This is a genomic window from Teredinibacter turnerae T7901, from assembly GCF_000023025.1.
In the GTDB taxonomy this organism is placed as follows: Bacteria; Pseudomonadota; Gammaproteobacteria; order Pseudomonadales; family Cellvibrionaceae; genus Teredinibacter; species Teredinibacter turnerae_B.
Genome location: NC_012997.1, coordinates 4,036,257 through 4,959,002, shown reverse-complemented (window position 1 = coordinate 4,959,002; position 922,746 = coordinate 4,036,257). Strand labels below are relative to the sequence as shown.

At 50.8% G+C, this 922,746-nt stretch carries 741 protein-coding genes, 4 tRNA genes, 8 pseudogenes, 1 CRISPR repeat array and 1 riboswitch (1 of these 755 cut by a window edge); of the genes and pseudogenes, 432 read left to right on the top strand and 321 right to left on the bottom strand.

Annotation, left to right across the window (positions count from 1 at the left end; translation table 11 throughout):
* From TERTU_RS19980 to TERTU_RS19965, 4 genes are all read left to right on the top strand, one after another.
* Nucleotides 1–1,283: the 3' portion of an O-antigen ligase family protein gene (locus tag TERTU_RS19980; RefSeq protein ID WP_015817488.1), read on the top strand. The gene continues 13 nt to the left of window position 1, outside the view; 1,283 of the gene's 1,296 nt are visible here — the last part of the coding sequence; the start codon falls outside the window, past its left edge; the stop codon is at nucleotides 1,281–1,283.
* A complete protein-coding gene (locus tag TERTU_RS19975) occupies nucleotides 1,261–2,436 on the top strand; it encodes a glycosyltransferase (RefSeq protein WP_015817023.1) in 1,176 nt (391 codons plus the stop codon). Before TERTU_RS19980 ends, TERTU_RS19975 begins: the two co-directional genes overlap by 23 nt.
* 114 nt (nucleotides 2,437–2,550) lie before the next feature.
* Nucleotides 2,551–3,840 carry a hypothetical protein gene (locus tag TERTU_RS19970; protein ID WP_015817642.1) on the top strand — a complete coding sequence of 430 codons (1,290 nt, stop codon included), beginning with the start codon at nucleotides 2,551–2,553 and terminating at the stop codon, nucleotides 3,838–3,840.
* Nucleotides 3,837–4,217 (top strand): hypothetical protein, encoded by a 381-nt coding sequence (locus TERTU_RS19965; RefSeq protein ID WP_015820310.1) that lies wholly within the window; start codon nucleotides 3,837–3,839, stop codon nucleotides 4,215–4,217. The genes TERTU_RS19970 and TERTU_RS19965 overlap by 4 nt, the downstream gene beginning before the upstream one ends.
* A gap of 1 nt (nucleotide 4,218) precedes the next feature.
* Here TERTU_RS19965 and TERTU_RS19960 read toward each other — a convergent pair whose 3' ends face one another.
* On the bottom strand, nucleotides 4,219–5,529 hold the full coding sequence (locus TERTU_RS19960) for a family 8 glycosyl hydrolase (RefSeq protein WP_015820836.1): 1,311 nt from the start codon (nucleotides 5,527–5,529) through the stop codon (nucleotides 4,219–4,221).
* 240 nt (nucleotides 5,530–5,769) lie between these two features.
* Between TERTU_RS19960 and TERTU_RS19955 the strand changes: the two genes are divergently transcribed.
* On the top strand, nucleotides 5,770–6,432 hold the full coding sequence (locus TERTU_RS19955) for a hypothetical protein (RefSeq protein ID WP_015819619.1): 663 nt from the start codon (nucleotides 5,770–5,772) through the stop codon (nucleotides 6,430–6,432).
* A 226-nt stretch (nucleotides 6,433–6,658) separates the two neighbouring features.
* Nucleotides 6,659–8,251, top strand: a complete 1,593-nt coding sequence (locus tag TERTU_RS19950; protein WP_015817849.1) for a sodium:solute symporter family protein — start codon at nucleotides 6,659–6,661, stop codon at nucleotides 8,249–8,251.
* Nucleotides 8,252–8,320: 69 nt separating this feature from the next.
* On the opposite strand, the gene TERTU_RS19945 is transcribed toward TERTU_RS19950, so the two are convergent.
* The 5 genes from TERTU_RS19945 to TERTU_RS19925 all read right to left on the bottom strand — a co-directional run bounded on the left by TERTU_RS19945 (nucleotide 8,321) and on the right by TERTU_RS19925 (nucleotide 10,701).
* Nucleotides 8,321–8,680 (bottom strand): hypothetical protein, encoded by a 360-nt coding sequence (locus TERTU_RS19945; protein ID WP_015818093.1) that lies wholly within the window; start codon nucleotides 8,678–8,680, stop codon nucleotides 8,321–8,323.
* A 66-nt stretch (nucleotides 8,681–8,746) separates the two neighbouring features.
* Nucleotides 8,747–9,115: a roadblock/LC7 domain-containing protein gene (locus TERTU_RS19940; RefSeq protein ID WP_015816930.1), complete on the bottom strand. Its 369-nt coding sequence runs from the start codon at nucleotides 9,113–9,115 to the stop codon at nucleotides 8,747–8,749.
* Nucleotides 9,112–9,498 (bottom strand): roadblock/LC7 domain-containing protein, encoded by a 387-nt coding sequence (locus TERTU_RS19935; RefSeq protein ID WP_015817260.1) that lies wholly within the window; start codon nucleotides 9,496–9,498, stop codon nucleotides 9,112–9,114. Before TERTU_RS19935 ends, TERTU_RS19940 begins: the two co-directional genes overlap by 4 nt.
* Nucleotides 9,495–10,031: a GTP-binding protein gene (locus TERTU_RS19930; RefSeq protein ID WP_015817798.1), complete on the bottom strand. Its 537-nt coding sequence runs from the start codon at nucleotides 10,029–10,031 to the stop codon at nucleotides 9,495–9,497. Before TERTU_RS19930 ends, TERTU_RS19935 begins: the two co-directional genes overlap by 4 nt.
* A 16-nt stretch (nucleotides 10,032–10,047) precedes the next feature.
* Nucleotides 10,048–10,701 (bottom strand): hypothetical protein, encoded by a 654-nt coding sequence (locus TERTU_RS19925; protein ID WP_028876799.1) that lies wholly within the window; start codon nucleotides 10,699–10,701, stop codon nucleotides 10,048–10,050.
* 196 nt (nucleotides 10,702–10,897) lie between these two features.
* Between TERTU_RS19925 and TERTU_RS19920 the strand changes: the two genes are divergently transcribed.
* The 24 genes from TERTU_RS19920 (at nucleotide 10,898) to TERTU_RS19785 (ending at nucleotide 34,118) form a co-directional block, all read left to right on the top strand.
* The gene (locus tag TERTU_RS19920; protein WP_028876798.1) at nucleotides 10,898–11,080 is read left to right on the top strand and encodes a hypothetical protein; all 183 of its coding nucleotides are present in this window, start codon (nucleotides 10,898–10,900) and stop codon (nucleotides 11,078–11,080) included.
* Nucleotides 11,077–11,562, top strand: a complete 486-nt coding sequence (locus tag TERTU_RS19915) for a thioredoxin family protein (protein ID WP_015818579.1) — start codon at nucleotides 11,077–11,079, stop codon at nucleotides 11,560–11,562. Before TERTU_RS19920 ends, TERTU_RS19915 begins: the two co-directional genes overlap by 4 nt.
* Nucleotides 11,563–11,901: 339 nt before the next feature.
* Nucleotides 11,902–12,126 carry a hypothetical protein gene (locus TERTU_RS19910; RefSeq protein ID WP_015818823.1) on the top strand — a complete coding sequence of 75 codons (225 nt, stop codon included), beginning with the start codon at nucleotides 11,902–11,904 and terminating at the stop codon, nucleotides 12,124–12,126.
* Nucleotides 12,123–12,449 carry a low molecular weight protein tyrosine phosphatase family protein gene (locus TERTU_RS19905; protein WP_015817405.1) on the top strand — a complete coding sequence of 109 codons (327 nt, stop codon included), beginning with the start codon at nucleotides 12,123–12,125 and terminating at the stop codon, nucleotides 12,447–12,449. The genes TERTU_RS19910 and TERTU_RS19905 overlap by 4 nt, the downstream gene beginning before the upstream one ends.
* Nucleotides 12,450–13,857: 1,408 nt before the next feature.
* Nucleotides 13,858–14,223 carry a hypothetical protein gene (locus TERTU_RS22080; RefSeq protein ID WP_015819979.1) on the top strand — a complete coding sequence of 122 codons (366 nt, stop codon included), beginning with the start codon at nucleotides 13,858–13,860 and terminating at the stop codon, nucleotides 14,221–14,223.
* Between the two features lie 1,851 nt (nucleotides 14,224–16,074).
* On the top strand, nucleotides 16,075–16,518 hold the full coding sequence (locus tag TERTU_RS19895; RefSeq protein WP_041590362.1) for a hypothetical protein: 444 nt from the start codon (nucleotides 16,075–16,077) through the stop codon (nucleotides 16,516–16,518).
* Nucleotides 16,519–17,059: 541 nt separating this feature from the next.
* Nucleotides 17,060–17,485, top strand: coding sequence for a hypothetical protein (locus TERTU_RS19885; RefSeq protein WP_015817096.1), 426 nt, complete (start codon nucleotides 17,060–17,062; stop codon nucleotides 17,483–17,485).
* 138 nt (nucleotides 17,486–17,623) lie between these two features.
* Nucleotides 17,624–17,896 (top strand): hypothetical protein, encoded by a 273-nt coding sequence (locus TERTU_RS19880; RefSeq protein WP_041590361.1) that lies wholly within the window; start codon nucleotides 17,624–17,626, stop codon nucleotides 17,894–17,896.
* A gap of 1,380 nt (nucleotides 17,897–19,276) precedes the next feature.
* Nucleotides 19,277–19,699 carry a hypothetical protein gene (locus TERTU_RS19865; protein ID WP_015818235.1) on the top strand — a complete coding sequence of 141 codons (423 nt, stop codon included), beginning with the start codon at nucleotides 19,277–19,279 and terminating at the stop codon, nucleotides 19,697–19,699.
* A gap of 160 nt (nucleotides 19,700–19,859) precedes the next feature.
* Nucleotides 19,860–20,246 (top strand): hypothetical protein, encoded by a 387-nt coding sequence (locus TERTU_RS19860; protein ID WP_015817100.1) that lies wholly within the window; start codon nucleotides 19,860–19,862, stop codon nucleotides 20,244–20,246.
* Nucleotides 20,247–20,437: 191 nt separating this feature from the next.
* Nucleotides 20,438–21,940 carry an IS1182 family transposase gene (locus tag TERTU_RS19855; RefSeq protein ID WP_015820992.1) on the top strand — a complete coding sequence of 501 codons (1,503 nt, stop codon included), beginning with the start codon at nucleotides 20,438–20,440 and terminating at the stop codon, nucleotides 21,938–21,940.
* Nucleotides 21,941–22,084: 144 nt separating this feature from the next.
* On the top strand, nucleotides 22,085–22,621 hold the full coding sequence (locus TERTU_RS19850) for a hypothetical protein (protein WP_015816903.1): 537 nt from the start codon (nucleotides 22,085–22,087) through the stop codon (nucleotides 22,619–22,621).
* Nucleotides 22,622–22,844: 223 nt separating this feature from the next.
* Nucleotides 22,845–23,234, top strand: a complete 390-nt coding sequence (locus tag TERTU_RS19845; RefSeq protein ID WP_015820857.1) for a hypothetical protein — start codon at nucleotides 22,845–22,847, stop codon at nucleotides 23,232–23,234.
* Nucleotides 23,235–23,338: 104 nt separating this feature from the next.
* The gene (locus tag TERTU_RS19840; RefSeq protein ID WP_015820180.1) at nucleotides 23,339–24,235 is read left to right on the top strand and encodes a DUF3626 domain-containing protein; all 897 of its coding nucleotides are present in this window, start codon (nucleotides 23,339–23,341) and stop codon (nucleotides 24,233–24,235) included.
* A gap of 1,433 nt (nucleotides 24,236–25,668) precedes the next feature.
* Complete coding sequence (locus TERTU_RS19830; protein WP_187148799.1) at nucleotides 25,669–26,109, top strand: hypothetical protein; 441 nt, start codon at nucleotides 25,669–25,671, stop codon at nucleotides 26,107–26,109.
* Between the two features lie 550 nt (nucleotides 26,110–26,659).
* A complete protein-coding gene (locus tag TERTU_RS19825) occupies nucleotides 26,660–27,040 on the top strand; it encodes a hypothetical protein (RefSeq protein ID WP_015820991.1) in 381 nt (126 codons plus the stop codon).
* A gap of 181 nt (nucleotides 27,041–27,221) precedes the next feature.
* Nucleotides 27,222–27,545 carry a hypothetical protein gene (locus TERTU_RS19820; RefSeq protein ID WP_143876310.1) on the top strand — a complete coding sequence of 108 codons (324 nt, stop codon included), beginning with the start codon at nucleotides 27,222–27,224 and terminating at the stop codon, nucleotides 27,543–27,545.
* A 391-nt stretch (nucleotides 27,546–27,936) separates the two neighbouring features.
* A complete protein-coding gene (locus tag TERTU_RS19815) occupies nucleotides 27,937–28,554 on the top strand; it encodes a GNAT family N-acetyltransferase (protein ID WP_228378210.1) in 618 nt (205 codons plus the stop codon).
* 137 nt (nucleotides 28,555–28,691) lie between these two features.
* On the top strand, nucleotides 28,692–29,222 hold the full coding sequence (locus TERTU_RS19810; RefSeq protein WP_015819727.1) for a hypothetical protein: 531 nt from the start codon (nucleotides 28,692–28,694) through the stop codon (nucleotides 29,220–29,222).
* Nucleotides 29,223–29,274: 52 nt separating this feature from the next.
* Complete coding sequence (locus TERTU_RS19805; RefSeq protein ID WP_041590354.1) at nucleotides 29,275–29,685, top strand: hypothetical protein; 411 nt, start codon at nucleotides 29,275–29,277, stop codon at nucleotides 29,683–29,685.
* 747 nt (nucleotides 29,686–30,432) lie between these two features.
* Nucleotides 30,433–30,798: a hypothetical protein gene (locus TERTU_RS19800; protein WP_041590353.1), complete on the top strand. Its 366-nt coding sequence runs from the start codon at nucleotides 30,433–30,435 to the stop codon at nucleotides 30,796–30,798.
* A 461-nt stretch (nucleotides 30,799–31,259) separates the two neighbouring features.
* Nucleotides 31,260–31,793: a hypothetical protein gene (locus tag TERTU_RS19795; RefSeq protein WP_041590352.1), complete on the top strand. Its 534-nt coding sequence runs from the start codon at nucleotides 31,260–31,262 to the stop codon at nucleotides 31,791–31,793.
* A gap of 1,434 nt (nucleotides 31,794–33,227) precedes the next feature.
* Entirely contained in the window at nucleotides 33,228–33,575 is a 348-nt protein-coding gene (locus TERTU_RS19790; RefSeq protein ID WP_015818076.1) for a hypothetical protein, read from the top strand.
* Nucleotides 33,576–33,710: 135 nt separating this feature from the next.
* Nucleotides 33,711–34,118 carry a GNAT family N-acetyltransferase gene (locus TERTU_RS19785; RefSeq protein ID WP_015818689.1) on the top strand — a complete coding sequence of 136 codons (408 nt, stop codon included), beginning with the start codon at nucleotides 33,711–33,713 and terminating at the stop codon, nucleotides 34,116–34,118.
* Nucleotides 34,119–34,176: 58 nt separating this feature from the next.
* Here TERTU_RS19785 and TERTU_RS19780 read toward each other — a convergent pair whose 3' ends face one another.
* Entirely contained in the window at nucleotides 34,177–35,124 is a 948-nt protein-coding gene (locus TERTU_RS19780; protein ID WP_015820178.1) for an IS110 family RNA-guided transposase, read from the bottom strand.
* Nucleotides 35,125–35,359: 235 nt separating this feature from the next.
* On the opposite strand from TERTU_RS19780, the gene TERTU_RS19775 reads away from it, so the two are divergent.
* From TERTU_RS19775 to TERTU_RS19725, 10 genes are all read left to right on the top strand, one after another.
* Nucleotides 35,360–35,692, top strand: a complete 333-nt coding sequence (locus TERTU_RS19775; protein WP_143876308.1) for a hypothetical protein — start codon at nucleotides 35,360–35,362, stop codon at nucleotides 35,690–35,692.
* Nucleotides 35,693–36,218: 526 nt separating this feature from the next.
* The gene (locus tag TERTU_RS19770) at nucleotides 36,219–36,554 is read left to right on the top strand and encodes a transposase (protein WP_015818494.1); all 336 of its coding nucleotides are present in this window, start codon (nucleotides 36,219–36,221) and stop codon (nucleotides 36,552–36,554) included.
* On the top strand, nucleotides 36,533–37,387 hold the full coding sequence (locus TERTU_RS22075) for an IS3 family transposase (protein WP_228378313.1): 855 nt from the start codon (nucleotides 36,533–36,535) through the stop codon (nucleotides 37,385–37,387). Before TERTU_RS19770 ends, TERTU_RS22075 begins: the two co-directional genes overlap by 22 nt.
* 639 nt (nucleotides 37,388–38,026) lie before the next feature.
* Nucleotides 38,027–39,526, top strand: coding sequence for an IS1182 family transposase (locus TERTU_RS19755; RefSeq protein WP_015816813.1), 1,500 nt, complete (start codon nucleotides 38,027–38,029; stop codon nucleotides 39,524–39,526).
* A gap of 1,075 nt (nucleotides 39,527–40,601) precedes the next feature.
* On the top strand, nucleotides 40,602–40,919 hold the full coding sequence (locus TERTU_RS19745; RefSeq protein ID WP_041590349.1) for a hypothetical protein: 318 nt from the start codon (nucleotides 40,602–40,604) through the stop codon (nucleotides 40,917–40,919).
* Nucleotides 40,920–41,094: 175 nt separating this feature from the next.
* Entirely contained in the window at nucleotides 41,095–41,502 is a 408-nt protein-coding gene (locus tag TERTU_RS21900; protein ID WP_143876306.1) for a hypothetical protein, read from the top strand.
* 431 nt (nucleotides 41,503–41,933) lie between these two features.
* Complete coding sequence (locus tag TERTU_RS19740; protein WP_015819716.1) at nucleotides 41,934–42,269, top strand: hypothetical protein; 336 nt, start codon at nucleotides 41,934–41,936, stop codon at nucleotides 42,267–42,269.
* Between the two features lie 129 nt (nucleotides 42,270–42,398).
* The gene (locus TERTU_RS19735) at nucleotides 42,399–42,737 is read left to right on the top strand and encodes a hypothetical protein (RefSeq protein ID WP_041590348.1); all 339 of its coding nucleotides are present in this window, start codon (nucleotides 42,399–42,401) and stop codon (nucleotides 42,735–42,737) included.
* Nucleotides 42,738–42,849: 112 nt separating this feature from the next.
* Entirely contained in the window at nucleotides 42,850–43,185 is a 336-nt protein-coding gene (locus TERTU_RS19730; protein ID WP_015817962.1) for a hypothetical protein, read from the top strand.
* Between the two features lie 153 nt (nucleotides 43,186–43,338).
* Nucleotides 43,339–43,671: a hypothetical protein gene (locus TERTU_RS19725; protein ID WP_015818231.1), complete on the top strand. Its 333-nt coding sequence runs from the start codon at nucleotides 43,339–43,341 to the stop codon at nucleotides 43,669–43,671.
* A gap of 487 nt (nucleotides 43,672–44,158) precedes the next feature.
* Here TERTU_RS19725 and TERTU_RS22510 read toward each other — a convergent pair.
* Together TERTU_RS22510 and TERTU_RS19720 are read right to left on the bottom strand one after the other, a co-directional pair.
* Nucleotides 44,159–44,275 (bottom strand): annotated as a pseudogene (locus TERTU_RS22510) (Mu transposase domain-containing protein); the annotation flags it as partial.
* Nucleotides 44,276–44,336: 61 nt separating this feature from the next.
* Complete coding sequence (locus TERTU_RS19720; protein ID WP_015816777.1) at nucleotides 44,337–45,284, bottom strand: IS110 family RNA-guided transposase; 948 nt, start codon at nucleotides 45,282–45,284, stop codon at nucleotides 44,337–44,339.
* A gap of 330 nt (nucleotides 45,285–45,614) precedes the next feature.
* On the opposite strand from TERTU_RS19720, the gene TERTU_RS19715 reads away from it, so the two are divergent.
* From TERTU_RS19715 to TERTU_RS19705, 3 genes are all read left to right on the top strand, one after another.
* Entirely contained in the window at nucleotides 45,615–46,055 is a 441-nt protein-coding gene (locus tag TERTU_RS19715) for a helix-turn-helix domain-containing protein (RefSeq protein WP_038002640.1), read from the top strand.
* A gap of 443 nt (nucleotides 46,056–46,498) precedes the next feature.
* The gene (locus TERTU_RS19710; RefSeq protein WP_228378209.1) at nucleotides 46,499–46,921 is read left to right on the top strand and encodes a hypothetical protein; all 423 of its coding nucleotides are present in this window, start codon (nucleotides 46,499–46,501) and stop codon (nucleotides 46,919–46,921) included.
* Between the two features lie 491 nt (nucleotides 46,922–47,412).
* On the top strand, nucleotides 47,413–47,808 hold the full coding sequence (locus TERTU_RS19705) for a hypothetical protein (RefSeq protein ID WP_015819758.1): 396 nt from the start codon (nucleotides 47,413–47,415) through the stop codon (nucleotides 47,806–47,808).
* Nucleotides 47,809–48,301: 493 nt separating this feature from the next.
* On the opposite strand, the gene TERTU_RS19700 is transcribed toward TERTU_RS19705, so the two are convergent.
* The 4 genes from TERTU_RS19700 to TERTU_RS19685 form a co-directional block, all read right to left on the bottom strand.
* Entirely contained in the window at nucleotides 48,302–49,369 is a 1,068-nt protein-coding gene (locus TERTU_RS19700) for a mechanosensitive ion channel family protein (protein ID WP_228378208.1), read from the bottom strand.
* A 55-nt stretch (nucleotides 49,370–49,424) separates the two neighbouring features.
* Nucleotides 49,425–49,901: a GNAT family N-acetyltransferase gene (locus TERTU_RS19695; RefSeq protein WP_015817022.1), complete on the bottom strand. Its 477-nt coding sequence runs from the start codon at nucleotides 49,899–49,901 to the stop codon at nucleotides 49,425–49,427.
* Nucleotides 49,902–49,985: 84 nt separating this feature from the next.
* Nucleotides 49,986–51,290 (bottom strand): sensor histidine kinase, encoded by a 1,305-nt coding sequence (locus TERTU_RS19690; protein ID WP_015816848.1) that lies wholly within the window; start codon nucleotides 51,288–51,290, stop codon nucleotides 49,986–49,988.
* The gene (locus TERTU_RS19685) at nucleotides 51,290–51,985 is read right to left on the bottom strand and encodes a response regulator transcription factor (protein ID WP_015820573.1); all 696 of its coding nucleotides are present in this window, start codon (nucleotides 51,983–51,985) and stop codon (nucleotides 51,290–51,292) included. Before TERTU_RS19685 ends, TERTU_RS19690 begins: the two co-directional genes overlap by 1 nt.
* Nucleotides 51,986–52,115: 130 nt before the next feature.
* Here TERTU_RS19685 and TERTU_RS19680 point away from each other — a divergent pair, with 130 nt between their 5' ends.
* Nucleotides 52,116–52,580 (top strand): Spy/CpxP family protein refolding chaperone, encoded by a 465-nt coding sequence (locus TERTU_RS19680; protein ID WP_015820289.1) that lies wholly within the window; start codon nucleotides 52,116–52,118, stop codon nucleotides 52,578–52,580.
* A 165-nt stretch (nucleotides 52,581–52,745) separates the two neighbouring features.
* Here TERTU_RS19680 and TERTU_RS19675 read toward each other — a convergent pair whose 3' ends face one another.
* The 4 genes from TERTU_RS19675 to TERTU_RS19660 form a co-directional block, all read right to left on the bottom strand.
* Nucleotides 52,746–52,967, bottom strand: a complete 222-nt coding sequence (locus TERTU_RS19675; RefSeq protein WP_015819864.1) for a DUF6316 family protein — start codon at nucleotides 52,965–52,967, stop codon at nucleotides 52,746–52,748.
* Nucleotides 52,968–53,232: 265 nt separating this feature from the next.
* Nucleotides 53,233–54,072 (bottom strand): divergent polysaccharide deacetylase family protein, encoded by an 840-nt coding sequence (locus TERTU_RS19670; protein WP_019603047.1) that lies wholly within the window; start codon nucleotides 54,070–54,072, stop codon nucleotides 53,233–53,235.
* A complete protein-coding gene (locus tag TERTU_RS19665) occupies nucleotides 54,062–55,429 on the bottom strand; it encodes a S41 family peptidase (protein ID WP_015818732.1) in 1,368 nt (455 codons plus the stop codon). Before TERTU_RS19665 ends, TERTU_RS19670 begins: the two co-directional genes overlap by 11 nt.
* A gap of 34 nt (nucleotides 55,430–55,463) precedes the next feature.
* Nucleotides 55,464–56,630, bottom strand: coding sequence for a murein hydrolase activator EnvC family protein (locus TERTU_RS19660; protein ID WP_041590347.1), 1,167 nt, complete (start codon nucleotides 56,628–56,630; stop codon nucleotides 55,464–55,466).
* Nucleotides 56,631–56,800: 170 nt separating this feature from the next.
* On the opposite strand from TERTU_RS19660, the gene gpmA reads away from it, so the two are divergent.
* The 3 genes from gpmA to secB all read left to right on the top strand — a co-directional run bounded on the left by gpmA (nucleotide 56,801) and on the right by secB (nucleotide 58,677).
* Nucleotides 56,801–57,547: a 2,3-diphosphoglycerate-dependent phosphoglycerate mutase gene (gpmA, locus tag TERTU_RS19655; protein WP_015820577.1), complete on the top strand. Its 747-nt coding sequence runs from the start codon at nucleotides 56,801–56,803 to the stop codon at nucleotides 57,545–57,547.
* A gap of 159 nt (nucleotides 57,548–57,706) precedes the next feature.
* On the top strand, nucleotides 57,707–58,105 hold the full coding sequence (locus TERTU_RS19650) for a rhodanese-like domain-containing protein (RefSeq protein WP_015817110.1): 399 nt from the start codon (nucleotides 57,707–57,709) through the stop codon (nucleotides 58,103–58,105).
* 68 nt (nucleotides 58,106–58,173) lie between these two features.
* Nucleotides 58,174–58,677, top strand: a complete 504-nt coding sequence (gene secB, locus TERTU_RS19645; RefSeq protein WP_015817768.1) for a protein-export chaperone SecB — start codon at nucleotides 58,174–58,176, stop codon at nucleotides 58,675–58,677.
* Between the two features lie 95 nt (nucleotides 58,678–58,772).
* On the opposite strand, the gene glnG is transcribed toward secB, so the two are convergent.
* The 4 genes from glnG to glnA all read right to left on the bottom strand — a co-directional run bounded on the left by glnG (nucleotide 58,773) and on the right by glnA (nucleotide 63,741).
* On the bottom strand, nucleotides 58,773–60,188 hold the full coding sequence (gene glnG, locus TERTU_RS19640) for a nitrogen regulation protein NR(I) (RefSeq protein ID WP_015818260.1): 1,416 nt from the start codon (nucleotides 60,186–60,188) through the stop codon (nucleotides 58,773–58,775).
* A complete protein-coding gene (gene glnL / locus TERTU_RS19635) occupies nucleotides 60,181–61,245 on the bottom strand; it encodes a nitrogen regulation protein NR(II) (RefSeq protein WP_015817933.1) in 1,065 nt (354 codons plus the stop codon). The genes glnG and glnL overlap by 8 nt, the downstream gene beginning before the upstream one ends.
* 369 nt (nucleotides 61,246–61,614) lie before the next feature.
* Nucleotides 61,615–62,193: a DUF4124 domain-containing protein gene (locus TERTU_RS19630; RefSeq protein WP_015818391.1), complete on the bottom strand. Its 579-nt coding sequence runs from the start codon at nucleotides 62,191–62,193 to the stop codon at nucleotides 61,615–61,617.
* A gap of 141 nt (nucleotides 62,194–62,334) precedes the next feature.
* Nucleotides 62,335–63,741 carry a glutamate--ammonia ligase gene (gene glnA / locus TERTU_RS19625; RefSeq protein WP_015819091.1) on the bottom strand — a complete coding sequence of 469 codons (1,407 nt, stop codon included), beginning with the start codon at nucleotides 63,739–63,741 and terminating at the stop codon, nucleotides 62,335–62,337.
* 357 nt (nucleotides 63,742–64,098) lie between these two features.
* Between glnA and thiI the strand changes: the two genes are divergently transcribed.
* Complete coding sequence (gene thiI / locus TERTU_RS19620; RefSeq protein ID WP_015819735.1) at nucleotides 64,099–65,571, top strand: tRNA uracil 4-sulfurtransferase ThiI; 1,473 nt, start codon at nucleotides 64,099–64,101, stop codon at nucleotides 65,569–65,571.
* 18 nt (nucleotides 65,572–65,589) lie between these two features.
* On the top strand, nucleotides 65,590–66,033 hold the full coding sequence (locus tag TERTU_RS19615; RefSeq protein ID WP_015819581.1) for a hypothetical protein: 444 nt from the start codon (nucleotides 65,590–65,592) through the stop codon (nucleotides 66,031–66,033).
* Nucleotides 66,034–66,139: 106 nt separating this feature from the next.
* On the opposite strand, the gene TERTU_RS19610 is transcribed toward TERTU_RS19615, so the two are convergent.
* Entirely contained in the window at nucleotides 66,140–66,697 is a 558-nt protein-coding gene (locus TERTU_RS19610; protein ID WP_015819890.1) for a porin family protein, read from the bottom strand.
* Between the two features lie 104 nt (nucleotides 66,698–66,801).
* Nucleotides 66,802–67,797 (bottom strand): LacI family DNA-binding transcriptional regulator, encoded by a 996-nt coding sequence (locus TERTU_RS19605; protein ID WP_015817020.1) that lies wholly within the window; start codon nucleotides 67,795–67,797, stop codon nucleotides 66,802–66,804.
* A gap of 541 nt (nucleotides 67,798–68,338) precedes the next feature.
* Here TERTU_RS19605 and TERTU_RS19600 point away from each other — a divergent pair.
* The 6 genes from TERTU_RS19600 (at nucleotide 68,339) to gloA2 (ending at nucleotide 78,318) form a co-directional block, all read left to right on the top strand.
* Nucleotides 68,339–69,772: a glycoside hydrolase 5 family protein gene (locus TERTU_RS19600; RefSeq protein ID WP_015820624.1), complete on the top strand. Its 1,434-nt coding sequence runs from the start codon at nucleotides 68,339–68,341 to the stop codon at nucleotides 69,770–69,772.
* Nucleotides 69,773–70,271: 499 nt separating this feature from the next.
* Nucleotides 70,272–71,402: an efflux RND transporter periplasmic adaptor subunit gene (locus tag TERTU_RS19595; protein ID WP_026160586.1), complete on the top strand. Its 1,131-nt coding sequence runs from the start codon at nucleotides 70,272–70,274 to the stop codon at nucleotides 71,400–71,402.
* A gap of 18 nt (nucleotides 71,403–71,420) precedes the next feature.
* Complete coding sequence (locus TERTU_RS19590; RefSeq protein WP_015818228.1) at nucleotides 71,421–74,540, top strand: efflux RND transporter permease subunit; 3,120 nt, start codon at nucleotides 71,421–71,423, stop codon at nucleotides 74,538–74,540.
* A 269-nt stretch (nucleotides 74,541–74,809) separates the two neighbouring features.
* A complete protein-coding gene (locus TERTU_RS19585) occupies nucleotides 74,810–76,834 on the top strand; it encodes a hypothetical protein (RefSeq protein ID WP_228378206.1) in 2,025 nt (674 codons plus the stop codon).
* A gap of 44 nt (nucleotides 76,835–76,878) precedes the next feature.
* Nucleotides 76,879–77,901, top strand: coding sequence for a serine hydrolase (locus TERTU_RS19580; protein ID WP_041590345.1), 1,023 nt, complete (start codon nucleotides 76,879–76,881; stop codon nucleotides 77,899–77,901).
* 33 nt (nucleotides 77,902–77,934) lie between these two features.
* Nucleotides 77,935–78,318, top strand: a complete 384-nt coding sequence (gene gloA2, locus TERTU_RS19575; RefSeq protein ID WP_015820044.1) for an SMU1112c/YaeR family gloxylase I-like metalloprotein — start codon at nucleotides 77,935–77,937, stop codon at nucleotides 78,316–78,318.
* A 40-nt stretch (nucleotides 78,319–78,358) separates the two neighbouring features.
* On the opposite strand, the gene moeA is transcribed toward gloA2, so the two are convergent.
* Nucleotides 78,359–79,615, bottom strand: coding sequence for a molybdopterin molybdotransferase MoeA (moeA, locus tag TERTU_RS19570; protein WP_015820218.1), 1,257 nt, complete (start codon nucleotides 79,613–79,615; stop codon nucleotides 78,359–78,361).
* Between the two features lie 150 nt (nucleotides 79,616–79,765).
* Between moeA and TERTU_RS19565 the strand changes: the two genes are divergently transcribed.
* The 4 genes from TERTU_RS19565 (at nucleotide 79,766) to TERTU_RS19550 (ending at nucleotide 82,545) form a co-directional block, all read left to right on the top strand.
* Nucleotides 79,766–80,041, top strand: a complete 276-nt coding sequence (locus TERTU_RS19565) for a hypothetical protein (protein WP_015817687.1) — start codon at nucleotides 79,766–79,768, stop codon at nucleotides 80,039–80,041.
* 103 nt (nucleotides 80,042–80,144) lie between these two features.
* Nucleotides 80,145–80,666: a ubiquinone anaerobic biosynthesis accessory factor UbiT gene (ubiT, locus tag TERTU_RS19560; protein WP_015818169.1), complete on the top strand. Its 522-nt coding sequence runs from the start codon at nucleotides 80,145–80,147 to the stop codon at nucleotides 80,664–80,666.
* Nucleotides 80,663–81,664, top strand: a complete 1,002-nt coding sequence (gene ubiU / locus TERTU_RS19555; RefSeq protein WP_041590343.1) for a ubiquinone anaerobic biosynthesis protein UbiU — start codon at nucleotides 80,663–80,665, stop codon at nucleotides 81,662–81,664. Before ubiT ends, ubiU begins: the two co-directional genes overlap by 4 nt.
* A gap of 14 nt (nucleotides 81,665–81,678) precedes the next feature.
* Nucleotides 81,679–82,545, top strand: a complete 867-nt coding sequence (locus TERTU_RS19550; protein WP_015819328.1) for a U32 family peptidase — start codon at nucleotides 81,679–81,681, stop codon at nucleotides 82,543–82,545.
* A gap of 24 nt (nucleotides 82,546–82,569) precedes the next feature.
* On the opposite strand, the gene TERTU_RS19545 is transcribed toward TERTU_RS19550, so the two are convergent.
* From TERTU_RS19545 to TERTU_RS19530, 4 genes are all read right to left on the bottom strand, one after another.
* A complete protein-coding gene (locus TERTU_RS19545; RefSeq protein ID WP_015820157.1) occupies nucleotides 82,570–83,766 on the bottom strand; it encodes a hypothetical protein in 1,197 nt (398 codons plus the stop codon).
* Nucleotides 83,767–83,772: 6 nt separating this feature from the next.
* Nucleotides 83,773–84,942 carry an MbnH family di-heme enzyme gene (locus TERTU_RS19540; protein ID WP_015820603.1) on the bottom strand — a complete coding sequence of 390 codons (1,170 nt, stop codon included), beginning with the start codon at nucleotides 84,940–84,942 and terminating at the stop codon, nucleotides 83,773–83,775.
* A gap of 132 nt (nucleotides 84,943–85,074) precedes the next feature.
* Nucleotides 85,075–86,106: an MbnP family copper-binding protein gene (locus tag TERTU_RS19535; protein WP_228378205.1), complete on the bottom strand. Its 1,032-nt coding sequence runs from the start codon at nucleotides 86,104–86,106 to the stop codon at nucleotides 85,075–85,077.
* A 1,447-nt stretch (nucleotides 86,107–87,553) separates the two neighbouring features.
* On the bottom strand, nucleotides 87,554–88,081 hold the full coding sequence (locus TERTU_RS19530) for a DUF6622 family protein (RefSeq protein WP_041590341.1): 528 nt from the start codon (nucleotides 88,079–88,081) through the stop codon (nucleotides 87,554–87,556).
* 837 nt (nucleotides 88,082–88,918) lie between these two features.
* On the opposite strand from TERTU_RS19530, the gene TERTU_RS19525 reads away from it, so the two are divergent.
* The 12 genes from TERTU_RS19525 to TERTU_RS19470 all read left to right on the top strand — a co-directional run bounded on the left by TERTU_RS19525 (nucleotide 88,919) and on the right by TERTU_RS19470 (nucleotide 109,623).
* Complete coding sequence (locus TERTU_RS19525) at nucleotides 88,919–95,344, top strand: type I polyketide synthase (RefSeq protein WP_015818634.1); 6,426 nt, start codon at nucleotides 88,919–88,921, stop codon at nucleotides 95,342–95,344.
* Nucleotides 95,345–95,531: 187 nt separating this feature from the next.
* Nucleotides 95,532–95,972 carry a PaaI family thioesterase gene (locus tag TERTU_RS19520; RefSeq protein ID WP_015817914.1) on the top strand — a complete coding sequence of 147 codons (441 nt, stop codon included), beginning with the start codon at nucleotides 95,532–95,534 and terminating at the stop codon, nucleotides 95,970–95,972.
* Between the two features lie 33 nt (nucleotides 95,973–96,005).
* Nucleotides 96,006–96,791: a thioesterase II family protein gene (locus TERTU_RS19515; RefSeq protein WP_015818520.1), complete on the top strand. Its 786-nt coding sequence runs from the start codon at nucleotides 96,006–96,008 to the stop codon at nucleotides 96,789–96,791.
* A 32-nt stretch (nucleotides 96,792–96,823) separates the two neighbouring features.
* Nucleotides 96,824–98,716, top strand: coding sequence for a GH3 auxin-responsive promoter family protein (locus TERTU_RS19510; RefSeq protein ID WP_015820464.1), 1,893 nt, complete (start codon nucleotides 96,824–96,826; stop codon nucleotides 98,714–98,716).
* A gap of 15 nt (nucleotides 98,717–98,731) precedes the next feature.
* Complete coding sequence (locus TERTU_RS19505; protein WP_015818979.1) at nucleotides 98,732–99,850, top strand: alpha/beta fold hydrolase; 1,119 nt, start codon at nucleotides 98,732–98,734, stop codon at nucleotides 99,848–99,850.
* On the top strand, nucleotides 99,847–101,043 hold the full coding sequence (locus tag TERTU_RS19500; protein WP_015817719.1) for a mandelate racemase/muconate lactonizing enzyme family protein: 1,197 nt from the start codon (nucleotides 99,847–99,849) through the stop codon (nucleotides 101,041–101,043). Before TERTU_RS19505 ends, TERTU_RS19500 begins: the two co-directional genes overlap by 4 nt.
* 194 nt (nucleotides 101,044–101,237) lie before the next feature.
* The gene (locus TERTU_RS19495) at nucleotides 101,238–101,909 is read left to right on the top strand and encodes a response regulator transcription factor (protein WP_015820257.1); all 672 of its coding nucleotides are present in this window, start codon (nucleotides 101,238–101,240) and stop codon (nucleotides 101,907–101,909) included.
* Nucleotides 101,906–103,246, top strand: coding sequence for a sensor histidine kinase (locus TERTU_RS19490; protein ID WP_015818108.1), 1,341 nt, complete (start codon nucleotides 101,906–101,908; stop codon nucleotides 103,244–103,246). The genes TERTU_RS19495 and TERTU_RS19490 overlap by 4 nt, the downstream gene beginning before the upstream one ends.
* Nucleotides 103,247–103,757: 511 nt before the next feature.
* Nucleotides 103,758–104,690, top strand: a complete 933-nt coding sequence (locus TERTU_RS19485; protein WP_015816986.1) for a MipA/OmpV family protein — start codon at nucleotides 103,758–103,760, stop codon at nucleotides 104,688–104,690.
* A 142-nt stretch (nucleotides 104,691–104,832) separates the two neighbouring features.
* Nucleotides 104,833–105,999 (top strand): efflux RND transporter periplasmic adaptor subunit, encoded by a 1,167-nt coding sequence (locus TERTU_RS19480; RefSeq protein ID WP_015819516.1) that lies wholly within the window; start codon nucleotides 104,833–104,835, stop codon nucleotides 105,997–105,999.
* Nucleotides 105,992–109,171: an efflux RND transporter permease subunit gene (locus tag TERTU_RS19475; RefSeq protein WP_015817891.1), complete on the top strand. Its 3,180-nt coding sequence runs from the start codon at nucleotides 105,992–105,994 to the stop codon at nucleotides 109,169–109,171. Before TERTU_RS19480 ends, TERTU_RS19475 begins: the two co-directional genes overlap by 8 nt.
* Before the next feature lie 29 nt (nucleotides 109,172–109,200).
* Nucleotides 109,201–109,623, top strand: a complete 423-nt coding sequence (locus TERTU_RS19470; protein WP_015820423.1) for a hypothetical protein — start codon at nucleotides 109,201–109,203, stop codon at nucleotides 109,621–109,623.
* Nucleotides 109,624–109,685: 62 nt separating this feature from the next.
* On the opposite strand, the gene TERTU_RS19465 is transcribed toward TERTU_RS19470, so the two are convergent.
* The 10 genes from TERTU_RS19465 to TERTU_RS19420 form a co-directional block, all read right to left on the bottom strand.
* Nucleotides 109,686–110,213: a chemotaxis protein CheD gene (locus TERTU_RS19465; RefSeq protein WP_015820853.1), complete on the bottom strand. Its 528-nt coding sequence runs from the start codon at nucleotides 110,211–110,213 to the stop codon at nucleotides 109,686–109,688.
* An 11-nt stretch (nucleotides 110,214–110,224) separates the two neighbouring features.
* Nucleotides 110,225–111,277, bottom strand: coding sequence for a protein-glutamate methylesterase/protein-glutamine glutaminase (locus TERTU_RS19460; RefSeq protein WP_015818890.1), 1,053 nt, complete (start codon nucleotides 111,275–111,277; stop codon nucleotides 110,225–110,227).
* Between the two features lie 24 nt (nucleotides 111,278–111,301).
* Complete coding sequence (locus TERTU_RS19455) at nucleotides 111,302–112,153, bottom strand: CheR family methyltransferase (protein WP_015820652.1); 852 nt, start codon at nucleotides 112,151–112,153, stop codon at nucleotides 111,302–111,304.
* Nucleotides 112,154–112,159: 6 nt separating this feature from the next.
* On the bottom strand, nucleotides 112,160–112,714 hold the full coding sequence (locus TERTU_RS19450; protein WP_015820087.1) for a chemotaxis protein CheW: 555 nt from the start codon (nucleotides 112,712–112,714) through the stop codon (nucleotides 112,160–112,162).
* 15 nt (nucleotides 112,715–112,729) lie between these two features.
* Nucleotides 112,730–114,781 (bottom strand): HAMP domain-containing methyl-accepting chemotaxis protein, encoded by a 2,052-nt coding sequence (locus TERTU_RS19445; protein WP_015817628.1) that lies wholly within the window; start codon nucleotides 114,779–114,781, stop codon nucleotides 112,730–112,732.
* Nucleotides 114,782–114,819: 38 nt separating this feature from the next.
* On the bottom strand, nucleotides 114,820–116,925 hold the full coding sequence (locus tag TERTU_RS19440; protein ID WP_015817228.1) for a chemotaxis protein CheA: 2,106 nt from the start codon (nucleotides 116,923–116,925) through the stop codon (nucleotides 114,820–114,822).
* A gap of 11 nt (nucleotides 116,926–116,936) precedes the next feature.
* On the bottom strand, nucleotides 116,937–117,245 hold the full coding sequence (locus tag TERTU_RS19435; protein WP_015818784.1) for an STAS domain-containing protein: 309 nt from the start codon (nucleotides 117,243–117,245) through the stop codon (nucleotides 116,937–116,939).
* A gap of 67 nt (nucleotides 117,246–117,312) precedes the next feature.
* Nucleotides 117,313–117,675, bottom strand: coding sequence for a response regulator (locus TERTU_RS19430; RefSeq protein WP_015819439.1), 363 nt, complete (start codon nucleotides 117,673–117,675; stop codon nucleotides 117,313–117,315).
* A gap of 436 nt (nucleotides 117,676–118,111) precedes the next feature.
* Nucleotides 118,112–118,879 carry an anti-sigma factor family protein gene (locus TERTU_RS19425; RefSeq protein ID WP_015817418.1) on the bottom strand — a complete coding sequence of 256 codons (768 nt, stop codon included), beginning with the start codon at nucleotides 118,877–118,879 and terminating at the stop codon, nucleotides 118,112–118,114.
* Nucleotides 118,872–119,423: an RNA polymerase sigma factor gene (locus TERTU_RS19420; protein WP_015816971.1), complete on the bottom strand. Its 552-nt coding sequence runs from the start codon at nucleotides 119,421–119,423 to the stop codon at nucleotides 118,872–118,874. The genes TERTU_RS19425 and TERTU_RS19420 overlap by 8 nt, the downstream gene beginning before the upstream one ends.
* A 190-nt stretch (nucleotides 119,424–119,613) precedes the next feature.
* Between TERTU_RS19420 and TERTU_RS19415 the strand changes: the two genes are divergently transcribed.
* The gene (locus TERTU_RS19415) at nucleotides 119,614–120,783 is read left to right on the top strand and encodes a catalase family peroxidase (protein WP_015820562.1); all 1,170 of its coding nucleotides are present in this window, start codon (nucleotides 119,614–119,616) and stop codon (nucleotides 120,781–120,783) included.
* A complete protein-coding gene (locus tag TERTU_RS19410) occupies nucleotides 120,776–121,309 on the top strand; it encodes a cytochrome b (protein WP_015820041.1) in 534 nt (177 codons plus the stop codon). The genes TERTU_RS19415 and TERTU_RS19410 overlap by 8 nt, the downstream gene beginning before the upstream one ends.
* 63 nt (nucleotides 121,310–121,372) lie before the next feature.
* Here the strand turns inward: TERTU_RS19410 and TERTU_RS22070 are convergent, their stop codons facing one another.
* Nucleotides 121,373–121,528 (bottom strand): hypothetical protein, encoded by a 156-nt coding sequence (locus TERTU_RS22070; protein ID WP_015819441.1) that lies wholly within the window; start codon nucleotides 121,526–121,528, stop codon nucleotides 121,373–121,375.
* A 921-nt stretch (nucleotides 121,529–122,449) separates the two neighbouring features.
* Nucleotides 122,450–124,272: a CRISPR direct-repeat array (repeat unit 37 nt; unit sequence GCGTCGCTGGAGGTCTAGCCGCTAAGGCTGTTGAAAC).
* Between the two features lie 128 nt (nucleotides 124,273–124,400).
* Between TERTU_RS22070 and TERTU_RS19400 the strand changes: the two genes are divergently transcribed.
* The 11 genes from TERTU_RS19400 to TERTU_RS22505 all read left to right on the top strand — a co-directional run bounded on the left by TERTU_RS19400 (nucleotide 124,401) and on the right by TERTU_RS22505 (nucleotide 135,889).
* Nucleotides 124,401–126,422 (top strand): CRISPR system precrRNA processing endoribonuclease RAMP protein Cas6, encoded by a 2,022-nt coding sequence (locus tag TERTU_RS19400; RefSeq protein WP_015817555.1) that lies wholly within the window; start codon nucleotides 124,401–124,403, stop codon nucleotides 126,420–126,422.
* Between the two features lie 445 nt (nucleotides 126,423–126,867).
* A complete protein-coding gene (cmr1, locus tag TERTU_RS19395; protein WP_015819721.1) occupies nucleotides 126,868–128,289 on the top strand; it encodes a type III-B CRISPR module RAMP protein Cmr1 in 1,422 nt (473 codons plus the stop codon).
* The gene (gene cas10, locus TERTU_RS19390) at nucleotides 128,282–130,087 is read left to right on the top strand and encodes a type III-B CRISPR-associated protein Cas10/Cmr2 (RefSeq protein WP_015819132.1); all 1,806 of its coding nucleotides are present in this window, start codon (nucleotides 128,282–128,284) and stop codon (nucleotides 130,085–130,087) included. The genes cmr1 and cas10 overlap by 8 nt, the downstream gene beginning before the upstream one ends.
* Before the next feature lie 4 nt (nucleotides 130,088–130,091).
* Complete coding sequence (locus TERTU_RS19385) at nucleotides 130,092–131,279, top strand: type III-B CRISPR module-associated Cmr3 family protein (protein ID WP_015818380.1); 1,188 nt, start codon at nucleotides 130,092–130,094, stop codon at nucleotides 131,277–131,279.
* Nucleotides 131,280–131,294: 15 nt separating this feature from the next.
* Nucleotides 131,295–132,191 (top strand): type III-B CRISPR module RAMP protein Cmr4, encoded by an 897-nt coding sequence (gene cmr4, locus TERTU_RS19380; RefSeq protein WP_015817966.1) that lies wholly within the window; start codon nucleotides 131,295–131,297, stop codon nucleotides 132,189–132,191.
* On the top strand, nucleotides 132,188–132,589 hold the full coding sequence (locus tag TERTU_RS19375; RefSeq protein WP_015817724.1) for a type III-B CRISPR module-associated protein Cmr5: 402 nt from the start codon (nucleotides 132,188–132,190) through the stop codon (nucleotides 132,587–132,589). Before cmr4 ends, TERTU_RS19375 begins: the two co-directional genes overlap by 4 nt.
* Entirely contained in the window at nucleotides 132,573–133,655 is a 1,083-nt protein-coding gene (cmr6, locus tag TERTU_RS19370; protein WP_015817246.1) for a type III-B CRISPR module RAMP protein Cmr6, read from the top strand. Before TERTU_RS19375 ends, cmr6 begins: the two co-directional genes overlap by 17 nt.
* A gap of 21 nt (nucleotides 133,656–133,676) precedes the next feature.
* On the top strand, nucleotides 133,677–134,207 hold the full coding sequence (locus tag TERTU_RS19365; RefSeq protein ID WP_015816938.1) for a hypothetical protein: 531 nt from the start codon (nucleotides 133,677–133,679) through the stop codon (nucleotides 134,205–134,207).
* A gap of 185 nt (nucleotides 134,208–134,392) precedes the next feature.
* The gene (locus tag TERTU_RS19360) at nucleotides 134,393–135,010 is read left to right on the top strand and encodes a type IV toxin-antitoxin system AbiEi family antitoxin domain-containing protein (protein ID WP_228378204.1); all 618 of its coding nucleotides are present in this window, start codon (nucleotides 134,393–134,395) and stop codon (nucleotides 135,008–135,010) included.
* On the top strand, nucleotides 134,944–135,261 hold the full coding sequence (locus TERTU_RS22415; protein ID WP_338057807.1) for a nucleotidyl transferase AbiEii/AbiGii toxin family protein: 318 nt from the start codon (nucleotides 134,944–134,946) through the stop codon (nucleotides 135,259–135,261). The genes TERTU_RS19360 and TERTU_RS22415 overlap by 67 nt, the downstream gene beginning before the upstream one ends.
* Nucleotides 135,262–135,598: 337 nt before the next feature.
* A complete protein-coding gene (locus TERTU_RS22505) occupies nucleotides 135,599–135,889 on the top strand; it encodes a helix-turn-helix domain-containing protein (RefSeq protein WP_420834823.1) in 291 nt (96 codons plus the stop codon).
* Here TERTU_RS22505 and TERTU_RS19355 read toward each other — a convergent pair.
* The 7 genes and pseudogenes from TERTU_RS19355 to TERTU_RS19330 form a co-directional block, all read right to left on the bottom strand.
* Entirely contained in the window at nucleotides 135,857–138,229 is a 2,373-nt protein-coding gene (locus TERTU_RS19355) for a S8 family peptidase (RefSeq protein WP_015820256.1), read from the bottom strand. The two genes, TERTU_RS22505 and TERTU_RS19355, sit on opposite strands and share 33 nt — an antisense overlap.
* A 15-nt stretch (nucleotides 138,230–138,244) precedes the next feature.
* On the bottom strand, nucleotides 138,245–139,216 hold the full coding sequence (locus TERTU_RS19350) for an AAA family ATPase (RefSeq protein WP_015817991.1): 972 nt from the start codon (nucleotides 139,214–139,216) through the stop codon (nucleotides 138,245–138,247).
* Nucleotides 139,217–139,302: 86 nt separating this feature from the next.
* Nucleotides 139,303–139,926: pseudogene (locus TERTU_RS19345) on the bottom strand (type ISP restriction/modification enzyme); the annotation flags it as partial.
* Between the two features lie 16 nt (nucleotides 139,927–139,942).
* Entirely contained in the window at nucleotides 139,943–140,149 is a 207-nt protein-coding gene (locus TERTU_RS22500) for a type ISP restriction/modification enzyme (protein WP_420834829.1), read from the bottom strand.
* Nucleotides 140,150–140,442: 293 nt separating this feature from the next.
* Complete coding sequence (gene glmS / locus TERTU_RS19340) at nucleotides 140,443–142,275, bottom strand: glutamine--fructose-6-phosphate transaminase (isomerizing) (RefSeq protein ID WP_015817164.1); 1,833 nt, start codon at nucleotides 142,273–142,275, stop codon at nucleotides 140,443–140,445.
* Between the two features lie 133 nt (nucleotides 142,276–142,408).
* On the bottom strand, nucleotides 142,409–143,176 hold the full coding sequence (locus TERTU_RS19335; RefSeq protein WP_015817670.1) for a DeoR/GlpR family DNA-binding transcription regulator: 768 nt from the start codon (nucleotides 143,174–143,176) through the stop codon (nucleotides 142,409–142,411).
* Between the two features lie 207 nt (nucleotides 143,177–143,383).
* Nucleotides 143,384–145,117: a diguanylate cyclase domain-containing protein gene (locus tag TERTU_RS19330; RefSeq protein WP_015817774.1), complete on the bottom strand. Its 1,734-nt coding sequence runs from the start codon at nucleotides 145,115–145,117 to the stop codon at nucleotides 143,384–143,386.
* Between the two features lie 285 nt (nucleotides 145,118–145,402).
* Between TERTU_RS19330 and TERTU_RS19325 the strand changes: the two genes are divergently transcribed.
* Nucleotides 145,403–146,674, top strand: a complete 1,272-nt coding sequence (locus TERTU_RS19325) for an NAD(P)/FAD-dependent oxidoreductase (protein WP_015819934.1) — start codon at nucleotides 145,403–145,405, stop codon at nucleotides 146,672–146,674.
* Between the two features lie 31 nt (nucleotides 146,675–146,705).
* Here TERTU_RS19325 and TERTU_RS19320 read toward each other — a convergent pair whose 3' ends face one another.
* From TERTU_RS19320 to glmU, 3 genes are all read right to left on the bottom strand, one after another.
* Nucleotides 146,706–148,739, bottom strand: coding sequence for a TonB-dependent receptor plug domain-containing protein (locus tag TERTU_RS19320; RefSeq protein WP_015820583.1), 2,034 nt, complete (start codon nucleotides 148,737–148,739; stop codon nucleotides 146,706–146,708).
* A gap of 83 nt (nucleotides 148,740–148,822) precedes the next feature.
* The gene (locus TERTU_RS19315; RefSeq protein WP_015818958.1) at nucleotides 148,823–149,479 is read right to left on the bottom strand and encodes a hypothetical protein; all 657 of its coding nucleotides are present in this window, start codon (nucleotides 149,477–149,479) and stop codon (nucleotides 148,823–148,825) included.
* Between the two features lie 119 nt (nucleotides 149,480–149,598).
* Nucleotides 149,599–151,083 (bottom strand): bifunctional UDP-N-acetylglucosamine diphosphorylase/glucosamine-1-phosphate N-acetyltransferase GlmU, encoded by a 1,485-nt coding sequence (gene glmU / locus TERTU_RS19310; RefSeq protein ID WP_015820195.1) that lies wholly within the window; start codon nucleotides 151,081–151,083, stop codon nucleotides 149,599–149,601.
* 52 nt (nucleotides 151,084–151,135) lie between these two features.
* On the opposite strand from glmU, the gene TERTU_RS19305 reads away from it, so the two are divergent.
* Nucleotides 151,136–151,597: a hypothetical protein gene (locus TERTU_RS19305; protein WP_015819877.1), complete on the top strand. Its 462-nt coding sequence runs from the start codon at nucleotides 151,136–151,138 to the stop codon at nucleotides 151,595–151,597.
* Between the two features lie 162 nt (nucleotides 151,598–151,759).
* Nucleotides 151,760–151,984, top strand: coding sequence for a cysteine-rich CWC family protein (locus tag TERTU_RS21540; protein ID WP_080516730.1), 225 nt, complete (start codon nucleotides 151,760–151,762; stop codon nucleotides 151,982–151,984).
* On the opposite strand, the gene TERTU_RS19300 is transcribed toward TERTU_RS21540, so the two are convergent.
* Nucleotides 151,985–154,429, bottom strand: a complete 2,445-nt coding sequence (locus TERTU_RS19300; RefSeq protein WP_015818522.1) for a glycoside hydrolase family 9 protein — start codon at nucleotides 154,427–154,429, stop codon at nucleotides 151,985–151,987.
* 410 nt (nucleotides 154,430–154,839) lie between these two features.
* On the opposite strand from TERTU_RS19300, the gene TERTU_RS19295 reads away from it, so the two are divergent.
* Nucleotides 154,840–156,579 (top strand): cellulase family glycosylhydrolase, encoded by a 1,740-nt coding sequence (locus TERTU_RS19295; RefSeq protein WP_015817460.1) that lies wholly within the window; start codon nucleotides 154,840–154,842, stop codon nucleotides 156,577–156,579.
* A 108-nt stretch (nucleotides 156,580–156,687) separates the two neighbouring features.
* On the opposite strand, the gene TERTU_RS22275 is transcribed toward TERTU_RS19295, so the two are convergent.
* Nucleotides 156,688–156,954, bottom strand: coding sequence for a hypothetical protein (locus tag TERTU_RS22275; protein WP_015820791.1), 267 nt, complete (start codon nucleotides 156,952–156,954; stop codon nucleotides 156,688–156,690).
* A 1-nt stretch (nucleotide 156,955) separates the two neighbouring features.
* Here TERTU_RS22275 and TERTU_RS19290 point away from each other — a divergent pair, with 1 nt between their 5' ends.
* The gene (locus TERTU_RS19290; protein ID WP_015820811.1) at nucleotides 156,956–158,137 is read left to right on the top strand and encodes a class I SAM-dependent RNA methyltransferase; all 1,182 of its coding nucleotides are present in this window, start codon (nucleotides 156,956–156,958) and stop codon (nucleotides 158,135–158,137) included.
* A gap of 16 nt (nucleotides 158,138–158,153) precedes the next feature.
* On the opposite strand, the gene TERTU_RS19285 is transcribed toward TERTU_RS19290, so the two are convergent.
* The 5 genes from TERTU_RS19285 to TERTU_RS19265 form a co-directional block, all read right to left on the bottom strand.
* Nucleotides 158,154–159,035: a TraB/GumN family protein gene (locus tag TERTU_RS19285; protein ID WP_015820372.1), complete on the bottom strand. Its 882-nt coding sequence runs from the start codon at nucleotides 159,033–159,035 to the stop codon at nucleotides 158,154–158,156.
* A gap of 84 nt (nucleotides 159,036–159,119) precedes the next feature.
* Nucleotides 159,120–159,671 carry a hypothetical protein gene (locus TERTU_RS19280; protein WP_018015399.1) on the bottom strand — a complete coding sequence of 184 codons (552 nt, stop codon included), beginning with the start codon at nucleotides 159,669–159,671 and terminating at the stop codon, nucleotides 159,120–159,122.
* A gap of 199 nt (nucleotides 159,672–159,870) precedes the next feature.
* The gene (gene fghA / locus TERTU_RS19275; protein ID WP_015818625.1) at nucleotides 159,871–160,704 is read right to left on the bottom strand and encodes an S-formylglutathione hydrolase; all 834 of its coding nucleotides are present in this window, start codon (nucleotides 160,702–160,704) and stop codon (nucleotides 159,871–159,873) included.
* A 20-nt stretch (nucleotides 160,705–160,724) separates the two neighbouring features.
* Nucleotides 160,725–161,825, bottom strand: coding sequence for a ferrochelatase (gene hemH, locus TERTU_RS19270; RefSeq protein ID WP_015817680.1), 1,101 nt, complete (start codon nucleotides 161,823–161,825; stop codon nucleotides 160,725–160,727).
* Nucleotides 161,826–161,996: 171 nt separating this feature from the next.
* Entirely contained in the window at nucleotides 161,997–162,209 is a 213-nt protein-coding gene (locus tag TERTU_RS19265; protein ID WP_015817262.1) for a lipocalin/fatty-acid binding family protein, read from the bottom strand.
* 279 nt (nucleotides 162,210–162,488) lie between these two features.
* Here TERTU_RS19265 and TERTU_RS19260 point away from each other — a divergent pair, with 279 nt between their 5' ends.
* On the top strand, nucleotides 162,489–163,031 hold the full coding sequence (locus TERTU_RS19260) for an XrtA/PEP-CTERM system exopolysaccharide export protein (protein WP_018015402.1): 543 nt from the start codon (nucleotides 162,489–162,491) through the stop codon (nucleotides 163,029–163,031).
* 70 nt (nucleotides 163,032–163,101) lie between these two features.
* Nucleotides 163,102–164,358: a hypothetical protein gene (locus tag TERTU_RS19255; protein ID WP_015818611.1), complete on the top strand. Its 1,257-nt coding sequence runs from the start codon at nucleotides 163,102–163,104 to the stop codon at nucleotides 164,356–164,358.
* Nucleotides 164,359–164,598: 240 nt separating this feature from the next.
* Here TERTU_RS19255 and xdp1 read toward each other — a convergent pair whose 3' ends face one another.
* The gene (gene xdp1, locus TERTU_RS19245; RefSeq protein WP_015818139.1) at nucleotides 164,599–165,372 is read right to left on the bottom strand and encodes an exosortase-dependent surface protein XDP1; all 774 of its coding nucleotides are present in this window, start codon (nucleotides 165,370–165,372) and stop codon (nucleotides 164,599–164,601) included.
* Nucleotides 165,373–165,538: 166 nt separating this feature from the next.
* Between xdp1 and rfbA the strand changes: the two genes are divergently transcribed.
* The 17 genes from rfbA (at nucleotide 165,539) to TERTU_RS19155 (ending at nucleotide 186,587) form a co-directional block, all read left to right on the top strand.
* Complete coding sequence (gene rfbA, locus TERTU_RS19240; protein ID WP_015817797.1) at nucleotides 165,539–166,537, top strand: glucose-1-phosphate thymidylyltransferase RfbA; 999 nt, start codon at nucleotides 165,539–165,541, stop codon at nucleotides 166,535–166,537.
* Nucleotides 166,537–167,085, top strand: a complete 549-nt coding sequence (gene rfbC / locus TERTU_RS19235; protein WP_015817197.1) for a dTDP-4-dehydrorhamnose 3,5-epimerase — start codon at nucleotides 166,537–166,539, stop codon at nucleotides 167,083–167,085. Before rfbA ends, rfbC begins: the two co-directional genes overlap by 1 nt.
* An 8-nt stretch (nucleotides 167,086–167,093) precedes the next feature.
* Nucleotides 167,094–167,960, top strand: a complete 867-nt coding sequence (gene rfbD / locus TERTU_RS19230) for a dTDP-4-dehydrorhamnose reductase (RefSeq protein ID WP_015820431.1) — start codon at nucleotides 167,094–167,096, stop codon at nucleotides 167,958–167,960.
* A gap of 13 nt (nucleotides 167,961–167,973) precedes the next feature.
* The gene (rfbB, locus tag TERTU_RS19225) at nucleotides 167,974–169,044 is read left to right on the top strand and encodes a dTDP-glucose 4,6-dehydratase (RefSeq protein ID WP_015816886.1); all 1,071 of its coding nucleotides are present in this window, start codon (nucleotides 167,974–167,976) and stop codon (nucleotides 169,042–169,044) included.
* A gap of 22 nt (nucleotides 169,045–169,066) precedes the next feature.
* The gene (locus tag TERTU_RS19220; protein ID WP_018015407.1) at nucleotides 169,067–170,533 is read left to right on the top strand and encodes an undecaprenyl-phosphate glucose phosphotransferase; all 1,467 of its coding nucleotides are present in this window, start codon (nucleotides 169,067–169,069) and stop codon (nucleotides 170,531–170,533) included.
* Nucleotides 170,534–170,554: 21 nt separating this feature from the next.
* Nucleotides 170,555–172,111 (top strand): VPLPA-CTERM-specific exosortase XrtD, encoded by a 1,557-nt coding sequence (gene xrtD / locus TERTU_RS19215; RefSeq protein ID WP_015820729.1) that lies wholly within the window; start codon nucleotides 170,555–170,557, stop codon nucleotides 172,109–172,111.
* Nucleotides 172,112–172,132: 21 nt separating this feature from the next.
* Nucleotides 172,133–174,508 (top strand): tetratricopeptide repeat protein, encoded by a 2,376-nt coding sequence (locus tag TERTU_RS19210; protein ID WP_015820273.1) that lies wholly within the window; start codon nucleotides 172,133–172,135, stop codon nucleotides 174,506–174,508.
* A gap of 483 nt (nucleotides 174,509–174,991) precedes the next feature.
* A complete protein-coding gene (locus TERTU_RS19200) occupies nucleotides 174,992–176,641 on the top strand; it encodes a hypothetical protein (protein ID WP_228378203.1) in 1,650 nt (549 codons plus the stop codon).
* Between the two features lie 84 nt (nucleotides 176,642–176,725).
* On the top strand, nucleotides 176,726–177,682 hold the full coding sequence (locus TERTU_RS19195) for a glycosyltransferase family 2 protein (protein WP_015818172.1): 957 nt from the start codon (nucleotides 176,726–176,728) through the stop codon (nucleotides 177,680–177,682).
* Nucleotides 177,679–178,563 (top strand): sulfotransferase family protein, encoded by an 885-nt coding sequence (locus TERTU_RS19190; protein WP_015817690.1) that lies wholly within the window; start codon nucleotides 177,679–177,681, stop codon nucleotides 178,561–178,563. The genes TERTU_RS19195 and TERTU_RS19190 overlap by 4 nt, the downstream gene beginning before the upstream one ends.
* Nucleotides 178,564–178,580: 17 nt before the next feature.
* Complete coding sequence (cysQ, locus tag TERTU_RS19185; RefSeq protein ID WP_080516729.1) at nucleotides 178,581–179,447, top strand: 3'(2'),5'-bisphosphate nucleotidase CysQ; 867 nt, start codon at nucleotides 178,581–178,583, stop codon at nucleotides 179,445–179,447.
* A gap of 16 nt (nucleotides 179,448–179,463) precedes the next feature.
* Nucleotides 179,464–180,378, top strand: a complete 915-nt coding sequence (gene cysD, locus TERTU_RS19180) for a sulfate adenylyltransferase subunit CysD (protein WP_015820606.1) — start codon at nucleotides 179,464–179,466, stop codon at nucleotides 180,376–180,378.
* 10 nt (nucleotides 180,379–180,388) lie between these two features.
* A complete protein-coding gene (gene cysN / locus TERTU_RS19175) occupies nucleotides 180,389–182,287 on the top strand; it encodes a sulfate adenylyltransferase subunit CysN (protein ID WP_015820775.1) in 1,899 nt (632 codons plus the stop codon).
* 24 nt (nucleotides 182,288–182,311) lie between these two features.
* Nucleotides 182,312–183,310: a glycosyltransferase family 2 protein gene (locus tag TERTU_RS19170; protein WP_015818028.1), complete on the top strand. Its 999-nt coding sequence runs from the start codon at nucleotides 182,312–182,314 to the stop codon at nucleotides 183,308–183,310.
* An 18-nt stretch (nucleotides 183,311–183,328) separates the two neighbouring features.
* On the top strand, nucleotides 183,329–184,252 hold the full coding sequence (locus tag TERTU_RS19165) for a glycosyltransferase family 2 protein (RefSeq protein ID WP_015818415.1): 924 nt from the start codon (nucleotides 183,329–183,331) through the stop codon (nucleotides 184,250–184,252).
* Complete coding sequence (locus TERTU_RS19160; RefSeq protein WP_015820019.1) at nucleotides 184,252–185,481, top strand: glycosyltransferase family 4 protein; 1,230 nt, start codon at nucleotides 184,252–184,254, stop codon at nucleotides 185,479–185,481. Before TERTU_RS19165 ends, TERTU_RS19160 begins: the two co-directional genes overlap by 1 nt.
* Nucleotides 185,478–186,587, top strand: a complete 1,110-nt coding sequence (locus TERTU_RS19155; protein ID WP_015820497.1) for a WecB/TagA/CpsF family glycosyltransferase — start codon at nucleotides 185,478–185,480, stop codon at nucleotides 186,585–186,587. The genes TERTU_RS19160 and TERTU_RS19155 overlap by 4 nt, the downstream gene beginning before the upstream one ends.
* A gap of 21 nt (nucleotides 186,588–186,608) precedes the next feature.
* On the opposite strand, the gene TERTU_RS19150 is transcribed toward TERTU_RS19155, so the two are convergent.
* Complete coding sequence (locus TERTU_RS19150) at nucleotides 186,609–187,724, bottom strand: glycosyltransferase (RefSeq protein ID WP_015817263.1); 1,116 nt, start codon at nucleotides 187,722–187,724, stop codon at nucleotides 186,609–186,611.
* 440 nt (nucleotides 187,725–188,164) lie between these two features.
* Here TERTU_RS19150 and TERTU_RS19145 point away from each other — a divergent pair, with 440 nt between their 5' ends.
* The 3 genes from TERTU_RS19145 to TERTU_RS19130 all read left to right on the top strand — a co-directional run bounded on the left by TERTU_RS19145 (nucleotide 188,165) and on the right by TERTU_RS19130 (nucleotide 195,501).
* A complete protein-coding gene (locus tag TERTU_RS19145; protein ID WP_015817583.1) occupies nucleotides 188,165–189,262 on the top strand; it encodes a glycosyltransferase family 4 protein in 1,098 nt (365 codons plus the stop codon).
* 1,322 nt (nucleotides 189,263–190,584) lie between these two features.
* Entirely contained in the window at nucleotides 190,585–192,468 is a 1,884-nt protein-coding gene (locus TERTU_RS19135) for an immunoglobulin-like domain-containing protein (protein WP_266352073.1), read from the top strand.
* Nucleotides 192,469–193,452: 984 nt separating this feature from the next.
* Nucleotides 193,453–195,501 carry a DUF5011 domain-containing protein gene (locus tag TERTU_RS19130; protein ID WP_015817980.1) on the top strand — a complete coding sequence of 683 codons (2,049 nt, stop codon included), beginning with the start codon at nucleotides 193,453–193,455 and terminating at the stop codon, nucleotides 195,499–195,501.
* Between the two features lie 69 nt (nucleotides 195,502–195,570).
* Here TERTU_RS19130 and TERTU_RS19125 read toward each other — a convergent pair whose 3' ends face one another.
* The 4 genes from TERTU_RS19125 to TERTU_RS19110 form a co-directional block, all read right to left on the bottom strand.
* Nucleotides 195,571–196,599, bottom strand: coding sequence for a glycosyltransferase family 2 protein (locus TERTU_RS19125; RefSeq protein ID WP_015818575.1), 1,029 nt, complete (start codon nucleotides 196,597–196,599; stop codon nucleotides 195,571–195,573).
* Between the two features lie 122 nt (nucleotides 196,600–196,721).
* Nucleotides 196,722–198,098: an oligosaccharide flippase family protein gene (locus TERTU_RS19120; RefSeq protein ID WP_015819116.1), complete on the bottom strand. Its 1,377-nt coding sequence runs from the start codon at nucleotides 198,096–198,098 to the stop codon at nucleotides 196,722–196,724.
* Nucleotides 198,099–198,134: 36 nt separating this feature from the next.
* A complete protein-coding gene (locus TERTU_RS19115) occupies nucleotides 198,135–199,481 on the bottom strand; it encodes an O-antigen ligase family protein (RefSeq protein ID WP_015819693.1) in 1,347 nt (448 codons plus the stop codon).
* A 78-nt stretch (nucleotides 199,482–199,559) separates the two neighbouring features.
* The gene (locus TERTU_RS19110) at nucleotides 199,560–201,173 is read right to left on the bottom strand and encodes a glycosyltransferase family 39 protein (RefSeq protein WP_015819193.1); all 1,614 of its coding nucleotides are present in this window, start codon (nucleotides 201,171–201,173) and stop codon (nucleotides 199,560–199,562) included.
* A gap of 244 nt (nucleotides 201,174–201,417) precedes the next feature.
* Here TERTU_RS19110 and TERTU_RS19105 point away from each other — a divergent pair, with 244 nt between their 5' ends.
* The 10 genes from TERTU_RS19105 (at nucleotide 201,418) to TERTU_RS19060 (ending at nucleotide 216,421) form a co-directional block, all read left to right on the top strand.
* Nucleotides 201,418–202,857: a GMC oxidoreductase gene (locus tag TERTU_RS19105; protein ID WP_015820756.1), complete on the top strand. Its 1,440-nt coding sequence runs from the start codon at nucleotides 201,418–201,420 to the stop codon at nucleotides 202,855–202,857.
* Nucleotides 202,858–202,883: 26 nt separating this feature from the next.
* Entirely contained in the window at nucleotides 202,884–203,333 is a 450-nt protein-coding gene (locus TERTU_RS19100) for a hypothetical protein (protein WP_015820384.1), read from the top strand.
* Nucleotides 203,334–203,749: 416 nt separating this feature from the next.
* Nucleotides 203,750–205,846, top strand: coding sequence for a DUF5011 domain-containing protein (locus TERTU_RS19095; protein WP_015820402.1), 2,097 nt, complete (start codon nucleotides 203,750–203,752; stop codon nucleotides 205,844–205,846).
* A 239-nt stretch (nucleotides 205,847–206,085) separates the two neighbouring features.
* Nucleotides 206,086–207,384, top strand: coding sequence for an asparagine synthase-related protein (locus TERTU_RS19090; RefSeq protein ID WP_015817272.1), 1,299 nt, complete (start codon nucleotides 206,086–206,088; stop codon nucleotides 207,382–207,384).
* 142 nt (nucleotides 207,385–207,526) lie between these two features.
* Nucleotides 207,527–209,515, top strand: a complete 1,989-nt coding sequence (asnB, locus tag TERTU_RS19085) for an asparagine synthase (glutamine-hydrolyzing) (protein WP_015816844.1) — start codon at nucleotides 207,527–207,529, stop codon at nucleotides 209,513–209,515.
* A gap of 16 nt (nucleotides 209,516–209,531) precedes the next feature.
* Nucleotides 209,532–209,795 (top strand): acyl carrier protein, encoded by a 264-nt coding sequence (locus tag TERTU_RS19080; protein ID WP_015818521.1) that lies wholly within the window; start codon nucleotides 209,532–209,534, stop codon nucleotides 209,793–209,795.
* A 30-nt stretch (nucleotides 209,796–209,825) separates the two neighbouring features.
* The gene (locus tag TERTU_RS19075) at nucleotides 209,826–210,725 is read left to right on the top strand and encodes a carboxylesterase family protein (RefSeq protein ID WP_015818645.1); all 900 of its coding nucleotides are present in this window, start codon (nucleotides 209,826–209,828) and stop codon (nucleotides 210,723–210,725) included.
* Nucleotides 210,718–214,452, top strand: coding sequence for a type I polyketide synthase (locus TERTU_RS19070; RefSeq protein ID WP_015819538.1), 3,735 nt, complete (start codon nucleotides 210,718–210,720; stop codon nucleotides 214,450–214,452). The genes TERTU_RS19075 and TERTU_RS19070 overlap by 8 nt, the downstream gene beginning before the upstream one ends.
* Nucleotides 214,453–214,461: 9 nt before the next feature.
* Nucleotides 214,462–215,565 carry an acyltransferase family protein gene (locus TERTU_RS19065; protein WP_015820021.1) on the top strand — a complete coding sequence of 368 codons (1,104 nt, stop codon included), beginning with the start codon at nucleotides 214,462–214,464 and terminating at the stop codon, nucleotides 215,563–215,565.
* Entirely contained in the window at nucleotides 215,531–216,421 is an 891-nt protein-coding gene (locus TERTU_RS19060) for an acyltransferase family protein (protein WP_015817402.1), read from the top strand. Before TERTU_RS19065 ends, TERTU_RS19060 begins: the two co-directional genes overlap by 35 nt.
* 8 nt (nucleotides 216,422–216,429) lie before the next feature.
* Here the strand turns inward: TERTU_RS19060 and TERTU_RS19055 are convergent, their stop codons facing one another.
* Nucleotides 216,430–219,609 (bottom strand): non-ribosomal peptide synthetase, encoded by a 3,180-nt coding sequence (locus tag TERTU_RS19055; protein WP_015818054.1) that lies wholly within the window; start codon nucleotides 219,607–219,609, stop codon nucleotides 216,430–216,432.
* 277 nt (nucleotides 219,610–219,886) lie between these two features.
* On the opposite strand from TERTU_RS19055, the gene TERTU_RS19050 reads away from it, so the two are divergent.
* Both TERTU_RS19050 and TERTU_RS19045 read left to right on the top strand, forming a co-directional pair.
* Nucleotides 219,887–221,041 carry a class I SAM-dependent methyltransferase gene (locus tag TERTU_RS19050; protein WP_015820911.1) on the top strand — a complete coding sequence of 385 codons (1,155 nt, stop codon included), beginning with the start codon at nucleotides 219,887–219,889 and terminating at the stop codon, nucleotides 221,039–221,041.
* The gene (locus TERTU_RS19045) at nucleotides 221,025–222,542 is read left to right on the top strand and encodes a condensation domain-containing protein (protein WP_228378201.1); all 1,518 of its coding nucleotides are present in this window, start codon (nucleotides 221,025–221,027) and stop codon (nucleotides 222,540–222,542) included. Before TERTU_RS19050 ends, TERTU_RS19045 begins: the two co-directional genes overlap by 17 nt.
* Nucleotides 222,543–222,753: 211 nt before the next feature.
* On the opposite strand, the gene TERTU_RS19040 is transcribed toward TERTU_RS19045, so the two are convergent.
* Nucleotides 222,754–222,830 (bottom strand) — tRNA-Arg (locus TERTU_RS19040).
* Nucleotides 222,831–222,992: 162 nt separating this feature from the next.
* On the opposite strand from TERTU_RS19040, the gene TERTU_RS19035 reads away from it, so the two are divergent.
* The 5 genes from TERTU_RS19035 to TERTU_RS19015 all read left to right on the top strand — a co-directional run bounded on the left by TERTU_RS19035 (nucleotide 222,993) and on the right by TERTU_RS19015 (nucleotide 228,234).
* On the top strand, nucleotides 222,993–223,400 hold the full coding sequence (locus TERTU_RS19035; RefSeq protein ID WP_015819644.1) for a c-type cytochrome: 408 nt from the start codon (nucleotides 222,993–222,995) through the stop codon (nucleotides 223,398–223,400).
* A 352-nt stretch (nucleotides 223,401–223,752) separates the two neighbouring features.
* Nucleotides 223,753–224,706, top strand: coding sequence for a lysylphosphatidylglycerol synthase transmembrane domain-containing protein (locus tag TERTU_RS19030; protein WP_015818033.1), 954 nt, complete (start codon nucleotides 223,753–223,755; stop codon nucleotides 224,704–224,706).
* 8 nt (nucleotides 224,707–224,714) lie between these two features.
* Nucleotides 224,715–226,163 carry a UbiA family prenyltransferase gene (locus TERTU_RS19025; RefSeq protein WP_228378200.1) on the top strand — a complete coding sequence of 483 codons (1,449 nt, stop codon included), beginning with the start codon at nucleotides 224,715–224,717 and terminating at the stop codon, nucleotides 226,161–226,163.
* An 8-nt stretch (nucleotides 226,164–226,171) separates the two neighbouring features.
* The gene (locus tag TERTU_RS19020; protein ID WP_015817268.1) at nucleotides 226,172–227,491 is read left to right on the top strand and encodes an FAD-binding oxidoreductase; all 1,320 of its coding nucleotides are present in this window, start codon (nucleotides 226,172–226,174) and stop codon (nucleotides 227,489–227,491) included.
* Entirely contained in the window at nucleotides 227,488–228,234 is a 747-nt protein-coding gene (locus TERTU_RS19015) for an SDR family oxidoreductase (RefSeq protein WP_015820847.1), read from the top strand. The genes TERTU_RS19020 and TERTU_RS19015 overlap by 4 nt, the downstream gene beginning before the upstream one ends.
* A gap of 33 nt (nucleotides 228,235–228,267) precedes the next feature.
* Here TERTU_RS19015 and rep read toward each other — a convergent pair whose 3' ends face one another.
* Nucleotides 228,268–230,289 (bottom strand): DNA helicase Rep, encoded by a 2,022-nt coding sequence (rep, locus tag TERTU_RS19010; protein WP_015820374.1) that lies wholly within the window; start codon nucleotides 230,287–230,289, stop codon nucleotides 228,268–228,270.
* A gap of 404 nt (nucleotides 230,290–230,693) precedes the next feature.
* On the opposite strand from rep, the gene TERTU_RS19005 reads away from it, so the two are divergent.
* From TERTU_RS19005 to TERTU_RS18990, 4 genes are all read left to right on the top strand, one after another.
* Nucleotides 230,694–231,281: an outer membrane beta-barrel protein gene (locus tag TERTU_RS19005; protein WP_015816807.1), complete on the top strand. Its 588-nt coding sequence runs from the start codon at nucleotides 230,694–230,696 to the stop codon at nucleotides 231,279–231,281.
* A gap of 230 nt (nucleotides 231,282–231,511) precedes the next feature.
* Nucleotides 231,512–232,264: an endonuclease/exonuclease/phosphatase family protein gene (locus TERTU_RS19000; protein ID WP_015818486.1), complete on the top strand. Its 753-nt coding sequence runs from the start codon at nucleotides 231,512–231,514 to the stop codon at nucleotides 232,262–232,264.
* A gap of 3 nt (nucleotides 232,265–232,267) precedes the next feature.
* Nucleotides 232,268–233,587, top strand: coding sequence for a cardiolipin synthase ClsB (gene clsB / locus TERTU_RS18995; RefSeq protein ID WP_015817997.1), 1,320 nt, complete (start codon nucleotides 232,268–232,270; stop codon nucleotides 233,585–233,587).
* Nucleotides 233,587–234,570, top strand: coding sequence for a lysylphosphatidylglycerol synthase domain-containing protein (locus TERTU_RS18990; protein WP_015819126.1), 984 nt, complete (start codon nucleotides 233,587–233,589; stop codon nucleotides 234,568–234,570). The genes clsB (TERTU_RS18995) and TERTU_RS18990 overlap by 1 nt, the downstream gene beginning before the upstream one ends.
* 717 nt (nucleotides 234,571–235,287) lie before the next feature.
* Here the strand turns inward: TERTU_RS18990 and TERTU_RS18985 are convergent.
* Entirely contained in the window at nucleotides 235,288–235,734 is a 447-nt protein-coding gene (locus TERTU_RS18985; protein WP_015820337.1) for a hemerythrin domain-containing protein, read from the bottom strand.
* A gap of 370 nt (nucleotides 235,735–236,104) precedes the next feature.
* On the opposite strand from TERTU_RS18985, the gene TERTU_RS18980 reads away from it, so the two are divergent.
* Nucleotides 236,105–236,503, top strand: a complete 399-nt coding sequence (locus TERTU_RS18980; protein WP_041590335.1) for a PGPGW domain-containing protein — start codon at nucleotides 236,105–236,107, stop codon at nucleotides 236,501–236,503.
* Between the two features lie 125 nt (nucleotides 236,504–236,628).
* Here TERTU_RS18980 and TERTU_RS18975 read toward each other — a convergent pair whose 3' ends face one another.
* Nucleotides 236,629–237,066, bottom strand: coding sequence for a hypothetical protein (locus TERTU_RS18975; RefSeq protein ID WP_015819430.1), 438 nt, complete (start codon nucleotides 237,064–237,066; stop codon nucleotides 236,629–236,631).
* Nucleotides 237,067–237,296: 230 nt separating this feature from the next.
* Between TERTU_RS18975 and TERTU_RS18970 the strand changes: the two genes are divergently transcribed.
* Nucleotides 237,297–237,494, top strand: coding sequence for a CsbD family protein (locus TERTU_RS18970; protein ID WP_015817199.1), 198 nt, complete (start codon nucleotides 237,297–237,299; stop codon nucleotides 237,492–237,494).
* Nucleotides 237,495–237,762: 268 nt separating this feature from the next.
* Here TERTU_RS18970 and TERTU_RS18965 read toward each other — a convergent pair whose 3' ends face one another.
* From TERTU_RS18965 to TERTU_RS18955, 3 genes are all read right to left on the bottom strand, one after another.
* The gene (locus TERTU_RS18965; protein ID WP_015817840.1) at nucleotides 237,763–238,134 is read right to left on the bottom strand and encodes a response regulator; all 372 of its coding nucleotides are present in this window, start codon (nucleotides 238,132–238,134) and stop codon (nucleotides 237,763–237,765) included.
* Between the two features lie 2 nt (nucleotides 238,135–238,136).
* Nucleotides 238,137–240,008 carry a PAS domain-containing sensor histidine kinase gene (locus tag TERTU_RS18960; protein ID WP_015820990.1) on the bottom strand — a complete coding sequence of 624 codons (1,872 nt, stop codon included), beginning with the start codon at nucleotides 240,006–240,008 and terminating at the stop codon, nucleotides 238,137–238,139.
* 62 nt (nucleotides 240,009–240,070) lie between these two features.
* A complete protein-coding gene (locus TERTU_RS18955) occupies nucleotides 240,071–243,127 on the bottom strand; it encodes a chemotaxis protein CheB (RefSeq protein ID WP_015816992.1) in 3,057 nt (1,018 codons plus the stop codon).
* Between the two features lie 476 nt (nucleotides 243,128–243,603).
* On the opposite strand from TERTU_RS18955, the gene TERTU_RS21535 reads away from it, so the two are divergent.
* Nucleotides 243,604–246,285: a sensor domain-containing protein gene (locus TERTU_RS21535; RefSeq protein ID WP_228378199.1), complete on the top strand. Its 2,682-nt coding sequence runs from the start codon at nucleotides 243,604–243,606 to the stop codon at nucleotides 246,283–246,285.
* Between the two features lie 322 nt (nucleotides 246,286–246,607).
* Nucleotides 246,608–248,716, top strand: a complete 2,109-nt coding sequence (locus tag TERTU_RS18940) for a carbohydrate-binding domain-containing protein (RefSeq protein WP_015820732.1) — start codon at nucleotides 246,608–246,610, stop codon at nucleotides 248,714–248,716.
* A gap of 326 nt (nucleotides 248,717–249,042) precedes the next feature.
* Here the strand turns inward: TERTU_RS18940 and TERTU_RS18935 are convergent, their stop codons facing one another.
* The 11 genes from TERTU_RS18935 to urtA (TERTU_RS18885) all read right to left on the bottom strand — a co-directional run bounded on the left by TERTU_RS18935 (nucleotide 249,043) and on the right by urtA (TERTU_RS18885) (nucleotide 259,777).
* Complete coding sequence (locus tag TERTU_RS18935; RefSeq protein WP_015818190.1) at nucleotides 249,043–249,591, bottom strand: molecular chaperone DnaJ; 549 nt, start codon at nucleotides 249,589–249,591, stop codon at nucleotides 249,043–249,045.
* Nucleotides 249,592–249,715: 124 nt separating this feature from the next.
* On the bottom strand, nucleotides 249,716–250,006 hold the full coding sequence (locus TERTU_RS18930) for a hypothetical protein (protein WP_015820125.1): 291 nt from the start codon (nucleotides 250,004–250,006) through the stop codon (nucleotides 249,716–249,718).
* Nucleotides 250,007–250,021: 15 nt separating this feature from the next.
* Nucleotides 250,022–251,308: a DUF1036 domain-containing protein gene (locus TERTU_RS18925; RefSeq protein WP_015817354.1), complete on the bottom strand. Its 1,287-nt coding sequence runs from the start codon at nucleotides 251,306–251,308 to the stop codon at nucleotides 250,022–250,024.
* 337 nt (nucleotides 251,309–251,645) lie between these two features.
* On the bottom strand, nucleotides 251,646–252,686 hold the full coding sequence (locus TERTU_RS18920; protein ID WP_015820068.1) for a hypothetical protein: 1,041 nt from the start codon (nucleotides 252,684–252,686) through the stop codon (nucleotides 251,646–251,648).
* Between the two features lie 329 nt (nucleotides 252,687–253,015).
* Complete coding sequence (locus tag TERTU_RS18915; RefSeq protein WP_015817120.1) at nucleotides 253,016–253,369, bottom strand: FmdB family zinc ribbon protein; 354 nt, start codon at nucleotides 253,367–253,369, stop codon at nucleotides 253,016–253,018.
* Between the two features lie 108 nt (nucleotides 253,370–253,477).
* The gene (gene fmdA, locus TERTU_RS18910; protein ID WP_015819785.1) at nucleotides 253,478–254,710 is read right to left on the bottom strand and encodes a formamidase; all 1,233 of its coding nucleotides are present in this window, start codon (nucleotides 254,708–254,710) and stop codon (nucleotides 253,478–253,480) included.
* Between the two features lie 154 nt (nucleotides 254,711–254,864).
* Nucleotides 254,865–255,554 carry an urea ABC transporter ATP-binding subunit UrtE gene (gene urtE / locus TERTU_RS18905; RefSeq protein WP_015818152.1) on the bottom strand — a complete coding sequence of 230 codons (690 nt, stop codon included), beginning with the start codon at nucleotides 255,552–255,554 and terminating at the stop codon, nucleotides 254,865–254,867.
* 14 nt (nucleotides 255,555–255,568) lie between these two features.
* Nucleotides 255,569–256,315: an urea ABC transporter ATP-binding protein UrtD gene (gene urtD, locus TERTU_RS18900; protein WP_015820537.1), complete on the bottom strand. Its 747-nt coding sequence runs from the start codon at nucleotides 256,313–256,315 to the stop codon at nucleotides 255,569–255,571.
* Nucleotides 256,316–256,326: 11 nt separating this feature from the next.
* Nucleotides 256,327–257,469, bottom strand: coding sequence for an urea ABC transporter permease subunit UrtC (urtC, locus tag TERTU_RS18895; protein ID WP_015818898.1), 1,143 nt, complete (start codon nucleotides 257,467–257,469; stop codon nucleotides 256,327–256,329).
* A gap of 16 nt (nucleotides 257,470–257,485) precedes the next feature.
* A complete protein-coding gene (gene urtB / locus TERTU_RS18890; protein WP_015816934.1) occupies nucleotides 257,486–258,412 on the bottom strand; it encodes an urea ABC transporter permease subunit UrtB in 927 nt (308 codons plus the stop codon).
* 102 nt (nucleotides 258,413–258,514) lie between these two features.
* Complete coding sequence (urtA, locus tag TERTU_RS18885) at nucleotides 258,515–259,777, bottom strand: urea ABC transporter substrate-binding protein (protein ID WP_015817963.1); 1,263 nt, start codon at nucleotides 259,775–259,777, stop codon at nucleotides 258,515–258,517.
* Between the two features lie 339 nt (nucleotides 259,778–260,116).
* On the opposite strand from urtA (TERTU_RS18885), the gene TERTU_RS18880 reads away from it, so the two are divergent.
* The gene (locus tag TERTU_RS18880) at nucleotides 260,117–263,539 is read left to right on the top strand and encodes an ATP-binding protein (RefSeq protein WP_015819726.1); all 3,423 of its coding nucleotides are present in this window, start codon (nucleotides 260,117–260,119) and stop codon (nucleotides 263,537–263,539) included.
* A complete protein-coding gene (locus TERTU_RS18875; protein ID WP_015820908.1) occupies nucleotides 263,539–264,450 on the top strand; it encodes a response regulator in 912 nt (303 codons plus the stop codon). Before TERTU_RS18880 ends, TERTU_RS18875 begins: the two co-directional genes overlap by 1 nt.
* Here TERTU_RS18875 and TERTU_RS18870 read toward each other — a convergent pair.
* The 4 genes from TERTU_RS18870 to TERTU_RS18855 all read right to left on the bottom strand — a co-directional run bounded on the left by TERTU_RS18870 (nucleotide 264,447) and on the right by TERTU_RS18855 (nucleotide 267,459).
* Complete coding sequence (locus TERTU_RS18870; protein WP_015819164.1) at nucleotides 264,447–264,734, bottom strand: hypothetical protein; 288 nt, start codon at nucleotides 264,732–264,734, stop codon at nucleotides 264,447–264,449. The genes TERTU_RS18875 and TERTU_RS18870 overlap by 4 nt on opposite strands.
* 68 nt (nucleotides 264,735–264,802) lie before the next feature.
* Complete coding sequence (locus tag TERTU_RS18865; protein WP_015820591.1) at nucleotides 264,803–265,174, bottom strand: VOC family protein; 372 nt, start codon at nucleotides 265,172–265,174, stop codon at nucleotides 264,803–264,805.
* 24 nt (nucleotides 265,175–265,198) lie between these two features.
* Nucleotides 265,199–266,737, bottom strand: coding sequence for a YifB family Mg chelatase-like AAA ATPase (locus TERTU_RS18860; protein WP_015817753.1), 1,539 nt, complete (start codon nucleotides 266,735–266,737; stop codon nucleotides 265,199–265,201).
* A 464-nt stretch (nucleotides 266,738–267,201) separates the two neighbouring features.
* Nucleotides 267,202–267,459, bottom strand: coding sequence for an accessory factor UbiK family protein (locus TERTU_RS18855; RefSeq protein ID WP_015817286.1), 258 nt, complete (start codon nucleotides 267,457–267,459; stop codon nucleotides 267,202–267,204).
* 215 nt (nucleotides 267,460–267,674) lie between these two features.
* Between TERTU_RS18855 and TERTU_RS18850 the strand changes: the two genes are divergently transcribed.
* The 7 genes and pseudogenes from TERTU_RS18850 to TERTU_RS22495 all read left to right on the top strand — a co-directional run bounded on the left by TERTU_RS18850 (nucleotide 267,675) and on the right by TERTU_RS22495 (nucleotide 279,264).
* Nucleotides 267,675–268,967 (top strand): hypothetical protein, encoded by a 1,293-nt coding sequence (locus tag TERTU_RS18850; protein WP_015820280.1) that lies wholly within the window; start codon nucleotides 267,675–267,677, stop codon nucleotides 268,965–268,967.
* Between the two features lie 373 nt (nucleotides 268,968–269,340).
* Nucleotides 269,341–269,793: a hypothetical protein gene (locus tag TERTU_RS18845; RefSeq protein WP_015817969.1), complete on the top strand. Its 453-nt coding sequence runs from the start codon at nucleotides 269,341–269,343 to the stop codon at nucleotides 269,791–269,793.
* Nucleotides 269,794–270,573: 780 nt separating this feature from the next.
* Nucleotides 270,574–275,835 (top strand): RHS repeat-associated core domain-containing protein, encoded by a 5,262-nt coding sequence (locus TERTU_RS18840; RefSeq protein WP_015820076.1) that lies wholly within the window; start codon nucleotides 270,574–270,576, stop codon nucleotides 275,833–275,835.
* On the top strand, nucleotides 275,832–276,296 hold the full coding sequence (locus TERTU_RS18835; protein WP_015817902.1) for a DUF4304 domain-containing protein: 465 nt from the start codon (nucleotides 275,832–275,834) through the stop codon (nucleotides 276,294–276,296). The genes TERTU_RS18840 and TERTU_RS18835 overlap by 4 nt, the downstream gene beginning before the upstream one ends.
* A gap of 396 nt (nucleotides 276,297–276,692) precedes the next feature.
* Nucleotides 276,693–276,977 (top strand): annotated as a pseudogene (locus tag TERTU_RS18830) (alpha-amylase family glycosyl hydrolase); the annotation flags it as partial.
* 221 nt (nucleotides 276,978–277,198) lie between these two features.
* Nucleotides 277,199–278,182, top strand: coding sequence for a transposase (locus TERTU_RS18825; RefSeq protein ID WP_080516727.1), 984 nt, complete (start codon nucleotides 277,199–277,201; stop codon nucleotides 278,180–278,182).
* Between the two features lie 500 nt (nucleotides 278,183–278,682).
* A complete protein-coding gene (locus tag TERTU_RS22495; protein WP_015820638.1) occupies nucleotides 278,683–279,264 on the top strand; it encodes a PAN domain-containing protein in 582 nt (193 codons plus the stop codon).
* 242 nt (nucleotides 279,265–279,506) lie between these two features.
* Here the strand turns inward: TERTU_RS22495 and TERTU_RS18820 are convergent, their stop codons facing one another.
* Together TERTU_RS18820 and TERTU_RS18815 are read right to left on the bottom strand one after the other, a co-directional pair.
* A complete protein-coding gene (locus TERTU_RS18820) occupies nucleotides 279,507–280,367 on the bottom strand; it encodes a rhamnogalacturonan acetylesterase (protein WP_015817032.1) in 861 nt (286 codons plus the stop codon).
* Between the two features lie 508 nt (nucleotides 280,368–280,875).
* Entirely contained in the window at nucleotides 280,876–281,277 is a 402-nt protein-coding gene (locus TERTU_RS18815) for a hypothetical protein (RefSeq protein ID WP_228378330.1), read from the bottom strand.
* Between the two features lie 634 nt (nucleotides 281,278–281,911).
* Between TERTU_RS18815 and TERTU_RS18810 the strand changes: the two genes are divergently transcribed.
* Entirely contained in the window at nucleotides 281,912–283,564 is a 1,653-nt protein-coding gene (locus tag TERTU_RS18810) for a hypothetical protein (RefSeq protein WP_015820335.1), read from the top strand.
* 88 nt (nucleotides 283,565–283,652) lie between these two features.
* On the opposite strand, the gene TERTU_RS18805 is transcribed toward TERTU_RS18810, so the two are convergent.
* The gene (locus tag TERTU_RS18805; RefSeq protein ID WP_015820204.1) at nucleotides 283,653–284,771 is read right to left on the bottom strand and encodes a glycoside hydrolase family 62 protein; all 1,119 of its coding nucleotides are present in this window, start codon (nucleotides 284,769–284,771) and stop codon (nucleotides 283,653–283,655) included.
* 156 nt (nucleotides 284,772–284,927) lie between these two features.
* Nucleotides 284,928–286,856 (bottom strand): sigma 54-interacting transcriptional regulator, encoded by a 1,929-nt coding sequence (locus TERTU_RS18800; protein WP_015820793.1) that lies wholly within the window; start codon nucleotides 286,854–286,856, stop codon nucleotides 284,928–284,930.
* Between the two features lie 281 nt (nucleotides 286,857–287,137).
* Here TERTU_RS18800 and TERTU_RS18795 point away from each other — a divergent pair, with 281 nt between their 5' ends.
* From TERTU_RS18795 to TERTU_RS18760, 8 genes are all read left to right on the top strand, one after another.
* Nucleotides 287,138–287,620, top strand: coding sequence for an MSMEG_0572/Sll0783 family nitrogen starvation response protein (locus TERTU_RS18795; protein ID WP_015819606.1), 483 nt, complete (start codon nucleotides 287,138–287,140; stop codon nucleotides 287,618–287,620).
* A gap of 2 nt (nucleotides 287,621–287,622) precedes the next feature.
* Nucleotides 287,623–288,672, top strand: coding sequence for a Nit6803 family nitrilase (locus TERTU_RS18790; RefSeq protein WP_015817984.1), 1,050 nt, complete (start codon nucleotides 287,623–287,625; stop codon nucleotides 288,670–288,672).
* On the top strand, nucleotides 288,669–289,841 hold the full coding sequence (locus tag TERTU_RS18785; protein ID WP_015818453.1) for an MSMEG_0568 family radical SAM protein: 1,173 nt from the start codon (nucleotides 288,669–288,671) through the stop codon (nucleotides 289,839–289,841). The genes TERTU_RS18790 and TERTU_RS18785 overlap by 4 nt, the downstream gene beginning before the upstream one ends.
* Nucleotides 289,816–290,358: an MSMEG_0567/Sll0786 family nitrogen starvation N-acetyltransferase gene (locus tag TERTU_RS18780; protein WP_015816810.1), complete on the top strand. Its 543-nt coding sequence runs from the start codon at nucleotides 289,816–289,818 to the stop codon at nucleotides 290,356–290,358. Before TERTU_RS18785 ends, TERTU_RS18780 begins: the two co-directional genes overlap by 26 nt.
* Nucleotides 290,359–290,369: 11 nt before the next feature.
* Nucleotides 290,370–291,386 carry a sll0787 family AIR synthase-like protein gene (locus tag TERTU_RS18775; protein WP_015818266.1) on the top strand — a complete coding sequence of 339 codons (1,017 nt, stop codon included), beginning with the start codon at nucleotides 290,370–290,372 and terminating at the stop codon, nucleotides 291,384–291,386.
* 1 nt (nucleotide 291,387) lies between these two features.
* Entirely contained in the window at nucleotides 291,388–291,675 is a 288-nt protein-coding gene (locus TERTU_RS18770) for an MSMEG_0570 family nitrogen starvation response protein (protein WP_015819314.1), read from the top strand.
* Nucleotides 291,676–291,695: 20 nt separating this feature from the next.
* Nucleotides 291,696–292,994 carry an MSMEG_0569 family flavin-dependent oxidoreductase gene (locus TERTU_RS18765; RefSeq protein WP_015820694.1) on the top strand — a complete coding sequence of 433 codons (1,299 nt, stop codon included), beginning with the start codon at nucleotides 291,696–291,698 and terminating at the stop codon, nucleotides 292,992–292,994.
* Between the two features lie 176 nt (nucleotides 292,995–293,170).
* On the top strand, nucleotides 293,171–294,313 hold the full coding sequence (locus TERTU_RS18760; RefSeq protein ID WP_015818138.1) for a nucleoside hydrolase: 1,143 nt from the start codon (nucleotides 293,171–293,173) through the stop codon (nucleotides 294,311–294,313).
* 103 nt (nucleotides 294,314–294,416) lie between these two features.
* Here TERTU_RS18760 and TERTU_RS18755 read toward each other — a convergent pair whose 3' ends face one another.
* The 3 genes from TERTU_RS18755 to TERTU_RS18740 all read right to left on the bottom strand — a co-directional run bounded on the left by TERTU_RS18755 (nucleotide 294,417) and on the right by TERTU_RS18740 (nucleotide 299,485).
* Nucleotides 294,417–295,310 (bottom strand): ABC transporter substrate-binding protein, encoded by an 894-nt coding sequence (locus TERTU_RS18755; protein ID WP_015819221.1) that lies wholly within the window; start codon nucleotides 295,308–295,310, stop codon nucleotides 294,417–294,419.
* Nucleotides 295,311–295,762: 452 nt separating this feature from the next.
* The gene (locus tag TERTU_RS18750; RefSeq protein ID WP_015819177.1) at nucleotides 295,763–297,730 is read right to left on the bottom strand and encodes a non-reducing end alpha-L-arabinofuranosidase family hydrolase; all 1,968 of its coding nucleotides are present in this window, start codon (nucleotides 297,728–297,730) and stop codon (nucleotides 295,763–295,765) included.
* A 696-nt stretch (nucleotides 297,731–298,426) separates the two neighbouring features.
* On the bottom strand, nucleotides 298,427–299,485 hold the full coding sequence (locus TERTU_RS18740; protein WP_015820385.1) for an alpha/beta fold hydrolase: 1,059 nt from the start codon (nucleotides 299,483–299,485) through the stop codon (nucleotides 298,427–298,429).
* Nucleotides 299,486–299,712: 227 nt separating this feature from the next.
* Here TERTU_RS18740 and TERTU_RS18735 point away from each other — a divergent pair, with 227 nt between their 5' ends.
* Both TERTU_RS18735 and TERTU_RS18730 read left to right on the top strand, forming a co-directional pair.
* Nucleotides 299,713–301,341, top strand: a complete 1,629-nt coding sequence (locus tag TERTU_RS18735; RefSeq protein ID WP_015817305.1) for a glycoside hydrolase family 43 protein — start codon at nucleotides 299,713–299,715, stop codon at nucleotides 301,339–301,341.
* Nucleotides 301,331–302,620, top strand: a complete 1,290-nt coding sequence (locus TERTU_RS18730; protein ID WP_015816857.1) for an MFS transporter — start codon at nucleotides 301,331–301,333, stop codon at nucleotides 302,618–302,620. The genes TERTU_RS18735 and TERTU_RS18730 overlap by 11 nt, the downstream gene beginning before the upstream one ends.
* A 3-nt stretch (nucleotides 302,621–302,623) precedes the next feature.
* Here the strand turns inward: TERTU_RS18730 and TERTU_RS18725 are convergent, their stop codons facing one another.
* Together TERTU_RS18725 and TERTU_RS18720 are read right to left on the bottom strand one after the other, a co-directional pair.
* Nucleotides 302,624–303,343 carry a ZIP family metal transporter gene (locus tag TERTU_RS18725; RefSeq protein WP_015819171.1) on the bottom strand — a complete coding sequence of 240 codons (720 nt, stop codon included), beginning with the start codon at nucleotides 303,341–303,343 and terminating at the stop codon, nucleotides 302,624–302,626.
* 177 nt (nucleotides 303,344–303,520) lie between these two features.
* Nucleotides 303,521–303,799: a DUF6471 domain-containing protein gene (locus TERTU_RS18720; protein ID WP_015818059.1), complete on the bottom strand. Its 279-nt coding sequence runs from the start codon at nucleotides 303,797–303,799 to the stop codon at nucleotides 303,521–303,523.
* 107 nt (nucleotides 303,800–303,906) lie between these two features.
* On the opposite strand from TERTU_RS18720, the gene TERTU_RS18715 reads away from it, so the two are divergent.
* The 27 genes and pseudogenes from TERTU_RS18715 to TERTU_RS18575 all read left to right on the top strand — a co-directional run bounded on the left by TERTU_RS18715 (nucleotide 303,907) and on the right by TERTU_RS18575 (nucleotide 333,573).
* Complete coding sequence (locus TERTU_RS18715) at nucleotides 303,907–304,308, top strand: DUF2170 family protein (protein WP_015817209.1); 402 nt, start codon at nucleotides 303,907–303,909, stop codon at nucleotides 304,306–304,308.
* Nucleotides 304,308–305,000 (top strand): PspA/IM30 family protein, encoded by a 693-nt coding sequence (locus TERTU_RS18710; protein ID WP_015817672.1) that lies wholly within the window; start codon nucleotides 304,308–304,310, stop codon nucleotides 304,998–305,000. Before TERTU_RS18715 ends, TERTU_RS18710 begins: the two co-directional genes overlap by 1 nt.
* Nucleotides 305,001–305,005: 5 nt before the next feature.
* Nucleotides 305,006–306,022, top strand: coding sequence for an ion channel (locus tag TERTU_RS18705; protein WP_015820507.1), 1,017 nt, complete (start codon nucleotides 305,006–305,008; stop codon nucleotides 306,020–306,022).
* Nucleotides 306,023–306,238: 216 nt separating this feature from the next.
* Entirely contained in the window at nucleotides 306,239–306,886 is a 648-nt protein-coding gene (locus tag TERTU_RS18700; RefSeq protein WP_015819111.1) for a YjfK family protein, read from the top strand.
* Between the two features lie 88 nt (nucleotides 306,887–306,974).
* Complete coding sequence (locus TERTU_RS18695; protein WP_015819572.1) at nucleotides 306,975–307,223, top strand: hypothetical protein; 249 nt, start codon at nucleotides 306,975–306,977, stop codon at nucleotides 307,221–307,223.
* A gap of 12 nt (nucleotides 307,224–307,235) precedes the next feature.
* Nucleotides 307,236–307,652: a DUF350 domain-containing protein gene (locus TERTU_RS18690; RefSeq protein WP_015818144.1), complete on the top strand. Its 417-nt coding sequence runs from the start codon at nucleotides 307,236–307,238 to the stop codon at nucleotides 307,650–307,652.
* 13 nt (nucleotides 307,653–307,665) lie between these two features.
* Nucleotides 307,666–308,295, top strand: a complete 630-nt coding sequence (locus tag TERTU_RS18685; protein ID WP_015818613.1) for a DUF1190 domain-containing protein — start codon at nucleotides 307,666–307,668, stop codon at nucleotides 308,293–308,295.
* Between the two features lie 3 nt (nucleotides 308,296–308,298).
* The gene (locus tag TERTU_RS18680; protein WP_015819983.1) at nucleotides 308,299–309,468 is read left to right on the top strand and encodes a glutathionylspermidine synthase family protein; all 1,170 of its coding nucleotides are present in this window, start codon (nucleotides 308,299–308,301) and stop codon (nucleotides 309,466–309,468) included.
* 260 nt (nucleotides 309,469–309,728) lie between these two features.
* On the top strand, nucleotides 309,729–310,592 hold the full coding sequence (locus tag TERTU_RS18675; protein ID WP_015818882.1) for an urease accessory protein UreD: 864 nt from the start codon (nucleotides 309,729–309,731) through the stop codon (nucleotides 310,590–310,592).
* 85 nt (nucleotides 310,593–310,677) lie between these two features.
* Entirely contained in the window at nucleotides 310,678–310,980 is a 303-nt protein-coding gene (ureA, locus tag TERTU_RS18670; RefSeq protein ID WP_015820988.1) for an urease subunit gamma, read from the top strand.
* Nucleotides 310,981–311,027: 47 nt separating this feature from the next.
* The gene (locus TERTU_RS18665; RefSeq protein WP_015817468.1) at nucleotides 311,028–311,351 is read left to right on the top strand and encodes an urease subunit beta; all 324 of its coding nucleotides are present in this window, start codon (nucleotides 311,028–311,030) and stop codon (nucleotides 311,349–311,351) included.
* On the top strand, nucleotides 311,344–313,047 hold the full coding sequence (gene ureC / locus TERTU_RS18660) for an urease subunit alpha (protein WP_015818623.1): 1,704 nt from the start codon (nucleotides 311,344–311,346) through the stop codon (nucleotides 313,045–313,047). The genes TERTU_RS18665 and ureC overlap by 8 nt, the downstream gene beginning before the upstream one ends.
* Nucleotides 313,048–313,115: 68 nt before the next feature.
* On the top strand, nucleotides 313,116–313,580 hold the full coding sequence (ureE, locus tag TERTU_RS18655) for an urease accessory protein UreE (protein WP_015820460.1): 465 nt from the start codon (nucleotides 313,116–313,118) through the stop codon (nucleotides 313,578–313,580).
* Nucleotides 313,581–313,586: 6 nt separating this feature from the next.
* Nucleotides 313,587–314,252 (top strand): urease accessory protein UreF, encoded by a 666-nt coding sequence (locus tag TERTU_RS18650; RefSeq protein ID WP_015816868.1) that lies wholly within the window; start codon nucleotides 313,587–313,589, stop codon nucleotides 314,250–314,252.
* A gap of 103 nt (nucleotides 314,253–314,355) precedes the next feature.
* A complete protein-coding gene (ureG, locus tag TERTU_RS18645; RefSeq protein ID WP_015820328.1) occupies nucleotides 314,356–314,970 on the top strand; it encodes an urease accessory protein UreG in 615 nt (204 codons plus the stop codon).
* Nucleotides 314,971–315,410: 440 nt separating this feature from the next.
* Nucleotides 315,411–315,995 carry a hypothetical protein gene (locus TERTU_RS22270; protein ID WP_228378197.1) on the top strand — a complete coding sequence of 195 codons (585 nt, stop codon included), beginning with the start codon at nucleotides 315,411–315,413 and terminating at the stop codon, nucleotides 315,993–315,995.
* Between the two features lie 89 nt (nucleotides 315,996–316,084).
* Entirely contained in the window at nucleotides 316,085–316,693 is a 609-nt protein-coding gene (locus TERTU_RS18635) for a HoxN/HupN/NixA family nickel/cobalt transporter (RefSeq protein WP_228378329.1), read from the top strand.
* A 259-nt stretch (nucleotides 316,694–316,952) separates the two neighbouring features.
* The gene (urtA, locus tag TERTU_RS18630) at nucleotides 316,953–318,251 is read left to right on the top strand and encodes an urea ABC transporter substrate-binding protein (protein ID WP_015819736.1); all 1,299 of its coding nucleotides are present in this window, start codon (nucleotides 316,953–316,955) and stop codon (nucleotides 318,249–318,251) included.
* 170 nt (nucleotides 318,252–318,421) lie between these two features.
* Entirely contained in the window at nucleotides 318,422–320,113 is a 1,692-nt protein-coding gene (gene urtB, locus TERTU_RS18625) for an urea ABC transporter permease subunit UrtB (RefSeq protein WP_015817423.1), read from the top strand.
* Between the two features lie 2 nt (nucleotides 320,114–320,115).
* The gene (gene urtC / locus TERTU_RS18620) at nucleotides 320,116–321,282 is read left to right on the top strand and encodes an urea ABC transporter permease subunit UrtC (RefSeq protein WP_015817387.1); all 1,167 of its coding nucleotides are present in this window, start codon (nucleotides 320,116–320,118) and stop codon (nucleotides 321,280–321,282) included.
* The gene (gene urtD / locus TERTU_RS18615; RefSeq protein ID WP_015816794.1) at nucleotides 321,279–322,061 is read left to right on the top strand and encodes an urea ABC transporter ATP-binding protein UrtD; all 783 of its coding nucleotides are present in this window, start codon (nucleotides 321,279–321,281) and stop codon (nucleotides 322,059–322,061) included. The genes urtC (TERTU_RS18620) and urtD (TERTU_RS18615) overlap by 4 nt, the downstream gene beginning before the upstream one ends.
* A gap of 77 nt (nucleotides 322,062–322,138) precedes the next feature.
* On the top strand, nucleotides 322,139–322,834 hold the full coding sequence (gene urtE / locus TERTU_RS18610) for an urea ABC transporter ATP-binding subunit UrtE (RefSeq protein ID WP_015817175.1): 696 nt from the start codon (nucleotides 322,139–322,141) through the stop codon (nucleotides 322,832–322,834).
* 563 nt (nucleotides 322,835–323,397) lie between these two features.
* Nucleotides 323,398–324,363 (top strand): annotated as a pseudogene (locus TERTU_RS21515) (IS5 family transposase).
* Nucleotides 324,364–324,533: 170 nt separating this feature from the next.
* The gene (locus TERTU_RS18590) at nucleotides 324,534–327,818 is read left to right on the top strand and encodes a hypothetical protein (RefSeq protein WP_015820568.1); all 3,285 of its coding nucleotides are present in this window, start codon (nucleotides 324,534–324,536) and stop codon (nucleotides 327,816–327,818) included.
* Between the two features lie 27 nt (nucleotides 327,819–327,845).
* Nucleotides 327,846–331,967: a DUF637 domain-containing protein gene (locus tag TERTU_RS18585; RefSeq protein WP_015817442.1), complete on the top strand. Its 4,122-nt coding sequence runs from the start codon at nucleotides 327,846–327,848 to the stop codon at nucleotides 331,965–331,967.
* A gap of 23 nt (nucleotides 331,968–331,990) precedes the next feature.
* Nucleotides 331,991–332,431: a hypothetical protein gene (locus tag TERTU_RS18580; RefSeq protein ID WP_143876303.1), complete on the top strand. Its 441-nt coding sequence runs from the start codon at nucleotides 331,991–331,993 to the stop codon at nucleotides 332,429–332,431.
* 155 nt (nucleotides 332,432–332,586) lie between these two features.
* Entirely contained in the window at nucleotides 332,587–333,573 is a 987-nt protein-coding gene (locus TERTU_RS18575; RefSeq protein ID WP_080516726.1) for a transposase, read from the top strand.
* Between the two features lie 232 nt (nucleotides 333,574–333,805).
* Here the strand turns inward: TERTU_RS18575 and TERTU_RS18570 are convergent, their stop codons facing one another.
* On the bottom strand, nucleotides 333,806–334,288 hold the full coding sequence (locus TERTU_RS18570) for a winged helix-turn-helix transcriptional regulator (RefSeq protein WP_015819796.1): 483 nt from the start codon (nucleotides 334,286–334,288) through the stop codon (nucleotides 333,806–333,808).
* A 64-nt stretch (nucleotides 334,289–334,352) separates the two neighbouring features.
* On the opposite strand from TERTU_RS18570, the gene TERTU_RS18565 reads away from it, so the two are divergent.
* The 6 genes from TERTU_RS18565 to TERTU_RS18540 all read left to right on the top strand — a co-directional run bounded on the left by TERTU_RS18565 (nucleotide 334,353) and on the right by TERTU_RS18540 (nucleotide 339,748).
* Entirely contained in the window at nucleotides 334,353–335,594 is a 1,242-nt protein-coding gene (locus TERTU_RS18565; protein WP_015819379.1) for a beta-ketoacyl synthase N-terminal-like domain-containing protein, read from the top strand.
* Nucleotides 335,595–336,119: 525 nt separating this feature from the next.
* The gene (locus tag TERTU_RS18560) at nucleotides 336,120–336,806 is read left to right on the top strand and encodes a TorF family putative porin (protein WP_015817664.1); all 687 of its coding nucleotides are present in this window, start codon (nucleotides 336,120–336,122) and stop codon (nucleotides 336,804–336,806) included.
* Between the two features lie 94 nt (nucleotides 336,807–336,900).
* Nucleotides 336,901–337,239: a P-II family nitrogen regulator gene (gene glnK, locus TERTU_RS18555; protein WP_015817207.1), complete on the top strand. Its 339-nt coding sequence runs from the start codon at nucleotides 336,901–336,903 to the stop codon at nucleotides 337,237–337,239.
* 41 nt (nucleotides 337,240–337,280) lie between these two features.
* The gene (locus TERTU_RS18550) at nucleotides 337,281–338,564 is read left to right on the top strand and encodes an ammonium transporter (protein ID WP_015818672.1); all 1,284 of its coding nucleotides are present in this window, start codon (nucleotides 337,281–337,283) and stop codon (nucleotides 338,562–338,564) included.
* Between the two features lie 341 nt (nucleotides 338,565–338,905).
* Nucleotides 338,906–339,244, top strand: a complete 339-nt coding sequence (locus TERTU_RS18545; RefSeq protein WP_015818147.1) for a P-II family nitrogen regulator — start codon at nucleotides 338,906–338,908, stop codon at nucleotides 339,242–339,244.
* Nucleotides 339,245–339,511: 267 nt separating this feature from the next.
* Nucleotides 339,512–339,748, top strand: a complete 237-nt coding sequence (locus TERTU_RS18540; protein WP_015817954.1) for a hypothetical protein — start codon at nucleotides 339,512–339,514, stop codon at nucleotides 339,746–339,748.
* Between the two features lie 47 nt (nucleotides 339,749–339,795).
* On the opposite strand, the gene TERTU_RS18535 is transcribed toward TERTU_RS18540, so the two are convergent.
* The 6 genes from TERTU_RS18535 to TERTU_RS18515 all read right to left on the bottom strand — a co-directional run bounded on the left by TERTU_RS18535 (nucleotide 339,796) and on the right by TERTU_RS18515 (nucleotide 343,967).
* Nucleotides 339,796–340,479, bottom strand: coding sequence for a DUF484 family protein (locus tag TERTU_RS18535; protein ID WP_015819577.1), 684 nt, complete (start codon nucleotides 340,477–340,479; stop codon nucleotides 339,796–339,798).
* Nucleotides 340,476–341,306 carry a diaminopimelate epimerase gene (gene dapF, locus TERTU_RS18530; protein WP_015819049.1) on the bottom strand — a complete coding sequence of 277 codons (831 nt, stop codon included), beginning with the start codon at nucleotides 341,304–341,306 and terminating at the stop codon, nucleotides 340,476–340,478. The genes TERTU_RS18535 and dapF overlap by 4 nt, the downstream gene beginning before the upstream one ends.
* Complete coding sequence (lysA, locus tag TERTU_RS18525) at nucleotides 341,306–342,571, bottom strand: diaminopimelate decarboxylase (RefSeq protein WP_015820531.1); 1,266 nt, start codon at nucleotides 342,569–342,571, stop codon at nucleotides 341,306–341,308. Before lysA ends, dapF begins: the two co-directional genes overlap by 1 nt.
* A 9-nt stretch (nucleotides 342,572–342,580) precedes the next feature.
* Nucleotides 342,581–342,754 (bottom strand): LPS translocon maturation chaperone LptM, encoded by a 174-nt coding sequence (gene lptM / locus TERTU_RS21880; RefSeq protein ID WP_143876302.1) that lies wholly within the window; start codon nucleotides 342,752–342,754, stop codon nucleotides 342,581–342,583.
* Nucleotides 342,755–343,089: 335 nt separating this feature from the next.
* Nucleotides 343,090–343,500, bottom strand: a complete 411-nt coding sequence (locus tag TERTU_RS18520; RefSeq protein WP_041590330.1) for a hypothetical protein — start codon at nucleotides 343,498–343,500, stop codon at nucleotides 343,090–343,092.
* A 104-nt stretch (nucleotides 343,501–343,604) separates the two neighbouring features.
* Nucleotides 343,605–343,967, bottom strand: coding sequence for an MGMT family protein (locus tag TERTU_RS18515; RefSeq protein ID WP_015819824.1), 363 nt, complete (start codon nucleotides 343,965–343,967; stop codon nucleotides 343,605–343,607).
* Between the two features lie 382 nt (nucleotides 343,968–344,349).
* On the opposite strand from TERTU_RS18515, the gene TERTU_RS18510 reads away from it, so the two are divergent.
* Nucleotides 344,350–345,612, top strand: coding sequence for a polysaccharide deacetylase family protein (locus TERTU_RS18510; RefSeq protein ID WP_228378196.1), 1,263 nt, complete (start codon nucleotides 344,350–344,352; stop codon nucleotides 345,610–345,612).
* 673 nt (nucleotides 345,613–346,285) lie between these two features.
* Here the strand turns inward: TERTU_RS18510 and TERTU_RS18505 are convergent.
* Nucleotides 346,286–347,140, bottom strand: a complete 855-nt coding sequence (locus TERTU_RS18505) for a heme oxygenase-like domain-containing protein (protein ID WP_228378195.1) — start codon at nucleotides 347,138–347,140, stop codon at nucleotides 346,286–346,288.
* A 492-nt stretch (nucleotides 347,141–347,632) separates the two neighbouring features.
* Between TERTU_RS18505 and TERTU_RS18500 the strand changes: the two genes are divergently transcribed.
* On the top strand, nucleotides 347,633–348,187 hold the full coding sequence (locus TERTU_RS18500) for a TetR/AcrR family transcriptional regulator (protein ID WP_015818666.1): 555 nt from the start codon (nucleotides 347,633–347,635) through the stop codon (nucleotides 348,185–348,187).
* A gap of 396 nt (nucleotides 348,188–348,583) precedes the next feature.
* Here the strand turns inward: TERTU_RS18500 and TERTU_RS18495 are convergent, their stop codons facing one another.
* The 4 genes from TERTU_RS18495 to TERTU_RS18475 form a co-directional block, all read right to left on the bottom strand.
* Nucleotides 348,584–351,775 (bottom strand): TonB-dependent receptor, encoded by a 3,192-nt coding sequence (locus tag TERTU_RS18495; RefSeq protein WP_015819863.1) that lies wholly within the window; start codon nucleotides 351,773–351,775, stop codon nucleotides 348,584–348,586.
* A gap of 1,028 nt (nucleotides 351,776–352,803) precedes the next feature.
* Complete coding sequence (locus TERTU_RS18485; protein WP_015820984.1) at nucleotides 352,804–353,370, bottom strand: YSC84-related protein; 567 nt, start codon at nucleotides 353,368–353,370, stop codon at nucleotides 352,804–352,806.
* A gap of 158 nt (nucleotides 353,371–353,528) precedes the next feature.
* On the bottom strand, nucleotides 353,529–355,046 hold the full coding sequence (locus TERTU_RS18480) for a DUF3300 domain-containing protein (RefSeq protein ID WP_015820267.1): 1,518 nt from the start codon (nucleotides 355,044–355,046) through the stop codon (nucleotides 353,529–353,531).
* A gap of 139 nt (nucleotides 355,047–355,185) precedes the next feature.
* Nucleotides 355,186–355,746 (bottom strand): Tll0287-like domain-containing protein, encoded by a 561-nt coding sequence (locus TERTU_RS18475; protein WP_015819699.1) that lies wholly within the window; start codon nucleotides 355,744–355,746, stop codon nucleotides 355,186–355,188.
* A gap of 124 nt (nucleotides 355,747–355,870) precedes the next feature.
* On the opposite strand from TERTU_RS18475, the gene TERTU_RS18470 reads away from it, so the two are divergent.
* From TERTU_RS18470 to TERTU_RS18445, 6 genes are all read left to right on the top strand, one after another.
* On the top strand, nucleotides 355,871–356,230 hold the full coding sequence (locus TERTU_RS18470; RefSeq protein ID WP_015819120.1) for a cupin domain-containing protein: 360 nt from the start codon (nucleotides 355,871–355,873) through the stop codon (nucleotides 356,228–356,230).
* A gap of 9 nt (nucleotides 356,231–356,239) precedes the next feature.
* The gene (locus TERTU_RS18465) at nucleotides 356,240–357,697 is read left to right on the top strand and encodes a protein adenylyltransferase SelO (RefSeq protein WP_015820884.1); all 1,458 of its coding nucleotides are present in this window, start codon (nucleotides 356,240–356,242) and stop codon (nucleotides 357,695–357,697) included.
* Between the two features lie 519 nt (nucleotides 357,698–358,216).
* Nucleotides 358,217–359,029, top strand: a complete 813-nt coding sequence (locus TERTU_RS18460; protein WP_012779332.1) for a formate/nitrite transporter family protein — start codon at nucleotides 358,217–358,219, stop codon at nucleotides 359,027–359,029.
* A gap of 43 nt (nucleotides 359,030–359,072) precedes the next feature.
* Nucleotides 359,073–360,791: a bifunctional protein-serine/threonine kinase/phosphatase gene (locus TERTU_RS18455; protein WP_015818548.1), complete on the top strand. Its 1,719-nt coding sequence runs from the start codon at nucleotides 359,073–359,075 to the stop codon at nucleotides 360,789–360,791.
* A 19-nt stretch (nucleotides 360,792–360,810) separates the two neighbouring features.
* Nucleotides 360,811–361,251: a cyanase gene (gene cynS, locus TERTU_RS18450; RefSeq protein ID WP_015817968.1), complete on the top strand. Its 441-nt coding sequence runs from the start codon at nucleotides 360,811–360,813 to the stop codon at nucleotides 361,249–361,251.
* Nucleotides 361,252–361,470: 219 nt separating this feature from the next.
* Nucleotides 361,471–361,546: transfer RNA gene (locus tag TERTU_RS18445), tRNA-Phe, on the top strand.
* A 332-nt stretch (nucleotides 361,547–361,878) separates the two neighbouring features.
* Here the strand turns inward: TERTU_RS18445 and TERTU_RS18440 are convergent.
* Together TERTU_RS18440 and TERTU_RS18435 are read right to left on the bottom strand one after the other, a co-directional pair.
* The gene (locus TERTU_RS18440; RefSeq protein ID WP_143876301.1) at nucleotides 361,879–362,586 is read right to left on the bottom strand and encodes a hypothetical protein; all 708 of its coding nucleotides are present in this window, start codon (nucleotides 362,584–362,586) and stop codon (nucleotides 361,879–361,881) included.
* Nucleotides 362,587–363,030: 444 nt separating this feature from the next.
* Nucleotides 363,031–363,225: a hypothetical protein gene (locus TERTU_RS18435; RefSeq protein ID WP_012779307.1), complete on the bottom strand. Its 195-nt coding sequence runs from the start codon at nucleotides 363,223–363,225 to the stop codon at nucleotides 363,031–363,033.
* A gap of 115 nt (nucleotides 363,226–363,340) precedes the next feature.
* On the opposite strand from TERTU_RS18435, the gene TERTU_RS18430 reads away from it, so the two are divergent.
* From TERTU_RS18430 to TERTU_RS18410, 5 genes are all read left to right on the top strand, one after another.
* Entirely contained in the window at nucleotides 363,341–363,826 is a 486-nt protein-coding gene (locus TERTU_RS18430; RefSeq protein ID WP_015817316.1) for a hypothetical protein, read from the top strand.
* Nucleotides 363,827–364,252: 426 nt separating this feature from the next.
* A complete protein-coding gene (locus TERTU_RS18425; RefSeq protein ID WP_041590326.1) occupies nucleotides 364,253–364,636 on the top strand; it encodes a helix-turn-helix domain-containing protein in 384 nt (127 codons plus the stop codon).
* Nucleotides 364,637–364,921: 285 nt separating this feature from the next.
* Entirely contained in the window at nucleotides 364,922–367,546 is a 2,625-nt protein-coding gene (locus tag TERTU_RS18420) for a DDE-type integrase/transposase/recombinase (protein WP_015819189.1), read from the top strand.
* Nucleotides 367,546–368,628, top strand: a complete 1,083-nt coding sequence (locus TERTU_RS18415; protein ID WP_015819655.1) for an ATP-binding protein — start codon at nucleotides 367,546–367,548, stop codon at nucleotides 368,626–368,628. Before TERTU_RS18420 ends, TERTU_RS18415 begins: the two co-directional genes overlap by 1 nt.
* A complete protein-coding gene (locus TERTU_RS18410; protein ID WP_041590325.1) occupies nucleotides 368,621–369,988 on the top strand; it encodes a TniQ family protein in 1,368 nt (455 codons plus the stop codon). Before TERTU_RS18415 ends, TERTU_RS18410 begins: the two co-directional genes overlap by 8 nt.
* A gap of 34 nt (nucleotides 369,989–370,022) precedes the next feature.
* Here the strand turns inward: TERTU_RS18410 and TERTU_RS18405 are convergent, their stop codons facing one another.
* Nucleotides 370,023–370,382, bottom strand: a complete 360-nt coding sequence (locus TERTU_RS18405) for a hypothetical protein (RefSeq protein WP_015819648.1) — start codon at nucleotides 370,380–370,382, stop codon at nucleotides 370,023–370,025.
* Between the two features lie 84 nt (nucleotides 370,383–370,466).
* On the opposite strand from TERTU_RS18405, the gene TERTU_RS18400 reads away from it, so the two are divergent.
* From TERTU_RS18400 to drmB, 9 genes are all read left to right on the top strand, one after another.
* Entirely contained in the window at nucleotides 370,467–370,697 is a 231-nt protein-coding gene (locus TERTU_RS18400) for a helix-turn-helix domain-containing protein (protein ID WP_041590456.1), read from the top strand.
* 429 nt (nucleotides 370,698–371,126) lie between these two features.
* Complete coding sequence (locus TERTU_RS18395) at nucleotides 371,127–371,855, top strand: AHH domain-containing protein (protein ID WP_015817853.1); 729 nt, start codon at nucleotides 371,127–371,129, stop codon at nucleotides 371,853–371,855.
* Nucleotides 371,852–372,433, top strand: coding sequence for a hypothetical protein (locus tag TERTU_RS18390; RefSeq protein ID WP_012779322.1), 582 nt, complete (start codon nucleotides 371,852–371,854; stop codon nucleotides 372,431–372,433). Before TERTU_RS18395 ends, TERTU_RS18390 begins: the two co-directional genes overlap by 4 nt.
* A gap of 573 nt (nucleotides 372,434–373,006) precedes the next feature.
* Complete coding sequence (locus TERTU_RS18385) at nucleotides 373,007–373,900, top strand: DNA-processing protein DprA (protein WP_015818222.1); 894 nt, start codon at nucleotides 373,007–373,009, stop codon at nucleotides 373,898–373,900.
* Nucleotides 373,897–374,529, top strand: a complete 633-nt coding sequence (locus TERTU_RS18380) for a hypothetical protein (RefSeq protein ID WP_041590323.1) — start codon at nucleotides 373,897–373,899, stop codon at nucleotides 374,527–374,529. The genes TERTU_RS18385 and TERTU_RS18380 overlap by 4 nt, the downstream gene beginning before the upstream one ends.
* A 272-nt stretch (nucleotides 374,530–374,801) precedes the next feature.
* Complete coding sequence (locus TERTU_RS18375; protein WP_143876300.1) at nucleotides 374,802–375,509, top strand: hypothetical protein; 708 nt, start codon at nucleotides 374,802–374,804, stop codon at nucleotides 375,507–375,509.
* 28 nt (nucleotides 375,510–375,537) lie between these two features.
* Nucleotides 375,538–377,037: a hypothetical protein gene (locus TERTU_RS18370; protein ID WP_143876299.1), complete on the top strand. Its 1,500-nt coding sequence runs from the start codon at nucleotides 375,538–375,540 to the stop codon at nucleotides 377,035–377,037.
* 26 nt (nucleotides 377,038–377,063) lie between these two features.
* Nucleotides 377,064–380,513 carry a helicase-related protein gene (locus tag TERTU_RS18365; RefSeq protein ID WP_015820162.1) on the top strand — a complete coding sequence of 1,150 codons (3,450 nt, stop codon included), beginning with the start codon at nucleotides 377,064–377,066 and terminating at the stop codon, nucleotides 380,511–380,513.
* A gap of 2 nt (nucleotides 380,514–380,515) precedes the next feature.
* Nucleotides 380,516–382,405, top strand: coding sequence for a DUF1998 domain-containing protein (gene drmB, locus TERTU_RS21875; RefSeq protein ID WP_012779330.1), 1,890 nt, complete (start codon nucleotides 380,516–380,518; stop codon nucleotides 382,403–382,405).
* Here drmB and TERTU_RS18350 read toward each other — a convergent pair.
* From TERTU_RS18350 to TERTU_RS22060, 5 genes are all read right to left on the bottom strand, one after another.
* Nucleotides 382,396–383,538, bottom strand: coding sequence for a DNA cytosine methyltransferase (locus TERTU_RS18350; protein ID WP_015820477.1), 1,143 nt, complete (start codon nucleotides 383,536–383,538; stop codon nucleotides 382,396–382,398). The genes drmB and TERTU_RS18350 overlap by 10 nt on opposite strands.
* A 51-nt stretch (nucleotides 383,539–383,589) precedes the next feature.
* Nucleotides 383,590–384,402: a BrxR family helix-turn-helix transcriptional regulator gene (locus tag TERTU_RS18345; protein WP_015817335.1), complete on the bottom strand. Its 813-nt coding sequence runs from the start codon at nucleotides 384,400–384,402 to the stop codon at nucleotides 383,590–383,592.
* Nucleotides 384,403–384,529: 127 nt separating this feature from the next.
* Nucleotides 384,530–384,796: a hypothetical protein gene (locus TERTU_RS21870; RefSeq protein ID WP_143876297.1), complete on the bottom strand. Its 267-nt coding sequence runs from the start codon at nucleotides 384,794–384,796 to the stop codon at nucleotides 384,530–384,532.
* Nucleotides 384,797–385,756: 960 nt separating this feature from the next.
* A complete protein-coding gene (locus TERTU_RS18335; protein WP_015819752.1) occupies nucleotides 385,757–386,836 on the bottom strand; it encodes a radical SAM family protein in 1,080 nt (359 codons plus the stop codon).
* 961 nt (nucleotides 386,837–387,797) lie between these two features.
* A complete protein-coding gene (locus tag TERTU_RS22060; RefSeq protein WP_015819173.1) occupies nucleotides 387,798–388,124 on the bottom strand; it encodes a hypothetical protein in 327 nt (108 codons plus the stop codon).
* 567 nt (nucleotides 388,125–388,691) lie between these two features.
* Between TERTU_RS22060 and TERTU_RS18325 the strand changes: the two genes are divergently transcribed.
* The 12 genes from TERTU_RS18325 to TERTU_RS18270 all read left to right on the top strand — a co-directional run bounded on the left by TERTU_RS18325 (nucleotide 388,692) and on the right by TERTU_RS18270 (nucleotide 397,428).
* A complete protein-coding gene (locus TERTU_RS18325) occupies nucleotides 388,692–389,321 on the top strand; it encodes a GNAT family N-acetyltransferase (protein ID WP_015820586.1) in 630 nt (209 codons plus the stop codon).
* A 161-nt stretch (nucleotides 389,322–389,482) separates the two neighbouring features.
* On the top strand, nucleotides 389,483–389,791 hold the full coding sequence (locus tag TERTU_RS18320) for a hypothetical protein (protein ID WP_015820801.1): 309 nt from the start codon (nucleotides 389,483–389,485) through the stop codon (nucleotides 389,789–389,791).
* Between the two features lie 156 nt (nucleotides 389,792–389,947).
* Nucleotides 389,948–390,367, top strand: a complete 420-nt coding sequence (locus tag TERTU_RS21865) for a hypothetical protein (protein WP_143876296.1) — start codon at nucleotides 389,948–389,950, stop codon at nucleotides 390,365–390,367.
* Nucleotides 390,368–390,514: 147 nt separating this feature from the next.
* On the top strand, nucleotides 390,515–392,068 hold the full coding sequence (locus tag TERTU_RS18310; RefSeq protein WP_015817168.1) for a TIGR04141 family sporadically distributed protein: 1,554 nt from the start codon (nucleotides 390,515–390,517) through the stop codon (nucleotides 392,066–392,068).
* 135 nt (nucleotides 392,069–392,203) lie between these two features.
* Nucleotides 392,204–392,701 carry a hypothetical protein gene (locus tag TERTU_RS18305; RefSeq protein ID WP_015818418.1) on the top strand — a complete coding sequence of 166 codons (498 nt, stop codon included), beginning with the start codon at nucleotides 392,204–392,206 and terminating at the stop codon, nucleotides 392,699–392,701.
* A gap of 112 nt (nucleotides 392,702–392,813) precedes the next feature.
* Nucleotides 392,814–393,050 carry a DUF4124 domain-containing protein gene (locus TERTU_RS18300; RefSeq protein WP_041590319.1) on the top strand — a complete coding sequence of 79 codons (237 nt, stop codon included), beginning with the start codon at nucleotides 392,814–392,816 and terminating at the stop codon, nucleotides 393,048–393,050.
* Nucleotides 393,051–393,388: 338 nt separating this feature from the next.
* Nucleotides 393,389–393,841, top strand: a complete 453-nt coding sequence (locus TERTU_RS18295; RefSeq protein WP_028881093.1) for a hypothetical protein — start codon at nucleotides 393,389–393,391, stop codon at nucleotides 393,839–393,841.
* A 19-nt stretch (nucleotides 393,842–393,860) separates the two neighbouring features.
* Nucleotides 393,861–394,133, top strand: a complete 273-nt coding sequence (locus TERTU_RS18290; protein ID WP_015819702.1) for a hypothetical protein — start codon at nucleotides 393,861–393,863, stop codon at nucleotides 394,131–394,133.
* A 132-nt stretch (nucleotides 394,134–394,265) separates the two neighbouring features.
* On the top strand, nucleotides 394,266–394,733 hold the full coding sequence (locus tag TERTU_RS18285; RefSeq protein WP_080516723.1) for a GFA family protein: 468 nt from the start codon (nucleotides 394,266–394,268) through the stop codon (nucleotides 394,731–394,733).
* Nucleotides 394,734–395,006: 273 nt separating this feature from the next.
* The gene (locus TERTU_RS18280) at nucleotides 395,007–395,972 is read left to right on the top strand and encodes a peptidoglycan-binding domain-containing protein (protein ID WP_015816880.1); all 966 of its coding nucleotides are present in this window, start codon (nucleotides 395,007–395,009) and stop codon (nucleotides 395,970–395,972) included.
* Entirely contained in the window at nucleotides 395,966–396,562 is a 597-nt protein-coding gene (locus TERTU_RS18275) for a hypothetical protein (RefSeq protein WP_080516722.1), read from the top strand. Before TERTU_RS18280 ends, TERTU_RS18275 begins: the two co-directional genes overlap by 7 nt.
* Before the next feature lie 515 nt (nucleotides 396,563–397,077).
* Entirely contained in the window at nucleotides 397,078–397,428 is a 351-nt protein-coding gene (locus TERTU_RS18270) for a hypothetical protein (protein WP_041590318.1), read from the top strand.
* Between the two features lie 300 nt (nucleotides 397,429–397,728).
* Here the strand turns inward: TERTU_RS18270 and TERTU_RS18265 are convergent, their stop codons facing one another.
* The 6 genes from TERTU_RS18265 to TERTU_RS18240 form a co-directional block, all read right to left on the bottom strand.
* On the bottom strand, nucleotides 397,729–400,980 hold the full coding sequence (locus TERTU_RS18265) for a VWA domain-containing protein (protein WP_015820794.1): 3,252 nt from the start codon (nucleotides 400,978–400,980) through the stop codon (nucleotides 397,729–397,731).
* Nucleotides 400,981–401,788: 808 nt separating this feature from the next.
* Nucleotides 401,789–405,682, bottom strand: a complete 3,894-nt coding sequence (locus tag TERTU_RS18260) for a hypothetical protein (protein ID WP_015820237.1) — start codon at nucleotides 405,680–405,682, stop codon at nucleotides 401,789–401,791.
* A gap of 12 nt (nucleotides 405,683–405,694) precedes the next feature.
* The gene (locus TERTU_RS18255; protein ID WP_015819871.1) at nucleotides 405,695–406,192 is read right to left on the bottom strand and encodes an ATP-binding protein; all 498 of its coding nucleotides are present in this window, start codon (nucleotides 406,190–406,192) and stop codon (nucleotides 405,695–405,697) included.
* Nucleotides 406,193–406,779: 587 nt separating this feature from the next.
* Nucleotides 406,780–407,808 (bottom strand): DUF1835 domain-containing protein, encoded by a 1,029-nt coding sequence (locus TERTU_RS18250; protein WP_015818622.1) that lies wholly within the window; start codon nucleotides 407,806–407,808, stop codon nucleotides 406,780–406,782.
* A gap of 100 nt (nucleotides 407,809–407,908) precedes the next feature.
* Complete coding sequence (locus tag TERTU_RS18245; RefSeq protein WP_015818551.1) at nucleotides 407,909–408,289, bottom strand: rhodanese-like domain-containing protein; 381 nt, start codon at nucleotides 408,287–408,289, stop codon at nucleotides 407,909–407,911.
* A 206-nt stretch (nucleotides 408,290–408,495) separates the two neighbouring features.
* Complete coding sequence (locus TERTU_RS18240) at nucleotides 408,496–409,617, bottom strand: helix-turn-helix domain-containing protein (protein ID WP_015819849.1); 1,122 nt, start codon at nucleotides 409,615–409,617, stop codon at nucleotides 408,496–408,498.
* A 365-nt stretch (nucleotides 409,618–409,982) separates the two neighbouring features.
* Here TERTU_RS18240 and TERTU_RS18235 point away from each other — a divergent pair, with 365 nt between their 5' ends.
* Nucleotides 409,983–410,729 carry a DUF2306 domain-containing protein gene (locus TERTU_RS18235; RefSeq protein WP_228378193.1) on the top strand — a complete coding sequence of 249 codons (747 nt, stop codon included), beginning with the start codon at nucleotides 409,983–409,985 and terminating at the stop codon, nucleotides 410,727–410,729.
* A 103-nt stretch (nucleotides 410,730–410,832) separates the two neighbouring features.
* Here TERTU_RS18235 and TERTU_RS18230 read toward each other — a convergent pair whose 3' ends face one another.
* Nucleotides 410,833–411,537, bottom strand: a complete 705-nt coding sequence (locus tag TERTU_RS18230) for a hypothetical protein (protein WP_015817243.1) — start codon at nucleotides 411,535–411,537, stop codon at nucleotides 410,833–410,835.
* Between the two features lie 121 nt (nucleotides 411,538–411,658).
* Nucleotides 411,659–412,153, bottom strand: a complete 495-nt coding sequence (locus TERTU_RS18225) for a hypothetical protein (protein ID WP_015817474.1) — start codon at nucleotides 412,151–412,153, stop codon at nucleotides 411,659–411,661.
* Nucleotides 412,154–413,098: 945 nt separating this feature from the next.
* Between TERTU_RS18225 and TERTU_RS18215 the strand changes: the two genes are divergently transcribed.
* The 15 genes from TERTU_RS18215 (at nucleotide 413,099) to TERTU_RS18145 (ending at nucleotide 444,300) form a co-directional block, all read left to right on the top strand.
* Nucleotides 413,099–414,331: an ROK family transcriptional regulator gene (locus tag TERTU_RS18215; protein WP_015818933.1), complete on the top strand. Its 1,233-nt coding sequence runs from the start codon at nucleotides 413,099–413,101 to the stop codon at nucleotides 414,329–414,331.
* Between the two features lie 181 nt (nucleotides 414,332–414,512).
* Nucleotides 414,513–416,417 carry a sodium:solute symporter family protein gene (locus TERTU_RS18210; protein ID WP_015819466.1) on the top strand — a complete coding sequence of 635 codons (1,905 nt, stop codon included), beginning with the start codon at nucleotides 414,513–414,515 and terminating at the stop codon, nucleotides 416,415–416,417.
* A 31-nt stretch (nucleotides 416,418–416,448) separates the two neighbouring features.
* Complete coding sequence (locus TERTU_RS18205) at nucleotides 416,449–417,627, top strand: glycoside hydrolase family 130 protein (RefSeq protein ID WP_015818220.1); 1,179 nt, start codon at nucleotides 416,449–416,451, stop codon at nucleotides 417,625–417,627.
* Nucleotides 417,617–418,894, top strand: coding sequence for an AGE family epimerase/isomerase (locus TERTU_RS18200; protein WP_015818822.1), 1,278 nt, complete (start codon nucleotides 417,617–417,619; stop codon nucleotides 418,892–418,894). Before TERTU_RS18205 ends, TERTU_RS18200 begins: the two co-directional genes overlap by 11 nt.
* A 512-nt stretch (nucleotides 418,895–419,406) precedes the next feature.
* Complete coding sequence (locus TERTU_RS18195; protein ID WP_015818603.1) at nucleotides 419,407–422,715, top strand: glycosyl hydrolase; 3,309 nt, start codon at nucleotides 419,407–419,409, stop codon at nucleotides 422,713–422,715.
* Between the two features lie 125 nt (nucleotides 422,716–422,840).
* On the top strand, nucleotides 422,841–426,158 hold the full coding sequence (locus tag TERTU_RS18190) for a TonB-dependent receptor (RefSeq protein WP_015817392.1): 3,318 nt from the start codon (nucleotides 422,841–422,843) through the stop codon (nucleotides 426,156–426,158).
* A gap of 27 nt (nucleotides 426,159–426,185) precedes the next feature.
* Complete coding sequence (locus TERTU_RS18185) at nucleotides 426,186–427,421, top strand: glycoside hydrolase family 27 protein (protein WP_015820104.1); 1,236 nt, start codon at nucleotides 426,186–426,188, stop codon at nucleotides 427,419–427,421.
* 40 nt (nucleotides 427,422–427,461) lie between these two features.
* Nucleotides 427,462–428,928 carry a glycoside hydrolase 5 family protein gene (locus tag TERTU_RS18180; RefSeq protein WP_015820433.1) on the top strand — a complete coding sequence of 489 codons (1,467 nt, stop codon included), beginning with the start codon at nucleotides 427,462–427,464 and terminating at the stop codon, nucleotides 428,926–428,928.
* 306 nt (nucleotides 428,929–429,234) lie between these two features.
* Nucleotides 429,235–430,383, top strand: a complete 1,149-nt coding sequence (locus TERTU_RS18175) for a sensor histidine kinase (RefSeq protein ID WP_015819351.1) — start codon at nucleotides 429,235–429,237, stop codon at nucleotides 430,381–430,383.
* 10 nt (nucleotides 430,384–430,393) lie between these two features.
* Complete coding sequence (locus tag TERTU_RS18170; RefSeq protein ID WP_015818294.1) at nucleotides 430,394–431,164, top strand: LytR/AlgR family response regulator transcription factor; 771 nt, start codon at nucleotides 430,394–430,396, stop codon at nucleotides 431,162–431,164.
* Nucleotides 431,165–431,308: 144 nt separating this feature from the next.
* Nucleotides 431,309–434,014 (top strand): TonB-dependent receptor, encoded by a 2,706-nt coding sequence (locus TERTU_RS18165; RefSeq protein ID WP_015819613.1) that lies wholly within the window; start codon nucleotides 431,309–431,311, stop codon nucleotides 434,012–434,014.
* 114 nt (nucleotides 434,015–434,128) lie between these two features.
* Nucleotides 434,129–436,684 (top strand): glycoside hydrolase family 3 protein, encoded by a 2,556-nt coding sequence (locus tag TERTU_RS18160; RefSeq protein ID WP_015819207.1) that lies wholly within the window; start codon nucleotides 434,129–434,131, stop codon nucleotides 436,682–436,684.
* A 4-nt stretch (nucleotides 436,685–436,688) separates the two neighbouring features.
* Nucleotides 436,689–438,614, top strand: a complete 1,926-nt coding sequence (locus tag TERTU_RS18155) for a cellulase family glycosylhydrolase (RefSeq protein ID WP_015820516.1) — start codon at nucleotides 436,689–436,691, stop codon at nucleotides 438,612–438,614.
* Nucleotides 438,615–439,066: 452 nt separating this feature from the next.
* Nucleotides 439,067–443,206: a glycosyl hydrolase gene (locus TERTU_RS18150; protein ID WP_015819560.1), complete on the top strand. Its 4,140-nt coding sequence runs from the start codon at nucleotides 439,067–439,069 to the stop codon at nucleotides 443,204–443,206.
* 734 nt (nucleotides 443,207–443,940) lie between these two features.
* Nucleotides 443,941–444,300 (top strand): hypothetical protein, encoded by a 360-nt coding sequence (locus TERTU_RS18145; RefSeq protein WP_015819085.1) that lies wholly within the window; start codon nucleotides 443,941–443,943, stop codon nucleotides 444,298–444,300.
* Between the two features lie 59 nt (nucleotides 444,301–444,359).
* Here TERTU_RS18145 and TERTU_RS18140 read toward each other — a convergent pair whose 3' ends face one another.
* Genes TERTU_RS18140 through TERTU_RS21505 form a run of 3 tightly spaced genes read right to left on the bottom strand, consistent with a single transcriptional unit; the run spans nucleotide 444,360 to nucleotide 446,214 of the window.
* A complete protein-coding gene (locus TERTU_RS18140; protein ID WP_015820426.1) occupies nucleotides 444,360–444,701 on the bottom strand; it encodes a DUF4112 domain-containing protein in 342 nt (113 codons plus the stop codon).
* Between the two features lie 39 nt (nucleotides 444,702–444,740).
* Nucleotides 444,741–446,036: a cardiolipin synthase ClsB gene (gene clsB / locus TERTU_RS18135; RefSeq protein WP_015819982.1), complete on the bottom strand. Its 1,296-nt coding sequence runs from the start codon at nucleotides 446,034–446,036 to the stop codon at nucleotides 444,741–444,743.
* A gap of 19 nt (nucleotides 446,037–446,055) precedes the next feature.
* The gene (locus TERTU_RS21505) at nucleotides 446,056–446,214 is read right to left on the bottom strand and encodes a YqaE/Pmp3 family membrane protein (protein WP_015820305.1); all 159 of its coding nucleotides are present in this window, start codon (nucleotides 446,212–446,214) and stop codon (nucleotides 446,056–446,058) included.
* Between the two features lie 320 nt (nucleotides 446,215–446,534).
* On the opposite strand from TERTU_RS21505, the gene TERTU_RS18125 reads away from it, so the two are divergent.
* Both TERTU_RS18125 and TERTU_RS22055 read left to right on the top strand, forming a co-directional pair.
* The gene (locus tag TERTU_RS18125) at nucleotides 446,535–447,176 is read left to right on the top strand and encodes a DUF2959 domain-containing protein (RefSeq protein ID WP_015820500.1); all 642 of its coding nucleotides are present in this window, start codon (nucleotides 446,535–446,537) and stop codon (nucleotides 447,174–447,176) included.
* A gap of 422 nt (nucleotides 447,177–447,598) precedes the next feature.
* Entirely contained in the window at nucleotides 447,599–447,757 is a 159-nt protein-coding gene (locus tag TERTU_RS22055) for a hypothetical protein (protein WP_015817206.1), read from the top strand.
* A 38-nt stretch (nucleotides 447,758–447,795) separates the two neighbouring features.
* Here TERTU_RS22055 and TERTU_RS18120 read toward each other — a convergent pair whose 3' ends face one another.
* On the bottom strand, nucleotides 447,796–448,398 hold the full coding sequence (locus TERTU_RS18120) for a YqaA family protein (RefSeq protein ID WP_015820219.1): 603 nt from the start codon (nucleotides 448,396–448,398) through the stop codon (nucleotides 447,796–447,798).
* A gap of 76 nt (nucleotides 448,399–448,474) precedes the next feature.
* A complete protein-coding gene (locus TERTU_RS18115; RefSeq protein ID WP_015820738.1) occupies nucleotides 448,475–449,254 on the bottom strand; it encodes a DUF1206 domain-containing protein in 780 nt (259 codons plus the stop codon).
* Nucleotides 449,255–449,557: 303 nt separating this feature from the next.
* On the opposite strand from TERTU_RS18115, the gene TERTU_RS18110 reads away from it, so the two are divergent.
* The 4 genes from TERTU_RS18110 (at nucleotide 449,558) to TERTU_RS18095 (ending at nucleotide 451,891) form a co-directional block, all read left to right on the top strand.
* The gene (locus TERTU_RS18110) at nucleotides 449,558–449,914 is read left to right on the top strand and encodes a DUF4398 domain-containing protein (RefSeq protein ID WP_018275198.1); all 357 of its coding nucleotides are present in this window, start codon (nucleotides 449,558–449,560) and stop codon (nucleotides 449,912–449,914) included.
* Between the two features lie 19 nt (nucleotides 449,915–449,933).
* The gene (locus TERTU_RS18105) at nucleotides 449,934–450,848 is read left to right on the top strand and encodes an OmpA family protein (protein WP_015817350.1); all 915 of its coding nucleotides are present in this window, start codon (nucleotides 449,934–449,936) and stop codon (nucleotides 450,846–450,848) included.
* A 247-nt stretch (nucleotides 450,849–451,095) separates the two neighbouring features.
* Nucleotides 451,096–451,434, top strand: a complete 339-nt coding sequence (locus TERTU_RS18100; protein ID WP_015817824.1) for an ArsR/SmtB family transcription factor — start codon at nucleotides 451,096–451,098, stop codon at nucleotides 451,432–451,434.
* Complete coding sequence (locus TERTU_RS18095; protein WP_015818694.1) at nucleotides 451,427–451,891, top strand: SRPBCC family protein; 465 nt, start codon at nucleotides 451,427–451,429, stop codon at nucleotides 451,889–451,891. Before TERTU_RS18100 ends, TERTU_RS18095 begins: the two co-directional genes overlap by 8 nt.
* Before the next feature lie 89 nt (nucleotides 451,892–451,980).
* Here the strand turns inward: TERTU_RS18095 and entS are convergent, their stop codons facing one another.
* The 23 genes from entS to TERTU_RS17980 all read right to left on the bottom strand — a co-directional run bounded on the left by entS (nucleotide 451,981) and on the right by TERTU_RS17980 (nucleotide 486,089).
* The gene (entS, locus tag TERTU_RS18090) at nucleotides 451,981–453,234 is read right to left on the bottom strand and encodes an enterobactin transporter EntS (protein ID WP_015819712.1); all 1,254 of its coding nucleotides are present in this window, start codon (nucleotides 453,232–453,234) and stop codon (nucleotides 451,981–451,983) included.
* Between the two features lie 34 nt (nucleotides 453,235–453,268).
* The gene (locus TERTU_RS18085; protein WP_041590315.1) at nucleotides 453,269–460,468 is read right to left on the bottom strand and encodes a non-ribosomal peptide synthetase; all 7,200 of its coding nucleotides are present in this window, start codon (nucleotides 460,466–460,468) and stop codon (nucleotides 453,269–453,271) included.
* Nucleotides 460,468–460,725: an MbtH family protein gene (locus tag TERTU_RS18080; protein ID WP_015818593.1), complete on the bottom strand. Its 258-nt coding sequence runs from the start codon at nucleotides 460,723–460,725 to the stop codon at nucleotides 460,468–460,470. The genes TERTU_RS18085 and TERTU_RS18080 overlap by 1 nt, the downstream gene beginning before the upstream one ends.
* Nucleotides 460,709–462,046, bottom strand: coding sequence for an enterochelin esterase domain-containing protein (locus tag TERTU_RS18075; protein WP_015816819.1), 1,338 nt, complete (start codon nucleotides 462,044–462,046; stop codon nucleotides 460,709–460,711). Before TERTU_RS18075 ends, TERTU_RS18080 begins: the two co-directional genes overlap by 17 nt.
* Nucleotides 462,043–465,186 (bottom strand): multidrug efflux RND transporter permease subunit, encoded by a 3,144-nt coding sequence (locus TERTU_RS18070; protein WP_015817325.1) that lies wholly within the window; start codon nucleotides 465,184–465,186, stop codon nucleotides 462,043–462,045. The genes TERTU_RS18075 and TERTU_RS18070 overlap by 4 nt, the downstream gene beginning before the upstream one ends.
* Nucleotides 465,183–466,352 carry an efflux RND transporter periplasmic adaptor subunit gene (locus tag TERTU_RS18065; RefSeq protein WP_015817978.1) on the bottom strand — a complete coding sequence of 390 codons (1,170 nt, stop codon included), beginning with the start codon at nucleotides 466,350–466,352 and terminating at the stop codon, nucleotides 465,183–465,185. Before TERTU_RS18065 ends, TERTU_RS18070 begins: the two co-directional genes overlap by 4 nt.
* A 12-nt stretch (nucleotides 466,353–466,364) precedes the next feature.
* Nucleotides 466,365–467,132, bottom strand: coding sequence for a 2,3-dihydro-2,3-dihydroxybenzoate dehydrogenase (dhbA, locus tag TERTU_RS18060; protein ID WP_015818365.1), 768 nt, complete (start codon nucleotides 467,130–467,132; stop codon nucleotides 466,365–466,367).
* Nucleotides 467,129–468,007 (bottom strand): isochorismatase family protein, encoded by an 879-nt coding sequence (locus tag TERTU_RS18055; protein WP_015816823.1) that lies wholly within the window; start codon nucleotides 468,005–468,007, stop codon nucleotides 467,129–467,131. Before TERTU_RS18055 ends, dhbA begins: the two co-directional genes overlap by 4 nt.
* A gap of 25 nt (nucleotides 468,008–468,032) precedes the next feature.
* Complete coding sequence (locus TERTU_RS18050) at nucleotides 468,033–469,649, bottom strand: (2,3-dihydroxybenzoyl)adenylate synthase (RefSeq protein WP_015817154.1); 1,617 nt, start codon at nucleotides 469,647–469,649, stop codon at nucleotides 468,033–468,035.
* Nucleotides 469,646–470,830, bottom strand: coding sequence for an isochorismate synthase (locus TERTU_RS18045; protein WP_015819844.1), 1,185 nt, complete (start codon nucleotides 470,828–470,830; stop codon nucleotides 469,646–469,648). The genes TERTU_RS18050 and TERTU_RS18045 overlap by 4 nt, the downstream gene beginning before the upstream one ends.
* A gap of 424 nt (nucleotides 470,831–471,254) precedes the next feature.
* Entirely contained in the window at nucleotides 471,255–472,907 is a 1,653-nt protein-coding gene (locus TERTU_RS18040) for a PepSY-associated TM helix domain-containing protein (RefSeq protein WP_015819539.1), read from the bottom strand.
* A 44-nt stretch (nucleotides 472,908–472,951) separates the two neighbouring features.
* Nucleotides 472,952–473,254 (bottom strand): hypothetical protein, encoded by a 303-nt coding sequence (locus TERTU_RS18035; RefSeq protein ID WP_015819999.1) that lies wholly within the window; start codon nucleotides 473,252–473,254, stop codon nucleotides 472,952–472,954.
* A complete protein-coding gene (locus TERTU_RS18030) occupies nucleotides 473,244–473,507 on the bottom strand; it encodes a hypothetical protein (protein ID WP_015820466.1) in 264 nt (87 codons plus the stop codon). Before TERTU_RS18030 ends, TERTU_RS18035 begins: the two co-directional genes overlap by 11 nt.
* A 163-nt stretch (nucleotides 473,508–473,670) precedes the next feature.
* Complete coding sequence (locus tag TERTU_RS18025; RefSeq protein WP_015817255.1) at nucleotides 473,671–475,617, bottom strand: TonB-dependent receptor domain-containing protein; 1,947 nt, start codon at nucleotides 475,615–475,617, stop codon at nucleotides 473,671–473,673.
* Nucleotides 475,618–475,854: 237 nt separating this feature from the next.
* Nucleotides 475,855–477,468, bottom strand: coding sequence for a glycoside hydrolase family 44 protein (locus TERTU_RS18020; RefSeq protein ID WP_041590314.1), 1,614 nt, complete (start codon nucleotides 477,466–477,468; stop codon nucleotides 475,855–475,857).
* Between the two features lie 433 nt (nucleotides 477,469–477,901).
* Nucleotides 477,902–478,891, bottom strand: a complete 990-nt coding sequence (locus TERTU_RS18015) for a lipid A deacylase LpxR family protein (RefSeq protein WP_015818675.1) — start codon at nucleotides 478,889–478,891, stop codon at nucleotides 477,902–477,904.
* A gap of 131 nt (nucleotides 478,892–479,022) precedes the next feature.
* Complete coding sequence (locus tag TERTU_RS18010; RefSeq protein ID WP_015819095.1) at nucleotides 479,023–482,175, bottom strand: efflux RND transporter permease subunit; 3,153 nt, start codon at nucleotides 482,173–482,175, stop codon at nucleotides 479,023–479,025.
* Nucleotides 482,176–482,178: 3 nt separating this feature from the next.
* Nucleotides 482,179–483,375: an efflux RND transporter periplasmic adaptor subunit gene (locus TERTU_RS18005; protein ID WP_015819561.1), complete on the bottom strand. Its 1,197-nt coding sequence runs from the start codon at nucleotides 483,373–483,375 to the stop codon at nucleotides 482,179–482,181.
* A gap of 81 nt (nucleotides 483,376–483,456) precedes the next feature.
* Entirely contained in the window at nucleotides 483,457–484,053 is a 597-nt protein-coding gene (locus tag TERTU_RS18000) for a TetR/AcrR family transcriptional regulator (RefSeq protein ID WP_015819978.1), read from the bottom strand.
* A gap of 103 nt (nucleotides 484,054–484,156) precedes the next feature.
* Entirely contained in the window at nucleotides 484,157–484,468 is a 312-nt protein-coding gene (locus TERTU_RS17995) for a hypothetical protein (protein WP_015817855.1), read from the bottom strand.
* Complete coding sequence (locus TERTU_RS17990) at nucleotides 484,468–484,752, bottom strand: hypothetical protein (RefSeq protein WP_015818482.1); 285 nt, start codon at nucleotides 484,750–484,752, stop codon at nucleotides 484,468–484,470. The genes TERTU_RS17995 and TERTU_RS17990 overlap by 1 nt, the downstream gene beginning before the upstream one ends.
* Nucleotides 484,753–484,878: 126 nt before the next feature.
* Nucleotides 484,879–485,406 (bottom strand): hypothetical protein, encoded by a 528-nt coding sequence (locus TERTU_RS17985; RefSeq protein ID WP_015819206.1) that lies wholly within the window; start codon nucleotides 485,404–485,406, stop codon nucleotides 484,879–484,881.
* Between the two features lie 491 nt (nucleotides 485,407–485,897).
* Nucleotides 485,898–486,089: a hypothetical protein gene (locus TERTU_RS17980; RefSeq protein ID WP_015819665.1), complete on the bottom strand. Its 192-nt coding sequence runs from the start codon at nucleotides 486,087–486,089 to the stop codon at nucleotides 485,898–485,900.
* Between the two features lie 105 nt (nucleotides 486,090–486,194).
* Between TERTU_RS17980 and TERTU_RS17975 the strand changes: the two genes are divergently transcribed.
* Nucleotides 486,195–486,389, top strand: a complete 195-nt coding sequence (locus tag TERTU_RS17975) for a hypothetical protein (protein ID WP_041590312.1) — start codon at nucleotides 486,195–486,197, stop codon at nucleotides 486,387–486,389.
* Between the two features lie 71 nt (nucleotides 486,390–486,460).
* Here the strand turns inward: TERTU_RS17975 and TERTU_RS17970 are convergent, their stop codons facing one another.
* The 4 genes from TERTU_RS17970 to TERTU_RS17955 form a co-directional block, all read right to left on the bottom strand.
* Complete coding sequence (locus TERTU_RS17970; RefSeq protein WP_015819668.1) at nucleotides 486,461–487,126, bottom strand: hypothetical protein; 666 nt, start codon at nucleotides 487,124–487,126, stop codon at nucleotides 486,461–486,463.
* A gap of 12 nt (nucleotides 487,127–487,138) precedes the next feature.
* Entirely contained in the window at nucleotides 487,139–487,339 is a 201-nt protein-coding gene (locus TERTU_RS17965) for a sigma factor-like helix-turn-helix DNA-binding protein (RefSeq protein WP_015817318.1), read from the bottom strand.
* 303 nt (nucleotides 487,340–487,642) lie between these two features.
* Nucleotides 487,643–491,746, bottom strand: coding sequence for a cache domain-containing protein (locus TERTU_RS17960; protein ID WP_015820806.1), 4,104 nt, complete (start codon nucleotides 491,744–491,746; stop codon nucleotides 487,643–487,645).
* A gap of 894 nt (nucleotides 491,747–492,640) precedes the next feature.
* Nucleotides 492,641–492,841: a hypothetical protein gene (locus TERTU_RS17955; protein WP_015818519.1), complete on the bottom strand. Its 201-nt coding sequence runs from the start codon at nucleotides 492,839–492,841 to the stop codon at nucleotides 492,641–492,643.
* Between the two features lie 248 nt (nucleotides 492,842–493,089).
* On the opposite strand from TERTU_RS17955, the gene TERTU_RS17950 reads away from it, so the two are divergent.
* The 10 genes from TERTU_RS17950 to TERTU_RS17905 all read left to right on the top strand — a co-directional run bounded on the left by TERTU_RS17950 (nucleotide 493,090) and on the right by TERTU_RS17905 (nucleotide 505,746).
* A complete protein-coding gene (locus TERTU_RS17950; protein ID WP_015816851.1) occupies nucleotides 493,090–494,094 on the top strand; it encodes a ketoacyl-ACP synthase III in 1,005 nt (334 codons plus the stop codon).
* A 5-nt stretch (nucleotides 494,095–494,099) separates the two neighbouring features.
* The gene (locus TERTU_RS17945) at nucleotides 494,100–494,993 is read left to right on the top strand and encodes a helix-turn-helix domain-containing protein (RefSeq protein WP_015816853.1); all 894 of its coding nucleotides are present in this window, start codon (nucleotides 494,100–494,102) and stop codon (nucleotides 494,991–494,993) included.
* Nucleotides 494,994–495,231: 238 nt separating this feature from the next.
* The gene (locus TERTU_RS17940; protein WP_015817710.1) at nucleotides 495,232–497,505 is read left to right on the top strand and encodes a CHASE domain-containing protein; all 2,274 of its coding nucleotides are present in this window, start codon (nucleotides 495,232–495,234) and stop codon (nucleotides 497,503–497,505) included.
* A gap of 267 nt (nucleotides 497,506–497,772) precedes the next feature.
* Nucleotides 497,773–499,320 carry a cytochrome ubiquinol oxidase subunit I gene (locus TERTU_RS17935; protein WP_015817938.1) on the top strand — a complete coding sequence of 516 codons (1,548 nt, stop codon included), beginning with the start codon at nucleotides 497,773–497,775 and terminating at the stop codon, nucleotides 499,318–499,320.
* Nucleotides 499,317–500,456 (top strand): cytochrome d ubiquinol oxidase subunit II, encoded by a 1,140-nt coding sequence (cydB, locus tag TERTU_RS17930; protein ID WP_015818570.1) that lies wholly within the window; start codon nucleotides 499,317–499,319, stop codon nucleotides 500,454–500,456. Before TERTU_RS17935 ends, cydB begins: the two co-directional genes overlap by 4 nt.
* Nucleotides 500,457–500,467: 11 nt before the next feature.
* The gene (cydX, locus tag TERTU_RS21500; RefSeq protein ID WP_015818041.1) at nucleotides 500,468–500,587 is read left to right on the top strand and encodes a cytochrome bd-I oxidase subunit CydX; all 120 of its coding nucleotides are present in this window, start codon (nucleotides 500,468–500,470) and stop codon (nucleotides 500,585–500,587) included.
* A gap of 2 nt (nucleotides 500,588–500,589) precedes the next feature.
* Nucleotides 500,590–502,251: an ABC transporter ATP-binding protein/permease gene (locus tag TERTU_RS17920; protein WP_228378191.1), complete on the top strand. Its 1,662-nt coding sequence runs from the start codon at nucleotides 500,590–500,592 to the stop codon at nucleotides 502,249–502,251.
* Complete coding sequence (locus tag TERTU_RS17915) at nucleotides 502,242–503,813, top strand: ATP-binding cassette domain-containing protein (protein ID WP_015819014.1); 1,572 nt, start codon at nucleotides 502,242–502,244, stop codon at nucleotides 503,811–503,813. The genes TERTU_RS17920 and TERTU_RS17915 overlap by 10 nt, the downstream gene beginning before the upstream one ends.
* A 5-nt stretch (nucleotides 503,814–503,818) precedes the next feature.
* On the top strand, nucleotides 503,819–504,169 hold the full coding sequence (locus TERTU_RS17910) for a carboxymuconolactone decarboxylase family protein (RefSeq protein ID WP_015819591.1): 351 nt from the start codon (nucleotides 503,819–503,821) through the stop codon (nucleotides 504,167–504,169).
* A gap of 380 nt (nucleotides 504,170–504,549) precedes the next feature.
* Nucleotides 504,550–505,746: a transporter substrate-binding domain-containing protein gene (locus TERTU_RS17905; protein ID WP_228378190.1), complete on the top strand. Its 1,197-nt coding sequence runs from the start codon at nucleotides 504,550–504,552 to the stop codon at nucleotides 505,744–505,746.
* On the opposite strand, the gene TERTU_RS17900 is transcribed toward TERTU_RS17905, so the two are convergent.
* Nucleotides 505,743–506,912: a PepSY-associated TM helix domain-containing protein gene (locus TERTU_RS17900; RefSeq protein ID WP_015817381.1), complete on the bottom strand. Its 1,170-nt coding sequence runs from the start codon at nucleotides 506,910–506,912 to the stop codon at nucleotides 505,743–505,745. The genes TERTU_RS17905 and TERTU_RS17900 overlap by 4 nt on opposite strands.
* A gap of 114 nt (nucleotides 506,913–507,026) precedes the next feature.
* On the opposite strand from TERTU_RS17900, the gene TERTU_RS17895 reads away from it, so the two are divergent.
* Nucleotides 507,027–509,114 carry a TonB-dependent siderophore receptor gene (locus TERTU_RS17895; RefSeq protein WP_015819289.1) on the top strand — a complete coding sequence of 696 codons (2,088 nt, stop codon included), beginning with the start codon at nucleotides 507,027–507,029 and terminating at the stop codon, nucleotides 509,112–509,114.
* A 128-nt stretch (nucleotides 509,115–509,242) separates the two neighbouring features.
* On the opposite strand, the gene TERTU_RS17890 is transcribed toward TERTU_RS17895, so the two are convergent.
* The 4 genes from TERTU_RS17890 to TERTU_RS17875 form a co-directional block, all read right to left on the bottom strand.
* A complete protein-coding gene (locus TERTU_RS17890; protein ID WP_015818983.1) occupies nucleotides 509,243–509,443 on the bottom strand; it encodes a CPXCG motif-containing cysteine-rich protein in 201 nt (66 codons plus the stop codon).
* Nucleotides 509,444–509,558: 115 nt separating this feature from the next.
* Nucleotides 509,559–510,320, bottom strand: coding sequence for an ABC transporter permease (locus TERTU_RS17885; protein ID WP_015818130.1), 762 nt, complete (start codon nucleotides 510,318–510,320; stop codon nucleotides 509,559–509,561).
* Nucleotides 510,317–511,243, bottom strand: a complete 927-nt coding sequence (locus tag TERTU_RS17880; RefSeq protein ID WP_015819769.1) for an ABC transporter ATP-binding protein — start codon at nucleotides 511,241–511,243, stop codon at nucleotides 510,317–510,319. The genes TERTU_RS17885 and TERTU_RS17880 overlap by 4 nt, the downstream gene beginning before the upstream one ends.
* Nucleotides 511,244–511,463: 220 nt before the next feature.
* Complete coding sequence (locus TERTU_RS17875; RefSeq protein WP_015818501.1) at nucleotides 511,464–512,225, bottom strand: SDR family NAD(P)-dependent oxidoreductase; 762 nt, start codon at nucleotides 512,223–512,225, stop codon at nucleotides 511,464–511,466.
* Nucleotides 512,226–512,337: 112 nt separating this feature from the next.
* Here TERTU_RS17875 and TERTU_RS17870 point away from each other — a divergent pair, with 112 nt between their 5' ends.
* Nucleotides 512,338–513,255 (top strand): LysR family transcriptional regulator, encoded by a 918-nt coding sequence (locus TERTU_RS17870; protein ID WP_228378189.1) that lies wholly within the window; start codon nucleotides 512,338–512,340, stop codon nucleotides 513,253–513,255.
* 108 nt (nucleotides 513,256–513,363) lie between these two features.
* On the opposite strand, the gene TERTU_RS17865 is transcribed toward TERTU_RS17870, so the two are convergent.
* The gene (locus TERTU_RS17865; protein WP_228378188.1) at nucleotides 513,364–515,148 is read right to left on the bottom strand and encodes an alkaline phosphatase D family protein; all 1,785 of its coding nucleotides are present in this window, start codon (nucleotides 515,146–515,148) and stop codon (nucleotides 513,364–513,366) included.
* 544 nt (nucleotides 515,149–515,692) lie between these two features.
* Between TERTU_RS17865 and TERTU_RS17855 the strand changes: the two genes are divergently transcribed.
* The 4 genes from TERTU_RS17855 to nhaD all read left to right on the top strand — a co-directional run bounded on the left by TERTU_RS17855 (nucleotide 515,693) and on the right by nhaD (nucleotide 523,719).
* Nucleotides 515,693–518,275 (top strand): glycoside hydrolase family 9 protein, encoded by a 2,583-nt coding sequence (locus TERTU_RS17855; protein WP_015820395.1) that lies wholly within the window; start codon nucleotides 515,693–515,695, stop codon nucleotides 518,273–518,275.
* Nucleotides 518,276–518,572: 297 nt separating this feature from the next.
* Complete coding sequence (locus TERTU_RS17850; RefSeq protein WP_015818255.1) at nucleotides 518,573–519,820, top strand: hypothetical protein; 1,248 nt, start codon at nucleotides 518,573–518,575, stop codon at nucleotides 519,818–519,820.
* Nucleotides 519,817–521,553, top strand: coding sequence for a hypothetical protein (locus TERTU_RS17845; protein ID WP_015817778.1), 1,737 nt, complete (start codon nucleotides 519,817–519,819; stop codon nucleotides 521,551–521,553). Before TERTU_RS17850 ends, TERTU_RS17845 begins: the two co-directional genes overlap by 4 nt.
* Nucleotides 521,554–522,477: 924 nt before the next feature.
* Nucleotides 522,478–523,719 (top strand): sodium:proton antiporter NhaD, encoded by a 1,242-nt coding sequence (nhaD, locus tag TERTU_RS17840; protein WP_015820030.1) that lies wholly within the window; start codon nucleotides 522,478–522,480, stop codon nucleotides 523,717–523,719.
* Between the two features lie 129 nt (nucleotides 523,720–523,848).
* On the opposite strand, the gene cysK is transcribed toward nhaD, so the two are convergent.
* Nucleotides 523,849–524,895 (bottom strand): cysteine synthase A, encoded by a 1,047-nt coding sequence (cysK, locus tag TERTU_RS17835; protein ID WP_015819991.1) that lies wholly within the window; start codon nucleotides 524,893–524,895, stop codon nucleotides 523,849–523,851.
* Between the two features lie 382 nt (nucleotides 524,896–525,277).
* Here cysK and typA point away from each other — a divergent pair, with 382 nt between their 5' ends.
* Nucleotides 525,278–527,101, top strand: coding sequence for a translational GTPase TypA (gene typA / locus TERTU_RS17825; RefSeq protein ID WP_015819067.1), 1,824 nt, complete (start codon nucleotides 525,278–525,280; stop codon nucleotides 527,099–527,101).
* Between the two features lie 339 nt (nucleotides 527,102–527,440).
* Complete coding sequence (locus tag TERTU_RS17820; RefSeq protein WP_015818668.1) at nucleotides 527,441–527,848, top strand: hypothetical protein; 408 nt, start codon at nucleotides 527,441–527,443, stop codon at nucleotides 527,846–527,848.
* A gap of 165 nt (nucleotides 527,849–528,013) precedes the next feature.
* Here the strand turns inward: TERTU_RS17820 and TERTU_RS17815 are convergent, their stop codons facing one another.
* Complete coding sequence (locus TERTU_RS17815; RefSeq protein WP_041590310.1) at nucleotides 528,014–528,364, bottom strand: GFA family protein; 351 nt, start codon at nucleotides 528,362–528,364, stop codon at nucleotides 528,014–528,016.
* A 198-nt stretch (nucleotides 528,365–528,562) separates the two neighbouring features.
* Here TERTU_RS17815 and TERTU_RS17810 point away from each other — a divergent pair, with 198 nt between their 5' ends.
* The 7 genes from TERTU_RS17810 (at nucleotide 528,563) to TERTU_RS17780 (ending at nucleotide 536,445) form a co-directional block, all read left to right on the top strand.
* A complete protein-coding gene (locus TERTU_RS17810; RefSeq protein ID WP_015817495.1) occupies nucleotides 528,563–529,150 on the top strand; it encodes a YceI family protein in 588 nt (195 codons plus the stop codon).
* 578 nt (nucleotides 529,151–529,728) lie between these two features.
* On the top strand, nucleotides 529,729–530,889 hold the full coding sequence (gene doeB2, locus TERTU_RS17805; protein WP_041590309.1) for a N(2)-acetyl-L-2,4-diaminobutanoate deacetylase DoeB2: 1,161 nt from the start codon (nucleotides 529,729–529,731) through the stop codon (nucleotides 530,887–530,889).
* A 54-nt stretch (nucleotides 530,890–530,943) separates the two neighbouring features.
* A complete protein-coding gene (locus tag TERTU_RS17800) occupies nucleotides 530,944–532,191 on the top strand; it encodes an aspartate aminotransferase family protein (protein WP_015818340.1) in 1,248 nt (415 codons plus the stop codon).
* A complete protein-coding gene (doeA, locus tag TERTU_RS17795; RefSeq protein WP_015817874.1) occupies nucleotides 532,188–533,438 on the top strand; it encodes an ectoine hydrolase in 1,251 nt (416 codons plus the stop codon). Before TERTU_RS17800 ends, doeA begins: the two co-directional genes overlap by 4 nt.
* The gene (locus tag TERTU_RS17790) at nucleotides 533,422–534,786 is read left to right on the top strand and encodes an aldehyde dehydrogenase family protein (protein ID WP_015817113.1); all 1,365 of its coding nucleotides are present in this window, start codon (nucleotides 533,422–533,424) and stop codon (nucleotides 534,784–534,786) included. Before doeA ends, TERTU_RS17790 begins: the two co-directional genes overlap by 17 nt.
* A gap of 264 nt (nucleotides 534,787–535,050) precedes the next feature.
* Nucleotides 535,051–535,740 (top strand): hypothetical protein, encoded by a 690-nt coding sequence (locus tag TERTU_RS17785; protein ID WP_015820590.1) that lies wholly within the window; start codon nucleotides 535,051–535,053, stop codon nucleotides 535,738–535,740.
* Nucleotides 535,741–535,818: 78 nt separating this feature from the next.
* Nucleotides 535,819–536,445, top strand: a complete 627-nt coding sequence (locus tag TERTU_RS17780) for a DUF6933 domain-containing protein (protein WP_015820348.1) — start codon at nucleotides 535,819–535,821, stop codon at nucleotides 536,443–536,445.
* 106 nt (nucleotides 536,446–536,551) lie between these two features.
* Here the strand turns inward: TERTU_RS17780 and TERTU_RS17775 are convergent, their stop codons facing one another.
* The 5 genes from TERTU_RS17775 to TERTU_RS17755 all read right to left on the bottom strand — a co-directional run bounded on the left by TERTU_RS17775 (nucleotide 536,552) and on the right by TERTU_RS17755 (nucleotide 539,455).
* Nucleotides 536,552–537,091, bottom strand: a complete 540-nt coding sequence (locus TERTU_RS17775; protein ID WP_015819671.1) for a hypothetical protein — start codon at nucleotides 537,089–537,091, stop codon at nucleotides 536,552–536,554.
* Between the two features lie 2 nt (nucleotides 537,092–537,093).
* Nucleotides 537,094–537,582, bottom strand: a complete 489-nt coding sequence (locus tag TERTU_RS17770) for a nucleoside deaminase (RefSeq protein WP_228378187.1) — start codon at nucleotides 537,580–537,582, stop codon at nucleotides 537,094–537,096.
* Nucleotides 537,583–537,681: 99 nt separating this feature from the next.
* Complete coding sequence (locus TERTU_RS17765) at nucleotides 537,682–538,149, bottom strand: GNAT family N-acetyltransferase (protein WP_015819370.1); 468 nt, start codon at nucleotides 538,147–538,149, stop codon at nucleotides 537,682–537,684.
* A 215-nt stretch (nucleotides 538,150–538,364) separates the two neighbouring features.
* On the bottom strand, nucleotides 538,365–538,649 hold the full coding sequence (locus TERTU_RS17760) for a hypothetical protein (RefSeq protein WP_015820693.1): 285 nt from the start codon (nucleotides 538,647–538,649) through the stop codon (nucleotides 538,365–538,367).
* A gap of 35 nt (nucleotides 538,650–538,684) precedes the next feature.
* On the bottom strand, nucleotides 538,685–539,455 hold the full coding sequence (locus TERTU_RS17755; protein WP_228378186.1) for a hypothetical protein: 771 nt from the start codon (nucleotides 539,453–539,455) through the stop codon (nucleotides 538,685–538,687).
* 192 nt (nucleotides 539,456–539,647) lie between these two features.
* On the opposite strand from TERTU_RS17755, the gene TERTU_RS17745 reads away from it, so the two are divergent.
* A complete protein-coding gene (locus TERTU_RS17745) occupies nucleotides 539,648–541,369 on the top strand; it encodes a glycoside hydrolase family 6 protein (RefSeq protein ID WP_015820115.1) in 1,722 nt (573 codons plus the stop codon).
* A 39-nt stretch (nucleotides 541,370–541,408) separates the two neighbouring features.
* Here TERTU_RS17745 and TERTU_RS17740 read toward each other — a convergent pair whose 3' ends face one another.
* The 6 genes from TERTU_RS17740 to TERTU_RS17715 form a co-directional block, all read right to left on the bottom strand.
* Nucleotides 541,409–542,656: a serine hydrolase domain-containing protein gene (locus TERTU_RS17740; RefSeq protein WP_015819225.1), complete on the bottom strand. Its 1,248-nt coding sequence runs from the start codon at nucleotides 542,654–542,656 to the stop codon at nucleotides 541,409–541,411.
* Between the two features lie 189 nt (nucleotides 542,657–542,845).
* Nucleotides 542,846–543,337, bottom strand: coding sequence for a GNAT family N-acetyltransferase (locus TERTU_RS17735; RefSeq protein ID WP_015818414.1), 492 nt, complete (start codon nucleotides 543,335–543,337; stop codon nucleotides 542,846–542,848).
* Nucleotides 543,338–543,394: 57 nt separating this feature from the next.
* Nucleotides 543,395–544,465, bottom strand: coding sequence for an acyltransferase family protein (locus tag TERTU_RS17730; RefSeq protein ID WP_015817692.1), 1,071 nt, complete (start codon nucleotides 544,463–544,465; stop codon nucleotides 543,395–543,397).
* A gap of 421 nt (nucleotides 544,466–544,886) precedes the next feature.
* Nucleotides 544,887–545,075, bottom strand: a complete 189-nt coding sequence (locus TERTU_RS17725; RefSeq protein ID WP_015817522.1) for a hypothetical protein — start codon at nucleotides 545,073–545,075, stop codon at nucleotides 544,887–544,889.
* A 234-nt stretch (nucleotides 545,076–545,309) separates the two neighbouring features.
* Nucleotides 545,310–545,816 carry a hypothetical protein gene (locus TERTU_RS17720; RefSeq protein WP_015816790.1) on the bottom strand — a complete coding sequence of 169 codons (507 nt, stop codon included), beginning with the start codon at nucleotides 545,814–545,816 and terminating at the stop codon, nucleotides 545,310–545,312.
* A 2-nt stretch (nucleotides 545,817–545,818) separates the two neighbouring features.
* Nucleotides 545,819–546,352 (bottom strand): glycoside hydrolase family 108 protein, encoded by a 534-nt coding sequence (locus tag TERTU_RS17715; protein WP_015820777.1) that lies wholly within the window; start codon nucleotides 546,350–546,352, stop codon nucleotides 545,819–545,821.
* Between the two features lie 503 nt (nucleotides 546,353–546,855).
* On the opposite strand from TERTU_RS17715, the gene TERTU_RS17710 reads away from it, so the two are divergent.
* Together TERTU_RS17710 and TERTU_RS17705 are read left to right on the top strand one after the other, a co-directional pair.
* Nucleotides 546,856–548,226 (top strand): alanine/glycine:cation symporter family protein, encoded by a 1,371-nt coding sequence (locus TERTU_RS17710; protein ID WP_015820474.1) that lies wholly within the window; start codon nucleotides 546,856–546,858, stop codon nucleotides 548,224–548,226.
* A 240-nt stretch (nucleotides 548,227–548,466) separates the two neighbouring features.
* Nucleotides 548,467–550,149 (top strand): RICIN domain-containing protein, encoded by a 1,683-nt coding sequence (locus TERTU_RS17705; protein ID WP_015817315.1) that lies wholly within the window; start codon nucleotides 548,467–548,469, stop codon nucleotides 550,147–550,149.
* A 154-nt stretch (nucleotides 550,150–550,303) separates the two neighbouring features.
* Here the strand turns inward: TERTU_RS17705 and TERTU_RS17700 are convergent, their stop codons facing one another.
* Nucleotides 550,304–551,326, bottom strand: a complete 1,023-nt coding sequence (locus tag TERTU_RS17700) for a threonine aldolase family protein (RefSeq protein WP_015816864.1) — start codon at nucleotides 551,324–551,326, stop codon at nucleotides 550,304–550,306.
* Between the two features lie 320 nt (nucleotides 551,327–551,646).
* Between TERTU_RS17700 and TERTU_RS17695 the strand changes: the two genes are divergently transcribed.
* The 3 genes from TERTU_RS17695 to pflA all read left to right on the top strand — a co-directional run bounded on the left by TERTU_RS17695 (nucleotide 551,647) and on the right by pflA (nucleotide 557,382).
* Complete coding sequence (locus TERTU_RS17695) at nucleotides 551,647–552,063, top strand: BLUF domain-containing protein (RefSeq protein ID WP_028875555.1); 417 nt, start codon at nucleotides 551,647–551,649, stop codon at nucleotides 552,061–552,063.
* Entirely contained in the window at nucleotides 552,063–556,313 is a 4,251-nt protein-coding gene (locus tag TERTU_RS17690; RefSeq protein ID WP_015818032.1) for an EAL domain-containing protein, read from the top strand. Before TERTU_RS17695 ends, TERTU_RS17690 begins: the two co-directional genes overlap by 1 nt.
* A gap of 271 nt (nucleotides 556,314–556,584) precedes the next feature.
* A complete protein-coding gene (gene pflA, locus TERTU_RS17685; protein ID WP_015820221.1) occupies nucleotides 556,585–557,382 on the top strand; it encodes a pyruvate formate-lyase-activating protein in 798 nt (265 codons plus the stop codon).
* A gap of 21 nt (nucleotides 557,383–557,403) precedes the next feature.
* Here the strand turns inward: pflA and TERTU_RS17680 are convergent, their stop codons facing one another.
* The 12 genes from TERTU_RS17680 to TERTU_RS17625 form a co-directional block, all read right to left on the bottom strand.
* On the bottom strand, nucleotides 557,404–557,583 hold the full coding sequence (locus TERTU_RS17680; protein ID WP_015820544.1) for a glycine zipper domain-containing protein: 180 nt from the start codon (nucleotides 557,581–557,583) through the stop codon (nucleotides 557,404–557,406).
* 100 nt (nucleotides 557,584–557,683) lie between these two features.
* Nucleotides 557,684–558,148, bottom strand: a complete 465-nt coding sequence (locus tag TERTU_RS17675) for a hypothetical protein (RefSeq protein ID WP_015819058.1) — start codon at nucleotides 558,146–558,148, stop codon at nucleotides 557,684–557,686.
* Between the two features lie 216 nt (nucleotides 558,149–558,364).
* On the bottom strand, nucleotides 558,365–559,675 hold the full coding sequence (locus tag TERTU_RS17670) for a hypothetical protein (RefSeq protein ID WP_015819396.1): 1,311 nt from the start codon (nucleotides 559,673–559,675) through the stop codon (nucleotides 558,365–558,367).
* A 118-nt stretch (nucleotides 559,676–559,793) separates the two neighbouring features.
* Nucleotides 559,794–560,519 carry a 16S rRNA (uracil(1498)-N(3))-methyltransferase gene (locus TERTU_RS17665; RefSeq protein WP_015817385.1) on the bottom strand — a complete coding sequence of 242 codons (726 nt, stop codon included), beginning with the start codon at nucleotides 560,517–560,519 and terminating at the stop codon, nucleotides 559,794–559,796.
* Between the two features lie 2 nt (nucleotides 560,520–560,521).
* A complete protein-coding gene (gene metF / locus TERTU_RS17660; protein WP_015817695.1) occupies nucleotides 560,522–561,370 on the bottom strand; it encodes a methylenetetrahydrofolate reductase [NAD(P)H] in 849 nt (282 codons plus the stop codon).
* Between the two features lie 199 nt (nucleotides 561,371–561,569).
* Nucleotides 561,570–562,958: an adenosylhomocysteinase gene (gene ahcY, locus TERTU_RS17655; protein WP_015819711.1), complete on the bottom strand. Its 1,389-nt coding sequence runs from the start codon at nucleotides 562,956–562,958 to the stop codon at nucleotides 561,570–561,572.
* A gap of 138 nt (nucleotides 562,959–563,096) precedes the next feature.
* Entirely contained in the window at nucleotides 563,097–564,251 is a 1,155-nt protein-coding gene (gene metK, locus TERTU_RS17650) for a methionine adenosyltransferase (protein ID WP_015819215.1), read from the bottom strand.
* Nucleotides 564,252–564,277: 26 nt separating this feature from the next.
* Complete coding sequence (locus tag TERTU_RS17645) at nucleotides 564,278–565,252, bottom strand: ArsR/SmtB family transcription factor (protein WP_015818012.1); 975 nt, start codon at nucleotides 565,250–565,252, stop codon at nucleotides 564,278–564,280.
* Between the two features lie 150 nt (nucleotides 565,253–565,402).
* Nucleotides 565,403–566,404 (bottom strand): L-histidine N(alpha)-methyltransferase, encoded by a 1,002-nt coding sequence (gene egtD, locus TERTU_RS17640; protein WP_228378185.1) that lies wholly within the window; start codon nucleotides 566,402–566,404, stop codon nucleotides 565,403–565,405.
* A gap of 1 nt (nucleotide 566,405) precedes the next feature.
* Nucleotides 566,406–567,737 carry an ergothioneine biosynthesis protein EgtB gene (gene egtB / locus TERTU_RS17635; RefSeq protein WP_015817339.1) on the bottom strand — a complete coding sequence of 444 codons (1,332 nt, stop codon included), beginning with the start codon at nucleotides 567,735–567,737 and terminating at the stop codon, nucleotides 566,406–566,408.
* A complete protein-coding gene (locus TERTU_RS17630; protein WP_015816897.1) occupies nucleotides 567,721–568,491 on the bottom strand; it encodes a hypothetical protein in 771 nt (256 codons plus the stop codon). Before TERTU_RS17630 ends, egtB begins: the two co-directional genes overlap by 17 nt.
* A 1-nt stretch (nucleotide 568,492) precedes the next feature.
* The gene (locus tag TERTU_RS17625; protein ID WP_026160485.1) at nucleotides 568,493–569,089 is read right to left on the bottom strand and encodes a TetR/AcrR family transcriptional regulator; all 597 of its coding nucleotides are present in this window, start codon (nucleotides 569,087–569,089) and stop codon (nucleotides 568,493–568,495) included.
* Nucleotides 569,090–569,435: 346 nt separating this feature from the next.
* Here TERTU_RS17625 and tkt point away from each other — a divergent pair, with 346 nt between their 5' ends.
* From tkt to TERTU_RS17605, 4 genes are all read left to right on the top strand, one after another.
* The gene (gene tkt / locus TERTU_RS17620; RefSeq protein WP_015819894.1) at nucleotides 569,436–571,439 is read left to right on the top strand and encodes a transketolase; all 2,004 of its coding nucleotides are present in this window, start codon (nucleotides 569,436–569,438) and stop codon (nucleotides 571,437–571,439) included.
* 154 nt (nucleotides 571,440–571,593) lie between these two features.
* Nucleotides 571,594–572,769, top strand: coding sequence for a phosphoglycerate kinase (locus TERTU_RS17615; protein ID WP_015818211.1), 1,176 nt, complete (start codon nucleotides 571,594–571,596; stop codon nucleotides 572,767–572,769).
* Between the two features lie 52 nt (nucleotides 572,770–572,821).
* Entirely contained in the window at nucleotides 572,822–574,012 is a 1,191-nt protein-coding gene (locus TERTU_RS17610; protein WP_015818705.1) for an alpha/beta hydrolase, read from the top strand.
* 131 nt (nucleotides 574,013–574,143) lie between these two features.
* Nucleotides 574,144–575,214: a hypothetical protein gene (locus tag TERTU_RS17605; RefSeq protein WP_015820417.1), complete on the top strand. Its 1,071-nt coding sequence runs from the start codon at nucleotides 574,144–574,146 to the stop codon at nucleotides 575,212–575,214.
* Nucleotides 575,215–575,334: 120 nt separating this feature from the next.
* On the opposite strand, the gene TERTU_RS17600 is transcribed toward TERTU_RS17605, so the two are convergent.
* The 9 genes from TERTU_RS17600 to TERTU_RS17560 all read right to left on the bottom strand — a co-directional run bounded on the left by TERTU_RS17600 (nucleotide 575,335) and on the right by TERTU_RS17560 (nucleotide 590,413).
* Entirely contained in the window at nucleotides 575,335–578,508 is a 3,174-nt protein-coding gene (locus TERTU_RS17600) for an efflux RND transporter permease subunit (protein WP_015817737.1), read from the bottom strand.
* Nucleotides 578,509–578,510: 2 nt separating this feature from the next.
* Nucleotides 578,511–579,710 (bottom strand): efflux RND transporter periplasmic adaptor subunit, encoded by a 1,200-nt coding sequence (locus TERTU_RS17595; RefSeq protein ID WP_015819525.1) that lies wholly within the window; start codon nucleotides 579,708–579,710, stop codon nucleotides 578,511–578,513.
* Between the two features lie 82 nt (nucleotides 579,711–579,792).
* Nucleotides 579,793–581,064 (bottom strand): lipid IV(A) 3-deoxy-D-manno-octulosonic acid transferase, encoded by a 1,272-nt coding sequence (gene waaA, locus TERTU_RS17590; protein ID WP_015819086.1) that lies wholly within the window; start codon nucleotides 581,062–581,064, stop codon nucleotides 579,793–579,795.
* Nucleotides 581,061–582,830 carry a lipid A export permease/ATP-binding protein MsbA gene (gene msbA, locus TERTU_RS17585; RefSeq protein ID WP_015818679.1) on the bottom strand — a complete coding sequence of 590 codons (1,770 nt, stop codon included), beginning with the start codon at nucleotides 582,828–582,830 and terminating at the stop codon, nucleotides 581,061–581,063. The genes waaA and msbA overlap by 4 nt, the downstream gene beginning before the upstream one ends.
* A gap of 68 nt (nucleotides 582,831–582,898) precedes the next feature.
* Entirely contained in the window at nucleotides 582,899–583,828 is a 930-nt protein-coding gene (locus TERTU_RS17580; protein ID WP_015818205.1) for a branched-chain amino acid transaminase, read from the bottom strand.
* A 48-nt stretch (nucleotides 583,829–583,876) separates the two neighbouring features.
* Nucleotides 583,877–586,843: a bifunctional [glutamate--ammonia ligase]-adenylyl-L-tyrosine phosphorylase/[glutamate--ammonia-ligase] adenylyltransferase gene (gene glnE, locus TERTU_RS17575; protein ID WP_015819993.1), complete on the bottom strand. Its 2,967-nt coding sequence runs from the start codon at nucleotides 586,841–586,843 to the stop codon at nucleotides 583,877–583,879.
* A 140-nt stretch (nucleotides 586,844–586,983) separates the two neighbouring features.
* Nucleotides 586,984–588,480: a methyl-accepting chemotaxis protein gene (locus tag TERTU_RS17570; protein ID WP_015817140.1), complete on the bottom strand. Its 1,497-nt coding sequence runs from the start codon at nucleotides 588,478–588,480 to the stop codon at nucleotides 586,984–586,986.
* A 340-nt stretch (nucleotides 588,481–588,820) separates the two neighbouring features.
* A complete protein-coding gene (locus TERTU_RS17565) occupies nucleotides 588,821–589,780 on the bottom strand; it encodes a GGDEF domain-containing protein (RefSeq protein WP_015818922.1) in 960 nt (319 codons plus the stop codon).
* Nucleotides 589,781–589,801: 21 nt separating this feature from the next.
* Nucleotides 589,802–590,413: a histidine kinase gene (locus TERTU_RS17560; RefSeq protein WP_015818442.1), complete on the bottom strand. Its 612-nt coding sequence runs from the start codon at nucleotides 590,411–590,413 to the stop codon at nucleotides 589,802–589,804.
* Between the two features lie 102 nt (nucleotides 590,414–590,515).
* Between TERTU_RS17560 and TERTU_RS17555 the strand changes: the two genes are divergently transcribed.
* Nucleotides 590,516–591,163 (top strand): MBL fold metallo-hydrolase, encoded by a 648-nt coding sequence (locus TERTU_RS17555; RefSeq protein ID WP_015818256.1) that lies wholly within the window; start codon nucleotides 590,516–590,518, stop codon nucleotides 591,161–591,163.
* A 135-nt stretch (nucleotides 591,164–591,298) separates the two neighbouring features.
* Nucleotides 591,299–591,685 (top strand): DUF2750 domain-containing protein, encoded by a 387-nt coding sequence (locus TERTU_RS17550; RefSeq protein ID WP_015817804.1) that lies wholly within the window; start codon nucleotides 591,299–591,301, stop codon nucleotides 591,683–591,685.
* 11 nt (nucleotides 591,686–591,696) lie between these two features.
* Here the strand turns inward: TERTU_RS17550 and TERTU_RS17545 are convergent, their stop codons facing one another.
* On the bottom strand, nucleotides 591,697–592,227 hold the full coding sequence (locus TERTU_RS17545; RefSeq protein ID WP_015817060.1) for a TlpA family protein disulfide reductase: 531 nt from the start codon (nucleotides 592,225–592,227) through the stop codon (nucleotides 591,697–591,699).
* A 43-nt stretch (nucleotides 592,228–592,270) separates the two neighbouring features.
* Complete coding sequence (locus TERTU_RS17540; RefSeq protein ID WP_015820023.1) at nucleotides 592,271–592,990, bottom strand: GNAT family N-acetyltransferase; 720 nt, start codon at nucleotides 592,988–592,990, stop codon at nucleotides 592,271–592,273.
* An 83-nt stretch (nucleotides 592,991–593,073) separates the two neighbouring features.
* Here TERTU_RS17540 and parC point away from each other — a divergent pair, with 83 nt between their 5' ends.
* Nucleotides 593,074–595,320, top strand: coding sequence for a DNA topoisomerase IV subunit A (gene parC, locus TERTU_RS17535; RefSeq protein WP_015817192.1), 2,247 nt, complete (start codon nucleotides 593,074–593,076; stop codon nucleotides 595,318–595,320).
* 141 nt (nucleotides 595,321–595,461) lie between these two features.
* Nucleotides 595,462–595,782, top strand: coding sequence for a PilZ domain-containing protein (locus TERTU_RS17530; protein WP_228378183.1), 321 nt, complete (start codon nucleotides 595,462–595,464; stop codon nucleotides 595,780–595,782).
* A gap of 180 nt (nucleotides 595,783–595,962) precedes the next feature.
* On the opposite strand, the gene TERTU_RS17525 is transcribed toward TERTU_RS17530, so the two are convergent.
* From TERTU_RS17525 to TERTU_RS17500, 6 genes are all read right to left on the bottom strand, one after another.
* Nucleotides 595,963–596,745 carry a glucosaminidase domain-containing protein gene (locus tag TERTU_RS17525; protein ID WP_015820475.1) on the bottom strand — a complete coding sequence of 261 codons (783 nt, stop codon included), beginning with the start codon at nucleotides 596,743–596,745 and terminating at the stop codon, nucleotides 595,963–595,965.
* A 137-nt stretch (nucleotides 596,746–596,882) separates the two neighbouring features.
* Nucleotides 596,883–597,491: a replication protein P gene (locus tag TERTU_RS17520; RefSeq protein WP_015818182.1), complete on the bottom strand. Its 609-nt coding sequence runs from the start codon at nucleotides 597,489–597,491 to the stop codon at nucleotides 596,883–596,885.
* A complete protein-coding gene (locus TERTU_RS17515; RefSeq protein ID WP_015817395.1) occupies nucleotides 597,454–598,788 on the bottom strand; it encodes a DnaT-like ssDNA-binding domain-containing protein in 1,335 nt (444 codons plus the stop codon). Before TERTU_RS17515 ends, TERTU_RS17520 begins: the two co-directional genes overlap by 38 nt.
* A 272-nt stretch (nucleotides 598,789–599,060) precedes the next feature.
* The gene (locus TERTU_RS17510; RefSeq protein ID WP_015820359.1) at nucleotides 599,061–601,130 is read right to left on the bottom strand and encodes a vWA domain-containing protein; all 2,070 of its coding nucleotides are present in this window, start codon (nucleotides 601,128–601,130) and stop codon (nucleotides 599,061–599,063) included.
* The gene (locus TERTU_RS17505) at nucleotides 601,127–601,672 is read right to left on the bottom strand and encodes an RNA polymerase sigma factor (RefSeq protein ID WP_015820840.1); all 546 of its coding nucleotides are present in this window, start codon (nucleotides 601,670–601,672) and stop codon (nucleotides 601,127–601,129) included. Before TERTU_RS17505 ends, TERTU_RS17510 begins: the two co-directional genes overlap by 4 nt.
* Nucleotides 601,673–601,685: 13 nt before the next feature.
* The gene (locus tag TERTU_RS17500; RefSeq protein ID WP_018013930.1) at nucleotides 601,686–602,174 is read right to left on the bottom strand and encodes a YchJ family protein; all 489 of its coding nucleotides are present in this window, start codon (nucleotides 602,172–602,174) and stop codon (nucleotides 601,686–601,688) included.
* Between the two features lie 134 nt (nucleotides 602,175–602,308).
* Here TERTU_RS17500 and TERTU_RS17495 point away from each other — a divergent pair, with 134 nt between their 5' ends.
* Complete coding sequence (locus TERTU_RS17495) at nucleotides 602,309–602,812, top strand: NADAR family protein (protein ID WP_015817112.1); 504 nt, start codon at nucleotides 602,309–602,311, stop codon at nucleotides 602,810–602,812.
* Nucleotides 602,813–602,870: 58 nt separating this feature from the next.
* Here TERTU_RS17495 and TERTU_RS17490 read toward each other — a convergent pair whose 3' ends face one another.
* The 8 genes from TERTU_RS17490 to TERTU_RS17455 form a co-directional block, all read right to left on the bottom strand.
* Entirely contained in the window at nucleotides 602,871–604,730 is a 1,860-nt protein-coding gene (locus tag TERTU_RS17490; protein WP_015818785.1) for an OPT family oligopeptide transporter, read from the bottom strand.
* Nucleotides 604,731–604,862: 132 nt separating this feature from the next.
* Nucleotides 604,863–606,047: a hypothetical protein gene (locus TERTU_RS17485; protein ID WP_041590307.1), complete on the bottom strand. Its 1,185-nt coding sequence runs from the start codon at nucleotides 606,045–606,047 to the stop codon at nucleotides 604,863–604,865.
* Between the two features lie 120 nt (nucleotides 606,048–606,167).
* Entirely contained in the window at nucleotides 606,168–607,334 is a 1,167-nt protein-coding gene (locus tag TERTU_RS17480; RefSeq protein ID WP_015817328.1) for a DUF3570 domain-containing protein, read from the bottom strand.
* A 97-nt stretch (nucleotides 607,335–607,431) separates the two neighbouring features.
* Nucleotides 607,432–607,668 (bottom strand): DUF4266 domain-containing protein, encoded by a 237-nt coding sequence (locus tag TERTU_RS17475; protein ID WP_015820016.1) that lies wholly within the window; start codon nucleotides 607,666–607,668, stop codon nucleotides 607,432–607,434.
* The gene (locus TERTU_RS17470; RefSeq protein WP_015818262.1) at nucleotides 607,656–608,183 is read right to left on the bottom strand and encodes a TlpA disulfide reductase family protein; all 528 of its coding nucleotides are present in this window, start codon (nucleotides 608,181–608,183) and stop codon (nucleotides 607,656–607,658) included. Before TERTU_RS17470 ends, TERTU_RS17475 begins: the two co-directional genes overlap by 13 nt.
* A 34-nt stretch (nucleotides 608,184–608,217) precedes the next feature.
* Nucleotides 608,218–608,874, bottom strand: coding sequence for an outer membrane beta-barrel domain-containing protein (locus tag TERTU_RS17465; protein WP_015819898.1), 657 nt, complete (start codon nucleotides 608,872–608,874; stop codon nucleotides 608,218–608,220).
* Entirely contained in the window at nucleotides 608,844–609,599 is a 756-nt protein-coding gene (locus TERTU_RS17460; protein ID WP_041590306.1) for an SH3 domain-containing protein, read from the bottom strand. Before TERTU_RS17460 ends, TERTU_RS17465 begins: the two co-directional genes overlap by 31 nt.
* An 86-nt stretch (nucleotides 609,600–609,685) precedes the next feature.
* Nucleotides 609,686–612,679: an HzsA-related protein gene (locus TERTU_RS17455; RefSeq protein WP_015819549.1), complete on the bottom strand. Its 2,994-nt coding sequence runs from the start codon at nucleotides 612,677–612,679 to the stop codon at nucleotides 609,686–609,688.
* A gap of 606 nt (nucleotides 612,680–613,285) precedes the next feature.
* Between TERTU_RS17455 and TERTU_RS17450 the strand changes: the two genes are divergently transcribed.
* The 5 genes from TERTU_RS17450 to TERTU_RS17430 all read left to right on the top strand — a co-directional run bounded on the left by TERTU_RS17450 (nucleotide 613,286) and on the right by TERTU_RS17430 (nucleotide 622,137).
* Nucleotides 613,286–614,533, top strand: coding sequence for a hypothetical protein (locus tag TERTU_RS17450; protein WP_015819223.1), 1,248 nt, complete (start codon nucleotides 613,286–613,288; stop codon nucleotides 614,531–614,533).
* Between the two features lie 14 nt (nucleotides 614,534–614,547).
* On the top strand, nucleotides 614,548–617,016 hold the full coding sequence (locus TERTU_RS17445) for a LamG-like jellyroll fold domain-containing protein (protein ID WP_041590452.1): 2,469 nt from the start codon (nucleotides 614,548–614,550) through the stop codon (nucleotides 617,014–617,016).
* 22 nt (nucleotides 617,017–617,038) lie between these two features.
* Nucleotides 617,039–618,667 (top strand): hypothetical protein, encoded by a 1,629-nt coding sequence (locus TERTU_RS17440; RefSeq protein ID WP_015818216.1) that lies wholly within the window; start codon nucleotides 617,039–617,041, stop codon nucleotides 618,665–618,667.
* A 313-nt stretch (nucleotides 618,668–618,980) separates the two neighbouring features.
* Nucleotides 618,981–619,421 carry a homoprotocatechuate degradation operon regulator HpaR gene (gene hpaR, locus TERTU_RS17435; protein WP_015818536.1) on the top strand — a complete coding sequence of 147 codons (441 nt, stop codon included), beginning with the start codon at nucleotides 618,981–618,983 and terminating at the stop codon, nucleotides 619,419–619,421.
* A 394-nt stretch (nucleotides 619,422–619,815) separates the two neighbouring features.
* The gene (locus tag TERTU_RS17430; RefSeq protein ID WP_015818909.1) at nucleotides 619,816–622,137 is read left to right on the top strand and encodes a Tex family protein; all 2,322 of its coding nucleotides are present in this window, start codon (nucleotides 619,816–619,818) and stop codon (nucleotides 622,135–622,137) included.
* Nucleotides 622,138–622,262: 125 nt separating this feature from the next.
* Here TERTU_RS17430 and TERTU_RS17425 read toward each other — a convergent pair whose 3' ends face one another.
* Entirely contained in the window at nucleotides 622,263–623,639 is a 1,377-nt protein-coding gene (locus TERTU_RS17425) for a TolC family outer membrane protein (protein WP_015817016.1), read from the bottom strand.
* Between the two features lie 267 nt (nucleotides 623,640–623,906).
* A riboswitch (TPP riboswitch) is annotated at nucleotides 623,907–623,997 on the top strand.
* Between the two features lie 34 nt (nucleotides 623,998–624,031).
* On the opposite strand from TERTU_RS17425, the gene thiD reads away from it, so the two are divergent.
* The 15 genes from thiD (at nucleotide 624,032) to TERTU_RS17345 (ending at nucleotide 645,216) form a co-directional block, all read left to right on the top strand.
* Nucleotides 624,032–624,856: a bifunctional hydroxymethylpyrimidine kinase/phosphomethylpyrimidine kinase gene (gene thiD, locus TERTU_RS17420; RefSeq protein ID WP_015820065.1), complete on the top strand. Its 825-nt coding sequence runs from the start codon at nucleotides 624,032–624,034 to the stop codon at nucleotides 624,854–624,856.
* Between the two features lie 92 nt (nucleotides 624,857–624,948).
* Nucleotides 624,949–626,868 carry a phosphomethylpyrimidine synthase ThiC gene (gene thiC, locus TERTU_RS17415; protein ID WP_015820713.1) on the top strand — a complete coding sequence of 640 codons (1,920 nt, stop codon included), beginning with the start codon at nucleotides 624,949–624,951 and terminating at the stop codon, nucleotides 626,866–626,868.
* A gap of 83 nt (nucleotides 626,869–626,951) precedes the next feature.
* Nucleotides 626,952–627,581, top strand: coding sequence for an NUDIX domain-containing protein (locus tag TERTU_RS17410; protein WP_015820057.1), 630 nt, complete (start codon nucleotides 626,952–626,954; stop codon nucleotides 627,579–627,581).
* Nucleotides 627,574–628,041, top strand: coding sequence for a DUF1249 domain-containing protein (locus tag TERTU_RS17405; protein WP_018013916.1), 468 nt, complete (start codon nucleotides 627,574–627,576; stop codon nucleotides 628,039–628,041). The genes TERTU_RS17410 and TERTU_RS17405 overlap by 8 nt, the downstream gene beginning before the upstream one ends.
* A gap of 235 nt (nucleotides 628,042–628,276) precedes the next feature.
* Nucleotides 628,277–629,062 (top strand): 3',5'-cyclic-AMP phosphodiesterase, encoded by a 786-nt coding sequence (gene cpdA, locus TERTU_RS17400; RefSeq protein ID WP_015818880.1) that lies wholly within the window; start codon nucleotides 628,277–628,279, stop codon nucleotides 629,060–629,062.
* A 176-nt stretch (nucleotides 629,063–629,238) separates the two neighbouring features.
* Nucleotides 629,239–629,820, top strand: coding sequence for a YqiA/YcfP family alpha/beta fold hydrolase (locus TERTU_RS17395; protein WP_015819435.1), 582 nt, complete (start codon nucleotides 629,239–629,241; stop codon nucleotides 629,818–629,820).
* Nucleotides 629,821–629,894: 74 nt separating this feature from the next.
* Nucleotides 629,895–631,781 (top strand): DNA topoisomerase IV subunit B, encoded by a 1,887-nt coding sequence (gene parE / locus TERTU_RS17390; RefSeq protein WP_015817609.1) that lies wholly within the window; start codon nucleotides 629,895–629,897, stop codon nucleotides 631,779–631,781.
* Between the two features lie 1,297 nt (nucleotides 631,782–633,078).
* Nucleotides 633,079–634,224: a helix-turn-helix domain-containing protein gene (locus TERTU_RS17380; protein WP_015817133.1), complete on the top strand. Its 1,146-nt coding sequence runs from the start codon at nucleotides 633,079–633,081 to the stop codon at nucleotides 634,222–634,224.
* Entirely contained in the window at nucleotides 634,224–634,775 is a 552-nt protein-coding gene (locus TERTU_RS17375) for a hypothetical protein (RefSeq protein ID WP_015817979.1), read from the top strand. The genes TERTU_RS17380 and TERTU_RS17375 overlap by 1 nt, the downstream gene beginning before the upstream one ends.
* Nucleotides 634,776–634,872: 97 nt before the next feature.
* The gene (locus TERTU_RS17370; protein ID WP_015818596.1) at nucleotides 634,873–635,097 is read left to right on the top strand and encodes a helix-turn-helix domain-containing protein; all 225 of its coding nucleotides are present in this window, start codon (nucleotides 634,873–634,875) and stop codon (nucleotides 635,095–635,097) included.
* Nucleotides 635,098–635,109: 12 nt separating this feature from the next.
* Entirely contained in the window at nucleotides 635,110–637,260 is a 2,151-nt protein-coding gene (locus TERTU_RS17365; RefSeq protein WP_015817297.1) for a class I SAM-dependent DNA methyltransferase, read from the top strand.
* The gene (locus TERTU_RS17360) at nucleotides 637,257–638,462 is read left to right on the top strand and encodes a restriction endonuclease subunit S (protein WP_015818055.1); all 1,206 of its coding nucleotides are present in this window, start codon (nucleotides 637,257–637,259) and stop codon (nucleotides 638,460–638,462) included. Before TERTU_RS17365 ends, TERTU_RS17360 begins: the two co-directional genes overlap by 4 nt.
* Nucleotides 638,463–638,476: 14 nt before the next feature.
* Nucleotides 638,477–640,576 carry a RecQ family ATP-dependent DNA helicase gene (locus TERTU_RS17355; protein ID WP_015818765.1) on the top strand — a complete coding sequence of 700 codons (2,100 nt, stop codon included), beginning with the start codon at nucleotides 638,477–638,479 and terminating at the stop codon, nucleotides 640,574–640,576.
* Nucleotides 640,573–641,961, top strand: a complete 1,389-nt coding sequence (locus tag TERTU_RS17350) for a DNA-processing protein DprA (RefSeq protein ID WP_015818971.1) — start codon at nucleotides 640,573–640,575, stop codon at nucleotides 641,959–641,961. The genes TERTU_RS17355 and TERTU_RS17350 overlap by 4 nt, the downstream gene beginning before the upstream one ends.
* Nucleotides 641,962–641,973: 12 nt before the next feature.
* The gene (locus TERTU_RS17345; RefSeq protein WP_015819374.1) at nucleotides 641,974–645,216 is read left to right on the top strand and encodes a type I restriction endonuclease subunit R; all 3,243 of its coding nucleotides are present in this window, start codon (nucleotides 641,974–641,976) and stop codon (nucleotides 645,214–645,216) included.
* A gap of 674 nt (nucleotides 645,217–645,890) precedes the next feature.
* On the opposite strand, the gene TERTU_RS17340 is transcribed toward TERTU_RS17345, so the two are convergent.
* The 6 genes from TERTU_RS17340 to TERTU_RS17320 form a co-directional block, all read right to left on the bottom strand.
* Nucleotides 645,891–646,619, bottom strand: coding sequence for an alanyl-tRNA editing protein (locus TERTU_RS17340; protein ID WP_015818739.1), 729 nt, complete (start codon nucleotides 646,617–646,619; stop codon nucleotides 645,891–645,893).
* Nucleotides 646,606–647,622: a serine O-acetyltransferase gene (locus tag TERTU_RS17335; RefSeq protein WP_015818766.1), complete on the bottom strand. Its 1,017-nt coding sequence runs from the start codon at nucleotides 647,620–647,622 to the stop codon at nucleotides 646,606–646,608. The genes TERTU_RS17340 and TERTU_RS17335 overlap by 14 nt, the downstream gene beginning before the upstream one ends.
* 20 nt (nucleotides 647,623–647,642) lie before the next feature.
* Nucleotides 647,643–648,563 (bottom strand): PLP-dependent cysteine synthase family protein, encoded by a 921-nt coding sequence (locus TERTU_RS17330; protein ID WP_015819661.1) that lies wholly within the window; start codon nucleotides 648,561–648,563, stop codon nucleotides 647,643–647,645.
* Nucleotides 648,564–648,577: 14 nt separating this feature from the next.
* Complete coding sequence (gene moeB / locus TERTU_RS17325) at nucleotides 648,578–650,008, bottom strand: molybdopterin-synthase adenylyltransferase MoeB (RefSeq protein ID WP_015819075.1); 1,431 nt, start codon at nucleotides 650,006–650,008, stop codon at nucleotides 648,578–648,580.
* A 10-nt stretch (nucleotides 650,009–650,018) separates the two neighbouring features.
* On the bottom strand, nucleotides 650,019–650,477 hold the full coding sequence (locus TERTU_RS22265) for a M67 family metallopeptidase (RefSeq protein ID WP_015820552.1): 459 nt from the start codon (nucleotides 650,475–650,477) through the stop codon (nucleotides 650,019–650,021).
* Between the two features lie 391 nt (nucleotides 650,478–650,868).
* A complete protein-coding gene (locus TERTU_RS17320) occupies nucleotides 650,869–651,843 on the bottom strand; it encodes a DMT family transporter (protein ID WP_015820787.1) in 975 nt (324 codons plus the stop codon).
* Nucleotides 651,844–651,913: 70 nt separating this feature from the next.
* On the opposite strand from TERTU_RS17320, the gene TERTU_RS17315 reads away from it, so the two are divergent.
* Nucleotides 651,914–653,326, top strand: a complete 1,413-nt coding sequence (locus TERTU_RS17315) for an aminotransferase-like domain-containing protein (protein WP_015816916.1) — start codon at nucleotides 651,914–651,916, stop codon at nucleotides 653,324–653,326.
* A 441-nt stretch (nucleotides 653,327–653,767) separates the two neighbouring features.
* Entirely contained in the window at nucleotides 653,768–655,570 is a 1,803-nt protein-coding gene (locus TERTU_RS17310) for a right-handed parallel beta-helix repeat-containing protein (protein ID WP_041590304.1), read from the top strand.
* A 431-nt stretch (nucleotides 655,571–656,001) separates the two neighbouring features.
* Here the strand turns inward: TERTU_RS17310 and TERTU_RS17305 are convergent, their stop codons facing one another.
* The 3 genes from TERTU_RS17305 to TERTU_RS17295 form a co-directional block, all read right to left on the bottom strand.
* Nucleotides 656,002–656,703: a tRNA/rRNA methyltransferase gene (locus TERTU_RS17305; protein WP_015817976.1), complete on the bottom strand. Its 702-nt coding sequence runs from the start codon at nucleotides 656,701–656,703 to the stop codon at nucleotides 656,002–656,004.
* Nucleotides 656,704–656,814: 111 nt separating this feature from the next.
* Nucleotides 656,815–657,555 (bottom strand): SapC family protein, encoded by a 741-nt coding sequence (locus TERTU_RS17300; RefSeq protein ID WP_026160480.1) that lies wholly within the window; start codon nucleotides 657,553–657,555, stop codon nucleotides 656,815–656,817.
* Between the two features lie 97 nt (nucleotides 657,556–657,652).
* The gene (locus TERTU_RS17295; RefSeq protein ID WP_015819854.1) at nucleotides 657,653–658,429 is read right to left on the bottom strand and encodes a ferredoxin--NADP reductase; all 777 of its coding nucleotides are present in this window, start codon (nucleotides 658,427–658,429) and stop codon (nucleotides 657,653–657,655) included.
* A gap of 165 nt (nucleotides 658,430–658,594) precedes the next feature.
* On the opposite strand from TERTU_RS17295, the gene TERTU_RS17290 reads away from it, so the two are divergent.
* The gene (locus tag TERTU_RS17290; RefSeq protein ID WP_015819169.1) at nucleotides 658,595–659,479 is read left to right on the top strand and encodes a LysR family transcriptional regulator; all 885 of its coding nucleotides are present in this window, start codon (nucleotides 658,595–658,597) and stop codon (nucleotides 659,477–659,479) included.
* 38 nt (nucleotides 659,480–659,517) lie between these two features.
* On the opposite strand, the gene TERTU_RS17285 is transcribed toward TERTU_RS17290, so the two are convergent.
* Nucleotides 659,518–661,347, bottom strand: a complete 1,830-nt coding sequence (locus TERTU_RS17285) for an ABC transporter ATP-binding protein (RefSeq protein ID WP_015820543.1) — start codon at nucleotides 661,345–661,347, stop codon at nucleotides 659,518–659,520.
* Between the two features lie 73 nt (nucleotides 661,348–661,420).
* Here TERTU_RS17285 and TERTU_RS17280 point away from each other — a divergent pair, with 73 nt between their 5' ends.
* The 3 genes from TERTU_RS17280 (at nucleotide 661,421) to TERTU_RS17270 (ending at nucleotide 665,123) form a co-directional block, all read left to right on the top strand.
* Nucleotides 661,421–661,825 (top strand): secondary thiamine-phosphate synthase enzyme YjbQ, encoded by a 405-nt coding sequence (locus TERTU_RS17280; RefSeq protein ID WP_015819013.1) that lies wholly within the window; start codon nucleotides 661,421–661,423, stop codon nucleotides 661,823–661,825.
* A gap of 75 nt (nucleotides 661,826–661,900) precedes the next feature.
* Nucleotides 661,901–662,584 carry a M48 family metallopeptidase gene (locus TERTU_RS17275; RefSeq protein ID WP_041590303.1) on the top strand — a complete coding sequence of 228 codons (684 nt, stop codon included), beginning with the start codon at nucleotides 661,901–661,903 and terminating at the stop codon, nucleotides 662,582–662,584.
* 100 nt (nucleotides 662,585–662,684) lie between these two features.
* Entirely contained in the window at nucleotides 662,685–665,123 is a 2,439-nt protein-coding gene (locus tag TERTU_RS17270; protein WP_228378182.1) for a M48 family metalloprotease, read from the top strand.
* Nucleotides 665,124–665,142: 19 nt separating this feature from the next.
* Here the strand turns inward: TERTU_RS17270 and TERTU_RS17265 are convergent, their stop codons facing one another.
* Nucleotides 665,143–665,583 (bottom strand): hypothetical protein, encoded by a 441-nt coding sequence (locus TERTU_RS17265; protein WP_015820403.1) that lies wholly within the window; start codon nucleotides 665,581–665,583, stop codon nucleotides 665,143–665,145.
* An 88-nt stretch (nucleotides 665,584–665,671) separates the two neighbouring features.
* Here TERTU_RS17265 and TERTU_RS17260 point away from each other — a divergent pair, with 88 nt between their 5' ends.
* The gene (locus TERTU_RS17260; RefSeq protein WP_015817718.1) at nucleotides 665,672–667,450 is read left to right on the top strand and encodes an ABCB family ABC transporter ATP-binding protein/permease; all 1,779 of its coding nucleotides are present in this window, start codon (nucleotides 665,672–665,674) and stop codon (nucleotides 667,448–667,450) included.
* Nucleotides 667,451–667,454: 4 nt separating this feature from the next.
* Nucleotides 667,455–667,679: pseudogene (locus TERTU_RS22260) on the top strand (SixA phosphatase family protein); the annotation flags it as partial.
* Nucleotides 667,680–667,857: 178 nt separating this feature from the next.
* On the opposite strand, the gene TERTU_RS17255 reads toward TERTU_RS22260, so the two are convergent.
* The 4 genes from TERTU_RS17255 to leuS form a co-directional block, all read right to left on the bottom strand.
* Nucleotides 667,858–668,895, bottom strand: a complete 1,038-nt coding sequence (locus TERTU_RS17255) for a substrate-binding periplasmic protein (protein WP_015818382.1) — start codon at nucleotides 668,893–668,895, stop codon at nucleotides 667,858–667,860.
* 163 nt (nucleotides 668,896–669,058) lie between these two features.
* Nucleotides 669,059–670,108: a DNA polymerase III subunit delta gene (gene holA / locus TERTU_RS17250; RefSeq protein WP_015819104.1), complete on the bottom strand. Its 1,050-nt coding sequence runs from the start codon at nucleotides 670,106–670,108 to the stop codon at nucleotides 669,059–669,061.
* Nucleotides 670,108–670,644 (bottom strand): LPS-assembly lipoprotein LptE, encoded by a 537-nt coding sequence (locus tag TERTU_RS17245; protein ID WP_015820459.1) that lies wholly within the window; start codon nucleotides 670,642–670,644, stop codon nucleotides 670,108–670,110. The genes holA and TERTU_RS17245 overlap by 1 nt, the downstream gene beginning before the upstream one ends.
* Complete coding sequence (gene leuS / locus TERTU_RS17240) at nucleotides 670,644–673,103, bottom strand: leucine--tRNA ligase (protein WP_143876320.1); 2,460 nt, start codon at nucleotides 673,101–673,103, stop codon at nucleotides 670,644–670,646. Before leuS ends, TERTU_RS17245 begins: the two co-directional genes overlap by 1 nt.
* Before the next feature lie 183 nt (nucleotides 673,104–673,286).
* Here leuS and TERTU_RS17235 point away from each other — a divergent pair, with 183 nt between their 5' ends.
* Complete coding sequence (locus TERTU_RS17235; RefSeq protein WP_015819545.1) at nucleotides 673,287–674,021, top strand: BamJ family beta-barrel-assembly machinery protein; 735 nt, start codon at nucleotides 673,287–673,289, stop codon at nucleotides 674,019–674,021.
* Between the two features lie 48 nt (nucleotides 674,022–674,069).
* Here TERTU_RS17235 and TERTU_RS17230 read toward each other — a convergent pair whose 3' ends face one another.
* Both TERTU_RS17230 and TERTU_RS17225 read right to left on the bottom strand, forming a co-directional pair.
* Entirely contained in the window at nucleotides 674,070–675,932 is a 1,863-nt protein-coding gene (locus TERTU_RS17230) for a M56 family metallopeptidase (RefSeq protein WP_015820261.1), read from the bottom strand.
* Between the two features lies 1 nt (nucleotide 675,933).
* Entirely contained in the window at nucleotides 675,934–676,302 is a 369-nt protein-coding gene (locus TERTU_RS17225) for a BlaI/MecI/CopY family transcriptional regulator (RefSeq protein WP_015818683.1), read from the bottom strand.
* 343 nt (nucleotides 676,303–676,645) lie between these two features.
* Here TERTU_RS17225 and TERTU_RS17220 point away from each other — a divergent pair, with 343 nt between their 5' ends.
* Nucleotides 676,646–677,638, top strand: coding sequence for a hypothetical protein (locus tag TERTU_RS17220; RefSeq protein ID WP_015819365.1), 993 nt, complete (start codon nucleotides 676,646–676,648; stop codon nucleotides 677,636–677,638).
* Nucleotides 677,639–677,713: 75 nt separating this feature from the next.
* Here the strand turns inward: TERTU_RS17220 and TERTU_RS17215 are convergent, their stop codons facing one another.
* From TERTU_RS17215 to miaB, 7 genes are all read right to left on the bottom strand, one after another.
* Complete coding sequence (locus TERTU_RS17215) at nucleotides 677,714–678,580, bottom strand: DUF6279 family lipoprotein (protein WP_015817868.1); 867 nt, start codon at nucleotides 678,578–678,580, stop codon at nucleotides 677,714–677,716.
* Nucleotides 678,581–678,711: 131 nt separating this feature from the next.
* Nucleotides 678,712–680,631, bottom strand: a complete 1,920-nt coding sequence (locus tag TERTU_RS17210; protein ID WP_015818336.1) for a di-heme-cytochrome C peroxidase — start codon at nucleotides 680,629–680,631, stop codon at nucleotides 678,712–678,714.
* Between the two features lie 197 nt (nucleotides 680,632–680,828).
* Nucleotides 680,829–682,388 carry an apolipoprotein N-acyltransferase gene (lnt, locus tag TERTU_RS17205; protein ID WP_015819427.1) on the bottom strand — a complete coding sequence of 520 codons (1,560 nt, stop codon included), beginning with the start codon at nucleotides 682,386–682,388 and terminating at the stop codon, nucleotides 680,829–680,831.
* Nucleotides 682,389–682,399: 11 nt separating this feature from the next.
* Nucleotides 682,400–683,257, bottom strand: a complete 858-nt coding sequence (locus TERTU_RS17200) for an HlyC/CorC family transporter (protein ID WP_015818740.1) — start codon at nucleotides 683,255–683,257, stop codon at nucleotides 682,400–682,402.
* A 58-nt stretch (nucleotides 683,258–683,315) separates the two neighbouring features.
* Nucleotides 683,316–683,783, bottom strand: coding sequence for an rRNA maturation RNase YbeY (ybeY, locus tag TERTU_RS17195; RefSeq protein WP_015819033.1), 468 nt, complete (start codon nucleotides 683,781–683,783; stop codon nucleotides 683,316–683,318).
* Complete coding sequence (locus TERTU_RS17190; RefSeq protein ID WP_015818183.1) at nucleotides 683,783–684,766, bottom strand: PhoH family protein; 984 nt, start codon at nucleotides 684,764–684,766, stop codon at nucleotides 683,783–683,785. The genes ybeY and TERTU_RS17190 overlap by 1 nt, the downstream gene beginning before the upstream one ends.
* A gap of 54 nt (nucleotides 684,767–684,820) precedes the next feature.
* Nucleotides 684,821–686,176, bottom strand: coding sequence for a tRNA (N6-isopentenyl adenosine(37)-C2)-methylthiotransferase MiaB (miaB, locus tag TERTU_RS17185; protein ID WP_015819932.1), 1,356 nt, complete (start codon nucleotides 686,174–686,176; stop codon nucleotides 684,821–684,823).
* A gap of 153 nt (nucleotides 686,177–686,329) precedes the next feature.
* On the opposite strand from miaB, the gene TERTU_RS17180 reads away from it, so the two are divergent.
* From TERTU_RS17180 to TERTU_RS17165, 4 genes are all read left to right on the top strand, one after another.
* A complete protein-coding gene (locus TERTU_RS17180) occupies nucleotides 686,330–686,641 on the top strand; it encodes a DUF1820 family protein (RefSeq protein ID WP_015819632.1) in 312 nt (103 codons plus the stop codon).
* Nucleotides 686,641–687,396 (top strand): alpha/beta fold hydrolase, encoded by a 756-nt coding sequence (locus tag TERTU_RS17175; protein ID WP_015820492.1) that lies wholly within the window; start codon nucleotides 686,641–686,643, stop codon nucleotides 687,394–687,396. The genes TERTU_RS17180 and TERTU_RS17175 overlap by 1 nt, the downstream gene beginning before the upstream one ends.
* A gap of 95 nt (nucleotides 687,397–687,491) precedes the next feature.
* The gene (locus TERTU_RS17170) at nucleotides 687,492–690,413 is read left to right on the top strand and encodes an EAL domain-containing protein (protein ID WP_041590301.1); all 2,922 of its coding nucleotides are present in this window, start codon (nucleotides 687,492–687,494) and stop codon (nucleotides 690,411–690,413) included.
* On the top strand, nucleotides 690,406–690,714 hold the full coding sequence (locus tag TERTU_RS17165) for a DUF3144 domain-containing protein (protein WP_015817761.1): 309 nt from the start codon (nucleotides 690,406–690,408) through the stop codon (nucleotides 690,712–690,714). Before TERTU_RS17170 ends, TERTU_RS17165 begins: the two co-directional genes overlap by 8 nt.
* A gap of 226 nt (nucleotides 690,715–690,940) precedes the next feature.
* Here TERTU_RS17165 and TERTU_RS17160 read toward each other — a convergent pair whose 3' ends face one another.
* Complete coding sequence (locus TERTU_RS17160) at nucleotides 690,941–692,218, bottom strand: aspartate aminotransferase type Ic (RefSeq protein WP_015817195.1); 1,278 nt, start codon at nucleotides 692,216–692,218, stop codon at nucleotides 690,941–690,943.
* Nucleotides 692,219–692,760: 542 nt separating this feature from the next.
* Here TERTU_RS17160 and TERTU_RS17155 point away from each other — a divergent pair.
* From TERTU_RS17155 to TERTU_RS17130, 6 genes are all read left to right on the top strand, one after another.
* Nucleotides 692,761–693,597, top strand: coding sequence for a hypothetical protein (locus TERTU_RS17155; RefSeq protein ID WP_015818507.1), 837 nt, complete (start codon nucleotides 692,761–692,763; stop codon nucleotides 693,595–693,597).
* A gap of 211 nt (nucleotides 693,598–693,808) precedes the next feature.
* Nucleotides 693,809–694,489 (top strand): YoaK family protein, encoded by a 681-nt coding sequence (locus TERTU_RS17150; protein ID WP_015818009.1) that lies wholly within the window; start codon nucleotides 693,809–693,811, stop codon nucleotides 694,487–694,489.
* Complete coding sequence (locus TERTU_RS17145) at nucleotides 694,486–694,986, top strand: cupin domain-containing protein (RefSeq protein ID WP_015820546.1); 501 nt, start codon at nucleotides 694,486–694,488, stop codon at nucleotides 694,984–694,986. The genes TERTU_RS17150 and TERTU_RS17145 overlap by 4 nt, the downstream gene beginning before the upstream one ends.
* A 105-nt stretch (nucleotides 694,987–695,091) precedes the next feature.
* Nucleotides 695,092–697,209 (top strand): TonB-dependent receptor, encoded by a 2,118-nt coding sequence (locus TERTU_RS17140; RefSeq protein ID WP_015820093.1) that lies wholly within the window; start codon nucleotides 695,092–695,094, stop codon nucleotides 697,207–697,209.
* A gap of 33 nt (nucleotides 697,210–697,242) precedes the next feature.
* Nucleotides 697,243–698,355, top strand: a complete 1,113-nt coding sequence (locus TERTU_RS17135) for a PepSY-associated TM helix domain-containing protein (RefSeq protein ID WP_015819389.1) — start codon at nucleotides 697,243–697,245, stop codon at nucleotides 698,353–698,355.
* A gap of 289 nt (nucleotides 698,356–698,644) precedes the next feature.
* On the top strand, nucleotides 698,645–699,031 hold the full coding sequence (locus TERTU_RS17130; RefSeq protein WP_015818957.1) for a cupin domain-containing protein: 387 nt from the start codon (nucleotides 698,645–698,647) through the stop codon (nucleotides 699,029–699,031).
* A gap of 18 nt (nucleotides 699,032–699,049) precedes the next feature.
* Here the strand turns inward: TERTU_RS17130 and TERTU_RS17125 are convergent, their stop codons facing one another.
* The 14 genes from TERTU_RS17125 to TERTU_RS17055 form a co-directional block, all read right to left on the bottom strand.
* Nucleotides 699,050–699,445 carry a GNAT family N-acetyltransferase gene (locus TERTU_RS17125; protein ID WP_015818792.1) on the bottom strand — a complete coding sequence of 132 codons (396 nt, stop codon included), beginning with the start codon at nucleotides 699,443–699,445 and terminating at the stop codon, nucleotides 699,050–699,052.
* Nucleotides 699,446–699,643: 198 nt separating this feature from the next.
* On the bottom strand, nucleotides 699,644–700,048 hold the full coding sequence (locus tag TERTU_RS17120; RefSeq protein ID WP_228378181.1) for a GNAT family N-acetyltransferase: 405 nt from the start codon (nucleotides 700,046–700,048) through the stop codon (nucleotides 699,644–699,646).
* Between the two features lie 535 nt (nucleotides 700,049–700,583).
* On the bottom strand, nucleotides 700,584–702,821 hold the full coding sequence (locus TERTU_RS17115) for a methyl-accepting chemotaxis protein (RefSeq protein WP_015817012.1): 2,238 nt from the start codon (nucleotides 702,819–702,821) through the stop codon (nucleotides 700,584–700,586).
* A gap of 612 nt (nucleotides 702,822–703,433) precedes the next feature.
* On the bottom strand, nucleotides 703,434–704,306 hold the full coding sequence (locus TERTU_RS17110) for a hypothetical protein (RefSeq protein WP_015817696.1): 873 nt from the start codon (nucleotides 704,304–704,306) through the stop codon (nucleotides 703,434–703,436).
* Between the two features lie 134 nt (nucleotides 704,307–704,440).
* The gene (locus TERTU_RS17105; protein WP_015817059.1) at nucleotides 704,441–705,313 is read right to left on the bottom strand and encodes a hypothetical protein; all 873 of its coding nucleotides are present in this window, start codon (nucleotides 705,311–705,313) and stop codon (nucleotides 704,441–704,443) included.
* An 11-nt stretch (nucleotides 705,314–705,324) separates the two neighbouring features.
* The gene (locus TERTU_RS17100; protein ID WP_015819479.1) at nucleotides 705,325–706,473 is read right to left on the bottom strand and encodes a hypothetical protein; all 1,149 of its coding nucleotides are present in this window, start codon (nucleotides 706,471–706,473) and stop codon (nucleotides 705,325–705,327) included.
* A gap of 631 nt (nucleotides 706,474–707,104) precedes the next feature.
* Nucleotides 707,105–707,181, bottom strand: a tRNA-Met gene (locus TERTU_RS17095).
* A gap of 147 nt (nucleotides 707,182–707,328) precedes the next feature.
* Complete coding sequence (gene ychF, locus TERTU_RS17090; RefSeq protein WP_015818863.1) at nucleotides 707,329–708,420, bottom strand: redox-regulated ATPase YchF; 1,092 nt, start codon at nucleotides 708,418–708,420, stop codon at nucleotides 707,329–707,331.
* 92 nt (nucleotides 708,421–708,512) lie between these two features.
* Nucleotides 708,513–709,094 carry an aminoacyl-tRNA hydrolase gene (pth, locus tag TERTU_RS17085; RefSeq protein ID WP_015820643.1) on the bottom strand — a complete coding sequence of 194 codons (582 nt, stop codon included), beginning with the start codon at nucleotides 709,092–709,094 and terminating at the stop codon, nucleotides 708,513–708,515.
* A gap of 63 nt (nucleotides 709,095–709,157) precedes the next feature.
* The gene (locus tag TERTU_RS17080) at nucleotides 709,158–709,787 is read right to left on the bottom strand and encodes a 50S ribosomal protein L25/general stress protein Ctc (RefSeq protein WP_015820095.1); all 630 of its coding nucleotides are present in this window, start codon (nucleotides 709,785–709,787) and stop codon (nucleotides 709,158–709,160) included.
* An 82-nt stretch (nucleotides 709,788–709,869) separates the two neighbouring features.
* Nucleotides 709,870–710,817, bottom strand: coding sequence for a ribose-phosphate pyrophosphokinase (locus TERTU_RS17075; protein WP_015817076.1), 948 nt, complete (start codon nucleotides 710,815–710,817; stop codon nucleotides 709,870–709,872).
* Nucleotides 710,818–710,886: 69 nt separating this feature from the next.
* Nucleotides 710,887–710,961: transfer RNA gene (locus TERTU_RS17070), tRNA-Gln, on the bottom strand.
* 338 nt (nucleotides 710,962–711,299) lie between these two features.
* A complete protein-coding gene (gene lolB / locus TERTU_RS17060) occupies nucleotides 711,300–711,875 on the bottom strand; it encodes a lipoprotein insertase outer membrane protein LolB (protein ID WP_015818049.1) in 576 nt (191 codons plus the stop codon).
* Nucleotides 711,876–713,612, bottom strand: a complete 1,737-nt coding sequence (locus TERTU_RS17055) for a tetratricopeptide repeat protein (protein WP_015817586.1) — start codon at nucleotides 713,610–713,612, stop codon at nucleotides 711,876–711,878.
* Between the two features lie 292 nt (nucleotides 713,613–713,904).
* Here TERTU_RS17055 and hemA point away from each other — a divergent pair, with 292 nt between their 5' ends.
* The 4 genes from hemA to TERTU_RS17030 are packed head-to-tail and all read left to right on the top strand — an operon-like array spanning nucleotide 713,905 to nucleotide 717,855.
* Entirely contained in the window at nucleotides 713,905–715,152 is a 1,248-nt protein-coding gene (gene hemA, locus TERTU_RS17045; protein WP_015820534.1) for a glutamyl-tRNA reductase, read from the top strand.
* Nucleotides 715,153–715,190: 38 nt separating this feature from the next.
* On the top strand, nucleotides 715,191–716,273 hold the full coding sequence (gene prfA / locus TERTU_RS17040) for a peptide chain release factor 1 (protein WP_015817817.1): 1,083 nt from the start codon (nucleotides 715,191–715,193) through the stop codon (nucleotides 716,271–716,273).
* A 6-nt stretch (nucleotides 716,274–716,279) separates the two neighbouring features.
* Complete coding sequence (gene prmC / locus TERTU_RS17035; protein WP_015818428.1) at nucleotides 716,280–717,113, top strand: peptide chain release factor N(5)-glutamine methyltransferase; 834 nt, start codon at nucleotides 716,280–716,282, stop codon at nucleotides 717,111–717,113.
* Complete coding sequence (locus TERTU_RS17030) at nucleotides 717,106–717,855, top strand: HesA/MoeB/ThiF family protein (protein ID WP_015819254.1); 750 nt, start codon at nucleotides 717,106–717,108, stop codon at nucleotides 717,853–717,855. The genes prmC and TERTU_RS17030 overlap by 8 nt, the downstream gene beginning before the upstream one ends.
* An 89-nt stretch (nucleotides 717,856–717,944) precedes the next feature.
* Here the strand turns inward: TERTU_RS17030 and TERTU_RS17025 are convergent, their stop codons facing one another.
* A complete protein-coding gene (locus TERTU_RS17025; RefSeq protein WP_015819881.1) occupies nucleotides 717,945–720,401 on the bottom strand; it encodes a TonB-dependent receptor in 2,457 nt (818 codons plus the stop codon).
* Between the two features lie 360 nt (nucleotides 720,402–720,761).
* Here TERTU_RS17025 and rhlB point away from each other — a divergent pair, with 360 nt between their 5' ends.
* Nucleotides 720,762–721,973, top strand: a complete 1,212-nt coding sequence (gene rhlB, locus TERTU_RS17020; RefSeq protein ID WP_080516752.1) for an ATP-dependent RNA helicase RhlB — start codon at nucleotides 720,762–720,764, stop codon at nucleotides 721,971–721,973.
* A 91-nt stretch (nucleotides 721,974–722,064) separates the two neighbouring features.
* Here the strand turns inward: rhlB and cysZ are convergent, their stop codons facing one another.
* The 5 genes from cysZ to gatC form a co-directional block, all read right to left on the bottom strand.
* Complete coding sequence (cysZ, locus tag TERTU_RS17015) at nucleotides 722,065–722,838, bottom strand: sulfate transporter CysZ (RefSeq protein WP_015819060.1); 774 nt, start codon at nucleotides 722,836–722,838, stop codon at nucleotides 722,065–722,067.
* Nucleotides 722,838–723,137: a PA4642 family protein gene (locus TERTU_RS17010; protein ID WP_015817457.1), complete on the bottom strand. Its 300-nt coding sequence runs from the start codon at nucleotides 723,135–723,137 to the stop codon at nucleotides 722,838–722,840. The genes cysZ and TERTU_RS17010 overlap by 1 nt, the downstream gene beginning before the upstream one ends.
* Nucleotides 723,138–723,173: 36 nt before the next feature.
* On the bottom strand, nucleotides 723,174–724,619 hold the full coding sequence (gene gatB, locus TERTU_RS17005) for an Asp-tRNA(Asn)/Glu-tRNA(Gln) amidotransferase subunit GatB (RefSeq protein WP_015820012.1): 1,446 nt from the start codon (nucleotides 724,617–724,619) through the stop codon (nucleotides 723,174–723,176).
* 12 nt (nucleotides 724,620–724,631) lie between these two features.
* A complete protein-coding gene (gene gatA / locus TERTU_RS17000; protein ID WP_015819261.1) occupies nucleotides 724,632–726,086 on the bottom strand; it encodes an Asp-tRNA(Asn)/Glu-tRNA(Gln) amidotransferase subunit GatA in 1,455 nt (484 codons plus the stop codon).
* Between the two features lie 64 nt (nucleotides 726,087–726,150).
* Entirely contained in the window at nucleotides 726,151–726,432 is a 282-nt protein-coding gene (gene gatC, locus TERTU_RS16995) for an Asp-tRNA(Asn)/Glu-tRNA(Gln) amidotransferase subunit GatC (RefSeq protein WP_015820522.1), read from the bottom strand.
* Nucleotides 726,433–726,621: 189 nt separating this feature from the next.
* On the opposite strand from gatC, the gene TERTU_RS16990 reads away from it, so the two are divergent.
* The 7 genes from TERTU_RS16990 (at nucleotide 726,622) to TERTU_RS16960 (ending at nucleotide 736,951) form a co-directional block, all read left to right on the top strand.
* The gene (locus TERTU_RS16990; protein ID WP_015817372.1) at nucleotides 726,622–727,653 is read left to right on the top strand and encodes a rod shape-determining protein; all 1,032 of its coding nucleotides are present in this window, start codon (nucleotides 726,622–726,624) and stop codon (nucleotides 727,651–727,653) included.
* Nucleotides 727,654–727,699: 46 nt separating this feature from the next.
* Nucleotides 727,700–728,542 carry a rod shape-determining protein MreC gene (gene mreC / locus TERTU_RS16985; protein WP_080516719.1) on the top strand — a complete coding sequence of 281 codons (843 nt, stop codon included), beginning with the start codon at nucleotides 727,700–727,702 and terminating at the stop codon, nucleotides 728,540–728,542.
* A 3-nt stretch (nucleotides 728,543–728,545) separates the two neighbouring features.
* A complete protein-coding gene (mreD, locus tag TERTU_RS16980) occupies nucleotides 728,546–729,037 on the top strand; it encodes a rod shape-determining protein MreD (protein ID WP_015818490.1) in 492 nt (163 codons plus the stop codon).
* Nucleotides 729,038–729,107: 70 nt separating this feature from the next.
* Nucleotides 729,108–729,701, top strand: a complete 594-nt coding sequence (locus TERTU_RS16975) for a Maf family protein (protein WP_015818695.1) — start codon at nucleotides 729,108–729,110, stop codon at nucleotides 729,699–729,701.
* Between the two features lie 8 nt (nucleotides 729,702–729,709).
* A complete protein-coding gene (gene rng / locus TERTU_RS16970; protein ID WP_015819719.1) occupies nucleotides 729,710–731,191 on the top strand; it encodes a ribonuclease G in 1,482 nt (493 codons plus the stop codon).
* 56 nt (nucleotides 731,192–731,247) lie between these two features.
* Nucleotides 731,248–736,050, top strand: a complete 4,803-nt coding sequence (locus TERTU_RS16965) for a YhdP family phospholipid transporter (protein WP_015819144.1) — start codon at nucleotides 731,248–731,250, stop codon at nucleotides 736,048–736,050.
* Nucleotides 736,043–736,951 carry a carbon-nitrogen hydrolase family protein gene (locus tag TERTU_RS16960; RefSeq protein ID WP_015820646.1) on the top strand — a complete coding sequence of 303 codons (909 nt, stop codon included), beginning with the start codon at nucleotides 736,043–736,045 and terminating at the stop codon, nucleotides 736,949–736,951. The genes TERTU_RS16965 and TERTU_RS16960 overlap by 8 nt, the downstream gene beginning before the upstream one ends.
* Nucleotides 736,952–737,129: 178 nt before the next feature.
* Here the strand turns inward: TERTU_RS16960 and yjgA are convergent, their stop codons facing one another.
* From yjgA to TERTU_RS16900, 12 genes are all read right to left on the bottom strand, one after another.
* Entirely contained in the window at nucleotides 737,130–737,666 is a 537-nt protein-coding gene (gene yjgA / locus TERTU_RS16955) for a ribosome biogenesis factor YjgA (RefSeq protein ID WP_015819940.1), read from the bottom strand.
* Nucleotides 737,667–737,713: 47 nt separating this feature from the next.
* The gene (gene mgtE, locus TERTU_RS16950) at nucleotides 737,714–739,078 is read right to left on the bottom strand and encodes a magnesium transporter (protein ID WP_015818830.1); all 1,365 of its coding nucleotides are present in this window, start codon (nucleotides 739,076–739,078) and stop codon (nucleotides 737,714–737,716) included.
* Nucleotides 739,079–739,206: 128 nt separating this feature from the next.
* The gene (locus TERTU_RS16945) at nucleotides 739,207–739,476 is read right to left on the bottom strand and encodes an HPr family phosphocarrier protein (protein ID WP_015818888.1); all 270 of its coding nucleotides are present in this window, start codon (nucleotides 739,474–739,476) and stop codon (nucleotides 739,207–739,209) included.
* Between the two features lie 12 nt (nucleotides 739,477–739,488).
* A complete protein-coding gene (rapZ, locus tag TERTU_RS16940; protein ID WP_015817069.1) occupies nucleotides 739,489–740,367 on the bottom strand; it encodes an RNase adapter RapZ in 879 nt (292 codons plus the stop codon).
* Nucleotides 740,368–740,446: 79 nt separating this feature from the next.
* Nucleotides 740,447–740,899 carry a PTS sugar transporter subunit IIA gene (locus TERTU_RS16935; RefSeq protein ID WP_015817660.1) on the bottom strand — a complete coding sequence of 151 codons (453 nt, stop codon included), beginning with the start codon at nucleotides 740,897–740,899 and terminating at the stop codon, nucleotides 740,447–740,449.
* 149 nt (nucleotides 740,900–741,048) lie between these two features.
* Nucleotides 741,049–742,584, bottom strand: a complete 1,536-nt coding sequence (locus TERTU_RS16930) for an RNA polymerase factor sigma-54 (protein ID WP_015820069.1) — start codon at nucleotides 742,582–742,584, stop codon at nucleotides 741,049–741,051.
* 203 nt (nucleotides 742,585–742,787) lie between these two features.
* Nucleotides 742,788–743,513 (bottom strand): LPS export ABC transporter ATP-binding protein, encoded by a 726-nt coding sequence (lptB, locus tag TERTU_RS16925; protein ID WP_015818865.1) that lies wholly within the window; start codon nucleotides 743,511–743,513, stop codon nucleotides 742,788–742,790.
* Between the two features lie 5 nt (nucleotides 743,514–743,518).
* Nucleotides 743,519–744,103, bottom strand: a complete 585-nt coding sequence (gene lptA / locus TERTU_RS16920; protein ID WP_015819436.1) for a lipopolysaccharide transport periplasmic protein LptA — start codon at nucleotides 744,101–744,103, stop codon at nucleotides 743,519–743,521.
* Nucleotides 744,100–744,732, bottom strand: a complete 633-nt coding sequence (gene lptC, locus TERTU_RS16915) for an LPS export ABC transporter periplasmic protein LptC (protein ID WP_015818236.1) — start codon at nucleotides 744,730–744,732, stop codon at nucleotides 744,100–744,102. Before lptC ends, lptA begins: the two co-directional genes overlap by 4 nt.
* Nucleotides 744,725–745,279, bottom strand: coding sequence for a KdsC family phosphatase (locus tag TERTU_RS16910; RefSeq protein WP_015818825.1), 555 nt, complete (start codon nucleotides 745,277–745,279; stop codon nucleotides 744,725–744,727). Before TERTU_RS16910 ends, lptC begins: the two co-directional genes overlap by 8 nt.
* A 37-nt stretch (nucleotides 745,280–745,316) precedes the next feature.
* Entirely contained in the window at nucleotides 745,317–746,285 is a 969-nt protein-coding gene (locus tag TERTU_RS16905) for a KpsF/GutQ family sugar-phosphate isomerase (RefSeq protein WP_015818462.1), read from the bottom strand.
* A 6-nt stretch (nucleotides 746,286–746,291) separates the two neighbouring features.
* Nucleotides 746,292–747,287 carry a calcium/sodium antiporter gene (locus TERTU_RS16900; protein WP_015817850.1) on the bottom strand — a complete coding sequence of 332 codons (996 nt, stop codon included), beginning with the start codon at nucleotides 747,285–747,287 and terminating at the stop codon, nucleotides 746,292–746,294.
* A gap of 221 nt (nucleotides 747,288–747,508) precedes the next feature.
* Between TERTU_RS16900 and TERTU_RS16895 the strand changes: the two genes are divergently transcribed.
* The 5 genes from TERTU_RS16895 to hisD all read left to right on the top strand — a co-directional run bounded on the left by TERTU_RS16895 (nucleotide 747,509) and on the right by hisD (nucleotide 751,787).
* Complete coding sequence (locus tag TERTU_RS16895; RefSeq protein WP_015820902.1) at nucleotides 747,509–748,177, top strand: MlaC/ttg2D family ABC transporter substrate-binding protein; 669 nt, start codon at nucleotides 747,509–747,511, stop codon at nucleotides 748,175–748,177.
* Nucleotides 748,178–748,290: 113 nt separating this feature from the next.
* Entirely contained in the window at nucleotides 748,291–748,533 is a 243-nt protein-coding gene (locus TERTU_RS16890) for a BolA family protein (protein ID WP_015819745.1), read from the top strand.
* Nucleotides 748,534–748,541: 8 nt separating this feature from the next.
* Nucleotides 748,542–749,804, top strand: a complete 1,263-nt coding sequence (gene murA, locus TERTU_RS16885; protein ID WP_015819150.1) for a UDP-N-acetylglucosamine 1-carboxyvinyltransferase — start codon at nucleotides 748,542–748,544, stop codon at nucleotides 749,802–749,804.
* Between the two features lie 22 nt (nucleotides 749,805–749,826).
* Nucleotides 749,827–750,468 carry an ATP phosphoribosyltransferase gene (hisG, locus tag TERTU_RS16880; protein ID WP_015817948.1) on the top strand — a complete coding sequence of 214 codons (642 nt, stop codon included), beginning with the start codon at nucleotides 749,827–749,829 and terminating at the stop codon, nucleotides 750,466–750,468.
* A 20-nt stretch (nucleotides 750,469–750,488) separates the two neighbouring features.
* On the top strand, nucleotides 750,489–751,787 hold the full coding sequence (hisD, locus tag TERTU_RS16875) for a histidinol dehydrogenase (RefSeq protein ID WP_015817617.1): 1,299 nt from the start codon (nucleotides 750,489–750,491) through the stop codon (nucleotides 751,785–751,787).
* Nucleotides 751,788–751,819: 32 nt separating this feature from the next.
* On the opposite strand, the gene TERTU_RS16870 is transcribed toward hisD, so the two are convergent.
* From TERTU_RS16870 to TERTU_RS16860, 3 genes are all read right to left on the bottom strand, one after another.
* Complete coding sequence (locus TERTU_RS16870) at nucleotides 751,820–753,040, bottom strand: DUF418 domain-containing protein (RefSeq protein ID WP_015816806.1); 1,221 nt, start codon at nucleotides 753,038–753,040, stop codon at nucleotides 751,820–751,822.
* Between the two features lie 282 nt (nucleotides 753,041–753,322).
* Nucleotides 753,323–753,844: a disulfide bond formation protein B gene (locus TERTU_RS16865; protein WP_015818614.1), complete on the bottom strand. Its 522-nt coding sequence runs from the start codon at nucleotides 753,842–753,844 to the stop codon at nucleotides 753,323–753,325.
* Nucleotides 753,845–753,847: 3 nt separating this feature from the next.
* Nucleotides 753,848–754,705 (bottom strand): DUF2059 domain-containing protein, encoded by an 858-nt coding sequence (locus TERTU_RS16860; RefSeq protein WP_015818265.1) that lies wholly within the window; start codon nucleotides 754,703–754,705, stop codon nucleotides 753,848–753,850.
* A gap of 1,054 nt (nucleotides 754,706–755,759) precedes the next feature.
* Between TERTU_RS16860 and TERTU_RS16855 the strand changes: the two genes are divergently transcribed.
* The 15 genes from TERTU_RS16855 (at nucleotide 755,760) to TERTU_RS16780 (ending at nucleotide 774,538) form a co-directional block, all read left to right on the top strand.
* Complete coding sequence (locus tag TERTU_RS16855) at nucleotides 755,760–761,309, top strand: PQQ-dependent sugar dehydrogenase (protein ID WP_015820821.1); 5,550 nt, start codon at nucleotides 755,760–755,762, stop codon at nucleotides 761,307–761,309.
* 164 nt (nucleotides 761,310–761,473) lie between these two features.
* A complete protein-coding gene (locus tag TERTU_RS16850) occupies nucleotides 761,474–762,631 on the top strand; it encodes a DUF1552 domain-containing protein (RefSeq protein ID WP_018013848.1) in 1,158 nt (385 codons plus the stop codon).
* 109 nt (nucleotides 762,632–762,740) lie between these two features.
* On the top strand, nucleotides 762,741–763,583 hold the full coding sequence (locus tag TERTU_RS16845; protein WP_015819905.1) for an Lcl C-terminal domain-containing protein: 843 nt from the start codon (nucleotides 762,741–762,743) through the stop codon (nucleotides 763,581–763,583).
* A 32-nt stretch (nucleotides 763,584–763,615) separates the two neighbouring features.
* Nucleotides 763,616–764,152 carry an Lcl C-terminal domain-containing protein gene (locus tag TERTU_RS16840; protein WP_015818858.1) on the top strand — a complete coding sequence of 179 codons (537 nt, stop codon included), beginning with the start codon at nucleotides 763,616–763,618 and terminating at the stop codon, nucleotides 764,150–764,152.
* A gap of 362 nt (nucleotides 764,153–764,514) precedes the next feature.
* Nucleotides 764,515–765,732 (top strand): 3-dehydroquinate synthase, encoded by a 1,218-nt coding sequence (locus TERTU_RS16830; RefSeq protein ID WP_015817956.1) that lies wholly within the window; start codon nucleotides 764,515–764,517, stop codon nucleotides 765,730–765,732.
* Nucleotides 765,732–766,940: a metabolite traffic protein EboE gene (gene eboE, locus TERTU_RS16825; RefSeq protein ID WP_015817648.1), complete on the top strand. Its 1,209-nt coding sequence runs from the start codon at nucleotides 765,732–765,734 to the stop codon at nucleotides 766,938–766,940. Before TERTU_RS16830 ends, eboE begins: the two co-directional genes overlap by 1 nt.
* Nucleotides 766,937–767,866 (top strand): UbiA family prenyltransferase, encoded by a 930-nt coding sequence (locus TERTU_RS16820; protein ID WP_015820113.1) that lies wholly within the window; start codon nucleotides 766,937–766,939, stop codon nucleotides 767,864–767,866. Before eboE ends, TERTU_RS16820 begins: the two co-directional genes overlap by 4 nt.
* A gap of 177 nt (nucleotides 767,867–768,043) precedes the next feature.
* Complete coding sequence (locus TERTU_RS16815) at nucleotides 768,044–768,898, top strand: EboA domain-containing protein (RefSeq protein WP_015820547.1); 855 nt, start codon at nucleotides 768,044–768,046, stop codon at nucleotides 768,896–768,898.
* Between the two features lie 12 nt (nucleotides 768,899–768,910).
* Entirely contained in the window at nucleotides 768,911–769,795 is an 885-nt protein-coding gene (locus tag TERTU_RS16810) for a TatD family hydrolase (RefSeq protein ID WP_015817101.1), read from the top strand.
* A gap of 57 nt (nucleotides 769,796–769,852) precedes the next feature.
* Nucleotides 769,853–771,238 (top strand): alkaline phosphatase family protein, encoded by a 1,386-nt coding sequence (locus TERTU_RS16805; protein WP_015817562.1) that lies wholly within the window; start codon nucleotides 769,853–769,855, stop codon nucleotides 771,236–771,238.
* A gap of 237 nt (nucleotides 771,239–771,475) precedes the next feature.
* Nucleotides 771,476–771,685 carry a cold-shock protein gene (locus tag TERTU_RS16800; protein WP_015818005.1) on the top strand — a complete coding sequence of 70 codons (210 nt, stop codon included), beginning with the start codon at nucleotides 771,476–771,478 and terminating at the stop codon, nucleotides 771,683–771,685.
* A gap of 297 nt (nucleotides 771,686–771,982) precedes the next feature.
* On the top strand, nucleotides 771,983–772,609 hold the full coding sequence (locus TERTU_RS16795; RefSeq protein ID WP_041590300.1) for a methyltransferase family protein: 627 nt from the start codon (nucleotides 771,983–771,985) through the stop codon (nucleotides 772,607–772,609).
* A 175-nt stretch (nucleotides 772,610–772,784) separates the two neighbouring features.
* Nucleotides 772,785–773,291: an ArsI/CadI family heavy metal resistance metalloenzyme gene (locus TERTU_RS16790; RefSeq protein WP_015819866.1), complete on the top strand. Its 507-nt coding sequence runs from the start codon at nucleotides 772,785–772,787 to the stop codon at nucleotides 773,289–773,291.
* Complete coding sequence (locus tag TERTU_RS16785; protein WP_015820303.1) at nucleotides 773,278–773,901, top strand: sigma-70 family RNA polymerase sigma factor; 624 nt, start codon at nucleotides 773,278–773,280, stop codon at nucleotides 773,899–773,901. The genes TERTU_RS16790 and TERTU_RS16785 overlap by 14 nt, the downstream gene beginning before the upstream one ends.
* A 157-nt stretch (nucleotides 773,902–774,058) precedes the next feature.
* Nucleotides 774,059–774,538, top strand: a complete 480-nt coding sequence (locus TERTU_RS16780) for a DinB family protein (protein ID WP_015819971.1) — start codon at nucleotides 774,059–774,061, stop codon at nucleotides 774,536–774,538.
* 30 nt (nucleotides 774,539–774,568) lie between these two features.
* Here TERTU_RS16780 and TERTU_RS16775 read toward each other — a convergent pair whose 3' ends face one another.
* Nucleotides 774,569–775,198, bottom strand: coding sequence for a TetR/AcrR family transcriptional regulator (locus tag TERTU_RS16775; protein WP_015817198.1), 630 nt, complete (start codon nucleotides 775,196–775,198; stop codon nucleotides 774,569–774,571).
* Between the two features lie 81 nt (nucleotides 775,199–775,279).
* On the opposite strand from TERTU_RS16775, the gene TERTU_RS16770 reads away from it, so the two are divergent.
* The 4 genes and pseudogenes from TERTU_RS16770 (at nucleotide 775,280) to TERTU_RS16760 (ending at nucleotide 777,468) form a co-directional block, all read left to right on the top strand.
* Nucleotides 775,280–775,816 (top strand): peroxiredoxin-like family protein, encoded by a 537-nt coding sequence (locus TERTU_RS16770; RefSeq protein ID WP_015819016.1) that lies wholly within the window; start codon nucleotides 775,280–775,282, stop codon nucleotides 775,814–775,816.
* Between the two features lie 67 nt (nucleotides 775,817–775,883).
* The gene (locus tag TERTU_RS16765) at nucleotides 775,884–776,348 is read left to right on the top strand and encodes a DUF1801 domain-containing protein (RefSeq protein ID WP_015819595.1); all 465 of its coding nucleotides are present in this window, start codon (nucleotides 775,884–775,886) and stop codon (nucleotides 776,346–776,348) included.
* Between the two features lie 111 nt (nucleotides 776,349–776,459).
* Nucleotides 776,460–776,679, top strand: a pseudogene (locus TERTU_RS22490) (endo-1,4-beta-xylanase); the annotation flags it as partial.
* Nucleotides 776,680–777,099: 420 nt separating this feature from the next.
* A complete protein-coding gene (locus tag TERTU_RS16760; RefSeq protein ID WP_015817142.1) occupies nucleotides 777,100–777,468 on the top strand; it encodes a Rieske (2Fe-2S) protein in 369 nt (122 codons plus the stop codon).
* A 448-nt stretch (nucleotides 777,469–777,916) separates the two neighbouring features.
* Here TERTU_RS16760 and TERTU_RS16755 read toward each other — a convergent pair whose 3' ends face one another.
* Nucleotides 777,917–778,264 (bottom strand): 2Fe-2S iron-sulfur cluster-binding protein, encoded by a 348-nt coding sequence (locus TERTU_RS16755; RefSeq protein ID WP_015817716.1) that lies wholly within the window; start codon nucleotides 778,262–778,264, stop codon nucleotides 777,917–777,919.
* A gap of 32 nt (nucleotides 778,265–778,296) precedes the next feature.
* Nucleotides 778,297–778,581 carry a 2Fe-2S iron-sulfur cluster-binding protein gene (locus tag TERTU_RS16750; protein WP_015819926.1) on the bottom strand — a complete coding sequence of 95 codons (285 nt, stop codon included), beginning with the start codon at nucleotides 778,579–778,581 and terminating at the stop codon, nucleotides 778,297–778,299.
* A gap of 639 nt (nucleotides 778,582–779,220) precedes the next feature.
* On the opposite strand from TERTU_RS16750, the gene TERTU_RS16745 reads away from it, so the two are divergent.
* Nucleotides 779,221–779,736, top strand: coding sequence for a shikimate kinase (locus TERTU_RS16745; RefSeq protein WP_015820524.1), 516 nt, complete (start codon nucleotides 779,221–779,223; stop codon nucleotides 779,734–779,736).
* A 90-nt stretch (nucleotides 779,737–779,826) separates the two neighbouring features.
* On the opposite strand, the gene TERTU_RS16740 is transcribed toward TERTU_RS16745, so the two are convergent.
* From TERTU_RS16740 to TERTU_RS16730, 3 genes are all read right to left on the bottom strand, one after another.
* The gene (locus TERTU_RS16740) at nucleotides 779,827–781,815 is read right to left on the bottom strand and encodes a tetratricopeptide repeat-containing sulfotransferase family protein (protein ID WP_015819017.1); all 1,989 of its coding nucleotides are present in this window, start codon (nucleotides 781,813–781,815) and stop codon (nucleotides 779,827–779,829) included.
* Between the two features lie 15 nt (nucleotides 781,816–781,830).
* Nucleotides 781,831–784,287, bottom strand: a complete 2,457-nt coding sequence (locus TERTU_RS16735; RefSeq protein ID WP_015817429.1) for a TonB-dependent receptor — start codon at nucleotides 784,285–784,287, stop codon at nucleotides 781,831–781,833.
* Nucleotides 784,288–784,812: 525 nt separating this feature from the next.
* Entirely contained in the window at nucleotides 784,813–785,202 is a 390-nt protein-coding gene (locus TERTU_RS16730) for a transmembrane 220 family protein (RefSeq protein WP_015817921.1), read from the bottom strand.
* A 1,010-nt stretch (nucleotides 785,203–786,212) separates the two neighbouring features.
* Between TERTU_RS16730 and TERTU_RS16720 the strand changes: the two genes are divergently transcribed.
* Both TERTU_RS16720 and TERTU_RS16715 read left to right on the top strand, forming a co-directional pair.
* Complete coding sequence (locus TERTU_RS16720; protein ID WP_015816873.1) at nucleotides 786,213–787,010, top strand: class I SAM-dependent methyltransferase; 798 nt, start codon at nucleotides 786,213–786,215, stop codon at nucleotides 787,008–787,010.
* Nucleotides 787,011–787,247: 237 nt separating this feature from the next.
* Nucleotides 787,248–787,703 carry a DUF1294 domain-containing protein gene (locus TERTU_RS16715; RefSeq protein WP_015817298.1) on the top strand — a complete coding sequence of 152 codons (456 nt, stop codon included), beginning with the start codon at nucleotides 787,248–787,250 and terminating at the stop codon, nucleotides 787,701–787,703.
* 281 nt (nucleotides 787,704–787,984) lie between these two features.
* Here TERTU_RS16715 and TERTU_RS16710 read toward each other — a convergent pair whose 3' ends face one another.
* Nucleotides 787,985–789,949, bottom strand: coding sequence for an alpha/beta hydrolase family protein (locus tag TERTU_RS16710; RefSeq protein ID WP_015818540.1), 1,965 nt, complete (start codon nucleotides 789,947–789,949; stop codon nucleotides 787,985–787,987).
* 1,926 nt (nucleotides 789,950–791,875) lie between these two features.
* Here TERTU_RS16710 and TERTU_RS21855 point away from each other — a divergent pair.
* From TERTU_RS21855 to TERTU_RS16665, 10 genes are all read left to right on the top strand, one after another.
* Nucleotides 791,876–792,187, top strand: coding sequence for a hypothetical protein (locus TERTU_RS21855; protein WP_143876295.1), 312 nt, complete (start codon nucleotides 791,876–791,878; stop codon nucleotides 792,185–792,187).
* Nucleotides 792,188–792,394: 207 nt separating this feature from the next.
* Complete coding sequence (locus TERTU_RS16705; protein ID WP_041590298.1) at nucleotides 792,395–793,294, top strand: MBL fold metallo-hydrolase; 900 nt, start codon at nucleotides 792,395–792,397, stop codon at nucleotides 793,292–793,294.
* Nucleotides 793,295–793,321: 27 nt separating this feature from the next.
* Nucleotides 793,322–793,945, top strand: coding sequence for a LysE family translocator (locus TERTU_RS16700; protein ID WP_015820837.1), 624 nt, complete (start codon nucleotides 793,322–793,324; stop codon nucleotides 793,943–793,945).
* Between the two features lie 96 nt (nucleotides 793,946–794,041).
* Nucleotides 794,042–794,497: a GNAT family N-acetyltransferase gene (locus TERTU_RS16695; RefSeq protein ID WP_041590297.1), complete on the top strand. Its 456-nt coding sequence runs from the start codon at nucleotides 794,042–794,044 to the stop codon at nucleotides 794,495–794,497.
* A gap of 132 nt (nucleotides 794,498–794,629) precedes the next feature.
* Nucleotides 794,630–795,250, top strand: a complete 621-nt coding sequence (locus tag TERTU_RS16690; protein WP_015818742.1) for a LysE family translocator — start codon at nucleotides 794,630–794,632, stop codon at nucleotides 795,248–795,250.
* A gap of 534 nt (nucleotides 795,251–795,784) precedes the next feature.
* Complete coding sequence (locus tag TERTU_RS16685; protein ID WP_015818996.1) at nucleotides 795,785–796,516, top strand: subclass B1 metallo-beta-lactamase TTU-1; 732 nt, start codon at nucleotides 795,785–795,787, stop codon at nucleotides 796,514–796,516.
* Between the two features lie 300 nt (nucleotides 796,517–796,816).
* Nucleotides 796,817–797,428: a LysE family translocator gene (locus tag TERTU_RS16680; RefSeq protein ID WP_015818703.1), complete on the top strand. Its 612-nt coding sequence runs from the start codon at nucleotides 796,817–796,819 to the stop codon at nucleotides 797,426–797,428.
* Between the two features lie 1,534 nt (nucleotides 797,429–798,962).
* The gene (locus tag TERTU_RS16675) at nucleotides 798,963–799,490 is read left to right on the top strand and encodes a hypothetical protein (RefSeq protein ID WP_015819090.1); all 528 of its coding nucleotides are present in this window, start codon (nucleotides 798,963–798,965) and stop codon (nucleotides 799,488–799,490) included.
* A 391-nt stretch (nucleotides 799,491–799,881) separates the two neighbouring features.
* Entirely contained in the window at nucleotides 799,882–800,268 is a 387-nt protein-coding gene (locus TERTU_RS16670; RefSeq protein ID WP_015817758.1) for a hypothetical protein, read from the top strand.
* 173 nt (nucleotides 800,269–800,441) lie between these two features.
* Nucleotides 800,442–800,963 (top strand): GNAT family N-acetyltransferase, encoded by a 522-nt coding sequence (locus tag TERTU_RS16665; RefSeq protein WP_015820554.1) that lies wholly within the window; start codon nucleotides 800,442–800,444, stop codon nucleotides 800,961–800,963.
* 292 nt (nucleotides 800,964–801,255) lie between these two features.
* Here the strand turns inward: TERTU_RS16665 and TERTU_RS16660 are convergent, their stop codons facing one another.
* Complete coding sequence (locus TERTU_RS16660; RefSeq protein ID WP_015820745.1) at nucleotides 801,256–802,632, bottom strand: DUF1501 domain-containing protein; 1,377 nt, start codon at nucleotides 802,630–802,632, stop codon at nucleotides 801,256–801,258.
* Between the two features lie 4 nt (nucleotides 802,633–802,636).
* Nucleotides 802,637–804,262, bottom strand: a complete 1,626-nt coding sequence (locus tag TERTU_RS16655) for a DUF1800 domain-containing protein (RefSeq protein WP_041590295.1) — start codon at nucleotides 804,260–804,262, stop codon at nucleotides 802,637–802,639.
* A gap of 64 nt (nucleotides 804,263–804,326) precedes the next feature.
* Here TERTU_RS16655 and TERTU_RS16650 point away from each other — a divergent pair, with 64 nt between their 5' ends.
* The 13 genes from TERTU_RS16650 (at nucleotide 804,327) to TERTU_RS16590 (ending at nucleotide 820,510) form a co-directional block, all read left to right on the top strand.
* Nucleotides 804,327–804,791: a hypothetical protein gene (locus tag TERTU_RS16650; protein WP_041590294.1), complete on the top strand. Its 465-nt coding sequence runs from the start codon at nucleotides 804,327–804,329 to the stop codon at nucleotides 804,789–804,791.
* A 143-nt stretch (nucleotides 804,792–804,934) separates the two neighbouring features.
* On the top strand, nucleotides 804,935–806,065 hold the full coding sequence (locus TERTU_RS16645; RefSeq protein ID WP_015817391.1) for a glycoside hydrolase family 5 protein: 1,131 nt from the start codon (nucleotides 804,935–804,937) through the stop codon (nucleotides 806,063–806,065).
* A gap of 2 nt (nucleotides 806,066–806,067) precedes the next feature.
* A complete protein-coding gene (locus TERTU_RS16640) occupies nucleotides 806,068–809,310 on the top strand; it encodes a glycoside hydrolase family 3 N-terminal domain-containing protein (protein WP_420834822.1) in 3,243 nt (1,080 codons plus the stop codon).
* 518 nt (nucleotides 809,311–809,828) lie between these two features.
* Nucleotides 809,829–810,455, top strand: coding sequence for a hypothetical protein (locus TERTU_RS16635; RefSeq protein ID WP_041590293.1), 627 nt, complete (start codon nucleotides 809,829–809,831; stop codon nucleotides 810,453–810,455).
* Nucleotides 810,443–812,365, top strand: a complete 1,923-nt coding sequence (locus tag TERTU_RS16630) for a tetratricopeptide repeat protein (protein ID WP_015819755.1) — start codon at nucleotides 810,443–810,445, stop codon at nucleotides 812,363–812,365. Before TERTU_RS16635 ends, TERTU_RS16630 begins: the two co-directional genes overlap by 13 nt.
* Nucleotides 812,362–815,256: a tetratricopeptide repeat protein gene (locus TERTU_RS16625; RefSeq protein ID WP_015817983.1), complete on the top strand. Its 2,895-nt coding sequence runs from the start codon at nucleotides 812,362–812,364 to the stop codon at nucleotides 815,254–815,256. The genes TERTU_RS16630 and TERTU_RS16625 overlap by 4 nt, the downstream gene beginning before the upstream one ends.
* Nucleotides 815,243–815,920 carry a tetratricopeptide repeat protein gene (locus tag TERTU_RS16620; protein WP_015817663.1) on the top strand — a complete coding sequence of 226 codons (678 nt, stop codon included), beginning with the start codon at nucleotides 815,243–815,245 and terminating at the stop codon, nucleotides 815,918–815,920. The genes TERTU_RS16625 and TERTU_RS16620 overlap by 14 nt, the downstream gene beginning before the upstream one ends.
* On the top strand, nucleotides 815,917–816,183 hold the full coding sequence (locus tag TERTU_RS16615; RefSeq protein WP_015816847.1) for a hypothetical protein: 267 nt from the start codon (nucleotides 815,917–815,919) through the stop codon (nucleotides 816,181–816,183). Before TERTU_RS16620 ends, TERTU_RS16615 begins: the two co-directional genes overlap by 4 nt.
* A 34-nt stretch (nucleotides 816,184–816,217) precedes the next feature.
* Nucleotides 816,218–816,883, top strand: coding sequence for a MotA/TolQ/ExbB proton channel family protein (locus tag TERTU_RS16610; protein ID WP_018013786.1), 666 nt, complete (start codon nucleotides 816,218–816,220; stop codon nucleotides 816,881–816,883).
* Between the two features lie 40 nt (nucleotides 816,884–816,923).
* Nucleotides 816,924–817,475 carry an ExbD/TolR family protein gene (locus tag TERTU_RS16605; protein WP_015820717.1) on the top strand — a complete coding sequence of 184 codons (552 nt, stop codon included), beginning with the start codon at nucleotides 816,924–816,926 and terminating at the stop codon, nucleotides 817,473–817,475.
* The gene (locus TERTU_RS16600; protein ID WP_015818594.1) at nucleotides 817,472–818,002 is read left to right on the top strand and encodes an ExbD/TolR family protein; all 531 of its coding nucleotides are present in this window, start codon (nucleotides 817,472–817,474) and stop codon (nucleotides 818,000–818,002) included. The genes TERTU_RS16605 and TERTU_RS16600 overlap by 4 nt, the downstream gene beginning before the upstream one ends.
* A 1-nt stretch (nucleotide 818,003) precedes the next feature.
* Nucleotides 818,004–818,981, top strand: coding sequence for an AgmX/PglI C-terminal domain-containing protein (locus TERTU_RS16595; protein ID WP_015817950.1), 978 nt, complete (start codon nucleotides 818,004–818,006; stop codon nucleotides 818,979–818,981).
* Between the two features lie 755 nt (nucleotides 818,982–819,736).
* Entirely contained in the window at nucleotides 819,737–820,510 is a 774-nt protein-coding gene (locus tag TERTU_RS16590) for a LuxR C-terminal-related transcriptional regulator (protein ID WP_015816788.1), read from the top strand.
* Between the two features lie 35 nt (nucleotides 820,511–820,545).
* Here TERTU_RS16590 and TERTU_RS16585 read toward each other — a convergent pair whose 3' ends face one another.
* The 18 genes from TERTU_RS16585 to TERTU_RS16500 all read right to left on the bottom strand — a co-directional run bounded on the left by TERTU_RS16585 (nucleotide 820,546) and on the right by TERTU_RS16500 (nucleotide 849,494).
* Complete coding sequence (locus TERTU_RS16585; protein WP_015818787.1) at nucleotides 820,546–822,363, bottom strand: hypothetical protein; 1,818 nt, start codon at nucleotides 822,361–822,363, stop codon at nucleotides 820,546–820,548.
* 20 nt (nucleotides 822,364–822,383) lie between these two features.
* Complete coding sequence (locus TERTU_RS16580; protein WP_015820146.1) at nucleotides 822,384–824,240, bottom strand: helix-hairpin-helix domain-containing protein; 1,857 nt, start codon at nucleotides 824,238–824,240, stop codon at nucleotides 822,384–822,386.
* 12 nt (nucleotides 824,241–824,252) lie between these two features.
* The gene (locus TERTU_RS16575) at nucleotides 824,253–825,845 is read right to left on the bottom strand and encodes a hypothetical protein (protein ID WP_015820478.1); all 1,593 of its coding nucleotides are present in this window, start codon (nucleotides 825,843–825,845) and stop codon (nucleotides 824,253–824,255) included.
* Entirely contained in the window at nucleotides 825,842–828,316 is a 2,475-nt protein-coding gene (locus TERTU_RS16570; protein ID WP_015817973.1) for a ligand-binding sensor domain-containing protein, read from the bottom strand. The genes TERTU_RS16575 and TERTU_RS16570 overlap by 4 nt, the downstream gene beginning before the upstream one ends.
* 2 nt (nucleotides 828,317–828,318) lie before the next feature.
* Nucleotides 828,319–830,061, bottom strand: a complete 1,743-nt coding sequence (locus TERTU_RS16565) for a baseplate J/gp47 family protein (protein ID WP_015817376.1) — start codon at nucleotides 830,059–830,061, stop codon at nucleotides 828,319–828,321.
* Nucleotides 830,062–830,072: 11 nt separating this feature from the next.
* Nucleotides 830,073–830,525, bottom strand: a complete 453-nt coding sequence (locus TERTU_RS16560; protein ID WP_015817435.1) for a hypothetical protein — start codon at nucleotides 830,523–830,525, stop codon at nucleotides 830,073–830,075.
* Between the two features lie 12 nt (nucleotides 830,526–830,537).
* Nucleotides 830,538–830,930: a PAAR domain-containing protein gene (locus TERTU_RS16555; protein WP_015816784.1), complete on the bottom strand. Its 393-nt coding sequence runs from the start codon at nucleotides 830,928–830,930 to the stop codon at nucleotides 830,538–830,540.
* 59 nt (nucleotides 830,931–830,989) lie between these two features.
* Nucleotides 830,990–831,625 carry a phage baseplate assembly protein V gene (locus tag TERTU_RS16550; RefSeq protein WP_015818571.1) on the bottom strand — a complete coding sequence of 212 codons (636 nt, stop codon included), beginning with the start codon at nucleotides 831,623–831,625 and terminating at the stop codon, nucleotides 830,990–830,992.
* Complete coding sequence (locus tag TERTU_RS16545) at nucleotides 831,622–832,737, bottom strand: contractile injection system protein, VgrG/Pvc8 family (protein WP_015817957.1); 1,116 nt, start codon at nucleotides 832,735–832,737, stop codon at nucleotides 831,622–831,624. The genes TERTU_RS16550 and TERTU_RS16545 overlap by 4 nt, the downstream gene beginning before the upstream one ends.
* Before the next feature lie 48 nt (nucleotides 832,738–832,785).
* The gene (locus TERTU_RS16540) at nucleotides 832,786–840,480 is read right to left on the bottom strand and encodes a S8 family serine peptidase (protein ID WP_015819700.1); all 7,695 of its coding nucleotides are present in this window, start codon (nucleotides 840,478–840,480) and stop codon (nucleotides 832,786–832,788) included.
* The gene (locus TERTU_RS16535; RefSeq protein ID WP_015819146.1) at nucleotides 840,477–843,878 is read right to left on the bottom strand and encodes a dynamitin family protein; all 3,402 of its coding nucleotides are present in this window, start codon (nucleotides 843,876–843,878) and stop codon (nucleotides 840,477–840,479) included. Before TERTU_RS16535 ends, TERTU_RS16540 begins: the two co-directional genes overlap by 4 nt.
* Nucleotides 843,879–843,880: 2 nt before the next feature.
* Nucleotides 843,881–844,477, bottom strand: coding sequence for a hypothetical protein (locus tag TERTU_RS16530; protein ID WP_015820428.1), 597 nt, complete (start codon nucleotides 844,475–844,477; stop codon nucleotides 843,881–843,883).
* On the bottom strand, nucleotides 844,474–845,793 hold the full coding sequence (locus TERTU_RS16525) for a hypothetical protein (RefSeq protein WP_015816913.1): 1,320 nt from the start codon (nucleotides 845,791–845,793) through the stop codon (nucleotides 844,474–844,476). Before TERTU_RS16525 ends, TERTU_RS16530 begins: the two co-directional genes overlap by 4 nt.
* Nucleotides 845,777–846,325, bottom strand: coding sequence for a hypothetical protein (locus tag TERTU_RS16520; RefSeq protein WP_015820687.1), 549 nt, complete (start codon nucleotides 846,323–846,325; stop codon nucleotides 845,777–845,779). The genes TERTU_RS16525 and TERTU_RS16520 overlap by 17 nt, the downstream gene beginning before the upstream one ends.
* 11 nt (nucleotides 846,326–846,336) lie before the next feature.
* A complete protein-coding gene (locus TERTU_RS16515; RefSeq protein WP_015820394.1) occupies nucleotides 846,337–846,834 on the bottom strand; it encodes a hypothetical protein in 498 nt (165 codons plus the stop codon).
* Nucleotides 846,835–846,846: 12 nt separating this feature from the next.
* Nucleotides 846,847–847,929: a phage tail sheath subtilisin-like domain-containing protein gene (locus tag TERTU_RS16510; RefSeq protein WP_015820844.1), complete on the bottom strand. Its 1,083-nt coding sequence runs from the start codon at nucleotides 847,927–847,929 to the stop codon at nucleotides 846,847–846,849.
* Nucleotides 847,930–848,011: 82 nt separating this feature from the next.
* The gene (locus TERTU_RS16505) at nucleotides 848,012–849,088 is read right to left on the bottom strand and encodes a hypothetical protein (RefSeq protein WP_015820446.1); all 1,077 of its coding nucleotides are present in this window, start codon (nucleotides 849,086–849,088) and stop codon (nucleotides 848,012–848,014) included.
* Between the two features lie 49 nt (nucleotides 849,089–849,137).
* Complete coding sequence (locus TERTU_RS16500) at nucleotides 849,138–849,494, bottom strand: hypothetical protein (protein ID WP_041590292.1); 357 nt, start codon at nucleotides 849,492–849,494, stop codon at nucleotides 849,138–849,140.
* A 349-nt stretch (nucleotides 849,495–849,843) separates the two neighbouring features.
* Between TERTU_RS16500 and radA the strand changes: the two genes are divergently transcribed.
* A complete protein-coding gene (radA, locus tag TERTU_RS16495) occupies nucleotides 849,844–851,211 on the top strand; it encodes a DNA repair protein RadA (RefSeq protein ID WP_015818489.1) in 1,368 nt (455 codons plus the stop codon).
* A gap of 88 nt (nucleotides 851,212–851,299) precedes the next feature.
* Here the strand turns inward: radA and TERTU_RS16490 are convergent, their stop codons facing one another.
* The 3 genes from TERTU_RS16490 to TERTU_RS16480 are packed head-to-tail and all read right to left on the bottom strand — an operon-like array spanning nucleotide 851,300 to nucleotide 854,337.
* Nucleotides 851,300–852,832 carry a DHA2 family efflux MFS transporter permease subunit gene (locus tag TERTU_RS16490; protein ID WP_015817995.1) on the bottom strand — a complete coding sequence of 511 codons (1,533 nt, stop codon included), beginning with the start codon at nucleotides 852,830–852,832 and terminating at the stop codon, nucleotides 851,300–851,302.
* Complete coding sequence (locus TERTU_RS16485) at nucleotides 852,829–853,890, bottom strand: HlyD family secretion protein (protein WP_015819640.1); 1,062 nt, start codon at nucleotides 853,888–853,890, stop codon at nucleotides 852,829–852,831. The genes TERTU_RS16490 and TERTU_RS16485 overlap by 4 nt, the downstream gene beginning before the upstream one ends.
* Before the next feature lie 21 nt (nucleotides 853,891–853,911).
* Nucleotides 853,912–854,337, bottom strand: a complete 426-nt coding sequence (locus tag TERTU_RS16480) for a MarR family winged helix-turn-helix transcriptional regulator (RefSeq protein WP_015817610.1) — start codon at nucleotides 854,335–854,337, stop codon at nucleotides 853,912–853,914.
* Nucleotides 854,338–854,510: 173 nt separating this feature from the next.
* On the opposite strand from TERTU_RS16480, the gene TERTU_RS16475 reads away from it, so the two are divergent.
* Genes TERTU_RS16475 through TERTU_RS16465 form a run of 3 tightly spaced genes read left to right on the top strand, consistent with a single transcriptional unit; the run spans nucleotide 854,511 to nucleotide 857,945 of the window.
* Nucleotides 854,511–855,632, top strand: coding sequence for a PQQ-dependent sugar dehydrogenase (locus TERTU_RS16475; RefSeq protein WP_015820542.1), 1,122 nt, complete (start codon nucleotides 854,511–854,513; stop codon nucleotides 855,630–855,632).
* 40 nt (nucleotides 855,633–855,672) lie between these two features.
* Nucleotides 855,673–857,202: a CHAD domain-containing protein gene (locus TERTU_RS16470; RefSeq protein ID WP_015818868.1), complete on the top strand. Its 1,530-nt coding sequence runs from the start codon at nucleotides 855,673–855,675 to the stop codon at nucleotides 857,200–857,202.
* Nucleotides 857,190–857,945, top strand: coding sequence for a ParA family protein (locus TERTU_RS16465; RefSeq protein ID WP_015819461.1), 756 nt, complete (start codon nucleotides 857,190–857,192; stop codon nucleotides 857,943–857,945). Before TERTU_RS16470 ends, TERTU_RS16465 begins: the two co-directional genes overlap by 13 nt.
* Before the next feature lie 5 nt (nucleotides 857,946–857,950).
* On the opposite strand, the gene TERTU_RS16460 is transcribed toward TERTU_RS16465, so the two are convergent.
* Both TERTU_RS16460 and TERTU_RS16455 read right to left on the bottom strand, forming a co-directional pair.
* On the bottom strand, nucleotides 857,951–858,280 hold the full coding sequence (locus TERTU_RS16460) for a PilZ domain-containing protein (protein ID WP_015819915.1): 330 nt from the start codon (nucleotides 858,278–858,280) through the stop codon (nucleotides 857,951–857,953).
* A gap of 26 nt (nucleotides 858,281–858,306) precedes the next feature.
* Nucleotides 858,307–858,675: a PilZ domain-containing protein gene (locus TERTU_RS16455; RefSeq protein WP_015820584.1), complete on the bottom strand. Its 369-nt coding sequence runs from the start codon at nucleotides 858,673–858,675 to the stop codon at nucleotides 858,307–858,309.
* A gap of 207 nt (nucleotides 858,676–858,882) precedes the next feature.
* Between TERTU_RS16455 and TERTU_RS16450 the strand changes: the two genes are divergently transcribed.
* Entirely contained in the window at nucleotides 858,883–859,569 is a 687-nt protein-coding gene (locus TERTU_RS16450; RefSeq protein WP_015817447.1) for a DUF3313 family protein, read from the top strand.
* Between the two features lie 71 nt (nucleotides 859,570–859,640).
* Here TERTU_RS16450 and ettA read toward each other — a convergent pair whose 3' ends face one another.
* Complete coding sequence (gene ettA, locus TERTU_RS16445) at nucleotides 859,641–861,305, bottom strand: energy-dependent translational throttle protein EttA (protein WP_015817656.1); 1,665 nt, start codon at nucleotides 861,303–861,305, stop codon at nucleotides 859,641–859,643.
* Nucleotides 861,306–861,396: 91 nt separating this feature from the next.
* On the bottom strand, nucleotides 861,397–862,320 hold the full coding sequence (locus TERTU_RS16440) for a DegV family protein (RefSeq protein WP_015818086.1): 924 nt from the start codon (nucleotides 862,318–862,320) through the stop codon (nucleotides 861,397–861,399).
* Between the two features lie 301 nt (nucleotides 862,321–862,621).
* On the opposite strand from TERTU_RS16440, the gene glyA reads away from it, so the two are divergent.
* From glyA to TERTU_RS16375, 13 genes are all read left to right on the top strand, one after another.
* Entirely contained in the window at nucleotides 862,622–863,890 is a 1,269-nt protein-coding gene (glyA, locus tag TERTU_RS16435) for a serine hydroxymethyltransferase (RefSeq protein WP_015818814.1), read from the top strand.
* A gap of 149 nt (nucleotides 863,891–864,039) precedes the next feature.
* Nucleotides 864,040–865,020, top strand: a complete 981-nt coding sequence (gene dmeF, locus TERTU_RS16430; protein ID WP_041590448.1) for a CDF family Co(II)/Ni(II) efflux transporter DmeF — start codon at nucleotides 864,040–864,042, stop codon at nucleotides 865,018–865,020.
* Between the two features lie 80 nt (nucleotides 865,021–865,100).
* A complete protein-coding gene (gene nrdR / locus TERTU_RS16425) occupies nucleotides 865,101–865,568 on the top strand; it encodes a transcriptional regulator NrdR (protein ID WP_015820825.1) in 468 nt (155 codons plus the stop codon).
* On the top strand, nucleotides 865,568–866,659 hold the full coding sequence (gene ribD, locus TERTU_RS16420; protein WP_015816939.1) for a bifunctional diaminohydroxyphosphoribosylaminopyrimidine deaminase/5-amino-6-(5-phosphoribosylamino)uracil reductase RibD: 1,092 nt from the start codon (nucleotides 865,568–865,570) through the stop codon (nucleotides 866,657–866,659). Before nrdR ends, ribD begins: the two co-directional genes overlap by 1 nt.
* Nucleotides 866,660–866,710: 51 nt before the next feature.
* Nucleotides 866,711–867,370, top strand: a complete 660-nt coding sequence (locus TERTU_RS16415; protein ID WP_015817543.1) for a riboflavin synthase — start codon at nucleotides 866,711–866,713, stop codon at nucleotides 867,368–867,370.
* Between the two features lie 6 nt (nucleotides 867,371–867,376).
* A complete protein-coding gene (gene ribBA, locus TERTU_RS16410; protein WP_015820108.1) occupies nucleotides 867,377–868,486 on the top strand; it encodes a bifunctional 3,4-dihydroxy-2-butanone-4-phosphate synthase/GTP cyclohydrolase II in 1,110 nt (369 codons plus the stop codon).
* 19 nt (nucleotides 868,487–868,505) lie between these two features.
* The gene (ribH, locus tag TERTU_RS16405; RefSeq protein WP_015820435.1) at nucleotides 868,506–868,973 is read left to right on the top strand and encodes a 6,7-dimethyl-8-ribityllumazine synthase; all 468 of its coding nucleotides are present in this window, start codon (nucleotides 868,506–868,508) and stop codon (nucleotides 868,971–868,973) included.
* Nucleotides 868,974–869,144: 171 nt separating this feature from the next.
* Nucleotides 869,145–869,588 (top strand): transcription antitermination factor NusB, encoded by a 444-nt coding sequence (nusB, locus tag TERTU_RS16400; protein WP_015817053.1) that lies wholly within the window; start codon nucleotides 869,145–869,147, stop codon nucleotides 869,586–869,588.
* Nucleotides 869,589–869,609: 21 nt separating this feature from the next.
* Nucleotides 869,610–870,557, top strand: coding sequence for a thiamine-phosphate kinase (thiL, locus tag TERTU_RS16395; RefSeq protein WP_015817439.1), 948 nt, complete (start codon nucleotides 869,610–869,612; stop codon nucleotides 870,555–870,557).
* Nucleotides 870,550–871,032, top strand: coding sequence for a phosphatidylglycerophosphatase A family protein (locus TERTU_RS16390; RefSeq protein ID WP_015818848.1), 483 nt, complete (start codon nucleotides 870,550–870,552; stop codon nucleotides 871,030–871,032). The genes thiL and TERTU_RS16390 overlap by 8 nt, the downstream gene beginning before the upstream one ends.
* A 20-nt stretch (nucleotides 871,033–871,052) precedes the next feature.
* A complete protein-coding gene (locus TERTU_RS16385) occupies nucleotides 871,053–871,697 on the top strand; it encodes a retropepsin-like aspartic protease family protein (RefSeq protein ID WP_228378180.1) in 645 nt (214 codons plus the stop codon).
* Between the two features lie 22 nt (nucleotides 871,698–871,719).
* Nucleotides 871,720–872,319, top strand: a complete 600-nt coding sequence (gene ribA, locus TERTU_RS16380) for a GTP cyclohydrolase II (RefSeq protein ID WP_015817847.1) — start codon at nucleotides 871,720–871,722, stop codon at nucleotides 872,317–872,319.
* A gap of 261 nt (nucleotides 872,320–872,580) precedes the next feature.
* Entirely contained in the window at nucleotides 872,581–874,023 is a 1,443-nt protein-coding gene (locus TERTU_RS16375; protein ID WP_228378179.1) for an HD-GYP domain-containing protein, read from the top strand.
* Here TERTU_RS16375 and TERTU_RS16370 read toward each other — a convergent pair.
* From TERTU_RS16370 to TERTU_RS16355, 4 genes are all read right to left on the bottom strand, one after another.
* Entirely contained in the window at nucleotides 874,010–875,215 is a 1,206-nt protein-coding gene (locus TERTU_RS16370) for an EAL domain-containing response regulator (RefSeq protein ID WP_015819589.1), read from the bottom strand. The two genes, TERTU_RS16375 and TERTU_RS16370, sit on opposite strands and share 14 nt — an antisense overlap.
* 460 nt (nucleotides 875,216–875,675) lie before the next feature.
* The gene (locus TERTU_RS16365; RefSeq protein ID WP_041590290.1) at nucleotides 875,676–876,566 is read right to left on the bottom strand and encodes a DMT family transporter; all 891 of its coding nucleotides are present in this window, start codon (nucleotides 876,564–876,566) and stop codon (nucleotides 875,676–875,678) included.
* Between the two features lie 97 nt (nucleotides 876,567–876,663).
* On the bottom strand, nucleotides 876,664–879,384 hold the full coding sequence (locus TERTU_RS16360; RefSeq protein WP_015819897.1) for a cellulase family glycosylhydrolase: 2,721 nt from the start codon (nucleotides 879,382–879,384) through the stop codon (nucleotides 876,664–876,666).
* A gap of 57 nt (nucleotides 879,385–879,441) precedes the next feature.
* Entirely contained in the window at nucleotides 879,442–882,549 is a 3,108-nt protein-coding gene (locus TERTU_RS16355; protein ID WP_015819546.1) for a TonB-dependent receptor, read from the bottom strand.
* Between the two features lie 717 nt (nucleotides 882,550–883,266).
* On the opposite strand from TERTU_RS16355, the gene TERTU_RS16350 reads away from it, so the two are divergent.
* The 3 genes from TERTU_RS16350 to TERTU_RS16340 are packed head-to-tail and all read left to right on the top strand — an operon-like array spanning nucleotide 883,267 to nucleotide 886,850.
* Entirely contained in the window at nucleotides 883,267–884,022 is a 756-nt protein-coding gene (locus tag TERTU_RS16350; RefSeq protein WP_015817241.1) for a fumarate reductase cytochrome b subunit, read from the top strand.
* 44 nt (nucleotides 884,023–884,066) lie between these two features.
* Entirely contained in the window at nucleotides 884,067–886,073 is a 2,007-nt protein-coding gene (locus tag TERTU_RS16345) for a fumarate reductase flavoprotein subunit (protein ID WP_015820691.1), read from the top strand.
* Nucleotides 886,074–886,085: 12 nt separating this feature from the next.
* On the top strand, nucleotides 886,086–886,850 hold the full coding sequence (locus tag TERTU_RS16340) for a fumarate reductase iron-sulfur subunit (protein ID WP_015817821.1): 765 nt from the start codon (nucleotides 886,086–886,088) through the stop codon (nucleotides 886,848–886,850).
* 115 nt (nucleotides 886,851–886,965) lie between these two features.
* On the opposite strand, the gene TERTU_RS16335 is transcribed toward TERTU_RS16340, so the two are convergent.
* The gene (locus TERTU_RS16335) at nucleotides 886,966–888,123 is read right to left on the bottom strand and encodes a S1C family serine protease (RefSeq protein ID WP_015817767.1); all 1,158 of its coding nucleotides are present in this window, start codon (nucleotides 888,121–888,123) and stop codon (nucleotides 886,966–886,968) included.
* Between the two features lie 65 nt (nucleotides 888,124–888,188).
* A complete protein-coding gene (locus TERTU_RS16330) occupies nucleotides 888,189–888,692 on the bottom strand; it encodes a Z-ring associated ZapG family protein (RefSeq protein WP_015819406.1) in 504 nt (167 codons plus the stop codon).
* Between the two features lie 221 nt (nucleotides 888,693–888,913).
* Between TERTU_RS16330 and zapE the strand changes: the two genes are divergently transcribed.
* From zapE to TERTU_RS16285, 9 genes are all read left to right on the top strand, one after another.
* The gene (gene zapE, locus TERTU_RS16325; protein ID WP_015818934.1) at nucleotides 888,914–890,047 is read left to right on the top strand and encodes a cell division protein ZapE; all 1,134 of its coding nucleotides are present in this window, start codon (nucleotides 888,914–888,916) and stop codon (nucleotides 890,045–890,047) included.
* Between the two features lie 200 nt (nucleotides 890,048–890,247).
* A complete protein-coding gene (rplM, locus tag TERTU_RS16320; protein ID WP_015820565.1) occupies nucleotides 890,248–890,676 on the top strand; it encodes a 50S ribosomal protein L13 in 429 nt (142 codons plus the stop codon).
* A 14-nt stretch (nucleotides 890,677–890,690) separates the two neighbouring features.
* Complete coding sequence (gene rpsI, locus TERTU_RS16315) at nucleotides 890,691–891,083, top strand: 30S ribosomal protein S9 (RefSeq protein WP_015820116.1); 393 nt, start codon at nucleotides 890,691–890,693, stop codon at nucleotides 891,081–891,083.
* A gap of 398 nt (nucleotides 891,084–891,481) precedes the next feature.
* Entirely contained in the window at nucleotides 891,482–892,081 is a 600-nt protein-coding gene (petA, locus tag TERTU_RS16310; protein ID WP_015819478.1) for a ubiquinol-cytochrome c reductase iron-sulfur subunit, read from the top strand.
* Nucleotides 892,082–892,085: 4 nt separating this feature from the next.
* The gene (locus TERTU_RS16305) at nucleotides 892,086–894,137 is read left to right on the top strand and encodes a ubiquinol-cytochrome c reductase (RefSeq protein WP_015820188.1); all 2,052 of its coding nucleotides are present in this window, start codon (nucleotides 892,086–892,088) and stop codon (nucleotides 894,135–894,137) included.
* 52 nt (nucleotides 894,138–894,189) lie between these two features.
* Nucleotides 894,190–894,831 carry a glutathione S-transferase N-terminal domain-containing protein gene (locus tag TERTU_RS16300; RefSeq protein WP_015818722.1) on the top strand — a complete coding sequence of 214 codons (642 nt, stop codon included), beginning with the start codon at nucleotides 894,190–894,192 and terminating at the stop codon, nucleotides 894,829–894,831.
* 49 nt (nucleotides 894,832–894,880) lie between these two features.
* Nucleotides 894,881–895,276 (top strand): ClpXP protease specificity-enhancing factor, encoded by a 396-nt coding sequence (locus TERTU_RS16295; protein WP_015817134.1) that lies wholly within the window; start codon nucleotides 894,881–894,883, stop codon nucleotides 895,274–895,276.
* Between the two features lie 200 nt (nucleotides 895,277–895,476).
* A complete protein-coding gene (locus TERTU_RS16290; protein WP_015818212.1) occupies nucleotides 895,477–896,094 on the top strand; it encodes a Yip1 family protein in 618 nt (205 codons plus the stop codon).
* Nucleotides 896,095–896,186: 92 nt separating this feature from the next.
* Nucleotides 896,187–896,735: a hypothetical protein gene (locus TERTU_RS16285; protein ID WP_015818401.1), complete on the top strand. Its 549-nt coding sequence runs from the start codon at nucleotides 896,187–896,189 to the stop codon at nucleotides 896,733–896,735.
* Nucleotides 896,736–896,763: 28 nt separating this feature from the next.
* On the opposite strand, the gene TERTU_RS16280 is transcribed toward TERTU_RS16285, so the two are convergent.
* Together TERTU_RS16280 and TERTU_RS16275 are read right to left on the bottom strand one after the other, a co-directional pair.
* Nucleotides 896,764–898,674 carry a M48 family metallopeptidase gene (locus tag TERTU_RS16280; protein ID WP_015818859.1) on the bottom strand — a complete coding sequence of 637 codons (1,911 nt, stop codon included), beginning with the start codon at nucleotides 898,672–898,674 and terminating at the stop codon, nucleotides 896,764–896,766.
* Nucleotides 898,675–898,687: 13 nt separating this feature from the next.
* Nucleotides 898,688–899,284, bottom strand: coding sequence for a LemA family protein (locus TERTU_RS16275; RefSeq protein ID WP_228378178.1), 597 nt, complete (start codon nucleotides 899,282–899,284; stop codon nucleotides 898,688–898,690).
* Between the two features lie 595 nt (nucleotides 899,285–899,879).
* On the opposite strand from TERTU_RS16275, the gene TERTU_RS16270 reads away from it, so the two are divergent.
* Nucleotides 899,880–901,058 (top strand): thiolase family protein, encoded by a 1,179-nt coding sequence (locus tag TERTU_RS16270; RefSeq protein WP_015820588.1) that lies wholly within the window; start codon nucleotides 899,880–899,882, stop codon nucleotides 901,056–901,058.
* A 133-nt stretch (nucleotides 901,059–901,191) separates the two neighbouring features.
* Here TERTU_RS16270 and TERTU_RS16265 read toward each other — a convergent pair whose 3' ends face one another.
* From TERTU_RS16265 to TERTU_RS16250, 4 genes are read right to left on the bottom strand one after another with little or no spacing between them, the layout of a single operon-like run.
* On the bottom strand, nucleotides 901,192–901,767 hold the full coding sequence (locus tag TERTU_RS16265) for a BON domain-containing protein (RefSeq protein WP_015818629.1): 576 nt from the start codon (nucleotides 901,765–901,767) through the stop codon (nucleotides 901,192–901,194).
* A gap of 1 nt (nucleotide 901,768) precedes the next feature.
* Nucleotides 901,769–902,353 carry a D-sedoheptulose-7-phosphate isomerase gene (locus TERTU_RS16260; protein WP_015820169.1) on the bottom strand — a complete coding sequence of 195 codons (585 nt, stop codon included), beginning with the start codon at nucleotides 902,351–902,353 and terminating at the stop codon, nucleotides 901,769–901,771.
* Between the two features lie 29 nt (nucleotides 902,354–902,382).
* A complete protein-coding gene (locus tag TERTU_RS16255; RefSeq protein ID WP_015816883.1) occupies nucleotides 902,383–902,772 on the bottom strand; it encodes a YraN family protein in 390 nt (129 codons plus the stop codon).
* Complete coding sequence (locus TERTU_RS16250) at nucleotides 902,750–904,624, bottom strand: penicillin-binding protein activator (protein WP_015817481.1); 1,875 nt, start codon at nucleotides 904,622–904,624, stop codon at nucleotides 902,750–902,752. Before TERTU_RS16250 ends, TERTU_RS16255 begins: the two co-directional genes overlap by 23 nt.
* A 38-nt stretch (nucleotides 904,625–904,662) precedes the next feature.
* Between TERTU_RS16250 and rsmI the strand changes: the two genes are divergently transcribed.
* The 5 genes from rsmI (at nucleotide 904,663) to TERTU_RS16215 (ending at nucleotide 909,107) form a co-directional block, all read left to right on the top strand.
* Nucleotides 904,663–905,511 carry a 16S rRNA (cytidine(1402)-2'-O)-methyltransferase gene (rsmI, locus tag TERTU_RS16245; protein ID WP_037991701.1) on the top strand — a complete coding sequence of 283 codons (849 nt, stop codon included), beginning with the start codon at nucleotides 904,663–904,665 and terminating at the stop codon, nucleotides 905,509–905,511.
* Nucleotides 905,512–906,088: 577 nt separating this feature from the next.
* Nucleotides 906,089–906,730, top strand: coding sequence for a hypothetical protein (locus TERTU_RS16235; protein ID WP_015820582.1), 642 nt, complete (start codon nucleotides 906,089–906,091; stop codon nucleotides 906,728–906,730).
* Between the two features lie 80 nt (nucleotides 906,731–906,810).
* On the top strand, nucleotides 906,811–907,173 hold the full coding sequence (locus tag TERTU_RS16230) for a hypothetical protein (protein WP_041590289.1): 363 nt from the start codon (nucleotides 906,811–906,813) through the stop codon (nucleotides 907,171–907,173).
* Nucleotides 907,174–908,003: 830 nt separating this feature from the next.
* On the top strand, nucleotides 908,004–908,309 hold the full coding sequence (locus tag TERTU_RS16220) for a hypothetical protein (RefSeq protein WP_015820835.1): 306 nt from the start codon (nucleotides 908,004–908,006) through the stop codon (nucleotides 908,307–908,309).
* 255 nt (nucleotides 908,310–908,564) lie between these two features.
* Nucleotides 908,565–909,107, top strand: coding sequence for a hypothetical protein (locus TERTU_RS16215; protein ID WP_015818648.1), 543 nt, complete (start codon nucleotides 908,565–908,567; stop codon nucleotides 909,105–909,107).
* Here the strand turns inward: TERTU_RS16215 and TERTU_RS21850 are convergent.
* Both TERTU_RS21850 and TERTU_RS16200 read right to left on the bottom strand, forming a co-directional pair.
* Nucleotides 909,084–909,839: pseudogene (locus tag TERTU_RS21850) on the bottom strand (IS5 family transposase). The gene TERTU_RS16215 and the pseudogene TERTU_RS21850 overlap by 24 nt on opposite strands.
* A gap of 290 nt (nucleotides 909,840–910,129) precedes the next feature.
* Complete coding sequence (locus TERTU_RS16200; RefSeq protein WP_015817563.1) at nucleotides 910,130–911,119, bottom strand: hypothetical protein; 990 nt, start codon at nucleotides 911,117–911,119, stop codon at nucleotides 910,130–910,132.
* A 386-nt stretch (nucleotides 911,120–911,505) separates the two neighbouring features.
* On the opposite strand from TERTU_RS16200, the gene TERTU_RS21845 reads away from it, so the two are divergent.
* Nucleotides 911,506–911,727, top strand: coding sequence for a hypothetical protein (locus TERTU_RS21845; RefSeq protein WP_143876294.1), 222 nt, complete (start codon nucleotides 911,506–911,508; stop codon nucleotides 911,725–911,727).
* Nucleotides 911,728–911,783: 56 nt separating this feature from the next.
* On the opposite strand, the pseudogene TERTU_RS16190 reads toward TERTU_RS21845, so the two are convergent.
* A pseudogene (locus tag TERTU_RS16190) lies at nucleotides 911,784–911,885 on the bottom strand (transposase domain-containing protein); the annotation flags it as partial.
* Between the two features lie 144 nt (nucleotides 911,886–912,029).
* On the opposite strand from TERTU_RS16190, the gene TERTU_RS16185 reads away from it, so the two are divergent.
* The 7 genes from TERTU_RS16185 to TERTU_RS16145 all read left to right on the top strand — a co-directional run bounded on the left by TERTU_RS16185 (nucleotide 912,030) and on the right by TERTU_RS16145 (nucleotide 922,321).
* The gene (locus TERTU_RS16185; protein WP_049772823.1) at nucleotides 912,030–913,028 is read left to right on the top strand and encodes a hypothetical protein; all 999 of its coding nucleotides are present in this window, start codon (nucleotides 912,030–912,032) and stop codon (nucleotides 913,026–913,028) included.
* A gap of 561 nt (nucleotides 913,029–913,589) precedes the next feature.
* Complete coding sequence (locus tag TERTU_RS16180; protein WP_228378177.1) at nucleotides 913,590–914,000, top strand: hypothetical protein; 411 nt, start codon at nucleotides 913,590–913,592, stop codon at nucleotides 913,998–914,000.
* A gap of 1,057 nt (nucleotides 914,001–915,057) precedes the next feature.
* Nucleotides 915,058–915,372, top strand: coding sequence for a hypothetical protein (locus TERTU_RS16175; RefSeq protein ID WP_015818465.1), 315 nt, complete (start codon nucleotides 915,058–915,060; stop codon nucleotides 915,370–915,372).
* Between the two features lie 115 nt (nucleotides 915,373–915,487).
* Nucleotides 915,488–918,163 (top strand): hypothetical protein, encoded by a 2,676-nt coding sequence (locus TERTU_RS16170; protein WP_015819803.1) that lies wholly within the window; start codon nucleotides 915,488–915,490, stop codon nucleotides 918,161–918,163.
* 828 nt (nucleotides 918,164–918,991) lie between these two features.
* On the top strand, nucleotides 918,992–920,545 hold the full coding sequence (locus TERTU_RS16160) for an alpha/beta hydrolase family protein (RefSeq protein WP_015820731.1): 1,554 nt from the start codon (nucleotides 918,992–918,994) through the stop codon (nucleotides 920,543–920,545).
* Between the two features lie 445 nt (nucleotides 920,546–920,990).
* On the top strand, nucleotides 920,991–921,347 hold the full coding sequence (locus TERTU_RS21840; RefSeq protein ID WP_143876293.1) for a hypothetical protein: 357 nt from the start codon (nucleotides 920,991–920,993) through the stop codon (nucleotides 921,345–921,347).
* Nucleotides 921,348–922,036: 689 nt separating this feature from the next.
* The gene (locus TERTU_RS16145) at nucleotides 922,037–922,321 is read left to right on the top strand and encodes a hypothetical protein (RefSeq protein WP_041590283.1); all 285 of its coding nucleotides are present in this window, start codon (nucleotides 922,037–922,039) and stop codon (nucleotides 922,319–922,321) included.
* Nucleotides 922,322–922,746 lie beyond the last annotated feature (425 nt).

Below are 922,746 nucleotides of genomic sequence, written 5' to 3'. Positions count from 1 at the left end.
TGTTCTCGGCGATGGTGTTCTACTGGAGTCTGATACGCGGCTATCGGTTAGACGCTATCGGGCTGGTGCTAGTGCTGAACATGATTCTCTGGCTGGGCAGTGGCCTGGTGGTGGGTTCGATGGGACTTAGCAGTTTTGCTTCACCCGGGTTCTATAATGGCGACGGGCGTATTCTGCTGTCTTGTTTACCTTTGCTGGCTCTCGCTGTTGCGCCGGTAACCACCTGGGAGCTGCAGCAATTTATTCGGCAGCTGCAATGGGTTGTGGTGGTGTCGATTGCGGTCTATCTGTTTTGGCTGATCACCGGAAATCGGTCGCTGGCCGGTGCCGGTCACGCCGATGAATTCCACGCATTTTTTACCTCCCACACAGGTTCTGGTACTTTTTTTGGCTGCATTGCTGTATTTGCGATTGTGTTTAATGCTGAGCGTATAAAGCGTGGCCAACTATTGTTTGCGCTCTTGTTATTGGGGCCTGTGTTTTCATCCGGTTCCCGTGAAGGGCTCGTTGGAGTAATGGCTGCGCTCGGGTGGTTTTTATTCGCCAAGCGCAAAAACCCGCTCATTCTGTTGCCAATTTTGTTGATAGCGCTCGCCCTGGTTCCGGCGGTAGAAATGATGAGCAACAAAGCCTACAACCGTACGCTGGGTATGTTTAGCCAGGAGTCGCTTGCCGGGATGACCGGCCAGGTAGAGGCGGGTATCAAAAGTGACTGGGCTGTCGGCGACTGGAATCCGGAGGAGAGCAACGACAAGCTTGAAACCGGCGATGTGACCACCCTGGTGCGGATGATGTTGTGGGTGTATGCGGGCAAACGGTTTGTGGATAGCCCGATTGTTGGTATGGGATGGGGGCGTTTCAATGATCGACAGCTTACGCTTATAGACACACCGTTGCTCGGCATTGCCTTCGACGGTCGGCGCGTGTTTAACACCGCGAGCGCTCACAATTCCTATTTCCACATATTGGCTGAATCCGGGTTACTGGGAATGGGCCTTTATCTCGCGCTGTGGATTGCGCTGTTTTTCCGCGCCCGCAAGGCGGAAACCCTGTTCAAGCCGCTGCAGTCTGTACGCGCCTATTTTGTCGCTTGCCAGGCGCTGGTGGTGTATCTCCTCGCCTGTGCACTCACCGGTCATGCGTTGGCCGCGCCTTCGGTAATGGTGCCCGTGGTGACCATATTAGGTGTAGGCGCGGCCTATTATCGCACGGCTGTCGCCATCGGCCCACCCTCCGCTGACAATCCCCAGGAGCATACGCATGACCCAAAACCCATTGGCTGAACCGGGCGCAGTGGAGAGCAACGGCGACAACGGGGAACGGCTCCACGCCAGCCCTTTGCGAGTTGCTATAGTGCACTACTGGCTGGTGGGCATGCGCGGCGGCGAAAAGGTGCTCGAAGCCTTGTGCGATATCTATCCGGACGCCGACATATATACCCACGTGGTGGATAGAGAACGTATATCCGACAAGCTTAAGCGCCACACAATACACACCACCTTTATCAACCGGTTACCGCGCGCGCGGCGTTGGTACCAGCGCTATTTGCCATTGATGCCACTGGCACTGGAACAGTTGGACTTACGCGCGTATGACCTGGTTATTTCCAGTGAGTCCGGCCCTGCCAAAGGGGTTATCACCCGGCCGGATGCGCTGCACATTTGCTACTGCCACTCTCCTATGCGCTACCTGTGGGATATGTACCCGGAATATCTTGCCAGTACCGGGCGTTTTACCCGCTTGATGATGCGCCCGTTAATGCACTACCTGAGACTCTGGGATTACGCCAGTGCGGCACGCGTAGATACGTTTGTCGCCAATTCCAGCTATATCGCACGGCGGATTCGCAAATGTTATCGCCGCCGCAGTGCAGTGGTGTTTCCTCCGGTTGCGATCGACGACTTCAAACCCGGTGGCGAAAAGCAGGACTATTACCTGCTCTTAGGCCAGTTGGTGCCCTACAAAAAAGCAGATCTGGCTGTGGACGCCTTTAACCGGCTCGGCAAACGGCTGGTGGTGATTGGCGATGGTGCGCAATATGAGCAATTGAAGGCGAGCGCGGCTGCGAACATCGATATTCTGGGCTGGCAGCCCTTCAGTGAAATTCAGCGGCACTACCAACAGGCGCGTGCGCTGATTTTTCCTGGCATCGAAGATTTTGGCATTGTGCCGCTGGAAGCCATGGCCTCTGGTACACCGGTGATCGCGTATGCCGAAGGTGGAGCGCTGGATACGGTTATCGACGGCAAAACCGGTAAATTGTTTTACGCCCAGACTGTGGATGCCCTGTGCGATGCGGTGACTGAATTCGAGTCTGCGCCGCCGCTGGCAACGCAGACGCTGGTGGCTTGGGCGCAAAAGTTCAGCCAGGTACATTTCACGGAAAATTTTTTGCAAGTGGTAGACGATGCTTTCGTCGAAATAGAGCAGGGCTAATTGAACTCGTTTTCACTGACGGAAATGTTGACACGAACAAGTGTTGATTGACCCTCGTTGCTCTGGCCATCTGCAAAACCACAGGCGTAACACCACAAGGGACGAAATTCTTCTATGGCGCGACTCATTGGTTATTTATGGCTGAGCACCATCACCTGCTGGAGTTTGACGGTGAATGCGCAGGATTGGACCGCCTACTTTGGTTCGCACTATCGCGCCGAAGCGTGGGGTGACTCCATTCGCGATCCCCAAGGCGCGGGGTTTTTCAGCGCCGAATATGGCGCCGAACAGCTGGCGTTATTGGCCAAGCTGGGATCACACAAACAACTTGTCTACAGCCCGGGCGGGCTGGGTTCTGGTCGCAGCGAGGCAGCGGTCGATCATTATCTAACTCACATGTTGCTCACGCTCGGAGATGACTGGAAAACACAGCTGCAAGCGAATATTGCAAAAATCCCCACCAGCGCGGCGCCGGCATATTGGCAATTTGGCAACGAGATTAATTCACGGCGCTTTAGCGAGACCATTGCCGCGTGGGATGGCGCTCCCGCAGGCGGCAGACCTCGGCCCGGCCGCGCGCACGATGCTGCGACTGTTCCTTATTACGTGGAATATTATCTGGCCCCTGGGGTGGCGGCTATACGCAGCAGTACGCATTCTGAACGCGTAAAGGTTGTTCTCGGATCGCTGGCCGCGGCGGCTAATCCGCGTGCCCAGGCGTTCCTGGATGCACTGCTGAATTATCAGGTACGAGGGCTAATGGCTACGAGCCTGAAGGGCAAGCGCGTGTATGAACTGGTGGATGTTATCGCGCTGCACTACATCGTCAGTGCGAATACACCTCAGTGGCGCAACACCCTGGATCAACTCCACAAAAAGTGGCTTGCCACCGGTAAAGTCGCGGCGATCTGGTCGACTGAAGAAGTAGGCTTACAGCGGGCAACCCGCAACGAAGGCGCGGCTGCCGGTTTGATGGTTGTTGCGCGTACCATGGACTGGTGGTTGAGCAAAGGTATGCCCCCCGAGCAGGGGCGAGCTTTTTTGTGGGGGGCGGATAAAGGACACAGAGGCACCACTGCAGCCGAAGCCATGCAGGCACTGTACGACACCATTGGAAAATCCCATTGGCAGGTGCTATCACAACCGGCGCCGCTGAGTGGTGACAATCTTGAAGTCTACGGTTTTGCGTTGCAGCCCAGCGGTCGCCAGTTATGGTTTGCCATGCCTGCAGATCAAAGGCGCGGAGCACGTGTGGCGGTTAGCTCTTCACTATCAAACAGCCTGAACACGGTAGTGGCGGCCTATCGCTACAGCCCACAAGGCGAGCAACGTGGTTTGCCGAACACCGGGTTTGAGCTGGCGCCAGGCAGCGCATTATGGCTTCTGCTGGAGGCAAAAAAATGAGGAAACACTTCGTACTAAACGGCATTTGTGTTGTGCTTCTAGCGCTGGCTGGTGGTTGTAACAGTGCATCGAATGGTGCGGGTGCCTCTGTACCAGGAGAAAAAGTTGCGCCACCAGCTTCAGATTTTATTCAGCAGCAATTGGCGAAGCGCGCCGAGCTGATGAAGTCGCTTACCGACGAGCAACGCCAATACTATTTGGCGCCATTCGATCCGAACACTAGCCAGGCGGTTGCGAAAGAACGTGTTGAACGGGTGAGAGAGCGCGAGAAAAAAACGCAAAATGCAGAGAGGCCGCCGCGTGAACGGGAACCCCGTGAGCGCCCGGCGGATGAGAGGAAGCAGCGGCCGGTACGTGACGACCGCTACATGCGTTAGCTTATTCCCCGTCGGGGATCCACGCTTTGTACTCCCCAGCGCAATGTAGCAGCGCCATCAGGTATAGAACACCGTCGTAGTACCGGTATTGCCCTGTGGGGGGTTGTTGTTGCCAGAGCTTTTCCACAAAATTGTGCCAGCGGGGATCAGTAGCTGCCATAGCTGCCGTTGCATTCATGGAAATTAGGCCGAGGGTCGGTCCACCACCCAGCGGTTTGCCATCCAGGCTATAGAGGTGGTTCATTTTGCCTTCCTGGGTTTCGAAGAACGCGAGTAATTTATCACTGCGCGCGGGTGCGCCTGAATCTTTGCCCCACCAGGCATAGTCCATGGACCAGTTCATGACGGAACGCCAGGCATCGTATCGAAAATCTACCGACTCCGGCCGCCAGGATGCCGCCCACGGGGTGCCATCAAAATTACCGTAGTCCGGTGTTAACGCAGTGACAGGGTGGGCGGCTTTGGCAAAATAGTCGCGGCTCACATCGGCCGCTTTGGCCCAAAACGCGCGATCTTCTTGCGGCGCGACACGTGCCCAAATTTCATAGAACGAGGGCAGATGGTAAGACGCGTCTGTATGATCAGCATTATTGATGTCGGGCGTGAAGCGCACTTGCGCCTCTTCCGGGTGGAACAGATTGGTCGCAGTCATTACTCCGCGATTGGTTGGGCCGGTGATCACCTGGCGGTGGCGCATGCGGCTCAAAATGGTGTCCGCTTCCTGTTGGTAGTTGAAAATACCTTCGCCATTACCCCAGCGGGCGGCGGCGAAATAGAGAGCGGTCACGAAATATTCCTCGCCATCTGGCGCTGGCATATCGTCATTGGCGACACCATCGCGGCGCATGGACCAGGCAAAGTAACCAAACGCTGGATGCGTGGGGGAGTCTTGATACATATAGGTTTTCGCCCAGTTCCAGATTGCATCGAACTCGGCTTTTTTGTCCATTTGAACAGTAATCATCATGCCGTAGCTCATGCCTTCTGAGCGCACGTCATTGCTGTTCACATCGTAAACATATGCGAGTGGACCATTCTCGTTTCCACCCGCTTGATAGTAGACAGCTGCATCTTTCGCGTCGCCATAAAACAAGTGCTGAAACGCCTCGTCAATTTTGCGCTGGATGTCTATTTCGCTTTTTCCGATTTCGGCAAACAGATTGCGGTACTCGCCGGTAGCAACGGCACCAGCAGTACTGGTGTCTGCATCCGGCTTGCTGTTACCTGCACAACCGGTCAGTGACACAAGGCCGAGCGTGAGCAAGGTTAAGGTAACTTGCCTGAAGCGGCTTGGTGAAAGACGTGGAAACATGAGAGCGACATCCTCTTGTTGTAATTGGGTTGGAATTTTATGTGAGCTAAGTGTAGCAGAGGTGTGAGCGCTGAGGATGCCGGAAAATCGAAGCCCGCCGTGCGTAATTAAGCGTCCGCACTGGGAATGGTACTGTCGATCTGGTAAGTTGAAGCAGGGCTATTAACACTGGATGATAGTTCAGTATCGGAAGCCTGAAAACCGTTAACTAAAAAGTAAGCCAAATGTCAGGGAGAGAAAATGCGCGTTTTACTGTTGATATGGATTGTTTTTCTATGGGGGTGTGCCTCGCCAATTGATGTAGGTGAAAAACAACAAAAATTAGCAAACACGGAGTTCTCCGGTAACCCCTACCGTGAGTTTAAACACAAAATCAACCAGACCGAGAGAATACGTAAAGTTGAGATTGTTGAGCATCCTGCCGCAGCAGTTATTCCAAATCGGAGACTGAGTCGCCCTTTGGCTTACGTGCTGGACGATGTTATTCCTGCGAAAAATCCCAAAGTGAAAATAACGAAAGCGCAAGTGATTATCGCGTTATCTCGAGAGTCGTATTCCGCTCTGCTAAACGCAGACTTAGGCTACGCTGCAGTATCGGGAGGGCTGGTGGGAATGGCAGCGGCTAGTGTAAGAAACGCCTTTTTACTGGACGATGATGAGAGCCTCTATCGCTATAAAACAAACGTGATTGCGTGCCTTATCGACATTGAGGATGGTGAAAACCGGATTTCGATTGATGAGGCTATCCCGTTTAAGTACGACGCGAATTTTTTATACCCCGATCCGCGTTTACCGAATTTTAACGATCCTTCGGTCGTAGAGCAGATCCAGACGCTGATAAGTAAATGTAAAGACCGGACCTTGGCGGAATTAGAACACGGCACCGCCCAGAAGACGCAATAGTATTTTTTAACTTGGCAATGTAAGCCCTTGAAGTATTAGAAAATTCACACATCTACGTCAGTACTTCAAGGGCGCGCGATTAAATAGATGGGATCATCCATTTAATCGCCAGGTTAATAGTTAAACTAATTTAATTGCAAATGAGTGTAAGCCAGCTCTGGGCGCGTGTTACATCTTGCCAGGTGTTACAAAGGTTTAAAGACGAAAAGTAGGGAAAAAACACACTATGGCCATTGCAACAATTTCACCGCTGGACTGGTTGGTTATTGGTTTCTATCTCTTCGGTTTAATAAGTTTTAGCCTCTATCTCTCGCGAAAACAACATTCACGTGCCGACTATTATGTCGGCGGGCGAAGCATCGGTGCCTGGCCTATCGCCATATCCACAATGGCAACCCAATGTTCGACCAACAGTATATTGGGGGCTCCCGCGTTCGTGGCGTTTTCCGCTGGCGGCGGTTTGATATGGCTGCAATACGAACTAGCTGTGCCCCTGGCTATGCTTGCAATCATGATATTTTTATTGCCGGTATTTCGGGCGATGAATCTTGTTTCCGTGTACGAATATTTAGAAAGGCGTTTCGATCTAAAAACCCGTTTGGTACTGAGTGGGCTGTTTCAGTTTTTACGCGCGTTTGCCACTTCCGTGACGATCTACAGTATTGCATTGGTGGTCGAGCTGATTACTGGAACAACGTTTTTGATTTCTGTGCTTATTCTTGGTGCTATAACACTCGTTTATGATGTATTTGGTGGTGTAAAAGGAGTGGTGTATAGCGATGTTCTACAAATGGGTATTTTGGTCGTCGTGCTATTAATGTTGTTTGTTATATTGGTTGGTGAATTAGGCGGCCTGACGGGTATTTTTAATGGGATACCTCAAGAACGCTTGCAAACGCTGGATTTCAGTCATCACGGCCTCGGCGACGGTGAAACCTTTGCGTTCTGGCCAATGCTCATTGGTGGCTTCTTTTTGTACGTCAGTTACTACGGGTGTGACCAAAGCCAGGTGCAGCGAGAGTTGTGTGCGGCGAATATTCACGAATCTAAAAAATCGCTCTTCTTAAATGGATTGTTACGTTTTCCGCTGGTGCTATTGTATTGCCTGATTGGCGTCGGATTGGGAAGTTACGCGGCTAGCCATCCTGAGTTTATACAACAGCTGCCAGCGGAGGGCGGTACGCCAAATTACAATGTAGCCGTGCCGCTTTATATGTTGCAGGTACTTCCAATGGGTTTGGTAGGCTTGGCGCTTGTTGCTTTATTTGCAGCAGCTATGTCGTCGCTGGATTCAGTAATTAACTCATTGAGCGCGTCCACGATGGAAGATTTCGTGCGACGACTTTCATCGAACGCGTGGAGCGATGAAACAGAGCTATGGATATCTCGCGTGGTGACGCTTTGTTGGGGGAGCCTGGCCGTCGTATTTTCATTTTACGTAGGCGATATCGCCGATTCCGTGTTAGTCGCAATCAATAAAATTGGTTCACTGATAAACGGCCCTGTACTTGGCGTTTTCGTGCTGGGTGTATTTACGCGTCGATGCAATGGCCTGGGAGCCGTGTGTGGTTTGTGCTTAGGGTTTGTTACCAACGTGCTGTGTTGGCTGTATTTGCCCAATGTATCCTGGCTGTGGTGGAACGTGATTGGATTGATAGTTTGTATGCTGGGGGGGTACTTAATAAGTATTTTTGCCGGGTGTCGACAGCAGCGTGGAGAGCCATTCACTGTTCAATTAGACTGGCTAAACTGGCGCGGAAGATATGGCATTCTGGTGCTGTACACACTCGGAATAGTGGGGGTGCTGGCGCTACTATAACAAAATACTGAGTGTTATTTTACAGCCCCCTTTTAGGGGGGCGAAGTACATAAGGCAGATAAATCGCGACTAAAAATTAACGTCCTTTTCTATGTCCTGAAGTTTGCGTCTGGCGAGTGCAAGATTCGCTTTAGATTTGTCCAGGACATAATAAATAAAAACCCCTTCTTTACGTGACATAGGTCTAATAAGGTGGTATTGCTTTCCTAGGGTAATCAAAATATCTTCGATAACGTCGTTGAGGCCAAGCGAGCGCATGGTCTTCATTTTTGCACGTACAACTTCAGTGTTGCCGGCTGCTGCGATTTCTAAATCGACACCCGAACCCAAACTGCCAAGGCTCATGCCGCTGTTAGAGTCGACAATAGCGCCGCACATGGCACCGTCGAGAGTGAGCATATCTTCTAAAGCTTGATTAATTGTTAACATAGTATCCTCTTGTATACTGTTGCAATTGCAAGTTTGCGCATGTTCTATAGCATAATGCTGAATCTGCTAGTTAGCAGATACCGATAAATTTTTTGCTAAATTGGCGACTTTTTCCGGCCAGTTTTGCCATTGTACATGGCCCAGTTTAGCCAGCGTTACGAGCAGCGTTTGGTCGTCACATGGCTGTACGTTGAGTAGTCCTTTCTGGTGCTGAACTGAAATATTACGCACATCACCAAGCCGGTCAAAAGCTTGAGTGTTTTTTGTGTGTAAGATCCAATAATCGCGCGCAGATTCGGCGATAATTTCGAACTCTGACTGAACGAGAGTAGACGCAAACACAAATCCGGTATCGGTTGCCACAAGTGCACAACCTATAACGCCGTGTTCGAGGCTTAACTCAAGTAGTGCGCGTTTTAGGTGGAGCTGACTCATAAAAATTTAAGCCGCTTGGATAAGTCGTTACAACGATAAATTACCTGTGCTTGAATGACTGAGCTATCCGCTATTACACACAGAATGTAGTTCAAGCCGTTAATTTCAATATATGTGGAATAGAGTAGGCCTTTATCCGATGTAATGGTCATTCCGTTAGTGCTACCAAGATGCGTTTCGTCAGCCGCAGCTGCACATATGGACATCATTGAGCTCGACATGGCGGCGATTTTCGCGGGGTCCGTGCCCCTTATGCTCGCAGAAGCAATGTCAAAACCATCAGCAGTGGCGAGAACAACAGTAAAAACACCCGATGTCTCTTGCAGCAGCTGTTTGCAGTGCTCTTCTACGATGGGTATCAAGTCGGAAGCAATTTTTTTCATGAGGTATGTACGTCGGATTCGATCTGTGCGAGTAAAATATGTAGCAAGGTGGTTACGTCGTCTTTTTGCCTGACGTCGACAGGTATGATCGGTAGGCTTAGGTTAAATGACGCCAGGTGATCGGCAAAGTCATCAATGGAGGGGCGAGTATGATGCTCTGTACGACCTACACCAACTACACAAGGCACAGTGTCTAATGCCGATCTAAACGCATGAACGTAAAGCGAGAGATCTTCCAGTGGAGCGGCGCGTGAATTGTCAATTAATATTACAAGGCCAAGTGCATCACGTACTACAATCCGCCACATAAACTCGAACCGCTCCTGCCCCGGTGTGCCGAACAGGCGCAGACGTTCGTTATTGGACAGGGTTATTTCGCCATAATCCAAACCTACGGTAGTGTAAGCTTTGTCGAGAGTGTCGTCAGTGTTAAGCACGTCCGTTTTGACCGGGGGGATTTCGCTAATTGCTGCGATTGCCGTTGTTTTTCCCGCACCAGTGGTACCACTGAACACAATTTTAAAATCGTTCATATACAGACTTTATTGTTCAATTTTTAAAGCCCAGCCGATGCTTTAACTGCGCGATAAAGCCGAAGCGCCGATTAGAAGACGCAGCGACCGCTGGAGAGTTGGGTACGATAGCCGCTGTCGCTTTGGTGATATAACCCTGGTCCTGGAGAAGTTCGATAAAACCAGCACAAAAATCATTAGGTTTACCACTAAGCGCGATGAGTTGTTGAAGTGTTTTCGGCGTACGGTTTAAATACGCAGCAAGCAATGCGTAGTCTGGATTCAATCCCAGAAGTTTTGACGTTGGCCAGCGCTGTAGCTTATAACTGTCAATATTTTGGAGTTCGGCTTTAATAGGTTCTGGTTGTGGCGCTTTAGAATGATTCGGCGTGAGGGAGAACGACTGTTGAATAGAAAGCAGTGTAGTGATAAAAACTTCGGCATTAAAAGGCCGCTGGAAATACAGCTTGTCGGAGGAATGCCCCTTGCGTGCGATATGTAATATCACGGTAGACTGCTTTGCTATAAGGGGCGAAAAGTCGGTGCGCTCCGGCTCGGCGATTAGAACATCACACTCGCCCTGGTCAGTAAGTTGCCACGTACCGTTTAGTCGATCACTCGTACGAAAAAGAGTTTGAACCAGGTCTCGTTCAGGTTTAAGGAGGCCGATACAGCCTAATCTAAGGATCACAACGACTCAATGTGCTCGTGTAGGTTTACCTAAGGGTACCAGCGTATTAGCGTTTAGTGAAGTAAAAGCTAATCCACGGACTTAAAATCTATAACGCTCAATATACGCAAACCATTTGGATCAGGATTACTAGTTTTAGCTTGTTGTTATGTCAAATTTAACCTTTGTTAATGTGAGGTAATAATTTGGCGGACAGATGCGTTGCTATTGGGCAAAAAGCGATACGGAGAGCCAATTTGGTGCCAATCCAAACATGGGTGCTGATGTTTTGCTTACCTACTGCATTTTACGTCTGGCTGCGTTCTTGCTGGAGCGTGTAGCAACGCCAGAATTAAAGAATTTTGAAAAATGGGTGTTTTATCAAAAGGTAAAAATATGAAAAATCTAGTTTTAATTTTATGTTTACTATTAACAAACTTCGCAAACGCTGAAACAGGTTACGACCCAAAAGCTAATCCAGATAAAGATTTGAAAGCCGCATTAGTAAGTGCGAAGGAAAAAGATAAATTGGTGTTGGTAATATTCGGGGCTGATTGGTGTCCAGATTGCAGAAGCCTGAATAAAAAAATAACCGAGCCACCACTTGCGAAAACTATAGATAATAATTTTAGCGTTATTCACGTTGATGTTGGCCGTTGGGACAATAATATCGAATTTGCCAGCCGCTTCGGTAAACCGATCGAAAAAGGAATTCCATCGATTGCAATATTGGATAAAGACCAAGGCATTTACTATGTGGCACAGGGTGGTGAGTTTGCGACCGCACGAAATGCCAAAGTGAATTCGCTAAACGATTGGTTTGAGGCATTGTTGAAGGCCATAGATAACCAAGAGCTGGAAAAGCGACCGATGTCGAAGTGATGCGTTTTGTACAAGGTCCATATCGATAACGGCTATGTGAAAATACCATACAGAATATGTAACAAAATCACAGAGATATACGGTTAAATTTGGTTCACAAGCCGATATTTACCCTAGGGGCATTCGAGGATGTTGGTATAAGCTTTTGATTCTAAGCAGGTTATGTGGCTACGCGGGGAAATTTAGCAGAGAAAACCTGTCCCGTGGATGTATTTTTGTATGGATAGCTGGCATATTGCCTTTTGGACGTAGAATAAAATGTTAAGAGCCAATCGGCTCGAAGATCATCCTCCGTATTATCGCGGCTGCTGAACCCGATAATCTAATGAGGAATAAACGATGGATATTGTAAGAAATAAAGCCTGGAGAAAGTTTAAGGCAAAGGTAAAGTCTAGAAAAAATGGAGAAACTCGTGAAAAGCAATGGATAGCTGAGAAAAACTGGAAGTTGATGTATACGAGAGGTGAAAAACTCCGTAGAGCCACGCAGCTTGGTATCGACTACCCAAAGAAGACTGTTCGGCAAACATTGGATAATGAGCAGCCTTTGGATGAAGACAAATGAAGAACTTACTATTTATATGTAGCCGGAATCAATGGCGTAGTCCTACGGCTGAAACCATATGGCGAAAGCATGCCGATTTTAATGTTAAATCAGCAGGTACCAGCCCAAAAGCGAGAAGAACTGTCAGCCCAGCGGATATCCGCTGGGCTGACGTTATATTCACAATGGAGTCGAAGCATAAGAACCGACTTAAAGCAGAATACACCCGCTTACTTGATCACAAGCCAATTTACGTATTAGATATCCCTGATAACTATCAATATATGGACCCTGAGTTGGTTCAGGAGCTTGAAAGTCTTGTGCCTCAATATCTCAAGGATTAGGCTCTTAACAAAGCAAATCAGCCGGACAGTTTTTCCGTTGCTTTTTTTGTGGCGGAAAAGCATGCCACAAAAACACAACTCCAAAACTGCCGCTGTTTGCGGCGTTATAAAGCTCCGAAAACGTTAACTTTTAAGCGCTATTTTTTGGTTAAGCGTTGTCGGGTAGCTAGGGGTTAGGTGGCTCAAATTAGAGTTTTACTTGCTGCAATTTGTGGGGTTCCTAATGTAGTTCTGGCCTCGGAGAGCGAGTCATCTGCTAATTGGTACCGGTTGTTCTTTTCGCATTCGTTTGGGCTTTAAAAATAATTGGCAATTTCGCACGGCGTTCTTGTCGCACATTTAAACTGGGTGGTTGTTTTTTAATATGTCGCAGTGTCTTTTGGCCGCAATATTTTGGGTTTGTCGCGTAAGCTGTTATAACAATTACAGCCACCAGACCCACACTGCTACGCTTGATTTTGTGCATTCGCTACGCTCATTGTTGCACAAAACCAAGCTTCACATTGTGGGCAGGTGCTGTAGGCGTTATGAGTATCGGCAAAGGAGCACTTCGCTTTCATTGAGGACATTGTAGGGTTATTCGTTGGCCTTATTATGAGGTTTATAGAAATCCTTATATTTTTAATTGCGCCAACACTTGAAATCGTACTTCCAATAGCATTCTACTTGGTAGAGGCTGTTGTTTGGTTGTAAATTCTGTTGTTTTACTTACTTATAGCTTTGTTTAGTTGGTCTAAGCCCAAGATCCCAGCTAAGTATTCATTAACTAAAGCTAGGGGTAAAGAGAAGTCCGCAGCGGATAGTTGGCGTAGTTACATGGGCAAGCGTGGCAATAAAGACAAAAACTCATAACAAATTGCTCCAGCAGACACATACTGCTGCGCTCGTTTTTGTGTATTTCGCTGGCGCTCAATTTTACACAAAAACGCTCTCCGCAGTATGTGCAGCTGAGCAAGGCGTTATAAAGCATCGGAAACGTTAACGTTAAAGCGCTATGTTTTGGTTAATCGTTGTCGGGTAGTTGGGGATTTGGTGGCTTAAATTAGAGCTTTACTTGCTGCAAGTTGTAAGGTTCTTAATGTGGTTCTGGCTCTCGGAGAGCGAGTCAGCTCATAATTGGTACCGGTCGTTCTTTTCGCATTCGTTTGGACTTTGAACATAATTGGGAATTTTTCGCGGTGTTCTCATCGTACATTTAGAGTGAGTAGTAGTTTTTAATATGTCGCAGAGCCGTTTGGTCCCAATAATTGGAGGTTGTCGCGTAAGCCGTTATAACAATAACAGCCACCAGGCCCACACTGCTACGCTTGATTTTGTGCATTCGCTACGCTCATTATTGCACAAAACCAAGCTCCACTGTGTGGGCGGGTGCTGTAGGCGTTATGCATCCAAGTAATGGAAGTTGGATATGTTTTTAACTCGAAAAAGAGTTACTAAACACAAATATGTTTACATCGCGGTAGCTATTGTTTCATTTTTAATGGGTTTCGTTCATGGCACTCACCATATTTATTGGGGTTTTTCTATTGTGGCGCTTTCAGTTGTCTTTTACCCGACCATATTCAATTGGGCAGTTGTATTGTCAGTTTCGGTAGTATTTTCAGGGATATATTTATGGTCAACTACTCAAGAGGTATTGAAAATAATAGGAGGTGAAAAAAGTTATGTGCTATCGGGAGACCCCGTCGCTTACACTCTGTATGTGTTGGTCGTAACTATTCTGTGTTGGGCGATATTCGTAACAAAGCCCACCCTGGGTCAAGAAAATGCATAACAACGTCAGTCAGCAGGACCTGCGTTTCGGAGCTTGTTTTTAGTGGCCAAACGCTACGCTGCCACAAAAAACAAGCTCCTCCACTGCGGCCGCTGCTGCACGGCGTTATGCGTCGCTGAGCCTTTAAATGAAACTCTGGCTAGTTGGCTTTGAGAAGGTTGCGGAACTGGTGGTACGCAATATTTGTTGTTGAGTAACGTAACCTTCGGTCGCGTTGTTAGTGGGGTAGCTTCGTTAGAGTTTGTACCAATCAATCGGTCAAATAAAGTTGTATTAGATCGTAGTCAAATATCTAGGTGGTTAGGGCAACTTTATTTCACCTGGTTTTGTGCAAGGTATGCAGTGCGTGCCTTTGTTTGAGGTGCTTAATAGTCGGGAATGTCGGCGTCGTTTTAGTCTGTAGGTTTTAAATGGGCGCTGTCATTTTGCAGGCTCTTAAGTAGTTTCGTTGGGGTTGGTTGTGTTCGGCAGGGCAATGCATAACAATCAGCATCAGGTTTAGCCGCTACGCGGCTTGGACCTCCATTTCGGCGCTTCGCGCCTACATTACGGCCCCTGTGCTGGGCGTTATGCGTCGCTGAGCCTTTAAATGAAACTCTGGCTAGTTGGTATTTGAGAAGGCTGCAAAACCGGTGGTACGCAATATTTAGTTTTGGGTAACGCCACCTTCGGTCGCATTGGTAGTGGGGTGGCTCTGTAAATGTATGCACCAATTAAGCGGTCACATAAAGTTGCATCCGTTTTTAGCTTGATCGTTGGTTAATCCTGGCAACTTTATTTAACCTGGTTGTGTGCAAGGTAAGCGGTGTGTGCCTTTGTTTGAGGTGCTTAATAGTCGGGAATGTCGGCGTCGGTTTAGTCTGTAAGTTTTAAATGGCCGCTGTCATTTTGCAGGCTCTTAAGCAGTTTCGTTGGGGTTGGTTGTGTTCGGCAGGGCAATGCATAACAATCAGCATCAGGATCAGCCGCTGCGCGGCTTGGACCTCCATTTCGGCGCTTCGCGCCTACATTACGGCCCCTGTGCTGGGCGTTATGCGTCGCTGAGCCTTTAAATGAAACTCTGGCTAGTTGGTATTTGATAAGGCTGCAAAACCGGTGGTACGCAATATTTAGTTTTGGGTAACGCCACCTTCGGTCGCATTGGTAGTGGGGTGGCTCTGTAAATGTATGCACCAATTAAGCGGTCAAATAAAGTTGCATCCGTTTTTAGCTTGATCGTTGGTTAATCCTGGCAACTTTATTTAACCTGGTTGTGTGCAAGGTAAGCGGTGTGTGCCTTTGTTTGAGGTGCGTAATCGTCGGGAATGTCGGCGTCGGTTTAGTCTGTAAGTTTTAAATGGGCGCTGTCATTTTGCAGGCTCTTAAGCAGTTTCGTTGGGGTTGGTTGTGTTCGGCAGGGCAATGCATAACAATCAGCATCAGGCTCAGCCGCTGCGCGGCTTGGACCTCCATTTCGACGCTTCGCGCCTACATTACGGCCCCTGTGCTGGGCGTTATAAAGCGTCGAAAGCTTCAATTCTGAAGCGCTCTGTTTTGGTTAAGCGCTGTCGGGTAGTTAGGGATTTGGTGGATCAAATTAGAGCTTTAGTCGGTGCAAGTTGTAGGGTTTTTAATGTGGTTCTGGCTCCAGGAGAGCGAGTCAGCTTCTAATTGGTACCGGTCGTTCTCTTCGCGGTCGTTTGGGCTTTGAATAAAATTGGCAATTTTGCGCGGTGTTCTCATCGCACATTTAAAGTGAGTAGTTGTTTTTAATATGTCGCAGGTTCGTTTGGTCCCAATAATTTGGGCTTGTCGCGTAAGCTTTTATAACCAAGTCAGCCAGCAGGACCTGCGTTTCGGAGCTTGTTTTTCGTGGCTAAACGCTACGCCGCCACAAAAAACAAGCTCCTCCACTGCGGCCGCTGCTGCACGGCGTTAAGTGCTGTCAGGCTTATGAGTATAAAAATTAAAAAATTACTTTTGGTAATACTTATTGCCCCAGCGGGCCTTCTTTGGGTTGGCATGTGCTTATTCGGTCTATCAATATTCAGTCACGCAATGTTCCGAGAGTTTGGATCGTTTGCATTAACCATACTTTCTTTTATCGGCCTTGGGTGCGTGATAACCGCTATAGTTGCTTCATTTCGGTATCCTAAAATTAGTGCAGTATCGGTTTATGCAGCGTCATTTGGTATTGCTGCAATGGTTATAGGTATGTACATCGGTGTTCCTTACAGTCATGTACTGGCTGTTTCAGCCGTAAGTTTATTGGTTGGCGGCGTGTTTTTATTAATAGAATATGTCAGGGGCACTTAACAAGTTGCTCCTGCCGACATTTTTTCCGTTGCGCCTTTTGTGCTTAAATAGCACAAAATTCTCCACTCCAAAAATGCGGCAGAGCAAGGCGTTATGAGTATCGGCAAAGGAGCACTTCGCTTTCATTGAGGATATTGTAGGGTTATTCGTTGGCCTTATTATGGGGTTTATAGAAATCCTTATATTTTTAATTGCGCCAACACTTGAAATCGTACTTCCAATAGCATTCTACTTGGTAGAGTCTGTTGTTTGGTTGTTAATTCTGTTGTTTTACTTACTTATAGCTTTGTTTGGCTGGTCTAAGCCCAAGATTCCAGCTAAGTATTCATTAACTAAAGCTAGGGGTAAAGTGAAGTCCGCAGCGCTTAGTTGGCGTATTTACATGGGCAAGCGTGGCAATAAAGACAAAAACTCATAACAAATTGCTCCAGCAGACACATACTGCTGCGCTCGTTTTTGTGTATTTCGCTGGCGCTCAATATTACACAAAAACGCTCTCCGCGGTATGTGCAGCTGAGCAAGGCGTTAGAATTCATCGAAAATGTACACCAGATTAATAGGAATAATTTTAGAAAATAATCGTCCAGAACTATTGGGGGCCGCACTCGTTGTTATATACGGCGGAACATATATTGTTGGGTATTATTTGCTCCAGCTTATCGCAACTTTAATTGGCTGGGTTGTTAGCATCAACTTTTATATGCTAAATATATTTATCGGTTGCATCGGCGTTGGGGAATTATGTCGAGGCTTGGCGAAAACTGCTATTCGATGTAAAAGTTGGAAATATGATTTAATATGTACGGCAATCGCAGGGGCATTTTGTGTCGGTACCTTTTGGGTGTTAATGGTTTTCAAATGGAGCCACAATACCTTCAATCAAGTTCCCCTCGCGGCACTAGCCGGTGCCACATTTTATCTGGTTTTGGCCGGTACGTTGGCTTTAGAGGGACGCAAAAAATTCTAACAAGTTTGTCAACAGGACATTTTTTGCTACGCTCCGTTTTGCGGTGGCTTCGCCACTTTACCGCAAAACTCCACTACACAAAAATGCCCGTTACAAAGGCGTTATGCGGCAAATTAGCTATAGGGTTAAGAATAGGGTATGAAGGAAAAGCAATTTATAAAATGGGAAAATACACGTATAAAGGGCAAAAGGAATTTTATACTGGTTAACGGTATAGTTTCATGGGGTATACCTATGTTCGTTGTAATGACATTTTTTGTGAATAAACCAGAAGAAGGTCATATGTCAGTAGTATTAATCTGTATAAACGCACTCATATGGACTCTCGGAGGGCTTGCTTTCGGTTTTTTCACTTGGAGTGCTAGCGAAAGAATGTACAAAAAAGAGCTTGCTCGGCGTGAAAGCGCATAACAAGTTGCTGCACGCTGACACATACTGCTACGCTCGTTTTTGTGCGTGTCGCTGGCGCTCCATTTTCACACAAAAACGCTCTCCGCAGCATGTGCAGGTGAGCAAGGCGTTAAGTGTCTTATGGAAATCGAACCAGAGAACGTAATTTACCTTTTTGCATTCGCAGCGCTTCTTTTTGGCGGGTACGGCTTGATATTAGGCAAAGTGACCTTTTTCTCTGGGGAAAATCCAACTACCACACATATCTTGATTGGAGTTAAAGCAAGGCAAGTAAGCATAGTGTTCTTACTATCATCGGCTCTTCTATTTTCAGGCAGCTGGTATGGGTACATTGTTTTAGCAATCGCATTGCTACTACCGTGGCTTTTGCTAGCAAGGTAATTAGTCATCTTCTTATGCAAACAATCACACTTAACAAGGCCATTAAATACGTTCCGGCCGTAAAAAAAGCGCGGCCTACACCGGACTGCCTACGCGTTGCTTCGGCATCCGTTTATGGCGGCGTTATAAAGCGACGAATAAGTTAACTTTGAGGCGCTATATTTTGGTTAATCGCTGTCGGGTAGTTAGGGATTTGGCGGCTTAAATTAGAGCTTCAATTGCTGCAAGTTGTAGGGCTCTTAATGTGGTTCTGGCCTCGGAGAGCGAGTAATCTACTAATTGGCACCGGTTGTCCTTATTACGGTTGTTTTGGCTTTAACAAAGAATTGGCAATTTTGCGCGGTGTTCTCGCCGCGCATTTAAAGTGTCTGGTTGTTTTTTAATATGTCGCAGTGTCTTTTGGTCGCAATAGTTTGGGTTTGTCGCGTAAGCTGTTATAACAATTACAGCCACCAGACCCACACTGCTACGCTTGTTTTTGTGCATTCGCTGCGCTTATTATTGCACAAAACCAAGCTCCGCTGTGCGGGCAGGTGCTGTAGGCGTTATGAGTATCAGCAAAGGAGCACTTCGCTTTCATTGAGGATATTGTAGGGTTATTCGTTGGCCTTATTATGGGGTTTATAGAAATCCTTATATTTTTAGTTGCGCCAACACTTGAAATCGTACTTCCAATAGCATTCTACTTGGTAGAGGCTGTTGTTTGGTTGTTAATTCTGTTGTTTTACTTACTTACAGCTTTGTTTAGTTGGTCTAAGCCCAAGATTCCAGCTAAGTATTCATTAACTAAAGCTAGGGGTACAGTGAAGTCCGCAGCGTTTAGTTGGCGTAGTTACACGGGCAAGCGCGGTAATGAAGACAAAAACTCATAACAAATTGCTCCAGCAGACACATACTGCTGCGCTCGTTTTTGTGTATTTCGCTGGCGCTCAATTTTACACAAAAGCGCTCTCCGCAGTATGTGCAGCTGAGCAAGGCGTTACGTGTAATTGAGAAACTATGTATCAAAAATACTTTGAAGATTGGCAGGTAAAACCAGACTACTCTAAAGAATATGTATCTCTTTGGGATGGATGGCTAGGAAAAGAGAACTATCATAAGCTAGATGAAGTGACGGAAGAGGAATGGGGCCGCTTTAATATTCTATTAAAAAATCTAGCGGGCAATTTTTGTATTGAGTCTGCGGACTGTGAAAAAGAAACCCTTACAGGAATTACTAATATAGAAACTGTACTTTCTACATACAAAGATAGTATGAATAAGGAATCTTCAGAGTTTCTGAAACTAGTATTTCCAGGCCTGGATTGTGTAATAAGCGAAGAATGGGATTACACATATATTATCTGGCATAAAAATAATGGTGCTGTAGAAAAACTGATTCCTTATATCAAGGCAGTGGGTTTAGAACACTTTCATGATTAAACACGTAACAAAGCGTTCAAACTCGTTTCGGGCCTTCGGCCCTGCACTGGACAGCCAAAGCTGCGCTGCTTTTGTGCATTTGCTTCGCAAATTTTCGCACAAAAGCATCACAACTTTGTCTGCCGTTTAACGCGGCGTTATGCAAGCAAATGGAGTACTAATGAAAAAATTATTATTGGCAATACTTGGGGTAATAGGAATGGGTAGTGCAAATGCAGACTCACCACATGATTTTTCAAGCGTGGATTCTCGAGAGAAAGCCGTTCAGTTAGCTCAGGAAGGAAAACTCTTCAAAGTACTTCTTTTTCCGGCCGAGTTCGGCGGAGAGGATGTCCCCCAGAATATCGTTTATGTTCCAGCCGGAATTCCAGAAATAAAGGATAAAATTACTGGCACTTTTATACGGTTTGTTCAAGAGGGGCTAATAGACAACTTACAAGTTAACCCTGAATATAAGGGGAATAGCTTTGTGCCATCAAAAATAAATATGAAAACATCGCATTCAGGTAAGGCTGGTGAATTCAACCCAACAATTGAAATATGGTAGGCGCATAACAATCAGCATCAGGCTCAGCCGCTGTGCGGCTTGGACCTCCATTTCGGCGCTTCGCGCCTACATTGCGGCCCCTGTGCTGGGCGTTGAAGCTGTCGAAAAACTCAAAAAACCATCAAAAACCTGCAGAACGGAAGCTTCTAAAGAGTTAAAATAGACTCTACCGCCGCTTAACGGAGTCTGGTATGGCGCATTACAAACAAGGTAATGATAAACAGGGGGAATTTGTCGCTGTTATTCCCGAGGAACAAATAACAGAGGGCAGCTTTGAGGCGACAGTCTGCTTGATTGTCGATCATGTGTTAGATCTCTCCTCGTTTGAAAGCGATTTTAACAACGATGCGGGTGGCGCATCGGCATACAGCCCGGGCACTCTCCTCAAGATCATACTTTCTGCGTATCATCGCGGCATTACCAGCAGCCGTAAAATCGAACATTTGTGCCGATACAACACGGTGTTCATGGCACTCTCTGGTTTTCTAACCCCGGATCATTCCACTATTGCAGCGTTTGTTTCAAAGAATCCACAGCGCCTTGAAGGCATATTTATAGAAATCGTGTTGCAGTGTGATTACCTGGGGCTGATTGGTGGCGACACTCTGGCATTGGATGGCTGCAAAATTCCCTCAAACGCCTCGAAGGAATGGTCGGGAACTAAGACCGACTTCACGAAGAAACATCAAAAAATTCAACGTGCAGTAAGGCGAGTGATGGCACGGCATCGTCAAGAAGACGCTCAGGGCGTGGTGAACACACCGGTGCGTGAAAAAGAAGAAAAACAGATAGCAAAACTCAAGCGCATCAATAAAAAGCTAAAATCGGCCCTCAATGACATGGTGGATAAACGGGGGCACAACGGAAAAGTTCGTAAGACCAACCTCACCGATCCTGATAGCGCCAATATGATGTCCGGTAACGGTGGTGCGTTACAAGGGTACGTCGGTTTGGCCGCAACCGATAAACTGAACCAGGTCATTGTCAATGCTGATGTAACTGGTGATAGCGAACAATCCACACTCAAGCCCATGATTGATAAACTCCTAGCATCCGACAGGCTAGATGGCTGTCAACTGCTGGCAGATGCTGGGTTTCATAGCGGGGCGAATTTAGACTATTGCGCAGAGAAAGGCGTCAATGCCTATATTGCGGATACCCTCTATCGTAAACGCGATGCGAGGTTTGTGGATCACCAAGATAAAAAGCCGAAGGTAAGAAAACAGAAATACTTTCAATCGAGTGACTTCGACTATGACTCGCAAGCACAACGCTGTTGGTGTCCAGAGGGAAAAGAACTCTGGCTTTGCTCCTCTGGATATCAAAACAAAGGCGTCGAATACATTCGCTTTGAAGGTTACCTCAACGACTGTAAAAACTGCTCGATACAAGCACACTGTTTACGTAATGGGGTCAAAGACCGCGGCAGACAGGTGAGCATCCGCAAAGACACCCCTAAAAACAACAGCCGCGCCATTGATCGAATGAAACGCAAAATGGACAGTCCCGAAGGCAGGGCCATCTACTCGGATCGCATTGGTATTGTCGAACCCGTATTTGCGCATATGAAACACATAATGGGGTTGCGTTGGTTTAGCTTGAGGAGCCTTAAAAAGGTGTCTGGACAATGGTATTTATTCTGTGCGGTACATAACTTGGTAAAAATACAGAAATATGGGAGCTATGCCCGATGAAGGGTAACTATTTTTTAAAAATAGATGTAAATAACGTCGTGGCTGATATTTTTAAACAGCCTTATAAAAACGGGTGCCTGAAATTATCCGCTGGGTATAGGTATCTCGGCGTTATTCGACAGTCTCGTTATACGTAAAATAGAAATGAAAAATATTCTAGTTATTGTATTGCTGGCATTTTCTCTACCGGTGAAAGCTGAAACTTTTCAGATCGGTGAGATTAAATGGAAATTTGACGTACCAAAGGAGTATCTGGAATTCCCTGAAAGGAGGGCGGGTGACAATTCAACAAAGTACTATAAGTCCGAAGAATTACTAAGCTTTTTTAGGTCAAATATTGACTACCTGCGAGTAAAGATATCTAAATATCCAATCTCAATGGAAAGCAGTTTTAAATCCGGCTGGCTATCTGGTGAGAGCTTGGTTGAAGGGCAATTTAAACGTTCGTCTTCTGTTCTAGATATTAAGTCGAGCGCTAAAACAAAGAGTAAGAACGGGTATAAGGCCCGAGAGCACTTTATCGAGCTAAAACTCGAGGGTAATACAAGTATATACTACGGGTCTTTTCAGGTTCTGCTGGAAGGGTGGTTACTGTGGTTACTAGAGTATCAAGTAGTTTCCCCAAACAAAGAATTATTTGGTTCAGCGCTAAATGCGTGGAATCTTTCAATAGTGGAGTAGACGTATAACCAAGCTATCAAGCAGACCTCCATTCCGGTGCTTGATTTTGCGCTGGTCGCTACGCTAGCGCAAAACAATCACCTCCATTACGGCTGCTTATAGCGGCGTTATGTGTCCAACTAGAGCTAAGTACAATATGAATAAACTCGTTTTTTGTGTATGCCTGTTGCTTTTGTGCGTGGGAGCCCGTAGTGAGACGTATGATAGAAAACGAGAGTTCTTCATGCCTCAAGAAATGGTACTGTCTATTCAGCCATCATTTGACGGTACCACAGAATATTATATTCGCTCGTATACTACGCCAAAGGAGTTGGTGAAGGCGGAGTACGTACTTTCGGGCAATGCTAATGAAAAGCTTAAAAATAGCTACGTTGTCAAATTATCAACTGAAACATACGAAGAACTTCGGAATAAATTAAAATTGGGACTATCTTTCAAGTATGGGGAAAGGGTTGGAATGGAAGATGGAGAAACTTGGTGTGTTGAGTCGTGGTATTTTCAAGCTATAAAAATATGCGTTCAATCACCAGAGTATAAAACAGAAGAACGTGGTTACAAGGGGTTGTTGGAGTACAGGTCTTATCTGGATGCTTTGTTCGAGTCAAACACATAACCAAGCTAGCAACCTGACACTGCAAGCTACGCTTCTTTTTGGTGTGGCTTCGCCATAATCCACCAAAAACCCGCTACGCAAGCAGTGCAGGTTCTAGCGGCGTTATGCCTGCTTCACACTCCTTGAACCAGATGCTGCAACTTGAACTTATGGAAACGTTTCTAAGCGCCACACAGTGTAAAGTACTGGAAAATTTCAGGGCATTAGGTAGCAAACTTGAGGATTACGCCAAGCTAGAAGTTACAATTAACTTTCATCCAGACCAAATCACAAGCGGCGGGTTTCTTGTTCTTGAAGCTATCGCCAATGACGGCCTACTGCGATCACAGTTCGAAACGGGTACTAGCAACGGTGGATTGACAGCATTTCCTGGCGGTGACCGGTGGAAGTGGGAAAGTAAAGCTTTTAAGGGGCTATATGACAGCTGCCATGTCTCTGAACGCCCCAAATACGGCGCGCTGAACCACCGACTTAGCCAGTCAGGGGGGGCGCCTAGATTTGGCTCGTCCCACTTTAAGCTGAGAAGACATTTATTGGAGAGAACGACATTCTGCTATCCGGAAAGCTGGGTTGGTCCGTTGGATTACGGAATGGCCGATCGCGTAAAGAACTTAATCGAAATGGCTGATTCGGATACATTAGATTTGCTGGACAACTACGTTGAAGCACACATTCATGGTCCGATTTCAGTTGAAAATGATGTTGAAGCTCTTGTGGTAGATCCTATTTACAAGGGCACTGAAATTGAAAAATTTGCCGAAAAAATCAAATGCGATATCCGCTGGCACAAAGGGTTTAACCTTTCAATAGAGGAATTTGAATTCCATGCGGATTATAGGGGCGCAGAATACGTTGATCTAGCGAAACTGATAGTGGTAAAAGGTCATGTTAATCCCAAGCTCATTGGTATGGCCGTAAGCCAAGGGACATATGATCGGCAAGATCTCAAGAAAGTTTGGCATTATTTAGCTAGATTTGGTGACTTGAATCGTGTTGTATAACAAGGCTATCTTGCGGAAAACATTTGCTACGCCTTGTTGCGGGGTGGCTCCGCCACTTTACCCCGCAACAAGGCTCCACAAACGCTTCCGCAAATAGCGGCGTTATGCGTCGCTGAGCCTTTAAATGAAACTCTGGCTAGTTGGTATTTGAGAAAGCTTCACAACCGGTGGTACGCAAATGTTTAGTGTTAAGCAACGCTACCTTCGGTCGCGTTGTTAGTGGAGCAGCTTCGTTAGAGTTTGTACTAATCAATCGGTCAAATAAAGTTGTATTAGTTCGTAGTAAAATTTCTAGGTGGTTAGGGCAACTTTATTTCACCTGGTTGTGTGCTAGGTATGCAGTATGTGCCTTTGTTTGAGGTGCTTAATCGTCGGGAATGTCGGCGTATTTTTGGTAAGTAGGTTTAAAATGGGCACTGTCATTTTGCAGGCTCTTAAGTAGTTTCGTTGGGGTTGGTTGTGTTCAGCAGGGCAATGCATAACAATCAGCATCAGGCTCAGCCGCTGCGCGGCTTGGACCTCCATTTCGGCGCTTCGCGCCTACATTACGGCCCCTGTGCTGGGCGTTATAAAGCGTCGGAAACGTTAACTTTGAAGTGCTATGTTTTGGTTAATCGCTGTTGGGTAGTTATGGATTTGGTGGATCAAATTAGAGCTTTACTTGCTGCAAGTTGTAGGGTTCTTAATGTGGTTCTTGCTCTCGGAGAGCGAGTCAGCTCATATTTGGTACCGGTCGTTCTTTTCGTATTCGGTTGGACTTTGAAAATAATTGGGAATTTTTCGCGGTGTTCTCATCGCACATTTAAAGTGAGTAGTAGTTTTAATATGTCGCAGGGTCGTTTGGTCCCAATAATTTGGGCTTGTCGCGTAAGCTTTTATAACAATTACAGCCACCAGACCCACACTGCTACGCTTGGTTTTGTGCATTCGCTGCGCTCATTATTGCACGAAACCAAGCTCCACAGCGCGGGAAGGTGCTGTAGGCGTTAGAATTAATTTAGCTTTATCGAATGTTTAGATGCCCTACGTGTAAAAGAAAAGTTATATCTTTAGTCAATAAGCTGGCAGCTTCTTGTGATAGGGATTGCAAGCAGTGTAAAAGGTGTGGTGCACTATATTCTGTTGGTGGAGCTTATACTTTAGTAATTACCATTTTGTCAGGCTTTGTGGGCTTTTTCTCCTTCGTGCCAGTATTTGGTAATTTTGGTTTTATTGCTGCATGCGTATCGCTAGTAGTATTGCCTGTTGTTGCAATGGTTTTTCTTGGTAGCCTTGTGCCACTAAAGGTAGTGGAGCATAGAAATGGGTAAAAATTCTAACAAGTGGGTCAACCTGATGCCGCATGCTACGCTTCGTTTTGGGGCGGCTTCGCCACTTTACCCCAAAACTACACTCCGCATGCAGCACAGGTTACCCAGGCGTTAGCTTCAATTATGGCTTTATACCAAACAGTAATATTTTTTGTCCCATCTGGATTTGGAAATAGAGAAGAGCAGGTCGGGGAGCTATTTTCAGAGGAAGGATATTTTGACTCTGAAAAAATATGGGCCGATCACCATAAAGGTGTTAGCCCTCTAAAGTTGGCCAATTCAACATTCGGCACGGAAAACGAGACATTCTGGGAATATTACGGTGCGAATGATCTATCTATCGAAGTCAATGAAAGAGGTGTTGTTCAGTGCGTTCGGGCTAGGATTGATGGTCGCGGGTATAGACAAGGCGACTTAAAGAGAATATTGAGCTTTGCGCATGTGCTTGAGTGTAACTTATTTCTTCCAGAATTTAAGAAATACGTAGAGCCTAGTAAATCTGCTATGGAGTCACTATCATTTTTATTAAAAAGGTCTAGGGCTGCAGAGTATGCCCAAAGCTAACAAGGCGCTGCACGCTGACACATACTGCTACGCTCGTTTTTGTGTCTGTCGCTGCGCTCCATTTTTACACAAAAACGCTCTTCGCAGTATGTGCAGGTGAGCGCGGCGTTATAAAGCGTCGAATACGTTAACTTTGAGGCCCTATGTTGTGGTTAAGCGTTGTCGGGTAGTTAGGGATTTGGTAGCTCAAATTAGAGTTTTACTTGCTGCAAGTAGTAGGGTTCTTAATATGGTTCGGGCTCTCGGGGAGCGAGTCAGCTTCTAATTGGTACCGGTTGTTGTTTTCGCGGTCGTTTGGGCTTTGAAAATAATTGGCTATTTTGCGCGGTGTTCTCATCGCACATTTACAGTGAGTAGTAGTTTTTAATATGTCGCAGGGTCATTTGGTCGCTATAGTTTGGGTTTGTCGCGTAAGCTGTTATAACAATTGCAGCCACCAGACCCACACTGCTACGCTTGGTTTTGTGCATTCGTTTCACTCATTATTGCACAAAATCAAGCTCTACAGTGCGGGCAGGTGCTACAGGCGTTATGTTTTTTAGGAGATCGCATGAAATATTTAGTACTATTTTTCCTGCTGCCATTATCTGTGTATGCATCTGACTCCATTTTTCCACATAGTAAAAAAGGAGCAGTTGAAAAGCATGAAAAAGTCTGCAAGCTACAAAATCTGTTCAATCACAAAGCAATGTTTTACAAGTCAGAGTTGTGTACTTACGGAACTAAAGGTTGTGATATAGGTGAAGTCAAAGAACCTTTTGAAGTTTTATGTGATCTTGAGTATGTCACCATGTGTTACGGTAAAAAATCATGGCTAAATAGAAATCAGTATTTCCAATTAAGCAATGATGTCGTTGTCGCCAATATTAGTCATAGTATTACGGTTAAAAATGGAGTTAAAACCAGCACAGTGTGTGCGCATTACAAATAGATGCATAACAAATTGCTGCACGCTGACACATACTGCTACGCTCGTTTTTGTGTTCGCTGCGCTCAATATACACAAAAACGCTCTCCGCAGTATGTGCAGGTGAGCAAGGCGTTATGCGTATTGAAGTATGTTCCTGACCATAGTTAACTCTACAAAAAAGAAGAACTTGCAGTTTTGCGCAATGGGTAATTGGCAGATCGAGTTCTTTGATCTTGAGGACGAAAGGTATTTTGTTCTCTATGGTAGTTACGGGAACAGTTATCGTCAGCGTGTGTTCAAACTCTGTGACTACGAATTTTCATCTATTCTTGATGGTGGTCATGTTCTGACAAAGGGGCGAACGACCACCACTATTCGGTTTTATGAGCACAAAGATAAGCTACGAATGGAGCTTGCAATCAAATGGCGAGGGTGGTTGCTGGTGAGCAGATTTCGGGGCAATGTTAGTAATATGGGGCGGCAAGTTGTTAAAGAAAACCTTGAACGGTATTTTTGCACTGAGTAGCCCTGGATTTCGAGCGGCGCATAACAAGTTGGTGAAGCTGACCCGCGTTTCGGAGCTTGTTTTTTTGGTTAAAAGCTACAGCAAACTCCTACACTCCGGATGCTGCTGCGGGGCGTTAAGTGTACGGGACAAATGACCGAAAATTGTAATATGAGTAAGATTCCTGAAAGGCTTATGAATGAGTGTTCGTTTTGCCACACTAAAGGGTTGAAGCCCGGGGTTCTTATCGTTGAATTTAGAGAAGATGTTCGGTCGCAACATTACTTTTCTTCAATTGCAGACGAACTGAAGTTGAATGTAAACGGTATGTGCAATGAATGCGCAGCATTAACTGGGTGTAAGTAAACACATAACAAATTGCTCCAGCAGACACATACTGCTGCGCTCGTTTTTGTATATTTCGCTGGCGCTCAATTTTACACAAAAACGCTCTCCGCAGTATATGCAGCTGAGCAAGGCGTTATGTGAAACCGAGATCATGGCTCACGAACTAAAAACTGAGAGGCTAATTCTTTCGCAGCTAACGCGAAAGGATTGCGCTGATTTTCAGCGTCTCATTACAAATGATGATGTGACAAGGTATTGTTTTGATCCTTTGTCAGCAGCGGAAGTCGAGAATTCCTTCGAGTCACGCATAAAGGATTGGGATACTAAGCAGTCCCACTGGTTAGCGTTGGCTGTTTACCTAAAAGAAACGAATGAATTTTTAGGTGTAACTGGTTTCAGAAATACATCTAACCAAAAACAAGTCGAGGTTGGGTTTATGTTCCTGCCAAAATTCCATGGTCGAGGCTTTGCTACTGAGTCGCTTAAAGCAGTGTTAGACTATGCATTATTTCTGGGCTACGAAACAGTGGTGGCAAACGTCACTGAACCCAACGTGGAATCAACAAAAGTTTTAGAAAAATGTGCTTTTAGGCAATCTGGAAGTGATGCTGAAGGGGTGCTCATCGGTACTGTCGCGTATACAAATGTATCGTATCTATTTAGAAAGTGCACAATCACATAACAAGCCGCTCAAGGCTCAGCAGCTGTCGCTGCTTGGACCTCCGCTGCGCTGCTCGTTTTGTGCTTTTCCGCTACGCTCGCACAAAACCATCAACACAGCTCCGGCCCCTTAGCGGAGCGTTATGCATAGGGCGTAAATTGAAAAAAGCAGACTTTACCTATCATTTGCATCTTATAAAGACAGAAGCGCTTACCCAAGGCGTGTTTTTGGACTACGACGATGGCGTGTTGGAATTGAAAACCTTTTACCTATTAAGAAGGGAGATGATATTTGAGCTGGCTGTCCTTCTAATCCCCCCAGTTATTCTTTGGTATGAGACTGGATTTTCGACTCTGTTCCAAATTCTATCATTAATGTGGTTGGTCGGGCGTTTTAATGGATTAAAGTACGCTTTTTACGTTAGAAGTGGCCTATTGATCGATACCGCAGATAACAATATTAAAGTGCTAGGAAGGAAGCCAAATTTGGTTAAGTATCTTTATAACTTTTCAGACATTCAACATTTTAGAGTGAAAAGGCGGTCATATGCAGAGTCAGCTTGGAGAGATGTGGTATTTTTACAAGTTAAAGATGGTAGCATCGTAGAGATAGTTGAAATACCTAATACTGAGGTGGCGCGTAATTTGAGTAGATTTTTAAACAAATTAGTCCATATAAAAAATCCATAACAAAGTTATCAACCTGACGATGCTGCACGGCGTTAACCTATTTAGAGATTGTATGACTCCGATTATTTATATATTTGAAGCGAGCTCTATTCCTGAAGAGTTTAATGACGATGAAAGCGTCATCCTTTTAGATAGAGGATTTGAAGGGCGAGACGATGACTCTCCGATATCAATTGATGAGGTTAGCTTTCTCACAACAATAGCAGTGCTTTCAAGAACACCAGAAGTGGTATTGGATAGTTTTGAAAAGTATTGGAAAGAAAAGTGTGATGGAGATATCCATTTTCATGTATTAACTTCTGATATGAACCAAATTCAGGAGTCAAGAGCAAACGAGTTAAATGGTCTTACGGAAGACGGGTGGTCAATAAAAGCAAACTTTATCGCCATCTGTACTGAATCTGACGAGGCGCGCAATGATGCAATCAATATCATTCGTGAGTCAGAATTGAAAGTGCATTAAAGGGTTAACAATGCAAGCCAGTCTGACGGCTTTTCCGTTCCTTGTTTTGCGGTTTAACGCTACGCTACCGCAAAACAATCCACTACAAAGCCGCAACTGCTTGCGGCGTTAGATTTGAATATGAATAAAAATATAGCTTTAACTATACGATCAGGAATATTTTTATTAATATTTTCACTAGTGCAATCAGTCAAAGCACACGATGGAATTGATATAAAGATATTTGATACCGTTTTAGTCTTTCCTAATTATCTTCAATTAGATACCGAAGAAAGCAAACTAACGAAATTGTATTTAATAGCCTCTATTTAAATAAATATGAAGCTTCAATCTTAACCGTCGGGAAAATAAGTCCTGAACTTCAAAAAGGTTACGATTCAATCGTTGGTAGAGTCAATTGTGGAACATTTGAGTTGGCGGTACAAGCAACAAGAGCTGCAGGTCAGCCTCTGTTTATGGCTGTCTATTACAATCAAAAAAAGTTCTTACGTTTTTTTACTGGTGATCTAACTTTAATTCAAAAGTCACTTTTGAAACATAATAAGAAAAATGAAGTAAGCAACTCTTGTAATTTTGATGAAAAGAAAATCTAACAAAGCGTTCAAACTCGCTACGGGCCTTCGGCCCTTCGCTGGACAGCCAAAGCTGCGCTGCTTTTGTGCATTTGCTTCGCAAATTATCGCACAAAAGCACCACAACTTTGTCTGCCGTTTAACGCGGCGTTATGTTTAATCGAGTCTGTCAACTATGAGGTATTGGTTGTATGTAACGACATACACTTATTGGCTTTTAATGCTGCTTTTCGGTTTGATTGCAGCTAACTGCTTTCTAATACTTTTTATCGGAGACGTAGGTGCTCATGGAGAACAGCCAAAACCATTAACTTTAGCAGCCATTTTTAATACTTTGGGCGCTGGAGTTTTAATGCTGGTATTGGCTTTCATAAGCTTTTTTGCCGGGAAACAAAAGCTTCTGTCAATCGTGGTTGTTAATGTTTCTATGTTGGTGTTCTTGGGTTTAATCGGTGCATCGGTTTGGCTTTATTCTATATTTATCATAACAATACCTCCGGTATCCGTATTACTTTATAGGGTGTATTTTGCAAAAACATAACAAACCGCTGCACACCGACACATATTGCTACGCTCGTTTTTGTGTGTCGCTGTGCTCCACTTTACACAAAAACGCTCTCCGCAATATGTGCGGGTGAGCGGGGCGTTAAGTGTACGGGACAAATGACCGAAAATTGTAATATGAGTAAGATTCCTGAAAGGCTTATGAATGAGTGTTCGTTTTGCCACACTAAAGGGTTGAAGCCCGGGGTTCTTATCGTTGAATTTAGAGAAGATGTTCGGTCGCAATATTACTTTTCTTCAATTGCAGACGAACTGAAGTTGAATGTAAACGGTATGTGCAATGAATGCGCAGCATTAACTGGGTGTAAGTAAACACATAACAAATTGTTTCAGCAGACACATACTGCTGCGCTCGTTTTTGTGTATTTCGCTTGCGCTCAATTTTACACAAAAACGCTCTCCGCAGTATGTGCAGCTGAACAAGGCGTTAGGTTTAGCATGAATAAATTCGTACTAATATTTCTCGTTCTTTCTATCTGTTCATATGCAGATCAACCGCCAGATTGGAACGAGTTTATTGTTCAGTCGGAGAATAAAAAATGGAGTGCGGAAATTATCCGGCAGGGAAAGTCAGAGAAGCCGTGGAAAGATGAATGGGTTCTTAACGTATACGAAGGCTTTTATGTCTCTAGTCCGGCACCGAATATAGTTCCTGCATGGTCTACCTCGTATAATCCGAGCGGGTACTCTGTAGGGTATCTGTCAAACGATGGTTCAGCTTTTTCGTATGTGGAGTTTTGGTACTATCCAAACAATCCAGTGGTACAGATTTATAGGCAAGAATGTAACATTCAAAAGAACGGTTCGTACTTTAAAGTTGGGAGTAAGTTACAGCAAACTGCATCTCATCAGCTCTGGTTAAAAGAAGGTGGTAACGTAAAGTACTATACCACCGACGGGAAACTAGTTTTACAGCTAGAAACAGTTAAAGGTTTGCGTAAGCTAAGTGCGGTTTGCAATGAAAAAACCTAACAAATTTGTCAACAGGACAATTTTTGCTACGCTCCGTTTTGCGGTGGCTTCGCCACTTTACCGCAAAACTCCACTACACAAAAAATGCCTGTTACAAAGGCGTTATACGTCGCTGAGCCTTTAAATGAAACTCTGGCTAGTTGGCTTTGAGAAAGCTGCGAAACCATTGGTACGCAATATTTAGTGTTGGGTAACGCCACCTTCGGTCGCGTTATTCGTGGGGTGGCTTTGTTAGTGTTTGCACCAATTATGCGGTCAAATAAAGTTGCATTAGATCGTAGTGAAACTTCTAGGTGGTTAGGACGACTTTATGTCACCTAGTGAGGTGCAAGGTATGTAGTGAGTGCCTTTGTTTGAGGTGCTTAATCGTCGGGAATGTCGGCGTCGTTTTGGTATTTGGTTTTAAATGGGAGCTGTCATTTCGCAGGCTCTTAAGTAGTTTCGTCGGGGTTGGTCGTGATCGGCAGAGCAATGCATAACAATCAGCACCAGGCACAGCCGCTGCGCGGCTTGGACCTCCATTTCGGCGCTTCGCGCCTGTATTGCGGCCCCTGTGCTGGGCGTTATAAAGCGTCGAAAGCTTCAATTCTGAAGCGCTATGTTTTGGTTAAGCGTTGTCGGGTAGTTAGGGATTTGGTGGCTTAAATTAGAGCTTTACTTGCTGCAAGTTGTAGGGCTCTTAATGTGGTTCTGGCTCTCGGAGAGCGAGTCAGATTCTAATTGGTACCGATCGTTCTCTTCGCGGTCGTTTGGGCTTTGAAGGTCGTGGTAATTTTGCGCGGTGTTCTCATCGCACATTTAAAGTGAGTAGTTGTTTTTAATATGTCGCAGGTTCGTTTGGTCCCAATAATTTGGGCTTGTCGCGTAAGCTTTTATAACCAAGTCAGCCAGCAGGACCTGCGTTTCGGAGCTTGTTTTTCGTGGCCAAACGCTACGCTGCCACAAAAAACAAGCTCCTCCACTGCGGCCGCTGCTGCAGGGCGTTATAAAGCGTCGGAAACGTTAACTTTGAAGCGCTATGTTTTGGTTAATCGCTATCGGGTAGCTAGGGATTTGGAGGCTTAAATTGGGGCTTCACTCGCTTGAAGTTGTAGGGTTCTTAATGTGGTTCGGGCTCTCGGAGAGCGAGTTAGATCCTAATTGGTACCGGTCGTTCTATTCGCATTCGTTTGGGTTTTGTACATAATTGGTAGTTTTGCGCGGTGTTCTCATCGCACATTTAAAGTGAGTAGTTGTATTTAATATGGAGCAGGGTCGTTTGGTCCCAATAATTTGGGCTTGTCGCGTAAGCTTTTATAACCAAGTCAGCCAGCAGGACCTGCGTTTCGGAGCTTGTTTTTCGTGGCTAAACGCTACGCTGCCACAAAAAACAAGCTCCTCCACTGCGGCCGCTGCTGCACGGCGTTATGTGTAAATCAGGAGTTGCAGTAAAACATGGAATTTGAAAATGCTGTAATTATAGCCTTGGTAGTTTTCTGTTTAAGTGTGCTATTTAAAGGCTTTTTATCTGCGGCAGGTAAAGATCTATGGGTGTTTCTAAAAGAATCATTGCTGCAGCGTATGGAAAAGGAAATGGAAGTGGGCCCGGATTTTAAGGCCAAGGTATATCCAGAGCAGAACTGCACATGGATACCAGAGGAAAATATTCAGAATAAAGAAAGGCATAAATGGGCGTATTACCCACACCCCAAAAACGGTAAAAAATGTTTTAGGCTCGTTGGGGAGGGTAAGTTTACAAGGAAGGAGTATTTTATGGTTACTCCAAACGCAAAGCGAACGTAAACACATAACCAAGCTAGCAACCTGACACTGCATGCTACGCTCCTTTTTGGTGTGGCTGCGCCACAATACACCAAAAATCCGCTACGCACGCAGTGCAGGTTCTAGCGGCGTTATGCATAAAAAAGAATTCAGGAAATGGAAATAGAAATTACAGTTAATGGAAAGCTAGAAGAGGAAGAGGTTGTATCTCTATATCAGTCAAATGGCTGGTCTTCTGCAGAAAAACCTAAAGAATTAATGGCTGCATTGGAGGGTTCTCATACCGTCATTGCTGGTCGCGTTGATTCAAAGTTAGTTGGTTTGTGCAACGCGCTGTCTGATGGACACCTTGTGGTGTACTACCCGCATATGCTCGTACATCCAAATTTTCATCGTAAAGGCGTTGGAAGAAAAATGATGGAGGCAATGCATTCCATTTATAAAGAATTTCACCAACAAATACTTATTGCAGATGGTAGGGCAATAGATTTTTATAATTCGGTAGGTTTTTCACGTGCTGGCAAGTCCGAGCCGATGTGGATATATCAAGGAAATGAGCACTAGTGCATAACAAGCGACTGTGATCCGAAGTCAAGCATACTCAACCAAATATTTTAATAGTTTATGCCTCTTGCCAGCGTCTTCCGTCGCGTACCATTGCGTTCAAGATGGTCACGAGTTTTCGCATGCAGGCCGTTAGTGCAACTTTTTTGTGTTTACCTGCGGCAACCAATTTAGCGTAGAATTTTTTCATGACTGGGTTGTGCTGAATCGCGCACATCATAGCCATATATAACATGGTACGTATTGGGGCTCTGCCACCTTTTATGCGTCGTTTGCCTTTAAATGAACCGCTGTCTTTGTTAAAGGGTGCGAGGCCACACAAGGCCGCGACCTGCCGCGGCGATAATGAACCTAGCTCGGGCAGCTCCCCCAGCAGTGTGTGAGCGACGCCGTCCCCAACACCTGGTACGCTGGTAACGATCTCATAGGTTTCCTGCCATTCGGTAACCTCGCCGACAGTGCGCTCAAGCTTAGCGGTAACCCAGGCAACCTCCTTATCAAGTATTTTGATTAAGCGCTTGTGCGTTGATTGAATCGCTTTATCGGCTTTATCCAAACGGTTAAGCTCTTGAGTTCTCGCCTCCATGAGTTGGCGGCGTCTTGCCAGTAAGTCTCTGAAATATCGAATCTTTTTAGTCTGGATCTGACGAATTGGGGGTTTCATTATCGCTCCAAATTCAGCGATAACCCTGGCATCGAGCTTGTCCGTCTTCGCCAATATTCCCTGAGCTTTGGCGAATTGCCGCACGTGCATGGGTTGCACGACTACGACCGGTAGGCCTTTCTCAGCCAAGGCATAGACAAGCTTACGCTCATAGCCGCCCGTGGCTTCAACGACAATTCTAGCGAGTTTGTAACGCGCTAGCCGGGCTGCCAATGCTCGCACACCGGCTTCGGTATTATCAGTTTGCCAGTGGTTGTCCTGCTCTAAGACAAAGATATCCAGAGTAGATTTACCGATATCAATGCCAACATTTCTTTCTGTAGTTTTGGTAGTTGTTTTCATGACTCACCCTTGCTACATTCGAGCTCGAGGCTCTTTCGACTGTTCGAGTTAAAAGTAGAATCAGCATGGCGCCCACGCTTGTTAACGGGCTCGACTCTATCGGCGCCACTCAGCCACCGGGCTGCCATGCTGAAAGCCTTTTGCAGCAGGCTTGAGCCTCCGTTCCGGCGCTTCGCGCCTCCACTACGGTCGTTGCTAGCGGCGTTAACTAAACATCATTTTAGAGGGTTATAAGTTGGAAATGAGAAAAATTAGCGCAGTATTAATTGCCTTGTTAGCAACTAATTGGGTTGAAGCCGGCGAAGCAACCACACAAGGAAAAATAATAACCTCTTATACCTCCGGTGCGTGGACGATGGTACGAATTGATAATCAATCAACGAAAACATTCGGTTGTGAGAAGCCAAATTGGTACGCTATCAATAGCGGAGATTCTAATTATCAAACAATAGTGTCAAGTATTCTTGCAGCACAAATGGCCCAAAAAGAAGTGTCCTTTTGGGTAAGTGGTTGTGGAGGGCAAGCCGGTAGTTATCCCAAAATAGAATCTATCGTAGTCAATAGCTAACAAAGCACAGGTACAACCGCTACACAGCTTGGACCTCCATTTTGGCGCTTTGCGCCTATATTACGGACCTAGTGCTTGGAGTTAGCTTAAATTTGGAATAAATATAGAATATGAACAAATATCTAGTATTGTTTTCTACTGTAATACTATTGACGACTGTTCAGAAAGATCCCGGATGGGGGGGCAGCAATTAAAGAAATATCTTATTTTCGTAGCAATGGCAATTGCAGTCCTGAAGGCGGGCCGTGCCTTCGGTTAAGATTTAGTGATGGCTATTCGAAGTGTGAGTGGGTGTCTATAAATGAAGAAGATCCGCACTACAAAAATATTCAAAGTTTGTATTTGGTATCTCTAACCGCTGAAAAGACTCTTAGCTTTTATGGTAGCGACGAATATTGCCAGGATTCTGATCGAATTAGCATAAATAATGTAACCTTAAAATAAGAGCTAACAATTGAAGTCACTAGACCCAGGAACCTAACCCGATAATGCACACACCTCCATATAACTTTGTTGGAGGTGACAAATGGCCAGAAGAAAACATTACAACTCATATGATGACGATTTCAAGGCGACAGCGGTAGCGCTAACGGAAATTCCTGGTGTGCAAGCAAACCATGTTGCTGAAGCGCTCGATATTCATGAAGTGATGCTATATCGTTGGCGAATGGAAATGCGACGAGGGCAGATTAGGGTGAAAAAGAAAAATATACAGATAGATCCAGATATTAAATCGGAGTTGAAAAGGCTGCGTAAGCTGGAGCGGGAGCACAATCTCTTGCAAGAAGAGCACGCCCTTTTAAAAAAAGCCATCCAGCACTCTTTGCAAAAAAAAGAGAAATCTTTGAATTCATCGACCTAAATAAGTCGCAGCACAGCATTGCGCTAATGTGCAGGTTGTATGGTGTAAGCAGACACGGTTACAACAGTTGGCGACGAAGGGGCGAGAGTAGGCGTAAGCGGGAAGATAGCGAGATCTACTCACTGATTAACCGTATTTTTCAAAAGCACCAAGGATGCTACGGAAGCCCGAAGATAACGCAGGAGCTACGCAAACAGGGGGTCAATGTAGGTCAGAAAAGGGTGGCCAGGCTCATGCAGGAGCACGGACTAAAGGCTGTAAAGGCCAGAATGTACAGGACAAAGGCTTATCAGCATGTATTTCAGAAAGCGAGCCCTAACCGAATAAAGGATTTTACCCCAACGGGAATTAATCAGCTTTGGGTAGCAGACGTGACCTATATCCGCATGCCAGATGAAAGCTGGCAATACCTATCGGTCATCATGGATCGCTACAGTCGTCGAATAATAAGTTGGTCTCTTGGAGAAAATCGTACAGCGGAATTGACGAGCAACACCCTTGCGAGGGCAATGCGGAATCGCAAAGGCGCGAAAAACGTTATTCTGCATTCAGACAAAGGGATAGAATATATCGCAACATCATTTAGAAGAAAGCTACACCACTACGGCATACAGCAAAGCATGAATGGTGTTAAGCAAATGAATGACAATGCGCATATCGAGTCTTTCTTTCAGGATTTTAAAACAGAAAGAATTAAGAGGAAGGCTTTTAATACGGTAGATGAGTTGAGGGGAATAATCAGCGAATACATGCGCTACTACAACCATGAGCGTTCGCATTCGGTGATTGGGTATATATCACCCGCTAAATTTGAGAGTAGAATAGCGGTTTAACAAACAGGTGTGTGCAAAAGCGGGTTAGGTTCCCCCACACTGCTACGCTTGTTTGAGTGTATTCGCTACGCTCATTGTCGCACAAAAAAAGCTTCACAGTATGGGCACGCTGCAGACGTTATGAGCTCAAACCAATAAGCAGAGTAAAATTAAGATGAAATATTTTTGTACTATATTGATCATGATTTCCGCTTTTAGCGTTAATGCAGGGCAAGTTTCGAATGGTAAAATACTGAGAATGATGGTGAATACTCAAAATTCACCGGAAATGATTTTTATCCGAGTGTCAGGTGATTTCACGAATACACCTTCATGTAATATAAATGGAATGTGGCAATTCGTATTGCCGCTATCTACAGAGATTCAAAAAGATACAATAACCTCCTTTTTGCTCAGCGCATATATAAGCGGGAAGTCTATTCGGCTGGATGGCAATGGAGCTTGCGATACTTTTTCTAGCATAGAAACTCTGACTAGATTCGAGTTTATTGAATAGATCGCTCATAACCAAGCAAGTACAATTCGCCGGTAATACCGGCGTTGAAACTGTCGAAAAACTCGAAAGAACCTCAAAAATCTGCAGTACGGAAGCTTCTAACGGGTTAAAATAGACTCTACCGCCGCTTAACGGAGTCTGGTATGGCGCATTACAAGCAAGGTAATGATAAACAGGGGGAATTTGTCGCTGTTATTCCTGAGGAACAAATAACAGAGGGCAGCTTTGAGGCGACAGTCTGCTTGATTGTCGATCATGTGCTAGATCTCTCCTCGTTTGAAAGCGATTTTAACAACGATGCGGGTGGCGCTTCTGCATACAGCCTGGGAACTCTCCTCAAGATCATACTTTCTGCGTATCATCGCGGAATAACCAGCAGCCGTAAAATCGAACATTTGTGCCGATACAATACAGTGTTCATGGCACTCTCTGGTTTTCTCACCCCGGATCATTCCACTATCGCCGCGTTTGTTTCAAAGAACCCTCAACGACTTGAAGGCATATTTATAGAAATCGTGTTGCAGTGTGACTACCTGGGCCTGATTGGTGGTGACACACTGGCATTGGATGGCTGTAAAATTCCCTCAAACGCCTCGAAGGAATGGTCGGGAACTAAGGCCGACTTCACGAAGAAACATCAAAAAATTCAACGTGCGGTAAGGCGGGTGATGGCACGGCATCGTCAAGAAGATGCTGAGGGCGTGGTGAACACCCCGGTGCGTGAAAAAGAAGAAAAGCAGATAGAAAAACTCAAACGCATCAATAAAAAGCTAAAAACCGCCCTCAGTGATATGGTGGATAAACGGGGGCATAACGGAAAAGTTCGTAAGACCAACCTCACCGACCCTGATAGCGCCAATATGATGTCCGGTAACGGTGGTGCCTTACAAGGGTACGTCGGTTTGGCCGCAACCGATAAACTGAACCAGGTCATTGTCAATGCTGATGTAACTGGTGATAGCGAACAATCCACGCTCCAACCCATGATTGATAAACTCCATGCATCCGACAGGCTAGATGGTTGCCAACTGCTGGCAGATGCTGGGTTTCATAGCGGGGTGAATTTAGACTATTGCGCAGAGAAAGGCGTCGATGCCTATATTGCGGATACCCTCTATCGTAAACGCGATGCGAGGTTTGTGGATCACCAAGATAAAAAGCCGAAGGCAAGGAAACAGAAATACTTTCAATCGAGTGACTTCGAGTATGACCCGCAGGCACAACGCTGTTGGTGCCCAGCGGGAAAAGAACTCTGGCTTTGCTCCTCTGGATATCAAAACAAAGGCGTCGAGTACATTCGCTTTGAAGGTTACCTCAACGACTGTAAAAACTGCGCGATGCAAGCCCAGTGTTTACGTAATGGGGTCAAAGACCGCGGCAGACAGGTGAGTATCCGCAAAGACACCCCTAAAAACAACAGTCGCGCCATTGATCGAATGAAACGCAAAATGGACGGTCCCGAAGGTAGAGCCATCCAAGCAGATCGCATTGGTATTGTCGAACCCGTTTTTGCGCACATGAAACACATAATTGGGTTGCGCTGGTTTAGCTTGAGAGGCATTAAAAAGGTGTCCGGACAATGGTATTTATTCTGCGCGGTACATAACCTGGTAAAAATACAAAAATATGGGAGTTATGCCTGAGGAAGGGGTAACTATTCTTTAGAAAAAGAACGTAAATAACGTCGCGACTGATATTCTTTAGCAGCAGTATGAAAAAATCGGTTGACTGAAATTATCCGCGGGGTATACGTATGCCAGCGTTATTCGACAGTCTAGTTATGTGTAGTTCATAAGCAATGTTTAATGTGTACAAAACAATTAACTCTAAGAAGAAGCGAAATATAAGGTTCGTAGCAGCCGGCTCATATCAAATAGAGTTTTTGGAGAGCGAACGGAGAGAATTCTTTGCAATTTATCGATTTAATTATGGTGGAGCAGGTCAGGTTCAATATCATTTAATCGATATTGCTGATTCTGCCATAGAATAGATTTCAGATAGAAAATTCCTTACGGTGCAGGGATCAAGCCCCTACAAGCTGAAAATCGAATAGGCTAACTCCTAGGCCCACATTACCCGCTATTTGTGGGGCTGGTTCCCACTTAGTCGTTTTGGGGGCAAGGCTAGCTTTTTAGTGGTTTAGTTGCGCTTATATCAATTTTTAATACGTATTCGTGGGGCGTTAGAGAGTCAGCACAGAACCAAGTGTTACATTTCTAAAATTCCCATTCGGAGTAAAAATGAAGAAGGTACTGTTGTTTACTATTTTGTGTAGTATGTCAAATAGCTTTGCTTGCACCACAGATCTAACTACGATCGAATAAATTATGCTTGACAATGACAACGGTGTTAAAGTGTATTTTAAAGTTAAGCAGAGTTTACCTCCAGAGGACGGTTGTAGGGAAAACCCTAATTGGCCGTATGTATTTGATATTTCAACAGACTTCGGAAAAAGCATGTGCTCAGCTCTGTTGGCAGCGTATGCAAGTAAGTCAACAGTTAAGGTTTTCGGTTATGGTACTTGCGCAGTGTATAACGCTGTAGAAACAGTAAAAAGAACTGAACTCAAATCATTATAAGAACCTGACCTACTGAAAGCCAAATCTACACTTCGTTAGTCTCATGCGCTTGGTGCATTTTATGTACTCTACTGGCTTCCGGTTTAGCTCTTGTAAGCGGGCATTATTCAAAAATGAAAAGGAGATAAAATAAAAGGTGATGAAAATATTAATATTCGGCTTTTTTCTTTTTGGACTATCCTTTAACTCTAATGCAGAGTGGACAGGACTAAAAGAGATGTCAGAATTAAAAGCCCAAACAAATGGCTTATATTTGGTGTTAAAGAGCTTTTCTAACACGAGTTCTGAGGTAGACTGCAATAGGGATAGCTTCTTTATGCCGATGGAGGAGAACTCAAATTATGAGACAAGAGCATCTATGTGGCTAGCTGCATTTATGGCAAACAAAAAAATTGAGGTGAGCTATTACGAATGTCATGGTGATCTAATAAAAGCTGCATCAATAAGCTTCAAATAGAAAAGTCTGAATTAAAACGTTAGTCGCACCAAAATTAGAAAAATTAATAAAAAAGTCAGCCAACAGGATCTACTATTCGGAGTTTGTTTTTTGTGGCTAAACGCTACGCTGCCACATAAAACGAGCTCCTCCACTGCGGGCGCTGCTGCACGGTGTTATGTGTACTAGGGAGAGTATGGCTAAGGAAATTCGAGTATTCTTTCCAGCACCAACTATTTTGATATTGTTCCCTTTTGGGCTGCTTGTATATCAAGCGGTATGGTTAAAGCTAAATCCATTGGAGGCCGTACTATTTTCAGTGTTAACCGCTTGCGGTGTGCTTACGTTTTCATATACGTTAATGCTAGTGGTAGGGCTTCCTGTTAATTATCTACTGCAAAAATTTACAAGCCAGCGGTGGTGGGTGTATCTTAGCTCGGGTGTGGTAGTTGGTGTATTAGTTTGCTTGGCTGCCTTTGTCGTATTTTCAAAGTTAATGAGTTTTAGTTTTCTACTAATAATTATTGGGAGTGTTTCAGGGACAGCAATTTCGGGGTGCTACTGGTTTATCTCAGTTAAAAACATAACCAAGTTATTAACCTGATACCTCATACTCCGCGTTTTTTTGTGTGGCTGCGCTACTTTACCCCAAAAGGCCGCTCAGTATGTGGCACAGGTTATAGCGGCGGAATAAAGCGTTGAAAACTCTAATTATGAAACGCTTTGTTTTTGGTGAACACGGGCGAGAAGATGGCGGTTTGACGGCTCAAGTTTGAGCTGAATTAGCGGCACGTTTGGGGGCATAATGTGGTCCTGGCTTTGTAGAGCGAGTAAGCTGCTAATTGCTACCGGTTGTTCTTCTCACGGTTGTTTTGGCTTTCACAAAAAGCTTGAGCTTTTTCGGGATTTTGGCATCGCACAATTAACGTGAGTGGTTGTGTCTTAATGTGTCGCGAAGCCGCTTGGTCGTAAATATTTTAGATTGCCGTGTAAGCTGTAATAACAAGTCGCTATCAAGTATACAGGATTAGTTGAATGAAGATTAAAATAAAGTTTTTTATTGCATCTATGATGTTATTTATTTCGATGCTTGGGTATGCTGACGTTATTGCTGTCACTACGTCAGAATCTCGAATTTCCGCAGTTCGAATAGAATCGAAGTATGCGCTTGTGTCTTTTTCAAACCGATCTGAAAGTGAATGTGGTCAAGGTAAAGCTTATTTAGACTTGGATAATGAATATCATAAAGTCGCGTATTCTACAGTATTGTCTGCTTATCTGGCTGGCAAACAAGTTTCTATTCGTATCTATGATGATAGCGCTTTAGTTTTTGGGGCATGTAAAATATATGATGTCTACGTTTCTGGATAATTCCTGCAAGAAGTCCAATTAGATTTTTGCAGATTTTATTCGTGTATCTAAATCGATCCGCAAAAAAACACACCGCGCCCGCCCAGAAGGTTGATCTGGTATTATAAATAGAAATATTCTTGGGGATTTATGAATAAAATATTTGTGGTGGCTCTTCTTATGCTAAGTGCTGGAGCCTTAGGTAATACAACGTGCACAGGCGCGTTGCAGTATGTCTCGTTAAATCCTGACAATGACGTAGTTCAATTTAATTACGGTTTTGGCACGCAGTATCATTGTAAGTTGAGCCAGGAATACAATGGCGTAAGTCCTGAATCTTGTCAGGCGGTATACAGTATGTTATTGGCTGCACAGCTTTCGAGCAAGAAAATTGAAGTCCGATATAACGGAGATTTTTCTTGCGCATCAGATGAGCTTGGAAATTACGAGACCACAAAAAAATTGATGTATTGGATAAAAATTATATAGTGTTTCCATCGATGCAGGCTTAATTGAGAAATATGTGGTATGGACCTAAAAAAGGCTACGGAATATTTCCGGTTTTTGCGTTGAACGTTTGAATTCGAAGGGAAAATTTAGGATGAAAATTAAATGTTTAATGGTTTCGATTATAGTATTGATTGCTTCAGAAGCGAACGCGGGGGTGTGGAGCGGTGATACTGAAATACGCCAAATATATCCACATTCCAAGAATAATACGGATGGTTCGATATATTATCGATTCAATGAGCTTGTTGATTCAAGTAATTGTGCCAATAAATCACTTATAGCACTTAAGAAAAGTAATAACCTGTCTTCTGAGATTTACGCGTTAATGTTAATGGCGTTTGCCTCCAACAAAAAAGTGAGGTATTACGTTGAAGGTTGTGATGCTCATGGATATCCAGAATTGCATCATGCGTATGTCAACGGTTAGTCATTTTAGTTCGATTGATTATTTTGGCAAGTCTACTAAGTCTCGCTCCAGCGAGCGGGGGCTGGACTTTCGTTGAGGCGCTTTGCGCCTTTACTGCAGCCGTAAATTGCAGCGTTGGGCGTCTGCTAATCTTCATTTCCATAGGAATTATATATGACAAAAAATTTAATTTCTGCAGTTTTAATGCTTATGTCATCAACAGTATTGGCCGGCGGTAGTATAACCTGGGGAGAAATTACTGCTATTGCGTTTCAAAATAAAGATTTAATGCTCTACTCCGATGATTGGCAGAACCCGAATGGTTGTGAAATAGCAAATGCCGTAATACTTAAGCATACGGACTCGAATTTTGACAAAGCGTACAGCCTTATTCTTGCTGCATATATGTCCGGTAAAAAGGTGGTTGCATGGTCGGATGAATGTCTTTCCTTTGACGGAAAAACATATAACCATATCCGTGGATTTAAGTATCTCCAGGTGAAATAACAAATTGCCAAAAATTAGGGAACCTCTGAAAAATACCGAATATTGGCGATAATACAGGTCATCGTATGTTGTTGGTTGAGTCCATTGTTGTGCCGACAATGCATCGGCGATGTCGCCGAGCTCGAATAGCCGTAATTCTTTTAAACATTATTCCTGTTGGATTGGGTGTCCCCTGAATGGTTAGCGGTAATACTGTGGGCCACAGTTGTTGCCGTGATCGTCATTGGTGAACTTTGCGCTGGTGGTTAGCCGATCGCCAGCGCCTGCTAGCAGGCCTTATCCCAACGCTGCGTACATAGGTGCGCGATAGATTCAACAGCCCAAGGCTGGTACGGTAAGCCTGCACGTGATGTGTCTTGCGCGCGAGCATTTATTTGGTTATGAGCAGAACATTGGGATCAAAGTCATTTGCACCGTTAGGTAACCGCCCTGGCCACCATTGGTCTTGTTTTCGATGAGCTTGCGGCATATGCCCAGACTCCGTGGTTCAGTCTCTCTGACATCGACTGCGAGCATGGCGTGCGACGAATATACCCATAAAGAATACGGAGAGGGTATCACGTGCTGCCTGAACATCAACTTGGTGCTTGACTAGGTGGTGAGGTACCGAATAACAAGCGACTGTGACCCGAAGTCAAGCATACTCAACCAAATGTTTTAATAGTTTATGCCTCTTGCCAGCGTCTTCCGTCGCGTACCATTGCGTTTAAAATGGTCACGAGTTTTCGCATGCAGGCCGTTAGTGCAACTTTTTTGTGTTTACCTGCAGCAACCAATTTAGCGTAGAATTTTTTCATGACTGGGTTGTGCTGAATCGCGCACATCATAGCCATATATAACATGGTACGTATTGGGGCTCTGCCACCCTTTATGCGTCGTTTGCCTTTAAATGAACCGCTGTCTTTGTTAAAGGGTGCGAGGCCACACAAGGCCGCGACCTSCCGCGGCGAYAATGAACCTAGCTCGGGCAGCTCCCCCAGCAGTGTGTGAGCGACGCCGTCCCCAACACCTGGTACGCTGGTAACGATCTCATAGGTTTCCTGCCATTCAGTAACCTCGCCGACAGTGCGCTCAAGCTTAGCGGTAACCCAGGCAACCTCCTTATCAAGTATTTTGATTAAGCGCTTGTGAGTTGATTGAATCGCTTTGTCGGCTTTATCCAAACGGTTAAGCTCTTGAGTTCTCGCCTCCATGAGTTGGCGGCGTCTTGCCAGTAAGTCTCTGAAATATCGAATCTTTTTAGTCTGGATCTGACGAATTGGGGGTTTCATTATCGCTCCAAATTCAGCGATAACCCTGGCATCGAGCTTGTCCGTCTTCGCCAATATTCCCTGAGCTTTGGCGAATTGCCGCACGTGTATGGGTTGCACGACTACGACCGGTAGGCCTTTCTCAGCCAAGGCATAGACAAGCTTACGCTCATAGCCCCCAGTTGCTTCAACGACAATTCTAGCGAGTTTGTAACGCGCTAGCCGGGCTGCCAATGCTCGCACACCGGCTTCGGTATTATCAGTTTGCCAGTGGTTGTCCTGCTCTAAGACAAAGATATCCAGAGTAGTTTTACCGATATCAATGCCAACATTTCTTTCTGTAGTTTCGGTAGTTGTTTTCATGACTCACCCTTGCTACATTCGAGCTCGAGGCTCTTTCGACTGTTCGAGTTAAAAGTAGAATCAGCATGGCGCCCACGCTGTCTGGCAGGAAGGGACGTCGCGTTAATTTCATAACACAAGTTGCACCAGCCCACATTTTTTCCAGTTCTGCTTTTTGTCTTAATAGCACAAACGGGCCTTTCAAAAATTCAGCTATGTAATGCGTTTTGTAAAATGACAATTAAATCAGGTGCTTAGCTTAGCTGTCAGGTTGGTGTCGGGTTGATTTCGTGGCCGACACAGGGGGCAATGGTTAAATATCAGTTCTCCAATGGAAAAAGAGATTAGGACATGATGCTTAAAAGACTGCGTCACAAAAGAAACTGGACTCAGGAGCAGTTGGCTGAGATCTCAGGATTAAGCGTCAGAACTATTCAGCGTATAGAATCGGGCGGCAAGGCTAGCTTGGAATCCCTTAACGCTCTCGCTTCTGTCTTAGAAGTTCAAGCGCCAATTTTGGCACAGGGGGTCACAGTGATTGATAAAACTACAGAAGATTGGGAAAAGGTACCTGCATGGTTAAGGGCCTGCTTTTTTGGATCTGGTCTCTTCAAAATTCCCGAGCGAATATTAAATATACGGGTCGAACAGGGAACCGTAGTCGCTGACATTATTCTGCTATTGCTCTCGCCTGTTTTAGACAACGCATTTGAGGCTAGTTTTATTTTGTTTACAAGCGCGTATCTAGTTTCACTTATCACTAGAGCCGGTGATAAGTATTCCATTTGGTAGCGTGGCTAACCCCTGTTTGGGATATTTATTCATTTTTTTAAACAGCTACCCGAAGCGCTGAGGATATTGAAGCCCTATTACTAAGGAAATCCTCCTTGTATAAGCAGGGGCTTGCTTAGCGCTTACCTATTTCCACTATAAAAAAATTCGGAGCCCAATAGTGTGATTCCGTTGCATAATTTTCACATATGAGCTGACATACAAGCAACGAATATCATGAAACATGAATATAGTGTTTTAATAACCCATTCCTAAAAAATCGCTAATACCTAAAATCCATCGGCATACAAGATCTTTTTTCTAGGAATAAATTTGTTGCAGAAGTGTAAAATTCATAGGGTCGGTGTTGAGCTCCCGGGTAAATCTCACTACCTTTGACGGTGCATTGAAGGTTGGCTTTCATGCTTTTTGCAGGCCATCTAACTATGGAGGATCTGTTTCAGATGAAAAATTGGATATTACCGTTTTTGATTATTTTATCTGCTTGCGGTGGTAATGAGTTGAGAGACGAGGCGAGAGGCGAGGTGAGAGACGAAGCCGGATTTAGCACTTTTTTGATGCAGAATAATTCAAATTATAATATACGAGTCGAGTGTGATTTATACGGTTACTTCGAGTGTAACAATAGTGTGACAGAATCTGGCGACCTTCTTGAAATTGGCAGTTGCGGCCGCATTGGGGCTTTGCCAGGGCCTGGCCCGGCGGTAGTATTTGAATCATTGACAGTATTGTTTGATCCTGGTGATGGCAGCTTTGTAGAAGCGTATGAAGTTGAAAGCTCTGACTGGAGTGTGGAGAATCAATCAACTCATCATATTACGTATGCCATTTCTATTGATGATGAAATACTTTTGGGCGCTAATTGATAATAAACTGGACACTGTATTTATTGTTTTGGCGCTTGGTTGATGTTATTCAAAAAATATTACACGCCTAAATGTGAGTGTTGAGGTTTTTCTGAAGTGTTCATTGTACGAATCACATGTTGTGACTGAAAGGTGAATAATCACCTAGTTCGTAGCGTTAATCATTTTCTAGCCCCTCTGATGCTCTATGCCGGTAATGAGCGCATTGGAGGGTGGCTGATAATCCAATGTTAAAATTTAGATTTGCCAACAGGTATTAAAGCGAAATTTTCGGTTTGCTAAACCGCTTTAAGTAGGGGCTGGGCTGTGTTGTTTATTTGGGCTTTTGGCTTCGAGTGTAATTTGTGCAAGTTGAGTCTTCTCCTTTTATGACTAATAGATGTCAATAGGCTAGCTGTTTCGACAACAATAAATTGTTCCCACATGTTTGTAATGTCGAGTCGTTATTATCGAACACTAAAATATCGCTCCAGAATAAAAGATTAACGCGCATGGGTTACATTATTCCATTTGTTTGTTTTGTCGTTACTACGTTCGCCTATGCGTTCTGTTGGCACTTGGTCGTGTTTAAAAAAGTTTACGATGATATCGGTATATATAACCGGGAACAGCCGATTATTCCCATAGGTGTACTCACCGTTTTTATACAGGGAGCCATTTTTTTATTTTTATACTCTAGAGTATCTTTTGGGGTGTCTGCGTTATGGCAGGGCGTTGTTTTAGGGTTGCTTCTTGGCTTGTTCGAGTATTGTTCCGGGTCGTTGGTATTTTCCGCGAAAAGAAAAATTGAAAAGCATGCAAAATGGTTAATCATTCAGTTGTTTTTATCGGCATCATTGTTTCCTATCTCTGGCGCTGTTGCGGGATATCTGTGCGGTATTGCCTAAAAGGCAAGAAGTGCATTTTTATTGGATGTTTTTTCTGCTTTTTTAAGGTTTATATGTAAGAATTACCATTTCTCCGCTGGATAGTCTAAATGATCATGTCATAAGTGCATGCGTTTTAACGATTTTTGTTTTTAGACTGATTTTATTAAATGCGCCTATGAGCAAGGATTTGCTTAATTGGATGTCATTACTTACGCGGCAGTTCGTGTTGTTGATCGTTAATTGGTTGGCGCCTATTTGGGGTTGTTTTTGGCGAATTATAGCGGCAGGTTATTTTGGTTTAAACGGCGCTCCTCTGCAGTCACGCTTGTTAGTATTTCGCGGGGTTTTATGCAAACCGATGCTGTCGTAATCCTAGGTGCGCTGCATCAAAAGCATTAGTTGGCAGCTAAGATTCCGAGCCGGTAGAAAAAAATTTACAACTCAATAGTCACTAAAACAACAAGCGCTAAAATACTGGATGTCTGTTTATCTACACTCTAATTGCTGTATTTTACATTTTGCTCGCTTCCTGATCCGTATTGATTGCCCGTATGGGGTAAGGTATTACGATTCCTTCTTGTGCGTAGCGCTTGTGAAGCGCCTTTATAAATTCCGATTTGATAAAAAAGCGGGTGAAATACTCTTGAGCGCGCAGCATAACAGTAAAGTTAATGCTGCTGCTATCGAAGGTATGGTAGACCACAAAAGTATCGTACTCGGGCACGCCCCATTTGTGTGTTTTAAGAACTTCCCTCGCCACTTCGAGAGTTACGCGTTCGACGTGCTCCAGGTCTGAGTTGTAATGCACGCCGACTTCTACCGGAACGGAGAGTTCTTTCTGAGGATAATAGTAATTAATAATTTTTGATTGCGACAACACACTGTTGGGCATTATCACGACGTTGTTTGGCAGCATTTTTATCCAGGTCGAACGCCAGCCAATTTTTTGCACGAAGCCCTGTTCGCCAGATTCCAGTTCGATAAAGTCACCGACCCGGATAGGTTTGTCGATTACCAGCTGAACACCTGAAAAAAAGTTTTCCAGCGTCGGTTGTAGAGCAAGAGCAACGGCCAGTGAGGTGATCCCCAGCGACGCAATAATGGGTGTGATTGAAATCCCGAGGGTACCCAGCAGTACAAGGGCACCTATCCCAATCACGAGGCCCTTGGCGATGCCTTTAAGAATACTGCTGCTGTTGCGCAAGGATTCTGATTTATGGGTGTAAACGCTTAGCGCCCCTTCGCTGAAGCGATCAGCGAATATAACAAGTGCAAGTACAATAAGAATTTGCGCTGCGATTGAGGTGTAGCGACTGAGGTCTGCGTTAGTGATCTGGTAGAAATCGAGCAGCCGTTCAAACAGTAACAGATTAAGCAGCACGATAAGGATTGTCAGGGGAACGGGCAGTGCGTTTAACAGCAGTGTATCTATGTCCAGGTTGGTACGTGCAATCAGCTTTTGTAAACGTTTAAGCAGGAAACGTTTTACCAGATACATGAGGCCTGTGGACAAAAGAACCAGGCAAACGACAACAACAAGGGGTGGGACTTGTAAGGTTTGTAGCTGTTCTAGAAGCATGAATCATCACCGAATGCAGGTTGCGGTGCGATTTTCAGAGCAAGTTATGTTCCGGTTAGGCTATTGGTTTTTCATAGCATTGTTCAGTGCGTTCTGCGCCCCAAATGACGTGGGTTTTTTCCGCGACTAATGAAAATCCGTTGCGCAGATACATGGCTTTTGCGCTATCCAAACCTTTAGCAGTCCACAGTTGGATGCGGAGGTAGTTGTGCAGGCTGCAAAATTCAATCGCGCTGATTAACAGCCGTTTGCCGAGCCCAGTGCCTTGCAAGCTTGAGTGGACGATATACCAGCGCAATTGAGCGACATTGTTACCCGCATCGCATATACAAATAACGCCAACAATTTGATTGTTGCTCTCGGCAATCCAGATGCGCTCTCTTGGGTTCGTTCGCAGCGCAAATTGCGCCAGAGGTTCGGCGACATACGCCTCGAAAGTGTGATCGTAGCCTTCGGTCGCCGAGTAGTACTCGCTGTGAAGCAGAATAATTCTGCCGATATCGGTGGGTTGGAGTGTATTGCGGATTAACATGTCAGCAGGCAGCTCTAGAGTCGATAAGGTAGTGGAGAAACTGGTTAATGATTAATGGTCATGGCCCATTGCACATATTGAACGCTAGCGAGGAAGCGTCACAGTGACACACAAGCCGCCCTCCGCGCGGTTGCCAAAATCCAATTTGCCGCCGTTTTTTTCGATGGCGCGACGCGCGATGCTTAAGCCAAGGCCAAACCCTTTTTGCGAGTTCTCTGCTGCAGTTTGAAAAAACGGTTCTGTAACGCGCGCCAGGTGTTCTGGTGCGATACCGCAGCCGCTATCGCAAATTTCTACGGTTGTTGTATGTTCCTGCTCGCTCAATTGTATGTGCACGAGACTGTTTGGTGGCGAGTATTTGCAGGCGTTGTCGAGAAAATTGGTTAAGGCTTTTTGCAGGGAATCCAGAAATCCGGTGTAGTAGATCTGGCGAGTGGTGGCAGTGTCTATTTGAATTTGATGCTCAGGGTAGCGAAAGCGAATATCGCTACATACGTCGTCTACTAAGTCAGTTAGTGATGCTGTTTCGCGATCTTCCGGCAGTTCATGGAAGCGAGCATAGTCGAGAATCTGTTGAATGAGGACATTCATGCGGTCGCATTCGTGATGAATTTTGGCGATGTATTGCGGAGATTCGGGTTTTTTTTCCACGAGCGCGGCGGCGGCTTGCAAACGGGCCAGCGGAGCGCGTAGCTCGTGTGAAACATCGTGCAGAAGTTGACGTTGCCCGTTAATACTGGTAGCGACCTGGTGAATCATATGGTCCAAATCCCGCGCTAATTCGCCAATTTCATCGCCGCGCTGAAGCAGTTTTTTATCCGGGCGGGCGTCAAGATTCCCTCCTGCCACTTCGCGCGAGCGCGCGCCCAGGTTTTTCAGTGGGCGCGCAATCGACCAGCTTAGCAGCGCGCTGGCCAAGGTCGAGGCGATCAGAATTAACACAAATTGGGTGGACCGCAGGCGTTGCAGCATGTCCTTCATAAACAGCGGTTTGCGCGGGAGTTGCGTTTCTACGTTATAGAGCGTGCCGGCGGCGCTGGTGACCTGAAATTGCAGCGTGCGTTCTTCGGTTTGAAACCTGAAGCGGTGTTGGAATACCGGTGTGTTAGTGTCTGCGCGCGTGATGTTCAGTCGCGGCGACGGTTCCTCACCGCGCTTGGGGCCGGGCCCGCCGAAACGGCGGAAGCGCGGCATAGGCTCGCCACTTTCGACGCGATCGATGATTTGTTCGGCAAAACGACGCGCCATCTGCTCATGCAAATTGGTGATTCGCGTCGCTTCCATGTTGCTTACGATGGTGAAACTGGCGGCAAAGATGACCGCCAGATTCACCAGCCAGAAGGTGAGAAATATTTTCCAGAATATTTTGCTAAAACCGAAATTGGGCATCAGTCTGCGGACAATAGTTGGTAACCGACCCCTCGAACGGAGCGAATAATATCGTGAATGCCCGCGTTGGCCAGTTTTTGGCGTATCCGGCTGACGTGCACATCAATGCTGCGGTCGTAGGCGGTGAGGGGGCGATGCAGTACCTGCTCGGTAAGAAATGCCTTGGTCTGGGTTTGTCCCGGGTGCTGCATCAACACTTTAAGGGTGTTGAACTCGGCTCCGGTGAGCTGCAGTGGTGTGCCGAGTGCTTTGGCTTGCATATCCGCTGGACTGAGCTGAATGCCGGCTACGTCCAGCAGGTGTTGATCCCCGCTGGTTGGGTTTTGAGTGCGGCGCAGGATAGCGCGTACCCGAGCAACCAGCTCACGCGGGTTACAGGGTTTAGCCAGGTAGTCGTCGGCGCCCATTTCGAGGCCCAATATGCGATCAATGTCATCACCACGACCGGTCAACATAATTACCGGGGTGCTGTTGCTTGGTCGCAGCCGCTGCAGTACATCCAGCCCGGACAGCCCCGGCATCATAATATCCAGCACGATCAGCTGGCATTCCGGCGGCGAGGCGAGGCGCGTGAGCGCACTTTGGCCACTGTGGGCTTTGTCTACGGCGAAGCCTTCAGCGGTGAGATATTCGCCGATGAGGTCGCAAAGTTCTTGATCGTCGTCGACCAGTAAAATGAGAGGTAAATTTTCCATATCCACAATGTAACGGCTTTAATGCCCACCTGCGAGTCCTTTACGTAACTTTACCGCGGCGTAACCCTACTTAGCATTGCCGGCGAGCATACTGGGACCCATCAAACAACGCCACGTGAAGGAGGCAATGATGAAAGCAAAATGTAAAGCACTGATTGGCGCCGGGCTTATTTCTATGGCGGCTAGCGCTATGGCTATGGGCCCAGGACAGGGTGGTTGTGGCAAGGGCGGTGGTGGCGGTTTCCAAGGCCGCGGGCTGGAGATGATGGAGTACGCCCTGGATCTGACGACCGAACAAAAGGCGCAAATCCAAGCCTTGCGCGACGAGCACGCTGCGGCGCGCGGTGAGCGCGGTCTCGGCAACCCTGCGGCGCTGTCACAGCTCGACCCATCCGCTGCGGATTATCAAACCCAGTTGGATGCGCTCGCGGCACAGGCAGCGGACTCAGCCAAGCAACGGGTGTATTTCCATGCGGAAATGCAGGCCAAAATGCGCGAAATTCTCACCCCGGAACAACTGGAAAAATGGCAGGATATGAAAAGCCGAATGGGTAAACGCGGTCGCGGTGGCTGGCGCTCGGAGGCAGATGAGTAGAATTGTAATCGCGTTTATAAGGCGGGAAAACCCGTCGTTGTGCGACAAATAACGCGTGTTGCACCGTGACGGGTGGTTCGGAACGATGGACTACCTAACGGGTTTCTTCGTGCTAAACAAGCGGGAGAAAAATTCTCCCGCTCAGAATTATTATGATTGCGCGCTTCAGGCGGCGCGACTTGAATAACGGCCCAGGGTTTCGCGAATGGTGGGCTCGGCGTGGATGATAAAGTCGATAAAATCACTGGCACCCACTTCAGCTTCGTGCAGCGTATCGAAAGGGCCAATATCGACGCCCTCGCGGGTGCTGTAGTACCAGTAATCTCCCTTCTCAAAAAAGCGTTTGGAACGCGAAGGCACGGTACCTTCTTCACCAGTTCTGTTCATAAGCTGTCTCCTTGTTTGACATCGATCCCTGATCGATAACTCTCAATCCCCACGGGCAACATGCTTTGGCGCGTCCGATCTACATGCCAACACGGGATAAAACTCCAGCGCGCACGCGCCAAAATGACACATTCATGTCTGCCTTAGGCGAAATTATAGGCAGGGCGCATATGGATGCAGCTCAATTTCGGTGAAAATGTGATCATCGTCTCAAAACAAGTGTGAAGTCGCGCGCCAACTGAATTGGCTGAGGATAAGCGGTCGATTAACGGGGGTGGGCGGTTGAGTCTGCCAGCTGTCGCGCCGCTGATTTTTGCGCGAGCAGGCGCGATACGGGTACCAGTGTGATACCCCGGTTTGCCATGGCACCCAGCCCCAGTTGCAGCGCCTGGAGCGTTTCCGGATAAGGGTGGCCAATGCCTATGGCGTAGCCGTGTTGTCGGGCGATGGTTTCCAGCTTACCGAGTTGGGCGAGTATGGCCTCGGGGTCGCGCGTATTGTCGAGAAACACGTTGCGCGATGCGGTAGCGAGGCCCATGGTTTGTGCGATGTCTTCGGCAATACTGTCGGCACTGGTCCGGCTGTCGATAAAATAAAAGCGCTTCGCATCCAGTTCAGCCATCAACCAGTGCATATGGTCGCTGCTTGCGGTGAGTCGACTGCCGCCGTGGTTGTTCAACCCCACTGCATAAGGCACTGCATCAAGCATGGCGCCGCAGCGCTCGCGAAATTCGGTTTCGTCCTGAGAGATTGCCAGCCCCTGTTCCCATGGGCGCGGCGCCACCGGTTCCATTGGGGCGTGAACCATCACCTCTTTACCTGCAACATGAGCCGATTCAGCCAGGGTTGTGGCGTAGGGCGTGAACGGAATAATTGCAGCGGTGAGCGGCCAGGGCAAAGCGAGTATTTCTGTACCCAGTTTACGTTTGTACCCCAGGTCGTCGATGATGATGGCAACTTCGGGTGCGTTAGCGAGTAACTGGGCCTGGCTGGGCGATTGTGCGTGAGCGGCTTCGGTTAACCAGGCGAGCCCAATCAACAGGGTGCGCAGCAGTAAGCCCGCACCCGGCTGCAAGCATGGTGGCAGGTGCAAACTAACCTGCACTCGCCTGGCTTGAGGATAACTGCGCTGGCACGGGTTGAGATGCACCGTGTTTTTGTTGAGACTCTTTAAACAACGTAAGGCTTTTTAATATGTTGAGTGCTTCGTACAGCTGACTGTCTTGATTGTGCAGTTCGGTTTCGCTGACATCGTCCTTCGCGGTGACTTCGTCACCACCTTTGGTGTTTTTCAGGTGGCGACTTAAGTCAGCTTCTTTCACTGAGAGTCGCGGCCTCACTGCGGTAACGCGCACCCGCTCCACGAGAATGTCGGGTTCGATACCCTGCGCCTGAATGGAGCGGCCATTGGGCGTGTAATACAGGGCAGTCGTTAGCTTTACGGCGCGATCGTTGGTAATGGGGATGACCGACTGTACAGATCCTTTGCCGAAGCTGCGTGTGCCGATGACCAGGGCGCGGCGTTGATCCTGCAGTGCACCGGCGACAATTTCGGAGGCGGAAGCAGAGCCGTCGTTGATGAGCACCACAATAGGCATGCCATTGCTCATGTCGCCTGGGTTGGCTTCGTAGCGAACATTGGAATCCGGCAGGCGACCTTCGGTATAAACCACCAGGCCGCCGCTTAAGAACAGATCTGTGGTTTCCACCGCGGCCTGGAGCACGCCGCCCGGGTTGTTGCGCAGGTCGAGCACCAAGCCCCGGATATCGTTTTTGCCGTCAGCCAGCTTCGCATAAGCGGCCCTCACATCGTCGGCGGTGTTTACCTGGAATTGCGCAATACGCACGTAGGCGTAGTGCTCGTCTTCCAGTTCAGCGCGCACACTGCGCACTTTAATCGTGTCGCGCACCAGAGTAATTTCCAGTGGCTTTTCCTCCCCTTCGCGCACAATAGTGAGGGTGATGGCGGTGCCTTTTTTACCGCGCATTTTTTCAACCGCCTCGTCGAGGGTGAGGCCCTTCACTGGTGTCTCGTCGAGCTTGATGATCAGGTCGCCCGCTTCCACGCCACCGCGTGCAGCGGGGGTGTCATCGATTGGGGATACCACCTTGATGAAGCCGTCTTCGGTGCCCACTTCAATACCCAGGCCGCCAAATTCTCCGGTGGTATTCACTTGCAGGTCGTCATAGGTGGAGGCGTCGAGGAACGAGGAGTGTGGATCGAGCTGCTCCATCATGCCGCGGATAGCGTATTCCAGCAGTGTGCGATCGTCGATTTCGTCGATATAGGAGTTGCGGATGTGATCGAATGCTTTGGTGAATACCCGCAAATCTTCCAACGGTAAAACACTGACGGTGTCGTTGTCGGGGACGTTCGGTTCCGGCTGGGGTTCGGCCCAGACAGCCACTGCGGATACCAGGAAAAAGCAGGCAGCAAAGCCTTGTTGCAAAAGGGAGGGCACGGTGATCTCCTGCGGGATGTAATTATCGTGTTAATCAGGCTGGTCGCAGCCAGCGTTTGGGATTGGTAGGCTCGCCCCGGTAGCGCAGCTCAAAGTATAGAGCAGATTGCTGCTGGCCACCGGTGTTACCGACCGAAGCTATGACCTCGCCTGCGTCCACCCATTCCCCCAGCTCTTTATAAAGTGCCTGGTTGTGGGCGTAAAGGCTCATGTAGTTGCCGCCATGGTCAACGATGATCAGCAATCCGTGGCCGCGCAGGTAGTCGGAGAATACGACGCGGCCGTGGTGTACAGCAACCACTGGGCTGCCAGTGGTGGAGGCGATCAGCATGCCCTGCCACGCCATTTTTCCCGAGACGCGGGATGAACCGTAGTTGCGCAGCACACGACCCTTGGTAGGCCAGGGCAGTTTGCCACGGAGGTCAGCGAAGGCGTTGTCGCTCTGCGGAACATCGATATCTTCCAGCCAGGCGGTTACCTGGCTCAACACCTGCTCCAGCCGTTGGCGGTCGCCATTGAGCGCGTCCAACTCTGCGCCCTTACCTTGTAAATCTGTATTGAGTTTGGCCAGCGTTTGTTTGCGTTTGGCCTGCACCGCGCTGAGTTGCTTTTGCTTCTCCGTCAAGGCATCGCGCTCTCGAATGAGCTGTTCCGTCTGGTAGGCGATGTCTTTTTCAAGGCGATTGATAGTGTCGATTGTGGTGCGGTATTCGCCGATTTTATCGGCGCGTGCGCGTATCAGGTAGTCGTAGTATTTTAGGTTGCGGGACACGGTGGTGGGATCTTGCTGATTCAGGAGCAGGCGCATGCCACCTTGCTGTCCCAGACGGTAGGCGGCACTAATGTGCTGGCCCACCTGCTGCTCCTGTTGCTGCTTTTTTGCACTGAGGTCACTCCGTTGGCCGCGCATTTGCTCGAGTTTCTGTTGTCGTTGCTGGAGTTGGGTTTTCAGTTGCTCGGCCTTTTCGCTCAGCTGACCCGCAGCCTTTTCGGACTCCTCCAGACTATTAAGCAAGTCATCGCGGCTGCTTTTGGTTTGCTTTAGTTCCGCCTGTAAGCGGGTGATGGCCTGTTTGATTTTCTCGAGCCGGGCACGATCAGATTGTTCATCGCTCATGGCAGCTGGGCTGGCTAGACCAATAAGTGCTGCACACAGCAGCGGTATAAATGTAAAAGCGCGTTTTCTCATAAAACAGTTCATAAAACAGTTCATAAAACAGAGTGTACCTTACTTTAGACGACGGTCGGGTATTTGATCTCAGTGAAGCGTGCGCGCATGAGTTACCCCGTTAACTGGATTTTTACGCCTTAATCTAGGATCATTGCGGCCGAAATTCTATCCCTAACCATGTACCCCAGAGGACAAGCGATATGTACAAATTGGTCTTAATTCGCCACGGTGAGAGCCAGTGGAACCTGGAAAACCGTTTTACTGGCTGGCACGACGTGGACCTGACAGACACCGGTCGCGAACAAGCGCGCAACGGTGGCCGTATGCTCAAGGAAGCCGGTTTCGAATTCGACCTGGCCTACTCCTCCGTGCTGACTCGCGCGATTCGTACTCTGAACCTGGTGCTGGAAGAAATGGGTCAGATGTGGCTGCCTGTTGAGCGTCACTGGCGCTTGAACGAGCGTCACTACGGTGCACTTACCGGCTTGGACAAAGCGGAAACTGCAGCCAAACACGGCGACGAGCAAGTTAAAATCTGGCGCCGTAGCTTTGACGTTCCACCACCCGATGTTGACGAGAGCAGCGAACACTTCCCCGCGCACGACCCACGCTACCGCGGTATCGACAAAAACGTACTGCCGAAAGCGGAAAGCCTGAAGCTGACCATCGACCGCGTGCTGCCTTACTGGCACGATGTGATTCGCCCATCCATTCTCGGTGGCAAGCGCGTTATTATCGCGGCTCACGGCAATAGTCTGCGTGCGCTGGTTAAATATCTGGATGATATGTCTGACGCAGAGATCCTTGATTTGAACATCCCAACGGGTGTGCCGCTGGTTTATGACCTGGACGCAGACCTGCGCCCAATCAAGCGTGAATACCTGGGCGATCCAGAAGCGATTAAAGCGATGATGGACGCTGTGGCCAAGCAGGGGCAGGCGAAGTAATTTCCGTGTGAAATCCGGCTTGCGTGTTCTGCGCAGGCCGCTGCCGTGCTGGTGTGTCTGCGCCAGACACGGACTTCCTGTATACTCCCGCATCATTTTTCAGCAACACCTGTTGTTGCCCTCAACTCATTCGAAGCAAAGGTCTTTTCTGTGGAAATAATGGCGTTTATTACTGAGCAGTGGTTATTGGTCAGTATTCTCGGTGTGCTGGCAGCAGCGTTGATATTTGTGGAAAGCCGCAAGGGCGGCGCGGCCCTGTCGCACCATGAAGTAACCCGCCTGGTGAACAGCGATCAAGCGGTGGTGGTCGATGTACGTGAGGCCAAAGAGTTCAGTACTGGCCATATTGTGGATGCGATTAATATTCCGTTCGCCAAGCTGGCCGATCGTCATACCGAATTAAACAAACATCGCGAAAAGACGTTGATTGTGGCCGACAAAATGGGCCAGCACGCGGGTGCTGCCGGTAAGATTTTAAAGGACAAGGGGTTTACGGTGAGCCGCCTGCAGGGTGGCATGTCGGAATGGCAGGGGCAGAATCTGCCCGTCGTTAAATAACGCTTGTAAAATTCGCGCAGTGGCCCCACATAGGGGGCAGATAAAAAGACATTTTTAAGGCATCTATCATGGCAGACGAAAATCAGACTCCAGAGCAAAACGATCAACAGGCAGACGCCAACCAGAACCGCTTCGGTATTAAGCGTATCTACATGAAAGACATGTCGTTCGAAACTCCGATGGGGGTGCAGGCGTTCCAGGTACAGTGGCAGCCCAAGGTCAACCAAGACCTGAATACTCAGGTGAATAAGCTGGATGAGAACCACTATGAAGTGGTTCTGAAGCTGACCATCACCGTTAAAATGAATGATGATAAAACCGCGTTCCTGGCGGAAGTGCACCAGGCGGGACTGTTTGAAGTGGCCGGTTTGGAAGCGCCACAATTACAGCGTTTGTTGTCCTCTGCCTGCCCGGAAATTCTGTTCCCATACGCCCGTGAGGCGCTCGACAGCCTGGCGACCCGAGGTGGTTTCCCGCCGCTGCAACTGCCGCCCATTAATTTCGATGCACTGTTTAGTCAGGCGATGAATCAGGCACAGCAGCAGGCTGAGCAAGGCCAGCAGCCGAATTAAGCAGTGCTTGCACGATGATGAAAAAGGGAGCTTCTAGAGCTCCCTTTTTTGTGCCCGGATTTTGTTGCCGGGCGGCAAATACCCAAAGCGCAGGCTTAGTCGTCGTCGGCGCCGGCCATCCCCAGCTCTTTCAATTTGCGGGTTAGCGTATTGCGGCCCCAGCCCAGCAAATTGGCTGCGTCGCGCTTGCGACCAGCGGTGTGCTTGAGCGCAGTTTCAATGAGCGCGCGTTCGAAGGTTGGCACTGCCTCGGAGAGAATCTCTTTTTGCCCGCAGGCCAGCGCTTGATCCGCCCAATGGCGCAGCGCTTTATCCCAGTCGCCAGATGGGGTTTCTGCCCGTTTCACCTCCATCAGCTCCGGCGGTAAATCCTGCACGTGCACTTCGCGTCCGGACGCCATAACTGTGATCCAGCGGCAGGTGTTCTCCAGCTGTCTGACGTTACCGGGCCAACTCAGATTGCTGAGGTAGGCTTCGGTTTCTGTGGTGAGAATCTTCGGCTCCACATCCAGCTCATTGGCGGCTTTGCGCAAAAAGTGATGTGCGAGCTTGGGGATATCTTCGCGGCGGTTGGAAAGCTTCGGCAAGTGGATGCGAATAACATTTAAGCGGTGGAACAAATCTTCCCGAAAGCGATTATCTTCCACCAGATGTTCCAGGTTCTGGTGGGTTGCTGCAATAATTCGCACGTCAACTTTAATTGCTGTGTGGCCGCCCACGCGATAGAACTCGCCGTCGGCAAGCACGCGCAACAAGCGCGTTTGGGTTTCGGCGGGCATATCGCCGATTTCATCCAAAAACAGGGTGCCGCCATCCGCTTGTTGGAAGCGGCCTTGACGTTGCGCACCTGCGCCGGTGAATGCACCTTTCTCGTGGCCAAACAATTCAGACTCGATCAGGTCGCGGGGTATCGCGGCCATGTTCAGTGCGATGAATGGCCCTTCTTTGCGTGGGCTGTGGCGATGCAGCGCGCGGGCGACCAGTTCTTTACCGGTGCCGGACTCGCCGTTGATTAACACGGTAATGTTAGATTGCGAGAGACGGCCGATAGCGCGAAACACTTCTTGCATGGCCGGCGCTTCGCCAATAATTTCGGTTTCCAGCTCGGGTTCCGGCGGGGCAATGTCCTGCTGTTGCTCTGAGGCATGGGCGAGCGCACGCTGAGTAACAGCGACTGCTTCGTCCACATCGAATGGTTTGGGCAGGTATTCAAATGCGCCACCCTGGTAAGCCGATACCGCGCTGTCCAAATCGGAATGCGCCGTCATAATAATTATCGGCAGGCTGGGGTGCTCGGTGTGCAGGTTGGAAAGCAGGGTCAGGCCATCGGTACCTGGCATGCGCACATCGGAGATAATGGCGTCCGGTTGGGTTTTATCAATGTGCAGCAGCGCTTTGTCGCCGCTCTCGAAGCTTTGGGTGGTAATCCCGGATTGTTGCAGGGCTTTTTCCAGCACCCAGCGAATCGACCTGTCGTCGTCAATAATCCATACCAGATTAGGTTTATGCATTTTCGGTATCCAGCGGTAGGTAGATGGTGAACTCGGTTTTGCCTTTACGGCTCGCGCACTCAATAATCCCCTTGTGCAAATTGACCAGGTTCTGCGCAATGGCCAAGCCCAGGCCGCTGCCATTAGCGCGGCCGGTAATCATGGGGAAAAAAATGTCTTCAATGAGCTCGGGTGGAATTCCTGGGCCATTGTCGGTAATGCTGATTTTCACCACCAAGGGGTGGTGCGTTCGGCCGATGGTGTAACGTCGCTGAACCCGGGTGCGAAACGCAATCTGTGGGTTGGCGGTACCGTTTTCCAGCAGCGACTGCATGGCATTGCGGCCAATGTTGAGCACAGCCTGAATCAGTTGAGCGCGGTCTGCGGTGAGTGGCGGAATACTGGGGTCATAATCGCGTTTGATGGTGATCTGGCTGCCAACCTCGGCTTTTATCACTGAGTGCACGTGTTCGAGCACTTCGTGAATATTGGTTGGTTTGCGTTCACTCGATTTGTGAGGGCCGAGCATACGGTCTACGAGATTGCGCAGGCGATCGGTCTCGTCAATGATGATCCGGGTGTATTCTTCAAGTTCTTCATGGTGCAGCTCGCGCGCCAGTAATTGCGCAGCGCCACGTATGCCACCCAGCGGGTTCTTGATTTCGTGGGCCATGCCGCGGATCAAGTTACGGGTGGTTTCCTGAGAGGCGAGCATGGCCTCTTCGCGGCTGATTTTGAGCAGGCGGTCGAGTGGCTGAAACTCGATAACCATATGATTCATTTCGTGACTCGGGATCACCGAGTAGTCGACCATAATGGTTTGGTTGTTGTGCAGCTTCCAACTGGCCTTACGCTTGGTAAAGTTGCGGTTGTTTCTCAGGGCTTCTTCGAGTGACATGGGGGTGCCATCGCTGGCGGAAAAGCAGGCATGAATGGAGCGACCAGACATCTTCTCGCCGCTGACTCCCAGGTTCATTTCTGCTGACGCATTCATATGCACGACTGTCAGATTGTGGTCCACCAGGATAATTGCAGTTAGCAGGCTATCCAGAATGTTTTGGTAACTATTTGAATTCACTCTAAGTCCTGTGGGCGGCCTCTAGGGTGAGCCACCTTTTAGTAGTAGCCTGGAATGCAATAAGCAAACCAGAATGCCAGCCGTGGCAGGGGCTGGCGGTGCATAGGGAGTGGGATGTTAACCAGGTAACAATCCATTAGAAGCATTTTTGAACAATACTTGGGAAAACCCCGAAAAGGTCCGTTGTTGGGCCCAATCGAAGGGGCTAAAACAGGAATGCACCCGAATGGCTCGCGTATGCATTGCGGGTTTCTTTGGTGCGTTCATGCGCCCCTAACGAAAGCGTATCTCAGAATTAGGGGCAATTATAGAGCGAAAATCTCGATATGCGCTGTAATGGTGCTATTTTTTGCGTTAATTTGGTGTGTATCAGCTGTGACCAGCGGGCCGAATAACAAAGATGGTTCTCTCCTCGGTCCGTTCAATGACATTCCCTGCACCATCGACGACAGCGGCCGAGACGCTCCGACGGCCTTGCAAGGCTTTGCTGAGGGCGATGCTGACGTTGTTTGAATCGGTGGTTTCCTGCACTTTTCCGTCGATATACACCTCAAATCGCAAACCTGGTTCGAGCTTGCGCTGGGTCAGCATCACGACGGTGAGTGCTTTTTCCGCGGGGCCGAAGCGCTGTTCAGATTTCGGAGTCACCAGGCGCAGACCGTAGCCACTGGCCTGCTTCGGAGGGCTGGTTGTTGCGTCTGGTTCAGGGCTTGGCGATGGCGCTGGCGACACCAGCGGTGGGCTGGGCGCGGGTGCGGGAGTTATCGCCGGGGTCGTATTGAGCGGCTTAAGCTCCAGTTTCTCGGCTGTTGCGTTGGTCGGGGGTTCGTCGGAGTAAGTGACGTTACCGTACTGATCGACAGATTTGTAGATTGTTTGGGCGCTGGCTGCGACGGTGATCAAGCAGGCGGTAACAAAACTCGCCAGGGTGAAAATGGTCATCGGCATGGGTGGGCGCGCTCCCTCTTGTGTGGCGTATTGGCACTCTAGGCTTTGGCACTCTACGACGTAAACTGCGCGAACGGAAGTGAACCCGTAACAAAAAAGCCCGGCGAAGGCCGGGCTTGAGTACAGCTGTTAAGCAAAGGCTTATACAGAGTAGTAGAGGTCGAACTCAACTGGGTGAGTAGTGTGCTCAACGCGGTATACGTCTTCCATTTTCAGGTCGATGTATGCGTCGATCATGTCGTCGGTGAAAACGCCACCAGCGGTGAGGAACTCGCGGTCTGCATTCAGGCTGGACAGTGCTTCACGCAGGCTGCCACATACCTGTGGAATAGCATCCGCTTCTTCTTTAGGCAGATCGTAAAGGTCTTTATCTGCAGCATCGCCAGGGTGAAGTTTGTTTTTCACGCCGTCCAGGCCAGCCATCAACATGGCAGCGAATGCCAGGTATGGGTTGGCGATGGGGTCAGGGAAACGCGCTTCGATACGCTTGCCTTTTGGTGAGGCGACGTAAGGAATACGAATCGATGCAGAACGGTTGCGTGCAGAGTAAGCCAGCATTACTGGCGCTTCAAAACCAGGGATCAGACGCTTGTAGGAGTTGGTGCCTGGGTTAGTAAACGCGTTCAGTGCTTTAGCGTGCTTGATGATACCGCCGATGTAGTACAGGGCAGTTTCGCTCAGGCCAGCGTAGCCATCGCCTGCGAACTGGTTTTCGCCATCTTTCCAGAAAGACTGGTGGCAGTGCATGCCGGAACCGTTATCGCCAACGATAGGCTTAGGCATAAAGGTTGCCGTTTTGCCGTAAGCGTGCGCCACGTTGTGTACACAGTATTTCAGGATCTGTACTTCGTCCGCTTTCTTAACCAGAGTGTTGAACTTAACACCGATTTCGTTCTGGCCTGCAGTTGCCACTTCGTGGTGGTGAACTTCAACGTCCAGACCCATTTGGATCATGGCGTTACACATGGCAGAACGGATATCGTGCAGTGAGTCCACTGGAGGAACGGGGAAGTAACCGCCTTTAACGCGCGGACGGTGGCCCATGTTGCCTTCAGAGAAGTCGTGACCGGTAGCCCAGGCTGCTTCTTCGGAAGAAATCTTCACGAAGCTGCCGCTCATGTCCTGACCCCATTTGACGTCGTCGAAGATAAAGAATTCTGGTTCTGGGCCGAAGAAAGCAGTATCGCCGAGACCAGTGGACTTCAGGTATTCTTCTGCGCGTTTGGCGACAGAGCGTGGATCGCGCTCGTAACCTTCGCCAGTAGAAGGTTCAACGATATCGCAACGCAAGATAACGGTAGGCTCATCGGTGAACGGATCCAGCACAGAGGTAGTGTCGTCTGGCATCAAGATCATGTCGGACTCGTTGATGCCTTTCCAACCAGAAATGGAGGAGCCATCAAACATCTGACCGGTGGTGAAAAAATCTTCGTCCACATAGGACGAGGGGATGGTTACGTGCTGCTCTTTACCTTTAGTATCGGTAAAACGCAGGTCTACCCAGCGAACTTCGTTTTCTTTAATCAGATTCAGAGTCTGCTCTGACATGAGATTCCTCCAGAGTCATGGTCTATGTCAATATTGTTATTGGAACGAGAAGGCAAAAATGTAACTCGACTCCACGCGGTGATCTTACGGTAAAGTCACTATGACGCAAGAATGAGTGGATCGTAGATCGCAATTTATGTGCCATAATGTAGCATGGCGCAAAGCACATAAAAAACAAGGACTTGCGGTGCGAGTGAGCTAAATTGTTGCAATCGAGCGCGCCATAGTGGTGCGCAAGTGTGGTACTGCACCAGTGTGGCGCCAAAATCCCGGGCTTGTGGTGGAGTAGCGCAACATTATACTGCTAGGCCTTTTAACTTTGACAGACTCTTTTTAACTTCAGTTGTAGCGAATCAAATGATCTTCACTGTCCGCCTCTTTCCGGAAATCACTATCAAAAGCCATCCGGTGCGCAAACGATGGACCCGCCAGCTCACGGAAAATCTGCGGTTGCTCGGGCGCCGCATACACGAGGGCACCAAAGTTATCCAGGACTGGGACCGTATTGAAGTGCGGGTGCCGGATGACGATGATGCCGTGCAAGCGCAGTTTATCGATATGCTTAAACGCACCCCGGGGATTTCTACTTTTTCTCTGGTCTCGGCCTACCCGTTCACCACGCTGCACGATATCTACGAGCATGCATTACCCCTGTATGGCGATCTTATTGCGAACAAAACGTTTTGTGTTCGTGTAAAGCGCACCGGTAAACACGACTTTACCTCTACGGACGCGGAAAAATATGTGGGCGGTGGTTTGAATCAGCATACCCAGGCGTTGGGTGTGCGCTTGAAAGACCCTGATGTGACCGTGCACATCGATATTAAAGATGATTACTGCTATCTGGTGAATGGTCGCTTTGCGGGGTTGGGCGGTTTTCCCATGGGTACCCAGGACCCGGTGTTGTCGCTGGTGTCGGGTGGATTCGACTCGACGGTTGCCAGTTATTTGATGATGAAACGCGGTTTGCGCACCCACTTTTGCTTCTTTAATCTCGGCGGTCGCGATCACGAGCTAGGGGTGAAAGAGATAGCATTTTATTTATGGAACCGATACTCGGCGAGTCATCGGGTGCGGTTTGTTACGGTGCCCTTCGAGGGTGTGGTTGAGGAGATTCTGGAGAAGATCGACCCAGCAAATATGGGGGTGGTATTAAAGCGAATGATGCTGCGCGCAGCGGAAAAAATTGCCGCACGCGGCGATATTCAGGCGCTGGTTACCGGTGAGGCGGTAGCGCAGGTTTCGAGCCAGACAATCCCCAATCTGTCGGCGATTGAGCGGGTGTGCAATACATTGGTACTGCGGCCGTTGATTGCGATGGATAAACCCGAGATTATTCGTTTATCTCGCGAAATTGGCGCGGAAGAATTTTCTGCGAATATTCCCGAATATTGCGGTGTGATATCGGTAAAGCCTTCTGCAAAAGTACGTTTGGACCGCCTGGAGGCACAGGAAGCGCAGTTCGATTTCTCGCGGCTGGAAAACGCGATTGAGCAGTCGCGGGTGCAGCCCATCGATGCCGTGATGGAAGATTTGCGCAACCCGCAGGCAGAAGTCGAGGCTGTTGCACAATTGCAACCCGGTGACCGTATTATCGATATTCGTCATCCCACGGAAATTGACATGCGCCCGCTCGCTTTGCCAGCAGATACAGACGCAGCGTTGGAAATTCCGTTTTATAGTTTAAGTACGCGCTTTGCCGAGTTAGCGCGCGAGGGTCGCTATTTGCTTTACTGTGATAAGGGCGTGATGAGTCAGTTGCATGCGCGTCACCTGCGTGATGACGGAGCGACTAATGTGGCGGTTTACCGCCCTGAAAAGCCGGTTTAGGGCAGAGGTACACGGTTCGTGATTCGCTTTAAAAAACGCGATTTGATGGTTGTCGGCTTCGCGGTCGCGGTGGTGGCTATTTCCGTTATATCCACTCTGTTAGTGGCGGGCGGCCCGGAGATTAACGCCTGGCTGCGGGGCAATAGCAATAAATACATGAACGTAACATTTACCGATGCCGTACTCACCTGTCAGGCGGAGGTCGCTGAGCAATTTGGCCGACGAATGACAACCATGGAGGTGGACAATCACTCCAGTCGCTACGATAGCCGTCGCTCGATCTATAAGATTTTTCTCGAAGTTACGACACCTGCAAAAGCTGATGCGACCGGGGTGCATTATGTGAATTGCTTTGTGAAGTCCTCTAACGGGCGTATCAGCAACTATGAAAGTTGGGAGGAAAAAGAAGGTAAAAATGGGCCGGTGGGTCACGACTCAAACCCATTTGGGTTCCCGCGTTAAGGGAGACGCCTTGAATCGCGCGATGGCGTGTGTGTGGAAGTGTAGAAGTGTAGAAGTGTAGAAGTGTAGAAAGGGGAGCCGTAATCACAGCTCCCGGCACAAGCGGTTAGAAGCGGAAATCGAAGCCAACGTTAATTACGGTAAACTCCACGGTGTCTGTATTTATCAATTGGCGGTATTCAAAATTCAGATTAGTGTTTTCGTTCATCACAAAGCCGACGCCCAAACCGTAGGAAAAGCCGGTTTCGGTATAGGAATCTTCCAGCGTAGAGCCATCCATATAATCAACATCGCGGCCCCACTGCAAAAAAGTTGCCCCCACCAGGCCGTAAAGTTTGGCCACCTGGTTCGCTTTTTCAACCCGGTAGTAAATAGATTGGTAGTAGTCGATACCCAGCTCAATGTTTTGCTGTGCGTCGCCGGTACCGATACTGTAGCTTTCGCCAGAGAGGCCCAGTCCTGTGCGTGTTTCACCGCCGACCCAACCGTTAAGCTTGTAACCGCCGAAGGCTTCGATTGAACGAAACTCAACATCATTGCCTGCGCCGAGTGTGGCATTTCCATCGATAAAGTTTGCGTTGCCGCCAGCATAAAAGCCGCTCAGGTTGTCTGCATAGGTGGGCAGGGCAAAAAGCATTACTGCGGGGATAATGAATATCCTCATGGTCGAATCTCCGTTAATTCTTTCTTATGGCACCAAGATGCCCTCATTTTAGCTAAAGCTGACAACGGGCGTTAGTGTTTGGCTTACAAAAAGCGTGAATGGGCTCACTGTGCGGCGGGTGCAGTGCTCTGGCGCACAATAAATTCGTAGGGCAAAACCTTTTCCTGGCAAGGAAGCGATTCCCCGTTGAGCTGCTGCAAGAGCATATCTACCGCCAGAGTGCCCATCAGGTCGGCAGGCTGAGCGATGGTTGTGAGCGGAGGATCGCAGTAGCGGGCGTAACTGATATCGTCAAAACCAGTAACAGATACATCTTCTGGTACGCGTAATCCTTGTGCTTTTAGCGCCTGGATTGCACCAATTGCCATTTCGTCGTTCATACACGCGATAGCGGTGGGTTGTATTCCCGATTGGCAAAGTGCATTGGCCGCATTAACCCCGGACCAAATGGAATAGTCTCCGCTGGCAACGAGGTTCGTGTCGAACGGCAGGCCCCCATCGGCCAGTGCTTTCTGAAAGCCTTTCATCCTATCCACGGTGTGCGGATTTTCTTCGCGGCCGGTGATTAACCCGATTCGTTGATGGCCGAGCGAGATCAAGTAGGCAGTCATTTGCTCGAATGCCTTTGCATTGTCCACGCGCACGCAGGGGCCGTCAGTACTTTCTGTGGAACATACGTGCAAGTAGGGAAAGCTGAATTTGCTGCCTGCGTGAAACTGGTCTGAGATTGGGCGCAACTGAAGAATACCATCGGCGAGGCGCGTTTCTACCAGACGAATATAATCCTGTTCGCGTTCGGACGAGTCCTGGGTATCACCGAGTAGAACGGAATACCCTTTTTTTTGCGCCTGTCGTTCGATACTGCGGATGACCAACGCGAAAAAGGGGTTGGCGATATCAGGAACGAGCACCACTAGAGAATAGGAGCGAGCGGAGCGAAAATTGCGCGCGAGCATGTTGGGCTGATAATTAACCTGATCAACGGCTTTCATCACGCGCTTTTGGGTGGCTTCCGACACCATCTCCGGGTGGCTCAGGGTGCGTGACACAGTCGCCACAGAGACGCCTGCCAGGCGTGCGACTTCGCGGATATTAGACATAAGCCTCCTTAAACAGGTGCGCGCTAAATGGTGGGCTCGCGCTATCGAAAGGCCACGGGAACAGCCTTGGCGCAACGCATGCTAGCAAAGATTCTTTTGGCGCGATATTCGTTATTTTCTGCATTCCCGGTATTTTAGGCGGCTTGGCAAAAATAAAAAACCGGTCTGACCGTCAGCTATTGATGTATTCATGTGTGTAACCAAATGAGATAACAGAAGCCATTGACCCAGTAAAATGTAATTGGTTACATTTTCCTCGCCGGGGTAAACCCCGTAACAATAGCCTGCTTATCTGTTTGCTTGAATTGTGCCGTAGCAACTCAGCGTTATCAGTGATCGTGCAGGGTATCGCCGATGCCGGGTAGCGACTTAGTACAGGCCCACAAACGTGGCCTTTAGGTCATGTTTCGACGGCGATTCCTGGCTGCCCGCAGCGATAAAGGCTACAAGAAACATCGTGAACACGGGGGCTGCGGGGGCGTGAATTTTGGTTTGCCGCCCGGGTTTACATCGAATAATAATCAAAATTAGGAGTGTCATCATGGGGACAGCCAAAGCGTGCTGCTGGGGTGTAATTAGCGTGTTATCTATATTATTGCTCGCCTGCGCACCGCCACCAGAAATGCTGGAAGAACAGAATTCTAAGCCTGCTGCCAATACCACATGGCGCGAGTTCAAAACCGATCTGCCAGCAAGCCCGTTTGTGAGTGTCGAGGGCAATAAATTCTATCTTCAGGGCAAACCCTATCGATACGTAGGTGCCAACATGTGGTACGCCGCCTACCTGGGCTCGTCAGATTCTGCTGTGGCGGATCGCGCGCGCCTGCAGCGAGAACTGGATACTTTGCAGCAATACGGTATTACTAACTTACGCATTCTTGGTGCCGCCGAACGATCGCCACTGGATAATTCACTGCAGCCGGCAATCAGCTATCGCGGTAAAGTGGAGCGGGACGATCTGCTGGAAGGACTGGATTTTACGCTTGCGGAAATGGCCAAGCGGGATATGAAAGCCGTTATCTACCTGAACAATTTTTGGGAGTGGTCCGGCGGGATGATGACCTACCTGAGTTGGGTGAACGGTGGCGACTTTATCAATCTTGGCGACGACGCACATCCCTGGCCCGCGTTCGCACTCGCGACTGCCAAATTTTACAGTAACAGTGCAGCGGTGGATTTGTCCTATCAATATATGGAAACCTTGCTGACGCGCACTAACAGCATTACCGGTGTTGCCTATAAAGATGACCCCACCATTATGGCGTGGCAGCTGGCCAATGAACCGCGGCCGGGCGACGGCGATATCAGTCGCGACAATTTACCCGCGTATTTTTCCTGGATCCGCAATACGGCCGCGCTGATCAAACAGCTCGATCCGAATCATCTGGTAAGCCTCGGAAGTGAAGGTACCCAGGGTTGCCTGGGCATGATGGCGTGTTTTCTCGGCGCTCATGCAGAAAACGGTATCGATTACGCAACTGTGCACCTGTGGCCCAAAAACTGGGGGTGGTTTGATGTGGCGCGAACGCAGCAAACCTTTGGCGATGCCATGCGCAAAACCGACGCCTATATCGCGCAACACATCACCTACGCTGAGCAACTGAATATGCCATTGGTGCTTGAGGAGTTCGGCTTCGAGCGCGACGGCGGTGAATATAGCCGAGAGGCCGATGTAAGCCTGCGCAACAATTTATATCAGTTGGTATACGCGCGTGTCGCGGGCAGTAGTTTGTCTGGCGGATCGCTGGTCGGGTCGAATTTCTGGGCCTGGGGAGGCGCTGGCAAAGCACAACATGCTGATCATAGCTGGCAGGCGGGTGATACCAGTTATCTCGGCGATCCACCGCAAGAGCCACAAGGTTTTTACTCGGTGTTTGATACCGACATGAGCACACTTGAAATCATTCGCGAGCACAGCCGCGTGTTGGCCAATCCGTCGGGACTGCAACCGCGAGCCAACGCCAAAGACGGATAGCCGCGTGCGACTTCCAGGTGAGGCTTGGAGCATTTTCACGCCGTCAGGTGCGACAATATACCGCAGTGTATTTGCGCTCCGATTCTCTTATGCTAATCGCGCTTGTACGGAAATGCCCGGGTGAATCTGGCCCGGCAGTTCAGTGTTGAGCGCGCCAGCGCAGTGGCGTCAATCCTGGTTGTCGGCAGTTCTCGCCGACAACCTATTTTCCCCTCCTGCAGTGTGCAGATCGATGAAGGTGTCAGCGCTTACTTGTAGTTCGACTTATCTGTTGCTATGTTGGCACGATATAGGATGCAAGATTCGACAGGGTGTTGCTGCAGCCCATCTGTAAGCCCTGTTTTCGGGCACGCAAATTCCTCGGGTGTGCAGCAGGCGCCAAGGAGTTATGGCGTTTCCAAATTCTCTCCTTGATTTCACCAGAATCCATCAATCGGTTATTTATACTTCGCATCACCTGGCGTTGGGGCCGGTTTTATATTGTTCACGGGAAGGTTTCATGAAAAAGTTTGTAATAGCCATTAGCGTTGGTGTGTTGCTTGTTGCTCTGGCAATTGTTGCCGTAAAAGGTTCACAAATTATGGCGCTGATAAAAATGGGGGAGTCTAACCAAATGCCTCCGACCATTATCTCCGCCACCGAGGTGGTGTCTCAGGAATGGGAACAGAGTCTCAAAACTGTGGGGACCCTTGAGGCGGTGCAGGGTGTGGTTGTTACTGCTGACCTTCCCGGGCGAGTGACCGAGATTTTATTTAAAGCCGGCGCGGAAGTGCGCGCGGGTGATGTGCTGGTTCGGCAGGACATCACCTCAGAAAAAGCGCAGCTGCGAGCGGCGGAGGCGAGTGTTGCATTAGCAAAGTCTAACCTTGATCGCGTGGATGCGCTCTACAACAAAAAAGTCTCTTCGAAATCCGAGTTCGACGCAGCCGACGCCCGCTACAAAGAAGCGGTTGCCCAGGCTGATAACATTCGCAGCATGATCGATAAAAAAACCGTGAAGGCACCTTTTGCCGGTCGCTTGGGCATTCGCTTAATTAATGTTGGTCGCGACCTGGGTACGGGTGACGCTATCGTCTCACTGCAGGCGGTGGACCCCATCTATGTGAACTTTTCTCTGCCGCAGCGCGATCTCCCCAAAATATCCTTGGGTTTGAAAGTCCGCCTTACAACGGACGCTGTCGCCAACAAAGTTTTTCACGGTGAGCTTACTACCATTAACCCGGAAATCGACCCGGTCACCCGCAGTGTGCGCGTGCAGGCAAGTCTCGATAATAAAGATCTCAGCTTGTTACCCGGGATGTACGCCAAGTTGGATGTGGTATTGCCCGAGGCCAATAAAGTCCTTGCAGTACCAGCAACTGCTATCAGCTACGCAACCTATGGCGACTCAGTGTTTGTCGTTGCGCAAGAAAAAGATGAAGAGAGTGGCGAAACCAAACAGGTGGCGCGCCAGCAATTTGTGCGCCTGGGCCAGCGTCTCGGCGATTTTGTTGCGATTGAAGCCGGTGTGAGCGAAGGAGATACGGTTGTGAGCACTGGCGTGTTTAAAGTACGCAATGGTGCGCCTGTGGTTATCAATAATGAAGCACAGCCTGAATTTAAAGAGAACCCACAGCCGGCAGATTCCTAACAGGGCGGAAACCGAAACATGAAAACAGTATTTACCGATATATTTGTTCGTCGGCCGGTTCTTGCGCTGGTAGTTAACCTGGTAATCATTATCGCCGGGATACAGGCTATCTCGTCGTTGACGGTTCGTCAGTACCCACGCAACGACAACGCGGTTATCACCGTGAATACCGCATACATTGGGGCTAACGCTCAACTGGTTCGCGGCTTTATTACGACGCCTCTGGAGCGGGCCATATCCGGTGCCGATGGCATCGACTATATCAATTCTTCCTCCACTCAGGGCATGTCGACCATTAATGTGCAGTTGGAGTTGAATTACGACCCGATTAAGGCGTTATCGGAAATCACCTCGAAAGTTAATCAGGTGCGCGGCGATCTGCCACCAGAAGCTGAGGTGCCGATTATCAATGTGCAGTCTGCGGACAGTCAATTCGCGTCAGCCTATTTGAGTTTCAGCTCGGAAATTCTAGAGCCGAACCAGATTACGGATTACCTGACCCGTGTGGTACAGCCGCGGCTGGCGGCGCTGGAAGGTGTGCAGCGCGCAGATGTATTGGGTGGCCGCACCTTTGCGATGCGAATCTGGTTAAAGCCGGATCGAATGGCGGCATACGGCATCACGCCGGTGCAAATTCGGCAGGCGCTAACTTCCAATAACTATCTCGCGGCGTTGGGGAATACCAAGGGTAGTTTTATCCAGGTTAACCTTTCTGCGAATACCGACTTAAATACCGTCGAGGAGTTTCGCGATCTCGTACTGCGCTCAGAAAATGGCGCTCTGGTGCGTTTAAGTGATGTTGCCGATGTCGAACTGGGTTCAGAAAGTTACAACGAAGAAGTGCGTTATTCCGGCATGACCACGACTTTTATGGGTATCTGGCCCATGCCGAACGCGAACACGCTCGATGTTATGAAGCTGGTGCGCAAAGAGTTGGACAGCCTGCGTGACGGTATGCCCAAAGGTATGGATGCGGTTATCGGTTACGATGCGACCGAATACATCGAATCGTCGATCCACGAAGTGATTAAAACACTGAGTGAAACGCTGCTAATTGTTATCGCCATTATCTTTTTATTCCTTGGGTCTGTGCGCTCAGTTGTGATTCCGGTGATGGCGATTCCGGTATCGCTCATTGGTGCGATCTTTTTAATGCAATTGTTTGGTTTCAGCTTGAATTTGCTGACCCTGTTGGCGATTGTACTTTCAGTTGGTCTGGTTGTGGACGATGCCATCGTTATCGTTGAGAACGTCGAGCGGCATATCAGCGAAGGCCAGAGCCCGATGAAAGCGGCAATGTTGGGCGCGCGCGAACTCGTCGGTCCGGTAATCGCGATGACCATTACGTTAATTGCAGTTTATTTGCCGATTGGTTTGCAGGGTGGCTTAACCGGGTCGCTGTTCCGCGAGTTCGCATTTACGCTCGCGGGCGCGGTCACCATTTCCGGTATTGTCGCATTGACCCTTTCACCCATGATGTCGTCAAAGCTGTTGAAAGAGGGAATAGAAGACGAGGGTTTTGCCAAGCGCTCAGCAAGTGCTTTTAATGCGATACGAGCGCGTTACCTGCGAATTCTGGATGTGAGCCTGCGCGCGCGCGGAGCAATTTACGTGCTTTGGTTCTTATTGAGCGCGGGTGCTTTGGCGATGTTCATGAGTTCGCCGAAAGAGCTGGCACCAACGGAAGATCAGGGCATTGTGTTTATCATGTCCGAGGGCGCGTCCTCGTCAACCATCGATCAGTCCAAGATCTATGCGAACGCACTCAATGAAAAGCTGTTGTCTGTGCCTGAGGGCGAATTCACGTTCCAGATCACCTTTCCCGATGGTGGTATGGGCGGCTTGCTGCTCAAGCCCTGGGCAGAGCGCGATCGATCCGTATTCCAGCTACTCCCGGAAATTACTGCCGATATTTCACAGATTGGTGGTATTAACAACTTCGCGATTGCGCCGCCCGCGTTGCCTGGTGGTGGTTCGTTCCCGGTGGAGTTTGTGATCGCGGCTACGGGTGAAACAGAGGACATTCTCAAGTACGCTGAGCAGTTGCAGCAGGCCGCCGCAACCAGCGGCATGTTTATGTTCCCGCCGCAAATCGATACTAAAGTCGATGTGCCCGAAGCGGAACTGGTGATCGACCGCGATAAAGTGGCCGATCTCGGTTTGAGCTTGCAGCAGGTGGGTGCCGATGTTGGTGTGATGCTCGGTGGTGGTTATGTTAACCGGTTTAATATCGGCGGGCGCAGCTACCGTGTGATTCCCCAGGTGAAGCGTTCGGAACGACTAAACCCGGCGCAGCTACAGGATATATTTATTACCGGTCCTGAAGGAAAGTTGATTCCGCTAAGTACGGTTGCACGTATTGAAGAAAAAACAGTGCCCCGCTCCCTAAATCGGTTCCAGCAGTTAAATGCGGTGAAACTGAGCGGCGTATCGACCCAGTCACTGGATGCCGCGCTGAATTTTCTGGAAACCGAAGCTGCGAAAATCCTGCCTAGCGACTATATGGTCGATTACACCGGTGAATCACGGCAGTTGCGTCGCGAAGGCAATAAGTTTGTACCCGCGTTCACTATGGCTTTACTGCTGATCTTTTTAGTGTTGGCGGCGCAGTTCAACAGCTTCCGCGATCCGTTTGTGATTCTGGCGGGGTCGGTACCATTGGCGATGTTCGGTGCGTCCATTTTTACCTTCCTCAAGTTTCCTGTGCCGGGAATGGGGTTCTGGACCGACGGCTTCACCACAACACTGAATATCTACTCGCAAGTAGGTTTGGTAACTTTGATTGGGCTAGTGGCTAAGAACGGGATTCTACTGGTGGAATTTGCCAACAAAATGCAGGAGCTGGGTCTGACTAAAATGGCCGCTGTTCGAGAAGCCGCGTCCACACGTTTGCGCCCAATTCTGATGACAACTGTTGCAACTGTGGCTGGTCACTTTCCGTTAACGCTCGTCACCGGTGCAGGCGCCGAAGCGCGAAATTCCATTGGCCTGGTATTGGTAGGTGGTATGGCAATCGGTACGATCTTTACCTTGTTTGTTATCCCTTCTATTTATGTGCTGCTGGCGAAAAACCTCCATGGCGAGTTGGAAGAAGTCCCGGAAGAGCCTGAGGAGCCAATGGACCCGATTACCGTATAACGGCTAATTTGCCAGTTTAACCAGTCAGAAACGCGCCGCCTGTCGGCGCGTTTTTTTTGTGCTGCTGTATGTTTTCCGCCAGCGACCGCTCTCGATCCCCCTCTTCCCCAAAAAGCAGCCAAAGGTAAAGGGCGTGTCAACGGGAGCCCTTGCATGACAACCGTTAAACGAATAACAATACCTGCGCGACATTGGGGTCAATCTGCTGCGTAACGCTTTGGTTGAAATATAGGGCAGAGCTATGTAGGTTTAGGGCAAACGTAAAACGTGTGAGTATTAAAACAATGGAAGTGAACTTTCCAGTAGAAAACGATTATCTTCAGATTATTGCGGAATTTCCCCTTTATGCGAATCGGGGTTGGCGCAAGGCGAAACTTACTGGAGTGGATCATCACTACTTCGCCGATGGCAGTAGTGGTGAAAACGGTATCCGCACCAATGCGAATTTTGTCTTTACTGCAGCGTTTTTGGCCAGTGAACTCGGCAATAACGATATGTTCGAGAAAGCCGCACAGGGCATTGCGTATTTAATTCAGGGCCACCTCACCGGTACCGGACATTGCGTCGACGGCAAGCAGTGGGGAGCACATTGGCAATCCGCCTGGTGGGCTAACAAACTTGTGCAGGGGGCAAAGTTAATCTGGACTCGGCTTACCGACGAGGCGCGAGAGGGGGTTAATAAGGTTCTGGTGTTTGAAGCCGACAGGCACTTGGAGCGTCTGGTGCCGAGCGGTACCTTCTTAGATACCAAAGCCGAAGAAAATGCATGGGATGCAGAAATTCTCGCAGCCGCATGCAGTCATTTGCCTGAGCACCCCAATGCTGCGCAATGGCGAGCTAAAGCGATCGAGTTTAATTTCAATACATTATCTGTTGCTCACGATACTCGCGATGAATCGCTGGTGGACGGTTTGGTCGTTAAAGACAATGTGTACACCTGTAACCTGCACTCCGATTTCACCGTAGAAAATCACGGCGCCAGCCACTTTTGCTATATCGCAAGCCCGCTGTTATCCGTCACTTGGTCCTTTTACAGCTACACCAGCGCGGGACAAAAGCCGCCAGCGGCATTGTTTCATCATGTGAATGATTTTTGGCAGCTCAGTAAATCGACTTTTTTGGATAGCCGATTTGCCTATGTGGGTGGTAAGGACTGGGCGCGCTATACCTACGGGTTGTATTTTATTGTTCCTGCTCTGGTGATGTTGCAGTCTCAGTTTGCAGACGCCGATGCGCGCTACATCGAGCAGCACCGAGTTCGTACGCTGGCCGACGAGCATGCCGATAATGCCGATGGCAGTTTTTTTGGCAAGCGTGTTACGCACGATATTTTTCGCGGTCAGCCACCAAAATACGAGAGCGATTGCTACGCGACCTTTGCTTTAGCTTACCTGTTACATAAATCACTGGCGACGACCAAACAGGCTCCCACTACAGACGAGTTTAGGCGCTCTACCGCTCGCCTTCATTCCAGTCCGGAATCCAGTACGAATTTTATTGCTAACGCAAATTTTTTCAGCTCGTTTTCCTGGAGAACTCTTGCAGGCTACGACCCTATCGCACTGTTTGTCCCCAGGGGGTGCGACGATATGGCGGAGTGGTCGGCGAATAATCTCGTTGGGTATGTACGGCCTGTGCCGGAAAATTTCAGCATTGGTATTCGCTCATCCAAGGTCGTAGATGCGGACGGCTCGGTGTACATTAATGGTGTTACCGCAACGCGCAACGAAAAACAAAATTTCTACGACCACCACCTGGATGTGGCGTTGCAGACGGCGAGCGTTCGCATACATTCCCGACTGAAAATCAAAAGCGATTTCATGGCGAGCGAGTCGGGTGCGATTGCACTGACGCTGGTGAATGACTGGTTTAACGGCTTCACGCGAACGATTTACCACGAAAGTGGTAAGCAAATACTGGCGTTTGATCTGAAGCGAGACTTCCCCTTCGCGGGCCTTTTTAAAGGCAAACTCTACAAGGCGTATCGAAAGCTTTGCCGGTATTTTAGAATTGGGAATAATCAATACAAAATCGATTCTACCTGGTTAAATATAGACAACAAGTTTGGGATTATTCGTCTCTCGACAAATCAAAATGGGTTTTATATACACGATCCAATTGGACGAAATACCCGAGGAAAATGTCTGCATTACTCAACTATTTATGGCGGTAAGCCATCGCTACGGCGCCACAAGTTGCGAAGAGGGCAGGTTTTGTTCGACGAGACTGTATTGCTGATGGCAGCCACCGCAGAAGAAACCCGTCAAAAAGCGAAGGAACTTATTCATTCCTAACAAAGCGAGGGAGAAAATAATTGCGATTGGTTACTATTTTACGAGTGCTGGCGGCGGTTGCGGTGGTAACCAGTATCAGCCTGTTTGCGCCATTGGATTCTGCTCGTGCCTGGCTCACCCCGTTACCTAAAAGTGTTGAGGCGCAGGTTGACGCGGCAACCCATTACGGCTTGGATGGCGTGATTGTTTATTGGGATGACCCACGTGGCGTAGGGCATACCTATGCCGCTGGCTGGTTTGATCGAGATAAAAAAATACCTGCGAAGCCGGATGCGTTGTTTAAGATTGCAAGTATCAGCAAGCTATATATTGCGGCGGCGACAGTACAGCTGGTGGCCGATGGGCAATTGGCGTTGGATGCGAGTTTGAAATCATTATTGCCAGCTTATAGCGATAAAATTCCGCAATCCGAAAGAATAACCCTGGCGATGTTGATCCAACATCGCAGTGGTATATACAATTTTACTGACCTGGAAAATTACCCCTGGGACAACCCGCCAAAAAGCAATGCCGATACCCTGGCGATGATTTTGGGTATGCCCTTGGTATTCCCGCCGGGCACTGAAACCCGGTATTCAAATACCAACTATATTTTGCTCGGCGAAATTATGGATCGTACGTTGGGGTATAGCCATCATCAGTATATCCAGCAGCGTTTTCTCAACCCGTTGGGGCTTAAAGATACCTATCATGTTTTGGCGGATGCCGAGATCAACCGAGTGATGAGCGGTTATCATGTGGGTTACGATAAAGACATCAAGCGCAATGATTTCGTTAATCCGGGTGGATCTATGGTTGCCACAGCAAAAGACGTCGCTGTTTTTGTGCGGGCGCTGAATGATGGCTCGCTGCTGTCCAATCGCGCGCAAGCTCTCTACGGTGATCTCTATCAGTTCGGACACACCGGCCTGGTGCCTGGGTTTCAGAGTATCGCGCGTTATCATCCGGCACTGGATGCGGTCGTGGTCGAATTTGTAAATACCAGCGGCGGAAATTCCACGCTCACACTCGGCGTGGTGTACCGCCGAATTGTGAAAATTCTAGAGCGGCAAGCGCAACGCGGCTAGGGCCTGGCTAAGGTCTGGTAAAGGAAAGTAAGTATGATTAGCGGTTTCCATCACGTAGCGGTTATTTGCTCCGACTACGCGCGGTCAAAGAAATTTTATACGGAAGTCTTGGGTCTGCAGGTGTTAGCGGAAAACTACCGTGCAGCCAGAGACTCCTATAAATTGGATCTACAGATTCCAGGCGGTGGACAGGTGGAACTTTTTTCCTTTCCGCAAAGCCCTGAGCGCCCCAGTTACCCAGAGGCTCGCGGGCTACGTCATCTCGCGTTTGCCGTGCAATCTATTGATGATGCGGTTGCCTATTTGAATGCACAGGGTGTCGAGGTGGAAAAGGTGCGTGTAGACGAATACACCGGCAAACGTTATACCTTTTTTAGTGATCCCGATCAGCTGCCCATCGAGCTATATGAAAATTAATCGTCAGGTTCTAGGCAATTGGTTTTCCACCGATATTTTTTTAGAGCAGTGGTAGCGATGTATCGAAAGGTAGTACATCAACGTATTCCCCCTCCTCAACATTTCCGCGCTCCTGTTCCAGCCGAACGTAGGCATTTGCGACGACCATAGTAGAAAGAGCGCCTGAACTCTGCGAATTTATCGACTCTACACCGATAATGCCATTTTGATTGGCGAGTATGCGCCCGCGCTGAAAATCTGTTCGTCCAGGTCGTTTTTTGAATGAGCTACAGGCGCGCAATTTTAATACGAGTTTTGCCTGCGGGTTCGCGCCGGTCAATTTTTCCAGTGCTGGTAGTGCCAGCTGCTCGAAGGTGACCGCTGCCGATACCGGATTACCCGGCAGTCCGAAAAAATAACAGGGTGTGCTGTCGCCTGCAGTGTGGAGCGTGCCGAATGCGAATGGTTTACCGGGTTTGATGGCCAATTTGTAAAAATCCACCTGACCGAGTGTTACTAGCAGTTCACGCGTGTAGTCTGCATCGCCAACAGATACGCCACCAGAGGAAATAACCGCATGGCATTGGCTGGCTGCTTCGAGAAATACCTGTTCCAGTTTCTGCCGGTCATCTGGTATAGAACCAAAATCGATGACTTCGATGGGGTATTCCGCGAGGGCACTTAGCAACAGGTAGCGGTTGCTGTCATAAATTCGGCCTGGCTCCAAGGGCTGACCTAATGGCGTTAGTTCATCGCCGGTGGAGAATACGCCCACGCGAGGCTTGGTATAGACCGGAACCTGCAGTTCGCCAAGTGAGGCGAGCATGCCGATATCCACGGGGCCTAGTCTGCGTCCACGCAAGAGTATGCGGCTGCCCTGTGGCAGATCGTGACCCGCAAGGCGCACATTCTCGCCTTTAGCAGGTACTTTGAGCAGCGTGAGCGCATCGCCATCGCGCAAGGTGTTTTCCTGCATCGCGACACAATCGCAGCCGCTGGGCATTTTGGCTCCGGTCATAATGCGGATGCATTCATTTTCTGATAGCGCGCCCAGGTAGGGCTGCCCGGCGAGTGCGATGCCGGCAACCCTGAATGTGTCGGTGCGACCAACGCTATTGCTTGCGAATGCGTAGCCATCCATTGCAGAGTTGTCGAAGTCGGGTATCGGGCGTGATGCGATAATATCTTCGGCCAGAACACGGCCGCGCGCGTTCAGCAGTGGCACATACTCACAATTCTGCGCACAATTAACCACAGCATTTATACGTTGTAATGCGGCTTCGAGAGGTAACAAGCCTGGTTGATCGCACGAATTCATTGGCAAAACCTTGAGTAGTTGATTAACAGCAAACCATTGTATTTTAAAGTTGCGAGCTGAATCCAATGACTTGTCCACATGGGTTCAACCGCATATTTTTAGGGCTTAGAATTGTTTTCCAATCGCCCTACTGCTTGAGAGCACCTAAACATGAGTCATCGCAAGCCGTCAACGCCCATTGCAATGCGGGAGCTGTTGGATCGTATTGCCAAGACCTTTCCTTTGCACGCGCCTTCGTCGAGCGTCTGCAGCAAGCGATGCGTGGGCTGCCCGAAAAAAATGCTCGAGTTTCTCGATGCTGAAGCAAGTAGCTGGCAAGCTCAACTGGCGGCGGGGCGAGAACCAACGCTGGGCGAACTACACAAACTCGGCAAAACTGCCGCCAGGCTTCACCGCGTGTTCAAACTCAATAGTCTTATTGCCTAGGTTAATCTAAGGTTAGCTAGATCTTGTCGGGTGGGTTGAGACAGGTCAATCCGAACCCCGCGCTTGCTGGCTACACTGCCGGTTTCCCGCAAAGAAGTTTGTCATGCCTTTCTCCTCTCAAGCCCGGCGCCTGTTGTTGGCCAATCGTCCATTGGCGGTTCGAGGCGCGTCTGTATTGCTGGCTTTAACTCCCTTCTCTCTTCAAGAGCGTGCACTGCTACCCTTGTTCCGCCAGGCGCTCGCGGTGCCGCTAAACGATGGCGACTTAAATTTTTTGGATGCACGCGTGCTGCGTATTCAAGTGGATGACCTTCGCTGGCGGTTGTGTCTCAGCTTGGTAAACGGCCGCTTGGTGATGGCTCCCCCTGATAACGAATACGCCGTGTGTATTCGTGCGGACAGCGCCGATTTCCTGGCGCTGATAAATCGGGTCGACGATCCTGATACCTTGTTTTTCCAGCGGCGATTGGCCATAGAAGGCGATACCGAACTGGGCCTTGCGGTAAAAAACCTGCTGGATGCGTTGGATTACGATGATTTCCCGCGCTGGCTCGCGCAAGGTTTGGCGCTCCTGCGGCACGCACATTTATGGGTTAGGGGCGTACGCAAGGGAGTCAACGCATGATGGAATTAGTTGCGCCCGCGGGAAGCTTTCCCGCGTTTAAAGCGGCGTTAGAGGCTGGGGCAAATACGGTCTATGTCGGGTTTAAGGATGCAACTAATGCGCGGCATTTTGCAGGGTTGAATTTCAGCGATGATCAATTAGCACGTGCGCGTGCCCTGGCAACAGGCAAATCGGTGAAGCTATACGTCGCGATAAATACCTACCCGCAAGCCTGTAATTGGCAGCAGTGGACGTCAGCTGTGGATAAAGCTGTAGCGCTCGGGGCGGACGCGCTGATTCTTGCAGACACAGGCCTGCTGGCTTATGCGGCGGACAACTACCCGGCAATGCATTTACATCTTTCCGTGCAAGCTTCCGCAACCAACAGCCTCGCGCTTAAATTCTACGCGGATAACTTCGCCATTAAACGGGCAGTGTTGCCAAGAGTGCTGAGCCTTGAACAGGTGGCGACGCTGTGTGAACACAGCCCGGTCGATCTGGAAGTTTTTGGCTTTGGTAGTTTATGCATTATGGCCGAAGGGCGCTGCGTACTGTCCAGCTATCTTACATCGGAATCACCCAATAACAGTGGCGCTTGCTCGCCTGCGAAATATGTGCGCTGGGAGGAAAGCGCCGATGGCAGTCGCCTCTCCAGACTAAACAATGTGCTTATAGATAAATATGCTCCTGGCGAGCCGGCGAGTTACCCCACGTTGTGTAAGGGGCGCTTCCGGGTGGGCGACAAGGTTTACCACACGTTGGAAGAGCCGACCAGTTTGAGCACCCTGCAACTCATCCCTCAGCTCGCGAAAATGGGGGTGAAGGCAATCAAAATTGAAGGGCGTCAGCGCAGCCCGGTGTATGTGCGCCAAGTGGTTCGCGTCTGGCGGGCGGCGCTGGACGCATACGCCGAGCAGGGGGAGGCTTTTGTGCCAGATCCTTCCTGGATTGCGTCGCTCGATACTGTGGCAGAAGGTTCGCAAACGAGCCTCGGCGCTTATTCGCGACCATGGCAATAACAACGGTCCTTTAGATGAAAATAACGCTTGCCGCCATACCTTATTATTGGCCCAGATCGGAAGTGGTCGATTTTTACGCGCGCCTGTGTCGGGCGAATATCGATGTGGTTTATCTGGGGGAATCCGTGTGCAGCAAACGTTCTGAGATGACGCTCGATGACTGGTTGGCCATTGCTGCGGAGCTACAACGCGCGGGCAAAGAGGTTGTACTGACCAGTTTGGCGCTTATCACGGGGCGCAATGAATTACAGATGATGAAACGCATTTGCGCACAAGGCTTACAGGTAGAGGCTAACGATACGGCCACCGTTCAGCAGCTACATGAGCTGGGCCAACCGTTTATTTGTGGCTCCAGTATTAATATCTACAATGCACCCACCTTACAGTACTTCGCACGTTTAGGCATGCGCCGTTGGGTAGTACCCGTAGAGTTGGCGGGACCGGATTTAGCGGCACTGCTCGCGCAAACAACACATGCCAACCCGATAGAGACAGAAATTCTCGGCTGGGGAAAATTGCCTCTGGCCTACTCCGCGCGCTGCTATACCGCGCGGGCACACAACCGACCGAAAGACGCGTGTAAAAAAATATGCATCGATTACCCGCGGGGCATGGCGGTAAGTTCGCAGGAGAATACAGGCCTGTTTACGCTCAATGGCATTCAGACCCTGTCCGCAAGCGCGCAGGATTTACGCGCGTTGCTGCCGCAAGTTCGCAGCGCCGGCGTCACCCATTTTAGAGTGGTACCGGAGCTGGATTTACAGTCGTCCTTCTTTGACGCGCTAGAGGCCAATATCTCTGGCGATGCGCAACCGGTGACTATAGCCAGTGACGCGTGCAATGGGTATTGGTTTGGGGCTGCGGGGATGACATACAAATAGTAGTCGGCTTCTAAAACGACCTAACTATCGATGCCGTAAACGCGCACCGTCGATTGCTGTACTCCATACGATACCAAGAGACCCGTATTCAACCGTATTTTCCGAGAGTTTTTCTGATTGCCATTGCGCACGTAAACTCAGGTCGCGATGAAAATCCCATTGCCATGCGAACATAAGTTTTTGCGGATTCGTACCGTTATTCATCAAGCCGGTTTGTTGAAGGAACTGCTGATTTATTGCCGTTAGAAAATGATTTTTTAATATCAGATTATCAAATTGCACTGTCCATTGGTGGTGTTGCGAGGCAACACCCAGCAAGGCGCGGCTACCGCTATATTCCGCGTCTATTTGGCTGCTTTGATTATTGTCATCTGCCAGCGTGCCATTGAGTTTCGACACTATCCATTCAAACTCTGCGAACACTCGCGTTTGAATCATATTGTGCTCGATACTGGCAAAAGTGCCAAATAACTGTGTTTCACCGGTAAACCCGATATTTGCGGCTGAGGAGACTATTGCCGTGGAGCCATGGGTGTGCGCATTAGTATATCGGTCATCGCGTCGGTCTACGCTAGTAGCATTCATGGCCCAGGTTTTCAGTGTTAATTGTGAGTTGTAAAAAACAGGCTGCCAACTGGCAAAGGCGCTTGCTGCACCTTCATTATTGGCGGATGGCCAGGCGCCGCCCCGCCAACCTTCAATACCGGCGTTTATACTGTGCAAGGACGACTTTACTCGAACGCCCACATCATTGAAGTGGCGACCAAAAAAGACATCGCTTAACAACGAAGCCTCGTTAAATGCGGATTCGCTGGCATGATAGTAAGCGGTCGGAGTTATGTCAGTTGTAATGCGGCCGATCTCTATCAGGCTTTTATTTAAGCCCCATGTCAGCCAGATGTTTTCGAGAGTTAAGTTGCTGTCACCGTTATGTTCGTGCCCGCTGATTTTAGCGGAAATTGCGTAGCTATCATCGGCGAGGTAGTGGCCAACCAACTGGATATCGTCCAGTTGTAGGCTTTTTTCCGGCGCGGTGGCCTCGCCGCCGAGTAGCGCCCCTGGAATCATCCTTGCCGAGGTGTTGTCTGCGATATCTCTATACGTCATTGCGCCGCGTAAATACATTTGTGTTGCAGGAAGTTGGCTCAGGCTTTCGTGCGCGTTAGCGGTGGCCATGCTTAGTGCCAGGCAGAGCGCTGGCCCCAAAAAAAGTTTGGTCATAAGGGATTACTCGAACGGGTTTGCAAATGCGGGGTCAGAAATAAATGCGTCGTCGGTGAGGGATTCCAAGAACGCTTCGACTGCATCCAACTCATCGTCGGTTGCAGCGAAGCCACGTACGAGCCCGGATTTAAGAGGGCTTAAACGACCATCGCCCTGGTAAATACCCGTTTCTACTTTACGTCCGCCGCGTGCATAGTGCTCGAGTACTTCGCGTAATGTGTCGATGCTGCCATCGTGCATATAGGGGGCCGTGACTGCCACGTTGCGCAAGCACTGCGGCCGGAACAGGCCGCGATGCTGCAGTTTTTGGGTGAGATCATAAAGCCCTTGGTCTTCCTGCGGATAGCTACCGGTGCCATCCACGTTGTACAGGCCATTATTGAAAAACGGGAACGTCTGGGTTGCCGGGTCGCTGTTGTTATCTCGGTAGGAAACTGAAAAATTCAAACCCGAGTGGCAATGGAAGCATTCAAATTTTTCGCCATTGAATAATTGCAGCCCCCATTTCTGTTGATCGGTGAGTGCACTGTCGTCACCGAGTAAATAATTATCGTAAGGGCTGCTGCCCGAGATGAGGGTGCGGCAAAAGCTGGCAAGTGCATAGATTATTTTTGTGACCGTCGCGCCGCTCTCTGCTTCTGGATACGCGGCAGCGAATTTTTTTCGATACACAGGGTCTGCATCGAAACGCGCGAGAACCTCGTCGACTTTCGCCTCGGTTACCCCGAGCTCTACCGGGTTATCGGATCGGATAGGCACTGCCAGTTGATCCTCTAAATTAAGAAAGCCGTCGTTCGACCAGGTGAATGTCGCGTGATAAGCGGCATTACCCAGACCTTGACTATTGCGCGTGAGTCGGTCGCCTGTAGAACCGAATGGGCGCGCCTGGCCATCGGTAAAAGCCAATTCTTGCACATGACAACTGGCGCAGCTCTGGGTTTGGTTGGCGGACAGTTGTTTGTCATAGAAGAGAAAATGCCCGAGATCAATTTTCTCTATAGTCGGCGGATTGAATTCTGGAATGTGAGGTAATGAGAAGTGATCTGGAACACCCAGAAGTTGGCGATAACTGCGCTCTTGTTCGGTTATCTCCACTTCGGTATAAGATTCGCCACCACAGGCAGCCAGAATCAGCGCACCAAAGATCAACGCACAATAGGTTTTAATCGACATCTGATAAATCGTTTATGTAGGATTTTGACAGCAGGTGGCGAGGTCATCAACGCATCTGTTACAGGGGGTGCCCGGCGTACCACTTGGCTATCAGCTCGCCAAGGCGCCAGTGCCGGGCAGTAATTTCTGACGTTATTGTTTCCCGAAAACAATGTTAGATTCGGAGTCTGCCGTACCGGTCGTGAGGTTCAAACCAAAGTTCGGAAACAAGGATACGCAGGCCGCCTGAGTAGCGCCTGAATGACATTGAATACCGAAGCTTTGTGCGGTTACACAGCTATTACCGTTCCTTCGACTATCCAAACATAAGCTTTCATCATCACCGTAATCTTCCCAACTATCGGACAGAAAATCTGACTCTCTGACATTGCTTAGCAGTGCGGCGAGATCTACTGTTACCAGGTTGTTTTCCAAGTCGAAACCAGGCAAATAGACCTCAGGGTTATTTATGAGACCGCAGGTCTCGCGATCGCTTAGCGCTTTGCCCCCTTGAGTGCCACAGTCGCGACTGCCAATATGAAAACCACTGTTCTCCACCATGTCAGTATGTGCGCTGTCCATGGCAGCAAAATTCAATACAAAATGGCGGTAGCCACTGGCCCAGGACCAGTAAAGTTCCCCAAGGGGGGAAGGTGCATCGTTAACGTCATCAGTCGATGCAATAGTTGCTTTCATTAACGCCTGCGGTACACCCACGCGAAAACCAACGTTAGCCACATCTCCTGTGTAGGTGCCGGTAATCTTAGTGTTGGTACGCGCTGTGCCCTCTTGCGCATCGCTACAGAGTCCTGTGGATCTGTCGGTGAAATCAATGAGTGCAACGGAACCGGTCGATTCATTCAGCTGAAAACTGTTGTCATCCAGATATACAGGCAAGCGGTTACCAGCCGTGTCATAGAAAGCTAGGTCACTGATGTAGAAGCGCCAATCCATGATGTTAACGCTGTAGCTCTCGTTTGGACCCAACCCCGTAACAATGTTGCTGCAGTTTACCGGTGCTCCGTTTGCCGTAGGTGCGAAGTTCAAGGTAAAGGATTGAACTGAAGGGGCAGGCGTTGGTGAGGGGGCAGACGTGTGTGTTTCACTGCTATCGCTACCGCCGCATCCATTAAGAGTGAGAGACAACAGTAGAATTAAGTATGAGCGTCGGATGGGTGTGGGCATGGGGGCTTCCAAATAGTGAGATATATCATGTATTAATGCGTTCGGGTCGGGAATTCTATATTTACAGCGCTGTTCGTGTCGCTGCGACAAATAGTCGCACCTTCTACTCTGTAGTGAGGTTTAGAAACCTGCCCCGTCAATGCGACACTAGTCGTGTGAAATTTGGAAAGCGAAACTCTATTGGCGTTGTTCACCAGGTATTCGACTGCCGGATGTATAGCCGATAGACTCCGTAGATCGGCAAACCTATATTCGGTACATATAAAAGCTAGATGATCTGCCCACTACTCAGTGTGGATCACGCGTATTCAACTATTCAGGCGTTGTATCAGGCGTTGTGAACAGCCAGCCCTAATGGATTCGAGGTTCTCCTTTAAAGCAGGTTAAATATATTGTCTCAAGCGAGTCGACCGATTGTTAAGCAGTCGTCACTGAGGATGAAAGAATTCTTATCGTCCGAGTAGCAAAAATAATCGAAACCAAAATGGTGCCTCGGGCATCACGTCGCAAGTGATAATTAATTAGTGTTTTTGCCAAACTCAAACACACTTTTTATGGTGCGTGACTTTTAGAGCATGGGCACGCAATTGAGTCGTACAGATATCAGGCCGATCTTTATCCGCGTTATGGGTCAAAAACAAGATGCGGGCGTTCTTAAGATTAAAATACAAACAGGCGTTTTTAAATAATTTCACTCTTATAGAACTAGGTGACCCACGTGCTCCAGGAATTAAAAAGTTAATACAGGTGTATGAATTGAAATTAAATAATATAAGCGCCAAAAATGAGTTTTAAATAATTTTACGAATTATTTGGTGTGTTAGTTGCTCTGTCATACCCGCCAGGTAGTAAATCCGCCCAAATAAATGCGTGCCTATTGGGTATTGTCTTTAGAATCTTCTGTTTGGCAGTTTATATTATTTTGCGGTGTTAATTGTGTGCTCATCAAGTGAACATGTGCACCAATAGAATACGGATTTTATCGGCTTATCTAACATTTCACCTAAGTGTCACAGTGATGTGATTGTCACTTCCGTAACCGCGGCGTGACACCTGTGAATTTGCTTTTGGTGAGACTTATTGAGGTCTTGTGTAGAGCAAGCTCGACATTGATCACTGCGACCGCCATCGTACCCTGTTAGGTGGTTTTTGAGTGAAGGCCGGTGCGCAGGAGAAATGCCGAACTCAGTTAGCGAATAACGTGTGTTTCAGGTTTTGCTATTTAGGTGCAGCTTGATAGTTCGCAATATTAGTTAGGTGATAGCCGGTGATTGCAATGAAAACCGATGTTCTCGGTTTTCACGTGCTGTGTAGATTTTATGAAAGGCTTAGACGGCAGTAAGGTTTGACACTGAAAGTCAATTCAAGCTGCCACCGATGTGTTTTTGCCGAGGTATGGCCAGATGTCGTTTCTAACGGAGTGGTAACGAAAATGGTGATGTTTTTTTTAAAGGCTTTGCGTGAGATTTTCCTTTGTATGCTCAATGCTGCGTGCGCGGTATACATCCCAGAAAAGCGCTATTCGAGCGGTAAAAAACCCGAAGAAAATACCATTAAAAAATGCAAAGATAGATATAAAGGTAATGGTCTGCGTAAGTTCTGGTTTGAGTGCCGAAATTGCGCCGTGAATATATTTAACAGTAAATATGCACAGTATTATTATCAGTGGTGCGAAACTCCCTTTAATCTCAAACCGCTTCTCCTCTGGAAGGTAACTGATTCCGTCAGCAATTCTAGACCTTCTCACATAACCCCATGCGCAAGCGGCTGACACTATCGCGATTCCTAAGCCTCGTCCGCCAGCGCTGAAGTGTATTACTGTGTCCACTGCTGAGTACAAGCTCATTAACACAGGTAGTAAAAACGGAACTGCGAGTGGAGGTCTGCGTGTTTTGGTTTGTGAAAATCCGAGCACAAGCAAGGTGACAAACAGAAAGTAAACCCATACTGGTGTCTTAGTTAGTAGTTCCATCATTCTATCTACTCTCCAAAAAGTCATTTTAAGGCGAATCTAACCGTCACTATTCTCTGGCGTCTGGAATTTGTGTGCTAGTGGTGAAATAGGTTTTTTTGGTTGAAAACGCCCTCTTGTTACAGATTAGAATTTTTTTGGATATGCCTGTCAATGAAAAATATTTTTTTAATTAATATTTATGTGACGTCGTTTTAACTCGGGTATTTTCCTAATTAATAAAGGGTTCAGGTTTTCCCTGATTTTTAGATCTTTTGGGTTTGTGTAGCTTCTTTTTCTTAGTAGGTTCTCGTTTGCCATTATTTTATTCTTGGATTAGAGGTTGGTAATATCGGTGATATTTTTGTGTTCACTTTCAATGCGGGCAATTTAAATTGGTGATTTTTTGGTGCGTTTTTAATGTCTTGTCTAGTTGGTGTGAAAAGTTATTCGACAATAAAAACGCTATTTTTTAAGGGTTAAATTTAGCGTTCATTAATATTTGCTCGTGTTTTTGTGATCTTTTATTAATGTTTAACATGTGATTTTTCACGGTGAATGAAAAAATAGTTTTTTATCACGCTTCTGTCACCAATGCGTTAATAGGCTTGTTTTCACAGTATCGGTAAGTCCCTAGTTTTTAAGATGCTTAAATTCGTGGCAACACTTTTCGTTGTCCATTTCCAAGTTGCAAATCCAAATCGTTAGTGGTGAAAAGCAGTTGTGATGCTATGTGGCACAGCGTTTGAGTAGAAAATTGGTGACCACAGGATTCGTAAGCAATAGATTGTTTTTTTGCAGGTAACCTTTGGAGTTGTTTGTCTTAAACCAGACTTTTAAGCAGTGGCAAAGGAATTTTGTATGGACCAGAAAATGCCTGGCATCGCCTCAGAAGATGCTAACGTGAAGAATACGACCTTAAGTAACGGCGCGACAGAAATCGCGATTATCGGCATGGGATGTCGATTTCCCAAAGACATCACCAACCCAGATAACTTTTGGGACAGTCTGTTAAATGGCGTTGACGGTATTTCCGATGTACCGCAAAAGCGTTGGGATGTTAGAAAATTTTATGACGAAGACAAATCCAAGCCGGGTAAAATGTATACCAAGCAGGCAGGTTTTCTCAGTCAGGACCTTGAAGAATACGACCCGCTGTTTTTTGGCATATCGCCACGGGAGGCTGATGTCATCGACCCGATGCAGCGCTTGCTGATGGAGGTCGCCTGGGAAGCTGTGGAACATGCTGGGCTAACTGCAGAAAAACTAAAAGCCGTTAAGACCGGCGTTTTTGTCGGCGGCTTTGCACTGGACAACAAAGTTATTCAATTGGATTACGATAACCGCAGTATCATCAATCCTACCTCAGCCGTGGGCATAACACTGGCGCTGCTATCCAACCGATTGTCCTACGTGTTTGATTTGACCGGGCCGAGCCTGTCGATAGATACCGCATGTTCCAGTTCTATGGTGGCAACCCACTATGCTATTCAGAGTATGCGCAACGGCGATTGTGAAATGGCAATGGTTGGCGGCGCCAATACTATGCTCACGCCAGGGTACCCCGTGGCAATGTGCAAAGGCCAGTTCTTATCGCACCACGCTCGATGCAAGGCGTTCTCAAACGATGCGGCCGGTTACGTGCGTGCCGAAGGTGCAGGGATTCTCATTTTAAAACCCCTTGAAAAAGCAAAAGCAGACGGTGACGTAATTCACGCAGTAATAATTGAATCTGGCGTTAATCAGGATGGTGGCCAAACTAACGGTATTTCGCTGCCTAACCCCGTCGCTCAGGAAGCGCTTATTAAAGAGGTCTACGCACGCGCCGGTGTGTCTCCCAAAGCGCTGAGCTACATGGAGGCGCATGGCACAGGCACGAAAGCGGGCGATCCTATCGAATTAAAAGCAATTACGCGCGCGATGGGTGATCGCGCTATCGAAGATACCTGCTACGTGGGTTCGGTAAAGTCCAACATCGGGCATATGGAGGCCTGTTCAGCCGTTGCAGGCATTATGAAAGCTGCGCTTACGGCGAAGAATAAGCGCATTCCTCCCAACCTGCATTTCAATACGCCCAACGAAGCGATCCCCTTTGATGAAATTCCATTAAAAGTACCCACCGCATGTATCGAACTCGATAAAGACCGTGAACATTTTGTTGGCGTCAACTCTTTTGGTTATGGCGGTACCAATGGGCACGTACTTTTGCGTTCTCCCAAAGCAGATGAAGTGATTCCTTTTAAAGCAAAGACCGACAAGGAAGGCAATTATCTGGTGCCAATTTCAGCGAAGAGCACCGCGGCGCTGGCAGATTTAGCGAAGCGATACGCGTTATTCCTGCAGCAGGATATGGCCGGTGCGAACCAATATGTGATGGAAGATATTATTTATTCACTGGCAGAGCGACGCACCCAACACCCTTATCGCCTGGTATTCCGCGTCGCCAGTAAAAATGCGTTATTGCAGGCACTCCTTGACTACGCAGATGGCAAAATCAGCGAAGACATGGTGGAGGGCAAATCGCTCAGTGGCAGCGACAAAAAAACCTGCTTTGTATTTTCTGGGATGGGCCCGCAGTGGTGGAAAATGGGGCAAGAACTCTACAAAACCGAGCCGGTATATCGCGATGAAGTAGATAAGATTGACAGTGTGTTCAAGGACATCATCGGATGGTCGATTCTCGAAGAAATGATGAAAGACGAAGAATCGTCAGAGATGGAGATGACTACCATAGCGCAGCCTGCCAACTTTGTTATACAGGCAGGCTTAACTAAGCTATGGCAAACCTGGGGTGTCGAACCTGATTGCGTGATCGGACACAGCGTGGGCGAAGTGAGTTCTGCCTATGTCTCCGGGGCCATAAGCCTTGAAGAAGCGGTAGTCGTAAGTGCCAAGCGCAGCGCTCAACAAAAACGTTGTGCCGGAATGGGCGGTGCAATGCTTGCGGTCGGACTTTCCGAAGCAGATGCGCTAAAACGTATCGCGGATTGTAAAGCCGTGAGCATCGCGGCGATTAATTCCTATTCTGCGGTGACGCTCTCGGGTGATGTGAAAGAGCTGGAAACTGTCGCAGCTGTGTTGTCTGATGAAGGCGTGTTTAACCGATTCCTGAAAGTGGATATTGCCTATCACTCTGCGCAAATGGATCCGGTACTGGACGATCTGAAGGCCGACCTTGCCGACCTTCAGCCGAAAGAAACCCTATTGCCTCTATATTCAACTGTAACCGGCAAGCTGATCGATGGCAAAGCAATCGACGCACAGTATTGGGCGGATAACGTACGCGATCCGGTACGATTTGTACAAGGCATCGAAGCGGTTTTAGAAAGCGGCGAATATCATTTTATTGAAGTTGGCCCACATCCGGTGCTGCGCAACTCCGTTAAAGAATGTCTTGATGCACGCGGTGTGAGTAACTCGGCGATCGTGAGTACGCTCAATCGCAAAATGCCGGAGCAAGCGCATTTTTATCAAGCGGTTGCGTCTTTCCATACCTCAGGCGGAAAGATTGCCTGGCATAATTTTTTCGCCAACGGAGGCCAGTTTATTCCTTTGCCGCTATACCCTTGGCAGCGTGAGCACTACTGGCATGAAACTGAGATTTCCATCGAGAAGAGAATTGGGCGTTCTGGCTACGTCTATTTGAACGAGTTGGTACGCTCACCCATTCCGGCATGGAAGATGGAAGTTAACAAATACATGATTCCTTACTTGGAAGATCACCAGGTGGAAAAAATGGTGGTGTTCCCGGGGGCTGGCTACATCGATATTGCACTCGCCCTGCACGAGGAACAGTTTAAAGAACTGTCCTGTTCCCTCGAGAACGTTAAAATTCTCAAGATGCTAGCGGTTCAGCCAGGGCAAGTACCTGTAATCCAGTCATCTATCGACCCGGAAAGCCGCGAATTCCGTATTTACAGCCGTGATCAAAGTTCGGAAGTTGCTAACTGGATGCTGCATGCATCTGGCAGTGTTAACCCGGGAACTATCCGATCAGAAGCCGCGAGTCTCGATATAAAGACACTGCGCGAAGAAATGCATAAAGAGCTCGATGTTGCCACATTTTATAGTGAACTCGATGAGCGCGGACTTTCTTACGGCCACTATTTCCAGCCTATCCGAAAAATTTCTCGCAGCAGCCATTCCGTACTGGCCGAGATTGAGCCGGTTATGGAAGTACTGGCGGGAGCCAAAGACTACCTGTTACACCCAACTATTCTCGATGCGAGTTTCCAGTCGCTTATCGCGCTGCTTGACTCGGACCAACCCTACGTTCCCGTCAGTTTCGAACGTATGGACTTTTTCCGTTCACCGCGCCGAAGCTGCCTGAGCTACGGCAAAATTACGCATCGCGACGAACGCGCTATCACCTGTGATATTCAATTGCTTGATGAAATGGGCAACGTACTGGTGGATATTCGCAACCTGGTGTGCAATGCCATTGGCGCAGGCTCCGATGCCGATACTGCCATGGAGAAGTGGTTGTATGAATTCGAGTGGAATGAGGCGGAGAGTGCGGCGAGTGAAACGAATTTGAGTTCGGATTTACAGGTGTTGCTGCTGGCCAAAGATGATGCGCTGTCATCTGCCATCGTGACTAAACTGGATGAACTCGGAATCAACTATGCGTTGTTTACCGAGGCAGGCGCCTACAAAAAAACCGGTATCAATAAAGTTACGGTGAATCCAGGAGACGAGAGTCAACTGAAAAAAGCCTTGGGTGTTATTAACTATATGTCGATAAACCGGGTAATCGATTTGTGGAGTAGCGACGTGCTGAGTGAGTCGGACTGCACCACAGGAAATACGACCGTTCATGCAATGAAAATGCGCAATATGTTGAGCGCTATGGACGGCCAAACCCAGCAGATGGATTGGATTAAGGTTACCCGCGCAGCCCAATCGATGCCAAGTAAACTGGGTGCACAAAATATTGCTATATCGCCGGTGCTAGGTCTTGGCCCAATCGTCGTGAACGAGTTTAACCATATTCTCTGCCGCATGGTGGATCTCGATTATCCGGGAGACGTCGCGGTGGAAGCGCAAATGCTTATCACAGAGTTGGGTGATGAAAATCGGGAAAGCGAAGTGGTGTACCGGAGCGGAAACAGATTCCTGCGCCGCGTTAAACGCTACGAAGCTGATACCGAATCTACCGATAAAGTTAGCCTGGAAAGCACTGCTCCATTGCTGGCCAAACCCGCAACCGCTGCCAGCGAAGAAGCGTTCGAATTTTTCGAAACCGATCGCTTAGCCGTAACGGATGATGCAGTTGAAGTCGCAGTGAGTCAGGTGTCGCTTGATGAAGGTAACATTCTTTACAGCGAAATCCCCGGCGAAGCCAAGTTAACTTACAGTTGCTGCGGCAAGGTGGTTAACGCCGGGCCCGCCAGTAGTTATCGAATCGGCGATGAGGTGTTTGCATTGAACACCGACGGTCTGTTGAGCAATTATTTGACCCTTGGCGAAGGTGCATTGGTTGCAAAGCCCAACGGCAGCTATGTCAATCTAATGGCTTTTACCTGTGCGTTTTACAGTTTGCGCAAGTTGGCGAATATTAGCGTGGGTGAGAGTGTGTTAATCCATGACGCAGATACCGATTTCGGATATGCGGCCGCTGCGATTGCTTCGGCAATGGGGGCGCAAGTTTATGTTACCACTGGGCAGGATTACAAAAATCTAAGTACTATTTTCAGCGCTCTGAATGTCGTCGCTGCAATGGATAAAAATTCATTGGACTTCGTCGATGAATTGCACGGCTACACAGCCGGCAAGGGCGTTGATCTGGTATTAAACTGCGCCTCAGGGGACGTGCGCGAAAAAGGCTTCTCCGTATTGGCCGCCTGCGGTCGAATGATCGATATCGCCACCAAGGCAAATCTTAATCAACGCAAAGTTCCTGCACATGTCTCGGCGCTAAATTACCAATACAGCTCGGTGCACTTTGGAACTTGGATTACGCTGCAGCCGGCAATGGTTCGCCTGTGTGCGAAGGAAGTGGTGTCATGGCTACAAGATGCCGATATTCCTGCTAAGCCGTTGGTCAACTTCTCCGCTGGTGAATTGAGCTCTGCGCTGGAAAAAATGGAGGAAATGCATTCGCGCGATCACGAAGCGCAGGTTACGCTAACCTTCACTGACCAGAAGCTGGACGCGCGAATTACCAAAATGCGCAGCTGGCTTGCGCCGCAGGCAAGCTACGTTATCTCTGGTGGTACCAAAGGCTTTGGTCTGACAGTCGCCGAACAGCTGGCAGCCTATGGCGCGAAACAAGTGGTATTGCTGAGTCGTAGCGGTGCGAATTCAGAAGAAGCAACCAGCGCGATAAAGCGTATCGAAGCCTTCGGATGTAAAGTAGCTGTTGAAGCCGTCGACATCGCCGATACTGCAGCGGTTACCGCCACCGTTAAAAAATTCGATACACCTGAACTTCCGATTAAAGGTGTTTTCCATTGCGCCGGTGTACTCGATGACGGCCCGCTACTGGCGATGGATGAAGAACGGTTTACCCGTGTTATAGAACCGAAAATGGCGGGAGCATGGAATCTACACCACGCAACGTTGAACCTGGCACATTCGGAAATTGAACTGTTTGTGCTCTTCTCGTCCGTATCTTCAATGATGGGTAACCCACAACAGGCCAACTACGTTGTGGCTAATTCCTTCTTTGATAATTTCGCCTACTATCGCCGCGCTCAAGATTTACCTTCAACCGTTATCAACTGGGGTGCACTGGCGGAAACTGGCATGGTCGCTCGCAGCAAAGGGGTGAAGGACATTCTGCAAAGCCAGGGCATTTACGGCTTGAGCAATGCCTATGCACTGCAGCAAATGGACAACGCGTTGGAGAAACGAGTGACTCAGGTCGGCATTCTGGATATTGAATGGGAAAGCTGGTTTGGTACCAATGTCAATTCGGAAAACTCCAGCCGATATGAGCACCTGATCGAAACATTGGATCGCAATGGCGATGATGAAGCGGCCAACGCATTTATTCAATCACTCACAGGATTGACCTCTCCAGAACGGGTGACCGCGGTAGAGAATGCCATTAAGCAAGAGATATCCTCACTCTTACGCATTCCATTTGACCAGATTGATGCCGGTAACAGCCTGTCCAATATTGGTGTCGATTCGATCGTCACCAGTGAGCTGAGCAATCGATTGAAAAAGGAATATTGTATGAATGTAAATACCATGATGTTGCTCAACAGTTCCTCAATAGCGCAGTTGGCGAATCAGATTACCAACACTGATTTTGCACCGCAGGTAGCTGAAGCCGCCTAGCGCGTCGCACGGCCCGTGGGGGCGGGCTGTGCATTTTCCCACTATGACTAATCCACTTCGGTTTAATCGCCGGAGGAAATGCTTGCACGCTGCTGCGAATTAAAACGCGCAGTTTGCGGGCACAACTTAAACCAGAACTTTATCCATTGTTTTTTTTAAGGCTCGTGAGAGTACGAAGGAGTGTGACATGACGATTGCAGAAATGAATGGTTTCCAATTAATGCAAGCAATGGCCAAGCGAGAAATTCCGCTGCCAAATATCGCGAAACTAATGCCTATGCTGGACGGTACCGTTGGCCGTGGCGAAATGACAATACGAGTGCAGGCGAATTCTGACCACCTGAACAGTCAGGGTGCAGTACATGGCGGTTTTGCATCAACGGTTATGGATACAGCGATGGCGTGTGCAATACATACCATGCTCGATTCAAAATCGGGTGTGTGCACCGTGGATCTCAGCATTAAATATGTACGCCCAATACCTGTGGATGTGGACCTGTTTGCCGAAGGCAAGGTCGACGATATGACCACCACTATCGGGTTCGCCAGTGGCCGTTTGTATGACGAAGAAGGCAATGTGTATGTAACTGCATCGGCCTCGTGCATGCTGATTAAACAGAGCCACTAACCACGTCATTTTTACACGAGCGAGGGAAAGACTATGCGCGAACTACTTAGGGAATCAGAGCTTACTGGTGCTGAACTGGAAGCAGCGCAGTCACCGTGGTTGAAATTACTGCGCAAGCAGCCTCAACCAGCGTGCCGCCTTATTTGCTTCGCGCATATTGGCGGTTCAGCCAGCGTGTTTCGCCGCTGGCCGGAATTCGTCAACAACAACGCTGATATCTATGCACTTCAACTGCCTGGCCGGGAGGAGCGGCGCGATGAGCCTGTGTACAGCTCGATGCAGGCTGTTGTCGGCGAGCTGATACCCCTGGTGTTGCAGGATTCAACGCCGGTGGTTTTATTCGGACATAGCTTTGGCAGCGTGTTGGCCTTTTCCCTGGCCAGTCGACTTACTGAACGTGGAGCCGCCGTTGCTGGGCTGGTGGTGTCCGCAAAAACAGCTCCACATCTTAACCAACGCAAAAAGCGCTCGGAACTCTCCGATAAACAATTACTCGCGGATATTCGCAACATGGGTGGGACGCCGGAATCGATTCTGGGAGATCCGCTTATGGTGAAACAGATCATGCGGGTGATGCGAGGTGATTTTTCGATTCTGGAGAGCTACGAAGAGAGCCTGCACCTGACCAGTCTAAAGTGCCCAATAGTCGCAATTGAGGCGGAATACGATCATTTGATTTCTGGTAAGGGTATCGATGCATGGTGTGAGTATACCCAGGCCGGGTTTAGTAAAAAAATTATTGCCGGTGGCCATTTTTATATCAATGACCATCCGCAGGAATTGTTTGATGTCGTGAATTCGCTTCTTGAGCAGGTGTGATACTCGTTCATCCTTTTTTGGAGACTCGTACAATGGAAAAAGAATCTGTATTAGCCGCTGGTGGTCGCATGCCGGAACCTGCGGAAACTCAACTCCCGAAAGGCTTTTCCGCTAGCTATATTATCGGTCGATTGTTTAATCGGGTTGGGATTGTTGTTAAATCGACAATTATTGCGCTCGTTATCTTTTTTATGGAAGTCGCACGATTGCCTGCTGCTTTTAAGAAGGGTAATGCTTCGGGGTTTTTCAAGCGCTATATGCAAGCCACCGGATTCGTGCTTGGTGGCGAATCCTTGATGGCGCGGATGATGTATAACTCGAAACATCCACGTGAAGTGCAGCTACAACTCCTGCGCCGGGTGATAAGTGACAATGCGGAAACGAAGTACGGAAAAACCCATGGTTTTGACAAAATTACCTCGGTAGAGAAATACCGCAACAGCGTACCGGTGAACGGTTATAACGATCTCGAACCTTATATTGATGAGCACCTCAAGGGCGGAGCTGACGTTCTGGTACGAGGTAAACCCTGCTATTACGCTACCACTAGCGGTTCAACCGGGCGGCCGAAGTTTATTCCTGTTACCCGCACCATGGAGAAAGAAGCACACGAAGGCAGTGCACGCTTGTGGTCTTACACGCTCTATAAAAACGAACCGCGCGCGTATTCAGGTAATATCATCGTAATTGTATCGCCTGCGGTTGAAGGCTATACCGAAGCGAAGGTGCCGTACGGCTCTATCTCGGGGCAGTACATCAAAAATCTGAACGAGAATATTCGTTCCAAATATACCATTCCTTATGAGTTGTACGAGGTAAAGGATTACGAAGCCCGTTACTACTGCATGTTACTTTTGGGTATCGCTGATGAAGATACCAGTATGCTTTCCTCCACTAACCCCTCGACGCTCAGTCTGCTCGCCGAGAAAGGCGAACAGTTTAAAGACGCGATATTGGCGGATATCCGAGCGGGATCGCTAGCGGCATCCTGCAATGTGAACGATGAAATTCGAGCGCTGGTGAATGCCAAACTAAAACCCAACCCTGAACGTGCTGATTATCTGAAATCCTGCTACGAGAACGATCCTGAAGGCATGTTACGACCGATTCACTACTGGAAAAAACTTGTAGTAATCGCCTGCTGGACCGGTGGTAACTCCAAGGTTTTTCTGAACCGGATGAAAAAATGGTACGGGGACGTACAAATTAAAGATCTAGGGTATCTGGCTTCGGAAATTCGTGGTTCGGTACCACTGAATATCAATAGCAGCGAAGGCATGTTAACTATCGATGAAAACTTCTTTGAGTTTGTGAAAGAAGGTACCAACCCGCATCACAACGACAATTATTTAATGGTCGACCAACTGGAGGTGGGTGAACGATATCGTTTGTATTTCACCAATCGGGGCGGTCTCTATCGCTACGACATTAACGATATTGTAGAAGTGAAAGGCTTCGTTAATGGCGTTCCCACCATTGATTTTGTGCAAAAGGGCAAAGGCGTTACTAACATCACTGGTGAAAAAATCTACGAGCAGCAAATGTTGGGCGTAGTAGAAAAAGCGTCCCGCAATCAGAATTTGCATGTGCTGTATTTCCAGGCCCAAGCCCGCATAGAAGAAAGTCGGTACGACTTATTCTGTGAATTCGAAGGCGATAACGTGACTGAAGACCAGCTACAGAGCTTTCTTGGCGATGTAGAAATCTTTATGAAAGAAACCAATCTCGAGTACCGAACAAAGCGGGATTCACTGCGGCTGGCACCTTTCCAGCTACATGTTCTCGGAGAAAATTCTTTCGAGAAATTCCGCAAGTGGCGTGTCGCGAATGGGGTGCGAGAAGCACAAATTAAGAACGTACCCCTTTCCGACGATATCAGCCTCACAGAACCATTGGAAATCAAAAAGACCTACGCGCTTGCGTAAAACAGGGAGTAAGGAATGATCGTGTTAAAAAAATTGCTGTTGGTTAGCCTGTTTTTCGTTGCGGCGGTTCAATCCGCCGTAGCAAATACTTTTGATAAATATAATGTAACGGGGGAAGCGTATAGCTTTACACAGCAAGACCAATCGGTCTTTTGGCAAGGCGGTGTGGTAACTCTGTTGGATCGCGGTTTGTCATTAAACCGGTTTCCGCCAAAGGCTAAGTTCGCCGAGTACGAAGTCAGTTATATGAAATGGACGCCGAGCTATAGCAACGGGCAAAGCATCATATATATGCACGGTTTTCAGAGCCATGCAGGCTGGTTTTATGAATCTGCAGAAAAGCTGGCGATTTTAGGCTATACCGTTTATGCGTTTGATCGTATCGGTTCTGGTCGTTCGTCGCGCGGAGTTTCAGTTCTGCCCGCGACAGAGACTATGCCACCTGAAATGCTTCGCGGTAAAGGGCATATCAATAGCTGGCAAGGGTTCACGCAAACAATCCAGCTGCTCACTAAAATCGCGCAAGCGGAAAATCCGACAAACGCGATAAATCTATGGGCAAACAGTTTTGCAGCGAATTTGCTTACCGCTTATTTGATGGAATACTCGCCAACGAATATTGCATCTGTGGTGTATACTTCGCCGGGGTTCTTTTCAAAACTACCCTTGCCCTTCCCTGTGGAGGAACTCATTGGTGCTGCTCCAGGAACCTATTTTCCTTCGACTATTCCCGAATTGGATGGCGATAAGGGGGCATACCTATTTACCTCTGACCCTCATTACAGTCGCGATATAGCCCGTGACCAACTGGCGTTGCGTACAGTGACAAAAGAGTTTTATTTCAATGTCGTAGGGGTGCAAAATTTTCACTTTGAAGCAACCGCGGTTGCACCTCAAGGGCTTACCCAATATAAGCGTTTCTATTTGGTCGTGGATGGAGACCCGATGATGGACACAGCGCAAACAGTGAGTTATGTCACCCAGTATTCGGAGAACTCGGTGCTTAAACTCTATAGTGGCGGTGTTGATCACAGGCATTTTCTGGCTTTTACCGACGATGCCGATATCGTAATCGACGATATTGATTTATTTCTTTCTGGCGAACCCGTTCCCGGTAGTGAGGTACTCCCGTGATCATAACTGCGCTGGCTCTGCACGAAACTACTATTCCATTCCGCTTGGCATTTAATCATACGACTAAAAGCCGTTCTGAAGTGGAAGGTATCATTCTTGAGGTTCACACAAATTCGGGGGCCGTTGGGTTTGGTGAGGCATTGCCGCGCAAATATGTTACTGGTGAAACTCATACTTCTGTCATCAAACATGCGACAAAAACAGTGTTACCGCGCCTGTTAGGTATGGAGTTTTCGAGTATCGAGGAAATAGCAATCTGGTTTGAAAATTTCCACAATATATTCGAATCAATCGATCCGAAGGAGCAGTGCATTAAGACCTTGGTTGAAATCGCTGTACTTGACGCTTTTGGCCGCGATACAGAAAAACCGCTAATAGATTTGATGGGGGGAGCTTTCCCCGATTCAATGACCTATAGCGGTGTTATTAGTGCGGGCAAACCCGAGCATGTAAAAAAGTTTGTAGATGCATTTCAGGCGATGGGTGTAACCGAGTATAAAGTTAAAGTCGGTGCGGACGATTGGGCGGTTGACGAGGCGATAATTTCAACGCTGCGAAACGCTTGTGGTCCAGAAATTGACATCCGAGCAGATGCAAACGAAGCCTGGGATCTGGACCTGGCCACTCAGCGGTTGGGGCAACTGGCTGATTTGGGCGTAACGTCCTGCGAGCAACCCATGCCAGCCAGCTTAAAGCAGTCATATCCAGCACTAGTGAGTCGTGTAGAAGGCAGGATAGGCGTATGCATTGATGAGTCACTTTGCACGCTAGATGACGCGAAATGGTTTATTGCTAATTCTGGCGCCACGATTTTTAATCTTCGTGTATCAAAAAATGGCGGCATTATGAATACGCTCAAATTGGGCCGAATGGCGCATGAGCATGGGATTAAGTGTCAGATTGGTTCCCAAGTGGGCGAAACCTCAATCCTGAGTCGCGCTGCGCAAATTGTCTCCGCCTGCCTCGGGGATGTCATTCACCACGAGGGAGCTTTTGGCACAATGCTACTGGAATTTGACCTTTGTGACAGGCCGATAAACTTTGGGCAATATGGAAAATACAGGCCAAACACAATCGACGGGCCGGGTCTTGGTATCGACGTATCAACTGAAAATTTGCAAAAAATGCTCTCGAGTATCTCTTGGGAGTCCCGGTTGAGTGAGCAAAGCCAGGCGCATGCACTTAGCCTGTGACCTAGGCACTCGTCAAAACGGCGCGTAAATTCTCTTCCTCCCCATCGCTATAGGCGATAATTTCGGCAGATTTTCATCTGCCGATTTTTTTTGGGGGGCTCCGTTCAACGCATGCTTTGTCACCGGTATGTTACCCTCACGTTTCTAGAATCGGTCCTTAGCCTTTCGTCACATTAGAGTTTAGGGAGAACACCATGAGAATTCTTGTCGTTGAAGACGCGAGGGCCATTGCGCAAAGTATTACTGAGTATCTTAATCTTTTCGGTTACACCTGCGACTACGCCTACGACGGGCTAGCGGGCCTGCAACTTGCGACTCAAAACGAATACGACATTTTTGTGCTTGATGTGGCCATGCCGAGACTGAACGGTCTGGACCTGTGCGCAAGATTAAAAGATAGCGCTGATAATAATCCTGGCATTATATTTCTTACCGCTCGCGATACATTGGAAGATAAATTAGCGGGCTTTGCTCGTGGTTGTGACGATTATCTGGTCAAACCATTTAAACTTGAAGAATTAAAAGCGCGTATAGAAGCTGTACATCAGCGGCGAGCGCACTCTGTCGCCAAAGCGTTAAAGCTTGGCCCTCTCGAAGTCAATTTAAATACCTGCGAAGTTTTTCGTGAATCCAAACTTATTCCGCTGACCAAAAATTGCTACAAACTTTTAGTCGTGTTATTGAAAAACGCACCTGCAGTCGTCAGTCGTGAAACCCTGACTCATGAATTGTGGGCAGACGACTTTCCCGATAGCGACTCTCTAAAAAGTCACATATATCGCCTTCGCCAGGAAATCGACAAGCCGTTCGGTACACCGTTAATACACACGGTGCAGGGTAAGGGATTCAGGATGGCGGAGATATGAATATTGGTAAAAGCCTGCGCTTTAGGATTATTGCCGGGTATGTGATTTTTACATTAGCTACAACTATTTGTTATTCGCTCGGCGCGCTGACGGTTTTAAAGATAAGCGACGACGAACTCTTTAACTGGTATATCGCCGGTGTCGCGGAAGACGAGTATTATCGCTACCGCGACGCTTCCGATATTCGAAAAGAAGAGATACTCGCACAGAGTAGACAGATTATCGTTGGTACAGACGACGATGTCATTCATCGAATATTCCAGATTAGCGCTGATGAACCCCTTCCGGAAAAATTTGAAAGTTACATAAGTCATACATCCCGCGGTAGTGGCGGTCGTCAACAAATTTTTGAGCTTGACGACGGCAGTTCGAAATACCACATGGTACGCATTCCGTTTTCCAGTAATCTTGGTGAAACTCGCGCTTATTTTTACTATGTCGTAGACGTTAGCGCATACAATAAATTTGATGTCTACGCTGTGCAGGGCACATATTTCGGCCTGCTATTAATGCTACTTATATTTTTGATTGTGTCTTCGATACTGGGCGCGATTATTTCCCGCCGAGTCATAAAGCCACTCACTCAGCTTACACGTGATGTGATGAAAGCGGATGTCGGGCAAAATATCGGAAGCTACTATCGTGATGAAGTCGGAACGCTAGCAGAAACTATTAACGATATGATGACGCGGATCATGAGCTTTGTTGAGCGTGAAAAGGCGTTTTCACGAGATGTGAGTCACGAACTCAGAACCCCGATTACCAGTAGCCAAGTATCATTGGATTTGGCGCTGAGTATGGATGAATCTCGCGATCCGAAGTTACGCCGTGTGCTGGAGCGAATATGTGACGCTAACCGCGACATGATGCATTTAATAGAGACTTTCATGTTGATTGGACGAGAGAGTATTCCAAGTGATGCGGTCAGCGCGACCAATCTTAGTTCGGTCGTACGCGACTCTATTACACGTAATACTTACCTTATTAGCGAAAAATCCCTCGAGGTGCTTAATCTCGTTGATGAATCTGTCACCGTAAAACAACCGCGAAAATTACTTGATGTCGTTGTCGATAATATTTTACGCAACGCATTTCAGTATACGGACCAGGGTAATGTCACTGTGCGCGCGAACGAAGAGTTTATTTCTGTCGCAGACACAGGCAGAGGGTTTGAGCAAACCGCATTGGAACGCCTTTTGGTTCCTTATGAAACGTTTCACGGTGAAGGTATTGGTCTGGGAATGAATATTATAAAGCGTATATGTAAAATAACAGGATGGAGGTTGGATGTAAGAAGCGAATGCGGTGTGGGAACGCTGCTAATTCTCCATTTTTAATTCTTACTCTACTATCCCATTTTCGTGTAGTGTCTCTACGTTCTATGCGGCCCCGATAAAAATCGTGAATAATCTCTAAAATTTTATTTGGATGATTTTTGCAGTTTCTCTATTGATGTTGAATTTTTGTATCTTCACCTCACAATCCATTTCTTGTAAATTTCGCTGACCCTGGGCGGGCGTTGCATGTGGGTGGATCTGCTTTGACTGTTTAGTTTCTTCGATACGTATTGTTCAACTTTCCTGTTTGCAATGTCTAGTTCGATATTAGCTTTTTTATAAATAAATCTTATTGATTTATTCTGGCGTATTGCTTGAGGCTAGGGTGTATTGGTTTTGCTACACGGCCCGGGGAAAGCATTTGCAAAAAGTATTAAGTCAGAAGTAAAAAGGTTGCTAAGTGAAATATGTTACACCGCTGGGTGATAAAAAATCTGGCAATTGCTTAAGGTGTTACTCTTTTGTCACACCGTGAATCAGATAATGAATAAAAAGCAGAGAGGACCAGGTTGTGAAAAAATACGTAGATGCAATAGGCTTATTGTTCGCGGTCAGTGCAGCGTCCGCGTTTGGCATGACAGAAGAAGAAGCTAAGCAAGTTGTTGCTCGTGTTCAAAGCGGTGCAACCTACACAGAAATGCGGGCAGTAAAGCACAAAGGTTCACCTGCGTACGAACTGGAATATATCTATGATGGCGATGAATACGAAGTTATAGTCGCGCCAGATGGAACGGTGCTGGACCAATATAAAGACAGCGGAATGCCAGTGATTGTTAGTTTGGCTTTGGATGTTTCCACTCAGCTGTATCGCGAACAGGACGCAGGCGTAGAATTGATTCCTGTCATCGTCGGTAGCTATAAGAAATTCTGGTTTAGAGGATTGCAGCACGGATTCTACGCATATAAAAATCCCTACCTTTCTATATCTCCAATGATCAAGTTGAATCCGGATATCGGATACAGCGTCGACAATGCTGAAAGCGGTTCAACCTTGTACGAAGGCTTGGACGATACCAGCTTTTCAGCCGAGGGTGGGTTGCAGCTCATGTTCCAACTTCCAGGGGTCAGCCTCGAAGTGAATATGTTGACTGATCTGCTAGGGGATCACGAAGGTCAACTGGTCGAGGTTGCGCTATCCCACGCTATGCATTTCGGCCCTGCTTTGCTTGTGCCGGAAATAAAATATTCTTACAACACTGAAGAAATAGGCCAGTTCTATTTTGGGGTAGACCCAGAGGACGCGACATTTGAGCGTCCAGCTTTTGAAGTGGGAAGTACCAGTGATATCGAATTGAGCACCGTATTTTTGTGGCGCTTCGCTTCGCGTTGGTACATGGTGAGCGAAGCCTCCTACAAAATGTACGACGATAAAATTGAAGATAGCCCGCTGGTAGACGACACAACACAGGCCAGTATTTTTGTCGGCGTAGGGATAAGCTTTTGATTGAGCTGGTTACCGGTTAGCAAAGTTGTTGCGGGCTAGCTATAGAAAAATCGATAACTACTGAGAAGTAGTGCACACTCAATATCTCAGAAGTTGCACCCGCGAAAGCGAGTGATGAGTGCGTGAATAGAGGTGGCAGACTATGGAAAGAGCAAACAGCTTCCAGTTAGTAGCGCAGTTGCAATGTCATAGAGCGGTACAGTTTGCGTGTTTTTTATTCGTATCGTCAATCCTGTCTATGGCAATAACCGTATCTGCGTATGCCCAGGGTAAAGCTGCAGATGGCGGAGGCCTCTATCAAGTGCAAACGGTCTCGATAGAGCGAACGCACTGTCAGAACAGTTTTATTGCCTACGGCCAGGTGTATCCTCATCAAACCAGCTTGTTAAACCCCCGTGTTAGCGGTCTTGTCGAGACGCTGGGTGAGGCGTTCGAAGCCGGGCGCCGTGTGACGCGGGGGCAGATACTGGTGTCATTGGAAAAAACCGATTTTGAATTTCGGCTGGCCGAAGCGCTCAGGCAACTGGCAGATGCCCAGCTTATGCTGGCGGAGCAGCAGGCGCTTAGCGAACGTGCGATTGCGGAGTGGAAGGTTGGTAATCAAGGCAGTCCACCCTCGTTGGCCGCGCGTAAACCGCAAATTACGTTAGCCAAGGCTCAGGTTGATGCGGCGGAATACGCCGTTGCGGTTGCCCGTCGAGATCTGGCTGCCACCGATGTAAAAGCTCCGTTCGACGGTTGGGTTGTCTCTCGCTCAGCGAGCGTTGGCAATATGGTCTCTCCGCAATCATCGCTGGCCGAATTAATTCCTGCAAAGAAAGTCATTGTGCGGATGATGCTTTCACCGGAGCAGGTGGAGAAAATAAAACAGTTTGGTGGGCCGGAGCATGCGGAAATTGAACTGTTTAACGACATAACTAACACATCGCCCTATTTTAGATTTAGCGGTCTTGATCTAAATGCAATGGCTGATGCTGAAACTCGCCAATTAGCGGCGTCAGCGGTGTTAGACCTTGCGCCAGAGTATGAGGGTGAGGTCTATCCCGGTGCGTTTTTTAAAGCGCGGATCTACACCCAACAACAAGGAGATTATTTTTCGGTACCTCGGGAAGCATTTAACGAGGCGGGAAACATCTTTATTGTTGAAGAGAAAAAAGTGCGGGAAATGCAGGTGGCAACGGTATTTAATTCACTTGGAAATCGCGTAGTCGATATTCCTGGCGAAAAATCGGTACATTTGGTGGTCTCTAAACTTGATCGGATATGGCACGGCATGCCGGTGACTGAAAAGGTGGCTTCTCATGAATGAGAATAAAGGGTTCCTCGCACAATTTATCGCTCATCCTATCGCCAGTAAGACGTTGCTGGCGATTTTTATTTTGTTGGGTGTGCTCGGTGCATTTTCGTTGCGACAAGAGGTGTTCCCGCCTTTTGCACCGAATCGTGTAGATATATTTGTAGCTGTGCGCGGTGCCACGGCCAGCGAAGTTGAGGAATTGGTAGTGCGCAGCGTCGAACAGAAGCTGGTGGAGCTGACCGAAATAGATCGGATTATCGCGACGGCATATCAGGATTATGCGCAATTTCAGCTGGAACTCGTGCCCGATGTCGATCCCTACAAAGCATTAACGCTTATTAAATCGCAGGTGGAAAGCATCCGATCTTTTCCTAGCTATGCGGAGCCGCCGGTATACTCGGTTCCCAAAACAACGGGGCCTTTACTGTTGGTGAATTTGTACGGCGATCTGCCGGTGCGTGTGCTGTATGGCGAGGCGATTGCTCTTCGCGACAGCCTGGCATTGCTGCCTGGTATTACGCAGGTTGAAATCGAAGATGCGCCCGAAATAGAGGTTGCGATCACCGCATCGCCAGAGCAACTGCGCAAATACGATTTGCGCTTTTCTGATATTGCCGACGTGATTTCTGCCAACGCACTGAATTTATCTGCAGGGGAGTTAAGCGCAGATAACGGACGCATCCTGTTGCGCGGTGATACTCAAGCTGTCAGTGAGGAAGATTTCGGAGAGCTTGTTGTAGCAGCTTTCGCTGGTGGTAACAAAATATACTTGCAGGATGTCGCCGATGTTCGTATAGGGCCAGTGGAGTCTTACGTTAACTCGCGCTTTAACAGTCAGCCGAGCTTTACCTTGAGTGTGCGCCGAGATAAATACCTTAGCTTGTCAACGGCAAGCGAGCGGGTTAGGGAGTTTGTGACTAGCTACCAGACGAGGCTGGGCAGCGAAGTAGGACTTACCGTATGGGCTGATGATTCGCGTGAGTTTTCGTCACGGGTATCGCTTCTGTTAAAAAATGGAATCACCGGGTTTCTGATTATCTGTATTGTAATGACACTTTTTGTGCATATTAAAGTGGCTTTCTGGACTGCAGTCGGTATACCGGTTTCCATGCTCGGTGCGCTCGGCTTGTTGTACATCTCAGGCACTGAAGTGAGCTTGAATGCAATCACGCTCTTTGGATTCTTAATCGCTGCCGGCTTAATTGTAGATGACGCAATTGTAATTGGTGAGAGCATCCATGAGGAAACTCTCGCCAAAGGCGAGGGTATGCAAAGTGCTATCAGCGGTGCCCACAAGGTGGCTATGCCAACAGTGTTTGGTGCCTTAACATCGATTGCTGCCTTTTTTCCATTAACCCTGACCGAAGGAAAAATGGGAAGTCAGATGGCAGGAATTGGTACTGTGGTCATTTGTTGTTTATTCGCGTCGATTATCGAATCCAAATTGGTCTTGCCGAATCATCTAGCGGGTAAGTGGCGCAGCGGTTTCAGAGGATTAGATCTTTCGAAAATACAGGCGCGTTCAAACGGTTTGCTAAATCGATTTACCGAAAATACCTATAGCAAGGGGCTGGTGTTTTCGCTGCGACGTCCATGGCTGGTTATCGCATTTGCGCTTTTCCTACTTTTTGCCAGCGTGGGAATTCTTGTTGGTGGTGTTGTTCGCACAGTCACCCTGCCAAATATTGCGGATTACGAAGTGGAAGGCAGTTTTACTATTGATGCAAATTTAAGTCCGGTACAGCGGTCGCAAATTGCCGACGCCCTTGAGCAATCGCTTTACGCCACCAGCGAAGCGCTCAAGAAAGAACACAACCTGGAATTCGATCCAGTAATGATGAACGCGATTACCGTAGATACCACGCGCATTGTTATCGCAGTGGAAATCAGCCACCGTGACGATGCACCGTTTGATGCTCATCAGGTCGCAAATTTGTGGCGCAACAAGCTGCCGCTAATGCCAGGCATTGAATCCGCGAATATTGCTTCGGGCCCTAACGGCGATGAACAGGTGGCAATCCAACTCAGTGGTAACGATTTAGAAACTATCTATGCAGCTAAAGAGGAAGTAAAAAGCTACCTGGGTGAGATTGACGGCGTTGTCGATATTCGAGATAGCGCTTTAACCAAGTCTACTGAACTGCTACTTCAGGTAAATCCGTTCGGTGAGTCCCTGGGGTTAACACAGGCATATCTGTTGGCACAAATTCGCACCGGGTTTTACGGTTTGGAAGCGCAGCGGGTTCAGGTCGGTGAACAGGAGTGGCGTGTAATGGTCCGTCTGGCAAAGAACCACCGGCAAACCGAGTCCGATCTAGCGAATATGGAAATTCAGTTGCCCAATGGCCGCTTTTTGCCGCTAGAGCGCGTCGCTACTATTAAGTCCACGCGTACGGAAACCATGGTGCAGCGAATCGATGGTCAGCGAGCCGTAACGGTATACGCGAATACCTTGGGTAATGTGGACGCGGAAGGCGTTGCCGAAGGCATTGTTGAGGACTTTCTGCCCGGCTTGCAGAGCCGGTACACCGGGTTGTCCTACAGTATTGAAGGCGAGGCAAAGGATGCGGCCAAGTCAATACGCAGCTTGATAAATGGCAGCATTATTGCGGTATTTATCATGTTTGTTTTGATGGCAATTCCGCTTAAATCCTATTTGTACCCTGCTGTCATTATGCTGCTTTTACCCCTGGGTTTTATTGGGACTATTGTCGGCCACCTGCTGGTACCGATTGATTACAGTTTGATCTCCATGTTCGGGCTTATTGCATTAATGGGCGTGATGATAAATAACGGATTACTGTTAATTGATCAATATCTGGTAAATATCGAGCAAGGCATGGAGCGCGAGAAAGCGATAGTTGAAAGCTGTACGCGGCGTTTTCGCCCCATTTTACTAACCGCGTTAACGACTTTCGCGGGTTTAATGCCCCTCATCTGGGAATCTGATCCCGAAGCTTTATGGCTGGTACCCATTGCTGTTTCGCTGGGGATTGGTATTCTTGTGAGTACCGGGCTAACCCTTATCGTTTTACCGGTGGTTTTAGTGCTATTGCCAATGAAGCAGCAACGTTCAATCAACACGACATCAGAAGCTGTTTTTACACCGGTTAAAACGTCTGAAGTGGTCCAGCCCTCCATATCCAGCGTTAAATACCGCTATTCCGATCATGCGCCCAGTTGAGTGCGCAGACAAAACACGCGAGGTTCGCAATGTCCTGTTCAATAAGTACCGTGAGTGAAACACCTTATTTGTGTGAGAAGGCGCTTGGTGAAGACACGCTTTGGGTGGGGTTTCCCATTAATATCTCGATTAAAAAGCCCACCTTCGAAGCCGCTTTAAGTTGTGCTCGAGCGTTGATGGACGAATATACCCAAATGTTAGACAAGGTTGCAGGCGATGGCTGTGAGTTGATCACCGGTGCGGATGTAGAAAATTTTGGCGAATTTGGTGAAACCGTAGAATTTTTGCCGTCATCGACAGGGTGCCTGGTGAAAATTACAAAAGTGGTGATTGCCGAGTTCGACGAGAAGCTCCCGTTTTGGGAGCGTATGACCATCGTAAGCCAATTGCTCGATAAGCTGGCTGAGTCCGGCTCGATGCCGGTGGCCACGGCTGACGAGGCCGCAGCCTAAGCATTCCGCAGAATAGGAATCGAACAGGGGGCTTGGGGATTGCAGAGGCGTACTGCAATCTGCTAGCGCCGCCCGCTGAGTGAGCGCAGGTCTGCTGCCGTCTTCTCCAGCGTGCGAAATTTTACCCACACGTCTCCGGTGCCGATATCGAAAATAATTCGCCGGTACCCGGACTCGCCCACGTGTGCACTCACGATATTGGCGCCCTCCGCCAAGAGCAATTCAAACGCAGCAACACTGTTTTTCTCTCCAATGGGGCTGCGTTCGCTATTTTCCATCTCTCTGGGGTATTTTGTTGTAACGTCACTGCCGCCAAAAACCTTGACTTCATACTCGCGAATTTTCGTATTGCGGGACTCACATGAACTTAAAAATAATTTCATGCAATCGTCTGCATAGCGGGGGTTAGGCTTGCTTGTCGGGCTCGGGTTTTTGGGTAATGCGAAGTGGCATATTCCGCCGATTTTCCGCTTAGGGTGCCACAAGGTGATGGAAATACAAGAACCCAGCAGTGTGTGCACATGGGTTCCTTCGCGGTCGAAACAATACTCGCCCGCGTGGATAACAACTTTTTTGACTGCCTTGTGCATACAACGAGTGTCTACTTGGCGGCATGAAGCAGCGCGGTTGCAATTTTATTGAGCGGAAACTGCCGTTCGGTAGCGCCTTTGAGAACCGCTTCTTTAGGCATGCCGTAAACGACACAGGTTTCTTCATCTTGTGCGCAAGTCCATGCTCCTGCATCGAAGATTTCTTTTAGGCCGGAAGCGCCATCGTCGCCCATACCGGTAAGAATGGCTGCTACTGCATTTTTCCCTGCGTAGCGGGCGACACTGCGAAATAACACGTCCACTGACGGACGATGCCTGGACACCAGTGGCCCTTCTTTTAACTCAACAAAGTAGCGAGCACCGCTGCGCTTTAACATCATATGCTTGTTGCCAGGTGCGATGAGTGCCTGGCCTCTTAAAATGGTATCGCCGTTAGTTGCCTCTTTTACTTTAATGGTGCATAGCTTATCTAGCCGTTCGGCAAAGGAGCGGGTGAACCCTTCTGGCATGTGTTGAACAATAATAATGCCGGGGCAACCTAAAGGCATTCCGGTTAAAACCTCACGAATGGCTTCGGTACCGCCGGTAGACGCACCTATCGCAATAACCTTTTCTGTCGTTTCCGCCATCGCCTTACTGGCTTTTGCGAGCATTACATCCGCGTTATTTTTTTTCGCTGGCGTACGCGAAGCCGATAGTTTTTTGAGCCGTGCATGTGCAGCACCTTTAACCGTCTCACAAATCATCACCCGGGAATCTTCGATAAACTGCCGGGTACCTAGCGTAGGCTTTTGAATAATATCCACAGCGCCCGCTTCAAGTGCTTTCATCAAAGTATCTGTGCCTTCTCCCACCAGTGAGGAGCAGATAACTACCGGAATAGGGTGTTGTTGCATGAGTTTGGTTAGAAAGGTAACGCCGTCCATGCGCGGCATTTCCACATCCAGGGTGATCACATCAGGCGCTATTTTTCTAAGGCGCTCTGCAGCGATATAAGGATCTTGTGCTGTGGCGATTACTTCAATTTCCGGGTCCGAGGAAAGCGCATCCTGCAGAGCCTGACGGACTACGGCGGAATCGTCCACAATCATTACTTTAATCACGGGTGGTTACCTTTTGTGGTGAAACTAGTTACGTTGATAAACTGTGGGCTGTACACGCGAAAATGCTAATTTATTGCCGACTAGGTTTTCTGAATGACCAATAAATAAAATACCACCAGGTTTTAAGCTGGCAGCGAAACGCTTTATAATTGACTCGCGATCACTGTTGCTAAAGTAGATCATCACATTGCGACAAAAAATATAATCGAAAGCCCCATTCTTACGAAAATCATCGTGGAGTAGATTTAGCGTTTGGAACTGCACGAGTTTGCGAACCGGAGCATCCATCTGAACTAGATCTCGACCGTTTTTGTTGCTGCGCAGTAAATATTTTTTTCGCACGGCCAGGGGAACGGGTTCGATGGTTTCGTGAGGGTATACAGCGCGTTTGGCGGTTTGCAGGCAGGATACCGAAATATCTGTTGCAACAATTTCTGCACGAAAATGCGAAAATCGTTGCTGCATCTCCAGTATTTCCATTGCGAGCGTGTAAGGCTCCTGGCCAGTGGAACAGCCTGCGCTCCAGAAGCGCACAGCCGCGCGGGAGTGGCTGGCAGCAAGGCGGGCTTCCAGCGAGCGCCTTAAAAAATGAAAATGCTCAATTTCACGATAAAAATCGGTCTTATTGGTGGTAAGCGTATCGAGTAAATGAATCCGCTCCTGTTCGCCTTCCTTCGCCTCCAACGCGAAGTCGATGTAGTGCTTTAGCGTGCTAAACCCGAGCGCTTTTTGGCGCTTGCGCAAGCGACTTTCCACCAGGGAGTGTTTAGACGCAGGGCATTGAACGCCTATATTGCTCTCAACAAAACGCGCTATGCGCTGCCGATCTTTTTCGGTAAGCGGGTCGAAACGGAGTGCTGTTCCTGTCGCTGCCATGAGGATTTATTCACTATCGTCGGAATCAGTTTCGATTGATTTCGCTGCTTTACTGGAGACCGAGTCCATAACCTCGCTGATTTCATCCGATGAAAATATCTTGGAGAGGTTGAGAATAATAATCAGGCTGTCTTCGTGTTCACACATGCCGCTAATGAACTTGGTATCAATGCGGCTACCAATGCGAGGCGCGGGTGTAATTGATCGCGCTTCAAGTTCCACCACCTCCTTTACCCCATCGGCAAGCAAGCCCATGGACGTGCTTTCGTCATCTACCATAATTTCGACAATGACGATGCAGGTATCGACAGTGGGCTCCGACACTTCCATCTCGAACTGTCTACGCAGATCCACCACAGGTACCACATGCCCGCGCAGGTTGATAACGCCCAGCATAAAGTCGGGTGTACGGGGGACTGGTGTAACCTTAATATATTCAAGAACTTCCTGTATTTGGCTAATGTCTGTGCCGTAGATTTCATGGTCCAGCAAAAAGGTGAGCACCTGTAAGCTTGGCTGGTCCGCACTGCTTTCTTTTATGGCCGTGTTTGCTTCTTTCATTGCACACTCCCAGCCCTAGTAGCGAACAAACTCATCGCGGTCATCGTCGAGTTTAAGGTCAAACCCGCTATTGTCGGATTCTGCTTCTTTAGATTTCTCTGGTGCAGCGCGTTTATTACCGCCGCCCATCGGCGGTTTGCGGGTGCTTGCGGGCTTGCGGCTGGATGTTGTTCGGCTTCTGTTGTCGATTTTAAAGAAGCTGACAGAGGACTGAAGTTGTTCGGCTTGGGCGGAGAGTTCTTCGGCGGTTGCGGCCATTTCTTCCGCGGCCGCAGCCGACTGTTGCACAACCTGATCCAGCTGTTGCAGTGCCGAGTTGATTTCACCTGCTCCAGCATCCTGTTCGCGTGTAGACGCGCTGATTTCCTGCACTAAGTCGGATGTGCGCTTAATGTCTGGCAGCAACTGCCTAAGCATATCGCCTGCTTGTTGTGAAACATCGAGACTGCCTTTTGCGCGGGTAACGATTTCACCAGCGGCTTTTTGGCTGCGCTCTGCCAGCTTGCGAACCTCAGCCGCCACCACAGTAAAGCCCTTGCCGTGCTCGCCAGCGCGGGCGGCTTCGATCGCGGCGTTAAGTGCGAGTAAGTTTGTCTGCCGGGAAATCTCCTCAATAATGCCAATTTTTTCGGCAATATCGTTCATTGCAATAACCGCTTCATCCACTGCCTTGCCGGTACGTTCTGCGTCCTCGGCGGCCTTGCGAGCGATCTGCTCCGTCTGTTGCGCATTGTCCGCACTGTGCGCAATGTTGGAGGCCATTTGTTCCATTGCGGAAGAAACTTCCTCCAGCGATGCCGCCTGTTCAGTCGCACCTTGTGCAATTTGCTGACCGGTTGCGCTGGTTTGGGTGCTGCCCGATGCGACATTCTCCGCAGCCGAGATAATCTCGCCGACAATATTTTTTACATTATTGTTCATCGCAGCCAGTACGCCGTAAATATCATTTTTATTGGCATTGGGGTCGAATTCTGCGGTCAGATCACCCTGTCCAATGCGAGCGGTAACGCGGCTGACCAAATCGATTCGATGAATTACAATTAAACCAATAGCGACGCTGAGGCCAAGTGAAACCGCGAAAATAGCGATAAGAATATTACGCGCGGTGGTGTAAGAGGCATTGCTGGCGTCCTGATCCGAAATCATATCCGAATCTGCTTCGTTGATAACTTCTGTGAGTGCTGCCTCGGCGTCTTTCATCAGTTTCGCGCCCTGAGATTCTGATAGCGCTAACGCCTTTGCATTGCCGTTTTCGAAACTGATTTGGCGAACCTGGTTGTGAAAACGCAGGTAATTGCTGAAACTTTCCCCGAATGCTTTTACCAATGTCATTTCTTGAGGGCTGGCAATTTTTTCGAGCTGCCCCGATAGCTCTTCAAGGGATTCAATATAAGGCTCGATGTTTTCGGCAATTTGCTCCATTTCTTCTGTGGTTGCCGCGATAATAATTTCCTTTTCGCCGGCGAGTACAGCAGCTAAATCGCGATTGATTGTAGTGGAGAGTTTGACTTTGGCTGCTGCACTTCGTGCGTTGGCCACCGAGTTGGTTGTACGCATTTCCTGATCTAAATAATCCACCAGCTTGGTCATGGCGGACTGTGCATTGTCGAATGAGGTTCGAGCCTGGTTGCCACTGAGTTCTTTCGCGCGCACATTGGAATTAAGCATCGCCAGGCGCACAACTTCATCCTGAGTTTCGTAGAACAGTTTTAATGTGCGGTTAAACTCCTCCAATATGCTCATACGCTCGGCGTCAGTAATTTTATGCAGGCGATCATATTTTTCTTTCATCTGCGCGCGAATATCGAGCATGTCATCGTGGATCTGCTGCATCTTCGCCGATTCGGTTTCAATTATAATCCTCTGCTCGGAGCGCTGAAGCATCAATAATTCCTGGCGCATTCTGGCGGCGATTTTAATTTTTTCCGCTGAGGATTCCACCAAGTGGTGGACTCTGGAACTCATATCGGCAAGCGATGTGATCCCCATAAAACTGGTAAACGCGTTCATGATAAGGAACGCAACAAAAGCACTTATAACCAAAGCTTTCAAGCTGATACGGTTCATCATTGTCACCTGTGAATGGCTTCCTAATCGGGTGTTTACTACCCGGCTTTATCCAAAATTTCGACTTCGTGTTGAATGGCATCCCGCAACGACAGGGGGTCCAGAATAATGGCTACGCTGCCGTCGCCAAGAATGGTGGCGCCACTGTAGCCAACGGTGTTCTCGTACATTTTCCCCAAACGTTTTATTACCGTTTGATATTGACCAATAACTTCATCGACACAGAACCCAAAGCGCTCTTCTCCAAGCCGAACAATAACGATTTGCTCGATATCGGGTATGATTCCAGATAGGCGAAACCACTCACGCAAGCGCATATAGGGAATACGCTGGTCGCGTACTTTTGCGAGCCGTCGACGATCGTTCGTCTTGGTGGCGCTCGATTTAATTTCTACGCACTCTTCCACAACACTTAGTGGCAGAACGTAACGTTCGTTGCTCACCTGCACCATAAGCCCTTCGATGATGGCGGTGGTAAGAGGCAGGGATATGCGAAAGTGAGTGCCTTCGCCAAGTTCGCTTTGCACCGCCAACTTGCCACCTAAATCCTGGATTGAGCGTTTAACAACATCCATGCCGACGCCCCGGCCGGAAATCTCAGAAACTGTTTTTGCCGTAGAAAAACCCGGTTCAAATATCAATTTGAAAATGCTTTCATTGTCGAGATGTGCATCGGCCGCAACCAGCCCTTTCTCAACGGCTTTGGCGAATATAATGCCTGTGTCCAGTCCGCGGCCGTCGTCGTGTACTTCGATCTTCACTTGTGAATCGCTGTGTTGAGCGCGGAGCAGAATGGTGCCGGTAGTGTTTTTGCCAGCGGCTTCGCGGTCGGCCGGCGGTTCGATTCCGTGATCGATACTGTTGCGAATAAGGTGTACCAACGGATCGGCGAGCTTGTCGATCATCATTTTATCCAGTTCGGTTTCAGCACCTTCGGTATGTAAGACGATTTTTTTATTGAGATCGCGGGACACGTCGCGCACAAGGCGACGGTAGCGACCGAAGGTCGAACCGATTGGTAACATGCGCAAGCTAAATGTGTTGTCCCTCAGTTCTGTTGTGAGGCGATCCAGGTCTTCAGAAATAGCCAGTACACCTTCGTCTTCGCGTTTTGTCGCCACCTGATTTAAGCGGGCTTGTACAATCACCAACTCGCCTACCAGATTCATCAGTTTGTCCAGGCGATCTGCGGGTACCCGCACTGTGGTTTCGGCTGAGCTATCGTTTCCGGTTTGCTTTTTGGTTTCGCGTGTAACCTGCTGTTCTGCGAGTGCGGCTTTTATGTCGTCGTCCTTCACGAGCCCTTGATCTTGCAGAATTTTTCCCACCTCGCGGTTTTCTGCCAGGGCATCACTGAGCTGGTTCTGGCTGATGATGCCTCTGGCGATCAGCAGCTCACCAAGCTTATCGCTGATCGCGTCTTTATCGGTGAGATCAATTTCTTCAATTTCGAGTGTCCAGTCATCAATCACAAAAATGAACACGTCATCGACGCTGCTCTGGGGCTGCTCCGTAAGCAGCGTAAGATCCCAGCGCATAGCGCTGTGCTGAGGTTGCAGTGCGTTAAAGTCTGGGAGATCGTGCGTGATGGTGGTGACCTGACAATGGCCAAGCCCGCCCAGTTCACGCAACAGCGGGCGCACGTCGAAGCCGTTTTTAAATGAATCTGCGTCTGGCGTAAATCGAATACGAAAAACCTTGGTCGCGGGCTTTTCTTCCTGTTCGACGGTGGCGCTTTCGAATGGTGTGCTAACGCTGTTCTGATCTGCTTCGTCCGGCAATACTTTATACAGTTTTTCCAGCAGTTGCTGGCCTTCAATAATCAGGTGCGATTCAGGTTCGGGGTTTGGCAGCATTGCCTGAATGTGATCTTTCGCATCCAGGAAAAACGAAATTAATTCGGACGAAATGTCGTATTCTCCGCTGCGGATTTTATCCATCACGTTTTCAACGTGATGTGCAAAGTTGCACAGCTCGCGGTAACCTACAATGCCGCCAGCACCCTTAATGGTGTGGATAGATCGAAACGCTTGATCAATACAACCGGCGTTGTGGGGGTTGTCTTCCAGTTCCAGCAGCGATTCTTCGAATAGTTGCAAGTGCTCTCGCGCTTCGTTCTGAAAAGTGGCGATAACCGCGAACATGTGAGCTCCTTTTACGCGTGCGCCGCTGCGAATAAATCGGTGATGTTAAATAGCTCCAGGCAGGATTGTGCATCCTCGGAAGCTTCCGACAGATAAGTTTTTTTACCGTTCGATGTTATCGATTTATTCAATGCGATTAGCAATTGCACGCCGGTGGTATCAAATTCTTTTATCTGGCTTAAGTCTAGGTAAACATCTTTTTCAAAATCGATGCCGAGCAGCATTGCCTGGTGAATATCGTCTACCTGAAAAATAGTCAGTTCCTGCCCGAATGCGACTGTTTGCTGATTGTTTTTTGTGGTGCACGTTACTGCTTCCATAAGTTGCCTGCTAATGAGCTAACGCGTAAATTTTTTTGGTTTCGCCTGTTAAATTGCCGGGTAAAACTCAGGTAAGTTTGGATACTGCAGAGAGCAGTAGCGGCGGCTGAAACGGCTTCACCAGCCATGCTTTTATGCCAGCTTCTTTCCCTTGCTTTTTTTTCTCTTGATCGGATTCGGTGGTCAGCATCAGGATTGGGGTAAATTTGTAGTCGTCCATTTCTTTTGCGTGCTTGGCGAAAGTAATGCCGTCCATCACTGGCATATTCAAATCGCTCACAATCAGGTGCAGTTTTCTTCCATCCAGCAGCTTTAGGGCTTCCTCGCCATTACAGGCTTCGACCACATCGAAGCCGGCATTCTTGAGTACGAGTCCCACGACTTGTCGAACGGAACTTGAGTCGTCCACTACAAGAACATTTTTACTCATGTTTATTTCTCGTTAAGCCATAAATGGAATAAGGCGTGTTCCAACTCGCCGCCCAAGTGGGCGTGACTGTATAAAATGCCGTTCAGGTTGAGTTGGGTTGATTAAGCGGTGGTAAAACCTGCCATTGCAAAGGCATTTAGACGTGATAATTCCATACCGCTTTTAAAAACTAGCAGATGCCTTTGGCATTTCAACTGAGCAAAAGTAAACCGCTATTCACGCGGATAGTCGTTAGTTCAAATAAAAATTACAGATGAATTTTATGGAAGGAAACGCGATTAATTAAAACTGATTGGCCGTTATTTGATGGGTTTTATGGCGTTTAGTGTTGTGGATATTACTGCCAGTGAAGGTGCTGGCAGTAATTGTGGTAAGCAGGAAATGCGCTAAGTGACAGGCGATTAGATTAGATAAGTTGAGCGGGCTAAAACCGGCCCTAAAGCCTTTGCGGTAAATTGCGCACCAGCGGTAATTGCGAAAAATCACTTTCACACACCAGGGCATAATTGAGCTGCTCGTCCGACCAGTAACGTGCCAGCACGCCCTGTTCCTCGCGCTCGCCACTGGTGAGGAACTTGCGCAACCCACGGCCGGGCGGGCGTGCGAAAAACATCAGCTTTTGCCCGGCTTCGGTGCGGTAAACAACGAAGGCCGCCGGGCCGTCGACTGTGGGAATTAGCTGCACATGTTGAGCAGACAAGCCATACCGTGCAAGTTCCGGCGGCACCGCCACCTGGCTGTAATTCTGAGAAAACCAGTGGTCGATGTCGGTTTGGGTTAATGCCGGAGCTGCGCTGTTTTCCGGGCTGGCCATACCGCCTTGTACCAGCAAGCGGTAGGTTTCCATAGCATCGGCCATGGGTGGCTCGCTGGCGAGCAGGTGCTGTTGGTGACCGTACCACCCACTGCCACCACCGACCATAAAACACAGCAAAAAACCGGCGCACATGGCCAGCGTCTGCCAGCGCTTTTGCTGCTGGTTGCGGCGAATATGGCCGAGTGACAGCGCGGGGTTGGGGGGCAGTTGCGCAAGCGGTTGCATGGCCAGGCGCAGAGCCCGGTCCTGTGCGCGAAGCGCGTCCAACTGTGCACGCAGCTCGGCGGACTGCTGCAGGCAATCTTCAACTTTTTGCTGCTGAAGATCATCGAGTTCGCCGTCCAGATAGGCGTTCAGTTCCTGGAGCGAGGGAAAATTCTCAGTCATTTTTCAACACCCGTAACGAGGGTTTGCGTGCATGGCCCGGTGCGGGCTGGTTTTGAGTCAGTTGCTTAAAAGCGGCGCGGGCGCGGGAAATACGGGACATCACTGTACCCAGCGGAATGCCAAGCTGACGGCTGATGGCATCGTAACTCAGGCCTTCAACAGCCACCAAGAGCAGCAACGCCCGTTGCTCGTGCGGCAGGTGGCTGAATGCTGCCAGCTGTTGCTGGCTTTCAAACACAGTATCTGCGCCGGGGCTTACCTCTTCGTACTCATCGCCGTTTGCAGGCGAGGCGCCGAACAAGGCAAGAAGCGCGTTGCGGCGACTCTGTCGGCGCTGAAAGTCCAGGAACTGGCGGTACAAAATAGTGAACAGCCATGCGCGTAAATCTTTCTCTGCATGCCGCTGTTGCCACGCGCTCAGTGCTTTTTCAAGGCTGGCCTGGACCAGATCGTCGGCGCTGTCTAAATCCCGCGTAAGGGAGTAGGCGAAGCGGCGCAGGCGGGGTATGAGTTCGTTCAGTGCCTCGTCAGTCAGGGGTGTCATGCATTCTCGGGCTCGTGGGGTCTGTGTGCGTGAGACGTTGCCAGTCGGGCGTTTATTCCGTCGGCAAAAAAATTTTTTTCACTATGGAATAACTGTAGGCCAGGCGCGTCTTACGGGCGTTGATTACTCGCCGAGCCCTTGCTCTTTTTATAGTGACATTTAACTAGATCTAACGAGAAACGGAGATTTTATGTCATCAGACAACGCTCAACCGCCCAAGCCGTCGCGGTCTTGGTTGTTCTTCGTGTGTGTGCCGCTGCCCGCCCTGGGCCTGTTAGCGATATTTGCACTCATAGGTGGTGCCTTTACTCCAGACCGCCCCACACCACAAAAGTTTGTAAATCAATTGGAGACTAATGGCGGGGTGCACACCGGCTACCGGCGCAATCATGCTAAAGGCGCCTGTGTGATGGGATATTTTGAAGGGTCTGGCGAGGCCGCATTTTTGGCGGCAACGCCACTGCTCGAGCACCAGCATTTCAGCCAGGTGATTGGCCGCGTATCACTGCCCGGCGGCAACCCGCATCTGGCAGACGACAAAGCGCCCCTGCTAAGCATGGCGTTGCAATTGCGCGACGAAGAGGGGGAAGAATGGCGCACGGCAATGTTGTCTGCTCCCGTATTTCCGGTGGCGACGCCTGCGGCGTTTCTTGCTCAATTGCAGGCAGCAGCGCCAGACCCAGCCACGGGTAAACCAGATCCGCAAAAATTACAGGCTTTTTTTGCCGCGCACCCGGAAACAAAAAACTTCCTCACCTGGAAAGCGCAAGCGCCCAAACCGGAAAGCTTTGCGCTCACCCGTTTTAATAGCCTGAACAGTTTTAACCTAAGCAACAGGCAGGGGGAAATAAAAACCGTTCGTTGGTCTTTTATTCATAGAGCTAATAGAGCGAATACAGCCGAGCGCGAACCCCAAAAAGCAAGCCTGGAAGGTGAAAACCATTTGTATCAGGATTTAGCCAGCCGCCTGGCAGAGGGGAACGTACAGTGGAATTTACAGTTTCAAATTGCAGCGCCGGAAGACCCGGTAAATGATGCTACCCAGCCCTGGCCCCCTGAACGTAAAACGGTGAACGCCGGGCAATTGGTTATAACAAGTATGCAGGCCGAAGACGAAGGCGCCTGTCGGGATATTAATTACGACCCCACCGTGTTGCCCACCGGATTCGCGCCCTCGGCAGACCCGCTGCTAAGCGCCCGTTCTGCGGTTTATGCCAACGCTTCACGTCGCCGCTGGCAGGAACAAAGCCATCGCCCGCAAGCGGCGGGCACGATAGAAAATCACAGCAGTGCATTTTCACCCAACCAAAACTCCGGCGTGACGGTTACAGCCATCAGCGAGGGCAGCTACCATGAATAAATCCAACAGCTTTCACTGGTCGCAAAAATTATTGCATTGGCTGATGGCGATTCTGGTTATCGCGATGCTACTTATGGGCATCGGTTTAACCCACTCCGTGTCCGAACGGCATACGCTTTTAGTGGCCTACCATAAACCGCTGGGCATGCTGATTTTTGCCCTGGTCATTGTTCGCCTGCTGGTGCGCTGGCGTTTAGGCGCCCCAGCGCTACCCGCAACACTTGCGAAGCCACAACAACTCGCGGCGCGCTTGTCGCACTGGTTACTCTACGCCCTGTTAATTGCGCAGCCCCTGTGCGGAATATTTATGGTGTGGTGCGGCAGCTATCCTCTTCCCGGCGCAAACCACGCGGCCCTGCCATACCCACAAACCTACGCACTGTTGCGCACACTGCACAGCGTATTGGCGTACAGCCTGCTCGGGTTAATCGCGCTGCATTTGACGGCAGCGTTAGTTCACGGGTTAATTTATCGGGATGGGGTAATGCGGTCGATGGGGTTTGGTGGCAAGAGGCGCTCTATGTGACGGGAGAATATCGGTTTGCGCGGGATATTTTATTTGGCTTTTTACCGCCTAAATACGGGCGTACTACAGGTGTTTTGGTAGTGCAGCGGCAACCAGCACAAACAACAACTTCGCCCTAACCCCCGCCACAAGCACCATGCTGCCAATCACTACAATGGCGACCGTGGAATAAAAAGTATTTGCGTGAATATTGGCTGATTCCAGAATTAATTCTTGCAAGTAAATGGCCCCGTAATGGTAAATATATTTTCCGTGGTGTTAGGGCCTGTTAACACTAATTCGATTCATTCTGTTGCGGCTAAAATTTCGCTATCGAGTGATGCGGCACCCCGACGTTTGGAGTGCAGGTTATTCGGCATATCCCTATGCCTCACCCCTACGGGGTTACACGCTAAAACGCTCCCGGCGTTTTAGTGGTTGTTCCAAATGAACGATAAACAACGCTGAGAGCGGGATTTTAGCCGCAACCCGCAGGGCTGGGCCTGTATTTCCAGGCTGATGCGTTATTTTTCGCTCGTTTAGCCCGCTAAACAACGCCAAAAATGCCTTTCATCCTGAAAATACAGGCTCCAGCAGAGCGAATTGAATTAGTGTTAACAGGCCCTAGTAAAATTCGTAGCTGCGCCCATAGCCGAGAATTGTAGCGCGAATAAAAAACAGGCCGAAGCGAACTGCGGCACAGGGGGGTTAATACTAAAAAGTACAATACAAGTTAACCGGTAAATTGCGTAAGCCGCTATTATTATAAACCGGTGCAAAAGGTTTTAATGTTTGGGGTTTTCACCTCGCAATGGTTGCAGCGCCTTCAGGCAGGTTGTAAAAATAGCAGGCAATAAAAAAAGGCGAACAAATAGCAGCAAACAAAGAACGGGTAGCAAAAACAGGCGGTTTTTCGCTAACCTCTGGTGCTGTTTGGGGCCTTGTAGTGCATAGCGTAAAAAAAGCCCGGTTAAAACAACGGGTTAGCACCGGTTTGCGGGCTATTTTTAAGAAGTTGGTTAGCGAGCCGTTAAAAATCAAAGAGTTAGTGTGGATATGGCACAAATTATCGGTATACTCGATACGCGACTATCAGGAAAAAGCGGGGTTAGCGAATATTGCACTTGCAAGCCGCTACCCGCAAGGGCGCCAGCACCCGGCGCGTCGCTGGAGGTCTAGCCGCTAAGGCTGTTGAAACACGTTGTTTGTTGAGGGCTTGATATGGCTAGAAAGCGTCGCTGGAGGTCTAGCCGCTAAGGCTGTTGAAACGGTTTCGGCTGTATACACATCCACACGGGAGCCCGCGTCGCTGGAGGTCTAGCCGCTAAGGCTGTTGAAACGCCGTAGCGAAATCGCTATCGGTTTTAAGGTCTGGCGTCGCTGGAGGTCTAGCCGCTAAGGCTGTTGAAACCACACCCAACCCCGCGATGGCTTCATCGGCATCGGCGTCGCTGGAGGTCTAGCCGCTAAGGCTGTTGAAACGTCCTCGTTTTTGGGGGCGGTGGGTATTACAGCTGCGTCGCTGGAGGTCTAGCCGCTAAGGCTGTTGAAACTGGGCGCTCGTGATGCCCACACACATCAAGTTCATGGCGTCGCTGGAGGTCTAGCCGCTAAGGCTGTTGAAACTGGATATACAAAGAGTAAATATTAATCAAATGGCTGCGTCGCTGGAGGTCTAGCCGCTAAGGCTGTTGAAACCTCGTTAGCCTTAACCACTTCCGCCGCTGCTTGCTGCGTCGCTGGAGGTCTAGCCGCTAAGGCTGTTGAAACGCTGCGCTCTGAAGATGGGCGGATGTCTACAGTGGCGTCGCTGGAGGTCTAGCCGCTAAGGCTGTTGAAACTCTTTAACTTCGGCTGCGAGTTCCGGGCTTATGGGGCGTCGCTGGAGGTCTAGCCGCTAAGGCTGTTGAAACCTTACAAAATCTTCTGGTTCTCTCGCCTCATCAGTGCGTCGCTGGAGGTCTAGCCGCTAAGGCTGTTGAAACACTAACTTATCGTGGCTCTCCTGATACTCGCTAGCGTCGCTGGAGGTCTAGCCGCTAAGGCTGTTGAAACATGTGAAACCGGTTAAGCGTTATAAGCCAGTGATGGCGTCGCTGGAGGTCTAGCCGCTAAGGCTGTTGAAACTCGCTCGGGCGGGACAACAAGAAATGCCGGAGATGCGTCGCTGAAGGCTTAGCCGCTAAGGCTGTTGAAACAAAATAAACGCATTCATTTCTGACAGCACGCTTTCGCGTCGCTGAAGGCTTAGCCGCTAAGGCTGTTGAAACGCGAAATCGTCGTCTGAATATTCGTCTCTAAGCTCGCGTCGCTGAAGGCTTAGCCGCTAAGGCTGTTGAAACGCTCCTTCTCTCTAGTCTTAATCAGGCTGAGAGCGCGTCGCTGAAGGTCTAGCCGCTAAGGCTGTTGAAACGTTCGGCTTGCGGTGTAGCACGCGATCCAGCGAGGGGCGTCGCTGAAGGCTTAGCCGTTAAGGCTGTTGAAACAATAGTTACTGTTGCGGGCGGGGTGCGGCTTAAAGCGTCGCTGAAGGCTTAGCCGCTAAGGCTGTTGAAACCTGCTCGCTTAACTGCTGATCCTGAATATTCTTGCGTCGCTGGAGGTCTAGCCGCTAAGGCTGTTGAAACTACAAAAAGTAGAAAAAAATCGGTTTTACCTCTCGCGCCACTGAAGGTCTAGCCGCTAAGGCTGTTGAAACCCGGCTGTGTGTAGTCCAGTTTCCCGCAGTGGGGGCGCGTCGCTGGAGGTCTAGCCGCTAAGGCTGTTGAAACCTGCAGCAATGCCACTGCTTTGTTTATGATTACTGCGTCGCTGAAGGCTTAGCCGCTAAGGCTGTTGAAACTGCAGTTTTGCACGCATCGGTTGAAATACTCGTAGCGTCGCTGAAGGTCTAGCCGCTAAGGCTGTTGAAACCGTTAATCGAGTGCAGCTGGCTGGTAGTTCATCCGCGTCACTGAAGACTTAGCCGCTAAGGCTGTTAAAACCCGATTCCGACAGCGAATGCCATGATTGATTGACCTTGCGGTTGTGGGGCTGGTAATTTTAGGCCGGTGGCCCGGTGCGGTTGTGGCCCTAAACCCCAAGGATATTTTTCGACATGGAGAGCAGATGCATGCGCGATTCGCTGCTGCCGTTACAGCACTTACTGCCGTTGCGCAGTGTGGTGGTTTGCTTGCAGTGTGTAACCGCGTGCGAGTTAAGTTTTTTCCATCAGCCCGCCATGAGCGCATTCCTGCGCAATCTACTGGACCACCCGGATCAGTTCGATCAGTTCCTGCTTGCCGATACGCCCGAAAGCGGCCGTCTCTTTTATAACGAAGGTGATTTTTACCGATTTACCGTGGTTGCACTGGCCGGTGGTGAGGTGCTGTTAGCGCGCCTGCTGGCCCGTTTGCGCAATTTACCTGCGGCGGCAGTTGCAGCCAGGTGCAGCGGCGCGTTTGCCGATAATTGGCGTTGGGCAGGCTTTAGTGATGGCTTTAACCGGCAACCCATTGCCGAGGTTGCCGAGCTGAGTGAATACACCCACGAGGTGTTGTTGCAGGAAACCGCGCCCTGGTTAGCGCAACCGGTGTTTGCCTGGCACTGGTCGTCGCCGGTGCGGCTGTTGAAAGCAAAATCGCAGCGCGGCAATGCCCGCGGTGAGCACCGCTATTGCCGCACCCCGGCGGACCTAAGTGTACCGCTGCTGCTGAGCCGCCTGTTCGATGCGCTCGCCCAGTTGTTGCGCAACCGCGCGATTGCCATTCAACACCGCCCCGCGCCGCCCGCGGCTGCCTTTACCGACTGCGATCTGTTCTGGGTGGATGCGCAATACCGCCATGCCGATGGCGAAGCCAATGTCATGGGTGGCATGCTGGGTGTTGCGGGCTGGCCTAACAGCGCGGCCCTGGCGCCCTGGTGGCCACTGCTGGTGTTGGGGCAATATGTGGGCATCGGCCAGCGCCGCAGTTTTGGCTGGGGCCGGTACGAACTATTAACGGCCGATGCGGGGGTGTCTTATCGCCGCAGCTTGGCCGCCGCGCCCTTATTGGCCCGCGCTATGGCCATCGACAATCTCTGGCATGCCTACTGCCAGGTGGCGAACAAAACACCGGGTTCCGGCGCAAATGCTATTGCCGCGCCGCGCACGAGCAAGCTCCAGCTCCCACCCGCGCCGTCGGTGCCCGGTGAACCCGACGATTACCCACCGGAGCTGTGGCCGCGCGCTCGCGTGCAAGACCATCTGCACACCCTCGCCAGTGTGGTGCTCAACCAGCAATACAGAGTGCCGCCGTTGCGGGGCTGGCGCACATGGCATGCAGATGGCCGCGAGAGCGTTGCGATGGTGCCCCCATTTTGGGACCGCGTTCTCCAGCAGGCGGTAAAACAGCTATTGGAATCACTAGTGGCGTCGTTGCAGGTGCCTGCCCATAAAACTGTGCCGCACCAGAGCCCGCAACAAACCGCGAAAAACGGGATAAAAAGCGCCGACAGAAAAGCCCGCCAGCAGGCGCTGCAACAAGGCTACCGCTGGGCATTCAGGGCCACGCCAGACGATTTACTGTTAAGCGCAAATCGCCAACGGGCTTACGACCGTTTGCGGGCACTGTGTTACGACGACCCGCTGCTGGACCTGATTGCCGACTGGCTCGCCGCCCCCGTCGCGCTGGAGGGTAGCGAGCGTCAACGCGCTGGCCTGCCACTGGGGTCGCCCTTAAGCCCGCTGCTTGCGGATTTATTACTGGATGATTTCGGCCGCGATATGGCCGCCGCCGGTTTTTACCTGCTGCGCACATCGCACGAGGTGACCGTGCTAAGCCGCTCGCAAAAGCACGCCCAACACACCGCAGCGCTCGCCTATGATACGGTGCAAAGGCGAGAACCCGCGCGGGTACAAAACATCGAGCACAGGGTTAATTTCTCCGGTTATGTTTTTGTGAATAACACACCCGCAAACGCAGAAGCGCAAATACCCCGGAAAACAGATGCACATTACCCAGCAAATGCCACAGCCGAATTTTTAACTAATGCGGCACACAACCCGCCACCAAACACATTTACACCCGCAGTGGACAGCACCGCCTGGCTGGCTCGCGTATCCGCCCGGCCACTGCGGGAATTAAAACCGGAAGACGAGCCCAGCGCCTATTAACTTGGCAATGAAAATTGCGAAGTTAATAGGCGGGGCAGGGAAGCACCGCCATTGCCCGATGGGCAATGTAAACCCTTGAAATATCAGAAAATTCACACATTTTCGTCAGTATTTCAAGGGTGCGCGATTGAATAGATAGGATCATCTATTTAATCGCTGGGTTAATAGGTTGCGGAGTTTTGCTTGCTTGGTTTTCTTGTTTCGATTTTTAATTTTTCTATCGAAACTTGCGCAATACCGTACTTGAATAAGTGCGCTCTAACAATCACCCGGATAACGCAGCACCTTGGGCAGGCAGGTCTGTTTTATTGGGCTGACTTCTGGATCATTTGATATTGATGCACAAACGGATGAAACGGTATTTAATGGCGCAAAAATCTACACGTGTTGTCGTGCCATTCCTTTATGATGGCACACTTCAGGGAAAGGCTTCATGGAGGATTGAATGCCCCGGCTCATTTCCAAACCTGCGCCACAGCCAACTGGCCATTCGCACGACGATAAAAACACACCACCGCACCCACAATGGCGTTACAACATTCAGGTTGTAACGCCCATGTTTGGCGGCGGTGTTGAAGCTCGCGTGCTCGACCCTTCGCAATTAATACGCGGTACGTCTATTCGCGGGCATTTACGCTTCTGGTGGCGCGCAACCCGAGGTGCAAAATTCGATAATCTGGCAAGCCTGCGCGAACGGGAAGCGGCGATCTGGGGCGATACCGATACCCCCAGCCGGGTGCAGTTGCAGGTTCGACTGTTAAATAGTGACGAGCCAAAGCCGGTGTTGAAATATATTAAAAACCAGAAGGGAAGGCGCACGCCGGACTGGGCCGAGCCTTTTAAGGCGAATACCGATGCCGCGCGCTATATCGCTTTTCCTTTTATCGGTAAATCGGATCAAGAAGATTCGCTCCCCGACGAGTTTTTACCTTTTGCGGAATTTCAATTAGCCCTGAGTTTTTCCCCACCGGTGCAACCCGGCAGTGAGGAAAACTCGTTGCGCAACGAGGTGGAAGCGGCACTCTGGGCCTGGGTGAATTTTGGTGGGCTGGGCGCGCGCACCCGGCGCGGTTTTGGCTCGTTGAGTTGCGCTGTGTTCAGCCCGCAGTCACCGGAAATACCCCAGTGGCTAGAAGAAAAATTGAATAGTTACGGAATTTTATTGGGGCAAGAGCGGCCCTGGCCGACATTGAAGGACTTTTTTTATAGTGCACGGGGTGCTGACAATTGCACTGCGTGGCTTAATGCGGTTCATCCGCTAAAGCTTTTTCGCCAGGGTGAATTCGTAAAAAGTGGCAAGGGGAATAAGCACCGGCGCAAGTCGTCCGCTGACATGGTCGGGCGGGACGGCAGCAACCATTCCCTGTGGCCCGAGGCAAACGCCATCCGCACCATTCTTAAGAAAGCCAGATATTATCGCGAGAGCAGCCCAAATAATGCTTTTCCCCGCGCGGCTTTCGGCCTGCCCATTATTACCCAGTTCAAACAAAATAATGATGATATTTCCGGAACCGAGCTTTACCCAATAGTGAATGACGAGCCCAGGGGAAGAATGGCCAGCCCGTTAATTACTAAATCGTTAAATATGTGCCCGCCGAGCGGTGGCGGAAGTGAGCAGGGTTACCCTTTTATTGTGCGCCTGAGTACTGCGTTGCCCTCGGGCCTGGGTTTACGGAAAACGGAAGAAAAGAACCCTGAGGTCATTGATGCGCCGTTGGATAAACGCGCTATTGTGAACCCTGATTTTACACAATACCCTGATTCGCCGATGGATAGCGCGTCGGGAGGCAGCGCTATCGAGGCATTTTTATCTTTCATCACAGGCAAAAAAATTTTAAAAAAATTACAAAGTAGCGACCATGGATAACGGTTTTTTACTCGCTTTAACAGTGGGACCTGTACAGGAATTTATTGCCGCAGCGCGGCGCACACGGGATTTATGGCTGGGCTCTAAACTGTTGAGCGATATTTGCCAGGCAACTGCCTTAAGCGTACACCAGCAGCAGGGGGAATTAATTTTTCCGCACCCCTCGATTATTGCTCCGCCAGCAACCTCCACGCCAACGAATAGAGCCGGGGCGGTAGCCAATGTGATACTGGCCAGGCTCGCGGGCGATGCCGATCCGGCAGAGGTCGCCAGGGTAGCGAAGAATGCGGCGTACCAATGCTGGCGGCGCTATGCCGAGGAACTGATGGACGATAAGCATTTAGCCGCATCTGTCGATCCGCTTCTGTGGCAGCAACAAAAAGACGATGTTATTGAATGTTATTCGGCGTGGGTGCCACTGGATCGCAGTTATGCTGATGCGCGAGCGCGGGTGATGCAGTTGCTGCTGCATGGCCGTAAATCCTGTCGCAATTTTATGGCGGCCAACGGTGTTGCGGGCATTCCAAAGTCCTCGCTGGATGGGCGGCGGGAGTCTGTATTGGTACGTCATCCATCGTCGTTGCTTAAGCACAATGTTGCGCCTTCGCCGCAGTTTCCGCTGGCAGATGGGGAGGAACTGGATGTGGTCGGCGTGGTAAAACGCGCGGCAAAAGGTTACCAGGCCTACCCCTCGGTGGCGCGCGTTGCTGCTGATCCCTGGTTGCGAAAGTTAGAAGCGCTTGACCCTTCGCGATTTGCCGCATTAAACCATGAGTGTGCCAGGTTGCATGAAGTAGAAGCGCTGAACAGTGTTAACAATCACCCTCATTACGCGTATTTTCCATTCGATGGTACCGCCGTGTTCCCCACCCGCTACGAGAGTATGGCGAAGGAAGCGGGTGTATCAAAAGACGACTTTGCAGCGCTTGCGGCATTATTAAATAAGATTACCGCGAACAACCGTGGCCTCGGCCAGCCAGACCCCTATTTAGCGTTGATTGCCGCCGATGGGGACCGTCTAGGGCAGGCGATTGCCAATATCGACAGTGTTGCGACCCACCGGGAGTTTTCCCAAGCGCTGGCCGGGTTTGCCCTGTCAGTTGAATCGCTTGTTCACCAACATCAGGGCGTGTGTGTGTATGCCGGTGGTGACGATGTCTTGGCGATGGTGCCGGTTGATAAAGCGCTGGCATGCGCGCGAGCGCTGCGCGACGCCTTTATCGCGGCAACCGAGCCGGTTGGGCTGGCAACACCGCTTACCTTGTCTGTGGGGGTGGCCATTGGGCATTGCATGGAGCCGCTGGAGGATTTACTGAATTATGCCCGCGCGGCAGAAAAGTTTGCCAAGGTCGGCTATACCGATCGCGACACCACGCCTGGCGACCGCGCCGATAAAACACGCAACGGTCTCGCTGTTTCCGTTCATCCGCGCAGTGGGCCAGGACTTAAAGTGCGAGAGCCATGGCAGGACACCGCCAACGCGCTGGATAAACGCCTTAACGAATGGGCGGGCTATTTTCGCAATAACCTCCTGCCGACAAAACTTCCTTACGACTTAAAACAGTTGGCGCTGGCGCACGGGGCTTTAAGCTGCGCCGAGGCGCTGCAAGCGGATATTTTATTGCTGCTGAAACGCAAGCAGGTGGAGAAAACTTTGCGGGTGGACCTTGTGACCAAAACCGCCTGTATCCGCACTACCAATGATGTGTTGCGGCTGGCGAGTGAAATGCTGGTCGCGCAGAAAATTGCCGATGCCAAGGTATTGCAGCCCGAACCCAGTGCACACACGGAGGTGTAACCCCATGGCTCACCATTTTGTCAGGTTAACGCCACGCGACCCATTAATCGCGCGGGATGGCCGCCCGTTCGGCGCCAGCTCGGGCAACAGAATGCGTTCGCTGCCGTGGTTTTATCCCTCGCTATTTAGCGGTTCGTTGCGCAGCCTGCTGGGAAAAGCCACTGGCGGTTTCAGCACGGAAACCGTTGCTGCACTTAAAGCGCTGGAAATTGCAGGCCCGCTGGCGCTGCTGAATAACACCTTGTTTTTCCCGCGGCCCCTGGATGCCCGGGTATTTGAAAGTGGCGCCGAGCGGCATTGTTACGGGTTGCGCCCCGGTGCGCTTGGCGCTGGTGAGGGGGTTGATTTACCAGGCCCAAATCTGCTGCCTACACTCTTGCCCGACGGCGCGAATATGGACGGCAAACCGGCTGAGATCGCACAGTTTTGGTCGTCTGCCCGGATGGCCGATTGGTTAACGCGTTCATCAGCCTCCGGATTTACCGCGCCGCCAGACAACACGCCTACTTCTGCCGATACCGGCTACCTCGCCGCACCGCCAGTAGATTTTCGCACGCATACCGCACTCAGCGATGAGAAGGGGGTTGCCGATGATGGCAAGTTATTTATTACCGCTGGGTTGGATTTAAACCTGCCGAATACGGCGGATATAGTGCAACTGGTGAGTCGGGTGGGTAACAGCGGGTGGTGCCAGCAGGTGCTCGAGGGGCTTGCACAGGTACACCCTATGGGCGGCGACCGGCGACTCGCCAACTGGCAGCACACTGATGATCAGCATCTTTGGGAGTGCCCGCAGGGCGTTGCCAGCGCACTTGCTAAGGCCACAAAAATACGCCTGTATCTGGCAACGCCGGGGTTGTTTGATGGTGGTTGGTTGCCGGGCTGGCTGGATAAAACCACGTTCACCGGTTGTCCTCCGGGTATTGAAGGCGGGCTAAAACTCACATTGAGGGCAGTGTGCAGCGAGCGCTGGCAACCGCTGTCTGGCTGGAGCCTGGAGCGGGATTCCTGGGGCCCCAAGGCTGCGCGCCGAATGGTGCCCGCGGGCAGCGTTTACTTTTTTACCTGCGATCAGGGTGACGCGGCACAACTGGTGCCGCGGTGGTTATCGTCTGTGTGCGATAAAGCGCAGGACCGAAATGACGGGTTTGGCCTGGCGTTGTGGGGAACATGGGATGAGCATAAAAACTAAAGGGGAACGAAAGCTGTGGATACACCGTTAAAACATTCCCGACTCTACTGGCTGCACGCGCTTACGCCGGTGCACGTTGGTGTCGGACGCGGGCTCGACTATATTGATTTGCCAATTATGCGGGAGAAAATTACGCACTGGCCCATTGTGCCTTCTTCGGCCGTTAAAGGTGTGCTGAGAGCGCATTACGAAGAAACGGAAAATTCACTGGTGGATGTGGCATTTGGCAGCGGTGGCGATTCCGATGCGAATGCGGGCTCGCTGAATTTTACCGATGCGCATATTGTGTGTTTACCCGTGCGCAGTTTATACGGCACTTTTGCGTGGTGTACGTCGCCAATGGCCCTGCGTCGTTTTCTGCGGGATATAACAACGTATGGCGGTGATGGGGCAGGTTTGGAAATTCCCGCTGTGGCGAATGCTAACGCGTCGATAACATCATCCGACACTGCGCTTGCTGAGCGCAACACGGTGTTTCTCGAAGATCTGGATTTTAGTAATACGGCATCGGAGCAGGCGAAAAACTGGGCTCTGTATATCGCCAGAAATGTTTTTGGCGAAAGTAGCTGGCAAGAGGCCTTTGTGTCTCGCTTTATTATCCTTTCCGACGATACATTTAATTTTCTCTGCGATACCGGCACCGAAGTTAATGCGCGTATTCGTATTGAGCAAGAGACCAAAACGGTTGTGCCCGGAGCGCTTTGGTATGAGGAATCACTGCCTGCGGAAACCTTGCTGGCGGGGGGCGTATGGTGCGAACGGTTGTACAAAGGTAGAGCGGGGAGTACAACTGCGGATGAGTTATTTTCTCAATACTGCTGCAAACCCTTACATCTGCAAATTGGTGGCAATGCCACTACCGGGCAAGGACAGGTACGTTGCATTTTCGACAGCGAGGCTGCGAAGCCATGACCGAGTCGACGAATTTTCAAACCCGCCAGCAGCAGTTTTCCCAGCGCGCATACCAGCAAGTTGCCGACCGGTTGCAACAGGAAAAGGATATTCAGGAGTATAAAAGTTTTGCGAAGCGATTCCCCACGTTAATTCACACTTGCGGCCTCGCACAGTCGCTGTCGTTTGCGCAGGCGAAAGGTAAGGACGCCTACCTCGTAGACCTGGCAGCGGTGGCAAATATGACGAGTGAAGGAAGCAACGCGATTGATAGCCAGGCGCGAACTGCGGGGCTGCCAGAATATATGCGGTTAACCCGGCTGCTATTAAGTGCGGCAAACTGGCTAAAACGCTTTAGCGAAGCATTGATACCTGACCAAGCTGAAGATGAGGGAGCGAGCGATGCAAGCGTGCCGTAACGCAGTTAGTAATGAGCTTTCTCACTTAACAGAGCAATTGCAAAAAGAAGTCACGTTTAGCCACGCGGGCCTGCTGCTGGATCGCTATCTGGAACAGGTCAGTGGCCAGGAGCGGGGCGGGTCGGCCAAATATCGCAAGAATTTATTGCAAACCGCGAAACTCGCGGTAAAACACCTCAGCCGTCCCTACACCCTGGCATTCGAACGCAGAGAGTCGTTATGGCCGGAAAACTCCTGCGTAGACGATGTTGAGACGATAAGCCGAATGATTATTGGGTTGGGTTCGGACAGTGTTTTGGAAACCGGACTGAGCCTGCACCATACCTATGGCGTGCCGATTATTCCAGGCACTGCGTTAAAGGGCCTGGCAGCGCACTTTGCTGCATCTGTATGGAAGAACGACGAGCCCGAATGGGACATTGGCGGGGAGTACCACACAATCGTATTTGGTAGTTCCGCCAGTGCGGGTAACCTGGTGTTTCACGATGGCTGGATTCAGCCCCAATGCGTGGAGCAGGAACATAAGGGCTTGCTTGACGATATTCTTACCCCCCACCACAGCGATTACTACACCAGCGGAAATGCCGCGCCGACAGATTTCGATGACCCTAACCCCGCCAATAGTTTTTTGTCCGTGGCTGGGACTTTCCGCATTGCGATTTCCTGTGAGGACACCAGCGAAAACGGCCGCGCCTGGTGCAAATTGACAATGCAGCTCTTGCGTAGCGCGCTCGAACAATGGGGCGTTGGTGGTAAAACCAGTAGCGGCTATGGGCGGCTGATCACCAAGGCGTCGGCAGTGGAAGAACCTCTGGGTGCACCTGAAGTGCCAGAGGAAGAGGTGTGGCTTTACGAGACTATCCAACGGATTAAGCAAGAGCACCACATCCCAAGTGATGAACAAGCGATTTTGAGTACGCCTTTAGCGAAACTGTGGGCTGAAGAGCCAGATGCAGAGTTAAAAGCGAAAAAACTGGTGGCGATAAAACGGCGCTGGGGCGAGGATAAGTGGAACGGCAATTACGGGAAAAAAGCCAAGAAAATATATTTGGCAAATTCAGGCTAGAATTAAAGGAGATTGCTCTAAATGCTGGATTGGTTAGTTGATTTTTTTCAACATGATACTTTTGTGGTGCTGGGAGGGATCTCCTGCATTATTTTGATTTTTAGTGTTCTGCTGGCTATTTGTAACCAGTGGGTTTATTCGCGAAACATACTGCTGGTGTTGTTTCGGTTAGGCAGGGCATTGGCGCGGCGTAAAGTCGTGATTGTTGCAAATGCAGAGTGCTCGCCAGATATTAAAAATGTGCTGCTCGATTCAGATTTTTTTGCCGAAAAAAATATTACCAAAATCAGTCGGTGGGATATTGAAAACCTCAAGGGTGCCACACTGATTATTGCGCACTACAAAACCGTAGCAGACGACCTCCCAGAAATTATAGGCGCTCTCAAATCCAATACGGATAAACGCTATGCCCTGATTGTATACGCCCCCACCGATCAGGGCCGGGTGTCTGATGAGCATATGACGTTGATAAATCAAAAACGCAATACGACACTGGTGAATATGCGCGGTCGGCTGTTGAGCGACGCTTTTGTTTATATGATGACGACCTAGGGCTACCGGCTCCAATATAGTTACAACGCGAGCTGAGCCAGCACTTGCGTTGTCAGTTTTTTCACTTTCAGCCAATGATCATCGTTCTTTGTTCAATGCTCCGGCTTGGCTCTACGCTAAACACCACTTATGAGCATCTTAAGCATGTTCCATAATGTCGGCATGTGTTGACTGTTGCCGACATTATGAAACATACTTACCGTATGAAAAGTGCCGGCCAACAAATCCTAGAATTAGCCCGTACCCAAGGACTTATCCGTTCCCGCGATATTTCCGCACAGGGGCTGCCCCGCATCGCCCTCACTAGGCAAGTTCGGGATGGGCAACTGGTTCGAGTCGATCGCGGTTTGTATGCACTCCCTAACAGGCAGTCCTCAGAACATAGCTCACTTGCAGAAGTTGCCAGCAAATATCCTGAAGGAATCATTTGCCTACTCTCCGCGTTGCGTGTACACGAACTTACCACGCAATCGCCATTTGAAGTTTGGCTTGCCATACCTCATAAAGGGCGAGCGCCGAAAATAGATTACCCGCCATTGCGAATTATTCGATTCTCAGGGAAAGCACTAACCGAGGGGATTGAAGAGCACTCAGTCGACGGAGTAACTGTCAAAGTATCTAATGTCGCGCGTACGGTAGCCGACTGTTTTAAATTTCGAAATAAGATCGGGCTAGATGTTGCACTGGAAGCCCTACGAGAAGCTTGGGACAGCAAACGCACTAGCATGGATGAGCTGTGGCGGTACGCAACGATATTGCGAGTTGCAAATATTATGCGGCCATACATGGAGAGTCTTTCGTGATCAACCGAAATGTGGCCTCTTCAGTACGAGCACGTCTACTCAATCATGCACGTGAAACGAAGCAAGACTTTAATCTTGTGCTAACTCGATTCTGCCTTGAGCGCTTGTTATATCGGATCAGCATTTCCAAATATGTGAATCACTTTTATCTGAAAGGTGCACTGCTATTTGATCTTTGGTTCGATGTCCCACGCAGGCCGACGCGAGATGTAGACTTTTTGGGATTTGGGCCATCTGGCTGGGGAATATGAGCGAAACCCAGAACTCTATGCATTGAAGGATATAAAGAGATTCTTTCTAGAATAAGGTGGCAACAACCACTAAAGGTAAGGTCACCTTACTTTGTCGTCATTCTCGGTGCTGGCGATTGCGTAAGTTGATAATAAGGCGATGGTAAGGTCAAGTTTTTTCATTATTGAATCCTTGGAATAGTTTTAATAGGTCAAAGGTCTGAGTTTGGGTGCAGAAACAGATCCAGTGGATCGCGCCCATGAAACTTGAACTCACCATGGGAATTATTAAGTTCGAGCAGGGGACTTAATTCTTTGGTGCATGAATAAATGTGTATCTTAATTACTTATAGACAAGGTGCGTACCGATAATTGGTACGATGAAAAAGTCCATTGGGTCCCCCAATACCAAAAACTGATTCACTGGCTACAGCAAAGCCGGGAGGAGCAAGGCCTCAGCATGCGCGCCCTGGCAGAACGGCTCGCAGTGCCGCATTCCTTTGTTCAGAAAGTCGAAACGATGGAGAGGAAGCTGGCGGATGTTCTCGAATATGTGGTGTATTGCGAAGCGTTAGGATTGGAGCCCGCAGAGCGGCTCCAATTGCTGAGTTACAGGCTATTCAGCACGCGCACGGGCTCGAATTTGTAGATCAATCAGCTGTGAGATTTGCGTGTACAATAGAGCATGCTCGTTTTCTCGGTCGGTTACGGTAACCACCAGTGCGTAGTCTTCTTGTTCCAGGCTCAAAGCTTCGCCCCAATCCCTGTCCTGCCGGGTTACAACAACAAACCACTTCTCGTTTGGGTTGCGTTGCTTCATTCGCCAAGTGGATGACTGCACTGTGCCCTTGCTTCTCAATTCTGCGGTGATATCCCGATTGCCAGTGGCATCGTCGTTACGAGTGTCGGTTTCGCCTTGGGTTTCGTGATTGAAGTGGCGCTGAACGGCCTCTAGTGATTCGCCTTTGACGAGGCGAAAATGTATCTTTGTAGCAACGTAATCTAGGCGCGTGGTCCGCACTGCTGGGCAGTAGGCGAGCGTCACTCGGATCTCCCTCGCAGCGCGCTGGGTTCGTAAAAACTCGGGCGGTAAAGGAAGTTCAAAAAAGTGGTGGGCATTGTTGTCAATTTTGTCTTCCGCCATTAACACAACCACGTTCTCGGAGGAGCGAAATAGCTCGTTCTCATCCACCGCGCCGTAGCCGGCAATATCTCTACCGGCATCGCGACCACAAGCCGCTTTATAGGTTGCTTTCATCTCTTCAGAAAAGCTTGTTTCGACCTCATTGGGGAGATTTGCATGGTTGACTAAAAGAGCTCTGAGCAAATTGGCGGATGCGCGGGGATAATTATTCAATAGTCGTCCCGCCAAATGAGTCTCAAACGGTGCCGCGAAACTGACCCCACTCATTTCAGTGAATATTGTATTGCCCACGAATCGACTGTTGCAGGTTAAAACCCCCATTCCTTTCATTACAGCGTCGTATTCTCGCCCAGTGCGCATGGTTGAAGCAAAGTTACCGCCTGTAGCTATCAAATCGGGTTTTATTGCCCCTTTTACTGACGGGCCGTGTCGAGTGAATGGCGATGGCTGGTTTTCGTTTGCAGGTGCTAATTGTGCAATTTCTGGGTATCGTTGAGCGTCAAAAGTTGCGTTGTGCTTTGCCAGGCTGCCAACCGTAATTACATTCAATGCTGGAGCTGGGTCTATCAGTACACTCTGCTCTGCTAGCAGATATTCGGGGTATTCGTCCCTCCAACTGTATTTCGGCACCTCGGGATTATTTGAACCGTTGAAATTGCCTGTGGAAACGACAAATAGAACATTAAAGTCGCGAGCAAGTTTATCAAGCACATAAGCAATACCGCGAACATGCCTGCCATCATATGGCGCATTGGCATTTCCCAAAGACAAATTGAATATCCGGCACTGATGCTCTTCTACAAAGTAGGTAACAGCTTCGACTAAGGTTTTTTCGATGGTTTTTACATCGAATTCTGCGTGCTCATTTAGAACTCGGCCATTGAACAGCAGTAATTCCGGTCGCCAATAGTCGCTCGCCTTACAGGATTCTAAATCACCGTAAAGAGCGATCCCAGCAACAGCAGTGCCATGCCCGTTCAAATCACTGCCATCACCTCCGATGAAATCTGCGCTTTCAGCCATGGCAGGCGCAATTAGCGGGTGATTACCAGTGATGCCGCTGTCAAGAATACATATCCGTGCAGCATTCGCTGGCGGATGCGGGATGTTTTCGGGCAGGTTTTCAATATCGCAATGGAGCTGGCTATATTGAATGCCGCTTTTAGGTGGTAAATCCGCCAGCCGCACATCCCCGTGGTTTAAAAGCATACCGGCCTGATTAACATTCACCCGAAGCCTATACATCAACAGGCTATCGAGGTTTATTTTATCGACCCTCTGAATTTGAGTCTCTGCCAACCACCGCTCGAAAGCTTCGCAAATGGTCAACCTGTCCGGGTGACGCGCAACGTTTACTGGCCATAGCTCGATGTCTAGAATGAACGATTCTTCCTGCGGCAAACCAAACTGGGTTATTGCCCAACTGGTGCGGTCTTCTGCGGTCCAGTTATCGATGCCCTCAATGGCTTCCAATATTTGCTTATAGGTCAGTTCAGCATCATCAATTCCTAGCTTTTGTAAATGGTCAGCAAACTTCGCGAGCCCGGATTCGTTCGCAAAAACCACGCAGAGCTGATTGTCTTCATGGCTCACAAACTCTACACCGTGCTTGTGCAGGTGGTTGATGTCTAATAAGCCCGTATAGAGAATCTTTAGAACAAAGTTGCCGGGGCGAGAGGTAAGTTGCTGTTGTGCATTTTGAAATGAGTTATTTAACGCATCTGCCAAACGCTGACCGTGCCCACGAAGGTCTCCTCGAGGGTGCCGGGGAATTTTGTATTCTCTAGTTCTACGGTCGTTTTCAAAGGGTGCTCTTTCAATCCTTAGGTGTTCAAAATCAGCCATGATCCAGCCTTATCATTATTTTTCGCGTGAAGCCGCCTGCTTTAGGTCTTTAACTGTTAAAAATTCCTGGCTACGCAATATCATTCGTTTGACGGCCCGGCGCACAATTCGCTCAATGTCGGCACCGCTGCGATTCTTAAAGAGCGTTAGCAGTGAGCTTTCATCCAGTTCAAACTGACGGCGAACACCGCGCAGCTTGAGTGAAAGAATTTGCTGGAGTTGTGCCGAGTCAGGCAGGGGGAACCCAACTGTTTCATCAAAGCGGCGCCAGATCGCATTATCCAAGATGGATTCATGGTTGGTGGCTGCCAAAATCAGGCTCTTCCCTTGGTAAGCATCCATCATCTGCAAAACCGCATTCACCACGCGACGCAGTTCGCCATGTTCGCCAGCGTCCGAACGCTCTTTGCCGATTGCGTCAAACTCGTCAAACAATGCCACCGTCGGGTGCTCTGCAATAAAATCAAAAACTTTGCGCAAGTTGGCCGCAGTTTCTCCCAGGAACGAAGAGACCAAACCATCCAGCCGCACTATAGCCAAGGGTAAGTCCAGCTCGAAGGCAATCACTTCCGCAGCTAACGTCTTTCCGCACCCTGGTGGGCCGTGGAAAAGCGCTTTACCAGAAGGCTTCATACCGAAGCTTCGCAATACATCTGCTCGGCGATGCTCCTCTAGTAGTTCCTCAATAGCTGCAAGGCTGGATTCAGGTAAAACCATTTCTTCTAATGGTCTTTGGGCCTGCCTGATATCCAGCAATGGCAAGCCCCGCTCTTTATCGACGGGGGCGGCAGGGAGCTGCGTACGTCCAGAGGATTTGGCAGGCTTTAAGTGCTCGCCGTACAAAATTTGCTCAAGGTCATTCGCGAGCAAGTGGTGCTGCTTCTGTCGCTCATCCTTGATAACGGCTTCCGAGGCACGACGAAAAGCCTCAGCATCGCCGCTGCTGCCTGCTCTAATCAATTGTCTTAAGATTTTCCCATTCGCCATATACCTTCCCCTAAATCACCCATTCACCGTATTCGAGCGCAAATGTCACGCTATTGTTATTTGTCGTCATTTTGCCAGTTTAATCGTTACTTCGCCTCGTTTAACGGTGGCAAGTTGTTGACCATCCGCACGCTCTCTACACTTACCCGAACTATGCGCTTCAGCAGATCGACGATGTAGCGTGGGTCTTCCGACCAATCATTGAGGGCGTTCCAGATCTGGCTGGCCTTATCCACAGATACCCTGTAGCGGTCCAGAATCCACACAACGGCTGATTTGCCATATACCACGTAGTCGTATGCCTCCAGGGGGATTCTCCTAAGCGTGACATTCTCGTTATAGCCAATCACTAACTTGTCGGGTTTTCCGCCTTGCTTGCCCAATACCATTTTGGATACACGCCAGTCTTTAGCTTCCATCACCGAGCGCGTAACATCCTCGGTTAGAGCGTAAGGTTCGACTGTCTCATAGTTTAGATGCCATTCACCTAGAGCACGACCCGCATCACTGAAGGCTTGAAAATCTTCAGGCAAAGGAATTCTGGGTCGCATCTTCTTCAGATCAGCTGAGAAACGCTCTTTATATTCTATTGAATGCAGAAAGCCGTAGACGTACCAGAAGATGGCTTCTTTTGTAATCGCGGTTTTGTTGAAATGCTTCTGGAAAGTTTCCAGAGCCCACTCTGTAACGGCTTCTCTGCGGATGTATCCGTCGCTATCCCCAGCTTCAGTTGATTCGAATAAGCCATTTTTCGGCTTTTTTTAGTGTCTCGTAAAAGTACATGGGAAACCCTTGACCCTTCTCTAATACCTCGTAGTCTGGCACATGAGCTGATATGAATGATGAAAATGGCTTTCTGCAACCTGCACCTGGTACACACAATGTAAAGTTTTTCCTTCGTCCTTCTGGAAAGAGTGTGGGTGTATGATAAATTATTTAATTCAACTGACGGCTGAAATAGAGCCACTGCCTTGTGTGCGGACGATAATGCTATGCACTAATGATTCTGATTGAAAGCTATAAATATGTCCTTTGGTGACAGCTTTTTAAAGTTACTTGACGATCCGGTGGATGCTCCGTAATTCCCAGATCTATCGAGCAATTTGCGCTTCAAGAATCATAAAATAAACCTTGCTCAATCTTCTCCAATTGCAGAATAGAGAGCTCCTTGTAAAGTACGATACTTTATTGTCATTCAACACTTCACAGAATTTATTTCCCAACCCCTACTCCACTGTCACGCTTTTCGCCAAATTCCTCGGCTGGTCTACATCGGTCCCCTTAATAATCGCCACGTAGTAGGAGAGCAGTTGCAGTGGCACGGTGTAGAGAATGGGGGCGAGCCAGTGGTCGATATGGGGGACGTTGATGACGCGGAGGGTGTCGTCGCTTTGGAATTGGGCGTTGGTGTCGGCGAACACGTAGAGGATGCCGCCGCGCGCGCGTACTTCTTCCACGTTGGATTTGAGTTTTTCCAGCAGGTCGTTGTTTGGTGCAACCACAATAATCGGCATTTCGGCATCGATCAGGGCCAGCGGGCCGTGTTTGAGTTCCCCGGCGGCGTAGGCTTCGGCGTGAATGTAGGAAATTTCTTTCAGTTTGAGCGCACCTTCCATCGCAATCGGGTATTGGTCGCCGCGCCCCAAAAACAGCGCGTGTTGTTTATCGGCAAATTCTTCGGCCAGGGCTTCGATCTGTTCGGCGAGGCCCAGGCTTTCTTCCAATAAGCCCGGCAATTGTTGCAGTGCTGCGCCCATCTGTTGGAGCCGGGTACCGCTCAGGCCGTTGTATTTACCCAGTGCCATGGTGAGCATCGCCAGGCCCACCAATTGGGTGGTGAAGGCTTTGGTTGAGGCAACGCCGATTTCAGCACCGGCGCGGGTCATAAATGCCAGGTCCGATTCGCGGACCAGCGACGAGCCTGCGACATTGCAGATGGTCAGGCTGCCCAGATACCCCTGCTGTTTGGCCATACGTAACGCGGCGAGGGTGTCGGCGGTTTCGCCTGATTGCGAGATGGTAATTAACAAGCTGTTTGGATGGACAAACGATTTGCGGTAGCGAAATTCTGAGGCGATTTCCACGTTGCAGCTAATATTGGCGAAGTCTTCCAGCCAATAGCGGGCGACCATGCCCGCGTGATAGCTGGTGCCGCAGGCGACGATCTGGATGTGCTGTACCTGCTTGAACAGGTCTGCCGCGCCATTGCCGAAAGTTTCGTCCAACACACGGTCGCCGCTGACGCGCCCCTCAAGCGTTCCGTACACACAGCTGGGCTGCTCGTGGATTTCCTTGAGCATAAAGTGGCGGTACTGGCCTTTGTCACCAGCGTCGTAACTGACGTTGGACTCGTGAATTTCGCGTTCGACGCTCTCGCCGGTTTTATCGAAAATACGCACGCTTTTGCGGGTAATTTCGGCAACATCGCCTTCTTCCAAAAACATGAAACGACGGGTAACAGGCAGCAGCGCGAGCTGGTCGGAGGCAACAAAGTTTTCGCCAATGCCGAGACCAATCACCAGCGGACTGCCGGAGCGCGCGACTACCATGCGGCTGCTGTCGGTGCGGTCGATTATTACGGTGCCGTAAGCGCCTTCCAGTTCAGGTACCGCACTCTGCACTGCGGCGAGCAATGAATCGCTGGTTTTAAGGTGTTCTTCTACCAGATGGGCAAGGACTTCGGTGTCGGTTTCCGATTCGAAACGATAGCCTTTGGCGATAAGTGACTGGCGCAGGGGTGCGTGGTTTTCGATGATGCCGTTGTGCACCACCGCGATTTTCTCGTGGCTGATGTGCGGGTGCGCGTTGCGTTCGCTGGGTTCGCCGTGAGTGGCCCAGCGGGTGTGGGCGATTCCTGTGCCGCCACTTGGGAATGCTTCTTCCAGCGCATCGCTCAGGGCTTTGACTTTACCCAGGCGGCGCACCCGGGCGAGGCTGCCGTCGCCATCGATAATGGCCACGCCCGCGGAATCGTATCCGCGGTATTCCAGGCGGCGCAGGCCTTCAACCAGAATTTCAGCTACATCGCGTTGCGCAACTGCGCCAACAATGCCACACATAATCTTTCTCCAATACTTATCTTGTTCATCGCTGCGGCGGGGCTTTACTGCCGCGCGTTATGCATTAACGGTTGTTTGTCCGGTTTGTGGGTTGCCACAGCTATTTATCGCCTGTTTCGCAGGCTGCTGGCGGTTACACACAAATCACCTCGACCCCCTGGTCGATAATCTGTTGCTTTGCGTCTTCCGGTAACTGCTGGTCGGTCACCAGAATATCGACCTGTGCCCACTCCAGTTCGAGGTTGTGAATTTTGCGGCCCACTTTGGCGGATTCGGCCATCACCACCACCTCGCGGGACACTTCCGCCATGATGCGGCTCAGGCTGTACAGCTCGTTGTACGTGGTGGTGCCGCGAGCCGGGTCGAGCCCGTCCGCGCCAATAAATAGCTGGTCGAAATCGTAGGCGCGCAGCATTTGTTCGGCGAGCTGGCCCTGAAATGCTTCGGAGCGGGAATCCCAGGTGCCGCCGGTCATGAGCAGGGTGGGTTCGTTCTCCAGTTCGCGCAGGGCGTTGGCGACATCCAGGGAATTGGTCATCACCACCAGGCCTTGTTTGTGGGCGAGTTCCGGCAGCAGTGCTGCGGTAGTGTGGCCGCTGTCGATAATGATGCGGTTGTGGTCGCGAATAAGCCGTGCGGCGGCCTGGGCAATATAAAGCTTTCGTTTCGAAACTTTTTCGGCAGAGCCGTCTTCGCTGTGGACAAGTTCTTTCGGCAGCGGCACCGCGCCACCGTAACGGCGCAGGAGCAGGCCGTTGGCCTCCAACGCGGCAAGGTCCTTGCGAATGGTGACTTCAGAGGTGCTGAATGCGTTGGCGAGCGCTTCGACGCTGACTTCGCCCTGGCGGTTGAGGGCATCGACAATAGCGCGGCGGCGTTGTTGGGTGTTTCGTTTTGTCACTGAATAGTTTTTTTAAGTTTCGAATCGAAATTAATTATAGGTGAGGTGCGACAAAATGAAAGTAAAAATCTGTGAATGAACACGTGGGAATAAGCGTGGGCGGGTTTCGCTAACACTCAATCCGCGGGCGTAGATTGAGTGGCCAGGCACGTTCAGGCGTAAAAATGTAGCCGTAAAGATGGAGTCAGGGCGGTTTTATACGGTTGGCTAGGTTTGCTCCGGGTTAAAGATCTGGTAGCTGTTGCGGGCGTATTTTTTGGCCGCGTACATGGCGGCGTCTGCGGTGCGGGTGACGTCGTTGAGTGACTGGGCGTGGTCCGGGAACAGACTGATGCCAATACTCAAGCCGACTTCCACTTCGCCGCTGGCAAGCCTGACCGGTAAATCCATGGTGTGGATAACTTTTTCAGCGACGCCAATGGCGTCTTCAAAGCTGCTGATATTTTCCAACACGATGGTGAATTCGTCACCACCCATGCGGGCGACGGCATCTTCGCCACGCACGCATCGGCGCAGGCGGTCGGCGGTGATCTGCAGGAGTTGGTCGCCGGCGAGATGGCCGTGGGTGTCGTTGACGATTTTGAAGTTGTCGAGATCGATATAGAGCAGCGCCACCTTGGAGCTGTTGCGCTCTGCGTGGTGAATCGCGCGCTCCAGATTGCCGTTAAACGCGATCCGGTTGGCGAGCCCGGTCAGGGCGTCGTGGTGCGCCAGGTAACTCAGTTTCATTTCTGCGGCTTTCTTCTCGCTGATGTCGGAGAGTATCAACACATAGTGGTTTATATTGCCGTTGTCATCACTGACCGCCGAGATGTTCTGCCAACTGGGGAAGACTTCACCGTCTTTGCGCCGGCTCCAGACTTCACCGCGCCAGTGGCCGTCGGCGTCTACCCGCTGCCACAGGGTTTGATAAAACTCCTCGTCGTGTTTGCCGGAGCGGTAAAGGTACTCACACAATATGTGGCCTTTCGCTTCGCGTTCACTGTAGCCCGTGAGCGTGGTGAAGGCGCCGTTGACCGCGAGTACGTTGCGCTCGGCGTCTGTGACCACAATGGCTTCGCGAGTGTTGTCAAAAACCGCGGCAGCGAGGCGCAATTCACGCTCGTTGTTTTTGCGGCGGGTGATATCCCGCACAAAACCCAGCCAGTGGCCATCTTTAAGAATTTTGCCGCTCACCTCCACCGTGATAACGCGGCCATCGCTGCGCTGAATCGACCACTCGGAGGTAAGTTGCGCGCCGTCGGCCATTTGCTTCTTGGCCTGCAACAGGGTTCGCCGTTGAATATCGGGAATGATGTCTGAGAACTGTTTGTGAAGAATTTCTTCGCGGCTGTAACCCAGCAGTTCGCAAGCGGCTGCGTTGGCGTGGAGGTAGCGGCCTTCCAGGTCGGCAACGACAACGGCATCGGGCGCGGCTTCCAGAAAACGCGCCAGTTTTTCCTGCAGCTGTTCCCCTACCGCCGGTTTATGCGCATTGCGCAAAATCACACACACGCAGTCGGCATCGAGTTGGTGAAGGCTGATTTTCAGGTAGGTGCGCTCATGCAGCACGCTGGTATTCTGCTGCGGAGCCTGCGGGGTCAGCCATTGGGCGCAATTGAGAATGGGCCCGAACAGGGCGTGGGGCAGCAGGCTGACGGTTTGGCCAACCGCATCGTCGGCATCGCGTTTGAGCAGGTTGAGGGCCGAGGTATTGGCTTCCAGCAGGACCAGGTCCACCAGTTCGTCGTTATCCCGCTGGCTCTGCAGCAGCATAAACGCGTCGTCGCTGCAGTTAAGCATCTGCAGATACAGAGAATCGCGCCCCAATCCAGATTGACTGGTGGGGTCTGGCGACAGAGCCTGGTTGAAACGGGGCGCTTTTGCAGTGGATTTTTTCTTGTGTCCGTTTGTCCTTGTGGCTCCGCGCGCGCGCGGACCTGTGGCGTTTTTCATCGCCATTCCATACTCCTGCCTGGATCAAAATACATTCAGTATAGGAAACATACCCTATAACCTGATTAAATAAAGGTATTAATCACATACGCGCCATTAATTCGATGGCGATTGCAATTTAACCGATCTGTATAAATCTACGCCTCCATTCATTTCCACTATCCTCAAAACCATAAGTGCACCGTGCTCGAGCGGATATCCGCGTATTAATCCGGTTGAATAATGCGCAGACCCGAGGCTGCACTATAATAATTTAGAGATTTCTAATTTAATAATAACGGGAGGAATCCGATGGCGAATATTGTGGTGATGGGCGGCGGCCTGGGCGGCTTGCCAATGGCCTATGAAATGAAGGATTTGGCGCGCGAGGGCGACACGGTAACGGTAGTGAGCGATCGCGATTACTACCATTTTGTGCCTTCCAACCCGTGGGTCGCGGTCGACTGGCGCAAGCGGGACGATATTACCGTGCCGCTGAGCAAGCCACTGAACAAGCGGGGCATCCAGCTTAAGGTGGGCAAGGTGGTGAAAGTGGATGCGGCGGCCAATCAACTCTTACTCGAGCATGGCGATGTGGTCGATTACGACCAACTGGTGATCGCCACCGGGCCACGGCTCGCGTTTGAGGAAATTCCAGGCCTGGGCCCGGAGGGTTTTACCCAGTCGGTTTGCCATATCGACCACGCGGAGGTGGCGCGGGATAAATGGCTCGAATTTACCGCTAACCCCGCGCCGATCGTGGTGGGTGCGGTGCAGGGCGCCTCCTGCTTTGGGCCCGCTTATGAGTTCGCATTCATCATGGATAAAGACCTGCGTAAGCGCAAAATCCGCGACCGGGTGCCGATGACGTTTGTGACTTCCGAGCCCTATATCGGCCACCTGGGGTTAGACGGTGTCGGCGATAGTAAAACCATGTTGGAGTCCGAATTGCGCCAGCGCCACATTGACTGGATCTGTAACGCCAAGGTCGAAAAAGTGGAAAACGGTGTTATGCACGTGCTGGAGTGTGACGAGCATGGGCAGGAGAAGCAGCGCCACCAGCTACCGTTCGGCTACTCGATGATGTTGCCTGCGTTCACGGGGATAGATGCGGTGCGGGAGGTGGATGGGCTGGTGAATCCGCGCGGGTTTATCCTGATCGACAATCACCAGCGCAACCCGGCCTACCCCAATATCTGGTCGGTGGGTGTCGCGGTTGCCATCGCGCCGAAAAAGCCTACGCCGGTGCCCACCGGGGTGCCGAAAACCGGGTTTATGATTGAAAGCATGGTCACCGCCACCGCGCATAATATCCGCGCGGTCCTGGACGGCGAGGCGCCAGCTAAAGAGGCCACCTGGGCCGCGGTGTGTTTGGCGGATATGGGCGATACCGGGATTGCGTTTGTGGCGATCCCGCAGATACCGCCACGCAACGTGAACTGGATGAAAAGCGGGAAGTGGGTGCACCTGGCAAAAATCGGTTTCGAGAAATACTTTCTTCATAAAATCGAAACCGGCGTAAGTGAGCCGGTGTACGAGAAGATCATGATGAAAACCCTGGGCATCAACAAGCTGAAAGATTGAGGCTGCTCAGCCCTACAGCTTGCCCCGGCGACTACAGCTGGTAGCTCAAGCGCAGGTAGGCGTGCCTGGCGTAGCCGTACAGGCGCTCGCCGGTGGCAATATCGGCGCCGCTGACCCGGTTGTAGCCAGCCAGGTGGTCCTGATACGACTTGTCGAACAGATTGTTCACACCGAGGGTGAGCTTGAGTGTGCCGACCGGTTGCCAGTAAGCGCTGATATTGGCGATAGCGTAACCGGCGGTGGGCTTTTCGCCCTGGCTGACAGAGACCTCCCGCTGACCGGCGAACAACCGCGTCTGTGCACTGGCACCCCAGCCGCTGGTCGCGAAATTGAGCGCTAGGGTGGCGTTGTCCGGGACGATGCGATAGAGGTTGTCGTCAATATCGGTGCGCTTGCCACGCACGCTGTTGAGCAGGGTTTGCACCTCCCAATCGGCGTTAATGGTGTAGCGCGCGTCCATATCAAAGCCGTAGAACTCGGCGTCCACGTTGTTAAATTGCAGCGGTTTGTAGGGGTTCATGCCCATCATTTCCACCACCATTACCGCCGCCATACTGGTGCTCTCAGTGCCCTGTATGTAATCGCTCACTTTGCGGTAGTAGACGCGTGGTGATGCGCTGAAGCTTCCGCTCTGCCAGTCGTAGCCCAATTCAAGTTCGTGGCTTTTTTCCGGTTTTAGTTCGGTGTTGCCGATGTACACGCGGCCATCAGCGAGGCCCGCGGTGGACTCCATGGGCAACCAGAGGTAGCGCTCCTGATACGACGGTGAGCGGGTCTTCTGGCCGATTGCGCCGTACCAGCCGTTGCTGTGGTGCAGGCGGATCACCGCATCCAGATTGGTATCGCTCTGAGAGCGCTCCGCGTTGTTAAAGTTGTCGCGCAGGGTGGCGGCTGCGGGCATCATCATCGCCGGGGTGCCGCCCACGTCGGCCGCGTCCATCGCGACCCGGTTAACACGCACACCAACCTCGGACGACAGTGCGCCCAGGGGCGCCGAGTACTCGGCAAATACACCGCTAACGGTGCGGCTGGCATCGTTAAAGTTGATCACAAAAAATGCGGGTGCATTGGGGTTGTCGATATCCGAGTTGTGGAGCTCGTCGTGGTAGTCGGCGCCCAGCGTCCATTTGCCCTGCTGTGCCTGTAACTTGAAGCCACGATTTTCACCGGTCGCAGTGTTGCGGCGGTACATGGTGGGCATCATCGGCGGCTGCCGGGAGGCGTAGTTGGTCATACCGTGGTCGATGTTGCTGCCATAGGCCTGCGCCTCGATTTGCCAGTCGCCTTGGTAGCGGTAGCTGAGGTTGAACAGGTCGCTGTCGATATAGCCGATATCCATCGGCAGTGCGGGGGTGCCGGTGGTACCGGTGTTACTGCGGGCAAGGTCCAGTGACCATTGGTGCTTGCCGTGTTTCAGGCTGTAGCCCAGATCAGCGCGGTCGCGCTGATATTCCGTGGGGTGCAGGTCGCCATCGGGAAAGGGCGCATCGTCAGCGCTTTCACTGAGCAGCTGCAGCTTCAGCTTTTGCGCACGCGACGCCAGCGCCAGATTCGCGCTGGCCAGAGTAGCGTCGTTGCCGCTTTGGGCCCCGAGGTTGATATTGCCGTTAATGTCCAGCGTGCCGGTGCTCGCGAATTGGCCCTGCCAGGTTTCCGCGTCTATCGCACCGCCGATGGTTTCCTGCCCGACACTGACCGGCGCAATCCCGCGATACACTGTAAGGGTTTCCAGTTGCGCTGCCGGCGCGTAGGACAGTGGCGGGTCCATCCAGTTGGGGCCGCCAGCACTGATACTTTGCCCGTTAACCGTGACGCCAACGCGTGCGCCGTACATGCCGCGCACCTGGGGAATGCCGGTGAGTGGGCCGTTGCCATTGGCAGTGGCACCCGGAGCCTTACTGAGTAACTGGGCGGAATCCGGCGCGAAGTCGCTGCGCTCGGAGATGACGATCTCGTGTTTGTTGGTTTGCCCTTTTACCAGGGTTTCTTCGAGGGCGGGCTCTGCGGCCCAGACTGCCGCGCTACCCAGCAAGGGAGCGAACAGTGCGAAAGGGAGTTTGTTCATCGTTATGGCCTCGTGGAATGTGGCGGCCATTTTAGCGACGACAGTGGATTGAGCCGATGCGACATATTGCCGCAGTCAGGGCGCTAGTCTTCGCCTTCTTTCACCCAGCGGATGTTATCCAACTGAAAGTGCGCGCCGTGCATGCTGTTCCACAGGGGAGATATCGCAAGGCCAATATCCACGTGGGTGAGATCGAGGCCGAGGCCGACCAGGTGATCCACCGCAATGCGCTGCTTTTGCCAGCGTTTCCCTGGTTGCAGAGTGAGGGGAACAACACCCGTGGTGCAGGGCTGCTGACAACTGAAGTTGACTACCATGCCGGGCCTGGGCCGGCCCCAGTCGAGTATGCGGATGTCGAATTGCACGCTGCCGCCCGCATAGGCAGACATATCGGCGCTGTCGCCCAGGCGCGCGGTGTGAAACCGGAGGCGGCCATTGGCGGGTACGTCGCTGTAGCGCACGTCGATAACGGCACCGCGGCTGGGGTCGCGGGTTTCGATCACTTCCCAGCGCACCAGATCCTGGTTATTGCCACTGGTATTGATGTGCTGTGAGGAGTTGTCGTAGCGGGTTTCCCAAGAGGAGATTGCGCGCCACTGGGGATTAACGCAGTCGACGAAAATGACACCGCCATTGTGCGGGCAGGGCGCGGTTTCACCCGCGTCACGCATAATCCATACAACCGTGACGGAGGCGCCCACCAAAAGTGCGAGAAGCAGGTTCGCTGCAATGACTTTCACTCGTGCACTCAGCCCCCCTGGCAATCACACTATAGTGGGAGATAGTAGGGCTAAATTGCGCGAAATAAAACCTTCTTTGTCGCTTGCTTACTGTTCTTGTGGATTCGCACCGGTGCGCGTTAGGATTTTTTCTCCGGTCTGTGCCAGCCGTCAATATTGCGTTGGCGGGCGCGCGCCACTACGAGTTGATCATCTGTAGACCCCCGGGTAACGGTGGACCCGGCGGCGATTGTGGTGCCGCTGGCGAGATTCACCGGCGCGACCAGTGCGGAGTTTGAGCCGACGAATACCCGGTCGCCGATTTCGGTGCGGTGCTTGTTGACGCCGTCGTAATTGCAGGTGATGGTACCCGCGCCGATATTCACCTCTGCGCCAACGTCGGCATCGCCGACATAGCTTAGGTGATTGACCTTGCTGCCCTTGCCGATTGCGGCGTTTTTGGTTTCAACAAAGTTGCCAATACGTGCGCCTTCGGCCAGGCGAGTGCCGGGGCGCAAACGGGCGAAGGGGCCGATACTGCTGTTGCCAGTGACAACCGCGTTTTCCAGCACCGAGTTGGCGTGCACTACGGTGTTGTCCCCCAGGGAGACGTTGATCAAGGTGCAATTGGGGCCGATGGCGACATTGTTGCCCAGGTGATTCTCACCTTCGAACACACAGTTCACGTCAATGACACAATCTTCCCCGGCACTGAGGGTGCCGCGACAATCGAACCGGGCCGGGTCCATCAGGGTAACCCCGGAGGTCATGAGTTGCTCGGCGATTTCCTGTTGATAGATGCGTTCCAACTGCGCCTGCTGGGCGCGGTTGTTCACGCCCAGCACTTCGCTTTCGCTTGCGGGCTGCGCGGTTTCGATGGCAATGCACTCTTTAGCGGCCATCGCGATAATATCCGTTAAGTAGTATTCGCCCTGCGCATTGTTGTTTTCCAAAGCCGGTAGCCAGCGCTTTAGCAGACGGGCTTTGACGGCCATCACACCGGTATTCACTTCGCGAATCTGCTGTTGCTCACGGGAAGCATCTTTTTGCTCGACGATGGCTTTTACCTCGCCCAGCGCATTGCGCACTATGCGGCCATAGCCCTGCGGGTTGGCCAGGGTGACGGTAAGCAACCCCATCGCTTCGTCGGACACCAGTCCGGCCAGGTTGGCGAGGGTCTCGCTGCGAATCAGGGGCACGTCGCCATACAGAATGAGCACTGTGGCATCGTCTTGCAGAGAGGGGAGGGTTTGTAATACCGCATGGCCCGTACCCAATTGTTCCTTTTGTTCGATGAACACGATGCCGTGGTCGGCGACGGCCTGTTCCACGGCATCTGCCCCGTGACCGACCACCACAGCGATTGACTCCGCCTGGAGGTCTCGCGCGCGATCAATCACGTGGGCGAGAAACGGCTTGCCCGCCAGTGTGTGTAAAACCTTGGGTTTGGCGGAGCGCATGCGGGTGCCCTTGCCCGCGGCGAGAATCACGATTTCGAGCATGATGTGTCCTTCGATAAAAAAATAGGGCGCTATTCTGCCACCGGATGTGTTTATTTTCGATGACCATTGCGCAATCGTTCTGCGCCGGCTGGCAGTTGTACACAGCAGCTTGTGACCTGGCATTTATCCGCTGTCACGTATAGTTCGGCTTCATGTTTAATTTCCGGGAAGCTCTATGCCCGTTCAGCGCCGCGTCTGGCTGTTGCCCTCTGCCCTAAATGGCGCGGTGGTTGTATTGCATTTGGCCATCATCCTCGGTGGCGCAACCTGGTACCGTTTTTTTGGCCTGGCTGACGAATTGGTGCTGCGCTTGGTGCAGGGGTCCTGGCTGCCACACCTTCTTCTTTTGGGCCTGGCCTCCACGTTTGCCGTGTGGATGTGTTTCGCGCTGTCGGCGGCCGGAGTATTGCGCCCGTTCTGGATGTTGCGTCCGGTGCTCACCATGGTGACGCTACTTTATCTGGTGCGGGGGCTGGCGGGTTTGGCTGCGCCGCTTTTTTACCTGCACCCGGCAATGGCGGTGGAAGGCATCAGTTATTGGATATGGAGTTCACTGATTTGTGTCGCAGCGGGTTTGGTGCATTTGAACGCGCTGGTAGACACCTGGGATGTACTGGCGGCTCCGGTGAAGCGATAGTGCCAAGACTGCAATATCGCCCGGACTTACCATAACCGTTGGTCTGCCTTATAAACATGCTAACGACTGAGGCAGATTAAATTGCAGCGCGTCACTTGCTGCTATTCTGTGACGAAACCCCGCACTCTTTGGCTTCCACATAGTTCTAGTTCGTTGCTTGCTATGCCCCGACATCAAACCGAAACCTGTCCCCGCTGTCAGCAACCATTTGAATGCAAAATGGGCTCGATCACACTTTGTCACTGCAGTTCGGTTGCGCTTAACAAAGCCCAGCGCGACTACATTGCCAAGCGCTGGGATGCGTGTTTGTGCCATGCCTGTTTGCTGGCTATCGCGGCGGACACGTCGTTGCTCACGCAGGGAGTGCCTGCGGAGCGCCAGCCGTGATCAAGGTGCCGCCACTTGCTGTTGCAGGTAGTGATTGGCTGCCAGCACCAGGAACATATAATTAGTTGCACCACCTCCCATCACATATTCCGTCTGCTGCCAGAAGAATGGCCAGGTTTTCAGTTCCGGTAGATCGGGGCGGATAAGCGCCGTACCGGAGATCACGCCGCCCGGAATAAACGACCAGTCTGCGCGGTTTACGCCGTAAGCGACGGTCGCAGAATTCGCACCCACGCCGGAAGCAAAGCTCTGGGTATTTTTGCCAGGGTGCACGCCCAACACAAAATTGAGTGCGTTCAAATAGTCGTCGTCGCGGGTGAATTGCGGCCACGCCTGGCGATAAAAATACTGTTTCACCGCAAAGCTCTGAATTCCCCATCCGGCACCCCAAATGTAGGGCTTATAGGGTACGCCGTAGGGCGTATCGCCCGCCTCGCGCTGCACACCCGCCTGATATTCGCTCGCGGCTCTGTCCAGTGCGGCGACAAAATCGGGGTTATCCATGCGCTCGCGAACGCGGCCCAGGGTCCAGCCGGTTTTGTCGATGGTGGTGAGCAGCGAGTTTTGCTGGGCAATCAGGGCATCGCGATATTCAGTGTCGCCGGTGCTCAACAGCAATTCGGTCAGTGCAAGCGCGGTATTCTCTGGGCCACCCTGGCCTGCGGCGGCGCGATAAATTGCTTTCGCGGCCGCGAGCGCGCGCTTGGCCAGTGTGCCGTCGTAGTCGCTCATCACCCGCGCGGCCGCAGCAAGCCCGGCGGCAACGTAAAGTTCGCGATCCGGATTCTGTTCGGTGAATACCCAGCGGTCGTCGCTGGTGCCCGTTTTATTGTCGGTTTGGGTAGCGGCGTCTCCCAGATGAACGTACTGACGAACGGTAGGCACGATAATGCCGCGATACAGGCGACCAAGCTGCTGGTAACCACCAAGCACGGTGAGCAAGCCATGTTCGATCTGCTGGAGGGCATCGTTTTTACCGTCTGGTTGATGAATCTCTACCAGCTTTTGCTGTTGATCCACGGTGGTAGCATCGTAGTTCAGGTTGAATTGTTCGACCATCATGGCGAGCAACCAGACAGTGCCGATCTGCGATTCCACGCGCAGGTCGTAATCCCCGGCGTCATGCCAGCCGCCGCGGTTCAAACCGCCGACGACTTGCCCGGGCTTGAATTTGGTTAACGTGGATTCGCCGGCGATATAGCCATCGAAATGGTTGTGATTCACCGGTGACATCTTCGCATCGTCCTGGTGGCACAGGCCATGCCACACACGGTATTTTTCAGCCACTTTCATATGGCACATTTGTACCGGCAGATAGTACTCGAGGGTTGGCTGCCAGGCGTGGCGAGCGAAGACATCGTCGCCGATTTTGAAAGTGTGCGAACGCTCGTCGCGATACCGAATCTGGTACAGGCCGGGTTCCTGGAGACTGCTGAAGTCGTAAGTGAAATAGTTGTAGCGCAGAAACTTACCCCACCGGGAGACCTTGCCACTGCGTACTTTAACGGAGCCCGCGGCGGTGAGCTTGAAGATCGACAGAGTGCTGGCTTTGTGGTCGCGCGCGTCCTGCTCGATGATAACCCGCTTGCTCTGCCGGCTGCCGTAACCGAGTTGCGATACCTGAATCACCGGTGAGTAGCGCCAGTTGGCGACGGTGTTGGGGGTGATTGTCCACTCCACGGCGTTGGTGGTGGCCCCGGCAGGGATTAGGCTGCGCACAATGTACCAACCGTTGTTGTGATTGCTGCGGCCGTCCAGCAGTTGCAATTCACCTTTGGCGCTGGTGATGGTGATGCGTTGCAAAGGTTCGCCGGGGGCAACCACAAGGGTCTTGCCGGTTGCCAGCGGGGCGTTCAGCCACTCGCCGTGGTCGTCAATCATGGGGCCGTTGGGCTGTTGCGGGAACTGACCGGCACTGTTGTCCAGCATCCAGCTTTTGCCAAACAAGTGCCCGGGAAACAGCTCGAAATTAAACCCGGCTTTGCCGATCCATTCGGCGGGTAAGGGTTGGTCGAGATCGACACTCACTTTAAAACTGTTGTCGTGCACAGCGGTGACTTTGACTGTATAGGTGAAGTTCAGCTCCGGGTACGCAATGGGGTTGAATCCCTTCCGATCCTTGCTTTCGTCCGGGTAGGCCAGCGTTTGAGTGATGGTCTGGTGTTTTTCGTCGATCTGGTGGTTCAGACCTTTGGGCACGGGCGACCACTGACCAGGTGACATTTCCAGACGCAGATCGCCGTTGGCGGCGACGCGCTGACCGTGCTGAATGATAGACACCCCGGTTTGGTGGCCGTCCGGGTAAATGTCGGCAAATACCGTAACGTTGAGTCCGGGCTTGGCGAAATAGCCCTGATCATTGATGCGCAAATCGTCTGCACTGGCCATGGCGGGCACGGCAAACAACAATAAAAGGGGGAGCAGGTGGCCTAGGTGTGTGTTCATAAAGTTGTTTTCGTTGTTATGTTTTTTATGGTGTTAGCGACTGTTCGGCCTCAGCGGGCGTGATGACCAGCTTAAAACACCCCTGTGCGCGGAGCAAACATCCGGGTGAGAGAGGCGGTTTGTCAATTCATGCTTTCGTCTAGTTGTTATGTAAACGGTTACATTGTACTTTGGCCGCTGCCCAAAGACTGACCGATCACGCAGTCGCGTGAGCCTGCCAGGGTGGCAAGGTTGATATAACAATAATAAAAAAACCTGATTCAAAGGACGTTCTTAATGGACTACGTCAATGGTCTCTCATTTCCACTTCCTTTCAACGGAGCGGATGTTTACTGCGGGCGAACCGACTCGTGTTGAATGATCTCGCGAGCCAAGCTAACCCCTCTCATCTCTTTCTGGAGTCGATAATAATGGTTAATACGATTCTTTCTCACGCCGGCCGTTGGCTGGTGCGCGGCGGTATAAGCCTCGCCCTGGCGGCTGTGGCAGCCCAATCCTGGGCGGGATTCTCGGTGTCTGGCACGCGTCTGCTCGATGGCAACGGCAATAATTTCATAATGCGCGGCGCCAACCATGCGCACACCTGGTTCACCAGTGAAACCAGCTCTATCGCGAATATCGCCAATCTGGGTGCGAACACGATTCGCGTGGTACTCAGTGATGGCTACCGCTGGAACCGTAACAGCGCGGCAGACGTCGCTAATATTATTTCCCTGTGTAAAGCGAACCAGGTGATCTGTGTGTTGGAAGTGCACGATGCCACCGGCGGTGGTGAAGAAAGTGCGGCAGGAACCATCGCGCATGCGGCGGACTATTGGGTCGATATTGCCAGTGCCCTGATCGGTCAGGAAGATTACGTAATAATTAACATTGCCAACGAGCCCATTGGCAATGGTCAAACTGCAGCCAAGTGGATCAACGAACACCGCGCGGCGATTCAAACCATCCGCGCCGCTGGGTTAACGCACACGCTGCTGGTGGATGCGTCCAACTGGGGACAGGACTGGGAAGAAGTGATGCTGGCGCATGCCTCTGAGGTTGCGACTGCGGATTCTCTCGCCAATACCATGTTCTCTGTCCACATGTATCAGGTGTACCAGACCCGCGCAAAAATCGAAAATTACGTGTCGACCTTTTTGAGTGACCACAATCTGCCACTCATTATTGGCGAATTCGGGGCTGACCATCAGGGTGAGTTTGTTGACGCCGATTCGATTCTGGCTGTGGCCGAGCAATACGGCATTGGTTACCTCGGCTGGTCCTGGTCGGGTAATGGCAGCTGTTGTACCACGTTGGATATGTCGAACAACTTTAATCCGAACAGTTTAACCACCTGGGGCGATCGCCTGTTTAACGGCGTGAACGGTGTAGCCGCAACCGCGGTTAAGGCGACTGTGTATGGTGGTAGTTCGTCTACCTCGAGCACCTCATCCAGCAGCAGTTCGTCGTCGAGCAACAGCTCATCTTCCAGCAGCAGTTCCAGTTCGTCCAGCAGTTCGAGCTCCGGTGGAAGCTGCGTCGATATGTGTCAGTGGTATCAGGATGCGCCGCGCCCACTGTGCGTAAATCAGGATTCCGGTTGGGGTTGGGAGAACAGCATGAGCTGTATCGGGCGCAACACTTGCGAGAGCCAATCTGGTTCCGGCGGGGTGATCAACGTGTGTACCGGTGGATCGAGCAGTTCGTCCTCGTCGAGTTCTTCCAGCTCGAGTTCGTCTAGTTCGAATAGCTCGTCAAGCTCCAGCAGTTCTTCCAGTTCGAATAGTTCGTCCAGCTCATCGAGCAGTTCGAGTTCTTCTAGCAGCTCCAGTTCGTCCAGCAGCTCTTCCGGCGGCGCCGGTTTGCAGTGCAACTGGTATGGTACTTTGTACCCGGTGTGCGCGAATCAGAACAGCGGCTGGGGCTATGAAAACAACGCCAGCTGCATCGGTGCAACCACTTGTGAGTCGCAGTCGGGCAACGGCGGCATTGTCGGTGGTTCCAGCACTTCGTCCAGCAGTTCCAGCTCGTCCAGTTCATCAACGGGCGGCAGCGCAGGTGTGTGTAACTGGTACGGCACTAATTTCCCGCTGTGCACGCAAACAACGGTGGGTTGGGGTTACGAGAACAATCAGTCCTGTATTGCGCCCAGTACCTGTAATTCGCAATAGTCGGTAAAACTCTCAGCGTAACAACGACAATTTAGTAGGCTATCCCTCCTCCTCGTGGATAACAGGCTGGTATCAGTCGGTTATCCACGCTTTTTTATCGCTTGCCGCTTAATCGGCCGCTTCCGGGCAGGGCCCTGACGCATAGGCCGTTATCGCTTCCTTCTGACAGGCGCTACAATTGTTGCCTTCGGTCGAGTGGCTGCCATCCTCGTGTATGGCGCAGACCGGGTCGTAAATCATCATGCACATCTGTGGCCGTGCCGATGGGCAGGGCGTTGCAGCAACCTTAGGTGTGGTATCCGCAGGCGACTGTGCAGGGTGTTGCGCGCAGCCGCACAGCAACATGACAGTAACAACAAAAGCGAGTTTAACCATAGTGACATCCTTTAAGCGGCGCACACCCAAGCGCGCCCAATTTCGCAGTGAAGTATTCTCTGCCGAGGTGCGAGACCTGGCAAGTGACGGTCGCGGCGTACTTCAGCACCCGTCTGGCAAAACATTTTTCGCGCCCGGTGTGTGGCCGGGTGAAGCGGGTGAATTCCGCAGTACCGGTGGCAAAGGGCGGGTGGGTTTTGCTGAGCTGGTGGCGCTGAGCCCAGGCCGCGAGCACCCGCAAAGACAAAATGCGCCTTGTGCGCATCATGGTTTTGGCGCGGCACAGTGCGGCGGATGCCCCTGGCAGTTTATGGCCTACGACGCGCAGCTCGCCGCCAAGCAAACGCGGGTAACCGCCGAGCTGGCGCGCCTTGGGGAAGCCGATAAGGTATTGCCCATTTGGCCGTCGCCACAGATCTTTGGCTATCGCAATCGCGCACAGTTCAAAACAGACGGGCGCGAAATTGGCTATGTGTCGGCAGCCAGCAATACCTTGGCGCCGGTGCAGCATTGCCCGGTGCTGTCGGAACCCAATCAGCACACCTTGCAAACACTGCGGGCGCAATTGCCGAACCGCGCCTGGCAGCCGGCGCGGCGCTCAGCCTGGCGCACGCTGGATATCGATGAATCGATTGCCGCCGAGCAGGTGTGCGTCGATCAACGCCTGCCGTTCAAACAGGGCAACAGCGCGCAAAATACCCGCATGCGCGCGTGGTTGGCTGAGCGCATTGCGCCGGGTACGCAGCAAGCCGTGGAATTGTTCTGCGGTTCTGGCAACCTCACTGAAGTTTTGTGTGATGCCGGTGTAGCAAAAATTAGTGCTGTGGAAGTGGTCGATGAGGCGATAGCCGCGTTGCGCGCTAAAGTGCTGGCAGGCGTGGAGCCTATCGTCTGCGATCTATTTGCGGACGACGGTCTGGCAAGTGTAGCGCGCGCGCTGAAAACAGCGGAATTGCTGGTGTTGGACCCGCCCCGCGAGGGCTGGAAGTCGCGTGCGGCAGCCTGGCCTAAGAACTGTCAGGTACGCCAGGTGCTATCGGTGTCTTGCGATCTGGCAACCTTTACGCGCGATCTGAGTTTTTTCCTGGACCAGGGGTTTCGGTTGGTGGAAGTCCAGCCGCTCGATCAATTTCCGCACACACCTCACATCGAGTTGCTCGCGCATCTTGAAAAAGATAGGTGAGTGCTGTGCGGCAAAATTACTGCTGCTTTAGCTGGTAACCGCGCGCCTGCAATTGTGCCAGCAAGCCATCAGGCCCCGGCAGATGCATAGCGCCAACCATAACAAGCTCGGTGCCATCGCTTTTCACCATGGACTCAATATGCGGCAGCCAGGCGTTGTTTCTGCTCACCAGTAAATCCTGATAGCTGCGTGGAAAGCGCGTGCGCATATCCTGGAGGTATTGGCTGTCCATGCTCGTGATGTCGCCGGTGAGCCAGTAGCGTTTCATGGTGGCCAACTCAGTTTCAATGCTCAGCAAATCTTCGATCGTGTAGAGCAGCATATCGTCTTCTTCACCCTGGCCCATGCGGCTGATGAATTGCAATTGTTCATCCGGAGTCTCCAGGTAGTCGCGGCGCTTGTTGTCCACCGATGCTTTCAGGTTGAAGGTGTACTCAACGCCCTGTTGTGCACTCATACCCAGCCGTTGCAGCTCTATGGACGACAACATCAGGCTGACTCCCACCGGTGTCAGGCGGGCGAAGGTTTCTATCGGCAGGCTTCTTTGCGTCAGGAACTGCTCCAATGCAGCATAGGTGGCGGGCTTGATTGCGCTGTCCAGGGTACGGCCATCCTGGAACATCACCAAAGCGGCTGCTTTGCGTTGATATTCGGGGCTTTGTGCGATGCTCACATCGGTTTCGAAAATCAAGGTATCCGCAGCGAGATAGGCCTGCTCGAAGGCGTCTGGTAACGGGTGGTCGGCACTGTTGAGCAAGTGAAACGTGCCTGCAAGGTACAAGGTGTGTTTCCCTTTACTGACCTGCCATACCGAAGTCGCAGCGGAAGCTGCCGTGGACAGCAGCAAAAACAGTGCGGCGAGCCCGTAACAACAACGGCGAAGGTTCTGGTGTTGCATTGGCTGTCTCCAGATTACAACGGTCTGAGTGCGGTTTGTGCGTAGAACGCAGTGAGCGTTATACGGTTTAACCAGGTAGAGATATCAATAATAGCCGAGTGCACGGGAGAGTGACTCCCGAGCGAGGCTGATATGTTGTCGACTGGGGGCCTCGCCGGGGCGGATAAATCGGCTGGATGACTGCGCAAATAAATAAGTTTCGATCTGGTGTTTGCGCGCCGCATCGACACCGTAGAGGATCGTGACCCAGTCATTTACACAGAGCAAATAATAGGCCGGCGAGAGGTCATTGTAGGGAGAAAAGGCGCGATGAATGCCCTGGATGTTGCGCTCCCCGGGTGAATGCAGGCCCTGCGGCACTGGCAGGGTGCTGAGATAGCGGTAGGGATAGAGCACCAGTGCGAACAAAACACGGGCAAGCCAAATAAGTAGTAGCAGGGGGAACAAAATAGCGATCAGAGGTACTTTTACGAGTGTCCAGGTATTCGACTTAGCTGTGCTGGATGCGCCTTGCAGCGATAAGGGGTGGGGCAGGAAGGATGTGAGTGTATCTTTCAATTGCTGAGCTAACTCTTTGCGTTGCCAGTACTGCACGGCGCTAAAACACCGCATCTCCACATCACTCATCTTTTCCATAAGGCAGGCTTGGGGGCTCTTTGCATTCAATCGCTGAGTTCGAGAGTGTATCCCGCTTGGTAAGTCGCGTACAGTAGGGTCTGTCTTTCAGTCGCGCAGCCAAGGCGCCGGCGTCGCGGTGAGTTCAACACGAATAGACGGGCGCCAATGCTGCAACTTTTGTGGTTGGCGAATTGGGGCTAATTAAAACTTATCCGGGCTAAGTGAGTATACCGGCATGATAAGCGATATGGCTTTCGATAAAACTCGCGACAAAAAAGTAACTGTGGTCGTAGCCTGGGTGCAGCTGATAGTTGAGCGGATGGCCTGCCTCTGCGCAGGCGGCTTGCAGGCGCTCCGGTTTCAACTCGTCCTCCAGAAAGTGATCGTCACTCCCCTGATCCACCAGCAGCGGCGTGCGGCAAGCGCCGTTCGCAACTAGCCAGCAGCTATCGTGGTGCTGCCAACGGGCTTTGTCCGCCCCCAGGTAATGCCGGAACGCGGTTTCGCCCCAGGGTGTTTTGGCGGGATTGCAGATCGGGGCAAACGCCGAAATAGAGCGGAACAGCTGTGGATAACTTAGCCCCAGCACAATTGCGCCATGGCCTCCCATGCCGTGACCGGCAATGCCAAAACACGAGTTATCCACAGGCAGGTCTGCGATTAAACCAGGCAGCTCGTCGCAAATGTACGACGCCATCTGATAGTTGGCGGCCCAGGGCTCTACGGTGGCATTCAGGTAGAAACTAGCGCCTTCACCAAGGTGCCAGGTGGGTTCATCACCCTTGTGGATCTGCTCGCCGCGGGGACTGGTGTCGGGTATTACCAACGCTATTCCGTGTTTAGCCGCAAACTGTTGAGCGCCGGCTTTGTGGACGAAATTCTCGTCGCTACAGGTGAAACCCGATAGCCAAAGCAGCGCAGGCACCTCGCCTGCCTGGGCTTGTGGCGGCAGGTATACGGAAAACCGCATGCTGCAATCGAGCACGCGACTGCGGTGTTGGAAACGCAATTGTTCACCGCCGAAGCAAGTGTGGCCACTGAGTTCGAGCACTGGTTGGCTTTCCTTTGGGTTTAAAGTTTTTTGGTCTGGTTGAATGGGCAGCTGTCGGCACGCTGCTGGCGCTGTTCCAGTTCGCGTTTGGCGGTGGGTGCCAGCGACCAACCTTGCAGGTTGTCGAGCACTAATTGCTCCAGTACGTCAATATGGTCCTCTCCCGCATTGAGGGCAGGAATATATTGGTAGTTTTCTCCACCATTTTGTAAAAAGTACTCGCGATTCTCTTCGCCGATCTCTTCAATCGTCTCCAGACAATCGGATGAAAAACCGGGACACATAATCTGCACGGATTTTACGCCCGCACCGGGAAGCTGTTTTAGCAGCACATCGGTGTAGGGCTGCAGCCATTCTTCGCGGCCGAAGCGACTCTGAAAGCTGGTAATGACTTCACTCTCGGTGAGCTGCAACGCTTCGGCCAGAAGGCGCGATGTGGCGAGGCACTGACAGTGGTAAGGGTCGCCGGCGTGAAGGTAACGCAGGGGCACTCCGTGATAAGAGAGAATGAGTTTGTCGGCGCGGCCGTTGTTCTGCCAATGCTGGCGCACTCGCTCGGCGAGTGCTGCTATATATCCGGGGTTATCGTGGTACTGATTGACAAAGCGCAACGCGGGTAGCCAGCGCCGCCGTTGGAAGTCTGCGCTTAAGGCATCAAACGTGGAACCGGTTGTGGCGGCAGAATATTGCGGATAGAGAGGAATCACCAATAATTGCTGTACGCCCTGATCGAACAGGGATTGCTGCACGTCTGCCATTGACGGCGAGCCGTAACGCATCGCCCAGGCAACCACGACCTGATCGTCGAACCGGCGCTGCAGCCGCACGTTAAGTGCGCTGGCCTGATCGGCAGTGTGTATCGCCAGGGGCGAGCCGCGCTCGGTCCATACTTTGGCATAGGCAGCGGCGGATTTTCGCGGTCGCACATTGAGAATAATGCCGTTCAGAATCAGCCACCAGAGCAGGCGCGGAAATTCCACTACACGCGGGTCCGATAAAAATTGTTTGAGATAGGGTTTAAGTGCTTTCGCCGTCGGTGCAGCGGGGGTGCCCAGGTTTACCAGGAGAACGCCTGTTTTGGGGTTTTGCGAATGACTAAAATTTTGGCTTTTGTATTGCACAGCAGCTTCCGAACAAAGTTAACTGGGCTGCAGTATAAGAGTGCCGTCTGTTGTGGTCGAGTCTCGAAACCAGAGCCAGGGCGACTGGAGTAATGAATGTGTTTTGCGGCTGTTGTGAAGCGCTGTGGCGGATGGCTCGCAGGCCATCCGCACAGGGGTGGAGAGGCGCGATTAAGACTCGCTGCTTGCCTCGCCTTCTGCGGATTCTTCAGCGGCTTCTGGCTCGGCTGGTTTTGGCTCTGGCTTGGTCATCAGGCCTTCTTTGATAAGGATCTCAACTTTAGCGTCGCCGTTAATTGCTTTGCGCTTGTTGTTACGCACGGCGTAGCGGTCGTCTTTACGTTGAAAAATGGTGTACTCGGCAGTTGTTTTAACCGTTTTCATCGGCCTTTCCTCTTAGGATGGTTGTTTAGGGCCGAGCATTGTAATGAGTTGTGGCCGCGCGCGCTACTGGCGGAAAAAATAGCAAACGGCTTAGACTTTGCATCCTGTGCCAGACTGGCCGAGAATAGCCTCAGTCACAGATTCAAAACCAAACACTTGGGGCAGAGATTTGTCCATTCAGAAGAACGAGGAATAGTTATGTGTCGAATAAAAATAGCGATAGTGGGCCTTTGGATGGCCGTGTTTGGCGTGGGGTGCTCGTCGCCGTCGCGGCAGGAGATGCCGCAGGAAACCGCGGTGAACTTCGAATCTGTTGATACTTACAAAATCGGTATTGCCGATCAGCTCAGTGTGGCGGTGTGGCGCAATGCTGAGTTGTCCGTCAATGTACCGGTCCGACCTGACGGAAAAATTTCCATTCCTTTGATTGGCGATGTGATTGCCGCGGGCAAGGAGACGACCGAACTCAGTAGCGAAATAGAAAAAGCGCTGGCGAATTACGTGCGTACGCCCAACGTTACAGTGATCGTAACCTCGGCCAACAACGCCGAGTATATTAACCGTGTGCGGGTGACCGGCGCTGTATTGCAGCCAGTATCCTTGCCTTATCGCGAGAACATGACGGTGCTGGATCTCGTTTTGGCCGCCGGTGGGCTGAGTGAGTTCGCCAGTGGCAACTCCGCTAAACTCTACCGTAAAACGGAAGACGGCGTAAAAACCTATAAGATCCGTTTGAAAGATATTATGAACAAAGGTGATATCCGCACCAACTACACGTTGCTGCCGTCCGATATTGTTACGGTTCCCGAATCCACCTTCTAAACCGTATCAACCAAAAAGAGGGCACTTCACGCTGGCCATTTCCGCCGCGTAGCGCCCTTTCGGGGAAATCATGAAAGCAAAACTTCTTTGTATCGCCATCTGCAGTGCGGTGGCCCAGGCATATGCGGAGAGCGACGCTGAGGTGGTCCTGTCCACGGATTACGAGCATCGAACCAATATTAATCGCTCGGCAACCGATCCCGTCGATGACGACGTCTGGGTGTACGGAGGGTCGGCGAGTTATCAAACTCAAAAGCAACACGGTGATGTGCAATTAAACTACACCGTGGCCCACGAAAAATATCTCGACGAAACGAACTCCGACCGCGACCGTATTAATGGTGAAGCGGCGCTAAACCTCTATACCTCGAGCCGTCGCCTCGGCGTCTACGCCGAGACCCGCACCGCGGAAACGTCATTAGATACCTTGCGCGCGGAACTGCCGCAAAACAGTAACCGGGTATCCAGCTACCAGGCAGGGGTGCAGGGCCGGTTGCGGCCTTCGCGTCGCGATGCCGTGGATATTCGCGCAGGTAAAATCTGGGTCGAAAGCGAAAATGACCTGTTGAACAGTGAGTCCGAAACCGCAGTCGTGGTTTGGGGGCACAGCTTGAGCGCCCGTACCAGTGGCGGTATTCAGCTGGTGTACCTGAGCACCAGCCCAGATGCAGAGGAAATCGCCGATTACGGCACCCAAAAGGCAGGTATTTTCTGGCAGCGCCAACTTAAAACCGGGTCCGCGTTGTTGCAGGTGGGGGCGGCGAAAACCGACGCCGTGAAACCGTCTGGCGACCAGGTGGGTTATGTGGGGGAGGCGCGTCTGGAGCTTGAATCGGTAACGCCAAGACGCAGCTTACAGGTGACGGGCGGGCGTGAACTGGCGGGTTCCGGCATGGGGCAAGGCGGGAATCCCAATGGCGGGCTGCGTCAGACCGGCAATGAATTCCGCCTGGATATTCGCGACTATTTTACTGCGGATTACCGCTACCAGATTGCGCCGCAGCGCCTGAGCTGGGGCTTATACGGTGACTATTCTCACGAGAAAAACCAGCTGGCGGATGATTTAAACGAGGCCACGCGTGTGGGTACCGATTTCACCTGGCAATTTAAGTTTGGAGGGGAATTAACGCTCGCGGCTGATCAGATATCCCGTAAGCGAGGGTTGGAAGCTTCCGCTGAGCAGCAAGACGAACTGAATTACAGTCTTCAGTATCGGCAGGAAGTGGCGCGACGGGTGTCCGTCAACTGTCGTTACGAAGTTCGACAGTTCGAAAGTGGTATCGAAAGTACAATACTCGGGTGTGGCCTGGATGTGGCCGCGTTTTAGCGGCTGGTTGATAGCTGCAGTTGATAACGGGTTGTTGAGAGCTGGTAGTTAAGAAACTGGTTTTTAGGAAGCTGGTAGTTAGGAAACAGGCAGTTGAGAAACCGGTCGCTGGGAAACTGAATGGTCAGCTGCGCAGCAATGGCTTTTCGGCAGGTTGTAAGGCGTAACTTAAAAACTGCAGTTAGCGGCATAAAAAAACGGGCCTTGTGGCCCGTTTCAAAAACATCTTGGTTGTAGCGTTTATTTGGCTTGCTTGCGGCGCATGGAGCCGAAGATAACCAGCGCTGTACCGAACAGCAGAAGAGAGCCGGGAAGTGGCACAGGGTTAACTGTTACGCTGATGCTATCCAGCTTCCAGAAGTCGTTAGCAGCCGAAAAGTGGGTGCCAGCTTCGTTGTCGAGGTTCAGCGTTGGGTTGTACGCACCAACCAGCCAGTAGCGAGACATCATACCGCCCGCGTTAACAGCTTCAGGGCTGTTCAGGTTGTCAATGCGGTAGTTGCCAATGCCTGCCCACTCGTCATTGAGCAGGTCGCTCCACTCGGAGCCAACAAAGTTATCGGGGGTGCCGGCACCGCCGTATGCCAGAACAGAGGCTTCGCTGTTGCGGCTCGAAGGCTGGAACAGGTTAAGCATGGTGCCACGCCAGCCGGCAGTAATGGAATCGAGGCTTACCGCCTGGTCGAAGCTTAGAAGCAGCATATCGTAATCGAAGCGGAAGGTGCTGAGGTTAAAGCCGTTATCGATGGCGTGTTCCGGGCTCCAGCCATCTTCCACACCCAGGCCTGCGCCATAGTTGCCGACGGTGTCGCTTTCGATCTCGCCGCGGCGGTCATAGGAGAAGCCGCTAACGCTGAGATTTACATCGCCTGCAGTGTAGTTATACACAGAGTTGCCGTAGGACGACGTTGGGTTGGACAGGTCCAGATCAATGCTTACAGCAGAGGCGTTAACCGCCATAAATGCGCTGCAAAACAATGAAAAAATGAATGATTTATGATTCCTTGAAGCCATGGCTTACCTCCACTTTCAACACGCTTTTTTCTGTTTTTTATAACGAGATTCGCCTGCTGAATGATTGTTCAAAAATTAGCATAAGTGCTTGCTTTGCGATCATATGCATGTACCTTGCCAATTTTGTAAGTTATTGATATTAATACAAAATATACGGATTTTGCGGTTGTCGCCTAAATCCGCTGTAAATATTTCTGACATCAAAAAAAACAGCCGCCACGGCATGCGCGGTGGCTATTTCAGTTATCATGGCTGGCGATTCTGTTCAGCTATTAACACGGAGAATGTTATGCGAAAAGGCATTATTCTGGCGGGCGGCAGTGGCACCCGGCTCTATCCATTAACTCAGGTGGTTAGCAAGCAGCTAATGCCAGTTTACGATAAGCCGATGATCTACTATCCGCTTGCAACCCTAATGCAAAGTGGTATTCGCGAAATCCTCATTATCAGTACCCCACAGGAATTGCCGCGCTTTCAGGCGCTTTTAGGCGATGGTTCGCAGTGGGGGATTTCCCTGGTTTACACCGAACAACCCTCGCCAGACGGGCTTGCCCAGGCGTTTTTACTTGCCGAAGACTTTCTCGCTGGCAACCCTGCTGCATTGATTCTGGGTGACAACCTTTTTTACGGTCACCAACTCGTCGAGAAGCTAAAGCGTGCAAACGAGCGCGAGCAGGCCACGGTTTTTGGCTATCACGTTGCAAATCCGCGCGCCTATGGGGTTATTGATTTTGACGACAACGGCAAAGCGCTGTCGATTGAAGAGAAACCCCAGCAGCCCAAGTCTAACTACGCCGTTCCCGGAATTTACTTTTTCGACAGTGACGTTGTAAATGTTGCAAAAAGCGTCAAGCCTTCGCCCCGAGGGGAGCTCGAAATTACGGACGTTATCGAGCATTATTTGAAACTTGGCACACTTAATGTAGAGATTATGGGGCGCGGTGCTGCCTGGCTGGATACAGGGACGCACGACTCGTTATTGGATGCGGCCATGTTTATTTCGACCTTGGAAAAACGTCAGGGCTTGAAAGTGAACTGTCCCGAAGAAGTCGCGTACCGCAACGGTTATATCAGCGCGCAGCAGTTGCGTGAGCTGGCCGAACCATTACGTAAAAGCGGTTACGGCGAATACTTACTGGGCTTATTGGAAACCAAGGTTTTTTAATGGAATTTATTCACACAGCCATACCCGATGTCGTGATCATCGAGCCGCGGGTGTTTGGAGATGAGCGCGGGTTCTTTATGGAAACCTTCCGCGCGGATGCGTTTGCAGAACACTGCACCGAGCGGCCTTTCGTGCAGGACAACCACAGTGCCTCGCGCCAGGGGATTCTGCGCGGGCTGCACTATCAGATGGAGCAGACCCAAGGCAAGTTGGTGCGGGTTGTGAGTGGCAAGGTGTTCGACGTGGCGGTGGATTTACGCCAATCGTCGGCGACTTTCGGCCAGTGGGTCGGTGTCGAGTTATCAGCAGACAACAAGCGCCAGCTCTGGGTGCCCGAAGGCTTCGCTCACGGTTTTTACGTGATGAGTGAATTTGCCGAATTTGTTTACAAATGCACGGACTATTATCACCCGCAAAGTGAGCGGTCACTGCGTTGGGATGACCCGACAGTGGGTGTTGAGTGGCCGCTGGTCAACGGTGAAGCGCCGGCGCTATCGGCAAAAGATGCCGACGGTGCTCTGTGGGCAAACACGGATTATTTTGGATAGGAAATTTTGTGAAAGTTTTAGTATGTGGACGCGGCCAGTTGGGCGCTGAGCTGGCGCGAACCTGTCCGGATTCAGTCGAATTGGTACACCTCGGCCGCGATGCGCTCGATATAGCCGATGCCGGTCAGGTGGATCGGGTAGTCGCCGAGCTCAAACCTGCGGCGATTATCAATGCTGCAGCCTACACGGCGGTGGATAAAGCCGAAACTGACGCCGACGCGGCTCGAGCAGGCAACGAGGTCGGGCCCGCAAATCTTGCGCGCGCTGCGGCGAACAACGGCAGCTACCTGCTGCATATTTCCACAGACTTTGTGTTTGACGGCACCGCCAACACGCCTTATCTGCCGGATGCGCCCGTAGCGCCGCTGGGTGTATATGGTCAGACCAAGCTTGCTGGCGAAGTGGCGATTGCTGAATCTGGATTGTCGCACTGGGCGATTTTGCGCACGGCCTGGGTATTTTCAGCCTTGGGTAATAATTTCGTTAAAACGATTTTACGCCTGGCGGCCGACCGGCCAAAACTCACTATCATTGCGGATCAAATAGGCTCACCTACGTGCGCTAAGCATTTGGCGAAAACCTGTTGGCTGGCGGTAAATCATCAGCTACAGGGCATTCACCACTGCACCTGCGATGGGGTCGCGAGCTGGTACGATTTTGCTATGGCAATTCAGGAGCTTGGCGCAGCACGCGGCTTGTTGAGCGGCACCTGTGATATCGCCCCGATTCGAACGGAAGATTACCCGACGCCAGCACGGCGTCCTCACTACAGCGTGTTGAGCAACGCGTCCTTGCGAGAGCAATTACCCGAAGCACCAAGTGTGTACTGGCGCAAGGCGCTCGCGGAAATGCTCGACGAATTAGCTAACCGATAGAGAAACAATATTCATGAGTAAAACCCTTCTGGTAACCGGCGGAGCCGGTTTCATTGGCGCGAACTTTGTTCACTACTGGCTGGAAACCTATCCGGCAGATCGTGTCATCGTGCTAGACGCTCTGACTTATGCTGGCAACCCTGCCAATTTGACCGCAGTGGAATCGGTCGAGAATTTTCGTTTCGTCAAAGGCGATATTCTGGATCAACCTCTGGTAGAGCAATTGCTGCGCGATAACAGTGTCGATACTTTGGTGCACTTCGCGGCCGAATCCCACGTTGATCGGTCGATTACCGGCCCGGATGCATTTATAGAGACTAATATCGTCGGTACGCATACCCTGCTAAAAGCTGCAAAAAAAGTATGGCTGGATGAGGGTTTGTGCAAAGAGGGGCACCGCTTTCATCATATTTCGACCGACGAAGTTTACGGCACTCTTGGGCCGAACGATCCAGCATTTTCGGAAACTACGCCTTACGCTCCCAATTCTCCGTACTCAGCCAGTAAAGCGGCTTCCGATCACCTTGTGCGCTCCTACTTGCATACCTACGGCCTGCAGGTGACCACGTCTAATTGTTCAAACAATTACGGGCCGTTCCATTTTCCCGAGAAACTCATTCCGCTGATTATCACTAACATCTTACGCGACCGAAAGCTGCCGGTTTACGGTGACGGCAAGCAGATTCGCGATTGGCTGTATGTCACTGACCACGCGCGGGGCATTGACCTGGTTCTGCGCAAAGGCGTGGTGGGTGAGTCCTACAACATTGGCGGGATCAACGAATGGGCTAATATCGATATTGTGCAATTGGTGTGCAAGTTGATGAACGAGCGGTTCGCTGCCAGTTCTGTGCTCGCAGAACGGTTTCCGAACGCGCGCTCCGCTATCGCAGGCACTGCTGCCGACCTCATTGAATTTGTGACAGACCGGCCCGGACACGATCGCCGCTACGCGATTGACCCCACCAAAGCGAACGCAGAGCTGGGGTATAAACCTCAGGAGTCATTCGATACCGGTATTGCCAAAACGATCGACTGGTATCTCGATAACCAAGAGTGGTGGAGCCCTCTGATCAAAAACTAAGGAAATGAGAGCGAATTCATTGATGACGAATAATGCCGCGTTACCCAGCCAACCGGAGGCACCGACATTGTTGAGAAATTACAGCACGGTGCAGGTAAGTCGCAAACGCTTGCTGCGCAACCACGACACCTTTATTCAGTGGGTGCAGCACGTGCTTAATATCAGCTGTGTGTGTGCCTGTCTGGTATTGCTGACCTACTCGGAGGTCGGCGAATTTACCGTGCCGTACCGCTCACTGATCGCATTTACCGTGCTGTTGATGGTGTTGGTGTACCGTTCGCTCGGCATTTACCGGCGTTTTGAAAATCTCGAAGGTGGGGTGCGGCAGTTGTGCCGTGCCTGGGGACTGGTGGTCATTCTGCTCGGGGTGCTGTCGGCGATTACCGGGGTGACCGACATCTTCTCGAAAAGCGTCATTATCGAATGGGGCGTTATGTCTATCGCCGCGCAAATCCTGATTTTTTACATCACTTACAAAATACACGCCTGGTACTCACAACGCGTACAGGTTCGTATTCCGACCCTGATTATCGGTGCGGGAAATATGGCGCAGCACCTCGCCGAGCGCATTACCAGTAATATCTGGTTGCCCGAAGAGGTGGTTGGGGTAATGACGCGCGATGCGGTACCCATCGATTGGGCGAAAGAGCAGTACCCCTTCCTCGGCGATGTGGACCAGATTGCCGATGTGGTAAAAGAAAAGGGCGTAAAGCGTATTTATGTTGCACTTGCGTTTCACAACATCGACAAACTGCTGGATATTCAGGAACGGCTGAAAGACGTAAATGTGGATTTGATCTGGGCGCCGGATATTTTTTCATTGAACCTGCTCAACCACAGCGTGCGCGAAATGGCCGGTGTGCCACTGATCAACCTGAACGAAACACCACTTCTCGCTGGGGGCCCCGCGTTTGTTAAATATACGCTCGACAAGCTCTTCTCGTTGATCGCGATTGTGATGTTGTCGCCGATATTGATTTCGGTTGCGCTCATTATCAAGGCGACCTCGAAAGGGCCAATTATTTTCAAACAAATTCGTGACGGTTGGGATGGCAAGCAGTTTCACGTCTATAAATTTCGCAGTATGTACGTGCACACACCGGAAAAAATCGTCAAACAGGCCACTAAAGGTGACCCTCGGATTACGCCGATTGGCCGTTTTATTCGCCGCACCAGTATCGATGAATTACCGCAGCTGTTTAACGTGCTCGAAGGCAGCATGTCGCTAGTTGGCCCGCGCCCGCATGCGGTATCACACAATCAGTTTTATTCCGGGCAGGTGAAGCAATATCTTGCACGGCATCGAATTAAACCCGGCATGACGGGGCTGGCCCAGGTGAATGGCCATCGCGGTGAAACCGAAACTGTGGAGGCGATGGAAAAGCGTGTTCGCTACGACCTGGAATACATTAAAAACTGGTCACTGTCATTGGATCTGAAAATCCTGTTTAAAACACCCTTTGTGTTATTCTCCAAGAATGCCTATTGATGAGATTAAGGCGGTAGCGAAATGAACGCTATTGCCTCGCCCATGGATTTAGTTCGACCCCAGAGTGCCGCTCATTCGCTGCTGGTGCTCTTTGTTCTCGCCACACTTGCCTTCGCCCCCAGTCTGTATGGCCTGGTTGGCGATTGGCTTGCGTCTCCGGAGTATGGTCACGGCATCCTTGTATCGGGGATCGCCGTGTATCTGCTCTGGTGTCGCCGCGACATGGTGGCGTGCGCCGCAGACAAAGCGTTTGTTGGGTGCGTGGTTTTGGTGGCTTTGGCGCTGGCCTGCTACGGTTTTGCGATGTTGGGCGATATAACCGTGCTCAAACACTACGCTTACGTGGCGACCCTGGCTTCGATTGCGCTTACCCTTGGCGGCTGGCCTGTTTTGCGGGTGGTTGGTTTTCCACTCGTGCTGATATTCTTCTCCATTCCTCTGCATCCCTTCTTTACCAACCACCTCACTAGCGATTTACAGTTGGTGTCGTCAACTATTGGGGTATGGTTTATACACTTGATGGGCATTCCCGCGCTGCAGGAAGGCAACGTAATCAATATGGGTGACTTCTCCCTGTTGGTGGAGGAAGCTTGCTCTGGATTGCGTTATTTACTTCCGCTGGCCAGCATATCGCTACTGATTGGCTACTACTATCGCGGCAGGCTGATAACCCGAATATTGCTGTTTTTGTCGGCGATCCCCATCACCGTATTCATGAACAGCTTGCGTATAGCGGTCACCGGATTCCTGATTAAATACGTCGGCAAGGAGTCTGCAGACGGCTTTCTGCATGATTTTGAAGGCTGGTTTGTATTTGTGGTTTCCTGTGTATTGCTTGGTCTTGCTCTGGTGGTGCTGGCTAAGGTAAATCGACGGGCGCTAACCCTGCAGGACAATTTTAAATTCCCCGTTGTTGCCGTCGAAGATCTCCGCGCAGGTTCGCCGGTGGGTGCGCGTATTCACGGGGTGATTGCCGCGTTACTCATTCTGGGCGGCAGTGCTATCAGTTACCTGTGGCTGAACAAAGAAACAGTGATTCCCGCGCGCGAAACCTTCGACAAATTCCCGTTAACCCTCGCCGGGCGAGACCTCTATCCAGACGTGCTCGACAGCCATGTGCTGAATATTCTGAAACTGGACGACTATTTTATTGGCGATTATCTCGCTACAGATAAGCTGCCGGTCAACTTATACATGGCCTATTACGAGGCTCAGCAGGACGGCTCGTTGATTCACTCACCCTCAGACTGTATCCCGGCTGGCGGATGGGAAATAACTGATTCCAGTATTATCGACCTGACGGACCTTGGGTTTCGCGGTCGCGGCAATCGCGCAATTATAGAAAAAGGCGACAACCGATTGCTTGTTTACTATTGGGTGAATGAACAAGCTCGCAATTACGCGACAGAATTTGAAGTCTACAACTCCTTAGTATTGCGATCGATTACTCACGGTCGCACCGACGCTACGCTAGTGCGGGTGTATGTACCGCTGCGCGAGGGCGTTGATAGCGAAGGCCAGTTGAAGGAGTTTGTCGCCGCACTCGCCGATCGAAGCGCACCTTTTTTACCGCAATAAAATGCAGAGTTATACACGACTATGAAAAAAATAATTCCACTATTGGTGCTTGTCGCGGTATTGACGGCCTGCAAAAGCGAAGAAGAAAAATCGCAGGAATATTATGAGAGCGGTGCGGCCTACCTGGAGAAAGGTGAGTACTCTTCGGCCGAGTTAGAGTTTAAAAATGCGCTCAAGATCAATCCGCACAATACGGACGCGCAATTTGGTACAGCCGTTATTTACGAAAGTAAAAAACGCTGGGTTGAGTTGGAGAAAACACTGGTTGGTATTCTCGATTTTGACCCTGAATATATCGAGGCGCGAATTAAGCTCACCAACCTGTACCTTGGCCAGAACAAAATTGATAAGGCGATGGTGCACACCGAAAAGTTGATGACTCAGCAGCCGCAAAACCCGATGGTGAAAACGCTGCGGGCCGCGGTGCTGTATAAAATCGACGACCGCGACGGTGCGCGAAACCTCATTGATCAAGTATTAGCCGCTCACCCACATTACGTTGATGCGGTTATTCTCAAAGCTCATGACCTCCTGTTCCAAGATAAAAACAGCGAAGCGATCGCGGTGTTGGATGGCGCGCTGAAAGAGCAGCCCAAGAGCGTGGTGCTTAATATTGTGTTGTTGCAGGCGCTCAATAAAGCCGGGGAAGCTTCAAGGGCGGAATCTGTATATCGCACCTTGATTGAGATCTACCCGGACAACAGCAATATCCCGTTGTCACTGGCTCGACACCTTGCCTCCAACAATCAAGTGGAAGCAGCTGTAGCGCTTCTGGAAAAGCAGGCTGAGCAAAAGCAGGATACTGAGTTTTTGTTTAAGGCGATCGAACTGGTCAATGACCGTGATGGTATTGACGCTGCCGAGGCATTGACCAAAAAGTATCTCAAACAATTTCCGGCGTTGGAACGTTTGCGTTTCGCACTGGTGGATATCTATGTAAAAACCGGCCGCTTAGCCGAGGCAGTGGCAGAGCTGGATAAAATCTGGCTGGCAGGGGGCGAAACCCGGCTGACAGTTGATGCGGGTTTGCGTAAAGGCCGGCTAGAACTAATGAATAACAGTTTGTCCGATGCGGAAAAAACGATCGCCCGGCTCGAAGAGCTGGATGCGAACAATCCCAAAGTCGCCGTGTTGCAAGGGGATTTGTTACTCGCTAAACACGATGGCGCCGGTGCGATCCGTGTGTTGCGTACTGCACTGAGGCAGGTGGCCGTCGATGCCGACGTGTTTGCCGCGCTGGCCAAAGCGCATCGAGCGCAAGCGGAGTTTGAGTTGGCTAACGAGTACTTTGCGAAGGCGGTGCGTGCACCTGACGGAATAAAATACGCAGTGGATTACGCGCAGTTCTTACTCGAGCAGAAAAAACTGAGTCTCTCTGAGCAAATCCTCCAGCAGCTTATTTTGCGTAATCGTGGCAGTGAACGCGTGCTCAATTTACTGGCGCAGGTCAAGCTTGCCAAAGAGCAATGGCAAGAAGCGGAAATGATAGCTGATCAAATGCAACAGATCGAAGGCGAAGATACGGTTGTGGCCTACATTCGTGGCATGGCAGCTTCCGGCAAGGGAGACAACGAAGGCGCTATTGCCGCCATGGAAAATCTGCAAAAACTCAGCCCTGATTCCATGCGCTCTATGGTGTTGTTAGTCGACGCCTATATTAAGGCGGGTCAACGAGATGAAGCGGAAACCTTCTTGAACCGGGTAATCGCAACCGATCCAAACTCCTACACTGGGTACTTTTTGCGCGGCAATTTGCACCTCTATTTCGGTGAGGCGGAACCTGCGGTACGGGATTACCAGCAGGCGATTAAAAACGATCCCAAAAAAGAAGGTGCTTATAACGCGCTTGCGAAGTTGAACCTGCGGCTAGGCAAAGTGGCCGATGCAGAACGGGTACTCAGCCAGGGCGTACGGCGATTGCCGGATAGCGAGACGCTTACCGCCTTTCGTGCCGAGCTCCACCGCCGTGCCGGCGAGCTGGATCAAGCCGTTGCCATGTATCGCGCGCTCCTTGCTAGAAACGACAGCCTGGATGTGGTGGCTAATAATTTAGCGTCCACATTGATCACACTGGGTGGTGCCGACAATTTACAATCCGCTCTGCAAGTGGCGGCGCGGTTCCGCACCTCAAAGGTGCCACAATTTCTCGACACGCTCGGCTGGGCCTATGTGCTCAACAACCAGTTGGATGACGGTCTATCTTTGTTGCGACGTGCTTCGCTCAAACTACCTGACGAGCCAGAAATCGCCTATCACCTGGCTGAAGGTTATTTCCGCAATCAGGATTACACCAACGCGAAAATTCAGGTAGACGAAGCGCTTGCAAAAGGAACCGACAGTTTGAGCTGGTATACAACTGCTGAAACCTTGCAGAAAAAGATTGCTGCAGCTTTGTAACCTTTGCGTGCTGTCGGCGCGATTTACATTAGTATGAGTCGGTAATTAATTGATGGTGCAAAAAATCGCCATCAATGCCTCCAAAGAGCGCGAAAATTTAACGTTTGGCGCACTTAGTATCCAACTGTCGGACTAAAGTGGAGGGTTTTAGTAGGTGGCACAGTGATTGCTCTAGTAAGAATGTCGGGGCAACTTTTCTTAACCTAACTTTGAGCCCCACTTTAAATTGTCTGACATCTGTACACGGAGGGTGAAGTACTGTGAAGTCGATCAAACAACTGGTATTGCTGTTTATATTCGTTGTGTTTTCTGTCAGCGCTTACGCCTACATGTTTGTTGATACAAATAAGGTAGGAGCGCCTTTGGGAGACAATTTCTCGCTGCCGGTGGTAGCGGTTTGCTTCGGGCTTTTGTTGATAGTTTTCGGAAATCTGCAGAGGCGAACGTAGCAGTCCAATAATAAGATTTTCACGGAAAGGGGGCGTGAGCCCCCTTTTTTACGCCGATTGGAATATCATAGCGAAGGTATACACAGGAGAAGGTAATAGCGTGTACGACGATCAAGGCTCAGGTTCGCAGACATCAATACTCGATGCGAATTATATTCCCGCGTTACTGCGTTATAAGTGGTACATCCTGATAACAACCATACCGCTCATCGTTATTGCCGGTATTATTGTTGCCTCACTACCCCCGATTTATCTCTCTGCTGGCACCGTGATGGTAGAGACTCAGAAAATTCCCCAAAGCCTGGTACAAACTACGGTTACCACGGCTGTGAAAGAGCGAATCGATATTATCAAGCAGCGAGTGATGACTCGCGATCGCCTGCTCTCGGTGATTCGCCAGCACGGTTATTTTCAGCTCGACGAAAGTTCCCCTATCCAGGTCAATCAGGTGATTACTAACGTGCGCCGCTCAGTGCTGCTCGAGGTTGAGGAGACGCGTGTCGGCCGTGAAAAATCCGTAATCGCTTTCCGGGTGGGCTTCGAGTCGCGTGAACCGCGCATTGCCTATGAGATGGCGAATGACCTGGTGACGCTCTTTATGAGCGAGAACATCAAAGTTCGAACTGAACGTGCCAGCGAGACAACCGAGTTCTTCCGACAGGAGGCCGCAAAAGTTAAGTCTGAATTGGACAAAACGGAAGCCGCCGTCGCTGAATACAAGCAGAAAAACAAGGATGCGCTGCCCGAGCATTTGCGACTCTATGGCGATATGCGGGCGCAAGCGACAGAGAAACTGAACAATATCAATCGCGATATCCGTTCTGCTCGCCAGCAAATAGAGCTGATTAAAACCCAAATGGCGCTCGCTCAGCCTGGCGAAGGCGTTGATGGTGTCTATCTGGACCCGCGTCTATCGCAACTTCAGCAGCGCTACAAAGAATTGTCGATGCTGTATAAGCCGGATTATCCCGATCTTGTTGCCCTCAGAGAGCAAATCGAACTGCTGAAATCCAACCCGCTGTCGCAGGAAGATATCGAGCAGGCGCCAGTGGGCGATCTCAGTGTCGCTAGCAAACTCGACGAGCTTGAACAAGAAATTGCTTCGCTCCAGATGGATCGCAAAGAGACCGAAGAGTCGATTGCCGATCTGGAAAATCGTATTTTAAAAGTGCCTTTGGTTGAGCGCGGGTTGATCGAGTTGAACCGCGATTACGATGCGAAACTGTCTGAATATAATCAGCTCGCAGCGAAAATCGGCGAGGCATCGCGTGCAGAAAGTCTCGAGCAGGAAATGCTCGCTGAAAAATTCTCTCTGCTGGAGCCACCCCGCTTGCCGCGCGTGCCGTCTGCACCGAATAGGATCAAGCTCATGGCGATGGGTGTTATTGTTGCATTCGGTGCGCCTATTGGGATTGCTCTGCTTATTGGTCATTTCGACTCTTCCATCCGCAGCCGCAAAGTACTTGAACGAGCGGTTTCCGGGCGTCGCGGCCTACCGGTGCTGGAGGTGAACTACATTCGCACCGAGGCGGAGTCGTCAGGTCAGCGCCGCCGTATTCGCAAGTCGTTTATCATTGCTATGGCGGGATTATTGCTGGCAGCGTTGATATTCCACTTTTTCGTAATGGATGTGGGCGATTTGATGGAAAAAGTGTTGGAGCGTTTTGGGATATTTATTTATTAACCAATGCGCTTAAGCTGCGCCCTGCCGCCCAGTCATTAAGGGCGGCAAAGCTACGGATTTTATAGCGCTGTTCAAGGGGGAATAATGAGCGCGAAGCTCGAGCTTCTCATCGTCGTTATCAATTACAAAACGGCAGCCATGGTGATCGATTGTTTGCAAACCGTGCTGCCCCAGCTCAAAGAAAGGCAAAAGGTTGCCCTCGTCGATAATTGCTCTGGCGATGGTTCGGCAGAGACACTGCAAACGTGGGTTGCCGCTCACGGAGACGGGAAGGTTGACCTTATTCTGTCGCCGGAAAATGGCGGGTTTTCCGCCGGCAATAACATCGGTATCAAACACGCAGAAGCGGACCATTATCTGTTGTTGAACAGCGATACATTGCTGCGAGACGGAGCGTTGGCGACAATGCTCGATACCATGACCAACAAACGTTGTGGTTTTGTGGCGCCGCGTCTTGAGTGGCCGGATGCCACGCCCCAGGAAAGCTGTTTTCGCTTTCATCGTCCTATCAGTGAACTCATTTATGGCGCAGCGACTGGTGCAGTTACCCGGCTCCTCGGCCGTTGGGTCGTCGCGCTACCCGTGAGTGAGAAACCCATCAGCCCTGAGTGGGCAAGTTTCGCCTGTATTCTGTTGCGCGGCGAAATGGTTAAAGATGTTGGCCTTATGGACGAAGGCTACTTCCTTTACTACGAAGATGTGGATTATTGCAAAGAAGCTGCTAATCGGGGCTGGTCGATTGTGTACCAGCCCGCCGCCCGGGTCGTGCATTTGCGCGGTGGCAGTTCGCCAATGAAATCGAATTATGCACATAAGAAACGCCTGCCGTATTACTACTACGCATCGCGCACCCGTTATTTCGCCAAGCACTATGGCCGCTTAGGTGCGTTTCTTGCGAATTCAGCGTGGCTCACAGGCCGATCTATTTCCAAGTTGCGCGAGCTGTTGGGCAAAAAGGATATTGCCGCTTGCGAAAAGCAGTTCTCGGATATCTGGATCCAATTTTCTTCGCCTTTAAAACCTTACAGACCAAAATCATGACCCAAGTAGAAACTCGCCTCCCGAATTTTATGATTATTGGCGGCATGAAGTGTGCGACAAGTACATTGCACGATCAGCTGGCCGAACAGCCTGGCTTTTTTATGAGCACGCCAAAAGAGCCAAATTATTTTAGCAACGACGAAGTGTTTGCGAACGGTGAGTCCTGGTATAACCAGCTTTTTTCAGATGCCAAGGACGCTGAATTGGTAGGCGAGTCGAGTACTCATTACACCAAGTTTCCCACCTATCCCCAGACGCTGGACCGATTGGAATCCCACGGATTAGGGCGCTGTAAATTTATTTATGTTATTCGCCATCCTTTGGATCGTTTGGTATCTCACTATATTCACGAATGGTCGCAGGGTGTAATTTCATCCGACATTGAAAAAGCCCTGGAAACTAATCCGGAACTGATTGATTACTCCCGTTACTACTTTCAGCTTAATCATTATTTACAGCGCTTTGATGCTTCCCAACTAATGGTCGTTTACTTCGAACGTTTGAGCAGTCAATCGCAAAAGGAGCTTGAGCGTATTTGTCAGTTTCTCGGCTACAGCGGTGAGCCAGTGTGGGACGACAATATGGAACGCAAAAACGTGTCTGCGCAACGTATTCGTAAATTTCCTTTTTACGATCTTGTGGTGGAATCAAAACTGATGACGAGTCTGCGCCGTAACCTGGTGCCGCGTCAGCTGCGGGATGCGGTAAAAGCCAAGTTGACAATGAACAAGCGACCAGAGCTTTCAGCCCAGACTCGAGCGAAGCTCGAGACCATTTTTAACGAAGATCTAGCAGAGCTGGGCAAGTTGGTCGGCACAGAATTGAATTGCACTAATTTTAAAGACCTCGCCAAAAATGGGCCGGCGCCTGACTTGGTCTAGGGCCTGATTTTTTGAGCATGCTTTTTGCTAAAAACGACATACCTAACTTCGAAGGATATCGCGTGGAGAATGAAATTACCGCTCTTGGAGAGCTCGTCGCCAAAGTCAATGAAATCGTGGTTGCTGCGGGTGACGCAATTATGGATATCTACCAACAACCGGATTTCAATGTAGAAATTAAGGATGACAATTCTCCGCTAACCCGGGCAGACAAAGCAGCCCATAATATATTGGCCGCAGCACTGGAAGCGCTTGATTGTGGCCCTGTTCTTTCTGAAGAAGACGCCAACATTCCCTGGGGGGAACGCCAGCAGTGGCAACAGTACTGGCTGGTAGACCCTCTGGACGGTACCAAGGAATTTATCAAGCGCAACGGCGAATTTACGGTGAATGTCGCGCTTATTAAAGACGGCGTACCCATTCTTGGCAGTGTATATGCGCCTGACAAAGGCTGGCTTTACTATGGAGCTAAAGGCGTCGGCGCGTTCAAAGTGGACGATGCAAAAGCGGCTACAGCTGCAGAAAGCATCTCCCCAGCAGTTGTGCCTGGTAGCGATGATGTATGGCGTATAGTGGGCAGCCGCTCTCACCAGAGCGATGATTTCAAAGAGTTTGTAAAATCGTTCAACGGTACTGACATAGTGGCGATGGGCAGTTCATTAAAAATATGTTTAGTGGCCGAAGGTGCTGCAGATCTCTACCCGCGTTTGGGGTTAACCAGTGAATGGGATACGGCAGCCGCACAAGCCGTTGTTGAGGCTGCCGGCGGTGTGCTGCTCAATTGGGAAACTAAACAGCCGTTGCGTTACAACACCAAAGAGTCCTTGCTTAATCCATTCTTTATTGTGTGCGCGCAAACTTCACCCGTTTGGCTAAACGTTTAACCGCTTAGGAGCTAGTATGTCCCCCTCTGATCGACGCCGTTCACATCTTAAGCAGCTAGAAGCCGAATCGATTTTTATCATTCGCGAAGTCGCCGCGAAATTTCAGAATCCGGTGATGCTTTATTCTGTGGGCAAGGATTCGGCTGTAATGCTGCATCTTGCCATGAAAGCCTTTGCTCCCGGCACGCCGCCGTTTCCCTTGTTGCATGTAGATACCACTTGGAAATTCCGTGAGATGATTGAGTTTCGCGATAATATGGCGAAACAAGCGGGCATGGAATTGCTGGTGTACACCAACGAAGAAGGCCGGGCAGCGAATATTAATCCGTTCGATCACGGCAGCGCAAAATACACCGATATCATGAAGACCATGGCGCTCAAGCAGGCGCTGGATAAATACGGGTTCGACGCGGCTTTTGGTGGTGCCCGCCGCGATGAGGAAAAATCCCGAGCGAAAGAGCGGGTGTATAGTTTTCGCGATAAGTACCACCGCTGGGACCCAAAAAATCAGCGGCCCGAGCTGTGGAACCTGTATAACTCTCGTGTTAACAAAGGCGAATCCATCCGTGTATTCCCGCTCTCTAACTGGACTGAGCTGGATATCTGGCAATATATTTATTTAGAACAAATTCCTATTGTACCGCTGTACCTGGCCAAACCGCGGCCAGTGGTTGAGCGCGATGGAAACCTCATTATGGTGGATGATGATCGTCTGCCACTGGCGGAGGGCGAAGTTCCGCAAGAAAAATGGGTGCGTTTTCGCACGCTGGGCTGCTACCCGCTTACCGGAGCGGTGGAGTCGACCGCTCAAACACTGCCCGATGTTATTCAGGAAATGCTGCTGACACGCACCTCAGAGCGCTCCGGTCGAGCCATTGATCACGATGAAGCGGGATCTATGGAGAAAAAGAAACGTGAAGGGTATTTCTAAGGACGCCGTGATGACCGAGACCAACAGCCTGCTGGCGACAGATATACACGCCTACCTGAAACAACACGAAGAAAAAGACCTGCTGCGATTTATTACCTGTGGCAGTGTCGACGATGGTAAATCGACGCTTATTGGTCGTCTGCTGCACGACACCAAAATGATCTACGAAGATCAACTGGCCGCGATATCAAAAGACAGTAAAACTCATGGCACCACGGGGCAGGAGGTCGACCTGGCGCTGCTTGTCGATGGTCTTCAGTCTGAGCGCGAGCAAGGGATCACCATTGATGTTGCCTACCGCTACTTTTCCACCGATAAGCGCAAATTTATTATTGCGGACACCCCAGGGCACGAGCAGTACACGCGAAATATGGCCACAGGTGCCTCCACGGTTCGTCTCGCTATTTTATTAATTGATGCCCGCTACGGGGTACAAACCCAAACCCGCCGGCACAGTTTTATTTGCTCTCTGCTGGGTATTAAGCATTTTATAATTGCTGTGAATAAAATGGATTTGGTTGACTATTCCGAGTCACGTTTTAATGACATTTGTGCCGAGTACAAAGAGTTCGCTAAAAACCTGAACGTCGAGGATATTCAGTTCGTTCCGCTGTCGGCACTGGTAGGCGACAACGTAGCCCAGCTCTCCGATGCGACACCTTGGTATAAAGGCGCTCCGCTGTTGACTCTGCTGGAGGATCTTCCGCTCGATACGGATGATGACTTCGATAATTTGCGTTTCCCTGTGCAGTATGTGAACCGGCCGAACCTAAATTTCCGGGGTTACTGTGGCACGCTCGCCTCGGGTGTATTGCGCCCCGGAATTGGCGTTAAAGCTCTGCCCTCTGGCAAAACCAGCCGCGTTGAGAAAATTATTCTGGCGGACAAGGAACTGGCAGAAGCGTATCCCGGCGATTCAATCACGGTTACCCTCGAAGATGAAATCGATATTTCCCGCGGCGATATGATAATTGCCGATACCGATTCACTGCAGCCCTCAAATGCGATGGTGATCGACTTGGTGTGGATGCACGATACTCCGCTGGAACTCAACAAAAACTATTACATAAAGCTGGGCGCGGCAGAAGTTACGGGCTCGATCAGTGAGATTGAATATCAGATTGATGTGAACACCCTGGAGCGCCAGCCTGTGAGCTCCGTTCCGCTGAATGGTATTGCGCGCTGTACGTTGAATTTAACTGAACCCGTTTGTGTTGATGCGTACCAGAGCCACCCGCATACGGGGAATTTAATTTTTATTGATCGGTTGACCAACGTTACCGTAGGCGCGGGCATGATTGCCGAACCGCTGGGGAATGAAAACGTGGTTTGGCATTCAATGGATGTCTCGAAGAAAACCCGTGCCGAACGCTTCAAGCAAAAGCCTGCGATTATCTGGTTTACCGGTTTGTCGGGCTCCGGTAAGTCAACTACGGCAAACGCGTTAGAAAAACAATTGTTTGCTATGGGGTACAGCACCTATTTGTTAGATGGCGATAACGTTCGCCATGGTTTGTGTTCCGATCTGGGTTTCAGTGATAGGGATCGGATTGAGAATATTCGCCGCGTAGGTGAAGTCGCTAAATTAATGGTGGATGCCGGTCAGATTGTGCTGGTTTCGTTTATCTCACCGTTCCGCCGCGAGCGTCAGATGGTTCGCCAGATGGTGGAACCGGGCGAGTTCTTTGAAGTGTTTGTAAATACCCCGATCGACGTGTGCGAAACCCGTGACCCGAAAGGGCTCTACAAAAAAGCGCGAGCGGGTGAAATACGCAATTTCACTGGTATTGATTCGCCTTACGAAGCGCCAATCTCGCCAGAAATTGAAGTGAACACCGCGCAAGCGGATCTGGATATGCTGGTGCGCGAGTTGCTCAAGCGATTAAAAGAATACAGCGTAATATCCTAGGCCGCAGGTATAACAACGTCTCTTATGGAACTCAATTATCAACTGGGTATTGTGGTGATCGGGCGCAATGAAGGCGAGCGTCTGATTCGCTGCCTGGAATCAGCACGGCCTGATATTAACACTGTGGTATACGTCGATTCCGGTTCTACGGATAACAGCTGTGCGCAAGCGCGTAAGCTTGGGGTCGCCGTGGTGGAGCTCGATCTTTCCAAGCCATTCACTGCTGCGCGGGCACGCAATGCGGGATGGCAAGCGCTGGTTGAGCAAAATCCGGCAATCGAATTTGTTCATTTTATTGATGGCGACTGCGAATTTATTGAAGGCTGGCTGGCCACCGCTTGCGGTTTTTTAACCTCTAATACCGACTACGCAGTCGTATGCGGACGTCGTCGGGAGCGATATCCAGAGCGTTCGGTTTACAACCGTTTGTGCGATATTGAATGGAACACGCCGGTAGGCGATGCCACGGCCTGTGGCGGCGATGCACTGTTTCGTGTTCCTTGTCTCCAGCAGGCCCAGGGCTACACCGACTCACTTATCGCTGGTGAAGAGCCGGACCTGTGTTTGCGGCTGCGTAAACTGGGCTGGAAAATCTATCGCTTTGATGCGGATATGACCTGGCACGACGCAGCCATGTTCACTGCCGGCCAGTGGTGGAAACGCATGAAGCGTTCTGGCTATGCCTATGCAGAAGGCTATGCTCGCCACGGTGGGCGTCGCGCGGAGCTTGAAAACTATCGCTGGCCGGATATTCGTCGCATTGTTTTTTGGGCGTGTGTCTTTCCGGTTAGTGTGTTTGCGCTAGCGCTTATCTACCCTTTATTTGCCGTGCTGTTGCTGGTTTATCCTCTGCAGGTTGCTCGCTTGACAGCAACATACCGCAATCACTTATCACAGAGCAAAGTCGCTTTTTTTTACGCCTTATCGAATGTTGCCTGTAAGTTTCCGCAATTCGATGGCGTGCTCGAATACCTGTTTAATCGCATGAGAGGCCGTGCAGGCACTTTGATCGAGTACAAATAATCTAAGGAAGAGTTCCCTATGTCCTACCTGCTGGTATCCCCTTGTAGAAACGAAGCCGAATTTATGCGGAAAACGCTGGATAGCGTTTGCAACCAAACAGTGCCGCCAGATCTTTGGGTGGTGGTTGATGATGGCTCTACCGATGAAACCCCGGCAATCCTGGCTGATTACTCGGAACGTTATCCGTTTATTCAGGTGATCACTCGGGAAAATCGCGGTCACCGCAGTGTGGGCCCGGGCGTTATTGAAGCGTTTTATTACGGTTACGACAAAATTGACGTATCCCAGTTTGATTATGTCTGTAAGTTTGATCTGGATTTGGATTTGCCTCCTCGCTATTTTGAAATCCTGATCGATCGAATGGAAAAAAATCCCCGCTTGGGTACTTGTAGCGGCAAAGCGTACTTTGTCGATAAAAATACCGGAAAAATGGTAAGCGAGAAGTGTGGGGACGAAATGTCCGTTGGTATGACCAAGTTTTATCGCCGCACCTGTTTCGAAGAAATCGGCGGGTTTGTACGTGAGGTCATGTGGGACGGAATAGACTGTCATCGCTGCCGACAGTTAGGGTGGTTAGCGGAAAGCTGGGATGAAGAAGAGCTGCGATTTATTCACCTGCGGCCTATGGGTTCCAGTCAAAAAGGCATTATTACCGGGCGTAAGCGCCATGGTTTTGGTCAGTATTTTATGGGCACTGGCCTAGCCTACATGACAGCCTCATCGGTGTTTAGAATGTTGCATCCACCGGTATTTATTGGTGGCTTTTCGATGTGGCTGGGATATGTGGAAAGCATGCTGGCTGGAAAAGATCGTTTCGATGACAAGGCATTGGTCAAGTTTATTAACGATTACCAATGGAAGTGTTTGTTCAAGGGGAAAAAAGCGGCAACGGCTGAATTGAACGCGAAACAGGAACCCGTCTGGCTGGCGAAACACGCGTGATGAAAATTGCTTACCTGGCGCCGGAACTTCCGGCACTTTCCGCGACGTTTGTGTATAACGAGATACTTGAGCTGGAGGAGCAGGGTGTCGACGTACAGTATTTTTCAGTACATAGACCCGCTTCCATTGCAACGGACCACAAGCTGGAGGCAATGCGTGAAAATACCCGGTATTTGTACGCGCAAAGCAAACTAACGGCACTGCTCGCAAATATTTCTGTGCTGTTACAAAAGCCTGTCGCGTATTTGTCGGTCCTTGGGATGTTACTGGCAGATATTGTGCGCCTGGGTGTTGTTACCCGCACTGCCATTGGCCAGGTCATGCGTTTTTTTTACGGCGCCTACCTCGCCAAATTACTTTGTAAGCAAAAAGTTCAGCATTTACATATCCATTTTGCACATGTGCCGACGGATATCGGTATGTACGCCTGCAAATTAGCGGGTATTCCCTATTCGGTAACTTCACACGCTAATGATCTTTTCGAGCGCGGCTGGCTGATTAAACAGAAGGTTGAGCGTTCTGCATTCTTCGGCTCCATCTCCGCGTACAACATTAAACACATTGAAAGTCTCGGCGCGCCGAGTGATAGGCTGGTGATTACTCGCTGTGGTGTAGACGATAGGATTTTTCCGCCTATTGACAAAACACACCATATTGCGGCTAACACCATCGGCGGTATCGGACGTTTAGTTGAAAAGAAAGGTTTTGATACGCTGATTAAAGCAGTTGCCGTGTTAAAGCAACGGGACTACCCCGTTACTTTAAAGTTGGCCGGTGGTGGACCGCTGGAGCAAGAACTTAAACAGCTGGCTATCGCGCGCGATGTAGAGGAAGAAGTCAAATTTTTGGGCCCTCTGGCGCATTCTGAAGTACCTGCTTATCTGTCCGAACTGGATGCATTCGTGTTGCCCTGTAAAACTGACAGTAACGGTGATATGGACGGCATCCCTGTCGTGTTGATGGAAGCGATGCTGTCCGGTTTGCCGGTAATCACAACTCGCCTGTCTGGTATCCCCGAGTTGGTCGTCGATGGCTATTCCGGCTTACTCATCGAGCCGGAAGATGAAATGGCGTTAGCGAACGCAATTCAGCAGTTGTTAGGCGATGCCGAGCTACAGGCGCGATTGGTAAAAGACGGCGCAGCGCATGTCGCAGACGAGTTTTCCCTGCGCACCAATGTACAACGGCTTATGGCGTTGTTCGAAAAAGCGATAGGAGATTCTCAGTGAAAATCGGTGAGGATCTTCTTCCGCGGCAGTTATGCTGTGTCATGGGGTTGCCGTTTGACGTGGTCACAACGGCCGCTGCTGTAACCCAGGTCGAACAAGCTATTGAATCTGGTGAGCATTGTTTTCTTTCCACACCGAACCTTAATTTTGTTGTCTCGTCGATGCGTGACGACGATTTTTATCAGTCCGTGGTAGAAAGTGATTTGATCATCGCCGACGGGATGCCCATTGTGTGGGTGTCTAAGCTGCTAGGTATTAATTTGCCCGAACGGGTCGCCGGGTCCACCTTGTTCGACGAGCTTTCGCAGCGTCCGGCAGAAAAAAAGATGCGTGTGTTTTTCTTTGGTGGACTCCCTGGCGTCGCAGAGAAAGCAGCAACTGTTCTCGCTGATAAATTTTCTGGTGCCGAAGGTTGTGGCTATTTCGATCCGGGGTTTGGTGGTGTGGAAGATATGTCGACGGATGCCATTATCGACACGATTAACGCTGCGAATCCCGATTTTATTGTCGTTGCGTTAGGGGCGAAAAAGGGTCAGAACTGGATTTTACATAACCGGGACAGATTGCAGGCCCCCGTTGTCAGCCACTTGGGTGCGGTGGTGAACTTTGTCGCTGGCGAGGTTAGCCGCGCACCAACAATGGTGCAAAAATTAGGGCTTGAATGGCTGTGGCGAATTAAAGAAGAGCCTGGCATATGGCGGCGATATTGGAATGACGGTTTAGCCTTGTTGCAATTGCTCGTTAATAATGTGTTACCACTTTACTTGGCTCGTAACAAAAGTGGGCACAAACAGGTTTGTCAATCGACATTTGATGAGACAGATATTTGCGTAAAGCTCACACTGACGGGGGCTATGGGTAGCGATTTTTCGCGGAACCTAATGGCCGAGGTTGTTGACCACGCCCGGCCTCACAAGCCTTTGCAGCTCGATTTATCCGGTTTGGAATACATGGACAACAGCTTTATCGCGTTTTTGCTCCTAATGGATTGTCGCTTACAGAAGTACCATTCGCGCCTGGAAATTATTGCTGTTAGTGATGCTCTCGCCAAGACATTTCAACAGCAGGGGGTCGCTAAACGATTTGTTTATGCGGCTGAGGCGTAGCCGCGCGACTTTTCGAATGGCCTAACTTTTTTCAAAAAGGTAGGCGAACTGGTCTACAAATGCGTTGTTGGCGAGATATTCGCGAATGGTTTGATAGGCTTGCTCGGCGATTTTGCGTCGCTCTTCCTCTGCGCCAATAAGGTGGATCACTTTTTCCTCAAGATCGCTGTAATCCCAGTTTAATGCAATGTAGGTGCTGTCGGCCTCGTGAATATGCGGTGCCATTTCCAAATGTTCCATCGAAGGCTTTAGCAGCACAGCGCCTGCGAGGACCGCTTCGATATCTCGCCAACAAATTTCCCCGTATCCAAACGGGCTAAAGCAAATTTTTGAATTTTCCAACTCCTTCATAAACCGAGGCCGCGGAATTCCCGTACCCGTAGCGGTAGAAATGTCGGAAATTTCGCCGAGCTTGTCGATGGAAAGCTGTCGCATTTTTCCGTACCAGGACGATCCGTTGGCAGCCAGTCGGGCATGGACGTCAATCGTTTTGTCGCCCTTGGGCGCGTGCGACTTTTCGAGGAATTCCTCCAGAATACATGGGCCGGTAAAAAATGTCGGTCCGAGTTTCAGCTTCGGTAAAAACTCCTCTGGAACATGCCAGTTTACTGTGTCTTCTTCCAGGTCAAATAAACCTGAGTAGTACTCCATCAAATTGGTATCGCCCACTTGCGGTTTTAAATAGCGGGATTTGTCCTTTAACAATGATTTTTTAATATATGAGGTTAGATAAGGGTTTAAGGTCTTTGCCAAGCGAAGATCTGTCGGTGCAAAAGAATCGAGGAAATGTAAATCGGCTGATGGATTTAATTTGTGTATTTTTTCAACGAGGGCAACAAGTTCACATTTGTCGATAGTAAACCATGTTTGAAAAAGTACGATATCGGCGTCGTGTTGTTTGCAATAATTGTCGGCGGAGTATTCGGGTAAAGTGACGATGCGAATCTCCGCATCAAACTTTTCCCGAAACAGATCTCGGTAATATAGAAAGGGATAGACCTGGTTATAACTTATTCGATTCGGCTCGGTAATGAGCAGTACTTTTGGGCCAGCGGCTTTAAACGACTGGTCGGTTAGTGCACTGACTAATGGCCAGCTGTTTAATTTTTCATAGTTTTTGTATAGATAACTCAGCATACGTCCTGCCTAAACGTGTGTATCCATCAGCGCACTGGGGCGTCAGTTAATCGAGCCATGTCGTCTGCTAAAATAGCGACACCCATTGTATCGTGTATTCTAACTTTCGGGGCGGACATACTTAAAGAAGCCAAAGCAGCCACCGGGGTCGAGGGTTTGTGTCTGGGATTTTGGCTAACGGGATGTTTTGCCACTCCTAGAGAGTTGTAAATATCTTCGGGCATTAATTATGCAAGAACTTTACCTAAAGGCTGAAACCCTATTCTGTGAATAAACGTAGCTGGCTACGCTGTATTGAATACCTGCCGATTGTCCCCGTCTTTGATCATGTCGCGCCCGTGTGACTGCGCTAGGTGTTGATTATTGATGGGTATGTTGCCACAGTTTCGGCTTAAACGATTAAATTAGGAAACTGGCTGTCTGGTCAATTTGGAGTGAGAATGTCGAGAAAATTAACTATAAATTGGATTTTCGATTACGTGGGTCTGTCAGGCGGAGTGAAGTCCAATCGACTAATCGCAGAAGCTATGGTGCGACGGGGCCACGAGGTGAATCTGGTTTATTGTGAGCGCCCAGATCAGACGCCACCTATTTGGCGGGTACGCAGCTATTTAAAGCACAAGAAAAAAGAGCGGGAATCACAGGGCAAGCAGGGGCATCACCTTGAGTCCAGTACTGCTAATCTAATGCCTGTAGCTCATCGCCCGCTATTGGCCAGCGACGTCCCCGATGCAGACTTTACCGTTGCGACTTGGTGGCGCACTGCGGTATGGATGAAGGATTGGCCTGCGAGCAAAGGTGCAAAGGGGCACTTCGTTCGCCATCATGAAGTGTATGGTGGCGATCCAGAAGAGGTGGAAGCTGTTTACCGGATGCCAATCAAGAAATTTGTTATTGCCCGCTGGCTGAAAACGCTCATGGCAGACAGCTATGGCGATTCTTCTGCAGCGCTGGTGCCCAATGGTGTCGACTGGAATCAGTTCAACTATGTGGCGCGAGAGAAAAACCCCGTTCCAGCGGTAGGATTCCTATATGGCGTGGCAAACTGGAAGGGCGCTGAGCTAGCGTTTAATGCTGTGCGTAAAATGCAAGAAAAAATACCTGAACTTAAGGTTTACGCATTTGGGTCCCATCTCATTGATAAAAAATTCAACGATATGTTGCCCGCAAACTTCGAATATTTTTATAAGCCTTCGCAAAAAGAGATACCGGAAATATATAGAAAAACCGATTGTTGGTTGATGCCATCGACCCTTGAAGGGTTTGGTATGCCAGGATTGGAAGCTGCCGCGTGCGGGTGCCCAGTAGTGTCGACCTTGTGCGGTGGCCCGGAAGACTATGTGGTTCCAGGAGAAAACGGTTATCTGGTTGCGGTCAATGACGCGGATGCGATGGCTGAATATGCACTTAAGATTTTGACTGCAGATCCTCAGGCCTGGTTGGAGATGAGTAGGAACAGTGCCCGTATCGCCGAAGAATTTGACTGGGATAAATCCGCAGAGAAACTTGAACGCGCTATGCTGGAAGCCATTGCATAATTTGTCGAACTGCGGTGTTTAAACGGCTGCCGCAGATGATTTGGTCTCGCATAGTGGCGACTTCCGGCCTGCGCTATGCGCTGCTTCGTGTGCATCACTGTGGTGATCAAGCCGTCGCTTATCGTTATACACGATGCCGTACTACTTTTCCCGTCTAAGTGCCTATTTAAGTGCTTGTGGCAGTTTAAGTGCCGTATTTACTGTTAACCTGGCAATTAGATATTAATCCTGCCGATCCTGTCCCGAACCATTGAAATATTGGCGAAATGTGTAAGTTTTCTGATATTTCAATGGCTTTGCTTCTCTCCTTCGCCCATGAACTTCGCCATTTATATTGCCAAGTTGATAGGGCGAATACTTTAACCTGTGTAGTTTCTGGCTGAACGTTGTCTCAAATTGTTGAAGATGGCGTCTGTAATTATTTTGCAGCCTCTTTGCGTACTTTTGCGCCTTCAAATTTGCTCCCTATCTCTTTATAGTCTCACTTACAGCGCTTAGCTGAGTTCTGGGCCTATTTGTAGATTTAAACGCCTATGACCTCTCCACTTCTACCGTCTGGTGTACGGATTTGTGGCCTGGTATTGGCCTGGGCGCTAGCTAGTCCGCTGGGGTGGCGGGCTGAGGTGGCAAGGATGATTCCCCGTTTTTACAGCGCTCGTAACGCGCTGGCATTCTTTTTTGTTTTATTGACGGCGTGTGGCGGACGTGAGGAGTTCGATGCAAGTCCGGATGGCGTGACTACAGAGGAGTCAACGGCGGGAACGTCGACACTGGCGACGACGCCAACTCCTGTAGTCTCGGCGGTGCCTACGCTGTTTCCACTACCGGCGCCAAGTAACCCGCCGGCCACGCCTTCAACAGGTCCTTCACTTGAACCTACGCTGGCGCCTCAGCCAAGTATGGAGCCGATGCCAAGCCTGGCTCCGTCAGCAAGTCCGACGCCGTCACCGAGTCCGACACCGTCTCCAAGTCCGACGCCGTCACCGAGCCCGACGCCGTCTCTGAGTCCGACACCGTCTCTGAGTCCGACGCCGTCTCCGACACCGCCTCCGAGTCCGACACCGTCTCCGAGTCCGACACCGTCTATGAGTCCGACGCCGTCTCCGAGTCCGACACCGTCTCCAAGTCCGACACCGTCTCCGAGTCCGACGCCGTCTCCGACACCGTCTCCGAGTCCGACACCGTCACCAAGTCCGACACCGTCCCCAAGTCCGACACCGTCTCCAAGTCCGACACCGTCTCCAAGTCCGACGCCGCCACCAATCCCCGGCGACGATGCGGGCATACCTGTATTGGTTTTGGCGGGTGAGCGGGAGGTCGTATTGCAAAAAGGGGATCCCTTTGTCGACCCAGGCTTGCTCTCTGCCCGCGATGGAGAGGACGGCGACCTGTTATCGGAGGTCCTAATCGACAACAACGTAAACCCGGATGTACCTGGAATTTACCGCGTGATTTACTCCGTGGTCGATAGTGACGCGAATTACGCGACAGTCGGTCGAAATGTGACGGTTATCTCTGCGGTCGGTGAAGAGCACGGTGTCGTTGCGAGCCTCAAAGTCCTCACGCGGGTGCGCGGGGTTTCTCCAGAAACGGTGTACTTTTCAGCTATGGAATCTTCGGCGCCAAGCGAGACCGATCTTTCTGGTGGAAATAACGCGCTGGCCATCGCTTGGTCGAAACTTACCTATCATTTTTCGTTCGACGACCCGGATTCCGGCTACTTTTCGCCGACCGGACGCAGTAGAAACCATCAGCTAAGTGGCTCACCGAGAGCGATCCATACTTTCCACTGTAACGGAACCATTGACCCCAACTGGGACGCCAAAAAGGGCGTTTGTGTGTTTGATGTTGCTGTGCGGGTGAAAGACAGCCTTGGTAACTTTGATGATGCTGAAACTCGCATCGAAATTCAAACTCAAGATGACTACTACTCAACTAGCGACACTATCTGCGTATCGGCAACGGAAAATTGGGAAGGGTGCCCTTCGGGTGCGGTTCATATGCAGGATACACCGGATTACGGCAGCTGGTCGGGCAAGCGGGTGTTGTTTCAGCGGAATTCCAGCGGTGCCTACTCAAATATTCATATCGGTCACGGAGCCAAAAATGTCACCGTCGATACCTACGGCAATGGCAGTCGGCCCTTAATCTATGCTGTTGAGGTCGGTAGCAACCTGGTGAAAAACAATGCGGTCGCCGAGTTGTATGAACCCTTCACGCGTGACGCTGATGGCTATGTTACCGCTGGATGGGCGTATAACATTACCGTGACCGGGCTGAGGGTAGGCAAGCTGAGCGGTGGGCATGCTTTGACTTTGGTGACTCTTACTGACTTGGATGCAGACTGGTCGGATGAACCAAACGACAGCAAATACGGCAAAATCTACTTTTCGTCGCAAGCAAATAATTGTACTAACGAGAAAGATTTTCCAGATTTAGATTGTGATCGTATTCATTATCCCTACGGCGTTTTCATTACGGACTCTGTGATTAAAGCGAATTTATCGAGCTTACCCACGATTAACATTGGCTGTTTTAATGGTTGCGCGATTGTGAACAGTGGAATGGCCGGGGTTGAAGTAAAAAACGCCAGAGAGCACAACTCCAGGGTTATGGGGAGCTGGGGCTTGGTGGTTACTGACTCCTGGTTTCGGGGGAATCATATCGGTGGTTCGGGAGCGAAAGGCAAACTCACTGTTCGGGTGCCCGGTTCCGAGGGTACAGCGCATCTATTGAGCCTGGAGGCTGATCCAGAGAATTATCAAGCGAACGGACATGTCCGCGGCGCGACTTTCGAAGATATATACCTGCCGCGTTACGCGTCTATCATCAACAATTGGTTTAATGATGACGATCAGGATCCCAATAGCGTGGCGGGCGCGTTTGTCGGGATAGACAGGTACTACAAATACTCGCTGGTGTATGGGAATGACATCTTCACCGATCCGGTCAATTTGGAGAAACCATCGTTTAATGTTATCGGCCTGCAAGGCGAACACAATTTTAGTATGCACAATAAAGTACCGCCAGAGTTTGGCCCGTGCGCTACGGCGTCAGATTTTGTTGAAAACTACCACGATGCTTCCCTGAACTACGCGATCGCAGAAAGCTGGGATGGTTATGATGAAGCGACAGGCACCCAGTGCCGTCGCTTGGTACTGCCTGTTGTCGTGCCCGGGCCGCCAGGGCACAGTGCTAGCGAGTAACTGCTTACTTCAGCGTGATTTCGCGGCTACTCAGCCCCGAAAATTATCTTCTCATGGCGTTCGTTTGGTAGCGATCCTGGTGTTTGCTGATCTTGAAAGACGGTTTCTAAATCCGTAATTTAATTGCGACTACTGCGCAAAAACAGCTTGGTTTTTGTAATTTTTTTAAAAAAAGCGTTAGCTTTTTGTAAAAGCTACATGACGCGGTATCGTCGGTATCTATCAGAAGCTTTACACTAATGTTTCCTTTAGACGGAATTTTGAACTTTGGTTGTTTGCGGGACTCACAAGGCCCGATTAGGCAGTTCAGGAGTATTGAATTTGTGAAATTAAATCTGTGCTGGGGTTTTGGCGAGAGTCGGAGTGCGGGCTTTTTATGTAAGAGAAGGGTGTGATTTGTTGATCCAGATGAGTGTTGTCTTAAATTGGCGGCCAAAAACAGGAATCACGACACAAAATTACAAATCCGCAAATCAATCTGCGTCCTAATACTCTACCCTAGTTTTAAAACCACCATTGCGTAACAGCGAATGCTTATATTGTGTTAGCAGGTTTAACGCATGTTCCAAAGTTCGAACTTTCAACTTTTGGCTGTGGCACCGAGGATTGCCACTAAAGACGTTTGTTGAAGGTTACGTATTGAAATCCTAAATCACGTTATACCCCGGCCAGAGTCTGGTTCGGGAAGCAGCGTTTCTCGGGAGTTTAACGAACCATATGATTTCTACCAGTATCCGATTTGTTGTAGTTGGGGGCCTGTTAGCACTGCTCTCCGCTTGCGGTGGAAGCAGCAAATTTGACGAAACTACGCCCAGACAGTTTGGTGTTCAGCCGAGCCCAGTACCTTCATTAGTACCGGCATCGCCTACGCCGACCACTGTCCCCACGGTTGTCCCAACTCTCGTGCCTACGGTTTATCCAACAACTGTGCCAACTGTGGTGCCTACCAATCCACCTTCCGCTGAACCGACGCAGACGCCTACGATGGTCCCGACTACTGTGCCTACACTGGTTCCCAGTGCGCTGCCTACGGTTATTCCAACTACGTTGCCGACGGTTACACCTTCTGTCATACCGACAATAATTCCGACGGTAATTCCAACGCCTGAAATCCCCACCAACTATCCGCCAGTGATCGAGCTGAACGGCGAGGATGAGGTAACGCTGGAAGTAGGCGAGAATTTCGTTGACCCATACGTTGCTGCGGTTACGGACGAGGAAGACGGCAATTTGCTGGCGGACTTAAATGTAGAAAGCGACTTGAATACGCAAAAACCGGGTATTTACAGAATCCTGTATGAGGTGGAAGACAGCGGTGGGTTGCGCGCAAAAGTTGGCCGCAATATCACTGTGGCGACGCCCGGCAACAGGGATAACAGCGTGAAGGCAGAGCTGAAAGTTTTGACTCGAGTGAACGGCGTTTCGCCGGAAACTGTTTACTTCTCAGCGATGGACTCCACCTCTGATAAAGAAACCGACTATGCCGGAGGCAGGGACCCTCTGGCGATTGCCTGGTCGAAGCTTACCTATCATTTTGACTTCGATGATACTGATGCGGGTTTCTATGATACAACCGGGCGTAGCCGCAACCACCAAATGAGCGGATCTCCACGGGCGATACACACGTTTTACTGTAAAGGGGAGCAGGACCCAAATTGGGTGAGTGGCAGCCAGGCTTGTATATTCGACGTGCGTGTCCGGGTAAAAGACAGCTTGGGCAGTTACGACGATGCAAGCGTAAAAGTTCAGATTCAAACTCAGGAAGATTACTACAGCCCATCCGACACTGTCTGTATCTCCGCTAGCAGTAATTGGCAGGGTTGCCCGACTGGCGCAATTCACACCAACAGCTCTCTAGAGTTGGGTGAATGGAGTGGAAAGAGGGTGTTGTACCAACGTGGCTCCACGCAGCCTTACGACAACATAAAAATTAGCCTGGCTGCTAAAAATGTAACCGTCGATACCTATGGCGTGGGTGAGCGCCCGCTGGTGTATCACGTTCAGATCGGGCCTGAACTAGTGAGTACAGATTCCGCTGCGCGCGCCTTTGATAAATTTACACGCGACAACAAAGGCTATGTAACTGCTGGGTGGGCATACAACATTACTGTAACGGGGCTTCGGTTGGGTACACTTGATGCTGGTCATTCGTCTACCCTGGTCACCGCCACAGACCTAGATCTGGATTGGTCTGCGACACCAAACATTGAAGAGTTCGGTCGCGCATATTTCGCCAGCAGAGGGAATTGGTGCTCGGACGCTTATGATACGCCCAACATCGATTGCAAAAATGTTCCCTATCCCTATGGCGTGTTTTTTACTGATATGGTGGTAAAGGGCTACAGGGGCAGTTTGCCGCTGATTAATATTGGCTGTTTCAACGGCTGCTCTATGGTTAACAGTGGTATGGCGGGAATTGAAGCGGAAATATCAGATGAGCATAACTCCAGAATCATGGGAAGCTGGGGGCTTGTGGTTAAGGAATCCTGGTTCCGAGGTAATCACTTGGGTGGGCCGGGCGCGAAAGCTAAGCTTACTATACGTACGCTGGGCTTTGGGGATACTGCCAATCAATTGGATCCGAATATAGATCCCGAAGACTATGCCGCCGGTGGTTATAAGCGAGGTAATAATCTCTCCGAAGTTTATGTTCCACATTACGCTTCAGTTATTAACAACTGGTTCAACGATCCCGAACAAGATGATGCAAGTGTATCCGGCACATTTGTTGGCATGGACAAGTACCATGCATATTCATTGATGTATGGGAATAAAATATTCTCAGATACTAAAACTGTGGAAGAGGGTTCTTTCGCAGCAATGGGTTTAAATGGTATTCATGTGTATGCATTACACAATGAAATCCCCAAAGAATATCCCCCGTGCGGTACATCCATGACTGAGATAGAGAATTTTCATGATCTCTCCAAGGTATTTGTAGGTATGGACGATTGGAGCGACTTTGGAGACCCTAAAGGCAGCCAGTGCCCGCGTCTTACTGTTCTCAAAAGTGTACCTGCCACGCCAGAATAATTTGACGCTGAGCAACGTGTTAGATATGTAATTCCTTAATGCCGGGTTTTAACCCGGCATTTTTTTTGTCTACCAAAATCCCGCACTATTACCGCGTGACATTTTGATATTGGCAAAAATATACACAGTGATATCAAATGCCAAGCCAAACAGTATGCTTGCGATGCCCTTCAGGCTTTTATGCTTTTTATTTTCGAAAGAGCTTTTGGTACGCTTTAAAATAAATTTTGGGTGAATGTATCCGTAAGGAAACTCAGGTAAGCTGCTGTTAATTAGATCTTTGAGCCAGCTTTCATCTTCGCTACTTTTGCGCAATTCCGCGATGCGGCTGTCTCTGTCTTGCAGTGAATCGAGGCGTTGAAAAATAAGACGATTGATCGTGGTGCCAATAACGATACGTATCTGATGACGTATCAATGATCGTATTCCTCTCAGGGATTCGTAAACGTGCCAGATACTTTTCTCCGAATCGATTCTCCTGAGGTCCCGTTCCTGAGTAAAAAGGTTTGTCATGATCATTGCGCGTAAAAATCCATCTTCGACGGGCAAACCGATAGGCATATAAATATCTTTAACCGTTGAAGCGCGAGCAATATAGAGCTGCCCGCAAATAGAGTGGCGGACAGTTTCAAAGTCGGCAGCGCCCATTTTGATGAGCTTATCCAGGCCCTTTGGCTTCTCGCCCGAATGCTCTATGTCTTTTATGGGTAAGCTGCTGGAGGCTAAAAGCAGTTCCGAATTTTCAACCATTCCCACCAATTTGCTGAAAACCGCTGGGTCTGGAATTGCGATATCTCCATCTGCGAAGATAACCGCATCCGATTCTCTGCTTAGCACGTTGTGAACAAAATGGTTCCAGGTTCTGGATTTTCCCGCGAACCCAAGTTCCAGCAGTTCGAATTGCAGCTGCTTTTCTAGGCTGAGTTTAGCTTCCCACTCACGTATAAGCGGGATGGAGTTGTCGCGACAGCCGTTAGCGAGCACATAAATTCTGCACCTGTGCTCAGACCTAAATAGATCCTGTTCGAAAATATTGTTCAGGGTTTGAATTATTGTGTCTTGCTCGTTGTAACAAAAGACTCCAATACTGATGTCCATCGCAAAGCATCCTGAGGGCGAAATTCTAATTTGGTATGCCTTGCCTGTTTCATGCAAAGGCACAGTTTATAACTCTGTGGGAGTGGTTGTTGAAGCTCTTTACGCTTTTTGGTTGTATCGCGCTACAAACCGGGCATTTGTGGGTCGAGTGCCGGAAATACGTGAAGCAATGCCATTCGTGCAATAAACCAAAACGCGATACTGGTCAAAATTATTGCTACCGTGCGCAGCTCATATTGTATTTTTATTTCGCAATGTTCTCTGTAGCGAATAAATATCAACCAGCCTCCAATTAGGCGTCTCGCAGACAGTGCGAGCAATATTCCTGTTACCCCAAAAAAGTAGTAACCAGCAGGGACGAATATTATGAGTGCAACCAGTCGCCTTATGGCGAGGTCGAACTGTAGCCGCGTCTCACCTAGTGAAATGAGCAGTTGGTTTTTGTAGAAAAAGCATTCGATAAGCTGAGCAATCGTCAACAATTGAAGATAAAAACCGGCGTCCAAATAGCGATCGTCGTAGAGGAGCGAAATTAGAATGTCACCATTAATCAGTACGAGCCCTGAGGGAATACAGACCGCTAAATCCCGGTAAAGCCGTATTTTGTAGTAGACCTTGGAAAGGTCGCTCTTACCTTCTCTAATAACGCGGCTAATAGCGGGGAAGAGGGCGGCATTTATGCGCTTGAACACTGTGTCCATGGCGTTAAAAATCAACGCAGCTATCGAGTACACGCCCATTTGGGTGCTGGTAAGTAAAAATCCAAACAAGAGTTTGTCGAGATTGTTCGAAATACCAACAATGGCTGTGGAACCCAGAATCCACTTGCCAAATGAAATAATTTCTTTAACAGCGCTTTTATCCCAGGCGAAGCCAAATGTTTTACGTGGGAATAGCAGGTAACTGCCCGCTACCGTTACAAATGCTGAAACAACTTGAGCAAACGCAAGGGCATAGATTGATGGGTTTTCGCGGGAGAGTAAAACAATAAACAGTAGTGAACAGCTCTGAGCAGAAATTTCGATGGCGGTTTGGCGACCAACATTTTGGTTTCTGGCAGCCAGTTCGATCTGGATAGATCGGAAGCCCTGCATAAAAACGGCAATAGCAACAATCGAGAGTGCGATGCTGAGTTCACTTGTGGCATACACCGAACCTTCTGCTAAGAGATTATGCGAATTCAGCCAATAAAAAATCAATGCCAAGGTTACAATTACAGTCGCGAGTGCGCTGGTTTGCAATACTTTGAAGCTGAATACCGTGCGCAAAAAAGTGAGGTCGTCACCACGCTTGCTTCTGATGACGCTCAGATTGAGGCCGACATCCGAAAAAAGCGCTACCAGTGTTGCGATTGAAGTGACCACTGCCATAATCCCGAATAGTTCGGGTGCGAGTAGTCGTGTAGTTATTAGGCTGCCACCAAATCTTATTATCTGCGACACCATGTAGCCGGAAACGAGTATCGCGGTCGAATGGAAAGTTTTTCTTTTTATGTTCAATGTAAATTTCCTGAGCTAGGCGATGGCGCGAACAGACTATGTCCGATTTTTGATAGGGGTGAGTGCGCCAAACAGTGAGCCAGCCATTAAATAGGTGAGTGGGCTCAGCGAGGAGTTGGGTACTAAATCGACCAGGTTCATCGACAGGATAACGGCAAGCCCCGCCGTATACGGTGGTATGGCCTCCTCAGCAACATTTTTATACCTTAAATAAACTACCACAATAGAGCCGCATAGCGCGCCAAATATCGACAGATAGCCTAACCAGCCAACTTGGCCAAAAATAATGATCCAGGTACCATCCGCAATGGTTAAGTCCTCACCGGTGTATTCGGAGTAGACGCGCTGTCTGCCCCAGCCACCCCAGCCAAACAATGCTCGTTCTCTTGCTTTATCTAACAATATGTCTTCGTTTTTTAAGCGGACGCCCAGACTGCCGCCTCTGTCTTCATCTAACTCGGTGAAGTAAGCGTTGATTTGATTAACGGGAATTAATCCGGCGGCACGTAAAGTGGGGTACAAAAACACAATTACGGAGAGTGCAGCGGCGAGATATAACCATTTTCGTTTGCCGAAGAAGAAAATAATGAAAAATGATAGTATCGAATAGATTGCTGCACTCCAGGTTTTGCACAGGATAAGAATGGCAAAAAGGTAAAACACCTTTAACATTCCCTGCTTTTGCATAAACTTGTGTTTGCCTTTAAAAAGTAACATGGCACAAATGGTTGCCATAGACATGTACATGGCTACGTACAACCCATGTCCCATAAAAATGACTGGCCGAAACCCGCCGTTTCGAATTTGCTGGCGCCAGGATGTGGTGGTAAAACCGTATATCTCTCTATGTAGTTGTGGGCTCATTTTTATTTCCCAGAGACATAGAAGAGAATACACGAGGCCCCAAACCGCCAGTAGGAATACAAAATCTTTCTTGGCATCTTCGGAGCCTAGAAAGTGCGCGCCTATCACCAATGGGATGTAAATAAGTGCGAAATTATTGAACCCGCCACTGATAATGTCCTGAAACGACATGCCTGGGCGAACATTCAAACCGTAGTCCAGTACATCAGTATTCGTTAACGCTGTGAGAACGGGAGACAGAAATACACCAATCAAGACAGTGTTTAAAAACCGCGAGTTTGGAAACAAGTTAAAGTTTTTATCCCTGGCTTTCAGCATAAAAAACGCGGTAAGTGCCGGTAGGGTCCATTTGTCAATTGGAGGCAATAGCGGCAAATCGAATCGCATTCCATAGGGCAGCCACATGTAAGGAATTAAAAACAGCAATACAACCGCTTGGTTGAGTCGCTGCTTTTTCATTATCCAAAACGCAACTAAAGGCCACCCGTAAAGAGCGATGTTTGCGAGTAAATTCGGCACTTAGTACTTCCGTTGAAAGATCTTATGAAACAAAACACAGTTACCTAAAAAGAGATGCTCGTTTAATACCTAACTCGACTACTTGCTGGGCGCTCCCTTGCGCTTGAAGACGGTCAGGTTTTTCTTCGCATCGCTAACTTCCAGGGTGAAGTAATCCAGTAGTGGAGGTAGTTCAGCCCATCCAGCCAGGCCACTCCAGTCGGCAAGATACTGAATATCACTTTGTACGATGTAGTACATCAGGCAGTTTTGCTCAGATTCGGTGCTCGCTTTGGTTTCAGGGCAATAGGCTTCGCCGTGTTTAGCCTTGAGTGCTTCTGCGTTTACCTTGCCATCCAGATTGTAGGTCTTGTCGTGGAAATAACCTAAAGTCCCAGTTTGTACTGCTGCGACCCAGGTATCTTCCGGTACATGACTTTCAACCCAGTTTACGACTTGAATGTGAGCGTGAGGTACGCCGGTTTGAAAAATGCGGTAATTGAGGCCGGCTTCCACTGCAAAAATTACAACCGCTAGTGCAGCTACGCCCGTTTTGAGTAGTCCTCTGCTACTCTCGCCGATGATTTGCAGCAGGAAGATAACCATACCTAGTGAAAACAGAGCGAGGAACGGGGCTGTCGCGGCGAAGTACCGCCCAACAAAGTGTTTAGCGCCGAAGAAGATACCGTAGTAGATGGTAAAACAAACGACGGTGGTCAACCCCATGAGGATGAGACTTTTTTGCGGTTTTTCAACCTTGAAGAACGCCTTCACTGCGATAGCCGCTGCACCGAGCATCGCTATCGTGGAAAATAATATGACAGGTATTTTTTCCTGCAATGAAGATGGGATAGGTATGAATACCAGCAAATACTCGAGCAAGGTGGAAGGAACAACCGGTGCATTCTGCGCCAGCATACGCGCGTTTTGCGCTTGCCCGCTTATCGGCATGATCGAGCCGAAATAGATATAGTTATAGATTAGCCAAGGCGATGCGATTAGCACACTGGTTGCGCCGAAGATAAGTACCCGAATAAAGCGCTGTTTTATGTGAGATATGCCTAAGTCACTACCGCGATAAAGATAGGTAATGCATGCGGCGAAAATAATGAAAACCGAGTCTATTCTCACCCAGAACATCAGCCCCAAGAGTACACCGACCAGCAGCGATTTCTGTATGCTCCACGGTGTGGCTGCCTCCTCTTCGGTTTCGTAAAAAACGTACATCACGCAGGCAATAATGAAAACGTAAAACCCCGTCTCCAAAAAATTCATGGAGTGAGGCAGCAGTTGTGGGCTGGTAAACAGTACCGCAGATAAACCCAGTGCGTAAATCGGCGAGTGCTTATGGAATATTTTTTTTGCGAGTTTATACATGACCCAGGCAAAGGCTATGCTGACTAATACCTGAATGAGGTGCGCAAAGATTACACCTCCCAGCTTACTGCCGCCGGTGAGTAAAAATCCCAGAGACCATATAAAAGTAACAAAGGGCTGTGTGCCGTTAGTTATTAAGGTTCCATCAGCTGTGCTCATGCCAAATCCAAGTGCGAGGTATCTCGCAATCGTTAGCATCAGGTAGCCATCTTCTGTGGGGAATTGCTCGAAGATTCGCGATTCACCCAAAAATAAAGGAAGTACGCGGGAGATGAAGCCGATGAGAAAAAGTCCTAAAAAGAAAAATCGTAGCGTTTTCTGTTGTGATGTTTCCACAGCGATGTCCTTAATTACAGAAGCGAAAAATAGTGGCTTTTTTAATGATTAAATCATTGTACCTGAGATAACTGCTCGATGTGCTTTTGTATTTTTTTGATGGGAAAACACGGAATGCTTTCTATCGGGATTAATTTGCACGTTTCGCAGCATCGAACAATTTAGCATTTTAAATAGTCAATTCGGTGAAAAGTATGCGAGAATTTGTGGCAAATGAATTGGATGGATTTTCGAGTAATTCGCAATGGCAGTGAAGCATTTTGATACCTTGGTAGTAGGGTCCGGTTTTGCATCGACCTTCTTTCTGCATGAGTACCTCAAGTGGGCGCCCGAAACTGAGCGCGTCGTTGTGCTTGAGCGAGGCTTGATTAATAACGCTACCCCAGGCAAAAACTATGCCGAAGCAAAGGGGATGCCTTTTCACAAAACGATGATCAATTTGAATCCGAGCAAAGTCTGGGTTCAAAGACTTGGCTTTGGTGGTGGTACCTGCTGGACGGGCAACTCTCCGCGGATGCACCCCAATGACTTCAGAACCGCGTCGCTGTACGGTCGCGGGGAAGATTGGCCGTTTCAATACAGTGAATTGGAGCCCTATTATTGCGATGCCGAAGATCTAATGGGAATCAGCGGTGGCGAAACCTCTGTGTTTCCCCGCTCCCGTCCTTATCCGCTTCCCCCTCACCGATTGAATGGTCTGGATCGGGAATTTGCAAAAAAATACCCGGGTTTACATTTCGCAATGCCCTGCGCACGCCCGAGTGCGCCGGGTAGTGGGCGTGCTGTCTGTTGCTCGAATGGTATCTGCGAGTCCTGTCCGGTCGCTGCAAAGTTCCAGGTCGATTTTCATATGCGGGCGGTTTATGCAGACCCCAGGGTTACGCTGATTACCGAAGCAAATGTGGTTCAGCTCGATATTCAAAACGGTCAAGTTGTCGGAGCACTTTACGAGTCCGCTGGTGAGCAGCATCGCGTGACATGTGATCTCGCTGCGGTAGGTGCACATGGCATTATGTCGCCATTTATCCTCCTCAAATCTGGGTTAACTGACCCAGCGCTGGGTCGCTACCTTAATGAGCAGATTGCAATTTCCGTGGACGTCCTCTTGGACGGCGTTAAAAATTACGACGGTAGCACCATCACCACAGGCTATGGTGCAATGAAACTGGATGGTGAGTTTCGCCGTGATCACCCAGGGTTTCTGGTGGAAAACTGGAACTTGCCCTGGTTGCGCGCCGAGCGCGGACGCTGGCAGGAACGAGGCTATTTTAAGCTGGTATTTGAGGAGCTTCCCCAAGAACGAAATTATGTGGCTATTTCGGACGTAGATCCGAGCAAACCCGCAGTGAACTACGTGGATAACTCCGATTACGGAAAAACAGCATTCGCGATGGCAGACAGTTTTGTCGCTGAATTGCTGTCCGGTATGCCTGTGGAAAGTTATAAGGTCGAGGTGCCGGAAACACTCGACGGGGAAGCGCATATTCAGGGTACAACCCGCATGGGAACTGACCCAGCGACAAGCGTTGTGGATGCGAATCAAGTCCATCACAAAGTGCGAAATTTACTGTGCCTGGGAAGTGGCGTTTTTACCACCTGTCCAGCGGCAAATCCGACGCTTACGCTTTCTGCGCTTTCCTTGCGCGCCGCGCGAAAATTAAAAGGCCAAGCTTCGCCGGTGTAGCCGCGCGATAATGACAGGAGTTGATTATGGCAATTAGCCGTCGAAATATTTTGCTGGCAGCGGGCGCTGCGGTAGTGGGTGTAATGACCTATACGGGGATTACCGCCAAACCAGAAGCTATCGTTGTCTCCATATTGCAGCGCCGTCTCGGCTATCTGAAAGTGGCTGATGGTACCTTTCAGAAATTTGCCGTTGAATACATTCACTACAAGGAGAAGGAAGCGAAGCGTTTACAAATGCTGGCACTGGTCGCCTGGCCATTGCGCGTAGTAACGCCCTATTCATTGTTGCCGCAAGGGCATGCGTTGCGACGTCTTGAAAATGATGTGGTGGGCCGTTTTCTACTCGCCACGGATTTTTTTCAAAATGGGGCCGATGAGCAGCGCAGACTGCAATACATTGGTTTCTTCGATCCTCTCGAGCGCCCGTGTTCGAACCCGGTCATGCGTTTTGCGAATATGGAAAGTGCTTCTTAATTCGCAATAATTTTATTTCCGTTGCTTTTCCCCTCTTGAACCGTATGTTGCCGAAATTTCGTGACTTAAATTTCGGCTAATTCCTGTTTGATTCGCTACCTGACAACGGTTTTTACGCCGTTAGACTCGCTCCGCGCTGGACTGTTTTTCGAACGTGGCATGCCATGTCTCCACGCGTTCCTGGGCTGCGATGTTTCCTGCGCCCAATTTGTTGAACCCCTTCCGGTTAAAATGTGATCATTCAATAGTATTATAATAAATCTCGTGACACCATTCTCAAGTAGTAAGTTTGTCGTGGCGTTCTGCATACATAGTTAATTCTATAGTATTAAATATGTTCAACCTGATTCATTCAGACAACACATTTAACTTTGCAACTCACTTTAAAAAACACTACTTACAGAGGTAATAGGGGCATGAAAACTTTCGTTGCTGCACCAACTTTCTTACTACTCACCGCTTGCGGAGCAAGTCAGGTTACTGCAGGGACAGCTGGTAATAGCAACATTCAGTCAGACGTAATTCGTTCTGGCTATGAGGCGCCGGAATCAAAAGAATCCACTACAAGCGAAGCGCCTTTGCTGACCATTCTTGGCGAGCAATCTGTGTCTGTCGAACTGGGTTCTGATTACGAAGATATGGGTGTACTGGAAGCAATCGGCTCAGATGGCGAAGACCTTTACAGTAGCGTAACTGTCGATACCAGCGAACTGAACACCGAGGAGCCGGGTTCCTACCGAGTGCTGTATAGCGTGACTGACTCCCAAGGCGAGACCACCACTGTTGGTCGCGACGTCACTGTAGTTACGCAGCCTGAATCAGCACCTTTGGTTGGCAGCGCTGTAACTGCCCGCCTGAACGTGTTGACCCGCAAGGTTGGGGTTGCGCCGGAAACCATGTACTTCTCGGCAATGAAGTCCACGTCATTTAACGAGACGGATTACCTGGGCGGAACCGATGCGGAAGCCATTGCTGTATCGAAACTGACTTATCATTTTAACTTCGACGACACAGATTCTGGTTACTTCAATACAACTGGCAAAAGCCGTAACAGCCAGGTGAGCGGAGCGCCGCGAGCAATCCACACATTTGACTGTAAAGGGGCTACCGACCCGAACTGGGTGTGGAACTACTTTGGTGACGAAGCAGGCGACGGTGCTTGTGTGTTTAATGTTCAGGTGCGCGTGCAGGATACCTTTGGCGAGTACGATACCGCAGCTGTCGAAGTTGCGATAAAAACGCAGGAAGATGCCTATGCACCTGAAAAGACCTACTGTATTTCCGCAACCTCGAATTGGGAAGGTTGTCCAGCAGGCGCGATCCATGCCAACGATAGCTTGCTACCGGGCGAATACAGTGGGAACCGTGTCCTCTATCAGCGTGGTTCAGAAGTGACTTACTCCAACATTGGTATCAGCCACGGTGAGAAGAACGTGACCATTGACACCTACGGTGTGGGTTCGCGCCCGGTGGTAGGCAATATCTACGTGGGTAGTGAACTCGTGAACGATACGACCGCAGCGACTTTCGATACCTTTGTTGCTGAAGACGCGCCAAATGGCGATCGCACCGTGCGCTCAGGTTGGGCCTACGATATCACCGTAACCGGATTGCGTGTGGGTATTTTAACTGGCGGTCAGGCGGTAACCTTGATGACTGCGCACGACCTGGATATGGACTGGTCTGAAACGCCTAACGAAGACGGATTTGGACGCATTTATTTCGCATCCAATGCAAACTGGTGCGGCAAAACCGACAAGCTTGACTGCGCGAATGTGCACTACCCTTATGGTTCTTTCATCACAGATTCTGTGATCAAGGGTTACACAGGTAGTTTGCCACTGATTAATATCGGCTGTTTCAACTCGTGCATGATTGTTAACAGCGGTATGGCCGGCAATGAGGTAAATATTTCGGACGAGCACAACTCCCGTGTTATGGGTAGCTGGGGCCTGGTTGTGTCTAACAACTGGTTCCGTGGTAATCACCTGGGCGGGTCTGGTGCAAAAGCGAAATTAACTTTGCGTGTACCGGGTTCTGACCGCACAGCTTATCAGTTAAGCACTACAGCTAACCCAGAAAACTTTGCGGCTAATGGTCACATTCGTACAGAAGAGCGCTCTGAACAGTTTATTTCTTCTTACGCGATGGTTGTGGATAACAAGATCAACGATCCTGAGCAAGATCCAAATAGTGTTTCTGGTTCGTTCGTAGGCCTCGACAAGTATCACCGCTACTCTGGTGTTTACAACAACGAGTTCCTGGCTGATGCGGTGACTGCGGAGTCTGGTAAGTTCACAGTATTGGGTATGAATGGTATGCACCTCTACGCTGTAAACAACAGCATCCCATCGGTGTACGCTCCATGCTCACGTTCATCAACCGAGGTTGATGGCTACCACGACACCGCGACAATTCAGGCGATTTCTACTGACTGGTCTGAATTCAACGCACCGAAAGGATCACAGTGCTCGCGCTTGGAAGCCCCCATGGTGGTTCCAGCCGCACCCTAAGTCGCAATCCTAACCGATACAAACAAAAGGGGCCGAAAGGCCCCTTTTTCGTCGTTTATAATTTCCATTCGTCTGCCTTCGTAATCTGCTGGCTGCTCGTTCACGTAACCCCTTTCTTTTAATTAATGCCGAATTTTTTTACATTTAACTAGGCTCTGCGGCCGTTCGGTAATATTCATCTTCGTCAAAGGGATTTTTGCTTTATAGTGTGACGAAGGAATTTAGGTTGGGTTTTGGATATGGTTTCCTTTTTTAAAAATGCACTGACTGCGGAACCCCCGCGGTCGCACTATTGGCTGCAGTTGATTTCGCAGCCGCCGTCAGCAGAAATACTAGGCCTTACGGCTGGCGAGGCTATTTACGGTCAGTTTGGTGGCTGTGTACTCGATGGCAGCCGCTATGTGGCCGCGCGCGACCATCTGGGTGTGGTCAAAAAATTCTATACCCGCCCGGTTAAGGGAGAGTTGGTGTTTGCTGATTCCTTTATAGAGTTACTGCCATACGAGCAACCCATCTATGCGTTGCCCCGGGGGAAAGTTGTAGAAATTTCAGCGGACGGCTTACGCGAATTGGCGAATGTCTCGCCCGCACCTTTTGCGTCTTCACTCCAGTTGCAAGCACAGACGCTGCTGCTGGAACAAAATTACGCTGGTTTTGCGCAGTTGGTAGAGTTTCGTCTCGCGGCGGTATTTGACTGCATTAAAGCCGCAGAAAATGCAGGCTATACGGTATTCGTCGCCCTCTCCGGTGGCCTGGACAGCTCGACAATGGCCCATTATGCCAAGCGGTTTTGCGCTAACCCCATTGCGGTGACTTTGGATTTGGGTGGCAGCGAAGATGCGGAAAAAGCGCAAAAAATCGCTGCACAGCTGGCTATTCGTCATTGTGTGTTCGGGGTGAGTGAGGACGAGATTCTAGCCGCAGTAGAAAAAGCGCCGTTGCTTTGCCAGGATTTTCGGGATTTTAATGTTCACTGCGCAGCGCTCAATTGCCTATTGGCTGAAAAAATTAATCAGTGGGCTGGAGCAAATGGTGTTTCAGCAAAGCGCATGATCATTACCGGTGATTTGATGAACGAATTTGTGTGCGACTACGAAGAGGAAATCGTGGAGCAAACAAGGTATTACCGGCTTCCTCGCATTGGCAAGAAAGCGTTGCAAAAACATTTAATTGGCGGGCTGGATACTTCAGATAGGGAATGGGGTTTGTTCGCGCAGTACGGCCTGGATTGCGTGCAGCCTTATGCTGCGGTTTACGACCTTTACGAAGCTGTGCCAGAGTCGCTGCTGAGTCAGCCAGAGGTAAAGCCGCTGCTCAACAGCCATCTGGTGCCCGGGGATATTCTGCAGCATATCCCCAAATCCAAGCTGCGTGCGCAAGTGGGGGATAAAAAGTCCATGGGCGTGCTCGGGTTGTGTCACAAGCACGGGATCACTGAAGCCGTGTTCAAAGCGTGTTTAACCTCAGGTCTGGCCGGTGCTGAAACTCGAATTCCTATTATGATGGGGCGTTACTCGACAGAAACATTGCTGGCATAAGGAGGGTAAGCCTCTCCGAATTGAATATGCGGCATAATTTATGCTTGATGACAGTAAGAGGCCCTGTGTGACATCTGTATTATCTTTTGTCTAGCAATTATATTTTTTAAACCATGCCTCAAGTCTCATTTTAGGAAGAAATATGTGCGGTGTTTTTGCAATTTTTGCAACCGGTCTCGGAATTGAAGAGAAGCGACAGCTGACAACGCAAGCCCTGGTACAGATGCAACACCGCGGGCCGGATGCCTGGGGGCTATACAACAGCCCAAAAGCGACGCTCGGGCATGTGCGCCTGTCGATCGTTGATGTCGCTGCCGGCCATCAACCTATGGTAAGCGGCGATCAAATTCTGTCGTTCAACGGCGAAATTTTTAACCATGTAGAGTTGCGCGCCGAGCTGGAGTCGCAAGGCGTTGTGTTTGAGACCCGCTCTGACACAGAAGTGATCCTCAAACTCTATCAACGTGACGGAATCGAGTGTTTCCGGCAGTTCAACGGCCAGTTTGCCATCATCATTTGGGATAAGCGCGAGCAGCGACTGATCGTCGCACGCGATCGCTATGGCATTCGGCCGCTTTATATTCTGCCGTACCGGGGCGGTTGGGTGTTTTCTTCAGAGATGAAAGCTTTCGACTGTCTTCCAGGCTTTCGACGTTCCTTTTCTCCGGCCGGATTGTTAGAGCACGGCCTGCTTTGGAATACACTCGGTGAGACTACGGTTTACAACGATGTCCGCAGTGTGGAGTCTGGAACCGTCAAGATTTTTGCCACTTCTGGTGAGGAGCAAACGCGGCGCTACTATCAACTTGGTGAAGAACTGTCGGCGCGCCGAGACCAGTTCTCTTCGTTCGAACAGGCGCAGGAAGGCTTAACGCAAGCCTTGTCGGATGCAGTCACTCTGCGGCTGCGTAGTGATGTTCCGGTCGGTGCTTATTTGAGTGGTGGTATCGACTCAACGGTAATTTCCCGTCTGGTGAAAGACGCCACCAATCACGATTTCCGCACCTTCTCGGTCGCATTCGAGGACGAGTCGCTGGACGAATCGCTATACCAGAAAATGGCGAGCGAAGACGTTAATTCGCAGCACAACGAAGTGCGTGTTTCTCGCCAAAACATAGCGGACTCGATTGCCGACACAGTACGCCATACGGAGCGTCCTATTTTTCGCACTGCGCCAACCCCCTTGTATTTGCTCTCCGAGAAAGTACAGCAGGAGCGAATTAAAGTGGTGCTCACGGGTGAGGGCGCTGACGAAATTCTCTGTGGTTACGATGCCTTTAAAGAATTAAAAATTCTCGACTCCTGGAAAAAGAGCGGTTACTCACCCGAAGTGGAAAACGCTCTGCGGGATTTGTACCCGCATTTGGCTCACTACTCAGATCCAAAGCATTTTGGACTTATTCGTCTGTATTACGAGGGTTTTCTCGACGATTACGATAATGAAATGGCGGGGCTGAATATTCGGTTTAATAACAATAAAATCCTCGAGCGCTATCTCAATCCTGATTTTGGATTGCAGGTCGATAAAAGCCTTATGCGGGAGCGGATCGCAGCACAACTTCCCGCTGATTTTAAGCACTGGACGTTAATGCAGCGCAATAGTTTTCTCGAGATGAAAACCCTGTTGCAGGGGTATTTACTCTCGTCACAAGGGGATCGGATGGCGCTGAGCCACGGTGTGGAAGGTCGCTTCCCGTTTCTCGACCACCAAGTTGTAGAGCAGGCGTTTGCTATGCCTGACGAATACAAGTTGCGCGGGTTCGAACAAAAAGCGGTATTGCGGGAGGCATTCACCGGTAAGATTCCTCAGCAGATTATCGACCGACCCAAGCGCCCGTACATGGCGCCCGACCTGATTTCATTTATCGATGATTCCGGTAACTTACAGGGTATGGCTGCTGAAATGATGAACGACCAGGCGATCAAGGATGCAGGTCTGTTCAATCACGAAATGGTCGTGAAATTTCTTAAAAAATTCAAACGCGGTGTACCTAAGGATATAGGCTATCGCGATAATATGATTTTTACATTTATCTACAGTACCCAACTTTGCCACTATTGGTTGAATAAACCGGTACACGATGCACCGGATTATGGTCTCTGTACAGTTGATATTGTCGATACACTCTAATAATTGCGGACTTAGCATGATTAAAGACGACGCTAGACAGGCGCTTGTTGCGTTTATTTCTGAAAATTACATGGTCGATGAGGACGAAATTCCGTTAGACCAATCCCTTATCGATGAGGGAATTATCGATTCCTTTGGCCTCATTGAAATCGCCTCCTACTTGCAAGCAACACACGGCATAGAGATTGCGGAGGACGAGCTCATCCGCGATAACTTTGGTTCGGTTAATAAAATGATCGATTTTGCGGCGCGCAAAGTGGGGACTTCCTGCGCTAGTTAGAGCGCAGCCGCAGGGAATTGATGGTTCAGGATGAAATTGCTTTCCGGACATTTTGCAGTGCTCGCCGCACTAGTAGGATTGACGCTGGTGTTGGGCCTGATGTTGGCTGTTTACCGGTGGTACAGGCCAGCACCTGTGCCTAACGAGCGTCAACTCGCGCTAATGGATCTTATGCAAGCGGAGGCATTTATCTACCGCGGTGATCGCGGCAAGTTGACGCTACCATACCGGTTATTTATGCCGGAACGCGCCGACGCTGATCAAAAGCTGCCTTTAATACTTGTGCTGCATGCCTCGACTGGGCGCGGGAGCAACAACTTTTCTCAGCTCTCGCCAGCAGTTGAGCAGCTTACCAGTGCCAAACTCCAATCCTTGTCGGCCGCTGCTGTTATTGTGCCGCAGTGCCCGAAAGGTGTGGAGTGGACCGATGTTAAATCGTCTGGGGCGCCCTACGGTAACTACACGATGGCAGGCACCAGCGTAAGTGAGCGGTTTAAAGCTGTACTGGCGTTAATCGACGATATTATTGCGAATTACCCCATAGACCCGCGACGGATCTATATCACCGGTTCGTCCATGGGGGCGAGTGCTACCTGGCAATTTCTCTATCACTTTCCTCACGTTTTTGCGGCCGCAATACCGATGAATGGCCGCACCGACCCGAGCCAAGCGGAAATTATTGGGCAGACACCGCTGTGGATGTTTCACGGTATTCGTGACAAGGTCGCACCTATCGAAAATTCGCGTGCGATGCAGGCTGCGCTGGAAGCGCGGGGTATCGCAGCACGATTAACAGAACTCGATGCAGGGCACGGCATTGAGTACGAGAGCTTCACGCCAGAAACCTATCTCTGGTTGTTGCAGCAGGAATTAACCACGGCGCCGCGCAGTGAACGCGAAAATATAGCCTCTGGTAAAAAATATGAATGAAGTAAACGTTTCCGATACTGATATCGCCATTGTTGGCATGGCTGGCCGCTTCCCAGGTTCCGATTCCGTCGAGGAGTTCTGGCAGAACCTTATGCAGGGCAAAAGCGGTATCAGTGATGTTTCGGAAAAAGAATTGCGTGATATCGGTATTCCGCAATCGGTTTATGGTCAGCCCAACTATGTTAAGCGCACAGCCTCCATCAGTGATGCCAAGTGTTTCGATGCGGAATTTTTCGGTTTTAGTCACGCCGAGGCTCGCTTGCTCGATCCGCAACAGCGCCTGTTTTTGGAGTATGCCTGGAAAGCACTGGAATCGGCTGGCTATATTCCAGACGAAATGGATTCGCCGGTTGGTGTTTATGCCGGCTGCGGTCTCAACCGGTACTTGTTGACAAATATGGATATCGACACGGTCAACTTCGATATCGATGAGTTCCAGAAGATGATCGCCAGCGATAAAGATTTTCTGGCAACCCGGGTGGCGTACAAACTAAATTTGCGCGGGCCCGCGATTAACGTGCAGTCGGCCTGTTCCACCTCACTGCTGGCGACGCAAATGGGGATTGCCGGTTTGCTGAGTTACCAGTGCGATGTGGCACTGTGTGGCGGTGCGACCGTTGCGGTACCGCACGGTGCCGGGTACCTGCATTCGGATGGGTTAATCTTTTCCAAAGACGGTTACTGCCGACCTTTTTCCCCCGGTGCAAACGGCACCTTATTTGGTGAAGGTGTTGGCGTAGTGGTGCTGAAACGCCTCGAAGACGCACTCAACGACGGTGACGATGTGGTGGCTATTATCAGTGCCGCTGCCGTCAATAATGATGGCCGCGATAAGGTTGGGTTTACCGCACCCAGTGCCAACGGCCAAACGGAAGTTATTTCGCTCGCGCATGGGTTGGCTGAAGTGGCGCCGGAGCAAATCCGGTTTGTGGAAACCCACGGTACCGCCACGGCCTTGGGCGACCCGATTGAACTTGCCGGTCTCGCGCGTGCGTTTGGTGATTTACGGGTAGCAGAGCCATTTTGCGCGCTGGGTACACTGAAGGCCAACATAGGCCATCTGGATGCGGCGGCCGGCGTTGCGGCCTTAATTAAAACGGCGCTGGTACTGCAGCACCGAACAGTGCCACCAGTTTGCGTCAATGGCGCGGCCCCACAAATTGGCCAGGAGCAATCACCATTTTATTTTAATCGTGCACCGGTGGATTTAAGTGGTAGCACTGAAGCAGTTTATGCAGGGGTGAGTAGTTTCGGGGTAGGCGGCACTAATGTGCATTTAATTATGCGTGACGCGACCGAGTATCAGCCGTCGATTGAATTGCCCACCGGTGAAAAATATGCGTTGCCTATAAGCGCGCATCACCGGGATTCACTGAAGGCGCTGCGTAAAGAAATTGCGCGTTATACCCGCCAGTATCCAGCCTCGCTTGCCGATGTGTCCTATGTGTTGCGAGAGTCCCGCAAGCGTCTGCAGCACGGCCAGGCGGTAGTGGCCTACCCAAAAGCCGACGGCGAGCCCATGCTGGTAAATGGTGAGCAGCTGAATCTCAATTGCAACCAGCGTGCGGCATTTATGTTTACCGGTCAGGGCGCGCATTTTCTGGGGATGACTTCTGAACTTTATGCGGCGCAGCCCTGTTACGCCAAAGAGTTGGATGCAGTACTTGCGGTGTTACAGGAGCTCGGCTTGGGCGAGGTCGTCAGTTATTTGCAGGCACCGGAAAAACTGTCCACGGCGGACGAAAATCGCACCGACCTGGTTCAACCTGCGCTGGTTGCCGTGCAATACGCACTCGCCCGCTGCTTGATGCGTTGGGGAATTCAGCCAGCGATGTTGATGGGGCATAGCATCGGTGAATACACTGCTGCTTGTCTCGATGGCATTTTTGACATTCGCACCGCGTTGCGCATTGTCGCGGAACGTGGACGGCTAATGGCGGCGACTGAAGAGGGCGCCATGGTTGTTGCTTTTGCAACGCGCTCAGCGGTAGAAGCGTTACTTGACGACACGCTGGAAATTTCGATTGAAAACAGCCGTGAAAATATTGTGGTTTCCGGCAGTCATGAAAATATTAACGCGTTTATTAAACGCCTTGACGGCGAGTCAATTAAGCACGCAACATTGCCTAATCGCCACCCGTTTCATTCACGCTACATGGAACCGGCGCTCGCGCCTTTTGCTACGGCAATGGGCGAAGCGAAATTCGCACCCGCTGCTGGTTTGTTTCAGCCCGCCTCCAAGGAGGCAAAGGCGAGTCAGGCGGCAACTGTGGAGTATTGGACCGCGCACTTGCGTCACGAAGTCAATTTCAAGTTTGCGATTGAGCAGGCGGCGAAAGCCGGAATCGAAAACTTTATCGAAATTGGTCCCGGCGGAGCGCTTACCCGTTTTGTTAAAGACACGCTCGACGCAAATGTGAATGTATTTCGCACCTTAGGTAACGCAAAAACCGGCAACCCGGAAAACGTCAATTTCGACTTGGCGGTCGCGGGAATGGCGCTGCAATTTCCGCGCTTGGATATAGCCGCCTGGGGTTTTGGTGTCGACGGACGCCGCCGTGCGATACCCACCTATCCGTTTCGTAAAGAAGAACACTGGCTCTCACCAAAGCGTGTTGCGCAGAGTTCGCAAGCGCAACAAACACCGGTGGCGCGTGCGCAGTTAAACCCCAGTAACGACGACGAAGGCGGTGCGCGGCAGGATTTAGACCGCAGTTTGCTTGCGGTCTGGGCGCAGGTTTTAGAGCAACCACAGTTGACCATTGATACCAATTTTTTTGATTTGGGCGGCGATTCGCTTTCGGCCATTAAGTTGGTGAAAGATATGCATAAAGCGACGGGTATTGAGTTCACTCACTCCAGTGTGTTTGAACACCCGACCATTCGTGATTTGGTCGACCAGATGGGGGATGATGCAGAAAAGGCTGCGAGTGTGGTATTGCTCAATGGCGTCGCAGAAGGCGTGCCGGTATTTTGCTTGTGTGGAGTGCAAATTTATAAAGAATTTGCCAACCATTTTTTGCACAACCCGGTGTACGGTATGTACGCCAAAGAAGAAATTGCCATTATTCAGGACGAAGCCGAAGGCGAGGGCAGTGCTGAGGTGTCCATTGACTCTTTGGTCGATACCTACGTACAGGCGGTGATACGCCATCTGTCCGGCAAGGAGCTGATGCTTGTCGGCTTGTCATTTGGTGGTTTACTCGCGCTAGAGGTGAACCAAAAACTCACTGAGCTGGGGTATCGGGTGAAGCGGGTGGTACTGTTTGATTCGTACCTGCAATCCAGCCATTACCGGACACTTCCCAAGCTCATGGTCGACAGTTTTGCGCGCTATCAACAATACGGATTGCGGCGTTTTTCATCGATTATTGCGGGGCGGGTATCGCAAAAAGTGGCGGGCAAGCTGGGGCTTAAATCCGGTGCAAAGCGGATTGTTTGGGATCACGAGAGTGCAGAGCGCAACCGTGGCGACGCGTTTCACCGGATTGCACGCGCATTTAACGCGACGGGCAAAACCTATGATTTTGACGCGCTCCTGATAAAAGCCAGCCGTACCAATGCCGGCTTTGGGATGGCAAGTAAGCCGGATTACGGCATGTCGAAGGTGATTACCGGCAACCTGGACGTCGCCGAAGTACATGCGGACCATGTGGATATGGTCACTGGGGATGTAGTAGATGAAGTTTACGATCTTGTGCACAACTATATTAAAGCCGCTGATTGAGGTTATTGAGTGAAGCTCGAGGCGTTAACTTCACTGCGGTTTTTCGCCGCGCTAATGGTGCTGTGCAGTCACCTGCGCTTTCTTGCTGAAAGTGATAACCCGCTGGTTAAATTAATTTACGATAAAGTTTTTTGGGAAGGTTATATCGGCGTTACCTTCTTCTTCATCCTTTCTGGATTTATTCTGAGCTTCGCTTATCAGCAACGATTACAGAACCGGCAAATAGGGTTTTGGGAGTACATGAGTGCGCGCGTTGCCCGCATATACCCTCTGCATATTGTTACCTGGTTATTGGCGCTACCTTTGGTATTTTTTCTGGTGCCTTCATCGACCGAGTCTTTGACGACCTATTTCACCAATGGTGCCTTAATCCAATCCTATTTCCCTGATAGAGCCATCCATTTTTCGGCCAATATTCCGTCGTGGAGCCTGTCAGATGAAATGTTTTTTTACCTGCTGTTTCCTTTTCTTTTACGTTGCGGTAACCGGCTTCTACTCGGCTTGGTTGCGGTTTTGTTGGCATGGCACTTTGCCATTTTTTTAAGCGAATTGTCTGAACAGCGAAAACATTTTTACAACTATGTTTTCCCTCTGGCTCGCTTGCTGGATTTTGTGGTCGGCCTTTTATTGTTCCGCTGGTATAGCCAGGCATGGAAGCCGTTGCCAGAAGGCACGGCAACCCTTGTTCAGCTGGGCGCGCTGGGTTTGCTTGCTGTGTTTTTTGCGATAAAAGGTGTGATTCCCCAGTCGCTTCGTTTTGATGTTTTTTATATTTTGCCCATGGCGTTGGTGATTGTGGCGTTCGCCACTGATCGTGGCTTGTTAGCCAAAGCACTTCAAAACCCTGTGCTTGTACTGTTGGGTGAAGCGAGTTTTGCATTGTATCTCACTCATCAATTGGTTATTCGCTACGCGGAAGTGGCGGCCGGGAATTGGGCTTGGCCTATGGATGCTTTTGCGGCAGTGGTGTTGCTTGCCGTTGCGATAGCGGTGAGTGTGCTGTGTTACCTGGGCTTTGAGAAGCGACTCCACCGCTGGGCGCTGAGCAAACTTATTCCACTGGGGAAATCACTGGATCATGGACGCAACACTGCAAAAACACCGTCGAACTGATGTAGAGCTGTTGCGGATAATTGCCGCGTTTCTTATTGTATATTTTCACGGCGAAGGATTTATTCCAGCGCATTGGGCGTACGCGGGCCTCACCGTATTTTTGATCTTTATGGGGTATTACGCCTGTGTCGGCCGGCCTAAACCTATTTTTGCAACCGCGCAACGTTTGCTAATTCCCTATGCTGTGTGGTTTGTCTTTTATTTTGTGCTGCGCTCGTTTCTGGGTAAACCCATCTTTCGCGAGCACGACAACCTGTTAACTTTTGCGTTATCGTCGCCGTCAATTCACCTGTGGTTTTTACCATTTGCGTTTATCTGTATTTCCTTGTTGCACTACTTACGCCGGGCGGTGCCCGCATTGTTACTGGGAAGTGTGGCTGTGGGAATCGCGACCGTACTTATTCTCGCAGTGCCGCTATGGAAGGGGCTCGGGATATCAACGCCATTTATCCAATGGCTGCACGCGCTCGCGCCAGTGTTGATTGGTGTGGGTATCGCGCAACTTCAAACGCAACGCACTGTTTATCGCGGGTTGGCGTTGGTTTCGATCATTGTGGCTTTGGTTATAGCCACCTTGTATGGTGAGGGCCGAACGACGATCGGTTACGCGTTGGGTATTGCGTTGTGCAGTGTGCTCTTCGCAAGAGAAAGCCTTATTCGGCCTAACCGATTGGTTGATACAGTAGCGCCAACCACTATGGGCATCTACTTGGTCCACCCGGCCGTATTGGTGATTTTATATTGGCTGGGTTTGCGCGCGGATACCAACGTGGTAGTGGGGTTCGCGGTTTCTGCAGCGGGGGTGTGGCTGGTGCAAAAAGTTTTGCCACCAGCTGTAACCCGGTATCTGTTTTAAATGAGTTGTTAAATATTGGCGCGTTTGGGTTTGCGCATCGCTTGGCGCATTTTTTGAGCCCGACTACTTGCAGACGCTTTAGCGATAGGCGTGGCGCTCGGTGTGGAGCCGATGTTTGCGCGATTATCCAGGTGCTCCGCTAGAGCACGTATGCTTGGATGAGTAAACATATCTGGTCTGGACAAGCCAAAGTTATGGCGACTATTCAGTATCGAGTGAACAGTCATCATGCCTAAAGAGTCACCGCCGGCTTCGAAAAAACCCACATCAAGCCCGCATTGCGTCTTGCCCAATACCTCACACCAGGCATCGTGGATGAGTTTCTCATGGTCGCTGAGGTCGCCGGTAGGAGCAGCTTCTTCTGTCAATTTAGGCAGGCTGTATACCGGAATGTGTTTGCGGTCTACTTTACCGCTGGAGGTCAGGCTGAATGCTGCCAGCTGTTGAAAGTAGCGCGGAACTTCGTAGGCAGGGAGTTTGCCGCTCAGGTAAGCGATTAAGTCGGCTTCCTGCACTGTCGCTCCGGTGGCACAGGTAAAGTGAGCAACCAGTGCTGTTGAGTTGCCCGTGTCGAGCGTGGTTACAACGGCTAATTCAATGCCACTGAAGCTCATCATGACGTTTTCAATTTCGGCCAGCTCGATGCGCAAACCGTTGATTTTAACCTGGAAGTCTTTACGACCGAGGAATTCGATTTCGCCAGCGCTGTTCCAGCGGGCAAAATCGCCAGTGCGATAAACTCGACCTTCGCCAAACGGGTTCGCAATAAATCGCTCTGCGGTGAGGTTTTCCGCACCCACGTAACCTTGTGCAACCTGAACCCCCGCAATGAGTAGCTCGCCCATCACTCCGATGGGTACAGGTCGCATTTCTTCGTCCACAATATGCAGCTGCGTATTGGCAATGGGCTTGCCGATTGGCAGTACATGTCCCGCAAATGTGGGGGTGCAAGTCCAGCAACTTACGTCAATTGCCGCTTCGGTAGGACCGTAAAGATTGTACAGAGTGGCTCCGTCAAATTGTGCGTAAAATTGCTGTTGATGTTCCTGTTTTAATTCTTCGCCGCTGCAGATAACGGTTTTTACTGAGGGCAGGCCATCAACTTTTGCAGCGAGTAATGCCGAAAGCATCGCTGGTACAAAATGCACCAGATTCGCCTGAAATTGCTTGATCTGCGCGGCAATACTATAAGGGTCCAAATGGCTATCAGCTGCAGCGATCGCCAGAGTCGCGCCGGTTTGCAGTGGCCAGAAAACTTCCCATACGCTCACATCAAAATTATAGGGTGTTTTGAACAACGCAATTTGTTCTGCGCCGAGATTAAATGCCTCTTGCATCCAAAGCAGACGGTTGGCGATACCGCGGTGGCTGTTGGCTACACCTTTCGGATGACCAGTGGAGCCGGAGGTAAATATGATGTAGGCGGTGGCGTCAGGGTCGCGGGTGACAGAAACTTTGTCCGCTGGCTGTGTGCGAGCGAGTGAGTGGTATTCCGACTCTGCGAGTATCTGGCCAGAAAAATCGAGGCCTGCGGGCAATGCGGTGCTATTGAGCAGCAGTTTGCAGCTAGCCTGGCGAAGCATATAAGACACACGATCGGCAGGCAGTTGGATGTCGATCGGTAAATAGGCTGCTCCGGCCTTTTGAATCGCATAGATGGCCGCGAGCATGTCGCGGCTGCGGCTATAGAACAGTGCAACCACGTCGCCTGGTTTTACCCCTGTCTCAATTAGAACCCGTGCGCGGCGATTGGCTTCTGCATCCAATTCCGCGTAGCTGAGGTCGCCGGATGAATCGCGCAGCGCAGTGTTGTGTGGGGCTTTTGCCACTTGCGCTTCAAACAAGTCCATCAGGTGGTGCGGAGCGGCGTATGCTTTCTCCGTGGCGTTTACCCCGGCGATAAGGGTGCAGTCTTGTGGTGACTGATAGTTAATATCGCTAAGGGCGGCGTCGGGGCTAGACACCATTTGCCCTAAAACGCTGATATAAGACGCGCTAAATCGTTCTGCAAATTCGTGATTAAATACGCTGGTATCGTATTCCAGGTCGCCGTGCAGCGCGTTGCCATCCTGCCAGCAACGCATAAAGAGCGCGAGCTGCGGTTCGTTCGGGCGAACAGGCAGTGGCGCGACTTCTGCATCGTTGAGCGATAGTGTGAACGGGTGTTCGAAGGTGAATCCGTTACAGAAAAGTTTACCGTTATCCTGCCCACTACCGGAAACAAACGACGGATAGAACGGGTGCCGGTGCGCGCCGAGCATGGCGAAGCGAATCTCTTTCAGGGCTGCGAGAAAGCTTGTGCCTTCTTCGAGCTTGGCGATAATCGGGGCAACGCTGATCAGGCAACCGATGGTGGTGTCGTTACTGCTGTTGCGGCGCAACGACAAGGGCACACCCACAGCAAAATTGGTCTCGTTCGCGTATTTACTCAGCAGCCAGTAATACGCTGTCAGCATCACTAAAAAGGGTGAGCTGCTGTGGGCTTTCGCGAAGTCCACGACTGCCGTTTGCAGCTCGGCAGGCAATGCCAAGTTTGCGGTTTTCATCAGGCGGTCGCTGGATTCTGCGCTGCTGTGAATCTGGGTGTGTTTCTGAATGCCGGTGGTGCGTTCCTGCCAATAGGCTTTAGCGCGTTCTCCCACTGGCGACTCAAGCCATGAGGCTGCGTCAGCTGTGACCAGGTCGTAATTATCCTGCGCCTGCTTGAACGCGCAAATATTGCCGTTGTAGGCATGTTCTATGTATTCTTTGATAATGTCCTTGCTGGCCAAATCCATCACTATATGATGAAAGACGATGGCGACACGTTTGGTATCGGGTTGCGCCGTTGGCTCAATAATCAGGCGACACAACGGGCCATGTTCAAGTGAAAAGTCCGCTTGGCACTGGTCTTCAAACCAACCTTGAGCGCGCGGAGCGTCGGCAATTTTTACGTCTAGAGCGTTACCACTGTAATCACGGTGCAAATCGCCGTTGGCAAAACTGTAGGTAGCGTTAAAAATTCGGAACTTGGCGAGTGTGGTTGATACCGCATTGACCAGGCGATCCTGATCCAGCCCGCGTATCTGAAGTGCGCAGATGACGTTGTAGGCATTTCGGCGTCCCTTCTGGTCTGCCAGCCAGAACTGGGTTTCCGGCTCTGAGGCAACCAATGCGGGGGGTAGGCTGTATGAGGTATTTTCCACCATTAACTCCAGGAGTATAACTATGTCCTTGATGAATACATTTGCATTAAGGGCTGTGGATAAAAGCGTCTGCTGGCACAAATCATGTTTAACAACAGACTCTAATATCGACGTCACCTAATGGCTCAGGGTTATATATCGAATAGATGCTAATAACATGCCATTGGCGATTATTTAACCCGTTAGTAGCGTACAGTAGCATTGGATTAAGCGGTCTAACCGGCGGGCACTAAAGGCTTTTTATACGTGAAGCTTTCTTTGCAAGGAGCATGGAATCATCATGAATACGGCATACGAGGCAAGTCATTTCGCCAATAATCTCGACGATGAAATTCGGCGGTTGAACGCGCAAGTCGCGCTTTTCTGGCCGCACGAGGGGGATCTACTGACGCAGGCCGGCTTGCGCAATGGTATGTCGGTTCTGGATATCGGCTGCGGCCCGGGCCACCTTATCGGCCTGATTAAAGAGCGCTTCCCAAACTGTCGAATTTCAGGGTTAGAGCGTGATCCGTTGCTCGTGACTGCAGCTGAACAATATTTGGCCAGTCAGCAGCTTGCGGGTTGTCAAATTTTCCAGGGCGCTGCAGAATCGCCACCCCTGCCCGAGGGCAGCTTCGACTTTATAACCATGCGCTTGGTGCTTGAGCATGTCTCCAAGCCGGAGGTTGCGCTAGCGGCGGTAAAAGCGTTGCTAAAGCCCGATGGTTTGCTCGCGGTTATCTCTAATGACTTTGATTTCCACCTGCGCACCTGGCCTCAGGTAAACGCTCTGCAGCCGCTCTATCAGGCGTACTGCACCGCACGAAGAGATGATGGTGGCGATCCTACCATTGGACGCCGCGTCCCCCAGCTACTCCAGGCCACCGGCTACAGCCTAGTTTTTAATCGCCTGGAAATGGCCCATAACGCGGAGCTTGGCGATGAGCCATTTCTGCGGGCGGAAGGCGTGGGGATACCTGCACAGCTAGTAAAAAGCGGTTATCTTGCGCAGGCAGCCTTCGATGAGCTGGCGCGAGATTGGAAATCCATGCTGGACACGCCGGGGCACGTCATTTCCCGACAGTTGTGGTTGGCGGTCGGCCGTAATTGCGCTGCGGCAAGCGCCCAAGTGGAAGCACCCAGCGCCCGTCAGGTAAAGGCTGCAGTGGATTTACCCCTGCCGGATCGCGCCGCGTTGCTCACCTTGATTCGGCAAGTTCTGGACGATGATTTACTCGACGCAGACGACACCCTGAGTGACGCTGGAATCGATTCCGTGAGCGCGATTATTTTGCAGGATGCCATCAAAAACCTGACCTCAGTCGAAATCCCCATCCTCACGCTACTCGATAATCTTGGCGTAGACCGCCTTTGGCAGTTGGTCAGCGCGGGAAGTAGAGTCACGGGGCCTGCCGTGCAAGGTACTAACGGGGTTGCTGATGAGGGCGAACTCTAGGATGGATGGAGAGGCGCTACTCGAAGCTCTCGCTAAAGAACGCGTTTTTTTAAAGCTGCATGGCGACAAACTGAAATATCGGGTACCCGGTGGTCAGCTCAGTCCGGAATTGGCCAGCCAGATTAAACAAGCCAAGCCCATGCTCGCGGACTGTCTCGCAGGAGAGACTGATTTTTGTCTGATAAGCCCTTTGTCTGCGAACCAGCAATCACTGTTTTTCAACTATCAAGTTGTACCAGAGTCCACCGCGTACGATCTGGCGATCGGTGTTTCTCTGGATGGCCGGGTTGAAGAGAAACGCTTGCGCGCAGCTCTCGCGGGCCTGCTTGTGCGCTACCCCTGTCTGGGGTCCAGTTATCGCCTGTTAACTATCGGAGGGAGAACGCTTCCGTGCCAGATCGTAGGCATCGGTGATGTTGACCGTTTTGAGTTGCATGTTGAAACGGTGGAAGACTTTGATGCTGCGCTCGAAGTTGCACAAAATTTCTATGACACACCTCTCACCCTCGAATCATCGCCTAACTTTTTATGTCAACTGATAAATTTTTCGACATCTGAGTCTGCGTTATTACTGAAGTTTTCGCACCTTAGTGCTGATGGCTGGACAATGGGGATGATTGTTTCGGCTTTGAACAAACTGTATACAGATTCGACACCAGCAGAAATGGCTCTTCCTCTGTACACCGACTACGTGATAGACCAGCGCACTCAGGAGTCGGCCCGTTGGGCTTCGGCGCAGGCCTACTGGCAAAACCAACTGGCGCAGATTCCTGCGCACACCTCGCTGAATGATTGTGAATCACCGCGGGTGGAGCAGGTCAGTCAGCGCATTCCCCAAGGGGAAACTCAGTTTTTTGAGCTTTCTTCTCAAGGGCGGGACCGCGTAGAAGCTTTTGCTCAGCAACACCACACTACGGCATCCGTGGTTTTGCTGGCGGTTATGCAGCGTCAATTACTGGCAGTAAACCCAGAAGGCGTGATCGTCGGTGTGCCAACACTGGGGGCAAGGGCGCCAGGGTACTTCTCGTGCGCAGGCTACTTTGTGAACCCTGTGCCAGTGTTTGCTGGGCCAGACCGGCTCGCTCAGCCGTTTGATGAGCACTTACAGGAAACCGCAGCTAACCTGGCAGGCGCATTAGAGCATCGCGACTATCCATTTGGTTGGCTGGTTAAGGGCCTTGGGCTGGCGCCGGATATAAGAACTACGCCGGTGTTTCAGGTGCTGTTCAATTTTTTACAGCGAGAGGTGTTAGGGGATCTGGTGGACTGGTTGTACCCCTGGTCTGAGCCGCAGAGCCGTCCATTTTTGGGTTTGCCCACTAACCCCTTTCCCGTCTTCCAGCAGGAAGGCCAGTTTGATCTAACTCTCGAGATTATCGATAACGGAGAGTCTTATCTTGGTCTGCTGAAATACGATCCGGCAAGGCTCAGCGAGGATGTCGCCAGTGACTGGATTGACGCTTATCTAGCCTCGTTAGACGCAGCGCTCTCTGAGAACTGAATCGGCGCCGCGTTGCCATTTGTCCATTTGTTGAGCGAACCCTGAACTGTGCCGCTATGCACGCCGTATTACTCCGCAGGCAGATCATAATCCGGCCAGTCTGGTTACAGGGACTAACTTAGGTTTGGGCAAGGGGCGAAACCGCGTCGTTTCGGCTGTGCGTCTGGTCTGAATGGGAGAGGTTATTACGGAGAATAAGGCATTGGAAAAGTGGCGCACCCGGAGAGATTCGAACTCCCGACCAAGTGGTTCGAAGCCACCTACTCTATCCAGCTGAGCTACGGGTGCGTAGAGGTTTCGGGGAGCCCCCGAAAAGAAGGTGTGCATAATACCCACGAGTTGCGACTTCGTCCAGCGCCTTGATCGATTTAACGCTGCCTATTTGTGTGGTTTCTCGCTATAATCCAGCCACAAAATTCGACTCGTTCTGTATCACAGGAAAACTGGGGAATGAATATGAAACTTTCCACTCTTGCACTGGCGGGTGTTCTCGCTGCTTTTTCCCTCGCCGTATCGGCGGAATCATTGGAAGAGCGTATCCAGCCTGTTGGCAAAACATGTATGGCTGGCGACGAATGTGCTGCGGCGGTACAGGTTGCAGATGCTGGCGCTTCTGCTAGCCGATCCGGTGAGGAAATCTACCAAAAATGTTCAGCCTGTCACGGCACTGGTGCTGCAGGTGCGCCGAAATTTGGCGACAAAGACGCGTGGGCACCCCGCATCGCCAAAGGTAAAGAAACCTTGTACACCCATGCGCTTAACGGCTTTAACGGTATGCCAGCAAAAGGCCTATGCTTTGATTGCTCTGAAGAAGAAATCAAAGGCGCTGTAGATTATATGACCAGTAAGTCACAATAATTTTACAGTTGCAAAAAAGCCGCGCGAAAGCGCGGTTTTTTTTTGCTCCAGGTTTGTTGTTTTTATGCGAAATCCATTTTCGCAATAGTGTGTGTTTACGCGGCCTTGCTGCGCGAGACTGGATTACCAATCTTTTTTAGCCTTGCTCCAGCCCGTTGCAGCCCTAAAAAAATTCGAAGGCACTATTATTGCTAACAAAACGTTGCGGCCTGATGCATGTGTGTGTTGAGCTGTGCAAGTGAATGACTCACTGTAAAGTGATGATAGTCTACTCGTTTCTATTTATTGCGGTGCCGATCAAACATGATCGTGCTGTACCGCGTGAAGGACCACCTCTAACGCCCAAAAGTTCATGCCATATCTCAACAAAATAATCACTGTTACTCTCATCAGTATTTTGGCCTATGCCGCCTGGGTTGTATTCTCGGGTTACGACGAGGTGTCCGCAGGACTACAACGCGTCAGTGCACAGGGTTTTCTAGTGTTGGTTTTATTGTCACTCTTTAATTACGGCGTACGATTTTTGCGCTGGCATTGGATGATCTCCCGGGTCACAGGAATATCTGTTCCATTGAAAGCCCATATGGAATGCTATGTTTCCGGGTTTGCACTGACGGCAACACCAGGCAAAGTGGGTGAAGCCCTGCGTTCCGTTTACCTCAAAGAATATGGTGTAAAAGCTAGTGACTCTCTCGCTGCGCTTTTTGCAGAACGCTTAATCGATTTAATTTCTGTGTTAATTATTGGCTCGTTTGCATTGTTTTATTTCGAGCAGTTTCAGTGGGCTGCCTATCTGGTTATTGCCGTTGTGGTTGTAAGCGGATTGTGTTTGCGCTCCCGCCTGTTTTTGCAGATGCTGGAGTCACTCGCTACAAACGCAAAGCACCCGACAGTAAAAAAAGTACTGTCAGGTTTATCCCGTACGCTACAGGCGGCAGCAAAATTTATGGGCTGGCGTATCTGGTTGGTCGGCCTGGTGATGGGCGTTGTATCCTGGGGAGCAGAAGCCTGGGGCTTTGTACTATTGGTTAAATGGCTCACCGGAAATGAATGGATTTTGCTGGCCGCCGGCATTTATTCACTCAGCATGATTGTGGGTGCGCTGAGTTTTATGCCCGGCGGGCTGGGGGGGGCAGAGGCCGTGATGGCCAGCATGCTGGTTATGCTCGGAGTATCGTTTTCAGATGCAACCGTTGCCACCATTATTTGTCGAGTGGTAACACTCTGGCTCGCTATTTTTATCGGGCTGGCGGTAATGGCAAAATTACAGATGAGATATAAAGCCACATTTCGTGTTGAGGAGTGATACGAAGAATGATTGATAGCAGAGATCAAACCCCGCTACTGGTTGACCTCGACGGATCGTTGATCTGTACAGATAGTCTGCACGAGACAGCAATGTTGCTGTTAAAAAATAAGCCCTGGCTGATTATCCATATGGTGTTTTGGCTAATGGCTGGTAAACAGGTGTTGAAGGGAAAGCTATACCGCTACACCCAGCTGAACGTCGAAGCCCTGCCTTATCGCGAAGAGGTGGTCGCGTATTTGAAAGAGGAGCACCAAAAAGGCAGAGAGCTTATTTTGTGCACCGGTACCTGGTTTAAGCTTGCAGAAAAGATTGCCGAGAATCTTGGTGTGTTCTCTGGCGTTGTCGCGACGGACGAGCAGGTGAACCTGACGGGTAAGTACAAAGCTAAATATGCTTTAGATACCTATGGTGACAAAGGCTTTGACTACCTCGGAAATTCCTCACCCGACTTACATGTATGGCAGTATGCAAAGTCTGCGGTGGTGGTTGGTGGCGAGAGTCTTGCGGCTAAAGCGCGCAAAGTGTGTGAAGTTGAAAAAGTGATCACACCGTCGAAACTGACCCTCAAGGTGGTATTGAAAGCGATTCGAATACACCAGTGGGCGAAAAACGGATTGTTATTTGTGCCTTTGTTAATGGCCCACAAAATAGATTCTCTGCAATCCATTACCGACGTGATCTGTGCATTTATCGCATTTGGCTTGTGTGCATCGTCAACCTATTTGTTTAACGACCTGTTAGACCTTGAAGCGGATCGCAAGCATCATACAAAATGTAAAAGGCCGCTCGCCAGCGGGGTCTTGCCTATACCTGAAGGCATTATGCTATGTGCCGGTTTAATGCTCGCAGGAATTGTTATTGCGCTAACCGTCAACCTGCATTTCATCTACGTGTTGGCGGCATATTTATTTATTACCGTTTTTTACAGTTTTAAATTGAAGAAGCTGCAAACTGTCGATGTGATTGTGTTGGCGAGCCTGTTTACAATTCGCGTAATCGCCGGCGGTGTGGCAGCGGGTGTTGAGCTTACATTCTGGTTGTTGAGTTTTTCGATGTTTCTGTTTTTATCGCTGGCAATTGTTAAGCGTGTGAGTGAACTTATCAACACCGCGAAGAATCAAACAGCGGAAACCACTGATAAACAAATTCTTGGTCGGGGATATTACCAGTCCGATATGGAAATACTCCAAAGCCTGGGCGGCAGCGCAGGATTTCTCGCGGTACTGGTAATGGCGTTCTATATCAATAGTGACGATGTAATTCAGTTGTATAGTCATCCTCAGGTACTTTGGCTGATCTGCCCGGTTATCGGCTACTGGATTATGCGAATATGGATGCTCACTGCACGGGGTCAAATGAACGAAGACCCAATCAGTTTCGCCATTAAAGATCAAAACAGTTGGTACGCCGGTGCAGTCTTGATAGTAATTCTGATCACTGCAGGTATGCTCTAGGAGCGGCTATGAAAAAGGAATCCTGGTCCTGGGGGGGAATCCCCAAGGCATCTCACCAGGTGGTTAATCTCAGGTGGCGCACAGACACCATAAACTTCGCAGGCTTTACCGCCAGCTGTCTGCCTTACGGTTTGGGGCGCAGTTACGGCGATGTGCCGATAAATGACGAAGGCATACTGGTGCGTACTACGGCACTGGATAGAGTGATCGCTTTCGATGCGGAAACGGGTGTATTGCATTGCGAGGCAGGCATCAGCCTGGGCGATATTTTACGCGTTGTTGTGCCGCGCGGCTGGTTTTTACCGGTAACACCAGGTACGCAGTTCGTTACACTCGGCGGCGCGATTGCCAACGACGTGCACGGTAAAAATCATCATTGCGCCGGTACCTTCGGCTGCCATGTGCTGGGTTTTGAATTACTGCGTTCCAGTGGCGAAAAACTTTGGTGTACGCCAACAGAGCACGCGGACTATTTTGCCGCGACAATCGCGGGTTTGGGGCTCACCGGGCTTATTCTTACCGCCAAAATTCAGCTCACCAAAATTGCTGCCAATAAAATCGACGTGAACAATCAGGCGTTTAACGGCCTCGACGAAGGTCTCGATTTATTCGAGCAGCATGAGGACACAACCTACACCGTTGCCTGGGTGGATTGTCTGACGCGAGGAGCGCAATTGGGGCGAGGTATTTTTTCCGGGGGTGAATTCAGTCAAACCGAAAGCCGAAAAAATCTGGCGACTAAACGGCTCGCCGTGCCACTGGATTTCCCATCGTTTTCGTTGAACAAATACTCGGTGCAGGCGTTCAACAACCTTTACTTCGCCAATGGCAAGCGAAAGTCCGGTCGGGGAGTAACAGACTACGAGCCTTTCTTTTATCCGCTGGATAAAGTGCATGCGTGGAATCGCATTTATGGCCGCAAAGGCTTCTACCAGTACCAGTGCTGTGTTCCTTTCGGTGAGGCGAACGAAGGCCGGGAAGCGATCAGGGAGATGTTGAACCAGATCAGTTTATCCGGCAATGCATCTTTCCTCGCTGTGCTCAAGGTCTTTGGCGATAAGCAATCACCGGGTATGTTGTCGTTTCCAGAAAAAGGTATAACGCTGGCGTTGGATTTCCCCAATTGGGGTGACAAAACCCAACGTTTATTTGACCGCCTCGATGCGATAGTGCGAGAGCAAAACGGCAAAAATTACCCAGCTAAAGATGCCTGTATGAAGGCAGCAGACTTTCAGCAGCAATATCCCCAGTGGGAGGCGTTTGCCAAGTTTATTGATCCCAAATTCAGCTCGAGCTTCTGGCGACGGGTAACACAGGAGAATGCATGAACGTATTAATTTTGGGTGCGACATCGGCTATCGCGCAGGCGGTGGCCCGCCAGTTTTTGTTGTCGGCCACAACACCAGTAAAATTCGTTTTGGTGGGTCGGAATGACGATAAGCTTGCGTTGATTGCTGAGGATTTAATTGGGCGTTCAGCGACAGCAGCGCATGTGCAGGTGCAGGACCTCACCCAACTCGATGCGATGGACGCCTGTATCAGCCGAGCCTGGGAAACGCTGGGTAGTATCGATGTTGCGCTTATCGCACACGGAACCCTGCCAGAGCAACGCGAGATCGAAAAGAGCTGGGAGCTTACCGAGCAGGCGTTGCGGGAAAACGCGCTTTCCCATATGGCGTTGATGGAGGCGCTGGCCTTGCGTATGGAAGCGATTAAGCGCGGTACCATTGCCGTTATCGGTTCTGTGGCGGGCGATCGCGGGCGTCAGAGTAACTATATCTACGGTGCGGCTAAAGGTGCGACAGCGATTTACGCTCAGGGTTTACGCAACCGATTAACAAAATCCGGGGTTCACCTGCTGACAATTAAGCCGGGCTTTGTTGATACACCTATGACGGAATCTATTGCGAAGAAAGGGTTGCTGTGGGCATCGCCGGAACAGGTCGCACAGGATATTGTTAAAGCCGTCCAGAAAAAACGTAACGTTATTTATACACCAGGCTTCTGGTGGTTAATTATGACTATTGTTAAATCTGTTCCCGAATTTATTTTCAAAAAGCTTTCTATGTAATCATCTGCAGGCACAGAGCCGTCTGTGCCTGCTTCACAAATCAAACATGCCTTTAATAGAGGCCATGGCCTCCGCGCCTTTCTTCTCGTTTTCTTCTTTGGTGGCTGGCGAAAACCCTTCCCGTTCTACATCTTCTTCTGGCAATTCTTCTAAAAACCGGCTTGGGTCAGTGGCTTGCTTTTCGCCAAACTGCTTTCGGGTTGCGGCCAATGTCATCGTCAGGGTTTTTTTTGCGCGGGTAATTCCCACATAGGTGAGACGGCGCTCTTCCTCGATATTATTTTCTTCAATGCTGTTGCGATGGGGGAGCAGCTCTTCTTCCATACCAATTAAATAAACGTGCGGAAATTCCAGCCCTTTGGACGCGTGCAGGGTTAATAATTGCACCCGGTCGGTCAGGTCCTCCTCTTCCTGGCGATCGAGCAAATCCTGAAGCAGCAGGCGGGACACGGCGGTGTTGATGCGTTCTTCGCCTGTCATCTCGTCTTCGCTGATTTTCTCCAAGGTACCGCGGATGGAATCCACCAGGGTCCAGATATTTTCCATCCGCTTTTCGGCCACTTTGGGCGAACTCGCGTTCTGGTGCAGCCACCCCTCATAATTAATATCGTTGATCATCTCGCGGATGGCCGCGATTGGCTCGTTGTTATGGCAGTTGTTGCGCACGCGGCCGAGCCAGTTACAGAATTCACGCAGATTTTCCAAGCCTTTTTTGGGAATAACCGCGTGCAAGCCCATTTCGTCACACGCGGTTAACAGGCTGACTTCGCGTTCTGTGGCGTAGCGCCCCAGTGCTTCTAGCGTACCGGTACCGATTTGACGGCGCGGGGTGTTAATCACCCGCAAAAACGCATTGTCGTCATCTGGGTTAACCAGTAGGCGCAAGTACGCCATGATGTCTTTTATTTCCGCGCGGGAGAAAAAACTGGTGCCGCCACTCATGTTGTAGGGAATCTGGTGGTGCTGCAGTTTTAGTTCGATTAAGCGGGCTTGATGGTTGCCCCGGTAAAGCACGGCAAAGTCGCGGAATTTGCATTGGCGGCGCAGGCGCTGGGTCAGTATCTCTGTTGCTACGCGCTCTGCCTCAGCTTCCTCGTTACTGCACCGGATTAGGCGCAGCGGCTCGCCCATCCCCAGATCACTCCACAGTGTTTTATCGAACTCATGCGGGTTATTGGCGATTAACGTATTAGCAACTTTGAGGATGCGTGCTGTGGAGCGGTAGTTTTGCTCGAGTTTGATGACCTGCAGTGAGGGGAAGTCCTGCTTTAACAGGCTCAGGTTTTCTGGTCTGGCACCCCGCCAGGCGTAGATGGACTGATCGTCGTCGCCTACCACTGTCAGCGCGCCCCGGTGGCCAATCAACTGCTTTACCATTTGGTACTGGCTGGAATTGGTGTCCTGATACTCATCGACAAGCAGATAGCGAATTTTCTGCCGCCACCGTTGCAGCACATCATCATTGCTGGCAAAGAGCACCGATGGCAGGCGGATCAAATCATCGAAATCCACTGCATTGTAGGCATGTAACGCCTTGTTGTACCGCTCGTAAACACGGGCCCAGGCCTGCTCGCCTGCACTTTGGGCCAGCTCGGCCGCCTGTGCGGGCTCTATTAGCCCGCTTTTCCAGTTGGAAATCTGGTGTTGTACGGTATCGACAAGATCGGTATCGATATCGCCGTTTTTCAGCATGATTTCCTTGAGCAGCGCTTTGGCATCCTCAGCATCGAAAATGGAAAAGCCAGACTTGTAGCCAAGGTGCTTGAGTTCGCGCCGAATGATATTCAACCCCAGGTTGTGGAAGGTCGAGACGGTTAAACCGTGGGCGGCTTTACCTTTCACCAGCTTGCCAACCCGTTCTTTCATTTCGCGCGCGGCCTTGTTGGTGAAGGTAACCGCGGCGATATGCCGAGCTGGCATATCGCACTGCTGGATCAGATAGGCAATCTTCTGAGTGATAACGCTGGTTTTACCGCTGCCAGCACCGGCCAGCACGAGGCAGGGCCCGTCGATGTACATCACAGCTTCTTTCTGGCGCGGGTTGAGTCGGTTCACGGGGCTCAGTTCTCGGTCACTTGCGGGGGAATGGGGGTAATGCCGCTGGATTTTACCAGATGACAATCGGCGATCCGAGTTCTTCCATAGAAAGAGGGCTGCTGGTTTGGGCGCAGTTCTGCTTTCGCTTGTAGCATTTGCAAGCGGGTGCAAAACCTACTCAACCACGGCGCGTTGTTGACTTCGTAAAAAAGAGGGGGCATCGCTGCAGGCCAGTCATCACGCGGCCTGCCGGCATGCACTAAAAATTGGCACAGTTATCGCTCCTACCCTTTCGTGGAATTGCTAAAGCAGTACAAGATTCGCCACGCGTTGCCCGGCAACACCGGCTAAACCAAAAAAAAGCCCATGCATGCGAGTCTGTGATTAGCGATTAAAAGTAAAAAATATGAGGAGATGAATTTATGTTTAACCGTAAAGCTATCTGCAAAAAAATGGCCTGTGTAGCTGGAGCATCCGTTATATCGGCAGCGGCGTTGACTGCGCCTTCCGTTTATGCCGACGATACCGGATTCTTTATTCAAGGTGCCTACGGTGGCTATAAAACTCATGGGGATGACTTTGATGATCAAAATACCTTGTATGAACTGAGCGCGGGATACCGCTTTTTACCTTTCCTGGGGGTAGAGCTTGGGTATACCGACTTGGGCAAGTTCGGTGGTGATTTTGTCTCCGCCGAAGTGGATGGATATTCCGCGAGTGTCGTAGGTTATCTGCCGTTTACCGAATCGTTCAATGCTTTTGTTGAGTTGGGTCAGTTCTACGGCGATGTCGATGTACAGGCACTGGATTTTCAGGATAAGACGGAGAGCGAGACACCCTTTTACGGCATTGGTGTGAGCTTCCGCGTGACTGAGCCGCTGTGGATTACCGCGGAATATGATCGTTACGATGTGGAATATGAAGATGGCGGTTGGCCTGACGACATCGTTGGTGGTGGCGACAGTACCGATGTAGATACCCTCAAAGTGGGCGCACGCTATTATTTCTAGCGTCTGACCGGCGATTACGAGTAGTAAAAAAAGAGAGTCGGTAGTTGTACTGGCTCTCTTTTTTTTGGCCATAAAACAGCAATAAATTATCACCTGATTAGGCACAGTTAATGCTCTGCACACTATAACCTGCGTTTTCCACGCCATTTAGGCGGAATTACTGAAAATGTTACTTCACCGATGAAATGGTTACAGAGGTTAGTTTGCAGGACGCTAAACAGGAGTCCGATTTGTCAGCAAGAAAAGTGAAAATCCTTACAGTAAATATGCACAAAGGATTTAATGCATTTAACAGGCGGTTTACGCTTCACGAATTGCGGGAGGCGCTGCGTGAGATTGACCCAGATGTGGTCTTTCTACAAGAGGTCTTGGGTGAACATCGTCAGTTTGCTACGCGCTACACGGACTTATGGCCGGAGCAATCCCAGTACGAATTTTTGGCGGACCAGGTGTGGTCGGCGCATGCATATGGTCGCAATGCTGTCTATCCCCATGGGCACCACGGCAACGCGTTGCTTAGCCGGTTTCCAATTGACCGTTGGCACAATCACGATATCTCGTTAAGTGGTATTGAAAAACGAGGCCTGCTCTATTGCCATTTGAATCTCGGTGAACAAAAACTCCACGCCATTTGTGTGCATTTGAGTTTGCGGGAATCGCATCGACAGATTCAGTTAAAACGGCTAAGCAAACTGGTCAATTCATTGCCAGCAGATGAACCCGTCGTCGTTGCTGGGGATTTTAACGATTGGCGTTTGAAGGCAGAAAATCTGCTATTTAACGAAAGTCGCCTGGTCGATGCCTATACCGGCCATCAAGGCAAGCCGGCCAGATCGTTTCCGGTGGCTATGCCGCTGCTGCGACTGGACAGAATTTACTTGCGATGCAACAGTCGCTACGAGATCGAGCGGTTACATCGCTCACCCTGGTCTCGCATTTCAGACCATAAACCACTGATGGTGGAATTAGATATTCAGGAGTGAGTTATGTTTGCGTATAAAGGGGACGAAAAATCAAGAGGCGGCAATACGCTAACGCTGCTAAAAGATGGCGAAGAGTTTTATGCTCAATTGCTGCGTCGCATTAGGCGTGCGCGGCGGGAAATCTTTTTGGAAACCTTTATATTGGCAGACGATAGAATAGGCAACCTGTTGCGTCGTGCGTTGCTTGCCGCTGTAAGGCGCGGTGTCTGGGTGAGTGTCACCGCCGACAGCTATGGCACTTTCTTTTTAAAAGATGAATACATCTACGAGTTAAGTCGAGCGGGTGTGATTTTTCAAATTTACGATCCACAACCAAAATTGTTTAACAGCCGCCCGAAAGTTATTCGCCGACTGCACCGCAAACTCGCGGTAATTGATAATACCTATGCATTCGTTGGCGGTATTAATCTTTGCGACGATCACCTGACACACCATAACGCTAATGGCAAACGGGATTTTGCGGTGGAGATCGTTGGGCCGGTAGTTAAAGACGTAAGGCGTTTATGCGCAAGCTATGTTAGGGAGGTTGCACCGGATCGTAAAGCCGTGTTTGACGATACTCAGGTGACGCCACCGCCCGCCCACTACAGGGTGCACCAGAATGCCGAAGTGGCATTTATCAGTCGCGATAATCGCCGCAACCGTTCAGAAATCGAAAAGGCCTATCTGGCCGCAATTCACCGTGCTAAAAAAAGTGTAACTATCGCCAACGCCTATTTTTTCCCCGGCTACCGAATGATACGTGCGATGCGCAAAGCGACGGCACGTGGGGTACGCGTACGTTTGATTCTACAGGGTAATCCCGATATCCCGATGGCGCTACGCGCGGCACAATGCTTGTACGACACACTGATTCGGCACAACATTGAGGTGTACGAGTATACCGAGCGACCACTGCACGCAAAAATTGCGACAATCGACGATAATTGGTCGTCCATTGGCTCCAGCAACCTCGATCCTTGGAGTTTGTCGCTAAATCTTGAGGCCAATATTTTCGTGGACCAGCCCGGATTTAATACGCAATTAAGAGAAGAAATGGAAATGCTGATAGAGCAATCTCGCCGCGTGGAATACGAAACGCTACAAAAACTTGATTGGGTCGCGCAAATGAGAAATACGCTGCTCTACCATTTTTTACGGCGACTGCCTGGACTCGTGACACGTATTCCGAATCCTCATCCAAGGGTGGAACAGTTGCGTCGCATCTTTACCACCAAGACAGGCGAGTCACGCAATAAACATTTAGCTCGCGCATACCCCGAATCAAAAAATGCACGTCAGGTTGTTGTTGAACGTCGATCGCAGACGCTGGGAGAAGTGTAATGATCGTTCTGGCAAAGGCGTCTTCTGTGTCTCATATGAGAAATAAAATTCCCTGGGGAACCCTAAAAAAAGTCGCAAGTGGATTGTTCTTCCTGCTGGTAGCCTATTTGCTAGTCACCAAGGCGCGGGAGCTGGAGTGGCATAAAATCTGGTCTACCTTCCGCGAAACAGATCCTGCGACCCTGTGGTTGGCAACCGGTATTGGTATGGCCTGTTACCTGGCATATGCCAGCTACGATTTGATTGGCAGGAAATTGTTCGACGTACAGATTCCTGCTTACAAAACAATGTTGGCTGCGTGGATTAGCTACGCCTGTAACCTTAATCTGGGTGCAATTATTGGCAGTGTCGCGCTGCGCTATCGGCTCTATTCAAGATTGGGCGTTAAGGCATCGACGGTCACAAAAATTATGGGTGTGAGTGTATTCAGTAACTGGACGGGTTATTTGATGCTCGCTGGTGGGCTTTTCGTTACCGGCGCGTTCACGCCGCCGGAGTCGTGGGCGGTCGGAGATATCGGCTTTCGCGTTTTAGGTGCGGTATTCCTGGCGCTTGTTGCAGGGTATGTAGGGGTTTGCGCTTTCGCAAATCAGCGCACCTATAGACTGCGGGATCGCGAATTTACGTTGCCGCAATTAAAAATTGTTGCCTGGCAACTGGCCACGGCAGCTGTTCACTGGACGCTTATGGCTACAGTGATCTATCAGTTTTTTCACGGCGAGCTGGATTTTGCAACGGTGTATATTGCGCTATTAGTGAGCTGTGTGGCTGGAGCTGTGTCACATGTGCCCGGCGGTCTTGGCGTTCTAGAAGCTGTATTCGTAGCTCTGCTAGCTGGCGAGTTACCTCGGCACGAGATACTTGCCGGTGTATTCGCGTACCGATGTGTTTTCTATCTTGTGCCACTGGCGCTTACTTTACCCCTTTACGGAATTTTTGAAACGGTATTGGCTAAAAAATCAGATCCCTCGACGACCCCCTAGCACTGGTCAAAAATTTCAACGTATTGCATGGATAACTTCGCTATTTTAGGAGCCTTTGATTTATCTTGTTGTTCATCTGGCTTACTGAAATTTAACGCAAGCAGGCCGGGGTGCTAGGCGTACTGGTTGCACGGCGAAGGAGCGTAACACTGTCAGGTTAAATTCCGGTAAGCCCCGTAGGGTACGGCTTGCGGCGATCATTTGTGGCATTGCCTTTCTTATTAAGGACTAAGGCCATTAATTGCTAAAGGCGTCTAACATCTGATCGACGCAGGTCACGCAGAGAAATTGCTAGGTTGATCAGAGGTTCCTTTATTTAATGTTATAAAGGCGGTACTCCTTAGCTGCTAACTCGGCGAAACCATAATAGCGAAGGCTAAACACGCAAAAGCCCGAACCCTGCCAGCGCTAAAATAAATGAGTGTGTAGAGGCGCATGGACGAAGCCACGTTCAAATGTGTGCTGAAATATATCATGGTGCAGATGGTAAGGCGTATTTTTCCAGCATGTTGCAATTAAAGCAGGACGGTAAGTGCCGTACTCTCAGCAGCGGTAATGAATATGGTGGTACGGCGTAAGGTGAACTCGCCTGAGGGGAGGGTGTTTTACGATGTGCAATACACGATGACTATTGTAAGTGCTCGCGGTCTTGATTATGAGGTTCAATGGGTCTTTCGATCCATTGAACCTGTAAACACATGATTTTGACGAAATCATTTACTGGACTTCGTGCAGGGCTTCTTCCTTCTCTTCCTGGAATTCACCTCCTAGCGAGGTTTTTTCTTGTGGGTTTAACACATCGCTAGCTTGTGGAAAAAAATCCTTTTCTTCGTCGTCAAGATGGTGATGGATTAGTTCCCGTAATTCCTTGGCAGTAGCCAACCAGGCAGGAGATGATGGATCGGTGGACTCCAGCTTTTCCATCAGTTCATCCATTTCGTGATGTTCAGCGACGCCGTGGCGAGCCATTTCCTGGGTTTCGTCCGCCTCGATCAGCGGTACGTAAAAATGCCGTTCCTCAGCAATGGCATGGGATTTAAGTTCTGCAGCGAGTTGGCCGAATAGTTCGTGGCGCTCCTTGGAATCGCCAGAGGTGCGCACCAATGCATTGGCCAGTTGGCGTTGTTTTTTATGGTCTTCGCGTAAGGCTTGAAAAATGTTCATGGAGAATCTCCTTTTATACACTAGAGCTGATTTGAACAGTGGATGATGGGTAGTGTATTAACCGGGATTTTTTGCTTTAAAATGCCATGATAAAAATATTCATGACGTTTTAGGCTGATAAAATCACATCTTGGTCAATACAAAACCAATTCGCCTTGTCAAACCTGCTATTGGTTTTATGGTCCTTTAAAAAGACACTCGCGTTAATACGCGTTACACAAATAAGGAGCAATTAGTTTGCCAAATAGGGTAAGAAAAAATATTTTTGAATTTTTTTAATCATTCCGTTAAATAATTATTCCTGCTTCGGCGAGTAGGCACGATAGGCATTACAAAATTTAAGCTGCACGGATATTTCGGGTTTTGGGTTATGAATACAGTCCAAATAGGTTTTCTGGTTTCCATTTCGATGGTGGTTCTGTCTTTGGGGGCAATGGTTACCTTCGTATACACTGCATCGGCAAATTTCTTTTGCGAGCATGTGTTTAAGGAAACCGGTAACCCTGGAGTGAACCCGCTGCGGATTGTTAAAAATCTGTTGGGCTGGTGTCTGGTCGTCGCGGGTATTGCGATGCTGGTACTACCCGGGCAGGGGCTGTTGACATTGCTTGTGGGAGTGGGTTTGTGCGATTTTCCGGGTAAGTCGGCGTGTAATCACTGGCTTCTGAAAAAGGGCTATTACCATCGAGCTGTACATTGGTTGAATCGGATTAGAATAAAGCTCGATAAGCCCGATTTTGTATTGCCCGATGTCCCCGGGGATCAATAAAAACCGATTTGAACAAAGATAGCCTTCAGAGCACTCGGCCACCGGGTATTAATAAACGTGCGTAGGTGACCATGTCTCTGAAGGCAGGGTGGGGCTGGCGTTGTGTTTTGTTTTGTAGAGACCCTCTAAGCAACATCCTGTTGGATATGCGCGCGCTGGCTTGTATTTGCGTGGACCGGTGCATTCGCGCCTTGCTGGCTACCGAGCATGCGAGTAAAACGCGCTTCTTCCTCGGCGAGATGTTGGTAAACCGCTTCGCGCAGTTCATTTGCAAAGGGGCGCCAGTGGTCAGCGGCAAAGTCTGCGCCGTGCAGCTGCCCGATTAGCTGCTGGATGCGCTCGTATTCTGTGGTTTCGTGAAGGTCAGATAAGAAGCCATAGTAGGGCGTCATGCTTTGCGGCTCTAGCTCATACTCAGGTTTGCCTGGGTAAAAATCGATCTCGCTCAAGAGTGCCTGGAAAACACGCTCCCGATCCTCCGGATCACCGTGGGTTTCCACCAGTTCGTCCGCCAAGTGTCGCTTCTTATCTTGATATTCCTGAATCGTTTGCAAAAAATGCATGTTTCATCCCGCCTTTACAAAAGTTTTGAACGTTTTTCACGTAAATTGGTAAGCATTGACCTGTTTTAATAACAAATTCTTGCGTCTGAGGCTGAAATAGCAATTTGTTTGCCATAAAAAATCCGCAAATTGAATGTGGCATAACACATGCAATATTACTTGTGTTGATGAAGCGGAGTTTAAGCTCCGCTTTCAGTAAAACGAAAATTCAATTATGAGGAGTATGTATTATGAATAGCGATCAATTTTCAGGTCAGTGGCACCAGATTAAAGGCGGTATTCGAGCCAAGTGGGGCAAGCTTACCGACGACGATATGGAAATGGTTCAGGGTAATCGCGAAAAACTGGTGGGCAAGATCCAGTCGCGCTACGGTAAGACCAAGGAAGAAGCTAAATCGGAAGTGAATAGCTATATTGATTCTTTGTAGTTATAAACTTGGCGATGAAACTTTCGAAGTTGAAAGGCGGTAAAGGGAAGTATCGCTTTTGACCTAAGAGTAACGTAATCCCTTGGAATACAAAAAATACATAAATTTTTTGTGTTTCAAGGGCGCGGGATTAAATAGATAGTATCGCCGTTTTAATTGTCGGAGTAGGAGAATCGTTCGCAGATTTTTAGTTTAATTTTTTTACTTTATCTCTGTTTGCGATGCACACCATCTTCGATACCTTAAAATAGCGAAAGTATCAAAAGTATCAAAGGGCTTTTATTAGTTCATTGAGATAGGCACCATCAAGCGGTTTCAGTAGATAATCCCTGACAAAAGTATATTGCATACAGCGGGACTTATCCGTCGGTTGATCTGATGATGTAAGCATTACCACCACCGCACAGAGATTTTTCCTTTTGGCATATTCAGCAAGAAATTCATGACCGCTCATGCCGGGCATGCTTATATCTAGAAATATAAGGTCCGGTGGGGGAGACATCGTGTCCAGAAGATCTAGCGCCTCTTGCCCATCATAGGCGCTATACAGCTGGATATCAGCGTCAACTTCGTCTACAGCAAATTGTGCAATCGCATGATCAGCTTCGTTATCATCAACGATCATCATATATTTGATCATAGTTACTCTTTTCTATTTTCCTTGTGAAGGGGGACCATTAATTCGAAAATAGTTTCGTCGTAGGACGATACTAGCGTTATCTTACCATTCATTTTGGCGATACTCTTTTTTACCATATACAAACCGAGTCCAGCACCGAACGATATTTGAGGGTGGAATCGTTTAAACATACCAAACAGTTTACTTTTGGCGCTTTCTGGAAACCCGATGCCATTATCTCGTACGCGGATAGCGAGATTGTTAGATTCTATTTTTGCGTCTATTGCCAGGTAAGGTGAATGGGCATTTGGGTCGGAGTACTTTATTGCATTGGAAATCAAGTTCTCGAGTACAAGGTTAAGATTGCTTTTATCCAGGTAGACCGGGGAATTGATGGCAAGATCCAGCAAGATTTCCATTTTGTTGTAACCGTCCAGGTGTGACATCTGTTTGAGCATGCTGCTAACTAATTGCGGAAGGTCGGTTAATGTGATTTCACTAGTCGTATGTCGTAAACGCGTCAATCTGAGGATGTCGGTTACGAGAGCTTCAAGTTTAACCAGCGATTCGCGAACCAGAGAAAGATATTTTTCCGCTTTTTCGATCTCACCCTTGTCGATAGTTTTTTTGGTTATTTCCAGCAGTTTTATAGATGAAACAAGCGGGGAGCGTAAATCGTGGGAGGTGCGGTAAGCGAATTCTTCGAGTTCTTCGTTCGCCTGTTTTAATTCAGTTTCGGTCTGCTTGATTTCTGTTATGTCGCTGGATACACCTAGGAGATAATTTTTATTATCGTCAGTGGTGAACCGCTTTTTTCGCGTGAGCATAATGCGATCACGGGCAGATTCTACCGTTTCTGAGTAGCCGGTTTCGAATGCGATTTTATCCTGAAATAAGAATCCGTCAACCTGGTTATCGGGAAACGATTCAAGTGTGGTATGCCCTATAATTTTATCGCGCATGGATTCTGGAAAGAAATTAACGAACGCGTCGTTTCCCATTACGATTTTAAAATTTTCGTCTTTGACAAAAATAAGATCGGAATTCGCTGCTAGTAGTAACTTTTGAAAGCGCAGTGCTTCTTCGAGCTTTTCCTGATTTTCCCGCAGCTGTGTCACGTCGGTGTGTGTGCCCACCATTCGAATAGGGTTGCCTGCGGAATCCCACTCGACAACCCGACCTCGACAAATGATGTGGACAGTGGAGCCGTATTTGTGTCGGTAACGTACTTCCTGGTCAAAAGGGTGCTCACCTCTCGTTTCAATGTGTTGGTGGAAATTATTCAGGGCGATGTTGAGGTCATCAGGAAATATAAGATCCTGCCACGCACTGGGTTTATGAGGTTTTTCGTGAGCATCAAACCCCAGAATTTCCCAGAATCTGGGAGACATATATTCGTAGTCTTCTTGAATATACCAGTCCCAGAATCCGTCACTGCTGGTGTCAAGATAGGTTTGGAAATCATAACTTTGGGTAGCATCAAAAGGGAAGGTCAGGCGTTGACTGGCCATTTGAACAAGCCCAACCAGCGCAATAACTTCTCCATGATCGTTCTGTTGGCATTTTGCTTTTAGTCGTAGATGCAACGGCTTTGCATGTGCGCCTCGAATGCGTACATCGATAACAAAATCATTTTTATGAATAAGGCTACTTTCGAGGGTATTTGCGAAGCGCGAAGCATCCTCCGGAGGGTATAGATCTAGCATGGAGGCGTAGGATAATGTGAAATCCTCCCTCGTTTGATCATGCAATCGGTATACACTGGAGGACCAGGTGACCTGTGAATTTGCGACTTGAAACGACCAAAAACCGAGCTCGGCAGATTCGTCGAGTAGCGCTAGATACAGGAATGGGTCCAGTGACTGCTCTTTTAGTGATTTTATCAGTGCGTCCAATGCCTTCTCGCTTTTTAGCTTTTTAGTTTTTTAGTTTTTTAGCTTTTTTGGGTGTGAAACACCTACACGGAAACCGAGTCTATGGTTTTGTTGATCTCTCTGTCGATTTCCCTGCGGCGAATGGAAAAACGAATACTGCGAGATAAAACTTGTGGCGCAAGGTCGTGCTTGTTAATGAGATCCAATACTCCATAAGATAGCAGCATAGCATTCAGTTCTGGATCGTCGTCGCCGGTTATGACCAATGACGGAATATCAAGGCTGTTTGCTTTCATGCTATCGATAAAGTCGATTGCTGTTTCACCGTCCAGATGATAGTCCACCAGGCAGATATCAGGAGCGGTATCGCGCGCGATTTTGAGCGATTCTAAAACCGTATGGGCGCTATAAACTTCGCAATTAAATTCTGAGATTGCTGCCAGTGTTTCCTCTATAAGCGCCAGGCTTACAGGTTGATCGTCTACCACCAGTACTTTTAGCGGGTTGGCCAGAGGCGTGTTATCCAGCGACTCGAGTGCGTTATTGATACTGGATTTTAGCTGCTTATAAACCACACTTAGCCCGCGCTGCGCATAGCGTGCTCGGGATACGTCGGAAAATGTGATCGCGACCCCGCGTGAATCACCTGGGTCGGTATAGCGGTAGGCATGAATGGAAATTTGAATCACGCGCTTGTCTTCAAGAATTATGTCCAGCTGTTTGGATTTGCTGGTCGCGAACACATCTGAAATGTCCTTCAGCATGCTATCGTAGTGAAGATTGTTGGAGAAGTGGTGAATTGGACGGTTGAGATCGGATTCCATGAGGTTAATATACCTGGCTGCTGCTTGGGTGTATCGGCGGATCAAAAAATTATCGTCGAGAAATATAATGCCGATATTTGAAAGCCCGAGCACTTCGTCCAGATCGTTATTGGTTTGGGATATTTCGGAAATTTTTTCTTGATATTCTGAGTTAACTGTATACAGCTCTTCGTTTACAGATTGCAATTCCTCGTTGGTACTCTGCAACTCTTCGTTTGCCGACATTAATTCTTCATTGGCGGACTGTAACTCTTCGTTAGTGGTTTCGAGTTCTTCTACGGTAACCTGAAGATGTTCTTTGCTGCGTTTCAGTTCGAGTTCGAGATCCTCGATTCTCTGCCTGGACTGTTCTGCTGCATCAAAAGAAACATGATTTGCCGCGGCACGTGGTTCGCCTGCCTGTTCATTTTCGAATATCAGCCAGTAATAGCCTGGTGATGATTCGATCTCGTGCTCCCTGATATAAAAAACTCGCAGGTTTATCGAAGTGTTGTTCTCGCCGTCTCGCGTTATAACATCCGTATAGTATACCTCGTCGCTAGATTGCTTTGCCCGGTGCAGTGCGGTCGATACGGCAATTGAAATATCCTCGTTAACAAGATCTTTAATTTCCACGCTGATGCGGCCGGGGGGCAGGCGGCGCACGTAGCCGGTAACATCACCATAAACATGTATAGCCTCTAAATCGTCGTTGACCAGAATGCACGGTGGGGCATATTGAGTAATAAGTAACTCATTGGCGAAGCTTATGGCTGCACCAATGGCGTTTGCCCCTCGATAGCTGCGAAGTAATCGCGAGACAGAGGGCATGTTCTGGGTTTGTGTTTGGGTCGACGTATTGACCGGCGGCGCCGATCCAATAGGAATCCGTACGCTGGTACGCTTGCGATAGATGCGACAGCGGTCGTTTATCGTTTCAAAATGTGGCGCCAAATCAGAGAGATTTTCGGAAGAACCTAAAAAAAGATAGCCGTCCTTCTTCAACGAAAAATGCAGCGATGTTAATACACGTTTTTGCACACTGTGTTGAAAATAGATCAAGATATTACGACACGAGACCAGGTCCATATTCGAAAACGGCGGGTCTGTAATCATATTGTGGGTAGCGAAAATAACAGTTTGCCTGATGGTTTTGTTGATTTGGTACCGGTTGCCCGCATTTTTCGTAAAGTAATTGGATAAGTATGCACCACCAACATCGTGTTGTATTTCTTCGCAAAACATGCCATTACTGGCTTCGTTAATAGCGTCGCCGTTAACATCGGTAGCAAACACTTTAACATCGCGTTTAACGCCTTGTTTGGCAATTTCGTCGGCGAACAAAATGGCCATAGAGTAGGCTTCTTCCCCCGTAGAGCAACCTGCTACCCAGGCGCGGATGGGCGTATGTTCATTGGAACGGGCGACTATATCCGCGATCGTTTTTTCCCGCAGTAAGTTGAATGCGTCGTCGTCGCGAAAAAAGCGCGTAACACCTATGAGTAGTTCCTTGCTCAAAACCTGAACTTCGTATGGGTCTTTGAACATTAAGGTCAGGTATTCCTGGAGAGAATTTACCTGTTTGATGGTCATGCGCCGTTCAATTCGACGGGCCACGGTGGAGGGTTTGTATTTGGCGAAATCGATCTCGCTTTTTAGTTTCAACACATTAAAAACTTCGGCCATGAGGTCTTCGTTTTCGCTGGTGCCAGCTTTTAACGGGCTGTTCTCGCCACTTACCAAAGGGTGGCGAATATAGGACATCAGTTTTTCGCCCATTTGCTCGGGCCTTAAGATGAGGTCGACAATACCGGTATTGATTGCGCTGTTTGGCATGCCATCGAACTTTGCACTATCGGGCTCTTGTGCAATCACTAACGCGCCAGCTTCCTTCAGTGATTTCAGCCCGCGGCTGCCATCCGATCCGGTGCCGGATAAAATAATACCGATGGCATGGTGCTGTTGGTCCTCAGCTAAAGAACGAAAAAAAATATCTATCGGCAGGCTTAATCCGGCGTCGGGCACCTTTTCTGACAGTAGCAGTTTCCCCTGGGCTACCATCATATTTTTCTTGGGCGGAATCAAGTAGATACAATTGGCGCATACCTGCATGCCGTCTTCTACGTTCAGTATGCGCATTGTCGTGTGCTTGCTCAGAAGTTCAAGCATCATGCTTTTGAAATCAGGAGAAAGGTGCTGAACGATAATAAAACATGCGCCAGTGTCGGTCGGCAAATTTTGCAGGAGAATTTGTAGAGCTTCCAGGCCGCCGGCGGATGCGCCCACTCCTATATAGTGGCTCGGTTGGTCTTCGCATTCGTTGACGGCGATATTCATAATCATCCCTTATTATTGATTGGCGCAATTATTTGCATTTCCCAGGTGCCACACGGATTTTTTGTAAGCTTGTAGCTATGCTATAGCTAAACACATATTAATGCACCTGACTCGTATCGCTTTAGATTTTCTCAAACACAATTATGTGTGATTTATGGGCAGGGGTTTTCATATGGCATTTATTATTTTTAGTGTTTTGAATAGTGGCTCTCCCAGTTGGCTAAACTGAGTAGGCCGGTCCGTATGAGATAGTGTTGCGATAATTTGAACGCAGCACAGCGTGCTGGAGCTAAATCGTAGCTTCCTGATTGGCGATAGTCACCGTTCGTGCGACTTGCGAATCTCGTTAGTAGATATCATACGGCAACAGTAAAAATCGCCAGTAGGAGAAGGTGCTCCATCACCTCTTGAATGCTGATGCTAGACTCAAGAGATAGATAGAGTGGATGTCGTAGTTAGCCTGGATGTATGTGCCTGTGAATACCAAACTCTCCGAGACATATGAACCTTTTGTTATAAACAAGCGTCGTGATCTCGCGATCCGTCATGCAATTGACGATATACAAAATCTACTTTTTGATCCGGAAGCTCCGAATAAAGTTTACCCGCTCCTGCTGGACAGGGTTGCGCAGCTCACTGAGAGTGATGGTGCGGCTATTGTGACAGTCAATCGCTTTCAGGATACTTTTCAGCGGTTCAAAATGCGTGTGCATCAATGTTTCACCCTGGAAGGCGAATCCGTGGTAAATCTGGAGCGCTTCCAGGCGTGGTTGGATAAGGATTTGGTGCCACCTAAACCGATGTTTTTTTCTCTTCCCATCCCTCACTGCCACTCAGGTATTTTGCCTACATCCTGTGCTGCTCGCGCATTACTACTTATGCCGATTTTTACCAATAACCGTTTACGCGCGGTTTGTGTGTTGGTGAAAACACGGGGTTTTTATGTAGGGGCACAGGTGGCGCGCCTGACTCCACTGATAGGATCGGTAATTTGTGCTTTACAAAGCGCGGAATCGGTGAAAGGCCGTGTTGCCAGTTTGAGCGATAAAATTGCTCACAGTCACTTTTTGAATAGTTTTCTTTCCACATCACCACTCGGGGTGTTGGTGATCGATGCCGCAAATACCATCAGCTACTGCAACCCAGCTGCGGTGAAGTTGTTTGGTAGCCTGGATGATGGGACGAGTTCTGCAGATACAGCAAAGATGCAGATAGAAGGCGCTGGAATCATAAAATTCCTGCCAAATTTTACTAGCCTTTTTCAGTGGTCGAATCAACACGGTGGTGCTAAAGCCAACGCGCAGGGGCTATCGCCACAGGACTGGGAGGCGCAAGCCGCCCGCCGCGCTGATGGCACCGAATTTATGGTAGATCTCACCATCTTTCGGCATACACATGGCACAGAGCGTTACACTGTACTGCAGATTCAGGATGTTACCTCCCGGTTGCAGCGGGCGGAAGCACATCTGGAGACATCGCAGCAGTTGTCTGCGCTCACGCATCTGGTGCCGGTTGCGATATTGCGGGTGGACACTCATTGGAATTGTGCGTTTGCCAATGACCGCTGGTACGAGTTTTCTGGTCTTACCTTCGATGAAATTAACCAGACAGGCTGGATTAATGCGCTGCATCGGGACGATGTGAAGACCACCCTGGAGGAGCTGCGAAGCGCGCTAAAGGTAGGACATAATTTAAAGCGAGAGGTCCGCCTCGTATCGCCTGTGGGTCAGGTACGCTGGACGGAAATGAACACCCAGGTGTTGTTCGACGAGCGTGGTGCGATTTTAGGGTTCCTGGCGACGTTTGCCGACATAACCGAACGTTATATTCATCAGGAACGGCTCCGTCATGTAGCCGAGTACGACAGTCTGACAGGGCTCGCTAATCGCTATCTGTTTCAGGATCGACTAAAACAGGCATTTTTTAATTCCGAGCGAGAGGGTTCGGAAGTGGTAGTTATGTTTCTGGATTTGGATGGATTCAAAATCGTCAACGACTCGTTAGGGCACGCGGTCGGCGATAAGTTACTTAAAAAAGTTGGCGAACGCTTGCTGAATATTTTACGCCGGGTCGATACTGTGGCGCGGTTTGGTGGCGACGAGTTTGTTATTTTGCTCAATCCGCACGAAAAGCAATTAGACGTTGCGGAGGTCGCCAGCAAAATTATTCAGTCGTTGGCTCAAACGTATCAAATAGACGGTAATGAAATTTGCGTAACATCCAGTATTGGTATTTCCGGTGGTACGGCTAAAAACAGCTCGCCAGAAAAGCTGATGAAACAGGCGGATGCGGCTCTCTATCTCGCCAAGTCAGAGGGCAAAAATAATTTTCAGTTATTTAATGAAGCCCTGGATAAAGAAGCGAAAAAACGCGTATTTATGGCCCGGCAAACACGCTCGGCGTTAAGACACAAGCGGTTCTTTCTGGAGTATCAACCCCTGGCAAATATATCGCGTAAGGAGATTGTCGGGTTTGAGGCTTTGATACGCTTTAAGGATGAAATGGGGCGCTGCGTATATCCCGGTGATTTTATTGCGATTCTGGAAGAGAGCGGCGCTATCGTTGAAGCTGGCAACTGGGTGATAGACGAAGCCTGCAGGCAACTTTCCCAATGGCATGCCCAGCAGCTCTTTCCACTCGATGGTTTTATGTCGATAAATGTTTCCCCTAAACAGTTTTTAGACGATTCCCTGCTCGATTCGATTCTTGGTTCCTGTGAACGGCATTGTATTCGGCCGCAGTGTCTTACGATTGAGGTGACCGAGAGTGTACTGATTGATAAACCCGCGAAAATACAACGCACCATGAGTCAGTTGAAAGAACAGGGTATCCGGTTTGCTCTCGACGACTTCGGTACCGGCTATTCATCGCTTACCTACTTACAGCAATATCCCTTCGACCATTTGAAAATAGATAAGTCTTTTGTGGCTAATTTGGGTTCCGACGAAAATAGCGCAAAAATTACTAAATCAATTATTGCCCTGGGTAAATCCATGGGATTGACGGTAACCGCCGAGGGCGTTGCGGATGAGCCCACGTTAAACATCCTATCTGCCTATGGCGCCGATTATTATCAGGGCTATTTTCTAGGTCGCTCAACTGTCGCCGACACGGCTATAGCGCAATTTAATCGCTCTCTGGTTCCGGCAGCAAATTAACGCCTGGCCCGGGGTAGCTATCCAATAATGTAGTGGGTTGGCGTTATTTGTTGTCGCCGACATGCGGCATTTATCTTTTTACGCGAGTGGCGTCTTATTTCCTCTTTTGTTGCTTCCTACGTCATCTCTTCTTGGGGAATCACTTGCCCCGTAAAATTTAGTGACGCCCAATTCCGGTATACAAGTATATTTTTACGGTAAGCTTGGCTGGCCCCACTGCAGCGGGGGCGCGAAAGTGCAGTATCGCGTACCTGTCTGCCAATTTTTAGGGTAAGCCGGTGGCATTTGCCTCTAATAATCTTTCCGTGAAAGGAGAATAAGAATGAATAACGCGCCAATAGGGCGGCTTTTACGTTGTACCGTCGCAATCGTGTTTCTGGTTTGGGGGGCAATACCCCGAGCCTATAGTCAAACCAACTGTGTCTGCAATTGGTATGGTCAGGGCGACTGGCCTTTGTGCAGCACGCAATCGAGTGGTTGGGGTTACGAAAATGGACAGAGCTGTATAGGTGAAACGACCTGTAATAGCCAGGGGCAATACAGCCCTGGCGGGGTCGAGTGTACTAATGGCTCGTCGAGTTCATCTAGTTCAAGCTCGTCCAGTTCGAGCTCCTCGAGTTCCTCTAGCTCCTCAAGTTCGAACAGCTCATCCAGCTCTTCAACGTCTGCCAGTAGTAGCAGTTCCTCCAGCGGTGGCACAGCACTGCAACTGGAGTTGGAGGACTTTGCTGGCCAGTCCGGTTTTGCGCCTTTAACAGCGGTAGCCGACAGCTCTGCGTCCGGCGGTGCTTATGTGGTATGGGCAAATAGTGGCACACAGCAAATTAATACGACCAGTGCCGATGGCGTGGCGGGTCGAGTCGAAATTAATTTCAGCACCACACAGGCCACGGAAGTGGCGCTGTCTGTACGGGCGAATTTTACTAGCGCTGATGACGATTCGTTTTTTTATAAAATGGATAGCGGCACCTGGGGTACCCAGAATAATACCCAAACGTCGGGGTGGCAGGACATCAGCGTCGCGAGCTTTACTCTGGCCGCGGGCAGTCATCGGTTGCAGATTCTGCGGCGGGAAGACGGCGCGCGAATGGACGCTGTATTGCTCTCTGTCGCGGCGGGAACTATTGCGGCTGGCGGCAGCAGTTCAAGCTCCAGCTCCTCCAGTTCCAGTTCGTCCAGCTCGAGTTCCAGCGGCGGGCAACTGCCAGCAGACATACAGGTGATGCCGCAAACCCGTTACCAGACAGTCGACGGCTTTGGTGCTGCGCTGCCAATGTGGACAACTAACATGTTAACTTCTGACGAGGTGCGCACACTGGTGGGAATGGACGATGATGAGCTTGGCCTCAGTATTATCCGCACCATTATCAGCCCGAATACCAGTGAGTGGTCGCTGGCTGTCGATAACCTGCGCGATGCAAAAGCGTTTGGCGATAATGTAAAAATTCTTGCCAGTCCCTGGTCGCCGCCGGCGTTTATGAAAACGAACAACAGCACTACCAACGGGGGTAAGCTGCTAACCAGTTATTACGATGATTACGCTGAGCACTTGAACGGCTTTGTCGATACCATGGCCGCACAAAATATCGGGATTGACGTGGTTTCGGTGCAAAATGAACCGGACTGGCACCCAGACTACGACTCCTGCGATTGGAGCGGTGCGGAGTTGCGCAACTTTGTGCGTGATTACGGCAACATCATCGAGACCAATGTTCTGGTTGGCGAATCCCTGCGTTTTGATCGGGCCTACACCGACCCCAGCCTGAACGATGCCGGAGCCCTGCAAAACTTTGAGTATGTGGGTGGCCACTTGTACAGTGCGCAAAGCAGCGGCACCTTTACCCGTTACCCGCTGGCAGAAACCCGCAATAAACACCGCTGGATGACCGAATGGTTAACCCATGAAGCGGATGGCAGCGGCGCAGCCATATGGGGCGGTAACAACCTGAATGCGTGGAATGAAACGCTCGATTCCGTGTTGGGGAGTGTGCACCAGAGTATGGACGTGCAATGGAATGCGTACATCTGGTGGTGGGCGCGCCGTTTTTATTCATTGATTGGCGATGGTGAGTCTCAGTACGGCACTGAACGGGGTGCTGTGCTAAAACGTGGCTGGGCGTTTTCGCACTACGCGAAATATGTACGACCCGGATACACCCGCGTGGGTGTGAACTACAGTCGCAGCTTCAGCAATCTGTATACAACGGCGTACGAAGGCCCGGGTAAAACCGTGCTGGTGCTGCTCAACCGCTCTAATAATGCCTATAACAATGTGGTGTTCAATGGTGCTGTCAGCCTGACCGGTGCCGATGCGTATGTGACCAGTCAAAACCTGAACCGCGCGCCACTTAATACCAGTGTCGCAGGGGACAGTGTGCTACTCAGTATTCCCGCGCGCAGTGTGGTAACCCTGGTTATGTCGCACCCTTAAGCGCGGCTTAACAGCGCGTTCTATTAACCCGGCGATTAAATAGATGCTCCTATCTATTTAATCGCGCATCCTTGAAATACTGACGAGAATGTGTGAATTTTCTGATACTTCAAGGATTTACATTGCCAAGTTAATAAAACTCGCGACGGCGTTGTGTAATTGCTTACCCAACGCCATTTTTTTGTGCTGTGAGAGCGCCTGTCTTCCGCTCAAACGCGTTTTACGCAACGTTCATAGCGCAGCCATTGTGTTAGCCAGACAACAATTTGTTCCGCTTGTGGGGTTGGCAACAGCTCCCGACCGCTGCTGGCTGTGTGATCTCGGTGTTAGGCGATGCTGGCCAGCAACAGATCGCGGGCCTCGGTGAGCGCAATAAATGTCTCCTGGTCGCCGCCTTGATCGGGGTGAGCTTTTTGCGCCAGTTTGCGGTAGGCGCCTTTAATAATATGGGTCGTCAGGCTCCCTGACTCCGGTAGTGCCAACAGGCGACGATAGTGACTTTCCGGCTGTGCTCGCGTATCTCTGCGGGTTTGTTGATGATGGAACTGACGCTGTTCAAAAAGGCGTTCGAACTCTGCCTGCATGCGCGCTTGCGCTGCGGCGCGGGCTCGCAGACCGTCGCGACGCAGTTGCTGTTGGTTGCGTTGCCAGAACTCGCGGGACATCACGGTGCAGGCGGCAAAGTCAATTTGGCCACAGCGTTCCAGTTCGTGCAGGCTGAAAGGGCCCACCATATCATAGGGTTCGTCCAGCCAGGCAAGGCGGCTGGCGCCACTACCTTCGATCAGGCCGATGGCGACTGTGTCCAAAATACCGAGGGTGCCGTTCCAGATTACCCAGAGCATATCGTCCCAGGAAGCACTTGCGTTTGTCATAGGGAGTCCGCGTTTATCTACCGTTGGTATGAATCGTGGGAAGCTGTTCTACAACGCGGATTTTCAATTTCCATACCAAAAGTCGGGGTTACCGCATCCCTGCGGTTGGCGGCTACGTTGGCGGCTACAGAGTTGGCGCCGGTGGGTAGTTGGTGGGGGTGTGTGGATTAACGGGTGAGGTGATGTTGTACTTGCGCACCGCGTTGTGGAGATCGTCGGCGGCGCGAGTAAACGACGGGCTGTCCCACCCTTTGGGTTTAAGATTATTGAAGTCCACCCGCTCCACATCCGATTTCGACAGGCCGTTGGCGGCCCGGTTAAAGGTATCGGTCAAATTGGTGCGCGGTGTTGCCTGCGCGTGACTGGCACCAACGATCAAGCCGGTACACAGGGTGATACTGAGTAGTTTTTTCATCGTACTGTTCCTCGGTTAACGTGCAATAAAGCCAATCACGCCGCCTGCGACGGCGCCAATCGACATGGTTTTAACAAGTTCCGGCGCGCGTACTTGACGTATTCCGCCCGCCCAGCCAACTTCGCTGATCGCCCCTTGTACCGCCTCATCGGCCATCGCAAACATCGCGCGGCGCACCGCACTGCGGGCTACGGCTTTACCGCCCAGCTTAAAAATGAGGCGCGGGCTGGTAAGGCTGCCGACAAAATCGTAAATCGCCATACTGTCGTGCAGTTCTGCGGCGCGGGCGCGCTCCGCCAAGCGCTTGGCGACGCAATTTTTTTCGCGCTGGTGCTTGGGAATTTCGTTGTATTCGTTATAAATAAACGAACCTATGCAACGTAGATAAGGCGAGGTGTTAAACACTGCGCCGTCCACTAGCGCCAGCGCGGCGGCGTCGCCTTCAGAAATAGAGATGTTGTCGTCCAGCGCGCGGTAATAAAGCACGGGCAACTCGGCTTCGTAATAGGTCGGCGTGGGGGCGTAGCGGGTAAATCCGATGGTGATATGGCGTTTGCGCGGGTCGGCGCGATAGCCAAATTCCTGCAGTAAAAACACCATATCGTAGAGATTGGTAACCCGGTGATTGTCGAGCATCATGATGCGGTCACCTGGTTGCAGCAGATGTTCCGCAGGCAGCCCGGAATAGACCTTGGTGATAAACGGGCCGTGGGCGTCGCCCTCGGCTTCCACCCCAATCCGAAACGGCGTTCCTTTGGGATCGTCGGACAGGGATTTACCGTAGCGGATCTGTCCCTGCAGACGGCGATAGGCAATGCCCGCCTGCTCCAGTGTGGCGATGGTAAGCCCGCAATTGCTGCAGGTCAGTTCCTGGGTTCCTCCCATGTCGCGGCGCGCAAATGTCACCGTGCGTGGCATGTCGGTACAGTCGTCGGTAAATTTTGTGAATGCTTTATGGGTAACGCAGAAGCTCAATGCGTTTTCTTCTTTCCCGCCGCCCCAGTAACTACTGGTTTTGTTTAGATTCTTGGCAACAATGTCGTTAGTGTCCGCTTCGGCGAAGTAGTAGTAAAAGTCGGCATTGCTGGCGCGCGTGGTGGTGCAGTCTCCGGGCAGAGTGCGGTACCAGCCTTGTTTCTCCCATTTGGCCGAATCCTGGCTGAAATGAACATAGGCAACAAAAATCGGGAAAGGCGTGCGATTGCAGATTTTGGCGGAGTCGGCGTGTGCCGGTTGCGCGGTGATGCAAAGCGACACGGCAAGGCCAACGAGAATAGTGCATGTGCGAAGTAATGGTTTCATTGTTGTGTCCTCAGTGTTGGCGTGAATGACTCACAGGTATTAATGCAACCTCTTGCGGATTGCTTGTCTCTGTCCATGAGTGGGGTGTCAGTGAGGACCCTCGGGTGCTGCTCCTGTTTCTGTGAGTAAGGACGATGCTAGCAATTGTCGCGTGTGTCCCCTATGGACAAAATTGCGATAGTTTGGCGGCGGGAAAAAACAATTTTGGTTTTAGGCTAAGACTTTCGTTGGGGTGAGAACAAATGGAAATATATGGTAGATTATGGCGCCATATAGAGCGGCACCTTGGCGCGGCACCGAAAGGTACGCGCGGCGTGTTGGCTCGCTGAAGGGCAGGCTATTTAAGCAATAATAACCGGCTGATGGCGAGTTTATCGGTGTCCGTCCAGGAGTCGGGCTGTGCCATATCAATCAATGCCGGTGCGCTGCGCATAAAGCCGTCTTCATCCGGTTGCAAACTGAAATACTCGTCACCGGCGATGCCGGTGGTTGCCGTGAGTGCGTAGCCGGGCTCGCGAATCAGTACCACATCAGACGGGGTCGGGGTGGATTTATTGTCCTGGTTTTGGGTGAGTAGCGTCCCGGTGGCGACCGTATCGGCGGCTTTGTCGAAATCCCGGGTGTACATCAGGATCAGGTCTTCAATTTTGCGGTTGCGATCGCCAAAGCGCCCCTGAAAAATCCAGGTCCACCACTGGTCTTTGGAACTGAATCCCAGCAGGCCGTCGTATTTGTAGAGCTGCACACCTTGCTCCCGGTAAGACGGCAGATTGAGTTTTACCCGAATGCTGCTGCGACTGTTAGCATCGTAAGCATAGGCTTTGTGCGGGACCGGGTAGCGGATGGTGAGGGTGGATTTAACCAGCAGGCCGCTGGGAAACCGCGATTTATCCACTGCAGGGTTAACATCGTAACGGTAGAGCGAATAACAACCGGCGTAGCGCTGGGCAAAATTTTTCGCTTTGTAGTGCTCGCTGGAAAGTGAGCGAATCAGCGGGAAATTGGCCGCGTGCATGGTATCGAGTAAATGCCGGCTCTCTGCGCGGCATAATCCCAGCATTTCGCCAAAACGAAAAACCGGCATTGCATGGGAATTGCTGAGCGGTTCGCTAGTTGGCCATTCGCCGGGGAAAAGTTTGGGGATAATTGCGTTGAGGTGTTGCAGTGTTGCCGGTTTAAAACTGCGTCCGCGGGCGTATTCTTCAAACGCGCGCACGCCAATAATTACTTCTTCAAAGCCACCGGGGGAGCGCAGTACCCAGGCGCTATCGGTCCCTTTGGAGACGGCAATGGTGCCAGCGGCTAGGGTTTTGTCTTTCAGGGAACTTACGCGGTGAAACAACAACATCAACTTGCGCTGGGTTTTGGAATCAGTCACGTTATTATCTGCAGGCAGCGGGTGAGTGTTCTACGGTAATGGGTTTTCCTTGACGGTGCAATGGGTTATTTAACTCTCGTTCTATACCCCTGGTTCTGTCCCTTTTCTTGTGTACTCCTGGTTCTGCAATTATGGTTCTGTAACTCAGGTTCTGAAATTCTGCTTGCGTAACTCTTGTTATGCAACTCTTGTTATGTAACTCTTGTTATGTAACTCTTTTTATGTAAAAAAAAGGGCGCTACAAAAATGGGGAGTATGCGCCCTGGTGCTTTACCAAAACTTATTGCTCGGTTTGAGCACAGAATGTGTTGCTCAAGTGGAAAATCGAATTAATGGCTGATCATCCAGGGGCGTGCAGAGGGAAACATTTTTTCTCCGCGCGCCGTGTACATGAGCTTGGATTTTCCGGGCTTATGCGAGCTACACCCGCACCCGTTCTTGTGGTGGTGGTCCTCCTCCCGCCGTTCTTTGGTTGAAAACTCCGGTTCATGCCGCGCTTTTTCATTTGTCATTTCCGCTTGCCGCTTGTGCGGGTCCATATTCAAAAACTCCGGCGGCAGCATAATTACGCGACCGCAAAGCTTGCCACAAGTGGGGCAAGCTGCCGGTTTGGATGCGTCTTCCATGGTGGCCAGTTCGTTGAATATACCGTGGTCCTGACATTTGTAATCGTAAACGGGCATGGTGTTTCTCTCTGTAATAAAGTGGGAATGGTGTAACCGGGCGTTTTCAAGAGCGTCCTGACATGCGTTTTTCAAGCGCTGGCCAGGAGGCTCCGCAATTGTTACAAATTAGGGTTTGTCTGGCGCCAGTGGTACGTCAATGGAGCCATCCAGTTCTTTGGTTGGGCCATCCTCGCCAGGTTGAATACTGAAATCGAAAATCTCCGTCGGCAGCCACAAGGTCGCACAGGCGTTGGGTATATCCACTACGCCGCTGATATGCCCCTGCACCGGCGCGGTCCCCAAAATTGCGTAGGCTTGCGCGCGCGAATAGCCGAATTTGGTGAGATACTCAATGGCATTGAGACAGGCCTGGCGATAGGCGATGTGTACATCCAGGTAATGCTGTTTGCCGTCTTCGTCTACCGAGATACCTTCAAAGATAAGGTAATCGTTGTAGGTTGGGGTAATCGGGCTGGGTTTGAAGATCGGGTTTTTAATGCCGTACTTTTTCATGCCGTCTTTAATCAGATTCACGCGCATGTGAATCCAGCCTGCCATCTCGATAGCACCGCAGAACGTAATTTCACCGTCGCCCTGGCTAAAGTGCAGATCGCCCACGCTCAGGCCGCCGTCTTTAACATAAACAGGGAAGTACACTTTCGAGCCGCGCGAGAGGTCTTTAATATCACAGTTACCACCGTGTTCGCGGGGCGGTACAGTACGCGCGGCTTCGGCCGCTGCGGTTTTAGCCGCGTCGGCATCCATTGCACCCATGTGGGCGGTGTCGGCATAAGGTAGCGTTGCCAGGGCGGGAATGCGGTCGGGTTCGGTGTCGTAAAGGGCTTTTTCGCGGGTGTTCCACTCTTCCAGCATTTCTTTCGAAGGCAGACAGCCGATTAAGCCTGGGTGCACAAGGCCGGCAAATTCAACGCCGGGTACGTGGCGGGATTTGGTGAACATACCGCTGATGTCCCAAATGGATTTCTGCGCTTCCGGAAAGTGATCCGTTAAAAAACCGCCGCCGTTGTTTTTGGAGAAAAAGCCGTTAAAACCCCATTCGCTATCGGAGAAAGTGCCGATATCGAGAATATCCACGACCAGCAGGTCGCCGGGTTCCGCGCCTTCAACTCCGACTGGGCCGGAAAGAAAATGCACCTGGCTAAGATCCACATCGCGCACGTCGGATGCATCGTCGTTATCTTTAATCTGGCCACCGGTCCAGTCATGGCATTCAATAATAAAGTCATCACCGGGCTTAACCATGGCGGCCATGGGAATGTCCGGATGCCAGCGGTTGTGTATTTTTTCGTTATCGTAAGGCGAAGAGTTTAAATCAACTTTAATGATGGTTTCTGTCATGGTGCGCTCCGAAGATTAGCGTGTTTACGGTTAAGCATCCCTGCGCATTCAGGAAAAACCCCGGCCTGAAATCTCCGCAACTTCCTGTCGCGGTGGGCAGAACTCTGCGCGCTTGCAAAGTGACAAACGCGCACTGTTTTTTCAATGGTAAAATTTAAACGGATAAATAAGCGGCCACTTGCTTTTCATCGACGGATTCGCGCAATTCCTCGCGCACAATCTGGCCTTTTTCAATAACAAGAATGCGGTCGGCAATATCCAATGCGAAACTCAGGACCTGTTCGGATACGATGATGGAAAGACCGATTTCATCGCGGATGCGTTTTAATGTGCGTGCCATATCGCGAATAATGGAAGGCTGAATACCCTCAGTCGGTTCATCCAGCAGCAATAAATCCGGCTTGCTGGCCAGCGCGCGGGCAATGGCGAGTTGCTGTTGCTGGCCGCCGGAGAGGTTGCCACCGCGGCGGTTTTTCATTTCTTTTAAAACCGGAAAAAGGTCGTACAAATTTTCCGGAATGGTTTTTTCTTTTACGGTGGTTAAACCGGTTTCGATATTCTCTTTCACCGTCATGGTAGAAAAAATCATTCGGCCCTGGGGTACAAATGCGACCCCGGCTTTTACCCGCTCGTAGCTTTTCATTCCGGCGATATTGGTATCACCCAGAGTAACTTCGCCGCTACGGCTGGGAATCATGCCGATCAGCGAGCGCATCAAGGTGGTTTTTCCCATCCCGTTGCGCCCGAGAATGGCGACGATTTCGTTTTTATTGACGTTGAAGTTCATGTCGTTGATGACTTCACTTTGGCCATAGGCCACGCTGTAATTGGAAACGGCAAACATGGTTTCTTCTCCGCTTAATGACCTAGGTATACTTCAACCACTTTCGGGTCATTTTTAACCCGCTCCATGGAGCCTTCCGACAGTACTTTGCCCTGGTGCAGCACCGTTACCCGGTGCGCGATGTCTTCCACAAATTGCATGTCGTGTTCAATAACAATCACTGAGCGCCCTTGCGTAATACGGTTGAGTAATTCGGCAGTTTTTTTACGCTCGGCGACAGACATCCCGGCGACGGGTTCGTCGAGCATCAGCAAATCCGGCTTTTGAATCAGCAGCATGCCGATTTCCAGCCACTGCTTTTGGCCGTGACTCAGCAGTCCTGCGGTTTTATTTAAATCCTCAGAAAGGAAAATAGTCTCGGCGACTTCTTCTACCGCGGCGATCACTTCTGCATCGCGCTTAAATGCCAGGGCACCGAATACACCGTGACCACGCGGAAACGAAATTTCCAGGTTTTCAAAAACTGTCAGATCTTCGTAAATAGAGGGGTTCTGAAATTTGCGGCCAATTCCTGCGTGTACGATGGCGTGCTCCGACATCTTGGTCAGTTCTTTACCGCGGAATTTAATCGAGCCATCGGTTGCCTGAGTTTTGCCGCAAATTAAATCCAGCACGGTGGTTTTGCCTGCGCCGTTAGGCCCGATAATTACCCGAATTTCATCTTCTTCCACATAAAACGAAAGATCGTTTACCGCTTTGAATCCGTCGAATGAGACCGTGAGCCCTTCTACGGCCAGCACGAAATCTTTTTTATCAACCATGGTCAGGCTCCTCAGTCTGCGGTTACGGGTGAATTGCTATTGGTGCTCTCGCGCTGACTAAGCAACTTGAAAAGCGCTTTATCGACCCAGGGCTTGGCGTGAGTTTGGTACAGGCCCGCTAGGCCGGAGGGGAAGGCCATTACTACACCGATAAACAGCGCGCCCATGGCAAACAGCCACAGTTCCGGGAAGGATTCGGAAAAGGTCGTTTTGGCCCAGTTGATTAACAATGTGCCGTAGACCGCGCCGATAATGGACATGCGACCGCCCACGGCACAGAAAATAACAAGCTCAATTGAAGGTACGATGCCGACAAAAGACGGCGACATAAAACCCACTTGCAGGGTAAACATAGCGCCGCCAATTGCGGAGAATGCCGCCCCCATACAAAACACAAACGTTTTGAAGTTGGATACGTCGTAGCCGGAAAAGCGAACCCGATCTTCGCGCTCGCGCATTGCTAATAAAATGCGGCCGAGCTTGCTTTTGCGAACAAATTGCGCGAACAGCAGGCAAGCGAATAACAAAATACCATTCACAAAATACAATACGTATTTGGCCGAATCGGTGCGAATATCCCAGCCGAGCAGTGTACGTAAATCGGTAATGCCATTGACGCCGCCGGTGTAACCTTGCTGGCCAATTATCAGAATGGTCAGAATGGATGCAATGGCCTGGGTAATAATCGCGAAGTAAACACCGCCCACGCGACGCTTAAACATGGCCACGCCGATTATGTAGGCAAATATCGTGGGCACCACTAAAACCGCGATAATAGTAAACGGCAGGCTGTGGAAGGGTTCCCAAAACCACGGCAGTTCGGTGAGCTGATTCCAGTCCATAAAATCGGGAATGCCTGGTGTGGACTGAATTTTTGTTGCTTCAGGGGTTGATGCTTCCAATTTAAGAAACATCGCCATGCAGTAACCACCAAGCCCAAAAAATACACCTTGGCCAAGGCTGAGAATACCGCCGTAACCCCAGCAGAGTACCAGGCCAACTGCAACGAAGGCGTAGGTGAGGTATTTGCCTATTAAATTGAGACGGAAAATATCGGTGCACAGAGGCATCACGATAAAAATAACCACCGCCAGTACCACAAAGCTGATTAGATCCTGACGGGGCATAAATGCGCGAAGCGTAGTTTTCGACATAAAGCGTGGCCTCCGATTAATGACGAATTTTGAGTGCGAACAAACCTTGCGGGCGCAGCATCAAAATACCGACTACAACAAGCAGGGTAAGAACTTTGGCCATGGAGCCGGAGAGGAAAAATTCCATCGTCGATTGCGCTTGGGAAATAGTGAACGCCGACGCAATGGTGCCGAGCAGGCTTTGCGCACCGCCAAATACCACCACCAGGAAGGTATCCACAATATAAAGCTGGCCTGCGGTCGGGCCGGTTGAACCAATCATGGTAAATGCGCTTCCGGCAACACCGGCAATGGCGCATCCAAGGGCAAACGTCATGCGGTCGCTTTTTTCGGTGTTAATGCCCACCGCGCCTGCCATGGGACGGTTTTGCACAACTGCGCGAACCTGGCCGCCCCAGCGGGATTTAAACATCAATAGATAAACGGATACGGAAATAACAATAGTGAGCCCCATAACAAAAAGACCGTTAATGGGAATATCGATGGTGTCGGTCATTGGAATGGAACCCATCAGCCAGTCTGGCAGCGAAACGCCAACCTCACGGGCGCCGAACACGGTGCGATACAGCTGTTGCATAATCAGGCTCAAGCCCCAGGTTGCGAGCAGGGTGTCCAGCGGTCGCTTGTAGAGGTGGCGAATCATTGCCCATTCCACAAATGCACCGAGTGCACCGGCGGTAAAAAATGCAGCGATCATCGCGATAAAAAAGTAGATCCCGAACAGGGCAGGCATATATTCAGAAAATAAATTGGATATAAGGTAGGTGACATATGCACCCAAAATCATAAATTCGCCATGGGCCATATTAATAACGCCCATCTGGCCAAAAATAATGGCGAGGCCCAATGCCATTAAGACGAACACCGAAAACAAAATGAGTCCGGCGAACCCCTGCATGGCAAAGATGGAGACTAATTCTGCTGTTGAGTAGTCAGAGAACATATTGTTTCCTCTTGCGCGATTCCGGTTTCCTGAGTTCGCCGAGAAAGCCGGTAAAAAATATCTGGAAGGCAATTGGGGCTGTTGCCAGCCCCGAAAAGAAAGTTACTGGTAACCTTTGGGGAAGGGATCTGGTTCCATCAGTTCTTTGGTCTCGTAAACAACATCGTACTGACCATCTTTTTTGGCGTGGCCGACACGGGTTTTTGACCACAGGTGATGGTTCTCGTGAATACGCACATAACCTTCAGGTGCAGTTGTCAGCTCGATACCGGGCGATGCTTCGCGTACCTTATCGATATCGAATGAGCCCGCTTTTTCAACCGCCGCTTTCCACAACCAGGGGCCCAGATAAGCCGCTTGCGTTACGTCGCCGATAACAATGTCTTCGCCGTATTTTGCTTTAAACGCTTTCACAAAGGCTTTGTTGTTGGGGTTGTCCAGGCTTTGGAAATATTTCATCGCCGCGTAGGCGCCCTCGATATTCTCGCCGCCAATACCGCGGATTTCGTCTTCGGTTACAGAAATAGTGAGCAGCAGGGGTTTTTCTTTGGTGAGATCGATACCTGCGGCTTTAAGTTGCTTGTAGAAAGCCACGTTAGAACCACCAACAACAATTCCGTAGATAACGTCTGGCTTTTTCAATTTGATTTTGTTGATAACCGAGTTGAACTGTGTGTGGCCCAATGGGTAGTACTCTTCGCCCACCACTTTTAAGCCTTTTTTCTCGATATGCTTACGCGCAATTTTGTTGGAAGTACGGGGCCAGATGTAATCGGAGCCAAGCAGGAAGAAGCTCTTCGCACCTTTCTCTTTTACTACCCAGTCGATACCCGCAAGAATTTGCTGGGTTGCTTCCTGGCCGGTGTAAATAACGTTGGGTGACTGTTCCAATCCTTCATAGAAGGTCGGGTAGTACAGCATGCCGTTGTATTGCTCGAATACGGGCAGTACCGCTTTGCGAGACGCGGAGGTCCAGCAGCCGAATACCGCCGCTACGTTGTCGTTCACCAGGAGCTTTTTCGATTTCTCGGCGAAGGTCGGCCAATCACTGGCACCGTCTTCCTGAATGTATTTTATTTTGCGGCCGAGGACACCGCCCATTGCGTTGATCTGCTCAATGGCAAGTTTTTCAGCCTGCACGGAGCCAGTCTCGCTGATCGCCATGGTGCCAGTAACCGAGTGCAGAATACCGACGGTGACTTCGTCGTCAGTTACCGCCAGGCCGGTGGTGTTAACGGCAGCCGTTTTAGGTGCGGCGTATGCCGCAGTGGCTAACATGACCGAGGCGCTGAGAGCAGCCGTGGCGCACAACAGTGCCCGCCGCGAGTAGCGGCCAAGAGCTTTGCTAAGGGGGACTTTTTTCATGGGGTTTCCTCGTTGTTGTATAGGTATGCGCTCGGGGGTGAACGCATGTGTGTAGCAACGGGAACCAGTATTGAAATTTTTACACTGTATGCCTATTCGCGTATATGCGCATGCGCCTACGTCATTTGACGCATAGGCGCAGCAGGCGGTGGAGTGCTATGGTCGCGCGACCGCGAGTGTTGCAGACAATTGCTTAACCCGCTGGTTTGGGTTCAGCTAGCCGTAGCTGGCGGTAGCTGGAACAGGTCGAGAGCGGGGTGAAGCCATGCAAGTGCGTACGCCGATGGCACGCAATCTAAAGAATGCAAAGAGCGCCAAATGGTGTACGATGATTAACCCATGACAGCCAAACAAGACATCTTCCGCATTCGACGCAACTACAACCAGTGGGTGAACAACCAGACTCTGGAAGACTATGCGTTGCGCTTTACCGCCAAGAGTGCGCGGCGCTGGCCACTGTTGCGGGTCGCCAACACCGCGTTGGGTGCGATCTCGTTTTTAGCCCTGGAAGCCATCGGCGGCACCATCACCCTCAATTACGGTTTCAGCAACGCTGCTACGGCCATCCTGCTGGTAGGGTTGATTATTCTGCTGGCGGGAATTCCCATTTGTTACTACGCCGCACGGGACGGCGTGGATATTGACCTGCTGACCCGGGGCGCGGGTTTTGGCTATATCGGTTCTACCGCGACTTCGCTGATTTATGCCTCGTTCACCTTTATTTTTTTCGCACTCGAAGCCGCGATTCTGGCGGTGGTATTGCAACTCTGGTTTGGACTCCCGCTGGCGATGGGGTACATCGTCTGCTCGCTGGTGGTGATTCCGATTGTGACCCACGGCATTACCTGGATCAGTCGTTTTCAGCTTTGGACACAACCACTCTGGGTGGTACTCCAACTGTTGCCCTTTGTTTTTTTGTTGGGCCATGAATTCGAACTGGTGCGCGCGTGGGTGCGTTTCGATGGGTTGCACAATGCGACGCCCGATATCGATGTGAGCCTGATTTATTTTGGCGCGGCGGCGGCGGTGCTGTTCTCGTTGATCGCGCAAATTGGCGAACAGGTGGATTACCTGCGATTCCTGCCGGAAAAAACTGCAGATAATCGCGTTCGCTGGTGGGCGGCAGTACTCACCGCAGGGCCCGGCTGGATCGTGCTGGGGGTGATAAAGGTGTTTGCCGGTTCGCTGTTGGCTTATCTGGCGTTCAGCCAGGGGGTGAGTGCCGACAAAGCCGCTGACCCGGCGCGCATGTATATGCTAGCGTTTTCCTACGTTGTGCAACAACCCGAGGCTGCGTTGGCTCTGGCGGGGATCTTTGTGATTGTGTCGCAGCTGAAAATTAATGTGACCAATGCCTACGCGGGGTCTATCGCCTGGTCCAATTTTTTTTCCCGCTTGACTCACAGTCACCCCGGCCGCGTGGTATGGCTGGTATTTAACGTAGCGATTGCGTTGCTGCTGATGGAACTGGGGGTATATCACGCGTTCGAGAAAACTCTGGGCGTTTACGCGATTGTGGCAGTGGCCTGGGTGGGCGCACTGGTGTCCGATCTGGTGGTGAACAAGCCGCTGGGGCTCAGCCCACCCAAAATAGAATTTCGCCGCGCCTATCTGCACGATATTAATCCGGTGGGTGTCGGCTCCATGGTAACGGCGTCCGTGGTCGGTATTTTCCTGTACCTGGGGATGCTCGGGGATATTGCCCGGGCACTCGCTCACTTTATTACACTGGCCACGGCATTCGCGCTTGCGCCGGCCATTGCCTGGCTCACTCGAGGTCGCTTTTATATTGCGCGTGAACCACATATTTTTGCGGTGGATGAGGCGGAAAGCGGTACCTGCTGTATTTGCCAGAACCACTACGAAGTGGAGGATATGGCGCACTGTCCGGCTTATGCCGGGCCGATCTGTTCGCTGTGCTGTTCGCTGGATTCCCGCTGCCAGGATTCCTGCAAGCCGGTGAAAAAAATTCCCGAAATGGCGATTGATTTGCTCGCGCATATATTGCCGAAGTCGGTAGCAGAACATCTCAATTCGCGGCTGGTACATTTTGCAGCATTGCTTATGGTGGTGGCGGCAATCACCGGGGTATTGCTCTCGCTCATTTATACAAACAGTCTTACGCCGCTGCCTGCCACTAATGCCTTGCTCTCGGCGATGTTGTGGAAAGTCTTTTTTATTCTGTTGATTATTGCAGGAGTCGTCGCCTGGCTGTTTGTGCTCGCCCACGAAAGCCGATTGGTTGCGCAGGAGGAGTCGCAGCGGCAGAACCGCTTGTTACAGGAAGAAATCACCGCGCACGAAGAAACCGACCGCAAGCTGCAGCAGGCCAAAGAAAAAGCTGAAGCGGCCAACAGCGCAAAAAGCCGTTATCTCACCGGTATTAGCCATGAACTGCGCTCGCCCTTAAACTCCATTCTTGGCTACGCCCAGTTGCTGGAGCACGACGAAGAGATCAGCGAAAACAAGCGTTACCAGCTCTCGGTTATTCGCAACAGCGGCGAGCATCTTTCCGACCTTATTGAAGGCCTGTTGGATATCTCAAAAATTGAATCCGGACGCCTGGATATTCACCGGGACCAGGTGCGTATTTCAGCGTTACTGGATCAGTTGGTATATATGTTTCGGTTGCAAGCGGAAGAAAAAGGACTGCGATTTGAATACCAGTGCCATTCGGTGTTAGCGGAATATGTCACCACTGATGAAAAACGCTTGCGTCAGATTTTAATTAATCTGTTATCCAATGCGGTGAAATTTACCGAGCGTGGCGGCGTGAGTTTTTCTGTGCGCTATCGCAGTCAGGTAGCGGAATTTTCAATTAAAGACACGGGCGTTGGTATTCCCGAGGATGAACTGGAACGTATTTTCCGTCCCTTTGAACGGGTACGTACGCCGGGGTCACCTCAGGTCAGTGGCACCGGGCTTGGACTAACGATAACCCGCCTGTTGGTGGATATTATGGGTGGTGACCTGGAAGTGGTGAACAACCCGGAAGGTGGTTGTACGTTTACGGTGTGGATGATGCTGTCGCAAGTGGTAACTCCGGTCTCAGTGCAGCCTTCCAGTCAACGGGTTTACGGTTATGAAGGTGAAAGGCGCACCGTTATGGTAGTGGATGACGATCCTTCGCACCGGGGTTTAATCAGCGACATGCTCGGGCCGCTGGGTTTTTACGTATTGGAAGCGCAAAGTGCGGCGGCCTGTTTGCACGCCTGCGATGAGCTGGTACCGGATTTATTCTTACTCGATATCTCGATGCCTGAAAGGGATGGGATTCAATTAGCCAGCGATCTGCGCGAGCGCGGTTACGATACACCGATAATGATGCTCTCCGCCGTGATTCGCGAAGACAACCAGCAACACACTATGGCGAATCTGTTGGAACATCCGTACGACGATTTTCTGGTGAAGCCGGTAAAGCTGCAGCGGCTGCTGGAAAAACTGCGCTTTCATCTGGATCTGGAATGGCAGTACCAGCCGTTGGCGAACACCCAACGCAGTAGCGAGCTGTTTACCCAGCGCCAGTTTACTGCGGCTGATATGCCGCCACAGACCATGATCGAAGAATTGTGTCAATTGGCGGAAATAGGCCATTTGAGCGGGTTAAAACAAAAAATAAGCGAAATAGAAGAGGGGCAGTTAGCAGGCGAAGCCTTCGTACAACAGATTAAGCAATTGATATTTCGTGTGCAGTTTAGCGTGATTATCGAGCTGCTGCGCGATGCAGGAAAACACAACGCGGTACGAGAGGCAAACGGATAATGGTGAGTGAACGCGCAGATGGTGAGCGCAGAGATTTAATTCTGGTGGTCGACGATTCACCGGAAACCGTCGGTATGCTGAACGATACGCTCGAGGCCGCCGGCATGACCACCCTGGTGGCCCTGGAGGGCAACCAGGCATTGAACATCGCCCGTCGCATGTTGCCCGATATTATTTTGTTGGATGCAGTAATGCCGGCAATGGACGGTTTTGAAGTGTGTCGCCAATTAAAAGCAGACCCGGAATTACGTGCTATTCCTGTTATTTTTATGACCGGACTGAAAGATACGGAAAACGTGGTGCGCGGGTTTGAAGTGGGCGGCGTGGATTATGTTACCAAGCCCATCGTTAACGGCGAATTAATTGCACGAATGCGGGTGCACCTTGCCAACGCGCGGCTCACACTCAGCGCGCAGACGGCGTTGGATACAGCAGGGCAGTGTATGTTCGCGGCAAACAATGCGGGTGAACTTATTTGGACAACGCCGCAAGTGAATCAATTACTGGAAGCCGCCAACCAAGGTGACTGGCTGCAAAAGCAGTTGCAAGTGGAAATTCGTACCTGGCTTGCCCATGGGCCAAATATCGGCATGGGTGTAAATCTGACAACACCAAACCGGTCCCTTCGTCTGGTGTACTTGGGCAACAGTGCGCCCAATGAAATTTTGATTCGCTTGATCGACAACGACAAGCCGGATGAAGCCTCGCGCTTGCGCGAACACTTGCCGCTGACCACCCGCGAGTCGGAAGTGCTATTGTGGCTCGCACGAGGTAAAACCAACCGCGAAATAGGCCAGATACTGGGAACCAGCCCGCGCACCATCAACAAACATCTGGAACAGATTTACAAAAAGCTGGAAGTGGAAAATCGCACGACTGCGGCGGCGAAGGCGTTGCAGTATCTCGCTTAATTCGAGTGCTTGTCGAGCTGTGCAGGCTTGAGAAATTTTACGTACACACACAGGCTGAACAGCGGCATATAGGTCGGCGAAGCGGTAAGCCCAAACGCCAGATGTCGAAAAGTATAGTTGCCACCCAACCCCAAAAATAACCCAATAAAAAAGAGCGGAACCGCAAGCCCGATGATGGCAACGGCGAATAACAGGCGCCGTCGTTTTTGCGGGTTATGGCTGCGGATAAAAATAAGCAGGTGCAGGCAAAGAACTGAAATAAAAAGGCTGAAATCGAGACTCACCTTAAAACCTGAAGACTGTGCAATCGCCGGTTTTAAACACTGCTCGTCGGTGTGCGCTGGCGATAAGGTTACACATGCTGATCGATAAGAATGCAGTTGCCGTCCGGGTCGGTCAAGCTGATGCTGGCACGCCCCACTGTGCCTTCCGGCACCTCTTTGTCGAGTGGAATCCCCGCTGTTTTGAGCGCATCCTGGATTTCGCGAATATCCATAAACGATTCCAGTGGATTTCCGTGTTGATCCCAGCCGGGGTTAAACGTGAGAATATTGCCGGAAAACATATTCTGAAACAGACCGATTAGATGGTCGCCATTTTTCATCACCAGCCAGTTCTGCGACTGCTCACCCGCGCAAACGGTGAACCCGAGGTTCTCGTAAAATGCTTTTGAGATTGCGATGTCTTTCACCGAAAGGCTAACCGAAAAAGTGCCGAGTTCCATCGTGTTCTCCTGCTTGTTATTGCCCTAGTACTCAGAGACCCCCAAGGGGCGTGGTTTCATTGGCTCCACATTTGCCCGGTCGAGATTGCGATAGCCGAGTGCTTCGGATACATGAACCGTACTGATCTTGTCGCATTCGTTCATATCGGCAATGGTACGCGCAACCCGCAGCACACGGTCGTATGCGCGTGCTGACAAATGTAAACGTTGCAGCGCGGTTGCCAGTAACTGCGCTTCCTGCTTGCCGAGATCGCAATAGCGGGCGAGTTCCTTGCCTTGCAATTCTGCGTTGGGTTTGCCCTGGCGCATAAGCTGGCGGGCGCGGGTACGCATTACCCGTTTGCGTATGGTGCAGCTGCTTTCACCTTCGGCTTTTTTCTGCAGTTCTTCCAGTGGAATACTGGCCACATGAATTTGCAAATCGATTCGATCCAGCAGTGGCCCGGAAATTTTATCCCGATAACGGGAAATTTGCTGCGGTGTACAGCGACAACGGCCGGTGCCGTCGTTCAGAAATCCGCAAGGACAGGGGTTCATCGCCGCGATTAACTGAAATCTTGCCGGAAACTCTACCTGGGCACTGGCGCGGGAGACACAAATCTTGCCGCTTTCCAATGGCTCTCTGAGAACTTCCAGCACCTGCCGGGGAAACTCAGGCAGCTCATCCAAAAACAACACACCCTTGTGGGAGAGCGAGATTTCGCCGGGGCGGGGGTGAGTGCCGCCGCCGACAAGGGCAACGCCAGACGACGTGTGGTGGGGAGAGCGAAATGGGCGCGCGAGCCAGTCACCGCCGCTGGTGTGGCTGGAGACCGATTTGATAGCGGCGACTTCCAGCGCTTCGTCGTCGTTGAGCGGGGGCATAATGGTGGGCAGGCGGGATGCCAGCATGGATTTACCGGTGCCGGGTGGCCCGTAAAACAGCAGATTGTGACCACCGCTGGCAGCGATTTCCAGTGCGCGTCTGGCTTGCGCCTGGCCTTTCACATCGGCCATATCGATGGGGTAAAACGCCTCGTGGGTGAGTGGCTTTTCGGGGGGGGTTAAGGGTTCACGTTGGTGAAGGTGTGCGCACACGCTCAATAAATTGGGCGCAATCAGTACATCGGTCTTCTTACTAAGTGCGGCTTCCGTTGCGTTTTCACTGGGCAGTACCAGGGTGCGATTCTCGTTGCCACAGGCGATGGCCACGGGGATGGCGCCACGGATGCGCCGTAAATCGCCACTGAGGGCAAGTTCGCCGATAAATTCGTAGTTCTCGAGTGTTTGATCGGGGATCTGGCCAGAGGCGGCGAGAATTCCGAGTGCGATGGCCAGATCGTAGCGGCCACCTTCTTTGGGCAGGTCTGCCGGCGCCAGATTGACCGTAATCCGCTGTTGGGGGAATTCAAAGTGACTGTTAAGGAGAGCGCTGCGCACGCGATCTTTGCTTTCCTTAACCGCCGCCTCCGGGAGGCCGACAATTGTAAAACCCGGCAAGCCGCCCGAAAGATGCGTTTCCACGGTGACCAATGGTGATTCAATACCCAGCTGTGCCCGGGTATATACGATAGCAAGTGACATAGGTCCGCACGTCCAAAGAATCTCACCATTGGCGAAAGAAACGCCAGTGGTTCGCGTGTTAATGGAAAACTAAACGGGTGTTTTAGTTGTGTTGGATCACGCAATATTAGGTAGGATTGCGCCGCCACGCTGTGAGATATTCACCTTGAGAAGGGAACCTAGTTACTATTTAATCGCGCGCCCTTGAAACACTGGCGCGAATGGGTGGATTGTCTGATAGTTCAAAGGCTTACATTACCCGGGCAATTACGTGCTTCCCTGCACCGCTTATCCACTTCGCAGTGTTTCATTGCCAGGTAAATAAGCATGCGCGCGCGGTCGGCGGTACGGTTAAGGGTGTGGCGGGCATTACAAGGGCATTTCAAGCCTTTGCTAGGTGGCCAGCGGTAGGACATACGAGCGCGTATACGGCCACCAGCGAGTGTTAAGGTGCTTGGTGCTTAAATTGCTGATAAAACAACCTGCTATTCTGGCTGCTGCGGCGCCTGTTGCGCGGTTTCCAGCTCCGCGATCTTCTTCTCCAGTAATTCCAGCTTCTCGCGTGTACGCAACAGCACCGCCTGTTGGGCATCGAATTCCTCTCGAGTGACCAGGTTCAGTTTGCGCAAGCCGCTTTCCAGGGCGGCGCGCACCTGTGAACTGGCGTTACTGTCGCTGGATGAAATTGCAGACACTTTATCGCTGATATCGTTGAAGAGCTGTTTTGCGATTTGATCGAACATCGTGGCCTCCTCGGCTGGTTTCGAGGTGAATTTTAGGGCGTTCGCCAGGGATTTCAATCGACAGTGTGGTTTTCTAGCGCTGCCAGGTTGTATTAGTCGATGCGGGCTTTGCCTCAGTGAGGCGATATAAAGGGGGCGGTAGAGGATTGGCGATCGCACATATAGCCGTTATAGTCGGCAGGCGAATCACAACATCTCCGCTCAGGGATTGATTAATGGATACCAACAATAATAAAACCGCAGACACCAAAAAATTGGACCCGAACAAAAAATACAGCGATATGCGGTGCTGGTTGGTTGGCCTGGTGATCGTCGGCGCGCTCTGTGCTTTCTCCATGATCTATATGGATAACATGGCAACCACCGATCCTTCCGCTCGGGAGCTGTATCAACTGCTCAAGGTTGTATTGCTGTCCACCCTGTTGTTTGCGGGCGTTTTCGCCGTGAGTTTTACCTCGCCGCCGACCACCTTCGCTATGCGAATTTTGTTCATAACTGCCTACGCATTTAGCCTTACGTCCATTTTCTTTCCGCTCGCTTTGATTATGTGGGTGGGCAAAGGCGAGGTGCAGCAGAAAATGATCTATAGCCCGGTGGGTATTGTTCACGCATGTGCGCTCGACATCAGCGGCAGCGGCAAATCCATTCCCGAAGAAATCCGCTGCCCGCAACAAAGTGCACCACAAGATACGACGGGGAATCAATGGGTTGTGCAATTAGGTGGAACGGTACAGCCGGTTGGCGACAGCCAGATACAGTTACTGCCCGCGATGATTACCGCTGCCGACGGGCGCGCTATTGTATTGAACCCGGCAAACATAGAACCAGAAAATCGAAAAATATGCACGCAACCTGCAACTGACGACGCCGATATGCGCGACTGTTATATTTACGACCCGCATATTGTGAAACGCAGGGGCGGTGAGTATCGCATAGCTACGCGCAACCTGATTCAGGACGAGCAAGGCAGCTACTGGCTGCGGGTGAGCCACGAGGACTACGGCGATGCAAAATTTATTGTGTACGGTGGAATCGTGGTACCACTCTATGTGCTGATCATCGCACAACTCGGCGGCATTATTGGGTTGATTCGCAGAGTGCCCGAGTTACAGCGGGAATACTGGGAAGGCCGACAGCAGATGATCAAAACCATTAACGACCCTACGGTAATCGACGAATGCCAAATCGGTTTCTCGATAGCCTACCGTATCCGCGGCTGTATTATCTTTCAGATTATGCAGGTGATCTCCGCACCGTTAATAGCGCTGGTCGCTTTCCATTTGTTTTCGCCATCCAGCACGCTTTCCTCCGTCGCCCTTGCATTTGTGTGTGGCTTCGCTTCCGAGGCCATACTCGTAAAAATTCGCGATATGAACGACTCCTTAATGAAATCGGTTTCTGGAAAACCGCAAGCGCCCGACACGGAATCTGGCGAGCCCAAGCCGAAAGAGCAAACGCCAGTGGAAACCACACCGGTGGAAGCTAAACCAATAGATACCAAAAAATAAACCTTTAAAGAATACTAAAAACGCCTCTCGATTGGGTGGCTGCGGCCGCCTAATCTGCGCGAATAAATCGTATTAACACCTGCCTCTTTTTTAACCGCCCTTTTATTACGTCCAAACCGAACCGTCTCCTCTGCAAAATTGTGTAAATTTGTAAATTTCGGCCTTGAAAACCACCGGCCTACTAATTTGCTATGGTTTAATTCGGCGCCAACCTCTCGCTAGCATTGTGAGGTTTAAAGAACTTGGTTTTCATCCGATTACCAGGCTATTGCGTGTTACATGAGCATTCATCCAGATATAAACGGAAGTGAACAAAACACAGTCTCGAGATTGATGCCAATTATTTAATATTTGAGTTACATAAGGAAGAAAAATGGAAACAGTAATCGTTACCACAGAGGCAAACGAGGCGCGGAAGCAGGCCGGTAGCTTTGTTGCATTCGGGGCATTGATTGTCGCGACTATAAGTGGCTTGGTTTGGCTCTGGGAGCTGCTTTCAAACTGGCAACAATTAGACACCCCCTATAGCTTTTTTGCCGCCTTTTATTATTTTGTGATCGTGGTACCGCTTAAAACATTTTGGATTGTCTGGACAACGCTCGATCAGCTTGAGTTAACGGAATTTAACAACATGAACCTGACTATATCCGTGTTGGGTGTAGTTGCTTACGCGGTTATCTTCTTTTTAGCCCTTCGCTTCGTCTCCAAAAAAATAAAACACCTCGGCGTTGGCTACCTTCGCCAAATCGGAATCCTGTTGCTGCCTTTGTTGCTGGCCGGGGCATGGTGGCTGTTTATCACCATTGGTAACTGGTTGTTTAGTTAGTTTTTTGTTGTAAACAGTGCTTGGGGGTGGCTCGGGCACTGTTTCTGAGTGGTGAATATTACAGAAAGTCGCCGTGAATCGAAAAATTTAGCTGGTTAGCAGGAGTGGTGAGTTTGGTCGTCTAGCTCTATAAAAGCAGAAATCTCTCAAGCCGATTAAAAAAACAAGGTTTTTATAATTTTATGTCGCTAGACGGACTGCTCGCATGATTTGTAATTTTACCTCCTTTTTTCACTTCAGAAAAAATAAGTATTTGCATGACAATTTTGTATGCTTAGTAACCCTGTGCTTGTACCGCCCATCTGAGATGAATTGATCTGAGCACGCATTTAGTCGCCTATTAAATTGCATAACTTTAGTCCCGCTTAAAAAACAATAGAACACAGTTCTCCATTTCTTTGAACGCTCCGCCCACCTTGTTTTGAAGTTTAGTGCACTGAACTATTGTCATCGTTCGCCAATTACAAAAGCCTGCCGGACCTTTACCAACAAAACCGAATTTGAACTGTAGTGGTGCGAGATGAGTTCTGACGCCACCTTAAGGAGCGGTTCAATATTCTCAACTGCAATATATGTATGCGTAATTTAAACTTTGTGTATGCACTGCGGTATTTCAAACTATTTCATTAGTTTTTGCTAGACGTTAACGTGGATTTGTGCGTCAATTCCTCGGAAGCATGTTTGCTATGTACTTTATTGATTGAGTGATTCGTTGTCGTTGCAGGATTGCAGGGCTATTGGAATATAGGTCGAGTATTAGCGTGACCATTTGGAGTTGTTATGTCAGTGAATAATTTTTTGAGTGTCGTTTTTTGTCTATGTAGCGTTGTTTTTGCAGTGACGGTGAACGCTGCCGTGGATTCTGGGGATGGCGTTACATTCGGTATAGGCGAAGTGGAGCAGATGGTTAAAGATTCCAGAGTCGCCAGAGTAAAAAACGCCTGGGTCGAGGGAGAAAACTATGATTACGCAACTGGAAAAATATCTTTAAGAACCACTGACATATCCATCCCTGGTAATTTTGATATCCCGGTCGAGTTGACGCGAGTACTGCCGACGGATGAAACCTCTGAAACAGGGGGTCCCGGCGGATGGGTTTGGGATATCCCATATATACGCGGTGCAGTGCCATATACGAAACAGCCAGCGCATTATTATGAGTGGGACAATGAGTCATCCTGGTACCACGGTAAAAACTGTACTGGATCTTCAGTACAGTTTAGTTACAACAACAAATACTATTACGGAATAAATCACTTTTGGCAGGGGAAGTATTTACATATTCCTAATACTACTGATGATCTCTTGCTAATAAATTCGGCTGGGCAGCAAGTTACAAAATCAAATTATAAAGTTGTCGAATGTTTGCAAAATCCCAACGGGCAAGAGGGGTTTGTCGTCTTATCGCCCAACGGATTTAAGTACACGTTTAACCAGGTTCGTACTTACTATAATAGGGCAAACGACATTGGTAAATTCGTGGGGCCAGCAAAAACTCGTCTCATTATGGCGACGCGTATAGAGGATCGATTTGGTAACTATGTGACCTACAACTACGACAGCTATGGCGAGATGAAATCGATTATTGCCTCGGATGGGCGGCGCATCGATATTGAGTATGATCAAATCGGTAGTGAGGATTTTGTGGGGCTATCCGGCCGCAGAGCCGTCAAAGCTACCGCGAACGGGCGCGAATGGATATATGAGCACGGAGATGGTGGCTATTGGTTAACAAAAGCGATATTGCCGGACCAAACAAGTTGGAAGTATCACAAAGATTTGTATCATCTTATTCCTGATAGTGACTCGATTAAAGCGAGTAATCGCTACGAGGGTAGATTTATTTGTGAAGACTGGGGAAATAACTCTGAAATTAAAAGTACCTACTTTTTAACGCCTGAGGGATATAAAGTTAAATACGGATTCAAGGCCGTATATCACGGAAGAACCAACGTTTATATCGGGTTGAATGAGTTGATAGATCCGTTTTATATGACGCCGCCGATACCATGGGTTGCAACGGACATCAATTGCACGATTACGGGGTCATTGGTTGAGCGTGAAGTAAGTGGTCCTGGGGTGGAAACAGCAGTATGGGAATATGAATATTCAGAAAATCCCGGCGAATACTGGGATTTTTCTAGTTGGGATATAGATGATTATGACGATGGAGAAGTCAACCAAATGAATATCCCCAAACCAGAACCAATTAGAGCTTCATATGGGGAGTTGCCGCCTATAATCACAAATCCGTTGAACTATCGGTCTGTGAAAATCACGGGTCCGAAAAAAATTGAAATTTCATATGTTGATCGACGGTTTGAATCAATAACTGAAAACCAGGTAATCGCGGTAGATGTTTTCGATAAAGATAGCGAGGTGTTGCTAAAACGATCAGAGTTTACCTACAAAAAAATTGGTGAAGAGGTCGGGAAACTAGCTAACGATAATTATCACAAGAATCGAAACAAGCTCTACTATCGAATAAGACCGGAATTGGCAAAAGAATCCTACTATTATGATGATGGTGAAGATGTCTTTAACCAAAAGTATTCGTATTTTGATGAATTTGGTTTCTTGAAAATATCAGAAGTATCCAATAATTTCAGCGACTGGAAGGAATATCAGAAATATACGTATACTAACGACGAAAATTTGTGGGTTCTTGGTTTGCCCCATGAAAAATTTGTCTCGGACGATGGGGTCTCGTATTCGGAAGTTGACAAGATAGAGTACTATTCTGCGACCTCATCTTACCCTTTGCTTCCATATCAAGTTTATTTGAACGGCAGTGCTCAAAAGAAGTATGTAAAATATCACGCTAATGGGCTGGCTTACCGAGTAGAGCAGAATGGTACCTGGACGGACTATTCAGACTATAAAAGAGGTGTTGCGCAAACGATAACGAAGCCAATGAGTGAGGGCAGTGGTTTCAAGTACCAGTACACAACTGTTGATGATAACGGTTGGCAAAAAAAAATTTCAGACTTTGAAGGTAACTGTGCCGACCTTGACTATAACGGTGTGGGTAAAATTAGAAAAATAGACTATTGCGATTCTAAGTGGCACGACATAAATATCAGTTACCAGCATACCGTTTCATCAGAGGGTTTTGTTGATGTTGAAGCGGGTATGGAAAAGATTACCACGCAAAGAGGAGATCTGTTCGAAGTTGCTTACTACAATGCAGTTGGTAAAGAGGTGTTTAATTATTCGCTTGACTCCACCTTTCCTTCCGATAAACGTTATAAAAGAAAAGCCTATGATTATCTGGGTCGTACAACATTTGCAGGGCGCGAGGCCAACAGCTCTAACTCCTTAGGTGGTGTCACTTATGAATATGACGCCCTAGGTAGGTTACTAAATACAAAAGATACGGACTTTAACTATGTAACAAAAAACACTTACGCAAGTGGAAATAAAATAACGCATAAAAATGGTCGAGGTCAGCCAACGACCACTAGTTATCTAAGATTGGTGTCAGGAGAGCCAGGCTTACCCTCGGAAATTGAAAATCCTGACTTTGTAACAACTTCGATTATTTACAACAGGTTCGGCTTAGCAGAAGAAATAACGCAAGCTGGGGTGACAGAATATAGATCGTACGACGATCATCAGCGCCTCTGTAAAACCAGTAGGATTGATGTAGGTGCAAAGCTCTATGAATATCAAGTAAACAATTTGCTCAGTTGGGAAGCGAGCGTTGGCTACCATGATACAGCCCCGAAAGGTTGCGACTATTCTGTTTCAAGCGAAAACAAAATTCGATACTACTATGACAATCTTGGAAATATATCGAAAAAAAGCTTCGGGAATGGGAGTTCAGTAATAAGCTATGGATACGATAAGAATAGCAGGGTAAAAGTTAGTTCACTTACCCCTGGGCCAACGCGTAAATACAAATACACTTCGTTGGGAGCTGTCGAGCAGGAGATATTAAATATCGAAGGTAGTGAGATATCGTTAGACTATAATATCGATGCCTACGGATATATAGAGGCTATCACATACCCTGACGGAACCAAATACAACTATGCTCCTGACGCTCGCGGCGGTGTAAGGGCAATTACAAGTGTATTTGACGGTCGATTAAATACAGCGGATAAAATTATTTCCGAGGTTAGCTATAGCGCAAATGGAGATTTGAGATCACTAATATTTGGGAATGGTATTGCTAGAACGATAGTGCGGGATGAGCTGTTTCGCCCGAAGAGTATCACAGATAAAAACGGCGGTACAACAAATGTTAACCTAAATTACACCTATGATGCGAATAGTAACGTACGTAGCATTATCGACCCTGTTATGCCGGCCTACAGTATTTACAGTATGACTTACGATCCTATGGATCGATTTTTAACTGCGTTATCGAGCTCTTCGGCATACGGATCAATGTCCGTACTATATGACGATTTAGGTAATATAAAAAGTTATAGCAACAGCCGGCGCTCGCTTAGTTATGAGTATGGCCAAAATACTAACCGGCTGGAGCGTGTTAGCTCAAACGTACCATTTAATGATAGTAGTTTGGATAAATCATTTTTATACGATGAAAAAGGAAATACAACATCGAGTGGTGATCTGACTTTAGAGTATAATTTACAGAATCGAGTAATACGCGCAGGTGAGGAGTATTACGAGTATGACGCTAACGGAATGCGATTTAAAAAAATAAGTGGAGGCATAACCACCTATTACTTATACGGTATCAACGGGAAACTTTTGTACGAAACTAGCGGTGAATGGCAGTCAAATTATATATATCTGGGCAATGCCTTAGTTTCAAAGGTAACCAGAAAGCTCTCTCCGCTTTACCGCATCCAAAATTATTGGGCTCGCGATTGGTTTCTCAACATGGAAAATCAGGGTGTAGAGGCTGGCCCGATATTGCCAGGCTGGAATTCTGCACTGTGGAGTGTGCATGGCTATAGCGTAGGCAGTTCATTTGGCTATTATTTTAAAAATTATCATCGGAGTCAGTCGACACTTTGCTCGATAGGTAGCGATGTCAATGCGTGTTTCGGCACAATGCCTGAAAGTATTTGGGATAATGTGGAGCCCGTTGAAGGGCTTCAAGACACAGTTTATGGTGGCCATGTTTTCCGGCTAAAAAAATCAAGCGATCCGTATGCAGCGCTCAATGTGGAAAATGGTTTGCGCTATTCATATGCCCCATCCGGGTGGTGGAGTGCGTTTTGGATTTTTCAGGAAGTGGATAAATCTACAACTTACATTCATGGCGATCTTTTGGGGTCTGTTGTCGCGAGAAGTAATGAGTCGGGCGACATTATTAGTCGGCATCACTACATGCCTTTTGGTGAGGCCTTGGATCTTCCTTTGGAGTCTGAGCTAGGTTACACTGGACATTTATATGATGCTGATACGGGGCTAAATTATGCTGGCGCTCGGTATTATGATCCAGTTATTGGTCGGTTTTTGTCGAATGATCCTGTAGACTTTTTGGGCCATCTGCAAAGAGGGAATAGTCCAGCGCATGGCTTTAACCGCTATGCCTATGTAAATAATAACCCTTATAAATATAATGATCCTGATGGGGAATTTATTCAGGTTCTAGTGGGTGCCGCGATTGGTGCTGCAATGGATGCGGCAATTCAGTACGCCGTAACCGGCGAGGTGGATCTGGGAGAGGTTGCCGTTGCAGCTGCTGCCGGCGCGGCTGGCGTAGGTATAGCTAAAAATATAGGAAAAGCTGCTCGGCTTTTTAGTAAGGGACGGAAAGGGAAGGAGGTTACAGAGAGTGGACTGCGAGGCGCACAGAATCCGAAAGTAGCAGAGGCAGCTGCAAAAGGCCGTCAAATGCACAAGGATTACGATTATGGTCCCGGCTTTGAAAAGGAAGTTACTTTGCCAAGTGGAAAACGAGCTGATGCCGTTAACTGGGAAACGCGCGAAGTCGTCGAGTTAAAACCAAATAATCCAAATGCTATTCGTCGTGGTGAAAAACAAGTCGAAGGTTATCGCCAAGAACTGCAATGCACCACGGGCGAATGTTGGACTAGTAGAGTGGAGACTTATGAATGATGGTGGACTCAAAGTTGATAAAAGAGGCGCTTGGTGCGCCTCTCAAAGATGCAGGTTTCAAGAAGAAGTCGGACAGTTGGTATTGGGCTAACGACGAGGTTGTTTTACTGGTTGATCTCCAGAAATCTCAATACGGTGACCAATACTATGTGAATGGTGGTGTTGCTTTGAAATCGTTGGGGGCGGCCGAGTTTCCTAAAGAGCATCATTGCCACATTCGCTTTCGATTGACCGCTGTTGTTTCTGAAGAAGAGAGTAAACAAATTGAATCGGTATTCGACTTGGAAAACAAGTCATTGTCCGATCAGCGGCGTAAAGAGAAAGTATCAAGGCTGGTCAGGGATGTTGCGCTACCTATCCTTCAAGGTTGTTCGTCCGAGAGCGGTATAGCTGAAACCGTCAAAAGTGGAAGGCTTGCAAAAGCGATGGTTCACAAACAGGTTAAAGACTTGGCTTGTTGATTACTTTCATAAGCTGAAAATACCTCACACAAGCCCCGCATGCGGGGCTTGTCGTATCTGCGCAAGACGATGTAAGCAGGTCTATCTGGAAGCGGTTTTTCCCATGACCTTTGTCATGTTAGCTTTCTTCACTAAACTGTCCATCATTACGATCAGCGCCTCCTGGTCTTCGTCCGGAAGGTCGTCACACTACTGGCATAATTGCCGCAGTTCGTAGTTTCTGAGCTTCAGTTCTGGTGATGGCTCTTTGCCAGTAAATAGGACATCCAAACTATTGACAGATCTTTTAGATCGTCCTAACACCAGCAACCATCACCACAAGTAAACAAACCCAAGTCTGTTTCGATGAAACCCCCATTCTAACACTGCTATGTGCGGTGTGTGCGGCGGGCGTATTTGTGTGGGGAGGATTTTTCTACGGGTGAGAGCTATGATCACCGCAAGCAATGGATTGTTTCCCGCCTTAAATTCCTGTCATATATTTACGCTATTGATATCTGTGCCTACGCGGTCATGAGCAATCATTACCACCTGGTGTTGCATGTGGATAAAAGCCGTGCAGAAAGCTGGTCGCGTACCGAGGTTGTTGAGCGGTGGATGCAGCTCTATAAAGGCGATATGTTAGTGAGTCGCTGGTTAAAAGCGCCTGCAGCCTTGGACGAGGCGCAGCGTGATGCCGTCTAGATAAAAAGGACGCTGTCTGATAAAAAGTGAGGGATAAAGTGAGGATAAAGGGGATAAAAGTGGGGATAAAAGTGGGGATAAAAGGACATCCAATCTATTGACATACCTTCTAAATTTTCCTAATATCAGCAACCATGACCACAAGTAGAGAAAACCAAGTCTGCCTCGATGAAACTCCGTTTTACCACTGCTATGTACGGTGTGTGCGGCGGGCGTATTTGTGTGGGGAGGATTTTTCTACCGGTGAGAGCTATGATCATCGTAAACAATGGATTGTTTCCCGCCTTAAATTCCTGTCATATATTTACGCTATTGATATCTGTGCCTACGCGGTAATGAGCAACCATTACCACGTGGTGTTGCATGTGGATAAAAGCCGCGCGCAGAGCTGGTCGCGTACCGAGGTTGTTGAGCGGTGGATGCAGCTTTATAAAGGCGATATGTTGGTGAGCCGCTGGTTAAAAGCGCCTGCAACATTAGACGAAGCGCAGCGCGATGCCGTCTATTTAAAAATCGAAACCTGGCGCGAGCGGCTGTTTGATATTGGCTGGTTTATGCGTGGCGTAAACGAAACTATTGCGCGTATGGCCAATGCAGAAGAAAACTGTAAAGGCCGTTTTTGGGAAGGCCGATATAAAAGTCAGGCGCTGTTGGACGAGGCAGCATTACTCAGTTGTATGGCCTATGTAGATTTAAATCCGGTCCGCGCAGGAATGGAAGAAAGCCTGGATGCCAGTGATTTTACGTCCATTCAGCAGCGTTTAGCTGAGTTTACCAGCAAAAAACGGCAACTTAAAAAACATCCGGAACTGGCCGAGCGCACCGAAAAACAAGCGCGCTTAAAAGCGGATTTAAAATTGGATAAACAGCCTGAAGCGCCGCTGATGGTTTTCGATGGTTCTAGCTATACGGATATTCATGTGGCTCTGCCTTTTACCGAGCATGATTATTTACGCCTAGTAGATGAAACCGGCCGGGTTTTACGCGCAGACAAGCGCGGTGCCATCCCCGATACCATAAAACCCATTATCGAGCGTTTTGGCATAGACCCGAAAAACTGGCTGGAACATGTGCAGAATTTCTCCCGCCGCTACGGCCGCTGTGCCGGACATGTTGTGCGCATGCGCGCGTATGTGGAGCGCTATGGCTTACGTGCTGCGAAAGGGGTGGGCAGTTCCAGAGTGGCTTATCGCGTAGCGTAATTAATGTTTGCCGGCGGGGAACCTGATTTTTATTTATTTTAAGCCTCGCGCAAATATAACCTGTCAAAAAGGCCCTATCGTCAATTTTTCTGCCACATCGTTAAGTTCCCGCTAAAAAACTCACCTGTTACAGGAAACGCTCTACTTCGATTTAGTTCGCCTGTTCGTGATTATTTCGATCACTACCAAATACCCGCCGCGATATTTCATTTTATTCTGAAGCGCTGTCAAGAATAGTGACTTATTTCATTGTTCGTATACAGGAAAATTGTTTTTAGTTTTGGGTGCGAATTATTTTTCGAGTGTTTTGCGTCTTTGGAATTATTGTAATGCCATTCGCTTGGAGGATTCGTTGCTGTTTGATGTGTTCGATAATTTTAAAACTATGTGCTGATAGCATGATACTGCAGCTTAGCGTAGGCGTAATTCACGTCGCGCGAAGCGTGCCGGAGCCGCTTTTGGTTCTGAACTTGTGATCCATCAAATCATGGGAGTGTCGAATGAAACGTTTACGTAAAACAGTGGTGCACCATGTTATTGGAAGTCTCGTCCTTGGATTGTTCGCGTGCTGTTCTGGCGCTTACGCGCAATATTATGAATTTCCGGTTTTAAATACTATGGGCAATACCGATCTGCCGGGGAACGATATACAGCACTACGTCCTACCCTCGTCGTATGTAGGTAATATAGATTTAAGGGAGGGTATGTGTCAGGGCCATTGTGCGCGCAATTCTAATTGTGCGTCTTATACCTATGTAAAACCCAATGTGATAGACGCTTATCCTCATTGCTATTTAAAAAATACCATTCCGGCAGCCTACTCAAATAGCTGCTGTAACTCTGGAAGTTTTTTTGAGGCGGACACCGATCGGGCTGGCGCAGATTATCGGAGCTTTAATTCCAATCAGCCTAGGGTTTGTATGGATGCCTGCATGGATGAAAGTCAGTGCCGTGCCTGGACCTGGGTAAAGCCGGGAATCCAGGCTGCATCTGGTGTGTGTTGGCTTAAAACTCAATGGGGCTCCGCAAGCCCAAATACCTGCTGTACATCTGGGCGGGTTGAGAAAGGAATCCTTCACTAATCGCTCTGCAAATGGTTCGCTCCGGTCGTATTTGGATGTTGGCCAGGGCGAATTTACGTTTAGCCGTTAAAAAAAACGGGGGCGTCCCTTTTAGGTTAAATGCCGCGTAAGGCAATATGTAGCTTGTTTAACATTATTAACGTTGTAATGTAAGCCTTAGATGTATTAAAAATTCACACATTTACGCCATTTCCGGGAGGGCGCGCGATTAAATAGATAGGATCATCTAGATAATCGCCAGATTAATCGTAAGACAGTCTCAGATGTTTCGGGTCTGGTTCACGTAGTCGTTTTGCAATTGGATGATTTATACGTTTTAGCTCGGCCAGTACCAGTTGAGCAACTTCACGGGCGCCGAGTTGATTGAAGTGGGTGTTGTCCCGCACGCCGTTGGGGTAGTTGGGGTGAACGGCGGGCCGTATATGCATAAAGCGTAAGGCAGAGCCGGCGTCGCCGAGTGCTTGGAAATATTCGCGGGTAATGGTATCCATATCGATAAAAATAAGTGAATCATCGGCAGCGGCAATTTTTCTCGCCAGCGGTGAGTACTTGTGGGTCTCTTTAATATTTCCATTTTTGTCGAAATAGCGCCGTGTCACCGGCGTCATCAATAGAGGCTCAGCAGCCTTGTTGCGCACATCGTTTATAAAACGGCGCAGGTTATCCTGATATTGCGCGGGCGTAGTGTAGCGATCCGGTTTATTGTTGCTTTCGTCGTTGTGGCCAAACTGAAAAATGACAAAATCACCAGGTTGCAGTGCACTCATTAACTTAGCCCAACGCCCTTCTTCAATAAATGTGCGCGTGCTGCGGCCATTTTTCGCGTAGTTGATTACCGTGGTAGCGTCGTTAAAAAAAGTTGCAAACGGCACTCCCCAGCCAGTTTCTGGGTAATCTTTGGGATCTTTGATCGCCATAGTCGAGTCGCCAGCCATATGGATGGTCACTTTGTGGGGGGCAATCGCGGGTTGCAGTTTATCGGCTGCTTGGTTTGCATAGACCGGGCTGTAGGCTAAAACTGTGACTAACGCAGTTAGCAGACCCTGCTGAAACGTACTGATAAGGCGTTTTGTTGTTGATAAAAGTTTGATAGTAAGTGGCATAGCTACATCGTCGCTCTGTTAATTATGTTTATTGACTATCACAACGGCTATTCCAACGATAACCAAGGCCTGCGAAGCGTGCAAGGGTGTATGTCCAAAAAAAGCCCGCCCAAAAAACATTGCCTCAGTAGGCCGGGTGGCTTTTTTGTCATGCGGGATTCAGGTGTTTGTGATTAGCGTGTGGGGCGGAGGTGTTTTACGTGGTTTTAATGTCACTTTTTTCAGCGTAGCTCGCTGAATAAGCTGGGGAATACTGCATTATTTCGATGCTGGTTGTTATCGCTGGTACAAACCGGGAAATTGTTTAAATCTAAACTGAAGAGAAGTGTTCGTGATAAGATAGATTCAATTATTTTTCGTAGCGAGACTAAATGGCTTTGTTTATACACGACGTTTCTAGCCTAAGATAAGAGATCAATATAAAACGCCGCAGAAATTTAGTTCTCATCACTGTCGGGATAGATACGGAGAACCCCCCGCTCTGTTGCACAGGGCAGGGGGAGAAGTACTAGCGTATGATTTTTCTGTGGCCGAGGGCCAAACCAAGCAGGATCAAAACCCACATACTAGTGCTACCGCCACCACCTGACGTTCCACTCGCGTCGGTGGGTGCAGGCGGTGATGTTGGTGCGGTTGTTGGTTCCTCGCTAGGTGTGGTTGAAGGCACCACAGTTGGCTCGGCCGTAGGCGCGGTCGAGGGTTCTACAGAAGGCAACGGCGTTGGCGCTGAAGTAGGTTCGGGTGAAGGTTCTTCTGTCGGCTCAACGGGCGTCTCGATAGTAAGAACCGAGTCTTCGGAATCCGACAGTGCGGGTTCGCCAGAGTCGGTCACGGTTACTTTAAAGGCATAGTCGCCGTCTTGCAGATTATTGGGATCAAAGCTGAAACTTGCCTGGTCGGCCGCGATCACCAGCCCCAAATCAGATAGCTCCCAATTAATTGTATGCGTGTCGTCCCCGTTCGGGTCTGTGACGATTGCCGAGACAGTGACATCACCGAGTGTCGAATTGACGATATCGATGGGTACGTCCTGTTGCGTGATTTCGATAGTTTCCTATAGCGTATGCGTTAACCTGAAGTTTTTGTTGAACGTGTGGTTGGAAAAACGGAGAGTATATTAGAGCGCCGTTTTAGACTGTTGATTTAGGAAAATGGCTTTTCTATTGCCGACTTAATATTTATGCAGGTATTTGCTGGGCGAAATAGATATGGTGTTAGGTTCGCTAGCGTGGTCGTACGGTTTATGACGCGTCTGGTTTTTGCTCCGCGGCTTTTTTAAGTGCGTTTTTAGAATGGAGTACGTCTTTAGATAATAGAGTGGCTTTGGATAAAAGAATGACTTTAGATTAGAGTGTGCATTTTAGCATCCGCCAAATGCTCGATGTGTCAGTGATATATTCACACTTTGGTTGTGATTTTAATCGCCAGCCTTTTACCCAAAAACTAAACCCTTGTTACAGGTTTGGTGAGGTTTTAGAATTCATTGCGCCCACTGTGGGCGAGTTGCTTGGATTACTGATAATTCTTACACGGAAAATAACAAGATGAAGAATAAATACCTAAGACAGTTATTGGGAAGGGGAGCGGGTATTGCCAGTGCATTATTGGCGATAAGTACTTACACCTACGCGCAAGCCGGCGGCGAAGCCGATATTCAGTTCACTTTCGATACGCCGGATTCTATTGAGAGTTGGGAGCTGGTATATGCGAGCGAAACCGCTGCAGGGGCGGATAAAGTTTTTGATAACGGCAGCTTGTCGTTTATTCCCGACTGGCAGCAGGCCTTCGAATATATGGGGTACGCCACGGATCTCGGTGGTACCTATGATTTTTCAACCGCATTAATTACCGCAGATGTGAAATATTCTGATGTGTATTATGCGGAAAATGAAGAGGGTTTTACCGAGTTTTTGGCTGGCGGCACCGTTATTATGCTGGATGATAACGGTCGCATGGCAATGGGCCAATTTTGGGGAGCCTGGGGCGGTGAGCCGAATACGTTTACCACCCACACCTATCTAGACGGCGCGTCCACGACGACCTATGTTCAGGAGGGGTTTGACCTCACTCACGTTGCTAAACTGGGCTTTAATCTGCTGTCTGAGGGGGAGCTGCCTGAGGTTCCAGGTGCAATTACCTACGACAATATTCGTGTGCGACTTGCGGGCTCTCCGCCTCCGCAGCCGGCACCGCCGCTCGTTGATTTTCGGCTGAATCAATCCAATTGGATCGAAAATATTGGTGGCGCAACAAGCACCTATTGGGATGAATCCACTGGCTTGGCGTATCGCAATATTTACTACGATGACACCGACTCCTGGTCTACCGATGAGTCCATCAAGCATGACTTTATATGGCATCCCGATTTAATCGGTGGGCGGATGACGTTTGGGCTAACGCTGCCTGTAGAATTTGCGGATTATGCCGAAGGTTTACGTGTTGAGTTGCTCGACGCCGCTGGCAGAGTGGCTGTATTGACTGAGTTGGATGCAGCAGGAATAACGTTTGGCAGCCGCATGGACTTCGATTACCCGAAGTTCAATCGCAGTGCTTTCTTGCGGACGGATGAGAATTTCAATCTCGCGAATGTACAAGGGTTTTTAATAACCATCGGACTTCCAGCTGAGCCGCTGTTGCTCAATGGTACCTTGGAACTTGCGGACGTTAATGTTCAAGTGGATGCGAGAAAGCCACGTAATTTGGAGAATCCGCGGACGGTTGGCAAATTATCACCTAAAGATTTGCAGTTAAGTCTGTATTTTAGCGAATGGTTCGACGGTTACGAGTGGATATTCCATCGGGAAATGTCGAAACGCGCGCTGCTGATCACGCAAGAATGGCAAGCCGCAGAGGAGCGTTTATCGGTTGGGTTCTTTTGGCATTACGCGACCAGGAATATTAAAAATACTGTATTAACTCAGCGGGTTTATTTACCCGCGGAAGCGATAAACAGTGGGGTGACATTGAGCTTTGAATTTAGTGATGCGACTAATTGGCAGTCTTTTTCGGTGCCTGCAGGCAATATCACGCCGAGCTCAGAGCCCGGCTGGCAGGACATAGAGTTTGATACAGCGGAACTCGAGGGTTTGGTGGATTTAACAATTATCGATAGTTTTGCCCTTAATATTTATCGTGGAGATGCCATTGGAAATGTCGGCACATTTAGAATTGAACCGCCTCTTTTTACACAAAAATAGAATACCAACGGGTAGCGATCAGTTTTATTAACGGCATCCAGGTCGTTGTTGCTAGCGTGGCTAACTCCACGCTAGCAAACCTTTCTCTCTATTTCTGTTTCAACACCCCAATATGGTAAGGCCGCTCGCCGTAGTTGCCGTTAAAACCATTCAAGTCCACGCCCTGATACAGCATTTGCATATTGCATGGGTCGAGTACCATTTTTTCGTCGTAGCCGTCGCGAATCATTTCGCCGTGGCTTATTTGGTGGGACCAGGCGGGGCCGTTAAAGGTGGTATTTTCTGGGCCTGCGAAGGGCGCACTTTCGTCTGTGTGATGGGCGATCCAGGGGCCGTCCAGGCTGGTGGATAGCCATGAGCGGTAAAGGCGGCGACTCTCTGTTTCGCCCCAGCCTTCCACTTGCAATAGGTAGTAGTCGGAATTTTTTATTTTATAAATATTGCCCGCTTCAAAAACAATATTGGTGGGCCCGGAATCTTCAATGTCGGCCACTTTAAATGTGCCCGGGTCGAAATTTGGGAAGTTATCCACAGGCGTACTCATGTAATACATTTTGCCGTCGTCTTTAAAGTAATACATGTAACAATCGGCGTCGTTACAGATCACCCAAAAATCCAGTGAATTGCCTTTGTAGGCGCCTTTGGAGCCTTCCGGCAGGGTTACGCGCGGAATCCAACCGTTTACATCTTCGATATTCTGGTTGGTGGTATAAGAGGCGGGCCACTGGGTGAACATGTACCAGGTTTTTTGCGGAGTGAAGTAAAACACCTGCGGTGCGACCGCTGAGCTGCCGGTGTTGCCGGGCGAAAAAGGCTGGTAGTTGGTGGTTGCCTGGGCATCCAGGTTATCCAGCGTTATTTGCATGGATTTCCAATTGCCATCATTGATGGTGGCAAAAATATGGTACTGGTTGTTGTAGTACACCACGGTGGGGTCTTTAACTGCGAAGTCGCCCTCTTTCGGGCTGATCAGTGGTCCGGCAGACGTCCAGCTCAAGGGGGCTGCCGTGTTATTGCCGCAGGCGAGTGGGTCTGTTTGCGCAGCGTTTGCCTGTGCACTGTGTGCAGTATGGGTTGAGCTTGTTTGGCTGCCGCAGGCTGTCAGCGTCAGCGCGCCAGCGACAAATGTGAGGGGTAAAATAGCGCGCAGGGCATTGTGTTTTGTGGGCGTGCGCTGGGAGCGTTTATTGTTGGTTCGAGCTAGCATTACATCACCTTATGGTTTGCGCTTTCGTCCGTGTTTGCACGTTTGTTATTCATTTTTATGGGGTGATGACTGTAGCAAGCCCCTGCCGTACACGCCAGTAGGGATCGGCAAGAGCGCGTTTTTATATCGGCCTTTAAGGCGGCTGATTTGTACAAGCTAACGCGATGGCTTTAATCCCATTCGTTTAATGCGTGAGGCGAGGGTGGTGGGTTTCATACCCAGGAGTGCCGCGGCACCGTCGCTGCCGAACAATTTCCAGCCGCTTTTTTCCAATGCGGCCAGCATGTTGTGTTTTACCAGTGCCTGCATATCGTCATCGCTTAGAATTTCCGTTTCCGTAATACTCTCGGTATTCAGCGCGGGTAGTGTGGGTTGTGCGTTGTCTTGATGATTGTGCTGGGGCAGGTCCAGATTGAGCCTTCCTGCGCGCGAGGTAATTACTGCGCGTTCCAGCACATTTTGCAATTCACGCACATTGCCGGGCCAGGCATAGTCGCGCAGTTGTTTGAGATCGCGCTGGGTGAGTTTGCATTGTTGGCGCGGGAATTTATGGCACAGCTGTTCCAGGTAATGGGCTGCGAGCAGGCCGATGTCTTCGCGCCGGTCGCGCAAGGGCACCGCTTGAATGGGGAATACGTTTAAGCGAAAGTAGAGGTCCTCGCGGAAGCGGCCCTGATCGGCTTCGGCTTTCAGGTCGCGATTGGTGGCAGCAATTATGCGCACGTCCACTTCGCGGGTTTTTTCTTCGCCCACCCGTTCCAGTTGCCCTTCCTGTAATACGCGCAAAAGTTTGCTTTGCAGTTCCAGCGGGATTTCCCCCACCTCATCTAAAAACAAGGTGCCGCCGTTGGCCAGCTCAAAGCGGCCGATGCGGTCGCGCAGGGCGCCGGTGAACGCGCCTTTGATGTGGCCGAAGAATTCGCTCTCAAACAGCTCGTGGGCGATGGCTGCGCAGTTCACCCGGATCATGGGTTTGTCGGCGCGGCGGCTGGCCTGGTGAATGGCCTGCGCAATTAATTCTTTGCCGGTGCCGGACTCGCCGTAAACCAGCACGTTGGCTTCGGTTTGTGCCACCAGTTCTATTTGTTGTTTGATGCGTTTAATACCGGCGCCTTCGCCAATAATGCCGTGGTAGTTTCGCTCGATCAGATATTCCTGTTGCAGATACGCGTTTTCATCCTCCAGGCGGGCTTTCAGTTCGCTGAGTTCGCGCAGTGCGTTTTCCAGTTGGCGCTGAGTTTCGATGCGCTCGCTGATATCGCGAAACACCACCACCGCGCCAATGATAGTGCTGTTGGCGATGATCGGCGTAGAGGTGAACTCCACTGGGAAGGGGGTGCCGTCGTGCTTCCAGAACACCTCCTGGCGACCTTCGTGGACAATGCCATCGCGAATGGCAGCATAGATCGGGCATTCCTCTACCGGGTAGTGGCTGCCGTCTTCGTGGGTGTGGTGGTGTACATAGTGGATATTCTGGCCGAGCACGTCGCTGTCGGTGCGCCCCAGCAGGCGTTTGGCCGCCGGGTTGATAAAGGTGCACAGGCCGTGGGTGTCGACACAGTAAATACCGTCGCCCACGGAGGTGAGCATCAGCAGGTTTTCGCGCTCGCCCTGGCGAAACACCGATTCCAGGTGTTTCCATTCGAGCAGGCCGTTGCGCACCAGGCGGTCGGCTTCGGCTTTGTTGCGGCTCAGTTCGTCGTTCGAAATGCTGCGCAGAGTCACCACCAGGTATTCCCGTTTTTTCAACACCGCGCGCGCGGCGTGCAGCTCGGCAGCCATGTAGCTGCCGTCTTTCAGTTTGCAGCCAATCCGGTTGCTCCACGAGCGCCCCTGGGTCATAGCCTGCTCGGTAAACACAATGAGCTGGCCCAGCTCTTTGCCGTGGATGGCGGAGATGGGCAGGCGCAGGATTTCTGCGCGACCATAGCCCAGCAGCTGGCAGGCGGCGATATTGCAGTCGATATAGCGGTTTTCCAGCGGGTCGAGCAGCATGATGGCTTCCGCGCACTGCTCGAACGCGGTGTTGCGCATCCAGTAGGCAAGTTTCTGCCATTCATCGTTGTAGTCGGGGCTGTCGACCATCGGGGTTGTCTCTTGTGGCGGCTAAGTATTCACCCAGAATACTACGCAAAAGCGTAAGTAAAAACTACGTAAATGCGTAGAAGTATGCAAATGCGTTGCTTGTTATTGCCCGGCTAAATGTAGGGATATTTTGTTGTTCAATTCGTAACGTGTTGATAAATATAAAAAATAAATAAATTTTACGCGCCAGATACGCATTTGGTACGGCCGTCGCTATAGGCATGTGGACGTTGCGCACAATCGTGCGAACCCCTAAAACAACACATTATGAGGACCTCCCTATGCCCACAGTCGAACGCGCACTTCATCAGGACGGCGATTTTTTAGTGGATTACGAAGAAAAAGTGTTTGAAGACGTTCAGGCCGAGCCCGGCGCCAAAGCACTGATTACTTTCCACACGGTTGCCTTCGAGGGTTCCATCGGCCTGGTGAACCTGTTGCAGGCAAAGCGCCTGTTGCGCAAGGGCTTTGAAACCAAGATTCTGCTCTACGGGCCCGGCGTACAACTGGGTGTGCAGCGAGGTTTCCCCACCCTGGGTGCAGAGGCCTTCCCTGGTCACTTGGCGTGTAACAATCAATTAAAAGCCTTTATGGCGGAAGGTGGTGAAGTCTACGCCTGCCGGTTTGCGTTGCAGGCGCTCTACGGCCAGACAGAAAAAGCCCTGATTGAAGGTATTCGCCCCATTAACCCGCTGGACGTAATGGACCTGCAATTGTTAATGGCGAAGGAAAATGCCTTTGTCGTTCACACCTGGACGATGTAAGCATGCCGTCTGTTATTGCCGCCGCAGTGCAGTGCAGCCCGGTGCTTTATTCGCGCCAGGGCACTGTGGATAAAATCTGTGACTGGATCGACCGGCTGGGTCGCGATGGTGTGGAGCTGGTTGTGTTTGGCGAAACGCTGGTGCCTTACTACCCCTACTTTTCGTTTGTGCAGGCGCCCTGCGCCATGGGCAAACAGCACATGCTGCTGATGGAGGAAGCGGTGGTGGTGCCATCGGCGGCAACCCGGCAACTGGCGGCGGCCGCCAAGCGTGCGGGTATGGTGGTCTCGGTCGGCGTCAACGAGCGGGATGGCGGTTCGGTATACAACGCGCAACTGCTGTTCGATGCTAACGGGGAGTTGGTGCAACACCGCCGCAAGATCACGCCCACCTTTCATGAGCGCATGGTGTGGGGGCAGGGCGACGGCTCTGGTCTGGCGGCGGCCAACACGGCCGTTGGTCGGGTCGGTTCGCTGGCCTGCTGGGAACACTACAACCCGCTGGCGCGCTACGCACTGATGGCGGATGGGGAGCAGATTCACGTAAGTATGTTCCCCGGCTCGCTGGTTGGCGAAATATTCGCGGAGCAGATCGCCGTCACCATTCGCCACCACGCGCTGGAGTCCGGGTGTTTCGTGGTGAATGCCACCGGCTGGCTCAGCCCGCAGCAGCAACAGCAGATAGTCGCCGACACCGGCGGCGCGCTGGCGGCGATCAGTGGCGGTTGCTATACCGCCATCGTGTCGCCGGAGGGGCGCTTGCTGGGCGAGCCGCTCACTACCGAATCCGGCGAGGGCGCCTGCATCGCCGAACTGGACTTTTCTCTCATCGACAAACGCAAGCGGATGATGGACAGCGTAGGCCACTACGCGCGCCCGGAACTGTTGAGTTTGCTGGTTAACAAAGCCCCCGCACATCCCACCCGGCCAATGGCTGACTTGCCTTCTGGCGGCGCCGGTGCAGGTTTCAGCCTGCCGGACACGGCACCGTCGGCGGCCGAGTCGGCGGGCCAGGCTGTGCGGGTGCCCGTACCCGAGGAGACTGCATCGTGATATCACCCCAACTACTCACTCGCATTCAGGCCCAGGGCGTGCGCTGGGGCGGCGCCGGGCTCGGTCTCAACCGCACCGGCGGCGCTGGCCCGACGGATCACAAAGCGCTGGATTTTGGCAGCCAGACCAGCATGGTGCCGGTATTTGAGCAGCCACAGGTGGAACTCCAAACCGAGGCTAAGCCGGTAGCCCGTTCGCCGTTTCGGGCGGAACCGCAAAGCGACGCCCAGGTGTTAATTTTTGAGGACGATAAACCCGTTGCACGGGTGCAGGCGCCTGCGCGACCGCGGTTTTACGATCTCACCACGGCGGATGGCGTGCCCTACTGGAAAATCGCCACCCTGCACAGCAAAGACGTGCTGGCGACCACCGTGCTGCAAACCTGCGTGCGCTACCGCAACCGCGAAACATCCTGTCAGTTCTGCGCAATTGAAGAATCGCTCGCGGCCGGTAAAACCATCGCCCACAAAACCCCGCAGCAGTTGGCGGAGGTTGCGCGCGCGGCGGTAACGCTGGATGGAGTGCAGCAGATGATTCTCACCACCGGAACGCCGAAAGGCGGAGATCGCGGTGCGGCGGTGCTGGAAGCGTCGGCGCGGGCGATCAAGGCGGCAGTGGACATTCCCCTTCAGGCCCAGTGTGAACCGCCGGATGACGATAGCTGGTTTCAACGCCTGAAAGACGCGGGTGTGGATGCGTTGGGCATGCACCTGGAGGCGGTGAGCGACCGGGTGCGCAAGCAGATTATGCCGGGCAAGGCGAGCGTGCCGCTGAGCCGTTATCTGGCCGCCTACGATGCCGCCGTCGCGGTCTTTGGTGCTGGAAACGTAAGCACTTACATACTTGCTGGACTGGGTGATACCGAAGAAGAGATTCTGACGTTCAGTCTCGACCTTGTTGCGCGCGGCGTCTATCCGTTTGTAGTGCCGTTTGTGCCGGTGGCCGGTACGCCGCTCGAAAATGCGCCCATGGCAGACCCGGCAATGCTCGACCGGATTTTTCAAACCCTTGGCCCGGCACTTCGCGCGCGGGGAATTGCGTCGGATTCGCTCTCTGCCGGTTGTGCCAAGTGCGGTGCCTGTTCGGCACTGAAAAGCTATGAGTCCCAAAACCAGGAATCGGAAAACCAGGAGGAGCAGGCAGATGCCAAAGCTGCAGTATGCGTTTGATGAACAAAGCTTTCACAGTTTTCGCTCGCACCATATCCAGGTGAAGGTCGCGGAAGGGTCCTGGGAGAAGCAGGCGTATTTCGCTCTGCGCCGCGCGGTATTTGCGCGCGAGCAGCGGTTGTTGCCCGACAATGAGCAGGACGGACAGGATTTCCGTGCGATTCCCATCGTCGCGCTGGCCGCGAGCTGGGGCATGACTGACGACCTGGTTGGCGCGGTGCGTATTTATCAGGAGGACGACGGCTCCGGGGACAGTCTCTGGTTTGGCGGCCGTCTCTGCGTGGCGCGGGCTTATCGCGGCCATGCGGCGATTGGCAAGGCGCTGATCAACGAAGCGGTGTCGCGTGCAATCGATCTCGGTTGTACCCGGTTTCTGGCCAATGTGCAGCCGCAAAATGAAAGTTATTTTCACTCGGTGCACTGGCGCACCTGCGGCGAATTAACCCTCGCTGGCAAGCACCACGTGCGGATGGAGGCGAACCTTGCGGCCTATCCTTTTATGGCGCGCACCTGCTAGAGGCAATCCCGATGAATACCTCCTCTTGTGTTGCCGCTGGGCACGATGCTCAGTCGGCGCTCCTCAATCTTTGTGACACCCTGCGCGGCCTGCCGGAGATCACCGCCAAGCGCGCGATCCAGCTGGCGGCGACGCAAGCGCAGGAAATCGCACCAGTGCCGCTGACGCTCACCCAGCGCTATGCCCTGCCCGGCGATGATTGCGCGGCATTTGCGGTGGCAGACGGTTACCAACTGCTGGCGATGGAAGGCATGTTGCCGGACTTTGTCCTTACCGACCCGCGCGCCGCGGGCTGGTCGTCGGTGATGGTGAACATCAGCGATATCGCCGCGATGGGTGGCCGCCCGACGGCGGTCGTGAACGCCTATTGGCATGCGGACAGTGCACAGGCTGGCGAATTGCTGAGCCACATGAAACGGGCGTGCGATGTATTTGGCGTAACCTTCGCGGGCGGCCACAGCAGCCTGCGAGAGGACTACAGGCCCCACCTGGCGGTGGCGATTATGGGCGAGGCGCGGCGCCTGCTGTCGAGCTATCACGTGGCGGCCGGGCAGCGCTTGTTTATGCTCACTGACCTCACTGGCAGCTGGCACGGCAACCTGCCCTACTGGGGATGCGTGGGCGGTAAAACGCCCGAGCAGATTCGGGCCCAGTGGGCGGTGCCCGCGGAACTGGCAGAGGCGGGGCTGGCGGTGGCCGCCAAAGATATTAGCAACGGCGGCGTGCTCGGTACCCTGATTATGATGCTCGAACTCACCGGGTGTGGCGCGACCCTGGATTTGAGCGCCATTCCGCGCCCGCCGGGCGATCTCCTGCGCTGGCTGCGGGCATTCCAAAGCTATGGCTTTTTGCTGGCGGTGGAACCCGACAAGGTGTCCGGCCTGCTCAACTATTTTCGTGCCAGCCATCTCACCTGTAGCCCGGTTGGGGAAATCACCGACAGCGGCACCATCGTGCTGGACGATGCGGGCGCGACCTGCGAATTCTGGAATCTTCAACAACAACCTTTAACCGGACTGGGGGTGTGATATGCCGGCCGTTTATTTTGATGTTGCCTGGCCCGATGGCGACTGTCAGACCTACTACTCGCCGTCCACGGTGATCCACCAGGCCTTTGAGGCTGGCGATGAATATCCGCTGGAGGACTTCGCGGCCCGGGTGAACAGTGCGCTGGAGCTGGCGTCTGCCCGGGTGCAGGCCAAATACGGTTTCGCTTGCAGTGCGGCGGCCGACGAACAACTGAAAATTAACCATAAAATTGTCGCCTTGCGCGAGCAGGGGGCCGCGGGCGCGGTGACTCTGCTGGCGTTTCGCTGAGCGCGGGGCTGGAGAAGCGAATGAATACAACATCGGTCCATAGCAAAACACACCCGCGCGACGCGGCCTATCCGGTCATTATTATCGGCGCAGGGCAGGCCGGGCTGGCGATGAGCTACTGGTTGCAGCAGCGGGATATCGACCATTTGATACTGGAAAAAGCGGCGACCTTCGCCGACGGCTGGCAAAGCCAGCGCTGGGATGCCTTTTGCCTGGTTACGCCGAACTGGCAGTGCCAGTTACCCGGTTACCCCTACCCTGGGGACGACCCCAATGGGTTTATGGTGAAAGACGAAATTGTCGCCTACCTGCAGGGCTATTTTGATTTCCTCAAGCCGCCGGTGGCGTTTTCCTCACCGGTCACGAATGTAGTGAAAACCGGTACAGGGTTTCAGGTAGACACACCCTCGCAGACCTACACGGCGGATCAGGTGGTGGTGGCCTGTGGCGCTTATCACACGCCGTTTACCTTGCCCTGCGCGGCGAAAATGCCCGCTACGATCACCCATGTGCACACGCGGGATTACAAAAACCCGGACCAGTTGCCGCCGGGCGATGTGTTGGTGGTGGGTACCGGGCAGTCCGGATGCCAGATCGCGGAGGATTTACACCTGGCAGGTCGCAAGGTGCACCTGTGTGTCGGCCAGGCGCCGCGGGTCAACCGCCGTTACCGCGGCCAGGATGTGGTGAAGTGGCTGGATGATATGGGCTACTACCACACCACGATCGATCAGCACCCTGAAGGAAAAAACGCGCCGAAAGCGACCAACCACTATGTCACCGGGCGCGACGGCGGGCGCGATCTGAATCTGCGCATCTTCGCCGAGCAGGGCATGCAGTTGTATGGTCGCTTGCAGGATGCTGACCAGAACGGGCTCAGTTTTCACGATGACCTGCACCAGAATCTCGATTATGCCGATGAGGTGGCGCGGCGGATTACCGACTCCATCGAAAAATATATCCAGGAAAACGGTATTGTCGCTCCGGCAGACGACAACCTGCACAGTGAATATGCGCCGCCGGTAAAAACGCGGCTGGATTTTAAGGCGGCGAATATCACCTCGGTGGTGTGGGCCACGGGTTTTAAAACCGACTACCACTGGTTGCGCCTGCCAGCGTTTGACGGCAGCGGCACACCCATGCAAAAGCGCGGTGTTTCGCCAGTGCAGGGGCTCTATTTTCTCGGTTTGAACTGGATGCACACCTGGGGTTCCGGGCGGTTTTACCACGTGGGGCAGGATGCGGAATTCTTGAGCAAGCAGATTCGGCAGCAACGGGAAATGGCGCAGGGTGAGGCAACAATGAGTGAAGCGGTTTAACGCCGTTGCGTTTTCGAAACACGCGTTTTGGCTGAGCCTTTCTATACAGTTGTCGAACGCTAGTCGCCGCTCGTTTTTTTAATCGTCCGCCAACCCAATGATGTGCGCGCGCGTTGTTTTGCTGGCGTAGCTCATGCATGGGTGAGCGGTTTTGCGATTAATGTGGTGAGTTAAATATGATCTCAGTTCTTCTGCCGCGCAGCCTGCGCCGTGGTTTCAGTGTGTTGTTGCGCGGAGTGTTACTTTGGCAATGTGTGATTCTATCGGTGCAGGCTGCACCGGCAAAACGCAAAGTTATTCTTGATGACGATGGTTTTGGCGTGGCCCAGTGGATGGTGGTGCAGGATGCGAACAGCGAGGTGCTGGGGGTAACCCAGGTCAGCGGCAATCGCTGGTTAGCGTGGAATACGCAGTGGGCTTTGCGCGCCCTGGAGCTGGCTAATCGCAGTGATATTCCGGTGTATTCCGGCGCAGTTTTCCCACTGCTGAACACCGAAAAATCCACCCATTTGTGGGAGCAACGCTATGGCAAGTTAATCTGGAAAGGCGCCTGGCAACGTGAGTGGGTGGAGGAGACCGAACAGAGCACCCCGACCTACCACGCCTGGGACCAAGTGCCGGATCTGCCGGAAGGAAACCCCAGCACCAAGGCGCAGGCCGAACATGCGGCGAATTTTATGATTCGCATGGTGCACCAATATCCTGGAGAGGTTTCGATTATCGCGACCGGGCCGCTCACCAATATCGCATTGGCACAGTCGCTCGACCCGGCATTCGCCAGTCTCGCCAAAGAGCTGGTTTATATGGGCGGCAGTCTGCAGCCGCAGCAAACGCTGAACAACACCGCCGCGGCGCAGTTTGCGCGGGAGTTTATTAATTCTCCTCGGCGTGAATTCAACTGGCGATGGGACCCGGAAGCGGTGCGCATTGCCCTGCGCGCGCCCTGGCGCAAAATCGTGATGGTGCCAGTCGATCCATCCACCGATACCCAGCTGACCCCTGCGCTGTTAAAGAAAATGTCGCGCCGCGATAACGCGCTCAGCAAAGTGGTTGCCGGCCGCGAACCGAATTTCCCCCTGTGGGACGAAATCGCCACGGGTGTGTGGCTGGATGAGGGGTTGATTGCTAATGCAGCCGAACTTTATATCGACTGCGTCAGCGAATTTGGCCCGAGTTATGGGGATACGCTGTCCTGGTCGGAAGATTACCGTCCGCACCAGGGCGAGCAATTGCAGACGGTGGTTAAAACCGTCGATGTTAAAGGGCTGGAAAAACTGATGATCAGATTGTTAAACCAACCCTTATTCACTGAGCAATAAAAATTGCGAAACTAACAGGCGGTACAGGGAATTACCGCCCTTGCCCGAAGCGCGCGCGATTAAAAGCATTTAATCGGCGGGTAAATCGCGCCGCTAATTTAAGCTAGAGGTCGTTAATATCGAGCCACAGCTCGGGCCGATCGATGGGTGTTTTCGAGCTTAAATTCGGGTTGTCGATGTTCAGCACACGCCGTGATTTCAATTGCGCTCGTTCCAACGCATTGCGAACATCCGGGTCGGCGAAAAAGTAACGGTCGAAACTGCCATCGGCGATCGCTTTTTCCAGCCCGCTCTCCACGTCCTTGGCTAACGCTTCCTCACTGGGTGAGAAGTACAGGTAGTATGGCATGGTATATACCAGCACCAGCCCCTTTTCGACGGTGAGGTTGAGATCCGCATAGTTACGCATTTCCTGCCAGGGCTCATGGACCCCGCGCGGAAAAGCATCAAAACGCCCGCCTTCCAACATGTAGAAAAGGCCAGGCGTTTTCAGTGCGGTGACCACATTGAGGCCCGCGCTTTTCAGAATCGCGGTATCAGCCCAGGTGTGGCCCTGGCCGAGTTTTACGTAGCGTAGGTCGTCCAGTGTTTCAATGCGATCAAAGCGTGCCTGGTCGCCCTGGCGGATAAGGAACACGCGGTGCCCCATCAACCCCTTGTACGCGGGAATCCGCACCGGTAAAAGCTTGGCTTCCATCTGGCGCGAGCCGCCTGTCCACATAACTGTGCGCTCCCCGGTGGCCACCATTTCTGTGAGTCGGGTGCGGCTCAAGACTTCACTGTCTTCTTGAAAACTGTAATCCCTGTCGCTGTAGGAAAGCCCGAGTTTCAGCAAGCCGAGCATGTAGCTGTCCTGGGAACGATCGATTTTTTGATGGTAGATACGCCCCTGCGCAAACGCCTGCGTGCATGGCAACAGCAGGAGCGTTAGCAACAAGCGCGCGAAAACCTGCGTGCGGTTCAATGTGTGGTAGGCGAACCTGATTTTTCTTCTCATTGTGCAAACGGCTCCGAAACGGCTGAAGGGCGCCGGAAATCTATGTGTTATTGGGTATGATCGGTCTACTGGGCGCGTTTATTTGTGTTTGCGACCCGGTCGCACTGAATGGGCTGGCATTATTAGGTATTAGTTTCTGCCGCCTTGCCCTGAGCCTGGCGCCGATCAAGAACAAAGCGCATATTGCGGCGTACATATGTTGTGGCGTACAACAATTATCGGCGCCTAACTCATCAACTTTAGTCGAAACTAGCTGAGTCGGCCGGTTTTATTTCGGGCAATCTAGGGGGGAACGTAAGGTTAGTTGTTGTGTGAAGGTTTGTATCTTGTGCGTACCTCAAAAAAACGGGGCTTGCGCCCCGTTTTACATCTGTCAATATGTCTTGCTATTTAATTAATCGCGGTTCATCCCTGCACCGCCTATTAGCTTCGCAATTTTCTTCGCCAAGTTACTAATTGAGATTCAGCACACCTAAACGGTAGGGTAGCGAGTTGTAATTGCCTCCCGCGTTGGGATTACGGCCCTGATAAAGATACTGCATATTACAGGCATCAATTTCCATTTTCTGATCGTAGCCCGCACGCACCATTTCTCCGTGGCTGATATCGTTGGTCCACTGACCGCTCGGGAAGGAAACATTTTGCAACCCCATAAACGGATTGGATTCGGATGTTTTATATGCCGTCCATGGGCCGTCCAGGCTGTTGGATGTCCAGGCGCGGAAAAATCGTGGCCCGGACTGCCAGCCTTCGACAATCAACAGATATTGGTCTGTCCCTTTCACCTTGTACACGTTTGCCGCTTCGAACAGCACGTTCTGGGCTCCCGACATTACCGTGGTATAGCCGCTGAAGTTGGGGAAGTTGCCAATACTGGTTTTTGACATGTATAGGGTACCGTCGTCGCGTGAGAAGAACAGATAGCAATTTGTATCGTCACAGATAACCCAGAAATCGAGCGAATCGCTGGGTTCTCCCGCCAGCAAAGGCTGCTTGCGCGACCAGCTGTTCACATTACTGATATCCGTGGTAGTCGAATATGCGCCACCCCACTGAGTAATCAGGTACCAGCGGTTCTGCGGTGTAAAGTAGAACACCTGCGGTGCCACAGTATTGCCAACAGTGGTGTTGCGCATATAGTTTTGCGTTGCGCTTCCTGCTTGAGTGAAATCGCTGAAGTTCATGTAGATCGAGCCGTAGCTGCTTAGCCCGTTGTCGTACACGGTGGCGAATACATGGTAACGGTCGTTGTACCTCACGATGGATGGGTCTTTGACCGAGGCCCAACTCGATTGCGCAGGGGCGATTACGGGTGAAGTCGATGTCCAGGAAAGCTGACCAGGCAGCTCACAACCGGCTTCATCTGGCGGGTCAATCGTGCCGCTAAAGGGGCCAATGTGAATCCAGTCCAGGTCCACATAGTCGTCCCCGCTCACCGTTACTCGTATCTTTTGGTACCCCGGCAGCAAGTGGACGGTACCGGCAGACCAGGTTTTAAATTGGCCCCAGTCGCTCACCTGCGGGGCGGTGAAGCTTTCAATGAGTGGTGTGTCGCATTGCGACAAGCTGAAGGTGCGGCCAGCCATAGCAGAGCCGGAGCGTATGGTCACATCGTAATCGCCTTCCTGCTCAACATACACCGTGTACTCCAGCCATTCGCCAGAGGTCATCCAGCCCACTGCGTAGCCACCACTGACCTGCTTGATATCGACGTCGGTATCGGTACGGTAGTCGCCACCCTCGTTGCCTGCGGAAGAGTCTTCATAGCCGGCCGGGTCAAAATCCTCGGCTTCGATAGTTGCAGGAACACTGGGCGCATACATCTGGAATGCGTTGTCGGAGCTGCTTGGGCAAACAGGGTTGGTGCCGCCGGATGAGGACGAACTGGAGCTGCTTGACGAACTCGAGCTACTGGATGAGCTGCTGCTCGATGACGAATTGCTCGATGATGTTGATGAAGAGGTGCTCGATGAAGAGCTAGAGGAAGAAGACGAGCTGCTGGAGGACGACGAACTGGAACTGCTCGTGGAAGAGCCGCTGTTGCTGCCACAGGTAAGAATTGTCCCGGTGGAATCATTGCCCTCGCCGACGAACCCGAAACTCTGGCTCGCACCTGGAGCGATGGTTGCGTTCCAGCCAACTGGCGTTGCGCTGTATGGGTTGCTCCCCGTCAAATTGGCATTCCACAAATTGGTGATGGACGAGCCGCCGTTTTGCTGCCAGCCCACGGACCAGGTGCTGATTGTGGTATTGGTGTCGTTAGTGATGGTGATCTGCGCGGTAAAGCCAGATCCCCAATCGTTGGTGGTTGTGTAATCACATTCCAGTGCCACGGCTGATCCACAGGCCAGTGTGCTTACAAGCGCCAAATACAGGCTTCGCGCCTTGCGTGGTTTTTGAGTTTTATACGGGCTTTTCATCGTCAGAATTCCTCGCTTTCCTAATTGCAGGTACAGCGTGAATGGCGAACGTGTTTATTGTTTTTATCGTTCTGTTGGGCTTAATTGAAGTTATGGTGAATAAGACAACATCGGGTTTAAAGCGAACAGGAGAATAGCAAGCTCATAACGAAGGCGATTGAACTTTTGGCGAAATTTCTTTGACTATTTGTGTTTGCGCTCAGCAAAACCTTGAAATTTTGATGAGATCCAGGCGGAGAAAAAAATTAAATTCAATAAATCGCAAATAAAGTTACATTTATGGTGCCTTAACGGTAGTGAACGAATAGTTTCTGCCAATTTTTATAAATCTGCCAAGTTTTATAAAAAAGTGTCGAAGAACCCGTGGCGCAATCGCTAGTAGTCAATATGATTGATGATTTTCGCGTCTTTCGGAGCGTTTTTTAACGTCTTCGAAAATGGTATGTGTGTTTTAAACTTTTAATGGAAAACTGTTGGATGGTTTATATTTGTTGGGCCAAAGCGGAGGCTTGCTAGCTGTTAACATAGCAATGAAAATTGTGAGTCTAATAGGCGGGGCATAAAGTATCACCGCTGCCCGAAAGGCAGTGTAAGCCGTTGAATTATCAAAAGACTCATATATTGTCTTCAGTATTTTAAGAGCGCGAGGCTAGGGGGTAGGGTATCTATTGAAACATCGGGTTAATAGTCGCCGCGTTAATAGGTAGGTCCACTCCGACTTACATTATTGCTGACGCTAAAAAAAGCATCCAACAGGCTGGCAAAGGACTTGTGATCGATACTTTTTCCATGTGAAGTTTGGTCCAAAACCCTTAAATCGGTGTGCGATGACTTTTTCGCGCTATCTCGCAGCTGCGCCATCAGTGCTGGGGGCGTGATTGCGTCATCTGCGCCAGCAATCAACAAAATCGGACAGGTGATCGAGCTTATTGCGTCAGCATTATTTGCAACCAGCAGGTTTGCATCTATATCAAGCTTTACAAATGGTTTTGCATAAAACGGCAGCGAGGCGTTTACCCAGCTTTGGATGTCGGGCGCGGTTGAGTCTAGGATCAAACCATCTACTCCGAATGTGGATGCAATATGAGTGGCCACAAAACCCCCCATCGAAAATCCATACACGATCAGCGTGGTGTTGCTCACAGCCGTTTTATTGGCAATGTGCTTGAACGCTCGCTCGGCTGCCTCAGTTAGGCTTGCTACGGTGAGCGGACCTTCACTTTCGCCCATGCCTGGATAGTCCAGAGAGAAAACATTCCGCTGGGGTTCCAGAAACCGCTCGAGCGCGTGCATTTGCGGTATTAGGGTAAAACCGTTGCCGCCGAAGAATAAGAGCGTTTCCGAGGGATTTTTAGCAATGAACCCCGCAATGGCCAGGTTCGGTTCCGACAGGGACTCCTGAACAAAGTCATGGAGCTTGTGTTTGCTGTTTAATTGGGTTGCACTGAATTGCTCAATACTTGAGATATAGTCGGCTTGTTTCGTCCGGTAGGTTTGCGTGAGTGCCCAGCTTCCATCCTCCAGTATCAGGGAGCCGTTTTCGGCGAGTTGTGCCACTGTGCGCTCGATGGTTGGAATCGGGTAAGCGGTGTTTTCGGCGAGTTCTGCCGAGGTGCTTGCGCCTTCACGAATTAGGTAGTGAAGAACGGCCTGGCTGCGACTTCGCAAGAAGCTTTGCTCCTCAATACGAATATGGGTACACGCGGAAGATCCGATACAGCAAAAAAGAAAAACAATCAGAGAGTGCTTTGTCATGCTCGACGTCCGTGTCGGGTGATGCCTTTTTTGCGCCGCATTTATACAAAGGTGTGTCATTCATCTATGCACTAGGGTGCTGTTCCAATTTTCTTTAGTCTCGCAATCGGTATGTGATCTGCCGGTGAACAAAAATAGGGGCATTTGACATTGACCCGGTAGTTACTATTGGATACCGACGTGCCCAAACTCTATAATTGGCGCCAATAGACACCTGTGGAACAATAATGAAAATAACAACTAAGACTTTAATTTTTTGCGGCCTGGTTTATGGCGTGTTGCTGACTGGTTGCCAACTTGCCGATTCCCCGCGCGTGCAATTTTTACCTGCTACCAACCCGTTGATTTATGCCGATGTGCCCGACCCTTCAATTATTCGCCAGGGCGATACTTATTATATGAGCAGCACTACCATGCATATGAATCCGGGTGTGCCGATTATGTCGTCAACGGATTTAAAGCACTGGGAGCTTATTAGCTATGCGCATCAGGCACTGGATAAAAGCAATCCGGCGCTCAACCTGGAGAAGGGCGAGGCCGCCTACAGTCGGGGGAGTTGGGCGAGCAGCCTGCAGGTTAAAAATGGTATTTACTATGTCACCACCTTTTCCTATACCACCGGCAAAACCTATATTTTTATGACGCGCGATATTCACGGCGAAGATTGGCAGCGGCATGAAATAGAAGGTGTGTATCACGATGCGTCACTGCTGCTCGACGATGACGGGCGCAACTATCTCGCTTATGGCCACGATGCAATACATTTAGTGGAATTAAATTCTGCGGCGACTGGTTTGTTGCCGGGGGGGAAAGACCAAGTGATCATCCCCAGCGCTTCGGCAGTGGCGGGCGATGATTTTATTCTCACGGCCGAAGGTACGCAGATCCAAAAAATCAACGGCTGGTATTACGTCCACAATATTTGTTGGCCGCGCGGTGGAGTGCGGACCCAGGTTATACACCGTGCGCGCGCGTTAACCGGCCCGTATGAAGGGCGCGTGGTGCTGCAGGATGAGGGTATTGCGCAGGGCGAGTTTATCGATACGCCTGACGGTAAATGGTATGCACTGCTGTTTGGTGATCGAGGTGCGGTGGGGCGGATTCCCTATTTAATGCCAATCACCTGGGAAGATCATTGGCCGGTTCTGGGGGTTGCGGGAAAAGTGCCGACGGAACTGGATTTTGCAGTTGAGCGGCAGGGGCTGGAGGGTATTGTTGCCAGTGACGAGTTTAACAATGCATTTAACGATACAGCGCTAAAACTTGCCTGGCAATGGAACCACAATCCGGTTGCGCAGGGGTGGTCGTTGAGTGCGCGACCCGGTTTTTTGCGACTGACTGCGCTGCGTGTCGATGAGGATCTGCACCATACCCGCAACACGCTGACTCAGCGCATGTTTGGCCCGGTGAGTGAAGCGGAAATAGCGCTTGAAGTGGGTGGCATGCGCGATGGTGATACCGCCGGCCTTGCCGCGTTTGCCGATCGCTATGGTTTTGTGGGGGTGCGCCAGGAAGCGGGTAAGCGCTACCTGGTAACGGTCGATAATTCCGCGAAAAACCATCGAGAAACCGCCCGCGTGCCATTTACTGGCGAACGCGTGTACCTGCGGGTAACTGGCGACTTTACCTTTATCGATGGCGATATTCACCATAGAACCGATCGGGCTTATTTTGCGTACAGTCTGGATGGCCGCGAATGGCATCGCCTGGGGCAACCGTTAGCGATGGTTTACGAGTTAACACATTTTATGGGGTATCGATTTGCGCTCTTCCATTATGCGAACGCGCAGCCGGGCGGGTACGCCGACTTCGATTATTTCCACGTGACAGAGAACGCAAACGGGGATGAAACATAATCTCGAGAGTTTATACGAATACCTCGCCAACGAGGAAGATGCGCGCGCGTGTACGGATATTCCCGATACCGCCTGTGCGGAAGTGCCGGGCAATTTTTTTAAACTGCTACTCTCCCAGTGGTTGAGTAAAACCGGTGATGCGTTGGCGAGTACTAAACTGGTTTTACCCTGGCTGTTGGCTAGCTTGGGCGCGCCGGCTTTCTTTGCCGGGTTATTGGTGCCCATTCGTGAATCCGGCTCGCTGCTACCGCAATTGTTTATTGGTGGCTGGGTGCGCAGTTACCGCATCCGCAAAACATTTTTTGTATTGGGCTCTCTGGCACAGGGAGTTATTGTGTTGGCGATGGCTCTGGTCGCGCTGACGCTGCACGGTGCGACTGCGGGCTGGAGTATCGTGGGTTTACTCGTGTTGTTTAGCCTTGCCCGCGGCCTGTGTTCGGTCGCATCCAAAGATGTACTCGGGAAAACCATTCCCAAAACCCGCCGTGGGTTGCTCAACGGCTACAGTGCCAGCGGCGCGGGTGTTATCACACTGGTGCTCGGTGCTGTGCTCGTGCTGCCCTGGCAGAAAGGCGACTTTGATGTTGCGTACTACTTGCTTGCAGCGGCAGCAGCCTGGGGTGTCGCGGCCGTTTTGTATGCCGCTGTGATTGAAACGCCGGGCGCCACAGACGGTGGTGGCAATGCAATCAAACAGGCGTTGCATAATCTCACGCTGTTGCGCAGCGATTTACCGTTTCGCCGGTTTGTGATTGCCCGGGCGCTGCTGGTTGGCTCAGGTTTGAGTGCGCCTTATTTTGTGCTGATGGCCAGCGGCAACGGTGAAGGCGACCTGGTTAATTTGGGCTATTTGTTGCTGGTGAGTGGCGGCGCGGAGTTTGTCTCCGGGCCTTTCTGGGGTAAGTTTGCCGATCGCAGCAGCCGTCGCTTGATGATGGTGTGCGCTGCCGCAATCAGCGTGCTCTGTTTCGCAGGCGCTGCCGTGAACATGAGTGACCCGGGTATAGTCGCCGTACTTTTACTTTATTTTATTTCGAGTGTTGTGCATCAGGGCGTACGCCTGGGGCGGAAAACCTATGTGGTTGACCTTGCCGGTGGCAACCGGCGCACAGACTATGTATCGGTCAGCAATTCACTGATTGGTATTGTGCTGATTATGGCCGGCGGGTTGAGTGCTGCTCTGGCGCACACGAGTGTGACTGCCGCGCTGGTACTTTTCGCCGCGATGGGCGCTTGCGCTGCTGCGTTAATTTGGCAGCTACCCGAAGTCGACGCGTAGCCCTCATCCGGCGCTCGTGAGATAGTGGCCGACAACTCCCAATGTAAAACCCAGCACGGCACCCAAAGGCGGCGACCAGTGATTTTCCAGTCGCGCCTGGGGCGCGATGTCTTCAAACACTGAATACAGAATCCCGCCGGCGGCAAACATCATAATCGCAGCGAGAATATGCTGTTGTTGTGCGAGCCAGAAATAACCTGCGCTGCCTGCCAGCGGCCCGAGCAGCGCCAGCGCGGCGAAGCCGAGGATAAGCTTGATGCTGCTGACGTGGCTGTTGGATTTAATTTCGCGGTACGCGTTAAAACCTTCCGGCAAATTCTGCAACGCAATCAGAGCCGCAAGCAATAAACCGCCGCCGTTGCCGGTTGCGAAAGCCGCGCCCAGCGCCATGGCCTCGGGGATGAAGTCGCTGAGCATGGCCAGCAGTTGACCGGCAGGCGTTTGCTTTTTCGCGAGAAAATAGTCCATAAATGCGAAGGCGACGCCACCCAGTATCAACATACTGGCTGCCATGGACATGCCGACGTGATCGAGACTCTCCGGTACCAGTACCAGCGCGACGGCCGACAATAGCGCGCCGCCGCCAAATGCAATAATGCCGTGGCGAAATTCCTGCTCGAGCCAGTTGGGTTGAATGCGTTCGACCGAGGCGATGATGCCGCCCAGGGGCATCGATAAGCCTGCGAGCAGCGATGAAATAATAACGAAGTGGAGAGATTCCATAAGCGCTTAAACCAGGTTCCGATAGCTTATGGATAACAGACAGCAAAACCGGGGCCGATGTTCACGCCAAGTGTGAAACCGCCCATTTAAGGGAGCTAATTGAGCGCGCGCTGGTCTGATTGAGCAACTTTTTACGCGGGATATGCAAAATCGGTTGTAACGAATACAAAATTGTCGCTATTGCTTGTCCACAATATTGAGCATGGCCGTTGCGGCAACGTCATCCACGTCCAGTAACCGGAGAATGAGCAGCAGTAAATCTGCCGACAGAGTACCGCGCGAGAATTTATTGCGCAGGTTATCCTCAGTGATTTCTACACCATGTTCCAGCAGAGCACGGCTTAAGTCCTGATAGGTGTAGCCTTTCAGTTTTAGGGCAGAGCGCAGGTAACGGGTGATTGCGTTGCGGTAGGGGGCGAGCTGCTGACGATTCTGAACAGAGGTATCTTGCTTCACAGGCAGGGCATCTTTTTTTGTAAAGGGGCTTGATAAGTATACATAGGGGCCCTATTATTATCAAACGTAACTTATTAGTTACATATGAAACACTTTGGAGGAAGACAATGGTTTGGAACACTAATAGCCTTCAGGCGCTGCTGGAGCAGCATGGCATCTGGGAAGTCAGTCTTGAAAGCGGCTGTATTACCGTGACCAACGATGAAGGCATAGATGCATTCATCTACGCGGGTGATCGCCAGTTGCTGGTGGAGGTGCCACTTTTTCCCGAGGCGGATGTGATTGATGTGGCGGCTCTGAATGACAAAATTCTCGAGACCCACTACCTCGCGCCGCTGAGCTGCATTTACAAAAAAAGCATTGGCGGGCAGAGCTATTACATCGCTTTCGGCGCACTCTCGCTGGAAAGCAAAGACCACGTTGTAATCGAAGAAGTGAGCACACTGTTCGAAAACGTGGATGAATTTCTGGATTTATACGCAGATAACCTTAAGAAGGAGGTGGCGTAATGAGTTTTAAAAAGATTTGGACAGCCCTGAAAGGCGGCGCTAACGAAGCTGCGGAAGCGGTTGCAGATTCACAGGCGATCCGTATCCTGGACCAGGAGCTGCGCGAAGCGCGCGACGAGCTGAAAAAGTGTGATCACAACCTCACGTCTATTATGGCGAAGCGCAAGCTGGCAGAACGCAAGGTAGAATCCATGTCTGCGGACGTGGCCAAGTATACTGAGCACGCGCTTTCCGCTAATGAGCAGGGTAATGAGGCGCTGGCGATTGAATGTGCAGAGCGGGTTGCTGAATTGGAATCGCAGTTGGATACTGAACAGGCGCTACTCAACGGGTTTAAACAGTCCGAGACAACGTTAAAAAGTAATATCGCCAAAGCCAAGACCAATGTTCGCCGCATGGAGCAACAAATTGATCAGGTGAAGGCGACAGAAGCCGTACAAAAGGCTCAGGTTGCCGTGTCTACCCGTCATGTGGGGGCTAACTCCAAAGTGAAAACGGCACTGGATAGCCTGGACCGTATTAAACAAAAGCAAACCCAGCGCGCTGCCGAGTTGGAAGCCGCAGAAGAGTTGGCGAGTGAAGAAAGTGGTAGCTCGCTGGATGCAAAACTTCGTGCTGCCGGAATTCAGCCTGGCGGTGATGTTTCCGGCAAAGATAAACTCGCGCAGCTGCTGGCCAAAAAATCAGGCTAGGTTTTATGCTGCTTTACAAGTTAAGGCGACGCTTGTTCGCCTTATTTCTGGATGCCAATCCGCTGGGGCTGCTGGTAGTGGCCCTGGCGTATGTGTTTTTGTCATACCTGCTACTGGTACTCGCCGGTGAACAGGATCTCACTTCCCCCGATGTTTTTATTTACTGGCTGGTGGTTACTGCGTCGACCGTCGGCTATGGCGATTACTCTCCCTCCACTTTTAGCGGGCGTTTGATAACGTCGTTTTTCGTGATTCCCGTCGGCTTAAGTTTGTTTGCCGTCTGTGTGGGCAAAGTGGGGTTTTATATTTCTGAAATTCTGACCAAAGGTAAAAAGGGGCTGCGTATGTCCAGGGCGTCGAACCACTGCATAATTATTGGCTGGAACGGCCCTCGCACCATGCGGCTGATTAACCTGCTGCGCTGCGAGCAAAACAGCCGTGACGAACGCATTTTGCTGGTGAATGATCAAGCCATGGACAACCCGTTACCCGCAGCGGTGGATTATGTTCAGGTGGATGGCTTTACCGACCCGAATACCATGGTGCGCGCGAATCTTGGCGAGGCCTCGCGGATTATTATCGACACACCGCTGGACGACGTTACTTTATCGACTGCGCTGTTTTGTCATCGCCAAAACGAAAACGCGCATATAACGGTATATTTTAAGGACGAGGCGCACGAAGGCCTGTTGAAGTCTTATTGCCCATCGGTTGAAGTTGTACCCTCAGTGTCTATCGAAATGTTGGCGCGGGCGTCTCTCGATCCTGGCTCTGCCAGTTTGCACCAATGCCTGTTGGACCCGGCGGTGGACGCAAGTCAGTTTTCCATGGTGTATTCAGCACCAGATCCCACGGCATTTGGCGAACTGATTACCCGTATGCGAACCAGGCATCAGGCCATTGCTATCGCGGTTAAAAAAGCCGATGCGGACAAATTGGATATTAATCCCCCGGATTCCACTCAAATCATTCCGGGCGATATTGTTTACTACATTGCAGACAATCGCATAGCCGGGCTGTAATTTGGCGTGTCTTAGCTATTAACTTGGCAATGAAAATTGCGAAGTTAATAGGCGGGGCAGGGATGCACCGCCATTGCCCGATGGGCAATGTAAATCATTGAAATATCAGAAAATTCACACATTTTCGTCAGTATTTCAAGGGGGCGCGATTAATATAGATAGGATCATCTATTTAATCGCCGAGTTAATAGCGAGTTAAGAGAAAGGATTTACCCTATGTTTAATCTGTTCAAAAAGAAAGAGAGTAAACCACAAGGACCGGTTAGCCCCGAAGTTATGGGGTTGCGACTGGGTTGCTCGTTCGAGTTGGATGCTCTGCACCTGAAGTTGCTCGACCCGCACCTGGTAACCGAGCGTATCAATCCCACGCAGGTGATTGAAGCGGTAGGCCGTGTAGACCTTGATGACACTACGATTTTGCGGTTTTACACCGACGATGAAGCTTTCCTGCAGGTGGTTGTACAAGGAACGCTTGAGGAGGACAATGTCATCGATGTTAAACTTTTCCATTTTTACGATACGATGGACGTTTCCTCGCAATCCGAATGGGATCAGCTTTTAAAGCAGAAAATTGGTGTTCCCAACTACGAGTTACAGGGCCATGCTTACGCGCGGGTGTGGCAGTCGGCCAGTGAATATCACGCGCCGGTGGCAATGACAGAAAAGACGTTTGCCGAAAACGGCACTGTTTCGCGAACCGACCAGTTTATGATGTTGTTCGAGCGTCATGTGGACGCAGACAATACCGAGTCGTTGTTGCTCTCTGCTGAAGAAGTGATCGACGAGCACAATAATGTGAGCCGTTGTCTGGTGATCAGCACCGGTATAGTCGTAGCGCCATCGCAAATTACGATTCACGGTTAGTGTTAACAGCGCCCTACCTGAAAGCGCTTTGATCGCATACGGCTTATTGTGGCGGGATAAAACGATAATAATGAGGAGTTAAGAATTCATGTCTCGGCGTAAACGATCAGGCAGCAGCGTATTAGCGGATAAAAAAGACTCGCCGGATTTGTCCAATCTACTCACCATTGGAGTGATTATCTATTTCGCTTCGGGCATTGTGGGCGTGCCGCTGATGAATTTCTACAGCCGGGTTAACCCCTGGTTTATTGTCGATTCACCTGCGCTGGTGAGCTTTCTGCTGTTTAGTGCCATAACCATCTGGATACGGCGCCGTTTTTTTAATCTTAAATTTTAATTGGGGAAGGCTATGGAACACACCATGTTGCTTTTAAATGGGTTGTTAAATTTCGTTATCTATTTTGGCGTGGCGGTTGTTTTTTTGATGGTTTTCAAAGCGGTGTACGTACGTGTTACACCGCACGACGAATGGAAATTGATCAAAGAAGACAAAAATACCGCTGCCGCTATCGCCTTTAGTGGAGCCATCATCGGCTTTGCCCTGGCGGTCGCGGGGGTGGTAAAAAATTCGGTTAGCTTGTTCGATTTTACTGTGTGGGCGACAGTTGCATTGGTTGCGCAGCTGGTTGCGTTCGCTATCGTGCGGTTTGCTTTTATGCCAAAAATCGTTGAGCGGATTGAACAGAACGAGATAAGCGCTGGAATCATGGTGGCGAGTGTGAGCGTGGCTATAGGCTGTTTGAATGCCGCCTGCATGACCTATTAAGGAGGCTACCAAAATGAAACGAAGTCAGCATGTATTGCTACCCCGTTTACGCAAAGGGGTATTTCCTGCGAAGCGCTTGGCCGTGGCCATTGCCGCCGTCGTGGCTGCCGGCTGTTCTATGAAACAGGAAGCAAAAATATTTACCTCTGTCGACGAGTGTGAAAGCGACGCTAATTACACCCAGGAAGAGTGCGCCGCAGCCTACGAAAAAGCGTTGGAAGACGCGCGCAAAACTGCGCCTCGCTACTCCTCCCGCAGCGATTGTGAATACGAATTCGGGCCTGGCAGTTGCCAGAGCTATTCTTCCGGGCCCGGTATCGGCAGTTATTTTATTCCGGCGATGGCGGGCTTTATGATTGGCCAGGCGCTGCAACACCGCAGTAACGGTTATTATGGGCCTGCTTACAACCCCGTGTTTTATCACTACGACGGTGGCTACAATCGCAATCGCGCGCCCGTGTGGACAACTGCCGATGGCACCTCCTTAGGCAACGGCAATAAACGCTCAGTCAATGTCGGCAAGTCAACGTTTAATCCCAAGCCTGCCGTCACGCGTACCGTGTCGCGCGGTGGTTTTGGGTCGACCGCTTCCGCTAAGTCTTCCTGGGGTGGCTCATCGCGCAGCGGTGGCTGGGGAGGCTAAGGGTTGATTCGCATACCGATTCGAGAACGGCCAAACTGGGAACAAAAAGCAGCGGAGTACGGGTTTAAGTTTCACACCATGTACGGCGAAAAGTACTGGGACGAAACCGCGTATTACCAGTTCACCCTGGCCCAAATTGAAAACGATCTCGAACAGCCCACCGAAGAAATCCACCAGATGTGTTTACATGTGGTGGATCGCGTGGTGAACAGCGAACCCCTTCTGCAACGATTTAAAATTCCCCAGGCGCACTGGGATTTGGTGCGCGATTCCTGGCAGAGTCGCGAGCCTTCACTCTATTCCCGTCTCGATTTTGTCTACGACGGGAAAAATCCGGCGAAATTACTCGAAAACAACGCGGACACCCCAACCAGTTTGTACGAGACGGGGTTTTGGCAATGGCTGTGGCTGGAAAATAATGTCGATGCCCGTCAGCTGCCGCGCCATGCGGATCAATTTAATATTCTGCAGGAAAAACTGGTTAACCGGTTTATCGAGCTCCAAGCCCACAATCCCGATACGGTCCTCCACCTCGCCTGTTGTCGCGATTCAGAAGAGGATCGCGGCACCGTGCAGTATTTGCAGGATTGTGCTGAGGAAGCGGGGATAACCTGTTGTTTTATTTATATGGACGACATTGGTGTCGATGCGCAGGGGCGCTTTACCGACCTGGACGACCAGCTCATTCAATGGCTGTTTAAGCTCTATCCCTGGGAATTCATGCTGCAGGAGGACTTCGCTCAATACCTGAGTACAAGCCAAACCCGTTGGCTGGAACCCGCCTGGAAAACCATCCTGTCAAACAAAGCGCTACTGCCCCTGCTCTGGCAGATGTTTCCAGAGCACCCGAATTTATTACCCGCCTATTTTAGCGAGGCAGAGGCCAAAGCCACATTGCTGCATGGCTACGTTAAAAAGCCGCTGTTCTCCCGTGAGGGCGCTAATATTACGTTAGTGCAAGGGAAAGACGCGGTATTACAGAGTGACGGCCCATACGGCGAAGAGGGTTTTATTTATCAAGCCTTGAATCCGCTGCCCGCGTTTGGCGATAACTACACGCTGATTGGCAGTTGGCTGATCGATAACCAGGCGGCAGGTATTTCCATTCGTGAAGACCGCAGCCTGATAACGCGCGATTTAAGCCGTTTTATGCCGCACGTTATTGTTGATTAATGCCAGAGACCGAGAAGCGCCAATACTTCCCTTAACATGGCAATATTGGTCGATTCTGGTGCTACGGCCCGCGCTTCAGACCTTAAAGTGTGCTTACTTGCTTGTCGCTCCTAGACGCGGCAAGGAGTTTGCTAAGACTTACGCCACATTAGACAGCACTTCCCGCGAGATCACGTGTTGACGTGAAATACTTGCGATAATAAGTATTATTATGGTGCGTAAAAATCGATTTGCGTTAATATGGTGCAATTTATCAGCTTATGAACTGTGTGGCGACTCAACAATCATCTTTGCGCCACTGGCTGGCGAGTATCCAGCTGCGCCTACAGCAGCGAGCCGGTAGCACTCGTGTGGTATCCAGTCGCCATCAAGGCCCATTGCGCGTGCAGCGGCCGTTTTATCCAGAAAGGTCTGATTGCTGCCATGTGTATCTGCTCCACCCGCCTGGCGGCATGGTTATTGGTGATGAGCTAACCATCTCGGCCGAGCTGGATTCAAATGCCAGCGGCTTAATCACAACACCGTCCGCAGGCAAAGTCTACGGCGCGAAAGGTGCTGCGTTTTCACAGCGACAAACCATCGAATTTCACCTTGCCGAAAATAGCACCCTGGAGTGGCTGCCGCAGGAAACCATTGTGTTCAACACCGCCAATGCCGAGCTGAAAACCCGGGTTAATCTTGCCGCAGGAGCGCGGTATTTCGGTTGGGATATTGTGCGACTTGGGCGAATTGCCAGTGGCGAAACATTTCAGCAAGGTTATTGCGAGCAGCGGTTGGAAGTTTATTTTGATAACAAACCCTTATTGATAGAGCGCAATCGAGTGGCAGCTGGCGAACCGCTGCAATCGGGTGTTTACGGTTTACAGGGGCGCAACACCTTCGCGACTCTGGTGGCGACCTGCCAGCCAGGGCGCGATGCGATCGATAAATTATGTGAAACCCTGGATGGCATGTCTCCTGGCGCCGACTGCTGGGGTTTAACCCAAAAGGGCAGCCTGTTTATTGCCCGTTACCTGGGGGATGATGTGGCGCTGTGTCGCAGAGGGTTTGAATATATCTGGCGTTATTTGCGGCCATTGTTTAATGGTAATGAAGCCGTGCCTCCGCGAATTTGGCGTACATAGAATTGTGAGTGCGTTGCGAGCGCATTACTTTTAACAAGATAACGATTCGCCGCCGACTGAACTATTTTTATTTGAGGAAAGCTACATGGAACTCAGTCCGAGAGAAAAAGACAAGCTCTTGATTTTTACCGCTGCGCTGCTCGCAGAACGTCGCAAAGAAAAAGGTCTGAAACTGAATTATCCGGAATCTATCGCACTGATTTCTGCGGCTATTATGGAAGGAGCACGGGAGGGTAAAACTGTGGCAGAACTGATGGACTTTGGCCGCACGATATTGTCCCGTGACGATGTAATGGAGGGGATTGCAGAAATGATTCACGATGTGCAAGTGGAGGCAACGTTTCCCGACGGCACCAAGCTGGTTACTGTTCACGAACCCATTGTTTAACTGGCGACAACATTTTTGCCTTTACACGCTCTGCGAGGAACACAGCCATGATTCCAGGGGAATACGATATAAAAGACGGTGAGATTACACTTAATGAAAATCGCAAAACGCTCACCCTCACCGTCGCTAACACAGGCGATCGACCTATTCAGGTCGGATCGCACTACCACTTTTTTGAAACCAATCCCGCGCTCTCGTTTTCTCGCGATGCTACGCGTGGCTTTCGCCTGAATATTGCGGCAGGCACCGCGGTTCGTTTCGAGCCGGGTCAGGATCGGGAAGTGGAGCTGGTTGAAATCGCTGGCGATAAAACCGTGTACGGGTTTCGCGGTGAGATCATGGGTGAATTGGAAGGGGGAAGCCATGAGTAAAATTGATCGCAAAGCCTACGCCGATATGTTCGGTCCGACGGTGGGCGACAGAGTCCGCCTCGCCGATACCGAGCTGTGGATCGAAGTAGAAAAAGATTTCACGATCTACGGTGAAGAAGTGAAATTTGGTGGCGGTAAAGTGATTCGTGACGGCATGGGCCAAAGTCAGGCGTCCTGTGCGGATACCCCGGACACAGTGATCACAAATGCGCTGATACTCGACCACTGGGGTATCGTAAAAGCCGACGTTGCTATTAAAAACGGCCGCATCGCAACCATCGGAAAAGCGGGTAACCCGGATATTCAGCCTGGGGTCACCATTGAAGTCGGGCCGGGCACAGAAGTAATCGCTGGCGAAGGACAAATTCTAACGGCCGGGGGTATTGATGCACATATTCATTTTATTTGCCCGCAGCAAATAGAAGAGGCGCTCACGAGCGGTGTTACTACCATGATTGGTGGGGGCACTGGGCCTGCGACCGGTACCAATGCAACAACCTGCACACCTGGCCCATGGCATATTCAAAAAATGCTGCAGGCCGGTGAAGCTTTCCCTATGAATCTGGGCTTTCTTGCCAAGGGTAATGCGAGTTTGCCAACCGCGCTTAACGAGCAAGTGGAAGCCGGGGCGCTGGGTTTGAAACTGCATGAGGACTGGGGCACAACACCGGCCGCTATTGATTGCTGTTTAACCGTGGCGGAAAACTACGATGTGCAGGTGGCCATCCATACAGATACGCTCAACGAGTCTGGTTTTGTCGAAGACACCCTGGCGGCCTTTAAAGATCGCACCATACACACCTACCACACCGAGGGCGCAGGCGGTGGGCACGCGCCGGATATTATTAAAGCCTGCGGTTCGGACAATGTACTGCCATCGTCAACCAACCCTACGCGGCCATACACCGTTAACACGGTGGATGAACACCTGGACATGTTAATGGTTTGCCACCACCTGGACCCAAACATTCCAGAAGATGTGGCTTTCGCTGATTCGCGTATTCGCAAAGAGACCATTGCCGCGGAAGATATTCTTCATGATTTAGGTGCATTCTCGATGATCTCATCCGATTCTCAAGCGATGGGCCGTGTCGGGGAAGTGGTTTGTCGCACCTGGCAGACAGCACATAAAATGAAAGTGCAGCGCGGGCCACTGGCGGAAGACAGCAGCTACAGTGATAACTTTCGCGCGCGTCGCTATATTGCCAAATACACGATTAACCCGGCTCTCGCCCACGGTATTGCCCACGAAGTGGGGTCAGTGGAAGTGGGTAAGCTGGCGGATTTAGTGCTCTGGAAGCCCGCTTTTTTTGGGGTGAAACCGTCGCTGATTATTAAAGGCGGCGCTATTGCTGCCGCGCCTATGGGTGATCCTAATGCGTCGATTCCCACTCCTCAGCCAGTGCACTACCGCCACATGTTTGGTGCGTTTGGCCGCGCCTGTACCGGTACGTCTGTCAGCTTTGTTAGCCAGGCGGCATTAGATGCGGGAATTGCCGCTAGCTATCAATTGGAGCGCCGTTTGGTCGCGGTGAAAAACTGTCGCTCGGTCAAAAAGAAAGATATGGTGCTCAACCATTACCAGCCGGTAATGGAAGTTGACCCGGAAACCTACGAAGTGCGTGCCGACGGCCAGCTGCTTACCTGCGAACCCGCCGAAGTTCTGCCCATGGCTCAGCGCTACTTTTTATTTTAATGTGTTAAACAGTTGGCTGCGCGTCGCATCCAGAATTTCGATGTGGCGTTGCTGCCAAGAGAAAAATTATGTTGGAAGCTTACGAAAAAGCTGAACCCGGCCCCGAGTTGGAAGTGACTGATCGCGTGGTCGTGAGTTTTGACGACCGCAAAAAAAGTCGCCATCGTGTGACCACAGAGCGTGGCGTTGAATTGGGATGGTTCCTGGAGCGAGGTCTGGTGCTCGTCGATGGCGAAATTCTCAAATGCACCGACGGCACCTTTGTTCGTGTTTGTGCGGCAGATGAATCCGTCAGCGATGTGCACAGTGATAACACGCTGTTGCTCACGCGCGCGGCATATCACTTGGGTAATAGGCATGTACCACTGGAAGTGGGGGCTGGCTATTTGCGCTATCAGCACGACCATGTTCTGGACGATATGGTGCGCGGTTTGGGGTTACACGTCGCTGCAGCGCGCGCACCGTTTAATCCGGAAAACGGTGCCTACCACGGCACTGGCGGTCATCATCACCATCATCATGACCACGAATAAACGTGTATGAATAACCAACTGCTGCACTTGATGCACCTGGTCAGCCCAGCTTTACCGGTGGGTGCTTACGCCTATTCGCAGGGCTTGGAATATGCGGTTGATAGCGGCTGGCTTGCCGAACCCGGTAAATTACAACAATGGATCACCGGTGTGCTTGAGCACAGCGTCGGCCATCTTGATCTTCCTGTTCTGCTGCGTCTCTATCGAGCCTGGGATGCAGCAGCACTTGATGAAGTTGACCGGTGGAATGATTTCGTGCGCGCAAATCGAGAGACTGCAGAGTTGCTGTTGGAGGACGAACAGCTGGGCTTAGCCTTACAGCGATTATCGGTTTCGTTGCAAACCAAGGGTGCAGACACGCCGTTGTCATCTCCTCCCTGTTTTGTCACACAATTTGCGCTGGCAGGTGTGCGCAGACATATTGCTGAAGAAGATTTACTATACGGGTTTGCCTGGAGCTGGCTGGAAAACCAAGTTGCCGCGGCTACTAAAATTGTGCCGCTTGGGCAAACGCAGGCGCAGCAAACGCTGGTTGCCATGATGGAGAAAATTCCCGCCGTGTGCGCGCATGCACTGCGTTTGCAGGATGAGGAACTCGGCGTTGGCCTCCCTGCTTTAGCTATGGCGTCGAGCCGGCACGAGCGCCAATACTCGCGTTTGTTTCGGTCATGAGCCAGTGTACTAGGCTTGTGCTGTTACTGTGCTCCACGTTCAGAAATGTTTTACCTGCCTGAGTAACGTAGCGGGCCATGAATTCACAACAAGATAAAATTTTATGAATGTAAAAAAACCTACACTTCGCCTTGGTATCGGCGGCCCTGTTGGCTCTGGTAAAACCGCGCTGGTAAAAACTCTCTGTGCCGAATTGAAAGACAAATACAATATTGCGGTAATCACCAACGACATTTATACCCGCGAAGACGCGGAGTTTTTGTTGCGCCATGAAGTGCTGGCTGCGGATCGCATTATGGGTGTGGAAACTGGCGGTTGTCCGCATACGGCAATTCGCGAAGATGCCTCGATGAATTTATCGGCGGTGGCCGAGTTGCAAGGGCGTTTTGCAGGGCTGGATGTTATTCTGATTGAAAGCGGTGGCGATAATCTTGCTGCGACGTTTAGCCCAGAGCTATCCGATCTTACCTTGTACGTCATCGATGTTTCTGCGGGCGATAAAATTCCGCGCAAAGGCGGGCCGGGTATTACTAAATCCGATTTATTAATTATAAATAAAATAGATCTTGCACCTTTGGTTGGGGCGGACCTGGGTGTTATGGATCGAGACGCAAAAAAAATGCGTGGCGACAAACCGTTTGTGTTTTCGAATTTGAAAGATGGGACCGGTGTGAAAACCATTGTGGAGTTTATCGAACGGGCGGGTATGCTCGAGTAGTAGCAGTGTTCAACTTACTTTTACAGGTGGGCGTCGTATAGCATCACAGCTTTATTGGGGGGTATTTGTGCGTTGCGTATGCGATACAGCCCCAAAAAGAGGGATAGATGGCTATGCTGGTAATCCATATTGGGCTCCATAAGTCTGGCACCACCTTCTTGCAAAAAGAGGTTTTTTGCAACCTAAGCTTAGGGTTTAGTTGTCCCAAGGGCAAAGATGCACTTGCGGCGACACACGAATTTGTTAACCGCGAGCCTACAACGTTTGACCCTTTATTAGTACGTAAACGTTTTGCGCCACTTTTAGAACACGCTGACCGCGAGGGGCTGGTGCCTGTAATAAGCGATGAGCGCTTGTCATCAATACCGGAGCGCGGCCGGTACCATCTGCCATATATGCTGGATTGTCTTAACCAGACTTTCGGTGAGTACAAGTTGTTAATGACCATTCGCGAACAAGCCGCAATGGCAGAGGCATTGTATCGGCAGATTATTCGGTCAGGGGACAATATCGATATCGAACAATTTATGGGTACAGGGCTGGAGCAGGAGGGCTGGACATCCCGCTGGCAGCCGAGTTTTTTTGACTACTGGCATTTATACAATTTTATTAGTCGAAAACTGGATTCCGCCAATGTTTGTGTATTGCCGATGGAGTTGATGCGCTCGGCTCCAGAAGAATATTGGCAAAGGCTTTTTAGATTTTGTAATGTCGTTGGCGGAGAAGTGTCTCACAAGCGCCACAATGATGGCCTAACCCCCTTAGCGACTAAATTATTGCGGCACACCAATGGCCTGATGCCGCGGAATAAGTTAGGCTCGAAACAGCCGAGGTTAGTAAGAAAACAGGTCGAGTTATGTAAAATTCTCGGTGAACGCTTGCCTGCAACTATTAGTGAGAAAATCTCAAAACATTGGCGTGAGGTTATCGATGCTCGCATCGGTACTCAATTTAATGAGAGTAACCGCTTATTAGGAGAAATGCTTGAGATTGATCTCGCCAGCCTTGGTTATCGAGTGGGTTAAAGACCTAAGTGTTGTGGAGTGCGCACGGTAATTTACCCATTCGCTGAAAAATACAATTTAACGTTGTCAGGAGTTTTTCTGTGGATTCGATGGCATTAACGACCTTTTTGTTTATGGGCTTTTCGCTGGGTATGGTACACGCGCTCGATCCAGACCACATTGCTGCGGTGAGCGGGTTGAGTGCCAGCGAAAAAGAACAGCACACCTGGCGCAGTATGCGGTTCGGTTTACAGTGGTCCTTGGGCCACGGCTCAGCGCTTTTGATCATCGCCCTGGTTGTCTTTCTTGCAGGGCAATCGATACCGGTTCACTTAAGTGAAGTTGCAGAGCGTAGTGTCGCATTCGTGTTAATTGCGATTGGCGCACTGGCGCTTTGGCGATTGTGGCAAGGTGGAGATGCGCCCGGCTTGAGTGCACGGTTCGGTGCTCCTGCGGTGGGCCTTCTGCACGGTACTGCTGGTTCGGCACCGCTACTTGCGCTGATACCCATCTCGCAAATCGGCCAGCCGATCGTGGGGATGTTCTACGTGCTATTTTTTAGTGCGGGAGTCTTGCTAGCGATGACGGCATTGGGGGGGGCATTTGCGCAGTCATTGCGCACACTGAAGCGCATCGATGGGCGTATTAGTGCACTGTTGCAGGGACTAATGGCGTTGTTTTCCCTTGTCTTGGGGTTTTATTTAGCATTTCAGGGGTGACGCCCTGTTTTGACGCACCAATTTAACGAGTTCATTTTAATGAAGGCACCTTAATGGTGCCTTTCTTCTTTATTTCTCCTGCCTCTCTTTCTGTGCGCGCTGCTTGACATCAAAAATATTATTGTAATTCAAAGGGTTATGCGCCAATTCTTTGTTCATTTAAGTTGGCACTCATTGTGCGTTGTCCGATGCGCTTTACCAGTCCGGGATAACTCAAAAAAAATTAACCCAACACGTTCTCTTCGGAGGAGGAAACATTATGAATAAGTTAATTAAAAAAGCGGGGATCACCCTCAGTGCGGCAGCGCTGACCTTTGGTGCTTATACGGCACAAGCCGCAGACACTATTAAAGTAGGTGTACTGCATTCTCTCTCAGGTACTATGGCTATCAGTGAAACCACATTAAAAGACACAGTTTTGATGATGGTTGAAGAGCAGAACAAGAAAGGTGGTTTGCTGGGTAAAAAACTGGAGGCTGTCGTTGTCGATCCAGCATCGAACTGGCCATTGTTTGCCGAAAAAACCAAAGAGCTGTTGGAAAAAGATAAAGTCGACGTTATTTTCGGATGCTGGACTTCCGTTTCGCGCAAGTCGGTATTACCTGTCATCGAAGAATTAAACGGTCTGTTGTTTTACCCTGTGCAATATGAAGGCGAAGAGTCCTCCAAAAACGTATTTTATACCGGCGCGGCGCCAAATCAGCAGGCTATTCCCGCTGTCGATTACCTGATGAGCGAGGACGGTGGATCTGTTAAACGCTGGGTATTGGAAGGTACTGACTACGTTTACCCACGCACGACAAACAAAATTCTTGAACAGTATCTGTTAAGTAAAGGTGTTAAACCTGCGGATATCTCCATTAACTACACGCCGTTCGGTCACTCAGACTGGCAAACCCGCGTTGCCGAAATTAAAAAGTTTGGCTCCGCAGGCAAAAAGACGGCAGTAGTATCTACTATCAATGGCGACGCAAACGTGCCTTTCTATAAAGAGCTTGGTAATGCTGGGATTTCTGCTGAAGACATTCCCGTTGTAGCGTTTTCTGTTGGTGAAGAAGAGCTCTCTGGTTTCGATACCAAACCACTGGTCGGTCACTTGGCTGCGTGGAACTATTTCATGAGTGTTGATGATGAGGCCAACGACAAATTTATTGCGAAATGGCATAAATTTATCGGCAGCGACAAGCGTGTAACCAACGATCCGATGGAAGCCACTTACATCGGCTTCAATGCCTGGGTGAAAGCCGTAGAGAAGGCAAAAACCACGGATGTTGATAAGGTACGTACAGCGATGTACGGCATCAAGGTGCCTAACCTGACTGGCGGTACTGCAGAAGTTCTGCCTAATCACCACTTTACCAAGCCTGTACTCATTGGCGAAATTCAGGAAGATGGCCAATTTGAAATTGTGTGGCAAACTGAGAGCGAAGTTCCCGGTGATGCCTGGACCGATTTCCTTCCAGAAAGTGCAAAAATCATCTCTGATTGGCAGAATCCTAAAATCAATTGCGGTAACTACAATACCGAGACCAAAAAGTGCTCCGGCCAGAATTACTAATATAGTGATTGCATAGCACAAATGCCCCGGAGCGTCGCTCCGGGGCTCTTAACTGTCTGTAGTTAACTATCTGTAGTTAACTACAGACAGAAATCTGATAGAACACACGGCTTCATGTTTAAAGGTGCATTGAACATGATTTCTCACGCCTCAAGCAAAGCGGAAATACAATGAAATATACCAAATCGACCGCGATACTTTTGCTTGTTTCGATCCTGGTAATGGCGACACATTCCTTTGCGCAAGCCCCGGTGGCCGAAGCCCAAGAGGAAAGCGTTACCGCCGAAGAGACTGTCGGGAGCGAAGCAACCGCGTTGCAGTTTGAAACATTGGTTTCACAACTTACGCAGCGATCATTCTCCAAGAAAGCCAAAGTAATTGAACAGCTGACGCAGATAAAAGATCCACGTATTTTGCCCACCTTGAAAGTCATGTTGGACGGCGATCTTTACTATCAAAAAGCGGATGACCAGATTGTAACCGTGCAAAACGCGGCTGACGGAGTTCAACCGACCAGTGTAATAACCGGGCAGTTACTGGCGCTAGTTGGAAAGCGCGATGTTAAAAAGGTCACGATTAACAATACATTGCGCCGTGAGCTGCGCAAGGCGATTGCGGTACTGGAGTTGTCGGACGTAGATAGCGATGTTCGCCGTGAATCTGCGCGCAATCTGATTAAGTCGCCTGATGCGGATTTACGAGATACGATAGCGCAGAGCGCGGCCTCTGAAACTGATAACACAGTAAAACACCTTTTGGAAGTGGCGTTAGCGCTGATTGATATCGACAGTGCCGACCCCTCTCTTCGCCTAGGCGCGACCCGTAAACTGGGTGGCGCGGTAGAGCCGGAAGCCGTCGCCGTTTTGAAACGCCTGGCGCAGCGCAACGAGCAAGGCCAGTTTGTTGAGCCGGACAATGCGGTTGCTAAACTTGCGGAAGAGCGCTTGAAGTCAGTCGAAACCAAGCTCAGCTTTTTTAAATTCAGCGAAAACTTACTGTTTGGCTTGAGTCTCGGTTCGGTATTATTGCTGGCCGCAATTGGTTTGGCGATTACCTTCGGGGTGATGGGTGTTATTAACATGGCACATGGCGAAATGATTATGCTCGGTGCCTACACCACCTTCGCCATTCAGCAACTGTTCCCGTCACTTATTGATATTTCGTTGTTTCTGGCCATTCCAGCCGCATTTTTAGTGTCCGGTTCTGCTGGCGTTTTGATCGAGCGTTTGGTTATTCGCCATCTCTACGGTCGCCCACTGGATACTCTATTGGCGACATTCGGTATCAGTCTTATTTTGCAGCAGGCGGTGCGCACCTATCGCGCAAACAATGTACCCGTTGTTACCCCGGATTGGATGAGTGGCTCCTGGCTAATTAACGGCGCTATGTCCGTGACCTTGAACCGGGTGTACATTCTGCTGTTCGCACTGTTTGTGTTGTTTATGCTCGCGCTTTTGTTGCGCAAAACGTTAGTTGGTTTGCAAATGCGGGCGGTAACGCAAAACCGGGCGATGGCGACGTCTATGGGTATCCGATCCAATTGGGTGGATGCATTGACGTTCGGTTTGGGCTCTGGCATTGCCGGTATTGCCGGTGTGGCGCTCAGCCAGATCACTAACGTTGGCCCCAACCTCGGCCAGAGCTACATTATCGATTCGTTTATGGTTGTGGTGTTTGGTGGTGTGGGCAATTTATTGGGCACGTTTGTTGGGGCCATGAGCCTCGGTGTGGTGAATAAATTTCTTGAGCCGGTAACCGGTGCAGTAATCGGAAAAATTATTGTGCTCATCTTTATTATTTTATTTATTCAATGGCGACCACGGGGGCTGTTTGCGCTCAAAGGTCGGTTTGTGGAGGATTGATCATGCTGAAACATTCTGTCCTTTACACGTTAATTATGAACGATAAGGTCGGCCGCTATGTGTTGGCCGTTTTATTGGCAGCGGCATTTCTCGTGCCTTTCCTAAACCTGGTTATGCCAGAAGGCTCTCTGCTGCATATTCCTACCTATACGGTAACTTTGCTTGGCAAGTATTTGTGTTATGCACTGTTAGCGCTTGCCTTGGACCTGGTGTGGGGATACTGCGGTATATTAAGCCTGGGGCACGGCGCTTTTTTCGCGCTGGGTGGATATGCCATGGGTATGTATCTGATGCGGCAGATCGGTGATCGCGGGGTTTACGGTAACCCGGAGCTGCCTGATTTTATGGTGTTCCTCAACTGGGATAAATTACCCTGGTACTGGCACAGCTTTGATATGTTCTGGTTTGCCATGGTGATGGTGGTGCTGGTGCCAGGGTTGCTCGCGTTTGTGTTTGGCTGGCTGGCGTTTCGCTCGCGCGTCACCGGTGTGTACTTGTCGATCATCACCCAGGCGCTGACATTTGCATTAATGCAGGCATTCTTCCTTAATGATTTTGGTTTTGGTGGCAACAACGGCCTGACGGACTTTAAGGAGATTGTCGGGTTCGATGTATCGTCCGACGGCACCCGACTTACGCTGTTCTTTATTACTGCCATCATATTGGTGTTAGCGTATATCGCTTGCCGGTTTATTACGCAAAGTAAGTTCGGCCGGGTGATGTTGTCTATTCGCGATGCAGAGAGTCGCACACGTTTTCTCGGTTATCGCGTGGAGCATTACAAGCTGTTCGTCTTTGTTTTTTCGGCTGCCTTGGCGGGTATTGCTGGCGCTTTGTTTGTGCCACAGGTTGGCATTATTAATCCCGGTGAATTTTCGCCCATTAATTCGATTGAAATTGTCATCTGGGTGGCGCTTGGCGGTCGCGGTACTTTATACGGTGCGGTTATTGGTGCCGTTGTCGTGAACTATGCGAAAACCTATTTTACCGGAGCTTTTCCGGAAATCTGGTTGTTTATGCTGGGTGGACTGTTTGTAATTGCAACAACCACTTTGCCACGCGGATTAGTGGGCCTGGCGGAAGACTTGATGGAGAAACGCAAATCCAAAACGCCGCCCTCAGGGCCAGGTGATGACTCGACTAAATCCGCTGAGGAGGTGAACGCATGACCGTGACCGAGGGCATTCATCAAGCGGCCGGTAGCAAGCCGGTGCAAAGTATTTTGTATTTAAATGGTGTGACCAAATCCTTTGATGGCTTTAAAGCGATCAACAACTTGAGCTTGGATATTGCGCCGGGCGAGCTGCGCGCAATCATCGGTCCTAACGGCGCAGGGAAAAGCACAATGATGGATATTATCACCGGTAAAACCAAGCCCGACACGGGCGAGGTTAGGTTTAAAGATAATATCGATCTTACCCGACACGACGAAGCCGATATTGCCAATATGGGAATTGGGCGCAAGTTTCAAAAACCTACAGTTATCGAGAGTCTCTCCGTGTGGGACAACCTGGAGTTGGCACTCGCGGGGAATCGCGGAATCTGGCAAACGCTTTTTAATGTAATTAAACCGGGCCAGGCGGAGAGAGTCGACGAGGTTATGACACTCATCGGCCTGAATGAAAAGCGCAATGACCTCGCTGCGAACCTATCTCACGGGCAAAAGCAGTGGTTGGAAATCGGCATGCTGTTTATTCAGGAACCGGAAGTCCTGCTGGTCGACGAGCCTGCAGGAGGTATGACCGATATGGAAACCATGCAAACCGCCAAGCTGCTTAAAGATATCGCAAAAAGCCACTCGGTGATCGTCGTTGAGCACGATATGGATTTTGTTCGCGCGCTGGAAAGTAAAGTTACCGTGCTGCACGAGGGCAGTGTGTTGGCGGAAGGCTCGCTGGATAAGGTCTCTGCAGATCAGCGGGTGATCGAGGTTTATTTGGGACGCTAACATGCTTTCCGGCATAAAAAGGCACAGCTTCTTCGTTGGCGACTGAGCTGTGTTTTTTCTTTGGAGAATAAATAACAATGCTTTCAGCAAAAAATATCGATTTGTATTATGGCGCGAGCCAGGCACTTACCAATGTGAGCCTGGACGCAGCAAAAGGTGAAATCACCTGTATTCTCGGTCGCAACGGCGTAGGTAAATCCAGTTTGATGCAAGCCATTACCGGCCGGCATCCCGCCAAAGGGGGCACCGTTATCTGGGAGGACAAAGACATCACACGTTTGCCTGCCGCGGAGCGTGCACGCGCGGGCATAGCCTATGTCCCGCAGGGCCGGCAAATTTTTTCGCAACTGACCGTCATGGAAAATTTAAAAACCGGGTTTGCCGCTTTGCCGCGCAGCGAACGAAAAATTAAAGACGAAATTTTCGATCTATTTCCTGTGCTACGCAAAATGACCCGCCGTCGTGGCGGCGACCTTTCCGGTGGCCAGCAGCAACAGTTGTCCATTGCCCGCGCGCTGGTCATGCAGCCACGCCTGTTAATCCTCGACGAGCCAACCGAAGGCATCCAGCCATCCATCATTAAAGATATCCATAATGTCATTTCAATTTTGCGTCAACAAGGAGAAATGGCGATTATTCTGGTGGAACAGTATTTCGAGTTCGCGCGGGATCTGGGCGATAAATACGCGGTGATGGATCGCGGCGTGGTGACGCTGGCAGGCGATATTGGGAGTATGAACGAAACCGAGGTGCGTAAATTTTTGACGGTGTAATGTAGGAACGTTGGATTTCTTTATCTGCTGATTTGCATGCGTGGCATATCGTCTGCTTTTTCCACATTGAATTTCTTGCCCGAAGCTGGTTGTAGATAGCCTAACACCTGGCTAGAGGTTTAATTTAAGGGGAGTGAATAGTCCGAAGAAAATTGTTATTCTTGATGCCATACTATGAATCCCTCATGGCTTGCCGAGCAGTTTTTCATGCGGAAGCGTCTTTTTTGTACAAATTTCATCTAGTTGATTTGTGTGACTTGAGGGCGGCGTTTTTTAGTAAATGTTACTTTTCTAAGTGGTTTTACATGAGAGTATCAGGTTATAATTTTTCATTTGACTAAATGCTAGCTCTTCTGTCGCCTACGGCTTGTCTGAAGTTCTGTGTATTTCTAGCGATTTTTATATATAACTAGCGGATCGAATTCGATAGAGTTTATCTTTAATAAGGTCTTTGTTTCTTCTGTAAGATATTTATGTTAATAATAATTGGCTTAGGGCAATTCTGATTAATTCTCGATTTCTGCGATAATACGGCATTACCCAAATCATGGTAACTGATCGTACTGAAACAAGCATCGCTCACTGACGGCTTTGAGAAGTTTCGCAAGAAAACCCATAAGAAACAATTTCTGGACGATATGGAAACCATCATCCCCTGGAAAGAGCTGTGCGAAGCCATCGAGCCGTTTTACCCCAACCCGCAGGGTGCAGGCCGAAGACCGATTGGTATTGAGCGAATGTCGCGTATCTATTTTTCGCAGCACTGGTTCAACCTGTCGGACCCAGCTGCCGACGAGGCCCTGTACGACTCCCGCGCCATGCGGCAGTTATTGGGGATTGACCGAAGCACCCGCGCCCGACGAAACCACGATCTGTAATTTTCGCCATATGCTGGAAGCGCATAACCTTGGGGATCGTTTGTTTCATCTGGTCAATCAGTACCTCAAGGAAAACTGTCTGAAAGTAAACAGAGGAACCATCGTTGATGCGAGCATTCTCAATGCGCCCAGTTCGACCAAAAGCAAGAAGACGCAGCGCGATCCAGAGATGTATCAATTAGGTAAAGGTAATCAGTAGTACTTAGGCATGAAGGCCCATATCGTGGGTCGACAGCAAAACCAAGGTGATTCATTCCGTTGTTGCTACGCCTGCAAATGTTCACGATTCGGTCATTCTGGGTGATCTGCTGCATGGAAACGAGACGCGTGTTTGGGGTGATTCAGCCTAAGCCGAAAAGCTTGATGTGATTGCTGATTATGAGCCACTGGCCAAGGATTTTATGAACAAAAATGGGAGTCGTTACGTCACGTTCAGTGAATCGGAGCGAGCCAAAAACCGCAATAAGTCAAAAATTCGCGCTAGGGTTGAGCACGCCTTTGGTGTGATGAAAGCTCGGTTTGGCTTCGCCAAATTTCGTTACAAAGGCTTGGCAAAAAATTCCCATCATTTATTTGTATCCTGCGCTGGTGAATTTGGTCATGGCGACAAAGTCGCTTATGCAAAAACGTAAGTTGTTATTGCAGGCGTAGTGCGCCTGCTAAACCCGTATTGGGTTCACATTACCAGCTCAATCCGGATAAAAGGCCTAAAAATGCCTCGAAAAAAAACACGGAAGGATCCTGAAAAAGTTGCGGCGCAAGCCGTGGCAGGCATCAATTATTCCGATCATCCTTAATACATTAAACTCAGGAAAATACAGATGCATATTGGTATTAAGCTTATTCGCTTGTTTGGAGTTTTCGGCATAGTGGCGTTGCTGAGTACGGTAGCGACTGCCTCAACGTTAGTTCCGGCAGATGCAAGCAGTACCAAAATCATGGTTAATTCAAATGCTGAGGCCGATTACGTGACGCTCGCAAAAGCAAATGCGTCGGGAATATCTGTCAATGTGTTCAATAATTTTTCTGTATCGGGAAAAAACCTTCGGTTTATTCATGGTGGTATGCAAGACAGTGACTACCAGCCTGCAAAGCTCATAATTATCAAATCTCCCAGTATCAATATTGCGGGAAGTCTCGAACTGGTGGGTACCACAGCTGATGTGCTGTTTATTGATAGTGATACTAGTGTAACAAGTACCATTTCCTGCTCCAACTGCAGCTTTTATAACTTCGGGAGAATAGCGTTAGCTGCGGCCACAAGCGAAAATACTGTTGCCAATGGAATGGCTGATGTTGGCAAATTATCAACCTTTAGCGGCGGTACTGTGTCCATTAATGGCCTCAAAACAAGCGGTGCCTATTCGCTCGAGGTTATCGCAGAGCGACTGTCTGCTCAAGGTGAAATAGACACCCATATTCGAGGTAACACCGATAGCAATGGAGGCTACACCGTTAGTGCACAAGGCAGCAAGCTAATCGCAGTGGCAGGAATTAACCTTTATCTGGGCTCCTCTGCGGTTTATTACGAAGAACTAAATCTGGCAGAGAATAGCAGTAGCACAACCTATAACGCAGAGCAGATTATTGGCGGTACTTGGAAGGCTGCGATGATCAACCTTATATCCAATCGCCCCGTGAAGCTCGCGAGCTCGGCGGAATTCTCTACAAAGTCGGACATGCTCGCTACGAATATGCACGAAGGCGAGTTTAATACTTTGCTGGAAGGTGTATACCTGCAAACCACCAACGAAAGTTTTGGAGATATCGTGCTGGATGGCAACATTAGTACCGATAATCTGGTTCAGGTGTTGGCACAAGGTGATCTGAGAATTAACTCGGAATTAAATGCCCATAGAGCAGACTTGTTTGCTAGTACAGGGGTGCATATCTCTACATCCGCCAAAGTGGATGCGCAAACAGCAACTATTGGAGCGGAGTGGTTCACTAACAAAGGTATGGTGACTGCTACAGGACTGAGTATCGAAACTCGTAGTACGCTTTACAATCATTTTGGTGGCAGGTTAGCAGGCGATGTCGTCACTCTGGTCTCGACGAACGGTACCGTGATCAATGGCTCGAGAACCAACAAGCTTTATGAACCTTCTGATCTTCTGGCTGTTCATCTTGATCCAGAATTTAAAGGAAACGATAAGTACGGTGTATATCAGTCGGTAAATAACGAATCAGGCGCTACCCAATCCAATGTGTCTGGCCTGATTACCGCGAATGAAATTAACATCAAGGCGAAGCGTTTTGAAAACATCAATCCATACGAAATTGCGAAGCCTGAAAGCGAAACCTGGAGTAGTGGTGTTCCGTTGGACGTGGAAAAATCGCGTCGTGTGGCTGTATTGGCGGAATCTGCGTTAAAGCTGGATGCTAGTGAATACGTATTGAATTCCTCGGCGATTATAGGGTTGAATCAGGCGGGTTCATTTGATGTAAATACACCGCTTTTAATGAATCAGAGGTATAGAGTTGAAGCGTTACTCGCGGTTTATTCGAAGGAATCCTTTGATCTGGGTGGAGCAACCGCGACGGCCTCGAGATCTAATGTAAATGAAATTGAAACCTATCTTACTGCCTATTCGCCGCCGGGTGTATTTTATTCCTACGGCAGCTTGAGTTTTAGCGACGGCATTGAGGGAAATGCGGAAAGTTCTCATTTTATAAATCAATTCTCATTTGTTGAAATATTGTCGGATGCTCATTTTCATGAATCTAAACTGCATTCATTGGGTTTGACTATGGCTGCACGACAGTTGCTGGGCTATGAGCCTGTGCGCTGCGCCGTTTATGGGTGTGCTGCTGCAACCTATCTGTCACTCATAGAATCGGAAACGCTTACCTCATTTGGTGGCAACGTTTATGGCATCTCTTCGGAGCTTACTGTTCAAACGGTTAATCAGCTAGAGGATGCTACCAAACGGGCTATCGTGGAAGCCTTTGTCGAGCAGCGGAGAATTGAAGTTGAATTTGAGCAGACCTATCACAACCCCACAGGTGTGGGTGGTGATGTATATCAGCGCCATTACCTTAGCAAGTGGGAAGTCGTATCCAGTGGTATTAGTGAATATATTGTCATTACTGTGAATCGCTGTACGAGGATTGAATATTACACAGGAAATATTAGCTCTACATGTTTGCCATATACAGAACAATATGACCTTCAGGCGATGCTCAACGAGCAGGCAGGTGATAATTTGATAAATGGCTTACCATGGACAGATAATGAAGTCGCAGCCAAGGCCAAAACATACATCGAAGGCATGGGTTATTCTGGTAGCTTGGAGCTCGCAGGATACAGTTCGATATACGGTACCTACATTCGTGAATATGTGATTTATAAAATCTCGGATGATCGTGAATACATTCAAATCGACTACGTTGAAAAGTTTCAGCCTAATAACGCTGCGTCACTAGAAGAAGCCCAGTCGCGCGCCGCAGCTTATTATAGGAAAGCAGGCTCGGTAATACTTAGGTTGGAGGAGCTTATGGGTTCAGTAGTTCCTGATGTACCAACTGACCTAAATCTAACGTATTCGCTGACTGACGGGCAAGTTACCTACAACCTGTCGTGGACTCCCATAGACCAAAGCAATATTACATACCATCTATTGACTGGTGGCAGCACCACTGGTACTACACACACCATTTCCAGATCCGTATCGCCCGGTAATACCAGCTTTAGCATAAAGGTCAAGGCCTGCAATTCTGTCACCTGCGGCGAATGGAGCAATAGTGCTACAGTGGAATTCCAGGTGCGCCCCAGCGAAGCAGATTTGGCAAATTGCCGATCTACCTTCTATAGCCGATTTAACGGCCAGTTCAAAATACCATTTGTGGGTGGCTATGGTAATTATTGTGGTATTACAACTAGAGACGGTACGGACTACTATGTTATCGCCGAGCAGCGCTTAGCCGAAGACCCTGGAAATAATATATATGCCCGATGTGAACGGGTTAAATATTTTAATCGTGATGCAATAGAGACAGCCATTCTGGACGAAACCACCTTGCCGTCTGTAAGTTTTACAGAGGGTTCGTCAGGTTACTATGTGGATTGTAAGGACTACGTTTCCTTTAGTTTGTATGCCTTGTAACCTTAAACCTGGTAGGGAAGCTAAATTATGATTACGAAAAATATCAGAACGTTTATAGAAACCGGGGCACGAGGCGTGATAAATATAAAAATGTTTTTATGCGTGTTGCTTTCTTTTGGCTCGACCGTGTCACTGGCAAGCGAATATTTGGACACAAGCATACAAAGTGAGTTGCAAAATACCTACAGCTTTACGAGGGTGTTTGAATCGGATTATCTCTATCGTAAGGATGCAATTGTAGATGAGGTTGGCCCGCAATCCAGCAGCACCATTACCACTTTTCATCAGCGTTTGCTGGGGGGTAACATTGCCAAGTTGCCTTCACAGCAGGTAACCGATTGGATACCTATCGCCGGAAGCATCACATTCTTTATACCAAAAGAACGTACCGACTACCCGTTACAAAAAAGAGTGGGTGATAACTTTGTTCAGAGCCGTTTGGTGCGGAGTCAAATTCATTCGCAAACCGGGCGACACCTCTTAACGACAAATTTTTCCACCGAAGCGCAGCAAATAGACACTTTGTATAACAATGCCTATGCTCTTTCACAAAAATCCGGTTTTTCAAAGAAATTCGGAGAGCGCCTTAACGACGAGGATATAGCGCCCCATGGATTGGATGTTATCTGGCCTGAATTACGCACCATCAGTGGTGAAGAAGTGTTGGTGCCTGTTGTCCATCTTGCAGGCGACTACTCGGTAGTAGGGCACGAAGTATCGTTTAGTGGCGAGCAGGCTACGTTTAAAAGCGTCAATATTGTTTCCGGCTCGATCACCATGCGTCGCAATGCTATGTTAGCAACCGCTGCCAATCTGGTCGTTAATGAGGGCGCAAAGCTCCTTGCCGATGGCAATTTAAATATGAATATTGGCGGCACACTGTTGAATACAGGTACTCTTTCCGCTAGTGACGCAATTAATATTACTGCAGGTAACTACTACCAAAAAACATTGGTACACCGTTTTCAAACGCACTATGGCTTTAATGAGCGGCTCGGCTTGGTTGCCAGCATAAACGCTACCAACGGTATTACCATAAACTCGATGAGTGACATCACCTTCCAGGGAGCAGAGGCTCAGGCTGGATCATCTATTGCCTTGACGGCTGCTGGTGATATTCGCATAGGTACAGTTACGCTTTCCAGAGAGGGGAGCTACGCCTACGCCAATTCCAGCTACTACACATCCGCATTGCAACACGTTCAGTCTTCACTCTCGGCTGGAGATAACATCGATCTTATGGCCGGTGGGCTTATAGAAGTTAATGCTTCTACGCTACATGCCGATGAGGGCCACATCAATTTGTTGGCCGGTTTGGGTATTACCATCATTGATGAGCAAAACCAGGAGCAAATGGTTGCTCACAGAGAATACTATAACCTGACCGAAGATGAATCGGCCTATGCGACCATAGCCATGCGTTCGGTGTTGGACTCTGGTAAGGGAGTTCGCATACACAGCGCCATGGGCGACATTACCTTGCGCGCCGCCGATATTACCAGCGAAGAAGGCACTTCTGTGTTGGCATCCGATGGCAGCATTAATATGCTAATGACTGTCGAGAACGATCACTACAGTTACAGCTCCATTGAAGAAAAACTTTTTACCATAACCAACAAAAGTCGTGGTCACAATCACGAAACCGCCATTCCCAATACTATTATTGGCGGTTTCGCTGCCGAGGCGCTTTATGGTGTAAAAGTACAATACGAAGGCAAAGATGGCCTCACCTTCGACGAGCAAATGAACGCTTTCGGAGATATGGAAGGCTTGGAGTGGATCGCCGAACTTCGTAACAATCCAGATATAGATATCGACTGGGAAAAAATCGAAACAGCTTATGAAGATTGGGATGAGTCGAATACGAGCTTAAGTGCGGCAGCGATGATAATCATTATGATTATTGTATCTGTATGCACCGCGGGTGCAGGCGCAGCTTTGGCTGCCACCATGACGAGTTCGGCGATTGCAGCAGGGGGAACAACTGCCGCAGTCTTGAACGCGGGATTCACCGCAATGATGAGTACCGCAGCGGCGGCTTCTGCAAATGCCACGGTTAATGGTGGTACTCCTGTAGAGATATTCGAATCGGGTTATGAGGCTGTGCTGAGTGAAGATGGCGCTCGTAGTATGGCTACGGCTATGGTTACTGCGGGCGCTATGTCAGCAATCAATTCGGAATTTTTTACAACATCTGAAGCTACTAACTTTAATCAACCTGTTTATAGCGATGCTGGAGTATTTACTGGATATACTCCTACGCTGTATGGACAGGCGGTGCAAGCCGTTACATCTGCAGCTGTGCAAAGTGGGGTAAGGGTGCTCTCTAATGGCGGAAATTTCGATGATTTTGAAGATGAATTCATTCCGCTGTTAGTTACTAACGGCGTAAATATTATTGGTGCAAATGTAACAGAACAAATTCTTTCAGCGGATTTAAGCGGTGCCGCAGAGTTGATAGCGTTGACCGCAACTCAGTGCCTAGTTGGCGCTGCTAGCGGTGATGCAGATGAGGGGAACGTTGACGGCGGGTGTGCCGCGGGCGCTACAGCGAGTTTAATCAGTCAACTTGTTGACTACGTATCGAGCTCAGATAGAGAAGAGCTTACGTTGAAGCAAGCAGAGGTTGCAGGTTGGTTAGAAGCCAATATTTCAAGTGATTCACTTTTGAATTCAGATTTTAAAGGGCTTTTAGATTCGGGAATGATTCCTCCTGAGTCGCTTTACTATGTTAACGAATTTCAAGATACCACTGCAGAATTAGCTCGGCTAACTGAGCTTCAAGTCGATACTTCTCGACTGATAGCTGCGTTGGGTGTACTTGTCGCCGGTGGGAGTGACGTAGAAGTAGAGATTGCTTCCGGTGCCGCTGTTGTTGTCGGGCAAGGTCAAGAAAATCTAAGTCAAAACAATGTAAGAAACGCTTCATTTATTTACTCTCTATTAGCGGAGCAAGAACGTTTGAGAGTATTGGCGACATCCCGATGGTCGATCGAGTCTATAGAAAATCAAGATATTTTAGATGGAATCGAATTTCCTGCCGACGCCACCATATCTGGAGCAGCTCTTTCATTTCTTTACAATATTAAACTACTTGAAGATGGGGAACTGTACATTTCGCTGCCAGAGCGCTTGGATGGTGAAGGTATTGATCTGGGTGAAGAGGGGTACATTGATTTTGCAAATTTAAGGCAGGTATCTTTCTCCGAGGGTGTAGGTGAGGCTTTAGACCAGTTTGAATACGATCTGAATAACTTAATAAACGATCCCAACATTACCAATGCTGATGAATTGCGCTGGTGGATGGAATATTTGAGAGTTAAATATGAAGAAGTTCAAGTTATTACAGACTCGTTGGAGATATATGCTGGCGGAGGTTTGGTTACTAGGTTTGGAGTTCGTGCAACAGATAATGTAGCGGGTGGAGTTTCCGGCCGAGTTTCTGATGCCGCTGAATATATGGCGCGTTCTAGGTCTGCATCCGAACTGGTGCAGCAGCTAGACGGGCTTGAGAACGCAGTAAAAGCCGTACTACAAAGTGAGCTTGTAAAAAACCGCAATTTTTTTAAAGGAATAAAGTCGAATCCGGATCTAATTGATCACTGGAAAAATCTGTATGATAACGGAATAGCGGAAAGTATCCGAACAAATTTAGATGCATTGAATGCTGTAAAGCAGGCTGAATTGAATGGGCTTGACGCATTGGATTCGCTTGAAGATGCGTTTCAGGTTGTAAATAAGGAAAGGCCTAGTTGGAATGAGATAAAAGCACTGTTTAAGCGGGGTAATGATTTTAATAAAAAGGCTAGAGACGAGGAATGGTACGAATTTTATGAGGTGCATTTGGAAAATGGAAAACGGCTAGATTCTTATGACCCAGATCTCGGTGAGATCATTTCAAGAAAAGCCACTGATTTTAATGTAATTCAATTGCCAACCTTTGAAAAATATCTTAGAGAGTTCGATTTAAAGTACGCCTCAGGGACGGTGATTCGATCCGACAAATATAGATTTGAGCTAGATGGTACTGAGCTATGGGGTAGCAAAATTCTTGAGGTTCCAGATGTGAATCAATATTCATACAGATTGCAAGAGTTTTTAGAAATGGCCAATCAATATAATGTGGTGATAAGGTTTAGGCCTGAATAGCGGGTGATAAAATGGGAATGAGCATGTTTGAGCAGATCAATTTTTGTGAGAGATTTTCTGAATTGTCTAACGCTTTTCAATCAGGAAATAGACTAGAAGCATTCGACCAAAAACTTGTAGAGCGAATCATGAGGGAGGTATCTCCCTACATATACTACAATAAAAAAGAGAGATGTTTTTGTGAAGATGTCGAGTTTACAAATGGGGTCGTCCATTTAAGACTTTCTTTAAAATATGCAATTACAGAGTGTATGATGGGCGCTTCTATTCAATCAACAGGAGAACGTTTCGGTGGTCCGCTAACGCGGGTGGCAAGAAAAATATATGAAAGTAAGGGTGCTGACTACGTTAAACTTAAGCATCCTAGATTTAGTAGTTATGATGAGTTGCGTATAATTGTTTCGCGCCTATACAATATTTTTGAAGATTTCTCGAAGGCTGTGATTGAGGCGTATGAGGGGTAATAAATAAGAAATCCAAACTATTGACTAATGTTTAGTATTCGTCTAAACAATAACGTCTAACATCAGAAACCATGACCACAAGCGGAGAAACTCAAGTCTGCCTCGATGAAACTCCGTTCTATCACTGCTACGTGCGGTGTGTGCGGCGGGCGTATTTGTGTGGGGAAGATTTTTCTACGGGTGAGAGCTATGATCACCGCAAACAATGGATTGTTTCCCGCCTTAAATTCCTGTCATATATTTACGCTATTGATATCTGTGCCTACGCGGTAATGAGCAATCATTACCATGTGGTGTTGCATGTGGATAAAAGCCGTGCGCAGAGCTGGTCGCGTACCGAGGTTGTTGAGCGGTGGATGCAGCTCTATAAAGGCGATATGTTAGTGAGTCGCTGGTTGAAAGCACCTGCAACATTAGACGAGGCGCAGCGCGATGCCGTCTATTTAAAAATCGAAACCTGGCGTGAGCGGCTGTTTGATATTGGCTGGTTTATGCGCGGCGTTAACGAAACTATCGCGCGTATGGCCAATGCGGAAGAAAACTGCAAAGGCCGTTTTTGGGAAGGGCGATATAAAAGCCAGGCGCTTTTGGACGAGGCCGCTTTACTCAGTTGTATGGCCTATGTGGATTTAAACCCGGTCCGCGCAGGAATGGAAGAAAGTCTGGATACCAGCGATTTTACTTCTATTCAGCAGCGCTTAGCTGAGCTTGCCAGAAAAAAACGACAACTTAAAAAGCATCCGGAACTGGCTGAGCGCACCGAAAAACAAGTTCGCTTAAAAGCGGATTTAAAATTGGATAACCAGCCAGAAGCACCGCTGATGGTATTTGACGGTTCCAGCCATACGGATGTTCATGTGGCCTTGCCCTTTACCGAGCAGGATTATTTGCGCTTAGTGGATGAAACCGGCCGAGTTTTACGTGCAGATAAGCGCGGTGCCATCCCCGATGCTATAAAACCTATCATCGAGCGCTTTGGCATAGACCCGAAAAACTGGCTCGAACACGTGCAGAATTTCTCCCGTCGCTACGGCCGCTGTGCCGGGCATGTTGTGCGCATGCGCGCGTATGTGGAGCGCTACGGTTTGCGTGCTGCCAAAGGGGTGGGTGTTTCTAGTTTCTTGTATAAAGGGTTTAACTAGCAGTTTTGGTTGCGCGCGAGATATATGAATACATGACGATATGAATCTATCGATGTTATCGTCTGTCATGCTCAACAAATATGACCCATGATTTTACTTGTTTTGATTTAGCTGACGAAACGAATTCGAAGCATCCTATGGGTATTGAAAATGCGAATACGCCATTTTTTATCGCAATGATGGTTCGGTAAGTACCCCAAGACGCCGCTTAATTGCTGGTTGTTTTTTGCCTTCACCGCTCAGGTACCTTAAGCCCATATTCCCGCCATTGTTGTGCTAACTCCGCGTTCGGGTGTGCGGTGCAATCGGTACTGCTCATGGGTTCACCGCAAACATCACACACCAGCGTTCCGCGTGCTTCATGACCGCATGAATTGTGGACGAAGGTCACCGGGCCCTGATTGTCGTAGATCCACTTATCCCCCCATTGAATCATCAGCCGCATAATTGGTGTGAGCTCGAGGCCTTTTGTAGTGAGTTCGTAGCCGCTGCGCGGCTTACCCGGTTCTTTAATTTGAATGATTTCGGCGTCTAACAGGGTCGTGAGCCGGTCTGTCAGTACCTTTTTGGAGATTTTCAGGTGAGTTTGGATCGCGCCAAAGGTGCTAACTCCGAGCTGGATGTCCCGAATTATCAGCCACGTCCACCACTCTCCCACGATATTCAGGGTTTGTGCGAGTGAGCATAGCTCGCTGCTAAAGTCTGTTCTCTTCACGTTGACATCTCAAAATTTTGACTCTATATTCAGTCTCCTAAAGAGACCATCAGGGTAAATACTAATGTTTCAAAGGCGCGTTGTCATCACCGGTTGGGGTATTGTATCGCCAATCGGGAATTCCCCCGAGGCGGTTGCAAACAGTTTGAAACACAGTCACAGCGGAATTGTCAGCATGCCGGAATACGCGGCGCTGGGAATGCGGTCGCAAGTAGCTGGCCTGGCACACACCGAGCGCTGTGAGGATATTCCACCAAAGTTGCGCCGGTTTATGGGGCTGGAAGCGCAGCTTGGCTGGGTGGCTGTTCAGGACGCGTTGGCCTCGGCCGGCATTGATGAGTCGTTATTGCACAGCGAGCGTACGGGGCTGATTATGGGTTCCGGTGGCGCCTCCACCAAAGATATTGTCGAAGCCGCCGATCTTTTGCGCGAAAAAGGTATTCGCAAAGTTGGACCGTACCGGGTAACCGCGACCATGACGAATACTGTCTCTGCGTGCTTGAGTACAGCTATGGGTATTCGCGGACTGAATTTTAGTATCGCATCGGCTTGCGCGACGTCCGCACATTCAATTGGGCTTGCCGCACAAATGGTGGCCTGGGGAGAGCAGGATGTGGTTATTGCCGGTGGCGCAGAAGCTGAACACTGGGCACAGTCCAGTTTGTTCGATGCAATGAAAGCCATGTCGTCCACGTACAACGACATGCCGGAGAAAGCGAGTCGCGCCTATGATAAGTCGCGAGACGGCTTTGTGATTGCAAATGGCGCCGGGGCGCTGATTGTGGAATCGCTGGAACATGCGCTGGCGCGTGGGGCGAATATTATCGCCGAGATTACCGGCTACGGCACCGCGTCTGATGGTGCCAGCATGGTCGCGCCGTCAGGAGAAGGTTCTGAGCGCGCGATGCGCACTGCGGCAGCGATGCATCGTTCTATACGTGCAACACCGATTGCCTACATTAACACTCATGCCACCAGTACGCCGGTAGGCGATGCCATTGAGGTTGCCGCAATGCAAAGAGTGTTTGGTGAGGACTTGCCGGCGTTTAGCAGTACTAAATCCTTAACGGGCCACAGCCTGGGAGCGGCCGGTGTGCACGAAGCGATTTATTCGCTCATTATGCTGCAGCAGGGCTTTATGGTCGCTGCGGCAAATATAGACGAGCTCGACCCAGAATTCGAAGGTCTGCCTTTAGTACGCGAATACACCGAAGAGCCGATGGAAAGCGTTATGAGTAACAGTTTTGGCTTTGGTGGCACCAACGTTAGCCTGATTTTTTCCAATTATTCCAATGCTACCCAATAGATTATGGTGCATCTGCGCACTTTAATCGCTCTCTTTGCTGCGGAGTGATTAAATTTTCGTAAACGATATTTTATTGCGCGCCCCAGTCAGACAAACTTGTCTGGCTGATGTGCACAATTATTCTCGACGTATTTTTAAATACCGAAGCCCCTCCCTGTAATGCTAACTAGCAATATCTCACCACATCGAAATCTGCTTAACGTGCATGGTGCGGCACTTTGGGAAACCTAAAAACCTCCTCCTGGAATATTGATTTTTAGCTTGCTCCGAGGAATATAACTCCATATTTGAAGCTATGTTCCTAATTGGTGCAAATGATGAGTGCACCAAATTGGAATATGCACTCATATTGTGCTTTCGGCATCTAAAATCACTTGTTTTGTCTTTAAAAAATGAGCTAACTCCTTGTTATAAATAGAGAAACCAAAGTTGGCGCAGTTAGTGCTAAAACCATGCAGGCTCGTCGGACTGGTGATCGACCAAGCTCAAAAAAAAGACTTAAAAAGTAAAATTTGGAGGAAACACATGAAATTTTCTAAAAAGATCCTGGCAGGTGCTGTTGCAGCTTCTTTGGCAGTGAGCGCGTTCGCTCCTATGGCGAACGCTGAAATTTCTGCGTCTGCTGGGGTTGCCAGTACTTACTTGTGGCGTGGTCTTGACCTGGGTTCAGGTACGCCTGCGGTATCTGGCGATCTGTCATACAGTGCTGGCGGTTTCTACACCACTCTGTGGGGTTCATCAGGTGACACTGGCGCTGGTACGGAGTGGGATCTGGGTGCTGGCTATGGCGGTTCTGCTGGTATGTTCTCTTACGACGTTAGCGTATGGAACTACATGTACCCGAACGGCGGTACCATGGAAGATCAGTACGGCGACCTGACTGAAGTTATAGTCGCTTTGGGCTTGGGCCCTGTGTCTTTCTCCTGGTACGAAAATATTGCAACAGAAGGTGGTGACGAATCATACCGTTATTTCACTCTGGGTTACGCAACCGGGCCTTTCTCATTCATGATTGGTTCACACACTGGTGACGATAGCACTGAGTTTACCCACCTGGATATTTCCTACGCGTACAACGATAACTTGAGCTTCACCTTTAGCCAGGTTGTGGATCAAGACGAGGTTCTTCTTGCTGATGGTGATGGTGTGAAAGGTAAATCCATCGATGACGACCTGAAGTTCGTTGTTTCCTACAGCTTGCCTATCGAGTAAGTTTTGTTGGCCCGGTTGTTAGCGTGTTAACGGCCGGGCAAGCATATCTATCAAGCAGCGCCGACGCTGCATAAACCATTAGAGGAGCAGTCCAATGAAATTAATTACTGCCGTCATCAAGCCTTTTAAGCTGGACGCTGTTCGTGAGGCTTTATCAGAAATCGGTGTGCAAGGTATCACCGTGACCGAAGTGAAAGGTTTTGGTCGCCAGAAAGGCCACACTGAACTGTATCGCGGCGCAGAATACGTTGTTGATTTTCTGCCTAAAACCAAACTGGAAGTAGCAGTAGCCGACGACCAACTGGACTCTGTTGTTGAAGCTATCAGTAAAGCAGCTCACAGCGGAAAAATTGGCGATGGTAAAATCTTTGTATCCAGCCTCGACCAAGTTGTGCGCATCCGTACCGGTGAATCCGGTGAAGAAGCACTGTAACTCATAATTAGAAAAGAGATTAAAATTTCCGGAGATCTGGTATGGAAAATGTTCTTTATGAAATGCAGTACGCCATGGACACCTTTTATTTTTTGGTGTGTGGCGCGCTGGTAATGTGGATGGCTGCGGGTTTTGCGATGTTGGAATCCGGGCTTGTTCGCGCTAAAAATACAACAGAAATTCTTACAAAAAACGTCGCGCTTTTCGCTATCGCTTGCACCATGTACCTGATCTGCGGGTACGACTTTATGTACGGTGGTGGCTGGTTCTTAAGCGGTGTTACTACCGTTGCTGGTATGGACGACGCAGCTGTTGCTGGTGTTGTTAAAGGTGTTGCGGACTTTAATGCTGGCGTTGAAGATGCTGGCTTGCAATACTCTGGTGCTTCCGACTTCTTTTTCCAGGTAGTGTTTGTTGCTACTGCAATGTCTATTGTTTCCGGTGCCGTTGCTGAGCGTATGAAGCTCTGGGCATTCCTGGTATTCGCTGTTTTCATGACTGGCGTTATCTACCCGCTGGAAGGTGGCTGGACTTGGGGTGGCAATTCGGTATTTGGCCTGTACGAACTGAGCTATTCTGACTATGCAGGTTCCGGTATTGTTCACTTGGCCGGTGCCGCTGCTGCGCTTGCTGGTGTATTGGTACTTGGCCCACGCAAAGGCAAATACGGCCCTAACGGTGAAGTAAACGCGATTCCTGGTGCTAACCTGCCTCTGGCTGCGCTGGGTATGTTCATCCTCTGGATGGGATGGTTCGGCTTCAACGGTGGTTCCACGCTGCAATTGTCTGGCGTTGGCGTCGCTAACGAAGTGGCTAACGTGTTTGTTAATACCAATGCTGCTGCTTGTGGTGGTTTGATTGCTGCGCTCATCGTAGCTCGCATCATCTTCGGCAAAGCTGATCTGACTATGGCAATCAACGGCGCGTTGGCTGGCCTGGTTGCTATCACTGCAGAGCCTGCTGATCCCACTGCGCTGATGTCTACAATTATCGGTGCCGTAGGTGGTGTGCTGGTTGTCTTCGCTATCCTGTTCCTCGACAAACTGAAAATCGATGACCCCGTAGGTGCGATTTCTGTTCACGGTGTTGTTGGTATCTGGGGTATTTTCGCGGTGCTGATTTCTGACTCTGACGCCACCTTCGTTGGTCAGTTGGTGGGCATGTTAACCATCTTTGTATGGGTATTTGTTGCCAGCCTGGTTGTTTGGATCGCTATCAAAGCAATCATGGGCGTTCGTGTCAGCGAAGAGGAAGAATTCGACGGTGTCGACCTGTCCGAATGTGGTATGGAAGCTTACCCAGAGTTTTCGGGTACTTCAAAGTAAGTTCTTAATTCATCAGGTTGCCACAGCCTGAAATCCTGACCGGAGGCCTCAAAACCTCCGGTTTTTTTATGCCTGGAAAATACCTCCGCATCAATTATTTGAATTTCTTGTTACTGGGGCGCTTCTCGGTTAGCTTCTTATCCCAGCAGTGCTGGCGCAGGTTTCCCGTTGGCGCAATTATCCCCGCCATCGGCCCCTTCAGCTCATTGCGCCGATATCATCAACGGCGTACACGTTTTACAAGCCTTCGCATAAGGTGTAAATTTGCGAATTGGTCTGCCGGAACCCGGCTTAAACCCTATAATTAAAAATACGAATAAGGTGCTCGTAAGGAATTTCCCATGAAACTAATCACTGCAGTAATCAAACCTTTCAAGCTTGACGACGTCCGCAATGCGCTGTCGGAAATTGGTGTTCAGGGCATGACCGTAACGGAGGTGAAAGGGTTTGGTCGGCAAAAGGGGCACACGGAGTTATACCGTGGCGCTGAATATGTAATCGACTTTTTGCCCAAAGTAAAATTGGAGTTGGTGTTGGGTGACGATGTGGTCGATCAGGCTGTTGAAGCGATCACCAAGGCCGCACAAACTGGCAAAATTGGCGATGGCAAGATCTTCATCACCAACTGCGAAGACGTTATTCGCATTCGTACTGGCGAAACAGGCCCAGACGCGGTTTAATTTTTGTCGCAGCGCTGAGCCCGTTGGCGCTGCGAAATTTCCAGAACAGTAACGAAAATCACATAGTTTCTTCGAACCTCCTTTCTTTCTTGCACGATCAAAATAGCTCAATCGGCTATCAATCTTTCTCTTTTAGAACAAAAAAAACTAAAAAAATCTGTTTTAAAGAAATGACATTGAAATCACTCTGGACTATAAATTAGCGGAATTTCAATTGGCCTGTCCCATGGCGTTCTTGAGTGTTGCTTAATTCTTGAGGGTTTATTTATGACGGATGAAGAGTTGATTGAATCGGATGAGTCCGAGGATGATGGCGGCGTAGATTTGGGTGATGAGTATCTCGCCTCTGATGGGGTAAGTAGCAAGGAGGCGGAGCGCAGGCGGCTACAGGCGGAAGTCGAGGCGTTTCTAGCGAGCGGGGGGAAGATCAATCAGATACCTGCGAACGTTGTCGCCGACCCACCCAAGAAGCCGGAATCCAATTACGGCGGCCAACCGATCTAAATAGTCTACTTGAAGCAGCCGCGTTTAGCGGCTGTTTTTCTTTGCCCCTACAAATACTTGGGAAGTAAGCGATTGAGTACTTCTGCTATATAGCCCAAAAACAGCGTTCCCATGCTTGAGCGATAATAGTTTGGATCCTGGTTGCCAATGGCAAGCACCCCTAGCGGGGAGCCGTGCTGCAATATCGCAACGGCTGCACTACCAACCTGCGGTGCATCGTCGTCGAACAGGAACTGGCACTCTTTCACATCGAGGCCTCCACTGACTGTGTTCATCGACTTCAGGCGTTTGCCAATGTAGTCGCGGGCGTCGTACACGGACGCGATACGAGCGGCGCTGGCGGGCGTGCTGCTGTTGCCGAAGATGATCAGGCGGGTATAGTGGATCTGAAATTCTTTGTCGAAGCTGTAGTAGAGGGCGTCGACCAGATCGCCAAGATCATTGCATTCGAGCAAGGCCAGCACCAGCCGCTTGGTCTTGTCGAACAAGCGGTCGTTCTCACGGGCGTTATCCAGTAACTGGCTGAGACGGTGGCGCATATCCATATTGCGCTCGCGGAGCACCGCGACCTGGCGTTCCACCAGCGAAACGGCCTTGCCGCTTTCATGTGGAAGTTGAAGCTCGCTGAGCAAATCGAGATGCCGATTAAAAAAATCGAGATTGGTTTTTAAGTAGTGGGCGACCTGCTTTTCGGTGAGGCGCTCTTTTTTATCCGTAATGGACTCGCTCATAGTTTAACCTGTCCATGAAATACAGCTTTGGCTGGCCCCGTCATCATAACAGGCTTTTCTGCGCCCTCCCATGTGATGCTGAGGCTGCCGCCGGGGAGATGAACTGCAACTGTAGTGTCGAGCAACCCGCGGACAATGCCGCTGACGACTGCAGCGCAGGCTCCAGTGCCGCACGCAAGCGTTTCTCCAACGCCGCGTTCAAACACCCGGAGTTTAACTTCTTGGCGGGAAATTAATTCCATAAAGCCGGCGTTGACTCGGTTTGGAAATTGCGCATGAGTTTCAATTTGTGCCCCCAGTGTTTTTACCGGGAAGCTGGCCAGGTTATCCACGAGCGTGACCGCGTGCGGATTACCCATGGAAACGGCGCTGATAGTAATTTCCATGTTGTCCAGCTGGAGCGGATATTCGGGCTGCTCGTGCGGTGTCACAAACGGAATTTGCGCGGGCGCCAGCACAGGTACACCCATATTGACCGTGACCTGGTTGTCGTCAAGCACATGCAGCCGCAACAGCCCCGCTGCCGTCTCCACAACAATGTCTGACTTCGCTGTCAGTTGTCGCTGCCGCACAAATACCGCAAAACAGCGAGCGCCGTTGCCACAGTTTTCTACTTCGCTGCCGTCGTTATTGAATATACGGTAACGGAAGTCTGCGTCTGGATTGTCTGGAGACTCAACAACCAGTACCTGGTCGCAACCGACACCAAAATGGCGGTCAGCCAACTTGCGGGCGCGCTCGGGTGTTATGGTGACTTTCTGGCTGATAGCATCGATCATGACAAAATCGTTGCCCAGACCATGCATTTTGGTGAACCGCAAACGCATCAGCTAGGGTCCTCGCTACCTAATAGCTGCTCACCGCGAACCAAATCGGCAAAGGTTTCGCGGGCGCGAATAAGGTGATGTTTGTCGCCGTCGACCATGATTTCGGCAGCTCGGGTACGGCTGTTGTAATTGGAGCTCATGGTAAACCCGTACGCGCCACTGGACATTAGAGCAAGTACGCTGCCTTCGTGGAGCGCTAATGCGCGATCCTTGGCCAGCCAGTCTCCGGTTTCGCACACAGGCCCAACCAGATCCCATTGCTGGGTGGGTTCGCTTTCTTCGGGCGCAATCACCGGAAGTACGCGCTGCCAAGCCTGGTAAAGCGAGGGGCGGATGTTATCGTTCATCGCAGCATCAATTATTGCGAAATTTTTGTGCTCAGTTGGCTTTAAGTAAAGCACTCGGGTGAGTAGTACGCCGGCGTTCGCGACGATTGAGCGCCCGGGCTCGAACATCAGTGCGACCGCGCGATCACCGAGTTTGGCAATAACCTGCCCGACATAGTCTGCGGGCGAAGGGGGTTGCTCGTTGTTATAGGTTACGCCCAGGCCGCCACCGAGATCCAGATGGCGGATAGTGATGCCTTCTTCCGCGAGCTGATCCATCAGCGCCAGGACACGGTCCAGTGCATCCATAAACGGGGCTAGCTGAGTTAACTGGGAACCGATATGACAATCGATCCCAACCACGTCGATCCCATCCAGGCTGGCCGCCCGACGGTAGACGTCAAGTGCTGTCTGAATATCAACGCCAAATTTGTTTTCTTTCAGGCCGGTGGAAATATAAGGGTGGGTGTTGGCATCCACGTCCGGGTTAACCCGCAGGGATACACGTGCCGTAGTACCCATCGCTTGCGCAACCTGCGCAAGTGTTTCCAGTTCCGCTGCCGATTCCACGTTAAAGCAGGCAATCTGCTGTTGCAGCGCGAAGCGCATCTCCTCAGCTTTTTTACCTACACCGGAGAAAATCACACGATCGGCGCTACCGCCGGCGGCGAGTACCCGCTGAAGCTCACCCTGAGAAACGATATCAAAGCCCGCGCCTTGTTGCGCAAGCACCTGAAGCACCGCGAGGCTCGAGTTAGCCTTGACTGCGTAACAGATCATACCAGGGTGCGCGCCGAGCGCACTGGCGTAGGCCTGGTAGGATTGTTCAATGGATGCGCGGCTGTACACGTAGCAGGGCGTGTCGTAAGTATCGGCGATAGCGGAGAGTGTACAACCCTCCACCGTGAGCTGATTATCGTTGTAACTGAAGTGCGCCATGGTATCTATTTATTCCTGAGCCGATGCGTTGCTTGTATTGGTGACTTCACTGGTGGAGCTTGCTGGGGCCTCGTCAGGTTTATCTGGAAGTCGTAACGGGCCGCTCTGACCGCAAGCCAGAAGCGTGCTAGTGGTTGCTGCCAACAGGACGAAACGAGTCCAGGCGGCGAAACGGTCAAGCATGGTTGGGCTCCCTGTGCCAGATTGCTAAAACAGGCGAGTATATAACGGATCGCGGTATCCGCCTAACTCAATCACCGCGAGAAAGCAGGTGCCAAGGGTAATCCGGAATTCCACTGGAAAACGCATAAACGCTTAGCGGAAAGTCTATTTGAAAACGCGACGGCTCAAAGCCCTGCGAGCTTATCGGTAACTTGCAAGCGGTTCTTCGCCGAAATGTTTGATTAAGAGGAGGGGCGTGGTATCACTTCGTTTAAGACTGTTACATTTTTTTGGGTTGGGAGTGGCCGCTAAAGCGGGCGGCCAACCATCCTTACTCAGACATGAGGTTTGTTCGCTTACAGGTAGTTGCCAAGGTCCTCTTCCATGATTTTACGGGGCGCGCCGGCATTTTCGACTTGCTGGGTTTTGGTTTTACAGTCGCGCGCGCGTGCGGCATCTGCATAGGCATTGTGAGCGAGAACATACCCGACAGTAGCGACTGTCTCCACGACTAGTTGACGTCCTATCGCAAACAGCACAGCTTTACATTCGTCGCCCCCGCATTCGCCAACTGTTGCTGGCAGGTTTCCCCCACTGCGGTCTTGCAGTATCACCAGCCCTTGGCCGGGTGTTGGATCGGGTGCAAGTGTCGCATAGGCCGTCGCTGTGCCGCACTCTTGGTCAACTATGACTCGGGTTTTCGGTGATACAAAAACGCATGCGTTGAGCGTTGGTAACGCAGCTAAAGCCAGGAAGAGTTTTTTCATTGTAAAGCCCTCTGTAGCGCTTACCGCTAGTGTACACACAGGAGCGAGTCGAGAGGGGCGGCCGCAACAGTCTGTTACAGAGAGGCCTGTTAGTGCGCAGTCGGTTATCCAGTGTTGAGGGACTGCAATTCAGCCTCGATCAAAAACAGCTCATCGAGCGATGGCTGCCAGCCAAAATTTTTAAGGACGACGCGATTTTTTTTCACTGCGACGCCCTCTTGTTCAAGGTGGGCCGATTGGCGACGTGCGGTTTCACTCGCCTCCGGAAACGCCAATTGTCCATTGGAGCGCAACACACGGAACCAGGGTAGAGGCGTTGGCGACATGCCAAGCACGCGCCCCACCAGTCTAGCGCGGCCGGGGAGCCCGGCAAGTTGGGCGATCTGTCCGTAACTGGCAACCTTGCCTTTTGGAATTAATCGTACACAGAAAAAAATAGCCGAGTGAGACGCGTTTTCGTTAGACAAGGTAACTCCCGTTATTGTGCCGCCATAAAAATGGCTTATGTCGCAAAAAATAGTTTAAACGCATACAAGTTTGTTTGGTGATTTTTTATGGCGTAAATTTGTGTATATAAAGTTGACAGTGCAGTCGGCGCCTGGATGTACCGTTGCGTCTAAAATAACCCTATTTCCACCAATTGGGGTAATAAATTTCCTATTGGATAATGTAAAATAATTCGCCATCTAAATTAATAATAAAAAAACGTCAATCATATTTTAATTTCAAGATATTACACTCCTGTTTTTCACATTTCTTAAGTTCAAAAATATTCCTTAATTTCGTAATTTGATCACGGGAATAGTAGCGCTATTTGTTAGTCTGCTTTCGCCAAAGGGCAGTCGCCCTTTGGCTTACCAATTGATGGAATATCTAAACAAGGAAATAGTTATGAAAATTAAACAATTCGCAGTTGGCTGTTTGGTCGCTTTATTGGGGGCTGGCGCGGCCTCCGACGTGTTTGCTGCTTCGGAGGTGATTTCAGCTGAAATTTTTAACGATGTAGAAACCGAATGGAGAGAAGCGGTCACTGGCAGCGCAGATGCAAATTTTTCAGTAATAAATAAGCATTTGCGGGTGGAAGTGCAGACTCCAGGCGATCTATGTGAAGATGTCATCTACTACCTGCCGAATCAACCAACCCAGGGTGGTCTGCTCGAGTTTTATTTTTCGGCGTGGTCGGACACTGAGGGCGCTGAGGTAAAAGTTGTTTTTTTTGATGAGGAGGAGGCTGATATAGTTTACGGTCATAGCTATGTGTTAACTTCAGAGTCATCATACTATCGATTCTTTGGTGAGCCTGCTGACTATGTCTGGGGCGATAGCGTTAAGATACAGTTTTGCTTCGGTGGCGGCGTTCCTTCGGTTATACACATCGACGATATTGTTTATGCTTTTGAACTGGACCCCTGGAATTGGAATATTGATACGATTGTCTCTCTTCGAGGACTTGAGCCTACCTATGAGAGTATGGCCAAGACGAGCGAGGTTGTCGCTGCTGCCAAGCGCAATCGCGCCAAACTTGCAATTGGTATTCAGGGCCGTGACTTGATTGACGATGGGAGCCCGGAAAAAAACGCCTTTTTAACCTATTTAGCTGAACTAGTGGCCGATAGTGATATTGAATTGTGGAACAATGGTTGGAATGGCTTTCGCTCTGGCGCGCAGACAGAGTACGACGGCACCCCAAAAAAACATCAGCGTGAGTCCATTTTGGATACCAATACGCTGGCTAAAGCCAAGTTAGGATTGGAGTTTAAAACGTTCGGTGCTCCGTACGCACGCAACGATCAAACTACATGCGATGTTATTGAGCAATTTAGCACAATGCCGATCATGCTAATGCCAAAGGAGTGTGACGATCATGGGGATTACGAGATTCGGTTGACTAACAAGATTGGGATTGGGGAACTTCAAAACGAAGTGGATTTCGGCTATTTTTTAACGCAGTACTTTGATACGGTTTATCACACGCCAGATCATATTGTAATTGATGGTGATATAAGTGGTTGGACATCGCGAGACGTGATGGAATTCGAAAAAATTCTCGATTTTATTGTTCCAGTCTACGGCTCCGATACGCCCTACGGTCATTATCTGAAATTCCACTAGATTTATTGTTTAATTTTTAAACAATCAAAAACAGCCCGCAGTTCAGGGGCTGTTTTTGCGTTTAACTTGATTTATTAAATACAAATTCGGCCAAAAGTTAATGAGAATATCACAGCTATACGGTGTGAAGTCTTACTCCCGTCAGTATCTGTAGGGTTTTGCAAGTAAGGTTTATAAGCGCTTGTTTTACAAGACGTATTGCGACATAAATATTTAGAAAGAAGAAATTTTACGAGAAAAAGTTTTTCGAGAGAAAACGTTCGAATGCCACCCTCTCGTTTATGCTCGATCAACGAGCTTGCGATTATTGGAGCCTTTGAGTCAGATACAGGATTTACGAGGAAGCGGGCGATATTTACTCCCAATCTGGTGCCCATCAGTAGTTGTCGCTTAGGGTCGCGAGCGACGCGCGATAAATGCTGTTAGTGTGGCCAGACGATTGTTGGCCAAAGCAGGTTAAGCAGAGGTTCCTATATTAGCAAGTTCTCACGAGCGTTGGTCCAGCGCGCGTTATAAGCCAGAAGCCGTATTCGGCCAGCTGTCGGGCTGGCCGGGACGGTCTGACTGGTGGCGGCTTGACCTAAAGAGGCTCTCCAAAACCGCGGTCGCGGGGATTACTCTTATTGGTGATATCGGTGACTAATCGTGCGGCTCCAGACCAAATTAAACCCGCTTACGCGGTCTGTGCATGCACTGTTTCAACATGCAACGTATGGCAATCCCAAAATGTGTGCCACAAATCCAGGTAGGTATCCGCCTTTTGCTGAAGATTTTCCCAATCTTCAGGAAGTACAGCCTGCTGTAATGCGAGCCAGAGATCGTCCTGATGATCATCATCTGCGGCGTTAGTCTCCTTGGAATCACTGGTTCCATGAACATGATAATAGCCCTTGCTCACGTCAAATCCGTGAACTTTAAGCGCCTCGCGTAAGGCGGCGCTGAAGGTAATAACCTGCTGCTCGGCAACGGCCAAAAGAATAACCACTTCTTGATAATGGCCAAAACTGGCGGTTAAATAATTATTTAGGGTTTGTGCCGATTCTGAGGGGTGATACAGTTCCCTCGCCGAGGCTGTGATGTCCAGTGAGTCCAACACCTTTTCGAAGAGCGGGTAGTGAGCATAAATGGGAGAACCTGTATAGTATCCCGTGGCGCCTACGTCAGGTGTGAATCCAAATTCATCAAGAATATTCAATGTGAGTAAAAAGCGGGGGGCTTGCTTGCTGCCGGGTGGCAGGCGAGGTTCCAGCTGGCGCGTCTGGAATTGCGCCATCAACAGTGCATCAGTGAACAGTTGAACAATCGCATGCCGGTATTCTAGATGGATGGTCTTGAGCTGCTCAATATCGATCATGCCGGATTCCAGCTGAGCGAGTATTGGATGTTTAAGTAAGGGGTGTTTGGCGACCTTGCGGCGAATGGTCTCGATTATGTTGCCGTTTTCCATCCAGATGTTCGCGTCGACACTTGCTTCCATGTTGGCGCGTGCTTGTGCTCTTGGGGCTAGGGAGGGGGTAGGTGTGATCATACTCGGCTTTCCTTTTTGCTTTTTTTGGGTGTGAGGTATCAACAGCCAGTTGATACCGGTTTAATAATTCCATTTACGACAACCTGCGCGATCTACTGTGCAGTTCCGGTTGCTTTAATTATTTTTTTGTTAAGCAGCTATTGTGTAACGCAGCGGCTAATTCAAGTGGCTTTTAAACCAGGCAGCCACTAAGTCAAGTAATTGTGCCATTCACGCAATCTTGCGAAATTACTTGGGAAAAATTGTTACACTATTTTCTGTCCAGGTAACATTTGGACATAATGCAAAATAGCGTTGCACTGTTTTGGCTCTCGCGAGCACTTGGTTCTGGTGTTAAGGTATTGTTCGTTTGCAGTTCGGAGTTTTTTATTCTGCTGGAATCGCGAATTAATTATTATGTACCGCGATCCCTGCTCTCGTTATGGGTTTACCCCGCACCGGTGGATTCCGGCTAATGCAGTACTCCATTTCACAACTACGAGGGATGTTTTTGTGCGTAATCGAGAAGAAGAGATTTTGACAAAAGCCTCTGAGCTTTTTTCCCAACATGGTTTTCATGCGGTTGGTATAGACCGAATAATTGAAGAGTCCAATGTCGCAAAGATGACTTTTTATAAGTATTTTCCATCAAAAGATTCCCTGATACACAAAGTGTTGGAGCATCGAGAAGAATGCCTGCGCCTGAAAATTTTAGAACAGGTTTCGCATGCGCGCACGCCGAATGGAAAATTAAAGTCAGTTTTTGATTGGTATGATGATTGGTTTAGCTCGGCGACCTTTTATGGCTGTATGTTTATTAAAGCGTCAGAAGAGTTCCCGGATTCGCAAAACACCCTGAAAAAAGTTGCGACGACATACCGCATATGGCTCGCAGGCTTGCTTGAAGGGATTTTACGAGAGTTGGGTGCGAGAAATGCGAAAAAGCTTTCTGTGCTAACAGTAACGCTGTTGGATGGACTTACCGTCAGCTCAAATATGTATGTGGGTGATCAACGGCCAAGTACAAAAGAAGCGTTCAAGTACGTTAAGTCTTTAATAGCGGCTTAATTAACAATTTCTATTAACGGTGGGCAGTAATTAGGCCCACCAATTTATAATATTGCGCATTTGTTTTTGTATACATAATCTTTTCAGAAACTCTCCACTGCATTTGTTGCGATTGGTGCTTAAAACTCCTCTCATTTTCGAACCCTTCTAAATACTGTTACTGCTCGAATCCACCGCCGATAATTCATGTATGTCGGTGGTTGGCGGCTGAATCTATTTAATGTGGTTGTTCCGTGGTTTCCCCATGAACCTGCTTACTGGAGTTACAAAATCGAGATTTCGACATTTTTGTACACCTCCAAAAATAAAAACCCCGGCGGGGCCGGGGTTGGTTCAATTGAGATAGAGGGGCTGAATTACTCCCCTCTTCAGCGACTAGTCACTTGGGGCAAAAACCTAGAAGCTGTAACGAACTCCCAATTGATAGCGAGGAGACAGTTCTTCCAGGAAGTAAGTCATGTGCTCTGAGCGCTGGTACCAACGAACGTTTTCACCAGTCAGGTTGAGACCTTCGAAGAACACACTCAAACCTTCCATAATGTCGTAAGACGCGTTCATATCCCACTGTGCGTACTCGTCAACATACACCGGGTTGTTGGAGCCACCCTGGTTGGTTTGGCGCAAGAAGCTATCACGCCAGTTATAGGCAATCCGCATCTGGAAGCCATATTTCTCGTAGATACCTACGATGTTCATGGTGTCGCTCAGGCCCAACAGGGCGAACTGTTGCTCGCTTGGCAGTGCTAAATCATCGAAGCTGACATCGCCGTTAACCGTGGTGTAGTTCGCTTGAATACCGAAACCAGACTCACCGAAGAAGTGTTGCACCGCCCATTCAGAACCATAGATGCGGGCCTCTTTGTTGTTAATGGGGTAAGACGTTTGCCATTGGGCTTCTGGGTCTGCGGAGTATCGTGGGTGTTCGCTGTCAGTCATCAGACCGTTGACATCGTATTTACTTTCTACCCAGGTTAACCAGTTCGCAACAACAGGATTGCCGTTGTCATCGAGCACGTCATTGCCGTTAGCATCGACTGGGGTAAACTCCTCGAGGTTATTTGGTACGAAGTTATCTGGGTTGGAACACTCCGCCTGCAGTTGTGTAATTTCTGCGCTGCTGTAGCCTGCCATATAGTCCGTGTCATAGGTGGCACAGACGGCCGCGGCAAACAGCTGGTTTGCATCCGGGTCGTCATAGCCGAGGCCGGCGAGATTGGCATAGACCGCATTCATGCGTGAGTTTTCTCCGCCGACTGCGCTGGCGTCTACCATGCCATAGTGTGTTTCAACGGCTTGCCCGGTACCGATAAAATTATTTACCCGTTTTTCAAACAGACCGACAGATGCGTAGCTGCCTTCGTTGTAATACCACTCAAAAGACAGATCGAGGTTTTTCGAATCCAGCGGCATCAGTTCCGGGTTGTTTCGGTTTGCCGAAGGTTGAGCGCCGCGATAGCCTGTAGGGTCGGTTTGTTGGAAGTTGCTGGCACCGGCATAAAGGTTGCCATAGTTGGCGCGGGCGATAGTATTACTGAAGGAAAAACGCCCGACCAGGTTATCCAACAGTTCGATGTCGAAGTCGAAACTTGGCATCATATTGTTGTACTGGTGATCAATTGCGATAGGGACTTTATCTCCGGGTGCATATTCAGTAATTTGGAAATCGTTGTTACCTTGCCACACGCGATAAAGTGGGCGGCGTAGAAGCGCGGTAGACGTGAGATCGGTTTCTTCGTAACGCAAACCTGCCAGAATATGGAATGGCATATCTGCCAGTTCACCTTCCAACGTGAGTTGCAGGAATAAACCTGTGACCGTTTCCTCTACACGGTTATCTTGAGTAAAGTTAGGGTCGATTGCGCAAACCCAGTCTTGCTTCTCCTGGGTACCGTTAACACCATAGAGCGCTTCTGTTTGGCGGCAGAGGTCGACCATGTCGTTAGCGCGAATACCTGAGGTAAACGAACCGTCCATGTCGTAATCGTCGTACTGATCGGCGAAGTTGAACGTGGAGAAGGTACCGTCCGCAAATTCACCGGGGTAACTCACGTTCCAGTTGCCGAGGCTAACCTGGCGAGTGGATGCCTGTTGCACCATTTCGGTTTTGGTGTGATCGATGCCGAAATCGATAGCACCGTTACCAAAGTCGAACGAGCCGTCGAATTGGACTTGAGTAATATCCATGGTTTGCGCGGCGTAAAACACACGACCTTGCGCACTACCTGCGTCTTTTTCATCCAGCACGCCAGGTGTGCCCGGGGTGTTTGAATCTTCCAGCACAAAACTGGCGACGGGCAGGTCGCCGCTGAAGTCGTAGGTGTAGGCGGCGGATACAGGCGTACCGATCGATATTGCGATTTCACCTGCGTCCCCAGGGCCGGTGGGCATGTTCTCCATACTGGAGTCGTGCACGTCGAGCGCGAGTTTGAGGCTGTCGTTGGCTTGCCACTCGATATTAAACCCGACCGAATCCAGCTTGTTGGTTTGTTCGCGCAGCTGCTGTTCGTACCCCACGTCTTTATTTGAGGGTGAGTGCGTTTCCTGAATGAGTATCGGCGTTGCGACGGCGCTATCATCGAAATCTACGCGGGTGATTGAATTGCCGTTGGCGAGCCATTGTGACCATTCGCCGCGATGCTCCCACAAATGGTTTTCCGCGTAGACATAATCCAGGGTTGTTTCAATGCTGTCGGTTGGCGCCCATTGCAGAGTCAGCTGCGCATTGGTACGTTCGCGTTCTTTATCAGAGTATGCCCAGCGGAAGTCGTTCGGGCGTGCGAAAAGTTGTCCATCTTCGGGTTCGTTGTTAATAACTGCGTTTGGTGCAAAACCATAGAGTGGGGGACTTTCGTGATCCCATTGTGCGATATTCCAGTTGTTAGCAGCAGCACCTGCAGAACCGTAATCCCGTTCCTGGTAGCTCGCGGCGGCGGACACACCAAAGGTACCGTCGCTCCAACTCATTAAGCCGGATAGCTCTGGCGTAAAGTCATCACCAATGCGCACACTGGTATCGTGTACGGCTTTACCTGCGATGGTGTAGGACAACCCTTCTTTGTCCAGAGGGCGGGTTGTATTGATATTAACCGTTGCACCGATACCACCGGATGCCACAGTCGCACGGCCTGTTTTATACACCTGCACACCCGCGACACTTTCGGAGGCGAGGTTGGCGAAGTCGAACGCACGGGTTGCTCCACCAAAGGTACCGCCTGCACCACTGCCGCCACCATACGTGAAACCGGCTGGCATGGTACGACCGTTCAAGGTCACCATATTGAATTCTGCACCGAAGCCGCGAACGGTAATTTGTGAACCCTCACCGTTAACCCGGTCGATGGAAACACCGGTGATACGCTGCAACGATTCTGCGAGGTTTGTATCCGGGAATTTACCGATATCCTCTGCGGAAATTGCGTCGACAACACCCGCGGAGGATCGCTTGATATCCATCGCCTGTTCTAAACTGGCACGAATACCAGTGACGAGAACTTCCTCGATGTTTTCATTTTGCGCAAACGTCGGCATGGTAGCTGAGGCTGCCAAAACACCGACTATTGCAGTCGATAGTTTGCTTCTCATAAACATAGTGACTCTTACTCCTCGGTTGAGATAAAAAACGCTTTTTATTGTTGTTCCTGTTTTCGTTAGCCGCGTATGGCTGTCGGCCGCTTTTTTGGAGCGAAAGAAGCCCCAGCAGTGTTGTGTAGAAAACTGCTGAAATAAATAAACGGTATCTATCGGTGTTTATTTGTATTTAAGGGTAAATAGTGCGCGGTGAATGTTTACGGTTATATTTTTATTGATCGCTTTACAAACACACTTTGTAGCGCTGTTGCGTTTCCCTGCATTCGTTCTTATGTCGCAGCATCTTAATAAATAAGAACTTAGCGCAGCAATAAACGAAGAACGAATTCGGTGGCATACAGAAATGGGCATGCATCAGCTGGATTTATGGCTTTAGATGAGATGAACCTGTTAGCTTCAGGTGTGTGAAGAAAATAAAATAAGGTGTTACTTTGGTACTCAGATTAAGCGGCTAAACCAACGCATATTCCCACTGAGCGTTGATCGACATAAAACAGAAAAATGCATTGCTCCCGGCGAGGCGTTCGTTATTTATGTGCCGAAGCATAGCGGATGGCAGCCGTAAAAAATATGTGGGAGCGCATTTTATTCGCCGGGTAGCGAGTGGTGAAAACCGAGGATACCGCGGTGGAAATGTGGTTAAAGGTTGGCAGGTTGAATTGTCGGCGATAATTTCGCCGACTATCGGTAACACTCTTAGCCAAGTTTACAAAAAGTGTTACCGGGGTCGGGGTGCATTAATTATCTAGGGCCTGTTAACACTAATTCGATTCATTCTGTTGCGGCTAAAATTTCGCTATCAAGGCGTTTGGAGCATAGTTTGGTTGTTCCAAATGAGCGATAAACAACGCTGAGAGCGGGATTTTAGCCGCAACCCGCAGGGCTGGGCCTGTATTTCCAGGCTGATGCGTTATTTTTCGCTCGTTTAGCCCGCTAAACAACGCCAAAAATGCCTTTCACCCTGAAAATACAGGCTCCAGCAGAGCGAATTGAATTAGTGTTAACAGGCCCTAGAAACAGAGTGTTTTTTAGTAAGCGTCGAAAGTGAACTTTTGGCCACCTACGGATGCTTCGTACATTAATCCGCCTTTCGCGTAGGTGAATATCGCCATTCCGTTCACGTATTCCGAGACCTGTTTACCCGCATCGGCCTTGCCTGTTGCGCCGGCTGCATTACCGGTGGTGCCGGTTTGTGCATTGGCGGATGCAGTAATTGCAACGGCGGTGGCTTGGGCGCCGAACTCAAATTTGCCGCTTGTAAAGCGGTTATAGGCGTGCTTGTCCTGGAAAAAAATGATTTGGCTAAACGCCTGGCCGCCCATCTGCAGGCCGATAGTGAGCTGGGTCATACTGGTATCGCCCGTCGCCTGACCGTTGCGAAACACCTTGCCTTTACCGTGGGCGCCGCCAACACCAAAGCCGCCTTTGCCGATAGTGGGGAAGAGTGCATAGCCGTATGCGTTAGTTAAAAATTTTTGCACGGCAGGAGACTCTTTAAACGTTCTAAGTGATTCGCTGTAACTATCTGCAAGGCTTGCTTGTGCGGCGCCAAGCAACAGTGAAAATGCGAGTAGACGGGTGAATAAAGCTTTCATAAATTCCCTCAATGGTAATTCGACCGCTGCGCGATCGCCGTTATGATTTTGCACTTCGCCAGTTTTTGTACGAGATAACTGTCGTGTAAATACTGACCCGCGTTGTATTTCGTCTGCTCGAAAATCCGCGGTGGTGAAGGTGAAACGACGTAACAGGCTTAACGACTACTATGCTGTTGCCGCGCGTTGCTCGAGCGATGAACTGATTCCGCTCGCTGTGAATTGTGACCACTGTTGCGCGTTGTTGCATCTCGCCGGTAAGAGCTGTGTGATGTGGTTTGCGTTACACGTCCACCTCTGTGCTCCTGTTGGTTGGACAACTGCGATGGCTGATTGTTGCGACTCACCCCTGAGTCGTTGCGGGTACGGTCTTTTACCTGTGACTGTTGTTGGTTGCGCGCCAAGCTGGTGGAGGGTCGATTGTCCTGGTAACGGGAGACACTGTTGTGGTCTTTTTTATTGCGCTCAGGGCTGTTGCGCTCAGGGCTGCTAATTCGCTCGCGGAGCTCGTCAGCGTCGGGGCGGTTTGCGAGTTCTCGGTTTACTCTTTCGCGGCTGGAATCGCGGTCATTGCGGTTTTTTTGCTCATGGCTGTTCGTTCGCTCATGGCTGTTTGCTCGCTCAGGGCTGTTCGTCCGCTCAGGGCTGCTTGTTCGCTCATGGCTGTTTGCTCGCGCAGGGCTGCTGCGCTCTTGGCGGTTCTGGTAGGTGGCCTGGCTGCGGCGCATATTGTTTACCACCGTTTCATGGCGTTGCTGCGCTACTCGTTGGTCGTGAACGCGGTTTGTTTGTTCGCGTTGATAATGCGCGATTCTGTGCGATGGAATGCTGTGATTTCCCGCATAGCGTTTGGCGACAGAGCGAGAGTGGTAGCTCACTCCCCGGCGGTGCTGCGGGTTGTGATGCCAGCGGTGGCTGTCGCGGTGCACAACCAGACGGCGATGGCCCTCGTAGTAGCTGCGATGGCTGTGGCGAACCACCACTACCTGGCGGTGGTGCCAGTGGAAGCCGCCAAAATAAAAACTGTGGCCCAGGAAAAATCCCGGCGCCCAAAAAAACAGGCCGACCTGGTGAGCGTGATGGCGGTGGGGGTTTAGCCAAAAATGTGGGGGATAAACCGGCCACCACCACGGGCCGTAAACAACCCGGGTGTCGTAATAAGGAACGTAAACAACCTCACGTTGTACGGGTTCGATAATAATGTCGCCCTGGTCGCGGGATACCGACTGGTAGTCGTTGGTGGTGAGATTACCTTCATCGTAGGCGCGCTGGCGAAGCCGCTGAATACTTTCAAGCACCTGCGATTCATCCTGCAAAAACGCGTCGCCTAATCGCTCCGTCCAGGATAAATCCTCACTCATGCGCGCGAGAATTTCGGGAATGGGGGTGAGTGCCTGGACGCTTGGGTCCCAGTTTTTGGTCGCGGCTTGATTAAGAATCTCGGCGCGGTCTGAGTTTTTCTGATTCCTTGCCCAACGTTCTGCGTCGACCACTTCCAGCGGATAAGTTGCCGCAATGAGTAGGTGGGAAAGTACTGTGTCCGGGTACAAGGCGATAGGGGCGAGCAGGGCATCCAGTTCGCCGTCGCTAAAGGTATAGTCGTCGTCTTCACTGAGCGCCCGCATAGCGCTGAAGCTCACTAACAGCGCCAGCATTAAGGTGATGAGTGGTTTCATAGGTTGGCTCCCGTTGCGCGGGCCCAGAGCCCGCTTTTCGGTAGTCAGTGAAACATAGTCAACCTTAACTAAAGCTGAATACTGATGCGGTCCGTATTCCTGTGGGTCAACATTTCACAAGATCAGCATCTCACTACCCTTAGAATTCAACGACGAAGGCGCCGCGCAGTTCGCCCAGCTCGTACCCAGTGGCACGATCGTCAGGGTAAAAAGCTTTTAACCTGGCTGCGACATCCGGTGCGAGATCACTGCCGTGACAGGTCAGGCATAAGGGCTGTATGCGTATTGCCGAGTAATAACGTGACCGACCACCCGCCGACTCTACCGTTCGGGATGGTTTAGCGGTGGCATCCTGTTTAATTGCCGTAGCAAAGTCTGCGAGAACCTGCTTATCCAGCGCGTCCGGTGTTGCCTCCGGGTTGCGCGTGCGTTCGCTGATTCGGCGCACGGTTACGCCCTTATCCTTGCTTATTTGTGCTGCAATTTCCGGTGCGCGCGCATGGCACACGTCGACTGCACTCGCCGGGCCCTTTGCCTGGATCGCGCCTTTAAGTTCGCGACCAAGCGATTGTTGAAAGGTCGCTACGACATCCGCAGGCTTAAATGCCTCGGCTGTTGCCGGGCCAGACAACATACAGCTGGCTGCGAGTGCAATCGCTGTGTTAACACGTGATTTCGGGGTAAAAGACATCTTGAACATAGGTTCTCCTTGATGGCGGTGAGGCGGAATTTTTATATAAGCATACGCTAATTTACGTCTGGTGCCGATCTTTACCCGTGTTTACGTAAAATTCCTAACAACTATCCCTGGAGCGTGTGTCACTGTGGAATTATTGACAAACCTAGCTGTAAAAAATGTCTTGGCGGATGTGCCAACCAGTCTGCCCGATGAAGTTTTTCAAGACCTGATTCGCAGCGAAAACCTGCGTATAGAGCGCATATTATCGCGCGGACACCGTTCTCCGGCGGAAGGCTGGTACGATCAGGACGAAAATGAATGGGTGCTGGTATTGCAAGGTTCTGCGCGGCTTGCTTTTTGCACTGGCTCTGACGAAACCATCGAGCGCAGTATCAGTTTGCAAGTTGGCGACAGCCTGTTGATACCCGCTCACCAGAAGCACCGCGTTAGTTGGACGGACCCAAACGAAACAACAATATGGCTGGCCATTTTTTACCGCGCTTAAAGGCACTGTATGCAAATTTCCAATAGTTACCTGCAGTTGGGCGATGATTTCTATTTGCCCTCTACGCCCCGTCAACCGAGTAACCCCCAATTATTTCTCTGGAACCAGGGCCTGGCAGAATCACTGGGTGTGGCCGATTTTCTGGCCCAGGAGCAGGAAGACCCGGCGGGGTTTTTCAGTGGCGGGCGTTTGTTGCCAAACTCCAAACCGGTCGCGCTGGCTTACGCAGGGCATCAGTTCGGCCACTTTAATCCGCGCCTGGGCGATGGCCGCGCGCACCTGCTCGGAGAGCTGCGCGGCGATACCGATATGGTATTCGACGTACAACTGAAAGGCTCTGGTGCAACCCCCTTTTCACGCGGCGGAGACGGTTTGTGCGGGCTGGGCCCGGCGGTTCGCGAGTTTATTATGAGTGAAGCCATGGCCGCGCTTGGCGTACCTACATCTCGCACCTTGGCCGTCGTGACGACCGGCGATGAGGTCTACCGGGGCGATGCCGTCCCTGGCGCCGTGGTGTGCCGGGTGGCTGCGAGCCATTTACGGGTGGGGACATTCGAGTACTTTTATGCCCAAGGTAACAAAGATGCCATCGAGCGCTTGTGCGACTATGCGATCTCGCGTCATTTCCCCGAGTTGGCCAGCAGCGAAGGGCCGGAAAAATACAGCGGCTTTTTGCGCGCGGTGTTCAGCCGGCAAGTAGAGCTGGTGTGCGAATGGCTGCGAGTTGGCTTCGTGCATGGCGTCATGAACACGGACAACACCACCATTTCTGGTGAGACCATCGACTACGGCCCCTGCGCGATGATCAGCACGTATAATCCGAATACCGTGTTCAGTTCAATCGATGCCATGGGCCGGTATAGATTTGGCCACCAACCATCAATCGCTCACTGGAATATGGCGCGCTTAACCGAATGCTTCTTGCCATTGCTGGACCAGGATTCAAAGCAGGCTACCGCCATAGGAGAGAGCCTTCTCGGGGAGTTTCCGCAGAATTTCGAGCAGCGCTATCACCACATGCTGGCCAGCAAAACCGGCGTCCGGCTACAGGGCGACAGCGACAAAGCACTGTGCGAGGATTTTCTCCAGCTATTGCGCAAACAGGGGCTGGACTACACCAACAGCTTCGACTCACTCACCCGCTCGCTAATTGACCCTCAACATGAGGATCGTTGTGCAAGTCAGTGGCCGGAATGGTACCAAGCCTGGTCAGCCCGCATTGAACAGCAGGGGCGTCCACGAGAAGTGGTGGCGGAAGGCATGCGCCGCCACAACCCGGTAGTTATTCCTCGCAATCACCATATGGAAGCGGTTATCGACGAGTGCATTAAAAATGGCTCACCGGATGCTGCGAAAAGTTGGCTGAAAGTATTGCGCCGCCCCTATCAGGATTTACCGACTACCCCCAATTACCAAGACCCGCCCGCCGATGGCGACCGCAGTTATCAAACCTTCTGCGGAACCTAGGCCTTAAGCACAGCGCCCGCAAATCCCGCTCATAAATGACAGGTACCATAGAGCCCCTGTGGTGCCTTATTTCGTCTATTTGCCATTGCAACTGTCGGCTCGGATAGGCTTATCCACAGGTGCTGCCCAGGGCATAACTGTTTGAGCACCATTGGCGTGCAACTGCCAAAGTTGCAGTGTTGCCATCGATTTTGACGAGCGAGAATTCTAACCCTCAATGCGGGGTTTGACAGGAAAAATGCCAATATGCACGTAGATGGTGCGATTTTGTGCTTGCGACTTGAGGATTAACGTTGTTTTGGTTAGTCGTTTCGCGTCTATTGAGTGCATTTATGCATTGATATGGTGCTGAAAATGGTCGTGTGTCGTCTGATTCGGTTGGCGAATACGGCGAAAATTTCTTTCAATATCAATGGTTTGTACAAAAATAAAGCAATTTGGTCTGCTAATTGCTCTAGCGCCTCAGGCATCGGGCGGTCTGATGTATCAACAATAGCTAGAACTTTGAAGAGGCTCACAATGGCTTACATTGAACCAAGTGAATTCGTGACCAAGATGGTCGATTCCGGAGAACAGAAAGTTTTCATGTCCACTAAGGACACCTTTATTCGAGCGTTTATGGCAGGTGCGATCCTCGGTCTGGCCGCTATATTCGCAATTACTGTCGCGGTTAAAACCGGTCAGCCACTGGTTGGCGCAATCCTGTTCCCCGTCGGTTTCATCATGTTGTACCTGATGAAATTTGACCTTCTCACTGGCGTGTTCACCCTCGTGCCACTCGCACTGATCGACAAACGCCCCGGCGTTACTCTGGGCGGTGTGCTACGCAACTGGGGTATTGTATTTTGCGGTAACTTTGCTGGCGCACTGACCACCGCGTTTATGATGTCGTTCATTCTTACCTATGGCTACAGCGTCGACGGTGGCGCAATTGCGGATAAAGTCAGCCACATTGGCGAAGGCCGAACCCTGGGTTACAAAGAGCACGGCCTTTCCGGCTGGTTCACCATTTTTATTCGCGGCATGCTGTGCAACTGGATGGTATCCATGGGCGTGGTTGGCGCAATGATCTCCACCTCAGCCGGTAGCAAAATGGCTGCGATGTGGATGCCCGTAATGCTGTTCTTCTTCATGGGCTTTGAGCACTCTATTGTTAACATGTTCTTGTTCCCGTTCTCCATGATCATGGGTGGCGACTTCACCATCGCGGATTACTTTATCTGGAACGAAATTCCCACCGCATTGGGTAACCTGGTGGGCGGCTTTTTATTGGTTGGCTTGCCGCTGTACCTCACGCATGTGCGTACCAGCCCCAATCGCACCGTTGCTTAATACCACTCTCCCTCTCCACCCTGCGGGGTGGAGGCTTTTTTGAATGAAAAAAACCTTACGTGTAAGCCTGGGGCAGTATTCCAGTAAAGGCGCAAAAGCGGTTAATCAGGACGCACTAGGCGCATGCATCCCCAAGGAACCACTGCTGAGCACCAAGGGCATCACCCTGGCAATTGCAGATGGCGTAAGCAGCAGTAACGTGAGCCAGGTGGCCAGCGAAGCTGCGGTTTCGAGTTTCCTGCAGGATTACTATTGCACCAGCGAAGCCTGGTCGGTCCGCAAAGCCGCGGAAAGCGTAATCAGCGCCACCAACTCCTGGCTCTACTCCCAAACCCGCAATGGCCCCTACCGCTACAACCGCGAAAAAGGGTATTTGTGCACCTTTAGCGCGGCTATTTTTAAAGCGCATAAAATCCATATTTTTCACGCTGGCGATACCCGTGTATATCGGGTGCACACCAACCAGCTAGAACAACTCACCGAAGACCACCGTCACTATCAAGACAGCGCCAACAGCTACCTCACCAGCGCGTTGGGTATGCAGCAAAACCTGGTGCTGGCCTATCGCGCCCTGGCGGTAGAGGAAGGCGATACCTTTATGATTGCCAGCGACGGGGTCTACGAGCACACCACGCCGGAATTGGTGAGCGCCGCACTGGCGGCGAACGACGACGATTTCAGCGCAGCGGCGCGGCTGCTGGTGGCGCAGGCTCTCGCGGCAGGCAGCGACGACAACCTCAGTGTGCAACTAGTGCGGGTAGAGCAACTGCCCGATCAGCAGGTGGGCGAGGTCAGCGAACAGATCACCACCTTGCCACTGCCTCCCCGCTTACAGGCGCGTATGACGTTCGACGGTTACCTGATTGAGCGAGAGCTTTACATCAGCAGCCGCAGCCACGTGTACCTCGCCAGCGACGAACACACTGGTCGCAAGGTTGCGTTAAAAACACCCTCGGTGGAAATGCGTAACGATCCGCTCTACCTCGAGCGATTCCTAATGGAAGACTGGATAGCGAGGCGCATCCATAACCCCCACGTGCTGCCCGCGTTCGATGCTGGCCGCAAGCGCAATTACCTGTACCAGGTAACCGACTACATCGAAGGCCAAACCCTGGCCCAATGGATGCGCGACAACCCGCAGCCCAGCCTTGAATGTGTGCGGGCGATTATTGAGCAGATTGCCAAAGGGCTGCAGGCGTTTCATCGCCAGGAAATGATCCATCAAGACTTGCGACCTGCCAACGTACTGCTCGATGCCAACGGCACCGTAAAAATCATCGATTTCGGCTCCACCCGGGTTGCTGGCGTGGCGGAAATCCGCCAAACCCACGATATTCAAGGCACAGCGCAGTACACCGCACCAGAGTATTTTGTTGGCGAAGAAGGCAGCACCCGCAGCGACCTGTTCTCCCTGGGGGTGATTTGCTATCACATGCTCAGCGGTCAGCTGCCCTACGGCAGTCAGGTCTCCAGCAGTCATTCCCGCGCGGCTCAGCGCAAGCTGCGCTACCGCCCGTTAATCCAGATCAGGAGTGATGTGCCAGACTGGATCGACCACAGCCTTAAAAAAGCGGTCCACATCCAGCCCCACAAGCGCTACCCGGTGTTGTCAGAATTTATCTACGACCTGCGACACCCTAACCGCAATTTCCAGAACCAGGCACGCCCTCCCTTTATAGAGCGCAACCCCGTCGCCTTCTGGCAGGGGGTTTCCGCCATCCTGTTTGTAATATGTCTCGGCCTGCTGGCCCAACAACTGTAACCACCAATCGGAGTAAACCATGAAAAAAATCGACGTGACAGAAGCTATCATCCTCGCTAAAAAAGAACGCAACCTCACCTGGGAAGGCATAGCCGCCGAGCTGGGTATGGGCACCGTGTGGGTTACCTCTGCCTGCCTGGGCATGAACAGCATGCCTGAAGCCGTAGCCGAAAAGCTGTGTGCCTACCTGGAACTGCCAGAAGGCGCCAAAGCCGCGTTAATGGAATACCCCACCAAAGCCTGGGACAAAGAAGTGCCGCAAGACCCATTAATCTACCGCCTGTACGAAGTGGTTGGCGTATACGGCGATACTCTGAAAGAAGTGATCCAGGAAAAGTTTGGCGATGGCATTATGAGCGCCATCGACTTCACCATGGACGTGGCGAAAGAAGAAAACCCCAAAGGCGACCGCGTTGTACTTACCCTGAACGGGAAGTTCCTGCCCTACAAAGCCTGGTAACCCAATCCGGCGCAGCGCCGCTGCGCCACCCAATTAGCCCAACCTGTCTACTTTTGAGCCAGTGCTGACTACAAAATCAACACCCATCAACCGTAGGCAACAGCGCTAAACTCTTACCGGTAATATCTAAGAAAAAAAGCGTATAAACCCCCTTGACTAGATCGCCCCCAACGGGTTTAATACGCACCCTTCGTGGCCGCAGCCGCCACAAGCCAAAACGCCCAGATAGCTCAGTCGGTAGAGCAGGGGATTGAAAATCCCCGTGTCGGTGGTTCGATTCCGCCTCTGGGCACCACATAAAAAAACCCCGCTTATTTGAGTGTGGATTCACCCATAACCTGTACAAAATGACAGATTATGGGTGAACTACGGGGTAGACAAGTTATGCTTCAACGCATGGCCCGATACGCTGAAAGCCCCGAACCATCACGGTTCGGGGCTTTTTGTTTGCCAAAAAGGAAACGTCGTTTCTGGCAATATTCATCAGTTTGGCGGTGCTTTCTAGCGGTTTTTCAAACGTTTATCTGGCCTGAATGACCTAGTGTTCCAATCACGTTGTTGATCCGCGTTGAAGGTTCTTGTAAAAGATGGAGCTGTCTTGCATCCTGACCCGATAGACCAACAAAGTCAGCGCATCCAGTACGGGTTTCTTTCAATGGTGCGCAGGTCCTCAACTGTGAAAAACGGTTTTCGGCCACACAGATAATCATGCACCAACTTTGCTAAATCTGCCTCAGTAAAGTCCTGAGCTAATCTTCTGAGCCTTCTTCGCAATACAGCAATTTGATTGGGCTCTATTTGGCCAGACACTATTGCGCTGCTAACAGCTTCTTCTAAGTTTTTCCGCCCCTTGTTTCCCCTGTACTTGTTTAATTCATCGCGAATGACAAAAAACAGATCATACTCAGGCCAATGGAATGAGAATTCAGGCTGGAGTGACTTAAGGGCGTTTTCGAGATCTCGTTGATCGATAAGTGCTTGATAAAATCGGGTAAGTCTCTGCTGAAGCGAGCCGATAGTAATTTCCTCGCTTGGCGCGGCAAGAAAATTAAATGGTGCAGGTACGTCGAGGCGATCGAGTCGGATAAGTTTAAAACTAAAACATGCGCAAGAGATTACTGCTAAGCGGTTTTTACATCGAAGATTTATTTCTCCGAGACTATGTGACAAGCTCGGCCAAGAAACGAACTCGCCTGAAGCGAGTAGGCACCCGTTTTCTCGGTGTCCGTGAAAATCCAATTGAAGGAGTGGGTTAGTATTTGACGTCAGACGGCTTGCTATATTCGATAATATAAAAGTTAAATCAGAAGCACATGAAGGGTTGTAAATATACATATTGGATTCCTGCGTACGCTTCAGCGCTGACTCCAGGTCGTCCCTCACTCTCCTGATAAACCCCATCTCTCCCTGCGGAACGCTTTGGATTAAGTGAATATCTGTAGGTTGAAAGTAATAACACCAATCATTCATAGGGTAAGTGAGCTGTCGATGGGAAGGCGCTAAGCGATTGCTGCGCTTGGGCCATGCCTATCTTTATTGGTAATTTTGTTGTGAGTGATAATATGTCCTCTCTGGTTATGTGTAGATGCTTTAGATTTAAACGTACCGATAGCATTCCACAGGGTAAAGAAAAAGCAAATGATAAGAGCAACATGGCCCACTCACAGTAATGGGAGATAATAGTAAAAAAAATCTTGAATGGAGTATTTCGGGGATACATGATGTTAAGGAGTATTTAGTCGTTTCCTGGAGACAAACGAGCCATAATGGGCTCGACACTTAAAACTTGGGTGCAAAAGCAGGCTTTCCAACGGTTATTCTTTTGTGCTTTTCAAAAACTTGCTGTCGAACGTAGTCTTGGAAGGCTTTAGTATAGACATTTTTGTGAGAAAACAGTGCTTCGCTTTGCGCTTCTTTTTCAAGAAGCCTGCGTTGAAACAGATCTTCGCTATCTCTGTCCAGATCTGTGCGCATCGCTTTTTCCTCTAGCTTTGAATGTAGGTGGCGAAACGCTGATTTTCGATCAGGAATTATTGCATGTCAACATGCGCCGCCGCGTGATCGGTGGTTTTTATAAGGATGCACTCGAATGAATAATCCGAATACGTATCAAGCCGAATTGCAACATGTTATTCGCAATCATATCAAGGAACACCGTGAATTTAGCAGGGAGCGTTTTAAGTGGAAAAATGTGCCATTACGGTTCTACACTTCGTTGTTCAAGCGAAACCACCTAACGTCTATTCAGCGACAGATTGCTGACACTGGACTGGAATGGATGGAAAAAAGGCTTGTACAGGACCCTGAAATGCGAAAGGAAGTAAGAGCGGAAATACTAGCCCGAAAACAAACCAATGCACATCTCTCTGAATCACTAACATTTATCTCGACTTTGTTGTGGTTTGTTTCCTTTTTGGGTCTGGGATCAATTCTAAAAATCAGTTCCGATCTGGGTTCCTTGATAGTTTTTATCTGTACACTATTTGGTGCCGTTTTCGCCGTGTTTGCGATTATCGCTATCCGAACAGAGATTCTGGAAAATGATTACATTATCAGTCTTCTGGAAGAGTACTGACCTGTTGATTTTGAAATTTTCGAAGGAATCGATCTATACCGAATTCGATAAAGTGAATAGCTGTAACTGAAAAACCTCATATTCATCGCAAGTTATTAGTTCATAAGCGTGTTCTCTAATCCCATAAGTACAGCCTCAAAACCCATAAGTACAACCTCAAAACCCATAAGCACAACCTCAAATGCAGATCAACTAAATAAATCCATACGTTCGGTATATAAAATCTAAATATGCGCTTAAATATGATTACCACTGAAATAATAAGTACAGCCTCAAAACTGGTTTTCTGTTGAATTTTTATTTAACAGATTAGTTTAGTTATTAAATAGTGCGATAAAAACGAAAAATCTATCTAATGATTTGACTGGCAGTTTGGTATCTCTTACTCTGCGGTGTAATCTATTTTTCCAAAATGGGGAAATACAAATGACTCCATTTAGTGTGGTGCTTGGAGAATTGCGCAGGAGCAGGGGATTACGCCAGACCCAACTCGGGCAATCGATCGGTGTCGAGCCTTGTTACATTTCGTCGATGGAGAACGGGCACAAAGGGCCAGCTTCCACTCCGGTTCTGAATAAAATTGTGTATGCACTTAGCTTGAGCGATGTAGAAGCAGCAAGCCTTTTGGCTTCCGCAGAAATATCCAAACCACTGAGAAGAATACCGCGCCAGGCCAATGTACGGGAATATGAACTCGTACATGCGCTTTGGCAGCGACTGGGGACGTTGAGCGATGAGCAAGTCCAGCTTATGTTGCTAGCGTTGAAAATGACTGAAAAACCGACAGAAAAGGAGGGGATATCGAAATAATCGACGGCTTCAGAAAGTAAAACGGGACAAACCAAAGGCCTGACCCGTTTTTGAATGAGATCGCTCTCAAAAGTAAGCACTTTGAGTTTCTCACTTCAAAAACCTCTCGTCAAGCCTGACGGTTGCTGTCGTCCCACATTTTATCAATTTCATTACCTAAATCGGTAATGAGTATTCCTACACCCTGAATATGGCGCTGTTTACAACATGCGGGGCTTAGGGGGCCCTTGCGCCTGTGTTTTTCACCGCTGGAATACTCATGCATGTGCAGTGAGGAGACTCAATATGATTGTTAAAAAGCAAGATCTACTTCGCCACCTAAGACGCCTTGGCTTGCCGGGTGAGGGGATCGCTTATGTGATGCGCTGTTATTCGGCAATGGCGCCCGCACGACGGGGTAAAGGCAACTATGGCTGCGTTCACGATACCATCGCATCTCGCAAGAACGGATTTACTACTAACTCAGAATCAAGGCATGCTGAGGGACCGTTTTTATTCTGGTGTGAGTTCAATCCTGCGGTGGTGCTGTACTTGGATCAGCCTGAAGCCATTAAGATCACTTATTTCATTAACGGGAAGAAAGTTGGTTATCAAGCCATTTTTGATTTTTTAGTTATTGAAAATCAGTGCGTATATGTTGTGGAATGTAAGAGGTTCAAAGACCTTGTTAGTCTTGCTGCATCAAATGACACTATGTACGTAAAGCAGAATGAGAATTTTATTTCTCCACCGGCCCAAGAAGCGTGCTCCAAGTATGGGTTTGGGCATCGAGTCGTTAAAGACACCGATTTTAGCGTTAACTTTACTCGGAATTGCTTTTTTCTTCTTGGCTTTGTGGATGATCGTGATGCACTGGATGAACAAACGTATGCCGAAATTAAAGATTCGCTTCGTCGATTGGGTAGCCGGTTAAGACTTTCGTCACTCTACGACCTCTTTCCGCAGAAAAAGCTTATATCTGGAGTTCTTCAATCGAAGCTATTCTTCGATATCGACGCAGAGTTGCTGGTTGAGCCCGACAACGTTTGGATATATGACTGTGATATCACTTTAAGGGCTCTAAAAAAACTTAAAAAGCAGCACGAGCTAATCCCTGTCACGGAGGTCATGCAACTTGAGAGGGAGTCGAAGCTCTGGTGGAATAACAAAGAATGGAACGTTTTACGTTTTTCTGCTGATCCAGAAATGTCGATTGAGTTACTTAATGGGGCAGCAAGAATCTGTCTCAAGCGAGACGATTTATACCGTTTGATAAATGATAAAGAAATATATTGCTCTTTGTTATCTTCCTACGAAACCGAAGCGCAGAAACTTATTGTATCAACGTCGAATCGCCGACTCGAGGAAGCGGAAAAACGGCAAGCTATACTCAATGGCGACCCTCGGACACAAACGGTGAGTAAGCGTACGATTAGTCGCTTAAAAGCTCGTTTTGAGCAAGCGATTAGGCAGCATGGGGACGGTTTTATCGGATTGATTGATCAGACTCACAAACGTGGAAATAGAGAAGCGAGATTATCAAAGCCCGTTATCAAACTCATGGAATCGTATTTCGAAAAAGCATTGACTAAATCGCCACCAAAATTAAAACGATACTTTGATGATTTTGTACGGGAAGCAGAGACACGATACTTGCAGGTACCCTCCTCGAAGACGTTCTACAAGCGTTTTGCCCAATACAGTGATTTTGTGGAAAGAGTTCGAATACAACAAGGTCAGCGGGCCGCCTATGCTCTAGGCCCGGAACCGAGAGATATAGACCTATCGCAGAGCCTTCCCTATCACGGAGATCACGCGTTCCAAATCGCGCATATCGATCACTCACCCATTGAAATGTGCTTTATTTCCAAGCTAAATGGGTCCGTGTTGCCGGGTACCTTGCATCTGAGTGTGATGTATGACGGCTACTCACGTGTCATTCTCGCCATCTATGTCTCTTTTGAAAAACCTTCATACCGCGCGACAATGATGTTGTTGAGGGAATGTTTCAAGCGGCACGGTGTTTTACCAATCTGGATAGCGCTAGATCGAGGGCCTGATTTTGAAAGCACCTACATGGACAAAACATTAGCCACTCTGGGTATGCACAAGCGGAGAAGACCCGTTGGTTATTCTCGGCACGGGTCAAATATCGAACGTATCTTTGGAATCGCAGAAACGGAGTTCGTTCATTGTTTATTAGGAAATAAGCAGCTACAAAAGTTGGGTCGAAGCTTGTCGTCAACACACAACCCAAAAAAATTAGCGGTATGGCAGCCTGACGATTTCTTCATTGCGTTAAAAGAGTACGCCTATTTTGCCTACCCTAATGTCCACCGATCAGGTATTTGTGATACACCGGAAAACCGATTTAAGCAATCGATTGCGCAATTTGATGAGAAGCCTGGTACAAAAGTGAAATCAGAAAAACATTTTTATTTTGCGACTTTGCCTGATATTAAAGGAGGAAAAGACGGAAAAATTGTGATTCTTAAAAATCAGGTTAAATACAAGAATATCAACTATCTTTTGTCGAAGAGCATACCGGGGTACCACGGCGAAAAGCGTAGAGTTCGTGCGAAATACGATCCCTATGATATTCGTTTTATTTGGGCGCTGATTGACAAAATATGGGTTCAGCTCAATACGACTGATTTGCTGCTCCGAGAGTGCTTTGACAAAGGCGTCAGATATCCACATCTCGAAGTCTATGCTCGTAACTTGAAACAGAAACGCCTTTATTTGAAAGGAAAATCATCGCCGGGTATATCCATGGCTAGTCTCGAACAGAAGGAGATGTTGCTGTTTTCCCAGAATAACGCGGAACAGTTGGATGCTAAGGGTATAAAAGACGGCGATCAATTGGCTGATAATTTTGATATCGGATGTATCCAAGCCGCCGATGTTGAAATTCACGAGGTGGATAAGTAATGGATGAAAATATTTTGGAAGTATTGGCCAAGCAAATATACGTCAAGCATATGATTGGTGAAAAGGTATTTGATTCTCTCTCAACCTATGCGCAATACGGCCGTTCAGATACATTCCTTTGTGTGATCGGACCAACGGGTACCGGAAAGACCAGGACCACGCTACGGCTCGAGTCATTCCTTTGTGAGCGGCTTAACGCGGGCTGGGAGCCAAATCGTGCAAAGCCGGTGGTTATCGAAGCACCTTGTCAAGTAAATAATAAGTTTCCCTGGCGATCTTTCCTTGAGGAGCTTCTGCTGCTACTTGGTGATAACTGTTTTAAGTACAAATTTGATTTTGACACCGTCACCGAGCTGCGTCGAAAAGGGCAGAACCCTGGTAACAACTCAAGACTAACTATCGGGCAATTGGAGCGTCTGGTACGCACACGCATCAATGTGCTAAAGCCCATTGTTCTCGTTATTGATGAAGCACAGAATTTTGTGGACCAAGTGTCTGAAAATGATAAAAAGGAAAACGTTAATAGACTAAAGTATTGGGCGAATACGATGGATACTAAATTTATTTTATTTGGTACACATGAGGCTGAGGGTATCTTAGATCTAAATGAACAGTTATCTCGACGTGTAACATCAATCTACTTTCCTCGATACAGAAAGACTAAAGAGGATCTTGAATATTACGCGAGCTTTTACAAGGGTTTAGTCGAGTCACTCAACATCAAAATGGATGAAAAGATAAATAACGATTTTTTATTTATTTACAATCATACACTAGGTTGCCCAGGGATGTTGGTTAGCTGGATTCATGACTGCATAAGCTATTGTTTGGATAAAGGAGTCGATCAAGTAACCCTAGGAATATGGAGAAAGCATCGTGCTTCCCGAGATCGCTTGACAACAATGGAAAAGGCGATAAAAAACTTTGAGGCATTTTATGATGCCGCGCAGGAAGCTTTCAATCCAGATGAAGTGATTGCAGACCCCTATCAATATGATATGGATTTTAGTCGACCCACAAAGTCGCGCAATACTCGGCCGGGAAAATCTTCACCGAGAAGGTACCCTGTACACGATGATTGATTTAACGAAAATCGATGCGGCGCCGACGTGCCGCATATCCTTAAAGCGAGAGCGATATCCTTATTTTTTACCGTTACCTGTATCTGGTGAAGGAACCGGCGACATCGAATCAATTTCTAGTTATCTCAGTCGACAGGCGGAGCAGATATCTGAAGGGGCATTCGGGTATCTGACACGCCTCCAGGCCTCGATGTTGCCCGATGGATCGGTAAAACCTCTGCATCCGAGGTATTCGCATACATTGAATGGCTACAATCTTCTCGCTGTCAGGGCGGCGCAGTCTGTTTCTATGGCCTCCGAAGGAAAAATAGATGGTCGTTTTTTAACTCTAACGCCTATTGAGTTCCTATGTGATTATCATGCGCACGGCGTATTAAGAGAGAGCATGGTTTGGTGCCCATTGTGCTGGCATGAAGACAATGAAAAAGGTCGGTCGCCTTACCAAAGGCTGTACTGGACGCTTCAACAAACGCGAGTTTGTGCGATACACAGAATTAAGCTTCAGGACAGCTGCACAGTGTGCGGAGCGGAAAAGAATATATTTGGATGGTTTCCAAGGCTACATGTTTGCGACAAGTGCGGACGAGTATTGTTTCACGATAAACCAAGCAGCCAGGATGAAAATTTTACAAGTCATGAGCTATGGTTGTCGCATGCGGTCTATGCGCTTATCCATAAAGTTACTAAAAATAGAATAATAATTACCAGCGATGTAGTATCCAACGCCCTGACACGTATTCTAGAAACGCAGAAAATAACAGTTCTTGAGTTTAGTAAGCTGGTGCAGTGCGATACCCGGATGTTACGTCGTTTAATTAATAAAGAGAAACGACCGTATCTTCCAAGTATTTTGGATATCTGTTACCGGCTCGATATTCCTCCCGATAAGTTGTTCTTTGACCGAGATATTCTCACCTGCAGTGAAAATTGGAAGACACATCCTCGTGAAAAATATATAGACATGTCGAAGCTAACGAAGCGAAAGCGAACTGATTTGTTAAAGGCATTACAGTCAGCGTTGACTACGAGCGCTACAATTCCTATTAGGGTGAGCCACATCGCATCAAGGTTCAATATACGAACATCGACAATACGCTATAACTTTCCAGAGGAGTATTCGATACTTACAGCGCGGCGGTCAGCGTGGGAAAAGACGGTTTGGCGGAATCAGCATCAAGCACGATTGGAAAAGCTGGTGGAAGGGATATTCAGCTTGGCGAGGGTGGGAGTATATCCAAGTGAGAGGAAACTACGCGATCTGAACTATATGCTGCCTTCTGACTTGCGACGGGAAGATGTGAAGCACTTGCTGGGTGCGTTTCAGGATGTTTATAAGTCACTCTGGCCAGGGGGCGACTAAAGATTAATCTGTCGACTGCACCAAGCCTTGAGCGTTATTGTGTCGCTCGCCACCAGGTGATGTGGGCTTTTGCCGCTTTGCGCATGTTGATGAGATTGCCAATGCCGGTCCCTAAAACCGGTATACCGGGTACCACAGCGAGAACGGCCGCAAGAGCTACCCAAGGCGACTGTATAAGCGCGGTGGCAACGAAAAATATGAGGATCGCAGCGCAAATGATACCGCACCACTTAGCTTTGAATAGCGCGGTGTCATAAATCTGCTGCTTTGAGTAGCCAAGGGATGTTCCCCAGCGTGCTCCACATTGGGCGCACACTGCGGCAGATAAAGGTACTGGTGATTTGCAATGGCCACAGACGCCATCATGTGGCTGATCTTCGAATTTTTTCGCCACGACTAGATCCTTATGAGGTTGACGAAGTTTTAGGAGCCTGTACCTTTTTTGGGTACATTGCATATTGTACCAATAATAGGTACGATGCAAAAAGCCATTTCCTCCCATGACTATCGAAGACTCGTTGAATGGCTTAAACACGCTCGGCTAGCCCACGGCTGGAGCATGCGAGAATTGGCATCGAAAATTGACGAACCACACTCGTTTGTGCAAAAAGTCGAATGGATGGAGCGGCGCTTAGATGTGTATGAATTCGTTCAGTACTGCCGTGCGCTCGAAATCGATCCCCATGAAGCCCTAGATTTTTTTGATTAAAGCAACCTATTGTAGCGAATAATATATAGTTTATTACTACCATACCGTTATTCATAATAGATATTAGCTAATATTGGCGATATGCATAACCAGGTATGGCAATGCCTTTGCTCTAATCATCGGAGCTATTTTCCGGCACAGGCCCTCTTAAATCTAAAGAATTCCGTCAGATTTACCGCACGTTTGAGCATACAGCTCTCGGGGCGAGCGAAGCTGATGAAGTAATTCTGAGAGGATCTGCTCAGACAATGTTTTTCTTTGGAGAAGTAGGTTCGTCATGCTGTCGGTTGTTGGAAAGACATTCTCTGATGTAGCTTGGGAGCACAGTAACACCAGTGAGATTGCTGTCACAACTTCGGCATAATCTCTTCAATGGAGTATCATTCTGCCTTTAAAAACATCCATAGATCATTCAAGGAGTGCTTCAACATGAAGCTGGAATACAGAAATGGGGTAAGAATCACACAATTTGATCATGAGCTCTCACCGCTAGAAGCGGCGATGAGGCGCTTCCAGGAAAACATTGACGAACAACAACAGCTCGCCAACGAGCATTACGATAATTCAGTAGATCCAAAAAAAGAGGAAGCGCGCAAGAGCGCCCTAGCTTACCTGGCAATGGAGCGACAACAGCTGGCAACATTAGCCGGCTTGTACGAGCAATTAGAGGAATACCGCAAGCTCGAGAGTAAAGTTGTGAGCAAAGATAAAAAGACGGCGATACACGCGAGAGATGTAATGTTGACGGAAGAACACCATCCTACGGACGATTTAGAGATGTACATGCGTGCCGAGGGTGTGCCAAAACCCAGTTCGCAGCACACAGCTCACCATATCTGCCCTGGTAGCGGACGCTGGGAAAAAAATCTCATTCGCAATACCCGTATTCACATGCATTCCCATGGCGTAAGGATTAATGACCCTGCTAATGGAGTGTACCTGCTTCACAAAGACGACTATACCCCTCACTATTCGATGCCGAACTCGCGTGGTCATCTGACCTACCATACGCGAGAGTATGAAAAGCTTGTTGCCGGTCGGATAAGCACTCTACCGAGCCGGGATGTGATTAAAACGCAACTTCAGGTTATCGGGCGACTCCTACAACAAAATGAGCCAAAGGGTGCTTTCGCGAAAATGAGGGCGCTTCGATCATGAACAATATTTACGCAATCAGACGTGCTACAGATCCGTTTTACCGAGAACTGGAATTCGATGTCATGGACATTGCGCGCTACTCTCCGGACGATGTCCCCCTAGATGCGGTGACTCGCTTTTTCGAGCTTAATACAGCGATGAGTGATTGGTGGCAACCGATAAGGGCTCAGTTCTATGACGAAGCGGATGATCAGGATAAAGATATTCCAGACCTCTGTCCTTGGGTTGGGGCTACTTTGATTCTTTCTCCTAAGGCATTTCGTTTACTTGAAGACGCGCTTCGAAATGATGGGGAGTTCTTGCCGCTTCTCGTCGGGGATGAAGAGTATCAGCTGTTCAATTGTCTGAGTGTTGGAGTCGACGACCGAGAGGCGTCTGAGGTAGAAGTCGATGGTGATATCGAACTTTGGGTGAACAAACTGGCGACAGCTCCAGAAAATACCTCCCAAGTTGTTTTTAAATCAAAGCTTGAAAAGGGGAAAACGCTTTTCGCTGGCGATTTGTTCAAAACAGCGATCGAGGAGTTTGGTTTAAAAGGTTTAGCCTTTGATAAAAATTTAATTGAAAGTTTTGGATGATTTTGTGTTATGGAAGAGTGAACGCTGTTTATAAAACCAACAAGACCTTTAACGGGCGACGTAAAACTCGATCCGGTGGTTGTGGTTCGATAAAGTCATCGTTTTTCATTTGAGGGATCCTTTCTATTAGCTAGCGTGGGCTTAGCGATAATGGCTAAATAATGCTGAAAATGTCAGATTTGTGTGAGGTTAATGGGGGGCAATTGGATGATCGGCCGGAAATTGGCGCGCAGGGTGATCTTTGGTTGTCTGTATATATCGGTGGAGGGCTCATGCCTCATGTGATCTGACGAACGTATTGAAAGGACCCTATTCCCAGTGTGCCTGGCTAAATTATGTGCAGCTGCGACCGTGTTAGTATGTTTAACTAAGTCTTTAGTTTTAAGTCGTGTATTTATATGCTTAGCTATCTAAGTTATCGATGTATATTCGCTGATGGTGCATCTGGCAATCGAGCAGATATAATGATAATCAGTTGCATATAGCGGAAGTGGGTAAAGCGGACTACTTTTTAGTATCGTTATCGTAGATTACAAGCCTGATAGGGTACAAAACGGCGAAATTTAAATAAATATGAGTAGATCTCTTAACTTTGATAGCTCCGAATTCACTAGGAAGCCCGTTTCTCCTTTAAAAGAGATGGCGGCCTACGAATCACTTTGGATGGAAAAAGGTGCGACGTTCAAAACAATAGCCGACAAATTCAGAAGTTCTCCGGGAGTTCTTCCTTCTGAGCTGGTATCACAAAAGGAACTGTCTGAGATAGAAGAAGAGCTGCTTGAAAGAGTGGTTTCCTCTCAGTTTGGAAGATTTGGGGTTCGGCTAAACGGTGCGAATGAATATCCAGAAAAATTACGGGATGCGTTGAACCCCGTCGAGCTTTTTTATTATCAAGGCTGGTGGGATCTCATTAACACCCGATGTATAGCTGTAGTCGGTGCGAGAAAGGTCTCCGAAGATGGAGTTAAGAGAACACGAAAGCTGGTTAAGCACTTGGTTGCAGATGGCTTCACAGTGGTATCTGGTTTAGCAGAGGGAGTGGATACCGTTGCACACGAAACTGCTATTGAAAATGGAGGTAGAACGATTGCAGTAATTGGGACCCCCCTCTCAGAAGTCTATCCGAAGTTTAACAAGTCACTGCAAGAGGAAATCCGTAAAAATCATCTAATAATTAGTCAGGTGCCGTTTAAAAGATATTCAGCGCAAGATTATCGTTCAAATCGCTATTTTTTCCCGGAGCGAAACGTGACGATGTCTGCTTTATCTGAAGCAACAATCATTGTCGAAGCTTCTGACACATCTGGGACGTTATACCAAGCAAGGGCTGCTCTCAACCAGAATAGAAAACTATTTATCCTCGAAAGCTGCTTTAAAAATCCATCACTAAAGTGGCCAGAGAAGTATTTGAATAAGGGGGCGATCAGAGTCGCAGAATATAAGGACATTATCGAGCAGCTTAAATGATGAATAGCCGCCTAACGATGGTTGATGGACTAGACCGGCAAGATCATTTTTTTCTCAATGAAGAAGATGTATGTTACTACTATGGCGAATACACTGCGAGAAAGGGGTTTGGTTATAGCGAAACCAATCAAACCATATCTAATCTTAAAAAGTCCGTCGCAAAGAAAAGCGAATACGAATATAAATATAAAGAGCAGGCAATTATTAAAATTGCGAAATTGCTGGCCTCATCCATAAAGAACGGAAACGAATTTACTTTTGTTCCTGTACCTCCGTCGAAAGCAAGGGACCACGATCTATATGATGATCGTCTTTGTCAGATCTTGAAGCACTACGATTATTTAACGGGCAGTATTGATTGGCGAGAAATTGTATGCCAACAGACATCACTTGTTGCATCGCATGAAAGGCAAGATCGACCTACTCCTGAGCAGTTAGCCAATAATTACGTTGTGGATCAGGAAAAGTTGGCTGGGGTTAAAAACAATATTCTTATATTTGACGACATGCTGACTACTGGAAGTCATTATAAGGCAATGCAAAGTACGCTATCCAAATTCGCGCCTCACACAAAAATAATGGGGCTTTTCATCGCGCGGAGAGTACCGAATGCGGATGACTTATTCTGAATGGACGCGCTAGACAGATGTTGGAAAATTGTGGATTATTTGAAGTAGTAACGTTTAAAGGCGATCTCAATAATAAACCCGACTGGATGGATTTCTATTTTAGGTTGGGAATGGAGATACACAATTATCACGCGAAAGGATTAAAGACAAGATCAATAATAATTTGTCCGTCTGTTCACTACGTGGACCTTTTGGTTTCTTTCGGGTATTTGTTTGGGAAGTCTAGATATGCTGGTAGAGCCTCGGCTCTAAAGTTTGAAGATTTCGAAAATATGGAAGTTGGCACGCCACTGTTGTACCGTTCTGGTTCAAATGTGATTTCTACTCGTTTCGTTGACCTTGATATTTGTCACGACATGCTTTGTGTAAAAATCCAAATCCAAGACCCCAAAAAAGGAAATGGAATTCAATATGTGTTGGAACAAAGTTTGTCGGATTTGTCGCTTCAGTCCAACCCGGAAAGCTTAAGAATAGGAAAATCTTTAAAGGCCTTGAGTGAAGAGGTGTGTCGTGTTTTTGGGTCCGGATGTACAAACTTTATATCTGAACTTTATGATACTGTCGGTCTGGTCGGAAGTAAAAATGGCATTTTGGAAGAGTTGGACTCTTTGGAGTTTAAATCAGCTAAATTCAATGAAAGCCTAGAGTTTGCGAGTGTTTCGAGCTTGATACGACCTCAAAATATACCATTGTATGAGGATAGCCCTTTTTCATTTATCTACTCAGACGGTAAAGTTGGCTCTAGATCGCAACTAAACACTGAAGAAATCTTATGCTTTCGGGGCGCGAGTAAGTCACTAAAATTTTGGGATATGTTTCCCTGTGCATCAAAGGTATTTGTATCTGAAGCGGCAGAGATTCATTGTTCGACGCTAATAAAAAAATTTAATGAAGCATATACGGGGCGGAGTCAAACGGAGTTTGAGATTCCATTTTTTGCGCCAGATTCAATAATGTTTTCAGCATTCATAAGCCGATAGTGAAAAAGGATGGTATGTAGCTGTGTACTTGAATAAGCTTGATGCTCTCTACAGATATAACACCCATAAAAACGTGGAGTGGGTGTCGATAGAATTTGAAGAGCTGGCTCAGTTCATTAAGCTCGTAAGAGAACTTAAAATTCATTTGAATACCCATGGATTTCCGAACCCACATACAAAAAGATTACTGCATTTACTATTTGTTCTGAATAAGAGGTTTTCTTCATTCCCCCTACCTTTTTCAAATCGCGCTTATAATTTTGATGGAATTATTGAGCAAATCAAGAAGTACATGAATTTTTCAAGAAGGTCTTTGCCTAGCTTTGATGATAGCTTTCACCAAATCGATAAATTAATTGGCGCCATTCAAGTTAGCACTGTGCATCCGCTGATTAGATATATTCAAAACAATTATAGTCCTGATTGTCATCAAATTGTCATTTCATCGCCAAACATAAAGTCCGACGTACTGTCTTACTTCAAGAACTACATTGGAAATTATTCAATCCTAGGGGAGCGGGAAGTTGACGTTGCGACAGATAGTTCTATAGGTATTTATTTCGGACCGCCAAGGTATTTTACTTGTCATCCCGGTTTGATTCAGAAATACGAGAGAGTTGTATGCCTGGTAATGAATGCTCCCAGAGCCGCAATACCCGGGTTGCCTCGTTTAAGTGGATGTTCTAATCCCTGTCAATCAGAAGTCAAACAGGAACCGGTTGAGCTGAGCGAAGATGAAGTGACCATGGGCTTTGACGGAATTGGTGTCGACGCATTTTTAAGGCTAGGTACGAGATCGGATGACCCAATACACCAGCTTGAACAAGTTGAATGCTACGTTGTTATCTTAGGCGAAGATAAGTTTATTTTTACGCCATGTTCGCCCGAAAGCAAGCGATACTGTATTGTAGATCTTCACCTGCAGCCTAAAATGAAACGTATTCATCCTTTAGAATTTGACGAAGATACCGCAATATTACTGCGACGAAAGAAATCAGATGCGCAGATAAGCGAAATTGCCGACAAATTGATGGGCGACTCGTCCATTATGGCTAGAGAACTACAAGCAAAGTATAAGCTGGAATTGGTAAATAAAATTAAGTGCGTGGGCTTCCAGGCTATATGTGATTATTTGGGACAGAGGGGTTACGAGATAAACAATCAGAATCTCATCTACTTGTTATCAGAAAGCACAATCCGGCCCCAAGACGAAATGTACTTTAGATCCGTATTGAATTATTTGGGACTTCATTCAATATCGGATGACATTATCCATAATATGAACCTACTTAAGAGGGCGCACATTAAAGCTGGCCACCTTGTAAGCAGAGAATTGCGGCTGGCGGTTAACTCTGATCAGAATTGCAATGAAATAAAAATAACAATGCACAAACAATACGGACCACTAGCGCACGGGGTCGGGGTTTTAGATGCATTTAAATTTCGTAAGTTAATTGATACACCAATTTTTATAAATCGAAGTGAGGTCGGAAAAGTACATGATCTCCACCAAGTTTCTGATCTGTAAAAAAATATTAGCAAGGAATCATTCTTATGATTGAGGTTGCAAATGATCTTTACTCAAATGATTATTCGAGAACAAGAGATCAACTTGAAAATCATATTCGACAAGACCTTTTTGGTCCCCTTCCTGACGATACACCTCACAGAATAACCGAAGAGCTGAGCGAGGCTCCACTTCAGACCTATAAAGTTGGAATACTTTTTCCTCAGTCTCAGGTGGGTGGGTTGGAGCTTGATGCTGAATCGGAAAGTAATGCAAATGATGATGACTTGAGCTCAATTGTTAGTAGAAAGTGCTCAAAATCTATAGATGCTCGGATAAAGGATCTAGGCTCAGCTAATTCTACTGTCGAAGAATTCGATATTGAAGAGCTAGTTGATGCAAATATGGAGGATGTGAGCTTGTCCGGGTTGCATCGTCCTTCGAGCATATCCATTTCGTTCTATATAGATGAACTATCCGACGATAGTATTCTAAAGTTTGTGATTTCTGGCGGGCGCTATCAAAACGAAAAAGTTGAAAATATTCAGGTATGGAGGCGAACTCCAATCGAATTAAAGGCGCAGCTAAATGTCTCGGATCTTAAGAATAAAAAAAATGTATTCGATCTCCCATTAAATGGAGAGCTTGGAAATCTAAACATAAAACTTAAGGTGTATGCACGAAATACTTTGGCGGGAGGTAAACTTCTTACTGCAACTGTTGTAAATGACGTTGTATTTCATGATGGAAACACTTATGTGGAATACAATCGATCCTCGCTCTTTCAGACAAAACTAGAATTAAATGCGACTGATAGAGACTCATTACCATCAAGTATTATTGCTCCATATCCCAGCGTTGATATCTTTGAAAAGGATATTGAAGAAAAGTCTCTTGATCTACTGTATCGCCAGCACCAGACTTTTGGAATTGGGCACGGTTGCGCTGCTGATTGGAGTGGAAAAAATGAAGCAGTTTCGAAAATCAATAAGCTTTGGTCGACAGCTCTTCCTACTTTTGAAACTTGGGCCACAACTGCAGCGATCAAAAGAGATGATGGTTCCGAACTTAGTATAAATATGGCGGATCTAGCTAACGCGGCTACTTTTGGAGCTGGAATCGAAGATATATCGGAGATGATCGGTCTTTATAAGGCCTGGATTGATGACAGAAAAGTTGAAGCGCGTTCTCTAGATGTGAAATACGCCGAAGCCGCTGAATACAACTTAAACCACTGCAATGAATGCCTGAAAAGAATTATCGAAGGCTTTGATTTCATTTGTAATGATGAATTAGCAAGAGAAGCGTTTATTCTAGCGAACAAAGCAATTCTGCTTCAGCAGATACGAGGCTCAGACGAACCCCGAAAGCTTGAAATATCAGAAGATACCCAGCGTCGAGAGTTTGTTGGCGAGTTGTATGAGTCCGCTGAAGATTCTCTTCGTCGAAATTACAAAGGTAAGGGAAGGTGGCGCCCTTTTCAGATCGCCTTCATTTTAATGTCGATAATGTCAGCAGCGAAAAAAAGTCACCCGGAGCGGGAGTGTGTTGACCTTATTTGGTTCCCCACCGGTGGAGGAAAGACGGAAGCATATCTTGGTTTGCTGGCTTTTTATGTCTTTTACAGGCGACTATCCGATCCTCTTGATAGCGGTGTATCGGTATTTATGCGATACACCTTGAGGCTATTGACAGCGGACCAGTTTGATAGAGCCTCATCGTTGATATGTGCTATGGAATTTATTCGAAAGAATGAAGGTGTTGAACTCGGTGAAGAGGAGATCTCAATTGGTGTTTGGTTAGGTGAGTCTGTTACGCCAAACCATAATCCAGCCGCAAAAACGTTACTAAAAAAGCTGGTGAAGGGAGAGAAAAATGCAAAAAATCCGTTCGCCATTACTAAGTGTCCATGGTGTAACGCTCAGATCGGACAAATAAAACATAAGAATGAGTCTTACGTTGTTGGTTACTCTGAATTCGGCAATGGAATAAAAATACATTGTTCTGATGAGTTATGTGACTTCTCTAGCGGTTTGCCCGTTTACGTAGTTGACGAGGAGATCTACAAAAGGCGGCCGACGCTCGTTATTGGAACAGTGGACAAGTTTGCAAATGTAGCTTGGAATGCCAATGTCAGACATCTCTTTGGGTTGAATGAAAATGGGGATAGAGATTGTTCGCCTCCTGGTTTGATTATTCAGGATGAATTGCACTTGATCTCGGGTCCCTTGGGTTCCATGGTTGGTATTTATGAAACTCTGTTTGAGGAATTGTGTACGGATTACAGGGCATCCACTCCGTCAAAGCCTAAAATTGTATGTTCTACCGCTACTATCAGACGTTTTAAGGAGCAAATAAGGGCTCTTTATGGCAGAAAGAATTGCAGTCTTTTCCCACCCCAGGGATTGGAAGCCGGTGATTCTTTCTATGGTCGCTGGCTCGATCATTCAGAGCAGCGTGGTAGAAAGTATATGGGTATATATGGTGCCGGTGAATCCATCCAAACTATGCAAGTTCGAACGATGTCGATTGCTTTGCAAGGCATACACTTTACCTCAAATGATGATACTAAAGACCCTTACTGGACCTTGTTGGCGTTCTTCAACAGCTTAAGAGAGTTGGGAACAACTATTACGCTTTTCCAATCCGATATCCCTACCCGAATAAATCAATTAAGACGGAAACAGCAGCTTAGATTTGAGGATATGAGGCCGCTCAGCAGTGAAGTACTGGAGCTCACTAGCAGGCTTCAGAGTGAGAAAATATCGGAAGTCAGGCAGAAATTGAAAAATGTTTATAAGCCTGGAGAAAAAAATTGGGATGTTCTAGACGTATGCTTGGCTTCAAACATTATCGAAGTGGGCATTGATATCAGTCGTCTTTCCCTCATGACAATCGTTGGTCAACCAAAAACAACTGCTCAATACATACAGGTTTCTGGGCGAGTAGGGAGAACTCCAGAAAAGCCTGGGTTAGTACTAACGATTTATAGTGGCGCCAAACCTAGAGATAGATCGCATTTTGAAAGATTTAGACCATACCACGAACGTTTGTATCAACAAGTTGAACCGACTAGTGTTACGCCATTCAGTGTGCCGACTATAGAGAGAGCATTGCACGCTATATTAATTGGGTATATACGGCAGTATTCCAGTCAAAATCTTTCTTCTTACCCTGTACCTAGAAGTATGGTTGGAGAATTTAAACAGATTTTAAAGTCAAGAATTTACTCAATTTATGAAGATATGTCTGATGCAGAATTAAATTATTCAGCGTCTTGCAAATATCTCGACGAATTTGTTGGTGATTGGGAAAGGAATAAAACCAAAGCTTGGGAGGCAAAAAACGAGGAAGTTGGGCTCATGTATAGAGCTTCAGAAATGGTTCCTTATATTGTCAGAAGAGTTGGAAGAAAAACGCCAACATCCATGCGGAATGTAGACCTCGAGTGTCGAGGAGCCATGGCCTATTTTAATCCGATGAATGAGATAGAGTGAAAATGAGCTTCCAGAAAACTACTTTAAGACAAGGGCAGCTAATTCAACCATTCGGTCCGGGAGCAATTCATGTTTCTAGTAATGGAAATTCATTAATTACTGCTGGATTAGATTACTGGTTTCATGCAGCATACTGTGATGAAGGAAATATTTGCCAGAGCGATTTTGAAATTGAAGAGCGGCGACTTAAAAAGATCCTTCAGGTCGATGCATTTTATTCGCCTCCAGATTACAGAAAGAAGAGTAAATGGGGTGGTGGAACAACAAATATCAATATTACAATTCCTGTTTTTCGGTTTCCAGCAACACATCGATGTAAGCGTTGCAGCAAGCTTATCAGTATAAATTCGGACAGTGGAGAGTTTGTTAAGTGCGCGAGGTGTGATAGGTATTCTGCAGTGCCTGTACCTTTAATTGCCATTTGTGATGCAGGTCATGCTCAAGAGTTTCCTTGGTACGAATGGGTACATGGTTCAACAGGTTCGAATTGTACCCGTGACAATCTTTATTTATTAGAGAAAGGTATGACTGGCCTTGGTGGTATGGTTGTCGAGTGTCGGGATTGTAATAGAAGCCGTCCGCTGTCGAAGGTAACTTCTGCGACAGATCGAGAACATACTCATCTCAGTGATAATTTAAACGTAAACGGACCACCTTACGTATGTAATGGAAGTAAGCCTTGGCTGGACATTGAAATTTCTGAGGGGGGATGTGGAAGGCCTCTTCGAGCCTCGCTTAGAAGTGCCGGCAATTTATATTTTCCGGTGATCAAATCTGCCTTGCATTTACCTTCTCCAAAATATGCAAAATCATTGCAAAAGTTGTTTCTTGATCCGCACTTTACGTCAAATTTGGATTTATTAAATGGGATAGAGCTAAACGACTGTGCAGAGAGGTTGAGGAAAATATACCCTGAGCTTCGTGAGGTGGATGATCTAGAGATAACGCTTTCGTTAAAAGAATACTATGATGATTGCTCAAGCTCATCTCCCAATTCTGCCGATCCAGTTAGTCAAGATATTGAGTTGGTGGTTCGTGAAGAAGAATATAAAACCTTTCTCTCTTCCTGGGATACAGAAGAGCTGAAGCTCAAGAATAAAGATATTAGTGAGTATGACGAAATCATTTCAGATTACTTTGATGCTGTCACCTTACTTGAGAAAATTCGAGAAACGCGCGTTTTGTCAGGGTTTACAAGAGTATACCCTGAGCATGGCCAGACGGTTGCTGAGTTGCAAGATTTGTTGTGGGGCGAGCTTCCAAAAGAAGGCAAACGTTGGTTGCCCGCTCAAATAATATATGGCGAAGGTATATTTCTGGCCTTAAATAAACAGAGATTGCTCGAATGGGAATCGAGGAAGGAAGTGATAGAGCGAGCGACTTTATTGTCTAATAATTACATACGAGCACAAGCTGAAAGGGGCTTTAACGTTTCCGCTATTTCACCCAGGTTTATCTTGCTTCATACTTTGGCACACATTCTTATCAATCAGCTAACGTACGAAGCTGGATATAGTTCAGCATCCTTGCGCGAACGGCTTTATGTCTCTAGTGAATTAGATATGCAAGGCTTGGCCATTTACACTGCTGCGGGTGATGCCGACGGAACATTAGGTGGATTGGTGAAGCTAGGAAACCCAAAATTTTTGGGTGGTATTTTAAAAAACGCGTTGAACAAAGCGATGTGGTGTTCGGCTGATCCTGTTTGTATGGAAGTTGGCTCTAAAGTGGGCCAAGGTCCTGATAACTGTAATTTAGCATCGTGCCATAGCTGCGGCTTGTTACCAGAAACTGCTTGTGAACATTTCAACCGGTTTCTGGATCGGGGGTTGTTGATTGGCTCCGAGGCGGAGCCTGGAATTGGGTATTTTAATTTGGAAGGCTATTCCTGAATGAAGCGTAAATAATTTTTAATACTTTTCGCGACCGAATTTGCCATTAGGAAAGGGACTCCGTTGCCAATTGTTTTAAACATGTTTGTTAAAGACATGGCTTCTGGCAATGCGAAGGACCTAGGCATTGATTGAATAGCAAGCGATTCTGCAGCAGATATTCTTCTTGCCCTATAAGGATGTAGGTGCACCTCATTGTTGCCATATGCTGCTGTGGGCGAATATCGCCATCTGTGTAGTCTTTTATAAGACTTACCAGAAACACAACCTTCTTTGATTTCAAAAAACCTATTATTCCCGACTGTTGGTTTAAAATGGTGTTTTGAATTTGGATGACTCTCCACTTGATTATTTTGAAACCAGTGTTCAACAGTTAGTTTTTCAATAATTCCTTCGGGAGATGATAAACCTGCGTAACCAGTAAAATCTCTTGTGCTCGGCCAGCTAGTTTTCCTAATCTCATTTAGAGAAAATTTGGCATATGCTCTGGTGTTTAGGGATTTAATTTCATGATAGCTTTTATACAAAGTTTCTGTGTCAGGGTTTTCGATTGCATCCTTTCTTGCCAGTGTTCGTTTAATACCAAAAAATAATACTCTCTCCCTATCCTGCGGAACGCCAAACTCTAGCGCGTTAACGACGTCATAATTGATTATGTAGCCTTTACTTTTAGTTTTTTCCATTAGCTTGTCGAAGAATTCGCGATGCTTTTTCGTTTTAAACAATCCTTCGACATTTTCGAATAAAAACCAATCTGGCTCGCACTCGGTTATCAGGTCAAAATATACGTTTGTTAGTCGACCATTCTCTCCCTTGAAACCCTTGTGCTTCCCGGCATTGGAAAAATCGGGGCAGGGAGGTCCACCGATAAAGCCGGTATGAAATCCATTTCTCTTACATTTTCTAAGGTTTGATTTTAGCGTTTCAATAACATCCTCTGACTCCAAGATAGATTCGATACATGTATCGGAGTATCCGAACTCTGGGATTTTGTTATTCCGTGTGTACTTATAGGCATCAAGAAACGGTTTGAAAATTTCATTCACGAATACGATCTCAAACCCGGCCTTTTCAAAACCAAAGTCGAGAAATCCGCTACCAGAAAAAAAAGAGAATACTTTCGACTCTTTCAATTTTCGTACCTTGTTTTTTTACACATGCAAATTCAGCTCTGATTGATGTGACTACAAATGAATGTCATCTTTAATATCTATATAGTTTACTAGTTCTCCCAGGTATTCCGGGGGTTTGTTTATTTTTGGATCAATGGCTATGCGATGAAAATTGATAAAATATTTGGATAATGGAGCTCTGAGGGTAAATACCCGTTCACGCTCTCCCATTAACGAATTCCTTTCGTAGATTGATTTCATTTTATCATCCAAATCTCGATGAGCCCTTATAATCAAGTTAACATGATTGTCCCAGATAAGGTCTTTCGGGATTTCGAAAGTTTGGTTCTGGAGCTGTTCGCATTTATAAACTTTATTGAGTTCCAAGCACTGAAACTGTTTGTGCGATTGGCTCCATATCCTCACTACCCAGCCTGCATCTGTGTTGGCGATTGATCTTGCGTAAATTATATCTTCATTAAATGTATTTATAGTCGATGCGTAGACCGCTTTTAATGGGGTGCTGTCTATGCACGCTTTTCGTATACAAGAAAAAAGGTTAGGAGGCGGTTCGAGAAATTGTGTCCTCGCATCTTCTATCCATCCTTCATTTTCCTCGTAATTTCTGATGATGGCCAAATACTCCTCAATAGGAGGAATGGCCCCCAGTTGAGCTGTGTTCGACAATACCCACTTTTTGTCCTGAGTATCGATGTTCAAAAGGCTTGGGTTTAGCTTGCGAAACTCACTGATCGATCTGCTCGCCTGAACGCTGGCAACATTCAAGAGGCTCTGAACCCTCTGATTTTTGAGCTCACCTTCCCAATACAAGATTGAGCTAAGCCTTTGTAACCGTTGATCTCGTTGGTTGTTCGTGTTGGCCATCGATAGCACGCGCTTATCAAATAAGATAAAAACAGCATAAAATATAAATATATCATAGATGATAATATATACAAATAGCGTCGGGTTGCTGGTTTCAACTTTTGTTTTCTAAGTATCTTTGGGGTAGTCAGAGTAAGCTCAGGGGGAGTTCGGAAGAATTGTTTCGCTTTTTCGTTGAAGGGAAGTTGTGCTTTATTTGTTGAGGCATGGATGGAAATGCGCCGGCCAGTTCTGTTGAGCGACGCATTTCCATCATTGTGTTTGAACAGTGGATGGTCATGTTGGCTGTGGCGGCAGGACTTACCTGGAACCCAGTGAACCCTTTATCAATTGCGGCTCCCCATTTGTCCAGGGCGCGCGCTTTTGAGTCTAAATAGCTTTCTTTATTCAACATAAGGAAAATTTAACTTAAAACAAAAATATAACAATCATATGATTATATATAATGTCAAATATGACGCATTAATTAGGTATAGACCATCCTGTGTCTATGGTCGTGGCGCATTCAGAACGAAAATCCAGCGTTAGCCTGGAAGGGGCAGCCTGCAAGAAAGCTGTGTAATTGACTCTGTAGGGTGAGAATTCTCTAAATGCAAGAGCGTGTACTATTCAAATCGATGCGGATTTGGTGTACCCGGCCTCTATCTGCTTTAGAGCATGCCATTTTCCAGCCTTTAAGCGCGTACTTACGCAGTGTTTGAAGTCCTGCGGAAAATGAGGGCCTTTTTGAAGTGCCTGTGTCGATTGCAAAAATGGCGTGCAGCAACAACAATTGTCTCAATCGCTGCTCTGGCAGTTTTACCGTAGGAGTGATCAGATCAAACCGGAATGGGTGGTCAGGTAAATCCGAAACTTTGCGCAAAACGGACCAGCACCTGAGGTACGTATCGCTGTGATTCCAGATTCGGTATATTTGATGCGAATGAGTTTTTTCAACGAGTTACTAAAAGGGACTCGCTGCTCTCGAGTCTTGAAGTTATTTGCTCTTATCGCTGGCCACCCCGGGCGCTCCGCAGACTCCATTACATGTTTAACGACAGGGGGGGCTCATACCCGGTCATTGACCAGTATATCCACAGTATAAATTCTGGTCAATCGCGTTCTTCTGCCGAGCATAGCCAAAATAGCTCTCGAAACCTAAGAGGGGAATTGCGAGCCACTTCATTGAGAGTTGCGAGATATTAAAAAAGTGCCGAGTACTACTTTGTTTTGTGCTGCTGGCATTGACTTCGTGACCGGGGAAGGCGAGAAACTCCGCAGAGGCACGTCGGTACATTGGAATGATAACGTCAAAAAAGCGCGGCATCAGAACTTGTTCGATTACAGCCCCTGACCGGTACCGGTGGTACGTTTTTCAAATTGTGACAACGTCGATCAGGGGTCGCTGGAATTGCTGGATATAGCGGTTTTTGCTGAGTCCGGAGTCTTCCTTAGCCCCTTGGAAAAGAATGTGCTTGAAGGGCGCCATCGCCTTTGCGTCGTGCTCGACGATATCTTTTTCGTACAGCAGATAGAGCAACTTATCCGCCCATCCATGACTGCGGCTGTGGCGCGCTAGGCGCTGATAGAGCTCCCGCGCATAGCCCGACCACGCTGCGCGATCGCCATCTTCATAGATAGCAGAAAGCAGGGCATGGCCACTGCTGTTTTTGGCGTAGCCAGCCCGCACTTTCTTCCAGTTGGCGCGATCGTTGTAAGGCTCCGCCCACACGGTCTCCACTGAACCTGGATTGATACCATCGATCAGGGCTTCCAACCGATCACCCTCCAACAGATCCGGGAAAATCGGGCAGAGCATGCCGTAGGTCGGAATACCAGCCTCCTGGAGCTTGTGCAGCGCTTTCAGGCGCGCACTAGGTAACGATGTGCCACGCTCAATGCGTCGAGCCCAGGCGTCATCCAGTGAGCCGATGGAAAGTCCCACCGTAAACCGCCCTGGCCAGCGCTGGAAAAACGTAATCCAGCTTTTTGAGCCAACGGTGGAGTTTTTGGTGAGCACGCGGATACGGAAGCGGGTTCTCTCGAGCAGCATCTCCAGGGCCTTTTGGGTGATGCCGTTTTTTACGAGATAAGGAGAAAAGCTATCCGTGAGCATGGAGAACATCAGTGTGCTGTCGGTGCCCCAATCTTTGGATTTTCCTGAGAGTTGTTCAGACAATCGTTCAAGAACGTCCGGCCAAACAAACATCAGGCCAGGATCTTGCGCCGGCAGCAAGTCCTGCCCCAACTGGTCGTGCGTGTTTTCGAGAAATCGTTGCCGATTGATGCGCAGATAGCTGCCGGCATTGCTCGAGCAATACGAACAGCCAAAACTGCATAACCCCATTAAATCCAGTTTGTAGTCACTCAGTCCCTTTTTGCCAAATCCCGGACTGCGCACGATGGGGGTCTTGATGCTATCAATTTCGACAACGTGCTTATCAGATCGCGACATGATTGCTCTCTATGCTGTTTATATACACGGCAGATGGTTAAATACGCAGTAAACACAAGCTTGTTTTTTGCAGCTATTTATTGGCTGCCCCCAACGCTTCTAGTTTCATCAGGCATGCCTCTAGCGTCGATTACGCCGCCGGTCTGCCATTATCTGCCAATTGTAGGTCAAGCCAACACTCGAGTGATTTGGGGTAGTAGTGTTGAGAATATATTATTTTCTATATGAATCAGAGAGTTAACCATGACTAATTATGGGTGAAAGACCTTGCGGTACAGTCATGTTATGGGTTAACAGCGCTAATTTGTGCCCTGCTATGTCCAATACTCGAACAATTGTGGGGTTGCTTCTGACAAGATACGGGTGATTTCGACCGGCAAATTATGGGTGAATCCACATGAGCGGGGTTTTTTTATGTCTGTGTACAGCGGTGGTTTAGAATCACCGCGGTTCGACAAATTGCGACCGCAGGAGCAATTTGCCACGAGCGCAAAGCGCGAGCCCGCAGGGTCGCAACGCCCCCTAGGGTGATGCGATGCTTCCGCCATGCGAAAGGCTGGCAGGTTGCGATGAATTTGCTAGTGTTCGAATTGCGAAAACCCCGCTCATTTGAGCGGGGTTTTTTTATGTCCGTGCACATCGGCGGGTTACTAAACGCCGGGAGCGTTTTGGTCCACCTTTAGGTGCCCGAAGGGGCAGGTGCAGGGATGCACCTGAGACAACACCACCGCGGTTCGACAAATTGCGACCGTAGGAGCAATTTGCCACGAGCGCAAAGCGCGAGCCCGCAGGGTCGCAACGCCCCCCAGGGCGGTGCGATGCTTCCGCCATGCGAAAAGCTGGCAGGTTGCGATGAATTTGCTAGTGCTCTAGTTAGGCAAACCCTGCTAAGTTGAACAATGCTTCCGCCATGCGAAAAGCAAGCAGGTTGAGATAAAATCGCTAGCGCTCGAATTACAAACTACCCGCTTAAACGAGCTGGCTTTTTTGCTGCGCCCTGCTGGCGCGGACCGATTTTTTCAGTCCTGATATCGAGGCGCGGCCCCTCCTTTACCAAGTGCTCCCAGTCTCCAACTGCTGATGATCCACCTTTGACCGAGTTGTCCCAGTCTCCAACCACCGATGACCCGCCATTGACCGAGTTGTCCCAGTCTCCAACCACCGATGACCCGCCATTGACTGAGTTTCCCCGGGCTACAGTCGCGGGTGACCAGGCATTGACTGAGTTGTCCCAGTCTCCAACCACCGATGACCCGCCTTTGACCGAGTTCTCCCGGTCTTCAACCACCGATGACCCGCCTTTGACAGAGTTCTCCCAGTCTACAACCGCAGGTGGCCAGTCATTGACTGAGTTTTACCGGTCTACAATCGCAGATGGCCCACCGTTGACACAGTTTGCTCATCTCCAACCGTCCATGACCCTATATTCACGCCGATACGCAATATTTGGTGTCACCGGATGGCCTTGGCAGAGTGTGTAGACTTGGTGGGGCTAGTTGCCTTTCGGCTTTTAAGCCCACCAAAGCCGATTTTTACTTACGCCGCTGAATTGAAGCGCCTGTTAAATATCTCGGCACACGAATAAAGATAATCCCGGAGCAAAACTGCTATATCAGCTTAAACAAACCGTTCTAGCGAAAAAAACGGTCAATCACGTTGCCCAAACAACCGAAATATTGCGGCGAGCGCGATTATCTTCGACGAATATTTGCTCGGTGGAAATATTGGCGTATTGTAACTATTTCCTGTTAGTGACTGGAAAGCGGGCTTTTAGTCTAAAACCCCTGTAAATTGCTGACGGCCATCGAAGGTACGGTCGCAGGCAGTAGGGTATCCAGAAGCGTTGACTTGGTTTATGTTGCCGTGGATATTGGCTTTGCGTGGTGGTGGTAGGATACAGAAAGGGAAATGGTTGCTGAATTTATCGAATAAACTGTTATGTGAAACCGAGATCATGGCTCACGAACTAAAAACTGAGAGGCTAATTCTTTCGCAGCTAACGCGAAAGGATTGCGCTGATTTTCAGGGTCTCATTACAAATGATGATGTGACAAGGTATTGTTTTGATCCTTTGACAGCAGCGGAAGTCGAGAATTCCTTCGAGTCACGCATAAAGGATTGGGATACTAAGCAGTCCCACTGGTTAGCGTTGGCTGTTTACCTAAAAGAAACGAATGAATTTTTAGGTGTAACTGGTTTCAGAAATACATCTAACCAAAAACAAGTCGAGGTTGGGTTTATGTTCCTGCCAAAATTCCATGGTCGAGGCTTTGCTACTGAGTCGCTTAAAGCAGTATTAGACTATGCATTATTTCTGGGCTACGAAACAGTGGTGGCAAACGTCACTGAACCCAACGTGGAATCAACAAAAGTTTTAGAAAAATGTTCTTTTAGGCAATCTGGAAGTGATGCTGGAGGGGTGATCATCGGTACTGTCGCGTATACAAATGTATCGTATCTATTTAGAAAGTGCTCAATCACATAACAAGCCGCTCAAGGCTCAGCAGCTATCGCTGCTTGGACCTCCGCTGCGTTGCTCGTTTTGTGCTTTTCCGCTACGCTCGCACAAAACCATCAACACAGCTCCGGCCCCTTAGCGGAGCGTTATGTGAACCAGAAAATATTCTAAAGATAAGGAGAAAATTAATGAAAAAGCTATCTATCGCAATACTGCTGGTATTTTCATCCAATGTATTTTCGGATGATTGCGTAACAATAGATGGTCAGATGGACGACGACAAAAATAAAGTTGTGGATAAAGTAAGTGCCATGAACGTAAGAATTTCGGATGATTCAGTAAAGACTATGACTTCGTACGCAATAATGACTAAGTTGATAAAGAAGGCGAATGATTTGAATCTATGCTTTAAAGCTGGTGAGAGTGAGCTAAGTTTCCGGGCTATTTCTGAAGAGCCCAAGTATGAAGGACCATGGAAAACGGTACCGATTATATAGACATAAAGTTAAACACACATAACAAAGTGCTGCAGCCGAAACCCATTGCTACGCTTTTGCTTGTGGGTTCGCGTTGCTCACTATACTACAAGCAAAAACTCCGCAATGGGTTCGTCTGAGCACGGCGTTATGCAATTAATTTAAAAAGGACTTACAATGGCAACAAAATATCTTTACTTCATCGTTTCACCTGACATATTTGATCGTCATGTATTAACGCGAAGAGGTCAGTCAATCTGTTTTTTCAAGTTTGGAATTACAACCGATCCTAATTTGAATGTCGTACGTAGAGGATACTCTACTCATAATCCATCCTATGGATATAATAAAATTCCTTATGATACAAATATTAGTCTTGCGGTTCGCACGGAAGATCTAGGGAAAGCAATGGAAAATGAGTTTCGCGAATTTAAAACTAATGCACAACAAATAGGCAGCACAGAATGGTACTGCGGCCAGCCACAAAAAATGGAAACACTACTTAAAGTATTCAGCGAATATGAAGATGAAGCTGTTGATCGTTATTCTGTTGAATTGTTTATTGAAAGAATCCGAAATGCATTACGGCGAAGTTAGGCGTAAATGCATAACAAACCGTTCAACAGCGACGCGGAACCTCCGCTTCGTTTCGCGCATGGCTATCGCCATTTTATGCGCTACACTACGCTCACGGTTGGGCGCGCGTTAACGGGGCGTTAGGCAGACGACACGGAGTCACCTCCAATGAAATTAAATGTGGTTTGTTACTTGATAAAAGAAGGCGTGACTGAAGAGGATGCCTTAGATAAAGACAAGATAGGTAAGAGAATTCCTATAGATATTGATGGGGTTCCTTGCGGTCTTTACCTTAAAAAGTCTCGTTCTGAGCCTCAATGGTCAAAACTATTTAGCAATGTGAATGGTATTGATTCAAATATTTTCAAATCAGAGAGCGTAAGAGGGCTTTTAGTTGTAAACATTGAAAATCAGCTATTTGCGTTTACCTTTGGGCACGGTAGGTCAATGTTGAAATCATTTATGGTCGAGCGTGGATTTGGATTAAGGGTAACTTTGAACATTGGGGATTCTGAGCAAATAAAGTCCATCGACAAATCAACCTTGGAAAAGGTTTCACTAAATACGCGGTCACAAACCTCCAAAAACACGAATGTAAATGACTTTGATTTTGAGTTTGACCAAGAGATACTAAAATCAATCTGCGCTGTAGTTGAAAACAATGACAGCGAAAATTCAGAAGTTGTATCAGGTTGTGACTCTGTTTCAATTAACACCGAAATAGAATTGGATACATTTCCAGATTTAGCAAAAAGACTACTATCGGCCTATAGAGATGATAAGTACCAAGAAAAATATCCTTGGGTAGATTTTATACAGTTTGTATCCGACCCATCACTTCTTCAACAACTGAATGAAGAAATGGTTAAATTGTTAAACGAAGAAAAATATGATTATGTGTGGATTTCACCGCCAGAAGTTGTTGACTACAACGATTTTTCAGGGTTCGTCTACAAAATAAAAAAGGACCAGTCGCCTTGTTTGCATAGCGAGCTTGATCTGACAGCGTATATTGCTGAATCTAAACCTAGGAAGCCTATAACAATAGATACTTTAAAAAGAAGAGAGATATTAAAATTTAATGTGGAAGAAAAAAATATAGGAAGCTGGCCCGTCTTTTATTGTATGAACTGCGAACTGGAGATTAATGGAGAAACATATATTTTAAATGATGGAAAATGGTACAGAGTTGATAGTGAGTTCGCTGATTCCGTAAACAATTTTTTCAATTCTTTGACTCAGTGTCAAATTAAATTTCCCCCATACAACGGCATGAAAGAGGGGGAGTATTTGCGCCATATTGCCGATGGTGAGAATTTTGCACTCCTGGATCAACAGTGGATTCATCCAAAAGGTACGGGAAACAGGCTAGAATTTTGTGATTTACTTTCTCAATGTGATGCGTTTATTCACGTCAAAAAGTATGGATCTTCTTCTGTTTTAAGTCACTTATTTGCACAGGCATCTGTAGCGACCGAATTCCTAATGAATGATCCCAGTGTACAGGTTCAGGTAAATAAGCACTTAGAGGAAACGTATTTAAGCATAAATTTTAACAGCGAGGATAGCCCGCGAAAATACAGAGTTGTTCTGGCGGTTATGCAAAAAAATGTAGGCGATCTTCATTTGCCATTCTTTTCAAAGGTAAATCTTCGTCACCACGCAAGAAGACTTATTAATATGGGCTTTAAAGTTGAGCTTGCCAAGATTAATATCAATTAAAAGCCTAACAAACGGCTCCACGCAGACGCCCAAACCTACGCTGCTTTTGTGGGTTTCGCTGCGCTACACTTTACCACAAAATCCTCTCCGGTTTGGGCGCTGGTGAGCCGGGCGTTAAGGCCAACTAGGCTCGGTATGAAAAAAATATTAATAATTGTTATGTTAGGCGTACTCCAGGGGTGTGTGGGGTTGGCTGTTGGTACGTATGGTACATTTGAAAGTGAAAGATCGTTGGTAAACATATCGAACGAGAAAAACACATTTAATTATCCCGGTTCCACAGAGTTATTAACTAAAGATCAGCTTCTTTCTGCTTGGGGAGCTCCCGAATCAATCGTTAAGGAGGGGCGATGCGAGATAATTACATACCATAATGGCTATAGTTGGTCAGGAGTTGGGGCTTTTGTTTTTGTAGTTCCAATTCCGATTTTGTTGCCAACAGGAAAAGAAAAAAATAAATTTTACTTTATAGATGGCGAGTTTGTGCGGCTGGTGTCGGAATACGGGGAGGTTGCAGCTGCATTTGGTTTTATGTGTGGCAGTAACGAATGTGGTGCGCAAGCAGGCCCTGTTAACAACGAAAGGACACGTAATGTAGATGTTACTTGGTGTGACTTGCCCTCACAAATGTAGCCACCTGACACAAATTTCTAAACGCTGTTTTGTGTTTTCGCTGCGCTCAATTTTACACAAAAATGCACTACACAATTTGTGCAAGTGCTATAGGCATTACAGGAGGTTTCGATTGTTGTTAAAAAAATTACTTTTAATTCTTTTACCAATAGTTTCACCAGTATTTGCAAAAGATGTGTATATGTGGAAAGACGATGGGGTCTATAAGTATGGCGATGAAAAGCCAGATACACAATACACAATAGTTTCGGAAGAGAATGCGCAGAAAATCATAAATTCTCTTAAAAATGCAAATTCAGGCAGCTCCCCCACACGCAAGACAGGCGCAATAGTTGGACACCCACTCTAAATTGGCCTAAATAAACCGCTCTAGCGGAAAAATAGCCAATCACAGTGCCCAAACAACCGAAATATTGCGGCGAGCGCGATTATCTTCGACGAATATTTGCCAGGAGGAAATATTGGCGTATTGTAACTATTTCCTGCCAGTGACTGGAAAGCGGGCTTTTAGTCTAAAACCCCAGTAAATTGCTGACGGCCATCGAAGGTACGGTCGCAGGCCGTAGGGTATTCAGAAGCGTTGAGCTGGTTTATGTTGCCGTGGATATCGGCTTTGCGTGGTAGTGTTAGGATATAGAAAGGGAAATGCTTCCTGAGTTAATTTAATAGAATGTTAGGCTTTAGATCATGCTGAGTACGTTAATAACTATTTTGGCTGTTATAGTTGCTTTTTTGGCCGCAATCCATGCAAGGAAATCTGCTGAGGCAGCAAAAGAGGCAAATAGAATTGCGGTGCATCAAAATCGGCTAGAAATTTATAAAAGTCTAGTATTACTAATATCAGCTCTTTCCAGTCGTGGGCCTGATACTAAGTCCGAAGATATCTGGCAGTTTTATGAACCTGCGGAGCTATCGAAATTCTATTTTTGCGATCAAAGTGCGAATAGAATCTCCTTGCTTTTTGACAATCTTTTGAGATTCCTTTCTAAAAAGCATGATTGGCAAGTTGCGAGAGAAGAAGGCTCTGATAACCTCAAGCAATGCGCTAGAGAAATGCATGCCTATCTGGAACAATGCAGGGATGAGGCTGTAAAGGTCAAGGATGAAATTGAGCCACAGCTAATAGTAAACAAAGCCTGATACGTAATTGGATTGAAGAGTGAACTGTACACAGAAAGAAATTTTGGAAAATTTGTTTGATGCTCTTGATCGCCTATTCGATAGAGAGTCGAAAGTAATTGATATATACGCGATCATGTTTGCATCAGAAAAAGCTGTGTCTGGAGAGGCAGAAGTTGTTAATTTAAGTGAGTATTCGTACGCTCTTAAAATGCTCATCCCTAGTGGGAAAGCGGAAGAGGCTCAACGTGAAGAAGCGCTACTAATAACCAATGAACTGAGGAATATTCTCAATGAATTGCTACCTATCTGAAAAAGCGCATAACAAAACGGTGTTCGCATTAAATGACCAAAAAATGGCGCCACGCAGGCGCCCAAACCTACTTTCTTTTTGTGGTTTAGCTGCACTCAATTTACCAAAAAAAGCTTTCCGGTTTGGGCGCTGATGAGCGGTGTTTTCAGAGCTGTGGGAAACAAGGTAGGAGATTCGATAGAGATGATAAAGGGTGAGTGTGTCTGCGGGGCGGTGAGGTTCACAATCTCTGGACCTACATCTCAAGTGATTTTGTGTCATTGCTCAATCTGTCGGAAATCGGTCGGCGCTGGAGGCATCCCAATTATCATTGCATCCAACCAATTTTATAATTGGGAGAGGGGTTTGGATTCGATAAGGTCATGGAGAAAACCAGTCGGTGACTGGACCACAAAATTCTGTAACGTATGTGGTTCGCCGCTCCCAAGGGAGAATGATTCGAATAGCATGGCAATTCCGGCGGGGCTCATCACGCAAGGCGGAGATGATCTAAAGGTCCAGCACCATATCTATTCAAGTTACAAACCAGCCTGGGATGAAATTGGTGATGATGGCGTCATACATCCCGAGGCATTCGGAAGCTCAACCGGTGAGCTTTAACAAGCTACTTTAATCCGACGAATTAACAAACGAATTCAGTCTGCCAAGAGTAACGGTTTTGGTCATGCTTTGGCTAACTACGGCCTGGGCGATAAGCTCATTTCGGATGTGAAAATTAAGTCAAACCCGCAGTTTTCACAGCATAACATCACATAAATACCGCGAACTATGGACAACCATTGCCCTACTTTTTTGACTATATGCTAATCTGACACACGGGGTGAAAACCTAAAAGGGAGCAGCCGCATATCATAATTAAAAAGGATATTTTATATGCCAAAGGGAATTATGCGTTCAGTTGGAAAAGGCGCTGTCAATCAACATCGGGATGTTAAGTTAATCCAAATATACTTGAACTTATTTATAACTCTTGATACCAAAAGAGTAAAGCTAACGGTTGACGGAAAAATTGGTAGAAACACGATTTCAGCGATTGAGCACTTCCAAAAAAATTCAGCGGGTATGAATTTCCCTGACGGTCGAGTCGATCCAAACGGTAAGACCTTCCGTTACTTGACACTTTATCTCGACGAGGCTGAGCAAAATAAAATAGAGGCAAGCCTCAACGAACCTTCCTCACCTCCAAAAGCGATAGCATCGAAAGACGGCCGTATTCTGGCGGGACTATCAAACCTCGTTGTAACGTATAACGGCGTGGTAGCATCCCGTCAAATTGTTTCAGATTACAGTCTCAATGTTATAAGGCTCGCACTAAAGGAATCAGGGATGAATAAGGCGGTCATAACATCTACGCTTCGTACACCTGAGGACCAGGCAACTATTATGCTTCGCAACGCCAAGATTAATTTGGGCAGGAAATACAGTTTATATGGTGCGAGAGGAGATGCGGTTTTAAAAATCTATGAAAATAATAAAAGTAAAAAAGACAGCGAAATTGTCGAGCTAATGGTGAAGAAAATTGAGGAATATGCCAAGGAGGGTAAGCGAGTATCTAAACACTGTGTTTCAATCGAAGATTACAAGTCTTTAAACGTGATTGATATAGGGTATAACTCAACAAAGAGTGTATGCAAAAATTTTAGTGAGTCAAAATTTTCAAATGCGTTAAAATCCCTTGAATCAGAAGGCTATATTGAAAAGTATATAGATGAGACTAAAAAATCTAATTCATGTTGGCACATAGAAATTAAGCCAAATAAGAAAAGTGTTTTCTGGTACAACAAAAAGTCAATTTTATTTCCAGTCAGATTCATTAACAGTGAACATATTCTATGCTAGTAAATAGAGTTTTAATAGCGGCATTACTCGCAGCAAACATTGCGTGCTCAGCAGAAACAAGCACTCCATCAAGAGCACTTGCGGCTGACAACAATGTTTCGACGGTGCAAGCTAATAATTGTAGCTTTTCACGAGAAAAAATTACGCTTATTGGCAATCTTCCTTCAGCTAAACAAGTCGACAGTCAAAAAGGTATAGACGCAGACAGCAACGAACTGGTACAGACGCAATCCTTTTCTTACAACAACGGAGATAAAGTGGTTGTAGAGCAAAAGTTTTGCGATATGTACAACCTTACAGTAAGTTATAGTCTTAACGTTCTAAGCAAATCAAATTTTCAAGATGCACTTGATCGCATTGATTATATTGTAAAAAGTGTCCATCAAGACTATGAATTAAAAGCTCCGCTAAAACTTGTTGTAGACATGCTTATGAATCAGAATAGGTTTAGCATAAATATGCCTTTCGATATAGCCATTCCCGGTCATGCGGCGAGATCCAAAGACTTTGTCGAACAAAATATTGCTTTCAATAATGTCGGAGAGACTGGAGGGCAGATCAACTTTTATGTTGGTCTAGGCGGAGAATGATTGGTGAGACAAAAAGAGTACTTCAATTCCATCAGTGCTGTTTGCAGGTGAGCGCTCCACACATCACACGAAAAAGGTGTGGGGCGCTTCATTGTATATTGGTTGTGATTTTATTAATCCTATTAACATGAAAATATTAATGGGATTTTTATCGTAGTTTTTATAAAAAATATTTAGATCTTAATATAATGTTAAATTATAGAGCTCTCATGCACTAAAATTAGTGTGCGTTTATATTGTTGTTAATTAATAGGCAGAAGCGTAAACCCCTACAATTATATCGTGGCGAAATATCTTCTAGTTCACCTGTTGGTATAGCACATTCTATAGAAAAAATATATATCCCAATAAATACCCCTGGCTTTAGCGGTATTTTTATTCATATGGGAAAGCCTTCATATGAAAGCAGGTCTGATGGACGCTTGGTTGTTGAATAGTCAAAAATCATAGAGATATTTAACGCAACAAATCCAAAAGATGGAAAAACGTTGACATGAAAGTCTCCGGCTGGAAAGATGAAAAAATTCATACTGCTGATATTTTTATTTTATGCCGGTAGAGCTTCCACAGCATCAAGGGCTAATAAGGAGCGTGCAAGGTATTCGCAAGAGACTATTTTGCTCAACAGCTACTTAGGTAATGGGCATCCTGCCTACACGCATAATGGTAGTAGCGATGAGCTAGCTCAGTTCAAACTGCTGGAGAGATTTTATATTCAGCTTGTTGAACCGATTAATGGCGTTTATACCCGCAATAATCTTGCGCTTATATTTTTCTTTTCACTTTACGCGGTTCACAAGCACAATGCCGAATTTAACGAGTACGTTTCGAGTGGCTTAGAAATAATAGCTCTAATCAGAGCCTGAATTATTTGCGGCAACACTTTCTGAATTGGACTTCAGTATAAGTGCTGTGTGCAGCCGTTTAGGTGATGAAAGTGAAAGCAGTGATGTTGCCGAACCAAGCCGAGAAATTTTAGAAAATATCATTGTGAAGATATTTAAAAAGACTTTAACCGTGCAATAGTTTAATACAAGTAATACAGCGTCTTACACTAAATAAGTGCCTCCACTGGCAATCCCCCAGAAATCACCAGTGGAGAAAAGCAGAACTCTACCTCAATCTATTTGCAAAAAAGTACGGACTAGGCAGGTAACTAGAAAGCATTAGTGGCATGCCGATTCATTTTCTGCGAGAACGAAACTTCCGGGGCTCCATTCGGAAACAGGTACTTGAGAGCCGGTATAAGTGTCGTAGTCGGTGATTCTAACTTGTAGGGGGATGTATGCATGCCATGGCCAAAGGTAGCTTGCAATAAGCGAAACATCCAATGAAATCTCACCACTGTTCTCCCAGTTAACTTCTGTACCGAAATAAATAGTTTCCTGCCCGTAGTCCACTCGACGAAATTGCAGATTCTGGCTGGTGCGGGGCGCTGGGAAGTTGCTGCCAATAATGGTGAGCGTTTGACTATAGGTGTCACCGTTACGGAGCACACAGTTGGGCCGGGCGGGGAGAACTCCATCGATAGTTGGCCCGCCGATACAGGTTTCTTCTGTGCTAGCCAACACAACATAGTCTTCACTCCAATCACTTATTGGACGCTGCCCCCCGGTACTTGGCTCATAGTCTGTGAGCCGCACTTGCAAGGGGGCATGAGGGCTGTCGGGCCACAAGTAAGGTGCTATACGTGCGACATCTAAGGAAATTGCGTTAGCGCTCTGCCAATCTACCTCCATACCAAAATAAATGGATTCCTCCAGTGTGTCGGCGCGACGGAACTGCAAATTTTCACTGCTGCGCGGATAAGGCAATAAATTGCCTTCCAGTGTGAGCGTGCGTTGAGCGGTCGACGGGCTGTATCGCAGTACACAGTCCGGCGGTGTTGGGCTGAGTTGGGTGACTTCCGGGCTCGACGGTTGGGTCACCGTGATCGCGCTGGTTGCTTGCGATGAATAGCCGGTATTATTAATGACGGTGAGGGTAAGTGAATCTGTGAATGCGGCGGTGGGTTGATACACAATTTGTGGTTGGTCCGTTTCAATGTCAACGCTGCCGTCACTACCAATGTCCCAACGGTACAGTGCAATCCAGCCGCCGGGGTCACGCGAGCCACTGGCGTCCAGCGTGATGCTTTGACCTAACTCCGCGGTGTAGGGCCCACCGCTGTTAGCGATAGGTAAATCGCGGGCTGGGGCGTTGATGGTGCTCGTCGCTACAACAACCGGCTCGAATGCTTGTGATACATCCGCGCCAAAGAGCGTTATTTTCCATAACCCAGGTTCCGGTGTTTGGATTGTATAGATTTCTGATGTGGCCGTGTTTACATGATAGATATCAGCGGCAGCGGTATTGCGACCTATTATGCGGCCGCTTGGGGTGGTGAGGGTCATCACTACATCACTTCCGGGCCAAGTACTGGTGAAGGTGATTTGAGCAAGGTTGGCGAGTACCTCGAAGAGATCCAGCACCAGCGTTTCGCCTTGTTGGATGGAAACGGACTCGCATTCGCTGGCTTGTTCGCCAGCCGCGTGGGAACGAATTTGTTGATACGCACAATTAAGGTCGAGCAGCGAACTATCGGCGGCTATGTAGTAGCCGCCACTCGCTTCCGCGAGAGGAGCCAGTTTTTCTCCGTTCGCGCCGCCGAATCCAATCGTATATAGCATCCAACCGTTTTCGATGAAACATTGGTTCGCTTGCGAATAGCTGCTTGGTGTATCGCCATCTGTAAGTAATATTGCTATTTTTTTTGAATTAATTGCATGCGCGATGCCGGGTATTGCGGCGCGTCTGGCATTGGAGTGACTGATAGTGTTGTTGGGGAATTCTTCTACCAACGCCTTGATATCGTTTACCATGTGTTGTTGCTCAATTATATCGTCCTGCCAGCTTGCCATAAGAGTGCTACAAGCTAATCCAAGGCTTCCGGCTATCTCGGTACCGCCAACCGCGTCTATCCCATTTATGGCGTTTTCAAGCTGGATTCTCTCTGTGCTACCTTGCTGGCCGAGTAGGGTGAACGGCTTTACAACGCGGGCACTGCCGTCGAAATCAATAATGCCTATTTTGTCTTCTGCTGCAGAGATATTCACATAGGTGTTGGCGGCTTCAAGGCGCCTGCTTTGCGGGTCTGTGGTACGCATACTGCCTGAGCTGTCGATTATCAGTAGGCTATCGAGCTCGCTATAAGTACGGGGCGCTTCATCGACGAATTGCTGCTGGGCTTTTACTTTATCGAGTGATGCAGTCCAGCTCTCACCATACACTTCCCGCGCGACCCGGTCGGAAGAAACGAAAATGTTGTCTCCATTATTATCTATTGTGGCCCCGCTGCCGGAGGTACCCGTTAATGCTGCGAGTACCTCATTATCAACACTGTTTGTTGGATTTTGCTGATAAGGCATCATCCCGAGAAAGATGGGCTTCCAACCTGCTGAGCCATTAATGGTTTCTATGGTTGCGCCGATGCGGGCCCAATCGTATTGATTGCGCGGTTGTAATTTAATACCGTCGATGGGGCCGATTACTGGCCCTTCGTCGGTAACATATTGGTAAGCTGTGTCGGTGAGCTGCACCTGCTTAAAGCGTGTGAGCTCCATCGCCTTTTCTAAATTGTAAGCGGGATCATGTACCCAGGTATCCATGTTGAGCCTGATCTGAACCGCACCATGTAGTGAGGTATCGCAGATACGGAAGGGATCGAAAACTGGTCGTTCGCAACCTCCAGGATTACCAACCCAGACCAGTTCCCGGTCGGGGAGTTCGAGCTGGCCGCCCACTACGCAAGCGGTGTAAGTATTGGTATTGCCCTCCAATACCGTAAGCATCGAATCCAGGGTTGGTGTTATTTGCCATATTCCCAACCCAAGGGTGTCTTCTCCATTGCAGTTGTCTGGGTTGTCCTCGCAGTAAGCGAGATCGTTCCCGTAAAAAATGGGTACGGGGGTGCCGTACACCGACTCTAGATTTAAGGGAGCACCTGAGGCGGCAGAAAATTTACTCTCTTCAGCGCGATCGTAGTCGAGTAGCGCCAGCGTATAAAAGTGGCGCGGCGTGAGATCCCAATGGCCGTATGCCATCGATTCATTAAATGCAAGCGATTTTACCAGTCGTTGCATACCGTTGCGTTCGTCCAACGTTAGATTGTATTTAGTCGCAGCATAGATAGCCGCGGCTTCAAAGATGATGAGTGTTTCGTTGCGACTAAGTGCTGGGGAATGTCCTGGTAGTAAATTACCGCTGCTATCTAATTGACCATCACACCAGGTATTCTGACAGCGGTTTGAAATACGCAATGCTTCTTCTTTAATCCATGCGTCAAAATTTACATCAGACTGCGCCAATAACGGGCTGGTAAAAAAGTAAGTAAATACGTATAACGCGCTGATAAAGCGAAATTTATTTAACGTTGTCACAATGATAATCTCTCAAATAGTTAGTTTAAAATCGGCACCTAAATTAAATTATCTTCGATGAAGCGATTGATGCGACTAAAAATGTAATAGCGTTGCTTCAGTCTTTGACGAATAGAGTAAAAATGCCAGTAACTAATGTTCAATAGAAACGACTTGTTAGATATTTTGAGACTAGAGTGGCGAAAATATGGGTGACAACCAATGAATCAATTATTGAAACTGTATTCAGTCATGGCTTTAGCTAGTGCGACACGTCCAATATGGCGGTATAAAGTGGAGAGCATTAGGTGTGCCGCATTATTAAATGTTTTACCCAATCAATTCTAATGGTATTAAATATTATTTAAGTGGAGCAGTTGGCAAAGTGGTTGAGGCTTGGTTAAATTTAATTGGTTTGCACGAACAGAATGCTCGAGTGTTGGCACAATCGGTAACGTCGCTCAAAGAGTATTTAGCTTGTTCGTGTGTGTTTGATAGACTTGCTTGCCCAGGTCTAGTGTCGCCCTAGGCTTCGTCGAACGCACCAGGCTTGGCTAATTGCAGCCCGGTGATTTATATCGAAATTGCATGTTGGGTAGACGAAATATTTGTTGTAGGCCTGCTAGCAGTGAGGATCAGACGGTGTTACATCAACCAGGATTATTGCTGCGCACTCCACTATAAATATTATTTATGTAGGTGTGCGGAGCAATACCAATATCAACCTGTGGTCATAGGTTTGAGATTGAAAAAAGTGAGAGGGAATAAAAATAAGGCGGCCACAATGGTTGCGTTACTCAAACAGAAAGAACTGCCGCTTTGCTAAAAATTACTGTATTTTTTCCTGTATATTTTTATTGCCCTTCTGGCTTTTATTCTCTCGCTCACTTTCGTTTTCTTGCTTAATATAAGCCATTTGGAATCTCGAGCCTGCGGCAATTCCAGATAAAAATGACCATGAGGATATGCACATGGGATCTTCAAAATCGTCAAACAGGTAATACCTATGTCGCATTTCCCTTCTGTACGCGTTAGATGATACGTTTAGTATTTCCATTAAGTCGTTCGCGTGTCGTTCCACTAGTTTCTCAATAAAATTGCTTTCGAAATACGCCTTTGGTAGGCTGCCTGGTCGTTCCGATAGAATTTTCCTTACTTCTTTCCTAACTTCTTCATCGCAAATCTCGTCGTCCTGATAAATGTTTTTTACAGTTTCGTAGATATTGAAATAGATAATAGACTTGGGAGGAAACGTTTCAGGTTCGTCACTTCTGGATGCCAATTTGCAGAGGTTTAGTGCCATGTTAAAACAATCAAAGATTTCTGCGATAAGTTTGGGTTCGACAGTTTTTGGAGTTTTATTAGCGCATTCCTGGCTAAGTTGTCGGGCATTAAGCCAGTAATAAATTGCTTTTACTCTTGGTAAGGTGGCAAAGGGTTCGGATATGCGGCCGATTTTAAAAATATCGTGATTTGCAGTGGCTTTAGCATAAATAGTCGATCGACAATACTCTTCCCAAATTGAAAATATAAGCAGATAACTTGATACATTTTCCCGGTACCATATGGCCATGCTTCGCAAGTGTCCTTTTTCACCGCTTGAGATGTTATTCGGATCTGTTTTTAGTAAATTCATGATATCTGCAATGTCATAGCAAGAAGTATGAAAAGATAACGCATCGATATCGGTAGTATCTCCGAACAGAGTGTGTCTCTCTCTGCAAAACGCGCCAGAACTCGATTTACTTATCTCCGACTCTGCGCGTTCTATAACGTCCTTTATCCAGCTGGGCTGGTCGAGGAGTGTAGACAATTTTTGTTTTAATGTTTCGTTTGTATCCTGACTTATCAAATTCCATGGAGCTAGCTCAAGGAGAGATATCCATAGTAACTTAATGGACAAGTACATTTCTGCGGAGAGCGCATAGCGACCCCTCAGAGACATTCCTTGGGCTGAGTCAGCAATTGTTTTGAACGCGATTGAGAAGTATTTTTCAGTATCGAGAATACTTTTTTTTGTCGTCTGTTTTATATTTCCTTTCATTATTGATGGTAGTTTTTTTAGTGAAGCTTTAGTATCTTTAGGTTCGGCAAAAACATTTTTTTCTGATAAACCTATTATTAGTTCAAGCCAGCCTAATATAGACTCAGATGTTAGTTTCCTTTGTTCTGTTTGCTGAAGTAACTGTTTTATGTTTTTCATAAGTAAGGCGAACAACGAGTGGCCAGCGACAAAGCTGCAAACGAAGGGGTTGGCCTTACTAAAATATGGCATTTTTTTTAAAGCGAACAGCGAGTGGCCAGCGACAAAGCTGAAAACGAAGGGGTTGGCTTTACTAAAATATGGAATTTTTTTTAAAGATTTATCGGAAGGTTCTGGAGGGGTTGATGTATTTGATGTATTTGATGTTTTTATGTAACTAAACAAATCTAGAATTAGCTCTTTTGTACTACTTGCGATGTCTTCGTGCTTTCCCGCATAGTAGTGCAGCAGTAGCACCTTTGCGTAGAACTTGTAATTTGTGCTCGTTGTAGAAAACGGTTCAAGCTGCCCTAAGAAAAATGATTTTTTTAATCCCTGGTGCTTGATAGCCAGGTGCTCTTGGGCAAGCGATGCGTTAACAAACATGTTTTGATAGGACGCCGCATCTCTGAGGTCGTCAATTTTATCGGAGTAAGTGTTAACAAGTGTGTCGCTTGAAAGGAGCTCAATCTTGTTTTCTGCGTGGACCGTTCTTTTATGCCGATGTAGTGGAGTCTTGGGTAATATTTTAGATAATATGCCTTTGGTGGATCTATTTGATGGCGGGAGTCGTTCGAATGATACTTGTGATAGGGTCTTTGCTTCCGTATAAAGCCGAATGGCCTGGTGATGATTTTCTCTGATTTCCTCGAGTAATCCTTTTTTTAAAATTGTTTCAAGTAGTAAAAAATGAGTAGCCAGAGATACGCCCCCGTCGCTGCGCCACTCTCCTTTTTCTCCGCGCAACACAGCTTTATAGAGATTTATTGCGTCGGTGTAGTAGATGAAACACAAATCGTACGATCGTTCCGAAAGATATATATCACCTAATACCATTTTTATTTTAGCCATTGATATTCTGCTGTTGCTAGGATCGTCCAATGACTGCCTTTGCATCAGTTTTAGGTAATAATTTCTTATAGGGTTTGCTGCATCCAGTGAATGGTCGAACATGGATGCTCGCGCGCCTAATATTTTATTAATAACGCTGAATTCGATTTCTGAGGATAGATAAAATCTATATTGAAATATGTTAGTAGAGGTACGCCGTATAATTGAGTAAAAAGTGGAATTAATGAAGTCATCCGTCATGTTAACTAGGTTGGTGTCAACGTGAATATCGATTCCTGCAACAGTCCGTTCTAGCATCGCGCGATTGAAACCTTGAGAATGAAATTTCACGACATCTAAAAGTGTTATCAAGCTGGATACCACCAGTTTATCATCGGTCTGGCTTAGCAGCTTTGCTAGACCTGTGTCAAAATAGCTGTATAGTTTTGCGCTCATGTAAAGGCGTTGAATGTCTTCGTGTTTGAACAAAAGATAGGATTTTGAGCTAATTAGCCCTCCACCGAAACAGGTGATACTGGAAGGGTTGCTGGTTGAAGGGTTGTCTATGTCGTCATCTGTCTGGTATAAAAAGGAATTTATCAGCATTATTAATCGTTTCATATTTCCTCTAGAGTGAAGCGTAAGGAAACGTATAAACATTCGTCTTAAAAGCTTTAGATTCACGTCGTGATTTTTGATGTAAGTGTCTTTAATTTTTTCAATTTCTTCGTCTAATTTTTCTTTATTTTGGTTGTTGCACATCAAAATTAGTTTTGTTTCGTTGTAGAATTCACTCAAACACTCCGATATCGTTGAAAAATTATTCTTTTTCTTGAGTTGACTAAAGAATTCTTTATCACTAACGATGTTATCTTTGCTAAATTCGGACTTTAGTTGGTTAGCGATTAAGGTCAAGTTTTTCGCGTACAGATCAGAGTATGACTTGACAGGGTGGGTACGCTTTTGATGGGGTGGTCTTTGGTCGTGCTCAAGCGTAGGGTGGTAGCTCGACAGTATGTTGTCCACATATAGAGAAATCATGCTGTTAAGTTTTTGATTGTTTCCGTCTGAGTGATCCGATAACAGTGAGGGGGTATAAAATATTTCATCAAATACGCCTTCATATAGCACACTTGTGTATCCGGACTCTGAATGGTATGCGTCAACAATTTCTCTGCCCGCGATAAATATACCTTTTGACTGGGTTAGCAGAGGTTTGAGGCCTCCCAGCAAATTATCTACTAATTCCTTGCGTGCTTTGTTGTCATCCTGTTTTTGGATGTCTGATATTTTGTCTAACTCGTCGAATAGAATAATGCTTTTATAGTATTTTCTTGTTATAGGTAATTGAAGGGTTGGGTAAAGGCGGATATTTTTTGATGATTTTAAATTTTTTAGGATACTTTGATACGAGTAGAAATATGTTTCATTTATTGATTTTAGATTATATTTTAGATATTGAAGTATTTCTCTAGATGAGAGCCTTCGTTCCGCTTTCGAGGATTTGTGTTCAAGTCCCGTTTGCTTGTCTGTCCCTATTTTTTTAGTTGTTTCGAATGATCTCGTATATCGAATTTTTTGTGATAGATCATGAGTTTTTATAAAAATAAAGAGCTTTTTGAAAAACCCGGTAATCTTGCAGGAAGCCAATGTAATGATTAGTCAACATAAAAGATATGTTGTTGTTTCTATTGTCGGTATGTTGTATATGGCGAGATATTCTGAGTCTATTTTTTCTACCATCATAAACAAAAATATGGCTAAGGTAATAATCGCCATTTTGTAAATATCTTTCTTTAGAACCCTCTTAATGTGATCATTGGTTTGCTCGGCAATTTCACAAAGTATTGCATTAGCCGATATGCTATCGTTTATTCCAAGGTCGATATCTGTTCTGAGTAGTTCAATTTTGTTTTTATTGACTTTCGTAAATTCTTCAATTGTTTTATTTGCCAGTGCTGTTTTTCCAACTCCTCTGTAGCCGCCAATTAAAAAGCTTCCCCCTGAGCCCATTTTCGATGCGCACGATAATGCATCGTAGAGTCTTTTTTTAACTCGTTTTCGTCCCACAAACAGGCTGTCTTCTGAGTTTCTTAAGATATCCCCGCCCAGTTTTTTTAGTGGAATTACTAGCGATGAATTGGGAAATTTGATTGGCATATGCAAGTCCTTTGCGTTGCTGGGGGCTGATATGATATCGAGTTAGATTAACCCTGCGCGACCCTTGTGTTCTCTGTATTAGGTTGGGAAATTACTTAAAATAAATTAGCAAATGCTTTTTGAGGATCTCGTTTCTAAACTGGTGGTACTTAATATTTAAGAGGAAAATTATTGCTGAAGGCGAAAATACTGTATGTTAAACGGGATGGAGAGTAAAGGCTTAAGTTTGAATGGAGCAATTCTGGTGGTTTTTATGGGTATTGTCGTCCGCGGTGGCACGCTTGAATGTATTCGAGATGTCTTCTGAGGTCTAGTACCCCGGTTTAAAAGGTGTGTAATCAAGCCGCTATTGGATGGGGCTGAGTGTTGATCTAACTGCTGTAGTCGAACTTGCGAGTTTTTCCTCCTGGATATACTACAATAGCCATTTTATGTGTCAATGTACTAACAGCTGTCGCGTGCTATGCTGGTGTGTGTGCTCACTCACTTATTTAGGCTTGGCAGAGTTCGTGCGTGACATATCGAGCACCTGAGATCGTTTTCTATGGGGATGATGCTGCGCTTAACGACAGGTGGGTCTAACCAAGTTATATCCTCCCCTCTCCAAAAATCAGCCGCTCACCGTCTCTATACCACGTCTTCTCCCCTGGCCCTGCAATCAACTGCACTCCGCCTACGGCATCATTTATTCCGTTACACGTTACGACATTGTGCTTGCCGTTCAGTACTGATTTTCCGAATTCAGTGATCTCAACTCGTGTTTCACGAAGGGATCTGCCCATCGGGGCTGCAGTTAAAAGTGGATTGTTCAAAGAATTGTGGGCCATTTTTTTTAGGCGAGAAAAGAGATATAAATCTCCAACGGTATCTAGCTCATGAATATTTTCGGTGTTTTGCGGATTCATGTCGTGCGCTAGGGTATAGCCAATTATGCGCGCGGTGTTGGGCGCGTGACTCTGGGTATGCCGTAGTATCACTGAGTCAATATAGCTGAGACCATTGTCGATACTTGGGTAGCGGTAAAGGTAGTTTCGGAGCGCGCGCTTGAGATTAGGCAGGCAGGTGCTTTCTTTTGCTAATAACGCCATAAGTTGCTCAGGTATAGGTTGTGTAATCGCGTTCCAGGCTTCAATGCAAAAATCAATTTCTTTTGCGCCAAGGGAGAATGGCTGCGGTTTCAATCGGATAATTTCTTCTGGGTTTAACAATCCTAACCCTAAGACTGTTATTTTCTCAGCTTGGTGGTATTGATACACACTTAGTTTGCTGGTATCCCAATTATAAAATTTGAAGAGATATACGATAAACGTGAGCAGGAGTTGATCGCTTAGCGCGCGTCCTACCCAAATATTGATTGTCTCGGCGTGTTCGAGCTCATACATACACTGATAAAGATCACGCAACGCAGGGTCTTGCCATTCCGGTGGCTGAAAGCCGTGTTGTTTGCACATTTCATCCCAATGACCCAACCGCTGAGATCGCCAAGGCTCCAAATCTACAAACGTATCTAAAAAACCGCAGGAAAGAATATCCCTACAAATTAGAACTTCACCGCGTTGCAAATGAAAAGCTTGGCGGAAGCTGTTTGCGGCGCTGTCGCCGTTGAGAATATGCATGTTACGCATCGCACTATTAAGGTGTCTGAAAAATTACCGTATGCCGGAATTCTGAATTTGAAGGTAACGGTTGCAATACCAAGCTCACTCGCTCACTCGCTCACTCAAACCCGGGCAGCTCTGGCGCCACAGTCTCATTCCCCGCTGCAAGCCACGCGTCGTACCCGCCCGCGATCGATTTAACCTGCTGGTAGCCCATCGACTTCATGCTGCTGGCGGCCAGTGCGGCGCGGCCGCTGGTTTTGCAGTAGATTATGAATTTTGCTTCGCGGGTTTCCAGGGGGGCGTCGGCACTTAGTTTAAACTCGAGCAGGCCGCGAGGAATATTGATAGCGCCAGGCAGGTGGCCCGCTCTAAACTCATCGGGCTCGCGAACATCTATTACAAAATCAGCGTCTTTTAGCGCCAATACACTTTCCTCTAGAGAAAGCTCGTTAATTTCTGCTTTTGCTTCGGCAACCAGGTCGTGGGCAGTTTTCATCGTATGTGGTCTCGCGAATTAATGTGTAGACAGTTTACGCTTAAAATCTTGGATTTGCGCTCTTCAAAAGCGCATTGGCGATGCCTGTACTAAGCAAGCAACAGTTTTACCGATATTTTAGTGTGACTTAGAAGTCGTAGTCTTTATTGTTCGGGTCGCTATGAGGCACTGGTTAGTTAAGCGATCACGCTCCGTTTAAATCGCATTTAGCAGCCAGCAAATTTTTCAAGCTGTTGTCGGTATTCCCCTGGCGTGCAATCGAAAGCGAGTTTGAATGCGCGATTAAAGGTGGAAGGTGAGCTGAAGCCGCTTTCCAGTGCAATGGTAAGCAACGGTAGTGCTTGCGCGCTGGGAGAATCCAATAGGGCTTTTGCGTGTTCGATGCGTATTGCGTTTACCCATTGGTTGAAGTTGGGTGCCAGTCCTGTGTTGCGAATTGCGCGACTTATTCGGTATTCCGAGGTGTTTAATCGCTGTGCCACATCCACGAGCTTGAGGTTCGAGGTAAGGTGCAATTGTTCAGCGCGCACGGTTGTCTCCAGCGCTTTGGCGAGCGCTTTTTCTTCCTCCAATGGCGCGCGGGCGCGGTTTGTGTGCTGGCCGTTTTCATCCGTCTCGCTTGTGCAATCAATAGTGTCTATAGCGCCCGCCTGGCAGTGAGCCGCATTTTCGCCAAGATTGACCCGCCAGAATATTAACACCTGCGTAATAAGCAGAATTGCTGTTGCCGCAATAGCGGACATGGTGCGGTCCAGATTAGGGCCACCTGCGGCCTGGATGGCGTTCACCACTGTTGTCGTGATTATCAGAGCCAGTGCGAAACAGGAAACAAACAGCGTACGCTGCATTTGCCCCTGGGTTGTTTGTTGCTGATAGTTCCGGCAGCCCTCCCACAGCGCCAGTAAGAGAAAGCAGGGAGAAAGCAGGTTCAGCCACGAGCCCATGGCGGCCATAGAGGGGGCAAGCCAGAATACATTTTCGCCCGCGTTCGCTTGGAAGAATTTCAAAAATTCCAGCCCCATCATAGTCAATGCCGCCGATACCGCGAGCAGAATATGCGTAATGCGTACCCCTCCTTGCCCACGAAACAATGCCCTGACAACCAGCCAGTAGCCATTGCAGGTCATGCAGGCGGCCATATTCAGCAGGTGTGCGTACCTACCCATCTGCTCACCATACCCCCAGGTTATTGCCATACACAGTACCGATCCGGCAAAGAGCGCAAACAGCCAGTGCACGGCCTGTTTGTTTTTGGCTGTGAGGTTAAACAGCAGTGTTAGAGTACTGGTCACCAACAGCAGGGTGATTAAATTGGGATGAATGTTCATGGCACTTACCGTGGCCTGCGAAGGTGATGTGAGGGATTTTTGAACGACCGCTGGAACGACCGCGCTCAACCCGTACTTTTGGCAAATTGATTCGATTCATGCAATTGCTATTTGCTATTAACAGTGTTGGTTGGCAAAAAAGTTAGTTTGGGCTTATCGCTCGAAACATTTTCGCTTATTTTTCTGAATAGCCAGGTCAAATTCGGAAAATGCGGCGACCAGATGGGAGAATTTTAGCAAGCTGACTGCTCCTTGATTCTAATGGAGTAATTGATATGGCAGAGGTGTCGCTCGTTCGCCCCGCCAAGGTGAGGTGGTTCAGTGCCTTTTCTATACACAATGGTTTGAGCGTTTGGTGCGGGGCTATGTTCGGTGCTCAAGTACTGTTCGCATTCTATTTGTTATGTATTTATTTGCTGCCTACATTAGTGGGCGCGACGGAAATTCTGCAGCAATCCGGCTCGATTAAAGGTTACCAGGACGGCGACGCAGTAGGAAATTTCATATTTCTTTCGCACGTCATTCCGGCCGCGCTACTTAGTGTTTCTGGTACTTTGCAGCTTATTCCGAGCATCCGAAATAATCATCTCCAGTATCATCGTTGGAACGGGCGCTTTTTCCTGACTATGGGAGTTTTGGGCGCTGTAACGGGGTTGTATCTCACCTGGGTTCGCGGCGCCCGCCTATCGGATATTGGCGCCATCGGCATAACCTTGAATGGTCTATTGATTCCGGTGTTTGTCGCTTTGGCGTGGCGTTTTGCATTGCTCAAACAGTGGAACAGCCATCAGCGCTTTGCGGTGCATGCATACATTCTTATTAATGGCGTGCTGAGTTTTCGCTTGTTTTTGATGAGCTGGTACTTCCTGAATCAAGGCGCCAACGGCAACAACTCTACCTTGGACGGGCCCGCCGATATCGCCCTGAGCTTTGCCTGCTACTGCGTGCCAATGGCCGTTTACGAGTTGTGTCGATGGGCGCAAAGCGCAGGTAGATCGGTTAGGAGCGTGGCGGCAGTCACCGTCTGGGTAATGGCGTGTGGGACATTTATTGGCATGCTAACAGCGGCTGCGTTTATGTGGTCCCCGAAACTAGTGGCGATTTACAGCTGATATGGGTGCGGCGAGCTTTTGATAACGGCGGAGTGCGAAAACGGGCTGAATTAATCCCGCGCGATAAAACGATGCAGGCGTATCAAACCCTCCAGTCGCGTGTTTACATCCCGTAGCGCAACTCCATCTCTGTCAAAGCGTCCTGGTAGGGTGCTCGCCTGGGGCCTTCCGGTATGGCAGACAGTTTAGTGCGTATCAGGTGAGCCATGCTGGGGTCGCTCGATCGTGCGAGTAGGGGGAGCGCGATTTTTTCGAAATCAAGCCCTTGCATATCCAGGGCTTCTATGACCCGATTCATGCCGCTGTAACCCCCATTTTCGATAAGCTGCTGGATGGCAAAACTCTGAATTTCCGGACTAGCGTTTGCGTCTATAGCCTGGTTAAAAACCCGCATGCCTTCACCTACAGGAGGCGTAATTTGCAAAGCGTGAATTTTTTCCACGTCGTTTAACGACGAAAAGTATTCCCTGGCGTACTCGGCGAATTCTACTGCGCGCATACTGGCGGCCTGGTAATAGGTATAAGCGTCGCTACCTTGCTCCGCGAGTGGGGGCGTTTCACGGCCAAGGGTCTCTGGGGTGCCGTTCGCTTCGTTGCCTGGATTTTTTGTTATCCGCTGGGAGCGAGTTAATCTCGGCTGGGTGGTTTCCGGTGCGCATACAGCGTCTGTGCGAATCGCTTTAGCGGGTTCGTTGTCTGGCGTTAAATACGCATATTGTGTTGCAGAATCCGCCGTGGATAAACGAATCAATAACGCCAGATTACAGAGTAAAGATATGGTAAATAGAATAATAAAGATCGATTTCATTCAGTGTCTCTATCGTTTATGTAATAAAGGCTGGCGGTGTTTGCGTAGTCTTAACGTTTTATATAAAGAGTGGCCGTCAGCCCAAAATCAAGAAGCGCCAGGCTAACGGCGGTTCAGGCGATTATTGACGGCTTAGCCATACGAAGGTGCTGCTGGAAGGCTGACCTGTAAAATTGTAAGTCATTAAAAATCCCAGCCAGTTATCGCCACCAGACCAGATGGTCGCTACGCCACGGTGTACACCATAACCGTGATCGAAGGAGAAAACCAAGCCGCTGCCATCACTGTCGATAGCCGCGGCAACTTTGCCCCAGTTACAATTACCGCTCCAGCAGGATTTCCACATTTCCACATAGTGCTGTATATAAGTGTGAGTGGTCTGTGTGGTAGTGCCATCGCCATTATCGACACGAACCACTTTGGTTTTACATTCTTCGGTAATAATCACTTGAGTGACATCGTTGGGTTGCACGTTGGTATTAATCCAATTTCCCACTTCTTTTACTTGACCAAAAATACAGACTGATGCGGTACTTACCTGCGACGTGGTGATCGCGAATATTGCGAGCAGGGCTCTTAGATAATTATTCGAAAACAGCTTTGTTAGCGATTTCATAAAATGCTCCATCTTAGGTTATTTTTTGAGCTAATCCGTAAAACTGTGGTTTTGTTTGTTGCTGCAGTGCTTTGCGCCGCAAGATTATTAGATCACATATTAATTATCTGTTTTGTTAAGTCGCTGCTGTTTTGTTTGTGTTTAGGAATAAAGTGGCGTGTTTTATTTTTATAATTCCGTGTTGCTGTGTTCTATATTTTTCGGTGATTTTTTAAAATGAAATTTGCATTTTCTATAAATGTTGGTTATTCAAATTGTGGCGCCAGAGGGCTGTTGGGCGGGGCGTAAGGCAAAACGCTGCTTCCATTGGTCGGCGCTTTATCCTGTTGAGATTATTTTCAGTAGCAGAGCTGAGGTGGGTCTGTGGGAGCTTGTATTGGCGGCACTATTGCAGCTCTCCCTGGCGGGTGTTTTCGTTAGTCGTATTTAAGTTTGACAGTCTTTATGTTGACAGGCTTTATATTGATAGTCTTTATGCTAGTGGTGCTGAAAAAACTGGGCGGTCAACGGATGCGAACAAATTCCTATTAACTCGGCAATCAAAATAGCAACGCCAATAGATCAAAATAGCAACGCGAATAGAGGGTGCAGAGAAGTGCCGACGGGAGACTAGGCGTTGCTATATCTGGAGTGTTCTGTCTGCTTAATGGTTCAATTTAGGGGCGTTCCCACAGTCGATACCGCCGCGCTCGGCAGCTATATCATCACGACAGTTTGGTGTTTGCTTGGGCATAGGCTCAGAAGTGGCGATATTTGGTTCGCAAAATCGCTTGCGAACCTCGGCTTTCGTGTTGGCGGCAGGGTTGCTATTATTCTCCCTAAATAAACAAACTAAAATTAGTGCGTCCTTTCCGATAATGTCGGTATCTGGCCATTGCGCCGAGACATGAGTCGCTCTGCAGATGCCCCTACGCACTGGTTGCCACATTCCGAGTTGCCGTGAACATGAAGTTTTACCGAAGTACAGACGCACAAAGCGCGCTTTTGCAGTGTCGCCACAACGAAAAGTACATTCTGAATCTGCTGCGCAAAAAGCGGAAAGAGAGCAAGGCGAATCTGGCTCGCGACAGCGGTCTTACCGCTGCGGCAGTAGGCGACATGATCAAACAGCTTTCCGCCAAAGGTCTGGTGGAGGAGGTTGGTAAAGTTCAGGGTGATATGGGGCAGCCAGCGACGCTCTATGCGCCGGCGAAAAACGGGGCGTATGGGCTGGGAGTGAGTATTTCCCGCTCTTTCATTCAAACCCTGATTGTTGACTTCGGTGGCAATATAGTTGCGGAAAAAAAGCATCACCTGATTTTGCCTGCACCGGAGGAGGTGTTCGACCTGCTGCTTAAAGATATTGCCGCCTTGTGTGAGCCATTGCCGAGTACTATTCAGGAGCGCATTGTGGGCCTCGGTGTGGCACAGCCCTTTAATATCAGTGTGTGGGAAAAAGAAAACTCGAACTGGCGCGATTGGGACAGCTTCGATCTGGCCCGTCTGTTGGGCTCCGCTCTGAATATGCCGTCGTTCAAACAAAACGACGTGAATGCGGCCGCGTTGGCAGAGATGATGTTTCGCGAAGATTACGATGTTAACGAGTTTATGTACCTGTTTTTTGGCAGTTCACAGGTACAAAGCCTGGGCGGCGGTTTGATCCTGGATGGCGATTGTCGTACCGGCTCGTCTGGCAATGCTGGAGATTTCGGCTTGTTGCCGGTGCCGCGCCACCCTCAAGTCAATTGGGCCAGTGATGCCGGTGGCGAAACCACCTATCTGACCAACCGTTGCTCATTTTATTCTCTGGTTCGCTTTTTAAAGGCTGAGGGCGTCGATCTTGTTAGTGGCGAGCCGCTTCACGAGGTTTTATCTGCCCAGCCTGTGTTGGTGAATGTCTGGCTGGAGCAATGCGTAGCCGCGTTAGCCAGTGGTGTGCTCGCCTTGCAGGCGCTGGTGGATGTGCCGGAACTGGTGATTGATTGCGAAGATGACGATGCTTACCTGGTCGACCGGATTATCTCCTTATTGACGGTAAAGCTGGCCGATGTCATTCGCGAAGGGGTTACCCTGCCGAAAATCGCTAAAGGGGTTTTTGGCAGCAATGCGTCGGCCATTGGCGCAGCAACCTTGCCGTTCGATGCCTTTTTCTCTCCAAAAGTGAACGGCAATACGCCCTTGCGCCGCAAAGGTTCGTAAGGCAAGGGTTCCGAGCCCGGCACAGGGCAGGAAGAAATCTATCGCTTACTTGTTGCACAATTGAAAGTAGAGGCATAAACTACATAAATAAACTATACTTAGTAAGACCCCGTGATCTTTTTCGTTTGGGGGAAGGTCGTGCGGATCTGCCAACAATAATAATAAACAGCGAGAAACACATATGACGCTGGCTTTTATCGATATCGCCATTGTGGTGGCGTACATTCTGGGAACGCTCGGTATCGGTTTTTGGATATCAAAGCGCGCATCGAGAACCATGCAGCACTATTTTCTGGGGGGTAACCGCCTACCGTGGTGGGCGCTCGGTCTCAGTAATGCCTCTGGGCAGTTCGATATTAGCGGCACCATGCTAATGGTGTTCTGGCTGTTTGTTTACGGTCTTAAAAGCATTTATTTACCTTGGTTGTGGCCCGCGTTCAACCAGGTGTTTTTAATGATTTTCCTCAGTTTGTGGTTGCGTCGTTCCGGCGTTATGACCGGTGCGGAATGGATTCGCTTTCGGTTTGGCGAGGGCCGCGGAGCGACTCTTTCCAATTGCATTGTTATTGCGTTTGCGCTTTGTCTGGTGCTGGGTTATCTCGCATATGGCTTTATAGGTATCGGCAAATTTGCGGCCGTATTTTTGCCGTGGCAACTGCACTCCGATCCCTACTGGAACGAAATTTATTACGGCGTCATCATTACCGCAATTACTACTTTTTACGTGGTGAAAGGTGGTATGTATTCGGTGGTTTTTACCGAGGTACTGCAGTTTATTATGATGACGATTGCCAGCATAGCGGTGGGTATAATCGCTATTCAAATGGTCGACCCTGCGGTGTTGCGTGCGAGTGTGCCAGAGGGTTGGTTTAGCGTTGGCTTTGGCTGGGAGTTGGGCTTGGATTGGGACAGTCTGTTGCCCGCGGCACAAACGAAAGTTGTAGACGAGGGCATGAACCTGTTCGGCATTTTCGTTGGTATGGTATTGCTGCGCGGCATATTAGTAAGTTTGGCCGGGCCCGCGCCCAACTACGACATGCAACGCATACTCTCCGCAAAAGGTCCGCGGGAAGCGGCCTACATGAGTGCATTTGTCAGTGTCGTGTTACAGGTTCCACGTTATATGCTGGTTACCGGGCTCACCGCGCTGGCACTGGTATTTTTTATGCCGGAGCTGGTCGGCATGGGGAATAACCTCGATTTTGAGCAGATTCTGCCGTTTGTTATTCGCAATTATATTCCAGTCGGGCTGGCTGGTTTGCTGGTTGCAGGTCTGATTGCTGCGTACATGTCCACCTTCGCCGCCACTACAAATGCGGCGCCCGCATATATAGTCAACGATATTTATAAGCGTTACTTTCGACCCGATGCCGATGAAAAAACCTACGTCCGGCTAAGCTATTTTGTCTCGATTTTATTTGTCATTCTAGGCTCTCTGGTTGGGCTGTTCGTGCCTTCACTCAACGCTATTGTGCTCTGGATCGTTGGCGCGCTGTACGGCGGCTATACAGCGGCAAATGTGCTGAAATGGTATTGGTGGCGATTTAACGGCTACGGATATTTTTTCGGTATGTTGGCGGGAATTCTCGCGGCGATTCCGTTGATGTTTGTGGAGATCAGCGAGTTAAATGCATTCCCCATTATTCTCGTTGTGTGTTTGGTGGCTAGTATTGCAGGTTCGCTGCTAACACCACCCGACGACATGGCCGTGTTGCAACAATTCTATTTGCGAGTGCGACCCTGGGGGTTTTGGCGGCCGGTATATCAAAGCCTGCTGAATGAATATCCTCAGCTTCAGCCCAATCGCAATGTAAAGCGCGATTTGATTAATGTTGGCGTTGGCTTACTGTGGCACAGCGCGCTAACGTCCATCGGTATTTTGTTGGTTTTACAGCAGTGGAGTGCACTGGTGTTTGCTGTTGGCGTAGTCGCCATTGCGAGTGGATTTCTGAAGCTGAATTGGTTTGATCACCTTGCTGATTATCCCGATGAATACGCAAGTGCCGGTGATCCCGTTGATAAATCTCCCAAGAACGCAACATCGCCGGCGTCTAACGCACAGCTGGCGGAAGTGTTGCATCCTTAAACCGCTTCTCTGTCAACGTAGTAGGAAGCTTATGAGCGAATTTCACAAAAAGCTGGAGGCCCTCGCGGCCCAGCATGAAGAGCTAGTTAACCGGCGCAATCAACCGCTAGCAACAAACAACGGTATTTTTCAACGCTGGCAATTTCCGGTGGTGACTGCGGCCCATACGCCCTTGTTCTGGCGCTACGATTTTAATGAGTTAAGTAATCCGATGCTGCTCGAACGCCAGGGAATAAACGCTGCGTTTAATCCCGGCGCGATGATGTTTAACGATAAACATATTCTCGTGGTGCGGGTGGAGGGCAACGATCGAAAATCGTTTTTTGCTATCGCCGAAAGTAGTAGCGGCGTCGATAACTTTCGTTTTTGGGACTACCCGATTGAGATGCCGGAAACCGACGACCCGGACATCAATGTTTACGACATGCGTTTGACGCAGCATGAAGACGGTTGGATTTACGGTTTGTTTTGCACTGAACGCAAAGATCAATCGCAACCGCAGGATACCTCTGCCGCCACTGCGCAATGTGGTATCGCCCGCACCCGTGATCTGGTTGCCTGGGAACGCTTGCCGGATTTAATTACCCACAGCGGGCAACAGCGCAACGTGGTGTTACACCCGGAATTTGTCGAGGGCAAGTACGCGTTTTATACCCGTCCGCAGGATGGCTTTATCAGTGTAGGTGGCGGTGGTGGAATTGGCTGGGGCTTGTGCGACGATATGACGCGTGCGGAAATCACCAACGAGCGCATCGTCGACGAAAAAGCCTATCACACCATTAAAGAAGTCAAAAACGGCCAGGGGCCAACACCCATTAAAACGGCCGATGGCTGGCTGCATCTGGCGCACGGTGTTCGCAATACGGCGGCAGGTTTGCGCTATGTGCTCTATTTGTTTCTTACCGACAAAGACGCGCCCTGGCAGGTTACTCATGCACCTGCGGGTTATTTAATTGCCCCTGAAGGTGAGGAGCGAGTTGGCGATGTTTCCAATGTGTGCTTCTGTAATGGCTGGACTCAGCGCGGCGAGGATATTTTTATTTATTACGCGTCGTCGGATACACGAATTCATGTGGCGACAACGAGTGTACGTCAATTGCTGGATTACGTTAAAAATACGCCGCCGGACGGGTTGCGCTCTGCTGCGTCTGTGGCAACTCGCACTGCATTAATTCGTCAAAACCTGGAGCTGTTGCGCGGTGGAAACTGAAACGGATACCCGCGAGCAGTTAATTCTCCTACAAAATAATTGTGCTAACGAGTTAGCGCATCTGGTTAGCTGGTGGGCGAGCAATGTGGTGGGCGATGGCAATTTTTCTGGTGAGATCAACAGCCAGGGGCTTCCCCAGCACCAAGCTGGTAAAGGCGGTATTTACGGTTCGCGCTTACTTTGGTTTTTTAGTGAAGTGGCAATACTGGGTAGAGATTCTTTAGCGCCTGCATCGGGGCCGACGTCCGGGCTTGCATCTGCAAAGGTATCTGCGCAGGCCCTCTACCAGTATTTTAGCCACCATTTTATTGATCCGGAATACGGTGGTGTTGTTTGGGAATTGCATGCAAACGGTGAGCTTCGCGACGGGCGCAAGCAAATATATGCGCAGGCATTTGCTATTTACTGTCTCAGTGCCTATTACCGATTAACCTCGGATGAGCATGCGCTAGCACAGGCGTTGACGATTTATGAGCTGGTGGAAGAGTTTGCACTGGATAGCGCCCATGGTGGCTATTTCGAAGCGTTTAGTCGCGAGTGGCGTGAGCTCGACGATATCCGTTTAAGCGAAAAGGATTTAGCCAGCCCCAAAACCATGAACACGCATTTGCATTTACTGGAGGCGTATACGGGTTTACTGCGCGCGCTCAGGCAGGCCGAGTCGCCAGCGGTACAGCAGGTTGCCGCGAGTGTTCAGCAATTGCTCGAACTCTATGTTTCCCGTGTGTATAACTCGAGTTCCAGGCACGTTCATATGTTTATGAATACTCATTGGGAGGATGAAAGCCTGGCGTTCAGTTACGGCCACGATATAGAAAGCAGTTGGTTGCTGTGGGAAGCCGCGGATGTACTGGGGGACGATGCGCTAAAGCAATCTTACCGACACGATGTGATTGCGCTGGCGGAAACCTGCTTAGCCCAAGCGCGCGCAACCGATGGCTCGCTTTACGACGTGTTCGATAAACAGCGCCAGTTGAACATTCCAGAGCGAGTATGGTGGGTTCAGGCAGAGGCCATGGTGGGCTTTTTTAATGCGTGGCAATTAACAGGGCAACAAAAATACCTGGATGCCGTGTTTTCCCTGTGGCGCTATTTGGAAGCGGAATTTATTACCCCGGGCAGTGAATGGCCCTGGCTCGCACGCAGTGATCAGGGGGCAGGTTATCGCGCCTATCTGGCCGGCTTTTGGAAGGGGCCGTATCACAACGGTCGTGCGCTGATGGAATTAATATCTCGGATTAATTCGGTGTTGAATGTCGACTGTTAGCTCGGTAGTGAACATTGCAACGTTAACCGGTGGTACACGAAGGCACCGCCATTACCCAAAGAGCGTGCAATTGAAGAGATGGAGTCATCTAAACAGATAGGGCTTTCAATTTGATCGTCGGGTTAACAGGTGTGCGGTGTGGTGATTAATAGGTTAACCGCGTGGTTAAAAGGTTAAAAGGTTAAAAGGTTAAAAGCGTATAAAAATTGCACGTGACGCTGGACAATTAAGCAATTCTGTACCAATATCGTATTTAATATAATAAATATAGATAACTTAATAAGTTAACTATGGATGTTAGGATGCGCCGCTGCGCGACCTTGGGCTTAGGTTCTTTGGGTCCAGGTTTTAGGAGCTGTACAGCCTATGGTCGTTGGCATTCAGCAACTAACTAAATAATATAAATAAAGTAACTATTTCAGCGCTATTAAAATTTTTAAGTTCTACGGGTAGGTAGCTACCCGCTACCTCAAGTATCGACAACATAACAATAAGCAACGAGGGGTCGGATTATGTTCACGGGTTTTTATTGGCGAATGCTGGCGATCGGCTGCCTGTCAGTCATAACCGCGGTTGGTTTAAGCGGCTGTGGGGGCAGTGTCGAGCAGAGCGCTATCGACAACAGCGATCAATCCTATCAAGTGGAAGAACGCCCTTTGGGCATTATTGCGGGTGAGTCGTTAGAAATTCCCCTCGGCGAAAGTGCAACACTGAGTGGTCGGATTGTGGGTTATCCGCGCGATGGGCTGAGTGTGCGCTGGGTGCAAACGTCGGGGCCGGAAGTCGAATTGACTGGCGACACTAGCTGGAACAGCAACACAATCACTTTTACTACGCCGGCAACCACGGACAACGGTGTGTTGACCTACCGTTTTGAAATTCAAGGAGTCGACGCTGACGGTGTGGTCGCTACCGATGCCGATGGCAATGACCTGCGCGCAAATGCGAGTGTCGTTGCGTTTGATCCGGCACGGGCATTAACCTTTGAAGCGGAAGACCAAGAAGTCGCCACGCTTACGGGTGGGGCAAGTCTGGTGCATCCAGGTGATGACCAATTTATCAGTGGTGCTTCTGGCGATGCCATGACCGCTGACTTGACGCCGGGCCAAGGCGTTGATTTTCGTTTTGTGGTCGCGTCGGAAAATGCGGGTTTTTACGCATTGACCTTGCGCTACGGTATAGGCCTTGGCTACGGCGGTAAAAATGCAATTGTCACGGTAAACGATGTTCCCACCGAAGTGGTGCTCTCGGTAGAAGGTCAAATAGCCGAAATAAAAGTCGGTACTTTTAAATTCGCCGCAGGCGAGCATCATATTCGCGTTGCCGATGGTTGGAATTATTACCGCCTCGACAGCCTGCTGTTATTTCCCGCCGCAGCGCCACCCATTCCGCTGGCCGTGCCACCAGCACCTATCAACGCGCAGGCGTCACAAGCCGCTATCGATCTTAAAACCTATTTAACTGAAACGTATACCAAGGGCATTTTATCGGGTCAGCAAAGTGCGATTTACGACGGTAGTAATGCCCTGGAAGAGCACGCTTACATTGAAGCAGAGGGGGGTAAAACTCCTGCAATCTATGCATTTGACTACATGGATTACAGTGCGAGCCGCGCTGCGCGTGGAACCTTGAATACCGGCCTCACTGAAGCCGCGTTGCAAGTGCGTGAGAGTGGGGCAATCCTTTCTGCCAGCTGGCATTGGAATGCGCCGCTCGATTTGTTGGATACCGACGAGCAGCCTTGGTACAAAGGGTTTTACAGTGCAGCCACCAATTTCGATTTAACCAAAGCGCTCACCGAAGACAGCAGTGCAGAACATGCCGCGTTAATGGCCGATTTACGCATTATTGCCGATGAATTAACAACGCTGCGCGACGCCGACGTGCCGCTGCTGTGGCGACCATTGCACGAAGCAGAGGGAGAATGGTTTTGGTGGGGCGCGCATGGCCCGGAAAATTTTAAGGCGCTCTGGCATTTAATGTACGTCTATTTCACTCAGGAACGTGAGCTGAACAATTTGCTCTGGGTGTATTCGGCAACAGGGGAGCTTTCCAGTGATTGGTATCCCGGTGATGCCTATGTGGATATTGTCGGATTTGATGGCTACGACAGCAGTGCTAACGGCGAAGATGCAATTTTCAAATCTCAGTGGGACACCCTGCTTACCAGGTTCAACGGTAAAAAACTGATTGCGCTGACTGAAACCGGCTATGTTCCCGACGTGGAAGCTATGGCCGCTGCCGATGTGTGGTGGTCTTATTTCTCAACCTGGAGTAGTGGTGATGGCTGGGGACCGCAATTCAGCAATCATACTGCTGCGCGCTATAACGCGGCGGTAACAGTAAATGCTGGAGATCTGCCAGCAAAAGTTTCCGGGGGCGTTGGGCCGACAACACCAGGGGTGTTTGCGAGTTTTGATGATGCGGCTTTATTTAATGCACAGGTGAACTGGTCCGCTGCCGTAACGGCAGGTGTTGCTGTTCAATCCCAGTGGGTGGGCGGTGGCTTTCGTGCGCTGCGCGCAAACCTGGATCTTCCCGCCGCCGGGCAAGCTTTGGGCGAAACGCCAACCAGCGTGATCATGCAAACCTGGGAGCCACAAAGTGGCGAGGGCATGCATGCTCTGGAATTAATCGCTAATGCACAAAATGCGGGAGATTCGGTCACGGCGAAACTATGGGCAAAAGATGCCAGCGGCAACTGGAAAGACACGGGCGCTCAGGCCATCGCAAACGGTGGTGTTTCCCTCGTATTGGATCTTACCGGCAGCGAATTCGATTTCTCCAGTATCACCAGCTTTGGTGTGCAATTCGAAAATTTTGATGCGGCCAGTACGGCGGCGGAATTTTTTATTGACGAAATTCTGCTGCGCGATGCGGAGGGCGATGAAACGGCGATCACCCGGTTTGAGCAGAGCGCTGGATTTGTTGGTCAACTGGATTGGCGCGAACACGCGGGTTACGGCATCAGCAATCGCTGGGCTGCCGAGGGGGCGCAAAGTTTAGGTTTTATCTTTAGCCCAGCGCAAAAAACCGATTGGGGTGACTATCCCAGTGCGGTACTGCAGCGCTATCCGGAAGGGGGCGTCGATGTCAGTAGCGTGCAAACACTGTCGATTGCAGTACACACAGGAACTGGCGGCGACGGGGTGACTGGCAAGTTGTGGGTTAAAGACGCCGCAGGCAATTGGCTGGATAGCGGAGCCGTAAATGTGGGCGATGCGCACGTGTTGAGTATTGATATCAGTAGTATCGATACGCTTTCAGGCTTCGGCGTGCAATTTGAGAACTTCTCACTCTCAGCACCAACGGTCGAAGTCTTTATCGACAAGGTCTCTTTGGACGATAGCAATTACGAAAGTTTTGAAGAACTCGGCGAGTGGGAAGCTCAAGCGGATTGGCAGCCCATTGCCGCCGCCGAAATTCAACAAAATACTGGCGAACAAAACACGCGAGCATTGGTGCTGCGTATGGACGCGTCGCAAAAAACTGATTGGGCGGAAAACCCCAGCGTGGTACTGCAAACCTACCCGCAAATTAATGTGCGGGATATCGCTGAGTTACAGGTGTGGGTAAACAGCCGCGGCGCCGGTACGGGCGTTACCGCTAAATTATTTGTTAAGCATGGCGAAAATTGGACATGGGTGAATGCCGAACCTGTGGTGATTCCGGCGGGTGGGGCGACCCTGACGCTGGATGTGCGCGACTACAGCGTAATTGCTGGTTGGGGGGTGCAGTTCGAGGCGTTCGATACCAGCGCAACCCAGGCTGAATTTGTTGTTGATAGCGTGGTGTTTACCGCAACAGAGGAATCCGAATAAAACGATTTCAACCGCTTTGTCAGTAGTACGGTTGGGTGAGCGGGTTCGCCCGCTTTTTTTCTTCGACTGCCTGCTCGGGCCTGAGCCCCGAGATACGACTATAAAATAATAACAGGATCAACACGATGAACATCACAAGCCAATTATTTCGTCGCAATGCGTTATATGTTTTTATCTCCGCAGCTGCTAGCGCGGCGCCTTCCCATGCACAAGACACCAATCGCCCAGAAACCAGCGATCCTGCGCGGGAGAGCAGCACAAAACAGGTTGTTGAAGAAGTCATCGTAACCGGCGTGCGCGCGGCAATAGAGCAGAGTCAGGATATTAAGCGCACCAGCTCGAATATTGTCGATGCAATTACCGCTACCGACATCGGAAAGTTACCGGATGCCACTATTACCGATTCGCTGCAGCGAATTCCCGGAATTCAAGTTGTTCGTTCTGGTGGTGAAGGTGCCCGCGTGAATGTTCGTGGCAATGGTAATGTGATGACCACGTTAAATGGCGAGCAGATGATTTCAGCCGGCGCCATCACCAATGTGCAACCGGATTTTGCTGATATTCCAGCAACCATGGTGAGCGGCATCACCGTATTAAAGTCGCCAACGGCGAGCACGGCTGTGGGGGGGATTACGGGTACTATTGATATTCAAACCCATCGCCCGCTGACCATGGACCCGGGTACCACGCTTTCTGGTAAAGCAGAATTATCGCAGGGTTCTTACACCCAGGAAAATGACCCATCGGTTGCGTTTTTTGCCGCGCATAATTTCGATAATCGTATTGCTGCCAGTCTAAATTTAAGTTATTCGGACAGCAATCTTGCTGACTATACCGTGGGTTCTACCGGGGAAGACTGGGGATTTGTCGCCAATGAAAATGCAAACTTCGCGTTGGGTGACGCCGGTGTAGACGCCAATCGTGATGATCTTCATGCGGTGCAGGATAGTACCAGCGGACTCTATGCGGTCGGCGGATCGCCAGCAGATGCGTATTACGCATTTCAGGGACATGAGGCGACCAATAAAATTATTAACCGGGAGCGAACGGGTGTTAACGGAAGCGTCGAGTGGGCGCTTACCGATGCGGTTAAGCTGACGGGCGATGTGTTTTATACGGACATGGATGAGCATCAGTACGAAGCCAGTTTTGTTGCCAGCCAATCCTGGCAGGGTGTTACTGGATGGTTCGACCTGCAGCCCGGGGGCGCTACGGAACACGAAATGATTCGGGTGGACGGTGATGAGTACACTGTGGTAGATGGGGCGAATTTCGCCAGTGTGCAGGATGCTATCTGGCAGTCACGACGCAACATGAGCCATACCGAAACCAACTGGATTCAAAAGCAGGCATTAAATACCAACCTGCAATTAGCGTTCGACAACGGCGGCCCGCTGACTGCGAGTGTGCGTTACATTCATGGCGAAGGCAAAGAGGACAGCGAGCTCGGCGTGACGGACGGTTATATGAATAATGGCAGCCAGGGCGGAGCATCAGTTAAAGGTCCCGGTGGCGTGGAGTTGGGCCCGGCGAATCCCTGGGGTTACGCCGGTGTGCCCGGCTACGGATATCAGTTATCGGTCGACGACGTAACCGGTGCGGAAAGCTGGGAAAAGCAGACCGCAGATTACATGGTGATTCCCGTAGGTATAAATTATCGCGCTGGCCAACAAAATTGGAACCTGCCACTTTTCACAAGTGAAGGCGCGACTCTGTACAACGAAAATGGCGAGCACGCGCTCAGCACCGACGCGCAATCTACATTGTATGTGGATGACGGCACAGGCAACCGTATTGCCTATGATGGTGCGCCGGAAGTTATGGGTACTAATGTGGACCGCTACAGCCTCACATCGACAAATTACAGTGGCTATTACCGCTTTGCCGAGCTGGATGCGGCGCGCTTAGATGCGAGCTATACATTCGAATTTAATCATTTGCGCAGCGTGGATTTCGGTGTTCGTGCAGCAACGCGCGATGTAAAACAGGACACCTGGGTAGGGGTAGGCATGCATACGAACGGCTACGCGGATCCATTCGTTGCACGATGGAAAGACCCGAACACGCAAGCCCCGCTCACCGGCGAAAGTTACATTGATACCATTGCATTTAGTGACCCACGCCTTGCGGGCATGGTAACCGAAATTACTGATTTACAAGGCGTGACGGGTGTCGACAGCTTTTGGACAATAGATCCGAAAGCCATGGATAACCCTACCCGGTTTCATGAGCAGGTCTATGGTAATCAAGCGAAACTCGCCGATCCTTCGTTGACCTACAACTACAAAGAAACAACAACCAACTATTATTTCCAGGCAAATTTTGCCGGTGACATTGCTGCCAGCAGTATGACCTATGCGGCCAATATTGGTGTCCGCGTGGTCGACACTGAAATGGACATACAGCAAACTGAAATTGCAACGGCGGAATATTTTACGCTTGGCGGCCAACAGTTTTTACCCGGCCCGGGTGCGCCGGCGATTGCCGGTGGCCAACTCGAAACCAATCGTCAATACACTGACGTACTGCCCGTGGCAAACGCCAGTATCGATCTAACCCCGCGCCATAAGCTGCGTTTCGCCTACGCTAAAAATATGAGTAATCACAATGCAAACAGCCTGGCTGGGGGTGTTTCAGTGACCCGCCTTATTGGTTGTGACATCACAACCTCGAGTGGCGAAGCGGTTTTTTGTGCGGTAAATGCCAACGCCAACGGCAACCCGAATCTAGATCCGTGGCGTTCAACAAATATGGACGTGAGTTGGGAATGGTATTTAACCGACCTAGCAATGGTAAACGTGGGGCTTTTCCAATATGAAATAGAAAGTTTTCCCGTACGCTCCACCTGGGAAGATCCAAACATTGCCGATTCCGATGGCGTCGTACGCGGTTGGGATTTAGAAACGGATGCACTTACCGGGGCCGTTACAACCACGGGGATGGTGAACGGCGATGAAGGTGGCACAATCGAAGGGCTTGAACTGGGTTATCAGCAGGAACTCAATGATCTTGTCGCCGACACGCCATTGGCCGGGCTTGGTTGGCAATTAAATTATACCTATTCACCCTCTGAGAGTGGGTTGCGTGATTACTACGGTAAAGATCTGGCTATGCTCGACAACTCCGAACATCAGTACAATGCCGTGTTGTACTACGAAAATTATAATTGGGAGGCACGCCTGGCCTACAACTGGCGCTCCGAACGGTTTATCAGTCAACGTACGGAATCTCCGGTGGTACTGGCGCGAATGGCAAAAGCGGTGGGCTATCTGGATGCATCTATACGTTACTCGCCGTGGGAAAGTATCACCTTTTCGCTGCAGGCAACAAACTTGACCGAAGAGCATGCGGAAGAGTATTTGCAATGGCAGGATCTTGTCGATAAACGCTATTACAACGAACGGCGGATAACGCTGGGTGTGCAAATTCGAGAAGTGTTTTAACCCTGCGATATACGAGCTATTTTGACTATGAAAACTATCGTAATTTTGGCGTTGTTGCCGTTTGTTTCGCTGGCGGCTCTGGCAGATAAATTTGAAGGGCTCGCTCTGTCGCCGCCAATGGGTTGGAACAGCTGGAACACCTTCGGCTGCGACATTGATGAGGGCCTGATAAAGACCATTGCCGATAAAATGGTGGCCTCGGGTATGCGCGATGCGGGTTATCAGTACATAAATATCGATGATTGCTGGCATGGCGAGCGCGATGAAAATGGCTTTATTCAGGCAGATAAAACCCGTTTTCCGTCCGGTATAAAAGCGCTCGCGGATTATGTTCACAGTAAAGGTTTGAAACTGGGTATTTATTCCGATGCTGGCAATAAAACCTGTGGCGGGCGACCTGGGTCGAACGGCCATGAATATCAGGACGCGATCCAGTATGCCCGCTGGGGTATTGATTATCTGAAATACGATTGGTGCAACACTGAGAACCTTAGCGCCCCCGGCGCCTATCGCACAATGCGCGATGCACTTGCAGCCGCCGGCCGACCAGTGGTGCTCAGTATCTGTGAGTGGGGTGACAATAAACCCTGGTTGTGGGGCAAAGAGATGGGCCATCTTTGGCGCACCACAGGCGATATTATTAATTGCTGGGATTGTGAAGTGGACCATGGGAGCTGGTCGTCCTGGGGTATTTTGCGCATTTTGGATATGCAGGACGGGTTACGACAGTACGCGGGGCCAGACCACTGGAATGACCCGGACATGATGGAAGTGGGCAACGGGATGAGCGAACATGAAGATCGCGCGCATTTTTCTATATGGGCGATGCTGGCCGCGCCATTGATTGCCGGCAACGACTTAAGAAGCATGTCAAAATCCACCCAAAAAATACTGACGCATTCAGAAGTTATCGCGGTAAACCAGGATGCGCTTGGCGTGCAGGCTTTTAAATATAAAACGCAGAACGATGTGGAGATTTGGTTTAAGCCCTTGCAGGATAAACAATGGGCAATGATGATTCTTAATCGGGGCGATAAAAAGGCAGGCGTATCGTTTGACTGGCGCAACGAAAATGTTGTTGACCCGGACTTTCCGGGCAACGGACAATTTTATACCGCGGGTTTTGCAAATTCCCGGTACAAAATTTTCGATCTGTGGGCGAACAAATCTGCCGGCACGACAAAATCTTCGCTGCGTGTCTCAGTGGAACCTCACGCAGTAAAACTGTATCGGTTGGAAAAAATCACCAGTGAAATTCATTAATAGATTGACGTTCCATCGCCGGACGTGTGCGGCTGTTGCATTGCTGTGTTTGTTTGCGGGTCAGGCGTTTGGTAGTTTCGATAACTACATTACCCGCGAGGGTTCGCGCCTGTATGATGGCGAAGAGGTGTTTCGTTTTGCGGGTATTCACATGCCGGAGCTGCATCGCATTGAGGATGACGCAAAGGGGGTGTGCAAGGCCGATCCTCGGGGGTGGGGCCAATATTTTAAATGGCCGACACCGCAAGAGCAGGAGAACTGGATTAAGTCGCTGGTGCGCACCGGACATAAAGCAATGCGGGTGTACGTATTGTCTGTTGCAACGCCTTTTGACAATGCCTGTGGTAGGGAAACCCACATACTCCCGCCGACAGAGCCGGGTGGTATGCCTGTGCTTAATGAAACCGCGATGCGGCATTACGACCGCATGATTGCTCTGGCAGATGAATATCAATTGCGGTTGATTTTACCGTTTATTGATCACTGGCAGTGGTGGGGGGGCCGCGAGCAACTGGCCGCGTTTTACGGCGAATCCGGCGATGATTTTTATCGTCTGGAAAGCCAGACATATAAGGCTTATACGCACGTTATCACTCAGGTGCTTACCCGTAAAAATACCCTGACCGGGCGACCTTACAACCGCGAAAAAGCCATTATGGCGTGGGAAACCGGTAATGAGCTCAAAGGATCGACGGCAGATTTTGTGCGGGAAACAGCGGCGCTCATCAAGCGAATCGCTCCAGACCAACTGGTAGTCGATGGTACCTATCTGAAAATCATTCCCGAATCTTTGACCGACCCAAACGTGGATATTATTTCCAACCATTTCTATACCACTAACAACAATAACCGGCCTGAACAGGTCAGTCTGGATCTTGCTACCGTGGGAGGGGAAAAAGCCTACATGGTGGGGGAATTCGGTTTGCGCGATGCGGCTGGTTTACACGAAATAATGCAGGCCGTGGTATTTGCGGACTACCAGGGTCACAAAGCCTCAGGTGCTTTTATCTGGGGAGGGCGCGGGCATCGCCACAACGGTGGGTTTTATTGGCACCGAGAGTACAACGGGCATTTTAGCTATCATCTACCCGGGTTCCCCGAGGGAGAGAGTAATCAGGAGCAAGCAGTTATTGATTTGGTGCGCCTCGCGCAGGCCCAACAAGATGGGCAGTCCGGACCACCGCCGCTGCCGGTACCGGAACCTCCGGTTCTGCGTGAAATCACCGAAGCGGGCGCATTGCGCTGGCTGGGAGCACCGGTCGGCAGGTACTACCGTATCGAACGATCTGTACGCAAGCGTTGTTTGGGGTTCATTCCCTGCTGGAGCGAATGGATAACCCGCGCTTCCGACCTAAGCGACGGGATGCAGCAATACGACCCGGCGCAAGCCCCGCTCTATCTCGATGAGCAACTCACGCCAGGTCTTTACCGTTACCGGGTTTTCGCCGGCAACGAAAGCGGCGAATCCGCACCCTCTAATATCCAGACTTTTCGCGTCGAACACTGACAGTCGCTAAGCGATGAGTAAATCCTAAAAACTGCTAACAGTTCACAGCTCTGCCTTGCCAGAGTTGTCGAACTGATGGCAATATCCCTTTATACGTATACATTGATAACGTAAACAGGCTCTACCCCATTTGACTCAAAAGGTCTAAGTGGTCGTTAGAGCACAATTCTAAAAACAATAAAAATTCCAATCGCGATGGCTAGAGTCCCTTTTGTCGTGCAAAAAGTCCGCTTTGCGGCGTCCCGCATCCAACAGTCCGCGGTAATTCGTAAACTATTCGCCGATGAACATAGTGCGGATATAAGAATGAGGGCAGCACAGCACACCCACTCCGGCGCTCATGAATGGCTGGACAAAATCGACCGCGATTACGGCATGCAGTTTTGGATACTGCAGCTCTTTGGCTGGACAGGCGTAGCCGTTTTTACCTTTCTATCGTTAACGCTTTACTACAACACCATTTACTGGCAACACATCGTACACACCATTTTGCAATCGATAATTGGTTTGGCGGTGACTTTACCTCTGCGTTGGATATTCAAAGCGCTTTGGCAGAAAAACGTAGCGTTGCGCATATTCGTGACCGCTATGGCAGTCGTTGCAGGAGCAACCGTATGGACGTTACTGCGCATGATTGCCTTTATGTGGCTCGATCATAAAGAGAATCTGCTTTCCACCGAGTTTGGTGGTTGGTTCTACCCCAGCTTTTTTATTTTTTCGTGCTGGGCTGCACTCTATTACAGTATCAAGCTTTACCAGGAGCGTCAGGCTCAGTTGGTGTTCTCACTTCGTCTGGACGCGGACCGGCGCGAGGAGCACCTCAAGCGCCTGGAGGCAGAAACCACGGCCAAAGAGGCGCAACTTAAAATGTTGCGTTATCAGCTGAACCCGCATTTTCTCTTTAATACACTCAATGCTATTTCCGCGCTGGTTCATCTTAAAGAAAATAGTAAAGCGCGTGAAATGCTAGTTCGCCTATCGGAATTTTTGCGCTTCTCACTGGCTAACGATCCGAAGTTACAAACGTCTTTGGAGCAGGAGCTACATGCGCTGACCTTGTATTTGCAGATAGAGCAGGCCAGATTTGCTGACCGATTGAGCGTGCGCGTGGAAGTTACGCCCGAGGCGCGACGCAGTGCTGTGCCAAGTTTATTGTTGCAACCATTGATTGAGAACGCAGTTAAATACGGTATCGCCAATAAAGAGGATGGCGGGGAGATAAAAATTCAGGGCTTTGTCGCCAAGGGCGTACTAACTATTGTGGTGGCCGACGACGGCCCCGGATTTTCCAGTGTGGAACAAACCACCTCGGGCCGCGGTGTCGGGCTGCGCAACACGCGGGAACGGCTCCATCTGCTCTATGGCGAAGAAAGCAAGCTGGACATGCGTAACCGGGAAGCTGGTGGCGCTCAGGTCAAGTTACGCATTCCGCACGTACTGTTTAGCGAGTGCTAGGAGGCTGACAATGCAACAAGCGATCTCTGCCGTTATTGTCGAAGATGAGCCTCTGGCTTTGGACCTTACGGTCTCCATGCTGACCGAAATGGACAATGTAAAAATAGTGGGCACTGCCCGCAATGGCCAGCGCGGTTTGGAACTTATTCAGCAGTTGGAGCCAGACGTGGTGTTTCTGGATATTGAAATGCCAATACTGAACGGTATAGAGCTGGTCAAAAAGCTGCAGGCGGATGTTGTGCCGCTCATAGTATTTACAACTGCGTTTAACCAGTACGCGGTCGAAGCGTTTAACCTGCACGCGGTGGATTACCTGTTAAAACCTTTTAGTGAAGATCGCATTCGCCATGCGGTAGCGCGGGTTTTTCAGCGATTGACGATTGTCGATGATAGCTACAAGGGCAATTTGTTAAAAGCACTGGGGGTGCTCAAGGAGGCAGAACCTGAAAATACCTGGGAGACCGCGCGCCTCGCGATCCGTGAAAACGATGGCGTATTGCTGGTGCCGCAACATGAAATTGACTGGATCGATGCCGCCGGAGATTACATTTGTGTGCACAGTAAAGGCGAAACCCACATTATGCGCTGCACCATGAAGCAGCTGGAAAAAATTTTGAACGGCAATCACTTTCGCCGAATACACCGCTCTACTATCGTCAACATTGATCAGATAAAACAAATTATTCCGTTAACCAAAGGCGAGAGTCGTCTGCTGTTACATTGCGGTGAGGAATTAAAAGTTAGCAGGAATTACCGAAAGGAAATATCCCATCTCGCTTGATGGCGTGCACAATCCCGTCCTGCCGCATGCTAAGTCCGCTTTGTCGTTTATCGATATTATTTACAAATGCTTTATGCGACTGTAATAAAACCCTTTAGGAATTTTCCGAAGACAAAAATAATAACCTACGTGGGGAATCGTATAATGCAATCTCGAAAACTCCTGGCTATCTCTATTGCGCTAATTAACAGTGGGCTTGCACTGCCAGCTCTCGCGCAGGATGAAGCAACAGAAAACAATAAAGTAAGCAGTAATAAAACGGTCGTCGAAGAAGTTATTGTCACGGCCTTTAAACGTGAAACCAGTCTTATGGAAACTCCCGTTGCAGTGTCTGCGCTAGATGCGGCAGCGCTGGATCGACAAGGGGTTACCAATATCAAAGACCTGGGTGACCTGGTACCCAACCTCAGTATTCAAATGGATAACGGCCAGTCTACGCCGGTAGTTTCTATGCGCGGAGTGCGTTCTACTAACACGACCGAGCTGGGCGACCCAGCGGTAGGTTTGCATGTGGATGGTGTGTACGCACCGCGGATGCAAAGCTGGAACGCCACGTTTTTGGATGTTGATCGCGTCGAAGTTTTGCGTGGTCCCCAGGGCACATTGTTCGGGCGAAACTCTACCGTCGGTAGCATTAACGTGATTACCAATCGCGCCAGCACTGAAGAGTTCGAGGCAAGTGTGTCGACGGAGCTTGCGCGCTGGAATAACCGTGAGTTAACCGGTGTTGTTAATATTCCAGTGTCCGATACCTTTGCGTTGCGGTTCGCCGCAAAAGGTCAAAAGCGCGACTCCTATCTGAAAGGATATTACGACCCCAATCAGTTTGATACGCGTTACCTGCCAGACGAGGTTCGCAACTCACCTGAGCTGGGTGATGGGGAGCGTGAGTTCTATGCTCAGACCAGCACGAACTGGTGGATTGACTGGGCATCCTCAGATTGGTCTGGTACACCTCGCCGTGAGGTGGTGAAAGCGGACCCCAGTGATTTTTATGGCTCGGTTAACGAGTACGCTTATAGGGCGTCTCTGGCATGGGACCCCGTCGATAGTCTGTCGGTTGATGTGTCCTACCAGAAGTTTGTCAACGACAGCGCTGGCGGTATTAATCTTTTGAACTGCGACAAAATGCGCGGTCGCCAGGCCCGTGATGACGATGGTAATCAGACCGGAGAGTTAACCGACTGCAGTGCCCGATTCCCAACGAATGACAACTATCAGGTTTCAGTTAACGTACCTGGAAAATTGAAGTTGGATATCGACAACGTGCGCGGTACGGTGGACTGGTCTGCGACCAGTTTTATGGATATCAGCTACGTGTTTGGTTTCGAAAAAATTGCACGTGAATCCGCAATTGATAGCGATGGTGGTATCAACCTCTACGACCAGAGTATGTTCTTTTTGGACGGCACCGGTTCGGAATCCAATTACCACGAACTACAGTTTAAATCCACAGATGCAGATAATTACACCTGGATTGTGGGTTTAAACTATTTCCACGAGCAAACCACAACCGCCGGCTACTTTAACAACTCGATGGATGGTAAAACCTTCTGGGATCAGCCAAACCGTACCACTGACGCTTACGCCATTTTCTCCCAGGGCACTTACGACATTACCGATAAGCTGCACCTGATTTTGGGCGGACGTTTTAGCTCAGAAACCAAAGAGGACAATGGCGGGCGCAACCTGGATTGCAATAACGACGACGGCTGTACCACGGTTGCATATGGCGCGCGGGATATTTACAACCAGCTGCCAGCTGATTTTTACGAAGATAAAACCATGTATACCTCTGGTGTATACACTAACGATAACAAAGGGGATTGGACTAGCACAGACTACCGCATCGGGTTCGACTACAACCTGACCGACGACACCATGATCTACACCTCTTACGCCACTGGCTTTAAAGCTGGTGGTATTGGCGATGTGGTTAACGTGGTGGATCAATACACTGGCGAAAGAATTATTCACGTTACCAGTTACGATCCGGAAACGGTGGGTACCTTCGAACTGGGTGGTAAATCGGTGTTATTAGATGGCAGTCTGAATTTCAGCGCGACCTATTTTTATTCCGATTACGAAAATATGCAGTACGCGTCTCCGGGTTCTTTAGGGCAGATTCACCGATTGGTGAACGAGGAAGATGAAAACGGCCAACCAGTGCTGGACCCGGATACCAACGAACCGGTTCTGGTTTGGGATGTGGTGCCACTCATCGCATTTTATACCCAGAATGTTCCCGGCTCCGAAATTCAAGGTCTTGAACTGGAATTCGACTGGGCGCCATATGAGCATGGCCGTATTACCGGTTTCGCGACTTGGACCAAAGCTGAAGTGGTTGAAGACTGGAATACCAAGTGGGACTACGATGCAGAGTCTATGTTTGGTATTGAGTACGCCAGTTCTGTAGACCCTGAAAACGACCTGCTCGCGGTTAACCTGAAGGGAAACTCGCTGCCAGTAACACCGGAATACGTATTTAATATTAATTTCGAACACACTTTCGATTTCGGTGCTGCAGGTACGCTCAAGCCTTGGATGGGTGTCCATTGGCAGAGTTCAAGCTACCTCACCATATGGAACGTCGACAAACATACGGACGACCTGGATTTCGCCATTCATGATGACGACATCAAATATATGGACGACAAACAGGAAGCCTACTACACCGTGAACCTGTCACTGCGATATGAATCTGCAGATGAAGACTGGTATGCGGAAGCCTTTGTCAATAACGCAACGGACGAAGTCGTTCAATATTGGGGCGGCAGCAGCACTGGCGCGCCAGTAGGCAGTTTAAGTATGCCCAGATACTACGGCGTTCGACTGGGTTACAACTTCTGATCACTCCTCCATGAGTGGCACGCCAGCCAGCTAGTCGGCTGCCACTCGTTTTTTCTCGTTTGTTAATTTATGGCTCGCTGTAGTTGCAGCGAATGTATTCGTATGGAGTTTACTATGTCGATGTCGCATCTGTGGGCTGCAGTTCTTTGCCTGAGTGTATTGGTAGGTTGCAGTACCGACGACGCTAAATCCACGTCTGAGAGCCAGCGCCAACATGCAGATTCTCATTCAAAAAATATCCAATTGTGGCCCAAGGTAAAAAGCCCGATTAAGTCAGACCCGGCGCTCGAGGCGACGATCAATGATCGCTACCTGGCAAAAATGTCGATTGAAGAAAAAGTTGCGCAAATTATTCAACCAGAAATTCGCAGTATTTCGCCCGCGCAATTTGCCGAATACCGTTTTGGTTCAATCCTTAATGGCGGTGGCGCATTCCCCCAAAACAATAAACACGCGAGCGTCGCCGATTGGGTGGCACTTGCGGATGCCTATTACGAGGCATCCAAAGCAGCGCCAAATGCCGAGACCGCTATTCCTGCTATCTGGGGAACCGATGCCGTCCACGGTCACAACAACGTAATCGGTGCAACGCTGTTCCCGCACAATATTGCTCTTGGCGCGACCCATAATGCTGAATTGATTAAGCAAATCGCAGCGGCGACTGCGCAGGAAGTTGCCGCAACCGGTATCGATTGGGTATTCGCACCAACCGTCGCGGTTGTGCGCGATGACCGCTGGGGCCGCACCTACGAAGGTTTCAGCGAAGATCCACAACTGGTTACTGCCTATGCCAAAGCCTACGTAAATGGTATGCAAGGCGAGGTAGACGCGGAGGATTTTCTGCGTGATGGTCATGTGATTGGTACGGCCAAACACTTCCTTGGCGATGGCGGTACCGATAAAGGCGACGATCAGGGAAATAATCTTGCCAGCGAAGACGCACTTATCCGTTTACACGCGCAGGGTTATGTCGCGGCAATTGAAGCCGGTGTGCAAACGATTATGGCTTCCTTTAATAGCTGGCACGGTTTGAAAATGCACGGCAATCACTACCTGTTAACCGAAGTGTTGAAAAATCGTATGGGCTTCGATGGCTTTGTGGTTGGCGATTGGAATGGACACGGCCAGGTTGACGGTTGTACCAATATCAGTTGCGCGGCGTCTATCAATGCGGGTGTGGATATGATTATGGTACCGGACGACTGGCAGGGCATGTACGAAAATACTGTCGCGCAAGTGAAGTCTGGTGAAATTTCCATGGCGCGTCTGGACGATGCCGTACGTAGAATTTTACGTGTAAAATTTCGTGCAGGCCTGTTTGACGATGTCGGCGCGCCGTCGACTCGTGCCTACGCAGGCAAAGCCGATGTGCTGGCCAGTGACGCACATCGCGAAATCGCCCGCCAAGCTGTGCGCGAATCACTGGTGCTATTAAAAAATAAAGGCGCGTTATTGCCAATTTCGCCAACGGCCAATATTTTGGTTGCGGGCGATGGTGCTGACAACATAGGTAAACAAAGTGGTGGCTGGACCATAACCTGGCAAGGTACCGGCAATACCAATGCTGATTTCCCCAACGGCAGTTCTATTTACGCCGGGCTCGCTGCTCAGGTGGAGCAGGCGGGCGGTAAAATTACCCTGAGTGCGGATGGAAGTTTCGGCCAAAAGCCCGATGTGGCCATCGTGGTGTTCGGCGAAAATCCCTATGCGGAGGGGCAAGGCGATCTTGGCTCGTTGGAATACCAGGTTAATTCCCACAGCGATTTAGCACTGCTTAAAAAATTGAAAGCCGCTGGAATTCCGGTGGTATCGGTATTTCTGACCGGTCGCCCCTTGTGGATAAATCCAGAGCTGAATGCATCTGATGCATTCGTAGTTGCCTGGTTACCCGGGAGTGAAGGCGGTGCAGTGGCAGATGTGTTGTTGCGTAATTCCGCTGGCAAAGTACAAACTGACTTTTCCGGTAAACTCAGTTATTCCTGGCCTGCCCACGAGTATCAGTTGGCTAATCGCGGGGACAAACAAACGCCATTGTTCGCTTATGGTTATGGCTTAAATTACCGTACTACGGATAAAACCGTTTACCCGCTGCCCGAAGAACGGCAAACCAATTTAGGGGATGCCGCGCGTGGTGTTGATTTATTCCGGGGTCGCGCGTTGCCGCCTTGGCAAATGACGCTGCTATCCGGCACGCAGAGTAAGCCGATGGATTCCAGCGTGGTGACGTTAGACGGTCTCACCGTACGTACCTCCGATAGAGATGTTCAGGAGGATGCGCGGGAACTTAGCTGGCAGGGGGGCTCGACAGCAAGTCTCGCACTGACCGCTGAAAAAATGCAGGATCTTGCGGTGAATCTCAGTAACAACAGCTCACTATTTTTCGATCTTAAATTGCAAACTGAAGGGCCGAAAAATTTGTTGCTGGGAATGACTTGTGGCGGCACCTGCGGCGGAAACCTGCTGTTGGATTCCGTGTTGGCGCCATTGAGTACTGGCGAGTGGCACACGGTCGAAATCGATTTGCAGTGCTTGAATCTGGCGGGCGTGGAGTTTTATCACATTGACTCCCCTTTCCGATTAAGCTCGCAAGGCGACGCGAAATCTCTACAATTAAGTAATATCCGTATCAGTGCCAAATCTGGCACACCTTTAACGTGTCCGGGAGAATAATCCTGTGAAATGCCTGCTGCCGTTGTTGTGTTTATTATTTTCACTGGCGGCGCAGGCTGCGTTGTCGCCGCTGCACATCCGCAATGGTCAGTGGGTCGATGCGAGTAATTCTCCGGTAGCACTAACAGGTACCAATCTGGGGAACTGGCTTAGCCTCGAATTCTGGATGCTGGCAATGGCGGACGACATTGCCTATCAGTGCGCACTGGAAAAAATACTGGACCGACGCTTTGGCCACAAAGAAACAGAAAAGCTTTTAGCAACCTACCGTCAAAGTTGGCTGACCGAAGCGGATTGGGACATTCTGGCCTCATTCGGATTTAACCTTGTGCGCCTGCCTTTTCATTGGAGCATTATCGAATCCGAGGATAAACCTCAAACCTTGCGTGCGGATGCCTGGAAGTATCTCGATTGGGCGGTAGCGCAGGCAAAACAGCGTGGCATCTATGTTCTGCTGGATTTACACGGGGCGCCTGGCGGTCAGGGCTGGGAGCATCACACCGGTTGCGGCGGACAAAACGCGCTTTGGGCGAGCGCGGACAATCGCGCGCGCACGCGCTGGATCTGGCAGCAGATCGCAGGGCATTTCAGGCATGAACCTGCGGTGGCAGGTTATGGGCTGTTAAATGAACCCTGGGGGGCTTCGCCCGAGGTGATGGCCTCGTTTGCCGAAGAACTTTATCGTGAAGTTCGCAAATTAGATAAAGAACATGTGATTGTTTTGCCGGGGCATTTACAGGGTATTGCCGCCTACGGAAATCCAGCAGATAAAGGCTTAACCAATGTCGCCTTGGAAATGCATTTTTACCCCGGTCATTTTGGTTGGCAATCGCCTGGGTATGCTGTGCATCGCGACTGGTTAACCTGTGGTGCCAATGGTAAAGATGGTGTGTGCGATTGGCAGAACCAGTTGCGTGGGATTAACGCTGGATTTTTAGTGGGAGAATTTCAACCGTGGGAAGATCTTCCCATAGACCTTGCTGCGCCCATCACCAGAGCCACTTACGACCGTTATAGCGAGCTGCATTGGGCAGCTACCAGTTGGGCGTACAAAGTGGTTGCGCGTACGGACGATATTCACAGTTGGGGCTTGGTTACAACCACTCCTAGTCTGGCGAAGGTAGATTTTTCCGCTGCAAGTCTCGATCAGATACATGGGTATTTCGCACAATTCGCCGATGCTCCGCGCCAAGTTAATACTGCATTGCACGATGCACTTACGGCCACTGAACCCGCTAAAATTTTTACACTTCCGCCAGCGCCGACCGGAGTAACAATACACACGGAAAAAAACGGAATTGAACTGCGCTGGAAAAAGTCCGGCGTGACGCAGTACCGCATTTATCGGAGTGTATATCCGGATGTGGGCTATGAAGTGCTGGCTGACTCCGAACGTGCGACCTACGTCGATCCATCTCCCAGTGATCGCGATAATTTTTATCGTGTCACATCGGTAAAGGGTCTGGATGAAAGCTTTCCTGGCGAGTCTGTATCACTCGTGCGCAAGCCACAGTATATCCCCGGTAAAATTGAAGCCGAAGCATACTTATCCATTACAGGTATGGGTGCGCAACGCAGCGAAGATATTCCGAGCACAGGTGACGCACATGCGTTTAATCTGGGCTGGATCGATCAGGGCGATACGGCAACCTATGCGATTAGCGTTCGGGAATCCGGTTGTTACAAGGTAACCGCGCGACTTGCCAGTGAATCTGGCAGTGAGCCCGGTATCGAGATAAAAATCGGCGACGCTGCAACCATGTTTAGCATCCCCGATACCGGGGGCTGGCAATCCTGGAGTAGCGCATCAAGCTTTTTGCCCCTGCTAACCGGCGATCAACAGCTAACGATATCGGCAGCAAGTGGTGGCTGGAATATCAACTGGCTTGATTTTGAATTTCAGCCTGATCCGATTTTCTGTAAAAAATAGCACTTGCGCGTAAAATGAAACTGCGTGTTTTTTTGAACCTCGCTTTTTCATTTGTCACTAGAGTTTTAGTGATTTTTAAATGTGTTCTGCTTCACAGCCGTGTTGTGATTTCTCGCGATCGACGGCATTTTTTTCGTTATAAGCTGGCGTAAAAAACGATGTGATCAATAACGCAAATTAATTGGAATAAAAAAACTTCTTTCTTATTAATGATGGCGTTCAGAAAAACAGAACGAAAACATTGCTCTCCCTTCTGCCGCACTTAGAATCCCTCCCAACGCTTTTTTATTGTTTAGTCCGTCGCGGGCTGCCATCCTGAGCTCAAGGAATACCTGTGTTAGATATGGGCCGGGAAGGCTCTGCGATGTAATCGTCAGTATTCTGTTTTCAGAATGTTGTACTGAACAAAAAAAAGAATAATCAATATCACATCATTCTTACGGAGACCTTCCATGAGAAAACCCCTGATCGCGGCAATAGCGAGTCTTTCGCTTGCCGCGCCAATAACTTACGCTCAGCAGTTAGTCTGGTCGGACGAATTCGACAATAATACTCTGGATACCAGTACCTGGACTTTCACTACCGGCGGTAGTGGTAACGGTAATGGTGAGTTGCAATTTTATACGGCCTCCCAAAAAAATATTTTTCAACAAGACGGCAACCTGGTCATTCAGGCATTACGTGAAGAGAAGGACGGTAAGCAGTTTACCTCTTCACGCATTCATACCAACGGTCGTTTCAGTTTTACTTACGGAACGCTGGTTGCGCGTATTCAGCTACCGGATTTAGCCGAAGGTCTGTGGCCCGCGTTTTGGACACTTGGCGACAATATTGGCGTTGACGGTTGGCCCAAATCCGGTGAGTTCGATATTCTCGAAGCCGGTTTTGCAACGGCGCGCGCTGAAGGTCGTACCAATCGCAGTGTATCTTCAGCCGCGCACTGGTGGCACGAATCTGGTGACTGGAGTGACTGGCTCCAGGCGGATGCCAGTAACGAAGTACAGATCCCCACGCCTTTGCAGGATTTTCATCTCTACAAGATGGATTGGACTCCGAGTACGTTAACCTTTAGTGTTGATGACACCGTCGTGTTCAATATGGATATCGACGATCCCAATATGTCTGAATTTCACTTGCCGCAACATATTCTGTTGAACCTTGCGGTCGGTGGTTTCAATTTCGTGGATATTACCGACCCCGCACAAATAACCGCCCCGTTTCCTGCGCAAATGCGCGTTGACTACGTGCGCCTTTACGATAATGGCTACACGGTCATCGACCAAAAGGAAGCGTGCAACGGCGTATTCGGTGTAATGACCGAACTGACCACCACTGATTGTGACTACGACTGGGGTGATCGCGCCAATATTTATTTGTGGAACAATATGGCGGCGGTGGCTACCCAGCCTTCGGAGGGTAGTTCCGCGCTCGCCTACGAAATACAACCAGGTGATTGGTGGGGCATGGGCCTGCTGCATCGGGATTACAACCTCGCGCATTTTAGTCACGGCTATTTACATTTCGATATGAAAACGGCTTCCAATACAGATATTTCCATCAATATGGAATCATCTGCAGCGGCGGGCGGCTCGGTAGTTTTAACCGCAGGCGGCGACGAATACGGTTTGGTTCGCGACGGCGAGTGGCACCACGTGGCCATTCCGCTGAGTAAATTTGGCGGGGTGGATTGGAGTACGGTAAAAACCCTGTTCAGTATGTCTGGTCCAGCACCGCAATCACTGATGACGCTTGCGGTAGATAATATTTATTTAACGCCTGATGTGACCTTGGACATGCCGGAGTACGGTAACTACGGTTTGTACACGGAAACACCGGATCACCAGAGTGCGGGCAATTTTGGCTTTGGCGTTACTGGCGATTTGTTTATCTGGGAAGAAACCCTCGAAATACAGCCTGGCAATGTCGCTGAAGGCAATGGCTCGCTGCATGTTTCTTCGACAGGCAAGGGCTGGTTTGGTCTCGGCCTGACCGCTCGTGAAGCCGTAAATTTAACGGCTTTCGACAATGGCAATGCGGCACTGCATTTTAAAATAAAAACCACAGACACTACGCCTTTTTCTATTGGTATTAAGAGCGGAAATGTGGATGTGATCGGGCAAACCTGGATCGACTTTAAACCCGGTGCTGATCCTTATGGTTTTGCTCGCGATGGTCAGTGGCACGAACTGGTTATACCAATGGGCGATCTTGTTGCGGATTTAGACCTGTACGACGTACGCCAGGTATTTCAGTTGTTGGGTATTGGAGAAATCAGCAGCCTGGCCATTGACGATATTTACTTGTCCGGCGGCCAAGCAGGCAGTGCTATTCCCGGGGTGCCGGAAGTTAATCGCGAACCCCTGGCGGCCATCAAACCTTCGGTGCTCGGCGGTGAAAAAGGCGTGACTATTGATTTCGACGGCAGTAAGTCGCTGGATTTAAATGGTGACCCGTTAACCTACGCCTGGAATTTCGGCGATGGTGAAACGGCCAGCGGTGCACAGGTCAGCCACACCTTCGACGAAGAAGGCAGCTACAAAGTCAGCCTGACCGTGAGCGATGGTTCGCTATCTGCCACCACGGCAGCCTATATTCTGGTAGACAATGATTTTGGCCAGCAGCGCAGTGAAAAGCGCGGTCTGGGCTATGGCAACCACTCGCAAGAAGATATGGCAGCGATTTCGCAAGGGGTTACCTGGTGGTACAACTGGTCGACCCAACCGGATGTGATGGTAGCCGATGTTTATCAGGATTACGGCATGGAATTCGTGCCGATGACCTGGAACGGCAATTTCGACGATCAGGCGTTGCGTAATTACATTGATGCGCACCCCGAAGTGAAGTACCTGCTTGCGTTCAACGAGCCTAACTTTATTGATCAGGCCAATATGACGCCCTCGGAAGCTGCCGCACAGTGGCCGCGACTGGAAGCCATTGCCGATGCTTACGACTTAAAAATTGTCAGTGTGGCGATGAATTACTGTGGTAACTGTAACGAAGAAAATGGCGTAACCTTCTATGACCCAATCGATTATCTCGACCGCTTTTTCGAGGTGTGTCCAGATTGTCGGGTCGATGCTATTTCGATTCACGCTTACATGCCGGACGCCGGCGCAGTCGAGTGGTATATCGATAGGTTCAACAAATATGGTCGGCCCATTTGGCTTACTGAGTTTTCTGCCTGGGAAGACACTACGACTCTGGCTGACCAAAAACATTTTCTGACGCAAATCGTCGATTCGATGGAAACCATGGATAACCTGGAGCGCTACGCCTGGTTTGTTGGGCGCCGTCAGGGTCATCCGTACAACGGTTTATTCGACTGGCGCCAGTCTGGCGTACTGAGCGAACTGGGTAATGTGTATGTGCAAATGCCTGTACACAACGATTCAGTCGTGCATACGCTTCCCGGATTAATTGAAGCGGAAACCTATAACAGCGCTGCTGGTGTACGCGTGGAATTAACGGAAGACGCTACGGGATTCCTGAATATTTCTGCTGTGGAATCTGGGGATAACCTGCAATACCGCATTAATGGCGACGCGGGCAGCTACCGTATAGAAGCGCGGGTAGCCAGCGTCACAGGTGGTCGATTGCTGTTGCAAGTGGGCGGTACGACGGTTGGCGAGCTGGATATACCTGCTACCGGCGGTTTACAAAACTGGCAAACGGTAGACACCACGGTATCGCTGCCCGGCGGCAGTCAAATGTTAAATCTGGTTGCGACTGCTGTTATTAATATTAACTGGTTAAATACCGTGGCAGACGACCTGGTTGAACCTACGCCGACCCCCACACCCACACCTACTCCTCCACCAGGTGATGCGTTGCCTTGCAGTGCCTACGCCTCCTCTGTAGAGGCGGGCTACAGCGCCGATGCTGTGTGCGATGGCAACGGACAAACCCGCTGGGGCAGCGCTTTTGGTGATGCAGAATGGATTGTTGTCGACCTGGGAGCCGAAACCGCGATCAATAAAATCGATTTAGTCTGGGAAGCGGCATTTGGTAAAGCCTACGAGCTACAGGTTTCCAACGATGGAAACAACTGGCAGACCGTCGCCTCGGAAATCCAAGGTAATGGTGGTACCGATAGCTTTACGGTTTCCGCAAGCGGTCGTTATGTTCGTATGCTCGGCTCCGAGCGTGGAACCCCATGGGGCTACTCGCTATGGTCGTTTGATGTGTACGGCGAAACCGGTGTCGCGCAAGGAGATTTGGCTGAAGGCAAATCGGTAGCGGCATCCAGCGAGCAGGATGGTTATTGGCTGGCGACATACGCGGTGGATGGGGATGCCGGAACACGCTGGTCCAGCGCATGGACTGACAGCGAGTGGATTACCGTTGATTTAGGTAGTAGCTACACGATTTCACGAGTGGCGTTGGAATGGGAGGCGGCTTTCGCCAGCGGTTACGACATTCGTGTTTCCACAGATGGTACCCAGTGGAATACGCTAAGTGAAATTCGCAATGCCGATGGCGGCCGCGACGAAATTGAATTTTCCGCGACACAAGCGCGTTACGTACAAATGCGAGGCGTTACTCGCGCAACACCCTACGGCTATTCGTTGTTTAGCTTCGAGGTTTACTACTAATTTGCTAGTCACTGTACGACTAACCTGGCTATGACTATTGCGATATGAGTCGCTGGTGCAGGGAGGCACCGCTATTATCCGAAATGTAAGATAAGCCCCTGAAAGACCGGAAAATTTATTCATTTCGCCGGGACGGTAAGGGCGCATTATTAACTGGACGGAACCATCTTAATAGCCTTGAGAGATTGCCAACTCTCGACCTTTGTCAGGCGCCTTCGGGCGCCTTTTTTTATTTAGGCGGTACAGGCACGAACCGCCATTGCCCGAAGGGCAATGTAAGCCCTTGAAGTACTAGAAAATTCACACATTTACGCCTGTACTTCAAGGGCGCGCGATCAAATAGATAGGACCATCTGTTTGATCGCCGGGGTAATAGGAACCGCTGGTTAGGTTAACCAAGAGGTTCCTTTATGACTTTTGTAACTTGCTTTTCATATTCAGGCGCTTATAATTCGCCCAACTTTAACTGGAGGTAACTACCTTGCCTGGCATAAAACACAACAATACTGTTTGCGCTGTTCCCTGGAGTCTTGATCGACTTCAGCCTGGGGCTGTGCGTTTATCTGGTGTCTGCTAGTGCAAAAATCTGGTAGGCACGTCGCCTTTCAGATTTTTAGTTAATCATTTAATTAAAAAACCCGAGGGGCGAAACTCCCTCGGGTTTTTTTTCGTCACCAAAAAGGTGAAATTGCCCGATAAAAATACGCCGATTACGGCAGAACTGGCAGAGCGTTATGAGCGAAACTATTTGGGTAAAAATTGAAACCACCAAAGGCAACGACGATGTGTGGTCGTTCAAAGGCCTTATGTGGCAACGTGACTTCGAAAAAATCACATCCAATGAACAACGTGACGGGTATTTCCAATTAAATAAGGTGTATTGGATTTCCACGGTTTACGATGATTCTGGAAACAGCGAAGAGGAAAAGCTGTATCAATATGGTAAGGGTAAACTTGAAGCGTTTCGTGGTGACCTTTATTTAAAGGTTGAACATCTGGTGTCTATTGCGCCGATTGATGGCGCGAGCGAACTGGAACGCTATCAAAAACGACAAAACTCGCCGTTGCGCGCGGTCACGCCAATTCGGTCGTGAACCTGTGCGGTGGCTCTCGCACATACATAGTTCGGGTAGGCGCTATATCGTTACCCGGGCTATACGCCGAGTTCGTGTTTGTCGAGATGTTTTTGCAGCAGGTCCAAATTGCGCATATTGGCTTTAAATGCAAAGTCAAACAGGTCGCCAATTAACGGAATGGAACCGAGGGTAAAATCGAGAAAAGTGTTGAATATCATGCGAGCAAGCACAGTCTTCGGTACGCCCAGTTGCTTTGCTTGAGCGATGATCCACAGCGATATGGCGCCGGTAGCAAAATCGCCGACGCCAGGAATCAAGCCGATAACGCCATCGAGGCCGATTCTAAAACCACCGGGTAGCGGAATGCTTTTATCCAGCAACCACGCGAGGTTTTGTGCCGATTTACTGTCTTTGATCATGGTGTGTCCCTGCGGGCAAGCCGGCGCATAGCGTTTACTTTACGTGCACTTCGCCCGTTCGCTATTACGAGTGTCTATCCGTTCGTGCTCCACCGTTTGTTTGTTGCCGTCCAACCGCTTTGCGGTGTTGTCTATGGCATCCCCATCGCGGTACAAGCGACGCACTAGCGGATTGCCCACTTTAATAAGCACGGCGAATTTAAGCAAGAGCCGGAAAAACCACCAGGATACCCGATAGCCGATACTCTTCAGTGAGACCCAGCGGCCGTAGTCCGCCTTGTTAATTGCTTCGCTTTCGTCGATTAGGGTTTCCAGCTCCCCACACAGCTCACGGGTTAATGTACTGTCCTTGACCAGTATATTGGCCTCCAGATTAAGCGTAAGACTCCATGGGTCGAGGTTGCTGGAGCCTATGGTGCACCAGTTATCGTCGATGGCAGCAACCTTGGCGTGGAGAGGGCGGGTTTTGTACTCGTAAATCTCGATTCCATGATGGAGAAAATGGCCGTAGTGTGACCTGGCTGCAGTGAGTACCAGCGGGAGATCCGGCTTTTTCTGGAAAATTAAGCGGACTTTCACACCCCGATCTGCCGCTTTGCGCAATGCGTGGCGAAGACGCAGCCCCGGGAAGAAGTAGGCACAAGCGAGCGTGATACTCTGTTTGGCTTCGTTTATCGCGTCAAGGTAGCAGGTTTCAATAGCACGCCGTCTTCCCACATGATTGTCTCGACAGGTGAGTGCGAGCTTGGCATCTCCTCGAGCCGTCGCAGGCTTTAACGTCGCTTCATCCTTGTAGGATTCGTCATCGGGAATATTCTCAAGGCAATGCGTGCGTACTTGATCGGTCGCAGGCCCCTCAATACGGAGCATGAAATCGCGCATTCCGGCTTCGCCAAACTGCAAAGTGTATTTCTCTGTGAGATTAACACCGCCTACATAGGCAATTTTATTGTCAATGACCGCAAGTTTGCGATGCAGACGTCCGTATGCTTGAGCATTAAATGGTAAACGGTGCTTGGGTTCATAGAGATAAATTTTTATTCCAGCTTTGACGAATTCAAATATAAAATTCTCGCTACAAAAATCACTGCTTCCATAGGCATCAATGGTGAGTTTTACTTCTGCGCCATTTGCTACCGCCTTTTTACAGGCCTCGAAAACGCTTTTTCCTACATCGTCTTCGGCAAACTCGTAGGTTTCGATGAGGACTTCCTTTGACGCCCGCGTAATTTCCTCGACCAGATCCGGTACAAACTCGTCGCCATTGTTGAGCAGTACAACTTTATTGCCCGACTCAAATTCGATGGTCGACTCCCTGTGTTTTTTAGGTTTCATGCTGAAATGCTTGGCCTGATTAACGTCGGGCGATGATCCAGATTGCGTGAACTATGCCGGGGATATAACCCAAAATTGTCAGCAAAATGTTAATCCAGAACTGCAGACCGAAACCCACCTGCAAAAACACACCGACTGGGGGAAGTAAAATAGAGAGCAAAACGCGAATAAGGTCCATGATTGTTATCCTCTGTTGAAATTTACCATCTTCACGAGGGCTAAAGCGGGAACCGTGCCAAATCGCGGAAGCCCTCGTACTGCGGCGCTTGAGATGCTATTGGCTAAGCAGGCTGCAATGAAATAGGCTGCGGGTTTACCCCCTTTTTTACACGTTCGATGGAAAACTTACAGTTGAATGCTGCCCTCTTGCGGGGATAGGCAGCCTATAACCCAGAAAAAACGGGCAGTTCACCAAAAAATTCATCCTAGCACGGTAGTTGCTACGTATAGCAAAAGCGCTCTGTATCGCGCGGTGAGGACCTTCGGGATGGATAACCAATGAAAAACAAAACTCTGCAAGCTTTCTGCTTTGTCGGCGCTTTGAGCGCCTGTTCCAGCGCTTACTATGGCACCATGGAAAAGTTCGGTGTTTACAAACGAGATATTATGGTAGACAGGGTGCAAGATGCGCGCAGAGCGCAGGACGACGGTGAAGATCAGTTTACCAGCGCACTGGAAGCATTCAAATCGGTACACGAATTTGATGGCGGCAAGCTGGAAAAAGTGTACAACACACTAAATGACGAATACGAAGATTCCCGTGAAGTTGCTGAGGACATCAGTGAGCGCATAGACGCGATAGAGAGCGTGGCTAACGCCATGTTTCGTGAGTGGCGGAAAGAACTGGGTGAATACAGTAGTGATTCATTGCGCAAGAAAAGTGAATTGCGTTTAAAACAAACGCAGGTGCGTTATGAAGAACTGATAGCGGCAATGCATCAAACAGAATCGCGAATGGAGCCGGTGCTCGCCTTGATGCTGGATCAGGTATTATTTTTAAAACACAACCTCAACGCCCAGGCAATTCAATCATTAAAAACCGAAGTGCCAAAAATTGATGCAGATGTGGATCGTCTGTTAAACGCCATGCAAGAGGCTATCGCACAGGCAGACGCGTTTGTTGCCGAGATGAAACGCTAGTTGGGAAAATCGCGGCGATTGGTGATTACTGTTCGTTTATCGTCGCTTTATTGCTATTTGCTAACTCTATATTTAACTTGAACCACGACCAAAAACTTTCCATTTGCCACAGCCAATCCTTCTCATAAATACTGTTTTGCATTTGACGCGCAGAATATTTTCAGGTTAAAGCCGAGCCATTACTTCAGTGCTCGTAAAAACTCACAACGGGAACAATTGGAATAGCAGAGTAGCGGCTGCGCTAAGCCAGAGGATGGCTGACTGTATTAGCAGCTAACGATTGCACCGCCAACGCACACAGGTCACACAGGTCACATAGGTAAAGTTATCGTCGAACAGTGTGGATATCTATAACTGAGGTGGCAACGATAATGAGCGTTATAGAATTGTGCATTTTGCAACGCCATTAATCCGGAGATTAAATGGATGATGCTCTCCACTTAACCGTGTGCCCGTTAAATACTATCGAAATGCGCGCGTGTTTTAATACTTCGTGGGCCTACACTGCCCCTCTGGCAACGGCGCTGAATCTTCGCGCCGACTTTTATACCACAATTTTCGTTGCCAGTTTAGTAGCATAGGTTGTATTACCCAATCCGCGCCATGTCTTTAAACTAACTCACATAATGCTTTGGCTAACCCACTTGAGTCCAAAATACATTGCTGCCAGTAGTGCGCCAGCACCGAGGCTGACGGCAATTGCATGTTTTTGCCACAGAGACTGCGCTTTTTCTCCGAAGCGTTTTACCAGGAATGCAAGCCCGTAATAGCGCAAGCCGCGTGCGATTACTGCAGCCAGAACGAAGAGTGTAATTGAGTAGCCGGCAGCACCTGCGGTAATCATTGCTACCTGAAAAGGTATAGGTAATATGCCCACGGCCAATACCGCCCAAAAGCCATGGCTGTCGAAAAATGCTTTATAGGATTCGTAGGCCGATTGGTAGCCCATGGCGTCGATAAACCACTTACCGACAGATTCGTACACTGCCATACCGACGGCGTAACCCACGATGGAGGCAACCAGGCACCCAGCCGTTGTCACAGTTGCCAGTCGCCATATTCGGTCGCGATTTGCCGCCATCAAGGGAATCAGAATAAGCTCGATTGGAATCGGGATAATAATGGTTTCGAGAAACGACAATGCGAACAACAGCCAAAGAGCGTGTTTTGACTGAGCGATCTTGTCGAACCATTTTTTTGCGCTTTGGGATTTAAATTCCAAGGTGTGAGTTCCTTTCTTTGCAGGTTGTAATTAATTATCCGCGCTTGGATGGTTAAAGCGCAGATTGATGTGCGGTCTACGCATTAATGCGGCGGTACCCTGCCTCGAGAAAGCCATAAATACCGAATGCGACCAGTCCGAAGGCGATAACTGAGAACAGTCCTGTGCCGTAGTCGCTTTCCTGAATAGTGTGCAGCGCGTCCGCCATGCCGGAAATCTCGCCTTGGTGAGCGATAAGTGCTGAATGAAGCAGGAGCGAGCCAAGAATGCACCACACCACACCGCGTGCGATTAATCCGAACTGACAGAGAGTTTTTGCTAATGCACGGGTATCGGGTATATCCATATAGCGCTCAAATTTTGCGGTCCAGCCTTTGATAAGGTGTGCTATCCCGGCACCAAAAACACATGCGCCAACAATTGCCAGCCCAATTTGGCCGATGGTCGAGTCCAGCCAACCGCTTTGTTCTACGCCGCCAGAGTTTTTCTGCGAGCCAAAAACGGCGGAGATCGCCCAGTAGGCGAGAAACAAATGCACCAGGCAACTCACCAGCAGGCCGCCACGTATGGCGAGACCTTTCGCGTTGGTGCCGTGATCGTCTGTATCTTTCACTGCTTGAAGAAATCGCCATACGGAATAACCGCATAAACCAATACTCAGCAAAATAATAAGAAAATAGCCAAACGGCTGCTCCATGATTTTTTGTAGAGCGCCTTTACTATCGGTAACTTCACCACCGCTACCCACGGCAGCAAATACCGCAAGCGTTCCGACAATAACGTAAATAAGGCCGCGCGATGCGTAGCCTGTTCGCGCCCAAACTTTAAAGTTTTCCTTTGTCTCGGTGTAATGCATTGTCTATTCCTATACGCAATATTTGCAATGTCGCTTTGAAAAATTGTTCTCTCGTTGAATCCTGAGAGCTGTAGTTATTCAGCTGTAAAGGCTAATGGTAATTAAAGATTTGCAAATACCGAGCCTTTTATATTATTTCGATGTGAGTATGTATTTTTTTCGAAATACGGTGGAAACCAGATTTCGAAAAAAATGGGTAATCAAGTTGTCTGGTTCTTTAAAAAAGTGCGCTGGCATAGTCTGTGCGTAATCAGGTTAGCACTCGCAATTGAGTGAACTCATTTACAACGATTGGAGGATGTTATGAATATGAGGACGTTAGTTTTATTTTTTCTCGCCGGCTGTCTTATAGCCGTTGCGGGCTGTACCTCGCAGGGCACAGCCCCCAACAGCTTGATGAGTGAAGCCCAGGCGGATATCCGAACGGCTGAAGAAATGGGCGCAGATCAACTGGCACCGGTAGCGCTAGCAGACGCAAAACAACACCTGAAAGACGCAAGGATTGCAATGGCGGACGAAAAATTTACAAAAGCCCGCTACGACCTGGAGAAGTCAATGGCCGATTCTCAATTCGCCATTGCCAAAACCAATGCGACGCGTTCAAACAAAGCTGAGGAGCAGTTGCAGGAAAGTTTAAACACGCTCGAGCAGGAACTATAACGGAGACAGGAGACGAATTATGAAATACGCAATGAAGAAAATGACATTGGCAACAGCAAGTGCATCGATGATCCTTTTGGCCGGTTGCGCAACCACCCATGAACCTAGTAATGAATTAACCGAACTGCAAACCCGTTATAACTCTGTGGTATCCAGCCAAAATCTGGAAGAGTACGCGCCAGTGGCGTTTGACGAAGCGGGTAAATCCATTGCGCGTTTGGAAACGCTCGAGAATGATGGCGCAGACGATTACGAGCTGGAGCATCAGCAGTACCTCGCAGAGCGCAAGCTGGATACAGCTATTGAACTGGCAAAACACAACCGCAGTCAGGAATATATTGACGATGCGGATGTTCGCCGCAAAGATCTGATGCTACAGGCGCGCGAACGTGACTTAACGCAGGCAGAGCGTGAAGCCGCCTTTATGAAGTCTCGTGCAGAAGCGGCAGAACAACGCGCGGAGATGGCCGTGGCGCGAGCAAACTCGATGGAAGAAAAAGCGTCGCAAATGGCAAGCAAGTTGGAGTCGGTGACGACTAAACTCGACAAGCGTGGTCTGGTTATCACCATGGGTGATATTTTATTTGCGACCGATGAATCCGAAGTGAAGCCGGGTGCAGTGCGCACGCTCGAAAAAGTGAGTGATTTACTGGCGGAGTATCCGGACCGCGAAATTCTTGTTGAAGGTTTTACCGATAGTACCGGTGCTGCAGATTACAACAAGAATTTGAGCGAGCGCCGGGCCGAGGCGGTTGTCAAACAGTTGGTTGACAACGGGCTTGCCGAAGACCGCTTAAGTGCGAAAGGTTATGGTGAGGAGTATCCGGTCGCCTCTAACGATACGGCAGCCGGTCGCCAGCAAAACCGCCGGGTTGAACTGGTGGTCGCCAATAAAGATGATAAAGCAGTAGACGACCGTGTGGCTCAACGTTAGTTGTTTCGCTTTAATCGCTAAATCAGTCTGTGGTACTCGAGTTTCGGGCTTCGCGCCCGAACCCGCACATGTTTCCGGGGGCAGTTTCAATTGTCTGCCAAAGCTTGCCCCGTAATTTTATTCAATCGCTTTTCTTTTCCCGCTCTAAAACATTTTCCTGTGTTAAAACAGTTGTTGACTTATTAGGGTTGTATTTCTATAGTTAGCCAAAAGGCTAACTAATTGGGGCGCTTAGCGCATTTGCTCGATGAACACATTAGATGCGGTATTTCACGCACTGGGTGACAACACAAGGCGTGCGGTTATTGCTCGATTGGGTGGCGGGCCTGCCTCTGTTAAGGAATTGGCGGAACCTTTTCCGATGGCATTGCCATCGTTTATGAAACATATCGCGATTCTTGAGAACAGCGGGCTGATTACATCTGAAAAGCAAGGCCGTGTGCGTACTTGTCGCCTGCGCGAGGAGAATTTCGCGTTAGCCGAGCAATGGTTCGATGCGCAGCGCGACCTGTGGGAATCCCGCACAGATCGTCTCGCCGATTTCGTTGAAAACCAACTGATGAAAGGAAAAAATCGCGATGGATAAAGAATTAGATATCGAAATTAGCCGGGTAATTAAAGCGCCTCGTGACATTGTCTGGCAAGCGTGGCGTGACCCCGCGAACCTGGTGCAATGGTGGGCTCCGAAACCTGTGGTTACCGAATCGATTAAACACGAATTTTACACGGGTGGCGGTTTCGGAACCTTGATGCGTATGGAAGACGGTTCCGAGTTTGCAAGCGAAGGTTGTTTTTTGCAGGTAGTGGAAAACGAGAAAATTATTTTTTCGGATGCGCTAAGTAGTGGTTGGCGACCCAATGCCTCGCCATTTATGACCGCAATTATAACCCTGGAAGATCACCCTGAGGGCACCGCCTATAGCGCACAGGTGTTACACAATAGTGTGGAAGCCCGTCAGCGGCACCTGGACATGGGTTTTTTCGATGGCTGGGGAACCGTGTTCGAACAACTGGATAGCTTTGTTCAACAACTTAAAAATTAATCGGCCCACCAGGCCAATTGAAAAGCGCTCTACTCAACTTTATTAATTAGAGGTTCCTCTATTAATAAAATATTCGAGCGCTTTTTTCGTTAGGCGGTGCGGGCGGAGTCGGTCAATCCCGTGTCCGTTAAACCGGCACTGCGCAATTGTTTGCACAACCCCAGAGTAACCAGGCCCAGGGTAAGCGCACCTGCGCCCAGCAACACAATGCTTCCTGCGGTAGAAAACACTTTGCCAATTAAACCAATGCCAACGGTTCCTATCGAATCGCCGCAGGCGTCCTGCGCTGTCCATATTCCATTAATGCGGCCAAGGTACTCATCGGGTGTGTGCCCCTGCACCAGGGTGTATTGCAATAGCGAGGCGATGCAAGTGAGGTAGCCAAACACCACAAGCGTTGCCAGCGACAGCCATAAATTTTCTACCAAACCAAACGCCACCACCGAGCCAAACACACCGCAACATATTAATCCCATCCACTTTCCCGGTTGTTCCAGGCGTTCGGCCCAGGCGCTGAGCAACGCGCCCAGAGTCGCGCCGAGGGGGACGGCGGAATAAAGTAAGCCCAGTGCCATGGGGTTATCCTGAAACAGGGATTCGGCCATTTCCGGAAACAGCACGCGAATGGCGGTGGTCAAAGTGACTAAGGTGCCTATAACCACCACGGCCCCCACGATACGGTTTTGAAACAGAAACCTGACACCATCGAACAGTTCCCGCAGCGGGTGCTGCGGCTCAAATTCCGGTGGCTGCATACGCGGCAAACGCAGTAGCGGCAGCAGGGTAATCGCAGTTCCCACAGCCGCGAGCACATAGTTCCAGGCGACATCGCTAACGGCGATGATCCAGCCGCCGAGTGCCGGGGATGCGACTCCGGCGAGCCGCATCGAAACCATGCTAACGGCGCGCGCCTGCATCAGGTTTTCCCGACCGACAATGTGCGGCATGGCGGCGAGCAATGCGGTGACGCCCAGGGCGCCAAAAAAGCCGTCCCAGAGCGCAAACACATAAATCACCCAGAGTGCCGGTTGCGGCAGGAATGCATTCACCGCAAGCCAGAAAAAGCCGAGTCCGCATATGCTGCGGGCAAGCAAAATCAGGCCTTTGCGATCGTGTCGGTCGGCGAGCACGCCGCCATACAACAGGCCGACGAACATGCCAACGCCGTCGAGTGCCATCACGATGCCCACTTGTAGGCTATCTCCGGTGAGGTCGTACACCTGTTTCGGCAGCGCCACTGCGAGCATTCCCAGGCCGATTAACGAAATGGTGCGGGCGATAAACACGGCGCGAAAGTTGGCGTTGTGTTGCAAGATATCAAAATTGACGAATAGCTTTTTCATAGTCCAGCTCTTGTTAAAAATTGGCGGCGCGGGCTCACACGTTGGCGAGCTGCACGCGGGTGTCGGGTTCCGGGTGGCGCTCAGTCTGTCGCTGTTTTAAGGCCTGGTTAATCTGGGGGCCAAGAATCTGCAGCGATGCTGGCGACATGATGTCCTGGTGTTCGCAGTGCGCCAGCGGGTGTAGCGTGAGGTCGCTGACGTAAGGCTGCCAGCAGGTGGCGGGCTCGATATAGTCCGGTCGGTCTTTGTCTGCCACGAAAACATTTACCGGGCCGTCGTAACTCGGTGTTTTGGTCGCCGCGAGCAGGGTGACCGCATCCTTATAGTTGGCAAAAATCTGCGCCAGCATTGCCTGCCTTTCCTGTTGCAACTCACCGTCGGCGTTGTCCATCGCCTCGTTTAATACCTGTTGTTGCTCCCGCTCCGCGCCCAAGGTTGCTTCGGCATCGTCCGGGTCGGTCCAGTCGTGCACCTCTGCCGGATAGGTATCCAACAGGCCGAGAAAATCCACGCGTTCACCCGCAGCGCGCAAGCGTGCGGCCATGCCATAGGCGATGGTGCCGCCCAGGGAATAACCGAGCAGGAAGTAGGGCCCGTGAGGTTGTTGGTCGCGCAGAATCTGCAGTTGTCGCTCGATCAGCTCGTCCATGTTGCGGCTGCTGGCAATAAGCCCGTGGGGGCGCGGCGACTGCAGCCCGACAATGGGCATGTTGTTATCCAGGTAACGGGACAGCACGCTGTACTGCCAGGCGAAACCGGAGCCAGGGTAAACGCAGAACAGGGGGGTATCGCTGCCAGCGCGCAGCTGGATAACCGGGTCGAAACCGTCGCTGCCAAAGTCGTTCAGCATGACATCGCTGTTTAACTGGGCGGCGAGCAACGCTACGGTGGGCGAGGTCATAATCTGGCCCACAGGTACACTGCGCTCCAGCTCTTTGCGAATTTCCACCGCGAGTGTCATGGCCAATAAGGAATGGCCGCCTATTGCGAAGAAGTCGTCGTCGGCATTCACTGAATCCACGCCGAGAACACGGGCAAAAATTGCGGCGAGACGGGATTCCAGCCCGCGCGCGGGCGCGCGACCGGATGGTGTGTGAACTGGTGTTGTGTTAGGTTTGGGTAATGCCTTGCGGTCCAGTTTGCCGTTGGCGTTGAGGGGGAGTGCGTCCATTGCGACCAGGGCGGCTGGCATCATGGCGCTGCTCAGTTGTTGGGCCAGGCGTGTTTGCAACATGTCACTGGTAAGCGATGGGCTGTTATGGGTCGCGCTGTCTTTCAGCACATAGTAGGCGACCAACTGGCGCTGGTCGCCCTGCGCCTGACGGTCACCGCCGAGTACCTGGGCGTGTACTGCGGCATCGGCAATTTCCGGTTGCGCGCGTAAAACCGCTTCGATTTCACCGAGTTCGATACGCTGGCCGCGAATTTTGAGTTGGTCGTCTACCCTCCCCAGGTATTCCACTTTGCCGCTGGCCAGGTGGCGCACGATGTCGCCGGTGCGGTACATCCGGGTACCGTTGCCCTGCGGGTCGGCAACAAATCGCGACGCGCTCAACTCGGCGCGTTGCAGATAACCCGCGGCGAGCTGGTCGCCACACAAGTACAGTTCGCCACTGGCACCCAGTGGCACCGGACGCAGATAGGCATCCAGTACCCGCAACTGGGTATTCCATACGGGCAGCCCGATGGGCACACCGCTGCCGCCTTCGTCGAGGTCACCGCAGGCGGGTTCGTAGGTCACATCTACCGCAGCTTCGGTGGGGCCGTAAAGATTGTGGAGCTGCGCATCGAACATTTCGCTGAAGGTTCTCGCGAGCACTTTGCTCAGTGCCTCACCACTGCAAAACACCCGGCGCAGGCTGCGACAATCGCGGTATTCGCTCGCCGTCAGGCTGTTGCAAAACACCGCCAGCATCGACGGCACAAAGTGCATGGTGGTGACCTGGTAGTGGTCGATTGCTCGGGCCAGTGCGTCCGGGTCGCGATGGGCATCGGGTGCAGCCATTACCAGGCGCGCGCCAACCATAAAGCTCCAGAAAAACTCCCACACGGATACATCAAAGCTACTCGGGGTTTTTTGTAGTACCACGTCGTCGCTGTGCAGAGGGTATTGGTGCTGCATCCACAATATGCGGTTAACAATCGCGTTGTGTGGTACTAACACGCCTTTGGGGCGGCCTGTGGTGCCAGAGGTATACAGCAGGTACGCCGGAGCATTGGCCGTCAATGCGACTTCGCGGAACTGCTGCTGGGCGTTGTCTGGGGTCAGGGCCTCGAAGTGCACACAGGAAACATCGCTAAAGCGCGCGGCATTGGCTGCTTCGGTGATCAATAACCGCGGCCTGGCATCACTGAGCATAAATGCCAGGCGTTCGTCGGGGTAACTCGTGTCCAGTGGCAGATAGGCGGCACCGGCTTCGATGACCGCCAGCAGCGCGATACTTAGTCGCACCGAGCGGGGCAGGGCTACGGCGACAATATCCCCGGGACACACACCCTGCGCTTGCAGGTCGCCGGCCAAGCATTTCACCTGATGGCGCACCTGCGCGTAGGTCAGGCTGTGCTCCGCATCCTGCAGCGCCAGTCCAGCGGGGCTGCGTGCGGCCTGTTCGCGGAGGTGGTCGCGCAGGGTGCTGACCGGCAGGGCTTGGTAGGTGGCATTGATGGCGGCAAGCTGTGCCTGCTCTTCCAGGGTTTGCAGTTCGTAACGGCACACTGGTGTTTGTGGCGCCTTCAGTAGCGTATCGATAAATCCGGCAATGCGTTTGGCCAGTTGCGCCGGTTGGGCAATGGCGCCCCGGTTTTCCACCAACAAGGTGGTGCGTTCGCCCGGCACCACCAGCAGCGCCAGTGGATAGTGGCTGTAACCACGGTTGTGAATATCGGTAATTCGAGTACCTGCCAGGTCGTAACCGAGATAGTCACTATCCGGGTAGTTCTCCACCACCAGCAGGCTGTCAAACAGTGGCTGGCCGCCAGCCTGGCGCTGGATTTCCGCAAGCCCCGGCCCATCGTGCTCCAGCAATGTCATATGGGTCGCGGCCACGGTGCCAAGTTGCTGCCACAGGTCCTGATGCGGACTTAATTGGAAAGCGACCGGAATGGTGTTCAAAAACAGTCCGAGTTGTTGGTCGAGACCATCGATATTCGCACTGCGGCCCGACACCGGCATGCCGAAGGTGACGGCTTCGCGTCCGCTTATCGCCGCCAGTGCCAGCGCCCAGATGCCTTGCATGACCAGGTTGAGGGTGAGCCCGTGTGCCTGCGTCGCTTGTTTAAGAGCGAGGCTGGAGGCTTCATCCAGGGTGAACACCGCTTCCTCAACGGTTGGCGTGGCCTGCTCGAACAGCACGCAAGGGCGAGCGTCGGCGAGGTAGTCCCGCCACAGATCGAGGCTGGCAGTGTGATCGCGATTCACTAACTGCTGCAGTACTCGGGGGTAAGGCGACTCGCTGCGCGCGCGCGGTTGCTCGTTGTCGCGGTAAGCCGCCAGCAATCTGCGCAACAGCAGCGGCGTCGACCAGCCGTCGATCAGCAGGTGGTGAATCACCAGATATAGGCTGAACTGTTCAGCACCGGTTTTCACCAGGCACGCCCGCAACATACCGCCAAACCGGTCGCAGGGCAGGGGAGCGTCGATTACCTCGGTTGTGATGTTTGCCAGCGCCTGGGCCCGATCGCTTAGGGGTAGATAGCTGATGTCCTCAAAGCGCCAGGGCCAGCGCAGTACACCGGCGGCGGGCAGCAGAAATACCGGCTGCGCTGCGGTTTCCATATCGAACAGGCCCGCCAGCTGCGGATTTTCACTCAGGACCACGCTCAGCGCGCGGTGCAGGCGCTCGGTATTGAGCGAGCCTGCCAGATCCAGCAGGGTCCAGGCGCTGTAGTTCGCGCCGTCCGCTGCGGTCTGTGCCAGGTAGAGCATGCCCTGCTGCAGCGGCAGCACGGGTGCCAGGGCACGATAAACGCCGTGCCGCTGCTTTAGTTTGTCAGTGTCGGCAGCGGTCAGCGCAAAGTCAGCGCCGGGGTTCTGCTCCAGCCCGGTGACCGCCAACGCAGTCATGGCGAGTGCCATGGCGCGTGGCGTGCGGGCGACGAATACTGCGCTGGGTTTCAATTGGTAACCTTTGCCGCGCAACGCGGTGGTGAGGCCAATGGCGAGAATACTGTCGCCCCCCAGTTCGAAAAAATCGTCCTCGGCGCCCGGGTTGTCTACCGCCAGAATATCCGCCATCAGCGCGCATAACAGTTGCTCGCGCTCCCCCACGGGCACAACGTGATTGCGGCTGAGCAGTCGCGGTCGCGGCAGGGCTTTTTTGTCGATTTTGCCGTTGACTGTAAAGGGCATTTGGGTGAGCAGGGTGAGTGCGGCGGGCACCATGTATTCGGGCAGTTTCGCGTGCAGAATATCGAGAAATTCGCGTGTGAGAGCTTCGCTGTTGTGGCTCTCCAGATCCGGCACCGCGCAGTAACCCAGCAGGCGGTGGCTGTTGTTGACGGCTTCGGCTACCACCGTCGCCGTCTCCACGCCGGGCAACAGAGAGAGCGCGTTTTCCACATCGGCCAGCTCGATGCGGTAACCACGTACTTTCACCTGGTCGTCCGCACGGCCCAGATACTCAATGAGCCCGTCGTTGCTCCAGCGCACGAGATCACCGCTGCGGTACATGCGCTCGCCGTCGCGAAACGGGTTGGCGACAAACCGGCTGGCGGTGAGGTCGGAGCGATTCACATAACCGTTGGCGAGGCTGGCGCCAGCGATATACAACTCGCCCACCGCACCGAGGGGTACTGGTTGCAGACAGGTATCCAGCACATAGACGTGAACATTGCCGATCGGTCGGCCGACAGTGGGCTCAGGCGCCACAGCGAGGGATGCGCCCAGGGTATCGACGGTATTCTCTGTGGGCCCGTACAGGTTGTAGCTGACCACCTCCGGGTGTTCGCGCAGTTCGTGCCAGAGCGCCGCTGGTGCCGCCTCGCCGCCAATGCCAATCAAGCCGGGGCGGTGCAGATCTGTGGTGAGCAAGCCATTGTTCAGCAGCGCGCTGCACAGCGAGGGCGGCATGTCGAGCGCGTCCAGCTGGTTTTCCTGGACATAGCGAACAATCTCGAACGCGTCGCGCCGCAGCTCTTCGTCGAACAGATGCAACTCCTGGCCAAGAGCCAGCCAGAGGGTTTGATCCCAGGCGGAGTCAAAGGCGATGGAGTGGCTGTGCATGGTGCGCACACGGCGGCCGTGGCTTGCCTGTATCTGTGCAATAAACGGCCCGAACAATTGCTGGCCGTGGCTGTTCAGCAGGTTGGCCAGCGCGCCGTGGGATACCTGCACACCCTTGGGGGTGCCGGTGCTGCCCGAGGTGAAGATGATATACGCCGGGTCTTCGGGTGAAGGTTGCGCAAGGGCATCCGCCCGCCGCGCCATGACGTCTGGTGAAACAGGTGCAGCCTCGCTCATGTCCGACGGCGCATCCAGGTCCATGCGTGCACAGGCAGGCAGTTCGATGGAACTCAAGCTGATGACCAACACCGGGTTGGCAACGGAAAAAATGGCGTCGATGCGCTCACGCGGATATTCCGGTTCGATCGGGACCCAGCAGGCGCCGGTTTGCATAATGGCGAACATCGCGGCGATAGCGTCGGTCTGGCGAGGCAGTGCCACGGCGACGTTCTGGCCGGGCTGCACGCCGCAAAGCAGGAGCCATTCGCTGAGCTGGTCCACCCGCGCCCCCAGTTGGGCAAAGGTCAGTTTACGCGTGCCGCACACCAGTGCCAGATCGCCGGGTTGTTCGGCGACGCGCTGGCGAAAAGCGGTGCACAGCGTGGGTAGCTGATGGGTAACCGCCGGCCCTTGCGACCAGTCGTTGAGCTGCGCACGTTCACTGTCGGCGAGTAAAGGAAGGGTTTGCAGCGATTGTTCGGGCTGGCCCAGCAACGCGGTGATAAAGCCCTGCAAGCGCTCTCCGTGGAGGGCGACGTCGGCGGCAGTGTAATAACGGGCGTTGGCCCGCAGATCCAAACGGATACGCTGCTCGTGAATTTGCACGCCAAATTCAAAGTCGTCCAGTGGCCCTGCCGCCAGGTGCTCGGTGGTACCGGTGAGGGTGTCGAATTGCAGGTGATAGTCGAACATTTTGTAGTTGAGCAGCGGGCCGTAAAGGCGGCGACTGCTGCCGACGAGATGGGCGTCCCGCTGAATGGCTTCGGCGTCGTAGCGACTGTGTTTGCGTACCTGTTTAATTTCCTGTTTCAGCTGGCGGGCGGCGTCGAGCCAGCTATCGCCCAAGTTCAGGCGAAGTGCCACCGGCAGTACGGTAACGACCGGAGCCGATGCGGTAATGGCCACCGAACCCATGCGGCGCATAAACGGCATTCCCAGGGTTTGCTGGTTCGCCCCGGTGATGCGGGCGATGTAGCTGGCGAGCGCACTGAGTAGTAGATCGGGCGCGCTCAGGCCGTGGTGTTGCGCAAGCTGTTGCAGCTGGCCGAGGGTTGCCTCCGGCAGCGTCAGGTAGTGGGTGTGCTGCGCGGCCGTGGGCAGTACATCGGTAATGGGTACCCGGCTCAGGCTTGCCACCGGGGGCAGCTCGGCGCAATAGGTTTGCCAGAAAGTTTTGTCGCGGGCGTGCTGGGGCGAAGCCCGATACTGGTCGCACTCCGCGATTACATCGGCAACCGGGCAAGGGCGGGCATCAGGTGGTGTGGTTTGCCGAACCAGGGCGGTGTAGTGCTGTGCGATACGCTTGGTCAACGCGGTGAAGCTGTAGCCATCCAGCATGATGTGGTGATAGCGCTGGTACCACAGCCAGCGTGGTTGCGCTTTGCCCGCTGGTGTAGTTTCGGGCGCGAGTTTGAACAGTATATTTACCAGCGCCGGGTGCTCGCCGTCGCAGACATGGTCGGCCGCGATGTCGGCTTGCATCCACTGCCTGGCACGCGCCTCGGCGTCACCGTCGGCAGCATAGTCGATGTGCTGCAACGCGGGCAGCGATTCCAGGCTCACAGCGGCAGGAATTCTCTGGCGGCCGACACCGTCAACTTCGGTGTAGCCTGCGATAACGGTATCCGCCTCCTGCAACCCCAGGGCAACAGCACGTTCAAACAGGGCGGGCTGCAATGCACCGGTAATCGCCACTGCATGGGCAATCACAAAGGTGTTTTTTTCTTCGCTGACCTGTTCTGCCAGCCAGATGCCTTCCTGGGTCGGCAACAGAGGGAGTGTGTGCGATGTCATCAGATGCCCTCCCGCGATTCTGGATTGTGGGCGCGCGCAGACTCGGTATTTGGAAATAAGGGCCCGGCAGTCCAGTGGGTTTCTACGTATGCGCTGCATTCATCCCGCGAGGCGGGGCCGAATTGCGGTTCCCAGCCTTTAGGCGTGGGCACAAAGGTCGGCCACAAGCTGTATTCCTGCTGCTGGTTGGTGAGCACCAGAAAGGTATGAGCGGGGTTGTCAAAAGGATTGATGGTTTCTTCATTGAACGTCGACATGGAAAACTCCTTCGCACTGGTGGCGGGTGGCAGCGGGGTAAGGTTGCGGCAGGGCGGTCAGTAGCGCTTCGCGCCAGCAGAGCCAATCGTGGCCGCCTTCAAATTCCTGGTAATGCGTGGTGTAACCTGATGCGCTCAGGGCGGCGGACATGCGCTGGCTTTCGCACCGCATATCACTTTCAAAACGGCCTGCTTGCAGCAGAAACTGGACTTCGCCAGTGCGCGCGGGGCCTGTTGCGGCAAATTGATCGAGGCGTGCACCTTGCGGGCTCTGCCACCAAAATGAGCCGGACTGGCTGATAACGCGGGAGACTGCGTCGGGAAATAGCAGCCCGGCGTAGCAAGCGGCGAGGCCGCCAAAACTCTGGCCGATCACGGTGATCCCACGGGGACAGGACGCGGTGGTGATTGCGGGCAGCGATTCGTCCGGGAAGGGGGTGTTCGCCTGCGCGACTGATCGAAGAGCTTCGGCATTGCGATGATTAAGCAGAGTGAGTGGTGTGATCTTGCCTTGCCAGTTCAGCTGCGGCAGTAGCTCGAGTAGCACCGCAAGCCAGAACGTCGGATTACAGGTGAGTTCGTCGGCGCGGGTACGGCTGTCCAGAGCTTCGATAAACACATAGCGAGCGGCGGGCAGCAGACCCGCGTCGGTTTGTTCGCGCAACCAGTTGGCCACTGGCAGCTGTTCCGCCCAGATAGCGCCATCGAGAAATATCAGCAGGGGCAGGTCTGCCTGTGCGCCGTCAGCGTCGCCACAGCGTAATTGCCAGACGCGGCGCTGGTTGTCGAGACAGTGGCTGTGCCAGTGTGCGAGATGCAAGCGGTCATCAGCCAGAGCGGCGGACCGTGTTTCGCTCGCCAGGCTGCACACCGACGGTTTTATCAGCAGACGCGAGAGCGCGTGGCTGCCACTCGTGTACGACGGCAGCGGATTAAACGGGTCTGCTTCGCCAAAAAGCGCAATAGCATTGATCCACCAGGCGCGGCGCTGTTCGTGGTGTACCGGGAAGCCGTCGCCGTCCACTACGGGAATAAAAAAATAGGAACCCTGCCAGGTCTCCGGCAGACACACCTCCCAGTACCAGACATCGCTGGCGGGAATACGCAGCATGGCGGTGGGAGCCTCTACCGGGTGAGGCGTGAGCGACCAGCAGTCGATATAAACTGTTTGAATCGCGCAGTCCTGCGGTTGGCGCCAATAAAATGTGATGCGACAATAGCCGTTGTGCAGCCGTTTAATCAGTGGCGTGCCGCGGCTCGCAATCTGTTGCCACCAGGCCTCACTGCCAATAGCTATGCGAAAATTAGGTGCGTGTTTCATAGCGGAACACCTTCGCTCGCGACTGGATTTATCGGTTGCGTGGAAGACGATAACCAGCCGCGTATCCGGCAAATTGCGAGGTAGGCAAGGGGCACATAAAAAATGGTGAGCAGGGTTGCGGTGATTACGCCGCCGAGCACGGCGAGGCCGATGGCATGTTGAGCATTGGCCGCGGGGCCCGTGGCCACAATGAGTGGCACCACGCCCGCGCCGAAACTGAGTGAGGTCATTAAAATCGGGCGCAAGCGCAGGCTGGCGGCTTTGCGGGTGGCGTGGAAAGCGGAGCCGCCCCGCTGAATCGCGTGTTCAGCAAACTCCACGATTAAAATGCCGTTGCGCGCTGACAACCCGATAGAAGTAAGCACTCCGATCTGAAAGAAAATATCGTTGCTTTGGCCGCTCAGCATTACCAGCACTACCGCCCCTAACACGCCGAGAGGGATCACCAATAAAATAGCGAGCGGAATACTCCAGCTTTCGTAAAGTGCGGCGAGACATAAAAAGACGAACAGTATCGAAACCGTGTAAAGCAAGGTGGCAGAGCCACTGGAAATTTTGTCCTGGTAGGACAGGCCGCTCCACTCGTAGTTGGTGCCCGGCAGTGTGGCCGCCAGGGTTTCGATGCGTTCCATAATGCGCCCGGAGCTGGCACCCGGCGCTGCAGCGCCGGTAATCCGCACGGCGGGCAAGCCATTGAATCGGGAAATCTGGCCTGGTCCGGATTCCCATTGCTGCGCGGTAAATGCGGAAAATGGCACCATCTCGCCCAGGTTGTTGCGAACCTGCCAATCGTTGATATTTTCCGGTGCTGAACGGAAGGGCGCATCCGCCTGAATAAAGACTTTGCGCAACTGGCCGTCGTAAACAAAATCGTTGACGTAGCGGCCACCCCAGGCGGTGCTCAAGGTTTGGTTGATGGTGTGAAGGTTTAGCCCCATGGCTGAGGCTTTTTGCTGGTCGATATGGATGTTGAGGTTGGGACTGGATTCGCCGCCGTCGGCATCGGCGAACATAATGTCTGGCTCGTTAGTTAACGAATTTACTAATTGCCAGGCGTCGGCCACCAATGCCTCGCGGCCCCGTCCCGCCACATCCTGCAGCCAGAATTCAAAGCCGTTGGTATCGCCGAGGCCATCGATGGGTGGCAACACCATGGCAAACACTTTGCCCTCGACCAGATCCGCCAGCGCTCTATTGGCGCGTGCGGCAATCGCCTGCGCTGAATTTTCCTGGCCTTGGCGCTGTGACCAGTCTTTTAGTGGTACAAAACCGATACCGGCGTTTTGCCCGGAGCCGGAAAAGCTGAATCCCGATACCGTATAAATACCGGCGATATTTTTCGCCTCGTGTTGCATAAAATAGTTTTCGACTGTGCGCACCAGCTCACGTGTGCGGGTATAGCTGGCGCCTTCGGGCAGCGCATAGCGAACCATGACCGTACCCTGATCGTCTTCTGGAATAAATGCGGTCGGCAGCGACTGATACGCCCACCAGGTACTGCCCAGCAACACCAGATAAATTGCGCTAAAGCGCAAGGGGCGTTTGAGTAGCGCGGTCACTCTGTGGTGGTAACGCAATTTCATCACTGAAAATAAACGATTGAACGCGCGCGTAACCGGATTGCGTTTGTGCCCATCTGCCGGTTTGAGCAAGGCGGCGCAGAGTGCAGGGGTGAGGGTGAGGGCAACGACGGCTGATAACGCCATCGCGGTTACCAGGGTGACGGAGAACTGGCGATAAATAACACCTACGGAACCGGGGAAAGCGGCCATGGGCAAAAACACCGCCGCGAGTACCAGCGCAATACCTATTAACACGCGCGTCATGTGCTGCATGGATTTTAAGGTTGCGCTACGGGCGTCGAGTTTTTCCTGCATCATGGTGCGTTCGACATGTTCGACGACCACAATGGCATCGTCGACTAATAAGCCGATGGCCAATACCATGGCAAACAGGTTTAACGTATTCAGGCTATAGCCCAGCAGTGCAATAACACAACAGGTGCCGAGTAATACGATAGGGATGGTGAGCGTTGGAATTAAAGTGACGCGCCAGTTTTGCAAAAATAAATACATCACCAGCACCACCAACACCAGGGCTTCTGCCAGGGTGCGCAGCACATCGCGAATAGAGCGTTTTACAAAGCGCGACGCATCTTCCGGATAAAATACATCGACGCCCGCGGGAAATGTGTGGCGCAACTGGGCAATCCGATTTTTTACCGCAGACGCGGTTGCCATGGCATTTGCGCCGGGCGCCATCATCATCGCGAGACCTGATGCAGGTTTGCCATTGAGGCGTGATGTGCTGGCGTAGCTCTCGCGACCAATTTCAATACGGGCGACATCGCCCAAGCGCACGACGTCGCCCTGGGCTCGGGTTTTAAGTACGATGCTGGCGAAATCGTCTACCGATTGTAATCGCGACATCGCCGTGACGGTGACGTTTAGCTGTTGGCCTTCGCGATGCGGACGCGCGCCCAGTTCACCGACCGGGACTTCGGTATTTTGTGCGTATATCGCCTCTTCCACGTCACTGGGCATCAGTTGGTGAGCGGCGAGCTGGTGTGGGTCCAACCAGATACGCATTGCATAGGGCGCACCGAAATTGCGGATAGCACCGACGCCAGGTAACCGGCTCAGCGGGTCTTCCATACTACTGCTAATCCAGTTGGCGATATCGCTGTCGCTCAAACGGCCACTGGCATCGTGAAAAACGGCGACCATTAAAAAGCTGTTTTGCAGGCTGTTAACAGTAATTCCACGTTGTTGTACTTGCGCAGGCAGGCGATAACTTATCTGGTTAACTTTATTTTGAACGCGCACCTGCGCGACTTCCACGTCGGTGTTTAAATCAAACACCAGGGTGAGCTCCACGACGCCGTCCGACGTGCTGACCGAATCGAAATACAATAAACCATCGAGACCTTTGAGAGATTGCTCGAGAATTTGCGTTACGCTGTTTTCGACTACCTTTGCCGATGCGCCCGGATACACAGCTTCCACGAGTACCATGGGCGGCGAAATATTGGGGTATTGACTGACCGGTAAGAAGCGCAGTGCGATGCCGCCGAGCAACATGAGCGCAATCGCAAAAACACCAGCCAGTACCGGACGCTGAACAAAAATTCTGGCAATCATCGTGAGCTGATCTCCATTGCATTCGTCGCCTGCCATGGCGTTACCGTGAGTTGCTGGCCTTCCTGCACCCGCTGGAGCCCTTCCACAATGACCCGTTCGCCTGACGCAAGCACGCCAGCGATTGCCCAGTGATGGCCCTCGCGTGCCACGATAGTCACTGGCCGCCGGGTAGCTTTATTGTCGGAGTCGGCAAGCCACACAGATGCGTCGCCTGCGGCGTTGTAGATCACTGCCTGTTGTGGTACCAGCGCAACGTTCGGCTCTATACCTTGGTTGACCTGAGCGCGTACATACATACCGGGGAGCAATAAATTGTCGGGGTTGGGAAATTTTGCGCGCAAGGTGACCGCGCCGGAACTTGGCTCAACCTGCATTTCGGTGAATTGAATATCGCCGCCGTGTGCATAGGGCAAACCGTCGGCCAGCAAGAGTTGAACCTGACCGTCGCCGGCATGGAGAGTGCCGGCTTGCAAGCGGCGTTTCAGCTGAATGAATTGCTGACTCGATTGCACCATGTCTACATAAATTGGATCGAATTGCTGGATAACGGCGAGTGCGTCTATTTGTGCGGGCGATACCAGGGCACCTTCAGTGACGGCAGAGCGACCGATAACCCCGCCAATGGGTGCGCGAATCTGGGTGCGCTCTAAATCGATTTCCGCTTTTTCAAGGGCAGCGTCGGCGGCGGCGAGTTGGGCGCTTGCCTGCTGGAAACTGGCTTCGGCGAGGTCGACTTCATGGGGGGCAATCCCCTGGCTTTCAGCGAGTTTGCGAAGCCGTGCCAAATGGGTTTTGGCGTTGAACAAGGTCGCAGCGGCTACGTTTCGTTCACCACCTGCTATAGCGACTTCTGCCCGATAGCTGTCCGCATTGATTTCGTAAAGTAACTCGCCTTTGTTAACGCGAGAACCCTCACGAAATAAGCGCTTTTCTATCAGCCCGCCAACTTGCGGTCGAATCTCTGCGCTGCGAAACGCGCGGGTACGACCGGCGACTTCGCTGCGTACCGGCAAATTTTGTAAGCGAATATCAAGCGCAGAAACGCGCAGGGTGGACTCAGCCTTGCTGTGAATTAATTCGTTATGGACTGACTCGTCATGAATGGTATCGCTTTGACAACCGCAGAGCGCACCTAATAACAAAAATGTCGAGAAAATTTTTTTCATGGTGTTAAGTCTTCAGGCTGAGAGTGTAGCGCCGCCATCAACCACTAAGTTGTGCAGTGTGATGTGGCTGGCGAGATCGGATGCGAGAAACAGCACGCTGTTGGCTATATCATTGGGGTGCGCGATTTTGCGCAGGGGAATACCATTCTTAAATGTGGCGAGCGAGCCTTGAATGGTGCGTTCGAATCCAGCGTCGTTGCTTAGCATGTTTTGCAACATGGGGGTGTTGGTGGAGCCCGGCGATACCAGATTGCAGCGCACGCCATAGGCTGCAAGCTCCAATGCGATACAGTGACTAAAGCTTTCCAGTGCGGCCTTTGACGCGCAGTAGGCGGCCATACCCATGCGGGGAACGCGTGCTGCATTCGATGCAATATTGACAATAACGCCAGATTTTTGCTGTTTAAACCGGGGAATACACTGTTGTATTAGGTGAAAAACAGCGCTGACATTAACGTCCAAGCTGGCTTGCCAGTCGTCCTCAGTCAGTTCTGTTATTTCCGCAAATCGCAAAATCCCGGCAGCGTTTACCAGTACGTCGATTTGGCCATTCTCAACGAATAAACGCTGGCAACACGCGCGAATTTCCTCCGGTTTGCACAGGTCACATTTCACCGTGGCAAAGGGGTATTCGTGCTGTGGAAATGCGCAATCCAGCCCGGTGACCTGTGCGCCGGCACGGTAAAAACTCTCGGCTATGGCATAGCCAATACCGCGCCCGGCACCGGTAATCCACACCTGTTTACCGGAAAAATTTAATGCTTCGACGAGGCTGTTCATGCGGCACGTTTACTTTCTATCAGTTGCCACCAGCTGTTAAAGGTTGGCTGGCGAGCCAGTTCTTCAAAATGAAAGTCGAGCCCGTGCTTTTTCCATTCTCCGATTAATTGCATGACCTGAACCGAGTCCAAGCCGTAGTCCACCAGATTTTCGTCCGGGTCAAAATCCAATTCGGTTTCGTCAATTAACGTGAGTAATTGCTGTTGCAGAGATTCGCGGGTGAGCGAGGGGTTATCGCTTGTGCCTGTAGATATGACCTGGCCACAAGACATAACCTGGCCACATCGACCTGCGACATAGTCCAGCGACATGCGATGATCATCCTCAGTGAAATCAGCGACTGCATCTGCAATAAAAAACGGTTTGATATCGCGCATAAAGGCATCGAGCGCTGTAGTCAGGCAGCCAATGTGGGCGTAAATGCCGACGATAATGAGCTGGTCGCGCTTACCTTCCTGCAATAGATCCTGCAAATGGGTGCGTTGAAATGCACTGTAGCGCCACTTTACTAATGTAGTGTCGCCGGGTTGTGGGGCCAGAGCAGGAATAATATTTTGCAACTCGGGGGTGGCGTCGGTAAGACCAGGCCCCCACATGTCGTTGAGCAGGGCACGCTGAGCCGGTGGTTGCTCCGATGGTTGCGCGGTATAAATAATTGGCAGACCCTGCGCGCGTGCCCAGTTCAGAATCAGCGCAATATTTTCGATCACCTTCTCGAGTAGTGGATTGTTATCGCCGTAGTAGCGCGCGAAATAGTTTTGCATATCGTGCACCAGTACGGCCGCGCGAGAGGTATCCAGTGGCCAGTTAACCCGGTTTGTAGGCAGTTGGCTTGCTGCAGGAAGCGGATAAGAATTAATCTGTGGAATACTCATAATGGGTCTCCTTCGGTAAAGTTTTTCACAAGTTCTGCATGTGTGCGCGCAAGGCTTTTTTATTGATTTTGCCAACCGCGGTTAATGGAAATTCCGGTAGCACCGCAATGTGATCTGGCAGTTTGAATTCAGCGACGCCTTGCGCACGTAAAAATTTACGTACCACAAGGGGTTTGATTTTTTCGTCCTGAGTGACCAGGCAGGCGCAGCTCTTTTCGCCGAGTCGCTCGTCGGGCAATGCGACTAATGCGGCGTTAATAATTTGTGGGTGTTTCACCAAGAGATTTTCGATTTCTTCAGCGGCAATTTTTTCGCCACCGCGATTAATCTGGTCTTTAACACGCCCTACCACACGAATATTTCCGTCGGGCGTTTGCTGTACCAGGTCGCCCGAGTAGTAAAACCCTTGATTATCAAAGGCACGGCTATTGTGTTGCGGTGTCTTGTAGTAGCCGCGAATGGTGTAAGGGCCTCGGGTAATCAGCTGGCCCGTGTGGCCAGGTGCCACGTCCTCGCCCTCGCTGTTAATAATGCGAATTTCGTCGTTCGGACTCATCGGGCGGCCCTGACTGGTAAAGATCACTTCATCGCTGTCATCCAAGCGTGTGTAATTCACTAATCCTTCAGCCATGCCAAATACCTGCTGCAATTTGCAGCCAAGTTCAACGGGCACGCGCCGTGCAGTGGACTCTGAAAAATTAGCACCACCAACTTGCAGCAACGTCAGCGTGCGCAGTTTTTCACGCGCAGTCGCCGCGTGGGCGAGCCATAAGAGAACAGCCGATGGCACCAGCGCGGTGGTATTAACTGAGTGCTGGTCGATAAGCTCGAAACAACGTGTAGGTTCCGGATTGCTCGCCATAACCAGGGTTCCACCCGCGAACAATACGCCGAGTGCCCCGGGTGAACTGAGTGGGAAATTATGCGCAGCAGGCAAGGCGACTAAAAATCGGGTGCTGGGCGAGAACCCACAGATTTCCACACTGCGTCTTACGCTGTAAAAATAATCGTTGTGGGTACGTGGAATAAGTTTAGGTGTACCGGTACTTCCGCCTGACAGTTGAAAGAAAGCAACCTGTTCCGGATTTGTTGGCAGAAAACTATTGGTTGTTTTGCTCTCCATGTTCTTGTCAAAGACGCGTGTTAGATTTTCGCGGTGAAACAGCGTCAGGCGAATGTTAGTTAATGCCTTTAACTCTTCTAGATAGCCGTCGTCGGCAAACAATGCGTGGTCGCGAGATGCAATTAACAGGCTTGGCTCTAATTGACGGGCATACTCAGTTAACTCCAACCGCTGATGATTAAACAGGGCGTTAACTGGCGCGATACCCGCTTTGAGCAATGCAAAAAAAGTAATATACAACTCGGCGACATTGGGCAATTGCACCAGTGCCGTATCACCCGGGCCAAGGCCATGTTCACAGAAATGAAGCGCCAGCAGAGAACTCGCAGAGTCCAGTTCACGGTAGGTATAGGTGCGCTCACCGCAGACTATCGCGATACTGTCTGAATTGCGGTGCTCGCTTAGAATTTCCGTGAGTGGCAAATCCAACCAGTAGCCTTTGTCTCGATATTGATGCGCTATATCGTTAGGCCAGGGCGTGAATTCAACAGTATTGGACGGCAGGTGTTGTTGACTCACTGTGCTGCCTCCGCGTTTGCCTGTATAGGTAGGGCTTTAAGCATGGTTTGCAGTTTGGCCTGAGTTTCCGCCCATTCGGATTCCGGACAGGAGTCTTCCACGATACCGGCTCCTGCAAAGAGGGAGACCTGGTTTCCGCGCACGATACCGCAGCGAATCGTCACTGCCCATTCACCATTGCCGTCGCTATCCTGCCAGCCCACCATGCCTGCGAATAATCCGCGGTCGAAAGATTCCACCAGGTTAATAAGTTTGTGTGCCAACGGTGTTGGGTAGCCACAAACGGCAGGTGTGGGGTGCAAAGCGCTGGCGATGTCCAAAGCGCTGATATTGGCATTGCTTAAACGACCGCGAATTAAGGTCGATAAATGCCACATGGTTTCGGTGTTCAGTAGTGACGGTGCAGCGGGGATATCCAGTTCAGAGCAAAAAGGTTGCAATACACGATTTATTTCTTCAATTACGAGCCGGTGTTCGTAGAGATCTTTGTGTGATGACTGGAGCGCTAGCGCCGCAGCCGTATCGTCGTCGGCATTGCGCAAACGCCGTGTTGAACCGGCCAGTGGATTAGAGGTAATCCACTCGGCTTCTTTGCGGATCAGTAACTCTGGACTGACGCCAACCAGTTGACCGCCATCTTCCAGGGGGACACTAAAATGATAGCCGGTGGGGTTTTGGTGTTGCAGGCTGTGAAAAAGGGTATTTGCTGGAAGTTGAGTGTTTAAATCCAGTTCTAACACACGGGAGAGTACCGCTTTGCGAATGTCGCTTAATTGAAAATTTGCGATGGCTTGTTTTACTGATTGTTTATACCGCGCTTCCTCTGGAAAACTGCGCCGGTTCACGATTTCTATCGGGTCGCGTTTGCTGAACTGGTTAACAATAGGCGTGGTTCCAAAGTGGCTTTCGACCGGAATAAACAGGCTGCATGGCTGGGTAAGGTCAAATGGAATAGCGCCAACCACAATCGGGTTTGAGATACCATTTGCATGCGCACGCTGGAACGCGGAGCGCAGAGATTTAGTAAACCGCTGTGTGGTGTTGTGTTCGAAAATCGGGAGGTGAAGATTTTCTGCAATACCGGTAGTGTGCAGCTTGCGGTGGCTGGAGCAAAACGTGAAGTTGGAAGCTGTGGGAATAGCGTGAGCCGATAAACGTGATTCTGCAAATGTGACGGACATGAGACACCTCCGATGACTTATCAATAATGAGAATGATTCGCATTATTGTGTCGGAAGTGCCTTCTGTCAACGCTCTTTTGGTTATTTTGAGAAAAATACTAGTTAACAAAACAACTAAAATAATTCGCGCCAAATAATTGTGATTTTTCTATAAAAAATTATTTTTTTATCACGCAAAAGAAGGTTTTACAGTAAATTGATAGATGAGCCTTATAAAGATTTATTGATTTATATTGTGTGTAAGTTGTTAGATTTAACTATTTTTTCGAAAATTAATATTTTTTAAATCTCCGAGTTAAAAAGTTGGTGCGGCACCTAAGCAAATACATTTCCATCAGTTTGATTTAATTTCAGTTAACGCTAATTTAAGAGGCCGGTGATTGCACTCCGGCCTGGCGGGCCATCTTGCCATTGCCCGCGGAGATCAATCGATTAAAGGCGCCGTTTCCAGTGATGTATTTGGCGCGGCTTCGCCCAGCGACCACACGCTATCTGCCGGTCCATTTTTAGCGCGCTGCCAGGCAATGTTAGCGAAGGTGAAAAAGCAGATGGCACCTATGAGGGCGGTCAGGTCTACCGCTACGACGCCAATGCTGGTGTGCGCCCAAGGTCCCAGGACAGGCAAGAGCGCGCCAGTCAGACTGGTGGCGGGAATAAGTAGTGCTGTTATTGCACATAAGAGGCACAGTTCGACCCCTGCGCGGGCTGCACCACGAAACAACGCCCAGGCTACAGCACCGAGAAATACTGCATAGTAGATACTGGTTGCCGCGACGTTGGTATTTTCCAGGTGGATGTGAAACCATTTTACGCTGACCATTGCCGCGAATACGCCGGCGATAGATCCGAGACACACGCCCACAGTCAGTCGCGCCATCACATGGCAGGCACGCCTTTGGCTTGGCAGGTCATCATTGCGTTTTAATTTTTTACGCCGTTTTTCCAGCCAGAGGAGATTCCCAGTATAAAAAAGCACAGCGCCGCCTATACCAAGAATAAAGTAGACCCAACGGATAGGATTGCCGCCAAAACTTCCGAAATGCAACGAGAAAAATTTGTTAACAATACTGCCCCAGGTACCTTCCTGCCCAGGCAGCATGCCGCTGCGTAGTACGTCGCCGGTATACGGGTGAATGCCAAGGTAGCCTTCGCGTGCGCCGGTTACCATAAAGTCTGTGTCTATTACGGCGGCGCGCACCATCGCGCGCGGTGTGTCCAGATTCATATAAAGTAATTCTGAGACTTGTACGTTGGGGGCACGTTCTTTTATATCGGCAAGAATCTCGCTTACTGGGCGTATATCGTATACGGAAAAATCGCGTTTTGGCGGCTGTTCACCGAGATTAAACATAGTCTCCGGCGCAGGGTATACCACCTGTCGCAGGCCGTCGTAAAATTGATCGTGGAAGGCAAATACAATCGCGCTGAGGCTGATAATAATGTGAAAGGGCAGGCTGGTAATGCCGATGATATTGTGCGCATCCAGCCAGAAGCGTTTTTTGTTTTTTCCTGGGCGCAATGCAAAAAAGTCTTTTACCAGGGTAGGAAGCAGCAGGATAACGCCAGACGCCAGCGCGAGAAAATAGAGTACGGATGCGATACCGAGAATATAAATTCCAATATATTCGTGCCCCGCGAGAAACGGAATTCCCGCAGTTCTGTGCAACATATCGATAAGCTCGGCCAATACCGATGGGGTTGTTTCGCGCACCACCAACGCTTTGTCGGGCCCGAGAGTGGCGTAAGTGTTGGGCGACGATAACTCAATTTCGTGCCCGCGGCCTGCGGTGCTCCACATAATAGGCGCAACAACGTTTTCAGTGGTTTCCAGTTTTAACGTGAAACCTTTGTGGCTCTCGGGATGCTCGGTTAGCACCTGATTTACCAATAAATCGTAATCTTCGATTGCCAGCGGCGCCATGCGTTGTGAGGGTGGGTTCAACCAGCGATCGATCGGTTGCTTGAACATAGTGAGTGCGCCAGCGTAGAACGCGATAAAGAGCAGGAGCCCGGCAACGATGCCTGTCCAGGTATGGAGTGATTGGTAAACCTTGAGAATATCGCTGCGTAATTTCATGCGCTTCACTTGCTATTTAAAAATTTGGAATTGATAAGCGGTTGTTAAAAATTATGCTTAATAAAAAATAATGCGCTGTATGCCAGCAGGTTGGCGGTGCCGTAACTGAGCAACGCGCGATTGCCAGTCTGGAACAAATAAACAGTGGCGAACAGCAGCATCCATATCGGGGCGATGGACCACATCACAAACTGTGTTTTGTTTTCAGCACTGAGTCCACCTGGGCCCAGCCACGCAAATAATCCGCTCAAACAGAGTGCCAGGGAAAATCCCAGGACCGCACCTGCAATGGTTTTTCGCCACCAGTCCGGTTGAATTTTAGGTTTTCGCGCAGCGCTATTGGGCATGGTGTTGCCCTCCAAAAAAGAGTTGAAAAAAGGGCAAAGTCCCACATACCGCCATGGATATAGTGAGTGCGCTGAAAATTGCGGTGCTGGTGGCGACCGTTACGGTTGCGACGTAAACGCCGGCAATCCACCAGAGTAACGCAACCCAACGCCAGCGGGTATGCAATGATTTTGGTTTGATTTTCTGATTGGGATGAGTGAGGTAAAACAGTGTACAAGCGCCGGTAACGCTGATGAAAAAAATGAAAAACACGTTAATCTCTCCCTTTAACTGTATGAAAATTTGTGGCGTTCAGTTGAGATAAAGTCGCCGTGCAGCAGATTGGTGGTATTTGCTGTGCGGCGACCAGTGAGTATGTGTTTCTGTCTCGCTATTTAAATCCGGGTGCCCAGCTCCGGTACATGCTTACGCCGGGCTAGAAGCTATAAGTCGCACTCAAATACACGTTGCGTCCAAGTTCAAAGGTATTGAAATTGGCGTCTTCCTCCTGGGTTTGTACGTCAGTCAGGTTTTTTATGCCTGCGCGCAGGGTGAATGACGAGGATAGTGGGCTGCTCAATCCCAGGTCGTAACGGGTATAGGCTGGCAGTGTCTGGTAGTCCGGCCATACGTAAATTTCCTGCTCGCCAATATGGTTGGCCGAAAGACTGCTGGAAAGCTTATCCAGAATTTTCCAGTTCAGGCTCACGTTGGCCTGAATTTCAGGGCGGTTTTCCAGTTTATCGCCGGTGCCGACATTTTCGGTGTCCAATTTGGTCAGGTTACCGCTTAGCGAAAGCGCATCGGTGATAGCGAAGGTGCCCTCAACTTCGAAACCTTTGGTTTTTACTTTGTCGACGTTGGACCAGTAGCGGCTGTTCGTGTCTGCGTCGTACAAGGCGGAAATCATATCGTCCACATCGTTCTGGAAGTACACCAGGCTGAGGTCCCAGTTGCTCTTAGCGATGGAAATTCCGGCCTCGATGTTGGCGCTGGTTTCCGGTTCGAGATCTTCGTCGCCGCTCAGGAAGCAACTGCCGCCGCAACTGACGATGCTGTATTCGCTACTCAGTTGGTAAGCGCCGGGTGCCTTAAATGCCTCTGCGTAGCCACCTTTTACCGCGATGCTGTCGGTCAGTTCGACTACCACATACGCGCGAGGGGTAAAGTGACTGCCGAAAAATTCGTTGTCGTCCATACGCCCACCCAGGGTTAAGGTGACGCGTTCGCCGAGGCTGATTTCGTCTTGCAGGAAGAGTGCTTTGTCAGTGATCGACACTTCACCGGTTTGCGCGTAGCTGACATCGTCGCCAACGGTTTGCTGGCGATAGTCAAAACCAACGGTTAACGCGTTATATTTTCCTGCAGCAAAGTTGGTGTAGCCTTTGAGAGACAGATTTTCTTCTGTCAGTTCGCGGTTCTGGGGTTCGTCGTAGCGGGAATTAAAGTCGTCGATGGCCGCGTCTTCGCGCTGTAATTGCAGGCTGGTGTTACCCCAGCCCCATTCACCGAGGTAACTTACGCCCAGGGTGTTACGGCTGATTTCCTGCTCGCGGTAATCTTTGCTGTCGCCTGCGGCATAGAAGGTATCGTAAGGGCGGTTGTCCTGGTTTACGCCTAGGTCAAAATCGAGTTTCTGATTGTCTGCCAGGTTCCAGGTCAGTGTTGCTGCCACGTTGGTGGCTTCTTTTTCTTCGAGTTTGGGCGAATTTACGCCTTCTTCCTCGCCGTCGATATACCAGGCATCGCGACTTAAGGTGTCCAGCGCAACCGACAGTGCCAGTTGCTCATTCAGGCGACCTTGCGCTGCCGCACCTAGGCGCGCTTGCGTACCGCCCTCGCCAGTTAACACTGAGCGATACTCGCCGTTCACCTGCCCGCTCCACTCGTCCTCTGGTGCTTTAGTGATAATGTTAATGACACCACCCATGGCATCGGCGCCGTAGAGGGAGGACATGGGGCCGCGTACAATTTCAACCTGTTGAATGCTGGATAAAGGCACTGAGCTCAGGTCGAAATCCCCTCCGCGCCAGAGCGCGCTGGAAGAAGATACCCGCTTGCCGTTAACCAGAATGAGTGTGTACTGGCCATCGAGGCCGCGCAAACGCAGGCTGTCGCGGCCGCTGGCGTCGGAGTAATCGTTAACACCGGCGGTTTGCCCCAGTATTTCGGGGAGCGCAGTGATGGGGGTCGCGAGTATATCGTCGCCGGTAATAACGCTGGTAAACGCAGGCGCGGTCTGTGTGGTCTTGGCCGTGAGCGACGCGGTTACGATCATGGTTTCCAGTCGTGACGACGCTTCGTCGTTGTCCTGTGCGAATGTCGGCAGACTTGCAGCGGCACTCGCGATGGCCGTGGCCAATAATAATTTCCTGTTAAACATCTAAACCCCCGGTAAATCAATTTGCGATAAGCGATAAAGTTATACTATTAAATCTATATGATAATTATTCGCATTATCATTAATAGAAAATAAAATGCAAGACCGATGTTTTATCGGACACACAATTTTTTGATCTGAGCCGGGTTGTACAGCGGTAATAGGCAGGCGATGAGCCGCATGGGCTCACCGTTTATGGCTTGGCGTGGAAGAGGAACAACCCCGTTGACGTGCCCCCCGTTAGGGCCGGGCCTTGAGCAATATTGCAGTAACGGACAGAGGGGGCAACTCCAGTGTTACCGTATTGTCGCTGGCGCGCACTGTACCTTTTTCCAGGGCGTTGTCTCGGTGAGATACGAAGGTTTCCTCCCCCGGCAGGTTGTGTAAGCGCAGGGTGCGGTAGGGGCCATCCAGTGGGAAATCGTCGATAGCGACAGTGGCGGTGTGGGTCTCGCTAGTGGAACGATTCACCAGAAGTACCGTCATGGCGTCTTCTGCTTCGTTAATGGAGCTGTAGGCGCTGACAAACTCTTCAAGACTGGAGCTGGAGGCGACCCGATAAGGTTTGTTGTAGCGGCTGAAGAGGTGGAGTGTTTCCCACATTCCGGTGTTCCAGCACCATGGGGTGAATATTTCGACGCCGTTATCCGCGAAGGTGCCGAGCATGGAGGCATACCAGATGGCGGTAGTCATCGGATTCACATTGCGCACGCACATTTCGGTTAAGCCCAGGGTTACACCATGGTCTGGCCCCATATATTCCTCGAGCCAATCGTTCACTCGCCCGAAAATATATTCCTTGTTGATGCTGTCATCCCAGCCACCTTCTACCATTTTCACCCCGTTGGCATCCAGTGAAACAAAGTCGCGGTCGAAGAACGTGCGATGTAATTGCACGATATCTTCCGCATTGTAAGCGCCGGGGTAGTAGTGCAGATCGAGTACATCGAGGAGGCGAACACCACTTGCGCGTTGCTCTTCAGACACCCGCTTGATGAAATACTCCATCCAGCTCATAAACCCTTGTTCCTGGGGTACCGAGAAACCGCCCCAGGCATACCACTGCCACTCATTAGCGGGCACCGGACCGGTGATTTTAATACCGGGAAATTTGGCGCGGGCTTTTTTGGCGGTTTCGAAATAGGTGTGCAGGAAATCTTCTACCGGCGTTTGTTCTTTCACTACATCGTCGTGGGTGCCAACCCAGATGCCGGGCTCGTTATCCATACTCCAGTATTTGGCTTTGCCACGCCGCACGCCCAGCCCGTTTACGCCAAACCAGTGGTCGAGAATACCCACAGTGTCGGCTGGCGACCAATCCATGAGGTAGAGATTGGGGTCTCCTTCAACCAGCGCTTCGCCGCCGCCGTCCAGATTGGGTTCACCGCCGCCAGCGAGATTCTGAGCGACGCCGGTCCACCATTGCGACTGGTTGAATTCCCAATCGTTAAAGTTGTAGGCAGAAGTCGCCGCGACCTTACCGATGAGCTGGAATGCCCACATGGTGTCGGCGCCGGGCAGGTTTTCCTGAATCAGGGCTACCCGGTTGTCCCAGTTGTTGTTGCCGGCGTAGACATTGTTGTACCAATCCGGATGACTGCTCAGGTGCAGTTGCCAGTTATATTTGGTGCTGTTGTTGCCGCCATTTTCCCGCAGCATGCGCACACCTGCATCGCGAAAACGCTGCCAGTCAGTATCGGTAAGGCTTTCTGCGTTGGAGTTATTCATGCCGTAAAGGGCTCGGCTGATGAGTTTTTTACCGCCGTCGGCGTCGATTTGTACGGTTACATTATCTGCAAAGGTGACTGGGCTCAGCGCTGCGCAGAGCGCGAGCGTCGCTAAACGTATTCTCATGGTGGAGAGCTCCTGTTGTGAAATTCGATATTCCAATTGTGGATAGATTGAATACACAGCCGCAGAGCGCCCGCGAGGAGCTGTTAAAAGCAAATGTATGACTGGATAGTTGCGAGCGGTATACGTGCGACGTGTAACGATTGTTATTGTTATAGGCGCGCTAATCGCGGTTGAAATCTTCGCGTCGGCGCTCGCACAGTGTGGTTGGCGGCGCTGCTGAATACAACGGCAGCGCCTTGGAGTTTTTGCAAAAAAACTTAGAATTTCGTCGCGTTAAAGGTTTAAAAAAACGAAAAGTTTATCTTCTGGTTTGTCGACTTCGCCAAATAAATTATTTTGACGTGTATGTTTGAAATTGATAAAGCCGCTGGGCCTGCTACGTATGGCTTTTTGCATTGGCCTTATCGGCTGGCATGGGTTCTAGCGTCGAGGTTTAGCGCAGGCGATAAGTGAAGCTGATGGAACCGAATTTTCCGGTACCGGGTTGAGTCGCGTATTCCTTGCTGGTAAATGCGCCTTCGTAGGTAAATGCCCAGTTACCCAGATTAATCGACGCCCCGAACCCCAGGCGTGCCTGTTCGTGGGTGAGTTCAACGCCGTGACTGTCCTGGTAGCTGTTACCTTCAATCAGAATATCGTTAAACACGTAGCGTCCCTCCAGGTTAATAAAAAAATGCCAGTGGGTGTTGTGCATTCCTGCGGTTGGATTGATTTCGCGCCCAGGTAGATCCATAGCGATAGGGAAACTCTCGTTCAAACGCGCGCCGAAACGCAGGCGCATACCAAAGCCAAGATCACTGGAAAGGTTGCCGATACCACCCTCTGCAATGGCTGAAACGTCGCCGCCCAGAGTACGGCCAAACTGAGTGGTCCATAGACGTCGGGTACGAGATGACTCCAGGCGAAACACGGGTTCAGTTTTGAGCTGGTTGTCCCAGCCCTGCGGTTGTTCGGAACCGGTCAGATGGTGCACCAGTTTTTGCGATTGTTCCGCGCCACTGGCGGGGCCCACGACACCGGCAATAAAACCCAACCGACGACTGCTCTGCTCGGTGAGTCCGTAAAAATTGATGCGCCCCATCAACAGGCCGGCGTAAGGCTGTTGGTCCGCAATCAGCTCCGGTGTGGTGATGTCTTCCGGGGTACTCATGATCTGGCCAAACTGATAGCTGATGCCGCGCATACGGTCGCTGGCGCGGTTGAAACCTGCGCGCTCCACGAGCGGTAGTAAAAACGCAGGGGCATTTTTTTCGCTGAAAGGCGCATCGAATCCGCGGGCGTAATTCAGCGCAAATCCGTTGGTGTAGCCACCGTCTTCCTGAAAAAAAATATCATTTTCGTAAATGACGTTAAAAAAACGGATATTGGTTTCGGCGTAGGCTGGCAGGGCAAAAAACAACAGGCTGGCGAGTGCTTTGTTCATGGAAGTCCATCGTGTGTTTATTTGAAGCGACAATTAAACCGGGCGGCTGCCCAGTTTAATTGCCGAGAACCCTGTGAGTTTTGGGTTCGAGTGTGGATATGGATCTAGGTATGAATCGTATTGATGCTGCGTTAGGTCGATTGAGTTTCCGCTGGTTTGTCGCTGCTTTCCGCGGTTTTGTTGCCAAAGCGATGGCTCAATTGAAACACCACCACAAAGAATACAGGGACGAAAAAAATCGCCAGTGCGGTAGCACTCAAGACACCGCCGAACACCCCGGTTCCGATCGCGTTCTGGCTGCCGGAACCGGCACCCGAGGCGATCACCAGCGGTAACACACCAAGACCAAACGCCAGGGAGGTCATGATGATCGGCCGTAAACGCATGCGTACCGCTTCCATTGTGGCCTCAATCAGTGATTTTTTCTCTTCCTCGTAAATTGCTCGAGCGAATTCGACGATAAGAATCGCGTTTTTCGCCGACAACCCTATAGTGGTGAGCAGCCCCACTTGGAAGTAGACGTCGTTAGACATACCGCGCAGCATGGCGAACAGCAGTGCGCCGATTACCCCGAGAGGTACCACCATCATCACCGCGATTGGCACTGACCAGCTTTCATAGAGCGCGGCCAAACACAAAAACACGACCAGAATCGATAGCGCATACAGCATCGGTGCCTGATCGCCGGATTGGCGCTCCTGCAGTGACATACCCGTCCATTCATAGCCAAAGCCAGGAGGTAATTTCGCCGCCAACTCTTCCATAATTGCCATAGCCTCCCCGGAGCTGACGCCCGGTGCGCCCTGACCCTGAATATTCACACTGGATATACCGTTGTAGCGCTCAAGGCGCGGCGAGCCATAGATCCAGCGGCCACTGGCAAACGCGGAGAATGACACCATTTCGCCTTTGTCGTTGCGTACGTACCAGTCGCCGACATCGTCGGGATTCATGCGGTAGGGGGTGTCGCCCTGCACGTACACCCGTTTTACGCGGCCGTTGTCGATGAAGTCGTTAACATAGCTGGCCGCCCAGGCGGTGGAGAAAACAGCGTTGATCTGGTCGACCGACACGCCCAGGGCCGCTGCGCGGGCGGTATCCACATCCAGCTTGAACTGCGGCATATCTTCCTGGCCGTTGGGGCGCACGCGAGCGAGGCGACTGTCCTGTGCTGCCATCCCCAATAGCTGATTGCGCGCGGCCATCAGTGCATCGTGGCCCTGCGCGCTCAGGTCTTTTAACTGCAGGTTAAAGCCGGACGATGTGCCGAGCTGGGTAATTGCTGGCGGGACAAACGGGAATACCATGGCTTCACGCATTTGCATGAAGTACCCCATGGCGCGCCCGGCTATGGACTGTACGTCCTGGCCTGCACCGGTTCGTTCGCTCCAGTCGCGCATCTTCACGAAGGCAATCCCGTTATTCTGACCACGTCCGCTGAAACTGAAACCGATTACCGAGAATACCGATTCCACGTTGGCTTTCTCCTGCTCGAGGAAATAGCTTTCCACTTTATCCATGACCGCCATCGAGCGCTCTTTGGTGGAGCCCACGGGCAACGACATCTGAGTGAACATAATGCCCTGATCCTCGTCGGGCAGGAAGGAGCCTGGCAGGCGGCCAAACAGCAGTGCCAGGGCGCCGACGATTACCAGATAAACCACCATAAAACGGCCTTTACGCGCCAACATATAACCAACGCCGCGTTGATAGCCGTCGCTGCTGCTGTCGAATTTACGGTTAAACCAGCCGAAGAAACCGCGCCGTGCGTAGTGGTCGACATCGCTCTTACGCAACATACTGGCACACAGTGCCGGGGTCAGGGTTAGGGCGACCACTACCGAGAGCAGCATGGCAGACACAATGGTGATCGAAAACTGGCGGTAGATAATCCCGGTGGAACCGCCAAAGAACGCCATCGGAATAAAGACGGCCGACAGTACCAGGGCGATACCAATAAGGGCACCGGTAATCTGCGACATGGATTTGCGTGTTGCTTCGCGCGGCCCGAGATTATCTTCGTGCATGACACGCTCGACGTTCTCCACCACTACAATCGCATCGTCCACCAACAGGCCGATAGCCAGCACCATGGCGAACATGGTCAGGGTGTTTACCGAAAAGCCAAATGCCAGCAGTGTGGCAAAAGTGCCCATCAGCACCACCGGTACCGCAATGGTTGGGATGAGCGTGGCACGGAAGTTTTGTAGAAACAGGTACATCACCAGAAATACCAGCACGATGGCTTCGATCAGGGTGTGTACGACGCCTTCAATCGATAGCTTGACGAAGGGCGTGGTATCAAACGCCTTCACCACTGTGAGTCCGTGGGGGAAGAAGGGTTTGAGGTCTTCAATACGCGCCATGACCGCATCCGCTGTTTCCAGTGCATTGGCACCAGAGGCGAGAGTGACCGCAAGCCCGGTGGCGGCTTGGTTGTTGTATTCGGTTTCAAATTGGTAGTTTTCTGCGCCCATTTCCACGCGTGCGACGTCGCCGAGTGTAATTTGCGAACCGTCTGGATTGACCCGCAGTAAAATGTTGCTGAACTGCTGGGCGTTGTTCAGCCGGGTTTGCACCACAATACTGGCGTTGATGTCCTGCCCGGGTAAGGCAGGTGCGCCACCCAATTCGCCGGCGGCGATTTGAGCATTTTGTGCGCGGATGGCGTTGACCACATCGACAGTGGTGAAGTCGTAGGCGGCCATCTTGTGGGCGTCCAGCCAGATGCGCATGGCGTATTGCGAGCCGAACAGCTGGATTGTGCCCACACCATTAACCCGGCTCAGCGGTTCGCGCACGTTGGCTGCAATAAAGTCGGAAATATCGTACTTGTCCAGGCTGCCGTCTTCCGACACAAAACCCAGTACCATTAAAAACCCGGCGGTGGATTTGGTAACCCGAATACCTTGCTGTTGCACTTCGTTCGGCAGCAATGGCATCGCGGCCTGCAATTTGTTTTGCACCTGTACCTGGGCGATATCCGGGTCGGTTCCGGCGACGAAGGTGAGGGTTACCTCGGCAGTACCGCTGGAATCGCTGGTGGAAGACATATATTGCATGTTGTCCACGCCGGTGAGGTTTTGCTCGATGATCTGCACCACAGAGTCTTCTACCACCTTGGCGGAGGCGCCCGGGTAACTCGCGCGAATAGACACCGACGGTGGTGCAACTTCCGGGTACTGGGCGACAGGCAACTGGACAATGGCCAGCACCCCAGCCAACATAATGACGATTGCGATCACCCATGCGAAAACAGGGCGATCAATAAAAAAACGCGCCATGGATTAACTCTCCTGCGCTGGCTTTGCTGCCGGCGTAGTTGAGGCTGTCTCCGCGTTTAACTCCACCGCTTGCACAGGCGCACCTGGCGCGGTTTTTTGCAGACCTTCGACGATCACGCGGTCGCCGGCTTGCAGGCCGGATTCCACCAGCCAATGGTTATTAATGGTCTGGCCCAATTGCAATGTTCGAGATTCAACAGTGTTGTTTGCTGCCACCAGCAGTGCAGTGGCTTCGCCCTGACGATTGCGGGTGACGCCCCGTTGAGGTACGAGCAACGCGTTGTTGCGCGCGCCTTCTTCCAGCACAGCGCGCACAAACAGGCCTGGTAACAACAGATGATCCGGGTTGGGTACCAGTGCCCGTACAGTTACACTGCCCGTGCTCTCATTCACGCTCATTTCTGAGAACTGCATCGTGCCTGCGTGTTCGTACAGAGAACCGTCTTCCATCAATATCTGCACTTTGCCCAAATCATCGCGCTGCAGGGTGCCGGCCATCGCCTGGCGGCGCAATTTGAGCAGCGCTTTGGCAGGCTGAGCTACATCCACATAAATTGGGTCCAGCTGGTGAATGGTGGCCAATGCCGCCGCCTGACCGGCAGTTACCAGCGCGCCTTCTGTCACATTTGATTTACCGATTCTGCCGCTAATAGGCGCCAGTACCTTAGTGTACGCCAGGTCGATCTGGGCGGTTTTGACTGCAGCTTCTGCCACCGCCAACTCGGCTTTACCCTGCAAGTAGGACGCCTCTGCGTTGTCGAAATCCCGCTGACTCACAGCTTTGTCTTTCAGCAATTCCTGGTAGCGTTTGTACTGGGTGTCACTACTGTTCAAATTGGCTTTGGCTCGGGCCAGGTTCGCGCGGGCGGTACTCAGCGCCGCGTCGTAACGTGCGGGGTCGATTTGGTAAAGCTGTTGACCGGCTTCAACGTGAGAGCCTTCTTCAAACAATCGCCGCTGGATGAGCCCGGTTATTTGCGGACGCACTTCAGCCTGGCGGGTCGCTACCGTGCGCCCTGGAAGCTCTGATGTCAGTTTTACCGTTTGTGGCTTGAGGGTGACGACGGCGACCTGTGTGGGTGGGCGTTCACCGCCTGCTGCCGCACCGGCGCCGGCGTCCTTCTGACATGCACTGAGCGCCATTGCGGCCAACAGGCCGAGACTCAATGTGCGAAAAATGGGGGAGTGTTTAACTAACATCACCTGACTCCTGAAAAATGGGTGCCACAAATCGGGCGTAAAGCTGAAAAATAAAAAGCTGACATGGTGTTTGTACCGGCCTTAACCGGGGTTCTGAATACTGCGCCAGGATGCCTCGATCACCTGTTTGAGCATGACCTCGTCTACGTGAACGATATCGAGCATGTGCCGTCGAGCAAGCTGCCATAAGGTGTCTATCGAGAGAGAAAACAATGCGTGGTCTGGCAGGTTGATTAACTCACCACTACGCCGGCCTTCGGTGAACAAATCGGCCAGTGGCAGGAACAGGCTCTGGGCCTCTTCGTACTGGGTGCGCAACACGGCTGGTGGCAACTGGTCGAACTGGCCTTTGCACAGCAAGGTGTCGGGGTGATCCATACAGTATTGCCACATTTGCTCGCACACACTGAAATAACGCCTGGCGCTGCTCGCGTTTGGGTCCCAGTGGGTGAAGGCCGCTGCCGCGATATCCTCGATCACCGCCATGTGGAGCTGTTCGATCAAGTCCTGTCTATCGCGAAAATACAAATACACGGTGCCTGTGGCGACTCCGGCCTGCGCTGCCACCTGTTTGATCGAAAAGCCGTGAAACCCGCGCTCGGCGAGGAGCTTGCGAGTCGCTTTCAGAATTTGTACGCGCTTGTGTTGCTGACGATCTTCGAGTGACGTTATGGCCATGGGGGTAGGGTATAAATGAATGAACGTTCATTCACTATATAGGCTGAAGCGTCAGCTCGGCGTGAAAACACGATTAGCTGATGAGGGCGATGTGGCGGCGGGTTTACTGCGTGAGGTTCAACACGGCCGCGATCAGCTGGAGGAAGAAACCGAGGGCAATAAAGCTGAGTCCTTGGAGCGCCGACAGCCCGTTCTCTTCACCGAACGCCAGTGCGGCTTTAGCAGAGCGTTTAGCAAGTGCGCCTCTAACCAGTGCAACCAGCAGGATCTTCATGAACAGCGTACCGCGACGGAATGGGCTCTCTGCGGAATCGTAAAAATAGGCATTGGCCATCAGGATCACGCCAATCATCTCCAGGCTCGCGCTGATGATCGGTTGAAATTCGAGAAAGGTTGCGAGCGTACAAACCGGCATTATGAGCGGTCAGGGCTGGCTGGCGTTGTGTCGATATCGATAAGAATCAGTATTGGCCCGCTGGGGTCGGGCTTTTCGCGGCAGGTTAAGCCAAGCTGGCCATTCGCCAATAACAGATACATGTCGCCACGGGGGTAGGTGGTGCCCAGGGTGGGTACAGTTCCACTTTTTATACGGCTAACAAAGGCAGCTAGCTGTGCATGTTGAGCGGTGCTTAAACGATAAGATGTGTCCACAAACTCTGCGGTAAGCGTAACTTTTTGGTATGGGCCAACCTGTAGCATTCGACATTCCTGTTAACCTGTCCCTGTTCGACTACGCCGCGGTGCGGCGAGTGAGCCAGGCAAACGGGGGTTATTGGATGATACGCAATACCCCTCTTGATTTTTCTTGGGCGTGCAGTGGTCGGGCTAGGACTGCAGCTCGTGCACTCTGGGGACCGAGGGCTTGCGGGTGCTGGCGAGAAACTCCGAATCGACCAGAGATCCGGCGTCTTTGTCGATTTTACTGACAGCGGTTTGCAGCCGATCGAGAACACCCTCGCGGCAATAATAGGACTGCGCTGCCCACAACAGTTTGAATTGCGACACCGGTAACGCGTAGGCCATTGGAAAACTCCGTTGGTCATCGAGACTCAAGGGCACAGCTTTGCCATCCTCTCGCACCAGGGTGATAAGGTCCTGATCATTGTCGGAAAATTGGACACGCTTAATCGGTTGCGGCACAGATTTAAGGCGCAGGTTCACTTGCAGCGGATTAACGTGTGATTCTCGAGTAAGTGTGTCGTAGAGTGTGGTTGAAATAACCGCCGCAACCGGGTTTTTCCCGGCGCTGTCTAAGAGGTAAAACGCGTTACATTTCTCTTTTGAGCTGAGTTGCTTCACTGCGTCGTAGAAAAGTGTATTGCGCGGTGTCACTGCGTATGAAACTTTTGTCATCGCTCGTCCCTGCGTTACTTGATGCAACCTATAGGATTGGTTCAATCTAAACCTATAAGCGGTTTAACCGTGATGGATACGGTGTACGAATGGGTGCCACGTACCAATTGGTTCTGTAAGTCAATTGGTTCTATAAATAAAGAGTATTTTGCGGACTAAATACTGGAAGCGCTATAACTTACCATTATTTAAATCGTCGCTTCAACTTAATAATAATGTTGTCCAAGACCCGGGCTTTTCTATACTTCTACTCGAATCACTAAATCAACAGCGCAAGCCGATCTGCGCTTGGCCTACATTGAAATGTGTCTGCTTTGCTAAGCAGTTAATATGCCTTTTATGTCGCGGGGCTGAAATAAATGGTTTGCGTATGGTTGATACATTGCGACTTGGTTACACCTCGGCGTTGGTAGCATTATGAGCTTGGCAATCTAAGCCCCTGAAATACTGGAAAATTCATACATTTTCGCTAGTACTTCACGGGCGCGTGATTAACCAGTAATGATCATCCGTTTAATGGCCGGGTTAAACTGCTGGGTTAATAGTACGGCGCGCGCCATCCCGGTGGAGTTAGCAAAAACAGACCCGGCTTTGTCGATGATGCCGGCTTTGACAATGATGAAACTTGATCGGCTTTCGCGGCGTTGCTCTGGGTCATGCGGGGGCTTTGGCACCGTTACCATTTTGTCGCCCAAGTCTGGCTTGGCGCTGGGACAACCCATCTAACTAATGGATCGGTCGACAAACAGCTGAATTTTATTTGTGTTAATGAGATTGCGATGCAGTGCATGACCGTACAAAAATTTGAACAACTTTATCTTGCAGCAAAGCAGAGTTATGCCTTGCCGCCGGCCAAAGCCGAAGAAATTGACGCGGCCTATCGCAAATATGTCCGTGCGATGGAGCTACTTAAAGGCGACCCACAGATGGTTGTTCAGTTTTCTCCACGCGAGGACGGCACCCTCGGTGTTGCACTCAGTTAACACTGCGCTAACTCCCATCGGTTTCTTGCAGGTGTTTGCGAAGTTTCTGCAACAACGCTCCCAGCAACCTGCTACACCGCTGTGTTGAACCGGCGTATGCGGTTAAGTTCGTAGATGGCCGCAAGTGCCTGGCTGCCGTTTCCTTGCATCAACCAGCGTATTCCCGGTTTATCAATATTTTCTGGTGCCAAAGCCCGGTAGAGCCAAAGTGTGGCGGGTAGTAAAAGCAGCGAGAGGGCGGCGTGCAGTAGCAGCCAGCCTTGCGAGGCATTCTGCAGCAGGTCGAACCCCAGAAGCGCTTGTGCCATCACCAATAGAAAAGCGGGATAAAAAGGTACAATCAATAATGCCGTCCGCGTATGTACCAACGCTGATAAACGAATATGCTGCAATTGTTGCTGAAGTTTTAGCACCGGCGCACTGTAATCCAACATTAAAATGCGCCTAATCTGCATTACCGCGCCTGCACATATAAAAACTCCCCAGATACTGAGTACAAGGCCGGCGCTGAGCAGATGGGTCTGCTCTGTGTGGTTAAATGCAAAGAAAAGTGCGAAGCTGCTAAACAGGCAGCCAACCAGCAATGAAAATATATTCAGGCTCAGATAATTGTTGAGGTGACTTTGGGCTTTCATAATTTTCAGCCCGCGCAATGTCTCAAGGTTCAGATGAAACTGTTGCTGTATGGCAGAATTTTGATCTTGCCATAGTCGTTCCAGTTTTGCGTAAGAATCCATAGGTCGATTTCCTTAGCGGTGTTCTGCAATCAGGCGCTGTCTGATGCGATTGATTTTGGTGCCGACGTTGGATTCGGAGATCGCCAAAATGCTGGCGATTTCATCGTACTTGAAGCCTTTCAAATGAAGGATCATCAACGCCCGCTCATATTTGTCCAGACTGTTCAATATTCGATAAAGTTCCAGCTGAGGCTCGCTGGCACTTGATGTCATAGGTCCTGCCTGATGTTCAGGTTCTATATTCACCACCGTACTATTAACCCGGCAATCAAATAGGTGATCCTAGCTATTTGATCGCGCACCCTTCAAATACTGACGAAAATGTGTGAATTTTTTTGATCTTCTTGAACCCTGTGCGAACAGCTTTGTTGTTGAGATTTGCCCTATTGTTCGCACAGAGTTCAAGAAGATCACAAAAAAAGAGAATTATTTATAAAAAGGAGGGTGTGTGAGCGCTTGCACGCACCGAACCGCATGCAGTTCGGCCGCGTGAGGATTGTGATAGCGAGAAGTGACCTAACCCAGTAGACGGCCACGCAAAAAGCTCACTCCACTGACGATATTGCTTACCAAGGCCATAAACCCAAGTGCAGAAGAGATAATCACGTACAACGAGTTGCCGGACCAGAGCGTGAGAGCGAAAAGCACTGCGGCGACGACCAAATAAACCGCCATTCGATAATCGTTCCAATTGCCCATATCGCCCTGCCGGATTAATAAGTGCAAGGTGTCTGTGCTTTCTGCGTGCAGTATGTAGGATGCAAAGGACTGATTCACAATCCTGACCTGCCCACGATACACCTGAACCAGGCCGCGCGTTGCGAGGTTCTCCAGGACTTTTTCGTTATTAGGGTTAATCCGCTTGTGTTTAGCCAGGTAAAAAAGCGCCAGCTTCTCAGATGGGGCACAGCTATTCCACAGGGTTCGATAGAAAGCGCCGACCTTAAGTTGAATGTACCTGATGGAATACCACTCTGTAGATGTTTTAAAGCGGTCAGGCAGGTTTGTCCAGCGGTAATCATTGTATTGCAATTGCGCCCCGCTTTTGACTTCGCTGAGGTTTGTGTCTGCGAAAGAAATAAAGTTTTTTAGGGCGGGCATAGCGTCCGTTTCTTTCGCGATAAAGTCGCGATCGAGATAGCTGCGTTCGATTTCAGTGGTTACGGTAAAATCGCGCAAGCAGTAGGCCCAGTCATTGTATTCTTCTGTTGATATCAGATTTGTCGAAATGTCACTGCCTTTGCGCAGGTTATTGATAGATAGCAGCATCACAATACTTTCATAACTGCAAAACAAAGTGAGTTTATTTATTTTTTCAACACGTTTTAACTCCTTCATACGTTGAAAAAACCATAGTAGTTTATCTCGCTGAGCACGCATATTCAGATTGGCGGTAATGTTGAAAATTGCGATTTCGACCCCCTGCCGAGTTGTTGTTAGGCGCAATTCAATATTTGGGCAGGGTGAAGGATCGTTAAACAGCGATGAGAGTGCGGCGTTGTCGCAAAACAGTGTTTTTAGTAGTCGCCGTTGTGGGGTTTCACTAGTCAACAGGTAGGTTAGTGGGACGCCGGATTCTGTCGTCCGCGGTAAGCAAATCTGCAGGTTTGAATCGGGAGATAATCCATGATTGTGAATGTTGTGTCGGTAGAGTCGGTTAATAAACCGCAACATGTTCTCGGTACCAAACAAGCGGCCGTAGAGGATGCGTTTGTTAAAGCTAATCCATAGCCACGCTAACATGAATGCGCCAAAGGGAACAACGAATAAAAAGAAATAGAAAGTGCTGTGGCTACCGGATTCGGTATCGCTGTTAACTGATTGAAGGCCGCGTTCACTCGTGTCGTCCGCTGTTTGCGCAGAGGCTAGGCTATCTGTTGAATTTCTATTTCTGCTATGCGAACGAAAGATATAGCGATCCAGCCACTCCTGGGTGTTAGTTAGTTGCGTAAACTCACTAAAAGAGCCGACGTCGTCCAAACCAATACTATTGTTTTGCAGCCGATCCAGCGCGCTATCGATCGCGGAGGAGCGATTGGCTTCCATTAGCTTGAATGGGTCCTGCCCATGTCCTCTAATTGAACTTGGATAGAGCTGTCTGGCCTTGGCGACGAGATTTTGTACTTCCGCATTGATGCGTGGAGTCGTTGTATTTTTGTAGTACCAGTTGAGTGCTCTAGCAGGTTGCTTAGCCGAGTAATGCAGATTCCAGTTCAAGAATACCGCACCGACCACGAACCCTACTAAAAGCCATGCGCATCCCCAGTCGAAATGTTGTGCTACCAGCCGGGGTAGGTCTTGCATACGATGTTTTATGTCGCGTGGTTTATTCATTTGCTGCTCTGCCATAATGGCATAGCTGCTAATACCCCAGGTTATGACGATTAGATTGGCAATAATAACCAGCGCGATAGACACCATTTCAGGCGCGGAAAAGTGCTGGGTAAGCCCGAACCCGATCCAAGTCGAACCGATCTGTGCAAAAATTAATACTGATAGAAACAGCATTAATTTTCGTGATTCGATGAATTTCGGAATGCCAAAAACACGCCTGACAGGGCTGCGGCGATTAACTGCAGACATGCTCCAGGCGATGGACTGCCCAAGAAGTAGGAATGCGAGAAAGTAGACGATATTGATAAAAAAGATATTGGAGAAGTAATTGTTGAGGGACTCTCTCGGAAAAAACGTAACCACAGCCCATTGGTCGAGAGGGGCTTCATGTACGACAAACCAACCGGGTAAACCCTGATAGTTACCGGAAATCGCTAACACCCGTCCTTCACGGCTATCGCGACGTGCTTGAATAGCGTGCCTAACGGCGTCGGTTTCACGCCCATTGGAAAAAAGATTTTCATTTAAGATACGCGAGCGATCGGTATGGAAAAGAATTTCCCCCGATGCTCGATCAAGTACAAATAGGGATATATCCTGAAGGTCTCTCAATCGCTCTGTAGAAAACTGGCTCACGCTGCGCAATTCTATGTCTGCGGCGAGCACCTTGTAGTTGGCACCCGGCACAAGCAAAGGTACTGATAATGTTGTTGCAAGGCTGCCGTTGGTAAGACTGCGCAGTCGCTGAATATAGAACTGCTGGAAAGTCAGCCCTTTGGTTAATTCTGCGTGGTACCAGCCTTCTTGATTTAAAATTGTTTTAAAGTATTCCCGGTGTGAAAGGTCGAGATTTTGTGGTCGCCGCTGAAATTCTTTATTGTAGAACTGGTTGCCCGCCTGCATTCCATCGTCTTTTAGCGTGAACGCATGGAGTATGTGCCAGTCCATCGATCCCATAGCCTCTCGCCATTGGCAGTTGACTAAGGGACTCCGGGTTTCATCACCTGTAACATGGCCTTTGCTACATTCTGCCTTTTGTCGGATTTCCTTGCTGAAATAAACACAAACGGGGTCTGGCTTTACTGGATCTGAGCCTATTTTTGTTTTATCGCTATCGCAAATCAGTGAGTTGGTATCCCAGTTTGACAGAGCAAATGCGGCGGGATTGGTCTCTGGGTCGCGCTTACACACGCCGGTGTCACAACTGAATGTATCTCGCATATAAAATTGCGCAATGCGATCAAGCTCGGGTAATGTTTGCTTTAATTCCTCGAACATTTGGCGACTGGTGCTCTGGGCAATCGCAAACGCTTTACGCGCCTTATCGGCTTTTTCCAGGCTGGTTTCGAAAAAGGCAAAATAGGCGGCAGTAATTGCGGCAAAGAAAATAAAACTGCTATACAGTGTGGTGTGATAAAACAGATTGTCTACCGGTTGATGCTGCGAGAGCAAAAACAGTCGAGTAATTACCAAAAAGAATACGACCGCAAGCAGCGAAAGTACGTAATTGCTTAGCGTCCAGCGCTTGCTGTCGGTGGAACTCAGGGCAGATTTTGGCACTATTCCCAGTAGGTAGAGTTGGTGCGCATTTTCCCTTGGCGTAACCGGGAAATCCAAGTCAACACTAAACGGGAACAGGTAAATACGATATTCGCCGGGATTTAGTTTTAAGTCCAGATAGTAGCTAAATCCTGGCAGCTTGTTCTCTGCTTGCTGTTCAACACTACTGCTTTTTTCGAAATTCGCCGCCAGCTTCACCCAGTCACGATTGAGTTCCAATGCGATCTGACGGGCGATCTGGCGAGTATCTATAACGGATAAGGCTCGCAGATCACCTTTGGTGGCAAGCACCTTGTTGTTAGGTGTTACCAATAAATACTGCGAAAACTCCCCGCTTGGTGCAGGCAGAAAGTTTGTTATCGGTTGCTGCCAGCATTCTTGCGTTGCTAAATCTCGGTAAACAAACTTTCCGCTTTCGAAATAAAAAATTTTACCTGTTGCTTTATCGGCTTGCGGGTTGTCGTGGACAACACAAACCGGCGCATTATTATCGAGTTCAGCCGCGCTTGCTTGGGTATACCAGCGGGTAGCATAGTATTGGTTCAAACGCGTATTGAAGGTTTTGGTGGCGTCGCCCAGTTCGCGAAGGTAATGTCGGTTTAACGTCTGATACTGGCTGTTGTTGGTTGCGTAGTAGAAATAACTTAGCAAGCCAATAATTGCGATAATCGCTGGTATCACTACCCGCAGGCTCAAACCGTATTTGGGGGTCTTGGTTTCTTCCATGGTTGCACCTTCGACGTGCTCGGCATAGGGGTTGCGCGGGCGGCGCGCATTAATGGAAGCACGGGTTCTGATGGTTAGATTCGGTCGTATGGCGTGTTGAGTGTCAAGTGAGGCAACGCAATGAATTACACGCTAAATGATATTAAAAACGCACGCTAGTTACTGCAGTGAGATATGTACGTTATTTGAAGCGAATATTACTTCGGGTTGAGTTAAATACCTATAGTGTCAGTGGATATTCTCGTATTCGGCGATGGACAAAGTCGGTATATGTATGCACTCACGTGAGCATGTTTCTGCGAGGACAAATGAGGTAACAGTTCCGTGTTAACCAGAAATCACAAAGCGATGCCGGTAAAAGGTGGTTACGAATTCATTAATGGGATGCGTTCGTGTGGGGTTAGGCGGATATTCGTCGCAAGAAGGTTTTGAAAGGGCCAGGTATGCACTGTGCCTAGAGCGCTTCAGTTGGATGTGGCGTCTATATATATAGAAGTATAAAGCGACACAAGTTGTGCGAGATCGTATTTCGCTCTCACTATTAAAGAAAGGGTAAATGCCTTATAAAGGAAGGACGTCGCTGACGTTAAAATCATTTTCAGCATATTGGTAGGGTTTGGTGACGGCAAGGCTTTCTATTTATTACAAGTGCTGTTTGCTCCTGCTGAAAATTATTCATCAGGGGAAGTTAAGTGAGCAAGTTAGCTTCTGGAGAAAGTGAGTCACTTTAGCAGGGTAATTGCTGTAACAAGTTATTTTGCCCCGGGGGGAAAGTAACTAATGGCTGTCAATGTGCGTCGAAAAAATTAACAACTTCAACCAGAATTGGACCGGGATGAAGGGTGGCGCACAAATCACCATCCCGGCCAGAGCAAGCCATCACGCCAAGCGAAATTAGGATCCAACAGCGTGTTGGTACTCTTCCGGATACTCCAAATCGAGTAAAGACTCATCCGTCGCTTCAATGTCAAATACCAGGTAGTCATAATCGAGTTCTGCCAGTGCTTCTTGCACTTTGTTCTCCAGGGTATGGAGATCGTGTTTGATTGGTTGATCGGCTTTTCCGCAGTCGACTTTAAAAATAAGTGTTGGCATAGTATGCTCCTTACTGACGTTTAAATTTAACTCGTTAGATTATTTTCGTTGTTTGTTCCCAGGCGCATTTCTACATGCACCAGAGGCGGGCGAAAGCCACAAATCGCCCCTTTCCCTAAAGCTAAATCCGCTGATTTATCGTGTCAATTGCCTATTTTTAAAACAGCATAATCATTTTTGATAGTGCCGTTCCATTTTTGAGATACCCTCTCCAACTCCTACAAACAACCTATTTTGAGGGCTATATCATGGAAATCATCGGAAAATCTAAGATCGCGGGCATTGGTGCTTATCTTCCAGAACAACGTGTGTTGTCAGACGACTTGATGCACGAAATCGGTAGCACCCGGTTTGGCACTCCCGTGGATTACATCTCCAAAAGGATCGGAATTATCGAGCGGCGCATATCAGAGGCAAATATGTTCCCCTCGGACATGGCAATAAAGGCAGCAGAAGTTGCCCTGAAGGATGCTGGTATTACACCAATGGAAGTCGATCTGATTATCTATTGCGGCATCGATCGGGATTGGCAAGAGCCGGCCACCTCGCACCGTGTGCAGGTGGAGATTGGCGCGAAAAAGTCTAGTTGTTTTGATGTGACAAATGCCTGCCATGGATTTATGGATGGCCTGTCTATTGCTAATGCGTTTCTCACCAACGGCACAGCTAATAATGTATTGGTTTGTACTGGAGAAAAGCCCAGCCGGGTTTTATTCGAAGCCATTAAAATTTTGCGCGACGAAAAGAGTAAAGAGGCGTTCAAGCGAATGCTGGGTGCGCTGACCGTGGGTGACGCTGGCGGTGCGATGGTAATCCAAAGAAGCAATGTGGAGACCGGTGAGGGGCTGCGTTGGATGCAGAGCTACTCAGAAGGTGAACACGCTAATTTATGTTACTACCGCCATACCCATGAAGGCTACGACGGCCAGATGTTGATGAGGGAGATTAGCCTGCAGATTGCCAAGCTCCACAAGAAGTTGATCGAAAAAACTTACGCTACACTTGCTTGGAAACCTGAAGAGATTGACCGCATTTACTGCCATCAGGTTGGTGAAAAACCGCACAAGGCTTTAGTGTCTATTGCAAATAAATCAATAGATTGCGCGCCAATCACCTATCCGTCGTTTGGTAACTTGACCAGTGCTACGTTTCCTGTGAACATGCATCTCAACAGGCCCGAGCGCGGAAGCAAGCTGTTGCTCATGGGAACCGGTAGTGGTCTTTCTGTTTGTCAAGCAGGCATGGTCTTTTAATAATTATGGAGCTATATCTTTTACCTAGTATCGTTGCCATCTCGGCCAAAATTGCGTTGTTTATTTTGGGCTGGAAGGCGTTGCGAAAAGTCGACAAAAGTCTACTGGGTTTTTTTGTAGGCCTTTGCGGCGTAAATATCTTTGAATTGGCATTGATGATATCACTTAAAAATCCTGCGGGTACATTATTTTTTATGACGATGTACTACAACTGCGCGATTTTAACTGTTGCATTCTTTTTTCATTACGCAGCAAAACTCAGTGTCTTATCTAATAGATATCTCGATCACGGTATTGCTTTGATCGCAGTGTTCGCAATTGCATCCTGTTCTATTCCAGGGTTGGCAATAGATGGTGTGGAATCCATAGGATATTCCATCACCCGTCATGCAGGTCCGCTCTATCCGGTTCTTCAGCTCACTATTGTACTGGGTAGTTTGGGAGCGCTAATTCTTCTGTTGTTGGCGCGACGTGGTAAAGATGTAATGACTCGTCGAAAATCGACAATTTTGCTGGTGGCCGTTGCTCCAATAATCGTATCGGTCATTTTCGTAATTGTTGCGATGCAGTTCGGTTGGCATTTGAACGCAACCATTATCGTCTCAATCGAAACCAGCTTTATGATGGCAGTGTTGTTTTACACGGAGTCGCAGCAACGCTTGTTCAAATTGTTGGCGATGATTCCGAGCACCGAGGAGCACCGTCAATGGGAAGCGATTTCATCGATGCTCTATAACCCCAGCCTCTCACTTAAAGAAGCCCAGGTACAATTCGCAGAACTCTACGTGCAGGATGCTATGAGACGTGCAGAAGGTAGCCAGGTAAAGGCAGCTAAATTACTGGGCACATCCCGGTCGACGGTTTACCGTTATCTGCCTTCTTCGGAAAAAGAAGAATAATGTGTTCGTCTCAGCCCTCAAGTGAACAGCTTGGGGGCTAATTCCTTTTCTTGTCGTGCTTAAAAACCCTCTCTTTCTAATCTTCCCCTCCATCCGATTTTAATTTCCTTACCTAGGCTATTAGTTCCTAAGCTTTAAGTTTCAGCAAATCTTCTTGGCGCTTATATCATTAAGTTATTTGGTCTGCCCCACGCCATGCGGTCTATGCTTTGTAGAACGTAACCCACAGGTGGTATGAGTGAATCTCTCCAGGAAAATTCAAGGCTTTGTGATTGGCAGTGTTGGCTATTATGCGCTTGGTTGGGGAGCGATGTTCTTTGCTATTCCCCCTGGCCTGGTAACACCGATTTGGCCTGCGGCTGGCTTTGCAATTTTCTGCGCACTGTTTTTTTCCGTCGATGCAATCTTGGGTATTCTTATTGGCGCCGCTCTTCTCAGCGCTGTTCGCTTTATCGCCCTTGAAAAGGATGTTCTTACTGTACTGTTTGTCGCAATCGGCATGGGGGCAGTGGTCGTCTCGCAAGTGCTGGTTGCTCGTGCGCTGGTACGGCGACTGTTACCTTCTGCACTTGAGTCTGATCGAGTGGAAGATACAATTTTACTGGGTTTGGTTGCCGGGCCATTAGCTAGTTTGGTGGCACCTACGTTGGGAGTCTGCGTGTTGATGGCCGGTGGACTGCTCGATTTGGGATCGGTGGGCATATCCTGGTTTCATTGGTGGATAGCAGATGCTGTAGGTGTTTTGATTTTTTTGCCGATTATGCTCGCCAAAGCTTCTTTTAAAAAAGGCCACTCACGACGTAAATTTGTCAGTTTTATTCTCACATACGCAATTTTGTTGGTCACTGAATCACTACTGTTTGTCGCAGCTCGTAATGCCCAGGAGGACAAAGTTGACCGCTTGCTCCAGGAAAAATCCGCTAGTCTGCAAGCGTTGCTGCAAAAACAATTTCAGAGTGTTATGCAGGCTTCGCGTACCCTGGCAGCTTTGTTCCGCAATATTGAAATGATCGATAACGCAAAATTTCAGCGTTTTGCAGCAGATGCAATGCGCGGTATGCAGCACTCTGCGGCCATGGCCTGGGTACCTGTTGTGGAAACTGCGGGCCGAAACGATTTTGAGGCGGCGATAACTAAGATGTTAGGTGAAGATTTTCTGATTCGCGACCAACTTTCGCCGGATGATCAGATGCCTTCAAAAGAAAGGGATTTTTATTTTCCGGTAACCTACATCTTTCCACTCGAATATCATGCAAGTGCGCTCGGCTACGATTTGTACCGTGATAAAAAAAGCAAAGATACAATTGATTTCGCCTGGCGTGCAGGCGATTTTTCTATGAGTAGCCCGCTTGCGCAAGGTTTAGATGACCGTAAAGGTTATACCTTCTTCATAGCTGTACCAGTGCAGGACAAAAATAATAAATTTACCGGGATTATCGCAACTTTTTACTATGCTGACGCGTTGGTCGGGGCCGCACTGCACGACGTCGTGACCGAGCAAATTGTGTTTGCCCTTAGTGACGTGAGCGGGCGCGATAAAATCACGTTTTACCAGCGCAGCGAACCGAGTGCGCGCTTCACCAATCGTGAAACTTTTCGTCTCGGAGAGCGAGCCTGGCAGTTGGATTTTTCTCCTACTAACCAGTTTATTTATAGCTACGAAACACTGGTATTGTGGCTTGAGCTTATTAGCGGTTCAGTAGTCGTTATATTGATAGGTCTGTTTATGGTGTTCATCATGAACAGGAATTTGATCGTCGAAAAAGAGGTGAGAAAAAAGACGCAAGAGTTAACGCAGGCGCTGGACGACGCGCGGCATGCCAACTCTGCAAAGTCTTTGTTTTTAGCGAGTATGTCACATGAGCTAAGAACGCCACTCAATTCTATTATCGGCTTTAGTGTTCGATTGCTTAAAAATCTTAATCAAAGCAAAGATCCGAAATCGTATCGTTCACTTGAGGTGATTGAACGCAATGGTCGGCATCTGTTAAATCTGATAAACGATATTCTCGATCTGTCCAAGGTAGAAGCGGGCAAGATGTCAATAGATCGTGAATGGGTCAGCCTGAAAACTCTGCTCGATGAGACGGTGACCTCACTGACACCTTTGGCTGAAAGTAAAGGTCTTACGCTTGAATTGAAAATGGTTGAGGTTGCCAATGTTTTCGCTGATCAAAAGCGGTTGGCGCAGGTCCTTTTGAACCTGGTATCCAATGGAATTAAATACACGTCTACCGGCGGTATCTCCATAAGCTCCAGGCGCGAATCCCGCGAGGGGCACGAAGGCGTTGCGATTGACGTTGTTGATACTGGTGTGGGTATTAAGCCAGAGGATATTGATCGGGTCTTCCGTCGCTACGAACAGCTGGACGAGCCCTCACATTCCAGCGAAGTGGGAACGGGTTTGGGCCTGGCTCTGGCGGAGGAACTGGTCAATCTGCATGGCGGCCGACTATCCGTTTTCAGTGAATATGGTGAAGGCTCCTGCTTCACCTGCTGGCTACCGCTCTAACCGCTTTTTTTGGTGCAGTACGAGGGATAGATAGTACTAGGGATTGGTACTAGGGTTTGTCACAAGGGTTTGGCGCGCATAAGTCGCGATCGAGATTATCCCTTCTGTCCTTGTCTCATCTTTTTGATCTATGTCACCCAAGCCGCTAATTTGACGGTTGCACCCCCTATATCCCATTGGCGCGCTAGTTGCCACATGAATATAAGTATATTCTAATAAAGAGTCTCGCATCCGCGAAGCCTGATTCTCTTTCCTGGAGCCTAGTGCATGAACGAAACGCTGGTTGAACTATCGCGTTGGCAATTTGCCATTACCGCGATGTATCACTTTATTTTTGTCCCGCTCACGCTGGGCATGACCTTTATATTAGCGATTATGGAATCGGTCTATGTGATGACCGGCAAGCCTATTTATCGTGAAATGACAAAATTCTGGGGCAAGCTCTTCGGTATAAACTTCGCGATAGGTGTTGCCACCGGCATCACTATGGAATTCCAGTTTGGCATGAACTGGTCGTATTACTCCCATTACGTCGGCGATATATTCGGTGCCCCCTTGGCTATTGAAGGGCTTATGGCATTTTTTTTAGAGTCGACGTTTATCGGCTTGTTTTTCTTCGGCTGGGATCGCTTAAGTAAGGTGAAGCATCTGGCGGTAACCTGGTGCGTTGCGTTGGGTAGTAATTTTTCCGCACTGTGGATTCTCATTGCCAACGGGTGGATGCAAAATCCAGAAGGTTCCGTGTTTAACCCCGAAACCATGCGCATGGAGATGGCGAGTTTTGCGGACCTGATTTTCAACCCTGTGGCTCAGGTTAAATTTGTTCATACGGTGTCCGCGGGTTATGTCACTGGTGCAATGTTCGTTTTGGCAATTTCTTCGTATTATCTCTTGCGAAAGCAGCATGTGGCTTTCGCACGACGTTCATTTGCGATTGCGGCAAGTTTCGGATTCGCCTCTGCGGTTTCGGTTATTGTGTTGGGCGATGAAAGCGGATACGAACTGGGCGACGTACAGAAAACCAAGCTTGCGGCAGTGGAGGCTGAATGGAACACACACGAACCTCCTGCTGCATTTACCTTGTTTGGTATTCCCAATGAAGAAACCCAGCACACCGATTACGCGATTAAAATTCCCTACGTGATGGGGCTGATTGCCACTCGTTCCTTGGATGAACCTGTACAGGGCTTAAAGGATTTAAAAGAAGAACACCGCGAACGCATACTCAGTGGTGCCGACGCCAATCGGTTGTTACAAAAAATGAAAACCCAGGGCCTGACTGCGCAAGAGGAAATCGTGTTTGCGCAGAAAAGTAGTGACCTTGGTTACGGCCTGTTGCTGGAACCTTTTGCGGACGATATTACCCAGCCCAGTTCCGAGGCCGTAGACAAAGCCGTGGAGTACAGTGTGCCGCCGGTAGCGCCCATGTTTTTTGCGTTTCGTATTATGGTGGCAGCCGGTTTTATTATGCTCCTGGTGTTTGGGTTGGCTTTTTGGTTTAGCGCGCGTCATGCAATCGACAAACCGCGCTGGTTACTCAAACTCGCGTTCTTCAGTTTGCCTCTGCCGTGGGTTGCCAGTGAAGCTGGCTGGTTTGTGGCGGAATATGGCCGCCAACCCTGGGCTATCGCCGAAATCCTGCCCGTGCACACGGCGGTATCGAATCTTGCAGTCAGCGATGTAGTGATATCTCTCGCGATGATTACGGTGTTTTACACTGCAATGTTTATTGCTGGTTTTTATCTCATGCTTAAATTCGCGCGCAAAGGCCCGCAACTGCATTCCCAAGACGCTATTCCAGGAGTAGACGCATGATCGATTATGAAACATTACGAGTGATCTGGTGGCTGCTGGTAGGCGTGCTGCTAATTGGCTTTGCGGTAACGGACGGTTTTGATCTGGGCGTAGGTGCACTGCTTACGCTGGTGGGCAAAACGGATAACGAGCGCCGGGTGATGATTAATACAATCGGCCCACATTGGGACGGGAACCAGGTGTGGTTTATTACCGCTGGCGGCGCTATTTTCGCGGCCTGGCCGATGATCTACGCCACCGCATTTTCCGGGTTTTATTTAGCGTTGATGCTCACGCTCGCCGCGCTGTGGATGCGCCCATTGGGTTTTGACTATCGCAGTAAACTTGAGAACGCTACCTGGCGTGCAACCTGGGATTGGTTGCTATTTGCGGGCGGCCTGGTGCCATCGCTGATTTTTGGTGTCGCATTCGGCAATCTTTTGCTCGGTGTGCCCTTTGTGCTCGATACTAACCTGAAAGCAACTTTTGTTGGTTCTTTTTTCGGATTGTTATCACCCTTTGCATTGCTGTCAGGGTTGATCAGCGTTGCTATGTTACTGATGCATGGCGCAACCTGGTTACAAATGAAAACAACCGATCAACTGCGCGTCCGCGCTGAACAGGTTGCCAGTATCCTGGCTTTGGCTACGACGCTTTTATTTGCCCTTGCGGGATTATGGGTGGCATTTGGGTTGGACGGTTACGTCATTACATCCGCGGTGAATGGTGCGGCAGCATCCAACCCGCTGCACAAAACCGTGGCAACGGTTGCTGGCGGATGGCTTGCGAATTACCGACTTTATCCGTGGATGGAGTGCGCTCCTGTGTTGGGTTTGGTAATGCCGATACTGGTTGTGTTTTTCTCACGTCGCCATCAGGCAGGCTGGGCATTTGTGTTTAGTGCACTCTCTATCGCGGGCGTTATTTTGACCGCCGGATTTTCAATGTTTCCGTTTTTAATGCCGAGCAGTGAAATGGCGAATGCATCACTGACTGTGTGGGATGCGACATCCAGTCATCTGACCTTATCAATTATGTTCTGGGTTGCGATGTTTTTTGTCCCTGTCGTGTTGGCTTATACCGCATGGGGTTTCTATTGTATGCGCGGTCGTCTCAGCGAGCAGCATATTGAACAAAACAGCCATTCGCTTTACTAGGAGAAAATTGCATGTGGTATTTCACTTGGATTCTTGGCGTTTTGCTGGCGTGCTCGTTCGGCATCATTAACGCAATGTGGCTCGAAGCCACTGAAGATCTTGATCGTTCCATCGACGAGTCTGAGGGCTAGTGGTGCTCGCGCCGGAAACCTCTACCGCCGATGCGGTTGGCTGGCTAAAGGCTCAGGCGCGACAACAACGTCCTGCGTTAATGCGAATTATCGCGCTTTCAATTGGACGTTTTGCGGTAATAGCATTTGGGCTGTGGTTGATTGCGCGGCTAATCGCCAATGCTGTTATCGAGCGGTCGTCTCCTGAGCCGGCCTGGCTTGCCAGTCTGGCCGGTTGTTTTGTATTGCAATGGATGCTCACAGGTTTAATTGACCGGGCGAAACAGCGCTGCACTGATCAACTGCTAGAGTACTATCAACAACAGTTGACGCGTGCACTCGAAAGCCGCAGCTTAGCCATAGTACGGGACAGGTCTATCGGCGAATGGCAGTCGTTTTTTACGCAAAGAATTCCGGCGTTACCGCCGTATTTTGCCGATTATGTGACCCAGCAGCAGGTCGCGGGAATGGTGCCTCTGCTGGTACTTCTGTTGGTTGCACCCGTCAGTTGGCTTGCAGCGTTGTTGCTTGCCGTTGCCGCTCCGTTAATTCCGCTGTTTATGTGGCTGGTGGGCAAGGGCGCGGCCGCCGCGCAGCAGCGTAATTTTATCGGGCTGGAGCGCTTGGCGGGTTTATTTCTCGACCGCCTCAACGCGCGTCAACTTTTACATGTACACAACGCAATTTCGCACGAGCAAACCACATTTAATCGCGCCGGTAAGCAATTAAAAACACGCACGATGGAAGTGTTGCGGCTCGCGTTCCTGTCGTCAGCCGTATTGGATTTTTTTGCTACGCTGGGGATGGCGCTGGTGGCAGTCTTCGTAGGTTTCAGTTTGCTGGGTGAGATTACGTTTGGCAGCTGGGGGAGCGGCCTAACTCTGGCAGAAGGCTTATTTTTACTTTTGCTGGCACCAGTTTTTTTCAGTGAATTGAAAGAACTCGGGCGCAATTACCACTTGCGTGCCCAAGCGATTGGCGCTGCCGCTGAATTGCATGCGCTACTGGATTTCCGCGGTAGCCTTCCTACTCAAGCATTGCCTGTTCAACAACGCAATATACAGATTTATGGTGCTCAGGGAGAGAACCTGCTTTGTGCCTCTGACCTGTGTTTAGCGCCTGGTGACCGAGTGCTGCTGGAAGGGCCGTCTGGCAGTGGGAAAACATCCTTATTGGAATGCATGCTTGGCCTGCGCCCGCAACAGACTAACCTGGACTGGGCGCTGCCACTGTCGCAAGTTGCCTGGTTTAGTCAACAGCCAACCACGTTACGTGGTAGCGTGCGCGTTAATATTACGCTGGGTACTCGCGGCGAGGATGAACATCTAACAGCCTTGTTGGCCAGGGTGGAACTGGCAGATTGGCTGGCGCAATTACCCCACGGCTTAGATACGTTGCTCGGCGATTATCCGCCGCTTTCCGGAGGCCAGTTGCAGCGCCTCGCGCTGGCGAGACTGTTGTTCTTCGACCGTCCCATCGTCGTCTTAGACGAGCCAACCGCCCATTTGGGTGAGCACCAGGCGACTCGGTTAAGTCTCTTACTACAGCGCTGTTTTAAGCATAAAACCGTGCTTTGGGTTGGGCACCACACCGAAATGTCCCCGTTTTTTAACCGCCACTGGCGCGTTGATGTTGACGCGAAGAGGCTTATTTGTCGGGAATGCGAGGAAGCCTTATGCGCTTAATGCCGCGCCAGCCCGAAGCCTTTATCCTGGCATTTGTTGCTGCTGCCACCAGCCTTGCGCTCTTACTGTTGTCTGGTTGGTTTATTGCGGCTTCAGCGCTCGCGGGCTTAGTAGGCGTCGCCGCGACGTTTAACTATGTCATACCGGCGGCGTCAATTCGCCTGCTGGCGTTTACCCGCATTGGTGCGGGCTATGGGTTTAACTATTTTGCGCACGAGAGGTTACTTGACCGATTACAGTTCTTGCGAGAACAACTGTTTCAACGCGTGCTGAAAGCCAGTACGGAAATACCGAAAGAAGATGAGGCGCAAAAGCTGGATCAACATATTAACGCGCTGGCAAATCGCACCTTGTCAGTGTGGGTACCGCTGGCGAGCGGTGTCGGTTTAGCCATCGCGCTCTTGTTTGTGGTGGATGTTTATCTACCGGAATGGTTGCCGATCGCGGTTGGTTTCGGTTTGCTGTTGGGCGGGTTCACTGTGTGGCAAAAACGCACGCTCGCGCCCTTGGTCGCAGCGCAGCTTGCTACACAGGCGAGCTACCGGGCAGCACTGGACGAACAATTACGCAATGCGTCTCTGTGGTCTCTGCGCGATGGCTGCGCCGGGTTGGCGCGTGAGCAAAGTGAGTGGCAAAGTGCTCAAAGCGCATTACGCAAGCAGCAAGACATTGGGCTGAGGGGGCTGAGAGGGCTTTCGCTGTTGTCGGTGTTCGCGTGTTTTCTGTGGCTGCCCGAAAGCGCATTAGGCAACCCGTTATTATTGTTACTGCCATTAGCGTTACTGGCTGTTCCCGAATGGCTCAGCCCTTTAATGCGTGCGCTGGTACCTGCGGAGCAGGCAAAACTTGCCGCAGCGGCGATTGCGGCGGACCTCAGTTCGCCATCGCCATCGCAGTCGCCGGTGTCTATCACTTCGGGTTCGCAAACCACCATCTCCAAATCTGAGATTCAACTGGACAACTTCACCTGGCGGCGAGGTTGTCGCACGGGGCAGCCGATCACGTGCACACTTCGAGCCGGAGCGCCTGTTGTTCTCACTGCTTCCTCGGGTGCGGGTAAATCATCGCTCATGCTAGCGCTGTCAGGCTTGCTGACGGCAAATGAGCAAGGGCGTATGGCGTCTGCAGGAAGCATTCACTATTGCGCCCAGCAGCCATATGTGTTGTCTGCCACTTTGCGGGAAAATTTGCGCATTGCCGACCTGGGGGCGGGTGAATCACGTCTGGTTGCTGCGTTGGATTTCGCTGGGCTGGGTTATCTTGCCGCGGAACTGGATATCTGGATAGGCGAAAAAGGGCGGGTGCTGTCGGGTGGCGAACGCAAACGCTTGGGGCTTGCGCGAGCCTGGCTTACGGGCGCAGAGATCTGGTTGCTGGATGAACCCTTCGATGGCCTGGATGAAAAAACCGCAAATATCCTCGCTGCTCGTCTGCGTCAGCAGGCGACTCAAACGCTTGTTGTTATTGCGTCTCATCGCGTCATGGATGCGTTAGGCGGACACACCGTTATAAACCTCGACAGCCCACCGGGCTGCCCTCTGTCATTGGCACTGCAGGAGTAATTGCCATGTCTGATCGTTATGAAACTACCCGCACGCGTATTCGCACTTATGCACGCGAACTACAAAAAGCTCAACCCGAAACCATGAATGCTTTTTATGCCATGTCTAAAGCGGCGCTGAAGGAGGGTGCACTTAGTGAGAAAGTAAAAGAGTTTGTTGCGCTCGGCATAGGCATTGCGCGGCAGTGTGAAGGTTGCATCGCGTTCCATGTGAAGAACCTGAAAGAGCTGGGTGCTTCCCGCGAAGAATTAACTGAGGTGTTGGCGATGAGCGTCTATATGGGCGGAGGCCCCGGTCTAATGCACGCGGCGGAAGCGATGGAAGCGTTTGATGCGCTTGAGGCCGAGGACCGTTAGTACGCAAAATTGTGACTCGTCGTGCTGATGTATTTTCATCAGCACTGGGTGCTGTTGCAGGTTAAAAAAACAATTTTTTACATCAATGTATCCGCACAATTGCCCTGTTTTTCACAAGGGTTTTGAATACAACAAAAGGCGAACCAGTTATCAGTTATAGCGTGATTTCGTAGCGATTTACATTATACTCAGTGCGCGCTTTTTGCTCGAAAACCACTCAAAGTTCAAACTGTATTGTGAAAATTTGTTGTCGCACTCTTCAACGTCTAGTTCATTATCGCAGCCTGCGTTCTGCAGCCCACACTCTTCCTCTGGCGTTGTTATGCCTTTTTAACCCTGCGACAGCAACGGAAAAGACAACACTCGAAGTCGCAACTTTTTTGGCGCCCCCCTACCAGGAGATGGTGGACGGGGAGCCTCGCGGCCGCTCTGTCGATACGTTGGAATGTGCTCTTAAGCGTATGCAATGGCATTACAAAATTACCGCCTATCCGCAAAAACGCGCGTTGCGCAATTTGGAAACCAGTCGGGTCGATGCGATTTTAACGATTACGCCGGAGTTTTACGGTCAGATAAACCAAGCGGTCACCAGCGATCCGGTGGCGCTGGAGAAGTGGTTTATTTACAGCTCGGTCAATACCCCGGCCGTTGATCAGGCTCTGAGCGCAGACCATTTTGGTCGGCTGGGCGTAGTGCTGGGGTCGTCACAGGAAGCTTGGCTGGAACAGCGTGGGTATCCTATTCGCGGTCGCGGTGTGGATCTTGGTATCCTGCTGAATATGTTTTTGTCACAGCGATTCGACAGCATTTTAGTGGACGACTTTCAGTTGTCTTCCCCTGAGTATTCACAAAAATTTGAACAGCTGCAGGCGTACCACCGGTACTTTGTAAAATATGTACCGAAAGTAATCGCTTTTTCTCACCGTTTTCTCGATAGAAATCCTAATTTTGTTCAAAAATTTAATGGGGTATTGAGCGAATGTCAGCCGGGCTCAACCGTTGTGGATTCACATGAACGCGCGCTTATGGTTGATAAGCTAAAATCGCTTCACGATCGCTTGCAGGGCACATCTTTAATTGCTCAAACACTGGCAACGCGAAACAACGATGTACGATTTTCTACAGCGACTGTGGATTATTGGGATTCAACGTACCGCGAGTTCCTTACTGGGCGTAAAAGGTCGGCCGATATAACTGCAGTGTATGAAGGTGAGTTAGCACACATACTGAAGGCAGCCGAAGTCCGGACGAAAGGGTTGCTACGGGAAATTATCCTAGTTGATAAACAGGGGTTTAACCTGGCCGCGACTGATGCGACTTCCGATTTTTATCAGGGTGATGAAGATAAGTTCAGCAGGCTCACCGCGCAACCCGAAGTGGCCTATGTGGTGAGTCCTATTCGTTTCGACGCCTCTACTGCTCAGTTTCTGGTGCACATTTCGATACCCCTTCGAAATAGTGAGCAACAACTCATCGGCGCTATTATTTATGGGGTCAATCCCGAAGTTGCGCTCGCCAATCAAAATCTGTGGGGCATCACCGAAGCTGCTTTGTTGAGCGCGCACGGCATGTTTTAGGCCGTTTTGCTGCGAATTGCGCGGGCCTTGCGTTTACGTGCCCAAATCACAATACCGGTAATGGAAAGCATAGCGATAAGCGCGCCCAGAAACGACATAATCACTCGCCCTGTAACGCCAAGAATCCGACCGCTGTGCAGTGGAAACTGCGCCTGCATAAAAATATCACCCGCACTGCCTTCGCCGGGTATGGTTGCGCCCACATAAGCACCTGTGTTGCCGTCGAAGTAAAGCCACGGGTTGCCAAGGCCACCGTCACCGTGACTGTTACCCGGAGTAAAAAAGCCGATGCCGTACAAGTTGTAATCCCGCGCGTAAAAGAGGCCGCCTATGGGGTCGGTAATATCGTGTTTTGGCGCTTCGATGCGGGCAAGTTCCACCGCTTCAGCGCGACTGAGTGCGGGCGTTGAATAAGCATTAAATGTTTGGGTTTCAAACGGGCTGGGCGTGAGTGGAGAGATTGCGTTCACAACTGGTCGAACCACCTGAAAACCGAGGTTCATGGAAACCGACGTAACCGCGATAATAAGCAGCAACGCCCACACCCAGACACCGCCGGAACGGTGTAAATCGAAATTTAATTTGTAGCCGCCACTTTTCCAGCGGAACAAAAAGGATTTTTGCCAGCTGCGGCGCGCAGGGAAGGAAATGGCAATGGCAACGAAGCTATCCAGAATCCATACGATACTGACAATCCCCATAAACAGAATACCCGCTTCTATCCCACCAACGTCGGGCAGGTGCATGGAGTAATGTAATTTATAGAGAAAAGGCAGCAGGTTTTCGCGCGAAAGCGAGACATCGCCCCACATCCGCTTTGCCTGCACTTCGCCGGACTCCGGGTGGATAGCGACTTGATTGTAGGTGAGGTTTTGGTCCGCCTGTTCGCTGCGGCCTTTTACAAAGATGTTAAGGGCATCGCCGGCAGCCAGTTCGAGCGGGAGAAAGGTCACAATCAAGTTTGGATTTTCAGCCTCGAACTTGTCCGCCAACACCAGCGGAGATTGCGCTTCACCTTGCCATTTGGCGTGATACATCTGTGGATTCAGCGCACCGTCCAATTCGTGGTCCCACGAAATAATTGCGCCGGTTGCGCCAGCTACAAAAAGAAACACGGCAGTAAATAGGCCGAACCAGCGGTGTAAAAGGGTCAACAGGTGGCGCATCATCATCTCCGAATTTCCAGTTATTAAACTAAATGCTAATCGTTATCATTGACATTTAATTGTTGGGCGTTATATTGGCGTCAGATTTCACAAACGTCAAGTTGAGGTAGCAGTATGAATAACGATTGGGGGCGATTTCATCGCTGTGCACTGGCGGTGGCTGTGGGGCTAGCCAGTGCTACTCAGGTGTACGCCGAGAGTGGTGAGCCGGCGTTAGAGGAAATGTACATTACCGGGATGCGAGCAGAGCGTTCCAGTAAGGGCGCGACGGGCCTGGATATGTCGTTATTCGAAACACCACAATCGGTATCGTCTGTCGACGCGGCGTTTATCGATAGCTTTTCGCTGGACGATGCCAACCAGGTATTGCGCGCGATCACCGGTGTGAATGTCGATGAAGTTGAAACTGATCGCACCTACTACAATGCGCGTGGGTTCGAAATAAAAAGCATGCAGGTGGACGGAACCGGCTTGCCCTTTACTTGGAATGTGGTCGGCGATATCGACACCGCCGTGTACGAAAAAATAGAGGCTATTCGCGGCGCGAATGGGCTGCTAACCGGTACCGGTAACCCGTCCGGTACGATCAATTATGTGCGCAAACGACCCACCAACGATTTTCAGGGCAATGTAAGTGTTGCCGCTGGCAGCTCGAGTTATAAGCGTGCTACGGCTGATGTCTCTGTTCCCCTGACCGATTCGGGTTCCTGGGCGGCAAGGGGTGTGGTCGCGCACCTGGATACGGGTTCCTATCTCGACAATTACGAGCGTCAGCGCACAGTGGTTTATGGCGTGGTAGACGGGCAGGTTGGCAGCACAACGGCTATTACCGCGGGCTACACCTGGCAGAAAGCGCGCAGTGAAGGCGTGTTGTGGGGCGCGCTGCCGATGCTGGATTCCAATAATCAGCAAACCGACTACCCGACTTCCACCTCGACCACCATGGACTGGACCAACTGGGAAACCGATAACAGCAACCTGTTCGTAGAACTCGCCCAGGAACTGGGCGACTGGCACTGGAAAACCAGCGTTAACTACAACAATTACGAAGAGCCTTCTGAACTGTTTTATACCTACGGCACGCCTGATGCGGAAACCGGCTTGGGACTCGTGGGCTATCCGGGAAAATATTTCAGCTCTAACGAGCAGTGGATGGTGGACTCCACACTTGCAGGTGATTTCGATGCATTTGGCAGCAATCACGACTTGTTATTCGGCGTAAACGTGAGCACCGCCGCCAACGGTTACCTGAGTTATGCGGCCCCCGCAGACAGCCCTGCATGGGGCGCGTTGCCCCCGCTGCCTTGGCGCGGCAACGAGATTGCGCGCCCTGCCTGGGAAGAAGGTGTAGAAGAGTCCGATTTCACGACTGATGTGCAGCGGTTGTACGCCGTAGCCAATTGGCATTTGGGTGACTTCGATGTCATTACCGGTATCAATCACGTAAAAGCGGAGTCGGAAGGGGTCAGCTTCGGTGACCCGATGGATTGGTCGGAACAAGACACCAGCCCGTATTTAGGAGTGACTTGGAAGATGGCGGCTGGGGTGAATCTCTATGCCAGTTACAGCGATATTTTCGAGCCGCAGGAAGAACTGGATGCGCAAAGCAACAATGTTGGTCCAGCGGAAGGCAACAGTGTTGAGCTGGGTGCGAAATTTGAGCTCGCCTCCGGCCGCTTGATCGCTTCGGTGGCTGTTTTTAAAGAGCAGCAGGACAATTATGCCGAGGAGCAGGCGTTCGATGCGGACTTGGGGCGCTCACCCTACAAGGGAATTGATGTGAGCTCCGAAGGGTTTGAACTTGAAGCGCAAGGACAACTGACAGACAGTATTCACGTGCTGGCGGGTTACACCCAGATGTCTCTGGAAGACGAGAACGACGCTAAGGTGCGAACCTATATTCCGCGTCGCACGCTCAACCTTGGTGTTACCTATCAACCGGGCTGGCTCTCAGGTCTGCAGGTGGGCTCTTTGTTAACCTGGCAGAGTGATATTTATATTGGCAGCGAGCCGGCAAAAATAAGCCAGGACAGCTATGCAATTTGGTCCGCTTATGCGAGCTATGGCTTCGCTGAAAATTGGGAGCTGAGCGTTAACCTCGATAATATTACTGACGAGAAATACCTGACCAGCCTGTACTGGGACCAAAGCTACTACGGCGAAGATCGCAGCGCTCAGGCGAAAATCAGCTACCGTTTTTAATCGCGAACAGTCAGCGCTTTCGCCACGGCCGGGCAATGTCCGGCTGTGGCTTTTACATAGCGCAGCGCGGTTTCAAGTAATAACTGTTTAGTACTGAAAATTAACCATCGAGAATTAACAGACCCTCATCACCAGGTATCGTTTTCACTGATTGCCCGAACCTGAGGCTCGCCGACTTCGTCCACCGAAACACTAAATTGGATCGGTCGGCAGCACACCTGGCAATCCTCAATAAACTCCTGCTCCGCTTCCGACAGATCCAGCAAAATTTCAATGGGCTCCCCGCAATAGGGGCAAAGCATATTGTGTAGTTGTGTACCGAAAACCATAGGGCTCCTTTTCAAGGACAGCATTGGGTATTGTCTATGACTCCATGTTCTGCATGAAGTTTACGGAGACCGTTCGACTCGTGCTCCCTCTCATTTGACGGAGCACATAGCGAATTTAGTTTTTTAGTTTGTACCCCGTGCGGAATATAACGAGTACCAGCGCTAAGCAGACCGCGAGAAACAATAAGATCATTCCCAGGCTGATACTGAGCGACACATCGGATGACTCATAAAACGCCCAGCGAAATCCGCTTACCAGGTAAACCACGGGATTAAACAGCGTCAGCGTTTGCCAAAATGGCGGCAGCATACTGATGGAATAAAAGGTACCTCCTAAAAAGGTGAGCGGGGTGACGACCATCAGCGGAATAATTTGCAGCTTTTCAAAACCATCTGCCCAAATGCCAATGATGAATCCGAATAAACTAAATGTGATTGCGGTAAGTACCAGAAACAGCACCATAATCAGTGGATGTGCGACTGAAAAATCCACGAATAGGCGGGCGGTTGCGAGAATAATTAAACCGATTACCACCGACTTGGTCGCTGCAGCGCCCACAAATGCGATCACTGTTTCCAGTGCAGAAATCGGTGCAGCCAGGATTTCGTAAATGGCACCCGTGAAGCGCGGCATATGAATACCGAAGGACGCGTTGGAGATACTCTCGTTGAGCAGGGTGAGCATCACCAAACCAGGTACAATATAGGCGCCGTAGGGTACCTGATCGATTTCGACCATGCGTGAGCCGATCGCGGAGCCAAAAACAATAAAATAGAGTGACGTTGAAAGCACTGGCGAAGCAATGCTTTGCATTAATGTTCGCCAGGTGCGCGCCATCTCAAACAGATAAATCGCTTTTACTGCATGCCAGTTCATTCTTTTCCTCCCACCAGACTGACGAAAATATCTTCGAGCGAACGCTGGCGCGTGTGTAAGTCCTTGAATTCAATGCCTTGCGCCGTGAGGTCTTTTAATAGCGCAGGAATGGGATTGGCGTCGTCGCGTGAATCGAATTCGAAGCGCAAGGTCGAGCCTGTTTCGTCCAATGTCAGATCGTAGTTGGCAAGACTTTCTGGCACGCCGCTAAGTGGCGCGGGTAATTCGAGTGTGAGTTCTTTGCGTCCGAGCTTTTTCATCAGCGCGGCTTTATCGTCAACCATCACGATTTCGCCTTTGTTTATAAAGCCAATGCGATCGGCCATTTCCTCGGCCTCTTCGATGTAGTGGGTGGTGAGAATGATGGTTACACCGGTATCGCGCAGTTCCCGGATCATCGACCACATGTCTTGGCGCAGCTCTACATCCACCCCGGCGGTGGGCTCATCAAGGAACAGCACCGTTGGTGTGTGCGATAGAGCCTTGGCAATCAATACGCGTCTTTTCATGCCTCCGGATAACGACATAATTCGCTCGTGTCGTTTTTCCCAAAGGCTCAGTTTGCGCAGCAAGGATTCCAAGTAGGTATCGTTCGCCGGTTGGCCGTACAAGCCGCGGCTGAATTTCACCGTTGCCCACACTGACTCAAACATGCTCAGAGAAAGTTCTTGTGGCACCAGACCGATCTGACTGCGCGCGTCGCGGTAGTCTTTTTGAATATCGGCATCGCCCACGGTCACTCGGCCACTAGAGGAATTAACGATGCCACAAATGATACTGATTAATGTTGTTTTACCCGCCCCGTTGGGGCCGAGCAAGGCGAAAATTTCGCCCTTTTGGATATTGAGATTGATGTTGTTGAGCGCAACAAACCCGGATTTGTAGGCTTTGTGCAATTGCTCCACACGAATAACTGGTTCCATGAGGTCCCCATTTAAGAGCGACAAAGCGGAAGCGATAACGAATGCTCCCGGAAAGGGCGAGGCAAATGGCAGCACATGTTTTTGTGCCTGCCAGCGATGCGGGAATTAAAACATAAGCCAGGGTTATGGCGGGTAAAGATAGTTTGATCGAAATGTATGACGGGCAGCGACACTGCCCGTTTTTACAATGGAATCACTCCTATACAAGGTGGTCTAGAGGTTACAAAAACATACCGCCAGACGCTTCCACACGCTGACCGGTGACCCAGCTATTGGCATCGGAGAAAAGCGCAGCAATCGCTTTGCCAATATCGTCTGCCTCGCCAACCCGGCCTAGTGCGGTTTGGGACGCCAAATAAGTGTTGAGATCAGCGTTGTCACGAACCGCGCCGCCGCCGAAATCGGTTGCTATCGCACCGGGCGCAAAGCTGTTAACCCGGATGCCACGCGCGCCAAGTTCTTTCGCCAGGTAGCGCGTGAGCGTTTCTCCGGCTGCTTTAAACGTCGCATAGGTAGCGTAACCGGGTACGCAAAATCGCGTCAGGCCAGAAGAAATATTCACGATGCTGCCGCCGTCAGAAAGGAGGGGTAGCATGGCTTGAGTCAGGAAAAACACGCCTTTTAGATGTTCCTGCATCATTTTATCGAAATCGGCTTCAGTCACCTCGGTAAAAGGTTTATGCAGCCCGCTGCCGCCATTATTGAGTAAATAGTCGAAGGAATCTTGCTGCCACTGGGTTTGCAGTAACGTACGGATTTCGTCGGCGAAATGCGGTAAATCCTGGGTGTCGCGAATATTAAGTTGTAGGCAAGCGGCTTTCACTCCAGTAGCCGTGATTTCCGCGACAACCTCGTTGGCGGCCTTTTCATTATTAAAATAAGTGATGATCACATCCACTCCCTGACGAGCCAATGCGAGCGCGGCATTTTTGCCTAATCCACGACTGCCGCCGGTAACTAGTGCGATTTTTCTACTATTCATAATCTTCTCCTGGAGAGGGTTGTTGCGGTCTGTGGGAGTAGCTTACGGTGGGTTATTGTTTCGATAAATAGAAGAAAAGTATATAGACTGTTCGCTCAGTGCGAACAATGAGGTGCGTGACTTGGACAAACTGGAAGCGATGCGAATTTTTAAGCGCACTGCGGAACTGCTCAGTTTTACCGCTGCGGCGGAGGATCTGGGGATGGCAAAAGCCAAAGTGTCAGCAGCGGTACAGCAGCTGGAGGATGACCTCGGCAGTCGGCTGTTCCACCGTACCACACGGCGTGTTCAGTTAAGCCCTGATGGGGCGGAATTTTTACGTGGCTGCAGCGCGATAATGGACGATCTGGATGCGCTTGAAGGCCAGCTTCGCGGCGACACAGACGTAAGCGGCAATATCCGCGTCGATATGAACGTGAGTGTCGCAAAGAACCTGATCATTCCCCGGTTGCCTGAATTTCTCGCCTGTTACCCCAAGGTGACCGTAGAGTTAAGCAGTGTCGACTACTTTGTCGACCCGGTAAAAGAGGGCTTTGATTTGGTCCTGCGGGTGGGCGAGCTGCAGGATTCCACGTTGGTGGCGCGCTATCTGGGCGATATGCAGTTTATGAATTGTGCCAGTCGGGATTACCTTGAAAAGTACGGCGAACCGCAAAGCCCGGAGGACATGCACCACCACCGCGTGGTGGACTATTGTGCTAATTCTGTGGCCGGCACCCGGTCAGCTGCGTGGGAATATTGGGACGGCCGCCAGTTCCAGGAGATGCGGGTGCCCTACAGTATTCGAGTGAATAACGTGGAAGCCTATCGCGCGGCGTGTTTGGCGGGGTTGGGTATTGCGCAGATGCCACGTGTCTCCTTACATAGGGATGCCGCCAATGAGCAGCTTGTTGAAATCCTTCATGCCTATAGCGCGGGTGCTTTGCCTGTGCACTTGTTGTACCCCAACCGGCGCAATATGCCCCGTAAAGTGCGGGTATTTATGGATTGGTTGAGCGAGCAGATTCAGGCCCATCTGGCGCTCAAATAAAATGCCTGCTCGAACAGGGGGGGATGGGCTTAATTTAGTTGCTTGGCAAATATCCCCCGCTGGCGCGGGGGTGTGGTGTTTTTGTTGGGCCGATGAAGCGAAAAGCCGCTACACGCTCTGGATGTGTTTGGTGCCAGCAGTGACCTTAAGTGATTTCGCGCGCTCGGTTTGCATGGTGTAGCTTGCTGCTTTTACCGAGGATACGAACGACCAGTTGGCAACGACACGCTCGTGGTTGATGTCCAGCACCAGATAGCCGCGATCGCCCGCGTTGAGATATTGCAACCCATCGACGATACTGACGATCCCGGCTTCGGCAGCGGCGTAGCCGGCAGGAGCAATGCCCATATAGGCTTCGAGGCCAGGAGAGCTGACCGACGAGGTGGCGAACTCCACACCAATTTCATCACCTGCAGCGTTGCTTAAATTGTTTGCCCAGGCATTGTGGGTATCGCCTGCCAATACCACCAGGTTAGCATCGGCAGCTTTCGCCATGTCATATACGCGTTCGCGCGCCGCACCGAAGCCGTCCCACGCATCCATGTTGTATGGAATGGCGGGTGCTTGCAACATGGCCACTACCTGCGGCGTAAGTTTTGCCTGATTGGCTTGCAGGTAGGCGAGTTCGGCTGCGGTCAGGGTGGGGTCGGAGGCTTGGGCACGGGCTGCAAGTTGAGCAAGCTGCCCCAGCTCAGCATACTGTTCAAACGACATTTGCTGCGTTGCGATACCGAATGGCAGGTACATTTTGCCCATCAACACTTGTTGCCCCAGGACTTGCCAGGTGGCTGTGGAGCTGCTCATAGCAGACTGCAACCAGCTTTCCTGCGCTTCGCCTAACAGGTGTCGGCTGGGGTCATTCAGCGCAGTGAACAAGCCGGTGAAGTCAAAGCTGCCATCGGTCGTATTGAAAAAACTTGCCACGTTAACAGCTTCCACTCGGGCCTCGTGGCGAGTATCCAGCATGAGCAGGTTGGCGAGATCGCCCCATTCAAACTGGCGATAAATGTGGCTTGGGTTGGCCAGGTCACTGTTGTCCATTGCATCGAATGGGCGAATTGGCAGCCATTCAAAATAAGCGCGCAGTGCAGCCAGTTTACGATCGGCGTAGCTGCCTTCATCGGCCGAATGGTTTTCGGCACCGTTTTCCCAACTGTCGTTGGCCACTTCGTGATCATCCCATACAACTAAAAATGGCGTGCTCGCATGGGCTTTTTGCAAATCCGGATCGCTGCGGTATTGCGCGTAACGTGTGCGATAGTCGTCGAGAGTCAGCAGTTCTCCCGCCGGTTGCACAACGCGTCCCATGGCGACGGCTTCCTCTGAGGCATAACCATCGGCACCGTATTCATAGATGTAGTCACCCAAGTGAAGAATCAGATCCAGATTTTGTTCGGCCAGTGCGGCGTAAACGTGAAAATAGCCGGCAGGATAATTAGAGCAGGAAATAACACCCATCTTCAGCTGATCTGCCGAGGTATCTGGCAGGGTGCGGGTGTGTCCGATCGCGGTTGTTTGGTTTGCGGACGAGAACCGATAGTAGTAATGGGTATCTGGTGAAAGATCGCGGATATCGACTTTAACCGTATAGTCAGTACTTAACAGCGCATCGCCCTGGTCACGCGCGATAATATTGGAGAAGCCTTCGTCCTCAGCGACTTCCCACTGAACGCGTATTTTTTCTGGTGTACCAGCGGCGGGTGTTACCCGAGTCCAGAGAATGACGCTGGTCGCAAGCGGATCACCCGAGGCAATACCGTGTGCGAAACTTCCGTCGCCCAGTTTTTTATCGTCGTCATCGCCATCACAACCGCTCAGCAGTGTGGTGACATACAAACTTCCCAGCCCCATGAGCCCGGTGTTAACAAAACGTCTTCTCGAAATAACAGGCATACCAACCCCCAACATATAATTAGGCCGTCGAGTATTCAGCCAATTAATGACAGGGGTGTGACATCCTTGTGAAATCCGTAGGTAAATATGTGTAAGTTTGTGCGATGGGTAAAATTAACCTGGTGATGAAAAATTTGAAGTGTGATTCGTTCTGTTAGGTGAAGCAGGTTGGAAATATTCAATTGGGTGATGTGTGCCTTCGCTAACTTTATTCAAGTTTATTCGCAGAAAAATAACGGTTGAGTGTGTGGGAGTGGGTTGGTGTGCAGGTGTAAGGCACGCTGGTTGATATATCGCGTTTTATGTTAATCGAAATCAAATAAAAGTTCGCGTTGGTTCGGGAAATAAAATTTTTGCTTTTTACTTTGTTGAGGAAAAGCTTTAATTTGCGATTCGCAAAAGCCGCCTATGAGTAGTGTTCGCTTTTGCGAAGATAATAAAAATAGCAAGTTCATTGCAGGCACATAGTTCAAAATTATCATATCTGATATGCCGCCCATCTGCGTCTGGCTGAACGCAGGTGGCGCCCATTCTGGAGAATCTTATGTCACGAAAACTGGCGTTTAGTGTTTCTATGATCGTCGCGCTCAATTCACTGTCGGTCTGTGCAGCAGACGATAATAAAAATTTTGCAGAAGCCTTACAGAAATCCCTGTATTTTTACGAGGCGCAACGATCCGGCCCGTTGCCGGATGCGGACAACAATTTCCTGGCTTCCAACCTGCACAATGGATTTTTACCGAATCGCGTCGTATGGCGTGGGGACTCGTATCTCGACGATGGTCAGTACAATCAATTTGGTGAACGGATAAACCTTGACCTCACAGGAGGCTGGCACGATGCTGGTGACCACGTTAAATTTGGTTTGCCTATGGCATTCTCGGCCAGTGTTGTTGGCTGGGGAGTACTGGAATTTTGGGATGCCTACGAGCAGAGCGGCCAGTTACCTTATGCGCTGGATAATATTCGCTGGGTGAGCGATTATTTTTTGAAAGCGCATGTTGCCGAGAATGAGTTCTACGCACAGGTTGGTGATGGCATTATCGATCACTCGTTGTGGGCTCCACCAGAAACCCAAGGACCGGAATTGAAGCGTGTTCACGGTGCGACCATTTATCGGCCAGCGTTAAAGCTTACGTTGGAAAATCCCGGTGCAGACCTGGTTGCGCAAACCGCCGCTGCACTCACAATTGCTTCGCTTATTTTTGAAAAAAATGCTGTGAACGAGCCTCAGGATGGTATTTACGCAGCGGAATTACTGCAGAATGCCAAGCAATTGTTTAGTTTCGCCTACCAAACCAAGGATTTTACCCACGGCGGGAATGATCCCGCGCCCGGAAGCTACACCAATTCCTTAGTTGATGATCAAGGCAATAATTATGCGATGAATTATTACAACGCTTCATCCGGGGCAAAAGATGAAATTCCCTGGGCTGCAGGCTGGCTGTATTTAGCAACCGGTGATGCGGATTACCTGCATAAAGCCGAAGCGGGCTACAACGATATTGCTGGCAATACGGGTCATTTCGCTTGGTACCCATCCTGGGATGACACGCGCAATGCGGTTTACTACCTTATGGAAAAAGTGGCAGCAACTTCCGGGTATGCAGCAGACACACTGATATCGGATAGTCAGCGAATCGACGGTTATTATGACTATGAAGCACACTGCACTAATTATTTAAATGAGTTACTTCACAATAAAAACTACACACCGGGAGGGATGATCTATTTGGATGGCTTTGCGTCTGCGCGGGCTACTGCGATGGCTTCGATGGTGGCGCTTGTGCATCGCAATTATTTGGTGCAACAATCGAAGCAAGCAGATTTCCAATCCGAGCTTGCCGACTTTGCCACTAATCAGATGAATTATATTCTGGGGGATAACCCTAATAATTTAAGCTATATGGTTGGCTTTGGGGATAGCTGGCAGTTAGCAGCGCACCACCGCTCATCCCACGGCAGCAGTCGTAATGATATTAACGACCCGGAAATACCGCGGAATATTTTGTTTGGTGCGATTGCCGGCGGTCCTGCAGATGACGACAGTTATTCGAGTGATCGAGCAGACTTTCCAATGACCGAAGTCGCCACAGACATGAATGCCGGTTTAACGGGCGCACTCGCCGGCTTAGTCGACATACATGGCGGAATGCCTCTGGCAGATTTTCCGCCCGCGGTTGATACCTCTATACCCGAGGCCTTTGTGAAAGCCAAGGTGGGTTACCCTTCGGGAGACGACCGGCAATCTGGTGCGTTATTGAATATTCAAATGATTAACGAATCCAATTTTCCACCAAAGGAAATTGCCGACGTTAGTTTCCGTTATTTTCTCGACCTTTCTGACGAAATTATCGCTGGCTATGATCCTGCAAATCTGGTGTTGAGTGCATACTATGACTCGTCCAATAAAAATCAGATTGCAATTAATAAATGGGGAACGTCACCGGGAATATACGCAATTGAAGGAACCTCTGGAACGATATCGCCCGTCGGTGATACACAAAAATCGGCGGTGATGGAAATATATGTTGGAGATTATGTAAGAGGCGGGTGGGATTTTAGTAATGATCCTTCCTTTGCTGGTTTGAACAGTGATACATTCGAGCTTGCATATAATGTCGCGCTCTATGATGCGAGCGGGGAGTTGGTTTGGGGGCAGGAGCCGCAGGGAGGAACCTCCAGCTCAAGCAGCTCGAGTTCAAGCAGCTCCAGCTCATCGTCCAGTTCAAGCTCCAGCTCTAGTTCATCATCGAGTTCTACATCAAGCTCTACATCAAGTAATAGTTCCAGCACCAGTTCGTCATCCAGTTCAAGTAGTTCATCCAGTTCCAGCAGCTCCTCATCAAGCAGTTCTAGCTCCGGTGGCGCAGGAGGAATTAATGCCGTTGTTGTTATCAATAACGATTGGGGCGCGGGATACTGTGCGAATCTGTTAATTGCGAATCAATCGAGCATGGCAATTACCTGGCAAGTGACTGTTCCGGTTGAGGGTACAGTAAGCAACTTATGGAATGGTGAATGGTCGCAGTCCGCTGGCAGTATTACCGTTTCTGGTGTTGCGTGGAACGCTATTTTGCAGCCGGGAGCTGAAAATAATAGCGTCGGTTTTTGCGCGAATCGCTAGCTCCTGTTAGTGGCACCGTTTATTTAAGTCGGGAGGTACAACATTCATAAGACTCCACACTAGTGGAGTCTTATGTTGTTACCGAAATTAACTCTTTTAAAATGTATGAGTGACAACGCCCCTAAATTGAAATATAAGGAAAACTCGTTATTCTGTTTGCTGATTAATTGGTTTTGCTGATTGGTCAACTGAGTGACGATTGGATTAACTGTCCGCCAATCTTTCTTTCACCACTTGTTCCTGCTATTGCTGAAGCTCATCATTCGGGCACCCTCAATACAATAAGAAGGAACGCTTATGTGGAAATCCCTCAGCGTGGCAACGCTTTGTGGGGTGTCTCTTTTAGCATGCTCGCCGCAGCATCCAGAGCCATCGCCTCATGCCAAATCGACAGAGCTCACCGACCAACCCATCTCTAACGAAAACGAACTTGTATTGCCGCTGTGTGATATACCTTTGGCTCCACCTGCCCCCCAGGCGGATACTGCGGCATTTGCCAGCTATGCATGGAAGCAGTTTATTGCGTTGAACTGGCCGGTAAAGGCGCATGAGCGAGGGGTGCCGGATTGCAAAAAGCCGCTCGGTTCGCCGGGCTACACTGTGTGGCAAAGCTATAAAACCACCGATGAATTGTTTTTGCCGGATGCGGCAGATCCTGGGCCTTGGAACAGTCCAATGGGAGCAAAGTTACTGCATTACGCGGCTAAGGCGAATGCCAGTTTGCCGGTGCAAGAGAGTATTGCACAAGCCGTTGGCGGGTGGCTTATCGATCAAAACAGCAATCCGACTTACTATGCTATTTCTGTTAATGAAACCTCGTACGGTTATGTTCGCACTAATCAATACTACAATAAGGACGTGGTCAGTAACGCGAGCAGTGTTCGCTTTCCAACGGGTTCTTTAGAAGTTAAAGCCGCCTGGAAAATTCTGACAGACAGTGATGATGCCAGTCGCTATATAAGCATGACTGCGGAAGTGGAAAACTTCGATAACCAGGGTAGCCCTACCGGCAGTACACGCGAGGCCACCGTAGGTCTGGTTGGCTTTCATATAGTTGCGCAAGCGGCGGGTTACCCCCAGTGGCTGTGGGCTACTTTTGAGCAGCTGGATAATCTGGACAAAAACGGTGGTGCCGGGTCGTATCACAATCCCAATTGCAGCGGTAGCTATTGCGAACCCAATATATCACCGAAAACTTCCGGCCAACCGTTCACCACCCCAAACCAAATCACTCGGGTGACACCGCTGGACAAAAGCGTGGTCATGGCAAACACGACGTGGCAAGCCTTAGTTAAAAATACGCCTTTGCAGTACTATCAATTAATTTCTCCTCAGTGGCCCACAGACCCGAACGACCCAGGTAATCCGCAAGGAAGCCCTACGCCGGGCGTCGTTGCCAATACAACGATGGAGAGTTATATCCAACCGATCAGCAGTTGTATGGATTGCCACTCTACCGCGCGCGTACCTGGCGATAGTGTTAAATCCAATTACAGTTTTATATTTCTCTTTGCTCAATCAGCCAGCCAAGGGGGTGCGCAGTGAGTTATATCAATGGACCACGCATAAATTTCTGGGGTGGCGGTAGTACCAATGTCGACACTGCAAATAATACGCAATATACACCGCAAATTTTCGATCTTGCTGATGCAGCTGTAACGGCTACTGAAACAGATGAACAGATCATTGAATATTTGCGCGCACCTACTGGAGATTATTTTGCCAATGGTGGCTGGAATTATTATGGTGATCACCAATTTCGTTTAATGAGTAATAAGGTCTCTTCTTCCGGACACCCGGGTGCTGTGAGCACCAGCGGGTCGCTGGTGGGATTAGACGTGTTTTTATTGGGAAGTGTTGACCCACTAAGTGGGGATGGTCCATACGGTAGTCCGGTGATGGTAGACCTGGATCCAACATCCAGTGTCACCACCCAAATATTCGCCGGTGGTTTGCAAATTGGCAACGGTGATTCGCCAGCACTATTGGTGCGGGGCAATGCAGTAAGTTATTCGCGTTTCTTGGGGCTGAGGTACGACTCCAACAAAGTCAAACCGCCGTACGCGACTCCTGGCTCGGCTTATGCCAGCGGAACCTTCCAGCTAGCGTTTAAAAAATCAGATATCGTAAGCTACGATGCCAGTGATGCGCTGCTGAACGATCTAATTAATGCCCCGGGGGCTCAAGGTATAGTCGTTCGATTCGAAATGTTTCAGTTTTACCCCGGAATCGATAGCGCGACCATGCAGCAAAATTATGCAGAAAATCGTAACGACGCCAATCCATCTCTCGGACGTATTATAGGCTCCATTGGCCCATGGTTGGAGGGGGAACCTGCAACGACGCCACCGGGACGGTTACTCAACAATAATGGTTTGGGCGGGGCACAAGGGCTGGCAATGGTTGATGCAACAAAGTCGCTGTTGTCGTTGGATCTGGTTTCCGCCCTGGAAGGCGCTGCAATACGTCAGGATGGACAAGCCAATACCAGCCCGATAGAGCCCAATGTTGACTACGGCAAGATTACGGTAGGTATCAGCGGTGAAACATTTGCGGAATGTCCTTCCCTGCCAAATGATTATTATCTCTATGGCGGCTTGTATGATATCCCCCTCACTCCAGCGCAGGTAACTAAGCTCGCAGATAACGCTCTGGTGATTGGAAGCACTAAAAACGGCTTGGACATTCAAGAGCAGCCGATTCGTATCTACAGCGATTTTCGCAATAACTACGTTAATGAAACCTCACCGCCGTTAAGCGAAATTTCACTGTTGATTCTTGAGTATGGTGGACCCTTGCGCACTGGCGTTACTGTATCGTTGAGCAGCAGCTCCAGTGGAGAGTTGCCGGACGGGAAATTTGTCAGCTTTCCGAGCGAAATACACGTGCCTGCCGGAGCAACGTCATACACGGTTAACTTTGGCCAGATTATGGGTGTCGATGGATTTATGATGCTTACCCATACCGTTAACGGTTACCAAGCTTACTTTAATTCGTTGCGTAAATATTCGGAGGGTGCTGTCGAGGATTTATTGCAGGCGGATACGGTGGCCTGGGATGAAGTTTACCAACAATGTCTCCGCTTCTTTTATGTGCTCTTTCCTGCGATGTCCAAGCGGATTCCTCTCAATGACGAGGCAACTATAAATGCTGTTGGTGGCGAAATTTTAAAACGCATTTCGCCAGAGTATCGCAATACCACGCTTTATATGCCGCTCACCCGTAGCCTGTCGCCAGATAAAATTGCGCTTTTGAAAAAATATCTTGAGCAGACCTAGTCTTTTAGTTTTAAAAGGCTGTACACCTTTTTGCTTGTGCTGAGGTGAGTGGGGAAATAACGAGTTATATATTTAGATTTCCTTATTTATGTATTTCGGATATTAATTTTTCTGCTGTATACGAAGTAATGAGTTTAACGCTGGTTCGAATACTGCGGAAGCACGAATCATTGATAGCACTTTGGTGTGGCAATAAGAGAATAAAAAATATTTATGTGACAAGGCTTCCGAATATTGCGGTATTGGTTGGTAGAAAAGTGAGGCCTACGTATAATCCATGACGTGTGAAGTATTTTCTGATTGCCGTAGAGCGGATGTTCAGAATTTATTCACGCTTTAGCGTTATTTATTCATCTAGCCATAATTGGGGAGCGTTTTGCTCCCTTCTTTTTTCTAAGGCTTCAGCGTTGGCCTTCAAATATTTCACTCCCTCTCAGCAAGGCAACTCACCAAGTTGTTGGTAGATCGGTTTAATCCCTGCGGTTTGAGTTCTTAGCGACCCGGCGGTTTCTGGTTAACATCCTCCAATCTGGCATTTCTATCGTGGTTTAAGGCTGTTTGTATCTAGCGTGTTGCTCGCGACCGATACCCGTTGCGAAAGTGAGCCATCAGGTTTTACGGGCTTAGCTCGACTGCCGTTCGCGCGCAGCGCCAGTGACCAAGCCTGGAGCTATGCCTTTTCGATGTGACCCTGAACTCTTGGGCACTGTCAGCGTCTGATTATGCCGGGATAAGGTCGGCAGCGCCCTGGCCTTCACCCGAGCACGCTATGCTTGGCCACTGGCTGCTGTCGTGCCGCCTTCTTCCCGCTAGTTACTGCATTTAGCGCGTTGCGCAGCCAATCTGCGTCAATAAATACGTTGGCTATATGCGATTCGAGCGCTAAAATTCGCGCCCTTTCTCGTCAAAACATGTGGTATTGATATGACAACGATTATCCTGGTGCTGGCTATAGCCGCATTTTTTCTAGTAGTACTCGAAGATGTTATTCATATCAATAAAGCGAAATCCACCTTATTTATCGGTACCCTTTGCTGGCTGATCGCCTATCTGATGCCTGCGTCAGAGGGGGGCGTTGAGCATGTCACTGAGCACTTGGACGAGAATCTGTTGGAAATTGCCAGCTTGTGGTTATTTCTCATGTCAGCGATGACCTTCGTCGCCTATTTGAATAGTCGGGGGTTTGTCAGTTCACTGGTGCAGCGCCTTCTACCCAGTTCTCTCTCGGAACGGTCGCTAATGATTTTGCTGGGGATGTTCGCGTTCCTGTTTTCGTCGTTTGCCGATAACGTCACTGCCACCCTGGTGTCTCTCGCCGTTATTACGAGTCTCAAAGTAGCGCCGCGCAAGCGCTTAAAATATGCGACTTTGATTGTATTTGCGGTAAATAGCGGTGGAGTCTCGCTAATTACCGGCGACGTCACCACGCTGATGATTTTCCTTTCCGGCAAAGTTTCTATTGCGAATTTACTGCTGTTGGTCGCGCCTTCTCTAACCGCAGTGATGGTGCTGGCTGTTATGCTGTCGTTGCGAATGAATGGCGAGGTGGTGTTTGAAAGCACGCCTGCGGTGATAGAGCGCACCGACGTGGTGATTGCGCTGATTTTTCTTACCACTATTCTAGGCACGCTGGGGCTTAACGCGGCCTTCCAGATTCCGCCAGTATTGACGTTTCTATTCGGGCTTTCCTGTATGTTTCTGATTGCGCAGTATTTGTTCCGCAAGAAGGCCAACCGCAATATTCTCAACTATATCCGCGAAATTGAGTTCGACACACTGCTGTTTTTCCTCGGCGTGCTGCTGATCGTGGGTATGTTGAAAGAGGTGGGCGTGTTGAATTACCTCACCAGCGTCTACGACCATCTCCCTACGTCGGCGGCTAACTATGTGTTGGGCCTGGTTTCTGCGGTCCTCGACAATGTGCCGCTTACCGCGGCGTTGCTGAAGGCTGATGTGTCTATGGATACGGCAAGCTGGCTGTCGGTTACCTACGCAACGGGTGTTGGCGGGTCTGTGTTGATTATCGGATCTGCAGCGGGAATTATCGCGATGAGCAAGGTAAAAGAGGTGAATTTTATTTCTTACCTGAGTATGGGCGGGTACCTGCTGGCGGCATATTCACTGGGTTACTGGCTGAGTTACCACTTGGCGCAGGCTGTGCTCTAGGGTTCCCGAGCTGATTTGTCCTGTTTTGGCTGGCGTCGCAGTTGCAACGCCAGCACCATTCTTCCGACATTCGTAAGGCCGTGTCCTCAGTACAATCTCACCCGATCGCGCATCCGGTGAGATGCCCACCTAGCCCAGCTGACAGCTCGGTGTCGATTTGGAGATATCCAATTCCTCATCATTCATATCTGCGGGAATATCACCAAACAATGGTGTCGACAGATACCGTTCGCCGGTATCAGGCAGCATGCAAAGAATGTTGCTGCCATCTGGCGCAGTTTTCGCGATCTCCAGTGCAGCCGCAAAGGTCGCACCGCTGGAGATACCGACGAATATCCCCTCCTTTTGCGCCAGCTCTTTTGAGCAGGTCATGGCTTGTTCACCGGTAACAGGCACGTTCAGGTCGAACAGCTTTTCGTTCATCGCATCTTCCACCAGTTTGGGGATAAAGTCGGGCGTCCAGCCTTGGATGGGGTGCGGGTTAAAGCTGGGGTGGCGTGCGGACGGTGAGCCGTCGCTGTGGCGCTCCTGGTTGATACCGCTGGCGACTTCGGCGGCATTGGCGGGCTCGGTCATGACAATTTTGGTGTTGGGGCTTTTTTCCCGTAATACGCGGCTCACGCCTTTAAGCGTGCCGCCGGTGCCGGTGCCCGATACCCAGTAGTCCAGCGATACGTCACTGAAATCGTTAAGTATTTCCTGTGCAGTGGTACGTGAATGCATATCCGGATTGGCTTCGTTCTCAAACTGACGCGCCAGGAACCAGCCGTTCTTCTCCGCCAGCTCCTTCGCCTTGTTCACCATGCCAGTACCGCTTTGCGCCGCGGGGGTTAATACGACTTTTGCGCCGAGGAAACGCATGAGCTTGCGTCGCTCAACACTGAAGGTTTCGACCATGGTCACCACTAGCGGGTAACCTTTTTGTGCGCAAACCATCGCCAGGCCAATGCCGGTGTTGCCGCTGGTGGCTTCCACCACTGTCTGCCCAGGTTTGAGTGCGCCGGATTTTTCCGCGGCTTCAATAATGCCCAGCGCCAGCCGGTCTTTTACCGAGCTGAGCGGGTTAAACGCTTCCATTTTAACGTACAGATTGACGTTTTCCGGTGCCAGCTTGTTGATTCTAATTACCGGCGTATTGCCAATGGTGCTGAGGATGTTCTCGTGTCGTTGACTCATGGTCGGGGGCCTCTTTTTGTTTGCTTGGAGCAGAATGCGGCTGTTTGGCGCAAATATTATTGTTGGACGTCGCCGGGCAGTCTCTGTTCAATTCGGGTGTTTGCGAACCATATTGTGGGTCGCAATGGGTCGCCGCAGGCGTAAAATCGACACAAAACTGTGCTCTGATAAGCCGGTTGCTCGCGACTGGATTTGGCCGTGAGTTGGGTTATGTGCCCGGCAGTGCCTGTCATGGCGAGGTAAGACGTCGAATTATATGGGAGCGTTGGCGGAAAAAGTCAACGTGCGGGCCAATTCCCGCGCGTAAATCCCTATCTTCGCCCTATAGCGGGCGCTATAATGCGCGCCTTTTGAGCAGACCCCGTTTAATGAGGCCCTCCCTGTGATTGAGAAGTTGCGTAATATCGCCATTATTGCCCATGTTGACCATGGTAAAACCACCCTGGTCGATAAGTTGTTAAAGCAGTCGGGTACCCTGGATCGCAAGGACGAAAGCTCCGAGCGGATCATGGACTCCAACGACCAGGAACGCGAGCGTGGTATTACCATTCTTGCCAAGAACACCGCCATCAACTGGAATGGCTACCGAATTAACATTGTGGATACCCCTGGGCACGCCGATTTCGGCGGTGAAGTAGAGCGGGTATTGTCGATGGTGGACAGCGTGTTGCTGCTGGTGGATGCGGTTGACGGGCCTATGCCACAAACCCGCTTTGTGACCAGTAAAGCGTTCGAGCGTGGTCTTAACCCTATCGTGGTTATCAACAAAATCGACCGCCCCGGCGCACGCCCTGACTGGGTAATGGATCAGGTGTTCGACCTGTTCGACCGCCTGGGTGCCACCGAAGACCAGCTGGACTTCCCAATCGTCTACGCCTCAGCCCTGAACGGTATTGCGGGCATGGAAGAAGACAACCTGGCGGAAGACATGACGCCGCTGTTCCAGATGATTGTGGATAAGGTTCCTCACCCTCCCGTAGAAGAAGCCAAGCCTTTCCAGATGCAGATCTCTGCGCTGGATTACAATAGCTATGTCGGCGTTATTGGTGTTGGCCGTATTACGCGCGGCAGTCTGTCCCCCAACCAGCAGGTTGTGGTTGTCGATAAAGACGGCAAACAACGCAAAGCGAAAGTTTTGCAAGTGATGGGTTACCACGGCCTGCAGCGTGTGGACACGGATCAGGCTTCCGCTGGCGATATCGTTTGTATCACCGGTATCGACAAGCTCGGTATTTCCGACACCCTGTGTGACCCCAATGCGATTGAGGCGCTGCCCGCACTGACCGTCGATGAGCCAACTGTAAGTATGACTTTCCAGGTAAACGATTCGCCGTTTGCTGGCCTGGAAGGTAAGTTCGTGACCTCGCGTAATATTAAAGATCGCCTCGAACAGGAATTAATCCACAACGTGGCATTGCGCGTGCGTCAGGGTGATACCGCTGACAAGTTCGTGGTCTCCGGTCGCGGTGAGCTGCACTTGTCTGTACTTATCGAAACCATGCGTCGCGAAGGTTTCGAGCTGGGTGTTTCCCGTCCGGAAGTGATTCAGCGCGAGGTAGACGGTGAAATTCAGGAGCCGTTCGAGAACGTGGTTATCGACGTGGAAGATCAGCATCAAGGTTCTGTAATGGAAGAACTGGGCTTGCGCAAGGCGGAAATGACCAACATGGAGCCGGATGGCAAAGGCCGAGTACGCCTGGAGTTTATTGTGCCATCACGCGGCTTGATCGGCTTCCGTGGACTGTTTTTAACGCTGACCTCTGGCTCAGGGATTATGACCAGTATTTTCGACCACTATGGCCCGGTAAAAGCCGGTGATGTGACCAGCCGCCAGAACGGTGTTTTGATCAGCATGGTTAAAGGTAAAACACTGGCTTATGCACTGTTCAATCTGCAGGACCGCGGCCGCTTGTTCCTGGGGCACGGTGAGGAAATTTACGAAGGTCAGATTGTGGGTTTGCACTCCCGTGATAACGACCTGGTCGTCAACCCAACCAAAGCCAAACAGTTGACGAATATTCGTGCAGCAGGCACCGACGAAGCGCTGACGCTCACCCCGCCCGTACGCCATACCCTGGAGCAGGCGTTGGAGTTTATTGAAGACGATGAACTGGTGGAAGTGACCCCGGAGAGCATTCGTTTACGCAAGAAACTGCTCACCGAGAACGACCGCAAGCGCGCGAAAAACGCCGCAGGCGGTAAATAAGCCAGGCCTGCTCACCGGGGCAGGCTGATATTCCCGGCGGTAGATGAGTACGATTTCACGCTATTTGTCTACCGCCCATTCAACTGAATTCATTCAGTACCCTCAGAATATTCCAACCTTTTCGCGGCGATTCAAAATATGCTCCGCGTGTTGATCGCTCCACTCCACGAGCTGTATTCACGTCATTAAATGTGCACGGTGTTATTCAGGTAGCATTCTCGGCGGCAAGGGTTTGACAGCGCTTAATTATGGCTCAAACTACGTAGCGCTCGACCTATGGGGCGATTTAGGCGCAGCAGCCACGCTTAGCTTCAGTTAAATACGTTCAGGAAAATCACAATGAAAAAAATATACGCGTTAGTATTCTGTTTACTCGCTGGTTGTGCCACGGGGGGACCAAACTCTTCCGGTGGTGGAATGGGTAACACAGTAAATACCATGAGTCTGTTAACGCAGTTTTTGAATGCGTACCCGCAGATTTCTACCGCGCTTGCCTTAAACAGGAAGTGCAACATTCTTCCTGAGGAGAAGGCCAACCGATTTGAAGGCTATGTCAGCTCAATAAATGTGTTTATGACGCAGACGGGTTTTATCCCGCAGTCCACCCTCAACAGCTATCAGAAAAGCTGGATGCAAACCGCGGCTGAACAAGCCGAGCTGTCCTGCAGCGCCGATGCAACTGAGCGCGTGATTGGTGCTATGGGCCTCGCTTCGACCATATACCAGCAACTGGGGTTGGGCGCTTAAGTCTCGCTGGCCAGAACGGTGTTCTGGCCGTTGTTTTACTGTAGGAACCTCCGATTAACCTGGTGATTCCTGTAAGTCCTGTAGGGCGCGACAGGTCACGCTAAGAAACTACTGGTTAAGCTGAGGTTCCTGCAACAATACAACATCGTTATTGCAAGATGGTTATTACAACATTGTTTTTCCATCGAACTCACGTAGTGGAACTGCGTTGATCTGTTCCTGCTCTGCCATACGAAAATTAACCGCGATACGTGGAGCGCCTTCCCCGCCAATGGTGCGGTAGTGAGTCACGCAACCACAATTTTGGCAATGGATAAACGCCAGCTCTTTATCTCCCCAAGCGTAGGCGGCCTCCACATCGTGCGCAGTCGATACGGTCACGTCTTGTGGACTGAAATAGCCCCAGAGCGCCTGGTATCGGTGACATATCGAACAGTTACAGCGCGTAATTTGTGTGGGTGTGGGGGCCGTGATGCGGATTGCGCCGCAATGACATTGGATTTTCAGGGTGCTCATGTAACGCTCTCGCAATGAATTGGGCGTACAGATTGTACACTCGGTTCAGGTACTTAGCGTCGTCGTGTTATTTCATTGGTCGATTGCAGCTTTCCGTCACAGGCTCGGGGTAAACTAGTCCGCACTCCTGTGGTCGAACTGATGTTGCTCCTGGTCGGTTACCCATATCAAAATTCCATGTAGTTTAAGAGGTTATGTATGAACGCACTTTATCGAACATTTATACTTTGCGCGTTGACTTTCAGCGCGTCTGCTTTTGCGGATTGGTCGCTCGACGATAAACAGTCATCCGTTAACTTTGTATCTGTTAAAAAAGATTCCGTCGGTGAAGTGCATCAATTCAAACAGCTTTCAGGAAATATCGCTGTAGACGGCACCGCGACTCTTTTGATTGACCTCGCTTCCGTTGATTCTGGTATTGCGATTCGCGATGAGCGGATGCAAAAATTTCTGTTTGAAACAACTAAATTTGCAACTGCCGAGATTAAAGTAAAATTTCCTGCCAAGGTATTGGCTTCAATGAAAACTGGCGATATTCGTGTGTTAGATGTGGATGCGACTATGAGTTTACATGGTAAGTCTGTGGAGAAAACCTGGCCACTAACGGTCTTCAAAACGAAAGCTGGCGGCGTGCGCGTGCTCACCCACAAGCCAGTATTAATAAACGCCGCTGATTTCGATTTGACCGGTGGTATCGCTAAATTAAAAGAACTTGCTGCACTGCCTTCCATTGCGACCTCCGTACCGGTTACGGTTGATCTAAGTTTTTCAGAAAAAACTAAATAGCACGGTAGCATAGGTTCTAATACGCTATAACGCGCAAATTCACGCATATATTTTTTTATCTGGCGCTCTATTTGGGGCGTCAGATTCTCTCGCACTAACACTCTTCTAAATAATCGTAATTCTCGAGCTTTTGCGCTAACCGATCGGTGGGTTCGCCATATTTTCAAAAACCTCTATTACCGAAATGTTGCACCAACATGATGCGATGGGATCGCGCAGTTACGTTTTTTAGCTGGAAAAACGGTCAGTCGTATGTTTGAGCCTAAGTGTTTTGGTGAACTCAAATTTATGATTTTAAAGAAAATTATCGGTCTCCGCTGAAAATTCTCCTAAACCTCCATTTTATTTGGTGCGTTATTTGCCCATTACTTTTGTCATCATCTGGATTTTATCAGTTGGCCTCTCGCCTGGAATGCAACGATCGATGTTTATTTTCACCGGATACGGGTTTAAGAAATAACATTACATCAGGCGCAGTGCCTGCCACGGATTTTGAACACCCTGTTAGGCGTGTTGTCTAGAACAGTATGCCGGCGGAAAGGCGTTCTTCAGACGATTTTTTAAGGGTAGATATTTTTATGTCACGCGAATGGCAAGACAACATAGCCTATGCTCAAGCGTTTCGACGCATGTTGCATTCGCAGCCAGAGCTTGCGTGGCATGAACACAGCACGGCAGCTGCAATCCGTACACAACTGGACGAGTTGCGTATCCCGTGGCGCAAATGTGCTAACACAGGAACGGTCGCATGGATAAATCCCCAATTACCCGGTCCCGCCATTGCATTGCGCGGCGACATAGACGCGTTACCTATCGCAGAAGAGACGGGCAGAGAGTGGCAGTCTCAAGTCTCCGGCTGCATGCACGCCTGTGGTCATGACGGCCACACAGCCACGTTAATTGCGGCAGCGCGCTGGTTAAAACGCTATGAAAATCATGTTCCCCGCAAAATAGTTTTACTGTTTCAGCCCGCAGAAGAAGGCGGCCACGGCGCTCGCGAAATGATTGCCGATGGCGCATTAGACGATGTAGAAGAAATTTACGGTTGGCACAATTGGCCAGCGCTGCCTTACGGTGTTTTGGCGTGTCCGGATGGCGTCGTCATGTGCGGCAACGGTACTTTCCAAATAAAGCTGCACGGTCGCGGAGGCCATGCGAGCCAGCCGGAGCTATGCGCTGATCCCGTGCTGGCGGCCAGCGCCATAACGCTCGCATTACAACAAATTTGCAGCCGTCGGCTGTCACCGCAAAAAGCCGCTGTTATCAGCGTTACTAATCTTCAGGCGCACGGTGCACCAACAGTTATACCCGAGTATGCCGAGCTTTCCGGTAGTATTCGCGTGCCAGACGAACATACGCGAACCCAAATTACCCGGTGGATAACCGAGGTGGCCGACAGTACCGCGCAGGCCTATGGTGTGAAATCCACTATTGAACAGGTGAAGCGGTACGGTGCCACCATAAACCATGCGCAACAAGCGGGTCGCGCGCGTGAGCTTTGGCAATCTCTCTATGGGCCTGCCGCGCTCAACGTTGCCCACAGTCTACCGATTATGGCATCGGAAGATTTCAGTTACTATTTGCGTGAAAAGCCCGGTGCTTTTGCGCTTATAGGTAGTCATGAGGGCCGTGGTGCTGTTCATGCCTGCCATAGCCCCCATTACGATTTTAACGATAAATTAATAAATGATGTTTGCCGCTGGTTTTGTCGTCTGACGGGTATGCGCAACCCACCTTGATTCCTCGATAAATTTTTTGCGTTTTCTTCTCATCGTAAATCGAGGAATTTAATCATGTCTATTTTCGAACAGCGCGAGTCTGCGATTCGCGCTTACAGTCGCGTTTACCCTGTCACTTTTGCATCTGCTGCCAACGCCCGTCAAACGGATACCGATGGTCGCGAGTATATTGATTTTTTTGCTGGCGCTGGTGTACTGAATTTCGGTCACAATAACCCGTTGATGAAAAATGCCGTGATCGATTATTTACAGCGTGATGGCGTGGTGCACAGTCTGGATATGCAAACTCAGGCGAAAGCCGAGTTTATTGAAACGTTTAGCAAAACTATTTTAGCACCGAGGGATATGCCACACAGACTGCAGTTTACTGGGCCAACGGGCACCAATGCAGTGGAAGCGGCGATGAAACTGGCGCGACGGGTAACCGGGCGCAATACCATTGTGGCGTTCCAACAAGCATTTCACGGGATGACATTAGGCGCGCTCGCGGCAACCGCAAACCCCTATTTTCGCAACGCGGCGGGCGTTCCTTTGGCGCACGTATGCCACGAACCATTTTGTGTTGATGCTGCTGAGGCCGAACAGAATATTTCTGCACTGCGTGACCGCTATAGCCGTTCGGCGGAGCGCGCACCTGCGGCATTTATGGTGGAAACCATTCAAGCCGAGGGCGGGGTGAATATTGCGGCAAAATCCTGGCTTGAACAGTTGGCCAAGCTCGCTGCCGAACTGGGAGCCTTATTTATTGTGGATGATATTCAAGTGGGCTGTGGTCGCACCGGCAGCTATTTCAGTTTTGACGATATTGATATTGCGCCGGACATTATTTGTCTGGCCAAAGGCGTTGGCGGAATGGGGACGCCGCTGGCATTTAATCTGGTGCGCCCCGAGTGCGATGAACGCTGGTCGCCTGGCGAGCACACGGGCACATTCCGCGGGCAGAACTTATCATTTATTGCGGGGAAGGTCGGCCTCGAATATTTTGCTGATAATGAACTCATGCAGGCCGTTGCGGATAAAACCAGGCTAATGCAGGAAATGCTGGAGCCGCTGTTGGCGGAAGATTCCAGTCTTAGCTTGCGTGGGAAGGGCATGATCATGGGGCTCGATTTTGGTGACGGTACTCGCGCGGGTTCGGTGGTTAAACAGTGTTTTGAAAAGGGCCTTATTGTTGCGAGCTGTGGTATTGGCGGTAGTGTTATAAAACTGATTCCTCCGTTAACAATTCCGAATGAGGATTTAATTGCCGGGCTGAACATATTGTGTGAGGCCGCGCGCACCGTGATGGAGGAAGCCGCATGAAAAAGCGCGATGATATGACTTTTCCACCCGAAGAATACGAACGTCGGCTTAGTGAGTTACGCCAGAGAATTGAGCAGCGCCACCTGGATGCAGTCGTTATTTCTGATCCAGAAAATATTATGTACCTCACCGATTACCAAACCACCGGTTATTCCTTTTTTCAGGCGCTGGTCGTGCCGCTCCACAGCGAGCCGTTTATGATTACCCGCGCACTGGAAGAGTCCAACGTGATTGCGCGAACCTGGGTGGAGGTCACCCGGCCTTACCCGGATACGGGCGACGCGATTCAAATGTTGGTGGATGCACTGCGCGAATTCGGCTTGTCGGACAAACGCATCGGCTACGAACGTAACAGTTATTTTTTTCCCGCATACCACCAGGATGTTATTCACACGACGCTAAAAGACGGCAAGCTGCTGGATTGTTTTGGCATTGTTGAGGAAGGGCGGATTTGTAAATCCCCTGTTGAGATTGCGTTGATGCGCAAAGCCGCAAAGGCCACCGAAGCCGGTATGCTTGCAGGCATGGACGCCTGCTGTGCGGGCGCTACTGAAAATGAAATTGGGGCGGCGATTAGTGCGGGCATGTTTCGCGCGGGAGGCGAGCCGCCAGCGGTATTGCCCTATGTGACATCAGGGCCACGCTCAATGATTGGACACGCAACCTGGGAGGGACGCCAGGTGCAGGAAAATGAGCATATTTTTCTCGAGGTGGGCGGTTGCTTCCGCCGTTACCACACGGCCATGATGCGCACAGTTGTGCTAGGTAAATTAAGTTCGAGCATGCAGATTGCGCAAGACACCATGAAGCGTGCGTTGGATGCGGTACACGAGATTGTGCAACCCGGCATGACGGTATCGGATGTGGACAATCTGGTGCGTAATATTATTAGTGATAACACTGTGGGGGCGCGATTGATTACCCGTTCTGGCTACTCGATTGGTATCGCATTTCCTCCCAGTTGGGACGAAGGTTATATTGTCAGCTTGAAGCAGGGTGATGCGACTGTACTTAAGCCGGGTATGACTTTTCACATTATTCCCTGGATGTGGGCGGTCGATGGCGATAAAACCTGCGGAATTTCCGACACTATTCATATTACGGAAGAAGGGTGTGAATCCTTTTTCTCGCTGGAGCGTGATTTCGTGGTCAAGCCGGCTTCTGCGCAAGCTTCTCCGTGTATCGACTTATCACGCGCGCGCAAGAAATCAGGAGAAAAGGAGGTAGAAGATGCTGGCACCTGTTAATCCAACCACGGGGGAACGCCTTCCGCCTGTTGTCGGTTTTTCGGCAGAGGAGAGCGATGCGGTTATTGAACGAGCAGTGGCGGCATTCCCCGCATGGCGTGATACCGAATTATCGGTGCGCGCTGCTGCGTTGCAGAACGCAGCCAGCGCTTTGCGTGAGCAGGCGGAACCGCTGGCCTTGACGATGGCCAGCGAGATGGGCAAACCCTATCGTGAAGGCATTGCTGAAGTCGAAAAATCGGCGTGGTGTGCGGAATACTATGCGCAAAACGCCGCTGACTTTCTCAAGCCTGAGACGCTTGCCTCTGATGCATCGAACAGCTACGTGTGTTATCAGCCGCTGGGTACGGTGCTCGGAATTTTGCCGTGGAATGCGCCGGTGTGGCTAGCCCTGCGATTTTTAGCCCCGGCGTTAATGGCTGGAAACACCTGTGTGATGAAAGCTGATCCACATGTGCCTGCTACTGCCGCCATACTTGCCAAGGCATTCGCCGATGCAGGGTTGGGCAACGGTATAGTGGAGAACTTGCCAATTCACAATGGTTTGGTGGCCGATGCCATTGCGCACCCGGGTATAAAAGCGGTGTCCTTTACCGGGTCCAGTCAGGCGGGTAAAAAAGTGGCGGCGCTGGCGGCAAGCGGTTTAAAACCTGCCGTGTTAGAACTGGGCGGATCTGACCCTTGTGTGGTACTGGCAGATGCTGATCTCAATGCAGCCTGCGATGTCATCACCCTGTCCCGGATGATCAACGCCGGTCAGTCCTGTATTGCGGTTAAGCGGGTTATTGTGGAAGCCGCCGTGTACGAGTCTGTGTGTGAACGGCTTTACCAGCGGTTTTCTGCGTTGACCACGGGCGACCCTTCAATTAAAGACTCGCAGGCTTTAGGTCCCATCGCGCGCGATGACTTACAGCAGCAGTTGCACCGTCAGGTTAGCGAGACCCTGCTTCAGGGCGCCCGGTGTTTATGTGGCGGAGATCTGCCGAGTGGGCCCGGTTTTTTCTACCCACCGACGCTGCTGGTTGATGTCGAGCCGGGTATGACGGCGTTCACTGAAGAGACTTTTGGTCCGGTGCTCGCGGTGAGTAAAGCCGACGATTTCGAGCAAGCCATGCAGTTGGCGAATACCACGGACTATGGATTGGGTGCGAGCATTTGGACGCAGAGCGCCGATAAAGCCCAAGCGGCAGCACACCGCCTGGCGGCGGGCCAGGTCGCGGTGAATGGCATTGTTAAAACGGACCCACGGCTGCCGAGTGGTGGCATTGGCTTGAGTGGTTACGGTCGGGAACTTGGGCCGCAAGGGATACGTGAATTTGTGAATGTAAAGCAAATATGGATTGCTTAACACGGTAGTAGTAAGTGCTTTAGCTGCGTTCCGGGGGTGACTGAGTGGCGGTAGTATTGTCGGCTTTGTGACAATTTAAGATCGACAATAACAAACAGCGTTTATATAACATGCTGATTTTATAGGGAAATATGTTAGCCGACCGGATTTATCGCTGGTCGGAATTTTGCTGTCGATTTATTTTGTTGGCCACAGTGGGGAAGCCGTTTCTTGCGCTGTGCGACGATACTTCTTGTATGACAACAACACGATTTCGATATTGCCATGGAAAATTTCAACCCAAATGCCAGCTATGCGGAGCGACTTAAGTGTGCGAGCGAAAGTCGTCGCGAGCATTTGCAGGCGTGTTTTAGCGGGCCATTTTACGCGCTCACATCAATGATGGGGCCAATGAACGACGGGCCCGATTGGCCGTCAAATGCGGCCTGGCTGGCCTTTGGCCATGGCGACACCGCGGGCATAATCTCCGATGGCCTTTCGGACCCATGGACCAATACCAAATTAAGTTCAAATGGACTGGGCCTGGAAGTTTTCGTGAATTCTCCGGATGTGGCTTTCCTTGAAGACAACCCAATGGCAATTGCCGATACATGGTTGTTTCCCATGATTGCGGAAATTAGCCATACATTGGCGATGTACCCTCGGCTGTGCGATAAGCTGCGTGCGGGCAACCTCCTCTCATTGCGTTTCAACATTGAACATATTAAAGACGGTCGCGGCTTGGTAGGCGTGCTGTTGCATATACCACCGAAAATGCGGTCGTTACCTATGGCTCAGGGAGAAGTTTCGTTAGTGGCAGCAACGCTTCTAACGACAGAAGAACTGCGCTGGTTAGTAGGTAAGGGTGACAGCGGGCGGGCACAGTTACATCACTTGTTAAATAAAGTGGGTGTGGGCCAGTTGTCGCTGGCGCGGCGTGACAGCGTGTTACCCTCTGTTGTTGAGGCGTCCTGACATGGTTGCTCTGCCGCTGTGTATGTATCGCGTATTCGCTTTCAGTAATCGAGGCATAGAACCACGGGGGGGGGAAGCGTGATTCGGATTGATATTTCAAAAACCCTCGCCAAGCCGCTCGGTGCACACATCCGGCCCGCGACGAGCACAACGGCAGAATTCAGTTGGCGAGCTGAGTTGGCAGTTATAGGGACTGAACGTTGCGTTGTCGCGCAAGAAATTTTTACTGGCTACGTGTTGGTGTTGTGCAACCTTAGCGCCGACGATTTTACAAGCTTTCCCGCGCTCTTTAGCGACCGCCTGTTCCGCGAAGCATTGGCCCTATGCAAGCAAGCCAAGCTTTACGAGAAGCAGGAACTCACTCGCAAGCTCGCCAAAATTGTTGCGCCTCAACAGGTGCAGTTAGACCCTGAGCCGATAGAAGACGGTAAAATATTAAAAGTGATCGAAAGCCTCGAGCGTCGTTATTTACTTGAAGGGCAAGATCTTCCTAGCAGTGGGCGGCAGGCATTCGAGTTTGGTCTCAAATTTAATAATCGCAAATCAAGCTCCGATAAGCCCATGAAGCTTAACCCGGCCCAACGCATGGCGAACCTGTGTTTAAACCTAATCGCTGAACTCCCTGATGATTCCCCGGTTATGCCGGAAATTCTTGGCGAAGAAGCCAATATTGTACGCGTCGACTTTGGGCGCAATCGCAAGTAAATTTTAACAACCTAATGGGTTTAGTTGAAAGTTGCCAGAGAAGCGTTGCATAAACTTCGCTGCCTGGTAAAACTGTTGTTTGGGCTTAGAAAGCTATTTAATGGGCTTAGAAAGCTTTTGCATGGAGAGTGCCGAGCAAATCAATTAAAACATATCCGCCAAGACAGATAACTGCCCCCAGTACTAATGCGCGAGCAAGAATAAAACGTTGTGTTCTTGATCGCATTGTCGTGTAGTAGGATCTGCAGGCTTCGTCTAGAGTTCGTCCTCTTAGGTCTTCCGCACTGGACCAGTGGACATTGATTACGGTTAAGGCAATCACTGATGATATTGATACGGCTACAAATATAAGTTGCAGTACAAAATCGTATTTTGGGGCTTTGCTTTCGTAAAACGCTATCATTAGCGAGATAGCGGTTAGGGTGAGCCCGCAAAAAGCAAGTAATGCAGAACATTTGGAATCCAGCGTATCCAAATATTTATACAGGTGATCGATCAAGTGCGTTTTTGCCGAGATCGCGATAGGTTCGTTATCTCCGACAGAGCCTGCAGCCTCTTGTCCAACCCGACGCGCATAAAATTGGATGTAAGCTTCGACATATGCTCGACTCTCTGGATGAAAATTCCGTCGTTCGCCTGAAAACATGTTCACTCGCCAACGTCTCCAAGCCACAATGTACGTGTTTCTGGAGAACGCTGGAATTGCCGGTTTAGCTCTATCGACGGTTCATGGTTGAGAATTTTAACCTCGACGTTTCGTTCTCGTAACATGTCGAGATTTGTTTCATAGTCGTGAATATTGATATTGTCGAGAATGACTACTCGTGGTATGGAGTAAAGTATTATTGCTCCGGTACACATCAGGCAAGGTGTCAGGGAGCTGAACAGCGTCACCTGGCTAAAATCGACGGTGTGACCACATTTTTCGATGCAGTCAGTTTCTCCGTGACGAATATTACTACCGCATTGTATTCGGTGATTGTGTCCCACTGCGACAACTTGGCCCGCCTGCATAATGCACGCGCCTATGGGGACGCCGCCTTCATGAAAACTTTTTAGTGCTTGTTGATAGGTTGCGTCTATGCCTACTTGCAGTTCGTGAATTGCCATAACAAACTGGTCTCCTGGATAACTCATCCTGGCTGTAATCTTATTCCTAAACAGGCCCTGGTTCTAATTCGCTCTAGCCAAAATTATAATCAGTAAGATAGACCGTCTTGACGATGGTGGCTGTTTCTACGGTTGTTGATGTTCTCGAACGAAGAACACACTGTACGGATCTTCGTTATAGTCGCCAAATGGCGCGCATTCGACAAATCCCGCAGTTTTGTACAGGCTAATCGCGGGTAAAAAAGCGGCATGTGTTCCTGTTTCCAGGTAAAGTCGTGTGTAACCGCGTTGCCCTGACTCCAGAATGATCTCATTGAGTATGGATTTGGCGACACCTTTTCGCAAATGGGTGTCGCTTGTTTTCATGGCTTTTATCTCGCCCGAAGTGTCCGACAGTGCGTATAAGGCGCCGCAACCCAGTAATTCGCCGGCTTCGCGTGCGCTCCAGAATGTCAGCGCTGGGTTGTAAAATTTATTTGTGTCCAATGCATGAATACTCTCCGGGGGTGAATATTCATGCATTTTTTTATGATGCTCCTGCAATAGTGCAATCACCTGTCCGTCAGCAAGGTCATCCACACTAACTGTACTCATTGATTGTAATAAATCTTTCCGCATAAATAGATTGGTTCTTGTTTGTCAGAGAATGATACCAGGCACGGTTGCAACTCGATTCTATATTAGAGAAAGCGTTTTAGATCCAATGTTTTGTAATTAAGTGTGTCGAACATGCGGGGCGTTGTTTTGCCTGCGGCCCCGTCAGTTACGTCAAGTAAGCCATGGGCCGCCGTTCCTTGGCGCAGCTCGTGTTAAACAAACTTCTGTAACAGGGTGAGTGTCACTCCAGCAAAGCTTTCAGCGTTTTCGACAATACGGTTAATTTTGGTGTTGCGGTCTTCGGCTGACTTTACAATAACCATCAGATCCTTCAGTTTTTTAACATCCGCTGGGTCCGGGAATAGTTCTTGCACTTCGTCATCGGTCATTCGGGTTATAGACGAAATCTTAGATGCGAGCTGAGCATCTGTGGCGTCTGCGCATTGGTCGATAATGCCGTCGAGTTCTGCATCAAATTCATCCCAGTTTATAGGCATGGTGGTATCTCCATATGAATGTTATAAAAAGTGGTTTACAGCGAATCTCGAATTTTTCGTACCTTTTGAATGAATGATTCAGCGCGTTCAACCTTGTCTTGCGCGTTTCCAGCTTTACCCAATAACTCTGCAACGGCGTCATCCGTTTTATCGATAACGTCCCCAAACTCATTTTCTTCGATTCCGGCTTTTTCCAGATAGCGATTGCGGTTCTCAGCTACCTTCGATGCGGATAACAAAAAACTGGTAATACTGTTGTTGAGTGCGCGCGCCTGCTGGTATTCCTCGCGAATTTTAGTTTCTATCCTCCGCTCTAACTCATCTAACGGTTGGATCAATTCCAATCGTTTGGCATTGATTTTAGTTTGTAGTTTAGGGCCGGTTTTGATAATAAATTTAAGGCGTTCGGCTTTATTATTTTCCTGCACAATAGTGTCCCAGGCTTGCGATACTGTGCTATTAGAAAAAAACTGATTCGCAAATCCCGGAACCCATTCCTCTTCTACAAACCGATCCACCTCCTGACGTTTCTGGTCGAAGAAGCGATGTAGCAGCGTTATGTTTGCATCTTCGATAGCGGAAATGCGATTTCCTAATTCGACTGACAGTTCGGGCGCTTCTGGTGGTATAGACACACAGGCACCTAGCCACATCAGGCTGGCGATGAAGATTGTTTTGCGTACGGGGTGCATAGTCGGTATCCCTTTGGGCGATTCCTGGTTTGATTCTGTCGCTGAGTTTGGTTGTCTGGACAAGTATCTGAGCTTACCAAATTTGTGCGTGAATCCGAATACTTTATGCGACATTGGTCGCTAAACCGCGATGCCTCCAACCTCGCTGTTTCGGCCGGACGCGGAAGTTGTGACCCAAGTTCAAATACCTTGTGGCGCTTATCTCATCTATCGTGCACATGAACTGATAGGGTAGTGTTTTTGTCTGGCGAGGTAGCGCGCCTGGCGTATATTTGGTTTTAACGACCCTAAGGAGTAGTTTGGTCCATGATTGTTGTTGATGTTAAGTATCTGCTCGCGTTCGCGCTGGTGGCGAGTTTGTCGGCTTGTGGGGGAAGTAGTGGTGGCTTTGATCAAAGTCCGGAATCTGTGACTGGCGGAGCAAGCTCCACCAGCAGCTCATCGAGTTCCAGCTCGAGTTCTAGTTCGAGCTCCAGTACAAGTTCGGGAGGTGAGAATAACAGCTCGAGTTCCAGCTCCAGCAGTGGCGCCGGCACGAGTACTTCCAGTTCGTCGAGCTCAAGTTCCAGTGGAACGCTACCAGGTTCCTCCGGAGGAGGCACGGCGTCGGGTAGTTCGAGTAGCTCAAGTAGTTCGAGCAGTTCGAGCAGTTCGAGTAGTTCGAGTAATTCCAGCAGTTCGAGTAGTTCGAGTAGTTCGAGTAGTTCGAGTAGCTCAAGTAGTTCCAGTAGTTCCAGTAGTTCCAGTAGTTCAACAGGTTCTTCCGGAGGGAATCAGAACGCCGTAGGCTTGGACAACCCGTTTGTTGGTGCAAAATGGTATGTTGATCCAGTGTGGTCTGCCAAAGCAGCCGCTGAACCGAATGGCACTCTCATTTCTGGTGAGAGCACCTTTGTCTGGATGGACCGGATAGGCGCTATTGAAGGGCCTGCAGACGGCTTTGGCTTGCGCGATCATTTGGATGAAGCCTTAGCGCAGGGGGCTGATCTGTTTCAGTTTGTTGTTTACGATCTGCCGAATCGGGATTGCGCGGCTTTGGCATCGAACGGAGAACTTCGAATTTCGGAGAATGGGTTCGCGCGCTATCAAAATGAATATATCAAGGGTATTACCGATGTGATCAGCGACCCAGCGTACGCGAGTATTCGTATCGTGGCGGTGGTTGAAGTGGATTCATTACCTAATCTGGTAACGAATATGGACGTTGCTGATTGTCAGGAGGCGAATGGTAGCGGTGGTTATCGCGATGGAATCCGCTACGCACTGGATGCTCTCGCCGAAATTCCAAACACCTATGCCTATTTGGATATCGCACACTCGGGCTGGTTGGGTTGGTCAGATAATTTTGCCGAGGGCGTTGAGCTGATCGGTGATGTGGTTGAAAGCACCGCGGCCGGGTGGGACAGCATCGCTGGGTTTGCCAGCAATTCTGCGAATTATACCCCGGTACAAGAGCCTTACCTGTCTAACCCTAATTTACAGGTCGGTGGCAACCCGGTTCGCTCAGCAGACTTCTATGAATGGAATTCGTATTTTGACGAATTGACGTTCGTTCAGGACTGGCGGGCAGCAATGATCGCCCGAGGCGCACCGACTACAATTGGCATGCTGATTGATACTGGTCGCAATGGTTGGGGGGGCGCAAACCGGCCCACCGGTCAATCCAGCAGCAGTGATCTAAATACGTTTGTAGATGAAAGCCGAGTAGACAGACGTTCCCATCGGGGAAACTGGTGTAATCAGCACGGCGGTGTTGGGTATCGCCCTCAGGCGAACCCCGCGCCAGGGGTAGATGCATTTGTTTGGGTGAAGCCGCAGGGCGAATCTGACGGCATCAGTGAAGCGGACTTTGTACCTGACCCGAATGACCCGGCCAAACAACACGACCCAATGTGTGATCCGGACGCAAATAACACCTCAAACTCGGCGGTAGGCACAAATGCAATGGATAACGCACCCCATGCTGGGCGTTGGTTTCCGGAAGCGTTTGAGCTGCTGTTAAATAACGCTTACCCGCCTTTGCAATGAGTGCGACTGGAGGCTAGCGTATTGAGAAAGACCCGCGCATTAGCGCGGGCTTTTTCGTCGGACGAAAACAATAACCAGGATTGCGATCAACACGAAGAGCCCAACCGCGAATGGCAGCACTGCGCTATCTAGTGCTTTATCCAGGAATAAAAAGTCAGGGTAACCTGTTTGCCAGAGCGTCCATTCATAACCGAGCTGAGATGCGAGCAGCTTATTGCCCGAGGCAAGCACGATCAGTGCATCGCCGTTATCTGGGTTGATACGAACGGCGGAATTGATGGCTGGTTCGTTGGAACCATCATGACCATAAACAAAACTGCCGCTCGCAGTTGGCGCGTACAACATAGTCCCCAACCCCCAGATATCGGCTCCCATTTTATGGCCGTGTGGCGCGCGCATAGCTTCCACATTGTCGAATTCTAAAGGCGCTGAGGACGCTGTAGGTAAATTTGCCTGAACAAACCTGATTAAGTCCGCTGCACTGGATGAGAGCCCGGTTGCGCCTGCGGAGGCGTATTGGTAATAGGGTGCTGGAGCGCCCTGTTCGTCGTACATGGTAGCTGCATTTTGCTGATTGGCTAAATATTCGTAGCCCGAGCTTGTCATACCAATAGGGGAGAAAATGTGTTGCTGCATGTATTCCGCAAATGGTTGGCCTGAAACATCTTCAACAAGGAGTTGCAGCAGGAGATATCCGCCTCCGGAGTATTTCCACTCGCTACCAGGTTCGATGCCGACCGAGATTTTTACGTCCTCACCGGAGCTGGCTTTCGGATTGTTCAACGACGCCAGCAGGGGCGGCAGAGTTTCCTCGGCAGGGAGATCGGCAAATCCAAGGCCGTCGGTAAGTCCGGCGGTATGCGAAAGCAACCGCGCGACTGTAACCTTTGAATTATCAAACCCCGATTCAGGGAGCTGCCATCGTTCTATAAGTTCTGCAACTGGTGTGTCGGGCGAAATATTGCGTTCTTGGAGCAGTGTCATCACTCCGTAGGCGGTTATCCACTTGCTCAGTGAGGCGACAGGGAAGCTTGTTGTTTCATCAGGCTGGTTTTCTGCGCCCCGGTATACGCTGTTATATACCTTTCCATTATCAATCATGACAAAGGCGAGGTCGCCATTATTCCCTTTGTCGATGGTCTCAGAAGCGTAGTGAAAAAAGGCCTCGTTATCGTCTTTAGGGGCATTGGCACTAAGCCACCACCCAACTAGTCCGCCGTAAAAGGCCACCACAAACCAGAGTGAGGCCAGTAGGATTGCGACTAACGTATAGCGCAAGTACCGCATAAAAATTTCCCATGTATTAGAAGCGGCAAGCTGGCGAAACGCTCGTTCGATAATTTAGCAATCCTGCTAATGCACGCTGACACAGGCAAGTTTTGTCTGTGTCAGCGCCAGCACCTTTAGGTGTATTGCTATCACGGGAGAGTTACAACAGCCCGTCGCATTGAATTAAACGAGTGTTTGCGGGGTTAACTATACTGCAAATTCGTAGAAGTCCATAACCAGATTATCTTCCAGCTTCGCTGTCGGTGTGCACTGCAGGCCGATTGCTCGCTCGATTGAGCGTTGCCAAAACCGGTGCGCGACGAGGTTTTCCGGGAGCACGCGAATCTGCCAGTCGCCAGGATACTTCTCAAGTAGTTGAGCAAGAGCCGAGGCACCAAGCCCTTTCCGTTTGTGTGCCGCAAGAATGAAAAATTGCTCTATATCGTACCTTTGGTCCAGTCCTGGATATTGCCGCACAAGCACAAAGCCAGCGATGCCACTTTCGGCGGAGATGAAGTAGGGATAGTGGTCCGGGGCAGACCAATATTTGTCCAGTACGCTAAAGTCGTAGCTGAAATAGCCATCGTCGGACTGGCGCAGTTCGACTATTGCGGAGAGTTCGTACAGGTAGAATTGGAACAGGACTTCCAGTACCCCCCGCTGGTTAGCGGGAATGGGTTGAAGGTTGAATGTCGCCATAACAGTCTGGGTCTCAAAACAGCGAGTGTGTTTAATCGACGTTACATTAACTGCTTGTTATTTTCCTGCAACCCAAACTGATAGATTCTTGGGCACAAAGCTTAGAAGTCGTTTAATTATTATAGCGGCAACAAAACATAGTACTGGAATAATTAGTATTACGGCGGTATAGATCGTTGGGGTATACACAATAGGAAGGTTGGTAAATATACCTTTAAATACGTTTCCGAAGGCAAAGTGGCTGAGGAACAGTAAAAAAACGGCGGGCTCAAGCCATACCAAGATCGCAGCCAGATGTTTGGTTTTAGCTACTTCAAGCGCAACGACAAACATGGTATATGCACAGATGGGTCGTAGAACTAAGTCGTCAAAGTGGGGGAGCGCTTTGATGTCTATGGTTGTGAGTTCCAGCTTGAATAAAACCAACAAAACACTTACCGCAATAAACCCCACAGGCACTAGATATTTTAGTGTCGGCATGGGCGGAAATGGCTTTATCGCGATCGCGATACCCAGCACAAAAAAACCGAGGATCTGGCTGCGTAAAATAATGGGCGAAAAATCCATGTAAATGCAGGCAATAAAAATGACTAAAAAAGAAAAATAAAACCGTCTTACGAGCCAGAACAAAAGTGGTGAGAGCAGGCAAACAACAAAAAGGTCGCGCAAAAAAGTCAGGTGCGGATAGCCCCCATGACCGGTCAGCGGAAAAAAGTTGTTGAGTGTTGGTGTGCGCCAGCCATCCATTGCGATAATGAGTAAAAGCCCAGTAATTTTCCAAAACAATAAGGGGTAAATGAGAACCTGCATTCTCCCGTAATAGAAACTGCCCAAAGATTTTCGACCAAAATAACCGACCACTAGGAAGCCTGAAATAACCGAGAGGAGGGGGACGCTTGAGCGGCCAATAATATCGCGTAGGAATGTGGTGATTGTCAGATAAATTGGTGAAGATTGAAGCGCCGGATCTTTAAAAAGGTGGATATGAACATAGGTCATAAAAAAAATGCACAACACGCGGCAGAGCTTAATTGTTGTGCTGTAGTGGGCAACTCGTGCCTGATAAGACTCAAGGGGTGTTGCTTGAGTTGAAGCGTAGGCTAACGACTTTCCTTGCGCAATGAGCATTGTATCTTCCTAAACAATGATGGAACGGAAAAGCCGATTCATTTACCTGCTGGTAATTGGAGTTCGGACATCCGTATAAAATGTGGGTGGCGATAGGGGCGTAGTGGCTGTATATAAATGCGAATTTTATACCAACGCAATGGGGTGTAAATTCGGCGCACACCTATCACAAACGTAGGAAGTGTAAAGATGGAAATGAAATACTAGGTGACACAATTTTCTTTAATTTTAGTTTTTCAGGGAAAATTGCGTTCTTATCATTGGATCGTGCTCGTTCTGCCATGCCGAAAAAATTTGCACCTTAAAAATCCGTGTCCAGTATGGTGCATAGTTTCGATCATTATAATTTTATCTAACCTGATGCTCACAAACGTTAGTGGGCGCATGCTTCACATTCGCAGAACATTGGATGAGCAAAAACCTAGAGAAACCGGCATCCTTTGCTGGGATCGTTGGTCTCAATATAGCGTACCTTTCCTTTGCTCTTGCCTTTTATACTGCTGAATGCATATTTGCGTCCTTCTCTGATGGACTCCTGGCTCGAATTTTTTTTATCGCAGATAGCTGCCTTTGTTTTGCTGATGGCTTTGCTTGGTGTTTCGGTTGTCATGACAACTCCTGGTTAACTACCGATGAATCTAAGGGGCAAGCGTACTATAGGTCGTGGATATGTTAATACTACACCCTGGATTGGTATGACTCGGTAACCAGACTAGGTGTGATTCTGGCTGCCGAGCGTCGTTTGATAATTTCGTAGCTACAGCCTTTTCCGGTTGTTATCACTTCGATGTAAATATCTAAACAACTGTTCAGGTGTAGCATAGGGCAAATTGCTTCGGTTGGTTTATTTTCTCGCTGTGCCCGCAGCGATATTGTCCAGAGACTTTTGCTTGTCCTTACTGCCCTGGCTGGAGCCGAAGAAGTAGGCGGCCACCTGGGTGGACACCGTAGTAAGCGCGCCAAGAATGTAGATGATGATATCTTTCATCCCATCGGCCTCCAAGCGCGCTGCTCCTCCCTGGATGATCCAAAAATACATCAGAAACGTCAGCCCGATAATGCTCACTGCTAATAGCGGATGAACGTTTTTGGCCAGCCAGCTGGCATGCTCGCTCTCTTGCACTCGCGATTGATGTTCCCGTGCGCTGGAAGTATCTGCCAGGTAGGCTTTTTTCTCGTTAAGGCTTAGCGACGCGATCTCCAATTCATACTGCATAGCCGCTTTGCGCAGCTCCAGTTCGATAGATTTGCGTTCCTCGTCGCTGGTAAAGTTTTTATCTAAGGCATCGCCGACAGCTTCTACCAGATTACTGGCTCCGGCGCTAAACAAGTTTGCTAAAAAATTTGCCATGGTTACATGCCCTCCAGGGTACGTCTCACCCAACCGTAAAAATATTTTCGGCTCTCGCGTCGGGATTCACAGATGGAGATATAGCGACCGATCTTGGCGATTGCGAAGGTTGCCAGAAACGTGCGCTTATCCTCTGCGTTGAGTTTTTCCAGCGTTTTTTCTCCAATAACCCCATCGGCCGTCGCACCGACAGCCAGCTGAGCAAGTTTGCTGCTGGTGGCAGGGCCAGCGTTGACGGCAAAATCAAAAATGGAGTCAGCGATGTCCTGATCGACAATGTCATCGCCACGTATTTTGTCCCAGTAATTAAGCTCATAGAGCTCGTGTACCAGTGCCTGTAATTGAGGGTCGTCTTCCAGGTTTGCTGGAAACCCGCGTTGCTTTTTCAATAGGTCGACGGCGATCCAGCCCTGCCATTTGGAGTTGCGGTTACGGGCGATGCCTTTGTAAGTTTCGCCGCCGGGGTCGTCAGGGTCGTGTACATAACCGCCCTCTGCCTTTAGCGTGGATGTGATAGCGACGGAAAAATCTGCCATGGTGATACCTCCATTGTGTGTTCGCTCTGGTTTTAGGCCGCTACAGTTGTCGACGAGCGAGGAACAGCCTGCGTCTGCATTCGTTTCTGGCCCTTAGCGCCCGTTTTGCTACTCGGTTTTAGTCGCTGATCAGAAATGAACAAGTTACCTACCGTTTTTGCCCTGAACATTGAGCGAGGTGTGGTCAATCGTGCTTTCGCTTAAACCATTAGGCCAAAAGATGCGCCGAAATTGTACAGCCGCTGACCATTTAAAAGGTGCTTTTGTCACACTGGGCTGAGGCTTGGGGAATCTCGTTTACGGAATGAGACTGCAGTTTCCGCAAATATCCGACTTTTTACTGGGAGGTAATAGCGACGATATAATCCGATTGTTTTGAATGCGGATCGTCTATTGCTTGGATCTAGGCGAGGTTGGCGGCAGTTTCCACGATCTATGTGCTGGATATCTTGAGAGCCTGACGCGTCTCGCACACTCTAATCTTTATCGGATAATAAATTTTCATGCTCAACAGTGAATCGCTTAATCAATTTCTTTCCACCGTCGTCGGCATTGTCTGGGGCTTACCTCTGGTGTTTCTGCTCGTCGGCGGAGGTATCTTTTTCTGCCTCCATTCGCGCTTTTTACCCTACCGTTATCTCACCCGCAGTGTAGCGTTGTTAGGAAGGGGCGCTGATGATCACGACAGAGGCCAACTTTCGCACTTTCAGGCGCTGAGCACTGCACTATCCGGAACGCTCGGTATGGGCAATGTAGCGGGTGTGGCGCTGGCGATCTCCATGGGGGGGCCTGGCGCAATTTTTTGGATGTGGGTAAGCGCTTGCCTGGGTATCGCCACCAAATTTTATACCTGTACACTCGCGGTTATGTACCGCGGCAAAGATTCTGAAGGTAAGTGGCAGGGTGGACCTATGTATGTGGTGCGCGAAGGCTTGGGTCAGCGCTGGCTGCCGCTCGCCTATTTTTTTGCCTTCGCGGGGCTTCTGGGCACCATGCCCAGTTTCCAGATTAACCAGCTCGTGGCTATTCTGCGGCAAACTGTGGGAGAGTCGACGGGAATGGCTTCCGCAGAAAGTCACTTTGGTTTTGACCTCTCCGTGGGGTTTTTGCTTGCTGGCGTCGTTCTCGCGGTGGCCTGGGGGCGATTGCGTCGCTTGGGGAGCGTAACGGGCGTTTTGGTTCCTGCGATGGTGATTGGTTACCTGCTGCTTACCGCCGGAGTGTTGATGACGAACCTAGAGAAAATTCCAGCGGCATTTGCACTGATTTTCAGTGATGCGTTTTCAGGGCATGCTGTAGCGGGCGGTGCGCTGGGCAGTGTGATAATTATGGGAGTGCGGCGCGCCGCGTTTTCTAACGAAGCCGGGATCGGCACCGAAGCAATGGCACATGGTGCCGCAAAAACCGCTGAACCCGTGCGCGAAGGATTGGTTGCGATGTTAGGCCCGGTTATCGATACGCTTTTGGTATGCACTTGTACGGCGCTAGTCATACTTGTTAGTGGCGTGTGGTCGGCGAGTGAAGCCGACGGGATCGCGTTGACGACGCAGGCCTTTGATTTGCTCTTCCCTGGTGGCGGTAAGTGGATACTGGTCGTGGTGGTAACCCTACTTAGCATGAGTACTGTTTTTACCTTTTGGTACTATGGCAGTAAATGCCTCGGCTTTCTCATTGGAGCGCAATACCAAGAGCACTACATCTGGTTTTATTTGATGTTGGTGGTGCTCAGTTCTGTGGTATCGCTTAATCTGGTGGTTAACATCATCGATATTATGTACGCGCTGATGGCAATTCCGACGATGACGTCTGCGTTGCTGCTTGCGCCTAAAGTACGTGCGGCGGCAAAAATCTATTTTGCGCAAAATCCTCACTAAACCGGTAGCGGCTTAAATTAAGTCGCTTAATTGTTTGGGCTGAACGGAGACCCTTTTGCGTTTGGCCTCGCGTCTTCCGTAGCTGTTAATTGCGCGTTTGTCACCGTATTTGCCTAAAAACCTCGTTGTCCTACTACGGGTTCGCTACTCCCATCACGGTTGTAAATAATTAACCGCATAATAATGTGTAGAAAGCGCTCAACGAGCGCTGGCAAATAATAATGAATAACGGAGGCAATTATGTTGCGTGTGATACGTTGGTACGTCGCTGTGTTTTTAGTGCTCTTGGGGCGCTGGGTTTCCGCGGCGGACGCGGATTTTAGCGTTGTTAACTATTGGCAGGGCGGATTTCAAGGAGAGATTGTTGTCCACAACGATGGGGCAGATGCGATTTCTCAATGGCGGGTATCGTTTTCCGCTAATTTTGAGATTGTTAACTTATGGAACGCTGAGGAAGTCGCTCACAGTGGAAATCTCTGGGAATTCGGTTCTGCCGGTTGGAACGACCAGATTCCTGCGGGTGGTGAAGCCAGCTTCGGCTTCATTGCCAACGGTGATGTAACGCAAGTTTCCGATTTGCTTGTAACCCTGAATGGGGCGGCCACGCCAACACCTACTGCGACACCGACACCTTCAGCTACACCGACACCAACGCCTTCACCATCATCGACGCCGAGCCCGTCGCCAACTCCTACTGTCGAGCCAACGGTCATACCCAGCACAAGTCCCTCGCCCGAACCGACGCCACCACCAGAAGCACATCTCGCCAGCGGCCGGTACGTGATTATTTCCCGCAGTAGCGAACTAGCCATGGATGTGTCCGATAACAGCACGGAAAACGGAGCTGTCATTCACCAATGGGACTACGGCTTTCGTACAAACCAGCAGTTTGATCTCACCGACTTGGGCAATGGCTTTTATTCTATCCGTGCGGGAAACAGCGGTAAGTCATTGGATGTGTGGAACCGCTCTCTCGATGACGGAGGCGAAATTCGACAATACAGCTACTATGGCTCAGACAATCAACAGTGGACTCTTCGAGCTGTAGAAAACGGCTATTTTGAAATTGTTTCGCGATTGAGTGGCAAGGTATTACAGGTGGCGGACAGCAGCCGTGGCACAGATGTTTTGCAGTTCGCGCCCACCGGCGCTCACAACCAACAGTGGCGATTTGTTGCTCCCAGCGATATGTACCCGACGGCACCCAAACAATTGGTATGGGCAGAAGATTTTGACTATACCGGTTTGCCTTCGTCCAGTACCTGGGGTTACGAGGAGGGGATGGTACGAAATAACGAAGCACAATATTACACGCGCGCGAGGGCGGAAAACGCCTGGGTAGCCGATGGTATGTTAACCATAACGGCCAGACGGGAGAATTATCAGGGAGCGCAATATACTTCCGCCAGTATTACCACCTCCGGGAAAGCTGATTGGACCTATGGGCGTTTCGATATGCGCGCGCGCATCGATACCCGCGGTGGCTTGTGGCCAGCGTTCTGGATGTTGGGTTATGGAAAGTGGCCGGAGAATGGCGAAATTGACATTATGGAATATTATCGCGGAAATTTATTAGCGAACCTGGCCTGGAAAGCAAACAATTCCGATGCCTGGTCGGCGGCTTGGGACTCATCCACTCGATCGGTAGCGAGCCTGGAAACCATTTACCCTGGGTGGGCAAACGATTTTCATCTCTGGCGAATGGACTGGGATAACGATTCTATTAGGTTGTATGTGGATGGAATACTGTTGAATGAAGCGAATTTAAATAATATACGTAACCCCGACGGCTCGAATCCATTTCGCGCTCGAGCAATGTACATGATTTTAAATTTGGCCATCGGTGGTAATAATGGTGGTGACCCGAGCGGTACCGCCTTCCCTGCTTCATACGAAGTGGATTATGTGCGTGTCTATCAATAACGGGGCAACAGTAGGCAAAACACGCAATAGCTGGTCAGATAGCTTTGGTAAACAGATCGTTCCAGGCTAAAGTTGAACCGACTGTTCAATACTGTTCAGTATACATGCCAGCCGGGTGATTCACCGGCTGGCATGGTTTATCGTCAACTCTGGTTTATAGCAGACCTTTCAAGTCGCGGATAAAGTTCGTGATCGACTCTGGTTGAGTGTTCCAGGAACACATCAAACGCACGCCGCCAGCACCAATAAAGGTATAAAACCGCCAGCCTTTCGCTGCCAGTCCGTTCCGCACGTGTTCGGGCAGGTTAACAAACACGGAATTTGCCTGCCGAGGAAATAGTAACTCCAACTCGTCAATTTTTTTCAGCTCGGATTCGAGTTGTATCGCACAATTATTCGCGTGCTCTCCGTATTTTAACCAGGCATCGTTCTCGAGAATTCCGAGCCATTGGGCGGAGATAAACCGCATCTTTGAAGCCAACTGACCGGACTGCTTACAGCGGTAATCGAACTCGGCCGCATCGTCGCGATTAAAAAAGATAACGGCATCGCCAACCGCCAGCCCATTTTTAGTACCGCCCAGGCAAAGTACGTCGACCCCCACCTCGTGTGTAATTTCCGCGGGGGTCGCTTTAAGTTCCGCGAGGGCATTGGCAAACCTGGCTCCGTCCATGTGAATTTTTAAATCAAAATCCTGTGCCGCGCGTTGTACGTTACGCAACTGGTTTACGTCGTACACGGTGCCAAGTTCAGTCGCTTGAGTAACACTCACAACTTTGGGTTTGGGGTAGTGCACATCGGACCGTTTATGTACTACCGATGCAATACCCTCGTAACCCAGTCTGCCTTGCTCACCGGCAGCGGTTAGAATCTTCGAGCCGTGAGAAAAAAATTCCGGCGCACCGCACTCATCCGTTTCTATATGAGCGAACTCACTACAAATAACACTGTGGTAGGGTTTGCAATAGGTTGATAGCGCGAGGGAATTTGCCGCGGTGCCATTGAATACAAAAAACACCTCGCAATCGTGCTTGAATATCTCGCGGAATCGTTCGCAAACCTCTTCAGTATAAGGGTCTTCCCCATAGGCAGGAACATGGCCACCATTAGCTTTCTCGAGGTATGCCAATGCTTCTGGGCACATACCGGCGTAATTATCACTTGCGAACTGTTGCATGGCGTTACTCCTACCTGAACTGCAATTTAAAAACCTGACATTATGCAGCTAAACATGCGACTCTGGAAAGGTAAGAAAGCTTCATCCTGTAATTCTTTGCGGGTTGGATCGCAGGGCCCGCTTGAACCTAGGAGGGTTGCTAAAGTGGAAAATGCAACCGGGCAAAGACCATTTTGGCATGGGTTTCTGCTTTTTTATCGGATTATGCTTGCTACGAAGTGTAGCCCGTAGTTTGTGAGCTAAACGCTATTGCTTTTACCTTATTTCATTTCTAGGCTGATTAATAACCGCCTCTATCACAGGTATGTGACGCCAGAATAATGCTGCACCATCTACTCTATATCTCCACTGCCGTTAAACTCATGCAAATTGGTGATTTAACATCGCTGTTAGCCCAATCACGCGCCAGGAATGAGATTTTAAGCATTTCAGGCATGTTGTTATATAAGGATCAATCCTTTATCCAGCTAATGGAGGGGGATGAGGCCGCCGTGCACACGGTTTTCCAGTCAATCCGGGCGGATAGCAGGCACTACCGTGTACGTGTGCTATTCGACGAAAGTTGTGAGCAGCGTACATTCAATGGTTGGAGCATGGGCTTTGCGAATTTGGATGACGATGCGAGGGGAACGGAGGGGTTTAATCGTTTCTTTCAGGATGCTACCACTATTGACGCGCTTGTGAGTCGTGCGGATAAGGTTGTCGATCTTATGCGCTACTTCAGAGCGAACAGCTAATGACAGACAACTCCCTCAGTAACTCGATGTCTGACCTGGATGAACGAGCGGTACCATCTCGAACAGACACGCAGGCGTTTTATGTCGTCGGGATCGGCGCGTCTGCCGGTGGTCTGGATGCCTGTAGAAAGCTATTTCGTAGTGCGACTACGTATCGATGTTGCTTTATTTTGTGCCAGCATCTTGCGCCCCAACACGATAGCAAACTCGCTGAGATCATTACCGGAGATACTGACCTGGACGTGCGCCAGATTCAGGATGGGGATCTGCTGCACGCCGGGTGTATTTTTGTCGTGCCGCCGAATACGGATGTTGTCGTTACTCATGGCCGGTTTCTACTAAGAGCGCCCGAATCGGGGGCGCAACCTAAGCCCAATATCAATCGCTTCTTTATTTCTTTGGCGGAAAATTTTGGGTCGAGGTCCATTGCCGTCGTACTCTCTGGAACGGGAAATGACGGATCGTCGGGAATCAGCTCGATTCGCGGGGCCGGCGGTGTCGTGCTGGCCCAGGATCCTGGCTTGTCGGACTACGACGGGATGCCGTCGGCTTCTATTTCCACTCACATGGTTGACGTGATTGGAAGTCCTGAAGTGTTGGGCAAGCAAATTAGTCGAATTGTTGAGAGTGATCTCCCAAAGGAATTGAGCGCGGCCAGGGAATCATCTGAAGCCGATACCTACAATCAAATCCTCCGATTGATTTCTGATGCCACTACAATCGATTTTACTCAATATAAACGCAGTACGATACGACGTCGCTTGGAACGACGTATGGCAATCAGGGGGCTGGCATCACTCGACGACTACTTATCTTTTTTACGGATAAATGTTGGAGAAATTTGGGCATTTACACAGGATGCTTTTATAAATGTAAGTCAGTTTTATCGGGACCCCGCACAATTTGATTTTTTTAAACACGAATTAGTTGCACGTTTGCGAAATCTCGAACCCAGATCAGAATTTCGTATTTGGGTGGCCGGATGCGCGTTTGGCGAGGAGGCGTACAGTGTCGCAATGCTGCTCGAGGATTTGAAGCTCGAGCACAACCTGGTATTTGATTACAAAATACTGGCGACCGATATTTCCGAGAAGGCAATCAGTCGCGCGCGGTTGGGAATTTTTCAGCCGGATGTTCTTCGAGACGCGCCAGCGACATGGATGACCAATTACTTTGAAAAGTGCGCTGATGAATATGAAGTGCGCAAAGCAGTCAGAGACCGTATTATATTTTCAGTACACAACGTATTCGCCGATCCGCCATTTTCCAAACTGGATGTGATTTGCTGTAGAAATTTACTTATTTATTTTGACTCTTATCTCCAAGAGCAGCTACTGCGTTTGTTTCACTACGTTTTGAATCCTGATGTGGGGCTGTTATTCCTGGGTAATGCCGAATCGGTATCCAGCAATGAAAATTTTTTACCGGTCGGTGGCGCCAGTATCAAGGTGTATCGCCGGACTGGCGGCGTTCAAATGTCTCCGCCAAATGTGCGTCGCAAGAACCGGTTTTCCGGCGCGATTGAACTGGAGGAAAAACAAAAACCCCGTGATATAGAGAATCAAATTCTACAAAAAGTGTGTACCGCATTCGTACCGCCGACGGTTGTGTTGGATAAGCGAAATTCCATTTTGTTTACCTATGGAAAATACTCAGTTTTACTGAGCGAAAAAACTGGTTTGTTTGATGCCAATTTCTTTGATCTGATTTTGCCGGATTTAAAGACCGAATGCCGTGCGCTGGTGTTTCGCGCACGACAGAAACAGGAAGCGTGTTACGGTGTGCACAAAAATATTTCGCTGACAGATGGCGCTAAATATGGTCATTTGGTGGTGCGGCTTTTGGCAGGTGATGAGGGGTTGATTTGTGTATCGCTTGTAATGGAAGATACTTATCTTTCGCCGGGAGAGGGCAAGTCGGATAGTGTTGATGATCGCCATTTCGCACAAATAGAGATGGAATTGAGTTCAACTCGAGAAAATCTTCAAACGGTAATTGAAGAACTGGAAGTCGCCAATGAGCAACTCCAGATCTACAATGAAGAGCTTCAGTCTTCCAATGAGGAGTTTCAATGTACGAATGAAGAACTGCAAACCGTTAATGAAGAGCTTCAATCGACAAACGAAGAGTTAATAACGGTCAATGAGGAGTATGCATTAAAAACCGCGGAACAAACACGCCTTTCGAGTGACCTGGAGAATATACAGAATGCGTTGGAGATTCCTTTTTTACTGATTAGTAAAGAGTACCGAATATTGCGATTTACGGAAAACTGTTCGCATATTTTTGATACCCAACATATCCAGATTGGCGATTTGTTCTTTGCCGTCGATTGGCGGGGGAATGCAGGTCAAATTAAGGCTTTGATTCTGGCTGCCGAGTGTGAGGCAAAATCGCAAATTGCGGAGTTGGAGATTGACGACCGGTCATATCAGTGCCAGGTATCGCCTTATATTAATGCATCCCATGTTTTCGATGGGTATATCGTTATTTTTTACGATATGACAAATCTAACCCGCTCGAAGGAGGCGTTGGCGTTCGAAAAGTTTCAAGCGCAAAAAACGCTCGAGCTGGTAGCCGAAGGTGTGATTCGATTAAACACACGCGGCACGGTGGAATACATTAATCCTGCGGCGCTAAAAATTCTATGTAAAAGTCACGACGAAATCGCATTTCAGCGGTTGGCGAGTGAAATTTCTCTTTATGATGAAGTCGGTGGAAGTTTCTCTTTGGAGCAGTTTGTACAGCGCTGTTTGCAAAGTAATGAGTCGTTTGTAGTTGAAAACAATCCTCTGCTTATACACACGGGCTCTGAAACCGCCAATTATATCGAGTTGTCGATAGTACCTCTGCAATTATCTGACGATGTGCGCGGCTGTATTATAACGCTGCGAGATACCAGTGAGCGGCATCGTCAATTAGAGCGACTAAAGTGGCAGAGTACGCATGACTCCTTAACCGGTTTGGTCAATCGTGAGGAGATGGAAAAGCGACTTGAGCGCGCGATAGCCACGTCGCGGCGTGAGGGTATTGAGTCCTCGCTGCTATATATGGATCTCGACCAGTTTAAGGTGATCAACGATACTTGCGGTCATCTGGCAGGTGATCAGTTGCTGAAACAGTTGGCGCAGCTGATTCGCGATATGCTGAGAACACGGGATACTTTCGCGCGTCTAGGTGGTGATGAGTTTGCGATATTGCTGGATCACTGCCCCATTTTGGAAGCTGAAGCGATTGCCCAAAAAATAAAGCAAAAGGTATGCGATTATCGCTTTGCTTGGGAAGATAAAGCTTTTCGAGTGGGGGTCAGCATTGGCATCGTGGGCATTCATCCGAGTGTCTCACAGCTTTCTCAGGTGCTTAGCGATGCAGACGCAGCTTGCTATGCGGCGAAAGAAGCTGGCCGCAACTGTATTCAGATTCATACCCAGGACAATAAAGTGCTGGAAGCTCAGCGCCTTCAGATGCGCAGTATTTCAGATATTAATCAGGCGATTGAAAGCGATCACTTTCGTTTGTATTTTCAACAGATTCATGCCGTAGGCAGTGGCGCTATTCAGTCTTGGGAAATTTTGATACGCATGTTTAATGCTACAGGCGAGTTTTTGCTTCCGTCCCATTTTTTGCCTGCGGCAGAACGTTTTGGTTTGATTAACCGTATCGATACCTGGGTTATGGAGTCCGCCTTGCGAAATGTTGCTCAATATTTTGGGCAGGGCAAAGAGCGTGATTTTCCCTTATTGAGCTTCAACGTTTCTGGTGCGACTATCAGTGATCCGGCTTATCTGGACCTGGTGAGCGAACTTTTTACCCGGTACCAGTACCCCGCCAATAAAATTTCTTTCGAAATTACCGAAACCTCGGTAGTAAGAAACCTGGTTAAAGCGAGTGAATTTATGCGTAGAGCTCGTGAGCTCGGGTGTAAGCTCGCGCTGGACGATTTTGGAACGGGGTTGAGTTCACTATCTTATCTTGGTGAGCTGCCAGTCGACCGCGTAAAGATTGATATGTCGTTTGTTAAAAATATTGTAGATAACCCCGTAAACCGCGCTATTGTGAATAGCGTGAAAGAGGTCGCGCACTTGTTAAAGCTCGAGGTTGTTGCTGAAGGTGTTGAAACGCCGGCCCAGCTAGCATGTCTGCGGGAGCTGGGAGTCGATGCCTATCAGGGATTTTTAGCGGGCAAGCCGCTTCCCTTTGAGGAATTCGTGTGTCGAAGTCTTGATACGATTAACCTGGAGATTAAATAGTTGGTCCCATCTACTTAATCGCGCGCCCTTAAAGTACTGACGTAGATGTGTGAATTTTCTAATACTTCAAGGGCTTACATTGCCCTTCATGCACCGTCTATGAACTTCGCAATTTTTATTGCCAAGTTAATATGTAGACCTGAGTATCTGCTCAAGTTAGACCGGCTAACGGTCAGTAATGCCGTTATTTGATAAAAATCTGCCTGTATCAAGTCATTGTGAGCTCGCTCTGGTTAGAATAGGGTTTTGCTAAACCTAAGCTGAGTTTGCTATGCCCACCGCGTTTTCCGAGATTAATTTTATCGATATTGACCAGGAGCACATGCTCGGTCGGGTCCACTCTTTCGAGAAGTGCAGCGCGCTGGATGGCCCTGGCTTACGCGTTGTGGTTTTTTTGCAAGGCTGTCAGTTTCGGTGCCTGTACTGTCACAATCGCGATAGTTGGGACTTGCATGCAGGGAGTCTCTATTCCGTGCAGGAGGTTATCGAGCAGGTGTTGCCGTTTGCCGGTTTTTTGCAATCCTCAAATGGTGGCGTGACGGTAAGCGGGGGGGAGGCGTTGCTGCAGTGGGAATTTCTCACGCTGCTGTTCAAACAGCTGAAAAAGCTGGGTTTTAATACCTGCCTGGACACCAACGGCTACGTGAAGGACCAGCTTTGGGGGGCGAATCTGGATGAGCTGCTGGGCTACACCGATCTGGTGTTACTCGACTTGAAGCAAATGAACCGGCAGCGCCACGAAGCACTGGTCGGGGTAAGTAACGACCGCACCCGTAATTTTGCCCGCTACCTTGCGGATATTGGCCATCCAGTGTGGATCAGGCACGTGCTGGTACCCGGGTATACCGATGACCTAGAGGATCTCCGCTCACTGGCGCAGTTTCTTCAACCCATGACAAACGTTGAAAAAATCGAGTTGTTGCCGTACCACCGCTTAGGCAAACCCAAGTGGGAAGAGATGGGCTTGGAATACCCGTTGGGAGACCTGGAACCACCCAGCCGAGCAGCGATTGACGAGATTATTGTAATGTTTAAGAGCGACTACGGTCTGGAGTTGGTTTCTGCTTAGCGCGACCTGGTTCCAAAGTGGTTATTGGTTCGCGAGTGACATGCGATTGAGTTGATACCCGAGCGCTACGCCGATTCCAACGCCGAGAGCGACAGACAACGCGAGCTTGCCTGTTGCCACGCCTAGAGCCGTTCCTAAAGCTACGCCGACGGCGATACCCAGGCCCATTTTATTGCGTTTTCCATTTGCCAGTTTTTTCATTATTTTCCTCTAATGCTACGGTATTTACAGCAGGTCAGGTTGCTGAGCGGTCATTTACCTTCGAATAATTTGCGATTACATTGGCTGGACCAGCACCACGCTAGTCGGGAACAGCAAGCTGATAGGTGGTGAAACAGCTTCCCATTAATTCCGTCTGATATACGGTTTTGGCCATTTTTTTTAGAAACTGGTACTCAGGCCGGGTGTGCAGGAAGTGGATATATATCTCGTCGTGATTTAGTTCGCGCGCCCATCGCATCATGTCGTTAAATACCGTGCGCCCGAGCCCCCAAAAACCGCTGTCGAGGACGATAGCGAGTTCATACTTTCCATCGTCAAACTGAATGCCGCACCAGCCCGCCAGCGTCTTGTTTTTATAAATTGCCCGTATTCGACAACCCGTATAGCCGTTCATTTCGAGCTTGTTGGCCATCCAGGCTGCAGCTTTGGACGCGTCAAATTTTTCGTGTGCTATTAAATGTTCACGGTTTTTGTCGCTGTTTAGCAGTGGTAAAAACTCTGCCGGTGCAATGGCTGAAAAATCGCAATACTCCACTTTGCTCATAGAATTACTGTGATCCTGTGTTGGTAAAGGTCCGGGCGTGTAGTCGGGATTCTACCCGTGTTTTTGTCTAATTTTGGTTAGGTCGCAAGGTGCAGTATAGAAAACTGTGGAGAGAGGTGCTGCGACCTCGCGGGCGAAAAATCGGAAGCGAAGTAATCGGGCCGGCGTTAGGGTATGGGCTACCGCCGGCCCAGGAGTGGATGGGATTAAAACCGATTAATGGGGCAAGTAAAAATCCGATGGTGGAACGATTTCAGGTGCATGTATTTTTTGCTGCCCACTACCGTTTGGTGGTGCACACCAATCCTGTCCTTGGGTTAGATATTGTGGCCCCGGTAAATCCTGGTAGAACATATCCATCTCCAGTTGCGGGAGCAGCGCGGAGGTGACGAATTGCGCACGCTCTTTGACGTCGGTATCGCCAATCCAGCCCACCGCGCCCCAGCCGATAAAGTACTCGTTGCAGTAGGTTTCTGTGCCCGTCGGGGTTAGAAAGGCCTGCTCGTAGTTTAAATTAAAAAACTTTTTCATCATGGCGATTTCGAAAAGCATCGCCAGATCTTCGTACTGGCTGCTGTAGGCATAGTCGTCAGCAGCGGAATCGCTCTCAAATTCCAGACCCACATCTTCTGCGGTCAGCGCTTTTTGCGCGCCCGTTGCCGTTTCGCCCTGGAACATTACCTTGCCGAGTCCGTCCCAAATTGTGGAGTGAAGCGGACGCCAGCTTACCAGTTGGTCTGAAATAGTCCCTTCCTCCATATTGGAGACCGCCTGCAGCACAGTGTTATTGCGGTTAATACTGTCGTAGCTGTCATAGGGGATAAAGTCGTTCACGTGGGCCAGTTCGTGAAGTAACAGCCGAGAAAGGTAGAATCGCGCATCCGCGTAAGTGCGGTTTGAATCATCCGTCAGGCTACCCCAGTTAGCGGCGCGTGCCCCGCTGGCGGTAACGTATCGGTAGGTGGATACAAACTGGAGTTCGTCGTCAAAACCGGAACGGTAGTCCTGTTTAACATTGATGGTTTTCTTTTCTTCATTGGTGACCCATAGATAGGCAGGGTCGATGTAAATCGCGCCTGTGCCGCTACTGTAATAAGCGGGTCTGACGTCATCATCCAATACCACGGCGGTGAGGCCTTTAAACAAAGTGCGAAACTCGCTCGGTGCATCGCTGATAATTTGCTTAAAACGCGTTGCCATCCAGGGGTCTGATGTGAGAACCCGCTGCATGATGTCGTCGACTGTGGGGGCGGGTTTGTCCATGCCAAGCAAGGGCAGGCGATTGAGGTCGCAGAGTTCGGCGATGGTCTCGGCCAAAGCGCAACGCTTTAGTACGGCGGCATATGGGGTGTCGTTAGCGGCGGGGTAAACATCATTGTAGCTGTCGTCATTGTCGGGATCGGTCGCAGAGCTACTTCCGCTGGAGGGGGGACGACTGACTTTTTTATCGCCGTCATCGCCACCACAGTTGGCGAGTAGGAGCGCTAGTGACATAGCCAGCAGCGCGTGGAAAATGGTTTTTTTCATGTTACGTCCTTGGCGTTTATTTCATTTTAAGCTTAACAGAATCAAGTTCAGTATGTGCGAACCTGCTCAGCTATCAAGGTAGTTTGTCTCTTGCCAAAGACCATTTGTTCCGAACGGGTTAAAAATCACCCCAGGTAGCTTGTACAACACTCAACGCAACCAGTGGCGCGGTTTCGGTGCGCAACACCCGCGGCCCTAGCGCCAGCGGACTGAATCCGGCGTTTTCAGCCAGTTGAATTTCGGCATCGCTCAAGCCTCCTTCCGGGCCGACTAAGAGCGCAACCGACGCGGGTGCCGCCAATTGACTGAGGTGGTGGGTGGAGCGATGGTGTAATACGAAGCGCAGATCACACAAACTGTCAGTGACGTAATTTTCGACCGACTGCGGTGCGGTGAGTTCGGGCAGTGTGTTTCTCTGGCATTGTTCGCAGGCGCCTATCACCACTTTCTGCCATTGGCTAAGGCGCTTCTCCAGTCGCTCGCCACTTAATTTCACTTCGCTGCGTTCACTGAACAGCGGCACAATGCGGCTGATACCCAACTCGGTTGCTTTCTGTAAAACCCAGTCGAAACGGTCACCGCGGGAGATGCCAACGGCCAGCTCTGTGACCAGGGGCGATTCCCGTTCGACGGGATCGTGCTCAGAAATAGTTACCGTGGCCGCTTTTTTCGTAGCCGATGTGATGGTCGCGCGATACTCTCCGCCCAGGCCGTTAAATAGAATCAGTTCACGGCCCGTTTCCATGCGCAACACTTTTAATAAGTGATGCGACGCCGCTTCTTCCAAAACGACGTCCACTTCGGGCTGGAGTAGTTGCTGGGTATAAATTCGCGGTATGCGCACGCCTAATCCACCAGGCCCAGGTTCGTAAGGATGGTACGTGTGGGTTCCACCTGATTCATGGTGTAAAAATGTAATCCGGGCGCGCCGTTTTCCAGTAAGGTGGCGCAGAGCTCGGTAACCAGATCGGTGGTGAACGCTTGCAGGCTCTCCTGGTTATCGCCGAAGTCGTTGAGTCGCTTGCGAATCCAGCGGGGAATTTCTGCACCGCAGGCATCGCTGAAGCGGGCGATATTCTGGTAATTGGTGATTGGCATAATGCCGGGAATAATCGGCCCTTCTATGCCTTCTTTGGCACACTCTTCTACGAAATAAAAATAGCTGTCCGGGTTGTAGAAATACTGTGTAAGTGCACAGTTTGCGCCTGCATCAAACTTGCCTTTCAGGTAGCGTATATCCTGCAGGTAGCTTTTGGCCTCTGGATGAATTTCCGGGTAGGCGGCAACACAGAGTTCGAAGTGGCTGCCAAAATGTTTGCGAATAAACGCGACTAATTCGTTGGCATACACCAGTTGCATTGCGGCCCCCATACCTGAGGGCATGTCGCCGCGCAGCGCAACGATACGGTCAACCCCCGCCGCTTTATACTCCTCAATCATCGCAATCATGGTGTCTTCGTCGTCGCCACCGAAAGACAGGTGGGGGGCAACCGAGAGCCCTTCTGCCCGCATGGCTTTTATTACGCCCTTGGTGTTTTCACGGGTTGAACCGCCTGCGCCATAGGTGACAGAGAAAAAGTCGGGTTTGAGTTGATTGAGTTCGGTGCGTACCGCTTGCAGCTTTTCGCGGCCGGCATCGGACTTGGGAGGGAAAAACTCAAAACTGAGCGAAATATCGTTGTTGGTGTCGGTCATTTATCTATCCATTTAGATGGAAAGTGTCCAACCAGATGCGCTCTTGGCTGTTAGCGAGGCAATCAGCCCGGGGACAGTTTCCAACATGCAGTGGGGCGTTATTTTCTAGTTATTGCGAGGAACTGGCGATTATTGTCGATTTGAGGGTTCGCATACTTAGGGCTGGTTTAGCTCCAGCCCTAAGGCGCAGTGCCCCAGCTTAGTACTTGTAGAACTCTGGCTTATAAGGGCCGTCGACTTTCACGTTAATGTACTTCGCCTGGGTTTCGGTCAGGCGGGTAAGCACACCACCGAAACCTTCAACCATTGCTTTGGCAACTTCTTCGTCCAGTTTTTTCGGCAACACCTTAACGTAGAGTTGTTGCGTTTTTTCGTGGGATGGGAAGTCTGCAAACTTCTGCTCGTAAAGGTAAATTTGTGCCAAAACCTGATTGGCAAACGAGCCGTCCATAATGCGCGAAGGGTGGCCAGTGGCGTTGCCTAAATTCACCAGGCGGCCTTCCGACAACAGGATAAGGTGGTTGTTGGTGCTCTTGTCTCGGTAAATCTTGTGCACCTGGGGTTTAACTTCTTCCCATTCCCAGTTTGCGCGCATATAGGCGGTATCGATTTCGTTGTCGAAGTGGCCGATGTTACACACCACTGCACCATTTTTTAGGGTTTGCAGCATGGCCGCATCACACACGTTGGTGTTGCCGGTGGTGGTGACAATCAGGTCGGTTTTGCTGAGCACTTCAAGATTAATGTCTTCGGCTTTACCGGTGTTAATACCGTCGTTATAAGGGGATACCACTTCAAAACCGTCCATACAGGCCTGCATGGCACAGATTGGATCGATTTCAGTGACCTTTACGATCATGCCTTCCTGGCGCAGCGATGCGGCAGAACCTTTACCCACATCGCCGTAACCCACAACCAACGCTTTCTTGCCGGAGAGCAGGTGGTCGGTGCCGCGTTTAATGGCGTCATTCAGACTGTGGCGACAACCGTATTTGTTGTCGTTTTTGGATTTGGTGACCGCGTCGTTCACGTTAATAGCAGGAACTTTCAGCGAGCCCTCTTCTAGCATTTCCATCAGGCGGTGAACACCTGTGGTGGTCTCTTCGGAAATACCGTGGATGTTATCGAGCATGGCGTGGTATTTGTCGTGCACGACTTGAGTCAGGTCGCCGCCGTCGTCAAGGATCATGTTAGCATCCCAGGGTTTGCCGTCTTTAACGATCGTCTGCTCAATACACCACCAGAACTCTTCTTCGGTTTCACCTTTCCAGGCGAATACCGGAATGCCCGCAGCGGCGATTGCTGCAGCAGCGTGGTCTTGGGTGGAAAAAATATTACAGGAGCTCCAGCGGACTTCCGCGCCCAGCTCGACGAGGGTTTCAATCAACACCGCGGTCTGGATTGTCATGTGGATGCAGCCCATGATTTTGGCTCCAGCGAGCGGCTGTTCTGCGCGATATTTTTCGCGCAGGGCCATCAGCGCAGGCATTTCACCTTCGGCGATATCAATTTCTTTGCGGCCCCACTCGGCCAGTTTAATGTCAGCGACTTTGTAGTCGGAAAATTCGGTTTGCGGTTGGATACTCATAAGTCTCTCCGAGAAAATTCAAGCGCCTGTTGCAGACGTGTTAGTCGAGCGAGTGACGCACTGTCAATTTAGTTGTTACAGCTCAGCCTGCGTCACTGACGCACGCTGAGCTGCTGGTGCCGGCTGTTGTGGCGCTTATTAAAGTGCTGCTTTAAGGACGTCGGCTTTGTCGGTGATCTCCCAGGTGAACTCTGGAAGCTCGCGGCCGAAGTGGCCGTAAGCGGCTGTTTTGCGATAAATCGGACGCATTAAGTCGAGCATTTCAATCAGGCCGCGCGGGCGCAGGTCGAAGTGTTCTTTCACCAGTTCCACAATTTTGCCATCGTCGATTTTGCCGGTACCGAAGGTGTTTACGGAGATGGACGTGGGTTCGGCCACCCCAATTGCATAACTCACTTGAATTTCGCAGCGGTCGGCAAGGCCAGCCGCAACAATATTTTTAGCCACATAACGTCCGGCGTAGGCGGCGGAACGGTCCACTTTGGATGGGTCCTTACCGGAAAACGCGCCGCCGCCGTGGCGAGCCATGCCGCCGTAGGTATCGACAATAATTTTTCGGCCCGTCAGACCACAGTCGCCCACGGGGCCGCCGATAATAAATTGGCCGGTGGGGTTAATGTGGTACTTGGTATTTGAGTGTAGCCATTCCGCAGGCAGTACTGGTTTGATAATTTCTTCCATTACCGCTTCGTGAATTTGAGCCTGGCTGACGCCTGGTGCGTGCTGGGTAGAGAGCACCACCGCATCCACGGCCACGGGCTTGCCGTTTTCGTAGCGCAAGGTCACCTGACTTTTTGCGTCCGGGCGGGACCAAGCATGCGCGCCACTTTTACGCAGCTCCGCCTGTTTCTCCACCAGGCGGTGCGAGTAATAGATCGGTGCGGGCATGAGCACATCGGTTTCGTTGGTGGCATAACCGAACATCAGGCCCTGGTCGCCGGCCCCCATGTCTTTGTTTTCCGCTTCGTCAACACCCATGGCGATATCCGCACTTTGTTTGCCAATCGCGTTGATCACCGCACAAGATGCGCCATCGAAGCCGACGTCGCTGGAGTTGTAGCCAATATCCAGTATCACCTGACGAATCAAGTCCTCCAAGTCCACATAAGTCGAGGTTCGGACTTCGCCGGCTACAATCGCCATCCCGGTTTTCACCAGGGTCTCTACTGCTACGCGGGCATGTTTGTCGTCTTTAAGAATGGCGTCCAGTACAGCATCGGAAATTTGGTCAGCCATTTTGTCTGGGTGGCCTTCCGAGACCGACTCGGAAGTAAAAATGGAATATTCAGACATGGGTGTTCGCTCTCCTTGAAAGAGGGTTAAATTTTCACAAATTCGTGTATTTGAATTTGAAAACCGTTGCGAAGCGCAAAGTAGGTGCTTTGCCCTTCACGCATAGTGGCCGCGCGCGCCCATTCCTGAAGTTCGCGCGGTTCGAAGCCAAGCCACACATCACCACAGGCCTTTTGGGTCCAGTCCTGATTGTGCTGGCAAAGATCACAAATTATCAGCACCCCACCGGGTTTTAATGCGCCACTTATATCGGCGAAGATCTGCCGTGGCGATGGGGTGTGGTGGAGCACCATGTTGATAACTACACAGTCGAAACTGTGTGGATGCTGCTGGCAATAATGAGTGTCGTCCAATTCGAAATGGACGTTGTCGACGCCTTTTGCCTGGCAGTGTGCCCTGGCACTGGCCAGCATGGTTTCGGCGTTGTCCAGCGCGACTACGTCGTGAAAGCGCGCAGAGAGGTAGGGCAGTAGTTCACCGCTGCCAGGCCCAACTTCCAACACCCGCTCCCAATTGGGTAGGGTGCAATCATTGAGGAAATTATCCAGTTGCGGGCCGTACACATCGAACTCCGCAATCAGGTCCTGCTTTTCCCGCAAGCTGGTGCCGTGTTCCTTAAAAAAGAGTTGGGAAACCTGGGCGCGTTTCTGGTGAATTTCCTCGATGCGCGCTTGCACATCCGGGTTGAGGTCGAGCTCATCAATCTGTTGAAACAATGCTGCACGCAGCGTGGACTGCTCTCCCGCCAGCGAATGGATACGACGGTAGAAAATCGAGTTTCCCTCGCGGCGGTTGCTCACCAGGTTCGCGGTGGCCAATACCTTCAGGTGATGGCTGATGCTGTTCTGGCGCACATCGAAGATGTGGCTGAGTTCAAGCACGCCGTAGGAGTCTTGCGCAAGCGCACGCAAAATTTCCAGGCGAAGCTCGTCGCCAGCCGATTTTAGAAGGTTGGCGAGGTCCGCAAGTGCTGAATTATTGATCAGGTCGAGGGTGTCCATGAGCCGCAGTGTAGCACCGGCCCAAACCTATATCAAAAAGTTTTGATATAGGTTTGGAATAGAAATCTCACTCAACTGAGATTTTTAACGACCCATGCCCCATGGTTGTTTGGCGTAGACGGGAGTAATCCGTTATATGAGTAGCGCGGGTTAAATCTTCTGCAAAAGCGCATCGACGAAGTAGCCACGGGAGTCGCTGAACAGTTCTTGCACCCGAAAGCCGCTTTGGGCGGCCAAACGATGAATATCCTGCAAGGAGTATTTGTGGCTGTCTTCGAGGTGGATGGCCTCAAGACAGTCGAAATGCGCGACCATATCCAAGGCTTCAACCGCTACCGATTGCGCTTCGGTCGATACCAGATAGCTTTGCATGGCGCCCAGTTGCGCGTTGTAGTAGCCGTGATGACGGAACTTGTCCCGGTCAAAATCCGCGCCCAGCTCCCGGTTCATCCGCTCCAGAAGGTTAAAGTTAAATTCTGCGGTAACTCCCCGGTTATCGTTATAGGCCGCATGCAGCAGGTCGATGTCCTTTTTGAGGTCGAGCCCCAGTAGCAGGTAGTCGCCGGTGTTGCAGTACTGGTGAATCTGGCGCACGAAACGCGATGCTTCGGTATGAGTAAAATTACCGATATTACTGCCCAGAAACAGGACCAGACGGGCGCCAGAGGTGGGTTTGGCGTTGCGTTGCAGGAAGTGATCGTAGTCGCCAGTAAAGCTGTCCAGACGGATGTTGGGCAGTGCGTCAGTCATTCGCTCTTCGATGGTTTGAATCGCATCTTCACTGATATCCACCGGGACAAATTTGAGTTGGGACTGCACACCGTGAATGGCTTGCAGCAGTCGTTCCGTTTTAAAGCCGTCGCCACAACCCAGCTCCACCACTTCCGCAATTTCACTACCAATTGCGTTGACGATCCGATGGGCCTGGTCGCGGAAAATTTCGTCCTCGCAACGGGACAGGTAGTACTCATCAAGTTGGGTGATCTCAACAAACAAAGCGCTGCCGCGCGAGTCGTAGAGGTAGCGACTGCTGATGGCCTTCTGGTCTGCCTTGAGCCCCCGCTCTACTGCCAGACCAAACTCGCTGTTTGCCGCGGCCGCCATCGGGGCTGGACGCTGCGGAATGATTCTCGATGTTGCCTCTACTGACATGTTACACGTCCCTCGCTAATCGCAGGCCGGTAAAGGCCCAACGTTGGTGTGGAAAGAAAAAGTTGCGGTAAGTCGCGCGAAAATGGTCGCCGCTAGTGGCGATACAGCCGCCGCGCAGCACCATTTGGTTCGCCATAAATTTTTGGTTGTATTCGCCAAACGCGCCGGCCGGGCGCTGGTACTTCGGATAGGACACATAAGGGCTCGCGGTCCACTCCCACAGGTTGCCCGCGAGCGAATAAAAGCCACTATTCGGCGCGGGCCGATGGTGGGTATCCAGCCTTGGCGTGAGGGTGTCGTGGCGGAAAAAATCGTTGTTGCCTGCATCTTGGTTGGCATGCTGCCGATCGATAGCCAATTCCAGCTCGAATTCATCGGGCAAGCGGGCTTTTGCCCAACAGGCGTAGGCGTCTGCTTCGTACCAGCTCAGATGGCACACCGGTGCGTGCAGGTCGAGCGGCATATCGCCATGCAGCGTATATTCCCGCCATTCGCCGCTTCCTTTATGCCCGCTCTCGTTATGCCAACTCTCTTTATGCCAACTCTCTTTATGCCAACTCTCTTTATGCCAACTCTCTTTATGCCAGTAAAGGGGCCACCGCACACCGCTGGCTTGCAGCCAGTTCCAGCCGTCGCTTTTCCAGAGGAAAGGTTCGCTGTAACCACCGTCTTCGATAAATGCGAGGTACTCACCGTTGGTAACCGGGCGGTTGGCGAGACTGAAATCGTTGAGCAGTCGCTGATGGTTGGGCGTTTCATTACAGAAGCTGAAGCCGTCTTCCGGGTTGACGCCGAAACGGTGAATGCCACCCTCGATTGGCAGATACGCAAGTGGGATCTGATCGCTGGGGGCAACCGGCGTGTTGAGGTAAGCGGGCATCTCAGGGTTAATCGCTAGTATGGCTTTAATATCCATCAACAACAGTTCCTGGTGTTGTTGCTCATGGTGGATGCCGGTTTCCAGTATCTTGAGCATTTCCGGGTCGAATCTGTCCGCATTGTCGTTTATCGCGGCGTCGACGTGGTGCCGATAGCGATAGATCTCCTTCACCGTGGGGCGGGAAAGCTGGCCGCGCTCGCCCTGGATCCAGTGTTCACCCTGGGTCTTGTAATAGGAGTTAAAAAGGCGGGGGAAGTTGCTGTTGTATGCGGTATAAGAGGGGATGTGTGACAGGAGGAACGTTTCGAAAAACCAGGTGGTGTGTGCCAGGTGCCACTTCGGCGGGCTCACCTCGGCGCGGGGTTGCACCACATAGTCCTCGGTTTCAAGTGGCTCACAAAGCCTCTCGGTCAACGCCCGCGTAGCGCGATAGCGTTCATGCAGGTTGGTCATAGGTGTTTTCCCCCGGTATTGAATGCTGGGGAATTGCTGCAACCGCCCCCCAATAAATTATTGTGTCCGCCTTTTTATGACAGTTCATACGCGCACCGTTCCGACTGAGTTGCAAAACGGTGTATTCCAGGTTTTCGGCTGGCAGTATGGCGTGCAGATAGCGGAATACCGAGCCAGTGGCCATATCTTCTATTTTCTCGCCAAACCCGGTGAAATATCGGAAATAGAGTCGCTGCCGTCTGGCATCAAGGTGATAAAGTAGGGCCGTTGTTTGATGCGCGACCAGGTGTTGTCGCAGCGGTGCCGGTACCTGAAACTGATTGAGTACCGCGAGTGGCATGGGGGCAGCGTACACTTTTTCGCTGGCAAACCAGTGGCTGAGTGACAAGCCATGGAGTGTCTCATTTGTCGGCGATGCATCGGCGGGGCGCAACCTGACCGCTGCACTGTATTGATGAACTCCCAACCAGAATATATAGCCGAGACTGCTGGTAAAGGGATGAAACTGATCCGTCTCGCTTTCGAGTCGTAACTGGTTGGCCATCACCAGTGCACCTGCCCCACAAAACTCAAAATCGGTGTTGTTGTAGAAAAAGCGCGCGGACTGCCGCTGCAAATCGAGGCTGCCGCAATCCTCCTGGAGATCGAGCGGTTGGGTCTGTGTTGCAGGGTACAGGTGAAAACGTGTACCGACGACCGAACTTTCCTGCGGGCTGTGAAATACCTGAAAACTTTGCACGCTTGATTCCAGCATCTTACCTGGCCCCGTTTTGCGCCAGTATAGACTGTATAAAAAAGCGGTAGGCGACGTGTGCCGCCTCTGTCGACCCGTTGGCGCAACTTATTACCAATACACCCCTAAGCATGGCATGAATCGTTGCGGCCATCGCCTTACAGTCCGTGTTTTCGGGTATTTGTGTGTCAGTAAGCGCTTGCTTGCAGCGAGTGTAAATTGCGGACTCCATGCGTGTTGCCTGCGCTTGGATCAGCGTGAATACCGGGGAGTTCGGATCGATGTTGTCCAGTGCCGTGCGGGTTGCCAGGCACCCTGTGGGGAATTCAGGGTCGTTAAAGGTGTCTATCGCTAGCGCAAAGAGTTGTTCAAGTGCAGTTCGAAAGTCAGGTTCAACCAGTGCGCGCAACACCCTGCTCACATAGTGTTGTTCAAAGTGATCGAGGCAAAGCTGAAACAATTGGTCTTTATTCTTGAAGCAATTGTATAAGCTGGACTTGTTGAGCCCGGTAGCAGATTCCAGATTGCTGATGGATGTATTGGCAAACCCGTATTGCCAAAATTGGCGTGTGGCGGCGTCTAGCGCAGTGGTTTCGTCGAATTGTTTGCGTCCGCTCATACTGTTGCCGTGCCCAATCTGGCGTGAATTGTCCACATAGAAACCAGCGGTAATGTTTGCTGCCTGGCCCGTTGGGTAATGTGCCGAGCATTTTAAACCGTACGGTTCAAGATTGCGTGAAATCTGCTCGTGCTAACACGGCATCGGCGCCGCAGCCCATGTCGTCTCAGCTATTTTGAGGTACTTCAAACCCGCTTCTAAAAGTCATACAGACTATAAGATAGTGGTTTACCTGTGCCCCGTTGTGAGGGAGAATACGCCCTCCAAAAAATCTGACCCCTCCCAAGAGCCAGAAAACTGGCCCAGCGGAATCCATTCATACAGTCACATCAGGAGTCATTAACACATGCCTTCCCGCAGAGACCTTGCTAACGCGATTCGTGCCCTGAGCATGGATGCTGTACAGAAAGCCAATAGTGGACACCCCGGCGCACCAATGGGTATGGCCGACATCGCCGAAGTTTTGTGGAATGACTTCCTCAAACACAACCCGGCTAACCCAGGCTGGAGCGACCGCGACCGTTTCGTGCTGTCCAACGGCCACGGCTCTATGCTGATTTATTCTTTGCTGCACCTTACTGGCTACGATCTGCCAATTAACGAGCTGCAAAACTTCCGTCAGCTGCACTCCAAAACCCCAGGTCACCCGGAATTGGGTTACACTCCAGGTGTTGAAACTACCACTGGACCACTGGGCCAGGGTATTTGTAACGCCGTCGGTATGGCGATTGCCGAGAAGACCCTCGCGGGTCAGTTCAACCGTGACGGCCACGAGTTGGTTGATCACTACACCTATTGTTTCCTCGGCGACGGCTGCATGATGGAAGGCGTCTCCCACGAGGCCTGCTCGCTGGCGGGTACTCTGGGCCTGGGCAAGCTGGTTGCGTTCTGGGACGACAACGGTATTTCCATTGACGGTGAAGTGGAAGGCTGGTTCACCGATGACACCGCCAAGCGCTTCGAAGCCTACGGCTGGCATGTAATTACAGGTGTTGATGGTCATGATTCTGATGCGATTAAAGCGGCTATCGAAGCGGCTCGCGCTGAATCAGCCAAGCCAACACTGATCTGCTGTAAAACCACGATTGGTTTTGGTTCTCCCAACAAGCAAGGCACCCACAATTGCCACGGTGCCCCTCTGGGTGACGACGAAATCAAAGCGGCTCGCGAATTCCTCAACTGGCCATACGCGCCCTTCGAAATTCCCGCAGATGTTTACGAAGGTTGGGATGCGAAAGGCAAAGGCGGCGAAGCTGAGAAGAGCTGGGCGAGCAAATTTGACGCGTACAAAGCGGCGTATCCTGAGCTGGCCGCTGAATATGAGCGCCGGGTGATTAAAGGTGATCTGCCGGCAGACTTCGAAGAAAAGGCGAATGCCTTTATCGCAGAAGTACAGGCGAAAGGCGCGAAAATCGCGAGCCGTAAAGCCTCGCAAGACACCATTGAAGCGTTTGGTCCTTTGTTACCAGAAATGCTGGGCGGATCTGCCGACCTCGCTGGTTCCAACCTCACTCTTTGGTCCGGCTCTAAGGGCCTGACTGCTAACGACTGCAGCGGTAATTACATTTTCTACGGTGTGCGTGAGTTTGGTATGAGCGCCATCATGAACGGTATTTCTGCCCACGGTGGTTTTGTCAACTACGGTGCGACCTTCCTGATGTTCCAACAGTACGCGGCGAATGCTGTGCGTATGTCGGCGCTGATGAAGCTGCGCAATGTATTCGTCTATACCCACGATTCTATCGGTCAGGGCGAAGACGGCCCAACCCACCAGCCTATCGAAGTGCTTGGTACTCTGCGCCTGACCCCAAACATGGACACTTGGCGCCCTGCGGATGCAACTGAATCTGCGGTAGCCTGGAAGAAAGCGGTTTCACGTAAAGAGGGCCCATCCGCGCTGGTATTCAGTCGTCAAGGTCTGCCTTCTACGGCGCGTACCGAGCAGCAGGTGGCCGATATTGAGAAGGGTGCCTACGTACTGGTTGATTGTGACGGCACGCCGGACGTTATCTTTATCGCCACAGGTTCAGAAGTCGAGTTGGCCGTGGGCGCAGCCGCACAGCTCGCCGGCGAAGGTAAGAAGGCACGCGTTGTATCTATGCCTTCCACTTCAACATTTGATCTGCAAGACGCTGCTTATAAAGAATCTGTATTACCATTGGCGGTGACGGCGCGAGTAGCGATTGAAGCTGCTGCAGCGGATTACTGGTACAAGTATGTGGGTCTGGACGGCCGCATCGTTGGCATGACCACTTTCGGTGAGTCTGCACCTGGCGGTGACCTGTTCAAACACTTCGGCTTTACCGTTGAAAACGTGGTAAATACCGCGAAAGATCTTCTCGAAGATTAATTCGCCTGTTCCTCTCTGCCGGACAGCATCCCTCTCGGGAACGCTGTCCGAGCCCGTCGCACCGGTGGCGGGCTCCTTTCCTCAGGACGCTGTCCGGTCACAAGCATCACGCTACTATCAAACGAATTTGTAACCTCACTTACTGGAGAAAACCATGTCAGTAAAACTCATGAAGGACCTGGACCTGAAAGGCAAACGCGTGCTGATTCGTCAGGACCTTAACGTGCCTATTAAGGACGGCAACATTACTTCCGATGTGCGTATTCAGGCATCGCTGCCGACCATTAAGCTGGCCGTCGAAGCTGGAGCCAAAGTATTGCTGATGTCACACCTGGGGCGCCCTACCGAAGGTGAATACGAAGAGCAGTTTTCCCTCAAGCCAGTAGCCGCGCGGCTTACCGAACTGTTAGGTAAAGATGTCGCTGTAGTCAAAGACTGGGAAGCCGGTGTTGAACTGGCGGACGGCGACGTAGCGTTGTTGGAAAATGTGCGCTTCAATAAAGGTGAGAAAAAAGACGACGAAGCCCTGTCCAAGGCCTATGCTGCGCTGTGCGACGTATTTGTAATGGACGCCTTCGGTACCGCTCACCGCGCGCAGGCATCTACTCACGGCGTTGCCAAGTTTGCTCCAGTGGCATGTGCTGGCCCGCTGCTGGCGGGTGAGTTGGACGCGTTAGAGAAAGCGCTTGCGAACCCTGCGCGGCCAATGGTTGCCCTGGTGGGTGGCGCAAAAGTGTCTACCAAACTGACCGTTCTGGACGCACTGTCTAAAGTGTGCGACATCCTGGTTGTTGGCGGTGGTATTTCAAATACCTTTGTCGCATCTCAGGGTTACGAAGTGGGCCAATCGCTGTATGAAAAAGACCTTATCCCGGAAGCCAAGCGCCTGCGTGAGGAAACCGAAGTGGTGTTTGCTACCGATTGCCGCGTAACTACCGTGCCTTTCGATCAGTGGTCTGACGACTCCCCGACTGAAATCCGCAAAGCGGACGAAGTGAAGGCGGATGAAGAAATTATCGATTACGGCCCCGAGTCGGCAGAGCGCGTAGCGCAAATTCTGAAAGAAGCGAAAACCATTTTGTGGAATGGCCCATGTGGCGTGTTCGAGTACGACGCCTTCGCTGAAGGTACCAAGGTAACAGCGCAAGCGATTGCAGATAGTGAGGCGTTCTCTCTTGCTGGTGGCGGTGATACCTTGGCTGCGATCGACAAATATAACCTTGCCGACAAGATTTCCTACATCTCCACTGGTGGCGGTGCTTTCCTGGAATACGTCGAAGGTAAAAAACTGCCCGCAGTCGCAATGCTTGAAACTCGAGCTGCGGAGTAACTGCTTGTAATTTATCTCCGGTGGCGGTGAGTGAACACTTATCTTCGCCGGAATGGTTACAGAAAATGAAAAGGCCCATCATCTCGTTGGTGGGCCTTTTTTGTTTGCGGCCGGAGGGAAATCGGCTATCCAGCGTAAAAAACGCCCATATATAACCGATTGGTTTATCGGGCTGCTATTCTTGTTTTATATTTACTACTTATTTCCCATGCTTTTAGCCGATATGGATCAGAGTGACCGCCATTACCTACGGCAACAACTGACACCCCTACAGTTTGCTAGACCACAGTCTTTTACCCAGAACGGATCTGAACTGACCGAGTACTTTCAGCGCTACGGTTTCGACGAACTGGCGCAACGACTGGATGCCCGCTACTTCGTGGGGCCGGTAGAATTGGGGGCGCATATTTGTGTTGCCCATTGCTGGCTGGTTGGCCGTGAGCCACCAGCGACACCGCGCCCGACAGTGCTCCTGGCACACGGGTTGTTTGACCACGCCGGTCTGTTTCTCAAACTGGTGGAAGCGCTCGTTAAGCACGGGTTTAACGTGTTTTTACCTGAGTTGCCAGGGCATGGCCTGAGCGACGGCGACCCAGTGCATATTACCGATTTTGGTGAATACGGCAGCGTTATTTCCAGCAGTCTCTTGCTGCTCAATCAGAACCCGCTGTTTGGGCCAGTGTCCCTCGTGGGGCAGAGCACGGGCGGCGCCGCTATACTGCGTTTCCTACTCGATCAGGCGTACCCGGTGACAGTACACAAAGTGGTATTACTGGCGCCGCTGGTACGTGCCAGCCACTGGAATATGATTCGTGTCGGAATGGCAACGATCGGCATGCTTCTTCCCCGTGTGCCACGCCGGTTCAACGAGCTTAACTCGCACGATACCGCGTTCTGTGATTTTCTCGCCAATGACGACCCCCTGCAGAATCGTTCTTTGCCAATCACCTGGGTAAGAGCGATGATTAACTGGGTGGACTGGTTCAAGCGGCAGGCGTTACTGCTTAAGCAGGGGCGGCAGAGGTTGCAGAAGGCTCCCTTGTTGATTATCCAGGGTACCGACGACAAAACGGTAGACTGGAAGTACAACATTCCACAAATCACCCAGTTTTTTTCGGATACCAGCTTTACGCGGGTTATCGATGCCCGGCATCATTTGGTAAATGAAGATAAGCTCTGGCGCGAGCAGGTGTTCACTGGTCTGATCAACTTTCTTAAGCAACCTGCTAACCGCTCATCGTAAGGCGCTCATTGCGACACGACATATTGAGTGCCTGCGGCACTGGGGCCTTTTATCCACAAAGAGGGTGAACGCAGCGAGGGTTGGAATACAACCGCGGCGCGCCGCTGGAGTAACGCAGGGAGATAGACAGAGTGAGCGCGCGTAAACTGGTGATATTAATACTAATGGCCGGTGTGTGTGGTGCCGCCTACTACTGGTTCGCACAAGGCACCGGTGAAGCGCTGCCTGCTGATCCCGATCTTAGCCCGCCGTTGATCTATCCATCCAGTTCACCAACACGCTCACCCGAACCAAGCACTGACCAAAACACCAACGTCACCTCGCAGCAGAGGACGCAAAATACGGCTGCCGTCACTGAGAAGCTTCCGGCTGCTGACCTGCATATCGGGGCAAAGGCGGGCTGGTGGGACGCGCTGGACCCTGCCACCGATGCCATTCTACTAGCGTTGCACGCCAGAGATCTTAATCAACGGGAAATCTACCTGCAGCAAGGGCTCCAACAGGATCCATTCAACCCCGTACTCAATATGGCCTTGCTGGAGCATTGTATTGCGCAGATCGGCTCGACCTTGTGTGACACGCAGGCGCTGGAAACACTGTTGACTTTGGATTCAGAGAACGGGCTCACCGCAGATTTTGCTGCGATCCAGGCTTACCAGAATGGGGATTACCAGTCTTCCCTTGCGGCACTTGAAAAGGCGGCAAAGAGCAGTGTTACCGATACTTACGAGTGGCGGTTAATGGATATGGTTGCTGAAGTGCTCACACGCGAGGAGCGGCCTTTGGATAACCAATTTATGATTGATGTCATGCGCGAGGCCGAGTCGCGCAGCAGCGTGCGTATGGGGGCGCTTTTTCAGATGTGCCAGGACCAGCGCACCGATAGTGTATGGCAGTCGGCATGTGCTCGTCGCGGCTATGCCTTGAGTGAGAATGCCAACGCACTTGGGCAACAGGATTTTGGCCTTGGCCTGGCGATGAGTATCGCCGATGATCCCGAGTCACTCTATCGTTCGCTGCTGCAGGAGCGCAACGCCCGACTTGCCCATACCAGCGAAATTGTGCAGCGGTTTGATGCCGAGGTGCTCGAGAATTCCGACTGGCGGATGTCCGCCGCTCAATGGCGAAGTTTTCTGGATATATTTGCCCGCGAAGGTCAGGTCGCCGCTTACCAGTTTATGCTGCATAACACGGCGAACTAACCCAGGCCCTAGTCCGTTCATGTGTTTCGTAGCGCGTTTTTGCGGCAAAGAAAAAAGGCATAGCCAACGGTAAAGTCGGGTATGCCTTAATTGCGTGTGCAGGCAGTGAAGAGCCGGTTACTACTCGGTAACTGGCTTCACCTGATACTGCTTGGAGGGGCCCTTGCCGAGCATTTTGCGTATCAGCAGGCTAAGGTCGTCGGAGATCATGTATAACATGGGAACCAGGATCAGGGTCACTGCGGTCGCGAAGAGCACACCAAACGCCAGAGACACCGCCATCGGAATCACGATTTGGGCCTGCAGACTGGTCTCGGACATAATGGGTACCAACCCGATAAAGGTGGTCAGCGATGTGAGCAAAATCGCTCTGAAGCGTTTTTGCCCTGCATGCAGTACCGCATCAAGTAAAGTTTCCCCACGCTCACGTGCACGATTGACATAGTCCACCATCACCAGCGAGTCGTTAACAACCACGCCCACTACCGCGAACATACCGAAGAGGGACATTTGGCTTAAATCTAAGCCAACAATGATGTGCCCCCAGATGGCACCAATAATCCCAAATGGAATCACTGACATAATCATTAATGGCTGGAGGTAGGACCTGAGTGGTAATGCAAGCAAAACATAGATTGGCAGCAGGATTACCAAAATACTTACCAACCGCGAAACCATACCGTCGCGATCATCTTTTAGCTTGCCAGACTCTTCAATAAACACCGATGAATATTTACGCTTAATCTCGGGAAAAACTTCCTGTTTCATCTCGTCGGCAATTTTCAGGCTCGCCGCCTGTTTAAAATCCACACTTGCCCAGACTGTTATCGCTCTATTTCCATCCTCTCGGTAGATTTGATTTACCCCATCCGCATACTCGATATCCGCGACCTCTGACAATGGAACGTCGGTGCCTCCCGCCGTGCGAATCATCACATCGTTGATCGAAGAGAGTGAGTCCCTATCTGCTTTTGGATAGCGCACCATTACCCGAATTTCCTGACGGTCTCGCATGATGCGTTGCGCTTCTATACCGTAGAGGCCGTAGCTTGCTTGCGCGGCTACTTCGTTGGTTGTTAACCCCAAGCTGTAGGCTACGGGTTTCAATTTGAAACGAATTTCTCGCGCTGCCGATTGTTCGCTATCGTTAATATCCGAAACACCTTTCACCGTTTTCAGATGCGCTTTTACTGCGTTAGCTGCAGCTCTAAGCTCGTCGATATTTCTGCTTTTCAAGCGAAAGCTCAGGTCGCCATCGTTCGAGCCACCACCGAAAACGTTATCTTGGATCGTTATATTTTTTGCATCCGGAATTTCCGGCATTTTTTCCCGCCATCGTCTTGATAGCTCAAAAGTATCGAAAGGGCGGTCATCCGGGTCTACCAGTTTCGCTTGAACTGATGCATTCGAGCGCCCTTCATTTGACGAGTGAATTGCGTCAACCATTCTCTTCCCGAACTCCGCCTCAATTTCGTCATCGACTGACTTAATCATGGCCTCGAACTGAGTTATTGCTTTTAGCAGCGCGCTATCCGGCGCGTTCGGGTCCATTTCGAGTTGAATTGTCGAAAAATCGTGAGGTATTTTTGGAAATGGGATTACGCGTACTAGTCCCGAAGCAAACATGGCGACGGTAAGTATGATTGCGCTGATAAAAACCATCAGCACTGTATATCGATGGTAAATGGCGTTCTGCAGGAATGGGAGATAACCGCCGTTGATAAACCTACTCAAACCGTCGTCTACACTGGTGCGAAAACGGGTTAGTGGGTTTTGAGAGCCGGTTTTTTCAGGTTTCATTCCCGCAAGATGCGCGGGGAGGATAAGTTTGGATTCTATAAGCGAGAATAACAAACATAAAACTACAACGTATCCGATGGAATGTGGAAATGCGGATTGTGGCCCTGATTCGAGAACCATCGGCGCAAAAGCTGCCATTGTGGTCAGGACGCCAAATGTCGCGGGAACGGCGACACGCTGTGCACCTCGAATAACATTGTCAAGCGTTTGTCCTTTCTCTTGGGTTTCTGTTGAGATGCTTTCTCCAATAATAATGGCGTCATCAACAACCACACCCAGTACCATAATGAAGGCAAATAAGCTGGCTACGTTAACTGTGACGTTGATCCAACTGAATGGCAGAAACGCCAGCGCACCTAAAAAGCTGACCGGTAAGCCCAACATTACCCAAAAGGCGAGTTTCATTCGCAAAAATAAAGCGAGAATCGCAAATACCAGAAGTCCGCCCCAGAACATATTTTCCAGCATCATGTTCAAGCGTCCATTCAGGTAGTACGTTAGATCAACCCAAGTTTTGAGTTGAATGCCTGAAGGCAATGTTTTTTGGCGTTCAGCCAAATACGTTCTAACGCTGCTGGCGACGTCAGTGATACTTTGGTCTGATGAGGCACCGATAAAAATGGTAAGTGCGTTCATGCCATTCATTTTTGAATAATTGATCCCTTCTTCGAATCCGTCGCTGACGGTGGCGACGTCGCCTACGCGTAGGTAGGTTCCATCAGGAAGAATCCGCAAAGGGACATTCTCGAATTCGGCACCAATATATGCCTGCTCTTCGACGCGAACAGAAATATTTCCTGAGTCAGCACGTATTTCTCCCGCGGACCGGTTTGTCGAAAAATTACGGACAGCGGTGGCAATATCAGTGAAGCTCAGGTTGTATTCACGCAATTTGTCCTGATCAACTTCAATGGCAATTTCGTAACTGGCGCCGCTGTAAAATTCGGTCATATTGACATCTGGAAGCGCTCGAATTTCATCCTGGATGGTTTCTCCGATCCGCTTTAATTGATCAAACCCAACGTCTCCAGCAATACTTACCCACATGACCTCTTGTCGATATTTGTCATATACAACGCGTGGGGGCTCCATGCCCGAAGGGAAGCTGGAAATCGCGTCGACCGCACTTTTCACGTCGTCGAGAACATTCTGTGGGTCGTAGCCATCGAGTACTTTTAGCGTTGCACTCGCAGAGCCTCGATTGGAGCGGGTGATAATTCGCTCCAACCCTTCGATACTCTGGAAACTGTCCTCAAGCTTGGTTGTGATTGTTTCCTCTACTTCTTGTGGGGATGCTCCTCTGTAAACTGCGGTTACTCGTATAGTCGTGCTCTCCGCTTGGGGAAACATCTGTTTACGAATATTAAGAGCCGCATGAAGTCCGCCTATGATGATCGCGACCATCAACAAGTTAGCGGCAACCGGGTTGCGTGCAAACCACGCGATAATGCCTTTGTTCGCGTTTAAATGCGCTTCAGTTGGGGCTGCAGACATACTCAGCTCTCCTTGTCGTCAGTTACCGGAGAAGGCTCTGCGGTGGTAAGTGGCTGATACTCTGCAGCTGCGTCTTTTTCCAGGGCGAGGCTCATGCCTTCGATTGGGTACTGGAGGGAAGAGGTGATCATCATGTCGCCATTATTAAGGCCGGCGGTCACGATGCTGCTTTTCCCCTGGTGGCGCACAACTTCAACGGTGGTGTACGTCAGCTTGTCATTGCTAAATAGCGCAATTTTGTCGTCTCGCAACAGCGAACGTGGTACTTCCGCCGCCGAGGCTAATTGGCGGCCGGTAATTTCGGCGGTGACGTAGGTCCCGAACGGAAGGCGTTTTTGCTTGGAGTTTGAATGTAGGTTGTAGGGGTCGCTAATCTCGGCGACCAGGTAAAACATGCGGCTGTTATCGTCTACAACGCCCTCGTCCCGAGCGATGGTGGCGTTCCAGCGATATGCCTGATTGCCGAGCGTTGCGGACAGTTCAACAGGTGCCTGTAAGCCGTCACCCTCCAGAAATTCCAATTCATTACTGGGCACCGGGAGGCGAACTTCAGCTTTGCTCACATCCATGACGCGGCCGATAGACGTGCCGATATTCACAAAGGTTCCGGGGCTGACGCTGCGCCCTGCAATAAGTGCGTCGAACGGAGCAATGATTTTAGTGCGCTCTAAGTCTTTACTGGCCTGCTTCACGCCAGCTTCGGCGGCTTTCACTGCAGCCAGCGCCTGCTCTTGCTGAGGTTTGCGCAAACCCAGGTCAGAGGGTTCCGCCGACGTAATTTTTTCCCACTCGGCTTCAGCGACTTTACCCTGGGCTCGCTCAAGTATAAAACTCGCGCGTGCACTGGCCAGGTTGGCCCGCGCCTGCTGTAACTTTACCTCGTAATTAAACGGGTCGATCTGGGCCAGTAAGTCGCCTTTTTTAACCAGTCCGCCACGGACAAAACCCGGTGCAACTTTGACGATTTCACCGCTCACCTGAGCCAGCAGGTCGGTTTCATACTTGGCTTTAACCAGCCCCTGGGAAGTTACGGTCAGTGTCATCGGGTGTAATTCGATGCGCTCGACTGAGACGAAAGGAGCTTCTTGTTTGTCTTCTTTCTTTTCCGGTGCTTTTTTAAACGCCATAAACACTGCGAACAGCGCGATAGCGGCGATGAGGACGACAAACGGCAGAACCGCACGGGGGACGCGGAGTGGCATCACATTACTCCCTTAGTGAAGTGTGGACTTGAAAAATGAGGCTAGTTTACCTGCGAATGGGCAAGGTAAAGTGACTGAAAAACTATAAAAATTGTTCGATTTTGTGAAGCAAGCACGCCAGCGCACCCTGATTTTCCTGCGCGACGGCCTGAGCCGACCGGCCCCGTTCTGCACCGTCTGCAGTGGTTAGTAAACCAAACAAAGCCGCACTGAGCTCGCTTGCGTTGGTCGCCGTTTGTAAAGCGCCGGCATCGGCCAGAAGCTTACTCACTGCGGCGAAGTTAAACTGGCTCGGGCCACTGACGATAGGTAGCCCCCACGCAGCGGGCTCGATGGTATTGTGGCCACCGTTGGCGACAAAGCTGCCGCCGACGAAAGCTGCATTCGCACAGCCGAACAACAGCATAAGTTCGCCCATGGTGTCGCCGAGGAAAATATCGAAGTCACCTACCTCCGCCTGGTCGCTACAGGCGCTGCGGCGCAAAGTGCGGTAGCCGCGTGAGCAGCACAGTTCATACACGTCTTGAAATCGCTCCGGGTGGCGCGGCACAAGAATGAGCCGATGATCTGGAAGCTTTTCGCGCAACATCTGAAAGGCGTCCAGTATTTGCTCATCTTCGCCCTTGTGGGTCGACGCTGCAATCCAGATTTTGCAGGCGCCACTGGCGCTGAGTTGCCGCTTTAACGTTGCAGCGCGCTCGCGCAGTGCATGGTCAACAGTGATATCAAACTTGATGCTACCGCTGACCACGGCTTTTTCCGGGGCCAACCCCAGAGCTTTAAAACGTTCAGCATCCGTTGCGTTTTGGATAACCGCGAGCGTGAGTTGGTTGAGCATCGTGCGCGCGAGCGCTCCGGTTTTACGGTAACCACGGGCGGACTTTTCGGAGAGGCGGGCGTTGGCGAGCACGCTGGGTACGCCCGCTTTAAAGCAGCTGTTTAGCAGGTTCGGCCACAATTCTGTTTCCAGAAATATCGCCAGTGCAGGCGAGGTTTTGGCCAGGAAGCGATCGGTCAGGGCTGGAATATCGTAGGGCGCGTAGACGTGGAAAACCCGATCGCCGTAGCTGGCTTGTACCCGTTCTGACCCAGTGGGGGTCATGGTGGTAACGACCAATTCGTGGGTGTTGCGTGCAAGCAGTTGATCAATCATCGGTTTGGCGGCAATAAATTCGCCCACCGAGACGGTGTGAACCCAGATAACCGGCCGGTCGAATTTTATTGCAGGGAATTGAGCAAAGCGCTCACCCCAACGTTCACGGTAGGCGGGGAGTGTGCGACCGCGCCACCAGAGGCGAGCAAGTATCGCCGGTACAGCCGCGCAAAATACGGCGCTGTAGACTTGCCGTATCATGCCTGGTGTTGGCTCTGATGGAGCTTGGCATAATGCCCCTGTTGCGCGAGCAATGTTTTGTGGTCACCTATTTCGACCACTTCACCTTTGTCGAGCACAACGATTTTATCCGCATTTTCAATAGTGCTTAAGCGGTGGGCAATTACCAGTGTGGTACGGCCTTCCTTCAAATTTTCCAATGCCAGCTGAATTTGTTTTTCTGATTCATTATCCAGCGCAGATGTGGCTTCATCCAAAATCAGTATCGGCGCATTCTTATAGAGCGCTCGGGCGATCGCGATGCGCTGTCGCTGGCCGCCGGACAGGCGGTCACCTGCCTCACCCACGTCGGTGTAGATACCTTTGTCCAGGTCGCGAATAAAATGTTCGGCGTAGGCATTGCGCGCAGCGGTTTCTGCGGCGGCAAGGTCGATCTCGGATTTGTCACACCCATAGGCGATATTGGCCAGTACACTGTCGTTAAACAAAATGGTTTGCTGGTTGACGAGGGCGATATTGTCGCGCAGATTTTTCAAACTCACAGAGTTGATATCTTGTCCGTCGATGGTGATCGAGCCTTGCTGCGGGTCATAGAAGCGCAGCAACAAGCTGGCAATGGTGGTTTTACCACTGCCGGATGCGCCCACTAGAGCCACGGTCTGCCCGGGTTCAATTTTCAGTGAAAGACTGCGCAACGCCGGTTGTTCCGGCTGGTAGCTGAAGTTCACCTGGTTAAATGCGATCTCGCCTTTAACCGCGCCCAGTTGTTTGCTGCCGGTGTCGGTCGCGGATGGCAGGTCTAGGGTTGAAAAAATCGTTTCTGCGGCAGCCAGCCCGCGCTGAATAATAGAATTGATTGAACTCAGGTTGCGGAACGGCTTGGCGATCATGCCGGCTACCGAGGCAAATACAACCGCGCGGGAGGCGGTATCGTCCCAAAAAATTAACACGAGAAGGAACAGGGTCGCCAGGGCAAAGGCAATAACAATATGCAGCACTGGCGTCTGCGCGGCGTTAACGCGCTCGAACTTGGTTCCGAAGTGGAGATTTTCATCCGAGGCTTGGTGAAAACGGCGATTTTCATAGTTTTCGCCGTTGTAGCTTTTCACCAGCTTTATACCCTGGAATGTTTCTGTAGCGATATGGGTTACGCGGCCGACGGCGTGCTGGATCTTTCGGCTTACCCGTCTGAAGTAGCGGCTGGCCAAATAGATCAGCCCCGCCAGCAGGGGGATAACCGCAATAAATACCAGTGTGAGTTTCCAGTTGAAATACAACAGCACTGCGAGATAAGCGATTACCTGCATGCCGTCTTGGAACAAACTTTTTACCGCGCGCGTCACCGAGCCTGTTACCTGCTCGATGTTATAGATAATCAGTGAAACCAGCTCACCGGAATTTTTGTCGTCGTAAAATTTCTGCGGCAAATTCAGCATGTGAGAGAACACTTGCTTGCGCAGGTCGTTAACCACGCCGAGCCCCACCCGGCTCATATAAAAGTTACCCAGATAGGCGCCTATGCCGCGTATTACCGCGAGAAAGATAATGGCGCAGGGTACAAAGTAAAGCGAGTTCGTGATCTCCCGGGGAATAAATTTAAACGACTCGGTTTCGCGCTTTTCCAGCCGGTCGAGAAAGAATTCTGCAGTCATCGCCATGGAGGCTTCCATTCCTGCGAACACTGCAAAGCCGATTAGACTGATAATAAAATAATTGCGATAGCGGTACGCGAATCGAAGTAGACGTCGGTACAACTGGGTGTTGTGGGCGTCGGGGAGAGTGCTCATTAAAGGTGTGCTTCTCGTGAGGGAGGAGCTGTCCGCTGCTGGTGGCGGACAGTCTCAGGGGAAAGAAATCAGTTGCTAACCGGTGCCAGCCACTCGCGGTGTTGTGGCAGCTCGCCGCGCACAGCGGCAAAATACAGGCTTTGCAGCTTCTCGGTAATGGGACCTCGGTGACCGGGTCCAATTTGGCGGCCGTCCAGCTCGCGAATTGGCAGTACTTCGGCAGCGGTTCCGGTAAAGAACGCCTCATCGGCCACATAGACCTCATCGCGGCTGATACGTTTCTCAACAATTTTGTAGCCGCACTCATCCGCCAGTTGGAAAATGGTGTTGCGGGTAATGCCGTCCAGACAAGAAGTCAGCTCGGGTGTGTAGATCACGCCGTTGCGAACGATAAATACGTTCTCGCCGCTGCCCTCTGCAACGTAACCTTCTGCGTCCAGTAACAGTGCTTCTTCACAACCACAGTCCAGCGCTTCTTTAAGCGCCAGCATCGAATTGATGTAGTGACCGTTGGCTTTGGCTTTACACATGGAAATATTCACGTGGTGCCGGGTGTAGCTGGAAACACGTACCTTAATACCAATTTCCTTAGCTTCGGGGGACATATACGAGGGCCAGTCCCAGGCGGCGACAATCAGATGAACTTTGAGGTTATCTGCGCGCAAACCCATGCCCTCGGAACCCAAAAATGCCATTGGGCGCAAATAGGCTTCGTTTAAATTGTTTTCCCGGACCACCAGACGCTGAGCTTCATTGACCTCGTCTTTCGACCAGGGCATTTTCATATTCATAATATGTGCGGAGCGGAATAACCGGTCCGTATGCTCCTGCAGACGGAAAATGCTGGTGCCGTTCTCGCCGGCGTGATAAGCGCGGACACCTTCGAATACACCCATGCCGTAGTGTAAGGTGTGCGTGAGTACATGTACCTTGGCATCGCGCCAGGGAACCAATTCGCCATCAAACCAGATGACGCCATCGCGGTCAGCGAACGACATTGCTATGCTCCAAATATTTCGCGAATACCCGGCTTGCGGTGCCGGTTTCTAGTCATTGTTTCGGTGTCCAGCAGGCGGCGTGGACATCAATTTTTGCCAGAGCTTGGCCACTTTGTCTCTGGCGATGCGTATGTCCTCATCGAGCTCGCTTACCGCTATTACGCTGGATTTTTGCTGTAGGGTAAGCTTGTGCCCCATTGAGCGGAAGGCTTTGTAAGCGCCGGTCAGGTCGTCCACCTCTTGAGTGGACAGAATCCCCGTTTGCGCCAGACATTCCAGGATGCGGATGTTATCCGTATAAGTGGTTAATCCCGGGTTCTGGTGCCCCCAGCCAAGAACCGCGTATTGAACCATAAATTCAATATCAACGATACCGCCGCGATCCTGCTTCAGATGGAAGTCGCGGGTGTAATCGCCGTCCTTGTCACTGCCGAGATGGCTGCGCATTTTGTCGCGCATATTAACGACATCGGCCAGCAGTTTTTCTCGGTCCCGTGCGCTGCACAAAAGTTCCTCGCGTACCCGCATAAACGCGGCAGCCAGTTCTGTGTCACCGGCCACCGGGCGGGCGCGAACCAGTGCCTGGTGTTCCCAGGTCCAGGCGTCGTTTTGCTGGTATTTGGTAAACGCGGTGAGCGTTGTCACCAGCATGCCGGAATTACCGGAAGGCCGTAGCCGCATATCGACTTCATAAAGAGCGCCGGAGGCCATGCGGGTGGTGAGTAAATGGATGATTTTTTGCCCCAGCCGCATGTAAAACGTCTGGTTATCTAGGGTTTTTGCACCGCGCTTGTCACCATCGGTTTCGCCGGTGGTGCTGGCGTTGTGGATAAACACCAGATCCAGGTCGGAGCCGTGGCCCAGTTCGATGCCTCCGAGCTTGCCGTAACCCACCACAATAAAATTGGGGGTTGCGCGCTCGTCGCCGTCGGGGTAGCCATAGCGTTCGGTCATCTCGCGCCAGCTCGCCGCCACCACAAAATCCAGCAGGGTTTCTGCGATCCAGGTGAGGTAATCGCTGACTTTCATCAGCGGCAGCGCGCCGGTAACTTCGCAGGCGGCAACGCGCAGTGCATGCGCCGAGCGAAAGTAGCGGATCGCATCCATTTGCGCTTCCAGGTCATCGGTGGGAATGCGCAAGGTGGTGCGCCGCAATTCGTCGATCAACTCGGATTTTTGCGGCAAGTGGTACAGGTTGCGTGGATCGAGGAGTTCATCGAGCAGGGCCGGGCGACGTGCCAGTTCTTCGGCGATCCAGGGGCTGGCCTGGGTAAGCGTTATCAACTGACGCAGTGCGTCCGGGTTTTCGATTAACAGCAGCAGGTAGGCGCTGCGGCGTACAACTGCGCGCACCAGTTGTAGCACGCGCTCTAGCGTAGCGCTGGGCGCTGGGCTCTCACCCAGGGTTTCCAGCAACCGCGGCATGAAATTGTCCAGCCTTTCGCGCCCCACCGGTTGCAGGGCGGCAACAGGATGACATTCGCGCAACTCGGCGATTGCGCTCAAGGTGCGTTTTGGATCTTCGTAGCCCACGTCGGTGAGCGCCTTTAGCAGGGAGTCTTCGCTTAGGGCGTTGTGCCAGACGTCCGCCCAAAGGCCATCCACGGGCGCGTTCGATTGCTTGTTTTCCGGGGTGGCGATAACCGCCGCAAACTCCGCTTTTACCGTGTTTCTGTGGGCGTTCAGGGCGTCGTAAAATGCGGGCCAATCCTGGTAGCCCATCAGTTGTGCAATCCCTCGTTGCTGATCCGGGTCGGAGGGTAGCTTCTGGGTTTGTTTATCCTGAAACCCCTGGATTGCGTGTTCAGTGTCGCGCAAAAAACAATACGCATTTGTCAACTGCGTCGCCATGCCCTCCGGCAGGCAGCGGAGATCTTCCAGCAGTGGCAGTACCGTGAGCAGGCGGTTGTCCTGCAGCTGAATGTCACGCCCGCCGCGTATCAACTGGAACGCCTGGGCAATAAACTCAATTTCGCGAATGCCGCCCGCACCGAGCTTTACGTCATCGCCCAATTTGCGGCGTGCCACTTCCTGCGAAATCATCTGCTTGAGTTTGCGCAGTGCTTCGACCACTGAAAAATCTACATATTTGCGGTAAGTGAAGCTGGACAAGAGTTGGTACAGCTCGGTAATCGCGAGTTGGGTGCGCGCTTCGCCCGGCAGGCTGGAGGCAATCACCCGCGCTTTGATCATGGCGTACCTTTCCCACTCGCGCCCCTGGGTTTGGTAATAGTTTTCCAGGGCGTCGAAATGACTTACCAGTGCGCCGCTTTCGCCAAACGGGCGCAAGCGCATATCGACCCGAAACACAAAGCCGTCTGCGGTTACGGTATCGAGGCTTTGAATCAGGGCTTTGCCGAGAAATATAAAAAATTCCTGGTTGGATACCGGTTTCCGGCCATGGGTATCACCGGTTTCCGGGTAGGCGAAAATCAGATCGATATCGGAGGACAAGTTCAGTTCGCCGGCACCCAGCTTACCCATCCCTAGCACCAACAGCGGCTGTTCCTCGTGATCCCGATTGCAGGGCGCGCCGTGCTTTTCGCGTAACAGCGGGTAGTGGAAATTCACCGCAGCCTGCACGCATATCTCCGCCAGCCAGGTGAGCTCCTGAGTGGTGGTGAGGGTATCTGCATGGCGATTGAAATCTCGCCAGATAATGCCGCACATCGATTGGTTGCGGAATTGGCGCAACGCTTTGTTGAAGTCCTGCAGGCAGGAAAAAGAGTGCCCTCTTTGCGCCCAGGCTTGCTCATATGTCTGGCGGGACAGCGGGGTATCCACGAGCTCGTTGTACCAGTGTGGAAATTTTTCCAACTGACCTTGCAAAAACTCGCTGTTTAGCGTGGCGCTTACGAAAGACTGTGCGGTTGCGGCATCGGTGGTGAGGGTGGTGCGAAGCTCGTCGCTTAATTGCGGCAGAAATCGTTCACAGAACAGCCGATATCTGGCTTGCTTTTGTGAGGAAAACCCGGCGTTTGCCACCAATGTACAGAGGTGTTCGGTTGTCTCCATTGCAGGATGCATCTTATTGTTGGTTTGGCGTTAGTTTACCACCGGGTTGGGCAGGTGACGGGCATCACCTTGAGAGAAACACTGCGTCACCCTATAAAAAAGCCGGGCGTGGCCCGGCTTAGATGCGTTTGGTTTTTGGCTTAAACCACAAACTTATCAATTTGCTGTTTCAGTTCGTCACTTTCGATCGCCAGTTGTTCAGCGTTTTCACTTACGACTTTTGCGTTGCCGGACACTTTTTCAGACAGCGAGAAGATCGCCGAGATAATTTTGCTCACCTCGTTGGCCACTGAGCTCTGCTCGTTCGCTGCGGTTGCGATCTGATGGTTCATGTCGTTGATCGTGGTAACGTTACCTTTAATCAGCTCGAGCGCCTCTTCAACTTTAATGCCCGTTTCGATGGTTTCCTGAACTGACGCGATGCTGGTGTTCATCGACTGGTGAGCCTCGTCAGCCGCTTTTTGCAGCTGTAAAATTATGGACTCGATTTCTTCGGTAGAGGTCTGGGTTTTCTGTGCGAGGGAGCGCACTTCGTCGGCCACAACCGCGAAGCCGCGGCCCTGTTCACCTGCGCGCGCCGCTTCAATTGCCGCGTTTAACGCCAGCAGATTGGTTTGTTCCGCAATAGAACGGATAACTTCCATCACCGAACCGATATTTTCGCTGTTGTTTTTCAGCACCTGAATTTTCTCTGCGGTAGCTTCGATCTGACCAGTGAGGCGCTGGATGGTATCTTGTGACGATTTCACCACCTGGGTACCTTCTACCGCGGCTTTGCTGGTTTCTTTGGTTCGATCGGCGGTTTGACCTGCGGAGCGGGCCACCTCTTCAGCAGAGGCAGAGAGTTCGTTAAGTGCGGCGGCGACCTGTTCAATTTCACGCAATTGCTGACCAGTGGAGTCAACTGTGCTGGCTGTGGCGTGACTCATTTGCTCCACATTGATACCGAATTTATCGGTAACCATCATTACCGCACGGATAATCGTGGCGATCTGTTCAATTACCTGGTTGAAGTTGTCGGCGAGCTCAGCGATTTCGTCGCCACTGCGCACTGGCAGGCGCGTTGTCAGGTCACCGCCGCCCTCAGCGATTTTTGACAGCCGCTCCGTAACCACCGACATCGGTTTAACAATAATATGTTTTGTGAGCAGGTAAACAGTGAACAAAATGCAGACGGTGAGCGTTGCCACCATGATAATGCCGGAGTGGATCTGGTGGTAGAGCACCGCTTCCATGTCTTTCTTTGAGAAGACTATGTTGTACTTGCCGATCACTTCGTTGCCGCGCACGATTTCAACGCCGCGCTTTTCCACTTTTTCTGCTTTATCGGATTCATCCCTAGGCTTGGCAGCGGCCAGTTCTTTGCCTCGGTGGTCGGTAATGCTGATCTCGTGGATTAAGGACGTGTTGACCAGCGATTTGGCAATAGCCTCGATTTGTTGAAAATCATAGGCAAACACGGGTTCTGCCAGCGACGAGTTGATGAGCCCCAGTTCACTTTTAACGTCTTCCTCAAAGCTGTGCTGCTCCCCGGTCGCCATCAGCCGGTAGCTGATGGCGAGAATCAAAGCTGCCACCACGACAATGGCGAGCGTGACGGTTGCCATCAGCTTATTGGATAGTGATTTTTTAATCATAGGTTGTCACCTGTTCATACAGCAGTATGCAAAATTCTGTCGAGTCGTTGTTGAGGGTCTGCTGATTGCGGGAGGGTGTGACCGCATTTTGACCCCAGGGCTTTTTCCCCAGCTAAGAGCGTCTCACTCAAGGTGGCGGGCCCCGTTGCAGTATTAATCGACTGCCTGGGACGTGTTTCAGCTTGAGTAATACTTTCCAAGTCTAGTTCAAAATTTTTGTGACGGAGGTATTAAGGCCGGCGTTATTATCATTTTTAATTCCATAGTGCGCGCCACCATGCCTCATGGTCACAAAAAGGTTATCGTCAGGAGAAAGGAATTCTTAATGCCAAATTTCAGACTAATTGCTGAAAATAACGCTGTTGTTTCTACCAGCGTGCTTGGCTTTGTAGAGTGCGCGGTCGGCGGCCTCGATCCAGGCGCCTGGGTCCGTGATGGAGGGATTGAGCTCAGCAATTCCCAGGCTGATCGTGAACTGGAGGGAGTTGCCTTCGTGGGTAATGGTGAGTTGTTCAATAGTCGTGCGCAGCCTCTCTGCCACAACCTTGGCACCGCTGGCGTCCGTGTCTGTGAGAATGACAGCGAACTCTTCGCCACCGTAACGCCCGGCGACATCGATATCGCGTAAGGCGTCTTTTACCACCTTTGCGGTGCGGCGGATCACCTCGTCTCCGGTGGGGTGGCCGTAGGTATCGTTAACCCTTTTAAAGTGGTCGATATCAAACATCAGCAGTGAACTGCCATGCTGATGCCGCTGGAAACGACGGAATTCCACGTGGAGTTCGGTTTCCCAGGATTTGCGGTTAAGCAGCCCGGTGAGCCCGTCGGTGCGGCTTAGGGTGTGCAGCTTCGCATTCGCGGCTTGCAATTGCAGCCGGTTAACCGCGACTTCCGTCACGTCATATATTATCAGGCAAATGTGGTTGACCTGCCCGCGGGTGTCGGTAAGGGGAATCACTGTACTGTTCTGGTACATGTACTCGGCGATACTGGTGATCGGCCGGTAGCTCTTGAAGCGGAACAAATAAGGCCGTTGTTCCCAGGTGGTGAATGCTGAATTGTGCAGCACAAATACCGCTTCGGCTTTGCGCTTAAACCAGCTGGCAGGCAGTTCGGGGAACAGCTCGAAAATACTGTGGCCGAGTACCTCGTCGGGCATGCGAGCGCTGTGGTTTTGCATAAAACTGTTCCACAGCTCGACTTCAAATTCGCGATTCAATATCACCAGGCCCACGTCTATGTCCTGCAGGACATCCATGAGCCAGTGAAAGTCTTCGATAAAATTCGTGTCTGAAGCCATTGTCGCGTGTGGGTATGCCTTTTATGCCAGAAGGTAATCGAGTTTCTTCAGTAATATGTCCATGGAATCATCGGTTAGAACAATCAGCATGTCGCAATTAACATCGTAACCTTCGAGCTGATAGTTGATTTCCGTGACGAGCGCATAATCCCACCGATTGCTGTTCAAATTAAGCAGTTCCGATACTCGAACATGCTGACCCAGTACCATCGGGGAGCCGTAACTGAACTCCAGGTCGATCTGCTCGCCAATACCTTTGAGACAGGCGCCAAACAACACATTTGTGGTGTCCATCAGCAGTTCGCGCTCGGCCTGGTGGTCCATCTCGTCGTCGTACTTCATCAGTTTTGCCAGATCGCTAAAACTGGTGTCGTTAAACAGTAGCATGGCTTCACCGGAAATCCCGCCGCCAATAAAGCCCTGACATACACCTGATACGGATTCACGAGAGTCGATGGATTGCAAAGCCATGGCAATATCGCTGGGCCGCATTACAGCGATGTGCGGAATCGATAAGATAACGAAGGTATCCAGCAGCCGGGCGAGACGATCTCCAGCTCGGCCCATGGCTACGTTGGCGATCTCCTGCAGGCAGTCGCGATGTTCTTCGCTGAGGTTTGCAATCAGACTCATTGGTTGGTGTCGACCTTATAATTTGCGCAAGGTATTAACTATTCTAGTCGGGTGCCGCTAAAATGCCGGGAAATTTCCATGCCTGAGAAAGGAAGCACTATTATGTTGCAGTATCGCATCCAGCCAGTTACCCCTTATCAGCAGAATTGCTCCGTTATTTGGTGCGATCAAACCGGTTCTGCTGCGGTGATTGACCCGGGTGGTGACATTGCCTCGATAACGGGCTTGCTGGACAGGCTGGACATACATGTTGAAAAAATCATTCTTACGCACGGGCATTTGGACCATGTTGGCGGTACTGCTGAGCTAAAAGCTGCACTGGAAGTGCCTGTTATCGGGCCGCATCAAGGTGACGGCTTTTGGCTCTCCGCGCTGGCTGACCAAGCCAGGATGATGAACTTTGCGCCGGTACCGCCATTCAATCCGGATCGCTGGCTCAATGACGGCGACCAGATTGCGCTCGGCAAACTGACCCTCGAGGTACTGCACTGCCCGGGGCACACCCCCGGCCATGTCGTGCTGTTCGAAAAACACAGCAAAATGGCGTTTGTCGGCGATGTACTCTTTGCCGGGTCTATTGGTCGCACGGATTTCCCGAGAGGTGACCACGCCAGCCTGATTGCGTCGATTCGTGAAAAATTATTCCCGCTCGGCGACGATATAACATTTGTGCCCGGGCATGGACCGACGTCCACCTTTGGTGAAGAGCGGCGGACCAACCCATTTGTCAGCGACAGCCGATTTGGCTGATCCGCGTCAATTTGCGCGCAATAACCCAATGGAAACCCGCTGTTGGAAGTGTCACACTTGCGCTACATTTCGAGTGTGAGTTGGCGCGGCGACGCGGCTCTCACTTAGTTTCTCCACCTGTATCAAGGGGCTATCATGTCCGACCAAGACGAATTACTCAGCACTGATTTTGATGAAAATTACGACCTTTTCATCGAAGAGGCGCTTGCCACCGGTTGTGTATGGGGGCTGGAGAACGACGAAGGCTGGGCGCTCTGTCCTGCACTATCCAACGAAGATCTCGATGTACTGCCGTTATGGTCGCAGCCGGATTACGCAGAGCTACACTGCCGTGAGGAGTGGCGCGATTACAAGGTCGTCCCCATTTCACTTGAAGAGCTGCTGGACGATTGGCTGCCCGGTATGCACGAAGATCTGTTACTCGTTGGCCCCAATTGGGACTCTTCCCTCGAAGGGCTCGAAGTGGAGCCTCTCGATTTGTTAGAGGATGTCGACAGCGCCGCTGAAGACTTGTCCGACTAACGTTGCTCTCCCTAACCTCCTGAATTCGACGCGTGTTTTGCGCGGTCTTTGATAACCAGTAACTGCAGGTGGCGCATGGTATCGCTTAAATTCTCGCGGCTACTGCGGATATAGCGAATGCGTTTGTCGGTACCGATAAAAACAAGGCCTGGCGTCGAGTCAATTTTGTAACGATCAGCAATGTCGTCGGCGCGAAGCATCAGTGGAATATCGATATTCCGGGTGTCGAAGTAGGCGACTGGGTCGCCACTTTCCCAAATATTCAACGCAAAGATACGGGTGTCGTCATCGAGGCTCTGTTTGAACAGGTTCATTTCCGGCAACATCACCTTACAGAATTTGCACCAGGTAGACCAAAACACCATTACGACCTGTCTGCCGCTGTCCAGCTCCTGGTAGAGCGAATAATTGTGGCCCTCAATATCGGTCATCATCCAGTCTGGCGCAACGTCGCCTTCCTGCAGGCGATGCACGTCGGCAGAACTGGGGCGCGCCACAATACAACACGCGATAACACATACAAATAAACTGAGTCTGAACATAGCACCTGATAACGTTGCTGAGTGAAGCTATAGAACGGTGATCTCAGATTTGGTTCCCTGTCATCAGCGTACGCAAGGATTGCTTTTGTTTGCCGTCTGGGTGGAAATTCGCAGCATCCAGCCAACGCCTGTAGGCGTCTTGTGCCAGGCACCAATCGGTTTGAGTCATTCCGAACCAGGCGGTATCCCGGTTGCGACCTTTGACGACCATTGCCTGGCGGAAAACCCCCTCGAATTGAAAGCCAAACCGCACGGCGGCGCGACGAGATGCCTCGTTCAGTGCGTTGCATTTCCAGAAGCAGCGGCGAAAACCCAGCGCAAAAATCTGTTGCAGGACCAGATAAACAGCTTCAGTGGCGATTGTGGACTGCTTGAGGGCGGGGCCGAACAATACGTGGGCCAGCTCAACAACGCCGTGCTGGCGGTCGATACTACTCAGTGCGAATTGCCCAAGTGGCTGCCCCTGTAAGTTGTGAATAACGTAAAACAGCGCGTTAGTACTGTCTTCCAGCGCGGTCATCCAGCCGTTAAAACTGGCCAGATCCGGGAACGGGCCGTACGGCAGATACGTCCAGAGGGCGTCGTGTTGCGGTGCGCTTATCTGGTTCCAGAGCGGTGCTGTGTGGTCGTCGGGTCGCAGCCGTTCCAGTGAAGCGTAGCTGCCGCGCAGGGTGTTTGCCGGGGGCCACTGTGGCGGTTGCCAGTCTACTAATTGGCCAACTGGCTGGTTGAATACGTTACGATCTACGTCCTGCTCGAGCATGTCGCTTTCTTTCCCTTCTGTAGAATCTGCTAGAATCTTCGCCTTTGTAACAGACCGCTGCCCAACATAAAAAGACGATTTTCATGACAGAGTCCACGCTGGTTCCCTACGCCGACGAACAATTACCCCTTAAAGTCTTCACCGAGAAAGCCTACCTGGATTACTCCATGTATGTGATTCTCGACCGCGCGCTTCCGCATGTGGGCGACGGGCTAAAACCGGTGCAGCGGCGCATTGTATATGCGATGAGTGAACTGGGGCTCAAAGCCAGCGCCAAGTATAAAAAGTCTGCGCGCACCGTGGGCGACGTGATCGGTAAGTTCCACCCGCACGGTGATAGTGCCGCCTACGAGGCCATGGTGCTTATGGCCCAGCCATTTTCGTACCGCTATCCTTTGGTCGACGGGCAGGGCAACTGGGGTTCACAGGACGATCCCAAATCCTTCGCCGCGATGCGTTACACCGAGGCGCGGCTGTCGGCCTTTACCGAGGTGCTGCTGAGTGAATTGGCGCAAGGCACGGTGGAATGGCTGCCCAATTTCGACGGCACCCTGGATGAGCCCAAAGTGTTGCCCGCGCGCGTGCCGACAGTACTGCTCAACGGTACCACGGGTATTGCGGTGGGGATGGCGACCGACATTCCGCCCCACAATCTGCGAGAGGTGGTGGACGCGACTATCCACTTGCTGGAAAACCCGGACGCCGATAATGCGCAGTTGTGCGAATTTATTCCCGGCCCGGATATGCCGACGGATGCCGAAATCATTACCCCGAAAGCCGATTTGCAAAAGGTGTACGAGACCGGTCGCGGCAGCATGAAGATGCGCGCGGTGTGGCGTAAAGAAGAGGGCGATATCGTGATCACCGCGCTACCGCACCAGGTGAGTGGCGCCAAGATATTGGAGCAGATCGCCGCGCAAATGCAGGCTAAAAAACTGCCTATGGTTGCTGATTTGCGCGATGAGTCGGACCACGAGAACCCGATCCGGCTGGTGATCGTGCCGCGCTCCAATCGCATAGATCAGGAAGCGGTGATGAACCATCTGTTCGCCACCACCGACCTGGAGCGCAGTTACCGGATCAACCTCAACATGATTGGCATCGACGGCCGTCCGGGGGTGAAGTCGCTGCGCGAAATACTGCAGGACTGGCTCAGCTTCCGAATGGTCACTGTGCGCCGCCGTTTGCAGCATCGGCTCGATTGGGTAGAGCGCCGCCTGCATCTGCTCGACGGCCTGTTGATCGCCTTCTTAAATCTCGACGAAGTTATCCATATTATTCGCACCGAAGATCACCCCAAGCAGAAGCTGATGGAGCGCTTCGAGCTGAGTGAAGACCAGGCGAATTACATTCTCGATACCCGGCTGCGGCAATTGGCGCGCCTCGAGGAAATGAAAATCCGTGACGAGCAGCAAAAGCTGGAAAAAGAACGCGATGAGCTGCAAAAAATTCTCGATTCAGCCCGGCGTTTGAAAACCCTTATCAAAAAAGAACTGTTGGCGGTGGTCGACGAGTTCGGGGATGCTCGTCGGTCGCCAATGGTTGAGCGCAGTGAGGCACAGGCGTTCAGTGAAACCGAACTTATCTCCAGTGAGCCGGTAACGGTTGTATTGTCGGAGAAGGGCTGGATCCGCAGCGCTAAAGGGCACGATATCGATCCAAGTGCGCTCAGCTATAAAGCCGGGGACAGCTTCAGAGTGGCTGCACGCGGGAAAAGTAGTCAGGCGACATTGTTGCTCGACTCCACCGGGCGCAGCTACGCGCTGCCAACCCACACCCTGCCCTCTGCTCGGGGGCAGGGTGAGCCAGTGACTGGGCGGCTAAACCCGCCCAGTGGCGCGGTGTTTGAAGGGCTGTTAATGGGCGACGACACCCAAAAAGTGCTGTTGGCTTCCGATGCGGGCTACGGATTTATTGCCTCTCTGAGCGACCTTTACACCAAAAATCGCTCGGGTAAAGCGATGCTCAGCGTGCCCGCTGGCGGCCGGGTGCTCGCGCCACAACTGTTGGAAACGACAGACGCCAGTTGGCTGGCTGCCTTCTCCAATGAGGGGAGACTGCTGGCGTTCCCAGTGAGTGAATTGCCGGAGCTGGCTCGCGGTAAAGGTAATAAGATCATCAATATTCCTGCTGCACGGGTGCAAAGTCGCGAAGAGTTTGTGGTAGCACTCGTGGTGTTTAACGAGAAGAGCACCATCAAAGTGTTTTCCGGCAAACGTCACCTGGGTCTTAAATACAAAGACCTGGAGCATTACCTTGGTGAACGCGGTCGCCGTGGTAACAAGTTGCCGAGAGGGTTCCAAAAAGTGGATTCGGTAACGGTGGAGTAACCATCTGCCTGGTCCTTATTCCTGGGCTTAGGAGCAGGACTGTTTGAGGCGCCGTCTTTTTGTGAGACGCGCCTTTTAAATTTTTTGCAGGGAACCTGTTCTCAATTTGTATTAGATTGTTCTTGATCACTATCAATCCGAGTGACAGACTTATCATATCGCGCGAAAACCTTCGGCATTAATTCAACAAATCAGATCATTATGTCTCAGTTCCGCAAACACGGAAGAACCCCAGTGAAGTGCGCGGTGCGCTTGAAACACCGCGAAATTGGTGATGTGATTACCGAAACGCGCGACATCTCCGAGAGCGGAGTTTTTGTGAGTTGCAGGGAGTTAGTGCATTTTGTTGCTATTGGCGACGAGTTCGAAGCCAAACTCTATACTGAATGTGACCGGGTTTCCGAGACCCATTTGAAGGTGGTGCGCCTTACCGACGACGGCGTCGGTCTTGCCTTCGCCTGATTCCTTTGCCGCAACTTTCTGTGCGGCGAGCGTCCTTCCTATTCTACGTCTGTGAACTGTTTTTCTTGGGCTCGAGCGCTTTCGGGCGACCGGAAGTTACGTGTGAGCCGTGCGACTGCGGCGTTTTCCCCCAGCCACACGGTTCTTTTGCATGAGAGACCCGTTGCGAGGCTTTTTCCGTTACGGTTCCAGCTTATTTACCCGCATCATGGTACGCAGTTCCCCAACATACTCCGCGCCACGTTCCGAGTAACTTTGCAGCCCGGCGGCTAGCGCACTGCCCGTGATAGTTTCGTTCTGGGCGCGCATTTGCGCGCGCAGATCACGCAAATCGCTGTAGGCAGGATGTGAGTTTATGTTGTTGAAGTAAGCAGCGACAGATTCCTGTGCGGACTCGAACTTACGCACCTCGTGGATATCCCCCTCGGGCCGTTTTGCGGGGACAATGCCACAGCCTGCTGTAAAGCACCACTGGCCGAAGTAGTTGTTGCCTTCGCGCGCAAACCGTGACCGTCCCCAGGAGGACTCATTGGCGGCTTGTGCCAGCACTAAAGCCGGTGGAATGGTGTCGACACGGAGGAGCAGTTCAGATTCCACTGTGCTGGCATCTTCCGCGAGCGGCTCGTCTGGCTCCAGGACGTGGTATTTGCGCGCGAGGGCAGCCAGTTTTACACGCTGCTTACGGTTCAGCGAGTCATTCTCGGTGAGCGCCAGCAGTGCGGCGCGGTCACTTTCCAGCTTTTTGTTCTGAATGTTTATCATCGGGCGCAAATAGCTGAAGAAGGCTTTTTTGCGGGTGGGAATATCCTTGATTGCGGAAAAATCCGGTTTCTTGAGCAAAACCTGGGTTTCAGAGGGCGCTGTTTTGGTCTCTGTCGGGCTGGGGCGTTTAATGGCGTAAAGGGCGACGAGAATGGCGGCAAGATAAGCTACGATCAACCAGGCAATCAGTTTTTTCAGCATGGGGCGTCCTGTTTTTTGTTGTTGTCCAAATCACGCAGTTAGCGTGATTTTCATCACTTTCACTGATAAGTACGATGGGGGCGCGTCGCCAGATTTCCAGGCGCATTAATCCCCGGTGATGGGTTCTGCGCAGAGCGCTAAAGCTCAAGCGACTTGCGCAGATCCTGCATTTTGGTGCGGGCTGTGGCTTTGTCTACCGGCGTCGCAGATTTTTCCGGGAGTGCGGGTGCTTGCGGCAGCGCCAGATCCTGCCCTAGCCGCACCTGCTCACAAACGGCAGCGTAGTGTTGGCGAAAAACGGGAAACGCTACAGATTCTGCGTTGGTCTGTAAAAAGTACCAATCGCTGGCTTTGCCCGCGTGGTAGATGGCCGGGTGGCTCCAGTGATGTGCCGCCTTGGGGGAGGGCGCATTGCAGGCTTCGAGGTATGCGCTGTGAGCGTCTGGCAGGCCTTGCTGACTGGCGAGCTCGCAGGCTTTCACCATGGTTGCCAGGGTGGGCAGAAATTCGTTGTTTTCGATAACCGTGCGCGCCGCGCGCAGCAGTGTCTGGGTATCGAAGCGGCGCAGGGATTCCATCCACAATCGTTTCGCTGCGTTTACATCGGTTTCGTTGCTGAAGGCTTTGAAAAACTGGTTGTGATAATTGCGCCGAAACAGCGCAAATATCTGGTTGATGGCATCAATGCGCTGTTCCGTCGTGGCTTGCTCAGTAGGCCCAGCTGCGGTCGGAGAGTTCTTCTTCAAGGCTGATATCTCGCGTTGATCGTTGTTGAGGTGTGCCGTTGGTCGCGCTGGCCTGGCCGTGTTGGCGCGCCCATTCCCGCTTTGCGTGCTGCAGAAAGCGGGTGTTCCAGCTGGTGTGCAGCTGATTGCTGTCGCGCCAGTAGATTACAAATTCCGGTATCAACCCATGGGCAAAACGCAAGTCGATGTTCGCCAGGCGCAGCACATCGTACACGTCTTCGGAGGGTTGCCAGTCCACGGGAATCGGTTTGGGGTCCGTACTGTGCTCCAGCGCTGACTGAAACTTCTTCCACTGCAGCCTTACGTGCTGGACAAACTTCGCATTCCAGTTTTTATGGGCGTCGCCCACATCTTTCCAGTAGAACACAAATTCGGGTATCGCATCCTCGCAGAATTCACTGCGCACGCCAGAATGTACCGTGAGCATTTCCATAGCGTCCGGGCTGGGGCGCCAGTTGTCGTGCATCAGTGAGCCCTGATCCTGTTGGTTTTGGCGTTCACAGAAGCGGCGCCACTCGCGGGTGGCGTGGGCGATAAACTTGCTGTCCCAGTTTTCTGCGGCCTCTCCGCGCTCGCGCCAGAAAACCACAAACTCGGCGATTATGCCTTCAAGAAACTCGCGTTTGATACCTAAGTTGGTTTCCAGCGTTTCGATTGTTTCATCACTGGGGCGCCAGCTGGCGAGCATTTCATTGGCCTTCTGCTGGCGGTGAAGCTGGGCCTCGTACTGGCGCCACTGGCGAATCACATGCTGGAGAAATTTCGCCCCCCAGGAACGCTGGGCTTCGCCCCGTTCGCGCCAATAGGTAATAAACTCCGGCACCTGCTGGCGGGCGAAATTTTCCGGAATGTTGTGCTGCGCGAGCTGCGCCAGGGTGTGGTGATCCGGCTGCCACTGGGGGCCAATATGTTGCAGGCCCGGCTGTGGTCGCGGTTGTACCTGGGGCTGGCTGCGCGTTGGGGAGTGACCTGTGTGATGTTGGCTGGCCAGTCGTTCGTTAAACGCAAAGCGGAATTCGCCGTGTTCGCCAAAGCGCGCAGAACCGACCAGTAGCACGCCTTTGCCGTGCAGGCTATTGCACACGCGCACCAGATCCTGATCCTGCCAGAAGGGCACTGCAGCGCGTAGGCGGTCTGCGTTGATAGTCGCCCATTCAAAACCGTTGCTTTGCGCGGTCTGGGCCTGGCTTGCCAGGTCGGTGAGTACTGACAGTAACACTGACTCTTCGAGGCCGAGCGTGGCCGCGAGGCCGGGATAAACGAGAATGGGTTTTTCGGGGATTAGCGATGATTTCATGGTAACTCTCAATGGGAGGCTACTCTATCATTTGCCGCCAACATGTTCAGCGGTTCTTCGTTAATTTGTCCGCTTTTGATGGCGCTGGTTCCAGTGTAGTTGAGCGTGGCTTTGTCGTTTTGAGCGGCTAGTTGTGATCAGGGCTTAGGGGCTGGGCGTTAGGGGTTGGCCGTTAGGAACCGAGCGCGGTTTAATTGCGAGTGTCTTTCGCAACGGTGGTATGTAAAACAATCAACCACCGTTGCGATGCGAACGGCAATGCGGCCTGCCGCTTACATGGGTTTTGCGATCTTGGCCTTGCGGACTAACTGGACAAACTCGGTGCGATAACCGTAGGGGTCGTCACCTTTGTTTGCTTGCGCCAGTTTAAGTGCGTCATCCAGCGACCAATTGCCCAGGTAGCGCGGGTCTTTCAGCCATTGCGCAAATCCGGCAACCGCCGCGCCAAATTGCGCCTCGCGCAGCTGCGTTTGCGTTGTATCCATGGCAACCGGAATGGGTGCGCTGATCAATTGCGATTCGCTGCCGCCCGGTTGCTTGTAACGGATTTTCAGGAAGCCGTATTCGCTGGCCTTGTCAGTGTCGGTGGCTATTTTGGCTGCGGCGTACCTTTGGCTGTCAATGAGAGCTGCCTTGGAACCTGCCGGGGTGATCTCGTAGATGGCAGTAACCGTGTGCCCAGCACCGATTTCGCCTGCATCCACGGCATCGTTGTTAAAGTCCTCCCGCTTGAGTGCACGGGTTTCGTAGCCGAGCAGGCGATACTCTGCGACCGTAGCGGGGTTGAACTCCACCTGGATTTTTACGTCCTTCGCGACCGTAAACAGGGTGCCTGAGGCCTGCTCTACCAGCACCTTCTGGGCCTCGCTCAAGGTATCGATATAGGCGGCGACGCCATTGCCGTTTTGCGCCAGTTGCTGCATGAGTGCATCGTTATAATTGCCGCTACCAAAGCCCAGAATAGACAATTCTATGCCGTTGGCGCGTTTGCGTTCCACATAGCCTTTGAGTTGTTCTGGGTCGGCGATGCCGACGTTAAAGTCGCCGTCGGTGGCGAGAATAATGCGGTTAACCGCGTCCCTCTGGTAATTCGCTTCCGCCAGTTGATATGCGAGCTCAATACCTTGCGCGCCTGCGGTCGAGCCGCCAGCATTGAGGCGGTCGAGCGCTGCGAGAATTTTTTGTTGTTCGGCAACTGGCGTCGGCTCCAATACCGTGCCCGCGGCACCGGCATACACCACAATGCTCACAGTGTCGGTAGGTTGTAGTCCGCTCAACAGTAATTCCATGGATTGTTTGACCAGCGGAAGTTTGTCCGGGCTGCCCATCGAGCCGGATACATCCAGCAGAAATACCAGGTTCGCCTTTGGTGGATGCGCCAGCGGCAGCGCTTTAATGCCGATGTGGACCAGCCGCTTTGCTTGGTTCCAGGGGGCGGGTATTACCGTGATTGTGGGTTTAAAGGGGGCAGTTGCCGCGCTCGGCAACGGGTAGTCATACGGAAAGTAATTGACCATCTCTTCCAGTCGGACGGCCGCTTTCTGCGGCAGCTGACCGCGGTTAAGCTGACGTCGCACGAAGCTGTACGAGGCGGTATCCACGTCGATAGAAAAGGTCGACACGGGCTCTTCGCGGGTGACTTTTATTGGGTTGGTTGCCACTGTGTCAAAATGATCGCGGTCCGCGGTCTCCAACTGGTGCGGCGGCTCAAGGTCCGGCTTACGTGGCATAAAACTGCTGGCTTCACGTTTCATCAGAACTTCCCGCTTCGCCTCGCTGCTGGCTGCGGGGCTGGCAAACCGTTGCAAATTGCGGGCGGCCTCGTGGCTGGGGAGGGCGCCTATATCCTTTGCGCTAATGGCATCGTACTCCTGAAGCGCGTGGCGTTGCGTTTCTGGTTCTGGCTGCAGACTTTCACGCATCCCTGTGACTTTTACTTCCTCAACCACCTCTTTGCCGCTGACATGATTGCTGCCAGCTGCCGCCGGTGTTCGCGCTGGCGGCTTGTCCACCGGCGGCGGGGCTGTAAGGTCCGGGTTGTGCAGCGAAAGCATCACAGCGAATACTGCGACGCAGCCAGTTGCAACACTGCCCAGCAGCCATTTTTGTTGTGCGAATTTCATGTCTCTGCTCCTGTCATCGTGGTGAGAACGGGAGGTGAGACGCAGCCAGTGGAAAATTCCTTGGCTTTTTTTCTGATTTTTTTCCCTGCTGGCCGGGTCTGCTGCGTGTACGCGCTTAAATTCGTTCAGCGCAGCGGCAATGGTGGCGCGTTTGGCCGTGGGGTCGATGGGGGTGTTGGCTTGCGCGGCGAGGCGCTGTTTTAATTCGTCTTCGTTCATGACTTTGCCTCCTCCTGATGGGCCAGAAGGCTGAGTTTTTGGCGGATTTGATGAATCCGCCAGGAAATGGTGCTCTCTTTAACGTGCAGCACGTCGGCCGCCTCGCTGTGGGTCATACCTTCGCTGAAGACCAACAGCAAGGTGGCTTTGAAGCCTTCGCCCCAACCTTCAATACGCTGCAAAAGCTGCTGTAGAAATATGCCGGATTCCGGTGATTCTCGGTGCACGGGTTCCGGCAGGTCGCTGGTGTCCTGGTGTTGGTGCCGCTGTTCGCGCCTTTGCCAGTCGATTGCGCAGCTCACCACGATTCGGTACAGCCAGGTGGTAAATGCGCAATCGAAGCGAAATTGGTCAAGGCTGTGCGCCAGCTTTATGCAGGCCTGCTGGGTTATGTCTTCGGCATCTGTCGGGTTGCCACTCCAGGTACAGGCGAAGCGGTAGAGTCTGCCGTAGTGTGTTTGCAACAGATACTCAAAAGCCGCAGCATCGCCCGCCTGGGCGGCCCGAATACGCGCGTCTTCCTGAGAGTTTTCCCGTTTCATCAATGCTTAGACGTTACACAATCGCCATTCCTTGGTGACATTTTTTATATTTTTTACCGCTGCCACACCAGCAGGGGTCGTTGCGCCCGAGTTTAATGTCGGGCAAAAACTCGCCGTGGGTGTAATACCAGCGGTCACCCTCGCGCACGAATTCCGATTTCTCGTGCAATTGCTCGACGTGAGGGCGGCTGTGCGCCTGCACATAGGCGACAAATTCAACGCTGCCGATATCGCCAGCAGGCGCGGGGGCATCGAGGATGGAGAGCGCCAGCCAGCGGTGGTCTTCTTTCGCATTCTCAATTTTTTGTCTCGCCTCCGGTTCGCGAAATGCGGGATGGCGGGTGTCGATCAGGTAGTCGACTAAGTTCATGCAGAACGCCACGTAGCGGGAACGCATCAGTTGCTCGGGGGTTTCGGGAAAGAGAGTTTGGTCGTGGAAACGGCCGCAGCAGTCGCGGTAGGAAAGCTGGCTGCCACAGAGGCAGGGCGGGTTGTCGTGCATGGAATTCGCTCGTGGGAAAAACAATTGGTGTAGTTGGTGTAATTGGTGTAATTGGTATAGCAATAACACAGTGGTTTGGCGCCGGTTCACCAACCGGTTTACACTGGCCACTGTTTTTGGTTTGAGTAGCCTTCATGTTCGCACACGATTTAACGAAAGAAAACGCTGTTCGCTTTTCGCGTTTTGACCCGGAGAGCCTGTTCTCCACCGTATCCGCTCACCCGCTTGAACTGGAAGCCGAAGTCTGGCCCAGCGCGGAACATTATTTTCAGGCGCAGCTCGCCGGAAGTGATAGCTGGCGGGAGAAAATTAAAGCGGCGCCAACCCCGGCGCAAGCGTACAAATTGGGCTGCGTTTGGTACAAGCGCAAGGTTCGCGGCTGGAAGAATCTACGCAGGGTTATGATGACTCGCGCGCTCTACACCAAAGTACAAATGTATCCGGCAGTGAGAGACGCTCTTCTCTCTACCGGCGACGAGACGATTCTGGAGACCTCCCTCTACGACCACTACTGGGGTATTGGTCGCGACCAACGGGGCGATAACATGCTGGGCAAGGTATGGATGGATATTCGTCGCAAATTACGTGAAACAGAAGGTGAGCCGGAAAGACAGGCGGGCGTACAGGACGCCAGATAAGCAATGAAAGTTGAAAAAGAACCGGGCCTAACGCCCGGTTCTCGATCGCTGGGATGTACTAGCCGTTAATTGATTTGTCGGCTGTTTTCCACAGGTACAAACACACACCTGCGAAGGCGGCGAGGCTGAGCATTTCGACGATCAGTTTGCTGATGCCTTCGATGCCGATGCCGATATTGAGGTACAGGAAGATCGCCACGATCACACCCATGATCGCTTCACCGGCGATGAGTCCCGAGCTGACCAGTACACCAGCGTCTTCAGACTCTGCGCGTCCGGCGTGTTTTTTATCCAGCGCGTAACGCATTAATCCGCCGATAAACATCGGCACCGCCAGGGTCACCGGCAAGTAGATACCCACCGCCAGGGGCATAAGGTGCAGGCGAAAGCGGGTGCCTTTTTTCTTCAGGTAACCATCGGCGAACAGAATTATCACGCCTAACACCGCGCCCATAGCCACCATATGGTAGGGTAGCTCGCCCTGACCGAAGAGCGCTTTGGTGATGGATGCGAACAGGGTTGCCTGCGGTGCTTTGAGGCCATCGCCGATGCCGTAAGCGGTGTGCAGCAGGGTCAATACCGGTGCTATGACCAACGCCGGAATAGCGACGCCGATGATTTGCGCAATCTGCTGGCTGCGCGGTGTAGCACCTATCAAATGGCCGGTTTTTAAATCCTGAGAGCAATCGCCAGCGGTACAGGCCGCGCAACACACGACGGCGGCCACACCCAGAGTTGCAAGAATTGCGTTATTGCCTTCCATGCCGATCACCAGAAAAAACACCGCGGTAGTAAGCAGCGCGGAGATCGTCATACCGGAAACCGGGTTGTTGGAGGTGCCGACCAAACCCACCACATAGCTGGATACAGCGACGAACAGGAAGGATGCGATAAACATGATAATAGCGGTTGCGATACCGAGGCCGGTAGAACCGACAAATTGCCGGTAAATCGCGCCCATTGTGAGCAGGGCGAGTAGCAGTATCACGCCCATGCTCCACAGCGGAATATCGCGCTCCTTACGTGATATTTCATCGTTGCCGTCGGTTGTTGTTACCAGAGCGCCTAGCCCTTTCACTCCCGCGACAATGCCTCGTCTAACGCTGATAATTGACCATACACCGCCAACAATCATTGCCCCAACACCGACGAAACGAATTTGTGTCGACCAGAGTGTCCAGGCAATATCCAGTGCGCTCGCATCTTCCATGCCCGCGGGGGTGCTTAACAGCGGAATACCAATAAACCAACCAATAGTGCCACCGATAAATACCAGTGCCGCCACTTCGAGACGCACGATATAGCCGATAGCCAGCAGCGCGGGCGATGCATCCAGGCCCATAAAAATGGTGCTGCTGCCAACTTTGAAGGCGGCTTCCACACTGCCGGTTAACACCTTCAGACCAGCACTGCAAAATTTGAACAGCGCACCCAGCCCTAAGCCTTTAAGAATTATCGACAAGCCTTTGGTGCCTTCGCCGCCAGCACTGTTAAGTACGGTGGCACAGGCTACGCCTTCTGGATACGTCAGTTCTTTGTGTTCGACAATAAGTGCGCGGCGCAGGGGAATCATAAACACCACGCCGAGCAGTCCACCGGCGACAGCGATAGTCGTGGTTGCCCAGAAATCGAAGCCTTGCCATGCGCCGATGAGTACCAGTGCGGGAAGAGTAAAAATAACACCAGCGGCGAGTGATTCACCGGCACTGGCCATGGTTTGCACGATGTTGGCTTCGAAGATATTGCGGGTGCGAAGTACACCGACCAGCACGCCCATGGCAATTACGGCTGCGGGGATAGAGGCAGACACAGTCATACCGGCATATAGCCCGAGGTATACGTTAGCAGCAGTCATCACCACGCCGATGATCACGCCCAAGCCGATCGATAGCGGTGTTAATTCTTTTATGGTTTTCATGTATTGGCCCTGAATTATTTCAAGGCACCAACTTTAGCGGGATGGAGAGGAAAAACAAGAGGCGCGGTTGTGCCCCTGCGGTACAGGGGCGGATTTATCAGACTATTCTGCGGTGAGCAGACAACCGAGCACCTATGGCTGAGTCATTAGGAACAGGTTAGTGTGTTGACCGTTGTCGTCCTCACCGGGTGGCAGACCTGCACAGGCCATAAAATATATGCCGCTGCCATTGTAGTCATTGTTGAAGGTGCAGAAGGTTGCACCTGCAGTGTTACTGTCGGGAAGCGTCAGATCGCCTGCAATCATGCCGTTGCCTGGATCGTTCAATTTAGATTCCAGCAACGCGAGCGTGTAGGTATTGTCATTGTCGAGGCTGCCGTTTTCCACGTCCGTCATCTGGTTAAATTCGCAGGTGCCATCGGTACATTCTGCTTTTACCGGAAAATAAGCGCCATCGTTACTGTTGGTGAAGTAGCCGATATAAGTGCCGTTGGTATCGCTTAGCGCGGCCAGTTTTTTTCGTTCCAAGCCAATGGCGAATTGCGAGTTGGTGGTAGTGCCAGCCGTTATGGCATCCGCACTTTCGCCGATTTCGAGCAATGCTGTTTTCGCATTGGTTAAAAAATAACGGTGATTGGTGTTTACCGCCCGCCCCTCTTCGCAAGTGCTCTCGGATAAAGAGAGAGCGTCACCGGCCTGTTCACCGTCGATATCATAGCTGGTGATATCGGTATTGCTGGATGTATTTTTCCAGCCAAAGGTTCCGTAATAGGCCAGCTTGCCTTCATTATCGGCGTCTACGTCAAAATTATCGGCCTGCTGGAACAGCACCCAGTTATTGTTGATATCCGATGTGCTGCAGTGGTCGGCATTAATCAGGGGAACAATCTGGTTGTTGGAGTTTTTTAAAGGGGCAACGATCGTCAGTGAATTTTTGAGTTTTATAAACGTGATTTCATCATTCACGCTTACATCCGAGCCGGTACTCACACTGGTTACGGTAAGCTGGCCAAAACCTGACGACAGTATTTCGAAATCGCCGCTGGCAGAGAGGGTGGTGGTATCGCCGGCTTTGACGCTGCTCACCAGATTAAATGTACCGCTGTCTTCGTTGTTTTCCTGTTCGGTAAATTCAAGGCGGCGGTAAGGGCCTAAACCAAAAAAGTTTGTCGCCAGTTCGGTTGGGTCTGTTGGGGTTTCTGTTTCGTCTTCCGTTTCGGTTTCGTCCCAGCCAGCTTTGCATCCAGCAAGCCCCAACATTAACGTTGCAGCAGTAATTATAAGCGCGGGTTTTGTGCTAAACACTTTCACAATCATTCCTTATTTCGCGTGCGCTTTCAGCGAATAAAACGCAAAACGCACGCGGATTTTTAGCTAAAATTAAACGGACGACTGCTACTAAAGTGGGTTTTTATCGGAAAAAAGCCGCGTTCTACCTCAGTACCACGCCGATAAAAAGAAGCGTACCACATTCGCGTTAAAACTGTATAAGGGCTCATTGCCGGTGCCGAAGGTCTCGGTGTTATCTGGTTTATTATCGCGATAATTTTCGTAGTCGAATGCGATGCTGTCCCAATATAAATTCACTGTTGTTTTATCAAAAAACGACAACCATCCGGCTTTGAATTCGTAACTGGCCCCCAGGCCAAAGGCGGTATTACTAAAGATGGCAAGCTCTTTATCGCGGCCGCGAAAATCAAGTCGGTCGGGGTCGCCGTATGGAAAAAGGTCGGAGTAAAAATCGGCACCTTTCGATTGATCGTACATGCGGTACTTGGCTTCAAAAATCCAATTATCTTTGTAGGGGTGAACGTAGCGCAGTTCATAGTTGGTGGATTTTACCCCCCAGCTGTCCTGGAATATTCGCGCTTCGGCACGCACCGAGGCGCGGTAGGGCAAATACACCATACTGCGGATCGCGAAGGAGTCGCTGTTGCGCGTGGTGGGATATCTTTCTGGTTGGAATAATTGTTGCGCCCCGTCGGGGCCGAGATAGCGGGCGCCACGGTAGGGGTTATCCAGGCGGCCTTCATCGATAACGGTTTCCGAGTTCAGCGCGACTATCCAGTTTTTGGTCAGGACTTGTGTCCAGCCGATACTGAAACGCTGGTGTTGCGCTGGCTCTTGCACATCAGGGCTGCCATTTTGGCGAACCGTATCATTGCCCTGGGAATAGCCCAGCGAAATCGTCGACAGATCACCGAAAAAATCCTGACTCAGGCCAAAACCAAAGGTTTCCGCCTCGTAGTCGCTTTCGCTGCTGTTGGTGTAGCTCAAGCTCATAATGGTGCGGTCGCGCAGGTAGTCGAAGCCGGTACTGGTTTCGGTGCGCTCCTCGGTGTAGGCGCTGCCCTGGGTTATCACATCCAGCGATGCACTGGAGACAAAATCCACATAATAATTTGCCCACACAGACACTTTTTCGGCCACTCCTTTGCGCACCAGTACCGAAGGGCCGTCGATAGTGACCCCACCTCCCTCAAAGCGGTGGTAGAGAACATCGGTACGGTCTTCGGGTAACACCGCCGCGAACAGGGATGCACTCCAACAGGCGAGTATAAACACGAGGGCGGAAGGTAATGGGTGGGCAGTCAATTTATTCATGGCAATATTGTCGGCCAGTTACCTGCAGGCGTTTTAGTACGGCAGGTTTGGCAAGGCGAGTTAGCGAGTCTGGTACATTTTTTTTAGCGTGTTGGGGCTAGTTACAGCCGCAACCGCCACCGGCACTTCCTTCGGCACCACGGGCAGATTCGCGGGCTTCGTATACGTGATTCATATATTTTGTTGATGCCGGGTGCCCCTCAAACGCCATAATCGGATCGGCCAGATTTTCACGTTCGTAAGGTTTTACCCAGGGTTGAATCGCAGAGCAGGCGCTGAGCCCGCTCAATGCGATCACCAGGGCGAGTCTGAGTGCCGTGTTTACATACTGCATGAACGGATCAACTCTTTAACACGTTTTTTGTATTCTTTTTCGTCGCCAGGTTTGTAGCCCTTGTGGATGTAACTAACCTTGCCGTCGCAGTCAATCAGCACGGAGCTGGGCATGGCGTCCACTTTATAAGCTTCGCTGACTTTGCTGGTGGTGTCGTATAAAACAGGAAAACTAACCGGCAATTCCTTCAGCAGAGCATCCGCTTCTTTGGGGTCCGCTTCCACGTTAACGCCGAGCAGAGTGAAACCCGCCGGCGAATATTTTTTGTAGAGAGCGTCTAACAGTGGCATTTCCTGGCGGCAGGGGCCGCACCATGAGGCCCAGAAGTTCAGCATGACCACCTGACCGCGCAGGTCACTAAGGCGAACATTTTTGCCGTTATTGGCTTTTAGCGTGAAATCTTTGGCGGCGCCGCCTGCGGATTTGGCCAGCGCATTGCCACTTAAGCCAATACAACAGGTTGCGGCAGCGAATGTTAGGGCGATGGTGGCCAGCCAGTTGCGGTTGCGTATCATATGTTGTTCTCCTCACACCCGGAGTATTTGGTCGTTAAAAAAACAGCGACAAACCTAAGTGGGTTTCCAGGTTTTGAATAGATTTATCATCACCCAGAATATTGTGGGTGAATAAGTGATTGCGAAAATCGAGACGGAATGCCACCCAATCGGTCAGCGCCATACGAAAACCGCCGCCGAAGTTATAGGTAAAATATTCGTTGTCTGCGAACATCGTGTTACCGGCACCACCAATGATGTAATAACTGGTATTGAACGCGTATTTGCCAAGATACACTTCTCCGGGCAATAAATTCCAACCGAGCGATACGTTGTAGTAGGTCAATGTACGTTGTGCATCGGTGAGTAACGGGCTGCCACCACTCAAAGTTTCATAACTGGTTTCGGTGGTGGAAGTTTGCCCGCTCGCGAGTTCGAGAAACAGGTCTTCTGTCACATGATAGGCCAGTCGTACACCAAAAACATTGTTGCTGCCAAAGTCTTCGACACTCATTACCCCGGCAAAAATACCCGCTTCGAAGTTTTCGCTATCAATCAAATCCTCATCGATATTTCGCGGCTCGATGTCGGGGTTGATCACTGCATCCAATACAGTTTGGCCATCGCTTTCCTGCGCATCTTGGGCCAGCGCACCCTGGGCGAGAAATACTGTTAATGCTATTAGAAAAATACGCTGAAACCGGCCTTCCATTCGTCAACCTCTTCATTGCTTTCGCGCTCAGTTAAAAGTGTGTGATCGTTATATTCGACGCGGAATAAAAAACTGCGCGAAACATAAAATAAAAATCCGCCCCCTACAGTGAGCACGCTATTGTCGCGTTCTTCTGTTTGGACGATATCAGAACTGGGGTTAATACGAATGACGCCAGAGCCCAGGGTAAAAAACGGCGAAACTTTCCAGTCTGGAAAAGGCTCGTGAAGAATATTCAACGCTAACAATTTGCTGTTGGAAAACGAGCCAAAGGCCTGGGTATAGCGCAATTCTGTCGATAAATTGCGGGTCATGTGCAGGCCCAGGTAAGTACTGAGCGAGCGCGAGCCGGAAAAGCTGCCACCGCCTACACCGAGTTCCCAGGTGCGATCGCGGTAAGCTTCCCGGTCGGCTTCATTGAAGACTATTTCTTCCCCCTGCAAGCCGAGTGTATCGCGCAGTTCATCCCGGTGAACCCAACCAACCTTACCTTTGAGGGTGCGGGCTTTGTACCAGTCGGTGTAGCGCTTGCTGATGTGCAGTGTTTCGCCTTTTTCAACTACATGAAAAATTGGATGTGAGTGGCCTGGACCCGTATGCATCTCGGCGTAGGCGTCGGTGACTACAACGTCTACGCCTTTATCTTTGGCGAAGCCGGGGGCGCTCAGGAAGCTGATGCAGAGCATTATCCACAAGCGGGTAACAAGGTGTTTTTTTGGGGCCATGTAATAAATTCTATGTGTCCGTCGGTCGCTGCGGCGGGCGCAAAGTCTGACCAAAGTGGTTAATAGCTGTGGTACGGATGCTGGCATCAGGGTGCATCAAACGGGTTGTTATAGTATTGCCCGCCGATATCCAGCCATTCTGCAATAAGTTTTAGTTCGGCGCCATCCAGATAACCTTCGTGAGAGCCGCCAGGCAGAAATGGAGCGAAAAACTGGTTTGAAGCCAGGGCCCCGTTTGGCGACATAATCGCGCCGTTGCGATTGCCGGTTTCCACCAAAATAGGAATGGGGTTGCCTTCGCTATCGACTTCCAGCACCAAGGCGGGAACCTGATTACCATTGTTGTCCAGAACCGGAGTCAGGTTCGGATCGGTCGAGTTGATGGGGCCTGCCACCGGTTGGCCATTGGCATCGACGTAAACATATTGTGGCACGTCATCGATAGTGAGCTGCACCGTTTGAAACTGGGGTTCGCCGTCGATCACCAGTTGTTCGGTCTGGTTGCGCAAATTGCCGTTCTCATCGATCTCCTGAATCAAACTTCCGAACAGCAGCTGCGCGTAGGAATTAACATAGTCGTCCCGTTCTGCAGACTGGCTGGAGTTAAGATTCAGCTGGCGGTTGCCCGCGGGAATCGTGGCGGCACCATTGGCATCGACGGTGTTGTGGCAGCTGGTACAGGTAAAATCCGCTACCAGCAGGTCCTCTTCGTCAGGGTCGAAAAAACGGCGATCTTTGTCCCATACGGGCTGAATGTGTTCAAGGTAATTGATTACCGTTCGGCACAGGCTGCTCCAATCGGTGATGCAGTCGGTGGGGGCGGCGGTCTCCAGATCGCTGTAATTAAGGTCGAGCGTGGCAGTGCGGGGGCGGGTGCCGTCTTCGGTCCAATCGCTGTAGTCCACAATATTCATGTTCGGCTGACGCGGCCCGTTTAAGCGCGCATAGTATTCGGCCATGGTTTCGCCAACTTCTGGCGGTTCATGGGGAGTGCCAAACTCATCCCGCAATTGCGTGTTGGGGAAGGGGGCGCTGGCTAGGGCGCCTGGGTTAATCGAAGGAGGTTCCGCGCCGAAGCGCCCGTGGGGTGTTGGCGATTCCCCGTTAGCGTGACAGCCGTTGCACTGGCGTACTTCGCCCGCGCGCAGTGCCATCCAGTATTCATGGCGTGGGCCCAGTGCGCTGGTGCCGTCTGCCGTTACCCGGCGGCCGCGTGCATCGAGAATAGAAAAGGTGAAAGCCACATCGGCGGGTACCTTGAACATCGCAGAACCGTCTGGCTCGATGGGCACATACCCTAATATGTCTTTCATTTGTCCGCCGGAGCGGCCGAAGGCGCTGTTGTCAAAATCCACTACATCATCATCCGCCATGGAAACTGCTTTGAGTATGCGCAGGAATCGTGCCGGACGCTCACTTTCTGGTGTCTGTAAGGGGTCGGCGGTAGCGAGAATGCCGTTGGGGGAGATATCGACCCCGTCCACATCGTACACGCTGCGGATATGCACAATCCCTACGTTTTCGTCCGCCAGTTTTTGATCAAAGTCGATGCCGGGAATCGGGTCTGGGATGTAATTGGGTAGCGCCCGCGGCTGCATCACCAGGGCTTCAGTATTCATGGTGCCCAGTTCTGAAAGCACCACTGGCGCTTGCGTCTGGGTCGTCGGGTCAAATATCCACAGGCCGTAGACGGGTGGCGCCAATACGATGTTGTCCAGTTCGAGCACCGCGGCTGTGCAAGGGAAGTTACCGACTTCATCGGCGTCAATGGTGACCGGTGTAACGTTCTGGCCGAGGTCTTCACCATCTTCGTCGACAAACTGGCCGTTTTCGCCAATCAACTGCAGATTTTCATCAATATAAATGCCCAGCTTGTAGCCGTTGAGCTGGCAGGGGCTCCAGCTCACCAGCATACGGCCGGTGCCGTCATCAATTGGGTAGGCGGAATTGTAATAACCCGCTGGCGAGGGTGAACCGTCGGTCACAATTTCAGCGCCCACCAGAGAGGTTTGTGCGGGGCCACTGACGCCGGCGCCACTGACTGCTACGTTGTATTCGGTGAATTCGGCCGTATCAATTGCCACCATGCCACCACCGAGTCGCCCGGATTCGCGCGGACGCAGCGTAACCTGTACGCGGCCATCATCCAGTTCGCGGGGTTTTACAAACACGCCTTCAGAGTCGTTGGTGCCCGTCATCTGGCTGTGGAAACCGTACTCCAGCGTAACGTTACTGCCGTTGGGGTTGGCGGTGTATAGGCTGAGGTGATCTTTACTGTCGCGGTAGTTATCCCAACGCAGGAACATAACGCGCCCGTCGCTCAACTGGGTTGGGTAGAGATCGTGACTCTGGTTGAAGGTAATTTGCTTGATTTCAGTACCATCGTCCTCCATGACGTGAAGTACAAATGCTTCGGACTCCCCATCTTCAGTGAGCGCAGCAAACTGTGGTTTGTTTTCATCGAGCAAAACCGCGCGGGAACGACGCTGACGGTTCGACGAAAAAATAATGCGGCCATCGGCCAAAAACGCCGGATTAATATCCTGACCTTCTTCGGCGACGATATCGGACGTGATAATTCGACGAAGCATTTCTGTCTCGAGGTCGTACTCCCAGATATTCCAGGTGGGTTGATCCTCTTCGTCGGCGTTTTCAATCTCCGGTGCGCGCATGGCAAATAAAAGCTTGGTGCCATCCGGGCTCACGGATAAATCTTTCACATCGTATTGGGGGCGGAAATCCTCAGGGAGTGGGATTTCCTCCCCAGTCTCCGGGTCTGTTTCCGCTGCGGGCATAAATGCGATATCGGTTAGCACAATTTTTTCTGCTGGGACCGAGGCGCGTGCTTTAAACATTAACCGGGCACCGGGATTAAATGCGGTGACATCCATAATGTTGCTGGCGATCAGTTCACCGTCTTCATCGCGGGGAAGGGGGCGCTCGATATAGGCGATCGGAAAATCTACGACTACCGGGTCGGGCGCCTGAGTGTCGCTGCCGCCACCGTTGTTGCTTACATCGCAACCCGACAGACCTGCCAGAAGGGAGAGCCCTGCTAAATATCGCCTAATGTGCTTCATAACTTAATCCAAAATATTTAACGCTGTCCGCCGCAATTGTGCCGATTATACGCACGCAAAACTGGGTGCCGCCGAACAGTTATCCGGGGAATGTAAACAAGCTTTGTGCCCACCTTGGATTTTTTGTGCGAGCTGCTCGGCAGAATTACGTTTTTTTACACTAATGCGGGAGTTTTCAGAGAATATGGCTCTTTAGAATAAAAATAATGCCGCGACTGCCCTTATCTGGGCAGGCTATTGAATAGCATGTGCGTAAGTTTTTCTAAAAAAAATGTAAATCCTACTTTCTCCAATGAATTTTTAAGAAGTGGGTCTCATTTCGTTCATGTTAATGGATTTTTGCGCCGCGCGGCGACTTCGCAGGGAACAATTCCTGCGTTGTGCAAAAATACAACACGGTAGGTAATAGCGACTTTAGGGGTTTTGACGGGTGTTCATCGCAGAGACTGCGACATCACTCACACTTTGCCAAATCGCCTCGCGGATTCAATAAATTGCTGTGTGACAAATTTTGACGGAAGCCAACAAATTTTGCTCCGCTTCGGCAAACAGTGCCGGGCTGGCAGGCTTTGGTTTCAGCCGCTAAACAAACCGAAAGGCTCAACGATGATAAATGCTCACCCCCAACCCAGGGACGCGGCCGCCGCGCACAAGCGTGCGACCTTGGGTGCCGCACTTGCGGGTCTTGCTTTAGCTGTCGCGTTCCCCGCATTGGCGGATACACTCGACCAAGCCAAGCGAATTCACGATCGTATTGCCGGTGTGCCGCCCTCAGAGCAAGTGCTGCTCAACATGAAAGCTGAACTGGATAATAACGACGGTGTTGCCGCGGCCATGCTGGCGATGGAAGACGACGGCTTTTACAACGTCACACTCAAAAATTGGGCTGCGCCATGGACCAATCGCGAGATGGATGTGTTTGTACCGCTCAATGATTATGTGGCAACGGTGGTAGGCGCTGTGCGGGACGATCGCGATTTTCGCGAGATTCTGTACGCCGATATTCTTTATCTGGCCGACCCTGCTCTAGGTCTGCCAGCCTACTCCAACAGCAATAACAATCACTATGCGCAGCTGGAAAGCGCGGGCCTCAGCTTGAAAGATGCCCTCGTCGTGCGCAGTCAGGCATCGGTGACGGGCTTGCCCGCCGATGCCACAGCTGGCGTGGTGACCTCACGCGCCGCTGCCCGCTCATTTTTTAAAGCGGGCACTAATCGCGCAAATTTCCGCTTCACCCTACTTAATCACTTATGCATGGATTTGGAGCAGGTACACGACGTAACGCGCGTACCGGACCGCATTCGTCAGGATGTGTCGCGCAGCCCCGGCGGCGACGCGCGCGTGTTTCTCAATAACTGCCTCGGCTGCCATTCTGGCATGGACCCACTCGCTCAGGCCTTCGCCTATTACGACTACGAATACGATGCCGACAATGATCTCACCGGTGAGAATGGCTCGATTTCGTACAACGCCGAAGGCGCAATCGATGCTGCAACCGGCACCCGCGTAAAAGCGAAATACCACATCAATAGTGCGACCTTTCCCTATGGTTACGTTACACCCAACGATCACTGGACGAATTACTGGCGGGAAGGCCAGAACCAGGTGCTGGGCTGGGACAGCGCATTACCGGGTGAAGGCGACGGTGCGCGATCGATGCTGATGGAGCTTTCACATTCGGAAGCATTTGCGTCCTGTCAGGTGAAAAAAGTGTTCAAAAGTGTGTGTTTGCGCGAGCCAGGTGATGCGGCAGATCGCGCTCAGCTCGCCACTATGACCACCGATTTCAAAAATGCGAATTACAACATCAAGCAGGTGTTTGCCGAATCTGCTGATTACTGCAAGGGTGAATAATCATGAGCCTGACGATGACTAAATTCACCCGCGCTTTATATCCCGTTGTTCTGGTGGGTATCGCTGGCTGCTTAGCCGCCTGTAGTGGTGGCAGTGGCGAAAAAGTGGAACAGAGCCCGGACTTTTCGCACGGCGACGGGGACAACACGATTCAGTACACCGGGCCCTCGCCCAGCACTGCAGATGTGCAAAACTTTAAATCCAGTATGTGGGATAACCTCACCAGCGAAGAGCGTTGCGGCTCCTGTCACGTAGAGGGTGGCACCTCGCCAGCGTTTGTGCGTCGCGATGACATCAACCAGGCCTACGCAGAAGCCAATTCCGTGGTGGACTTGGAAATTCCGGCGAACTCGCGCGTGGTACAGAAGGTGGGTGGTGGCCACAACTGCTGGGCGAGCGATCCGCAGGTGTGTGCTGAGATCCTGACCAACTATATCTCCTCCTGGGCGAACGCGTCTGGCACAGCCAGCAATGTCATCGTACTGACGCCGCCGCCGGTCATTTCGGTTGCAGACAGTAAAAGCTTTCCGGCGGATAGCGCCTTGTTTGGCAGCACCGTACACCCGGTGTTGAAAAATTACTGCGCGTCCTGCCACTCGGAAGATTCTGCACTCCAGCAGCAGCCTTATTTAGGCAGTGCTGATGTGGATGTTGCATACGATGCTGCTCGCAGCAAAATGAATCTGGATACACCGGGATCGTCGCGCCTGGTACTGCGGTTGGCGAATGAGTTTCACAATTGCTGGGAGAACTGCACCAGCGACGCTAACTATATGACCCAGAAGATCGCCGAGTTTGCCGCGGGAATTCCCGTCACAGAGGTCGATCCGAATCTGGTAGTCAGTGATGCGCTCGGTTTGCCGAATGGCATAGTGGTGAGCAGCGGTGGACGTGTGGAATCCAATGTTATCGCGCTTTATGAATTCAAAAGTTCGTCGTTACAGATTGCTTACGACACCTCCGGGGTAGATCCCGCGCTGGATTTAAATCTTAGCGGCAACGTACAGCGCGTTGGTGGTTGGGGTATCCGCATCAACGATGGCAAGGCGCAGGGTTCAACCAGCTCGAGCGCCAAACTCGCCAAGCTTATTCGCGCTACCGGCGAGTATTCTATCGAAGCCTGGGTTGTGCCGGATAACGTCAGTCAGGATGGCCCCGCCCGCATTGTGAGCTACTCGGGCGGCTCGGAAATACGCAATTTTATGCTTGGGCAAACGCTTTACAACTATAACTTTGCCAACCGAAGCTCCGGCAGTGACGGCAATGGCATGCCGATGGTCTCCACCGATGACGCCGCAGAAGTACTTCAGGCGACCCTGCAACATGTGGTGGCCAACTACAATCCCATCGAGGGTATGACACTGTTTGTCAACGGTGTTCAGGTGGCAAGTAACCCGGAGATGGCCGGCACCAACCTCAACGATTGGGACGATACCTTTGCGCTGGCATTGGGTAACGAAGTCGATAACCAGTATCTGTGGCAGGGAGTCATTCGGTTCCTGGCTATCCACAACCGTACCCTCACCCCAGAGGAGGTTGTGACTAACTTTGATGTGGGCGTCGGCGAGAAATTCTATCTGATGTTCGGTGTATCCGAGCATGTGGACCTGCCAGAGAGCTACATTGTGTTCCAGGTAGAGCAATACGACAGCTACAGCTATCTGTTCAACACACCGTTTTTCATCAGTTTGAGTGACCAGAGCCCTGCGCAAGCCATCGCTATAGAAGGTATGCGCATCGGGGTGAATGGCCGCGAAGCACCCGTCGGACAGGTGTACGCCAATTTGAATATGACGATAGATAGCGCTAACTACAATGCCGAAACCGGCACGACCCTGTCGCCGTTGGGCACTATCGTGGAGCTGGACAAGGGCCCGGACAACGACCAGTTCTTCCTGTCGTTCGATCGTATCGGTTCACACAGCTATAGCCGCACACCGCCAGCAGCGCCCCAGCCACCGGCGCCTGCGGACCTGGATTACGAACAATCCGACATCGGCTTGCGTCATTTTGCCGAGATCAACGCCACTATTGCACGCATGACACGCACTCCCGCGGCCAGCACACCGGCAAGTGTGAGTGAGGTTTATAACACCGTGCGTCAGCAATTACCGGTCACCGAAGCAATCGACACCTTCCTGGCAGCACATCAGGCGGGGGTCATGCAGCTTTCCGTGGCCTATTGCACAGGGTTGATGAAAGACAGCACGCGGCGTGCGACGGTATTCCCTGGGTTTAATTTCGCAGCGGATGTAACGCGCGCGAACGCAGATTCATTAATAGACCCACTGCTCGACGGACTCTTGGCCAACCCGGTTAGCGTCGAGGGTTCGCCCACAGTGATGGCGACCCAGGCTGACCCGGCAGCGCTAAAAACCGACCTTTACACCCTGGTGGACGATATGGCCGCTGCGGATACTGAAACCACGGCAATCGCAATTTGCGCCGCGACAGCGGGCAGCGCGGTCATGCTTATCCAATAACTGCAATAAGGTAATCACACTCATGGCCAGACGTTTTAAATCATTTCGCCCGGACGAGCCCTTACTGCACCCGGATCACCATCGCCCGCGCACTCGCCGCGAGCTGATTGCCCAGGGTTTTCGCGCAGGCATGGGCACCATCGCGGGCACCTCCATGTTTAGCCTGTTCGCCAATCCGCGCCAAGCCATGGCGCTGTCGGCGGACATCGACGCCCGCCGTGCTCCCTGCGGGATCACCGCAGGCGCAGGCAAAATTCCCTTCATTTGCTTCGATCTGGCAGGTGGCGCCAATATCGCCGGGTCTAACGTGTTGGTTGGTGGCGCGGGTGGCCAGATGGATTTTCTGGCGACCGCCGGTTACAGCAAGCAGGGTTTGCCTGGCGACATGGTGCCGGGGTTGGAAGAGGCCAATCCTGCAGCAGGCAGCAACGGCGACCACACCAATACGCAGTTGGGGCTGGCGTTTCATTCAGACAGCGGCTATTTGCGGGGTATTCTCGAGCGCACAGCCGCGGGTACCCAGCAAGCTATCAACGGAGCCGTGATCGCAGCACGCTCAGAGAACGATACCGGCAATAACCCGCACAACCCGATGTACGCCATTAACATGGCGGGTGCCAATGGCGAACTGCTGGCCCTGTGCGGGTCGCGAACCAGCGACTCCGGTGGTAATTCCATGGCACCGGCAGATCTGATTAACAACGAAGTCCGCCCGACCAAAGTCGACCGCCCTTCTGATGTTACCGGTTTGGTTGACGTGGGGGATTTCGGTTCGCTTAGCCCGTCCGAAGTGGTGGCGGTGATGGAATCGGTATCACGCATGAGTGACCGCAAGCTGGGTCGTGTTTCAACCGGCATGAGCAACGATGACGCGGTTAAAAATCTGGTCAGTTGCGCATATGTGAAGAGCGCATATCTGGCAGAGAGCTTTCCTGACCCGGCGTTTCTCGACCCTGCGGCAGATCCGGACATCGTCGGCCCTGCGGGGATCTTTAGCATCGACGAATTCAACAGTGATGGTGAATTCCGCAAAGCGGCGTCCATCATGAAGCTGGTCGTCAACGGTTACGCGGGCGCGGGCACCATTACTATGGGTGGCTACGATTATCACACGGGTGATCGTGCGACCGGCGAGATGCGTGATCTACGCGCTGGCCGTTGTATGGGAGCGTGTCTGGAATACGCGGCCCGCCGCGGCGTTCCGCTGATGATTTACGTGTTCAGTGATGGTTCGGTGTTCAGTAACGGCATGACCGATGATTCCGAGCAGGGGCGCGGTAAAGGTGTATGGACTGGCGATAATCAGCAGACCGCATCGGCGTTCTTCCTGGTATACAATCCAAACGGTCGTCCCGTTTTAATGGGAGCAACCCCAGAAGAGCAGGCGGTTCACCAGCAAATCGGCTATATGCGCGCGAGTGGTGATGTGGAGACCAGCACCAGTTCGGATCGCCCGAACCCCGCGGCCAATAACGTTAACTTGTTGGTTCAGACTGTGCTGCTGAATTATATGGCGCTGCACGGCGGCAATGCACAGGCGCAGTTTGAAACCGCGTTCAGCAGTCGCGGGTTGAGTCACGGCCTGGGGTCGGCAGGCATTATGGACAGGCTCACGGCATTCGAGCCAATAGTGAACGGAACAATTGTTTAGCTGTTTACAAAATAGCTATTTAGATCGTTAATATTTAACGAATAGAATATACGTACATTTCTGTGAACCCCCGGCAGGCTGCCGGGGTCTTTAAGGATAGCTTCTTTCGGCCATGGAGCAAGGTCGTCTGAAAAACACAGCGCCTGCTGTTTAATCTGTCGCCTATTTTCACATTCTTATCGCCTTGAATGCGATATTTAAGTCTTTTTATTGAGTATTGTTTTTAGAAATACTTAATTAATGAATTTATTTTGTCATACCTTGACTATTCTTTTAGGGAAAGCTGATTTAACGAAAATTAAGGAATCTGTTGATGACGGTAACACACGATAATCTTCCGCTGCTTCTTTTAAAGGCTCGTGAAAGTTCTGTGGCCTGTATTCGCGCAGTTCTTAGCGACGCTAGTTTAACGGAGCAGCAGTGGCGCGTTATTCGTACGCTGGCATTGGCTGGAGAGCTCAACGCACAGGATCTTGCGAACCAAAGCTGCATTCTAAGCCCAAGTCTTTCGCGTATTCTCGCCCGCCTTGAAGCGGATAAAATTATTATCCGCAAAGTTGATGCAACTGATCAGCGTGCGCTTAACCTCAAGCTGAGTGCGAAGGGCAAGCGTCTGCATGATCGGCTCGCCCCGCGGGTCGATAAGCAATATCAGATGCTGGTGAAAGAAGCGGGCAAGGACACCATTGTCAAGCTAGCGAGTTTGTTAGAGAAATTTAACACCTCCACCACACCAGCGGCTGAGAACGGCTGACAAATCACCCCTCGATATTTGCGTGACGCAGGTATCCTGGGATTGTGTTTGGTCTGAATCCGCTGTCTGGGCTCCCAGCCACGCAAATCGCTGCGAGCGCGGCTTGCGTCGTATGTCGCTGCTGCATACGCTAGATATGTTGCGTTAACTCGCCTGTGTTACAGAGGGTATACGCGCGAGAACCGGTGCGTAACAGCAGTGATTGGTCTTTCCCGCCTTTTATATCACCCCTTGCGTATGAAGTGGTCTGCCCCTCATATTTGATGTCGCGTTCAGGGGCAGATGCGCCTGGTTGTGTGCACCCATACTTTTATTGTGAATTCAAGTCTGTGCCCCAGGGGGATTTTTGCGCATAATCGCTCGCCGTATATTGTTCGGAGAGTTAGTGCCCCCCATGATAAGTATTACCAGTCGCATAGCCCAGGAATTGAACACCCACGAACGTCAGGTCGCCGCTGCAGTGGCGCTGCTGGACGAGGGTGCCACCGTACCGTTTATTGCTCGTTACCGAAAAGAAGTGACCGGCGGCCTCGACGACAGCCAGTTGCGTTTACTCGACGAGCGTCTGGGCTATTTACGTGAGCTGGAAGACCGGCGCGAGACCATCCTCAACTCTATTGCTGAGCAGGAAAAACTAACCCCAGAGCTGGAAGCGCAGATTAAATCTGCCGAAACCAAAACCCAGCTCGAAGACCTCTACCTGCCTTATAAACCCAAACGCCGCACCAAAGCGCAGATCGCCCGCGAAGCCGGTTTGGAGCCGTTGGCAGACCTGTTGTTGGCAGACCCCACCCGCAACCCTGAAGACGAAGCGGCCGCTTTTCTCAATGCGGAACACAAAATTGACGATGCCAAGGCGGCATTGGATGGCGCCAAACAGATTTTGATGGAGCGCTTCAGCGAAGATGCGCAACTCCTTGAAAAGCTGCGTAATTTCCTGACCCACGAGAGCTTTTTACAAGCCAAGCTGGTCGACGGTAAAGAGCAGGAAGGCGCTAAGTTTCGCGATTATTTTGAACACAGTGAGCCGTTTGGCAAAGTGCCCAGCCACCGCGCGCTGGCGATGTTCCGCGGCCGCAACGAGGGAATTTTGACCTTGGCGCTTACCCTGGACCCCACTGCGGAGTCGCCGGTTGGCACTGTGCATCCCTGCGAGATCTCGATTGCAGAGCATTTTGACATTAAAGACCAGAGCCGCGCTGCAGACAAATGGCTAGCAGAGGTGGTGCGCTGGACCTGGCGGGTGAAGCTTTACACCCACTTGGAAACCGATCTCCTGGGCGGCCTGCGCGAACGCGCGGAGGCGGATGCTATCGAGGTCTTTGCCAGCAATCTCAAAGACCTGCTGCTGGCGGCACCGGCTGGTCCCAAAGCGACAATCGGTCTGGACCCGGGTCTGCGCACCGGGGTGAAAGTCGCCGTGGTGGATGCGACAGGCCAGGTGCTTGATCACGGGGCGATTTTTCCGACTCCGCCGCAAAACCGTGTGATGGAAGCAGAAGCCACGCTGGTGGCGCTCTGCAAAAAGCATAATGTCAGTTTGATAGCGATTGGAAACGGTACAGCATCGCGCGAAACGGATAAGTTTGTCGGCGATATGCTCAAAGCCCACAAAGACCTGAAAATCCAAAAAGTCATGGTTAACGAAGCTGGGGCTTCGGTGTACTCGGCGTCAGAGTTTGCTGCCAAAGAGTTCCCGGACCTGGACGTAACTATCCGCGGCGCTGTGTCTATTGCGCGCCGCCTGCAGGACCCGCTCGCTGAACTGGTGAAAATCGATCCGAAATCCATTGGTGTCGGTCAGTATCAGCACGATGTTTCGCAAACGCGATTGGCGAAATCACTGGATGCGGTAGTCGAGGATTGTGTAAATGGCGTGGGTGTCGAGATCAATACCGCATCGGCACCCCTACTGGCGCGGGTGGCGGGCCTTAATTCCTCGGTGGCGAACAATATTATCGACTTCCGCAACAAAAACGGCGCATTCAGCAACCGCAAACAGTTGCTGGAAGTCTCTCGCCTGGGCGCCAAGGCGTTCGAGCAGTGCGCGGGCTTTTTGCGCATCGCCAATGGCGATAACCCGCTGGATGCCTCCGGTGTGCACCCGGAAGCCTATGAAGTGGTCGAGCAGATCGCTGCGCGCAACAAGCGTGAGGTGAGAGGTTTGATCGGAGATACCGGGTTTTTACGCGGGCTGAAAGCGGGCGATTACACTAACGAGAAGTTTGGTGTGCCCACGGTGACCGATATTCTGCAGGAACTGGACAAGCCCGGCCGCGACCCGCGCCCGGAGTTTAAAACCGCGCAATTCCAGGAAGGTGTTGAGAAGGTCTCTGACCTGGAACCCGGCATGATTCTGGAGGGTACGGTAACCAACGTGACAAATTTCGGTGCTTTTGTCGATGTGGGCGTACACCAGGACGGTTTGGTGCACATTTCTGCGCTCTCCAATACCTTCGTTAAAGATCCGCGCGAAGTGGTGAAAGCTGGCGATATTGTTAAAGCAAAAGTGATGGAAGTGGATGTGGACCGCAAGCGGATCGCGCTGTCCCTGCGGCTGGACGATACGCCCGGAGAAAAAACCAGCACTGCGGGTCAGCCTCGTCGCGCGCCGAAGCAGCGTCAGGCGCACGGTGCGCAGCCGAAAACTGGGGCTCCCAAAAACGGGACTATGGCAGCGCTGTTTGAAGCGGCGGCGAAAAAGCAAAAGCGTTGATCGGCGAGTTTCTCACCAGCTAAACCGGTGGGGAATACATGACAACGCAGTTGAAAGGCGTTAAAAAAGGCGGCCCCTGTAGAGGAGCCGCCTTTTTTGTTTGCCTGTGCGAGCTTGAGTGTTGCTTACATGCTCACAGTAACGTTGCGGCTGGTGTCCAGCCATTGGTTCAATTCCGCCACATCTTCGGACGAGAGGGTGCCTGCTGCTTGTTTCAACTCCAAGGTGCTTAAAACATATGAGTAGAGGGCGTCGTAGTAGTCGCGTTGTGCACGGTACAGGTTGCGCTGCGCGTTCAATACGTCCACCAGGTCGCGTGTACCAACGTCGTAGCCCGCCTGGGTCGCTTCCAGCGCGCTCTGGTTGGAAACAATCGCTTGAGAGCGTGCTTTAACTGTGGCCACATTGGTCAAGACTGTCAGGTGGCGCGACCGGGTTTGCTGGATCACGTCTCGCTGGGTTTGGCTCATCACCTCCCGCGCAGCAATATATTGCTTGGCCGCTTGACGTCGACTGGCTGAAGTACCGCCGCCGTTGAAAATAGGCACTGACAGGACTACGCCAATTGATTGCTCCTGGGTGTCGAACTCGCCATCTTGTCCAAAGTTCTGGCTGTAACCTTCATTAGTGTAATCGGAGTACCCGGCTTCGAAGGTGACAGTTGGCAGGTGGTTTGCTGTCGCAGCCTTTTTGTTAAATTTGGCGGCATCGGCATTCAACTTTTCCACTTGCAGTGTGTTGTTGTTTTTCAGAGCCATTTCTACCCAAGCCGTGCGTTCTGCGGGTACTGGGCTGGCAACCGGCAAATCTTTCTTGAGCGGAGCCAGGCTGGACTGCGGACGGCCTGTCAAAACTTCAAGCGCCTCGAAACTAATGCCCAACTGCCCTTCCGCTAACAGGCGCTCTGCTGTGGCAGAATCGAACACCGCTTGCGCTTCGTGTACTTCAGTAATGGCTGTCAGCCCCACTTCGAAACGCTGGCGGGTTTGCTCGAGCTGGTGCGAGAGTGCGTTTTCTTCGGCTTTCGCGGTGGAGAGGTTATCCACGGCTTGCAAGGCGTCGAAGTAGGCGGTGGCGGTGCGCAGAATCAGGCTTTCCTCTGCGATATCAAACCGCTCTTCGGCGATATCTGAGGTTGCTCGTCCATTCTGGTAGCGGTACCAGGAATTCATATTGAACAGTGGCTGTTTCAAGGTAACCTGATAGCCGCTGGTAGTGCCGTCGACTGAGCTTTCGTCCAGATCGGTGCCATCGTCCAGCTTGCCCGAGCTATCGGTCGTTTTGTCGGTATAGCTCGCAGTTGCGTTCACGGATGGAAGCAATCCCGCGAGGCCAATTTTGCTGCTTTCTTTGCCAGCATCCAGGTTTGCTTGTGCAGCTTTGTAGGTGTGATCGCTTTCCAGCGCCTGTTGATAAATTTCTTCGAGCGTGGCCGCCTGGATACTGGTTGTTAATCCGCCAATCGCCACCGGCAATAAAATGGCAATGCATTTTTTGATCATGGGAACTTCCTGACTCTAAATAATGGTGAACCGCAGCCAGCCGGCCGCATGAGATAGTGTGTCGTAAATTCTGGTTTGTGCCATTGCAGGCCGACCCCGCCAACACCAAAGTTTTCAACTTCAACGGGCTGCAAAAATCCGCATGCAGTCTACGTCTAACGCCAAGCGCAGATTAGAACACGAAGCCTGTTAAGAAAATGTCAATCTAATAAAAAACGTGAAACGCCTTTACACCATTGGCGCAACTTCATACACTCGTCGGCCAATTAACACTTGTCGGGGTGCCGTTTTACGGCTGAGAAATACCCGCTGACCTGATCTGGATAGTACCAGCGTAGGGAACAAGTTGCCCGCCTTGCTTGCGCCTGCTTCTTCCCCCGTCACAACACCCAATGAATACGCAAATACCTGTGGTGCTTGCTATTGCCGGTAGTGACCCTCTCGGTGGCGCCGGTTTACAAGCCGATATTAAAACTGCTGCCGCACTCGGTGGCTACTGCTGTACCGTGACCACGGCCCTGACCGCGCAGAACAGCCGCGGTGTCAGTGCTGTGTGGCCAGTCGCGCCGGAACAACTGCGTGCGCAATTTAGCGCCGTAACCGAGGATATAACGCCGGGGGCAATCAAAGTCGGCATGCTGGGCAACGCCGCTTTAATTGCTGAACTCGCAAATTTACTGCGTACTCAGCCCAATGTTCCGGTTGTACTCGATCCAGTTCTCGCGGCCACTGCAGGCGGTGATCTGCTCTCCAACGCGAGCGGCGAATTAGTGGCACAGCTACTGCCGCGTGTCACTTTACTTACCCCGAATCTACACGAAGCGAGCCGTTTACTGAACTGCCCACCAGCGCTTGATGAAAGTGACATGCTTGTGCAAGCAAAAGCTCTGCGGGAAATGGGGCCACGAGCTGTGTTAATCAAGGGCGGCCACCTGGCATCGAGCCGCGCGATCGATATTTTGCTGAGTGAAACGAATACAGTCCAACGTTTCGCAAGTCCTCGCTTAGCAGCGCGAAATACTCATGGCACTGGGTGCACCCTGGCGACTGCTATAGCTACCGGTCTGGCGGCAGGGCATGCGCTACCAGTCGCAGTTGCGTGCGCCAAACGGTTTATCCAGCAGGCTATTGCACACGCAGACAGTTTGAACCTGGTCGACGAAAACGGGCCGCTGCAGCATTTCTTTGCAGTTTCTGATTCCTCACGATTGCCGTGATATTTAATTTTTTACGCACAGATTCATCTTTCAGAAATTTAATGGAAGACTCGAACACCAAAAACTAAACCTCCAACACGAGAGAGAACCCAATGGCCGCGAATGAAAAAACCTACTTGAGTGAAACCGCCAAGGTGGACCAATCGTCTGTACAACCCTTCCCAAATTCCAGCAAAATTTATGTCGAGGGTTCGCGCAGCGATATTCGCGTTCCAATGCGGGAAATCTCACTCGCGGACACGCCCACCGATTTTGGCGGAGAGCAAAATCGACCGGTGCGAGTGTACGATACCTCCGGCCCCTACACCGATCCAGAGGTGCAGATCGACCTGCGCACTGGCTTGCCCGATGTGCGTTCGCGCTGGATTAATGAGCGGGGCGATACCGAAGCGCTGGCGGAGAAGAGTTCGCTGTTCGCCACACAGCGACTGAACGACCCCGCACTCGCCAGCCTGCGTTTTCAGCATTTACGCACACCCCGCCGCGCGAAATCCGGGGCTAATGTTTCGCAAATGCACTACGCCCGGCAAGGCATTATTACTCCGGAAATGGAATATATCGCCATTCGCGAAAATATGAGTTTGCAGCAGGCACGTGAACAAGGCGTGTTGCAGGAGCAGCATGCGGGGCAGGCGTTCGGCGCAGCGATTCCAGACGAAATTACGCCGGAGTTTGTGCGCTCAGAAGTTGCGCGTGGCCGCGCGATTATCCCCGCGAACATCAATCACCCGGAGCTGGAGCCGATGATTATCGGTCGCAACTTTCTGGTGAAAATTAACGGCAACATTGGCAACAGCGCACTGGGCTCGTCGATCGAAGAGGAAGTGGCCAAGCTCACCTGGGGAACCCGCTGGGGCGCCGATACCATTATGGATTTATCCACCGGTAAAAATATTCACGAAACGCGCGAGTGGATTATTCGCAACGCCTCGGTGCCGATTGGTACCGTTCCCATCTACCAGGCGCTAGAAAAAGTGGATGGTATTGCCGAAGATCTCACCTGGGATATTTTTCGCGATACCTTAATCGAGCAGGCGGAGCAGGGTGTTGACTACTTTACGATTCACGCTGGTGTACTGCTGCGGTACGTACCGCTAACGGCCAAGCGGGTGACGGGTATTGTGTCGCGCGGCGGTTCAATTATGGCGAAGTGGTGTCTTGCCCATCACCAGGAAAACTTCCTGTATACCCACTTTGAAGACATCTGCGAGATTATGAAAGCTTACGATGTGAGCTTTTCTCTCGGCGATGGCTTGCGCCCAGGCTCTATAGCCGATGCCAACGACGAAGCGCAGTTTGGTGAACTTGAAACCCTGGGTGAGCTGACCAAAATTGCCTGGCAGCACGACGTGCAGACCATGATCGAGGGCCCGGGACATGTGCCCATGCAAATGATAAAAGAAAACATGGACAAGCAGCTACGCGAGTGTGGCGAAGCGCCGTTTTATACCCTCGGCCCCTTAACCACCGATATTGCACCGGGTTACGACCATATTACCTCCGGCATTGGAGCCGCGATGATCGGCTGGTACGGCTGCGCTATGCTTTGCTACGTTACGCCAAAAGAGCATTTGGGGCTGCCCAATAAGGATGATGTAAAAGAGGGAATTATCACCTACAAAATTGCCGCGCACGCGGCAGATCTGGCGAAGGGTCACCCGGGCGCACAGATCAGGGATAACGCGCTGTCCAAGGCGCGGTTCGAGTTTCGCTGGGAAGATCAATTCAATCTTGGGCTCGACCCGGACACCGCACGCGCCTACCATGACGAGACCTTGCCCAAAGAATCGGCTAAGGTTGCGCACTTTTGCTCGATGTGTGGTCCCAAGTTCTGTTCCATGAAAATCACTCAGGAAGTGCGAGACTACGCGGCTGAGCATGGAACGGAGATTACTCCGCGCGCACCCGGCGAAGCGGAGGAGGTAGTGCGTATGGTGGATGTGGAGGCCGAAATGCAAAAGAAATCTGACGAGTTTCGCGCGCAAGGCAGCGAAATTTATTCGAAGGTGTAGCTTCAGTGGGAGTTGCCGAAGGTTTCAGTAACTCCCACTGACTGAAATGTTATACCGCTAATAACTCACAAAGGTTAGCAACTATGGCGAAGTTCGATACCGGTATGGGCAAGGAAGCCGTTAAGGTGTTAAGTGAAAAAACCGTATATGACGGTTTCTTTAAAATGTACGAAATTAAACTGCAACATAAAACGTTTGCGGGAGAGTGGATGGAGCCTATTCGCCGCGAGCTTTTCCACCGGGGCGAAGCCGCAGCGGCGATCTGCTACGATCCGGAAAACGATCTGGTTGGCCTTATTGAACAGTTCCGCGTGGGCGCAATCGACTCGGAGATGGGCCCCTGGTGCCTCGAGGTCGTGGCAGGTATGCTGGAAGAGGGCGAAACACCAGACGAGCTCATGGCTCGCGAGCTGGCCGAAGAAGCGGGTATTACCAATGCCACGCTGATTCCTATTTCCCGGTACTATTCAACCCCGGGCGGCTGCAACGAAAAAATTCATCTCTACGCGGCTATCTGTAACCTTGCAAACGCTGGGGGTATTTATGGCTTGGACGAAGAACACGAAGATATTCGCTTCGAAACCTACCCTGCTGAAGATGTGTTTAAATCCATGTATGCTGGTCGCACCAATAACTCTGCAACCTTGCTAGGCTTGCAGTGGATACAGATTAATCGCGAGAAATTACGTCAGGGGGTAACTGAGTTTGAGTAGTTCGCAGGCACCACAAAAGTTGCCCAGCGTAGATATTGGCGCGCATCACGCATTGTGCGAGATGAACTTCCATCGCTTGCTCACTCTAATGCCGAACTGGCAGGAGGGGTGTCAGCAGTGGGACTTCACCTTGGGTGATCGCCACGTGCACGAAGTAAAGCTCAAGGTGGTGGACGCCGCCCCCTACACGACAACGGTCGAAGTCGTGCAGCATTTGGTGGGTATTAAGCCGCCAAAGCTTGTGGTCAGACTTTATCATGACGCCAATATGGCAGAAATTATCTCCTGGGACCGGCACCGAAACTGGAAGCCACAATATACCTACCCCAACCCCCAAATGTATGCCCCAGACGAAAAACTGGAGCTCAACCGCTTTCTCGGCGACTGGCTGGAATTTTGTCACAGCCAAGGCTACGCCCCTGCGTATAATTGTGAAAAGGTTCTCGTAAAGCGGAAATAGTATTTCGCTTTCTCCGAAATCGATACCACACTGTAGTCAAGATAGTTCTCGCGTCTAAATGTGGTGTTTTATTCCTAAGAAGGGTATTTTATTAGCACCTGCGCGTATATATACGGTGAGTTCCAAAGGTATGGAACTAAGTTGGAGCTTCTGGTACCAAAGTCTATATACCAGCAAACTCCGTAACAGGATCTCCGTTCAATAGCGGATGTTGAATACGAACAGATAAACGACTATGCGTCCTTTTCGACTTTTACAGATAACGGATTGTCACCTGGGCAGTGTGCCGGGGGAAAAGCTCCTCGGCATGGATACTGATCAGAGCCTGCACGATGTGCTGCAACTGATTCAGGCGAACGAAGCCCCAGACTTGATTTTGGCCACTGGCGACATCTCCAATGATGGCGGTGTGGCGTCGTACGAGCGTTTTATCCAGTTGATCGAGCGCTACTTCCCTAATACACCACTGGCATGGTTACCTGGTAATCACGACGATCCCACCAATATGGACCAGGTGGCGCGTTTGCCTATCGAAGCCCATTGCGTGCGCGGTGGCTGGAATATGATCTTCCTCGATTCCCGTATTCCCATGGAAGTGGGTGGTGATCTGGAAGACTACGAACTCGACCGTCTCGAGCGACTGCTGAGTGCATACCCGCGATTACCTGCGGCTATTTTCCTGCATCACCAGCCGATTCCTGTTGGCAGCGAGTGGCTCGATACCTACGTTGTGCGCAGTAACAAGCCTTTTTTCAAAATCCTCGATAAGTACCCGAACGTTAAAACCGTCTGCTGGGGTCACGTGCATCAGCAGTTCGACGCGGAGCGCAAAGGCGTTAAGTTACTGGCAACGCCGTCCACCTGCGTACAGTTCTTGCCGCGTTCGTCCGACTTTGGCGTAGACCGCGTAATGCCGGGCTATCGACGTTTCGAGCTGCACGCCAATGGTGAACTCACTACCCAGGTGTGCCGCATTAAAGACAAGGTCTACCAAATTGACTTTGCGTCAACGGGTTACTAGACCTCGCGCCGTCTAGTCAATCAAGTTCCAAGGCTCCACCCACCTGCGACCAATAAGTTCATATTTCACCTCCGCCTCTGGCGGAGGTGTGACAATCCCCGTTCAGATCTCTGCGCTAATTAACCGTCATTTACGTTAGAATTGTTCGTTGAACAACTCGAGGTAGCGCGCTCCCTATGCAGTATTTGCTCTATATCCACGGTTTTCTCAGTTCCCCCCAATCGCTGAAAGCACGAGTAACCGCCAGCTGGATGGCGGAACATCACCCCGGTATCACATTTCTCTGCCCGGAACTCTCTTCCTACCCACAGCAGGCTTCAGCAGCGCTCAATGAACTAACCGCAGAATTACCTGCGGAGCAAATTGGCGTGATCGGCAGTTCGCTGGGCGGCTTCTGGGCGACATGGCTGCTTGAACGTCAACGGGTAAAACGTGCGGTATTGATTAATCCGGCGGTAACGCCGCAAAATCTGGTTGGCGAATTGCTCGATAAGCCGCTCAAAAACTACTATTCCTCAGCGGAATACCGTTTGGATAGCTCCCATGTAGCAGCGCTAAAGGCCTGCGATTATGCTAACCTGCGTCGTCCAGAGGCCTATTGGCTAATGGTCCAGAAAGGTGACGAAACCCTGCCGTATGAGCAGTCCGTGGCCAAGTATCACGCGTCGCGTCAAACCATTGAAGAAGGTGGCAGTCACACATTTGACGGATACGAAAACTGGCTGCCCGAGATACTAAACTTTTTGCAAACGCCTTAAACCCAGGCGAGCGCACCTACTGGCAGCCACTCCTCGGGCGAATAATTAAAACCACGAAATCTAGTAAGCGAACCATGGCAAATTACACCGCAGAAGATATTGAAGTTCTCACGGGCTTAGACCCGGTCAAAAAACGACCGGGCATGTATACCGATACCAACCGCCCGAATCACTTGGCACAGGAAGTTATCGACAACAGTGTCGACGAAGCGCTGGCTGGCTTTGCCCGAAAAATTCAAGTCACCCTGCACAAGGATAACTCCATTAGTGTCGCCGACGACGGTCGCGGCATGCCCGTGGATTTACACCCCGAACAAAACAAACCGGGGGTAGAAGTTATTCTTTCCACGCTGCATGCGGGCGGTAAATTTTCCAACAAAAATTACCAGTTTTCCGGTGGACTGCACGGTGTTGGGGTGTCAGTTGTTAATGCCCTGTCAAAAATTCTGGAAGTGACGATCAAGCGCGACGGCCAGGTGTATCGCATAGGGTTTCAAAGTGGCGATAAATCCGTCGATTTGCATGTGGTGGATACCTGCGGCAAACGCAACACAGGCACCAGCGTGCGCTTTTTGCCAGACCCAAAATATTTCGATTCTCCCAAGTTCTCTGTTTCGCGTTTGCGCCATGTATTGCGTGCAAAAGCGGTGCTCTGCCCTGGTCTGGAAGTGGTCTTTACGGATGAGCAATCCGGCGAAACCGATACCTGGTATTACGAAGACGGCCTGCGTGACTACCTGACTGCCGCAACGCAAGGGTGGGAAACCCTGCCGGCCGAACCTTTTGTTGGCAGCTTCAGTGCCGCAACCGAAGCCGCAGACTGGGCCGTGCAATGGCTACCCGAAGGCGGTGAGATTACGCAGGAAAGCTACGTTAACCTTATTCCCACCGCGCAGGGCGGCACCCACGTAAACGGGTTGCGTACCGGGCTTATGGAGGCCATGCGCGAATACTGCGAGATCCGCAATTTAATTCCGCGTGGCGTAAAGCTGGCGCCGGATGATATCTGGGCAAATTGCTGTTTTGTGTTGTCCTCCAAACTAGCAGACCCTCAGTTCTCAGGGCAAACCAAAGAGCGCTTGTCATCGCGCGAAGCGGCGGCGTTTGTTTCGGGTGTGGCGAAAGATGCATTTAGCCTATGGCTGAACCAAAACACCGACGACGGCGATAAACTGGCGGACTACTGCATCAGCAACGCACAAAAACGGGTTCGCTCCAGCAAAAAAATCGCGCGCAAAAAAGTAACCGCAGGCCCCGCGCTGCCAGGCAAGCTCGCCGACTGCTCTTCGGACGATCCAGCCGCAGGTGAGTTGTTTTTAGTGGAAGGTGACTCCGCTGGCGGTTCCGCCAAGCAAGCGCGAGACCGCGTAAATCAAGCCATTATGCCGTTGCGCGGAAAAATTCTTAACACCTGGGAAGTCGATAGCGCCGAGGTACTGGCGTCCCAGGAAGTGCACGATATTTCCGTTGCACTGGGTATCGATCCGGGTTCCGACAACCTGGAAAATCTGCGTTACCACAAAGTTTGTATTCTTGCGGATGCCGACTCAGACGGCTTGCACATTGCCACCTTGCTGTGTGCCTTGTTCGTTCGCCACTTTCCTGCGCTGGTTAAAGCTGGCCACGTATTCGTCGCGATGCCACCATTGTTCCGTATCGATATAGGCCAGGATGTTTACTACGCACTCGACGAAAGCGAAAAACAAGGCATTCTCGACCGCATCGCCGCCGAAAAGAAAAAAGGCAAAGTTAACGTACAGCGCTTTAAAGGTCTGGGCGAAATGAACCCCATGCAACTGCGCGAAACCACCATGGCCGTCGATACCCGCCGCCTGGTTCAACTGGTAATAGAACCCGGCGACGACACCCACCAAATAATGGATATGCTCCTCGCAAAAAAACGCTCCGGCGATCGTAAAGAATGGTTGGAGACCAAGGGGGATATGGCGGAAGTGGGGTAGTGCTGTAAATTGCAGGGAAAATCTATAAATGGATAGGACTAACTTACAAATAATTTTAGGGAAACTTTATGCAGTGGCGTATAGTTTGAGCAAGGGTGCTTTGGATACGCCTTTACATGAACGCCCCAGCCCGCAAGCTCAAAAGATCTGCTGTCAAAAACATCGTTCGGTTTCCTCCGGTTAAGGCGAATGGCGGAAAATCCATCCTCGTAGAATCCATTCTGAAATCAAAATATTCCTCTATCTCGAATTTGACCCGAGATAGAAGAATATTTTCCACATCCTAGAACACTTACGGTTTTCGTTGGAGCTGAACTACGTACCTACACGCCGGATTTTGAAGTGCGATACCTTTCTGGTGGCCGAAAATATGTCGAGGTGAAACCATCTGAGCGATCCAAGAGTGAGCATTACCAAGAACTTTTCACAGGTTTCGAAGATTCGCTAGAAAATACTGGTACAAGTTTTTTGCTGGTTGATGAAACAGCGATCTACCAACCACTAATATCAAACTGCGAAAAGCTTTATCAATACAAAGAGCGTCCCACCTTGGGTGTACGGAATCTTCACCGGTGCGCTGAACTCATAAGTTTGGCGATGCCGCTATCCCGCTTAATTGCGAAGCTCGGAGCTAAGGTAAGCCTGAGAGAAATTTATCTTAGCTAGCATTAGAGTTCTCAACGTTTGATATACGCTCGGAAGAACGGACAATGTCGACGGAGGTGAGATTCAATGTCCGCTGATTTGTGGGAAGAAGGTGTCATTATCGAGTTCTGTTGCGCTAAACCTTGTCACCAGGGAGATCATCAGATCTGCTTGAAAAAACGAAGTAATTCTTGCGGATGTATTAATTGGGGCAAGTATTAGTGAACTCAAACAGCTCCTGGGGCGCAGGAGCTATCCTAACAGTACAGAAACAGATAGCCTGAATCGCGATTGGGTTGTCGATAAACTAGGCTGCCTGGAGATGATCAGTGTGCTGCGGAGCAATGCTCGCAAGTCAGAGCCTCCTTCGAGTACTGTATCTATGGCGGGTGTTCAGCGCCAAGGATTTTCAATAGTCCAGATTATATTGGCTATGAAGACTGGCGAGCTTGACTATCGAATTGATGACAGTATAGATGGCAGGTCAAGATTTAAACAATTTATTTCATTTAAAATCAGTGAGATAGCCTAACCAATGGGCTGAAGTATGTGGTTAACCGACCCTTCTTGATAGGTATTCTGAGAAGTTAAAAGAAGGCCATTATGCGAGGTTTAAACTTGACAAAACTTGACTTCTACATATACTTCGCGCATGCAAAAGAGACTTAATACAGCCAAGGCACAGCAAGCGATCGATAAGGCAGGGTTAACCCAAACAGCCGTCGCTGATGCTTTGGGCGTAACCAAAGAAGCCGTTTCCCAGTGGCTTTTGCACAAGTCTTTTCCTCGACCCAACAAACTACTTCAGTTAGGCAAGTTGCTCAATCTTGCTTTTGATGATTTGGTCGTCAAGGAAGATCCGCATGCCCCCAAAGTGGCATTCCGCAAAATGCGCGGCACCAAAACCAAGGACCACCATATCGAAAAAGCGCAAGAGATTGGTCGCTTTTTACGTCACCTCGTGCCCTATCTGCCGTTTGACACCTTTGAAATGCCGCCGGTACTCAAGTCGCCGAGCTGTGATTATGACTATCTTCGAACGGTAACAGCGAAAGTAAGAGAAGATATTAACCTTGGCCCGGTGGAGTGTGTGGATTTCACGCATTTGATTCGCCGCTTCAGCGAACTACAGGCCGTTGTGGTCCCAGTTATGTGGGGGGCAAAGCAGCGTCATGAAAATGCAGTGCACATACACCTTCCTGACTCGGGCAGCACATGGGTTTACCTGAATCTGGATACCAATATCCATGACTTCAAATTCTGGATGGCACATGAGTTGGGGCACTGTCTTTCGCCAAGCCTTGAGGGTGATGATGCGGAAGACTTCGCCGATGCTTTTGCCGCGAGCTTGCTTTATCCGCACGAGTTGGCGAAGCAGGCATACGCCTCAATCATGTCGCAAGTCTTTCCTGCGGCCAAAATTACACATGTCATCGGCTTGGCTGATCAGTTAACAATCTCGCCTTGGACAGTGATTGGGCAAGTGAATAAATATGCCGTGTCCACAGGGCAGCCTCAAATACAACCCAGTAAATCGGCTTTCCCCGGTGCGGTGACCAACTTCAATAAGAAGTACAAGAACCTCAGCGAAGCCCTGTTTGGCAATTCCGAGCTGGACGAACACGGTCACCCAAGCGCCCGAGACTACATTGAAAAAGTAGAAGGCGCTTTCGAAACTCCTTTCTTCGACCTGCTCCGAAAATATCTGAAAGAGCACGATAAAGGGTCTGGATACGTTCAAACTGTGATGGATATGCCACTCCTCGATGCACGGAGTATCCACGCAGAGCTGACCTGATGCCGCAATCGAAAATCCTCGTTGATACCAACGCCTACCTAAGGTTGGCCAAAACTATAAGCCCCTTACTGTTTGTGCCCTTTGGTGACAACGAATATTGCCTGTACATCCTGCCTGAACTGAATGACGAGCTCGGTACCAGAAAACTTCAAAGTAAGTTCCCCTGGGTGGATGACGAGGAATTCTCCGAGAATCGCAAACACTTCCCCCAAATCGGCAGGAAGCAAAAGAAATCGATTCAGCAAACCTTCGAATACGTCTGGGATCATGTGCAAACCGAATTGCCCGGCCCATCTCGTGTAGACACCTGGTACATCGCCTATGCATTGGAATTGGGTGTTCCGGTCGTGACGGACGATCAGGATATGACCAAGCTGGCTATAGCCTTCGAAGCTAGAGTCATGCCTACCTTAGAATTGCTCAAAATCATGCTGGACTGCGGCCATACAGACATGCTTACCATCAATGGTCTGATCGAATACTGGAAATACTTTTCAGACATGCCTGCCAACTTCAAGGCCGACTACCAGCGCTTGTTTGGCGATCAATAAGCCCGAAAACCGTTCTTGCTTGATCTCCCTTCCAGATTCTTTATATTGACATCCTTGTACTTTTTCGACACCTCCGATATAGCTGAGCAATCTCCTCATGAGTGACCCCATACTGACCATCAAAGACGTGGCCGATTACCTCAAGGTGAATGAGCGGACCATATATCGCCTGGCCGCAAGCGGTGACCTACCGGGCTTTAAAGTGGGTAACTCCTGGCGATTTAAACAGAGCGAGTTGGAGCAATATATTGCAGCCCGGCACAACCGCGGCAGTTTCAGCGAAGCAATGACATCAGCAATCAGTAATTCAGAAGATAACTAGGAATTCGGCCTCATGGCACAACTGGAAAACATCGAAGCAATTGAAAAACGCCTGTGGAAATCGGCGGATACCCTACGCGCTAACTCCGAGCTAGCCAGTAACGAATACTTTTTGCCAGTAATGGGGCTGATCTTTCTGCGCCACGCTTATAGCCGATTTCTCTCGGTAAAAGACGATATTGTCGCCACCCTGCCCAGTCGTAGTGGCAAGACCCGCGAGCTCACTAAAGAAGACTTCTCTAAAAAGAGCGCTATCTATCTAAAGCCCGAAGCACAGTTTGATTACTTGATTGCCCTTACCGATGCGGACAATCGGGCCGAAGCCATCATTCATGCGATGGACTCCATCGAGGCCGATTACACCAACCTTCGCAACCAGCTGCCGAAGCAGGAATACAACAATATTCCCAACGATGTCCTGGGCATGTTGCTGCGAACTTTGAACCCGGATGAGTTAAAAAAGGCGACTGGCGATATCTTTGGTCGTATCTACGAATACTTTCTCACCCAATTTGCCGATCAGGGCGCCCACGATGGCGGTGAATTTTTCACCCCAGTCTCGTTGGTGCAGTTGATTGTGAATGTGCTGGAGCCAGACCACGGCAAAATTTTTGACCCGGCTTGCGGTTCCGGCGGCATGTTCGTACAGAGCGCCCACTTTATGGAGCGCCATGCGCAAGATCCGCACGAGCTCACCTTTTATGGGCATGAGAAGAACCGCGTTACCACCCGTCTGGCCAAAATGAACCTGGCAGTTCATGGTCTGGAAGGCAATGTAGAAGGCGGTGAGGCAGCCATAACGTATTACACATTTGCGCAAGAGCCACATGAAGGTCTATTCGGTACTGCTGATTACGTGATGGCGAACCCACCCTTTAATGTGGATGAGGTTGATGCAGAAAAAATCAAAGCCGACAAGCGCCGCCTGCCTTTCGGTTTGCCGGGCGTGAACAAAAACAAGAAAGTCAGTAATGCCAACTACCTGTGGATTCAGTATTTCTATAGCTATCTCAACGACACCGGCCGGGCTGGTTTTGTTATGTCATCCCAGGCTTCCAGTGCCGGGCGTGACGAAGCCAAGGTGCGCGAGCAATTAGTCAAAACCGGTCATGTGGACATCATGGTCGATATTCGGGGCAATTTTTTCTACACACGCACCGTGCCGTGCCAGCTGTGGTTTTTAAATAAAAACAAGCCAGCATATCTGAAGGACAAGGTGCTAATGCTGGATGCCCGCAACGTCTACCGCAAAGTTACCCGCAAGATTTACGACTTCAGCCCCGAGCAGCAGCAGAACCTGACCGCCGTGGTTTGGCTCTACCGTGGTGAAGGCGCGCGTTTTATCGCACTTCTCCAAGAATATGTTACCCGCGCATTACGGGAAGCAGAGCACTGCCACCAATGGCCGGAAGACGATTATGAGCCTGTAGCAGAAGTGATTGCTCAATTGACAAAAATCAAAATCGCCACCCAGCCATTTATGCAGCAACTGAAAAAAGAAGGCGTTGAGGCCGACACTTTTGCTGATTTTGCGGCTGCTTTGACACTGGTCGAGGGAAGCTGGAAAGAATTTGATGACGTTGCTTACGATTTAGGTACAGAATGGGAAAAGAAACCGCTTCGCTCAGTCAAAGGAATCAAAACCTTTATCGAAAGAACAGATGGCCTGCATCAGGTCGCTGAACAAAGCCGCAACCTGATTAAAGAAATCGACCTGGCCTATAAGCTGGCAACCCGTGTGATTGAACTGGCCGAAGCGAACAATGCGAAGGATAGCGAACTCTGGGATAACACGCTGCTCAATGGTCGAGGTCGTAGCAATTTGAGGAAAACTGCCGATGAGGCCCGAAAGCTGGCCGTGGAACAACTCAAACAAGTACGCTACTTCTACAAGCAAGCCCATTGGCTGTTAAGCCGCTTCCCTGAAGGCAAGCTCTGCGATGTCGAAGGTCTAGTCAAGTTGGTGGATATTAAAGACATTGAAGCCGCCGACTGGAGCCTAACGCCGGGCCGCTATGTGGGTGTAGCGCCAGAAGAAGTGGATGAAGACTTCGATTTTGAGGAAGCCCTGCGCGATATTCATATTGAACTGCAAGGTTTGAATTCTGAGGCCATAGAGCTAGCCGCAAAAATTGCCCGTAACTTTGAGGAGTTGGGGGTATGAGTTGGATAACAGCGTCTCTAAAGGATTTTGCTTGCACAGTCTTTGATGGCCCACATGCAACACCAAAAGATTCAGAATCTGGACACAGCTTTCTTGGTATCAAGAATGTTTCTGAGAATGGTTCTCTGGATTTGTCCGACCCTAAGTTTATTTCGGATGAGGAGTTTCCAAAGTGGACTAGAAGGGTTAAACCAAAAAAGAACGATGTAGTTTTTTCTTATGAGGCTACATTACATCGTTACGCGATTATTCCGGAAGGATTTGACGGGTGTCTTGGGCGCCGGATGGGACTCGTCAGAGTTGATGAAGGTAAGTTAGTTCCAAGATATCTTTTATATTATTTTCTTTCTCCATTATGGCGAGCTTATGCTGATACCAAGGTGATTATTGGTGCGACTGTAAATAGGCTTCCGATAAAGGATTTTCCTGATTTTCAAATATCAGCTCCAGACTTGCATCATCAACAGAGAATAGTCGAAATTTTAGCGTCCTACGACGACCTCATCGAAAACAACCGCCGCCGTATTCAGTTGCTGGAAGAATCCGCTCGCCTGCTGTATCAGGAATGGTTTGTTCACCTGCGCTTCCCCGGTCATGAGCAAGTTAAGACTATCGATGGTGTGCCGGAGGGGTGGGATAAAACTACCGCAGATAAAGTTATGGATGTTCTAAGTGGTGGCACTCCAAAAACGAAGGTTACTGAGTTCTGGGATGGTGAAATTCCTTTCTTCACACCCAAAGATGCCAAAGGTCTTTTTACATACAACACCGAAAAGACAATTACTGATTTGGGCCTGTCGAAGTGTAACGGTCGCCTTTATCCAAAATACACAGTATTTATTACCGCTAGAGGCACAGTAGGCAAGCTCTCTTTTGCTCAGCGACCAATGGCTATGAATCAGTCTTGTTATGCACTAGTTACTAAAGGCGAAATATCTCAGGAGTTTTTATACAGTTCTCTTAAAGCATCAATAGAGCAGTTTAAAGCGAGAGCTAGTGGCGCTGTTTTCGATGCGATTGTCGTTGATACGTTTAAAAATATTCCTTTCTTAGTTCCTTCATCAAGTTTGCGCGATGAGTTTACAGAACAAGTTAAAGATGTGTTCAGCCAGATTGATAATTTGAGCATCCAGAATATGAAACTCGCCCAAGCACGCGACCTGCTGCTACCCAAACTTATGAGCGGCGAGCTGACCGTGTAAATCAAGGAGTGATCATGAACCGTGCCCAAGCCCAACGATTACTGCAAACAGCGCTAGCTAACCCCGCTGCCGAATTCCGTGATGGGCAATGGGAAGCGATTGATGCCTTGGTGAATCATCGGCAAAAGCTATTAGTGGTACAGCGTACCGGTTGGGGTAAAAGTTCGGTTTACTTTATCAGCACCAAGATTTTTCGTGATCGTAGTATGGGGCCAACCATTATTGTTTCCCCCTTGCTGGCCTTGATGCGCAACCAAATTGAATCAGCGCAGCGTTTGGGCATTGTTGCGGAGACCATGAACTCTACCAATCAAAACGACTGGCAGGCGGTGACGCAGCGCATTCTGAATAATCAAATCGACTGTTTGCTGATTTCCCCTGAGCGATTGGCTAACGACACCTTTATCGAAACCGTGATGCAGCCCATTGCCGACCGCATCGCCCTGATGGTGATTGATGAAGCACACTGTATTTCTGACTGGGGCCATGATTTTCGCCCGGATTACCGCCGCATCGTGAATATTCTTCGCCAGTTGCCCGCCAACACGCCGGTGTTGGGTACTACAGCAACGGCGAATAACCGTGTCGTTGCGGATATTCAAACTCAGCTTGGAAATATTCAAATTCACCGTGGCCCTTTAACCCGGGAAAGCCTCGGATTACAAACCATGGTGCTGCCGGATCAGGCGTCCCGCTTGGCCTGGTTAGCCCAGGTGATCCCTACCTTGCCAGGCACGGGCATTGTTTACACTTCAACTGTGGATAGTGCAGAACAAGTGGCACAGTGGTTAAGCGGCAATGGTATTGACGCTAAGGCTTACCACGGCAGCGTTGAAGCCGATGGCTTTGAAAACAGTAACTCCTACCGCCAGCACCTAGAGGAGTTGCTGCTCATCAACCAGTTAAAAGTATTGGTAGCCACCACGGCATTGGGCATGGGTTACGACAAGCCGGATTTAAGCTTTGTAATCCACTATCAAGCGCCGGGTTCTATCGTTGCCTATTACCAGCAGGTGGGCCGTGCCGGGCGTGGCATTGCTCATGCGGTTGGTGTGTTGATGTCGGGTGTGGAAGATCAGGATATTCACGAATTTTTCCGCGATTCGGCCTTTCCGTCAGAAGCTCAGGTGAATGAGATTTTGCAGGTGCTGGAACAAAGCGACGGTTTGTCGATTCGCAGCATTGAAGAGCAAACCAACCTGCGCCACGGTCAGATTGAGAAAGTGCTGAAGCTGCTGAGCGTGGAAAACCCGGCTCCTGTGATCAAAGACGGTAGCCGCTGGGTCAGAACCCCTGTTCGCTATCAAATGGATCATGCCCGAATTTCTCACTTAACCGGGCAGCGTGTGCAGGAATGGCAAGAGGTTCAGGCGTATCTGGATGATGCTGGCTGCAAAATGACATTTTTACGCCGGGCGCTGGACGATCTCGATCCTACGCCTTGCGGCAAATGTTCGTCTTGCTTGGGGCAGCCTCTTCTCAATGCAGCGATTGATCCCGCTTTGGCCCATCGCGCAGTCACCTTCCTAAAGCACGCGGAAATGGTGATCACTCCAAAAGCACAGGTGGCGGCCAATGCCTTTCTGGAATACGGCTTTCGCGGCAATTTGCCCCAGCAACTTCGCGCCCAGGAAGGCCGTGTTTTATCCCGCTGGGGTGATGCCGGCTGGGGGCGGACGGTAGCGGATAATAAGCATGCCGGGCGTTTCGGTGATGAATTGGTTGAAGCCATGGCAGAAATGATTCGAGAGCGCTGGCAGCCCGACCCAGATCCTCAGTGGGTGTGTTGCGTACCTTCGTTGAATCATCCTGAATTGGTACCGGAGTTTGCGCGTCGTCTGGCTGCACGATTGGGCTTGCCGTTTATGGGTGCAGTTAGCAAAGTGAAAGACAACCAGCCTCAAAAAGGTCAGCAGAATCGCTTCCACCAATGCCGCAATCTGGATGGCGCGTTTGCTGTAACTCAGCTTTATCAGGGGCAACCAGTTCTGTTAGTAGATGACATAGTGGATTCCGGCTGGACGCTAACGGTCATCGCGGCACTCTTACAGCAAGCAGGCAGCGGTGTGGTTTTCCCCGTTGCTCTGGCTTCATCTTCGGTGAAAGACTCATGAATGTACCTCATTTTTCTTCAGCTGATGGGGCTTTATCGGCTGAAAGCTCTTTATCCCCCACAGCGCAAGCGACCTTGCTGCTAACCAGCTATTTTTCAAAAGCCAGTAGCGAAAGCGCAAAACCGCTGACTAACGCGGAATGGGGGCGGTTTGCCTTGTGGTTAAAGGAAAAATCCACCACACCAGCAGACCTGTTGGTAACCGACCCGAAAGCCTTGCTGCAAGGTTGGCATGATGCGCGTATCGGTGCGGAGCGAATTATTGCTTTGCTGAACCGTGGCCACAGCCTCGCACTGGCCATGGAAAAATGGCAGCGGGCTGGCCTCTGGGTGGTGACCCGCTCTGATCCAGAATATCCCAAACGCTTAAAGCAGAGGCTAAAAACTGATTCCCCCCCAGTGCTGTTTGGTTGTGGTAACAAAGCCTTGTTGAATGCCGGAGGCTTGGCGGTTATTGGCTCGCGCAATGCCAGTGAGGCTGATTTGGCTTTTACCGAGCAAGTGGGTGCGAAAGCAGCAAAAGAGGGTATTGCCATTGTCTCTGGTGGTGCTCGGGGTGTCGATGAAACGGCAATGCTGGGTGCTATGAAACAAGGTGGTGTGGTGATCGGCGTGATGGCCGATAGCCTGCTAAAATCAGCGACCAGCATTAAGTGGCGTAAAGGCTTGATGGATGATCATGCCGTGTTGGTATCGCCTTTTTATCCCGAGGCAGGATTCAGTGCTGGAAATGCCATGGCCCGCAACAAATACATCTATTGCCTGGCTGACAGCTCATTGGTGATTCACTCGGGCAAAAAGGGCGGTACGCTCAGCGGAGCAGAAGAAAATCTGAAAAAGGCATGGGTGCCGCTGTGGGTTAAGCAGACAACGGACAAAGATGCGGCCAATGCCGATTTGGTCACCAAAGGTGGTCGTTGGTTGGAGGCTGATACTCAAGCTTTCAGGATTGCGCAATTAATGTGTAATGACGGTGGGCGTGCGAATCAGGTGCAGGAACAAATGGGCGATCTCTTTTCCACGCCTGCACAGCCCAAGTTTTTTGCTGAGACTGAGTCTGACCCTGAGATTGAACCTGACCATAAAAAGGAAGTTGTTGAGTCAGAAATCGAGAGTGCCGTTAACGAAAATCAGGCATACAATGTTGTAAATTCAGAGCAGACTGCCGAAAGTGAAGCTGCCTCATCAGGCTCTGTCGATTTCTATCAGCTGTTTGTCTCCGAACTACAATATTTGGCTAAAAAGCCAGTAACCGCTGAAGCGCTGATTGAAAGCACACAGCTTCACAAGTCTCAATTAACTGAATGGCTAAAGCGTGCCGAAGAAGAGGGTTTACTCGGCAAGCTCAATCGTCCCGTACGCTATCAAGTTAAGAACAAGAAATAGAGGGATTTACTTATGGCCATGACAGAAGAAACCCTGGTTCAGGAAGTCACCGCTGACTACTTGCTGAATCAGTTGCAATGGGATGAATCTGTCCTGGGCATGTATGAAAAACTGGGCCAGGAAGGTGATTTAGGTCGGCTGTCAGAGCAGGAGGTTGTGTTAACGCGTTATTTGGGCGCGAAACTGATTGAGCTAAACCCAGACCTGCCCGACATCGCCTACCAAGAGGCTTTGCGCGTGGTCTGTGAAACGCCATTGTCCACCAATATTGTTGCTGTCAATAAGGAGAAGTATTCCCTCCATAAGAATGGGGTGGAGGTGAGCTTCCACAACGACAAAGGTGAGCGTGTAAAGAGGCGTCTTCGCCTGTTTGATTTCGACAACTACGAAAACAATCATTTTTTGCTAGTGCGAGAGTTTTGGATCAAAGGCGAAATTTATCGTCGAAGAGCAGACCTTGTCGGCTTTGTAAACGGTATTCCGCTGCTGTTTATGGAGGTGAAAAACGTTCACAAGGATATTCGTGCGGCCTATGAGCAAAATCTTGCGGACTACAAAGACACCGTCCCGCACCTGTTTTATCACAACGCCTTTATTATCTTGGGCAATGGCATTGACGCCAAGATTGGCTCCGTTTCCAGTAAATTTGAGCATTTCAATGACTGGAAGCGATTGAAAGAGAATGAACCAGGCGTGGTGGATATGGAGACCTTGCTGAAGGGAACCTGTTCCAAGACTAACCTTATGGACATCTTCGAAAACTTCACCTTGTTTGACCAGAGTTCTGGTCGTTTGATGAAAATCGTTGCCCGTAATCATCAATACCTCGGCGTTAGTCGTGCAATTGATGCCGTTGCCAATCGGGGTAAACGCTTGGGTAAACTGGGAGTTTTCTGGCACACTCAGGGTTCTGGAAAGTCCTATTCGATAGTATTTTTCGCCCAGATGGTCCATCGAAAGTTAGGAGGCAACTATACCTTTGTGGTGCTAACCGACCGCGAGGATTTAGACACGCAAATTTATAAAACCTTTGCAGGTTGTGGCTTGGTCGATAACGATAAAGACCCCTGCCGAGCGGATAGCGAGAAAGACCTCAAGGCGCTGATCGGCCAGCAAAAAGCCGTTGTGTTCACTCTCATTCAAAAATTTAACGATAAGGTCGACCCCAAAAAGCCTTATTCCGAGCGTGACGACATTATCGTCATCACCGACGAAGCTCACCGCACGCAATATGGCACCTTGTCGCTAAACATGCGCAACGCCTTGCCCAATGCCAGTTTTATCGGCTTCACCGGAACGCCACTATTCAAAGATGATGAGATAACTAAGAAGGTTTTTGGTGATTACATCTCCACCTATGATTTCCAGAGGGCCGTTGAGGATAAGGCGACAGTGCCCTTGTACTACGATGCCCGTGGTGAAGAATTGATGTTTACCGATGAAGATGGTAACGAGCATACGGTTGCGGACCCCAAAGGCATCAATGAGCGCATAGCGGAAAAGCTGGATCAGTTGGAAATTGAAGATGTAGACGTTCAGCAAAGGTTGGAGAGAGAGCTGAAGCGTGATTATCACATTATCACTGCAACCAGTCGACTGGATCAGATAGCGCGTGACTTTGTGGCTCACTATGCCAACGCTTGGGAAACCGGCAAGGCAATGCTTGTGTGCCTCGACAAGATCACTTGTGTACGGATGCATAAGTTGATTGATTTTTACTGGCAGCAGGAGATTAAAACCAAAGAAAAAGCACTTGCGTCGGCTACGGATGAGCAGGACATGGCCTGGCAAGGGCGCCAATTGGTGTGGATGAAAGAAACGCTGATGGCAGTTGTGGTTAGTGAAGAGCAAGGCGAAGTTGCCAAGTTCGAAAAATGGGGGCTGGATATCAAGCCTCACCGCCAGTTGCTCAAAGCCGGATTTGAACTGGTTGATGGCTCTCGACTAGACATGGAAGAAGCCTTTAAATCCAGCGAGCACCCATTCAGAGTGGCATTCGTGTGTGCCATGTGGTTAACCGGCTTTGATGTGCCAACACTTTCCACCCTCTATTTAGACAAGCCGTTGAAGGCGCATACCTTGATGCAAGCCATTGCCAGGGCAAATCGGGTAGCGGAAGGCAAAAACAATGGTTTAATCGTGGATTATTGCGGCATACTGAAAAACCTGCGTAAAGCGCTGGCGACCTTCGCCGGTGCTGGCGACGAAGGTCACGACAGCGGTGAGGGCGAAAATGAACCCGCCAAGCCCAATGAGGAGTTACTGGAGAGCCTTAATGAATCGATCAGTTTGGTTGCTGAGTTTTTACGAAAGCATGGTTTTGAGATAAGCCGGATTAATACAGAAACAGGCTTTGCCAAAAATGCAGCGATAGCGCAGGCCAAGGAAATCATCAATCAAAATGACGAAACACGGAAGCGTTTCGAAGTGATGGCCAGAGAGGTATTCAACAAGTTTAAAGCCTGCATTAACGTGCCGGGCGTTAATGGCTATCGTGATATGCGCGATGCAATAAACATACTCTACAAGAGTTTGCAGGCAGATAAAGAGATAGCCGACATCTCCGACATCATGAAAGAGCTGTACGAGATTGTTGACGGTAGCATCGATACTTCACGTAAAATCAAAGAACCAAAACCGGATGGTGATCGAGTTTACGATATCAGCAAGATCGATTTTGAGAAGCTTCGTCAGGAATTTTCCCGGTCAGAGCGAAAGAATACAACAGTGCAATCGCTGAAAGCTGCGGTTGAGAAGAAGCTGGCCCGGCTTATGATGCAGAACCCGCTACGTACGGATTATCAAGAGCACTACGAAAAATTGGTTAAGGAATATAACCAGGAAAAGGATCGCGTTGTTATCGAAAAAACTTTTGAGGCGCTGTTAAAGCTCAATGAAGAGCTTTCTCATGAGGAGAAGCGCGCTATCAGAGAAGGCCTAGATGAAGAGTCCTTGGTATTGTTTGATCTCCTTAGTAAGCAGAATTTGCAGCCAAATGAGATTGCCAAGATAAAACAGGTTGCCACTACTTTGCTGGAAACGCTAAAGGCAGAGCGGCTGAAAGTTGCGAACTGGCAGCAGAAAGAATCGACTCGCGATGCGGTGAAGCAGCAGATATTTGATTTTCTCTACGACGATAGAACAGGGTTGCCCGTTGCGCAATATGAAGATGATGAGATTTCAGATATCACTGAAAGGGTGTTTCTTCACATATATCGGGCGTACCCCGAACTGCCATCGCCCATTTATGGGTGAAGAATTACGCGGAGTTAAGCATGGTTAACGTAATTGATTGAAAAGTAGCCTGAGTTAACCTGGGCTCAAACAGGTCGAGCGCTGGGCCTCTCATCAAATGCATTAACCCCGGCGAGGGGGAATTTAACCTTGCTGAATAGTTTGGCTGGGATATGATTAGGTAGAAATTAGTCAATCTAGGGATTTTTATAAACTTTCCCTATGAAATAGCTTATAGGTTTTTGATAAAAATGACTGGAGTTAGGTGGGTGTAGGCAGGTATTTTTATAATGTTTTCCTATAATCCACAAATACTCACATTACATTCGTAGTGCCCGAATTTTTCAGGCACATCTTAGGGCAAATTTTAAAAAGCCTCGCCAAATAAGCTTGCCGCGGCTTTTTTATACCTAGCTCGATTCCATTAAGAGTGCTGGTTTAATTGGCTGGATCGCCGTTGTAGCCTCGCCTGAATGTGAAGAGCGTGTACCCTAAATTGTCGAATCGGCAGGGATGTACCTTCGGATATCTCGCTCCCTCTAATATCCTTCAAACTATAGTTTTTCGATTAACTAAATGCCTATCGGCCAATTAATTCATCCATGCGAAGTGACAAAAATACCTGGGAATGTGATTAGTCGATTTTGATCCTACTGCGTATCCGCATCGTATTTTTGATAAAAACTGGCAGGCTCTCACCTCCAACTGATTTCAATCCGTCGATTGCTTTTACTCACTTTTTTAATTTTCGTACATACCACGGTATTTATTTCACTGGTGGTTTTTACATGGGTTCCGCCGCAGGGTTGGGTGTCGATTCCCTCGATTTTTACGAGTCGAATGCGGCCATTGTAGGCGGGTGGGGCGACGTCGGCGGACTTTATCAGGTCTGTGTTACTGGCAAGTTCTTCTGGGGTAATGCTTGCGGGTGTGACGGCCGCGGCTTTTTGAATCAGGGCGTTGAGTTCTTCGGTAATCCCTTCTTTAGTAACACTAGGCTCAGGCAGGTCGAAGTCCAGGCGCGCTTTGTCTTCACTGATATTGCAGCCAGTTACAGGAGCATCAACCAGCGCACATAACAGATGCAGGCACGTGTGAAATTGCATGTGGCGGTAACGACGATCCCAGTTCAGCGTTTGTAAAGCAGAGAGACCAATGTGTTCCTCGCTCAGCGGTGTGTCCAGCTCCAGCCAGATTTGTTGGGTCTGCTCTCTATCCCGGTAGGTATTGGTGACGTTTCGGCTGGTGCCGTCGGGAAACTCAAGGGTGCCCGTATCGCCAGGCTGACCGCCACCAAGCGGATAAAAAATGGTTTTATCAAAAAGTGCGAAATTCTCTTTAATTGCAAGCAAACTGGCTTCCAGCGTTTTACTGTAAGGTTCGTCATCGTAGATGGGGTGGGTGACTAATTCATGCAGACTCATTTAATCGTCCTTTCGCATTTATGGTCATGTTACGCAGCATATGGGTCAACTGTGGCGGGCTGATTAACGTTATTTCGTGTCCATCGTCCTTTAGTTGCAGGTGTAGCGGTTCCGCATAACTGGAGTGATCAATATCTTCTACGAGTTCCATTTTTAACACAACCACATGCTCGTGAGAGGACTGGGGAATAACGTTAATTGCGGATATTTCTGTGTGGTTGTTGTCAACTATGCTAGCCGACAATCGAGTAAAACCGTTGCATAGCAGTACAACTTCATTTTGATGCACCAGCGAGCCATACACTTTCGTAAACGGTGGCTGTGCGGGCAGGTGGGATTTATTAATCTGGATTTGGTTGACAATAGAAACCCGTGTTCCAGCGGGAATACTTTTTGTGACGACGCAATTGGGGCTGATAAAAACATCGTCACCAATATCGATAGGGCCGAGAAGGCGCGCGTTAGAGCCGATCTGCACGCGATCCCCAAGCGTTGGGTGGCGCTTGTTTGATGCATTGCCCGAGATGCCGTAAGCGCCGAGAATAACGCCGCCGAGGATATAGCAATCTTTGCCAATACAGCAGGTTTCGCCAATGACGGTACCGAAGGCGTGATCCAATACGAACCGTTTACCAATACGGGCCGCGTGATGGATATCGATTCCCAAAGTCCGTTTACTGACTTCAGAGATCCTTACCGCCAAATGTTCCATGCCAGGCTCATGCGCGCCGGCTAGCCAGAAAAAGTGGGCGATACGGTAATATACAATCGCCAAAAATGATGAAGAGTTCTCCAAAAGTAGGTCCAATCGGCCGCCGGCAGCCGGATCTTTTTCTGCAAACGCTTGCAGATCATCCATGAGATCCCGAACCAGTGTGCTCGACGTGCCAAATGGAAAAAGGCCCATATCTTTAATGCACTTTATTTCGAACCCTGTGAGGTGTTGGTAAATAATACTGGTTAGTTTGCTTTCCATACTCATGGCAGTTGTGGAAAAAGTCATAACCCCACCTTGGCGCGTGCCTACTCAGAAAAATAATTCAGATACGAATCTACCTGGTCATAGGCCAGGGCGATAACATTGCTGTTTTGTGGAATCTCTCGTTTTGCGAGTTGTGAAATAGCAACCAGATTGGCTGCTGACGATAAACCAAGACTGATCCCTTCGTTGCGAAGAATCCGTTTGACCATGGATTTACAATCGGCGGTGCGAATTTGTACTGTATCGTCCAGCAGGCCAACATTAAGTACATCCGGTACTATGCCAACCGACAATCCCTGAAGATCATGGGGCGCATGAATATTATTTCTAAGGTCGCAACCTTCCGGCTCAACGCCAATGACTTTGAGTTCGGGCCAGCGCTTTTTCAGTATTTCTCCCACGCCGGTGATATGGCCTCCGGTGCCGATGCCACCGACAAAATAGGACAATCCCAGTCGAGAAAAATCTTCGACAATTTCCTGTGAGGTGGTTTCTCTGTGAGTTTGTGGGTTAGCCGGATTTTTCTGCTGATTTAGCATCACGTAATCGGGGTTCGATAACTGAATTTCCCAGGCTAATTCGCCGTGCGAGTTATTTCCCCGTGTACTGTCCGACAAAATAACATCAGCTCCATAAAGATGGAGTAAGCGTTGTTTTTCTACACTGTAATTATCGGGAATGACCAGCACAAGTTTATAGCCTAAAATATTTGCAGCCATCGCAAGGCCTATTCCGGTATTACCACCGCTGGGCTCCAGAATAACCTGACCGCTATTGGGTTTGAGGATGCCGCGCTTTTCCGCGTCTTTAATCATCCCCAACGCAATTCTAACTTTATGGCTACCGCCGGGGTTAAAGCTTTCCATTTTTAAAAAAACATTGACACCCAGTTCGCGGGAAAGCTTTTGCAACGTGATAACCGGGGTGTTGCCGACCGTTTCTAAAATATTCTGATAAATCATCCAGCAGCATTCTCCTAATAGATTGGCATGCTGGTGTCTATATCACGGGTCCAGCCAACCATACCCTCGCGCAGCACATATACTTTGGAGAAGCCGTGCTTGAGCATCAGGTCAGCAGCGCGCTCGGCGCGACGTCCAGCCAGGCAGATGATGTAGTGGGTTTGTGATTTGTCGAGTCTAAACAGCTGGTCTTCCAACTCGCCCAGTGGAATATTGATAACCTCGGGCAATACGCAAATTTCGAGTTCCTGCATGTCGCGTACATCCAGGAGTACGGAGTCTTGCATCATCGCGGGGTCTTGCATCATGTGAGCAAGGTCGGTGGTTTGAATATAGTTGTGTTCAGTCAACATAGTGAGCTCCGAGCTGCTGTCGCTGCATGTTTGGGGGGTGTAAGTGAATTGTTTAATTGCTTCTTTATTTGCACAGGCTTTGCAGTGCGGGTCTTTTTTAACTTTCACACTGCGAAAGTTCATACCGAGCGCATCAAAACGCAATAATTTACCGGCGAGTGATTCGCCCATATCCAACAAAATTTTTACCGCCTCGGTCGCCTGTATTGTGCCGACGACACCGGGTAGCACGCCAATAACACCACCGGCACTGCAATTTGGTGCAAGCTCAGCTGGCGGGCTTTCGGGAAAAACACAGCGGTAGCAAGGTCCGCCGTCGTGGTTAAATACGCTTATCTGGCCATCGAATTGGTGAATCGAACCAGAAACCAAGGGCTTTTCAAGGAGTACGCAGGCGTCGTTTACCAGGTAGCGGGTGGCAAAGTTGTCAGAGCCATCAATAACCAGGTCGTAATCCGCAATTATGTCGAAAGCGTTATCGGGTGAGAGGGCGCAGGTGTGGGTTTGAATATTGAGGTGTTTGTTAATATCAAGTAAGCGGGTTTTAGCCGATTCAACCTTAAGTTCGCCGATGGTGGTATGGCCGTGCACAATTTGTCGTTGGAGGTTGCTCTCCTCGACGACATCGAAATCGATGAGCCCCAATGTTCCTACGCCAGCTGCGGCTAAGTACAGGGCGATAGGCGAACCTAAACCGCCGGTACCGATAATTAAAACGCGCGCGGCTTTCAGTCTGCCCTGGCCTTTGCGACCGACGTTAGGCAACAACAAATGGCGGGAATAGCGTTCGACTTCCTCTTTGCTAAGTTCCGCCGGAGTCAGATCTATGCCGCCGGATGTGGCGAGCAAAATTTCCACCGTGGAATCGCTTGCCACTGACTGGGAGAGGCTGCCGTGTTCGTCGTTTATAACCAGCATAAAGTGATTTTTAAACTCCCCGTTGGGGTGAAAAAAGTGGGCTTTTAATGCATCCACTTGTTCACAAACAGCGACTAATGCATCCTCGACGGTATTTGCCGCAGGTACGTCAAATTCATTAGTGTCGAGTTTTACAATTTTCGCGACGCGATCTGGAACAATGATCTTAGCCATACACAATCTCCTACTCTGTTTCCGTTTGTAAAAATCCATGCGCATCGTATTGGGCGATACAGGTGTAATCGCCGTTGCGATAGGCGAAAAGTTTCGCTCCGCGCGCGCAGCCGTTGTTAATATCCGCAACGAGATAATTCACGTCGTAGATCGGCTCCCCCATGTAGAGGGCCTTGTCTTTATCTTCGCTGCTAAAATATGCCCCTACGTCGGGGTGTGAGTGGTAGATGATGGTCGCGGGGTTGGCAGAGGAAAAGCTTCCCTCAAGAGCGCGTACATCTTTGATAGAAAAACTGTAACCATTTTTTGCTGTGCGTGGGTAAAGAGCAGGGTCACGTTTGTTAAGGTCGTTCTGAATATTAGTGCCTTCGTAGACCGTTCCGTCTGCCGCAATAAATCCGCAAGATTCTTCTGGATAGGTTTTTTCGCCGTGAGCGTAAATATTCGCTAGCAAGGTGTTGTCTAACATCGATTGTCGCCTGTAATTAAATGTGTCTTTCGTTGCTAAAAAGTGTTACGGTGTTAACACTTTTGCTAATCACTATTAATTCGCCGATTCAATAATCCCGCTTATATTGTCGTGTGCCTCTGAAGTGTTGGTGAAACGTATAGATTTTCCAATTCCTCAAGGGCTTGCATTGCCCTTGCTGCAATGGTGCTGCTGTCCTTTGCCGTCTGTTAAATTCGCAAATTTCATTGCTCAGTGAATAGCAGCAGTTTTCCCATTTTTTGAGCGCGCGCTCACCCCTTCGCAATTAAAATTGCAAATCTAAGATCCTGGGATTTGAACCCGTAACAGTTTTTACACTTTTTAAAAGATTTTTTTCTTGGTGATCCGTCCGTTTTAGATTTTTATGGCCTTACCTTCTATATGCGGGTTTTGCTGACCGCTCTGTGCCGTATATGTTTTCCAGTCGCCTTTTTAAGGTATCGATGGGGAGCTTTGTTAAGCCAAATCCGATAAGCATAAGTGAAGAGAAAATGAAGAATTCCGGCGTCACAGTTTTGTTTTCGTATAGCGCGCCAATGCCGACCGCCACCACGGGAAAAATAATGAAGATGAACGACAGAATAATCGGGCTCATGCGTTTGAGTAGATAAAAATACACGATAAAGCCCCCCGCAGATGCGACAACCCCCAGGTACAACAAGGCTATCCAACTGGCCTGGCTCGCAGTGCTTAGATCTGGTTTTTCAACCACAAGGCCTGCGCCACACAAAAGGAATCCGGCAAGCCCGACTGGCAGGGTATTAAAAGTAAATACGTTGATGTCGGAAGCATTTTTTTTGGAAAAGACATACAAGAAGCCGTGCATCATGGCTGCGCTGAGAATAGCCAGCACCCCTGTGAGGCCCGTGTGCGTAAAAATCAGTCCTTCCGATTTAAGGATTACTACCAGGCAACCAAACCCGATTGTAATGCCGACGACCTGATTGACTTTTATTTTTTCGTTGAGCAGCAGCGCTGAAAATATGATGGAAAAAATAGGCATGGTGCTGAAAAGGAGCGAAGTGAGCCCCGATGACACATATTGTTCGCCATAGCTGATGAAGTAATAAGGAACGGAGAAATAAAACACGGTGAGCAACACAAAAAAGACGCGTCGATTTTTCGGAAAAAATACGGGCGCTCGCGCCAGTAAACAAATGATGAGCAAGAACGGAAACGCAATTACAAATCTGGCGCCTGAGGCGGTAAGTGGCGGAATGCTGTCTACCGCGACTTTTATGCCTAGCCACGTCGTTCCCCAGGTTAGGCATACAACAGAATAGAGAATGGCGGTAACCAGGGAACTCTGCCAAAAAATTCGGAGTTGTCGTTGGGTTATAGCCATTTTTTTAGTCCTTGAAAAAAGTTTTTTAATTTTAAAAAAACGTCGCGGAGCATCTTAGTATGGAGATTCTATGAGGGTCAACGAGAATAATGACACCGTGTCAATTGCCGAGTTTTTGAAGGATTCATTAAATAACGAAACTGGGCACATTTATTTGCGCATGGCACTGGGGTTTAAGCAGGCAATTAATCAAGGCGTTGTAAAAGCCGGATTTAGGCTGCCCGCGCATAGAATTTTGGCGGATGCACTGGATGTAACCCCCGGCACTGTGTCTCGTGCATATCGCGAGCTGGCAAAAATGGGGTTGGTGGTTTCGCGGGTAGGCGATGGTACTTACATTAACGATGAAAACAATCGACAGCGATTGGACGATGAATTCACCAATGTGCCTGCAACGTATGCGCACTTCATTGATCTTAGCCGTAATTTAGCCATCGATTTTGGTACTGCCAATTTAATTTCTCAGGCGATGGACGCCTTGCAGAAAGATCAATCGCAATTGGCGGCACTGATCGGCTATACACCGGATACCGGTATTGACGCTTATCGACACAGTGGCGCGCTTTGGATGAATCAGTGCGGTATATCTGTTGAGCTAGACGAGGTCGTCTGTACCAATGGCGCGCAGCACGCGTTAATGTGCGCATTGATGACATTGTTAAAAGAAGGGGAGACACTTGCGGCGGAATTTTTGAGTTACCCGGGGATGATTTCGCTCGCTAAACGATTGCGCTTGCGGCTTGCAGGTATCGCCATGGACGAACAGGGTATTTTACCTGCGGCGTTGGACGCAGCCTGTAGTAAACAAAAAATATCCACCCTTTATTGCACTCCGTCGTTTCAAAACCCGACTTCCGTTATTTTGTCGAGGGAACGGCGTGAAGCCCTGGTGGATGTCTGCAACCGACACAACATAATGATAATTGAAGATGGCGCAGGTAGTGCGCTCGCACCTGCACAAATTCCAGCGTTGAAAAATCTTGCTCCAGAACGTACGGTATTTATTTCCAGTTTAAGTAAAGTGATTGCGGCCGGAATACGTGTCGGCTACATGGCGCCGCCTAGATCGTTACTTGAACATGTTGCCAAAACGCTGCGTGCGACCAGTTGGATGCCTAACCCGCTGGCGCACGGCATAGCCTCTCACTGGATCAATAGCGGCATTCTTGCAGCCGTTGCCGAGCAGCAGAAAATTGAGATTCAACGCCGTCATATGCTGGTTGTGCCTCACCTTAAAAGCCTGGAATACAACGCGCATCGTCACTGCGGGCAGCTTTGGGTGAAAGTCCCGGCGCAATGGCGCACAGGGGAATTGGTTCTTGCGCTAAAAAAGCAGGGCGTGTTGGTGTTACCCTCGAATGCTTTCTGTGTCGATAAGCGCGCGGCGCCCAGATATATTCGTGTGTGTCTGACGGGTGCGCTTGATGATGCAAGCCTGGTGCGTGCGGCTCAATGCATAGCAGCGACAATTCAAGGTACATAGGTGAATTGAGTGCCGGTGATGCTTATCTGTGTCGCTGTGGTGGTTCACCGCTGTCGCTGGCTGCAGGCTCAGTAGAGCTGCTGTGTATGGCGAGCGGTTGAGTGAAAATTAGTCGTGTGTAGATATAATTATGCCCAATCTCTCTGGAACCTCTAAAAACAGTCGCTCCTTACCCGCTGTTGGCGTCAGATGCGCTACTATAGATGCGTGCATAGGTTTACAGCGCACGCCTTGAGCGACAGTTGTAAACGCGCCGTGGAGCCACTGCTGCACAGCAGTTATCGTGATGTACTGGAGTTTTTACTCTGCCGTCGGCTCCCTCATGTTCATTCGTCAAATAAATAGAAACGAACAGTCCTATACACCAACAACCATAAGTAGGTAGCCCTGATGCCTCTCAAATATTTCTCCGCCAAGCGGATTCTTTGTCTTTTACTTCTGATGCCGGCGTTAGCGGCAATGTCTGTTTTTGCGCAGCCTTCGGGCGGCCCCTATGGGCCTGTGGAAAAATCCTACAGCGTGCCGAAATCTGGCAATGTGATTTATGTTGCGCCCAACGGCACGCCTGATGCGGATGGTTCGTCCATCGACAAGCCGACGACGCTGGAGGCCGCTATCTCCCGTGTCGTTACTGGCGATGCGGTGATTCTGCGTGGTGGTGTCTATCGCACCGGTAATCTGGAGCTTAATCAGGGTATTACCCTGCAACCCTACGCGGATGAAAAGCCAGTGTTGAAGGGGACGGAAGTCGCCACTGTCTGGAAATCTGCGGGGGAAGGGGTTTGGCAAACATCCTGGGAGAAACTGTTCCCCTCCAAGCCAATGTTCTGGTGGCGTCGCGAGCGGGAAGAAGCGCGCACCCCTATGCACCGGTTCAATAACGATCTGGTGTTTATCGATGGCCGTTTTCTGCAATCTGCGGGTAGTGTAAAAGAACTCACCGCAGACAATTACTACATCGATTACGATAAGAAGCGCGTGTATATCGGTACGGACCCCAAAGGTCACACCGTGGAAATTACCGCGCACGATACGGCGGTTACTCGCACCACTGCCAAGGTTCACGGCAAAGAGGCGGACAAAAAAGGTCCGCAAATTCTGGGTATTACGTTCACCCAATACGCCTGGACAGCACTCGCCATTGAAGGCAAGCGCCACTTTACCCATTTAGACGAACCCGTCGACGAGCCGATTGGCCCAGCTGACCCGGCGACCTATGGTAAAGAAGTGGTGGGCACCCTGTTGGAAAACGTGACTATCTCGTTCTGTGGTCGCGTGGCCGGGTATTTCCGTGGCGACGGACTGGTTATTCGCAACTCACTGTTTAGCGATACCAGCACTGAGGCTATCTATGTGATTGGATCGTCCGACGTCTTGCTGGAACGCAATATTGTTACCCGCAACAATATCGAAAACATCACCGGTTACTTTGCTTCGGCGGTGAAAATTATTAATCAGACTCACCGAGTTGTGGTGCGCGATAACCTGTTGCTTGACCACCCAAACTCTAACGGTGTCTGGTACGACGTGGGTAACCGCGACGGGGTATTTATCAACAACTATGTTGAAGGTGCGAACGTTGCGTTTATGTTTGAAATTTCACAGGGTGTAACGGTTACTGGAAACGTATTCAATAGCAACCAGTTGGGCATGTGGATTTTGAACTCAGCAGACTCCTACGTGTATAACAATACCTTTGTGAACAGCCCCGCACGGATTTCCCGTACTGAGCGCAGTGCCCAGGGCGACCACTTCGACTGGCACCCGGCAACCGGACCCGGTGTGGAAGAACGCTTTGGTCATGTATTTGAGAAAAACCTGATGGTTGCGGACGGCTTTGACACCGGCGCGCTATTGCGTATTGAGCAATGGCCAAAAGTGTGTACCAAGTTGCCGGATTCACCAATGGCAGCCGTAGACGGCAATGTGTATGTGCGCCCGCATAATGAATACAGTGCAGCGGCGGCGCCGTTAGTTAACTGGATTGATAGAAAAGCCGAAAACTGCGAAGTGGGCTACAGTGATCTAGCCGCCTTTCAACAGGGCGCGGGCTACGATAAACACGGCCTGCAACTGGATGGCTCGGCGCGAAGCCTGTTTAAAGCATCTGATTTACGTAACTTTGATTTGCGCGAAGCTTTGCCAATAGACAAGTCTGTCTCTATACCGGCGGACGTCACCAAACTGCTGGGTTGGAGCAAGAAATCAGCGCAGCGCACGGTGGGCGCTTACCCAGCGAAATAATCCCCAGCAACATTGTCGAGCGGTGCAGAATCAGTGTCCGTAGAAATGTTGTAAACAACGTGCCTAGCGGTTTGTAGAGTGTATTAACTTGGCAATGAAAATTGCGAAGTTAATAAGCGGGGCAGGGAAGCACCGCTATTGCCCGGTGGGTAATGTAAACCCTTGAAATATAAGAAAATTCACATGTTTTCGTCAGTTTTTCAAGGGTGCGCGAATAAATAGAGAGGATCATCTATTTGATCGCCGGGTTAATAGCTCGATAAAAAGCTCTGTGAATCTCACAGAGCTTTTTTTATGGTCATATTTATTGTGAAAAATAGGGGTTAGACGTTTGTTGGCCGAAGGGCCGTGTAAGCGTTTGGAATAGCGTAAAACTCGCTCATTTAACCCAGAATTCCATTGCCGGGAACAAGCAGGGTAGATCTAAAAAATTACGGCTTGTGGTCCGTGTTGCGACCGTATTCGTTGCCGTTGCTTGCTAGAAGATTGATGAGCTGATGCGCCATACGTAAATCCCGGTCGGAAAGCCGGGCGAGGCTCTCCATCAGCCATTCGGATAGTTTCTCTGTTTTTGAATCCGTGTGCGGCGCAAGAAATTCGGCTGCGCGGTTTTTCAGGTGTTGTATTTGCCTGGCGTCTGGCGCTTCGTCTTCCAGGCCGATGCGCGACTTAAGCTGACTTAGAGCATAGCTATACACCATGACTGCCTGGCCAAGATTAAGGGAAGGATAGGGCGTCGCAAGTGGGATGTAACTGTAGAGGTCGCAGAGCGCGAGTTGATCGTTACTGAGGCCAGAGGCCTCGCAACCGAAAACCAGCCCGCTGCGGCCGCTTTGCTGACTCAGTTGGCTGTTCAGCTCCGGCGGCGACAAATAGCGTCTTGCGCTACCTCTTTCCCGCGCCGTTGTGCCAATTAACAGATCAAAATCCGGCTTGAGGCTGGCGAGGTCTGGGTAGCAGGTTGCGCTTGTGAGAATGTCCTGGGCGCCGTGGGCGACCCAATGGGCTTCCTCATCTAGATGAATGTCGCTGCCCACAAGTATCAGCTGCTTAAACCCCATGGTTTTCATCGCCCGGGCGGCGGCGCCCACGTTAGCGGGACGTGCAGGGTTCACCAGAATAAAACTTAACATCGTCTTCAGCCGTTTTTTTTACCAGGGTTAGATTGGCGGAGTGCTTTTGGCAGGATTAAAACAAAAAAGCCCGGCGTTGGCCGGGCTTCGCAGTATAAATCGAAACGGGTATCAGGCTTCGCTGGTTTCTTCGTTGCTCTCTGCGCCTGCGGCTTCCAGAGATTTACGTTGACGCAGTACCAACTCGTGCATGGAGCCCAGAGAGTGAAGATGCGCGTAAGACCAGGCAATCCAGCCTTTTTTAAACCACTCGTGAGTCTCGTCTTTTTCGAGGCTCTCGTGGAGTTTTTTCTCGTTTACCGCGTAGAGATCGTTGAGCTTTACGGTGTTGTTATCGTATTTCACAGTTGCGTTATACGGTTCGAACAGCTCTTTCTCGGCCAGTGCTGCGGCAAATTCTTCGGTCTGGCGGAAGCTTTTGTCAACCAGCTCGAGGAAGTTCACGATTTGCTTCAGGGTGTCAGAGGGTTCGTTTTCTGCAACAAACAACTGATCGCCTGTATCGGTGTTCAGATGTGGGGCTTTGTTGTCGATCATGACCACTTTGTCGGCGGTGAGAACGAATGGGTAGCGACGAATAAATGCGGGAACGTAAACGCCTTCCCAGTTATCTCCCATGTCGTGACTGGCTTCGCGCAGAGATAGGATCGCCATTGGCAGGTACTTACCTTCGGCATTCTTGATAAACAGAATGGGGAAGTCCCGGCTCGCCTGGAAAAACTCCATGCCGCTTAGGGGCACAGAATTAACGGTTTTGGCGAAAGCGTAGTTTTGCGTGCGGTCTAGCTTAAGGTCAACGTGCTTTTTTTTCTCAAGAGGCACTGGCTCTTCATAAAACATGAGAGTGGACATAGTTATTACTTATCAGTTGGGGAGCCCCGGCAAAAGCGCGAGGCCCGGTTGTGGAACGGCCCTTCGTCCGCAAATAGGCGGTCGATGTTAGCAGGGTTCACTGTTCGACAAAAGCCCGTTCGATAACGTAATGGCCCAGGTTGCCGTTCCTCGCTTCAGCGAAACCCTGGGCGTCAAGAATTTCACAGGTTTCCTTCAGCATGCTTGGGCTGCCGCAGATCATAAATCGATCATTCTCAGGGCTGATAGCGGGCAGGCCGAGCTTCTCTGGCAGTTCGCCGTTGCGCAACTGGTCGGTAATGCGACCTTGATTGCGAAATGCTTCGCGGGTCACTGTGGGGTAGTAGAGCAGCTTGGCGCTGATCTCTTCGCCAAAATACTCGTTTTGTGGCAATTCACGGGTAATAAAGTCCTGATAGGCCAGTTCGCCCACAGTGCGCACACCATGGGTGAGAATGACCTTGTCGTACAGCTCGTAGACTTCCGGGTCCTTGATAATGCTCATAAACGGCGCCAGGCCAGTGCCGGTGCTGATCAACCACAGATTTTTGCCAGGCAGCAGGGCATCGGTGATCAGGGTGCCGGTGGATTTGCTATTGATCAGAATTTCGTCGCCGGGCTGAATATGCTGGAGCTGTGAGGTCAGCGGCCCGTCCGGGACTTTAATGCTGAAGAATTCCAGGTGCTCTTCGTAATTCGCACTGGTAATACTGTAGGCGCGCAACAGCGGGCGGCCATCGTTTTGAGCGAGGCCCATCATGGTGAAGTGGCCGTTGCGAAAACGAAATCCGGGATCGCGGGTGGTGCGAAAGCTGAACAGGTTATCGGTCCAGTGGTGAACCTCGAGGACGGTTTCGCGCAACAAATTGCTCATAGTCATGTCTCCTGAATTATTGTGAAAACCATACGCCAGGATTAGACTTCGGTAAAACGGGAAAATTAGCATTTCTATATCGGTTATATCGATATATTTTTTAGTGAGCCGACGTCCTGCGCTGGTCGCCGGACATCCCTGAATCAATTGATTGGAGAGGAACTTATGCGCTTCACTCTGCGCCAATTGGAAGTGTTTCTGGCGGTTGCACACCACCAGAGTATTTCCCGCGCGGCGGATGAGCTGGTGATGTCTCAGTCTGCAGTGAGTGGTTCGCTGAAGGAGCTGGAGCAAAAGCACAGTGCGCAATTGTTTGATCGCGTTGGTAAGCGCCTACAACTCAACGAGCTGGGCGCGCGTCTGCGCCCGTCGTGTGAAGCCCTGCTGGTGCAGGCCGCCGAACTGGAGCAGGAATTTACCCAGCAGCGCCGGGCCAGCGAAATACGCGTGGGCGCGACGCTCACGGTCGGCAATTACCTTTGCGTTGAATTGATTGATCGCTACCGCCAACGCACGGGAGAGGGGCGGGTTCATCTGGAGGTTGCCAATACCCGGCATATCGTCCGTGAGCTGCTCGATTTCAATATCGACCTTGGGATGATCGAGGGCGAAGTGCAGCACCCGGATTTAGACGTAATTCCCTGGCAATCCGACGAGTTGGTGTGTATCTGCGCACCCGCGCATCACCTGGCGGCGACTGGCGAGCTGGGCATTGACGAGATTGGCGAGGTTGCCTGGATCTTGCGCGAGCCGGGTTCCGGCACCCGGCAAACCTTTGAACGCGCGCTCCGGGGCTATTTGTCGCAGTTGAATATCTCACTGGAATTGCAGCACACCGAGGCGATTAAGCGCGCGGTGCAGGCAAATATGGGGGTGTCTTGCCTATCGCGCATTGCCGTGGCAGACGCACTCAAGCGTGGAGATCTGGTAGAGCTGGCGGCACCTGCGCTGGATCTGCACCGCCAGCTCTACGTTATTTTGCACCGCCAGAAATACCTGAGTGCCGGGCTGCGCACCTGGCTGGCGGTGTGTGGTGTAGCCCCACGCTAGCCTCTCGTTAGCTGTGCTAGAACTCGCCGATGCTATTGCTAGAACTCGCCGAGAAAGCCGCCAGACTGTCGTGCCCACAGCTGCGCGTACAAGCCGTTTTGCTCCAGCAGTTGCTGATGGCTGCCCTGCTCGATAATCCGCCCCTGATCCAGTACGATCAAGCGATCCATTGCGGCGATTGTCGACAGGCGATGGGCAATGGCGATGACGGTCTTGCCTTCCATTAACTTGTACAAGTTTTCCTGAATCGCCGCTTCCACTTCCGAATCCAGCGCGGAGGTGGCTTCGTCAAGAATCAGGATGGGCGCATCTTTAAGCAGCACCCGCGCGATAGCAACGCGCTGGCGCTGGCCGCCGGAGAGCTTAACCCCACGCTCGCCCACATGTGCGTCGTAACCAACGCGCCCGGCCGGGTCGCTCAGCTCGGCGATAAACATATCCGCCTTTGCCTGGTGTGCCGCTTCAAACATTTCTTCATCGCTGGCATCCGGGCGACCATAAATCAGGTTTTCGCGCACCGAGCGGTGCAGCAGCGAGGTGTCCTGAGTCACTACCCCAATTTGTTCGCGCAAGCTTTCTTGAGTGACTTCGCTGACATTCTGCCCGTCCACAATAATTTGGCCGCTTTCGGTATCGTAGAACCGCAATAGCAGATTCACCAGGGTGGATTTTCCGGCCCCGGAGCGCCCGACAAAGCCCACTTTTTCACCGGCGTTTATCAGTAGTGAGAAGTTTTCGATAACGCCTTCGCCTTTGCCGTAGTGAAACGACACCGCGCGAAAATCGATTTCGCCGCGGCTCACCTGCAATGGCTGCGCGCCTGGTTTGTCGGTTACTTCATGGGGTTGGGCAACGGTATTCATACCGTCGCGCGCAGTGCCGATATTTTCGAACAAACCGGAAATCTCCCACATGATCCACTGGCTGATGCCGTGCAAGCGCAACACCAGGCTGGTTGCCGCGGCTATGGCGCCCACGGTAATCAGGCTGTTCGACCACAGCCAGAGCGACAAACTCACCACGGAAAAGATCGCCAGCGCGTTTAAGATCCACAGGGAAATATTGAGCCCGGTGGCCAGGCGCATCTGCGGGTACACCGTTTTCAGAAAGCGGTTCATGCTCTCTTGCGCGTAATCGGCTTCGCGCTGGGAGTGGGAGAACAACTTAACAGTGGAGATATTGGTGTAGGTGTCCACAATACGGCCGGTCATTTCGGAGCGCGCATCGGCCTGCGCGGTGGAAATCGTTTCCAGTCGCGGCAGGAAAAAACGCAGCAACAGTACGTAAGCGCCCAGCCAGCACACAAACGGAATCGCCATGCGCAAGTCCAGCGCAGCGACTACCACAATCACGCTGCCGAAGTAGACGCAAACGTACACCATAATATCTAACAGCTTCATCACGGTTTCACGCACTGCGAGCGCCGTTTGCATGACTTTGGTGGCCACGCGCCCGGCGAATTCGTTCTGGTAAAAGCTATAACTTTGGCCCAGCAGATACCGGTGTGCGAGCCAGCGAATGGCCATCGGGTAGTTGCCCAGCAGGGTTTGATGCACCAGGGTGGAATGCAGTGCAACGGTCAATGGCAGAGCCACCAGCAGCACCAGTGACATCATTACCAGTGAGTGGTGTTTCTCAGCCATTAATTGTTCGGGCGTATAAGTGGACATCCAGTCCACCACATCGCCAACAAAACCCACCAGATTAACTTCGAGAATGGCTAAAGCGGCGGAAGACAGTGCGAGTAATATCAGATAAAACTCGCAGCCACGTGTGTAATGCCGCATAAACGCCACCAGTTTTGCCGGCGGCTGTTGTGGTGGTTCCGGTGGAAAGGGTGTAATCAGTTTTTCAAAAAAAGCGAACATGCGTGGAGCCGGTAGTGGAGACTGAAAAAAGGCGCCCTATAATAAGCCCTCATCTTCGCGAGCCAAGTAAAAAATGATCGATACATTGAATTTAACGGTACCCGGCCAGGGGTTGCACAGTTTCACACCCAAAGTCCACGATGTGGTACGTCGCTCTGGCGTTAGTGAAGGCTTGTGCACCTTGTTCGTAAAGCACACATCCGCCAGCCTGTTAATACAGGAAAACTACGATCCGTCCGCGCAGCGGGATCTTGAGCAGTGGCTTAACCGCCTGGTGCCGGAACGCGATCCGCTTTACACCCATACTCTGGAAGGGGACGACGACATGCCCGCCCACATAAAAGCCGCGCTTACCGCGACCACCTTGAGTATTCCGGTATTGGATGGGGAGTTGACACTGGGTACCTGGCAGGGCATATATCTCTGGGAACATCGCCGCGCGCGCGCTACCCGTTCGGTTGTGGTTCATGTAGCTTGATGGCTCGCTCTGTGGAAATACTTCCCCGGGCAAGACAGGAGAACCGGTTTTTTGACTAAGCGGCAAACTAAAACGGTGTTGCAGGTAGCCGGGCTCGAAGTAGCCGTTACCCGCAAGACCATGAAAAACATCCGTTTGCGTATTGTGCCTCCGCACGGCGATATTCTGGTTTCTGCGCCGCACCGGGTCAGCAATCGGGAGATAGCCTCCATGGTTGCCGAGCGGGTGGGGTGGATCAATCGCGAGCGCGCCGAGTTGATGCGGCTGTCTAAAAGTCACATCCCCCATTACGAAACCGGCGAGACCCATCGCCTCTGGGGCGAGGAATACTGCTTGCAGGTGGTCACCACACAGGGCCGGCGTCACACCACACTGGATACCGAACGCAATATTAAACTCTATGTCCAAGCCGATGACGACATGCACCAGCGAGCGCATCAACTGGACGAGTTTTATCGCCATCAGCTGAAACTGGCGCTGGAGCCGCTGGCGGTGGCCTGGCAAAAAAAGACAGAGAAGAAAGTGAGTTTCTTTGGCTTCAAGCGGATGAAAACCCGTTGGGGCAGCTGCAATATTACCCGCGCACGTATTTGGCTGAACGTGGAGTTGGCCCGTCATCCACTGCCTTGTTTAGAGTATGTTCTGGTGCATGAGCTGGTCCATCTTTACGAACCGGGTCATGGCGCGCGGTTTCAGGCGCTGATGGATCACTATTTGCCGAGCTGGCGAGAATGGCACAGTTATCTCAACCGTAAATAAATTCTGAAACCGGTTGCAAATTACTTGCAGTTGTTCGGGTTTTGGCGCGTAAATTAATGTTATAAACTCGCGATTAACTTTATTCAGGGGATATTTGTCAGTGGATCAGAGGACCTCTGAGGGGGCTGCCAACTCAAACACCGCAGGTTACAGCCTGATGCTGACGGGAGAAATCCGGGAGGGTTTCGAACCCGATCAGGTCAGGCAGTGGCTGGCACAGGCGTTGAAAATCCCGCTTGCCAACGCGTCGGCACTGCTCGCCGGGCGCAGTCGCTGTATTCGGCGGAATTTGACCGAACAAGACGCCACACGTTATCTGAAATTATTCCAGTCCAAAGGGGTGGGCGTTCGGTTGAGCCTGAGCCCGGTCTCTGCGATGACCGCGCGCGGGCAAACTGTGCCCTTAAGCAGCGACACCCAGGTGGTGGATACCCGCTTCTTTCAGGGCGATATCACTGCGAAACCTGCCTGGCATTTTCAAATACTGGCAGCCGTGTTAAGTGGCACCGTGACCACCGTTATCTGCGGTGTTTATCTGCTGCTGATGCTCGCCTGTTTTGCCGGTGGCTTGCACTTTATTGTCAATGCGGCACTTTCTCTGGATGACGCGCCCACGGCTTATGTTTTCGTACTCCACTTAATCTCAGGGCTGTTTTTGTTGAGCTTGTTCGGCCTGTTGTTGCGGCCGGTGTTTGCCCAGCAAAATCCGCAACGTATTTCGTTGGAAGTCGACCCGGCCAAGCAGGCGCGCCTGGTGCAGTTTGTTAATGACACCTTTGCCCAGGTGGGGGCGCCAGCACCCGATAAAATACTTGTGAATTACGATACAGAGGTAACGGCGGAGTTTTCCTGCCCGCCGTTTCGGCCCAAGCAGGGGAGTGTATCCGTTACGCTGGGTATGCCACTTATCGCAAATATTCGTACGCCGCAATTGGCCGCTTTCATAGCGCATGAAGCGTCGATGATGCGGCCGCCGATGCTCGCCTGGTTGTTTGGCGTTGTTAAGCGGGTGCGTCACCGCTTCGACGATTGCGCCGAGAACCAGGATCTTTGGTCGCGTCGCCTGGATGCGTGGGATTTGGATCAGGCCAGCGCAGTAAAAGGTTTTTTTGTCAGTGCGCTGGCAACGCTCAATCATTACAGTGCGCTGGTGTTCAAGCCGTTCTCCATTGCTCTCAATAGTGCCGGCGCAATGGCCAACCGCTATCTGGTGAATGCCGCCGATTTTTACGCGGCGCATTTGGTGGGCAGCAAAGCGATTGTTGAAAGTTTTCGCGAACTCTCGATTACGCACCATGCGCTACATCAGGCGGAAGAGCGGATGTTTGGGCAGGTTGGGGAGCGGCAACTCGTCAATAATTTGCCCGCGCTGGTTCACCATTTTGCAGCAGGATTGTCGCCGCGGGATTTGCGTGAAATAGAAGACGCGATGAACCGTGCCGACACCAAGCGGGATTACGACTACCCGTCTGATCGCAGCAGAATTATCTTCGCTGAAGACCTGGATGCGTCAGGGCAGTGCTGTGTGGACTACCCGGCAGCGGAATTGTTTACCAATATTGGTGTACTCAACGAACAGGTGACATTGCTTTATTACGGCAATTTGCAAATTCCATTTGCGCCTTTGGATCTTGTGGATGTGCATCGCCTTGCATCGCTCGCCGATAAGGATATGAAGCGCGAACAATTGAGCACCCAATATTTTAACAATTGGTTTGACCCGGATATTTTTTGGAAAATTCCGGCCCCCACTGCAGTGCAAAACCTTAATGCCAAACAACGCCGCCACTGGCTCAACGAACTGGTTGCAGAAATTCGCCACACCACACCAGACTATTTGCAGTTAGTCGCTAGCGAACAAAAACTTTTAACGACATTGGTGAATTATGCGTTTGTCTCGCAGGTGCGCAAAGCGGGTTATAAACTGACTGCCGCTGATACCGGGCTCAGTGAGGCGCAACTGAAAACGTTGGACGAGACCTACGCGCAACATCGCGCTGAATACAACCATTTCCAGTCGCGGCTCGGCCGTTTTCGCGAAGTAATGGGGACCCGTTTATTTTTGGCTGTGTCGCTGCATCCAGATGCCGCCAAGCGAAAAGTGGGGGTGATGTTGCTGCAGATGTTAGCCACACTAAATCAACACTCAGAGCGATTGACGTCACTTCAGGTTCGCGTGGCCTACCTGCCAAAACTGGCGGTGCGTGAGCGGGATAAAAAAGAGGATGCTCACGGCAAACGCATCCAGCGAATTATGGCCGATGTCGCACGTTACGGCGCCGGTGCGCTCAACTCGTTAACGCAGTTCAAGTGCACGTTTAATAATGCCCATGAAAATCTCGCACAATTTGTGGCGGCACATATGAAACAATCGGCGACCCTGGATGCACCCAAACCCCTCGAAACGGTTGCTTACTTCACAGAGATAAATCACGGCCTGGCAGAGAGCAATCGGATGATCAACCATCAAATTGCGATGATTGCGATGGAGTCTGAGCTACTGAATAAGATCACTCCGGTGCGTTTGGCTACGGCTTAGAACGTGCGGTGCGCCGGGTTCACTCTGCGATGGCCGCCTGGCGCATAAAATCGGCGTAGTCGCGACACCAGGCCATGGCGGCTTGATGGTTGTGGAATATTTCCACTTCCCAGGAGAGATCGTCGGCGAGAAATTTATACCAGGCGACCAACGCATTACCGGTGGAGTCTGGATTGACGATTGACGCGCTTTTTGCATTTGGGCAAATCACGCTGATGGGGCGCAGGCAGGCGACCAGCGCTTTGATATCCTCAGGGCTTATCTGGATATTCGTAGCGCCGCTCCAATCGCCAATAATAAATTTCACCTGATCAAACCGAATATCGCCGCTTTTTTGCAAACTCGCGTCAATAAGGTCCTGCCCCGTCACATCGCCTGTGTAGCGGGTTAAAATCAAGCTGTTGTTGTTAATCCAGTAATCTGTGATCACAGTATCCAGCGTATGTTGGTGCGCAAACACTTATTAATCTAGATGGCGGAGTTTGGCGGCGCAAGTGCCGCCGGGCACTTCCTGTTTAAAAATATCCACATCTCCACTAAGGAACCACATGCGAGGCCAAAAAACCGACATCGCCTTTAAAGATGTTAACTGGAAATCTCTCCTGACGCTTATTCCCTATTTGCTCGAGTTTCGGGCACGGATTTTTGTTGCACTACTCTGTCTGGTCGGTGCAAAGCTGGCGTCGGTTGGCATGCCTTTCATTCTCAAACATATTGTCGACCATATGGATGACAAGGGTGCGACAGAAATCTTAACAGTTCCGCTCGGTCTGCTGGTGGCATACGGCGTCGTCCGTTTTTCTAATGTTATTTTTGGCGAGTTGCGCGATTCTCTCTTCGGTCGGGTTACCGAACGCGCCATGCGACGTGTCGGACTAAAAGTGTTTAAGCATTTGCACGCGATGGATCTCGATTTTCATCTCAACCGGCGGACGGGGGGATTATCGAGGGATATCGAGCGTGGCGTGAGTGGTATCAGTTTTCTAATGCGATTTATGGTCTTCAATATCGGGCCGACATTACTCGAAATCGCTATGGTGGTTGGCCTGTTGTTGATGAACTATCGTCCGGCATTTGCGCTTATTGTCGTGGCCGCAGTGGTGGCGTATGTGGGCTGGTCTGTGGTGGCGACCGAGTGGCGAACCCGGTTTATTCGCATGGCAAATCAGGCCGAATCCGCCACTAGCACGCGCGCGGTGGACAGTTTAATGAACTACGAAACCGTAAAGTATTTTACCAACGAAGAGTACGAATCGCGTATGTACGACGCGGACCTGGAAAACTGGGAAACCGCGCGGCGCAAAAACCGGTTGACGTTATTTGCGCTCAATTCCGGGCAGTCGCTGGTGATCGCAGGTTCCATGACCGCGGCGATGGTCCTGGCGGCCATGGACGTGAGTTCCGGGCGTATGACGCTGGGCGATTTTGTTTTGATCAACGCATTTATGATGCAAATTTTCATGCCGCTGAATTTGTTGGGCTTTGTGTATCGCGAAATGAAAGGCTCGATGGCGAATATTGAAAAAATGTTTGACCTGTTGGCGATGAAGCCCGATGTAGCAGAGGTGGATGGCGCGCCGCCGATCAAGGTTACGGGGGGCAGCATCGAATTTCGCAATGTCAGTTTTCACTATCATCCGGATCGACCCATCCTCAAAAACATCAATTTCCGGATTGGCGCTCATGAAAAAGTGGCTGTGGTTGGCAGCAGTGGCGCGGGTAAATCGACCCTGTTGAAATTACTGTTTCGCTTCTACGATGCCAGTGCCGGAGAAATTCTGCTGGACGGGGTGAACATTCGTGACGTCAGCTTGCGCTCACTGCGCGCGCAAATAGGCGTGGTGCCGCAGGACACCGTATTGTTCAATACCAGTATTCTCGAAAACGTGCGCTACGGTCGCATTGATGCCAGTGATGCGGATGTGATGAGTGCGATCAAACGCGCGCACCTGGACGCCTTTATTGCCGGGCTTCCAGAAGGGGTTAACACGCTTGTCGGTGAGCGCGGATTAAAATTATCCGGCGGTGAAAAGCAGCGGGTTGCCATTGCGCGCACCTTGCTGAAACAGCCACCGATTCTGGTTTTCGATGAGGCCACCTCATCGCTCGACAGTAAATCCGAGCAGAGCATTTTGCTGGCGTTGCGCGAAGTGGCGGCTGCACATACCAGTCTGGCTATTGCGCATCGCCTTTCGACCATTGTGGACGCGGATAAAATTCTGGTGTTGGATAACGGTGAAATCGTTGAGCAAGGCAACCATCATGAGCTGCTCGCCTTCGGCGGCAAATACGCACAGCTGTGGCAGCTTCAGCTGAAGTCTGCGTGACCCTATGAAAACCCTGTACTTATTGCGTCACGCTAAATCGTCCTGGAAGAACCCGGAGTTGGCCGATATGGATCGGCCACTGAATGCGCGGGGCAAGCGGGATGCACCGCAGATGGCCGCGCTCTTTCGTGAGTGGCTCAGCGACAACTCTGGCGTTGTGCCGCAGTCTATTTTATGCAGCCCGGCAAAGCGCGCACGGCGCACGGCGCGGGCGTTTCGGCAAGTGCTGGGGTTACCCAAACATTGCAGAGTCGTCGATGCCCGGCTCTATTTTCAGGGGGTTGATGCGATGCTTACAACACTGTTATCGCTGGACGATACCCTGGAGTCAGTACTGCTGGTGGCGCACAACCCCGATCTCAAAGGCTTGCAAAATCGATTGTCCGATGCGCCGATCGAATGGCTGCCTACTGCGGCTCTGGTGGGGCTGCGTTCTCCGGCGGTGCACTGGCAGGACCTGCTGAAACAGCCTCTGGAAGAGATTCACTATATGTATCCGAAGCAACAGCTTTTGCAGCACCAGCTTTTAAAGTAACAGCGTTTGAAGTAACAGCGTTTGAAGTAACAACGTTTGCCGGGGTGAACCACAGCTCAGTGCGGGAAAGGGGAGTGAGCGGCGGCAGATTAGGATTTTTCAGCTCGATAATTCGCTTCGTTTCCAAGTGAGCTTCGCGAATATCGGCACCAAAAAAGTGGTGGAACAACCGGTCGAACTCGCCGTTTTTGATAATGGTTTCAAACCCAGCCTCCAGCCGTTGTGCAAGCACCTGATTGTCTTTGGCGACATAAAAATACACGGCTGCCGGGTAGTGCAAGGCGAGGGAATGTTCAATCACAATACCTTGATGCCGCAGGGTTTGTGCTTCGTAAATAATTTCGTTCAAACCACGCGGAAAGTAGTCGATACGCTCTTGCTGCAATAAATGAATAATGCCTTCCCAGCTGTCGCTGGTGCGCACCTGAAGGCCGGCACTTTTTAAAATGGGCGTATCGGGCCAATCGTGCCCCTGACCGGCCCAAAATGTCTGCAGTTGTTCCAGGTTGGCTACGTTCCTCAGTTTGTTGGCTGTACCTTCGCGGGCAAGTAGCAGCCGCCAGCCAATCAGCCCCTTGTAGATAGGGATTCGGACAGGCCGCAGCAGTTTCTCGCGGGCGGGGTTTGTGTTGATCCAGGCAACATCGATGCGGCCCTTCTGCAGGTGAACCGCGTTACGTGTGGACGTGGCCAAGGGGAAGGCGACTTTCTCGATGACACACTCTTCGCAAGAAGCATTGAGCACATGTTCCAGTAGCACTAGAAAGTAGCTGTAGCGCTTATTGTAGGCGCCCTGGTTTTCAATCTCGTGCACGCGCACGGGAATTGAGTCTGCTGCCGTGGCGAGCGGAAGCGCGCTAGCAAACAGGGCAAGTGTGAGCGCTATCCTGGTGAGTCGCTGTACCGGCATGAGAGTCGTCCATTGCCCCAATCTGCACGATGGAGCTTGGCTGAGTGAGTTCTCGCCGTACAAGCTTACAGGCTTGGGCCTGGCAAGAATTGATTCAAGCGTTCCCAAGTATATTCAAGTATGGCAGTGCGGGTCGATAGCTGGAGAAATAGGGGATAAGCGGCTAGCGCAAGATTTCCTGGCGGGCAGTTTTGGCACTGTGGACATTAACGCCAGCGAGCCCGAGTGTGATATCCAGCAGCAGATTCCAGATATCGCCTTTGGCGCTACCCTTGGCGATGCGATCAGCCAGTGCTGTTTTGCGCAACAGGCCGTAGAGTTGGGGCAGTTTGTGGCGTTGGATCGCCTGTTTGAACAGCGGTTTGCGTTTATCCCATACGCCGTTGCGCTTAGCGGCCAGGTCGAAGTTCTCTCCGGCTTGCAGGCCTTCTTTGATATTGGTGAGCGTGCGGATATCGCGGGTCAGCGCCCACAGCAGTGCCAGGGCTTCGGTACCTTCAGCGCGCAGCCCCTGCAGGCTTTCTGCCGCCGCGCGACTGTCACCAAAAATTGCTTTATCGACCATGCCGAAGGTGTCGTAACGCGCGGAGTCCATAACCGCGTTGGCCATCATCTGGGCATCGATAAAATTTCCCTCAGCGACCAGTTTGAGTTTTTCCACCTCTTGTACCGCGGCGAGTAAATTGCCCTCCGTTTTGGCACAGAGAATATCGATAGCTTCGCTGTCAGCGTTGAGACCGGCTTGCTTTAAGCGGGTATCCACCCAGCGCGGCAATTGTGCCGGGCCGACTGGCCAGATGGTGATGACTTCCCCGGCCTGGTCTATCGCTTTGTACCACTTGCTATTCTGGCTGCGGGAGTCGATTTTGGGGCTTACCAGGAGCAATAAGGTGTCGTCGTTGATGTTCGCACAAAACTCCAGAATCGCCTTACTACCCGCATCACCGGGTTTGCCATTGTGTATACGGATTTCGATAATTTTTTTGTCTGCGAACAGAGACATGGCATTGGTGGCGTTGTACAGCTCGTCCCAACTGAAGCCCGCGTCTGTGTGATACAGCTCGCGCTCAATAAAGCCCTGTTTTTTCGCCGTCTGGCGAATCGCATCGCAGGACTCCTGACTCAGCAGAGGTTCGTCTCCGGTAACCAGGTACACCGGTGCCAGGCGCTTTTTCAGCGCGCCTGGAAGTTGGTCGGCGCGAAGCTTGGCCATTAATCTGCCGTCACTTCCGCACGGGATAATTCAGGTACCGCATCGAGCATACGCCAGGCTAATTCTTCTCGCATTTCCTCGCGTAACGCCTGCTCTTCCTGGTTTTTGGCGACGATAATCTTCGGGTCGAAATCGTAGGTGCGCCAACTGGAAACTTCCTGTACTGCACTGCGTAGCGGTTGGGCTGAAGCGGCTCCCTGGCTGTAGTGATAGCGCACGGTCAGCACAAGCTGATACTGCGCCGTCACTCCGGTTTCGCTTACTGACAGCGGGCGTTTTTCGAGTCGTACGTCATCCAGTTCGAGCGTGAGAGCCGCCGTGCTGGTGGGGTGTATATTTTTACTGGTGAGGATGCGGCGCAGTGTCCGTGCCATGGCGCTGTTGGGTTCGCGGGCCAGCACGTGGAGCTCGCTTGGCAGCGCGGTGCTGGTGGAATGCGGATTAACCCCGCGCAACTGCCAGCCACAGGCGCTTAGGACCAGACACAGCGCGCAGGCAAGCAGCGCGCTGGTTTTCGGGAAAGGTGAGCGATTCACTAGGCCACCACGATATTGACCAGTTTTCCTGGTACTACGATGATCTTGCGGATCATTTTATCGGCGATGAACTTCTGTACGTTCGGGTCTGCCAGGGCGAGCTTCTCCAGTGCATCCTTGTCGGCGTCCGCGGGTGCTTCCAGCTTCGCTCGTACTTTGCCGTTGACCTGGGCAACCAGTGTAATTGAGCTCTTCACCATCGCCTCTTCGTCTGCCGCAGGCCAGGTGACGTCCAGCACCGGCTCACTGTGGCCCAGTGCTAACCAAAGCTCGTGGCAGATGTGCGGCACGATAGGGGCGAGAACCTGAACGGCAGCTTCCAGCGCTTCCCGCTCAACCGAAAGACCTTGCTCGTTGGCGCGATCGGCATTGCGGCCCACCTCGTTCAGCAACTCCATAACCGCGGCAATAGCGGTGTTGAAGGTTTGGCGTCGGCCGTAGTCGTCGGTGACTTTGGCGATGGTTTCGTGGGTTTTGCGGCGCAGGTCTTTTTGCGTGTCGTTCAACTCCGCGGGGTTCAACTCGCCGGGTTCGCCAGCCGCCAGGTGAGTTTGCACGGTTTTCCATAATTTCTTAAGGAACCGGAAGGCGCCTTCAACACCGCTGTCGGTCCACTCCAGGCTCTGCTCCGGCGGCGCAGCAAACATGGTGAACAGGCGGACGGTATCGGCACCGTATTGACCGATCAGTTCGGCTGGGTCGACGGTATTGCCTTTGGATTTGGACATTTTGGTGCCGTCTTTCAGCACCATGCCCTGACACAGCAGACGCTCAAAAGGCTCGTCGCAGGCGACCAAACCTTCGTCGCGCATCAGTTTGTGGAAAAAGCGCGCATAGAGCAGGTGCAAAATAGCGTGTTCGATACCGCCCACATATTGATCGACCGGCAGCCAATAGTTGGCTTTGTCGCTGTCGATCATGGATTCGCTGCTGGGCCCCGCGTAGCGCGCGTAGTACCAGGAGCTCTCCATGAAGGTGTCGAAGGTATCGGTTTCGCGCTCGACTGCCTGACCGTCCAACTCGTCTTTTTTCCACGAAACATCCGCTTTAATAGGCGACTGTACCCCATCCATCACCACGTCTTCCGGAAGCAGAATTGGCAGCTTGTGTGCGGGCACGGGGATTTCGCCACCATCGGGCAGGTTAAAAATAGGGATGGGAGCACCCCAGTAGCGCTGGCGCGAAACGCCCCAGTCGCGTAGACGGTAGTTGGTGGTTACACGACCCTTGCCTGCTGCAACCAGGGTTTGCGACAAGGCTTCGAAGGCGGCGTTGAAATCCAAGCCGTCGTATTCGCCGGAATTCACTAAAATGCCTTTTTCGACAAACGCGGCTGTGTTCAGGTCGATCTCTTCACCGTCTTTGCTGGCGACCACCTGCTTGATGGGCAGATCGTATTTACGTGCGAACTCCCAGTCGCGCTGATCGTGACCTGGAACCGCCATAACCGCGCCGGAGCCGTAGTCCATCAATACATAGTTGCCAACCCAAACGGGCACTTCCTCACGGGTAATAGGGTGCAGGGCTTTGAGCCCGGTATCCATGCCCTTTTTCTCCATACTCGCCATATCGGCTTCGGCAACCGACTGCACTTTGCATTCCTGGATAAACTCTGCGAGAGCCGGGTTGTGTTCCGCCACGGCCAGGGCAATGGGGTGCTCCGCCGCAAGAGTGACGTAGGTAATACCCATGGTGGTGTCGGGGCGAGTGGTGTAAACCTCAAAGTGATCGTGACCGGCGATAGGCGCGCTCAGGTCGAAACTCATCTGCACGCCCTTACTCTTGCCGATCCAGTTTTTCTGCATGGTGCGCACTTGCTCAGGCCAGTGCGGCAGCTTGTCGAGATCCTTAAGCAACTCTTCGGCGTAATCGGTAATGCGAATAAACCACTGCGGAATTTCTTTGCGTTCTACCGGGGTATCGCAACGCCAGCAGCAACCTTCCACCACCTGTTCGTTGGCCAGTACGGTCTGGTCATTCGGGCACCAGTTCACCGCTGAGACTTTCTTATAAGCCAGACCTTTTTCGTAAAGGCGGGTGAAGAACCACTGTTCCCAGCGATAGTAATCCGGTTTGCAGGTGGTCACTTCGCGGGTCCAGTCGAAGCCAAAGCCTAGTTCTTTTAGCTGGCTGCGCATGTAATCGGTATTGGCGTAGGTCCACTTGGCCGGCGCGGTGTTGTTTTTGATAGCCGCGTTTTCTGCGGGCAAACCAAAAGCGTCCCAGCCCATAGGGTGCAGCACGTTTTTGCCCTGCATGCGCTGAAAGCGTGCAATTACATCGGTGATGGTGTAGTTGCGCACGTGGCCCATGTGGAGCCGACCGCTGGGGTAGGGGAACATGGCGAGGCAGTAGAACTTTTCTTTGCTGGTGTCTTCGCTGACTTCGAAGCTCTTGTGGGATTCCCAGTATTGTTGCGCTTGTTGCTCAATTTCTGACGGGTTGTAGAGGTCTTTCATGCGAATGTCGGGCTGCGGAATAGGATTGAAGGAAAAGTCGGGCATTATGACAAAAAACCCGCCTAGCGGGTAGGCGAGCAGTGGTTCAAAGCTGTGTTAGACGCTACTTGAAACTGTTAATTGTTAGGGTACTATTCTCGCTCCTGCCGACAGGAACCAATAATAATCAAAGGGTGAAATATTATGCGAAAGTCTATCTTGGCTATGGCAGTGCTCGGTATCGCACTGGCTGGCTGCAAAAATGAGGCGCAGCAAGCGCCGGCCCAACTTTCCTCGGACGAGCAGCGCGAAGCCTACGCTGTGGGCATGTACATTGGTGAGAAGGTTAAAGATGTCGTCGATGAAAATCGTGGCGTAGACCCGAACTTCGATGTCGACCTGTATTTGCGCGGAATTACGGATACAGTCAAAGGCGATATGCAAATGTCGCAAGAAGACGCAAAAACGGTGTTTTTGGCGCTACAAAAAGAAGTTCGTGAGTACAAGCGCGCGGAACAACAGCGCCAGCGAGAAGAAAACCTCGCCAAAGCACACGCGTTTATGGAGGAAAACAAATCCAAAGAGGGGATTCAGGTTACTGAGAGCGGCTTGCAGTATCGGGTACTGAAAGAAGGTGACGGAGAATCTCCAGACAAACTGGATCGCGTATCAGTGTTTTACAAAGGAACCCTGACCGATGGCGCGGTTTTCGATCAGACTGAGCCGGATAAACCTCGTCAGTTTCAGGTGAATCGCCTGGTTAAAGGCTGGACAGAAGCGTTGCAACTGATGAAAAAAGGCGAGAAGATCGAGCTGTTTGTGCCGCCTGAACTGGGCTACGGCAATCAGGACCGCAGCCGCATCCCGCCTAATTCTGTACTGGTTTTCGAATTAGAACTGGTCGATATCGCTAAGCGCGAAGCGCCGAAAAAGTCCTAGCCGTTTGCTTTCCAGCCGCTGGCTAGCGCCCGCGCGCATCGCGTGGCTCTACTTGCGTTGTTGTTCTACCAGTGCTGTTACCTGCTCCGTGTAGGTCGCAGCACTGCCCGCCCAGCTTTCCATCAGCTTTTTGAAATAATGCAGATTGGTCGCCCGGTTCGCGACCGAAGGCCCGCTGCTGGCATCTTCTGTATTGCGGTGATCCTCCAGTGTCATAAAGGTTGCGCCATCAGGTGCCTTTAGCGCCATGCGGATACCGGCTTGCCCCGCTTGCGCGATGATAGTCTGCTTTATTCCCGGGGTTTCTGGGGCAAAAATATAGAGATCGATTAACGCAGCCTGTAAGTGGATGGCGCCAGAATCTTTGCTATCCACCACCGTCCAACCCTCCGCGCGAAATGCCTTTTGCAGGGATTTTGTCAGCTCGGCCGCATAGGTTCGCGAAATTTGTTCCTGATAGCTGGTCGAGGTTTTTGCCTGGAAGCGTTTTAACCAGATATCGGCGAAATGCACGGCGACGGGCTCGATAGCGATCTTCCGTGCAAGTGGCAGGTTAAACGTTTCTGCCAGCATCAGTTCATTAAATTCCGGTACTTTCACCGGGCTGAGTGTGGGCGCGCGCGCTTTGATTGCCACTTCAGGTTTAGGCATTGGCGCCTGTGCCAGTTGCAAGTGCTGATAATGCCGCGCAGCGGTTTCTGCAACGGGTGCTGCTGGTGGTACAGCCCTCGGCTCCGCTATAGCACTTGTGGCCTGTGGGGCAGCGACGGGTGCGGCTTGGGTGGTCGCGATCCGCTGCACTGCGGCAGGTTCGTTTGCGGTAGGGAGTGGTTTGGCCAGGAGTGGTTTGGGCAATTCAGCCGTCGCAGTCGCAACGGTTAATGCGGTGCTAGCGTTTGGTGTTGCTACAGCCTCGCGGGGCGCGATGTCGGCGGCATTCACATTTATGGCGATGGCAAGGCCCGCCGCACAGCACACGGCTGAGAGCCGCTCTGCGATGCGCGATTCCCCCGCTGCCGGCGTGAACAGGCGTTGTATCCGCGCCAGCAGCAGATTTTTGCGGCCTCGCGCAGCGAGCACGGCCCGTTGGTGCAGATTGATTTCGGCGATATTGGCGAGGCCAGCAGCAAAGTGCTTGGGGTTGCCACAGTAGGTGATGGCGATATCGTCGCAGGCGTTTTCGCGCTCCTGATCGATCTGGCGGCAAATCCACAACACGGCTGGATTAAAAAACAGCAGATGGCGGAAAACGCTCTGCAGCAAATTCACCAGATAATCGTGGCGGCGAATATGCGCTAACTCATGTAACAGCAGTGCTTCCAGTTGCTCCCGTGGCAGTTGGGTTAGCAAGCCCAGCGGCAACAGTATGACCGGGCGCCAGTGACCCATGGTGCAGAGACTGGATACTGCCGGGGACTCCAGTAAGCGAACCGTTTGTTTTATTGCCAGCGTATTGCGCAGCCCATCGGTGATGACCTGCCACTCGTTAGCGGTAGGTACCGCCTGAACACGAAGCCGCCAACTGTAGGCGATATTTGCGAGATCAGCCAGCGCGTGAATGACAAATCCAACCAGCCAGCAGATCACAAGGGTGTGTAGATGCGGATTAAGCGCACTGTACGTTTGGTGCCAGATACCGTTGGTTTCCAGCAAGTTTACGCCAACAACATCGATTTGCGCGCTGACTGCACCATTAAACAACTGCCAAAAGCTGGTGGCCAATACTGAAACACAAGCGCAGAGCGCGAAACAACTCACCAGGTAGCGAACCCGTGCTGATCGTGCTTGATTAAAATGCAGCCAGGCTGCGAGCAGCAGTGCCACCATAGCGGATTGCCACAGGGAGTGGATCAGCGCCCATGCGGCCGCATAGATAAGGTTTGGGTCGAGCATTGATTGGAGAGTGGCCATGTCAGTTTTCCTCCAGGTTTTGCAAAAAATTCCGGATCTCCGCGAGTTCTTCGGGTGAAACGGCTTGGGAACCCAGTAGTTGCATTACCATGCGGCTGCGAGATCCGTCGAATGTCGACTCCACAAAGCGTGACAGCAGGGTGTTTTTGGTTGCATCTTCCGCAATTGCTGGCGCGTAAACGTGGCTGCGCCCTTCGCGGCGGCGTTGTAAAAGACCTTTCTGTTCCATCACCTGCATGGCTTTCAACGTGGTGGTGTAGCCGATGTCCTTCTGTTGGGACAAAAGCGCATGCACATCCGGCACACGGGCTTCGCCCGATTTCCAAAGGATATTAAGAATTTCCAATTCCGCTTGGGTTGGTGTTATCACTGGGTGATTCCTCGCTTACTACGATAAAGCTCGTAGTTAAGTTTGTACGATGGTTGTCGTAGTTGCAACAGATGTTTTCCATAATTACAAAATAATGGCGCATAAATTGGTGCACTCTGTGGTCTAGTAGAGTGGGAGAGATAAAATTTGGTGCAATTATTACGGTAAAGAACTAATTGTGTTCGTTAAAGCCATTGGAAATGTGAGGCAACTCTGCGGTCTTTAGCTTAATCTTGTCTCTATTAGGTGCGTTTTTGCTGAGAAGACAAAAAAGATAATTTTGGCCCTAGTAGTGGTATGAGGGTTGCTAAGCTCCTTGCAATGTTAACAATGTAGAATTTCGATGAAAGAGAAGTCTTCACTGACTGTGGAACCGGAGATTGATTTGTCGGCCCTGGACGACCTGACGATTGAACAGCTAGCAAATGAAGAGGCCCTCGGCAGCTTTTGCCTGGCGTTTCGTCAGCGCGAAGACGTGCTCAACTTAATCCACCAGATCAACTTGTTGATCAAGGCCGTGCAACGCCGTCGTGGTTTGAGCTTGGGTTTACTGGCTGGCGAGCAAGCTTTCCGCAATCGGTTTGAACAATTACAAAGTCAGCTGGCTAACGGTCTTGCGACCCTCGAGTGGTTTGCTAAAAATACTGGGGATCTGCTCTCTCCTCGCGAGAAAGAAAATCTGCATCTGGCATGGTCTACCATCAGTCATAACTGGGAAGAAGACCAGCTCAGCGATAACTTCGAGCTGCACTCGCATTTTATTGAGCAGTTACAAAGCATGCTGGTGTCACTGGCGCGTCAATTGGAGCCGCCTCTGGTGCCTCAATTGATCGAACAGGGCGACGACGACAGCAGTTATCCACAACAGTTTAAGAAAATTGAGGTGCTCAATTTTGTCGCCCGGCAGCTGCCGGAGATGATCGAGCAGATTGCCAAGGTGCGCGGGCTTTCCGTGTATGCGGCTTCGCTGGGTAGCGTCGATTTCTACAATGACCGCAAGTTGCGCTTTTTGTTGAAATACGCGCGTGAGCAAAGCGATAAGTTACGCCATCAGGCGGAGCGCATTAATGAATTGCTGAACAACAGTTTCCGCTCGGTAGGCGACCTCAAGAACCTGGAATTGAAACTGCTCTACTTGTTGAATACGGTAGAGCAGGATGTGCTTTCAGGGCGTGAGATCAAAACCAGCAGTCAGCAGTTTTTTACCCTGGCAACTGAAATTATCGACGTGTACTGGACTGTGGTAAACGATGGTTTGATGCTGTTGCGCCGTTGGCACTTGAACGATCTGGAAGCATGGCAGTCGCTCTCTCACAAGGAAGCCTCTGATCTATAATCGTTAGGGCCTTTTTGTTAAACTCTTTTTGTTAAGCCCCTTTTCGTTAGGGCCTTTAACCGTTGATGTCAGGTGCTAGTTCGCGCCTGACATCTCGTGAAAATCTTCGCTGAACCGTTCCACACGTGCAATGAATCGGGCGCGTTGTTTCCCTTCAAGCCCATTGAGTAGATCGGCGAGAAACTGATAAGACTTCTCCTGATTTTCATCCACGATTCTCTCCAGCTCCGGGTTCCAGTGGTCGGTGTGAACGAAAATAAGTTTGCGCAGACCGGTTTCCAGTATTTCCCGGTTGTCTCTTTGTGCTAGTACCTCTGCCAGCTCCTCACCCCAAATTTCCTGCTGCGCCAGGGTTAACTTCTCATAGGGCACCAGGCCTTTGCTCCAGTCGAGCATGGCGGCTTCCTGCTCCTTGCTGAACCAGCGAATCACCAGGTTGAGGTTACTTTCGAGCTCCTTCACTCGGGCAGCATGTAGCTCCTCAGTGCTGACATCGATATATTTTTTTCGGTAGTCCGCCCTGTCTTCGGCGATGCTGGCCAATAACTCTTCCACTTGCTCGTCACTGAGGCTCGCGGCTAAATCTACCAGCGAGGGCATCAAGTGCTCAATGCAGGTATCCAGATACACCTGTAACTGATCCACTTCGGCGTGCATCTGATTTCCTGTAAGCGGAGCCTGTTCGTAGCGGTTTTTAAAGCCGGCCATGTAGGAAGAATAGAGTGGCAACTGGGTGGTTCTGTGCCACCGGTGGAACTCTGCCATTTCCTCTTTCAGCTTGTTTTTTTGCGGTTTATCCAGCTGGACATACTTTTCGAGTGTCCAGACCAGCGCAAAATCCAGATAGTGGTAAGCGATTTTGGTGGCGCAGCCATTCAGTAGGAACAGAACGGCGACGGCGAGCAGCAGCCGTTTGGCAATACGTGGGCAGTAATGACGCATGATCATCCGTGGGGTTTTGAGGGTTCCCCCGGATTATAACGGGAAAGTCTTACGAGTCTGTAACCGAACAGTAAACAGGTAGCGGAGAGCGGAGGTGATATAGAAATCTTACTCCGCAATCCGCTTGGGCGCTAAAGCGTTTTCAGGTACTCCACCAAAGCCCAGCGGTCTGCTTTGGAAATAGGCGGCAGCCACTCCAACTGGGGTTTGCCATTTTCGTCCAGAATCGGACGATTGGCAGCATCCAGGCGTAACACTGGTGTTTTGCCCGCCGCATATTCGTGGCCTGCGTTGCTGTTACTTGGCAGACGCGTGTTGAACACGAATAAGCCTGGATATTCAGCCGCTGAGCGTTGGACGTAGCCGACCTTGTCCGGATCAAATTCGCGGCTGCCCACGGTGAACTCGACAGACCGGCAGGTTTCCCCCGGCGTTACCTCGCCAGCTAACAGTGCTTCACTGTCGCATTGCGGTAGAAACAGCTCGTAAAGGTTGGGTACCGAGCCATTGTGGAGATAGGGCGCGGTCGCCCAAATACCATTGAGAGGTCGCCCCTTGTATGCGCGCAGATAGGTTGGAAATGCGTCGCTGGCGAGAAAATCCAACTGGCGTAAGTCGTCGGGGGCCGGATTTTCGCGCACCGCCGTTATCACATCATACAGACGCTCGAACAGGCGGCGTATATAACTTTTGTCCGGGTCTGGCTGCTTCACAATCCCCTCTCCGGCGGTGACCAGCATGGGCAGAACGGATGTTTTTTCCGGGTAGCGCGAGCCTATGGCGTCGACAAACTTCTTGGGTGTAGCGCGCTCGTAGAAGTATCCGGTTTTCCCCTGGTAGGCGATAGCATTGTCGACGGCTGTGGAGTCTGTGCCAATCAAGTCCAAGCTGGCCATTTGGGCAAATACCTGTCGTTTGGGATCGTCCCGGATAATCGCCTGGTGGCATTGGTGGCACCTGTACTCGACAAAGACTTCTTTGCCGCGAGCGGCGAGGGTCTCGTCGACCGGGGGCAAAATATCGGCGGGCCAGACCGGGGAATAGAGTTTTGCCAAATGGTGTTCGAGACGCACAATGTTGCGCACATCCACGGAGGATACATAGCCTTTGCTGCGGGTTTCACGGCTTAGATCCATGGAGCCGAAAACTCCCATGACTTCCCCCACGTTGCGCCCGAGTGCGCCGGTTTTGGCATTGGCGCCAACACCGTTCCACTGCACATAGTCGTGTTGCGGGGTGTCCCACAGGAAGGGGTAGCTCACTGGTGCATTGGCAGGGTTGAAGTTGAAATCGTCCGGTGTGAGCTGGTGCAACACCCGATTGTAGATGCGCCCGAAGGCATCCAGCCGGCCGTAGCCGTAGGCCACCAGTTGCGGGCCGTGCAGCGGCGCGTTGATGTAGTTATAGGCCTTGCGCCGTTGATGGGTTTCGTCGAGTAGCGCACGCAGCTCGTCGCTGCCTTCGGGGTAGTGCTTGCCGAGTACATTTTTGGCAAGCCGGGTGAATTTTTCGTCGTCTTCCAGCGATGCCAGTAACGCGGCTTCCAGCCCGTGCATAAACCCATCCATATCGGCCAGGGGAGGTGCCCCGTCAATACGAATGCCCAGGCCTTGATAGTTCAGCTGGCTGGTGTGGCAGGCGGCGCAGGTAAACCCCATGTATTCGCGGCCGAGGTAGGTGTCCTTCACCATGCCAACGGGCAGACCGTCCGGGTTATCCTTGGTGGGGTTTTGCACCAGGTAGCGATAGTGGCGCATATTTTCGTCTGAGCGAAACAGGCTGCGACTGTCGGCTTGCTCGAGATAGAGAAAAATGTCGTATGGCAGCAGGTCGGAACCCTGGGTAGTGTTGTAAAACCACAAACTGTCGGCTGGCCCCCAGTTTTGCTCCAGGTAGACGATACGGTTGGCGTGATCGCCAAACAGATCTTCGCCTGCGGCTTGCGCACCGCGTGTTTCCGGCGCCCATACGCCTTGTGTTAAGTAGGTACAGCCATTGAGCAGCGTACAGGTGGCTGCGATTGTTAGCACACGGAGAAAGCCTTTTTTCATCCTTGAGGTGTCCTTGGCGATAGGGGTGAGTGTTTACCGACAATTAGCCTGGCATAGGCGTGCGACAACTCAAGTGTCACGGCAAAATCCTATGCTGCGGTCGAGAAGCTTCTGGATGTTTTTACCTGAACTCAGGCGACAGATTTTTCGCAACCGGGCCAATTAACCCTAGTTAGCAAAAGGGAGGTGTGCAAATGTTAACGTGCGAAAAGAATGCGTTTGCCAAAGCTCGCCAGGCCCAGCAGGAATAAGCTCAACAGCACGATGGGCCAGGACCCGGTTTGAGTAAATGGCGTGGAGCCATGCATGCGATACACATGGCCGCGCAGGCTTTGTGAGATGAATTGCTGGCCACTTGCAATTGTGCGACCGCGCGGATCGATTATGCCGCTAAGTCCGGTATTGGTGCCGCGGATAACGTAGCGGCCGGTTTCCAGCGCGCGCATTTGCGCCATCTGGTAGTGCTGTAGCGGGCCGATGGAATGGCCAAACCAGGCATCGTTGCTGATGGTGACTATCACTTCTGCACCGTTCAGGTTGCTGGCAACCAGATCCGGGTACACAACTTCATAGCAGATGTAAGGTGCAACGCTGTAGTCACCAACCTGCAAGCCAGTCTGGTTGGCCGGGCCGCGATTGATCACCGAATTGGGGAGATCGAAAAATGCGATCAGCCCGCGCAGCCATTTTTCCAGAGGCATGTACTCGCCAAACGGTACCAGGCGCTGTTTAAAGTACATGTTGTGTGCAGTGCCGAGCCCGAGAATCGCGTTGAAGTATTTATCGTGCTCTATGTCGTCGAACAGCAGGCCGCTTATGAGTGCGGTGTTTGTGTCCTGCGCGCGGGTTTCCAGTTCATCCAGCAGGCCTTTGGCGTCGTGATAGAGATAGGGAATCGCCGCTTCAGGCCACAACACGATGTCTGACTGCCACTCCGGTTCGGTAAGATCCAGCAAGGTGCGTACGATCTGTGGCCGGTACAGTGGGTTCCACTTCAGTTCGAGGGGAATATTTGGCTGTACCAAGCTGACTGTCAGCTGGTCGGTGTCGTTGTGATGGGTCCAGCGCACCTGCTGTAATACAAAACCAGCTCCCCACAGCAGAGTGCAGATTCCCGTGAGGACCGCACCGAAACGCCAGTCAAATTTTTGCGCCTGCCAAAATGGACGCGCACGGTGGCCGATAAACCCAATCGCCGTCGCGGTAAACACCGCGGCAAAACTGACAGCATATACCCCGCCGACCGGCGCCCAGCCTGCCAGGGGGCTGCCAATATGGCCATAGCCGAGATAGAGCCAGGGAAAGCCCGTGAGAAACCAGCTTCTCGACCATTCCCCGAGCACCCAAATAGCTGGAAACACCAATAATAGGGCCACAGGCGTGATTGTTTGCCAGCGCCGATAGGCGAGAAACGGCAATGAAAACACCAGTGCGAGGAATGCGACAAATACCGCGGTCATGAGTGCCGCGAGAAAGGCGCCGGTGAATCCGAAATCGTGAATACTGACATACACCCAGCTTACGCCGCCGCCAAACATGCCGAGCCCAAATACAAAACTTCGCCACCACGCGCGCTTGTTGGGCAGCCCTGGCAGCAGGTGAGCAAAAACTGCCACACCCAGAAGCCCGACCATCCACAGGTCGAACGGGGCGAAATTAAGCGTTAGTAGAGCGCCAGCGACAAACGCGAGAATATCAGCCGGCCAGCGGCGGGGAGGCGCGGGTCTGGCGGCCGCAATAGGGTGGGCTGAGAGCATCGCGCGGCGGGTTAATCGGTGTGGCGGGTGGCACGCACCAAATGTATCTGGCGCCCGTCGGAGAAGAGTACGCGAAAGGTAAACTCGCCGAGAGTCACCGTCTCGTTGCGGCTGGGCATGTGACCAAATGCCTGGGTAATAAGGCCGCCAATGGTATCGAACTCTTCGTCGCTGAAGCCGGTTTTAAAGTAGAGATTAAAATCCTCGATGGGGGTGAGTGCCTTGAGGATGTAATCGCAATCGGAAACCTGACGGATAAACTCTTCGTTGTCTTCATCGGTTTCATCTTCGATATCGCCCACGATCTCCTCGAGAATATCCTCGATGGTCACCAGGCCGGAGATGCCGCCATATTCGTCGATCACCAGCGCCATGTGATAGCGCTTCTCGCGAAAATCTTTAAGCAGCACATTCAGTCGTTTGCTCTCGGGGATAATATTCGCTGGGCGCAGTACGGATTTAAAGTCGAAACCCTCCTGGCCCTGCAGAATCAGCGGGAGCATATCTTTAGCGAGTAAAATGCCCTGTACGTCGTCGCTGGACTCACCAATGACAGGGAAGCGGGAGTGGCCACTTTCAATGACTTTCGGGAGAAATTCTTCGGGGGTTTCGTTGGACTTGATTACCACCATTTGCGAACGGGGAATCATGATTTCGCGGACTTGCAGATTCGCGACGTCCAGCGCGCCCTCGATAATGTTCAGTGCTTCCTGATCGACCACCTTGTTTTCGGCGGCACCTTTGATGATGTCCAGGAGTTCGTCGCGGGATTTGGGTTCACTGGTAAAGCTGGGGAACATGCGTTCGAGCCAGGATCGGGATCGTTGTTCGCTACCTGAGGAGCTACTCGACGAGGGGTCTTCCGACATGTTAACTAAATTCTCCGAGAGGGATTAGAACGGTGAGCACGCGCCCGACCTGTAAAAATTATTGTTCATAGGGCGGGGGAAAGTCCAGTGCCTGCAAAATTTTGGTTTCCAGAGCTTCCATGGCATCCGCCTCATCGTCCTCAATATGGTCGTAACCGAGTAAATGCAAGCAGCCGTGCACAACCATATGTGCCCAGTGCGCGGCGGGTGCCTTCGCTTGTTCTTCAGCTTCGCGCGCAACAACCTGCGCGCAGATCACCAGGTCGCCTAAAAGTTCGATGTCGACGCCTGGAGGCAAGTCGGCGGGAAACGACAGCACATTGGTGGGTGAGTGTTTACCCCGATAGGTGCTGTTGAGTTCCTCGCTTTCGCCCTCGTCCACGATGCGCACACAAATATTGGGTTCGGTAAAGGTTGCCGGCTGGCTGGCGAAAACCGCGTTAAGCCACGACAGTAGGTCACGCTCATCGGGCATTGCGCTCGTTTCCACTGTGGAGGCGTTCTGGAAATCCAGTTGAATGTGCATTAGTCGCGGTTGTCGTTGCCTTCAGCTCGGTCGTACGCCTCGACGATACGCTGCACAATCGGGTGGCGCACAACATCTTTAGCAGTAAAAAAAGTAAAGCTGATGCCTTCTACGCCGTCCAGAATGCCAATCGCATGTTTCAGGCCGGATGCCTGGCCCCGGGGCAGGTCAATCTGCGACGGGTCGCCGGTGATAACGGCGGTCGAGCCAAAACCAATACGGGTCAGGAACATTTTCATCTGTTCGCGTGTGGTATTTTGGCTTTCGTCGAGAATAACGAACGAATTGTTCAAGGTGCGGCCGCGCATGTACGCCAAAGGAGCGACCTCAATCACATTGCGTTCAATAAACTTGGCGACCGTTTCGAAGCCCAGCATCTCGTAAAGAGCGTCGTATAGGGGGCGCAGGTAAGGGTCGACTTTCTGCGACAGGTCCCCCGGCAGGAAGCCGAGTTTTTCACCGGCTTCCACTGCAGGCCGGACCAGCAGAATGCGCTCGATTTCGTCTTTGAGCAGGGCTTCCACAGCGCAGGCCACGGCCAGATAAGTCTTGCCGGTGCCCGCCGGGCCAATACCGAAATTAATATCGTTGGTGCGCACTGCAGCAACATAGCCCTGTTGGTTGCCACCACGGGGTTTGACGGTGCATTTTTTGGTGCGGATGATGCTGATCGCGTCGAACGCTTCTTTAACATCCGTTGCGGTGGGAGAGTCCATGTTGGATTCCTGTATCGCCAGGTGTACTTCGTCGGGTGTGAGTTCGCGCCCTTCGGCGGTAAGCGCGTAAAGCTGTTCGATCACCGCGGCAGCGGACGCATAACCTTCGCCGTGAATGCGGTAGACGTTGCCACGGCTGAGTATTTGTACGCCCAGGCGCTTTTCGATTTGTTTGAGGTGGCCATCAAACTGGCCGTTCAGGTTAGCCAGGCGACGAGAGTCGCTGGGCTCCAGCGTGAGGCTGGTAAAGTCGCTTGTGTCAGTCAAGTTGAGTAATACGCCAAATTACGGGAGTAGGGCATAGCCTACTCCAAAAAGAGGTCAATCATCCAGCTCAGACCCCAACAAAATTCCACGCAGGGAATTTGGCAGCGCCTCCTCGATAAGCACATCGGCAAACTTGCCAATGAGTTCCGCCTGGTCGCAACGGAAATTGACCACCCGGTTGTTTTCCGTGCGGCCGGAAAGCTGCCCCGGGTCCTTCTTGCTATAACCGGTCACCAGCACCCGCTCGGTGTTGCCCACCATTTTGCGGCTGATGTCCTGCGACTGCTGATTAATCCGTTGCTGCAACAGTGCCAGGCGCTGCTTTTTCACTTCCTGCGGAGTGTCGTCTTTCATATCCGCGGCGGGCGTACCCGGGCGAGAGCTGTAGATGAAGCTGAAGGACATATCGAAGCCGATATCGGCAATCAGTTTCATTGTGGCTTCAAAGTCCGCATCGGTCTCGCCGGGGAAACCCACGATAAAATCGGAGGAGAAACAGATATCCGGGCGCGCCTGACGGATGCGACGCATTTTGGATTTGTACTCAAGTGCCGTGTGGCCGCGCTTCATCGCCATGAGGATACGGTCCGAACCGCTCTGCACCGGTAGGTGCAGGTGGCTGACGAGCTCGGGGACTTCAGCATAAACGTCGATCAGTGAGTCCGTGAACTCTACCGGGTGTGACGTGGTAAAGCGGATGCGGTCAATTCCATCGATTTTGGCGACCAGGGTGATCAATTCGGCGAGATCGACAACGCCATCCGGGCCGTCACCGCGGTAGGCGTTTACATTCTGGCCCAACAGATTGATTTCGCGCACGCCCTGGCCTGCCAAATGCGCGCACTCTTTGAGTACGTCGCGGGCGGGGCGGCTGACCTCCTCACCGCGGGTGTAGGGCACCACACAGAAGGTGCAGTACTTGGAGCAGCCCTCCATCACTGAAACAAACGCTGTGGCGCCGTCCGCTTCCGGCTCTGGCAGGCGGTCGAACTTTTCAATTTCGGGGAAGCTGATGTCCACCACCACAGCGCCGTTTTCGCGCGGGGTTTCGATCATTTCCGGCAGCCGGTGCAGGGTTTGCGGGCCAAAGATGAGGTCGACAAACGGCGCGCGCTTGGCGATGTTTTCCCCTTCCTGGCTGGCCACGCAGCCACCTACGCCAATAATCAGCTCCGGATTCTTCTCCTTCAGGTGTTTCCAGCGCCCTAACTGGTGGAACAGTTTGTCCTGGGCCTTTTCCCTGATCGAGCAGGTATTTACCAGCAGAACATCCGCTTCGTCGGGGTTGTCGGTAGGCACCATCTGGTGAGAGGCGCCGAGTAGATCCTGCATTCGCGCGGAGTCGTACTCGTTCATCTGGCAACCGTGGGTTTGGATAAACAGCTTTTTAGTAGTAATTTCTTCAGACATTCAGCTTGCAGCTCAAAAAGTGAGCGCGCATTATAGCGATAGGTTTTTGCCATCTCTACTGATTTCGGGGCTTGAAAAAATCTCCGGTGATGCCATATTCCCGCAACGTTTCCGATCAATCGAGGCGCTAGCGCCCAGGACAGTACCATTCACGTGTATAAAGTCGTTTTTTACAACCGCAACCAACTGTACGAAGTATACGCCCGCGCAATTTTTCAAAGCGAGATGTACGGTTTTATCGAAGTTGAAGAATTCGTGTTTGGCGAACGCGCCAAGCTGGTCGTCGATCCCGGCGAAGAAAAACTCAAAAATGAGTTTGCCGGAGTTAAACGGTCGTACATCCCCATGCACAATATCGTGCGTATCGATGAAGTTGAGAAAGAAGGCCCCGGCAAGGTGGTTGATGTTAAGGGTTCCGATAACGTCCGGCCATTTCCGTTTCCTTCCCCCACCCCGAACGATTAATGTCGCTTTACTTCAAGCAGGCGGGTGAAGGCCCGCCTCTGGTTTTGTTGCACGGGTTGTTCGGGTCTCTGGAAAATCTGGGCATGATCGCCCGCCTGCTTGCACCTAATTACACGGTGTATTCTGTTGACCTCCCCAACCACGGGCGCAGCGGGCATACCGATCAAACCAATCTGGCGCAGATGGCGCAAGCTGTGGCCGAGTGGCTGGAGCAGCAGGCATTGTCGCAGGTTCGCCTGTTCGGTCACTCGCTCGGCGGCAAGGTGGCTATGGAACTAGCTCTGTCACAACCGCAAACTGTTTCTCATTTGGCTGTAGCCGATATCGCGCCAGTGCAGTATGGGTCGCACCATACCGACGTGTTTGCCGGGCTCAACGCGCTGAATATCGACGCGCTCACGAATCGTGGTGAAGCCGATAAGGTGCTCGCACAGTATGTGCCCGAGGCTCCAGTGCGCAGTTTTCTGTTGAAGAATCTGGTGAAAGAGGGTGCCGGTTATCGCTGGCGTATGAATCTACCTGTGTTGCAGGAATGTTACCCGGCAATGTTGGTGGCCAATCGCGAGGGGGTGTACCAGGGGCCGACGCTGTTTTTGAAAGGCGCCAACTCAGACTACATACAACTGGCAGCCAAAACGCCAATCTTAAGCCGTTTTCCCGGCGCGCAAGTTCGAATTATCGCCAACACCGGCCACTGGCTACATGCGGATAAACCGGAGTTGGTCGTCCGGACGCTGGAGAAATTTTACGCCTGACGCTGTCGCCTTATTCAACAAATAGGGCAAAATGTTAAACTGTGAGCAAGTTCGCGTTCGCGCTTACACCCAGTTTTTCATTTCAGCGATTATTCATGCAAATAGCCGATCCGCTTTTTTACATTTCCGGAGGTTTTATCGCCTTCGCCGGCTTGATGGCGTTTTTACTCGCGAGAGTCGGGTTCTCTCCGCGCCTGTTCAGCTACTTCGCCCTTCTTTGTGGTGCTATCGCCAGTTTTCAGTTTGCCACCGCGGCGTATCTGGCGGCGAACAGCTTTTCTTCTGCGGTTGCAGCCCTGCACTGGCAAACGGCGAGCCTCGCCTTCGTGATTCCGTTAGGTGTGGGTTTTGTATCCTTGTATACGGGGTTTGGCCATCATCGCAAAGCGCTTTCGCTTGGTGCTGTCGTGGGGGTGGCTTTTCTGGTGCTCGACCATTTGTCATCCGCGTCGATACGTTTTGTCGGGTCCGTTCATTTCGAGACGTTTGTGACGCCGTGGGGCGAGAGCTTGCACCGCATCCAGGGCAGTATGGGGTGGCAGGGATTCAGCCTCTACATGGTAGGCGTGGTGTTCTTTTTATTTTGTGTTCAGCGTGGCTGGGCGCTTTGGCACAACCACGACTCGCGCGCACTCTTTTTTAACAGCTACGTGGTGATCCAGTTTGGCTCAGTTGCTTACGGGGTAGTGGTCGATTTCGGCCTCGCTGATTCGTTCAAAATCATCGGGTTCGGATTTTTAGTTTTGGTGCTGCTGGTCACCACCAGCATGATGGTTGAAATTCGCAGTTTGCTGGCTGAATTGGGGACGTCGAAGAAACAGCTCAACCTGGAGCGCAGCGCGAGCGAAGTATTAAAGGTGAACCAACAGCGATTGTCTCAAGTGGTCGCACTTTCACCGCACAGCATCCAGCTGGTTGATACCAATGGCAAGCTGTTGCAACAGAACCGCACCGCAGGTCAGCTTTGGGGGCACACGCTGCAATTGGGCGACAACCTGTTCACCCTTGCTCCCTGGCGGGAGCTGCGGTTGGTGGAACTGGTTGCGAGTGTCATCAACCGTGGAGAAATGCTGGAGCGGGTACTGGAGGTGGGTGCGGAAAGCTTCCGCGAGTGCGACCACAATCGCTGGGTCCGTTTTAAAATTTTTCCGGTAGTGGGCCGCCTGGGGCGACGCGACAGTGTGACCTTAATTGCGGAAGATATCACGCGCGAACAGTCGGTGGAAAACACGCTTAAAACGCTGGCCGCAGGCGCGGCCGGAAACGGGGATTTCTTTGAGTTGATTTGTGCTCAGGTACAGCAGATGTTTCACGCAAAGTGCGTGTTTCTCGCTCAGTACAATCCGGATGACGATGGCGGAAGCTTCGAAACACTTGCGGCAAACCTCGGTGGCAAACCCATGGAGGATTTTAGCCTGGCAGCGCACACCGGCTTGCTGGAGGAGGTGTTTCAGGGATACACCGCCAAGATCAACGGTGGTTTGAGTGCGCGCTACCCGGCGGATGCGTTTATCCAGACGTATGAGTTGGAATCCTTTATGGGGATTCCTCTCTACGATGACCTGGCTCAGGTGATCGGCTGTATGGCGATTTTAAATGATCGCTCCATGGAGAGCCGCACCGATATTCAACCGATTCTGGCGTTGATCGCCGACCGCATCGCCGCAGAGATGCAGCGTTTGGACGCGGAATCCCGCGTGCGTCGTATGGCGTACGAAGACTATGTCACTCGCCTGCCCAATCGCGCGTCTCTGCATGAGCACCTCGCCAAAGTTGTGCGCGACTGTGCGGCTAACGACTGGGGTGCAACGGCCTTTTTTCTGGATCTCGATCACTTTAAAACTATTAATGAAGCGCTTGGTCACGATGTTGGTGACGAGGTATTGCGACTGGTCGGGTTGCGGTTGCGCGACCATTTTGCCGATTCCTGTTTTGTGGCGCGCGCCGGTGGCGACGAGTTTGTACTGGTGCAAACCTCGCAAAGCAGCGACATCAGCGCGCTTTCCATTGATGTGCAGGCGAACAAAGTCATTAACTTGTTATCCAAGCCGATCATGCTGGGTGAGCGTACGATTTCCATCGGCACCAGCGTGGGGGTCATTATGATTCCGAAACACGGCAATACGATTCTGGATATTATGCGACGCGGCGATTCCGCCTTGTTCAAAGCGAAACAAGCCGGGCGCAACTGCTATGCGGTGTACGATCCCCGTATGCAAAAAAGTATTGAAGAGCGCATGCAAGTGGAAAAGGGTTTGCGTATTGCGCTTGAACAAAACCAGTTTGGAATTTTCTACCAACCAAAGGTCGATGCCAGCGGCAGAGTGGTGGGGGCAGAAGGGTTGGTGCGTTGGAGCCACCCAGAGCATGGTTTTATCTCGCCGTCGGTATTTATCCCGGTAGCGGAAGAGACCGGGCTGATCCACCTTATAGGCGAGTGGATTATGGAAGCCATCGCCGGAGATCTGGTGCGATGGCAGGACATGAAAATTGAACCATTCGGTGATATCGCGATTAACATCTCTGCATGGCAATTCGGCCGCGCGGATTTTATTGAAAAAACGCTGGCCGGTATTCGGCTTAATAATATCCGCGTGGAACAGCTTTCCATCGAAGTTACCGAAACGGCAATTTTGGGTGATATGGGCACCACGCGGGTTAAGCTCAATCAACTGCGCAACGCGGGTATTTCTGTGATGCTGGACGATTTTGGCACCGGCTATTCGTCGCTGGCGTATCTGAAAGATCTTCCCCTGGACGGGTTTAAAATTGACCGAACCTTCGTAGAAGGTTTGGGCGACGCGCAAGCGGAACCCCTGGTGCGATCAATGTTGTCGATTGGTAAGCATATGCGACTGAAAGTTGTCGCAGAAGGCGTGGAGAGTAAGGAACAGTTTGATAAACTCAAAGCTATGGGATGTAAACTGTTCCAAGGCTATTTGTTCGCCAAACCCATGCCCGTCGATGAATTTTTGATGTGGGTAAAAAATAATTTAGAGGAGCATCGCTATGAGTGAGCTAAGCCCTGAAGAGACCCAATTCTGGGATGCCGTTGATGCCTTTATCGATACGGCCAACCGCGAGGCGGATAACACAGACCCGGGAATTATCAGCTCGGCCATTCTTTATGCCGCTGCGCGCTTCAGCGCATTTTATGTGGCGAGCTTTGCAGAGTCGCGCAAGGATTTTATCGAGGACAGCGAAGAAACCATTCGCCACTACTCCGAAGAATTTCTTAAACTCATGCAGGAAAATATCGCCGATTACGGTGAAAACTTTAAAGTGTATATGCGTGAGGATGAAGAGCCGCAGGCGTAACAGTGCTATTTAAGAGGGCGCAGTTAGCTGTTGAGGGCAACAACGAGACTGAATAAATCGCCCAGCGAATAAACAACTACAGCGGGACTATTCGTGAAAGCACTGACCCAATAAAAATACTGACCCAGTAAAAGCACTAACCCAGTAAATGCACTGATCCGTAAAAAACTGACCTACGGATAGAACGAAAAGCCGGGCTTCCTAAGAGGATGCCCGGCTTTTTAATTTATGCCGCCAGTGCCTGGCGAACGGAGGCGAGTTTTACACAGGTGACGAACACTTTCATGGCCTCGTCTACCTGAGCAACGGTAGGAACAGTCGGGGCAATGCGAATATTGGCGTCTTGCGGGTCGTTGCCGTAGGGGAATGTCGCACCGGCTGGCGTCAGTTTTACGCCTGCTTCGCCAGCCAGTTTTACCACTTCTTTTGCGAGCCCGGGGCGGGTATCGAAAGAGATAAAGTAACCGCCATCAGCAGATTCCCATTGACCGAGGTCGTTGTTGCCAAAGGCTTCTTCCAGGTGTGATAAAACACTCGCAAAACGCGGTTTAATAATTGCCGCGTGCTTTTCCATATGCGCCTTCAGTGAACCGGGTGCAGCGAAAAACTTAGCGTGGCGCAACTGATTGATTTTGTCCGGACCAATAGTCATAAAGCCCAGGGATTTTTTAAAGCCCGCGAGATTGGCCGAACTGGCAGCCATAAACGCAACACCAGCGCCGGCGAACGTAATCTTTGAGGTAGACGCAAACTGGAGCACGCTGTCTTCGGTGCCCGCGGCTTTACATGCGTCAAATATGCTGGCAAGCGCTACGGGTTCTGCGGAAAGGTCGTGGACACCATAAGCGTTGTCCCAGAACACGCGGAAGTTTGCCGCTGCGACCTTGCCGAGAGCGGCGATGCGCTGCACTGTCTCATCGCTGTATACCACGCCGGTGGGGTTGGAGTACTTGGGTACGCACCACATTCCCTTGATGGCGTGATCTTCTGCCACCAGCTTTTCCACCACGTCCATATCCGGACCGTTAGCCGTCATTGGCACGGTTACCATTTCAATGCCGAGGTGCTCGCACACCGCAAAATGTCGGTCATAACCTGGAACCGGGCAAAGGAACTTAACGGTGCTTTCTTTACTCCAAGCGGAATCTGCGCCATTGAGGCCAAAAAAGTAGGCGACGGACATGGCTTGGTGCATGAGGGTGAGGCTGCTGTTGCCGCCGGCGAGCACGTTTTCGACCGGAGCAGTAAGAATTTCGGCGCCAATCGCCTGAATCTCAGCAATACCGTCCAGGCCGCCGTAATTGCGCGTGTCGGTGCCGTCAGCCGTTTTGTAGTCACCGTTCAAAATACCGTCCATTGCATCCGAGAGGCTGAGCTGTTCGGAAGAGGGTTTGCCTCGGGTAAGATCCAGATTCAACTGCTTGGCCTTAATGGCTTGATATTCGGCAGCCAGATCTTGTTCCCATTGGGCGAGCTGTTCTTTGGATGCGCTGTTGAGTTCCAAGTGATTCCCCTTTACTGGTTGATAAGTTGGCGGTGAGCAGCGAAAGCCGCTGCTAAATCCGGGGCGGGATTATACCGACAGCCCGTTCAGAAAGCAGCTTACACAGCTTGACTTGAAGCGGGAAATTGCAAGTTTTCGCATGTTTTATAGCCACCTTTGCGGCGTCGGGCGGTAGTTAGAAGCGTCGCCGCAGGCCTGTTTGCTGGGGTTACTTTTTCTCGGGGCTTCCTGTTACGGTGCATAGCTCGAACTAAAACGGTGCCGGGCTATATGGTAAAGGCTACACGGCTGGAGCATTCACGGCCCAGTGTTAGCTCTGTCACACTCCTTGCTAATTGCCAAGGAGGGGTTTTGCCGCCGTTTATCCGGTGGGCGGAGGCCAAGCCGGTATGCATCTATAGTGAATGAATCGGTGGAGTATATTTATGAGTGTGATGGCGCATATAATTATCTATTGGCTTTAAAGTTGCCTATTTGTGTCTGTCGTGTGTAGTTAGGGAGATTTAGTATGTCGATAGGGTGCCGTCTTGGTTGACCAGTCAATGCAAATCTGGCTTTCCATTTTTATTCCCTTGTTAGTCTTACTTCTGTTGGTAAGTGGATACGCCCATCACCGCAAATTGCGCTTTGCCCGACAAACTGAGGGCTTGGCGGTGGTGTTTCGCCTGCGTCAGTTAATGGCGTTGTTTCAGGATCACCGGGGTCTGAGCTACAGGGTCGGCAAGGGCGAAGCGGGTCTTGAGCGCGCGTTGCAGGAGCAAGAGGTCAAGATCGCCCATTACGTCGAACAATTGCAGCCACTGCTCAAGTCTGATCATCGCCAAGGTGCGCATTTTCGTGAATTGACAAACCATTGGCAGCGCCTGCAGGCAGCGAACCTGGAATTGGAGTTGCGTAGTAATTTCGATCAACACAGCCGGCTTGTGGCTTCAACTCTTACGCTGATGGAAGATATTTTTCATATCTGTCGGCTCACCACCCAGACGGATGCGGCTCGCGAACGCTCCTGGTATAAGGTTATGCGGGTAGCCGAATGGATCGGCCAGGTGCGAGCGCTCGGTGCCGGTGCCATCGTGGGGGGCACCCTGTGGGGCTCCGACAAAGGCCGCCTTCTTACCTTGCATAAGCAGTTGCACAGGAGTGTCGAGGAGATGGTTGCGCTTGGGGTAGAAACCCGCGTGATGATTGAACTACTGGACAGACTGGAACAGGTGGTGATCCCCGAGCGTTTTGACGGTGAGAGCGCGGAAGCTTTTTTTGCATTGGCTACCCACGCTATGGCGCCGATGCGCTATGTGTTCGACCGCTATATGGAGGAGTTGGCGTCGAGCCTGGGTAAGCTGGACTTTCAACAAGTGGCGCCACGCGGGCGCGCCTGAACAGGTATCGCCTCAACGTCTACCCTTCGGTCTCTTGATGCTTGAGTAATCCTCTATATACACTCCGCCAACGCGCTACTCTTGATGAATCATTCGCGCTAATCTTCGCTACCAAACTGAGTACGCTTCCGTTAAACCGATTCGTGCTGAACCGGTACATTCATGTTCCAGTGCTTGCCGACCTAGGCGGCTTTTCCAAGGAGAACCCATTGTGATTTCAACCCTGCCCCGTTGGATTGAGTTTGGTGCGTTTGTGCTCGCGCTGGTGGCAGGTTGTGTGAATGCAATCGGGTTGTTGAGCTTTGAGCACCAGGCAGTTTCCCATGTATCCGGCACCGCGACACTGCTAGGGGTTCAGCTCAGCCTATGGCATTTGGCAACGAGTATTCATCTGGTCGGTGTCCTGCTGGCATTTATGGTGGGTGCGGCAATTTCTGGCGTATTGTTGCACGGCGCTAAGCTTCAGCTCGGCCGTCATTACGACACCGCATTGACTATCGAAGCCATATTATTACTTGCGGCATTACTGCTGTTATCGGCAGACGTTTATGCGGGTGTTTTTTTAGCGTCTATTGCCTGTGGCTTGCAAAATGCGCTGGCCACAACATTCAGCGGTGCGGTGGTGCGAACCACGCATTTAACCGGTATTTTCACCGATTTGGGAATTATGCTTGGCGGTGTTTTACGCGGTGAGCGGTTGGACAGGCGCAAAGCGAAACTCTTCAGCCTTATTATTGTAGGCTTTATTGCAGGTGGTATGGTGGGCGCGTATTTGCATCGCAAGCTGCATTTTCTTGCGCTATTTTTCCCCGCCCTTGTTTGCTTACTACTGGCGTTGCTTTATCGTTTGCTGCTACGAAATCCCAGTGCTGACAAGCGAAAAGTCCAATGAATGAATCACCAGAATCCGTACCAAACATTGTTCGCAATGCGGCTTCCCTTGCGAGAAAAGCCCCCCTCGTTTCCCATCCGCTCAACGGCGCGGCACAGCGCAAAACCGTATCGCTTGGCGACCTAACCCGCCTGAGTAAAGTCGGTATTCATTTGAATGTAGTGGCTCCAGGCGTAACCACCACGGAGCCTCACCGCCATGAATTTGCCGATGAATTTATGTTTATTTTGCAAGGTACCGCCGAAGTTCAGTTGGGTGATGAGATACACACTTTAACGAGTGGTGATTTTATTGGCCTTCCCGCGCGCGGGCCTGCGCACGCTTTTACCAATACCGGGGGTACGGAACTGATCTACCTCGTGGGCGGCAACCGCCCGGACTTCGATGTGTGTACCTACCCGAATCGCGAGCAGCGTCTCTATGTTTATCAATCCGTAGAGGGGAGAGTGAAAGATTGGGTGCGTAAAGGTACGCTCGAAAATGATAACGCTGAGTAGGGTCTCCCTATAAATCGTTAATAACAAGCTAGACGCAGTTGAGAATCATTATCACCAATGCTAAGGTGGCGGCTCTTTCATTCAACCTTAGTAAGAGGTGTATAGATGTCTTCTACTGGATTACGTGCCGATTGTACGCTCGTTGGTTTAGTCGCAATCGCCACCAGTGCTGGTGTGTTCGCTGCCGACGGACCGACAAAGCTGGAAGAAGTTGTGGTAACGGCAAGCCGGATAGAAAAGCCGCTGAGCGCGATTCCTAATACGGTCACGATCATCAACAATGTCGACCTGCAGCAGCAACTCTCCATTCAGAATGATATCTCTACAGTGCTGGGGAATTTGATTCCCAGCTTCTCGCCGTCGCGCCAGAAAATGACCAATGCCGGCGAGTCACTTCGCGGGCGCAAGCCGCTTTATTTAATCGACGGTGTGCCCCAATCCAACCCTTTGCGCAACGGCGGGCGCGATGGCCACACCATCGATCCCTCCGTATTGGAACGGGTGGAAGTATTGCACGGCGCTAATGCGATCCATGGCATGGGGGCCGCCGGTGGAGTTATTAATTTAATTACCAAGCGGCCTACGGAGGATTTATCGCAGCACATTAAAGTGGATACCGGGTTGCAGGCGGAAGACCCAGCCGAAAGCGCCGATTACGGCCTGAGTTACAGCGTTTCGAACCGCATTGATCAGTGGGACATTCTTGGCAGTGTGAGCTACCGGGCGACGGGTATGGGGTACGATGCGAATGGCGAATTAATTGGCGTAGACAATACTCAGGGCGATACTATGGATTCCCAGTCGCTCAATTTATTCGTTAAAACCGGCTACAACTGGCAGGATCAGCGCCTCGAATTAATGGTTAACCGTTACGATATTGAAAGCAATCACGAGTGGACTTCGGTTGCAGGCGATGTCGATGCCGATATCCCAACCACGGCAGAAAAAGGCGAAATTCCTGCAGAAGGTGCCCGCAACCGGGTAACTACAACTAGCTTCAGTTACGAACACAATGCGTTTTTGCATCACCGGCTGCGCTTGCAGTTGTTTAATCAGGATTTTGAAGCAACCTACGGGGCCCAGATCGAACCGATTGCGACATTCCAGGACCCTGCATACGGCTCGGATTTAATCGACCAGTCGCAAAATAATTCAGAAAAAAAGGGACTGAAATTTACCCTGGTAAAAGACAGCGTTGCGGGGCTACCCGTATCTGTGGTGTACGGGTTCGATTTGCTTGAAGACAAAACCTGGCAAGCACTTATTCAAACCAATCGTACCTGGGTACCGGCGACCACTTACAATAATTCTGCCCCCTTTATACAGGCGGAGTTTACCGGTATTGAACATGTAACTTTATCTGCGGGCGTGCGCCATGAATCCTCCACGCTGGAAGTTGACGACTTTACCACCCTGTACCGTTACGGCAGTCAGTTTGTGCGTGGTGGCAAGCCGAGCTTTTCCAAAACCCTAACCAATGTGGGTGGCACTTACCAATTCGCCGAAGCCTGGCGAGTATTTGCCAATTATTCAGAAGCCTTTTCCATGCCCGATGTCGGACGGGTGTTGCGCGGCATTGATACTGCCGGTGAAGACGTCGAATCGTTTTTAAACCTGCAGCCAATTCTTACCGAAAACACTGAGCTTGGGCTTGAGTTTGATAACGGAACGATTAACTCTCAGCTGAGCTACTACAGCTCCAACTCCGATTTCGGTCAGCGGTTACAGCGTGGGGACGATGGGATCTACACAGTGAAACGCGAAAAAACAGATGTGGACGGGCTTGAATTTCAATTCGGTTGGGCAGTAAGCAATAACGATCAACTCGGTGTTCGCTATGCGCAGGCAGAAGGGCGCTATGACTCTGATCAGGACGGCAAAGTCGATTCCGATCTCGATGGAACAAATATTTCTCCCGACCGCGTCAACCTCAGTTGGGACCGCCAGTGGAATGCCGGTATCCACTCGCGTTTGCAAGTCAGCCGGTTATTGGATCGCGAAGTTAAAAACAAGGAAGGTGAAATCACCAATGAATTTGAGGGCTACACAACCGTCGATTTTAATGTGGATTTGGCGGTATTGGCCGGCACCCTAACCGTTGCAGTACAAAACCTTACCAACGCAGACTACTACACCTACTACTCCCAGAGCACACCAAACGATTTGCGTAATTTTAAGGGCCTTGGGCGCAGCGTGAGTTTGTCTTACCAGCGTAAATTCTAAAAAGTTTCCAGGGTAGCAATACACGTTTATTTAATGCAGCAAGCAAAACGCAAAAAAAAGCGGCCATCCGGTTTATGGCAGTGGCACCTCTGGTTTGGCCTGGTCGCCACGGTACCGCTATTGCTCGCTGCGGTGAGCGGTGTGTTACTGTTATACCAAAAGGAACTTGTGTGGTTAGTGGTTACGCTCGGCGCACACATAGAATCTGACAGGGATTCCCACGCAGACGCACAAACATTGCAAACTCTGGTGCAGGAATATGCATCAGGGGCAATGATCAATATTAAAGCGCCGAGTAGGGTCGAACCGTATTGGACAATTCGAGAAGACCATTCGCTCACACTGTTAAATACCGAGTCGCTCGAGCCCTACACTCGGCATAACTGGTTGTTGGATGCGTTTGCCGTTGTGCGCGAACTGCACGTGCACTTGCTTACGTCGGTCGTGGGTGAATGGCTGTTATTGATCAGTGGTTTAGCAGCGCTATTTTTATGCGTGAGCGGAATTATTTTGTGGTGGCCCGGGCGCAAAGCCTTTCGCTGGCAGTGGATCACCCCGAACCCTGTTCGTCGCTCGCACTATTTGCACTACCACCGCCACCTGGGAGCTTTGATCAGCCCCGTACTGTTGGTGGTTTTGCTCACTGGTGCGGTCATGCTGTGGCAGAAACGGGTGCAGCCGCTGCTGCCGCCACAACCGGTTAGTACCTTCTCAACAGCACCAAAGGACGTATTGCCTTTGACCATCGCCGAGGCGATGAGTCTGGTTCAACAAATTTACCCCAACGCGCGGCCGACCTATATTCGAGCGTGGGCCGATGGCGACGGTCGCCAGTTGAGGGTGCGTTTTCGGTTAGCAGACGAGTGGCACTTAAACGGCCGTACAACAGTGTGGGTGAATCTCGATTCCGGTATTGTATCTGGCACCGCTCGGTCAGATAAGGTGGGCGAGGCCCGCAAGCTGGTAAACCAGTTGTACCCTCTGCATTCCGGGTACGGAATGGATTTTATCTACCGCACACTTGTGCTTCTTTCCGGGGTAGGATTTTGCTGGGTACTCTGGACAGGCTTCATGCACTATATTAAACGGCAACTTTCACGAAAGCGGCGACATTCCAATACGCCCTCCAAACCGCACCCCTTTTAAATTGGCAATGAAAGTTGCGAAGTTAATAGGCTGGGCAGGAAGCACCGCCATTGCGCGATGGGAAATGTAAACCATTGAAATATTAGAAAGTTCCCACATTTTTGTCAGTATTTCAAGGGTGCCCATTAAACAGTAAATAGCTAATAGCAAATAGATAGCATCATCCATTTAATCGGCGGGTTAATAGTACGGGCAAAAAGTATTTTTTACTTTCTCGTAATACCGCGTTAACTTACGCTTTCGTTTCTGCCGCCCGCATCCACCACCCACTATCTGCACGGAGCTGAATATGGCGTTGTCACAAAATCTATTTGAAGCGTTTGTTGTTCTCAACTCAACTCAATCCGCGAGTGTCGAAGCTGTAGATGCATCTCTCTACGAACGACTGGATAACTCATACAACAATATGAGCGGCTGCCAGCTGGTATCCTGCTACACCTTCGCATCGGATTGGCAAAACAGCGAAATGCACCCCAACGGCGACGAACTGGTAATTCTACTTTCAGGCGAAGTCACCTTTGTGCTCGAGCAGCCCGCGGGTGACGAATACGTAACCTTGGCAAAGCAGGGTGATTTTGTGCTGGTCCCCAAAGGTGTGTGGCACACGGCTAAAACAGAAGTTGAGTCGACCTTATTGTTTGTAACGCCGGGGGAAGGTACGGAGCATAGAGCGTGAGAAGAACAGGGGAGGTGCTTAGGTATGCCGAACTATAGTTCCGCTCTTCCCGGTGGAAACTAACGTCCAGCCAAGTTGCGTGTAAAGTTCCGGAATATCAGTGAGTGCGAATAATTCAGGCGCTTCCCCGTGTGACTTTTCGATCAAGCTACTGGCAATGTCCAACCTTCGAAACTTCGGCGACACGAATACAGCATTAATCCAAATTGCAGTCTCGTGATTCATTGGGTTTTCAAAGCCTGTAAATGACAATCCGCCAATCACTGTCCCTTCGATTAAGCAAACGATTGGGTCGGGAATTCGTAGGCCGAACTTTTCTTGTTTAAAATCTTCAAACTCCGGCCATTCATTCTTTAATAGTAAGAATAAATCTGCAGCTAATTGTGATTCTGGTTTAGCCGTTACTATTTGCATTTGGAGATGCCTTCTGAGGTTTATATCCAGTGAACATTCCACTCCTCCAGCGTGTTAAAAGGACATCGGCGTCTTTTTGCGCGTATGCTCGTTTAAGAGCATACAAACCTTGCCAAATAAAGTGTGGCGCTGTAAAGAAAATCAATGGTGGCAAACATAAAATGAGCGCAGCGAAAAGTGACGCTAGGCTCGGGCTCATTATTTGTAATGCAGGTCCATAATCGTTTCCTCAAATTCATCCTGGTCTACAACGTTGAAGCCAAATCGTTCGAAAAACGTTTTCATAATGTCATGCCCTTCAACGTAGCAAATCGAGACTGATTTAACGCCTTTTATCTTTTTTATCTCTTCAAGAACAAGGGCTGTCGCCTTCGATCCGTAACCTTGGCCTTGAAGTGATACGTCAATAATCAATTGATCGATGTATATTTCATTAGGTTTGCCTTCATTGAAATTTGGGTAATATTGTATATACCCGATGGGCTTGTCACCGAGATAGACCCCTCGGTTGACATAATGCTCATGAAACTTAGATGCTGCGATTGCTTCCGACGGCAGGGCAACGTATTTTTCTTGTTCTTTTGTAATCTCCAGATCGATCATGTCAACCCAGTTATCTTTAGTTATATCGCGTAAGCTTATTTGCAATGGATTTGCCTCTATATGTCACAGCTTTTTACTGTACCACTTCAGCCGTGCGAGTGTGATACGGTTGGTAGTGCTGATTCTAGCGTTCAGAATTATTGTTAAATTTATATGGTCGAAGGTTATTTATGACATTGCTGAATTACCCGCTTTGGATTTCTAGCTGCGTGGCTGTTTGGCCGTAAAGGGCGTTATCGGTATGGTCATAGGTTCGATACCAGCAATTCTATTCAAGTAAATCACGCACCGTTACAAAGTAATCTACTTTTGGTTTGGCTAATGTTGGGTCGACCCTTCAGCTAATCAAGTGTGGGATTGGCTGGGTCAAAAAATCGAGGAATGGTAGACTTTGGTGTTTTGGCATTGGAATATTTGGTCGGCTTGTAACAGGCTTTGAATGAAAAGTTAGGAAGAATTAATTTTTAGGGACCTCTGATTAACCTAGTGATTCCTATAGTATTATTCTGGGTTGGAGAGATAGCCCCGTAGCTTTTTATCGACTGGTTTTAAAATGCCCGACAAGTGACTGTAGATTCGTTGCTAGCTTGGCCAATTCTTCACTGGCAGCGGTAATTTGGAACGCTGCTTCACTGGAATCACTACTCATACTATTAATACCCGTGATCTGAACATTGATATCTTCCACTACCCGGGATTGTTGCTCTGCGGCGCTGGCTATACGGGCCATCATGTCATCGATACGACCTACCGAACTCACCGCTTCGTCCAGATTACTGGAGGTCGCCAAGGCGCGTTCAGCGACGGTTTCCATCCTATCCACGCTGCTACGCATCACATCGCATGCATCGCTGGTGCCTTGCTGCAAAGCGTGAATCATTTGCGAAATATCCCCGGTGGATTTTTGGGTGTTCTGCGCAAGGCTGCGTACTTCATCCGCCACCACCGCAAATCCCCGTCCTTGCTCTCCAGCACGGGCCGCCTCAATGGCCGCGTTAAGGGCCAATAGATTTGTCTGATCGGCGATACCTCTAATGGACTCAAGTATGCTGGCAATATTGTCACTTTGCGCTTTCAGCTCCTCTACTTTTTGCCAAGCTTGGGCCAGAATTGAGGAAACTTGTTGTACTTCACCGGCTACGTCGACAACACGCTCGGAGCCATCTTTTAATTTAACGCTAGCCTCGTTAGATGCATTTGCTGCCGATGCTGTTGTACGGGCAACGTCAGCAACCGAGGCTGACATTTCATTGATGGCGGCGGCCGCTTGTTCTACGTGTTTTTGCTGAACATTCAGCTTTTCACCAGATTGTGTTGTAATCAACGACAACTCCTCTGCTGCACTGGCCTGTTGATGAGCGGCACTGGCAATACTATTAACGATCTGCTTGAGCCTTGTTGCCATCACAGCAATGGATCTAAACGCGCCACTCTGGTGGTCGACAGCGAGATCCATGGTTAAATCACCCTCTGCAATCTGGCTCGTAATGGATGCCATTTGCTCGGGCTCGGCTCCTAGCGGTCGGATGACGGAGCGCGCCATCAACCAGGCGATGACTGTTATGGGGACCATGGCCAAGGCGAGCACAATTGCGATCACTAAGCGCAAACGTTCGATGTCCGCCATTATTTCGGCCTCATCGATTTCCGCAAGAATAGACCAGTCCAGACCCGCAAAACTCAGGGGGGCATAGGCTGATAACACCGGATTATTGTTGTAATCAATTATCACCTTAACGCCGGATTCCCCTCGGGCGGCAGCTGTAACTGCCTCCGTATCGACACGGCCAACCTGCGGATTTCGGAAGGAGGCTTCAACACTGTGGTTGTCTGGGTCGAGATAGGAGTCTGAGCGCATTAGCTTGTCCTTACCCACCAGATAAGTCTCTCCACTCTCTCCTAACCCCTGTCGCTCGGCCATGATTTCGTTCAGGGAATCAATCGGAAACTGCAATGCAGCCACGCCTACTAAACGGCCTTTATCTAAAATCGGAGCGGCAACAAACCCGGCAGGGGCGTTATAGGATGGTTGATAGGGTTGGAAATCCACCAGCACGGCCTGACCAGTTGTGGTCAGTTTGGCCGCGCGCTTGAACGCTTCTGCAAGGCCACTGGAATCAAATGGGCCATCTAGCAGAGACGTTGCGTAGTCAACCTCTTTAAATACCGTATAGATCACATCTCCCTGAGGGTTAATCAAAAACAAGTCGTAAAACCCAAAGCGCTGGCGGAACTCAGAGAAATAAGGATGATAGAGAGCATGGGCCTCATCATAACGAGTACCGTCCGGGGCCTGCGCCAGGCGATCCTTCTCACCAGTGGGGTGTGGATTTCTGGCGATATATGCCGTTTGAAGCGCTCGTGCGGTACCACTCATTCGATCTATCAAGGATTCTGCTTCGTACAACACAATAGGGTCTTGCGCGTTTAGCGCCGGTAAGAACTCAGTCCGATAGAAGTTAACGAGGCTTGAGGACGATTTGGTAGTTGCGGGATTTTCAGTTTGTTGTCCATAGCTCTTGTAGGCAGCCGCCAGCTCTTCAACTGCCCTAGCTACCTCGGGATTTCGTGCCAGGGACAGGGTCTCATCCTGAACCTGTTGCAGATAGTGGTTGACCGCAAACCGTTTTACCTCTCGCAGAGAGATCAGCTGGTCGAACTTGTTCTGTTTAATAATGCCGGTTGCCACCGTTAATGCGATCAACGAGATGGTGATAGCGGGTACAAGCCCGATAATCCCAACAAACAAGGGAATTTTATGGTGCAACTTCATTACGGTTCCTCGCGCTAAAGACCCGCGCGTTCGCTATCTATCATCGATTCGGTAAACTGAATGCCACGTGTATGCAGCTATCACGACCTAATTGGAAGATTAAAAGCCTGCCCTGTAAATATAGGAGATAAATTCTGTCGTAAAACAATTTATAAGCAGGTGTTACTGTGTTTTGCTCTAACCGCGCTTTGCGTGGGAAAGGACGTACGGTACGTACATTAGATAGTGCATCATTGATTATCAATGTGTCGTATATAGGTACAAAACAAACTAGAAAGCATCATTTTGATTCTATGAACCCCGAATTTTTTTAAAGGGAAAATTGACAGGGGGTTATTCGTTCGTAGCAGGCATGGCTTCATGCATTGGGCGCAGAATTTGTGGCGTAGGACGTGATAGTTAGGACGTGATAGCAGCGGAGTGATTTGGTAAGCGCGGTTCTGTCCAGTAGGTTTCTCCCAGCGCCCAAGGCCTCACAGTCCCACTTACTCATGCCAGCTGAGGTGCGTATTCGGCAGAAAACGCTATATATAATTCGTTCTTCGCATCGTATCCTCGATGCTTCGGTTTCCCGAATGCTGGCGACTGTTCTCTTGGAGCAAAACCTACTTATTAGTTACCTGCCAATATCCTCTGCTTTTCTTCCTTACTAACATTGTCCCACTTCAGTGGCGGGTAGTCTTTTATTAGAGACGTATCTTCCAGCCCGCTTAATGCGGCTTCCTGTTGTGCTTTGGCTCGGGGAGATAAGTTGAGCTGGAGGCTAGCGATAATGTTCTCCATTAAATCCAGTATTGGCTGTTCGTTTACTCTTTTGTCGAGTTCTGACCTCGGAAGATTTTTGAAACGGCCGGGCCAAAAAATAAGCCGCGCCATCATGTCGCTGGCAATAGGGAAAAATACTAGGCGCATAATTGTCCGGTGGGGAGAAAAATTTTCTGATACCACCTCCATTCTGGCAGCGTTTACCGGTAAGTGAGGGATCAACTGCCAGTTAATGGGAGCGTGAAACTCCTGAATGTCGCCTCTTGTTGAATCCAGATGGTGCGAGTACATGTACGTAAGATAATCGCCAATCACATGCTCCAAAGCACGTGGATGAAATAGTGACATATCTTGGGGGTAGTTTATGACTTTGATAAGCCTAAATGACAAATCCAGTTCACCAAGCGGCCCAGTGAACCACGGGCCATTAAACGCCCAGGAATGATAGAAGAAGTCTGCCTCACGCCAATGGTCTACTATGCCACGCGCAGCTTTTTCTTCATCATGATAGTTTCGAAACGATAAGGGGGATTCTTTGGTATAGCGGCGCTGTGGTGCGTACCCTTCATCGTTTGAGCGTTTCGGTCTATGTTTCGGTGCTCTAAAAATTATTTCAGTACCATCATATTCACTTTTTATCATACGCGCCCGGCCAAAGCTCGGCCCCTTGGGAATTATCAGCCCCTTTGGTTCACGTAATTTTAGCGAGACATTAAACATAAGGCTTCCGTGCATTCGTGTTGGCTGGGTTCTCGTTTAGGAAATCGTTCGTCTCTCAGATCATTCTTTTAATACAGGACTGCAGAGCGTCATTTTGCTGCGGATTTACCGCAATTAAACCGCCCGCTACTTTGTTAATCCGCCGCTAGTATCTTCTGTTTTTCTTCCTCACTGACATTGTCCCACTTCAGTGGCGGGTATTCTTTTATTAGAGAAGTATCTTCCAGCCCGGTTAATGCGGCTTCTTGCTGTGCTTTGGCTCGGGGAGATAAGTTAAGTTTAAGGCTGGCGATAATGTCCTCCATTAAATCCAGTATTGGCTTTTCGTTTACTCGTTTGTCCAGCTCCGATCTAGGGAGGTTTTTTAAACGACTGGGCCAAAATATTAAAACGGACATGAGGTCGTCTGAAATCGGGAAAAATACCATCCGTTTAATGGTGCGGTGAGGCGAGAAATTTTCCGACACTACTTCCATTCGCGCTGCATTAACTGGTAAGTGGGTCAATATCTGCCAGTTTATCGGAGCGTGGAACACCTGTATTCCACCTCTGGTCTCGCTCTTATGATATGAATACATATCCGTCAGGTAGTCACCAATCACTTGCTCCAACGCTCTTGGGTGAAAGAGGGACATGTCCTTCGGGTAATTAACCACCCGAACAAGCCGGAACATTAGATTGAGTTCACCCACAGGCCCTGTAAACCAGGGCCCATTGAACGCCCAGGAGTGATAGAAAAAATCGGCTTCACGCCAATGATCAGGCAACCCGCGCGATGCCTGCTCTTCATCATAGTAGTTACGAAATGTGAGAGGATTGGATTCATTGTAACGGCGTTCCGGTACATAGCCTTTGTGGTTAGATCGTTTCGGGCTGTGTTTAGGTGCCTTAAATGCGATTTCTGTTCCTTCAAATTCGCTTCTAATAGTGCGGGCCCACTTAAAGCTAGGCCCTTCTGGGACGACTAGCCCCTTCGGTTCACGTAATTTTAATGAGACATTAAACATTCGAGACCCCTTTATTTATATTTTTTACCAGAAAATTTGGGAATACCTTTTAGCACTGTGGATACAACAAAAACCATTGCGCCGCACAGCCCAACACCAGCACCAACTGCCGCCCCCATCGGGCCTGCTAGTGCACCTGCACCAGCGACCGCAAACCCGGCTCCAGCAGCAGAAAGGCCAAACCCGGCCGCCCCCATGGTTCCAGCTTTACTCACGGATCGGTTACCCCTGATTTCACTCGGCCTGAACCCGACACTTTTGCCCCCATTTCCCGCTAGTTTTAAATTCAAATTTTTAGCCAGCTTCAAAGCATCACCACTGCTCGATGTTGGGCGATTCAAAAAAATTGCATGGTTCTTAAAATCTTTGAGCCCTTCTTTTTCTAAAATTTGCATGGCGCGTGTTAAAACAGCCGAGCCGCCCCAATCGGAAAACCATAACACGCCTTCTACTTGGCGTGCTTTATACATTGTATTTGCTAGTAGGGTTGCGGATTCGGTAATTTCCTTGCTTCTTGTCGAGGCAATGGCTTTATGTGCGGGCTTTAAGCCGACAATACTGCCGTCCCCAGGCGTATGGTGCAAATCAAAACCGGAACCTGCGACCATTCGAGCAATTGTCCCATCGACTTTAACAAGGTCATCATGGGCTGCTAGGGCAATATCTTTTGGGTCGTCAGATGCCTGGTCAGACACTACCACTGAGCGGTAGTCTTTCCGGAGGATATCACCATCACGTTGAAATATTGGATCGCTCTTTAGGTCTTTGCCAATTCGCCATAGCCCGGGCTTTTTCTTATCTTCCTGCATCTTTAAATAATTAGTATCGGCATTCAAGCTTTTCACCACATAGGTTCCATCGGCGCAATCTTCTAAAGTCGCGGTTACACCCGGTAGAACCAGATAAAATATGCCCCTTCCATAGGCCAGTTGAGTCTCCTTTTGGATATAAATGTTGTCCATATTCATGCGCCCGGATGTTAATCCTTTTATACCGCGCACGACTAAGCCCGCCCAGTAGTTGCCAGAAAGCGCGAGCGCTACCAGTTCGTTATATACGGGCAACGCCTGGTTGGAACATTTAACTTTCTTTCCTCCTTTGTCGCCAGCAATAGTGCTAAGTGCGCCTTCTTGGGCTTTTAGTCGGCTGGATTGAAGCATTTCATTTCTCCTTGTAATGCTACGATGAAATTAATTCATTAAATTAATGTTTATAGCTAGATGGATCGGGATTAAATTAAACACAACGAATGATGGACGTTAATAATTTTTAGCCGGTTCGGTGAACAGTTTGGTTATTTGTGTGTGCGCCGAAAGCAGAGGTGCGAGTGTAGTAATTGGGGTAGGGGCTTGAACCAAGCCTCTGTGGGCGCGGTACACGAAATAGCTTCGAACAATACTCGAATTGTCCGGCCGGCAGACGGGGGCTTGGCTTTATAGCAAGCGATATAAGATACAACATCACAGACATTCCCTGTTCGATAGCTCTTGTTGAGCGTCCTGGTCAAATATTGATACTACCGAAAGGGTTATTTATACCATAGACGCCCCATTCCTTGACTGGATTCTGTCGCAAAAATGGTGTTTTTTGAGGAAATTAACAGATGTTGACTAAGGCGCTTTGTGCTTGTTTCTTAAGTTAACCGGCTCGTGAGTTAACCAGCGAGTGCGCCTGGCGCCGAGCAATGGTCTTACAGTCGGGCAGCGGCTTTACAATCGAGCAACGGCTTTGCAATCAAGAGCAGCAGGGTGCGGTATAGAGTTAGAGTGCGGAAGTCGAGAATGAGGAAAATGGTAGCTAGGGGGAGACTTGAACTCCCGACCTCAGCATTATGAGTGCTGCGCTCTAACCAGCTGAGCTACCTAGCCATTTTCTGGTATTGATAACCGCATGTTAGTCCGAATGGGTTATGCAATGGTCACAAACGCGACCTTGCGTTTGCTGGATTCTGATGTTGGCACCAGAATCGAGAGGGCGGCCATTTTCACCAGTTGCCCTCTCGTTGTCAAGAGGCTTTATACGTTAAATCGGAAATGAATGACGTCGCCGTCTTTCACGATGTATTCCTTGCCTTCCAGTCGCCATTTACCGGCTTCTTTTGCGCCAGCTTCGCCGTTGTACTGCACAAAATCGTCGTAGGCGACAATTTCTGCGCGGATGAAGCCTTTTTCGAAATCCGTGTGGATTTTACCGGCCGCCTGCGGTGCGGTTGCGCCAACAGGAATGGTCCAGGCGCGCACTTCTTTTACGCCCGCTGTGAAGTAGGTTTGCAGGCCCAGCAGGTCGTAACCGGCTCGGATAACGCGGTTGAGGCCCGGCTCTTCCATGCCCATTTCTTCGAGGAATTCAACTTTTTCTTCCTCGTCCAGCTCGGCGATTTCAGCCTCCATTTTGTTACAGATTGGCACCACAATGGCTTCTTCTTCCTCAGCAATGGCCATCACCGCGTCCAGCAGAGGATTGTGTTTGAAGCCGTCCTCTTCTACGTTCGCAATGTACATGGTGGGCTTAAGCGTGAGCAGGTTGAGCTCTTTCAGTTTCTTTTTGCGGTCTTCGTCCAGGCCGAACGAGCGCAGGGGCAGGGCTTCGTTCAGGTGCGGCAGAATCTCTTCCAGTAGCGCCTTCATGGCGATTGCGTTTTTGTCCTGGCCTTTGGCGGCTTTGCTATAACGTTGCAGGGCCTTTTCGACGGTATCCAGGTCGGCCAGGGCCAGTTCGGTGTTAATCACTTCAATATCGGAAGCGGGGTTAATGCGGCCGTCCACGTGAATAACGTTAGGGTCGTCGAAGCAGCGCACCACGTGCGCGATGGCGTCGGTTTCGCGAATATTGGCGAGGAACTGATTGCCGAGGCCTTCACCCTTGGAGGCGCCAGCCACCAGGCCCGCAATATCCACAAACTCCATGGTGGTGGGCACGATGCGCTCAGGCTTCACGATTTCTGCCAGTTTGTCCTGGCGAGGGTCCGGTACGGCCACCACGCCGGCGTTGGGTTCGATGGTGCAAAAGGGAAAGTTTTGCGCGTCGATACCCGCTTGGGTGAGTGCATTAAAGAGCGTTGATTTTCCGACGTTGGGCAGGCCAACGATGCCGCAATTAAAACCCATAAGTTTTCCAGTCCAGCGGTTGGCCTTGCCAACCCTTTGTTGTCATTTTGCTTGTGGCAGCGGGAACTGCCAGTTGTTCGTGTTAAGTGCCATTATGCGGTATGCAGTTCGCGCATGGCCTTCTCCCAGTCGCCAGCGACCAGGTCGGTGAGGGTGCGCTCTGCCGCCGTTTGGGCGTCTTCTATCAATCTGTATTCGTCAGCGGGTGCTTTCTTTAGCACGTAACTGGCGACTTGTTTGGCGTTGCCCGGGTGACCAATGCCAATGCGCAGACGCCCGAACTCTTTGTTGTTGCCCAGCGCGGCAATGATATCCCGCAGGCCATTGTGGCCACCGTGGCCGCCGCCAATCTTCAGTTTGGCGGTACCTGGGGGTAAGTCCAGTTCGTCGTGAACCACCAGAATATTGTCTGGTGCTATTTTAAAGAAGTTAGCGAGGGATGCTACTGCCTGCCCGCTGCGATTCATAAATGTGGTGGGCACCAGCAGACGCACGTCTTTGCCTGCGAGGGAAATTCGTGTAGTGAAGCCGAAATGTTTGGGCGTGTTTACCAGGGGCTGGCCGAGTGCTCGAGCAAGGTTTTCGACGAAATCCTGGCCGGCGTTATGGCGCGTGTTGGCGTACTCAGTGCCAGGGTTGCCCAGGCCGACAATCATGGAAACAGGGTTGCGCATGGGGATAACTGCCATATAGAAAAAGGGCAGCGTTTAGCTGCCCTCGGTTCGATCGTTTGCGGCTTACTCTTCGCCGCCTTCTTCGCCTTCGGCTTCTTCGCCGGAACCGCCGCGACCTTTGTTAATGGTCACTACAGCCTGGTCGTGATCTTCGCCGTGGCTCAGAGCCACAGATTCAACGCCCGCTGGCAGATTGAGGTCGGAAATGTGAACGATGTGGCCAACTTCTGCGTCTTTCAGGTCCACTTCAATGAACTCTGGCAGATCCTGTGGCAAGCAGCTGATTTCCAGTTCGGTCAAGCTGTGTGCAACAACGCCGCCCTGCAATTTAACACCTTTACAGCTCTCTTCATTGATGAAGTGCAGCGGTACACGGGTGGTCAACTTCTGAGTGCGTGATACGCGCAGGAAGTCAGCGTGCAACAGCTGAGCTTTAGCTGGGTGACGTTGCAGGTCTTTCAGGATTACGTCTTGCTTCTCACCATCGACTACCAGAGTAACGATGTGCGAGTAAAACGCTTCGTTCTCCAGGTGCTTAACGAACTCGTTTTGTGCAATAGCGATGTTTTGTGGGTCTTTTTCGCCGCCGTATACGATGGCGGGAACCAGGTTGTCGTGACGCAGGCGGCGGCTCGCACCTTTCCCTTGATCGTCACGGGCTTTAGCATTGAGAGTAAAGTCTTCAGTAGACATACTATTCTCCAGTGTTATAGATAAAAAAACACGCTATCCCGCGACCAGGAATAGCGTGGTGGTTTCCCTTGTTGGGGAATTTCTACGAGAACATAGCGCTCAGCGACTCTTCGTTGCTGATCCGACGCATGGCCTCTGCCAGCATATTGGATAAGGTTAGCTGGCGAATGACTTTGCAGTTTTTGCCTTCTTTAGAGAGCGGGATGGAATCGGTTACCACCAGCTCGTCCAATACAGAGTTGTTCAAGCGTTCAATCGCTGGGCCGGAAAGCACCGGGTGGGTTGCATAGGCAATCACTTTTTTAGCGCCGCGATCTTTCAACGCCTGCGCTGCGTTGCACAGAGTGCCAGCGGTATCGACCATGTCGTCCACCAGCAAACAGGTGCGGTTTTCAATTTCACCGATCAGGTGCATCACCTCCGCCACATTGGCTTTGGGGCGACGCTTATCGATGATGGCCAGCTCTATATCCAGTTGCTTGGCCACGGCGCGGGCGCGAACCACTCCGCCGATATCTGGTGATACCACCACCAGATCTTCAAAACTTTGCTTTTCAATATCCGCCAGTAACACTGGTGAGCCATAAACGTTGTCCACCGGCACGTCGAAAAAGCCCTGAATCTGTTCTGCGTGAAGATCCACCGTCAGCACGCGGTCGACGCCGACAGTAACCAGCATATCCGCCACCACTTTGGCGGTAATGGGCACGCGGGCAGAGCGAACGCGGCGATCCTGGCGGGCGTAGCCGAAGTAGGGCACCACAGCAGTAATTCGGCCAGCAGAGGAGCGGCGCAACGCGTCCACAATCACCATTAATTCCATGATGTTGTCGTTGGTTGGTGCACATGTGGGCTGGATAACGAACACATCGCTACCGCGCACATTCTGCTTCAGTTCAACCAGTATCTCTCCGTCGGAAAATTTGTCGACGGTCACATCCCCCAGCGGTATTCCCAGTTTGGCGCACACCTTCTCAGCGAGTTCAGGGTTGGCGTTACCACTAAATACCATCAAATCAGGCACGTTCATGCTCTCCTTCTCGTCGGCGGGTTGCAGGATGTGAAAAATATCATGGCAGGAGTGCGATTGCACTGAAAATGGCTGGGGTGGGAGGATTCGAACCTCCGCATGACGGGATCAAAACCCGTTGCCTTACCGCTTGGCGACACCCCAGTTGCACCTGAACCAGAGAACTGATTGCAGGGGGGAGGCAATGATGCAGTAACGTTAATTTTGCTGTGGCCCCAAAGCCTTACAAATGCTTTGGTCTCCTGGCAAAAAACTTTGCGCTGCCGAGAAAAAAGACTAGCATGCTTTTTTCGTTTTATCAGCTGCGCCAGGCCGTACTGATCAGCCAATCAACCGCATCTCTTACCAGCAGAAAAACCGGTTTTGAAGTGTTTCAAAGGTGGTTTTATCTGCCCTTCCCGAGGAAGGCGGCTACTGTAATGGCGAGCGTTTAAGTTGTCAAACTTTTCTGGTAAAAAAATTCTTTCCGCTGATAGTTTGACTTATTGGCTCTGCAGCTCCCACTTTTTTAGCAGCAGTGTGAGTTGCAGATCGTCACGCGTGGCGGCGATTTTGTATGGCAAGCTCAGCCCATTCACGGTTTGATAGCGCAGATACTGGATTTCCCAGCCCGCTTGTGAGAGCGACAGCAGTTCGCCTGTTGGGCCGTGTTGGCTGTTGTCGATAGGGGAATCGGGTGCGGGCAGACCGCGCGCCCACCAGCGCATGTTATCGATAGGAAAAGACCAACCCAAATGTCGCTGCATCAGCTTTTCCGGTGTTGCTGCGAAATAGGTGTTGCCGTCGTACCGCAATTCGACCCCGCCGTCGAGGTGCTCCTCAAGGGTGGAACGGCCCTGGCCAAGTGGCCCGTGAACCGAGATGGTGAAATGATCCGGGTGGTTCTGCCAATTAAAAAAGGCGCTTTGTGCTTTGCCCTGCGCGCGAATACCCAGTTTGCCATCCAGTTCCCAGTGCATGACCTCAACAGGCGATGAATATTGCTCGGGCGGCAAACTGGCACAGCCAAACAGCAACAGCGCCGCGCTGAGGGTGGTCACTCGCATAATAAAGCGCATTTACATTTCGGCCTTTAATCGCTGCATGGTTTCGCGAATGATCGCGCTGCGCGGGTTGAGTTCGAGCCCGCTGCGCCAGATCTCGCGGGCTTCGTCGCGAACGCCGCTCACCCACAGCACTTCGCCAAGGTGGGCCGCAATTTCGTGGTCGGGCATCGCTTTCAGTGCGGCGCGAAGTTGCTCGATGGCCTCTTTTAAATTACCCAGACGGTATTGTACCCAGCCCATGCTATCCATCACCGCGGCGTCATCGGGCGTCAGTTCGTAGGCGCGTTTGATATAGAGGTAGGCTTCTTCCAGGCGGTCGGTTTTATCTGCGAGGGTGTAGCCCAAAGCGTTGAGTGCGGCGGCGTTGTCCGGGGTGAGCGCAAGAATCTGCTTCAGGTCCTGCTCCGCAGCGCTCATGTTATCGATACGTGAGTACAGCATCGCGCGTGCGTACAGCAGGCGGGTACTGTCCGGGAATTCGCTGAGTCCAGTGGTGAGTACGGTTTCGGCATCCAGCATTTGCCCGGTGCCGCTCAGCACATCGGACTCAATCATGTATAAGCCTTCCCGATACGCCGGGTCCACCTGAGGCCGCTGGGTTTGAAGCACGGCAATGGCGTCCTGGGAGCGGTTCAAACGGGCGAGTATTTCTGTGGCCTTGGCCATTGCGGCAAGGTAGTTGGGGCCTTGCTCCACTTGCAGCAGGTGCTCCAATGCCGGCGCCATATCCTGCCGCTTATCGTAAATCATGCCGAGATGGTAGTGCGCGGCAGACTGGTAGTAGCCCCTTTGCAGCAGCTGCAGGAAGTGTTCTTCGGCTTCCGCCAAATGGCCGCTTTCCATCTCCACCAGCGCCAGCGAGAACAGGATATCGCGGTCGCCAGGCGACTGCTTGTTGAGAATGGTGAATTGTTCGCGGCTGGCTTGAATATCGGTGCCAGCCAGAATCCGCGCGTAGCGGGCGCGCAAACCTATGTTTTCCGGGTTTTCTTCAACGAGAACCGCGAGCTTATCCAGAGCCAGGTCCTGCTGCCCCATTTGTTGCAGTATGCGCGATTCCTGAAAACCCGCGCGCACGTTGTCCGGTTCCAGTTTTTGTGCCCGTTTGATCGCTACCAACGCCTCATCGTTGCGCTCAGCGCGCTGTAACAGCACGCTCAGGCCTAATTGCAGTTGATAATTTTGTGGGTGGCGAGCGGCGAGACTTTCGTATCGCGTCAGCAGTGATGTAACGCTGGCAAGGTCGTTGTCTGCTGCTTTTACCGCAATCGCGTCGAAAGCGGTGGCCTCATCCTGCGCAAGCAGTTGCTCCGATATGGCCAGTGCGTCATCGAGCCTATTGGCCTCGATGAGCTCGGCGCTGGCAATCAGTTGTGCGTCACTGTTATTGGGTTCCAGCTCCATCCACAGCTGCGCCATCTCCAGCGCTGGCTGGTGCGCCTTTAATATGCGCGCGATACGGGTAGCCTGAGCGGTTACATTGGGGTCGCGGGTGGCCGCGGCCTGTTGCACATAGTTATTGAGCGCGATGTCGTAACGCTTGCGGTCGATGGCCATTTCTGCCACCAGCAGGGCGTAGAGCGATTCTGTGGTGAAACTGCGGTCGGCAACCTGCTGTGGCGCCGGTTGTGGTCTCAGCTCACTGGCGTCTTCTTGCTGGGGGGCGCTGGCACAGCCATAGAGAAATGTGCAGGCGCTGGCGCTGATTACAAAGGTGCGGATCGGGTTTGGAACAAAAAGTCGAGTCATCGAGCTGTCTTATTGGGTTGGTCACTGTTCATGCTTGGAGTTTTTATCTCGGCGCGGGTTCCAGTGTAGCCTTTGTGGGTTGTGCAGGTAAGGAAGAGTATAACAACTGGCCGTACCTTGCTAAGGCGAGTTTCCTGTTGGCGCCGCGCTTCTCACTGCGAACGACATATAATAATTACATCAAACACTTAGTCGCAGAGGGCAATCAGCTTGCCTTAGTGGCTCGCAACAAAGAAAATGGGCGCCTTTTATTTGCTCATGCTCAATCAGACCGGGTTTAAACCTGCTAGCTATGACGTTACTTGCCCTCGGCATTAATCACAATACCGCAACGCTGGATGTTCGCGAAAAGGTGGCTTTTTCACCTGCCGAGCTGGAAGTGGCGTTGTGCGCGCTGCGGGAGTCGGGTTTGGCAGAGGAGGTCGCCATACTGTCCACCTGCAATCGCACCGAAATCTACTGCGAAACCGGCGCGGAGGCGCAGCATTTGCTGGTTTGGCTGGCAGAGCATAAGGCCGCGAGTGCGCAAGAATTGCAACACGCACACTACGCCCGTTGGGGCGACGATGCAGCGCGCCATATGATGGCGGTGGCCAGTGGACTGGATTCGCTGGTGCTGGGGGAGCCGCAGATTCTTGGGCAAATGAAATCCTGCTATGCGGTTGCCCGCGAAGCCGGAGTGCTGGGGCGCGGCCTGCACGATGCCTTTCAGCGGGTATTCGCGGTGGCCAAGCGGGTGCGCTCTGAAACCGCCATTGGCGAAAACCCGGTGTCGGTCGCCTATGCGGCGGTGTCACTTGCTCAGCAAATTTTTTCTGACTTAAAACAGGACACCGCACTCTTGATTGGTGCGGGTGAAACCATTGAACTGGTTGCCCGACACTTGAAAAATCAGGGCATAAAAAAGCTGATTGTCGCCAACCGAACCCTGGAAAATGCGCACGCGCTTGCAAAAGAGTTTGCCGCAGAGGCGATTTTGTTGGCGGACATTCCCGAATATCTGCCAACCGCTGACATCGTGATATCATCCACCGCCAGCCAGCTCCCGCTGCTCGGTAAAGGTGCAGTGGAAGTCGCTTTAAAAAAACGTAAGCACAAGCCGATGTTTATGGTGGATATTGCCGTGCCGAGGGATATTGAACCCCAGGTGGGCGATTTGGCTGACGTGTACCTGTTTACCGTCGACGACTTGAAAGAGGTGATCGACGAAAACAAAAAATCCCGTGAAGAAGCCGCAAAAACTGCGCGCACTATTATTGATGAAGGCGTAGAGCGTTACCAATTGGACCAGCGCGCATTGTCGGCGGTCGAGCTGGTAAAGGATTTTCGCCAGCAGACGGAAGCGGTGCGGGATCAGGAAGTACAAAAAGCACTGAACGCGTTGCGCAGCGGGGCGGACCCGGAAGAATTGCTCCTAACCCTGAGTCGCAATCTCACCAATAAATTTATGCATCAGCCCACCACCGCGCTTAAACGCGCCAGCTCAGAGGGGCGGGAACAACTGCTGCAAGATTTTAAATCGTTGTTCGGGCTCGATTAAAGCTAAGTCGCGCCCGCGCCGCAGGTAAAAACACATTAATGAAAGATTCTATAAAACAAAAACTTGAGAACCTGGTTGAGCGCTACGACGAAGTCGGCGCGCTGCTCGGCGACCCGGATATTATTGCCGACCAGAAAAAATTCCGCGATCTTGGCAAAGAATACTCCGAGCTCGAGCCCGTGGTCATTTGTTACCAGGAATATCGAACGGTTATCGAAAACATCGCCGAAGCAAAAATGTTGATGAACGATGGCGATGCCGATATGCGCGAGATGGCGCAGGAAGAATTGAAAACGGCGGAAGCCCAGTTGGAACCCCTGGAAACCCAATTGCAAAAGCTGTTGTTGCCGAAAGACCCTAATGACGAAAAAAATGTGTTTCTCGAAATTCGTGCGGGAACCGGTGGTGATGAGGCGGCGATTTTCTCCGGTGATTTGTTCCGCATGTATTCGCGCTATGCGGAGCGTGCCGGCTGGCGCATCGAAATTATCAGCGAGAACGCCGGCGAGCACGGCGGCTATAAGGAGCTGATCACCCGGGTGGTTGGCCAGGGCGTTTATTCGCAATTAAAGTTTGAGTCGGGCGCACACCGGGTGCAACGCGTACCGGAGACCGAATCCCAGGGCCGCATTCACACGTCGGCCTGTACGGTGGCAATTATGCCGGAAGCGGATGAGTCGGAAGAGGTTGAACTGAACAAGGGTGACTTGCGGATTGATACATTTCGCGCGTCTGGCGCCGGTGGTCAGCACGTTAACAAAACCGATTCTGCGATTCGTATAACCCATATACCAACCGGCATTGTGGTTGAATGTCAGGATGAGCGTTCGCAACATAAAAACCGCGCGAAAGCTATGTCGCTGTTGGCGGCACGCATCAACAGTGCGCAGGCCGAGCAATTTGCGGCCGAGCAGGCCAGCGAGCGCAAGAGCCTGGTGGGTAGTGGTGATCGCTCTGAGCGAATTCGCACCTACAATTATCCACAGGGGCGGGTGACCGATCACCGTATCAACCTTACGCTGTACAAACTGGATGAAATTATGGAGGGCAGTCTCGATGAAGTCATTCAACCTTTGGTTAACGAGCATCAAGCCGATCAGCTGGCTGCGCTCGCCAATTAATTAGCGATGGCCAGCGTTGCAGACTGCCTGACCGTATCCGCTGAATTATCGGATGTCAGCGATACCGCACGGTTAGACACCGAGCTGTTGCTAGCCGCGGTACTGGGGAAAAGTCGTACCTGGCTGTTCACCTGGCCTGAATACAATCTCAGCGAGGAAGAGCAGGCGCGGTTCGCGGAGTTTTTCGCGCGGCGTCGGGCGGGTGAACCCGTAGCCTATATTCTTGGCGAGCGGGAATTCTGGTCGCTGCCTTTCTTTGTTGATGCATCTACCCTGATTCCCCGACCGGACACCGAATTACTGGTGTCCTGTATTGTTGATTTACCTATTCCCAAACAGCGTGTGTTGGACCTGGGCACAGGTACCGGCGCAATTGCGCTGGCACTCGCAAGCGAGCTGTCAGATGCCGTGATTGTTGCGGTCGATAAATCGCCTGAGGCGGTGAAATTGGCGCTGCGCAATCAGGCTCGCCTGGGGTTTACCAATGTCGAAATTCTGCAAAGCGACTGGTACAGCGCTCTGGGCGATCAACACTTCGATGTGATTGTTGCCAACCCGCCGTACATTGATGAAAAAGATACGCACCTGGGGCGCGGGGATGTGCGTTTTGAGCCGCGCAGCGCACTGGTTGCCGCCGATAAAGGGCTTGCTGATATTCGTCACATCATCGTTCATGCGGTGGAACACCTTAACGATGGCGGCACCTTGCTGATTGAGCACGGCTGGCAGCAGGACGAGCGCGTGGCTGAAATACTGGCGGGCAAAGGCTTTCTGGAAATTCGCACCTTTCAGGATTTAGGCGGTAATAACCGGGCGACCCTGGGCCGCTGGTATGAATGACGATCAGCTGCTGCGCTATAGTCGCCACATATTATTGCCTCAGGTTGATGTTTCAGGTCAGGAGCGTTTTTTAGCCGCGCGCGTGTTGATAATCGGTCTCGGCGGCCTGGGTTCTCCGGTATCTTTGTACTTGTGCGCGGCCGGTATTGGCGAATTGGTGCTGGTGGACGACGACCTGGTCGATGCCAGCAATTTGCAGCGTCAGGTTGTGCACAGGGAATCGACTATCGGGCTGGCGAAGGTGGACTCAGCGGCAGGTCAGCTGCGCGATATTAATTCCGAATGCAAACTTACCCTTATTCGACATCGTCTCGATGAACAACAGCTGACCGCAGAAGTTGCCGCAGCAGATATTGTGCTCGACTGCTGCGATAACTTTGGTACCCGTCAATTGGTTAATCGCGTGTGTCGGCAGACTCAAACGCCGCTGGTTAGCGGCGCTGCGGTGCGGATGGAGGGGCAACTGGTGGTGTTCGATTTTCGAGATCCGGCGGTGGCCTGCTACGAATGTCTCTATCAGTTAACGGGCGACGAAGATCTCAGTTGTGCACAAAATGGCGTTCTTTCGCCAGTGGTCGGGATTATTGGGTGCCACCAGGCGCTTGAAGCGCTACGCCTACTGGCGGGTATCGGGCCAGTCATCTCGGGTCGCCTGGGTTTGTTCGATGGCGGTCGTAACGAGTGGCGCTACCTTAACCTGCGCAAAGACCCTGAATGTCCTTGTTGCGGCAGTCGCAAATAAATAGCAGGCAACCTGATAAAATAAAACCCGGCGAAATGCCGGGTTTTTTTGTGGGCTCCATTAGCAGTGCCGTTTTTCTTAGCAATGGGCTAAAAGTGAAGCGTGGCCTCCAGTGTAATCGTGCGCGGTTTGCGAATAAAACTGTAATGGGTATTGGTGTTGAACTGCGAATCCGACAGGGGCGCATTGCCACTGTAGCTGACGATATGTTCGTCCAGCAGATTTTTACCGAGGACTGCCAGGCCCCAGTGTTCACCCTCGATACCCACCCGCAGTGCCAGCAGATTGTAGGCATCGATTTCGCCCGCCGGGTCCAGGTTTACGTGCACCTGGTGGCCGTCGACATACTGCCAGTCCAGCGCACTGACAAAGGTTAGCTTATCGGTCAGCGGGCGGTAGTAGTCCAGGGTGAGATTGCCAGTGAACTCGGGCGTGTAGACGCCGCGTTTGCCGGTGTAATCGCAGGTTTCGTTGAAACCGTCGCCATCGGTATCCGTGTCCGGCGTTTGTCCCGCATAGCAGTTACCGTTTTTGAAGTCTTTGTATTCGGTGTCGAGCCAGGCAAATCCGTAGTAGGCAGTAAGGTGCTCGGCAATCAGCCAACGACCATCAATTTCAATACCTTGGACCAAGGTTTTTTTGGCGTTGCCCACGTTAAATCCAACGCCGCCATCGAATTGGCTGATCTGAAGATCGTCGTAATCAGTGTGATAAAGCGCAACGTTCAGTTCCGCGCGGCCGTCGCCCAGGGTATTTTTCATACCGATTTCCACCGCGGTTGCCTGTTCCTTCTCAAACTCGAAATTTTGCAGTGGGTCGCCCTCATCTTCCGGGGGCGGCGCTGCATTCGGATTGACTGCGCGGTTATCGAAACGGCCCACGCGGTTAGAGCGCGGGTCGAAACCACCGGCTTTAAAACCGGTGGTGTAGGAGCTGTAGAGCATCATATCGTCAGACAGGTCCCACTCCAGGTTCAGCAACGGGGTGAATGCGGACTCGTCCCGCTCCCCGGAGACGTTGTGCCCGCTGTGACGCAATGGTTCCCATTCCGAGGGCGGAAGGTCGGGGTTTGGAAGCAAGGTGGCTTGCTCGTTCTCTGCCAGGAACGCCCCCATATAGGTGATGCCGATAACCGGGTCGTTCACAATGCTGCCATCGTCGAGGGAAACGACGTTCATGGACTTGCTCGCGTCTTTGGATTCTTCGGTGTAGCGCGCGCCGAGGGTCAGGTGCAAGGCGTCGTTCAAATTCCAGGTGACCCGGCCGAAGATGGCCCAGGCATCGGAAGACTGGGCGAAGTCCCGCTTCATCGCGGTGCCTTTAAGTACCGGGTAAGTCGAAGTAAGAAAATTGGTTTCGGCCAGGTCGATGGAGTCTTCGAAGGTCTGGTCGTAATTTTGGTAGTAAGCGCCCGCTATCCACTCATACCGCTTACCTACTGGTGACGCGATGCGTATTTCCTGGCTGAACTGTTCGTAGTCCTCCTCCAGGCGCACTGGCACAATTTCGGCGGCGACAAAATCACAGTCACACAGTTCTTCGTAGTTGAAGTCGAGCCAGCCGGAAACAGCGGTGATGGTGTGCTCTGCCCAATCGTAATCCACCTTAAACGTGAAATTATTGACCTCGTTGTCGCTGTATTCCTCTTGATCCGCCTGCCGCTCGTAATTCTGAGCGGCGTCTAATCCCGGCAGACTCAGTACATGCAGATATTCGTTGTAGGTGAGCCCCCCATCGGAGAGGGGAACGTCATAGGTAATCTCAATCGGTCTGCCGGTGGTTTCAAATGTGTGTTGCTCGGCTTTCGCATAGAGTTCGAGATTTTCGCTGGCGGTCCAGATGCCGCTTAAGCGCACGCTGTTTTCTTCTTTCTCCGGCTGTTCGGTATCGAGATAGGTGTTGGTCATGTAGCCGTCTTCGGTAAGACGGCGTACCGCCAGACGCACGGCTGCGGCTTGGCCAACCGGGGTGTTGGCCATGGCATTTATCTCAGTACCATTAAATTCGACTTCCTGGCCAATGGACAGTTTCGCAGCAAGGTCGTTTTGAGGTCTTGCGGTGGTCAGATTCAGCGCTCCAGCAATACTGTTCTTACCGAGCAATGTACTCTGCGGGCCACGCAACAGTTCCGCGCGCTCCATATCCATCATCGGAATCCGGAACAATTGCGCCCGGCCGTAATATATTCCGTCGATATACATGCCGACAGATTGCTCCATACCCTGGCTGTTGTCCGAGCCAATACCGCGCACACGGACCTGGGTGCTGAGACCGGTTTCGGTGAAATGGATGTTGGGCATGTGGGCGGTAAGATCGCCGAGGTTTTCGACACCGGCGCTTTCCAGCTTATCGCCGCTAATCGTCGCGACGGAGAGGGGAACTTCCTGCAGGTTCTCGACCCTTTTTTGGGCGGTTACCACAATTTCTTCCAAACCACGGGTATCGTCGTCCTGCGCGGCTGCCGGCAGTGCAAGCGCCAGGGCGATGGCCGCAGCAAGTGGGTTGAGCGCGAGTGCGCTGCGCGTGTTGGGGGTTGTGCTGCTCATTTCTCCTCCTGAATTTATTATTCTCTGGATAGGCAAAAAGAGGGTATTCACGAAGTATAGGTGAGAAAAACCCTGGATTTATGTGCCAATCGTTTCTGGTGGTGCCAACCTGGGTGCTCCCTGCTGATTGGGTGGCCCACCAGTGAATATGGTCGCCTGAAGGCGAAGCGCCTATTAATCCAATGGGGCAGGAGCAAGTCAACCGCTTTGTCGAACAGTAAAAAGAATTGCGCGAAAATGCATAAAAAAACGCGCCATTCGACGTGAAATTCGAATGTTCGGGCAGAATACTTGTGTTTGTTGTTGCGAATGTGTACAAAGCCTCCCTTAATTCTTAATTTTTCCGGTACAACTAACGCAATGTCAGATGACACTCATTCTGCTGTCCCTAGTGACAAACCCGCCCCCAAGATTGCATTTTCTACCCTCGATCTTTCCTCGCAAGTAGCACGTGCCCTGGCTGATATGGGCTTTGAGCACTGCTCTCCCATCCAGGCTAAATCGCTGCCGTACAGCTTGAGTGGACATGACGTGCTGGGTAAGGCGCAAACGGGGACGGGCAAAACAGCAGCGTTTTTGATTGCGGTGTTTGAAGATTTGTTGCGCCAACCGGCGCCGGAAGAACGCTTCGCGGGAGAGCCGCGAGCGCTGGTGATTGCACCGACGCGCGAACTGGTGATGCAGATTGCCAAAGACGCGGCCGCAATTGGTAAGTACGCCGGCTTGTCTGTGCAAACGCTGGTCGGAGGCATGGACTTCAATAAACAAATGCAGGCGCTGCATGGCCAGTTCGTGGATATTCTGGTCGCCACGCCAGGGCGGCTGCTGGATTTCTGCGAGCGCCGCGAGGTGTATTTGGATCAGTTGGAAATTCTGGTAATCGACGAAGCGGACCGCATGCTGGATATGGGATTCATTCCGCAAGTAAAACGTATTGTGCGCCTGGCACCGCGTAAAACCCACCGCCAGACGCTACTGTTTTCAGCGACCTTCTCTGACGATGTACTGCGCCTTGCGGAAAGTTGGATGTTTGAGCCGGTGAGCGTAGAGATAGAACCGGAAACGGTCGCGACCGATTCCGTCGAGCAGTTTATTTACATGGTTTCGGGTGACGAAAAGCTGCCGCTGCTGTGCAACCTCATCTCCATGCCAGACGTCAAAAACGTCATGATATTTGCGAACCGCCGCGACCAGTGCCGTACCCTGTATGAGCGCTTGCGCAAACAGGGCTACAAAGTCGGTCTGCTGTCGGGCGAGATCCCGCAGGGCAAGCGGGTTAAAACGCTAGAAGCGTTTAAAGAGGGAAGTTTGCAGGCCCTGGTGGCAACCGATGTGGCCGGGCGCGGCATTCACATTGATGGTGTCAGCCATGTGGTGAACTACACCTTGCCCGAGGAGCCGGAAGATTATGTGCACCGCATCGGCCGTACCGGGCGCGCCGGCAATACGGGTCAGTCTATTAGTTTTGCCTGCGAGGACGACGCTTTCCGCCTGCCGGCAATTGAAGAACTACTGGGGCGCAAACTCAAATGTGAACTGCCGCCCGAGCATCTCCTAAATTACGATAATTAAGTGTTTGTGGGGGTGAACTCCCCCGCGAAACTGATCTTCTATCTGTCTTGCTTTTATCGGCCTTGGTAATAGGCCGCATTCCTCGTTAGCCCTAGTACTTGCAAGGGCAATCCCTCAGCTCATTTAACCAGTAGATGGTGCCACCGGTCACGGCTGCGGGCATAGCGATGATATTCAATACGGGAATCACACTGCACGCGGTTATCATGCCGCCAAAGCCAAAACTGCTCATGCTGCGTTGTGCCAGCTTGCGTCGAATTGCGGTAAACGAGCAGCGATGGTTGTCTGCCGGGTAATCGGCGTATTGCAACGTCATGCACCAGGCACTCCACGCAAGGCCGATTAAGGGGGCGAGAAAGGTGCCAACCACCGGTACCGTTAAGCCCACCAAGAGCATGATCAACGATATCAATATCCCGCGAATAATGAAGTAAAGCAGCTTTTTAAGCTCTCGCTTGAAAACTCGGGGGATCATGCGAACGAGTGGTTCCGACTCGATTTTCGTGCCTGTGAGCAGCTCCTCCGCTTTTTCCGCCAGCATGCCGTAAAAGGGCGCGGCGATAATATTCGTGATGATATTGAAGCTGTAGGCGTAAATGATGAGCACCAGCACAATCAGCACGAGGCTGAGCAAATGCAGCAGAAAATCGGCAACCACCTGTAGCCAGTCGGGGACATCAATGTGGAGCCCGTCTTGAAATACGCCAATGTAGTAGATCAATGCGCCGGTTAATACCACAAATAGTGCGATGTTAACCAACAGCGGGATAAGAATATAGGCGCGCAGCTTGGGGTGGAGTAGCAGGCGCACGCCTTCGACAAAGTAGCGCGCGCCGCTTAGGGGACTATTGATCGGGTATTGCATTAACAGCGAGCGCCACCAGCATTAAGAGCTTTAATATAGTCGTTGCTGAGGCGGTGATCGCTAATCACTTGCAGCAACGTGCGACCTTGCGGATTTTTCGCGTTGATATTGCGGCCTTCGTCGACAAAAAACTTCACAAAACTTTCGAAGTTTTCCGCCTTCATTCCCCGGTAGGCGCGCTCTAATGCCAGGTAGTCCGCATCAATCTCGCCGTTGCCTTCCACATCCAGAAATTCTTTTACCCGAGCGTCGTCAAAAACTTCGCCAAGTACTTTTTGTTTGTCTTTTTTTAAACTCATGGTGAGCTCCTCTAAATCAGAAAAGGAAGCTGGAGCCTAGTTCTCCAGCTTTTTCTTTAAAATATCGTTAAGTTGTTGCGGGTTGGCTTGTCCCTTGGACGCTTTCATCACCTGGCCCACAAAGAAACCCAGCATTTTTGGCTGTTTCGCTGGGTCTGCTTTGCGGTAGTTTTCCACCTGCGCAGGGTTGGCGTTCATGACGTCGTCTACCATTTTTTCCAGCGCCCCGGAGTCGCTCACCTGTTTCAGGCCTTTGGCTTCGATAATCGTATCGGCATCGCCTTCGCCGTTCCACATGGCATCGAAAACCTGTTTGGCGATTTTGTTGGAAATGGTCTGATCCTTAATTCTCGCGATCAACCCTGCCAATTGCTCTGCGCTGACCTTGGCTGCAGTGATGCGGATTTCCTCTGCATTAAGGCGAGCGGAAATTTCGCCCATCACCCAGTTAGCCGCGAGTTTTGCATCGCTACATTTAGCGGCCACAGCTTCAAAAAAATCGGCGGTGGCGGCATCGGCGCTAATGATGCCTGCGTCGTAAGGAGACAGCCCATAGCTTTCTTCAAAGCGGAGCTGGCGGGCATCTGGCAATTCGGGCATGGCGGCGCGGGCTGCATCGATAAAGTCGTCATCCAGCATAACCGGGAGCAGGTCCGGGCAGGGGAAGTAGCGGTAATCGTTGGCTTCTTCCTTGGATCGCATGCTGCGTGCCTTGTGGGTTTCACCATCATAAAGGCGGGTTTCCTGAATGATTTTGCCGCCGTCTTCAATAACTTCTATCTGGCGCTCAACTTCTTGCTCGATGCAGCGCTCCATAAAGCGGAATGAGTTGAGGTTTTTGGTCTCGGTGCGCGTACCCAGTTTTTCGTCACCTTTCAGGCGGACCGAAATGTTGACGTCGAAGCGCATGGAGCCCTGACTCATTTCGCCATCGCAAATGCCTAGCGACGTTACAATTGAATGCAGTTTGCGCGCAAATGCGACAGCTTCTTCTGCGCTGCGCATATCTGGCTCAGTCACCACCTCAATCAACGGCGTACCGGCACGGTTGAGGTCAATTCCGCTCATGCCGTGAAAGTCTTCATGCAGGGATTTTCCCGCGTCTTCTTCCAGATGCGCATGGTGAATTCGAACGCGTTTTTCACTGCCGTCAGCGAGTTGGATATCTACGTAACCTGGGCCAACGATGGGCTCTGCGAGCTGAGTGGTCTGGTAGCCCTTGGGTAGATCCGGGTAAAAATAGTTTTTGCGCTCAAACACCGAGCGCTTGCCAATTTCAGCGTTCACGGCCAGGCCAAACATAGTGGCGAAGCGGAAGGCTTCGGCGTTTGGCGTGGGCAATGTGCCCGGCATGGCCAGGTCGATGGCACAGGCCTGAGTATTGGGTTCAGCGCCGAACGCGGTGCTGGAGCCGGAGAATATTTTGGTGTTGGTGGCCAGTTGTACGTGTACTTCCAGCCCGATAATTGTTTCCCATTCCATAATCTGTACTCCTTAGGCGAGGGAACTGGGGGCAAGGGTGTGAAAGTCCGTTGCCAGCTGGAATTGATGGGCGAGATTCAGCAGTTTGCTCTCTGCAAAGAAATTGCCGATCAGTTGCAGGCCGACAGGCTTGTTGTCGACCAGGCCGCAGGGCACGCTCATACCGGGCAGCCCCGCCAGGTTGGTGGCGATGGTGTAAATATCTTCCAGGTACATGGCCACGGGATCGTCGCCTTTGGAGCCGAACGCAAATGCGGGTGACGGAGCGGTTGGCCCCATAATCACGTCGACCTCTTTAAATGCATCGACAAAGTCCTGTTTGATCAGACGGCGCACCTGCTGCGATTTACCGTAGTAGGCATCGTAGTAACCGGCGGACAGGCAGTAGGTGCCGACCAGAATACGACGCTTCACTTCTTCACCAAATCCTTCCCCGCGCGAGCGCTTGTAAAGATCCATTAAATCTTTCGGGTCGTCGCAGCGGTGACCATAACGCACACCATCAAAACGCGACAGGTTGGCAGAACATTCGGCGGGTGCAATCACATAATAAGCGGGAACTGCGAGGTGTGAGTGCGGCAGCGAAATCGATTTAATCTTGGCGCCGGCTGTTTCGTACTGCTTGATTGCATCCTGAACGCGGGCTTCGGTACCCGGGTTGAGGCCCACCTCAAAATATTCTTTGGGCACACCAATGGTCACGCCTGCCAGCGAATCGCCGAGATTGGCAATGTAATCGGGTACCGGTTCGTCGATACAGGTGGAGTCTTTATTGTCGTAGCCGGCCATGACGTTCAGCATAATTGCCGCGTCCTCAGCGCTGCGGGCCATTACCCCGGCCTGGTCCAGACTGGAGGCAAACGCGATCATGCCCCAGCGGGAAACGCGCCCGTAGGTGGGCTTGATGCCGGTGATGCCGCACAGTGCTGCAGGCTGGCGAATGGAGCCACCGGTATCCGTTGCTGTCGCGCCAGGCGCCATGCGCGCTGCCACCGCAGCGGCTGATCCGCCGGAGGAGCCGCCGGGTACACAGTTGGTGTCCCACGGGTTTTTAACCGGGCCGAAATAACTGGTTTCGTTCGATGACCCCATGGCAAATTCGTCCATGTTGGTCTTGCCGAGCATCACGGCGCCTTCATTAATGTAGTTTTCTACAACGGTTGCGTTGTAAGGCGGCACAAAATTATCGAGCATTTTCGAGCCGCACGTGGTCTTAACGCCATTGGTGCAGAAAATGTCTTTGTGTGCGAAGGGCACGCCGCACATAGTGGGCGCATTGCCAGCCGCCAGGCGTGCGTCGGCAGCTTTCGCCTGCGCCATGGCAAGTTCTTCAGTAACAGTGACGTAGCAGTTGTACGTTGGGTCCTGCTGTTTGATGCGATCGAGAAAATAGCGGGTGATTTCCTCGCTGGAAAATTCCTTCGCCTGGAGCTTGCGGGAAATTTCAGCAATGGTCAGGTTGTGCATTGCGGGTTCCTGGTGAATTTGGTGCTTATCGTGAAAAAGAGCGATTGCCGGTGCGACAGATCAGTTAGTCAATAACCTTGGGTACCAGGTAAAGGCCATCTTCTGTTGCCGGTGCAATTTGTTGAAAGGCGTCGCGCTGGTTGGTTTCATTTACATCGTCGGCACGTAAACGCTGGACGGCATCCAATGGGTGAGCCATGGGTACCACGCCGTCGGTATTTACTGAGCTCAGTTGATCGACCAGTGCGAGCACTTCGGTAATGCTCTTAGCAGTTTGCTCGATGGTTTCCGCACTGATTTCCAGGCGGGCCAGATGAGCCAGTTTTTCAATATCGGATGGATTCACTCGAGGCTCCAAATCGCGGTTTTTATAAACGCGCTACGTTACCATATTTGTGCCTTGCCCAAAATCCCCGGCATTGATAGAGTGCGTGCATTTATTGCTGCTATAACTAGACTTTCTAAAATACACGGGCTTGTGCTTTACAGCCTATGCTCAGGTAAGGCAGCTTTCGAGAATAAGGTCTCCAAAAATATGTTCAAGCGTTTACGCGGTCTCTTTTCTAACGATCTCTCCATTGATTTAGGTACGGCGAATACGCTGATTTATGTTCGCGAACGGGGCATCGTATTAAACGAGCCTTCGGTTGTTGCGATTCGCAATCAAAACGGACAAAAATCAGTAGAGGCAGTCGGCATGGCGGCAAAACGCATGCTGGGCCGTACCCCTGGAAACATTACCGCTATTCGGCCACTCAAAGACGGCGTCATTGCCGATTTCCAGGTGACCGAGAAAATGCTGCAACACTTCATCAAAAAAGTGCACGAAAACAGCTGGTTTCAACCGAGCCCGCGAGTGTTGGTGTGTGTGCCCTGCCTTTCTACCGAAGTTGAAAAACGCGCAATTCGCGAATCGGCACTGGGTGCAGGTGCACGTGAAGTGCGCCTGATTGAGGAGCCAATGGCTGCGGCAATTGGCGCGGGTTTAAGTGTTGATGAAGCGACTGGTTCCATGGTGGTCGATATTGGCGGCGGTACCACGGAAATTGCAATTATCTCGTTAAATGGTGTGGTGCTGTCCGACTCGGTCCGCATCGGCGGCGATCGATTTGACGAAGCGATTGTCAATTATGTGCGCCGCAAATACGGCAGCGTTATCGGCGACGCGACTGCTGAACGTATCAAGAAAGAGATTGGCTGCGCCTACGCGGGCAGTGAAGTACTGGAAATAGATGTGCGCGGGCGCAATCTCGCGGAAGGTGTTCCGAAAAGTTTTTCTCTTAACAGTGATGAAGTCCTTGAAGCACTGCAGGAGCCGCTGTCTGGAATCGTGCAATCCGTAAAAAGTGCGCTTGAGCAGTCGCCGCCCGAGCTCGCCTCTGATATTGCTGAGTCCGGGATGGTGTTAACCGGTGGCGGCGCGCTGTTACGCGATCTGGACCGCCTGCTAAGTGAGGAAACCGGGTTGCCAGTGGTGGTTGCCGAAGACCCGCTTACCTGCGTGGCGCGCGGTGGTGGTAAGGCGATGGAATTGATGGATCAGCACACGCTGGGTTCACTTTATTAATTTACTCTAGCCGCTGTGCGCTGGCGGAGGTTCCAACATCAAGCCCCTGTTTCGCCAAGGTCCTTCCCTTAATGTGAGAGTGGTTTTACTCACCGCTCTCTCGCTCGCGATTGCCTTCACCTACCTCTATACCGACTGGTTCGACTCCCTGAAAAAGCACGGTGCTGATATTTCGGCACCTTTCTACTGGGTTTCCGATTTGCCGGCGAAAGCCAGCGATTGGGCGGATACCCGGCTGATGTCGCGCTCGCGTCTCGAGCACGAAAACGAAGCCTTGCGCACTGAGCTGCTTGTGTTGCGGCGCAAGGTTCAGTTGCTCGCTTCTCTTTCCGCAGAAAATGTTCGTCTGCGACAATTGCTTAACTCCACCGATATGTTGCAAGACCGCGTGATTATCGCAGAGTTGATCGGTGTTGCACCGGACCCTACTGTGCACAAGGTTATTGTTAATCGCGGCGCAGAAGAGGGTGTCTATGTGGGCCAGGCAATGGTTGATGCCAACGGTCTCATGGGGCAGGTTGTCACCGTGGGTGAGCACAGTAGTGAGGTGCTCTTAATTACCGACACTACCCACGCGCTGCCGGTGCAAATTAATCGTAACGGTGTGCGACTTATCGCTGAGGGTGTCGGCAATCTCTATGAACTGGTGATACGCCATGTATCCAGCACGGTGGATATCCAGGAAGGCGATCTGCTGGTGAGTTCGGGCTTGGGCCAGCGCTTTCCTGTGGGGTATCCGGTGGCTAAAGTTGAGCAGGTGGTTATCGACCCAGGCAAGCCCTTTGCTCGCGTAATTGCTCGTCCTATGGCCGAAATGAATCGCAGTCGTCATGTGTTGCTGGTGTTCGATCAGCCCCCCGCCGACAACACCGAGCAGGCGGCAAACTAGGCTATGGCGACGCCGAAGCAACGTAATTACGCACTTTTTCTGGGCTTGAGCATCGCGTTCGGGTTAGTGTTTGCGGTGTTGCCACTCACCCAGGATTTCTCGTATTTACGCCCCGAACTGCTCTGTTTGTTGGTGATCTTCTGGGTAATGAACAGCCCTGAACAGCTGGGGATGACCTTTGGTTTCCTGGTGGGTTTGCTGCAAGATGTTGTCGAACTGGGTGTCTGGGGCGGCCATGCGATGGCGCTCACTATCATCGCTTACATATGTCTCATGTCCTATCAGCGCATCCGCAGCTATTCCGTTTGGCATCAGTCGCTCTGGGTTTTTATTCTAGTGGGGGTGCATCAAGTGGTGGTCAACTGGGTACAGGGAATTGCCGGTTATCGGACGCCGGCCCACTATCTGGTGCTCCCGACCTTAATGACAGCCCTGTGTTGGCCCCTGGTCGTGTTCTTTTTTCTCCGTATTCGTCATTTGTACCGCACGCAGTGAGCGGCCCCTTGCTGGCTGGTAAATGCTACACTGCGATCCTTTAACTGGTTTCTTTGTTTCAGGAGCGCAGGTGACACCCTCCGAAATTTTATATTTGGCTTCGAAATCGCCGCGCCGCCGTGAACTGTTAACGCAGATTGGCGTCGCGTTTTCGATTATCGACGTCGATGTTCCGGAAGAACGCGCGCCTGATGAAACTCCTCTGGATTATGTAACCCGCCTCGCCGCCGACAAGGCCAGAGCCGGATCCCTGCTCAAACCGGATGCGCCGGTGCTGGGTGCCGACACGATTGTCGTGCTGGATTCGACGGTTTTGGAAAAGCCCGCGAATAAAACGCAAGCGATTAACATGCTCACTAGTTTGTCGGGCCAGACCCACCAGGTCATGACAGCGGTCAGTATTTGTCGCGGTACCGAACAGAAAACCTTGTGCAGTGAGACGGATGTGCGATTCCGCACTGTTTCATCCGCAGAGGCAGAGCGCTATTGGAACTCCGGCGAGCCGCAGGACAAGGCTGGTGGTTACGGAATTCAGGGATTTGGCGGCGTTTTTGTGGAGGAAATTCGTGGCAGTTACTCCGCTGTGGTGGGGCTTCCCTTATTTGAAACCAGTCAACTTCTGCAGTTATTTCGCCTTCCCGTGTGGAATGCGTCGGAGAAATAATCGCCCCAATGAGTGAAGAAATACTGGTTAATTTTGGCCCCACCGAAACCCGGGCGGCGTTGGTGGAGAATGGCGTTTTACAAGAAGTTTATATCGAGCGCGCCCGCACCAAAGGTTTTGTGGGGAACATCTACAAAGGTCGGGTGGTGCGGGTACTGCCGGGTATGCAAGCAGCGTTTGTGGATATAGGGCAGGCGCGTGCCGGCTTTATCCATGTCTCGGATATCGCGGTCGATCCAGCGAAGAACGGTGATGAACGCGGTCACGCAGAAGCCGATATTCGCGATTTTTTACGCGAAGGCCAGGATATTCTGGTGCAAGTGATCAAAGACCCTATCAGCACTAAGGGTGCTCGATTGAGTACCCATCTCTCTGTATCAGCGCGTTACCTCGTTTATATGCCAAACAGCCACCACATCGGTGTCTCGAATAGAATAGAAGACGATACCGAGCGCGATCGGTTGCGGGCTATTGTCGAAAAGCTCGCTGCCGAATACGAGGAAGAATACAAAGGCGGTGGTTTTATCATCCGCACTGTAGCCGAGGGCGCGAGCGAGGAGGATTTGCGAGCGGACATCCCGTTTGTGTTCCGCCTGTGGCACGATCTCGCCGATACCATCGCAAAATCCCGTGCACCAGCCATAATTTACGAAGATCTTCCGCTTTATATGCGCACTATTCGCGACCTGATGCGGTCCAATATTGAAAAGGTGCGGATCGACTCGCGCGAGAGCTTCGCCAAAATGGAAAAGTTTGCCAAGCACTATGCGCCCGAAATTGGTGGACGTATTGAGCATTACCCCGGTGAGCGACCGCTGTTTGACTTGTACGGTGTTGAAGATGAAATTCAGCGCGCACTGGACAAAAAAGTGGTGCTGAAATCCGGCGGTTATTTGATTATTGAGCAAACCGAGGCGATGACCACCATCGATGTGAATACCGGGGCTTTCGTCGGCCACCGCAACCTTGAGGAAACGATTTTTAAAACCAATCTGGAAGCCTCGACGGCGATAGCGCGGCAGCTGCGGTTGCGCAACCTGGGCGGTATTATCATCATTGATTTTATCGATATGCGGGATGTGGAGCACAAGCGCCAGGTACACCGCACGCTGGAGAAAAGCCTGGAGAAAGACCGCGCAAAAACCAGTATTACGCGGGTGTCGGAGCTGGGGCTGGTGGAAATGACCCGCAAGCGTACCCGCGAGTCGCTCGGCCAAATGTTGTGTGAGCCATGCCCGGTATGCGCTGGGCGCGGCACGTTAAAGTCGGCAGAAACCATTTGTTACGAAATTTTTCGCGAAATACTGCGCGAAGCGAGGGCGTACGACAATGAGCGTTTCCTGGTGCTGGTTTCGCAGCCGGTAATTGACAGGTTACTCGACCAGGAATCGGACAGCGTCGCGGATCTCGAAGCGTTTATCAACCGGCCTATTCAGTTTCAAGTGGAATCCCTGTACAACCAGGAACAGTACGACATCGTTTTGGTTTAAGGTTGCCCGGTCAACACTAGAGAAAGTCACACGTGGTATTTGTTAGCAGAAGAACAATGCGTCGCCTGGTTAAGCGGTTCTGGGGCACGCTCTTTACCCTGGTAATCGCCACAGCTGTTCTGGTGCAATTGGGGCGAGAAGCCTTTCCTCTGTTAAATGACTATCGCGATGACATCAGCCGTCTGATTGGCGATCAATTAGGCGTAAAAATTCATATTGGCGAACTTGCTGCGACCTGGGCAGGGCTGCGCCCTAAAGTCGATTTGATCGATGTCTCTGTCGATAGCCTCGACGATCAACCCATCTTCCGAATTCGCGAAGCCTCCATGGAACTCAGTCTGGTGGAGAGCCTCGCCAAGCGCCAGGTGGCCTGGCGGCAACTGGCGTTCAAGGACCTGCAAACCACGCTGGTGCAGCAGGACACTGGCCCATGGCAAATCAAAAACCTGAAAACCACCGTTAAGTCGGACCGCAAATTTCGCATTGACGATCCCCTCGACATTTTTTTGGTCGGGCGCAGGGTGGAAATCGATAACGCCCAATTTGCGCTCGAGTTTCGCACAGGACATCAGTCCAGCCTGCAGATTCCCAACATCATGTTGGAAAACGACAAAGACTTTCACCGTATTCGCGCGTCTGCCGCTGTCGAGGGGCGACAGCACTTTACGCTCATCTCAGAAGGTATCGGGGACCCACGCGATCCGGATAATTTCGATGCAAAGGGTTACGTCTCGCTGAATCAATTTCCCATGGAGCAGGTTCTGGCCGCGTTCGCCGGCGACTGGTGGCGTGAACAGGGTTCGCACCAATGGGCCGAAGGGCACCGACTGGATTTACAGCTCTGGTACCAGGGGTCGTCGACCCGTGGCTACAAACTTTCGGGCAACCTGCGCGCAGATGGTTTGCCGCTGGCGGTACCTGAGACTGTCAGCCTGCCCACAGGTACGCAGGCGGACATCACCGGTAGCTGGACGCCCAAGGACGGCTGGCGATTAATGCTTCAGCACCTGCTCATCGATTGGCCTGAAGGGCAGTCGCCACCGCTGGATGTGGCCCTGGAGGCGGGGTTTAACCGGCCCATCGGCGTGCGTATCCCGGAGGTGGATCTCGGCCGCTGGTACGAATTACTGGCCGCGACCGGCAGCCTCACCGGACGTGTCGGGGATATTCTCGGCCAGTTGAAACCGCAGGGCATGCTGCGCAACCTGGACGTGCGTTTTACCGATAAGGCCTCTGGCTATATGTTGGCAAAAGCCAATATGGCAGATGTCGGCGTCGGCCATTTTCGAGGCGCACCCGAGCTGCGTCACCTGGACGGCTACCTGGAAGCAACCGCACTCAGCGGCCGCGTTACGCTGCGCAGTGAGCGCGGAATCGCGATGAATTTTGTCGATCTCTACGACGCGCCCTTCGAATTTGATTCCGCAAGGGGTCAAGTGGCATGGCAACTGGACCTTGATGAAAAAACCGCGTATGTCTCCTCTGGGCGCATAGAACTCACTCAGGGGGAGCTTGCCAGTAGCGGCTATTTACATCTGGCATTGCCCTTGGTTGCGGACCCGCGTGAACCGCAAATGACACTGGCCATAGGCATGCGCGAGGGACCCTTAAGTGTGCACAAGAGCTATGTGCCAAAGGTTGTACCCAGCCATCTTTACGAGTGGCTCGAGTCGAGTATCGGGGCGGGTACTGCTACAGATGCGGCATTTATTTACCACGGTTCGGTCGACATGCACCCCAAATACAGTGCAAACCTGCAGTTGTCAGCGGATGTACATAACGCTGATCTTGCATTTGACCCGCACTGGCCCGCCCTTGAGTCGCTCAATGGCCATATTAATCTCGACCACTATAAACTCAACGTGTCGGTATCGAGCGCAGAATTGTTGGGTAACCAGGTAAATCGCGCGCAGGTTAAACTGCTAGCCGGCGCAGATGGCCAGCCAATGGCGCTGGCGATTAAAGGCGCGGTAACCAGCAATGCGGCTGCCGCCATGGCGTTACTTCAGCAAAGCCCGGTACGCAGTGTATTTGGCTCGACATTCGATAGTTGGACTTTCGGCGGCAATGTTGCCGCAGAGATCGAGCTACAAGTTCCCCTGGAAGAAGACACACGAGGTAGCCGCCAACTTGTTAACGTCGAGTTTGATGGCGCTAAAGTGGACATGGCGGATATCGGTCTGGCGGTGGATTCAGTCAAAGGAAAACTGCAGTACAGCTCTGAGACCGGTCTGAGCTCAGCAGGTTTAGACGCCGCCATGTGGGGGCGCCCGGTGCGCGCCAGTATCGAAAGCCCACTGGTCGGCGATACGGCGCGCGATACAGTTATCCACTTTCGTGGCCCGGTGGACGTGGACGATATTCGCCAATGGACGCAGCGACCCGAGCTGGGGTTTGTATCCGGTGTGACCGAACTGGACGGCTCTCTCACTATTCCGGCAGAGGGAACACAGCCCTATTATCTGGCAATAGACGTCGCCTCTAAGCTGGACGGCGTGTCGCTTGAACTTCCGGCTCCGATGAGTAAGTCCGCAGCGGATAAAGCGCCGTTTAATGTCAGTTTGAAGATGTTCGACGACTATCAGCTCTACCGCTTCGACTATAACAAACAGATTAGTTTGCGGCTGCGCAGTGGTTTGAACGACAGTCTGCAATTGAATTTTGGTGATACCGAACTGCCGCTCCAGCCTGGTTATTTTGATGTGCTCGGTCAGGTGCCTACGGCGGATTTGTTTGAGTGGGATCTGGTGCGCGAGCGTTACTTCGCGTACATGGATCAACTGAGCAGCGGTACGGACGACGAAGCGACCCTGCCTATTCGCGTGAATATGGATATCGGCTATGCGACGGCGGGCGATGTTGGTGTTGAAAACGTGCATGTAAATGGCCTGGGGACCGAGACCGAGTGGTCATTGCGGGTCGATAGCGAACCTGTCGCGGGCGATGTGGTCATCAAGGCCGATGACAGCAGCCCTGTGATCATGGCGCTGGATTATTTGCACCTGCCAGGGGTAGACCAGATCAATCAGGATACTGCGCCGGACGATTCTAAACCCGCTCCGGTTGCGCAAGAGGTGGCTGCCGATGTACCGGTGGACAAAACCCGCTCATCGACCACCGAAACGCCGGTGCTGGTTGTGCAGCCTGAGGCGGCTGTCGAGCGAGACGCTCCAGCACCAGAGGCTGAAGCTTTAATTTCAGTGGCTGAAGCTCCAATTCCAGGGGCTGAAGCTCCAATGTCCGGGGCTGAAGCGCTGCCGAAGAGCATGATGGCGGATATCGACCTCTCCACCTTTTTCCCCGTGGACTTTCGGGTGGATGCGCTCACCGTCGGTGGCGAGCCTTATGGGCACTGGGAGTTTGAACTGCGGCCGATTGATCAAGGTGTGGTTATCCGCAATGTTCATGCAACCATCCGTGGTATGGATGTAGGGGAGGCGATTGTCACTGCAGATGATCCGCCTGACGAAGTAGAGCGTGCTGTTCCGGAAACCACTGACACTGAGAACACCCGCCGGGCGCTCAATGGCAAAGTGAGCGCGCCGCTGCGGAATAATTCGCCGACTGTGAGTGAAGGGGATCAGCGTCAGCGTTTACTGGATACCCGCGCGACCGAATTCACCTGGCGCCAAACCCCCGAAGGTAATGTCAGCAGTTTTCGTGGCACGTTAATGGCTAAAGATGTTGGCAAGGTGTTGCAGGCCTGGGGACAGGAAAAAATTATCGAGAGCCGAACCGCAGTGATACAGGCGGAAATCAGCTGGCCAGGGGCGCCCGATGAAGTTGCTCTACCTATCGTGAGCGGGAAGGTCGATTTTAACCTGCTGGATGGTAGCTTTGTGCGTGGTGCAACCGATGGTGACAACGGTTTGCTGCGATTGATCGCGCTGTTCAACTTCGACACCATTGCCCGGCGTTTGCGCCTGGATTTCAGTGATTTGGCCAAAGAAGGCCTCGGGTTTGAGTCGGTGCACGGCGACTTTGAATTTGAGAACGGGCGTATATTCATCCATGAGCCGCTGGTGGTGAACTCCACCTCGTCAAAAATTCAGGTGGCGGGAGTGCTCGATATGCTCGACGAGACCATTGACGCAGAGCTCGTAGCAACTCTGCCTGTTGCTGGTGACCTGACGGTGGCTGCGGCTCTGGTTGCGGGCCTGCCGGCGGCAGTTGGTGTGTTTCTGGTGAGCCAGATGTTTGAAAAACAGGTTGATCGTGCGTCCAGCCTGAACTATCGCATCAATGGCGGCTGGGACGACCCGAAAATTAAATTCCGAAAAATCTTTGACGATACCGCTGCGGAGAAAAAAGGCCGCGAGGTACAAGATATGGATCGCAATGAAAGTCGCGAACTTTCTACTAGCCAATCCTCTACTAGCCAACCGCCAACTGGCCAGCCTAGCAGCCAGCTGTCGAGCGAGGCCCCAACGGAAGTCCAAACTCAAACTGCAGCGATGGCTACCGCGCCCATACCTGCGGGGGCTTCTGAGCAGGTTTTGTCAGCGACCCTGCAACAGGATTCTCAGCAAGCGTTGACGGAAAGTTCGCAAGACCAACGGCAGGACAGGGCTCAAACGGAGCCTGCTCAGCCGGTATCAACTATCACAGAGCCGACATTGGCAGAGTCAATAACGGCAGGGCCATCATTGTCAGAATCAACACCTGTGCCAGCGTCTGTGGCAACGCACGAAACTCAGCAGGCGCTGTCCACGTTAAATCCGGTCGTGACGCCTGAGCCGAAAACCGCGGCTACAGCCACAGCACAGGACGCTGATCGGGCTGAACCTGCGCCGGAGGATAAGCTGGAAATCAAATCGACCGACGATCCAACGCCCGCAGCGGAGCCCACCAATGGCTAGGCGGTTTCGCGTCGGTTTGTGCCAGATGGTCAGCCAGCTGGAGGGCGTGGAAACGAATTTCTCCACACTGGAAGGCTTGCTTGGCCGCGCCAGTAAAGCGAACTGTCAGCTTGCCGTTTTACCGGAAAACCTCCTCACGTTTGGGCTTAAAACGCGTTTTACGCGGGATGAGCAAGTGCAATGGCTGGTGCGATTTAGCGCCTTGGCGCGCGCCCACAAACTGTGGCTGGTGGCCGGCAGTATGCCATTGCACGGCTTTAGCTGGGCGGATGGGGATGGAGATGGAGACTGGGAAGTGTCCGCCGATACAATTCGCTGGCACGATGCATCTGAAGACGTAAAGCCCTTCGCGACATGCGTAGTGTTTGATGATCAGGGGCGCATAGCTTCAGCGTATCGCAAAATGCATCTGTTTGATGCTGACGTGAAAGATAACACGGGCGCATACCGTGAATCGGATAGTTTTGCCCGTGGCGACATGCCTGTCGTCTGTGAAACTCCATGGGGCCGGATGGGCGTGGGTATTTGTTACGATTTGAGATTCCCGGAATATTTCCGCGCGTTGCGTCAACAGGGTGCGGATTTTGTGGTACTCCCTTCGGCGTTCACCTGGGCCACCGGGAAGGTGCATTGGGAATTACTGTTGCGCGCTCGCGCAGTGGAAAACCAGATTGTGATGATTGGCGTGAATCAAGGGGGTGAGCACACGCCCCAGCGCAAAACCTGGGGTGATTCCATGGTGGTGAATGGTTGGGGCGAGATTATCGCCCGAGCCGGAGATGACAAGCTATTGGAAGATTCTCAGCTGGGCGAGCACCTGGTGGTTACCCAGGTGGATCTGGATGAGCTGGAGTTGCTGCGCAAAGATATGCCTGTCTGGAATCACCGCCGCTTGCAGTGAGTCTTTAGTGTACTGAAGTGAGTGTACTGAAGTGGGTCTGGTTGCGCAGATTGCGCGCACCCCGTTCACGCCTGGCCCCAGTAAACGGGTCTCTGAGAAGCTACCTTCATCAGCAAGACCCGCACAAGTAAATCCCTGCGTAAGCTCAACCAGGTGTAAGTGCTAAACCGTGCAAGAGCTAAACGGTGCCGTCATCGGCTGCAGCTTCAAAGCAGTCACGTACAAACTTGAATATCTTGCGAGCCGCCGCTGGGGGTTTGTTGTCCATTTTTTCTTTTTCTGCCGCGCGCAATAAGTTACGCAACTGCTGCACCTGACATCCAGGGAACTGGTCGATGAAGGCTTGCAGTGCCTGCTGATCGCCGCTGAGTAGCTGATCCCGCCAGTTTTCGATCTGGTGGTGTTGGCGTGCGGCCAGATGCTGCTTTTCCTGCATCCTTGCAAAGGCTTCTTCAATGGCTTCGCCATCTGCGTCGCGCATCAGTTTGCCAATGTACTGAAAATGCCGCTTGCGTGCACTGCGCTGAGTGATTTTGGGGGCATCATCGATTGCACTGCGGAGCTTGTCGGAGAGTGGCAGCTTGTCCAACTGGGTGGGCGAAAGCTCAATCAACTGGACGCCGAGGTCCTGCAGTGCGGTCATTTCCTTTTTGACCTGTGTTTTACTCTTGGGGAGGTCGTCGTCCTCCCAATCTTCGTCGGAATAATCGTGCATAAAATAACTATCTATGAGTGCTAAAACCCAGATATAACGCTGGGGTACTAGCCGTAAAAGTAGGTTGCCAGGCCGAGAAACGCAAAGAAACCGACCACATCAGTAACGGTTGTAAGGGTAACACCGCCAGCCAGTGCAGGGTCCACCTTGAGGGCTTTGAGGCCGACCGGCAGTAACGCTCCCGCGAGCGCCGCTGTAATTTGGTTGATTACCATGGCGGCGCCGATGATATAGGCAATTTTGATATCTTGAAACCAGAGAGCAGCTATTGCACCCATCACCAGCGCCCAGAGGATGCCGTTGACTATGCCGACACGCACTTCCCTGGACAGCAGCCAGCCCAGGTTACTGGCGCCAATTTGCCCTAGTGCCATACCGCGAATCACCACCGTGAGCGTCTGCGAGCCGGCAACGCCACCCATACTGGCGACAATAGGCATAAGTACCGCCAGTGCCACGACCTTATCAATGGTTTCATCAAACAGGCTAATCACCGAGGAAGCGAGGATTGCGGTGATCAGGTTAATGCCGAGCCAGATTGCCCGGCGTGGAATCGTGCGCGCAGCCGTGGCAAAGGTATCTTCATCCTCATCAAGACCGGCCATGCTCATTAACGAGTGATCGGCCTCTTCCCGGATGACGTCGACCACGTCATCAATGGTAATACGACCCAGCAACTTCCCCTGCTCGTTGACGACGGGGGCGGAAATCCAGTCGTGCTGCTCAAACAGTTTGGCCACGTCTTTATCAGCCATGGCAGCCGGGATAGCGTTAGTGTCGGTGACCATCACCTCGCGGACGGTTACGCTCGGATCGGTGGTAAGCAGCGTGCTCAAGGGCAGCAGGCCGAGGTAGTCGTCCTTGCGATTAACTACAATCAGGGAGTCGGTCGACGGCGGCAGCTCCGGGTGACGGCGCAGGTAGCGCAATACAACATCCAGCGTGAAACGCGGGCGAACGGTGATGGTGTCGGTATTGGTGAGACCGCCGGCGGTGGCCTCGTCATAGGCAATCACTTCCTCTACCCTGGCGCGATCCTGGTCGGTCATGGCTTCCATGACTTCCTGAATCACTTGCTCAGGCAGCTGCTGCAAAATATCGACGACGTCGTCCGTTTCCAGGCCTTCGGTCAGTTCAACCAGTTCCTCAGTGCCCATATTGCGCACGAAATGGCTCTGGATATCGTACGGCAGTTCTTCGAGTACTTCACCGGACACATCCTTGTCGATAAGGTCCCACAGCACGGTTCGCGAAGGGGGCGGGGAGGATGCAATCAAGCGCGCGATTTCCACCGGCCGCAAGCTGCTCAGCATTTGCCGTACCTGGCGGAAGGTACCGCTTTCGAGTAATACCTGCACGCGACCGACCTGTTGGTGGGTGCTGTGTTCGATATTCTCAGCGGCTTGCGGCATACAGTGGCTTCCGTTTTACGGTGGGGTGGAGGGTTGCTACAGAAATTGTAGCTTTTTCAAAGGCTTGAGGAAATAACTTCGGGAAGTTGGCGCGTGTTTAACCTGCTTACAGGCGCTTGCAGCGCAGCCTATTCCTCCTCGTCGAAGCGGTTGTTTATGAGTTCTTTCAGGGCCGTAATGGCTTCAACTTCGTCCGGCCCCTCGGTGATCAATTCAATTTCCGTGCCGATTGAGGCTGCCAGCAGCATGAGCGACATAATGCTTTTCGCATCTGTCGTTTTGCCGTGGGCACTGACCTGAATTCGTGACTCAAACCGATTGGCCAGGGTCGCCAGCTTGCTGGCCGCTCTCGCGTGGAGGCCAAGTTTATTGATGATCTCGAGGGTTCTCTGCTGCATGAAGCTCCCGCATTAGCTGTGTTTCGGGGCGCTGGAATCGGGTATTTGTCGATGCCGCGTCTGAACATTCTTATAGTCGGCTTTGAGCGCTTTTGCGAGTCGTTCACTCATGTAGACCGAACGATGAAAACCACCCGTACAGCCGATAGCGATGGTGAGATAGCTGCGGTTGTTGTTCTCGAACCGAGGAATCCACTTACGCATAAATGTAAGAATGTCGTTATACATCTCCTCCACCTGTTCCTCGCCGTTCAGAAACGCAATTACTTCCGGCGACAGCCCGGACAGTTTGCGCAGTCCGGCATCCCAATAGGGGTTTGGCAAGCACCGCACATCAAAAACGAAATCGGCGTCAACCGGCAGCCCATACTTGAAACCGAACGACTTGAACAGCACCGCCATACCTTCTCGGTCGGAACCGACCACAAGGTATTTAATTGCACTGCGCAGTTCATGCAGGTTGAGCTGCGAGGTGTCTATGGTGACATCGGCGGCATTGGATATGGGCTCGAGAATAATGCGCTCGCGCTCAATGGCTTCATTCAGGTCGGTGAGACCGTCAGAGAGTGGGTGTTTGCGGCGGGTCTCGCTGTACCGTTTGAGGAGCACTTCGCGCGAGCTGTCGAGATAGATAACCTGGTAACTTTCTCGCGGCAATGGCCCCACTTCAATCATCGCCATTAAACGGCTCAGATCGTTGTTGATGTTGCGCGCATCGATACCGATAGCAACCCGTGGCGATGGACGATCAGAGGTGCTTAGCTGCTCGATTAGCGCGGGCAGAAGGTCGACAGGAAGGTTGTCGATGCAGGTGTAGCCTTCATCCTCCAGCAGGTGCAGTGCTGTGGTTTTTCCCGAGCCTGATCTTCCGCTAATAATCAGCAAGCGCATGTTACCTGCCTGTGTACGAGTCGCATGTGATGGAGGAGCGCAGAGCGCGCGAGGGACTAGTTACTTCCCGGTAGAGCCGTCAGTTTACACCAGACGCCACGTTAAACAATTCTTCATCGGTTTTACAGTTGCGAAGGCGCTTCACAAAATCATCCCTTTGCAGGGTTTCTGCGAGTGCGGCAAGGGTTTGCAGGTGCTCGTCTTCGGCGTTTTCCGGTACCAGCATGGCAAATATGAGATCGACTGGCTTGCTGTCTACAGCGTCGAAGTCAATGGCTTCTTCCAGAGTTACGCACGCGCACAAGGTCGCGCCTTCGGTATTGAAGCGGCAGTGGGGTATGGCTATACCGCCGCCAATGCCTGTGGAGCCAAGCCGCTCACGGGCGAAAATATGTTGGAACAATTCAGTTTGGTCGAGGCCAGTGTCGGATTCGCTAAAAATGCCAGCGAGTGTTTCGATCAAGCGTTTTTTACTGCCGCCAGCAATCTTCGCTCGGGTTCGCTTGGCGTTTAGAATGGTAGAAATTTGCATAGCGTTGCGCCCGGTAAAACAGCAGATGTTGGATGTTGCAGGGAGTCAAACGGCGCGCATTCTACCAGTATTAGTTTCAGATCCAAGCCCACTTTAGCCGCAAATTTTATTTGCGGCATCAGACTTTAGACCGGCATTCCCAGATTTTGCTATACCAAACGCTTGCGTTCGTTCGAGGGAGGTATGTTCAGAGACTCGCGATACTTAGCGATGGTGCGGCGTGCGACCTTGATTCCCTGTTCTGCCAATAGCCCTGTAATTTTTGAGTCGCTGAGCGGTTTGCGTGCATTTTCCGCAGCAACTAATTTTTTAATGATAGCGCGAATTGCGGTAGATGAGCACTCGCCGCCGGAATCTGTGGCCACATGGCTGGAGAAAAAGTATTTGAGCTCGAAAATCCCCTGTGGGGTGTGCATGTACTTTTGCGTGGTTACTCGCGAGATCGTCGATTCGTGCATTTCGACAATTTCTGCCACGTCGTGCAATACCATCGGTTTCATGGCTTCCGGGCCGAAATCGAGAAACCCCTGTTGTTTTTCCACGATACAGCTGGCGACTTTCAACAGGGTTTCGTTGCGGCTTTGCAGGCTTTTCAAAAACCAGCGCGCTTCCTGTAAGTTGTCGCGTAGAAAAGTGTTGTCAGCGCTGGAGTCGGCGCGCTTAACCAGTGACGCATAGTCGCTGTTAATGCGTAAACGCGGTGCGATATCCGGGTTGAGTTGCACCATCCAGCGGTTATTTACCTTGTTCACAAACACATCCGGCACCACATACTCTGTGTCGTCGCTGCCAATCTGTTCACCGGGTCGCGGGTTCAATCCCTGGATAACCTGTACCGCCGCCTGTAGTTCGCTTTCTTTCAGTTTTAGCTTGCGCATCAGCTGTTTGAAGTCGCGGCCGCCGAGCAGATCGAGAAACTCGCTGACGAGCGTTTTTGCGTTGCGCACATCTTCGTTGCTGATATCAAGCTGGCTCAGCTGAATGAGCAGGCATTCACGTACGTCCTGGCTGAGAACGCCGGGTGGGTCAAACTGTTGCACCCGGTGGAGTACAGCCACCACTTCGTCCATTTCGAGTTCTTCATGGTGAGGTTCCAGGCCATGAAAAATTTCATCCAGAGTCTGGCCGAGCAGACCGTTGGGTTTTACCGCGTCAATGATGGCTTCGGCGATATCCTTGTCGCGGACTGACATGGGGGTAAGGTTCAGCTGCCACTGCAAGTGATCCTGCAGCGTTTCTGATGTGCCACGTCGGGATTCAAAATCGTAATCGTCGGAGTCGGGTTTTGCGAGTCCGGTGCCGCTCGGGGTGGGGTCGTAGATATCGTCCCAGCTGGTGTCGACCGCAAGGTCAGTGGGAATGTTGTCTTCGTTCCAATCACCGTCGGAGGATGCGTCGGAATTGGACTCCTGGTCGGCGCCATTCGCATCTGCAGCATCGCTTTTGCCGTCGGCGCTGTCCTTGCCATTAAGCTCGTTGCTGGCTGGAGCCTGTTCATTGATACCGCTGTGAGAGTCGTCGCCGCTGAGGTCTTCCTCAACTTCGAGCATAGGGTTTGAATCCAGAGCTTCTTGTATTTCTGCCTGAAGATCGAGCGTGGAGAGCTGAAGAAGCCTGATGGCCTGTTGCAGCTGCGGGGTCATGGTGAGCTGCTGGCCCAGTTTTAACTGGAGGGATTGCTTCATAGTTCGATTTACTGCGTCTGGTTAAAGTGCACTATCAGTTAGTGGCAACTCCTGTGGGGCGCCGGCTTGTATGAGGCTAGTGTATTCCGGCCGCAGTCCAGGTGCAATAAAATCGCATAAAATCAGAAGCAAGTATTATGCCGTGACAAATACAAAAGTCAGTCGTTTGTCAAGAGATTTTGCTGATTATCTGCAGAAAGCGATTAGAGGTGGAAGTGCTGACCGAGATATACTTCGCGCACTTTTTTGTTGTTGAGTACATCATTGGCGCTTCCTTCTGCGATGATGTGGCCTTCCGAGACGATATAGGCTTTCTCACAGATATCCAATGTTTCGCGAACATTGTGATCGGTAATCAACACGCCAATACCGCGATTTTTAAGGTGTTGTACGATCTGCTTAATATCGCTCACTGAAATCGGGTCGACTCCGGCGAAGGGTTCGTCCAAGAGCACAAAATCGGGCTCTGTGGCCAGTGCTCGGGCGATTTCAACACGCCGCCGCTCGCCGCCTGACAGCGCCATTCCAAGGCTGTTGCGAATGTGGCCAATGTGAAACTCTTCCAGCAGTTTTTCCATCGCCTCACGGCGTTGGTTGCGGCTCAACTCTTTGCGGGTCTCAAGAATCGCAAGAATATTATCCTGAACTGTTAACTTGCGAAATACCGACGCTTCCTGGGGCAGATACCCAAGGCCTGCGCGCGCGCGCTCGTGCATTGGCAGGTGAGTAACGCGCTTGTCGCCAATCTGGATATCGCCATGATCGGCTTTAATGATGCCCGCGATCATATAAAAACAGGTTGTTTTACCCGCGCCGTTGGGGCCGAGCAGGCCCACGATCTGGCCACTGTCCACAGACAGGGATACATCGATGACGACCTTGCGGCCTTTGTAACTTTTGGCGAGGTGTTGGGCACTCAGTTGCTGCATAAATACTAGGGCCTGTTGGAGCTTTTGTTATTGTCGGCGGGCTGTTCGTCTTCTTTGCTCAATGCTTTTGGCGGGATCACCATGCGAACCCGGCGATCGTCGCCTTCCGCATCAGCTTTACCACCAGCGCGTACCACTGCTTTTTTTACATCGTACTCAATGCGATTGCCGCTTAGGCTGGTGCCCTCCTGACGGAAAGCCGCATTGTCGAGGAGGATCAGGGTTTCGCTGGTGATCTGATATTCCATGCGGTTAGCACGCGCGGTCACAGGCTCCTGGCCGGGCTTGGGCACCTGGCTTAAACGCGCTGGCGTGCCGGTAGCGACCACGCGGGAATAGGTATCTTTGCGGCCATAAATCACGACTTTTTCCGCACGAATTTTCATGCTGCCTTGCTCGACAATAACGCTGCCTGCATAGGTGGTGGTGCCGTTCAGGTCATCGAGCTCTGCGGAGTCGGCAGAGATGCTGAGATCTTGCAGTCTATCGTCCGGCAGGGCATCGGCTGGCATTGCCGTACAAGCCAGCATGGCGGCGCAGAGCAGGGAGCGCCCAGGTAGCACGGCGCAAAAAGTTGACAGGGGTTTCATTCGTTCAGGCTGCGGTCTTCAGGAATTCGGTGGATAGCATGCACCTTGTGGTGCAATTCGATTTTTCGGTTTTTAAAATTGGCTGTCATGCCTACGGCGTTAATCACCCCATAGGGTGTTAGTATTTTAACAGGCTCGTCGGTGTATGCGACCTTTTCTACAGGGTTGATATCGAGCTTTTCCGTGGTGAGTTCGGAAGCTTCACGGTAAGCGGGCGCTTCCTCACCGGGTAGTCGCTCGGGTGGCTCCTGCCAGATGCGAACCGTATCCCAAAGGGCGATCTGCTCACTGCTGCGCACGAGTTTGCCGTCGACAGATTCTACGTGCCAGGGGGTGTCTTCCTGGTAAATTGTAAAATGTGGGTGGTCTACCATGGTGTATTCGTCGACGGGCTGACGATTGTCGCCGAGCACACGAAAGTGCTCCAGGAGATTCGCCGTGAACGCATATTCGAGCACACCATTGTCGTTGAAGTAACGGGTCGCGGCATTCTCGGCAAATGCGTAGGGAATTTGCGGTGCGGGTTCGGCTTTGGGGGGTGTAATCACGTTTTCGGACGAATCCCACAGCATTACAATGCTGGCGATCCCCATCGCGATAAACAGCAGGTAAAAACGGTTTTTACGCATGCGGTTGCGTTCTCAAGTACGCCTGTAAAGCCGCGTCGTAGGTACCTTGCGCCTGCATAATCAAATCGCAGGCTTCGCGTACCGCGCCTTCGCCACCTCGCGCGGCACTTTGCCAATGTGCGCGTTCGACTACCGCGGGGTGGCCGTTTTGCACGGTAAGTGCGAGGCCCACGCGACACATCACGGTCAGGTCCGGGTAGTCGTCGCCCATAAACGCGATTTGGTCCAGCTCACAGGGGAAGGTTGCGCGCATCTCTTCGAGCGCGGTGAATTTGTCTTCGCGCCCCTGAATGAGCAGTGAGATCCCGAGATCGGCCGCGCGCTTGGCCACCAGCTGGCTGGTCCGGCCAGTAATAATGCCCACTTCCACCCCGGAGCGGCGCAACATTTTAATGCCGTGACCGTCGAGCGTATTGAAGGTCTTCATCTCTTGGCCGTCGTTACTGAAGTACAGGCGGCCATCGGTCATCACGCCGTCAACATCGAGCAGGAGTAGTTTGATCTGCGCAGCCTTGCGATGAATGTCTTCCAAAGATAAATGTTTCATCGTTTTCCTTGTTTACACCAAAGTTCATACACCAGAGTTAAACCAGCCCGGCCTGGAGCATGTCATGCATATGCAAAATGCCCACGGGTTTGTTGTTATCAGTGACAACCAGGGCGGTAATTTTATGGGTTTCCATCAGGTTGAAGGCTTCCGCGGCTAGTGCCTGCGGCGTAATTGTTCGACCACCTCGACTCATCACCTGTTCAATACTGGCGTTTTTTACCTCGATATCACGATCCAGGCAGCGGCGTAGATCGCCGTCGGTGAACACCCCGACCAGCTCACCTGTCGCATCTACTACGGTGGTAATGCCGAACCCTTTGCGGCTCATTTCGCCGAGAGCCTCCAGCACCGGGGTCGTGGTTGTAACTATTGGAACGGTTTCACCATCGTGCATCACGTCAGCGACATGCAATAGTAAGCGCCGTCCGAGAGTGCCGCCTGGGTGAGAATAGGCAAAGTCTTCGGCAGTGAACCCCCGCGCCTCCAGAAGTGCGAGCGCCAGCGCATCACCGAGCACCAGCGTCACTGTGGTTGAGGATGTGGGCGCCAGATCCAGCGGGCAGGCTTCGGTGGCGACCGCGATATCGAGTATCACATCCGCCGCTTCAGCGAGAGGGCTGTTGGATTTACCTGTCATCGCCACCACGGGAATGCCCATGCGTTTTATCCAAGGCAAAATGGCAACCATCTCAGGCGAGTTACCGGAGTTGGAGATACACAGGAAAACATCGTCTCTGGTGATCATCCCCAGATCGCCGTGGCTCGCTTCCCCGGGATGCACAAAAAATGCGGGTGTACCCGTACTGGCCAGAGTTGCGGCGATTTTTTTGCCGATGTGGCCGGATTTCCCCATACCCGAAACCACGACGCGTCCGGAGCAGCTCAGAATTTTTTCACAGGCAGCGACAAATTCACCGTTGATGCGCTCTTCTAGCGCTTGAACGGCGGCAATCTCCAGCGCGATTGTGCGTTGCGCGGATTGAATTAGATCGGTTTCGGACATGGGGTGTTAAATCGCAGTTTGATATAGAAGAACATAGTAGCCAAAGTAGCTCAACAGGAGCAGACAACCGGCTGTTTTGCCAATTTTACCGCCACCCGCGCCACGGTTACGCCAAATCGACAGGCCAATTGCAACCGCAAGCAATATGGTTAATGCCACCATCACCACAAAATCGCGACTGAATACGGATTGGTCGAGCGGGAAGGAGCCGGACAAACCCGGGATCGACATCACGGCCAACAGGTTAAACATATTCGAGCCCAACACATTGCCGAGGGCAATATCGTGATGGCCCTTAAGCGCGCTGATAAGCGACGCAGCGAGTTCTGGCAGGCTGGTGCCGAGGGCGATTATGGTGAGCCCGATCACCAGCGGGCTGACCCCGGCCATCTCGGCGGCAGATTTTGCTCCCCAAACAAGGACTTCCGAACTCAACATCAGTGCGCCCAGGCCGATGACAAACCACACGAAGGCCATGGTGCGACTCATATGCGGGATGCTGTCTTCGTCCGTCGTCTCCTGTTCGCTGAGGTCGCCTTTTTTGAGGTACACCAGGAGAAATATGGCCGGTATGAGCGCGCCGATAAGTACGATGGCTTCCCACTGGGCCAATATACCGTCTGAGAGGAAGTAGCCGCTTATCGCCATAACCACTAACAGCAGCGGCAACTCATCTTTTAGCAGGTGCTTTTGCACTGGAATAGCGACGACCAGTGCCGTCGCGCCGAGCACCAGGCCGGTGTTTGCGATATTGGAACCAATACCATTGCCGACTGCCATATCTCCTGCACCCTTTAAAGATGCACTTATCGACACCATTATCTCCGGGGCCGAGGTGCCGAAGGCGACTATTGTTAAACCGATCACGACTGGTGCCACGCCAAAGCTGCTCGCAATTGCTGCGCTGCCTGCGACAAATCGGTCGGCGCTCCAGATTAATCCGGCGAACCCGGCGACGATGGCAACAGCGATGACGAGAAGGGGCGGTAGACTTTCCAGCATAAAAAACGCAGCTCGGTGAAATGTGTTTGGTGTACAGACTGTAACGATATTCCCACCAGGGAGCGCCTACAATGCGTGCCGGTGTATGCGCGGGCGGCGCCATCTTAGTGATGTGCCAGATTCAACGCAACCGCAGTCAGCCTGCGTTCAGATAGTCCGCTTTAATATGGGGCTGGAGTAAAAAATTTCCAGCTCAAATCAATTCCATAGGAGAAAACCACGTGAAAAAGAACCGTCCGATGATTTGGTCCGCTCGCCACTCTCTCGTCAGCGCAATGGCGGCCATGCTGCTCGTTGTCAGTCAGTGGGCTGCTGCGGAACAGAAGCCTGCGAGTGCGGCGCTGGACAAGGAAGGCCCGGAGTACGTGGTACAAACAGTTACCGACCAGCTGCTGTCGCTGGCTAAAGACGATACCGCTGAGCTGAAGAAAGATCCGGAGGCTTTTTATGGCAAAGTGGAATCGCTGCTGGAACCGTCAGTCAGTTTTGATTTCATCGCCAAGAATGTGATGGGGCCGACCTACTGGGAGCAGGCCAACGAGAAACAGCAAGAGCAATTTGTAGCGACCTTTAAGCGCAGCCTGGTGGAAACACTGGTGAAAGGCATGGCGAGCAACGTCGATCTGGATATCCAACTGGTGTCTGAACAGAGCCAGGTGCTCAAGAATAAAGCGAGCATTGTACAGAAGGTTTCCGGTCCGGAAGGCTCTAACCTGGTGGTGTACTCGCTCGGCAAAGGCAAGTCCGGTTCCTGGAAGGTACTGAATGTGGTGCTCGACGGTGTGAATCTCGGCAAGACCTTTCGCAGTCAGTTTGCTCAGGGTGTAAAGGACAACAAAGGCGATCTTCAGGCGGCAATCGAAGGCTGGTCTGCGCAAACCAAAGGCTAAGTTAGCCTCATGTGATCTCAAGCGGGTGCCAAGCACCCGCTTTTTGATTAAAATGGCCGCCTTTTTTCAGGGCGCAAACGCATCCAGCGGCGTCCGCAAGCCAGGTATTCCCCATGCAACCAGACGAAATCAAGGCATTAATCGAAGCCGCGCTGCCAGAGTGCACCGCTCAAGTGAACAGCGATGACGGCAAGCACGTGGCCGCACTTATCGTATCTCCCGCTTTTGAAGGTCTGATGCCCGTTAAACGCCAGCAATTGGTGTACGGCGCACTCAATGAGCATATCTCCAGCGGCACTATTCATGCGCTGCAAATGAAAACCCTTACCCCCGCTGAACACGCTGCCCGCAGCTAGGTTATTTAATGGATAAGCTGATTATCCAGGGCGGTACCCGCATCAGCGGTGAAATTCGCATTTCTGGTTCAAAAAATTCCGGCCTGCCGATCCTTGCTGCCTGCCTCCTGGCGGACAGCCCGATGGATATCTGCAATCTGCCTCATCTTAACGACATCACTACGATGTTGGCGCTGCTGCGCTGTATGGGAGTGGGGGTCACCATCAACGAGAAAATGTGCGTTGAAGTGGACCCGACAACCCTGACCGACACCGAGGCGCCTTACGAGTTGGTGAAGACCATGCGGGCGTCGATTCTGGTGTTGGGCCCAACCCTTGCCAAATATGGCAAAGCGGATGTGTCCTTCCCCGGAGGTTGTGCAATTGGCAGCCGGCCGGTGGATATTCATCTCAGTGGTCTCGAGGCGATGGGGGCGGAAATCGCGGTCGAGGGTGGCTATATTCGTGCGCGCGCGCCAAATGGACTCAAAGGTGCGCACTTTGTGATGGATAAAGTCACTGTAGGCGGCACCGAGAACCTGCTGATGGCTGCGGTGCTGGCCAAGGGCAAAACCGTATTGGAAAACGCCGCGCGCGAGCCGGAGATTGTTGATCTCGCCGACTGCCTTGTTGCCATGGGCGCGAAGATCGGCGGGATTGGTACTGACCGTCTTGAGATCGAAGGTGTTGAGCGTCTCCACGGCTGCACCTACACCGTCATGCCGGACCGCATTGAAACCGGAACCTACCTGGTTGCGGCCGCAGCGACTGGTGGCTCGGTAAAACTGCGGGACACCCGCGCCGATATCCTCACTGCGGTGTTGCAAAAGCTTGAAGAAGCGGGCGCCGAGCTGGAGATTGGCGAATCGACCATCAGCCTGGATATGCACGGCAAGCGGCCCAAAGCGGTGAATTTGCGTACCGCGCCTTATCCGGCATTCCCAACCGATATGCAGTCGCAGTTCACAGCGATGAATGCGGTGGCGGAAGGTACCGGAGCGGTGACGGAAACCATTTTTGAGAACCGTCTGGTGCAGGTGAACGAATTAAACCGGATGGGCGCTAACATCAAACTGGAAGGCAATACCGCATTGATTCAGGGGGTGCCGCGTTTAAAAGGCGCGCCGGTGATGGCGTCTGACCTGCGCGCTTCTGCCAGTCTGGTTATTGCCGGTATGGTTGCCGACGGTGAAACCGTGGTGGACCGGATATACCACATTGATCGCGGCTACGAATGTATCGAAGAAAAGCTGCAGCAACTGGGCGTCAATATTCGTCGCGTGCCCGGTTAACAACCCACACTTAGGAGCGAGCATGTCGCAACTTACCATTGCTCTGACCAAAGGTCGGATTCTAGAGGAAACGCTGCCCCTGTTATCGGCCGCGGGCATCGAGCCGTTGGAAGATATTCAGAAAAGTCGCAAGCTGTTGTTCGAAACCAGCTCGCAGAATGTGCGTTTGCTGATTTTGCGCGGCGTGGATGTGCCGACCTACGTCGAGTTTGGTGCGGCGGATGTGGGCGTTTCCGGAAAGGACACGCTGATCGAACACAATAGCAAAAGTTACTACGAGCCATTGGATTTACATATCGCCAAGTGTCGTATGATGACCGCTGGCATCAAGGGCGTTCCCCAAAAAAGCGGGCGTATTCGTGTTGCGACCAAATATGTCGGCCTCGCTCGCCAGTATTACGCGGAGCAGGGGCGCCAGGTGGACATCATCAAGCTCTATGGGGCGATGGAGCTGGCACCGATCATGAACTTGTGCGATGAAATTGTGGATATTGTCGACACCGGCAATACCCTGCGCGCGAACGGTTTGGAGCCTAGAGAAACTATTTGTGAAATCAGTTCACGCCTGATCGTAAACAAAGCATCGATGAAAATGAAACACCGTGAAATTGAAGCCTTGATCGACGCGGTCAGTGCGGCGGTGAACGAGCGTATTGCTGCTTAATTGTTGTGTGGAAAGAAAAAATGTTGATCAACCGTTTAACAACCGCCGATCCCGAGTTCGACCAGCGCCTGGATGCGCTCTTGGCCTGGGATGCGTCGGTCAATGACGATATTACACAAACGGTAAAAGCCATTCTTGCGGATGTGCGCGAGCGCGGTGATGCGGCCTTGGTGGAGTACACCAACCGCTTCGATCACCGCCAGGTCGCATCTGCGGCAGAACTTGTCGTGGAAGGCGATGCGCTGGAACAGGCACTCGCGCGCATTCCTGAGTCGCAGGTCGCGGCGCTGCGTGAAGCCGCGGCGCGGATCGAGGCTTATCATCAGCATCAAAAGCAAGACAGTTGGACTTACACCGAAGCGAACGGCACAGTGCTGGGCCAGAAGGTGACGCCACTTGACCGGGTTGGTCTGTATGCGCCTGGCGGCAAGGCGGTATACCCGTCGTCGATTTTGATGGCGGCAGTGCCTGCAAAAGTCGCTGGTGTCCCGGAAGTTGTGCTGGTTACGCCAACCCCGAAAGGTGAGCTGAACGATATTGTGCTGGCGGCAGCTGCGGTGGCCGGGGTTTCCCGGGTTATCACCGTTGGTGGCGCGCAAGCAGTCGCGGCGCTGGCGTATGGCACGGAGACGGTGCCGAAGGTCGATAAAATTGTTGGTCCTGGCAATATTTTTGTGGCCACCGCCAAGCGGGAAGTGTTTGGTACCGTAGATATTGACATGATTGCCGGTCCATCGGAAATTCTCGTGGTGTGCGATGGCAAAACTGATCCTGATTGGGTGGCGATGGACTTGTTCTCCCAAGCGGAACACGATGAAGACGCGCAGGCAATCCTGTTGTGCCCGGACGGGTCGTTTATCGATAAGGTTTACCAGAGCATTGAAAAGCTTCTGCCAGGCATGGAGCGCAAAGGCATTATCGAAGTTTCGCTGGCCAACCGTGGTGCCTTGATTCACGTCCGCGATATGGCTGAAGCGATTGCATTAAGCAACCGCATTGCGCCGGAGCACCTGGAGTTGTCGGTAGAAAACCCGGACGATTACTTGGCCGCTATTCGCCATGCCGGCGCTATCTTTATGGGGCGACACACCTCGGAATCGTTGGGCGACTATTGCGCAGGGCCAAACCACGTCCTGCCTACCTCCGGCACTGCGCGTTTTTCCTCACCGCTGGGTGTTTACGACTACGTGAAGCGCTCGTCTATCATTCACTGCTCGCCAGAAGGCGCATCGCTGTTGGGTGAGGTGGCTTCTGTTTTGGCGCGGGGTGAATATTTGGAAGCACACGCGCGCTCCGCTGAATACCGCATCATCAAATAAATCGAGTCAGTACTAGGGCTTGTGAGCGGGCCCTAGTTTTTGGCGCCTAAAAAAGTCAGCCTGCGCCAGACCCATTCCATCGGACCGTAGCGAAAATGCTTTAGCCAAACCGCTGCCAGAATAATTTGTAACAGGCAGCAGACTATGGCTAACACCAGGCTCCACGCCTGCCCCAGAAATGCGAATCCGCCGAGCCCGAAGCCGTAAAACACTGGCACGAAAACTACGCTTTGCAGCAAGTAAAAACTCAATGTCAGGCGTCCGGCTGGTGCCAGCTTCTCGATAGTTGGTCGCAGCAATGTGCTCTGATAGGCAGCGAGAAAAAGGCTCACGCCGCCCACTATCACGCAGAGGTTTGCGCAGTAACTTAGCAGTTGTTCTGCTGCCCATCGGGCCATGCCCTCGGTGAATAACCCGCTAATAAAAGCGGTGCACCAGCTAATAAAAAAATAAGCCGCCCCGGCGACAATCACTCCCTTAAACAATGTTGCGACGCGGGGTAGCGGCGTTTCAAATAAGCCGATTCGGCCTGTGTAAGCACCGAGAAACATTAACCCGATCAGTTGCCAGAGGCGTCCTGTTTCGAAGAAAAACAACCATTTCCCCACTTGGCCAGCGAGCAGGTTATAGCGCAACAAATCGCTGATATTGCCGGTAGCAAAAACATCGAAATTGCGCACCATATGCGGAATAAAAAGCGGAGCCTGATAATCGACGCCGACAACCGTGTACCAGGCAATAACCAATATCTGCGGCCCTTGGATGAGAAAAAATAAGGCGATAGATAACAGAGCGTTGTTGCCGAGGCGCTGGCAGATAACCAGTAAAAACCCGCATATGGCGAGCAGTTGCAAAATGTCCCCTGCGTAGAGCAGGCTGTGAACATACCCCAAAAACCATAACAGCATAAGCCGCCAGCAAAATCGCAAACGGAAGTCGCGACCGCGCCGGGCGTGGTTATCGAGAATAATATAAAAGCTCAGGCCGAACAGCAGGGCGAAAACACCGTACGCTTTGCCGCCGAATAAAAAGAACACCGTGTTGTGTATCCAGCCGGGTTCCGGTTGGTACCAGTAGAGTTCGAAATACTCCACCATGTGAACAATAAACAACCCCATAAGTGCAAACCCGCGCAACGCATCCGCCACAACAATGCGCTCGCGCGCAGGCGCAAATGCCGCACTGGGTCTCTCTCTGACTCTATCGTTGCGTATTGGTTGGGTAACTGCGGAAAAATGTCCTGAATGGCTCACGGGGCCGCCTCCTTTATTTTGGCAGCGAGCAAGTAGCGCCCAATTTATTGAGCGCCTGTTGGCGAGAACGTCTCGCGACTATGAAGTTGTCAATGAAAATTAACTTGTCAATGAAAATTAACCTGGCAATGAAAATTGCGAAGTTAATAGGCGCGGCAGGGAAGCACCGCCATTGTCCGATGGGCAAATTAAGCCCTTGAAATATCAGAAAATTCACACATTTTCGTCAGTATTTCAAGGGTGCGCGATTAAATAGATAGGATCATCTATTTGATCGCCGGTTTAATCAGTAGCCTCATCGCGGCTTTTGAATTCTCCGAGGATGGCGAGCAACAGACATGCAACAAAGCCGACACACACTCCGGCCAAGCCATCGGCCATGCTCAAACCAAACATGACTTCGGGGGTCGCTGAACAAGCGTCCTGGATCATAAACAGCATTGGCCACCACTGGTCCAGTGGCGCCCAGGAAGGAAAATTGGCGACCAGGCTGCACGCGCCGTCGTTGCCGAAACCGTAGTCGATTCCCAACAGTTTCCAGGTGGTGCGGCACAATGCCAGGGTCAGACCGAATAGTGCCAGCAAAGCAAGGCGTCGCGGCCAGGTAAAGCCGCGCACGAAAATACCGATGAGCGCTACCAGAGCCATTCCAGTCAGCCATACGCGCGTGTAAATGCATAGTTCACAAGGGTAAAGGCCAACGATTTCCTGAAAATACAAGGCGCCAGCCTCCAAACCAACACAAACGGCAATCACCGTCAGCCATGGCCATAAACGGGGGGCGGCATTGAGTAAGATGTTCATAAATTATCCGGCATTTAGTGCTGCGAGTTTCAGTCCGGCCTTTTTGCCCGCGCTTTTAAGGGCCGCCTGGAGGGCTTCGGACAGCGCGTGTCTATAGCTGCGGGCAGTATCCGACTGCGAAAAAGCAATATATTCGTTCAGCTCGCTGTCGCTGAGCGATTGCAGATTATACAGATTTGTCGCCTCGATAGACTGTTTCATCCGTGTTTCCAGTTGCGGGCGCATGTTTTGGTCGTCCGCCAGAAATTCCGCTTCGCTGATACGCCTTTCTTCTGGCAGGGATTGGTTAATCGCAAGCTGAAGCGATTTTCGTATCGCCATTTGCAGGTCCACGGCGTCGTCAGTTGCCTTTTGGTAACTTTCAAGTTCCTGAACCTGCTTCACGCGTGCTTTGTTTGCCGATAGCTGCGGGTAGGGTCCCATCACCTTACTGCGGGCTGAAGGGCTGCCGGGCAGGCTGGTTTCCGCGCTGACTTTTTTACCCAACGGTGAATCCAGCCACACCAGTATTTTATTTAGTTCCGCTTCATCGAGGTGGTCGAGCAGGTAACTGCGTGCCTGATATCGAAGGTCGGCCGGGTTGTATGTTTCGCTGAATATCGCGCGAACTTTATCCACCTCAACCACACCGCGACGTAACTGGTCGTCGGTGGCGGCCAGTACCATTGCCGGTAATTGGGATATTTGTTGATTGAGCCCGGATTTATCCAGGAGCTCATCCACTTGTGTTGTGCCTGCCTTGATGACGCGTCCTGGGGTTTGACTACTTTGGGTATTCTCAGGCTTGCTGCACGCGCTGAGCGTGGCAATTAATGTGGCAGCGATAAAGGTTGTGCTGAGGGTAAGTAGGTGCCGGATCATATTCGTAATCTCTTATCGTTATTGTTATTACCGTATGTTGTGCTTGCGCATATTTAACGTGTGTAACGTTAAGTGGATTTTGCTTCCGATATGCGGTGCGCAAAAACGTTTTTTTGCACCGCGGTGACTAGGCTGGGAGGCAAAAAATTCGAACTAATCGGTGATTTTTAAGGCTTCTTAATAATGAGCTCTTGCTTCGTAGGGCTCTGTTTACTTTTTTTGCAGCTGTTATTAACCGTTAAGGCTGCTCTAGGGAACAGTAATTGGCCTTTAAGCTAACCAGTTGGCTTAAAAATATGGCAGCGCTGCATTTAGCTACAAAATCTGATTAGAGGTTGAGTATCTCAACAATTGCATAAGAACGTATTTCTGCTTAAAAGTTTACCCTGTTTATTTCGAATTTTAAAAAGTGTGATCGACTGTAAATTGAAATCCAGTGGAGCACGCTCAACAGGATTGCAGAGGTATGGCTTCCATCACAATCCAACAATGTATTTTGGTTGCTTTTTATCACGGTAAAAAACTGATTTAGCTAGCCTCACAAACACAATTTTAATCTCAGTTCAGGGCTCACTTTACTTGAAAACTCAAGGGTTTCGGTGCGACAAATTGCCACTCGCGAAAAAGTCTTAATGGTAATAACTACTATTAGTGATAAGAGCCTAGGTTATAAGAGGAGGAATTAAGACTTTTCCGGTGATAATGAATGCCTTGTCGTGTTCAGCAATCTTGCATAGGGTTTTAATAGCCAAAAACAACAAATTTTATGGCTATAAGAATTGGTTATATATATTTCAAATGTTAATAAAAATAAGAACTTATTCATAAATATCTTGAATGAAGATATATCTCTGCTTCTTTTTTATGAATATTTAACTGCCGTGGTTCGTTGATCCTCATCAAGGCATTTTTTACCTAATAGACTTTCAAAAAACCTGTGATTATGCTGCGCGAGTAAATCGACTAGCGTTTGTACAGTGGTTTGGTACTAAGGCGTTAGTTTTCCACCGGGGCTACGCCGTTGTCCCGTTCCAAAAATTCGTGGGGGCTAATAATGAATAATATCCCATTCAAATTGAGCCGACGGTTGCTCGCAGCGACGCTCACGCTGTCGATCTTCTCGGTCTCCCAAGCGCAGGCGCAATCCTGTGAGTGTGAATGGTATGGCTACTCCTGGCCAATGTGTGAAAACACAGATAATGGTTGGGGGTGGGAAAACAATTCCAGCTGTATAGGTATTAATACCTGTAACAGCCAGACTGGCGGTGGTGGTCCGCGTGGCGACTGTGGTGGCTCTAACAGCAGCACTTCGTCCAGTTCATCCAGCAGTTCCAGTTCTTCCAGCAGCTCGTCAAGCAGCTCATCCTCCTCTTCGAACGGAGGTTCCAGTTCTTCGAGTTCTTCCAGCAGTTCGTCAAGTTCCGGTGGCAGCCTGATTAACTTTACCGATGGTTTTGAATCCACCGGCGTAAATCAGCAGCCCAGCGGTTGGGGCAACTTTGTTGGCTGGCAGTCCAATAATCCGAACAACAATATCGGCCAGAGTGTCTATGCGCTGGTTGATAACACGCGGGCATTTACCGGTAACAACTCTGTGCACTTCAAGGGCGGTGCAGCCCCTGCGCAGATTGTTCGCACTCTGCCTGCCGGGCTCGATAAGGTTTATCTGAAAGCAATGGTTTACATGAGCAAGAAGCTCGGTAACGAAGCTGGCGATAACCACGAGCATATTTTCGGTGTGCGCGGCAATGTCGCTCAGGCCGACAACGAAGTGCGCTTTGGCCAGATCAAAGGTCACGTAGGCACCAACGAAATGCCTAGCGATGACATTTCTCCGCCCCAGAGTCAGTGGTACAGCGGTCCTGAGATAGCGGCTGACACCTGGCATTGTGTTGTGGTGGAAATGCTCGGCGGCAATCGCCCATACCATCAGCTGCACGCCTACCTGGATAATCAGTTGATCCACTCCATTGACTCCATCAGCGATTGGAACAATGGCGGTGTGAATGGCAACACTCAGTGGTTGGATGGCAAACTGAACTATGCCTTCTTCGGTTGGCACAGCTTCAGTAACAACAATGCTGATGTGTGGATGGATGATATCGAAATTTCTGACCAGCCCATCAGTTGTGATTCCCGTGAGACGGGCGGTGGCAACGGTTCTACTTCGTCATCCAGCTCCAGCTCGTCCTCCAGCAGTTCGTCCAACAGCTCCAGCTCCTCTTCGAGCAGCTCAAGTTCGTCCAGCTCGAGCTCGTCCAGTTCGTCCTCCAGCAGTTCCAGCTCTTCCAGCTCGGGCATGGTGGGTGGCAATTGTGGCGCGGCGCCTTCTGGTACCATGACTGCTAGCGCGATTCCTGGAGCCAACGGAAATCGCAGCGGACTGTACGAAGGGCCTGTGTGGGTTGACGGGGCGTTGTACTTCTCCGACTTCCTGTTCGATGCCAATTACAGCTCTCGCATCCAGAAGCTTTCAGCGAACGGCCAAATGAGCACGCAAATCAACGATGCGGGCAGCAATGGTATGGCCTATGCCGGTAACGGTGAAGTGATTGCGGCGACCCACAAATATAGTGGCCTCTCGCGCTATAACCTCGCCAACGGCACGCGCAGCACTGTGGCGTCAAGTTACAATGGCAATGTGTTCAATTCGCCGAACGACCTGGTGATCGCGAGCAATGGCACCATCTACTTTACCGATCCGAATTACCAGCAGGGTAACACCGGTGGACAGCCTTATACGGGTGTTTACAGTGTTGCACCTAATGGCAATGTCACCCTGATTGATAGCTCACTCAACAATCCAAACGGTATCGCGCTTTCGCCTGATGAAGACACCCTGTACGTCGGTTCTTCTTCCGGTCAGCTGTTGCTGTACCCGATTGCGGGCAACGGTCAGGTAGGCGCACCGGAAGTACTGGTCAGCAGCCTGAACAACCCGGACGGTATGACGGTTGACTGTCACGGTAACCTCTACGTGGCTGAACACAATGGCCAGCGCGTATCGGTGTTCACACCTTCAGGTAACCAGATTGCGACAATCAACGTTTCTGCCAATGTGACCAATGCAACTTTTGGTGGTGTTGATGGTAAAACCCTGTACATCACAGGTGCCCAGCGCGTGTGGAGTGTTGACCTGGACGTTACTGGTGCGAATGGTGGCGGCAACAACAACCCAGGTGGCGATCCTGAACCTGTGGAAATTGAGCGTGCGTTCCCGAACATGACGTTCGATTCGCCGCTTGGTATGTTGCAGGCGCCTGGCGATAACTCCCGCTGGTATGTTCTGGAGAAAGATGGCCGAATCTACTGGATAGATGCGAACAACGAGAACACCACGACTAAAAACCTCTATCTCGATTTGTCCAACGTCGTTGACTCCGAGAACGAGGGCGGTGTGCTTGGTATGGCGTTCCATCCGGATTATCCCGCCAATAACAGTGTATTCATATCCATGACTACACCGGCGTCTAATCCGATGACCTCTGTAATTGCTCGCTACACCGAGTCGTCTGACGGTCGCAGTCTGGTCAGTGGTTCACGGCAGGATATCTTCTCATTCGAGCAGACCTACTCAAACCACAATGGTGGTGACATCCACTTTGGTCCGGACGGTTATCTGTACGCGGCATTCGGTGACGGTGGTTCCGCCAACGACCCACAGAACGCTGCGCAGAACACCACCAACTACTTCGGTACCATGATTCGTATCGACGTGGATAGTGGCTCTACCTACAGCGTACCTAGCGATAACCCCTTTGTTGGTAACAACAACGTGCTCGACGAGATTTACGTCTACGGGTTGCGCAACCCCTGGCGCTGGAGTTTTGACCGTCAAACGGGCGAACTCTGGTTGTCGGATGTGGGTCAGGCGACCTGGGAAGAAGTGAATATCATCGAAGCGGGTGGCAACTACGGTTGGCGCTGCTACGAAGGTTTCCACGTCACCAGCAATAGCTGTAATACCAGTGGACCTTATGTCGATCCAATCATGGAGTTGGATCACGGTATCTCCCAGTCGATTACCGGTGGTTACGTGTATCGCGGTAGCGCGATCGGTGGACGTAATGGCCAGTACATCATGGGTGACTATCAGTCTGGTCGCATCTGGGCGGTAACCCGTGAGAGCGATGGTTCTTACACCCGTGAAGAGCTCTTTGATACCAACTTCTACATTTCGTCGTTTGGTGAAGCTAACAACGGCGAGCTGTTTGTAGTGAACTACCTTGGAGAACTTTACAAACTGGTTCCTGAGAACGGTGGTACATCCAGCTCATCCTCGTCGTCCAGTAGCTCCAGTTCATCCAGCAGCTCCAGCTCGTCTTCGTCCTCCAGCAGCTCCGGTTCCGGCAGCAGCTCCAGCGGCGGGGTGACCTGTGATGCAGCCATCGTCAACAACTGGGGTACTGGCTATCAGTTGGAGATTACCGTTACTAACAACGGAAATACGCCAACAAACGGCTGGGAAATTACCCTCGAGTTCGCTCAGAACCCACAATTGACAGGTTCGTGGAGCGCGACCCTGGTTGAAAGTGGCAACACCGTCACCGCCTCCAACGTAGGCTGGAACGGCAACCTGAGCGCGAATGGCGGCAACACCAGCTTTGGCATGCAAGGTAACCACAACAACAACATTACGGCGCCTGTGTGTTATGGCCCGGGTGGTGGAAACTCCAGCAGCTCCTCCTCGAGCAGTAGCTCCAGCAGTTCGTCCTCCAGCAGCTCCAGCTCCTCAAGCTCGGGCAGCGCGTTAACGGGCGAACAGGAGTACTCTGCGCAGTGCGCGAGCTGTCACGGTGCCGACGCAGGCGGTGGTTCGATTGGCATATCGCTGAATACAGCGCGCGATAAGACCACAATGGCAGCCTATATTGCAGCAGAAATGCCGCGCAATATGCCTTCTGCGTGTGATCAGGAGTGTGCCGATAAGATTGTCGACTTCCTTGAAGCGACTTTCTGGAACGACAGCCAGCAGTTGGTGTGTAACGATCCGGTGACCTATGGTGCCCGTCAGCTAAAACTGTTAACTCGTGAAGAGTATCAGCACTCAGTCGAAGACCTACTGGGTGTGGATTTCAACGCTTCCACTGGCCTGGCGGCTGACAATATCATTGGCTACTTCGTCAACAACACCCACTCATCAGTGGTAAATAACAGTTACGACAGTTATTTATCGGTTGCTGAAGATATTGCCCAGTGGTCTGCCGACACCAACTTTAATGCGATCCTGACCTGTAACGGCAACTTCAACCAGACCTGTGCCAACCAGTTCGTCAACAACCTGCTGCCGCGCATTTTCCGTCGCCCACTTGAGGGCGGAGAAAGCACGACATACAGCAGCATGGCGAACGGCTCGCAAACCGGGGGTGATGTGAAAGCCGGTATTCAGCTCGCGCTGGAAGCCGCGTTGTCTTCACCGCAGTTCCTGTATCGCAGTGAGATCGGTGTGCCCAGTACCAGCAATGGTCTGGACAGCGATTCGTACGAGCTGACCTCCTACGAAATGGCCACCTGGTTGAGCTACACCTACACAGGTTCCGCGCCAGACAACACTACCTGGCAGAAAGCCGTGAACAACCAGTTGCGCACCGAGTCCGACATTTTGGCGGAGGCAGATCGTCTGCTGAACACCAGTGCCGTTCGCGACCGCATGGGTGACTTCGTTGCTCACTGGCTGGATACCGAGCACCTGGAGAGCGCGCCGAAAGATCCCGCTACCTGGCCGAACTTCGATGCCGTGATTCCACACCTCAAGCAGGAAATTCGCGAAGTGTTTGCCCACGTAATGTTGGATGAGAACGAACAGTTCAGCTCGCTTTACGATGCGAACTACACCTTCGTCAACGGTCCACTGGCGCAGCACTACGGCATTAACGGCGTAAGCGGCAGCAACTTCCAGATGGTGAATACCACCAACCGCGGCGGTATTCTGGCGAACGGTGCCTTCATGGCGCGCTGGGCGGAAGAGGTGGAAACCTCGCCAATTCGCCGTTCGGTACGGGTGCGTCGTCGCATGCTCTGTGAAGATCAGCCTGAGCCACCTGCCGGTGTATTCGCCGACCGGGCAGCCAAGTTGGAAGAGCTTGCGGATTACCTGGCCGAGCCGACAACCACCAACCGCATGAAGTACGCCGCGGTTACTGGCGACGACAACTGTCAGGTTTGTCACCGTGAATGGATCAACCCACTGGGCTTCGGTATGGAAGACTTCGACCCCGTTGGTAATGTGCGCACCACCGATTTGCGTGGCAACGTTATCGACTCGGTTGGTCAGCTATACGCACCAGAGAACCTCAACGATAAGGACGTATCTATCGACTTCCAGGGCACCAAAGGTCTAGGCCATGTCCTCGTCGATCTGCCCAATGTGCAGCAGTGTGTGCCGCAGAACCTGTTCCGGTTTATCACCGGTGTGGGTATTGATGGTATCGACAACGACGACCTGGAAGGTCCGACCTTGACTGCCACCGAGCAAAACGGCTACGCCTGTGAGGTTCGCGACCTGACAAACACAATGATGGAGCAGAGCCCAAGAGCGATGCTGGAGAGCATGAGCGTTATGGACGCAGTGCGCTACCGCAAAGCCTGGTCTCGCAGCAACTAATCGCCTGAGCGCGGCGGCCGAGGCCGCCGCATTGGCAGGCTCCCAATTGTGACCCCATATTTTGAAAGGTTAAGATCATGAAAAAGCCATATAAGAATAAGTTCGACAAGAAGCGCCGTGATTTCCTGAAAGTCTTATCTTCGGCAGGAATCTCGCGCGGGCTCATGAATGCGTCGCCGCTGGTAGGGGGGATGATGCTCTCCCGCCTGGCTGAAGCGCAGAATGGGCCGAGTAAATCGCTGGTCATCTATTGTCCGGACGGTTGTATCCCATCCCGCTGGTTGCCAAACAGCAACCTCACGTCATTCCCGATTATGTCGCAGCCCTACAGTACCGTGGCGAGCGACTGTAACTTCCTCCGCAGTATGGGTCACCATCGCGGTGGACACGGTGTTGTACCCACCATCATCAACAACAGCTGGGGTGGTGACAGTTTTGATGTGAATATGGGGCGGATTCTGAGTGACGGCATGCCGTTTACCTACATCAACCTCGGTGTGCACAGTAATGGCCACGGCTACCTGACTAAGGATAACGGTGCGGAAGTTCCGTTTGAAGATAACCCCTTCAACGCGTTTGATCGCCTGTTTGGCAATCTTGGCGGTGGCGGCGGTAATACCGGTGGTAAGGGCAGTGTGATCGATGCGCACAAAGACGCATTAAGTGCTCTGAACAGCAAGCTGGGCAACTACGAGCGTCAGCGCTTGGATTCTCACCTCACCGCCATCGAAGAAACCGAAGCGCGGCTGGCGGATCTTGGCGGCGGCTTGTCGTGTAGTGCCGGCAGCGCACCAGCCCCCTTCGCACTGGAGTACGATACCTTCGAGCAGCAGGCGAATCTGCAGGCAGACATCATCGCGCTCGCGTTCTCCTGTAACCTCACCGCGTCAGCGTCGCTGGCGTTTGGTAACCACCAGGGCGAGTTCGCATTCCCTTATCTGAACTTTAGCGGTATTTACCATGCGTCAATTCACGGCGGTAACAATGGTGATCCGAGTTACCCACACTTCAGCGAGACGCGCAACCATATGAGTAGCCTCTCGGCATACACCATTAAGGCGCTTCGCGATCGTGGTGTTCTGGATGACACCGTTGTGTGTGAAGTGACTGATATGGGTAACGGCGATGCGCACGGTAACGGCGATGTGCCGTTGATTATGGCCGGCGGCGGTGGCGCTATTCAGCGCGGCGTGTCTAACGCCGGTGGCGCGGGCTACACGCCGCTCAACATGATCCACACTGCCGCAGTTGCGCTGAATGCACACCAGTCTTCCGTGTATCAGCGTTACGAAACGGATGTAATTCCTGGGGTGCTGACCTGATTCGTGTTTTGCAAGACAGACCCGGCCTTGAGCCGGGTTTTTTGTTTAACCCTGCGGTACTTTGCCGTAAGATATTTACGACGTTAAGCGAATAAGAAAAACAATAATTATGAAAACTCTACCAACACTCGGCCTGCTGTTTTCCGCCGGTGTACTCTTGGCGGCATGCCAGCCGGAGCCCGGGCCAGATCTCACCGCAAGCCAGCGCAAACTGAATGATACGGGTATTACCTGGGGTGGAAATTACCCGAAGGACATAAACCAGGATTGCAGTGCCGTAATCAATGCTGAAAAACTACCTGAGGGTGATCTTGCGCAGGGCGATATTCTTGCGCAGCAGGATTGCATGCGTGGCCGCGATACGCTTTATGGCAGCGACAATGGTTTTTCCTATAGCAAAATCAGCAGTACCGGTAAAACACTCTCAGAGTCGGCCAAAGAATGGCACTGTGTTCGCGATAATGTCAGCGGATTAATGTGGGAAGCCAAAGTTAGTGCCGACGATCAAAACGGCAACGGTGGTCTACACGATGCCGACGATCGCTTCACCTGGTACAGCGGGCAAGTGGCCGCCAATGGCGGCGCGGTCGGCGAATGGAACCAAAAATATGATCAGTGCGCAGGCTATAACAAAAGCAGCCCGGCGACCTATTGCAACACCGGTGAATTCGTCGAACGGGTAAATGCAGCTGGTTTGTGCGGGTATACCGACTGGCGTTTGCCCAGTCTGCAGGAATTGCAGAGCCTGGTGAATTTTGGTGTGTCGCGGCCAGCCGTGGACGGCGAATTCTTTTCCCATACGCAAAACGATTTTTATTGGAGTAGCTCCCCTGTCGTGGGCAAGCCTACCAGTGCATGGGCGGTCAGCTTTCAGTTCGGCTACAGCGCGCCACTTCAGCGCAACAATAGTCGCTTTGTGCGGCTGGTACGCGACGCGCCTTCGTCCCCATAGCGTTTGTGGTTAACGTTTCCGAGGTTGATTCGATGATTATAAGAACCTTATTGGTGTGTGCATTCTTCGGTTTGATTGGCCGCGCCATTGCACAAGACTCGCCCGAGCAGCGATGCCAAGCAGAAAATATTCCCGCGACCATGTCGACAGAATTTTTTGCAGAAAACGGTGACGGTACAGTGACCGACAGCCGCACCCGCTTAATGTGGATGACGTGTTTAGCGGGGGCAACGGGGCCAAACTGCAGCGACGGAGAACCCCGAGCAATGACCTGGGCAGAAGCGCTTCAGGTTGCGCCAGGACTCAATGCGGACGGCGGCTTTGCTGGCCATACGGACTGGCGCCTCGCAAATATCCGCGAATTATCCACGCTCGTGGAAATGCAGTGCGAACAACCGGCGATAAACTTGGCGCTGTTTCCGGGAACCCCAGCCGCGCAAGTGTGGTCTTCTTCTCCATACCATTTTTACACCCACTATTCATGGTATGTGGATTACGCCAATGGCGCGCCCACCTATGATGAGCGAATCCGCGCTAAGATGGTTCGCCTGGTGCGCGATGCTGAATGAATGGCGCGCGCTGCGGATAGCTATCGCCGGTTCTATGGTTTAACCTAGAGCCTGTTAACACTCATTCAATGCAGCGCAAAACTAACAATAATCGTAAAAACAAGCGACGAATTATAAAAAGCAACTGCACAGCGCCATCCGCAATTACCACATCGCAAACATGGGTTTCGTAAACGCAGGTTTCGCAAGCGTAGGTTTCGCGAACAAAGGTTTCGCGAACATGGTCAATAGGAATGAACGACGGGTTCACGCCAACGCACTCTGGTGTTTACCCTTGCCGCAGGGAGGTTTTGTTAGAGTGAATCTTTTTGCCTGGTAGCATGTCTGTGCGCCGCAGTGCAGAACAGTGATAGGTTATTAACATGAATTCAAACGTCCCCCCGTCCAGTGAAATGGATGACTCACCGCTGTACCCGAGCTTTTCTCTTAAGTTCAGTTACCCTTTGTGTTTTACCCGTAATGCTTTTGCAGCCGAAAATTTAACATTCGTCAGCGAGGTTAAAGGGGATCACAAGGGCGCTGTGCCTAAGCTGCAATTTTTTATTGACCAGGGCGTATTGGATGTAAACCCGGAACTGGCAAACGCGATCACCAAATACTGCAGTGTGCACGAATTAAACCTGGTTGATGCTGTGCACCCTGTGCCCGGCGGTGAGGCGGCAAAAAATCAAATCCAAATCGACGCGATATACGATTTAATGCTGGCCGCAGGTATGGACCGTCAATCTTTTATTGTCGCAATTGGCGGTGGTGGTGTGCTGGATGCGGTTGGTTATGCAGCCTCAACTTTTCATCGCGGCATGCGCCTGATTCGCATGCCCACCACTGTGCTCGCGCAAAATGATGCGGGTGTGGGAGTAAAAAACGGTATTAACAGTCAGGGTATCAAAAATTTGCTTGGCTGCTTTGCTGTACCGCACGCTATCATTAATGACGCAGCTTTTCTCGATAGCTTGAGTGCGCGCGATTTTCGGTCCGGCTTTGCTGAAGCCGTTAAAGTTGCTTTAATTCGCGATGCGGAATTCTTTTTCTGGATTGCGCAAAATCAGCAGGCATTAAATGCGCGTGAGCCACGAGCAACACACCATTTAATAAAACGCTGTGCCCAGCTGCACCTCAATCAGATTTGTCTTGGCGGTGACCCGTTCGAGCAGGGCAGTGCCCGCCCACTGGATTATGGTCACTGGAGTGCGCACAAGCTCGAGTCGCTCACCAAACACGCGTTGTCCCACGGTGAAGCTGTAGCCATTGGAATGGCGTTGGATGCGCTCTACGCAGTGGAAATCGGGTTATTGAACCAGGCTGCATGTGACCAGGTGTTAGCGGTAATTCAAGGGTTAGGCTTTAGCCTGTGGGATGACGCATTAATCAGTGCAGACGGGCAGGGTAATAGCGAGTTGTTGGTCGGTCTCGAAGAATTTCGCCAGCACCTGGGTGGCCGCCTGTGCATTACCTTGCTAACTGATATTGGCAAAACCCTGGAAGCCAGCGAAATAGACACCGAGGCATTGCTGCGCGCGCGCGATAAATTAGCCGTGCAGGCCAAGCGTGAGAATCGCCTTGCGCGGGTAGCGGGCTAATGCAATTACACCATCATTGCCATCTCACCTATTGCACGAATATTCACCCTGGCGAAGAGTGGTCACCTTTTTTCGAGGCATTGCAACACTCTTTGCCACAGGTGAAAAGCCGATTTTGCCCTGACCAGCCCATGGGGGTTGGCCTGCGGCTTTCTGCTGTTGCCGCGCATGCGCTTGCGCGAGACGCCGCGGCTTTATCTATTTTTCAGCAGTGGTTAAATGAAACCCAGCTTTACGTTTTCACCATCAACGGGTTTCCTTACGGTAAGTTTCACGGCGCGCCAGTGAAGCAAGCGGTTTACCAGCCAGACTGGACGACGCCAGAAAGAGTGGTATACACCGAAACACTCGCGACGTTGCTGGCGGCGCTTTTACCTGCGGGTATGCACGGCAGTATTTCTACGGTGCCTGTTGGTTTTAAGCCGGACTTGCTAGCGCAAGGCAAACTGGAAACAGCTGTCCATAATTTATTGAAAGTTGCTGCTGCGCTCTACCATTTACACCAAAAAACGGGTCACTGTATCCATCTCGCTCTTGAGCCGGAACCCGGCTGCTTTCTTGAAACCACATCGGAAACGGTCGACTTTTTTACTACACATCTTTTTAGTGAAGGCGCTCTGGAGCGCTGGCGTGAACTGGTGTTTGACGCGCGCGGTGGCGACGAAAAGGATAGACAGTCATTGTCGCTCGCCTCGCTCAAGCAATATCTCGGTGTCTGTCTGGACACGTGCCACGCAGCGGTAATGTATGAATCTTCCCGCGCGGCAGCAGAGATGCTGGTGGAGGCTGGTGTGCCTATCCACAAAGTTCAGTTGAGCTCGGCGTTACAGGTGCACAAGGTTGATGATGTTACACGCACCAAACTCGCTTCCTTTGCTGAGGGGGTGTATTTACACCAGTCCAATATTCGTGAAAATAATAGCACTGAATTTTTTCTGGATTTACCAGAAGCGCTGGCGGCAGTTCAATCACACCAGGAATTACGCAGTCATTTTCATGTGCCGGTGTTTTTTCAGTCCGTAGATGGGCTGGGTACAACGCAGGCGGATTTAATCGAATTTTTGGCGGCACAAAACGACAATATTTATTCCACCCATCTGGAAGTCGAAACCTACACCTTCGGCGTGCTGCCTGAGCCATTAAAAACCGCGACCATTGAAGACAGCATTGCGCGAGAACTGGACTGGGTGCTGGAGCGACTGAGATGAAAATAAATACGATAATGCAGCTTGGGCGTATACCTAATTTGCCAACGGTTTGGACTAACACACTGGCCGGTATGGCCCTGGTTGGTGGCTTGGGTGCTGGTGCACTTAGCAATAGTGCGCTGAGCAACGATGTACTAAAGGTTAGTGTACAGAACGATGGCGTACAGATCGCACTGACGCTGGCGGCGCTAAGTCTGTTTTATTTGGCCGGTATGTTTTTGAATGACGCTTTCGATGCTGAATGGGATAGGGCGCACAAACAAGACCGGCCAATTGTACGGGGCGATGTGTCGGTTACCGAAGTGGCATTTTACGCGTGTGGTTTTGTTGCGCTTGCCCTGGTATTGCTTTGGTTTGCCGCAAATGACGGCCAACAATGGCTGCCCATTGTGTCTGCCAGTGGGCTGCTGGCGGCAATTCTGCTGTACAACGCGCGACACAAGCAATGGCCGCATGCGGCCTGGATGATGGGCAGCTGTCGGCTGCTGGTCTATATCACAGCGGCGAGCGTCATCGCAACGCCGAATACGGCGGTACTCGTTGCAGGCGCGGCCTTACTGGTTTATATCGCAGGTATTACCTATTTAGCTCGGTCGGAACATGTAAATTCGCTCGAGAGCCGCTGGCCAATTGTGTTATTGCTTTGCCCCAGCGGTTTTATACTGTTTTTGTTGTGTGTGGGATATTTTGATTTTCTCGCCGCTGCCGCTGCACTTTTAACCTTGCTGTGGATCGCGCATGGCATTCGCTATTTAATGCCAGGCGCGCGCCGAAATATTCCACAGGCGGTGGGTATCTTGCTTTCGGGAATGTGCCTTATCGATACCAGCTTGCTACTGGTTCTGGGGCAAACGCAGATCGCACTATTTACCGCCTGCTGTTTTGCTGCTGGCATATTTCTACAAAAGTGGTATGCCGCCAGCTAAACGCGGGGTGACGCGAGTCGTGAGCTTAAAGTAAATAGATTGCTCAGATATGCGCTTGTTGTAGCTATTTGTCACAATAATTTGTCGCAGCAACTTGTCGTAAGTACATGTCGTAACTACTTGTTGTAAGTGCGTGTTGCAACCGAAAGCCTAAGCCGAACACTAAAGCCAATTGTTATGAAAAATATTCAGAATCAACCTTTGTACGACGGTCTGCGAAAAGCACTGAGTACTGGCCCGGGCTGGCAGAATTTGACGGCGAATATTGAGGTGTCTCGCAACAATTATACGCGCGCCGGATTCTTTTTAAATTTTGCCATGGCGCCGCGCTGGTTTAAATCGGCAACAACACACCTGGAGTTAGACGCGGATCTGGACCCGTTTGGCGCCTTGCAAAATTGGTCAATGGGTCAGGCAGCGCGTTTACTGATTTTGCTGGAACTGGCCGCGCTCGTCGATGCGAATGAGTACACGGCGGCAATGTCCGAATTGTTTAAAACCGCTGATGTCAATGAGCTGATAGTGTTGGTAAAGAGCCTGCAATTCATTCCTGACGGCGAAACGTTTGTGGAGCGCGCGCGCGAAGCTGCACGCAGTAATATCGAAAGCGTATTTTGTGCGGTTGCCCATCACACCGATTACCCACAGCGGTATTTCGATGCTGCTGGATGGAACCAGCTGGTACTAAAAGCGGCTTTCCTTGCGGTACCCATTTGGTCCATTGTCGGCGTACGCGAGCGTAATAATTCGGCGTTGGTGGCGATGTTGCAGGATTACGCTCGTGAGCGTCAGGCAGCATCGCGCCCGGTCCCCTGGGATCTTTATTGCTGCCCTGCCTGGAACGCATCCAGCGATGCGGATTTTCAATTTTTAGAACACCAATCGGCGATCAGTTCGCCAAAAATTCGAGCGGCGATTGTGCTCGGCTTACGGGAAAATAACCTGCCAAAGGCACAAACCCTGGCCGCGCAACTTCCCGATCAACCTGCTAATACATTGCGCTGGGAAGACCTCGCAGCGTGGGACAACTGAGAGGTATTGACTATGTATATTGATCCACACGTACACATGAGTGCGCGCACCACCGATGACTACCAGGCAATGGCGGAAGCGGGCGTGGTGGCTGTTATCGAACCGGCATTCTGGCTCGGGCAGCCACGCACATCGGTAGACACCTACAAAGATTATCTCGCGTCATTGGTGGGGTGGGAACGCTTCCGCGCGTCGCAATTTGGAATAAAACACTATTGCACTATCGGTTTGAACTCGAAAGAAGCCAATAACGAACCGCTTGCGGAAGCGGTTATGGAAATCCTGCCGTTGTTTTTGGCAAAAGAGGGTGTGGTGGCAGTCGGTGAAATTGGTTTCGATGAACAAACGGCGTTGGAAGAAAAATATTTTCGCGCGCAGCTGGAATTAGCCAAGCAATTTGATCTTCCCGTAATGGTACATACACCGCACCGAGACAAACTCAAAGGCACCATTCTGACGATGGATATCTGCGAGGAACACGGCTTATTGCCGTCGCAGGTGGTGATTGATCACAACAACGAAAATACCGTTAAGGCGGTATTAGATCGCGGCTATTGGACCGCATTCACGCTCTATCCGCAAACTAAAATGGGCAGCGAGCGAATGGTGAATATTGCGCGGCAATATGGCTCAGAGCGCATTTTTATCGACTCCAGCGCAGACTGGGGTGTGTCCGACCCGATGGCGGTGCCGAAAACAGCCAACCTGATGTTACAGTCCGGCATTCCTCAAACGGAGGTTCACCAAATGTGTTACGCGAATGCATTGGCGGCCTACCAGCAGAGCGGTCAGATTGCGGCAGAAGATTGGCAGACTGCGGACTTTGACCAGGCGGAATTGTTCGAGGGCAATTCAGTTTTGCGAGGCCAGAAGCCGATTAAATCTTCTGAGGCGTAAGCCGTCCCCCCTACCTGATAACCAACGTAATTCTCGAAATACAAGGCGTACCGATCAATGGCAAAATTGCTGGTTTTGAATGTAGTGGGTTTAAGCCCCAAGCATATTGGCGAACATACCCCTCACCTGAAACAGCTGGCTGAACGGGGGGCGCAATCACATATTCACTCCATGCTGCCGGCGGTTACCTGTTCCGTGCAAACCACGTATTTTACCGGGACGGCGCCTGCGCAGCATGGCATTGTTGGCAACGGCTGGTATTTTCGCGATCAGGCAGAGATACGCTTTTGGCATCAGAGCAATCACCTGGTTCAGGCCCCACAAATCTGGACTCAACTAAAACAGCAGCAACCCCAGGCCAGCACCGCCAATATTTTTTGTTGGTACAACATGTACTGCCCGGCGGATACCGCGATTACGGTGCGCCCGATGTATCCGGCTGACGGTCGCAAACTTCCCGATATCTACACTGCACCGGGTGAATTGCGCGCTATGCTCAATCAGGAGCTGGGCACCTTTCCGTTGTTCAATTTCTGGGGGCCCAAAAGCAGTATTGTGTCCAGCCAATGGATCGCTGATGCCGCCGTGCGCACCCTGGAAATGCGCGCGCCGGACTTTGCGGCGGTGTACCTGCCGCATCTGGATTACGCGATGCAAAAAGTTGGGCCTGAACATCCGAGTATTCCTGACGAATTGCGCTCAATCGATGCGGTGTGCGGGCAGCTGATTGATTACGCAGACGCTAACGATTATCGGGTGGTAGTGTTATCGGAATATGGCATTCAACCGGTCAACAAGGCTTGCCATTTGAACCGGCTGTTCCGTGAACAAGGATGGCTAAAGGTGCGTGAGGAGCTTGGTCTGGAGCTGCTGGATGCTGGCGCGAGCCGTGTGTTTGCGGTGGCGGACCATCAAGTGGCGCACATTTACGTTCAGGACAAAGGCCTATTACAAGCCGTGCGCGCGCTGGTGGAACAACAGCCCGAGGTGGAATTCCTGCTGGATGAGCGGGGCAAACAGGTACACGGTTTGAGCCATGAGCGCAGCGGGGAGCTGATTGCCATCGCCAAGCCCGACTGTTGGTTTAGCTATTACTACTGGCTTGACGACAGCCGCGCACCGGATTTCGCTCGTTGCGTGGATATCCACCGCAAGCCAGGCTATGACCCGGTAGAGCTGTTCGTCGATCCGAAAATAACCTTTCCAATGCTAAAAGCGGCGAAAATTCTCCTTAAGAAGAAACTTGGGTTTCGCTATCTAATGGACCTGATTCCGCTCGATACGTCCCTGGTTAAAGGCTCCCACGGTGCGCTCACGGAAAATCCCCAGGATGGTGCAATTCTCATAGCCTCGGATTCGTCGCTGCTTGGCAACGGTAATGCGCAATCGGGCATTGCCGCAACGGCAATCTTTGACTTGCTATTGCGCGCCGTGGGGCGTTGATCAGCGACAGGCCTGATTTCTGAGTAATCCGTGTCGATGAAGATTATTAAAAATAGTGCTTGACTGTTTTGTATCAGGCCTGTAACTTGCGCCCTAGCTAGGAAGCAAGCTTTTTTTATACTCTCCCGTTCGTAGTATCTCTGTAGTTCTTCGTCCTGTAGTTTCTAAATATCAGTCTTTATTTCAGCTACCTCGCCTTTTTATAGGCACCCGTTTATTTTTTTGCAGGATCTTATTATGTCTAACAAAGTCACTGGCACCGTAAAATGGTTCAACGAATCTAAAGGTTTTGGTTTTATTTCTCAGCCTTCCGGTCCTGACGTTTTCGCCCATTTCAGCGCTATTGAAAGCTCTGGCTTCAAAACCCTTACTGAAGGCCAGCAAGTGGAATTCACCGTTACCGACGGTCAGAAAGGCCCACAAGCGCAAAACATCGTTGCCCTATAAGCTAAGCGGCAAAACGAATCTTAAAAAGCTGGCCTATGTTGCCAGCTTTTTTGTTTTTATAATCTTTTTCTTTATTCACGTTTGTTTGGCTGTTGTGCAATTTAGACTGAGTAGTCTAGTTTGGCAGACACCATCACCACCAGACGCTATCACCATCGGCAATCGTCGTCTCCATTATTTTTATCCGCCCCGTCGGCTTTACCCATTTCTCTAAAACTGATCTAATGGCTGTGAAGTTTCGCTGCGCACTCCATTTATTTCGGGCATGTACAATGCGCGCCCACCCTTGGTTCATCTATGCAATTATCAGAGTATTTACCCCAGCTGGTTGACTTTAACCGGGTCTACCTTGCGTGTTTCTTCACCTTTGTCGCCGCCTTCTATACCTTGCGTATCCTTATTCAAAAGAAGCGCACCGGCCGGGAATATGTCTTCGCGGGCACACGTTTCTGTGCAAACTGGTGGAATCACATGGTATTCCGCTTTTTTCGCGTGGTTATCTGGCTGGCGTGTGTGTTTCGCTTAATTTTCCCTGGTCTGGACAGTTACCTTGGGTTGTTTCCATCGCTGAACCAATCGGCGGCACTCCTTTTGGGCGATATTATGCTCACAGTCGGATTCGCCTGGGTGCTTGTTGTCCATTTTCGTATGGGTCACCATTGGGCATCCGGTGTTAAACCCGGAGGCCCTGAAGCGCTTATAACAGATGGCTTTTATGCCTTTTCTCGCAACCCGATGTATTTAGGTGTTGCGCTTGCGCAGGTGGGGTTTTTTCTGGCGCTGCCGTCGGTGTTCTCGTTGCTATGCCTGGCAGTGGGTTTGACCGCGCTATACAGCCAGGTGCGTGTAGAGGAAAGCCACTTAGCCGCGCTCTTCTCAAGCAGGTACGACACTTACCGCGCTCAAGTTCGTCGTTGGGTGTAAGCTAACCTACTCGCGGAGTCGCCGGCTTAGATTTATGTGGGGTGGCCTAGCGGCCGCTTTCCTCGTGTGGTCAATTCGTATCGATTCACGGCTTAGGCATAATTTTTTTTGCGACCAGCAGCCACTTTTACCGTCTATTAAGATGTCTTTCATCAAGGCCTTAATAGGAGGCAAAATGCCATACTTCCACGTCCATCTTTCTGTCGATAACCTGGCGACTAACATCGAGTTTTACTCGCGTCTCTTCGGTGCGCAAGCGCATAAAATAAAATCCGATTACGCAAAATGGTTGATCGAAGACTTGCGCCTGATATTTGCTATTTCTTCGCGCGGCGATCGCCCCGGACTCAATCACTTTGGCGTGCAGGCATTGTCAGATGAGGATCTCGCTGTATTGCGGACCCGGGCGATAAATGCCAACGAAGGCACCTTCGTCGATGAAGCGGATGCGCGCTGCTGTTATGCGAAAAGCGACAAGCACTGGGTTTCCGATCCACAGGGTATCCCATGGGAACATTTTTATACCCGCGCTGATATTGACGAGTTTGGCGATTCGGTTGAAGCTGTTGCTGACGACGAACCTCCTTGCTGTGTGCCTTCGCCTGTGCAAACCGGAGCGGCAAAAGGCGCGGAATGTTGCACAAACTCACCAGAGGAATTGTTAGACCGTGAATGCTGTTAGCTGCCAAACCGGTAACAATCAGAGCGAGCGCCCGCCTGACGCGGGCGATCTCGACAAGGCGAGACTGGATTCCACGAAGTTGCGGGAAAGTCTGTTCAATTACCTCTCGCAGCGGTTGCCCGCCAATGCCCCGGTCGATGATCTGCTGCAGGACTTATTCGTTAAGGCGTTGGAACGCGACGCTAAAGCACCACAAATCCGCAACCTCACCGGGTGGCTGTACGCGGCTGCGCGGACCACAATTGCCGACTTCTATCGCGCGCAGGCTGCCTGCCGCGAAGAGGTGTTGCAAGAGGATGTGGCTCATCTAGTGGATGACGATCTCAGTTTCCACTCCGCATTATCGGAATGCCTGATTGGTTTTATTGGCGAGTTGCCCGGGATTTACCGGGAAGCACTGTTAGCTGCGGATATCCGCGGCGAAAGCATGCGCGACCTGGCTGAGCAGGAAGGTGTTTCTCCCTCTGCCATAAAGAGTCGGGCGGCACGTGGCAGGCGGCTGCTGCGAGACAAAGTTCTCAACTGCTGTGCCGTGGAGATAGCCGATGGGTTGGTGGATGATTATTACGTTAAGCGCTGTGGTACAGACTCACAGGCGCTGACAAAGTGAGTTCGTAGCGAGGGCTCAAAAGGAGCTTAATTTTCTTCAATCCTTAGTGGTTACTGAATAAACTTTTCCTTTTATCTCGAGCCCATTAACTTCGCAATTTTCATTGCCAAGTTAATAAATTCACCTATCATATTTCCGTCGCTATTATGGGTTAAGGATGATGATAAAGAAATTAAGTTATAAAGCCTGGGCTGATGCGGAGTTGTTGACGGCACTCAACGCAATCGATTCACACAAGTTCCCAGGCGAACAACACATGGCCTTGCGTTTATTTAACCACATCAACGTGGTGGACCAGATTTTTATTGGTCATATTACTGGCAATGGTCACGGCTATACAAAAACAAATACTGATAGCACCCCAACACTAGCAGAGCTGAGTGAGCGTGTTTCGAATGCTGATCATTGGCTCATCGAGTTTGTGAAAACTGTGGACGAGGTTGGTTTGCAGCGGGAAATCAACTTCACTTTTACCGACGGTGACGAGGGGCGTATGACTGTGGCAGAAGTGCTCGACCACTTGGTTATTCATGGCACCTACCACCGGGGTAACATCGGAATGCTGCTTTCAGATTGCGGTCTGGCACGCCCCGCTGATATCTATACACGTTTCCTTCATCTGCGCGGCGGCAGCTAATGCGAAGGCGCTTCGGTAGCGAGGGCGAATTCAGGTTATCCCGCGAATTACAATCTCCAGTGCTGCAATAAATTCCTCCTTAGCACTGCTCTCTTCGGCTGGGCTGGTGATCGCAATTAAAGCCGGGTATCTATCGGGGTCCAATTGTTGGATGTGCGCGATGGTATCCGATTTCGCCTGGCCCGCTGTGCTCGGGATTGGGCCTGCCAGATCGTTCTGTGCCATGCCGATAATCACTGCGCTAATAGCTCTAAAAGCGTGCAGCCGTTGCCGGTTGTCAGCGCAGGGCACGCGCAAACTATGCAGCAACGCCTCACTCAACCGCAGCACTGTGGCGGACTGACTGCGGCGCGTAAGCAACAGCGAGACGATGTTTGGGTGACGATGAATGTGTTCCCACATATCGAGCGCGAGAATGCGAATCTGGCTCTCCCAGGTAGCGCTGTCTGCTGGCGGCGTGGCAATGCCCCTTAGTGCGCACTCTACCAGGAGTATATCCAGCTCTTCCCTGGTTGCTACGTAGTTGTACAGGGTCATTGGCGCGCAGCCCAATTTAGTTGCAAGGGTGCGAATAGACAGGCCGCTGGCACCATTCTCGTCCAGGAGGCTTAGGCCAGCGTTTTCTATATCCGCGAGTGTTAATTTTGCGCGTCGCCCCATGGGTACAACTACTTCGAGTTCACATTTATATATGTACACTGTACGAATATATTTCACAGTGTCAATACGAGAGGAGTGCTCATGGCCCGACTAAGCCTTGGACAGACGGCGCCAACAGCGCCGTTGTTGTCCATTCACAATGAACCTGTGTCACTTGTCTGCGCGCAAGACACGTTTGTTCATGTCCAGTTTCGGCGTTTTGCTGGTTGCCCGGTGTGTAATTATCACTTGCACCAGTTTGCCCAGGCACAGGATCAGCTGCAGGAATTGGGGGTAAGGGAAGTGGTGTTTTTCCACTCTTCCCAAGAAGAGATGCTCAAGTATCAGGGCCAGTTGCCGTTTGATTGTGTGGCTGATCCGACGTTGGCACACTACAAGCGCTGGGGAGTGGAGCGTGATTGGCGGGCCATCTTTCACCCGAAGGTCGCCTATGCCGGTTTTATGGGGTTTTTAAAAACGGGGCGCTTATACAAACGAGCCGAAAATGGTATTTTCGGCTTGCCGGCTGATTTTTTGTTAGATAATCGCGGCTCAATAGTGAGTATGAACTACGGTTCTCACGCCGATGACCAATGGAGCCTGGAGCAACTGTCAGACATCGTCTTGAAGATGCGGTAGTCTGCGTTGTATTTGCGGAATCATCTTAAATGACGGCTGTGTTTTACTACTGTGAGAGGCTTTATATATGGAAATTCCCGAGGCGGTTCAAGAAAAATATCTGACCTATCCAGTTGCGGCCCAACGCTATTTTCTGGAACTCCGGCAGATGATTTTGGATACTGCTGCAAACTACAAATTGGGCCGAGTGGAGGAAACGCTAAAGTGGGGCGAACCAAGCTATTGTGTCATCAAAGGCAGCCCCCTGTGTATTGATTGGAAAAGTAAGTATCCGGATTGCATTTCAGTTTATTTCAATTGCAACACGCTTCTGGTTGAGACTTTTCGCGAACTTTACTGCTCAGAGTTGGAATTGCATGGCAATCGTGAAATTCGCTTGAGCTTGGATGTTCCGCTCCCTACCGCAGTGCTGCAGCAGTGTTGTTTTATGGCGTTACGCTACCACACGCTAAAAAAGCAACCATTGCTTGGTGCGGGTGCGGGTGCGGGTGCGGGTGCGGGTGCGGGTGCGGGTGCGGGTGCGGGTGAATAAGTCTGGGGTTTATTTACACTTTGTATAGGTTAGAGTTCTGGATTTTACACCGAAATGCCGTTAGGGAGTTTTTGTCGTTGTCTAGCGGGCTAAACGAGCGAAAAATAACACCTCGGCCTGTCGGAATACGATGTTGCCAGTGCCAATGATCAGTCGCAGTTTCCAATAGTCCAACAGCAGTCCCCGTTTTTTTAATCACGAATAAGTGAAAGGAATTACCTTGTGGGGCTATGTGGTGGGCTCGACCTGGGTCAATGGAACTGGATTAATCCAAAGTAACGGTACGCCGCGCCCGGCGATGAACTGGTTAATGGACTATATCGGCCGTTAGCGATACACAATCATTCTGATTGGTGGAATAACGGTTAGCTTGGATTTACGCCGGGCTTTTTAGGCTTCGCTAACGTGTTAGGCTACATCGTGCTGTGCTATATGCTGGTGCAATGCCACGCTTTAATTAGACGATAGCAACTGGCACTCGCTTGCTGATCCTTATCAGAGTAAGTCAAAATTACTATATTGCACGCCAAATCGCGTATTTGGGAATAAAAATTCGCTAATGTATTAAAACATTTTCCATCTACCCCCTTGTTTACCTCTGGTATCACCGTAAAATGGCCATTCGGCCTAATGGGGGGGCTTGTCATATTTCGCGTTATTTTCACTTGGCTATTCTCGAAAATACCGCTGCGCGCTTAATTACGTTTTTCAACGAGTACTTCAAATCATTGCACAGCTGAGGTGAATGCATATGGAGCTTCTGGAAACGCAAGAATTCTACGTATGTGATGGGGACGAGCTTTTGGATGGCGATTGTATAAAATTGCCATTGAAGTTTCGGGGTAAAAAAGATTCAGCGTTAATTATTCGTGATCGAGGTAAGGTGCGGGCCTTCCACAATTTGTGTGTGCACATGCCGCGTACGCTGGATTGCGAAAGTCATTCTGTGTTTGATTTTGAAAAGCAACAACTACGATGCTCTATGCACGGAATCGTGTATTCTTCCGAAACCGGAGAGTCTCTGAGCGAAATCTGCCGCGGTAAAAAACTTACTTCTATCCGTATCATCGAGCAGGATAATAAAATCCTTATTCGCGACAAACGCGTAGCCCGTCTATAACGTTTCTGTTAAACCCAGTTTCAAGAGTGTTGTGCTGGTTTTGACTTTTTATACGTCTACTAACTTTTTATTTAACATTTCTAGTCTAGACTTGTTGGTACGGCAACCGGTTCCAAGTGGACAGCTTTTAAGCTGGCCTATCAAGCCTGCGACACTGCTACACTCATAATCCCACTAAACCCTGCAGGGTTTTTGTGGCGCATTGAGTGAGCAGTGTTCACAGCTTTAACTTAGTTCGTCAGCATATTAATTATTTGCTGACGACGCAGGCCAGTCAGGTTGCTTAATCTGCACTAAAAAACACGTAACTGTACTAACTAGCACTTAATTGTACTAAATAAAACTAACAGTACTTTAGCTCACGGCCGAGCTGACTGCTAATTTCTTTAAGCGTTTTCCGCGTCGCCGTGTCTTGCGGTTTTTTAGCGTTAGTGCAGACCTTCTAAGCTTAATACTCCACCATCAGGTCTTCGTCGCGAACAATAATCTGGCAAGCGAGTCGCCATTCGCAGGGAAAATCGTCGACCAGCATTGTATCGATCTGCTCTTGGGTGAGTTTTCCTAACTCAACTAACACTGATCGTTCTTTGTCGGTCAAAGGTCCAGCCATGCGCTCTTTATCCGCCAGTGAGGTCACTTTAACCAGGCACTTACCGCATTTACCATCCTGACACTTAAAGTTAATCGGGATTTTGTTTTCGCGGGCGATTTGTAGAACGGTTTCTGTGTGACTGCCTGCAGTGGCATAGACGGTCTTGTTTTTGTAGCTCGGGTGTGAAAAAAGTATGTCGGGCATGATGATTCTCCAAACTAATTATATTTTGCGGATCAAGCTGGGCTAACAGTTACATCGCCGAGTACCTGCGCCTGACACGCAAGGCGGTGATGTTTGCCAGCCGAGTTCTCACGCAAAATTTTGTCTTCCACGACGGAAATGGTAGATAGGTTCGACCAGCCTTCGTCGACTTTCATAAGGCAGGTTCCACAGTCGCCTTCCCGGCAGCCATAAATAATGCCGGAACCGAGCTTGTCGGAAATTTCGATCACTCGAACTCCAACGGGGACGGTGAGTGTTAAATCAATATCTTTAAATGTTAACTGGGCTTTCGCCATGGGGCTCTCCTTAAATTGCCAGAGTTGCAGAAAAGTTTCTGCTCTCGAAACGCGACTTTGTCACTGTCTCAATTCGCTGATTGCAAGGGGCAAGCCATTTTGAAAAATGTTAGTTTTGGCCTATAGAAGAGAGCTTGCGCGCGAAAATGACGCAAAATATTGGCGCGTTAAGATTAAATTTGTAGTCTTCCCTACAGGAAAATATTTTTAAATTTGTTCCCGAACAGAATTGTGCTTTTTGTTTGAATTACTACACTAAATTTCACTGCATTTCTGCACCAATATCACTCCGAGCTGAACCAAAAGCGAAAGATTGCTCGCGGTCGGCGAATTTTTATTAATTCTATTCACGCCTTCTGCATATTTTTGAAATTTATTATAGGTATGGTTATCCCTAATGGCGTGCTGGTATGACGCTCGAACATTTGTGCTGACAGTGTCGCCATTAGTGTAATTAGGTAATCCGTGGCACTTGAGTTTGGATTTTGATCCGCCTACAGTATGCGCCGCCAAGGTCCGCGGTGAGCCCTGTTTATAGCGCGCGCGGAGCCTGTAGGGTCATTGCTGTAGCGTTTGCGCCTGTGCACGTTTGTGAGAGGTAGTGTGAGAGAGAGTGAGAAATAGTGTGAGAGAGTTCGTATGAGTGAATCGTCTGTAATTTTGATTGGGATGCCAGGGGCCGGGAAGAGCACCACAGGTGTGCTGCTGGCTAAACGTCTCGCCAAAGCCTTTATCGATACGGACATACTGATTCAGCAACAAGTTGACATGACCTTACAGGACTACCTGAACCAGCATGGCTATATGGCGTTGCGTGAACTGGAGGCCGACGTGTTAACGTCCGCGTCGCTGGAGAATGCCGTGGTCGCCACAGGAGGCAGCGCTGTGTACAGTGACTCAGCCATGCGGCGCCTGGCAACACTAGGGCCTCGGGTATTTCTCGATCTTAAGCTGAGCAGCATGCAGGCGCGTATCCACAATCAGGCAACGCGGGGTTTGGCGAGTCAGCCGGGGACGACCCTCGAGACGATTTTCGCGGAACGTTTGCCGCTTTACCGCCAATATGCAGATATTACTGTGGCGGCCGATGGCGGAACGGCAGAGGAGGTTGTACAAGCCATTGTCGACCGGCTGTCCGCTGGCGGCAGCGTCTAAGTCAAGGTTGCGCTAATCGTCGCATTAGAAAAGCCGTGTGGGCACGAGCGGCTAAAACCGCCGCGCTCACAGGTCTAACGGCTTTTGGTGTTACGCAGGGTAAGCTTCGATCAGTGGCGCCAGCTGGCGCAGCATTGGGCCCAGGTGGGCTTCGAAGTTCTTCCATTGGGCCAAGCCGGATGTGTAGATAGGTTGGCGAACCTGCTCAGAACTTGCGGTACGAACCGCGCGCTCGGTTTTATGAAAAGCGAGGCAGCTATCCTCAAACGGCAGCCCGCAGAAGTCCAGAATACGTCGAATTTGCGGTTCGGTATGTTCGACCAGTTGTTCATGGTAAACCCGCAGGATTTTTCCAGGTGCGACCTCATCCCAATGATCCATCAGTGCCACATAATCGCGATAATACTGCGCGACATCCTCCTGGCTGTAGGTAAATTCCTGACCCTCGGCAAACAATTGTTTGTACCCGCTAAAGCAGCAGGCCATGGGGTGTCGACGCGCATCAATTATTTTTGCATTGGGCAGGATTTTTAATATCAGCCCGATGTGGCGAAAATTGTTCGGCATTTTATCGGTAAAAAAGGGCGCGCCTTTGCGATAAATCTGCGTGTCGTCAATGAACTGTTTGCCCAGCTTTTCCAGTTCCTCGCCACCCATGGTTTGCAATACTGCGGGGTACCGGGGCGCTTCGTCGGTGCGGCGGCGGCCATTCAGGCGGTGGGCAAACGCCAAAATATTGGGTAGCTCCAAGGTGCCGTCGACCATTGAGTGGCTAGCCAGAATCTGTTCCAGCAGAGTTGAGCCTGCACGGGGTAAACCGACGATAAATATCGGATCTGGGGCCTCGTAGCCCTGCGAGTCGTCGTGTAACAATTCCGCGTCGACTACCGCTTTCTGCCGTTCGAATTCTTCGTGGGTGGCGCTGGCGCTGTAGTCACTTTGCCGCTTCTTAAGTAAATTACCGCGCTCGTAATATTTGAATGACTTTTCGAACTCCCCTCGATCTTCGTAGCAGCGCCCCAGGGCGAAACACAAATGATAGTGATCGGCGTTATCGAGCCCGGATTGGGCCTCGGCTTTCTCCATTGCAGCGATTTCCTGTGCGCTGAAACGGTAGGTTTTTAAGTTCGCCAGGCTCCACCAGGCATCGCCAAATTGCGGTTTAAGCGTATGGGCTTTTTGATAGCTGGCTACCGCTTCCTCATGCTTGCCAATGGTTTTTAACGCGTGCCCCTTCATTAGCCAGGTAACGGAATTTTTCGGTTCCTGCTCAAGGAGTGCGTCATAGGTTGTTAACGCGGTGTCGAAATCACCCACAGCCATTGCGGCGTTCGCGTAGGTGGACTTAATTTGTCGATCAACCGGATTTTCTTCGTAGAGCTGGGTGGCTTGTGTCAGTGCTTTTCCGTATTTTTGCCGTTTTTGCAGCACATTCACTAAGTCCAGTCGCGCCTGTGCGAACTCCGGGTACAGTTGAACGCAGCTTTCCAACAGAAATTCTGCGTCGTCCAGAATGTGAAGTTGAGTTCCAATCTTGGCCAGCAGGCGCATGGCCTCAGGATGATGTTTATGTTCCTGCAAAAACTGGCGGCACAGGTTTTCCGCTTTGTAGAGTTTACCTTCACTGAGCATACTGGTAATGCTAACCAACAACGGCGGTAAGCGGTTGAAATATGCCAGCTGAGCACTGGCTTGAGTGTGTTCTTTACGCAAATCCATTTGTTTGGCCAGCTGCTCCAGCCGCTGCCAGGATGCGATAAGTCCCGGGTTTAATTGCGTAGCTTTTTTATAGGCTTTAAAGGCTTGCTTTAAGTCCCCCATCATGAGCTGGCAATGCCCCAGTTCCTGAAAACCGCGTCCGTATCCGGGTGCAGCGCTCTGCAGCGCGGTAAGCGTTTGCAGAGCGCCTTTGGTGTTGCCGAGGTAGCGCTGGCAAACGGCCTTTAAATAAAGACCGTCCCGGTGCTGCGGATTTTCCTGGAGAACCGCATCAGCGGCGGAGAGGGCAGTAGCATGATCGCCGGCTTTCAGCGCGCATTCACTTTGTTCGAGTGCGCGATTTATTACGTCGTTATGCATAACTGACCTTATTTTTTACTGATAGCGATAGGAGACGCGCAAACCTGCCGTACGAGGCCGGTTAGTGCCGATGCGGCGAATGTCGTCCTGGTTATTAATAAACATTTCTGCGCGTTTGTCGGTAAGGTTGTCGACAAACAACTCTAGGTTCCAGCCATCGCGTTTGGTACCAATGCTGGCATCCACCAGTGTGTAACCGTGCTGTTCTTCCCGTTCTTCCGCTACGATTGAGCTGTAGCTTTTATCGGAGTAGCGGCTGCCCAGCTGCACATAGTAATCCTGTAGGCCCATGCTCCATGCATAGCGTGCACGCAGGTTAAATTGCAGTTTGGGGGTCAGCGGTAACTGGCTGCCCACCGGTGCCATTTCAATAACCTGCGCCTCTGTCGATTTTAGCTCGGAGTCGTTATACGACATAGCCGCGAACAAGGTGAGATTATTGGTGGCCGCCCAGGTGAGGTCTGCTTCCAAGCCGGTTATTTCAGCATCGGCAGCGTTTTCGATAAACGTTAATATAGAAACATTTTCAGGATCGAAACGGGACACCTGCATGTCGTTCCACTGAATGTTATAAATATTGCCGTTGAACTGCAGGCTCTGATCAAACCACTGGGTCTTCCAGCCAATCTCGCGGTTTACCACGTTGTCGGTTTCGTAGGTTACCGATACCGTTGGGTAATCCGGGTTGGCAGAAGGAATGCCACCGCCGCGGTTAAAGCCACCAGGGCGGAAGCCTTCGGAGTAGGTGAAATACACCATGCTGTAGGTCGATGGGCGGTAGCTCAGGTTGAACTTAGTAATGACGTCATCCGCTTTCAATGGCTCTTTGGTGTGGCCACCTGAACTGTCGTAATCGCGACCACGGTCCGTTTGCGCACCATTTTGGAAAATACCGTCGGCAAAATTGGACGAACCAGTGAAATCAGATTCCATCTCGTAGTAGCGCAAGCCTACAGTCGCAGTAAGATTGGAAAGCAGGTCATAGGCGACCTCACCAAAAGCTGCCATCTGAGTTTCGGTACGCGTAATATCGTTAAAAAACGCTACACCAGCAGGTCGCGTGGCATCGTTAATATTGTTTGCCCCGGCAATAGGTGCGTTGGGTACAAAGCCGATATCAGGCGTGGCCAGGTACAGAAAATCGTCCTGTGTTTTAATCTGGAAGTCTTCATAAAATACACCGACAACCGCGCGAATATTTTTTTCTGTGGGCGTAACAATACGGAATTCGTGGGTTTCACGCGTTTGGTTCTGGGTGCCTTTAAAACCTTTAACCGGGTTTTTACATTCGCGCACATCGGTAATGTACTCGGCAGCGTTCGGGTAATTTACCATGTAGTCCGGGTTATCGTAGGTACAGGTGTAGTACTCGATAAAACCGCCGCTGTTGTTATAGCCGGTGTAGTCGATGCTCTGTTGCACATCGCGGTTTAAGTAAGCGCCGGTGTACAGCATTTCCAGCGCGCCCAGGCGACCTTCCAAGGTCCAGGCGGTTTGATCAAAGCTATCGCGCAATTCGTCAGGGAAAAATCGTTCGACTTCCAAATCACCAACTTCTGGATCGTAATCAAATACACCATCGGCGCCGAGCTCCTGACGGCTGTGCTGAACTAAAATATCCCAGTCGTCATTAATCAGGTATTTAGCGCCGATGCGCATACCTTTATAAAAACTATCGTTAAAGTCGTCCTCGGCAAGCGCGACGTTGGAAGCGTCTTCGTAGGTGGCGTTTGCTGGCAAAGATACATTGGCATCCGGGTTTTTACTCGGGTCGATGCTGAAGGTGCCTACTACATTATCGATGTAACCACCTTGCTGGTTGTTATAAACCACAAAGCGTGTTGCCAGCTTGTCGTTTATCGGCAGGTTCACAAAGGCTTCGGCGCTGGTGCTCATGTCGCCGCCTTTTGTTTCGGACCAGGATGTTTTAAAGCCGGTGTCGAAACCATCAAAATTTGGTTTGTTGGTAATCAGTCGGATGGTACCCGCCTGAGAGCTGGAGCCAAACAGAGTACCTTGCGGGCCGGCGAGCACTTCAATGCGCTCCATATCGGCGGCGTACACATCCAGATTGCGGCCGGGCGCGGTTACTGGCTGTTCGTCCAGATAAAGGGCAACGTTAGGCGTAGTGCCCTGCGCGCCGGAAAGCATAACGGTGATGGGTTGAATGGACATACCGCGAATGTACACGGTGGATTGCCCTGGACCGCGTCCGCCGGCAGAAACATTTGGCAGATTGGCTACGTAGTCGTCGAAGCTCTGAATGTTCAGCTCTTCCATCGCGCTGGCACCCAGTGCCTGGATTGCGATAGGCGTGTCTTGCGCACGCGCTGGCTGTTTGGTCGCAGTGACCACCATTTCTTCGACTTTTTGTGCGAGAGCGCCCTGGCTCAAGCTGCCAGCGATAACCAACGCTATGGCAATTTGCAGCGGCTTTTTACCGAACGCTGCACGGTGTGGTTTCGTTTTCACAACAAACTTCCCCGGTTTTGAGTCATTCCCGGTTGATAGCGAATTCCCGGAATGCATGATTGATGGCTAGCAGAGGCTTGGCGTAATGCGGCGCCTTGCTAAAGAATGAAGTTATCGATCTGTTACTCGCAGCCGTTTTATGCCACAGGCGTTACGTTTGGCAGACGGACGAGGACTCGAAAATTCGAATAGCCTTAGGAGATCGATAAACGCAACTTTTGCCGACATTTCTCTCCAGAGTTAAGACGACAAAAGCAACACAACGTGCAACAGTGTAGCACAGGCGAGGGGGTATCTCAGCTCGCATATCGCTATTTTGCGGAAAATCGCCACATATCGCCGAAAATTCGTAGATTTTTGCGCGTTCTATAATAATGCTATATCAGCGAGCTTAAGAGAACTTGCATTAAATGTCGTCGGCAGAGCGCGATCAGGAGGTTAACGTCGCTTAAATGCGGCTAACCTCCGATGGTAAAGGTGCGGCGGTGATTGGCGAATTACATAAATTGCGAGATGAAAATAAAGTTAGGCGAGAGGTTTGCGCACCACCCAATAACTCAGGCTCACGATAAACGCAAACGCCGTCCCAATAAATTCCCTGCCTTCTTCAATATAGGGTTTTTCCGGGCTCATATCTTCCACCAGCGATTCGCTGCCCAAATGGTAGTGGAGGTATTCCACCAATCCTGGCAGAGAGATGGCGAGCCCGGCAAGACAAAATCCCGCTGCCAGCCCGTGTAGTGCGTTCGCTGTTTTGGTATTTGTGCCGATAACGGCAGCCAATGGAACGAGAGCCGCCAGGCCGTAGAGTAACACCCAAAATAACGGATCTGGATCGTTAAATTGCAAGTAAGCCGTGTAAGCTAACAGGCAGGTTAATAACACATGAAGTATTTTTTTAAGGTGCTGAGTCATGGCTGAACATACCGCGTTATTGTTATGTGAGCGGTATTCTAACGGGTAAATCCACGAAAGAGTATGGTCTATAGCTGGGCCTTGGCCTGCGCGAAACAGCGGCTCCTGTTAAACGCCCAGCAACGCATTTCGTGCAAAACAGTTGAATTGGGTTCTGGCAGCCTAATTGCTGCTGAAACGCCATCCTTTTGAATCATTGGGGTACTCAGTGAATCAACATGCGAATTTAAGTTGAACGGATATTTGCCGTAGGGCCAGGTTGAAGTACTGCTGATCGTTGTTGGTGGAGGGTAGGAAACGTTCCTGGCGAAAGAAAGCCGCGTGATATCTGGTCGACAACGAGGCGGGTTAGGGGTAAGAGCGCAGTTGCAGGCGCTTCATGGATAAGGGTGAAAAGTTGATTTGCGGTGCGAGGGCGAAATTTAGGTCTAGGGTCGATGTTTGAGAGAACAACAATAAAGTTACTCTGCGTGTTCATACTGATAAATGCGCTGGTTTGGCTTCCTTATCTTCTACTGCGAGACAACCTGCCTGTTTACATGAGTGCACCCTATGCTGTTTTGGGTTTTATCCAAACGATGCCCGTATATTTGTTAAATAGCATCGGATTTCCCGGACTGCTGCTGAACAACGGCCAGTGTGGTTGGGGTTGGTGCTCGCCAAGTACTTTTGGTTATTGTGCCTTGTTAGTTTTTTGGTTAATCGTTTTATGGCTAATTGCCCGCCTTGTTTCGCTGCTGGCAAGCGCACCCAAAAAACATGGTGCTCGAAGGGAGCGCGACTAAGTAGATGGGGTTATTTGTTTTTCCGCCAGGTTAACGAATTGGGTAGCAGGTAAACGAAAGTGACCGCAACCCGTCAGTTGGGTTAAGTTGAGCCTGTCAGCTATCAGGCTATGTACGCTTTTTGGTCTAGCGTCGGTACACTTTTACAGGTGTAGAATTTGTTAAACATTACTACCGCGCACTGGCGTGTGCGTCGGTTAACGCAGGGTGAGGGAGTTAGATGATATGAAGAAGACGTTGACGGAGGCCGACTACTTCGAGATGAATCGCGTAGGTTGGGACCGAAGGGCAGAAGCCCATTTTGGTTCGAGGTTCTATGACCTAAAAGGTTTTTTATCTGGCGAAACCTCGCTTCGCGAGATTGAACTCGCCGAGCTTGGGGACGTTAACAGCAAATCACTTCTGCAGCTTCAGTGTCACTTCGGCATGGACACACTCTCGTGGGCAAGAAAAGGGGCAGTCTGCACTGGTGTGGACATATCACCGGTTGCCATTAAAAAGGCCCGAGAGCTGGCGCAAGAGCTTCAGTTAGGCGCAGAATTTGTTTGCGCCGATGTCTATTCATTCCAGCGTTCAGGCGCGGCTCCCTATGACATTGTGTTTACCTCCTACGGTACCATCTGCTGGTTGCCGGATCTAAGCCGATGGGCCCAGGTTATTGCGTCAAACCTTGCCATCGGTGGTCGCTTCTATATAGTAGATTTTCACCCTGTTTATGACCTGCTGGCTGGGTATTCGTATTTTACTAAGCACGAGCCCGATATCGATGAAGAAGGCACGTACACAGAAAACTCCTCTGACGCGATAGGCAAGTTCGCAGCCTGGGCTCATCCTATCTCCAGCGTAATCACCGCTCTGCTGGCTGTTGGTATCCAGATTGAGCGTGTCAGTGAATTCCCATATAGCCCGTACAACTGTTTCGAAGGCATGGTCGAACGCGAGCCAGGGCGTTTCTATTTAAGCCATAAGGGAAACGATATTCCGATGGTTTACAGCATCACAGGGCGAAAAATTGCCGAATAAAAAAGTGTAGTAATGGAATTTAATGCCGTTTTTGCGTTGACAAATCTGCAGGCAGATTCAACAATTTTTAAGCTTAAAATGCTTTATTAGAGAATTAGATGATGTTTGCCTGTAGCTGTTACCGCAAAGCAGTCAGGGTAGAAATTGTAGTGCCTTTACGAAAGTCAGCTTTAGATCCAATTGAAAACCTTGAAAACAGTTTCTAAAAGAATAAAAAATGTTAGGGAAAAATGACCTATGAAAAACTACCAACCCTATGTCGTCATCATATTTTTCTTGGTAATTTCAGCGTCCTACATTTTAGGTTTTACGCCGTTAATTATTGGGGTTGCATTTTTATTGATTAGTTGTATCGCATATGCGTATTACGCGAAAGACAAAAAAGCAGCCAAAAATGGCGAATGGCGGGTACCGGAAAGTACGTTGCATATGCTCGGCCTGTTATGTGGCTGGCCAGGCGCTCTTCTCGCACAACATCAATTTCGGCATAAAACTAGAAAAGCAAGCTTTAGATTAGTGTTTTGGATAGTTGTTCTAATTAATGTTGCTGCATTTTCCTGGCTTCACACGCCCGATGGACGTAAGCAGCTAAAAGTTATCGCTCTGCAAGCGCAAAATATCGCAATGCAGCATTCAAACTCAGAAGCCGTAATTTCATCAGTGTTGCTATTAACAGAGTTTCGTGATCGCTGACCAAATGTGCATTGATGGGGGCTTATTAACACGCGCGGCCAAAACGGCTAAATAAAAACTGCTAATTCGTGCTCTTCGCTAAACCGCGAACGTAGGCTGGGGCGGAGTGTTTGGTTATTATTGTGAGCTTTACGCTAAGTGGTGGTCAAATGAAGGTTCGCCCTGCGATGTGGAACAGTTTGAACCTCTTGTGGTGCGTTCCGCCTGCCGTAGATTGAGTAACAATGTTATCGCACCAAAAGTTATCTCCCGAGGTATTTAACCCCGAGAGATCCTGACCGTCATCTAACCGGCAGGTTTTTGTTTAGGAAGTCTGCCATTGCGCGGAAGGCTTCAATACGGCTGTGTTCACCAGAAATGTAGTGATCTTCGTTTTCCTGCTCAATATAGATAACATCTTTTTTCGCGTCACGTAATGCGTAGTACATTTGCCGTCCGTGCGTAACATCCACCTGCCGATCTTTTTCACCATGGATTAAAAGAACGGGAACTTTAATATTATCTACGAGCTTGACCGGTGAGTTTGCTGCCAGGTCTGCGCGATCATCGCCGATGTATTCGTCCACTAAATCGTAAGAAGTCGCAATGTTGGTTTCTCTGTCAACAAGTTTCAGTAGATCCGTCACCCCGTTCACGCTAATAGCGCAACGATAGAGATCCGGCGTTTTGCTAACACCAACAAGTGCTGCATAGCCGCCGTAGCTTGCGCCCACAATGCATATTTTTTTCGGGTCGGCAATACCTCGCTTTACAATCTCGGCGACAGTGTCTTCGACATCCTCCTGCATTGCTTTACCCCATTCGCGTAAACCTGCTAAGGTAAAATTCAACCCATATCCGGCTGATCCTCGAAAATTTGGCTGAATTACGGTGTAACCCATGCTTGAAAAAAACTGCGCCCAGATGTCAAACTCCCATTCGGTTCTGGCGAATGGACCACCGTGGGGAAACACTAGGGTAGGCAATTTTTTCGTGGCTCCCTTCGGGAGCGTTAAGTGGGCTTCAATTTGAGTTCCATCCCGTGCGGTGAAGCTCGTCCTGAGCACATCCGACAGTTTGTCTGTGGTAAGCTTTTTGTAACTATAACCTGCCGGCTCTAGTTTCAAGGGTGAGCGAGAGCCTATATAGTAAGTTCCCGATTCTGTCGGGCTATTGCTGAATACCAGAAATTTATTTTCATCGTCAGTAATGGAGAAAATGTTATTGTTTCTTTTAGGAAGAGCCTCGTCTATTTTTGCTTGGATTTCTCTCCATTCATCATCAATAAATCGAGTAGGGTGGCTTCGCCCTTGATCAATGCCGATCAGTTTTTGCCTTTTTTTGCTAAAAATAAGTTTGCCTGAAGCATCAGCGTTTTCGCGACTAAATACAATTTCGGTCTTGTTGGATGGGTCTCTAAGGTCGGCCTTTGATATTACCGAGTACCCATTTTTGTATTGCTCCAGATAAACAATGTTGGGGTCGTAGTCAAAACCAGAGAACTCTGTTGACTGGGCGGAAAACGGTATGTACGTCCAACGATTATCCCACTGGTTTTTTTTAACGTCCTTGAAGCTTAGATCAAACGTTTTTCCATCATTATAACTCCAGCCGAAACGTACTCGTCCCTGCTTGTCTGTCTCCCAGCCACTTGTGGAGGGATCTCTTTTTTGAATGAAGCGGGCAGAGCGTTTCTTGATGTTAACGTCAACGACAGCGTGCCCCACTGGCCAACCATCTGATAAGCCCGGTACACGCATGAGAATATGATCCGGCTTGTCCGGAAGCGTATTTATAACTGTTCCCAGACCTGATGGCAGATATTTGTATTTTTTTAGGAAGCCTACCTTAAAAGGGGGGTTAACTTCCCCTGTTTCTGTGTTAACTATGAGAAGTCGAGTCTCTCGCGTGTCGCCGTGCACCCGAGCCATACCTGTCCACGTGTCACGCTTGCTTGGATACCAAGTAAACACGAGCAGTGTTTTTTCATCCTTCCATTTAAGGTGACTGAGAAAGTATTTGGTATTATCAGTAAATAAAACGATGTTGCTCTTGCCTGTGTCCAAGTTCGTTACCTGAACAGCAGTACCCTTCATTTGGGGTACGTCGACACGTATCATAGAAGCAAGTTTTTTTCCATTCGGCGCGAGTGCGAGCTTTTGCACATCGGGTAGCTGAGCATAATCATCAGCCGTAAGTTGGGAAGACTGTGCATTAAACGAGAGGATGTTGACAAAGAGTACTAGCAGGTACGCAGTGCGGCGCATAATAAATCCCATTTATTGATTATTAATTTTGCACTATTTTAACAGGATAATGTGATCGATGGCGCGTAAATATTCATATGAAGCCCTCTAATCTCAATAGGTTGAGGTGATGCAACTTGGCGTTTTATTGGCCTAGGGTCGCTCTTCGCACTATATAAAGCCTGAATCACTAAGCTAAAAATTCGTCAGCTTCGGAAATACATCCACGTAGGCATTGCCGGGGAAGTGGGAAAAACGCTGAGGGTTGTTGTGTTTTGGGTGATATCGGTAGTGGGACTAATTCGGCCTTCAGCCGTTTCTATGCTACTGCCGATGGCGAGCTCACATATGGAGCTGTATACGTGGCCGGTAGCGGCCGGATGGTCGAGCCTAAAAAGAGGTAGTCGCTCCGCTTGTGCTTAGTGCCGTCGTATCTGCTAAGTCTGCGGCTAAAATCGGATACGGTGAAGGTGGTTACTTTATCCGAGGTTTTCCAGCATCCGAGTTCCCAGCGCTTCCAGAGCGTTGCAAAAAGCCACGAGCCGATGGGAATCTACCTTACTTATACTGGTCTCCAACCGTAGTTAGGCTCGCTTTAGCCGAATCCCGCCATCGGTTGCGCGCCTTTGATAAGGCCTGATTCATCTCTAGCCGCCAACGGATCAATGTTCGTGCCAATATGGACTGTTTGGTGCAATTGAGCCGCTTTGTGGATAGCGTTTTCAAGCGGCTTTTGCGTTGGTTGGCAGGGGCTAAACGCGTCTAACAGGGCGTAAGCACTGAACAGAAGGCAAGCCTCGTCGGTGGCAGGCTTTTAGCAATATCAATCCCTTACAAAGTCGACTCACAGCTCGAATATAGGGTGCACTGGATTTGAGGCAAGCCGGCGCCAGTTAAAGCTAGACATCTGTTAAATAAACCATCGGGGAAATTGGCATCTTGATGCTTGAAAATAGCCAGTACTGGATAGATGGAGTGGAATGTCGCAAATAGCTTCAATATCGGCACTCAAATCAACGCATCAAGCCTACATAATAGTTTAGATTTGGCGAATGTTTGCTCTCTGGTGAAACAGTGTTGGCGACGATATATGTCCATTTTGAGAGCACCATGTTGGCGCTATGGATATAGGCACTTGAGTGCTGCACACCACTGACTAGCACGCTCAAAAATGGGTTAATGGGCATTGCATTCAGGTGTAGCTTTACCTTTACCTTTACCTATGCGTACCTCATGGTAATGTTTGGGCTACTGCAAGCCTCCGGGGTAGGTAAAAACGCGGTTCCTTTGGAGCAATATCCTCCAGGCAAGATAGAAAGCAAGAGATAGGTTGGGCGTAGGTTCCTGGGGTCATCGGGATTGTACGGAAACGTTCGGTGTTTGGTCCGAATTCGGCGAAATTTTCGGGCTAAGAATATTGTTAAAAAAGGTTATATGAAGTTGGTCGTTGCGGTATGCCTAGGTTTTTTATCGTCTGCGGTATAACTACCGGTTACTGGTACTATCGTTTGTTTTTGCCGTGGGTGCAAAGTGAAGCCCGCGCGAAGCAATCTGAAGCTAAATTGCTTAGTCAGTATGTCAACAAGCTAGAGGTGGGGATATAGATGCCGTTATTTATTCTATGAAAATGGATGTGGAGCTGGAAAATAGTCAAGCAGAGGAATTGTTAAAAAATATGTAGAACTTTTTATTTGGGTACAGTATTTATAATTAAATGTTCATTTCGTGGCTAGGCCTTAGCTGGACGGCCTTGGTTAGAAATAATGCAGTTTTTTATGATGGTGCTAAAAAGTATATTGGCTTTGAATTATTGCTTGCAGTATATTTTTAACAGGTTCATCAAGCTGAACCTCAAAGCTTCGCGCCGTTTTTTCTGGCTTCGCCATTAATCGAAAAAATAGCACTGCACTTTGGATCAGCTTGCAAAGGATTTATAAGACATAAATTATGTACGTATTTATTGCACTAATTCTGCCTATCGCTCTTGTGGTGATTGAAATCTGCTTTGTAGTAGTAGTGCGGCATATAAATTTTACAACGTCTCCAGGGTCACTGCTTGCTTTAAAAAGTATAAAGTACGGTATTGTTGGTGTGGCACTATCTTTAGCGCTAACCATTGCCTGGATGCTTGGGTATGAGTGCTTGACGGGTTACAACACAGGTAACGCTCCATTGGGCTGGATTTTATTTTATGGGCCAATTTCTTTTGCTTTAGGTCAAATTGTAGCTCTAGGTAGGTGGTGGAAAAATATTTTGTAAAATGATGAACTTTCTCTTTTTTAATAGTGAATTTTGAATGTAATAATATTCTATTTTTTGGTTTGGCGATTTAACTGCTTAGCTAAAATAGCCACCAGACCCACACGGCTACGCTTGGCTTTGTACATTCACTTCGCTCAGTTTTATACAAAAACAAGCTCCACAATGCGGAGGGGAGCTAAGGGCGCTAGCAACTCGGAAGTCCACATGAATAGAATTTTATATTTCGTCGCCTTGCTCATTCCATTAAGAGCGATGGCGGGTACAGGCGTTCCGGAAATGAAGGGTGAGAACGGATATGTTGAGCCATTCAGAATGTTTGATAACGTGTACTATGTAGGAGATAAGTGGGTATCTTCGTATGCAGTCGAAACGTCATCCGGTCTAGTTATCATAGATACTCTTGATTTTCCATATAGTATGTGGATTCCAGACAACCTTAAAAAACTAGATTTAGATGATAAAAAAGTAACTCACATTTTTGTAACCCATGGGCATTCCGACCATGTCGGTGGCGCGGAATTTCTTCAGTCTTTGTATGGCTCCAAAGTTGTAATGTCGGAAAAAGCGCTTGAGCTAGCAAAAGAACAAGCTTTGAAAAGCCAAGGTAAAAGCAAATTTTTTCCACCAGTTGTAGAATCGTTTGCCGAAGACAGCTCAAATATTGTTGTCGGTGATACAGAGTTTAAATTTTACATAACCCCAGGGCATACAGAGGGTGACCTATCCATTGACTTCTTCGTGAAAGATAACGTTCAGCTATATCGTGCGTTTGTAGTTGGTGGGCATGGAACAAATTTTCAAAAGCCTGCACTTGCCAAGCAGTTTATGGCTAGCATGGCCCGAATCAAGAGAGTAGCTATGGAAGACCCTGTGGTAACCGTTAATCTATCCAATCATCCGCATAAAAATAATTTGTTTTCTAATCAGGAACTTAGCGCCAATGACATAACCACTAACCCGTTCATTAGTAAGGAAAATTTCTTTCGGTTTATAGAGCAACAAGAGGTACTGGCCACTGAAGAGATAAAAAACGAACATGAACCGAGCGGTTCGACTAATGCTAACAAATCAAATCAGCCGACCGCTAACGGATCGGCTGATTGAGACGTTAGCTACACAATAGGAAAATACATGCAAGTAGAAAGTTGGCTGTTATTTTGTGGGATTGCATTAATAGCTACTTTAACTCCAGGTCCGGCGGTGTTAATGGTGGCGGTAACTAGCTTATCTATGGGGTTTAAAAAAGCATTAGCGTTAATTATAGGAAACGTCACCGGGCTTTTTGTCATGTCTTCGTTTTCTGTGCTTGGTTTGAGCGCTGTTATATTGAGTTCCTCAATTATATTTACAATCATTAAATATGTGGGCGCGATCTACCTTATCTATATTGGGGTTCGTTTATGGAAGAGTGGCGTTGGAAGTTTAGAATTTGAAGGTCAGAAAAAAGTAGATGAAGGCGCTATTAGTCTTTATGCAAAGGGTATATTGTTTGCAATAACAAATCCAAAAGCAATTATTTTCACAACAGCGTTATTTCCACAGTTTATAGTTGTAAGCGAGTCGTTATTGCCTCAATTTGTTTTATTGGTGGTAGGTTTTATGTCTTTATCATTTTTATGTCTGTCAGGGTATGCTTTGTTTTTCTGTCGAGCTAAGAAAGGTCTAAATAATTTTCTATCACCGAAAATTCTAGGTAAGGTATTTGGTTCAGCTTTTGTTGGTGCTGGTTGTTTGCTTGCAAATTCAACAAGGTAAAGCTGCAAGTCTGTCAATATCGACTTCGGATGGACCTCGCTGACGCTAGGCCCATTACAAAAGCGTAAGGCGTTTCTTGAAAAATCGAAAGTGCATATGATAATTCGTGAGTATTTAAACAAAGATTGGTCTCGTATTTGCGAGATACATGATTTGGCTCGTTTAGATGAGCTACGAAGCGCATCTCTAGATAGTGCATTCTTGCCGCTAAAAATAGCGGCAAAAAACGAAGATCTTTTTAAATACAAAATACTGGTTGCTGAGCGCAACAGTGAAGTTGTAGGGTTTATTGCATATAGCGAAGAAGAAATAGCTTGGTTATACGTTGGTCCGGCTAACTATCGTAACGGTATTGGTAAAGCTTTAGTTAAAGCTGTTGTTGGGTCACAGGATCGCATGTTTTCAATAGAAGTACTAAAAGGAAATAATACAGCATTAGACTTCTATAGGTCTGTTGGTTTTAGTGTAACGGGTATGGCTAGCGGTCAAATGCCAGGAAATGAAGAGTATGAAGTAACCGTGCATGAGTTAAACAACACTAAAAACTCCTGACGAGCTGTCATGGGGACATGTTTTTTGCTTCGCTCCGCTTTGTGGTGGTTTCGACTCTTTACCTCAAAACTCCACTGCACAGAAAATGCCGGTACAAAGCGGTATTAGCTATTACAACTAAGGAGAGTAAAATTGAATATTGAAGTTTGGATTGCATTTGCTTCAGCTGTTTTGGTTTTTTGTATTATTCCTGGGCCAACCGTTATATTGGTTATGAGTCAAGCGTTATCTCATGGTAAAAAATCAGTTTTTCCGTTAGTTGCTGGGGTCCTCGCAGGAGACTTAACGGCGATGACATTTTCCCTGGCGGGTTTAGGCGGGATCTTGGCAGCTTCTTCAGAATTATTTCTGATATTAAAGTGGATTGGCGTTGCTTATTTAATTTATATTGGTTGTAAAACGTTTTTTGCTAAAGTCGACGACGCTCAAGAATCCCCAAAGACATCAAGTGATAAATGGTCTATGTTTCGGTCGGCTTATTTAGTGACCGCATTAAACCCAAAGGGCATTGTATTTTTTGTTGCCTTCTTACCGCAATTTATCAGTCCAGCTAAAGATTTTATTCCTCAAATAGTAATTTTAGTAGCGACATTCATTGTGCTTGTTGCTTTAAATATAACCTTCTATACATTGTTTGCTGGCCAAGTAAGGGAGCGAGTTCAGTCGCGTAACGCCAAGAAATGGTTTAATCGCTTCGGAGGTTCGGCCTTGTTTGGAGCTGGTGCCATTACCGCATCCCTAAAACACAGTTAACAAAGTGTTTTGGGGAAAGCCTAGGCTAGGCTTCGATTTGCCCTAAAGCGCGCCATTATATTAAATCGACAGTGCGAGGAATATTATTTATCTCATCGAAGTAGATGTGTACTATCACGCTTGTTTTGCAGATGAAAAATATATAATGCTAGTGATCTCTACGTATATTTACAATGGATTACACCCGGAACAAGGACCTATATTCTTCGACATTAATTCTGAAACGGAAGTTGGTTTTAGTGAAGGAAAGATTCATTCCGTATATGACCTTAATGCTCTTATAAGTTGACTCTTTAATACTGTTGACTCGAAGGGTGTGGTGTCTGTTTTCTACTAATATGCATGCGGCTAGTTGCAAGCGGCTAGGTGTGAGCTAATATACATCTGCTAAAAATTTGGATGACTATTTGTGCAGCAGATAAATGTAGCAATGTGGTCCTGTTGAAATATTTTCGTTACGCCTTTTGTGTTTGTTAACACAACATTATTCAGTCCGAAAGTTTTGCAAAGCTAGGCATTAGAGGCCCCATTTAAATGAGAGTTTTTTTAGTAATATTCATACTATTTATTGCCGGGGATTTATGTGCCGGTGAGGAAATGCCAGGTTTTAGCGTTGAGGAAATTGAAAAGAATGTATTTCTACATGGGTCCTATAGTCAGGTAAACGGTTTTGGGTTGGTAAGCTCAAATGGGTTGGTGGTTATTGAGAATAAGAAAGCGTTTATTGTCGATACTCCTTGGTCGGAAAAAGATACCATTAATCTTGTTCAGTGGATTGAGGGTAGAAACTTAGTATTAATAGGGAGTATTTCCACTCATTCACATGAAGATAGAACCGCCGGAATTAAATGGCTTAATGCTCATTCGATTCCTACGTATGCCTCCGCCTTAACCAACGAGTTATTGAAAAAAGACGACAAAGAGGTTGCGACGAAGTCGTTCGAGGGGGCAGAGCTAATGTTAGCCGACGGCCTAATAGAAGCGTATTATCCCGGAGGTGGGCATACAATAGATAATATAGTGGTTTGGTTGCCAAAATCTCAAATATTATTTGGTGGTTGCCTTGTGCGGAGTGTAGATTCAACTGGACTTGGGTATGTAGGCGAAGCAGATATTAAAAACTGGTCTAGTTCCGTCGAGAACGTGCTGTCGAAGTATCCTGAGATTAAAGCGGTTGTTCCTGGTCATGGGAAGATAGGCGGGCTTTCACTATTGACTCATACTAAGAAGCTTGCTATCTCAGCTCTACCTAAGTTGTCAAATTGACAGTTTTCCGTCGCTCCCATTAGTGCCTGATGGTACGAACGGGCGTCTCCAGAACTACAATGTACAACCACGTGAATTTACACCAAGGATAAGACTGATGGTATTTGAAGCAAAAGTAAAAACGATCGATTAAGCTCAATATTCAGGTCTTGAAAGCTACGATTAGGAGCGTTTAGTTAGCGCTCCTATTAGCCTTAGTAGGTGGGGATAGGCTAACGCCAAAAATGGCCTGGATAGTGAAATATTGCTTTCTATGGGCAATAATCATGCAGGCACTTACGTTACACCTGAGAGCGGATCATGGATAATTATCTAGTTTATTTAGGGGTTGCCATGGCTACTGTGATGTTGCCTGGGCCAGCTGTTATATTAACTCTCAATAATTCAATTCAACGAGGGCTGTCTAGAACATTCTCTGGGATTGTGGGAATTGCGCTGGCAATTCTTCTTGTTTCGGTTATTTCTGCAACAAGTTTAGGTGTTGTGCTAGCCAAGTCAGCATTTGCATTTACTATCATTAAAATTATAGGTGCCATTTATTTGGTCTATCTTGGTATTAAAACATTCAACTCGAAAAGTACACCTAATGCGCAAACTAAATTGAAAGAAAGTACTTTCGAAAAGTGTTTTGCGGAAGGTTTTTTTATATCAATATCGAACCCAAAGACTATTGTATTTTTTATGTCAATATTCCCTCAGTTTATAGACCTTTCTAAGGCTTATGTTCCTCAGTTTATAATTCTGGCGTCAACATTTAGCGTTTTGATTATGGTTATTCACACTGCGTATGCTATCTTCGCTTCCCTGGCCAAAGAAAAGCTTTCATCTGATCGCGGAAATGGCATTCTGAATAAAATTACTGGTAGCGTTTTTATTGGGTTTGGTGTTGGGTTGGTGGCATCAAGCAAATAGGTGTAACAAAAAGCGCTTGCGGAGAACTGCATCCACGCTTCGTTTTCGCAAAGTTTGACGTTATTTCGTTTTATTTCGCTAAAGCTTTTTACAATGAAATATTTGAGAATTGGATGAACCCATTTAATTTTTGTTTGCTGTGATAAAGCGAACCCGAGATGTGCACTATTGTGCAAATGCAGGGTAAATAAGCCTATAGTTCTGCAATAGGGCATCATCCTAAACTCAACGGCAAAGATTCCAATTTGATTTGCAGTATCGTGGCGTGTAATCTGACGTTGTACCATAGCAGAAAAAAATATAAAAAGATCGTACCTGGCGCGCTCGCTGGCTATTTAGTATCACTAGAGTACGTACTAGTTGTCGGTGGCACTTGCTGACGACCCGCCTTTGACCGAATTCTCCCGGTCTACAACCGCCGATGACCCACCTTTGACCGAATTCTCCCGATCTACAACCGCCGATGACCCGCCTTTGACCGAGTTTTACCGGTCTACAACCACAGATGACCCACCTTTGACCGAATTCTCCCGGTCTACAACCGCCGATGACGCGACATTGACCGAGTTTTACCGGTCTACAACCGCCGATGACCCGCCTTTGGCCGAGTTCTGCCGGTCTACAACCACAGATGACCCGCCATTGACCGAGTTTTACCGGTCTCCAACCGCCAATGCCCCTATATTCACGCCGATGTGGGATATTTGGTGCCAACGGGCAGCCTTGGCGTGGTGTACTGACTTGGCGGGCCCAGTTGCCTTTCTGTTCCTAAGCCCACGAAAGCCGACCTGTACTTGCTGCACCGCTTAATTGAAGCGTCTGTTAAATATCTCGGCACACGAATAAAGATAATCCCAGCGCAAAAACGCCATATCAAACTAAACAAACCGTTCTAGCGGAAAAAGCCGCCAATCTCGGCGGCTAAATCAGCAAAATAGTCCTGCGAGCGCGATTATCTTGGACGAATATTTGCCTGGATGAAATATTGGCGTACTGTGATCATTTCCTGTTGGTGAGTGGAAAGCGGGCTTTTAGTTTGAAACCCCGGGAAATTACTGGTGGCCTGCGAAGGTAAGGTCAAAGGAAGTGAGGTATTCGGGCGTGTTGAGTTCGTTTATGTTGCTGTGAATATCGGCAGTCGTTTAAGAGCGGGAAGGCCGTTTACTTGGCAAAGGTGTTGGTGGTTGTATTTAATTCATAGTGGATAAATCCACCGGACATGTAGGGCTGGATTCTGTATGACAACTAAAGTACGAGGTTTGCATTCAATTTGCGCTGGATTTGAGTTGTTTAACTGTTAGGTGAAAAGGCGAAAATGATTAAATTTACTGACTGCGTAAATGGCGTTTATTGCGCGGTAAATAATACAGCTGAGGAGCCGGTGATGCGGTAGCGTCGCAGGTCCAGATTTTTTTGGGGGCGTCCTGGTAACGGGGTGTTCTGCCACCATGTTGTGAATAATATCCCCATGCGTATTAGCTAACGTGACATGCGTCAAATCTTTAAGATAATGAAATATAAGGAAGTATAAAAAATGCCAGTAACTGACAACACAAAAAAATTTATCGGTTGGCTTAATAATTATTTAGTAGGCCATCAGGCTAGAATTGTACAAGCGATGCGCACAGAAGCCCAATGGGAGGTGTGGCTTCAGGTTGAAATGGCAGTTGCATTAAACAGCATAGGCATTGCTGTGAGAGAGCAAAAATATGACGATAGCAGAAAATCATTAGACATACTTTTCGTAGAAAGATCGAGCCAACAAACTAATCAATTATTCGTAATAGAGCTTAAGGCGGAGTCGCTTAAGACGAATTTGGTAAGTGGACGATCAATGTTTTCAGCTTTGCTTTCTGATTTAGACAAAATGCAATTGTTACAGGTAAATAATTTAAAAAATAAATACTCATGCTCGGCGCTAACATATATAGCATGTGGAATCGGCAGTCCTTCAAAATATGAAGCAATCGCTAGGAAGATGTACAGGCAACTCCCTAATGCTACGGCAACAATAAATGTTGCCGGTCAATATGGTATGTATTATTTTGTGGTTGAAAAATAATTTTCACTGCAATTATTTTTTTATAAAAATTGATGTTATTTACGAATCAACTAACAATACGGTCGTGTTCGTGTTCACAAAACCGTGCAGGCTGGGACGAGCAAACAGGGGGGCACTGTTATTCCCGAGGAAAAAATAACTGAGGGCTGCGTTGAGGCGATAATCTGCTCGATTGCCTATCATGGCTTACACTTCTCGCCGTTTGAACGCCTTTTGCATTCCGCTTTGCGTGATTTTACCCACAAAATCACTCCGTTTTGGCCGTTGGTTCGCTCGGAATTATAAATGCAAATGAAATTAGGAGGGTAAACGCAATTTCATCTGCGTTGTCAAAAGTGACGGCAGCTCAGTCCTTATGGGTCACATTTCTTTAATTTTTAAAGGATACACAATGAGAACAACGTTATTTACATCCTTATCTTTATTTTTACTCTCCATTTCATTCGCCGCGTATGCGCAACAAGCTTACGATAGTAAGGTGCACTCAGAAGCAGAAATTCTGGCGATGCTGCCAGAGGCAGCGGGCAAAGCGTTTACTGGGCCGATTGTCAGGAATTATAACGATTGCGTGAAAGGTGTGAGTGACCCTAGAATCCAGGCACTTCGCCCCATAACCATTCAGCAGTGCAATTGTACTTTGGATTACGTGGCAAACGTTATGATCCCAAATAAAATGATGCAAACATCAAATATAAATAGAACTATGAAAGGCTTTCCTGCGCAGTGTCGAGTTGAGAACCCTACAAAAGTCACTGAGTTAGATTCGCCGGTACAGTAGAAAAAATGTTGGGCAGAGTGAGCACGGTTGTCTGGGCGAACGCAGCGCTCTGGGATGAAGTAGGCGGTCACCGCCATAGATGCTGTTCACATACGCTGTGGTAAAAATAGCTAGGCTTCCACAGTCTCAATACTGCTGGTTAATATTATAAAAGTCGCGAGGTTTAAAAAAATTTGACGCCAGATTTCACCATAAGAGAAGCAATTTTAAAAGATGTTCCTGCGATAGCGGTTTTAGGTCGTGCCACCTATAAAGAACACTTTTCCGATATCTGGCATAACATTGATAGCTTTTTAGATGCTGATTTTACGCATGATGCAATTGAATCGTGTATCAATTCACCGTCAAGTCACCGGTATTTATTGGCCTTGAAAAGCGATGTATTAATTGGTTTTGCCAAGTTAAATATAAATTCCGAGCTGAAGGATATGGGCAAGCTGTGTATTGAGCTGCAAAAAATCTATGTAAAAAAAGATAACGTTGGCAACAATCTGGGTTCAGTGCTTTTGCATAAAGTAATGGAACTTGCTTTAGCGCTTGGGAGTAAGTATGTTTGGCTGGATGTGCTAAAAAACAATGTGCAGGCCCAACGGTTTTATCAACGGCACCAATTCAGCATAGTCGATGAAATACCCTATAAAACTGATAAGTACGAGTTGGGCATGTTTGTTATGGTCAAGATGTTGGAAAAGTAGTTTCCTACAGGTTTAATTAATTTGTAGGAAACTTAGGTTCATTTGTTCCCGCTTTATGAGTACCGAACTTTCAGTACGTCTATTATGGCCTTTTGTGCTTGCTCTATTTGAGCAAAGCTCAGGGCTGCTCTTCACGACTATTGCCACTCCCCACGACTGTTCCCGCACTAACACCAGCAGCAGCACCAGCACCAATACCAACACACACGGACCAACCACACCTAAAAACAGGCAAGCATTCAAAATTACCCCGAGAGCCCTGGCGTTTTATTGCTTCAGTTTTCTTCCGTTACTATAAAAACCCCAAATCAGTAACGTCAAAATTCGCCAGGTTAGGGAACACATCCGCGTAGGCGCTGCCGGGTAGGCCGAACCAGCCGCTGAGGGTGGCTGCGTATTGGTCGATGCTGGTGGTTGGAATTATTCGGCCCTCGCCCATGTCGTCGTTACTGCCTATGGCCAGGTCGGGCATGGTGCCGTAAATTCGCCCTCCAGCGACCGCGTCGCCGATAATAAAGTGGTGGCCGCCCCAGCCGTGGTCGGTGCCGTCGCCGTTGCTGGTCAGTGTGCGGCCGAAATCGGACATGGTGAAGGTGGTAACTTTGTCTGCAACGCCCAGCTCTTCCAGAGCGTTGTAAAATGCGGCGAGCCCGTCATTAAGTTGCGACATCAGCAGACTTTGGCGGCGATTTTGATCGCCGTGGGTATCGAAATCGCCCATGCCAACAAAAAATGTCTGGCGGGATACGTTTAAGCTATCGCGAGCAGCAATCAGTTTGGCGGTCATCTTTAGCCCGGCGGCAAGGCGGTTGTCTTCCGGAAACAGGGTTTGTATTTGGGCTGAGGCGGCTACCGCATCGCCGACTTCCTCCGAAAGATCCCAGGCGCGATTCATATGCTCGGCGTAGTTGCGGGCTAAAATATGGTTTTGCTGTTGCGCGAGTATGGCCTGAAAGGCAGCAACGCGGCTGTGTTCCCATCCGTTCTCTGTCGCGCTTGCTTTGCGGTCCATGGCGTTGATGGTGCCCACCCCTTCGGGGTTAACTGAATAAGGTACAACGTCTGCCCCGGCTTGCCAGAGGTTGCTGCCGTTTAGCGATATATTCATCGATAAACGAGGGTTGTTATTTAGCGAGTGCATCAAGTCCGCGGCGCGCCCGGCCCAGCCGTTGCGTTTTTGTGTGCTCTGCAAACTCTGTAAAAAATTTTGCTGGTCGTTGTGCGAGAAAAGTTGCGGCGGCAGCGCGGCAGTTTTTGCCTGATAGGCGATTTTGCTGGTGGGTTCGATAAGCGCACCCACGTTGCCTAATATTGCCAGTTTATTGTTCGAGTACAGTTGCGCAAGATCGGCGAGCGCCGGGTGCAAACCGTACTCGGCACCATTGTTTTGCTGGCCGTCGATGGCGATAAGCTCATTTTGTGGCACGGCCAGCGATTGTCGCGTTGCGGAATAGGCGGCGTACTCCGTTGTGCTGCGCGGCACCACCATATTGAACGCATCGTTACCACCAAAAAGGAATACGCACACCAGTGCTTTGTAATCGCTCTGCCCGGCAGTTTGCGCATGGGCCAATTGCAGTCGGCTCAGTGTTGCCATGGCGCTGGAGCTACCCAGGGCCAGTGTGGCTGCCCGTTGTAAAAAGTGGCGACGGTTGAGAGTGGTATTCATGCGCTTACCTTTGAATTGCGTATTCGGGGGAGGCCATCACTAACACCAGCGCGTCATACACGCGCATTTCGGCGGACGAGTAGGGCTGGAACTCGGTAATAAAGTCGATAATAGTGGCGCGCAATTGCGTGGACATGGTGCCATGCAAAAGTAAAAGGTTCAGGCGCTCTACTAATGCTGAGGGGTCATTTGCCAGTTGTTTTTCTTCTTCAAGAAATAATTGCGCCGGGTATAAATCCCAATCCGCTTTTGGCTGGTTATCGGGGTTCGTTAATTCGCTTTGCGGCCAGGCATTTTTTGTGTCGCGCCAAAAAATACTGCCGCTCAACCGGCTGATGGAGGACACCAGTTGGCTGTCGGTCATTATTTGAAATTCGGGCGCGATTAAATCGTTGTTTTTAATTTCGCCCGGTTGCTGATAATCGGGTCGGTAGAAGTTAAACACCGAAAAAGAGCCGTAAGGCCGTTGCCCCATTTCCCGGTCGGAGCCACGAAAGCGCAGTCGGTTTAGTGACAGGCTGCCATTGTTTTCTCGCACGGGAATACCCTGGGCTTTAAACGCTCGCCACAAGCCGGTCACTTTTAACAGTGGTTCGCGCAATTTACCAAAGGTGGTGGGCGCCAGGGTCGGGCCATTTATCGCTTCGTCGTCGAGGTATATTGCTTTTATAACGGCTTTTAAATCGCCTTTTTCGCCAGCGCCATTATCGTTAAATACGCTGGCAACCCGCGCAACATAGTCTGGGCTGGGGTTGCTGGTAATGAGCCGTTGGATCAATTGCTTACTTATAAAGGGGGCGATATTGCTGTGTGCAAAGAGAATATCCAGTGCCGCGTCTATGTCCTGCTCCGGGGTTAAATCGGCGGGGATGCTCTTGTCGCTGAACAGGGTTTTACTCCCGGTATCGTGATAGGCAGGGAAGGCCTTCATCGGCAGAATTTCCGCTGCGCCGCTGCTGGCCCACTCCCACCACTGGTTAATGGTTGCGTGGTTCCAGCCGGTGAATACACGGGCGAGATTTTTTATGTCGTCCTGACCATAGGTGGGCACGGGTTGTTGTTGGTTATCCAATACCGGTGAGCCATCGATATTCAGTTGTACCAACCCGATGGAGAAGAGTTGCATAACTTCGCGCGCGTAATTTTCGTCTGGGCGAATATTGCGTTGTGCATCGGCTTTTTCGTTGCGCACCATGCTCAGGTATTCGCCCATCATGGGGTTGAGCGTAACCGCTTTTAGCAGGTCGCGATAATTGCCGAACGCATGCGCGGCAAGAATATCGTGGTAGTTGGCGATGCCGCGGGAATCGTTGTAGAGCACGTCGGATACATTGGAAATAACCAGTATCTGGCTGAGCGCATAGGCCACCCGTTGGCGCAGTTGATCCTGCCCCCAAACGGCCGATTCCCACCAGATATCGCTGCGCTGAATATCGCGCACCCAGCCTTCATCGTCCTTTTCCACTTCGGGTGCCGGTTCAAAACCGATCTCTGTCAGCCGTTCATCGAGTAACGGCAGATGCAGGGTTTGCGGCAGTGCTACTTGTTCATCTAACCACTGCTCGCGGGATTTCTCCATGGCTGCAACCAGTGTTTTTGCCGTTGTGCCGAAGGTGGCCTGATCCAGCAAACGCGCGGCAGACTGCGCTGCCGCATAGTCGGAATCGCCAGGCAGTGGCAGGGAGGGATCGGCAGTGGTATCAGGTTGCAGCGGTGCAACCGTGGGTTCGGCACTGGGTGTGGGTTCTGGGCTGGGTGTTGGCCCTGGACTCGCTGAAGGCTCTGGGCTGGGTGTTGGCCCTGGACTCGCTGAAGGCTCTGGACTGGCTGAAGGCTCTGGACTCGCTGAAGGCTCTGGACTGGCTGCCGTAGTGGGGGTAACCGATGGCGTGGGTGTTGGTGACAGTGTAGGTGTAGGTGTTGGCGTTCCAGTCGGTGTTGGCTGTGGTGATGGCGACGGTGATGGCTGCGGTGATGGTTCAGGTGAAATAGACGGTGTTGGCGCGGGCGATGCGGCGGCCGTAGGCGTCGGCACCGGATCACTGGTAAAAGTGTCGCTTTGGGAACCGCCGCAACCGCTTAACCCCGCTATCACGATACCGGTAAACAGTAGGTTAATTACACGCGTTTTCACCAGTAAAACTCCTCGCATGAACTGAATTTATTTTTGTTATCGAGCATAACAGGTTTGTGTCTCGAAAAATTCCGACAGAATGGTAAGATGCAGAAAACGCGAATTGCGCACACATTGGGGAATGCGCAATTTCGTAAAAAAACATAAGAAAAATATCGGGTGACCAGTATGTCGCTAAAAACGGAGTTGGTTTTTTTTACCGTCGTATGGGTTCTGCTCGCGGGTTGGGCGCAGGCGGGTCCACTGTTTCAGTTTCATCATGCGCAGGGCACTGCAATTGCGGACGAGAAAAATCAGCCGGTATTTTTGCGCGGTGTTTCTTTTGGTAACCGTGTTTGGGTAAATGATCGTATTCCGGTGACACACCACAGTGCAGAGGATTATTCTCGCGTACGCGCTATGGGGATGAACCTGGTGCGCTTTTATTTGAATTATCAAACCCTCGAATTGGATGCGGCACCATTCGAATACCAAGCGGATGGCTGGCAGTGGTTGGACACCAATATCGCATGGGCCCGGGCTGCGGGGGTTTATCTTATTCTGAATGTGCATGTGCCTCAGGGTGGTTTTCAGTCGCAGGGAAACGGCCGCAAGTTGTGGCAGGACGTCGACCTGCAAAAGCGTTTTATTGCCATGTGGCGCGCGATTGCCGAGCGGTATCGGGATGAACCTGTTGTTTTTGGCTACGATCTATTGAACGAGCCGGGCGTGACACGAGCAAAGCAGCAGTGGCAACGCCTCGCCCAGCGCACGGTCGATGCCATCCGTCTGGTCGATAAAAAACATCCGATTATTGTCGAGCGGGTTAATTCGATAAACCGCCGTTGGGAAAACGATGCCGACATGAATTTTGTTACCGTAGATGGCAACAATATTATTTATACCTTTCACAGTTACGCCCCGTATTTTTATTCCCACCAGGGTATTCCTTGGGACGCATCTATGAAAAATCGCGATGGCGGCGTATGGCCAGATCCGTCCCGGCAGCACACCCGCGCATTTTTGGCTCGCACAATCGACCAATATCTGGCGTGGGGTAAAGCGCACAATGTGCCCCTGTATTTTGGTGAGTGGGGCACCTATAAAGCAAATTTCGAAGCGGATCGCGGGGGCTTAAATTACCTCCGCGATATGCTTTCTGTGTTGGAGGAGCGCAAGCTCACTAACACATTTCATGTTTATCACGAGGAATCGTTTGGTATTTACCGAGGTGATGGTCCCCTGGACCCGGCCAACGTAAACCAACCCGTAATAGATATGTTTACAACCTACCTAAAGCCAAAACATAACGAGAGCTGACTATGAGATTTACGTGCTTTCCAAATCGACGTTTTTTGTCGGTGCTAACCTTGAGCGGTTTACTTGCCGCCTGCTCGCCGGAGCCGTCACCTAAGGCGCCTTCTCCGACACCAACACCCACACCGCAAACTCAGGAACAAGCGGTTGTGCACCCTGAATTGTGGCCCCAAGCTTCGTCGCCTGTGGGGGGCGACGAAGCGGTGGAATCGCGCGTGGAAAGTCTGCTGGCAAAAATGTCGCTGGCGGAAAAAGTTGGCCAGATGATGCAGGCGGAAATTCAGAGCCTGGAGCCGGGGGATGTCAAAAAGTATCACCTGGGGTCAGTGCTAAACGGAGGCGGGTCATGGCCGCACCGCAAAGAAAATGCGACCGTAGCGGATTGGCTGGCACTGGCGGATCAGTTTTATGACGAGAGTATGGACGACTCCGATGGCTACGTGGCAATTCCAGTGATCTGGGGCACCGACGCGGTTCATGGTCATAACAATGTTATCGGGGCGACGCTGTTTCCACAGAACATTGCGCTTGGCGCAACGCGCGATCCGCAACTGGTGCGCGACATCGGCGCAGCAACTGCAAAAGCGGTTCGCGCAACCGGTATCGATTGGGCCTTCGCGCCCACAATAGCTGTTGCACGCAATTACGGTTGGGGTCGCACCTACGAGAGCTATTCGGAAGACCCGGCGCTGGTTGCGCAGTTTTCCGGTGAAATCGTCAAGGGTTTGCAGGGGGAGCCAGGCACCGATGAGTTTTTATCGAACGAGCATGTGCTGGCGAGCGCAAAACATTTTCTGGGCGACGGCGGCACCTGGCAGGGTGATGATCAAGGCGATACCCGGGTGAGTGAGCGGGAATTAATTGACGTTCACAGTGCGGGTTATCCACCCGCTATTAATGCAGGCGTGCAAACGGTGATGTCCAGCTTTAGTTCGTGGCAAGGTGAAAAAATGCACGGCAATAAGGATCTGCTCACCCGCGTACTGAAAGAGCGTATGGGGTTTGACGGTCTGGTTGTCGGCGATTGGAACGGTCACGGGCAGGTGGCAGGCTGTACGGTCAGCTCCTGTGCGCAGGCGATTAATGCAGGTATCGATCTGGTGATGGTGCCTAATGACTGGAAAGCGCTTATCAAAAACACCATCGCTCAGGTTGAAAGCGGTGAAATTTCCCAGGCGCGCATTGATGACGCTGTGCGGCGTATCCTGCGGGTGAAAGTTCGCACGGGCATCTTTGAAGGCAAGCCTTCTGCGCGAGCGCTGGATGCATCCGTGCTGGGTAGCGACGCGCATCGCGCGTTGGCGCGCAAGGCGGTCCGTGAAAGTTTGGTATTGCTGAAAAACCAGAACCACATTTTGCCCTTGCTGCCACAACAGCGCGTTATGGTGGTGGGGCCAGCGGCCAAAGACATCGGCTGGCAGAGCGGAGGCTGGACCATTACCTGGCAGGGCACCGGTAACACCAATGATAAATTCCCGGGCGCGACTTCAATTTATGAAGGTATAAAACGTGCGGTAACCGCTGGCGATGGTACCGTGACCTACTCTGTCGACGGCAGCGTTAGCGGCGGGGCCAAACCGGATGTTGCTATCGCCGTGTTTGGCGAACGCCCCTATGCTGAGGGTGTTGGCGATGTTGCCAGTCTCGAGCTTGAACCCGGTGATAAACCCTCCCTGGCGATGCTGCAACGATTGCGCGAACAAGGCATTCCAGTGGTATCCGTTTTCTTATCTGGCCGCCCAATGTGGGTGAACCCGGAGCTGAACGCGTCTGATGCGTTTGTTGCCGCCTGGTGGCCGGGCAGTGAAGGTGACGGTGTCGCCGATGTGCTGTTTGCCGATGGCAGCGGCCAACCGCGATTCCACTTTAATGGCCGCTTGAGCTTTTCCTGGCCAAAAACCCCTTTGCAGACGGAGCTGAATATTGGCAGCGACGACTACGATCCATTGTTCCCGCTGGGCTATGGCCTGGACTACAGCAACGGTCAGCAGGGGCCAGACAGTAATCTGCCAGTGGATCTGGACGGCGTGGATACAGGCGAGTTGAAAGATATTGATTTCTACGTGGGCGGGCCAATGCAGCCTTGGTCGCTGTTTGTGAGCCACAATGACAGCCGCCAAGTGCTCAGCGGTGCCTTTGCTGCATTAAGTGACAAGAGCGTTCAGGTCGAAACCGCAGACAAGGACGTTCAGGAAGACGCATTGGATATTCGCTGGAAAGATGCGAATGGTGCGAGGCTGTATTTGCAGGACGGCCAGCCTCTGGATCTGACGCCGTATTTGGAAAATGGAACGCTCGCATTTGACATGAAGGTCGATAAGCTCGCCAAGGGTGGCTTGACTGTCGGTTTGGACTGCGGTGAAAACTGCAAGCGCGAAGTGCCACTCAACGACATCGCACGTTCGGTTGCCGGTAAGGATTGGCAGCACTATGAATTGCCACTGAGCTGTTTTGTGCGGGAAGGGGACGACCTCTCGAGCGTCGCTACACCATTTTCAATGGAGCTGGGTGGCAGCGGACGCATGTCGCTGGCCAATGTGCGCTTTATGCTGAAAGGCAGTGCCAATACTCAATGCCCGGACATTACCACTGTCGCGCTCGAGCCCGCCAAGCTCACTGAATGGTGGGCAATTGACTGGTGGGAGCCGCGTCACCAGCAGGTGCTAAAACGCATTGCTGAGGGCAAGGTCGACCTGTTAATGATTGGCGACTCCATCACCCACGGCTGGGAAAATGAAGGTAAACCGGTGTGGGATGAGTACTACGCAAAACGCAACGCGGTGAATCTTGGCTTTTCCGGCGACCGCACAGAAAATGTATTGTGGCGCCTGGAGCACGGTGAAATCGATGGTATTTCGCCCAAGCTCGCCGTACTGATGATCGGCACCAACAACACGGGTCACCGTCTGCAACCTGCGCAATACACAGCGCAAGGTATCGCGAAAATTGTAGAAACGCTGCGCACCAAATTGCCGGAAACCAAGGTTCTGGTTCTAGGGGTATTTCCGCGCGATGCAAAACCCGATGCGCCTATGCGGTTGATCAACCGCGACATTAACAAGCGTGTTGCAAAACTCGCCGACGGCAAAAATGTGTTCTTTCTGGATATTGGCGATACATTCCTCAACGACGATGGCGTACTTACCCGAGAAGTCGCGCCAGACCTACTGCACTTGAACACCGATAGCTACAGATTGTGGGCGCAAGCGATGGAGCCCACGCTGAAAAAACTGCTCGGTGAAGCATAGGCGCACACTCGGTCAGGGTGTAGCCTTTACAAAAATTCATGCAACTTAGCCACAAACCCCGCTTTTGGAGCGGGGTTTTCGTTGTTGAGGTGGCGAGATTTTTCGTCTTTACAATCGCTCACTGCTGCGGCTACCCTTTGGCGCGCATCTTATTTTTACCAAATAACGTTGGGGAAAACCCCACAGTTAGCGCATTTCGCAGCAACTGGGCGAAAATTGACCGTGCGTTGACACGGCTTTGTCACTAAAAAATGGCATAGAACGTGAAACGGTGGTGTAAACGGTTTTCCATTGGCATTGGAATTATTACAGCCGCTGATGAAAGAATCGGCAATTCCCATTTGGGGGTGGTCGAATAAGCGCAATAAATTTCAGGCAATAAAAACTGTGTCACAGATCGGTTAGAAAAATGTTCCGCAGCTTTGCGGGAAAACCCTTAAGGTAACCAACCCTGTGGCGATTGTCGCAAGAAAAAGTGTCTACGGAGAATGACGTTGAGCGGTAGATTATGTCAAATATTGGCAGGTGTTCACCTGGGGAATGCTTGTAAGTATGTCGGCCTCGGCCGTGTGGAATTTTCTGTGCCAGGCGGTTTGCTGGTGGTGTTTCTCACGCTGTTTGCGGTCGGACGAGCCTTTGCAGAAGAGCCCCCGGCGCCGATTGATCCGCCACCCGAACCCGTCAGTGAGGAGACTGAATCTCCCCTGAGCGGCGATATCGAGGATTTGAAAAAAGCCGCGCTCGAATTGAATCGCGACCTGCTGATTCTGGAAGAAGAGCTGCTGTTCCCTTCAAATACGCAGATTGTCGTATTTTTATCGGTCGATGTTGGTACTTACTTTCGCCTGGATGCGGTGAAATTAAACATCGACGATCAGCTGGTAGCCAGCAGTCTGTACACCGCGCGGCAAAACGATGCGCTCAGCCGTGGCGGGATTCAACGCCTTTACATGGGTAATTTGAAATCTGGGGAACATGAGATTACCGCATTTTTTACCGGTATCGGGCCAGATGACCGCGAATATAAACGCGCAGCGACCCTAATGATCGATAAAGACGACGACCCCAAGATGCTGGAACTCCGTGTCCGGGATTCCACCGCCAACATGCAGCCGGAGTTTGATTTTAAAGAATGGGAGCTGTAACGCGCTTTTACCTCCAGCTGTTTCTGCTTTGCTCTATTGCTGTTAGCTCGAGCGCGATCGCTGAGAAAGACGAACCTCTTACCCACGTAGCGGACCTGCGGTATGGCGTTGCGCTCTATCACTATTATCAGTCCGAATACCTGGATGGGTTGACGGAATTACTGATTGCGAAAGAGCGCGGCGGTATTCAGGGGCACGGTGATAACCCGGATATTATGGAAGGCGGGTTCGCGCTTGCTTATGGTCTGGAGCGCTATGCTGCAGATATTTTTACAGATGTGCTCGACGGCAATGTCCCGGAAAATGCACAGGTGGCGGCCTGGTATTATCTGGCGCGCATGCGCTATATGCGGGGCGACTGGAGCGGGGCGGATTATTCCCTCGAGCAGGTGGCGAAAATTGCCAGCCGCGATAAAAAAAGTACCCGCAATATTGAAAGTGACCTTTCCGCGCAAAAAGTTAATTTGCTGATCAAACAAAACGACTTTGCAGGCGCCGAGGACGAACTTAAGCGCGATAAGGTGGATGAAGACTGGCTGCCGTATTTGCAATTCAATCTCGCCTCTCTCGCTGCGCGGCAACAGAATTTCGCCGACGCCATCAAATACTACAAGAAGCTGGCGGACAAAGAATTCCCGACTGAAGAATATCGCGCGCTCTACGATAAGGCGATGACCGCCGCCGGTTATTGCTTTCTGTTGACTGGCGAGCACCGCAAGGCAATGCGGCAGTTTTCCAAAGTCCGCCTGGAAAGTCCGCTGGTTGGGCGCGCCCTGCTTGGCTATGGGTGGGCGGCAACGGAAATTGGCCTGTACCGAGAAGCGTTGAGTGCCTGGCAAAAGCTGGCGCAAGCTGACCTGGTGGATGAAAACAGCCAGGAAGCCCTGATGGCCGTGCCCTATGCTTACGAGAAAATGTCGCTCGACGGTATCGCCCTGCAACAATATAAAACTGCGGTGAGCGGGTTTGAGGCGGAGATTGCCCGGCTCGACGATGTGATTGCCAACCTGAGTGGCGATAGTCTTCTGGAAGCCCTCGAAATCGAATCGGCGGATGGTATCGACTGGCTCAACTACCAGGAAAAAAACCAGCTTTCCCCCACCAGTACCTACCTCGTTGCGTTGTATGCGCGTGAAGACTTTCAGATGCGTATTCAACAGATGCGCGAGCTCCTGACTCTGCAGAAAAATAATCGCGAGTGGCAGAGCAAAATGGCATTTTACTCCGCCATGCTGGATGAACGCGCGGCAGACCGCGACAATAAATCCGGTTTGCTGGCAAAAGATAAACTGGCCTGGCAGATTTCTGATTTGGAAGACGCGCGCAAGAATCTTTCGCAGCAGATCGAGCGCATTGGGGCCGAAAAAGATTATTTCGCCTTAGCTCAGGGCGACGAGGCGGACCTGATCAAACGCACCGAACGCTCGCTCGCACGGGTGCCGTATTTGCGTGATGAAGACCCGTTTATTGAAGACTCCGCCGAAGCCTTGCGGCGCTATTACGGTATTTTATTGTGGCAAGCCTCGGAAAAATTTACTGACCGTTTATGGCGTGCGGTTAAAACGCTCAACAGTCTCGACAGTACAATTGTTGAGTTGAAAAAGAATTATCACGCGGTTGAAGACATTCTTCAGTCCGCACCCGATCTGGCCCCTTACCGCGCGCGCATTAACGACGCCCAAGTCAAACTTGAAGCGCAGAGTGCCGAAGTCGATCTGGCTGTCGCCGCTGCGAAAGCAGATCTGCGGACTCAGGTCGTGGGTACCTTGAGTCAGCAACGCGACCGGATTCAAAGTTATCTGGCGCAAAGTCGCCTGTCGGTGGCCCGCCTGTACGACAAGTCTCTCAAACACTCGGATGTGCGAGTGCTCGAACAAAAAACCGAAGCAGAGATGGAGCGCGATAAGTGAAGCCGTATCGATTAATCGCGTTGGCCGTTGCAGTTCATACACTCGCGGGTTGTGCCTGGTTAGGCCTCGGTGAACCGAATTATGGAAAAACGCTTGCAGACATGAGCGAAGCGGAAATTCCCCGCGATCCAATGCCGGTGGAACCGACCACCATGGATCAGATAGAGGACAGTTATCGCGCGGCATTAGATGTTGCCACCGATCCCGCTGTGCGCCACCAGATTTTGGTGCGTTTAGCGGACCTTGAAATGAAGCGCAGCGAACAGGACCAACTGGATGCACAAACCCAAAAAGAATTTTTTGGCGATGCGGTGTCGATGTATGAAGAGCTGATCAAGCTGAATCAGGAGCGCCCAATTAACGGCGAGCTGATGTCTAACGAGCGCTTGTTGTACCGTTTGTCTAAAGCCTATGCGCTGGATGGCCGCATGGCCGCCTCCGATGCGGTATTGGCAGAATTGGTTGAGTCCTATCCGGAGTCTGCTTACGCGGCAGAAGCAGAGTTTCGTCGCGCTGAACAAGCGTTTACCTACGGCGATTACGAGCAGGCAGAAAAACTGTATCAGCAGGTGGTCGACGCCGGTGAGAACACCCCGTTTTATGAAAACGCGGTCTACATGCACGGTTGGTCGGAATTTAAGCGCGGCAATAATCGCGCAGCGATTGAATCGTTTACCGTTGTTCTCGACCGCAAGCTCGCCAATGCAGACGCGAACCTGGCAGACCTTTCCAGCAGCGATCGCAATATGGTCGGCGATACCTTGCGGGTCATGGGGATCGTATTTTCTTACCTCGATGGTGCCGAGGCGATCACCGGTATCTACAACGATCTGGGGCAGCGCCACTATCAGCACCTCCTCTATATGCAGCTCGGTGAGTTGTACCTGGAGAAAAAGCGGTTCCGCGACAGTGCCGATACCTTCAGTCACTACATAAAAACCTTTCCGCAAACCGACTACGCCCCTCTGTTTGCCGTTCGTGCAATTGATGTCTTAATGAAAGGCAATTTTCCGAGCGAGATTCTTCCTGCCAAAGAGCAATACGTAAAAGACTACGGTGTATACAGCAGTTATTGGCAGAGCCGAAGCGACGATCAGCGCAAAATGCTGTTGCCGCAATTGCATACTTATCTGGAAGAACTTTCCAGCTATTACCACGCCAGCGCGCAGGACTTGAAAAAACAGGTTGCGCGTTATCAGGCGGCAAAAGCGAATGGCAAAAAACCCGGCTTTGAACTGCCGGACGAAACACCGCAAACCTATTTTCTGTTAGCTGCAGGCTATTACGAACAATTTCTTGCCACCTTCCCCGGCGATGAAAAAACCGGTGAAATGACCTACCTGATGGCAGAGGCCAACTATGAAGCCGGTCAATTGCGTCCTGCCATTGTGGCCTACGAAAAAGTCGCTTACGACCTGCTGGACAAAGAGCACGGTGGCGAAGCGGGTTATGCGGCACTTATCGCGATGCAGGAATTAATCGACGGTTTTACTGTTACCAGCGAAGCTGATCAAACGCAGTTGGCCGAGTGGCGCACGCACAAAATTAACAGCTCCATCAGTTTTGCCGATTATTATCCGGAAGATCGCCGCGCGGCGCCGGTGTTAACCAAGGCCGCGCAGGATGTATTTCAGCAGGGCGATTTACCGCGTGCAGTGTCGATTGCCACGCGCATGACGCAATGGCAGCCCGCGCCGCCGGCGTCCCTGCAAAAAACAGCCTGGCTGGTACTCGGGCATTCGCAATTCGATCTGGGTAATTTTAACGAAGCGGATGCTGCTTACCGTCAGGTTCTGACGTTATTGCCCGAGGAAGATCCCGAGCGGGAGTCGGTGACCGAACGGCTTGCGGCCAGCATGTATAAATCCTCCGAGCAACAAATTGCCGCGGGCGACAAGATGCCAGCTGTTGCGAAAATGTTGCAAATTGCCAGCGTGGCTCCGGGCACCACCATCGCGATTAAAGCGCGTTACGACGCAGCTAACTTGCTGATGGACATGAAAAACTGGAGCGAGGCTGAGCGGGTACTGTTGGATTTCCGCACCCGCTACCCAGAGCATGAACTGACTGCCACGCTACCTCCCAAGCTGGCAATGATTTATCAGGAAACTGAACAGTGGGATAAAGCTGCACAACAACTCGCGGTAATGGCGAAATCCGGTGACCCCGAGGTGATGCGGCAATCGCTGTATTTGTCTGCCGAGCTTTACGAAAAGTCTGGCGATAAAGCGCGTGCACTGGAGCAGTACCGCAGCTACGCGAACCAGTACCCCGCGCCTTTTGATATCGCCACCGAAGCGCGCTTCAAGCTGGTGAGCTTGTACGGTGAAAGCGGTGAATCCAGTAAGCGCTATTACTGGTTGAAGGAACTGGTAAAAGCCGACAAGGCCGCCGGTAGCGCGCGCACCGATCGTTCGCGCTATCTGGCTGCGATGGCAACCGCGGAATTTGCCGAAGATGATTACAACCGATTCAACAGTGTTAAATTGACCTTGCCTATTAAGAAAAGCTTGCGCAAAAAGAAAGCCGCGATGGATCAAACTTTGAAATCCTATCGCGCGGTGCTCGATTACGGCGTTGCGGAATTTACCACCGAAGCGAATTACCGGATCGGTATGTTGTACGCGCAACTGAGTCGCGACCTGATGGACTCGCAACGTCCACCGGGGCTGGATGTGCTGGCGCTGGAGCAATACGAAATCTTGTTAGAAGAGCAAGCCTACCCGTTTGAAGAAAAAGCGATTGATATCCATGCCAACAACGCACAACGCGCATGGGAAGGCCTCTACGACGACGGTGTAAAACACAGCTTCGATGCGCTGGCCAAGTTGTTACCTGCTCGTTACGGTAAAACTGAAGCCCAGGGGGAGGTGAGTCGTGGCCTGCACTAAGCGACTGTTAATTATTGCGCTGGCAGTGGTGTTGTCCGCCTGTGAAATGGCTGGGAAAAAAGCCGTTGATTCGGCGGCGGACGAAACCGAGGTTCAGTCTGAATCGGACGGAACCGAAAAAATTGCCGCACTCCCCAACCCCTATTTAGCGCAGTCGGTGGATGTTCCTCGCGAAGCCGCCGCAGAGTTTAATCGTGCGCTGACGGCGATGGAAAATGGCGACTGGGAAAAAGCCGAAGGTATGCTGTTTCTGTTGACCGAAACCTGGCCAAACTTGTCCGGGCCCTGGGTAAATTTAGGCATTGCGCAGGCACAGCAGAAAAAATGGCAAGACGCTGAAGCAAGTTTTACAAAGGCGATTAATGTTAATACCCTCAATGGCGACGCTTATACGCATCTCGGTGTGTTGTATCGGGAGCAGGGCAAGTTTGCTGAGGCTGAAACCACTTATCTTAAAGCCCTTGAGGTGTGGCCGCACAACCCGGACGCGCTGCGCAACCTGGGCATTCTTTACGACCTCTACATGGGCAAGCTGGCACAGGCGTTAGCACAATATCAGCTTCTGGCGAAGATTTTGCCTGAAGAGGATCGTAAGCTTAAAGGTTGGATTATAGATTTGGAGCGTCGAGTTGAAGACGCTCAACCAGAGGCCGCCACAGAATGATGAGATCCAGTTTTTTTGTCTGCAGTTTGTTGCTCTCGTTAGTGACTGCAGCACAGGAGCCCGAAGTGGTAGAAATGGGAGCAACGGTTACCGGCAACCAGGAGCAACCCAAGGTTATTTACATCGTGCCCTGGAAGCAGGCTGACGACGATGCAATTTTATATTTGCCTTTAAATGGCAAAACCAACGCAATTTTTGGTCACGTAGAACGCAGCGAGCATCTGCGTGAACTCAAATTTATCGACGAACTTCACCAAAAATAAATTATCAGGCATTCTTTTCGGAGGCACTTGTTCCATGAATACAGTTGTAAATTTCTTTCAAAGCGGTGGTCCTTTTATGTATCCCATCGCGCTGGTTCTTGTGGTCGGCTTAGCGCTGGCTGTGGAGCGCTGGTTATTTTTAACAACCGCGAAGGCGAGCAACCGCCGCACGTTTAATCGCATTCTGCCTCTGCTGCAAAAAAAGGATTTTGCATCCATTGTGGAAATTGCGCGTCAGAGTAAAGCGCCGGTTGGCCGCATTGTCGCTGCTGGTATCGCCCGCTTGCAGCAAACGCCGCGTCGCGAAGAAGTGGAATTTGCGATGGAAGAAGGCGTGATGGAAGCGGTACCCCGCCTGGAAAAACGCACACCTTACCTGGCCACGCTCGCCAATATTGCAACCCTGCTTGGGCTGTTGGGAACCATTATGGGTTTGATCGCGGCGTTTACCGCAGTTGCCAACGCGGACCCAGCGGAGAAAGCCAACTTACTTTCACAAAGTATTTCTGTTGCGATGAACACCACCGCATTCGGTTTGATGTCTGCAATTCCTTTGCTGCTCGCGCACGCAATGCTGCAATCCAAAACCACCGAAATTATCGATAGCCTGGAAATGGCTGGCGTTAAATGTTTAAACACCATGAGCAACACCAACGTGTTTGCTGCGCGTCCTCGCGCCACCGGTGAAGTAGCCCGGTAATCTGGTTTAAACAGTTAATTTCAAGCCCACGGCGGTTTTCATGCGAATAAAACGATCAAGAAATCAGGAAGCGGATCTCGATATTACATCGTTTATGAACCTGATGATTATTCTGGTGCCGGTGCTGTTGATGAGTATGGTGTTTTCACACGTGACTGTACTCGATCTGACGTTGCCTGACGTTGCCTCCTCCTCAGCACCCGCATCGGAAAACCCAATAAATGATGGCATCGAGCTGGTGATCGAACCAGACGAACTGGTAGTGAACTATCCTGCTGGCGCGCCGTTAAAACGCATCCCTAAAATTGCTGACGCGGAGAATGGCGAGCAGGTGCACGACTTCGAAACGCTCTCCCTCACGCTTCAGGAACTAAAGCGAGTGCTCAAATCCAACGGTAAGGAGAAGAGAGATATTCTTATTCTTTCGCAGCCGGATACCGACTACCAAACCATTGTTAAAGCCATGGATACTGTGCGCAGTTTCAAAACTGTGGTTGCGGCATCGCTGGTCAATGCGGAACTGTTCCCTGCTATTTCTCTCGGTGATGCACCGGTAGAAGAAGCCTCAGATTTACCGGGGGCACAGCAATGAGACAATCAGTACACGCTAAGCGCATGGCGCGCAATAACAAGCGGCATAAAGGCGTACCCAAGTTAAATCTGGTCTCGCTGATGGACATCTTTACCATTCTGGTGTTCTTCCTGTTGGTGAATTCGTCGGATGTCGAAGTGTTGCAGTCCAACAAGGATATTAAACTGCCCGAATCGATTGCCGAGAAAAAGCCGGAAGAAACACTGGTGGTGACGGTTACCACAGACGCGCTCTTGGTCGGTGGTCGTAAAGTGGCAGACCTCGCCGCGATTGAGCGCGATAAAGCGAGCGAAATCACCCCATTGAAAGACGAGTTGGAATACCTCGCCAAACGCAAACCCTATGCAGACAAGGAAGCAGAGGAAGCCGGCCGCGATGTGACCATCATGGGGGATAAAACCATTCCCTATAATCTGCTTAAAAAAATTATGACCACGTGCGCCAAAGCGGATTACCGCAATATTTCGCTTGCGGTCAGCCAGGTTCCCGATGAGGCCGTCGCAGACAGCCCGGCAGTGGGAGGTTGATGTGACAACAATTATTTTGCGCACACCAAACCTCCAATTGCCTTGGAGCTCAACCATTGAGGATGACCGGCGTTTTTGGAAAATTTTTGCGCTGTTGTTGATTCCGTTTTTTATTGTCAGTATTGCGGTGCCGTTGATCAAAGTTCCGGAGAAAAAGCGGGAAGATCTCGAAAAGCTTCCTCCCCAGCTGGCACGAGTAGTTATCGAGAAAAAGGAATTGCCAAAACCAACGCCGGTGCCGACGCCTGAGCCAACGCCAGAGCCGGAGCAGGAAAAGCCGGAACCGGAACAGGAGCAACCAAAGCCAGAGCCAACGCCAGCCCCGAAAACTGAACCGACGCCCGAGGTAAAACCAACCCCGGCGCCAGCCAAGCTGGTGGAAAAAGCGCGTGAAGCGGCGCAGGCGGAAATCAGTCAGTTTGCCGATCTCGCCTCCGAGATGCGCGATTCGTTCGATCTTTCGGAAGTCAACGCGGATGTGACTCAGTCGACCGGCAAGGCCGCAGAGATTGATCGCTCTGTAATTGCAGGAAAAGCCAAAGCCGGAAGCGGTGGTATTAAAACCTCTGACTTGAGTCGCAACACCGGTGGCGTTGCTTTGTCTGGCAAGCAGAATACCCAGGTTGACAGCAAGCTCACCACACCAGAGGGAACCGCAGCTATTGCACAGCAGCAGGAAAAAGCGGGTGGCAGCCGTAGCGAAGAGCAGATGCGCAAGGTTATGGATCGCAACAAATCGGCGATCTTCAACATGTACAACCGCGCATTGCGTAAAGACCCCGCTTTGGAAGGTCGCGTTGTGGTGGAAATGGTTATTGAACCAGACGGCCGTATATCCAGTGCCAAGATCGTTTCAAGCGAATTGGGTAACCCGGCGTTAGAAGAACGTTTACTTGCCAGAATTAAGCTTATTAACTTTGGTGCTTTGGATGTGAAGCAAACCAAGTTGCGTTACACCTTCGATCTCGTCCCCTCCTGATAGTCCTCACCGCGCGTATCGGCCAGTCGATACGCGCGGCTTTACCCACATTTGCCACTCAATCAGCTCCGTTCGGCGCAGTTCCGCTTTTGGTGTTATCACATTAATTTCCTCCGCTGTTTAAAAGCGCAGTCTTATCGCGAACTGTTCTGTGATCCAGCGTGGTTTTTATTCGTTCGTGGCGCCGCACGTGCAAATCGCAGCATATACTGGAACAACCGAAGAGCCACGCGGTGGTGTGTCGGGTTTGGTGAAACGGTGACATGTTAAAGCGCTGAACTGGTTAACGGGTGAAGCAATGATCCGAGGTATACAAGTGACAGAGGTTTAAGCCTGAATGTTAAGACTGAGTTTTAGGGCTGGGTTTGAAGGCTGAGAGCTGAAGACTGAGAGGTGAAGGCTGAGAGTTGAAGAATAAATTAGGATTTACGCATTTTGGCTGCCACGCGCAATTGAGATAAATGTTAACGAGCCAAATCGAACGGTCGTTTTTGTTAGATATACAGGCTGTTTAACTGCCGGGCAGGTGCATATTGCACGTATTTCTACATGATCAATTATTCACACCCTGATTTGTGAATAATTCACAGTTATCTATTCTGAAGTGTTTATTATTTTCATCACTACTTGTTGCCCGACGTTGTAGTCCAAAGTGGGTGACCACTAGAGAATAGTGGAAGTTCTTTGTTGTTGGATCTCGGTTGATATGTACCGTAGCGTAGGACACCGACATTACGAAACACGGAGGCTTTCTGATGATCAAAATTCTTATCGTGTCTGATATAAAAATATATCGCGAAGGGCTGCGTCAGATTCTGTCGGCAAAAAACTCGACTGAGGTAATCGCAGCGGTAAGCTGCAGCCACGACGACATTGCTCCCTACTATTCGCACAGGCCTCACGTTGTTCTGTTGGATATGACCACCAGTACCAGCTGCGAAATCGCAACCGAAATAAGTCAGTTACCAACACCTGTCGCGGTGGTTGCGTTAGGTGTAGGTAGCGATGAACCCAATATCGTGAGTTATGCGAAAGCTGGGATAAGCTGCTACGTGTCGCGCGAGGCGAGCGTGGATGAATTGATGGCCGCGATTAAAGACGCCGCGCAGGGCGAATGCCATTGTCCGCCGGAAATAGCCGGAGTGCTGCTCAATACCTTGCGCACCGCGCCCCTGCGCGAGGTTTACCAACCAGATCCAGAAAACAAAAACGAAACACATGTTAAGCATGCTGCTGCCTCTATTGCCGAAGGGCAGGCGTTCTACTGGTGCTTAACTCCCCGCGAGCGGCAAGTGATTGGCTTGTTGGCCGAGGGGCAGTCCAACAAACAAATTTCCCGTACCTTGTGTATTGAACTCTCGACAGTTAAAAATCACGTACACAATTTACTTATCAAGTTAAAAGCAAAAAATCGCGCTCACGCCGCTTATTTGTTGCAGGCGTCTATGGCTGAAATTTTTGATAGTGCCTCTATTTCCCGTGAAGCCACAGAAATGCACTTCAGACGCAGTAACACTACGCCTTCATAGCCCCGCATGATACATCCATTCCAGCGCACTGTGCCTTAAACCGGTGATGGCAATTCGTAGCTTAACTCTACCGGGTGCAGGTGCGCCTTGCCTTTGAGCAGGCTGGCAATATGAATCCTTGCCGATGTCTCGAGCGCTGATTGACTGGCCTGCAATTGAGGGAGCAAGTCAAAATGCCATTGATTTGCGCCGGGCGATATGGTCTGGGGCGAGCTGGCGGCGGGTGCTTCGAAAAACGCGTGTAGCTGATTCCCGTCTTTGCGGGTTTTGGCAAATAACGGTTGTACCCCTGCCGCCTTGCTCACCCGAGCCACTCGACCTGGCCCGCCAGTTTCACTGATATGAAAATACACGATCTTTTGTTGCGGGTCACTGGTGCGCACAAACTGCACGGCACTGCCTTGCCGCGTTTTTAGCAACCACCAGAGTTTGCCGGTAAATAGCGACAGTGTTTCCGCAAGGGGGATCGACATCCACGCGCGTCTGCCGACGGAGTTTATGGGCAGCGATTGCGCGGTAATGATCGCGCCGGAGGGATGACCGTTACGGTCCTCACGAATTTCCAGTGCACAGGTCGTGTTTTCGGCGGTCGCCATAAGTGGCACCAGCAGATAATCCACCGCCTGTGCTGTCGTCACATTAAACAGCCCGCCGGTCCATAGTTCGGCGTTAATCTTAACCCCGCGACTGGTTGCGGAAAGGTTTTCCGGTTGCGCGTCGTTAACGAGGGCAAAAGGTTTTTTATTGAAGGTTTGCTTAAACGGTAACACCGCGCTTCGCAGAATACAGTTGACGGGTATTTGAATGGAAAACGCCTGGCTTTGCCAGTGGTCGCCGTCGAAAGCCTGGGTATTAACGGTCTCCTGGTTGGCATTGGTGTACATCTGAGTGTCGCGAAACCCCAGCCGATAATGATTGCTAAAAAGGCTGCGGGTAAAGCGACAGGGGTTTTCGGAGCGCATAATAATTGCGAGGGTGTAGTCGGCACTGTCGTCGCGTGTGAAATGCTCGTCGATACACTGCTGCGCGGCTTTTTTCCATGCGCCGCCGGCGCCGGTTAGCGGAACTGTTTCCTGGTTGGACGGAAATGCGAGGCCCGGTATTTTTATACTTTTATCCAGTAGGTTTTTGCCCAGTATATTTTTTTCGAGCTGCGGCACATCGTCATTTTCAACAGGGGCCACACGCAGCTCCAGCGCTTGTGGCATACAGTGGACAGAAACGGAAATCTGATGCTGGGCCGCGAGTAATTTAAGCCGGGAGGAGGGCGATGCGTCCTGCGCACGTACCGCAAACGCCTCCAGAACCAGATCGTTTATCACGCTGTTATTCGTCACAGTCGCGATGCTTTGCGACATAATGGTGTCGCCCACCACAGGGTAAATTTCGATGCTGCCCGCACTTATTTTTATAATTTCTCCTTTGGCAATTTTTTTAGCAACCTGATCACGAATTTTGGCCGTCTTTTCATTTACGACAGCGGCAGCACTCAGGCTATGCACGCCCTCCGCGATTAAAAAATCCAAAAATCCGGCTTGAATAAATGTTTCCGCCGCGAACATGGTTGGTGCGGTTGTCTCTCGTACATGGATGCGGCGCAGCGGCATTGGCCGTGGCAGGCGGACTATCCAGGTGGTTGCGTCGGGCTTCTCCAGTACGGCTTTAATCGGCGCGGAAGCCGCCAGAACGTCAACTTCCATTGCTTCGAACTGGCCCTCCAGGTTTAAATCGTCGAGCAGCAGGCTGTCAGCCATGGAATCTTTTTTGAAGTGAAGTAAATCCACTACCTGAAAAAAGCTGTTCTCGGGTGCAACGAGTTCCTGACTATCGGGATTGCGCAAGCTTGCCTGCATAATTTTACGTCCGGGTTTTGTTACCTTGGGTCGATGATTCGCGCATCAATGCGCTGCACGTTGTTTCTTAAATCGCCGAGGTCGGTGGTAACACCGGCGACGGTTGTATTAACACTACTGAGTTGCGCATCGATGGTTGTCATGCGCATATCCAGGCCACTGTATTTTGTATTGAAATCTGCAAGCCCGGTATTAAAGCTGTTGTAATTCACTGCAAAGTTGGCATAGTCAGCGTCGAACTCGAGATAGGTGTTGTTGAAATTCGAATAATCATTATTAAAGCTTGAATAGTCTGCGTTAAACGTGGCGTACTGGGAGTTAAAGTTGGTGAGGTCGCTATTAAATTGCGCGCGCTGGTTATTAAAGCTTGCGTAATTCGCATTAAATTGATCGAGGCGGGTTTGGAACTCGCCGTAGTGAAGGTCGAAGCCATCTATTCTGTCGCGCAGGTCCTGGGTTAACACACCCAAATCCTCGACACCATCAAAGCGCGCGCTGATTTCCTCGGTGAGTACCAACTGGGTATCTGCCACGGCCTGTAGTGTGCCCACTTGTGTCACCGCACTGGGGCGCACGGCAACTGAGAGCGCGGAGTAGAGTTGCAGTTGTTGTTGCGTGGGCAGGTCTTGAATGTCCTCGGCGAGAAATTTATGGACCACGAGTTCGGTGGATTTCTCGCCGATAACACTGCCGGCAATGCCGCGTTCGCCGAGTGTCCAGCGACTCATTTCACTGAGTACGCCATTAATCAGGCGGCCACCGTCAGCGACGTTGGCTGAGAGATTTTTAACCCGCTCAGAAAACTGATTGCCGTTTTCCAAAAATTCCAGATAGGTCTGATACCAAGCGCCCACCCAGTTTTTGAGGCGCACTTTCACCGTGGAAAGGGTGGCAACACGGCCGTTGCCCGCGCCGCTTTCCATGCCGAGATCGTGCATGCTTGCCGGTTCGTGCAGATACGCGCAGACCAGCGCGTGGTGGAACTGCCAGTTGTCGCTGAAATAACGCCGGTTTACCGATTCCACCAACGCGGTTTTCTGAGCGTTGAAATAAATATCCACCGCTTTGCGCAGGTGCAGATTATTTTCCAGTCGGTAATTCAATACCAGCGATTGCAATTGCTCGCGGATGGCCGCAGGGGTAGGCGCAGTTGCATCGAGCTGCAGCAGCGCCGCCTCCAGTGCCAGTTGTTGCTCTTGAGTCAGGGTTTCGAAAGTGGGCGAGCGCAGTTTAATTTTGGCTTTACCCGCTATGTCGGTGCGCACTTCTACCACGGCGTCCTGGTAGCGACTGTATCCTTGTTGGTATTGCAGTACACCCCAGTTGGTCGTGACGGTAACCGGTTGATCGGCGAGCGCTTGGCCGGTCTGTTCGTTGTAGGCGTAAATTTCGATGGTGACATGCTGGCCGAGAAAAACATCGCGCTGCAGTACCCGCAGTGCAATGCGTTGACTCGCCGCCGGCGCGGGTGTGCCTGCGGTGGGCCGGGAGCTTTGCGCCTGGGTTACCAGTTGCTCAAGCCGCGCTAATTGCTGACGCAGTTGGGCGATTTCGCTGTTGAGCTCGTCGTCTGCTGGCAGTGTCAGGGGCTCATCGCCGCCGGGCGAAAGACCCAGTAAGGCCACCGCAATTTCGGTGAATCGTTCAGGCCCAATATACGGAACGTCGTACACCTGTTGCAGTGTGCTGAAGGCGCCGCCGAGTTGTTTGCGCTGCTGGATAATGCGTTTGGCCAGACCGATACCGATATCCAGCTCGTTTTCCAGTTCAATGCGGCTGGCAATCGCAGCGGGATCATCGGTACTGTTCAGGTAACCGAGTATTACTCGCGCCTGGTCTGGCGTGAAATCGTCCGGGCTAAAAAAATACGTGGGCATGTCGGTATGCCGCTACCTTTCCAGATTAAACCGCAGCGCGGCGATATCGGCTTTAATGGCCGAGACGGAACCGCGCACACTATCGGCATCGACAATATTGATATTGCCGACTTTACTGTCGATAGAGCCGAGCGCCAGCATCATATTCTCGCCCTGCGCGGTAGATTCATTGACACGGCTGTTGAGCACGCTGTAGCTCGATTCCAGGCTGCTGGCTTTACTGCCGATGTCTGATACCTGGGTTCCCATCGACAATACCTGGCCCTGAACGTTGCCCGTACCTGCGGCGTGTTGTACCGCTTGCGCGACCGCGCTTAACCCTCGGCCTAAGCCTGCGTTGTCGTCGTAGGCAATGAGGTCCAGGGTTTTCTGGGTTTTAACCGCGTCTTTTACCACGTTAATTAACGGGCCCGCGTTCGGGTTGATACCCTGGCCGCCCGCGCGCCCCATCGCCGCACCCACCGATTCCAAAACCTTGTGTTTGCCGATAAGCCCCAGGCCGTCCATATGGTCGTCCAGGTAATCGATCAAAATATCCGGGTTGTATTGGGGGTCGCGCAAAATGTCGGGTATCTCGACAACCCATGGCCAGTCTTCCACATGGGGGAGGTCTGGCTGGTAGTCGTTAATCCAGGGGCCGACCCAATCGCGAAAGTTAATTTGAATGGAGCTCACGCCCTTGCCGAAATCCGGCGTTTGCGGGTCGCTGTCGTCCTTGGCGAATACCGCGATGGTGGCGCGATGGTCGTTCCAGCGACCGGTGGGAAACCACAAATCGCGATCCGGCACCCGGTATTTACCCTGGTAGTACTTATCGGCCACGTATTGCAGACTGGCGGCGCCCGCGTCATAGCGCTGGGTAGTCTGTGCGTACATTATTGGCATAAAGTTATCTTGTGGATTGGCTGCATCCAACACCGCCTGACGCATGGATTTGGATTGCCCTTGCGTGCTGATTTCAGTCGCGAAAAATGCGCTCATATCGCCGTCGATGGTATCGGAGGTGGATGCCAGTGTTTCCGCCTTGATGCGCACGCGCGCAACCCCACTGGTATCGGTGCGCACCGACACCGAACGACCGCCAGCGCCGGGGCGCGTGTCGAACCCGCTGACGGCCTGAATGTCGCCCCAGCTCACCAGAAAGTCGAGCCACGGCCGGGTGGTGACGGCACTGCCGTCGAGTCGGCGCACGGTTGCGGTGAGGGTGGCAACCTCACCCAACAGGTAGTGAGTGTCGTCCGTCGCGAGGGTGACGGTGTATTGCAGTAACAACGGGTCGAGGGTGGCCTGGTACTGCTCGAAGGTCGTGCGATCCAGTTTGTTGGCTTCCAGATCCTGTAGCCGCGGCAGTACTGAACCGGCGTTGTCGTCCGTACCGAGCAGGTTCTCAATCGAGGTTACCCGTCCATCCAGCGCGGCAAGTTGTGCGTCCATATCATCCAGGCGCCCAAGTTCCGTTTGTTGCGTGGCGACGATGCCACCTAATACCTTGAGCTGCTCTACCAGCGTGTTCCAGTCGTTGGCGCGCACCAGGTTGCCATCCTGTTTGGGAATCAGGTCGTCCAGAGTGGTGTTCATGGCGGCCAGGTCTGCTTCGATGGTCATACGTCCAGTCCTCTCACAATGTCGTTCTCAACGGCGAGCATCAATCGCGCGCCCGCAGGTTTTACTTTCTGCATTCCCTGCCAGACTCTGTCCAGCACGGCGGGGTGAATCACTTCGTCTTTCTCTACTGCTGTCAGGCGCACCAGCAGGCTGAACGGTTGCTGCTCAGGCCAGCTAAACCGCACCTTAGCCGCGGGCAAATAGGCATAGACCACATCGTCAAACAGCCCGGCAGGCAAGTTGGCGACCGGGTCAGGGCCGCCCAGCCGGAAACGGCCAGGGTAAGGGGTGATAGTGGCGCCGCCGTTGGGCACCAATCGACCTTCGGTGCTCCACCATGGGGTTTCGACAGGCACTTGGAGAGGTGGCACCTCCTGCGACAGGTAGCGCCAGCTACTGCGCCCGGCGGGTAGCATTGGCAGGGCGGGAATACCGCCGTTGACGATCTCCGTCGCGCTGCGTTTTACCCGTACGCTGAATTCGGTGAGCGGCACCGCGGAGTCTGCACTAGGAACAAAGTTGGCGCCGTTCCAGCTGCCCAGATCGGCCCGCAGGCTGTGACACCACAGGAGCGCGTTCACTTCGCGACCGCCGTTGCTGCGTACAGGTGTATCTGTTTGGTTCCAGCTGCGGTTGGTGCTGTCAAATTGCTCCCACGCAGGTTCCAGCAGGGTGGTGTTGAAGCGCCAGCGATCCCGGGGAGCGGGGTCCACGTCGTCAGGGTAGATCGCATCGGCCGCGCCGAGGGACTGCCAGATGTCTTCGGCTTCCAGGTACTCGAGAAAATCGCGTCCATCGAAGCGCAACAAGCCGTTTTCACCGCCAAACCACACCAGGCCACTGGGGTCGCTGGCGACGGTGGTTACCCGCCCGGGCATTAGGTCGGGAAACGCCTGCAGGCGCGGGCTGTAAACCAGGCCACTGGTGCTGCTGCGGGCCGCGAAAAATCTTGCCAGCCCCTGCGCGGTGCCCAGCCACAGGGCGCCGTCGGCGGTGCTGGCAATGGCGCTAACCGGCGGCACATAGCTGGTGGCGGGCGCGGCGCTGTTAAACGTTTGCCACGCGGGGTCGAGGTCGCTGGCCGATTCGGCGATTAAGTGGGTCCAGCGGTTGTAGCCTTTATGCAGGTGCACCACACCCAGAGCACCGCCAAAATACAATGAGCGTTGCGCGTGAATGGCAATACAGTAAGTCGGAGATTGCAGGGGCGTGGCGCTGGCGGTGGCCGCGTTTGGAGTCGCAGTAAACACCCCTTGTTCGGTAGCAAACCAGAGTAATCCGTCGTCCAGCAACATGTCGTACACCGCACTGTTGAACCAGGGGCTGGTTTGCAGGGTGTAGTCATCTTCCACTTCCGGCAGGCAATGAATAATGTGCAGCCCGTTGGCGTCGCCAATAAAGAGTTCGAAGTCCAGCGCGCGCAACAGGGTGATATTGGCAAACGCAAAACCACTTTGGACCCGCAGCCAGTTGGCGCCCTTGTAGCGCCATAACTCGCTGTTACCCGCATTGTCGACCACTGCCCACAGGGTGTGATCGCGGGTTTGCGCCAAGTGCGTTATTGAGGTGCCGGTGAACTCTGCCAGCGCCTGCCAGCCGCTATCGGCCCTGGTATTCGCTAAGGTGCTGGCTGCGCTGCCCTGCGCCTGCAACAGGTCGTTGCCGGTGGCGAGAAATCCCATAGCTACGGGAGCGAGGCGCAGTACGTCACCGGGGGCGAGCGACTGGTGGTAGGCAAGGCTTACAGAGGGTTGGCCCGGGGCGCCCATCAGCTCCAGCGCGGGGCGTTCAGTGGCGGCGTACTCGCCAGCAACGGGGGTGACACCCTCGATATAGGCCGTCGGTGCGCTCGCCTGGAGTCCCTGGTTGTGCAACTCCCAGCGCATCAACGGGCCGACGGCATCCAGCGGTGCGCCGCGCGCGATTGCCGCCTCCTCGGTCAGGCCCAGCGGGGCATATTCTTCAATCGCGAAGGGACGGTGCCGGTGTACCACCGGTACCCCCATCGCCAGGGGCAAACTGGCCTCCACCATCGCGCGCAGCGCGGCGAGGGTGCCGAGGCCGTTGCGATAAATCAGGAACATTTTCTGCAGCCGCGCCCGGTAGCTTTCTACGTTCTCACGCAGTTGAGGCGGCTCGCGCCAGACGGGCAGCTCAAGCAGGGCACCCAGCCGGGCAAGATCACAGATATACGGGAATTCATTCAGCAGGCGGCGCTCCTCCAGCAGTGGGGAGTTGGCAGACAGCGGTGGCAGCTTCTGCTGTTGGCGGGTGCGATTGAAGTAGGGGTTATAGATCGCGCGATCCGCGGTGCCGTGCCAGTGCGCCTGCATTACCTGGGTCATCTGGTCGCTGATGTTATCGAGCTCCGCGCCCCACTGGCCCAGCAGGTCGTTGAGTATCCCCGCGTCTCCAGCCTGGGGCCGGTAGAGGCTGGGCAGGTGGCTGATCAAACGGTCGGTGTGTGCCATGCTCAAACCAGCTCCGTGACGGTAATTGTGTCGAAAGTCAGGCGCTCAAAGGCGGTGATGGCGTAAAGCGCGTCATCGCCGCTCAGGGTTTGGCTGAGGCCGCTTTCCTGGGTGAAAATAAACTGCACCTCGTAGGGCTGCACGCCCGCTGCGGTGGGCAGCACAGTCGCGGGGTTCGCCTGCAGGGTTTGCAGGTTGCCTTGCGGCTTGCCAACAACGGGGAGGGGTAACAGGTACAGCAGCTGTTGATAGGTGAACTGCTGGACTGCATGTGCGCCATCGCGATTTTGTTCGTTCACCACCGCCAGCAAGGCGACCATGGCGCTGTCGACCGCAGGTTCGTCAACCAGCTCGGCGTCGGCGGGCGCTGCAACCACAATTTGCAGGTGGGTGGGCAGGTTGGGGTCGATAATTTCCAGCTCATCCAAGGTAGTTGTCTGCCCCGCGAGGCCGAGGCTGCCGGTGCTGAAATCGAGCGGCGTATCGCTGCCGTCGGTCACACCGAGTATTTGCATATCGTTCACGCCCGCATTGCCCAGAACCAACCCGATTACCTTGTTCACGCTGCCATTTTCTTTAACCGGCAGAGACGCGAAATAGTCGCCGACCTGCTGTTGAATGCTGTCCTGAATACCGCGCAACTCGGTTTCGAGCAGGGTGCTGTTGGTGTCGATGCGTAGTCGCATGCGGATTTTCTGCGGCGGAACTTCGGTGAGCAGGTTGACCTTCACTCCGGCCGGTTTCACATCGGCGATGGCTTTTTCCACCTGTAACAGCAGCTCGTCGCTGAGGTTATCCACATGGGGGGCAACTTCCACCACGCCGGGCTGCCCCGCCACTTCGTACACATCGGCCTGCACCCCTTGTCGCACTACCGCCTCCTGAATTGCGGTGAGGGTGGCGCGTTCGCTGCCGTGGAGAAAGTTTTTCGCGCGCGCGCGCAATTGCACGTCGCTTTCATCTTCGCTGCCAATGGCGGCAGCACTGAGGTTGGTCACCTGGGCGATACCGGCGATGGGCTTGGCCATTAATGTCAGCGTGTTGGCGTCGACGCCGCTGGAGTCGTTTTCCACATCGCGCGCTTTTACCCGCGCTTTTGCCTGGCCGTTTTGCAGCACGGTTTCGGCGGTGGTTTCGTATTCGACTTTGCCGCTGTCGTTAAGTACGCGGGTGCCGCGGGGAATGGTAATGCTGCCGCGGGTGCCGTTGGCGCGGGTGAATTCCAGTTCGCATTCAAAGCGTCCGGCGCGGGTGCGCTCTATACCGAGCAGCGCCACCACCTTGTCCAGTGAAGAGCCGCTGGCACTGTTGATAAACCCCGCGTTGTACACCGCTTCGAGCTGGGCATAGAGGCGCGAGATTTCCAGCCCGACGGATTCCGCCAGGGTGCGGGTCACGCTGCCCACGTGTAAATCGTTGAGCCGGGTGGTGGCATTTTCGAGCTGATAACTGAGGTAGATAAGGCTGCCCTTGTCGGGCAGGTTGCCGCCCTCCAGCCACTCCAGGGTGGCCTTGTCGTCGGCCAGGGCGTAGTCATTGCCCGCGCTAAAGCGGAAGGCGGTGCCATTGCGCAGGCCATCCACCGCCACAATATTTTTCACCGGCGTGTGTTCCAGCGCGTGGGTGAACGGCGCTTCACTGCCGTTGGCGGGAGGGAAGGCGTGGGTCTCCGCGGTTACACCGCCGACGATGCCGGTGAGAATGTTATCCATCACCTCGATGTAGTTTTTGCGTCTGAAGCTCACCTTGCTGACTCCTAAATCTCTAGCACTATCGGCCCGATAGTGAGGGTTTCCACAGCGCCCAAGGGGCGCACGTCGATGCTGACGTCGATACTTGAGCGCCTGCCGGGCGAGGGTGTGATAGCAACCGACTCAATCGTGTCGATGCGCGCTTCCTGCTGCAGGCTCTCGAGAATGTAAAGGCGCGCCAAGTCCCGTGTGCTGGCGGTATTGGTGCGGCCGACAATCTCGTGCAGGCGCGAGCCGTACTGCGGATGGCCGAGGGCCGCCAGTTCGCCGCGCGGGGTCAACAGGCGGATGATGATGGCTTGGCCGAGGTTGTCGCGGTCGCTGATCGTGGCCATATCCAGTGCCAGGGCTTCGCCGCCCAGCACCCACTTGCGCTGGGTGTTGATGCGGTAAACCGGGCGCAGCTCGCGATGGTGCACGTCGATCGCTATGTCTGTGAGTAACTGAGGTGCTCGCATAATGCCTTCCGTCTAGCCGATAAACACGGTTCCCACCGCGATAATGCTGCCCACTGGCGCGGCGCTGGGGTCGTTGCAGGTTTCCACGGTATCGCCCGCGCGTGCTGCGGCTTTGCCATTAATAAACACGGTGCTGCTGCCCATTTTTACCGTGCCCTTGTTGTCCGGTTGATTCTGAAAGTTGCCCCCACTGGGGATGTGTGAGGGCGAATTGGTTGCGGTGCTGCCTTCGGTGGCCGCCGCTTTACCCTCAATATTCACGTCGCCACTCAACTCGCCGTCCAGCTTGCCGCTGAACGGGTTGGGCAGTGGCGTGGGCACTGGCCCGCCAGGCGAAGGAATCATCACAATGTGGATGTCTACGCCCACCACTTGGTCGTCTTGTTTTGCTGCTGGCTGTCCCATAAGTTTGGTGCTGACTTCCGCTTGTTTATTTAGGTTGTTTAGCTCGCTGGCTTCGGCTGTTAGTTGAGGTTGATCGTTGCGCCTTTCAGGTTTAGATCGCCGGAGGCTTCCAGATCCAGGTTGGCGGCGCTGATAAATTTCATATCGCTCTGGCTTTCAATGGTGATTTCTCCCCCGGGGGTGATGGTGATCACCGCGGCGCCATCGCCCACGTTCACTGTCACTGCCGGGTCGTCGTCTGCCAGCAGCACTTTTACCGCGCTGCCAATATTCAATACCGCAGACTTGGTATCGCCGCTGTTCAACTCCAGGTGCAGGGCTTCCTCAGCGCTGGCACTGGCGGGTAGATGGGTGATCATCTGCTGCGCTGCGTTCGCGGGCGGCCGGTCTTCGTCGTTGTACAGGCGCCCGCTGATCACCGGTGCATTGATATCGCCACCAATAAACTGCACCAGTACCAACTCGCCGATTTCCGGGATTGCGGCACAACCAATATGCGGGGTTGCCACCGGCACCTGCTTGAGCACGATGCCGGAATCCCGCAGGGCCACGGTGCAGGCGTAGTTGTCGGTGTCCGCGTCGTCCGCGTGGGGGTGTTGCTCCTGCACTACCGCAAGTTCCGCCTGGCGTGCGCGCATCAGTTCTTCCTGCACAATGCAGCGGATGGTGTCGAACAGGCTGAGGTTGGCGCTCACAGCAGGCCGCCCAGCAACGCACTGCCGCTGCTCGTCGATTGGGTAAACTGAATCACACTGATGAAGCCTGCGGCCTTGGTGTAGGTATGGCATACCTGGGTTACCAGGAATTCGCCGTTCATCTCTGACCCCGGTGCTTCGCTGATGGCAATACGGCTGCCGACAACAACCAGGGGCGCGCCCGGCGTGACTATTTCGCCGCGCAATGCCAAGGCGCTGCATGCATTGGCCAGCCCGGCGGCACAGGCTTGTACCGCGTCTACACTGCGCAGCGCGGGTGCGCGATAGCGGCGGGCGCGGCCATCACCTGCGCTGGCGGTAACGCCCGCCGGATCTTTCACCAGCCAGCTCCAGGCGTCCTGCCCCTGGGCGCCCGCTGCACCTGCTCCGGTTACCGTCACTGCGGCGCTGGCTCCGGTGGACTGCCGTACACTCAAACGCAGAATATCGTTGTGGTAGCTGAAGCTTTGTACTGCGGCCCCGGCCTGGGCGGGCCCGAAATAGAGTGCGCCGGTGGTATCGAAATAGGCCAGATAGCCGCAGTGGCGGGCGAGACGGTGAATATGCTGGAAAGCGTTGATACGGTCGTCGATCACGTAAAAGGGGTAGTCGATGCCGGACTCCACCGTGCCCAGGGCAACGCCTGCCTGGTTGCACAGGTCGGCAACCAGGTCGCCGGCGGTTTGCTGCTCATAGCTCTGGTTCAGGCGCAGCTGGCTGAGTAAGGCGCCGCCATTGGCAACGGTTACTGTGGTGGCGTGGTGCGTTGTTAAACTGAGCTGATGAATGTGGCCATGCATCACCGGATGCGTGCCCTCATCTTGATAGCCCAGGTCGATGCTGCCAGTGTCATCCAGGGCTACTGCTGGCGCTTGTGTGTCGCTCGCGGTTTGCAGGTGCGTAATGTCTACGTGAGGTGCCAGCGCGCAGCGGCTGACAACGCTAACCAGACTGCGCGCCCAGGGGTCTGCGGCGGGGCTCAGCAACGGGATATCGATCGCCAGGCCACTGGGGGCCGCCGCGCCAAACGCGACCTTCGCCTGCGGTTTGCGCACGGCGATAGGGGCATCGGTACTGCTGAGAAAATCCGTCAAACTCATAATTGCGTCCATGAATTTCTGCTTATTCGGCCTGGTTAATGGCGCCTTGTTGCGTTCTTGCTAGCGTTTTCCAGGTGCGTTGCCGCGGTCGGCGGCACTGGCGGGCGCGGCGGTCGCTGTCGCCAGAATTTTTACCAAATTGTCATAGAGTGCGGGGCTCTCGCCTTCTTCGCTGTGAATCCCGCGCATCAAGCGCTGGCCGCCGCGATTAAATCCGTTCCAGCCGAACCCCATCCACACGGTTTCCTTCGCCATGGTTGCATCGAAATGCACAGTGGCTTCGGTAATTTCACGGATAAACGCCTGATCCGCGGTATAGGCCAGATTGCCGATGAGCTTCACCGTATCGCCATCACTCAAATTGAGCGCGGCAACCGACTGGCTTTGGGGGTTGATGAAAATGTCCGGTCGCTTTGGGTTACCGGCCTGTACCTGCTGGTTTAGCGGAATTGCGGTGGAGGCGTAAATTGGCGACTGCGCCATCAGCAGCTGCATTGGGAATGACCCGCGCCCCTCTCCGCCGTTGTCGACGGCCAGTACCGCGTCCCTGTAGGCGGTGTTTTCGGGGGCAAATCCGCTGCTGCCTTTAACGTCTGCCAGGTTGCTGCCGGTCGCAACCCTGTCGCTCCAGGGGCTGCAGCCATCGGGGAGCAAGGTCAGCTGATTTTCCGTGAACCGCTGCGGGTCGAGTGCAGTGCCCCGCACCAGCAGGTTGTACAGCAATACAACCGCCTCACGTTCGCTGTAACGGGCAAACAGGGTTTCCAGAATCCAGTCCACCTGCATCCTGTTGAAAAATGCCACGCCATTACCGAACGCCAGCGTGTCTTCCGCATCGGTGGTGGGCTCACCCCGGTGAATATCGGCGTACCAGTCGCGCAACTGGCTGTGGACGTTGGCAACTTCTTTACGCGGCAAGCGGTCCACCAGCAAGTTGGGTATGCGCGAACCGCTGGTGAAGAACTCGGCAAACGCCTGGCGCCGTTCGCGGCTCACCAGCAGGGGCCCGGTGGTGTAGATGGTCTCGTTGATGACGGGGGCGAGATCGTCATCGAAGTCGTCTTTGAGTTTGGCGTGAATGGCTGCGAACAGCTCGTGAAGCACGCGCGCCAGAGGGCGCTTGGCCGCGTCCTGCAGGGGCAGCAGCGGCTGGCTGAGGTTGATCCAGGGCGAGCGCTTGTGCAGTTGCAGGTCGTAGCTGCCCAGGCTGTCGGTTACCGGCAGGATAATATCGGCGTAACGACTGGAGTCGTCGAGAGTGGTGGTCACCTGGATATTGAGCTGGGTGCCGCCGCTGCCCAGCAGCGTCTGAATATTGTCGGCGTCGGGCAAATGGGTAAGCGGGTCCAGGCCAAACCAGAGCATGACTTTGGTGTTGGCTGGCGCATCGGCTTTGAGGGCGGCGAGGTTCAGTGTTTCCTGCTCGGCAACCGCGCCCAGTTGCGGGTTTTGTTCGGGGCGCAGAGTGTCGTGGCTGCCTGCAAACCCCGGATTGTTGAAGTTCAGGTGCAGGTCTTCGCCCAGCGACAGGCCCGCACCGGGTTTGCCGATATTGCCGGACAGCAGACTAAGCGCGGCCACATATTGCAGATTTTCCTCGCCATCCAGGTAGCGACCGAGGCTGCCCCCCAGCAGGGTGGTGGCGTACCCGGCCATATAGGCGTCGTAGAGGGCGTCGAAGGCCCGTTGCAGTTGATCGATCTCTGCGGCAGACGCGTTGTGCAACAGCTTGTCGGTGAGTGCCGTATCCAGACGCACCGGGGCGCCGGGTGCGGCGATTTGAAGGTAGTCGGCGGCCACCGTGCGCACGTGCGTTACGAAATCGCCCAGCTGCGCAATTTCCGCGCTGAGCAGGGTCTGCAAGCCGCGGCTCGCATCCGTAAATCGCGGGTCTTCCGGAAGTTGGCGGGTGGCGGTGGCATGGCCCGTATTGCCTGCCATTTTCAGCATTAACGCCAATGCCAGATGGCGATCGCTGCCGGGTTGAATACTGATACGGCGGACAAAATCGGGTATGCCCTGCAGGCCCGGGTCAATCACGAATACCTTGACAGTTTGCGGTCGCGCCGCGTGAACCGCCGCGAGGCTGCGCCACAGAGCCTGGGCATTTGCCGGGAGATTCGCGCCCCAAACGATAATGGAATCCGCCAGGGAGAGATCGCCGCGTCCCAGCAGACGGCCGTGGTTATTACTCAGTAATTCCTGTAAGCCATGAAACCCCGCGCCGTTGAACGGCGAGCCAAAGGGTACGCGCGAGCCGAGCACATCCACTTTGCGTTTAGTGGTGAACGAGCATTTGGATACCTTGTTCGAGGCCGTGAGCAGCCGGTGAAGGTGGTGGACGAAACGGTTGAACAGCATTTCTCTCACCAGACCCGCATCGGGTTTGTCTTCCAGTACGAGCACGGTTCCCGTCGACGACCACTGCTCCACAAACTGCTCCGCCAGCGTGGTGTAGACCTCTTCCCAGGGCACAGGGCGAAAGCCGTCGAGGCTGCCCCGGTGCGCGCGCTCACGCATCAGGGGCTGGGTGAGCGCTGTGCTGCTGCGGGCCTGCAGTGATGCGGTGTCGCCACCGGTGAATGGATCTGTGTGGTGGTGAGCCAGATAGCTTTGCAGGCGTGGGCAGGGTGGCATGGTAGCCTGTCCCGGCGCCGCCGGTGAACGGTTGTACGGTGCGCGCGGCGAGCACACAAGATCGTCGAGGCGGTCGCCAGCCATCACGCCTTCGTTCAGGCAGTTGTCTTCACAGGCCACAGGGCAACCGGTGGTTTTACCCGCGGCAGCCGGTGGTTGACCCTGACGATGGAGTAGCCCTCCGGGGTGACTGAGCAGGGTGGCTTTGGCATCCACATAGCCCCATCCGGCGACCGGGTCCCACTGGTTTGGGGTTTGGGTTTGATTGCTGCGGCTGATCACCGAGCTTGTCGCGTGTTGAAGCATGCGCTGCTTGATGTCTGCATGGGTCTGGGCCGTGTCCTGCTGCAACAGCAAGGCCGCCAGACCTGCGATATGAGGCGCAGCCATACTGGTGCCGGACAGGCGCTGAAAAGCCATTTCCACCATAAAGGCTTCGGCAACGCCGTGGCTGGCGGCGGCAACCGTGGTCGGGTTGAGGCGCAATTGCCAGGTGCCAGCGGGTATTGGCAGGTCGCTGTTGGTGGTGATGGTGATCAGCGCGCGATTGCGCAGGGTGCTTTGTGGGTGCACGCTGTGATCAATTTGAATCCGAAAGCGGTCGGGGTCAGCGAATTCGCGCGGTGCCGGTGGTGCTGTCGCCGCCACGTCGGCCAGGGTGGTGCCCGCAGCACCGGCAACGATGGCGTTACCCAGCGCGACGGGTTCGGTGCGCCCGCCGCCGGCGATATTGAGTTGTATTTCCAGAGTGTCGCGCGCGTCGTAAATCAATTCTATCTGGAGCGGGTCGTGGCGCCCGTGGGGCATCAGGAAATCCCACTCCTGGACGACACCGGTGGCAAGATTTTGGGCGCGCCGGAAGGTATAGGGTGTGCGTCCTTCCGGCTGCAGGAACAGGGGAGCATCGTGAAAGCCGGGGGCGAGGTCATAGGTAATGTCCACCGGCGCGGCGGGCGTAGCGGTGTTGCTGTTGAACATACGCATCAACCAGGCGCCCGGCGAGATATTGTGGGTGGCAGATGTGCCGCGCTGGAAGGTGATGGTGGCCGCACCGGGGGTATGCACAATGGTCACCCGGTTGCCAGAGCCAAAGTTGTAGCGCCGCCCGTTGGCCACCGCCACGCTGCCAACTGAGCCGCCGACGGCGACTGTGCCACTGTTACTGTCGATGGCGGTGGTGTGTTGCCCTGCGGGGTCGAACATTAGCACGCCGAAAACATGCGCTCCGGCGGTGTAGCGAATCCGGATCTGTACGTCTGCGACTATGCCAACGGGCACGGTAAAAGGGATATTGTGGAGCGTCGGGTTGGCCGCCGCAGCCGCCTGCGCCATGGGGAACGTCAGCCGTGGTGCAGCGCCGCCAAGAAATTTTGGCCAGCCCACGCCTGAAACCGGGGGGAAAGCCTCAAGGCTTACCGGCACCGCTGCCGGGAATACCTCATCGTGCTGCACGACAATACGCCATTCGCCCGCTTCGAACTGAAAGCCGGAACGCAACTCAATGTGCGCGAGGCCTGCGCCTGTCTGGCGAATAATAATGTCGGTGGTGTCGCCCATGGCGTAAAGCCGCCCGCTCCCATGGGGGTGATCCGGGGCATTGGCGCCTGCGGCCAGGCCCGCGCCCGCCACAATTCGCTCGCTGCCATTGGGCAGAACCGCGTGGGTCCGGTTGGGCGCGGCTGCGGTACCCGGTTGCTCCAGGCGCACGCCAAAGATCCGCGCCGCCGGGTAGCGAATCTCAAAGCGGATAACGCCGCTGGCGCTGGCGGGCAGGGTAAAGCTCCACTGGGTTTGGGTGAGGGTGCCCGCACTGGGTGCGGGCAGGACATTCTGGGTTTCGGTACGTTCGCCGGTGGTCAGCAGTGGCCAGGTCGCGCGCATCCCGCGAAACTTGTTGTCGCCAATGGCAAAACCCGCCCAGGCGAGCGGCGCGCCACGCACGCTCCACAGCTCGGTCAGACCGGAGCAGGGCGCCAGAATCCCGCTGCCGGGTGCCATAATCTCGGGTTTTGCGTACTTCAGCCAGCGGCGCAGGTGCCCATTGAGCCGCATCCGCGTGGCGTTGCGCAGTGGGCCCGCACTGGAATCCTGTGCTGGAAAACTTAACGGGTAGAGGCCGGGCAGCCCGTTGCCAACCGTCATTGGCTCGCGCGCGGTGGACGGGCTGCAAAGGGTGCTTTTGCCATTTTCAATGTCGTCGGGGCGCACCACTAAAAAGTTGGCCCCGTGGCCGACGGAGAACAGACGCGCTACCAGTTTTTTATCGCCGGGAACCTGAACCGGAATCACTTCCAGGCGCCACAGTCCGGTGGGATGAAAAGCGGCGCTGCCTGCCGGGCGGCGGATGGAGATAAGCGCGCGGCGCAATCCGGGGGCCGCGCTGGCTGCGGGCATATTGCAGCTCACGGTGGTACCGCCAGGCAGAGCGCCAGTAACCCCCTGGGCACCGACGGCGGGGTTGGCGGCGCCCGGGTCGGTGTGGAAGACATTGCCCAACGCACACGTGTAGGGAAGGCGGCCGGGCTCTGGCGGATGCATTCGCAGCTCTATTTCGTTGCTGTCGGCGTAGAGCAACTCCAGGTCAATAGTGTCGGCGGTGTCACGGGGGACTGTGAACGCGATGTTTTCCGAGCCAAAGGGTGTATTAGGCAGGAAACCTGTGGTGGCGGAGAACGCGGTGGCGGCGAGCCCTTCCGAGTTGTCCCCATCCAGGTGGCGATTCATGGTGGTGACGACTGAAATGGGCGCGGTGATATTGCGCCCTTCGAACTCCACCTTCCATTCCCCCTGGGTGAGCGCACCAAAGGTGGTGTTTTCCAGTAATACAGTGGCGATGCCGTCGCTGCCGGCGCTGGGTGCGGGGTAGTTAAAGGTGATTTGAATGTCGCCGCTTACGTACTGGCGAGCGGCCCCCGCCGCAGGCGCGCCGTTGACGGGTAAGGCACCGGGGACGGCGGTCTCGATGTTGCCCGCGCTGATCCAGGGGGTCACCACCCAGCCGCCAGTTTCCCGCCACGGCTGCAGCGGCGGGACTCTAAGGCGAATCCGCGCGAAATCGCCGCCGGGGACATTAATTCGCAGCTCAGATTCCGAGGTGAATCCGCCACCGAACAGCAGCGAAACTACAGACGCTTGCAGCGCATCCGGAAAAACCGGAACTGTTGTCTGATTGAACTGGGTGTCTAAAAATCGGCAGTAATCGCTCCGGTCGCGCCTGTCCTGGTGGAGGCGCACACTGGCGGGTACCGCTCTGCTGCCCGCGGTGGTGCGCAGGCGAATTTTATAGATACCATCCTCTGGGTCGAAGTTGGGATTGGGTGGGTCCGGGCGCTGCAGCAGGCGAATGTGAATTTGCTTGCGGCCGGCCAGGGTGCGGTGATTGATCAATGTCGGCTGGTCAATCCCAAATCCCGTCGATGGAAAATTGACCGGGAATCCGGCACCGGTAACCGCGCCTGCGGCAGTCACTGGCGCTGGCGTCGGGGTGATGGCTGGGCCGTGGGCGATCCAGGCACTGGCGGGGCTACCGTTATCTGCGCCAGGTTGAAGTTGCACCTCGAGCTGATCGTCTTCACTGTAGTCGATGAAAATATCCAGTTCTGCGGGCATCGGAGTGAGATTGCGCTGCTGCACTGACAAGTCCAGTTGAAGTTCTCGTCCTGGTTGCACCAGCACCTGTTGAGCCGTTTCGTGCACGCTGCGAAAAAATGTATCGGCGACGGCATTGGCGGCGATTTTGCGGATGGCGCCGTGCAACTTGCCGCCAGCAGGCAGCGCGTTGATCCCTTCGAATTCAATAATCCAGTGCCCGGCTGCGATGTTGCCCGCGGGGGGTGGCTGCAGGCGCACCACAATCTGACGGTCACTGTTGTGGGGGTTTTCTGACTGCGAGACAAATGCGGAGGTGCCGTCGCCAAAATCGAACCGTTTGACGGGCGCAGCGCCCGCGGTCGTGGGCGCGAACCCGCCAGGGCTGACGCGTTCTACACAGCCGGTTGGGTGTGGGTCCACCCAGTGGGTAATGCGATTCCCGGCCAGCAGTGGAGAGATCAACCGAATCGCGATTTGATCGAGGCCGGGATACCAGAATTCAAACTCGTCGGTGGCCGTGTTGGCGCCTGGACTCACCCAGATAAGTTGCGTTGCCGCTTGCCCGTTCGGCAACACGCGGGTGTTGATCTTGAAGTTTTGCTGGCGATCATTGCCCGCCGCGAGGGCGATAAAGCGGCCGGGCCTGGCGGCAAGTGTCGCCGGATCGCGCAGCAGGTTGTCCAGCCCGACTTCTACATCGCTGGTGCCGTCTTGCGCGCCGGTGGATAAGCCCTGACTGATATTAATGGCGCAGGGGCCGCCAGCCTGTGTGAAGATCCAGTCGCACAGGTCGTGAATCAGGCTGATATCCTGATCCAGCAAGCGGACAAAAATAATATCCGCGCCGGGCGCCATACCGCGATTGGCCTGGGTTGCGCCTGTAGCGATTCCGGTGACATGTGAACCGTGGCCGTTAAAGTCCTCCGATGTGGGTTGTATGACCGGCGGTGTGGAGGCGGCACCCAGCAAGTAGGTGTCGATTTGCGCGCGGGTGTAGACCACGCCAATGGCGCCGGGGCCGGGGGTATCGCCGGGTCGCGGGGTGGCGGCTCGGTCCCAGTAAACGGCCACTCGGGTGGGGCCGCCAGGAAATTTTCTGAACGCCGGGTGGCGCAGATCGAGGCCGGAATCGATGACTCCGACGTAAGTGCCGGTGCCATCCCAGGGAGCCGAGCCGTTGCGAATGCGCTGGCCGTCGGTAATGGTTGCGCCAATTTCCCTGCGACTGCGATACATCAATGCTCGGCCCGCATGCACCGAGGCGATGTAGATGACACTGTCAACATCGCTCAATTGGGCCAGCCCGTCGAGTGTTGCAGTGATCGTGCAGAGTTCGCCCTGGCGATTGACCAGGCTGACGCCGTCGATGGCGGGCAACTCGCCACTACAGGTCACCGACACCGTGAGTTGTAGTTGGTTGTTTTGCAGGGTGAGATTAAGGCGTTGCTCTTCTACCAGTGAGCGCTTTTCCTCGTCGCTGAGCAGAAACAACATATTTAAATTGGGGTCGAGTTTAGCCGGGTTCATCCGATGCTCCCTGCGGCGCTGGCGCTGCCAGAAGCGCCTTCCAGTGGCACCGCAGCAAGCATTTGTTTAAAGGCTGTGCCGGTGCGGTTTAAGGCTTGTTCCAATTCGTCACGCATTTTGGTGAGCTTGTCGTCCAGCACATCGGTGATTTCCCCGGCATCCAAACCGCTGAGGATTGCGCGAATAGCCGCAAAAATTTCCAGCAGTGGTTGCAACAGGTTTTCCAGGTTGAACAGCGCTGTGATTTTCTGCTGGAGACCATCCCAGGCGCTTTGCAGGGCGGTGAGAATGGAGTCCACCGCCACATTGTCGAGCACACCAATCAGGTTTTGGTAACGGTCATTCAGCCCGTTAATCAGTAGAGACGGGTCCAGACCGGTGACCAGGTTTTTCATGCGCTCGACCATCGCGAGCAGGGGAGCGAAAATGGCTTCCAGCGAAATCGAGCCAATCAGCTCGCTCAACTTCTGAATAATATTTTCGATCATCGCGATGACCGGTGCGATGTCGAACGCGCTCAGCGCGGTGCGCATGGTTTGATACGTATCGTTTAGCGGGGCAAAGAGTACGGCGGGGCTCAATTGATTTAGCTTGTTAAGTATGCGGTCGTAAATAGCGTCGAGCCGTTCAATCCACACTGCCGGATTGGTTAAACCCAGCAGGGTTTCCAGGCGGCCTGCGGTAATATCGTCGCGAATGGCCAGCGGCAATAATTCTTCGATACGCGCTTGCGCCTGCTGATATTTCTGTTCCAGGTTTGTTGGGTCCAACCCGTTTAGCACGGCATTGAACCGGGTCTGATACTGCTGGCAGCGGGCGCTCACACTGGCGAATAATATAGTTGGCACGCTCAGCTCCAGTTCGAGTGCAAAGCTGCTGCCGTCGCGTGTATCTGCCTGCACAACGGCGGTTTGCGTAAGGCTGTATTCCTGCTGGATTGCATGCAGGGCCGCGTTTGGTTGCAAGGATTCAAAGCGGCTTTTAAATGCGCTGTAGGGTTCGCGAACCGCGTCAAATAAAACTGTGGGATTTAGCGCGTTCGCGCGGGCCAGTGCTTCGTCGTACAGGTCGCGAATCTGGGTGATCACCGACGCTGGAATATTCTCGGTGAGATCGGCAATCTGGGCCATGATATCGGTGAGTGGTGCCAGCAACGTGCTGGGCGCAAACGCCTGCAACGAGCCCAATGCACTATCAAACGGTTCGTTGATTGGTTGCAGCAGGCGCTGCGGGTCTAATGCATCTAAAAAGGCATTCACATTGCCGAATACACTGTTCACCGGGGTCAGCATTGCGTCCAGATCGATACTCGCCACCTGCTGCGCGAGCAGGTCAATCTGCTGTTGTACCGGCTGCAACAATTGCGCTGGCTGCAGCTTGTCGACAGATTGCTGCAGCGTGTTGTAGAGGTCGTGTAACGGGGTGAGAAATTGCGCCGGGTTCAATGCTTCCAGTTCGCCCGTTAATTCTGCGAGGGCTTTGTCGATAATTGGCCGCAGCTGTTGGGCGATATCCACATCCAGCGCGGCGATGATTTTATCCAGTTCCTGTTGCACCGGCGCGAACAGGGATTCCGGTGAAATGGCGATAACGCGATTTAACAGCTGGTTAATTTTATCGGCAATACTCTGCAGAAATTCTCGTGGTTCAACTAATTTTTCGTCCAGCTCTTTTAACAGGGCCGCCGTTATTTCGCGATCAAAATCACTGGTTTGAATTGCATCCAGCGCGGCTTTGAGGGCGGCTTTTAGCAGATCGTTTAACGACGACAGATCGATGTCGGCGAGCGCATCGCGGGCTTCTTCCAGTTCGGCGATTATCGGGTCCACGACGGGTTCGAATTCCAAATTGCCAATCGCCTGAAACGCCTGTTCAATGCTGGCGGTGGCCTGATCCATCACCGCCTGGGGATCTACCGCTTCGATTTCTGTTTTTACGCCATCGAGGGTGCTGGCAAGGGCGTCTTTACTAGCATCCAGTTGGGCCGCCAACTGCAGTAATTGCTGCTCGATGGTTTGAATTAATTCGACGAAGGTATCGGAAAAATCCGTCAGTGAACCCTGAATGCTAAAATTTTCCGGGTGGTTGGGGTCGCCCTGGATCAGCGTGTCTATTTTTGCGTACAGCTCATTTAGCTCGGCTTCGAAGAAGAAATGAAACTTGCCGTCCTCGCCGGTTTCACCCAGTTGCGTTATCGCGCTGTCGAGAGAGCCGGTTAACGCGTTTAACCAGCCTTGTATTTGCGCGGTGAGCGCGGTGAGCATTTGCTGTGCCTGGGCGACTGTATTTTCGGCGGTCGTGTTTGCGTTGCTGATTTCCCGCTGAATAGCGTCAGTGTCAAGCGAGGTGATTGCCTCTTGTATCTGCGTAAAAAAATCGCTGATGGTGTTGTTGATCAGCGATAAATCGACCGCGTCCACGGAGTCTTCAACGCCGGTAAAAAATTCATCCAGACGTTGCGGCACATTGGAGTAGTCGTCGATGCGCATTGCCAACACGCTGTCGAGTTCGCGTTGAGCAATGTTGGCTACGCCGTTAACCTGGAGTAATGGATTATCCAGGTGCGCTTGCAGACTGTCGAAAGCGGCGTTGATTTGGTCGGTGAGTTGAATAACGGCGGCGCGGTATTCTGCGGTCAGGGTTTCGATATCGCCGACACCGGTATCGGCGGCGGTTTTTATCTCGGCAAGTTTCGCCAGCACGGCGTTCTGTAAGGTTTCGAGATCGAGCGCATTGACATCGGGTAGCAGGTTAGCGAAAAACGCATCGGCGTCACTACTCAGGTTATTCATGCTGGGTGCCAGCGCAAAAATGGCATCGCGCACACGACCAAAGGCGAGTAACAGCAGTTGATCGCGAATGGTCTCTGCCGAGGCGCCGGATTCGGTGATAGGGCGAATGGTATCGGCGAGTTCGAATAAATAATCCCGCCAGGCGCTGAATCCGGCAAGGTCTGGCCCAGTGAGCGAGCGAACCACACCGTTGAGTGCGGTGGTTGCCTGCTGCACGACAGGTGTTAGATCGCCGTTGCGGGCATCGTTGATGGCTTCGCCAGTCGCAGATAGGGTGGTAATAATTTGTGGAATTCGCTCGACGATCTGTTGCAGGTCCTGCAACGGTTGGTTGATACCAGTTAATAAATCGGTGGGTAGTTCGGTGGCGGTGGAAAGATCCTGCAATACACTCAGGGTACCGCCAAAGGGCGATCCTTCCGCAGACGGTATCGCTTGTGTGATGGCCGATTGAAATACGCCGGATAAACCTGATGCGGCGCCCGCAAGGTCTTGCGATTGAATTAAATTGGCAAGCCCTGCCAAGCCAGAAGTCTCGTCGCCCACAACCAGATTCACTGGGGCACTAATTTCTTCGGCGGCGGGAATCAGGTTAACTAAATTCATAGTCAGTCATCACCAAATAAACCAGACAATAAAGTCGCGGCATCCTGTAAACCGGCGGTAGCTTCGGTGACCTGATCCATCGCCTGGCGCACCTGCGGTGTCGGGTCGCCAATGTTCGGCACGTTGCCAAGCCCGTCGATGACATCGAGCGCACCTGTGACCGAATCGAGAAAACCGCCGGCCTGGTCGAGTAAATCGGTATCCAGTGCGCCGAAAGGGTCTGGCGGTGGCGGGGGCGGCGGACTCTCTTTGATGCGGATGTAGTAGTCCAGTTGATCCGGTTGCATGCCACTTTCAGAAAATTGCAGCGATTCAATAATGACGTACTGCACTTCAGTGGCAGTGACTATGTCGCCGACAAAAGTAACGGGTTCACCTGCTCGGTATTTGCCGCGCAGCGCTTCGAGAAACTCGTTGCGTGGCTCATCGCCATATAAACTGCCGCTTATTGCAATGCTGGTGGGTCGGGTGTTCATATCCTGAAACAGGCTGCCTGCGCGCCCCGGCACATTCAGTTCAACGAATTGTCGCTGCTCGAGCGAATGCATCGCCTGGATATGCGGAATTTCCCAATCCCCCAGTACCGGTTTTACATTCATGAGAGGTCCACTCCGTTTAGCAGGGCCTGCTCGACCAGCGCCTCGTTAACTAACTGGGCGATACGCTGTGGGTCTGGTTCATTAAGGTCTGCGGCTGCATTTTGTTCACCGGCAGCAAAAGGCGACGGATTATTTTGCTTGCGTGGAGTGGCATATTGACTATTTACGGCCGTGGGTTCATAACCCGGCTCGCGCGAATGCCATTCGTGCAGGCTGGCAACTTGCGCAGGTAAATGGGCTTGGTTGTCGGCTTGATTCAGGGCGCGTTTGGTGGCGACGGCGGGGGAATCTATGGTTGACTGATTCGCCGTAGCAACCAGTTGTTTTAATAACACCAATCCTGTTGCGGCGAATTTGTTATGCGTGTGGTCGAAATCTTGTGGCGTGGTGGTGCCATTTAACAGCGGGCTTTTGAGCGCAGTCTTGTCAAATGCCGACCTTTGCTGCGAATGTGCGGGGTGCTTGTTAACCTTTTTTTCTAACGTGTTTGCTGTGTTCTGATGCTGCTTCAGATCTTGCTTAGGATCTTGAAATAGTTGCAGCTTGGCAAGGTGGTTATTCTCGCTATTGTGTTGCTTTATGTGTTTGAATTCTTCTCTCCCACGGTGGGCAAATACCGGTGCAGTATTTGCCCCTGAAGGAGCGTTGTTTTCTCGATATTTATTACTGTTTTCTCGCGCCTCAGCGATGGGTGTTCGCTGTGCGTTAACACCTTGTTCGGTGGCCGTATTTGCAGCTTCATTGAGCAGTTGCTCAATCCATTTCGCCAGATACAGTGGTGCTAGCGGGCGGCTCGACATGCCGCTGGTCGGTGCTGCAATAGCGTGTTGACCGAAGCCGTTGCCGAACATAGATGTTAGCTGAGCGGGCGCGGCGTATTTATCGGCTAATGAATTTTCGCCGAGTTGCGGATTTTGGCGGACACCATTAACGTTGCTTGAGAAAGATCTAGTCGCTGTACCAGCCATGTCCGAAGGTGTGAATCCAGGTGGCGTTGGCATTGACTCTGCGCTGGCCGAAACCAGTAGGGCTTCAAGCATCGCTGTTTCGGTCAGCGCCAGTTCTGTTACGGACGTGTTCAGGGCATGACTATTCGTCTCGAGTGTTTGCATCTGCAGCGCACTGGGCAGACGCGACAACTCTGTCATACCGGCATCGTCAATGAGCAGTTTGTTCAACCGTGTTGGTAGCGGCGAACCGAGGTTTTGCAATTGGCCGCGCAGGCGCTGCATTACCGTGCCAAGGTTGTTCGGCTCCTCGCGCGGCTGCTTTTCTTCGGCGCTATTAGCTTCGGCGCTATCAACTTTGTTGCGCATTGGCCTGTCTCAACATTTTTAAATTAAACAACACCTGGCCGAGTGTCAGTTCGCCAATTTGCTGCGGTGTCCAACCAAAATGTTTTGCCAGAATAAACGCTGCTTGCGCCAGTGGTTCTTCGGCGGCCTGCTGGAGTTGCTCCTCCGATGCGTTGATACCACTAATTTCATTCACCTGATTTGCCAAAAACTGCAGTACACCAACCGGGAGACGATTCACTTCAGCAATGGTCATTTTGGGCTCGACCAGCGATTTTTGAACCAGCAAGGCGGCCATAAGCGTATTGTTGTCTTTGCTGGCGCGATTAATTAACTGCAGATCCGCCACTGATAGCGGGCGCAGGCGGACCTGGTTATCTGCGTCGCTGTGGGTGTCGAGCGCGAGCTTGCCCTGCTGTTCCGGCGTCAGGTTTTGCCCGTCGAGATCGGTAAGACTAAATACACCATCGCGCCCGGCCTGCAAAATCGCGTGGGGTATCGCAATATCGAAGCAGACGTTGGCACCGGCAAGCAGTTTTTCACTGGTTAACATAATAATTAACCCTAGGCAGCTTCATCGGCGGTGGTCATGTACAGCGCTTGAAATGCCACAGCTTCCGCGACGAATTCGTCTTCGGGCATATCGTAATTCCAGGTATCAATTTTTACGCCGTGCAGGGTAATTGTGTTGCGCGTGCCGGGATTTGCGGGGTTTTCTACCATCAGCGTGATATTAAATGCCGGTTGCGCCCAGCTGCTGCCAGGGCGACCGTCGGCCGCTTCACCCAGTAATAATCGCAACATGGCGCCATTCAAATAGGCGCGGCCGATTGTCCCTTGAATGGTGATGTTGCCCGGGCGCAATTCTGTGGCGTAGCGCTGACCAATTTCGTGAAATGCGCGCACTTCGGAATGCACCTGTACTTTTACATTGGTAACCCGACCAACAGAAATCAGGTCGTTACCGTCGATAATGCCCTGCGCGGCTTCACCTTCGGCGCCTTCAGGTGTGGATAGCGTGATTGAACCGTCTGCACCTGTGTAAACATTGACGTTAGCCATCTAAGTGTTCTCCTATGAAAGTGAAAGCGTGACGCGAATGAAGTCGATACTGAACGTTGGCTTGAGCGCAACATTCACAATCGCTCGTCCGGCAATTTCATCCTGGCGGGTGGCGGTGACTTCGAGGGTGTACTCGGTAAGCGCTTCGTCTTGCACCATGGTAGTGAGGAATCCGTCGATGGCTCCCTGCATGGCCGCTCGCACGCGCTGATTATTGAGTCGGCCGATAAATGGATTACAGGCTTTGCGCACACCGGCTTTGGCTTTATCGGTAATGCGGCGGGTGGTAATTTGACTGAACGGACCGTTATCGACGGCCTGGGTTGTTAAACCCCGGACGACGCGAATGCCGCTGCGATCTTCCAGTGCGCAGACGCCGCCGTTGAGAAGGTCTTTCATTTCAACGTAGGAGAACCGGTTAACCAGTTTAACGACACCGCTTAATACTTTATTTGTGGGGCTGGTTTGGACCGCGAGGCTGCTGATTAGCCCGGCGAGTGGTGCTGCTGTGTAGCGGCCATTTAAATCGACATTCGCGCCAGCTGCGCTGTCGTACATGACGACACCGGGCGCAGTCATAATAATGCGTTTATTGGCGGCGACTTGCGCTGCGATATCGGTAGATGAACTCACATCAGAGCCAATAACGGCAATTACATCTTTGCCATTGTTTTCGGAGGAGTCCACCAGTGGACCCAACACGGCTTTCGCTTGATCGGTGGTGAGTTCCGGAGCAACCAGAATATTCACATCCTCTTTTATTAATTCATTAAAGGCCGTGGTAAATGCAGCCTGGTCTGACCCGGCGGCCAGTGCCCGTGCGTACACAGTGCGGGCGCCATTTTTGAAAAGCAAAGAGAGCGATCGGGTAAGGTTTAATGTACCCGCGCCCTCTGCATAGGCGTCGTAAGCGCCGACAGCATTTTGTGCACTTTCCCAGTCGCCGAGTTTGTGGGTTTCGCCAACGCCGGTGTCGGCGGTGCCGACAATGCCAATATTACCGGCGGAAATCCCGCCGACACTGATTAAACCTTCCGCGAGAACCCGCACATAGGTTCCGGGAATGATTTGTTCCGAAAATGCACTTTCTGCCATTGTTCCTCTCTCCGTGTGGCGTCCCGTTTTTAAGGTACGGGGCGGATATAAATAAAGCCGGTAGGTGCTATCGACTCGGGGTTTATCGGTTGAGTTTTAGCAGCTGTACGCGATGGAAAAATATGTCGTTATTACCGTGACACATCAAACCAACCCGACCGCTGTCGGTAAAAGAGCTGTCCTCTCCCTGCACTAATGGGTTGTCATCCACTTGTACTTGAAATTGACTTCCCCGTGCGATCAGCTTTAAGCGGTGCAGCGTGGCTACCTGGTAAGGGGTAATTTCGGCTTGACCGCCCTGATCCAAAAAACTGAAAACCGCACCCACTTTTTTGCCGAGCATCGCGTAGTCATTGCGTGCGGATAACAGGCAAAAATAAAAATTGTCGATATCCTGATAGCGAAAAACAAAGCCGACCCCGTCGTTATCGTGCGATGTAAAATCCACGTCGATTAAAAAATCCGTTACCGGTATTGCGGTTTCTGGTTTAAACAGTAAATAGGTACCGGATTTTCGCGCGGTCATTGCCAGGCTGCCGCCTTGAATGGCAGAGGTCTGGTGCAGTGCTGTTTGTACTTCATCCCAAACCCAGTTTGACGGTGGATTTTGCGCTGCATCCGGGTCGTCGACTACATCAAAGGCGGTTGCCCACGCGTTGTCGAAACCGGTATTAACAAGTACTTCCGCATGCCCCTCGCCACTGTTCAGGTCGATATCCAGAATTATCTCGTCGATTTGCGATTCACTTTCCGATGGCAGGGTGAGATGTTCGTAGAGAAGAGAAAAATTGATAATTTGCGAGGCGCGGTTGTTGTTTTCTTCGCGTACCGCTTCGAGATCCCGCAGTGCTAACCGGTAGATACCGGCGCTCTGGAGTTCACCGCGGGGAATACCCATTACCGCCGTGGTCACACTTTGTACCAGTGGGGTTAACTCGGCGGCGCTGGCTTCAATTTTTACTGCGGCCGTGGTATCCACTCTAATTGCCGTTATATCGCCACTTGGGTCCATGTGGCTTCCCACGTAGGCACCGATTCCCGTGGCGGAGGTTTTGTTGGCGAGCAACTGTAATTCCACGCTCTGGTCTGCGCTCGGCACGCTGGCAAAATACTGGCTAAAAGTCGTATTTAATGCAGCGAACGCAGGGCCGAGGCTCATGGCATCAGCCCCAGAGGAGAGAAAAATGTGTTGGCGCTGGTTTGGCTGTTCAATTCCGATTCCCTGGCTGTGGACATTTATGCGCTAACAGGCACTTTATAAATTCAAGATCAACGTCGTCGGCAAAAACTGCAACCTGACGGCCATCGTTGATGAGTGCAATCACCATGGTGTCCCGGTTGTGTCGAAATACGTCTTGGCACAGCGCTGGCACTGCGCCGCTGTCGAGTTCGCAAATGAGGACATCGCAATGAACGAGAGATGTCTTTGGCGAATCAACTGCCGCCACGTCTGTTTTGGCGGACGACTCCAGCAACGTGTAACCGGGATGTTCGCCGACCACCTCACGCAACATACTTTGCAGAATCTGACTTCGCATAGGCGCAAGTACACAGTTCTTTTTCATGCGTTGCCTGTGTTGCAGATGGGGATAACACGGCCCGGTTTTGTCATGGAGGGAGATGGTAGCAACCGCTAGTGGAACGGCGTATCCATCCTCAGGAGGAAAAAGGATCTAGATACAAAGGACTGGATGGGTACTGGATCGCAAGGGAAGATTACTGAGGCGCCAATTACCGTGACCGCCGTTAATTTCCCCGTGGTTTGGCTAGCCATGCCGGTTCGCGGCGTGCGGTTGCGGGAATAGCGGCGATTTGGCGTTTGCAAAAAGCCTTGCACAACGCCTGGACCGTCCTCTCGGCCCTCGTTATCCTACGCTGCTTATTCTTTTCTAACCCTGTTGACGGAGACCGCACTTGGCTAAAGCGAAAACTGCGTATGTTTGTAATGATTGTGGCGCTGACTTTGCCAAATGGCAGGGCCAATGTACGGAGTGCGGGGCCTGGAATACCTTAAAAGAGGTGCGCCTGGGTAGCAGCGTGAAAACAAGCGCGAGTGGCGGTCGCAGTGGGTATGCAGGCAGCCTGGAAGCCAAGGTCACGCCACTGGCGGAGATCAATCTGGAAGAGTTGCCGCGTTTCAGCTCAACCCTCGAGGAATTCGATCGCGTGTTGGGCGGTGGCTTTGTGCCGGGTTCCGTGGTGTTGATTGGCGGTCACCCAGGTGCCGGGAAGTCGACCGTGTTACTGCAGGTACTTTGCCAGTTGGCGCAGCAGCAGGATGCACTCTACGTCACGGGTGAGGAATCGCTGCAGCAGGTCGCCATGCGGGCGTCGCGGCTCGGTTTGCCCACCGCAAACTTGCAAATGTTGTCGGCAACGGATGTGGACGCGGTTGTCCAGGCGGCCGCTCAGGTCAAACCCAAAATCATGGTGGTGGACTCGATTCAGGTGATGCACCAGGCGGAAATTCAATCGGCGCCAGGCAGTGTGTCGCAGGTGCGCGAGTGTGCCGCCGAGTTGACGCGCTTTGCCAAGCAGTCGGGCACGGTGCTAATTCTCGTCGGCCACGTCACTAAAGACGGTTCTCTGGCCGGGCCAAAAGTGCTCGAACATATTATCGACTGTTCGATAATGCTCGAAGGCTCCCACGACTCCCGGTTTCGCACCCTGCGCGGAATCAAAAATCGCTTTGGCGCAGTGAATGAACTCGGTGTGTTTGCGATGACCGAGCAGGGCTTGAAGGAAGTTTCAAACCCATCGGCAATTTTTTTGCAGCGCGGTGACGAGGTGTCCAGTGGTTCGGTGGTGATGGTGGTGTGGGAAGGCACGCGACCCTTGCTGGTGGAGATACAAGCGTTGGTGGATGCGTCCAGTTTGGGGAATCCGCGTCGGGTTGCGGTGGGGCTTGAGCAAAACCGGTTGTCCATGTTGCTTGCCATTTTGCATCGACACGGCGGTTTGATGGTGGGCGATCAGGATGTGTTTGTGAATGTGGTTGGCGGGGTGAAAATTATGGAGCCCAGCGCCGACCTCGCACTTTTGTTTGCGCTGGTGTCGAGTTTTCGCGATCACCCCTTACCGCGTGAGCTGGTGGTGTTCGGGGAGGTCGGGCTGGCCGGTGAAATTCGCCCGGTACCCAGCGGTCAGGAGCGCATTCGCGAGGCGGCCAAACACGGATTTAAAAAAGCCATCGTGCCCCACGGCAACGCCCCGCGCGAACCCATTAAAGGAATGGAAGTGGTGGTGGTAAAAAAACTGAGCGAGGCGTTGGGGGCGATTTAATTCCTGGGAATGAATCGGCTACCAGAGAGGAAGAAAGCAACAGCACCGCCTGATCTGTTGCTTTGCCATTGCTCTGCGGGCCGAGCAACTAACTCTTATTTGCGCTGACTTGTGGCCCTCGCATAAACAATAACAGCGGCATCGCCACCAGGGTTACGTACATCATTAATCGAAAATCCTGCAGGTAGGCCAGAGTCAAAGCCTGCTCTGTCACCTTGCCGTTGATGGCCGCCATACCCTGTAAGGTTGAGGTATCCAGTGCTCCTGAGCTGACGGCCTGGTTGAGCGGTTGACTAAACGGTGTGATGTAGCTTGCGAAAACTCCGTGATTTATCTGGCTGCGGTGGGCCAGGTAGGTAACCACCACAGAAATTCCGATACTGCTGCCAATATTTCTCAACAGGCTGAACAGCGCGGTGCCAATGCCACGGTATTGCGGTTGCATGGTAGAAAAAGCCACTGTGGATAAAGGCACAAACACAAATCCCAGACCGAAGCCCTGGATGACGCCATTGCGAACAATCTCCCACTGTGTCGTTAGTGTGGTGTAGTAGGTCATTTCCCACAGCGAGAGGCTGGTGAGACACAAGCCCACAAAGATTAAATGACGCGGGTCTACTTTACCGGACAGGCGACCCACCAACATCATTGCCACCATAGTGCCCATTCCCCGAGGTGCCAGTAGCGTACCGACATCCATGACCGAGTAGCCCATCAGCGACTGCATAAATGGCGGCAGCAGAGCGATGGTGGCCAGCAAGACAATGCCGACAATAAAAATAAAGATCAGGCCGATACTGAAATTGCGGTCTTTAAAAATCGCCGGTTCAATAAAAGGCGATTTGTGGGTAAAGATGTGGGCGACGAAAAGATAAAACGCAAACGCCGTAATCAAACCTTCCACAATCACTTCACTACTGTTAAACCAGTCAAGGGTCTCCCCGCGATCCAACATCATTTGCAAGGCGCCAAGCGCAATGGCTAAAAACAGAAAACCGGTGAAATCGAAACGGCGGCTGTTATTGCGCGGGGTTTCTTCCATAAACGCAGTGAGCGCGAACCAGGTAAATACACCCACCGGAACATTGATGTAAAACACCCAGCGCCAGTCGTAATACTCGGTCAGCCACCCGCCAAGAAAAGGTCCTAGGATGGGGCCAACCATCACACCGACGCCCCACATAGCCATTGCCTGGCCGTGTTTTTCTTTTGGGTATGTGTCGAGTAGCACGGCTTGCGATAAAGGCACCAGTGCCGCGCCACAAATCCCTTGCAGCAGACGGAAAATTACCATTTCTTCCAGGCTTTGGGCGGCACCACAGAGCATGGATGTGATGGTGAAACCCGCGACGCAGATGGTGAAAAGACGTTTGCGGCCGAGACGTTCGGTGAGAAAGCCGGTGAGCGGCATAAATATGGCCGCTGCCACGATGTATGACGTCAGTACCCAGGAAATCTGGTCCTGGGTCGCACCCAGTGCACCCTGCATATGGGGCAGGGCTACGTTGGCGATGGTGGTGTCCAGAGCCTGCATAACGGTGGCGGCCATTACCGACATGGTAACGAGCAGCGCATTGCTTCCTGTCGCGCGGTGGTCTGGCGTTGCGACAGCGGTACTCATAGGGCTTGTCCCAGAATCTGACGGCGGAAACCGGTATCGATTTTAATTTCGGCGCTTAAGCCAGAGCGCAGGCGAGGCAGGTCATCCTGGTCGGTCAAGGCGATTCGCACAGGCACCCGCTGTGCGATCTTGACCCAGTTACCGGTGGCGTTCTGCGCGGGGATAATCGCGAATTCTGCACCGGTGGCCGGGCTCAGGGTATCTACCACACCGTGCCAGACCTTGCCGGGATACATGTCGATGGTGACATTGACTGGCTGAGACTGTTGTACATGAGTCAGTTCTTTTTCGGTGAGGTTGGCTTCCACCCAGAAGCGCTCTGCTGCGACCAGTGACAAGGCCGCGCCGCCGGCGTGGATATATTGCCCCGGTTTTGGAAGCTGACTGACGATCCCGGCGAACGGTGCTTTTATCTGCGTGCGCGCAAGATCGAGCTTGGCGTTTTCCAGCTCTGCCAGGGCCTGTTGAAAGCGGGGGTGGCTTTCGACGGGCTCGTCGACTGCGCCGCCGAGCGAATCAGCGATGCGTTCCAGTTCGTGTTCACTGGCGGTAATTTCCAATTTCGCAATACGGGCGAGCATGGTGGCATCGTCAAAGTCCGCGTCGGATATCAGCTTTTGCTCAACCAGATTGGCTTCGCGTTTCTGCTTTTTATGCGCGTAGTTATATTTGGTTTTTGCCAGTGCCAGTGCGGCCTGCTGGCTGTGGTAGGCGGCTTTCTGTGAGGTGAGGTCGGTGCGAACCTGTTCCAGGCTTGCCTGCGCTTTGGCTACCGCAATTTTGTAGGGGGCCGGGTCTATTGAAAAAAGCAGCGCGCCTTCGGCGACAAACTGGTTTTCCTCGACGGCGATCTGAATCGCGGGCCCGGACACATCGGCGCTGACTGGCACCTTGTCGGACTTGACGTAGGCGTTGTCTGTACCAATATAGCGGCCGCCGTGAAGGTAAACAAACCCGATGGCTACCAATGCCACCAGCGGGACTGCGACTAACAGGGTATAGCGCAAAGCGCGATTGGTGGCCTTGCGTTCTGGATTGGGGGTGTCGTTACTGCTCATTTACCATCGAGCTCCTGTGATCTAGGGGGTGAGATTGCTACGAATTTTGTTCAGGGCAACCAATACCTGGTCAATCTCGTCTTGCGAGAGTCCTGCTGTTGCCATGGCTTTAATTTCCATGGCAACAGCGCTGATCAATACCAGATGCTGTTCGGCATCCGGCAGGGTGTAGAGACAGTAAGCACGTCGGTCGGTAGGGTGCGCCCGCCGCTCTACGAGGTTACTGGCAACCAGCTGATCAAGCTGACGGGCCAGTGTTATCGGTTGAATATTCAGCAGCTCCGCCAGTTCCACCTGACGTACGCCGGGATTGCGCGATATATGAATAAGCGCGCGTGCCTGGGCGTGGGTGAGTTCGCTGCCTGTCAGGCGCGCTTGAAATTGATTGCGCAGCAGTCGCGAAATGTCTGCCAGTAAAAAGCCAAAGCTATGGTCGGATGATTTCATGAGCCATCTATATAGTAAGGTTTGCTTATAATATGCAATGCTAGGTGAAAGTTGCGCGAAAATCCACCAGGAAATGCTTTGGATGCCCCGTGCTTGGCCAAGGGGAAGGTCTTTGCGGTATGCTGGGTGCTGTATAACGGATAACAAAACAGACCCGTCAGGAGAATTTGTGTATGCGAATTTGGCTCGCACTCGTGCTTACGACCTTGTTTGGTTTCACCCATGCAGCCCCGTCACAACCCCCAGCCTCGCCTTCGCTCAAGCTGACCTACTGCCAGCAGGTGCGCGGGGGCATTACCGATATAGAGTTTATTGACGCCGGGCAGGCGCTAATCACCGAGAAAGGTGGCCGGCTGTATTTCTTCAGCGGTTGTGACAAGCCCGCAACGGAAGTTACGCGTTTAAGTGTGGATGTGCGCTCGGAGCTCGGGCTTCTCGGGGTGGCCATCGCGCCGGGGCAAGAGTACGTTTATCTCTACTACGCACCGAAAGGTGGAACCAAGGTTATTACCCGTTTGTCTGCGTTTGAATTTTCTCGCAAAGCAGGAGTGCCGGTGCTCGGCAAAGAAAAAGTGCTTTTGGAGATTGAACAGCCCTACAACAACCACGATGGCGGCTCGCTCAAATTTGGTCCGGACGGCAATCTTTACCTGGGTGTCGGTGATGGTGGGTCAGCAGGGGATCCACTTGACGCAGGGCAAAACGAATCGCTGTTATTAGGCAGTATATTGCGCATAACTCCCGCGCCCAAGACTGCAGCCGGCTACAAAATTCCCGCAGGTAATCTGACAAGCTTTAACCCTAAGGCTGCGCCGGAAATATTGGCAATGGGCCTGCGCAACCCCTGGAAAATGAGCTTTGATAGCAGCGGAAATTTAATTGTTGCGGACGTGGGGCAAAATCTTTATGAAGAAATCAGCATTATTCCTCACAGTGCGATAGGCAAAAAACCACTCAATTTGGGCTGGCGGTTGCGTGAAGCGGCGCATTGTTTTAACCCAAAAAAAGACTGTATGAAACCCGATCTTTTAGAGCCGGTCTATGAATATGATCGGAGTTTTGGAGCGTCGATTACCGGTGGTGAAACCGTTAAGTTAAACGACCGGGAATTTTATACCTTTGCCGATTTTGCCAGCGGAAAAATCGGCGTTTTGGATTTAGCTGTGCCGGATGCATTGTTCTTGTCCGATGCGTCCAGTTCAAAGCATTGGACGACGTTTGGCAAATCGAATTCGGGCGAACTCTATATTGCTGATATCGAGGGCAATATCTACCGGTTGTCGCTGGATCTTTAATCTCTAACCTACATTCGCATTACGTTAAACAGGGTTGTTTATGCCTGATACACAAAGCCTCGCCTGGCCCGTTACTATTTTGGAGCCCGACCTTTTCGACAATGGTGGGCTCGGAGAAAAACTTTCGCTTGAGGTGCGTTCACCGCTAAAAGCGGAGGACGTCACTTTACTGGACGATTTCGACTGGCATCTGTGGCAGGACAACAGGTTGCTGGTGAAGAATGGGAACGAATATCAATTATTGGCACCGGCCGCCGAGCCAATCAGCGCCGTGCAGTCAGGGAGTCCGCAATTTAGTTGGGATTTTACGTCACCAGCTTTCGTCGAGGCGCTAGCTGATCGATTGACATTGCGGGCACTGCGCCCCATTTTAGCTGGCCGGGTGACGCAAGCCTGGTGGAATATTCGCGAGGCGGGCGAAGACAAAATCGTTTGCCGGTTGCAACTTCTGCATTTTCAAAATGAAACCCACAGCCAGGGCTATTGGCAATTAGTGCCCCTGCGGGGATATCAACAGGAATTCGATAAAGTTGCCCGCAGGATGGACAAAATATTAGGGGAGTCCCTGGCGAACCTGCCGGTGGATTTACATTTTATTCTTGCCGATTTAGCGCTGGACGACGCTCGCCCAAGAGCCGCGACTATTCGCCTCGATTCTACCGCAGCGAGTGAAGTGGCGGTTGCAGGGATGGTGTTAAATCTGGTGCGCGATGCTCAACGCCACGTGCCCGGTATTATCGAAGACGTCGATTCTGAATTTTTGCACGACTTTCGTGTGCAACTACGAAAAGCCCGATCACTCGTTCAAATTACCAAAGGCGCCTTGTCCGCCCCGCGTCAGGCGAGTTTAAAGACGCTGCTCGCTGATATTATGCGACCGACGGGTTTGTTGCGCGATCTCGATGTATTTTTATTGGAGCAGCAGTACTACCGTTCATTGTTGCCTGAAATACACCAGTCCGGGTTCGATCAATTGATTCGCAATGTGAAAAATGCGCGCAATCAAGCCTGTAAAACGCTTCAGCAGTATTTGCACAGTGATACCTATAACACCCATTTGGCCAGTATTATTGATCTCGCTGGTGAGCCTGCTGAGCTTGCCTCGACGAGCAGTCAACAACCCATTTATTTGCTCGTTAATCAGTTGATTTCGAAACGCTATCGTAAAATCTGCAGGAACGGGCTCGCAATTACGGACGATACGCCAGATGAAGACGTACACAATTTGCGGATTGAATGTAAAAAGCTGCGCTATTTGCTGACTATATTTGGTGAACTCTACGACGCGGCTACGTTAAAAAAGATTATCAAGCGCATGAAAGGTTTGCAGACTATATTGGGTAATTTTAATGATTACGCGGTGCAGCAGGAGTTTCTCGCGATGCAGTCGGCGAAAAGCCGTTCGCAACCTTTACAAATGGCCGTTAGTGGTTTGATTGCGGTTATTTTTCAGCAGCAGCGCCAGCTTCGCCAGCAGGTCTGCAGTGCAATCGAAGAATTTGCCGCCCCGGAAACCACCGCAATTATTGACACGCTGTTAGCAAAAGAGACTGAGCCATGCGAATTGTAGCTTGTTACAGTATGAAGGGGGGCGTGGGTAAAACCGCGACTGCTGTAAATATCGCCTACTGGGCGGCCAAGAGCGGGATTCGTACCCTCCTGATAGATCTCGACCCGCAGGGCGCGTCATCTTTTTATTTTCGCGTTAAGCCCAGTTCCAAGAGTTGGGGGAAACGTTTTTTTAACGCATATAAAGATTTACTCGGCCAGGTAAAAGCCAGCGACTACGATAATCTGGATATCTTGCCTGCGCATCTCAATTTCCGGAAATTTGACGTATTGCTTTCCAGTTTAAAAAAACGCAAGGCGCGGTTGAAAAAAATTCTCAGCGGTTTGTCGGACGAATACCAGCTGATCGTTCTCGACTGCCCACCATCTATTGGCGATCTTTCCGAGGCGGTGTTTGTCGCTGCTAACCCCATCTTTGTGCCGGTGATTCCGACCACCTTGTCACAGCGTACCTACGCGCAATTGTTGCAGTTCTTCAAAGAGAAAAAGTATCCTCATAAAAAGCTGGTGCCATTTTTCTCCATGGTGCAGGGGCAGAAGGCGCTGCATAAAAAAACCATGGAAGATATGCGCGCGCAGCACAGCAACTTTTTGGATGCAGTTATTCCGTTTTCTGTTGATGTAGAGAATATGGGGGAGCAACGGGCGCCGGTGGATGTATTCGCTCGGTCGCGCCCGGCGAACCGGGCGTATGTGGCACTGTGGAAAGAGATGGTTGCGCTACTCAACAAAAAAGCGAAGTAGAGGGCTTACTCTTCTTCGTCCAACCCGGTTACAAATTCCGCCAGAGCCGCCTGAGTGAGTTTGTCTGGGTCGGTGAAGGTCAGCCCTATTAAGTGTTCCTTCGTGTGTGCGACAACGGCCGCAAGACTCACAATATTCTGCTCCATCTGATCAATGTCTAAAGTGACCGAATCTCCCACACCAGGTCGGTTCTCGTTCAGCACCGCAATCAGCGCGCCCTGTTCGGAGATATTCACAACATGGGCTACGGCGGTTTGGTTGTTGTAGCTGATATGGCTGTGGAAGCGGGCGGCTATTCGCGCCTCGACTCGGCGGTTGGACTCAAGGTCAGACATCTAAAAACTCTCAATACATCAAATACTTAACTGATATGTAATAATTCTGCGAGCACCCGTTCTGCGGCATCGTTCTGGCCTAAGTTCAGCTCCAGCAGTCGCCTTAAGTGTGCCACACTTTCCACGTCAATGCTCTCGCAACGAAATCCTAGCAGCTCGCTGCTACTGTGAGCGAGACTGACTTTCATATGGATTTGCGCATCTTCTGAGAGCTCGATAACAACTTCCAGAGGCTCATCTACGCGAATTTCATAGTGTTCGGGGGTGCTAACCAACAGTCCGTTAAGGGAGATGTCGGCGATTGCAGCGACGCATTTGGCATTGCCCTGGATGAGGGTGGCATTGGTTTGATAGTCCACTCGGGTAAATCTGCGTCTTTCCTCAGCTTCAGACATATCTTGTCTCCAGTATTTCGGTTTTGCTTGCCCTAAGTCTAGTCACTGAGTGCGGGCCCCTCCAAATATCTGGCGCAAGGCCCAACAGCTCTCTAAAATAAGGCGAGCTAGTTGATGACGTTTAAAATAACAAACATGTCATGTTAATGTTCAGCGGAAAGTCACCTGCGCCGCGGTGAGATTCATAACAACAATGAGGAGAACGTTTTGGACCGTTTGATGACCTTTTTACCCTTTTCGAGGCTTTGCGCGTTGCTTTTAGCTACGTTCGTCGTGTGTTTTGGTGCGAATGTTCATGCGCAAAAGAACCCTACCGAAAACTTTCGAGTCTGGAAAGATACGAAATTTCATCGTTTTCTCGTGGATGGAAGCGTCGATTTTTCTAAGTACAAAAAAATAGCATTACTGCCGCTAGATACGAACTCTGCGACTATCGCGAATCGTACTCGTGAAACCATGCGTCGTAACTGGGAGCCGTTCGTGAGTTCCGGTATGGGTGACGTAGGCCGGTTTATCGAAGAGTCTTTGACAGAAGAATTTGCCGATGAAAAAGGCTTGGTTGTTACGGATAAGGGCGGCAAGGACGTTCTTATTGTTCAGTTTATCGCCAAAGAAGTAACCCCCAAAGCGCAATTGGATAACGGGCTCGATACCGTGGGTTCTAAAACGCTCTCAAAGTTGTGTTCTATGCAATTTCAGGTCGCAATTTATGACGCAAGCAGCAAGCAGGTGTTGGCTTTCATAGATTCAGACTTGCCTGTCGTAGCCAAGCCGTTTGGTAATGAGCGTATCGAAAACAACCGCGCCAATCAAAATCGGGCTTGGATAGTAGCGACGGATAGGCTGGCAAAGCTGTTTGTTCGCGATATGAACAAATTGACGAGCAACGATTAAGCTGCACAAACGCAATAAAAAAGGCGACTCCAACGGAGTCGCCTTTTTTGTGAGCGGCTGTGAATACAGCATCAACTCTTCAGTGGTTTGTACTTCACGCGTTTGGGCTGCGCATTGTCGCCTTTGCGTTTTATAAAGTCCTGGTGATATTCCGTGTAATCGCCTTCAAAGAACACCACTTCACTCTCGCCCTCGTAAGCGAGAATATGCGTTGCCACGCGGTCGAGGAACCAGCGGTCGTGAGAAATAATCAGTGCACAGCCGGGAAAGGCATTTATCGCTTCTTCCAGTGCGCGCAGGGTTTCCACATCGAGATCGTTTGAAGGTTCGTCCAGCAACAGTACGTTGGCGCCTTGTTTCAGCGTATTGGCCAGGTGCAACCGCCCGCGCTCCCCACCGGAAAGTTCGCCGACGCGTTTTTGTTGGTCGGTACCCTTAAAGTTAAACCGCCCCACGTAGGCCCGTGAGCTAACTTCGTAATTGCCGATTTTGAGGATGTCCTGTCCGCCGGAGACTGCCTCCCACACGGTTTTGTCGTCTTCAAGGTTTTCGCGGCCTTGCTCAACATAGGCCACTTGGACTGTATCGCCGACCACAATCTCGCCGGAATCCGGTGTTTCGCTGCCGGTAATCATTCTAAATAAGGTGGACTTACCTGCGCCGTTGCCGCCGACAATACCGACGATCGCGCCTTTGGGGATGCTGAACGACAGGTTGTCGATGAGCATCTCGTTGCCGAAACCCTTGCTCACATTGGTGAATTCGATGACTTTGTCGCCCAGGCGCTCACCGGGCGGGATATAGATTTCGTTGGTCTCGTTGCGCTCCTGGAATTCCTGCGATTGCATTTCTTCAAATCGCGCCAAGCGGGCTTTGTTTTTGGCGTGGCGGCCTTTGGGGTTCTGTCGTACCCACTCCAGCTCTGCTTTCATCGCTTTCAGGTGAGAGGCTTCCGCGCGCTTTTCCTGCTCCAGACGGGCCTCTTTCTGCTCCAGCCAGGTCGAGTAGTTTCCTTCGTAAGGGATGCCGCGGCCGCGGTCCAGCTCCAGAATCCAGCCGGCGGCATTGTCGAGGAAATAGCGGTCGTGGGTGATGGCCACTACGGTGCCGGAGAAGTTCACCAGAAACTGCTCGAGCCAGTACACCGATTCGGCGTCCAAATGGTTCGTCGGTTCGTCTAGAAGCAGCATATCCGGGCGCGACAACAGCAGGCGACAGAGCGCGACGCGACGGCGTTCACCGCCGGAAAGTTTGGTTACATCGGCATCCCAGGGGGGAAGGCGGAGGGCATCCGCCGCGACTTCCAGGGTGTGATCCAGGTTGTGGGCGTCCCACGCCTGAATAATATCTTCGCAGCGTGCCTGCTTTTTCGCCAGATCGTCAAAGTCTGCATCGGGCTCTGCATAAGCTGCGTAAATGCCGTTCAGTTCATTCAGTGCATCGACAGCTTCCTGCACGCCTTCTTCCACATTGCCGCGAACGTCTTTGTCGGGGTTTAGATGGGGCTCCTGGGGCAGGTAGCCAACTTTGATGTCCGGCATGGGGCGGGCTTCACCGATATAGTCGGTATCCAGCCCAGCCATGATTCTCAACAATGTGGATTTACCGGCACCGTTCAAACCCAGAACACCAATTTTTGCACCGGGGAAAAAAGAAAGGGAGATGTCTTTCAGAATTTCGCGTTTTGGCGGCACGATTTTGCCGACGCGATTCATGGTATAGACGAATTGAGCCATAGGGTTGAATCCTGCTTTAAGGCTTGGGTTTAAGTTGCAACGGGGCGGCAACTTAGCCGATGCGCACCCTATTTTCAATCGATCTGCTGTTTCAGCGCGACCAATTGTGGGGTGCAGTGGCGACCGCTAGTGAGAGTGAGCCAACACTGGTATAAATCCCAGCTGCCATACTCGCAACCGCAGGTATGAGTTTAACTTTTTTTTGTTTCGCCAGCTGACTCAGTGAGGCGTAGCCGGGCAGGGTGCGCAGCTCCTCGACGGCGCCGGCGTATGTCAGGGTGATAATCGGGCTGTACAGCCCCGCCTCGATCCGGTCGCAGGCATGTGCGAACACGGCGCTGACCGCTTTTTCGAACCCCCACACACGACCGACGGCAGCTGAGCTGTCGTTGGTATTGCAAATCACCGGGTGTATGCCCAGTGTGCTGGCAACCAGAGCTTGCGTCCAGCCCACGTTTTTTTCGTTGCGTTCGCGGGATCTTTCAAGGGCTGTCAGGGGGGAGCGGGGCACAATAAACGTGTGTATAAGTGACGACAGCTTGTTCATTTTGCGGCGCACATCGTCTTCGTTGTCACCTTTGAGCAGACGACGCACTGTTTCAACCGCAAGCAGGCCCTGGCCCGCGAAGACTGTGCGGCTGTCCATCACCCGGATTACCGCTTTGCGATCACCCAACTGTTTTTGTATTCGGGTTACAGCTGTATTCGCGTTCAGGTAGGTTTCTCCCTGAGTTCGATTCACTGTTTGGACAATGATAGTGTCGTACCCTGCATTCAGTTTGCGCTGAATAGCTTTTTCGAAGGCGTCGCTGCTCGGTGCTGAAGTAAAAACTGTGTTCTTGCGGTCAAACTGGCCGGTGGCAAACGCGAGCAGCGCCTGGCTCTGATCACAGGGATCGGTGTACTCCACCCGGTTGACTGTGTAAGTGAGGGGGACAAACGAAATCCCGTAGCGGGCGCAAACTTCGTTAGGGAGGCTACAGGCGGAATCGAGGATAATGGCGGTTTTCGGCATAGTGAATCCTTACAACAATGACCGGGCGAGTGGTGTCGCGCCCTGAAAAGCAGCCCTCCAGAGCGGTCGGCCATTGTTCTGCAAGTCGCGCATTTTTACCAGTGCGAGTTGGGCAACTCGTGGAGCCAGTCTCCAAATCCATCTAAGCGATGAAAACCTGCGTAATACATACTTCAGACGGGAACATCAGCGAAGGGGCGAAACGAATGCTATTTTGATGTGAATTTAATCCCTATTCCTGTAGAATGCGCTCCCTTCTTTTTTCGCTGCTCCAGCATTCGCAATTCTCGCGGAGAGACTTATGTTTGATAAGACCCAGACCATTGCTGATTTTGACCCCGATGTATGGCAAGCCATTGTTGATGAAGGCGTCCGCCAGGAAGAACACATTGAATTGATCGCTTCCGAAAACTACACCAGTCCACTGGTGATGGTGGCGCAGGGTTCAAAACTCACTAACAAATATGCGGAAGGCTACCCCAGCAAGCGCTATTACGGCGGTTGTGAGTATGTGGACAAAGTCGAAGAGCTGGCCATAGAGCGTGCGAAAGCATTGTTTGGTGCGGATTACGCTAACGTTCAACCGCACTCCGGCTCGCAGGCGAACTCCGCCGTATACGCCGCGCTGTGCGCGCCCGGTGATACCGTCCTGGGTATGAGCCTGGACCATGGTGGCCACCTGACTCACGGAGCCAAGGTTAACTTTTCGGGCAAAATGTACAACGCAGTGCAGTACGGTCTGAACCCGGAAACCGGCCTGGTCGATTACGAAGAAATCGCCGCACTGGCTCGCGAACACAAGCCAAAAATGATTGTTGCCGGTTTCTCTGCATACAGTCAGGTTCTGGACTGGCAAAAGTTTCGCGACATTGCTGACGAAGTCGGAGCTTACCTGATGGTCGATATGGCTCACGTGGCCGGTCTGGTTGCCGCTGGTGTGTACCCATCTCCAGTGCAGATTGCCGACGTAACTACCACGACCACCCATAAAACCCTGCGCGGTCCGCGCGGTGGCATTATTCTGGCGAAGGCCAACCCTGAAATAGAGAAAAAATTGAATTCCGCTGTATTCCCCGGCGGTCAGGGCGGGCCTTTGATGCACGTAATCGCCGGTAAAGCGATTAGCTTCAAAGAAGCGATGAGCGACGAATACAAAGCGTACCAGCAGCGTGTGGTCGACAACGCAAAAACCATGGCAGCGACCTTTATCAAGCGCGGTTTCAAAATTGTGTCTGGCGGAACCGAGAATCACCTGATGCTGGTGGATCTGATCGGTAAAGACTATTCCGGGAAAGATGCCGATGCAGCGCTGGGTGCGGCCAATATCACCGTAAACAAAAACGCTGTGCCAAACGATCCTCGCTCACCCTTCGTGACCAGTGGTCTACGCGTCGGTACGCCGGCAATAACCACTCGCGGGTTCGGCGAAACTGAAGTAGTCGATCTCACCAACTGGATGTGTGATGTTCTGGAAAGTCTGGAGGCCGGCAACTCTGAAGCGGTAATTGCGGACGTTAAAGCCAAGGTGCTGGACGTGTGCGGTAAGTTCCCGGTCTACGGCAGCAACTAGCGGCGACTACTAGACTCGGCGATTATTAAGAGCAACGCTCGAGAAACCTAAAACCTGCCCGGTGCCGCCGCGCAGGTTTTTTTATGTCGATCAAGTTTTGCAGCCTCTGGAGCAGAGCGAAATATTCACTGCAACGTTATAATTTAGCTATGCCAGCTTATAAACTCGAACAATTAAAACACGACCACGATTTTGCGCCGCACAACCACCGTGGCGAGACACGCACGCTCTATGTGGTCGCCCTTACTGCGGTGACCATGGTCGTCGAAATTGTTGCCGGAGCCGTTTATGGTTCGATGGCGTTGCAGGCTGACGGCTGGCACATGGGCACCCACGTTGCAGCATTCATGATTACCTTGTTTGCCTATCAATACGCGCGCCGCAACAGTGATAACCCTGCCTATAGTTTCGGCACCGGCAAAGTGAACGTGTTGGGTGGTTTCGCCAGTGCGGTGGGGCTTGCGGTGGTCGCACTGGTAATGGTAGTGGAATCCTGCCAGCGATTACTCGGTGAGCCCGAAATTCATTTTAATCAGGCAATTGCGGTGGCGGCCTTTGGCCTTGTAGTGAATGTCATCAGTGCGTTCTTGTTACAGGACGATCATCATCATGGTCATAGCCACGGTCCTGGGCATGACCATGATCATCACCATCATTCCACGAAGGATCACCACCACAGCCATCACGAGGATGATCCACCCGAGGATCAGAATCTACACGCCGCCTACCTGCATGTGCTTGCCGATGCTTTGACTTCGGTACTGGCGATTGTTGCTCTGTTAACCGGTAAGTTCCTTTCCTGGTACTGGCTTGATCCGGCGATGGGGCTTTTGGGGGCGACAATCATCGTGATTTGGGCTTTGCGATTGGTTGGGCAGACAGCGCCAACCTTGCTGGATGCCAGCCTTCCCGAGTCAGACGTTGCGGCGATCAAGCAGCGCGTGGAGTCGGAAGGGGACTGCCGCATCAGCGACTTTCACGCGTGGCGTATCAGTGGCAACCACTATGCGGTTGTACTGTCGCTGGTGAGCGAGCGGCCTCGTGCGGTAGAAGACTACAAAGCGCTACTGGCGGGCTATCCACAGTTAGTCCATGTATCGGTGGAAGTACACCCGGCCAAGGTTGCCTGAGCGGCCCAACAGCCAGCGAGTAGGGTGAAATTCTGCTACTATGCGCGCTGTTTTTTCCGCTCATACTCGCAGACTCCACTATGCACTGCCCCTTCTGTAACCAAACAGATACCAAAGTTATCGATTCCCGCCTGGTCGCTGATGGCGTTCAGGTGCGTCGCCGCCGTGAATGTCAGGCGTGCCACGAACGTTTTACCACGTTTGAAACCGCTGAACTGCTTATGCCCAAAGTCATCAAACAAGACGGTACCCGCGAGCCGTTTGATGAAGAAAAGCTTCGCAACGGGCTGCAGCGCGCGCTCGAGAAACGGCCAGTTAGTGTGGAAGCCATAGAAACGGCCCTGCACAACGTTCGTCATTACCTGCAAGCGCTCGGCGAGCGCGAGATAAAGTCGCTGGTGATTGGCGAAAAAGTGATGGAGGAGCTGCAGAATCTCGATCAGGTGGCTTATGTCCGTTTTGCATCGGTGTATCGCAGCTTTCAGGATATCAGTGAATTCAGGGCCGAGATTGACCGGCTCCAGAAAAAGCCCGACGAGACTGCTTAATGGACTTTTCCACAGCTGACACCGTATTTATGCAGCAGGCGTTACGTCTGGCTGAAGAGGGCTTGAACACCACAACACCTAATCCCAGGGTCGGCTGTGTGCTGGTGAAGGACGGCGTTGTTATTGGCGAAGGTTACCACCACCGGGCTGGGGAGCCCCACGCCGAGGTCAATGCGCTAAAGTCTGTGATCGATCGCCAGCAGTTAGCGGGCGCCACGGCCTATGTCACGCTGGAGCCCTGCTCGCATACCGGTAAAACCGGGCCCTGTGCGGACGCCCTAGTGGATGCAGGTATTGGTCGTTTGGTGTACGCGATGGAGGATCCAAATCCGCTGGTCGCTGGCCGAGGCTTGGATAAATTACAGCGCGCGGGTGTTGTCGTTGACGGTCCCTTACTCGAAGAAGAAGCCCTCTCGCTCAATCTGGGCTTCGTAAAGCGTATGCGCACTGGCTTACCCCTGGTGCGCTGCAAATTGGCGATGAGCCTTGATGGTCGCACTGCGATGCGCAGCGGCGAAAGCAAATGGATTACCGGCCCAAGCGCGCGAGCCGACGTGCAAAAATTACGCGCCCGCAGTTGTGCAATTATTACGGGTGTTGAATCTGTATTGCTCGATGACCCTTTGCTAACGGTGCGTTTGCCAGAGTGCGAGCGCCAGCCCATCCGGGTAATCGTCGACAGCCAGCTGCGGGTCGATCCCAGCGCGGAAGTGTTTCGCCAGCCGGGAACAACTCTGGTGGCTACTTGCGATGCGGCCAAGGCGTTGAACAGTGAGCTGGACACCTGGCCGCTTCCGGAAAAAATGGGTCACGTCGATTTACGTGAACTTCTGCTCGGTTTGGCTGAACATTACCAGTGCAACGAAGTACTGCTCGAAACCGGGGCCAAGCTCGCTGGTGCCTTTGTGGCAGCGGGGCTGGTGGATGAACTCATTGTGTATGTGGCCGCAAAGCTGATGGGCAGCGATGCGCGCCCCTTGTTGGAACTGCCAATTTTAACCATGGGTGCGAGCCTGGAACTTACGATTAAAGACGTGCGGGCCGTAGGGCCTGATTGGCGAATTACCGCGATTCCGGACCCGGAATCCTGACCTAGGCAGCCGCCAACGTATTTGCTGGGCACGTTAAATTGAGATTCAACTATGTTTACTGGAATTATTGAAACGGTTGGACAGATTGTATCCCTCGAACGTCGCGGCGGAGATGTGCGCTTGCGCGTGCGCGCTGCGGACATGTCATGGAGCGACGTGGCGTTGGGAGATTCCATTGCCACCAACGGCGTGTGCCTCACGGCAGTTGAGTTGCCTGGCGATGGCTTTGCCGCAGACGTATCTCTTGAAACACTCAGCCTCACGTCGATAGGCAGCTGGAAATCTGGCACAGCAGTGAACCTGGAAAAAGCACTGACGCCGCAGTCGCGTCTGGGTGGCCATATAGTCAGCGGTCATGTGGATGGATTGGGTGAAGTCGTTGAGCGTGCGCCGGATGCCCGCTCAGAGCGTTTCAGTATTCGCGCCCCGCGGGAGCTCGCCAAATACATCGCCCACAAAGGCTCAATTACTGTGGATGGAACAAGCCTCACCGTTAACAAAGTGAACGGGGATGTTTTCGAGCTCAATATCGTGCCCCATACGATTGAGCGAACCATTATTGGAGAATACACAGCCGGGACACAGGTAAACCTGGAAGTGGACGTTATTGCCCGCTACCTGGAGCGCCTGTTGCTGGGCGAAAAAGCCGCAGAAGCGGTAACCAAAGGCGTGAGTGAATCTTTTCTCGCCGAAAACGGATACTTGAAGTAGTCAGCTATGCAGCTTAATACCGCAGAAGAACTTATTGATGATATTCGCCAAGGGCGAATGGTCATTCTGATGGATGACGAAGATCGCGAAAATGAAGGCGATCTGATTATGGCCGCCGATCAGGTACGGGCCGAAGATATCAATTTTATGGCGCGCAACGCACGGGGGCTTATTTGTTTGACCCTGACCGAAGACCGCTGCCGTCAGTTGGATTTGCCATTGATGGTGCGCGACAACCGCGCGGTGCATTCGACCAATTTTACGGTGTCCATTGAAGCGGCCGAAGGTGTCACCACTGGCATCTCTGCTGCCGACAGAGCGCGCACGGTGCGCGCTGCGGTGGCACGGGATGCGAAGCCTCGCGATTTGGTGCAGCCCGGGCACATCTTTCCGCTTATGGCGCAAGCCGGCGGCGTTTTAAGTCGCGCGGGGCATACGGAAGCCGGTTGTGATTTAGCGCGCTTGGCCGGTTTAGAGCCGGCGGCGGTGATCGTCGAGATCATGAACGAGGATGGCTCCATGGCGCGCCGTCCGGATCTGGAAAAATTTGCCGCCGAACACGGCATTAAAATGGGCACGATTGCCGATCTTATCCACCATCGTGTGGTACACGAGAAAACCGTGGTGTGTGTTAACGAGCGGAAAGTCTGTACCGAGCACGGTGAATTTACGTTACGCACCTACAAGGATTCTGCGCGGGGTGAGCTTCACTTTGCTTTAATCAAAGGAGATATAACCGGTGACGAACCGGTGCTGGTGCGCGTACATGTGGGCAGCACCGTGCGGGATGTACTCACCATTCAGCATGCGAATCAGGCCGACAAACCCTGGCATTTCCAGGCGGCGATGAAACGTGTTGCCGCAGAGGGTCGCGGTGTGCTGGTGTTGATTTGTCACAACGAAACCACCGCGGAGATTGAAGAGAGCATCGATTGGCTGCTCTCTGGCAAGCAGGTGCGCCCAAAGCAGGACGTTGGTTACAAGCAAGTCGGTACCGGCTCGCAAATCCTCCAGGATCTGGGCATCAAGAAAATGCGCTTGCTGAGCGCGCCCTACAATTTTAAAGCGATTTCCGGGTTCGATCTGGAAGTGGTTGACTACATTATTTACGAGTAATTGAAAGACGGAAAACCCCATGACCATAAAAATTATTGAAGGTGATTTTAAATCCGCAACCGGCAAATATGCTCTTTTGGTAAGCCGCTGGAACAGCTTTGTGGTCGAGCATTTGAAAGAGGGCGCGCTGGATACACTGCGTCGTCATGGTGTGAGTGATGACGACATCGAAATTGTTTACGCCCCAGGCGCGTTTGAATTTCCTCTGGCGGCGCAGAAGCTGGCTGCCAGCGGCGATTACGACGCAATTGTTGCGTTGGGCGCGGTGATTCGCGGGGGTACGCCGCACTTTGACTATGTTGCCGGCGAATGTACTAAGGGGCTCGCCCAGGTCTCACTGGCAACCGGTATCCCGGTAGCGTTTGGTGTCCTCACTGTGGATTCAATCGAGCAAGCCATTGAGCGATCGGGTACCAAGGCGGGCAACAAAGGTAGCGAAGCGGCAGAAACCGCGCTGGAAATGGTGTCGTTGCTCGGCAAATTGTAATTCCAGGGTGAATCAGCTCGCTGCTGTGCTGAGCGGTTTGCTCGCCCGGATTTATTCGTCGTCCTGATAGGCCGGTATTCGGCTTATCCACGTTGTGCGGCACCCTATTTCCAGGTTGAATTTTTTAAACATTGAGCATTGCTGGCAATGCTATTTTTTACAGGTTAAGTAATGAAAGTAACAGCTGCGACGCGCAGTCGTGCCCGCCATTTCGCTATGCAGGCGATTTACCAGTGGCAGATGAACGGTAACCCGCTGCACGTAATCGAAGCGGAATTCCACACCGACAACGATATGTCCAAAGTGGATACCGAGTATTTTCATGAGCTGTTCCACGGGGTAGCCGCTGATAAATCGGCATTGGACGCGTGTTTCCTGCCGCATCTGAAATCCTTGCCGCTGGAAAAGCTCGACCCGGTGACGCTGGCGCTCTTACGCCAGGCCACTTTCGAACTTAAAAACCGCGTTGATGTGCCTTACAAAGTGGTTATTAACGAAGCGGTTAACCTGGCAAAAAAATTCGGCGCAGAAGATAGCCATAAGTTCGTCAACGGTGTGTTAGACAAAGTGGCGGCTGATTTGCGCGCGCTGGAATTTAACGCCGCCCGATCCTGATTTGAGTTGTACTGACGCCTCATGTCTCTCGGCGAGTTCGACCTTATTCGCGACTATTTCGCCCGCGCTCAGGATGCCCCGGGTGTAGCCCTGGGGATCGGTGACGACTGCGCACTTCTCGAAATTCCCCCTTCAGAACAGCTGGCTGTCTCGGTTGATACGCTGGTAGCCGATGTACATTTTCCGGCGGATGCTGAGCCGTACCTGGTCGCAGAGCGCGCGCTTTGTGTCTCGCTCAGTGATTTGGCGGCGATGGGCGCCCAACCGCGTTGGATTACCCTGTGCCTCACCTTGCCAGCCTTTGATGAAGCGTGGCTCGCCGGGTTTAGCGCAGGCCTGTTCTCTCGCACCAAGGCTTATGGCTGCTCACTTGTGGGCGGTGACACCACGCGTGGGCCACTCGCAATCAGTGTGCAGGTGATGGGCACGGTTCCAGTGGGGCAGGCATTGCGGCGCAAAGGCGCGCAAGTGGGTGACGGCATTTACGTTTCTGGTCCTCTGGGTGACGGCGCAGCAGCGCTGGCACTTGTGCGTGGCGAGCTCGAGACAACACCTTCAGAGAGTGCCTATTTGCGCGAAAGATACTTCCAGCCCGAACCCTGTTTTGGCTGGGGACACGCATTGCGCGGTATTGCCAATGCGGCGATTGATGTATCGGATGGGTTGGTTCAGGACCTGGGCCACATTTGTTCATCGAGTGGTGTCGCCGGTTTGGTTTATCTGGAACGTCTGCCGTTTTCCGCCGCCGTTAACCGGTTGGATACTACAGCCAGGTACCAGGCGGCACTCGCTGGTGGCGATGACTATCAGTTGTGTTTCACAGTGCCAGCAGCGCGTCAATCCGCTCTCGAAGAGCTTGAATTGACTGCGTTTCGAATTGGTGACGTTGTTGCGGGTAGCGGTGTTCGCTGCCAGCTTAACGGCGCTGACTACCCAATATCAAAAACAGGTTATCAACATTTTGGCTGATCCAACGTTGCAGCAATTGTTGCGCGAACCTCGAATGCTGTTGGCGTTTGGGTTCGGTTCCGGGCTTTCTCCGGTTGTACCGGGCACCATGGGCACTTTGGTTGGTTTGCCGGCAATTTGGTTGTTGGCCCTGCTGCCACTGCCGATCACGCTCATCGTTATTACTCTGGCGGCAATACTCGGGGTGTATCTGTGCGATTACAGCTCGCGCCAACTGGGTGTACACGACCACAAAGGTATAGTCTGGGACGAGTTTGTCGGAGTGTGGATAACATTTTTAGCTGTGCCGCTTACCTGGCCTGCGGTGGTGGCAGGGTTCGTGATATTCCGATTTTTCGATATGGTAAAACCCTGGCCTATCTGCGTGGCCGACCGCAAGGTTCACGGTGGTTTTGGCATTATGTTTGACGATTTACTCGCAGGTTTGGCAGCCCTGGGAACCATGCAAACGCTGATATACTTCAGCATTCTTTAAGAGTATTTATGGAGCTTGGTGTGACAAAACGGATTTGTACGATGCTGTGGGTGCTGGTCGCGACGATGAGTTTTTCCGCCCGCGCTCAACAAATTGAAGTTAAGGGGCTGTTTAACGGCAGTGCTTTACTGGTGATTGACGGCCAGCAGCGTCTGCTCAAAGCGGGTAAAACGAGCCCTGAGGGCGTTAAGCTGATTACGTCCAACAGTAAATATGCGGACGTTGAAATAGGCGGCGAGCGGCAGCGATTAACTCTGTCGCGAAGAGTGGGCGGCACCTACAAGCCACCGGAGATAACGGAAGTCCGACTTCCCAGCGGTCGTCATGGGCATTATTGGTCCCAGGGACGTATTAACGGGCGATCCACGCAATTTATGGTGGATACAGGCGCAAGCTCTGTGGCAATGAGCTCGGTAGAAGCTCGGCGCCTGGGTATTGATTACAAAAGTGGTTCGCGCGGCTGGGTTTCGACCGCTGGCGGAAACAAGCAAGCGTACAGAGTGACATTAGCCAGTGTCTCGCTTGGCATGATTACGCTTAACGGTGTCGAGGCATCGATTATTGAGGGGAATTCGCCGCGAGAAGTGTTACTGGGCAACAGTTTTTTACGACGTGTAGATATGAAAGTGGAGCAGGGTGTACTTGTGCTTACTGCGCGTCAGTGACGTGTTTATATGAGGTTATTGAGTGGCAATAGAGTATGTAGAGTCTTCGAAACTTCCCACGGCGTGGGGTATGTTCGAAATGCACGGGTTCACCGACAGCGAAACGGATAAAGAGCATTTGGTATTATCGATGGGCGATTTGGCTGGGGATGAGCCAGTGTTGGTGCGCATCCACTCTGAATGTCTCACCGGTGACGCGCTCTTTTCTTTGCGTTGTGATTGTGGGGCTCAACTGCAAGCAGCGATGCATCGGATATCCATTGAAGGCCGCGGCGCTATTTTTTATTTGCGCCAGGAAGGGCGTGGGATCGGCTTAGTTAATAAGATCCGGGCCTACCACCTACAGGATAAAGGTGCCGATACTGTAGAGGCGAATGAGGCCCTTGGTTTCGGCGCGGACATGCGCGACTATTCAATGCTTAAGCCGATGTTCGAAAAGATGGGGATTAGTCGGGTTAAACTCATGACCAATAATCCGCGTAAAATCGATGCTCTCATAGGGTTGGGAATTGATATTGCCGAGCGGCTCCCCCATGAAACAGGTCGTAATCCCCACAACAGTCACTACCTGGAGACAAAGCGCGGCAAGTTAGGACATCTGCTCGAAGGGGATTCCGAATAGCGTAACTTTGCCGCCTGGCAGTGTTCAATTCTTCTATCTGAAAATTCTGTATTTACCCAGCTCGAAACACTTCACTTGTGTTTCCGCCGTCCCCCTGGATCGGGTGATGGCGGAGCATTCAATTCTTAGAACGGCTCTGGCAGCGTAATCCAGGTCTGCGACTATACTTTTTAAGATCTCCGGCGGCTCGCGCCCTCTGTTGTTGCGATCGTTGTCGTACTATTTTTATTAGTGGCGCCTAAGACTACTGTTATCACGATTATGATGGATGTAAGACTTCCACAGGTTAACCATTACGCAAAGCACCTGCTCGCCTGGAAACCATTTCACCCGGTAACCCTGACAACCGATCTAGCGGGGAAAGATGGCGAACTACTCTTCAGTGCGGGAACCGAATTTGATGACGGTATGGCTGCACAGCTAAAGCAGTACTTTCCCGATCAGCTGTTAAGTGAATGGGTAAACGTTGAAGGCAGCTTCGACGGTGAATCGCTTTTCAGTGCGTTGCGGTCGTTTTTTTACGATGACCCGGTATTGCAGGAGTTATACGAAAAACGGTATCACGCGCCATTGCTGGCGAAATTTTGCGAGAGGGTGTGCGCCGACCGACAACTGGCGCAGCACCTCTGGATATTGCACCTGAGTGCTCCGAGAATATTTGAACGGGCGTTGTTCGGCGCCTGGTTCATGGTGGCTTTGTTGGCGAGGCTGGGAGATGAAGCTGAGTTGTATGATGGCTTCGTCGCTGGTTTAGTGCACGATTTAGGCTTGCTATACCTGGACCCTCAGGTGCTCATCGAGGGGCACAACAGCGACTCGGACTTGTGGCGAGCCTTCATCCAACATCCAGAAGTTGGTGCAGAAGTTATCACTTGGTTTGATGAGGTATCTGCGCCAGTCGTGCGCGCAGTAAAAGAGCATCACGAAGAACTGGATGGTACGGGGTTTCCACAGGGTAAGCTGGCCAAGCAACTTGCGCCTCTAGGCCGCTACCTGCAGCTTCTGGATAGCCTGCACGCGGTGTATACCAAGTATTTTCGGCCGCGAGCACGGACGTTGGCAGACGTCACACCCATAGTGCAAATGAATCACCTGTGCAAACCAGGGCAGCCCGCCGCTGAGCTCATATTACTGTTGCGCGAGGGCATGGCTTCGCAATCCTGCAGCGTGCCAGAGAACCTGATGCCAATACTGATTGGCCAGGTTAGAGCCAGACACTTCTACATCAAACAATTCGTTGCTCAGGCAGATGTATTCCTTGAGCAAAATCAGTTAGCGATTGCCAACGCGCGTTTCTTCGCACTTCACAACCTGCTGGAACACATTGCAATGGCGATGAAGCAATCCGGGTTGATCAATGACGGCTACATCCGCTGGCTTGATCAGGTTGAGAAAGAGCAGCTCGTTCACGCCTACAAAGAAGTTGAAGATGTTTTTCTCATGATGCAGGAAATTCTTTACCACATACGCCGATTTACCTTGCAGTTGCGCAGGTTTAGCGAAATTGAGGAAAAGGAAAGAACGAAGTTGACGGCGATATGGGCGCCCAATAAAACCATACCGCTGGTTGCACCAACGCCGGCTGAGCCGTCTCAAAGCATGCATCAGTCGCTGTTGGGCTTCACCGGGACCAAGGAGCCAGAATTGCCCCCTGAATTGGAATCACTCTGGCTGGCGCAGGTGCGCCAACTCAGGAAGCGCTGAACTGGTTGATGTTCGCCACTGACTTCTGCCAGGCCTTGTGCCAGCGTACCAATTCATTTGCGGGTTTGGGACGGCAAAACAAATAACCCTGATAGGCGTCGACGCCGATGTCGTTCATATGTAAAAGGTCGCGTGAATCCGCAACGCCTTCGGCCACAAGTGTCAGCTTGAGTTGGTGAGTGATGCTTCTTATCGAGCGCACGATTGTCTGCAGCACTTTGTCGTTATGGATGCCGTTAACAAGCTGCGCGTCCAATTTAATCTCGTTAAACGGAAGTTTTTCAATCTGCCGTAAGCTCGTATAGCCCGCACCATAGTCATCCAGCGATAATTCGTATCCGTGGATACGCAGGCGGTTTAGATTCTTTAACTGGCGGTCGTCTCTCAATGCGTGATTTTCGGTGATTTCCAGGACAATATTCTCCACCGCGATATAGTGTTCTTGCAGTAGCTCATGGAGTGTTGCATGCAAGTTTGTCTCGTAGAGCTGCAGTGGAGAAATATTGATTGCGAGTTTTACTTCGCGGCCGATTTGCGCGCAAAACTCGCGATACGCTGGCAGAGCTACATTGAGTGTTGCTGCCGTCAGACTGTCGATAAGTTTGTAATTCTCTGCCACGGAAATAAAACTGGCTGGCGACACCACTCCCTGCGGGGGTTGTAACCGGGTCAGGCATTCAATTCCTATCAAACTGTTATCGACGCTACTGATTTTCGGCTGAAAGTAGGCGAGTACTTGCTTATTCTGAATAGCGTCTACAACTACCTGTTGTGGCAACAATTTGTCGCTGCGGCGGTGTACCGGATAATAACTGCTTATGCGTCTTACCATAAAACTCAATAGTGCCCGATCGAAGGGTTTCGGAACTGAGCCGAGCACGCGTAGATTGTAGTTGCTGACAACCTCCAGGGTGAAATCGATAATTTTTCTATCCAGGCCGGAAATCACCACGATACCGCCACTGAAATGGTTATTGTGGAGCTGGTGCATCAGCTCTAGACCGTCCATGCCTCCCAGATGCAGGTCGAGGAAAACGCAGTCGTATTTATCGGGATGCGCGACGATCATCGCGAGGGCTTCCTCCCCGCTATGGCACTGATCGACGGTTCCGACACCAAGCTCTGCGAGTTGCGCGCAGAGCAACTGACAGATGGTGAGAGAGTCGTCCACAACTAATACTGTGATTCCCATAGTCAGGCACTCCTGCTCAGGATGTTTGCGAGGCGGTTAGCCTTTCGGCGGCGTCATATTTCCGGTAACTCGATGCCGTTGCGCAGTGAAAGGGTTAGCTCTACTGTCAGATGGGAATGGAGCGACTTTATGAAATACAAGCAGGTTTGTTCCGCAGTTTGGCTGAGTATAGACACAGATTCTACGCGGGAATCAGGCGCCGTTTTGGGTTGTGGCGTGAGAGAAATTATTTTGACAGTTTATATTTTGATTAAGCGGGTTTAGCCGCCTAATCAGTCTATGAAAAGCGCGTGTTAAAAAATAAAAGCACTAAATATTTTTCGCGTCGCACTTGGGAAACCAGGTTTTTCGGTATTTTTTTGCGGGCAAAGGCCGTGTTAAGTACGCGCAAGTCGGGTATGCACTAGTCGGGTACGGGCTAGTCAGCTGCGGACTAACGATAAGAAAGTTGTGGTTGATGTCACTCGCTTTTGTGTTGGGTACGGGATTCGAATGCGGCGACAGCGACAATGATTGCGCCCCCGAGCAACACCTGGATCGCCGGCTTTTCTGACAAAATCAGCCACGCAAACAATGCAGCTAAAACCGGCTGCAGGCAGCTGATTAAGGCCACGGTTTTTGCGGGCAGGTGTTTAAGGGCGACACTGACAAATGTGTGCGCTCCCGCAGTACAAAAACTTCCCAAAAGAAGCAGTAACAGCCAATTGATGGGTGCCATACCCGATACGGCCGACCAGTCGGTGAACGCAGCCAGCATGAGGGCGACAACCAACACCTGGTGAAACATCAAACTGGTGCTGGGGACATGGTGCAACCAGTATTTTTGGGCGGTGTTGCGGAACGCGAACAGCAACGCCGAGCCCACGCCCCAGAATACGCCGGTGCGTATCTGCTCGGCACTGAGCTGGTCGCTACCGCCCAATTGTGCTGACACCATGACGGTAATGCCTCCGGCGACGACGAGTGCCGCAAGCAGGTCTTTTCCCTCGGGGCGGCGGCCTTGGAATATCGGTTCCAGAAGCACCGTAAATACCGGGTGGGTAAACAGTGCGAGAATTCCCACGGCTACGGATGAGCTCTGCATGGCCTGGAAATACGTCACCCAATGTAGGCCCAGTAAAACACCCAGGAAATAAACCACCAGCAGGGATCGGGGGGCGACCAACAGCGAGCGCTTTTGAAGCAGGCAGAGAGCGATTATTGCACCACCGGCGATAACGCTGCGCAGCTGGGTGATTGATGTGGAATCCAGTTCGATTGAGCGCGCAAACAGACCGTTCACACTCAACAAAAAAACAGACAGGTAGAGCGCACCGAAGCCGGTGTTTAGCGGCAGAAAAAATCGTGACATGAAAAAACTCAGTTGAATGCTCAGGAAGGGCGTCATTAAAACAAAAAAACCGCAGCCATGGGCTGCGGTTTTGGGGAGACTAACGATTTAGCTGCGATTAGAAGCTGACGTCGTCGCCGGTGTTGGCGATACCGTCATCGCCGTAGATGATTTCTTCGCCGCGACCGGTAAGTGATGTCGCAGAATCAACTTCGGTACTGAGGTCAAGAATACCCACAGTATCGCCTTCACCTTCAGTACTGCCGATCCAGGACCAGGCAATCCAGCCAAATGGATCCAGGGCATAGCCCAGAGACTTGGCATCGTTCAGTACAGACTCGGTAAAGCTGCTGCCACCGAAATCGAGCACCTGGAAGGCGTCGACTTCTGCCTGTGTTGAGAATGGAATATCCAATACAACATTCGACGGCACCGCAGGCCCACCGACACGTTCAAGAGTGAAGTTATCGATAAGAATCGGCTCCGACTGCGGCGTTTTCACGTCAGTGATCTGCACACCAACCTGACGTGGTGGTCGATCAGTAATGAACCCTTCACTGATATAGCCAAACGGTGGATTAGTGACGCTGTCAAAAGTGACCTCCATGGTTTGCCATTCCCCGAAAAGCAGGCCGTTGGCTGCTGAGCGGAAGCCGATAGCCGCAAAGCCACTGTAGTCATTGGCACCAAACCAGAACTGGACATTCATGCCTGTGTCGCGATAGCTCTCAGGCACAAATATGTCCATTCTCAAGGTCATCGTTTGTGAGAAGTCGATGCTCGGACGAAGACTCGCAGCAGACGTGTAAGCAAGCGCAATCTGGCGGTTGTTCTGCACTGCCGGATCGTAGTTTTCCCAGGGTGGCAGTACGGCCAGCGCACCATCAGTCACTGTTACAGAGCTTGCGTCGCCTAAGCCGAAGCTGTAATTCCAGCCATCGTTGTACTCGAAGTTGGACTCGTACAGGGTCACAACCTGCGCTTCGGGCGGCGGCACGATGCTGAAATTATCGAACAGTAACGGTTGAGTTTTGGCAGACGTGATTCCACCAACTTCGATACCCACCTGCTGTGGCGGTTGATCGACTGGAAACCCACCGGAGATTGATCCGGAATCGTTTGCCAGGCTGGTAACTTGTACTGAGAGCGTATTCCATTCACCGGGGGTGAATGCTGAAATTGTGGTGTAACCCACGCCCGCGTATCCGTTCCAGCCGTAACCATTAAAGAAGAACTGCATATTCATGCCTGTTTCGGCTGCGTATTCTTCTGGAATGAACACATCCACGGAGAGTGTCATTGGTTGCGTAAGGTCAACTGCCGGTGAGTTATTCACTATACCCGGATAGCCAATTTGAGTGCTTGTGCTGCTTGCGCTCCATGGCGCCAGTAGCGCGAGGGCACCGTCTTGTAGACTGACACTTGCGCTGCTTCCGGCGCCATAGTTGTAACCCCAGCCACTAAGCCCCGAGTCAAAATTGGCGCTATAGATCGCGTCGCTGTTGCCGCCATCAGCAAGGCCCACTTTCAGGTTATCAAACTGAATTGCGCCTACGACTTCAGGTGATTTGCCGTTTGCAGACACCTGGAAGCCAACTTTCAGCACGCTGTCCAGCATAAAACCATCTTCGATACTGTGCAGATCTTCCGTGCCTGCGATCTGTACGTTCACTTCCGTCCAGGTTTCTGGAATCAATTGCGCCGCAGTGCCAAATATGCGTGTTGCTTTTTTACCATTGCTGTCGATCAGCACAGCTTGCAGCATCAGCTTGCCGTCAGCCTGGTAGTTGGCAGGTACATAGATTTCGAAATCCATACCCGAGCCCTGCGAGAAGTCGAGTGGAGAGTCGAAAGTGTGGCCGTAGGTCACGGTATCGTCCGTGCCAAACCAGGGCAGATCGACCGCCAGAGCGGTTTCGCCCTGTGCGACGTTCATCAGTTCTTTGTGATCAATTGAACCGTCGCCATAAACGCCGGAACCACCGAACTCAGAAATGACAAACGGCAGCTTTTCTTTCGCCAGCTGGCCCGCTGCGTAGCTGATTTCATCACGACTATTCCAACGGCTGCCGAAAGCGTGTGCTGCAAGAACGATGTTTTCCTGGGTGTCGGAGGCAAGCAGTTCACGTCCGCGACCGCCGAGGAAGGCGCTAAAGTCACGTCCACAGTGTGGTGCGTCGATTACCAGTGGAAATTTGAAGCCTGCGTCGCGGAAGCGGCGAACCAGGATTTTATAGGTATCGATGTATTCGTCGTAGCCAATACTGTTGGCGTTGAAGATATTCATCGGTCCCCATTCGTTGGCGATATTCACCATCAGGTGCGACTGATACTTATCCTGCGCCAGCACGCTAACCCAGTCGGTCAGCCAGAGCTGGGTTGCGGTATCGATCAGGTAGTCGGCGTCGTCCTGGCAGGCAATGGTGTCGGCGTTATCCAGCGACAACATAACTACCAAGTCGTTGGCGACCGCTGAATCCAACGCTGCGGCCAGTTCGGCGGCCGATGTGCTGGTACTCAGCATCAAACGCACGACGTTTGAACCCACGTCGCGGATCGAGGCAACACCGGCAAGGCGGCTGCTCGGGTTATCTGCGTACTGCAGGTTAACGCCGCGCAGCAGAATGGGTTTACCACTTACGTCGTAGAGGCTGCCATCGCTAGAGGTAATCACTTTGGCATTTTCTGACGGTTGTGGACCACTCGGTACAAACTCGTCTTCAATCTCTGGCGTCAGCGGATCGACATCGTCCGAGCTGCCCGCGAGGCCAGAACCGCCACAACCTGTCAGCATCAATGCGCCGAAGGCCAGGGCGAAATAATTTAACCTTAATTTCATGTGTCTACTCCAATTTAAATACTTAAATCTCTGGTTCTCATGAGGCCGCGCTTGCGCTTAGATAGAAACGCTCAGGCCCAGCGCGAGTCGCCTTTCCTGTACCCAGAGGGAGTGGAATTGATCGCTGTATTGCGAATAGGTCTTGCGGTTTTCCTCTGTGAGGTTGGTACCTTTGAAGTACACGCTCACGTAGTCGTTAAACCAGTAACCCATCGAGAAGTCGAGGTAGCCAGTGGCTTCCTGCCAGTTCCCCAGGCTCAGCGGAGTTTCGTTGGTTGTCAGGCGTACACGGTCGATGTATTCCTCGCTGCGCCAGTTGTAGGCGAGACGGAAACTGAACGCGTCTTTTTCCAACCACAGAATCACGTTGGTCTGGTGTTCTGAGTTGGAAGGCAGCGGCAGTGCTTCGCCGTCCACGTCCACATCCGCAGACTCCGAATTGGAGTAGGTGTAGTTAAATTCCACACCGGTGGATTTCAGAATTCCCGGGAGGAAGGTAAATGGCTGGCGGTAGCCAAATTCAAAACCGTATAAATCAGATGCGCCTGCGTTATCGGTTACCCAGACATTGGCCAAATGCCCACGATTGATACCGTCGCCGTCGACGAAGTTGCGCTGCTCCTGATAGAGCTCCACAGACGAGTCCACATTAATCATGAACAGGCCCGCACTCAGCAAGGCGTTTTCGGCGAAGTACCATTCCACCGAACTGTTCCAGACGGTTGCGCGCCAGGGCTCGATTTCGGCATCGCCCAGCTCAGTACCTTCACGCACACAGGCGACGTCTTCGGTCACTTCGTTACCGTTCTGGTCAAGTACCGTTACCGGGTTGCCGTTTTGATCGGTTTTGATACATGGCTGATAAGTCAGTACCAGACCCGAGCCGACATTCTCCAGGTCGTTTCGCGCCATAGTTTGCGCCGCAGCAAATCGCCACATGGTGTTCAGGCCCAGCTCAACGTTCAGGTTGAAGGAGGGTAAAACGTCCACGAAAGAGTCTTCGACGGTTTCAATGTCGTACAGGAAGACGACTTTGTCTTCGTAGTCATAGCCCGTTGAATTGAAGCGGTCGAGTACCTGGGGAACAATCGCTTTGTCCACGCTGCGCGTGGTGTTCACGATGCGCGCACCGACGTTACCGTGGAAGCTCAGGCCCCATTCGCCCTCAAAGTTCATTTGTACATAAGCGGACGTTGAAGCTTCTTCGACTTCGTAGCTGGCTGATGGGTCGCGCAATGTTTTGGTTCCGGGGTAGAGGCTGTTCATGAAGTCCAGCGTGTTATCCCATACCGACGGATCGATAGCGGAGATACCATTTTCGAACCCTTTGATCGGGCCAAAATCGCTGTAGACCACGGTATCGTCGCGGTTAAACCCGTTGTCCTGCAAGCCGCCGGTGGTGCGCAGAATAATGTTCTCATCTTCGTAATCGAAGTCGCGCCACATGGGGTATCTTTCCCATTGCTCATTGCCTTCGCGCAACAGGAAGCGTTTGTCGGCAGGTACACGGGGGTCGTTAAAACTGCTGTAGCGGCCGGTAGGGGTAACGTAATAGAACGCGTTTTTCTCGGCCGTGCGCACGCCGTGACGGATACCCATGTCGATGGAACTGATAGCGCCGTCTAACTTCAGGGTGAGGTCCGCTCGCAGTACGTCCAGCGTTGCTTCAATGTCTTCACCGTCCGCATTTGCCTGATACTTCTGCAGCAGGTTGCTGTCGGCCAGGTCTGCATCGAAGCTGAATGATGGAATGTCCTGCGTGTAGTCGACAGTCACATTGTACGGGGTAAGTGCGTCCTTACCGGAGACACCGTCTTGGTCGATCCACAACCATGCAGGTGAGCCTTGCACAAGTTCGGCCTGCCGCAACTCACGATCTGCTTCGCCATGGACGTAGCGGATGCTGGCTTCGATGTTGTCGCCGTTGTCATAGTCAAATTGCAGGTTGCTGTTCAGTGCGCCGGTACGGTTGATCTCACTGCCAGAGATACTCTGGAATTGAGCTGATTGAACCTCTGCGATATGTACAGCATGCAGTGAGCGTTGCTGGGTGACGCCATTGCTGTCGACGTAGGTAATGTCGTGGCCATAACCAACGCGCGTGCCTTGCTGCAGTACGTTGTACAGCTCTTCTTCGTCGGTTGGCGGGTTGCCGTTAACCTCAAACGCGTTGATGCTGCTAAGGCCACTGAACTGGGCTTTTACCCCGCGATCATGCTGTTGCATGTTGGTGTAGAACACGTCGGCTCGTGCACTCCAGGCATCACTGATCTGAAAGTGCATGCCTAAAGAAGCACCGGTACGCTCGCGCTCCATGAAATTGGAGTTTGCACTGAAGTTGTCTGGTACCAGATACCAGTCATTAACGGTATCGCCGTCGTAATCCAAATCCAGTGGGTCGCTCGGAGTACCACCTTTAGTGTCGAGGAACGCCAGACGCTGGTCTTCAGCAATCTGGTAGTTCGCAGCGTTTGTCTTGGAGTTGAATGCGCCGACCATGATCGCGAAGCGATCAGATTTATGACCCAGATAAATGGTCAGATCGTGGTCCTGGCCGGAGTCGGTGATTTCGTCTGACTTGAGGCTGCCTTCAGACAATTCAGCGGCGAATTTACCCGTCCACCCGTATTCCAGCTCTGCGGGATCGAGGGTTTTCAGGTTAACCAAACCGGAAATACCGCCAGCGATGTTGTTGGCAGACATGGATTTGTAGACATCTGCGCCACCGATCATACCCGCGGGAATATCGCTGTAGTTAGCACCCACGCCTGTAATAGTCCATGGACTCAGGAACTGTTCGCCGTTAAGCGTTGTCAGCACTTGCGGCATACCGCGTACGTTCAGCGATGTACCTTCGTTCGCTTCCCGGTTAATTTGCACACCTGGTACACGCTGCAGCGAGTCGGTGATAGTGGTATCTGGCATGCGGCCGATGTCTTCAGCCACAATGGAATCCACGATGCGGTCGGAAGACCGTTTCATGTCGATCGCTCGCGCTTGCGATGCTCGCAAGCCCCAAACGACAACCTCTTCAATAATGACTCCAGAATCGAGTTCGTCCAATGCTTCGTTGTTCTGAGCGTTGGCCACACTGCCCCAGAGCGCACAGCCGATGGCGACTGTCAGCGCTTTGGGTCTGGAGGTGATACCTCTAATTAGCGTCATCAAAAAACCCCTTAGTGATAGCTTCGATCTAAATTTTTCGCCCGATTTGTCCAAGCATGCCGAGACCGCTGGTGGTCTTGCGCGCTTCGGGCAACGGATATAAATACCGCTCGCCGGCGGTTTGAATGAAATAGCTGAAATAATGTCCTGCCTGAATAATAGACGGTGGCAGGCATTTGAGAATGAACGTGTTTATACACGGATGATCGGTCTAATGTATTAGTCTGTGTTCAATTTGCTGGTGAGATAGTGCTATTTTTGATCAAGGTTAGCTTAATTGGTGTGACTACACAAATCATTATGGCGTGCATTTCTTTTTTTGTGGAGTAGTTCGCCGAATATCCCTACTTTAGTAGGTCAGACTTCCAAAAGCGTGCAGCTGCACCACGCTAAGTCACATTTTCGCGCATTGCGTTTTATTGGCGTATACCGTTTCGGAACTCTTCGTTCCTGGTTGACGGGAAGAGCGGCCCAGTCGACAGTTTTCAAGCCCATTTGATCTCTAACCATTGTTAAACTTGTTAAGCATCTGCTGTCAGGGATGTTGCACAGGAGGGATTTTTCTGTGCAAAAAATAGCCATTTCCTCATTGAGAATCATTATCCACGAAATTTATGGTGCCAGTTTGGCGCATTTGACATGGGACATAATGGTTAAAAAAGGAAAATGGTGTAATGCCAATAAATTAGAAATCCACCATTGAGGAGGTATTCGCGGATGTCAGCTGTAGAACACGCGGTCAAACCCAGCCGTTGGCCAGCCTATATGGACATTGTCCAGGGCGCGACAGGGTTATTTTTAGTGCTGTTCATGTGGACGCATATGTTTATGGTGTCCAGCATTTTAATCAGTAAAGACGCCATGTACTGGGTGGCGAGAATGTTCGAGGGGGAGCCCATTCTCGGTAAACCTTACCCGGCGTTAGTGAGTGGTTTCGCGGTATTTATTCTCTCTTTGATCGTTATCCATGCGTTCTTGGCGTTGCGACGTTTTCCTGCGACCGCGCGTCAATACAACACCATGAACAAGCACATTGGCAATCTCAAGCACAGCGATACCACCTTGTGGTACGTGCAGGTGTTTACCGGCTTTGCGTTGTTTTTCATGGCGTCGGTGCATCTATATCAATTGATTTTTCACCCATCCAACATTGGCCCTTATGCCTCGTCCGACCGTGTGTGGACCGGCATGATGTGGCCACTGTACCTGATTATGTTGTTCGTTGTTGAGCTGCATGCCGGTATTGGTATCTATCGGCTGGTCATTAAATGGGGCTTGTTTTTGGGCGATAACCCCAAGCGCAACCGCCATCGTTTACATGTTCTCAAATGGATACTTACGGTGTTTTTCCTGGTGCTGGGCCTGGCGACATTGGGCGCATATATGAAAATCGGCTACGAGCACGCACACCAGGCTGGAGAGCGTTACGCCCCGAGCTGGCAAGACCCAGCTGACGCGGCACACCACGAGTAATTGACTTTCTCCGCATTAATTATTTGAGACTCAGGATTTAAAACATGAAAACGATTTATACCGATGCCTTAGTGATAGGCGGTGGTCTCGCTGGTTTACGGGCCGCCATCGGCGTGCGTCGCGCCGGCCATGATGTGATTGTTCTAAGCCTCGTTCCGCCCAAACGCTCCCACTCGGCGGCTGCGCAAGGGGGAATGCAGGCCAGTCTCGGCAACACCAACAAAGGGTTGGGAGACAACGAAGATATACATTTTGCAGATACCGTAAAAGGCAGTGACTGGGGTTGCGATCAGGATGTGGCCCGGATGTTTGTTAATACCGCGCCAAAAGCGGTGCGCGAACTGGCGGCCTGGGGCGTGCCCTGGGGTCGGGTTAGTCGCGGCAGCCACGAGCATGTTATCGATGGCAAAACAGTGTCGCTTCCCGAGCGGGACGATGCCCACGGTATGATCGCCGCGCGTAACTTTGGCGGCACACAAAAGTGGCGTACTTGTTATGTATCGGACGGCACTGGCCACTCGATGCTGTACACCATGAGCAACCAGGCGATTGCAGAGAACATTCCTGTGCATGAGCGTATGGAGGCTATATCGCTGATTCACGACGGCGAGCGTTGCTACGGTGCGGTAGTGCGTAACTTGATGACCGGTGAGCTGGTGACTTATATCGCCAAAGCCACTTGTATCGCTACTGGCGGCTACGGTCGTATCTATCGCGCCACGACCAACGCGGTAATCAACGAAGGTATGGGAACAGCGATTGCCCTGGAAACCGGTGTAGCGACCCTGGGTAATATGGAAGCGGTGCAGTTCCACCCTACCGGTATTTTCCCTGCGGGCATTCTGGTAACTGAAGGCTGCCGGGGTGATGGCGGTCTGTTGCTCGACCGCGACTTGCACCGGTTTATGCCGGACTACGAGCCAGAGAAAAAAGAACTCGCGTCGCGCGATGTGGTGTCCCGCTGGATGGAACACCATATTCTCAGCGGTAAGGGAGTGCAAAGCCGCTTCGGCGAGCACTTGTGGCTGGATATTCGCCTGCTGGGTAAAAAACATATTGAAGGCAAGCTGCGGGAAGTAAAAGAAATCTGTGAATACTTCCTCGGTGTTGACCCCATCAAAGACCTGATTCCTGTGCGCCCCTGTCAGCACTACTCTATGGGTGGTGTGCGTACCAACTACAAAGGGGAGTCACCTCAGTTGCGCGGCTTGTTCGCCGCAGGTGAAGCTGCTTGCTGGGATATGCATGGCTTTAATCGCCTGGGGGGTAACTCGGTGGCGGAAACGGCGGTTGCCGGTATGATCGTTGGCGAGTTTATGGCGGATTACGTGGGTACTGAAGGCGCAGATATTACTGTGTCTACGGCACTCATTCGCGATGCGTACAACATGCAGGCGTCGCGCCTTGCGGGCTATTGCAACAGCAAAGGCAACGAAAATCCGTTCCATATTATGCGCTCCATGCAGGAACTGATGAGCAGCAATGTGGCCATTTTCCGCCACGGCGACAAACTGCAAGAGGCTGTTTCGCAACTGCAGGCGTTGCGTGAGCGGGCGAAAAATATTGCGGTGCACAGCAGTGCACGCGGTGGTAGCCCTGAACTGGTGGCGGCCTACCGGGTAGAAAGTATGCTGCGTTTGAGCCTTTGTGTGGCGCAGGGTGCGCTGGCTCGCGAAGAAAGTCGCGGCGCCCACTTCCGCGAAGATTTCAAACTGCGTAACGACAAAGACTGGCTGTGCCGTACGCTGGCGTCCTGGAACATGAGCGAGGACTTCATGCCCACGCTGAACTACGAGCCACTGGATGTGATGAAAATGGAAATGCCACCCGGCTGGCGTGGTTATGGCGCCAAAGATCGAGTGGACCACCCTGACACACCGGTACGTCAGGCAGAGGTTGATTCCATAAAGGCCAAGTACGAAAACGGCAATCGATTTGACTGCCAGGATGAGCTGATGGCTTATCGCGCTAAATTACCTGAGGCGCTGCAAGGCAAAAACGCGCGGTTGGGCGAAGATGACAATGGCCGCCTTGTAGAGGCGGGCAACTAAGAGGAGTATGACGTGAACACTATCCCTGTTAAACAAGTCGAAGCGGGTGCGGGCGAATACCGCAAGTTAACCGTCAATATCTTCCGTCACAATCCGCAGGACGAAAACAGCGTACCGCACATGGATACCTTTGAGGTGGAAGAAGCGGATTCCATGACGCTCTTTATCCTCTTGAACGAGATTCGTGAAAATCAGGATCCAACCGTCCAGTTCGATTTTGTATGCCGTGCCGGTATTTGCGGCAGTTGCGCGATGCTGGTGAATGGCCGGCCTAAATTGGCCTGCCGCACCCTGACTCAGGAGCTGCCTCAAGTGCTTAATCTGGCTCCGCTGCCTGGTTTCGAGCTTATTGGCGATCTTTCGGTAAATACCGGCAAGTGGATGCGCAATATGAGCGAGCATCTCGAGACCTGGATTCACAACAGAGAGCAAGAGCGGGATTTTTGTGATCTCGAAGAAAAAATGGAGCCAGAGGTCGCGGACAAAATCTACGAACTTGAACGTTGTGTTGAATGCGGCTGCTGCATTGCTGCCTGCGGTACCGCGCAGATGCGCTCTGACTTTGTTGGTGCGGTCGGTATTAATCAGCTGGCGCGGTTCAAAATTGATCCTCGGGACGATCGTACGGACGCTGATTTTTACGAAGTTCTGGGCACAGAAGAGGGCGTGTTTGGTTGTATGACCCTGCTCGGTTGCGACGATATGTGTCCTAAAGAGTTACCTCTGGCGCAACAAATCGCCTATATGCGACGCAAAATGGCGCTCGCGGAAGTTTAGGCAACCAGTTGTTTTCCCTCCTTCAAGCTCTAAGCACTGCCCCCGATGTACTGGGGGCTTTTTTTTGCCTGGAGGATCGTTTTAAGTTGGTGCAGGCCGGCAGTGTTTGAAGTGTTTAGCTGGCAATCGGCTCTGAGCCAAGTACAGCCTCAACGACCTGCACTTGCCCTTGGCGAATAATTTCGATTGAGACCGTCTCCCCAGGACGTGACTCGGCGACTTCCTGTTGTCCCCAGCGCCCGTCACCTACCAGGCTATCGTTGATACGGGTAATCACATCGCCCGGGCGCAAGCCCGCTTTGTCCGCTGGTCCTTGTTTGGCGACACGGGTAATGAGTACACCGTTGGTGGTGCGCAGATTAAATGACTGCGCCAGCTGCGGAGAAAGCGGTTGTGCCTCGACTCCAAGCCAGCCCCGCACAACTCGACCGAATTCCACTATGTCGTTTAGTGTTTGGATAGCCGTATCGGCAGGTATCGCGAAGCCTATGCCGCTGGCTGAGCCGGACTGGTCCAGAATCGCCGTATTGATTCCTAATAAGTTGCCGTGAGCATCGATGAGTGCGCCCCCGGAGTTGCCCGGGTTTATCGCGGCATCGGTTTGGATAAAGTTCTCAAAGTGCGCGATATTGAAGCCGCGACGCCGAGTTGCGCTCACTATACCTTGGGTCACAGTTTGTCCCATGCCGAAGGCGTTACCGATTGCCAGCACCACATCGCCGACCATCGCCGTATCGGGAGAGCCTATGGGGATGGGTGACAGATGATCCAGATCGATCTTCAGCACCGCGAGATCGCTGCTGCGGTTTACACCTTTGAGCTGGGCCTTGGCTTCGCGGCCGTCGGCAAGGGAAACAACAATTTCATCAACGCCGTCGATAACGTGATTGCTGGTAAGAATGTACCCCTCTTTGCTGACAATAACACCGGAGCCGCGCGCAGACTGCATCCGCTGTTGTCGGGGAATATCCGAGAGGTTAAAAAAGTGGCGATAAAGTGGATCGTCAAACAAGGGGTGGCGGCTGTTGCGCACCTGTTTGAGGGTGTAAATGTTCACTACTGCTGGTGCAGCCCGGGCAACGGCGCGTGCGTAAGACACTGGCCCTTGCCAGGCCTCCATATCGCTCGGTGTCAGGCTGCCGCTATCGCGTTGAAGGTCGACCCCGGGTGTGGGCCGCACATTGGGAAAAAGTACCAGCACGGTTAGTGCTAGCACCATCCCAACCATGACAGGCCAGCGTAAATAAATGATTAATTGGCTAATTGCTCCCATGCGCAACGGTCTCTATAGGGCAGTGCATCGGCAGGCGGCGGGAGCGGTGGTGTTTTTCACGTTGTTCAGCCAGCTTTTTTGGGTACGGGAACATGCGGTGGCTGATGCACAGGTTCTTCCTCGTCGTGACCGTAATCCTCGCTCAGAGTACCGCTTTCCCCTGGAGTTTTAGGCGCCCAGTCTTTCGGCGGTTCAACGGCAGCGCCCTCAATCGACGTGCCTTCCAAATTGAGTGTGCCTTCCCCGGCTGCGATAATTTTGCGGCTAATTTCCGAGTTCGTTAATTCCACTGCGCCCTTTGCGAGGTGCTCGTGGACTTCTTTGTAGCTCTGGGTAAGGTTGTGAACAAGTTTGGATGTTTCAGCGAAATGCTGAGCGACGTCTTGCTGGTATTGGTTCAGCTCCTGACGGGTCAGTTGCAGGCTCTGCTCCAAGTCTCTTTTCTGCTCTGGTGGCAGGAAGGTGCGACTGATAAGGGCGCCCAACAACGCGCCAACGCATAGCACGATAGCGCATACCATGATGAGTGTTTCGAGAGAAAACAAGATAACCTCCGTAATAGTAAGCATTGGGCGACTCCCTGTTTTACCCTCAATGGGAAACCGGCCCAAACTGAACGACGAAATATAATATACCAATGTAGAGGCTATTGCGGTGAATTCTGTAGCGCGCAAATGGCGCTTGCAGCGGGACGGAGGTGTTGCCCGGCCCCAGAGAGGGTAGGAGAGAGGTTAACAGGGGTGACACCTGTGTTTAGAATACGCGCTCTATTTTTTGACGATCTTAGGCCATGAGTCAACTTACACCCCTGGAACATTATCAACGCGACTTGCGCGATAGCCAGCTTATTGCCGATGCGGCGCAACGGCAGGCGGTGGACGCGCTGCAAGACTTGTACGCCCGTTTGGTTACTGTTTACCCGAGTACCTCCTGGGCACCGCAAAGTTCCTGGGTACGGTCTTGGGGTAAAGTGCGTGCGTTGGTAGGGGCAACGCCTGCGCCGGTGAAAGGACTGTACTTCTGGGGCGGTGTTGGGCGTGGAAAAACCTATTTGATGGATGTTTTTTTCGATGCCTTACCGTTCGAAGCCAAAATGCGCACCCACTTCCACCGTTTTATGCGCCGGGTGCACGAAGAATTGAAAAGCCTGTCTGGGGAAAAAGATCCCCTTGAAATTGTTGCTGCACGCCTTGCCCGGGAGGCGTGGGTTATCTGCTTCGATGAGTTTTTCGTTATCGATATCACCGACGCGATGATTCTGGCGAACTTGCTCGACGGGCTTTTTAAGCGGGGTGTTGTGTTGGTGGCAACATCGAATATTGAGCCGGACGGTCTTTACCGCGATGGTCTGCAGCGCGCCCGTTTCCTGCCGGCGATCGCCTTGCTCAATAATCATACCCAGGTGTTGAACGTCGATGGGGGTGTCGACTATCGGCTGCGCGCGTTAACCCAGGCCGCGCTTTACTTTCAGGGTAGCGAGTTGGAGGCAAAAGAGCACTTGAACGGTTGCTTTCAGCGTTTGGTGCCCGACATGGCCATGGTTCAGGAGGATCTCGGCCTCGAAATTAACGGCCGCGAGATCGCAGCCCACAAGCTTGGTGAGGATGTGGCTTGGTTTAGCTTCCCAAGCGTTTGTGACGGGCCGCGCTCGCAGAACGATTACATCGAGCTGGCGCGCGAATTTCATGCTGTTATCGTGGAGGGGGTTCCCCAGTTTACGGGGCAAAACGATGACCAGGCTCGCCGCTTTATCTATCTAGTGGATGAATTCTACGATCGACACGTAAAACTGATACTGTCTTCGTCCTACAGCATGTTTGAGTTGTACGTGCAGGGCCGACTCGGCTTCGAGTTTGAACGCACCCTTAGCCGCCTGCAAGAAATGCAGAGCGAGGAATATCTCGCCCGTGAACATCTGGCTTAGAGCCGGGTTTAAGCCAGGCGGTCTGCGGTATTTGACGCAAGCAGCCCATGGTTGCAAAAAGTGCGATTTACTGCGGGCAAGTGGTTGAATCTTGTTCAGTCATTCTGTAGAATCCGCGCTCCTTTTTGCCCCTCCTGACTTAGGTGGGGCTCTGTAACACTTTAAATTTCTAATCCGTACCTTCGTAAGGCAGAAATAACATGAAGACCATCAGTGCCAACTCTCAAACAGTTAAACGCGATTGGTACATCATCGACGCTGAGGGCAAAACGCTCGGTCGTATGGCGGCAGAGATTGCTCATCGCCTGCGCGGCAAGCACAAGCCCGAGTACACGCCGCACGTGGACACCGGCGATTACATCGTTGTAATCAATGCTGAAAAAGTTCGCGTTACCGGCAACAAAGCGAAAGATAAGATGTACCACCACCACACCGGTTATATCGGTGGGTTGAAATCCATCAGTTTTGAAAAGCTGATCCAGAAAGCTCCTGAGCGCACCATCGAAACAGCGGTTAAGGGCATGCTGCCCAAAGGCCCTCTCGGTCGTGCAATGTTCAAAAAATTGAAGGTCTATGCCGGCGAGTCTCATCCGCACACGGCACAGCAGCCTCAAGCACTCAACGTTTAATTTAGGAGCCCAACATGGCAGCTGAACAATACTATGGTACGGGTCGTCGTAAAACCGCAACCGCCCGCGTATTCATTTCCGTAGGAACCGGCAAGGTAACTATCAACGATCGTCCTTTGGACGAATACTTCGGTCGAGAAGTTGCTCGCATGATCGTGTGCCAGCCTCTGGAAGCGACTGATAACGTTGAAAAGTTCGATATCAAAGCAACCGTAAAAGGCGGTGGTAGCTTCGGTCAAGCCGGTGCAATTCGCCACGGTTTGACCCGCGCTCTGATGGCGTACGATGAAGCTATGCGTAGCACTCTGCGTGCCGCTGGTTATGTAACCCGCGATGCTCGTGAAGTTGAGCGTAAGAAAGTTGGTCTGCGCAAAGCGCGTAAGAAGCCGCAATTCTCCAAGCGTTAAGCTGGTATTGCTGTTCGTTTCAAAAACGCCCGATCCCGCATGGATCGGGCGTTTTTGTATGTATGGTGCGCCGAGGGAGACGCCCGTGCGCCTTGTCACAATTGGGTATTTTCATTAACATATCGCCACTTTTTGTGGGGGCGCTGTAGAACACAGATAGCAGGTCGGAACTACTAAGGCCTGATTCCCGTCAACATTGCGCTATTGTTACTGCATCCGCTAAGCCGCAATGAATAAATTTGGGTCTCCAGCTATATAATTATCAACATCTCAGTTTTTCCAAAATTGCAGTCGAAACCTCAGGCAATTCAGGGGCGGGTTGTGCCTTGTTGTAAGGGGCGGCGAATTTTTATATCAATGTTACAGGCCATAGCAGCCGAAAAGGGGAGAATAACGTCATGAGCAATGACGGTGTGAATGAAGGACGCCGCAGAGTACTCACTGCGCTGACGTCCGTTGTGGGTGCCGCCGGTGTGGTCGGCGCAGCAGTACCTTTTGTCGGGTCCTGGAATCCCAGCGCCAAAGCTAAGGCTGCAGGCGCGCCGGTGGAAGTCAATATTTCCAAAATCCAACCAGGTCAGATGATTACCGTTGAATGGCGCGGCAAGCCCGTGTTCGTGCTGCGCCGTACCCCAGAGGCGCTTGCCAGTCTCAAAGAGCTGGATTCACGCTTGCGCGACCCTAAGTCTGAAAAATCTGTGCAGCCGGATTACGTGCAAAATGAAGAGCGCTCCATGGAAGGCCACAAAGATGTTGCCGTGCTGCTGGGGCTGTGTACCCACCTGGGTTGCGCGCCCAGTTATCGCCCCGATGTCGGTGCTGAAGATCTTGGTGGTGAAGAGTGGCTCGGCGGCTTCTTTTGTCGTTGTCACGGCTCGAAGTACGACCTGGCTGGCCGTGTGTTCCAAGGTGTTCCCGCACCACTTAATCTGGAAATTCCACCGTATAAATTTTTGAGCGATTCGATGCTGCTCATCGGCGACGATCAGGGGGCTTAAGACGATGAATAACTGGCTGACTGGTTTGTGGACCTGGGTAGACGCTCGACTCCCCGTGCAACGCGCGTGGGATACTCACATGGGCAAGTATTACGCGCCCAAAAACTTTAATTTCTGGTATTTCTTCGGTGTGCTGTCTCTGTTGGTGCTGGTTAACCAGCTGTTGACTGGTATCTGGCTCACTATGAATTACATGCCTAGCGCAGAAGAGGCATTTGCGTCCGTCGAATATATTATGCGGGACGTTCCCTTCGGCTGGATTATCCGCTACATGCATTCCACCGGTGCCTCCGCGTTCTTTATTGTGGTGTATCTGCATATGTTCCGCGGTCTCATGTACGGTTCCTACCGCAAGCCGCGCGAGCTGGTGTGGATTTTCGGGATGTTCATCTACGTTGCTCTCATGGCCGAAGCCTTCCTGGGCTACGTATTGCCCTGGGGACAGATGTCCTATTGGGGTGCGCAGGTGATTGTGAACCTGTTCGGTGCGATTCCCTATGTTGGTGAAGATCTGGTGCAGTGGATTCGTGGCGATTACCTTATTTCTGGCGCAACCCTGAACCGATTCTTCGCGTTGCATGTGGTTGCTGTTCCTATCGTGCTTTTGGCTTTGGTCGTTCTGCATATTCTTGCGCTGCACGAAGTTGGCTCCAATAACCCGGACGGCGTCGAGATCAAGAAAAATAAAGATGAAAACGGCATCCCTCTGGACGGCGTGCCTTTCCATCCTTACTACTCTGTACACGACCTGGTTGGTATTACGGTATTCCTGTTTGTATTCTGTGGGGTGTTGTTCTTCGCACCAGAAATGAATGGTTTCTTCCTGGAGCACGCCAACTTCGAGCAGGCGAACTCGTTGAAAACCCCCGAGCATATTGCCCCGGTATGGTATTTCACGCCGTTCTACGCAATTCTTCGTGCAGTGACTTTTGATTTGGGTGGTGTATTTACGTCCAAATTCCTGGGTTTCGTGGCAATGGCACTCGCTATTGTAGTGCTGTTTTTCTTGCCCTGGCTGGATCGCAGCCCGGTTAAGTCTATCCGCTACAAAGGCACTATCAGTCGCGTAACCCTGATTATCTTTGCCGCTGCATTTGTCATTTTGGGTTACTTGGGCCTGCAGGCACCAACACCTGCGCGTACCGCCTTGTCGCAGATTTGTACCGTGATTTACTTCGCTTACTTCATTGGTCTGCCCTTCTGGAGCAAAATGGAGAAAACGCTGCCCGAACCCGAGCGTCTGCAAGCCAAAGGCCTGCCGCTGCCCCTGGTTTTAGCTGGCCTGGTGTTCTTCCTGGTATTGGTATTCGTGCCTCTCAAAGCCGTCGGTTCTACCGGCGGCGCTTGTGGTGAGGTACCATGCGATCATTTCCACGCAGACCTTAACGACAAAGAGTCTCTGCAGCGCGGTGCGAAATACTTCGTTAACTATTGCATGGGCTGTCACTCAGCTAACTACTCACGTTACGAGCGTGTAGCCGAAGATTTGGATATTCCGAAAGACGCCATGCTAAACAACATGATTTTCGGCGACCAGAAAATTGGTGAGCTGATGACAATCGCCATGGCTCCCGACAAGTCTAAAAAATGGCTTGGAGCAACGCCTCCAGACCTGACTTTGGTAGCCCGCGCACGCTCTCCAGAGTGGGTGTACACCTTCCTGCGCAACTTCTACAAAGATGATTCCCGTCCAACGGGCGTGAACAACAAAGTGTTCGCTAACGTGGGTATGCCCCATGTGTTGCTGGAACTGCAAGGCTTGCAGGAATGCGCGCCCGGCGAACACCGCGACGCCCATGGTCACACCGTGCGCAATGCGCTGGGTGATCCGGAGCTTGTGGCTTGTGGTAGCTTGAAAGTTGGCGACGTAAAGGGTTCAATGGATAAAGAGGAATTCGACGAAGCTATACATGACTTAGTGAATTTTATGACCTATATGTCTGAGCCTGTTGCGGAAAGCCGCGTACAGATCGGCATTTATGTGTTTATGTTCCTTTTTGTATTGCTCATCTTTACCTGGTTGCTCAACCGTGAATACTGGAAGGATATTCACTGAGTAGAGGCGTCGAGTAGTAAAACAACAATTACAATTAGTTCGGGGAATTAACATGGGAGTCGTCACCAAGCGTTCATCGATGACCTACTTTTCAAGCAGCGAAGACCATTACAGCCATAGGGTACGTATTGTGCTTGCTGAGAAAGGCGTCACGGTGGATGTAGTGGATGTCGACCCCTTGGACGTGCCCGCTGAGCTGAGCGAGATCAACCCTTACAATTCGTTGCCGACCCTCGTTGATAGAGAACTGACCCTCTATGAGACTCGAGTCATGATGGAGTATCTCGACGAACGCTTCCCGCACCCGCCGTTACTGCCGGTTTATCCGGTGGCGCGGGCGGAGAGCCGCCAGTTTATTTATCGTATAGAGAATGACTGGTGTCCGCTGGTCGACACTCTGAAAAAAGCAGCGAGCAAAGAATCTGTCGACAAAGCCGCCAAAGGCTTAAAAGACAGCCTCACGGCTATCGCGCCCATATTTGGTGAAATGCCATTTTTTATGAGCGAAGAGTTTACTCTGGTAGACTGTTGTCTCGCGCCCATCCTTTGGCGCTTAGAGCGGTATGGTGTCCAGTTGCCCCGCACCCGGCAAGTGACACCACTTCTCGAGTATATGGAACGCATGTTTGCGCGCGAGGCTTTTCTACAAAGCCTCACCGACGTCGAGCGTGAAATGCGCCCGGAGCTCGGTTAAGCAGCCTGTCTGTCATTCAACCAACTGGTCTAACAAGAGAAATACGCTAATGGCGATGACTTCCAGCCGTCCCTATTTAATACGCGCATTGTATGAGTGGATCGTAGATAACGATTTCACGCCCCATATTGTTGTCAATGCTCTGGCGGGAGGTGTTGAAGTGCCGCAAAAGTACGTCAACAAAGAAGGTCAGATAGTGCTGAATATTGCTCCGCGCGCAGTCGCCAGTCTGGAGCTGGGCAATAAAGCCATCTCCTTTAATGCACGGTTTGGTGGTATTCCCACGGATATCTATGTTCCGTGCTATGCCGTTTTGGGCATATATGCCCGCGAAAACGGACAGGGAATGATGTTTGATGCGGAAGCGCCGCCAGAGCCAGAGCCTACTGCGCCTGACGGTGGCGGTAGCGATCAGAAACGCCCCAGTCTGCGAGTTGTGAAGTAAGGTTACACCCCTTACTCACTGCAAAGTTTTTAGAGAGGCGGCCAATAAACCGCCTTTATTTTTATAGCAATAAATTCTGAACCCGCCGTAATTGCGATCTTCCCTCCGCGCCACTATCCCATACAATTAAAGTCACCCAGCGAAATTGTTCGCTTGAAGTCCCCAGTAGCGGTTCACCGATCACCCTTAGGAGGCATTCAATGGCTTTACTAAAGCACACTGTTGGTATTATGACCCACCCTGCGAGCGAATGGGCGTCAGTTCGCGACGACAAAACTTCGTTCAAGCAGGTATTTCTTGGCCATGTGCCATTTCTTGCGCTGATACCTTCGATCGCGGCCTTTTACGGGGTGACACAGGTAGGCTGGACTGTGGGCGACGGCGACCCCGTGCACCTTACGGTTAATTCCGCGCTTACCCTCTGCGCCATATCTTATTTTGCGCTCATTGCAGGCGTTTTTGTCCTTGGCGAGTTTGTGAATTGGATGTCCCGTACCTATGGTGTGCGCGATTCGGAAGAGCAGCGCCATCACGGCGGTACCGCGTTAGCTGTGTGTATTACGACTCCGCTGTTCCTGTCGGGGATATTTCTGGTGGTGCCGTCGATCTGGTTGAACGTTATCGCGATGGGCATTGCTGGCACCTATGCGGTGTTCCTTATTTTCGAAGGGCTACCGATTGTGATGAACATCGAAAAAGAGCGGGCATTTATGTACGCCTGCTCGGTGATAACGGTTGGGCTTGTGTTAATGGTGACCGCTATGATTGGCACGGTGTTGGTCTGGGGCGTCGGTGTCGGACCGATCTACGTCGATTAACGCAATGGCCTCCGGATGTGTTCTATACTGAAAACGGCGCACTGATGCGCCGTTTTTCATCTCCTCTAGCGTTGTAAACGGGCTTAATAAAAATGATAACGAACAAGCAGCAGTCCGCATTTCCAAGTATTCTCGACTTTGAAGCTTCTGGCTTTGGCAGCGAGAGTTATCCCATCGAAGTTGGCATAGTCGCCGCCTCCGGGCAGCGTTATTGCACCTTGATCAGGCCCCAGCGGGACTGGATTCACTGGAGCAACGAAGCCGCGCGTATCCACCAGATCAGTCGCAACAGTCTCATCCAATTCGGCAAGGATGTGCGCGAAGTCTGTGTCGAAATGAACATGCTCCTGAAAGACAGTACTGTCTACAGTGACGCGTGGACGCACGATAACGGGTGGTTGATTCGGTTGTACCACGCCGCAACAATGGCGCCGACGTTCAAGCTGAGTCCAATCGAAGCTATCGCTACCGAAACCCAGTTGGCGCTGTGGGACGAGACCAAATTGCAGGTACAGCGCAATTTGGGGGTCTTGCGTCACCGGGCGAGCTCAGATGCGTTAATTATTCAGCAGACGTTTGTCGAGTCGCGCAGACTGGCGGGACGAAAGCCTCCGGGTGGTGTTTCCCGCGCGATCAGTTAATTGTCGCAACCCCACACCTGTAGCCTTGCTACACACTCAATGGCGGTACCGGGCAGTCGAGGCTGTCGGCGATTGCTCTAAATAACTCTGCTTCCGACGGTGTGATTTCCCCATCCGCGCTTACGATTTTTGCGACAGATTTCAATAGACGGGGTTTTTGCAGTAATTTGAGCTGTGCAAGCCGGTTAAAAGCTGAATCAATTTCGTTAAGCTGGAAATTGTCGCTAAGTTTGAACTTGGCACCTCGCAGATTTAACTCTTCAACGCCTTTTTGAAACGCGCCACCCGGTGATGGGCTCTTGCCGGCTGCGACGACCAGGCTGAATAACAGGCTGATTTCGTCGACAACATCTTTAACATTAAACTGTTGTTTCGCTCGCGTGATTGACTCCAGGTTCGCAAACAAAATTCGACTCAAGCACCATTCAAACAGACTGGTTTTACCATCGCTTGCGATGAGCATTTCTACGTTATTTTTGAATACCATGTACTGCGGTGCGGATAGCTGCCGCAAGGCAGGCATGCAGAGTTCAACCAGTGGTAATTGTTGGCTGCGAGCCAATTGGCAAACCTCCGGGTATAACCGGCGCAGCGCTTTTACGGTTGCCGGGTGCGCTGAATCCGTGAGCAGGCTTATTTGTTGTTTGCGCACGGCGGTGCTTTTATCCAGCAACAGGGCGTAAATTAAGGCACGAGCAGTGAAAGGTTCACGTGCAGCATTACGTAACTTATCGGTAATTTTCGCTAAACGTTTTTTCGCGAGCGACACATGGGCGTCGGTGGGCGCACCCATGGCCGCGAGCGCACTCGCTGCAAATTGCGCGGGTTGTATCCGTTGCAATGGCTCGCTGGGTGGAGTTTGCTCGCATTCTACATCGGTGGCGTCTGAGGTTAAAAAATCTCCGCGCCATTCCGGCGTGATCCGCTGGATTCTATCCGCAAGTGGTGGGTGGGTTGCAAATAATTTGCTGAGTGTCGGGCCCACGCCAGATGCAAAATAAAAATGGCTGTAGGTGGCGGCATGCTTACTCTGGAGCAGGCTGGTATGTAAGTCGCCACCAATCTTACGTAGGGCATCGGCGATGCCCTGGGGATTTCGGGTGAACTGAACAGCGGAGGCGTCAGCGAGAAATTCCCGCTGGCGGCACACTGCGGCGCGAATAATTTTTCCGCACAGTACACCGGTATAGCCAATGCCAACCAGCAAAAGGCCTGCCCCCCAGCGTGTACTGGTGTTATTGCGCGCTGCGGTTGTGTGTTGCCGCGTGGTGGAGCTGCGCACCAGCAATTCGCCGGTAAGCCCGATTATTAATATGCCGTGCAACAGCGCCACCAGGCGTGAATTCAATCTCATGTCGCCGTTTAATATATGGCTGAATTCATGCGCGATAACGCCTTGCAATTGATCGCGTGACAGTTTTTCCATACAACCCCGGGTAATACCGAGCACAGCATTTTGACGATGACTTCCGGCTGCAAATGCGTTGATACTGGTATCGGGCAGCAGATAGACACTAGGTACAACGCAACCGGACGCAATCGCCATTTCCTCTACCACGTTGAGCAACCTGCGCTCGCTGGAAATTGCACTATCCGGCAGCAGTGGTTTACCACCCAATTTTTCTGCGATCACATCGCCGCCTGCGCGGAGCTGGAGGTATTTATAGAGCGCAGCAATGACCACCAAAGCGATTATCGCAACTGCGATCCACAGGCTTAACCGGCTCAAAAGCATTGCGTGGAGGTGTGCCGTAAACGTTGTTTGATAGGCGTTATATGCGCTGATGCTGGTACTGTAATTCTGTAGTAGATAGACAAATCCAGCCACGACCATGAGCGTTATAAAAATAAGGCTGGCGGTTGCGATGACGAGCAGCAAAACGAGTAGGGCTGTGCGTTTACGCGCATTCTCCTGGTGTTGGAAAAAATTCATCGCCATGTGTTTAGCTTATTTAAAACGACACTTTTGGGGGTTGTTGAATGGCCGCGCTATCTGCGAATTCAAGCAGCTCTGCGGATGCGCTGTGGCCCAGACTCGCCGCAACGAGTATTTGCGGGAAACGCTCGCGGTAAGCGTTATATTCAGTTACTGCGTCATTAAATGCCTGGCGCGCGAATGCAACTTTGTTTTCTGTAGACGACAGCTCCTCGCTCAATTGCGCCATGGTGTCGTTTGCTTTCAGTTCAGGATAGGCCTCAACCACCAGGTTAAACCGGCCGAGGGCTTCGGCGAGGTTGTTTTCGGCTCCGCTTAGGCTCGACATCTGCCCCGAAGCGCCGGGGTTCTGTTGCGCGTTTGTTAATGCTTGCGCGGCTGAATTTCTGGCACTCACTACCGATTCCAGAGTCTCGCGTTCGTGGTTTAAATAGGCTTTTGCGGTTTCAACCAGGTTGGGGATAAGGTCGTAGCGGCGTTTGAGCTGATTTTCTATTTGTGCAAATGCGTTTTGGTAACGGTTTTTGAGCGTCACCAGGCGGTTGTAAATAGCGGCTAGATAAAAACCGAGCACAACCGCGAGAACCAGTATAACAAGGCCGGAATTGGACATAATCTCTCCCCAAATGTAAAAGCTGCCAATGGATGTGGCACGTGCCAGTAGTGCTGTACTACTTTCTTTAGCGGCGTTAAATTTTTTATTTCTAACCGGCAACGCAACTTTATGGCAGTGAGTGCGATGACAGTGGCCGCGGGCCTGACGTTCGCACAATCGTTGCTTCAAAAATAGCAGGGTATTGATCGGTACGTGTGTCCGATACAAACCTGTTATTTAGAGATTGTAGTTTACTCTAACGCCAAATTATTGCCGCAGGAATACTGCCTGACTACACTGTTCCAATACACGCGAACTACCTGCCGAAGATTATTAGCGTCGCGCAGTGTTTCCAATACCCCGCGGCCTAAATCAAACGCGCCATGCAAGCCATATTGAGCCTCTCGACTCGCTCTTATGCGTGTACAGCTTCACTTATGTGAAAACGACAGTTAAAACGTCAGTTAAAACTACAGTGAAAACGACCTCTCGCTCGAGAGGAATTTTCGTAACCATTTGTTTGCAGCCAACATACGCGCTTGCAACCTGAGGCGCTGTGGTTCTGCAGACAATTTAGGAGTAAAACCATCTGTTTAATTGCGGAGGAACTGCAATGAGTGATCCGATAGTTGTGGTAGGTATGGCCAGAACAGCAATGGGGGGAATGCAGGGTGTGTTTAATGATGTTCCTGCTCACGCATTAGGCGGTTACGCCATCGCAGGAGCTTTGGCTGATGCTAAAGTTTCCCCAGACGACGTGAAAGAAGTGATTATGGGCTGCGTGCTACCGGCGGGACTAGGCCAGGCACCAGCGCGGCAGGCTGCACTCGCGGCCGGTGTACCTCAATCTACCCCCACAAGTACGGTTAACAAAGTGTGCGGTTCGGGGATGAAATCGGTGATGTTCGCGTGCAGCGAGCTGATGGCGGGCGATGCAGGAATTGTGGTGGCGGGCGGTATGGAGAATATGAGTCGCGCGCCCTATATGCTCGACAAAGCCAGGGGCGGCTATCGCCTTGGACACAGTCAAATCTACGACCATATGTTTCTCGACGGACTGCAAGACGCCTACAGCGGCGAATTAATGGGCGTGTTCGCGGAAGCTACCGCAGAGAAGTACGGATTTACGCGCGAAGCACAGGATGCATTTGCGATAGAGTCTCTGCGCCGCGCGCAGGCCGCAATTACAGAAGGCCGCTTTCAACGGGAAATCGTCCCTGTGACCTTAAAAACCCGCAAAGGTGAAACTGTTGTTGCTACCGATGAACAGCCTGGCGCAGCGCGTCCCGACAAAATTCCTCAACTTAAGCCCGCATTCAAGCCCAATGGTACCGTTACTGCGGCAAATGCGAGCTCTATCTCCGATGGTGCCGCAGCGCTGGTGTTGATGCGCGAGTCCACTGCGATCGCCCACAAGCTCGACCCCATCGCGCGTATTCACGGTTATCGCCAGCATGCGCAGGCGCCTGAGTGGTTTACCACCGCCCCGGTGGGTGCCATAAAAGGGCTGCTTGAGGTGAATAACTGGTCTGCGCAGGATGTCGATCTATATGAAGTGAATGAAGCATTTGCTGTGGTCACCATGGCTGCGATGAAAGAACTGGATCTTGACCCCAGCAAAGTGAATGTAAACGGTGGTGCCTGTGCCCTCGGTCACCCGCTTGGGGCATCAGGCGCGAGAGTTCTCGTCACCTTAATTGCAGCCCTGCAAAACCAGAACAAACAGCGCGGCATAGCGGCACTGTGTATTGGTGGTGGGGAAGGGGTTGCGATGGGGGTTGAGGTGGTTTAGCAGTTTCGCTGCGCTTTAACTGCTGGGGGCGCTCGCTTGGGCTCGCTGCTGGCGGGCGCTCGCTTGGCTCGCTTCTGGGAACGCTCGCTTGGCTCGCTGCTGGGGGGCGCTCGCTTGCGCTTCGCTACGGGGGTTATTCTACGTATTCGATTGCACGCACCACTTTGCGTACGCCGCTGGTGCGTGATACCACATCGGTAATGCGTTCGGCTTGAACCATGGTCATCATGCCCATCAGGTATACCGTTTGGTCTTCTACGATAACTTTTACCCGGCTGGAGTCGATATCGCGGTTGGCAATCAGCTTGGTGCCTATTTTCATTTCCAGGAAGTTGTCGCCGGTGCGGGCGAAGAATCCGCTGTCTTGGCGGACTTGCAGCTCGTTGTACACCTGACGTACCCGACTCACGGCACGGGCAGTTTTACCTGCCTGCTCATAAGCAGCTTTGCTCGGTACTTCGCCGGTGAGCAGTACCACCTGATTAAATGTATGCACGTTGATATGAGCACTGGCTAATTCATCGCTCGCTTTGCGGATGTTAACCGCCACAATCGTGCTGATTTGCCCGTCGTCCCATTTGTCACCCAGGCTGCGCTTGCCTGGATCTGTGTGGATGGGCCCGCTTGTAGTCGCATCAACGATGGTGACGCAGCCGCTGGTAAGCAGGCAGGCTGAGAGCAGAAAACCGCAAACAAACAGGTAACGCATACTATTCAATACCGAATAATTTATGGTCGATCAGATCGCACAGACAAAAGATGGTTAACAGGTGCAGCTCGTGAATTCGGGTACGCGAATTCAGCGCCGCGCAAATCTCCACATCATGGACATCCAACAGGCTGGAAATGTCCCCACCATCGCGGCCAGTGAGGGCGATCACTTTTACCCCGCGGTCGTGCGCGGCCTGTACGGCCGAGATTAGATTGGCGGAGTTGCCGCTGGTGCTGATCACCACCAGGATGTCGTCTTCCTGGCCCAGGGCGCGGATGGGCTTCGCATAAATATCGCTGTAGTTGTAATCGGCGGCGAGGGCTGTGTAGGTGGAGACCGAACTGCCGAGCCATACGGCCGGTAAACTGGGGCGCTCTTTTTCGTAGCGGTCTAGCAGGCAGGAGGTCAGAATTTGAGCCATCGCCGACGATGTGCCATTGCCGCAAACCATTACCTTTCTGTCAGCCAGCAGCGACTCGACAATCAGCTCGCTCGCGTGATCGATGAGAGGGCCAAGCTCTTCGCCAACCTGCATTTTGGCTTCGACACTTTTCTGGAATATGTTGTAAACGCGTTGCGACATAGAGTTAGGGCAGACTAAGTACTGTTGGATTAATAAAACGCACCTTTAATCCACTGGGTTTGGGTACCACTCATACCCACTACATCGAAACGCAGGGCGAGATTGGCGGAGAGTTTTTTGTCTATTATAAACTGCTGCGCAGTTTGGCGTATTTTGTTCTGTTTGCTGGCGGTTACTGTGGCTGCGGAGCTGCCGTAACGACTGTTGGCGCGGTAGCGCACCTCCACGAACACCAGCGTACTTGCATGTTGCATGATTAAATCGATCTCACCAAACCTGCTGCGGTAGTTGCGTGCTACCGGCGTTAAGCCCTGGCTAATGAGATATTGTTGCGCGGCATCTTCCGCTAAATCGCCGGTTTTTCGCCGCGCTGTTGGCTGCTTTCCTGTTGGTGTCCTAAAAGGATTCGGTATCTTCATAGCTAACCGTGGGCGTGGCGTAAGCTTTTCCGCCTTTAAACTGCGCCCAGGTTTGCTCGCGCACTATCCTGTGCTGTTGATCCAGATTCAAGCGGCCGGTGTTGCCATAGTAATGCGCTTGTCGTACCTGTGCCAACTGGCGCAGGCGAGGGTACACGTGGAAAGCGTCTACGCCAAGTGCATAAAGACGCTCAAATGCCGCTGAACCGTTCACATAGGCGTCCATCAGTGGTTTTTCTTCCGAAGCACCATCAAAAAACCAGGGCAAGGTGGTAAAACGGATGCCGTTCATATCGCGGTCTGCATTTGCATCGTCCACACCGTTGTAAATATGGCTGGTAGCGTAAACCGGAATCTTGCCTGCGTAATGGTATGCGAGGGTGGGTTTGATCTGGCGGGCTTCCGCGGGGCGGGCCACCAGGAATATCAGGTCGATATCCTTGCGCGGGCGCGGCTCGAATTCCAGGCTCTGGCCAAGAATACCGCGTATATGGCTAGCGCGCTCCTTACTCTGTGTCACGTCCATTGCCTCGGCGATCATCCGTGAATAGTCTTTCTGGGTTTTAAACCGATAGTCACCAGCAAGGGTGCCGCCAAGCGCTTGCCAAGTGGCAGCGAAGGTGTCTACGTTGCGGTCGCCCCAACCACCGTCGGGAGCCAAAATAAGTGCCCGGCGATGACCATCTCGCCAGGCCCGTTCCGCCACCTGACGAGCTTCGTCTTCCACCGCAAGACCAAACTGATAGAGCCCGTCAGTAAGGCCGACCTGGTGTTCTGCGTAGTTTAACGCCAGTGTCGGTACCGGCAGGCTGGGCCGCAGCGCCAGTTCATCGATATTCTCTTTGCTTAATGGGCCGATCACCAGTTGCGCGCCTTGAGTGACGACCTCATCGAAGAGCGCATTAATGTCGCGTCCTTCGGTATCGTAATACTGGAGGTCTGGCAGGGCGTCACCTTGCGCAGCCAGGCCGTAGTAAGCAGCCATCAAACCGTCGCGAATGGCTTGCGAGGCCTGGGCGTACTGACCGGAAAGTGGCAACAGCACGGCAATTTTCTGGGGTTTCTCTGCCACTAGCTGCTTGAGTAGCTGAAGGTCTGCGGGCAGACGCAGGCTGGCGGGGTGCTCTGGCCAGTTAAGCGCCCAGTTTTCAACGCTTTCGAGCTGCAGGCGCATATTGGTCTGATTGTTTTTGCTGAGCGCAGCCAAGGTAAACCAGCCTTTGGCTTCCGGGTTGCTCTGCATCCGGGCTTCAAGCTGTAGATCTTTTAAAGGCAATTCCATCAGTGCCTGCCACAGGGCATCCTGGTTGGCATCACGCGCGAGTTGCGCATCCGGTGCTTGCTCCAGCAGCCGGTCGAGCAGAATGCGTTCGCCAACCACAAATCGATATTCAGCGAGATCGTATAACAGTGCAGCACGTTTTGTTCGGGCCGAAATCTGGCTGTTGAGCGGTTGTGCGCTCAACACTTGTTCGAAATGCTCATCCCAAAGGTAGCGCCGCGCAATAAACTGGCGGCCCGATGCCAATGCGACATCTGCATTGAGCATGTTGACTGTGAAATAATGCTCAGCTGAGAGCCCCGCCAAGCTAATTTTAGACAGTGTGTTGCGCGCCCAATCCAATTCGCCAGACTGCAGCATCGCCTGGGCGGCCTGCAGCAATAAACGGTTGCGTTCCTCGCCGGTTGAGGCTTCTGCATCGGTGAGCAGTGTATTGATCTCCTCGACACTCAAGGTGGCGGGGGAAGCTTGTGCGTTGTCTGGCTTGACCGGCTGGTTCCCACAACTCGCTAGCAGCAACATGCCACTGGCCAGTACCAGTGGGCGCAAAAATGTAAAACTCGGCAACACGGGCTCTCCCAAAGTTAACAAACCGCGAAATATAACAAATGAACTCAATGAATGCGCTTTACATCGTAGCCACACCCATCGGCAACCTCGAGGATATCAGTAAGCGCGCCCTCGATGTGCTGCAAAAGGCCGACATTATAGCCGCCGAAGACACAAGACACAGTGCGCGACTTTGCCAATATTTCAATATCAGCACGCCATTAACCCCATATCACGACCACAGCAACGAGCAACAGACTCAGCGCCTGATTGAACGCCTGGCGCAAGGTCAAAATGTCGCGCTCATCTCAGATGCTGGCACCCCGCTTATCTCCGACCCCGGCTATCGCTTAGTGAAAACCGCACGGGACGCCGGCTATAAGGTGATACCCATCCCAGGAGCCTGCGCATTAGTCGCCGCGTTGAGCGCCTCTGGCCTACCTTCAGACCGTTTCTCCTTCGAAGGGTTTCTGCCTGCTAAAACCGGCGCCCGCGCAGCCAAGCTCGACGCCCTAGCGAAAGACCCCCGTACCTTGATCTTCTATGAATCCCCCCATCGCATAGAAGACTCCATTCGCGCAATGGGCGACGCCTTTGGCGCACTGCGAGAAGTAGTACTCGCGCGCGAAATCAGTAAAACCTTTGAAACCTTTATTGCCTCCACCTTTGCCGAACTCGAAACAATCTTTGCAACAGATGCCAATCAATTAAAAGGGGAAATGGTGGTTATGGTGCACGGCTACCTTGAGCCGCAAAGCGATACCCCGGGAATAAGTGCAGACGCCGAAAAAATTATGACAGTACTGCTGGCGGAATTACCCGTAAAGCAAGCCGCGAATATCGCAGCCAAAATTACCGGCGAGAAAAAGAATCAGCTTTACAGCTGGGCCTTGGAATATGGCAAGTAGAGAATGAAGAGCCGCTGAGCTTCATAGGTGTCTAGTTTGGTGTGTGTATTGGGGTGAAAATTGTGTAAGAGGGAAGATCAAGGCCATTGATTAACTGGTGCGAAATAAACGCTGTGATTTAATCAAGTACTTAGCAAGTACAATGCCGTCTGCAATAGTTTTTTGGGGAAGGCAAGCCCGTCTGTCGTAGCACTAGCGATGTCTGTTGATCACAGGATACATTTTTGAGGTAGGGGACCGACTGCTGGCCTGATAATGGCCGGAAGCATGGGTCCGATAGGGATAGCCTTCGGGGTAGCGATCAGCGAAGGTGTTGCCAAAGCTATTGTCGAAGCTACGCCCAGGCCTAATGTAGATATCCCTCGGGTTTTACGTAATTCGATCACTCACGTTGAAACTCAAGAGCTCGCAGTGTTTGCTCTTACAGGATACGGTTTTGTGAACCTAAAAATGGGGCTGCTGGGTTAGATGATCAGATAACACCCTGTTGGGAGTTGTAGACCAAATGAAAATTATTTCGTAGCAGCTATAGAACTTCCTCTCGGGGTTACTATCGAGTTTTTCCCGATACTGCCAAATGGAAGATTTTTACATCACGAAGAAGAAAGCAATGAACCTGAACAAGGTTGTCTCATTTGTAATAATGCTGGGGTTTTCTATCGTCACTAATGCTAGTTTTTATTTGGATGAAAACGAATTCTCCGGCCTACAAAAGCAATCGGAGCATGGTGATGCTACTGCTTCCTATAGGTTGTTCGAGCATTTTTATTGGGGGTTGGATGATGTTGAAAGCTCTCAAAAGTGGTTGGAGTTGTCTGTCGCGCAGGGCAGTCTTGATGCTCGGCTAAGTTTTTCTTCTTTGTGTGTAAACAAGATAATTGTTTGGAATCACGATAAAGCTATAGCGTATCTTCGGGAAGTTATTTTAAAAAGTGATGAGCAGGAAGCGATTATTTATGCATATAACTATTTAGGTGATTTTTATGTGGACAGCAATACTGAGCTAGCAATAGATTATTATTTATATGGAGCCTCCTTTTCGAATGTTATATCCGTATCCAAGATATTCGATATATATAAAGGTGATGAATCTGAGTTATACAATCAACTTTATTGGTCTAAGAGACTCCTTGGTTTTGCTAAAAAAGGAAGCGCACAAGCAAAATATCTGAATGGTTTAATTGCAGTGCTGGAGAATAAATTAAGCGGCCGAAAATAAAATAGGACATCCAGTGCACCGGAAAAATAAGGCATGCAAAAAATTTGTTGCGGCATCAAAATTTATAGCTGGGATTTAAAGTGCATAACGACCATGATGAGAAAAATGAGTATCATCAGCTTCTGCGAGCATACAGTTTAATACTATGTTTGAGTTGGCTATGTTTTGGTGTTTTTAGAAGTTTTGATGAATATTTGGCTGCAGGGATTGCTTCCGCGATCAACTGGTTTTGCTTCGGGAGGTGGATTTTAAAAAAAGTAAAGAATTCTGTTCGTAGGCGCGTGCTCAAGGTTTTAAGCGCGGCATTAGTTTTTTTTAGCGTTGTTGTAACAGAGTTATTTTCTTCAGGAGATCTAAATGAGATAGAGTTTATTGTCACGCAAGGGATTGTTATGGCGGTTGTAACTGATCAACTATTTCGAGAGATAAAAAATACTAATTAGCAGGTCGTCAGCAAGAAAAAATAAATCAAACATAAATAGATAGGGTATCCAGTACGCCGGGACAAAGCCGGTAGTAAATCAAGCGGTGAAATTCCGCTATTCGGAAAAGGCTAGCAACCTGCCGAAGCACCGAGTCATGGGCGGTTGCTCGTAAGGGTAATGGTTAAGCGTTGACAGGGGAATGCATAGGCTCGGTATAGAGCTCCGAAATCAAACTTAAGAACGCCGACCTTGTTGGATGGTGGGGAAGGCAACACTGCTTTTAGCGTTATTGCGAGCAACTAAGCAGGATCTCCGGAGTCATGAGACCCAGTGCATGTGCAGATGTTTATTAAACGGAACACGGGGTATACGGGCTTCCGGGGCTCAAAGCGTGGTTAGAAAGATCTAATCTGCCCCGGTTGAGGAAATACTGAAAATAGGCTCAGCATGCACGTGCTTTGGGAGTCGGACAAGACCATAGTAGCGAAGAAACCGACGAACAATGAAGATGAGAAGGTGAAACAGCTACCCGATTCACACTCAGCGGAGTTGGCGGAGCCAAGGGTCTTGGCTAAGAGGAAGGCGGAGCAAACACCTGTGACTGCAACGCAGAGCGCAGGGCAAACCAGCTAAAAAAGTACATTGACTTCTGGTTGCCAAGTGCACGTATCGTTCACCCATACCCGAATTAACGTTGGCGTGTTTGACTCGAAGCAGGGGCCGTATACGCTAGTAGCGCACATCCGGATCTGTGCCGGTGGGTTGATGAATGAGGATGTCTATTCTATAAATATCATTGTAAATCAATGCGTTGCGGGCGAAGATATTTGGCGGTGGGAGAAAGGCAAATGTTTAATGAATTTATTTCTTGGTTTGATGTCCTTCCACTATTTGTAATTTTGTTGGTTGGAATGGTGCTGGTTTTAGTGGAATATTTTTTATCAAAAAATAAAATGTTTACTTTCAAAACGAAAAAATGGGTTTTGATTAATATCTGGCAGGTTTTTGGTGTTCTACTGCCTGTTATGTGGCTGCTAAGAGCAGCCGATAATTATATGCAGGTTGTGCCACTAGTTATTATGATGGTCTTTTTTGGGGTTTTTAAGCCGGCTAGGCTGCAAAAAATATCAGAGCAAAGCAAACTAATTCACTGACGCAGGGAAAAATTAATAATCGGGGGAAGATCCGAATTAAAAAGTTGTGAATGTCATCAAAACATAATGAATAGGACATCCAAGCTATTGGCATTACGTGCCAGCTGGAAAAGCATTACAAAACGAATTTTTTGTAAGCGATGGTTTGCTCTGGCGTGAGTCTAATTATGATTTTCCCGTAATCGCAGTGGAACCGGTCATAGTTAATGGGCTCCCAATTAGAATCACCGAAGTAAAACATTATTAGGAGTATTAATGCCTGCGATTTTTATTAAAATTAAGCGCCCCAAAACCCAAAAAAACACTTCACTATTCGAAGAGTTATGTAAAGCGGTGTTTAATACCTTAGGCGTTAAAACAGTTAAATATTTACAGGTAAGAAATAAGAACAGTGGATACTTGGTAAATGAGAATGAGGTTGAACTGGGAAATGTAGGTCAGGTGATTAGCCCACATTCGGGCGGCGCGGTTGAATATGCCTGCGATGCGTTCGTGCCCTTCATTCTCGGGGAGGGTAAAATGCCAATGCGTGATAATTTCATGGTTTCGTTAAGGTGTAAGGATAGTTTGATTAGGCAAAACTATCGAGGTTTGCTTTTCGACTGTGAAATAGAAATAGAACCTTGGAACTATTTTTTAGGAAAAGCCTTTGGCCCGTTGCGTTCTACTGCGGAATTTTCAAATTCTAATGAGGTTTTGCTCGGTATTATAAATAACATTGTGAAACATATGGATCCTGCATCGATCATGTTGTTCTCTGAATGCGAGCATGTGCTAGGGCCTGTTAACACTAATTAGTGAGTCTGCGATCAACGAAAAGTTGATAAAGAACTTAAAAACGGCGTCCAGCTTGCCAAAGCGGCTAAATATTCTGCGGAATCCTTTCAGGCGTCGGAATAGCCGCTCTACTTCATTCCGCTTTTTATACATCTCTTTATCGTACGCCCAAGGCGTTAGCCGATTAATCTTTGGGGGTACAACAGGTATCATTCCCAAATCCAAGATAAGTTGCCGTGTATCGTCACCCTCGTATGCTTTATCCATGATAACGCTGGCACCTTCCCATCCGCAGTTTTCTAGGTTTTCAGAAGGTTGCGGCCTTCAGGGGCATCACCTGATTGCCCCGGTGACAACGAAAATGTTACGGCCGTTTTTTCATCCGCAGCTACCATCCGCATCTTGATTTACCAATCGCTTGTGGACCGTTTTTTTTAATGCGCCTGTGCCGTCCTGATGGACTTGAATGATAGTGCTGTCCAACGAAACCGTATCGACCTGGATGTTAATTACATCAGCGTCTTGAATAACACCAAAAACATGGACCAAAACTCCGTTTTTAGCCCAGCTATTTACACGAGTATAGATGCTGTGCCAATTGCCATAGCATTTAGGTAAACCTCGCCACTTACATCCATGCTCAGCAACGTATAAAACAGCATTTATAACCCGGATATTAGGTATTTTTACGTTACCCCGCTGCAACGGCAGCAGGTGTTCGATTATTTTGAACTGCGATTTTGTATTTTCCATAGTCGCAGATTTTACCAAAATTAGTGTTAACAGGCCCTAAGTCCACATCAAAAAATCCAAACAACGTAAACCAAGTAATAATTGCAGCAGGAATAGCAACTACAAACAAATGTATTATTTTAACCATCTATCCCCACCCTAGAAATATTAACAATTCAATAGAACGCCACTTTCAACTCAATCTTAGAATGGGGCATGCAATGCAATTTATACTGTTTAATTGCAGATTTATTCAAACCCAAAGAAAACACCCCGAAGGTGAAATCATCAAAGAAAGCCTTTCAGATAACTTACAACTTTTCTGTGTGAAGAGTAAACCTATCACAAACCATATATTTATTAAGAACCCTTACCTTAATCTCATCATCCTTTATCTCTCCATCAAACTGCATTACAAAAAAATTGTGGCCAGGCTTCGATTTATTTAAATCTGGCTTGGAAAGCCAAACACGAGGCTTATCAAACTTCAAAGAACTGTCCCAGTCAAAAGCCGCGCCTGATAGAGTATAAGAAGCGGTCCCAGAATACTTCTGAGTATTTCCAGCTGGCATAGAAACGGTTGCTATCAATGCGCTGGGAAATGATGCAGAACTATCCCTATCAAAATCTACCTTTATAGGTGCCACTACCCAGCTAGTTCCACACTTATATTCACCTACCCAAGCATGAGAGACTATATGGTCTATAAACTTTTTTTTCTCCTCCAACATTTTTTTCCTTTTTTCTTCTTCTCGTCGCTCCTCTTCTTCCTTTGCCAACATAAATTCTTTACGCCTTTTAGCTACTTCTTGTGCTTCTACTGTCCCCTCCTGGACTAAGCTACCATACATCGCTCTACTAAAATATCCTGGAGGCTTTCCAGATAATCCAGGCTCAAAACCCAGAGCATCAACTGTTATTTTTTTAGTGCCAGAATCAAAAAAAAATGTTGTTAGCGCCCTGCCTTTTACTACAAAAGATGAACCTACCTTATCCTTTATCTTAACAACTGTGGCGCCGTTAAATGAATAGAGAACATCGTAAGTTGGCTCCTTAAGTGAAACGGTAGCGACAAACTCTGTTCGAGTTTTTAAATCGGAATTTTGCAGCTTGGTAGATTCCACGTTCTCAATGGAAATCTTCCCAAACTCAACCTGAATTTTATGCGAAGCTCTAATCTGATGTGCAATTTCCTCCTGAATCTCCTTTTTTGTCGGTTTTTTTTCATCATCGACACACCCAGATAAGAGAGCAGCAGCCAAGAAAATTACAAGAAATAAAAATCTGACATACTTCTCCATAAGATTTCCTTAATAATCCTTTTTGGATAAATTTCTTCTTTTGATTTAAAGGTGGAAATTAAAATACCAATGCTTTATTTAATAAGCGGATATGTGCATTTTATGCTGACAGATACCATAGAATTCATACTTGTCAGCAATTGATTTTTTCAAAATTGTTTCTTGCATCAAGTCGAAACATACTTTACATACCTTCGTTTTTAAAACGATAAAACGGATTATTTATACTACTTATGTAACAAACTATGTAGAGCTTTTCGCGCCACCAAGCAAAAAAACCACAAAATAAAGATGGTTTACAAGTCAGGCACAGAAACAAACTATTGGCCCGCAACATCTGATAAACATAACTAATCATTATGTAGCTTAACTTTAATGTTAGTTCTATGGCTGCATCTATCGTCTCCAAAAGTAAAATCAGGGAAATCAACGAAATAACCGTTAAGTATTGCACACTGCTGCTCACTGAAATTGGAAATAGCATTAAAGCCTGGGCATTGCCCGGAAACGTATTTACTCTAAGTGAAGAGACTGCCCGTGAAAGAGCTGCAGAAATCGACAAGACCATACGAACCTATATGAAAAACCCCAACCAACTCCTTGCATAATTTCCCCGAAAAAAAGAATCCGCTTATTACAATGTAAGCGCCAATCCAATCCCACCCTACACAAGGTTGGCATTCCAAGGTAATAAAGCTTCAACATCCTCAATGCTCTGCGCATTGGGAAGCTCTTTAAAAACGTGAGTTAAATAATCGTAGATATTGTATAAATAGGACATCCAAACTATTGACAGATATTTTAAATCCTCCTAGAATCAGCAACCATGACCACAAGTAGAGAAACCCAAATCTGCCTCGATGAGACTCCGTTCTATCACTGCTATGTGCGGTGTGTGCGGCGGGCGTATTTGTGTGGGGAGGATTTTTCTACGGGTGAAAGCTATGATCATCGTAAGCAATGGATTGTCTCCCGCCTCAAATTCCTGTCGTATATTTACGCTATTGATATTTGTGCCTACGCGGTCATGAGCAACCACTACCATGTAGTGTTGCATGTGGATAAAAGCCGAGCGCAGAGCTGGTCACGTACCGAGGTTGTTGAGCGGTGGATGCAGCTCTATAAAGGCGATATGTTAGTGAGTCGCTGGTTAAAAGCGCCTGCAACATTAGACGAGGCGCAGCGTGATGCCGTCTATTTAAAAATCGAAACCTGGCGCGAGCGGCTGTTTGATATTGGCTGGTTTATGCGTGGCGTCAATGAAACTGTCGCGCGTATGGCCAATGCGGAAGAAAATTGCAAAGGCCGTTTTTGGGAAGGACGATATAAAAGTCAGGCGCTGTTGGACGAGGCCGCATTACTCAGTTGTATGGCGTACGTGGATTTAAACCCGGTGCGCGCAGGAATGGAAGAAAGCCTGGATACCAGTGATTTTACGTCTATTCAGCAGCGCTTAGCTGAGTTTGCCGGCAAAAAACGACAACTTAAAAAATATCCGGAGCTGGCCGAGCGCACCGAAAAACAAGCGCGCTTAAAAGCGGATTTAAAACTGGATAAACAGCCTGAAGCGCCGCTGATGGTTTTCGACGGTTCCAGCCATACGGATATTCATGTGGCCTTGCCCTTTACTGAGCAGGTTTATTTACGCCTAGTAGATGAAACCGGCCGGGTTTTACGCGAAGACAAGCGCGGTGCCATACCCGATACTATAGAACCCATTATCGAACGCTTTGGCATAGACCCTAAAAACTGGCTCGAACACGTGCAGAATTTTTCGCGGCGCTATGGCCGCTGTGCCGGACATGTTGTGCGTATGCGGGCGTATGTGGAGCGCTATGGTCTGCTAGCAACAAAAGGGATGAGCACATCTAAAGCGTTGTATGGCGGGCCTGTTGCTGTTCTTCGCTAGTGTCCTACCACCGTCCCAAAAAAATTTTAGTACGACGACTGCTAAGCAGTGTAGCCTGTAACCTAAAATTCACATCAAGCAAATAAACAATTTTTAGCTTTTTATGCGCGTGTGTCCCAACAGCCGTTTGCTGCTTAGCAAAAGTGGGATATTCACTGGGTTGGACAATTTTTGGTCGCCAACTGGTGTAAATCAAAGGCCGACACTTATAAAGTAGCTTGGTTCCATTTTGGCTGGAACAATTGTCTCTATTATGATCTAATCGAACACTGAACAAATACAATACCGTCTAAGATACTGACGAGGAAGTAACATATTTTGTAAAGGAAGGTATTTCCTGTGTTTGATTTCCATTCATTGGTTTTTTTTCGAAGCCCATCAGTACGCAAAGTAAGCCCAAAAATAAATGTAACCGTTTGTCGGCTTATATTCTGCTCTATTTACATAATTTTTTTCGCTGGCTGTAGTAGTTATTTTGGGAAGGCAAGCCCTTCGGCCGTAGTACTAGAGACGCCTATCGATCACAGGATGCATTTTCGAGGTAAGGGAGCTGCTGCGGGCATGATGATGGCCGGGAGCATGGGGCCGATGGGGATAGCCATCGGGGTAGCGATCGACGAAGGTATTGCCAAAACTATAGGCAAGGCTGTGCTCACATCTGATGTAGATATCCCTCGGTTACTAAGTAATTCGATCACTCAAGTCGAAACTCAAGAGCCCAAAGTGTTTGTGCTTAAAGAATACGGTTTTGTAACCACAAAAAATGGGGTCACTGGGTTAGATGATCCGGTAATACCTTATTGGGAGCTGATAGACAAAAGTTCGAGCAAATTGTATAGCAGTGTTGAGCATTGTAATCCAGCAGCAATAGAGCTCGAAATAATTAAAATCGACGGCATGGCTATTCGTCGCGCGTATGAGGACATAGCTATTTGCGCGCAAACGGTATTAGAAAATATAGTTAAAAGTTGATTTTACAAAAAGTAGAGATTCCAGCAAGTTAGGTTTTTCAGCTACACACGCCTGGGTTGCTATAACACGCTATCTGGTAATCGCCTAAATTGGTATATTACTGCATATCGTAATGAGAAAATTTGCAATGTCTATTTTCATACCTCCGAATATGGTTTTCTCTTAAAGAAAGCGGGTGGGGGTATTTAAATAGTAGGCTGCACAAGAAGAACCATAAATTTTGGAGTAACTCTCTAATAATACGGATCGTTTTTTCGAAGGTTGCAATGACCGACCTCTTTTTGACGCTAGGGCACTGTCGACGTTAGATAAACATAGAAAAACGAGTGAAAAGGGTATTGTGAAATTTTATCTCCGGTCAATTTCCGCTTTAACAGATGCCAAAACTCTTTGGCATTTTCCAAGATGAGTCAATAAAAATTCTCGTTCGTCGATTTTTGATGGATGACCGGATAAGTAGAAAAAATATAACCGGAGAAAACACACTTTTTTACGCCTGAAAGCTCACTATTATTAGCTGGTCGGCGCAACATAGATGAATATTGCATTTATCGGAAGCTGATTTTTTGAAGGTAAATAGAATCCCAAGGTTTGGTGTGGATGGAGCTTTGTATTTTTATTCAAAATATAAATAAGGTTGGGGTAATCCCGCAATGGCAATTATGTAAAACGTAAGCACGTTTTTTTTGTGAGTCGTGGTTTCAATATTTGCCTAATGCATAAAATCCTATAATCCCACTGAGAAGAATAGAAAATATAACCGAGATTTGGGCGTCATCAAATATAAGCTTGGTAAACTTTAACTGTGTCGAAAAAAATCGGCTAAGAATGTTGGAGTAGCATTGGCTAAATATGATTTTTTATGGTGGTATTCTGAAATTTATATTTTAGGGTGGCTGCGCTGGACTAAATCTTGAGCAAAATATTTGTGGATTAATTTCCGAAAAATGAAATTTTAACAAATGAATATAATTAGAGCGATAGACCAAAAAAAGTGAGCGATTGTTAGTTGTGTGGAGTGGTTGTTTTATTGTTATTTGGGGAAATTGGAGGTGATATGAAACTTGCTGTTTTTTTGATGTTTGTTTTTTCATGTTATCCCTGCTTCGCATACAAGCAGGCAGAGGGTTTTATAAAGGAAATATATGTTAATAGCGATGGATCTATTGCATTGAAGTTGCATGAAGGATTTAGTTCCGATGTTGCGGCTGAGTGTCCAGGTCATAATGGCTACGCAGGGGTTGGAGTTTCTGATGGGGTTGTAAAATCGATGTTGCTAGCGGCATACACGACTAAATCAAAAGTTAAGCTAGGCATCACCGGTTGTGATAATGCTTGGCTAAAAATATTTGATGTAAGAGGGTATGACTAGAATGTGCTTAAAAAACTAATTATTTGTGGCTGCTTCATGTGGTAATTAGTGTGCTTTGCATTAGCAAGATGGTGTCGGATCCAAAGCGTTGGGTTTTATCAAAAGTAGAAATTAAATGGATAAACTGATAATGAATTATATAAAGTGTGGTGTTATTTCACTCATCATATCTATCTGCTGTAATCAGAATGTGATGGCATTTAAGTATAATACCCACGTATGGATATCCCAACAAGTGATAGATGACCTCGCTAGTGATGGCGCAATCACCATCGATATCAACGGTATAAACTATCATTTTCCTGTCGAAGCACAGATACGAGACGCAATTCTAGAAAATCAAAGTATTTATCGGATGGGAAATATTGGGCCTGATGTAGCGCCTGATGTAGCGGTAGGTCAGTTTTTGATACATCCAGGGACAGACAGTTACGGAACTGATACTTGGGCGATGAACCTTGAGGACTATATTCTCAAAATCGAAAATCGTGTTTCGGATGAAGATTGGTATGCATATCAGGAGAACCTCTGCGCACAGAGGGAGTACGGTCTGGACGATATGTGGGGATACATTCAAAACCTAAGCGACGACGATTCAAGCTCCGAAAACGAGGGCGAACAAAGTACTGGAGAAGCAACAGGTTCGTATTTAAGTTTTGCAAATGAGTTGGGTTTGCTCGATACACTGGCGGGGGAAATTAGGCAAGGGCCAATCGATGGTCCAACACATCAAGGCCAGATAAACGCCGCAGAATTGGCTTATCATCGTGGTTTCTTGGGGCATATTGCTGGCGACACGTTTGCTCACAGCTATGTAAACCATTATTCCGGTGACGTATATTGGTTAACAGATGGTGAATTAGATGTCGAAAAACGTCATGTTGCAATTGAATCATATATTGATAAGCATTTACCACCTTTACCTCAGGGCAAAGGCTACAATCTTATTGAATCGCCCTCAGAATTTCTTGCTAATGCATTTATTTTTAACAGACAAACTGCTTTCGATATTGCTACAGTCGACGGGGATTTTCCATTAATACATTTTCTTGCAGTTGAAAGACTGCGCGCCGCTATACGAAAAACGGCTTCGAGCTGCGTGTGGACAGGTATAGAGCGGTTTGCCGGCCAAGTCGTTATTAACCAGTTAACCGGGTATACCCCCAACGAAAATCAAATTCAGGCCGTTAATGAAGTTCTTGAAGATGCAAACCAGCTAAATTCGAATTTTTTGGATGAGTTAAATGATCTTTTTCATAAGTTTGACTCGGAGGTGCGAGGCGCCTACCTGGATCATTCTGAAAAACTTTTGAACAACTTTGACAAGGCCAGTGGAAGTATAAATACTTTTCGCAATATAGAAGAGGAGATAAATAATTATACAGATGAAATGGCAGCCTTAGTCACGTCAAATGCATGTAACTTGGAGAGGGATATCACTGAGTACGTTTGTTTTTTGTGGGTGCCTGACCCAAAACCGTTAAATCCGGGTCATCAGAAATGTGCGCATGGTGAACTGCAAATAATCACCCCGAGCTGTGCTACTCATACGACCTATCAAACGTTTAAGCAAGCTCGGGATGATTTAATTGCTTCACGGGATAATGACCTGGATGAAATGGTTAACGCAATTCGATCGGATATTGAAAATCTTCGGGATTCAATGGTCGCAATACACGACGCTAAAAATTCTGTTGAGAATTTAATCAACTATTTGGCCACGTTTCAGCTCGATTCTTTAGATCCTTTTAAAAACGCTCTAAAGCGTTGGGATCAAAATATTACGACTGCCATGATTGCATGGATAGACGCAAATGCCGAGGGCGCAAAAAATGCGATGATTGCTGCAGAGAATCCTGTAGAAGAAAGTGATAGGGACTGTTACAAATTATTTTCCGGAATTGGGGATTGCTTGGCTCACGAAGAACCCGTGTTAGACCCCCTTATAGACTGGTTTGGAATTTATGGGCCATCGTTGATAGGAATTCCCTCTGAGATGACCATCGCTATGCGCGATGTAGGTACAGCGTTTTCATCTATCCGTTCCTTAGTAGATGGGACCGCGCGCACAGCGCATATGTCTTCATCTGACCCCATATCACGTTTCTTATTGACCATGGTCGAAAAAAATATAAGTCAAAATATATCATCGATTGACGTTGTGGATGAAATTGTTAAATTCGTTGGAGATGAGGAGCAAGAAAAACTTTACGAGGACGCAATGGCTATTTTCTCTCTAAAAATCGATGATGAAATTATAAATCGTCAGTTCGCCATTGATGAGAGTGAAAAAGGTTTGGTTAAATATAGAAATTTTGCCGACCAACTTCGTAAGGATATGAAAATAAGCAGTGACGGAATTATCGATACAGACCGATTTTCAGCACTAAAGAATGCAGTGACCCTATCGAAATTGACATTGTTGAACGATGCTCAACTAAATCAGGTGGCAAGCCTTGCGGGTATTCAGCTTCCTGCATACGCACCATATAATCCACGTAATATTATTTATGGCGCCATCAAAAATATTGATGGACACGAGCAGTGGAGGCCCGAAGGACATCCCTTGCCACGAGATGGAACCAATTTCTATGAGACATCAATGGCTGCTGAAGCCCCTTACAACAATATATTTGGCCGCTATATCGACTCAGGCGAGTCAGGATTCAGGTTTTGGCAGGGAGATCAAAACGCATCAAATTTTAACAAATTATTTCAGATGCCTCTCCACGAAGACGGGGGTCTGGATCCGGCTGTGCTCGTTGTAATTATCAATAGTATCTTGCTGTAGAGTTCGAATGTTAAATATCTTTTTAAGGGTGTGTATTTTAAACGTAATTCTGTTTCTGGCTTCCTGTAAGGGTTGTCCCCATCATCGGGAGGTGTATGTAGTTTTCCACAATACAACGAACGCCGAGGTAACAATTGAATTCAGGTTAATGGAGAAGGAGAATATCAATAAGGGTGAATTTAGTTATTTTGTCGAAACATTTCAGCCTGACGAAATTAAAGATATCAAGATTTCTGAATATACAGTCTATTATGGTAGTAAAGGATTTTCTCTACCCGAATCAGCATGTTCTGATAAACCAACTCAAAGTCTATATATCACGCCAAATGCGTATAGTTATTCTACTTTGAGTAACTTTATGCTATGCGAGTGGGAAACTTTGAATTATATGGGAATGTACCCCATAGAAATACATTACACCGACTCACAATGTGAAGCAGGTTATGTCAGAGCGTATAATGGATTTTAATGACTTAGACTTTTCTGAAGTATTGTTGAGATACGTAAAGCCAGGTGAAGCGACTCTATGTCGCTCCAGGCAATTCACGCTGTGATGCTTCTGCTGAAGTATCCCATTGTGTTAAACCTCAAATCGGCAATGTTTTTTTGTGGTAAATAAAAGGGGACATTCAAAAAGCTAGTATATACGTTAGAATAATTGCAGCAGCAGAGTAAATAGCGTTCTGTTGGGGTTTTTTAGCGTTACCTTCATGAGAATATTTTAAAAAGGTCTAGTTGGGGTTCATGAGGTGGGTTGGTTGATGTTTGTGTCAGGTTTTATTGTAGGTTGATAAACAATTTTGTGGGCAACTAAAAGGAATTAAATTAATGAAACGGATTTTTTATTCGATATTTTTTCCATTATATTTTTTCTCAGTTCAAGTTTCTGCTATCTATTTTACAGACGAAGAGCTAGAGAATGATGTTGAAATTCGACAATGGGTTGAAGGGTACACAACGACCGAAGAACCCATACACTGGGACGTCGAGATTACGCCTCAATTTTTGATTTTACATGGGGAGGTGGCTACGCCTATACGGTACGGGTACGAATACAAGGTAAAAAATAAGGACTATGGTAGTTATAGAATCTCAAAGGGAACTGTCGAGAGCACCACATTAACACCCTTGGTTGTTTATACACACCCAACTAACACAACATTCAATAAGCGTCCTACGCTGTTCGTGTCGTTTTCAGGTGCGTTCCAGGAGAGTATTGAGAGCTGGCAGATCTCAGATGTAGATGCGAGTGGTGGCGTTGTCGATACGAATGCATTTGATTTACAAGCCAGACTGGAAAGTGAATTGGGCGGCGTATTACAGTACAAGCATATTCTAGCTGATTGGGATGATACGCGACCGATGGACGGTCAGATAGAGCAACTCGCTGATGTAATCCAAATGCTATTGAAGGGAAAATCAACTGCGTGGAATGTTGTACTTGTTGGACATAGCAGGGGAGGGGTATTGGCGCACGAAGTTTCATTGCGTTTGGCCTCTATGCCAAATATGGCAAACTTGTATTTGATTCTTTTGGATCCGACCGCGGCAATTGCACAGGGTGACAATTTTCCGCGCGCGATAGTACAACGTATTGGCGCTAGTGGATTCAATATTTTAGGGTTTAATTTCTACGATGGTGATGGCTGGACAGATGTTTTTGGAGTCCCTATTTCGGCGGGTACTGACTCTGATCGAAATGTGAGTGGTTATCTTAATTTACTTATCAATCATCTCGGTCATAATCAATTTCCAAGTGAGTGGCTCAGTAGCTATGGCGATGCGTATTTTAAGCTATCTTACTTGTTGCAAATGCTGACCAGTAATGTCAATAGCGGAGCATTTCCCGCCGAAGGCGAGAGTGGCGTTTATATTGCGAAATCTAGAGCTAGACCTGTTCACATTGCGGGAAGTTTCGATTTTACCGGTGACGAATTCACTGCTGAATTTGTCGTTAATACCGAGTACTTGTCTAGCAGTTTCGAAGGATCTCTGGGCGAGGATGGTGCTAGTGTAACGGCAAATATGATAATGGCAACTGCCTACGCGTCACTGAAAGAAGACAGGCTGGAATATTCTACCTCAGATAGTAGTTCACGAGCGTACGGTTCATTTACCAAAAGTGGTTTCGATACGCATATGGAACTGCTTGGGGTCTACAAATCAAATACCTCGGTGAACATCAACGGCAACGCTAGCGTAAGCATTCAAGTCCTGAATGAAGAGGTAAGCGTTGATGCTAACTTGGATTATATTCAAAATTTAGGAAAATTTGTTTTTGGCGGGAACGGAGGGGACATACCTGTGGACAAATTTATTGAAAAGGTGGTTTCTAGCGGAGGTGGTATAGTTGATTCCATTGCAGATTTTTTTGGGTTCTAACTTCTCAAATAATAATATTGATTGATTTGAGAGGGTTGTGTACAAAAAAATAACACGGACCCCCACGGGCGGCGTTCGTTTAACATCAAAAAATAAATAAAAGAACGGTTATATTTGCGTCCTCTAATATTGGCTTGAGAAAGTTCGCTGAAGATTTGTGTTCGTAATATTGGCTTTATCTATTATGTACATCGGTGGTATTTTTACGCCTAGGTTACTTGGGAGCAGTAGTGAAGAGGAGTGTGTTGTTTTGGGTTCAAAATCGTTGAACTAGCTTTAACCAGCCTTTACCAAAAAAGGGAGCAATATTAACAGAGCCTCTGATGTCAAAAAATACTATATTGGATTATCAATTGTTGATTAGGTATCGAAGTTTTCGCTGCTATCCCCTTGCTTTCTTAGCGAGTGAACGTTGACTAGCCGCCAAATTTTATTGGTAAAAAATATGAAGATACTACTATTTGGATTGTTTTTATTTGGTTCGTTTCCGTATTTTTCTCATGCAAACACTACGTGCAGAGGGCGTGTAGAGTCGGTTTCGCTTCACCCTGTTGGGGCGTTTCTTCAATTTAATTACGGCTTCGGAACTCAGATGCATTGTAAATTAACAGAGACATGGAATGATGTTTCCAAAGAAGTTTGTACAGCGCTGTTTGCTCAGCTGTTAGCTGCTCAACTTTCAGGAAGAAAAATAGAAGCTAGGTATAACGATGATTTTGAATGTAGCGCAGATAATTTGGGCGATTTCGAGAAAACAAAGCATTTAATGTACTACATGACGATTATTGGTGGTGATGTTTAGTTGCTAATCGGGTCTATGTCGTTTTATTAAGGCTATATCGATTAGTGTGTTGGTTTTATTCGGGTAAGCGGTGGCATGAACAGATACTTTTTTTTGGTGGGAAGCTTGTTATTTTCGGTCGTAGCAAAGGCCAACTATTTTTGTGTCGGAGATGTTTCATATTTGGGTGTTTCGTCTGATGGCACGCTTGCATCTTCGAACGGGTTCGGAGTGCACTACTTATGTAATGTTTCTGAAGATTCTTGCAAAGTATGGAGTTCCTTAATAACGGCCGCAAAGTTGACCGATAGGCAGGTACGTTTTTACTATCAAAACTCGACTCGATCTGGTGAGAATGGTGAGTACTGCTCCTCGATAGGGGACTGGCTAGTTCCCGAAGACAATGTATATCATATCGAACTGCTTTAAATCATCTGTCTCCAATCGCTTGGCTGATTATAAACACTTACATATGACGGGTATCGATAGAGTGAAATTGCGTAAGATCAGTATTCTGGGGTTTTCATGTGTAAGGCTACGCCTATAAAAGGAGTTAGAACGCAACTAATCTTCGCGGAAAATTTCAGCCTCCGGCTTTTAGAAAAAAACGGTATTTTTCTCGGTAAGTTAGAGCTGGTCAAAATTGCTTCCAGTATTTTGAGTTTATTGGTTACCACGATAGTCAAGTTAGTTGATTGGGGGTCTTTTGAATGAATAAGTTTAAAACGTTTGTTTTGGGTTCTATCTCTTGTATGTCACTAAACGTTTATGGGGGAAGCGCAGAACCGGGTATGGTAAGTAATGTGCACTTTCTCGACAACGGAGTTGTTTTGTTCTACACAGATGGAGCGATTGGCAATAATGTCCCTTCTTGTGCGGTAGCACAGCCTTCCCCCTGCTTTGCTATAGACGGTAGTACAGATGCTGGCAAGGCTCAGCTATCTGGTTTGTTATTGGCTTTTGCTACAAGCAAGCGGATTCAGATTTACGGTTAAAAATAATTGTGATGTCTGGGGTGATACGGAAACGGTATATTATTTTAAAATGGTTGACTAGTTTATTTCGAAAATAAACTTAGATTTTTATGCAATAGATTAGTTGTCAGCTAATTAGCGGTGATAGACGATCGGGTGGGGTCTAATCTGCTTGTTGGTTACAAATAGGTGTCAAATTATACATCAGGTCGTGGCTCAGGTTGCGGTAATGCATAACATAAAACACAGGCTGTAAAATTAGTTGAATAATGTAGTCGTGTAGTAATTGTTTCACAGTACAAGTGAAAGCTCGTATTTATCCTACAGCGTAAAGCGGATGTATGTTGTTGGAAATGCGTCAATACCCGAATCTTCATTTTGATGCTCATAGTATATGCTTGGATAATATTTTGGTGGTTTTTTTGATGCCATTTAGGTTTAAATGG

Bases quoted from the DNA above. Each gene is read 5' to 3' on its own strand.
- TERTU_RS19975 (WP_015817023.1), top strand. From the start codon at position 1,261: ATGACCCAAAACCCATTGGCTGAACCGGGCGCAGTGGAGAGCAACGGC.
- TERTU_RS19970 (WP_015817642.1), top strand. From the start codon at position 2,551: ATGGCGCGACTCATTGGTTATTTATGGCTGAGCACCATCACCTGCTGG.
- TERTU_RS19965 (WP_015820310.1), top strand. From the start codon at position 3,837: ATGAGGAAACACTTCGTACTAAACGGCATTTGTGTTGTGCTTCTAGCG.
- TERTU_RS19960 (WP_015820836.1), bottom strand. From the start codon at position 5,529: ATGTTTCCACGTCTTTCACCAAGCCGCTTCAGGCAAGTTACCTTAACC.
- TERTU_RS19955 (WP_015819619.1), top strand. From the start codon at position 5,770: ATGCGCGTTTTACTGTTGATATGGATTGTTTTTCTATGGGGGTGTGCC.
- TERTU_RS19950 (WP_015817849.1), top strand. From the start codon at position 6,659: ATGGCCATTGCAACAATTTCACCGCTGGACTGGTTGGTTATTGGTTTC.
- TERTU_RS19945 (WP_015818093.1), bottom strand. From the start codon at position 8,680: ATGTTAACAATTAATCAAGCTTTAGAAGATATGCTCACTCTCGACGGT.
- TERTU_RS19940 (WP_015816930.1), bottom strand. From the start codon at position 9,115: ATGAGTCAGCTCCACCTAAAACGCGCACTACTTGAGTTAAGCCTCGAA.
- TERTU_RS19935 (WP_015817260.1), bottom strand. From the start codon at position 9,498: ATGAAAAAAATTGCTTCCGACTTGATACCCATCGTAGAAGAGCACTGC.
- TERTU_RS19930 (WP_015817798.1), bottom strand. From the start codon at position 10,031: ATGAACGATTTTAAAATTGTGTTCAGTGGTACCACTGGTGCGGGAAAA.
- TERTU_RS19920 (WP_028876798.1), top strand. From the start codon at position 10,898: ATGCGTTGCTATTGGGCAAAAAGCGATACGGAGAGCCAATTTGGTGCC.
- TERTU_RS19915 (WP_015818579.1), top strand. From the start codon at position 11,077: ATGAAAAATCTAGTTTTAATTTTATGTTTACTATTAACAAACTTCGCA.
- TERTU_RS19910 (WP_015818823.1), top strand. From the start codon at position 11,902: ATGGATATTGTAAGAAATAAAGCCTGGAGAAAGTTTAAGGCAAAGGTA.
- TERTU_RS19905 (WP_015817405.1), top strand. From the start codon at position 12,123: ATGAAGAACTTACTATTTATATGTAGCCGGAATCAATGGCGTAGTCCT.
- TERTU_RS22080 (WP_015819979.1), top strand. From the start codon at position 13,858: ATGTTTTTAACTCGAAAAAGAGTTACTAAACACAAATATGTTTACATC.
- TERTU_RS19885 (WP_015817096.1), top strand. From the start codon at position 17,060: ATGTACACCAGATTAATAGGAATAATTTTAGAAAATAATCGTCCAGAA.
- TERTU_RS19880 (WP_041590361.1), top strand. From the start codon at position 17,624: ATGAAGGAAAAGCAATTTATAAAATGGGAAAATACACGTATAAAGGGC.
- TERTU_RS19865 (WP_015818235.1), top strand. From the start codon at position 19,277: ATGTATCAAAAATACTTTGAAGATTGGCAGGTAAAACCAGACTACTCT.
- TERTU_RS19860 (WP_015817100.1), top strand. From the start codon at position 19,860: ATGAAAAAATTATTATTGGCAATACTTGGGGTAATAGGAATGGGTAGT.
- TERTU_RS19855 (WP_015820992.1), top strand. From the start codon at position 20,438: ATGGCGCATTACAAACAAGGTAATGATAAACAGGGGGAATTTGTCGCT.
- TERTU_RS19850 (WP_015816903.1), top strand. From the start codon at position 22,085: ATGAAAAATATTCTAGTTATTGTATTGCTGGCATTTTCTCTACCGGTG.
- TERTU_RS19845 (WP_015820857.1), top strand. From the start codon at position 22,845: ATGCCTCAAGAAATGGTACTGTCTATTCAGCCATCATTTGACGGTACC.
- TERTU_RS19840 (WP_015820180.1), top strand. From the start codon at position 23,339: ATGCCTGCTTCACACTCCTTGAACCAGATGCTGCAACTTGAACTTATG.
- TERTU_RS19830 (WP_187148799.1), top strand. From the start codon at position 25,669: ATGGCTTTATACCAAACAGTAATATTTTTTGTCCCATCTGGATTTGGA.
- TERTU_RS19825 (WP_015820991.1), top strand. From the start codon at position 26,660: ATGAAATATTTAGTACTATTTTTCCTGCTGCCATTATCTGTGTATGCA.
- TERTU_RS19820 (WP_143876310.1), top strand. From the start codon at position 27,222: ATGGGTAATTGGCAGATCGAGTTCTTTGATCTTGAGGACGAAAGGTAT.
- TERTU_RS19805 (WP_041590354.1), top strand. From the start codon at position 29,275: ATGACTCCGATTATTTATATATTTGAAGCGAGCTCTATTCCTGAAGAG.
- TERTU_RS19800 (WP_041590353.1), top strand. From the start codon at position 30,433: ATGAGGTATTGGTTGTATGTAACGACATACACTTATTGGCTTTTAATG.
- TERTU_RS19795 (WP_041590352.1), top strand. From the start codon at position 31,260: ATGAATAAATTCGTACTAATATTTCTCGTTCTTTCTATCTGTTCATAT.
- TERTU_RS19790 (WP_015818076.1), top strand. From the start codon at position 33,228: ATGGAATTTGAAAATGCTGTAATTATAGCCTTGGTAGTTTTCTGTTTA.
- TERTU_RS19785 (WP_015818689.1), top strand. From the start codon at position 33,711: ATGGAAATAGAAATTACAGTTAATGGAAAGCTAGAAGAGGAAGAGGTT.
- TERTU_RS19780 (WP_015820178.1), bottom strand. From the start codon at position 35,124: ATGAAAACAACTACCAAAACTACAGAAAGAAATGTTGGCATTGATATC.
- TERTU_RS19770 (WP_015818494.1), top strand. From the start codon at position 36,219: ATGGCCAGAAGAAAACATTACAACTCATATGATGACGATTTCAAGGCG.
- TERTU_RS19755 (WP_015816813.1), top strand. From the start codon at position 38,027: ATGGCGCATTACAAGCAAGGTAATGATAAACAGGGGGAATTTGTCGCT.
- TERTU_RS19745 (WP_041590349.1), top strand. From the start codon at position 40,602: ATGAAAATATTAATATTCGGCTTTTTTCTTTTTGGACTATCCTTTAAC.
- TERTU_RS21900 (WP_143876306.1), top strand. From the start codon at position 41,095: ATGGCTAAGGAAATTCGAGTATTCTTTCCAGCACCAACTATTTTGATA.
- TERTU_RS19740 (WP_015819716.1), top strand. From the start codon at position 41,934: ATGAAGATTAAAATAAAGTTTTTTATTGCATCTATGATGTTATTTATT.
- TERTU_RS19735 (WP_041590348.1), top strand. From the start codon at position 42,399: ATGAATAAAATATTTGTGGTGGCTCTTCTTATGCTAAGTGCTGGAGCC.
- TERTU_RS19730 (WP_015817962.1), top strand. From the start codon at position 42,850: ATGAAAATTAAATGTTTAATGGTTTCGATTATAGTATTGATTGCTTCA.
- TERTU_RS19725 (WP_015818231.1), top strand. From the start codon at position 43,339: ATGACAAAAAATTTAATTTCTGCAGTTTTAATGCTTATGTCATCAACA.
- TERTU_RS19715 (WP_038002640.1), top strand. From the start codon at position 45,615: ATGATGCTTAAAAGACTGCGTCACAAAAGAAACTGGACTCAGGAGCAG.
- TERTU_RS19710 (WP_228378209.1), top strand. From the start codon at position 46,499: ATGAAAAATTGGATATTACCGTTTTTGATTATTTTATCTGCTTGCGGT.
- TERTU_RS19705 (WP_015819758.1), top strand. From the start codon at position 47,413: ATGGGTTACATTATTCCATTTGTTTGTTTTGTCGTTACTACGTTCGCC.
- TERTU_RS19700 (WP_228378208.1), bottom strand. From the start codon at position 49,369: ATGCTTCTAGAACAGCTACAAACCTTACAAGTCCCACCCCTTGTTGTT.
- TERTU_RS19695 (WP_015817022.1), bottom strand. From the start codon at position 49,901: ATGTTAATCCGCAATACACTCCAACCCACCGATATCGGCAGAATTATT.
- TERTU_RS19690 (WP_015816848.1), bottom strand. From the start codon at position 51,290: ATGCCCAATTTCGGTTTTAGCAAAATATTCTGGAAAATATTTCTCACC.
- TERTU_RS19685 (WP_015820573.1), bottom strand. From the start codon at position 51,985: ATGGAAAATTTACCTCTCATTTTACTGGTCGACGACGATCAAGAACTT.
- TERTU_RS19680 (WP_015820289.1), top strand. From the start codon at position 52,116: ATGAAAGCAAAATGTAAAGCACTGATTGGCGCCGGGCTTATTTCTATG.
- TERTU_RS19675 (WP_015819864.1), bottom strand. From the start codon at position 52,967: ATGAACAGAACTGGTGAAGAAGGTACCGTGCCTTCGCGTTCCAAACGC.
- TERTU_RS19660 (WP_041590347.1), bottom strand. From the start codon at position 56,630: ATGAACTGTTTTATGAGAAAACGCGCTTTTACATTTATACCGCTGCTG.
- gpmA (WP_015820577.1), top strand. From the start codon at position 56,801: ATGTACAAATTGGTCTTAATTCGCCACGGTGAGAGCCAGTGGAACCTG.
- TERTU_RS19650 (WP_015817110.1), top strand. From the start codon at position 57,707: ATGGCGTTTATTACTGAGCAGTGGTTATTGGTCAGTATTCTCGGTGTG.
- secB (WP_015817768.1), top strand. From the start codon at position 58,174: ATGGCAGACGAAAATCAGACTCCAGAGCAAAACGATCAACAGGCAGAC.
- glnG (WP_015818260.1), bottom strand. From the start codon at position 60,188: ATGCATAAACCTAATCTGGTATGGATTATTGACGACGACAGGTCGATT.
- TERTU_RS19630 (WP_015818391.1), bottom strand. From the start codon at position 62,193: ATGCCGATGACCATTTTCACCCTGGCGAGTTTTGTTACCGCCTGCTTG.
- glnA (WP_015819091.1), bottom strand. From the start codon at position 63,741: ATGTCAGAGCAGACTCTGAATCTGATTAAAGAAAACGAAGTTCGCTGG.
- thiI (WP_015819735.1), top strand. From the start codon at position 64,099: ATGATCTTCACTGTCCGCCTCTTTCCGGAAATCACTATCAAAAGCCAT.
- TERTU_RS19610 (WP_015819890.1), bottom strand. From the start codon at position 66,697: ATGAGGATATTCATTATCCCCGCAGTAATGCTTTTTGCCCTGCCCACC.
- TERTU_RS19605 (WP_015817020.1), bottom strand. From the start codon at position 67,797: ATGTCTAATATCCGCGAAGTCGCACGCCTGGCAGGCGTCTCTGTGGCG.
- TERTU_RS19600 (WP_015820624.1), top strand. From the start codon at position 68,339: ATGGGGACAGCCAAAGCGTGCTGCTGGGGTGTAATTAGCGTGTTATCT.
- TERTU_RS19595 (WP_026160586.1), top strand. From the start codon at position 70,272: ATGAAAAAGTTTGTAATAGCCATTAGCGTTGGTGTGTTGCTTGTTGCT.
- TERTU_RS19590 (WP_015818228.1), top strand. From the start codon at position 71,421: ATGAAAACAGTATTTACCGATATATTTGTTCGTCGGCCGGTTCTTGCG.
- gloA2 (WP_015820044.1), top strand. From the start codon at position 77,935: ATGATTAGCGGTTTCCATCACGTAGCGGTTATTTGCTCCGACTACGCG.
- moeA (WP_015820218.1), bottom strand. From the start codon at position 79,615: ATGAATTCGTGCGATCAACCAGGCTTGTTACCTCTCGAAGCCGCATTA.
- TERTU_RS19565 (WP_015817687.1), top strand. From the start codon at position 79,766: ATGAGTCATCGCAAGCCGTCAACGCCCATTGCAATGCGGGAGCTGTTG.
- ubiT (WP_015818169.1), top strand. From the start codon at position 80,145: ATGCCTTTCTCCTCTCAAGCCCGGCGCCTGTTGTTGGCCAATCGTCCA.
- ubiU (WP_041590343.1), top strand. From the start codon at position 80,663: ATGATGGAATTAGTTGCGCCCGCGGGAAGCTTTCCCGCGTTTAAAGCG.
- TERTU_RS19550 (WP_015819328.1), top strand. From the start codon at position 81,679: ATGAAAATAACGCTTGCCGCCATACCTTATTATTGGCCCAGATCGGAA.
- TERTU_RS19545 (WP_015820157.1), bottom strand. From the start codon at position 83,766: ATGACCAAACTTTTTTTGGGGCCAGCGCTCTGCCTGGCACTAAGCATG.
- TERTU_RS19540 (WP_015820603.1), bottom strand. From the start codon at position 84,942: ATGTCGATTAAAACCTATTGTGCGTTGATCTTTGGTGCGCTGATTCTG.
- TERTU_RS19535 (WP_228378205.1), bottom strand. From the start codon at position 86,106: ATGCCCACACCCATCCGACGCTCATACTTAATTCTACTGTTGTCTCTC.
- TERTU_RS19530 (WP_041590341.1), bottom strand. From the start codon at position 88,081: ATGATGGAACTACTAACTAAGACACCAGTATGGGTTTACTTTCTGTTT.
- TERTU_RS19525 (WP_015818634.1), top strand. From the start codon at position 88,919: ATGGACCAGAAAATGCCTGGCATCGCCTCAGAAGATGCTAACGTGAAG.
- TERTU_RS19520 (WP_015817914.1), top strand. From the start codon at position 95,532: ATGACGATTGCAGAAATGAATGGTTTCCAATTAATGCAAGCAATGGCC.
- TERTU_RS19515 (WP_015818520.1), top strand. From the start codon at position 96,006: ATGCGCGAACTACTTAGGGAATCAGAGCTTACTGGTGCTGAACTGGAA.
- TERTU_RS19510 (WP_015820464.1), top strand. From the start codon at position 96,824: ATGGAAAAAGAATCTGTATTAGCCGCTGGTGGTCGCATGCCGGAACCT.
- TERTU_RS19505 (WP_015818979.1), top strand. From the start codon at position 98,732: ATGATCGTGTTAAAAAAATTGCTGTTGGTTAGCCTGTTTTTCGTTGCG.
- TERTU_RS19495 (WP_015820257.1), top strand. From the start codon at position 101,238: ATGAGAATTCTTGTCGTTGAAGACGCGAGGGCCATTGCGCAAAGTATT.
- TERTU_RS19490 (WP_015818108.1), top strand. From the start codon at position 101,906: ATGAATATTGGTAAAAGCCTGCGCTTTAGGATTATTGCCGGGTATGTG.
- TERTU_RS19480 (WP_015819516.1), top strand. From the start codon at position 104,833: ATGGAAAGAGCAAACAGCTTCCAGTTAGTAGCGCAGTTGCAATGTCAT.
- TERTU_RS19475 (WP_015817891.1), top strand. From the start codon at position 105,992: ATGAATGAGAATAAAGGGTTCCTCGCACAATTTATCGCTCATCCTATC.
- TERTU_RS19470 (WP_015820423.1), top strand. From the start codon at position 109,201: ATGTCCTGTTCAATAAGTACCGTGAGTGAAACACCTTATTTGTGTGAG.
- TERTU_RS19465 (WP_015820853.1), bottom strand. From the start codon at position 110,213: ATGCACAAGGCAGTCAAAAAAGTTGTTATCCACGCGGGCGAGTATTGT.
- TERTU_RS19455 (WP_015820652.1), bottom strand. From the start codon at position 112,153: ATGGCAGCGACAGGAACAGCACTCCGTTTCGACCCGCTTACCGAAAAA.
- TERTU_RS19450 (WP_015820087.1), bottom strand. From the start codon at position 112,714: ATGAAAGAAGCAAACACGGCCATAAAAGAAAGCAGTGCGGACCAGCCA.
- TERTU_RS19445 (WP_015817628.1), bottom strand. From the start codon at position 114,781: ATGAACCGTATCAGCTTGAAAGCTTTGGTTATAAGTGCTTTTGTTGCG.
- TERTU_RS19440 (WP_015817228.1), bottom strand. From the start codon at position 116,925: ATGTTCGCGGTTATCGCCACTTTTCAGAACGAAGCGCGAGAGCACTTG.
- TERTU_RS19435 (WP_015818784.1), bottom strand. From the start codon at position 117,245: ATGGAAGCAGTAACGTGCACCACAAAAAACAATCAGCAAACAGTCGCA.
- TERTU_RS19430 (WP_015819439.1), bottom strand. From the start codon at position 117,675: ATGAGTAAAAATGTTCTTGTAGTGGACGACTCAAGTTCCGTTCGACAA.
- TERTU_RS19425 (WP_015817418.1), bottom strand. From the start codon at position 118,879: ATGACTGAGAATTTTCCCTCGCTCCAGGAACTGAACGCCTATCTGGAC.
- TERTU_RS19420 (WP_015816971.1), bottom strand. From the start codon at position 119,423: ATGACACCCCTGACTGACGAGGCACTGAACGAACTCATACCCCGCCTG.
- TERTU_RS19415 (WP_015820562.1), top strand. From the start codon at position 119,614: ATGTCATCAGACAACGCTCAACCGCCCAAGCCGTCGCGGTCTTGGTTG.
- TERTU_RS19410 (WP_015820041.1), top strand. From the start codon at position 120,776: ATGAATAAATCCAACAGCTTTCACTGGTCGCAAAAATTATTGCATTGG.
- TERTU_RS19400 (WP_015817555.1), top strand. From the start codon at position 124,401: ATGCGCGATTCGCTGCTGCCGTTACAGCACTTACTGCCGTTGCGCAGT.
- cmr1 (WP_015819721.1), top strand. From the start codon at position 126,868: ATGCCCCGGCTCATTTCCAAACCTGCGCCACAGCCAACTGGCCATTCG.
- cas10 (WP_015819132.1), top strand. From the start codon at position 128,282: ATGGATAACGGTTTTTTACTCGCTTTAACAGTGGGACCTGTACAGGAA.
- TERTU_RS19385 (WP_015818380.1), top strand. From the start codon at position 130,092: ATGGCTCACCATTTTGTCAGGTTAACGCCACGCGACCCATTAATCGCG.
- TERTU_RS19375 (WP_015817724.1), top strand. From the start codon at position 132,188: ATGACCGAGTCGACGAATTTTCAAACCCGCCAGCAGCAGTTTTCCCAG.
- cmr6 (WP_015817246.1), top strand. From the start codon at position 132,573: ATGCAAGCGTGCCGTAACGCAGTTAGTAATGAGCTTTCTCACTTAACA.
- TERTU_RS19365 (WP_015816938.1), top strand. From the start codon at position 133,677: ATGCTGGATTGGTTAGTTGATTTTTTTCAACATGATACTTTTGTGGTG.
- TERTU_RS19360 (WP_228378204.1), top strand. From the start codon at position 134,393: ATGAAACATACTTACCGTATGAAAAGTGCCGGCCAACAAATCCTAGAA.
- TERTU_RS19355 (WP_015820256.1), bottom strand. From the start codon at position 138,229: ATGGCTGATTTTGAACACCTAAGGATTGAAAGAGCACCCTTTGAAAAC.
- TERTU_RS19350 (WP_015817991.1), bottom strand. From the start codon at position 139,216: ATGGCGAATGGGAAAATCTTAAGACAATTGATTAGAGCAGGCAGCAGC.
- glmS (WP_015817164.1), bottom strand. From the start codon at position 142,275: ATGTGTGGCATTGTTGGCGCAGTTGCGCAACGCGATGTAGCTGAAATT.
- TERTU_RS19330 (WP_015817774.1), bottom strand. From the start codon at position 145,117: ATGGCGATGAAAAACGCCACAGGTCCGCGCGCGCGCGGAGCCACAAGG.
- TERTU_RS19325 (WP_015819934.1), top strand. From the start codon at position 145,403: ATGGCGAATATTGTGGTGATGGGCGGCGGCCTGGGCGGCTTGCCAATG.
- TERTU_RS19320 (WP_015820583.1), bottom strand. From the start codon at position 148,739: ATGAACAAACTCCCTTTCGCACTGTTCGCTCCCTTGCTGGGTAGCGCG.
- glmU (WP_015820195.1), bottom strand. From the start codon at position 151,083: ATGCCAGGTCACAAGCTGCTGTGTACAACTGCCAGCCGGCGCAGAACG.
- TERTU_RS19305 (WP_015819877.1), top strand. From the start codon at position 151,136: ATGCCCGTTCAGCGCCGCGTCTGGCTGTTGCCCTCTGCCCTAAATGGC.
- TERTU_RS21540 (WP_080516730.1), top strand. From the start codon at position 151,760: ATGCCCCGACATCAAACCGAAACCTGTCCCCGCTGTCAGCAACCATTT.
- TERTU_RS19300 (WP_015818522.1), bottom strand. From the start codon at position 154,429: ATGAACACACACCTAGGCCACCTGCTCCCCCTTTTATTGTTGTTTGCC.
- TERTU_RS19295 (WP_015817460.1), top strand. From the start codon at position 154,840: ATGGTTAATACGATTCTTTCTCACGCCGGCCGTTGGCTGGTGCGCGGC.
- TERTU_RS22275 (WP_015820791.1), bottom strand. From the start codon at position 156,954: ATGGTTAAACTCGCTTTTGTTGTTACTGTCATGTTGCTGTGCGGCTGC.
- TERTU_RS19285 (WP_015820372.1), bottom strand. From the start codon at position 159,035: ATGCAACACCAGAACCTTCGCCGTTGTTGTTACGGGCTCGCCGCACTG.
- TERTU_RS19280 (WP_018015399.1), bottom strand. From the start codon at position 159,671: ATGGAAAAGATGAGTGATGTGGAGATGCGGTGTTTTAGCGCCGTGCAG.
- TERTU_RS19265 (WP_015817262.1), bottom strand. From the start codon at position 162,209: ATGAAAACGGTTAAAACAACTGCCGAGTACACCATTTTTCAACGTAAA.
- TERTU_RS19260 (WP_018015402.1), top strand. From the start codon at position 162,489: ATGCCGCAGGAAACCGCGGTGAACTTCGAATCTGTTGATACTTACAAA.
- TERTU_RS19255 (WP_015818611.1), top strand. From the start codon at position 163,102: ATGAAAGCAAAACTTCTTTGTATCGCCATCTGCAGTGCGGTGGCCCAG.
- xdp1 (WP_015818139.1), bottom strand. From the start codon at position 165,372: ATGGCTTCAAGGAATCATAAATCATTCATTTTTTCATTGTTTTGCAGC.
- rfbC (WP_015817197.1), top strand. From the start codon at position 166,537: ATGGAATTTATTCACACAGCCATACCCGATGTCGTGATCATCGAGCCG.
- rfbB (WP_015816886.1), top strand. From the start codon at position 167,974: ATGAGTAAAACCCTTCTGGTAACCGGCGGAGCCGGTTTCATTGGCGCG.
- TERTU_RS19220 (WP_018015407.1), top strand. From the start codon at position 169,067: ATGACGAATAATGCCGCGTTACCCAGCCAACCGGAGGCACCGACATTG.
- xrtD (WP_015820729.1), top strand. From the start codon at position 170,555: ATGAACGCTATTGCCTCGCCCATGGATTTAGTTCGACCCCAGAGTGCC.
- TERTU_RS19210 (WP_015820273.1), top strand. From the start codon at position 172,133: ATGAAAAAAATAATTCCACTATTGGTGCTTGTCGCGGTATTGACGGCC.
- TERTU_RS19195 (WP_015818172.1), top strand. From the start codon at position 176,726: ATGAGCGCGAAGCTCGAGCTTCTCATCGTCGTTATCAATTACAAAACG.
- TERTU_RS19190 (WP_015817690.1), top strand. From the start codon at position 177,679: ATGACCCAAGTAGAAACTCGCCTCCCGAATTTTATGATTATTGGCGGC.
- cysQ (WP_080516729.1), top strand. From the start codon at position 178,581: ATGCTTTTTGCTAAAAACGACATACCTAACTTCGAAGGATATCGCGTG.
- cysD (WP_015820606.1), top strand. From the start codon at position 179,464: ATGTCCCCCTCTGATCGACGCCGTTCACATCTTAAGCAGCTAGAAGCC.
- cysN (WP_015820775.1), top strand. From the start codon at position 180,389: ATGACCGAGACCAACAGCCTGCTGGCGACAGATATACACGCCTACCTG.
- TERTU_RS19170 (WP_015818028.1), top strand. From the start codon at position 182,312: ATGGAACTCAATTATCAACTGGGTATTGTGGTGATCGGGCGCAATGAA.
- TERTU_RS19165 (WP_015818415.1), top strand. From the start codon at position 183,329: ATGTCCTACCTGCTGGTATCCCCTTGTAGAAACGAAGCCGAATTTATG.
- TERTU_RS19160 (WP_015820019.1), top strand. From the start codon at position 184,252: ATGAAAATTGCTTACCTGGCGCCGGAACTTCCGGCACTTTCCGCGACG.
- TERTU_RS19150 (WP_015817263.1), bottom strand. From the start codon at position 187,724: ATGCTGAGTTATCTATACAAAAACTATGAAAAATTAAACAGCTGGCCA.
- TERTU_RS19145 (WP_015817583.1), top strand. From the start codon at position 188,165: ATGTCGAGAAAATTAACTATAAATTGGATTTTCGATTACGTGGGTCTG.
- TERTU_RS19130 (WP_015817980.1), top strand. From the start codon at position 193,453: ATGGTCCCGACTACTGTGCCTACACTGGTTCCCAGTGCGCTGCCTACG.
- TERTU_RS19125 (WP_015818575.1), bottom strand. From the start codon at position 196,599: ATGGACATCAGTATTGGAGTCTTTTGTTACAACGAGCAAGACACAATA.
- TERTU_RS19105 (WP_015820756.1), top strand. From the start codon at position 201,418: ATGGCAGTGAAGCATTTTGATACCTTGGTAGTAGGGTCCGGTTTTGCA.
- TERTU_RS19100 (WP_015820384.1), top strand. From the start codon at position 202,884: ATGGCAATTAGCCGTCGAAATATTTTGCTGGCAGCGGGCGCTGCGGTA.
- TERTU_RS19095 (WP_015820402.1), top strand. From the start codon at position 203,750: ATGAAAACTTTCGTTGCTGCACCAACTTTCTTACTACTCACCGCTTGC.
- TERTU_RS19090 (WP_015817272.1), top strand. From the start codon at position 206,086: ATGGTTTCCTTTTTTAAAAATGCACTGACTGCGGAACCCCCGCGGTCG.
- asnB (WP_015816844.1), top strand. From the start codon at position 207,527: ATGTGCGGTGTTTTTGCAATTTTTGCAACCGGTCTCGGAATTGAAGAG.
- TERTU_RS19080 (WP_015818521.1), top strand. From the start codon at position 209,532: ATGATTAAAGACGACGCTAGACAGGCGCTTGTTGCGTTTATTTCTGAA.
- TERTU_RS19075 (WP_015818645.1), top strand. From the start codon at position 209,826: ATGAAATTGCTTTCCGGACATTTTGCAGTGCTCGCCGCACTAGTAGGA.
- TERTU_RS19070 (WP_015819538.1), top strand. From the start codon at position 210,718: ATGAATGAAGTAAACGTTTCCGATACTGATATCGCCATTGTTGGCATG.
- TERTU_RS19060 (WP_015817402.1), top strand. From the start codon at position 215,531: ATGGACGCAACACTGCAAAAACACCGTCGAACTGATGTAGAGCTGTTG.
- TERTU_RS19055 (WP_015818054.1), bottom strand. From the start codon at position 219,609: ATGGTGGAAAATACCTCATACAGCCTACCCCCCGCATTGGTTGCCTCA.
- TERTU_RS19050 (WP_015820911.1), top strand. From the start codon at position 219,887: ATGAATACGGCATACGAGGCAAGTCATTTCGCCAATAATCTCGACGAT.
- TERTU_RS19045 (WP_228378201.1), top strand. From the start codon at position 221,025: ATGAGGGCGAACTCTAGGATGGATGGAGAGGCGCTACTCGAAGCTCTC.
- TERTU_RS19035 (WP_015819644.1), top strand. From the start codon at position 222,993: ATGAATATGAAACTTTCCACTCTTGCACTGGCGGGTGTTCTCGCTGCT.
- TERTU_RS19030 (WP_015818033.1), top strand. From the start codon at position 223,753: ATGCCATATCTCAACAAAATAATCACTGTTACTCTCATCAGTATTTTG.
- TERTU_RS19025 (WP_228378200.1), top strand. From the start codon at position 224,715: ATGATTGATAGCAGAGATCAAACCCCGCTACTGGTTGACCTCGACGGA.
- TERTU_RS19020 (WP_015817268.1), top strand. From the start codon at position 226,172: ATGAAAAAGGAATCCTGGTCCTGGGGGGGAATCCCCAAGGCATCTCAC.
- TERTU_RS19015 (WP_015820847.1), top strand. From the start codon at position 227,488: ATGAACGTATTAATTTTGGGTGCGACATCGGCTATCGCGCAGGCGGTG.
- TERTU_RS19005 (WP_015816807.1), top strand. From the start codon at position 230,694: ATGTTTAACCGTAAAGCTATCTGCAAAAAAATGGCCTGTGTAGCTGGA.
- clsB (WP_015817997.1), top strand. From the start codon at position 232,268: ATGTTTGCGTATAAAGGGGACGAAAAATCAAGAGGCGGCAATACGCTA.
- TERTU_RS18990 (WP_015819126.1), top strand. From the start codon at position 233,587: ATGATCGTTCTGGCAAAGGCGTCTTCTGTGTCTCATATGAGAAATAAA.
- TERTU_RS18985 (WP_015820337.1), bottom strand. From the start codon at position 235,734: ATGAACATTTTTCAAGCCTTACGCGAAGACCATAAAAAACAACGCCAA.
- TERTU_RS18980 (WP_041590335.1), top strand. From the start codon at position 236,105: ATGAATACAGTCCAAATAGGTTTTCTGGTTTCCATTTCGATGGTGGTT.
- TERTU_RS18975 (WP_015819430.1), bottom strand. From the start codon at position 237,066: ATGCATTTTTTGCAAACGATTCAGGAATATCAAGATAAGAAGCGACAC.
- TERTU_RS18970 (WP_015817199.1), top strand. From the start codon at position 237,297: ATGAATAGCGATCAATTTTCAGGTCAGTGGCACCAGATTAAAGGCGGT.
- TERTU_RS18965 (WP_015817840.1), bottom strand. From the start codon at position 238,134: ATGATCAAATATATGATGATCGTTGATGATAACGAAGCTGATCATGCG.
- TERTU_RS18955 (WP_015816992.1), bottom strand. From the start codon at position 243,127: ATGAATATCGCCGTCAACGAATGCGAAGACCAACCGAGCCACTATATA.
- TERTU_RS18940 (WP_015820732.1), top strand. From the start codon at position 246,608: ATGAATAACGCGCCAATAGGGCGGCTTTTACGTTGTACCGTCGCAATC.
- TERTU_RS18935 (WP_015818190.1), bottom strand. From the start codon at position 249,591: ATGACAAACGCAAGTGCTTCCTGGGACGATATGCTCTGGGTAATCTGG.
- TERTU_RS18930 (WP_015820125.1), bottom strand. From the start codon at position 250,006: ATGAAAAAACTACTCAGTATCACCCTGTGTACCGGCTTGATCGTTGGT.
- TERTU_RS18925 (WP_015817354.1), bottom strand. From the start codon at position 251,308: ATGAAACCATTACTTCGCACATGCACTATTCTCGTTGGCCTTGCCGTG.
- TERTU_RS18915 (WP_015817120.1), bottom strand. From the start codon at position 253,369: ATGCCCGTTTACGATTACAAATGTCAGGACCACGGTATATTCAACGAA.
- fmdA (WP_015819785.1), bottom strand. From the start codon at position 254,710: ATGACAGAAACCATCATTAAAGTTGATTTAAACTCTTCGCCTTACGAT.
- urtE (WP_015818152.1), bottom strand. From the start codon at position 255,554: ATGTTTGCCGTTTCCAATTACAGCGTGGCCTATGGCCAAAGTGAAGTC.
- urtD (WP_015820537.1), bottom strand. From the start codon at position 256,315: ATGGTTGATAAAAAAGATTTCGTGCTGGCCGTAGAAGGGCTCACGGTC.
- urtC (WP_015818898.1), bottom strand. From the start codon at position 257,469: ATGTCGAAAACTACGCTTCGCGCATTTATGCCCCGTCAGGATCTAATC.
- urtB (WP_015816934.1), bottom strand. From the start codon at position 258,412: ATGTTCTCTGACTACTCAACAGCAGAATTAGTCTCCATCTTTGCCATG.
- urtA (WP_015817963.1), bottom strand. From the start codon at position 259,777: ATGAAAAAAGTCCCCCTTAGCAAAGCTCTTGGCCGCTACTCGCGGCGG.
- TERTU_RS18880 (WP_015819726.1), top strand. From the start codon at position 260,117: ATGACAGCCAAACAAGACATCTTCCGCATTCGACGCAACTACAACCAG.
- TERTU_RS18875 (WP_015820908.1), top strand. From the start codon at position 263,539: ATGGTGAGTGAACGCGCAGATGGTGAGCGCAGAGATTTAATTCTGGTG.
- TERTU_RS18865 (WP_015820591.1), bottom strand. From the start codon at position 265,174: ATGGAACTCGGCACTTTTTCGGTTAGCCTTTCGGTGAAAGACATCGCA.
- TERTU_RS18860 (WP_015817753.1), bottom strand. From the start codon at position 266,737: ATGTCACTTGCTATCGTATATACCCGGGCACAGCTGGGTATTGAATCA.
- TERTU_RS18855 (WP_015817286.1), bottom strand. From the start codon at position 267,459: ATGTTCGATCAAATCGCAAAACAGCTCTTCAACGATATCAGCGATAAA.
- TERTU_RS18850 (WP_015820280.1), top strand. From the start codon at position 267,675: ATGGATACCAACAATAATAAAACCGCAGACACCAAAAAATTGGACCCG.
- TERTU_RS18845 (WP_015817969.1), top strand. From the start codon at position 269,341: ATGGAAACAGTAATCGTTACCACAGAGGCAAACGAGGCGCGGAAGCAG.
- TERTU_RS18840 (WP_015820076.1), top strand. From the start codon at position 270,574: ATGTCAGTGAATAATTTTTTGAGTGTCGTTTTTTGTCTATGTAGCGTT.
- TERTU_RS18835 (WP_015817902.1), top strand. From the start codon at position 275,832: ATGATGGTGGACTCAAAGTTGATAAAAGAGGCGCTTGGTGCGCCTCTC.
- TERTU_RS22495 (WP_015820638.1), top strand. From the start codon at position 278,683: ATGAAACGTTTACGTAAAACAGTGGTGCACCATGTTATTGGAAGTCTC.
- TERTU_RS18820 (WP_015817032.1), bottom strand. From the start codon at position 280,367: ATGCCACTTACTATCAAACTTTTATCAACAACAAAACGCCTTATCAGT.
- TERTU_RS18810 (WP_015820335.1), top strand. From the start codon at position 281,912: ATGAAGAATAAATACCTAAGACAGTTATTGGGAAGGGGAGCGGGTATT.
- TERTU_RS18805 (WP_015820204.1), bottom strand. From the start codon at position 284,771: ATGCTAGCTCGAACCAACAATAAACGCTCCCAGCGCACGCCCACAAAA.
- TERTU_RS18800 (WP_015820793.1), bottom strand. From the start codon at position 286,856: ATGGTCGACAGCCCCGACTACAACGATGAATGGCAGAAACTTGCCTAC.
- TERTU_RS18795 (WP_015819606.1), top strand. From the start codon at position 287,138: ATGCCCACAGTCGAACGCGCACTTCATCAGGACGGCGATTTTTTAGTG.
- TERTU_RS18790 (WP_015817984.1), top strand. From the start codon at position 287,623: ATGCCGTCTGTTATTGCCGCCGCAGTGCAGTGCAGCCCGGTGCTTTAT.
- TERTU_RS18780 (WP_015816810.1), top strand. From the start codon at position 289,816: ATGCCAAAGCTGCAGTATGCGTTTGATGAACAAAGCTTTCACAGTTTT.
- TERTU_RS18775 (WP_015818266.1), top strand. From the start codon at position 290,370: ATGAATACCTCCTCTTGTGTTGCCGCTGGGCACGATGCTCAGTCGGCG.
- TERTU_RS18770 (WP_015819314.1), top strand. From the start codon at position 291,388: ATGCCGGCCGTTTATTTTGATGTTGCCTGGCCCGATGGCGACTGTCAG.
- TERTU_RS18765 (WP_015820694.1), top strand. From the start codon at position 291,696: ATGAATACAACATCGGTCCATAGCAAAACACACCCGCGCGACGCGGCC.
- TERTU_RS18760 (WP_015818138.1), top strand. From the start codon at position 293,171: ATGATCTCAGTTCTTCTGCCGCGCAGCCTGCGCCGTGGTTTCAGTGTG.
- TERTU_RS18755 (WP_015819221.1), bottom strand. From the start codon at position 295,310: ATGAGAAGAAAAATCAGGTTCGCCTACCACACATTGAACCGCACGCAG.
- TERTU_RS18750 (WP_015819177.1), bottom strand. From the start codon at position 297,730: ATGAAAAGCCCGTATAAAACTCAAAAACCACGCAAGGCGCGAAGCCTG.
- TERTU_RS18740 (WP_015820385.1), bottom strand. From the start codon at position 299,485: ATGACAAAGCACTCTCTGATTGTTTTTCTTTTTTGCTGTATCGGATCT.
- TERTU_RS18735 (WP_015817305.1), top strand. From the start codon at position 299,713: ATGAAAATAACAACTAAGACTTTAATTTTTTGCGGCCTGGTTTATGGC.
- TERTU_RS18730 (WP_015816857.1), top strand. From the start codon at position 301,331: ATGAAACATAATCTCGAGAGTTTATACGAATACCTCGCCAACGAGGAA.
- TERTU_RS18725 (WP_015819171.1), bottom strand. From the start codon at position 303,343: ATGGAATCTCTCCACTTCGTTATTATTTCATCGCTGCTCGCAGGCTTA.
- TERTU_RS18715 (WP_015817209.1), top strand. From the start codon at position 303,907: ATGGTTTGGAACACTAATAGCCTTCAGGCGCTGCTGGAGCAGCATGGC.
- TERTU_RS18710 (WP_015817672.1), top strand. From the start codon at position 304,308: ATGAGTTTTAAAAAGATTTGGACAGCCCTGAAAGGCGGCGCTAACGAA.
- TERTU_RS18705 (WP_015820507.1), top strand. From the start codon at position 305,006: ATGCTGCTTTACAAGTTAAGGCGACGCTTGTTCGCCTTATTTCTGGAT.
- TERTU_RS18700 (WP_015819111.1), top strand. From the start codon at position 306,239: ATGTTTAATCTGTTCAAAAAGAAAGAGAGTAAACCACAAGGACCGGTT.
- TERTU_RS18695 (WP_015819572.1), top strand. From the start codon at position 306,975: ATGTCTCGGCGTAAACGATCAGGCAGCAGCGTATTAGCGGATAAAAAA.
- TERTU_RS18690 (WP_015818144.1), top strand. From the start codon at position 307,236: ATGGAACACACCATGTTGCTTTTAAATGGGTTGTTAAATTTCGTTATC.
- TERTU_RS18685 (WP_015818613.1), top strand. From the start codon at position 307,666: ATGAAACGAAGTCAGCATGTATTGCTACCCCGTTTACGCAAAGGGGTA.
- TERTU_RS18675 (WP_015818882.1), top strand. From the start codon at position 309,729: ATGAACTGTGTGGCGACTCAACAATCATCTTTGCGCCACTGGCTGGCG.
- ureA (WP_015820988.1), top strand. From the start codon at position 310,678: ATGGAACTCAGTCCGAGAGAAAAAGACAAGCTCTTGATTTTTACCGCT.
- TERTU_RS18665 (WP_015817468.1), top strand. From the start codon at position 311,028: ATGATTCCAGGGGAATACGATATAAAAGACGGTGAGATTACACTTAAT.
- ureC (WP_015818623.1), top strand. From the start codon at position 311,344: ATGAGTAAAATTGATCGCAAAGCCTACGCCGATATGTTCGGTCCGACG.
- ureE (WP_015820460.1), top strand. From the start codon at position 313,116: ATGTTGGAAGCTTACGAAAAAGCTGAACCCGGCCCCGAGTTGGAAGTG.
- TERTU_RS18650 (WP_015816868.1), top strand. From the start codon at position 313,587: ATGAATAACCAACTGCTGCACTTGATGCACCTGGTCAGCCCAGCTTTA.
- ureG (WP_015820328.1), top strand. From the start codon at position 314,356: ATGAATGTAAAAAAACCTACACTTCGCCTTGGTATCGGCGGCCCTGTT.
- TERTU_RS22270 (WP_228378197.1), top strand. From the start codon at position 315,411: ATGACCATTCGCGAACAAGCCGCAATGGCAGAGGCATTGTATCGGCAG.
- TERTU_RS18635 (WP_228378329.1), top strand. From the start codon at position 316,085: ATGGCATTAACGACCTTTTTGTTTATGGGCTTTTCGCTGGGTATGGTA.
- urtA (WP_015819736.1), top strand. From the start codon at position 316,953: ATGAATAAGTTAATTAAAAAAGCGGGGATCACCCTCAGTGCGGCAGCG.
- urtB (WP_015817423.1), top strand. From the start codon at position 318,422: ATGAAATATACCAAATCGACCGCGATACTTTTGCTTGTTTCGATCCTG.
- urtC (WP_015817387.1), top strand. From the start codon at position 320,116: ATGCTGAAACATTCTGTCCTTTACACGTTAATTATGAACGATAAGGTC.
- urtD (WP_015816794.1), top strand. From the start codon at position 321,279: ATGACCGTGACCGAGGGCATTCATCAAGCGGCCGGTAGCAAGCCGGTG.
- urtE (WP_015817175.1), top strand. From the start codon at position 322,139: ATGCTTTCAGCAAAAAATATCGATTTGTATTATGGCGCGAGCCAGGCA.
- TERTU_RS18590 (WP_015820568.1), top strand. From the start codon at position 324,534: ATGCATATTGGTATTAAGCTTATTCGCTTGTTTGGAGTTTTCGGCATA.
- TERTU_RS18585 (WP_015817442.1), top strand. From the start codon at position 327,846: ATGATTACGAAAAATATCAGAACGTTTATAGAAACCGGGGCACGAGGC.
- TERTU_RS18580 (WP_143876303.1), top strand. From the start codon at position 331,991: ATGTTTGAGCAGATCAATTTTTGTGAGAGATTTTCTGAATTGTCTAAC.
- TERTU_RS18565 (WP_015819379.1), top strand. From the start codon at position 334,353: ATGTTTCAAAGGCGCGTTGTCATCACCGGTTGGGGTATTGTATCGCCA.
- TERTU_RS18560 (WP_015817664.1), top strand. From the start codon at position 336,120: ATGAAATTTTCTAAAAAGATCCTGGCAGGTGCTGTTGCAGCTTCTTTG.
- glnK (WP_015817207.1), top strand. From the start codon at position 336,901: ATGAAATTAATTACTGCCGTCATCAAGCCTTTTAAGCTGGACGCTGTT.
- TERTU_RS18550 (WP_015818672.1), top strand. From the start codon at position 337,281: ATGGAAAATGTTCTTTATGAAATGCAGTACGCCATGGACACCTTTTAT.
- TERTU_RS18545 (WP_015818147.1), top strand. From the start codon at position 338,906: ATGAAACTAATCACTGCAGTAATCAAACCTTTCAAGCTTGACGACGTC.
- TERTU_RS18540 (WP_015817954.1), top strand. From the start codon at position 339,512: ATGACGGATGAAGAGTTGATTGAATCGGATGAGTCCGAGGATGATGGC.
- TERTU_RS18535 (WP_015819577.1), bottom strand. From the start codon at position 340,479: ATGAGCGAGTCCATTACGGATAAAAAAGAGCGCCTCACCGAAAAGCAG.
- dapF (WP_015819049.1), bottom strand. From the start codon at position 341,306: ATGCGTTTGCGGTTCACCAAAATGCATGGTCTGGGCAACGATTTTGTC.
- lysA (WP_015820531.1), bottom strand. From the start codon at position 342,571: ATGGCGCACTTCAGTTACAACGATAATCAGCTCACGGTGGAGGGTTGT.
- lptM (WP_143876302.1), bottom strand. From the start codon at position 342,754: ATGCTTGACCGTTTCGCCGCCTGGACTCGTTTCGTCCTGTTGGCAGCA.
- TERTU_RS18520 (WP_041590330.1), bottom strand. From the start codon at position 343,500: ATGAAAAAACTCTTCCTGGCTTTAGCTGCGTTACCAACGCTCAACGCA.
- TERTU_RS18505 (WP_228378195.1), bottom strand. From the start codon at position 347,140: ATGATCACACCTACCCCCTCCCTAGCCCCAAGAGCACAAGCACGCGCC.
- TERTU_RS18495 (WP_015819863.1), bottom strand. From the start codon at position 351,775: ATGTTTATGAGAAGCAAACTATCGACTGCAATAGTCGGTGTTTTGGCA.
- TERTU_RS18485 (WP_015820984.1), bottom strand. From the start codon at position 353,370: ATGAAAGCTTTATTCACCCGTCTACTCGCATTTTCACTGTTGCTTGGC.
- TERTU_RS18480 (WP_015820267.1), bottom strand. From the start codon at position 355,046: ATGAAACCACTCATCACCTTAATGCTGGCGCTGTTAGTGAGCTTCAGC.
- TERTU_RS18475 (WP_015819699.1), bottom strand. From the start codon at position 355,746: ATGTTCAAGATGTCTTTTACCCCGAAATCACGTGTTAACACAGCGATT.
- TERTU_RS18465 (WP_015820884.1), top strand. From the start codon at position 356,240: ATGCAAATTTCCAATAGTTACCTGCAGTTGGGCGATGATTTCTATTTG.
- TERTU_RS18460 (WP_012779332.1), top strand. From the start codon at position 358,217: ATGGCTTACATTGAACCAAGTGAATTCGTGACCAAGATGGTCGATTCC.
- TERTU_RS18455 (WP_015818548.1), top strand. From the start codon at position 359,073: ATGAAAAAAACCTTACGTGTAAGCCTGGGGCAGTATTCCAGTAAAGGC.
- cynS (WP_015817968.1), top strand. From the start codon at position 360,811: ATGAAAAAAATCGACGTGACAGAAGCTATCATCCTCGCTAAAAAAGAA.
- TERTU_RS18440 (WP_143876301.1), bottom strand. From the start codon at position 362,586: ATGTATATTTACAACCCTTCATGTGCTTCTGATTTAACTTTTATATTA.
- TERTU_RS18435 (WP_012779307.1), bottom strand. From the start codon at position 363,225: ATGCGCACAGATCTGGACAGAGATAGCGAAGATCTGTTTCAACGCAGG.
- TERTU_RS18430 (WP_015817316.1), top strand. From the start codon at position 363,341: ATGAATAATCCGAATACGTATCAAGCCGAATTGCAACATGTTATTCGC.
- TERTU_RS18425 (WP_041590326.1), top strand. From the start codon at position 364,253: ATGACTCCATTTAGTGTGGTGCTTGGAGAATTGCGCAGGAGCAGGGGA.
- TERTU_RS18420 (WP_015819189.1), top strand. From the start codon at position 364,922: ATGATTGTTAAAAAGCAAGATCTACTTCGCCACCTAAGACGCCTTGGC.
- TERTU_RS18415 (WP_015819655.1), top strand. From the start codon at position 367,546: ATGGATGAAAATATTTTGGAAGTATTGGCCAAGCAAATATACGTCAAG.
- TERTU_RS18410 (WP_041590325.1), top strand. From the start codon at position 368,621: ATGATTGATTTAACGAAAATCGATGCGGCGCCGACGTGCCGCATATCC.
- TERTU_RS18400 (WP_041590456.1), top strand. From the start codon at position 370,467: ATGCAAAAAGCCATTTCCTCCCATGACTATCGAAGACTCGTTGAATGG.
- TERTU_RS18395 (WP_015817853.1), top strand. From the start codon at position 371,127: ATGAAGCTGGAATACAGAAATGGGGTAAGAATCACACAATTTGATCAT.
- TERTU_RS18390 (WP_012779322.1), top strand. From the start codon at position 371,852: ATGAACAATATTTACGCAATCAGACGTGCTACAGATCCGTTTTACCGA.
- TERTU_RS18385 (WP_015818222.1), top strand. From the start codon at position 373,007: ATGAGTAGATCTCTTAACTTTGATAGCTCCGAATTCACTAGGAAGCCC.
- TERTU_RS18380 (WP_041590323.1), top strand. From the start codon at position 373,897: ATGATGAATAGCCGCCTAACGATGGTTGATGGACTAGACCGGCAAGAT.
- TERTU_RS18375 (WP_143876300.1), top strand. From the start codon at position 374,802: ATGGAAGTTGGCACGCCACTGTTGTACCGTTCTGGTTCAAATGTGATT.
- TERTU_RS18365 (WP_015820162.1), top strand. From the start codon at position 377,064: ATGATTGAGGTTGCAAATGATCTTTACTCAAATGATTATTCGAGAACA.
- drmB (WP_012779330.1), top strand. From the start codon at position 380,516: ATGAGCTTCCAGAAAACTACTTTAAGACAAGGGCAGCTAATTCAACCA.
- TERTU_RS18345 (WP_015817335.1), bottom strand. From the start codon at position 384,402: ATGGCCAACACGAACAACCAACGAGATCAACGGTTACAAAGGCTTAGC.
- TERTU_RS21870 (WP_143876297.1), bottom strand. From the start codon at position 384,796: ATGTTGAATAAAGAAAGCTATTTAGACTCAAAAGCGCGCGCCCTGGAC.
- TERTU_RS18335 (WP_015819752.1), bottom strand. From the start codon at position 386,836: ATGTCGCGATCTGATAAGCACGTTGTCGAAATTGATAGCATCAAGACC.
- TERTU_RS18325 (WP_015820586.1), top strand. From the start codon at position 388,692: ATGTTGCCGTGGATATTGGCTTTGCGTGGTGGTGGTAGGATACAGAAA.
- TERTU_RS18320 (WP_015820801.1), top strand. From the start codon at position 389,483: ATGAAAAAGCTATCTATCGCAATACTGCTGGTATTTTCATCCAATGTA.
- TERTU_RS21865 (WP_143876296.1), top strand. From the start codon at position 389,948: ATGGCAACAAAATATCTTTACTTCATCGTTTCACCTGACATATTTGAT.
- TERTU_RS18310 (WP_015817168.1), top strand. From the start codon at position 390,515: ATGAAATTAAATGTGGTTTGTTACTTGATAAAAGAAGGCGTGACTGAA.
- TERTU_RS18305 (WP_015818418.1), top strand. From the start codon at position 392,204: ATGAAAAAAATATTAATAATTGTTATGTTAGGCGTACTCCAGGGGTGT.
- TERTU_RS18295 (WP_028881093.1), top strand. From the start codon at position 393,389: ATGCTGAGTACGTTAATAACTATTTTGGCTGTTATAGTTGCTTTTTTG.
- TERTU_RS18285 (WP_080516723.1), top strand. From the start codon at position 394,266: ATGAGCGGTGTTTTCAGAGCTGTGGGAAACAAGGTAGGAGATTCGATA.
- TERTU_RS18280 (WP_015816880.1), top strand. From the start codon at position 395,007: ATGCCAAAGGGAATTATGCGTTCAGTTGGAAAAGGCGCTGTCAATCAA.
- TERTU_RS18275 (WP_080516722.1), top strand. From the start codon at position 395,966: ATGCTAGTAAATAGAGTTTTAATAGCGGCATTACTCGCAGCAAACATT.
- TERTU_RS18270 (WP_041590318.1), top strand. From the start codon at position 397,078: ATGAAAAAATTCATACTGCTGATATTTTTATTTTATGCCGGTAGAGCT.
- TERTU_RS18255 (WP_015819871.1), bottom strand. From the start codon at position 406,192: ATGCCAATCAAATTTCCCAATTCATCGCTAGTAATTCCACTAAAAAAA.
- TERTU_RS18250 (WP_015818622.1), bottom strand. From the start codon at position 407,808: ATGCATATTCTCAACGGCGACAGCGCCGCAAACAGCTTCCGCCAAGCT.
- TERTU_RS18245 (WP_015818551.1), bottom strand. From the start codon at position 408,289: ATGAAAACTGCCCACGACCTGGTTGCCGAAGCAAAAGCAGAAATTAAC.
- TERTU_RS18240 (WP_015819849.1), bottom strand. From the start codon at position 409,617: ATGAACATTCATCCCAATTTAATCACCCTGCTGTTGGTGACCAGTACT.
- TERTU_RS18235 (WP_228378193.1), top strand. From the start codon at position 409,983: ATGTTCGGTGCTCAAGTACTGTTCGCATTCTATTTGTTATGTATTTAT.
- TERTU_RS18230 (WP_015817243.1), bottom strand. From the start codon at position 411,537: ATGAAATCGATCTTTATTATTCTATTTACCATATCTTTACTCTGTAAT.
- TERTU_RS18225 (WP_015817474.1), bottom strand. From the start codon at position 412,153: ATGAAATCGCTAACAAAGCTGTTTTCGAATAATTATCTAAGAGCCCTG.
- TERTU_RS18215 (WP_015818933.1), top strand. From the start codon at position 413,099: ATGAAGTTTTACCGAAGTACAGACGCACAAAGCGCGCTTTTGCAGTGT.
- TERTU_RS18210 (WP_015819466.1), top strand. From the start codon at position 414,513: ATGACGCTGGCTTTTATCGATATCGCCATTGTGGTGGCGTACATTCTG.
- TERTU_RS18205 (WP_015818220.1), top strand. From the start codon at position 416,449: ATGAGCGAATTTCACAAAAAGCTGGAGGCCCTCGCGGCCCAGCATGAA.
- TERTU_RS18195 (WP_015818603.1), top strand. From the start codon at position 419,407: ATGTTCACGGGTTTTTATTGGCGAATGCTGGCGATCGGCTGCCTGTCA.
- TERTU_RS18190 (WP_015817392.1), top strand. From the start codon at position 422,841: ATGAACATCACAAGCCAATTATTTCGTCGCAATGCGTTATATGTTTTT.
- TERTU_RS18185 (WP_015820104.1), top strand. From the start codon at position 426,186: ATGAAAACTATCGTAATTTTGGCGTTGTTGCCGTTTGTTTCGCTGGCG.
- TERTU_RS18175 (WP_015819351.1), top strand. From the start codon at position 429,235: ATGAGGGCAGCACAGCACACCCACTCCGGCGCTCATGAATGGCTGGAC.
- TERTU_RS18170 (WP_015818294.1), top strand. From the start codon at position 430,394: ATGCAACAAGCGATCTCTGCCGTTATTGTCGAAGATGAGCCTCTGGCT.
- TERTU_RS18165 (WP_015819613.1), top strand. From the start codon at position 431,309: ATGCAATCTCGAAAACTCCTGGCTATCTCTATTGCGCTAATTAACAGT.
- TERTU_RS18160 (WP_015819207.1), top strand. From the start codon at position 434,129: ATGTCGATGTCGCATCTGTGGGCTGCAGTTCTTTGCCTGAGTGTATTG.
- TERTU_RS18150 (WP_015819560.1), top strand. From the start codon at position 439,067: ATGAGAAAACCCCTGATCGCGGCAATAGCGAGTCTTTCGCTTGCCGCG.
- TERTU_RS18145 (WP_015819085.1), top strand. From the start codon at position 443,941: ATGAGCGAAACTATTTGGGTAAAAATTGAAACCACCAAAGGCAACGAC.
- TERTU_RS18140 (WP_015820426.1), bottom strand. From the start codon at position 444,701: ATGATCAAAGACAGTAAATCGGCACAAAACCTCGCGTGGTTGCTGGAT.
- clsB (WP_015819982.1), bottom strand. From the start codon at position 446,036: ATGAAACCTAAAAAACACAGGGAGTCGACCATCGAATTTGAGTCGGGC.
- TERTU_RS21505 (WP_015820305.1), bottom strand. From the start codon at position 446,214: ATGGACCTTATTCGCGTTTTGCTCTCTATTTTACTTCCCCCAGTCGGT.
- TERTU_RS18125 (WP_015820500.1), top strand. From the start codon at position 446,535: ATGAAAAACAAAACTCTGCAAGCTTTCTGCTTTGTCGGCGCTTTGAGC.
- TERTU_RS22055 (WP_015817206.1), top strand. From the start codon at position 447,599: ATGGATGATGCTCTCCACTTAACCGTGTGCCCGTTAAATACTATCGAA.
- TERTU_RS18115 (WP_015820738.1), bottom strand. From the start codon at position 449,254: ATGCATTACACCGAGACAAAGGAAAACTTTAAAGTTTGGGCGCGAACA.
- TERTU_RS18110 (WP_018275198.1), top strand. From the start codon at position 449,558: ATGAATATGAGGACGTTAGTTTTATTTTTTCTCGCCGGCTGTCTTATA.
- TERTU_RS18105 (WP_015817350.1), top strand. From the start codon at position 449,934: ATGAAATACGCAATGAAGAAAATGACATTGGCAACAGCAAGTGCATCG.
- TERTU_RS18100 (WP_015817824.1), top strand. From the start codon at position 451,096: ATGAACACATTAGATGCGGTATTTCACGCACTGGGTGACAACACAAGG.
- TERTU_RS18095 (WP_015818694.1), top strand. From the start codon at position 451,427: ATGGATAAAGAATTAGATATCGAAATTAGCCGGGTAATTAAAGCGCCT.
- entS (WP_015819712.1), bottom strand. From the start codon at position 453,234: ATGAAAAAGCTATTCGTCAATTTTGATATCTTGCAACACAACGCCAAC.
- TERTU_RS18085 (WP_041590315.1), bottom strand. From the start codon at position 460,468: ATGACATCGCACACACTCCCTCTGTTGCCGACCCAGGAAGGCATCTGG.
- TERTU_RS18080 (WP_015818593.1), bottom strand. From the start codon at position 460,725: ATGTCGACGTTCAATGAAGAAACCATCAATCCTTTTGACAACCCCGCT.
- TERTU_RS18075 (WP_015816819.1), bottom strand. From the start codon at position 462,046: ATGAAACACGCACCTAATTTTCGCATAGCTATTGGCAGTGAGGCCTGG.
- TERTU_RS18070 (WP_015817325.1), bottom strand. From the start codon at position 465,186: ATGATTGCCAGAATTTTTGTTCAGCGTCCGGTACTGGCTGGTGTTTTT.
- TERTU_RS18065 (WP_015817978.1), bottom strand. From the start codon at position 466,352: ATGAAAAAAATTTTCTCGACATTTTTGTTATTAGGTGCGCTCTGCGGT.
- dhbA (WP_015818365.1), bottom strand. From the start codon at position 467,132: ATGAACAGCCTCGTCGAAGCATTAAATTTTTCCGGTAAACAGGTGTGG.
- TERTU_RS18055 (WP_015816823.1), bottom strand. From the start codon at position 468,007: ATGAGTATTCCACAGATTAATTCTTATCCGCTTCCTGCAGCAAGCCAA.
- TERTU_RS18045 (WP_015819844.1), bottom strand. From the start codon at position 470,830: ATGTCCGTCACATTTGCAGAATCACGTTTATCGGCTCACGCTATTCCC.
- TERTU_RS18040 (WP_015819539.1), bottom strand. From the start codon at position 472,907: ATGAAATTACGCAGCGATATTCTCAAGGTTTACCAATCACTCCATACC.
- TERTU_RS18035 (WP_015819999.1), bottom strand. From the start codon at position 473,254: ATGCCCAATAGCGCTGCGCGAAAACCTAAAATTCAACCGGACTGGTGG.
- TERTU_RS18025 (WP_015817255.1), bottom strand. From the start codon at position 475,617: ATGTTTAACAGGAAATTATTATTGGCCACGGCCATCGCGAGTGCCGCT.
- TERTU_RS18020 (WP_041590314.1), bottom strand. From the start codon at position 477,468: ATGAGAATACGTTTAGCGACGCTCGCGCTCTGCGCAGCGCTGAGCCCA.
- TERTU_RS18015 (WP_015818675.1), bottom strand. From the start codon at position 478,891: ATGAACAAAGCACTCGCCAGCCTGTTGTTTTTTGCCCTGCCAGCCTAC.
- TERTU_RS18010 (WP_015819095.1), bottom strand. From the start codon at position 482,175: ATGGCGCGTTTTTTTATTGATCGCCCTGTTTTCGCATGGGTGATCGCA.
- TERTU_RS18005 (WP_015819561.1), bottom strand. From the start codon at position 483,375: ATGTTAGTTAAACACTCCCCCATTTTTCGCACATTGAGTCTCGGCCTG.
- TERTU_RS18000 (WP_015819978.1), bottom strand. From the start codon at position 484,053: ATGGCCATAACGTCACTCGAAGATCGTCAGCAACACAAGCGCGTACAA.
- TERTU_RS17995 (WP_015817855.1), bottom strand. From the start codon at position 484,468: ATGCCGGTTTGTACGCTCGCAACCTTTCTCGAATTTCAACCGATCATC.
- TERTU_RS17990 (WP_015818482.1), bottom strand. From the start codon at position 484,752: ATGCTACAGGTTGGCCCATACCAAAAAGTTACGCTTACCGCAGAGTTT.
- TERTU_RS17985 (WP_015819206.1), bottom strand. From the start codon at position 485,406: ATGACAAAAGTTTCATACGCAGTGACACCGCGCAATACACTTTTCTAC.
- TERTU_RS17980 (WP_015819665.1), bottom strand. From the start codon at position 486,089: ATGGTAACGGTGCCAAAGCCCCCGCATGACCCAGAGCAACGCCGCGAA.
- TERTU_RS17975 (WP_041590312.1), top strand. From the start codon at position 486,195: ATGACCGTACAAAAATTTGAACAACTTTATCTTGCAGCAAAGCAGAGT.
- TERTU_RS17970 (WP_015819668.1), bottom strand. From the start codon at position 487,126: ATGGATTCTTACGCAAAACTGGAACGACTATGGCAAGATCAAAATTCT.
- TERTU_RS17965 (WP_015817318.1), bottom strand. From the start codon at position 487,339: ATGACATCAAGTGCCAGCGAGCCTCAGCTGGAACTTTATCGAATATTG.
- TERTU_RS17960 (WP_015820806.1), bottom strand. From the start codon at position 491,746: ATGGAAGAAACCAAGACCCCCAAATACGGTTTGAGCCTGCGGGTAGTG.
- TERTU_RS17955 (WP_015818519.1), bottom strand. From the start codon at position 492,841: ATGCCAACACTTATTTTTAAAGTCGACTGCGGAAAAGCCGATCAACCA.
- TERTU_RS17950 (WP_015816851.1), top strand. From the start codon at position 493,090: ATGGAAATCATCGGAAAATCTAAGATCGCGGGCATTGGTGCTTATCTT.
- TERTU_RS17945 (WP_015816853.1), top strand. From the start codon at position 494,100: ATGGAGCTATATCTTTTACCTAGTATCGTTGCCATCTCGGCCAAAATT.
- TERTU_RS17935 (WP_015817938.1), top strand. From the start codon at position 497,773: ATGAACGAAACGCTGGTTGAACTATCGCGTTGGCAATTTGCCATTACC.
- cydB (WP_015818570.1), top strand. From the start codon at position 499,317: ATGATCGATTATGAAACATTACGAGTGATCTGGTGGCTGCTGGTAGGC.
- cydX (WP_015818041.1), top strand. From the start codon at position 500,468: ATGTGGTATTTCACTTGGATTCTTGGCGTTTTGCTGGCGTGCTCGTTC.
- TERTU_RS17915 (WP_015819014.1), top strand. From the start codon at position 502,242: ATGCGCTTAATGCCGCGCCAGCCCGAAGCCTTTATCCTGGCATTTGTT.
- TERTU_RS17910 (WP_015819591.1), top strand. From the start codon at position 503,819: ATGTCTGATCGTTATGAAACTACCCGCACGCGTATTCGCACTTATGCA.
- TERTU_RS17900 (WP_015817381.1), bottom strand. From the start codon at position 506,912: ATGCGCCACCTGTTGACCCTTTTACACCGCTGGTTCGGCCTATTTACT.
- TERTU_RS17895 (WP_015819289.1), top strand. From the start codon at position 507,027: ATGAATAACGATTGGGGGCGATTTCATCGCTGTGCACTGGCGGTGGCT.
- TERTU_RS17890 (WP_015818983.1), bottom strand. From the start codon at position 509,443: ATGGTTTTCGGTACACAACTACACAATATGCTTTGCCCCTATTGCGGG.
- TERTU_RS17885 (WP_015818130.1), bottom strand. From the start codon at position 510,320: ATGAACTGGCATGCAGTAAAAGCGATTTATCTGTTTGAGATGGCGCGC.
- TERTU_RS17880 (WP_015819769.1), bottom strand. From the start codon at position 511,243: ATGGAACCAGTTATTCGTGTGGAGCAATTGCACAAAGCCTACAAATCC.
- TERTU_RS17875 (WP_015818501.1), bottom strand. From the start codon at position 512,225: ATGAATAGTAGAAAAATCGCACTAGTTACCGGCGGCAGTCGTGGATTA.
- TERTU_RS17865 (WP_228378188.1), bottom strand. From the start codon at position 515,148: ATGCCTGTTATTTCGAGAAGACGTTTTGTTAACACCGGGCTCATGGGG.
- TERTU_RS17855 (WP_015820395.1), top strand. From the start codon at position 515,693: ATGTCACGAAAACTGGCGTTTAGTGTTTCTATGATCGTCGCGCTCAAT.
- TERTU_RS17850 (WP_015818255.1), top strand. From the start codon at position 518,573: ATGTGGAAATCCCTCAGCGTGGCAACGCTTTGTGGGGTGTCTCTTTTA.
- nhaD (WP_015820030.1), top strand. From the start codon at position 522,478: ATGACAACGATTATCCTGGTGCTGGCTATAGCCGCATTTTTTCTAGTA.
- cysK (WP_015819991.1), bottom strand. From the start codon at position 524,895: ATGAGTCAACGACACGAGAACATCCTCAGCACCATTGGCAATACGCCG.
- TERTU_RS17820 (WP_015818668.1), top strand. From the start codon at position 527,441: ATGAAAAAAATATACGCGTTAGTATTCTGTTTACTCGCTGGTTGTGCC.
- TERTU_RS17815 (WP_041590310.1), bottom strand. From the start codon at position 528,364: ATGAGCACCCTGAAAATCCAATGTCATTGCGGCGCAATCCGCATCACG.
- TERTU_RS17810 (WP_015817495.1), top strand. From the start codon at position 528,563: ATGAACGCACTTTATCGAACATTTATACTTTGCGCGTTGACTTTCAGC.
- doeB2 (WP_041590309.1), top strand. From the start codon at position 529,729: ATGTCACGCGAATGGCAAGACAACATAGCCTATGCTCAAGCGTTTCGA.
- TERTU_RS17800 (WP_015818340.1), top strand. From the start codon at position 530,944: ATGTCTATTTTCGAACAGCGCGAGTCTGCGATTCGCGCTTACAGTCGC.
- doeA (WP_015817874.1), top strand. From the start codon at position 532,188: ATGAAAAAGCGCGATGATATGACTTTTCCACCCGAAGAATACGAACGT.
- TERTU_RS17790 (WP_015817113.1), top strand. From the start codon at position 533,422: ATGCTGGCACCTGTTAATCCAACCACGGGGGAACGCCTTCCGCCTGTT.
- TERTU_RS17785 (WP_015820590.1), top strand. From the start codon at position 535,051: ATGGAAAATTTCAACCCAAATGCCAGCTATGCGGAGCGACTTAAGTGT.
- TERTU_RS17775 (WP_015819671.1), bottom strand. From the start codon at position 537,091: ATGTTTTCAGGCGAACGACGGAATTTTCATCCAGAGAGTCGAGCATAT.
- TERTU_RS17770 (WP_228378187.1), bottom strand. From the start codon at position 537,582: ATGAGTTATCCAGGAGACCAGTTTGTTATGGCAATTCACGAACTGCAA.
- TERTU_RS17765 (WP_015819370.1), bottom strand. From the start codon at position 538,149: ATGAGTACAGTTAGTGTGGATGACCTTGCTGACGGACAGGTGATTGCA.
- TERTU_RS17760 (WP_015820693.1), bottom strand. From the start codon at position 538,649: ATGCCTATAAACTGGGATGAATTTGATGCAGAACTCGACGGCATTATC.
- TERTU_RS17755 (WP_228378186.1), bottom strand. From the start codon at position 539,455: ATGTCGCATAAAGTATTCGGATTCACGCACAAATTTGGTAAGCTCAGA.
- TERTU_RS17745 (WP_015820115.1), top strand. From the start codon at position 539,648: ATGATTGTTGTTGATGTTAAGTATCTGCTCGCGTTCGCGCTGGTGGCG.
- TERTU_RS17740 (WP_015819225.1), bottom strand. From the start codon at position 542,656: ATGCGGTACTTGCGCTATACGTTAGTCGCAATCCTACTGGCCTCACTC.
- TERTU_RS17735 (WP_015818414.1), bottom strand. From the start codon at position 543,337: ATGGCGACATTCAACCTTCAACCCATTCCCGCTAACCAGCGGGGGGTA.
- TERTU_RS17730 (WP_015817692.1), bottom strand. From the start codon at position 544,465: ATGCTCATTGCGCAAGGAAAGTCGTTAGCCTACGCTTCAACTCAAGCA.
- TERTU_RS17725 (WP_015817522.1), bottom strand. From the start codon at position 545,075: ATGACAACCGAAACACCAAGCAAAGCCATCAGCAAAACAAAGGCAGCT.
- TERTU_RS17720 (WP_015816790.1), bottom strand. From the start codon at position 545,816: ATGGCAAATTTTTTAGCAAACTTGTTTAGCGCCGGAGCCAGTAATCTG.
- TERTU_RS17715 (WP_015820777.1), bottom strand. From the start codon at position 546,352: ATGGCAGATTTTTCCGTCGCTATCACATCCACGCTAAAGGCAGAGGGC.
- TERTU_RS17710 (WP_015820474.1), top strand. From the start codon at position 546,856: ATGCTCAACAGTGAATCGCTTAATCAATTTCTTTCCACCGTCGTCGGC.
- TERTU_RS17705 (WP_015817315.1), top strand. From the start codon at position 548,467: ATGTTGCGTGTGATACGTTGGTACGTCGCTGTGTTTTTAGTGCTCTTG.
- TERTU_RS17700 (WP_015816864.1), bottom strand. From the start codon at position 551,326: ATGCAACAGTTCGCAAGTGATAATTACGCCGGTATGTGCCCAGAAGCA.
- TERTU_RS17695 (WP_028875555.1), top strand. From the start codon at position 551,647: ATGCTGCACCATCTACTCTATATCTCCACTGCCGTTAAACTCATGCAA.
- TERTU_RS17690 (WP_015818032.1), top strand. From the start codon at position 552,063: ATGACAGACAACTCCCTCAGTAACTCGATGTCTGACCTGGATGAACGA.
- pflA (WP_015820221.1), top strand. From the start codon at position 556,585: ATGCCCACCGCGTTTTCCGAGATTAATTTTATCGATATTGACCAGGAG.
- TERTU_RS17680 (WP_015820544.1), bottom strand. From the start codon at position 557,583: ATGAAAAAACTGGCAAATGGAAAACGCAATAAAATGGGCCTGGGTATC.
- TERTU_RS17675 (WP_015819058.1), bottom strand. From the start codon at position 558,148: ATGAGCAAAGTGGAGTATTGCGATTTTTCAGCCATTGCACCGGCAGAG.
- TERTU_RS17670 (WP_015819396.1), bottom strand. From the start codon at position 559,675: ATGAAAAAAACCATTTTCCACGCGCTGCTGGCTATGTCACTAGCGCTC.
- metF (WP_015817695.1), bottom strand. From the start codon at position 561,370: ATGACCGACACCAACAACGATATTTCGCTCAGTTTTGAGTTTTTCCCT.
- ahcY (WP_015819711.1), bottom strand. From the start codon at position 562,958: ATGAGTATCCAACCGCAAACCGAATTTTCCGACTACAAAGTCGCTGAC.
- metK (WP_015819215.1), bottom strand. From the start codon at position 564,251: ATGTCTGAATATTCCATTTTTACTTCCGAGTCGGTCTCGGAAGGCCAC.
- TERTU_RS17645 (WP_015818012.1), bottom strand. From the start codon at position 565,252: ATGGACACCCTCGACCTGATCAATAATTCAGCACTTGCGGACCTCGCC.
- egtD (WP_228378185.1), bottom strand. From the start codon at position 566,404: ATGTCAGTAGAGGCAACATCGAGAATCATTCCGCAGCGTCCAGCCCCG.
- egtB (WP_015817339.1), bottom strand. From the start codon at position 567,737: ATGACCAACCTGCATGAACGCTATCGCGCTACGCGGGCGTTGACCGAG.
- TERTU_RS17630 (WP_015816897.1), bottom strand. From the start codon at position 568,491: ATGCTGGAATCAAGCGTGCAAAGTTTTCAGGTATTTCACAGCCCGCAG.
- TERTU_RS17625 (WP_026160485.1), bottom strand. From the start codon at position 569,089: ATGAGCGGACGCAAACAATTCGACGAAACCACTGCGCTAGACGCCGCC.
- tkt (WP_015819894.1), top strand. From the start codon at position 569,436: ATGCCTTCCCGCAGAGACCTTGCTAACGCGATTCGTGCCCTGAGCATG.
- TERTU_RS17615 (WP_015818211.1), top strand. From the start codon at position 571,594: ATGTCAGTAAAACTCATGAAGGACCTGGACCTGAAAGGCAAACGCGTG.
- TERTU_RS17610 (WP_015818705.1), top strand. From the start codon at position 572,822: ATGGTTACAGAAAATGAAAAGGCCCATCATCTCGTTGGTGGGCCTTTT.
- TERTU_RS17600 (WP_015817737.1), bottom strand. From the start codon at position 578,508: ATGTCTGCAGCCCCAACTGAAGCGCATTTAAACGCGAACAAAGGCATT.
- TERTU_RS17595 (WP_015819525.1), bottom strand. From the start codon at position 579,710: ATGCCACTCCGCGTCCCCCGTGCGGTTCTGCCGTTTGTCGTCCTCATC.
- waaA (WP_015819086.1), bottom strand. From the start codon at position 581,064: ATGATACGGCAAGTCTACAGCGCCGTATTTTGCGCGGCTGTACCGGCG.
- msbA (WP_015818679.1), bottom strand. From the start codon at position 582,830: ATGAGCACTCTCCCCGACGCCCACAACACCCAGTTGTACCGACGTCTA.
- TERTU_RS17580 (WP_015818205.1), bottom strand. From the start codon at position 583,828: ATGTCGTTCGCTGACCGCGATGGCGTCATCTGGTTTGATGGCGAATTG.
- glnE (WP_015819993.1), bottom strand. From the start codon at position 586,843: ATGGAGACAACCGAACACCTCTGTACATTGGTGGCAAACGCCGGGTTT.
- TERTU_RS17570 (WP_015817140.1), bottom strand. From the start codon at position 588,480: ATGATTAAAAAATCACTATCCAATAAGCTGATGGCAACCGTCACGCTC.
- TERTU_RS17565 (WP_015818922.1), bottom strand. From the start codon at position 589,780: ATGGCTTCAGACACGAATTTTATCGAAGACTTTCACTGGCTCATGGAT.
- TERTU_RS17560 (WP_015818442.1), bottom strand. From the start codon at position 590,413: ATGAGTCTGATTGCAAACCTCAGCGAAGAACATCGCGACTGCCTGCAG.
- TERTU_RS17555 (WP_015818256.1), top strand. From the start codon at position 590,516: ATGTTGCAGTATCGCATCCAGCCAGTTACCCCTTATCAGCAGAATTGC.
- TERTU_RS17550 (WP_015817804.1), top strand. From the start codon at position 591,299: ATGTCCGACCAAGACGAATTACTCAGCACTGATTTTGATGAAAATTAC.
- TERTU_RS17545 (WP_015817060.1), bottom strand. From the start codon at position 592,227: ATGTTCAGACTCAGTTTATTTGTATGTGTTATCGCGTGTTGTATTGTG.
- TERTU_RS17540 (WP_015820023.1), bottom strand. From the start codon at position 592,990: ATGCTCGAGCAGGACGTAGATCGTAACGTATTCAACCAGCCAGTTGGC.
- parC (WP_015817192.1), top strand. From the start codon at position 593,074: ATGACAGAGTCCACGCTGGTTCCCTACGCCGACGAACAATTACCCCTT.
- TERTU_RS17525 (WP_015820475.1), bottom strand. From the start codon at position 596,745: ATGCTGAAAAAACTGATTGCCTGGTTGATCGTAGCTTATCTTGCCGCC.
- TERTU_RS17515 (WP_015817395.1), bottom strand. From the start codon at position 598,788: ATGAAATCATCGCTAATCCCCGAAAAACCCATTCTCGTTTATCCCGGC.
- TERTU_RS17510 (WP_015820359.1), bottom strand. From the start codon at position 601,130: ATGAACGAAGACGAATTAAAACAGCGCCTCGCCGCGCAAGCCAACACC.
- TERTU_RS17505 (WP_015820840.1), bottom strand. From the start codon at position 601,672: ATGAAACGGGAAAACTCTCAGGAAGACGCGCGTATTCGGGCCGCCCAG.
- TERTU_RS17500 (WP_018013930.1), bottom strand. From the start codon at position 602,174: ATGCACGACAACCCGCCCTGCCTCTGTGGCAGCCAGCTTTCCTACCGC.
- TERTU_RS17495 (WP_015817112.1), top strand. From the start codon at position 602,309: ATGTTCGCACACGATTTAACGAAAGAAAACGCTGTTCGCTTTTCGCGT.
- TERTU_RS17490 (WP_015818785.1), bottom strand. From the start codon at position 604,730: ATGAAAACCATAAAAGAATTAACACCGCTATCGATCGGCTTGGGCGTG.
- TERTU_RS17485 (WP_041590307.1), bottom strand. From the start codon at position 606,047: ATGATTGTGAAAGTGTTTAGCACAAAACCCGCGCTTATAATTACTGCT.
- TERTU_RS17480 (WP_015817328.1), bottom strand. From the start codon at position 607,334: ATGAATAAATTGACTGCCCACCCATTACCTTCCGCCCTCGTGTTTATA.
- TERTU_RS17475 (WP_015820016.1), bottom strand. From the start codon at position 607,668: ATGCAGTATGTAAACACGGCACTCAGACTCGCCCTGGTGATCGCATTG.
- TERTU_RS17470 (WP_015818262.1), bottom strand. From the start codon at position 608,183: ATGATACGCAACCGCAACTGGCTGGCCACCATCGCCCTAACATTCGCT.
- TERTU_RS17465 (WP_015819898.1), bottom strand. From the start codon at position 608,874: ATGGAAGGCCGGTTTCAGCGTATTTTTCTAATAGCATTAACAGTATTT.
- TERTU_RS17460 (WP_041590306.1), bottom strand. From the start codon at position 609,599: ATGGCCCCAAAAAAACACCTTGTTACCCGCTTGTGGATAATGCTCTGC.
- TERTU_RS17455 (WP_015819549.1), bottom strand. From the start codon at position 612,679: ATGAAGCACATTAGGCGATATTTAGCAGGGCTCTCCCTTCTGGCAGGT.
- TERTU_RS17450 (WP_015819223.1), top strand. From the start codon at position 613,286: ATGATAAATGCTCACCCCCAACCCAGGGACGCGGCCGCCGCGCACAAG.
- TERTU_RS17445 (WP_041590452.1), top strand. From the start codon at position 614,548: ATGACTAAATTCACCCGCGCTTTATATCCCGTTGTTCTGGTGGGTATC.
- TERTU_RS17440 (WP_015818216.1), top strand. From the start codon at position 617,039: ATGGCCAGACGTTTTAAATCATTTCGCCCGGACGAGCCCTTACTGCAC.
- hpaR (WP_015818536.1), top strand. From the start codon at position 618,981: ATGACGGTAACACACGATAATCTTCCGCTGCTTCTTTTAAAGGCTCGT.
- TERTU_RS17430 (WP_015818909.1), top strand. From the start codon at position 619,816: ATGATAAGTATTACCAGTCGCATAGCCCAGGAATTGAACACCCACGAA.
- TERTU_RS17425 (WP_015817016.1), bottom strand. From the start codon at position 623,639: ATGATCAAAAAATGCATTGCCATTTTATTGCCGGTGGCGATTGGCGGA.
- thiD (WP_015820065.1), top strand. From the start codon at position 624,032: ATGAATACGCAAATACCTGTGGTGCTTGCTATTGCCGGTAGTGACCCT.
- thiC (WP_015820713.1), top strand. From the start codon at position 624,949: ATGGCCGCGAATGAAAAAACCTACTTGAGTGAAACCGCCAAGGTGGAC.
- TERTU_RS17410 (WP_015820057.1), top strand. From the start codon at position 626,952: ATGGCGAAGTTCGATACCGGTATGGGCAAGGAAGCCGTTAAGGTGTTA.
- cpdA (WP_015818880.1), top strand. From the start codon at position 628,277: ATGCGTCCTTTTCGACTTTTACAGATAACGGATTGTCACCTGGGCAGT.
- TERTU_RS17395 (WP_015819435.1), top strand. From the start codon at position 629,239: ATGCAGTATTTGCTCTATATCCACGGTTTTCTCAGTTCCCCCCAATCG.
- parE (WP_015817609.1), top strand. From the start codon at position 629,895: ATGGCAAATTACACCGCAGAAGATATTGAAGTTCTCACGGGCTTAGAC.
- TERTU_RS17380 (WP_015817133.1), top strand. From the start codon at position 633,079: ATGCAAAAGAGACTTAATACAGCCAAGGCACAGCAAGCGATCGATAAG.
- TERTU_RS17375 (WP_015817979.1), top strand. From the start codon at position 634,224: ATGCCGCAATCGAAAATCCTCGTTGATACCAACGCCTACCTAAGGTTG.
- TERTU_RS17370 (WP_015818596.1), top strand. From the start codon at position 634,873: ATGAGTGACCCCATACTGACCATCAAAGACGTGGCCGATTACCTCAAG.
- TERTU_RS17365 (WP_015817297.1), top strand. From the start codon at position 635,110: ATGGCACAACTGGAAAACATCGAAGCAATTGAAAAACGCCTGTGGAAA.
- TERTU_RS17360 (WP_015818055.1), top strand. From the start codon at position 637,257: ATGAGTTGGATAACAGCGTCTCTAAAGGATTTTGCTTGCACAGTCTTT.
- TERTU_RS17355 (WP_015818765.1), top strand. From the start codon at position 638,477: ATGAACCGTGCCCAAGCCCAACGATTACTGCAAACAGCGCTAGCTAAC.
- TERTU_RS17350 (WP_015818971.1), top strand. From the start codon at position 640,573: ATGAATGTACCTCATTTTTCTTCAGCTGATGGGGCTTTATCGGCTGAA.
- TERTU_RS17345 (WP_015819374.1), top strand. From the start codon at position 641,974: ATGGCCATGACAGAAGAAACCCTGGTTCAGGAAGTCACCGCTGACTAC.
- TERTU_RS17340 (WP_015818739.1), bottom strand. From the start codon at position 646,619: ATGAGTCTGCATGAATTAGTCACCCACCCCATCTACGATGACGAACCT.
- TERTU_RS17335 (WP_015818766.1), bottom strand. From the start codon at position 647,622: ATGACTTTTTCCACAACTGCCATGAGTATGGAAAGCAAACTAACCAGT.
- TERTU_RS17330 (WP_015819661.1), bottom strand. From the start codon at position 648,563: ATGATTTATCAGAATATTTTAGAAACGGTCGGCAACACCCCGGTTATC.
- moeB (WP_015819075.1), bottom strand. From the start codon at position 650,008: ATGGCTAAGATCATTGTTCCAGATCGCGTCGCGAAAATTGTAAAACTC.
- TERTU_RS22265 (WP_015820552.1), bottom strand. From the start codon at position 650,477: ATGTTAGACAACACCTTGCTAGCGAATATTTACGCTCACGGCGAAAAA.
- TERTU_RS17320 (WP_015820787.1), bottom strand. From the start codon at position 651,843: ATGGCTATAACCCAACGACAACTCCGAATTTTTTGGCAGAGTTCCCTG.
- TERTU_RS17315 (WP_015816916.1), top strand. From the start codon at position 651,914: ATGAGGGTCAACGAGAATAATGACACCGTGTCAATTGCCGAGTTTTTG.
- TERTU_RS17310 (WP_041590304.1), top strand. From the start codon at position 653,768: ATGCCGGCGTTAGCGGCAATGTCTGTTTTTGCGCAGCCTTCGGGCGGC.
- TERTU_RS17305 (WP_015817976.1), bottom strand. From the start codon at position 656,703: ATGTTAAGTTTTATTCTGGTGAACCCTGCACGTCCCGCTAACGTGGGC.
- TERTU_RS17300 (WP_026160480.1), bottom strand. From the start codon at position 657,555: ATGTCCACTCTCATGTTTTATGAAGAGCCAGTGCCTCTTGAGAAAAAA.
- TERTU_RS17295 (WP_015819854.1), bottom strand. From the start codon at position 658,429: ATGAGCAATTTGTTGCGCGAAACCGTCCTCGAGGTTCACCACTGGACC.
- TERTU_RS17290 (WP_015819169.1), top strand. From the start codon at position 658,595: ATGCGCTTCACTCTGCGCCAATTGGAAGTGTTTCTGGCGGTTGCACAC.
- TERTU_RS17285 (WP_015820543.1), bottom strand. From the start codon at position 661,347: ATGTTCGCTTTTTTTGAAAAACTGATTACACCCTTTCCACCGGAACCA.
- TERTU_RS17280 (WP_015819013.1), top strand. From the start codon at position 661,421: ATGATCGATACATTGAATTTAACGGTACCCGGCCAGGGGTTGCACAGT.
- TERTU_RS17260 (WP_015817718.1), top strand. From the start codon at position 665,672: ATGCGAGGCCAAAAAACCGACATCGCCTTTAAAGATGTTAACTGGAAA.
- TERTU_RS17255 (WP_015818382.1), bottom strand. From the start codon at position 668,895: ATGCCGGTACAGCGACTCACCAGGATAGCGCTCACACTTGCCCTGTTT.
- holA (WP_015819104.1), bottom strand. From the start codon at position 670,108: ATGGCCAAGCTTCGCGCCGACCAACTTCCAGGCGCGCTGAAAAAGCGC.
- leuS (WP_143876320.1), bottom strand. From the start codon at position 673,103: ATGAAAGACCTCTACAACCCGTCAGAAATTGAGCAACAAGCGCAACAA.
- TERTU_RS17235 (WP_015819545.1), top strand. From the start codon at position 673,287: ATGCGAAAGTCTATCTTGGCTATGGCAGTGCTCGGTATCGCACTGGCT.
- TERTU_RS17230 (WP_015820261.1), bottom strand. From the start codon at position 675,932: ATGGCCACTCTCCAATCAATGCTCGACCCAAACCTTATCTATGCGGCC.
- TERTU_RS17220 (WP_015819365.1), top strand. From the start codon at position 676,646: ATGAAAGAGAAGTCTTCACTGACTGTGGAACCGGAGATTGATTTGTCG.
- TERTU_RS17215 (WP_015817868.1), bottom strand. From the start codon at position 678,580: ATGCGTCATTACTGCCCACGTATTGCCAAACGGCTGCTGCTCGCCGTC.
- TERTU_RS17210 (WP_015818336.1), bottom strand. From the start codon at position 680,631: ATGAAAAAAGGCTTTCTCCGTGTGCTAACAATCGCAGCCACCTGTACG.
- lnt (WP_015819427.1), bottom strand. From the start codon at position 682,388: ATGCTCTCAGCCCACCCTATTGCGGCCGCCAGACCCGCGCCTCCCCGC.
- TERTU_RS17200 (WP_015818740.1), bottom strand. From the start codon at position 683,257: ATGTCGGAAGACCCCTCGTCGAGTAGCTCCTCAGGTAGCGAACAACGA.
- ybeY (WP_015819033.1), bottom strand. From the start codon at position 683,783: ATGCACATTCAACTGGATTTCCAGAACGCCTCCACAGTGGAAACGAGC.
- miaB (WP_015819932.1), bottom strand. From the start codon at position 686,176: ATGTCTGAAGAAATTACTACTAAAAAGCTGTTTATCCAAACCCACGGT.
- TERTU_RS17175 (WP_015820492.1), top strand. From the start codon at position 686,641: ATGTCGCTTTACTTCAAGCAGGCGGGTGAAGGCCCGCCTCTGGTTTTG.
- TERTU_RS17170 (WP_041590301.1), top strand. From the start codon at position 687,492: ATGCAAATAGCCGATCCGCTTTTTTACATTTCCGGAGGTTTTATCGCC.
- TERTU_RS17165 (WP_015817761.1), top strand. From the start codon at position 690,406: ATGAGTGAGCTAAGCCCTGAAGAGACCCAATTCTGGGATGCCGTTGAT.
- TERTU_RS17155 (WP_015818507.1), top strand. From the start codon at position 692,761: ATGCAAATCTGGCTTTCCATTTTTATTCCCTTGTTAGTCTTACTTCTG.
- TERTU_RS17145 (WP_015820546.1), top strand. From the start codon at position 694,486: ATGAATGAATCACCAGAATCCGTACCAAACATTGTTCGCAATGCGGCT.
- TERTU_RS17140 (WP_015820093.1), top strand. From the start codon at position 695,092: ATGTCTTCTACTGGATTACGTGCCGATTGTACGCTCGTTGGTTTAGTC.
- TERTU_RS17135 (WP_015819389.1), top strand. From the start codon at position 697,243: ATGCAGCAAGCAAAACGCAAAAAAAAGCGGCCATCCGGTTTATGGCAG.
- TERTU_RS17130 (WP_015818957.1), top strand. From the start codon at position 698,645: ATGGCGTTGTCACAAAATCTATTTGAAGCGTTTGTTGTTCTCAACTCA.
- TERTU_RS17125 (WP_015818792.1), bottom strand. From the start codon at position 699,445: ATGCAAATAGTAACGGCTAAACCAGAATCACAATTAGCTGCAGATTTA.
- TERTU_RS17120 (WP_228378181.1), bottom strand. From the start codon at position 700,048: ATGATCGATCTGGAGATTACAAAAGAACAAGAAAAATACGTTGCCCTG.
- TERTU_RS17115 (WP_015817012.1), bottom strand. From the start codon at position 702,821: ATGAAGTTGCACCATAAAATTCCCTTGTTTGTTGGGATTATCGGGCTT.
- TERTU_RS17110 (WP_015817696.1), bottom strand. From the start codon at position 704,306: ATGTTTAATGTCTCGCTAAAATTACGTGAACCAAAGGGGCTGATAATT.
- TERTU_RS17105 (WP_015817059.1), bottom strand. From the start codon at position 705,313: ATGTTTAATGTCTCATTAAAATTACGTGAACCGAAGGGGCTAGTCGTC.
- TERTU_RS17100 (WP_015819479.1), bottom strand. From the start codon at position 706,473: ATGCTTCAATCCAGCCGACTAAAAGCCCAAGAAGGCGCACTTAGCACT.
- ychF (WP_015818863.1), bottom strand. From the start codon at position 708,420: ATGGGTTTTAATTGCGGCATCGTTGGCCTGCCCAACGTCGGAAAATCA.
- pth (WP_015820643.1), bottom strand. From the start codon at position 709,094: ATGCGCAACCCTGTTTCCATGATTGTCGGCCTGGGCAACCCTGGCACT.
- TERTU_RS17080 (WP_015820095.1), bottom strand. From the start codon at position 709,787: ATGTCTACTGAAGACTTTACTCTCAATGCTAAAGCCCGTGACGATCAA.
- TERTU_RS17075 (WP_015817076.1), bottom strand. From the start codon at position 710,817: ATGAACGTGCCTGATTTGATGGTATTTAGTGGTAACGCCAACCCTGAA.
- lolB (WP_015818049.1), bottom strand. From the start codon at position 711,875: ATGCGCTTTATTATGCGAGTGACCACCCTCAGCGCGGCGCTGTTGCTG.
- TERTU_RS17055 (WP_015817586.1), bottom strand. From the start codon at position 713,612: ATGACTCGACTTTTTGTTCCAAACCCGATCCGCACCTTTGTAATCAGC.
- hemA (WP_015820534.1), top strand. From the start codon at position 713,905: ATGACGTTACTTGCCCTCGGCATTAATCACAATACCGCAACGCTGGAT.
- prfA (WP_015817817.1), top strand. From the start codon at position 715,191: ATGAAAGATTCTATAAAACAAAAACTTGAGAACCTGGTTGAGCGCTAC.
- prmC (WP_015818428.1), top strand. From the start codon at position 716,280: ATGGCCAGCGTTGCAGACTGCCTGACCGTATCCGCTGAATTATCGGAT.
- TERTU_RS17030 (WP_015819254.1), top strand. From the start codon at position 717,106: ATGAATGACGATCAGCTGCTGCGCTATAGTCGCCACATATTATTGCCT.
- TERTU_RS17025 (WP_015819881.1), bottom strand. From the start codon at position 720,401: ATGAGCAGCACAACCCCCAACACGCGCAGCGCACTCGCGCTCAACCCA.
- rhlB (WP_080516752.1), top strand. From the start codon at position 720,762: ATGTCAGATGACACTCATTCTGCTGTCCCTAGTGACAAACCCGCCCCC.
- cysZ (WP_015819060.1), bottom strand. From the start codon at position 722,838: ATGCAATACCCGATCAATAGTCCCCTAAGCGGCGCGCGCTACTTTGTC.
- TERTU_RS17010 (WP_015817457.1), bottom strand. From the start codon at position 723,137: ATGAGTTTAAAAAAAGACAAACAAAAAGTACTTGGCGAAGTTTTTGAC.
- gatB (WP_015820012.1), bottom strand. From the start codon at position 724,619: ATGGAATGGGAAACAATTATCGGGCTGGAAGTACACGTACAACTGGCC.
- gatA (WP_015819261.1), bottom strand. From the start codon at position 726,086: ATGCACAACCTGACCATTGCTGAAATTTCCCGCAAGCTCCAGGCGAAG.
- TERTU_RS16990 (WP_015817372.1), top strand. From the start codon at position 726,622: ATGTTCAAGCGTTTACGCGGTCTCTTTTCTAACGATCTCTCCATTGAT.
- mreD (WP_015818490.1), top strand. From the start codon at position 728,546: ATGGCGACGCCGAAGCAACGTAATTACGCACTTTTTCTGGGCTTGAGC.
- rng (WP_015819719.1), top strand. From the start codon at position 729,710: ATGAGTGAAGAAATACTGGTTAATTTTGGCCCCACCGAAACCCGGGCG.
- TERTU_RS16965 (WP_015819144.1), top strand. From the start codon at position 731,248: ATGCGTCGCCTGGTTAAGCGGTTCTGGGGCACGCTCTTTACCCTGGTA.
- TERTU_RS16960 (WP_015820646.1), top strand. From the start codon at position 736,043: ATGGCTAGGCGGTTTCGCGTCGGTTTGTGCCAGATGGTCAGCCAGCTG.
- yjgA (WP_015819940.1), bottom strand. From the start codon at position 737,666: ATGCACGATTATTCCGACGAAGATTGGGAGGACGACGACCTCCCCAAG.
- mgtE (WP_015818830.1), bottom strand. From the start codon at position 739,078: ATGCCGCAAGCCGCTGAGAATATCGAACACAGCACCCACCAACAGGTC.
- TERTU_RS16945 (WP_015818888.1), bottom strand. From the start codon at position 739,476: ATGCAGCAGAGAACCCTCGAGATCATCAATAAACTTGGCCTCCACGCG.
- rapZ (WP_015817069.1), bottom strand. From the start codon at position 740,367: ATGCGCTTGCTGATTATTAGCGGAAGATCAGGCTCGGGAAAAACCACA.
- TERTU_RS16935 (WP_015817660.1), bottom strand. From the start codon at position 740,899: ATGCAAATTTCTACCATTCTAAACGCCAAGCGAACCCGAGCGAAGATT.
- TERTU_RS16930 (WP_015820069.1), bottom strand. From the start codon at position 742,584: ATGAAGCAATCCCTCCAGTTAAAACTGGGCCAGCAGCTCACCATGACC.
- lptB (WP_015818865.1), bottom strand. From the start codon at position 743,513: ATGCAGCAACTGAGTGCCCAACACCTCGCCAAAAGTTACAAAGGCCGC.
- lptA (WP_015819436.1), bottom strand. From the start codon at position 744,103: ATGAAACCCCTGTCAACTTTTTGCGCCGTGCTACCTGGGCGCTCCCTG.
- lptC (WP_015818236.1), bottom strand. From the start codon at position 744,732: ATGCGTAAAAACCGTTTTTACCTGCTGTTTATCGCGATGGGGATCGCC.
- TERTU_RS16910 (WP_015818825.1), bottom strand. From the start codon at position 745,279: ATGAAACATTTATCTTTGGAAGACATTCATCGCAAGGCTGCGCAGATC.
- TERTU_RS16905 (WP_015818462.1), bottom strand. From the start codon at position 746,285: ATGTCCGAAACCGATCTAATTCAATCCGCGCAACGCACAATCGCGCTG.
- TERTU_RS16900 (WP_015817850.1), bottom strand. From the start codon at position 747,287: ATGCTGGAAAGTCTACCGCCCCTTCTCGTCATCGCTGTTGCCATCGTC.
- TERTU_RS16890 (WP_015819745.1), top strand. From the start codon at position 748,291: ATGCAACCAGACGAAATCAAGGCATTAATCGAAGCCGCGCTGCCAGAG.
- murA (WP_015819150.1), top strand. From the start codon at position 748,542: ATGGATAAGCTGATTATCCAGGGCGGTACCCGCATCAGCGGTGAAATT.
- hisG (WP_015817948.1), top strand. From the start codon at position 749,827: ATGTCGCAACTTACCATTGCTCTGACCAAAGGTCGGATTCTAGAGGAA.
- hisD (WP_015817617.1), top strand. From the start codon at position 750,489: ATGTTGATCAACCGTTTAACAACCGCCGATCCCGAGTTCGACCAGCGC.
- TERTU_RS16865 (WP_015818614.1), bottom strand. From the start codon at position 753,844: ATGAACATCTTACTCAATGCCGCCCCCCGTTTATGGCCATGGCTGACG.
- TERTU_RS16860 (WP_015818265.1), bottom strand. From the start codon at position 754,705: ATGATCCGGCACCTACTTACCCTCAGCACAACCTTTATCGCTGCCACA.
- TERTU_RS16855 (WP_015820821.1), top strand. From the start codon at position 755,760: ATGAATAATATCCCATTCAAATTGAGCCGACGGTTGCTCGCAGCGACG.
- TERTU_RS16850 (WP_018013848.1), top strand. From the start codon at position 761,474: ATGAATGCGTCGCCGCTGGTAGGGGGGATGATGCTCTCCCGCCTGGCT.
- TERTU_RS16845 (WP_015819905.1), top strand. From the start codon at position 762,741: ATGAAAACTCTACCAACACTCGGCCTGCTGTTTTCCGCCGGTGTACTC.
- TERTU_RS16840 (WP_015818858.1), top strand. From the start codon at position 763,616: ATGATTATAAGAACCTTATTGGTGTGTGCATTCTTCGGTTTGATTGGC.
- TERTU_RS16830 (WP_015817956.1), top strand. From the start codon at position 764,515: ATGAATTCAAACGTCCCCCCGTCCAGTGAAATGGATGACTCACCGCTG.
- eboE (WP_015817648.1), top strand. From the start codon at position 765,732: ATGCAATTACACCATCATTGCCATCTCACCTATTGCACGAATATTCAC.
- TERTU_RS16820 (WP_015820113.1), top strand. From the start codon at position 766,937: ATGAAAATAAATACGATAATGCAGCTTGGGCGTATACCTAATTTGCCA.
- TERTU_RS16815 (WP_015820547.1), top strand. From the start codon at position 768,044: ATGAAAAATATTCAGAATCAACCTTTGTACGACGGTCTGCGAAAAGCA.
- TERTU_RS16810 (WP_015817101.1), top strand. From the start codon at position 768,911: ATGTATATTGATCCACACGTACACATGAGTGCGCGCACCACCGATGAC.
- TERTU_RS16805 (WP_015817562.1), top strand. From the start codon at position 769,853: ATGGCAAAATTGCTGGTTTTGAATGTAGTGGGTTTAAGCCCCAAGCAT.
- TERTU_RS16800 (WP_015818005.1), top strand. From the start codon at position 771,476: ATGTCTAACAAAGTCACTGGCACCGTAAAATGGTTCAACGAATCTAAA.
- TERTU_RS16795 (WP_041590300.1), top strand. From the start codon at position 771,983: ATGCAATTATCAGAGTATTTACCCCAGCTGGTTGACTTTAACCGGGTC.
- TERTU_RS16790 (WP_015819866.1), top strand. From the start codon at position 772,785: ATGCCATACTTCCACGTCCATCTTTCTGTCGATAACCTGGCGACTAAC.
- TERTU_RS16780 (WP_015819971.1), top strand. From the start codon at position 774,059: ATGATGATAAAGAAATTAAGTTATAAAGCCTGGGCTGATGCGGAGTTG.
- TERTU_RS16775 (WP_015817198.1), bottom strand. From the start codon at position 775,198: ATGGGGCGACGCGCAAAATTAACACTCGCGGATATAGAAAACGCTGGC.
- TERTU_RS16770 (WP_015819016.1), top strand. From the start codon at position 775,280: ATGGCCCGACTAAGCCTTGGACAGACGGCGCCAACAGCGCCGTTGTTG.
- TERTU_RS16765 (WP_015819595.1), top strand. From the start codon at position 775,884: ATGGAAATTCCCGAGGCGGTTCAAGAAAAATATCTGACCTATCCAGTT.
- TERTU_RS16760 (WP_015817142.1), top strand. From the start codon at position 777,100: ATGGAGCTTCTGGAAACGCAAGAATTCTACGTATGTGATGGGGACGAG.
- TERTU_RS16755 (WP_015817716.1), bottom strand. From the start codon at position 778,264: ATGCCCGACATACTTTTTTCACACCCGAGCTACAAAAACAAGACCGTC.
- TERTU_RS16750 (WP_015819926.1), bottom strand. From the start codon at position 778,581: ATGGCGAAAGCCCAGTTAACATTTAAAGATATTGATTTAACACTCACC.
- TERTU_RS16745 (WP_015820524.1), top strand. From the start codon at position 779,221: ATGAGTGAATCGTCTGTAATTTTGATTGGGATGCCAGGGGCCGGGAAG.
- TERTU_RS16740 (WP_015819017.1), bottom strand. From the start codon at position 781,815: ATGCATAACGACGTAATAAATCGCGCACTCGAACAAAGTGAATGCGCG.
- TERTU_RS16730 (WP_015817921.1), bottom strand. From the start codon at position 785,202: ATGACTCAGCACCTTAAAAAAATACTTCATGTGTTATTAACCTGCCTG.
- TERTU_RS16720 (WP_015816873.1), top strand. From the start codon at position 786,213: ATGAAGAAGACGTTGACGGAGGCCGACTACTTCGAGATGAATCGCGTA.
- TERTU_RS16715 (WP_015817298.1), top strand. From the start codon at position 787,248: ATGAAAAACTACCAACCCTATGTCGTCATCATATTTTTCTTGGTAATT.
- TERTU_RS16710 (WP_015818540.1), bottom strand. From the start codon at position 789,949: ATGCGCCGCACTGCGTACCTGCTAGTACTCTTTGTCAACATCCTCTCG.
- TERTU_RS21855 (WP_143876295.1), top strand. From the start codon at position 791,876: ATGTACGTATTTATTGCACTAATTCTGCCTATCGCTCTTGTGGTGATT.
- TERTU_RS16705 (WP_041590298.1), top strand. From the start codon at position 792,395: ATGAATAGAATTTTATATTTCGTCGCCTTGCTCATTCCATTAAGAGCG.
- TERTU_RS16700 (WP_015820837.1), top strand. From the start codon at position 793,322: ATGCAAGTAGAAAGTTGGCTGTTATTTTGTGGGATTGCATTAATAGCT.
- TERTU_RS16695 (WP_041590297.1), top strand. From the start codon at position 794,042: ATGATAATTCGTGAGTATTTAAACAAAGATTGGTCTCGTATTTGCGAG.
- TERTU_RS16685 (WP_015818996.1), top strand. From the start codon at position 795,785: ATGAGAGTTTTTTTAGTAATATTCATACTATTTATTGCCGGGGATTTA.
- TERTU_RS16680 (WP_015818703.1), top strand. From the start codon at position 796,817: ATGGATAATTATCTAGTTTATTTAGGGGTTGCCATGGCTACTGTGATG.
- TERTU_RS16675 (WP_015819090.1), top strand. From the start codon at position 798,963: ATGCCAGTAACTGACAACACAAAAAAATTTATCGGTTGGCTTAATAAT.
- TERTU_RS16670 (WP_015817758.1), top strand. From the start codon at position 799,882: ATGAGAACAACGTTATTTACATCCTTATCTTTATTTTTACTCTCCATT.
- TERTU_RS16660 (WP_015820745.1), bottom strand. From the start codon at position 802,632: ATGAATACCACTCTCAACCGTCGCCACTTTTTACAACGGGCAGCCACA.
- TERTU_RS16645 (WP_015817391.1), top strand. From the start codon at position 804,935: ATGTCGCTAAAAACGGAGTTGGTTTTTTTTACCGTCGTATGGGTTCTG.
- TERTU_RS16640 (WP_420834822.1), top strand. From the start codon at position 806,068: ATGAGATTTACGTGCTTTCCAAATCGACGTTTTTTGTCGGTGCTAACC.
- TERTU_RS16630 (WP_015819755.1), top strand. From the start codon at position 810,443: ATGGGAGCTGTAACGCGCTTTTACCTCCAGCTGTTTCTGCTTTGCTCT.
- TERTU_RS16615 (WP_015816847.1), top strand. From the start codon at position 815,917: ATGATGAGATCCAGTTTTTTTGTCTGCAGTTTGTTGCTCTCGTTAGTG.
- TERTU_RS16610 (WP_018013786.1), top strand. From the start codon at position 816,218: ATGAATACAGTTGTAAATTTCTTTCAAAGCGGTGGTCCTTTTATGTAT.
- TERTU_RS16605 (WP_015820717.1), top strand. From the start codon at position 816,924: ATGCGAATAAAACGATCAAGAAATCAGGAAGCGGATCTCGATATTACA.
- TERTU_RS16600 (WP_015818594.1), top strand. From the start codon at position 817,472: ATGAGACAATCAGTACACGCTAAGCGCATGGCGCGCAATAACAAGCGG.
- TERTU_RS16590 (WP_015816788.1), top strand. From the start codon at position 819,737: ATGATCAAAATTCTTATCGTGTCTGATATAAAAATATATCGCGAAGGG.
- TERTU_RS16585 (WP_015818787.1), bottom strand. From the start codon at position 822,363: ATGCAGGCAAGCTTGCGCAATCCCGATAGTCAGGAACTCGTTGCACCC.
- TERTU_RS16580 (WP_015820146.1), bottom strand. From the start codon at position 824,240: ATGCCCACGTATTTTTTTAGCCCGGACGATTTCACGCCAGACCAGGCG.
- TERTU_RS16575 (WP_015820478.1), bottom strand. From the start codon at position 825,845: ATGACCATCGAAGCAGACCTGGCCGCCATGAACACCACTCTGGACGAC.
- TERTU_RS16570 (WP_015817973.1), bottom strand. From the start codon at position 828,316: ATGGCACACACCGACCGTTTGATCAGCCACCTGCCCAGCCTCTACCGG.
- TERTU_RS16560 (WP_015817435.1), bottom strand. From the start codon at position 830,525: ATGCGAGCACCTCAGTTACTCACAGACATAGCGATCGACGTGCACCAT.
- TERTU_RS16555 (WP_015816784.1), bottom strand. From the start codon at position 830,930: ATGGGACAGCCAGCAGCAAAACAAGACGACCAAGTGGTGGGCGTAGAC.
- TERTU_RS16545 (WP_015817957.1), bottom strand. From the start codon at position 832,737: ATGGACGCAATTATGAGTTTGACGGATTTTCTCAGCAGTACCGATGCC.
- TERTU_RS16540 (WP_015819700.1), bottom strand. From the start codon at position 840,480: ATGAACCCGGCTAAACTCGACCCCAATTTAAATATGTTGTTTCTGCTC.
- TERTU_RS16535 (WP_015819146.1), bottom strand. From the start codon at position 843,878: ATGAATTTAGTTAACCTGATTCCCGCCGCCGAAGAAATTAGTGCCCCA.
- TERTU_RS16530 (WP_015820428.1), bottom strand. From the start codon at position 844,477: ATGAATGTAAAACCGGTACTGGGGGATTGGGAAATTCCGCATATCCAG.
- TERTU_RS16525 (WP_015816913.1), bottom strand. From the start codon at position 845,793: ATGCGCAACAAAGTTGATAGCGCCGAAGCTAATAGCGCCGAAGAAAAG.
- TERTU_RS16520 (WP_015820687.1), bottom strand. From the start codon at position 846,325: ATGTTAACCAGTGAAAAACTGCTTGCCGGTGCCAACGTCTGCTTCGAT.
- TERTU_RS16515 (WP_015820394.1), bottom strand. From the start codon at position 846,834: ATGGCTAACGTCAATGTTTACACAGGTGCAGACGGTTCAATCACGCTA.
- TERTU_RS16510 (WP_015820844.1), bottom strand. From the start codon at position 847,929: ATGGCAGAAAGTGCATTTTCGGAACAAATCATTCCCGGAACCTATGTG.
- TERTU_RS16505 (WP_015820446.1), bottom strand. From the start codon at position 849,088: ATGAGCCTCGGCCCTGCGTTCGCTGCATTAAATACGACTTTTAGCCAG.
- TERTU_RS16500 (WP_041590292.1), bottom strand. From the start codon at position 849,494: ATGAAAAAGAACTGTGTACTTGCGCCTATGCGAAGTCAGATTCTGCAA.
- TERTU_RS16490 (WP_015817995.1), bottom strand. From the start codon at position 852,832: ATGAGTACCGCTGTCGCAACGCCAGACCACCGCGCGACAGGAAGCAAT.
- TERTU_RS16485 (WP_015819640.1), bottom strand. From the start codon at position 853,890: ATGAGCAGTAACGACACCCCCAATCCAGAACGCAAGGCCACCAATCGC.
- TERTU_RS16480 (WP_015817610.1), bottom strand. From the start codon at position 854,337: ATGAAATCATCCGACCATAGCTTTGGCTTTTTACTGGCAGACATTTCG.
- TERTU_RS16475 (WP_015820542.1), top strand. From the start codon at position 854,511: ATGCGAATTTGGCTCGCACTCGTGCTTACGACCTTGTTTGGTTTCACC.
- TERTU_RS16470 (WP_015818868.1), top strand. From the start codon at position 855,673: ATGCCTGATACACAAAGCCTCGCCTGGCCCGTTACTATTTTGGAGCCC.
- TERTU_RS16465 (WP_015819461.1), top strand. From the start codon at position 857,190: ATGCGAATTGTAGCTTGTTACAGTATGAAGGGGGGCGTGGGTAAAACC.
- TERTU_RS16460 (WP_015819915.1), bottom strand. From the start codon at position 858,280: ATGTCTGACCTTGAGTCCAACCGCCGAGTCGAGGCGCGAATAGCCGCC.
- TERTU_RS16455 (WP_015820584.1), bottom strand. From the start codon at position 858,675: ATGTCTGAAGCTGAGGAAAGACGCAGATTTACCCGAGTGGACTATCAA.
- ettA (WP_015817656.1), bottom strand. From the start codon at position 861,305: ATGGCTCAATTCGTCTATACCATGAATCGCGTCGGCAAAATCGTGCCG.
- TERTU_RS16440 (WP_015818086.1), bottom strand. From the start codon at position 862,320: ATGCCGAAAACCGCCATTATCCTCGATTCCGCCTGTAGCCTCCCTAAC.
- glyA (WP_015818814.1), top strand. From the start codon at position 862,622: ATGTTTGATAAGACCCAGACCATTGCTGATTTTGACCCCGATGTATGG.
- dmeF (WP_041590448.1), top strand. From the start codon at position 864,040: ATGCCAGCTTATAAACTCGAACAATTAAAACACGACCACGATTTTGCG.
- nrdR (WP_015820825.1), top strand. From the start codon at position 865,101: ATGCACTGCCCCTTCTGTAACCAAACAGATACCAAAGTTATCGATTCC.
- ribD (WP_015816939.1), top strand. From the start codon at position 865,568: ATGGACTTTTCCACAGCTGACACCGTATTTATGCAGCAGGCGTTACGT.
- TERTU_RS16415 (WP_015817543.1), top strand. From the start codon at position 866,711: ATGTTTACTGGAATTATTGAAACGGTTGGACAGATTGTATCCCTCGAA.
- ribBA (WP_015820108.1), top strand. From the start codon at position 867,377: ATGCAGCTTAATACCGCAGAAGAACTTATTGATGATATTCGCCAAGGG.
- ribH (WP_015820435.1), top strand. From the start codon at position 868,506: ATGACCATAAAAATTATTGAAGGTGATTTTAAATCCGCAACCGGCAAA.
- nusB (WP_015817053.1), top strand. From the start codon at position 869,145: ATGAAAGTAACAGCTGCGACGCGCAGTCGTGCCCGCCATTTCGCTATG.
- thiL (WP_015817439.1), top strand. From the start codon at position 869,610: ATGTCTCTCGGCGAGTTCGACCTTATTCGCGACTATTTCGCCCGCGCT.
- TERTU_RS16375 (WP_228378179.1), top strand. From the start codon at position 872,581: ATGATGGATGTAAGACTTCCACAGGTTAACCATTACGCAAAGCACCTG.
- TERTU_RS16370 (WP_015819589.1), bottom strand. From the start codon at position 875,215: ATGGGAATCACAGTATTAGTTGTGGACGACTCTCTCACCATCTGTCAG.
- TERTU_RS16365 (WP_041590290.1), bottom strand. From the start codon at position 876,566: ATGTCACGATTTTTTCTGCCGCTAAACACCGGCTTCGGTGCGCTCTAC.
- TERTU_RS16360 (WP_015819897.1), bottom strand. From the start codon at position 879,384: ATGAAATTAAGGTTAAATTATTTCGCCCTGGCCTTCGGCGCATTGATG.
- TERTU_RS16355 (WP_015819546.1), bottom strand. From the start codon at position 882,549: ATGACGCTAATTAGAGGTATCACCTCCAGACCCAAAGCGCTGACAGTC.
- TERTU_RS16350 (WP_015817241.1), top strand. From the start codon at position 883,267: ATGTCAGCTGTAGAACACGCGGTCAAACCCAGCCGTTGGCCAGCCTAT.
- TERTU_RS16345 (WP_015820691.1), top strand. From the start codon at position 884,067: ATGAAAACGATTTATACCGATGCCTTAGTGATAGGCGGTGGTCTCGCT.
- TERTU_RS16335 (WP_015817767.1), bottom strand. From the start codon at position 888,123: ATGGGAGCAATTAGCCAATTAATCATTTATTTACGCTGGCCTGTCATG.
- TERTU_RS16330 (WP_015819406.1), bottom strand. From the start codon at position 888,692: ATGCTTACTATTACGGAGGTTATCTTGTTTTCTCTCGAAACACTCATC.
- zapE (WP_015818934.1), top strand. From the start codon at position 888,914: ATGAGTCAACTTACACCCCTGGAACATTATCAACGCGACTTGCGCGAT.
- rplM (WP_015820565.1), top strand. From the start codon at position 890,248: ATGAAGACCATCAGTGCCAACTCTCAAACAGTTAAACGCGATTGGTAC.
- rpsI (WP_015820116.1), top strand. From the start codon at position 890,691: ATGGCAGCTGAACAATACTATGGTACGGGTCGTCGTAAAACCGCAACC.
- petA (WP_015819478.1), top strand. From the start codon at position 891,482: ATGAGCAATGACGGTGTGAATGAAGGACGCCGCAGAGTACTCACTGCG.
- TERTU_RS16305 (WP_015820188.1), top strand. From the start codon at position 892,086: ATGAATAACTGGCTGACTGGTTTGTGGACCTGGGTAGACGCTCGACTC.
- TERTU_RS16300 (WP_015818722.1), top strand. From the start codon at position 894,190: ATGGGAGTCGTCACCAAGCGTTCATCGATGACCTACTTTTCAAGCAGC.
- TERTU_RS16295 (WP_015817134.1), top strand. From the start codon at position 894,881: ATGGCGATGACTTCCAGCCGTCCCTATTTAATACGCGCATTGTATGAG.
- TERTU_RS16290 (WP_015818212.1), top strand. From the start codon at position 895,477: ATGGCTTTACTAAAGCACACTGTTGGTATTATGACCCACCCTGCGAGC.
- TERTU_RS16285 (WP_015818401.1), top strand. From the start codon at position 896,187: ATGATAACGAACAAGCAGCAGTCCGCATTTCCAAGTATTCTCGACTTT.
- TERTU_RS16280 (WP_015818859.1), bottom strand. From the start codon at position 898,674: ATGGCGATGAATTTTTTCCAACACCAGGAGAATGCGCGTAAACGCACA.
- TERTU_RS16275 (WP_228378178.1), bottom strand. From the start codon at position 899,284: ATGTCCAATTCCGGCCTTGTTATACTGGTTCTCGCGGTTGTGCTCGGT.
- TERTU_RS16270 (WP_015820588.1), top strand. From the start codon at position 899,880: ATGAGTGATCCGATAGTTGTGGTAGGTATGGCCAGAACAGCAATGGGG.
- TERTU_RS16265 (WP_015818629.1), bottom strand. From the start codon at position 901,767: ATGCGTTACCTGTTTGTTTGCGGTTTTCTGCTCTCAGCCTGCCTGCTT.
- TERTU_RS16260 (WP_015820169.1), bottom strand. From the start codon at position 902,353: ATGTCGCAACGCGTTTACAACATATTCCAGAAAAGTGTCGAAGCCAAA.
- TERTU_RS16255 (WP_015816883.1), bottom strand. From the start codon at position 902,772: ATGAAGATACCGAATCCTTTTAGGACACCAACAGGAAAGCAGCCAACA.
- rsmI (WP_037991701.1), top strand. From the start codon at position 904,663: ATGAACTCAATGAATGCGCTTTACATCGTAGCCACACCCATCGGCAAC.
- TERTU_RS16235 (WP_015820582.1), top strand. From the start codon at position 906,089: ATGGAAGATTTTTACATCACGAAGAAGAAAGCAATGAACCTGAACAAG.
- TERTU_RS16220 (WP_015820835.1), top strand. From the start codon at position 908,004: ATGTTTAATGAATTTATTTCTTGGTTTGATGTCCTTCCACTATTTGTA.
- TERTU_RS16215 (WP_015818648.1), top strand. From the start codon at position 908,565: ATGCCTGCGATTTTTATTAAAATTAAGCGCCCCAAAACCCAAAAAAAC.
- TERTU_RS16200 (WP_015817563.1), bottom strand. From the start codon at position 911,119: ATGGAGAAGTATGTCAGATTTTTATTTCTTGTAATTTTCTTGGCTGCT.
- TERTU_RS21845 (WP_143876294.1), top strand. From the start codon at position 911,506: ATGGCTGCATCTATCGTCTCCAAAAGTAAAATCAGGGAAATCAACGAA.
- TERTU_RS16180 (WP_228378177.1), top strand. From the start codon at position 913,590: ATGATGATGGCCGGGAGCATGGGGCCGATGGGGATAGCCATCGGGGTA.
- TERTU_RS16175 (WP_015818465.1), top strand. From the start codon at position 915,058: ATGAAACTTGCTGTTTTTTTGATGTTTGTTTTTTCATGTTATCCCTGC.
- TERTU_RS16170 (WP_015819803.1), top strand. From the start codon at position 915,488: ATGGATAAACTGATAATGAATTATATAAAGTGTGGTGTTATTTCACTC.
- TERTU_RS16160 (WP_015820731.1), top strand. From the start codon at position 918,992: ATGAAACGGATTTTTTATTCGATATTTTTTCCATTATATTTTTTCTCA.
- TERTU_RS21840 (WP_143876293.1), top strand. From the start codon at position 920,991: ATGAAGATACTACTATTTGGATTGTTTTTATTTGGTTCGTTTCCGTAT.
- TERTU_RS16145 (WP_041590283.1), top strand. From the start codon at position 922,037: ATGAATAAGTTTAAAACGTTTGTTTTGGGTTCTATCTCTTGTATGTCA.